Origin of the sequence: Aeromonas sp. BIGb0445, from assembly GCF_024809075.1 — a bacterium.
Lineage (GTDB): Bacteria > Pseudomonadota > Gammaproteobacteria > Enterobacterales > Aeromonadaceae > Aeromonas > Aeromonas rivuli.
This window is the reverse complement of record NZ_JANUES010000001.1, coordinates 115,007-823,444: the sequence shown is the minus strand read 5'-3', so window position 1 is coordinate 823,444 and position 708,438 is coordinate 115,007. Positions and strand designations below refer to the sequence as shown.

630 protein-coding genes, 10 tRNA genes, 10 pseudogenes and 5 riboswitches (1 of these 655 running past the window's edge) are annotated in these 708,438 nt (G+C 59.5%); of the genes and pseudogenes, 271 read left to right on the top strand and 379 right to left on the bottom strand.

Features of this window, described 5'->3' with window-relative positions; all coding sequences use genetic code 11:
- The 7 genes from M2367_RS03760 to M2367_RS03730 form a co-directional block, all read right to left on the bottom strand.
- A partial coding sequence (locus M2367_RS03760) for a retention module-containing protein (protein WP_259235821.1) occupies positions 1–7,607 on the bottom strand: 7,607 nt, incomplete at its 3' end.
- Between the two features lie 269 nt (positions 7,608–7,876).
- Positions 7,877–9,799, bottom strand: a complete 1,923-nt coding sequence (locus M2367_RS03755; protein WP_259235820.1) for an EAL domain-containing protein — start codon at positions 9,797–9,799, stop codon at positions 7,877–7,879.
- Between the two features lie 3 nt (positions 9,800–9,802).
- Entirely contained in the window at positions 9,803–10,522 is a 720-nt protein-coding gene (locus tag M2367_RS03750) for a transglutaminase-like cysteine peptidase (protein WP_404972848.1), read from the bottom strand.
- Between the two features lie 148 nt (positions 10,523–10,670).
- Positions 10,671–11,990: a TolC family outer membrane protein gene (locus M2367_RS03745; protein WP_005907529.1), complete on the bottom strand. Its 1,320-nt coding sequence runs from the start codon at positions 11,988–11,990 to the stop codon at positions 10,671–10,673.
- Positions 11,991–12,026: 36 nt separating this feature from the next.
- The gene (locus tag M2367_RS03740; protein WP_042043570.1) at positions 12,027–13,418 is read right to left on the bottom strand and encodes an HlyD family type I secretion periplasmic adaptor subunit; all 1,392 of its coding nucleotides are present in this window, start codon (positions 13,416–13,418) and stop codon (positions 12,027–12,029) included.
- Positions 13,411–15,555: a type I secretion system permease/ATPase gene (locus M2367_RS03735; protein ID WP_259235819.1), complete on the bottom strand. Its 2,145-nt coding sequence runs from the start codon at positions 15,553–15,555 to the stop codon at positions 13,411–13,413. Before M2367_RS03735 ends, M2367_RS03740 begins: the two co-directional genes overlap by 8 nt.
- A gap of 376 nt (positions 15,556–15,931) precedes the next feature.
- On the bottom strand, positions 15,932–16,861 hold the full coding sequence (locus tag M2367_RS03730) for a TIGR01212 family radical SAM protein (protein WP_224430715.1): 930 nt from the start codon (positions 16,859–16,861) through the stop codon (positions 15,932–15,934).
- A 601-nt stretch (positions 16,862–17,462) separates the two neighbouring features.
- Here M2367_RS03730 and gltB point away from each other — a divergent pair.
- From gltB to M2367_RS03655, 15 genes are all read left to right on the top strand, one after another.
- Positions 17,463–21,920, top strand: coding sequence for a glutamate synthase large subunit (gltB, locus tag M2367_RS03725; protein ID WP_224430716.1), 4,458 nt, complete (start codon positions 17,463–17,465; stop codon positions 21,918–21,920).
- 11 nt (positions 21,921–21,931) lie between these two features.
- Complete coding sequence (locus M2367_RS03720; protein WP_259235818.1) at positions 21,932–23,347, top strand: FAD-dependent oxidoreductase; 1,416 nt, start codon at positions 21,932–21,934, stop codon at positions 23,345–23,347.
- A gap of 291 nt (positions 23,348–23,638) precedes the next feature.
- Positions 23,639–24,331 carry a 5'-methylthioadenosine/S-adenosylhomocysteine nucleosidase gene (gene mtnN / locus M2367_RS03715; protein ID WP_259235817.1) on the top strand — a complete coding sequence of 231 codons (693 nt, stop codon included), beginning with the start codon at positions 23,639–23,641 and terminating at the stop codon, positions 24,329–24,331.
- 5 nt (positions 24,332–24,336) lie between these two features.
- Entirely contained in the window at positions 24,337–25,290 is a 954-nt protein-coding gene (locus tag M2367_RS03710) for a cobalamin biosynthesis protein (RefSeq protein ID WP_404972847.1), read from the top strand.
- Positions 25,283–26,110 (top strand): cobalamin-binding protein, encoded by an 828-nt coding sequence (locus M2367_RS03705; protein ID WP_259235816.1) that lies wholly within the window; start codon positions 25,283–25,285, stop codon positions 26,108–26,110. The genes M2367_RS03710 and M2367_RS03705 overlap by 8 nt, the downstream gene beginning before the upstream one ends.
- Positions 26,111–26,125: 15 nt before the next feature.
- Positions 26,126–26,533, top strand: coding sequence for a rhodanese-like domain-containing protein (locus tag M2367_RS03700; protein ID WP_259235815.1), 408 nt, complete (start codon positions 26,126–26,128; stop codon positions 26,531–26,533).
- 98 nt (positions 26,534–26,631) lie between these two features.
- Complete coding sequence (gene pseB / locus M2367_RS03695; RefSeq protein ID WP_259235814.1) at positions 26,632–27,636, top strand: UDP-N-acetylglucosamine 4,6-dehydratase (inverting); 1,005 nt, start codon at positions 26,632–26,634, stop codon at positions 27,634–27,636.
- On the top strand, positions 27,633–28,775 hold the full coding sequence (pseC, locus tag M2367_RS03690) for a UDP-4-amino-4,6-dideoxy-N-acetyl-beta-L-altrosamine transaminase (protein ID WP_259235813.1): 1,143 nt from the start codon (positions 27,633–27,635) through the stop codon (positions 28,773–28,775). The genes pseB and pseC overlap by 4 nt, the downstream gene beginning before the upstream one ends.
- Positions 28,766–29,611 carry an aldo/keto reductase gene (locus M2367_RS03685; protein ID WP_259235812.1) on the top strand — a complete coding sequence of 282 codons (846 nt, stop codon included), beginning with the start codon at positions 28,766–28,768 and terminating at the stop codon, positions 29,609–29,611. The genes pseC and M2367_RS03685 overlap by 10 nt, the downstream gene beginning before the upstream one ends.
- On the top strand, positions 29,608–30,363 hold the full coding sequence (locus M2367_RS03680; protein WP_259235811.1) for a glycosyltransferase family protein: 756 nt from the start codon (positions 29,608–29,610) through the stop codon (positions 30,361–30,363). The genes M2367_RS03685 and M2367_RS03680 overlap by 4 nt, the downstream gene beginning before the upstream one ends.
- Positions 30,360–31,649 (top strand): aminotransferase class III-fold pyridoxal phosphate-dependent enzyme, encoded by a 1,290-nt coding sequence (locus M2367_RS03675; protein WP_259235810.1) that lies wholly within the window; start codon positions 30,360–30,362, stop codon positions 31,647–31,649. Before M2367_RS03680 ends, M2367_RS03675 begins: the two co-directional genes overlap by 4 nt.
- The gene (locus tag M2367_RS03670; RefSeq protein ID WP_259235809.1) at positions 31,650–32,594 is read left to right on the top strand and encodes a hypothetical protein; all 945 of its coding nucleotides are present in this window, start codon (positions 31,650–31,652) and stop codon (positions 32,592–32,594) included.
- Complete coding sequence (gene pseH / locus M2367_RS03665) at positions 32,576–33,139, top strand: UDP-4-amino-4,6-dideoxy-N-acetyl-beta-L-altrosamine N-acetyltransferase (protein ID WP_259235808.1); 564 nt, start codon at positions 32,576–32,578, stop codon at positions 33,137–33,139. Before M2367_RS03670 ends, pseH begins: the two co-directional genes overlap by 19 nt.
- Positions 33,136–34,194 carry a pseudaminic acid synthase gene (pseI, locus tag M2367_RS03660; RefSeq protein WP_259235807.1) on the top strand — a complete coding sequence of 353 codons (1,059 nt, stop codon included), beginning with the start codon at positions 33,136–33,138 and terminating at the stop codon, positions 34,192–34,194. The genes pseH and pseI overlap by 4 nt, the downstream gene beginning before the upstream one ends.
- Positions 34,195–34,860 carry a bifunctional 2-polyprenyl-6-hydroxyphenol methylase/3-demethylubiquinol 3-O-methyltransferase UbiG gene (locus M2367_RS03655; RefSeq protein WP_259235806.1) on the top strand — a complete coding sequence of 222 codons (666 nt, stop codon included), beginning with the start codon at positions 34,195–34,197 and terminating at the stop codon, positions 34,858–34,860.
- A 95-nt stretch (positions 34,861–34,955) separates the two neighbouring features.
- On the opposite strand, the gene M2367_RS03650 is transcribed toward M2367_RS03655, so the two are convergent.
- The 8 genes from M2367_RS03650 to M2367_RS03615 form a co-directional block, all read right to left on the bottom strand.
- The gene (locus tag M2367_RS03650; protein ID WP_259235805.1) at positions 34,956–37,049 is read right to left on the bottom strand and encodes a 6-hydroxymethylpterin diphosphokinase MptE-like protein; all 2,094 of its coding nucleotides are present in this window, start codon (positions 37,047–37,049) and stop codon (positions 34,956–34,958) included.
- Complete coding sequence (locus tag M2367_RS03645) at positions 37,049–37,375, bottom strand: hypothetical protein (RefSeq protein ID WP_259235804.1); 327 nt, start codon at positions 37,373–37,375, stop codon at positions 37,049–37,051. The genes M2367_RS03650 and M2367_RS03645 overlap by 1 nt, the downstream gene beginning before the upstream one ends.
- Positions 37,372–37,794 carry a flagellar export chaperone FliS gene (gene fliS / locus M2367_RS03640; RefSeq protein ID WP_241343939.1) on the bottom strand — a complete coding sequence of 141 codons (423 nt, stop codon included), beginning with the start codon at positions 37,792–37,794 and terminating at the stop codon, positions 37,372–37,374. Before fliS ends, M2367_RS03645 begins: the two co-directional genes overlap by 4 nt.
- 29 nt (positions 37,795–37,823) lie before the next feature.
- Positions 37,824–39,230 (bottom strand): flagellar filament capping protein FliD, encoded by a 1,407-nt coding sequence (gene fliD / locus M2367_RS03635; RefSeq protein ID WP_259235803.1) that lies wholly within the window; start codon positions 39,228–39,230, stop codon positions 37,824–37,826.
- A gap of 31 nt (positions 39,231–39,261) precedes the next feature.
- Entirely contained in the window at positions 39,262–39,720 is a 459-nt protein-coding gene (locus M2367_RS03630) for a flagellar protein FlaG (RefSeq protein WP_259235802.1), read from the bottom strand.
- Between the two features lie 46 nt (positions 39,721–39,766).
- Positions 39,767–40,651 carry a flagellin gene (locus M2367_RS03625; protein ID WP_259235801.1) on the bottom strand — a complete coding sequence of 295 codons (885 nt, stop codon included), beginning with the start codon at positions 40,649–40,651 and terminating at the stop codon, positions 39,767–39,769.
- 589 nt (positions 40,652–41,240) lie between these two features.
- Complete coding sequence (locus tag M2367_RS03620; RefSeq protein ID WP_259235800.1) at positions 41,241–42,140, bottom strand: flagellin; 900 nt, start codon at positions 42,138–42,140, stop codon at positions 41,241–41,243.
- A 641-nt stretch (positions 42,141–42,781) separates the two neighbouring features.
- Positions 42,782–43,681: a flagellin gene (locus tag M2367_RS03615; RefSeq protein ID WP_259235799.1), complete on the bottom strand. Its 900-nt coding sequence runs from the start codon at positions 43,679–43,681 to the stop codon at positions 42,782–42,784.
- A gap of 387 nt (positions 43,682–44,068) precedes the next feature.
- On the opposite strand from M2367_RS03615, the gene M2367_RS03610 reads away from it, so the two are divergent.
- On the top strand, positions 44,069–44,701 hold the full coding sequence (locus M2367_RS03610) for a trimeric intracellular cation channel family protein (protein ID WP_042043537.1): 633 nt from the start codon (positions 44,069–44,071) through the stop codon (positions 44,699–44,701).
- Positions 44,702–44,814: 113 nt separating this feature from the next.
- A complete protein-coding gene (locus M2367_RS03605) occupies positions 44,815–45,204 on the top strand; it encodes a hypothetical protein (RefSeq protein ID WP_042043536.1) in 390 nt (129 codons plus the stop codon).
- A 150-nt stretch (positions 45,205–45,354) separates the two neighbouring features.
- Here M2367_RS03605 and thiI read toward each other — a convergent pair whose 3' ends face one another.
- Positions 45,355–46,803 (bottom strand): tRNA uracil 4-sulfurtransferase ThiI, encoded by a 1,449-nt coding sequence (gene thiI, locus M2367_RS03600; protein ID WP_259235798.1) that lies wholly within the window; start codon positions 46,801–46,803, stop codon positions 45,355–45,357.
- Positions 46,804–46,849: 46 nt separating this feature from the next.
- On the opposite strand from thiI, the gene M2367_RS03595 reads away from it, so the two are divergent.
- Positions 46,850–47,431 (top strand): helix-turn-helix domain-containing protein, encoded by a 582-nt coding sequence (locus tag M2367_RS03595; protein ID WP_404972842.1) that lies wholly within the window; start codon positions 46,850–46,852, stop codon positions 47,429–47,431.
- Between the two features lie 290 nt (positions 47,432–47,721).
- Here M2367_RS03595 and M2367_RS03590 read toward each other — a convergent pair whose 3' ends face one another.
- Positions 47,722–48,186, bottom strand: a complete 465-nt coding sequence (locus tag M2367_RS03590; RefSeq protein WP_234799738.1) for a toll/interleukin-1 receptor domain-containing protein — start codon at positions 48,184–48,186, stop codon at positions 47,722–47,724.
- A gap of 74 nt (positions 48,187–48,260) precedes the next feature.
- On the opposite strand from M2367_RS03590, the gene M2367_RS03585 reads away from it, so the two are divergent.
- Positions 48,261–48,416: a hypothetical protein gene (locus M2367_RS03585; RefSeq protein ID WP_259235796.1), complete on the top strand. Its 156-nt coding sequence runs from the start codon at positions 48,261–48,263 to the stop codon at positions 48,414–48,416.
- 282 nt (positions 48,417–48,698) lie between these two features.
- On the opposite strand, the gene M2367_RS03580 is transcribed toward M2367_RS03585, so the two are convergent.
- Positions 48,699–49,079: a DUF2513 domain-containing protein gene (locus M2367_RS03580; RefSeq protein WP_259235795.1), complete on the bottom strand. Its 381-nt coding sequence runs from the start codon at positions 49,077–49,079 to the stop codon at positions 48,699–48,701.
- A gap of 185 nt (positions 49,080–49,264) precedes the next feature.
- Here M2367_RS03580 and M2367_RS03575 point away from each other — a divergent pair, with 185 nt between their 5' ends.
- From M2367_RS03575 to M2367_RS03520, 12 genes are all read left to right on the top strand, one after another.
- Positions 49,265–49,450, top strand: a complete 186-nt coding sequence (locus M2367_RS03575) for a hypothetical protein (protein ID WP_259235794.1) — start codon at positions 49,265–49,267, stop codon at positions 49,448–49,450.
- A gap of 807 nt (positions 49,451–50,257) precedes the next feature.
- Entirely contained in the window at positions 50,258–50,470 is a 213-nt protein-coding gene (locus tag M2367_RS03570) for an Hha/YmoA family nucleoid-associated regulatory protein (protein WP_024941646.1), read from the top strand.
- Between the two features lie 13 nt (positions 50,471–50,483).
- Positions 50,484–51,056: a recombinase family protein gene (locus tag M2367_RS03565; protein ID WP_017779893.1), complete on the top strand. Its 573-nt coding sequence runs from the start codon at positions 50,484–50,486 to the stop codon at positions 51,054–51,056.
- Between the two features lie 1,760 nt (positions 51,057–52,816).
- Positions 52,817–53,089: a helix-turn-helix domain-containing protein gene (locus M2367_RS03560; RefSeq protein ID WP_259235793.1), complete on the top strand. Its 273-nt coding sequence runs from the start codon at positions 52,817–52,819 to the stop codon at positions 53,087–53,089.
- 99 nt (positions 53,090–53,188) lie between these two features.
- The gene (locus M2367_RS03555) at positions 53,189–53,992 is read left to right on the top strand and encodes a hypothetical protein (protein WP_259235792.1); all 804 of its coding nucleotides are present in this window, start codon (positions 53,189–53,191) and stop codon (positions 53,990–53,992) included.
- A 519-nt stretch (positions 53,993–54,511) separates the two neighbouring features.
- The gene (locus M2367_RS03550; protein WP_259235791.1) at positions 54,512–55,597 is read left to right on the top strand and encodes a capsid protein; all 1,086 of its coding nucleotides are present in this window, start codon (positions 54,512–54,514) and stop codon (positions 55,595–55,597) included.
- A 206-nt stretch (positions 55,598–55,803) separates the two neighbouring features.
- A complete protein-coding gene (locus M2367_RS03545) occupies positions 55,804–56,028 on the top strand; it encodes a hypothetical protein (RefSeq protein WP_259235790.1) in 225 nt (74 codons plus the stop codon).
- Positions 56,028–56,612, top strand: coding sequence for a hypothetical protein (locus M2367_RS03540; protein WP_259235789.1), 585 nt, complete (start codon positions 56,028–56,030; stop codon positions 56,610–56,612). Before M2367_RS03545 ends, M2367_RS03540 begins: the two co-directional genes overlap by 1 nt.
- 110 nt (positions 56,613–56,722) lie before the next feature.
- Positions 56,723–57,226 carry a hypothetical protein gene (locus M2367_RS03535; protein ID WP_005901957.1) on the top strand — a complete coding sequence of 168 codons (504 nt, stop codon included), beginning with the start codon at positions 56,723–56,725 and terminating at the stop codon, positions 57,224–57,226.
- Between the two features lie 57 nt (positions 57,227–57,283).
- A complete protein-coding gene (locus M2367_RS03530; protein ID WP_259235788.1) occupies positions 57,284–57,496 on the top strand; it encodes a hypothetical protein in 213 nt (70 codons plus the stop codon).
- On the top strand, positions 57,496–57,723 hold the full coding sequence (locus tag M2367_RS03525) for a hypothetical protein (RefSeq protein WP_259235787.1): 228 nt from the start codon (positions 57,496–57,498) through the stop codon (positions 57,721–57,723). Before M2367_RS03530 ends, M2367_RS03525 begins: the two co-directional genes overlap by 1 nt.
- On the top strand, positions 57,720–58,190 hold the full coding sequence (locus M2367_RS03520; protein WP_259235786.1) for a ribonuclease H: 471 nt from the start codon (positions 57,720–57,722) through the stop codon (positions 58,188–58,190). Before M2367_RS03525 ends, M2367_RS03520 begins: the two co-directional genes overlap by 4 nt.
- A gap of 99 nt (positions 58,191–58,289) precedes the next feature.
- On the opposite strand, the gene M2367_RS03515 is transcribed toward M2367_RS03520, so the two are convergent.
- A complete protein-coding gene (locus tag M2367_RS03515) occupies positions 58,290–58,532 on the bottom strand; it encodes a hypothetical protein (protein ID WP_043163148.1) in 243 nt (80 codons plus the stop codon).
- Positions 58,533–58,775: 243 nt separating this feature from the next.
- Here M2367_RS03515 and M2367_RS03510 point away from each other — a divergent pair, with 243 nt between their 5' ends.
- Together M2367_RS03510 and M2367_RS03505 are read left to right on the top strand one after the other, a co-directional pair.
- Positions 58,776–59,450 (top strand): KilA-N domain-containing protein, encoded by a 675-nt coding sequence (locus M2367_RS03510; RefSeq protein ID WP_259235785.1) that lies wholly within the window; start codon positions 58,776–58,778, stop codon positions 59,448–59,450.
- 121 nt (positions 59,451–59,571) lie between these two features.
- Entirely contained in the window at positions 59,572–60,066 is a 495-nt protein-coding gene (locus tag M2367_RS03505) for a hypothetical protein (RefSeq protein WP_259235784.1), read from the top strand.
- 236 nt (positions 60,067–60,302) lie between these two features.
- Here the strand turns inward: M2367_RS03505 and M2367_RS03500 are convergent, their stop codons facing one another.
- A complete protein-coding gene (locus M2367_RS03500; protein ID WP_259235783.1) occupies positions 60,303–61,661 on the bottom strand; it encodes a tyrosine-type recombinase/integrase in 1,359 nt (452 codons plus the stop codon).
- A 337-nt stretch (positions 61,662–61,998) separates the two neighbouring features.
- Between M2367_RS03500 and M2367_RS03495 the strand changes: the two genes are divergently transcribed.
- A complete protein-coding gene (locus tag M2367_RS03495) occupies positions 61,999–63,003 on the top strand; it encodes a hypothetical protein (RefSeq protein ID WP_259235782.1) in 1,005 nt (334 codons plus the stop codon).
- A 48-nt stretch (positions 63,004–63,051) separates the two neighbouring features.
- On the opposite strand, the gene M2367_RS03490 is transcribed toward M2367_RS03495, so the two are convergent.
- Positions 63,052–63,177, bottom strand: a complete 126-nt coding sequence (locus M2367_RS03490; protein ID WP_259235781.1) for a hypothetical protein — start codon at positions 63,175–63,177, stop codon at positions 63,052–63,054.
- Positions 63,178–63,311: 134 nt separating this feature from the next.
- Between M2367_RS03490 and M2367_RS03485 the strand changes: the two genes are divergently transcribed.
- The 3 genes from M2367_RS03485 (at position 63,312) to M2367_RS03475 (ending at position 67,786) form a co-directional block, all read left to right on the top strand.
- On the top strand, positions 63,312–66,287 hold the full coding sequence (locus M2367_RS03485; protein ID WP_259235780.1) for an EAL domain-containing protein: 2,976 nt from the start codon (positions 63,312–63,314) through the stop codon (positions 66,285–66,287).
- A 65-nt stretch (positions 66,288–66,352) separates the two neighbouring features.
- Positions 66,353–67,096: a pyruvate formate lyase 1-activating protein gene (gene pflA, locus M2367_RS03480; protein ID WP_259235779.1), complete on the top strand. Its 744-nt coding sequence runs from the start codon at positions 66,353–66,355 to the stop codon at positions 67,094–67,096.
- Positions 67,097–67,144: 48 nt separating this feature from the next.
- Positions 67,145–67,786 carry an energy-coupling factor ABC transporter permease gene (locus M2367_RS03475; protein WP_259235778.1) on the top strand — a complete coding sequence of 214 codons (642 nt, stop codon included), beginning with the start codon at positions 67,145–67,147 and terminating at the stop codon, positions 67,784–67,786.
- Between the two features lie 72 nt (positions 67,787–67,858).
- Here M2367_RS03475 and M2367_RS03470 read toward each other — a convergent pair whose 3' ends face one another.
- The 4 genes from M2367_RS03470 to M2367_RS03455 all read right to left on the bottom strand — a co-directional run bounded on the left by M2367_RS03470 (position 67,859) and on the right by M2367_RS03455 (position 71,064).
- Positions 67,859–68,551, bottom strand: coding sequence for an ABC transporter permease (locus M2367_RS03470; protein WP_259235777.1), 693 nt, complete (start codon positions 68,549–68,551; stop codon positions 67,859–67,861).
- A gap of 3 nt (positions 68,552–68,554) precedes the next feature.
- Positions 68,555–69,295, bottom strand: coding sequence for an ABC transporter permease (locus M2367_RS03465; RefSeq protein ID WP_042043484.1), 741 nt, complete (start codon positions 69,293–69,295; stop codon positions 68,555–68,557).
- A gap of 175 nt (positions 69,296–69,470) precedes the next feature.
- On the bottom strand, positions 69,471–70,244 hold the full coding sequence (locus tag M2367_RS03460; protein WP_042043482.1) for an ABC transporter substrate-binding protein: 774 nt from the start codon (positions 70,242–70,244) through the stop codon (positions 69,471–69,473).
- A gap of 49 nt (positions 70,245–70,293) precedes the next feature.
- On the bottom strand, positions 70,294–71,064 hold the full coding sequence (locus M2367_RS03455; protein ID WP_042043480.1) for an ABC transporter ATP-binding protein: 771 nt from the start codon (positions 71,062–71,064) through the stop codon (positions 70,294–70,296).
- Positions 71,065–71,598: 534 nt separating this feature from the next.
- Here M2367_RS03455 and M2367_RS03450 point away from each other — a divergent pair.
- A complete protein-coding gene (locus M2367_RS03450; RefSeq protein ID WP_042043478.1) occupies positions 71,599–72,501 on the top strand; it encodes a lysine exporter LysO family protein in 903 nt (300 codons plus the stop codon).
- A gap of 84 nt (positions 72,502–72,585) precedes the next feature.
- Positions 72,586–73,200 (top strand): ACP phosphodiesterase, encoded by a 615-nt coding sequence (locus M2367_RS03445; RefSeq protein WP_259235776.1) that lies wholly within the window; start codon positions 72,586–72,588, stop codon positions 73,198–73,200.
- A gap of 38 nt (positions 73,201–73,238) precedes the next feature.
- Here M2367_RS03445 and M2367_RS03440 read toward each other — a convergent pair whose 3' ends face one another.
- Both M2367_RS03440 and arsC (M2367_RS03435) read right to left on the bottom strand, forming a co-directional pair.
- On the bottom strand, positions 73,239–73,622 hold the full coding sequence (locus M2367_RS03440; RefSeq protein ID WP_042043475.1) for a DUF2069 domain-containing protein: 384 nt from the start codon (positions 73,620–73,622) through the stop codon (positions 73,239–73,241).
- On the bottom strand, positions 73,619–73,969 hold the full coding sequence (gene arsC, locus M2367_RS03435; RefSeq protein WP_259235775.1) for an arsenate reductase (glutaredoxin): 351 nt from the start codon (positions 73,967–73,969) through the stop codon (positions 73,619–73,621). Before arsC (M2367_RS03435) ends, M2367_RS03440 begins: the two co-directional genes overlap by 4 nt.
- 174 nt (positions 73,970–74,143) lie before the next feature.
- On the opposite strand from arsC (M2367_RS03435), the gene M2367_RS03430 reads away from it, so the two are divergent.
- Positions 74,144–74,584 carry a TlpA disulfide reductase family protein gene (locus tag M2367_RS03430; RefSeq protein ID WP_259235774.1) on the top strand — a complete coding sequence of 147 codons (441 nt, stop codon included), beginning with the start codon at positions 74,144–74,146 and terminating at the stop codon, positions 74,582–74,584.
- 111 nt (positions 74,585–74,695) lie between these two features.
- Here the strand turns inward: M2367_RS03430 and M2367_RS03425 are convergent, their stop codons facing one another.
- Positions 74,696–76,150 carry a M48 family metalloprotease gene (locus M2367_RS03425; protein ID WP_396021342.1) on the bottom strand — a complete coding sequence of 485 codons (1,455 nt, stop codon included), beginning with the start codon at positions 76,148–76,150 and terminating at the stop codon, positions 74,696–74,698.
- Positions 76,151–76,272: 122 nt separating this feature from the next.
- On the opposite strand from M2367_RS03425, the gene M2367_RS03420 reads away from it, so the two are divergent.
- The 3 genes from M2367_RS03420 to M2367_RS03410 all read left to right on the top strand — a co-directional run bounded on the left by M2367_RS03420 (position 76,273) and on the right by M2367_RS03410 (position 78,617).
- Positions 76,273–76,506: a sulfurtransferase TusA family protein gene (locus M2367_RS03420; protein WP_224430744.1), complete on the top strand. Its 234-nt coding sequence runs from the start codon at positions 76,273–76,275 to the stop codon at positions 76,504–76,506.
- A gap of 10 nt (positions 76,507–76,516) precedes the next feature.
- Positions 76,517–77,581 carry an AI-2E family transporter gene (locus M2367_RS03415; RefSeq protein WP_042043469.1) on the top strand — a complete coding sequence of 355 codons (1,065 nt, stop codon included), beginning with the start codon at positions 76,517–76,519 and terminating at the stop codon, positions 77,579–77,581.
- Positions 77,582–77,792: 211 nt separating this feature from the next.
- Positions 77,793–78,617: a MipA/OmpV family protein gene (locus M2367_RS03410; protein WP_259235773.1), complete on the top strand. Its 825-nt coding sequence runs from the start codon at positions 77,793–77,795 to the stop codon at positions 78,615–78,617.
- A 79-nt stretch (positions 78,618–78,696) separates the two neighbouring features.
- On the opposite strand, the gene M2367_RS03405 is transcribed toward M2367_RS03410, so the two are convergent.
- A complete protein-coding gene (locus tag M2367_RS03405) occupies positions 78,697–79,497 on the bottom strand; it encodes an alpha/beta fold hydrolase (protein WP_259235772.1) in 801 nt (266 codons plus the stop codon).
- Positions 79,498–79,645: 148 nt separating this feature from the next.
- On the opposite strand from M2367_RS03405, the pseudogene ppk2 reads away from it, so the two are divergent.
- A pseudogene (gene ppk2, locus M2367_RS03400) lies at positions 79,646–80,443 on the top strand (polyphosphate kinase 2); the annotation flags it as partial.
- 644 nt (positions 80,444–81,087) lie between these two features.
- On the opposite strand, the gene M2367_RS03390 reads toward ppk2, so the two are convergent.
- The 5 genes from M2367_RS03390 to yejK form a co-directional block, all read right to left on the bottom strand.
- Positions 81,088–82,224: an ABC transporter ATP-binding protein gene (locus tag M2367_RS03390; RefSeq protein ID WP_042043466.1), complete on the bottom strand. Its 1,137-nt coding sequence runs from the start codon at positions 82,222–82,224 to the stop codon at positions 81,088–81,090.
- Positions 82,225–82,292: 68 nt separating this feature from the next.
- Positions 82,293–83,183, bottom strand: coding sequence for a maltose ABC transporter permease MalG (gene malG / locus M2367_RS03385; protein WP_042043465.1), 891 nt, complete (start codon positions 83,181–83,183; stop codon positions 82,293–82,295).
- 10 nt (positions 83,184–83,193) lie between these two features.
- Entirely contained in the window at positions 83,194–84,843 is a 1,650-nt protein-coding gene (gene malF / locus M2367_RS03380; RefSeq protein ID WP_259235771.1) for a maltose ABC transporter permease MalF, read from the bottom strand.
- A 66-nt stretch (positions 84,844–84,909) separates the two neighbouring features.
- Positions 84,910–86,091: a maltose/maltodextrin ABC transporter substrate-binding protein MalE gene (gene malE, locus M2367_RS03375; RefSeq protein WP_042043462.1), complete on the bottom strand. Its 1,182-nt coding sequence runs from the start codon at positions 86,089–86,091 to the stop codon at positions 84,910–84,912.
- Between the two features lie 396 nt (positions 86,092–86,487).
- The gene (yejK, locus tag M2367_RS03370; RefSeq protein WP_259235770.1) at positions 86,488–87,543 is read right to left on the bottom strand and encodes a nucleoid-associated protein YejK; all 1,056 of its coding nucleotides are present in this window, start codon (positions 87,541–87,543) and stop codon (positions 86,488–86,490) included.
- Positions 87,544–87,616: 73 nt separating this feature from the next.
- Here yejK and M2367_RS03365 point away from each other — a divergent pair, with 73 nt between their 5' ends.
- The 10 genes from M2367_RS03365 (at position 87,617) to hdfR (ending at position 100,885) form a co-directional block, all read left to right on the top strand.
- A complete protein-coding gene (locus M2367_RS03365; protein ID WP_005901622.1) occupies positions 87,617–87,844 on the top strand; it encodes a DUF1414 domain-containing protein in 228 nt (75 codons plus the stop codon).
- Between the two features lie 43 nt (positions 87,845–87,887).
- Positions 87,888–89,738, top strand: coding sequence for a DUF3413 domain-containing protein (locus M2367_RS03360; RefSeq protein ID WP_042043460.1), 1,851 nt, complete (start codon positions 87,888–87,890; stop codon positions 89,736–89,738).
- Positions 89,739–90,031: 293 nt separating this feature from the next.
- Positions 90,032–92,197 carry a TonB-dependent hemoglobin/transferrin/lactoferrin family receptor gene (locus M2367_RS03355; protein ID WP_259235769.1) on the top strand — a complete coding sequence of 722 codons (2,166 nt, stop codon included), beginning with the start codon at positions 90,032–90,034 and terminating at the stop codon, positions 92,195–92,197.
- Positions 92,197–94,221, top strand: a complete 2,025-nt coding sequence (locus M2367_RS03350; protein WP_259235768.1) for a prolyl oligopeptidase family serine peptidase — start codon at positions 92,197–92,199, stop codon at positions 94,219–94,221. The genes M2367_RS03355 and M2367_RS03350 overlap by 1 nt, the downstream gene beginning before the upstream one ends.
- Before the next feature lie 40 nt (positions 94,222–94,261).
- A complete protein-coding gene (locus M2367_RS03345; protein WP_259235767.1) occupies positions 94,262–96,676 on the top strand; it encodes a proprotein convertase P-domain-containing protein in 2,415 nt (804 codons plus the stop codon).
- A 52-nt stretch (positions 96,677–96,728) separates the two neighbouring features.
- Positions 96,729–98,099 (top strand): DUF1566 domain-containing protein, encoded by a 1,371-nt coding sequence (locus tag M2367_RS03340; RefSeq protein WP_259235766.1) that lies wholly within the window; start codon positions 96,729–96,731, stop codon positions 98,097–98,099.
- A complete protein-coding gene (locus M2367_RS03335; RefSeq protein WP_259235765.1) occupies positions 98,096–98,653 on the top strand; it encodes a DUF1566 domain-containing protein in 558 nt (185 codons plus the stop codon). The genes M2367_RS03340 and M2367_RS03335 overlap by 4 nt, the downstream gene beginning before the upstream one ends.
- Positions 98,654–98,863: 210 nt before the next feature.
- Positions 98,864–99,346 (top strand): serine protease inhibitor ecotin, encoded by a 483-nt coding sequence (gene eco / locus M2367_RS03330; RefSeq protein WP_005901610.1) that lies wholly within the window; start codon positions 98,864–98,866, stop codon positions 99,344–99,346.
- A 289-nt stretch (positions 99,347–99,635) separates the two neighbouring features.
- A complete protein-coding gene (gene maoP, locus M2367_RS03325) occupies positions 99,636–100,010 on the top strand; it encodes a DUF413 domain-containing protein (RefSeq protein WP_259235764.1) in 375 nt (124 codons plus the stop codon).
- Positions 100,010–100,885, top strand: coding sequence for an HTH-type transcriptional regulator HdfR (hdfR, locus tag M2367_RS03320; RefSeq protein WP_042043447.1), 876 nt, complete (start codon positions 100,010–100,012; stop codon positions 100,883–100,885). Before maoP ends, hdfR begins: the two co-directional genes overlap by 1 nt.
- 75 nt (positions 100,886–100,960) lie before the next feature.
- Here the strand turns inward: hdfR and tyrA are convergent, their stop codons facing one another.
- The 6 genes from tyrA to glpT all read right to left on the bottom strand — a co-directional run bounded on the left by tyrA (position 100,961) and on the right by glpT (position 109,233).
- Positions 100,961–102,088, bottom strand: a complete 1,128-nt coding sequence (tyrA, locus tag M2367_RS03315) for a bifunctional chorismate mutase/prephenate dehydrogenase (protein WP_259235763.1) — start codon at positions 102,086–102,088, stop codon at positions 100,961–100,963.
- A 71-nt stretch (positions 102,089–102,159) separates the two neighbouring features.
- Positions 102,160–103,233: a 3-deoxy-7-phosphoheptulonate synthase gene (locus M2367_RS03310; RefSeq protein ID WP_042043445.1), complete on the bottom strand. Its 1,074-nt coding sequence runs from the start codon at positions 103,231–103,233 to the stop codon at positions 102,160–102,162.
- 431 nt (positions 103,234–103,664) lie between these two features.
- Positions 103,665–104,747 carry a glycerophosphodiester phosphodiesterase gene (gene glpQ / locus M2367_RS03305; protein ID WP_259235762.1) on the bottom strand — a complete coding sequence of 361 codons (1,083 nt, stop codon included), beginning with the start codon at positions 104,745–104,747 and terminating at the stop codon, positions 103,665–103,667.
- 212 nt (positions 104,748–104,959) lie between these two features.
- The gene (gene glpD, locus M2367_RS03300; RefSeq protein WP_042043442.1) at positions 104,960–106,447 is read right to left on the bottom strand and encodes a glycerol-3-phosphate dehydrogenase; all 1,488 of its coding nucleotides are present in this window, start codon (positions 106,445–106,447) and stop codon (positions 104,960–104,962) included.
- Between the two features lie 570 nt (positions 106,448–107,017).
- A complete protein-coding gene (locus M2367_RS03295; protein WP_005901758.1) occupies positions 107,018–107,776 on the bottom strand; it encodes a DeoR/GlpR family transcriptional regulator in 759 nt (252 codons plus the stop codon).
- 101 nt (positions 107,777–107,877) lie between these two features.
- Entirely contained in the window at positions 107,878–109,233 is a 1,356-nt protein-coding gene (gene glpT, locus M2367_RS03290; RefSeq protein WP_042043440.1) for a glycerol-3-phosphate transporter, read from the bottom strand.
- A 486-nt stretch (positions 109,234–109,719) separates the two neighbouring features.
- On the opposite strand from glpT, the gene M2367_RS03285 reads away from it, so the two are divergent.
- Both M2367_RS03285 and glpK read left to right on the top strand, forming a co-directional pair.
- Complete coding sequence (locus tag M2367_RS03285; RefSeq protein ID WP_259235761.1) at positions 109,720–110,568, top strand: MIP/aquaporin family protein; 849 nt, start codon at positions 109,720–109,722, stop codon at positions 110,566–110,568.
- 30 nt (positions 110,569–110,598) lie between these two features.
- Entirely contained in the window at positions 110,599–112,101 is a 1,503-nt protein-coding gene (gene glpK, locus M2367_RS03280; RefSeq protein WP_042043437.1) for a glycerol kinase GlpK, read from the top strand.
- Between the two features lie 275 nt (positions 112,102–112,376).
- Here the strand turns inward: glpK and M2367_RS03275 are convergent, their stop codons facing one another.
- Positions 112,377–113,279: a LysR substrate-binding domain-containing protein gene (locus M2367_RS03275; RefSeq protein ID WP_259235760.1), complete on the bottom strand. Its 903-nt coding sequence runs from the start codon at positions 113,277–113,279 to the stop codon at positions 112,377–112,379.
- Between the two features lie 261 nt (positions 113,280–113,540).
- On the opposite strand from M2367_RS03275, the gene M2367_RS03270 reads away from it, so the two are divergent.
- From M2367_RS03270 to M2367_RS03245, 6 genes are all read left to right on the top strand, one after another.
- Positions 113,541–113,888 carry a GFA family protein gene (locus tag M2367_RS03270; protein WP_042043435.1) on the top strand — a complete coding sequence of 116 codons (348 nt, stop codon included), beginning with the start codon at positions 113,541–113,543 and terminating at the stop codon, positions 113,886–113,888.
- A gap of 224 nt (positions 113,889–114,112) precedes the next feature.
- Positions 114,113–114,505, top strand: coding sequence for a DUF6404 family protein (locus M2367_RS03265; protein WP_259235759.1), 393 nt, complete (start codon positions 114,113–114,115; stop codon positions 114,503–114,505).
- A gap of 40 nt (positions 114,506–114,545) precedes the next feature.
- Complete coding sequence (locus M2367_RS03260) at positions 114,546–114,911, top strand: VOC family protein (RefSeq protein ID WP_259235758.1); 366 nt, start codon at positions 114,546–114,548, stop codon at positions 114,909–114,911.
- 172 nt (positions 114,912–115,083) lie between these two features.
- Positions 115,084–115,383 carry a putative quinol monooxygenase gene (locus tag M2367_RS03255; RefSeq protein ID WP_259235757.1) on the top strand — a complete coding sequence of 100 codons (300 nt, stop codon included), beginning with the start codon at positions 115,084–115,086 and terminating at the stop codon, positions 115,381–115,383.
- 99 nt (positions 115,384–115,482) lie between these two features.
- Positions 115,483–116,286 carry a 2,5-didehydrogluconate reductase DkgB gene (gene dkgB, locus M2367_RS03250; protein WP_259235848.1) on the top strand — a complete coding sequence of 268 codons (804 nt, stop codon included), beginning with the start codon at positions 115,483–115,485 and terminating at the stop codon, positions 116,284–116,286.
- A 371-nt stretch (positions 116,287–116,657) separates the two neighbouring features.
- Positions 116,658–117,830, top strand: coding sequence for an MFS transporter (locus tag M2367_RS03245; protein ID WP_259235756.1), 1,173 nt, complete (start codon positions 116,658–116,660; stop codon positions 117,828–117,830).
- A 71-nt stretch (positions 117,831–117,901) separates the two neighbouring features.
- Here M2367_RS03245 and cydX read toward each other — a convergent pair whose 3' ends face one another.
- From cydX to M2367_RS03230, 3 genes are read right to left on the bottom strand one after another with little or no spacing between them, the layout of a single operon-like run.
- Positions 117,902–118,015, bottom strand: coding sequence for a cytochrome bd-I oxidase subunit CydX (gene cydX / locus M2367_RS03240; protein ID WP_005310033.1), 114 nt, complete (start codon positions 118,013–118,015; stop codon positions 117,902–117,904).
- A gap of 28 nt (positions 118,016–118,043) precedes the next feature.
- Entirely contained in the window at positions 118,044–119,171 is a 1,128-nt protein-coding gene (gene cydB / locus M2367_RS03235) for a cytochrome d ubiquinol oxidase subunit II (protein ID WP_259235755.1), read from the bottom strand.
- On the bottom strand, positions 119,171–120,742 hold the full coding sequence (locus M2367_RS03230; RefSeq protein WP_259235754.1) for a cytochrome ubiquinol oxidase subunit I: 1,572 nt from the start codon (positions 120,740–120,742) through the stop codon (positions 119,171–119,173). Before M2367_RS03230 ends, cydB begins: the two co-directional genes overlap by 1 nt.
- A 120-nt stretch (positions 120,743–120,862) precedes the next feature.
- On the opposite strand from M2367_RS03230, the gene M2367_RS03225 reads away from it, so the two are divergent.
- On the top strand, positions 120,863–122,290 hold the full coding sequence (locus M2367_RS03225; protein WP_259235753.1) for a PLP-dependent aminotransferase family protein: 1,428 nt from the start codon (positions 120,863–120,865) through the stop codon (positions 122,288–122,290).
- Positions 122,291–122,333: 43 nt separating this feature from the next.
- Here the strand turns inward: M2367_RS03225 and M2367_RS03220 are convergent, their stop codons facing one another.
- Together M2367_RS03220 and M2367_RS03215 are read right to left on the bottom strand one after the other, a co-directional pair.
- Positions 122,334–122,792: a GNAT family N-acetyltransferase gene (locus M2367_RS03220; protein WP_259235847.1), complete on the bottom strand. Its 459-nt coding sequence runs from the start codon at positions 122,790–122,792 to the stop codon at positions 122,334–122,336.
- A 187-nt stretch (positions 122,793–122,979) separates the two neighbouring features.
- On the bottom strand, positions 122,980–123,630 hold the full coding sequence (locus tag M2367_RS03215) for a tellurite resistance TerB family protein (protein WP_224430768.1): 651 nt from the start codon (positions 123,628–123,630) through the stop codon (positions 122,980–122,982).
- Between the two features lie 62 nt (positions 123,631–123,692).
- Here M2367_RS03215 and M2367_RS03210 point away from each other — a divergent pair, with 62 nt between their 5' ends.
- The 5 genes from M2367_RS03210 to M2367_RS03190 all read left to right on the top strand — a co-directional run bounded on the left by M2367_RS03210 (position 123,693) and on the right by M2367_RS03190 (position 126,153).
- Entirely contained in the window at positions 123,693–124,544 is an 852-nt protein-coding gene (locus tag M2367_RS03210) for a DMT family transporter (protein WP_259235752.1), read from the top strand.
- Positions 124,541–124,855, top strand: coding sequence for a hypothetical protein (locus tag M2367_RS03205; RefSeq protein WP_157014071.1), 315 nt, complete (start codon positions 124,541–124,543; stop codon positions 124,853–124,855). Before M2367_RS03210 ends, M2367_RS03205 begins: the two co-directional genes overlap by 4 nt.
- A 70-nt stretch (positions 124,856–124,925) precedes the next feature.
- Entirely contained in the window at positions 124,926–125,393 is a 468-nt protein-coding gene (locus M2367_RS03200; RefSeq protein WP_042043416.1) for an acyl-CoA thioesterase, read from the top strand.
- 82 nt (positions 125,394–125,475) lie between these two features.
- A complete protein-coding gene (gene rsmS, locus M2367_RS03195) occupies positions 125,476–125,631 on the top strand; it encodes a pleiotropic regulatory protein RsmS (protein ID WP_005899803.1) in 156 nt (51 codons plus the stop codon).
- A 54-nt stretch (positions 125,632–125,685) separates the two neighbouring features.
- On the top strand, positions 125,686–126,153 hold the full coding sequence (locus M2367_RS03190) for a GyrI-like domain-containing protein (RefSeq protein ID WP_259235751.1): 468 nt from the start codon (positions 125,686–125,688) through the stop codon (positions 126,151–126,153).
- A 3-nt stretch (positions 126,154–126,156) separates the two neighbouring features.
- Here M2367_RS03190 and M2367_RS03185 read toward each other — a convergent pair whose 3' ends face one another.
- The gene (locus tag M2367_RS03185) at positions 126,157–127,008 is read right to left on the bottom strand and encodes a LysR family transcriptional regulator (protein ID WP_042043411.1); all 852 of its coding nucleotides are present in this window, start codon (positions 127,006–127,008) and stop codon (positions 126,157–126,159) included.
- A 106-nt stretch (positions 127,009–127,114) separates the two neighbouring features.
- Between M2367_RS03185 and M2367_RS03180 the strand changes: the two genes are divergently transcribed.
- Positions 127,115–127,591, top strand: coding sequence for a nucleoside deaminase (locus M2367_RS03180; RefSeq protein ID WP_259235750.1), 477 nt, complete (start codon positions 127,115–127,117; stop codon positions 127,589–127,591).
- Positions 127,584–128,837, top strand: a complete 1,254-nt coding sequence (locus M2367_RS03175; protein WP_259235749.1) for an MFS transporter — start codon at positions 127,584–127,586, stop codon at positions 128,835–128,837. The genes M2367_RS03180 and M2367_RS03175 overlap by 8 nt, the downstream gene beginning before the upstream one ends.
- 43 nt (positions 128,838–128,880) lie before the next feature.
- On the opposite strand, the gene rluF is transcribed toward M2367_RS03175, so the two are convergent.
- A complete protein-coding gene (gene rluF, locus M2367_RS03170) occupies positions 128,881–129,894 on the bottom strand; it encodes a 23S rRNA pseudouridine(2604) synthase RluF (protein WP_259235748.1) in 1,014 nt (337 codons plus the stop codon).
- Positions 129,895–130,538: 644 nt separating this feature from the next.
- Between rluF and gdhA the strand changes: the two genes are divergently transcribed.
- Entirely contained in the window at positions 130,539–131,897 is a 1,359-nt protein-coding gene (gene gdhA, locus M2367_RS03165) for an NADP-specific glutamate dehydrogenase (RefSeq protein WP_259235747.1), read from the top strand.
- A gap of 570 nt (positions 131,898–132,467) precedes the next feature.
- Positions 132,468–132,986, top strand: coding sequence for an HNH endonuclease signature motif containing protein (locus M2367_RS03160; protein WP_259235746.1), 519 nt, complete (start codon positions 132,468–132,470; stop codon positions 132,984–132,986).
- A 3-nt stretch (positions 132,987–132,989) separates the two neighbouring features.
- Here M2367_RS03160 and M2367_RS03155 read toward each other — a convergent pair whose 3' ends face one another.
- The 3 genes from M2367_RS03155 to M2367_RS03145 form a co-directional block, all read right to left on the bottom strand.
- Positions 132,990–133,235: a DUF1272 domain-containing protein gene (locus M2367_RS03155; RefSeq protein ID WP_259235745.1), complete on the bottom strand. Its 246-nt coding sequence runs from the start codon at positions 133,233–133,235 to the stop codon at positions 132,990–132,992.
- Between the two features lie 130 nt (positions 133,236–133,365).
- On the bottom strand, positions 133,366–134,250 hold the full coding sequence (locus M2367_RS03150; RefSeq protein WP_259235744.1) for a DUF4823 domain-containing protein: 885 nt from the start codon (positions 134,248–134,250) through the stop codon (positions 133,366–133,368).
- Between the two features lie 206 nt (positions 134,251–134,456).
- Entirely contained in the window at positions 134,457–134,837 is a 381-nt protein-coding gene (locus tag M2367_RS03145; protein WP_224430780.1) for a VOC family protein, read from the bottom strand.
- 423 nt (positions 134,838–135,260) lie between these two features.
- On the opposite strand from M2367_RS03145, the gene M2367_RS03140 reads away from it, so the two are divergent.
- Positions 135,261–137,339 carry a bifunctional diguanylate cyclase/phosphodiesterase gene (locus M2367_RS03140; protein ID WP_259235743.1) on the top strand — a complete coding sequence of 693 codons (2,079 nt, stop codon included), beginning with the start codon at positions 135,261–135,263 and terminating at the stop codon, positions 137,337–137,339.
- 145 nt (positions 137,340–137,484) lie between these two features.
- On the opposite strand, the gene speA is transcribed toward M2367_RS03140, so the two are convergent.
- Positions 137,485–139,389, bottom strand: coding sequence for a biosynthetic arginine decarboxylase (gene speA / locus M2367_RS03135; RefSeq protein ID WP_042043399.1), 1,905 nt, complete (start codon positions 139,387–139,389; stop codon positions 137,485–137,487).
- Positions 139,390–140,411: 1,022 nt separating this feature from the next.
- Between speA and pepT the strand changes: the two genes are divergently transcribed.
- Positions 140,412–141,635: a peptidase T gene (gene pepT / locus M2367_RS03130; RefSeq protein WP_259235742.1), complete on the top strand. Its 1,224-nt coding sequence runs from the start codon at positions 140,412–140,414 to the stop codon at positions 141,633–141,635.
- Positions 141,636–141,779: 144 nt separating this feature from the next.
- Positions 141,780–143,531 carry a lysophospholipid acyltransferase family protein gene (locus tag M2367_RS03125; protein ID WP_259235741.1) on the top strand — a complete coding sequence of 584 codons (1,752 nt, stop codon included), beginning with the start codon at positions 141,780–141,782 and terminating at the stop codon, positions 143,529–143,531.
- A gap of 63 nt (positions 143,532–143,594) precedes the next feature.
- Here the strand turns inward: M2367_RS03125 and M2367_RS03120 are convergent, their stop codons facing one another.
- The 4 genes from M2367_RS03120 to M2367_RS03105 form a co-directional block, all read right to left on the bottom strand.
- Positions 143,595–143,906, bottom strand: a complete 312-nt coding sequence (locus tag M2367_RS03120) for a SelT/SelW/SelH family protein (RefSeq protein WP_042043396.1) — start codon at positions 143,904–143,906, stop codon at positions 143,595–143,597.
- Between the two features lie 78 nt (positions 143,907–143,984).
- A complete protein-coding gene (locus tag M2367_RS03115) occupies positions 143,985–145,106 on the bottom strand; it encodes an adenosylhomocysteinase (RefSeq protein ID WP_259235740.1) in 1,122 nt (373 codons plus the stop codon).
- 210 nt (positions 145,107–145,316) lie between these two features.
- Entirely contained in the window at positions 145,317–146,054 is a 738-nt protein-coding gene (locus M2367_RS03110) for a hypothetical protein (protein WP_259235739.1), read from the bottom strand.
- Positions 146,054–146,614: a YceI family protein gene (locus M2367_RS03105; protein ID WP_224430785.1), complete on the bottom strand. Its 561-nt coding sequence runs from the start codon at positions 146,612–146,614 to the stop codon at positions 146,054–146,056. Before M2367_RS03105 ends, M2367_RS03110 begins: the two co-directional genes overlap by 1 nt.
- A 108-nt stretch (positions 146,615–146,722) precedes the next feature.
- Between M2367_RS03105 and M2367_RS03100 the strand changes: the two genes are divergently transcribed.
- Positions 146,723–147,628, top strand: a complete 906-nt coding sequence (locus M2367_RS03100; protein ID WP_042043391.1) for a LysR family transcriptional regulator — start codon at positions 146,723–146,725, stop codon at positions 147,626–147,628.
- Positions 147,629–147,670: 42 nt separating this feature from the next.
- Here the strand turns inward: M2367_RS03100 and M2367_RS03095 are convergent, their stop codons facing one another.
- Entirely contained in the window at positions 147,671–148,075 is a 405-nt protein-coding gene (locus M2367_RS03095; RefSeq protein ID WP_259235738.1) for a hypothetical protein, read from the bottom strand.
- A gap of 66 nt (positions 148,076–148,141) precedes the next feature.
- Here M2367_RS03095 and M2367_RS03090 point away from each other — a divergent pair, with 66 nt between their 5' ends.
- The gene (locus M2367_RS03090; protein ID WP_259235737.1) at positions 148,142–149,881 is read left to right on the top strand and encodes a formate--tetrahydrofolate ligase; all 1,740 of its coding nucleotides are present in this window, start codon (positions 148,142–148,144) and stop codon (positions 149,879–149,881) included.
- A 215-nt stretch (positions 149,882–150,096) separates the two neighbouring features.
- Here M2367_RS03090 and M2367_RS03085 read toward each other — a convergent pair whose 3' ends face one another.
- The 3 genes from M2367_RS03085 to folE form a co-directional block, all read right to left on the bottom strand.
- Positions 150,097–152,184 (bottom strand): methyl-accepting chemotaxis protein, encoded by a 2,088-nt coding sequence (locus tag M2367_RS03085; RefSeq protein ID WP_259235736.1) that lies wholly within the window; start codon positions 152,182–152,184, stop codon positions 150,097–150,099.
- A gap of 298 nt (positions 152,185–152,482) precedes the next feature.
- The gene (locus M2367_RS03080) at positions 152,483–154,132 is read right to left on the bottom strand and encodes a methyl-accepting chemotaxis protein (protein WP_259235735.1); all 1,650 of its coding nucleotides are present in this window, start codon (positions 154,130–154,132) and stop codon (positions 152,483–152,485) included.
- Positions 154,133–154,445: 313 nt separating this feature from the next.
- A complete protein-coding gene (gene folE / locus M2367_RS03075) occupies positions 154,446–155,102 on the bottom strand; it encodes a GTP cyclohydrolase I FolE (protein ID WP_042043384.1) in 657 nt (218 codons plus the stop codon).
- Positions 155,103–155,319: 217 nt separating this feature from the next.
- Here folE and moeA point away from each other — a divergent pair, with 217 nt between their 5' ends.
- Complete coding sequence (moeA, locus tag M2367_RS03070) at positions 155,320–156,546, top strand: molybdopterin molybdotransferase MoeA (RefSeq protein ID WP_310504051.1); 1,227 nt, start codon at positions 155,320–155,322, stop codon at positions 156,544–156,546.
- On the top strand, positions 156,543–157,337 hold the full coding sequence (gene moeB / locus M2367_RS03065) for a molybdopterin-synthase adenylyltransferase MoeB (protein WP_259235733.1): 795 nt from the start codon (positions 156,543–156,545) through the stop codon (positions 157,335–157,337). Before moeA ends, moeB begins: the two co-directional genes overlap by 4 nt.
- Positions 157,338–157,385: 48 nt before the next feature.
- Here moeB and M2367_RS03060 read toward each other — a convergent pair whose 3' ends face one another.
- The 21 genes from M2367_RS03060 to moaA form a co-directional block, all read right to left on the bottom strand.
- The gene (locus M2367_RS03060; protein ID WP_259235732.1) at positions 157,386–158,846 is read right to left on the bottom strand and encodes a DUF1254 domain-containing protein; all 1,461 of its coding nucleotides are present in this window, start codon (positions 158,844–158,846) and stop codon (positions 157,386–157,388) included.
- A 9-nt stretch (positions 158,847–158,855) separates the two neighbouring features.
- Positions 158,856–160,061 (bottom strand): OmpP1/FadL family transporter, encoded by a 1,206-nt coding sequence (locus tag M2367_RS03055; protein WP_259235731.1) that lies wholly within the window; start codon positions 160,059–160,061, stop codon positions 158,856–158,858.
- Positions 160,062–160,072: 11 nt separating this feature from the next.
- Entirely contained in the window at positions 160,073–161,515 is a 1,443-nt protein-coding gene (locus M2367_RS03050; RefSeq protein ID WP_259235730.1) for a DUF1254 domain-containing protein, read from the bottom strand.
- Between the two features lie 55 nt (positions 161,516–161,570).
- On the bottom strand, positions 161,571–163,139 hold the full coding sequence (locus M2367_RS03045) for an arylsulfatase (RefSeq protein ID WP_259235729.1): 1,569 nt from the start codon (positions 163,137–163,139) through the stop codon (positions 161,571–161,573).
- Positions 163,140–163,174: 35 nt separating this feature from the next.
- Positions 163,175–164,431 (bottom strand): anaerobic sulfatase maturase, encoded by a 1,257-nt coding sequence (locus tag M2367_RS03040; protein ID WP_259235728.1) that lies wholly within the window; start codon positions 164,429–164,431, stop codon positions 163,175–163,177.
- Between the two features lie 509 nt (positions 164,432–164,940).
- On the bottom strand, positions 164,941–166,059 hold the full coding sequence (locus tag M2367_RS03035; protein ID WP_259235727.1) for a hypothetical protein: 1,119 nt from the start codon (positions 166,057–166,059) through the stop codon (positions 164,941–164,943).
- Entirely contained in the window at positions 166,052–167,095 is a 1,044-nt protein-coding gene (parM, locus tag M2367_RS03030) for a plasmid segregation protein ParM domain-containing protein (RefSeq protein ID WP_224430798.1), read from the bottom strand. The genes M2367_RS03035 and parM overlap by 8 nt, the downstream gene beginning before the upstream one ends.
- A 106-nt stretch (positions 167,096–167,201) precedes the next feature.
- On the bottom strand, positions 167,202–167,978 hold the full coding sequence (locus tag M2367_RS03025) for an alpha/beta fold hydrolase (RefSeq protein ID WP_259235726.1): 777 nt from the start codon (positions 167,976–167,978) through the stop codon (positions 167,202–167,204).
- A gap of 216 nt (positions 167,979–168,194) precedes the next feature.
- The gene (gene modC, locus M2367_RS03020) at positions 168,195–169,250 is read right to left on the bottom strand and encodes a molybdenum ABC transporter ATP-binding protein (protein ID WP_259235725.1); all 1,056 of its coding nucleotides are present in this window, start codon (positions 169,248–169,250) and stop codon (positions 168,195–168,197) included.
- Positions 169,247–169,927 (bottom strand): molybdate ABC transporter permease subunit, encoded by a 681-nt coding sequence (gene modB / locus M2367_RS03015; protein ID WP_259235724.1) that lies wholly within the window; start codon positions 169,925–169,927, stop codon positions 169,247–169,249. Before modB ends, modC begins: the two co-directional genes overlap by 4 nt.
- Positions 169,928–170,132: 205 nt before the next feature.
- Positions 170,133–170,861, bottom strand: a complete 729-nt coding sequence (modA, locus tag M2367_RS03010; protein ID WP_259235723.1) for a molybdate ABC transporter substrate-binding protein — start codon at positions 170,859–170,861, stop codon at positions 170,133–170,135.
- A 50-nt stretch (positions 170,862–170,911) separates the two neighbouring features.
- Entirely contained in the window at positions 170,912–171,391 is a 480-nt protein-coding gene (gene moaE, locus M2367_RS03005) for a molybdopterin synthase catalytic subunit MoaE (protein WP_259235722.1), read from the bottom strand.
- Positions 171,392–171,591: 200 nt separating this feature from the next.
- Positions 171,592–171,837: a molybdopterin synthase sulfur carrier subunit gene (gene moaD / locus M2367_RS03000; protein ID WP_259235721.1), complete on the bottom strand. Its 246-nt coding sequence runs from the start codon at positions 171,835–171,837 to the stop codon at positions 171,592–171,594.
- On the bottom strand, positions 171,834–172,349 hold the full coding sequence (gene moaC, locus M2367_RS02995) for a cyclic pyranopterin monophosphate synthase MoaC (RefSeq protein ID WP_259235720.1): 516 nt from the start codon (positions 172,347–172,349) through the stop codon (positions 171,834–171,836). The genes moaD and moaC overlap by 4 nt, the downstream gene beginning before the upstream one ends.
- Before the next feature lie 61 nt (positions 172,350–172,410).
- A complete protein-coding gene (moaB, locus tag M2367_RS02990) occupies positions 172,411–172,923 on the bottom strand; it encodes a molybdenum cofactor biosynthesis protein B (RefSeq protein WP_259235719.1) in 513 nt (170 codons plus the stop codon).
- A 239-nt stretch (positions 172,924–173,162) separates the two neighbouring features.
- Positions 173,163–173,753 carry a cytochrome c3 family protein gene (locus M2367_RS02985; protein WP_042043366.1) on the bottom strand — a complete coding sequence of 197 codons (591 nt, stop codon included), beginning with the start codon at positions 173,751–173,753 and terminating at the stop codon, positions 173,163–173,165.
- Between the two features lie 11 nt (positions 173,754–173,764).
- Positions 173,765–174,223, bottom strand: coding sequence for a nitrate reductase cytochrome c-type subunit (locus M2367_RS02980; RefSeq protein WP_224430806.1), 459 nt, complete (start codon positions 174,221–174,223; stop codon positions 173,765–173,767).
- 105 nt (positions 174,224–174,328) lie between these two features.
- Positions 174,329–176,818 carry a nitrate reductase catalytic subunit NapA gene (napA, locus tag M2367_RS02975; RefSeq protein ID WP_259235718.1) on the bottom strand — a complete coding sequence of 830 codons (2,490 nt, stop codon included), beginning with the start codon at positions 176,816–176,818 and terminating at the stop codon, positions 174,329–174,331.
- Between the two features lie 133 nt (positions 176,819–176,951).
- A complete protein-coding gene (locus M2367_RS02970; RefSeq protein WP_259235717.1) occupies positions 176,952–177,242 on the bottom strand; it encodes a chaperone NapD in 291 nt (96 codons plus the stop codon).
- Positions 177,239–177,748, bottom strand: a complete 510-nt coding sequence (gene napF / locus M2367_RS02965; RefSeq protein WP_259235716.1) for a ferredoxin-type protein NapF — start codon at positions 177,746–177,748, stop codon at positions 177,239–177,241. The genes M2367_RS02970 and napF overlap by 4 nt, the downstream gene beginning before the upstream one ends.
- 245 nt (positions 177,749–177,993) lie before the next feature.
- Positions 177,994–178,974, bottom strand: a complete 981-nt coding sequence (gene moaA / locus M2367_RS02960) for a GTP 3',8-cyclase MoaA (RefSeq protein ID WP_259235715.1) — start codon at positions 178,972–178,974, stop codon at positions 177,994–177,996.
- Positions 178,962–179,101, bottom strand: a riboswitch (molybdenum cofactor riboswitch). Its footprint overlaps the gene before it by 13 nt.
- 70 nt (positions 179,102–179,171) lie before the next feature.
- Between moaA and narQ the strand changes: the two genes are divergently transcribed.
- The 3 genes from narQ (at position 179,172) to M2367_RS02945 (ending at position 182,275) form a co-directional block, all read left to right on the top strand.
- The gene (gene narQ, locus M2367_RS02955) at positions 179,172–180,884 is read left to right on the top strand and encodes a nitrate/nitrite two-component system sensor histidine kinase NarQ (RefSeq protein WP_042043358.1); all 1,713 of its coding nucleotides are present in this window, start codon (positions 179,172–179,174) and stop codon (positions 180,882–180,884) included.
- A complete protein-coding gene (gene narL / locus M2367_RS02950) occupies positions 180,884–181,522 on the top strand; it encodes a two-component system response regulator NarL (protein ID WP_042043357.1) in 639 nt (212 codons plus the stop codon). The genes narQ and narL overlap by 1 nt, the downstream gene beginning before the upstream one ends.
- Positions 181,523–181,867: 345 nt before the next feature.
- The gene (locus tag M2367_RS02945) at positions 181,868–182,275 is read left to right on the top strand and encodes an H-NS family nucleoid-associated regulatory protein (RefSeq protein ID WP_259235714.1); all 408 of its coding nucleotides are present in this window, start codon (positions 181,868–181,870) and stop codon (positions 182,273–182,275) included.
- Positions 182,276–183,576: 1,301 nt separating this feature from the next.
- On the opposite strand, the gene M2367_RS02940 is transcribed toward M2367_RS02945, so the two are convergent.
- The 4 genes from M2367_RS02940 to M2367_RS02925 form a co-directional block, all read right to left on the bottom strand.
- The gene (locus tag M2367_RS02940) at positions 183,577–183,978 is read right to left on the bottom strand and encodes a hypothetical protein (protein ID WP_259235713.1); all 402 of its coding nucleotides are present in this window, start codon (positions 183,976–183,978) and stop codon (positions 183,577–183,579) included.
- A complete protein-coding gene (locus tag M2367_RS02935; RefSeq protein ID WP_259235712.1) occupies positions 183,971–184,498 on the bottom strand; it encodes a toll/interleukin-1 receptor domain-containing protein in 528 nt (175 codons plus the stop codon). Before M2367_RS02935 ends, M2367_RS02940 begins: the two co-directional genes overlap by 8 nt.
- Positions 184,499–184,517: 19 nt before the next feature.
- Positions 184,518–186,014 (bottom strand): TIR domain-containing protein, encoded by a 1,497-nt coding sequence (locus M2367_RS02930; protein WP_259235711.1) that lies wholly within the window; start codon positions 186,012–186,014, stop codon positions 184,518–184,520.
- Positions 186,015–186,278: 264 nt separating this feature from the next.
- Positions 186,279–187,922, bottom strand: coding sequence for a replication endonuclease (locus M2367_RS02925; protein ID WP_259235710.1), 1,644 nt, complete (start codon positions 187,920–187,922; stop codon positions 186,279–186,281).
- 380 nt (positions 187,923–188,302) lie between these two features.
- On the opposite strand from M2367_RS02925, the gene M2367_RS02920 reads away from it, so the two are divergent.
- Positions 188,303–188,878: an LON peptidase substrate-binding domain-containing protein gene (locus M2367_RS02920; protein ID WP_042043356.1), complete on the top strand. Its 576-nt coding sequence runs from the start codon at positions 188,303–188,305 to the stop codon at positions 188,876–188,878.
- 507 nt (positions 188,879–189,385) lie between these two features.
- Here M2367_RS02920 and M2367_RS02915 read toward each other — a convergent pair.
- Together M2367_RS02915 and M2367_RS02910 are read right to left on the bottom strand one after the other, a co-directional pair.
- The gene (locus M2367_RS02915; RefSeq protein ID WP_259235709.1) at positions 189,386–191,473 is read right to left on the bottom strand and encodes a PAS domain-containing sensor histidine kinase; all 2,088 of its coding nucleotides are present in this window, start codon (positions 191,471–191,473) and stop codon (positions 189,386–189,388) included.
- Positions 191,470–192,609, bottom strand: coding sequence for an FIST signal transduction protein (locus M2367_RS02910; protein ID WP_259235846.1), 1,140 nt, complete (start codon positions 192,607–192,609; stop codon positions 191,470–191,472). The genes M2367_RS02915 and M2367_RS02910 overlap by 4 nt, the downstream gene beginning before the upstream one ends.
- A 278-nt stretch (positions 192,610–192,887) precedes the next feature.
- On the opposite strand from M2367_RS02910, the gene yvcK reads away from it, so the two are divergent.
- Positions 192,888–193,796, top strand: coding sequence for a uridine diphosphate-N-acetylglucosamine-binding protein YvcK (yvcK, locus tag M2367_RS02905; RefSeq protein ID WP_259235708.1), 909 nt, complete (start codon positions 192,888–192,890; stop codon positions 193,794–193,796).
- 16 nt (positions 193,797–193,812) lie between these two features.
- On the opposite strand, the gene M2367_RS02900 is transcribed toward yvcK, so the two are convergent.
- The 6 genes from M2367_RS02900 to M2367_RS02875 all read right to left on the bottom strand — a co-directional run bounded on the left by M2367_RS02900 (position 193,813) and on the right by M2367_RS02875 (position 200,616).
- Positions 193,813–194,160 (bottom strand): Hpt domain-containing protein, encoded by a 348-nt coding sequence (locus M2367_RS02900; RefSeq protein WP_042043351.1) that lies wholly within the window; start codon positions 194,158–194,160, stop codon positions 193,813–193,815.
- Positions 194,161–194,444: 284 nt separating this feature from the next.
- Positions 194,445–195,206, bottom strand: a complete 762-nt coding sequence (locus M2367_RS02895) for a Nif3-like dinuclear metal center hexameric protein (protein WP_224430816.1) — start codon at positions 195,204–195,206, stop codon at positions 194,445–194,447.
- Between the two features lie 157 nt (positions 195,207–195,363).
- Complete coding sequence (locus M2367_RS02890) at positions 195,364–196,746, bottom strand: sigma-54 dependent transcriptional regulator (protein ID WP_259235707.1); 1,383 nt, start codon at positions 196,744–196,746, stop codon at positions 195,364–195,366.
- Between the two features lie 88 nt (positions 196,747–196,834).
- Positions 196,835–197,869 carry a PAS domain-containing sensor histidine kinase gene (locus M2367_RS02885; protein ID WP_224430818.1) on the bottom strand — a complete coding sequence of 345 codons (1,035 nt, stop codon included), beginning with the start codon at positions 197,867–197,869 and terminating at the stop codon, positions 196,835–196,837.
- Between the two features lie 106 nt (positions 197,870–197,975).
- A complete protein-coding gene (locus tag M2367_RS02880; RefSeq protein ID WP_259235844.1) occupies positions 197,976–199,397 on the bottom strand; it encodes a sigma-54 dependent transcriptional regulator in 1,422 nt (473 codons plus the stop codon).
- 226 nt (positions 199,398–199,623) lie between these two features.
- Positions 199,624–200,616: a DUF2726 domain-containing protein gene (locus tag M2367_RS02875; protein WP_259235706.1), complete on the bottom strand. Its 993-nt coding sequence runs from the start codon at positions 200,614–200,616 to the stop codon at positions 199,624–199,626.
- A gap of 192 nt (positions 200,617–200,808) precedes the next feature.
- On the opposite strand from M2367_RS02875, the gene M2367_RS02870 reads away from it, so the two are divergent.
- The 3 genes from M2367_RS02870 to ppx all read left to right on the top strand — a co-directional run bounded on the left by M2367_RS02870 (position 200,809) and on the right by ppx (position 204,955).
- Positions 200,809–201,321, top strand: coding sequence for a glycine cleavage system protein R (locus M2367_RS02870; protein ID WP_042043344.1), 513 nt, complete (start codon positions 200,809–200,811; stop codon positions 201,319–201,321).
- Positions 201,322–201,402: 81 nt separating this feature from the next.
- A complete protein-coding gene (ppk1, locus tag M2367_RS02865; RefSeq protein ID WP_259235705.1) occupies positions 201,403–203,475 on the top strand; it encodes a polyphosphate kinase 1 in 2,073 nt (690 codons plus the stop codon).
- Complete coding sequence (gene ppx / locus M2367_RS02860; RefSeq protein ID WP_259235704.1) at positions 203,465–204,955, top strand: exopolyphosphatase; 1,491 nt, start codon at positions 203,465–203,467, stop codon at positions 204,953–204,955. Before ppk1 ends, ppx begins: the two co-directional genes overlap by 11 nt.
- A 69-nt stretch (positions 204,956–205,024) precedes the next feature.
- On the opposite strand, the gene mgtE is transcribed toward ppx, so the two are convergent.
- The 14 genes from mgtE to M2367_RS02790 all read right to left on the bottom strand — a co-directional run bounded on the left by mgtE (position 205,025) and on the right by M2367_RS02790 (position 219,456).
- Entirely contained in the window at positions 205,025–206,365 is a 1,341-nt protein-coding gene (mgtE, locus tag M2367_RS02855; RefSeq protein WP_259235703.1) for a magnesium transporter, read from the bottom strand.
- Positions 206,366–206,479: 114 nt separating this feature from the next.
- Positions 206,480–206,649, bottom strand: a riboswitch (M-box (ykoK) riboswitch).
- A gap of 114 nt (positions 206,650–206,763) precedes the next feature.
- On the bottom strand, positions 206,764–207,969 hold the full coding sequence (flgL, locus tag M2367_RS02850) for a flagellar hook-associated protein FlgL (protein WP_042043338.1): 1,206 nt from the start codon (positions 207,967–207,969) through the stop codon (positions 206,764–206,766).
- A gap of 3 nt (positions 207,970–207,972) precedes the next feature.
- Positions 207,973–209,973 (bottom strand): flagellar hook-associated protein FlgK, encoded by a 2,001-nt coding sequence (flgK, locus tag M2367_RS02845; RefSeq protein ID WP_259235702.1) that lies wholly within the window; start codon positions 209,971–209,973, stop codon positions 207,973–207,975.
- A gap of 3 nt (positions 209,974–209,976) precedes the next feature.
- Positions 209,977–211,038 (bottom strand): flagellar assembly peptidoglycan hydrolase FlgJ, encoded by a 1,062-nt coding sequence (gene flgJ / locus M2367_RS02840; protein WP_042043335.1) that lies wholly within the window; start codon positions 211,036–211,038, stop codon positions 209,977–209,979.
- A 75-nt stretch (positions 211,039–211,113) separates the two neighbouring features.
- Positions 211,114–212,208 (bottom strand): flagellar basal body P-ring protein FlgI, encoded by a 1,095-nt coding sequence (locus tag M2367_RS02835; protein ID WP_042043334.1) that lies wholly within the window; start codon positions 212,206–212,208, stop codon positions 211,114–211,116.
- A 14-nt stretch (positions 212,209–212,222) separates the two neighbouring features.
- Complete coding sequence (gene flgH, locus M2367_RS02830; protein WP_042043333.1) at positions 212,223–212,894, bottom strand: flagellar basal body L-ring protein FlgH; 672 nt, start codon at positions 212,892–212,894, stop codon at positions 212,223–212,225.
- 39 nt (positions 212,895–212,933) lie between these two features.
- Positions 212,934–213,722, bottom strand: a complete 789-nt coding sequence (gene flgG, locus M2367_RS02825) for a flagellar basal-body rod protein FlgG (protein WP_042043331.1) — start codon at positions 213,720–213,722, stop codon at positions 212,934–212,936.
- A 13-nt stretch (positions 213,723–213,735) separates the two neighbouring features.
- Positions 213,736–214,482: a flagellar basal body rod protein FlgF gene (locus M2367_RS02820; protein ID WP_042043330.1), complete on the bottom strand. Its 747-nt coding sequence runs from the start codon at positions 214,480–214,482 to the stop codon at positions 213,736–213,738.
- Between the two features lie 132 nt (positions 214,483–214,614).
- Positions 214,615–215,955: a flagellar hook protein FlgE gene (flgE, locus tag M2367_RS02815; protein ID WP_042043329.1), complete on the bottom strand. Its 1,341-nt coding sequence runs from the start codon at positions 215,953–215,955 to the stop codon at positions 214,615–214,617.
- 10 nt (positions 215,956–215,965) lie between these two features.
- On the bottom strand, positions 215,966–216,694 hold the full coding sequence (locus tag M2367_RS02810) for a flagellar hook assembly protein FlgD (RefSeq protein WP_042043327.1): 729 nt from the start codon (positions 216,692–216,694) through the stop codon (positions 215,966–215,968).
- Between the two features lie 17 nt (positions 216,695–216,711).
- A complete protein-coding gene (gene flgC / locus M2367_RS02805; protein WP_005894515.1) occupies positions 216,712–217,131 on the bottom strand; it encodes a flagellar basal body rod protein FlgC in 420 nt (139 codons plus the stop codon).
- A gap of 103 nt (positions 217,132–217,234) precedes the next feature.
- A complete protein-coding gene (gene flgB / locus M2367_RS02800; RefSeq protein WP_042043325.1) occupies positions 217,235–217,639 on the bottom strand; it encodes a flagellar basal body rod protein FlgB in 405 nt (134 codons plus the stop codon).
- Positions 217,640–217,701: 62 nt separating this feature from the next.
- The gene (locus tag M2367_RS02795) at positions 217,702–218,526 is read right to left on the bottom strand and encodes a protein-glutamate O-methyltransferase CheR (protein ID WP_042043324.1); all 825 of its coding nucleotides are present in this window, start codon (positions 218,524–218,526) and stop codon (positions 217,702–217,704) included.
- Between the two features lie 18 nt (positions 218,527–218,544).
- Positions 218,545–219,456, bottom strand: coding sequence for a chemotaxis protein CheV (locus M2367_RS02790; RefSeq protein WP_042043323.1), 912 nt, complete (start codon positions 219,454–219,456; stop codon positions 218,545–218,547).
- Positions 219,457–219,690: 234 nt separating this feature from the next.
- On the opposite strand from M2367_RS02790, the gene flgA reads away from it, so the two are divergent.
- The 3 genes from flgA to M2367_RS02775 all read left to right on the top strand — a co-directional run bounded on the left by flgA (position 219,691) and on the right by M2367_RS02775 (position 221,119).
- The gene (gene flgA, locus M2367_RS02785) at positions 219,691–220,296 is read left to right on the top strand and encodes a flagellar basal body P-ring formation chaperone FlgA (protein ID WP_259235843.1); all 606 of its coding nucleotides are present in this window, start codon (positions 219,691–219,693) and stop codon (positions 220,294–220,296) included.
- Positions 220,297–220,385: 89 nt separating this feature from the next.
- Positions 220,386–220,706, top strand: a complete 321-nt coding sequence (gene flgM / locus M2367_RS02780) for a flagellar biosynthesis anti-sigma factor FlgM (protein WP_224430828.1) — start codon at positions 220,386–220,388, stop codon at positions 220,704–220,706.
- Positions 220,703–221,119: a flagella synthesis protein FlgN gene (locus tag M2367_RS02775; RefSeq protein ID WP_259235701.1), complete on the top strand. Its 417-nt coding sequence runs from the start codon at positions 220,703–220,705 to the stop codon at positions 221,117–221,119. The genes flgM and M2367_RS02775 overlap by 4 nt, the downstream gene beginning before the upstream one ends.
- 132 nt (positions 221,120–221,251) lie before the next feature.
- Here M2367_RS02775 and yfcE read toward each other — a convergent pair whose 3' ends face one another.
- Complete coding sequence (yfcE, locus tag M2367_RS02770) at positions 221,252–221,821, bottom strand: phosphodiesterase (RefSeq protein WP_042043320.1); 570 nt, start codon at positions 221,819–221,821, stop codon at positions 221,252–221,254.
- The gene (locus M2367_RS02765) at positions 221,821–223,479 is read right to left on the bottom strand and encodes a peptide ABC transporter substrate-binding protein (RefSeq protein ID WP_259235700.1); all 1,659 of its coding nucleotides are present in this window, start codon (positions 223,477–223,479) and stop codon (positions 221,821–221,823) included. Before M2367_RS02765 ends, yfcE begins: the two co-directional genes overlap by 1 nt.
- A gap of 371 nt (positions 223,480–223,850) precedes the next feature.
- Here M2367_RS02765 and M2367_RS02760 point away from each other — a divergent pair, with 371 nt between their 5' ends.
- Positions 223,851–224,753, top strand: coding sequence for a DMT family transporter (locus tag M2367_RS02760; RefSeq protein WP_042043315.1), 903 nt, complete (start codon positions 223,851–223,853; stop codon positions 224,751–224,753).
- A gap of 181 nt (positions 224,754–224,934) precedes the next feature.
- On the opposite strand, the gene rsuA is transcribed toward M2367_RS02760, so the two are convergent.
- Entirely contained in the window at positions 224,935–225,627 is a 693-nt protein-coding gene (gene rsuA / locus M2367_RS02755) for a 16S rRNA pseudouridine(516) synthase RsuA (protein ID WP_259235699.1), read from the bottom strand.
- A 165-nt stretch (positions 225,628–225,792) separates the two neighbouring features.
- Between rsuA and M2367_RS02750 the strand changes: the two genes are divergently transcribed.
- Positions 225,793–226,995 (top strand): HD-GYP domain-containing protein, encoded by a 1,203-nt coding sequence (locus M2367_RS02750; protein WP_259235698.1) that lies wholly within the window; start codon positions 225,793–225,795, stop codon positions 226,993–226,995.
- A 41-nt stretch (positions 226,996–227,036) separates the two neighbouring features.
- Here the strand turns inward: M2367_RS02750 and M2367_RS02745 are convergent, their stop codons facing one another.
- Positions 227,037–227,228, bottom strand: coding sequence for a hypothetical protein (locus tag M2367_RS02745; protein WP_259235697.1), 192 nt, complete (start codon positions 227,226–227,228; stop codon positions 227,037–227,039).
- 317 nt (positions 227,229–227,545) lie between these two features.
- Here M2367_RS02745 and M2367_RS02740 point away from each other — a divergent pair, with 317 nt between their 5' ends.
- Positions 227,546–228,439, top strand: coding sequence for an EamA family transporter (locus M2367_RS02740; protein ID WP_042043309.1), 894 nt, complete (start codon positions 227,546–227,548; stop codon positions 228,437–228,439).
- Between the two features lie 90 nt (positions 228,440–228,529).
- On the top strand, positions 228,530–230,344 hold the full coding sequence (locus tag M2367_RS02735; protein WP_259235696.1) for an extracellular solute-binding protein: 1,815 nt from the start codon (positions 228,530–228,532) through the stop codon (positions 230,342–230,344).
- Between the two features lie 73 nt (positions 230,345–230,417).
- Here the strand turns inward: M2367_RS02735 and M2367_RS02730 are convergent, their stop codons facing one another.
- Both M2367_RS02730 and M2367_RS02725 read right to left on the bottom strand, forming a co-directional pair.
- Positions 230,418–230,810 carry a DUF2750 domain-containing protein gene (locus M2367_RS02730; RefSeq protein WP_259235842.1) on the bottom strand — a complete coding sequence of 131 codons (393 nt, stop codon included), beginning with the start codon at positions 230,808–230,810 and terminating at the stop codon, positions 230,418–230,420.
- A gap of 244 nt (positions 230,811–231,054) precedes the next feature.
- On the bottom strand, positions 231,055–231,606 hold the full coding sequence (locus tag M2367_RS02725; RefSeq protein WP_259235695.1) for a hypothetical protein: 552 nt from the start codon (positions 231,604–231,606) through the stop codon (positions 231,055–231,057).
- 211 nt (positions 231,607–231,817) lie between these two features.
- On the opposite strand from M2367_RS02725, the gene M2367_RS02720 reads away from it, so the two are divergent.
- A complete protein-coding gene (locus M2367_RS02720) occupies positions 231,818–232,069 on the top strand; it encodes a TIGR02647 family protein (protein WP_042043305.1) in 252 nt (83 codons plus the stop codon).
- On the opposite strand, the gene M2367_RS02715 is transcribed toward M2367_RS02720, so the two are convergent.
- The 7 genes from M2367_RS02715 to M2367_RS02685 all read right to left on the bottom strand — a co-directional run bounded on the left by M2367_RS02715 (position 232,053) and on the right by M2367_RS02685 (position 238,075).
- Entirely contained in the window at positions 232,053–232,400 is a 348-nt protein-coding gene (locus tag M2367_RS02715; RefSeq protein WP_259235694.1) for a hypothetical protein, read from the bottom strand. The two genes, M2367_RS02720 and M2367_RS02715, sit on opposite strands and share 17 nt — an antisense overlap.
- Positions 232,401–232,648: 248 nt before the next feature.
- Positions 232,649–232,858 carry a cold-shock protein gene (locus tag M2367_RS02710; protein ID WP_042043304.1) on the bottom strand — a complete coding sequence of 70 codons (210 nt, stop codon included), beginning with the start codon at positions 232,856–232,858 and terminating at the stop codon, positions 232,649–232,651.
- A gap of 208 nt (positions 232,859–233,066) precedes the next feature.
- Positions 233,067–234,167 carry a dihydrolipoamide acetyltransferase family protein gene (locus tag M2367_RS02705; protein ID WP_259235693.1) on the bottom strand — a complete coding sequence of 367 codons (1,101 nt, stop codon included), beginning with the start codon at positions 234,165–234,167 and terminating at the stop codon, positions 233,067–233,069.
- A gap of 94 nt (positions 234,168–234,261) precedes the next feature.
- Positions 234,262–235,248 (bottom strand): alpha-ketoacid dehydrogenase subunit beta, encoded by a 987-nt coding sequence (locus tag M2367_RS02700; RefSeq protein WP_042043302.1) that lies wholly within the window; start codon positions 235,246–235,248, stop codon positions 234,262–234,264.
- Positions 235,241–236,335 carry a pyruvate dehydrogenase (acetyl-transferring) E1 component subunit alpha gene (gene pdhA, locus M2367_RS02695; protein WP_042043301.1) on the bottom strand — a complete coding sequence of 365 codons (1,095 nt, stop codon included), beginning with the start codon at positions 236,333–236,335 and terminating at the stop codon, positions 235,241–235,243. The genes M2367_RS02700 and pdhA overlap by 8 nt, the downstream gene beginning before the upstream one ends.
- 238 nt (positions 236,336–236,573) lie before the next feature.
- Complete coding sequence (gene astE / locus M2367_RS02690) at positions 236,574–237,596, bottom strand: succinylglutamate desuccinylase (RefSeq protein ID WP_259235692.1); 1,023 nt, start codon at positions 237,594–237,596, stop codon at positions 236,574–236,576.
- Between the two features lie 269 nt (positions 237,597–237,865).
- Positions 237,866–238,075: a DUF1127 domain-containing protein gene (locus M2367_RS02685; protein ID WP_042039552.1), complete on the bottom strand. Its 210-nt coding sequence runs from the start codon at positions 238,073–238,075 to the stop codon at positions 237,866–237,868.
- 725 nt (positions 238,076–238,800) lie between these two features.
- On the opposite strand from M2367_RS02685, the gene uhpT reads away from it, so the two are divergent.
- The 5 genes from uhpT (at position 238,801) to M2367_RS02660 (ending at position 244,986) form a co-directional block, all read left to right on the top strand.
- A complete protein-coding gene (uhpT, locus tag M2367_RS02680; RefSeq protein WP_259235691.1) occupies positions 238,801–240,207 on the top strand; it encodes a hexose-6-phosphate:phosphate antiporter in 1,407 nt (468 codons plus the stop codon).
- 209 nt (positions 240,208–240,416) lie between these two features.
- Positions 240,417–241,007, top strand: coding sequence for a transcriptional regulator UhpA (gene uhpA / locus M2367_RS02675; protein WP_259235690.1), 591 nt, complete (start codon positions 240,417–240,419; stop codon positions 241,005–241,007).
- Positions 241,004–242,521: a signal transduction histidine-protein kinase/phosphatase UhpB gene (gene uhpB / locus M2367_RS02670; RefSeq protein ID WP_259235689.1), complete on the top strand. Its 1,518-nt coding sequence runs from the start codon at positions 241,004–241,006 to the stop codon at positions 242,519–242,521. Before uhpA ends, uhpB begins: the two co-directional genes overlap by 4 nt.
- 30 nt (positions 242,522–242,551) lie before the next feature.
- Entirely contained in the window at positions 242,552–243,886 is a 1,335-nt protein-coding gene (locus M2367_RS02665) for an MFS transporter (RefSeq protein WP_259235688.1), read from the top strand.
- 200 nt (positions 243,887–244,086) lie between these two features.
- Positions 244,087–244,986 (top strand): DNA replication terminus site-binding protein, encoded by a 900-nt coding sequence (locus M2367_RS02660; protein WP_224430844.1) that lies wholly within the window; start codon positions 244,087–244,089, stop codon positions 244,984–244,986.
- Between the two features lie 201 nt (positions 244,987–245,187).
- Here M2367_RS02660 and M2367_RS02655 read toward each other — a convergent pair whose 3' ends face one another.
- From M2367_RS02655 to icd, 27 genes are all read right to left on the bottom strand, one after another.
- Positions 245,188–249,036, bottom strand: coding sequence for a DEAD/DEAH box helicase (locus M2367_RS02655; RefSeq protein WP_259235687.1), 3,849 nt, complete (start codon positions 249,034–249,036; stop codon positions 245,188–245,190).
- A 284-nt stretch (positions 249,037–249,320) separates the two neighbouring features.
- On the bottom strand, positions 249,321–250,004 hold the full coding sequence (locus tag M2367_RS02650) for a YceH family protein (RefSeq protein WP_259235686.1): 684 nt from the start codon (positions 250,002–250,004) through the stop codon (positions 249,321–249,323).
- Between the two features lie 168 nt (positions 250,005–250,172).
- Positions 250,173–251,906: a PglL family O-oligosaccharyltransferase gene (locus M2367_RS02645; protein WP_259235841.1), complete on the bottom strand. Its 1,734-nt coding sequence runs from the start codon at positions 251,904–251,906 to the stop codon at positions 250,173–250,175.
- Between the two features lie 100 nt (positions 251,907–252,006).
- The gene (locus tag M2367_RS02640) at positions 252,007–253,014 is read right to left on the bottom strand and encodes an LPS O-antigen chain length determinant protein WzzB (RefSeq protein WP_259235685.1); all 1,008 of its coding nucleotides are present in this window, start codon (positions 253,012–253,014) and stop codon (positions 252,007–252,009) included.
- Between the two features lie 160 nt (positions 253,015–253,174).
- Entirely contained in the window at positions 253,175–254,185 is a 1,011-nt protein-coding gene (locus M2367_RS02635; protein ID WP_259235684.1) for an NAD-dependent epimerase, read from the bottom strand.
- A 73-nt stretch (positions 254,186–254,258) separates the two neighbouring features.
- Entirely contained in the window at positions 254,259–255,425 is a 1,167-nt protein-coding gene (locus tag M2367_RS02630) for a nucleotide sugar dehydrogenase (RefSeq protein ID WP_042039563.1), read from the bottom strand.
- Positions 255,426–255,506: 81 nt separating this feature from the next.
- Positions 255,507–256,043: a dTDP-4-dehydrorhamnose 3,5-epimerase gene (gene rfbC / locus M2367_RS02625; protein WP_259235683.1), complete on the bottom strand. Its 537-nt coding sequence runs from the start codon at positions 256,041–256,043 to the stop codon at positions 255,507–255,509.
- A 9-nt stretch (positions 256,044–256,052) separates the two neighbouring features.
- Positions 256,053–256,967, bottom strand: coding sequence for a glucose-1-phosphate thymidylyltransferase RfbA (rfbA, locus tag M2367_RS02620; RefSeq protein WP_259235682.1), 915 nt, complete (start codon positions 256,965–256,967; stop codon positions 256,053–256,055).
- Between the two features lie 40 nt (positions 256,968–257,007).
- Positions 257,008–257,910 (bottom strand): dTDP-4-dehydrorhamnose reductase, encoded by a 903-nt coding sequence (rfbD, locus tag M2367_RS02615; protein WP_259235681.1) that lies wholly within the window; start codon positions 257,908–257,910, stop codon positions 257,008–257,010.
- A 6-nt stretch (positions 257,911–257,916) separates the two neighbouring features.
- On the bottom strand, positions 257,917–259,188 hold the full coding sequence (locus M2367_RS02610) for a sugar transferase (protein ID WP_259235680.1): 1,272 nt from the start codon (positions 259,186–259,188) through the stop codon (positions 257,917–257,919).
- A gap of 58 nt (positions 259,189–259,246) precedes the next feature.
- Positions 259,247–259,993 carry a glycosyltransferase family 2 protein gene (locus tag M2367_RS02605; protein ID WP_259235679.1) on the bottom strand — a complete coding sequence of 249 codons (747 nt, stop codon included), beginning with the start codon at positions 259,991–259,993 and terminating at the stop codon, positions 259,247–259,249.
- Complete coding sequence (locus M2367_RS02600; protein ID WP_259235678.1) at positions 259,994–261,028, bottom strand: glycosyltransferase family 4 protein; 1,035 nt, start codon at positions 261,026–261,028, stop codon at positions 259,994–259,996.
- Positions 261,028–262,119 (bottom strand): hypothetical protein, encoded by a 1,092-nt coding sequence (locus M2367_RS02595; protein WP_259235677.1) that lies wholly within the window; start codon positions 262,117–262,119, stop codon positions 261,028–261,030. Before M2367_RS02595 ends, M2367_RS02600 begins: the two co-directional genes overlap by 1 nt.
- A gap of 4 nt (positions 262,120–262,123) precedes the next feature.
- On the bottom strand, positions 262,124–263,104 hold the full coding sequence (locus tag M2367_RS02590; protein WP_259235676.1) for a glycosyltransferase family 52 protein: 981 nt from the start codon (positions 263,102–263,104) through the stop codon (positions 262,124–262,126).
- 39 nt (positions 263,105–263,143) lie between these two features.
- Positions 263,144–264,403 carry a lipopolysaccharide biosynthesis protein gene (locus M2367_RS02585; RefSeq protein WP_259235675.1) on the bottom strand — a complete coding sequence of 420 codons (1,260 nt, stop codon included), beginning with the start codon at positions 264,401–264,403 and terminating at the stop codon, positions 263,144–263,146.
- Positions 264,397–264,843, bottom strand: a complete 447-nt coding sequence (locus M2367_RS02580; protein ID WP_259235674.1) for a DapH/DapD/GlmU-related protein — start codon at positions 264,841–264,843, stop codon at positions 264,397–264,399. Before M2367_RS02580 ends, M2367_RS02585 begins: the two co-directional genes overlap by 7 nt.
- A 110-nt stretch (positions 264,844–264,953) precedes the next feature.
- Positions 264,954–265,724 carry an oxidoreductase gene (locus tag M2367_RS02575; RefSeq protein WP_259235673.1) on the bottom strand — a complete coding sequence of 257 codons (771 nt, stop codon included), beginning with the start codon at positions 265,722–265,724 and terminating at the stop codon, positions 264,954–264,956.
- Positions 265,724–266,413, bottom strand: a complete 690-nt coding sequence (locus M2367_RS02570) for a cytidylyltransferase domain-containing protein (protein ID WP_259235672.1) — start codon at positions 266,411–266,413, stop codon at positions 265,724–265,726. Before M2367_RS02570 ends, M2367_RS02575 begins: the two co-directional genes overlap by 1 nt.
- A 24-nt stretch (positions 266,414–266,437) precedes the next feature.
- Positions 266,438–267,409, bottom strand: a complete 972-nt coding sequence (locus M2367_RS02565; protein ID WP_259235671.1) for a Gfo/Idh/MocA family protein — start codon at positions 267,407–267,409, stop codon at positions 266,438–266,440.
- A complete protein-coding gene (locus M2367_RS02560; RefSeq protein WP_259235670.1) occupies positions 267,409–268,470 on the bottom strand; it encodes a nucleotidyltransferase family protein in 1,062 nt (353 codons plus the stop codon). The genes M2367_RS02565 and M2367_RS02560 overlap by 1 nt, the downstream gene beginning before the upstream one ends.
- Before the next feature lie 12 nt (positions 268,471–268,482).
- On the bottom strand, positions 268,483–269,127 hold the full coding sequence (locus M2367_RS02555; RefSeq protein ID WP_259235669.1) for an acetyltransferase: 645 nt from the start codon (positions 269,125–269,127) through the stop codon (positions 268,483–268,485).
- Complete coding sequence (neuB, locus tag M2367_RS02550) at positions 269,120–270,193, bottom strand: N-acetylneuraminate synthase (RefSeq protein ID WP_259235668.1); 1,074 nt, start codon at positions 270,191–270,193, stop codon at positions 269,120–269,122. Before neuB ends, M2367_RS02555 begins: the two co-directional genes overlap by 8 nt.
- Complete coding sequence (gene neuC, locus M2367_RS02545; RefSeq protein WP_259235667.1) at positions 270,190–271,350, bottom strand: UDP-N-acetylglucosamine 2-epimerase; 1,161 nt, start codon at positions 271,348–271,350, stop codon at positions 270,190–270,192. Before neuC ends, neuB begins: the two co-directional genes overlap by 4 nt.
- A 3-nt stretch (positions 271,351–271,353) precedes the next feature.
- Positions 271,354–272,496: a LegC family aminotransferase gene (locus M2367_RS02540; RefSeq protein ID WP_259235666.1), complete on the bottom strand. Its 1,143-nt coding sequence runs from the start codon at positions 272,494–272,496 to the stop codon at positions 271,354–271,356.
- A gap of 9 nt (positions 272,497–272,505) precedes the next feature.
- Positions 272,506–273,711, bottom strand: coding sequence for a UDP-N-acetylglucosamine 4,6-dehydratase (locus tag M2367_RS02535; RefSeq protein ID WP_259235665.1), 1,206 nt, complete (start codon positions 273,709–273,711; stop codon positions 272,506–272,508).
- A gap of 47 nt (positions 273,712–273,758) precedes the next feature.
- A complete protein-coding gene (gene rfbB / locus M2367_RS02530; RefSeq protein ID WP_259235664.1) occupies positions 273,759–274,820 on the bottom strand; it encodes a dTDP-glucose 4,6-dehydratase in 1,062 nt (353 codons plus the stop codon).
- Positions 274,821–275,362: 542 nt separating this feature from the next.
- A complete protein-coding gene (gene icd / locus M2367_RS02525) occupies positions 275,363–276,616 on the bottom strand; it encodes an NADP-dependent isocitrate dehydrogenase (RefSeq protein WP_042039561.1) in 1,254 nt (417 codons plus the stop codon).
- A gap of 411 nt (positions 276,617–277,027) precedes the next feature.
- Between icd and M2367_RS02520 the strand changes: the two genes are divergently transcribed.
- From M2367_RS02520 to M2367_RS02505, 4 genes are all read left to right on the top strand, one after another.
- Positions 277,028–278,134, top strand: coding sequence for an ABC transporter substrate-binding protein (locus M2367_RS02520; protein ID WP_259235663.1), 1,107 nt, complete (start codon positions 277,028–277,030; stop codon positions 278,132–278,134).
- A gap of 119 nt (positions 278,135–278,253) precedes the next feature.
- Positions 278,254–279,306, top strand: coding sequence for an iron ABC transporter permease (locus M2367_RS02515; RefSeq protein ID WP_259235662.1), 1,053 nt, complete (start codon positions 278,254–278,256; stop codon positions 279,304–279,306).
- Positions 279,299–280,069, top strand: a complete 771-nt coding sequence (locus M2367_RS02510; protein WP_042039520.1) for an ABC transporter ATP-binding protein — start codon at positions 279,299–279,301, stop codon at positions 280,067–280,069. The genes M2367_RS02515 and M2367_RS02510 overlap by 8 nt, the downstream gene beginning before the upstream one ends.
- Positions 280,070–280,130: 61 nt before the next feature.
- Positions 280,131–281,360 carry an MFS transporter gene (locus tag M2367_RS02505; RefSeq protein ID WP_259235661.1) on the top strand — a complete coding sequence of 410 codons (1,230 nt, stop codon included), beginning with the start codon at positions 280,131–280,133 and terminating at the stop codon, positions 281,358–281,360.
- A 152-nt stretch (positions 281,361–281,512) separates the two neighbouring features.
- On the opposite strand, the gene M2367_RS02500 is transcribed toward M2367_RS02505, so the two are convergent.
- Positions 281,513–282,391 carry an AraC family transcriptional regulator gene (locus tag M2367_RS02500; RefSeq protein ID WP_259235660.1) on the bottom strand — a complete coding sequence of 293 codons (879 nt, stop codon included), beginning with the start codon at positions 282,389–282,391 and terminating at the stop codon, positions 281,513–281,515.
- 129 nt (positions 282,392–282,520) lie between these two features.
- On the opposite strand from M2367_RS02500, the gene manA reads away from it, so the two are divergent.
- The 3 genes from manA to M2367_RS02485 all read left to right on the top strand — a co-directional run bounded on the left by manA (position 282,521) and on the right by M2367_RS02485 (position 287,144).
- Positions 282,521–283,732: a mannose-6-phosphate isomerase, class I gene (gene manA / locus M2367_RS02495; protein ID WP_259235659.1), complete on the top strand. Its 1,212-nt coding sequence runs from the start codon at positions 282,521–282,523 to the stop codon at positions 283,730–283,732.
- A 523-nt stretch (positions 283,733–284,255) separates the two neighbouring features.
- Positions 284,256–286,157: a PTS fructose transporter subunit EIIC gene (locus M2367_RS02490; protein WP_259235658.1), complete on the top strand. Its 1,902-nt coding sequence runs from the start codon at positions 284,256–284,258 to the stop codon at positions 286,155–286,157.
- Between the two features lie 204 nt (positions 286,158–286,361).
- Positions 286,362–287,144 (top strand): hypothetical protein, encoded by a 783-nt coding sequence (locus tag M2367_RS02485; RefSeq protein WP_259235657.1) that lies wholly within the window; start codon positions 286,362–286,364, stop codon positions 287,142–287,144.
- Positions 287,145–287,169: 25 nt separating this feature from the next.
- On the opposite strand, the gene M2367_RS02480 is transcribed toward M2367_RS02485, so the two are convergent.
- Both M2367_RS02480 and malX read right to left on the bottom strand, forming a co-directional pair.
- On the bottom strand, positions 287,170–288,366 hold the full coding sequence (locus M2367_RS02480; RefSeq protein WP_259235656.1) for a MalY/PatB family protein: 1,197 nt from the start codon (positions 288,364–288,366) through the stop codon (positions 287,170–287,172).
- 90 nt (positions 288,367–288,456) lie between these two features.
- On the bottom strand, positions 288,457–290,028 hold the full coding sequence (malX, locus tag M2367_RS02475) for a maltose/glucose-specific PTS transporter subunit IIBC (RefSeq protein WP_259235655.1): 1,572 nt from the start codon (positions 290,026–290,028) through the stop codon (positions 288,457–288,459).
- Positions 290,029–290,344: 316 nt separating this feature from the next.
- Here malX and malI point away from each other — a divergent pair, with 316 nt between their 5' ends.
- Positions 290,345–291,382 (top strand): Mal regulon transcriptional regulator MalI, encoded by a 1,038-nt coding sequence (gene malI, locus M2367_RS02470; RefSeq protein WP_259235840.1) that lies wholly within the window; start codon positions 290,345–290,347, stop codon positions 291,380–291,382.
- Between the two features lie 176 nt (positions 291,383–291,558).
- Entirely contained in the window at positions 291,559–291,828 is a 270-nt protein-coding gene (locus tag M2367_RS02465) for a hypothetical protein (RefSeq protein WP_259235654.1), read from the top strand.
- A 545-nt stretch (positions 291,829–292,373) separates the two neighbouring features.
- Here the strand turns inward: M2367_RS02465 and M2367_RS02460 are convergent.
- Positions 292,374–293,252: a LysR substrate-binding domain-containing protein gene (locus tag M2367_RS02460; RefSeq protein ID WP_259235653.1), complete on the bottom strand. Its 879-nt coding sequence runs from the start codon at positions 293,250–293,252 to the stop codon at positions 292,374–292,376.
- 98 nt (positions 293,253–293,350) lie between these two features.
- Between M2367_RS02460 and M2367_RS02455 the strand changes: the two genes are divergently transcribed.
- The 10 genes from M2367_RS02455 to M2367_RS02410 all read left to right on the top strand — a co-directional run bounded on the left by M2367_RS02455 (position 293,351) and on the right by M2367_RS02410 (position 304,443).
- On the top strand, positions 293,351–293,764 hold the full coding sequence (locus M2367_RS02455; RefSeq protein WP_084218076.1) for a hypothetical protein: 414 nt from the start codon (positions 293,351–293,353) through the stop codon (positions 293,762–293,764).
- Positions 293,765–294,793: 1,029 nt separating this feature from the next.
- Positions 294,794–296,689 carry a fructose-specific PTS transporter subunit EIIC gene (locus M2367_RS02450; RefSeq protein WP_259235652.1) on the top strand — a complete coding sequence of 632 codons (1,896 nt, stop codon included), beginning with the start codon at positions 294,794–294,796 and terminating at the stop codon, positions 296,687–296,689.
- Between the two features lie 150 nt (positions 296,690–296,839).
- The gene (locus M2367_RS02445; protein WP_259235651.1) at positions 296,840–297,145 is read left to right on the top strand and encodes a PTS fructose transporter subunit IIB; all 306 of its coding nucleotides are present in this window, start codon (positions 296,840–296,842) and stop codon (positions 297,143–297,145) included.
- On the top strand, positions 297,145–297,912 hold the full coding sequence (locus M2367_RS02440) for a PTS sugar transporter subunit IIA (protein WP_259235650.1): 768 nt from the start codon (positions 297,145–297,147) through the stop codon (positions 297,910–297,912). The genes M2367_RS02445 and M2367_RS02440 overlap by 1 nt, the downstream gene beginning before the upstream one ends.
- 122 nt (positions 297,913–298,034) lie before the next feature.
- Positions 298,035–298,853: a pseudouridine synthase gene (locus M2367_RS02435; RefSeq protein ID WP_259235649.1), complete on the top strand. Its 819-nt coding sequence runs from the start codon at positions 298,035–298,037 to the stop codon at positions 298,851–298,853.
- A gap of 259 nt (positions 298,854–299,112) precedes the next feature.
- Complete coding sequence (locus M2367_RS02430; RefSeq protein ID WP_042039502.1) at positions 299,113–299,601, top strand: NUDIX hydrolase; 489 nt, start codon at positions 299,113–299,115, stop codon at positions 299,599–299,601.
- Between the two features lie 166 nt (positions 299,602–299,767).
- Positions 299,768–300,874 carry a tRNA 2-thiouridine(34) synthase MnmA gene (mnmA, locus tag M2367_RS02425; RefSeq protein ID WP_224430882.1) on the top strand — a complete coding sequence of 369 codons (1,107 nt, stop codon included), beginning with the start codon at positions 299,768–299,770 and terminating at the stop codon, positions 300,872–300,874.
- Between the two features lie 262 nt (positions 300,875–301,136).
- Positions 301,137–301,748, top strand: coding sequence for a high frequency lysogenization protein HflD (gene hflD, locus M2367_RS02420; RefSeq protein WP_042039499.1), 612 nt, complete (start codon positions 301,137–301,139; stop codon positions 301,746–301,748).
- 26 nt (positions 301,749–301,774) lie between these two features.
- Positions 301,775–303,145, top strand: a complete 1,371-nt coding sequence (gene purB / locus M2367_RS02415; protein WP_042039498.1) for an adenylosuccinate lyase — start codon at positions 301,775–301,777, stop codon at positions 303,143–303,145.
- A gap of 155 nt (positions 303,146–303,300) precedes the next feature.
- Positions 303,301–304,443, top strand: coding sequence for a cupin domain-containing protein (locus M2367_RS02410; RefSeq protein WP_259235648.1), 1,143 nt, complete (start codon positions 303,301–303,303; stop codon positions 304,441–304,443).
- Between the two features lie 78 nt (positions 304,444–304,521).
- On the opposite strand, the gene M2367_RS02405 is transcribed toward M2367_RS02410, so the two are convergent.
- The 5 genes from M2367_RS02405 to M2367_RS02385 form a co-directional block, all read right to left on the bottom strand.
- Complete coding sequence (locus M2367_RS02405; RefSeq protein ID WP_224430884.1) at positions 304,522–305,043, bottom strand: GNAT family N-acetyltransferase; 522 nt, start codon at positions 305,041–305,043, stop codon at positions 304,522–304,524.
- Positions 305,044–305,220: 177 nt separating this feature from the next.
- Positions 305,221–306,207 (bottom strand): GNAT family N-acetyltransferase, encoded by a 987-nt coding sequence (locus tag M2367_RS02400; protein WP_259235647.1) that lies wholly within the window; start codon positions 306,205–306,207, stop codon positions 305,221–305,223.
- 50 nt (positions 306,208–306,257) lie between these two features.
- Positions 306,258–306,896 carry a pyridoxamine 5'-phosphate oxidase gene (pdxH, locus tag M2367_RS02395; RefSeq protein ID WP_157013822.1) on the bottom strand — a complete coding sequence of 213 codons (639 nt, stop codon included), beginning with the start codon at positions 306,894–306,896 and terminating at the stop codon, positions 306,258–306,260.
- Between the two features lie 184 nt (positions 306,897–307,080).
- The gene (locus M2367_RS02390) at positions 307,081–307,440 is read right to left on the bottom strand and encodes a hypothetical protein (protein WP_224430886.1); all 360 of its coding nucleotides are present in this window, start codon (positions 307,438–307,440) and stop codon (positions 307,081–307,083) included.
- Complete coding sequence (locus M2367_RS02385; RefSeq protein ID WP_404972846.1) at positions 307,437–309,440, bottom strand: reprolysin-like metallopeptidase; 2,004 nt, start codon at positions 309,438–309,440, stop codon at positions 307,437–307,439. The genes M2367_RS02390 and M2367_RS02385 overlap by 4 nt, the downstream gene beginning before the upstream one ends.
- A 227-nt stretch (positions 309,441–309,667) precedes the next feature.
- On the opposite strand from M2367_RS02385, the gene M2367_RS02380 reads away from it, so the two are divergent.
- Complete coding sequence (locus M2367_RS02380) at positions 309,668–310,879, top strand: RsmB/NOP family class I SAM-dependent RNA methyltransferase (RefSeq protein ID WP_042039493.1); 1,212 nt, start codon at positions 309,668–309,670, stop codon at positions 310,877–310,879.
- Between the two features lie 81 nt (positions 310,880–310,960).
- Here M2367_RS02380 and M2367_RS02375 read toward each other — a convergent pair whose 3' ends face one another.
- Positions 310,961–311,302, bottom strand: a complete 342-nt coding sequence (locus tag M2367_RS02375; RefSeq protein WP_042039492.1) for a Grx4 family monothiol glutaredoxin — start codon at positions 311,300–311,302, stop codon at positions 310,961–310,963.
- A 306-nt stretch (positions 311,303–311,608) separates the two neighbouring features.
- Here M2367_RS02375 and sodB point away from each other — a divergent pair, with 306 nt between their 5' ends.
- Positions 311,609–312,193, top strand: a complete 585-nt coding sequence (sodB, locus tag M2367_RS02370; RefSeq protein WP_042039491.1) for a superoxide dismutase [Fe] — start codon at positions 311,609–311,611, stop codon at positions 312,191–312,193.
- 122 nt (positions 312,194–312,315) lie between these two features.
- Here sodB and M2367_RS02365 read toward each other — a convergent pair whose 3' ends face one another.
- The 46 genes and pseudogenes from M2367_RS02365 to M2367_RS02145 form a co-directional block, all read right to left on the bottom strand.
- Complete coding sequence (locus M2367_RS02365; RefSeq protein ID WP_259235646.1) at positions 312,316–313,140, bottom strand: VacJ family lipoprotein; 825 nt, start codon at positions 313,138–313,140, stop codon at positions 312,316–312,318.
- 83 nt (positions 313,141–313,223) lie between these two features.
- The gene (gene ccmI, locus M2367_RS02360; RefSeq protein ID WP_259235645.1) at positions 313,224–314,489 is read right to left on the bottom strand and encodes a c-type cytochrome biogenesis protein CcmI; all 1,266 of its coding nucleotides are present in this window, start codon (positions 314,487–314,489) and stop codon (positions 313,224–313,226) included.
- The gene (locus tag M2367_RS02355) at positions 314,486–314,965 is read right to left on the bottom strand and encodes a cytochrome c-type biogenesis protein (protein WP_224433019.1); all 480 of its coding nucleotides are present in this window, start codon (positions 314,963–314,965) and stop codon (positions 314,486–314,488) included. Before M2367_RS02355 ends, ccmI begins: the two co-directional genes overlap by 4 nt.
- On the bottom strand, positions 314,965–315,495 hold the full coding sequence (locus tag M2367_RS02350; protein WP_042039487.1) for a DsbE family thiol:disulfide interchange protein: 531 nt from the start codon (positions 315,493–315,495) through the stop codon (positions 314,965–314,967). The genes M2367_RS02355 and M2367_RS02350 overlap by 1 nt, the downstream gene beginning before the upstream one ends.
- Positions 315,492–317,447, bottom strand: coding sequence for a heme lyase CcmF/NrfE family subunit (locus M2367_RS02345; RefSeq protein WP_224430889.1), 1,956 nt, complete (start codon positions 317,445–317,447; stop codon positions 315,492–315,494). Before M2367_RS02345 ends, M2367_RS02350 begins: the two co-directional genes overlap by 4 nt.
- 221 nt (positions 317,448–317,668) lie before the next feature.
- On the bottom strand, positions 317,669–318,163 hold the full coding sequence (ccmE, locus tag M2367_RS02340) for a cytochrome c maturation protein CcmE (protein WP_042041241.1): 495 nt from the start codon (positions 318,161–318,163) through the stop codon (positions 317,669–317,671).
- Positions 318,164–318,209: 46 nt separating this feature from the next.
- A complete protein-coding gene (gene ccmD, locus M2367_RS02335) occupies positions 318,210–318,416 on the bottom strand; it encodes a heme exporter protein CcmD (RefSeq protein WP_042041240.1) in 207 nt (68 codons plus the stop codon).
- Position 318,417: 1 nt separating this feature from the next.
- A complete protein-coding gene (locus tag M2367_RS02330; protein ID WP_042041238.1) occupies positions 318,418–319,158 on the bottom strand; it encodes a heme ABC transporter permease in 741 nt (246 codons plus the stop codon).
- Between the two features lie 228 nt (positions 319,159–319,386).
- Complete coding sequence (gene ccmB, locus M2367_RS02325) at positions 319,387–320,055, bottom strand: heme exporter protein CcmB (RefSeq protein ID WP_259235644.1); 669 nt, start codon at positions 320,053–320,055, stop codon at positions 319,387–319,389.
- Positions 320,049–320,693: a cytochrome c biogenesis heme-transporting ATPase CcmA gene (gene ccmA / locus M2367_RS02320; protein ID WP_259235643.1), complete on the bottom strand. Its 645-nt coding sequence runs from the start codon at positions 320,691–320,693 to the stop codon at positions 320,049–320,051. The genes ccmB and ccmA overlap by 7 nt, the downstream gene beginning before the upstream one ends.
- Positions 320,694–320,931: 238 nt before the next feature.
- On the bottom strand, positions 320,932–321,318 hold the full coding sequence (locus tag M2367_RS02315; RefSeq protein WP_224433020.1) for a DUF2802 domain-containing protein: 387 nt from the start codon (positions 321,316–321,318) through the stop codon (positions 320,932–320,934).
- Between the two features lie 80 nt (positions 321,319–321,398).
- Positions 321,399–321,887 (bottom strand): chemotaxis protein CheW, encoded by a 489-nt coding sequence (locus M2367_RS02310; RefSeq protein ID WP_005907442.1) that lies wholly within the window; start codon positions 321,885–321,887, stop codon positions 321,399–321,401.
- Positions 321,888–321,938: 51 nt separating this feature from the next.
- Positions 321,939–322,823, bottom strand: a complete 885-nt coding sequence (locus M2367_RS02305) for a chemotaxis protein CheW (RefSeq protein WP_259235642.1) — start codon at positions 322,821–322,823, stop codon at positions 321,939–321,941.
- The gene (locus tag M2367_RS02300) at positions 322,820–323,614 is read right to left on the bottom strand and encodes a ParA family protein (protein WP_042043829.1); all 795 of its coding nucleotides are present in this window, start codon (positions 323,612–323,614) and stop codon (positions 322,820–322,822) included. Before M2367_RS02300 ends, M2367_RS02305 begins: the two co-directional genes overlap by 4 nt.
- Before the next feature lie 4 nt (positions 323,615–323,618).
- Positions 323,619–324,536: a flagellar motor protein MotB gene (locus tag M2367_RS02295; RefSeq protein ID WP_259235641.1), complete on the bottom strand. Its 918-nt coding sequence runs from the start codon at positions 324,534–324,536 to the stop codon at positions 323,619–323,621.
- 2 nt (positions 324,537–324,538) lie between these two features.
- A complete protein-coding gene (locus tag M2367_RS02290; RefSeq protein WP_259235640.1) occupies positions 324,539–325,276 on the bottom strand; it encodes a flagellar motor protein in 738 nt (245 codons plus the stop codon).
- Positions 325,277–326,401, bottom strand: coding sequence for a chemotaxis response regulator protein-glutamate methylesterase (locus M2367_RS02285; protein ID WP_259235639.1), 1,125 nt, complete (start codon positions 326,399–326,401; stop codon positions 325,277–325,279).
- Positions 326,402–326,433: 32 nt separating this feature from the next.
- Positions 326,434–328,605 (bottom strand): chemotaxis protein CheA, encoded by a 2,172-nt coding sequence (locus M2367_RS02280; RefSeq protein WP_259235638.1) that lies wholly within the window; start codon positions 328,603–328,605, stop codon positions 326,434–326,436.
- Between the two features lie 130 nt (positions 328,606–328,735).
- Positions 328,736–329,476: a protein phosphatase CheZ gene (locus M2367_RS02275; protein WP_224430896.1), complete on the bottom strand. Its 741-nt coding sequence runs from the start codon at positions 329,474–329,476 to the stop codon at positions 328,736–328,738.
- Positions 329,477–329,486: 10 nt separating this feature from the next.
- Entirely contained in the window at positions 329,487–329,870 is a 384-nt protein-coding gene (cheY, locus tag M2367_RS02270; protein WP_005899653.1) for a chemotaxis response regulator CheY, read from the bottom strand.
- Positions 329,871–329,980: 110 nt separating this feature from the next.
- On the bottom strand, positions 329,981–330,697 hold the full coding sequence (locus M2367_RS02265; RefSeq protein WP_042040542.1) for an RNA polymerase sigma factor FliA: 717 nt from the start codon (positions 330,695–330,697) through the stop codon (positions 329,981–329,983).
- A complete protein-coding gene (locus tag M2367_RS02260) occupies positions 330,690–331,532 on the bottom strand; it encodes a MinD/ParA family protein (RefSeq protein WP_306381966.1) in 843 nt (280 codons plus the stop codon). The genes M2367_RS02265 and M2367_RS02260 overlap by 8 nt, the downstream gene beginning before the upstream one ends.
- A gap of 34 nt (positions 331,533–331,566) precedes the next feature.
- Positions 331,567–333,012 (bottom strand): flagellar biosynthesis protein FlhF, encoded by a 1,446-nt coding sequence (gene flhF, locus M2367_RS02255; RefSeq protein ID WP_042040544.1) that lies wholly within the window; start codon positions 333,010–333,012, stop codon positions 331,567–331,569.
- Positions 333,013–333,028: 16 nt separating this feature from the next.
- A complete protein-coding gene (gene flhA, locus M2367_RS02250; protein ID WP_224430898.1) occupies positions 333,029–335,131 on the bottom strand; it encodes a flagellar biosynthesis protein FlhA in 2,103 nt (700 codons plus the stop codon).
- Positions 335,132–335,314: 183 nt separating this feature from the next.
- Entirely contained in the window at positions 335,315–336,445 is a 1,131-nt protein-coding gene (gene flhB / locus M2367_RS02245; RefSeq protein ID WP_042040547.1) for a flagellar biosynthesis protein FlhB, read from the bottom strand.
- A gap of 236 nt (positions 336,446–336,681) precedes the next feature.
- Positions 336,682–337,479, bottom strand: a complete 798-nt coding sequence (gene fliR, locus M2367_RS02240) for a flagellar biosynthetic protein FliR (RefSeq protein WP_259235637.1) — start codon at positions 337,477–337,479, stop codon at positions 336,682–336,684.
- 25 nt (positions 337,480–337,504) lie between these two features.
- Entirely contained in the window at positions 337,505–337,774 is a 270-nt protein-coding gene (gene fliQ / locus M2367_RS02235) for a flagellar biosynthesis protein FliQ (RefSeq protein WP_005899639.1), read from the bottom strand.
- Positions 337,775–337,855: 81 nt separating this feature from the next.
- Entirely contained in the window at positions 337,856–337,981 is a 126-nt protein-coding gene (locus M2367_RS02230; RefSeq protein ID WP_404972838.1) for a hypothetical protein, read from the bottom strand.
- Positions 337,978–338,058: pseudogene (locus M2367_RS20450) on the bottom strand (flagellar biosynthetic protein FliP); the annotation flags it as partial. The gene M2367_RS02230 and the pseudogene M2367_RS20450, both read right to left, overlap by 4 nt.
- 41 nt (positions 338,059–338,099) lie before the next feature.
- Positions 338,100–338,879, bottom strand: a complete 780-nt coding sequence (fliP, locus tag M2367_RS02225; protein WP_042040551.1) for a flagellar type III secretion system pore protein FliP — start codon at positions 338,877–338,879, stop codon at positions 338,100–338,102.
- The gene (gene fliO / locus M2367_RS02220) at positions 338,866–339,246 is read right to left on the bottom strand and encodes a flagellar biosynthetic protein FliO (RefSeq protein WP_259235636.1); all 381 of its coding nucleotides are present in this window, start codon (positions 339,244–339,246) and stop codon (positions 338,866–338,868) included. The genes fliP and fliO overlap by 14 nt, the downstream gene beginning before the upstream one ends.
- Positions 339,243–339,638, bottom strand: coding sequence for a flagellar motor switch protein FliN (gene fliN / locus M2367_RS02215; protein ID WP_042040553.1), 396 nt, complete (start codon positions 339,636–339,638; stop codon positions 339,243–339,245). Before fliN ends, fliO begins: the two co-directional genes overlap by 4 nt.
- Before the next feature lie 42 nt (positions 339,639–339,680).
- Positions 339,681–340,751, bottom strand: a complete 1,071-nt coding sequence (fliM, locus tag M2367_RS02210; protein WP_042040555.1) for a flagellar motor switch protein FliM — start codon at positions 340,749–340,751, stop codon at positions 339,681–339,683.
- Positions 340,752–340,758: 7 nt separating this feature from the next.
- Entirely contained in the window at positions 340,759–341,277 is a 519-nt protein-coding gene (gene fliL, locus M2367_RS02205) for a flagellar basal body-associated protein FliL (protein WP_042040556.1), read from the bottom strand.
- A gap of 57 nt (positions 341,278–341,334) precedes the next feature.
- Positions 341,335–343,122, bottom strand: a complete 1,788-nt coding sequence (locus tag M2367_RS02200; protein WP_259235635.1) for a flagellar hook-length control protein FliK — start codon at positions 343,120–343,122, stop codon at positions 341,335–341,337.
- Between the two features lie 84 nt (positions 343,123–343,206).
- Positions 343,207–343,647: a flagellar export protein FliJ gene (fliJ, locus tag M2367_RS02195; protein WP_042040558.1), complete on the bottom strand. Its 441-nt coding sequence runs from the start codon at positions 343,645–343,647 to the stop codon at positions 343,207–343,209.
- Between the two features lie 52 nt (positions 343,648–343,699).
- Positions 343,700–345,031 carry a flagellar protein export ATPase FliI gene (fliI, locus tag M2367_RS02190; protein WP_042040559.1) on the bottom strand — a complete coding sequence of 444 codons (1,332 nt, stop codon included), beginning with the start codon at positions 345,029–345,031 and terminating at the stop codon, positions 343,700–343,702.
- A gap of 43 nt (positions 345,032–345,074) precedes the next feature.
- Positions 345,075–345,869 (bottom strand): flagellar assembly protein FliH, encoded by a 795-nt coding sequence (fliH, locus tag M2367_RS02185; protein ID WP_042040560.1) that lies wholly within the window; start codon positions 345,867–345,869, stop codon positions 345,075–345,077.
- Positions 345,870–345,931: 62 nt separating this feature from the next.
- Positions 345,932–346,993 carry a flagellar motor switch protein FliG gene (fliG, locus tag M2367_RS02180; RefSeq protein WP_259235634.1) on the bottom strand — a complete coding sequence of 354 codons (1,062 nt, stop codon included), beginning with the start codon at positions 346,991–346,993 and terminating at the stop codon, positions 345,932–345,934.
- Positions 346,986–348,686 (bottom strand): flagellar basal-body MS-ring/collar protein FliF, encoded by a 1,701-nt coding sequence (gene fliF / locus M2367_RS02175; RefSeq protein WP_042040561.1) that lies wholly within the window; start codon positions 348,684–348,686, stop codon positions 346,986–346,988. Before fliF ends, fliG begins: the two co-directional genes overlap by 8 nt.
- A 109-nt stretch (positions 348,687–348,795) precedes the next feature.
- The gene (fliE, locus tag M2367_RS02170) at positions 348,796–349,113 is read right to left on the bottom strand and encodes a flagellar hook-basal body complex protein FliE (RefSeq protein WP_259235633.1); all 318 of its coding nucleotides are present in this window, start codon (positions 349,111–349,113) and stop codon (positions 348,796–348,798) included.
- Positions 349,114–349,242: 129 nt separating this feature from the next.
- Positions 349,243–349,617, bottom strand: a complete 375-nt coding sequence (locus tag M2367_RS02165; RefSeq protein ID WP_224430903.1) for a hypothetical protein — start codon at positions 349,615–349,617, stop codon at positions 349,243–349,245.
- Positions 349,618–349,762: 145 nt separating this feature from the next.
- Complete coding sequence (locus tag M2367_RS02160; RefSeq protein ID WP_224430904.1) at positions 349,763–350,539, bottom strand: hypothetical protein; 777 nt, start codon at positions 350,537–350,539, stop codon at positions 349,763–349,765.
- 255 nt (positions 350,540–350,794) lie between these two features.
- On the bottom strand, positions 350,795–351,235 hold the full coding sequence (gene arsC / locus M2367_RS02155; RefSeq protein ID WP_259235632.1) for a glutaredoxin-dependent arsenate reductase: 441 nt from the start codon (positions 351,233–351,235) through the stop codon (positions 350,795–350,797).
- Complete coding sequence (gene arsB, locus M2367_RS02150) at positions 351,232–352,308, bottom strand: ACR3 family arsenite efflux transporter (protein ID WP_259235631.1); 1,077 nt, start codon at positions 352,306–352,308, stop codon at positions 351,232–351,234. Before arsB ends, arsC (M2367_RS02155) begins: the two co-directional genes overlap by 4 nt.
- A 174-nt stretch (positions 352,309–352,482) precedes the next feature.
- Complete coding sequence (locus M2367_RS02145; RefSeq protein ID WP_259235838.1) at positions 352,483–352,809, bottom strand: helix-turn-helix transcriptional regulator; 327 nt, start codon at positions 352,807–352,809, stop codon at positions 352,483–352,485.
- Between the two features lie 268 nt (positions 352,810–353,077).
- Between M2367_RS02145 and M2367_RS02140 the strand changes: the two genes are divergently transcribed.
- The 3 genes from M2367_RS02140 (at position 353,078) to rimO (ending at position 357,090) form a co-directional block, all read left to right on the top strand.
- Complete coding sequence (locus tag M2367_RS02140; protein WP_224430907.1) at positions 353,078–354,568, top strand: SulP family inorganic anion transporter; 1,491 nt, start codon at positions 353,078–353,080, stop codon at positions 354,566–354,568.
- A gap of 9 nt (positions 354,569–354,577) precedes the next feature.
- A complete protein-coding gene (locus M2367_RS02135; protein WP_259235630.1) occupies positions 354,578–355,423 on the top strand; it encodes a universal stress protein in 846 nt (281 codons plus the stop codon).
- Positions 355,424–355,761: 338 nt separating this feature from the next.
- Complete coding sequence (rimO, locus tag M2367_RS02130) at positions 355,762–357,090, top strand: 30S ribosomal protein S12 methylthiotransferase RimO (protein WP_224430909.1); 1,329 nt, start codon at positions 355,762–355,764, stop codon at positions 357,088–357,090.
- 189 nt (positions 357,091–357,279) lie between these two features.
- On the opposite strand, the gene M2367_RS02125 is transcribed toward rimO, so the two are convergent.
- The 5 genes from M2367_RS02125 to M2367_RS02105 all read right to left on the bottom strand — a co-directional run bounded on the left by M2367_RS02125 (position 357,280) and on the right by M2367_RS02105 (position 359,613).
- On the bottom strand, positions 357,280–357,567 hold the full coding sequence (locus M2367_RS02125; protein ID WP_084218132.1) for a putative quinol monooxygenase: 288 nt from the start codon (positions 357,565–357,567) through the stop codon (positions 357,280–357,282).
- Between the two features lie 111 nt (positions 357,568–357,678).
- Positions 357,679–358,176, bottom strand: coding sequence for a DUF2867 domain-containing protein (locus M2367_RS02120; protein ID WP_224430910.1), 498 nt, complete (start codon positions 358,174–358,176; stop codon positions 357,679–357,681).
- A 48-nt stretch (positions 358,177–358,224) separates the two neighbouring features.
- Positions 358,225–358,629, bottom strand: a complete 405-nt coding sequence (locus M2367_RS02115; protein ID WP_224430911.1) for a DUF1801 domain-containing protein — start codon at positions 358,627–358,629, stop codon at positions 358,225–358,227.
- 125 nt (positions 358,630–358,754) lie between these two features.
- A complete protein-coding gene (locus M2367_RS02110; protein ID WP_259235629.1) occupies positions 358,755–358,973 on the bottom strand; it encodes a DUF6500 family protein in 219 nt (72 codons plus the stop codon).
- A 100-nt stretch (positions 358,974–359,073) separates the two neighbouring features.
- Positions 359,074–359,613, bottom strand: coding sequence for an AAA family ATPase (locus M2367_RS02105; RefSeq protein ID WP_224430913.1), 540 nt, complete (start codon positions 359,611–359,613; stop codon positions 359,074–359,076).
- Positions 359,614–360,159: 546 nt separating this feature from the next.
- Between M2367_RS02105 and M2367_RS02100 the strand changes: the two genes are divergently transcribed.
- The 7 genes from M2367_RS02100 (at position 360,160) to M2367_RS02070 (ending at position 379,357) form a co-directional block, all read left to right on the top strand.
- Entirely contained in the window at positions 360,160–360,834 is a 675-nt protein-coding gene (locus M2367_RS02100; RefSeq protein WP_042040583.1) for a response regulator transcription factor, read from the top strand.
- An 87-nt stretch (positions 360,835–360,921) separates the two neighbouring features.
- On the top strand, positions 360,922–362,283 hold the full coding sequence (locus M2367_RS02095) for an ATP-binding protein (protein WP_224430914.1): 1,362 nt from the start codon (positions 360,922–360,924) through the stop codon (positions 362,281–362,283).
- A gap of 140 nt (positions 362,284–362,423) precedes the next feature.
- The gene (locus tag M2367_RS02090) at positions 362,424–373,601 is read left to right on the top strand and encodes a VCBS domain-containing protein (protein ID WP_259235628.1); all 11,178 of its coding nucleotides are present in this window, start codon (positions 362,424–362,426) and stop codon (positions 373,599–373,601) included.
- Positions 373,602–373,616: 15 nt separating this feature from the next.
- Positions 373,617–375,143, top strand: a complete 1,527-nt coding sequence (locus M2367_RS02085) for a TolC family protein (RefSeq protein ID WP_259235627.1) — start codon at positions 373,617–373,619, stop codon at positions 375,141–375,143.
- A complete protein-coding gene (locus M2367_RS02080; protein WP_259235626.1) occupies positions 375,127–375,921 on the top strand; it encodes an efflux RND transporter periplasmic adaptor subunit in 795 nt (264 codons plus the stop codon). The genes M2367_RS02085 and M2367_RS02080 overlap by 17 nt, the downstream gene beginning before the upstream one ends.
- Entirely contained in the window at positions 375,918–377,258 is a 1,341-nt protein-coding gene (locus M2367_RS02075) for an efflux RND transporter periplasmic adaptor subunit (protein ID WP_259235625.1), read from the top strand. The genes M2367_RS02080 and M2367_RS02075 overlap by 4 nt, the downstream gene beginning before the upstream one ends.
- A complete protein-coding gene (locus tag M2367_RS02070; RefSeq protein ID WP_259235624.1) occupies positions 377,258–379,357 on the top strand; it encodes an HlyD family efflux transporter periplasmic adaptor subunit in 2,100 nt (699 codons plus the stop codon). The genes M2367_RS02075 and M2367_RS02070 overlap by 1 nt, the downstream gene beginning before the upstream one ends.
- 194 nt (positions 379,358–379,551) lie before the next feature.
- On the opposite strand, the gene glk is transcribed toward M2367_RS02070, so the two are convergent.
- Positions 379,552–380,520 carry a glucokinase gene (gene glk / locus M2367_RS02065; RefSeq protein WP_259235623.1) on the bottom strand — a complete coding sequence of 323 codons (969 nt, stop codon included), beginning with the start codon at positions 380,518–380,520 and terminating at the stop codon, positions 379,552–379,554.
- A 347-nt stretch (positions 380,521–380,867) separates the two neighbouring features.
- On the opposite strand from glk, the gene M2367_RS02060 reads away from it, so the two are divergent.
- Complete coding sequence (locus tag M2367_RS02060; RefSeq protein WP_042040590.1) at positions 380,868–381,725, top strand: MurR/RpiR family transcriptional regulator; 858 nt, start codon at positions 380,868–380,870, stop codon at positions 381,723–381,725.
- Positions 381,726–381,874: 149 nt separating this feature from the next.
- Positions 381,875–383,314, top strand: a complete 1,440-nt coding sequence (pyk, locus tag M2367_RS02055; RefSeq protein ID WP_042040591.1) for a pyruvate kinase — start codon at positions 381,875–381,877, stop codon at positions 383,312–383,314.
- 87 nt (positions 383,315–383,401) lie between these two features.
- Here the strand turns inward: pyk and M2367_RS02050 are convergent, their stop codons facing one another.
- The 4 genes from M2367_RS02050 to M2367_RS02035 all read right to left on the bottom strand — a co-directional run bounded on the left by M2367_RS02050 (position 383,402) and on the right by M2367_RS02035 (position 390,730).
- Positions 383,402–384,445, bottom strand: coding sequence for an efflux RND transporter periplasmic adaptor subunit (locus tag M2367_RS02050; protein WP_259235622.1), 1,044 nt, complete (start codon positions 384,443–384,445; stop codon positions 383,402–383,404).
- 31 nt (positions 384,446–384,476) lie between these two features.
- On the bottom strand, positions 384,477–387,539 hold the full coding sequence (locus M2367_RS02045; RefSeq protein ID WP_259235621.1) for an efflux RND transporter permease subunit: 3,063 nt from the start codon (positions 387,537–387,539) through the stop codon (positions 384,477–384,479).
- Positions 387,540–387,705: 166 nt separating this feature from the next.
- Positions 387,706–390,030, bottom strand: a complete 2,325-nt coding sequence (locus M2367_RS02040; RefSeq protein WP_042040595.1) for an acyl-CoA dehydrogenase — start codon at positions 390,028–390,030, stop codon at positions 387,706–387,708.
- A gap of 46 nt (positions 390,031–390,076) precedes the next feature.
- Positions 390,077–390,730: a TetR/AcrR family transcriptional regulator gene (locus M2367_RS02035; protein WP_259235620.1), complete on the bottom strand. Its 654-nt coding sequence runs from the start codon at positions 390,728–390,730 to the stop codon at positions 390,077–390,079.
- A 490-nt stretch (positions 390,731–391,220) separates the two neighbouring features.
- Here M2367_RS02035 and M2367_RS02030 point away from each other — a divergent pair, with 490 nt between their 5' ends.
- Entirely contained in the window at positions 391,221–391,961 is a 741-nt protein-coding gene (locus M2367_RS02030) for a phosphatase (protein WP_042040597.1), read from the top strand.
- A 99-nt stretch (positions 391,962–392,060) separates the two neighbouring features.
- A tRNA-Thr gene (locus M2367_RS02025) sits at positions 392,061–392,136 on the top strand.
- Between the two features lie 604 nt (positions 392,137–392,740).
- Here the strand turns inward: M2367_RS02025 and M2367_RS02020 are convergent.
- The 7 genes and pseudogenes from M2367_RS02020 to M2367_RS01990 all read right to left on the bottom strand — a co-directional run bounded on the left by M2367_RS02020 (position 392,741) and on the right by M2367_RS01990 (position 402,752).
- Positions 392,741–393,169: a type VII toxin-antitoxin system HepT family RNase toxin gene (locus tag M2367_RS02020; protein ID WP_259235619.1), complete on the bottom strand. Its 429-nt coding sequence runs from the start codon at positions 393,167–393,169 to the stop codon at positions 392,741–392,743.
- Positions 393,170–393,171: 2 nt separating this feature from the next.
- Positions 393,172–393,606 carry a type VII toxin-antitoxin system MntA family adenylyltransferase antitoxin gene (locus M2367_RS02015; protein ID WP_259235618.1) on the bottom strand — a complete coding sequence of 145 codons (435 nt, stop codon included), beginning with the start codon at positions 393,604–393,606 and terminating at the stop codon, positions 393,172–393,174.
- Positions 393,607–393,765: 159 nt separating this feature from the next.
- Positions 393,766–395,154, bottom strand: coding sequence for a restriction endonuclease subunit S (locus M2367_RS02010; protein ID WP_259235617.1), 1,389 nt, complete (start codon positions 395,152–395,154; stop codon positions 393,766–393,768).
- Entirely contained in the window at positions 395,151–396,839 is a 1,689-nt protein-coding gene (locus M2367_RS02005; protein WP_259235616.1) for a type I restriction-modification system subunit M, read from the bottom strand. Before M2367_RS02005 ends, M2367_RS02010 begins: the two co-directional genes overlap by 4 nt.
- A 100-nt stretch (positions 396,840–396,939) precedes the next feature.
- Complete coding sequence (hsdR, locus tag M2367_RS02000; RefSeq protein WP_259235615.1) at positions 396,940–400,473, bottom strand: type I restriction-modification system endonuclease; 3,534 nt, start codon at positions 400,471–400,473, stop codon at positions 396,940–396,942.
- A 2-nt stretch (positions 400,474–400,475) separates the two neighbouring features.
- The gene (locus M2367_RS01995) at positions 400,476–401,414 is read right to left on the bottom strand and encodes a restriction endonuclease (protein WP_259235614.1); all 939 of its coding nucleotides are present in this window, start codon (positions 401,412–401,414) and stop codon (positions 400,476–400,478) included.
- 421 nt (positions 401,415–401,835) lie between these two features.
- A pseudogene (locus M2367_RS01990) lies at positions 401,836–402,752 on the bottom strand (IS5 family transposase).
- 484 nt (positions 402,753–403,236) lie between these two features.
- Here M2367_RS01990 and M2367_RS01985 point away from each other — a divergent pair.
- Both M2367_RS01985 and M2367_RS01980 read left to right on the top strand, forming a co-directional pair.
- The gene (locus tag M2367_RS01985; RefSeq protein WP_042040624.1) at positions 403,237–403,968 is read left to right on the top strand and encodes a MurR/RpiR family transcriptional regulator; all 732 of its coding nucleotides are present in this window, start codon (positions 403,237–403,239) and stop codon (positions 403,966–403,968) included.
- Positions 403,969–404,162: 194 nt separating this feature from the next.
- Positions 404,163–405,599 carry a 6-phospho-beta-glucosidase gene (locus M2367_RS01980; protein WP_259235613.1) on the top strand — a complete coding sequence of 479 codons (1,437 nt, stop codon included), beginning with the start codon at positions 404,163–404,165 and terminating at the stop codon, positions 405,597–405,599.
- Positions 405,600–405,725: 126 nt separating this feature from the next.
- On the opposite strand, the gene M2367_RS01975 is transcribed toward M2367_RS01980, so the two are convergent.
- Positions 405,726–406,148 (bottom strand): GNAT family N-acetyltransferase, encoded by a 423-nt coding sequence (locus M2367_RS01975; RefSeq protein WP_224430950.1) that lies wholly within the window; start codon positions 406,146–406,148, stop codon positions 405,726–405,728.
- A gap of 167 nt (positions 406,149–406,315) precedes the next feature.
- Here M2367_RS01975 and M2367_RS01970 point away from each other — a divergent pair, with 167 nt between their 5' ends.
- On the top strand, positions 406,316–406,816 hold the full coding sequence (locus tag M2367_RS01970; protein ID WP_042040626.1) for an SRPBCC domain-containing protein: 501 nt from the start codon (positions 406,316–406,318) through the stop codon (positions 406,814–406,816).
- A 62-nt stretch (positions 406,817–406,878) separates the two neighbouring features.
- On the opposite strand, the gene M2367_RS01965 is transcribed toward M2367_RS01970, so the two are convergent.
- Positions 406,879–408,156 carry an FAD-binding oxidoreductase gene (locus tag M2367_RS01965; RefSeq protein WP_042040628.1) on the bottom strand — a complete coding sequence of 426 codons (1,278 nt, stop codon included), beginning with the start codon at positions 408,154–408,156 and terminating at the stop codon, positions 406,879–406,881.
- Between the two features lie 324 nt (positions 408,157–408,480).
- Between M2367_RS01965 and M2367_RS01960 the strand changes: the two genes are divergently transcribed.
- The 4 genes from M2367_RS01960 to M2367_RS01945 all read left to right on the top strand — a co-directional run bounded on the left by M2367_RS01960 (position 408,481) and on the right by M2367_RS01945 (position 413,174).
- Entirely contained in the window at positions 408,481–409,944 is a 1,464-nt protein-coding gene (locus tag M2367_RS01960) for an NAD-dependent succinate-semialdehyde dehydrogenase (protein WP_259235837.1), read from the top strand.
- Between the two features lie 151 nt (positions 409,945–410,095).
- On the top strand, positions 410,096–411,373 hold the full coding sequence (gabT, locus tag M2367_RS01955) for a 4-aminobutyrate--2-oxoglutarate transaminase (protein ID WP_259235612.1): 1,278 nt from the start codon (positions 410,096–410,098) through the stop codon (positions 411,371–411,373).
- 299 nt (positions 411,374–411,672) lie between these two features.
- A complete protein-coding gene (locus M2367_RS01950) occupies positions 411,673–411,828 on the top strand; it encodes a hypothetical protein (RefSeq protein WP_157013903.1) in 156 nt (51 codons plus the stop codon).
- Entirely contained in the window at positions 411,828–413,174 is a 1,347-nt protein-coding gene (locus M2367_RS01945) for an APC family permease (protein WP_042040632.1), read from the top strand. Before M2367_RS01950 ends, M2367_RS01945 begins: the two co-directional genes overlap by 1 nt.
- Positions 413,175–413,347: 173 nt before the next feature.
- On the opposite strand, the gene M2367_RS01940 is transcribed toward M2367_RS01945, so the two are convergent.
- Both M2367_RS01940 and M2367_RS01935 read right to left on the bottom strand, forming a co-directional pair.
- Positions 413,348–413,641, bottom strand: coding sequence for a hypothetical protein (locus tag M2367_RS01940; RefSeq protein WP_042040634.1), 294 nt, complete (start codon positions 413,639–413,641; stop codon positions 413,348–413,350).
- A 259-nt stretch (positions 413,642–413,900) separates the two neighbouring features.
- Complete coding sequence (locus M2367_RS01935; protein ID WP_259235611.1) at positions 413,901–414,440, bottom strand: hypothetical protein; 540 nt, start codon at positions 414,438–414,440, stop codon at positions 413,901–413,903.
- A gap of 319 nt (positions 414,441–414,759) precedes the next feature.
- Here M2367_RS01935 and M2367_RS01930 point away from each other — a divergent pair, with 319 nt between their 5' ends.
- The 3 genes from M2367_RS01930 to M2367_RS01920 all read left to right on the top strand — a co-directional run bounded on the left by M2367_RS01930 (position 414,760) and on the right by M2367_RS01920 (position 417,495).
- Positions 414,760–415,914 (top strand): Na/Pi symporter, encoded by a 1,155-nt coding sequence (locus M2367_RS01930; protein ID WP_042040636.1) that lies wholly within the window; start codon positions 414,760–414,762, stop codon positions 415,912–415,914.
- 125 nt (positions 415,915–416,039) lie between these two features.
- Complete coding sequence (locus tag M2367_RS01925) at positions 416,040–416,510, top strand: FKBP-type peptidyl-prolyl cis-trans isomerase (protein WP_042040639.1); 471 nt, start codon at positions 416,040–416,042, stop codon at positions 416,508–416,510.
- A gap of 226 nt (positions 416,511–416,736) precedes the next feature.
- Positions 416,737–417,495, top strand: a complete 759-nt coding sequence (locus M2367_RS01920) for a class III extradiol ring-cleavage dioxygenase (protein WP_259235610.1) — start codon at positions 416,737–416,739, stop codon at positions 417,493–417,495.
- 120 nt (positions 417,496–417,615) lie between these two features.
- Here the strand turns inward: M2367_RS01920 and M2367_RS01915 are convergent, their stop codons facing one another.
- Complete coding sequence (locus tag M2367_RS01915) at positions 417,616–418,548, bottom strand: Gfo/Idh/MocA family protein (protein ID WP_259235609.1); 933 nt, start codon at positions 418,546–418,548, stop codon at positions 417,616–417,618.
- Between the two features lie 103 nt (positions 418,549–418,651).
- On the opposite strand from M2367_RS01915, the gene M2367_RS01910 reads away from it, so the two are divergent.
- Entirely contained in the window at positions 418,652–419,263 is a 612-nt protein-coding gene (locus M2367_RS01910; RefSeq protein WP_259235608.1) for a histidine phosphatase family protein, read from the top strand.
- Positions 419,264–419,370: 107 nt separating this feature from the next.
- Here M2367_RS01910 and M2367_RS01905 read toward each other — a convergent pair whose 3' ends face one another.
- Positions 419,371–419,592 (bottom strand): hypothetical protein, encoded by a 222-nt coding sequence (locus tag M2367_RS01905; protein WP_042040646.1) that lies wholly within the window; start codon positions 419,590–419,592, stop codon positions 419,371–419,373.
- Between the two features lie 489 nt (positions 419,593–420,081).
- Between M2367_RS01905 and M2367_RS01900 the strand changes: the two genes are divergently transcribed.
- Positions 420,082–421,152 (top strand): DUF262 domain-containing protein, encoded by a 1,071-nt coding sequence (locus M2367_RS01900; RefSeq protein ID WP_259235607.1) that lies wholly within the window; start codon positions 420,082–420,084, stop codon positions 421,150–421,152.
- Between the two features lies 1 nt (position 421,153).
- Complete coding sequence (locus M2367_RS01895) at positions 421,154–421,798, top strand: MAE_28990/MAE_18760 family HEPN-like nuclease (RefSeq protein ID WP_259235606.1); 645 nt, start codon at positions 421,154–421,156, stop codon at positions 421,796–421,798.
- 27 nt (positions 421,799–421,825) lie between these two features.
- On the opposite strand, the pseudogene M2367_RS01890 reads toward M2367_RS01895, so the two are convergent.
- The 5 genes and pseudogenes from M2367_RS01890 to M2367_RS01870 all read right to left on the bottom strand — a co-directional run.
- Positions 421,826–422,021: pseudogene (locus M2367_RS01890) on the bottom strand (hypothetical protein); the annotation flags it as partial.
- 90 nt (positions 422,022–422,111) lie between these two features.
- Positions 422,112–424,469: a YgiQ family radical SAM protein gene (locus M2367_RS01885; protein ID WP_259235605.1), complete on the bottom strand. Its 2,358-nt coding sequence runs from the start codon at positions 424,467–424,469 to the stop codon at positions 422,112–422,114.
- 111 nt (positions 424,470–424,580) lie between these two features.
- A complete protein-coding gene (locus tag M2367_RS01880) occupies positions 424,581–424,958 on the bottom strand; it encodes a hypothetical protein (RefSeq protein ID WP_259235604.1) in 378 nt (125 codons plus the stop codon).
- An 86-nt stretch (positions 424,959–425,044) separates the two neighbouring features.
- A complete protein-coding gene (locus M2367_RS01875; RefSeq protein ID WP_259235603.1) occupies positions 425,045–428,140 on the bottom strand; it encodes an efflux RND transporter permease subunit in 3,096 nt (1,031 codons plus the stop codon).
- Positions 428,140–429,189 (bottom strand): efflux RND transporter periplasmic adaptor subunit, encoded by a 1,050-nt coding sequence (locus M2367_RS01870; protein ID WP_042040654.1) that lies wholly within the window; start codon positions 429,187–429,189, stop codon positions 428,140–428,142. Before M2367_RS01870 ends, M2367_RS01875 begins: the two co-directional genes overlap by 1 nt.
- 190 nt (positions 429,190–429,379) lie before the next feature.
- Between M2367_RS01870 and rssA the strand changes: the two genes are divergently transcribed.
- Complete coding sequence (gene rssA, locus M2367_RS01865; protein WP_259235602.1) at positions 429,380–430,282, top strand: patatin-like phospholipase RssA; 903 nt, start codon at positions 429,380–429,382, stop codon at positions 430,280–430,282.
- A 63-nt stretch (positions 430,283–430,345) separates the two neighbouring features.
- Here rssA and M2367_RS01860 read toward each other — a convergent pair whose 3' ends face one another.
- Both M2367_RS01860 and M2367_RS01855 read right to left on the bottom strand, forming a co-directional pair.
- Positions 430,346–431,701 carry a sodium-dependent transporter gene (locus M2367_RS01860; protein ID WP_404972837.1) on the bottom strand — a complete coding sequence of 452 codons (1,356 nt, stop codon included), beginning with the start codon at positions 431,699–431,701 and terminating at the stop codon, positions 430,346–430,348.
- Between the two features lie 180 nt (positions 431,702–431,881).
- Positions 431,882–432,148 (bottom strand): DNA-binding transcriptional regulator, encoded by a 267-nt coding sequence (locus M2367_RS01855; RefSeq protein WP_042040657.1) that lies wholly within the window; start codon positions 432,146–432,148, stop codon positions 431,882–431,884.
- Between the two features lie 256 nt (positions 432,149–432,404).
- On the opposite strand from M2367_RS01855, the gene M2367_RS01850 reads away from it, so the two are divergent.
- The 4 genes from M2367_RS01850 (at position 432,405) to M2367_RS01835 (ending at position 437,106) form a co-directional block, all read left to right on the top strand.
- A complete protein-coding gene (locus M2367_RS01850) occupies positions 432,405–433,001 on the top strand; it encodes a hypothetical protein (RefSeq protein WP_259235600.1) in 597 nt (198 codons plus the stop codon).
- A gap of 293 nt (positions 433,002–433,294) precedes the next feature.
- Positions 433,295–434,323 (top strand): porin OmpA, encoded by a 1,029-nt coding sequence (gene ompA / locus M2367_RS01845; RefSeq protein ID WP_042040659.1) that lies wholly within the window; start codon positions 433,295–433,297, stop codon positions 434,321–434,323.
- A gap of 397 nt (positions 434,324–434,720) precedes the next feature.
- Positions 434,721–435,749, top strand: coding sequence for an OmpA family protein (locus M2367_RS01840; protein ID WP_259235599.1), 1,029 nt, complete (start codon positions 434,721–434,723; stop codon positions 435,747–435,749).
- 274 nt (positions 435,750–436,023) lie between these two features.
- Positions 436,024–437,106, top strand: coding sequence for an OmpA family protein (locus tag M2367_RS01835; RefSeq protein WP_259235598.1), 1,083 nt, complete (start codon positions 436,024–436,026; stop codon positions 437,104–437,106).
- Between the two features lie 71 nt (positions 437,107–437,177).
- On the opposite strand, the gene M2367_RS01830 is transcribed toward M2367_RS01835, so the two are convergent.
- Together M2367_RS01830 and M2367_RS01825 are read right to left on the bottom strand one after the other, a co-directional pair.
- Positions 437,178–438,872, bottom strand: a complete 1,695-nt coding sequence (locus M2367_RS01830) for an NAD-dependent malic enzyme (protein ID WP_259235597.1) — start codon at positions 438,870–438,872, stop codon at positions 437,178–437,180.
- Between the two features lie 64 nt (positions 438,873–438,936).
- A complete protein-coding gene (locus M2367_RS01825) occupies positions 438,937–439,755 on the bottom strand; it encodes an AraC family transcriptional regulator (RefSeq protein ID WP_259235836.1) in 819 nt (272 codons plus the stop codon).
- A 179-nt stretch (positions 439,756–439,934) separates the two neighbouring features.
- On the opposite strand from M2367_RS01825, the gene M2367_RS01820 reads away from it, so the two are divergent.
- Positions 439,935–441,314, top strand: coding sequence for an MATE family efflux transporter (locus M2367_RS01820; protein WP_259235596.1), 1,380 nt, complete (start codon positions 439,935–439,937; stop codon positions 441,312–441,314).
- Between the two features lie 124 nt (positions 441,315–441,438).
- On the top strand, positions 441,439–441,687 hold the full coding sequence (locus tag M2367_RS01815; protein WP_042040666.1) for a DUF2498 family protein: 249 nt from the start codon (positions 441,439–441,441) through the stop codon (positions 441,685–441,687).
- A 63-nt stretch (positions 441,688–441,750) separates the two neighbouring features.
- On the opposite strand, the gene M2367_RS01810 is transcribed toward M2367_RS01815, so the two are convergent.
- Positions 441,751–442,869, bottom strand: a complete 1,119-nt coding sequence (locus M2367_RS01810; RefSeq protein WP_259235595.1) for a diguanylate cyclase — start codon at positions 442,867–442,869, stop codon at positions 441,751–441,753.
- Between the two features lie 248 nt (positions 442,870–443,117).
- Between M2367_RS01810 and M2367_RS01805 the strand changes: the two genes are divergently transcribed.
- Entirely contained in the window at positions 443,118–444,509 is a 1,392-nt protein-coding gene (locus M2367_RS01805) for a nucleobase:cation symporter-2 family protein (RefSeq protein ID WP_259235594.1), read from the top strand.
- Between the two features lie 99 nt (positions 444,510–444,608).
- Positions 444,609–445,310 carry a lipoyl protein ligase domain-containing protein gene (locus M2367_RS01800; RefSeq protein ID WP_259235593.1) on the top strand — a complete coding sequence of 234 codons (702 nt, stop codon included), beginning with the start codon at positions 444,609–444,611 and terminating at the stop codon, positions 445,308–445,310.
- A gap of 80 nt (positions 445,311–445,390) precedes the next feature.
- On the opposite strand, the gene M2367_RS01795 is transcribed toward M2367_RS01800, so the two are convergent.
- Positions 445,391–446,767, bottom strand: a complete 1,377-nt coding sequence (locus M2367_RS01795) for a sodium:alanine symporter family protein (RefSeq protein WP_042040671.1) — start codon at positions 446,765–446,767, stop codon at positions 445,391–445,393.
- 249 nt (positions 446,768–447,016) lie between these two features.
- Positions 447,017–447,132: riboswitch (glycine riboswitch) on the bottom strand.
- Between the two features lie 5 nt (positions 447,133–447,137).
- Positions 447,138–447,217, bottom strand: a riboswitch (glycine riboswitch).
- Positions 447,218–447,636: 419 nt separating this feature from the next.
- Here M2367_RS01795 and M2367_RS01790 point away from each other — a divergent pair.
- Positions 447,637–448,788, top strand: coding sequence for a type III PLP-dependent enzyme (locus M2367_RS01790; protein ID WP_224430975.1), 1,152 nt, complete (start codon positions 447,637–447,639; stop codon positions 448,786–448,788).
- A 78-nt stretch (positions 448,789–448,866) separates the two neighbouring features.
- Here the strand turns inward: M2367_RS01790 and M2367_RS01785 are convergent, their stop codons facing one another.
- The 7 genes and pseudogenes from M2367_RS01785 to M2367_RS01755 form a co-directional block, all read right to left on the bottom strand.
- Positions 448,867–449,832, bottom strand: a complete 966-nt coding sequence (locus M2367_RS01785; protein WP_259235592.1) for a calcium/sodium antiporter — start codon at positions 449,830–449,832, stop codon at positions 448,867–448,869.
- Between the two features lie 140 nt (positions 449,833–449,972).
- The gene (locus M2367_RS01780; protein ID WP_259235591.1) at positions 449,973–450,449 is read right to left on the bottom strand and encodes a peroxiredoxin; all 477 of its coding nucleotides are present in this window, start codon (positions 450,447–450,449) and stop codon (positions 449,973–449,975) included.
- A gap of 69 nt (positions 450,450–450,518) precedes the next feature.
- Positions 450,519–451,010: pseudogene (yfcD, locus tag M2367_RS01775) on the bottom strand (NUDIX hydrolase YfcD); the annotation flags it as partial.
- 160 nt (positions 451,011–451,170) lie between these two features.
- A complete protein-coding gene (locus M2367_RS01770; protein WP_042040678.1) occupies positions 451,171–451,914 on the bottom strand; it encodes an amino acid ABC transporter ATP-binding protein in 744 nt (247 codons plus the stop codon).
- Positions 451,915–451,926: 12 nt separating this feature from the next.
- Positions 451,927–453,021 (bottom strand): amino acid ABC transporter permease, encoded by a 1,095-nt coding sequence (locus M2367_RS01765; RefSeq protein WP_042040680.1) that lies wholly within the window; start codon positions 453,019–453,021, stop codon positions 451,927–451,929.
- A gap of 78 nt (positions 453,022–453,099) precedes the next feature.
- Positions 453,100–454,287 carry an amino acid ABC transporter permease gene (locus M2367_RS01760; RefSeq protein ID WP_224430978.1) on the bottom strand — a complete coding sequence of 396 codons (1,188 nt, stop codon included), beginning with the start codon at positions 454,285–454,287 and terminating at the stop codon, positions 453,100–453,102.
- A 67-nt stretch (positions 454,288–454,354) separates the two neighbouring features.
- Positions 454,355–455,374, bottom strand: a complete 1,020-nt coding sequence (locus tag M2367_RS01755) for an amino acid ABC transporter substrate-binding protein (protein WP_224430979.1) — start codon at positions 455,372–455,374, stop codon at positions 454,355–454,357.
- Positions 455,375–455,749: 375 nt separating this feature from the next.
- On the opposite strand from M2367_RS01755, the gene M2367_RS01750 reads away from it, so the two are divergent.
- On the top strand, positions 455,750–455,965 hold the full coding sequence (locus M2367_RS01750) for a DUF1107 domain-containing protein (protein ID WP_259235590.1): 216 nt from the start codon (positions 455,750–455,752) through the stop codon (positions 455,963–455,965).
- 54 nt (positions 455,966–456,019) lie between these two features.
- Here the strand turns inward: M2367_RS01750 and M2367_RS01745 are convergent, their stop codons facing one another.
- From M2367_RS01745 to M2367_RS01665, 17 genes and pseudogenes are all read right to left on the bottom strand, one after another.
- The gene (locus M2367_RS01745) at positions 456,020–456,325 is read right to left on the bottom strand and encodes a DUF2845 domain-containing protein (RefSeq protein ID WP_157013906.1); all 306 of its coding nucleotides are present in this window, start codon (positions 456,323–456,325) and stop codon (positions 456,020–456,022) included.
- The gene (locus tag M2367_RS01740) at positions 456,322–457,335 is read right to left on the bottom strand and encodes an ABC transporter permease (protein WP_259235589.1); all 1,014 of its coding nucleotides are present in this window, start codon (positions 457,333–457,335) and stop codon (positions 456,322–456,324) included. Before M2367_RS01740 ends, M2367_RS01745 begins: the two co-directional genes overlap by 4 nt.
- Before the next feature lie 46 nt (positions 457,336–457,381).
- On the bottom strand, positions 457,382–458,263 hold the full coding sequence (locus M2367_RS01735; RefSeq protein WP_259235588.1) for an ABC transporter ATP-binding protein: 882 nt from the start codon (positions 458,261–458,263) through the stop codon (positions 457,382–457,384).
- Between the two features lie 123 nt (positions 458,264–458,386).
- Entirely contained in the window at positions 458,387–458,998 is a 612-nt protein-coding gene (locus M2367_RS01730; protein ID WP_404972836.1) for an FKBP-type peptidyl-prolyl cis-trans isomerase, read from the bottom strand.
- 251 nt (positions 458,999–459,249) lie between these two features.
- The gene (locus M2367_RS01725) at positions 459,250–459,369 is read right to left on the bottom strand and encodes a copper homeostasis protein CutC (protein ID WP_404972835.1); all 120 of its coding nucleotides are present in this window, start codon (positions 459,367–459,369) and stop codon (positions 459,250–459,252) included.
- Between the two features lie 8 nt (positions 459,370–459,377).
- Positions 459,378–459,467 (bottom strand): annotated as a pseudogene (locus M2367_RS01720) (copper homeostasis protein CutC); the annotation flags it as partial.
- 41 nt (positions 459,468–459,508) lie between these two features.
- A complete protein-coding gene (locus tag M2367_RS01715; protein ID WP_259235587.1) occupies positions 459,509–460,234 on the bottom strand; it encodes a copper homeostasis protein CutC in 726 nt (241 codons plus the stop codon).
- 43 nt (positions 460,235–460,277) lie between these two features.
- Positions 460,278–461,180 carry an ROK family protein gene (locus tag M2367_RS01710; protein WP_259235586.1) on the bottom strand — a complete coding sequence of 301 codons (903 nt, stop codon included), beginning with the start codon at positions 461,178–461,180 and terminating at the stop codon, positions 460,278–460,280.
- A gap of 105 nt (positions 461,181–461,285) precedes the next feature.
- Positions 461,286–461,792 (bottom strand): GNAT family N-acetyltransferase, encoded by a 507-nt coding sequence (locus tag M2367_RS01705; protein ID WP_259235585.1) that lies wholly within the window; start codon positions 461,790–461,792, stop codon positions 461,286–461,288.
- Positions 461,792–462,598, bottom strand: coding sequence for a M48 family metallopeptidase (locus M2367_RS01700; RefSeq protein WP_259235584.1), 807 nt, complete (start codon positions 462,596–462,598; stop codon positions 461,792–461,794). Before M2367_RS01700 ends, M2367_RS01705 begins: the two co-directional genes overlap by 1 nt.
- Positions 462,599–462,745: 147 nt before the next feature.
- On the bottom strand, positions 462,746–463,720 hold the full coding sequence (locus tag M2367_RS01695; protein WP_224430985.1) for a PstS family phosphate ABC transporter substrate-binding protein: 975 nt from the start codon (positions 463,718–463,720) through the stop codon (positions 462,746–462,748).
- Positions 463,721–463,898: 178 nt separating this feature from the next.
- A complete protein-coding gene (gene phoR / locus M2367_RS01690) occupies positions 463,899–465,215 on the bottom strand; it encodes a phosphate regulon sensor histidine kinase PhoR (protein WP_042040694.1) in 1,317 nt (438 codons plus the stop codon).
- An 8-nt stretch (positions 465,216–465,223) separates the two neighbouring features.
- Positions 465,224–465,913: a phosphate regulon transcriptional regulator PhoB gene (gene phoB, locus M2367_RS01685; protein ID WP_042040695.1), complete on the bottom strand. Its 690-nt coding sequence runs from the start codon at positions 465,911–465,913 to the stop codon at positions 465,224–465,226.
- A 95-nt stretch (positions 465,914–466,008) separates the two neighbouring features.
- Complete coding sequence (locus M2367_RS01680) at positions 466,009–466,425, bottom strand: VOC family protein (protein WP_259235583.1); 417 nt, start codon at positions 466,423–466,425, stop codon at positions 466,009–466,011.
- 147 nt (positions 466,426–466,572) lie between these two features.
- Positions 466,573–467,295, bottom strand: coding sequence for a MaoC family dehydratase (locus M2367_RS01675; protein WP_042040697.1), 723 nt, complete (start codon positions 467,293–467,295; stop codon positions 466,573–466,575).
- Positions 467,296–467,825: 530 nt separating this feature from the next.
- A complete protein-coding gene (rlmF, locus tag M2367_RS01670) occupies positions 467,826–468,758 on the bottom strand; it encodes a 23S rRNA (adenine(1618)-N(6))-methyltransferase RlmF (protein WP_259235582.1) in 933 nt (310 codons plus the stop codon).
- Positions 468,759–468,932: 174 nt separating this feature from the next.
- Positions 468,933–469,421: a C40 family peptidase gene (locus M2367_RS01665; RefSeq protein WP_005897199.1), complete on the bottom strand. Its 489-nt coding sequence runs from the start codon at positions 469,419–469,421 to the stop codon at positions 468,933–468,935.
- Between the two features lie 300 nt (positions 469,422–469,721).
- Between M2367_RS01665 and M2367_RS01660 the strand changes: the two genes are divergently transcribed.
- A complete protein-coding gene (locus tag M2367_RS01660; protein WP_224430989.1) occupies positions 469,722–470,414 on the top strand; it encodes a 4'-phosphopantetheinyl transferase superfamily protein in 693 nt (230 codons plus the stop codon).
- A gap of 15 nt (positions 470,415–470,429) precedes the next feature.
- Entirely contained in the window at positions 470,430–471,278 is an 849-nt protein-coding gene (locus M2367_RS01655; protein WP_259235581.1) for a tetratricopeptide repeat protein, read from the top strand.
- Positions 471,279–471,468: 190 nt separating this feature from the next.
- Here M2367_RS01655 and M2367_RS01650 read toward each other — a convergent pair whose 3' ends face one another.
- Entirely contained in the window at positions 471,469–471,711 is a 243-nt protein-coding gene (locus tag M2367_RS01650) for an Lpp/OprI family alanine-zipper lipoprotein (RefSeq protein WP_005897212.1), read from the bottom strand.
- A 223-nt stretch (positions 471,712–471,934) separates the two neighbouring features.
- Positions 471,935–472,588, bottom strand: a complete 654-nt coding sequence (gene ribB, locus M2367_RS01645; protein ID WP_224430991.1) for a 3,4-dihydroxy-2-butanone-4-phosphate synthase — start codon at positions 472,586–472,588, stop codon at positions 471,935–471,937.
- A gap of 102 nt (positions 472,589–472,690) precedes the next feature.
- Positions 472,691–472,837: riboswitch (FMN riboswitch) on the bottom strand.
- A 212-nt stretch (positions 472,838–473,049) separates the two neighbouring features.
- On the opposite strand from ribB, the gene purU reads away from it, so the two are divergent.
- Positions 473,050–473,886 (top strand): formyltetrahydrofolate deformylase, encoded by an 837-nt coding sequence (gene purU / locus M2367_RS01640; RefSeq protein ID WP_042040701.1) that lies wholly within the window; start codon positions 473,050–473,052, stop codon positions 473,884–473,886.
- A gap of 98 nt (positions 473,887–473,984) precedes the next feature.
- On the opposite strand, the gene M2367_RS01635 is transcribed toward purU, so the two are convergent.
- From M2367_RS01635 to cls, 3 genes are all read right to left on the bottom strand, one after another.
- Entirely contained in the window at positions 473,985–474,611 is a 627-nt protein-coding gene (locus M2367_RS01635) for a peptide-methionine (S)-S-oxide reductase (RefSeq protein ID WP_259235580.1), read from the bottom strand.
- A 150-nt stretch (positions 474,612–474,761) separates the two neighbouring features.
- Positions 474,762–476,030: a DUF945 family protein gene (locus M2367_RS01630; protein ID WP_224430993.1), complete on the bottom strand. Its 1,269-nt coding sequence runs from the start codon at positions 476,028–476,030 to the stop codon at positions 474,762–474,764.
- Between the two features lie 73 nt (positions 476,031–476,103).
- A complete protein-coding gene (gene cls, locus M2367_RS01625; protein ID WP_224430994.1) occupies positions 476,104–477,585 on the bottom strand; it encodes a cardiolipin synthase in 1,482 nt (493 codons plus the stop codon).
- A gap of 97 nt (positions 477,586–477,682) precedes the next feature.
- On the opposite strand from cls, the gene M2367_RS01620 reads away from it, so the two are divergent.
- Positions 477,683–478,225, top strand: a complete 543-nt coding sequence (locus M2367_RS01620) for a DUF1439 domain-containing protein (RefSeq protein WP_224430995.1) — start codon at positions 477,683–477,685, stop codon at positions 478,223–478,225.
- Here the strand turns inward: M2367_RS01620 and M2367_RS01615 are convergent.
- On the bottom strand, positions 478,220–478,663 hold the full coding sequence (locus tag M2367_RS01615; RefSeq protein ID WP_042040705.1) for a GNAT family N-acetyltransferase: 444 nt from the start codon (positions 478,661–478,663) through the stop codon (positions 478,220–478,222). The genes M2367_RS01620 and M2367_RS01615 overlap by 6 nt on opposite strands.
- Positions 478,664–478,952: 289 nt before the next feature.
- Here M2367_RS01615 and M2367_RS01610 point away from each other — a divergent pair, with 289 nt between their 5' ends.
- Positions 478,953–479,624: a lytic transglycosylase domain-containing protein gene (locus tag M2367_RS01610; RefSeq protein WP_259235834.1), complete on the top strand. Its 672-nt coding sequence runs from the start codon at positions 478,953–478,955 to the stop codon at positions 479,622–479,624.
- 72 nt (positions 479,625–479,696) lie between these two features.
- Here M2367_RS01610 and aqpZ read toward each other — a convergent pair whose 3' ends face one another.
- The 4 genes from aqpZ to M2367_RS01590 all read right to left on the bottom strand — a co-directional run bounded on the left by aqpZ (position 479,697) and on the right by M2367_RS01590 (position 484,431).
- Complete coding sequence (aqpZ, locus tag M2367_RS01605; RefSeq protein ID WP_224430996.1) at positions 479,697–480,386, bottom strand: aquaporin Z; 690 nt, start codon at positions 480,384–480,386, stop codon at positions 479,697–479,699.
- 298 nt (positions 480,387–480,684) lie between these two features.
- Positions 480,685–481,206 (bottom strand): crossover junction endodeoxyribonuclease RuvC, encoded by a 522-nt coding sequence (ruvC, locus tag M2367_RS01600; RefSeq protein ID WP_042040707.1) that lies wholly within the window; start codon positions 481,204–481,206, stop codon positions 480,685–480,687.
- Between the two features lie 157 nt (positions 481,207–481,363).
- Positions 481,364–482,641, bottom strand: a complete 1,278-nt coding sequence (locus M2367_RS01595; protein ID WP_259235578.1) for a GGDEF domain-containing protein — start codon at positions 482,639–482,641, stop codon at positions 481,364–481,366.
- A gap of 167 nt (positions 482,642–482,808) precedes the next feature.
- Positions 482,809–484,431, bottom strand: coding sequence for a sigma-54-dependent Fis family transcriptional regulator (locus M2367_RS01590; protein WP_259235577.1), 1,623 nt, complete (start codon positions 484,429–484,431; stop codon positions 482,809–482,811).
- A gap of 265 nt (positions 484,432–484,696) precedes the next feature.
- Between M2367_RS01590 and M2367_RS01585 the strand changes: the two genes are divergently transcribed.
- On the top strand, positions 484,697–486,214 hold the full coding sequence (locus tag M2367_RS01585; protein WP_259235576.1) for an aldehyde dehydrogenase family protein: 1,518 nt from the start codon (positions 484,697–484,699) through the stop codon (positions 486,212–486,214).
- A 95-nt stretch (positions 486,215–486,309) separates the two neighbouring features.
- On the opposite strand, the gene M2367_RS01580 is transcribed toward M2367_RS01585, so the two are convergent.
- Positions 486,310–487,086 (bottom strand): helix-turn-helix transcriptional regulator, encoded by a 777-nt coding sequence (locus M2367_RS01580; RefSeq protein ID WP_259235833.1) that lies wholly within the window; start codon positions 487,084–487,086, stop codon positions 486,310–486,312.
- Between the two features lie 113 nt (positions 487,087–487,199).
- On the opposite strand from M2367_RS01580, the gene M2367_RS01575 reads away from it, so the two are divergent.
- Positions 487,200–488,099: a DMT family transporter gene (locus M2367_RS01575; RefSeq protein ID WP_259235575.1), complete on the top strand. Its 900-nt coding sequence runs from the start codon at positions 487,200–487,202 to the stop codon at positions 488,097–488,099.
- 68 nt (positions 488,100–488,167) lie between these two features.
- Here M2367_RS01575 and M2367_RS01570 read toward each other — a convergent pair.
- A pseudogene (locus M2367_RS01570) lies at positions 488,168–488,339 on the bottom strand (response regulator); the annotation flags it as partial.
- Between the two features lie 382 nt (positions 488,340–488,721).
- Here M2367_RS01570 and slyA point away from each other — a divergent pair.
- The 4 genes from slyA to M2367_RS01545 all read left to right on the top strand — a co-directional run bounded on the left by slyA (position 488,722) and on the right by M2367_RS01545 (position 491,915).
- The gene (gene slyA / locus M2367_RS01560) at positions 488,722–489,195 is read left to right on the top strand and encodes a transcriptional regulator SlyA (RefSeq protein ID WP_259235574.1); all 474 of its coding nucleotides are present in this window, start codon (positions 488,722–488,724) and stop codon (positions 489,193–489,195) included.
- A 1-nt stretch (position 489,196) separates the two neighbouring features.
- A complete protein-coding gene (locus M2367_RS01555; RefSeq protein ID WP_042040714.1) occupies positions 489,197–490,252 on the top strand; it encodes an HlyD family secretion protein in 1,056 nt (351 codons plus the stop codon).
- A gap of 11 nt (positions 490,253–490,263) precedes the next feature.
- Positions 490,264–491,292 (top strand): DUF2955 domain-containing protein, encoded by a 1,029-nt coding sequence (locus M2367_RS01550; RefSeq protein WP_259235573.1) that lies wholly within the window; start codon positions 490,264–490,266, stop codon positions 491,290–491,292.
- 266 nt (positions 491,293–491,558) lie between these two features.
- Complete coding sequence (locus M2367_RS01545; protein WP_042040716.1) at positions 491,559–491,915, top strand: MliC family protein; 357 nt, start codon at positions 491,559–491,561, stop codon at positions 491,913–491,915.
- 75 nt (positions 491,916–491,990) lie between these two features.
- Here M2367_RS01545 and M2367_RS01540 read toward each other — a convergent pair whose 3' ends face one another.
- The 6 genes from M2367_RS01540 to M2367_RS01515 form a co-directional block, all read right to left on the bottom strand.
- Complete coding sequence (locus M2367_RS01540; RefSeq protein WP_005898342.1) at positions 491,991–492,161, bottom strand: YqaE/Pmp3 family membrane protein; 171 nt, start codon at positions 492,159–492,161, stop codon at positions 491,991–491,993.
- A gap of 103 nt (positions 492,162–492,264) precedes the next feature.
- The gene (gene nrdG, locus M2367_RS01535; RefSeq protein ID WP_259235572.1) at positions 492,265–492,765 is read right to left on the bottom strand and encodes an anaerobic ribonucleoside-triphosphate reductase-activating protein; all 501 of its coding nucleotides are present in this window, start codon (positions 492,763–492,765) and stop codon (positions 492,265–492,267) included.
- Positions 492,766–492,893: 128 nt separating this feature from the next.
- Complete coding sequence (nrdD, locus tag M2367_RS01530) at positions 492,894–495,011, bottom strand: anaerobic ribonucleoside-triphosphate reductase (protein WP_259235571.1); 2,118 nt, start codon at positions 495,009–495,011, stop codon at positions 492,894–492,896.
- 584 nt (positions 495,012–495,595) lie between these two features.
- The gene (ligA, locus tag M2367_RS01525) at positions 495,596–497,740 is read right to left on the bottom strand and encodes an NAD-dependent DNA ligase LigA (RefSeq protein ID WP_259235570.1); all 2,145 of its coding nucleotides are present in this window, start codon (positions 497,738–497,740) and stop codon (positions 495,596–495,598) included.
- 100 nt (positions 497,741–497,840) lie between these two features.
- Complete coding sequence (gene zipA / locus M2367_RS01520) at positions 497,841–498,986, bottom strand: cell division protein ZipA (protein WP_259235569.1); 1,146 nt, start codon at positions 498,984–498,986, stop codon at positions 497,841–497,843.
- A 15-nt stretch (positions 498,987–499,001) separates the two neighbouring features.
- Positions 499,002–502,373 carry an AAA family ATPase gene (locus tag M2367_RS01515; RefSeq protein WP_259235568.1) on the bottom strand — a complete coding sequence of 1,124 codons (3,372 nt, stop codon included), beginning with the start codon at positions 502,371–502,373 and terminating at the stop codon, positions 499,002–499,004.
- A 107-nt stretch (positions 502,374–502,480) separates the two neighbouring features.
- Here M2367_RS01515 and cysZ point away from each other — a divergent pair, with 107 nt between their 5' ends.
- Positions 502,481–503,245 (top strand): sulfate transporter CysZ, encoded by a 765-nt coding sequence (gene cysZ, locus M2367_RS01510; RefSeq protein ID WP_042040721.1) that lies wholly within the window; start codon positions 502,481–502,483, stop codon positions 503,243–503,245.
- Positions 503,246–503,380: 135 nt separating this feature from the next.
- Entirely contained in the window at positions 503,381–503,995 is a 615-nt protein-coding gene (locus M2367_RS01505) for a trimeric intracellular cation channel family protein (protein ID WP_042040722.1), read from the top strand.
- 76 nt (positions 503,996–504,071) lie between these two features.
- Here the strand turns inward: M2367_RS01505 and M2367_RS01500 are convergent, their stop codons facing one another.
- The 4 genes from M2367_RS01500 to M2367_RS01485 form a co-directional block, all read right to left on the bottom strand.
- On the bottom strand, positions 504,072–504,323 hold the full coding sequence (locus M2367_RS01500; protein WP_042040723.1) for a lipoprotein: 252 nt from the start codon (positions 504,321–504,323) through the stop codon (positions 504,072–504,074).
- A 75-nt stretch (positions 504,324–504,398) separates the two neighbouring features.
- Positions 504,399–504,944 carry a YcbK family protein gene (locus tag M2367_RS01495; protein WP_259235567.1) on the bottom strand — a complete coding sequence of 182 codons (546 nt, stop codon included), beginning with the start codon at positions 504,942–504,944 and terminating at the stop codon, positions 504,399–504,401.
- 132 nt (positions 504,945–505,076) lie between these two features.
- Positions 505,077–506,561: a murein L,D-transpeptidase gene (locus M2367_RS01490; protein WP_224431009.1), complete on the bottom strand. Its 1,485-nt coding sequence runs from the start codon at positions 506,559–506,561 to the stop codon at positions 505,077–505,079.
- Between the two features lie 86 nt (positions 506,562–506,647).
- Entirely contained in the window at positions 506,648–507,415 is a 768-nt protein-coding gene (locus tag M2367_RS01485; RefSeq protein WP_259235566.1) for an ABC transporter substrate-binding protein, read from the bottom strand.
- Positions 507,416–507,738: 323 nt separating this feature from the next.
- Between M2367_RS01485 and M2367_RS01480 the strand changes: the two genes are divergently transcribed.
- The 5 genes from M2367_RS01480 (at position 507,739) to M2367_RS01460 (ending at position 513,198) form a co-directional block, all read left to right on the top strand.
- Positions 507,739–508,290 carry a hypothetical protein gene (locus M2367_RS01480; RefSeq protein ID WP_259235565.1) on the top strand — a complete coding sequence of 184 codons (552 nt, stop codon included), beginning with the start codon at positions 507,739–507,741 and terminating at the stop codon, positions 508,288–508,290.
- A 43-nt stretch (positions 508,291–508,333) separates the two neighbouring features.
- Positions 508,334–509,392 (top strand): glycosyltransferase family 2 protein, encoded by a 1,059-nt coding sequence (locus M2367_RS01475; protein WP_259235564.1) that lies wholly within the window; start codon positions 508,334–508,336, stop codon positions 509,390–509,392.
- Positions 509,389–509,760: a GtrA family protein gene (locus M2367_RS01470; RefSeq protein WP_042040729.1), complete on the top strand. Its 372-nt coding sequence runs from the start codon at positions 509,389–509,391 to the stop codon at positions 509,758–509,760. The genes M2367_RS01475 and M2367_RS01470 overlap by 4 nt, the downstream gene beginning before the upstream one ends.
- Positions 509,760–510,920: a hypothetical protein gene (locus tag M2367_RS01465; protein ID WP_224431012.1), complete on the top strand. Its 1,161-nt coding sequence runs from the start codon at positions 509,760–509,762 to the stop codon at positions 510,918–510,920. Before M2367_RS01470 ends, M2367_RS01465 begins: the two co-directional genes overlap by 1 nt.
- A gap of 190 nt (positions 510,921–511,110) precedes the next feature.
- Complete coding sequence (locus M2367_RS01460) at positions 511,111–513,198, top strand: alpha-amylase (protein ID WP_259235563.1); 2,088 nt, start codon at positions 511,111–511,113, stop codon at positions 513,196–513,198.
- 153 nt (positions 513,199–513,351) lie between these two features.
- On the opposite strand, the gene M2367_RS01455 is transcribed toward M2367_RS01460, so the two are convergent.
- Positions 513,352–513,981 carry a glutathione S-transferase N-terminal domain-containing protein gene (locus M2367_RS01455; RefSeq protein WP_224431014.1) on the bottom strand — a complete coding sequence of 210 codons (630 nt, stop codon included), beginning with the start codon at positions 513,979–513,981 and terminating at the stop codon, positions 513,352–513,354.
- A gap of 192 nt (positions 513,982–514,173) precedes the next feature.
- Between M2367_RS01455 and M2367_RS01450 the strand changes: the two genes are divergently transcribed.
- From M2367_RS01450 to M2367_RS01420, 5 genes and pseudogenes are all read left to right on the top strand, one after another.
- Positions 514,174–514,818 (top strand): response regulator transcription factor, encoded by a 645-nt coding sequence (locus M2367_RS01450; protein ID WP_259235562.1) that lies wholly within the window; start codon positions 514,174–514,176, stop codon positions 514,816–514,818.
- Positions 514,819–515,037: 219 nt separating this feature from the next.
- A pseudogene (locus M2367_RS01440) lies at positions 515,038–515,139 on the top strand (DNA-binding response regulator); the annotation flags it as partial.
- 135 nt (positions 515,140–515,274) lie between these two features.
- Positions 515,275–515,361: pseudogene (locus M2367_RS01430) on the top strand (DNA-binding response regulator); the annotation flags it as partial.
- A gap of 107 nt (positions 515,362–515,468) precedes the next feature.
- A complete protein-coding gene (locus tag M2367_RS01425; RefSeq protein ID WP_259235561.1) occupies positions 515,469–516,056 on the top strand; it encodes a TetR/AcrR family transcriptional regulator in 588 nt (195 codons plus the stop codon).
- Between the two features lie 120 nt (positions 516,057–516,176).
- Positions 516,177–517,028: an alpha/beta fold hydrolase gene (locus M2367_RS01420; protein WP_224431017.1), complete on the top strand. Its 852-nt coding sequence runs from the start codon at positions 516,177–516,179 to the stop codon at positions 517,026–517,028.
- 67 nt (positions 517,029–517,095) lie between these two features.
- On the opposite strand, the gene M2367_RS01415 is transcribed toward M2367_RS01420, so the two are convergent.
- Genes M2367_RS01415 through M2367_RS01405 form a run of 3 tightly spaced genes read right to left on the bottom strand, consistent with a single transcriptional unit; the run spans position 517,096 to position 519,893 of the window.
- A complete protein-coding gene (locus tag M2367_RS01415; RefSeq protein ID WP_259235560.1) occupies positions 517,096–518,802 on the bottom strand; it encodes a glycosyltransferase family 39 protein in 1,707 nt (568 codons plus the stop codon).
- Positions 518,803–518,817: 15 nt separating this feature from the next.
- Entirely contained in the window at positions 518,818–519,147 is a 330-nt protein-coding gene (locus M2367_RS01410) for a lipid-A-disaccharide synthase N-terminal domain-containing protein (RefSeq protein ID WP_259235559.1), read from the bottom strand.
- Between the two features lie 2 nt (positions 519,148–519,149).
- Complete coding sequence (locus M2367_RS01405) at positions 519,150–519,893, bottom strand: glycosyltransferase family 2 protein (RefSeq protein WP_259235558.1); 744 nt, start codon at positions 519,891–519,893, stop codon at positions 519,150–519,152.
- A 293-nt stretch (positions 519,894–520,186) separates the two neighbouring features.
- On the opposite strand from M2367_RS01405, the gene M2367_RS01400 reads away from it, so the two are divergent.
- On the top strand, positions 520,187–521,356 hold the full coding sequence (locus tag M2367_RS01400) for a patatin-like phospholipase family protein (protein ID WP_259235557.1): 1,170 nt from the start codon (positions 520,187–520,189) through the stop codon (positions 521,354–521,356).
- Between the two features lie 87 nt (positions 521,357–521,443).
- Here M2367_RS01400 and M2367_RS01395 read toward each other — a convergent pair whose 3' ends face one another.
- On the bottom strand, positions 521,444–523,396 hold the full coding sequence (locus tag M2367_RS01395) for a monovalent cation:proton antiporter-2 (CPA2) family protein (protein ID WP_259235556.1): 1,953 nt from the start codon (positions 523,394–523,396) through the stop codon (positions 521,444–521,446).
- Between the two features lie 128 nt (positions 523,397–523,524).
- Between M2367_RS01395 and M2367_RS01390 the strand changes: the two genes are divergently transcribed.
- On the top strand, positions 523,525–524,430 hold the full coding sequence (locus M2367_RS01390; RefSeq protein WP_370736601.1) for a GGDEF domain-containing protein: 906 nt from the start codon (positions 523,525–523,527) through the stop codon (positions 524,428–524,430).
- Positions 524,431–524,522: 92 nt separating this feature from the next.
- On the opposite strand, the gene tilS is transcribed toward M2367_RS01390, so the two are convergent.
- A complete protein-coding gene (gene tilS / locus M2367_RS01385) occupies positions 524,523–525,866 on the bottom strand; it encodes a tRNA lysidine(34) synthetase TilS (RefSeq protein ID WP_259235555.1) in 1,344 nt (447 codons plus the stop codon).
- A 132-nt stretch (positions 525,867–525,998) separates the two neighbouring features.
- On the opposite strand from tilS, the gene M2367_RS01380 reads away from it, so the two are divergent.
- From M2367_RS01380 to M2367_RS01370, 3 genes are all read left to right on the top strand, one after another.
- Positions 525,999–528,029, top strand: coding sequence for a M13 family metallopeptidase (locus M2367_RS01380; protein ID WP_259235554.1), 2,031 nt, complete (start codon positions 525,999–526,001; stop codon positions 528,027–528,029).
- A gap of 115 nt (positions 528,030–528,144) precedes the next feature.
- Positions 528,145–528,582 (top strand): PliI family lysozyme inhibitor of I-type lysozyme, encoded by a 438-nt coding sequence (locus M2367_RS01375; protein WP_042040743.1) that lies wholly within the window; start codon positions 528,145–528,147, stop codon positions 528,580–528,582.
- A gap of 379 nt (positions 528,583–528,961) precedes the next feature.
- On the top strand, positions 528,962–530,686 hold the full coding sequence (locus M2367_RS01370) for an ABC-F family ATP-binding cassette domain-containing protein (RefSeq protein ID WP_259235553.1): 1,725 nt from the start codon (positions 528,962–528,964) through the stop codon (positions 530,684–530,686).
- Between the two features lie 78 nt (positions 530,687–530,764).
- Here M2367_RS01370 and yjeH read toward each other — a convergent pair whose 3' ends face one another.
- Positions 530,765–532,054 (bottom strand): L-methionine/branched-chain amino acid transporter, encoded by a 1,290-nt coding sequence (gene yjeH / locus M2367_RS01365; RefSeq protein WP_259235552.1) that lies wholly within the window; start codon positions 532,052–532,054, stop codon positions 530,765–530,767.
- Positions 532,055–532,214: 160 nt separating this feature from the next.
- Here yjeH and M2367_RS01360 point away from each other — a divergent pair, with 160 nt between their 5' ends.
- Positions 532,215–532,640, top strand: coding sequence for an Lrp/AsnC family transcriptional regulator (locus M2367_RS01360; RefSeq protein ID WP_224431025.1), 426 nt, complete (start codon positions 532,215–532,217; stop codon positions 532,638–532,640).
- 66 nt (positions 532,641–532,706) lie between these two features.
- Here M2367_RS01360 and M2367_RS01355 read toward each other — a convergent pair whose 3' ends face one another.
- Positions 532,707–534,005, bottom strand: coding sequence for an HAAAP family serine/threonine permease (locus tag M2367_RS01355; RefSeq protein WP_310504050.1), 1,299 nt, complete (start codon positions 534,003–534,005; stop codon positions 532,707–532,709).
- A gap of 484 nt (positions 534,006–534,489) precedes the next feature.
- On the opposite strand from M2367_RS01355, the gene M2367_RS01350 reads away from it, so the two are divergent.
- Positions 534,490–535,404, top strand: coding sequence for a LysR family transcriptional regulator (locus tag M2367_RS01350; RefSeq protein WP_259235551.1), 915 nt, complete (start codon positions 534,490–534,492; stop codon positions 535,402–535,404).
- 99 nt (positions 535,405–535,503) lie between these two features.
- Positions 535,504–536,883, top strand: a complete 1,380-nt coding sequence (locus M2367_RS01345; RefSeq protein WP_259235550.1) for an MATE family efflux transporter — start codon at positions 535,504–535,506, stop codon at positions 536,881–536,883.
- A 113-nt stretch (positions 536,884–536,996) separates the two neighbouring features.
- Here M2367_RS01345 and accA read toward each other — a convergent pair whose 3' ends face one another.
- The 17 genes from accA to rpsB form a co-directional block, all read right to left on the bottom strand.
- Entirely contained in the window at positions 536,997–537,947 is a 951-nt protein-coding gene (gene accA, locus M2367_RS01340) for an acetyl-CoA carboxylase carboxyl transferase subunit alpha (protein ID WP_224431028.1), read from the bottom strand.
- A gap of 15 nt (positions 537,948–537,962) precedes the next feature.
- Entirely contained in the window at positions 537,963–541,442 is a 3,480-nt protein-coding gene (gene dnaE / locus M2367_RS01335; protein ID WP_224431029.1) for a DNA polymerase III subunit alpha, read from the bottom strand.
- 72 nt (positions 541,443–541,514) lie between these two features.
- Positions 541,515–542,105: a ribonuclease HII gene (gene rnhB, locus M2367_RS01330; protein ID WP_259235549.1), complete on the bottom strand. Its 591-nt coding sequence runs from the start codon at positions 542,103–542,105 to the stop codon at positions 541,515–541,517.
- Between the two features lie 66 nt (positions 542,106–542,171).
- A complete protein-coding gene (lpxB, locus tag M2367_RS01325) occupies positions 542,172–543,311 on the bottom strand; it encodes a lipid-A-disaccharide synthase (protein ID WP_042040751.1) in 1,140 nt (379 codons plus the stop codon).
- Positions 543,304–544,095: an acyl-ACP--UDP-N-acetylglucosamine O-acyltransferase gene (gene lpxA, locus M2367_RS01320; protein WP_224431031.1), complete on the bottom strand. Its 792-nt coding sequence runs from the start codon at positions 544,093–544,095 to the stop codon at positions 543,304–543,306. Before lpxA ends, lpxB begins: the two co-directional genes overlap by 8 nt.
- Before the next feature lie 2 nt (positions 544,096–544,097).
- A complete protein-coding gene (fabZ, locus tag M2367_RS01315) occupies positions 544,098–544,559 on the bottom strand; it encodes a 3-hydroxyacyl-ACP dehydratase FabZ (RefSeq protein ID WP_005892075.1) in 462 nt (153 codons plus the stop codon).
- Between the two features lie 18 nt (positions 544,560–544,577).
- On the bottom strand, positions 544,578–545,600 hold the full coding sequence (gene lpxD, locus M2367_RS01310) for a UDP-3-O-(3-hydroxymyristoyl)glucosamine N-acyltransferase (protein ID WP_259235831.1): 1,023 nt from the start codon (positions 545,598–545,600) through the stop codon (positions 544,578–544,580).
- Positions 545,601–545,603: 3 nt separating this feature from the next.
- Complete coding sequence (locus M2367_RS01305) at positions 545,604–546,116, bottom strand: OmpH family outer membrane protein (RefSeq protein WP_042040753.1); 513 nt, start codon at positions 546,114–546,116, stop codon at positions 545,604–545,606.
- 163 nt (positions 546,117–546,279) lie between these two features.
- A complete protein-coding gene (gene bamA / locus M2367_RS01300) occupies positions 546,280–548,703 on the bottom strand; it encodes an outer membrane protein assembly factor BamA (protein WP_042040754.1) in 2,424 nt (807 codons plus the stop codon).
- Between the two features lie 34 nt (positions 548,704–548,737).
- Complete coding sequence (rseP, locus tag M2367_RS01295; RefSeq protein ID WP_259235548.1) at positions 548,738–550,090, bottom strand: sigma E protease regulator RseP; 1,353 nt, start codon at positions 550,088–550,090, stop codon at positions 548,738–548,740.
- Positions 550,091–550,258: 168 nt separating this feature from the next.
- Complete coding sequence (gene ispC, locus M2367_RS01290; RefSeq protein ID WP_259235547.1) at positions 550,259–551,455, bottom strand: 1-deoxy-D-xylulose-5-phosphate reductoisomerase; 1,197 nt, start codon at positions 551,453–551,455, stop codon at positions 550,259–550,261.
- Positions 551,455–552,312, bottom strand: a complete 858-nt coding sequence (locus tag M2367_RS01285) for a phosphatidate cytidylyltransferase (RefSeq protein WP_224431036.1) — start codon at positions 552,310–552,312, stop codon at positions 551,455–551,457. Before M2367_RS01285 ends, ispC begins: the two co-directional genes overlap by 1 nt.
- 27 nt (positions 552,313–552,339) lie before the next feature.
- Complete coding sequence (gene uppS, locus M2367_RS01280; RefSeq protein WP_224431037.1) at positions 552,340–553,116, bottom strand: polyprenyl diphosphate synthase; 777 nt, start codon at positions 553,114–553,116, stop codon at positions 552,340–552,342.
- Between the two features lie 72 nt (positions 553,117–553,188).
- Positions 553,189–553,746 (bottom strand): ribosome recycling factor, encoded by a 558-nt coding sequence (frr, locus tag M2367_RS01275; protein WP_042040759.1) that lies wholly within the window; start codon positions 553,744–553,746, stop codon positions 553,189–553,191.
- A 99-nt stretch (positions 553,747–553,845) separates the two neighbouring features.
- Complete coding sequence (gene pyrH, locus M2367_RS01270) at positions 553,846–554,580, bottom strand: UMP kinase (RefSeq protein ID WP_042040760.1); 735 nt, start codon at positions 554,578–554,580, stop codon at positions 553,846–553,848.
- 70 nt (positions 554,581–554,650) lie between these two features.
- Entirely contained in the window at positions 554,651–555,532 is an 882-nt protein-coding gene (tsf, locus tag M2367_RS01265; protein ID WP_005892045.1) for a translation elongation factor Ts, read from the bottom strand.
- A gap of 105 nt (positions 555,533–555,637) precedes the next feature.
- Entirely contained in the window at positions 555,638–556,366 is a 729-nt protein-coding gene (gene rpsB / locus M2367_RS01260; RefSeq protein ID WP_005892043.1) for a 30S ribosomal protein S2, read from the bottom strand.
- A gap of 361 nt (positions 556,367–556,727) precedes the next feature.
- On the opposite strand from rpsB, the gene map reads away from it, so the two are divergent.
- From map to M2367_RS01240, 4 genes are all read left to right on the top strand, one after another.
- Positions 556,728–557,516, top strand: coding sequence for a type I methionyl aminopeptidase (gene map / locus M2367_RS01255; protein ID WP_042040761.1), 789 nt, complete (start codon positions 556,728–556,730; stop codon positions 557,514–557,516).
- A gap of 53 nt (positions 557,517–557,569) precedes the next feature.
- Positions 557,570–560,209 (top strand): bifunctional uridylyltransferase/uridylyl-removing protein GlnD, encoded by a 2,640-nt coding sequence (glnD, locus tag M2367_RS01250; RefSeq protein ID WP_042040762.1) that lies wholly within the window; start codon positions 557,570–557,572, stop codon positions 560,207–560,209.
- Positions 560,210–560,350: 141 nt separating this feature from the next.
- Positions 560,351–561,178 (top strand): 2,3,4,5-tetrahydropyridine-2,6-dicarboxylate N-succinyltransferase, encoded by an 828-nt coding sequence (gene dapD, locus M2367_RS01245; RefSeq protein WP_224431038.1) that lies wholly within the window; start codon positions 560,351–560,353, stop codon positions 561,176–561,178.
- A gap of 221 nt (positions 561,179–561,399) precedes the next feature.
- Entirely contained in the window at positions 561,400–561,783 is a 384-nt protein-coding gene (locus M2367_RS01240; protein WP_042040764.1) for a DUF3461 family protein, read from the top strand.
- A 232-nt stretch (positions 561,784–562,015) separates the two neighbouring features.
- On the opposite strand, the gene ptsG is transcribed toward M2367_RS01240, so the two are convergent.
- The 6 genes from ptsG to M2367_RS01210 all read right to left on the bottom strand — a co-directional run bounded on the left by ptsG (position 562,016) and on the right by M2367_RS01210 (position 568,483).
- The gene (ptsG, locus tag M2367_RS01235; protein ID WP_259235546.1) at positions 562,016–563,446 is read right to left on the bottom strand and encodes a PTS glucose transporter subunit IIBC; all 1,431 of its coding nucleotides are present in this window, start codon (positions 563,444–563,446) and stop codon (positions 562,016–562,018) included.
- Between the two features lie 424 nt (positions 563,447–563,870).
- The gene (locus M2367_RS01230; RefSeq protein ID WP_042040767.1) at positions 563,871–564,845 is read right to left on the bottom strand and encodes a MalM family protein; all 975 of its coding nucleotides are present in this window, start codon (positions 564,843–564,845) and stop codon (positions 563,871–563,873) included.
- Positions 564,846–564,936: 91 nt separating this feature from the next.
- The gene (locus M2367_RS01225) at positions 564,937–566,193 is read right to left on the bottom strand and encodes a maltoporin (protein ID WP_310504049.1); all 1,257 of its coding nucleotides are present in this window, start codon (positions 566,191–566,193) and stop codon (positions 564,937–564,939) included.
- Between the two features lie 539 nt (positions 566,194–566,732).
- The gene (locus M2367_RS01220; RefSeq protein ID WP_259235545.1) at positions 566,733–567,176 is read right to left on the bottom strand and encodes a flavodoxin; all 444 of its coding nucleotides are present in this window, start codon (positions 567,174–567,176) and stop codon (positions 566,733–566,735) included.
- Between the two features lie 105 nt (positions 567,177–567,281).
- A complete protein-coding gene (gene truC / locus M2367_RS01215; RefSeq protein WP_259235830.1) occupies positions 567,282–568,052 on the bottom strand; it encodes a tRNA pseudouridine(65) synthase TruC in 771 nt (256 codons plus the stop codon).
- 95 nt (positions 568,053–568,147) lie between these two features.
- On the bottom strand, positions 568,148–568,483 hold the full coding sequence (locus tag M2367_RS01210) for a YqcC family protein (protein WP_042040770.1): 336 nt from the start codon (positions 568,481–568,483) through the stop codon (positions 568,148–568,150).
- Between the two features lie 238 nt (positions 568,484–568,721).
- Here M2367_RS01210 and M2367_RS01205 point away from each other — a divergent pair, with 238 nt between their 5' ends.
- The 5 genes from M2367_RS01205 to M2367_RS01185 all read left to right on the top strand — a co-directional run bounded on the left by M2367_RS01205 (position 568,722) and on the right by M2367_RS01185 (position 571,648).
- Entirely contained in the window at positions 568,722–569,750 is a 1,029-nt protein-coding gene (locus tag M2367_RS01205; RefSeq protein WP_259235829.1) for a DUF3549 family protein, read from the top strand.
- A gap of 22 nt (positions 569,751–569,772) precedes the next feature.
- Positions 569,773–570,075 (top strand): DUF3301 domain-containing protein, encoded by a 303-nt coding sequence (locus tag M2367_RS01200; RefSeq protein ID WP_042040771.1) that lies wholly within the window; start codon positions 569,773–569,775, stop codon positions 570,073–570,075.
- Positions 570,076–570,214: 139 nt separating this feature from the next.
- Positions 570,215–570,445, top strand: a complete 231-nt coding sequence (locus tag M2367_RS01195; RefSeq protein WP_042040772.1) for a DUF2789 domain-containing protein — start codon at positions 570,215–570,217, stop codon at positions 570,443–570,445.
- 95 nt (positions 570,446–570,540) lie between these two features.
- Positions 570,541–570,855: a hypothetical protein gene (locus M2367_RS01190; protein ID WP_224431043.1), complete on the top strand. Its 315-nt coding sequence runs from the start codon at positions 570,541–570,543 to the stop codon at positions 570,853–570,855.
- Between the two features lie 19 nt (positions 570,856–570,874).
- Complete coding sequence (locus tag M2367_RS01185) at positions 570,875–571,648, top strand: Zn-ribbon-containing protein (protein ID WP_259235544.1); 774 nt, start codon at positions 570,875–570,877, stop codon at positions 571,646–571,648.
- Between the two features lie 103 nt (positions 571,649–571,751).
- Here M2367_RS01185 and syd read toward each other — a convergent pair whose 3' ends face one another.
- Positions 571,752–572,300, bottom strand: coding sequence for a SecY-interacting protein (gene syd, locus M2367_RS01180; RefSeq protein ID WP_259235543.1), 549 nt, complete (start codon positions 572,298–572,300; stop codon positions 571,752–571,754).
- Between the two features lie 50 nt (positions 572,301–572,350).
- On the opposite strand from syd, the gene queF reads away from it, so the two are divergent.
- The 7 genes from queF (at position 572,351) to M2367_RS01145 (ending at position 581,491) form a co-directional block, all read left to right on the top strand.
- Positions 572,351–573,193 (top strand): NADPH-dependent 7-cyano-7-deazaguanine reductase QueF, encoded by an 843-nt coding sequence (gene queF / locus M2367_RS01175; protein WP_259235542.1) that lies wholly within the window; start codon positions 572,351–572,353, stop codon positions 573,191–573,193.
- A 63-nt stretch (positions 573,194–573,256) separates the two neighbouring features.
- Positions 573,257–575,524, top strand: a complete 2,268-nt coding sequence (locus tag M2367_RS01170) for a hypothetical protein (protein ID WP_259235541.1) — start codon at positions 573,257–573,259, stop codon at positions 575,522–575,524.
- A 92-nt stretch (positions 575,525–575,616) separates the two neighbouring features.
- Entirely contained in the window at positions 575,617–577,233 is a 1,617-nt protein-coding gene (locus tag M2367_RS01165) for a diguanylate cyclase (protein ID WP_259235540.1), read from the top strand.
- A 245-nt stretch (positions 577,234–577,478) separates the two neighbouring features.
- Positions 577,479–578,834, top strand: a complete 1,356-nt coding sequence (ppnN, locus tag M2367_RS01160; RefSeq protein ID WP_259235539.1) for a nucleotide 5'-monophosphate nucleosidase PpnN — start codon at positions 577,479–577,481, stop codon at positions 578,832–578,834.
- A 142-nt stretch (positions 578,835–578,976) separates the two neighbouring features.
- A complete protein-coding gene (xni, locus tag M2367_RS01155; protein WP_224431048.1) occupies positions 578,977–579,777 on the top strand; it encodes a flap endonuclease Xni in 801 nt (266 codons plus the stop codon).
- A gap of 148 nt (positions 579,778–579,925) precedes the next feature.
- Positions 579,926–580,933 carry an isocitrate dehydrogenase gene (locus M2367_RS01150; protein WP_042040780.1) on the top strand — a complete coding sequence of 336 codons (1,008 nt, stop codon included), beginning with the start codon at positions 579,926–579,928 and terminating at the stop codon, positions 580,931–580,933.
- Positions 580,934–581,053: 120 nt separating this feature from the next.
- Entirely contained in the window at positions 581,054–581,491 is a 438-nt protein-coding gene (locus tag M2367_RS01145) for a hypothetical protein (RefSeq protein WP_224431049.1), read from the top strand.
- Positions 581,492–581,595: 104 nt separating this feature from the next.
- On the opposite strand, the gene rlmM is transcribed toward M2367_RS01145, so the two are convergent.
- From rlmM to dinB, 6 genes are all read right to left on the bottom strand, one after another.
- Entirely contained in the window at positions 581,596–582,690 is a 1,095-nt protein-coding gene (gene rlmM / locus M2367_RS01140) for a 23S rRNA (cytidine(2498)-2'-O)-methyltransferase RlmM (protein ID WP_042040782.1), read from the bottom strand.
- Complete coding sequence (locus tag M2367_RS01135) at positions 582,683–583,069, bottom strand: DUF423 domain-containing protein (RefSeq protein ID WP_042040783.1); 387 nt, start codon at positions 583,067–583,069, stop codon at positions 582,683–582,685. The genes rlmM and M2367_RS01135 overlap by 8 nt, the downstream gene beginning before the upstream one ends.
- Positions 583,059–583,736 (bottom strand): alpha/beta family hydrolase, encoded by a 678-nt coding sequence (locus M2367_RS01130; protein ID WP_259235538.1) that lies wholly within the window; start codon positions 583,734–583,736, stop codon positions 583,059–583,061. Before M2367_RS01130 ends, M2367_RS01135 begins: the two co-directional genes overlap by 11 nt.
- A complete protein-coding gene (locus M2367_RS01125) occupies positions 583,729–584,649 on the bottom strand; it encodes a transcriptional regulator GcvA (RefSeq protein WP_042040785.1) in 921 nt (306 codons plus the stop codon). Before M2367_RS01125 ends, M2367_RS01130 begins: the two co-directional genes overlap by 8 nt.
- A gap of 318 nt (positions 584,650–584,967) precedes the next feature.
- A complete protein-coding gene (locus M2367_RS01120; RefSeq protein ID WP_259235537.1) occupies positions 584,968–587,109 on the bottom strand; it encodes a methyl-accepting chemotaxis protein in 2,142 nt (713 codons plus the stop codon).
- Positions 587,110–587,171: 62 nt separating this feature from the next.
- Positions 587,172–588,230, bottom strand: a complete 1,059-nt coding sequence (dinB, locus tag M2367_RS01115; RefSeq protein ID WP_259235536.1) for a DNA polymerase IV — start codon at positions 588,228–588,230, stop codon at positions 587,172–587,174.
- Between the two features lie 139 nt (positions 588,231–588,369).
- Here dinB and M2367_RS01110 point away from each other — a divergent pair, with 139 nt between their 5' ends.
- Entirely contained in the window at positions 588,370–588,594 is a 225-nt protein-coding gene (locus M2367_RS01110) for a hypothetical protein (RefSeq protein ID WP_042040788.1), read from the top strand.
- Between the two features lie 69 nt (positions 588,595–588,663).
- Here the strand turns inward: M2367_RS01110 and nqrM are convergent, their stop codons facing one another.
- The 9 genes from nqrM to M2367_RS01065 all read right to left on the bottom strand — a co-directional run bounded on the left by nqrM (position 588,664) and on the right by M2367_RS01065 (position 596,503).
- On the bottom strand, positions 588,664–588,888 hold the full coding sequence (gene nqrM, locus M2367_RS01105; RefSeq protein ID WP_042040789.1) for a (Na+)-NQR maturation NqrM: 225 nt from the start codon (positions 588,886–588,888) through the stop codon (positions 588,664–588,666).
- A gap of 9 nt (positions 588,889–588,897) precedes the next feature.
- Entirely contained in the window at positions 588,898–589,941 is a 1,044-nt protein-coding gene (locus tag M2367_RS01100) for an FAD:protein FMN transferase (RefSeq protein ID WP_259235535.1), read from the bottom strand.
- A 3-nt stretch (positions 589,942–589,944) separates the two neighbouring features.
- A complete protein-coding gene (nqrF, locus tag M2367_RS01095) occupies positions 589,945–591,168 on the bottom strand; it encodes an NADH:ubiquinone reductase (Na(+)-transporting) subunit F (protein WP_042040791.1) in 1,224 nt (407 codons plus the stop codon).
- Between the two features lie 18 nt (positions 591,169–591,186).
- Positions 591,187–591,783 carry an NADH:ubiquinone reductase (Na(+)-transporting) subunit E gene (gene nqrE / locus M2367_RS01090; RefSeq protein ID WP_042040792.1) on the bottom strand — a complete coding sequence of 199 codons (597 nt, stop codon included), beginning with the start codon at positions 591,781–591,783 and terminating at the stop codon, positions 591,187–591,189.
- A gap of 3 nt (positions 591,784–591,786) precedes the next feature.
- Positions 591,787–592,419, bottom strand: coding sequence for an NADH:ubiquinone reductase (Na(+)-transporting) subunit D (locus M2367_RS01085; RefSeq protein WP_042040793.1), 633 nt, complete (start codon positions 592,417–592,419; stop codon positions 591,787–591,789).
- Positions 592,412–593,200: a Na(+)-translocating NADH-quinone reductase subunit C gene (locus M2367_RS01080; RefSeq protein WP_224431055.1), complete on the bottom strand. Its 789-nt coding sequence runs from the start codon at positions 593,198–593,200 to the stop codon at positions 592,412–592,414. The genes M2367_RS01085 and M2367_RS01080 overlap by 8 nt, the downstream gene beginning before the upstream one ends.
- The gene (locus tag M2367_RS01075) at positions 593,190–594,419 is read right to left on the bottom strand and encodes an NADH:ubiquinone reductase (Na(+)-transporting) subunit B (RefSeq protein WP_042040795.1); all 1,230 of its coding nucleotides are present in this window, start codon (positions 594,417–594,419) and stop codon (positions 593,190–593,192) included. Before M2367_RS01075 ends, M2367_RS01080 begins: the two co-directional genes overlap by 11 nt.
- 3 nt (positions 594,420–594,422) lie before the next feature.
- Positions 594,423–595,766 carry a Na(+)-translocating NADH-quinone reductase subunit A gene (locus M2367_RS01070; protein ID WP_042040796.1) on the bottom strand — a complete coding sequence of 448 codons (1,344 nt, stop codon included), beginning with the start codon at positions 595,764–595,766 and terminating at the stop codon, positions 594,423–594,425.
- A gap of 422 nt (positions 595,767–596,188) precedes the next feature.
- Complete coding sequence (locus M2367_RS01065; protein WP_259235534.1) at positions 596,189–596,503, bottom strand: BolA family transcriptional regulator; 315 nt, start codon at positions 596,501–596,503, stop codon at positions 596,189–596,191.
- Positions 596,504–596,956: 453 nt separating this feature from the next.
- On the opposite strand from M2367_RS01065, the gene M2367_RS01060 reads away from it, so the two are divergent.
- From M2367_RS01060 to M2367_RS01035, 6 genes are all read left to right on the top strand, one after another.
- Positions 596,957–598,102, top strand: a complete 1,146-nt coding sequence (locus M2367_RS01060; protein ID WP_259235533.1) for a methyltransferase — start codon at positions 596,957–596,959, stop codon at positions 598,100–598,102.
- Between the two features lie 11 nt (positions 598,103–598,113).
- A complete protein-coding gene (locus M2367_RS01055; protein ID WP_042040799.1) occupies positions 598,114–598,689 on the top strand; it encodes a YajG family lipoprotein in 576 nt (191 codons plus the stop codon).
- A 26-nt stretch (positions 598,690–598,715) separates the two neighbouring features.
- A complete protein-coding gene (locus tag M2367_RS01050; protein WP_042040800.1) occupies positions 598,716–599,264 on the top strand; it encodes a peptidylprolyl isomerase in 549 nt (182 codons plus the stop codon).
- A 116-nt stretch (positions 599,265–599,380) separates the two neighbouring features.
- Positions 599,381–599,710 (top strand): hypothetical protein, encoded by a 330-nt coding sequence (locus M2367_RS01045; protein WP_224431058.1) that lies wholly within the window; start codon positions 599,381–599,383, stop codon positions 599,708–599,710.
- A 214-nt stretch (positions 599,711–599,924) separates the two neighbouring features.
- Entirely contained in the window at positions 599,925–601,304 is a 1,380-nt protein-coding gene (locus M2367_RS01040; protein WP_259235532.1) for an AmpG family muropeptide MFS transporter, read from the top strand.
- Positions 601,305–601,460: 156 nt separating this feature from the next.
- The gene (locus M2367_RS01035) at positions 601,461–602,267 is read left to right on the top strand and encodes an outer membrane protein OmpK (RefSeq protein ID WP_224431060.1); all 807 of its coding nucleotides are present in this window, start codon (positions 601,461–601,463) and stop codon (positions 602,265–602,267) included.
- A 102-nt stretch (positions 602,268–602,369) separates the two neighbouring features.
- Here the strand turns inward: M2367_RS01035 and M2367_RS01030 are convergent, their stop codons facing one another.
- Entirely contained in the window at positions 602,370–602,852 is a 483-nt protein-coding gene (locus M2367_RS01030) for a YajQ family cyclic di-GMP-binding protein (protein ID WP_042040804.1), read from the bottom strand.
- Positions 602,853–603,047: 195 nt separating this feature from the next.
- Here M2367_RS01030 and M2367_RS01025 point away from each other — a divergent pair, with 195 nt between their 5' ends.
- On the top strand, positions 603,048–603,983 hold the full coding sequence (locus M2367_RS01025; protein WP_042040805.1) for a ketopantoate reductase family protein: 936 nt from the start codon (positions 603,048–603,050) through the stop codon (positions 603,981–603,983).
- A 36-nt stretch (positions 603,984–604,019) separates the two neighbouring features.
- Complete coding sequence (locus M2367_RS01020) at positions 604,020–604,577, top strand: DJ-1 family glyoxalase III (protein ID WP_042040806.1); 558 nt, start codon at positions 604,020–604,022, stop codon at positions 604,575–604,577.
- A 123-nt stretch (positions 604,578–604,700) separates the two neighbouring features.
- Here M2367_RS01020 and tyrS read toward each other — a convergent pair whose 3' ends face one another.
- Positions 604,701–605,900, bottom strand: coding sequence for a tyrosine--tRNA ligase (gene tyrS / locus M2367_RS01015; protein WP_259235531.1), 1,200 nt, complete (start codon positions 605,898–605,900; stop codon positions 604,701–604,703).
- A 112-nt stretch (positions 605,901–606,012) separates the two neighbouring features.
- Between tyrS and M2367_RS01010 the strand changes: the two genes are divergently transcribed.
- Both M2367_RS01010 and M2367_RS01005 read left to right on the top strand, forming a co-directional pair.
- Complete coding sequence (locus tag M2367_RS01010; protein ID WP_224431063.1) at positions 606,013–607,314, top strand: peptidoglycan DD-metalloendopeptidase family protein; 1,302 nt, start codon at positions 606,013–606,015, stop codon at positions 607,312–607,314.
- A 98-nt stretch (positions 607,315–607,412) separates the two neighbouring features.
- Positions 607,413–608,537, top strand: a complete 1,125-nt coding sequence (locus M2367_RS01005; protein ID WP_259235530.1) for an anhydro-N-acetylmuramic acid kinase — start codon at positions 607,413–607,415, stop codon at positions 608,535–608,537.
- Between the two features lie 309 nt (positions 608,538–608,846).
- On the opposite strand, the gene M2367_RS01000 is transcribed toward M2367_RS01005, so the two are convergent.
- A complete protein-coding gene (locus M2367_RS01000) occupies positions 608,847–609,164 on the bottom strand; it encodes a hypothetical protein (RefSeq protein WP_259235529.1) in 318 nt (105 codons plus the stop codon).
- Positions 609,165–609,567: 403 nt separating this feature from the next.
- On the opposite strand from M2367_RS01000, the gene M2367_RS00995 reads away from it, so the two are divergent.
- Both M2367_RS00995 and M2367_RS00990 read left to right on the top strand, forming a co-directional pair.
- A complete protein-coding gene (locus M2367_RS00995; RefSeq protein ID WP_259235528.1) occupies positions 609,568–610,833 on the top strand; it encodes a RidA family protein in 1,266 nt (421 codons plus the stop codon).
- Between the two features lie 179 nt (positions 610,834–611,012).
- Positions 611,013–611,837 (top strand): hypothetical protein, encoded by an 825-nt coding sequence (locus tag M2367_RS00990; protein WP_259235527.1) that lies wholly within the window; start codon positions 611,013–611,015, stop codon positions 611,835–611,837.
- A gap of 85 nt (positions 611,838–611,922) precedes the next feature.
- Here the strand turns inward: M2367_RS00990 and tkt are convergent, their stop codons facing one another.
- Positions 611,923–613,914, bottom strand: a complete 1,992-nt coding sequence (gene tkt / locus M2367_RS00985) for a transketolase (protein WP_259235526.1) — start codon at positions 613,912–613,914, stop codon at positions 611,923–611,925.
- Positions 613,915–614,289: 375 nt separating this feature from the next.
- Here tkt and metK point away from each other — a divergent pair, with 375 nt between their 5' ends.
- The 7 genes from metK (at position 614,290) to ruvX (ending at position 620,090) form a co-directional block, all read left to right on the top strand.
- Positions 614,290–615,441 (top strand): methionine adenosyltransferase, encoded by a 1,152-nt coding sequence (metK, locus tag M2367_RS00980; RefSeq protein ID WP_042040813.1) that lies wholly within the window; start codon positions 614,290–614,292, stop codon positions 615,439–615,441.
- Positions 615,442–615,591: 150 nt separating this feature from the next.
- Positions 615,592–616,110: a SprT family zinc-dependent metalloprotease gene (locus tag M2367_RS00975; RefSeq protein WP_404972785.1), complete on the top strand. Its 519-nt coding sequence runs from the start codon at positions 615,592–615,594 to the stop codon at positions 616,108–616,110.
- 68 nt (positions 616,111–616,178) lie between these two features.
- Positions 616,179–616,862: an endonuclease gene (locus M2367_RS00970; RefSeq protein ID WP_310504048.1), complete on the top strand. Its 684-nt coding sequence runs from the start codon at positions 616,179–616,181 to the stop codon at positions 616,860–616,862.
- Between the two features lie 96 nt (positions 616,863–616,958).
- Entirely contained in the window at positions 616,959–617,690 is a 732-nt protein-coding gene (gene rsmE, locus M2367_RS00965) for a 16S rRNA (uracil(1498)-N(3))-methyltransferase (RefSeq protein WP_259235525.1), read from the top strand.
- A 121-nt stretch (positions 617,691–617,811) separates the two neighbouring features.
- The gene (gene gshB, locus M2367_RS00960; RefSeq protein ID WP_224431070.1) at positions 617,812–618,762 is read left to right on the top strand and encodes a glutathione synthase; all 951 of its coding nucleotides are present in this window, start codon (positions 617,812–617,814) and stop codon (positions 618,760–618,762) included.
- A gap of 314 nt (positions 618,763–619,076) precedes the next feature.
- A complete protein-coding gene (locus tag M2367_RS00955; protein WP_042040818.1) occupies positions 619,077–619,631 on the top strand; it encodes a YqgE/AlgH family protein in 555 nt (184 codons plus the stop codon).
- Between the two features lie 33 nt (positions 619,632–619,664).
- A complete protein-coding gene (ruvX, locus tag M2367_RS00950) occupies positions 619,665–620,090 on the top strand; it encodes a Holliday junction resolvase RuvX (RefSeq protein WP_259235524.1) in 426 nt (141 codons plus the stop codon).
- A gap of 30 nt (positions 620,091–620,120) precedes the next feature.
- Here ruvX and yidZ read toward each other — a convergent pair whose 3' ends face one another.
- The 4 genes from yidZ to M2367_RS00930 all read right to left on the bottom strand — a co-directional run bounded on the left by yidZ (position 620,121) and on the right by M2367_RS00930 (position 625,448).
- Positions 620,121–621,140 (bottom strand): HTH-type transcriptional regulator YidZ, encoded by a 1,020-nt coding sequence (yidZ, locus tag M2367_RS00945; RefSeq protein ID WP_259235523.1) that lies wholly within the window; start codon positions 621,138–621,140, stop codon positions 620,121–620,123.
- Positions 621,141–621,153: 13 nt separating this feature from the next.
- The gene (locus M2367_RS00940; protein WP_259235522.1) at positions 621,154–622,323 is read right to left on the bottom strand and encodes an MFS transporter; all 1,170 of its coding nucleotides are present in this window, start codon (positions 622,321–622,323) and stop codon (positions 621,154–621,156) included.
- A gap of 274 nt (positions 622,324–622,597) precedes the next feature.
- Positions 622,598–623,764, bottom strand: coding sequence for an FOX/MOX family class C beta-lactamase (ampC, locus tag M2367_RS00935; protein ID WP_259235521.1), 1,167 nt, complete (start codon positions 623,762–623,764; stop codon positions 622,598–622,600).
- 253 nt (positions 623,765–624,017) lie between these two features.
- Positions 624,018–625,448 (bottom strand): sodium:alanine symporter family protein, encoded by a 1,431-nt coding sequence (locus M2367_RS00930; protein WP_259235520.1) that lies wholly within the window; start codon positions 625,446–625,448, stop codon positions 624,018–624,020.
- A 714-nt stretch (positions 625,449–626,162) separates the two neighbouring features.
- On the opposite strand from M2367_RS00930, the gene tal reads away from it, so the two are divergent.
- Together tal and M2367_RS00920 are read left to right on the top strand one after the other, a co-directional pair.
- A complete protein-coding gene (gene tal / locus M2367_RS00925) occupies positions 626,163–627,116 on the top strand; it encodes a transaldolase (RefSeq protein ID WP_224431075.1) in 954 nt (317 codons plus the stop codon).
- 166 nt (positions 627,117–627,282) lie between these two features.
- Positions 627,283–627,465, top strand: coding sequence for a DUF3545 family protein (locus tag M2367_RS00920; protein WP_005907863.1), 183 nt, complete (start codon positions 627,283–627,285; stop codon positions 627,463–627,465).
- Positions 627,466–627,593: 128 nt separating this feature from the next.
- Here the strand turns inward: M2367_RS00920 and M2367_RS00915 are convergent, their stop codons facing one another.
- Together M2367_RS00915 and ung are read right to left on the bottom strand one after the other, a co-directional pair.
- Complete coding sequence (locus tag M2367_RS00915) at positions 627,594–628,139, bottom strand: hemerythrin domain-containing protein (protein WP_259235519.1); 546 nt, start codon at positions 628,137–628,139, stop codon at positions 627,594–627,596.
- A gap of 81 nt (positions 628,140–628,220) precedes the next feature.
- Positions 628,221–628,889 carry a uracil-DNA glycosylase gene (gene ung / locus M2367_RS00910; RefSeq protein WP_042040825.1) on the bottom strand — a complete coding sequence of 223 codons (669 nt, stop codon included), beginning with the start codon at positions 628,887–628,889 and terminating at the stop codon, positions 628,221–628,223.
- A gap of 471 nt (positions 628,890–629,360) precedes the next feature.
- Here ung and grcA point away from each other — a divergent pair, with 471 nt between their 5' ends.
- Positions 629,361–629,741 (top strand): autonomous glycyl radical cofactor GrcA, encoded by a 381-nt coding sequence (grcA, locus tag M2367_RS00905; RefSeq protein WP_042040826.1) that lies wholly within the window; start codon positions 629,361–629,363, stop codon positions 629,739–629,741.
- A gap of 71 nt (positions 629,742–629,812) precedes the next feature.
- On the opposite strand, the gene kdsA is transcribed toward grcA, so the two are convergent.
- From kdsA to hemA, 6 genes are all read right to left on the bottom strand, one after another.
- Positions 629,813–630,667 carry a 3-deoxy-8-phosphooctulonate synthase gene (gene kdsA / locus M2367_RS00900; protein ID WP_042040827.1) on the bottom strand — a complete coding sequence of 285 codons (855 nt, stop codon included), beginning with the start codon at positions 630,665–630,667 and terminating at the stop codon, positions 629,813–629,815.
- A gap of 188 nt (positions 630,668–630,855) precedes the next feature.
- Entirely contained in the window at positions 630,856–631,659 is an 804-nt protein-coding gene (locus tag M2367_RS00895; protein ID WP_042040828.1) for a SirB1 family protein, read from the bottom strand.
- 88 nt (positions 631,660–631,747) lie between these two features.
- A complete protein-coding gene (locus tag M2367_RS00890; RefSeq protein ID WP_042040829.1) occupies positions 631,748–632,131 on the bottom strand; it encodes a SirB2 family protein in 384 nt (127 codons plus the stop codon).
- A gap of 38 nt (positions 632,132–632,169) precedes the next feature.
- On the bottom strand, positions 632,170–633,018 hold the full coding sequence (gene prmC / locus M2367_RS00885) for a peptide chain release factor N(5)-glutamine methyltransferase (RefSeq protein WP_259235518.1): 849 nt from the start codon (positions 633,016–633,018) through the stop codon (positions 632,170–632,172).
- A 51-nt stretch (positions 633,019–633,069) separates the two neighbouring features.
- Positions 633,070–634,158 carry a peptide chain release factor 1 gene (gene prfA, locus M2367_RS00880; protein ID WP_224431078.1) on the bottom strand — a complete coding sequence of 363 codons (1,089 nt, stop codon included), beginning with the start codon at positions 634,156–634,158 and terminating at the stop codon, positions 633,070–633,072.
- Between the two features lie 51 nt (positions 634,159–634,209).
- A complete protein-coding gene (gene hemA / locus M2367_RS00875; protein WP_042040832.1) occupies positions 634,210–635,466 on the bottom strand; it encodes a glutamyl-tRNA reductase in 1,257 nt (418 codons plus the stop codon).
- 128 nt (positions 635,467–635,594) lie between these two features.
- Between hemA and lolB the strand changes: the two genes are divergently transcribed.
- From lolB to M2367_RS00805, 14 genes and pseudogenes are all read left to right on the top strand, one after another.
- Positions 635,595–636,173: a lipoprotein insertase outer membrane protein LolB gene (lolB, locus tag M2367_RS00870; protein ID WP_259235517.1), complete on the top strand. Its 579-nt coding sequence runs from the start codon at positions 635,595–635,597 to the stop codon at positions 636,171–636,173.
- A pseudogene (gene ispE / locus M2367_RS00865) lies at positions 636,170–637,040 on the top strand (4-(cytidine 5'-diphospho)-2-C-methyl-D-erythritol kinase). The gene lolB and the pseudogene ispE overlap by 4 nt, the downstream one beginning before the upstream one ends.
- A tRNA-Gln gene (locus M2367_RS00860) sits at positions 637,020–637,094 on the top strand. Before ispE ends, M2367_RS00860 begins: the two are co-directional and overlap by 21 nt.
- Positions 637,095–637,311: 217 nt before the next feature.
- The gene (locus M2367_RS00855; RefSeq protein ID WP_005907893.1) at positions 637,312–638,259 is read left to right on the top strand and encodes a ribose-phosphate pyrophosphokinase; all 948 of its coding nucleotides are present in this window, start codon (positions 637,312–637,314) and stop codon (positions 638,257–638,259) included.
- A gap of 224 nt (positions 638,260–638,483) precedes the next feature.
- On the top strand, positions 638,484–639,080 hold the full coding sequence (gene pth, locus M2367_RS00850) for an aminoacyl-tRNA hydrolase (RefSeq protein ID WP_224431081.1): 597 nt from the start codon (positions 638,484–638,486) through the stop codon (positions 639,078–639,080).
- 133 nt (positions 639,081–639,213) lie between these two features.
- Complete coding sequence (gene ychF / locus M2367_RS00845) at positions 639,214–640,305, top strand: redox-regulated ATPase YchF (protein WP_042040836.1); 1,092 nt, start codon at positions 639,214–639,216, stop codon at positions 640,303–640,305.
- 236 nt (positions 640,306–640,541) lie between these two features.
- Positions 640,542–640,618, top strand: a tRNA-Met gene (locus M2367_RS00840).
- 13 nt (positions 640,619–640,631) lie between these two features.
- Positions 640,632–640,706: transfer RNA gene (locus M2367_RS00835), tRNA-Gln, on the top strand.
- 142 nt (positions 640,707–640,848) lie between these two features.
- Positions 640,849–640,923 (top strand) — tRNA-Gln (locus tag M2367_RS00830).
- A 132-nt stretch (positions 640,924–641,055) separates the two neighbouring features.
- Positions 641,056–641,132, top strand: a tRNA-Met gene (locus tag M2367_RS00825).
- A 14-nt stretch (positions 641,133–641,146) separates the two neighbouring features.
- Positions 641,147–641,221 (top strand) — tRNA-Gln (locus M2367_RS00820).
- A 152-nt stretch (positions 641,222–641,373) separates the two neighbouring features.
- Positions 641,374–641,448, top strand: a tRNA-Gln gene (locus M2367_RS00815).
- A 133-nt stretch (positions 641,449–641,581) separates the two neighbouring features.
- Positions 641,582–641,658: transfer RNA gene (locus M2367_RS00810), tRNA-Met, on the top strand.
- Positions 641,659–641,666: 8 nt separating this feature from the next.
- Positions 641,667–641,750 (top strand) — tRNA-Leu (locus M2367_RS00805).
- A gap of 215 nt (positions 641,751–641,965) precedes the next feature.
- Here the strand turns inward: M2367_RS00805 and M2367_RS00800 are convergent.
- Complete coding sequence (locus M2367_RS00800) at positions 641,966–643,798, bottom strand: SLC13 family permease (protein ID WP_259235516.1); 1,833 nt, start codon at positions 643,796–643,798, stop codon at positions 641,966–641,968.
- 126 nt (positions 643,799–643,924) lie between these two features.
- On the bottom strand, positions 643,925–645,295 hold the full coding sequence (locus M2367_RS00795; RefSeq protein ID WP_259235515.1) for an MDR family MFS transporter: 1,371 nt from the start codon (positions 645,293–645,295) through the stop codon (positions 643,925–643,927).
- A gap of 253 nt (positions 645,296–645,548) precedes the next feature.
- Between M2367_RS00795 and M2367_RS00790 the strand changes: the two genes are divergently transcribed.
- Together M2367_RS00790 and M2367_RS00785 are read left to right on the top strand one after the other, a co-directional pair.
- Positions 645,549–646,130, top strand: a complete 582-nt coding sequence (locus M2367_RS00790) for an HAD family phosphatase (protein ID WP_259235514.1) — start codon at positions 645,549–645,551, stop codon at positions 646,128–646,130.
- Positions 646,131–646,412: 282 nt separating this feature from the next.
- Entirely contained in the window at positions 646,413–647,375 is a 963-nt protein-coding gene (locus M2367_RS00785; RefSeq protein WP_259235513.1) for a glycosyltransferase, read from the top strand.
- Between the two features lie 152 nt (positions 647,376–647,527).
- Here the strand turns inward: M2367_RS00785 and M2367_RS00780 are convergent, their stop codons facing one another.
- From M2367_RS00780 to M2367_RS00760, 5 genes are all read right to left on the bottom strand, one after another.
- Positions 647,528–648,325 (bottom strand): DUF1338 domain-containing protein, encoded by a 798-nt coding sequence (locus M2367_RS00780; protein ID WP_259235512.1) that lies wholly within the window; start codon positions 648,323–648,325, stop codon positions 647,528–647,530.
- 186 nt (positions 648,326–648,511) lie between these two features.
- Entirely contained in the window at positions 648,512–649,981 is a 1,470-nt protein-coding gene (astD, locus tag M2367_RS00775; protein ID WP_224431087.1) for a succinylglutamate-semialdehyde dehydrogenase, read from the bottom strand.
- A 104-nt stretch (positions 649,982–650,085) separates the two neighbouring features.
- On the bottom strand, positions 650,086–651,105 hold the full coding sequence (gene astA / locus M2367_RS00770) for an arginine N-succinyltransferase (protein ID WP_005899872.1): 1,020 nt from the start codon (positions 651,103–651,105) through the stop codon (positions 650,086–650,088).
- A gap of 76 nt (positions 651,106–651,181) precedes the next feature.
- Positions 651,182–652,399, bottom strand: a complete 1,218-nt coding sequence (locus M2367_RS00765) for an aspartate aminotransferase family protein (RefSeq protein ID WP_042040841.1) — start codon at positions 652,397–652,399, stop codon at positions 651,182–651,184.
- 481 nt (positions 652,400–652,880) lie between these two features.
- Positions 652,881–653,462 (bottom strand): aminodeoxychorismate synthase component II, encoded by a 582-nt coding sequence (locus M2367_RS00760; RefSeq protein ID WP_259235511.1) that lies wholly within the window; start codon positions 653,460–653,462, stop codon positions 652,881–652,883.
- A gap of 476 nt (positions 653,463–653,938) precedes the next feature.
- On the opposite strand from M2367_RS00760, the gene kduI reads away from it, so the two are divergent.
- The 3 genes from kduI to M2367_RS00745 all read left to right on the top strand — a co-directional run bounded on the left by kduI (position 653,939) and on the right by M2367_RS00745 (position 656,200).
- Entirely contained in the window at positions 653,939–654,775 is an 837-nt protein-coding gene (gene kduI, locus M2367_RS00755) for a 5-dehydro-4-deoxy-D-glucuronate isomerase (RefSeq protein ID WP_042040843.1), read from the top strand.
- Positions 654,776–654,857: 82 nt separating this feature from the next.
- The gene (gene kduD, locus M2367_RS00750; RefSeq protein WP_259235510.1) at positions 654,858–655,619 is read left to right on the top strand and encodes a 2-dehydro-3-deoxy-D-gluconate 5-dehydrogenase KduD; all 762 of its coding nucleotides are present in this window, start codon (positions 654,858–654,860) and stop codon (positions 655,617–655,619) included.
- A gap of 65 nt (positions 655,620–655,684) precedes the next feature.
- The gene (locus tag M2367_RS00745) at positions 655,685–656,200 is read left to right on the top strand and encodes a YgjV family protein (protein ID WP_259235509.1); all 516 of its coding nucleotides are present in this window, start codon (positions 655,685–655,687) and stop codon (positions 656,198–656,200) included.
- 106 nt (positions 656,201–656,306) lie between these two features.
- Here M2367_RS00745 and kdgR read toward each other — a convergent pair whose 3' ends face one another.
- Positions 656,307–657,110, bottom strand: a complete 804-nt coding sequence (gene kdgR / locus M2367_RS00740) for a DNA-binding transcriptional regulator KdgR (protein WP_042040846.1) — start codon at positions 657,108–657,110, stop codon at positions 656,307–656,309.
- 335 nt (positions 657,111–657,445) lie between these two features.
- Between kdgR and M2367_RS00735 the strand changes: the two genes are divergently transcribed.
- From M2367_RS00735 to M2367_RS00710, 6 genes are all read left to right on the top strand, one after another.
- Entirely contained in the window at positions 657,446–658,417 is a 972-nt protein-coding gene (locus M2367_RS00735; protein WP_259235508.1) for a sugar kinase, read from the top strand.
- Entirely contained in the window at positions 658,401–659,021 is a 621-nt protein-coding gene (locus M2367_RS00730; protein ID WP_042040848.1) for a bifunctional 4-hydroxy-2-oxoglutarate aldolase/2-dehydro-3-deoxy-phosphogluconate aldolase, read from the top strand. The genes M2367_RS00735 and M2367_RS00730 overlap by 17 nt, the downstream gene beginning before the upstream one ends.
- A 91-nt stretch (positions 659,022–659,112) precedes the next feature.
- Positions 659,113–659,586, top strand: a complete 474-nt coding sequence (locus tag M2367_RS00725) for a YhcH/YjgK/YiaL family protein (RefSeq protein ID WP_224431093.1) — start codon at positions 659,113–659,115, stop codon at positions 659,584–659,586.
- A gap of 319 nt (positions 659,587–659,905) precedes the next feature.
- A complete protein-coding gene (locus M2367_RS00720) occupies positions 659,906–660,916 on the top strand; it encodes a TRAP transporter substrate-binding protein (RefSeq protein WP_259235507.1) in 1,011 nt (336 codons plus the stop codon).
- Between the two features lie 52 nt (positions 660,917–660,968).
- Complete coding sequence (locus M2367_RS00715; RefSeq protein WP_259235506.1) at positions 660,969–661,520, top strand: TRAP transporter small permease; 552 nt, start codon at positions 660,969–660,971, stop codon at positions 661,518–661,520.
- 2 nt (positions 661,521–661,522) lie between these two features.
- On the top strand, positions 661,523–662,830 hold the full coding sequence (locus M2367_RS00710; protein WP_042040851.1) for a TRAP transporter large permease: 1,308 nt from the start codon (positions 661,523–661,525) through the stop codon (positions 662,828–662,830).
- Between the two features lie 208 nt (positions 662,831–663,038).
- On the opposite strand, the gene M2367_RS00705 is transcribed toward M2367_RS00710, so the two are convergent.
- The 4 genes from M2367_RS00705 to rpe all read right to left on the bottom strand — a co-directional run bounded on the left by M2367_RS00705 (position 663,039) and on the right by rpe (position 665,730).
- Positions 663,039–663,254, bottom strand: coding sequence for a hypothetical protein (locus tag M2367_RS00705; RefSeq protein WP_042040852.1), 216 nt, complete (start codon positions 663,252–663,254; stop codon positions 663,039–663,041).
- A gap of 123 nt (positions 663,255–663,377) precedes the next feature.
- A complete protein-coding gene (gene trpS, locus M2367_RS00700; protein WP_042040853.1) occupies positions 663,378–664,382 on the bottom strand; it encodes a tryptophan--tRNA ligase in 1,005 nt (334 codons plus the stop codon).
- Positions 664,383–664,400: 18 nt separating this feature from the next.
- Complete coding sequence (locus tag M2367_RS00695; protein WP_042040854.1) at positions 664,401–665,069, bottom strand: phosphoglycolate phosphatase; 669 nt, start codon at positions 665,067–665,069, stop codon at positions 664,401–664,403.
- On the bottom strand, positions 665,056–665,730 hold the full coding sequence (rpe, locus tag M2367_RS00690; protein WP_042040855.1) for a ribulose-phosphate 3-epimerase: 675 nt from the start codon (positions 665,728–665,730) through the stop codon (positions 665,056–665,058). The genes M2367_RS00695 and rpe overlap by 14 nt, the downstream gene beginning before the upstream one ends.
- A 338-nt stretch (positions 665,731–666,068) precedes the next feature.
- Here rpe and M2367_RS00685 point away from each other — a divergent pair, with 338 nt between their 5' ends.
- Entirely contained in the window at positions 666,069–666,260 is a 192-nt protein-coding gene (locus M2367_RS00685; protein WP_259235505.1) for a DUF2970 domain-containing protein, read from the top strand.
- Positions 666,261–666,277: 17 nt separating this feature from the next.
- On the opposite strand, the gene M2367_RS00680 is transcribed toward M2367_RS00685, so the two are convergent.
- From M2367_RS00680 to pilM, 9 genes are all read right to left on the bottom strand, one after another.
- Positions 666,278–667,153 (bottom strand): Dam family site-specific DNA-(adenine-N6)-methyltransferase, encoded by an 876-nt coding sequence (locus M2367_RS00680; RefSeq protein WP_042040857.1) that lies wholly within the window; start codon positions 667,151–667,153, stop codon positions 666,278–666,280.
- Between the two features lie 69 nt (positions 667,154–667,222).
- Positions 667,223–668,767, bottom strand: coding sequence for an SPOR domain-containing protein (locus tag M2367_RS00675; protein ID WP_259235504.1), 1,545 nt, complete (start codon positions 668,765–668,767; stop codon positions 667,223–667,225).
- Positions 668,760–669,839: a 3-dehydroquinate synthase gene (gene aroB / locus M2367_RS00670; protein ID WP_259235503.1), complete on the bottom strand. Its 1,080-nt coding sequence runs from the start codon at positions 669,837–669,839 to the stop codon at positions 668,760–668,762. The genes M2367_RS00675 and aroB overlap by 8 nt, the downstream gene beginning before the upstream one ends.
- A 14-nt stretch (positions 669,840–669,853) precedes the next feature.
- Positions 669,854–670,372: a shikimate kinase AroK gene (gene aroK / locus M2367_RS00665; protein ID WP_005909680.1), complete on the bottom strand. Its 519-nt coding sequence runs from the start codon at positions 670,370–670,372 to the stop codon at positions 669,854–669,856.
- A 191-nt stretch (positions 670,373–670,563) separates the two neighbouring features.
- The gene (locus M2367_RS00660) at positions 670,564–672,630 is read right to left on the bottom strand and encodes a type IV pilus secretin PilQ (protein WP_259235502.1); all 2,067 of its coding nucleotides are present in this window, start codon (positions 672,628–672,630) and stop codon (positions 670,564–670,566) included.
- A 71-nt stretch (positions 672,631–672,701) separates the two neighbouring features.
- Complete coding sequence (locus tag M2367_RS00655) at positions 672,702–673,235, bottom strand: pilus assembly protein PilP (RefSeq protein ID WP_042040861.1); 534 nt, start codon at positions 673,233–673,235, stop codon at positions 672,702–672,704.
- Complete coding sequence (gene tapO / locus M2367_RS00650; protein ID WP_259235501.1) at positions 673,232–673,828, bottom strand: PilO family type IV pilus biogenesis protein TapO; 597 nt, start codon at positions 673,826–673,828, stop codon at positions 673,232–673,234. The genes M2367_RS00655 and tapO overlap by 4 nt, the downstream gene beginning before the upstream one ends.
- Positions 673,825–674,394: a PilN family type IV pilus biogenesis protein TapN gene (gene tapN, locus M2367_RS00645; protein ID WP_224431100.1), complete on the bottom strand. Its 570-nt coding sequence runs from the start codon at positions 674,392–674,394 to the stop codon at positions 673,825–673,827. The genes tapO and tapN overlap by 4 nt, the downstream gene beginning before the upstream one ends.
- On the bottom strand, positions 674,382–675,440 hold the full coding sequence (gene pilM, locus M2367_RS00640; RefSeq protein WP_310504047.1) for a type IV pilus assembly protein PilM: 1,059 nt from the start codon (positions 675,438–675,440) through the stop codon (positions 674,382–674,384). The genes tapN and pilM overlap by 13 nt, the downstream gene beginning before the upstream one ends.
- A 287-nt stretch (positions 675,441–675,727) precedes the next feature.
- Between pilM and M2367_RS00635 the strand changes: the two genes are divergently transcribed.
- The gene (locus tag M2367_RS00635) at positions 675,728–678,259 is read left to right on the top strand and encodes a penicillin-binding protein 1A (protein ID WP_259235499.1); all 2,532 of its coding nucleotides are present in this window, start codon (positions 675,728–675,730) and stop codon (positions 678,257–678,259) included.
- A gap of 106 nt (positions 678,260–678,365) precedes the next feature.
- Here M2367_RS00635 and oxyR read toward each other — a convergent pair whose 3' ends face one another.
- The 3 genes from oxyR to M2367_RS00620 all read right to left on the bottom strand — a co-directional run bounded on the left by oxyR (position 678,366) and on the right by M2367_RS00620 (position 680,897).
- The gene (gene oxyR, locus M2367_RS00630; RefSeq protein WP_042040866.1) at positions 678,366–679,265 is read right to left on the bottom strand and encodes a DNA-binding transcriptional regulator OxyR; all 900 of its coding nucleotides are present in this window, start codon (positions 679,263–679,265) and stop codon (positions 678,366–678,368) included.
- Positions 679,266–679,335: 70 nt separating this feature from the next.
- A complete protein-coding gene (locus M2367_RS00625; RefSeq protein ID WP_259235498.1) occupies positions 679,336–679,965 on the bottom strand; it encodes a DsbA family protein in 630 nt (209 codons plus the stop codon).
- A 71-nt stretch (positions 679,966–680,036) separates the two neighbouring features.
- Positions 680,037–680,897, bottom strand: a complete 861-nt coding sequence (locus M2367_RS00620) for a Vmh family MBL fold metallo-hydrolase (protein WP_259235497.1) — start codon at positions 680,895–680,897, stop codon at positions 680,037–680,039.
- Positions 680,898–681,012: 115 nt separating this feature from the next.
- On the opposite strand from M2367_RS00620, the gene M2367_RS00615 reads away from it, so the two are divergent.
- On the top strand, positions 681,013–681,909 hold the full coding sequence (locus tag M2367_RS00615; RefSeq protein ID WP_259235496.1) for a LysR family transcriptional regulator: 897 nt from the start codon (positions 681,013–681,015) through the stop codon (positions 681,907–681,909).
- Between the two features lie 38 nt (positions 681,910–681,947).
- Here the strand turns inward: M2367_RS00615 and M2367_RS00610 are convergent, their stop codons facing one another.
- The 6 genes from M2367_RS00610 to M2367_RS00585 all read right to left on the bottom strand — a co-directional run bounded on the left by M2367_RS00610 (position 681,948) and on the right by M2367_RS00585 (position 688,529).
- Positions 681,948–682,721 (bottom strand): BPSS1780 family membrane protein, encoded by a 774-nt coding sequence (locus M2367_RS00610; protein ID WP_259235827.1) that lies wholly within the window; start codon positions 682,719–682,721, stop codon positions 681,948–681,950.
- A 37-nt stretch (positions 682,722–682,758) separates the two neighbouring features.
- The gene (locus M2367_RS00605) at positions 682,759–683,754 is read right to left on the bottom strand and encodes a fimbrial protein (RefSeq protein WP_259235495.1); all 996 of its coding nucleotides are present in this window, start codon (positions 683,752–683,754) and stop codon (positions 682,759–682,761) included.
- 59 nt (positions 683,755–683,813) lie between these two features.
- Positions 683,814–684,551 (bottom strand): molecular chaperone, encoded by a 738-nt coding sequence (locus M2367_RS00600; RefSeq protein WP_259235494.1) that lies wholly within the window; start codon positions 684,549–684,551, stop codon positions 683,814–683,816.
- Positions 684,548–687,001 carry a fimbria/pilus outer membrane usher protein gene (locus M2367_RS00595; protein ID WP_259235493.1) on the bottom strand — a complete coding sequence of 818 codons (2,454 nt, stop codon included), beginning with the start codon at positions 686,999–687,001 and terminating at the stop codon, positions 684,548–684,550. Before M2367_RS00595 ends, M2367_RS00600 begins: the two co-directional genes overlap by 4 nt.
- A 210-nt stretch (positions 687,002–687,211) precedes the next feature.
- Positions 687,212–687,973 (bottom strand): fimbria/pilus periplasmic chaperone, encoded by a 762-nt coding sequence (locus M2367_RS00590; protein WP_052448199.1) that lies wholly within the window; start codon positions 687,971–687,973, stop codon positions 687,212–687,214.
- Between the two features lie 10 nt (positions 687,974–687,983).
- Positions 687,984–688,529, bottom strand: a complete 546-nt coding sequence (locus M2367_RS00585) for a fimbrial protein (protein ID WP_259235492.1) — start codon at positions 688,527–688,529, stop codon at positions 687,984–687,986.
- Between the two features lie 295 nt (positions 688,530–688,824).
- Between M2367_RS00585 and M2367_RS00580 the strand changes: the two genes are divergently transcribed.
- On the top strand, positions 688,825–689,652 hold the full coding sequence (locus tag M2367_RS00580; RefSeq protein WP_259235491.1) for a M23 family metallopeptidase: 828 nt from the start codon (positions 688,825–688,827) through the stop codon (positions 689,650–689,652).
- A 74-nt stretch (positions 689,653–689,726) separates the two neighbouring features.
- Here M2367_RS00580 and M2367_RS00575 read toward each other — a convergent pair whose 3' ends face one another.
- Positions 689,727–691,067, bottom strand: a complete 1,341-nt coding sequence (locus M2367_RS00575; RefSeq protein ID WP_259235490.1) for an MATE family efflux transporter — start codon at positions 691,065–691,067, stop codon at positions 689,727–689,729.
- A 156-nt stretch (positions 691,068–691,223) separates the two neighbouring features.
- Between M2367_RS00575 and mscM the strand changes: the two genes are divergently transcribed.
- The 7 genes from mscM (at position 691,224) to frdD (ending at position 701,190) form a co-directional block, all read left to right on the top strand.
- Positions 691,224–694,493: a miniconductance mechanosensitive channel MscM gene (mscM, locus tag M2367_RS00570; protein WP_259235489.1), complete on the top strand. Its 3,270-nt coding sequence runs from the start codon at positions 691,224–691,226 to the stop codon at positions 694,491–694,493.
- A 103-nt stretch (positions 694,494–694,596) separates the two neighbouring features.
- On the top strand, positions 694,597–695,355 hold the full coding sequence (locus M2367_RS00565; RefSeq protein WP_224431113.1) for a glycerophosphodiester phosphodiesterase: 759 nt from the start codon (positions 694,597–694,599) through the stop codon (positions 695,353–695,355).
- Between the two features lie 69 nt (positions 695,356–695,424).
- Positions 695,425–697,302, top strand: a complete 1,878-nt coding sequence (locus tag M2367_RS00560; RefSeq protein ID WP_259235488.1) for a methyl-accepting chemotaxis protein — start codon at positions 695,425–695,427, stop codon at positions 697,300–697,302.
- A gap of 515 nt (positions 697,303–697,817) precedes the next feature.
- On the top strand, positions 697,818–699,680 hold the full coding sequence (gene frdA / locus M2367_RS00555) for a fumarate reductase (quinol) flavoprotein subunit (RefSeq protein ID WP_084218143.1): 1,863 nt from the start codon (positions 697,818–697,820) through the stop codon (positions 699,678–699,680).
- The gene (locus M2367_RS00550) at positions 699,673–700,407 is read left to right on the top strand and encodes a succinate dehydrogenase/fumarate reductase iron-sulfur subunit (protein WP_042040876.1); all 735 of its coding nucleotides are present in this window, start codon (positions 699,673–699,675) and stop codon (positions 700,405–700,407) included. The genes frdA and M2367_RS00550 overlap by 8 nt, the downstream gene beginning before the upstream one ends.
- Positions 700,408–700,423: 16 nt before the next feature.
- The gene (locus tag M2367_RS00545; RefSeq protein ID WP_259235487.1) at positions 700,424–700,822 is read left to right on the top strand and encodes a fumarate reductase subunit C; all 399 of its coding nucleotides are present in this window, start codon (positions 700,424–700,426) and stop codon (positions 700,820–700,822) included.
- A gap of 11 nt (positions 700,823–700,833) precedes the next feature.
- Entirely contained in the window at positions 700,834–701,190 is a 357-nt protein-coding gene (gene frdD, locus M2367_RS00540; protein ID WP_042040878.1) for a fumarate reductase subunit FrdD, read from the top strand.
- 77 nt (positions 701,191–701,267) lie between these two features.
- On the opposite strand, the gene M2367_RS00535 is transcribed toward frdD, so the two are convergent.
- A complete protein-coding gene (locus M2367_RS00535; protein ID WP_259235486.1) occupies positions 701,268–702,488 on the bottom strand; it encodes a winged helix-turn-helix domain-containing protein in 1,221 nt (406 codons plus the stop codon).
- A gap of 102 nt (positions 702,489–702,590) precedes the next feature.
- Positions 702,591–703,241, bottom strand: coding sequence for a class I SAM-dependent methyltransferase (locus M2367_RS00530; RefSeq protein WP_259235485.1), 651 nt, complete (start codon positions 703,239–703,241; stop codon positions 702,591–702,593).
- Between the two features lie 195 nt (positions 703,242–703,436).
- On the opposite strand from M2367_RS00530, the gene M2367_RS00525 reads away from it, so the two are divergent.
- From M2367_RS00525 to M2367_RS00500, 6 genes are all read left to right on the top strand, one after another.
- A complete protein-coding gene (locus tag M2367_RS00525; protein ID WP_259235484.1) occupies positions 703,437–704,081 on the top strand; it encodes a thermostable hemolysin in 645 nt (214 codons plus the stop codon).
- On the top strand, positions 704,078–705,547 hold the full coding sequence (locus M2367_RS00520) for an AMP-dependent synthetase/ligase (RefSeq protein WP_259235483.1): 1,470 nt from the start codon (positions 704,078–704,080) through the stop codon (positions 705,545–705,547). The genes M2367_RS00525 and M2367_RS00520 overlap by 4 nt, the downstream gene beginning before the upstream one ends.
- The gene (locus M2367_RS00515) at positions 705,544–706,197 is read left to right on the top strand and encodes a TenA family transcriptional regulator (protein ID WP_259235482.1); all 654 of its coding nucleotides are present in this window, start codon (positions 705,544–705,546) and stop codon (positions 706,195–706,197) included. Before M2367_RS00520 ends, M2367_RS00515 begins: the two co-directional genes overlap by 4 nt.
- Positions 706,198–706,237: 40 nt before the next feature.
- Positions 706,238–707,077: an SDR family oxidoreductase gene (locus tag M2367_RS00510; protein ID WP_259235481.1), complete on the top strand. Its 840-nt coding sequence runs from the start codon at positions 706,238–706,240 to the stop codon at positions 707,075–707,077.
- Complete coding sequence (locus M2367_RS00505) at positions 707,074–707,697, top strand: tetratricopeptide repeat protein (RefSeq protein WP_259235480.1); 624 nt, start codon at positions 707,074–707,076, stop codon at positions 707,695–707,697. The genes M2367_RS00510 and M2367_RS00505 overlap by 4 nt, the downstream gene beginning before the upstream one ends.
- A 151-nt stretch (positions 707,698–707,848) precedes the next feature.
- On the top strand, positions 707,849–708,438 hold the 5' portion of the coding sequence (locus M2367_RS00500) for a response regulator (RefSeq protein ID WP_042040884.1). Its footprint extends 82 nt past the window's final position; the window shows 590 of its 672 coding nt (coding positions 1–590); its start codon is at positions 707,849–707,851; its stop codon lies off the right edge, out of view.

Below are 708,438 nucleotides of genomic sequence, written 5' to 3'. Positions count from 1 at the left end.
GGGTTGTCTGCACCAGAGAGGTCGTTGCCCAGCACGTTGCCGTTCAGGCTCGCCACCACGTCTTCGGTCACGGTGCCGCCGACATTGTCGTTGGCCTTAGGCACGTCGTCTTCTACATGGATCAGGAAGTTACCAGCCAAGGTGCCACTGCCGCCGCTGGCCTGCAGGATGCTGGTGAAATCGAGCGTCAGCAGCTCGTTGTCGTCACCGTTACCCAGTGGGTGATCCAGCGACTTGACCAAGTTGAACTGATAGCTGCCATTTGAACCGACCTGGAGTGTGAACACAGTCGCCCCATTGGCCGTGGCAGTCAGGGTATCGCCCACTACCGTATAGACCAGCGCCACGCCACCCGAACTGGCCGGGGTCACGCCACTGGTATTGCTGCCCAGGCTGATGGTCGCGGAATTATCCGGACCCACGATCAGCGGTGCGACGCTGCCACTGACGCTGTTGGTGATGCTGTCACCGTCGGTGATGCCATTTGGCAGTTCATCCTCATCGACATAGCCTTCCACCGCGCCCACGTCTTCGACATAGAGGTGCAGGGTCGCCGTGGCCGGATCGCCGTCCTTGTCGATGATGGTGTATTGGAAGTCCTCGGTGAGATCGCCATTCACATTGGCGGGCGCCTGATAACTCCATGCCCCGGTGGAGAAATTGAAGCTCAGCTTGCCTCCAGCAGGGGTGGTAACGGCTGTCAGCTGCTGATCGCCATCGAGCACCCCATCCCAGCTGTAGGTGGTCGCGCCGATTTTGATGGACTGGATATAGCCCGGGCCATCCGCACCATAGGCATCATCATCCCCACCGCCAACGACAGTGTTGGTGCCGTTGAGCACATTGCCTTGCACCAGACCACCAATGACCTGATTGAGCAGGGTATCGACCAGATCGCCGAAGTTGTTCACTCGCAGCGGGGTATTGTTCGGCCCCGCATCCACGTCGATATCTTGCAGACGGGCATCGATGATGCCATTACCGATACCTATGGTGGTGACAGTGATACCGTTGTTATCGACGAAATTATTCCAGCTGGTTGCTACAGGGCTGGTAAGCGACGTGCCGCCAGGACCAGTTTGTTCGTTGGGGTTGCCATCGCTGATGAAGACCACCTGATTGTTCCACCCCGAGATCGGGGTATAGGAAGCAATGGTCTCCTGGATGGCATCGGTAAAGTCGGTATCACCGTTGAATGGGCGAACACCACCGGGTTCCTGCGGGTTCAATGAGTTCACCAGATTAGTGAACGCAGTGATATTGTCGGTTGGCAGGTAAGCAATGGAATCGCCGGAGAATGCAACGATCTGGATCTTGACCTGACCACCAGAGGTGTTGAACAACGCCTGCCCTGCAGTACGCACCGCATCGAGCATGGCGTTCAGTTCGTTATTATCGATACTGCCGCTGAAATCGAGCACGAACACCATATTGATGTTTTGGGACTGCCCGGACAGCACGGTAGCATAGTCATCTTGCGCTACCGGAATATCGTCTTGCACATCAATGGTGAATGAACCTTTCGTAAAGCCTGGAACCCGATCACCATCCCCATCGGTGGCGACCAGCACCCCCGAGAAGTCGATAGGCACTGGCAGCAGTTCATTATCCCCATTAGGTAACCCTTCCTTGACGGGATGATCCAGCGGCCCCTTCAGGGTGAAGGAATAATCACCATCGGCAGCCACCGTCAGGGTAAAGATGACTGTCCCGCCGGCGGAGGCTGTCAGCACATTGCCCGCCACGTTGTAACTCAACGCCACACCGCCGCTGCTCAGCCCTTGTGAGACCAGCGAGCTGACGTTATTCGACAGGCTGAATACGCCAGGACCATCGGCGCCAAACTCTACCAAGGTATTCAGAGTGCCCGAGGTGTCACTGGCCGTGGTGGTCTGCCCCGGCCCTTCATGATTGCCCTCATGAGGAGCACCGCCAGCCAAGGTCAGGGCATCCTCCTGGACAGCACCATGCACTGTGGGGCCTTGCCCATTACCAGATTGCACAGGGCCATCATCTTCGAAGCGGAACACGCCGCCAGTACCCAGATCGACACTGGCCTTGGCACTGTCGCCGTCGGCATCGGTGACGGTCTGCACCAGGGTCAGTACGCCACTGCCCAAGGTCAGGCTGACGCTGTCATCATGGCTACCGGTATTGCCGTGCCAGACATTGTCCAGCAGCGCCAGGGTCACGGCGCCAGTCACCGGATCTATGGTCAGCGTGAAGTAGTTCACCCCGTTGGCACTACCGGTGATGACATTGCCCACTTGGTTGAGCACTATCTGCGCGCCCTGGCCATTGGCGGCCAGCGGATCGACCGCGTAGAGGCCGCTCGCCACGTTGCCGCCATTGAGGGCCAGGCTATAACCAATGTTGCCCGCGCCATCTGCGCCGAAGGCATGGTTGAACTGGGCTTGCACCGTGACCGCCGCCAGGGTCGCGCTGGCGATGCCGTCACCGCCCACGCCGCCCAGCGCCGGCAGACTCTCATCCACCTTCACCGCGCCCAGGCTGGGCGCCTGAGTGCTCACCCCCGCCGTCGGGCCATCATCTTCGAAGCGGAATACGCCGCCAGTACCCAGATCGACACTGGCCTTGGCACTGTCGCCGTCGGCATCGGTGACGGTCTGCACCAAGGTCAGCACACCGCTGGTCAGGGTCAGGCTGACGCTGTCATCATGGCTGCCGGTATTGCCGTGCCAGACATTGTCCAGCAGCGCCAGGGTCACGGCGCCAGTGGCCGGATCTATGGTCAGCGTGAAGTAGTTCACCCCGTTGGCACTACCGGTGATGACATTGCCCACTTGGTTGAGCACTATCTGCGCGCCCTGGCCATTGGCGGCCAGCGGATCGACCGCGTAGAGGCCGCTCGCCACGTTGCCGCCATTGAGGGCCAGGCTATAACCAATGTTGCCCGCGCCATCTGCGCCGAAGGCATGGTTGAACTGGGCTTGCACCGTGACCGCCGCCAGGGTCGCGCTGGCGATGCCGTCACCGCCCACGCCGCCCAGCGCCGGCAGACTCTCATCCACCTTCACCGCGCCCAGGCTGGGCGCCTGAGTGCTCACCCCCGCCGTCGGGCCATCATCTTCGAAGCGGAATACGCCGCCAGTACCCAGATCGACACTGGCCTTGGCGCTGTCGCCGTCGGCATCGGTGACGGTCTGCACCAGGGTCAGCACACCGCTGGTCAGGGTCAGGCTGACGCTGTCATCGTGGCTGCCGGTATTGCCGTGCCAGACATTGTCCAGCAGGTTCAGGGTCACGGCGCCAGTCACCGGATCTATGGTCAGCGTGAAGTAGTTCACCCCGTTGGCACTGCCGGTGATGACATTGCCCACTTGGTTGAGCACTATCTGCGCGCCCTGGCCATTGGCGGCCAGCGGATCGACCGCATAGAGGCCGCTCGCCACGTTGCCGCCATTGAGGGCCAGGCTATAACCAATGTTGCCCGCGCCATCTGCGCCGAAGGCATGGTTGAACTGGGCTTGCACCGTGACCGCCGCCAGGGTCGCGCTGGCGATGCCGTCACCGCCCACGCCGCCCAGCGCCGGCAGACTCTCATCCACCTTCACCGCGCCCAGGCTGGGCGCCTGAGTGCTTACCCCCGCCGTCGGGCCATCATCTTCGAAGCGGAATACGCCGCCAGTACCCAGATCGACACTGGCCTTGGCACTGTCGCCGTCGGCATCGGTGACGGTCTGCACCAGGGTCAGCACACCGCTGGTCAGGGTCAAGCTGACGCTGTCATCGTGGCTGCCGGTATTGCCGTGCCAGACATTGTCCAGCAGGTTCAGGGTCACGGCGCCCGTGGCCGGATCTATGGTGAGGGTGAAGTAGTTCACCCCGTTGGCACTGCCGGTGATGACATTGCCCACTTGGTTAAGCAGGATCTGGGTGCCCTGGCCGTTGGCCGCCAGCGGATCGACCGCATAGAGGCCGCTCGCCACATTGCCGCCATTGAGGGCCAGGCTGTAACCAATGTTGCCCGCGCCATCCGCGCCGAACGCATGGTTGAACTGGGCCTGCACCGTGACCGCCGCCAGGGTCGCGCTGGCGATGCCGTCACCGCCCACGCCGCCCAGCGCCGGCAGACTCTCATCCACCTTCACCGCGCCCAGGCTGGGCGCCTGAGTGCTCACCCCCGCCGTCGGGCCATCATCTTCGAAGCGGAATACGCCGCCAGTACCCAGATCGACACTGGCCTTGGCACTGTCGCCGTCGGCATCGGTGACGGTCTGCACCAAGGTCAGCACACCGCTGGTCAGGGTCAGGCTGACGCTGTCATCATGGCTGCCGGTATTGCCGTGCCAGACATTGTCCAGCAGCGCCAGGGTCACGGCGCCAGTGGCCGGATCTATGGTCAGCGTGAAGTAGTTCACCCCGTTGGCACTGCCGGTGATGACATTGCCCACCTGGTTGAGCAGGATCTGGGTGCCCTGGCCATTGGCGGCCAGCGGGTCAACCGCATAGAGGCCGCTCGCCACGTTGCCGCCATTGAGGGCCAGGCTGTAACCAATGTTGCCCGCGCCATCCGCGCCGAAGGCATGGTTGAACTGGGCTTGCACCGTGACCGCCGCCAGGGTCGCGCTGGCGATGCCGTCACCACCCACCCCACCCAGCGCCGGCAGACTCTCATCCACCTTCACCGACCCCAGACTCGGGGCCTCACCGGCCAGTCCTGCGGTCGGGCCATCGTCCTCGAAGCGGAACGTCCCGTTGACGCCCAGATCGACACTGGCCTTGGCGTTGTCGCCATCGGCATCGGTGACGGTCTGCACCAGGGTCAGCACACCACTGGTCAGGGTCAGGCTGACGCTGTCATCATGGCTACCGGTATTGCCGTGCCAGACATTGTCCAGCAGCGCCAGGGTCACGGCGCCCGTGGCCGGATCTATGGTGAGGGTGAAGTAGCTCACCCCGTTGGCGCTGCCGGTGATGACATTGCCCACCTGGTTAAGCAGGATCTGGGCGCCCTGGCCATTGGCGGCCAGCGGGTCAACCGCATAGAGGCCGCTCGCCACGTTGCCGCCATTGAGGGCCAGGCTGTAACCAATGTTGCCCGCGCCATCTGCGCCGAAGGCATGGTTGAACTGGGCTTGCACCGTGACCGCCGCCAGAGTGGCGCTGGCGATGCCGTCACCGCCCACCCCACCCAGCGCCGGCAGACTCTCATCCACCTTCACCGACCCCAGACTCGGGGCCTCACCGGCCAGTCCTGCGGTCGGGCCATCGTCCTCGAAGCGGAACGTCCCGTTGACGCCCAGATCGATGCTGGCCTTGGCACTGTCGCCGTCGGCATCGGTGACGGTCTGCACCAGGGTCAGCACGCCGCTGTTCAGGGTCAGGCTGACGCTGTCATCATGGCTACCGGTATTGCCGTGCCAGACATTGTCCAGCAGCGCCAGGGTCACGGCGCCCGTGGCCGGATCTATGGTGAGGGTGAAGTAGTTCACCCCGTTGGCACTGCCGGTGATGACATTGCCCACTTGGTTGAGCACTATCTGCGCGCCCTGGCCATTGGCGGCCAGCGGGTCAACCGCATAGAGGCCGCTCGCCACATTGCCGCCATTGAGGGCCAGGTTGTAGCCGATATTGCCCGCCCCATCCGCGCCGAAGGCATGAGTGAACTGTGACTGTACGGTAACACCGCTCAACACTGCACTTGCAATACCATCGCTACCAGCTCCCCCCAAGGCGGGCAGGCTTTCATCCACCACCACGAAACCTGGGCGCTGGAATTCGACTGCCAAGCCCGAGGCCGGGCCATCGTCCTCGAAGCGGAACGTCCCGTTGACACCCAGATCGATGCTGGCCTTGGCACTGTCGCCATCGGCATCGGTGACGGTCTGCACCAGGGTCAGCACGCCGCTGGTCAGGGTCAGGCTGACGCTGTCATCCGGGTTGCTGGTATCGCCGTGCCAGACATTGTCCAGCAGCGCCAGGGTCACGGCGCCAGTGGCCGGATCGATGGTGAGGGTGAAGTAGTTCACCCCGTTGGCACTGCCGGTGATGACATTGCCCACCTGGTTAAGCAGGATCTGGGCGCCCTGGCCGTTGGCCGCCAGCGAGTCGACCGCATAGAGGCCGCTCGCCACGTTGCCGCCATTGAGGGCAAGGTTGTAACCGATACTGCCCGCGCCATCCGCGCCGAAGGCATGGTTGAACTGGGCTTGCACCGTGCCCGCAGCCAGGGTCGCGCTGGCGATGCCGTCGCTGTCAGCGCCACCCAACACAGGCAAACTCTCATCCACGCTGACCACACCCAGCTCACCAGAGCCGGGGATAAGACGCACGCTGGGCACATCGTCCAGTATCACCACATCCAGGCTGGCACTGGTGCTGTCACCATCGTTGTCGGTCAGCACAACGTTGAAGCTTTCAGTCAGCGCGGTGTCATTGGCTGGCTGAGTGTGGGTTTCGTTGTCGTTCAGGGTGTAGCTGTAATTGACTGTCCCGGCACCGGTTACAGGGTTGTAAGTGATGCCGGTCACCAGTAATTGATTGCCTGAAGGACTGGGGATCACCTGTGGGAAATTGGTGATGACCTGGCCATTGCTGATGAGCACCACACCGCCCAGACTCAAGACTTGGACACCATCTACTGCATTGAAGGTGAAAGACCCCCCTTTGGTCAGCACCGCTGCATCAGGTGCACTGCCATCCGCCAAGGCGGCTTCATTCAAGACAAGCTCCCCTCCTTCCACTTGCAACCCACCCAGAGCCACCGGGTCATCCACTGGGGAGATGGTGATGGTCAGGACCGACGGGTTGGTATCAGCGCCATCGGTCACGATGTAATTCGCAGGGGGAACAGGACCGGAATAGTTGAGAGCGGGGGTAAAGGTATAGGAGCCATCGGCATTGATGATCAATGTGCCGATCCCCGCCAAGGTGGATGCGACGCCGGCCGGTATGCCGGTGTTATTTCCCCAGCTATAAGAGACTATCGAGGCATCAGAAGGTCCGTCGGGATTATTGGTATTGAGCAGCAGATTGCCGCTGATGGCCTGATTTTCCTGGGTAACTGCAGATTCATCCTGGTCATCGAGCTGATTATCAGGCAAGAGATCGTCTTCTTGAAGACGATCGACAAAGGGTTCTGCACTGTGGTCTGTATCGAACCCAGCCTGAGCGATGGTGGCATCACCCGTGCGCGCTATGGTCACAAAACCGCCATTGCCACTGGCACCTGCAACACCGCCTATTCCACCACCACCTCCTGCCGCTGGCGCCCCCCCGGCTGCAGAAGCTTCAAAACTCTTGGTCGGATCGACCCCTTCCAGGATGGATTGTTGCAATGCGGCTATGTCATTGGGATCGAGAGGTTTGTCGGTTCCATCCGGTTTGGCCTCATCAAGGGCTTTGTCCGCTGCATCGGTTGGAACATGGGCTTCGGGCGCAGCCGATGACCCCTGGGCCAGAGCGGCGGCCTCTTCGGGGGTGAGGAGTGCCAACTTGGCATCGTCAGCCAGTGTCAGTTTGGTGCCGGGTGAGAGCGTCTCACCCGCTTGCAATGGACGCGTACTGCCATCAGCATTGACGACGAGGATTTCCCCTTCCATTGAGGCGACGACGACAGTCTTATCGATCATTTGGGTACGCATAGCCTTGACTCCAACACTGAGGGTTTCGATGTATAAACCCTATGTGCGAAGTACGGGGACGTCCGTTGCAAAAATGTACTGGATTGGCATCCCAAGAGAGACACTCATGAACCAAATCGAACGCTGGCCACTTATCCTCTTAAAACAACATATTAGGTAGTGCCTCAAAAGAGGCCTTATCATCACACGAGATAAGGTTAACTAATGGTTACATTGAAAGGTGATAAAAAAGGGCGCCACCTGGGCGCCCTTTTCATATTATTTTTGGCTCAAATGAGGAATGCCGGGTGTACAAAACCCTGATAACCGTCGATATGCAGACCAGATAGCAGCTTAACTTGCTGCTCATTCTCTACCCGGGTAGCAATGGTCAAGACGCCGGCATTGTGCGCGGCACGGCATACTGCAGCCAGGAAGGAGGTATCCGCCCCCGGCTCCATGACCTGGCTGGTATAGCCATGGTCAACTTTGACATAGCTAGGAGCCATCTGTTCCAGATAGCCAAGGGATTGGAAGTGGCGACCATAATGATCCACACCCCACTGGTAACCATGCTCGCGCACCACGGCCACCAGTGCTTCAACCTGAGCTTGATGCTTCAGGATGGCCCCTTCCGGGATCTCGAACAGTAATCTGTCTTTCAACTCAGGATTGCGGCCCAAGAAGTCACCGAGCCAGAGCAGGAACTCATCCGAACAGATGGCCCCGGAGGTAATATTCACGGCAAGTACCAATTCGGCGTCTTGTTGTAGCAGGGGCACCGTGGCCGTGAGTATCGCCTGATCAAACTCGCTGCCGAGTTTGAACTGCTCGATAGCCGGCAGGAACTGACCCGCAAAATAGTCATTGCCATCGCGATGAATGGCGGCAAACAGTTCGGCGTGAAGCCTTGTCCCATTGTCAAAACGACAGGCAGGTTGTGCCTTGAAACGCCACAGTTGACGATTAATTGCATCTTCCACCAGATCCCGCCAGGCCAGGCGCCCCATCATGCCTTGATTATTGCCCCCTTCCATCACCACGGCGCCCCGTCGCTCGTTGCGCGCCCGGCCCAGGGCATTATCCGCCTTGGTCAGCAAGCTGGAGAGATCATCCTGACTGTCTCGCCCGGCGATGCCGATCACCGACAGCGCATCCGCTTCACCCATAGGGTTGACCACCAGATCGGCGATACGACTGTTGATCCGCTCGGCCAGCTCCTGCAAGGTGTCCAGATCGTTGGTCGGGCAGAGCAATGCGTACTCGGTGGCCGAGATGCGGGCAATGGCGGCCCCGTCCCACCCACTCAGTTCATCATTAAGGCTCTGGGCAATGGACTTGACCATGTTGTCCCGCGCGGCAAAACCCTCGTCCCGATAGATGTCATCGAGCATATCGACCGCCACCAGCATGACGCCCCCCTGCCCCGCCTCGGCGATCCAGGCATTGACTTGACCGACGAAATAGGCGCGGTTGCCCAAACCGGAAACCGCATCCAGATAGACTCTCTCGCGCAGATTTTCAGCTTCTTGTGCCTGCTCCTTGAACTGAGCAGCCAGCTTGCCAGACAGAGTGTTGATGGCTTGCACCACCTGCTTTAGCTCCAGGGTACGCGGCTCGGGGATCTCATGACCAAAATGGTGTTGCTCTATCTCAATTGCCTGTTCACGGATCTGATCCAGCGGCTTGAGGAGATAACTGAGGGCACGCATCAGCAGCAATGTGGTGATGAGAAAGCCGACAACAAACCAGCTCGCCAGGTTGGTCATCCCTTGCCAGAGTTCGTAATAGGCCTGACCGCTATGACCGACCACCTTGAGCTTGCCAAGCTGCAACCAGCCCGACGTCAAAATGGACTCATTGGACATCTCTGGGAACAGATCCAGCCCTATGAACCATGCGGGAACCCCATCAATATGATGAGTATTCTCCTGCTCTATCACATCCTGGGAGGCCAAGAGATCGAGCCGGACCAAGCGATAGTAGCCGCCATCAAACACCGCCTTGATGACCGACTCGGCACTCACCTTGTCGCCATTCTCGAGATAGGGAGTCAATGCCAGTCCGAGGGCCGTTACGGTGTTGATCACTGTCGTCTCTTGCTGCTGAGCAAGATAGGTGCGGGTCGAATTGAACTGAACCCAATAAGTTACGGCAAACAGAGCCCCGAACAGCAACAACATGGTGGCCAGTAACTGTCGATATAGCGTCATAGGTTAATCATCCAAATTCACCACAGGTCGAGCCAATCGCCCTGAAGTCATGCGATTGCGTAAATCATTCCATAATCCCAAACGTGAAGACTGGCCGGCCAGTTCCCCCTGGCCACGCGCCTTCATCAACCACAAGTGACGACCATTGAAGCTGTAGATAGGCAGCAGATCCTTACGTGCAGTCGCCGGACGCAGAGCCCCAATAAGATTGTCGAGAATGAGGGGGACGGATGAAGGGGTTTCATAGTAGGCAACAACCATATGAAACTGGTTGTAGTCCAAGGCTTTGACGTACACCATCCGCATCTTCTCATCGTCGATGCCAAGCTCCAGCAGGGTAAAATACTTGGCAATGCTGAAATCCTCGCAATCTCCCCCTGCCGCCCCCAAAAATTCGAGAGGGCTGGCCCAGTAATCCTTCCTGCGCCACAACTTGCTGTCGTCTACAAAATGCAGCTGATTGAAAAAGCTGTTCACTTTCTCTAGCTTCTGTCGCTCCGACCAGCCTGCGGCCTGCGCCTGCAAGGTAAGCAACCGCCAGCTCGCCGTGCGTTTGCCTGCTCGCTCACCATAGGTGTCCTGCGCTCGCTTTATCATGGCCAGATCGGCATCCGTTAGCGGCTGACTCGCCGCCAGCAAGAGAGGAAGCAGGGCCAGCCCACACCAGAGCAAGTGTCGTCCCCGGCGGTGAAACAGGCCGAGCCACTGCCCGATTCGCCACAATGTCACATCCCTTCCCTACTCAGCTGAGCCAACAAATCATCAGGTGCAAGATACTGGAGATAAGGGCGTCAGACTGCAAGCCCGATGTGGGGTGTGACGGCAATGGTATTGTCGTCACACCCAAGCCCAACAGCAGCAGTCCGCTACCTTAGTTTTTGGCTTGCCATTCGGCGGGTTGTTGCACCTGCATGGCACTGAGCAAGCTGCCAGTGGCATTGAGGATGCGGTAGTCGGCCAGCAGGGAGTCATACTCCGCGTTGATGTAACTGCGACGGGCTTCAAACAGCTCGTTTTCGGTGTTCAACACGTCCAACAAGGTACGCTGACCCAAGCCGAACTGCTTCTTGTACGCCTGCACAGTGTCATAACTCGCATCTACGTGTTGTTGCAGGTAGATTTTTTGCTGATCCAGCGACTGCTTGGCATTCCAGGCCAGACGGGTACCCTCTTCAACCTGGCGGAAAGCATTCAGATGAATGTCTTTCGCCTGAGAATAGAGCGCAGAAGTCGCCTTGCTTTCGGCCAGATCTGAACCACCACGGAACAGGTTGTAGCGCATCCGCACCATAGCGGTCAGATCGTCGTTACGTCCCTTGACAGCATCGATGTCCTCATTCCAGTTCTGATCCACCTCGATGGCGACATTGGGATAGAAGCCAGACTTGGCACCTTCATTCTGGTACTTGGCCGCTTCAATATCTTGCAGGGAGGAGAGCAGGGTTGGATGCACCTCGGTGGCCGTCTTGAGCGCCGTTTCGATGGACGCAGGCATCAGGCTGGCATCCGGTACTGGCTGCACCAGATCCTTGGGCATCTCATTGACCACACGCACGTACTCACTCTCGGCGTCCCGATAGTTGTTCTCCGCCGCCGCCTGGTTTGAATAGGCGCGTGCGACCCGGCCCTCGATCTGGGTCTGGTCTGCTGTTGAGCCCAATCCTGAGTCGGTTCGTTTGCTGATGTCGCTGCGGATCTGCTCGTGGGTCGCCAGGTTGTCTTTGGACAACTCCAGTATCTCCTGCTGACGCAGCATATTGAGATACACCTCGGCCGTGCGCAGCGCCGTGTTCTCGGCTTCCGAGATCATGGCCAGGCGCTGGGCGCTGGCCTCTGCTTTGGTACGAGCCACGTTGCTGCTGACATCGAAACCGTCAAACAGCATCTGGCGCAGACTGAGGCCAGCCTCTTTGCGGGTCATGGAGTCATCGACACCAGGGCCCCCCAGACGAGTAGCGGGGCTGTCGGTATTCTCATACCCCACCCCGGCTCTCAGATCTATGGTGGGGTAATAGCCGCCCTTGGCACCATCATGCTGATACATGCGGGCCTGATAGAGATCAAATGCCTCCTTGATCTTGGGATGAGTCGCCAACGCCTGAGCAACGGATTGCTCCAGCGTTTCGGCCTGAACCAGGCCAGGAAGTAATACAGCGCCACTTACAAGCATGGCAACAATCGTCTTTTTCATAATATCTCCAGTCATATGCTTTTATTGATTGTTGGCTTATCGTTCCCTCAGTGCCGACTGTTTGGCCCGCAATATCGGTTTTAGCAAATAGTCTAGAACACTCTTTTTACCAGTAATGATATCTGCACTGGCTAACATACCGGGGATGATGGGTAATGCATTTGTTTCATCGCCCAGAAAGCTTTTATCCGTCCTGACTCGTACCAGATAGAAGGAATTACCCTCCTCATCTTGAATAGAGTCGGCACTTATTTGTTCTACCTTGCCATGTAAGCCCCCATAGATGGTGAAATCATAGGCAGTGAATTTCACCACGGCTTCCAATCCGGGTCGCAAAAAAGCAATATCCTTGGGCGACACCTTGGCTTCAACTAAGAGTGTATCCTCAAGTGGCACTATCTCCATCAAATCCATGCCTGGCTGGACCACACCACCCAAGGTATTGATCTTCAGCTTTTTGATGGTGCCTTTAAGAGGTGCAACCACGCTGGTTCTGTCTACGCGATCTCGCAGCCCCACCTGGCCTGCGGAGAGCTGACCCAATTTACCCTGACGCTCATTCAATTCAGTCTGGGCATCGGCTCGGAATTTCAGTGCGATATCATTGCGCTTGGAGATGGCTTCCCGCAATGCGGAGTTTAGTTTGGGGATCACCAGGCGATTACTCTCCAGCTCACCCTGCATTTCGTTTACCTGACGTTCCAGTTTGATCAATTCAACCTGAGGTACTATCCCCTCTTTCGCCAATGGGCGGCTGATATTCAATTCTTGGCGAGCAAGATCCACACTGCGGCCCACGGTACGTATTTTCGAGTTGAGTTCGATGAGCTCCTGCTCTTTCTGCTCTATCTGTTGTCCCAGGATATAGAGCTGATTCTGAAGGTTGTTGAGCCGATCATTTTGCACCGACACCTCACGGGCCGCATATTCGGCAAATACATTCTCATAACCTTCCGGGAAATCGATGGCCTGTTTGTCAATCGCCACCTGCTCGCGCCAACTCACGTTAGCCTCGCTTTTGACGACCACGCTGCGGATCTCCGCTCGCAGGCGAGCGATGTCGCCCTTTAGGGTAACCAGCTCCTGCTCGCGCTCACGAAAGTCGGAGCGAAACCGGGTGTCATCGATGCGCAACAAGGTCTGGCCCTTCTCGACGATGTCGCCCTCCTTGACGAAGATCTCTTTGACAATCCCCCCCTCCAGGTTCTGGATCACCTGCAATTGGCGGGATGGGATCACCTTGCCCTGTCCCACGGTCACCTCGTCGAGCTTGGCCCATGCAGCCCAGATCAGGGCGCTCATAAAGAAGAGGAAACAGCACCAGAGCAGCACTCGAGCCCGGGTTGGTGTACTGAGCAATACGGCGGCGGCACCATCATCCACGAAGGCCAGATGCTCCTGGGCGGGCAACACATCCTTCTTAAGCATTAGATGCCTCCTGAACCCGTACCTTGCCTTCTTTGAGCTGTTGCAGCACCTGAACCTTGGGACCGTCCGCCACTATTTTGCCTTGCTCGATAACGATCACCCGATTGACCACATCCAGCATCAATGTCTTGTGGGTAATGACAATCAGGGTGGTCTCAGAGCCGAGCCTGGCCAGCTCCTGCTTGACCTGTTGCTCGGACTGGTTGTCCATATTGGAGGTCGGCTCATCCATCACCAGTATGGGAGGGTCATTGAGCAGCGCCCGAGCCAGCAAAATAGCCTGGCGCTGACCACCGGATAGCTGACGCCCCCCCTCACCAATCTGGCGATCCAGACCGTTGGGATCCCGATTGGTGAAGTTGGTCACCCCGGCTCGCTTGGCGGCGCGCAACACCCTGGCATCATCCACCAGAGGATTACCCAGCATGATGTTGTCGCGCACCGAGCCAAAGAAGAGCGTCACATCCTGGGGCACACAACCTATGTTACGGCGCACGGCCGAGGGGGCCAGCTGATCGAGATCGAAACCATCTAGACGCACTGAGCCATCACTCGGGCGATATAACCCCATCAGTAACTTTTCAAGCGTGGTCTTGCCCGCCCCGATCCGACCTATGATTGCCACCTTCTCGCCCGGTTCAATCTTGAGACTGATGTCGTGCAAGGTGCTGGTCTCCATGCCCGGGTATTTGAAGGTGACATTCTCGAATTCGATGCGCCCCTCGACCACGGGGTGGTGAATGTACTGCCGCCCCTCCTCCTGCTCACCCGGGGTACTCATGATCCCCTCGAGGATGGTCAACGCAGAGCGGGCCTGGTTATAGCGGGTAGCGAGCACAGAGAGCTGCACCATGGGCGCGATGGCACGACTCGACAGCATGACGGCCGCTATCATGCCGCCCATGGTGACCAGGCCATCCGAGATCTGGTAAACACCGACAATCACCAGTCCGACCGTCACCACCTGCTGAATGTAACTCGCCAGGGATGACATGGAGTTGGTGATACGGCGGGTCTGTACCCCCCAGGTGGAGATGTGGGAAACCGCCTGTTCCCAGCGATGCTGGAACATGCTTTCGGCCCCGAAGATCTTGACGGTTTCAAGACCCGCGATGCTCTCCACCAGGTTGGCGTTTTTCTGGGAGGCGAGCCGTGAGCCCTCCTCAATCGACTGTTTGAGGGAACCCTGTATATAGAAGCTGTAGGCCAGCAGGATCAGCATGGCGACGATGGGCACCACCACCATGACCCCGGCAAACATCCAGATCACCACCAGGAAGAAGATGGCAAATGGCAGATCGATCAGGGTTGAGACAGTGGCCGATGTGAAGAACTCCCGCACCGACTCAAACTCCTGCAAATGTTTGGCAAAGGCACCGGTAGACGCGGGTCTCGACTCCATTCGCATCCCCATCACCTTGGCAAAAATCTTGGCCGACAACAGCACATCCGACTTCTTGCCGGCAATATCGATAAAGTAGCTGCGCAACTGGCGCATCACAAAATCGAAGGTAAACACCACCACGGCGCCCACCGCTAGCACCCAGAGGGAATCGAAGGCAAGGTTGGGTACTATTTTGTCATAGACGTTCATGGTGAACAGAGGGCTGGCCACCGCAAACAAATTGATCAGAATGGAGGCCACCAGGACATCGCGATAGATGCCCCGCGACTCCAGCAGGGTACTCCAGAACCAGTGACCATCGCGGGTCTCCAGCACCTTGGGGGAGCGTTCGTCGAAGCGAAACTGCTTCTTGACGAAAAAGAGCCGTCCCAGATACGCATCGCCGAGTTGGGCTGCCGTTAGCCACTCGGCCGCATCGCCTGCCTGAGGAAAAATAACCTTGGCCTGACTGCGATCCTCGTTCCACTCCAGCAAGATGCAGGCACCGCCATCGCGGGTCTGCAAAATACAGGGCAACAGCAGTGAGGATATTTGTTCGAGAGGTTGCAGCACCTCCCGGGCAGAGAGGCCAGCACGTTCTGCGGCGCGGCTGAGCAGCGCCGTGGTCAACCGACCGGACACCAGTGGCAGCCCAGTGGTCAACGCATCCTTGCTATTGGGAACGCCATAGAAACGGGTCAGGAAGACCAGGCATTCCAACAGCTCATCGATATGGTCGGTTTCTGCTTGCATAAAATCCTGTTCGATAAATAGGCTGAGGGTCAACCTTGCTTATCCATGCTCAGCGCCAAAACGCCGTTTACCTGAGGCGTCTGGTTGTGATGATAAGCACAAAGATACTCACATGATACCCAATAAAAACACGTAATCCCTAATAAGAGACATGCCATCTGCGCTGTGGCCCATGTCACCCCTATCACGATAAGGCACCAAACAGGTCACCTCAAGGTTCGGTGCTGCATCAGCCTGATGGCATTGAATGCGTGGCCTGACAGATATCTCCGAACGGCGCACCTTAACAGCTTAACGACCTGAGAACTATAGAACAGAGTCTGATTTTCATCTAATAACCCACTGTTTTTTTTGCTAAATTTGATAGGTTAGTCAGTTATTGGCTATCGAGTAGAAAGGGGGTTCCCAACCGATGGCCCTGAGGACCGCTCTCGGACAAGCCTGCTGCAATCAGACTCATGGCTGTCCAGCGATTCTCGCACCAGTCCGGAGCCAGCAGGGTCGGTTTACGGGCCGAGGCAGAGACCCTGTGATAGACCACCTCCGGCGGCGTGTGCTGGATCATGGCGACCGCCGCCGCCACATATTCTGCCAGCGTCGGCACCACCAGCCTCCCTGCCAGCCAGGCTTTGCCCAGGGTGCTGCCAGTCACCACATGCAGAGGGTGCAACTTGATCCCCTCGACCCCGGTCTCGACGACTCGTTGCAGGGTCTGCACACTATCCATCGCCTGTTCACCCGGCAAGCCGACAATGAGATGCGTGCACACCTTGATACCACGCACCTGGGCACGGCGCACCGCATCGGCATAAGCCCCATAGCCGTGGCCACGATTGATCCGCCTGAGTGTCTCGTCATTGGCGCTTTGCAGCCCCAGCTCCAGCCACACCTCATAACCCTGGGACTGATAACCGGCCAGCAGATCGAGTACGGCATCCGGCACGCAATCAGGCCGGGTGCCGACACACAAGCCCACCATGTCGCTCACCGAGAGCGCCTCTTCGTACATCTGCTTCAGATAGGCCACCTCGGCATAGGTGCTGGTATAGGCCTGAAAATAGGCGAGATAGCGCCGCGCTCGCGTCACTTCCTCACGCCGGGCCTTGAGTTGAGCCATCACCGAGAGCTGCTGGGCCGACTCATCGGCGAAGGAGGAGACATTGCAGAAGGTGCAGCCCCCACGCCCCAGGGTGCCGTCCCGATTCGGACAGCTGAAGGCACCATGAATGGAGAGTTTGTGGATCTTCTCACCATGGCGGCGCTTGAGATCCTGCCCCAGGGTATTGACCATTTCATGTAACTGCATGACAACTCCCGATAAAAAGCGAAATTGTACAGGCTGGGTTGGCCACCATGCTGAGCTGGATCAAGAGTCAGCCCGGTGTAAAAACATATAAATATTCATCCTGAACCGAATAAATATCTCCAACCGAGACTTTATCCCGTTCGGTGCTGCCGTCATGCTGGCGACAGCGAACCACAAGTAATGAGAATAAATGCCACTAAGTTTTTGTTTATAAAAACAAATAAATCGGTATCTCGGTGGGAAGTAAAAGCAAGTCGCACAACAGAGAAATGTGATCGAACTCATTCACTGCTTGCGCAGCTTGGTAAGATTACTACAAGAGGGTCTGGTCGCGACCTCAACTGACAAAGTGCAATATTTAGATATATAACGCTGGTATATCAATTAAAAGCAAACCAATACACCAAAACACCCCCCACATATCAATACGCAACCACATTTTGTTATGTGGATGTAACAAGTAAAACATCTGACTTGTCCAATTGACCTAGTGCAAAATTCCCATTAGTTTGGAGATTCGCCACTTCAGGCAGACGGAACCACAAGAGCCAATCGCAATTTATGCAGTTTGCGAATCAAGGCCGAGCAAGGGAGATATGCAATGTCACTATATGATCCAAAGCTGGAGAGGGATAACTGTGGCTTCGGCCTGTTGGCCCACATGGAAGGGGAAGCCAGCCACAAGCTTGTCCGTCTCGCGATGTCAGCATTGGCTCGCATGCAACACCGCGGCGGTATCTCCGCCGATGGCAAGACCGGCGATGGCTGCGGCCTGCTGCTGCAAAAGCCCGACAGCTTCTTTAGAGCCGTGGCCGAGGAGAAGGGTTGGCATCTGGGCCGCAAGTATGCGGTCGGCATGCTGTTCCTCAACCCGGACCCCGTGTTGGCCCAGCAAGCCCGTGACATCATCAACGAAGAGCTCGAGCGGGAAACCCTGAGCCTGGTCGGCTGGCGTCAGGTGCCTATTGATACCCATGTCCTCGGCCCCATTGCCAAGGCGTCCCTGCCCAGCATAGAGCAAGTCTTCGTCAACGCCCCTCCCGGCTGGGTCGACAAGGATCTCGAGCGCCGCCTCTATATAGTGCGTCGCCGCATCGAGAAGCGGATCAGCGATGACTACTTCTACGTGGTCAGCCTCTCCAATCTGGTCACCGTCTACAAAGGGCTCTGCATGCCCGTGGACCTGCCGCATTTCTACCTGGATCTCGCCGACATCCGTCTGCAGTCAGCCATCTGCGTCTTCCACCAGCGCTTCTCCACCAACACCAGCCCGCGCTGGCCGCTGGCGCAGCCGTTCCGTTATCTCGCCCACAACGGCGAGATCAACACCATCGCCGGCAACCGCCAGTGGGCCAAGGCGCGCAGCTACAAGTTCGCCACCCCGCTCATTCCGGATCTGCAAGAGGCCGCCCCCTTCGTCAACACCACCGGATCGGACTCCTCCAGCCTGGACAACATGCTGGATCTCTTCCTGGCCGGTGGCATGGATCTGTTCCGCGCCATGCGCCTGCTGATCCCGCCTGCATGGCAGAAGCACCCCAACATGGATGAGGACTTGCGGGCCTTCTACGACTTCAACTCCATGCACATGGAGCCCTGGGACGGCCCGGCCGGTATCGTCATGACCGACGGCCGCTACGCGACCTGCGCCCTGGACCGTAACGGCCTGCGCCCTGCCCGTTATGTCATCACCAAGGACAAGTTCATCACCCTCGCCTCCGAAGTGGGCACCTGGGACTACACCCCGGACGAGGTGCTGGAGAAGGGCCGGGTTGGCCCGGGTGAGCTGTTCGTCATCGACACCAGCAATGGCAAGGTGTGGACCAGCTTCGAGATCGATGACGATCTCAAGAGCCGCCACACCTACAAGCAGTGGATGACAGATCACTGCAAGCGCCTCATCCCCTTCGAGCAGATGGACGACGCCAACACCGGCGCCCGCGAGCTGGACGACGATCAGCTCAAGACCTATCAGAAGCTGTTTGGCTACTCCTATGAGGAGCTGGATCAGATCATTCGCGTGCTCGGCGAAAACGGCCAGGAGGCGGTGGGCTCCATGGGCGACGATACCCCCATGGCGGTGCTCTCCTCCCGTCAACGCACGCTCTATGATTACTTCCGCCAGATGTTTGCCCAGGTGACCAACCCGCCCATCGATCCCCTGCGGGAAAATCATGTCATGTCCCTGGCGACCTGCATCGGCAGCGAGCAGAACGTCTTCAACGAGACCTTTGGTCACGCCCATCGGGTGCTGTTCCAGTCTCCTATCCTGCTCTACTCCGACTTCCATCAGCTGCTGGCCCTGGAAGGGGATCACTATCGCCACACCCTGATCGACCTCAACTTTGCCCCAAGCGAAGGGCTGGAGGCCGCGGTGCAGCGCATCTGCCAGGAGGCAGAGACTGCCGCCCGTGCAGGTACCGTGCTGCTGGTACTCTCGGACAGAAACATCAGTGCCGATACCCTGCCTATCCCGGCCGCCATGGCGGTGGGCGCGGTGCAACGCACCCTGGTTGACAACAACCTGCGCTGTGACGCCAACATCCTGGTAGAAACCGCCAGCTGCCGCGACCCGCACCACTTCGCCGTGCTGCTCGGCTTTGGCGCCACTGCCGTCTACCCCTATCTCGCCTACGAGACCCTGGCCAAGCAGCTGGAAGAGGGCGTGCTCAAGATGAGCCTGCGCCAGGCCATGCTCAACTACCGTAATGGCATCAACAAGGGCCTCTACAAGGTGATGTCCAAGATGGGCATCAGCACCATCGCCAGCTACCGCTGCTCCCAGCTGTTCGAGGCGGTAGGTCTGTCCAAGTCCATCGTCGAGACCTGCTTCCGCGGCGTGTCCAGCCGGATCCAGGGTGCAGATTTTGACGATATCCAGCAGGATCAGCACAATCTGGCCCGTACCGCCTGGCTCAAGCGCAAGCCCCTCAACCAGGGCGGCCTGCTCAAGTACGTCCACGGCGAGGAGTACCACACCTATAACCCGGACGTGGTGCAGACCCTGCAAACCGCGGTGCGCTCCGGCGAATACAGCGACTACCTGCACTATGCCCGACTGGTCAACGAGCGGCCGGTGGCGACCCTGCGCGACCTTATCGGGGTCAAACAAGGCCAGCAGGCCATCTCCATCGACGAGGTGGAGCCTGCCACCAATCTCTTCAAGCGCTTCGACTCTGCCGCCATGTCCATCGGCGCCCTCGGCCCTGAGGCTCACGAAGCCCTGGCGATTGCCATGAACCGCCTCGGCGGTCAGAGCAACTCGGGGGAAGGCGGTGAAGATCCCAAGCGTTTTGGCACCGAGAAGAACTCGCGCATCAAGCAAGTTGCCTCGGGCCGCTTCGGCGTCACCCCCCACTACCTGATGAACGCCGATGTGGTGCAGATCAAGGTGGCCCAGGGCGCCAAGCCCGGCGAAGGCGGCCAGCTGCCCGGTGACAAGGTGACGGCCCAGATAGCCCAGTTGCGCTATTCCGTGCCTGGCGTGACGCTCATCTCGCCGCCGCCCCACCATGACATCTACTCCATCGAGGACTTGGCCCAGCTCATCTTCGACATCAAGCAGATCAATCCAGGCTGCCTGGTCTCGGTGAAACTAGTCTCCGAACCCGGAGTGGGCACCATCGCCTGCGGCGTGGCCAAGGCCTATGCCGACTTCATCACCATCTCCGGTTATGACGGCGGCACAGGGGCCAGCCCCATCACCTCGGTCAAGTATGCCGGCTCCCCCTGGGAACTGGGCCTGGCCGAGACCCAACAAGCCTTGGTCGCCAACGGCCTGCGCCACAAGGTGCGGTTGCAGGTGGATGGCGGTCTCAAAACGGGTCTGGACATCATCAAGGCGGCCATCCTCGGCGCCGAGAGCTTCGGTTTCGGTACTGGCCCCATGGTGGCGCTCGGTTGCAAATACCTGCGTATCTGCCACCTGAACAACTGCGCCACCGGCGTGGCCACCCAGGATGAGAAACTGCGTCGCGATCACTTCACCGGTCTGCCGGAGATGGCGATGAACTACTTCAGGTTCGTGGCTCAGGAGACCCGTGAGTTGATGGCCGGTTTGGGTATCAGCCAGCTGACCGACCTCATCGGCCGCACCGAGCTGCTCGAAGCCCTGCCCGGCCTCACCGCCCGCCAGGCCAAGCTGGATCTCTCCGGCATCCTGGCCAAGCCGGTGGCGGTGGCGGGTTCCAGCCTGTTCTGCCAACAACACAACCCCACCTTCGACAAGGGGCCGCTCAACCTGCGCATGGTCGAGGACCTGCTCGAGGCGGTGGAAACCAAGAGCGGCGGCGAGTATCGCTACGACATCCGCAACACAGACCGCTCCATCGGTGCGCGCCTGTCCGGTGAAATTGTCACCCGTCACGGTAACCAGGGCATGGCCAGCGATCCGGTACGCGTACACTTCAACGGCACCGCAGGCCAGAGCTTCGGCGTCTGGAACGCCGGCGGTCTGGAGCTGATCCTGACCGGTGACGCCAATGACTACGTGGGCAAGGGCATGACCGGCGGCAAGCTGGTGGTCAAACCCCATGTCGGCGTGTCGTTCAAGTCCCATGAGGCGGCCATCATCGGCAACACCTGCCTCTATGGTGCCACCGGCGGCAAACTCTATGCGGCAGGTACCGCAGGCGAGCGCTTTGCGGTGCGTAACTCCGGAGCCCTGGCGGTGGTCGAGGGCATTGGCGACAACGGCTGCGAATACATGACAGGCGGCATAGTAACCGTCCTCGGTGAAACCGGGGTCAACTTCGCGGCGGGCATGACCGGCGGCTTCGCCTACGTGCTCGATAGCGATGGTCACTTTACCAAGCGTACCAACCCCGAACTGGTGGAACTGCTGGAAGTGGCAGACCTTGCCATTCATCAGGAACACCTGCGCGGCATCATTACCGAACATCTGAACGAAACCGGCAGCTCACGCGCCGAGGAAATTTTGGCCAACTTTGATTCCTATGTGCCGAAGTTCAAGCTGATCAAGCCCAAGTCCAGTGACGTCAAGGCACTGTTGGGCCACACCAGTCGTTCCAGTGCAGAACTCAGAATCCAGGCGCAGTAAGGAGGGAACCTATGAGCCAGAACGTATTCCAATTTGTTGATGTTCAGCGGGTCGACCCGCCGAAGAAGCCATTGAAAATCCGCAAGATCCAGTTTGTGGAAATCTACGAGCCCTTCAACCAGGCCCAGGTCGGCATGCAGGCGGATCGCTGCCTCGACTGCGGCAACCCCTATTGCGAGTGGAAGTGCCCGGTGCACAACTACATCCCCAACTGGCTGAAACTGGCCAACGAGGGACGTATTCTGGAGGCGGTGGAGCTCTCCCATCAGACCAACAGCCTGCCGGAAGTGTGCGGCCGGGTCTGCCCGCAAGACAGGCTCTGTGAGGGTGCCTGCACCCTCAACGACAGATTCGGCGCCGTGACCATTGGCAACATCGAAAAATACATCACCGACAAGGCGTTCGAGATGGGCTGGCGCCCGGATCTCTCCAATGTGGTGAAAACCGATAAGCGGGTCGCCGTCATAGGCGCGGGCCCGGCCGGGCTCGCCTGTGCCGACGTGCTGGCCCGCGGCGGCGTCAGCGCCGTGGTGTTTGACAAGTATCCAGAGATTGGCGGCCTGCTCACCTTTGGCATCCCCTCCTTCAAGCTGGAAAAAGAGGTGATGCAGCGCCGCCGCGAGATCTTCGAGGCCATGGGCATCGAATTCCGCCTCGAGACCGAAGTGGGTAAAGATATCTCCTTCGCCGACTTGCTCGGCGAGTTTGACGCCGTCTTCCTCGGGGTCGGCACCTACAAGTACATGAAGGGCGGCTTTACCAACGAAGAGGCCCCTGGGGTGTATGACGCCCTGCCCTACCTCATCTCCAACGCCAACCGGCTGCTGGGCTTTGAGAAGGCGCAGGCCGATTACATCAACTTCGCTGGCAAGCAGGTGGTGGTGCTCGGCGGCGGCGATACCGCCATGGACTGCGTGCGCACCGCCATCCGCCAGGGCGCCGACAAGGTGATCTGCGCCTATCGCCGCGATGCCGAGAACATGCCGGGCTCCAAGCGCGAGGTGCAAAATGCCCGCGAGGAAGGGGTCGAGTTCATGTTCAACCTGCAACCCATTGGCGTCGAGCTCGATGCCCATGGTCGCACCTGCGGCATCAAGGTGGTGAGCACCGAACTGAGTGCCCCCGATGCCAACGGTCGCCGCAATCCGGTGGTGGTTGAAGGCTCCGAGCAGGTGCTGGCCGCCGATGCCGTGGTCATGGCCTTTGGCTTCCAGCCCAACCCACAGCCCTGGATGGCTGAGTTCGGTATCGAGCTGGATAATCGCGAGCGGATCCGTGCTCCCGAGCAGTCCGACTTCGCCTTCCAGACCACCAATCCCAAGGTGTTTGCCGGTGGCGATGCGGTGCGCGGTTCGGATCTGGTAGTGACCGCCATCTACGAAGGTCGCAAGGCCGCCGAAGGGATCATGGACTATCTGAGTGTCTAAGCCCGGCCGTCGTCGATAGCGAACCCAGGAGACATCCTCGTGGTGTCTCCATCAGCTACGAAGGCCGCAAGGCCGCCGAAGGGATCATGGACTATCTGGCCGTTTGACCCAGGCCATGAGTCCGAAGGCCTTCTCTGGTCGCTCTGACTAACAAACCGACGCCCCCGTCCCTGCGGGGGCGTTTTTTTGTGCAAGCGATCACCCAAGGCCGCCTCGCCTGTAGGCTTGGCGCGGATTTTTGCTATGATTGCCGCAACTTAGGCGGGCTTGAGCCCCTAGACGAGGTTTCTGATGAAAGTAGGTATTATCGGCGCCATGGAGCAGGAAGTTGCCCTGCTGCGCGCCCAGCTTAGCGACATGACCACCACCAAGATTGGCGGTTGCGAGTTTTATAGCGGCACACTGGCAGGCAAAGAGGTGATCCTGACCCGCTCCGGCATCGGCAAGGTCGCCGCCAGCGTCGCCACGTCGCTGCTGCTGGAGAGATTTACCCCCGACTGCGTGATCAATACCGGCTCCGCCGGCGGTTTCGATCAGGAGCTGCGGGTAGGGGATGTGGTGATCGCCAGCGAGATGCGCTTTCACGACGTGGACGTGACCGCCTTTGGTTACGAGATGGGCCAGATGGCGCAACAACCCGCCGCCTTCCCCTGCGATGCGCGTCTCATGACCCTGGCCCAGGAGTGCATCGCCCTGCACGGCAAGCATCAAACCAAGCTGGGCCTCATCTGCACCGGCGATCAATTCATGTGCAAGCCGGATGCCATCAACCGTGCCCGCGCCGACTTCCCGCAGATGCTGGCGGTCGAGATGGAAGGGGCCGCCATCGGCCAGGTGTGTCATATGTTTGGCGTGCCTTATCTGGTGGTGCGCGCCATGTCTGACATCGCAGGCAAGGAGCAAGTGGAATCCTTCGACGCCTTTATCGAGGTCGCCGGCCAGCACTCCGCCGAGGTGATCCTCTCCCTGCTCGGCAAGCTGTGATAACCCTGCCCTCCCTCGATACCCTGACCCTGATGGCGGCCACCCCGGCGGCCATCATGGGGGGCGCCGCCTTGCTCGAAGCCCTGCTGCCAAGGCCTGACTGGTTGCGTCTCTCCGCAGCCGAGCCCCTGCTCAGCCGACTGGGCCACAAGGTTCATCGCCCGGACGGCACCCCGAGCGCGCAGTGGCAGGCGGGCATACTGGCACTGCTGGTCGTCTGGCTGCCCTGCGCGGCCGGGCTCTGGGCGGTGCGCAACCTCGCCCTCTCCGAGCCGCTGTTCGACCTCTTGTTTCTGTTGCTGATGATAGAGTCCCGCCCTCTGCGTACCTTGGCCACGGCGGGAGGCGCCTTGCTGAAAAGCGATACCCTGCCCCTGGCCAGGCTGCAAGCCGCCCCTTGGCTCAAGCGCGAAACCGGCAAGCTCTCGAGCATGGGGCTCGCCAAGGCGCTGTGCGAGACCTGTACCTTGCGCCTGCTCGGCGGCTGGGCGGGGCCCCTGCTTGGCTTTGCCCTCGCCGGGGTGCAGGGCGCCTTGTTGTGGCGTTTGGCCCAGCTGATGCAATACGCCTGGAGCTGCAAGCAACCGGCTTTCGTGCAATTCGGCCGCCCGGCCGCAGCCCTCTATCAGGGATTAGCGGCCCCCGCCGCCCTGCTGCTGGCGCTGCCCAACCTGTTCCCCAAGGTCAAGGAGGGGATGAGTGCCCTGCGCACTGGCGTGAGCCGTTGGCCCCACCCCGCCGCTGGCGCCCTGCTTGCCACCCTGGCGCACCAATGCACACTGCGCCTTGGAGGGCCCCGTTACTATCAAGGCACGCTAGTGCGACTGCCGGTGCTGGGGGATGGGTGCGATCCCTCCTGGGAGAGCCCGCGTCGGCTGCTCACTCGGCTCCTGTGTATCGGTTGGGGCTGGCTCGCGCTGGCCTTGCTGTTGACTCTGGCCGGAGGCCTGCATGGTTAAGCGCCTGCTGCCCTGTGCCTTGCTCTGTCTGTTGGCGGCCAGGGCGTATGGCGCCGAACCGCCCCAGCGCATCATCAGCCTGACCCCCCATCTCACCGAGCTGTTGGTCGATATGGGCGCCGGGAGCCGCATCGTCGCCACCGATGATGCCTCCGACTATCCACCACAGGTGCGCGCCCTGCCCCATGTGGCCAATTACCGCAGTATCAATGTCGAGGCCTTGCTGGCGCAAAAACCGGATCTGGTGGTGGCCTGGCGCTCGGCCCAGTCCCGCATGCTGGCCCCCATCGAACAGCTTGGCATCCCGGTGTTTTACTCTGAACCCACCGACTTTGCCTCTCTTGGCCAGGAGATGCGTGCCCTGGGCGAGCGACTGGGGTTGCAGCAGAGTGCCAATGCCCAAGCCGATACCTATCTCGCCAGACTGGCGGCTCTTGAGGCCAAATATGGTCATGGTGAGCCCATCCGCGTCTTCTATCAGCTCTGGAACCCGCCGCTGACCAGCGTTAGCGGCTACGCCTGGCCGGCGCAAGCCATCACCCTGTGTGGTGGCCGCAATCTGGTCGATGATGCGGCCGGTCCCTACCCCCAGGTAGGGCTGGAGCAGATCATCAAGGCCAATCCCCAGCTCATCCTGGCGGGCAGCCGAGACAAGCATGTGCTGGATCACTGGCAACAGTGGCCCATGCTGGATGCGGTTAAACAACACAGACTCGCCCTGATCAACCCGGATGAGCTGCACCGATTTACCCCGCGAGCACTCAACGCGGTTGAACAGGTGTGCCAGGCCATCGCCACGGCGCGCGCGACCCAACCTTAAGATCTGGAGATCACCATGACCCTCTCTCGTCGCTCCCTCATGCTGCCCCTGTTATGGTCCTGCCTGTGCGGTGCAGCCTTGCTTGGCAGCAGCGCCATGGCCGTTGTCCCCATCGACCAGCAGACCCTGCAGAGCTGGCAGAAACAGTCGAGCAAACGGCCACTGCTGCTGGATGTACGCACGAAAGAGGAGTTTGCCGAGGGTCATATTCCTGGCGCTATCAACATTTCCCACGACCAGCTCATCAAGCGTCTGGCCGAGATCGGCGATGACAGAAGACTGCCTGTGGTGGTCTATTGCCAAACTGGACGGCGTGCCGCCCTTGCCGAAGCCGAACTGGAAAAAGCCGGATTTAGCCATGTCTATCACCTCAGCGGCGACTATCAGGGCTGGGTGAAAAGCGAACAGGCCGTCACTAAATAGCCAGTGGATAAATTGACCGAACGGGCCATCAGCTGATTATTGTTGGCCCTGATTTTGCATTCAATCTCCCCAGACTCCTCTTCACACGAGATATATCTATGTTCAACGAGAAAACGATCCTGGTTACCGGTGGCACCGGCTCTTTTGGCAAGCGTTTCATCCAGATGGTACTGGAGCGTTACCAACCGGCTCGTCTTATCGTCTATTCCCGTGATGAATTGAAACAGTTCGAGATGCAGCAGCACTTCAACCACCCCTGCATGCGCTACTTCATCGGCGATGTGCGTGATGGGGAGCGGCTCGACATGGCGATGCGAGACGTGGACTTCGTGGTGCATGCCGCGGCGCTCAAGCAGGTGCCCGCCGCCGAGTACAACCCCATGGAGTGCATCAAGACCAACGTAGGTGGCGCCGAAAACGTCATCAAGGCCGCGCTCAACAATGGGGTCAAGAAGGTGATCGCCCTCTCCACCGACAAGGCCGCCAACCCGGTCAACCTCTACGGCGCCACCAAACTCTGCTCCGACAAGTTGTTTGTCGCCGCCAATAATATGGCGGGCAAGAACCCGACCGTCTTCTCCGTGGTTCGCTATGGCAACGTGGTTGGTTCCCGCGGCTCTGTGGTGCCCTTCTTCGAACAGCTCATCGCCAAAGGGGCGTCGAGTCTGCCCATCACCCATGCCGAGATGACCCGCTTCTGGCTCACCTTGCAGCAAGGGGTGGAGTTCGTACTGGCCAACTTTGCCCGCATGAAGGGAGGGGAAGTATTCGTTCCCAAGATCCCCTCGGTGCGCATCACCGATCTCGCCAGTGCCATGGCCCCAGATCTGCCCCAGGAGATCATTGGCATCCGCCCGGGCGAGAAGCTGCACGAGGTGATGTGCCCGGCCGATGACTCCTACCACACCTTTGAATTCAAAGATTATTACGTGATCTCCCCCAGTATCAGTTTCAGCAGTCGCAACAATGACTTCGCGATCAATGCCCTGGGGGAGACCGCCACCCTGGTCGACCCTGGGTTTGAATACAATTCCCTCAATAATCAGCACTTCCTGTCGATAGATGAACTACAGACCATGAACCAGCAGGTGCTAGCCGAATGATCCCCTATGGACGTCAATCCATCACGGATGATGATATCGATGCCGTCGTTGCCGTTCTGAAGTCGGACTATCTAACACAAGGTCAGATGGTCCCCGCCTTTGAACAGGGAATAGCCGACTATTGCCAAGCCCCCCATGTGATCGCCTGCAGCAACGGCACCACGGCCCTGCACCTCGCCTGCGCCGCGCTGGAACTGGGCGCGGACGACTGGGTCTGGGTCTCGGCCATCAGCTTCGTCGCCTCGGCCAACTGTGCCCGCTACTGCGGTGCTCAGGTGGATTTTGTCGATGTGGATCCCGAGACCGGCAACCTCAGCGTGACGGCGCTGCGAGAGAAGCTGAGCGCCGTCCAGGGAACCTCCCGCCTGCCCAGGGTGCTGGTCGCCGTGCATCTGGCGGGCCAACCCTGCGATCTCGCCGAGATTGGCGCCCTGTGCCGGCAATATGGCATTCACCTCATTGAGGATGCCTGCCATGCCCTGGGGGCCAGCTATCAGGATGCCCCCATCGGCAGCTGTGCCCACAGCGACATGACCGTCTTCAGCTTCCACCCTGTGAAACCCATCACCACGGGGGAAGGGGGCGCCGTCACCACCCGCGATGCCGCGCTGGCCGCCAAGCTGAGGCTCTATCGCAGCCACGGCATCACCCGCGATGCCGAGCAGCTGGACTCTCCCAGTCCGGGTGGCTGGTACTATGAGCAACAGGTGCTCGGCTTCAACTATCGGCTGACCGACATTCAGGCCGCGCTGGGCCTGAGCCAGCTCGGCCGCTTGTCCCACTTCATCGACCGGCGCCAACAACTGGCTGCCCGCTACGATGAATTGCTGACCGAGCTGCCGCTGCAACCGCTGCGTCAAATGGATGACCGCCGCAGCGGCTACCACCTCTATGTGATCCAGGTCGCCAACCGGGACCGGGTGTTTGCGCAGCTGAGAGAGGCCGGCATCGGCGTCAACGTCCACTACATGCCCATTCCGGCCCAGCCCTATTACCGTGAACTCGGCCACGACCCTGCCGACTATCCTGGCGCCCAGGCCTATTATCGGCACGCCATCAGCCTCCCCCTGTTCCCCGGCCTCTCATCAACCGAGCAGGACAAGGTCGTCGAGGCCCTGGAGCGGGTACTATGCGCCTAGCCCTGGGCACGGTACAGTTCGGGCTCGCCTATGGCATCAGCAATAGCGCGGGCGAGGTAGCGGATGACGAACTCGACACCATACTGGCCCTGGCGCGTAAGCTGGGGATGGATACCCTGGACACGGCTCAGGCCTATGGCAATGCCGAATCACGGCTTGGCAGCAGGCCGACCGCCGACTTTCGCCTGATAAACAAGCTGGCCCCCGGCATCCGGCCCCCCGAGGTCAACGCCTGCGTACAGAGCAGCCTGCAACGATTGGGGCGCACCAGGCTGGATGGCTTGCTGCTGCACCGTAGCCAGGATGCCAGCCCTGCCCTGTTCGAAGCGTTGGCGACACTGCAGCAAGAGGGCAAGGTGGGCAAGACAGGGGTCTCCGTCTACTCCCCCGAGGAGCTGGCACTGTGGCTGGAGCAGGGTTACCCCCTGGAGCTGGTGCAATTGCCTGCCAACCTGCTCGATCAGCGTTTTTTACGCTCGGGCTGGCTCGACCGATTGCAGGACTTGGGGTGTGAAATCCATGTTCGCTCCCTCTTCCTGCAAGGCCTCTTGTTGATGCAGCCGGACCTGCGTCCCGACCATTTTCACCCCTTCAGCGAACAGTTGGCGCGGCTGGATGGGTGGCAGCCCCACCGCTCCCCCCTCCACAAGGCGCTCTCCCTGATCCCGGCCCTGCCCCAAGTGAGCCGCTTCGTGGTAGGGGTCTGTCATGCCCATGAGCTGGCGGCGATCGCATCGGCCTATGCCCATCTGCATCCGTGCCATGACAACGAGCTGGCTGCCCTCGCCTGTGACGAGCCGGCCCTCATTAATCCAGCCTTGTGGAGAACATCATGATCCTCGGTATCCTGCAGGCCAGAGCCGGTTCCAGCCGGCTGCCGGGCAAGGTGCTCAAGCCCCTGCTCGGCGCCCCCATGCTCGCCCGCCAGATTGAACGGCTCAAGCGCTCGGCCAGACTGGATCAGCTGGTGGTCGCCACCAGTGACCAGGCCGACGATCTGGCCATAGCGGCGCTCTGCGCAGAGCTGGACGTGCCCTGTTTTCGTGGCCCCCTGGACGACGTGTTGCAACGCTTCCATCTGGCCGCTCAACGATTTAACCCCAGCCAGATCGTCAGGCTCACCGGTGACTGCCCGCTGGCAGATCCCGCCCTCATCGATGAACTCATCGAGCTCCACCTGCAGGGTGGCTATGACTACAGCAGCAACTGCTGGGATCCCAGCTACCCGGATGGCCTGGACGCCGAGATCCTGAGTGCCGCCACCCTGCGTCTGCTGGCAGCGCAGGCTCAGAGCCCGGCCGAGCGCGAGCATGTCACCTATTACATCCGCCAACATGCCGAGCTGTTCAAGATAGGCAGATTGAGCCGCACGCCGAGCCTGGCCCAGCTGCGCTGGACGGTGGACGAGCCCGCCGATTTCGAGCTGGTCGAGCAAATCTACCGCCAGCTCTATCCGGGCAAGCCCGCCTTCACCACAGAAGACATCCTCGCTCTGTTGGCGCGGGAGCCGCAACTGGCGACCCTGAACACCCAACACCGGCGCAATGAAGGGCTGGAAACATCTCTGGCCAAGGAGAAGCACTCATGACCTCACGTTATCAACATTCAATGGCACTCTCTGCCCGGGCCGAACAGAGCATTCCCCTTGGCTCCCAAACCTTCTCCAAGAGCCGTCTCTGCTTCCCCTACGGCGCCGCCCCGCTCTTTATCGAGCGCGGCCAGGGCGCCAGGGTGTGGGATGTGGATGGCAACTCGTATCTGGACTTTGCCAGCGGTCTGCTCGCCATCAGCCTCGGCTATTGCGACCCGGATGTGAACCAGGCCGTGCTGGAGCAGCTCAACCTGGGCTCCATCTTCTCGCTTCCCCATCGGCTGGAAACCGAGGTTGCCGAACAGCTGATCGAGCTTATCCCCTGTGCCGAGATGGTGCGCTTTGGCAAGAACGGCACCGATGCCACCTCCGCCTGCATCCGCCTCTCCCGCGCCGTGACCGGCAGGGAGCGGGTCGCCGTCTGTGGTTACCATGGCTGGCAGGACTGGTACATCGGCTCCACCACTCGCCATCTGGGGGTACCCGAGTGCGTGCGCGAACTGACCCATCGCTTCGACTACAACGATCTGGGCTCCCTCAAGGCCCAGCTGGAGGCCCATCCCGGCGAGTTTGCCGCCGTGATCCTGGAGCCCATGAACGTCGCCTGGCCCACCCCCGAATTTCTGCCCGGCCTGCGCCAGCTCTGCGACGAGCACGGCGCCCTGCTCATCTTCGATGAGACCATCACCGGCTTTCGCTTCCACCTTGGCGGCGCCCAGACCCTGTTCGGGGTCACGCCGGATCTGGCCGCCTTTGGCAAGGGCATGGCCAACGGCTTCCCCATCTCCGCCGTGGTGGGCCGCCGCCAGTACATGGGCCGCATGGAGGATATCTTCTTCTCCGGCACCTTTGGCGGTGATGCCATCGCCCTGGCGGCGGCCAACGCCGTCATCAAGAAGATGCGCCGGCTCGACGTGCCAGCACGACTGGCCGAGCGGGGCCAGCAACTGCTCGATGGGCTCAACGCACTGCTGCAACAAATAGACGCCCCGAGCTGGCTGCAAAGCGCCGGTCACCCGAGCTGGAGCTTTCTGCTGATCGGCGATTCGGCCAACCACTCCAGCTGGCTGCTGAAAAGCTACTTCATCCAGGAGCTGTGTAAGCGTGGCATTCTCAGCCTCGGCAGCCACAACCTCAACCTCGCCCACAGCGAGCAGGACGTTCACACCCTGTTGAGCGTCTATGCCGAGGTGCTGCCAGCGCTTATCCGTCTGGATGCCGACAAGGCCATTCATCAATCTCTGGATGGCGAGCCGATCCAGCCGGTGTTCAAGGTGCGCTGAGTGCTGCCCCTGTGGATTTTCAGCGAAGGGGACAAGGGGCGGGGTCTGGGTCACCTCAGTCGCTGCAGCGCCTATGCCACCGCCTGGCGGCAACAGGGCGGCACTGTCCACTGGGTGGTCGAGGGCGATGAGCTGGCCAGCGCCATGCTCAAGGAGGAGTCCGTTCGCTGGGGCAACTGGCAGCAAGAGCCCATCTCCCCGCAGCAGGCAGTCGCCATTGTCGACTCCTATTCGGCGAGCCTGACGACACTGCAGAGCATAGCGGCGGGGTTTGTGCGGGTGGTTTACCTCGATGACACCGAGCGCCTGGACTATCCAGAGGGGATGGTGATCCATGCCAGCCCCGGTACCCCAGGCAACAAGTGCGGTGCCGCCCTCTGGCAGTGGGGACCGGGTTGGCAACCCCTGCGCCCTCCGTTCTGGTCCGTTCCCGCCCGAACCCGGGTTCCCGAGCGCATCGAGCGCATCCTGATCATCATGGGGGGAACCGACGTGCGCGACCTGACTCCCGGGTTGGTCACCTGGCTACGCCAGCACTGTCCCGAGGTCGAGCTGGACGTCGTCATCCGGGAGCACGATCCGCGCCTTGAGGGGTGCAGGCAACATCACCGCCTCGATGCCGAGCAGATGGCCGGCCTCATGTCTCGCTGCGACATGGCCATCAGCAGTGCCGGACAAGTCACCTATGAGCTGGCGCGCTGCGGCCTGCCGGGCATCCTGATCGGGGTCGCCGACAACCAGGCAAGCCAGCTGGCCGGCTGGTGCAACAGTGACGCTTTTCTCTCGGCGGGTTGGTGGCACGAACCAGCATTATTCTCCCGACTGGAACAGGGCCTGTCCAGGCTGGCGCCAGCAGATGAGCGAGCCCGACGGACCCTCAGGCTGCAGACGCTGATGGCAGGAAATGGAACCCTGGAGGCACTCTCATGGCTCAAGCAGACATAGACCTGCAACGGCACTTCAGCCTCGCAGGGCTGGAGCTCATACCCTTCGCCATGCTGGACGAGCCGCAGACAGTGGCGGTCTGGCAGATGCGAAACCATCCGGAAATCGCACGCTGGATGAACACGGGGGGCGATATCAGCCTCGAGGCGCATCGCGCCTTCATGGCGCGCCAGCAAGATGAAAGCCGCAACCTCAACTACCTCTGCCAGGACCCTCAAGGGATCCTCGGGGTGGTCGCCCTGCACCGGCTGGACTGGCAAAATCGACTGGCCTGGCTTGGGATCTATCGCAATCCCAGGCGCACCGACAAGGGGCTGGGGATGCGTCTGCTGGCCGCCATCAACCAGCTGGCGTTTGAGGTCGCGCGCTTGCACACGCTCAAGCTGGAGGTCGCGGCGGACAATGAAAGAGCCATTCAGGCCTATTTGAGGGCTGGTTTTTGTCAGGAAGGCGCCTGGCGGGAAGCGGTCTACCGACCCCATACCACACATTATGTCGATCTCTTGCTCATGGGGATCACCGAACAGGAGTGGAGACATCCATGAACCCAAGCAGGGCTCAAGCCATCAATCCGAAGCGATGCTTCATCATTGCCGAACTGTCGGCCAACCATGGCCACTCACTGGACAAGGCCCTAGCGACGGTGCGCGCCGCCAAGGAGTGCGGTGCCGATGCCATCAAGATCCAGACCTACACCGCCGATACCATCACCCTGGATTGCGACAATGAATATTTCCAGATTAATCAGGGCACTATCTGGGATGGCACCACGCTATACAAGCTCTATCAAGAGGCCTATACCCCCTGGGAATGGCATGCCGCCATCCAGGCCGAAGCAGAGAAAGCAGGGCTTGTCTTCTTCTCGACCCCTTTTGATTTCACCGCCGTCGATTTCCTGGAGACCCTAAATGTCCCTCTCTACAAGATCGCCTCGTTCGAGATCACCGACATTCCGCTGATCGAATACGCGGCCAGCAAGGGCAAGCCGATGATCATCTCGACCGGCATCGCGACCCTTGCCGATATCGATGCGGCCGTGCAGGCCTGCCACCGCATGGGCAATCAGGATATCACCCTGCTCAAGTGCACCTCTTCCTATCCCGCCCCGGTGGAGGAAGCCAACCTGCTCACCATCCCCAATATGCGGCAGACATTTGGCGTCAAGGTGGGATTGTCGGACCATACCCTGGGGCAGGCCGTGGCCATGGCGGCCGCCGCCCTGGGTGCCGAGGTGATAGAGAAACACTTCATCTTGGATCGCGCATTGGGTGGCCCGGATGCCTCCTTCTCCATGACCCCAGCGGAATTTGGCCAGATGGTGGCGGGCGTAAGGCAAGTGGAGGCCGCGCTGGGTGAGATCAGCTACAGCCTCAACCCCAAGGCAGAGCAGAACCGTCTGTTTTCACGTTCGTTGTTCGTCTGTGAGGATATGAAGGCGGGAGAGGCGTTCACTCCCCGTAATTTGCGATCCATCCGACCCGCTCACGGGTTGCCCCCAGTCCACCTTCCCTCCCTGCTGGGCCGCTGCGCCAGCCAGGATATTCAGGCCGGCACGCCGCTGGCCTGGTCATTGGTTTCCCAAGCTGCCGAGGAGCGCTAGATGCAACAGAAGAACGTCTTCATGGCACAAGAAGGGAATGAGTGGTACGAGCGAAACAAGACAGCCATTCTCGGCAAGTCGCTGGCCAGCGATCCCATCTTCAAGGCGCTGCACTATCTGGCGGTCAAACCCGCCCGGATCCTGGAGATAGGCTGCGCCAATGGCTGGCGACTGGCGCAGTTGGCCGAGCATTATGGTGCCCGCTGCTATGGGGTGGATCCGTCGGCAAGTGCCATCCAGGATGGGCTCTCTCGCTATCCAGGGTTGCATCTCACCGTGGGGACCGCCGATTGTCTGCCCGAGATAGAAGCCGTCGATCTCATCATCTTCGGCTTCTGCCTCTACCTGTGCGACCCACAGGATCTGTTCAAAATTGCCGCCGGCAGCGATGCCCTGCTGGCCGATAGGGGTCTGATGACCATCATGGATTTCAATCCTCCGGCGGGCCACTATCGCAACGACTACCAGCATCACGCCAATCTCTTCAGCTACAAGATGAACTACGGGGAGCTGTTTGGCTGGCACCCGGGCTACCATCGCCTGTTTGAACACGTGCAGCATCACGACGGTGGCGCTGAACTTGAGCCGGACGCACTGATTTCGGTACAGATATTGCGCAAGGACGCGAGGCTGCTCGCGGCGCAAAATCCTTATGCGAAGCGATAAAAAATGCCGACCCACGGGTCGGCATTGTTCTTTTCGTGCCCGGTTACAGGTCCATCTTTCGGCTGATTTTCTGAACAGGCCTTCCTGCCTGTTTCCTACGCTTTCTTCCTGAAGAGGGCCATCACTTCGTTATCGATCATATCGACGCTGTCGAGCGCCCTCGGATACATCTCCCTTACCTTCCCCAGGAACGCCAGCCACAGCTCGATGGCCGGCTTCATCAGCACCAGTGTCTCCTCCTCCCCCTCGAAGGAGTAGAGAATGGAGCTCAGCAGGGTGAACACATAGTTCATCGACCCCACCATGGTCTGGGAAATATGCTGTTGCCGGGTCGCGGCGATCTGGGCAAGGTAACCAAAATTGCGCAGCATCAGCTGGTTCAGCTCATTGCGGGACGAGAATGGCTGCTGCCATTCGTCCATCATCTTGTCGATGAACACATTGAAAAACTCGACGTCGAGCAGCGGGGAAAAGTCTTGCTTGGACAAGGGAATGGGCTCGCAGAGTGCCGAAATCTCCCCCAGCAGGGCGGACTTGTCGATCGGCAGGGAGAGGCTTATCTCCGTGCTCGGCAAGGCCCTGGCCTTCTCAATCCTGGCGCCATCGCTGCAATTGAAGCAGCGCACCTCGTCATTGGTGGCCAACACCTGCTCCATCACCCGGCGGGAGGTATCAAACATGGCGTTGCTGATAACCATGCCACCGAAGTTCCCCTCACGCTGCCACAGGCTGTCGCCATACATCATCTCCCCCAGGGCTCCGGCATTCTCCTCATCGTTGTAATAGGAGCTGAGCTTGGAGTGATGGTGTCCCTTGTGCTTGTAGCCATTGTCCAGACCGAACAGATAGAGATGCTTGAACCCGAGGTGGATGGGGGCACTGATCCCGATATTGCCCACCAGGGGATTCACCCCGCCGAGCCCGGCACAGGGCTTCAGTTGAGAGAAGTAGTTCTGGTAGAGCACTACCCCGGGCTCGCTGAGCTTGAACCCAAGCGCCGAGTTGTTGAACAGGGTGGCACAATCTGGATGGATGACGTCGGTGCTCAGGAACAGCACATCGCGCAGATAGTCAGGATCATCCAGATTCACCAGGAAGTCATAGACGATCTTGGTGCGCTCGGTCTCGACATGAATATCCGGCTTGATGCCCACCTTGTGCAAGGCCGAGATGGCACTGCCACAGGAGATCAGGATGGCCTTGTCCTGATTTTCTGCGATGACGGCGATGGATTCGTCCAGCGAGGGACCGTTGGCGATGATGAAGATGGGGGTACGTTGATACTGGGGCGAGATCCGTCGATCTTTTTGCAGGAACGGCACACCACGCTCGATATTGTTGATGGTGTGAGACAAGGCGATCAGGTTGTCATCGAAGAAGCCCCAGCCCATCACCAGCAGATAATATTCCTGCTGCACCTTCTCTATCAATTTCTTTATCTTATCGCCCTGATACCCCCACATGATGAAGGCGTTGGCGATGAGGAAAGAACCCCGACTGTGAATGGCCGACGCGAAATCCTTGACTATGGTCTCTTCATCCTGTCCCAGCAGTATGTGCAGCCCCAGATTCTCCTGATGCAGATAGGCCAGCAGGGGAGCCCAGTCGAAGCAAAACAGCGACCCGTAAAACAGATCCAGATCCGGCTCAAACAGGAACAGGGTGCCAATCTTGCATTGCTCATAGAGGTAACCGAGATGGTAACCCAGCCCCACCCCGAAGATCAGGGCGCTGGGTACCTCATGGGGTACTCGATCCAGCATCACCTCCCGGGCCGAGATATCGTCGAGATAGGCATTGAGTTTGTTGAGGTATTCCACATGCATGAAGCCAAGTGGATTTGCCTCCTGGCTGAAGGAGAACTTGGATAGCCCCCCCTTCTCCATGAACTCGGTCACCAGCGTCTCGCAGATGAGGTAGGGCTCTTTGCCGTAGACGGCGACGTCATCGTCGAGCCAGGCCAAGTTGGGTTGGCCATTCTCATTGCAGAAGAATCGGAAAGGGCGTGCGGGTTGGTAGGCTTCGTACATATCGGCGATATGGGGGATATATTGGCGAAATGCCGCCATATTCTGTTCAAAGCGCAGCGGTAAGGCCATCGCCATGGCCGCTTCCTGTTCTGCCTGCTGTTGAAGTCGCAGTGCGTCTTGTTCGGCTTTGACCAGGGTTGCGTCGATATTGAGTGACATCAAAACTCCTTGCTGTTCACACGATAAGCTCGCCCAGCCTTGTTGGCTCTCCCAACCAGAGTCAGCTGCTTGAAAATAGTTTGATGATGACTGGTAGCCAAGACACTCATGCTTGCTTCTTGAATGGTGAGCACGGTTGCCAACGTAGCGATGTCCTGCTGTTGCGCTGGCTCATCCTTAGCTAGCTGTACCAGGCGCGCTACCAAGACCAACCTGTCATCCATGCAAAGCAACGCATTATCATATTGCTGCTGCTGCAGCAGCGTCTCCATCAGATGAGCATTTTCCGTCAATGCCTCATCGAGGGAGGATAGTGTGATGCTCACAACTCACCCAGCTGTTGTCTCATCTGATAGCCTTGTTGTTTTTCGGCCTCTGGCAGCTGATCCCAACCGGATTTGATGGTCACCATCAGCCCCATCACCTCCTCAAGCGGCGCAATATCCCGTGCCAGACTCGCATCCCAGATACGCTCATCCATATAGGCATAGAGTCCATACAGATCCTCGGCCATGGCCCCCTGGCTCAGGTCGAGCGCATCCTGCAGTCCGTGCAGCAACCCTTGCGCCTTGGAAACAGCAACCGATTTTGCCTCCATATCTTGCCGCTCGATGGCGCCCTTGGCCTGAGCCAGGCGCTCGAGAAGGCCTTGCATCATAAGCTGAATGACACGATGAGGATCGGCGACCGTCAAATCAGCCGCGATGCTGGTTGCCTTATATGCCTTCAGATTACGGTTGTACATGATATGAGTCCTCGTAATATCACGATTAATCAATTCTTATTGTTTATTTGTAGCGACGCCAGGGCGGATGCCGAGTTATTCATTTTGACCAACAAGGCATCCAGGCTACCGTATTGGGCCCGCAAGGCCGCTTCATATTTTGTCAGCTGGGCATTGGCCGTCGATGTTTTTTGAGTGAGGCTGCGCAGATCCGAATTCAGCACATCTTCCCGCTGTGCCAACATGCCGCCACTCTTGGTGTATTCCTTCAGCCCCTTGTTCAAGGTGGATGCCAAACCATCATCCCCCCCAAATAGCGCCACAACCTGATCGAAGTTCTTGTCGATAGCCTCGCTGAACTTCGTCTTGTCCAGAGACAGCTTGCCCTTGTTATCCATCTTCATGCCGATCTCGAAGACGGTGGAATAGGTGCCACTGTTTTTGGAGGGGCTGACCAGCAGATTGCTCATGAAAGAGCTGATTGCGCGGGTAGTGGAGTCACCAGCCAGGGCGCCGCCATCATCCTGCTTCACACCGCCGACGAAGGTGCCACGCTTGTCCAGGGCGTTCATCTTGTCTTGCAGCGTGTTGTAGCCATCCACAAACTGCTGGACCAGCTCCTGGATAGAGGTCTTGTCGGTGGTGATATCCACCTTGTTTGACTTGAGCGCCCCAGGTACGCTGCTGTCTTTATCCGCATCCGAGACGCGCAGTACGGTTATCTTCAGATCCTGAATGGAGTCATCAAAGGTATTGGTGTCACTCTTGAGGACGTTGCCATCCACGTTGATCTCGGCACTGCTGGCTGGCCGGGTCTGGTTCATGACCCCGCCCCCCGCCTCAAAAATACCGAGTTCAGCCGTATTGCCGGTAATGGTCAGATCCTTGCCATCCCCCGAGATACCGGAGTCAATCATCAGCTTGGCCTTGCCATCTGCCGTGTTGACGATGTTGGCACTGAGACCGAAGTTATCCCCATTGCTGTTGATGCTCTTGCGGATATCTTGCAGGGTATAACCCGCCTTGACGTCCACCTTGAACGTCTTGTCACCGGCCTTGAACGTCAGCTGACCATCCTGAGTCACCATAGGGGTCGTAGAGCTATCGAATATCCCCTCCTGACGACTCGTCTGTGCCAACTTATTGACAGTAATGTTGTACTGCCCATTGGATCCACCAGTCTTGCTCTCCACCTTCAAGATGGGATCGTCTTTGCTCTGGGTAATGTTGATGGCGCGTTTGTTGAATGCGCCGGGGGCACTCAACTTGTCGAGAATATCGGTGAAAGCAGATATGGAGGACTTGAGCTGACCTATGCCAGACAAGGTGATCTGTGTACTGTTTTGCTTGGTCACGATCGGCTGTTGCAACTGGGCCTTTTTAGCTGCCACACTCGCCGCGATCACGCTCTCAAGATCGAGTCCAGAACCCGCTCCCGCAGAAGTAATTGCCATCACGTCCTCCTCTCTATCAACTTAAAAATTTAGGTCACACCTGATCATCAAACAGCAGTCCAGATAGGCTAATACCACTGTTGCTCGTCTGGTCCATCGACTGTAACCGTTTGCTTATCAATAGCATTTCTTCACTCGGGATCTGGCGAATGACTTGCTTGGTATCAACATCAATCACCTTGATAACGGGTTGATCAAGCTCAGGAACCAGACTGAAATTGATGGTCCATCCTTTCAGCTTGCTCAGGTTGTCCAACCTTTCCTGCAATTCTTGGGCCTCTTTTTCAATCAAGACCTGCTCTTTACGTAATTCCGAGGTTTTGGTATGCGTAGGCTGTTCCTGCGATACCTTGGCTGTCGATTCGACACTCGCCTGTTCGACTGCGTTAGCTCCACCGGATGTGGGCGGAGAAACAGACATAGCGGCCTGAGGGCCGCCATGCTGAGTTAGTGTCGAAGTAACAGAAGGCAAGATTATCGATTCAGTGGCCATCTGCTGCTCCTCCTAATCAATCTGTGTTGGACTTTTGGGTACCGGCTTAGCCCAACAGTTGCAGGGCTGACTGCGGACGCTGGTTGGCCTGAGCCAAAATGCTGGACGCCGCCTGTTGCAGAATATTCTGCTTGGTCATGTTGGCAGTCTCAGTCGCAAAGTCTGCATCCCGGATACGGGAGCGCGCAGCACTGACGTTTTCGGAAATGTTGGACTGGTTGCGGATGGTCGAATCCAGGCGGTTTTGCACCGCACCCAACTCGGCACGCTTACCATCTACCACGCCCAGCATGGCATCGACTGCACCCAGAACATCTTGAGCATTGCTCTGGCTACTGATACTGATCCCACCGACAGTAGAACCGCTGGTGAAGATACTTCCGACTGCAGCGCCACCTGATGCAGATACCGCCGCCGCAATACCTGAAATACTGAAGCCATCAGCCTGAGACAGGCTAAAGCCGATGGTCTGGTTGGCATCGGCGCCCACTTGGAAGTTACCAGCATAAGTGCCATCCAACAGCTTGGTGCCGGCGAAGGTGGTGTCTTTGGAGATGCGGTTGATCTCTGACCCCAGCTGATCGACTTCCTTCTGCAGGGCTTCGCGATCCTTGGCGGAGTTGGAGCCATTGGCAGATTGCTGGGCCAGGGTGCGCATACGCTGCAGCATGCCAGTCACTTCATCCATGGCCCCTTCCGCGGTCTGCGCCAGGGAGATGCCATCGTTGGCGTTGCGGTTGCCCTGATCCAGACCATTAACTTGGGAGGTCAGACGGTTGGAGATCTGCAGACCCGCCGCATCATCCTTGGCGCTGTTGATACGCAGACCGGATGCCAGGCGAGTGTACGAGGTATCCAACGATTTGCTGGTGTTCATCAAATTACGCTGGGCGTTCAATGATGAAGTGTTGGTATTGATAAACATGGCCATAAAAAATTTCTCCTGATGAACAAGAAACTGCGGGCTCTGCTTGTGTCACACAGTCAGGATCCCACCGTTCAGGTGGACAGCTTGAACGAGTCTGTTCCACCTGGCGGGTCCCTTGTTTGAACGGACATAGGACCCGCAGTTGCGCAAATGTTGGATTTCCGAACACCCCTCAATTTGCTTCATATCCTGTAACGGCAGCCCCATCAGAAGCTTTAGGACATTTATTGCCACCCTCATCAACAAAGAGGCAAGCGCCTTCCGCCTTACTGCTCAGGGTGGCAAAGAAAGGCCAAAATGATGGCCCAGAAATGGAGTGTGTCCCTTGACAGAGCTCCTTCATATAGATAATCGCTGACGCTATTGATGCGGGAAATTACGGGAGATAATGGTGCGCTGTTTTTGGCGTCAGATATGAGAGCAGCCAATCGTTGGTCAGAGAAGAGATCACTCCCAAGAGAACAATCTCGAGGATAACAAGATGAGAGTTCTGCACAACCAGTTGGGAAGTATGGAAAAATTTCTTTATCAATAGAGCGAGGTGTTCATTCGAACACCTCGTTACGCTATCAAAACGTTGAAACTAACCAGCTTAGCCCAGCAGTTGCAGTGCTGACTGTGGACGCTGGTTGGCTTGTGCCAAGATGCTGGAAGCAGCCTGTTGCAGGATGTTCTGCTTGGTCATGTTGGCGGTTTCGGTGGCAAAATCCGCATCACGGATACGGGAGCGTGCAGCCGATACGTTTTCGGAGATATTGGCCTGGTTACGGATGGTCGAATCCAACCGGTTTTGTACCGCCCCCAGCTCGGCACGTTTGCCATCCACCACACCAAGCATGGAATCGACAGCTGCCAGCACGTTTTGGGCGTTGCTCTGGCTACTGATACTGATACCACCGGCACTGCCACCGACAAAGATAGCGGAGACCAACACAGTCGCCCCAGTGGCTGTCGTGATTGACGTCCCAGCCGCAGCCGAAATCCCTGAAATGCTGAAGCCACCAGCCTGACTCAAACTAAAGCCTATGGTCTGGTTGGCATCGGCCCCCACCTGGAAGGTTCCGCCATAATTGCCATCCAGCAATTTTGTACCAGCGAAGGTGGTATCGGTAGAGATACGGTTGATTTCAGACCCCAGCTGGTCCACTTCCTTCTGCAAGGCTTCGCGATCCTTGGCGGAGTTGGAGCCGTTGGCAGATTGCTGGGCCAGGGTGCGCATACGCTGCAGCATGCCGGTCACTTCATCCATAGCCCCTTCGGCGGTCTGCGCCAGGGAGATGCCGTCGTTGGCGTTGCGGTTGCCCTGATCCAGGCCGTTGACCTGGGAGGTCAGACGGTTGGAGATCTGCAGACCCGCCGCATCGTCTTTTGCACTGTTGATGCGCAAGCCCGATGCCAGACGGGTATAAGAGGTATCCAACGACTTGCTGGTGTTCATCAAGTTACGCTGGGCGTTCAATGATGAAGTGTTGGTATTGATAAACATGGCCATAAAAAATTTCTCCTGATGAACAAGAAACTGCGGGCTCTGCTTGTGTCACACAGTCAGGATCCCACCGTTCAGACGGACAGCTTGAACGGGGCTGTACCATCTGGCGGGTCCCTTGTTTGAACAGACATAGGACCCGCAGTTGCGCAAATGTTGGTCTTCCGAACACCCCATCAATTGCTTCACACTCTGTAGCGGCTGCACAATCGGAAGCTTTAGGTAATTAATTGCCGCTCTGACACTTTCAGCGGCAAACACTCTCCTCCTGACAAGGGGAAGAGACCAAGACAAGGGAATAGAGGAACAACACAGAAATGGCCCAGAGCTGGTCATGACGCAGCGTCAATGGAGAGGCATGCCACACGCTCTACCAGCTTTATATTGGCATGGTTCATGCTTTCAATTTACAGTCGCCGGTTTTCCGGCGCCCATAAAAAAGGCCGACAGTGTCGGCCAAAGAAGAGCTTACGCTCAGGAGAACAACCTCTGATGTGACAGACCGAACAATCTGCGCGACACTAGAGGGGTAGTACCAATAAGAGACTTTCTCTGTTGATAGAACAAGGCGTATATCCGAACACCCCATTGTTCCATCTTCTTTACCAGGGCGGCCTGAACAACCGCCCTTTTCTTTTGCTTAAAATTTAGTTCTGCAGCAGGGAGAGTGCAGACTGAGGGCGCTGGTTGGCCTGTGCCAGGATGCTGGACGCCGCCTGTTGCAGTATGTTTTGCTTGGTCATATTGGCGGTCTCGGTCGCGAAGTCCGCATCACGGATCCGGGAGCGTGCAGCACTGACGTTTTCGGAAATATTAGACTGGTTGCGAATAGTCGAGTCCAACCGGTTTTGCACCGCACCCAACTCGGCACGCTTGCCATCGACCACGGTCAACATGGAATCAACTGCGGCCAAGACATTCTGAGCATTGCTCTGGCTGCTGATGCTGATGCCACCAGCACTTCCTCCAAGGAAAATCGTTGATATACCCACCGCGGCGGCAGTCCCTGCAATCGTAGTTGCCGCTGCTGCCGCAATCCCGGAGATGCTGAAGCCATCGGCCTGAGACAGACTGAAGCTGATGGTTTGATTGGCATCCGCGCCCACCTGGAAGGTGCCACCGAAGGAACCGTCAAGCAGCTTGGTGCCCGCAAATGTAGTCGCGCCAGAGATACGATTGACCTCTGCCCCTAGCTGATCCACCTCTTTTTGCAAGGCCTCACGGTCCTTGGCGGAGTTGGATCCATTGGCGGATTGCTGGGCCAGGGTGCGCATCCGCTGCAACATGCCGGTCACTTCGTCCATGGCCCCTTCAGCTGTTTGAGCAAGGGAGATACCATCGTTGGCGTTGCGGTTACCCTGATCCAGACCGTTGATCTGGGAGGTCAGGCGGTTGGAGATCTGCAGACCAGCTGCATCATCTTTTGCGCTGTTGATGCGCAAGCCGGAGGCCAGACGAGTGTAAGAGGTGTCCAAAGATTTGGTGCTGTTCATCATGTTGCGCTGGGCATTGAGCGATGAAACGTTGGTATTGATGTACATACTCATAACTATTCTCCTAAGCTATTAAATTTTATCTTTAATTCACTCAGGCTTTATTTTTTTCTGTGCCTGATATGTTCTGGTTAACGGCGCTTTTTGAGAGGACTTTAGCGATTTTTTCGCTGTTCGTTCCATTCTCGCCGCTTAACCTATTTATCGGTCCGTTATCGTCAGACTTAAGTAAATAAACGAAAAAAATAACGGCTGAACGCACATCGCCGTCACTGCGGGCATGAGCCGGGTCAGTCGCCTCCCCCGTCGCAAGCCTGCTATCAGGGCGCTGAGGACGCTCAAAGCGCGGCGGATCTCTCAATTTCACATGGTCGGACTTGGCGCTTGCCCATGCAGCCTCTAGAATCTGCGCCCCTCTTTTGTTCGAGTCGATGTTTCTCCATGCAGAGCCTGGTTGATCAGATTGTCTATGTCAGCGACATGTTCGGTACCGCCGTGTTCGCATTTTCCGGCGTGCTGGTTGCGGGCCGATTGAGGATGGACGCCTTTGGCGTGTTGGTATTGGCGGCAGTGACCGCCATCGGCGGTGGCACTATTCGTGACATGATCCTCGGCGCCACCCCGGTATTCTGGGTGCGCGATACCCTCTATATCTGGGTCATATTGCTGACGGCCCTGCTGGGCATGTGGCTGGTTCGCCTGCCCAAGCGCCTGCCCTGGTATGTTCTACCGGTGGCGGATGCCTTTGGCCTGGCGCTCTTTACGGTGATCGGCGCCCAAAAGGCGCTCCATTTTGGCGCATCCGGCCTGATTGCCGTACTGATGGGCACCATGACAGGGGTTGCCGGCGGCATGATCCGCGATGTATTGGCCCGGGAGATCCCCATGGTGCTGCAAAAGGAGATCTACGCCACCGCCTGTATCCTCGGCGGCATCGTCTATACGGTGGCACTCGAGTGCAGTCTGGATAGGGTGCTGGCCATGTTTATCAGCATGGCGGTGGTGTTTGGCCTGCGCGTGGCCGCTATCTACTGGCATCTCTCCCTGCCAACCTTCAGCCTGCAACGGGGCTAGCGGTCGGCACTGACGCCTGCATGGCCATGCCTGAATGACAAAAGCCCGCCTGATTGAACCAAGCGGGCTTTTCTGTTGTCATAGAGAGCAGTCATTATCAGGCAGGAACCTTCATGCAAAAATTCGGGATCATTACCTCGCTGCTGCTCATAGTGACCACCATGGGTGCCAATGCCCAGCTTCTGTTTGGTCGACTGGCCTCCACGCCGGTGCAGGAATTCAATCAGCAGATCCGCCTGGCGAGCAATAAACAGCAGACCTGGGTGAATGACTACAGGGCCATCGCCTTGCGTTTCGTGGGCCATGCTGACGTACCGAGCCGGATCCAGGCGCAACAACTGGATAATGATCTGGTGCTCTCGGTTGCCCTCGATGGCAGCAAGAATGACATGCTCTACATCCTGACCCTGTTTCGCAGTGACAACCTCTGGCAGATGCGCCAAGCCCAGATGGGCTGGCGTTGCCAGGGTCAATCTACCTTTACTCCCGTCCCCTGCCCCTAGGCCGCTGACGACGAGCAGGAGACCCTCATCGCCATACAGCTCGGCTCCGATCACGATTCAGACAGCTCGAGTGCAATAAAAAATCCGGCCATAAGCCGGATTTTTTATTGGCGGCACCGCGAGGTGCCGCACCATGCCCGAGCCTGGTGCTCAGGGGCGATAGACCTTGACGTTGTCAAAGCCCTGCTCTTTCAGATAGAGCGCCTGCAGTTTGCTCATCACGCCGCGATCGCAATAGAGCAGATAGGTCTGCTCTTTCGGCAGGTCACCAAAGGCGGTCGCCAGCTTGAAGAAGGGGATATGCAGCACCTCACGCCCCTCGACCACCAGCGGTTTCTCATCGCGCTCATCATTGGAGCGGATATCCAGGATGATCTCGTCTGCGGCCAGTACCTGGGTGGTCTCCACCTCTTGCACCTGGGCTGACGTCTCTTCACCAATACGGCGGATATCCAGATGACGAGCCTCGCTCACCACCTTGTCCAGAATAGCGAAGTCGAAGTTGCCCTCCTCCGCCTCGATGTTGGAGAGCACGGCCTTGATGGTCGGCTTCTTGGAGATGACACCGCAATACTCCGGCATGGTCTCGGCAAACTCCAGGGTACCGATGTGGCGCGCCTGGCTGATGATGTCCGGCTTGTCCCAGGTGATGAGCGGGCGCAGTATCACCTTGTCGGTCACCCGGTCGATGACGTTCAAGTTGGTGAGAGTCTGGCTCGATACCTGACCCACGCACTCGCCAGTCACCAGGGCCGGGATCTGGAAGTAATCGGCCACCTGGCCTGCGGCGCGCATCATCATGCGCTTGAGCACCACCCCCATCTGGCCGTTGTCCACTTTTTCGAGGATCTCGGCCACCACGGGTTCAAAGTCGATGGCGGTGAAGCGCACCTTGTGGGAGGCGCCAAACTTGCTCCACAGGTAATAGGCCACCTGCTTGACCCCGATCTCATGGGCGGCACCACCCAGATTGAAGAAGCAATAATGCACGCGGCAACCGCGCTTGATGAACTGATAGGACGCCACCCCTGAGTCGAAACCACCGGAGAGCAGGCTCAGTACATCCTCCTGAGTCGCCATGGGGAAACCGCCGAGGCCGTGGTGCACGGCACTGATGATGTAGAGCTCGTCGTTTTCCACTTCCAGATTGACCTGGATATCCGGCTTCTTCAGGCGCACACCGGCGGTTTCACAGTGCTGGTTGAGGCCGCCACCCACATAGCGCTCCAGCTCCAGGGAGCTGAAGTCGTGCTTGCCGACCCGGCGGGCGCGCACACAGAAGGTCTTGCCTTTCAGACGATCGCCCCAGACGGCGCGGGTCTGCTCGAAGATGTCGTGCAGATCGGTAAAGTTGCTCAGTTTCACTTCGAGGAAATACTGGATGCCAGGGATGCAGGCCAGGGTCTCGAGATACTGGGCGTGGAAGTGATCGTTGCGGGAGCTCACCACCAGCTTGTCCCAATCCATCCGCACGCGGGCGTCTTCGTCAAAGCGGCGCAACACGTTACGGATGTTGCCCTGCAGCATCTTGGTGAAACGCTGACGCACTGACTTGCTCTTGATGGTGATTTCGGGGAACAGCTTGATAATGAACTTCATGGGGGCTCTTTAAATTTTTAAGTAAATCAACGACTTACGAGTAGCGATGGGAACAAATGTTAGAATAGGAGTTCCCGTGAACAGCTACACATTATCTCACAGCGACCAGATTGTTGCCACCATTGCCAAACTACCAGCGTCCACCTTCGGGACCCACTACACCAAAGAAGTTGCATTGGTCATAGCCCGTCACATGAACAAAGCTCAGGGCTGGGCTGCCTGTCTCTACCTACGTTCCATCGCTAAAGCTGTCGGCTGCACCACTCGCACAGTCCGCAATGCGCTGCGTCGTCTGGAAGATCTTGGTTTCATCAAGACCGAACACCGTAAGCACGACCAGATAGCCAACTGGAATCTGGCGTCAATTTACCGTCTCGGCTCTGCGATCATGTCAATTTTCCGCACCCCCAGCACCCAGCGTCCGGCTAAGTCTTTGACTTCTTCTAAACAGAAACAAAGTAACAAAGATCACGCTCTCGCTTCTTCGCCTGTGAGTAAGTTCGCCATGTTCGACCACAAGCGAGTCATCAAGACACCGGAGGAATGGGATGCCTGCAAGAAGGCCAGCCAAGAGCACAACAGGAACGCCCTACAGAAGCTCAAGGACATGCTGAGGGCACAACGATGAACGGACAGAAAAAGCTTGTGTGCGTGGAAGCTGGACTAGGGATAACCGAGGGCCAGGAATTCCCTGTGCTGGGAGAGAATGGGGGCGCGTGGGAGATCCTGCTGGGCGGTGAGTACCGGAAGGTGAACAAGCGGTCTGGCCGTGTGCAGGGCTGGAGGACAGGCCCGAGGTTTGGCTATGTGGACAAGTACGGTAACTGGGCTAACCAGAAGCTGACCCAGTTACCTAATCGCTAAAGCACACTTTTAGAACAACCGCACCTGAATTAGGAACCTGTACGGATCACTAAGTTAAACCGCTACTAATTCTGCAATTTTAGCAGCAACAACCGACATTGTATCTTCCCCTGTGTCCAAGCCGCTGCGTGAAGCAAGCAGAGGGCTGACATTGCGGAGAGCAACATACGTTGTGTTATGCACGATTGGGACAAGCTGGTTGCCAGCCAATAGAGCCGAAAGCTCTTTGTCAGCGACGCCCTCTTTAGGCAATCTTTCCAGCAAAGCTGGTGTCACAAGTACCAGCCCAATTCGGGAGTTTGCCAAACCCTTGTCGATGGCCCGCATCATCGGAACACCGAGACCAAGATCCTTCTCACTGAACCAGACTTTGACACCCGCCGCTTCGAGTAAATCATGTAGCTCTTTGGCTACCCCTTTCCGGTCATCCCACGCATGGCACAAAAATACATCACGAAGATCAGGCTGCTCTGCTGCTCTTGTCTCTACAGTTTGACGGATTGGCGTGAGTGATGTCACTTCGTTGGGTGTGTAGAAAACTACGGAACCGGCTTTTGACCAGCTAGGCTTTACACTGCGGCTACTGCTCCCCGATGAAGATGATGGTGAAGGGCTGTAGCTCCCGTAACTACTACCGCCGTAACTACCGCTGTATCCCCCACCGTAACTTCGGCTTTTATAACGACAAGCAGGACAGGCAGCCGCTGCCGCAGCTGAACTATGTCCCCGAACTGGTGCTGTACATCTAGCCATGTTTCAACTCTCCTTTATAACCTACAAATGTATTAACCACAGAATTAATCAAAATAATTTCAATTGGTTAGAACAATTAAAATCGGTCTCTGCATGAGAATACGGTTATAACCCAAATGGGTATTAGAGGACAATTGAATGATCGATCAATAGCCAATGGCATCACGCGAGGCCAATGGAAATCATTCATCTGGGCTTTGCTGGTGTGTTCCTATGTGCGTGAAATTTTCAGGTCACAGGAACCAAGAATTCAAGTTGGAGCGCGGCTAGAGGTGGTGCTACACAGACAGCCCAAGCATGGAGGTCATTGCAGCAGCGGCAACTGCTTTGATCGTCTCAAAGGTCATGTCGAGCCCTTTGTCTGCAAAAGTCTCTTTGGTACGGTTCCATACGGTATCGCTACGGATTGCGTCTAGGAACTCATGCCCTTCCCACGTAAGTGCTCTGGCTGAGAAGTCATTTGCTTGGACGCCAAGACGTGCATTAATAGTCCCTTCAACGAGCCCCTTATCCATCATGAGTTTCATGTGTCCAGAAATTCGATACTTCTCTTCCAAAGTATCAGCGCCGAAATCACGCAGAGATAAGTAGCCTGTGGAGCTATCCATAGCTTCAATCTTTGTCAGCATTTCTCTTACCGTTTCCCAGTCACGTTTCATCTGGCCACTCCGTAGTCCATTAAGACCTCTTCAGTCGACAACATGTTACATAACAAATCCTTGAGGGTAAATTTGGTATTATTGTGCTCTCTATCAAGAGCTTGCCAGTTCAGCATGGACTCTTATGAGATGATAAGGCAGATTGAACCGCGGCGAACTGTATCCAAGATACCGAGGAGGCAAAGATGAAGAACTATGTAGTGGTCATCGCAAACGGTACAAACAACATTGAATTCACTATGGAAGCTGACGAGATGCCGGTTTTTCAGCAAATCGTCGATGCTGTAATGCACACACCATCTATTTCTTCCCGACTGGGTGGTGCTGGTCTGCACTCTTTTACCTTGGTTAGCGTCGAAGAACAGATTTGAGGGTTTTATGTAATTTGGCACAGAACATAAAGGAGAAAAAATGCTTCCAAAGTTCGACAATACTGAAGATGGGCAACTTGTGTGTCCTTCATGTGGTTTCAACTGCTTGCACCATGACAAAGTTGAAGTCTTTGAATGCACTGAAGACGCTACACACGGTGTACATGTAACTGTTAGTGATGGCAAAGCGGTAATGGATACCTCCCTAGAAGGTAATCCAAGTGCACGTCGACATGGGCTATCCGTTCACTTCTGGTGTGAAGGATGCGATGCCAAACCAGTGCTATCGATTAGTCAGCACAAAGGCTGCACCTACATGACATTTGAATGAGACAATGCGCTCTGCCGGATTTGTGTGAACAAGTAAAGGCACTCAAGTCCGGCTGAATAGCCAGCCCATAATTCGTTGTCGTTTCCAGGTAAATTTTGGAAAAAATCTGAACGCCTTCTTCAGTGATTAAACGCCTGCGATTTCCCCCCGTCCCCCCCTCAGTTCTCCAAGCTGCCGGTCGCCCTGTCATCTTCTTTCTGTAGCCACCTGAGCAACTGCCTGTTCCTCTCCCTGTCCATACCCCAAGCCATCCGCCATCACGTAGACGATCCCCTGCGGCCTTCTGCCGTGTGTCTCTGCCCTTTCGTCCGTCCCTTTGAGGTATACCCTAATGGACTTCTTTCACACGGGGGTATTGACTGTCTCATTTATGTTTCATAATCTAAGTCCCATAGGGTTTAGACATTAATGTGACGGCGTGACACCGACAAGGACTCACGTTGAAGCAATAGGAAGAAGATGAAGGAGATTTCCACATGAATGACTTGGTTATCAGGCTTCGCCGATTCAAGGACAGGAAGTCACTGGATAGAGTCGCCCCAAGGATGCTTGATAAGGCTGCTGCTACGGGCTTCCAAGAGGAACTGAAGGTCATTGCTGCGATTGACCACCGGCAAGCAGAGATAGCTGCTGGAAAGCATTACGACGCGGGGAAAGTCCCTATGACAGCTTGGGCATTGGTGGATTGAGTAGGAGAGAGTGATGGGACAGGTTATCGGTTATGCGCGAGTGTCATCTGTCGGTCAATCGCTGGATGTTCAACTGGATAAGCTGACAAAGGCCGGTTGTGAGCGTGTGTACCAAGAGAAGGTATCAGGGACCAGCACAGATGGCCGTGAGCAACTAGCCGAACTCCTGCGGTATGTCCGAGAGGGGGACGATGTGGTGATCACCAAGCTGGACCGTCTGGGCCGTTCTCTCGCTGACCTGCTAGACATTACGGAACAACTGGAAGCCAAGGGCGTGACCCTGCGTGTACTGGACCAGAACCTAGAAACGACGACAGCCCAAGGGAAGCTGATGTTCACCATGCTGGGCGCCTTTGCTGAGTTCGAGACGGCTCTACGCAAGGAGCGTCAGATGGAAGGGATTGCCAAGGCCAAGGCTGCGGGGAAGTACACCGGCAGGCCCAAGAGTATCGACGAGGATGCAATCAAGGCGACCCTGCTGGAAGGCGGTAAGTCTCTGCGGGAAATCGCTACGCTTCATGGAGTCAGCCGAGCGACTGTCCATCGCCTATCAACAAGGATGCGAGAGGATGGGGAGCTGAGTTGATCGAGTGTGTCTATCGGTTGAGCCTGGGACCATCGAAAGGACCGATCACTGGAACAGTCCCAAAGTACATTAGAAAAAGCTAATTTACCCTGACCAATAGAAAGAACTGATCGAGTGACCCACTTTGATCGAATCTTTCAATCGACCCCCGAGGCTGTTCACCGCGACACCTTGGGGGTTTGTCGTTTGGGAGGCGCTGGGGCCGACTCTGGGCTTGTTCGTCTGAGTGCCCCTGTTTGTTATCCGTGGGTCTGTCCCGACGACCATCATGGTGTTTTCGGAAAGTCGGGAATCCCGAAAAACCGAAAGATCATCCCGACGAGTATCGTGGAGACACCACCGAGACACCTTCCAGGGACCTCCAAATCAGGGACAAATGAGGCTATCTGAATTTTCCCTGACCATTGAATGAAATGAAAGACCGGTCCCCTCTCTCTCTTCTTCCCTCCGCCCGTCCCTAAGACTATCTATAAGACATCTATTAGATACCCTAGATACTATCTCTCTATACATTACTTACTACAGGTATCTTTAAGACTACCCGAGGATACACGAGGACTACCCAAGGACGCCCCAATGGCTGTCCTGTTGTCGCTTCCTCAAGACTTCCCACTGACCATCCCGAGGACAACCGAGTGACGACACAAGGACAGATAACCAGCAAGGATGACCTATCAACAGTATCCGTTGGCTGAACATAACAAGCTCCTTATGAAACCCAACTGGGTGACCTGTCCCAAATCCCTGAATCAGGAGAACGGAACACCCAGCGATGGACCTTCGGATTGTCCGAAAATGCCCCGAGGGCAAATCCGGCCACCTCCCCAGCAATGAACCTTGCGACTACCTCCAAAAATCCTGAATCAGGAGAAATGGAGTACCAAGCGTCTGACCTTGGACTGTCCGAAAATGGTCCCAGCCCAAATCCGGACACCTCCCCGCGTCTGACCTTGGGACTACTCCAAAAATCCCAATCTGGGAGCAATGGAGTACCAAGTGACGGATCCGAGGACCGGTCGAAAATGGCCCGAGGGCAAATCCGACCACCTCCCAGCGTCTCCCTCAGCTCTGCCCTTTATCGCCTATCAACATTGTCCATCCAAGCAAGGGCAGGAAAGGGAGTTATCTATAAGTAATCTGTAGGTACTTATCCTGTGGCCCCTATGCACAGGGAAATCCGGAAGGGGGGATGGAGGGGTACAAAAATGCCCTTGAGGCAAAACTGTACCTCCTAAGGTCTGTCTGGAGGGGTAGCCAAACGCCCCAACGGCTTTTGGACACACCCGAGGTACGTCTTGAGGTGTTGCGAAACGGGACGCCCCCTTTTAGCAACCCCCGAGGTCCATCTGGAGGGGGTCTCAAAATCCGGAATCCGGAAAATGTGCCCCCGAGGTTCGTCTTGAGGCGGTGCCAAAAGAGAGTTTGTCTTTTCGCACCACCCCGAGGTCCGCCTTGGTGAGTGGCGAAAATGGCCCGAGGCCAAATCCGTCAGTAACCCGAGGTCCATCCTTGCAATACGCCGAAAATGCCCCTGAGGCAAATCCGGCGTATTCCCGAGGTCCGTCCTTCAGGTTCCGGAAAATCCTGAATCAGGGAAAACCGGAAGGGGTCCCGAGGACAACCTGAAGCCGTACTGTAAAAATGCCAGTTTGGCAAAATTACAGTATCCGAGCGACTGACCCGAGGACGACCTGAAGCCGCCTTGGGAAAACAGCGGATTCCGCCAAGATCCCAACCCCGAGATCTCCCCAGCCCTCTCTGTGCAACTGAAAGAGAAGCGCGATGCTGCGATTCTGGAGAAGCATAAGGAAGGCATGAGCGGGCGGGCGATTGCCAAGCTGTTCAACATGACACAGGACACTGTAGCGAAGACCATCGCCAAGCTGACAGAAAATGCGGAATCCGCAAAATCTGTCACCCCAGAGTATTCCACCTCCGCCGTCCCGATGGCATCCACTGAAGACCGCGCCGATACCCGCGAGGACGCCCGCTCCTTTATTGACGAACAGCTCGACGCTCCGCTTACAAATTGATGATCTGATCTAAAGGTTTGACATCAATCAATGAAATGACTTTGCAAGCTTGATCGAATAGAAGTCGATTGATGCAACCACCTAATGGAGAAACATTAAATGATGAAAAAGCATCCAACTCTTTTACCCAAGGGAACGGTGCTGACAACAGAAGGCCGCGACAAGATTCTCACGGGCAAGCTACAGCGAGCCGTGGTACATGCTCTGGTTGGAAGTGACTTCTGTTACCTTCCGACCCCCGAGCAGACCGTCGCCAACTTAGTTAAAGAAATGGGCCGCTGTGACGAGGTAGCCCCTCAAAATGTTCACCGGACGTTGAAGGTGCTCGAAGAGAAAGGAGTGCTCAGGCTCACCAAGCTGTCTTCGGGAAGCGCCGTTATTAAGCACGCGATCAGCAGCAGGCAGACCGGCGAAATGACAGCCGATGGATACCCCCGATGGGAATACTACATCAGCGGCGACGTTACGAAAGAGCTGCGTGAACACGACGTGCGTTATGCAGCCGATGTCGTTGGGCATGTGGATTTCGTCTCGGCGATTAAGGAGGCGTTACAGGAGAAGAAGAACGCATCTGTGTTCAAGACCGTGAAGCTGGCGAAGGAGGGATCAACCCGCTGGTTTATCACTGAGTTCAACAAGCCATCCTTATTTGCGCTCGCTGCCCGTGCCTATTCTATCCGCGTGAATGACAACTACGGTGAAATCCCGCACCAGCTTGTCGAGCAGGCCGCCCGTGGAGCTTGGCAGCCGTTCTTCGACACCCTGAAGAAGAACAAGGTGATCAGCTACCACGACCTACCAGAAGGCCGTGTGATGGTCTGGGACGCCCGTTGCTGGTCAGTCTATAGCGCCCGTGTGATGCAGCAACGGGAAGCGATCATTCATTCCTGGAAGACCGAGTGATTAACAGGGGGTCCTTAAAAGCCCCTACGGCGTTTGGGGACCCCCAAGACAGACCAGAGGACAACCTGAAGGGGGAGGAATAAATCCCAAATTGGGGAAAATTCCCCCTCCCGAAAAGAGAGTTTGTCTTTTGGGGACCCCCGCGTCAGCCCCGAGGACGCCCTTGCGCACTGGGTAAAAATGCCCTTGGGGGCAAAAATACCCACCCTGCGTCCCCCTGCCCGAAAATCCTGAATCAGGAAAATCGGGCACCCTCTCGATCCCCCTGTCCAAAAATCCGGAAAAATGGACACCTCTCGATCCCCCTGTCCGAAAATGGGGAATCCCCAAAATCGGGCACCCTCTCGCCTTCCTCCAGATTTCCCTGACCTAAGAACGTAGGAAGACGCTCCAAGAGCGCGCAATTCAAGGACCAGCCCGTGGGGAAACCTGCGGGCTCCCTTTTTCTACGTCCTGACTCCCTTTCCCTCTTTCTCTTTGGCCGAAGGGCCATCCACCTATCAACAAGGAAAAACAACTATGTCTGCTTACGGCACTTTCCCGACTTTTCAAAACGTAACCCATGTAGGTCAGAACAACGGTCAAGGCGATACCCGAGCCCTCTTCCTGAAGCTGTTCGCTGGTGAAGTTCTGACGATGTTTCGCAATCAATGCGTCTCCTTGGACACCACCCGAGTGATGACCCTGAAGGGTGGCAAAGCATTCGATTTCCCAGTACTTGGCATGAGCCACAATGCGAAGTACCACAAGCCCGGCGAGCTGATCCAAGCTGGCGGCATCAAGAACGTCATGCGCACAGTCACCGTGGATGACGTCGCTGTGGCTGCTGTGTTCGTGGCAGAACAAGACGAAGACCTGAGCACCTTCGAGGTTCGCTCTCACTATGCCCGTGAGCTGGCCTATGAGCTGTCGAACATGATCGACAAGAACGTCTTCCGGACCATCGCCAAGGCTGCCTTCATTACCAACAAAGAGCTGGCTATTGCTCAATTCGGTGAGAACGGCGTACTGGATGACGAGACCTTCACCGAGAACATTACCCTGCGAGCAACCGATGCGGCAGGCCGTCCGATGACCCGTGGTCAGCAAATCGTGGACGCCATCTTCCGTGCCCGTACCGAGTTCCGCAAGGCGAGCGTCCCAGGCATCCCTGTGTGTGTCCTGAAGCCGGACGACTTCGAGGCCCTGACCAATGCGACTGCTGGTATCGGCAACATGGCTTGGCTGGATAAGCGTTTCTTGGGCCAGACTGGCGAGGACAAGTCCAACGGTAACGCTGACACTGGCCTTCGTGTCGCCGGTATGAAGATCTACGAGTCCAACAACCTGCCGGACCAAGACGAAAGCAACGGCCTGATCGGCTCACCGGAACCCCTGAGCGTGGAAGAAGGTGGCTCTGGCCGTACCGCTGCGTACCGTGGGAACTTCTCCAAGCTGCTGGGCTTGGTCTACACGAAGGACTGCGCGGCTACCGTGAAGGTCCGTGACATTGCGACCAAGTGGGTCCCCGAACCTCTGCGTGTCGGTAACACCGTGCTGGCTAAGATGTTCGTCGGTCACAACATCCTGCGTCCGGCCTGTGCGGTCGCTCTGCTGGAAGCGTAACAGGGATTTCCCTGACCAAAGGATGGAGAGAGGTTTCTGTCAGGGTCCTCTCTTCCTCTGCTGCCTTTCTCGAAACCGATGGTCATGGTTGCGATTCCTTGGACCCCCTTGCGTGGTTCCTGTGTTTTACACGGGGGCTGCCCTTGGGGGTTCTTCTTTGAATAACGTTACTCTGGCCTATTACCTCTCAACTTCAAGGAGACCTTATGTCTACTCAAACTCAACACCCGAACATGCAACGAAAGAAACCCCAAGCCCGTACCACTGCAATCCTGTGGGAAGACGTTATCCCCAAGGCTGACGCACTGACCATCTACTTCTCCAAACAGGCAGGCTTTGGCCTGACTCGCACCCAGATGCTCAACGCACTGGTTAACCGTGAGTTTGACAAGCTGCGCTCTCAAGGTGAACTGGCTGGGGAGGTGCAGTGATGGACTATCAGACCACCGATTACGGCTTCAGCGTGGAGACCTGCGATCTGCCCTCCTACTCCAGCGGGGTGAACGACCAAGGGGAAACCCTCTATGAACTGGATGGGATCGAAATGACCAAGGCACAGGCCGAGGACTTCAAGGACTACTTCTTCGACGACGAGGACGATCACTCGCTTTCCCAGGACAACGACTCCGAGTCCCTACCGGACACCATTCTTTCAGGCTTGAACGCTGTGAATAACGCTCTGGGAGGCGGTGGAGTCGCTGAGTTCTACGCTGACGAGTTGCTGGGTCTAGGCGAAAGCCGAATGGACTCCGTGGTCTCTTCTTCCGGCATGAGTCGGGAGGAAATTCAGTCCCATGCAACAGCGGTAATGATCGACATGGCCGCACAGGTAGGAATGCCCAGCGACTACCTGATGAACGAGCTTCAGAACGACATCAACCGTGTCCGCTCGCTTAACTCCCAGTCAGGCTTGAAGCTGCTGCGAGAGGCTATCGCTGACGGTATCGCTGGGGAATACGACTCCGCGATGACCAAATGGGATCGCCTGCGTTGCGCCCTGCAATCCGTTAAATAACCCACTTTCTCTAACCCCTAATTACCCCATACCACAACCATCCGGAAAGCCTCTGCGGCCTTCTGGAGGGGCCACTGTGCCCGTCTCAACACAAACACAAGGAATCCGACATGAACAAAATCACCATTGCTGACCTGTCCGAAGAACTGCTGGACGTAATCAACGGCCAACGCGCTGTTATCAACAAACTGGCTGAACTGGCTGGCCTGTCTTCTGGTCAAGTCCGAGTGCTCCAGATGGAAGCCTCCCAGCGTCACCAACGGGCCAAGGCTGCTGAAGCGAAGGCCAAGGCCAACCGTGAAGCCTACGAAGAGGATCACCAACAGATGGCCGCTTGGGTCTACGCCACCCGCTTCGACTTCAACAATGCGAAGGAGTGGGGCAAAGCAGCAGCGACCGAATGGCTGGTTATCTGTGAACGCAACGGCTCCGAGCATGGCCGCGATCACTCCTTTAAGTACCACGAGCCGACCCAAGACGAACTGCTGGAAGCCCTGAAGGATCTGGAGGGCTGGAGCCGTGCGACCGAAGAACACAACAAGGACCGCCGCGAACATGCCCAGCGGACCCTTCCGAAGGTCAAGGCCAAGCTGGCTGCCCTGCTGACCGCTTAATGCAACCAACGGGGGAGGCTCTGCGTCTCCCCTGCTCTACCGAAGGAACCTATCAACATGACCGCTAATGAAGCCTTTCTGGTCCATCCCAGCGACTTCGTGAAGCGCCTTCAAGCCTTCGCCACTCTGACCCTTGGCCGCCGTCCGTCTACTGGTCAGGTGCAGAACGCAATCAACCGATACGTCATGCAATCCCACGGGACAGACCGAGAGTCGATGCTTGCGCTTGCCCGTGAGCTGTTCCCGACAACCGAACAGGAGGCCGCCTGATGGCCATCAAACGCGAAGTCACCATTGAGGACTGGAGCCACAAGCGCAAAGCCAAAGTCCGTCATGCCCTCTTCTGCGTGGCCTATCGGGTTCTTCAAGGGGACAGCTTGGAGAAAGCCTGTCGAACCGTCGCAAAGAACCTCCACCGCGATAAGAGCCCCTTACGTCTTCTCGCAAGGCACTACATCAAGATCACGAAGACCACCACCGGAGACAACACCAAATGACCCAACAGTACACCTACACACTCGCCACTGATGGCGCTTGCAACACCAACCACACCAAAGCGTCAGTCCGTGTGGCTGGCTGGGGTTTCCTTGCTGTCCGTAGCGATGGCCGCAAAGTTGAACGCTGCGGCTTCTGCGTGGGCACTGGGGAGTCCAACCAGACCGGAGAACTGGAAGCAGTCATTCAAGGGCTGTCACTCCTTAAACCTGGCTCTGTCGTCGAGGTCCTGACGGACTCCGCCTATGTGATCAATGGGGCGACCCAGTGGTTAGCCGGATGGAAGGCGAAGGGATGGAAGAGGGCAGACAACAAGCCAGTCCAGAACAGGGACCGCTGGGAACAGTTGGATAACCTGCTGAACACCCGCCAAGTGACCTTCAAGAAAGTGAAGGGACACAGCGGCCACCCGATGAACGAACGAGCGGATCAACTGGCAGTAGCCGGTATGAATTGCTACGGGCAGTAAAAGACCCACTGAACAAGTCAACTACTGGTGAGCCTACGTGAAATTCTGAAGAGTCACAGGGCGATTGTCCCCAAGATTTCACGTAGAAGTAATCGGTTATTAGTCTTCGGGAGCAAATGCTGAATCGTCTTCACCGTCGAAAGCCCAGAGTGAAACCCTTAGTGAGTCGCCGACTTTCCAGCCTTTCGCTTTCAGAATCTCAGGACTTACGCCTTCAGGGACGTATGCGTAGTAACTGTTAGGCGATTCGCCGCTACTGCCTTCATCTAGCTCCCACACGATCCCTGCTTGCTCAAGCTCTTCATACTCTTCTTGAGTGAGTCCAAGTTCATCCCAAACCATGCTGATTGCCCTCTGCGTTAAAAGGAATAAAGAGCCTAACTCGGTCTCGATTGACTGTCCCGTCAACTCCTTTAGTCGATTCTCCCTGACCTAAGCAACAGACCTTCCTCTGGTCACTTTCAATCAACCAATTGCGTCTTTATGTCGTGCCTCTTCTGCTGCTCCAGCTTGCCTATGGGTTAAGCGATTGGGGGCTTGCTGGAGAGAGGACGGCATGAGAGGCACAACATAAGGAACCCATTTATGAACATTACTTTCAACGGTAACGCCTATCCTATCCGCAAGAACGCCGAGGGACTGTACTCGCTGACCGACATTGAGAAAGCATGGCTGGCTGAAGGCAACACTGGAGGACGTCTCGACAACTGGAAAGTCAGCCCTGAAGTTGTCGCTATGATTCAAATACCTGAAATTCAGGTAATTTCCAAACGAGGACGCAATGGTGAGACTTGGGGCTGCAAACGTGCGGCCATCCTCTACGCCTCCTACTGCTCCCGAGAGTTCCAGCTTGCTGTCATTGACGCTTTCATTGCGCTGACCGAAGGCGACACCATGCAGGCCGCCGTTATCGCTGAGTCTGTCGCAGTGTCCCCTGAACTGCTTGAGAAGCACGACACCACCCGCAAGGCCATGAACGATGCAATCAAGGCCAAAGGGATCGACATGTGCGGGAAAGCCTACGGCAACTTCTACCGGCTGGCCTGCAAGGCTGCCACTGGGTATGTCCCTTCTGTCCTTACAGGCAAGAATGGGTCAGCCAAGGAGTACATCAAGCAGGTATCCAACGCCCCCTGTATGCACGCTCTGATCGCTTGCATGGAGACGATCACAATGGGCCTGAAGGTAGGGCTGGATTATCACAAGGTCGCCGCCATGCTCAACGTGGAGACCTCACAGAATGTGGATTACTTGAGGTAACGATCATGCAGTGAATAGAGCATGATAAAACGCTTAGTTTTATAGATTACCCACACAATTGCACCAATAAGTACACCCTGATACCATTTGGCACCTCATTGTTATCTGTCGAGCTGTTGGAATGCCTCGAATTAAAGAGTGGAACTTAGAAACGTTTGCGTTTGGTGCTCTAACTGCCCAGAAAATCTCATTTTCAATAGATCATCATGACTACATCATGGTCTTTTCGCCTGTTGCTGCAACTTACGGAGACACGATCGGAGATAAGGAAGCAGAATTTGGAATGACTTTTCCTGCCAATACGTTCGAAATGAAGTTTGATCGACAAGATAACTTTGAGGAAGAGAACTTTTTTGTGCCCCCTTCAGCAAGTGAAGACCGGTTAGCTCACTCACAACTTAATCGTTTAGGCAATGCAATAAGCCAGATCCTCGATTTTCACATGTCAACGACCAGTGCTCAACTGTACATAGCGATTGCTGAAAACCCAAAGTTAAAAACCTTTTACGCTCGGCTTGCCAAGAAGCATGCTCAACCTTTAAACTGCACAGTATCAAAAGACATAGGAGAGGAGGGGTTAGGTTATGCAATCAGAACGCCGCACTTCCAAAGCTAAAGATGCCAAACATGAAGCTATGCGTCAGCTTAAAGCCGCATACCTGAAAGCCAAAGAGCAAGGCAATGTGACGACTTACAAAGTCTCCAACGCATAAAGCGATTGCTCTATCAGAACCCCCGCTAAGTCGGGGGTTTATTTTTTTAGATTATACTGTTAAATCAATGACAAAGCCTCCTTGGTGGACTTCAGGATCAGACCTGTCTTGCACCAAGGGGGCTTTTTGTTTCTATGGATTACACATCGAACAACTTGATGAACTGGGACATGTAGTCGGACGCAAGCATGGTCTCAACGGCTTCGAGCTGGCGTGAATAGTCATGGCCAGATGAATAGAGCCCATAAGACATGGTTAGCCCTTTGGTCCCGTGCCCCACTATTGGCGCTGTAACATCCTCTGGGATGCCTGCACGTTGGTACGCGGTAATAGCCATGCCACGCAAGCTATGGAAGCCCTTGGTGCGATCTCTGACGCCTGTGACAGCCTCTTTCAACTTGCCAAACTTGCTGGACCACCCGTGGGGGTTCTTCGACTTAGGGACAGGCCACACATTGCCGACAACACATTGCCTGAGTTCTTCCCAGAGACCGAGCGGAAGAGGGAAGGCACGAATGGAGTTTGCTGTCTTGCCAGCCTTGATACGCACCAGCGGAACGCCTTGGCTAACCTCAAAGGAATCAGCCTGAAGACCAATAATCTCGCTTAGGCGGCAACCTGTGATAAGTCCGAACTTCGTCAACATGCGAAGATCATGCGGGGCCTTCTCGACGATTTGGGCCATCTCTTCAGGAGTGAAAGGGGCGTATGACTGGGAGTCGCCTGTACTCTTGATTCCTGCGCTCTTGAATGGGTTATCCCCTTCCACGCTCCGAGTGAGATAGCAACTTTCCCACACAAGGGACAGAGCCGATAAGTAGCCGACCCGTGTGCTATCGCTCTTGCTACCAGCCAGGGAGTCAAGCCACAAAGTCACGTCCCTCCGCTCTACATCCTTCAGTAGAACCACTGGACGACCAAGGAAGGATGCAAGGCTTTCTGCTGCGTGTTTGGCGCGACTCAACGTTGCCGGAGCTGCGGCTTTAAGACCCTTCACGGCCTTTGCCTTCTCACTCTCGATGAATGCCTTGGAGGCTTCCTGTAGAGTGATGGCGTACTTATCGCCCACCTCTAGCTCCCCGTGGAGGGCAAGCCTTATGGCGTCCGCCAGTTCTTCATCCCCACGCGCAATGGCCGACTCGACGTCATAAGCGTGGTATAGCCCTTCAGGTTCAACGACAACCTCTTGTCCATCTGGCAGCATGACAACCTCAATGCGCTGCTCTGCTTCCCTGACGGCTTGTTGAATCTCTTCGATGTAAGCGTTAAATCGCAGACGCTTGGGGGCTTCTTCAGCCTGTGCCACCAACCGCTCAAAGTTGGCAATGATGAGGTCACGCTTCCTCTGGGCTTCTTTGAGGTCGCCGGTTTGTAACGTCTTTGTGTAGAGCCTACGACCGCCAAACATCGGCAATCCACGGATAGCCTTGGGGACATTCCACACCAAGTACCAGCCATTTGCCTTCTGCTGTAAGGCCCAAGTCTCACGCCTTCTCATACACACCTCACTTATGCTAGTCTTACCACAAAAGTTACCGCCAATGTTTCCATCTTTGTGCTGTAAGCTGTTGATTAGCTATAAATTCAATGCGTTACACATGGAGTCAAAAGATAATGAACTTCATGGTGTTGACTCGGGTGACCTTAACAAAAGGGCGCGAATTATAGCAGAGCTTGCCGCCATCGCCTACCAGCATGGCGTGGGGACGCGGGTCGCCTCTCCGCAAGGGCCTAGCCCATTGGCAAACATGACCGCAGCCGTTTGCCGCGCTCAGGGGAACTGGGTATATTGCCCCTCCTCTGTTACTGGCGACGCAAGCGGCGATCACTTCGAGATGAAGACCTTTATCTATTACCCCGGCATGGAGGTGCGCGATGAGCTCTGGCTCAAGTTCGCACTGCTCTGGCTGGAACGGCTCGCCTTCGTATTCACCCTGAGCGAGCAGAGCCGACTGCCGCCCCTGCTCGATCTGCTGACCCAGCAGAGCAATCTGCTGGCCCCCTCCCCCAGCGCCGCCGACTTCGATGCCATCACCCCCCGGTTAATAGAACAGTTAGGCACCCTGCTCGCCCCGAGCTTTGTCCGTCACCGGGTTTTTGGCAACAAGGCGCTCATCGACCGCTGGCAGCAAGGCGCCAATCACGACTGCTTCTGCCCGGCCCAGGCCGGGCTGACCCACCTGCATCAATACTGCCTCGGCCATGGCCTGGCCAGCCAGGATGAGGGGGGCATTCGCATGGCGCGGCGCCTGGCCAATCTCCTCTCCATGTACCTGGCCCGGGAGTGGGCACTGACCCACGATGGCATCCTCATCACCGACCATGACTACCTGGATCGCCTGCTCCACCTGGCCGAATCCCGCTACCAACCTCAAGGGGGTCAGGAGTGCTTCCACCTCGAGATTGGCCTGCGCCTGCCGGCACATCTGGGGACACTCCCCTTTGATACCCTGCTCGCCAAACGCCGTCACCCTGACTTTACCCTGGCCCTGACCGGGTTTCATGAGGCGCTCGCCACCCTTATCAAGGGACTGGAGGAAGGAAGAGCGACCCCGCCCATGCTGACGGCATTTGCCAGGGCGAGGGACCTTCTCGAGGATGAACAGCTAGACACCCGGTTATCCTCCCCCCCTCAGGCTGCCGCCATGGCGCCCCTCGTGCTGCCGCTGACCTTGCTGATCAGCACGGCGCCAGGGGCCGCGCACCAGCTCAGCCGCCTGCAGGCCACCAATGCGGCATTGGCTCGCCCCCTCGTCTTCCATCCCATCAAGAAGAGCCACTTCCTGCGGCGCAAGAGCCTGCACGGTTTCACCCGCCTCGGCCAGATCCGCCACGGTTAACCAGAGGGGGAAACAGCAAGCCCCCCGCTCACAACCAGCCTTCGCAAGCTATGAGGGATCGCGCAGGGACGCCACCTGCCAGGTCTTGAAGCCGCCGGAGAGCTTCTTCACCTTGACGTCGTGCTGGCTGAGCAGGCGGCAGACCACACCACCAACAAACAGGATCCGTTTCATCGGCAAGACGCCAACCAGCGATAGCTCGCCATAGCATTAGACAGCACTAATTTAGACTTCAACGAAATTTTGTTTGCCCGCAATATGCAGTATTCTTGGCCCTCCGGCAGTCGCTCAACAGGATGTTTCCCCTCATGTCGTCTATCGCACTTCGTCAACCAGTGCCCACCTCGTCCACGCCCCTCTTCTTTCGCCTGGACGCTCGTAGCCAACGACTGGTTGCCCTGACGGATGTGATGCAAACCCCGCTGCACTGGCTCGATGAACCCAGAGCTCCCTGGCCTGCCCAGTTGCCGGAAGCCCTGCGCGGCCCGATAGAGCAGATGCTGGCCAAGGGCCAAAGCGGTCGGCTCCATCTACGCTTCGACGGCATCCTCTGGCAGATTGCCCTCTCCCACGAGCAGGATGCCTTCTGGCTCATCTGCCTGCAGACCCAGTCCCAGGAAATCACGGCAGACCTTGCCCTTCACCTGCCCAGACTCAGCCAGATGGCGAGCCAGCAGCAGTTCGCCCCCATGCTCGAGAGTCTGAAAGAGACCCTGGGGGCAGACCGGCTCGCCCTCTGGCATTACCAAGCCAGCGGTAGCTTGGGGGGCGAACAGCTCACCCCTGTCTTCTCCCTCGGCTGGGATGGCACCGATGCCGGCAAGGCGGCCACGCCCCTTGCGGCCATTCGAGGCGACAGCCGCTACATTCGCGCCCTGCGCACCCGCAAGGCATTGAGCTTCTCCGAAACCGCCCACCAGCCCATGCTCAGCCAGCACTACTACCTGAGCGAGGACAATGTCCACTCACGCCTCGATGCCGCCCTGCTCGATCAGGACAGGCTCATCGGCGTGCTCAGCCTGGAGTACCGGACCCCCACGCTGCTCAACGAGGAGATGCTGCAACTGGTGCGCCACTGCGCCCAGCAACTGGGCCACTGGCAGCCTCAGGTTGAGGAGATGGCCAGCGAGGCCGCTCAGGCCCTCTCCCTCCCCGGCGAACTCAGTCTGATGACGGGTATCGACTATTGTGAAACCCTGGTGAGCTGGGCCTGTCATATCAGTGGCGCCAGCCTGGGGTGGGTGGGTGAATACCAACCGAGGGGCAAGGATCTCTGGGTCATACCACGCCATGTCAGGCTCAAGGGTGAACCGCAACACTGGCCCGCCATGGGACTGGATCCCGGCCCCAGCGCCGAGCTGTTTCACCACGGTCAGGCGCTCTACATCGAAGATCTGGCGCAGCGCTACCCCAGCGCCACCAAGTTACTCAGTCACGATGCCAAGGCATTCATCGGCATTCCCCTGAGCCTGCCGACCCCGGGCCCCATAGGCCAGCTCATCTTGCTGCTTGACCAGCCACTGGCCGATCCCATGCCGCTGCTCGACGTGCTCACCTCCCAAGCCAAGCGGGCCGCCATCGAGCTGCAACGTCTGGCTGCCGACGATGCCCTGCGCCTGGCCGAGGTCGCCTTCAACACCCACGATGGTCTGCTGGTGACCGACAGCCAAGGCACCATCCTCAAGGTCAACCACTCCTTTTGCCGCATCACCGGCTTTGCGCAGAGCGAGATGGTGGGCCAGCACATTGACCGATTGCGCCCCCCCTATTACGGCGATCGCCTCAAAGAGGAGGTGTGGCAGACGGTGCGCAATCAGGAACTATGGATTGGGGAGGAGCAGTGCCTCAATCAGGCCGGCAACCTGTTCCCGGTCAGATTGATGGTGAGCGGCGTCAGAAATGAGCATGGGGAGATAGGTCACCTGGTCTGCAGCTTCTATGACGTCAGCAAGGAGAAAGAGGCAGCCCGCAATATCGAACAGCTCGCCTACTACGACGATCTGTGCGGCCTCTATAACCGCCGCAGCCTGACCGATGCCCTCAATCGCACCCTGAGCGAGCCCAATGGCCAGTGGGGTGCCCTGCTGCTGGTCGATCTGGATAACTTCAAGTCGATCAACGACTCCCTGGGTCATGCCTATGGCGACATGTTGCTACAGGCCGTGGTTGCACGCCTCAAGGAGCTGCCCCAGGACAATCTGGTGCTGGCCCGGACCTCGGGGGACGAGTTTGCCTTGCTGTTCACCGCCCTGGGCCAGGGCTATGTGACCGCCAAAATATTGGCAGAGCACTTTGCCCGTGAATTGATGGGTCAATTTCGGGCTCCGTTTGATATCGAATCCCACAAACTGCACTGCAGCGCCTCGATCGGTATCAGCCTGTTCTCGGGAGAGGACAAGGATCACCTGATCCTGATGCAGCAAGCCGATACCGCCGCCCACATGGCCAAACGCGGTGGTCAGGGCAGCTATGTGTTCTTCAGTCAGGCCATGGCCGAGAAGGAGCGCAGCAAACTCGCCCTCAGCAACCAGCTGCGCGATGCCTTGCGCAATCACGAACTGCTGCTGCACTACCAGCCGCAATACCGGGTCGACAACGGTGCCCTCTCCGGCATAGAAGCCCTGCTGCGCTGGCAGAAGAGCGATGGCACCATGGTGCCTCCCGGGGAGTTCATCCCCATCGCCGAGGAGACCAGCCTCATTCAGGACATCGGCTACTGGGTGATGAAGACGGCCTGTGCCCAATACAGCTTCTGGCTCAATCAGGGATTCACGATACCCCACCTGTCGGTCAACGTCAGCGCTCGCCAGTTCCACACCGCCGGTTTCGTGCAACAGGTGGAGTACATACTCCGTGACACCGGGGTGCCCCCCTCCCGCCTCCTGCTCGAGATCACCGAATCCGTGGTACTGGAGAACAGGCTGGAGAGTATCGCCCGTATGCATCAGCTCAAGGAGCTCGGCATCTTGCTCTCCATCGATGACTTTGGCACCGGCTACTCATCCCTCGCCTATCTGCGGGATCTGCCCGCGGACGAGGTCAAGCTGGACCGCAGCTTCATTCAGACCCTGGTGCACAGTGAACAGGACAGAGCCATCGTCAAGGCCATCCTGGACTTGGCAAGGGTGTTTCGCTTCACCGTCACCGCCGAGGGGGTCGAAGAGCAGGAGCAACTCGACATACTCAAACACCTCGGCTGCCAGCACTATCAAGGCTTCCTCACCAGCCGCCCACTGCCGGTCAAGGCACTGGAGAGTCTGCTGACGCCGTTATCAAGCGGCTAAACAAGTATGCTTTATAGGGCTTTTCGTAATAAAATAACGACCTGCTCGAAACGCTGGAGTTCCCTATGTCTGTTATTGGTCGCATTCATTCCGTAGAAACCTGCGGCACCGTCGATGGCCCCGGAATACGCTTCATCGTCTTCATGCAGGGCTGCCTGATGCGCTGCAAGTACTGCCACAACCGCGATACCTGGGACACCCATGGTGGCCGTGAAGTGACGGTCCCTGAGCTGATGCAGGATCTCACCAGCTACCGCCACTTCATGAATGCCTCTGGCGGTGGCGTGACCGCCTCCGGTGGCGAGGCCATGTTGCAGCAGCCCTTCATTGCCGAACTGTTTGCAGCCTGCAAGGCGCAAGGGATCCACACCTGCCTCGACACTAACGGTTTCGTGCGCCACTACGACGAGATGCTCGATCAGGTGCTCGACAACACGGATCTCGTCTTGCTCGATATCAAACAGATCAACGATGAGAAGCACATCCCCCTGACCCACGTCAGCAACAAGTACACCCTGGAGTTCGCCCGTTATCTCGCCGCCAAGGGCAAGACCATGTGGATCCGCTATGTGGTAGTGCCAGGCTGGACCGATGACGAAGAGAGCGCCCATGGCTTGGGTCAATTCATCAAGGAGCTGGGTGAGTCAGTCGAAAAGGTGGAGTTGCTGCCCTACCACGAGCTCGGCAAGCATAAATGGGACGTGCTGGGAGAGACCTACGAGCTGACCGGTATTCATCCTCCCAAGCGGGAGACCATGGATCAGATCCAGGCCATCCTCGGCCAGTACCATCCCCAGGTAAAATACTGATTAACTGAGACGGCCGCGGTCTGCCGCGGCCCACGGCAAGGATGCCCCATGAGTGAAGGACAGCTCGCGGCCCTGCTGCTCTGGTTGCTGCTGCTAGGCACCAGCATGAACCGTGCGCTCTGGCACAACCTGCGCACCACCCCCCTCTATCAACACCTGCTGCTCGGCAGCGCCATCGTTCTGATCCCGCTCTGGCTGCTGCGCGCCGGCCTTCATGATGGCCTGACCATTCACTTTCTCGGCATCACCAGCCTGACCCTGCTGCTCGGTTGGCGCCTGGCGCTCTGGGCCCCCTGCCTGACTCTGCTACTGCTCAGCTACACAGGTGTCGAGCAGTGGGCCAACGTTGGCTGGAACGCCCTGCTCGGCATAGCACTGCCGGTGGCAACCAGCTGGTTGCTGTTCCTCGCAAGCTGGGCCTGGCTGCCACGGCATCTGTTCATCTATCTGTTCATCGCCGCCTTCCTCGGCGGCGCCCTCGCCATTTCAACCAAGGTGCTGGCCACGGCCCTGCTGCTCGGGCTAAGCGGCGACTACCCCTGGCAGACCATCATCGATGACTACCTCAGCATCTGGCCACTGCTGCTCTTTCCCGAGGCCCTGCTCAACGGCATGACCATGACCCTGCTCGCCATCTACCGCCCCCATTGGGTCAACACCTTCTTCGACCGCACCTACCTGGGCCGCTGAGCCTAGCTCCCCGCAATATAGAGATAACAAAAAGCCCGCTGTTGCGGGCTTTTTTATGGTGCATCGGCGGGATCAGACGCTGCGGGGACGCAGGTGGGCGTGCCAGCGCGACTCCAGCTTCTTGAACAGCCAGACGATGATGAAGGTCAGCATCATATAGAGCAGGCCGGCGGTGATGAACGCCTCGAACGGGCTGTAGTAGCGGGAGTTGATGATCCGCGCCGCGCCCGTCAAGTCGACGATGGTGATGATGCCCGCCACCGCCGAGCCTTGCAGCATGAAGATCACCTCGTTGCTGTAGGCCGGCAATGCCCGACGGAACGAGTTGGGCAAGATGATCCGGGTCAGGGTCTGCCAGGGGCTCATGCCAAAGGCCTGGGCTGCCTCTATCTGCCCCTTGGGCATGTTCATCACGGCGCCGCGCACGATTTCGGCCGTATAAGCGCCGGTGTTGAGGGTAAAGGCCAGCAGGGCACAGAACCAGGCCTCGGCGAACAGCGTCCAGGCCGCACTGTTTTTCAGCCACTCCCACTGGGCGGCGCCGTAGTAGATGATGAACAGTTGCACCAGCAGCGGCGTGCCACGGAAGAAGTAAATGTAGGCCCAGATAGGCCCCTTGATCAGCCAGTTCTTGTGGTTACGCAAGATGCCCACCGGCACCGCCAGCATGAGGCCGAGCAGCAAGGCGGCGGCCACCAGCAGCACAGTGGTGTAGAGGCCCTGCCAATAGGTGGGCCACTCTTTGAGGATTATCGAGAAGTCCATGGCTTACCTCGTCTTGATAGCATAATGACGCTCGGCCCACTTGAGCGCCGAGGTGGAGACAGCCGTGAACACCAGGAAGATGAGGGCTACCGCCATGTAGAAGGTAAAGGGTTGCTGAGTCGAGCCCGCCGCCAGTGATGCCTTGCGCACCATGTCATCGAGCCCGATGATGGAGACCAGGGCCGTGGTCTTGAGCAGGACCAGCCAGTTGTTGCCAAAACCCGGCAAGGCATGGCGCATCATCTGCGGGAACAGGATGCGCACAAACACCTGGGTTGCCCGCATGCCGAAGGCGCGAGCCGCCTCCAGTTCGCCCTTGTCCACCGCCAGGATGGCGCCACGGAAGGTTTCTGTCATATAAGCGCCGAAGATGAAGCCGATGGTGGCCACCCCGGCGGCAAAGGGGCTGATATCGATGTAATCGGGTACCAGGGAGACCCAATCCTGGTTGGGATTGCTCGACAACAACCAGGCATTGTACTGCTCGTTGATCCAGGTGCAGATGCCGTTGATGAGCACCTGGCCGCCGAAGAAGAGCAGCATCATCAGCACCAGATCAGGAATACCGCGAATGAGGGTGGTGTAGCCAGTGGCCAGACCCCGCGCCCACTTATAGGGGGAGAGCTTGGCCAGTGCACCGAGCAGGCCGAGCAGGAGCGCCAGCAGCAGGGAGGCCAATGCCACCTGCAAGGTGATCCAGGCACCTTCCAGCAGGGAGGCTTCGTATCCTTTCAAATCAAACATGTGCAACTCCATCGCAAACTGACTGAATGGGTATGCCTCACCCAAACAGAGGATTCAGATCCTTTCAAATCAAACACATACACATGCATCTCTATCGCAACCAAACGGGCCCGCCGTTTTCGTGGGAAAAGCCGCGGGCCCGATGACGATTGACTGGGATCAGCCTGTCGCCTCGTTATTCACCGTACACATCGAAATCAAAGTACTTGTCATTGATCTCTTTGTATTTGCCGTTGGCACGCAGGGCCAGGATGGCGGCGTTGAATTTCTCTTTCAGATCCTTGTCAGCCTTGCGCACCGCGATACCGGCACCCTCACCAAACCACTTGGGATCGGTCAGTTTCGGGCCGACAAATTCATAGGCGTCACCGCCATCTTTCTTCAGCAGACCGTCGCTGATGGCGGCAGAGTCTGCCATCACGTAGTCGACACGGCCGGACTTCAGATCCAGATAGGCTTCGTCGGCGGTACCGTAACGCTTGATGGTGGCGTTGGGGAAGTTATCGGTGATGTAGGTGTCCATGGAGGTGGCGCGCTGCACGGCAATGGTTTTGCCATCCATGAAGGCCTTGTCGAGCTGCACGTCGGTGCCTTTCTTGGCGGCGAAGCGGGCGGGAATGTGCTGGTACTTCTGGGTGAAGTCCACCTTCTTCTTGCGCTCTTCGGTGATGTCCATGGTGGCGATGATGGCGTCATATTTACGCGACAGCAGCGCCGGAATGATGCCATCCCAATCCTGCTTGACCATGGTGCACTTGACCTTCATCTCCTCGCACAGGGCGTTGGCGATGTCGATGTCAAAACCTTTTACCTCGCCGCTTGGCTCGGTCCAGGAGAAGGGAGGATAGGCGCCTTCTACACCGATCCGTACCTCTTTCCACTCCTTGGCCATCAGGCTGCCGGATGCCAGGGTGCTCAGAATGGCCGTGGCCAGTATCAGTTTTTTCATTGTCATCTCTCCTTGATAAAACAATTTGGATAATGGGAAGACTCGTCCATCAATAGATGGAAGATATGAATTGTTTGAAACGCTCTGACTTGGGGTGGGCGAAGATCTCTTTCGGATTGCCCTGCTCCTCCACCACCCCCTGGTGCAGGAACATCACCTTGTTCGACACGTCACGGGCAAAAGACATTTCGTGGGTCACCACCATCATGGTGCGCCCCTCTTCGGCCAGCTCGCGCATCAGGCTGAGCACCTCCCCTACCAGCTCAGGATCCAGCGCCGAGGTGGGCTCGTCAAACAGCATCACTTCGGGGTCGACCGCCAGGGCGCGAGCGATAGCGGCCCGCTGCTGCTGGCCGCCGGAGAGGTGGCCGGGATAGTAATCGCGACGCTCCCAGAGCCCGACCCGGTTGAGCAGATGCTCCGCCTTGGCGATCGCCTCGGCACGGGGCACCTTCAGCACCTGGATAGGCACCTCTATGATGTTCTGCATGATGGTCATGTGTGACCAGAGATTGAAACTCTGGAAGACCATGGCGAGGCGACTGCGAATACGTTCAACCTGGCGCATGTCTTCCGGGGTACGTTCGCCGGTCCGGCTCGTCTTCATCCGGATCAGCTCACCGTGAAGGGATACGCTACCGGAGGAAGGGGTTTCGAGCAGATTGACACAGCGTAGAAAGGTCGACTTCCCCGATCCCGAGGAGCCGATCAGGGAGATGACATCTCCCTTGTGGGCCGTCATATCGATGCCCTTGAGCACTTCGTGGGTGCCAAAGTACTTATGCAAAGCACGAACTTCCAGTGCGGCAACGTCGCTCATCCACTACAACCTTGTCTGTCCCTAGACGCCGCTGGGGCGTGATACCACCATCACTCCATTAACAAAATGTTAACCGATGGCAACCTTCAGCGAAAATATCATCCACATGGTCAAAAAACAATACAGAGTAGAGGTTCTTGGTGTTTTATCTGTATTTTTATTGGCCTTGATAGTATTTTTCAGCACTTTGTATGCATAAAACTCGACTTAATACCGCCAGGACGCCGGCCTGTTTCGCGCCTAATACCTCGGTTAATCCGGCACATCATCGCTTTTTCATCATAACAGCATAAAAGCCTGTTTATTCATACCAGCTGGCGATGCAAACTGGCAGTGGATCCATGTGATTTTCTTGGTTTTTTTGGCAGAAAAAGCCCGCAAGAGCAGATGACGCTCTCGCAAAAGGCTTGGGGCTCCATAAGCGCGAGGTTAAAACAAGGGTCGGATGAGTCAACTTATCTCACAGATATGTGACACCCGCTTAATAACTAATGATAAGGTGTCGTTTTTGTCATTCTCTTCTTTGAGGCCCCGATGCTGCTGAATGTCTTGCTGATCCTGCTGCCCCTGGTGATCGGCTACCTGGTTCCCCTCTCCTCCAAGCCCCTGCTCAAGCTCGTCAACGGCACCCTCGGCAAGCTGGTCTATCTGATCCTCTTCCTGATGGGTTTGGGGCTGGCCTTCGTGGAGGATCTGGGTGCTAACCTGCCGCGCATTTTCGTCATTGCGACCCTGATGCTGGCCTCTATCTCTCTGTGTAATCTGGCCGGCCTCTGGTGGCTGGACAGGCGCAATCCTCCGCCCCACGATGGCAACGACTCCCAGATGCCGAGCAAGTGGAAGATGTTGTGGGAATCCGTGCAGCTCTGTTTCGTGGTGCTGGCGGGGACGCTCATTGGCCTGCTGTTCGAGCCACGCTTCCTGCCCATCGACAAGTTGAGTGAGTGGGCGCTGATGCTGCTGCTGTTTCTCATCGGGGTGCAGATGCGCAATTCCGGCATGCACCTGCGCCAGATCCTGCTCAACCCCTGGGGCATGAAGATAGCGGCCACCGTCATCCTCACCAGCTGGGTAGGCAGCCTGGTGGCCTCCCTGCTGCTCGGCCTGCCCTTGGCTCACGGCCTGGCCATGAGTTCGAGTTTTGGCTGGTATTCGCTCTCCGGCATCCTGGTCGCCGACAAGCTGGGGCCGGTGCTGGGCTCGGCGGCATTTCTGAACGACCTTGGCCGCGAGCTCATCGCCATTCTCATCATCCCCATGCTGATGCGCCGTCACCCCTCGGCAGCGGTCGGTTATGGTGGTGCCACCGCCCTGGACTTCACTCTGCCGGTGATCCAGCGCTCGGGGGGCATCACCATGGTGCCGATCGCCATCGTATCCGGCTTCATCCTGAGTCTGCTCGGCCCCATTTTGATACTTGCCTTCCTCGCTATCTGATCCACAACCGGGTTCAAGGGGGGCCATCACCACGCTCCCCCCTGAACTCGGCTAAGGTTCACTCACTCACCCGGCGAGCACCCCATGAACTATCTTGCACACCTTCACCTGGCGGCCCATACCCACAGCTCCCTCACCGGCAACCTGCTCGGCGACTTTATCAAGGGCCCCTTGCCAAGCGGGCTGACGCCATCGCTGGACGCAGGCATCTGGCTGCATCGCAAGATAGATGCCTTCACCGATGCCCACCCCGAACACAGAGCCGCGGTCGCCTGCTTTGCGCCGCCCTGGCGGCGTTTTGGCGCCATCCTGGCCGATATGCTCTACGACCATTGGCTCAGCCTGCACTGGGCCCGCTTTAGCCAGACGCCACTGCCGCTCTTCTTGCAGCAGAGCTATGCCGCCCTGCTGGCCGATGAGGATCGCCTGCCAGGTGGCCTCCCCTCCCCGTTAACAGCCATGGTGCGCCAGAACTGGCTCGCCTCCTATGCCGAGCTGGACGGGCTGACACGGGCCCTCAACGGCATAGGCCAGCGGTTGCGCCGCCCGCAACCTCTCGGCCTGGCGCTGGCAACCCTGACCCCGGCCCAGTGGCGCAGCTGCGAGCAAGGCTTTCTTGCCTTCTACCCCGACCTGATGCGCTTTACCCAGCAAGAGTGGCAGGCGCGCCCCCATTTTCCTGACCCGGATCGACCATAAAAAAACGCCCCAAGGGGCGTTTTTTTATGGCTGACAACCTATGGCTGGGTCTCTTTCTTCTTGCGAATGCTCAGGCCCAATTCCCGCCCGCGCAGGCGGGCATAATAGATGGTACCGACGAAGGCGAGGATGGTGAGCACCAGCTCCACGACCGCCAGCCAGCGCTCCCCTTCATCCGCGGTGATCAGGGTCAGGGAGTGCAGGAAGTAAGGCATCAGCACGAAGTTGCCCCAGGCATGGGTGTAGGGATTGCCCTGGAGTATGCCCTTTAGGGGGAACAGCAGCGGCAGCGTCCAGATCACCGGCAGCAACCAGGGATTGATGTCAGGATGCGGAGAGAGCCAGACGTGCCAGATAATGACCCAGGCCAGCAGACCAAGGAAGCCGACCAGGGTCAGCAGACGGGCGTGAAAAGTGGTCACTTGAGGATCTCCAGCACCTGCTCGGGAGGACGGCCAATCCGGGCCTGGCCATCCTTGATGACGATGGGGCGCTCGATGAGCTTGGGATGTTGATGCATGGCCTGGATCAGGGCCTCGCCACTCAGCTCTGCCAACCCCAGCTCCTTGTAGAGGTCTTCTTTGGTGCGCATCAGCTGGCGGGGATCCTCGAAGCCCAGCTGGGTCAGCAGGCGATGGATCTGAGCTTCGCTCGGTGCCTGCTCCAGATAGAGCACCACCTCGGGCTGGATGCCATGCTGCTCGAGCAGGGCCAGGGTCTCACGGCTCTTCGAGCAGCGCGGATTGTGGTAAATTTGGGTCTCGCTCATGATAACTCCCTGATTTATCGCATGAGAGGGGAAGAAACGGCGCTATTGTATGGCAAAGCCTGAGGCACGTCTTCCATTGATGGAATGAAACCAGAGGGTTATCAAATTGTATGAGACGCCCGCCATTCGGGCCTGAAGAGGCCCCAACCTGATGACGCATCTCAAGGAGAGGCAATGAAAGCAATCCATGCCATGGCACTGACCGCTCTGCTGAGCGCCTGTACCCCGCAACCCGAGTTGACCGACACCCAGGGTGAACCGGTCAGCTTGCAGCGGTTCGCGGGCAAGCCACTGCTGGTCAACTACTTTGCCCAGTGGTGCGCGCCCTGCCTGCGGGAGATGCCCCTGCTCAATGCCCTGCAACGGGAGGGCAAGGTGCAGGTCGTGGCGCTGAGTTTCGACAGCATGAGCGCGCCCGCGCTGGCAGAGCTGGCCCGCCGTCACGATATCCAGGTGCCCATCATGCAGGTCAACGGTGAGGCCGGCGCCAGGCTGCCCTTCCCCCGCCCCGCCCAGCTGCCCACCAGCTATCTGCTCGATGCCGATGGCAAGTTGGTGCAGACCCTGGTCGGTGAACTCAATCACGCACGGCTGGCGACCCTGACCCGCCAGTGATCGGCAATCACCTGTGCCTGCCTGGGCAGGCCAGCTGCTCCGTCCGGGCATACCAGGCAATAAAAAGGGCGCAGCGGTGACCCGCTACGCCCTTATCCGCCGCAAGAAGCGTCACATCTTGAGGCTCTCCAATGCTTTTTTCTCACGTTCCAACTCGGTGATCCTCGCCTCGATACGGGCCAGATTCAGTTTATTGCTGGTCGTGCCACGGGCGACGATCAGCTCGTCGATGGCGGCCTGGTAGTCGCCGCGCAGGGAGAGGGTCTCGGCCCGCGCCATGTGCAGCTCTTCCATCTTGCCCGCCTTGCGATAGGCATCGGCCAGCAGGCTCCAGGTCAGGCTGTTCTCTTCATGCTCCCGGGCGTAGGGATCCAGAATGGCGATCGCCTTGGCGGTGTTGCCGCCCTCCAGATAGGCGTTGCCCAGGTTGATCACCACCACCTCGTTATCCGGCATCCGCCGTCTGAACTGCTCGAGGCGGGCGATGGCCTGGGCATTGCGCCCCTTGGCAAGATCGATGTCAGTCTGGCCATCCAGGATGAACAGGTCCTCCGGATGGCGGCTGGCCAGCTCCTTCATGATGGCATCGGCCTCGTCCGCCCGTTTGAGCTGAAGCAACACCAGGGCCTTGCCATAAAGAGCAGCGTCCTTGAGGGGGTAATCGCCCCGACTCAGCCGTTGCTCGAAGAAGGTGAGCAGGGCCGCCTGTGTCTCCGTACCAAAACGCGCCTGAATACGTACCTTGGCAAACCAGAAGTCCAGGCTAGGAGGCAGGCTGCGTTTGCCGTAACTGGCGGCCCTGGCACGGGCCTCGGCAATCCGGGTCTCGGGCAGGGGGTGAGTGAGCAGCATCTCGGGGGGCTTGCTGGCGTAACGATACTCCGCCGCCAGCTTCTGGAAGAAGGTCGCCATGCCGCTGGGGTCAAAACCCGCGTCATAGAGCGTCTTCATGCCGATCCTGTCCGCCTCGTATTCGTTGTCCCGGGTGTAGTTGATAGCCGACTGCATCGACAGACCGAGGGTAGTCTGCAGGGCGGCAATACCGGCGGTCGGGTTGATCACCGCCAGGGCGATGGAGCCCACCAGACCGGCGAGGGTCATGGCCGAGCTGCTCGCCTGGGCTTCAAGATAACGGGCGATGTGACGCTGGGTGACGTGGGTGATTTCGTGGGCCAGTACCGAGGCGAGTTCGCTCTCGCTGTCGGCATAGAGAAACAGGCCGGTATGTACCTTGACCCGCCCGCCAAGGAAGGCCGCCGCGTTGATGCTGGGATCGTTGATCAGGAAGAAGGTGAAGGGGAAGCGCACCCCGTCAGCGTTGGTCAGCAGTCGCTGACCCAGATCGTCAATGTACTGGCTGAGCACGGGATCATCGATAACGGGCAGACCTGCACGGGCAAAGCGCATGAAGGCGTTGCCGTAGCGCACCTCCTGCTCGATGGGCAGCGCCGCCACCCCGGCTGTGCCTATGTCGGGCAGCTGATTGTTAGCCTGGGCAGTAAAGCTGGCGCTCATCAGGGAGGTCAGCAGGGGAATACTTGCCATCAGGGGGGAAAAACGTGCCACGTTATCTCTATCTCCTTTAGGAAGGGGCTTCGGCAGGATACCCTTGCCCCTGACGGCCCACAAGCGTTGTTTCAGGCTGCCATCACGGCCATAATAGCGGCGTCTCGCCCGCTGGAGCCGTTATGGAACACCTGGATCTGACCTCCTATCGCTGCCCTGAGCCACTCATCATGGTCAAGCTCTGGCTGCGCCAGGCTAAAACCGGTCAATCCCTCGCCATCAGCCTGTCCGACCCCGGCTCGCGCCGCGATATCCCGGCCTATCTGACGCGCCTTGGCCATAGCATACTGAGCGCTGAGCAAACCCCTTCGCACCTGCACCTGCAATTCACGGTCGGGGAGCCATCCTGTTGTTGAGGAATACTCCATGTTTGAAGTCCTGAAACGCTGGTATCAGACTCGATTCTCCGATCCCAATGCCGTCACCCTGTTCCTGTTATTGCTGTTCTGTTTCGCCATCCTCTGGCTGTTTGGCGACATCTTGGCGCCGCTGCTGGTGGCCCTGGTGATGGCCTATCTGCTGGAGTGGCCGGTGAGCCGGTTACAGCGGTTGGGCCTGGGGCGAACCCCCGCCACCGGTCTGGTATTGCTGCTGTTTCTCACCCTGACCGTGCTGGCGCTGCTTGGTCTGATCCCGACCCTGGTCAGCCAGGGGATCAATCTGGCCAAAGAGTCCCCCGCCATGCTGGGCCACACCCAGGACTATGTGCGTACCCTGCCCGAGAAGTACCCCGAGCTCATCGATGTCAGCCTGGTGGAGACGCTGATCGACAACATACGCCAACGCATCCTGAGCGGCGGCGAGACCCTGGTGAGCGCCTCGCTCAGCTCCCTGGTCAACGTGGTAGCCCTGCTCATTTACCTCATACTGGTGCCCTTGATGGTGTTCTTCATGCTCAAGGACAAGGGGGTGTTGCTGGCGGGCATACGCCGCTTCCTGCCCCGTAACCGAACCTTGGTCAATCGGGTCTGGGTGGAGATGAACGATCAAATCATCAACTATATCCGCGGCAAGGTCATCGAGATCCTCATCGTCGGCATCGCCACCTATATTCCCTTCGCCCTGATGGGACTGCGCTACTCGGTGCTGCTGGCGGTGGCGGTGGGTTTCTCCGTCCTCATTCCCTACATAGGGGCGGCGGCGGTGACAGTGCCGGTGACCATGGTGGCGCTGTTCCAATGGGGGCTGACACCTGAATTTGCCTGGCTGATGGTCGCCTATCTGGTGATCCAGGCCCTCGATGGCAATCTGCTGGTGCCGCTGCTCTTCTCCGAAGCCGTCAATCTGCACCCTGTGGTGATCATCATCGCCGTGCTGGTCTTTGGTGGCTTATGGGGATTTTGGGGGGTCTTCTTCGCCATCCCGCTGGCGACCCTGGTCAAGGCCGTACTCAATGCCTGGCCCAAACGAGACGAGAGCCCGGCCCCTTAAGGGTGATCCATTGGAGACCACGCCATCGTGATCCAGCGAGCAGAGTTCAACCAGGATGAAAATTATCCTGACATAGGGCGCCAATTTATTGATATTAAATGCGTTGCGCCCTGCTAACTTGCATCTGCTCCGGGCATCGGCTTAAATGTTCGCCTTTTTTCATTCGACACCTCTGGCCTATCACACGGGCAGTTAAACAAGGACGATTTACATGACCCCTGTTCGATCGACACCGTCAACCGCCCGGAAGCTGGCTAGCCTCGCAGCCCTGTTGGCCTCTTGCGCCATCGGCACTGCCCACGCCGACATCGATCTGGGCGCCCTGAGCCCCTTCTCCAGTGACAGCCCCACCAGCCCCATTCCCAAAGGGTTGGTGCTGGGAGGCGCCTTTATCGGCGGCCAGGCCCGTTATCAGCATCAGGATGACACCATGCTGCCCATACCTGGTGGACTCTATTTTGGTGAGAACCTGATGTATCTGGGGGACAGGGCCCGCTACTACCTCTCCCGGGATGGCAATCTGTCGACCTATGCCTTCGGGCGGGTGCGCTTTGGCAACCTGGATCCCGATGACGATCGCTTCTTCGATGGCATGAACAAGCGCAAGGGCGAGTTTGAGGCCGGATTTGGTGCCGATCTGGTGACCCCGTATGCCTTGTTGACCCTAAGGGCCACCAGCGATGTCACGGGGACCAGCAACGGTCAGGAAGTGATGGCATGGGCCAACTTCCCCATAGTGCGCGACAGGCTGCTGGTCATGCCGGGCTTTGGTCTGATGCTGCGCAGCCACAACATGGCCAACTACTACTTCGGCGGCATCTCTGACGATGAGGTGGCACCGGGCCGCCCGCAATGGAACACGGGCACCACCCTCTCCCCCATGGCCTCCATCATTGGCAGCTATCGTTTCAGCCCCCACTGGATTGGTGGATTCGGCGTCAACTACGAGCTCTACGATAACGACATCGCCGACAGCCCTCTGGTGCAACATGATGGCGAACTCTACGCAGGCGTCGGGCTGGGCTATATCTGGTGACGCCTCCTGGGCTGCGCACAAGAACATAAAAAGAGGCCCGCATGATGCGGGCCTCTTTCTGAATCGATGGGCGGCCAGGTCACAGGGTTGTGAGGAACGCCTCCAGCGCCCCGGTGACCGCCGCGGACGCCTCCAGACTGGCCAGATGACCGGCCCCCGGGATCTCTTTGAGCGGACACCCCAGCTCCTCGGCCATCAGATACCCCTCCAGCACCGGATGTATCTTCTCCTCGCAGCCCATGATGACCAGACTCGGCTGGCTGAAGTATTGCAGCCAGTCGGTGCGATCCTCTCGCCCGATCCAATGCTGACCGAGTCGAACCAGGGCGTCGATCTTGTCTGCGGGCCACTGGGCAAGCCGGGCCATCATGGCCTGCTGCAACAGCGGATGGGGGTGATTTGCCAGGTAACGTTCGGTAAAACCGGCGGCGATGGCGCTGGGCACGGCCCCCTTGGCGGCTATCTCATCCAGCCAGCCCTGGTAGCGCGCCCGACTGATCTGGGGCTCCCAGCCAGCAAAGCAGCCTTGCAGCACCAGGGCGCGCACCCGAGTGGGCACCAACTTGGCCAACTCTATGCCCCAGATCCCCCCCAGCCCCTGACCGACCAGTACGAATTCCGCTATGCCCAGGCTATCCATCAACTGCAGCATCTGGCTGGCCACGTCGGTCAGATTACCGTTGGTTGCAGGCAAGCCCCCCGACTGACCATGGCCCCACAACTCGGGAACGATGCAGCGGTAGCGCCCCTTGAGCGCCTCTAATTGCGGACGCCACGCTTCGGCATCCATCAGATAGGCATGGCCAAACAGAATGGCCGGTCCCTGCCCCTCGTCCAGGTAGGCGAGCGGGCTGGCATCAATTTCCACAAACTGTCTCATGAGTTCCTCGAACAAGTTGGCCTGGGAACCAGAACCTCAGGCGACACCCAGGATGTTCTGGCACAGGGTGCTATGAACGGAAGTTTACCATATGACCCCTGGCACGGGGCGTGCGACTGGTGCAAGCTGGGAAGACTCAAAGAGGGAGATGATCATGAGCAAGGCTACCAAGCTGGGCAAGAAAGAGTATGAGAAGGCATTGGTCAATCTGCAGGCCGAGCTGGTCAAGCTGCAGGAGTGGGTCAAACAGGAGGGGCTCAAGGTCGTGGTCCTGTTCGAAGGGCGCGATGCCGCGGGCAAAGGCGGGGTCATCAAGGCCATCACCGCCCAGCTAAACCCACGGGTGGTCAAGGTCGCGGCCCTGCCCGCCCCCTCCGACCGCGAACGCACCCAGTGGTACTTCCAGCGTTACGCCTCCCACCTGCCCGCCGCCGGTGAGATGGTACTGTTCGACCGCTCCTGGTACAACAGGGCTGGCGTCGAGCGAGTGATGGGCTTTTGCGAGGACGACGAATACCGCGAGTTTCTGCGCGCCTGCCCCGAATTCGAACGCATGCTGACCCGCGCGGGCATCATTGTCATCAAGTACTGGTTCTCGGTATCGGACGAAGAGCAGGAGAAGCGCTTCCTCGACCGCATCCATACCCCCATCAAACGCTGGAAATTCAGCCCCATGGATCTCCATGCCCGCTCGCGCTGGGTCGAGTATTCCCGCGCCAAGGATGACATGTTCGTCTATACGGACACCGAGGATTGCCCCTGGTTCGTGGTCGAGGCGGATGACAAGCGCAGCGCCCGCATCAATTGCATCTCCCACCTGCTCAGCCGGATCCCCTACAAAGCCATCAAATACGACAAGATAACCTTGCCTCCCATAGAGACCCAAGGCTACGAGCGCCCCGCCCTCGCCAAGCAGAGCTTTGTACCCGATGTGGCCCATCGACTGCGCAAGGGCAAGGCGCTCAAGGAGCACAAAGCAGTCAAGCCAGCCAAGAACACGGCCCCGTTGGAAGCCAGATCGGCGGCGACAGTGCCATCGATTACCGCCGCCCCGACCAACGCAACCCCGGCAAAGAAAACAACATCGGTAAAACCTGCTGCCAACGCAGTCCCTGCAAAGAAAACAGCATCGGCAAAACCTGCCGCCAACGCAGCCCCGGCAAAGAAAACAACATCGGCAAAACCTGCCGCCAACGCAGCCCCGGCAAAGAAAACAACAGCGGTAACACCTGCCGCTAAAGCAGCCCAGGCAAAGAAAACAACATCGGCAAAACCTGCCGCCAACGCAGTCCCAGCAAAGAAAACGGCAGCGGCAACACCTGCCGCCCGCACAGCACCGGCAAAGAAAACAACATCGGAAAAACCTGCCGCTAAAGCAGCCTCGCGTCCTAAAGGGGTGCCTGCCGAGCTACCGGCCAATGCCGCCCAGGCAACCGCAGCAGAGCCGCCCCAAGGCAGAGGCAAAGCCGCCGACCCTAAGCTGTGATCCCCCCTGAATCCCTGTGCCAATAAAAAGCCGGTCTCACGACCGGCAAAAGGCATTGCATGAAAAGTCAGGCCAGGAAACCCCTGGCCCCTCCGGGCTGATGGTCAACCACGAATGTATTTGGCTGTACGGGGGAAAGCCTGCTCCTTGCTATCGAACAGGTAGCAGGCCTCGGCCGGGATGCCGACGCTGTAGGATTGACCGCTGCTCACCTCGATGTCCGCATTGGCCTTGACGGTAAAATCATGGCCTTCCACGTCCATGTAGATGAAGGACTCGGCGCCCAGGTGTTCAGCGACCTGCACCTGCCCGGTGACCTTGCTGTGTGCATGGGGGTGATCCAGGGTCACCAGGTGCTCGGGACGCACCCCCAGTTCCACCTTGTCACCGACGGCAGCGCGACGGGCATCGACGCGAGCACGCACCCTATCCCCCGACACCAGCTTGATCAGACACTCCTGCTCGCCGATCTCGGCCAGCTCGCCGCTGAGGAAGTTCATCTTGGGTGAGCCGATGAAGCCTGCCACGAACTTGTTGTCCGGGTTGTGGTAGAGATCCAGCGGCGTACCGAACTGCTCCAGATTGCTGGTTGCCTCCCCCTTGAGCGGGCTCAACACCACGATGCGATTGGCGAGGGTCATGGCCTCAATCTGATCGTGGGTCACATAGATGATGGTGGAGTTGAGCTCCTTGTGCAGCTTGGCTATCTCGATGCGCATCTTGACCCGCAGGGCGGCATCCAGGTTGGAGAGCGGCTCATCGAACAGGAATACCTGAGGCTGCTGGACGATGGAGCGACCGATGGCGACCCGCTGGCGCTGACCGCCGGAGAGCGCCTTGGGTTTGCGCTCAAGCAGAGGCTCCAGGCCGAGGATCTCGGCGGCACGCATCACCCGCTTGTGAATATCGTCCTTGCCCATCTTCTTGATCTTGAGGCCAAAGGCCATGTTCTCGTAGATGTTCATGTGCGGGTAGAGGGCGTAGGACTGGAACACCATGCCGACGTTGCGCTCCACCGGCGGCACGTCGTTCATGTAACGACCCCCTATGGTCAGCTCGCCGCTGGTGATGTCCTCAAGGCCCGCGATCATCCGCAGCAGGGTCGATTTGCCGCAGCCGGACGGGCCGACGAAGACGATGAACTCTCCCTCCTTGATGGAGAGATTGATATTGCGCAGCGTGTCCTTGTGGACAGCCGGGTCGTAATTCTTGCGAACGTTGTTGAGTACTACTTCAGCCATGACGAGCTCCGCTCTTGAATCTGTGCAAATCGTGATAGCGGGGAGATGTCTCTCCCTGCCATAAAACATCAGCCCTTGACGCCACCGGCTGTCAGGCCACCGACCAGCCAACGCTGAGCCAGCAAGAACACCAGGGTGATGGGCAGGCCGGATAGCACGGCAGCTGCGGCGAAGTCACCCCACAGGTAGTTCTGTGGATAGAGGTACTGCTGGGCACCGACCGCCAGGGTCAGGTTGTTCACATCCTGCAGCAGGATGGAGGCCATGGGCACCTCGGTAATGGCACCGATGAAGGAGAGGATGAACACCACCGCCAATATGGGTACCGACAGGGGCAGCAGGATCAACCTGAACGCCTGCCAGGGAGTGGCGCCGTCGATGGCCGCCGCCTCCTCCAGGGAGGAGTCGATGGTCTCGAAGTAACCCTTGATGGTCCACACGTGCAGCGCTATGCCCCCCATGTAGGCCAGGATCAGGCCACCGTGGGTGTTGAGGCCAAGCCAGGGAATGTACTCCCCTATCTTGTTGAACAGCGCATAGATGGCGACCAGCGCCAGCACCGCCGGGAACATCTGGAAGATCAGCATGCCCTTCAAGATGGTTTGCTTGCCGCGAAAACGCAGGCGGGCAAAGGCATAGGCGCAGGTGGTGGAGAGCACCACTATCATCAGCGCCGTGATGCCGGCCACCTTGATGGAGTTCCACAGCCAGGTCAGTACCGGGAAGGGAGGCGGTGTCACACTGCCATCGGCGTTGGTGATGGTCATGCCCAGCGCCAGCTTCCAGTGATCAAGCGTGGGGTTGGAGGGGATGATCTCCCCCACCGAGAAGTTGCCGTTTCGAAACGAGATGGCGATGACCATGATCAGCGGGAAGATGATCACTGCCAGGAAGCCCCACATCACCAGGTGAGTGGCCCACACCCGGTACTTGACAGATTTAGGTTGTACGATAGCCATATAGCTCCCCTTACAGTTGATCAGCTTTGGAAAGCTTGAGGTTGAGCAGTGCCAGGGCCCCGACAATCAGGAAGATGGCGGTGGCGATGGCGCTGGCCAGACCGTAGTCCTGGCCACCCGATCCCTGGAACGCGATCCGGTAGGTGTAGCTCACCAGCAAGTCCGTGGTGCCGGCCGGGGTACTGGCGCCTATGATGTCCGGCGCACCATTGGTCAACAACTGGATTAACACGAAGTTATTGAAGTTGAAGGCAAAGGAGGCAATCAGCAGCGGGGTGAGCGGCTTCATCAACAGCGGTACCGTGATCTTGAAGAAGTTCTGCACCGGGCCGGCGCCGTCCATGGCGGACGCCTCATAGAGATCTTCCGGGATGGCTTTGAGCAGCCCCATGCAGAGGATCATCATGTAGGGGTAGCCGAGCCAGGTATTGACGATGAGGATCATCGTCTTGGCCAGGAAGGGGCTGGTGTACCAGTCCGGTTTGATGCCGAATGCCGCTTCTAGGAAGAGGTTGATCTCACCGAAGTTCTGGTTGAACAAGCCCTTGAACACCAGGATGGAGATGAACGCCGGGATGGCGTAGGGCAGGATCAGCATGACCCGATAAAATCCCCGTCCTTTGAGCTGCTCCCACTGTACCAGGCAGGCGACGACCATGCCGATGGCCAGGGTCAGCACCACAGAGCAGGTGGAGAAGATGACGGTCCAGATGAAGATCTGGAAGAAGGGTCCCTGGATACCCGGATCGGTGAGGATGCGGGTGAAGTTCTTCCAGCCCACTGCGACCACGAAGCCTGGCGCCACGCTCTTGCCGACAAAGTGGCCCTGCTCGTCGATGTACTGATAAAAACCCGTCTCTGTATTGGGCATCATCAGCTCGCCACTCTGGTTATCACGCAGCAGATTGCTCTCCTTGAGCATCACCCCGGATTTCAGCACGGCGCCATCAACCAACTGGGTATAGAGCGGCTTTTGCGCGGCAAACTTGCGCAGGCTGCTCATGGTGAGCTGTATGCCGCCTTCGGGCAGCAGCAGATCCAGCTCGGAGAGATGGGTCTTGTGGGCGATGATCTCGCGGATCGGCGCTGCCGGCAGGCCAGGCTCCCCTTCGAGGGGGCTCAGTGTGACCTGTTGCTCGGCACCGTTCACCGGGCCTTGCCCCGCGGCCAGGCTACGCGCCTTGTTGTCCATCAGCGTCATCTGCGGGCTGACAAAATGGCGACCATCCTGAGTGAGCAGCAGCTGATACTGGTTGTTCTCACCCTTGAGCAGCGTGAAATCAAACTCGCCACCGGCGACCTTGTAGCTCTTCTTGAGATGGTAATTGCGCGCCTGCTCGACCGAGAGCAAGTTCGCGCCTGAATAGTTGGTAAACGCTATCCCTATGGTGTAAGCCAGCGGGAATATGATGAAGACCACCATGCCTGCCACACCCGGGAAGATGTAACGGTGTGCATAGGTCTTCTTGTTCATGAAGACATAGAGGCCAACGGAGACCACCAGCAGATCGAGCAAGGCAAACACCCACTCGCCACTGGCATACATCATCACGGCCGCATAGCCGTTGAGCACGGCAATCAGCGCCGCCATGGTCCACTTAAGCCAGGTGTGCTTGTCATTGGGACCGGCATAGGATTCGAGAGAAGGTACTACTTCCATGCCAATTAACCTTATTACGCCAAGGAAAGAAGAGGTGGGAGGCCCGCGGGCCTCCCTGGTAGATACTTACTGAACGATACGCTTGGCAGCGGTATCCAGGGCTTCGTCAACGCCTTGACGACCGGACGTCACGTTCTTGAGGGCAGTTTCAAAGGAAGACCAGAAACGGCTCATCTCGGGCACGGACGGCATCGGCTCACCATTCTGGGCGTTCATCATGGTGGCTTTGATGTTGGCATCAGACTCCAGGGTCTTCTGGAAGGACTTGAGGGCCACGGCGCCGAGGGGCTTGTCAGCATTCACTGCGGCCAGACCCTTGTCGGTCAGCAGGTAGTTCTCCAGGAACTCGACGGCCAGATCCTTGTTCGGGCTGGCGGCGTTGATGGTGGCACCCAGTACGCCAACGAAGGCCTTGGCCGGTTTGCCGTTCAGGGTCGGCAGCGGCGCAACGCCGTACTTGATGCCGCTCTTGTCCAGGTTGCTCCAGGCCCAGGGACCATTGATCATCATGGCCACTTCACCTTTGTTGAATTTCGCATCCATGACGCCGTAGTCGATACCCTTCTCCAGGTGACCGGACTTGATCATGTCGGCGATGTAGCCCACCCCCGCCTTGGCACCCGCGTTGTTCACGCCGGTATCCTTGACGTCATAACCGGTCGCGGTCTTCTTGAAGGCATAACCCCCATTGGCAGCCACCAGCGGGTAGCTGAAGTAAGGAGTGTCGTAGGCCCACATGATGGCGCGCTTGCCATCCTTCTTGAGGGTCTCGTCGATCTTGGCGATCTCTTCGAAGGTCTTGGGCGGCTCTGGCAGCAGGTCTTTGTTATAGATCAGGCTCACGGCTTCGACAGCGACCGGATAACCGTAGGTCTTGCCATCAACAGACATGGCATCCCAGGCAAACTGTTCGAACTTGGCTTTCTCGTCGGCATTCGGGGTCACGGGCACCAGCAGGCCTGACTTGACCCATTCGCCGTAGCGGTCATGGGCCCACAGGAAGATGTCCGGACCGTTGCCGGTCGCGGCCGCTTGCTGGAATTTCACCTCAACCTGATCCGGGTGAGCCACTGTCACCTTGATGCCGGTTTCGGCTTCAAATTTCTTACCCACTTCGGCCAGACCGTTATATCCCTTGTCACCGTTGATCCAGATCGTCAGCTGACCCTCATCAATGGCGGCGGTGGCAGTGCAAGCCACACCCAGGGTAGCCAAACCAATCAGAGAGGAGAGTAATGTCTTTTTCATGAGCCTTTCCTTGTTGTTGTTCCGCGCTGCAAGAGCATTGTGTGCGGGATGAATATTATCCCAAGCCTCAGATGCCTCACATGACGCAACTCGCATTTTTGAAATGCAATTACGTATTTCCTTCCGGAAAGTTCTGAAAACATTTTCTTGTTTCAGGGGGTTATCGCATTTTATGGCCATTATTTCTGACCATTGGAGAAATTAAGTTACCTTACTGAAACATAATTACATAAATGAAAGGGTTTTCACTCTCATGAAAACCCTTTCATCGTTGATTCATTGTTTAATTTGCTAACTAAAGCACTTGGTCAGTTTCTTGCCTCCCCCGCCCGCCAAATAAAAAGGCACCGCAGCGAACTGCGGTGCCTTTTTACCAGAAACCCGGGTTGGATCACATTATGACGATCGGGTCAGCTGATCCTTCAAATTGGGCGGCACGCCGCGGATAGTCAGGGTGTCGGTTTGGGGATCATAGAAGACCCGGCTGCCCAGCAGCTTCTGTTCAAAACTCAGGGTCAGACCGCCACCGGAGCCGACGAACTTGGTCAGCCCCCGCAGGGTGGATCTGTCTGGTGGGAAGCGATCCTCCAACTCATATTCCTTGCCAATAAAGCTATAGAAATCGAGGTCGTTATCGCCGGGTAATTCCGCCGAGAGTTCACGGATCTCGATCTCTTCACCGGCACTGGCCTGTTCGGTGCAATATTTGAAGACCTGCTTCTTGTAATCGTTGCGCTCTTGCGGCTCAAGCTGCTGAGTGGCGCAATAATCCTCTACCGCCTGCAATAACCCTTTATTTTGCAGCTTGGCATCCATGCCTTCACGGGCACCTAATAAGTCGAGGAAGAAATCCCCCAACTTGCGGCCAACCCGCCCCTTGCTGAAGGTGATATACCGACGCGACTCGGGCTGAGTCTTCCATTCGGTCAGATCGATACGCGCCACCAGATTGAGTTTGCCGATATCCAGATACTGGATATGGCTGAGCTCGAGGGCTTCACTCACCGTCACGCTCTCCTTGCCCTCCAGCAGGGCGACCAGCAGATAGTCGACCCCCACATAGTTGTATTTGGCAAACAGCAGTACCCCTTGTTCATCCAGAGCATGGTCGACCAGGGTCTTGACCAGGTGCTGGGTCATGGAGACCGAGAAGGGGACGAAGTCGCTCTGTCCGGCGAGCAGTTGTTCGAGGGCGATGCGAAACAGTGGAGAGGCCGGTTTGGGGGCATCATCCCCCTCGGCCGCCTCGGCCGCCTCTGCCCCCTCCTCGCCCTCGGCGAAGTAACCAAATCCTTTGCCGCCTTTGCCGTTATAGATGCGATGCAGCTCCGCCATCAGCCCCTGAACGGCCTCGTCGGGGGTCAGGGTCTGGCTGCGGGTATCGGCCTGGGGCTGACCGTCGCTGCCACTGCGCAGGGAGTGAAGAATGATCTTGTCGATATCGAGACTCATGTCACAAAGCCATAGTGTTAGCCGAAAGGGTGGAGTATTATAAGTCGCTTTGAACTGAGATGAACTGAAGATTATGCCCATCGTATCAAAGTACAATAACGAGCAGTTTGACGCCCTGATGAACGACCTGATCACCGCCCTGGAAAAACACAAGGCGCCGGTGGATCTCAGTCTGATGGTGCTTGGCAACCTGACCACCAATATCATCAATGGTATGGCCCCGGCCCAGCGTCAGGCGATCACCGAAAAATACATCCAGGCGCTCACTGCCTCGGTGGATCACCGTCGCGATGCTCACTGAGTTTCTCCGCATTCTTTGATGTTTTTCAAGTAGATGGATCACTATGGTCGAAACCGGCAACCCCTATCGTGATAACGTTTCCCGCCTGATCACCTGGGGGCATTGGTTCTCCTTCTTCAACATCATCCTGGCCATGCTGATCGCCACCCGCTATCTGGGTGCCATCAGCTGGCCATCGACGACCCTCGGGATCGTCTATCTCATCATCAGCTGGATAGGCCACTTCTCCTTCCTGAGTTTCGTCACCTATCTGCTGACCATATTCCCCCTGAGTTTCGTGCTTCCCAAAGAGAAGGCACTGAGGTTCGTCTCGGCCATAGTGGCGACCCTGGCGCTGGTGCTCTTGCTCATCGACACCCAGGTGTTCCGGCTGTTCAAGTTCCATCTCAATGGGCAGGTATGGCAGCTGCTATTGGAGCAAGCCCAGACGGAGCAAGGCTCTATCTGGAGCATCATCTTCGTGGCGGTGCCGACCATCTTCCTGCTGCAACTGCTGCTGTCGGCCTATGTGTGGCGCAAGATCAACAAGCGCAAGCGCCGTCAGTATGGCAGCCATGTGGGCCTGGCCCTGCTCGGCTGCTTTATCCTGACCCACGTGGTCAACAGCTGGGCAGATGCGACCCTGTATCAGCCCATCACCATGCAGAAGGCAAACTTCCCGCTCTCCTACCCCATGACCGCCAAGAGCTTCCTGGCCAAGCATGGCTGGCTGGACCTGGATCAGTACGAGAAAGAGGCCCAGTCCCAGGATGGGGATGGCGAGAGCCGGCTGCGCTATCCGCTGCGCCCGCTCAGCGTCAATGCGCCCAGCAATCATCAAAATCTGCTGATCGTGGTGGTGGACTCGCTGCGCTATGACATGCTCAACAGCATCAATATGCCCAATCTGCAACGCTATGCAGACCAGCACCTCAACTTCCGTCAGCACCTGAGCGGCGGCAACGACGATGTGATGGGCATGTTCAGCCTGTTTTATGGCCTGCCCGGTCACTACTACAACGACATCCGCCTCGACAAGACCCCGCCAGTGCTGCTGGATGAGATGCTGCGCCAGGATTACGAATTCGGTCTGTTTGGCTCCCTTGATGATGCCGATAAGTATCGCCGGAGCATACTCGCCGGCCTGCGCAAGCAGGTGTTTGTCTCCCGCCAGCAGGATGATGGCAAGCTGGTTGCAGACTGGCAACAGTGGCTGGGTGAGCGCCCGAACGACAGACCATGGTTCTCGTTTGTCTATCTATCCAGCCCGGGTGCCTATCAGCTACCCGCCGAGATCAAGGGCCCCTTCCAGCCCGAACTGACCAAGTTCAATCCGGCCACCGCCTATCGCGCCGAGAATCGCCAGAAGCTGGAGAACCGTTACAAGAACGCTGTCTTCTACGCCGATCAGCTGCTCGAACAGATGCTGGCTGAGTTGCAGCAAAAAGGGCTCAGCGATGACACCATAGTGGTGATCACCTCCGACCATGGTCAGGAGTTCAACGACACGGATCGCAACAGCTGGGGATCGGGAACCAATTATTCCCGTTACCAGGTGCAGGTCCCTCTGGTGCTGGCCTGGCCGGGCAAGGCCGCGGCAAACATTGATACGGGTACCAGCCATATGGATTTGGTGCCCACCCTGATGCCCAATATGCTGGGGGTGCGCAACCCTGAACGCGACTACAGCAGTGGCCGCAATCTGTTCGATCCTGGCCAGCGCAACTGGCTGCTGGCTGGCGATCAACAGAACTTTGCCATCTATCAGGACAAGACCATCACTGAGTTCAACAAGCAGGGTGACTTCGAGTTGCGTGACTGGGACAGTTATCGCCAGATCAAGCACGGCACTCCGGACATGGGCGCCATGATCCAGGTGATGAACGAGCTGAACCGTTTCTACCGCGCCCCCTGATTGAGCCAGCCCCCTCGACAGAGCCCGCCTCATGGCGGGCTCTGTCGTATGTGCACGGAATCCAACTCCCCTCCCACCAGTCTCGTCTCTCACCTCCCCGAGTTGCATCGCTATCACACTCTGCCTTCTTCAATCAGACCAAGCAGCACCACCCCTCATTGAATAAATGTCAAAAATATCAATAATATCAATTCAGTACGATAGCAATGATAATTATTATCAACTGTTGATCTGCCCTAATGAGTCTGCAATAATCCGCGCCTTTCAGGCTCAAATAATAATCATTATCAACAATGAAAACACCACTGCACTACTGGCCCATGCTGCTGTCCGGTACAGCCCTGGCCGCCAGCGATCCGGCCAGGATCGACGCCACTGACATCAATCCCACCCTCAAGGCGCGCGAGACCATAGTGGTCAAGGGCCAGCGGATAGAGCAGAAGCTGTCCGACGTCTCGGGCTCCATCACCGTCATCACCGAGGAGGACCTGGATCGCCAGGTGGCCACCGAACTCACCGACGTGTTCAAGAATGAACCCGGTGTCTCGGTGACCGGCTCCGCCGGGCGGCCGCAAAACATCATCATCCGCGGCATGGGTGGCAACCGGGTATTGATCATCAAGGATGGGGTGCGGGTCAGCGATGGCTTCGGCGCCGATGATCTCAACGACAAGGTGGGCCGTTTCAGCTTCGATCTCGATGACGTCAAGCAGATCGAAGTGGCCAAGGGGGCGGGCTCTTCCCTGCACGGCTCCGACGCCATCGGCGGCACCATCGTCATCAGCACCAAGCAGCCGGAAGACTACCTGCAGGGCCAGGATGCCTATCTGAGCAGCAAGATCCTGCACGATGGCAGCAGCGCCAAGCAAAAACTGAGCGCCACCGGCGCCGCCCGCCTGCTGGATACCGAGCACCTGCTGCGCGTTTCCGGCTGGCAGGGACACGAGACCGCCAACTATGACGAGAGTCGCATCCCGGCGGATCTGGACGGCCTCAGCGCCTCTACCAGCTCCCGTTTCGACTTGAATGAGCACCACCTGCTGCGCCTCGAACTCGACTACTTCGAGGACAATGCCTACCGGGATCAGGGACCCCGCGAAGTGCCCCAGCCCGACGGCAAATGGCAGGTACGCGAGTACCGCGAGAATGCGTCGCAAAAGACCCAGGGCGGCAAGCTGAGCTGGGAGGCGAGCCGCCTCGACAGCCTGCTGGCGGATCAGTTCACCTGGAACCTCTATGGCAACCACGCCAAGAACACGGCCAACAAGCGCAGCCTGCTGCAAAACGACGAGCTGAGCGGCTACCCGCGCTATCGCAGCGAGCGGGAACTGGCCACCTTCACCGAAGAGCGGATCGGCAGCGCGCTGGATGTGCGCCGGGATCTGACCACCGGCGACTTCGGCCACAAGTTGAGCTATGGCATGGAGCTGGAGCGCACCAACCATGAGCGACCGGTGGACAAGCTGAGTCTGGAGGCGGGCGTGCCCCAGCCCCAGCAGTCGGCGCCGTTCAGCCGGGCCCGCACCGACCGGGCCGGGGTCTGGCTCAGCGACGTGGCGACCCTGGGTCAGTGGCAGTTCACCCCGACCCTGCGCATGGATCATCAGTGGCTACAACCGCTGGATGGCAGCAATGGCGAGAACCACAGCTGGCATATCTCCCCGAGCCTGGCCACCAGCTACCGCTTCAACGACCAGTGGCGCAGCTGGCTCAGCTACGCCAACGGTTTCCGTGCCCCCTCCTATGACAAGGTGTACGGCAACATCCCCCACTACTTTGCCCTGCCGCCGTTCGAGATCATCGCCAACACCGAGCTGCAGGAAGAGACCAGCCACAGCTTCGAGTGGGGCCTTGGAGGCGAGGGCGAGCACTGGAGCATCAAACCGGCGCTCTTCTACAACCGTTACTACAACTTCATCGACTGGCGTGAAGTCGGGCTGCGGCTGCGCGACGGCGTCATCCTGCGCCAGTACCGCAACGTGGCCAAGGCCGAGACCTGGGGCGCCGAAGTGGCCGCCAGCTACTGGCTGACCCAGCAATGGGAGCTCGCCACCAAGCTCGGCTGGGTCGATGGGGAAGATAGCGAGGGCGAGGCCTTGCGCACCCTCACCCCGCTGGAGGGCAACACTCGCCTGAGCTATCAGGCCAACGACTGGAGCGTCGGGGTGCAGGCCGACTACGCCGCCGCCATGAGCCGGGTGCCCAGCTGCGGCAGCAGCCTGACCAGCAGCCAGAGTGACTGCCTCAAGAGCGCGGGCTGGTTCAGTGTGGCCATGACCGCCGACTGGCTGATCACCGATGCCCTCAAGGTCAACCTCAAGCTCGATAACCTGTTCGATACCCGCTACACCCGCTATCAGGATGTGGCCGGGCTGGAAGCGGGCACCAATGCCGATCTGTTCACCCAGACCGGTCGCTCCCTGAGCGCCAGCCTGCGCTACACCTTCGTGGGGATCTGATGCAGCACCTACTGATCCTGGCCGCCCTGCTGGCGGCCCCTGCCTCCCAGGCCTCTGAGGAAGCGCCCCCCATCCCCAAACGCCCCTTGCTGATGCAGGGCGAGATTGCTCGGGTCGATCCCTATGGCGGCTGGCGTGACGACAGCCGCCGCTCCCCCGAATTGCTGACGCTGCTGCGCGAGCAGAATCGCTGGACCGAGCACCAGCTCAGCGGCCAGCAAGCACTGGCACAGCAACTGCAAACCGAGTGGCAGGCCAGAGAACGGGGCGAGCCTCTACCAGAGGAGTGGCTGACCGAGGCCGGCAGCCAGTGGCGCATGAAAGCGGACGGCAGCCTGTGGCAGCGGACCGATGAGCAGGCCACCCCCCGCCAGCGGCTGGCCCCGCGTCAACCAGGGGAGGGCTACTACGAGCTCGCCAGCTGGTCGCTGCATCCCGATGGGCGCTGGCTGGCGCTGGCCGAAGATAGCCGTGGCGACAGGGATTACCGCATCACCTTGCTGGATCTGGCGAGCGGCAAGACCCTCACCACCCTGGATCACCGCGCCAGCGATCTGCTCTGGAGTCGGGATGGTCGCACCCTCTATACCCTGGCCAACGAGCGCAATACCCTGCGCCCCTGGCAACTGTGGGCCTGGCAAGGGGGCAAGGAGCGGCTGATCCATCAGGAGATGGATGCCGCCTGGCTGCTCAGCCTCTATCGCACCACCGACCAGCGTCACCTCATCTTGCAGAGCAACAACCACAACAGCTCGGAGCAATACCTGCTGAATGATGGTGGCGCCGCCCTGCTCAAGGCCCGCCAACCCGGTGTGGAGTACTACCTCGATACCCTGGGCGAGCGGGTGCTGCTCAAGAGCAACCGGGATGGCGAGCTTGGCCTCTACCAGGCCAGCAGCCTGGCCGAACTGAGGCAAGGCAGGTGGCAGCTGCGTTGGCCGGGTCAGGGCCGCACCCTCGAGAAGTGGCGCCTGTTTGCCAATCACACCGTGCTGCAATACCGCAAGGATGGCGATGACTGGCTCGATGTGCTCGATGCCAACGGCGAACTGCGCCACAGCCTGCCGCTCACCGAAGGGGCGGGTACGGCCTGGATCCAGGGCGCTCAGGATCCGGCCAGCCAGCACGTGTTGATCCGCCGTCAGGGCATGGCCGAGGCCCCGCACCAACGCTGGCTGGATCTGGACTCGGGGCAATGGCTGAGCGATGCCACTCAGACAACGGCCTCTGCCTATCAGAGCGAACGGCGCTGGGTCCTGGGCAAGGATGGCGCCCGGGTACCGGTCTCCCTGGTGTGGCGCAAAGAGATCAAGACCCCCAAGGCGCTGCTGCTCTATGGCTATGGCGCCTATGGCACCTCCATGCGCCCCTACTACCAGCCTCAGGTGTTGAGCCTGCTCGATCGTGGTTTCGTCTACGCCATCGCCCATGTGCGCGGCGGCGGTCTGCTGGGAGATGGCTGGTATCAAGACGGCCGGGGTCAGCGCAAGCAGCACAGCGTGGATGACTTCCTGGCCGTCGCCGATGCCCTGGCGCGGGATCCCGCCATCGACGCTGCCCGGCTGTTCGCCATGGGCGGCAGCGCCGGCGGCCTGCTGGTGGCGGCGGCGCTCAATCAGGCCCCTACCCGCTTCGCTGGCGCCCTGTTGCAGGTCCCCTTCGTCGACTTGCTCGGCACCATGAGCGATCCCGAACTGCCGCTCACCCGCCAGGAGTATGCCGAGTGGGGCAACCCGGCCAAGACCGCCGACTACGCAGCCATGCGCCGCCTGAGCCCCTACGACAACCTGCACGCGGCCCCCTACCCGCCCCTCTATGTGACGGCCGGACTGCACGACAGCCAGGTGCCTTACTGGGAGCCGCTGAAGTGGATGGCCCGTCTGCGGGAACAGAGCACCGCGGCCGGCCCCTATCTGCTCAGCACCGAGCTCGACGGCGGGCATCTGGCCAGCGCGGGCACGGCGCAGCAGAAGGCCGCCCGCGAATATGCCTTCCTGCTCAACCTGGCCGGGGTCACCCCCTGATGCCATGCCTCACTCTTTCAATCCCGTTTTGGAGTCATCCATGAAACCCTCTTCCCTGGCCCTCTGGCTGACGGCGACCCTGCTCGCCCAGCCCCTCTGTGCGGCAGAGCTGCAATTTGTCGATGAGGCGCCGCTGACCGCCACGCCCCAGGCCTGGCTGGAGGCTCGCCTCGGTGTGACCCTGGCCCCCGACTACGACAAGGCCAGCCTGCTCGGCCACCACCATAGCTTCCGCATGCTGGTCAACGGCCTGCCGGTGGCCACCACCCAGGCGGCCGTCAGCATAGACAGCGCCGGCAAGCCCTGGCGCCTCTACCACAACCTGCGCCCCCTCCAGACCAGCCTGCCGGGCTGCGATGCCAGTGGCAATCTGGATCCCTTGCTGACCAGCCTGCGCGATGCCGGTGCCCAGATTGACACCCTCAATGTGGTCGAGGCCTGGTACTGGCGCGATGGCGAGACCCTGGTGCCGGCCCTGCGCCAGCGCATTCGTGAGCACAAGGATGGCAACGCCAAGGCCTCCTATGTGCAGCTGTTTGCCAGCTGTGATGGCACAGAGGAGCTCGGCCGCTGGGGCGACATCGCCACCACCACAGCGCTACAGGCCCCCGATGCGGGGGATGTCTCCGTCTTGGCCCGGGTATTCGACCCGGATCCTCGTACCCAGTTGCAAGATGCCAGCCTGATCTGGCACGACGCCCTGGTACTTGCCGATGCCGCCTACCAGGACAAGGTGGCGCTGCCGGTCACCCTGCAGGGCAGCGACTATCTGCTCAGCGGCCCCCATGCCCGGGTGGTGGATGCCATGGAGCCCAGCACGGCGCCCTACCGCGCCGACAATGCTCAGGCATTTCGCCTGACCCGGGACGATCCGGGCTTCGCCGACATCAACGCCTACTACCACCTGGACCTGGCCCAGCGCCACCTCAAGGCGCTCGGCTTTGCCGACCTCATCCCTGGCGCCCTCGACATCGACACCGATGCCGGCTTCCAGGACAACTCCCTCTACGATCCGTTCGAGCGCAGGCTAGAGCTGGGCCGCAGCGGCGTGCCCGATGCCGAAGACCCCATGGTTGTCTGGCACGAGTTTGGTCACGCGGTGCAGCACCACATAGTGCCGGATCTCGGGGAAGAGGGTGACTGGGGCGCCATAGGTGAAGGCTTCAGCGACTATCTGGCGGCCAGTCATCGTCAGCGCAGCGAGACGGGTCGCCAGTTCGAACCGGCCATGGTGTTCAACTGGGATGCCCGCTTCACCGACCGGGCCCCGCGCCAGCTGGACGATCTGCGCGCCCGCTATCACCCGGACTACAACTATCCGGCCCACAGAACCATCAACGGCAGCAACGGTGATCAGCTGTGGGGCACCCCCCTGTTCCAGGCTCTGCTGGCGGCCGTCGCCGAACATGGCGAGGTGGCGCGAGACGAGTTTGATCGCCTCGTCATCGAGTCCCACTTCGGCTTAGGACCCGCCATTCGCATGCCACAGCTGGCCCGCCTCACGGTGGACACGGCCGAGCGGCTCTATCCGGCGCGCCACTATGGTCGCCTGCTGGAACAGGCATTCCGTCAGCACGGCCTGCTGCAGGCACCGGTCAGCATGGCTCTGGCCGACGGCAGCGCCATCGAGCTCGGCGAGCGCCAGTCGGTAGTACTCAACCTCAGCAACCCCGGCAACACGCCAGTGACCCTGCACAGTCTGACCCTGGCCCTGCCCGGCGGCCTGCAGGCCGAGCCGGTTCAGTGGCAGAGCAGCACCCTGGCACCAGGCGGCCTCATGACCACCACCCTGCGACTGCTGGCCCAGGCTCCGCTCGCCTGTGGCGACGTGGTGGACGTGCCCATCACCCTCGCCCTGACGGGTGCCAGTCCGAGCGAGCGCCAGTGGCAGCAACCGCTGAGCCTGCCCATCGGCACCCCGGTAGTCGCCCGAGCAAGCGGCCAGTCGCTGACCCTCAACGATGCCATCAGCAGTGATGAGAAGGGCTTGAGCGAAACCAATCTGCTGCTGGAAAAGAGCGATGCCAGGGTGAGCGATCAGTTGCAACTGACCCTGGACTTGCAGCACGAGGCCCTGGACGAGCTGGAGATCTGGCTCAACTCCCCCTCCGGTACCCGGGTCCAGATCTGGGACAAAGGCTACAGTCCGCTGCCCCGTCTCAAGGGGGTCTTCCCGACCGAACTGCAATCCCTGCAACCCTTGAGCCTGTTCAACGGCGAACCCTTGTCGGGCAAGTGGACCCTGGAAGTCGTGGACAACGCCCCCGGCAAGCGGGGCCGCCTGAATGGCTGGAGCATCAGCCAGCGCGTCGGCGCCCAATGTGGCAAGCCGGTGGCGCCGCCCAAGGACGGCATCATCCATTTCGACACCGCGGACAGCAGCGGGGGCGGTGCCATCAACCTGTTCTGGCTACTGCCGCTCGCCCTCTGGCGCCGTTTCGTGCGTCGTGGTTAACACAGACCCTATCAATAACAGCGAGGGGCCCTGGCCCCTTTGAGGACAAGAGATGAATCTGAAATACAGCTGGCTTGCCTGTTTGCTGGCTCCCCTGCTCAGCGCCTGCGGTGGCGGCGACTCGGACGAGGCGCCACTGGCCGCACCGGCCTATCGCCTGACGGTCAACCTGCCCCAGGCAGGTACCCTGTGCGTCAATCTCAATCAAAACGATCGTTGTGACGCCGGTGAACCCGAGGTCAATGGCGCCGCAGGCGCTCGCCCGCTGGAGGGGCACTCCCCCACCCTGCTGACCAGCCCTCTGCTGTTCATCCCAAGGGATCCCGCCGCGCTGACCCTGACTCACCCGGCGGCGCGCCAGGATGCACAACACCTCACGCCCAGTCCCCTGAGCACCTTGTTGCAGATCCGGGTCGGTGAGGGGATGCCGCCAGCCCAGGCACTGGCCAAGCTGCTGGCCGACCTGGCCCCCCTGCAGCCGGGCCAGGATCTGGCCGCCCTGGCTCGGTTGGAAGAGTTCAACCAGGCCCTCGCCGAGCTGGCACTGGCCGTGCTCAATGACGCCACGACCCTGCCGGGGATCACGGCCGATGAACGCCAACGCCAGATCTGGCAGGGGCTGGTCACCCTGCTGCCCGAGCTCAGTCAGCATTTTGCCGACAGTCCGGAGCTCCTCGGCCTGCAACCCCGACTCGGCGCCGTGTTGCAACAGCAGCAGCCAAGAGCCCTGGTCACCGCCAGCGGCGTCACGACGTACAGCGACGGAGTGGATTATCTGCTGACCAGCGAGCCCGCGGATCACCCGGGCCAGGATGCCAGCCTCAAGCAGGCTCCCCTGCGTTATCGCAAGCTCGACAACAAGGGGCAGCCGCTGCCGGACAGCGCAGCTCAATGGGATTGTGTGGAGGATCTCAACACCGGCCTCGTCTGGGAGAAGAAGCTGGATGACCCGGACAGCCCGCGGGATCTGCATCGGGTCTTCGCCTGGGAGTTTGGCAACTACCATCCCCAACAAGCCGAGCTGGACTACGCCTGCCCGAGTGGTGAGGCCATCTGCTCAACCGAGCAATACCGTCAATGGCTCAACAGCCAGCAGCTGTGCGGCATCGCGCACTGGCGTCTGCCCCACGCCCAGGAGCTGATGAGTCTGCAACACTACGGCTCGCTGGCTCAGCAGGATGGGCAGATTGCCACCCTCGATGTGCGCTACTTCCCCGATCTGGGTACCGGTCTCAATGGCTTCGATGGCTATTACTGGAGTCAGACTCTGACCCCCTCCCGTCGCCTCGAGAGTGCGCCGCTCAGTGTCATTGCCCCGCTTTATTGGGGTGAGGACGCTGGCACCGATTACCCGACTCCCGTACAAACCCCTGACGACCCCAATGCCCTGCAACTGCGCCTGGTGGCCGAGGTAACCCGATGAACAAGTTTCTCCTGACCCTGCTGCTTTGTCTGTGCAGCCCGCTGGCACTGGCCATCGCCATCTGCGACGACAGCATGCCCAGAACCAGCCCCAGCTCCCGCTTCCTCGATCACGGCAACGGTACCGTGACGGACCGCGCCTCCGGTCTGACCTGGATGCGCTGCCAGCTGGGGCAAACCTGGCAAAATGAGAGCTGCCGTGGCGAGCCGACCCGCCTCTATTGGCAGCAGGCACTGCTGACCGCCGAGCGGATCCGCACCGAATCCAATCACGCCCTCCATGGTTTCGGCGGTCACACCGACTGGCGCCTGCCCACCATCAAGGAGCTGACCAGCATCCTGGAGTCCGCCTGCTACAAGCCGGCATTGAACGAGACCATTTTCCCCCGCGCCATGGCGGGCGAGGGCAAAGAGGTCAATGACGGTTACGTCTATCTCTGGTCCTCCACCCCCTTCCCGGCGGGCAAGACGGTGGCTTATCTGGACATCACCAGCGGCGCCATCGGTCTGCGGGCCCCCAGCTCCTGGGCAAAACAGCTAATACTGGTGCGCTAAGCCCCTGAACTGACCGACAGCGGACGCACCGCGCACCGCTGTCGGCCAGCAGGTGTCGCCAAAACAGTACAGTGATTGCGCGCACTGTCAGAAAATAGCCAAATCACGTCATTGTGTGGCCGAACAGGCAGGATTTGCATGGCAGAGCGCTGGTATGAAGGCAGTGAAGCGGTTAGTCTAGCGACGATAGTTCAATCCCATGAGGTACAGATGAAAACCGTATTGCGTTTTAGCCTGCTGGGCGCCTTCTTGCTGAGCGGGCATGCCTTCGCCGCCGAACCGAAAAAATTTGATATCAGCATGTTCCCGGCCGCCGAGATAAACCAGGAACGTGTCGTTGTCCGCCTGCCGGAAGTCGAGAATGAAGCCGACATGATGGTCGAGCTGCAAGTCGGCAAGAAGATGCTGGTGGATTGCAACGTGCCGCGCTTCGCTGGCAACCTGGAGCAGCACAGCGTCAAGGGGTGGGGTTACAACTACCTGACCCTGGGCAAGGTCTCCGACCCCATCAGCACCCTGATGGCCTGCCCGGAAGGCCAGAAGAAAGAGAGCTTCATCCAGATTTATGGCCAAGGCTTCTTCGTGAACTACAACTCCAAGCTGCCTTTCGTCATCTATATACCCCAGGAGTACGAGGTGCGCTATCGCTTGTGGCGTGCCGATGCCCAGGCGCAACCGGCCATGATTGAATGACATTGGGCAGCCAGTTTGGCTCTCAGAACTGAATGACAAGGGCGCCACTGTGCGCCCTTTTCCTTGCCAAAAATGGGCAAAAAAAATGACAACGGGATGACGCGCTGCGTCATAAGTCCGTTATTTTTCTCACTTTTTGGCCAACTTACCCCAACAATCATCACCACAGACAGGGGTAAATAGTTCAATAAAACATTTTTATCAAGATAGTGAGAAAATTGATTTTGCACTATTTAAAAGCCTGATGATACTTGCCCGCAAAGGTCAAACTAACCAGAACAAGAGCACTATGAGCTTCGAATCAGACAAGCGTTTCAACGACTTCAAACATTTTCCCCGTGGCCTGCGTCGCAGTGGTGAATTCACCGTCGCCGAAGCAGACAGTCTGGAAAAATACGGCACCAGCATGCTGGCCATCTACCAGGGCAACCTGGCGCCGCGCGACGAGGTAGAGACCGCCTTCGCCGAGCAACTCAAGGCAGGTGAACCCGGCAGCAACCCCCACGCCAAGGTGTGGTTCAAGTATCTCAAAGTCATAGGCCCGAAGCGGGTTCATCGCCTCTGCACCGTCGCCGGTGGCGCCAGTGACGAGGCTGCTGGCAGCTTCGGCGGGAGTGGCGGCATGGGCGGTGGCATGGGTGGCGGTGACGAGTCCCTCGACTGATGGATACCGAACTGCTACGCACCTTCATCGAAGTCAGCAAGACCCGTCACTTTGGCCGCGCCGCCGAGAATCTCTATCTGACCCAGTCGGCGGTGAGCTTTCGCATTCGCCAGCTCGAGCAGCAGCTCGGGGTCAGTCTGTTTGCCCGTCATCGCAACAACATCCGCCTGACCGCCTCGGGGGAGCGTCTGCTGCCCTATGCCGACGCCATCTTGCACACCCTGGGCCGTGCCAAGCAGGATGTGGCCCTCTCCCCGGGCTTCAGTCAGCAGCTTGCCATCGGCGCCCCTCCCGTGTTCTGGGAGCTGGATTTCAACGACTGGCTCAATCATGTCTACGCCCTGGCCCCCGGCCTCGCGGTAAGACTCGAGACCGCCTCTCGCGAGCACCTTTGCCGCCAGCTGCTGGAGCGCTCCCTCGACTTGGCGCTGCTCTCGGAGCCGACCAAGATCGACGAAATAGCCCTGCACCCCATTGGTGAGCTGGTGTTCGAGCTGGTGAGCCGGGACCCGGCCGCCAATGCCGACAACCTGATGCAGATGCCGCACATCCATCTCGATTGGGGCACCAGCTTCGAGCCGCAGCCAAGCCGCCTGCAGAGCCTGCAAAAGACCCCGGTGCTGCACTCAAGCTCCGCCAGCATGGCGTTGCAGTTTGTGCTCGCCAACGGTGGGGCCGCCTATCTGCCGCGGCGCATGGTCACCCCCTTCCTGGAGCAGGGGCGCCTGCATCTGGTGGAAGGAGGCCAGCCCCTGCGCCGTCCGCTCTATCTCGCCTATCTGGAAAAATCCGATCGCCGGGAGTTGATCGATGCCCTGCTCACCCTGCCCCTTGGCTGGGACGATGCCGAGCTCTATGTGCCTGCGGCTGACTAAAGGCCATGGTGGTTTCATCACGCCATAACGAAGGGGCCCGCGGGCCCCTTCTGCTATTCATGCTTGCTGTCCAGACTAACCATAATGGCGCCGGTCGTTGGCCTGCGCCAGCAACATGCGGCTCTCCTTGAGGAACTGATCGGCGTGGGGGCCGAAGAAGTCGGACACCTGACGAAATGCCGTGATGAAACCAGCCCTGTCCCCTTGCTCCAGCAGGTGCAACACCTCCCCGAAACGCTCGAAGTAGCGACGCACCATGGCCAGATTCTGGGGTGAAGAGAGGATGATGTCGGCGTAGAGCTCGGGATCCTGGGCAAACAGCCGCCCCACCATGGCCAGTTCCAACCGGTAGATGGGCGAGCTCAAGCCAAGCAGTTGTTCGAGATCCGCCCCCTCCTGGGAGAGATGCCAGCCATAAGCGAAGGTGGCGAAGTGGCGCAGCGCCTGAATGAGGGTCATGGCCTCATCATGGGCCTTGGCCTCTACCTGTTGCAGGCGGGCGCCCCAGATGGTCATCTGCTCGAGCAGCCATTGGCTGGCGGCCGGATCCCGCCCCAGGCAGCAGACGATCACCTGCTTGGCAAAGCTGGCCACATCCGGACCGAACATGGGATGCAGACCCAGCACGGGCCCAGTATGGGTGGCCAGCATATGAGCCAGAGGCTGACTCTTGACGCTGGTCACATCCACCAGCAGGCAATCTGCTGGCAGGGTACCCAACCGGTCGATGATCTGGCAGGTGATGTCGATGGGCACCGCCACCATCACCAGTCCCGCATCGGCCAGGATCTCGTCAGAGCGCGGCCAGTCGGCCTGTTCCAGCGTCTCGACCCGGTAGCCGGAGAGCGAGAACATGTGACCAAACAGCCGGCCCAGCTGCCCCTCGCCCCCGATAATGACAATCTTGCCCAGGGCAGGATTGATGCACTTGAAGCCGGTATCTTTCTCGCTGGCATAGGATTCACGCATCACCCGGCGCAGCACGTCTTCAATCAGATCGCCGGGCACCCCCAGCCGTTCGGCCTCGACCCGGCGACCGGCCAACATGCTGGCCTCCCTGTCCGGGGCATAGATGGGCAGACCATGACGGCTCTTGACCTCACCCACTTCCCCCACCAGGGCCAGACGCTGGGCCAGCAGATCAAGCAGCTGCCGATCGACTACATCTATCTTGTCCCTGAGGGCATTCAACTCTTCTGCCATGACATCTTCCTGACGGCGTCGCCGGATGCGACGCCCTATTATTCAACATTTTCACACAGTGACTCAATGGCTTAGCCCTGAGCACGCGCCTTGAGCGGGGCCGCCAGCTGCTGGTGACAACGATCCAGCAGCGTGGCAGTGGTCTCCCAGTCGATGCAAGCATCGGTAATGGAGACGCCGTAACGCATCTGTGCCTTGGGCTGCTCGCTGGACTGGTTGCCCTCGTTGAGGTGCGATTCCAGCATGACGCCAATGATAGAACTGTTCCCCTCCTGGATCTGGTGGATGACGTTGTCGGCCACCTTGGGCTGCAAGCGGTGATCCTTGCTGGAGTTGCCATGACTGCAATCCACCACCAACCCCGGCAGCAGGCCCGCCTTTTCCAGCGCCTCCTCGGCCAAGGAGACATTGACCGAGTCGTAGTTGGGGTGCTTGCCGCCGCGCAGGATCACGTGGCCATCCGGGTTGCCCTGGGTCTGCAACAGCGCCACCTGGCCCTGCTGATTGATGCCCATGAAGGCATGGGGACTGGATGCCGCCTGCAGGGCATTGATGGCGGTTCCCAGGTTGCCGTCAGTACCGTTCTTGAAACCGACCGGCATGGAGAGGCCGGAAGCCATCTCCCTGTGAGTCTGGGATTCGGTGGTGCGGGCACCGATGGCCGACCAGGAGAAGAGCTCGGCCAGGTATTGCGGGCTGATGGGGTCGAGGGCCTCGGTCGCCAGCGGCAACTCCAGCTCGGCCAGCCAGCAGAGCAGTTCCCGGGCCCGGTGCAGTCCCAGCTCGACATCGAAAGTGCCGTCCAGGTCTGGATCATTGATAAACCCCTTCCAGCCGACCGTGGTGCGGGGTTTCTCGAAGTAGACCCGCATCACTATGTAGAGAGAATCTTGATAGGCGTCATGCAGCGCTTTGAGTCGGGTTGCGTACTCTTTGGCGGCGTCCATGTCATGAATGGAGCAGGGCCCACAGATCACCAGCAGCCGATGATCCCGGCGGTGAATGATGTCGGCTATGGTATTGCGCGCCCCTTGCACGAAGGCCAGGGCCTGCTCCGAGATGGGCAGTCGCTCCTTGAGCTGGGCCGGGGTGATCATGACCTGTTCGGACTGGATGTGGATGTTGTTCAGGGGATCTCTGTGCATGATGTCATTCTCGCTACTGTCTAAGCCAAAAGGGGTGGTGTATCTTAATGTTTACACCAGTTCACCCCTTGTTACGCAACCGCCACCACCTTACCAAGGAAAAACAAACAATCAAGTGTAACCAGCGGTAAAAGCTGTCAATAGCTGGATAAACAACCAATCTGGAATGATAAAGACCTATAAGATAGGCCGTACCACTTGCCATAAAATCATAAATCGTAAATAAAACATTACACTCGCAGCAGCTCAGCCTGACATCATGATGCCACCGCAGTCATTGAGCGGCCCCTCATCCACCAAGGCGGGTACTGCTCCCCTTCCCCACAGCGTTGCCAGGTCATGCAAACGATCAGACTGCTCGCTTCCCCGTGGCCTGCCCATAACAAAGCGGGGCACCTGGCCCCGCTCGCTCTTCCCTGTTGCGCCCTGATTTACGCTTTGCCGTGGGCCTCGATGACGGCGACCGCCTTGTCCGGGAAATCGCTGAACACCCCATCCACATCGGCCTGGTAGAGGAAGATGTTGAGCAGGTCGGTGAAGTCCTTGGCATAGGCCGGGATCTGGCCCTCGTCCTGGCGGAAGGTATAAGGGTGTACCTTGAGCCCGGCAGCATGGGCGTCCTTGACCATGCTGGTGAACACCGGCTTGCCCGGGGTACCCGGCTCGGTGACTATCATCGGCTTCCAGGGGCCTATGCCGTCGGCGTAAGCGGCTATGGTCTTCATGGCCCCCGGCTTGAACATCCAGTCATAGTCATAGGGGGTCGCCTTGCCCTTGGTGTCGTAGACCATGGTCTCGTTCCAGTCGGTCTCGGCCATCAGCTGCACCAGCTTCACGTCCATGCCGAGGGCGGGCATCAGCTCGCCGTTGATGCGCTTGAGTTCATCGGCATCAAAGCTCTGCAGGTAGACCTTGCTCTGCTTGTCGGTGTAACCGTACTCCTTGAGCACGGAGAGCACCGCCTTGGAGATGTCCTTGCCTTCGTGACGGAAGAACCAGGGCGCCTTGATCTCGGGATAGATACCGACCTGCTTGCCGGTGCTCTTGTTCATGCCCTGGATCATCTCTATCTCTTCCTGGAAGGTGTGGATCCGAAAATCCGACTGCCACAGCGGGAAGCGGGCCGGGTAGACGGGCACCTGTTTGCCATCCACCAGCTGGAAGGGCTCGGTCATGCGCAGGGAGCGCACCTCGGCCAAGGTGAAGTCCACCACATAGTAGCGGCCATCGGCGCGGGCCCGACCGGGGAAACGCGCCGCCACATCGGTGATGCCATCGAGGAAGTGATCGTGCATCACCACCAGCTGGTCATCCTTGGTCATCACCAGATCCTGCTCAAGATAATCCACCCCCATGGCGTAGGCCATGGCCTTGGAGGCCAGGGTGTGCTCGGGCAGATATCCGGAGGCGCCGCGGTGGGCGATGACGACCTTGCCCTCATCGGCAGCCAGTGCAGGCAGAGGGAGAGTGGCGCCGAGGGAGAGGGCAAGAAGGGATAAGGCTACTTGTTTCATCTTGGGTGCTCTTGTTGTTATTGAAGGGTCAGGTAGGTCAGTCAAACGGCCAATCGATGGCACAGGTCAACCTTGGGGTCATATGTCAGACCGCCGTCATGGGGCAGGTCATTGTTATAGAGGGAAAATATGACGAGCAGATGATACCGGCCGAGCCGTGGTGGCCATCTGCTCGTGATGACGGGGGCATGCTCGGGGCATGCCCTCATCCTTTACATGGCCTGTGGCAGGGCGTGGTGGAACTGCTCAAGCCAGGCTTGCAGGGCGGCTTGTTGCTGGGCATCCAGACGCAGCCCCAACTTGCTGCGGCGCCACAGGATGTCTTCCAGGCTGTGCGCCCACTCGTGTTCCAGCAGGTAACGCACCTCGGATTCATACAAGCCGGCACCAAAGTGCTCGCCACGATCATGCTGCAACCAGAGACGGGCCTGAGCGCCATAGGCTTCGCTGATGCGCTGGGCACTGCGCTCATCGAGCCAGTCAAACTCGAGTCGATAGGCGCGAGCCAGCTCCTGGGTGCTGCAATCGAACTCGCCGCCGGGCAGGCGGCTGGACGCGGTCCAGTCATCGCCCATCTGGGCAAACCAGGGCTTGAGTTTGTGACAAGCGGCCTGGGCCAGCTTGCGGTAGGTGGTGAGTTTGCCACCAAATACCGAGAGCAGGGGCGCGCCATCGGCATCGCCACTGAGTTCGAGGGTGTAATCCCGGGTCACCGCCTGGGGGGAGTCGGACTCGTCATCGCACAGCGGTCGCACCCCGGAATAGGTCCAAACCACATCGGACGGCGCTATCTTGCGGGTGAAGTGGGCATTGACCACGTTGCACAGGTAGTTCACTTCGGCGTCGCTGATGTGAGCGTCGCGGGCATCGCCCCTGTGCTCCACATCGGTGGTGCCGATGAGGGAGAAATCCTGCTGGTAGGGAATGACGAAGACGATGCGGTGGTCTTCGTTTTGCAGGATATAGGCCTCTTCGCGCTCGTGGATGCGCGGCACTATGATGTGGCTGCCCTTGATGAGGCGGATGCCGCGCGGGGATGTCTCGTGCAGCCCCTCGTCATAGAAGGTCTTGACCCAAGGACCCGCCGCATTGACCAACCCCTTGCAGGTGACGGTGAAACGCTCACCCCCCTCGCGCTCCAGGGTCAGGGTCCATAACTTGGCATCCCGGGTCGCCTTGACGCAGCGGGTGCGGGTCTGCACCTCGGCCCCCTTGCTGCGCGCCATCATGGCATTGATCACCACCAGTCTGGCGTCATCGACCCAGGCATCCGAATATTCGAAGCCCTTGCTGATCCCCGATCTCAAGCCATCTTGCGGCAAGAAGCGCACACCGCAGCTGCCCTTGAGCTTGTCGCGCTTGGCCAGGTTGTCATACAGAAACAGGCCGGCGCGGATCATCCAGGCCGGGCGCAGATGGGGACGATGGGGCAAACGAAAGCGCATGGGGCGAGCGATATGAGGGGCCATGCCGAGCAGCACTTCCCGCTCGGCCAGGGCCTCTTTCACCAGGCGAAACTCATAATGCTCGAGATAACGCAGGCCGCCATGGATAAGCTTGCTGGAGTTGGACGAGGTGGCCGAGGCGAGATCATGAGCCTCAAACAAAGCTACCTTCAGGCCACGGCCGGCCGCATCCGCCGCGATGCCAACCCCATTGATGCCGCCACCGACGACGACCAGATCATAATGTTCGCTCATGTTCACCTACTTTCTTATATTTGCGTTCGCCAAGGCGACAATGTTTGATTTCGCTCATATTAGAGCATAAAAAAACTATAAACGAACATTTAGTGATGAAAGTGTGATCGCGATAGAGGCCAAGCCGCAAAAAAAGGGATCCGGCCTCCCCCTCCTTGCAGCAAGGGGGCGCCACCTGTCTCGATGCCAGCAAAAAGCAGACGATGACGCAGCTTAATAGGCGTCAGTTGCCATCCCATGACAGGGGCAACGCCATCAGCGAGGGAGAGGGGAAAGACTGCAAACAATCAGGTGATCGCGCTCCTGTGCCGCAGAGTGCAGAGTGCAGAGTGCAGAGTGCAGAGTGCAGGCTAACAGCGAGCGGATAAAGGCGCCATATCAGGGCAAATGGGGAGCAGGCGGGATCAGAGAAGCGGCAACGGCAGCGAGGAGATGTGCAGCAAGCCACCGCAAGGGGGTTGACTCACCCTTCAAGCGCACTCCCCCATCAAAACGGCCGCCCGTGGGCGGCCAGACCAAGCACTGCGGGAAAAACGACTCGGCACCGCCGCGGGAGCGGCGCCGGGGTCGTCAGCAGATATGACACTCTATCTGATGCTGAGCCATGATGCGCATCAGCTTCTCGGGAGGGGGCTGGTCGGTGAACAGGGCATGTACCTGATTGAGGTGGCCCAGGTTCACCATGGCGTTACGGCCGAATTTGGTGTGATCCGCGGCCAGAAAAACCTGGCGGGAATGGGCGATGATGGCCTGGGCTATCTTCACCTCGTGATAGTCGAAATCGAGCAATGAGCCGTCACCATCGATGCCGGAGATGCCGATGACACCGTAGTCCATGCGGAACTGGCCGATGAAGTCACGGGTCGCCTCCCCCACTATGCCGCCATCTCTGTTGCGGATCTCGCCCCCGGCGATGATGACGGTGAAGTCATCCTTGGCGGTCAGAATGCTGGCCACGTTGAGGTTGTTGGTCACGACGCGCAATTCCCGGTGATCGAGCAGTGCCCGGGCGATGGCCTCTGTGGTGGTACCGATATCGATAAAGAGGGAGGAGCCGTCGGGAATGTTGGCCGCCACCTCGCGGGCGATGCGCTCTTTCTCCTTGAGCTGCATCACTTTACGGGCGCTGTATGCGGTATTGACGGTACTCGAATGCAATGAGGCGCCGCCATGGTGACGACGTATCTTGTTCTGTTCGGCGAGATCGTTCAGATCCCGGCGTATGGTCTGCGGGCTGACGTCGAAATGGCTCACCAGGTCTTCCGTCGAGACAAATCCCTGCCGCGTCAGGACGTCCAGTATCTCCAGATGTCGTTGGGTTTGTTTCACGCTTGCACTCCGATGATGAAACGAAAAAAGGCCCCGGCAGATGCGGGGCCTTTCGGAGTTTACCTTATCCCCTTTGGGATCGATAAGGTCAGGATCACGTTTTATGCCTTATTGGCGGCCGCCTTGGCTGCCACAGCGATATTTTCATGCTTGAGGGTCATGGCCAGCAAAACGATGGAGATCACGCAAGACGCGGTCAGCACCATGAAACCGCCATCCCAGCCGAAGTGGTCGACCGTGTAGCCCAACATGGCGTTGGCTGCGACTGCGCCGCCCAGGTAACCGAACAGACCGGTGAAGCCCGCTGCGGTACCCGCCGCTTTCTTGGGCGCCAGCTCCAGCGCATACAGACCAATCAGCATGACGGGGCCATAGATCAGGAAGCCGATGGCAACCAGCGCCAGCATGTCGATGGTCGGGTTGCCCGCCGGGTTGAGCCAGTAGACCAGCACGGCCAGGGTCACCAGCACCATAAACAGGATGCCAGCCGGGGCACGGCGACCCTGGAACAGCTTGTCGGAGATCCAGCCGCACAGCAGGGTGCCGGGGATACCCGCCCACTCGTAGAGGAAATAGGCCCAGGAGGAGTGATCCACGCTGAAGTCCTTGGCCTCTTTGAGGTAGGTCGGCGCCCAGTCCAGCACACCGTAACGAATGAGGTAAACGAAGGCGTTGGCGATGGCGATGTACCACAACAGTTTGTTGTGCAGCACGTACTTCATGAAGATCTCCTTGGCGGAGAACTCCTGCTCGTGACTCTCGTTGTAATCCTTCGGATAGTCGTCCTTGTACTCCTCAATCGGCGGCAGACCGACAGATTGCGGAGTATCACGCATCACGAAGAAGACGATCACCGCGATGGCTGCGGCAGCGGCCGCCGGCACATAGAAGGCACTGCGCCAGTCGTTGAACCAGCCCATGCCGAGGATGAACAGCGGGCCTATCATGCCGCCACCCACGTTGTGGGCCACGTTCCAGACCGAGACGACTTCACCCCGCTCCTTCTGGGACCACCAGTGCACCATGGTGCGGCCACAAGGGGGCCAGCCCATGCCCTGCACCCAACCGTTCAGGAACAACAGCACGAACATGATGCCGATGCTGGACGTGGCCCAGTGCATGGTCCCCATCATGAACATGATAGCGGCGGAGAGCAGCAAACCTGCCGACAGGAAATAGCGCGCGTTGGAGCGATCCGACACGTTCCCCATCAGGAATTTGGAGAGACCATAGGCAATGGAGACCCCGGACAGGGCCAGGCCCAGATCGCCGCGGGAGAAACCCTGTTCTACCAGATAGGGCATCGCCAGGCTGAAGTTCTTGCGCACCAGATAGTAACCGGCATATCCGAGGAAGATACCGAAGAACATCTGCCAGCGCATGCGCTTGTAGAAGGGGTCAACCTTGTCAGCCGGCAGACGCTCGATATGAGGCGCTGGCCTGAAAAAACTAAGCATCTTAGTTTCCTTGTCTTGTTGTTATTGAGTGTGGGACTTTGCCCAGTGCACACCGCACGATCAGTACATCTTGATTCGTAAGCGAGCCAATTATGCGCATTTAGGAACATTTAATCTGTGATGTAACCGAAAATATTACAGATTTATTACAGAAAGTGCGCACTAATGAGCAAACACTCATCAGACCAGAACCCTGATAGCAAGGGCCTTTCAGACTAACACCTAAGGGATAGACCACTTGCTACGCCTTGCTTTTCGTCACATTTTATTAGCAATGAATGGGATCTTGCCCACATTTCCCAACAGAGGGATGTGGCGAACAGGCCAGAAAGGTTTATTTTCTCATTCGTCCGAGAACGAGCGCAAACGAGCATAACGTTTGCGCAGACTCCAAAAACAACAAACCGATCCTCGGCGCCAATTGGAATGAAAGAAAAAACATGGAACATCAAAACCTGTCTGTGGGTGGATAAGAGGAATAAAGGAATGAGCATACAAAGACCCAATACCCTGCTTGGCGAATGTCTCGCCGAGTTCATCGGCACCGGCCTGCTGATCTTTTTCGGCGTCGGCTGTGTGGCGGCACTGGTGCTGGCTGGTGCCAACTTCGGCCAATGGGAGATCTCCATCACTTGGGGGATCGGCGTTGCCATCGCCATCTATGTGACCGGCGGCATATCAGGTGCCCACCTGAACCCGGCCGTGACCCTGGCACTGATGACCTTTGCCGGTTTTGACAAGCGCAAGGTAGTGCCCTTCATCATCGCCCAGATAGCCGGTGCCTTCAGCGCCGCCGCCCTGGTCTACTTCCTCTACAGCAGCCTGTTCACCCAGTGGGAGCTGACCCACAATGTGGTGCGCGGCAGCCTGGAGAGTCTGGCCACCGCCGGTATCTTCTCTACCTACGCCAACCCGCTGCTCTCCAACCTGCAAGCCTTCGCGGTCGAGCTGGTGATCACCGCCGTGCTGATGCTGGGCATCATGGCACTGGGCGACAACAACAACGGCGCCCCCAAAGGCTTCGCCGCCGCCCTACTGATTGGTCTGCTCATCGCCGTCATCGGTGCTTCCCTCGGCCCCTTGACCGGTTTCGCCATGAACCCGGCCCGTGACTTTGGTCCCAAGCTATTCGCCTTCCTGGCGGGCTGGGGCGATGTCGCCCTGACCGGTGGCCGTGACAACCCCTACTTCTGGGTACCTATCCTGGGCCCCATCGTCGGCGCCCAGCTCGGCACCGCCCTCTATGTGAAAGTGCTGGCTCCTTGCGTACCGGGCAACCGTGTTGCCGCCACCGAGCAAGCCGCCCAAACTGCTAAAGAAGAGGCCGCCGCTTAAGAGCGGTCCCATCCAAACCTGGAGAACATCATGTCTACTGCACAAAAGTACGTCGTCGCCCTGGACCAAGGCACTACCTCTTCCCGCGCCATCGTCTTCGATCAGGATGCCAACATAGTGGCCGTCTCCCAGCGGGAGTTCACCCAGCACTACCCCAACGCGGGCTGGGTCGAGCACGACCCCATGGAGATCTGGGCGACCCAGTCCTCCGTCTTCACCGAAGTGCTGGCCAAGAGCGGCCTGCACAGCGACCAGATCGCCGCCATCGGCATCACCAACCAGCGCGAAACCACCGTCGTCTGGGAGAAAGCCACCGGCAAGCCCATCTACAACGCCATCGTCTGGCAGTGCCGCCGCACCGCCGCCATCTGTGAAGATCTCAAGGCCCGTGGCCTGGAAGAGTACGTGCGCGACAACACCGGTCTGGTGGTCGATGCCTACTTCTCCGGCACCAAGGTGAAGTGGATCCTCGACAACGTCGAAGGCGCCCGGGAGCAGGCCATGAATGGCGAGCTGCTGTTTGGCACCATCGACACCTGGCTGCTGTGGAAGATGACCAATGGCGAGGTGCATGTCACCGATCCCACCAACGCGTCGCGCACCATGCTCTACAACATTCGTGATCTGAAATGGGATCAACGCATGCTCGACGAGCTGGGCATCCCGGCCTCCATGCTGCCCGAGGTACGCCCCTCCTCCGAGGTCTATGGCTACACCACCCGTGGCGGCGGCGCGCGCATCCCCATCGCCGGTATCGCCGGTGACCAGCAGGCGGCGCTGTTCGGTCAGCTCTGCTTCGAGAAAGGCATGGCCAAGAACACCTATGGCACCGGCTGCTTCTTGTTGATGAACACTGGCACCGAGCCTGTTCGCTCCAACAACGGCCTGCTGACCACCATCGCCATCGGTCCCAAGGGCGACGTCAACTACGCCCTGGAAGGGGCCGTGTTCATGGGTGGCGCCACCGTCCAGTGGCTGCGTGACGAGATGAAGCTCATTCACGATGCCCGGGACACCGACTACTTCGCCACCAAAGTCGGCGACACCAATGGCGTCTACCTGGTCCCGGCCTTCGTCGGCCTGGGCGCCCCTTACTGGGATCCCTACGCCCGTGGCACCATGGTCGGCCTGACCCGTGGCACCAACCGCAACCACGTGATCCGTGCGGCGCTCGAATCCATCGCCTACCAGAGCCGCGACGTGCTCGATGCCATGCAGCAAGACTCCGGCATCAAGCTGGCTTCTCTGAAGGTGGATGGCGGCGCCGTGGCCAACGACTTCCTGATGCAGTTCCAGTCCGACATGATGCGCACCCCAGTGGTACGCCCGACTCGCATCGAGACCACCGCCATGGGCGCCGCCTTCCTGGCCGGTCTGGCCGTGGGCTTCTGGAAGAGCGCGGACGAGCTCAAAGACAAGTTCAGCGTGGACCGCGAGTTCATCCCGCAGATGGACGACGCCCGCCGCGATCGCCTCTACGGCGGCTGGCAGAAGGCGGTCCAGCGCTCCCTTCGTTGGGCAGAAGAGGATTAACAGTCGGGGCGCGGCGCCCGATCCCGGCTGGCGCAGCCCCCGGGGCCACGCCTGCGGGTATCATCGCCAGGGGATGCCAAGCACCACTTGCATCCCTTGCGAGCCAGCCGCTCATCAATAAAAAGTGCATGCAGCGCGCACAACAGAGAAAGAGAGACGGGTAATAATCAACGGGCCGACAGCAATGTCGGCCCGTTTCTTTGTGGGGCTGTCAGGCGGTGGCCCGGGGGGCGAGCAGCGTCACGCCCTCCATGATGCCTGCGGTGCGGCGCCCCTCAGAGCGCGTGGCGGCCAATCTGCTCTTTCAGAAAATCGAGCCAGACCCGCAGCCGGATATCCCGCTGGGCATCGGAGTAGAACACAGCATGAATGGGGCGCGAGGCGCCGCTGTTGCTGCGGGCCAGCACCTCCACCAGGGCGCCGCTCGCCCTGTCTTCCCCCGTCATGAAGTCCGACAGACAGACGATACCCTGCCCCCCCAGCGCCAGCTGGCGCAGGGTCTCGCCGCTACTCGCCCTCAGGGTTGGCGTGATGGCGAACCTGTCTCCCTGCTCCTCGGTGAGCAGGGGCCAGTGATTGAGGTGCTCGGGATTCAAAAAGCCCAGCAGCTCGTGACCCGCCAGCAGATCCGCCGGCTGGCGCGGGGTGCCCCGCTCGCTCAGGTAAGCGGGGGATGCCAGCAGCCGCAACCGCGTGCGCCCGAGCGGCAAGGCGCGCAGGGAGGAGTCGGTCAGCTCGCCGATGCGAATGGCCATGTCCACCCGCCGCTCCATCAAATTGATAAAGCCCTCCGAGCTGTGCAGTTGCAGCTCGATACCGGGATAACGGCGCCGAAACTCGCCGATGAGGGGCACCAGTCGATGCAGGATGAAGGGGGTGGCGGCATCGACCCGCAGTATTCCCTCCGGCTGCTCCTTGCGACTGAGCAGATGGCTCTCCGCCTCGCTCATCTCGGTCAGCACCCTCACCGCCCGCTGATAGAACCAGCTCCCCTCCTCGGTCAGGCTGACCCGGCGAGTGGTGCGGTTGAGCAGCAGGGTCGCGAGCTTCTCCTCCAGCCGCTTGATGCCGCGGCTCACCACAGAGTTGTCCAGCCCCAGGTTCTCCGCCGCCTGGCGAAAACTGCCCGCCTCCACCACGGCCACAAACAGGGTCAGTTCATCGGAATGGGTCTTCATTGTTGTCATCCTGGCAAGAGTCATTGGGCTTTATAGGCACAATGCGGGTTAGTTGGCAAGGCAGCCATCCCGGATACGGCGCCTGATCCTGCTCTGTTTTCTTCTTGGAACCCAGGCTCGCGGCCCCATGCAGCGCCAGTCTGTCCCGATGGGACATGGCTATACTGATGCGGGCCCTTCATCCGGTCGGGATCCGGGGCCGCAAGGGCACAGAGCCGCCTCGGCTCAGGACCCTGACCATATAACGCAAGGAGTCGGGTGATGAAATACAAGGGAAGCTGCCACTGCGGCAGAGTGGCATTCGAAGCCGATGGTGAACTGACCCAGGCCCTGGCCTGCAACTGCTCCATCTGTCAACGCAAGGGGTCGCTGCTGTGGTTTGTCCCCTGGGAGAAGATGACGTTGCTGACCCCGCCTGAGGCGGCCAGCACCTACACCTTCAACAAACACGTGGTCAAACACAGATTCTGCCCCGTATGCGGCATGCACCCCTATGGTGAGGGGGTGGATCCCGATGGCAACCATGTTGCCGCCATCAATATCCGTTGCCTGGAAGCCATAGATCCCGAGTCCGTGCCTGTGCATCACTATGATGGCCGGGCCCTGTAGCCAGGGAGACCATCTGACGTTGTCAATCAGGCCGGAGGTACCTCTCTTCCCTCTGGCCTGCCCCTCTACCCCCAGCCTGATCTCCCCCCTCTACTGCACGGAACGATGTGATCCGGCGCAAACACCCGAGCCAGCAAAAAGGCTACAATCGGCACCACCTTATTGAAGGCCGGAGCGGCGCTCCATCGCCTGGCCCTGTCATGCCGTCACACAAGAGAAGCACCATGTTATTTGAACATCGCCTGTTCGCCGCCCATAGGGAGCTGGCCAGCAAGGGCGTGAAGGAGGTCAACTACAACCCGCCACTGTTCAGATTGCTGCGCAGACTGGGCCTGCGGCTAAGACCGCCCCACCATGAGCGCTTTCTGGTCAACCTGCTTGCCTTTGGTCTGCCGACAGGTGCCATCTGGGGGTTGTTGATGTGGTGCTTCGGCTGGCAGCATGAGGTGAGCCTGGGATATGCCCTGCGTCAGGCCAGTTTCTTCACCCTCTGTTTCGGCCTGCTGATGGCCACCCTCTTTTGGGGGCGCCGCCGGCAACTCAAGCTGATCCCCTGGGAGACACTGCCCTGCTCCACGCCGCGGACCCAGCAGCGCTGGCAGCCCAGACAATCGTGAGCCAGTCATCACACATCGTTTGAAACAAGAGGAAGCTGCCATGACCAAGGCCCATGAAAAACTGAACTATGTGGAGTTTGCCGCCAAGGATCTGGCGGCGACCAAGGCCTTCTTTCAGGCCGTCTTCGGCTGGCAGTTCGCCGACTACGGCCCTGACTACTGCGCCTTCGAAGGGGAAGGGCTGGATGGCGGCTTCTATCGCGCAGATCTCTATGGTCACAGCGCCCAGGGTGGCGCCCTGCTGGTGTTCTACAGCGCCGACATTGCCGCGACCCAGGCCAAGGTGTTCCAGCATGGGGGCTCCATCATTCGCCCGCTGTTCGATTTCCCCGGTGGCCGCCGCTTCCACTTCGTCGAGCCCAGCGGCAATGAATTTGCGGTCTGGTCGGAGGCAGCCACGGCCTGATGATATAGCCCGCAAGGCCGCCACTTTCCACACCACATGGGCGCCACTCAATAATCCTTGGCGCCAACCCGCGTTATTGATGCTCAATTATCAATAGTGTTTTGCGACTGCTGCTCTGTTCCCTCCATTTCGCCACGGGCATACTGGCCACCGTTTCCACGAGGAGGTTCGGATGTCATCTGCTGCTGTCGTCGTCATTGCCCAGCTTGAAGCCAAGCCCGCATTCAGTGCCGAGTTCCGAGCCGCCCTGACGCCGCTGGTCGCGGCGAGCGTGCAAGAACCCGGCTGCCACAGCTACCAGCTGCACCAGAGCCTGGACAACCCTCACAGCTGGATGCTGTATGAAGTGTGGGAGAGCCAGGACGCGCTCAACGCCCACCAGCAGCAGCCCCACTTTGTCGCCTTTGTGGCCGACACCGAACATTGGTTTGCCAGCAGTGCCGTCCGCCGTTACCACGCCGTGATGGCCTGACAACCCAGCGCCGCGCTATTTGCTATCTCACTATTTGCCCCGCCTTCGCCATTGCGCCAAGGAGCGAGGCTGAATGTCACAACACAATTGAGGAATTTGATAATGAACATGCCAATGATGGGTCTGGGGACCTTCCGCCTGAAAGAGCAACCCCTGCGCGACTCCCTGCTGCAGGGTCTGGATCTCGGCTATCGCCACATAGATACCGCCCAGATCTATGACAACGAGGCCGAAGTGGGCCAGCTGATGAGCGAAAGCGGTGTCCCCCGCCAGGATATCTACCTCACCACCAAGGTGTGGATCAGCGAGTTTGGCCAGGGCAAGGTGATCCCGAGCCTGGAGCTGAGCCTGGAGAAGCTGCGTACCGACTATCTGGACTTGGCGCTCATTCACTGGCCCTCCCCCCAGGATGAGGTGCCGATGGCGGTCTATCTGGAGCAGCTGGCCGAGGCCAAGGCCCGGGGCCTGACCCGGGAGATAGGGGTCTCCAACTTCACGGTCGCCCAGCTCAAACAGGCCATCGACATCCTGGGACCGGGCGCCATCGCCCACCAGCAGGTGGAAATTCACCCGCTACTGCAAAACCGCAAGGTAGTGGAGTTCTGCCGCGAGCAAGGCATCGCCATCACCGCCTATATGCCGCTCGCCTATGGCAAGGTGCTCGCCGAGCCCCTGATGCAGCAGATCGCCGCACGCCATGGCGTCTCCGCCGCCCAGGTATCCCTGGCCTGGTTGCTGGCCCAGAACATGGCGGTGATCCCGAGCTCCACCAAGCGCGCCAACCTAACTGCCAACCTGGCCGCCCTCGAGCTCAAGCTGAGCGGCGACGAGATGACCCAGATTGCCACCCTGGATCGGGGCGAGCGCTGCGCCAATCCGGACTTCGCCCCGGCCTGGGATTAACCGGATTGTTCCCTCTCCCCATGGGAGAGGGCCAGGGTGAGGGTATAGCAGCATCTTTCGCTACCATAGGCCAGTTTTGCAGCATATATAGAATACCCCCCTCATCCCCGACCCTTCTCCCGCCAGGGGAGAAGGGAGTCAATAACGATCCGGGATATTTATCCAACCCCTAGCGGGAGGCACTGTGCCTCCCGCTTTTTTTGGTTTTGTGCACCATCCACGCGATGCCCCGCCCGATAACACCCGCCTCCCCTCGGTTATTGCTGCTGATTGAGCAAAAGTCATTTGATGTCGTCGTCATTTTTGCCAACAAAGCTCTTGGGCATACTGGCCTCCTTCTCCCATAGGGAGCCCATATCCAAGGAGTTTCTATGCCACTGGCATTATTTGCCCTCACCCTGAGTGCCTTCGCGATCGGCACCACCGAATTTGTGATAGTGGGGCTCATTCCCACCATCGCCGAACAGCTTCATGTCTCGCTCCCCTCGGCGGGCCTGCTGGTCAGCCTCTATGCCCTCGGCGTCGCCATCGGTGCGCCGCTGCTGACGGCGCTCACCGGCAAGCTGCCGCGCAAGTGGTTGCTGGTCGGCTTGATGGCGCTGTTCACCATTGGCAACCTGCTGGCCTGGCAGGCGCCGGGTTACGAGAGCCTGATCGTCGCCCGCATCCTCACCGGTCTGGCCCACGGGGTCTTCTTCTCGGTAGGTAGCACCATCGCCACCGGTCTGGTAGCCAAGGAGAAGGCCGCCAGCGCCATCGCCATCATGTTCAGCGGTCTGACTGTGGCGCTGGTGACCGGCGTGCCGCTCGGCACCTGGATTGGCCAACAGTTTGGCTGGCGCGAGACCTTCCTGGTGGTCAGCCTGCTCGGCCTCATCGCCATGGTGGGCAGCCTGCTGCTGATCCCGAGCAACCTGCCAAAGGGGGCCGCCTCCAGCATCCGTGAGCAGCTCTCGGTGCTGACCAAGAAGCCGCTGCTGCTGGTCTACGCCAAGACAGCCCTCGGTTACGGCGGCGCCTTCACGGCGTTTACCTTCCTCGCCCCCATCTTGCAACAGGTGAGCGGCTTCGGCGCCAACGCGGTCAGCCTGATCCTGCTGGTGTACGGGGTATCGGTGGCGTTCGGCAACATCTGGGGCGGCAAGCTGGCAGACAAGATGGGCCCCCTGCCCGCCCTCAAGCTGATGTTTGCCGGGCTGGCGCTCATCTTGTTGCTGCTCACCTTCACCGCGCCCCATCCGATGCTGGCGGTGCTGACAGTGCTGGTGTGGGGCGCCTTCGCCTTTGGCAACGTGCCGGGCCTGCAGGTGCTGGTGGTGAAACAGGCGGAGATCCATACCCCCAACGCCGTGGACGTGGCCTCCGGCCTCAACATCGCCGCCTTCAACGTCGGCATAGCGCTGGGATCCGTGGTCGGTGGTCTGGTGGTGGAACACCTGGGGCTGATGCACACCCCCTGGATAGGCGCCCTCATAGTGCTGCTGGCCTATGGCCTGACCCACGTCAGCGAGAAGCGCGAAGCCAAATTGGCGCTGGCCATCTAATTCGCCGCGCAGACGCAAAACGAAAAGGCCGACACCCAGTGTCGGCCTTTTGCATTTCCAGAACGCGGGGCTCAAGACTCCTTGAGATCCTCGTCCGCGGCCCAACGGGCCTCCAGCCAGAGCAGGTTGACCAGGCCACACAGCAGGGCAAAGCCCAGCCCCAGGATCCAGGTGAAATACCACATAGTCGAAACTCCCTTGAGGTGAAGACGGTTAGTAGAGGCTGTGACCGTGCTGGCGCACCTGATCCGTGCTGACCTTGCCGCGCACCACCCGGTAGACCCAGAGGGTGTAACCGATGTTGATGGGCATCAGCACCCCCACTATCCCCAGCATGATGAGCAGGGTGCCCTCGCTGGAGGTGCCATCCCACAGGGTCAGGCTGCTCGACGGATCCAGCGACGAGGGCAGCACAAAGGGGAACAGGGCGATGGCGATGGTCAGCATCATGGTGGCGCAGGCGCCGCCGCTGGCCATGATCGCCAGCCGCGCTCTGCCGAGGTGGCTTGCCAAGGTACTCATCAACGGCAGCAGCAGGCCCAAGGCAGGCACAGCCCAGAGCACCGGGTGCGCCACGAAGTTGCCAAGCCAGCCATCCGGCGCCGTCGTCACCTGCTTCATCAGCGGCGTCAGGGCGCCGTTGAGATCGCCAATCTCCGCAATCTGGTATCCCCGCATCTGGCTGAGCCAGAGGCCGCCGAGGGCAAACAGGCCGCTGGCCAGGGGCCCGAGCCAGAGGCTCTGGCGGGCGCAGCGCTCGGCGATCACCCCCTGGGTCTTGCACTGCAGGAAGCTGGCGCCATGCAGCATCAGCAGGGCCAGCGCCGTGCCCATGCAGGTCAGCAGCAGCGGCCAGTTAAAATCGAAAACGCCGTAGTGGATGCGAAGGGCCGAGTCGAAGCGAAACGGCAAGCCTTGCAACAGGAAGCCCAGCGTCGCGCCAAACACCAGGGTCGGCAGCAGGGCGCCGGTCACCAGGGCCCTGTCCCACCAGCGGCGCCACTGGGCCGATTCCAGCTTGCTGCGATAGTCAAAGCCCACCGGGCGCAGGAAGAGGCCGAACAGCAGGAACATGAAGGGCACGTAGAGCGCCGAGAAGGCGGCGGCATAGACCAGGGGCCAGGCGGCGAACAGGGTGCCGGCCCCGGCGATGAGCCACACCTGGTTACCCTCCCACACCGGGCCCACGCTGTTGAGCAGCACCCGCCGCTCCTCATCGCTCTTGCCGACGATGGGCAGCAGCAGGCCCACCCCCAGATCGAAGCCATCCATCACCACGAAGCCGATGAGCAGGAACAGCACCAGACCCCACCAGATCACTTTCAGGGTTTCGTAATCCATCAGAGCGCACTCCCGTTTTGCAACACTTCACCTTGATAACGACCCGTCTGCAGGCTGGCGGGCCCTTTGCGGATCACATGACGCAACAAGAACAGCTCCACCACCAGCAAGCTGGTGTAGATGAGGCTGATGGAGATGAGGCTGAACCAGATCTGGCCCGGCTGCAGCAAGGAGACCGAGGCCGACACCGGCAACACCTCGCTGATGGTCCAGGGCTGGCGGCCAAACTCGGCCACGAACCAGCCCGCCTCGATGGCGACCCAGGGCAGCGGAATGCACCAGAACAGCGCCTTAAGCAGACGCGGCGACTGCACCAACCGACCTCTACACAGTTGCAGGAAGGCGGCGGCAAAGAGCCCGAGCAACACCACCCCGATGCCCACCATCAGCCGGAAGCTCCAGAACAGCGGTGCTACCTGGGGCACGGAGTCCTCCACCGCCCGCGCGATGGCCCCTTCGTCCGCCTTGGCTATGTCCTTGGCATGAGGGGTGAGCAGCAGACCGTAGCCGAGATCCTGGCGATGCTGCTCGAAGGTGGCGCGGGCGGCTCCATTGCCACCATCCTGGCGCAGCGCCTCAAGGGCGCCATAGGCCCGCATGCCGCTGCGGATGCGCACCTCGTGCTCGGCCTTGAGATCTTTGATGCCGGTCACCTGCTCATCCAGGGAGCGGGTGGCGATGATGCCCATCAGATAGGGGATCTTGACGGCCCCGTGGGTGGTCTCGGCGCTTTGATCGGGCCAGCCGAACAGGGTGAAGGCGGCCGGGGCGGGCTCGGTCTCCCACTCCGCCTCGATGGCGGCGAGTTTGACCTTCTGCACCTCGCCAGTGCGATAACCGGACTCATCCCCGAGCACGATAACCGAGAGGATGGCGGCCAGGCCAAAACCGGAGGCGATGGCAAAGGAGCGCAGGGCGAAGCGCACCTCCATGGTGCGCAGCAGATACCAGCTGCTGATCCCCATCACGAACAGGGAAGCCGCCACGTAACCCGCCGCCACAGTGTGCACGAACTTGACCTGGGCCACCGGGTTGAACAGCACGGCGGTCACATCGGTTAGCTCCATGCGCATCGTCATGGGGTTGAACTCGGCACCGACCGGGTTCTGCATCCAGCCGTTGGCGATGAGGATCCAGAGGGCGGAGAGGTTGGAGCCGAGCGCAACCAGCATGGTCACCATCAGGTGCTGACCACGGGAGAGCCTGTCCCAGCCGAAGAAGAACAGGCCCACCAGGGTGGACTCCAGGAAGAAGGCCATCAGCCCTTCCACCGCCAAGGGGGCGCCGAAGATGTCGCCGACATAGTGGGAGTAGTAGGCCCAGTTGGTGCCGAATTGAAACTCCAGGGTGATCCCCGTGGTCACCCCCATGACGAAGTTGATGCCAAACAGCTTGCCCCAGAAACGGGTGATGTCCTTGTAGATCACCTTGCCGGTCATCACGTAGGCGGATTCGGCGATCACCAGGATCCAGGACAACCCCAGGGTGAGGGGCACAAACAGGAAGTGAAACATGGCCGTGGCCCCGAACTGCAATCGGGACAGGCTTACCACATCATCCAGGTTAATCATGCAGGACTCTCTATGTTGCATTTAACAGACAGCTTTTCGCCCGTTAAGTACAACACGCCCTATGACACCTATAACAGATGCAGTTATAGTGAAATACACCTATAACAGTTAGGGCACACCATGTCCCGTTACGGCCAGCTGGCAGCCCTGCTGCAACAACAAATAGAGACCGGCCTCTGGCAGCCGGGGGAGCGCATTCCCTCCATTCGCCAGAGTTGCAAGACCCACACCCTCAGCCCCATGACGGTGCTGCAGGCCTACCAGCTGCTCGAAAGCCGTGGCCTCATTCTGGCGCGGCCCCAGTCCGGCTACTACGTCAAGGCCGCCACCTCCCCGCTGCGAGCCTGCGCCCCGCAACAGGCGCACTACACAGGCTCGGTGGATATCAACGATCTGGTGTTCGAGGTGTTGCAGGCGAGCAAGTCCCGGGCGCTGGTGCCCCTTGGCATGGCGGTGGCGGATCCCGCCCTCTTCCCTCATCCCCAGCTCGGCCGGGCCCTGGCCAGCTGCATGCGCCGCCTCGACCCCTTCAGCACTGTGGCCGACCTGCCCCCCGGCAACGAGGCGCTGCGCCGCGCCATCGCCCAGCGTTACGCCAGCGACGGCCTGGCGGTGGACCCTCAGGAGATCATCATCACCACAGGGGCCATGGAGGCGCTCTCCCTGAGCCTGCAGGTGTTGACTGAGCCGGGGGACTGGGTGGTGGTGGAATCCCCCACCTTCTACGGCGCCCTGCAGGCCATAGAGCGCTTGCAGCTCAAGGTGGTGGAGATCCCGGTGATCCCCGGGGTCGGCATCGATCTCGCCCTGCTGGCCGAGGCGCTCGCCCAGCGCCCCATCAAGGCGTGCTGGCTGATGGGCAACGTCCAGCACCCCCTCGGCCACACCATGCCGGATGGCCACAAGCAGGGGCTGATGCAACTGCTCAACCGCCATGAGGTGCCCCTGGTGGAGGACGACGTCTACGCCGAGCTCTATGTTGGCCGCGAGCGCCCCAGGCCCATCAAGCTCTGGGACGCCCGGGGCGACAGCCTGCTGTGCGGCTCCTGGACCAAGTGTCTGGCGCCGGGCTTTCGGGTCGGCTGGGTGGTGGCGGGGCCCCATGCCGAGCGCATCCAGCGGCTGCAACTGATGTCGACCCTGTCGACCAATGTGCCGAGCCAGCTGGCGCTGGCCGACATGCTGCGCCAGGGCGGGGTGGATGCCCACTTTCGCCGCCTGCGCCACACCCTGGCCCAGCGCCAGCAGCAGATGCGGGCGGCCCTGCTGCGCCTCTTCCAGGAGGAGGTGCGCATCTCCACCCCGGATGGCGGTTACTTCCTCTGGCTGGAATTTGATGCTCGGCTCGACAGCCGGGCGCTGCATGCCCAGGCGCTGGCCTGCGGTTTCTCGCTGGCGCCGGGGGCGCTGTTCTCGAGCCAGGGCCAGCACAACCACTGCCTGCGCCTCAACAGCTCCCATCCCTGGCGCCCTGAGCTGGAAGCGGCCCTCACCCGGTTGGCGGCGCTGATCCACCAACAGCTCGGTCGCCATGAAAGCCGGACATAACAAGGCCCCATGACGGGGCCTTGTCTCCTGAGGGGAGGAGCGCTTATCGGGCGTAAATTTCGGACTGACGGGTGAAACCCAGGGATTCATAAAACGACCTGGCCCTGTCGTTGAAGGACATCACCTCCAGCCGGATTTGGCTCGCATCCTGGGCCTTGGCCCATTGATCGCAATGGGCGATCAATGCCTTGCCGATGCCGCCGGATCTGTGCTGCTCATCGACCACCACTGTGGTGATACGACAGATGGGGAGCTTGCTGAGAAAGGGAATGGCTTCATTGATGTCAATTCTTGCCACCAGAAACCCCAGCACCTGAGCATGCTCCACCGCCACACAAAACAGCCGCTCTTCGCTGCCGATGGCGGCGAGCAGAAAGTCGCGGTCCTCAGCAGAGGGGCCACAAAACACCTCGGGGACATGTTCAAAGTGCATCACGCATATTTGCCGATTCAGTTCCGCGAGGGCGTCGATATCGCGCGCGGTTGCCTTGCGTATTTCCAATGATGGCTCCTTGCCGGTGAGTGACACTTTCATCCCCTGCGATCTCTGGAGAAAGGCCAATCATAGGGGGAGTCAGCCACAACAAAAAGGGTCAATCGCATCCCAGATGGGCAGTGCCGCCAGGCAAGCACAAAACATAACGCCCCGTGATTGGGGCGTTATCGACTATCCCGCTATTTGCCAACGGTCAGCTCGGGGCTCCCAGCTGGGCCACCTGTCGCTCTATGCTGCCCTTGAGGTTGGCATCGAGCTTGAGGGCCCTCGCCAGCTCGTCCAGATAGCCGCGCTCCATGAAGTGATCCGCCTCTATGGTGAGCAGGGAGGCGAGGTAGACCTCGGTGGCCTGCTCCATGTCGGTCACTTCCCGTGCCAGCGCTTGCGGGTCGAGGGGGCGCGCCAGTTCGGCGTCAATCCAGCGCGCCGCATCGCTCTGACCCTGCTCGGTCAGATACTGCTGGATCTTCTGGCGCTCGGCGTCGTCGATGTGACCGTCAGCCCTGGCCGCCGCCACCATGGCGCGCACCAGCAAGGTGGCGCGGGCATCCAGCGCCTGGCCTTGCAGGCTGTCCAGTGGCTGGGTCGGTTGCGCAGCCCCGCCCTGCTGGGCCTGCCAATCCTGATAGAGCTTGTAGGCGAGGCCGCCGAGGGCCGCCGCGCCGCCCACCGCCGCCACCTTGCCGCCATATTTGCGGATCTTCTTGTTACCCAGCAACAAGGCCATGGCCCCGGCGGCCAGGCCACCTTGCGCCATGCCCTTCATCTGCGCCTTGCGGCTGTCACCGCCATCGTTCAGCCAGCTCTTGCCGCTGCCCAGCAGTTGATCGAGTATTTGTTTCATAGGCCCTCCTCGTTGCATAGTGATCCATGCTGGGTCGCGTCCACTGAACTCAAGGTGAATAAATGCCACTGCCACGCCTGCTGCTGCTGACCCTGTTGACGCTGATGGCGTTCGCAGCCAATTCGCTGCTCTGCCGCCTTGCCCTGTTCGACGAGCGGATGGATCCGGCGCTGTTCACCCTGCTGCGCCTGACCAGCGGCGCCCTGATGTTGCTGCTGCTCTGTGCGCTCCGTCGTCCCCCACAGCCCCGCCAGGGGGACTGGGGGGGCGCCCTGGCCCTCATCGGCTATGGCGCGGCCTTCTCTTTTGCCTACCTGACCCTGACCACGGGCACCGGCGCCCTGCTGCTGTTTGCCGCCGTGCAGCTCAGCATGCTGGCCCCGCCCCTGCTGCGCGGTGAACGCCTGCCCCCTCGCCAGTGGGCCGGCTTGCTGCTCGCCATGGCGGGACTGATCCTGCTACTGCTGCCCGGCATCACGGCGCCGGATCCTCTGGGGGCGGCTTTGATGATAGCCGCCGGCATCGCCTGGGCCTGCTACACCCTGCGCGCGCCGCGCTTTGCCGATCCCCTCGCCGCCAACGCCGGCCACTTCCTGCGCGCCAGTCTGCCGGCGGCCCTGCTCTACCTGTGGCTGGGGCACCTTGAGGCCAGCCCGCTGGCCATCGGCTACGCCCTGGCCTCGGGGGCGCTGGCCTCCGGGCTCGGCTATGCACTCTGGTATCGGGTGCTGCCCCAGCTGGGCCGCACCCTGGCCGCCAGCGTCCAGCTGCTGGTGCCTCTGCTCGCCGCCCTCGGCGGGCTCATCTGGTTGGATGAGTCATGGTCAATGCGGCTGTTATTGTCATCCATAGCCATCTTGGGGGGCATCGCCCTGGTCATATGGGGACGGCCCTCTGCTGGAGACAAGTCATGAAGACGCACATTATGAAGCTCGCCATACTGCTGCTGGGTGGCAGCCTCTCAACCGGTCTGCTAGCCGCACTGGAAGACAGGGAAGCCCAGCAGAGTCAGCTGGACAGAGCCTGTCTCAACGCCCAGCAGGCATTGATCGACGAAGGTAAGGCCCAACGCATCAAGGCATGTGAGGAGCAAGGCGGCAAGGCCGCCAACTGTACGCAGACCTTTGCCAGCTTCGGGCAGCGTGAGGGAAACAAACGCCCGAACTTTGGCCAAATACCGGCCTGCCAGCAGGCCGAGCAGTACCGACAAAGCTATCGTCAGTGACATCACTACCCCGGGCAGGATCATCGTTATCTGCAGCTCTTGCCCCCATTCGACCCCAGAAGGAAGTGCCATGAGTGCCCGTGAACTGACCCTGCAATTTCTCGCCGAGCCCGCCGACGTCAACTTCGGTGGCAAAGTCCATGGCGGCATGGTGATGAAGTGGATCGATCAGGCCGGCTACGCCTGCGCCGCCGGCTGGTGTGGCGGCTATGCCGTCACCGTCTATGTGGGGGGCATTCGCTTTTTGCGTCCCATCCAGATAGGCCAGCTGGTCGAGGTCCATGCCAAGGTGATCCACACAGGTACCACCAGCATGCACCTGGCCGTGGATGTCTATAGCCGCCACCCCACCGACCCGGCTCGCCACAAGACCACCCACTGCATCATCATCTTCGTGGCCATGGACGAGCACGGCAAGCCGAGCCCCGTGCCCCAGTGGCAGCCGGTGAGCGAGCAGGATCTACGCTTGCAGCAGTACGCCAAGAAGCTGATGGCCCTGCGCGAAGAGCTCGACAAGGAGATGCGTCAGCACATGTGACCGCATGCGCCCCGGCCAGCGGGGCGTGTATCCGTCGCTCCGGGCTGTATAATGGCGGGTCCCTTCTATTCGAGAAACCAAGATGTCCCTGGAAAATGCCCCCGCAGAGGTGCAGCTCGCCGTCGATCTCATCGAGCTGCTGGAAACCAACAAGATAGCCCCCGCCCTGGCCCTGGCGGCGCTCGCCATCGTCCGTCAGGACTATGAGCGCAAGCTGGCCGCAGGGGCCGAGCACTAATCCCAAGACGGTTTTAGCCCGAGACCGCCCCCATTCCCGTCGAGGAAGCGCAGCATGAGCCAACCCCAGCGTTTCGAACAAGGCCGTCCTATGTTGCTCGGCGGCCTGCGCCGTCAGCACGACGCAGCCAGTGCAGACATTGGGCGCCAATGGCGGGATGCCGGTCAGCTCTGGCCCCTGCCCGGCCAACTCGGTGAATATGCCTACGGGGTGATGTGCGGGGGCGATGACAGCCGTTTCGAATATATGTGCGCCCTGGAAGTGGCCTGCCTGGCGGCGCTGCCCGCGGGGCTGGGGCGGATGCGGATCGAGGCCCAGACCTACGCGGTATTCTGCCATCAGGGCCATGTCAGCACCCTGCCTGCCCGCTGGCAAGAGGCGCTGGCCTGGCTGGCAGCGTCTCAATATCAATCAGCCCATAAACCCGATTTCGAGCGCTATTCCCCGCAGTTTGATGGCATCAACGGCATCGGCGAGATGGAGATCTGGCTCGCCGTGGTGCCGCGTCAACAACTCGCCTGAGCCTCAATGCCGGTCATCCACAGTCATCACCTCATCGCACAGGGTGATCAGGGCCTCGGCGAGCCGGGCCAGGGGCTCGCCCCGCTCACGGCTCACATGCAGGGCCAGCTCGACCGGGGCGAGGGCGGGCCAGTCACTCAGGCTAACCTGCCCCTCCTGCAACAGCCGCTGGGGTAACAAACTGACCCCGATCCCGGCGCTCACCGCCCCCTGCAAGCTGGCCAGGCTGGCACTGACATAGGCGATGCGCCAGCGCAGCCCCATGGCGTCCAGCGCCGCCGTCATCTCGTCGCGATAGAGTCCTGCGCTTGGAAAGGCCACCAACGGCAGGGGATCCCGTCCTGCCGCAGGCCAGTCGCGGCTGTCGACCCAGGCGATCGGTTCGGGCCAGATTGCCCTGGGTTGGCCCTGGCCCCGCCTCTGCTTGACCAGCGCCAGATCCAGCTCCCCTGCGGCAAAGCGTTGCCACAGCTCATGGCTGAGTCCGCTCATCACCTCGAGCCGCACCTGGGGATAGTCCCGAGCGAAGCGGGCCAACACCCGGGTCATGGCGCCTGCGGCAAAATCTTCCGGCACTCCCAGCGTGAGCTGCTGGCTCGCCTCTGCCACCTGTTGCTCCGCCTGGGCGAGCAGATTCAGGATGCGCCGCGCCGTGCCAAGCAGGGTCTCCCCCTGAGCTGTCGCCGTGACCTGACCGCCGCGCCTGTCCAACAAGGCGCAACCGAGTTGAGTCTCGAGTCGCCGCATCTGCTGGCTGATGGTGGATTGGGTCAGATGAACCCGTTCACCGGCGCGGGTGAAACTGCCGGTATCGACGATGGCAACGAAGCTGCGCAGCAATTGGGGATCCAGCATGGGTGACTCCATTTGAAAAATTACTGATTGGCATTGAATCATTTAATTTCCCCATAATAGCGCGAGCGGCTAGCCTGTCACCAGACTCCACAAGCGGCCACTCCATATGACTGACACTTCCACACCCGATGGCTCCCTGGCGACCCATCAAGCCTGGCTGGTACAAACGGTCGAACTTGCCCTTGATCACCGACGCCAGGGGGGGCGCCCCTTCGCGGCCCTGCTGGTACGCGATGGTCAACGGCTGGCCAGCGCCGTCAATCTGATGCACCTGGCCGGGGATCCCACCCGCCATGCCGAACTCGAAGCGCTGCGCGAAGCCAGCCAACATGGCGCCCTCAAGGGCGCCGTGATCTACGCCAGCGGCCACCCCTGCCCCATGTGCCTCTGTGCGTTGGTGATGAACGGCATCAGCGCCGTCTACTACGCCTTCGACAATCAGGATGCGGCCCCCTTCGGCTTTGACAGCGCCGCCAGCTACGCCCGGCTGAGGATCCCCCTGTCGCCCCCGCCGCTACCGCTCATCAAGTTGCCGAGCCCCATCAGTGCCGCCGTCCTCTACGGCCCTGACGCCGATGAGTAAGCCATCTATTCAGGAAGGCCGCGGTGCCCTGCTGGTGCTGGTGATGCTGATTGGCATCAACCTGCGCCCCTTCCTCACCGCCATCGGCCCGCTGACGGAGCGGATCGACGGGCGTCTCGCGCTCGGCATGGACAACCTCGCCTGGGTGACCCTGCTGCCACTGCTGCTGATCGGGGTCGGTGTGCTGTTCACTCCGGCCCTGCTGCGCCTGGCCAGCCCGCACCAGCTGCTGGCCACGGCGTTGCTGTTGCTGGCACTCGGCAGCGCCCTGCGCTTCGATTTGAGCAGTGGCGCCCTGCTCATCGCCAGCGCCGCCCTCTGTGGCCTCGGCTCGGCCCTGGTGCAGGGGGTGTTGCCCGGCCTCATCAAGGGGGCCTTCGCCCAGCGGGTCCCGCTGGTGATGGGGATTTTTTCTGCCTGCATGATGGGGGGCGGGGCGCTGGGCGCCATCCTCAGCCCCCAACTCGCGAGCCAGCTGGACTGGTCGCGGGTGCTCGCCCTGTGGAGCCTGCCGGTGCTGCTGGCGCTGATCTGGCTCGGCTGGCGGGTACGATTACCTGTGGTGGCCAAGGCCCTGCCACCACGGGGGGAGCCGCGATTGATAGGCCTGCCCCGCAGCTGGCTGCTGATCGGCTGCTTTGGCATCATCAACAGCGGCTATGGCATCGTCGTGGCCTGGCTGGCACCGGCCTACATGGCGCAGGGCCTGAGTGCCCAGCAAGGGGGAGAACTGGTGGCCTGGCTGGCGCTGGCCCAGACCCTGAGCGGCCTCGGCCTGCCGCTGCTGGCGGCGCGCAAGCTGGACAGGCGCCCCTGGATGGGGCTCGCCATCTTGTTGCAGGTCGCGGGATTTGGCGGCCTCTGGCTCGCCCCGGAGGCCGCCCCCATCCTCTGGTGCCTGCTGTGCGGCGCAGGGCTCGGCGGCAGCTTCTCCCTCATCATGGTGATAGCGCTGGATCACCTGCCAGACCCCAGACGCGCCGGTAGCCTGAGCGCCCTGATGCAGGGATTTGGCTTCATCTTGGCAGCCACCGGCCCCTGGGTGGCGGCGCGCCTGCACCACTTGAGCGGTGACTTCGCCGCCGCCTGGCAGTGGCAGCTCGGCGGATTGGCGCTGATGAGCCTGCTGGTGCTGCGCCTCAACCCCTTGCACTACCCGAGCGCGATGCGACTGCCCGCAGTACCCGCAGTGCCCGAGAGTGATGCCCCGGCCCCGCTGCCCGCCCATAGCAATACACCGGCCTGAGGCCGGTGTATTGGGAGGGATCACTATGGGATGAGGGGCGAGCTTAGCGCCCCTTCTTCTGCCGTCCACCCTGGTTGGTGCGCGGTTTGCCCGCAGTGGCAGGCTTGCCCCCCTTGACCGGAGCGCCCTTGCCAGCGGCGCCTTTACCGGCCGCGACCTTGCCTGCACCGCCCTTGCCCGCTGGGCTCTTGTTCTCAAACGCCGAGGGGCCCGGCACGTTGGGACGGCCGCCAATCTCGTGGTTATCGTCCCGGCGCGGCTTCTTGCCCTGGGCCGGTTTGGCGCTTTGTGCCGCTGGGGTCTTGGGCTTCTCCCCCTTGGCCGGTTTCACCTCGGAGGAGGAGTCTTCAATCAGCTTGAACAGCTCGATCAGCTCATCGTCGGTGAGATCGCGCCACTCCCCCACCGGCAGCCCCTTGAGGCTGACGTTCATGATGCGGATGCGTTCTAGCTTGGTGACCTCGAAACCGAAGTGCTCGCACATGCGGCGGATCTGGCGATTGAGCCCCTGCACTAGGGTGATGCGGAACACGAAGGGGGCCTCGCGCTTCACCTTGCACTTCTTGGTGATGGCACCGAGGATCGGCACCCCGGCGCCCATGCCGCGGATGAACTCATCGGTCACCGGCTTGTCGACGGTCACCAAGTACTCTTTCTCGTGATCGTTGCCCGCCCGCAGGATCTTGTTGACCAGATCCCCGTGGTTGGTCAGGAAGATGAGCCCCTGGGAGTCCTTGTCGAGTCGGCCGATGGGGAAGATACGGGTGCTGTGGTTGACGAAGTCGACGATGTTGTCCTTCTCCCCCGCCTCCGTGGTGGAGACGATGCCCACCGGCTTGTTGAGCACGATGAACACCAGGCTGTCGGCTTCTCGCGCCTCGATCACCTGACCGTTGACCAAGACCCGATCCCCGGCAAACACCTGATCGCCGATCCCGGCCCGCTTGCCATTGATGAAGACCTGGCCCTGCTCGATGAAGCGATCGGCCTCACGACGGGAGCAGATGCCGCTCTCGCTGATGTATTTGTTCAGGCGCATGGATTCATCAGCCAGCATGGGTCACCTGCGAGAATATGGGGTTGAGGAGGGTTGTCGGCTGAGTCAGCCATGTCATCGGGTTAGTCTGCATACTGTTCCATCTACAAAAAGCATCTGCAAAAAAGCGTCTTCAAAAGGGTCAAAGCCTGCGCATTCTTCAAAAAAGCGCCGCTACAGTAGCATATTGCCCCGATCCATTCGCCGGATACTTCTCCCCCGCCCTCCCCAATAACGCGATCGCAAGGCCCGATATGAGGCCCACAACGGCACAAGCACCCACTCCCACATTCAGCGGAACACAGAGTGCGGCCAACAATGGGCACATCAAGACGCGGTGCAGGCCGACGACCTTGCCCGCACTCCTCGCACGAGACGCATTCACTGGCTATGCAGCCAGCTTGCCCCTGTGTCACTTGGCACCAACAAAAACTTGCTATTTATTAATCAAAAATGCATAAAAAGATTCTCGTTCACGCGAATTATCTTGCTGCAAGCGCCACGATCGCCGTGGCTTCGGGCCTAAATAAAATATTATTTTTAAAACAGGCCGTGGATTCGAATATTTACCCGCACTGACTACCAATTAAAAAATAACCTTTCATGCGGGGCCTGACTCGCTTTCTGACAGACGCCTATTTCATCATCCCATACAGGAGTTACCGATGAGCCATTCCCTTTCCCAGACGGATTTCCTGGCCCAGCTGGCCAACCGCAACCCCCACCAACCCGAGTTCATCCAAGCCGTGAGTGAGGTGGTTGCCTCCATCTGGCCCTTCATCGAACGTCACCCCCACTATTTGCAGCACGGCCTGTTGGAGCGGCTGGTAGAGCCGGAGCGCCTGATCCAGTTTCGAGTGAGTTGGGTGGATGATCGGGGTCAGGTGCGGGTCAACCGTGGTTATCGTATCCAGCACAACTCGGCCATCGGCCCCTTCAAGGGGGGCATGCGCTTCCACCCCTCGGTGGATCTCTCGGTGCTCAAGTTCCTCGCCTTCGAGCAGACCTTCAAGAATGCCCTCACCACCCTACCCATGGGCGGCGGCAAGGGCGGCAGTGATTTCGATCCCAAGGGCAAGAGCGAGGGAGAAGTGATGCGTTTTTGCCAGGCGCTGATGCTGGAACTCTATCGCCACCTGGGCGCCAACACCGATGTGCCAGCCGGTGACATCGGGGTGGGCGGGCGCGAGGTGAGCTACATGGCGGGCATGATGAAGAAGCTCACCAACAGCGCCGAGTGCGTCTTCACCGGCAAGGGACTCTCCTTTGGCGGCAGCCTCATTCGCCCGGAAGCCACCGGCTACGGCCTGCTCTACTTCGCCCAAGCCATGCTGGCCAATCGTGGACAATCCCTGGCAGGCATGACGGTCTCGGTATCGGGTTCCGGCAACGTGGCGCAATACGCCATCGAGAAGGCGATGGCACTCGGCGCCCGGGTCATCACCGCCTCTGACTCCGGCGGCACCGTCTTTGATCCCGACGGCTTCACCCCCGAGAAACTGGCCCGCCTGATGGCGCTCAAGAACGAGCAGCGCAAGCGGGTCGCCGATTACGCCCACGAGCTGGGGCTGGAGTTCTTCACCGGCCGCTCCCCCTGGCACTTGCCGACTCAGGTCGCCCTGCCCTGCGCCACCCAGAACGAGTTGGGGGAAGAGGATGCCGCAACCCTCATCACCAACGGCGTGCAGCTGGTGGCGGAGGGCGCCAACATGCCAAGCAGCGCTGCCGCCATTCAGCTCTTCCATGAGGCCAGGGTACTGTTTGCCCCGGGCAAGGCGGCCAACGCGGGGGGCGTGGCCACTTCGGGTCTGGAGATGAGCCAGAACGCCCAGCGCCTCGGCTGGAGCCGGGACGAGGTCGATGCGCGCCTCAAGGGGATCATGACCAGCATCCACGCCACCTGTGTACGCTATGGCCAACATGGACAGGGCCAGGATGACGACCATGTGAACTACGAAAGCGGCGCCAATATCGCCGGCTTCGTCAAGGTCGCCGACGCCATGTTGGCGCAAGGAGTCTGCTGACAGGGACCATGGCCGGACCAAATGAAAAACACGGCAGCCCTTGGGCTGCCGCGTTTTTTATCATCGGTTAAAGATAGTCACCGACTGGTGATACCCCATTATCTCGATTGTCTTTATGCCTCATCACCGCATTGAAAATAGCCAATCGGATTACCTCACCCTTCTCTGCACTTGTCGTGTCAGATGCCTGTCGGACACTTTATTAAAAATCGGGGAAAACCAAGCTTAGTATTCTGATTTATTTACACAAATTTATTAAAATCATCCCTATTAGCCCCCTCAAGTGGCTGAAGATAGGGTTCGTTTGGATTAATATGCGAATCAGAATAATATGAACCGAATGAAACCTTACCTGCCCCATCGACACGGAGCAGAAGATGGGTTCATCTAGCCCGATGAGAGGAGTCTGATTTGAACCGTGATTGGACAGAAGAAGAGTTAACAGCAACAGTCGTGGCTTACCTTGAAATGCGCGATAAAGAGTTAAATGGCACCCATTTTGTTAAAAAGCACTATTACGCGGATCTCGCTGACCAATTCAACCGCACTCAAAAGTCGTTTGAATATCGCATGCAGAATATCTCTTATATCTGCGCCTTGCTGGGCCGCCCTTGGGTCACGGGGTTAAAACCTGCCAAGAATGTGGGATCTCACAATGCCCCTATCATCGAACGCCTGCTCTGTGAACTGAGCGGCCAAGCTAACAGGGGGCAGGCTACCTTCGAACTCGAAGTCATCCGCAGCAAGACAAAGCCACTGCGGACCATGCCCGGCGGTACCCAAGAGCCCAAACAGCGCTATGACACCATAGCCCGCCATGGTCGTGATCCCAGGGTGAAAGCCTGGATACTCAGGATGGCTGACGGCCAGTGCGAATCGTGCGGCCAGCAGGCTCCCTTTATCACCGCCATCGGTGAGCCCTTCTTGGAGGTGCATCACCTGCGCACCTTGGCCGAGGGCGGTTCAGACACCGTCAGCAATACGGTGGCACTGTGCCCCAACTGCCACCGTGCCTTTCACTATGGCCTGCAGCAGGTTGCGTTAAAAGAGGCGCTCTACCACAGGCTTCCCCGGTTAGTACGGGAATAAAGCTTATAGCTTGGCGCAGCCGGTGGCCTTGAGCACTCTCAGACTGGAGGCTGGGTCTTTGAGCAGCCGCGCCGCCGGGCGAATAGGCCGTGCCACCAGGTTGCCGCCACAGTTGGGGCAGATCCCTCCAAGCCACTGCTCGGCGCAGGAGGCGCAGAAGGTACATTCATAGCTGCAAATCAGCGCCTGATCCGACTCAGGGGGCAAATCCCGATCGCAGCACTCACAGTTGGGTCTCAGTTCCAGCATCTTGACTCCTGAGCCACCCCTTGAGGGCGACTGGTTGCTAAGGGCTATGGCTTCATGTGTATCGATTCAATCCCATCACCGCCGGACAGGATATCAGGCGAACGTCCGATGAAGGAGGCAGGGAGCCTCCTCAGAACAGGCTGTCTGTAAACGCCTCAAGGGGCGCGGGCAAGAGATCCTGGGGATGATCCCCCCCAAAAGTAGCGAGGCCGCTCTGGCCTTCAATCAGGGCCGAACGCAGCGCATTGGCACTGGCCACCTCGAACAGGGTCAGTTTGACGGTCACCTTGTCGGAGCGGGCGGACCACTCGGTAGCCCTGTCTTCCCAGTGCAGGATCTGGGGGTAGCAGAGCAGGTCATATCCCCCCTTTCGGGCACTAGACAGGGCTTCATTCAGGTTCTCTGTATGACGCGCCAACTCGACCCGGGTTAGCCGCTTGAGCAGCGGCGTGGCTATCGCCTGACTCAACATCAGACCGGAGCCCGGGTAATGGTGCTCTCCATAAGCGCCATCTCTGGCGAGGGCCACATAGAGGCTCTGCCCGGCCTGGATCCTGGGAGATGGCAGCTCTGGGGAGAGGTGCACCTGATGGCGGTCGGCACATCCCGTCAGCAGTTGGCCGACCCACACCAAGGCAAGCCAGCACCCAATATGGTTCGCAATCTGCCTCATCACGCCTCCTTGGCCATCATTGATGATGTCTGTTAGCGACTCAATACCGTCACATAACGTGTCGCGTCGAGCCAGCAGTCGCTCATCCGCAGAGTTCATGGCCACGAGGATTGCCTGATTGCAGGCGCGCTCTGCCGCTTGCTCTGACGTGGTACTGGCGCGACCAATCTCGGCGATCATGGGTTTGTCATTCAGGGCGGCGTGGCAATAGATCCGCTTGATGTTGGGACTGACCGCGTCCTGTTTGGCTGTCAGCGCCTGACAAAGCTCGCCAAAGAGCGAGGCCGCCTTGACGGTGCAGTGGCTAAACCGCACCACATCCTGCTCGTAGCGGCGGCACACGCTCTGCTCATTGACCCGCCAACGCACAGGTAGGAAAAGGGCACCTGCTCCCCTTGATATTCCACTACCTGAGTATTGAGTTCGGTTCCCATGTTATCGGTCAGCTGCTGCACCAGATTGAGATACGCCGAAAACAGATAACTTACCTGATCCACCCTCACCTCCTTGTGCATGACGCTCGGGCAACACGCGTCACTGTGCGCCCATTAGTTCCGAGACTCAGGATAGACGCTCACTTCGATCAGGTTGGCATCGGGGTCGAGGAAATAGACTGAACAGATCTCTCCCATGGCACCGGACTTGGTCACCGGCCCCTCAATCAGAGGGATCCCCTGCTCACTCAGATGGCGCATCACCTCACCAAGGGGCCATTGGCTGATGAGGCAGAGATCCCCCGATCCCACCTGAGCCCGGTTACGCGGCTCCTGCCCCAGCAGTTGCAGATTGATCTTCTGGTTGCCAAAGCGCAGCGCCCGCCGTCCCGCACCAAAGGTGATGGCTTCCATCTGCAACGCCCGGCTGTAAAAGGCGAGGGACGCGTCTATGTCGCTGACCGTCAATACCAGATGGTCGATGTGACTGATCATGATGACTCCTTGTCTGCTCCGGTTACACCCTCTGCCATCATAACGACTCCGCAATCCCGGCGTCAGCTCACAATCGACGCCGAGACTGAAATAACGGCGCAGCGCGTCGGCCTATCTATTTGTCACCAAAGAGTGAGCGCAGCGCAATAACCATTTATTTCCAGTGGGAATATTTGGAACCCAGCAACCAGCAGTGCCACTGCCAAATATAAAAAGCCATGTAAATGTGGTGATAATGAATATTAAATGTCATTAATATCAACTAGATATGCAATACCTTCCGAAATATGCTTTAAAGTCACTCTCCGCCTCTATATCTCGCTGATTTATACCCGGCCTGGTGTACAATCGCCGCCAAATTTGCCAGATCACCTTTGCCATGGCTCAGGCCGGCTATTCATCCCAGGGTTATTAGACGTGCTCATGACGCCTCCCATGCTCGACAGTTATTACAGCCAGGAACTGGTCTTTTTCTCCATCCTGGTGGCGGTGCTCGCCTCCTATACGGCGCTGAACATGACGAGCCGGGTCAGCCAGAGTCAGGGGCGCGCAGCCGCTTTCTGGCTCAGCGGGGGCGCCTTTGCCATGGGGCTTGGCATCTGGTCCATGCATTTCATCGGCATGCTCGCCTTCAAGCTGCCCATCGCCCTCGGTTACGATCTGGCATTGACCGGTCTCTCCCTCATCACGGCCATCGGCTCGTCCGCCTTCGCGCTCTGGCTGGTGAGCCGCGCCACCCTGCCCTTGAGCCATATTGCAGGCGGCGCCCTCCTGATGGGGCTGGGCATCGCCGCCATGCACTACATCGGCATGGCGGCGATGATGATGACCCCCGCCATTCACTATCTGCCGAGCCTGTTCGCACTCTCTATTGTCATCGCCGTGCTCGCCTCCGGCGCCGCGCTCTGGATAGCCTTTCGCCTGCGAGAGCACACCCAGCACGCCTTCTTCAGCAAGGCGCTCGCCTCCCTGGTGATGGGATTTGCCATCATCGGCATGCACTACACCGGCATGGCGGCGGCCCAGTTCCCGGTCGATAGCCTGTGCGGCGCCCTCTATACCGGGCTGGATGCCAAGTGGCTGGCCCTGGTGGTCATCATCGTGACCCTGACGGTGTTTGCCATCGCCCTCATTCTCTCCATGCTGGATGTGCAAAATGCCCGCCTCTCCTCCTCCTTGCACCAGGCTCACGACGAACTGGTCAAGCTGGCGCTCCATGACAGCCTGACCCGCCTGCCAAACCGCTTGTTGTTTGCCGATCGGCTGGCCCAGAGCATCAAGCGCTGCCAGCACAGTCGGCAGCGCTTCGCCCTGCTGTTTCTCGATCTCGACGGCTTCAAGATCATCAACGACGCCCACGGTCATCACACCGGCGATCTGTTGCTGCTCGAAGTCACTGAACGCATCAAGGGGTTGCTCGGCAGCGGCGATACCGCCTCGCGCTTTGGGGGGGACGAGTTCGTGCTGGCCCTGGCGCCGGGAGAGATGGCCCAGACCCGCTTGTTCGCCAAGCGACTGCTGGCCGAGATAGCCAGACCCTATCAGCTCGAACACCACCACCTGCACATCACGGTCAGCATCGGCATCGCCATTTATCCGGATAATGGCACCAGCCTGCACGAGCTGACCCTCAATGCCGATGCCGCCATGTATTACGCCAAGGAGCGGGGCCGCAACGACTACTTCTTCTTCGACAGCGCCATGAACGCCAATGCCCACCAGCAGTTTTTGCTGCAACAGGATTTGAGCCACGCCCTGGAGCGGGGCGAGCTGGCACTGCACTATCAACCCAAGTACGAGGCCAAGGGGGGCCAGGTGATCGGCGTCGAGGCGCTGCTGCGCTGGCAGCATCCCATCCATGGTGCCATCTCCCCCGCCACTTTCCTGCCGCTGGCGGAGAAGACCCGGCTCATCATTCCCATCGGCAACTGGGTCATCGATGAAGCCTGCCGCCAGATGAGCCGCTGGCTGGCGGCAGGCCATGAGCAGTGGAGCCTGGCGGTGAACCTCTCCACCATACAGCTGGCCAGTCCGGGATTGCTGGGGGTGGTCGAAGAGGCCCTGTGCCGTCACCGGCTGGAGGCCCGCCACCTGACCCTGGAGATCACCGAGTCCACCGCCATGGAGAATGCCGAGGAGAGTCTGCTCATCCTCAACCGGCTGGCCGAGCTGGGCGTCAAAATATCCATCGATGATTTCGGCACCGGCTACTCCAGCCTGCTCTATCTCAAACGCTTCCCCGCCAATGAGCTCAAGATAGACAAGGGGTTCATCACCTCCCTCGGCCAGACGGGAGAGGATGCCGCCATCGTCAGCGCCATCATCGCCCTCGGCCACACCCTGGGGATGCGGATAGTGGCGGAAGGGGTGGAGACGACCCAGCAGCAGGCGCTGCTGGTGCGCCTTGGCTGCGACACCCTGCAAGGTTATCTGCTCGGCCGCCCCATGCCCGCAGACCGCTTGCTGGCCCACTGCGCCGCCAACGAAGCCATCCCGGCCTGAGGCTGGGCCCTTGTCCAGACTCGCAACCACTGATCTGCTGCTTGCTTTGCCATGAGCCAAGTGTTCAGGCCATAAAAAACGGCGCCAAGAGGCGCCGTTTTTGATCCCCGTCTTTCTACCGTGACGGGATGAACAAGCCGCTGGCTTATTCGTCTTCCAGATAGGCATAGCCTTGCAGACCCAGATCCAGCTCTTCGAGCAGGGCCTTGCGGGTCTCATCGTCCAGGGCAGGATGGGAGACGATGCGCTGATAGCTCTCGCGGATCACGGAAGGATCGATGTTGACGTAACGCAGCAGCTGCTCGACGGTATCGCCGCGCACCACGTTACGGATGTCCATCTTGCCTTCGTCATCCAGCCACACTTCCGCGCAGTGGGTGTCGCCGAACAGGTTGTGCAGATCCCCCAGGATCTCCTGGTAGGCGCCGACCAGGAAGAAGCCGACGTGGCACTCTTCGTGTTCGCCATATTCCGGCATCGGCAGGGTGCTCTCCACCCCCAGGCCATCCACATAGTGCTCGACCTGACCGTCGGAGTCGCAGGTGATATCCATCAGGATACCGCGACGGGTCAGCGGGCGATCCAGGCCAGCCAGGGGCATGACAGGGAACACCTGACCTATGCCCCAGGCATCGGGCAAAGACTGGAACAGGGAGAAGTTGGCGAAACACTTGTCGGCCAGCTTCTCGTTCAAGTCATCGGCCAGGGCGCGGTGGCTGCGGTTCACCGGGTTGAGCTTCTCTTTGAGCTTCAAGCAGGTGTTCTGGTGCAGCGTCTCGGCCCAGGCCCGTTGCTCCAGGTTGAGCAGACCCATGGTGTACTGGGCGTTGACGTCGGTCAGGTCGGCCAGGGAGTCATGGAACAGCTCCAGCAGGGAGGGATCTTCCTCGTGGTTGAGCTCAAGCCAGCCTTTCCACATGTTCTGCAGCAGGGTTGGTGCATCCGCATCAGGCGCATGCACCTCGCTCATCTCGGCCCCTTCGGCGCCGATGATGTTGGTAACCAGCACCGCATGGTGGGCGGTCAGTGCCCGGCCAGATTCACTGATGATGGTCGGGTGCGGCAGGTCGAACTCGCGACAGACGTCGCCGATGCCCCACACCACGTTGTTGGCGTATTCGGACAGGCTGTAGTTGGCGGAGCAGTGGCTCTGGGAGCGGGTGCCCTCATAGTCCACACCCAGACCACCGCCCACATCGACCACGTCGATATCGGCGCCCAGACGACGCAGCTCGGCGTAGAAGCGGCCGCACTCGCGGATGCCACCCTGGATGTCACGGATATTGGCAATCTGTGAGCCCAGGTGGAAGTGCAGCAATTGCAGGCAGTCAAGCTGGCCCAGGCCGCGCAGACGCTCGACCAGCGCCAGGATCTGGGAGGCGGAGAGACCGAACTTGGACATGGCGCCGCCGCTCGATTCCCACATGCCGGAACCGGTGGAGGCCAGACGGGCACGCACACCTATGTTCGGCTTGATGTTGAGGCGCTTGGCTTCATCGAGCACCAGCTCCAGCTCGGAGGGCTTCTCGACCACGATGTAGACCTTGTGGCCCATCAGGTTGCCGAGCAGGGCGTGACGCACGTATTCACGGTCTTTGTAACCGTTGCAGACGATGACGGAGCCGCGATCGTGATGATGGGACAAGACGGCCAGCAGTTCGGGCTTGGAGCCCGCTTCCAGACCCAGACGCGGTTTGTCGCTATAAGACTGGCTGATGGTTTCGATGACGCGGCGCTGCTGGTTGACCTTGATCGGGTAAACACAGAGGTAGTCACCCTCATAGCCTGACTTCTCGATGGCCTGACCGAAGGCGTTGAACAGGGCATCGACCCGGCTCTTGAGAATGTCGGGGAAACGCAGCAACACAGGAGTGGTCAAGCCAGATTGACGCAGCTGCTCGATGGCGTCAGACAATACGATCTGTGCCTCGGGGCGAGTCTTGTCGGGCGAAACGGTCACATGACCGGCGTCGTTGATATTGAAGAAACCCGCACCCCAGTAGGGAACGTTGTACACCTTCAAAGAGTCCTTGCTGGACCAGTTAGTCATGGGCTATGCCTCGCAAATGAGCGGCGTGAAGCCGCCTTCGTTACCCTCAATCACATCCAGACCATCGATTGCAAATAGCGGCAAGCCAAGCTGCCTGCTGGGGCGAATAACGTAACGCGTCTTGCAAGGGCGGTTGGCCGCCATCTTGATCACGACTGTTGACGTCTGTCACATCCAGACTATCTATTTACCCATCGCGGCGAGCCAAGGCTGCCTGGTGGATTTTGGGAAGTAACGAGTCTTGATGTGGGGCTTGTGGCTTTACATCAAGCTCAACGGTATGCGGCGCTGGGTGTCAGCTCCGCGGTACTTTGATGGCGCGCAGCATCAGCCACGCCGCGGCTCATCATGGCCTGGCAGTCACAACACCTTGGGAGCAGGATTTCAAGGAAGAGAGGGACGAGGCGTCATCGCAAACGCGAGCAGATGACGACAAGATACCGCAGCATGCATTTCCATCCACGACCGCCCATGACAAGGGGATGATGATGAGCCCAAGGGCCCACTCGGTCGCCTGAATGGTCAAAATGCCTGCTGTTCTCCCTGATACCGGCACCTAACCGATATAACAGAAATCCAATCCCTGCAGTGTCTGTCGTGTCTGCATGCCTCGCCCTATAGGCGGTCGAACGCAAGGGGGATGGGCGGCCTCGCCTGCCCGGGGTTACCCCTTGGATCGGCGCGGAGTTTACACACTTCTGCGCCGGGCTGACAATAAAAAACCTTGTTAAATTTTCGCTTTTTTGGAGTGAGCCCAATCTCGCTGCCAGCCAAGCCAGCTCTGGGGTTGGCCTCTGTTGCCCTCCCCCCGTGGCCTGGGGCTTTTTCAACCCGCCACCCCAGGCACTTCTCCCCCTTTTTTGCCGCCCCGATCGCAGGCAGTGTCGCACGACAACCCCTGACCCCATTCTCGAGGGTCAAGGGCCCGTGACGGGGTTAGTCGCCAAAAAACTGCGCTGACGCAAGGCGAGGCGCAAAGGGCCGGCAGACAATGGTGGCTCATCCCCTGTCGAGACCGTCCGATGGACCAGCTGCTTTCCCGCTTTCTGCACTATCTGAGCTTTCATACCCGATCCAACCCCAACAATCCCCTCTGCCCGAGCAGCCCGGGCCAGCGGCAATTCGCCCAGGCCCTTCAGGGTGAGCTGCACGCCATGGGCCTGAGCCAGGTGATCCTGGATGACAATGGCTATCTCACCGCCTGCCTGCCCGGCAACCAACCCAGTGCCCCCGCCATCGGCCTTATCGCCCACCTGGACACCGCCGATTACGAGGCCGAGCGGGTCAACCCCCAGCTCATCGAACAGTACCAGGGGGGCGATATCTGTCTCGGCAAGGGGGACGAGGTGTTGAGCATTCGCGAACACCCCTGCCTCAGGCACTATCTGGGCCAGGATCTCATCACCACGGATGGCACTACCCTGCTGGGGGCCGATGACAAGGCCGGCATCGCCGAGATCATCACGGCGGTGGCCCGGTTGCAGGCCGAGCCCACGTTGCCCAGGGGCGATCTCTGGCTCGGATTCACCCCGGATGAAGAGATAGGCCGCGGTGCCGATCGGTTCCCCCTTGACCGTTTCCCGGCTCGCTGGGCCTATACCGTCGATGGCGGTGAACTGGGCGAGCTGGAGTATGAAAACTTCAACGCCGCCAGCGCCACCGTGCGCATCACCGGCAACAACGTGCACCCCGGCACCGCCAAGGGCAGCATGATCAACAGCCAGACCCTGGCCGCGCGCTTTCACGCCGCCATGCCCGCCGAGCAGACGCCGGAGGCCACCGACGGCTATCAGGGCTTCTTCCACCTGGCGCAGATGCAGGGCTCGGTGGAGCAGAGCGAATTGCACTATCTCATTCGCGACTTTGATGATGAGGGCTTTGCCGCTCGCAAGGCGCTGCTCGCCGAGCGGGTCGCCGCCCTGCAAGCCGATGCGGCGGGGGTGCGCATCGAACTCGCTATCCGGGACAGCTATCGCAACATGAAGCGGCAGATAGCCCCGCACATGCACATCATCGCGCTGGCCGAGGCGGCCATGGTGGCCGTGGGCGTCACCCCCAGGATAAAACCCATTCGCGGTGGCACCGACGGCGCCCGCCTCTCCTTCATGGGCTTGCCCTGCCCCAATATTTTCACCGGTGGCCACAACTTCCACGGCAAGCATGAGTTCATCCCGCTGCAATCCATGGAGAAAGCGGTGCAGACCCTGGTCGCCCTGGTGCACCTGAGCGCCCAGTACCAGGAGTGACGCCGCCGGGGTGGCCTGGTGCCGGAGTCTACCCAGCCGCCAGACTCTCCCACCGCCCCTTGCCATCAAACTGTCACGGGGCTGCCACGGGGCGGGAACAGAACGGCGCCATGCTGGGGGAAGAGCCACAGCCGGAGCCGCCCCATGTTCAGCGTCGATGCCATTCTCAGCCAGCACTACCCCCATCTCAATCTGCCGGGCCCGGCCCGCCGCCTCCTCAGATGGTTATTGCGCGAGCGCGACTTCCAGCACTTCGCCGCCCAGTATCCCCATCTCAAGGGGCTTGATTTCGTCGAGCAGGCGCTCTGCCAGCTCGATTTCGACTATCACGTCAGCGATGCCCAGCTCGAGAATATCCCGGCCGAGGGGCGGGTCATACTGGTGGCCAATCACCCCATCGGATCCCTCGATGGTCTGGCGCTGCTGCGCCTGCTCGGTCGCATTCGTCCCGATGTGAAGATTGTCGCCAATCGGCTGCTGGCCGGTCTCACCCCCCTGCAATCCCTGCTGCTGCCGGTGGACAACCTGGGAGGCAAGACGGAGCGCAGGGCCATCGTCGCCATGGGGGAGCATCTGGCCAAGGGCGGCGCCATCATCATATTCCCGGCCGGCGAGGTGTCACGCCTCGGTCTCAGGGGCATCAAGGATGGCCCCTGGCAGGGGGGATTTCTGAAATTGGCCAAGCGTACCCAGACCCCGCTGGTGCCAATCCACCTGGGGGCACGCAATGGCCTTGGCTTCTACCTCGGCTCCTGGCTCAACAAGTCCTGGGCAGGCCTGCTGCTGGCCGCCCAGCTGTTTCGCCAGCAAGGGGGGCGCATGACCATTACCATAGGGCAGCGCATCCCGCCCCATGCCTTGGAGGCGCTGCCAGCCAAGCCTGGGGCCAAGCTGGTGCGCGAACATCTCTATCGCATCGGCCAAGGCAAAAAGGGCCGCCTCCCGACCGAATCCCCCATCGCACTGCCGGGCGACAGGGCCCGGCTCAAACAGGCGATCGAGGCTTGCGAGCCCCTCGGCCAGACCCCGGATGGTCAGCGGATCTACCTCTATCGCCGTCATGAGCAGAGCCACTCCGAGATACTGCGCGAGCTGGGCCGATTGCGGGAGATTGCCTTTCGGGCCGTGGGGGAAGGGTCGGGGCGACGCCGGGATCTGGACAGTTTTGATGATGAGTACCATCACCTCATTCTCTGGGATCCGACCCGGCTCGACATCATCGGTGCCTATCGCTTCGCCCCGGTGCGCGAGATCCTGGCCAGCAAGGGGCTGAGCGGCCTCTACAGCCACACGCTGTTTGGCTTCGAACCGGCGTTGCTGCCTCAACTGGATCAGGCCATTGAACTGGGTCGCAGCTTCATTCAGCCCGCCTATTGGGGCAAACGCGGGCTGGATTATCTCTGGTTCGGCATCGGCGCCTACCTGGCCCGCTACCCGGATTACCGCTACCTGTTTGGCCCCGTCTCCCTGTCCGGCAGCCTGCCAACCCAGGCGCGGGATCTGCTGGTGAGTTTCTATCGTCAGCACTTCGCCCCCCAAGGGCCTGCCGGACAAGGATCCCCGGCCCCTTCTCGTCGCCCCTATCCCGCCACGGACACCCACTTCGCGGGTCTGGATTATGGCGATGCCCTGATAGCGCTCAAATCCCGGCTCGGCAACCTGGGCTGCGCCATCCCCACCCTCTACAAGCAGTACTCAGAGCTGTGCGAGCCGGGGGGCGTGCAGTTTATGGATTTCGGCATAGACTCGGACTTCAACCACTGCATCGATGGCCTGGTCTGGGTCGATGTCAGCCGCATCAAACCCCACAAGCGGGCACGCTATATCGACAGCCAGTCCCTTGAAAACCCCTCCATTGAACACTTGCGTGCGGTGCCCGCCACAACCAGCCCCTGATCACCAGTGCCGCATGCGAAGAGGGAGGCCATGGCCTCCCTCTTCGCATGCGGCCCGCTACCCTCATTCGCTGGCAGGTTTGCGATCCGAGTGACCGAGGTCGCGCTCAGGGGCAATGAGGTCACGCACCCGCTGCTTGATCTCCTTGGCCTCGGGGAAGCCCTCATCCGCCACTCTGTCCCACACCAGCACCCCATCGACCAGGATACGAAACTCCCCCTTGCTGGCGGGCACCAGGGCCACCTCCCCCAAGTCGCTGTCGAAGGTGGAGAGCAGCTCCTGGGCCAGCCAGGCGGCCCGCAGCATCCAGCGGCACAGGGTGCAGTAGCGGATCTCAATCCGTGGTTTGGGCAAAGACGACGATAACTCTGTCATTGGGTCACTCCCTGAAAATCGGTTAGCCCGTCGCGGCCATGGATCAGGTCTGGCCGTTGTCCGCGCTTAAAAAGAGGCCTATTGGCTGACCCCATGAAAATCGGCCAGCCAGTGGCGAGCAATATTGCGCATCAGATCCGGCGGCAGATCCCGCAACCCTGCCACCATGGGAAACTCCGCCAACAGCCGCACCCCCTCCATGATCTCCGCCAACACCAGGTAGACATAGCCTCCGATCACGGCGCCATGGACGAAGTTGACCGCCTCACCGCGATTGAGCAAAAAGATGACGCTGCCATCGGGACGGGTCAGCGCCAGCACGTGGGGGCACACCTCCTCGCTCGGCCAGGGCAGTTGTGCCAGGCAGAACGCGAACTCGTCATCGGCCGAGGTGACCGAGGCCAGCATGGCGCCGGGGCGCAGCGCCTCGAGATCGGCCAGATCGAGGGAGCCATTACCGGTGGAGCAGACCACCAGCTCGGCCCGGGACAGGGCTTGCTGCTTGTCTACCAGCCGAAAACCGTGGGAGAGCGCCTCCACCTGGCGCAGTTCATCGGTCTCCACCACCTCCAGATGCAGATTACGGCAGTGCAGCTCCCGGGCGATGCTGCGCCCCACCTTGCCATAACCAAACAGGGCGGCCTGGCAGACATTGAAGGTGCGATTGAGGGTGCGAGCCAGGGATTCGGCGGAATAGACCACGCTCAGGCCAATCTGGATATCCTCGGCCTGCTTGAGGGGGCTGCGCGCCACCGAGAGCACGGGGGCCGACAGCGGCTCCAGCTCATAGCGTTGATGACCATTCTCCGTCATCTCCACCACCCCCAGAAAACGGGGGCCGAAAAACGCAGCGATCTGAGCCTGGGTGCGGGCGAAATAGCCACCGATATCCAGGATGATCAATCGCTCATGAGCCGCCACCAGGGGGGCGAGCTGAGTGATCACCTCTTGGGGACAGTTGCTCCACTGGCGGTTGAGATCCCGCACGGGAAAGTGCTGGCGGGCCCATCCCAGGGTGGCTTCATGAACGGATTTGGGTTTGGGCAAGATGGCGCCAATACGGCCAATCTGGGCCAATGCCTGGATGAAGTGGGGTCGATCGGGCAGCAAATGAGTTACCAGCACGATGCAGAGTCCCTCGATGGGGCCCTGCCTGGTAAAATGGCGAAAAAACAGATGCTCAGATCCTTGACTGCGCAACTGTGGCCTCCTTAGCACGCCGCAAACTGCAGGCAAACAGAAACCCGGCCTTGCCGGGTTTCTGAAAGTGTCCAAATTAGATATGCAGCCTTTTTAGCCCAAACGCGATTGAGGCTCAATCTTTATCGGACAAAACTATGCGCCAGGTGGCAATAAGGTTGTTAATTGTCTGTTTTACAAACATTAACTGCCATTCTTAATCGCCAGAACTCAGTAGAGGGATGCCTGTGGCCAGACGAACCACAGGCTGAGCCCGGTGCCCATGGCGGCCGATGCGATGAGCACGGCCCAGCGCACCGGCAGGGAACGCGTTCTCAGCAACCACTCGAACAGCGGCAACAACCAGACTGGCAACAGGGCCAGCAGGGGCACTTCCACATACTGCCAGGCCAGCATCTGCATGAAGGCCAGTGCCAGCCCCAAAGGAGCCACTGCCCCCTTGAAACCGGTCAGCATGGTCAGCAGGGCCCGCAGTCCGGCAAAGGCGGCCAGAGCACCGGCGAGCTGGGCGATGAGCAGACTGCCATCAATGCCGATGACCAGGGCCAGCCAGATGAAAGCCAGGGTAAATCCCAGCCCTTCACGACTATCCCCATGGCGATGAGTCCAGCCAAGCCAGAGTACGGCGGCCAGCACTGCCAGCCAGAGCTCGGGGGTGCCCTGGATCAGGCTGGCAAAGCCCAGCCACCAGATGAGGGCGCCCTGCAGGGCGAACAGGCCCAGACCGAGCCAGCGGTTGGACAGTTGGCTGACGAGGGCCACCGCCGCCAGGGTCAGCGGCAACCACTGCCAGGCCTTGACGGGCAAGAGATAGGTGCCGCCCACCAAAGTGCCCACCAGCCAGAGCGCCAGGGCGCCCCACAGGTAGTCGAGTCTGGGCCAGCGCCAGGATAACAAAGCGGCTCCCAGAGGAGCCGCCAGTGTCTGCAGCAGGAGTGCAGCGCCCATTAGCGACGCACGCCTTCGACGAACAGTTTGATCTTCATCTCGTCAGGGATGTTCGGCAGCATGTAGTTCACCCCGAAATCGCTGCGCTTGATGGTGGTCGCTGCGTTGAAACCGCTGCGATAACCGCCCCAGGGATCCTTGCCTTCACCGATCTTGACCAGATCGAAGGCCACTTCCTTGCTGACGCCGTGCAGGGTCAGGGTGCCCTTGAGCACGCCTTTATCCTTGGTGCCTTCATAGGCTGAGCTGACAAAGCTCAGCTTGGGGTACTGTTTGACATCCAGGAAGTCCGGGCTGCGCAGGTGCTTGTCACGGGCCTCGTGGTTGGAGTCCACGCTGGCGGCATCCACCTCGAAGCTCGCCTTGGCGGCAGCCGGGTTGGCATCGTCCATGGCAAAAGTGCCGCTGAAGGTATTGAAACGGCCAACCAGCTCGGAGAAACCGAGGTGTCCCACCTCAAATTGCACCGTAGTGTGCGCCGCATCCACGTCATACTCGGCAGCCATCAGTGGCGTCGCCATCAGCAGGCTGGAGGCCAGCAACATCTTGGTCATCTTCATGTCTCGTTCCTTCATGGGTGGATTCATTAGCATTTGCCAGATACTAACTCACCGTGAGAGAGTGATAATCAGCGATTTATTAAAATAATTATTTACCGAGAGTTAACAATGGACCAGATAGCCGCCATGCGCACCTTCATCAAGGTGGTGGAGTGCCAGAGTTTTACCAAGGCCGCCGCCCAGCTCGGCATCTCGGTCGCCATGACCTCCAAGTTGATGCAGCAGCTCGAGGAGTCCCTCGCCACCCGGCTGCTGTCGCGCACCACCAGACAGGTCAATCCGACCGAGGCGGGCCAGTTCTACTACCAGCGATCCCAGGCGCTGCTTGCCGAGCTGGAAGAGACCCACAGCCAGTTGACCCACAACAACCAGCAGCCCCAGGGCACCCTCAAGCTGTCGGTGCCCATGGATTTTGGTTACCTGCATCTGGCCCCCGCCCTGCCGCGATTTCGTGAACGCTTCCCCGAGCTCAAGCTGGAGATAGAGTACAGCGACAGGCGGGTGGCGCTGGTCGAGGAAGGCTTCGATCTGGCCCTGCGCATCGGCACTCTGCCTGACTCCTCCCTGGTCGCCCGGCCCCTGGCAAACATGCGTCTCGAGGTGTGTGCAAGCCCCGGCTACCTGGCCAGACACGGCACGCCCCGGCACCCGGAGGATCTCAAGGAGCATGACTGCCTCATCTATACCCTGACCCAGCCGGACTGGGTGATGCATCGGGGGGAGGAGCGCCAGAGCGTGCGTCCTCAGGGGCCGCTCAGAGCCAACAATGGGGTGGCCCTGACCCGGGCCGCCTGTGATGATCAGGGCATCATATTGCAGCCGACCTTCATCGTCGGTGAGGCGCTGCGCGAGGGGAAACTGGTGTCACTGCTGCCCGAATGGGACAAGGGAGAGGTGGGATTGTATGCCCTCTATCCGCACCGGCGCTTCGTGTCGGCCAAGGTGCGTTGTTTCATCGAGTTCGTGCAGGAGCGCTATCTGGCCCCCCATTACTGGGATAATGTCACGCCCTGAGTCCCGCGGCACAGGGGGAGTGGCGACGGTCTTTGTCTGCGCTCAGACAACCTCATCCGCCAATCTGGCCTGCAATTGCTCCCCGTCGCAGTCGATCTGCCAGCGCGGCAGTCGGGTGCGGATCCGGGCCAGCTGCTCGGCCTTGAGCACATAGGGCAAGGCCACCGTCAGGGCGCGGCAATCATGGAGTGCCGCGATTTGCAGCAGCAAAATGAGGTTAGCCTCGTCACGGCGATTGCGGTTGATGCGCCGCGCGACCTCATCACGAAAGTGCTGCTCGGGATCCCCCGTCATCGCCTGCCAGCCGAATCCGAACATCGGCATGACGGCACTGATGATGCCAAGGGCGGTCAGGGGCCGCTTGGGCGGGTGATAGAGGCCATTGAGATCGAAGGCGACCGGCTCCTGCATGGGCACGCGATCCCGGGATAAAATATTATTACTCATTGGCCTGACCTCTTGGTTCCTCTAGACTCCCTGACATAGTCGAACTCCTATGCCAACGAGGTGCTGATGCTAAGCGATATCGAGATCTCCCGCCAGTCCCCCCGCCTGCCTGTGACCCTCCTCGCCGAACGCCTCGGCATCGATCCCGCCCATCTCTCGCCGCAGGGCCACCACATGGCCAAGCTGGACCCGGCCTTGCTGAGTCAGGGCGAGCCGCGCGCCGGCAAGCTGGTGCTGGTCAGCGCCATCACCCCGACCCCCCTTGGCGAGGGCAAGACGGTGACCACGGTCGGGCTCGCCATGGGACTCAACAAACTGGGCGAATCTTGCATCGCCACCCTGCGCCAGCCGAGCCTGGGCCCGGTATTCGGGGTCAAGGGGGGCGCCGCCGGAGGTGGTTTTGCACAGGTCGTGCCGATGGAGGCGATGAACCTGCACCTGACCGGCGACTTTCATGCCATCAGTGCCGCCCATAACCTAGCCGCCGCCGCCCTGGATGCCCGCCTGTTCCATGAGCGCAGACTCGGCGACCAGTTCACTGCCACGACGGGTCTGGCACGGCTCGAGATTGATCCGGCCAGGATCCTGTGGCCCCGCACCCTGGATATCAATGACAGGGCCCTGCGTCACATAGAGGTCGGCCTCGGCGGCGAGCAGGATGGGGTGCCCCGCTCCGACAGCTTCGTCATTACCGCCGCCTCCGAGCTGATGGCCATCCTGGCCCTGGCTCGGGACTTGCGGGATCTGCGCGCCCGCATCGGCCGCATCCAGCTCGCCCTCAATGACCAGGGCCAGCCCATCACCGCCGAGCAACTCGAGGTGGCCGGGGCCATGACGGTGCTGCTCAAGGAGGCGCTCAAGCCCACCCTGATGCAGACCACTGAGCAGACCCCGGTACTGGTCCATGCCGGTCCCTTTGCCAATATCGCCCACGGCAACTCGTCAGTGATAGCCGACCGCCTCGCCCTGCATCTGGCCGACTATGTGGTGACCGAGGCCGGTTTTGGCTCCGACATGGGGTTGGAGAAGTTCTTCAACATCAAGTGCCGTCAATCCGGACTTGCCGCCGATGCCGTGGTGCTGGTCACCACCGTCCGTGGCCTCAAGGCCAACAGTGGTGAGGTCAATCTCGTCCCGGGCCAGCCGCTGCCCGCCAGCTTGCAGCAAGAGGATCTGCCCACCTTGCAACTGGGCTGCGCCAACCTGGTCTGGCACATCCACAATGCTCGCCGCTACGGGGTGCCCGTGGTGGTGGCCCTCAACCGCTTCCCCAGCGACAGCGAGGCTGAACTCGAGATGGTGCTCGCCGCCGCCAGAGCCGCGGGGGCAGAGGCTGCCCTCTCCCAGGCTTTCACCCAGGGCGGCGCCGGGGCCACCGAGCTTGCCAGGGCCGTGGTGAACGCCTGCCATCAGACCAGGTTACCCACGAGCGAGTCCCAGCGCCTCTATCCTGACAGCCTGCCGCTGGCCGCCAAGCTCGCCACCCTGGTCGAGTGCGGCTATGGCGGACGCGGCATTCTGCTGTCCGAACAGGCCAAGGCCCAGCTCGCGGCCCTGTCGGCGGCAGGCTGGGATCATCTGCCGGTCTGCATCGCCAAGACGCCGCTCTCCCTCAGCCATGACCCGGCCCTCAAGGGGGTGCCCACCGACTTCGAACTGCCCATCCGCTCGCTGACCCTGTGTGCGGGCGCCGGTTTCGTCTATGCCCTGGCTGGCCCGGTCATGACGATGCCGGGGCTCGGCACCTTGCCTGCCTATCGACACATAGATATCGATGAGAGGGGTGACATTGTGGGACTGAGTTGATGACGCAGGCCCCGGCCCCACTATCGACACATCGATACCGATGAGAGGGGTGACATTGTGGGATTGAGTTGATGATGCAAGCCCCGGCCCCACTATCGACACATCGACACATCGACAGCGTTGCAAAGGGTGACATCATCGGATCAAGCGGATTACCCCCCACATGAAAGACCCCGCCAATGGGCGGGGTCTTTCACTGGCGTCAGGGCCATCCATCAGTAGTGGAAACGCCCCAGCTTGGTCATCACCGCCTCGGTCAGGCCGTGCATCTGCCGACTCTGGGCGTCCTGCTCCCTGGCCACCTGGGCCCCGGCCGTCGCCACCTCATGAATGCTGCTGACATTGAGGCTTATCTCCTCGCTCACCTTGGACTGCTGCTCGGCGGCGCTGGCTATCTGGGCCGCCATGTCCTGGATCCGGTCCGCCGCCACCACTATGGTCGCCAGCTCCTGCACCGCCTGTTCGGCATCTTGCAAGGCCAGCGTGCTCAGATTACGCCCCTCGGCCATGGTGCCAACGGCCGCACTGGTGGTCTCCCGCAGGCTGTTGATCATCTGCTGGATCTCCTGGGTCGAGGCTTGCGTCCTGGATGCCAGACTGCGCACCTCGTCGGCCACCACCGCAAAGCCACGGCCTTGTTCACCGGCCCGGGCCGCTTCGATGGCCGCATTGAGCGCCAGCAGGTTGGTCTGCTCGGAGATGTTGCGGATCACATCCAAAATAGTGCCGATCTGTACCCCCTGTTGCTGCAAGGCGGTGATCTTCTCCGACACCTCCTCCACCTGCCCGCTCAGCTGACGAATGCCGTTGGCCGAGGCACTCACCACCTGCTGACCCTTGTGCACGGCCTGACGGGTCTCATCCACCGCCTGGGCCGTGATCTGGGCGCTGCTGGCGACCGAATCCGCCGTGGAGGACATCTCGTGGATGGCGGCAGCCACCCATTCCACCTGCTCCAGCTGATGATGACTGTTGCTCAGCCCCTGTTGAGCCTGGCGAGCCGAGCCCGCGGTCGCCTGTTGCAGCTCCCTCACGCTGGCGGCGGTATCGGTCACTATGCCTTGCACCGTGGCGACAAACTGGTTGATCCCCTTGGCCAGGGCCCCCGTCTCATCGGGCCGGTTCTGGCTCAGACGCTGGGTCAAGTCGCCCCCGGCGCTGGAGAGACGCGCCACCATGCGCGCCGTCTCCTGCACCGGCCGCGAGATGGAGCCCGCCGCGAAGGCGAGGCAGACTAATCCCGCCCCCGCCACCAGCATGCCTACCATCAGCTGGGTCCAGATCCCTTTGCCAAACGCCTGGGCTCGCGCCTGCGCCGTCAGTTCATACTCGGCATAAAGCGCGCTATTGGGCACCTCGATGGCAATCCCCCAGGCCTGTTTGACCTTGTTGAGACGGATGGGCGCGAAGACGCTCAACTGGTCATCACTCTCCTCGCTGCCTGCCTGGCCTCGTTGCTGCTGGGCCAGCAACAGGGGATCTTGCAGGCGGCGACCGATGCCGCTCTCGTCGCCAGAGTCCGCGGCAAGGATGCCCATGGGGCTGATGATGCGCACCCTCCCCTGACCATCGAATACCCGCTGGCTGATGTTGAGGGCGATCTGCTGCAGATAGTTGAGCGAGTAATCGACCCCCACCATGCCGAGGTATTGATCGCCATCGAGCACGGGGACCACGAAGGAGGTGAGCAGCGTCGGTTGACCATTGACCTGATAGACCGAGGGATCGACCGCGCAGGTCGCCTTGCTCTGCTGCGGGCACAGATACCATTCGGAGGCGCGGATCCCGGTCTCGCTCGGTGTCTGGCTATAGAAGTCACCGAGGGGCTTCAAGCTGAAACCGGCCGGGCCGCGGCTCCAGTAGGGCGCGAAGTTGCCCGATCCCTGGCTATGCTGGCCATTGCCGGTATGAGCCAGATCCTCGCCATCGAAGCTGTTGGCCTCCCAGCCGCTGTAGATGCTGAGAAAGTCCGGGTTGCGATCGCCGATGTCCCTGAGCAGGGCCGTAACCTCGTCCCGGTTCAGGGGCTCACGCTGATGGACATTGCCCGCCAGCAGCGCCGCCAGGGTCTCACCGGCATCGAGCGCCAGCTCGAAGGAGCGCGCCACTTCGCTCGCCTGACCATCCGCCAGGGTCAGTAGCCACTGCCTGGCCTGCTGCCGGGCACTGGCATGACTCTCCTGCTGGATCTTCTCCTGCAAGCTGGCCAGGGAGAGATAACCGTAACCCACCACGCTGAGGACGGTGGCCAGCAGGATGCAACCCGCAAAAAACATGACCTGGTATTTGATGGAACGAAACATAACGAACGTGGCGCCTCCTGGGCCAAAATTTCAGGGATCATAAGGGGTTGAGGCAGTAACAGGAACTGGGGCAGCTGAAATTAATCACCGTTTTGTGAGCGTATTCGAACATTTCCGACAATCCGCTGACAACGCTGCCGCCGTGGCCCCCCCCTTGCCGGGGAAACCCTGGGTATTTGCGCGTCCAACGCCCGATCAGGCTACCAGCCAGGCCAAGGGGAAGCGCTGCTTTCAAGCCCTCAGCAACGACCAGGCCCCGCCGATGGGCGGGGCCTGGTTATCCAGCAGATGCCCGCAATCAGAGGGTGAAGCGCTGGGTCATATGGTGCAAGGAGGTGGCCAGCTTGCTCAGCTCGACACAGGCCTGGGCGGTCTGCTGCGCCCCCTGGGCGTTCTCGTCGGCGGCATTGTGGATGTTCACTATGCTGCGGTTGAGCTCCTCGGTCACCGCATTTTGCTGCTCGGTCGCGGTGGCGATCAGGGTATTCATGTCGCTGATTTGGGTGACGGCGCCGTTGATGCTGTCGATGCTGCCCCCCGCTTCCCGTGCCAGCCCGACGCTCGACTGCATCTGATGACGGCTCAATTGCATGGCATTGCCCGCCTCGGCGGCGCGGCTCTGCAGCAGCTCGATCATCTTGCTTATCTCGGCGGTGGAGTCCTGGGTACGCTGGGCCAGGGAGCGCACTTCATCGGCCACCACCGCAAAGCCACGGCCCTGTTCACCGGCCCGGGCCGCCTCGATGGCCGCGTTGAGCGCCAGCAGATTGGTTTGACCGGCGATGTCGCGGATCACGTCCAGCACCATGCTGATGTTGGCGCTGTCCGCCTCCAGCTGCGCCACCACGGCGCCCGCCTGCTCTATCTGCACTGACACCTCTTCGATGCTGCCGATGGCGCTGCGCACCACCTGGTTGCCCTGGGTCGAGGTGCGGGAGGCATCCTTGGCCGCGCCCATGGCATCCGTGGTGTTGCGGGCCACTTCATTGACCGTGGACTGCATCTCGTTCATGGCGGTGGCGACCTGGGAGACTTCGCTCTGTTGGCGAGCCATGCCGCTGGCGGACTGCTCGGAGATGGCGCTCACCTCCTCCACCGCGCTGCTCAGCTGGCTCACCGAGCCGGATATCTCACTCACCAGGTCGGCCAGGGCCCCCTGCATCTTGTGGATGCCGGCACCAAGCTGACCCAGTTCATCCCGGTTGAAGCGATGCTCCTGGATCCAGCTCTGCAACTCGCCCTTGCCCAGATCGCCGCCCGCGATGCGCTGGGTCTGGCGGGCCAGCATGATGAGGGGATCGCGGATCTGGCGGGTCAGCACCACAGAGAGCGCGATCACCAGCGCCAGACCGACCAGCAGGGCCAGGGTGACGCTCAGTTTGGCGGAGTCATACGCCCCCACTACTACCTTGCGGGAGGCGTCGGCATAGCCATGGTTGATGCGTACCAGATCGCCAACCGACTTGGCCAGGTTGGTGTAGAGGGTGATCCCCTCCCCCATGAAGAGGTGCTGGGCCTCGGTCATCTGACCGGCGTCCTGCATCTGCCTGATGCGCTGGTGCAGGCCGAGGTATTTCTCCCAGTCCGCCTTGACGATGTCGAAGGTGCGGCGCTCCTCCACATCCTCCGCCCAGATGGTGGCATCGTGGGCCGCTATCTGCTGCCCGGCCTCCCTCAGGCTCTTCTCGCTCTCATTGCGGTAATGGGCCTGCTGCTGGGGATCGTCCGCCACCAGAAAGACATCCAGCTCATAGCGGCGCACCGCATTGATGGTCTCCCCCAGGGTGCTGGTGCGCACCACGGCGGGCAGTATGCTGTCGGTGAACCCGGTGGCGGCCCGGTTCATGGTGCTGAATTCAAACAGTGAAAAACCGCCGATAAAGGCCATCATCAGGCCGAGTACGGCAAAGCCGGCGGTGAGTTTCTTGCCTATCGTCATGGTGTTCATGGCATGTCCTGCATATGGGTCATCAAGTGGCATTCGTCGGCGCTGGCCCCAAAAGGCGCGAGCGCGCTAGCTGCCATCCATAGCAGTCATTCAAATCTCATCCGTATCGGCACGGACGAGGGGGCCAAACGGGTGTCAAACAGACCATCTCGCGGCACGGTGAGCTGTATCGGCGCACGCGGGCATCCCTTTAGGATTTTTTCAAAAAATAAACCGGGGTGGGCAGACGGGAGAGAAAAAAAAAAAAAGAAGAAGAAGAAGAAGAAGAAGAAGAAGAAGTCGGGGCATGTCGGTGGGACATGCCCCAGGGTGACTAGCCTTTCAGGCCACCGAGAAACTCGGCGCGGGTATCGGGCTGGGTCTTGAAGACCCCGCCCAGGGAGGTGGTGGTGGTGTAGGAGGTCGAATCCATCACGCCACGGGCCTTCACGCAGTAGTGGGTAGCGGCGATGCTGATGGCCACATCCTTGGTACCGAGCAGGGTCTGCAACGCCAGCAATATTTGCTGGGTCAGCCGCTCTTGTACCTGAGGGCGGCGGGCGAAGAACTGGACGATACGGTTGATCTTCGACAGGCCGATCACCTTGCCACGGGGGATATAGGCCACGTGGGCCAGTCCGTCGATGGTGACGAAGTGATGCTCGCAGGTGCTGGTCAGGCTGATGTCCTTGACCATGATCATCTCGTCCACCTTCATCTTGTTCTCGATGACGGTCACCTTGGGGAAGCTGGCGTAGTCGAGGCCGGAGAAGATCTCGTTCACATACATCTTGGCGATGCGATGGGGAGTCTCGGCCAGGCTATCGTCGGCCAGATCCAGGCCGAGCGTCTCCATGATGGCACGCATGTGGCCCTCGATATTTTCCTTTTTTTGCTGGTTGTTCAGGGAATTGGAGACCAAGGGGGTCTCCAGTCCTTCGGCCTCGAGGGCCGCTCTGACCAGCAGGGCTTCCTGGCTTAAGCTCATCATCTTGTCTCTCTCCCACACAGAGGGAATATTATGGCCCACAGGGTTTGTGGCGGCATAGTAAACGGCGATTGGCCTCATAATTCAAGTCACCCGCACGCCCATGCCCTGACTTTATGTTAATACGAGGGGTTTTACTGCCCTAATCGCCTGCCCATTCGGGGGGGATTTTGGGATAATCCCCCCATAACCCAGTTTCCCTTACCAAGAGGTCATGACAATGGGATTTGATACCGCAGCCCTACTCCCCTTAAGCGATGCCCTGGCGAGCATGCTAAAACGACTCGATTGCAGCTGCGACGCCGAGTCCGTTGCCCTGCCCCAGGCGCTAGGTCGGATATTGGCCGACGACATTCTCTCTCCCCTGTCTGTGCCTCCCTTCGATAACGCCGCCATGGACGGCTACGCCGTGCGCCTGACCGATCTCGCCGCCGGCACCCCGCTCAAGGTGGCTGGCAAGGCGTTCGCCGGCCAACCCTATCAGGGCGAGTGGCCCGCGGGCCACTGTATCCGCATCATGACGGGGGCACCTGTCCCCTTGGGCACCGAGGCGGTGGTGATGCAGGAAGAGACCACGGCCGAGGGGGACAAGGTCCTCTTCCTGAGTCAGCCGGTTGTGGGCCAGAATGTTCGCCGCCGCGGCGAAGACATCCGCGAGGGCGCAAGCGTACTGGGGGCCGGCACCCGGCTCAGTCCACGGGAGTTGCCGCTGCTGGCCTCGCTGGGCATCGCCACCCTCAGGGTGCGCCGTCCGCTCAAGGTCGCCATCTTCAGCACCGGTGACGAACTCAAGCCGGTGGGCGCCCCCCTTGCCCATGGCGACATCTATGACTCCAACCGCTACGGGGTCAGGGCCATGCTGGCACGCATGGGGGTAGATTGCCTGGATCTGGGTATCATCCCCGATGACCCTGCCGCCTTGCGCGCCGCCTTCCTCAAGGCAGACAGTGAAGCCGATGCCCTGATCACCACCGGCGGCGTCTCGGTCGGCGAGGCGGATTTCACCAAGCAACTGCTGGAAGAGCTCGGCGAGATCGGTTTCTGGAAACTCGCCATCAAGCCGGGCAAGCCCTTTGCCTTCGGCCGCCTGCCCCATACCTGGTTCTTCGGCCTGCCGGGCAATCCGGTCTCCGCCATGGTCACCTTCGATCAGCTGGTGCAACCGGCACTGGCCAGGTTGGCCGGGCAGCGCTGGACCCCACCCCTGCGCATCGAAGCCATTGCCAGCGAGCCCCTGAAAAAATCACCGGGACGACTGGACTTCCAACGCGGCATCCTGAGCCAGGGCCCAGACGGCCTGACAGTGCGCAGCACCGGCTCCCAGGACTCCGGCGTGTTCAGTTCCCTGGCCAAGGCCAACTGCTACATAGTGCTGGAGCAGGCACGGGGCAAGGTTGCCACCGGGGAGACCGTCACCGTCGAGCCGTTCGGGAGCCTGCTGTCGTGAGCGAGATCCTCAGCGACGCCGAGCTGCTGCGCTATAACCGCCAGATAGTCCTCAAGGCCTTCGATTTCGAGGGACAGGAGGCGCTCAAACAGGCCAAGGTGCTGGTGATAGGCGCCGGGGGTCTGGGCTGCGCCGCCGCCCAGTATCTGGCGGTGGCCGGGGTGGGCCAGCTCACCCTGGTGGATTTTGACAAGGTGGAGCTCTCCAACCTGCAACGCCAGGTGCTGCACAACGACGCCCGCATCGGTCAGTACAAGGTCGCCTCGGCGGCGCTGAGCCTGCGCGCCCTCAACCCTTGGCTCAAGGTCGAGACCCATGCAGCCCTGGCCGACGAGGCACTGCTCGATGCCCTGCTGCCGAGCCACCAGCTGGTGCTCGATTGCACCGACAACGTCACCATCCGCAATCTGCTCAACCAGCGGGCCCGCCAGCATCGGGTGCCCCTGGTCTCCGGCGCCGCCATCCGACTGGAGGGGCAGGTGATCAGCTTCAGCTGGCAAACGGATGAGCCCTGCTACGCCTGCCTCAGCGGCCTGTTTGGCGAACAGTCGCTGACCTGCGTCGAGGCGGGGGTGCTGGCCCCCATGGTCGGCCTGGTGGGCAGCCTGCAGGCCCTCGAAGCCATCAAGCTGCTCGCCGGCATGGGCCAGAGCCTGAGCGGCCGCCTGCTGATGATCGATGGCCTGTCCGGTGGTTTTCGCGAGATGAAGCTGCCCAAGCGCCCCGACTGCCCGGTCTGCTCACTCCTGAGCACGGCATCCTCATCATCTCTGCGGTCACGCTCCCCATAAAAAATCCCGGCCAGGGCCGGGATCTTTTAGTTGCTATCTACAACAGGTTTACTTAGCGGCTCGCACTATGGCTGGCGGCGCCCAGCTGGCGTTCACCAGCTCAGGTTTGGGTCCATAGGCACGCAGCGTCATGGCAAACTCCCCTGCCGGGGCAGGTAACCAGTTGTCCAACTTGTCTGCGCTGGGCTGCTCATGCTGAACATAGAGGGTCAGGGAACCATCGGTATTGTACTTGAGCGACTTGTTCTTGGTCCCCGTCGAGTAACGTTTGAGGGCATTGGTGGCAAAGAAGTGGTACTTGTCATACATGGTCAGCGACCAGAAACCGGTCACCGGTGGCGTCTGCCCCTTGGCAAAGGTCAGGCTGTACTGATGGGCCCCGCTCAAGCGCTGACCCGCACCATCATGCTCGGCAAAAATGTAGCTGGTCTCATCGACGCCATTTTCGAAGATATTGGACTTGGCCACCGCCAAACGGGTCAGGTAATCCGTGCCCCACTTGGCGTTGTTGAGGGGGCGGGTCCAACCATGGGCCAGCCTGACCCCATTGTTGTTGAGCAAGAAGAGTGGATCCACTATCTGCTGCTCGGCCCGCTCAGCCACCTCGGCCAGGACCCTGGCGATGGCAGGATCCTGCTCGCCTGCCGCTATCAATGCCTTGAATTGGCCATACAGCGCCTCTTCCCCCGGCAAAGGCGGCACTTCCGCCAGCACCGCGTTCAAATCGCTGAAGAAACGCTTGGGCGTAACCCAGCTCAGTTCCCCCTTGCTATCCCCTTCTGTTTTGGGCAAGGGCAGCACCTGTAACTTGCTCCAATCGGTGCGCTGCATGGTGCCATCGAAACGTGACAACGGGTACATCATCACCTCAGACAGCACCGGCTGAATGGCCGCCCTGTCCGTCGCAGTATCCGCCATGAAGGCTCTGGGGATCACCACGCCAGTGTGAGTCGGAGAGCGGAATACACCGCTGATCCCCTTGGGGGTCTCTCCTTGCCAGTTCGGCCCCACCAGCAAATAGAAACCGGGTTTGGTACCATGCACAGTACCTAACCTAGCGAAGCTGTCGGTGCGCTGATCCGCCACCTGATAGAGCCAGAAGCGATCGCCGAAGTCAGGCACCTGGATCACCACCGGCTCCTTGTCCAGCGCCAGGGCACCAAAGCCATAGACCACATCCTGATTGGGATGGGCCACTATCTTGACGTTGGGGTCGATATAGTCGTTGAGCATGGCAAGCTCATTGAGGGGCGCCACCGGCGTCGGGCCCAGCAACGCTATCTGGGGCACCTGGCTATACATGGCCCTGCGGTTGTGCATATTGACCAAGGGCCAGCCCCACGCATAGGCGAGCTGCCCTACCGCCTCGGCATAGCCTGGGGTCATCACAGTACCGGCCACAGGACCTGGCACTGTGGCCGCAGGCTGAATCGCCTCTGCCGACACAGTGACCGAGCAGAAGGACCCGCACACGGCCGCACCCAGCAAGATTCTGGAAATAGTAGCCATCTGGCCTCCTTAGAAGCGGTAGTCGTAGTTCACGGTCATGAAATAGAGCGCCATGTTCTGGTACTCCCCTGAGAGCCCCCCTCCCTGCACCTGGGCATTTCCCAGGTTGAGGTACTCAAGCGCAGTGCCCACACTCTGGTTTGCACTGAGCCGATAACGGGCCCCTGCGCCAAGGCGCCAGGCGCGATCGGATGGCAGGGTCAAAGAGGCATCGGACTGGCTCTGGTAAAAACTGGAGTCGTAGGCAATGCCCGTGCTGAGCAGCCACTCGGGCGAGAGTTGATACTGAGTGCCCAACGCCAGATGCCAGGTATCTTGTAATCGGTGCTTGCTCGGCACTTGATTACCAGCTGCCTCAATACTGCCATCATCAAATTCACTCCAGTTCTGCCAGCCAATATTGCCCAACAAGGCCCAGCGTGCGTCGAGGCGCTGATAACCGCTCAGCATCAACTGACTGGGGGAGGACGTGCTGGCATCGATGGGGATATTGAAGGTGAGCATCTGGGGCGGCAGCGGCCCGGGCGGATCGATGGCCTTGCTGACCTGGGTCTCGATATCGTAATTGAAATGGGTGCGGCTGCTATACGCCAGACCAATGCGGCTGTTCTCGCTCCATTCATAAAGCAGACCCAATCTGGCATTCAAGGCCCAGTCATGGTCCTTGAGATCCTGCTCCCCGGTCTGGCTGTCTCGACTCAGGGAGAACATGCCGTAGTTGATGCCAAGCCCCCCACCGACGGAGAGTCGAGGTGAGAGCCGCACTGCCACCGTAGGTTGCAGTGTCAGTGCCATGAGAGAACTCTCTCGTACCAAGCCACTGCCTGCCCAATCCCCAAAGTCGAGACCCAGACCGAAGTTGCCATAAAAACCCACCCCAATCTTGACGTCCTGATTGATGCTATGGCTATAAAACAGACTCCCCTGAGGGGAGAACCCCACCACATTGCCCGGGCTCTTGCCAGGCCCATCCAGTGCATAGGAGGCATCGCCATAGAGCCCTTGCAGGCCGCCGCTGACCTGATCCCCATCCAGTCTGGTCATACCCGCCGGGTTACCAAAGATGGTACTCGCATCCTGGGCCCTCGCCGCCATGCCAGCACCGGCCAGCCCAACATCATCGGTGGCTATCTCATAGAGGTAGAGGCCCCCGGCCAGACTCTGACCGGAATAAAATGCGGCCAACATGGTCACTCCGAGCGGTAGATAGCGCATAGGATGTCCTCTCATTGTGGTGTCATGACCTCGACTTGGGGCAGTTCATATTCACCAGACAGCACACTCTCTTGCGGCTGATAGAGGCGCAGCAACAAATAGAAGGGACCTGCGGGGGTGGGCAGCCAATTGGCCTGCTTGTCACCCTTGGGTACCTCGCGCTGCAGATAGAGATCGAATGAACCGTTTTCTGCCATTTTGAGCCCCTGGGTATCGCTGCCCAGCTTGTAACGTGCTATCTCGTTGTGCACCAACATTTTGTCCACGGTGTTATACACGGTCAACGACCAGAAGGCGTTGGTGGGCGGCGCCTTCTTGAAGTGCAGAACATAGGCTTTATCGCCGCTGAGTTGCTCACCTTTGGCGTCGGTGGAGCGCAGCGGATACATGGCTTCTTTCTCTCCCTGGCCACCCAGATAGGGGCCGGACACCAGGGCCCGCAGCGGATAATCGGTACCGAAATGATCCAGACCACTGGCCCAGGCCCAACCGTTTCGTTGCACGGCAGAGGTTGCCAGCGCCGAGACGGCCACCTTGGGGCCATCAGTCAGGGCCTTGAGCAACCCTTGGCGCTGAGGCTCAACAAGTTGGCTGGCATCGAATCCTTGCTCCGTCAGCCCAAAGCGGCCGAACTGAGCGAATAGTGACGTATCACGCGCTGGCACCCCATTATCTTTGAGTACGGCGCCCAGTTGGCGATAGAAGCCCAGGCCATCCTCCCCCATCTCGGGTAGCGCTGGCAGCACCTGGTAAGGGGCTGTGTATTGCTTGTTGTTCATCTGGGAGAGCGGCCGCAGTGTGAAGCCTTTTTGCAGCAGAGCCACAGGAGCCATATCCTCACCCTGTTTCACGCGAAGTCGCCCCCACAACCAGACTTTGCTGGTCGTCACGTCGAGTCGGGTGACCCCTGTAGGCAGAGTGCCCTGCCAGCCCGGCGGTACCAGGGCAAAATCTCCCGCTTTGGTGCCTGTGGTACGACGCCCGACATAGTGTTCAAGCTCCTGCCACATATTGAACACATCCACCACGTAGTAACGATCATGGGTGTCGGGCACGTGCAGTATGTAAGGCTCATCGAGCTTGACGATGGCGCTCAGATAAAGGGTGTCATTGTTGGCGGTGGGCATGTCTTTGGCATCAGGGGTCGCCAGCTCCCTTGCCCAGCCCAACTGATTGAGGGGGGCCCGGTAGCTGGTTGCAGCCTGGGAGGCGGACACCTGAGTGTATTCACGGGCAATACGCTCCATGCGCACCAGAGGATAACCCCAGACATAGGCATTGACGCCGTTGGCATAGGCATCTGCTGCGAGCCCTCCGGCGATGTTCTCTGTACTGGTGGGCATGGTCAGCAAGACATCCGTCTCTGTTTGCTGGGCATGGACGCCAGGCACCAGCAGTAGCGTCGTGCCCATGCCTGCCAGCAACAGGGCTCGCCATATTGACGTCAATTTCATAGGAGAACCTCTAAATTGGATACGGCGGCACCATGGCGCCACCGTCAGAGCTTCATCAATTGGCATGTTTTTTAGCACTTTCCAACTGATTCAGGGCCGATGCTACCCCGATGCCACTGGAGCCTTTTTGCGCAGGCGGATACTCTTTCATGCTCTGCATAAAGGCTTTCACCGGCGGCATGATCTTGGGCAGCAACCAACTCTTCTCTTTCATCCACAGTAAATGACCACCGGTCTCGGGGCTGCGCTCGTAAGGGTCCAGCTTGATATCGATCATCAAACCGCCCGGGATCTTGCGCGTGTCGTCCAACCACTTGTCCTTCACCGCCAAGTGGATCTTCCACTGCTCGACACGGATGGCGTTGAGATGAGTCTCACCAAAGTAGAAGAACTCATGGCGTTGGGATTTGCCATCGGACTTGGTCAACATGTCTATCTGGTTGTAACCATCGAGATGGTTCTTGTAGACCCTGTCACCCACTTTCAGTCCCTTGAGCAGATCCTGTTTGACATCAGGTTCACCGACAGCCGCCATCAGAGTGGGGACCCAATCTTCCGAAGTCATGAAACCGCCATTCCAGGTGTTGGCCTTGATGTGACCTGGCCAGCGCACCAACATGGGCACCCGGAACCCCCCTTCCCAAGTCAGCCCTTTCTCTCCCCGGAAAGAGGCGCTACCGGCCATGGGCCAGTGAGCCAGATTGACCCCGTTATCCGAGGTAAACATGACGATGGTGTTCTCGCTCAGCCCCTCTTTGTCCAGGGTATCGAGCAGTTTGCCGACCAGATGGTCGAGCTGCAAAATCGCATCGGCGTACTCGGTATGGCCACTCTTGCCGAGCCACTCCGGACTGACGTGGATCTGTTGGTGCATGCGCGACGGGTTGTACCAGAGGAAGAAGGGACTATTTGCCGCTTTCTGCTTCTTGACCCAATCGATGGAAAGATCGGTGAAAGTATCATCCACCGATTCCATCAGCTTGCTGGTCAAGGGCCCCTTGTCTTCAATGGTCTGTTTGCCTACCCGTCCCCAACGTGGGTCCACGGTCGGATCATCCTTGTCGGACGCCAAGGCATGGATCATGTTGCGTGGACGGCCAACAAAATTGGGATCCTTGGGAAAATCCGGCTGCTCCGGCATCTCCATCATGTTCAGGTGGTAGAGAAAACCATAAAACTCATCGAAACCATGCAAGGTTGGCAGATACTCATTGCGATCGCCGACGTGGGATTTGCCAAACTGAGCCGTGGCATAGCCCTTGTCTTTCAGCAGTTGCGCCAGAGTGACGTCACTGTCTTGCAGACCAATTTTATCTCCGGGTTGCCCAACGGCAGTCAACCCCGTGCGAATAGGATACTGGCCGGTGAGAAAGGCGGCGCGTCCCGCCGTCGAGCTTGGCTGGGCATAATAGTCGGAGATCATCATCCCCTCGGTTGCCAGGCGATCGATGTTGGGGGTATCGACGGCCCCAATCCCTCGGTGATAGGCAGAGATATCCATGGGCGCCATGTCATCGACCATGATCATCACTATGTTGGGTTTGCTGGTATCAGCTGCCATGGCAAGTGACAAAGGAGACGTCATCGCCCCCAGTACCAGACTGGCCAATAAGGTTTTTTTCATGGTTTTCATCCTTTTTTACTTGATGACCCCGGGACTTAAAACAAACCGAGACGGCGCAGCAACGGCACCATGTCGCTATCTATGTGGCGATAGAACTGCATAAAACCGCCGCATAAGTAGTTGAGCCCCCTTTGTCCTTCCTGGGTGCGGAGCAATCTGTCTTTCGGACATCCCCCCCAGCACAGCGCCAGGTAATCACAACGACGGCACTGATCAGGCAGCGTCAGATGCTTGGCCTGTCCAAAGGCAATCTGTTGATTGCCAAAAGCGAGATCGCCCAAATGCTGCTCGGCTATGTTGCCTATCCGATGTTCCGGGTAGACGAAGTGATCGCAGCTATACACCTCCCCGTCGTGCTCAAGGGCAAGCGCCTTGCCACAGAAAGGAGCCTGGGTGCACATCTGGGCAGGCATGCCTGCCGATTGCGCCACGGCGGTTTCGAACAGGTTGACATGAACTCGCCCCACCCCTTCAGCCAACCAGACATCCCAGACATCACAGAGGAATTGGCCGTAGTCGGCGGCGGCTACGCTCCAATCGGTAACGATGGACATGGGGTGGCCGGGCTCGGCCTCGGGACTGCCCTGCCATGGCAAGGCTTCGGTGGCTAGCGTCGTCACCGAGCCCTGGCGAAAGATCCTGGGCTCCACCACGGGGGTGAACTGGATACGGGTGCAACCTAGCTCCTCGGCGAGGAAGCGATAAACTCGCTCCCCTTGCTTGGCGTTATTGCGATTGACGACACAAAGCGCAGCAAACGGCACCTCTGCGCCGCGCAGCAACTCGACCGCTGTCATGACGCCATCGAAGGTCGGTCGGCCAGCCCGGTTCTTGCGGTGAATATCGTGCAGATCACGGGGGCCATCAATGGAGAGGCCAACCAGAAAACCATGTCGTTTGAGAAAAGCGACCCAAGCCTCATTGAGCAAGATGCCATTGGTTTGCAGATCGTTCTCGATCCGCTGCCCGGCCTTGCGATACTTGGCCTGCAGTGCCACCACTTTTTCGAAGAAAGGCAACCCGAGCAGAGTTGGCTCCCCCCCCTGCCAGGAGAAGACCACCTCATCCCCTGTCTGGGCTTCTATATATTGGCGGATATGCTGTTCGAGCAGTTCGTCCGAAAGCCGAGGGGCGGCATCATGTTGGAACAGATCCCCCTTATGCAGATAGAAGCAATAGTCACAATCGATATTGCAGCGGGATCCACCGGGTTTGACCATGGTATGGAAGCGGTAATGCTGCCCCTTCGGCAGAGGGGGTAAATGGCTGTGGGGTAAATGCAACGATAACACCTCTCAAATCCATTGAATGCAGATGCGACAGGCTCCCAGTCTCGGCGTTATTCTTGCTGATGCATAGGAAGCAGCTAACTATAGCTTTTGGCTGGCGTAGCCGGATATGTATGCCCATATTCAGCAAAATAATTTCTTGCGAAATAAAGTGACCTTGACGGCAGAATCAACAATCTACTATGGCTTTGCTTCAGACAAGTTAATCACCACCGAAAAAACCATCAAAAAAATAAATGTAATTAAATGATTTTAATGGAAAAAATAAAAAAACACGCCACACTCCTGTTTTCTTCGTCCCCGAATGTCGCCGGCCAGAAAGTACACCACCCAAATACGCAAGCAATTTCACATTAAATCAATGCAATCTTCTACCCACACAGACTCATAGCGAGAGTTCAATTCATAAAGCCGCCGATATATCACCAGAAATAGACAGATATAAAAAAACCGAACCCAGGGGTTCGGCTTTTTTATTGGCGGATCGCTACATGAGCACCATGGGTCGGCCCTTAGAAGAGGCCCCTGGCTTTCACCTTCTTCATGTTGGCGACCTGGCTCGAGAGATCCTCGATCAATGGCTCGGCCGTCCGCTTATCCAGATCCACGGATCGGCCCGGCTGACTGGCCAGTCGCTGGATCAAGCTGTGTTGCTCGCGAATAAGCCGGGATTGCTCTTCCAGCTGACGGGAGAGCTGCAAGATGCTGCTGGCAAGGGGCGCCAGGTCCGGCTCGGCCGCCGCCGGCAGCCTGCCGGCGATGGCGTCTGCCAGCTGCTCAGGGTCCAGCGAACCCGGCAGCCCTTGCCGGATCTCGTCCCACAACTCGGTGGGTTGCTGCTCCCCGAGACGACTGACTATCTCATCGACCAGCTTGCCCTGATCCGGCATAGCCGCCTGCTGACCGAGACGATTGACTATCTCATCGACTAAATTACCCTGATCCGGCATAGCCGCCTGCTGGCCGAGGCGATTGACTATCTCATCGACTAAATAATCCTGATCCGGCGTAGCAGCTTGCTGACCGAGGCGACTGACGATCTCATCGACCAGCTTGCCCTGATCCGGCGTAGCGGCTTGCTGGCCGAGGCGATTGACTATCTCATCGACTAAATAATCCTGATCCGGCGTAGCGGCTTGCTGGCCGAGGCGATTGACTATCTCATCGACTAAATTACCCTGATCCGGCGTAGCGGCTTGCTGGCTGAGGCGACTGACTATCTCATCGACCAGCGCCCCGCTGTTTCCCTGCTCCAACCGGGGGCCCAGCCGTGCCACTATCTGATCAACCATGGCATCGCCCGCAGAAGGGGACGCCTCGCTCCCCTCCCCCAGGGTGAAGCCACAACTGGCAAAGGCGTGACGCAGGGTCATCAGGCTGACTTGTTCGGGCCCGAGCGCGTTGGCAACGGCCTTGCACAGGTTCGGTGCCAGCACGTACATGAACATCCCCGACAGGTAGATGTCCTTGTGGAAACGGCTCTTGGAGAAGTCGAACTCCTCCGCCCCATCCTGGATCTTGCGAGCCCGCTGGTACCAGTTCTGCAACACTCCGACCGCGTAGCGATCAGACTCCAGCGCACCCGGATCCATGTAAATGGAGAAGGTCATGCGCTTGAGCTGACTACTCATCAGCCACCTCGGCCATCACGGCCGCTTCCCGGTACACTTCCTCTTCTTCCGTGGTGTAGAGGCAGATCTCCCGGGCCAGGGCAGACTGTGCATCGTCCAGCAATTCAACTCTGTCGCCCAGGGTAGGATAAGCCTGTTTGATCGCCTCGTGGATGAGGGGGGCACCACCACCGACCAGATAGACCCGGTTCGGGTTCTTGGCGAATTTCTTCGCCTCGTGGGCGACCTGGCTACCCAGCTCGTCTATCTTGTTCTGCATTTTTTCCAGGATCTTGGGGATCTGGGCCTCGTCGTTGACCACGTCACGCACGAAGCTGGCGTCACCACGACGCTTGATAAACTCGTTGGCCACCAGATAGCTGGAGTCGCTGTCGGCGGCGGCCAAGGCCTTGCGTACCGCATCCGTCACCATGGAAACACCTATCTCGTTGTTGCCATAGACGTCGGACACATCGTCGAACTCGCCGACGATGATGCCCATGTCCAGGGTGGTGCCACCGCAGTCGATCACCAGGGTCTTGGTGAACTCGTTGCAGCCCGAGCCAATCAGGCGGGAGAGGGCGGCAGGCAGGCTCTCCGGCATCACTTCCACACTGACGATATTGAACAGCTCCCCCTTGTTGAGGGAGATGGCACGAAGCAAGTTGCGCCGCTTCTTCTCGATTTTCTCTTCGTTGCGCTGGCAGTCATCCGGCTGGTAGAACTCCGTAATGGGCAGCGTCACTGTGATCGCCACATCGCACGGCGCCATGCCGGTCTGCAGCAGGGCGTGGTGCACGGAGAGCAGGTTCAGGTCGTCGTACTGATACTCCACATGGGTGGTGGCCAGTGACTTGTCCGAGGTGGCGTCATAGGTGTACTTGGTGTTGCCTATCTCGTAGTTGTAGATCTTCTTGTCTTTGCGCAATGCGGCGCTCTTCCAATCCTTGCGAAACGAGTTGGGGGAGATGATGGTCTTGAGCGCCTTGTTATCGATCCAGCTGACCTTGACGTTGGTCGAACCATCATCGATGGCCATCTTCATTACTTCAGACATATGGGGAATACCTATGGGGGAGCAGACAACATGGTCCGATTGCCTTGCACTCTGGCAAGCCAAGGCGATCGAACCACTACATACACGGTTTATGAAGGCGACAAGTCTAATGTCTTTCTAAAATCCGTTGAAGCAAATGATTGAATCCGGAGGGATCTTCCGCAGGCCAGGCGTGGTGGCCACGGGGATTATGCACCGTTGCGTTGGGCAGGGCGGCAAACTGCTCCACCCGTTTGGCGAGCGGCAGGTAATCATGGGTCGTGGAGATGATGGCGACCGGCTGCCAGATGGCGCCGAGCCGGGCACGGGCCGACCAGCCGGGCAAGGCGTCCAGCAGGGACTTGTAGACCTTCTTGCGATTACGGCAGAAACGTTGCCGGAAGGTACGACGCATCTGGGCAAGTTCAGGGCCGGGAAAGAGCTCCCGCCCCAGCCACCAGGCCAGCGGCCGCATGCCAAACCAGCGCAGCCACTTGAGGCGCTGGGCGTAACGCTCCTGCTCCCTGGGGTTCTCCAGCAGACACTCGCTCACCCCGTTGACCAGCACCAGACCGCGGATCTTGCCTGGCAGTTGCAAGGCCAGCTCCAGCGCAACCATGGCCCCCAGTGAGAGTCCCACCACCCAGGCAGGCTCTGGCTGTTCATCGAGCCAGCGCACCACGTCCGCCGCCAGGGTCCCGACATCGAAGGGCCCCTCTTGCAGGCTCTGGCCATGGCCACGCAAGTCGATGGCCACCACCCGATAGTCGTCGGAAAAATGCTCGAGCTGGGCCTGCCAGTCCAGGCTGGATGACCCCAGGCCATGGAGCAGCAGCAACAAGGGGCCCTCCCCGGCACTGCGCCAGGCCAGTCCCTGAGACTTCATGATTTGATTGCGACGCATCCATTTTCCTCAAACACGCGTGCCAAGCCCTCGAGCCCTCTGCCGATGGCGTCGAGCAGCCCAAGGTCGCCATAGCGCAGCTCATTGCCTCTAACGGCAGTCGAGGATCTGCTGCTCACCCTGCCACGCTCTAGCAAAACAGTGGAGGATAGGGGTGACGGCAACACCAGTGAGCGCTCTCGGGCGGTGGCCAGCACCATGGCGGCCCAAGCGCCCTTATCCCTCCCCGACCAGACTCACCGCCTTGACATAGGCATGAATCTGCTGACCCTCAGCCAGACCCAAGCGCAGGGCTGAACGGCTGGTGATCCGGGCCAGCAGTATCTGCTCACCCAGCGCCAACTGCAACAGCGTCTGACCCGGGCGTACCTCACGCATCGCCAGCAGGCGGGTACTGAGGCAGTTGGAAAGACTGGAGTGCGCGATGGGGGCGGTCGCTATCACCAGATCCCGCCCCGCCACCTTGATCTGCAAGGGGCCACTCTCGTCGGGGGCATGCTCCATGGTAACCATCAGGCTCTGATCCCCGAGTTGCAGGGTCGCCATCTGTTCGGTGGCCTCATAATGGGTCAGGATCGCCGTCAGCATGACCCCCACATCATCCCGACTGGCCAAGGAGAGGTCGGTGCGGGCGAAGATCTCACTCGGCCTGCCTTGCGCCTCGACCTGCCCCTCGGCAAGCAATACCAGCTGATCGCACAGTAAACTCACCTCCTCCATGGCGTGGCTGACGAAGACCATGGGAATGCCGCTCTCTTGCTGCAACCCCTTGAGCACATGGGCCTGATGGATGCGGCTGCGGCTGTCCAGCGCCGAGAAGGGTTCATCGAGCAGCAGCAGATCGGGCTCGGCCAGCAGGGCCCGCCCCAGGGCCACCCGCTGGCGTTGGCCGCCGGAGAGCCCGTGGGCAGGCTGGCCGAGCAGATCGGCAAAGCCGAGCCGCTCGGCCAACGCCTCGGGCTGCCAGCGCCCTCGCCCCTTGCCCGCCGCCAGCTGCAAATTGCCAAGCACCGTCATATGGGGGAAGAGGCGGGAGTCCTGGAACACCAGCCCGATGCGGCGCGCCTCCGGCAGCAGCGCGGCCAGATCCCTTCCTTGCCAGTGCAGGCCGTCAGCAGGCGCACGATCGAGCCCGGCCAGGATCCGCAGCAGGGTGCTTTTGCCGCAGCCGGAGGGGCCGAACAGGCCGAGGATGCCGCCCAGAGGGAGAGTGAGATCGCAGTCGAGCTCGAAGCCGCCAAACCGGCGGCTCGCCTTGAGGTGCAGGCTCATCCGAACAGCCTCCGCTGCCGGCGTTGCAAGACGCCATAGACCAGCACCAGCATGATGAGGGAGAAGCCCATCAGGCCGCCAGCCAGATAGTGGGCATGTTGATAATCCATGGCCTCCACGTGATCGAACAGGGCGATGGAGAGCACCTGGGTCTCCCCCGGAATGTTGCCCCCTATCATCAGCACCACCCCAAACTCCCCCAGGGTATGGGCAAAGCCGAGCGACGCCGCCATCACGAAGCTCGGCAACGTCATCGGCAAGATGATATGGAAGAAGCGCTCGAGTGGCCCCAGCCCCAGGGTGGCGGCCGCCTCAAGTTCTTTGCTGCCCATGTTGACGAAGGCGGAGGTGAGGGGCTGCACCACGAAGGGCAGCGAATAGAGGATGGAGGCGAACAGCAGGCCGAGGAAGCTGAAGGCCAGGGTTGTCCCGAAGGTGTCGCGCCACCAGGCGCCGAGGCCATACTCCGGGGAAAAGGCGAGCAGCAGATAGAAGCCAAGCACGGTCGGCGGCAGCACCAGCGGCAGCGCCACCAGCGCCTCCACCAGCGGCCGCAGCCGATGCTGGCTGCGGGACAACCACCAGGCGAGCGGGGGGGATAACAGCAGCAGGATACCGGTGGTACTGGCCGCCAGCTTCAGGGTCAACCAGACCGCGAGCAGATCCCCTTCACTCATGGCGCATCCTCGCGAGTGTGAATGGCAAACACGGAACCCGAGGTAGCATGCCGCAACTCAGGGGCAAGCGAGATACCGCAAGCAGCTCCCCTTCATGGCAGGAGCCCCGGCTGGATTCAGACAACAGCATGTTTTGCATCCTTATCTTGAAGACTGGCCAGCCCAGGGGCTGGCCAGTCACCATGCGGGGTCAGCACTCATGCCGTCACTGCGGCAGGGCATAACCCGCAGCCTTGATGGCGTCCTGACCCGGGCCCTTCAGCCAGGCCACCAGGGCTTCGACCGCCTCGCCCTTCTTCAGGATCAATCCCTGCTGCTCGATGGCCGGATAGAGCGCATTTGGCACGGCCCAGGCTTCGCCGGTTTTACCGGCTTCCACCAGATTGGCCCAGGCCACAAAGCCCAGCTCGGCATTGCCGGTGTCCACGAACTGCCAGGTCTGGCTGATGTTGGCGCCGGTCAGCAGACGGTACTGCTTGGGATCGATCTTGAGCTGCTCAAGGGTTGCCATGGCCGCTGCGCCGTAGGGCGCGGTACGCGGGTTGGCGATGGCGAGGTTGCCCTTCCAGTCGCGCAGGGTGGCCTCATCGGGTGCCGGGCCGCCCTTCTTCCACAGGCCCAGCTGGCCGATGGCGTAGGTGAAACGCTCGCTGCCCCTGCCCTCTTTCTCCAGCTTTTGCGGGGTGGCCACATCGGCTGAGAGGAAAAGATCGAAGGGGGCACCGTGGGTGATCTGGGTGTAGAGCACCCCAGTGGCCGCCGAGCTGATGACGACGCTGTGGCCCGTCTTGGCGGTGAACTCCTTGCCGATACGCTCTATGGTGCTCTTGAAGTTGGCGGCCACGGCGACCTTGACCTCATCGGCCTGCACGGCGGTGGTGTGCAGCGCCGCGGCGCAGATCCCCAGCATGACAACAGATAACAGCGGTTTCATTCCCTTACTCCTGGTTGCGGATCCTTCGTGACCAGATCCTGTGACGGGGTCTATTCCCCTGACTGCCAGCGTGCCGCGGCGGTGTTGTCGCTCTGCTTGGCCTCGACCCAGCGTTGTATCCCCTCGGCGGTCAGTTCCTTCTTCCAGAACGGCGCCCGGGTCTTCAAGAAATCCATGATGAAGTGACAAGCCTCAAACGCAGCGTCTCTATGGGCACTGCTCACCGCCACCAGCACAATCTGATCGCCGAGCAGCAGCTCGCCGATGCGGTGAATGAGGGTGCACTCCTGCAGCGGCCAGCGGGTACGCGCCTCGGTGACTATATCGGCCAACGCCTTCTCGGTCATGCCGGGGTAGTGCTCGAGCGCCAGCCCCAAGACCTGCTCCCCCTGGTTGAAGTCGCGCACCTTGCCGACGAAGGTGACGATGGCGCCGCTGTCATGGCGGGCGGCGAGGCGCTCATACTCCTCCCCCAGGGAGAAGTCGGCCCGCTGCACCAGGATGCGGTCGGTGATGGCTGCGTCGCTCATGGCATCAGCCTCCGGTCGTTACTGGAAGGAGAGGGAAGAAGGCGGCCTCATCCCCGTCCCACAGCTCAGTGGTGCGATCCACGGTCGTTATCTCGCTCATGGTCAGCCTCCGGTCGTTACTGGAAAGAGAGGGAAGAAGGCCACTTCATCGCCACCGCACAGCTCAGTGGTGCGATCCACGGTCGTTATCTCGCTCATGGTCAGCCTCCGGTCACAGGGGGGAAGAAGGCCACTTCATCGCCATCATTAAGCGGCGTCTCGAGCGGCACCAGGGTCTGGTTGATCGCCACCAGCAACTTGCCGGACTCGAGTGCCAGGGCCCACTTGTCACCGCGTTCGCACAGCGCGCTGCGCAGATCTTCGGCGCTGGCATAGTCGCAGGGCAGACTGAGCTCGTCGCAGCCGACCAGCTCCCTGACTTGGGCAAAAAACAGAACCTTGATCATGACGGCTCTCCCGCATTCTGTTGTGCACCGCCATCGGCAGCCGGGGCCAGGAAGTGGCCGGACTTGCCGCCTTTCTTCTCCACCAGCCTGACTTGCTCGATCACCATGTCCTTTTGCACCGCCTTGCACATGTCGTAGATGGTGAGCGCCGCCACGGACGCCGCGGTGAGCGCTTCCATCTCCACCCCGGTCTTGCCGGAGAGCTTGCAGAGGGTGCGAATATGGACCCTATTGTGCTCGGGTTGGGGCTCAATCTCTACCTCCACCCGGGTGAGGGCCAGCGGATGGCAGAGCGGGATCAGATCGGCGGTCTTCTTGGCCGCCATGATGCCGGCGATGCGGGCGGTGGCGAACACGTCGCCCTTGTGGTGCTGACCGCCGAGGATCAGGGCCAGGGTGGCGGGGGCCATGGTCACGAAGGCTTCGGCGCGGGCCTCGCGCTCGGTAACCTGCTTGTCGGTGACGTCCACCATGTGGGCCTCGCCGCTCTGGTTTAGATGGGTCAAACTCATTGGCTGTTACTCGTCACTGATGGCGCGGTATGCCGCCCGGAAAAGGAAAGGATGGCGCGGATCATCTGATCAGCTGGGTCGCGAAGTTGCATGGCCGGGTGCGGACATCGAGCTGATCCCGGATCAGCTTCTCCCACCCCAGTTGGCAGGCCCCCGTGGATCCGGGCAAACAGCAGATAAGGGTGCGGTTGGCGAGCCCGGCCAGGGCGCGGCTCTGCATGGCCGAGCCCTTGATCTCGGCAAACGAGAGCTGACGGAACATCTCGCCAAAGCCCTGCACGGTGCGTTCGAACAGCACACCCACCGCCTCCGGGACCCGGTTTTGCTCATTGAAGCCGGTGCCGCCATTGATCAGCACCACCTGCACACTCTCATCAACGATCCACTGACTGACCTGAGCCCGTACCCGGAACAGGTTGTCGGCGCACAACGCTCTATCCGCCAGCTGATGTCCCGCATCGGTCAGGGCCGATGCCAGGTAATCCCCCGAGCTGTCGTCGGCGGCACCTCGGCTGTCAGAGACCGTCAGTACGGCAATGTTGAGGGGGGTGAATTCGCTGATGTCTGCTGCCATTGAACAATTCCTGTAAATCATCGAGCACGAGGCGAAGAGGGGGTAGGATGCTTTCGGTACGCCAGCCAGGGGCGAGGCCAGCCAATTGGATCTGATTGGCAATATCCTTGCTGGGGATGGATTCTACCAAAAGTTGTCGGGGAGTGGGGTGAATAGGCTCATTAATCTGCTCGCAGCGCCCATTCAGGCTCATAACAACAGGCCGGGCTAACCCGGCCTGTCTTGCGAAGGTACTCCGATCAGAATCCCTTGACCCCTGTCATGTCAGGCAGCTGGTGCGCAATCCCCTTGTGGCAATCGACGCAGGTATTCTCGCCACTGGCCAGGTTGGTGGCGTGCATCTGAGCGGCGCGCCGTCCTTGCAAGGAGAAGTCCATGTACTCGAAGTTGTGACAGTTGCGACACTCCCTCGAGTCCGTGTCTTTCATCCGCTGCCACTCCCGCTCCGCCATCTCCCGGCGGTGAGACTCGAACTTCTCGCGGGTGTCCACCTTGCCGGTCAACATGCCCCACAGCTCCTTGGAAGCCTGCACCTTGCGAATGATCTTGTAGGTCCACTCGTGGGGGACGTGGCAGTCCGGGCAGCTGGCCCGCACCCCGGAACGGTTGGCATAGTGGATGGTGTCGCGATACTCGACGAAGACGTTGTCTTTCATCTCATGACAGCCAGTGCAGAACTTCTCGGTGTTGGAGGCTTCCATGGCAGTGTTGAAACCGCCCCAGAAGATGACGCCGCCAAAGAAGCCCATCATCAGCAGCACCCAGAGCGCCGCCTTGGAGGGCGACTTGAAGGTGGTCCAGATCCGCTGCACAAAACCGGGTAATTTCATCTAATGACTCCTTAGTTCAGCGCATCGACCGGTTTGAAAGTATTGTCCACCAGCGGCTTGGCATCGGTCTGCGGCACATGACACTGCAAGCAGAAGTAGCGGCGCGGCGAGACTTCGCCCAGGGTCAGGCCATCTCGCGACTCGAAATGGGTCGGGCTTATCTTGGGCGCCTTCATGGCGGTGGCATTCTTGAAGCTATGACAGGCCAGGCACTTGTTGACCTTCTTGTCTATCTCATAGTTGCGAATGTCATGGGGGATCAGCGGCGGCTGATGCATGTATTGGCGGGTATAAAGATCGCCATCCTTGCGAAAGTTCTTCATCTGGGCCGCGGGTGCCTCGACGGCAAGATCCGCACTGTTGCGCAGGGACTTGACGCCGCCGCTCTCGGTGGTGACCTGTGGTGCCTCGGCAGCCATCAGACTCCCCGCCATCAGGCAGGCCAACATTGCTCCAATCAGCTTCTTCATTATTTGTTCTCCGAACATGTTATCCGCCAGGGCCCACGCCGGGCAGGCCCCTGGGTAGCAAGCGAGCGTCGCCCGGCGGCCGGGCGCTCATCAATGCCTGTTGCCTCAGGCCTTGGCGACCTTGACCGCACACTTCTTGTAATCCGTCTCTTTGGAGAGCGGATCCGTGGCATCCAGGGTCAACTTGTTGACCAGCTGGCTCGCATCGAAGAAGGGCATGAACACCAGTCCTCTGGGCGGCTTGTTGCGGCCTCGGGTCTCGACCCGGGTCTTCACCTCGCCCCGGCGGGAGGAGACGATCACCTCCTCACCACGGCGCACGCCGCGAGCCTTGGCATCTTCCGGGTGCATGAACAGCACCGCATCCGGGAAGGCGCGATAGAGCTCGGGGACCCGACGGGTCATGGTGCCGGTGTGCCAGTGCTCCAGCACGCGGCCGGTGGAGAGCCAGAGATCGAACTCCTGATCCGGGGACTCGGCGGCCGCCTCATAAGGCAGCGCGAAGATGACCGCACGGCCATCGGGTTTGCCGTAGAAGTTCACCCCCTCCCCCGCCTTCACATAAGGGTCGAACCCTTCCCGATAGCGCCACAGGGTCTCCTTGCCATCGACCACGGGCCAGCGCAGACCGCGCTCTTCGTGGTAACGATCGAACGGCGCCAGGTCATGACCATGACCGCGACCGAAGGATGCGTACTCTTCAAACAGGCCTTTTTGCACATAGAAGCCAAAGTGCTCAGCCTCGTCGTTGAGCTCGCCCTTGCTCTGCGCTTTGGGGAACTGATCGACCTGACCGTTCTTGTAGAGCACCTCATAGAGGGTCTTGCCCTTCACTTCCGGCATCTTGGCGATCAGTTCCGCCGGCCACACCTCTTCCACGGTGAAGCGCTTGGCAAACTCCATCAGCTGCCACAAGTCGGACTTGGCCCCTTCCGGTGCCTTGACCTGCTGGTGCCAGAACTGGGTGCGGCGCTCGGCGTTGCCATAGGCGCCCTCTTTCTCCACCCACATGGCGGTGGGCAAGATGAGATCGGCCGCCTGGGCGGTCACGGTCGGGTACGGGTCGGAGACCACGATGAAGTTGGCCGGGTTGCGATAACCGGGCAGCCCCTCCTCGTTCATGTTCGGGCCGGCCTGCATGTTGTTGTTGCACATCACCCAGTAGGCATTGAGCTTGCCATCCTTGAGCATGCGGCTCTGCAGCACGGCGTGATAACCCACCTTGTCCGGGATGGTGCCTTCCGGCAGTTTCCAGATCTTCTCGGCGATGGCGCGGTGCTTGGGGTCAGTGACCACCATGTCGGCGGGCAGGCGATGGGCGAAGGTGCCCACTTCCCGGGCGGTGCCACAGGCGGAAGGCTGGCCGGTCAGGGAGAAGGGACCGCTGCCCGGGGTGGAGATCTTGCCGGTCAGCAGGTGGATGTTGTAGCAGAGGTTGTTGGCCCAGACGCCGCGGGTGTGCTGGTTGAAGCCCATGGTCCAGTAGGAGACCACTTTTTTGCTCGGATCGGCATAGATCTGCGCCAATTTTTCCAGCTTCTCTTTGGGCACACCGGAGAGCTTGGCCACGGAGTCGACATCGTAATCAGCCACGAACTTGGCGAAGTCGTCGAAGCTCATCGGGGTGGAGTCGCCGCTGTCCGGGTTCTTGGCTTTCTGCTGGGTCGGGTGAGTCGGACGCAGGCCGTAGCCGATGTCGGTGACCCCCTTGCGGAACTGGGTGTGCTTGTTGACGAACTCCCAGTTCACCTTGTCGTTCTGGATGATGTAGTTGGCGATGTAGTTGAGGATCGCCAAGTCGGTCTGGGGCGTGAACACCATGCCGTTGTCGGCCAGCTCGAAGCTGCGATGCTCGAAGGTGGAGAGCACATGCACCTGCACCTCTTGATGGGAGAGGCGGCGATCCGAGATCCGTGACCAGAGGATGGGATGCATCTCGGCCATGTTGGAGCCCCACAACACGAAGGCGTCCGCCTGTTCGATGTCATCGTAACAGCCCATGGGTTCGTCCATGCCGAAGGTACGCATGAAGCCGACCACGGCCGAGGCCATGCAGTGACGGGCGTTGGGATCCAGGTTATTGGAGCGGAAACCCGCCTTCATCAGCTTGGCGGCGGCGTAGCCTTCCCAGACGGTCCACTGGCCCGAGCCGAACATGCCGACCGCGGTCGGGCCCTTCTCTTTGAGGGTGGCCTTGAACTTCTCGGCCATGATGTCGAACGCCTGATCCCAGCTGATGGGCGCGAAGTCGCCACTTTTGTCGAACTTGCCATTGGTCATGCGCAGCAGAGGCTGGGTCAGGCGATCCTCGCCATACATGATTTTTGACAGGAAATAGCCCTTGATGCAGTTCAGACCGCGGTTGACCGGGGCCTCCGGATCGCCCTGGGTCGCCACCACGCGCCCGGCCTGGGAACCCACCAGCACGGAGCAGCCGGTACCGCAGAAGCGGCAGGGTGCCTTGTCCCATTTGATGGCAGTCTTGTCAGTACTGGTGATCAGGTTGGCCGCCAGGGCGGGAGCACTGACACCGGCCACGGCCGCCGCGGCTGCGACCGCGTTGGCCTTCATAAAGTCGCGTCGACTCAGCTTCATGACATTTCCTCACATTGCTTATCGTTATTATCGAACTGATGGTAGATGAGACCGGCAGGCAGTACCCCCGGCATCCCGTTGATGGCATCGATGACCATCATGATGAGCCACGCTGACTCAGCGCCATGGCGTGTTATTCCTTGCATTGGACATCGCGCTCATCGAACTGGTGGTAGATGAGACCTGCGGAGAGCACCCCCGGCATGGCATTGATCGCATCGATGGCCGCCATGATGGGGCGCTGACTCGGCCCCTCCAGGGTGACAACCAACTTGCCCTCCTCACTGACTACATGCACCTCGGCCCCTTCGAGGGCGCCAATCTGCTCGGCAAGCCGATGGCGCAAGGGAGGCTGGGTCAATACCACCAGGCTGGATACGTGGTATTCCTGCTCAAGCTGGACATCGGCTGGCTGCGGTTTCATTCATGCTCCTTCGCGGCCGGGCTGGCCACCTTGATACTGTCAACCGGGCAATCTGCGACGCAGGCGCCACACCCGGTGCACAGGGCGGCATCCACGCTTGGGGTTGGCACCCGACCGAGTATGGGGATAAAGCGGATTGCCCTCGCCTCGCAGCTATCCTGGCAGCGCTGGCAATAGACCTGGCCGTTGGCCAGGCAGCTTTCGGCTATGTGGGCGACATAGTCCCAGGGGGATTGTTCAGTCGGGCGAAACAGCGGCTCGCTGCAAGCGCTCGCACAGTCGCCACAGAAGCTGCACTCACCCCGGCTGAAGTCGAGTTCAGGAAAGCCGCCATCCCCTTTGATGATGATCTGTTCGGGGCAGGCGGTGAGGCAATCACCACAGCGGCTGCAATCGGCGACAAACGCGGGCCAGGGCAGTGACCAGGGCAACTGGGCAGCAGGTGTCACAGCCTTGAAACGGCCGCGCAGCAGGTGCCGGCGTGACAGCTTGACCCCATCGGACATATCCACTCCTTGTGAACCCCGAAAAACCTGGCCTGAACAGGCGAAATAAGAATGGCATCTGTAATACCTATTCTAATAGTGGGCCTATTTTGCGGACTCAACAAGGTAAGGGATATACCACCAGGGGGATAAACAGGGGGGATTATTGCGCTGGATCAATCCCTTGGCGCAAAAAATCGTAGGGGATATCCGTCAAGATACCCCCTAATAGGCAATCCGGCAGGGAAGATAGGCTTGTTTGAGGCTTACCCGCCGATCGAAGCGAGATGAGGGGTCATGCCCGCATTCCCTTCGTGGAGGTGATGGGTCGCGGCCTTGCCGAGCAGGGCGACTCGAATGCGCTGGATCAGCTCATCCTGTTGCTGGTCGGCACTCAGCAGATCCCTGAGCTCGACACCACTCTCCCCAAACAGGCACAGATGCAGCTTGCCGACGGAAGAGACCCGCAGCCGGTTGCAACCGGCGCAGAAATCCTTGCTGTAAGGCATGATGAGGCCAATGCTGCCGCGCGAGCCCGAGTGCTGGAACACTTGCGCCGGGCCATCATCCACCCCTCGCAACTGCTGCAGCCAGCCCTGCTCAAGCAAGTGCGCCTTGATGGTCTCGCCGCTGACGTGACGATCGCGAAACAGCGTGTCCATCTCCCCCGTCTGCATCAACTCGATGAAGCGCAGCTCGATGGGCTTGTCCCGGATCCAGGCCAAGAACTCGGCAAGCTGGCCATCATTGAGCCCCCTGAGCAGCACGGCATTGACTTTGACCGAGGGAAAACCGGCATTGAGTGCCGCCTCTATCCCATCCATGATCTCGGCCAGCTTGTTTTCACCGGTGATCTGGTGGAACTGGCGCGGGTCCAGGCTGTCGACACTGACATTGAGCGCGGTCAGCCCGGCGGCTCGCCATTCGGCGGCCCGCTCCTTGAGTCGATAACCATTGGTGGTCATGGCTATCTTGTCGATGCCAGGAGTCGCCGCCACCGTCTCGATGATCTCGGTGAAATCACGGCGCAGGGAGGGTTCACCACCGGTCAGGCGCACCTTGCGGGTGCCCATGGCAGCAAAACCGGACACTACCCGGCGGATCTCATCGACAGAGAGGAAGGACTTGCGCCCCTCGGGGCGATAACCGTCCGGCAGGCAATAGGTACAACGAAAATTGCACACATCGGTGATCGACAGGCGCAAATAGTAAAAACGACGGGAAAAACCATCTTCAAGTGGCAACATAAACACCTTTCCAAATACGGGAGGCCAGGGCATTTCTTTCCTGACCCTTACAGCGCGCATGTCGGCTGTCGGCAATCTTCCCCTTATCCAAAGACTTAGGCGAAAATGCTCGGAGTTCATCTAGTTTTTCGATGCTAGCACAAGTTGGAGTACACTCCCACGCAACTTATGGGGTATTTCAGCGGCGCAGAGGCTACATGGGGCAATGGTTCAGGGTTCATTCGGTCAGTAGCGCCATCGGTCGCTCCATGATGCTGATCCTGTTTATGGCGAGCCTGATCGCCCTGGTGGCCATGGTCACCCTCTTCTACTCGGTGCCCGATGCCAAGGCCATCAATCTGTCCGGATCCTTGCGGATGCAGGCCTATCGCATGGCCTATGAGATTGGTCAGGGGCAGCCTGCCCTCAAGCGGCTGGATCAATTCGAGCAGACGCTCAATGCCAAGGAGCTGCAAGAGACCCAGCGCTGGATAACCCCGGCGGCCCTGCGCCTTACCTATGGCGAAGTGCTGCGCCAGTGGCAGTTGATGCGCAGCCACATAGAGCAGGCGACCCCCCAGCGCTACATAGACAACACGGAGCAGTTCGTCGCCGCCATCGATGACTTCGTCAACCAGATGCAGTACCACGTCGAATTCAAGGTGCGCATGCTGGCGCTGGCCGAGGGGCTGGGGCTCATCTCCATCATCACCATCGCCTGGTTCACGGTGCGCTTCACTCGCCAGCAGGTGGTGGCCCCCCTCAACCAGCTGGTCTATTGCGCCCGCCAGGTCCAGCGGCGTGAATTTGACCTCACTCTGCCCCCCCACTGCGACAACGAGTTGGGGGAGCTGTCCGACGCCTTTGGCACCATGGCCACCGAACTGGGCAAGCTCTATCGGGACTTGGAGAGCAAGGTCGAAGAGAAGACCGCCAAGCTGCAGCAGGCCAATGATACCCTCTCCTTCCTCTACACCACGGCCCAGAAGCTGCACGCCGCCCCCTTAAGCGGCCACACCCTGCAAAAGCTGCTCGACCGGGCCGCCGCTCATCAGCAGATAGCGCACATACGGCTGACCCGTTTCGAACACAATGCCATGCCGGTCTACCTCACCGGGCGCAGTGGCTGGCCTGGGGAACTCGAGGCGGTGGTGAGCTTCTATTTGCAGATGGATGACAGGGAGTTTGGCCGCCTCGACATCATCAGCCCCCACCCCATCGACGAGCGGCTGATGAAGAACTTTTCCATGCTGCTGGCCCAGGTCCTGCACAAGGATCAGACGCTCTTGCAGCAACAGCGCTTGTTGTTGATGGAGGAGCGGGCCGTCATCGCCCGCGAGTTGCACGACTCCCTGGCCCAGGCCCTCTCTTACTTGAAAATCCAATCCACCCTGCTCAAGCGCGCCTTCAACAAGGGGGACAGCAGCAAGACACAGGCGGCCATGGAGCAGATAGACGAGGGGCTCAGTAATGCTTACACCCAGCTGCGTGAGCTGCTGGGCACCTTCAGACTCAGCATCGGAGATGCCAATCTGGGGGAGGCAATCCACATCATGATAGAGCAGCTCAAGCCCCAGACTCAGGCCCAGATCAGGCTTCATTACGGTCTGTCCGATACGGATCTGGAAGCGGGCCAGCACATTCACATACTGCAACTCATCCGTGAGGCCGTCCTCAACGCCATCAAACATGCCAGTGCGCAACTGATTGATGTTAGCTGTGAGACCCTTGCCGATGGTAACATTCAGGTGCAAATCACCGATGACGGTGTCGGTATCGGCCATGCCCGTTCAGCCATCAACCACTATGGCCTCAGCATCATGGACGAGCGGGCCAGCAAGCTGCATGGGGTCCTGGCGATCAGCGAGATCCACCCCAAGGGCACCCGAGTGCACCTGACCTTTCCCACCAGCCTAACAAGAGATGCCTGATGGACGAGATAAAATACACAGTTCTGGTGGTCGATGATCACCCCCTGATGCGCAAGGGGATAGTGCAACTCCTGGCGTTGGAAGAGAACCTAGAAGTATGCGGCGAAGCATCCAACGGCAGTGACGCCATCGCCATGGCCAAGGCGGCCGAACCCGATCTGATCCTGCTCGACCTCAATATGAAGGGTCTCTCCGGTCTGGATACCCTCAAGGCACTGCGCGCCGAGGAGATCACCTCCCGGGTGGTGATCCTGACCGTGTCCGATGCCCGCCAGGACGTGGTCGCCCTGCTCAAGGCAGGCGCCGACGGCTACCTGCTCAAGGACACTGAGCCCGACACTCTCTTGGCCCAGCTCGGCGACGTGATGACGGGACAGCAGATCCTGAGCGAGCCGCTGCGCCCTTATCTGGAGAACATCTACGAGCTGGATCACTTGCAGCAGAAACTCGAGAGCCTGACGCGTCGCGAAATGCAAATCCTGCGCGAAATTGCAAAGGGTCTCTCCAACAAGCAGGTAGCCTCGGTGCTCCATATCTCGGAGGGGACCGTCAAGGTACACGTCAAGAGCCTGCTCAAGAAGCTCGAGGCCCAGAGCCGGGTCGAGGCCGCTGTCATGTATCTGGAACAGCGCCACTGAGTACAATGAAGCCACCCCAGGGTGGCTTTAATAATTTAGCTAAGTAGATGAAGCAAAAGGATTTGTTTCAGTCAATGTCCACACGTTGACCACATCGAGAGATATTATGCCAAAGCCTCGCCATGCGGGGCTTTGTTATGTCCGGGTATCCCCTGCCGCGCTTCGCTTGCCACCCTACCTAATGAGCAAGACGGAACCCAATGCCTTACTCATCAGGCAGGGCATATAGAGACACAATCCATCACGATTCAATATTATCCGAATGAAATAGTTTTATTATTTTCCTCGCTTCATGTTATTTTCCCCGAAAATATCTCTTTGCTAAACATCGTCAATGGGGACGCTATGACCGAATTTTTGAAAACACTCATGAATGTCCGTAGCCTGCGCGCTGCTCTGCGCGAGCTGTCATTCGAACAGCTGCAAGATGCGAAAGAGAAGTTTGATGCCATCTATATAGAACGCCGTGACTCAACCGAGAAAGAACGCGCCGAGCAGGCAGAGCATCAGCGTAAACTGGCAGAGTTTACTGAAATGCTGAAAGAGGCGGGAATCGACCCGCGCGACTTAGTAAACAATGCCGCGCCAGCAGCCAATGCTGAAAAGGGTAAGAGTAAACGCACTCCCCGCCCCCCAAAATATAAGTATCAGGAAGATGGGCAGGAAAAGACCTGGACGGGTCAGGGCCGCATGCCTAAGGCGATAGCCGAGCAGATAGCACAAGGCAAAAGCCTCGAACAGTTTGCAATATAAAAGAGACCGCCGAAAGGCGGTTTTTTTTCTACCTTTTTCCTCGGTATCTATAATATAGCGTCACTAATAATATTGATAGAATCATGCAAGATGGCGCTAGGCAGTAAAGAACGAAGTCGAAGAAGTACGCTGCATAGGTCTCACCAACATAGTTTCCAGCCAAGACATACTCTGAATAGATTGAAAATAATGGCTTTGCAACTGTGACCATCGCTAACGCAAGCACCATACAGAACAGAGCAAAGGTGATCAGTGCACGAGTCATTATTATGTATCCCGAGTTTGAGTTCACAGCCGCTTAGATAGAAGCCAGTTCACCACTATTGAGGCAGCAAGGCTAATGGGGGCCATAACATATCCAATCACTTTCAATACTTCGTGAAACACTTCATCACCAATGTAAGTTGAGCCTAGGACACTCTGGGAATATATAAAGTAAACAGGTTTGGCAAGTAATAGGTATAAGAATAAGCACAAACAAGCCAATTACAGAAAGTGTGAAAACAGTATATCTGATCATAAATCCTTTCCAGAACATAGCCATGACAGTGTGCTATATAGATTTCATTTAACTCATCATCCGCCGATAAAGGGCTCAGTTGACCTCTATCAGTTCGATACTACCTCTATCCACATGAGCTTTTCAATTTTACACTTTTTCATTTAGCTTTGGCTGGCTACAACACATTGAAAAATAAATGAAATTTCGATTTCATGGACTCATGACCCAAGCACATCTCCACAGTGAAATCCTCACAGAAAACTGATAAAGGTCTTTTAAAACAATACATTGAAGATTTGACGCTGTTCGATGTGGGTATCTGGAAACTGTAATGCAGTGAAAAAATGTTCACTCTTTTCAGTTTGGATTTTAACTGTAAGGCCCAGAGCTGGCGGGCTCTGGGCCTATGGTTTTGCCGTAATCCATTTTTGCAAAAATTTTTTCCCACGGGGCGCGCAGGCGGGAGCGGATGAGCGCGGATTCCGTGGCTCAGCTCTGTCCGTGATACCTTCACATGGCCCAAAATCTCACTCTCAACTGTCGACATGGAAATGCTCTTACCTACGCATCATGAGTTAATGATTGGCCCTGTAGAAAGCTTATAGTGGTGGAGGTCAATGCACATAATATATGTGCAAGAAGCCTTATTATTTAGTATCTAGAAACTGCAAATATATGACACACACTATGTACAAAAAGTGATATATGAGCGTATGTTAAAAAGGAAAGATACAATGAAAACTGGAATATTGTGAGCGCCCCATCTAATTAATGCAAGGGAGTCACTCACACTTTATATTTAGATGAAAATCATCACAATTAAAATCCCGGCTATGACACTACCATGGAATAGCAATAATGTTCTAGAGAATAGGGCTGACCACATATTTGCTTTGTCAGATGTAAAACTGTGTGGGTTAATTTCATAGGAAGGAACAGTACCTTGCACTGTTGCAGTGTACATGGCCACAAAACGACGTTCCATACCTAAATAAAAACCATCAAGCCCCCAAAAGATAATTGCAGGAAAGTATGCTAATAATACAAACTCTTGGTGAGACTCTTTCGCGGAAATGGCAAATAATGCAGATATTAAAGTTATACTCCACCCTTTTATCATAAAAGAGTTTCCAGCCAATCTTCCAATATTATTTTGAATTAACTGCAAATGACACTCACTTACACCCAAGTTATTATTCATCCAACCAATCCCTCAAGTTACGAAATTTGAAATAAATATTAGGGTCATTTATATAAACTGAGTCACCAACAGCATCAATATATGGATATAGCCCTAGATACTCTTGGCCTTTATATGTTGCTTCATCATTTGATGTTATAGGTAAAATTGCGACCTTACCATTTATACCATCAAAGTAACCACACTCCCACGGCATCCATTTGCTATGACCAGCATTTGTCGAAACAGCAAAAAAAAGACACCTACAGCTTTTCATTCTAGTTCTTAGTATAGCTGCAGTTTTCTCACACACCATTTCTCGCTCTAACTGGTTGTCATCAACCCAGTCGACATAAACTGTATAGCCTAATCGCTCAAATAATTCCTTAATATAAATAACGACAACCTTATCAAGGTAGCTATGGGATAGAAATATATCATAGCGACCATCTTCACTATAAGACTCTACTCCAACAATACTCTTTTCTGTGATAACTTTTCCGAACTTTTCTCTCAAATCTGATTCTTTAATTAACGCCATAGAAACCTTCCTCAAATTATTATAAACTGCTTTCTTCAATTCTTACGCTGTGTATTTTTTGAACAAGCAATTGCACGAACGTATCTAGTTGAGCAGATAAATTCCCAGTTGGATCATAAGTGAAGCCCCCCATCCCATTTGTTTGGTCAAACATCCCTGCTGGGCAATTACTAAACCGTAATGGAATTATACAACCGGTGCCGAATCGCTCTTTGAAATTCTCGGCCTCGAATTTACACCATATTCTTGTGGGATAGTGCTCGCTAAGAATAGAAATTATGAATCTAGATTCTGCTCTATATATTGGAGCTAAGTACTCTTCAACATTTGAAGCCAATATTCTTGCCTGTTCATTGACATCATAAAACACTGATATTTCATTTTCAGTTAGCTTTTGGTAAATATATTCAGAAACATCTCTATCTTGCCCTGCAAATGACAAGGCGTAATCATACGTTGAAGAAAATTCAACCGCATGAAACCCTATTTTTTTTGCAACTTTAGACCACGCTAAATTTTTGATATAAAAATAATATTTTGGGTCTTCTATTGATATTTCAGTTGTTTCATTGTTGTAATATATAACGTCAGAATAAAGCGCATCGCCTTCATAATGTGCTTTTAAATGCCCTTTGGTTAAAATTTGCCCTACACTGTTTTTGTGTGTGGGTTGTTCTATCAAGGCTGACTCTATGCTAATACTCATGTTTTCTGAGCGAGAGAGCCAATATAACACATGGAGGTATGGAGCTCGACTTCCTTTCTTAACTCGTTGACCTCTACAAAAATTAGTAGTTAACTGCGAAAAACTTATCGCTAGTTCATCAAGTAAAAATTCTTTAAGAGTTTCAAAGCTGATTGCCGTAACATTAAGTAAGTCTTCTTCCTCTAATATATTGCTTCTTAAACAAGCATGATGCGCTAACATTTGTGCCAGATGAAAGCTACCTTGTGACTCTGTAATAATCTCTTGCTTAACATTCAGGGTTACATTTAAAGCCTGCTCCCCTTTAGATAGCAGCTCTTCTATCTTTTCTTCTGGGTTAGACTCAAACCTTATTATATCAATTCTATTTCTAAGGTCGGTCGAATATTGAATTAATGAGTGCCCTGTTTTATTTATACCTACTAAAACTAATTTTGAGCTTTCACTTTCCTCATCAGCTAGTATTTTTAGCAAATCAGAAAGTCGCCTTTTCAGTTCTTCGTCAAGCTTATGGAAATCATCGATTATTACAGTTCCAAAATCCTCATCATCATTCAAAGCATTTATATCTGGAATATCCCGCCGCTTCCTACCAGAAAGTATCGTTACGTCACCTCTGCCACCTAATTCCTCAAGAGCTTTCAAGACGCAAGTGGTTTTACCTATTCCTGAAGGTCCTTCAACAACGAGCCCCCTTCCCATGGAACGTAATGACACAAGCATTCTGGAGTACTCTGTTGGCTCGACGAACGTAACATCAGGAACTCCTGATAGTTTGAAAACATTTTCTAATTTGTTTTTAGGTTTCATTTTAATCCCATGAGGCACATTGCCTTCATTAATGTCAAGCTATAACGAAATCATTAATATTGATTGCATATAAATACTTAAACAAAAGCCAGGCTATTTTTACATCTAACGCTATCATGTATGAAATATTACGCTGCAATATATCACTGAGAAATAACAAATACTATAAGGCAATACCTTCAGATTGAACGATTTTGGATACACTAAACTGTAGTTAGTGCTGGTAGTGGGTTGGATGTTAACGAACAAATTTCACTTATAAGCCTATCCATCTTTATCGCACCCCGTACAGTTATTGCCAGAGCTCCAAGGAGCGCAGCTGGCGCCGCTCAATGGCACCTCGCTACGCTCGCCAAACCCTGCTTCGCTTTGCTCGCTCAACACCTCCTCGGCGTGCTCTGCGGGCTCGTCGGTCGCCTTTCGGCGTAGCACCCAGCCATCAAGGCGGGTTCGCTTAACGGCACTGCCAGCGGCCACACCCACAAGCCGGGTCACATCTTCCCCGTACTTATTCTTGGCAAGGTCTATCAGGTGATGCAGCCGCACCGGGCGCGCATCCCGGGGGCACACAGGGCCACCCATTGAATAGGTAAACTCCTTCCAGTTCGCCGTGTCGGCATAGCGGCGGCACTCTTCCATAATCTCGCTCGGCAACGGGGCTACTGTGCGCCCCTCCTTCTCTTGCACTTGCCCAGGCAAGCGCCGAAGCTCACGCCACACGCTCACCGAGGGGCCGCCCAGTTGTTGAAACTGGCGCAGGCCCCAGAGTGACGCCCACGCCCTGACCCGTCTTGCCCCTTCACTGGCGGCGGTTTCGGCCTCAAGGTCACCTTCGTCCCCTATCTGGTGACCGTCGATATTCTTGGCGATGTACTTGACGATGTAGCCCACGGCCCCGCCTTTGGCGGGATCCATTGCCTTCCAGTCAAAGCGCGGGGTGATGTCGCTATAGGGGCGTTTGCTTACCGGGTGGCGCTTGCGCTCAAGGTCGTCCCTATCGTGACTCAGGGCGTAGCGTTGCATGATGCCTATCAGCTCATGCTGTTGGGCGGGGTTCACGAACAGCAGCAAGTGCCAGTGCGGGGTGCCATCGTGGTGAGGCTCGACCACCCGAAAGCCGAAATACTCGATACCCCGGCGAGCCAGCGCGGCGCGGCAGCGTTTCCAGAGGGTGCCTAGGTAGGTGTTGGTGTCGCGGGGTGTGTGCCCCTGATACTTGGGGTTTTCCGTGGTGCGGGCGGGTTGGCCATGACCCTGGGGGATTGTCTTCCACGGGTGATATTGGCTCGGCGCTGTCCAGGTGAAGAACAGGCCCACATAACCCATTTCGTCGGCGGCATCGGAGAAGCCCCGCGCCCTGACCACCAGTTCATCCCGGCGGTTTGACGGGTTGGCCATGGAGCTGGCGACCGCATCGGCCAGTGAGATGGTGATGCCGTGCGCTTCGTTGTGCGCCTCCATGCTCTTGAGCCACTGCTCGGCGGCCAGCTGGCGCGCATTGAAGGCCCGCAGGGCGTAGCTGGACACGTAGGGCGACACACCCCGGCGCACCTTGCCCAGCAAGATGGCGCTGTGCTCCCGATATTGCTCCCAGAGCTTGCGCAACTTGCGCGCCCACCATTGTGGGTCGAGCCAGCGAATAAGGTGGGCGGTGATGAAGGTATCCCGGGTGTCAGTGCTCTTGAAGCTGGGGAGTAATGGCAAGAAGCCCCAAGGCTTGAGGGGCTGGCCGCAGACTCGCCAGAGGTAGGTGGCGGGCATGGCGTTGACGTGGCCGTTGGTGGCGGCATCCAGCAGGCGCTGGACGCGCTCCACGTAATCCACCGCCAGCTTTTCACGGCGGTCTTTGTGCTGCAACTGCTCAAGCGGCTCGGGCAGGTCTGCTTGTACCTGTCGTAATACCCTCACCCGGTCAGATAGCCAGAGCCACGCTCACCCCGCTTGACCGGGAACATCAGCAGGTCGAGCGCCCAATCAAGGTCGTAAGCGCGATTCAATTCAGCAAACTATGGCCTATGCGCATTTTGCGCCGGACTATTTGCAAATTTGCAAGATGCGATCAACTTTAACCCGTTGCGCGGTGAGGCAGGGATCTGATGGCCACATAGTGTCCACGCTAAGGCTAATTTCATAGGTTAGAGATCAGCCAGAGTAAACGATAAGCTGTTGATTCCCCATGTAGACAGACCTACATGGGGATGAAATCACCATCCCAGGGTGGCTTTTTTCATGGTCTGGCACGGTCGCTGCATTACTCCCTCCAAGCATGAATCAACGGAGGAAGGAACATGAATAACACCACGCTGGCACTGTTCCCCTTACCGTCCCACATACTGCCGGGCGGCAAGTTGCCACTGCGACTGTTTGAGCCGCGCCACCTGCAGATGCTCAAGGAGTCTTTCGAACAGGACAAGGGCTTTGGCATCGTCATGGAGGAGTCCACCCCCTCTGGCTCCGCCGGGCGCATCCTGCCGGTAGGTACCCGGGTCAGAGTCACCGACTTCTATACCCTCAATGACGGTCTGCTCGGCGTCACCGTGCTCGGCCTGGATCGCTTCTGCATTCACAGCATGACGACGGATGAGCTGGGAGTGCGCCGTGCCGAGGTAGAGTCGCTGCCCAACTGGCCCAGCATCCACTCCGACTTCAGCGACGATCTGCTGGCCAACCGGCTGCGGGAAGTGTTCGATCAGTACCCCGAACTCGATGAGCTCTATCCCGACAAACAGTTCGAGGATGCCACCTGGCTGTGTCAGCGCTGGTTGGAAATACTGCCCATGCCCATCTACGAGAAGCAAATGCTGATTGCCAAGCAGAACAGTGAAGCGGCCCGCCAATTCCTGCGTCGGCTGATTGCCCGCTAACCTAGAGGGTTCCGAGCCCAGGCGCCGCCAAGGTGGAAAGAGAGGAGTCTCGCGAGGCTCCCCCCTTGGCATCAAGCTGACCAAATAGTACAAGCAGAGAGACCGCAGAGAAGCAGGGCAAGGGCTCCCGCTTGAGCGTACAGCCCCTTGCCAGATGTTTGCAAAATGCGAAAAGTCTCAATATGAGATGTCAATATTCGCAATTTGCAAAAAAATGTATTCATTAGACACCAGATTTGCACCACATCGGCCTGAATTAGCGGGTCGGTGAAGATTTAAAAAGTTGGCACGTATCTTTCATATAGCTCTATACAACCCGATTTATCCCGTGCTCTCTTCAGTATTTGCTGAAGAACTGGTCAACTACCTAGTTGACCATTTTTTTTGCCTGCACTTTTTTTGCCTGCACTTTCGCACGAAAAGCTCGACTGGATCTCAGTGTGCCGTCACAGCCTGTCCCACGCTCCCATGGCAGTCTGCCCCCTCTCTGTGACAGAGCCATGACACTCAGCAGTGACGCGTCAGGCACTCGCGCAGCCGCGCCAGACTGATGGGTTTGGCCAGGAAGTCCGTCATGCCAGCGGCCAGGCAGCGCGCCCGGTCTTCGGCCATGGCATTGGCGGTCAGCGCCACTATCGGCATCTGATAACCCAGCTCGCGCAGCAACCGGGTCGCCTCCAACCCGTCCATCTGCGGCATGCGCATGTCCATCAAGATGAGATCCGGCGCCTGCTCCGTCACCTGGGCAATAGCCTCAAGACCATTGCCCGCGAGACGGACCCGGCTCACCAGTTTCTGCAGCATGAGCGAGACCACAAGCTGATTGACCGGGCTGTCTTCCACCACCAGCACCTCCAGAGGCCGCAGCATCAGTGTCGGCTGACTGGGGCGCGTCTCACTCTCGCAGGGCACGCTGAGCCCGGGCAGACTGAACCAGAAGCGACTCCCCTCCCCCAGCCGGCTCTCCAGGCAGAGCTCGCCCCCCATCAGGGCGACCAGTCGCTTGCTGATGCTCAAGCCCAGCCCTGTCCCCGCGCAGTGGCGAGTGGCCGAGCTGTCGACCTGGGTAAAGGGTTCAAACAGGCGTCCCTGATCCCCTTCGCTGATGCCGATACCACTGTCTTGCACCTCGATGCGCAGCCGCACACCGTCCCAGCCCATCCTGAGCACCACCCAGCCCCGCTCGGTGAACTTGACCGCATTGCCAAGCAGGTTGTTGACTATCTGGGACACCCGGACCGGATCCCCGAACAGAACCTCGGGCACGGCCTCCTCCAGCTCGCATCGCAAGCTGAGCCCCTTGCCCCTCACCATGGCCTGCAGCGGCTCCATGATCGACTGGCAGAGGTGCCGGGGGGAGAAACGCTCGCAGTGCAGCTCCAGGCTGTGGGCCTCAATCTTGGAAAAATCGAGCACATCATCGATGATGGTCTGTAGCAGCCGCGCCGAGTGCGCCGCATGACCCAACAGCGATTGCTGGGCGGGCGCCAGGGCCTCGTGCTGCAATAGATCCAGCATGCCCATCACGGCATTCATGGGGGAGCGGATCTCGTGGGTCATCATGGCCAGGAACTGGGACTTGGCACGATTGGCGGCCTCGGCCTGATCCCGGGCCTGGGCCAGTTGCTGCTCTCGGTGGATCTGGGGGCCAATGTCGCGGGCCGTACCGCAATAGCCGCTGAATCCCCCTTGCGGATCGAAACCGGGCTCGGCGCTCACCTCCATCCAGCGCACGACTTCGCCGGTGTTGATGCGCACCCGCTCCGCCCGAATGGCCTGACGCCCCTCCACCAGATGCCGAAACTTGTCCCAAGGCTCTCCCTCCCGCTCGTGGGCAACCTCATAGAGGCTGCGCCCCGTCTCCATGGTCATGACCCCGCCCTGATAGCCGGGAGCCGAGACATAGCGGAGCCTGTGGTCGGCATCCGTCTCCCAGAACCAGTCCGAGGCCATGGCGGCGAAGCGACGAAAACGGCGCTCGCTCACCTGCAGCTCCCGGGTTTTGAGCGCCACCTGCTGCTGCAACCGGGCCCGATAAGCAATGTTGACCAGCGCTTGGGAAATGAGTGGGCGACAGCGCGCCAGCGCCGCCTTGCTTTGCAGATCCAGCCCCCCTCGAACCGAGTGCCGACACAGCAAGATGCCGACAAAGCCCGGGGCGTGCAGGCCGGTCAGCATCAGGCTGGCCCAGCCAGCCTTGCCTGCCATGGCCGCAAACTCGGGCAGTTGGCCCGGGTCATAGATGACCAGGGTCTCCCCCGTCAGGGCGCGAGCGAACAAGGTAGAATGACGCCAGGTTTGACCACACTCCCTGGGCTCGGTGCTCAGATGGGTGACGCCCGATCCTTGCTCCCAGGCCAGGACATCCGCCTGCTCGAAACCGATAAAGGGCTGCAGGCTGCGGATCAGGCTGTCGAGCACCTGATCCAGCGTGCGGGCCTCGGCCAGGGTGCCCAGGCCGGCCAGCAGGGTCTGCGACTCCTGACGATACTGCTCCTCCCGCGCCCGACAGTGCACCAGCTCCAGCAAGGTCGCCTGCAGCTTGTCGTTCAGGGCTTCCAACTCCTTGCTGTCGGGGTTCGGAACAGGGGTCATGCAGGTTCTCCCAGCAGTATCACAGCGGAGACCATCAGGTTGCCGTGCGCCAGCTCGCCATAAGGCAAGCGCCCCTGCTCGCCGAAGGTAAAGGGGGTAATAAAGGGGATGGCGCCGAGCTGGGTCTCGAACAGGTTGCCAAATTCGTGGATCCGCTCCCCGAGCGCCAGCCGGCAACCGGCGCAGAAGATGAGCAGGGCGCCGAAGGGGCGCATCTCGCGGCAGCGGCCATAGGCGGGCTCGATGCGACCCGCCGCCAGACTGCGGGCGAGGAGCCCCTCTTCACTGCCATACATGAGCGTCAATCGCTCCCCCAGCTCGATATCGGTAAAGAGCCGCAGCCCACCACGGGCCGTCACCGCCTCCGGGTGGGAGAGCTTGTAGTAGGGCACCCCATCCAGGGTGCCCCGCTGACGCGCCAGCGGCGCCAAGGTGCTCTCCTTGAGGATGGGGCCGACCGGCAGGGTATTCACTCCTCGCCACCGGGCATAGACCTGGGCCGCTGGCTCACCATCCAGGGTCAACACCTCACGCCCCTCCCTGGCCGTCACCACCCCATGATGGGCGGTGGCGAGGTAGCCGGAGTGAAACTGGAACGCCAGCTCGCAGTCCGGATAGAGCAGTGCCAGCACGACCCCCTGCTTGCCCTCCCCTGCTTGCCAGCAGACTTGCCAGTCGCCACTCACCCTGTCGTCGGCGGCAGATCCCCCCACCACTGGCACCTGGCTGCCAAATTCGGCCTCAATGGCCCCCAATACGGCCTCCTCCTGACCTGGACTGGCATGGAGCAATATCATGGCCGGCAGTTCGCCCGGACGCGCCGCCTGGGCCATGGCGCCATGCAGCAGGCTTTTCATGTCAATCTGGTCACCGAGCGCCCCGGCCACCCCATAACTGCCCCGCTCATCGCACAGGGCCGCCACCGCCAGCCCCCAGCCCCCGGCACTGTGATAACCGGACTGGGTCTGTACCCCATGGCAAGAGCTGCATCCGATGAGGCGCGTGTTGGGATAACGGCTAGTCAGCTGAGCACGCAAGATGGCGGCATCATGGGCCTGGGTGAAATAGACAAGCAGCAAGGCCGGCTCCCCCTGCAGGGTCGCCAGGCGTTCGCACACCTCGCGACAAGCAAGCATCGAGCTGGTTGCAAGGGAGTGAGCCGTCAGAAAGTCCACCTGCTATTTCCTGTTAAATCTCATTGAACGATGACGCCTGGGAGCATCCGGGAAACAGGCCCGTTCTTGCATCGACCCTGTCATCGCAATCGGGGCCAAGAAAATCAGGTGCAGCGATCAAGCAAAAGTCATACCCTTTGCGAAAAATTCCGCTGTTGCCGAAAAATCGGATCAGGGGCAAACAACAACATGGGGCCCATGACTACACTGGGCCATCATGAGTCAGCACGGGGATCTCTATGTGGCAGAAAAATATCAATGACTTCCAGCATGTCGTTGCCATTGGCGGTGGCCACGGCCTGGGTCGGGTGCTCTCCTCCCTCTCTTTCCTCGGCGAACGCCTGACGGGCATAGTGACCACCACGGATGATGGCGGCTCCACCGGGCGGCTCCGTCAGGGTCAGGAGTGCATCGCCTGGGGCGATCTGCGCAACTGCCTCAATCAACTGGTCACCGAGCCCAGTATCGGCAGCATGCTCTTCGAGTATCGCTTTGCCGGCCGGGGCGAGCTGGCCGGTCACAACCTTGGCAACCTGATGTTGCTGGCGCTGGACAATTTGTCGGTGCGTCCTCTCGATGCCATTCGTCTCATCAGCAACATGCTGAAAATTGAGAGCAAACTGTTGCCCATGTCGGAGTTTCCCACCGATCTCAGCGCCCGCACCGCCTGTGGCAACCAGATCCTCGGTGAGGTATCCATCGACAAACTGGACAGCCCGCCCCTCTCCCTCGCTCTGAGCCCCAAGGTGGCAGCGACCCGGGAGGCGGTATGCGCCATCGCCGAGGCTGACATGATAGTGCTGGGACCAGGCAGCTTTCTCACCTCCATCATGCCCCCCCTGCTGCTGGAGGAGATTGCCCAGGCCATAGGTCAGAGCCGCGCAAAATTGGTCTTTATCACCAATCTGGTGGCGGAGAAGGGGCCGGCTGGCCAGATGGATCTGCTGACCCAGTGGCGCTGGCTCGAACAGCACATTGGCACGGGGCGGGTCGATGCCATCATAGGTCCGCAGGGTCAATACCCGGCCGAGCTGGATGGTTTGCTGATGACGGCCTATCTGGGTGAGGAGGGCCTGCCCCATCGTCACGACAGGGCCAGGCTCAAGGCGGCGCTGGACAGGGCAATTCACTGGCGCAAGCGTCACTGACCCCGGCGCCAGGGATTCAGGATGATGGCTGGCAGTAATGGTTCAACTGGGTGAATACCTGGGGCAAAGACTGCTGCAACTGGCCGATGAGCAGGCCGCTCTCGGCGCTATCCTGACGCTGGCAGGCCAGCTCCAGGGCCACCACCTGCTGCTGGCTGAGCCGGGCACCATAACTGGCGCAGGACGATTTGAGGCTGTGGGCCAGTCGCCCCAGCGCCCGCCACTCTTCCTGCTCATAAAGGGGCGGCAATTGGGCAAGCTGCTCGCCCACCTCCTCGATAAAGACCCCGATCACCACGGGCATCATCTCTTCGCCAATGTCTTCGGCCAACTGGGCCAAAACCGCCTGATCCAACAGTGTCATCTTGCCTCCTGCAATGTGGTATCCAAATAGAACATAGATCAATGGCGGCGAACAGGGGGAGTCAAATCATCCCCATGCATCCTGGCCTGGGGATGGAGAAACTGTGATCTGGCTCCATTATCGTGAAGTGGCCCGCCCCATGTCATCGCAATGACTTGCAACAAAATTAACATTCAGGCAACAATGCGAACCATGAGAATGAGCAGGGCTCAATATCACCTCATCCCTTTTTGCCTGTATGGCTGCTGCGAAGAACCAGGGTAGATTTCTACCCTGGTATTTTTTTAGACCGGGTTGTCGATATCGACAAAGATCACCTCAACGCCATGCTCGGTGGCCAACCACTCTCCCAGTGCCTTGACGCCATATCGTTCGGTCGCATGATGGCCTGCGGCGAAAAAGTGCATGCCCATCTCCCGGGCCGTGTGTATGGTCTGCTCCGACGCCTCCCCCGAGATGAACGCATCTATGCCCTGCTCCGCGGCGAGGTTGATATAACTCTGTCCCCCGCCGGTACACCAGGCCACGGTTTCGATGAGGGCAGGTCCGCTCTCGCCGCAGTGCAGCACAGTGCGGCCCAGCCGTTCGCCAATCCGTGCGGCCAACGCCTCACCGCTCAGGGGTTCGTCAAACTTGCCGACCATGGCCACGCTTTTCTTGTCCCAGGGCTCCAGACCACGACGCACCCGGATGCCGAGCAGCTTGGCCAGCTGGGCATTGTTGCCAAGCTCCGGATGGACATCCAGTGGCAGGTGATAGGCGAACAGATTGATGTCATGGGTGAGCAGCGTCTTGAGGCGGCGCTGCTTCATGCCGGTGACAACCTCGGCCTCCCCCTTCCAGAAGTAGCCATGGTGTACCAGTATGGCGTCGGCTCCCTCGGCCACGGCGGCGTCGAGCAACCCCTGGCTGGCGGTGACCCCTGTGACTATCTTGCGGATCTCGTCGCGCCCCTCGACTTGCAGACCATTGGGACAGTAATCCTTGATGGCATGGGGTTCGAGCAGCTGATTGAGTATGTTGGTGAGTTTCTGGCGGCGGATCATAGGCCCCTCTGTGCCCGGATGGGCGAGCTGACAAAGGGTCATGATAATCGAGCCCGCCGACCAAGGCCATGGTGGCGGGCTCACACTGGTGTCCTTGGCCCGTCAGCTGGACGGCAAGGGCGGCGCGACTGGAGCGCCTCCGGTTGCAGGATAGGGCTCAGGCGGGCAGGAGAATACCCGCCTCTCGCATCTGCGCCAGCTTGTAGCGCAAGGTGCGCGAGCTGATGCCGAGCCGCTCGGCAACGGCTTTACGGCTCCCCTTGCAGTCGTGCAAGGTCTCCAGAATGATCTGGTGTTCCTGCTGCTTGAGCTCGCTGCCGAGCCGCTCGCCGCTGAAGGGGCGCTCGACATTGCCCGCAGTGTCCGCCGGGATGAGTCCGGCCTCGCCGACCCCCAGCGCGAATGCCCCCACGTCTCCCGGCTCCAGGATCAACTGGGCGACCCCTATCTCGCCATCGGTGGAGAGGATCAGCGCCCGCTGCACCACGTTGTCCAGTTCGCGCACGTTGCCGGGCCAGGGATGGGCGAGCAGCAGCGCCGCCGCCTGAGAGTCCAGCCTTGGGGTCGGCAGCCCTTGCTGAGCCGCATGGAGCGCAAGCAGGTGTTCGGCCAGGGGCAGTATGTCCCCGGTCCGCTCCCGCAGGGCGCGCCAGTGCAGGGGGAACACATTGAGCCGGTAGTAGAGATCCTCCCGAAACAGCCCCTCTTGCACCGCTCTCTTGAGGTCGCGATTGCTGGTGGCAATGACCCGCACGTCCAGGGGGATCATCTTGCGACTGCCGAGTCGCTCCACCTCTTTCTCCTGCAATACCCGCAACAGCTTGGCTTGCAAGGAGAGATCCATCTCGGTTATCTCATCGAGCAGCAAGGTGCCGCCCTGAGCTTGTTCGAACTTGCCAGGACAGCCCTGCACGGCGCCGGTGAAGGCCCCCTTGTCATAGCCAAACAGGGTCGCCTCCAGCATGTTCTCCGGAATGGCGGCGCAGTTGATGGCCACAAAGGCTTGTTCACTGCGCGGGGAGTGGTCGTGTATGTAGCGGGCCAGCACCTCCTTGCCCGTGCCACTGGGCCCGGTCACCATGACGGTGGCCTCGCTTCTCGCGACCCTTGCTGCCAGCTGGAACAGCTCGGCACTGCGCGGATCCCCATGCACCACAGTACGCCGCTCCACTTTCTGAGCCGGCACATAGCGACTCACCTGGTTGAGCAGCACCTCTGGGGAGAAGGGCTTGGCGAGATAATCGATGGCCCCCTCGCGCATGGCGCGCACGGCACCATCTATGTTGGCATGGGCCGTCATCAGCAGCACCGGGATCTGGGGATAGGCCTGGCGGATGTTGCCCAGCAAGGTGAGGCCATCCATGCCCCCCATCTGAATGTCGGAGATCACCATGTCGAAGGGCTGGCGCGACAGGGCAAGCAGCGCCCGCTCACCGCTCTCGGCCTCACGACACTCGTAACCGCCGAGCAGCAGGGTATCGATCAGCGCCTCGCGCAGACCGGCATCATCTTCAACGACCAGGATCCGGGCCTGACTCATACGCTTGCTCCCAGGGACTGAGCGGTCTCATTGGAATGGAAAATCAGGGTGACGACATGGCCATCACCCCATCGGAGGTCTGCGACACTCATGCGACGACTCCCAGGGCTAGAGCGCCCTCATGCAAAGGGAAAGAGAGGGTAAAACAGCTGCCCTCCCCCGGTACCGAGGTCACCTTGACCTCCCCCTGATGGGCCCGCACCACGGATTGCACCACGGCCAGTCCCAGACCCGTGCCCTGGCTGCGGGTCGTAAAGAAGGGTTCAAAGATCTGGGCGAGTTGTTGATGGGTCATCCCTTTGCCGTTATCGATCACCCTCAGCTCGACCCTGTTGTCGCTGCGCACCGCACTCACCATGAGGGAGTTGGCCCCCGCCTGGGCGCCATTGGCAATCAGATTATTGATGGCACCCGCCAGGGCATTGCTGTTGGCAAGCAGGCAGAGATCGGGCTCAGGGGCCTCGATATGCAGACTGCACTGCTGTTGATGGCAGAACGCCTCGGCGCCCAGTTGCACCTCGCCCAGCAATCCTTGGACCGAGATGGGGGCCACCACCTGGCTCTCGCCACTGCGGGCGAACAGCAAGATGTCGCTGATCTGTTTTTCCAGATCCTGCAACCTGGCCATCAGTTTTTGCTGAAACAGCACCCGTGATTCCGGCTTGAGGGTGCGGTTGGCCAGGTTGGCGCCATAGAGCATGGCCGCGGACAGGGGGGTGCGGATCTGGTGAGCCAGGGAGGCCGCCATGTTGCCAAGTGCAGAGAGGCGCTTCATGTGGTTGACCCTGTCCTGGAGGCGGCGGGTCTCGGTGAGATCGGTGAGGAACACCAGCTGGCCAGGTTGATCCGGCAACGGCTGGGTAGAAAGCTGCACCCGGCGACCATCTCTCAGGGAGATCTCGTGGCCGTCATCGGCCCTGGGCTCGAAGCAGCGGCCGATGATGGCGCGCCAGCTCAACCCTTCCAGCGGCTCGCCAAGCAGCGCATGGGCTGCGGGGTTGGCGCGGGTGATGGCCCCCTGGCCGTCGAGCAGCAGCACCCCGGTCGGCAGCGCCGTGAAAATGGCATAGAGCTGACTGACTTCGTGGGACTGGACCGGGTTGTCTTGCTGTTGGCTCGTCATAAACCTGACCTCAAACGGGGAGTACGTTCAGGTTATTCAAGTTCTATGCCAGATAAATTTACTGTTTTAAATCATTAGGTTAAATAGGTGCGTCAAGGGGTTGACCCTAGGCTTCCTTGCTCATGCCGTATTTCTTCATCTTCTCGACCAGGGTCGTGCGGCGCATGCCGAGCAGATCGGCGGCCCGTGCCACCACCCCTTCCTGGGATTCCAGGGCCTGGCGGATCAGCTCCACTTCCAGGTCGGCCAGCATCTCCTTGAGGTTGACCCCCTCCTGGGGCAGCTGCATCAGGTTGCCGTTGCCAGGGCTCGCCAGCAGTTCGGGCGGATCCTGGAACACGGCAGCCAGGGCATCGCGCTCATCCATCTCGGTCAAGCGAGCGTCTCTGGGTTCGCACGGCAGCAGTCGATAGCGGCTCGGCAGATCCGAGACATCCACTATCTGCTGGGGATAGAGGATCAGCAGACGCTCAAGCAGGTTGGAGAGCTCGCGCACGTTGCCGGGCCAGGGGTATTGCAGCAGGGATTCCATGGCGCGCTGGGTCAGGCGAATGTAGCCCTGATGCTGCTCCGAGTGGCGATTGAGCAACTCCTGCAGCAGCAGCGGAATATCATCGATACGATCGCGCAGGGGGGGGGTATCGATAGGGAACACATTGAGGCGGTAGTAGAGATCTTCCCGAAACTCCTGGGTGCGGATCATCGCCTCAAGATCCCTGTGGGTCGCCGCTATGATGCGCACGTCCGCCTGGATAGGCTTGCCGCCGCCGACCCGGTCGAACAGCCGCTCCTGCAACACCCGCAGCAGTTTGACCTGCATCGGCATCGGCATGTCGCCAATCTCGTCGAGGAAGAGGGTGCCGCCCTGGGCCAGCTCGAAGCGGCCACGCCGCGCCGCGATGGCGCCGGTGAAGGCCCCCTTCTCATGACCAAACAGTTCGCTCTCAAGCAACTCTGCCGGAATGGCGCCGCAGTTGATGGGCACGAAGGGACCGCCAGCACGAGTGGAGAGTTCATGGATGGCGCGCGCCACCACCTCCTTGCCGGTCCCGGATTCTCCCAGGATCAGCACATTGGCATCGGTCTGCGCAACCTGGCCGATGAGACGGCGCACCTCTTGAATACCCTTGCCCTTGCCCACCAGCAGTCGCAACAGGGTTTGACCCTTGTCATGGGTCTGCTGTTTCGGGTGCAAGGAGACAAACGCCTGGCAAAAGTGCAGATGGCGGGTCAGGGATTCATAAGAAAACGGCGCCTGGGCCACCCCGATGAAGTTGCTATTGGGCAGCGCTATCTCGGTCAGGGAGACGAAGGGGGTGCGGGGGTATTGTTCGAGCAGCGCGCTCAGGGGACGATCCGCCAGCTCGCCGATCAGGACCCCTTGCAGGGGGCCAGAGGCTTCGATGGCCATGTCGAGATCCCCCTGTGCGACCTCTTGCCAAGGCATTCCCATGAAGGAGAGCACTGTACCCAACTGCTGGCGTCTAGCGACATCCGTATCCACTATCAGCACGCCCATTGCCATCATATTCATCCCTCTTCCACCGCCGATTCTTATTGCTATTGTCAGCCACCCCGCAAGCGGGGGGAGGCACAAGGCGCACAAAGTGCCAAAATTCCGGCACCTTGTCAAAAACTGTCGCGCCAGAATGTGTCCTGGCCGACATAGTGGCAAAAGATGTTTCCAATCAGGGACGTTGCGCCCCATCAACCTTAATCACTCGAGTCCGAAAATCCCATTCCGATCGCCAGTTTCAGTGCTGCGGGTTCGGCTTGAGGGTCGCATAGCGGCACTCGGGGAAGCGGGTACAGGTGAGAAACTGCTTGCCGGCATAGGGCCCCTTGCGGGCCTCGCGATCCAGCAGAGGCGCGCTGCAGCGTGGGCAAGCATGGGATTTGGCCGGCGCCGCATCATCCTGGTCATGGATCTTGTGGTCCTGCTCCGTGCCCTCCTCGTCCTCATCCAGCGAGGTGGCGGTGAATACCCCCTGGGGCATCGCCTCTGGCTCGCCACTCGCAGACGTCTGGGGGAGGGATCTCATCATGGGCAGATCAAGGGGGGCCTTGTCCGTGTCTTGCTCCCTGTCATGACGACGGCCAGCCCCTTTGCTGGTGCGCCCACTCGCCGCATCGGCCTGGGGCCGAGTCAGCGGCCTGGGGGTATCGCCCAGATCCACGGCACCGAGGGATTGCGGGTTGAAGGTCGGTTCGCGCCTTGCTCCCCCGCTGAGCGCGGGTTCCATCAGGGGATCCAGCGCGTCCTCGGCAAGCAACAAGGCCTGCACCTGTTCCCTGAGCTCGTCGAGATCCGCCGCCTCCTGCCCCCCCAGGAGCAAGAGCGGCAAGTCGGCGCGCTCACACAGCTGCTGCAACCAGCGATCCCGGCTCGGCCGACGCTTGCCCTGCCCCGGCGCCAATCGCTCGACCGCGCAGACCAGCGACAGATCCTCGGGGTCACAGAGCAGATAGTCGAACTGACGATCCCCCATGCTGGCCAGCTGCTTTTGCCATTTTCCCTTGCCAACCCCCTTGCCCGGCAGCAGCACGTCTTTGAGACGAACATGGGTAAAGAGTTGCACTTCCCCTTGCAGCAGTGCCTGCAAGGCCGCGAACTCGCGATGGCGCTCCGATGTCATCAGCGTCTCTTGCAAGGAGCAGGAGACAAGCCTGGCACGGCGAGCACGCCAGACAAACAGGACAGCAACGAGGGCCAGTACTAACAGACCGGGTAACAGCAAGCCATTCATGGAGGGGGCAATCCGACTAACGAAAGAGGGGCATAATATTACCACAACCCCCGGCCACAACCGCTATCTGTCAAGGCGCAAAGGCCGGATGCGGCCATCGGCAGAATAATTTCGGTTTTGGCCGGGTCAGGGGGTTCATCTGGCCTGCAACGGCAGGCACAATGAAGTGGACTCACACACAAGGAGAGCAGGATGCAAAAGCAATTGGTTGTCACAGTCATAGGCGCAGACAGACCCGGCATAGTGGAAGAGTTGGCCGCCCTCATCAATCTGCAAGGGGGCAACTGGCTCGCCAGTTCCATGAGCGAATTGGCCGGTCAGTTTGCCGGCATCCTCCAGATCAGCGTGGACGATGCCCACTACCGTACCCTGTGCGAGGCGCTCTCCCTGCTGGCCGGACTCAAGGTGAGCTTCGCCGAAGGGGTGCTCAGTGCCGAGCCCGAACGCCAGCTGATGCTGACGGTCACCGGCAACGACAGACCCGGCATTGTCCATGAGGTGGCGAGCATCTTGCGCCAGCTCGGCGCCAACGTCATCGACCTGACCACGGGCTGCGAGGCCGCCCCCCACTCCGGTGCGCCGCTCTTCTATGCCCATGCTCTGGTCGCCCTGCCCCAGGGACTGGCCCTGCCGACCCTGATCGATGCCCTGGAGTCCCTCTCGGACGATCTGGTGGTCGACATCGATCAAGACGTGGAAGATTGATGCTGCTGTCATTAAAGCGTCACAAAACCGTCATCTAATGAGGCCCATTCGTTCCACGGGATTGGATAAACAGAGGCACTGATGAGCACCGACAAGCTGTATGAAGAGAAGGAACTGAGCTGGCTCTCTTTTAACGAGAGGGTGCTGCAGGAGGCGATGGACAAGACGGTGCCGCTCATCGAGCGGATCCGCTTCCTCGGTATTTTCTCCTCCAACCAGGACGAGTTTTTCAAGGTGCGAGTCTCCGAGGTGAAGCGCCGCATCCTGATCAACGAGGTCCATGGCGGTGATGACGAGGCCAAAGGGCTGCTGCGTGCCATCCAGCAGAAAGTGATGGCGCTGGGCGAGGCGTTTGACAACACCTACAAGGAGTTGCTGATTGCCCTCGCCCGCCACAATATCTTCCTGGTCAACGAGAATCAGCTCTCCGACAACATACAGCTGTGGATGCGGGTCTTCTTCAAGGAGAAGGTGCTGCGCCACCTGATCCCTATCTTGCTCAACAAGGAGGTGAACCCGGTCAAGTTTCTGAAAGACGAGTACACCTACCTGGCGGTGGAGATGAAGAAGCAGGGCCAGGTGATCCAGTACGCCCTGGTCGAGGTACCGACCGACGATCTGCCCCGCTTCGTGCAACTGCCCTCCGAGGGCACCCGCCGCAAGAAACAGATCATCATTCTCGACAACATCATCCGCTTCTGTCTGGATGACCTGTTCAAGGGCTTCTTCGATTACGACGAAATCGCCGCCTATGCGGTCAAGCTGACCCGGGATGCGGAGTACGATCTCTCCGACCAGCTCGATCTCAGCCTGGTCGACAAGATGAGTGATGGCCTGAAGCAGCGCCTCACCGCCATGCCGGTACGCTTCGTCTATGAGCGGGAGATGCCCGCCGCCATGATAAGCTTCCTCAAGCTCAAGCTGCAGATAAGCTCCTACGACGCCATCATGTCCGGCGGCCGCTATCACAATTTCAAGGATTTCATCGGCTTCCCCAATGTCGGCCGGGACTATCTGGAAAACCCCAAGCTGCCGGCCCTCGATTGCCGCGACTTTGATGGCTTCGTCAACGCCTTCGATGCCATCACCAAGCAAGACATCTTGCTCTACTACCCCTATCACAAGTTCCACCACTTCACCGAGTTGGTGCGCCAGGCGGCTTTCGATCCGGCAGTGAGCGCCATTCGCATCAATATCTATCGGGTCGCCAAGAAGTCGCGCATCATCCACTCCCTGGTCGATGCCGCCAACAACGGCAAGAAGGTGACTGTGGTGGTCGAGTTGCGGGCCCGCTTCGACGAGGCGGCCAACATCGACTGGGCCAATGTCTTGACCGACGCCGGGGTCAAGGTGGTGTTCGGGGTACCCAGCCTCAAGATCCACTCCAAGCTCTGCCTCATCACCCGTCTCGAGCAGGGTGAGGCGGTGCGCTACGCCCATATCGGCACCGGCAACTTCAACGAGAAGACCGCCAAGACCTATACCGACTTCTCCCTGCTGACCCGCAACCCCGACATCACCGCCGAGGTGGAGGGAGTATTCGAATACATCGAGTACCCCTACCGCCGCTACAAGTTCAATCACCTGCTGGTCTCCCCCATCAACTGCCGCCGCCAGCTCTACCGGTTGATTGACAACGAGTTGACCAACGCCAAGGCGGGGCTGCCCAGCGGCATCACCCTCAAGATCAACAATCTGGTGGACAGAGACCTCATCAACCGTCTCTATGCAGCGGGCCAGGCCGGGGTGCCCATCCAGATGATCATCCGTGGCATGTGCGCCCTGCGCCCCGGTGTGCCGGGTCTCAGCGAAAACATCAGAGTGATCAGCATCATAGATCGCTTCCTCGAGCATCCACGGGTCATGGTGTTTCACAACAAGGGCAATGTGCAGCTCTATATCTCCAGCGCCGACTGGATGAGCCGCAACATCGATGGTCGCATCGAGGTGGGCACCCCCATCTATGACGATCGGCTCAAGCAGCGCATCCTGGATATACTGGAGTTGCAACTGAGTGACACCACCAAGGCGCGGGTCATCGATGCAGAACAGCAGAACCTGTATGTAAACCGGGGCAACAGGCGCAAGATCCGCTCCCAGGTTGCCACCTACGACTATCTCAAACGCATCGAGTCAACTCCCCATGGACAATAGCCTTTATGCCGCCGTCGATCTGGGCTCCAACAGCTTCCACATGGTCATCGCCCGTCTCACCGACGGGCGCATGCAGATCATCGACAGGATCAAGGAGCGGGTCCGGCTGGCGGAGGGGATGGATGATCAGCATAGAATGTCGGTCGAGGCCATGGCCCGCGGTCTCGCCTGCCTGACCCTCTTTGCCGAACGGCTCACCAACATCAAGCCGGATCAGATCCGCATCGCCGGCACCTATACCCTGCGCCGGGCCAGCAATGCCCGCGAGTTCGTCGCCAAGGCAGCCAGCTTGCTCCAACACCCCATCGAGGTGATCAGCGGTCAGGAGGAGGCCCGTCTCGTCTATCAGGGCGTGGCTCACACCCAGCATATCGAGGGGCCTGTGCTGGTGGTGGATATCGGCGGCGGCAGCACCGAACTCATCATTGGCGAAGGATTCGAACACAAGGCGCTCACCAGCCGCAAGATGGGGTGCGTCAGCTTCACCCAGAGCTTCTTTGCCAACGGCAAATTGAGTGAAAAGGCCTTCAACAGTGCCGTGCTGGAGGCGCAGCATCAGCTCGCCCCCATCATCAACCAATACCATAAGCTCGGCTGGCAGAGCTGCCTGGGCAGCTCCGGCTCGATCCGTACCGTGCGCGACGTGTTGCAAGGAGAAGGCTGGACCGATGGCAGCATCACCCTGGCGGGGCTCGAGCGCCTCAAACGGGAGCTGCTCGAGCACAAGAAGGTCGAACAGCTGAAGTTCTCTGGCCTGGCCGAGGATCGCCAAGGGGTGTTTGCCGCGGCGGTCGCCATCCTGCTTGGGCTCTTTACCTCCTTGCCCATCGAGCGGATGGAGTATTCGGACGGCGCCTTGCGCGAGGGGCTGCTCTATGAGTTCGAGGAGCGTCTGCAGCACCACGACATTCGCGAGCGCACCGCCCTGGCGCTGTCCACCCACTATCGCATCGACAAGCGCCAGGCGACCCGGGTGGAGCAGAGCGTGCTGCCCCTGTTTGATGCCCTGAGCGACCCCTGGCAGATGCCCATCGAGCCTTATCGCGCCATCCTCGGCTGGGCGGCGCGACTGCACGAGATTGGCCTTGCCATCAACTACAGCGGCATCCATCGCCACTCCGCCTATATCTTGCAACATACCGACTTGCCCGGTTTCAACCAGGACGATCAGGCCCTGCTGGCCGCCCTGGTGCGTTTCCAGCGCAAGGGGCTCAAGCTCTCGGAGCTGCCCGCCCTGCCCAACCACGATGAACACACTGTGCTGCGCTGCATCCGCATCCTGCGCCTCGCGGTGGCCGCCCACCACAGGCGCCAGGACAAGCTGTTGCCTGAATGGCAGGTTGAGGCCGCCGGGGATCAGCTGGTGGTCACCCTGCCGACGAGCTGGTGTGACGAGAACCGGCTGCTGATGCAGAATCTGGAAAAAGAGCAACGCTACTGCCAGGAGCATGGCTGGCCCTTGCTGTTTCAACTGAGCTGAACCATACCCCCTGAAAACAACAAAGGCAGCCTGAGCTGCCTTTGTGCATTTGATCTCTGCGCGCTCAGCTCAATTCAGCTCAGGCAGGATCAGCTTGGCTATCTCGAAGTAGATGATGAGGCCGGTGCCATCGACCAGGGTCGAGATGAAGGGGGCCGACACCACGGCCGGATCCATCCGCAAGCGGCGCAGCAGCAAGGGGATGATGGAGGCGACGATGGCGCTCCACAGCACGATGGCAATGATGGTCAGGGTGACCACCACCCCCACTTCCACGCCCACCCCCAGACTCCAGGCCCGTACCCAGGCAGCCACGGCGATGGCCACCGAGACCAGCATGGCGGTGGAGATCTCTTTGCGCAGCACTGTACCAAGGTTGCGCAGGCTGACCTCCCCCACCGCCATGGCCCGCACCAGGGTGGTGGTGATCTGGGTGCCGCTGTTGCCGCCCGTGCCGATGAGCAGCGGAATAAAGAAGGCCAGGGCGATGGCCGCCTCCAACTGCTCCTCGAAGGCCCGCAGCACTGTGCCCGTATAGGCCTCGGCCACGAACAGGATCAGCAGCCAGCCGATGCGCTTGCGCCACAGCTGCCAGGGGGTGGCATGGAGATAAGGGGTTTCGAGGGGGGACGAGCCACCTTGCAACTCGGCATCCTCGGTGGATTCGAGTTCGAGTATGTCGGCGGCATCATCCAGGTGGAAGATGCCGAGCAGGCGACCATCGGATTCCACCGGCAGGGAGAGCAGATCCCGCTCCACCAGCATCCGCGCCGCCAGCTCCTGATCCATGCGGGCGTCGAGGCGGATCAGATCCCGCTCCATCAGCTCGCACACCGCCCTGTCCGGCTCGGCCACCAGCATGGTCTTGAGCGAGAGATAGCCGAGCAACTGGCCACTCTCATCGACCACATAGATATCCTGGAACACCTCGGCGTTGTCCCAGGCATCGTGGATCCGCTGTTTGGCGCTGGCGATGGACTCCTCCCCCTTGAGGGTGAAGAAGTCGTGACGCATGTGAGCGCCCACCGACTCGCTTGGCCAGCGGAGCAGCCCCTTGAGCTCGGCACTCACCCCGGATGGCAGACTCGCCAACAGGGAGGCGCGCTCCCGTTTCCCCAGGCTGCGCAACATGGCAAGCAGCTCCCGGCGCGGGATCTTGCCTTGCACCAGGGCCAGCACACTCGGGTGCAGGCGCAGCAACAGCCGGGCACCGCAGGTGCGGGCCAGCATGCCGAGCAGTCGGGCGCCATCGGCCCCCAGGGTATCAAACAGACAGTTGAGCTCTTCCTGGCGCAGGGCGAGCAGCTGGTCGGCCCGCGCATCCGGGGCCAGTTCATTGTCGAGCCAGGCCTGCAGGGTGGGCAGGTCGAGCAGTTGATGACGGTTCAGTAACAGATGTGTTTTCTTCATCGAAGATAAGCCTTTGTGATCCCGGCGAGCCGGGCTATCCCGCGAGGGATGGGCTGATAAGAAAACAGCAATTGATGGACGAGAAATCGGCAGGAAATGACGCCGTTCGGCGTGTCATCATCCCCACGTGCCAGCTTTAGCACTGCATAACGTATCCGGCGAACCGGAAGCCACTTGGGTTTACACCTTAATCCGATGAAAACTGTCCTGAGCTTGGGCGTCTCTCGACGTCGTGAGATCAGTGGCCTGTGTTTATGCAGGAGCCTCGCCTAACGAGATGCTGCGAAAAAGCAGGCAGATGCGACGCACCTTGCCTGCCCTGCTATGGTCGGTCAGACCCGCCAGGGAGTCAAACGCTATGAGCCTTTATTAACAATCCCTTACAACTCTCAAGCCGGTTAGCGAATGTAGTCGAACAGGGTCAGCTTGCTGATATTGCTAAACGCCTGCTGAGAGGCGCTCATGGCCGCATTCTCCTTGGAGAGGGTCGAGATCACCTCATAGAGATCGATCTCGGACACCTTGGCTCTGGCCTGCTGGTTGAGGGTATCGAGCCCGGTATTGGAACTCATCACCTGCTCCAGGCTGTTCATTCGCCCCCCCAGCGCACCGAGCCCGGTGTCCATCCGTTGGCGGGCATTGCCCAGATGGGCCTGGGCATCCTGCGATCTCAGCTGGAAGTCATCATTGGAGAGATTCGGGTCGCGCAGGGCACCGAGAAAGTCGGAGATACCGTTGAGAATGTTGTCGTTCTTTGGCTGATCCAGGGAGAACTCCTGCACTGTGCCGGCGCCTTGACTCAGATTGAGGGTGAGGCCGTTGAAATTGATATCCTCCCCGGCCACATAGTCGCCATTTTGCAGCACATTGCCGCCCACGTCGGTGATCTGGTAGCTATCCGGCACCCCCGCCACCGTGGTAACTGTGTATTTGTTGCTGGCCAGGGCGCTGTCATAGTTGGTGCGATAGAAGTTGTCGAACTGGCCTTGAGCCCCCACCTTGACCTGGATATCGGCGGTATCGGCACTGGCAGTGCGCCGGGTCGGCACCGTCTCGAACAGATCCAGACCCGAATCATTGGCGGGGATGCGCACCGTGGAGGAGACCTGGATCTCCCGCTGACCGGTATCCCCCTGGAACACATAGTTGCCGCTGGGATCCTTCACGAAGGGTTGAGTCTTGCTCTGGTTGCCGCCGAAGATGTACTCCCCTTGCGAATTCTTACTGTTCATCAGGTCGAACATCTGCTGCTGCAAGCCTTCCAGCTCCTTGGCCACGGACTCGCGATCCGTCTGACTCAGGGCCGAGTCGTTCGCTTTTTGCATCAGGGTCTGGGCACTGAGCATGGCATCATTGAGGGAGCTGAGGATGGTCTCCTCGTGCCCCAGGCTGTTCTCCAGCAGGCTGCCATTGACGCCATATTGCTGGAACAGGTCTATCTCCTTGGTCAGCGCCATCTTCTGGCTCATGCCGGACGGATCCTGACCCGCCGTCTTGAACTTGTCCCCGGAGTAGAGCTGCTCATAGGCGGTATTTTGCCGCTCGGCCGCCGCACTCAGGGAGGAGAGCCCGCGGTTGTACATCATGTTGGTGGTGATGCGCATGACTTACCTCACTGATGACAACAGGGTGTCGAAGATGGTTTTGGCGGTGGTGACCACCTGGGCCGAGGCGGCATAAGCCTGCTGGAAGCGAATGAGATTCCCCGCCTCCTCATCCAGGCTGACCCCGGAGACACTCTCGAAGATGGCGCTGCTCTGCGCCAATTTGCCCTTGTTGGCCAGCATCTCGGTGTTGGCCTGACTGGTCTTGTTGCCCACCCCGACCACCAGCCCGGTATAGGCCTCGTTGAAGGTCATCTTGTCATTGCCGCTGGCGGAGCTGCTGCTCTTGCGCACCAGATCCTTGTTCTGCAACTCGGCCAGGGCCAGACCGTTGGCATTGTCGGAGAAACCATTCTTGTTGTAACTCAGGGTGAAGCTGTCATTGGCCTGGACCTGACCCGTGATGCTGAATTCATAGCCTGGGCTCTGACCCGGATCGGCGTACACCTTGGGGCCACCCAGCGGGCTCTCGAGGGCGGCCATCAGGTTCTGGCCCTTGCTGCTGGCGGGCGCGACCCCTATGAGCGTGGTGCCATCTTTCTCATAGACCTCATAGTTGCCACTGCCGTCTATCTTGACCACTTGCGGCGCTGCGGGATCCAGGTCATTGCTGGCAAAACCCGAGCCTGTCCCCGTGTTGCCTATGGTGCCGAGGGAGATGATGCCCGAGCCCAGGTTCTGACTGCTCTTGTCGGCCTTGAGGGGAGAGGCCAGCGCCAGATCCTCGGCGCGGTTGATCAGCTTTTCAATCCCGGCTGCCGCCTGTTTGGTCGGTTGCAGCAACAGCTTGTCCCCTGCCGCCGGCGTGCCGGACAAGTCGATGGAGAGTCCATGACCCGGCACCTCGAAACTGGCGGGCGGCGTGCTGCCGGTGGCGACGGAGGTACGCTTGCCATCACTGCCGATGGCGAAGACTTCAAAGCCGGTGGCACTGCTGAAACTCACCTCATAATCGAGGGCGGTCACCTCGCTCCCCTTGCCGGGCACGAAGTGGACCATGGCCTCCCCCGAGCCGGTGTTCTTGGCAAAGGGCAGCCCTTCGCTACTGGGCAAGGAGAAGAGGTCCCCCCCCAGCTCGTTGTCGAGATCCAGGCCCAGGCGGTTTTGCTGATTCATGGCGTCGGACAAGGAGATGGCGAGTTGCCCCAGTTCACGCTTGGTCGGTTCGAGATCGCGACGGGCAGAGAAGAGGCCCCCAAGGCCGCCCCCCAGCACCTTGTTGTCTATCTTGGCCTGATTCTTACCGAGATTGAGCTGCAGCTCCTTGTCCCTGGAGTCGGGATCCCCCGGGATCACCGTGAACTGGGCCACAGAGCCATCCAGCACCAGTGAGTGGCCCGAGCTCATGTTGACCAGCACGCTGCCATTGGGCTGGGTGACGGTACGGATATCCATCTTCTGTGAGAGCTGGGCAATGGCATCATCGCGCTGATCGTAGAGCATCAGGTTCTCTTCCCCCGTGCCCTGGGTGCGCACTATCGCCTTGTTGATCTCATTGATGTTATTGAGCAGGCTGTTGACGTGCTGGGTCTCGTCATCGATGCGATCGTTGATGACGTCACTCTGTTTGTCGAACTGGGAGGAGAGGGTGTGGAAGCGGTTCACCATGCTGCCGAGCCCGGTGAGGGTGGTATTGCGCGCCCCCAGATCCGCCGGCGATTCGTTGGCGGTATGGAACCCCTTGAAGTAGGCGGTGATGGCCGTGCCGACGCTGTTGCTGGTATCCCCCAGCAGGCTGTCCACGGTAGAGAGCTGTTCGAAACGCATGGAGGATGCGTTGAAGGCGGAGGTGTCGCGACGCAGCTCACCCTGGGCATACTGGTTGATCACCCGCTCGCTCATGCTCTCACCCGTGCCAAACCCGATGGCATTGGTGTAGATCAGGGTGCGTTCCCGGGTATAGCCCTGGCTATTGACGTTGACGATATTGTTACTGGTGGTCTGCAGCAGTTTCTGATGCGCCAGTACCCCAGAGGTTCCTATCCCAAGCAGATCGCTTGCCATGCTTTACAGCTCCGTGTCTGTGTATTGGGCAATGTGTTCACTGCGCAATACCTGTTTCAATTTATTGGCGTACTGGGGGTCGGTGGCATATCCGGCCTGCTGCAGTGCCTCAAAATAGCGATCCGGGCTGTCGGCCTTGGCCAAGGCGCCCTTGTAACGGCTCCCGGATGTCAGGAAATCAACATAGTCATTGAAACTCTCTTCGAACGAGTCGTAGGAGCGAAACGCTGCCTTCTGACGGGAGGCGACACCCTGCTCATACTCCAGGGTGCTGACCACGGCCTTGTCCCCTTGCCAGCGCGGATCGGCCTTGATGCCAAACAGGTTATGGCTCATCTGGCCGTCCCCATCCTTGATGACCCGCTTGCCCCAACCACTCTCCAGGGCCGCCTGGGCGACCAGCACCGCCGGGTTCAATCCCAGCTTGTCGGCGGCCTTCTTGGCCATCGGCATCAACTTGCTGACAAAATCGCTGGGGGAATCAAAACCGCTGCCCGCCGAGGGGTCACGCAGCCCCTGGGGGGGCTGCTGTCCCATGGCCGGTATGCTGCGATGGCGCCTGCCAAGGGCGGCACTCCCGGTCAGCTCTCCTGGCTCCATGGTCTTTTCAGCAAAATCCTTGCCAACTTTGGAGGCTTCGATCAGACCATGCTCACTGCCGGTCGGGGCCACATAGGGTTTGTGCGCCCGTTCGGTGCGCTGGGGCAGCTTGAGGACGCGGCCATCCTCATGTTTGAAGCTGTCAGGGGAGAACTGCTTGACCACCATGTCGGCCAGCCCCAGCCCGCCTTTCCCTGACATGTCGGAGACCCGCTGCTGGTCGAGCATGCCTTCGTAGAACTGGGTGTAGCTGCTGCTAAAGGGGTTGTCCGCGGTCAATGCCTGGCTCGCCTCGCGCATACCCTTGAACAACATCTGGCTGAAGATGGATTCGAACTGGCGGGCTGCCGACTGGAGCGCCTGCTGCTTGCCCTCCTTGGTAAGGCTCATTTGACGCAACTTATCCAGATTCTGGATATCCTGCACCATGCCTAAATCCACGCCTTTATTGTCGATATTCGCCATCTTGCTTACCTTCTTTGCCGCCTGTGGCAAGCCCTTGCCGGTTGGCTGCCACGGGGCAGCCAAGGTTGGAGAATGTTACAAAATAACCAGCTGACCTTCGATGGCACCCGCCTGCTGCAGGGCTTCGAGGATGGCCATGAGATCGCCCGGCGCGATGCCGACCTGATTCACCGCCCGGACCAGATCATCCAGGGTGGCACCGGTATCGAGCTTGAACATGCGCCCCGGCTCTTGCTGCACATTGATGGTGGAGTTGTTGGTGACCACCGTATCCCCCCCCGCGAGCGGGTTGGGTTGAGAGACCTGCTGGTTCTCGGCAATGGTCACCGTCAGGCCGCCATGGCTGATGGCCGCAGGCTTGAGCCTGACCTGGCTGCCGATGACGATGGTGCCGGTGCGCGAGTTGACGATGATCTTGGCCGCCTCGGCACCCGGATCCACCTCCAGGTTCTCTATGGTGGCAAGATAGGCGACTCGCTGACCCGGATCCCGGGGGGCAAACACCTTGACCGAGGTGGCATCCAGTGCCTGGGCGGTATTGGGCCCCACCAGATTATTGATGGATTCCGCCAGGCGGCGCGCCGTGGTGAAATCGGAGCGATTGAGGTTGAAGGTGATGGTATCGCCCTGGCTGAAGGAGTTGGGCACCTCACGCTCGACGGTGGCGCCATTGGCAATGCGGCCCACGGTCGGGGTATTGACCACCACCTTGGAGCCATCGGCCCCCTCGGCGCCGAGACCACCGACCACCAGACTGCCCTGGGCCACCGCATAGACGCGGCCATCCAACCCCTTGAGGAAGGTCTGCAGCAAGGTGCCGCCCCGCAGGCTCTTGGCCTCACCGATGGCGGAGACGGTCACGTCTATGGTCTGACCCGGCTTGGAGAAGGGGGGCAGGTCGGCGTGAATGGCCACCGGCGCCACGTCTTTTATTTTCGGCTTGATGTTGTCGGGCACCTTGATGCCGAAGTTGTTGAGCATGGTGCGAAATGTCTGTTCGGTGAAGGCGTTGTTCTTCTCGCCGGTGCCGGGCAGACCCACCACCAGGCCATAACCCAGCAGCTGGTTGTTACGCACCCCTTCGACCGAACTGATGTCCTTAATACGGGCAGCCTGGGCCGCCAGGGGTAACAGGCAGCAGCACAGACAGAGTAGACGGAGTCGTTTCATGGGTTGTCCTAGCACTAGAGTGGCCACCAGGGACCATTGAAGAAACTGGTCAGCCAGCCCTGTTCCTGGGTATTGGCCAGGTCACCGGTGCCACCGTAGTGGATACGGGCATTGGCCACCTTCTGGGAGGAGACGCTGTTGTCCGAGGTCACGTCTTCGGGGCGGATGAGGCCGGTGATACGGATGTATTCGTTGCCGTTGTTGAGCATGATCCACTTCTCGCCACGCACCACCAGGTTGCCGTTGCTGAGCACCTTGGCCACGCTGACCGAGATACTGCCCTGCAAACTGTTGCTCTGATCCGCCTTGGCCTGCCCCTTGAAGGCGGAATCTTGCCCGATGGAGGCCGACATATTGTACGCGCCGGCCGTGATGGGCACGCCCCCCAGGCTGACCGGATCCAGATTGAAATCATTCTCCTTGCCGGTCTGGGTGTTGGCCTTCTTGGAGGCGGAGGTCGACTCGGCCAACTCGATGGTGATGATGTCACCGACCTTGTGGGCCTTGATGTCCGAGTAGATGCCATTGACCTGATCGGGCTGGAAGATGGCACCGGTCGGGCGCACCGACACCGGTTCGGATTCACCATAGACCGGGGAAAACTCGGGGTCGTCCGGTTTGGCGGTATTGAGGGTGCTGGTACAACCCCCCAGCGCCAACAGGCCCAACATCCAGATGTGTTTCATTGCAAGACTCCCATTACTACCGCTGGGTCAGAGACGAGGTTATGTCCGTTGGGTCAGGTAGGACATCATGGAGTCCACCGCCGAGATCACCTTGGAGTTCATCTCGTAGACCCGCTGGGCCTGAATGAGGTTGACCAGCTCCTCGGTGACGTTGACGTTGGAGACCTCCAGCATGCCCTGCTTGATGACACCCAATCCGTCCGCACCGGCCGTGCCTTCGATGGGCGCTCCGCTCGACTGGGTCTCGAGGAACATGTTCTCACCCATGGGCTGCAGGCCGGAGGCGTTGACGAAGTCGCTGATGTTGATCTGGCCAATCACCTGGGATTGACCATCCCCCTTGAGCTGGATGGAGACCTGACCATCCTCGCCTATGGTGACGCTCTGGGCGTTTTCCGGGATCTGGATCTCGGGCTGCAACGGATAGCCGTTGCCCGGGGTGACGATAGTCCCCTCGTCATTGAGGGTGAACTGGCCGTTGCGGCTATAGGCGCTGCTGCCATCGGGCAGTTGTACCTCGAAGAAGCCACGCCCATTGATCATCAGATCCAGGGAGTTGTCCGTGGTCTGCACGTTGCCCTGACTGAAGCTCTTCTGGGTGGCGACCACCTTGGCCCCCGCCCCCAGCATCAGGCCGGACGGCAGCTCGGTATCGGCCGAGGAGCGCCCCCCCGGCTGATTGATGTTCTGATAGAGCAAATCTTCGAAGATGGCTCGGGATTTCTTGTAGCCAACGGTACTGGCGTTGGCGAGGTTGTTTGAGGTAACGGCGATGTTGGTCTGCTGGGCATCCAGTCCCGTCTTGCCTATCCAAAGTGCAGGATTCATGTCTGGCTCCTAATTAGCTGATACGCAGCAGCTGGGTTTGGGCTTCGTCGTTTTCCTCGGCCGTCTTCATCATCTTGACCTGGGTTTCAAACTGACGTTGCAAACGAATAAGGTTGGTCATCTCGTCGACCACATTGACGTTGCTGTTCTCCAGCGCACCGGCGATCAGCCCCACATCGGCAGAGGCCGGCTCAGGCTGGCCATCCTTGCGGCGAAACAACCCATCTTGCCCCTTCTCCACCGCATCCGCCGCCGGCCTGACCAGCTTGATGCGCTGAAAATCTTCCGGCAAATTGGGGGCGGCCCCTTCCGGGCGACCGGTGATGGTGCCATCCCGGTTGATCTCCACCTTCTCGAGGGGCAGCGGCAATACGATGGGCCTGCCTGCGTCATCCACCACATTGAGCCCGGTACTGGTCTGCAGATTGCCGGTGGCACTGAGTTCCAGATTGCCCATGCGGGTGAAGGCCTCCCCCCCCTTGTCATCCTGTACCGCGATCCAGCCCTGACCATCGAGGGCTACGTCCAGATCCCGCCCCGTGGTCATCAGGGAGCCGTGCTGCAGGTTCTGGCCCGGCCGCTCGGTCATGGCAAATACCCGGGTCGGCAGCCCTTCGCCAAACGCCTGCATGGCGCGAGCCTGCTCGAAGTCAGACTTGAAGCCCGTGGTGTTGGCGTTGGCCAGGTTGTTGCCACGCACAGCCAGGCTGTTCATGTTCTCTTTGGCACCGGACATCGCGATATAAAGAAGGTGGTCCATGGGTTCTCCGTCAAACAGATGACTCTGCCTGGAATAAAGCAATTAAGATGCCAAGAAGATTAGATTGGTTTTAAGGTGTTGATATATAAAGAAAGGGCGCCGAGGCGCCCTTGTGTGCTAGCCACAAACTTATCAGCGGATCTGCAATATGGTCTGTTGCAGCGAGCTGTTGATTTCCAGAGAACGGGAGTTCGCCTGGAAGTTGCGCTGGGCCGTGATGAGATCCACCAGCTCCGAGGTCAAATCCACGTTGGATTGCTCCAGGGCCGACGACTTGATGGAACCGAAGGTGCCCGAGTTCGGGGTGCCAGGCAGACCATCGCCGGAGAGCAGGGATTCACGCCAGGAGGTATCACCCACCTGAGTCAGCCCCTGGGCGTTGGCAAACTTGGCCATGGCCACCATGGCCACCTTGACCGTGGTCGCGTTGCTGTAGGTCGCGGAGACGATGCCGTCATTGGTGATCTCGACCTTGGTCAACCGTCCTACCGTGGAGCCATCCTGGGTCAATTTATTGACTTCGAAGGGAGACGAGTACTGGGTCACAGTGCCGAACTTGATTTCGATCTCCTGGGTGGGATCGGCGCCATTGTCGATGACGCCCGCCCCCGGCGTACCCAGGGCTTCGGTCTTGATGATGGCCGGGGTAATGGTGTTCACCTTGCCATCGGCATTGAACGTGATACTGGCGCTGAGCGGGGGGGTGGCCACCCCGGTTGCCGGCGTAGTGATGGCACCACCGGTGATATCGATGGGTTTGTCGCCCTCATACAGATACATGCGCCAGGAGGTCGGGTTGGCCGACTTGGTGGGGTCGGTCGCATCCGCATCCTTGACGAAGTACTGGGTGATGGTATGAGGCTCACCAAGGGAGTCGTAGGAAACCACAGAGGTGGACGACGAATAGGTGGATGAATCCTTGGGATCGAAGGTAGAGGGGTTGACGACCTGAGGGGTCGCAGTCGCAGGCAGGTTGAAGCTGGCCTCGACCGTGGTGGTCTGTTTGGGCTCACCCGCCTTGTCCGGGATCTGGATTGGCTTGGTGGCATTGAGGCTCACCGCCTTGGGAGTACCGTCGGCATTGATCTCGTACCCCTGCAGGAAACCGCCGGAGTTATTGACCATGTAGCTGTTTTCATTGAGCTTGAAGGCACCGGCCCGGGTGTAGCTGCGATCCAGGGCATTGACCCCATCCGAGGTGACGAAGAAGCCATTGCCCTGAATGGCGAGATCCAGGGAGTTGTTGGTAAATTGCAAGGCCCCTTGCTGGAACTGCTGCGCCACGGCACCGGTCGCCACACCATTGCCCACCTGGGTCTTGGAGTTGACGAAGATGGAGTTGGCATAGACATCGGCAAACTCGGCGCGGGACTCCTTGAAGCCGATGGTGTTGACGTTGGCAATGTTGTTCGCGGTGACGTTCAGGTCTTTTTGAGCCGCATTGACGCCACTGAGGGCATTGTTAAATGACATGTCTTTCTCCTTAGATCACTGCGTTATTGGTTGGGGTGGGCGTCGGGGTCGACTTGCTGCCAGAACCGGAAATTTCCAGCACATCCGTGAGGTAGATACCGCCCAGCCCTTTGAGTTTCAGGGTGCTGGGTGAGCTGGCCGAGCCCAGGGTGACACTCTCCACCTGGGCATAGGTCAGGGCCGGCAGACTCTCGGACTTGCCCGCGACCGTTGCGCTGGCTTCAATCTGGTACTTGCCTGTCTTGGCGGGATTGCCATCCTTGTCCAGGCCATCCCAACTGAAGGCCACGTTGCCCTGGTGATCGCCCTCGAGGGCAAACTCCTTGACCACCTGGCCACTCTCATCTTTCACCGTCACCTTGACGTTGCTGCCGCCATCACCGGTTGCAATAACCCCCGAGATGTCGCCGCCCTTTTCCAGATAACCGGTATTGGACGGGATCAACACATCCTGGCCGACCAGTGCCGAGGCCTGCAGCGCCTGGCTCGAGGTCATCAAGCTGTTGAGGCTCTCCATCTGGGAGGAGAGATTGTTGATCCCCTCGGAGGTAGACATGGACGTCATCTGGGACAACATCTGGGCGTTATCTACCGGCTTGAAGGGATCCTGATAGGAGAGCTGCATAGTGAGCAGCTTGAGGAAAGACTCCTGATCCAACTCCTTTTTCTGGACGGTGTTTGCGGTCTGGTTCGATGCAACGCGATTGACGCCCAGTACGCTGTCATAGGTATCTGCCATTTACTTGCCGCCCCCTATCAGGACTTACCGAGATTGAGGGTCTGCTGCAGCATGCGCTTGGCAGAATCGGCAATCTGGACGTTGGTTTGGTAACTGCGCGAGGCGCTGATCATGTCAGCCATCTCCTCGACCATGTTGACATTGGGTTTGAAGATGAAGCCATCCTTGTCGGCCATGGGGTGATTGGGATTGAACTCCTTGAGCAGCGGTGCCTTGCTCTCAACGATGCCCTTCACCTCGACGCCGACCGACCCCTGGCCATCGGACATGGCCTGCTCCAGCTGGGCGGCAAAAACTGGCCGCCTGGCATGGTAAGTTCCTTCCACACTGGAGCTGACGCTGTCGGCGTTGGCCATGTTGCTAGCCACGGTATTGAGTCGTACCGACTGGGCACTCATGGCAGAACCTGCGATGTCAAAGACCTTGAACAAACTCATTGCTGTGCTCCTTGGTTTTGTTGCAAGGCCTGGTCCAGGCCGCGGCGTATCGGATCATTGCTGAAGCGGGAAGCGATCAGGCATAACAAAGCGTCAGGCTTCATCATCCCTGCTCTCCCTTGAGGGCCTTGAGCAGGCCGCTTATCTTGCCGTTCATGAACTCGACCGAGGTCTGGTATTCGAGACTGTTGCGCAAAAACTCGCTGCGTTCCTGCTGCAGATCGACGGTGTTGCCGTCCCCGGTGTCGGGCTGGAGCGGGTTGCGGTACTGGGATGTGCCCGGCTTGTCCATGTTCAAGGCAAAGTGGCGCTCGCTGGTCGTGGCCAGACTGAACCCCTGTTGATGCTGCTGCGCCTGGGCCATGGCATCGCCGAAGTTGATGTCCCGGGCCTTGAAGCCTGGGGTATCCGCGTTCGCGATATTGCTAGATAGCACCTCGGCACGTTTGGCGCGCACGCTCAACGTGTATTGATGAACACCAAAAGCCTTGTCGAATGAAATTGCCATAACACACCTCCTGCTTGCTGGATTCTTAGCAAGAGGTGTGCCAAAGGAAGATATGGGAGGGGTTATTTGACTTTGTAAACAATACCGGGGTTGCAGCGGATCATCTCGAACCTGTCGGTGAGGCCCGCCAGGGACTCCGAGGCACCCAGCATCAGGTAGCCGCCCGGATTCAGGCTGGCCGCGAACTGGTTGAGGATCTTCGACTTCACTTCCGGGGCAAAGTAGATGAGCACATTGCGGCAGAAGATGATGTCGAACTTGCCGAGCAGGCTGTAGCTTTCCAGCAGATTCAGGGGGCGGAAGGTTGTCAATTTTCTGACACGATCCACGACCCGCATCTTGTTGTCACCATGGGGCTCGAAGAACAACTTCTTGCGCTCAGGGGAGAGGCCGCGGGCCAGCGCCAGGCTGTCGTATACCCCTTCCTTGCACTGATTGAGCATGGTGGTGGAGATGTCTGTGCCGATGATCTGTACCCCGCCCGGCAAGGTACCAGGGCGTTTGACCTGCTGCTCCAGCGCCGACATGGCGATGGAGTAAGGCTCCTGACCCGAGGAGGAGGCCGCCGACCAGATCTTGATGGGGCGGCCACTCTTGCCCAGCTCCGGGAAGATCTTGTCGGTGAGCAGCTGGAAGGGATAAGCATCCCGAAACCAGAGGGTCTCATTGGTGGTCATGGCATCGACCACCGCCATCTTCAACTCCCGCTCACGCAGGCTCATGGAACGGGTCACCAATTCAGACAGACTCTCGATGCCAAACTGAGCCATCAAGGGGGACAGGCGGCTCTTCACCAGGTATTGCTTGTTGTCACCCAGCACAATTCCGCACTGCAGCGCCAGAAAGCTGCTGAATTGCTTATATAAGTCGTCTGACAGTGTCTTCATGTATGCGTTCTTCTTGTTTTAGAGTGCGCCTTGAACGGCCTTGGCCAACTCATCGGGCTGAAACTTGGCGATAAAATTGTTCGCCCCGACCTTCTGCACCATGGCCTGGTTGAACACCCCACTGAGGGAGGTGTGCAGGATAACATGTAAATCCTTCAGGCTGGGATTGTTGCGGATCTCGGCGGTGAAGGTGTAACCATCCATCTCGGGCATCTCTATGTCCGAGATGACCAGGGCGATTTGATCCTTGATGGGGCCATTTTTGGCCATCTCCAGCAGCATGTTGAGGGCCTCGCGGCCATCTTTTGCCAGCACGCATTGCACACCGATGGCATCGAGCGCCCGCTGCACCTGTTTGCGCGCCACCGAGGAGTCATCGGCCACCAGCACCGGCCGTCCCTGGGTATTGTGCTCTGCGCTCACCGCCACCAGCTCCTGGCTCACTTCGGTCGAGACCGGGGAGATCTCGTTGAGGATCCGCTCCACATCGAGGATCTCCACCAATTCGCCATCCACCTCGGTGACCGCTGTCATGTAGTTGATCCGTCCTGCCCCCTTGGGGGGTGGCAAGATAGATTCCCAGTTCATGTTGATGATGCGTTCGACCGACTGCACCAGGAAGCCCTGGATGGATCTGTTGTATTCCGAGATGATAATGAAGCACTTGGAGAGATCGGCGATGGGCCTGTTACCCATGGCCATGCTGATATCGATCACCGAGATAGTCTGGCCACGAATGTGCGCCACACCGCGAATGCAGGGATTGAGCTTGGGCATGACAGTCAAGGGCGGGCACTGCAACACCTCGCGCACCTTGAAGACGTTGATGCCAAATCGTTGACGCCCATTGAGTCGAAACAGCAGCAACTCCAGGCGATTTTGCCCGACCAGTTGAGTCCGTTGGTTTACCGAGTCCAGAATACCGGCCATACACACTCCCTAAAAACGCCTGGCATTATTCATGCATGTTGTGCATGCGCCATGTTGACTCGCGCCAGATTCCCAGCGGTTCCAGGAACCCATCTTGGCGCGAGCATAGTGAACAGTTGTCTTATACGTTATCCACTTATCGACCAGCGGACGAAAATGATTAACAGACTTTTCCTCATCCTGTTGCTGCTCAGCGGGGCCAACAAGGCCCTGGCGTCCGACATCAATGCCGGGTTGCAAACCCGGGCGGAGGAGTTCGTGCGCGATCAGCTCTCCTTGCCCCTCGATGCCCGTGCCGAGCTCAGTGCCGCCAGCATAGATACCCGCTTGCAACTCACGGCCTGCGAGCATGATCTCGACATCAGCCTGCCTGCCAAGATGGAGATCAGACGCAACACCACTGTCTACCTCAAGTGCAACGAGACGCCGGGCTGGGATCTCTATCTGCCGGTGCGAGTCAGTATCCAGAAGCCCTATATCACCGTCTCGGAAGCCATCGCCAAGGGGGATATTCTCGGTCGCAACCAGCTTATCCAGGCCTACGAGGATCAGACCCTGATCCGTGGTGACTATATACAGGACATAGAGGCGCTGGTCGGTACTCGCAGCAAACGCGAACTCAGACCCGGCCAACCGCTGCGCCTGAATCAGATCTGTGTGATCTGCAAGGGCGATCAGGTTACCCTCATCGCCGAAAACAGCAGCATGCAGATCAAAACCATGGCGCGCGCCTTGCAAGATGGTAGCTTCGGCGACATGATCAAGCTGGTTAATATCAGGTCCGGCAGGACGGTACAGGGCAAGGTGAATTCAGTCGGCTCCGTTATTGTCAGCTTCTGAATGAATTTTTTGGTAATTTTCCCTAAAGTTCCGGTAGCTTAGACCGATAAACGGGTAAGCAGGCAGCAAAGCGAATAAAGGTAACCAAGATGGCTATTAACAATATCAACAACTTGGCAGGTAATCGGGTACAAAATACCGGTAACAGCCAGAGCAGCGTGGCCAAGTCGACCAACGGCGGACAAGATGCCCGCACCACTCAGGTCAAGGTCGATTCAGTCTCCCTGACCAGTGAGGCGCAACAGTTGCAACAAGTACAAAAAAACCTCAACTCGGCATCGACCGGGAATGAGAGCCGGGTGGAAAGCCTGAAGAAAGCCGTGGCCAGTGGCCAGTACCAGGTCAATGGCGAAGCCGTTGCCAAGAAGATGTTCAGCTTCGAAGCCAAGCTGGAAAAAACCCTGGGATGATGAGTCTGGCTGCACTGCTGCAACAACAGCATGATCAGCTGACCCAGATGCAGGGTTTGCTGAGCGAGGAGTTTGAACTGCTCAAGCAGCGCAGAGCCTTGGAGTTGCCGACCCTGGCAGAACGTAAACAGCAGTTGCTAGGTGCCATAGAGGCGCTTGATACCAGTCTGGCCGAGCAGCCCGATCTTCAGGATAGGCTCGCACACCAGCCGGATATCATGGCCAGGATCGCCGATGCGCTGGTCGCCTGCCAGCAACAAAACGATACCAATGGTCGCCTGCTGGAGCTGAGTATTGTCTCCAATCGTCGCCTGGCCGGTTTCCTGAACCAGCTGCGAGACAGAAACTCGCTCACCTATGATGCCAAGGGAAACACCCGCTCCGGCACCCGCTCTCCGGGGATCAAGGCCTAGCCTCTCCCGTCTGCCTTCCCGGCCCCTCAGGGCACCCTTTTCGCTTTACTCATCGCCGATCTTCACTCGTGAGCCGCCTAACCATCGGGCTGGGCACTCAGGCTCACCACTATCATCTCCCCTCACCCCTGCTCAGGCAGACCCCTCTGCCAGAGAGAGCCGCTGCAGCACCCGTCCATCCTGCGCCGCCCGCAGACTCAGCTCCCCCGCTTCATAGCAGACCAGGCTGGCAGGCAGCTCGCCCCGGGGAAAACAGAGGGAGCCCGGATTGACCATGACTCGCCGTTGCTCGCCCTGCCCTGTGCGCCTCAGCTCGGGCAGGTGGGTATGACCGCTCAGATAGAGGCTGCCCGGCGGCAGAGGGACGGCATCGGCGTGGTAGAGATGACCATGACTCATGAACCAGCGCCGCCCATCGACCAGCAGTTGGTTGTAGGGCGCCATCATGGGGAAATCGAGCAGCATCTGATCCACTTCCGAATCACAGTTCCCTCGCACCGCCAGAATGCGACTGGCCAGGCCATTGAGTCGTGCGGCCAGCGCCGCCGGCTGGTAGCCCTCGGGTACGGGATTGCGCGGACCATGGCTCAGCAGGTCCCCGAGCAGCAGCAAGTGATCCGGCTGCCAGGGCCCGAGCCAGGCCATGACACCGTCAAAGGCGCTCAGGCTGCCATGCAGATCAGAGAGAATGGCGAGTCTCATCACTTGGCCCCTGAAGGAGTCACGAAATAGAGATCCTTGGTGGCGATCGCCCCCTTGAGATTGCTGCTGGGCAAGCCACGCAATTGGGGATCGACCAGCCGCATCTGGTTGTAGTGATAGAGAGGGATGACGGGCACATCCTGCTCTATCAGACGCTCGGCCTGCTGATAGAGGTGGCTGCGGCGCTGCTCATCCAGGGTCGCCGCGGCCTGCTCTAACAGTTGATCATAGTGAGGGTTGCAGTAGCCACTCTCGTTTTGCGGATCCAGGCAGCGCAGGGCATTGAGCATGGCAGAGGGTTCCACATAGTCACCAAACAGGAAGGATCGCGCCACCATGAAGTCACCGCTGTTCTTGGCAAGCTGATAGGCATTCCACTCCATGTTGCGCAGTTCGACCTCGACCCCGAGGGGCTTCCACATGCTGGCCACCGCCAGCGCCATGCGTTTGTGGTTCTCCGAGCTGTTGTAGATGAGGGTCAGGCGCAGGGGATGAGTCTCGTCGATGCCCGCTTCCTTGAGGAGCTTAACGGCCATGGCGCTGCGGATATCCTGGGAGGCATTCGCCAGCTCAGGGGTGGTGGCCGTATAACCCGGCATATCTGGCAGCAGGCGCCAGCTGGGCAGCTCCCCCTGAGCACTCACCTTGTCGGTCAGCAGCTGGCGGTCGATCACCATGCTCAGGGCCTGGCGTACCCGCACATCCTGCAACTCGGGTTTGTTCATGTTGAAGCTATAGAGATAGGTGCCGAGCAGCGGCAGGCCCCAGAGCCGTTCAGGGGCAGTGGCCTTGATGCGGGCATAGTAATCCTGGGCGACCCGGTTGGTGAGCTGGATCTCTCCCGCCTCGTAGCGCAGTCGTTCGGCATGCTGGGAAGCGAGCGGCAGATAGGTGACCCTATCGATGCGAGTGTGGCCGTTGTCCCAATAAGCGGGGTTGCGCTCGGCCTCCAGCCGCTCGTTCATCACCCAGCTAGTGAGCCGATAGGCACCATTGCTGACGAGATGAGCGGGCTGGGTCCACCCCTTGCCAAATTCGGCAATCACTTGCCGTGGCACCGGCACGAAGGGGCGCTGACTGATGAGCTGCAGAAAATAGGGGACGGGCCGCTCCAGGGTCACCTTGAGGATCTGATCCCCCTCTGCAACCACCCCCAGCGAGTCAAGATCCAGGGCACCGGCATAGATGGAAGCGGCATTGTTGATGCCCGTGGCCAGCATCAGCCCCGCCGAGGGAGAGGCCAGGGCGGGATCGAGCAAACGGCGCCAGGCATAGACAAAATCCTCCGCCTTGAGGGGCGTGCCATTCGACCAGTGCAGGTTGGGACGCAGGAAGAAACGCCACTCCAACCCATCCGGGCTCTGCTCCCACCTCATGGCCTGGGCCGGTACTATCTTGCCCTCGCCATTTTCGCTCACCAATCCCTCGAACAAGTCGACCAGGATCACTTCACCGGGAAAGCCGCTGCGCACCAGGGCCGGATCCAGGGATTCGGGCTCGGCACCATTGCCCTTGACCAGGGTCTGACGGGGGGCGAGATCCGGGGCGGCATCCACGGGCGTGGCGAGGGCCACCTGGCTCAAGGTGCCGCCACATAGCAAGGCGCACAACAGGGGAGAGATCCGGCGCAGGGCGGGATGGACAAGACGGTGATACATACAACTGACCTCTTTTCGCAATGCTTTACCAAACATGAGGGGAAGGCCGACGGCGCGCCTGATGACGAATGCATGATGCCGTCCTTGTTATCCCCGAAAACGCCCCGTATTGTATCCGGCTCGCCCCTGAGATGGAGTCTTTCGGGCATTTTTTTTCGTCGTTGGCATGAAATCCGGATGACTGGCGCAGGCAACGGTTTGCCGCACCTTTCCCCCTTGAGACGCCGCAGTCTTTATGCAGTATGAGTCACGGGTGCAGGGCGGGGCCTGCTACGGCTTTGCAGCTACTTTTTCGTTGTTGTCATGAAGGTCGGGGAGTGGCACAGGTCGCCGCCTGACTCGGCTTTCGGACTGGATGTTCAGAGGTCTTTATGGGGTACGAGTGGCTGGCGCTGGCTGCCGCCAGTTTATGGGCGGTTGCCGCCCTGATATCGGTCAAACCGGCTCGCCATCTGGGGGCCTTCGCCTACAGTCGCTGGCGCATGTTCCTGGTCAGTCTGATGCTGGGGGGGGCCAGTCTGGCAACGGGTGGCTGGCAGAGCCTGAGCGCCGGGGCCGTGCCTCTGCTGATCCTCTCGGGTCTCATCGGCATCTTCATTGGCGATACCGCCCTGTTCGCCTGCATGAACCGACTCGGCCCCCGCCGCAGCGGCCTGCTTTTCTCCTGCCATGCGCTCTTCTCCGCCCTGCTCGGTCTCTGGCTGTTTGACGAGACGCTCACCGGCTGGCGGCTGCTTGGCGCCCTGCTGGTGCTCACCGGGGTCATGCTGGCCATACTCTTCGGTCGGCGCGGCCAGTCCCATGACTGGGAGCAGGTTCGCGGCCACATCGCCATCGGCATAGGGCTGGGTCTGACTGCCGCCCTGTGTCAGAGCCTGGGGGCCATCATTGCCAAGCCGGTGATGGCCGGCAGCGACATAGATCCGGTCAGCGCCTCCGGGGTGCGCATGGCCAGCGCCCTGTTTGCCCATTGCGTGCTGCGCCTGCTGCGGGTGCCCCTCGCCATGCCCCTCAACCCCATCAATCGCCCCATTCTCGCCATGATTGGAGTCAATGGTTTCCTGGCCATGGCCTTGGGGATGACACTGATCCTGGTTGCCCTGCGCCAGGGGGATGTGGGCATGGTGGCCATTCTCTCCGCCACCACCCCTGTGGTGTTGCTCCCCCTGCTCTGGTGGCATTCGGGTCAGCGCCCCAGCCTACCCGCCTGGGCGGGTGCCCTGCTCGCCACCCTGGGTACCATTCTGGTGCTGGGCATGAGTGGCAGCCATTGAGTCATGCCCTCCCCCATGGGACCTGTTGAACAGGCGCCGCCCCTGTGGGCAACGCCGCTCCCTGACCCTCAGGGAGGGGATGAGAAGCCATAAAAAAACGGCGGGAGCCTGTCAGCCCCCGCCGTTTTCCCATCCCATATCCCCACTCCTGCCCAGGCAATGTGGCTGGGCACCAGGTGACTCAGAACAGGGCAATCTCTTCGTCAGTCAGCTCACGATACTCGCCAAGTTCCAAGGTCTCATCCAGCATCAGCTGGCCTATCTGCTCACGGTGCAGGCCGACCACCTTGTTGCCGATGGAGGCGAACATCCGCTTGACCTGATGGTACTTGCCCTCTTGGATGGTCAGCCGCGCCTCGCACTCCCCCAACAGCTCGAGCTTGGCCGGGCGCGTTTTATCGGTCTCGTTGCGCAGGAAAACCCCATCGGCAAACAGCGAGACTGCATCCTGATGCACAGGGTCCGCCAGCCAGACGCGGTAGGTCTTGGCACACTCGTGGCGAGGCGAGGTGATGCGATGGGACCACTGGCCATCGTCGCTGATCAGCACCAGGCCTGTGGTATCGAGATCGAGGCGCCCCACCACATGCAGCTTGCCGATGGCCGGCTCATCCAGCAGCGCGAACACCGTCGTGTGATCCGGATCCTCATTGGAGCAGACATAGCCTTCCGGTTTATGCAGCATGAAGTAGCGGTTGCGCCTGTCGAGGCTCAACATGACGCCGTCAAACTCGATCTGGCTCTGTTCGTTGATATGGAAAGCGGGTTGTTTGACCACGATGCCATCCACTATGACCTCTCCTCGCCTGATCACTCGGCCCGCCAGGGAGCGGGTCAGATCGGAACAGTCGCAAAGAAATTTATCGAGCCGCATTCACTACCTCAACATTGCCATCGGGAAAAGGGCGACATTATATCGGCCAACCGTGACAACTCCAGCATTAACGCCCGCCGGGCCTGTGACGGCCTCCGAAACCAGTGGTAGACTCGCCCCATAATCAGCCTAAGTGACCAGGCACCATCATAAAGGCAGAACCCTATGATCTCAGCCTCCCCCCATCCCGTCATTGCCATCAGTAGCCTCAAACCCGGCATGTTCGTGGTAGCCATCATCAGCCAACGGGGCGACATGGAGATTGCCCAGACAGGCCGGGTCAACGATGAGCGCCAGATTGCGGCCCTGGTGACCCGCGGCGTGCTGAGGGTGCGGGTCGATCTCAGTCGTAGCAAGCTGGCCAAGGCTTCTCCCCCTTGTGCCGCCGAGCAACCAGACAGCTCCTCTCTCTCGATGACTGCCCCCCAGGGGCCCCGTGTCCCGGGTGAGGGGCGCGAGCTCAAGATCCGCCGCCTCTATCAAGAAGCCCGTGAGCTGCAAGGCAAGTTCATTCGCCAGCTCAAGGCGGGCGAACCCATCGATATCACCTCGCTCGCCACCGTGGCCGAGGAGATGGTCGACACCATGTTCAGTCACGGGGATGCCATGCTCTGCCTGGCCCGCATCCGGGCCAAGGATGCCTACCTGATGGAACACTCCATGAATGTGGCCATACTGCTCGCCAACTTCGGCCGCTATCTGGGGCTCGAGCGCAGCGTGCTCAAGGAGTTGACCCTGGGAGGGCTGCTCCACGATGTGGGCAAGATAATGACCCCGGATGCCGTGCTCAACAAACCGGGCAAGCTGACTGACGAAGAGTTTGCCATCATGCGCGAGCATGTGGTGCACAGCCACGACATCCTCAAGGCGACGACGGGTATCACCCCCACCATGCTGGAGGTGGCCGCCAACCACCATGAGCGGCTGGATGGCTCAGGTTACCCCCGCCGCCTCAAGGGAGAGCAGCTCTCGCTCTACACGCGCATGAGCGCCATTGTCGATGTCTATGATGCGGTGACGGCAGACAGGGTCTACAAGCAGGGGATGCAGCCGACCCAGGCGTTCAGGATCCTGCTCAAGGGGGCTGTCACTCACTTCGATGAGGGACTGGTGACGCGTTTTATCAAGTGCATGGGGGTCTATCCGGTTGGCACTCTGGTACTGCTCTCCAATCAGCGCCTGGCCCTGGTGATGCAACGCAACGAGCTCGCGCCACTCAAGCCCCTGGTCAAGGTGATCTATCACGCCACCCAACGGCACTATCTGGAGGTGCAACTGCTCGACCTTGCCAAAGCCAGCGTCAATGAGACCATAGAGAGCACCGTGGATCCCAAGGATTATGGCATCACCCTCGCTCATTTCATCTGACGACACCACGGCGCTATAAGGGAGTCCGGCGCCGGCCGCGCTCAGGCTGGCCGATCGGTACCGCTGCCAGGCGCGGTCCAGTGGGTGATGAGAAACTCTCCATCGAGGGGAGAGAGATCGAAGCGCAGGCAGGCCTCCTCGATAGCATGGGGATCACTGGCGTGTCCCTCGGCCAACCAGCGTACCGCCCGGCGCAGATCCTCGCCATGGGGAAGCAGGGAGTGATCGCTCATGGGGTACCTCCATATTTACCATTAATCAGGACCCGCACCGCGGGTGCTCTCCCTTGGAGTTTAGTCTGCGCAACCCCTCCCGAGCACTTCCCTGACACTTGGACAATCAAGGCAGCTCGCCAGGGGATGACCCCATCACAGGCGGCTTTGAGCATTGGCATCTTGTATCGAGTGCCGGCTCCCCCCTCAACGGACACCTAAATCAGCCTGAAACTGGCGTTCCGGTTGACGCCGGGCACCCTGTCGAGGTTATGCTCGACACCTTGCCTGCCTGTCCTGGCGGGATCATTACCTTCGCTATCAAACAAGGATGTGTCATGCAAGCCAAGGACAAGTGTCTGGCAGCCCTGGTTATCCTCTGCTGGGGTCTCAATTTCGTGGTGATCAAGTGGGGGCTGGACGGCATACCGCCCCTGCTGCTGGGCGCATTGCGTTTTGTCGGCGTGGTCTTTCCCGCCATCTTGCTGGTACCAAAACCCACCATCCCCTGGCGCTGGCTGCTCGCCTACGGCGGAACCATCAGCCTGGCCCAGTTTGCCTTCCTGTTTAGCGCCATGAAGTTTGGCATGCCCGCAGGCATGGCCTCCCTGGTGCTGCAATCTCAAGTGGTATTTACCCTGCTGTTCGCCATGATCTGGCTGGGAGAACGCTGGCAGCCCCACCACTGGGTCGCCCTGCCGTTGGCAGGAGCCGGTCTCTACCTCATCGCCACTCATGGGGAAGGCAACCTGACCCTGCTCGGCTTCGTGCTGACCCTGTGCGCCTCCGCTTGCTGGGGCCTCGGTAACGTCATCAACCGCCAGATTGGGCTGCGCTATCAGGTGGCCTTGCCGAGCCTGATCGCCTGGGGTGGCCTGGTGCCCATAGTGCCTTTTCTCGCCCTCTCCTGGCTGTTCGAGGGGCCGGCGCTTATCGTCCATAGCCTGCAACAGTTCAGCTGGAAAGGGTTGCTCTGCGTGCTTTATCTCTCGCTGGTTGCCACCTGGCTCGGCTACGGGCTGTGGGGCCGCTTGCTGATGCGCTACCCCGTAGCCCAAGTGGCGCCGCTCTCCCTGCTGGTCCCCTGCGTCGGCATGGTGACTGCCGCCATCTTGCTCGATGAGCATCCAACCCCCTTGCAGTGGCTGGGCTCGGCGCTGGTGCTGCTCGGCTTCCTGGTCCACCTGCTGGGGGGGCGGTTGGCCCTGTCCAAACCATTGACCCGGGCCTGATGCCCTCTCATGATGGGCCATGCCAATGGCTTGGCCCGCTATTGTAAAATAAACGCCTCAACACGCAGCCACGACAAGGAAGCAAAGGATATGCGACTGAATCACCTGGGGGCCGCCGCCCTCGCCCTGTGCTGGACTCAGCTGGGCTGGAGTGCCACCCTGCCAACGGATCTCAAGTGGGAAAGCAACGATACGGATCCCGTCTATGCCGATCCGGCTGCCCAGCGGGGCGGTACCTTTCGGACCTTCATGACCAGTTTTCCGCTGACCCTGCGCAACTATGGCCCCGATGCCAATGGCGCCTTCGCCGGTTATATGCGGGAAAACCGGTTGCCTCTGCTGGCCAGCCACCCCGACACCGGCAATCCGATCCCCATGCTGGCCAACCAGTGGGCGTTCGGAGCCGATCACAAGACCATGTATTTTCGCATCAACCCCAAGGCCCGCTGGTCCGATGGCGTACCGGTCAGCGCAGACGACTTCCTGTTCACCCTCAAGATGCTGCGCAGCAAGCAGATCAATGCCCCCTGGTACAACAACTACTACAGCACTCAAATTGTCGATGTGATCAAGTTCGATGACCACACTCTGGCCATCACCAGCGGCAGCGAGAAGAGCCGGGAAGACTTGCTCGATTCCCTCCCCTTCTCCCCCGAGCCCAGTCACGCCATCACACTCGATGACAACTGGGTGCGGGAGTACAACTGGAAGGTATTGCCGGTGACGGGCCCCTATCAGCTCAGCGAGGTCAAGAAGGGCAAATCCGTTACCTTCAGCCGCATTCCCGACTGGTGGGGTAACGACGAGCGCTACTTCCAGCACAGGTTCAATCCCGACCGTATCCAGATCAAGGTGTTGCGCGATCTCAACATTGCCTGGCAGCACTTCCTGCGCGGCGAGCTGGATACCTTCGGACTGGTGATCCCGAACTGGTGGCACGACAAGACCAAGACCCCCGAATTTGACAAGGGCTACATAAACCGTATCTGGTTCTATACCCAGACCCCGCAATCCCCGAGCGGCCTCTATCTCAACATCGATGACCCTTTGCTGAGCGACCTCAATGTCCGGCTCGGCATCCAGTACGCCCTCAACATCGACAAGATGCTGAGTACCTTGCTGCGTGGCGACTACCAGCGCCTCAACAACTATGGATCCGGCCAGGGAGACTTCACCAATAACGCCCTCAAGGCGCGGCCCTTCGACCCTGCGCTCGCGCGCGACTATTTCGCCAAGGCGGGTTTCACCAAAGCCGGGCCAGAGGGCATATTGCAAGATGCCAAGGGCAGATCACTGTCACTGAACGTGATCTACACCACCTCGGAGCACTCCCAGCGCCTCACCCTGCTGCGTGAAGAGGCCAAAAAAGCGGGTCTTAATCTGGAGCTCAACCTGATGGATGCCTCAGCGGGCTTCAAGGCCATGCTGGAGAAGAAACACCAGAGCGCCTGGATGGCCTGGAGTACGGGACGTTATCCCGCCTACTGGGAATATTTCCACAAGGTCAACGCCCACAAGCCACAGACCAACAACATCATGAACATCGATGATGACGCCATCACGGCCCTGGTGGAGCAGTACGACAAGGAGTTCGATTTTGCCAAGAAAGCCGAACTGTCACGGCAGATCCAGGCCCGGCTCTATGAGCTTGCCAGCTTCGTGCCCACCTATCAGGTTCCCTATACCCGGGAAGGGGCCTGGCGCTGGATAAAACTGCCCAAGGAGATTGCCACCGCCAAGAGCGAAGTGCTCTATTGGCCCCTCGATGGCTTCAACTCCGGCTACAGCTACGGCGGTCTGTTCTGGATAGATGAGACGGTGAAGAAGGAGACCCTGAACGCCATCAAGCAAGGCACCCGCTACCCTCAGGTCAATATCCGCGACACCCGCTACCTGCAGCCCTGAGTTCTTCATCGGATGCCCAAAACGACACAACCCCGCCAATGGCGGGGTTGTGTTTAGCACAAGCGGAGGGGAATTAACCGCGCTTGGCCTGCTTCTGGGCAACCGCATCGGCCACATCGGCAGGCTCGAGTACGATGCCTTCCTGATCCGGGGTCGGGAACACGGCCACGCAGAGCTCATCCTGCTCCATGCCGTCCACCCAGCGCTCCAGCCACACCTTGAGGGTGATGGACTGCGGCTTGCATTCAGCCCACTCGCCTTCGGCCCAGGCCTGGGCGTATTCGGGGTGCGGCCATACCGGGATGCAGTCTTCGTCTTCGGTGGTCAGCATCATGACGCCGTGTTCGTCGGTCAGCACGAACAGCTCTTCGTGCTCGACCAGCTTGCTGATGAAGTGATCAAAGCGGTAGTCGGCGTTCAGTTGCAGCGCGGCATTGCGCTCGGTCTCGGTCAGTTCATAGCTCATGGTCAAGTCTCTTATGCAGTGCCAAGGATCGCGATGGGCCTGGGCTGCCGAGTCGATGATGACCCGAACCGGGCTGGCTCGCGCAATAAAGGGCGACATGTTCACATCTTGCCGCAGCCTTGTCCAGTGAATGGACGCCCCGCGCCGTCAGGACACGGCTGGTTCGCGCCAGTTAAAGATGCCACCCGGTCAACCAGGGCGGCTCAAACAGGGTGACCCCGCCAACTAAACGGTTTCATCATCTCTACAGTGCGGGGATATGCAGCACTATCCCGGCCTGCTCACTCAGACGCTGACGCAGCCAATAGGCCGATTCAACCTCGACGAAACAGAGCAGATCCTGCCCCTTGGCCGCCGTCATCAGCTGCGCAAATCGCAGCTCCTGCTGGCGTTCCCAAGCCTGGGCCAACTTGCTGCCATGAGCCTCATCCACCACTCCCCTGCGCAGTTCAAACAGGTTATCGGTGATCGGGTGATTGATCTTGGCCGCACTGCCCCAGTAAAGGCGCAGGTTATCCAGCATCTCTTCGTCATAGTTGGCCAAGGCGTCCAGCTCGGGGGTATCACCGCTGTCGCTCACGGCAAAATCGCACCAGCCAGCGGAGAGGGAGGCAAGCTCACGCAGTGCTTGCGGGGCCACCTTGGCACGCAAGGCCGCCACATCCGGACTGCTCAGAGGAGGTAACCAGACCTCCCCCTCATGCTCGCTCAACGGGGACAAGAGCTGCGCCACCGGATAGATGGGAAACTGGGGAGAGAGACGGTGAAGCAGAGAAATCAATGTGATGCGGGTCATGCGGGTTGCCTTGGAGAAGGGAATACGAGGGACTGGGCCGATGAAGCCCTATCCTATCACGGTGAGCGGCAATGCTCATCGCACCGCCTGCCTGAAAAATCGCCATACTGCCTGTCCACCCACCATAATCGCCAATACTTTGACCCAGCGCCCACTAAACTCCCTCGGGGAGTGCTAATTTGCATACATCATTAGCGTAAGGAGCCTGTCCATGATTGGGATCGACCAGATTTCTGAAGACTTTATCCATGAACTGAAAGTACTGGCCTGCTTTGATCCGGCGAATTTGAGTGTGGGGATCAAGTTACGCAGTGATATGAGTGATACGCTCTGCCAGGCGGCAGGACGCCTGCATCAGCAGGGTCTGATCAGCGCCGAGGATGGAGGCTATCTGACCCCCTTTGGCATGACAATGGTTGAACACCTGCAACACCTGCTCGTGGCCCTCAGGCCGGTGGCATAGGCGCCGCCCAGAGCGAAAAGTTCAACAGTTCCCAGCGTGCGCCTTGTTGCAGGTGACACGCAAACAGCAAAGGACCTTCGGGTCCTTTTACATTGCCGTCCACCAGCCACTGCTGGTCCCTGTGGGGCACGGGGCGGGTCTCAATACTGATGGGTGCGGCCTCGCCCCCGAGTCGAACCTGCAAAAATTGCAGGCAGGTGAGGCGGGCCTGCTCGGCGGCAACCAGATCAGGCTGTGTCCCGGCTGCCGGAGACGCTTGAGTGGCTGATGCTGGCAAGGTGAGCGCCACAACAACCGCCAGGCAAGCGGCGAACCAGATCCTTCTCTTCATCGATGAACCTGCCGAGCAGTCCTGTTCCTGTTGATACCTTATTTCTAACACACTCAGACGAGCACGCTCAACCCGCCATGACACCGTGATGTCAGGCGCAGCCACACAAGGCCATATCCAGAGCAGGAGTGGTCATATCACGAAGGAAATCGCCGCCATCCCTGCCGCTGAGATCAGCTTGGCAAAGCCCAGATAGACAAAAAGCCGTGGTACCAGAGGCACCACGGCTTTCTTAAATTCTGTAACAATTACAGAGCGGTTACGTTCTCAGCCTGCGGGCCTTTCTGACCTTGGGTCACGGTGAACTGTACGCGCTGACCTTCAGCCAGGGTACGGAAACCGTTGCCTTGAATGGCGCTGAAGTGTACGAACACATCCGGGCCATTTTCTTGCTGGATGAAGCCGAAGCCTTTGGTTTCGTTGAAGAATTTAACGGTACCGGTGATCATGTTAGACATATCTATTAAACCTGTATTCAAAAATTACTCGTGCCTTGAAAGGCGGATAAAGCTTCGAAAAGAGGGAATGACTTATGGACACTAGAAGGGGATGTGAAACATCGTATTCAGTAACATAAATATTGCCTTTTTCAAGCTCGACTGATTATACGTAGCTTTGTTCATTACGCAAACATATTTGTGCCCTGCCAATGGCAGGGCACAAGGCCTAGCAGGCAGGGGCCTCCAACGCCTTGACCAGCGCCTTGAGGAAGCGCGCCGCCTCGCCGCCGGTGCAGGCTCTGTGGTCAAAGGTCATCGACAATGGCAGGGCCCTGACCGGCCTGGCCTCCCCTTGCACGAAGACCACCTTATCGAACAGTGTCCCCGCCCCTATGATGGCCACCTGGGGGGGTGTCACTATCGGGCTGGCGTAGCGACCGGCGATGGCGCCGAAGTTGGTGAGGGTGATGGTCGCCCCCTGGAGCATCTCCCGCGGCACAGCCCGTGCCTTGACGTCGGCTATCATACGATCCAGCCCCTGGCGAATGTCGCCAGGCTCCCGCTCTGCCACATTCTCCATCACAGGCACATAGAGCCCATGGCGTGAGTCCACGGCGATGGCCACATTGACCTCCGTAAACAATCGCCGCGACAAGGTCTCGCCATCGAACCAGGCGTTCATCGATGGCTCGGCCCGACAAGCGACGCCGATCGCCTTGATGAGACGCACCGTCACATCTTCCTCGGCCCGCCAGGCTCGCAGATCGACCTCATCGGTGATGCTGACCGGTACCACGGTGCGATGCGAGTGTTCCATTGCCTTGGCCATGGCCCGGCGAGCCCCCTTGAGGAACTCGTTGCCGCTGCCTTGCTGCGCCTCGAACGCCTGCTGGACATCCAGCTCCAGCACCAGGCCGCCAACGCCACTACCCTTGAGATTATTGATGTCGATGCCCAGCTGCTGGGCGAGTTGACGTACCGCCGGCATGGCCTGCACCAGACGACCGCCAGCAGCCAGCACACCGGCCACGAAGTGATCCTCTATATGTTGCTGGCTGCTGCTCACCTTGCCCACGACGGTGCCATCATCTTCTCCGCCCTCAAACTCCACCAGGGGGGCGCCTATGTGCAATATGTCTCCCTCCTGACCACAGAGCCGAGCGATGACCCCATTGACTGGCGAGGGCACATCCACCAGCGCCTTGGCCGTCTCGACCGAGAGCAGCACCTGATCGACCTTGACCGCATCGCCGGCAGCAACCTTCCACTCCACGATCTCCGCCTCGGCCAGTCCCTCGCCCAAATCCGGCAACTTGAAATATTTCATGATCCGTTCTCCATCCGCGGGGACATCACCAAAGGTTGAAAAATCTCATGGCTCTTTTTTGCTCGACGGCCAGTTCGCCACAATGTGAAGTAGTTCATAGCCACTTGTTCTCCATCAGCTGGTGTGCCGCCAGGGCGATATCCTGCTCGGTGATGAGGTAGTGCTCCTCATTGCGGTAATAAGGCACGGCGGCATCGACACCGGTGAGCCGCTTTGGGGGGGCCTTGAGGCTGGTAAACGCCTCTTCCGTCACCCTGGCCACTATCTCGGCCCCCACCCCGAAGCTGCCACACGCTTCATGTACCACCAGCAGGCGGCCTGTCTTGCGTACCGAGGCGAGTATGCTAGCCATGTCGAGGGGCTTGATGGTGGCGAGATCCAGCACCTCGCACTGGATGCCCTCATCGCTCAGCGCCTGGCTGGCACGCATCACCTCCAAGATACAGGCTCCCCAGGCCACAATGGTCAGATCATGGCCGCTGCGCAGGGTAAAACAGACATCCAGCGGCAAGCCGATGCCGTCATCCACCACATCGGATTTCATGGCGCGATAGATGCGATCCGGCTCGAAAAACATCACGGGATCCGGGCTGCGGATGGCCGATAGCAGCAAGCCATAGGCCCGCCTGGGACTGGATGGGATCACCACCCGCAAGCCGGGAATATGGGCAAACAGCGCCTCCACGCTCTCACTATGGTGCTCAGGGGAGTGGATACCGGCGCCATAAGGAGAGCGATAAACGATGGGGCAACTGAGCCGGCCCCGGGTGCGGTTACGCATCCGCGCCGCCTGGCAGATGATCTGCTCCATGCCGGGGAAGATGAAGCCCTGGAACTGGAATTCGGCCACCGGCTTGAGTCCCTGGGTGGCCATGCCGACCGCCACCCCGGCGATCAGCCCCTCCGCCAGCGGGGTGTCTATCACCCGCTTGAAGCCGAACTTGTCGCGCAGGCCGACGGTGGCGCGAAACACCCCGCCATTGACCCCCACATCCTCACCCAGCACCACCACGTCGGGGTCGTGTTCCATCTCGTGATGCAGCGCCAGATTGATCGCCTCGAGCAGTGTCATGTCACTCATGGTGTCGCCCTCCCTGCCCGGCCATGGCCTTGTCGATGATGCGCTGACGCTGACCGAGATAATCCCGGGGCAGCTCGGCAAACTGGTAATCGATGAGGGACTCCGGCGGTTGCGCCGTCAGTGACTCATAGGCGGCAACAGCGAGATCCACTGCCTTTGCGGCATCGGCCAGCAGAGCCTGCTCCTGCGCTTCGTCCCACCAGCCTCGCTCGGCCATGAACTGGCGCAGCCGCTTGACCGGCTCCTTGGCCCAGGCGGCTTCAACCTCGGCGGCATCGCGGTAGCGGGTCGCATCATCGGCGGTGGTATGGTCGCCGAGCCGGTAGCTGATGGCCTCGATCAGGGTGGGTCCCTTACCGGCGCGGGCCCGCTCCACCGCGCTCAGGGTGGCATCGTAGACGGCGAGCACATCATTGCCATCGACCTGGATGCTGGGTACCCCGGCACCAAGGCCCTTCTGGGCCAGAGTCGGCGCACTGGATTGCAGCTTGCGTGGTACCGAAATCGCCCACTGGTTGTTGTTGATCACCATCACCATCGGCAGGTGCCAGACACCGGCACAGTTGAGCCCCTCCAGGAAATCCCCCTTGGAGGTGCCACCATCCCCTATGGTGACCACGGCGACCCTGGGCTGGTTGCGCAGCTTGAACGCCGCCGCGACGCCGCAGGCATGGGTCACTTGCGTGGCGATGGGCACGCAGATGGGCAAGTCCTCAGAGGGCGTGCCATCTGGCTTGTTGAAGACGCTACCCCGCTCATCACCGCCCCAATACTGAAGATTCTTCTCCATGGGCACGCCACGCACGAACAGGGTGGGCATGTCGCGGTAGTAAGGCACATAGACATCCTGGGCCTGCATGGCGAGACCGACGCCAATGCCGACCGCCTCGGCCCCCAGATGGGAGGGGAAGGTCCCCAGCTTGCCGGTGCGTTGCAGGGCGATTGCTTTCTTGTCATAGCTGCGCACCATCACCATGTTGCGGTAGAAAGTGTGCAGCAGCTCCTTGTCCAGCCAGGTCGGAAGTGTGGCGACCGGGCGCCCCTCCTCATCGAGGTAACGAAGGAAGGGGATGTCGACATGGGTCATAACTGGCTCCTTGCCGTGATTGCGTCACCACCAGCGGCGACCCTTAAAATGTAAACAAGTTGTTAAGCAAAGCGCAATGCGGCAAAAGCAAATAACCCCAGTGATATCCTCTTTATTTAGCTCAATAAGCAGCCAATCGGTCTGACGCGCAGGCAACAAAAAAGGAGCCAATCCAGGCTCCTTTTTCCATCATCTGACCGCCAGGCCCGTCCCGTCAAGGGGACTCGTTGTCAGGGGATCAGGCATCCCACAGCCGGGTTGGCACCACCAGCAGCATGGTTCGCTGGCCGATGGCCACATTGGCATTGGGAAATACCACGGCTTCCCGCTCTTTCTCCACCAGATGGCGCAACTCGCCATCTTCCGCCAAGACAAATCCTTGGGGAAATTCGGTGAAATTGTCGACATCGCTGGCAAACAGGAAGCGAAAATCGGCACTGCGCTTGTTGATCACCCGATCGATGGCAAAGATGTTGAAATCCTCGGGCCGCCAGGGCTCCAGCGCCACGCTCGCCTCGCACACCAGCTCCTGCAGTGCCTGTCTGGCCTCGATGAAGCGGGTCATGTCATTTTCGCCAAAGGGGCGCACCTTGCCGAGCTCCACCGTGAAGCCGTAGGCATGGTGCTGACGGACGCTGTAATAGCTGAAGGTGGTGGTCGGACCGTTGGAGAGCAGTATGGTGCGCACCCCGCAGGCACCGAGGAAGCGGATCTGCTCCTGGCTGTAGGGGCGATCATGGGGGAAAGGATAAACGGCAAACTTCTCGTGACGGGAGCCGCGAATGGCGGTGTGCAAGTCATAATGCAGGCGCTCGGCCCCGGGCGTTGAGTAGAAGCGGGACACATATTGCTCGAGGCGCATGGCGCGGATCCGCTCTCTGTTGCACAGCCCCTCCCCCTTGCTGTGGGCGCCGCTAAACAGCCGGTTCATGTTCTCTTCCAGCTCGCGCACCCCCAGGTTCATGGCCGCCGGGTTGCCAAACAGGAACAGCACCCGATGGCGGGCGCTCAACTCGCCACTGAGCAGCTTGCCAAGCAGCTGGTTGCAGATCTCGATGGGGGCCGTCTCGTTACCATGGATGCCGCAGGAGAGCACTATCTCCTTGAGGGGCTCGGCGCGCAGCTGGCTGGCCGGTTCGATGCAGAGCACCCCTGTGTCCCACACCTGCACCTGCGCGCCATCGGGCAGGGAAAATGAGAAGGGATCGAGCTGCCATTCGTGACGGCGGGTCAGCGCCAGGAAATCATGTTGAGGGATCATCCGTTTCACCATCTTGTCACTGTCGATGGCGCCGATTATACGGTAGCACTCTGGCTTAAAAACAATTTTTTAAACAAATTCAACCATTAGCATAACAATGCAAGGGGGGCAGGAAAGGATGCAGCGGTGACAATGAGGGCTCATGCTGAGCAGATGACGCAAAGAAGGAAGATGACACTATAGGGGGAGCGGGAAACCATGGCAGAGAGAAACTGTTGCTGGCACGTCTGGCCTGCACAAAGAAAAACGAGGCATCCGTGCCCGGTCAATCAACCACGCCAGAACGGCTTGGTGGTTTCCTGATAACGATCAGATTCGTTCAGGCCGATATCTTTGAGCAGGTAGGCAGGCAGCTCGGAGAGCTGGCGACGACTGCGGCTACGCTCCAACCAGGTCAGGAAGGTTTGTTTGGCACGAACCATCAGATTCAGTTCGCTGGACTGCTGATAACCGGCTTGGGTATAAGTCATGTTGGCCATGGTGCGGCTCCTCTTAATTAGTTGCCGCAAGCTTAGGAGTTGTCCACCCATGTCTCAATTGACGAATTTTGATACAACGCATTAGTAAAAGTAATAGAATAAACTCGGCAATAAAATACACCAAGGCAATGATTAATAAGTAAAAATTAAAAAACAAAAGTCAACTTCAATACAAACAGCAGATTGTTCTTTTAAACGTCGGGTTAACTATTCACTTTATATTTGAGCTTATGCAATGCTCGTCATGGCGAACAGTTTGCCTATTTCCCTCATCTCGATGAAATGATCCTTGGGTGATAACGGGATGTTTCCAAAAATAACAAATGAACAATTTCATTACATGGTCACCCTCCTCATATTCTCACTCCATTTATTCGCCATGGCCAAGACTCATAGGGACAAGATCCCAGCATGACCCCCAACGCCCCCATGTGACTCACCTCACGATTCCCGCCCACTGACCGTCAAACTAGGACATTTTCCTAACTCCCCTAGGGATGGCTCTCACGCCATTTGCGCCGCGCCTCATTACAGTCGGCTCACCTGATGCAATTCCCCGACGCTCGCCAAGGCGCAGGTTTGGGCATGGGTTCGATCGACAGGGGAGCGAGGTGCACAGCGCGACCCGCTTGCTGTTGCCCTTTCCGTGGCGTGACCTCTAACAACCCATCAACCAATGGGAGGCGCAGCGGAAATACCGTCTATCTCGCAGAGGATGAACGAAGATGTTGAAATTTCTCCAACAGGTCCGGATCCCCACCCTGGACCTGCCGGTCGAAGCCCGGCGCAAGCTCTGGTTCAAGCCATTCATGCAATCTTATCTGGTTGTATTCATTGGCTATCTGACCATGTATCTGATCCGCAAGAACTTCAACATTGCCCAGAACGACATGATCCAGGAGTACGGTCTCTCCATGACCGAGCTTGGCATGATAGGCCTTGGCTTCTCCATCACCTACGGGGTGGGCAAGACGGTCGTCTCCTACTATGCCGACGGCAAGAACACCAAGCAGTTCCTGCCGCTGATGCTGATCCTCTCCGCCCTCTGCATGCTGGGCTTCAGCGCCAGCATGGGGGGCACGGGGTTCAGCCTCTACTTCATGATCTTCTTCTATGCCCTGAGCGGCTTCTTCCAGAGCTGTGGTGGCTCTTGCAGCTACTCCACCATCACCAAGTGGACCCCCCGCAACAAGCGCGGCACCTATCTGGGCATGTGGAACCTCTCCCACAACGTGGGCGGCGCCGGTGCGGCCGGTGTGGCGCTGTTCGGTGCCAACTACCTGTTCGATGGCAACGTGCTCGGCATGTTTATCTTCCCCTCCATCATCGCCCTCATCGTCGGCTTCGTCGGCCTGCGTTTTGGCAGCGACTCGCCGGAGGCCTATGGTCTGGGCAAGGTGGAAGAGCTGTTTGACGAAGTCGCCAGCGAAGAGGACATCGCCACTGAAGAGCAGAAGCTGACCAAGGGGCAGATCTTCGTGAAGTACGTGCTGATGAACAAGGTGATCTGGCTGCTCTGCTTTGCCAACATCTTCCTCTACGTGGTGCGCATCGGCATCGACCAGTGGTCCACCGTCTATGCCCATCAGGAGCTGGGCTTCTCCAAGGAAGTCGCCATCCAGGGCTTCACCTTCTTCGAAGTGGGCGCTCTGGTCGGCACCCTGATGTGGGGCTACCTCTCGGATCTGGCGAACGGTCGCCGTGGTCTGGTGGCCTGCGTGGCACTGGCGCTCATCATCGCCACCCTGGGGCTCTACCAGCACGCCACCACCCAGTTCATGTTCCTGGGCTCCCTGTTCCTGCTGGGCTTCCTGGTGTTCGGTCCGCAACTGCTGATCGGCGTGGCCGCCGTGGGCTTCGTGCCGAAACAGGGGATCAGCGTGGCCGATGGGGTCAAGGGCACCTTCGCCTATCTCATCGGTGACAGCTTCGCCAAGCTGGGTCTGGGCATGATAGCCGACGGCACCCCCATCTTCGGCCTGACCGGCTGGAGCGGCACCTTCGCGGCGCTGGACATGGCCGCCGCCGCCTGTCTGGTGCTGATGGCCTGCGTCGCCGTGGCAGAGGAGCGCAAGATACGCCGCATCAAACGCGAATTGAAAGCCGCCACCCTGGCTGCCCAATCCGTCTGAGCAGCATACAATCAGGCAGCTCCTCACTGAGCACTTGGTCACCGGGCGCCGCTAGTGTTTAATGCCCCCTGACCAGACATGCCTGCTCATCGCCGTGATCCAGATGCCAAGGCGCCCCTTTCGGGGGCGCCTTGGCTATTATCCCTGCCGGGTAGGCCACGTCTTTGGTAGCCATTCGCCATCACAACCCCCACCAGGAGGCGGGCCCCATGATCAAGATTGCCCTCATCGACGATCACCAGATAGTCCGCTCCGGCTTTGCCCAACTGCTCAATCTGGAACCCGATCTGCGGGTCCTGGCCGAGTTTGGCAGCGCCGCCGACGCCCTCGCCGGCTTGCCGGGCAGTGGTGTACAGCTGTGCGTGTGCGACATCTCCATGCCGGATCAATCCGGGCTGGATCTGCTCAGGCAACTGCCCGCCGGCCTCGCCGTGGTGATGCTGTCGGTGCACGACAGCCCGGCGCTGATCGAGCAGGCGCTGCAGGCCGGTGCCAAGGGTTTTCTCTCCAAGCGTTGCAGCCCGGAGGAGCTGATCGCCGCGGTGCGCACCGCCGCCCACGGCGGCTGCTACCTCACCCCGGACATCGCCCACAAGCTCGCCAGCAACAACCAGGACCCTCTCACCAACCGGGAGCGGGAAGTGGCGCAGCTGCTGGCCCGCGGGCTGGAAGTGAAAGCCATCGCCGAACAACTCGGCCTCTCCCCCAAGACGGTGCACGTGCACCGCGCCAACCTGATGGACAAGCTCAAGGTCAGCAACAACGTGGAGCTGGCCCACCGCATGCTGGACAGCTGGTGATCTCCCGGTTTACCAGCTATGTCGCCATCTCCCTGGCGGCCAGCTTCATTTTCGCCGCCGGCTGGTTCTGCCTGTGGAGCATCGGCCTGCATCTGGCGGGTGGCCCAGTGCTGGCGGTGCTGCTGTTCCCGTTCGGGTTGCGACTGGGCTTGCTGCTGCAAAGCCCCCTCCCCTACTGGCCGCCGCTGCTGCTCAGTGAATCCCTGCTGCTCTACTGGCTCGACAGCGAGATAGGCCTGCCAGCCTGGCCACTCATTCAGGTCGGCAGCCTGCTCACCCTGCTGCCGCTGCTCATCGCCCGCCGCCAGCGGGTACGCAACGACTGGCAGCAGCTGCTGGTGCTGCTCGCCACCGTCACCGTGGCGGCACTGCTGCAATCCCTGCTCTGGCATCTGGCCGGGGAGGATGGGCTCACTGCCCTGCTGCTCACCCTGACCGGCGGCCTGACCCTCACTTCAACCTGCATGCTGATCTGGCACTATCTGACCCGCGCCACCTGGGTGCCGCTGGGGCCCGCATTGGTGGATCAACCGGTGGACTGGCGCTTTCGTCATCTGGTCTGGTATCTGCTGCTGTTCGTGCTGAGCCTGGGGTTGCAGCTCGGCCTGCCCGATTCCCTGGTGCGCTTCACGCCGTTTTGCCTCGCCATTCCCATCATGGCCATGGCCTGGCGCTACGGCTGGCAGGGGGCCCTGCTCGCCACCCTGATGAACACGGTGGCCCTGATGGCGGGCCAGGCCTGGCACGAACACCCCCTGGACCTGCTGCTCTCCCTGCTGGCCCAGAGCCTGACCGGCCTGCTGCTGGGGGCCGGCATCCAGCGCCAGCGCGAGCTCAACCAGGCGCTGACCCGCCAGCTCGCCCACAACCGCCAGCTCACCGAGCGGCTGCTGGAGACAGAGGAGAGCATCCGCAAGGAGGTGGCCCGTGAGCTGCACGACGACATAGGCCAGACCATCACCGCCATCCGCACCCAGGCGGGCATCGCGCAGCGACTCGCGCCGGACAATCCAGGGGTCGGCCAGAGCAGCGCCCTCATCGATACCCTGTCGCTCGGCATCTATGATGCGGTGCGCGGCCTGCTCGGCCGCCTTCGCCCTCGTCAGCTCGACGACATGAGCCTGGAGCAGGCGGTGCGCGGGTTGCTGCGGGAACTGGAGCTGGATCGCCATGGCATCGTCACCCGCCTTGAGTGGCAGCTGACCGACGAGCGTCTCTCCGATGCCCAGCGAGTCACCCTGTTTCGGGTCTGCCAGGAGGGACTCAACAACGTGGTGAAACACGCCAACGCCAGCTCGGTGCGCATCCGGGCCCACCAGCAGGGTGAGCGCTTGCAACTGCTGCTGGAAGATGACGGCTGCGGCCTGCCCGAGCAAGCCCCCCAGGGCTACGGCCTGCTCGGCATCCGCGAGCGAGTACAGGCGCTGGGGGGCAGCCTGCAACTCTCCTGCATTCGCGGCACTCAACTGACCCTGAGCCTGCCCTGCCGCAAACGGGAAGATCACCATGAATAACCTTTCCCGCCCCCCTGCGAGGGTCGCCTTATGCTGAACTTTATGAAAAGCACGCCGCCCCAGCCGCTCATCCGTGATCAGGCAGAAATAGACGCCTGTTATCGTCACTGGCGCCTCCACATCTTGCTGACCATGTATCTGGGCTATGCGGTCTTCTACTTCACCCGCAAGAGCTTCAACTTCGCCATGCCGGACATGCTGGCGAGCGGCATCCTCGGCAAGGCCGACATCGGCATGCTGTGGACCCTGTTCTACCTCACCTACGGCTGTTCCAAATTCTTCTCCGGCATCATCAGCGACCGCGCCAATCCCCGCTACTTCATGGGGCTGGGGCTGATGGCGACCGGGGTCATCAATATCTTGTTCGGCCTCTCCTCGTCGCTGTGGCTGTTTGCGGCGCTCTGGGTCGCCAACGCCTTCTTTCAGGGCTGGGGCTGGCCCCCCTGTTCCAAGCTGCTGACCAGCTGGTATTCCCGCAGCGAGCGCGGCGTCTGGTGGTCGGCCTGGAACACGGCCCACAACGTGGGCGGGGCGCTGATCCCGCTCATCGTCAGCACCATAGCCCTGCAGCATGGCTGGCGCTACGGCATGATAGTGCCGGGCCTCATCGCCATCCTGGCCGGGCTGTTTTTGTGCTGGCGGCTGCGGGACACCCCCAGTGCCATGGGGCTGCCCACGGTCGGGCAGTGGCGCCAGGACGCCCTGGAGATCGCTCAGCAGACCCAGGATGCGGGGCTCTCCCATCGCCAGATCCTGCGCAAGTACGTGCTCGGCAACCCCTATATCTGGCTGCTGGCCTGCTGCTACGTGCTGGTCTACGTGGTGCGCACCGCCATCAACGACTGGGGCAATCTCTACATGACCGAGCAGCGCGGCTTCAACCTGATGAGCGCCAACTCGGCCATCTCCATGTTCGAGGTGGGGGGCTTTATCGGCGCCCTGGTGGCGGGCTGGGGCTCGGACAAGCTGTTCAACGGCAACCGGGGGCCGATGAACCTCATCTTCGCGGTGGGGATACTGCTGGCGGTGGGATCCCTGTGGCTGATGCCCTTCTTCAGCTACGTGATGCAGGCGGCCTGCTTCTTCACCATCGGCTTCTTCGTGTTCGGCCCCCAGATGCTGATCGGCATGGCGGCAGCGGAGTGCTCCCACAAGGATTGCGCCGGGGCCGCCACCGGCTTCGTCGGCCTATTTGCTTACATGGGGGCGGCACTGGCGGGCTACCCCCTGGCCAGGGTGATGGAGATCTGGCACTGGAACGGCTTCTTCGTGGTGATCTCGGTGGCCGCCGGGGTCTCAGCCCTGTTGCTGCTCCCCTTCCTGAAGGCCCAGGCACCTCGCGTCCTCGCCACCGAGCCGGGTTGAACCGGGTTGAACCGGGTAATGGGGATCCAGACCCGGTTGCTGCTGCACGCCTTCAAGCTCAAAGCCCAGGCGCCTCGCCAGCAGGGCATGGCGCCCCTGCTCGGTAACAGTTGACACAAGATAACTGTTTATTTATACAGTTATCTTGTGGCGAGCACATGGCGGCTTGCCCCACTCCCCACGTCACCGAGAGATGAACCATGGAGACCTTTACCCCCAAGGCCGCACTGCGTCAGCAGATGAGTGAGCTGGAATCACTGTTGGCTGAACTGGCCGCACAGTTGGAGCAGCTGCCCCTGCTGGAGGCTCAGGTCTACCCCCTGCCCCCTGTGCTGCAAGGCAAGGAGCATGACCCCATCAGCCAGATAGCGGTGGGGCAGCTGTGTGGTGAGGCCGCCCGCGAGGCGGCGATTGCCGCCTATCAACATCATGGCGCCCGCCCCGGCTGCTCGACCAAGTCCACTCAACGCCTGCCCGGCTGGCTGCGATTACCCGCCCGTTGCGCGGCCCAGCTCAGCCCCCTGGTGGAGAAGATCAATCATTGCAAGCAAGGCTTCAAGACGCTGGTGCAGCAAGCGGGGGGACGGGATGAGAAGTTCGAGCTGGTCCACGATGCCCTGCCCGGGGTCATCACCTTGCAGATCTATCGCCAGCTCACCCTGTTGACCGGGGAGCTCCACTCCTTCGGCTTCACCTGGGCAGACAAGCAGACCATCCGCCGCCTCGGCCGGGAGCAGGTGATCACCATGCTCGAGCGCAGCCGTCACTATGTGCCCATGCTGTCGAACCCGTCGCAGTGGCAGCAGATGGTGGATCAGGAGGTATACGACATCCGTCGCCTGCCCGCCGAGGCCGAGCTGCGGATCCGTCGCCCGGTCAAGACTCACCCCATGGTCAACCTGCTGTGGCGCGATCGCGAACCGAGGAAGCAACAGATCAAGGCGAGCCTGCCACTGCTGCTCTGCGCCGACGACTCTCCCCTCATCAAGCCGCTAGGTCACTATCCTCCCAAGCTGCGCCAGCCGAGGCGGGATCGCAAAGGGGGAGAGCGTCTCATCATCGATCGGCTGCATCTCTATGTGTATGAGCACCTCGACTAACGCAGCTCGGCCCTGCGGGTGCGGCGCCAGCCTGAGCCAGCAGGTTGTGCGGTTCGGTGACAGGGGCAAGATGAGAGCTGTTGCGCAGTCGGTGGGCTGCCCGCAGACAGGCACTGACCGTCGGCGGCAGGCAACAAGGGGAATAAAAACGCCCCCTCTCTTTGGGAGAAGGGGCGTGATCGGCAGGAAAGGAGGCGAGTATCAGCCCATCAACAGGGCACGCAGACTCTCCACGTCCAGCCCTCTTACCTCGGACTGGCCGCTGAGCAGGCCATCGGCCAGGGCGCGCTTCTCATCGTGCAGGGCCACTATCTTCTCCTCCACCGTCTGTTCGCACACCAGGCGATAGACGGTCACCGGCTGGGTCTGACCCATACGGTGGGCGCGGTCACTGGCCTGATCTTCCACCGCCGGGTTCCACCAGGGATCCAGGTGCAACACGGTATCGGCCTGGGTCAGGTTGAGACCCGTCCCCCCGGCCTTCAGGCTGATCAAAAACAGCGGTACCGGCTCGTTGCGAAATCTCAGGATGGACTCCTGGCGCGACTTGGCGGAGCAGCCACCATCCAGATAGCAGTAATCCCAGCCCCGCTTGCCGATACGCTCGCGCAGCAGGCTTAGCAGGTCGACGAACTGGCTGAACACCAGCACCCTGTGACCGTTGTCGATGGCCTCCCCAAGCAGGGCCATGGCTTCGTCCAGCTTGCTGTTGCTATGGGCCCACTCCGGCATGATGAGGGAGGGCGAACAGCAGAGCCGCCGCAGCCGGGTCAGGCCGCTCAGCACATGCATCAGGGCGCGGCCATCGGCGCTTTGCACCTGCTGCACCACCTCGCGCCTGGTCGCCTCATAGAGCTGACGCTCCTCGGCCGACAGACTGATGTGGTGCACTATCTCCGTCTTGTCCGGCAACTCGGTCAACACCTGCTGCTTGAGGCGACGCAGGATGAAGGGGCTGATCACGGCCCGCAGCAGCGCCATGTGTTCCGGATCCTTCACCGCCTTGCCGAAGCGACGCTTGAACTCGCCCAGGCTGCCGAGCAGACCCGGGTTGATGAAGGTAAACAGACTCCACAACTCCCCCAGATGGTTCTCGATCGGCGTGCCCGACAGGGCCAGGCGAAAATCGCCATCGAGCTGGAACAGCAACTTGGCGCGCTGGGTACCGGCATTCTTGATCTGTTGGGCTTCGTCCAGCACCATGCTTGCCCAGCGGCGCCCCTTGAGCGCCGACGCCAGTCCGCCCAGCATGCCGTAGTTGACCAGCACCAGCTGACCCGGCTTGGCCTCGGCGATCTGCGCCTCCCTGTCCATGCCTGGTTCGAAGGTCACCACTTCCAGCTCGGGGGCGAAGCGCGCCACCTCCTCTTGCCAGTTGGTGACCACTGACTTGGGCACCACCACCAGGGCGGGGCCCAGGTGCTGGCGCATACGCAGCACGATCAGCGCCTGCAGCGTCTTGCCCAGCCCCATGTCATCGGCGAGGCAGGCGCCAAAGCCGTGATGGGCCAGGGTCGCGAGCCAGCGTACCCCATCCTTCTGGTAGTCCCGCAGCGGGGTGAGCAGCTCAGCCGGACAGTCAACCTCCTGTTGCCACTCCGCCTGCAACTCCTGCCAGGCGCTGTCCCCTTGCGTGCTGATCACCGAGAGCAGGCGGGTCAGTGGATAGGCGAGCCGGGTGTTGACCCTCTGCTCTTCGTCGAGCATGGCCCCCAGCATGGTGAGCCGCTCCACCAGCTTGTCACTCAGCACCAGACTGGTCTGCTCGTCGAGCTGGACGGTTCGCTGGCCCGGGGTCAACTGGCGCAAAATGAGGCGCAGATCCAGGATTTCGTGTTCATCCAGACTGAGGCTGCCCTCAACCTGGAACCAATCCTGGCGCCGCTCGATACGCAGGCTCAGGGCCGCTTCATCCAGGCTCTTGAGGCGGGCGCTGTCCTGATGCCAGTGAATGCGTATCTGCTGCTCCACCAGCTCGGGCAAAGCATTGACCAGAGAGAGTGCCTGCTCCCCCTGCAGCAGCCATTCGGTGCCGGGCAAGTCGATGGGCAGCTGATTGCGCAGGCTCTGGGCCTCGCGCTTCTCTTCCGCCAGATCTCGCAACCAGTAGAGTGACTCTTTCATCCCCTGGCGCACCACGGCCTCCCCCTTGCCCAGGGGCAAGGCGGGCATATCGTCAAGCTGAGTGACCAGCCTGACCGCAAGCTGGCCATCCTGCCAGTCAAGCTGGACCGATGCCAATCCGGGCCAGGACTTGAGCTCGACATTGCCTTGGAGCCCAGCCACCTCGCTGTGCCAGGGCAATCCAGGAATGGCGTTGAGTGTCTGTTGCAGGGCGGCGAGCCCCTCCCCCGGCAGGGGCGGGATCGACGCCAGAGCGGGCAGCAAGGGCTGCAGGCCGGGCGGCGTCAGCATCAGCTGCCACAGATCCTGGGCCAGCGGCACTATGTGCGCTCCCTTGCTGGCCTGAGCCGGGCTCAATACACCGCGCATGCCGGCGTCCTCTGCCACTATCTGCAGCAAGGGGGCACTCAGGGCAAGCTGCAGCTTCTGCCCCTTGGCGTTGAGCAGACGGGGATGCTGGGCGAGCACGGGCCAGAGTTCATCCGGCAAGCGGCTCATGTTGCGCGGCAGCAGCCGCACCAGCGCCCAATCCTCCTCATCGAGCAGGGCCGCATATTGCGTGGAGAGCAGACCAGGATCGACCCGGCGACCGGCGGTCCACTCCCCCTTGGTGCTCTGTTTCTGGATCTTGCATTCGAGCTCGGGCCCTTCTGCGTGCAGCAGCCAGACCAGCTGTTCCTTGTTTTTACGCCCCCCGCTGGCGCGCCCCAGCCCCTGCAGCCAGTTGAGCCAGCTGGCCGATGCGGCGCCCTTGTCATCGTCGTCATCCTCATCCCCCTGCCCGTTCAGGTCAGCGTTCAGGCGATCGAGGGGACCTTGCCTGGCCGCCTGGCCGAGCAATTGGCGCAGCAGATCCTGACAGAACCCCATCAGACGATGGCGAGGCGCCACCCCGAGCAGTGCGTCAAGATCCCACTTGTGCAAGATGGCGACTTGCGGGCTCTGGCCACCGTGGCGGGCCAGGGCACAGAGGTCGAGCCAGAGGTAGCCCCAGTGCAGTTCGTCGGCGGGCAGTTGCAGGGTATCAAACAGCCCCACCGCCTGACCGTGGCGATCCCCCGCCCATTGGGCGATCAGATCCTGCAGCAAGGGTTGCTGCTGACCCAGGCTGCGCTGCCACAACTTGCGCTGACTGCTGGCAAGTTCGGGGTCCGCCTGCTGCAACCAGCCAAGCCAGAGCAGCATCATGAAATTATGCGGATACTGACCCTTGCCATGACGTGCCTGCCACCCATTGAGGGCACTCAGCAGCGCCTCCACCAGGGGGGCACTCCCCCCTCGCTCCGCCAGGGTCATCAGCTCGGGCCAGCCATTGGGGTGATCGGGGACACTATCTTGTAACGCCGCAAGGTCAGCATCCGCGTCATCACACAACCAGTGCCATTGGGCGGCCAGTTGCTGGTAGCAGGGCTGCAACTCGGCAACCACAGTCGCCTCGGCCAGGGGCCAGGGGCCAGGGGGGCAATCCAGATTCGCCTGCAGGGCGAAGTGCTCGAGCAGGATGCGCTGCCACTGGGGGCTGGATCCTGAGAGCAGGGCGTGGGATTCGGGCACATCGAGCAGGGCCAGCAGATCGGCACCATTGAGATAGGCTGGCGGCTCGCCGCCAACCCCCAGGCAGAGGGATCGCACCAGGGCCTGGACGGGATCCTGGCCGGTCAGGCTAGGCACCCGCGACCAGTCAGGCATAGGACAGCGTCCCTGGCGAACTCCCAGAATGAGCGCCAGTGTTCCCTCGGCACTCAGGCTCCAGAGCTGTTCGCCCCGCAACCGGATCAGTCCCTCGTCGTGCAGTTGCGTCAACTTGTCGATCAATACCTGGCCCAGCGGCAGCTGTTCTTGCAGATAGCGGGTACTCACGGCACGCTGCAACTGCAGCTCGCCGAGCAAGGCATAACAATCTGGAGACAAGGTTGGTGCAGACATCAAGACTCACGCGAAGGAGCAAAAGCGGAATTTTACCGGGAAAGCGCCTTCGGCTCGACCCTTAACCATGAAATAACGCAAATTAAATGGCTTGCCACAAAATGCCCGCTCATCCTGAGAGGCGACTGCGCAGCCAGATAGCAAGCCTGTGGGGATGATGAAGGGATCAGGACGGAGCCTGTGAAGATAAGGGCAGTAGGGCGCGGCCAGGGCCGACAGACAATGCACCAGGGCTGGCCGCCTCTTGATGGCGGCGCCCTGATGCATCAGAGAGTAAGGGACGATTAAGAGGCCAACTCATCCAGACGCGCACTCAGGGCGGCGACCTGGCCACGCAACTCGCTGATTTCCTCCTCCAGGGTCTCGACGCGCTCAGCGAGGGCTGCGTTGGAGCCGTTCGCCCCGCTGCCGCCAGGCTCGCGTCCTGAGTAGGCACTCACCTCGTCACTCGCGACCCCGCTCACCTCGCCACTGAACAGGTGGGCAAAGCGGGATTCGCGCTTGCCTGGTTCACGGGCCAGCTTGACCACATAGGGGCCCTGCTCCATCAGCTCATGCAACACGGCATCGACCTGGGTCACATCCTCGAACTGGCAGAGCCTGTTGGTACGCGAGCGCAGCTCCCCCGGCGTCTGCGGGCCACGCAGCAGCAGCTCGCAGACGATCCCCAGCGCCTGGGCATCGAACTTGAGATCGCCAAATTCGGTATTGCAGAACCTGTGCTGATAACGGGGCACCCGGGCGTTGAATCCGGCCGTATTGACCACCAGTCGCTTGCGGATCAGCTCGTCAACCACGGCGCGGATCTGCAGCTCTTCGAGCTCCAGCACCGGATCTCTATTGCTCTTCTGGTTACAGGCATTGACCAGGGCATTGAGGGACAGTGGGTATTGATCCGGCGTGCTGATCTCTTTCTCGATGAGGCAGCCGATCACCCGGGCTTCTAATGGGCCTAATACCAACTCCATTGCAGACTCCCTTTATAAACAAGATATTGCATTCAGTGCCCTATCTTATCCCGCGGGAGCCCCCCGTCCAGCCTGGCGCCCTGATTTTGCGATAACGCCATGACCTTGGTGAAACAAACAGCAGTCTTGTCGACCAGGCGCCATCACTGGCTGGCTAGCCGCGCCGCATCAGTGAGCCTGCGTTGCCGTGGAGCTGGCAGAGACTGCGGGGCGCTTCTCCAACGCGGTGGCCACAGAGGTGGATTTACCGCTCAGCAGCGGATCCGCCGGGTAGAGCAGCAATGCCTGCTGGCGCAGAGCCTTGGCCTCCTCTTCCCGCCCCAGGGCATTGAGGGCTATGACCATGTTGGCGTAGATGTTGACGCGGGGGGTATGGCGCACAAACTCTTGTCCCCATGCGAGGTAAGCCGCCAGCTCCTGCAGATTGTTGCTCTGCAAGCCCACCAGCAGGCGCACCGAGTTGACGTCGAATTCGACCCGAGTCAGCCAGGCGAGGGGATTGACGACATCCAGCAACAAGGTGGGTTGCTTGTAGCCGCCCCGCTCATACTTGGTCACCACCCAGGCGGTGTGAATGGCGGTGAGCATGAAAGGTACCACCAGCAGGGGGATGCTGATGGCCAGAAAACGCAACAGCAACCAGGGACGGTAGACATGCTCACGCCAATCGGGCCCTGGGGTTTGCTCCTCCACCTCACTGTCGAGCACGAAGATAAGCAACAACAAGACCCACCAGTGGGCGATAGAGTGGTAGAAGGGATACTCGGTCTGGCTGTGCAGCACGAGCGGGGTCACCAGGGCCAACAGCGCCAGCCCCTGGCGCCATCTTGCCTGACTCAAACGCCACAGCAGTGCAACCCCCATCAGCAACATGCCCAGCATGGGGGCTATGCCCCCCTCCACCGCCCAGTAGAGAAACTCGTTGTGGGGATGATCCAGGTTGTACTCAATTTGCACCATGTCTGGCTGCAGCGCCTTGTCGGCCATGTAGTGATGCAAGAACACCGACTCAAAGCTGCCATAGCCCCAGCCACTCCAGGGCGACTGCATGATGAGCTTGATGGCATAGGGCCAGTAGATGGATCTCATGCCGCCGGACTGATAGACCTCCAGCCCCCGTTTGGCCCCGGCAATCAGGTATTGGGATAACAACCCCAGCAAGATGCCGAGCGAGACCAGCAGCAATACCCGGGTCAGCTGCTGGCGACTCTTGAGCATGGGCAGCAAGAGCCCCAACCCCAACAGGGCGCCGAGCTGGCCCACCCGGGATTGCAGCACGACCAGCAACAAGGGGCACGCCACCATGAGGCCATAGCGTAACCCTTGGAGCCAGCGCCTCTTCAGCCGCCCCTCTCCCTCCAGCCAGACGGCCAGTACCAGGCCGGTGGCCATGAAGCTTGCCATCACATTGGCCTGCTGGAAGATGCCATAGGGGCGATTGGCTCGGGTGTCATAGCCGAGCCAGTTACCCGGCACCAGCAGGTAATACTCTATCAACCCGAGAACAGCCTCAATCCCTACCGCGGCCAATACCAGATAAAGCAACTGCTCACGCCTATCTGCATCCAGCGCCCACTGATAGAGGCAAAATAGAAACAACAGGCCGGCAAAGAGCCCCAACAAGCGGGGAATGGCATAGTCCTTTAGCTCAAAACCGGGATAGGCCATGGGCAACAGCAGCAGGAGAGCCCCCACCCAGAGCCAGCCCTGCAAGGATGACCAGACTAGCCGCTGACGCAGTGTGACCTGCCAGAGCCCCAGCCCAATGGCCAGGCTGGCAAACACCCAGCCCCAGGCATTGAACGGCAGGTAGAGCCCTGCACCGCCCGGGTTGTGCATGAAGAAATGCATGCCCAGCAACAGATAGAGTGCGAAGAGTCCAAAAAATCCTTTTTCCAGCATCTGGCCAGCATCCTGAGATTGTCTATTCACCCAGCATAACCCTTTGTCTCAAAAAATAAAAAAGAGGGCCTAAGCCCTCTTTCATCATGCCGATATGGCGTTACTTGACGCTGTCTTGTTCACGGAAGGCATAACGCACCAGCACTATGCCAACCCCCAGCATGCCGCCGAGCAGGGTGGCCAATACCACCACCAATGAGCGTTTGGGCTTGTCCCGGGACAAGGGCTCGCTGGGCGAGGCCAGATAAGCGAACGACTGGAACGGCAGCTCCTCAAGCTTGATGGCCTGGAGGCTGCTCAGTTGCAGGCGCAGATCGCTCAGGGCCGGGTTCAGAATATCGGGGTTGTCGATCTCCTTTAATACTTTGAGTTTCTCTGCCAGAGCACGGGAACCCCATTCGATGGCGAAGCCATCACGGGCATTGAGATTCTCAACAGGAGCATCGATCCCGGCAGCGCGGCTGATGCGCAAGCTGTATTGGGTGCGAAGGATATCGTCTTGCAACTGCTTGAGGGTATCGGCCCTGGCACTCTCATACTGAGTGTTCAGCGTCTTGAGCCGGTTCTGCCAGATGGTATCCAGCTCCTTGCCCTTGGCCGCAGACTCCTGTTGCTGGATAAAGGCGATATATTGCTCCAGACGCTGCTTGGCCTGCTCGGCCGTGTCCGAGGCAAAGGAGATAATGACATCTTCACTCAGCTTGTCCGGGGCCTTGGCGTCTATCCCTTCGGCCATCTTCTTGAGCAGCAGGCGCTTGCCCTTCTCCTCGGTGACCTCAGATTGAGCCGCCTCTGCGTCGAGATAGCCCTTCTCAATCAAGAATTGGCGTTTGTTATTGAAGCTATTGAAACTATTGACGAAGTCACTGTAAAGCGCCTTCTTGTCGAAGGCGGTGAAGGCGGTCGCCGGTACCTGGGCGTTCATCAACTGATTGATATTGAGCTCGAGGGACTCTATCTCCTTGAGGGTCGGCTGCTTGATCTCGGCCTGGCTGACCCAGACTTGAGGCGCCAACATGGCATAGGCGATACCACCAGCCGCAAACAGGGCCGCGATGCCGAGGATCAGTAACTTGCTGCGCCAGAGCGTCACGACAAGCTCTCTCAAATCAATCTCATCACTGGGTCGGTTTTGAGACCAACCTGGCGGTAACGCAGTTTGCTGGGTAGGCAAGGTAGGATCTTGATTGCTCATGCTGTCACATTTCTCTTATTGGAAATTGGATTGGCTAATCGATACGGCAAGGGTTGCAGCGGTTCTGCCGGGATCAAGCTTGCTGATAGTAGTCACGATACCAGTCGATAAAGGTTTTGACACCTGCTGCCACCGTCATCTGTGGCTGATAGCCAACGGCATCGAACAGGCCCCGAGTATCGGCCCAGGTGGCATGCACATCACCGGGCTGCATCGCCATCATATTTTTGATGGCCAGTTTGCCGATGGCCTGCTCCAATGCCTCGATAAAATCGAGCAGTCGTACCGGGCTGCCATTACCTATGTTGAACAGGCGATAGGGGGCCGAACTCTCATCCCTTGCACCTTGGCTGGCGGTCCACTCAGGGTTGGCAGTCGGCACATGGTCCGCCACCCGTATTATCCCCTCGACGATATCATCCACATGGGTAAAGTCCCGGGACAGCTGGCCCTGGTTATACACATCAATGGGCTCACCCGCCAGGATAGCCTTGGTGAACTTGAACAGCGCCATGTCGGGTCGACCCCAGGGGCCATAGACGGTGAAGAAACGCAGACCAGTGGTGGGAATGCCATAGAGATGGGAGTAACTGTGCGCCATCAGCTCGTTGGCCTTCTTGCTGGCCGCATAGAGCGAAATGGGGTGATCCACACCATCCGTGGTGGCGAACGGCATCTGGTCGTTAAGGCCATAGACCGAGCTGGATGAGGCGTAGATCAGATGGCCGATACCATGATGGCGACACCCTTCCAGCACGGTCAGGTGGCCCACCAGGTTACTGTCGGCGTAGGCAAAGGGGTTATCGAGGGAGTAGCGCACGCCCGCCTGGGCGGCCAGATGAACCACCCGCTCGAAGCCCCCATCGGCAAACAGCTGAGCCATGCCGGTACGATCGGCCAAGTCCAGCCGGATGAATCGAAAGCCAGGCAAAGGGGCCAACTGCGCGAGGCGAGCCTCCTTGAGGCTCACTTCGTAGTAGTCATTGAGGTTGTCGATACCGATCACCTCATGGCCGTCAGCGCAGAGCCGCTGCACCAGATGAAAGCCGATAAAACCAGCGGCGCCTGTGACCAGATACTTCATGGGAACACCTTCAATAGCCTTGGGATAAGCCCCATCCGAGGGTGCAGACAGGGCCTCAATAATTGTTCTCTATTTAGTCGCTACCAAACAGGTCCCGGGTATAGACCTTGTCTGCGACATCGCTCAGCTCGCTTGCCATGCGATTGGAGAGGATCACATCGGATATCTGCTTGAACTCTGCCAGATCGGTGATGACCCGGGAGTTGAAGAAGCTCTGCTCCTTGAGGGCAGGCTCAAACACCACCACCTCGATCCCTTTTGCCTTGATCCGCTTCATCACCCCTTGAATGGCAGAGGCGCGGAAATTATCGGATCCCGATTTCATGATCAAGCGATAGACACCCACCACTTTGGGGCGACGCCGGATGATGGAGTCGGCAATGAAGTCCTTGCGGGTGGTGTTGGCATCGACGATGGCCCGCACCAAGTTGTTCGGTACATCGTCGTAGTTGGCCAGCAGCTGCTTGGTATCCTTGGGCAGGCAGTAGCCGCCATAACCAAAGGAGGGGTTGTTGTAGTGAGTGCCGATCCGTGGATCCAGCCCCACCCCTTCGATGATCTGGCGACTGTCCAGACCATGGGCCTGGGCATAGGTGTCCAGCTCGTTGAAGTAGGCCACCCTCATGGCGAGATAGGTATTGGCAAACAGCTTGATTGCCTCCGCCTCAGTGCTGTCCGTCAACAGCACCGGGACATCCTGCTTGACGGCGCCACCTTGCAGCAAGGCAGCGAACCGCTCTGCCCGCTCGGAGCGCTCACCCACTATGATGCGCGAGGGGTGCAGGTTGTCATGAAGTGCCCGCCCCTCTCGCAAGAACTCAGGTGAAAACATCAGGTTATCGCAACCAAGCTCTTCTTTGAGCGCCTTGGTATAACCCACGGGAACGGTCGATTTGATCACCATCACCGCCGTCGGATTGATGGCCATCACATCCCGGATCACCGCCTCGACCGAGCGGGTATTGAAGTAGTGGGTGTCCGCATCATAGTCAGTCGGGGTCGCTATGATGACAAAATCAGCCCCTTGATAGGCGTGATGCTTGTCCAGAGTAGCCGTCAAATTGAGCGACTCATGAGCAAGATAATGCTCCAGCTCGGTATCGGCGATAGGAGACTTGCCCTGATTGATCAACTCAACTTTTTCCGCCACCAGATCGAGGGCGACCACTTCGTTGTGCTGGGCAAGCAGCACGGCATTGGACAGGCCGACATAGCCAGTCCCCGCTACGGCAATTTTCACCATGGGATTACCTGATTGATTAAATTAAGGTTCTTATTTTTAATCCGTAATTGTGCCACAAAATTGCGAGTCGACCCTAACTCAGAATGGCGGGAAGAGAGGTGCATCAGCATCCTTGTCAGACAAGAGCAGCGGGATACCAGTCAAAATAGGCCAGTTAATAGCCAGTACCGGAGAGTCCCAACGAAAACCACACTCTCCCGCCGGAGAATAGTAATCACTGCATCGATAGAGGACATCTGCACCCTCGCTCAATACATAGAAACCATGAGCAAAGCCGGGGGGGATCCACATCTGGTGATCGTTTTCATCGGACAGGATCTGGCCGACCCACTGCCCATATGAAGCTGAGCCCCGGCGCACATCGACTGCCACGTCGAAGATGGCCCCGCTGACCACCCTGACCAATTTGCCCTGCGGTTTATCCACTTGGCAGTGGAGCCCACGCAGGGTGCCCTGCTTGGAGTGACTGTGATTATCCTGCACCAGGGAATAGCGGCCACAGTGGCGCTCAAACTCATCCTGGCGCAGGGTCTCCATAAAATAGCCCCGTTCGTCCCTGTGACGAGTCGGGATAAGCAGTTTGACTTCTGGCATGGCAAGGGATTGATACTTCATCATCTGCCTTTAGAAAAACTCAGCGGGAGACTGACCCGGGCAGGATAAAGGAGGGGACAGCAGTTGTAGCAGGTATTCACCATAACCACTCTTGAGCAGAGGCTCCGCCAAGCTGGCAAGCTGCTTGTCACAGATCCAGCCCTGGCGCCAGGCTATTTCCTCCGGAGCCGCCACCTTGAGCCCCTGCCGCTTCTCCAAGGTTTGAATAAAGCTGCTGGCCTCCTGCAAACTGTCATGGGTGCCAGTGTCTAACCAGGCAGAGCCCCGCCCCATCAGGCAAACATCCAGAGCCTTATCATCGAGATAACTCAGATTGAGATCGGTTATCTCCAGCTCCCCCCGGGCAGAAGGTTGCAAGCAACGTGCCTTGGCACTGGCCTGACCGTCGTAGAAATAGATACCGGTAACGGCATAGTGGCTCGGCGGCTGCACGGGTTTTTCAATAAGCGTCTGCACTCGCCCCGCCTCATCGAAGCCGAGCACTCCATAGCGCTCCGGATCCTGCACATGATAGGCAAACAGGGTGGCACCCTGACTCTTGGCGTTGGCCTGTTGCAACTGGCGGGGTAGCTCAGCACCATAGAAAATATTGTCCCCCAGAATAAGACAACAGGGGCTGCCTGCCAGGAAAGGTTCACCGATGAGCAGTGCTTGCGCCAATCCCTTGGGTTCTTCCTGCACGGCATAGCTGAAATGCATACCCCACTGTTGACCATCCCCCAGCAACAACTCGAAGCGGGGCAGATCCAGCGGCGTACTGATGATCAAAATGTCGCGGATCCCGGCCAGCATCAGGGTAGAGAGGGAGTAATAGATCATCGGCTTGTCATAAACAGGCAAAAGCTGCTTGCTGATGACCAGGGTCGCAGGATAGAGCCGGGTGGCCGAACCGCCGGCCAATATAATGCCTTTACGCTGGATCATGGCTCTCCTTGGAGTTAATGGAGGGATAGCACAGAGAGGTCTATTTCTGGGAGGATATATTTGCAGCCCTGCTCGCTAACCAGCCTTTCATCTCATCGTGCCACTGAGGCAAACGGATCTTAAAGGCGGTTGAGAATAGCTGACAATCAAGCTTGGAGTTCAAGGGACGACGAGCCTGCTGCGGCCACTCATCGGAGCCAATAGGGTGAACAGTGGCCGTTTGTACCAACTGACCCAGCCGTAGCGCCTCTTCGACCAGGGCCGAGGCAAAGCCATGCCAGCTTGTCTCCCCCTGGCAACTCAGATGATATAGCCCTCTCTTGTCCGGCTCCTTCAGTGCTTGGGCCAAAGCAAGCACCACTGCACTTGCCAGCCACTCAACCGGGGTCGGCGCCCCCCACTGATCCACAACGACACTCATATCCTGGCCCGCTCCGGCACGAGCCAGAATGGTATTGGCAAAATGCGTTCCCACCCCGCCATAGAGCCAGCTGGTTCTAAATATCAGATGGTTGGGGCACAACCTCTGTATCGCCTGCTCACCGGCATACTTGCTGGCGCCATAGACATTGAGGGGGCAAGGCTTGTCCGCCTCAACCCAAGGTTTGGTGCCTGTACCATCGAACACATAGTCGGTAGAGAAGTGCACCAGCAATGCCCCTATCGCCTGTGCCCCACGGGCCAGCTCCATCACGGCCCAGTGGTTGGTGATCTCGGCGATGTCAGGTTCAGACTCGGCCCGATCGACCGCCGTATAGGCAGCGGCATTGATAATCACATCCGGTCTGTGGCGGCGCAGGGCACCAACCAGGGAGAGTGAGTCGGCGATATCACATTCATCTCTCCCTAGGGCAACAAGCTGCCAATGAGGCCATTTGGCAGAGAGCGCAGAAAAAAGGGCTCGTCCCAACTGGCCACGAGCCCCCAATAGCAAGGTCCGCATCAACAATTACCGCGCGCCAAATCCAGTGAGTATGGTGCGAACGGTCTTGAACACGATCAGTACATCCAACCAGAGCGAGAAGTTCTTGATGTAATAAAAGTCATGTTCAATCTTGATGCGGGTGTCATCGGCATCGGCAGCATAACCGTGCACAACTTGCGCCCAACCACTGATCCCCGGCCGCACTATGTGGCGATACATGTAGAAGGGGATCTCCCGTTCGAACTGATCGACGAAGGTACGCTGTTCCGGCCTCGGTCCGATCAGGCTCATGTCCCCTTTCAGTACGTTGAAGAACTGGGGTAGTTCATCGATACGCAACTTGCGGATCACCTTGCCCACCCGGGTGACGCGCATGTCACCGTCCTGGGCGAACTGGGCACCGTGCTGCTCGGAGTTCTGGCACATACTGCGGAACTTGTAGATCCTGAAATCCTGGTTACCCTTCCCTACCCGGTTTTGCAGGAACATCACGGGACCGGGGCTCTCCAGCTTTATCAGCACAGCCGTCACCAGCATCAAGGGCGAAAACAGGGGGATTGCGATCACCGCAGCCAGTATGTCCATGCCCCGCTTGATAAAGGCGTACACAGGAGAGGGTAACAGGGAGCCAAGCTGGTTCTCGTGCAGATGGTCAATCTTCACCCGGCCGGTGAGGGTCTCGCTGATCTGCTTGATGTGATAGACGGGGATATGAGCCAGCGCGCAGCGAGCGAGAAAACGCTCCCACTCGCCAGCCAGCTTCTCATCCCTAAGGTCTGCCACCACGGCGTCATAGCGCACTGCGCCCAAGTCGGGTTTATCCAGCAGACGCCACTGCACGCAGGAGTGCTGAGTCAGGGCCTGGTAGTCACCAAACGGCAGCAGCGCATACTTGGGCGTCCGGTAACGGCGGCCGATGAAGTAGGCAAGCCAGCAGCAAAGCAGCGCTACCAAATATGACTCAAACAATACCTGCCGGCTGTAAGGCAGACGCAGGAAGAAGAGGATCCCGACCAAAGCCCCATAGAGGGTCGTCACAGTGGGGATCATATAGGCGACCGGGCTAGCGCCTGGGTAGCGCAGGAAACGCTGGAGTACGATCCCGGTGAGCAGGAAAGCGATAAAGGCTCCCACCAAGGTATTAACTCTTACCGCATTGAATCCTTCCCAGAAACCCCAACCCCAGCGCTCTATGGCTGGCAGGCAAACCGCAAGCAAGGCCCCGAAGATGAACAAGGCAGGAGGGCTAAATAACACACGCTCATACCAGCGTGAGTGACGACGTTGAAATGACAAAGATAACCCCCAGAGAACCGAAAAAGGTCAAAAAACACACAGCAATTGGCTTCTAATTTTAGTTGAAAACTTTTCTTCCCAAAGCAATCACGACATATCTCAACCAATAATACAAACTATCTGGTAGGCTTAACAGCAATTTATTTCGATATATATGCCATTGCCATTTAGCCGCGTTCAATTTATTGGCAGATAATGAGTTGGCACTCAATCTATATAATGCTATCACCTCTTGTACACACGCGGCTTTCTTTGCTACTTTCATGATTGACAGCCACATCAAATAATCTTCATGCCCACAACGTTCCTGATAGAATGTCCCGAGAACGTGTCGGTTATATATCCCAGTTAAATTACCTATACGATTGCAACTGAGCATGTCGGTGTAATTGAACTCGCTAGGACTCGTTCTAACTGATACAGGATTGCCAATGTCAGACAGGAAGGTCGAATAGTTACCACACACGACCATATAACCTTGTTCCAGTAACGCCACTTGCTTTTCTAGCTTTGTTTTCTCCCAAAGATCATCACTATCTAGAAAGGCTATATATTTTCCCTGTGAACGTTGGATGCCGACATTCCTAGCATTGGCTACACCACCATTATCCTTGAGCAGGATATATTCGATTCTATCATCATGGATATCTGCCACAACATTCGCTGTGTCATCTGTTGATGCATCATCCACAATATAAAGACGCCAGTCACCATATGATTGTGACAATACAGAAGTAATGCTGTGGCTTATATACTTTGCCGCATTATATGCCGGCATGATAATAGACACTGATTCAAATGACATTTATATCAACCTCATCCACTGTTTGACAATGATCTCAGGTGAATAACGTTCTGCTGCAGACAACGCGGCGAGCTGCATGTTTCTGCGTTCATCATCCGAGTTCATTAAATAGACCAACTTGTCCTTGTATGCATCCATGTCACCATCCAATACCAAGAATCCATCAACACCCTCGCTGATAATTTCTCTTGGCCCGGTCTTGCAATCAAATGCAACCGTCGGCAATCCAAAAGACTTCGATTCTATCAATACCAGAGGAAGGCCTTCATAATGAGAGGTCATCGCCAGAATGCTCGCATTGGCATACTCTATGTCGATGTTCTTGGCTGCGGGAAGCAAGGAAACAGTGTCAACAAGAGCATGATCATCGACGATCTTTTGCAACTTGCTGCGATCCTCTCCATCTCCGATGATACGCAGCTCCCATCCTTTTTTGTCGTCAATAGCAGCCCAGATATGCAATAAACGATCAAATGCTTTTTGATAGGTGAGACGGCCAACCGCCAAGACGATCTTATTCTTTTTTTCCAGGCTATCTGCCCCTTGCACCGGAAAAGCACTGGCGTTGGAAATGACACTCACATTGGCTTTGACTTTTCCATCGAGAATTGAACGATCGTGTTGTGTCAACAACACCAACTCATCGGCAAGATGGTAGCTTGATCGCTTTAAAGCACGAATCCACCAAGGTGAGGTCTCATATGCAATATGTTCACTTAATATGAGTTTCCCTTTTAATCTCAGTAGTGCATGTAAAAGTGACAGCTTGAACGACAGCCGGCCCATAGAGACGGATATAATGGTATCGTTTTTATGCCGATACAATGCACGCGCCAGATTTATCGGTGAGGCATCGCCCAATATTTCATACTTTACATTAGCCGACAATGAATAATATGGGGTAGTATTCTTGCCCATCAAAGAAACAATACGGACATTATATTGATGATTGGAGAGGCTATTCGCGATAAATGTTGCTACCCTCTCCGTGCCACCGGACATTGTTATATCATCAATGAAAACCGCAACATTCATTATAATTTGCCTATTAGGTTTACTTTTTCTTTTGAGGTAAAATCTTGACCATGCACTGTACTTATGACAATAGAAAATAGAATAAAGTCAGCTGGGCCAAAAAGTCCGAATTGGTCTAATGCGTATCGAATGATAACTATAATAGCAAGAACATTAAAATACCAATGCTTAATTATCAATCCACTAATGAACTGATATATATAGAATGCGATCAAGAGTAAAAATGGAAAGATACCAAATCGAGCATGCAGCATTATGAACGTATTATGTGGATTCCCATCAAATCTAGCAATCAAATCACAACATTTAAAAAAATCTACTCCAAAGAGAACATCATACGGGCTATTTATTGAATCTAAATACTGTGCCAGCATTAGGCTTCGCTCTGACTCTACACCATGAGCAAAATTACTACTTTGTATTAAGGTTGATATTTCAATTGCATATGAAAGGCCTATAACCACAGACACAGCCAATATTAATAAAACATATGCCCTACCATACTTGGTGAGTATAGACAAACATAAAACAACAAGTGATAACGCAATACCACTTCGACCATAAAGAATGAAACATGATAGCGTTATTAATATTGGATAAATAATGAATATTTTTTTGTCATGTAGCTTACATGCATACAAGTAGTAGACCATGAAAATTATCATGTATCCACTTATGAAGTTTCTGCTCCCATCTATCAGATCATTATATGCATCAGGATTATATCCGAGATGGGTTACCTGATATATGAACCAGAGTAATGACACTATCAATAAAGTTTGAGATACCGCATAGTCTACTCTTAATCGACGTATAGATATGGCAAGAGATAAAGATGAAAGAAAATAAAAATAATATAAGAAGTAGTTTCTCCCCTCTATATTATTATTGATAAAGCCAAATAAGAAAATATAAAGCCCAACTGCCACACATACGATCAATGCAACTGGGGCAAGTTTTCTTGAGGTAGCGAAAAATAGTAAAATAGAAATCACGCCACCAACGAACGCAAATTCACTCCCACCAGTAGATATCTTAAGAAGAAAACATAATACAGATAGAAAAACTAATGCTATGTTGAAGGCATACATGTAATTATTTCTCTGCATCATTTATGTCAATAATCTCGAATGAGTTATAGCTTTGTGATTTAATTGCATTATTAAACGCAGGGCTTAATGCAGTCGAGTAAAAAACTCTATTTACAACATTTGGATGATATGCAAGATTTATTTGGCATGAACTTAAAAAACCATATAAATACACATAATCATAATCTTTCAAAAGCATTAGAATTTCTTGCTCTGCAATATATTTTGCATTAATTTTTTTTATGTATTCAGGTGTGTAGTCTGTTCGCTCTCTTGGGTGAGGCAAATAAAACGTGTCCCTATCTTCTGACCTTAATATTGACCAGCACCTATTTAAATTCAACTTAATATTTTTTTCCGAACCAAAAAGAGATGCATATACAGCACCAATCATTACATTACAGGAGTCTTTTTTGTTCTCATTGCTTTCAATATTACCTTCATCACTAATAGATGTCGATGACAAGTTAATAGGAACCGTATTAGAAATAATGTTTTCATGCTTTGGGTAAATTGTATAATGACATTTGCTACGCTGTTTTATATTTAATAAATCATAATGAATTATCAAGACACATCTATATATTTTTGTAAAAAATCTCATGTCTGGATCTTGATAGTAAATACTACCAGGGATAATATTTGCCGACCCATCATCAAATGTGTACAAGTGATTGAAGTTAATTCTCGATAGAATAAAATGAATTAAAATATTATCGACAGATGCAACAAAAACCGAGTCATAGCGTCGCTTAAAGAAATGCCTGAAAATAGCCGGAAAGTAGAGTGGGTATTTCAACTTCATATGAATAAAGGTCACTTCACCACAAATTTCTCTCATATCCTGCAGTGTATTTTTTGTTACATCATTATCTATCTTGCTGATATAAAATAGCTCTACATCTTCAGGAAGAAGATTCCGGTGAGCAATAATTCGTGATGCAATAACCAATTGCAGATGAGTGTAACAGACAAAAAGATTCATTATCGTAAATCCGGTGAGTTTATTGCAATGTCAGCGCTTTTATATTATACGCCAGGAAATAGTACTGACACGCGATGCCAGCCACCAGGTTGCAAAAAAACGAATGCACATTGATATGGAAAAAGCCATTGCAACACCTACAATTCCCATTCGTTCAATCAAATAGACAAGCAGTGCAATATTCAGCAGCCCGGTTGATATGGTGACGGCAGACAGGGCACCGGTTCTCTTGGCGTAGAAGATATAGTTGGCGACCATCAGATACATTCCCCCAAAGGCTTGGCCAAGGCATAACCAACCGATGACGGTTGTTGCCCTCTGATACTCAGGCCCTGCTATCCATGTAACCACCCAGGGACCGACGATAAATGACAAGCCGCCCAGACCGAAAACAATGACAAAGAAAAAATAGGTAAACTTGATCAACCGTTGCAACTGCCGGGGATTATTTTCCGACAAGGTTCTAAAAAGCCAGGGCACCAACGCCTTATTGATGGCATCAAATACTACCGCCATCCCCAGGCTGAGTTGCACGGCCAGCATATAGATACCCGCCTCTGCCACCCCCAATTGCTGGTTGATAAAGAACCTGTCTACCGAACTCAACAAGAATATGCCAACCACGTGAGGAACCAGCGGAACCCCAAAAGAAAGCGCCTCTTTGAAAAACTCCTTCTTCAGCGGCAATAAAATCAGCAAGCGGTCCCGATACAGCAGCAACAACCCTAACCCAGCATAGACGATACTTGTCACCATGAGCGCATCAACACGCCCGGATGCGCCCTGCTGCAATCCGATAATCAAGCCCAGAGATAATATCAATACCAGGATACTTTGGCTGACTTGCATGACACCAAACGAAATGGCTCTCTCCCTGATTTGCCACTGCCCCAATCTGAACTGGATAATAAAGTTTGTGCTTGAAATAATAAGAGCAAAATAAACCCATGCTGCTGGTATATTCAACCATTCACTGATATCAGTCGACAACCAAAAGCAGAGAAGTCCCAGGGTCAACGAACTGAGAAGAAGGATATGCAGGCAGGTACCATTAAACTGCGCCAGAGAGGAGACATCGTGTTTATCATAGAATTTACGATTGGCAGCACCGACAGCATTTAACCCGGTCAGTGCGGCCAGGCCAGTTATCAGTGTCTGAAACATGGCTATCTGACCATATTCATCAGGGGTCAGATAACGAGTCAATACCGGCAGTAGCAGAAACGGGACTAATGCATTCAATATGTTCGAGGTCAGGTAGATCGTTGAATTTCTCAGCAGCCCAGTTGATTTCAACATGCCTCATCATCCAGTCGTTTCACGATTCTTGCTGGATTACCGCAGGCAACGACACGCGGAGGAATGGAGCGGGTCACTACACTCCCCGCCCCTATCACACTGTTTTCGCCAATACTAACACCTGGAAGAATAATGACGTTGGCACCAATCCAGGCACCTGTGCCTATCCTGACGGGTTTAACATCTTGATGCCCTTGCTGAATAATGGGCTTAGCTACATCATTAAATTCATGGTTGGATATATAGACATGAACACCGGAACCAAGCATGGCATTATCTTCGATTGATATTTGAATCGAAGTATCTGACTGAGGTGATGCAAAAAGCATAGTACCTGGTCTTATAACAACATTTTTCCCCAAGGAAATCTTGCCGGTTTCAATCGCATAAGCTCCAAGACGAAAGTCAGCACCCTCCCCAAAATATGAAAATTTGCGCATGCAGATTTTATGGGCCAGTCTCCTCGAAAAGCAGAGGAAGTAAGTCAGGGGCATGTCAGGCCCCAACCGAGGGGCCGACCAAAGAAATTTCAATCTATCTATTATTCTTCTCATAGCGAAAAACCATCATCCACTATGATATTTTGCCCAGTCACATACCTTGACTGTTCAGACAACAGAAACATGATACTGCCAATGATTTCTGTTACATCAAGCATTCCTGCACCATGGGTATGACTCTTGTATGCTTGGCAAAATGTCTCAGGCTGATTATCAAATATTCCACCTGGGCTTACATTGTTCACTCTGAAGCGACTGTCATTGACGTATGCAACCACATATTTGCTCAAGTGCTGTATCGCGGATTTGATCGCCGCATACTCGACCGGCATGGTCATTTTGGTATTGTTGTAAATATCAAACTTAGGTGCAACAACACCGTATATGGATGAAATATTGACTAATGAAAAGGCTGTTTCATGTGCTTTGAAATAAGCAGCGCATTGCTGGGTAAACAAGAAAGCACTGCCAAGATGGAGTGAAATATTTTCATTGAAACTGGCAAGGGACACATCAAAAAAATGTGCGCCATAGGTTTTGTTTCTCGGATAGGTCGTGTTGACAGCACCATCCATATGTTCTTGTTGTGCAAAAAATGCCTTGAGGCTTTCCTCACTGGTCACATCCAGCTGTATCAACGTCAGATTGTCGTCTGCAGTATCGACACCCTGAGTGGCAAGACGCTGGGCCATGGCATCGACATTGATATCTGCCGCAATCACCTTGCCACCCTGAGCAAGAATGGCAGGCACCAAACGAGAGCCCAGCAAGCCGCCGGCACCGGCCACCAGAATGCGTTTTTCATTCAACAGCTGTTCCATTATTTCTGCTCTCCTACGATAGCCTCTGCCAGTTTGAAGTCGTAAATATCGTCAATGTCTACTGCTCGCTCTTTAGGCACTTCGATGCTGGTGACTTTTCCCGAGAAAAGCCCGTAGTGTTCCAGCACAAAGGCTGGTGTCGTCGCATATACCACTGTCGTGATATCAAATACTTGAGGGGCATCCTGACGACGGGCAACTTCACCAGATGGTTTATTCACCAATTCAACCAAACCATCAACTGTTTCCTTCACCATATTGAAATAGGGGCTGCGATTGGCTGGCGTAACGGAGATACAGATATCGGCATTCTGCTCAAGACGTTTGGCAATGGCCGCCTCAACATCAAGGACACTGCGCAGCGGGCTGGTTGCTGGCAAGCTGATAAAACCATCGAACGACCCATAATGTGCGCTTACCCATTCAATAGCATGTCGCCAGGAAAGCCACTCTGGGCTGGTATCTGTCGCTAAGTCGGCAGGGCGCTCAATGACAACTGCGCCGGATGAAGTTGCTACGCTGGCAATAGCGGGATCATCCGTCGAGACGAATACCTGGCTGATAGAAGGCGATGCCAAAGCCGTATCAATGGAATATTGCAACAAGGGTTTGCCCGCCAGCGGGCGAATATTCTTGCCAGGCAGACCTTTGGAACCACCTCGAGCGAATATAAATGCAAAGTTCTTCATATAATCCTTAACTCGGTAGCTATATCACCGAATGAGAGGGAACTCTTTTATCTTTTCAATCAGTGCAACAGTTCTTGTTGCATCTTTTAAATTAACACTCAGACTTGCTTCACCATGGATGAGACGGACAAAATCAGAAATCATGGCAAGATACATCTTATTTTTGTCCCATTCGACATCGGAGTAAATAACATGGGCTCCTGAAGCAGATATCAGCGTAACTTGGTTTTGGATAAGATCCCATTCTAGAGTCCCCTCGCTGCCAATGAAGCGACATTTACGATGAGCTTTTCGCTGTAAGAAGTCCAAATGAATCGACGCTATTACGCCCGATGCATTGATAGCCAAGACATCAGCCGTATCTTCAACGGATAAACCCAACGTCTCGGATGAACGTAGTACGGCATGCTCAAGCTTCAAGGGCCCCAATAACCACTGGATATAATCGAACTCATGGCTGAGTTCCAATAACACACCACCACCAAGTTCTGCACGAGCCGAAACACTGGTGCGATAATCCTTACTCGGTCGCCAGTCTGGTAAATATTGCCCCGTCTCTATCATCACATTGTGCAGATGGCCTATTTTCTGCTCATCCAGTATTTTTTTCAAAATAGCTGCTGATGGTAAGTAACGCAGACAATATCCTACTGCTACTGGTACGTTGTGCTCCCTGCTGGCATCAATGATTGCGTTACAGTCAGCCACAGACGTTGCCACCGGCTTCTCTATCAGGACCGGGATACCAGCTGTGAGCAAGGGGATCGCATGAGCGGCATGAAGCGATGCGGGGGATGCCACAATGGCAAGCTCTACCTTATGCCTGATCAATTCTTCCATCGAAGTAACGAGTACATCACAGTCACTGATGAGCTCGGTAGAGGGACGACCACTGGCAGACATCCCATATATGGATGCCATCGGATATAACTGCTTCAGATTTCTACGATGGCGGATCGAAATATTACCCAGCCCAATGACAGCAATGCGTTCCATTATAAATGCAATCCCAGTGATGCTATATCCGATTGAGCACGATTAAAATCCTCCATACGGCCTATATCCAACCAATATTCATGGATAGGGAACATCAATACCTGCTTCCGCTCTTGCATGTGCAGTTCAAGAAGCGTTGGCATATCAATGCGTTTACCTTTCGATACCGATTGGACAACATGAGGTGACACAACATAAATACCGGCATTGACAAAGAAATGATGTACCGGCTTTTCAATCATGCTGGTGATTTTATTTCCTTCACCGGTGATGACGCCATAAGGAATTTGGTAATCATATTCACGCACACACATGGTGGCATCAGCATCATTTTCCACGTGAAAATCGAGCAGGCGATTGAAATCCACTGTAGTGAGCACATCACCATTGATCATGATGAGTGGCAGGGCGGGGATGTCGGCAGGCAGCAGACCCAGCGCCCCACCCGTGCCTAGCGGTGTCTCTTCATGCACGTAGCGAATATGGGCCCCCCAGGCTGAGCCATCGCCAAAATAGTCGGTGATCTGCTCAGGCATATAGTGGGTGGATATATAGATGTTCTTGAAGCCCGCCTTGAGGAACTGGCTGAGCAGGGTTTCCAGTATGGGCTTGTCACCCACCTTGAGCATGGGCTTGGGGCAACTGTCGGTCAGCGGGCGCAGCCGGGTACCGAAACCACCCGCCATGATGAAGACCGGATTGTCATAACTCGGCGCCTTCGTGGCCTGCTCCCAGGTTTCCAGTCCAATCAGCTTGCCAGCATCATCAACCACCGGCAGGGAAAGAACGCTGCGCTCACGCATGGTCTCCAGCAACTGTGCACGGGTCAGCTTGGCCGAGACGGTAATGGGAGTTCGATTCATCACGGCCGTGACGCTTTGCGTCAGCGAGACATTGTTCAGGATGGCGCGGCGAATATCACCGTCAGTGATTACCCCCAGCAGATGCTGCTCCTGATCCACGACCAGACAGACCCGCAGTGCCTCTTCATTGATCACTGCCAGGGCATCGCGCACCGAATGTTCCGGCGACAGCACCACTTTTTCCCAATTTTTGCTCATCCAATCCATCCTTTACTGCTTGATAGGCATCACGCTGCCCCGGGCAACGTATGCAATCTGCTTCGATCCCAGCGGCCGCGTCAGCGTAGCACCAGCGCCGACCACGGCATCGGCACCAATCGATATCCCCTGGATCACTGCAGCGCCCGTGCCGATATGGACCCCATCCCCCGTCACCACACCACCAGATAACACAGCGCCCGGTGCGACATGGTTGTCGCTGCCAATATGGCAGTCATGATCCACGATGGCGCCGGTATTGATGATGCTGTTTGGTCCAATGCGGGTACCGGCCTGAAGGATGGCACCCGCCATGATCTGCGCGCCCTCCTCCAACACGGCGTAATCAGAGACCATGGCATTCGTGCTGACAACCCGGGCAAAGCAATAACCCAGGGCTCGATAGCGGGCGAACAGGTCTGCTCGCAGTGAACTGCCGGGCAAAGAGCCGATGCCGTTGACCAGCTCCACCTCATCCGGGGTGTGAGCCAAGATGCGCGCTTCATCGTGCCAGAGGGGGATGTCTGCCAGGGCTGCCCGTGCAATCCCCATAGCGGGAGCCACCAGAGCCATGGGAGAACGCCCCTGACTACGCAGGATATCGACCAGCACAGAGGCGTGCCCTCCGGCGCCCAAAACGATGAGCGCCTTACTCACGAATGAGCTCACCCGCCTGATAGGCACGCTTCGCAGGTTGCCCCAGGAGCTGCCAGTAGGCATAGGGGCTCATGCCATCACCCGGGCGCTTGATGGCGAGGTTGTCGGCACAGAGGATGGCCCCCACCTCAATGTCACAGGCAGCCACCAGGCTCTTGCGCGCGATCTCCTTGTTCTTGATCTCGCTCGGGCGTGGTCCCTTGATGCCATCGCCGAGCGCCAGCTCCACATCACGGATCCCCCGCACCATGGCCGCCAACTCATCAGGCTCGAGGGAAGCCTTGTGATCCGGCCCTTCCATGTTGCAATCCAGCGTGAAGTGCTTCTCGATGAGGCAGGCACCTCGGGCCACCGCCGCCACGGGTATGGTGATGCCCTGGCTGTGATCCGAATAACCGACCGGCAACCGGAATGCATGAGACAGGGTGTCCATGGCCTTGAGATTGATATCCACCATGGGCGCTGGATACTCGGTGGTGCAATGGAGCAAAGTGACTTTCTTGGCCAGTGCCGCCTGACCGGCCTCGCTGGCATAAGCGGCCATGAAGGCAGCCTCGCCCGGTTGCGCATCATGAGGCGCGGTCAGGCCGAAGGCGATAACCCCGAGGGCTGCTTCCACTTCGGCCAGGGTGGCCATGCCGGTGGAGACGATCAACTCGCAACCGGTACGTGCATGGGCCAGCACGAAGGGGGCATTGGTCAGCTCCCCCGAAGGAATCTTCAGCGTCTGTAATTTGAGTTGATTCACCAGGAAATCGAGGCTCTCGGTATCGAAGGCGGTAGAGAGAAACTCGATGCCAAGGGACTCGCAATGGGCGATCAGGCGAAGATGGGCATCGAACGAGAGCTCGAGGCGGGAGAGCATGGCAAACTGACTCTCTTCCTTGCCAGTATTGGCGGTCTGATAGGCAGCCTGCTTGGCTTGGCGCGTCACCAGATTGGCAGCCTTGAAAGTCTGAAACTTGACGACATCGACGCCAGCCTGGTGGGCGGCATCGATCAGCGCCACGGCGAGCGACTCGTCGCCATTATGGTTGACGCCGGCTTCGGCGATGATGCGGATCATGGCGACGGACTCCTGTCGAGATCATGGAATTGTTTGATGGTCGGTGTGCTCAGGTTCTTCAGGCGCGCCACGATTTGGCTGCTGGCATCGCCAGCGCCATAGGGATTGATATAAGCATCCGAAGCCATAGGTTGCAGGGCCTGGGCAATACATTGCGTAATGGCCGTGCTATTCGCCTCGCAATGCAGCACGCTCTTCGCTGCCAGGCGCCCTTGTTGACGCTGGCCGATATTGATTGTCGGTACACCCAAAGAGGGCACTTCGATGATGCCGCTCGACGAGTTGCCAATCACGGCGGCACAGTGTTTCACCGCGCTCAGGTAACGCCTGTAACCCAGAGATGGAATAGCCAGCACGCGCGCGGGATTTGCTGCCGCATACTGCTCGAGCAGAGGAATGATGGCGCGCCCACCGTCATCCGCGTTCGGATAGGTCAGGATCACCTGATGATCAGGGCATTGATCCAGCGCAGCCAGCAATGCCCTGAAGCTCTCCTCAGCCGGCTCATCGGCCAGGGTCACGGGGTGATAGGTCACCACGAAAAACGGCGAGTCCAGTACAAACCCAAGGGATGATTGCAGTTCGTCCATGGAAAGCAGCTGGGTCTTGGCGATGTGATCAAGGCCGACAGCCCCCACGTTGAACACCCGATCCGGCGCTTCCCCCAGCTGAATGACCCGCTGCCGATAGGGTTCGGCGGCGGTGAAATGCAGATAGCTCAGCTTGGTGATGGCATGACGAATGGCATCGTCATAGGCGCCTTCGGTGATCTCCCCCCCATGGAGGTGGGCAACCGGAATGCGTTGCAACATGGCCGCCTGGGCGGCAGCCAGGGCTTCGAAACGATCCCCCAGGATCACCAGCACGTCCGGTTGCTGACGCGCCAGCGCATCGGCCAACCCCAGTAATGCAACGCCCATGCTCTTGACCACGCCGACTGAGGTATCAGAGGAGAGCAGCATCTCGATGCGCTCATCTATCTTGAAACCATCCTGTTCAATCTGCTGATAGGTCAGGCCAAACTCGGGGGAGAGATGGGTCCCCGAAACAATGAGCCTGAGTTCCAGCTCAGGGTCGACGGCAATGTCTTTCATCAACCAGTAGAGCAGGCCGTATTCGGCGCGGGTACCGGTGAAGACGGCAATGGTCTTTGCCATATATCAAACCTCGACCGGGGAGCTGGGCAGGTTGATTAGGTGCGCTTCAAGCCACTGTGCATTGGACAAGTCCCCGCGCAGGGCGTTAGCAAACATGGGCAGGCGGTGCATCAGCTGCCAGACGGGGCGAGTCATGACACCCGCCTTGTTCATCTCAGTCAGCAAGCTGTCACGCTGCCCCTGATCGGCGCAGATGATGGCATTGAGCCAGTAGTTGGAACGCCCGTAGGACGGTTCGGTGACGAACTGGCACGCCTGATCCTTGAAGAATTCGGCATAGTGCATGGCCAGCGCCCGCTTCTGCGCCAGAAACTGAGGCAAGGCCTCCATCTGGGCACACCCCAGAGCCGCATTCAGATTGGGCATGCGGTAGTTGAAGCCAGGCTCATCGTGGTAGAACTCGAACGGGTGCGGCACCTTGGCCGTGGTGGTGATGTGCTTGGTACGTGCCCCTTGCTCTGCATCCTGACACAGCACCATGCCGCCGCCGCCCGTGGTGATGATCTTGTTGCCATTGAAGCTCAGGGCGGAAAATGCACTCAGCGTCCCGGTATGCCTCCCCTTGTAATAGGAACCCAGACTCTCTGCAGCATCTTCCACCAGAGCTATGTTCCAGGCCTGACACACGGCCTGCAACTCATCGAGTTCAACCGGATGACCAAAAGTATGCATGGGGACGACGGCTCTCAGGGGTCGACCACTCTCCTTGTGAATACAGCCTGCCTCGGTGCGTTGGGCATGGCTCTCCAGCCAGCTTGCCAGAGCAATGGGACACAATCCCAGACTCTGACGGGAGACATCGACGAACACGGGTTCTGCCCCCATGTGATGCAAGGCGTTACAGGTTGCCACGAAGGTCAGAGGTTGGGTGATAACCAGATCTCCCGCCTGCACGCCTGCCATATAAAGGGCAATATGCAGTGCGGCGGTCCCATTCATGGTGGCAATAGCCCGGGTTGAACCGGTAAAGGCTGCTATCTGCTGCTCGAACTGCTCAACATAGGCGCCCACGCTGGAGACAAAGGTACTTTCCAGGGTATCGAGTACATATTGGCGCTCATTGCCGGCAAAGGTCGGTGCATGGAGAGGAATGAAGTCATCGGTTTTGTAGGTATCACGAATAAAACGAATCAATTGAGTATGCATACCGACTCCTTACATCTTGCCGTCGAGATATTTGCCTGTTTCTTTATGACCAAAATCAGGGATCATGGCGAAGAACAGCTCGACGATCTCTTTCTTGTCCCAGGCACGTTTCGTTTTCATGGCAACAATGGTCTGTTCGAAATGGTTGAGCAGGTCATTCTGATAGGCGGGTTCATTCTTGATGATGCCCAGGTTTTCAAATCTTGCCATATCCAGCGTTTCTTTATCGGTGAAGAACTCTTCGAAGTCTTTCTCACCCGTGGTGTCGCTCTCGGTAAAGAGGCAAGGCCACATACCCTGCTCCGGCAGACTCGCCATCAGGGTCCTGGCTTCATCCTCATCCTTGCACAGATAGGGTTTGTAACCATGCTGTTCCAGATATTTCACCGCGATCTCGGCAAAGGTGATGAGGTGGAGGGCTTCACTGAGTTTTGGGAAGAAAATATCCCGGTTCTCACCAAAGATGCAGGACATCAGGCACAGCTCCCCGGACTCCTGCGGCGTCACGAAATAACGCTTGATGTCACTGGGGGCGACGATGGGCTGACGCTTTTGCAGCCGTTGATTGAAGCCGTGCAACAGGGAGCCATCGGAGAATGCCACGTTGGCAAAGCGCGCGGTTGAAATGGCAATCTGCTCGCTGCGACGCATCAGAAACATCTCCATGATGCGCTTGGAGGCGCCCATCATGTTGACCGGGTTGGCCGCCTTGTCCGTCGAGACACAGAAATACTTCTTCACCCCCATGTCGATGGAGTGCTGGATGGTTTTGTCGGTATTGAACACGTTGACATCAATCATGCGCATCAGGGTGAAGGGGTCTTTTTCACTGCGCACATGCTTCAACGCGGAGAGATTGAGCACATAGTCGTAAGCGCCATCGGCTTTGATAAAGGCATCATATTCGATGGAGCCGATATCCAGCGCAAATGTCTGGAAATCCCCATGGATATATCCAAATGAGCTGCGAATATCTCGTACTAATTCAACCATGTTGTTCTCACTGATATCAACAACATGCAGTTTGAGTGGATTTCGTTTAAAGATCTCTTTGGTCACAGCCTGACCAATGGAGCCTGCGCCACCGAGCACAAGAAATCGGGATTGGCTGACAACATCAGACAATTCCTGTTCATTTTTACTGATATCATCAACAAACAGGTCTTTATTTCGACCAATGAGACTCAAAATATTATTCTTCATATAAAATACCAATCTCAAGTTCAGTCCGAGCAAGACATGCAAATATGTCAGCTATGAATTCAATCAATTTCTTTAATTTGGGAAAGGCTCCAGATTATCGTCTTGCATATGCCTGACTCAAAAGTCTCTTGCGGTTGCCATTCAAGCTCAGAGGCTATCTTGCTGGCATCGATGGCATAGCGGCGGTCGTGACCTGGGCGATCAGCCACAAAGGTGATCTGATCACGATAAGAGGCGGTTTGGGGTACCAACTTATCAAGCAGATCACAGATGGTCTGCATCACCTCTAGATTCCGCTTCTCATTGTGGCCGCCGATGTTGTAGGTCTCGCCGACCTTCCCCTCAGTCAGTACCAGATAAAGGGCACGGACATGATCATCCACATAGAGCCAATCACGGATCTGGTCCCCCTTGCCATAAAGGGGGATTGGCTTGCCGGCCAAGGCATTGTTGATAGTTTGCGGGATCAGTTTCTCCGCATGTTGCCAGGGTCCGTAATTGTTAGAGCAATTGGTCACCAGGATTGGCAGCCCGTAGGTTCGGTGCCAGGCACGCACCAGATGGTCACTCGATGCCTTGGCGGCAGAGTAAGGGCTGCTCGGTGCATAGGCTGTGGTTTCGGTAAAGAGCGGCAATGTTTCTGCCTCACTTCGACTCCCTTTCGCAAGGGAAGAAGAAACAGAAAACTCATCCGGATGAGGCAGGTCACCATACACCTCATCGGTCGAGACATGCTGCAGGCGAAACCTTGCCTGACGCTCCGCAGGTAAACCATCCCAATAGGTTCTTGCCGCCTCCAACAGGGTATAGGTACCGATGATGTTGGTTTGAATAAAGCTGGCCGGCTCGGTGATGGAACGATCCACATGGCTTTCGGCGGCGAGATGCATGACAACATCAGGCTGGTGTACTGAAAAAATACGCGCCATGGCAGCGCCATCACAAATGTTGGCGTGTTCAAATTGATAGCGGGGTGAGTCGGCACACTCTTCCAGGGCGGCAGTATTGGCGGCATAGGTCAACGCATCGACATTGACCACCTCATCTTGGGTCTGTCGAATAATATGACGGATCAGCGCCGAACCGATGAAACCGGATCCACCCGTTACGAGTATCTTCATTTATCTGGATCTGCTCATGCTACCGACTAGCTGAGTAGGGAAATAATGAAAGATATTCATTCGCAATAAATATGTCTGAAATATAACCGCTTGCCTCGAAACGCTACCAAAAACGCAGGCTACCGCCCCTGGGTGACAGCCCCCAGTTTGCTGCTTTTGACCAGATTGTGTGTGCGCACGGATCATGATGTTGACCTCAGGTGACACGTTGAACTGCAAGGCGGAGCATCGGGGCTCTGAGACGAGCTGACACACTATTGATTGGCCATGGGCAGAGAATGTCAAAGGTGCCCACAGATGGCGCTTAAAATCAGCTTCGGATTCTAGCATCCTCCCTCTCCCAAGAGTACAGAAAAGGAAATTATCAGGGTCCGTTTGGTTGATTTACAGACAATTAATCAGGTGTCGTTGGAATCTTTCCTTTGGACTAGCAACGTCATTGCCAACATCTGGCCCATGGTTCATCAACTGGCGGTATTGCCTCAATGAAAAAGGCCGCCATCATCTGATGGCGGCCTTTTAATATCAAAGTAATCAATAGATTACATCTGATCGATCATGTCCTGAGCGAACTCGGAGCAAGAGCGCAGCGTGGCCCCTTCCATCAGTCGCTCGAAGTCATAGGTGACTGTCTTGTTGGCGATGGCTTGTTCCATCCCCTTCACGACCAGATCTGCCGCTTCGACCCAGCCGAGGTGGCGCAACATCATCTCGGCGGAGAGGATGAGGGAGCCCGGGTTGACCTTGTCCTGGCCTGCGTACTTGGGCGCGGTGCCGTGAGTTGCTTCAAACAGGGCCACACCGTCGCCGATGTTGGCGCCAGGAGCGATGCCGATGCCGCCGACCTGAGCGGCCAGGGCGTCGGAGATGTAGTCGCCGTTGAGGTTCATACAGGCGATGACATCATACTCGGCCGGGCGCAGCAGGATCTGTTGCAGGAAGGCGTCGGCGATGACGTCTTTGACGGTGATGACCTTGCCGGTCTTCGGGTTTTTGAAGGAGCACCAGGGGCCGCCGTCGATCAACTGGGCATCGTACTCTTTCTGGGCCAGGGCATAGCCCCAATCCTTGAAGGCACCTTCGGTGAACTTCATGATGTTGCCCTTGTGGACCAGGGTCACGGAGTCGCGATCGTTGTCGATGGCGTACTCGATGGCGGCACGCACCAGGCGCTCGGTGCCGGCTTTGGACATGGGCTTGATGCCGATGCCGCAAGACTCGGGGAAGCGAATTTTCTTCACGCCCATCTCGTTTTGCAGGAAGGCGATGACCTTTTTGGCCTCATCGCTATCCGCTTTCCACTCGATGCCAGCGTAGATGTCTTCGGCGTTTTCGCGGAAGATCACCATGTCGGTCAAGTCAGGACGTTTGACCGGGCTAGGAGTGCCCTGGTAGTAACGCACCGGGCGCAGGCAGACGTAGAGATCCAGCTCCTGACGCAGGGCCACGTTGAGGGAGCGAATGCCGCCACCGACCGGGGTGGTCAGCGGGCCCTTGATGGCCACATGGTATTCACGAATGAAATCCAGGGTTTCGGCAGGCAGCCAGGCACCTTCGCCATAGATGTGAGTCGACTTCTCACCGGTGTAGATTTCCATCCAGGCGATTTTGCGCTCGCCTTTGTAAGCCTTCTCGACCGCGGCATTGACCACGTTCAGCATGGCAGGGGTCACGTCCACACCGATACCATCCCCTTCGATAAAAGGAATGATGGGATTGTTCGGTACGGTCAGCTTGCCATCGGCTGCTACTGTGATTTTCTGGCCCTGGGTCGGGACTACTACTTTGCTTTCCATCGGCATCTCCTAACTTCCTTTTGTTATCAATCTGATCGTTTCCGCGGCCATCTTAGCCCATCCTTTTACATAATCAAATGGTGAGCACACTGCGCGGACCATAGTCGCGCACTGGATCACAATGCGACTGCGCCGACCCAAAGAAGAAGATGAGTCAAGGCTTTTCACCCCCCTTCTTCAACAGTGCGCACTCGGGGTGCCATGGTTGCATCGCCCTCCCCCTGGGGTCAAAAATCAGCCCGTTCCGAGAAAGGCAGGCCCTCGCGGGGTGCGGGGATTAGACCACGCAGACGCCCCTCCCGGGGAGAAAAAGAGAGGACTGACCATGTAGAACCTCATTGCTTTTTGAACATTAAATAGTAATAGTTCTCACTTTCTTTTTAAGCCGTGTCCCCCCCGAGGTTTCACAAGATGTTTCGTCACCCCCTGGCAAAGTTGCTGCTGCTTGGTCAGCTCGCCCTGATGAGCTGGATGGCACATGCCGCCGCCCCCGTTGAAGTGGAAGATGTGATGGGCCGCAAGGTCTCACTGAGCCTGCCTGCGAGCCGCATCGTGCTCGGTTTCTATCCCGAGGATTACCTGGCCGTGGCCGGTGAAGGGGGCGCCGATCGCCTGGTGGGCATGTCCCGTGGCTGGTTCGTCAAGTCCCGCCCCGCCATCTGGTCCCTCTATGTGGCCAGTCTGCCGCAACTGGCCAAGGTGCCCGACCTTGGCAACGTGCAGGATCAGAGCTTCTCCATCGAGAAGACCCTGGCGGTCAAGCCCGATCTGGTGATCCTGGCCCAGTGGCAATACGAGGCCCTCGCCCCGGATCTGCCGCGCCTCGAGCAGGCAGGCATTCCGGTGGTGGTGGTGGACTACAACGCCCAGACCCTGGCCCGCCACATGGCGAGCACCCTGCTGCTTGGCAAGGTGACCGGCCAGGAGGCCCGTGCCCAGAAGATGGCCGACGAATACAAGGCCAGGATTGACACCATCACTTCCCGGGTTGCCCAGGCGAAGCGCCAGCCGCCCCGGGTCTATATCGAGCTGGGGGACAAGGGCCCGGCCGAGTACAGCTACACCTATGGCAAGGACATGTGGGGCGCCATGGCCCTGCTGGCCGGCGGTAACAACGTCGCGGCCCCCTTCGTCGAACGCTGGGGCCCCATACACCCTGAGCAACTGCTGGCGAGCAAACCCGAGGTCATCCTGATGGCGGGCTACGAGAGCGTGAGCAGCGCAGAGGCGATGCAGGTCGGTCAGGACGTCTCGGCCGAGACGGTGCGCCAGCGCCTGCAGGGCTTTGCTGCCCGTCCGGGCTGGAGCGAGTTGCCCGCCGTGCAGCAGGGTCGACTCTACGCCGTCTATCACGGCGCCACCCGCAGCATCATGGATGCCGCCCTCATCGAATTCATGGCCAAGGCGCTCTACCCGGACTTGTTCGAGGATCTCGATCCCCTGGCCACCTATCAGGGCTTCTACCGCAGCTATCTGCCCATTCGTCCCCAGGGCACCTTTATGCTGGGTATCAAGTAATGGCAGATTGAACCTGACGGGCCGGACTTTTCCGACCCGAGTCGGGAAAGTCCCTCTTCGTCATCCCTCTTCAACCCTTGCGGGCGCCCGTTGAGAGCGCCCGTTTCAGGATGGTTATCATGAATGATTTGGCTGCCCTGCAGCAGACCCTCACCCGCCAGCGGCAACGGGAGCGCCGTCGCTGGCACTGGCTGGCGCTGCTCACCCTGGTGCTGTGCATTACCCTGGTGCTCGACATCGCCACAGGCCCCTCCCTGCTGCCCCTTGGGGAAGTGATCGATGCCCTGCTCTCCCCCGCCCAGGCGGACTCCATGACCCGCACCATCGTCTTTGACATGCGCCTGCCCATCGCCCTGATGGCTCTGGTGGTCGGCGCCTCCCTCGGGCTTGGCGGCGTCCAGATGCAGACCCTGCTGGACAACCCCCTGGCCAGCCCCTACACCCTGGGGCTCGCGGCCGCGGCCGGGCTTGGCGCCGCACTGGCGCTCTATACCGGCGGTCTTGGTCTGCCTCCCCTGATTGCCATTCCGGCCGGCGCCTTCATCCTGTGCATGTTTGCCGCCAGCCTCTTGTTTGGTCTGGCCATGATGCGCAACATCAGCAGCCAGACCCTGATCCTGGCGGGCATAGCCCTGCTGTTCCTGTTTCAGTCCCTGCTCTCCCTGCTGCAGTTTCTCTCCTCCCCCGAGCTCAACCAGCAGATCATGTTCTGGCTGTTTGGCAGCCTGATGCGCACCAGCTGGGATGCCTTGCTGATCACGGCCGCCGTCACCCTTATCTGCAGCGGGCTCATCTACCGGGACGCCTGGGCCCTCACCAGCCTGCGGCTGGGGGAAGCCAGGGCCCGGAGTCTCGGGGTCAACGTGGACAGACTGCGCCTCAAGACCCTGATCCTGGTGGCCCTGCTCACCGCCACCGCCACCAGCTTCGTCGGCATCATCGGCTTCGTCGGCCTGGTAGCTCCCCACATAGCCCGCATGCTGGTGGGGGAAGATCAGCGCTTCCTGATCCCGCTGTCGGCCCTGTGCGGCGCCTGCATGCTGTCGGCCGCCTCGGTGCTCTCCAAGTCCATCATCCCGGGGGCCCTCTTTCCCATCGGCATCGTCACTGCGCTCATTGGCGTGCCCTTCTTTATCTGGCTGATCCTCGGCAAGGGGCGTAAACGTGCTTGAAATATCCCGACTCTCCCTCGCCATAGGCCAGCAGACCCTGCTGCGGGATCTGAGCCTCACCCTGCACCCGGGTCAGGTTCATGTGATCATCGGCCCGAACGGGACCGGCAAGACCTCATTGCTGCGCGCCCTCTTTGGGGAACTGACCCCGGCCGCTGGCGACATCCGTCTGGGGGGCCAGAGCGCCCGCCAGATGACCCAGGCCAAGTGGCGTCAGCAATTTGGCTACATGCCCCAGAATATCCAGCTGGAGCTGGACTTGAGCGTCATCGAAGTGGTGGTGCTGGGGCGCCTCGACAGCCTCTCCATGCGCCTCGCGGACGAGGATATCCTGGCCGCCGCCCGCGCCTTGCAGGCCCTCGGCATCGCTCATCTGGCGGATCGTCCGCTCTACTCCTTAAGCGGCGGCCAGCGGCAGATGGTGCTGTTCGCCCAGGTGCTGCTGCGCGACCCCCGCATCATGATGCTGGACGAGCCGGTCAGCGCCCTCGACCTTCACCACCAGATGCAACTGATGGAGCACCTCTGCCAGCAGACCCGGGAGCAGCAGTGGATCACCCTGGTGGTGCTGCACGATCTCAACCTGGCGGCCCAGTTTGCCGATCAGCTGATCGTGCTGGCAGGGGGCGATCTGCAGGCCTTCGGCCCCCCCTCCCAGGTGCTCGACGCCGACCTCATCGAGCGCCTCTATCAGGTGCCGGTGCAGATAAGCCACGATCAGAGCGGCATCCCCTTCCTTCGTACCCTGCGAAGACAATCATGACGAGACTTCCCATGACAGCGCCTGCGGCCTGGCCCGCAACCGGCCCCCGGATGCACGCAACATGAACGGCGCCTCCTACTGGCGGGACTGGCAGGGCATGAGCCTGGCCGCCCGCCTGCTCATCATCAATGGCCTGGCGTTCAATCTCGGCTTCTACATGATGCTGCCCTTCCTCGCCCAGCACATGGGCAGCGGCCTTGGCCTCGCCGGCTGGGCCTGCGGCCTGGTGATGGGGATGCGGGTCTTCAGCCAGCAGGGGCTGTTTTTGCTGGGGGGAACGCTGGGGGATCGCATCGGCTATCACCCCGCCATCGTCTGGGGTTGCCTGGTGCGATCGGTCGGTTTCGTACTGCTGGGCTGGGCCGAGTCCCTGCCCATACTGCTGCTGGCGGCGGCCCTGACCGGCTTTGCCGGGGCCCTGTTCACCCCCTGCGCCCAGGCCTATCTGGCGAGCGAATGCGACACCCCGAGCCAGCGCCAGCGCGCCTTCGCCCTGCACAACCTCGCCAGCCAGGCGGGCATGCTGCTCGGTCCCCTGGTCGGCCTGACTCTGACCCAGCAGAGCTATGCCCTGACGGGTATTCTGGCGGCTAGCCTGTTCGCCCTGCTCGGGGTGCTGCAGTATCGGGTACTGCCCAAACGCCCGGTGGCCAATCAGGCCCCCCGCGGCGCCATCTTGCGCCAATGGGGCACCATTTTGCGTCAGCGCCCCTTCATGATGTTCACCCTGCTGGCAGGCAGCTATCAGATCCTGTTCCACCAGCTCTATCTGGCCCTGCCCGCCCATATCCAGAGCCTGCCGGACGCCACCGAGCTGCTCGGCGGCGTGTTCACCCTCTCGGCGGTGATCGGCGTCCTGCTCCAGCTGCCGGCCTCGCGCCTGGTGGAGCGCCATCTTGGCGTCCCTCTGGCCATGGGGCTCGGCATCGGGCTGATGGGATTGAGCTACCTGGCCCTGCCCCTGTTGGCCCCTTGGCCGACGGCGGGGGTATTGGCGCAAGTGGCCCTGCTCTCCTTGGGCTCCATCCTCTGCTTTCCGCTCTTTGCCGCCCAGCTGCCCCGCTACGCCCCCCCCGACCAGCTCGCCAGCTATTACGGCTTCTATGCCAGCGCCGGGGGCTGCATGGCGCTCTTTGGCAACCTGCTGATCGGATTTATGCTGGGGGATGCGGGCACTCGCCCTAGCACGGCCATCTGGCTGCTACTGGCCCTCGCCGGGATCTTGGCCGGAGCAGGCCTCTATGCGCACCTGAGATCGGGCATGGCAGCCCGAGCCACCTCTTCGCCATGATGACTCGCAGGTGATCTGACGAGGCAGGTAGCCCTCATCTGGCGCCCGATATCAGCCTCATCCGCCAACCGGGAATGCGGCCAACAACCCCGCTACGGGTGCCCCGGGACAGTTCTCCCCCTCCTCTTTTCCATCATCACAGTCTGGGCCACTCACGCTCCCGTCAGGGGCTGGCCCTCCCCCTGAGGCTGGCTCAGGGCGCGGTATTGGGAGGGGGTCAATCCGGTTTTTTGCTTGAACACCCGGCAGAAGTAATTCACATCACCGTAGCCGCAGCGATTGGCCACCTCTTCCAGGCGGAAGCGGTACTTCTTGAGCATGAACTTGGCTCTGTCGATCCGCACCCAGCTGATGTAATCCGCCAGCCGCATATGACCCTGCTCACGAAACAGGTGGGAGAGATGACTGGCCGACAGGTTGAAGCGGTGGGCGATGGAGTCACGACTGATGGGGCGGTGAAAATTTTCCTGGATATAGATGCAGATACCATGAAACAAGTCCGCACCCCGGGGCCGCTCGGTCGCCGATGCGCCAAGCAGTTGCTGGGCACTGGTCAGCAGCGCCAGCAGCAGATGGTTGTCGGTGGGGGAGCGGCCGGGATCCTCGGTCAACACGTTGAGGGCCGCCAGAATATGCTCTGTCACATGACCGGCCCGGGCCATGATGCTGTGTTTTTGCACATCGAAGAAATCGGGATCTTCCCGGCGTTTGCTCACCAGGCTGAAGCCAAGCTGGCGCTTGCCAAACAGCAGGCTCAGCACCGAGCAATCCGTGCTCCACTGCGGCTTGTTCCAGCCGTTGGGCGGAATATAGAGCGCCTGCCCCGGCAATATCCGGATCTCCTGGCTGCCCTGCCCCTTGTCCCAGACCTGATTGACATACTCGCCGCTGAACACCAGCTCGAGGCGGGGAAAGTTGACCTGGTAGCTGAAGCTGGGCGGCACCCCCTGCTCACTGGCAAACCAGACTCGCTCGAAGGGGGCCTGCTCAGTGATGGCGTCGTCGAGCAGTTGGCTGAAGATGAGTGACATGATGATCCCGGTCAAGAGAGAGGCAAGCGATTGCGGCCGCCGCAACCGCCCATGTTATAGTCCGGGCCGGACCGTCAATTCCACCCTTTTCTTCAAACAACTTTCTTCAAACTAAATGAGGCGTCCCTTATGAGTTGTCGTGATCTTCCCTCTTTTCTGTTGATGAAAAACCCGATCCAGGGCTACGAATGGGGCAGCCGTGCCGCCCTCACCACCCTGTTTGGTATCCCGAATCCGGACGGCAGCCCTCAGGCCGAGCTGTGGATGGGGGCCCACCCCAATGGCTGCTCCGAGGTGAGCCTAGCGGGCGGTGCGCAGAAGCTTTCCGCCGTTATCGAGGCCGCCCCCAGCGCCGTGCTGGGTGAGGCCACCGTCGCCCGCTTCGGCAGCCTGCCGTTCCTGTTCAAGGTGCTCTGCGCCGAGAAGGCCCTCTCCATCCAGGTACACCCCAGCAAATCCCAGGCCGAAGCGGGCTTTGCCAAGGAAGAGGCCGCCGGCATCTCGCCCAAGGCGAGCAATCGCAACTACAAAGACCCGAACCACAAGCCGGAGCTGGTGTTTGCCCTCACCCCCTATCAGGCGATGAACGGCTTTCGCGCCATTCCCGCCATCCTGGCGCTGTTCGAGCGAGTCAAGCTGGCGGCTATCGCCGATCTGGTAGCGGCCCTCGCCGCCGCTCACGCAGCGGATCAGGGTGAAGCCGGGTTGCAGCACTTCTTCCACCAGTTGCTGGTGCTGGACGGCGCGCGTAAAGAAGCCGCCCTGGCGGGCCTGCTGAGCTATGCCGCCGCCCATCAGGATGAGGAGACCTTTGCCCTCATCACCAGCCTGGCCGCCCAGTATCCGGGAGACCTGGGCCTCTTCTCGCCGCTCTTGCTGAACGTGGTGACCCTCAAGCCGGGTCAGGCCATGTTCCTCGATGCCTGCACCCCCCATGCCTATGTGCGCGGCACCGGCCTCGAGATCATGGCCAACTCCGACAACGTGCTGCGGGCAGGGCTGACCCCGAAATACATAGACGTGGCAGAGCTGCTCGATTGCACCCGTTTTGTGGCCAAGCCGGACGATCAGATCCTGCTGGCCCCTCGCCTCGACGGTGCTGTACTGCACTTTGAGGTGCCGGTACCTGACTTCACCTTCAGCGTCTACCCGGCCGGTGGGCACCAGCTCATCACCACCAGCGCCGAGATCCTGTTTGCCATCGATGGCACAGTGACCCTCCAGCAAGGTGAGCAGTCACTGCGCCTCGAGAAGGGCCAGTCCGCCTTCGTCCCCGCCGCTACCGGCAGCTACCAGCTGCTGGCCGAGGGACGGGTCGCCCGCGCCGGCAATCGCAGCTAAGGGGTGCCATGACCCCCTGAATGCACAAGGGCCATCAGAAGATGGCCCTTGTTTTATCCACCCCCTCCCTCTTCTGCTGCGTGGATGTGCAGATCGGGTCGCTCGCCATCCATCGGATGAACCAAGGGTCTGTGGTGTGGCGCCGATCCCTCCCCGGGGCTGCCGACGCACAACAACAGCGCCATATCCTGTTACACCAGCGCATTTTTGCCACAGCGCTCACATTTTTGGCCGTGGTGATGGCACACAAATCTCCATCCTATTTTACCTGCCAACCATGGCATGGTCGCCTCACCCTTATTGTAAGTTCATTAACATACTGTTTTTAAACAATATTAATTAAATTCCTTCCCCTCAGCCAAACCATATAAAAATGCGAACAGGATCACAGGGTCCCCGCCTTGGCACAAAAATCCAGTAAAGGGCACATATGTCCGATATCCACATGAAGGCAAGGGCGAAACAATAGGCGGGTCAATTGTTACCCATCGCAACGGCTCCACGAAGGAGCCAGGAGACACATATGCTCACCTCGTTGATAGATGAAGGACTGATCTGCCTCGACATCGCCGCCAAAGACAAGCAGGGGCTGTTTGTCGAGCTGGCCGCCCGGCTCAAGGCCAGCGGCAAGATTGCCAATCAGGACCAGTTCGTACGCGACCTCTGGGCACGGGAAAATCTCGACAACACCGGCTTCGAGCAGGGGGTCGCCCTGCCCCACGCCAAGAGCGAGGCGGTACTCCAGCCCGCCATCGTCATCGGCATCAGCCGGCAGGGGATAGACTACGGCGCCGAAGATGGCTTGCCCTCCAAGCTGTTCTTCATGATTGCCTCCCCCGCAGGCGGCGCCAACCACCATATCGAGGTGCTGGCCGAGCTCTCCACCAAGCTGCTGGAGCCGGGCTTTATCCCGCAGGTGCAGGCGGCCAGCAGCAAGGCCGAGGTGCTCAAACTGCTGGCGGCCCAGGCTCCCACCAGTGCGGCCGGCAACAAGCCAGCCCAGATCAGGGCGCCGCAACCCAGCGTGCCTGAGCCCCAGGATCGCAGCATCAAGGCCCAGCTCGGCACCCTCAAACAGCACCTGCTGTTCGGCACCTCCCACATGATCCCCTTCATCGTCGCGGGGGGCGTCTTGCTGTCGCTATCGGTGATGATGAGCGGCAAGGGCGCGGTGCCCGAGGCCGGGGTGCTCAAGGACATGGCCGACATGGGCATCGCGGGGCTGACGCTCTTCACCGCCGTGCTCGGCGGCTACATCGCCTACTCCATGGCGGACAAACCGGGCCTGGCGCCCGGCATGATCGGCTCCTGGATCGCGGTGCAGCAGTTCCACACCGGTTTTCTCGGCGCCATCCTGGTGGGCTTCATCGCAGGCCTCATCGTCAATCAGCTCAAACGCATAAAACTACCGGATTCCATGAGTTCGCTCGGCTCCATCTTCATCTATCCGCTGATCGGCACCTTCCTGGTGTGCGGCATAGTGATGTGGGTGATAGGCGCCCCCATCGCCGCCATGATGGACGGGATGAACCACTGGCTCTCCAGCATGGCAGGCTCAGGCAAGGTGATGCTGGGCGCCATCCTGGGTGGCATGACCGCCTTCGACATGGGCGGCCCGGTCAACAAGGTCGCCACCCTGTTCGCCCAGACTCAGGTCAACACCCAACCCTGGCTGATGGGCGGTGTCGGCATCGCCATCTGCGTACCGCCGCTCGGCATGGCGCTGGCCACCCTGCTCTCGCCCCGTCGTTACAAGAAAGAGGAGCGTGAAGCGGGCAAGGCGGCCGCCATCATGGGCATGATCGGCATCAGCGAGGGGGCCATTCCCTTTGCCGCCGCCGACCCGGTGCGCGTCATCCCGGCAATCGTCGCAGGCGGCATCGTCGGCAACATCACCGGCTTCATGATGCACAGCATCAACCACGCCCCCTGGGGCGGCTGGATAGTGCTGCCTGTGGTGGAAGGCAAGATGGGCTACATCCTGGGCACCCTGCTCGGTGCCCTGACCACGGCCCTCATCGTCAATGCGCTGAAAAAACCGGTGACCGAAGATGAAGAGATCACCACCGCCGACACCGACTACCAGGCCATCGAAGCGGAAGGGGAAGCAGAAGTGCTCGCCATCACCGCCTGTCCCTCAGGGGTGGCCCACACCTTCCTCGCCGCCAAGAGCCTGCAAAAGGCGGCCGCCAAACAGGGGATCAAGCTGAAAGTCGAGACCCAGGGCGCCAACGGCATCATCAACCGCATCACCGCCAAGGACGTGGCCAACGCCCGCTACGTCATCCTGGCCCACGATGTGGCCATCAAGAACCGGGAGCGTTTCAAGGACATCGAGATCATCGATGTGAAGACCAAGGAGGCCATCCACAATCCGGAAGGGTTGCTGGCCCGCACCCTGGCAGAGAGCAGCAAGGTTGCCTGATCCCGCCAATCACAGACTGATCATGTCGAAATAAAAAGGGGCCTTTTGGCCCCTTTAGTTATGTTTTATGCAAGCATCATCGATGCTCCTCATCACCGAAAAGGCAGCAATCAAGCTCCGGCTCCACCAATGGATGCGGGCGGCAGAACCTGTGGGCTGAGATCAACACAGTGCGGAACAATCTGATTAGAAAGGAGGTTAGCGATGGATCAGGATATGGCGATCCTGCATAGAAAGTGGCTCAAGAAACATCTGCAAGAGCTGCGAGCTTCAAAGGACGAGGATGAAGAGAAAGGAGGCATGCTGCATTTCGTCGGTATTCTGTGCGCGGCTATCCCGCTGCTGACAGCGGCCATTTACGTTGTGGGAATGCGTTATTACCACGGCTACCTGAGTCAGTTCGGGCTGGATAGCACCGAGCTTTCACTCCCAGCAGACGTCACACTTCTCTACGGTTTTCACCTGCTTATCAAACTGTTTCTGCCCTATATATTTCCCCTTGTCTTGGCAGTTGGGACGCTGTTTGTGGTGCTCTCCTTTCTGTTTTTCAAAGTGAAGTGGCGACTGACACTCTCCTGGTGGCTGGTTCGCTGTTTCGTGCTGCTTCCCATCGTGCGAAAAGGAGGCAAGATTGCTCATCAATATCCGGCTCCCTTCACTTTCAATTGCTTGATTTGGCTAAAAAGCGCTTACCTCAAATTCGCTGTTTTTATTCTTCCCCCCTTGTTGGTCATCATGGCATCAGAACATATCAAGCCGATGGGAGCAGAGCTGGCGCGCAACCAGATCGAAAAAGTTGAAAAGGGCAGCTGGCCGACGACAGAGGCCCATAGTCAGTCACCTTTGCTCGGTGACGAGCCCCATATCCGCATCGCCTGCAACGCCGCCCACTGCGCCTATCGCCTCAAGGGGGGCGACACCCTGATCCTGCGCTTCGATCAGATTGAGCAGACCCGTTATCAGCCTGAAAAGACGGCCTCGAAATGAACAAGCCGCCCCGAGGCGGCTTGATTCATCTGGCGTGCAACTCCCTCAGCGCGCTTATCAGAGCATCGAGCCCCTTGTCGAGTTTTTGCCTGGAGCAACCCACATTGAGGCGGATAAAGCCTGTTCCCTCGGGGCCGTAGGTGTCGCCGCGCATGATGGCGACCCGGTATTTCTCCACCAGCAAGCTTTGCAGGGCATCCATCTTTTCCGCCCTGTCGATGCCGAGTCCGTTGAGATCAATCCAGGCGAGATAGGTGCCCTCGGGCACTTGGTAGTCGATGGCCGGGAAGGCGGCATTGAGCCGCTCGGCAACGTGCGCCAGATTGCCATGCAGGTGGCGCTTCAGGGCATCGAGCCAGCCATCGCCATCCCGGTAGGCGCTGATATGGGCCAGGATGCCGAGAATGGGGGGGGAGGAGAGGCCATGGGCGGCCTTGAGTTGCCGTAAATACCCTTCCCGGCTCGTCACCTCAGGGATAAAGGCATAGGCGCCGCCAAGGGCCGGAATATTGAAGGATTTCGAGCCCGAGCTGACCTGCGCCCAACTGTCATCTGGCGCCACCTCGCTCCAGGGCAGGTAGGGGGTAAAGCTTATATCCATATGGATGTCGTCCGAGATCACCTTGACCCCGTGGCGCTGGCAGATGTCTGCCATGCGGGACAGTTCATCCCGGCTCCAGACCCGGCCTGTGGGATTGTGGGGGCTGCACAGCAGCAGGATGCGGCAATCGGGGCGGGCCGCCTGTTGCTCAAAACAGACCCAGTCGATCTGATAACGCCCCTCCCTCTTTTGCAGCGGGCAGGAAAGCAATACCCGATCGCTGGCCGCCAGCATATTGCCGAAGGCGTCGTAGGCGGGGGTGTGCACCAGCACGCCCTCCCCCGGCGCCGACCAGAGGCTCACCAACTGAGCGACCACATAGATGACCGAGGGGCCATAGACCAGGGTCTCGGGGTCGAGGCTGGCGCCATGACGGCGGGCAAACCAGCCGCTCACCGCCCCCTTGAAGTCACTGTGGTTCCAGCGGCTGTAGCCAAACACCCCGTGTTCCAGCCGCTTGGCCAGCGCCGCGCGTATGCAGGGGGCTGTCTCAAGATCCATGTCCGAGATGGTGAAGGGGAGCAAGTCGGCATGGCCGAAACGGTCTGCCACATAGTCCCACTGGGTACAGTAGGTGCCGTGGCGATCGACCGGGCGCTCGAAGTCATAAGTCTCATGCATGCTATTTCTTTCTCCATCAATGCGGCGAATGGCCAGGAAGAATGGATAAGGGGGCATCAGCCCCCGACATTATCTTGCTGGCGCGGACGATCAGGTCCCCATCAGGCTCTGCAGCTGGTTTTTCACCAGGTGCACCTGAGGGCCTATCACCACCTGCAGGTTGTGCTCGTCGAGCTTGATCACCCCGATGGCGCCATTGGCTTTGAGCAGCTTGTCATCGACCCGGCTCATGTCCTGCACCGACATCCGCAGCCGGGTGATGCAGTTGTCCAGCGCCAGTATGTTGTCGGCGCCCCCCAGGGCATTGAGGATGATCTCGCCGTTGTAACCGCTGCTGCCCACGGGTTTGCCCGCCGGTTGCGGGGCGTCGTTGCTCTCAATCTCGCGGCCCGGGGTCTTGAGGTTGAAGCGGACGATGGCAAAGCGGAACACGCCGTAGTAAACGGCAAACCAGATCGCGGCGACCACGGGCACCAGATACCACTTGGTCGCGGTGCCCTGCAGCACCCCGAACACCAGAAAATCGATGAGGTTGCCATCGGTGTTGCCGATGGTGACCCCCAGGAGCCCCATGGTCATGAAACCCAGACCGGTCAGGATGGCGTGGATGAAGTAGAGCACCGGCGCCACGAACAGGAACAGGAACTCCAGCGGCTCTGTGATGCCACCGATGACGCAGGCCACCACCCCGGACACCAGCAGCGCCTTGATCTTGCCGCGATTCTCCGGTCGGGCGCAGTGATACATGGCCAGTGCCGCCCCCGGCAGGCCGCCGAGGAAGGCGGGCATCTTGCCCTGTGACAGGAAGGAGGTGGCGGAGACCGAGAAGCCGGTGGTGTCGGCGCAGGAGAGCTCGGAGTAGAAGATGTTGAGGGCGCCGCTCACCTCGTTGCCGCACACCAACTGGGTGCCGCCCGCTTCGGTGAAGCGAATGAGCGCCACCAGAATGTGGTGCAGGCCGAGCGGCAACAGCAGACGCTCACCGGTACCGAACAGGAAGGGACCGAAGGGGCCTGCGTGGGAGATGACGGCACCGATGCCGTTGATACCGGCGGCGAACCAGGGCCAGACCAGAGGCACCACCAGACCGACCACCCCCAGTACCAGCGCCGTGATGATGGGCACGAACCGGGCACCGCCGAAGAAGGCCAGCGCATCCGGCATCCGGTAGGTGTAGAAACGGGCATGCAGCTTGGCGACGATGACCCCGACGATGATGGCCCCCAGAATACCGGTATCGATGGAGCTGATACCGAGGATCGATTTCACCCCGTAGGCTTTCTCCGCCGCCCCGTCACCGATCACATTGGCCACCGTCAGGTAGAAGTTGATGGAGAGGTTGAGCGCCGCATAACCGACGAAACCGGCAAAGGCTGCCACCCCCTTCTCTTCCCGCGCCAATCCGAGCGGAATGGCGACCGCAAACATCACCGGCAGATAGATGAAGGCCACCAGCCCCACCTTGGTCATCCAGAGGAAGAGCAGCTGCAACACCATGTTGTCGAGGAAGGGCATGCTCTGCTTCACCGCATCGCTGGTGAGGGAGCTGCCGACCCCGAGCAGGATGCCGGAGAAGGCGAGCAGGGCCACCGGCAGCATAAAGGTCTTGCCGAGGCTCTGCAGGAACTCCCATATCGTGGATTTGGCGGGGGACTTGGCCATGTGACGGATCCTTGTGAGTTGAAGGTCAGGTCCCGATGTCGCTCTTCTTCACCCCCCTGGTTGATAAACGCAAGCAGGGGCGGAGTCCCATCAGGTTTTATGGATGATAAAACGTTTTATCAACTCACAAGTGCCGACAAGATCACAGAATCATGGGCAAAGATGGCAGCCTGTCGCAAATCTGTGAGGCAGATCCATGCCCGCGGGATGTAACGTTTCACTTGGGGATATGAGGGGTTATGCTGTGGCTATCTGATCTCTTGTCCCTGGCTGCAACGCGCGCTCTATGTCGTCACACTCCATGCCATCCAATCCTATGTCGCCCAGACCGCAAGCTGCGAAACTGGCCAAAATCACCGACGTGGCAGAGCTGGCGGGGGTCTCGGTCACCACAGTCTCCATGGTGCTCAACGGCAAGGGGCGTATCTCCCCCGCCACCGCAGAGCGGGTGCAGCAGGCCATCAGGCAACTCGATTATGTGCCCAACAGCGCCGCCGCCAACCTGCGCAGCCAGCACTCCAATCTGGTGGGCTTGATCCTGCGCGACATCACCGACCCCTTCTATACCGAGGTGACCGCCGGGGTGAGCGAGGTGCTGGAGCAGCAGGGCTATCTGCTGTTTCTGACCCAGTGCGGCCACAGCCCGGAGCGGTTGCAGCAGAGCATCCAGTCCCTGTCGCGCCAGGGGGTGGCTGGCATCATCTTCAATCCGGTGCGCGGCGCGGCGGCCAAGACGCTGCAGACCCTGCTCGACTCGCAATTGCCGGTGGTGTGCGCCGCCCGCTCCTACTATCGCGATGACGTGGACTTTATCGGCCCGGACAACAGCCACGCCGCCCAGCAGGCCACCACCTATCTCATCGAGCAGGGTCATCGCCATATCGCCTACGTGGGGGGACGGGCCGACTCCCTGGCCCGCGCCGAGCGGATCGGCGGCTACTGCGCCAGCCTGCTGCAATACGGCCTGCCCTTCAAACCCGAGTGGATATTGGAGTGCGAGCGCACCCAGCGCAGCGCCGCCGACACCATAGCCCAGCTGCTGCATCAGCATCCCAAGGTGACCGCCATCCTCTGTCACTATCCCGAGGTGGCGCTGGGGGGCATCTACGGGGTGGAGGCGAGCGGGCGCAGCGTCGGCAAGGACAACTACATCGGCCAGCAAGTGGCGCTGCTCGGCTTTGACGACGTGGCGGAGGCGGAACTCACCTCCCCCGCCCTCACCTTCGTCAGCTCACCGGCCCGGGAGATTGGCCGCCAGGCCGCCCAGCGGCTGCTGGCCCGGATGCAGCAACCGGATCTCGCCCCCAACCGCCATATCATCACCCCCAACCTGCAAAAACGAGAATCGGCCTGAGGCTCAGGCAAGGCTTCCTGGCTGCCCATGCGCTGGCACCAGCGCGTCATCCCCTGGCCGTGCAGACCGAGCTCAAGAGGCGCCCTCCCCCCATGGCTGACTCCCCCACATTGGGGGTTGAGAGGCCAGTGAATAAACCTATGATGGGCGCGCCATCCAGAGCGGGAGTCGATGTCATGGTAACAACACAGCAGGCACAGACCGAACCACAGAGCGAAGTCCATCCCTGCGACCAGTGCGGGGAGCGCACTCACCATATCGTGGTGCTGGTTGCCCGAGACCACAGCCAGGACATCATGCCCAAGGAGCCGCGCAAGGCCTTCTGGCAAGCCTTTCGCGCCAGCAGCATCACCAACTGGGCATTTGGCGAGACCCTGGCCTATCAGGCCACCCATGTGAAGCACCTGATTTGCGAGCGCTGCGGCGAGACCTTTCTCGAGTATTGAGTGGCTGTTACCCCGGCAAGGGGCGATAGCCAGCCTGCTGCTGCACAAATATGTCCGCACTCTCACTCATGTGTTGATCACCGACCGGTTTCTCGCAAAGGGCCGTTTTACCCCCTTCCACCACCGCTTGCTATGCCCCGCTTGCAACCAGGCTCCCTCGGGATCGCAGCCTGTGCCGCAACAAGGTCATCGAGCGGCCATGTCCCGCTATATCACCGATTAACCGCAGCAGACTGGAAGCTGTCGTCACTGGTGGTAGCGTAGTTTTTAGGTTGGCGCAGAGCGTAGCTAAGCCCGACAGGCGATCACTATTGCGCCAGCCAGAGCGGAATAAACGTGGATACAAGAGATTGGCACACCAGAATTAACGATACATGTCGCGGTAAACCTTGGCTTCACTTCGTTCAGCACCAGCCCATGATTTTTAGCCCAGGATATGAGATGAGCCATATATCCAACGAGACGGCAATCGAAACGATGGCTCGTGGCCCATGAAGCGCTTCCTGATCGCACAAACTGGGCTGAGCCCCCCTTTCTTCAGTGATCTACTGTCCTTCACCATTATTTAGCGTTACAACATTATGATTATGCTGCATTTCTCTTAGAAACAGATTGGTTAAATCTTGAACCGTTTTATCCATATCTCCCCGCTGGCGATAAACTGCAATTGTAATATTTGGGAGTGCAGGGAGCTGGGTCAATCTCTGGCTATGATGTGGGGGTGTTTGAGAAAATAAAGCGACGACGCCCAGCCCAGCCTCTGTAGCAGCCTGTAAAGCTGCAAGGCTACTGCTCTCAAATACTATATGCCAAGGAATACCGTTTCTATTCAATGCCTCTAATATACGATTACGCCATGAGCAAGGCTGACTAAAAATGACTAAAGGTAATGATTCACCTTGATGTTCGAACCCATTAGCTGCAAACCAATAAAGTGGAAAACTAAATTCCTGAATGGGTGCTGGTGCATTGACAATCGGCATGCTGACCAACACATCCAACTCACCACGTTCAAACGCAGCAAATAGCGACTGCTTATTGGTCACCTCAACCCGCAAGCTTAATCCAGGATGCACACAAGCAAAGTCTGCTAATACGCGGGTAAAGTGATTACTCACCAGATCTTCAACCAAACCAATACTGCAATGCAGTTTACCTTGTGATGCAGGCTTTAGACTCAGTTGATCGGTCAGACTCAAAATGCGTTCTGCATAAGGTAATAACGCCTCCCCCTCCGTACTTAAACGTATTCCTCTGTTGGAGCGAAGCAGCAATGCATGACCTAGTTGCTGCTCTAAACGCTGAATTTGCTGGCTAAGCGCTGGCTGGGTTTTCCCTTGCAATATTGCGGCCCGGTTAATGCTACCACATCGTACAACACTCACGAAAGAGCGCAGCAGCGCGGTATCAAAGTCATTTGTCATAAAGGAATCTTATAGCTGCCATTCATTTTTGCAGTCTACCTATGAGCTATGCCATCCGCTAGAGTGAGCATGCTTTTATTTTTTAGCTGGAGTTCACGATGTACGTTTTAGCTGTCATTCTTGCTATCGCAGGTTCGGTCGTATACCACCTTTCGATTAAATTTGTACCTAGTGGTGTCAATCCATTTTTATCTTTGTCCTTGAGTTATGGCATCGCCCTTTTATTATGTTTACCTGGCATTTATTTTTATGACGGTAGTCGCAGCGTCCAAATATTAAACTGGAGTGTTGCTGGCGTGGCGCTGGGAATTTTAGGGATTGAGCTTGGATTCTTGTTGTTATATCGAGCAGGTGGCCATCTGGGGATATCTTCATTCCTGACCAATGCGGCAGGTACACTCTTGCTTTTACCTATTGGACTGTTGTTTTTTCGAGAAGCCTTTTCAGTCACTCGATTGCTGGGCATGGGTGTCGCCCTCTGCGGTCTATGGATGATGATGCCACGTAAATAATAGAGCCCTTAGGTTCGACTAGCAAAGCTGATTCAGGTATTGGCGTAGCTTGGATATTGAATTTTCGAACGCCACGGCAACCTTCAGCGCAGTAGGCTGATGCTTAATTTAATGGCACCTGATGTTTGTGTCGAAAGAGCAAGCTGAAAAGTGTCCAAATTAAAGCATGTCCTTACTTGCCCCAATATAGATAACTGGATGATACAAGAATAAATAAATACGGACGTCCCCCAAAAACTAAACCAGATTACTTGTGAAATTCATATCCAGCCTGGCCATTACGGCGCCACTTGGCTTGAACCCGGAATTTATCCGGCAGGATATTCATATGGATTTGCTTTAGCGAGAGGTGGGACGTCTCTCTCTGATCGTGATCGGTATCGCGGCCGTTATGCAGGGATTGTAGGGTTAGTGCATCGCATTGCCAACCGGCGGCAACCGGCGGCAACCGGCGGCAACCGCAGGTCTAATCAGCCAGGTAGGGTGCAATAAGCAACGCGCATTGCACCGCGATGCTCATCCTTGCCACCCTGCTCGGCGGTGCAATTCTCTCCGTTCATTGCACCCTACGGCTGCCCATTGATGCTCTGTTGCGCCGATCTCCGCTTGCCTCCATTTCTCCAGCTTGCCCTCCCTCTTCTCCACCTGCCTCCCCCTGACGGCTGCCATTTATGTGCGTTGGCTCACATCTCGCCCCATCATCTACCCTCACAAATTTACAGAAGAAGCTTCTCTCTCCCGTCCTGACTGGTAGGGCCACAGCGATAACACCGCAACCATATATAAACTAACATCATGATTTTATGTGTAAAAATACAATAGCCTTACTATCTTAGACCAATAGCTCGCTTTGGGATCCGGCTCACACTCGGGATTTCACCGCACAAAAATCCAGTAAACAGCATGTTTGTCCGATAGGGCAGTGGCCGCCATGCCACCATAATATGAGTGTCAACTTTGTCTGCATGTCCCGGGCGGCAATCCGGGAAGAGATGCCAACAGGCTCCGGCCAGGAGCAGGGAGAACGCCATGATCACCACCCTTATCAACGAGCATCTGATCAATCTCGATTTAACAGCGACATGCAAGGAGGAGGTCTTCAGCGAGATGGCCCGCTTGCTGGTCGCCCAGGGAAAAGTCAGCGATGAGCAGCAGTTCATCAAGGACCTGTGGGCCCGGGAAGCGCTGGACAACACCGGCTTCGAGGAGGGCGTTGCCCTGCCCCACGCCAAGAGCGCGGCGGTGAGCACCCCGGCGGTGGCCATCGGCATCAGCCGAGCCGGCATCGACTACGGCGCCGAGGATGGGCAGCCCTCCAAATTGTTCTTCATGATTGCCTCCCCGGCCGGTGGCGCCAACCACCATATCGAGGTGCTGGCCGAGCTCTCCGCCAAGCTGATCGAAGAGGGCTTTATCGCCAAACTGCTGGCCGCCAGGAGCTCTGCCGAGGCACTGGCCCTGCTGCTCGAGAAGAAAGAAGAGCAAGCCGCCCCAGTCGCCGACAAAGGCTTCATCATAGGTGTCACCGGCTGCCCGGCCGGTATCGCCCACACCTATCTGGCCGCCGAGTCTCTTGAGCGCGCCGCCAAGGAGCTGGGTTACGAGGTCAAGGTGGAGACCAACGGCTCCATCGGCGTCAAGAACAGCCCGACTGCGGCCGACATTGCCCGCGCCAGCGCCATCGTGGTGGCCTGTGACAAGCAGGTGGACATGTCCCGCTTCAACGGCAAGCCGCTCATCAAGACCGGGGTCAAGGCCCCCATCAAGGATGGCAAGGGGCTGATCGAGCAGGCGCTCAAGGCGCCAGCCTATGTGGCAGACAAAGAGGACAAGAAGGGCGAGGAGCAGAGCGCCGGTGGCGGCAGCGGCGATCTCTACCGTTTCCTGATGAACGGCGTCTCCCACATGATCCCCTTCGTGGTCACCGGCGGCCTGCTGATTGCGTTGGCACTGGCCATCGGGGGTCACCCGACCCCGAGCGGCATGCAGATCCCGGAAGGGAGCATGTGGAACCAGATCCTCAACGTCGGCGTGGTGGCCTTCAAGCTGATGATCCCCGTGCTCTCGGCCTACATCGCCTATGCCATTGCCGACCGCCCCGCCCTGGCGCCGGGCTTTATCGGCGGCTGGATAGCCAATGACGGCAGCTTCTACGGCGCCGACGCTGGCACCGGCTTTATCGGTGCCATCGTCGCGGGCCTGCTGGTCGGCTACCTGGTGCGCTGGATAGCGACCCGCAACTACAGCAAGATGGTGCAACCCCTGGTGCCGGTCATGATTGCGCCCATCGTCGGTTCCCTGTTCATTGCCGCGGTGTTCATCTTCATCATTGGCGCCCCCATCGCCGACATGATGACCGGCCTCAACAACATGCTGCTCTCCATGAGCGGCGGCAGCATGGTGCTGCTGGGCATAGTGCTGGGTGGCATGGCGGGCTTTGACATGGGGGGCCCGGTCAACAAGGTCGCCTTCCTGTTCTCGGTGGGCATGATAGCCTCGGGCCAGACCCAGTTCATGGGCGCCATGGCCTGCGCCATTCCTGCCGCACCACTGGGCATGGCCTTCGCCACCCTCATTGGTCGCAAGCTGGATGTGTTCGATGCCTCCGAAATCGAAGCGGGCAAAGCCGCCGGTGCCATGGGCCTGGTGGGCATCTCCGAAGGGGCCATTCCGTTTGCCGCCCGTGACCCGCTCGCGGTCATTCCGGCCAACGTGCTGGGCAGCATGACCGCCGCCGTGATGGCCTTCCTGTTCGGCATCACCAACAGCGTGGCCCACGGTGGCCCCATCGTGGCCCTGCTGGGCGCGGTCAACAAGCCGCTGCTGGCGCTGCTGTGCATGATCTGCGGTGCCATCGTCACCGGCGTGGTCGCCGTTGCCCTGAAAAAATTGCGCAAGGGCAAGCTGGCTGCCGTACCCGCTTAAACAACAGAAGCCCCGAACCACAAAGAGGCCCTCCTGGGCCTCTTTGTGTTGTCAGCGGCACACCGCAAGCTAGCCGGGCCTATCTGTCCGTTGGACATTTCGAGGCCAGACGTTATCTTGTCCCGGCGCTACCCATTTTTGCGAGGTCCCATGAAAGTCGTTGCCGTTACCGCCTGCCCCACCGGCATTGCCCACACCTATATGGCCGCCGAAGCGCTGCAAAAGGCGGCCGCCCAGCTCGGGTTGAAGATCAAGGTCGAGACCCAGGGCGCCATGGGGCTGGAAAATATCCTCACCGCCCGGGATATCGCCAGCGCCGATCTGGTGCTGATCGCCTCCGACATCGAGATAGAGCAGAAAGAGCGCTTCCTCGGCTGTCCCCAGCGCCAGGTATCGCTGGAGTCCGTGCTGCTCAATGCGGTCGCCGTGCTCAGCCCCCCGCCCCCCGCGCCCTGATGCTGAGCCGCGAGATCACCCTCTATTGCCGCCATGGCCTGAGCATCAGCCAGGCCCGGCAACTGAGCCGTATGGCGGGCCTGTTCAAGTCGCATATCCAATTGAGCAATCTCAGTCGCCGCCAGACCGCCGAGGCCAGCAGCCTGCTCGCCCTGCTCACCTTAGCCACCCAGCCCGGGGATCTCTGCCAGCTGTTGATTGAAGGACTAGATGCCGAACTGGCCCACATGGCGTTCAACTGCTGGTGCGTGGAGCTGGGCAAACCCCTTGGCCGCAGTGCGACGGCGCACCTCGCGGAGCAGCGCCTGGCCACCCACCAGCCCGACTACCACTTTGCCTTGCCCCAGGTGGCGAGCCTGTCTGCCCCGCACGCCAAGGCCCAGGTGCTGGCGCAGCTGATAGGCCTCCTGCCAGAGAGTCTGGTCAAAGAGAGCCCTGGCCTGCACAGTGAACTCATGGCCCGCGAGCAGGTCAGCGCCACCATCATCCGGGCGGGCATCGCCATGCCCCATGTGCTCAGTGCCGCCGTCCGCCAGCCCGCCCTCGCCATGTTGCACAGCACAGAGCCCGTCGATTGGGGTTCCAGCTTGGGGGCGGTGCACAACATCATCCTGCTCTGCGCCCCCCGGCAGCTGCCCCCCGCCCAGCTCAGACCCCTGACCCGGCTGGCCCGGGCCATGATGGACGAGACCCTGACCCATGCCCTGCTCCACGCCAGCACTCATCAGGCCCGTCACGCCATCGTCATCGAGGGACTGCTGAGCTAGCCCGCCGAAACCAGCCCGCCCGGTTCAGACCTCGCTTCGTGAGTCTCAACGCCTGGGGGACAGCTCCCGCCGCCGGGGGCCTGTGATACACTGTGGCCCCGCCATTATTGATGCCAGATGCCATGAAACCGAGCCGCCCTCTCCTCTCGCCACGATCCTCATCCCGCCCGGCCGCCCCGGTGCGCACTCAAACCGGGGGCGCCAACCCGCCCGTGGCGGCGCAGGATCGCACCTTGTTGCTGCTCAACAAGCCCTACATGGTGCTGTGCCAGTTCACCGACGAAGGGGGCCGAGAGACCCTCAAGGATTACGTAAAGGAGCCCGGCATCTATGCCGCTGGCCGACTGGACCGCGACAGCGAAGGGCTCTTGCTGCTCACCAATGACGGCAAGTTGCAGGCCCAGCTCACCCAGCCGGGAGAGAAGACTCCCAAGACCTATTGGGTGCAAGTTGAGGGGATGGTGAGTGACGAGGCCCTGGCCGCCCTGCGCGCCGGGGTTGAACTCAATGACGGCATGACGCTGCCCGCCGAGGCACGCATCATGGCGGAACCTGAGGTGTGGCCGCGCAATCCGCCGATCCGCGCGCGCCAGGCCATTCCTACCTGCTGGCTGGAGATCAAGATAGTCGAGGGCCGCAACCGTCAGGTGCGGCGCATGACGGCCCACATCGGCCACCCGACCCTGCGCCTCATTCGCTACGCCATCGGAGCCTGGACCCTGGATGGGCTGGCCCCGGGCCAGAGCCGTGCCCTGACCCCCGGCGAGATGCCCTCCCCCGCCCCTCGTCCCCGCGCGCCCAGAGCGGCGCCAACCCGCATGGCCGCGTCGACGCCCGCCAGGGGCCAGCCCCCAGCACGCGCCACCGACAAGGCAAGCACGGGGGCGAGCAGCAAGGGGTCCGGCCGCGCCAGCGCGCGCCGTCCGGCCCGTAAAGCCTGACCTTGTGCTGACCAGAGGACCTGTTGCGGTGAGCGGGATCACCGAGCGTGGTGCTCGCCCCATCACAGGGTCATCCCAGGCAAGCCCAGGGATCGGCCGCCTACCCCTGCCAGCTGGGAGATTCAGTCAAGGCTGCCCCAGCACCGCCACCCTGGCGGGCAAAGAGCGGGTGACAAGCCGGGCCGAACCCCCGATTATCTAAGCGAGCTCGAATCGCCCCCTTGCACCTTGCGGTGCCTATCTGCCCAGGAGCCTTGTTATGGATCACGAATATCTGCCCGCCCGCCTGACGGTCGCCGCCCTGGTGCACTGGCAGGGACGCTTTTTGCTGGTCGAGGAGGCGATCCACGGTGAGCGGCGCTTCAATCAGCCCGCCGGTCATCTGGAAGCGGGGGAGACCCTGATTGAGGCCGCCCGGCGCGAGCTCAAAGAGGAGACGGGGCTCGAGGCCCAGCCCAATGCCTGGCTCGGCAACTACCTGTTCAAACCCGCCGACAGCGAGGCCACCTTCCTGCGTACCGCCCTGGTGTTCGACCTTCACAGCGATCCGGGCCAGCATCAGCCCGCCGATCCCGATGGGGACGTGCTCGCCTGCCACTGGTTTACCCTGGCCGAGATAGCCGAGCGCAGAGCCGCCTTGCGCAGCCCCCTGGTCTGGCAATGCATCCAGGATTACCTGGCCGGCACCCGGCTGCCCCTGTGCGCCCTGCAAGCCTTCATCCATGGCAAGCCCCAGGCGGGCGTCTGACGAACAACCCCCGCCACGGGAGCGCCAGGCCCGCCCCTGCCGCCAATTCGGGACAAACGATTTCGCCGCCCCCCGCTCAACCCGGGATCATGATTTGTATATGTGACCGAGGGCGCGAAATGCTGTTAGAATACGCCCCGTTTAAACGAACTGGTAACGACACTCAATGACAGATAACAGCCAAATCAAGGTGATCGTCGGCATGTCCGGCGGTGTGGACTCTTCCGTCTCGGCCTACCTGCTGCAACAGCAGGGTTACCAGGTCGAAGGCTTGTTCATGAAGAACTGGGAAGAAGACGACACGGACGAGTATTGCTCTGCCTCCCAGGATTTGGCTGATGCCCAGGCAGTCTGCGACAAGCTGGGCATGCACCTGCACACCATCAACTTCGCCGCCGAGTACTGGGACAATGTGTTCGAACATTTCCTCGAGGAGTACAAGGCGGGGCGTACCCCGAACCCGGACATCCTCTGCAACAAGGAGATCAAGTTCAAGGCGTTCCTGGAGTTTGCCGCCGAAGAGCTGGGTGCCACCTACATCGCCACCGGCCACTATGTGCGCCGGGATGACAGCACAGGTCGCCCGCGCCTGCTGCGCGGTCTGGATGCCAACAAGGATCAGAGCTACTTCCTCTACACCCTGAGCGAAGCCCAGGTGGGTCAGAGCCTGTTCCCGGTCGGCAATCTGGAAAAACCCGAGGTGCGCCGCATCGCCGAGCAGCTCGAGCTCATCACCGCCAAGAAGAAAGACTCCACCGGCATCTGCTTCATCGGCGAGCGCAAGTTCAAGGACTTCCTGGCCAAGTTCCTGCCCGCCCAGCCAGGTCCTATCGAAACCGTGGATGGCAAGGTGATCGGCACCCATCAGGGCTTGATGTATCACACCCTGGGTCAGCGTAAAGGATTGGGCATTGGCGGCATGAAGGATGCCGGGGAAGATGCCTGGTATGTGGTCGACAAAGAGGTCGAGCGCAACACCCTGATCGTGGCCCAGGGGGATCACCCCCGCCTCTATTCGGATGGCCTCATCGCCAGCCAGCTGCACTGGGTGGATCGTACCCCCATTCGTGCGCCGCTGCGCTGCACCGTCAAGACCCGCTACCGCCAGCAGGATATCCCCTGCCTCATCCAGCCCATGGATGACGAGACCATTCGGGTCATCTTCGACGAGAAACAGGCTGCGGTGACCCCGGGCCAGTCGGCGGTCTTCTACGACGGAGAGAATTGCCTGGGCGGCGGCATCATCGAGCAGCGTTTCAACCATTCGGTGTGAATGAATCACGAGGGCCGCGCACATGCGCGGCCCTCGTCAGTAACCTGGCACTGTGCTGCAGTCAGCCGGTGCGCACGAACAGATCAAGACCGTGACCATATGCACAATACATTTCAAGGCAGGATCATGGTCTGCGGCGGCATCAGCCGGTGAATGAACAAAACAGGACCGTGACCATATGAAGGATACATGTCAAGACAGAACCAGGTCAGGGTCTGCGGCGGCATCAGCCGGTGAATGAACAAAACAGGGCCGTGAATGTATGAGCGATAAATTTCAAGACAGAACCATGGCCTTTGCCGGCATCTGCCAGGCGGCCTATCTGGTGCAGAAAGTGGCCCGTGACGGCAGCTGCGACGAGGCCGCCCTGCGCGAGAGCCTGCAAAGCGTGCTGGTCACCAATCCCAAGCAGCCCCTGGAAGTGTTTGGCAGCCACCTCGCCATTCGCGATGGCTACCGCGCCCTGGTCGAGCAACTCGGCGCCGATGGCAGCCAGAAGAATGCCGAGCTGACCCGCTATGTGGTCAGCCTGATCGCCCTGGAGCGCAAGCTGGCCAAGCGCAAAGATATCCTCAGCATGCTGGGGGAGCGCATCAGCCAGATTGGTCGCCAGCAACAGCATTTCGATCTGCTCGACGAGCAGATCCTGGCCAACATGGCGAGCATCTACAGCGATCTCATCAGCCCGATAGGGCCCCGTATCCAGGTCGCTGGTACGCCGCTGTTCCTGCAACAGCCGCTGGTACAACACAAGGTGCGCGCCCTGCTGCTCGCCGGCATCCGCGCCGCCGTACTCTGGCGCCAGCTTGGCGGCAGCCGTACCCAGATCATCTTCGCTCGCAAGAAGATGGTGGAACTGGCCAAACGATTTTAATCCCCCACACATCAGGAGTTCACCCCATGGAGTTGTCAGCGCTGACTGCTGTATCCCCGATCGATGGTCGCTACGGTGACAAGGCCGCCGCCTTGCGCCCTATCTTCTCCGAATTCGGTCTGCTGCGTTTTCGCGTCGAGGTAGAGGTGCGCTGGTTGCAGAAACTGGCCAGCCACGCCGGGATCCCGGAAGTCCCGACCCTGAGTGCCCAGGCCAATGCCGCGCTCGATGCCATCGTCCACGGCTTTAGCGAGGCGGATGCGGCTCGCATCAAAGCCATTGAGCGCACCACCAACCATGATGTGAAGGCCGTTGAGTACTTCCTCAAGGAGAAGGTGGAAGTGAACCCTGAACTGGCGGCTGTCAGCGAATTCATTCACTTCGCCTGCACCTCGGAAGACATCAACAACAACTCCCACGGCCTGATGCTCAAGGCCGCCCGCGAAGAGGTGATCAAACCCTATTGCGAGCAGTTGATCAGTGAAATCAAGCGTCTGGCCCATGAGTACCGCGACATGCCGCTGCTGTCACGTACCCACGGTCAACCGGCAACCCCGAGCACCATGGGCAAGGAGATGGCCAACGTCGCCTATCGCCTGGAGCGTCAGTATAAGCAGATCATGGCGGTCGAACTGCTCGGCAAGATCAACGGTGCGGTCGGCAACTACAACGCCCACATATCTGCCTATCCGGAAGTGAACTGGCACCAGTTCGCCGAGGAGTTCGTCACCTCCTTAGGGCTTTCCTGGAACCCCTATACCACCCAGATCGAGCCCCACGACTACATCGCCGAGCTGTTCGATGCCATGGCCCGCTTCAACACCATCCTCATCGATTTCGACCGGGATGTGTGGGGTTACATCTCCCTGGGTCACTTCAAGCAGCGCACCATAGCCGGCGAGATTGGCTCCTCCACCATGCCCCACAAGGTCAACCCCATCGACTTCGAGAACTCCGAAGGCAATCTGGGTCTGGCCAATGCGGTATTCCAGCACCTGGCGAGCAAACTGCCCATCTCCCGCTGGCAGCGAGATCTCACCGATTCGACCGTGCTGCGCAACCTCGGGGTGGCGGTGGGTTACTCCCTGATTGCCTATCAGGCGACCCTGAAGGGCATCTCCAAGCTGGAAGCCAACGCCGCCGCCATGGCCGCCGATCTGGATGCCAACTGGGAAGTGCTGGCCGAGCCCATCCAGACCGTGATGCGCCGCTACGGCATCGAGAAGCCCTACGAGAAGCTCAAAGAGTTGACCCGTGGCCGCCGCGTCGATGCCGAGGGCATGCGCACCTTCATCGACACCCTGGCACTGCCCGAGCACGTCAAGGTGGAGCTCAAGAAGCTGACCCCGGCCAACTATATTGGCGCCGCCAAGCAGCTGGTTGATGAGCTGAAGTAAGTACCCGCTTGCCAACAGGGGCCCGCCGGGCCCCTGTTGTTTTGGCATTGCACAGTGAATCGCCATAAACCCTTGCCGGGCGGATGTCCCGATAAGCGCAGCCGCTGCCCTTATCAAGACCTCTGTCTGACCACTTAATTAGGTATGAGAAGCCCATGTACGAACTCAATCTGGATATCGCTCACTTCCTCGAACATCATTGGCAGAAGCGCCCCCTGCTTATCAAGGGCGGCTTCACGCAGTTTCAGGATCCCATCAGCCCCGATGAACTGGCCGGGCTGGCCATGGAGAAAGAGATAGAGTCGCGCCTCGTCACCTGCAAAGATGACCAGTGGACCGCCGAGCACGGCCCCTTCGAAGATTACGATCAGCTGAGCGAGCGTGACTGGACCCTGCTTATCCAGGCCTGCAACCATTGGGCTCCCGAGGTCCATGAACTGGCGGTGCCCTTCCAGTTCATCCCGGGCTGGCGTTTCGACGACGTCATGGTGAGTTTCTCCACCCCGGGGGGCGGCGTCGGTCCCCACATCGATCAGTACGATGTCTTCATCACCCAGGGGGTCGGCAAGCGTCACTGGCGGGTGGGAGATGCCCAGCAGATCACCGAGTACGCCGCGCACCGCGCCCTGCGTCACTGCGGGCCCTTCGAGGCGATCATCGATGTGGAGATGGAACCCGGCGATATCCTCTATATTCCGCCCGGATTCCCCCATGAGGGCTACGCCATCGAGCCCTCCATGAACTTCTCGGTGGGGTTCCGCGCCCCGGATGCCCGGGATCTGCTCACCTCTTTTGCCGATCACCTGATCGACAACGAGATCCGCACCGAGCGCTATGCCGACCCGGATCTCAAACCCTGCCGCCACCATGGCGAGATCCAGCAGCACGAGCTGCACCGCCTGCGCGAGCTTATGCAACAAGCGTTGGATGACGAGACCCTGTTCAAGGAGTGGTTCGGCGCCACCATCTCCGAGGCCAAGCACGATCTGGATGTCATGCCTCTGCCTCAGGACGACGCCCCGGATTACAGCAGCGATGAGGTGGCCGATCTGCTGACCCAGGGCCAGCCAGCGGTGCGAGTGCCTGGTCTGCGCTGCGTCTGGTTTAGCGACGACAACCAGACCTGCTACATCGATGGCGAGGCCTGGACCCTGGGCGAACCCGATGGCGCCGCCCTCAAGCTGCTGTGCGATCGCGATCTGGTGACCCAGTCCGACATGGTGGATCTCGCGGATCAGGCCGGCTTCCTGCACCTGTTCACCCGCCTGGTCAATCGCGGTTACTGGTTCTTCGACTGAACGGCGAACCGAACAGACAAAAAAGGCGCCTGATGGCGCCTTTTTGATGGGGTACTGTGGCTGACTGCTCGCCGGGCATCACTCTTCGTCAGCACTCTCTTCGGGGATCTCGTCGAACAAGGGGTGGTAGAGCACCTCTCCTTGCAGATTGGTCAGGCCACCCGCCTGCAGCTCCATGGCCATGAAGTGCTCGCTTGGCACCTCATAGCAGCAGTGCAGACCGAATTCACTGGCGGGACGAAACCCGAAACGAGCGTAGTAGGCGGGATCGCCCAGCACCACCACTGCCTTCCAGTCCATCTCCAGCGCCGTATCCAGCCCCTCGCGGATCAGCTCCGAGCCGATGCCCTGTCCCTGCCAGTCCGGGTGCACGGCAACCGGTGCCAGGCCAAGCCAGGGCCCTTCCAGACCATTGATGGTCACCGGGCTGAGCAGCAGGTGGCCCATGAATTCATAGTCCTCCTCTTCCACCTGGGTCACCACGGCAGCGCCGCATTCACGCAGGCGGTTGACCAGTTCGGCCTCATCGGTGCGGCCAAAGGCGGCACTCACCAACTCATAGACGGGTAACATGTCGCCGGGGCGCTCGGTTCTCAGCATTAAGACAGACTCCTGATACAACTTGCCGCCATTATTCCACAGAAATCCCGCCGGGCCGGAACACCTTTGACCAGAAATGGGAGCTTTCCCCCAGGAAAACGTTACAGAGCCCGCCCCATCCTTGGAGGCTATTCCGCCTCTCCCTCTGCCTGAACACAGCCTCAAGGGGCACCAGGATTATCTCCCCCGGACACCGCGCCCCAAGCGCCAGTGCCGCACGACGCAATCGGGACGCTCGACCAGAGGCGCCATCCCCAGATCGCTCATGCCCAGTTTGGCCATCACCCGGCCAGAGGCCAGGTTGCTCGCCATGTGGCAGCCGTTGATCTCGGGTAAGTGAGCGCTCGCAAAGGCAAAGTCTCGCACCAGTATCGCCGCCCTGGTCGCGATGCCGAGCCCTTGCCAGGGCATACCGACCCACCAGGCCAGGGAGCCCTGGCAACTCAGGGACACAGTGCCCACAGGCGCAGCCTCCGCTTCCCCTTCCAGCCAGATGGCCCAGCTCCATGCCTGTCCCAGCCCTTGCTTGCGCCCGCAAAGCTGGAGCCAATCGCTGGCAGCCCCCTCGGGATAGGGGTGGGGAATATTGAGGGTATAACGGGCAATGGCCGCATCCTGGCAGTAAGCCGCTATCCAGGATGCATCCCTCGCCACCAGAGGACGCAGGCAGATGGCGCCGGCTAGCCGCGCCCCTCGCCGGGACTGAGATGCCTCTTCTGGAGAGAGAGCCGGCTCTCGCAGCCAGGGCAGCGTCAGGCGCCTTGCCAGCAGGCGCGTCAAGGCGGGGCCCAGCCCCTGAGTAAGGGACAGGGAGTGATCTGCACCACTGGGCCCCAGGGTCAGCAAGCCCTGCTCCTTGGCCAGTACCAGCAAGGCCGAGGAGGCGCTCAGCAAGATCTGCCGGTCTTGGGCCCCACTCGCACGCGCTGGCCCCCCCGCAGGCGCCAGCCAGTCAGCCAGCAGCGCGGACGCATCGAGCCGCCCATCCGGGCGGAATGCACTCTCCTGCTCCCAGGCGCCACCGCAGCATGCATTGTTATCTCCTCGCCGCCCCAGCAACCACCAGCTGTGCCCGGCGCGCTGCCAGGCGCTCACGTCAGGGAGCCAGTGAGCCTGGAGCAGATCCCTGTCGATCAGCAGGCCCATGGCACCCGGTCTCTCCACCTGAGCAGACCAGGCCCCTGAGTCATCAAAGGGGTGAGTGATCACTGCTGTCAGGGGGCCAATCTGTCTATCTGCCAACGCTCACCTGCTCGCTGATAGAGGAAGCGATCGTGCAGCCGGTGCTCCCCCCCCTGCCAGAACTCGACGCTGTCGATCACCACCCGGTAGCCGCCCCAGAAGCTGGGCAGCGGCACCTCGCCATTGGCGAATTTCTGCTTCAACTCCATGAACTTGGACTCCAGCACGCCACGGGCACTGATACGGGAAGACTGCTGCGAGACCCAGGCCGCAATCTGGCTATCCTTGGGTCTGCTGTGGAAATAGCGCATCACCTCCAAGGTGCTCAGCTTCTCTACGCGCCCTGTGACATGCACCTGGCGGTCCAGCATATGCCAGGGGAAGAGCAGGCTGATGCAGGGGTTGCCCGCCAGTTGCAGCGCCTTGCGGCTGCCCATGTTGGTGTAGAACAGCATGCCTGCCGCATCATAGTGTTTGAGCAGCACGGTGCGCTGCCAGGGCTGGCCGCTGGCATCGACGGTGGCAACCACCATGGCGGTGGGATCCGACAGCTTGGCTTCGCAGGCCTGCCCCAGCCACTTCTCGAACAGCGCCAGGGGCTCGACAGGCAAATCGGCTCTGTGCAGGCCACCCTTGCTGTATTCACGGCGCAGATCAGCAACATCCATCATCTTGTTTTTCCTTCTTTATTTTCCCATGACTGCGCAAGACGCCAAGGCTCTGTACCTGCCTCGGGGCTGTCATGTCCTGGTTGGCATTGTGCGACTAGCCCGGCCTTGCGACAAGCCTCAACTGCGAAGGGAGGCCATAGCCCCCCTCCCTTTTTCCCATCTGCATCCTGCGAGGCCTGGCGCGCTATCTTGCTCCCTCATCCCGTGGGCAGTGCGCCACTATCTGGCGATTATATGCTGCGGCAAAGTCAGTCAACGCCTGCTGTTGTGCCTCCTCCCCAGGCCTCACCAGATCCCCCAGCCCCTCCAGATAACGCATGCCACAGCGCCCCTTGACCGCCCCCTGCTGCTCGGCCGCAATGCCCGGCGCCATCTGGCCACGACCAGCCCGGATGATCACCCGGTGATCGCCGCGAGCCAGATGCTCACTGAGGGCCTGCGCCACGCCAGGGATCTCAACGGCGGCCCTGGTGCCGGCCTGGGGGCTGGCATCGGCCTGGCAGCCAGCCAGCAGCAAGAGTCCCAGAGCCAACAAGGCCCTCATCTGTCACCCCGACGTCGCATGGCACCACCCAGCGCGAGCAACAACAAACTCCAGAGGCTCAGGCTGCCGCCACCGCCGCCTCCGCTGGAGTCATCAGTGGGCACTGTTGGTGTCGGACTGACCGTGCCTATGGTGCTGCCACTGCCGGTCAGGCTCAATCTGGGACTCAGGGCGAAGAAGATATTGCCATTGCAACTCAGCTTCAGTCGCCCCTGGCTGGTGACGGGCAGGGTCGGCAGCGTCAGGGAGGCGTTGCCACTGTTCGGGATGGCGCTGGCAAGCGGACTCCAGGCATGGCCATCATTGGCGCTCAAGGCCACATCGACCCTGGCACAAGAGATGGGAGCCGCCTGGCTGCCCGCCACCTGCCAGCGAATGGCCAGCGCTTGTCCCTCGCTCAGGGTGCCACTCAATGGGGAGGTCAGTGTGAAAGGGGATCCCGTATCGACCACCTGTACCTGCATCTCGTCACTGCCCACCCCGCCCTTGCCATCCCGGGCCGTCAGGCGAAAATTCAGGGTGCGGTTGGTGGTCGGCCACGCCTCTCCCTTGGCGAGGATGCCACTTTGCAATGCACTCAGGCTGGGCAACAGTCGCTGACTCGAGGTGCCGGGCGCCACAAAGGGGAAGATGGGCCTGCTGCCATCATCGACCATGGTCGCCAGACTGGTGGAGGCTGCGCCGCGATCGAGCTGCTCCCAGTTGTAACTCAGGCTGTCGCCATCGAGATCCGAGCCACCCCCATTGAGCAAGAAAGGGGTATTGGCCGGGATCACATAGTCATTGCCCGCCGCGACCTGAGGCGCATTGTTGCTGAGCGCCTCCCGGATGCCGCAACTCTGGTAGAACCCCATGTGTTCGCGCATCTGCTCGATGGACTTGCTGTGGAAATATGGCAGGCTGCCATCTTGCAGATCCTCCTCGCCGCACAAACCGGCGTAGCCCATGATGGAGCTGCCGCTGCCGGGCTCCCAGGCCTGCGCTGCGATACGACTGCCGCTGCCGCAGTCCCCGCTAGTGCCATTGAAGGTGTGATCGGCCCCCAGCTGATGGCCGAGTTCATGGGCCACGTAATCGATGAAGAAGGCATCCCCCACCGGAGCACTCGAGCCGGTCATCCCCTGGGATTTCAGATTGGCGACACACAGGCTGCCCAGCATGGCCAGGCCCCCTCCCCCGGTGTTGAGCACGTGACCTATATCAAAGGGGGTCGCCCCAAGGGCCGTCGCCTGCACGCTCTGATTCTTGGCCATGTCACTGCTGTCGTTGCTGAACGGGTCAGTGGCGGGGTCGGTGTAGATGACGAGATCGTTGTTGGCGACCAATTGGAAGTTCACACCGAGATCCCGCTGATAGACCTCGTTGACCCGGTTGAGCAGGGTGGCGATGGCTGCCAGTGCACCGGCCTTGGTCCCCGTGTGATACTGGGTGTACTCACCCGACGCCGAGATGGCGATGACATAGCGCCGACGCTCGTTGCCACTCACCAGCACGGCCCGGGCGGCGGCGAGGGGCTGACCCAGCACCTCGTCAGCCTGCTGCTCGAGGGGACTCAGGGCATCGCGCTGGTCGTAGACCACATAACCCAGCCCATTCCTCAGGGGATCGATGAAGATGAGCCGACCCTGATTGTGAAACATGCCGTGAAAACCCAGGGGCCCCAGCTCGAAACGGCCGGTATCCCGCTCATCCTGCAGGCTCTGGCCGCTGAAAGTGAGGATCCCGGGATACTTGGCCGCCAAAGCGGCAGGCAACAGATCGTTGAGCGTCAATATGAAACCGACCTCTCCCCCCTCGGGCAGAGGCAGCACCAGGGTGCGCGCACCATCGGCCAGTGCCGTCAGCTGCGCACTGGCATCATCGACCTGGCGAAAGGCCCGCGCCCGCACCGCTAGCCCAGCCTCTTCCTGGCCCCTGGCGGCCAGGGTGCGCCAGTGTGGTGCGGGTTCTGCCTGAACCTGACTGGCCATCAGGGGGATCAATAGCAGGAGTGTTCGCATCGACATCATCTGGATATCCTTATCGTCCGGGCCACTCAGGGCCATCATGGCTTGCTGCGCGAATGAGTATGGTGACCTCTCGGTGTGTTGACCGCCCCTGTCCCCATCAATTACGGGATCATGGCCGTTTATGGCGTCACCAGCAAGGGAAAGCGCGAGCGCTGCGGTTGCGCCAATCTGGTCTAACCCCTATCATTGCGCGGATTTCATCGGCCAAGGTTAATCTCATGCTCAAATCCCCACTGTTACCCCGTTTCGGGGATCTGGTTGATGCCATTCTTGACGACGTACTGACGCAGGGTCTCACTCTGGACCGTGCCTACGCCCGTCATTTTTCCGGCATCGAACTCAAACCCCAAGAACAGGCAAGGATTGCCCTGGTCACCGGCGATCTGCTGCGTCGCCTCAGCCTCTACTGCAACCTGTCCGGCATTCAAGTGCGTCAAGCCGCCAAGAACGTCTGGCCGCTGCTGCACAGCTGGCATGCGTTCCACAAGATTGATATGCCCAACCACCCCAGCTTGGATCGCTTCAACGAAGAAGCGTTTCGTCGCCGTCTGACCGAAGCCAAGAAAAACCCTGTGCTGATGGATGGCTGCCCCAGCTGGCTGGAAAAACTCGGTGCCGAGCAACTTGGCGACGCCTGGCCTGCCGAACGGGCCGCCCTGGCCTGGATGCCCAAGCGCTACCTGCGCGTCAACAGCCTCAAGTGCACCAAGGCGCAGCTGCAAGCCCAGCTCAACAAAGAGCATGTGAGCACCATCCCCGTTGAGGGTGTCGACAGCGCCCTGCAGGTCACCTCCGACTCAGCCCTGTTCCGCACCAAGGCCTTTGCCGATGGCTGGTTCGAACAGCAGGATGCCGGCTCCCAGCTGGTTGCGGCCGCCCTCGACGTCAAACCGGGCATGAAGGTGATCGATGCCTGCGCCGGTGCCGGTGGCAAGACGCTGCACATCTCCGCCCTGATGGAGGGCAAGGGCCGCCTGCTCGCCATGGACGTGGAAGAGTGGAAGCTGGAAAACCTCAAGCAGCGTGCCCGCCGCGCCGGTGCCCACAACGTGGAGACCCGCGTCATCACCAGCAGCAAGACCGTCAAACGCCTCAAAGAGAGCGCAGATCGTGTGCTGCTGGACGTACCCTGCTCGGGCCTGGGCGTACTCAAGCGCAATCCGGATGCCAAGTGGCGCGACACCGCCGAGCGTCTGCCGATCCTGATGGCACTGCAAGAAGAGATATTGCAGCGCTACAGCCAGATGACCAAGATAGGTGGCATCCTGGTCTATGCAACCTGCTCCATACTGCCCTCCGAGAACCGTCAGCAGATAGACAAGTTCCTGGCCGCCAACGAGCACTTCCGCCTGCTGGACGATCATAATGTCAGCCCGAGCCAGACCGGCTTCGATGGCTTCTATATGGCTCGTCTGGAGCGTATTTCCTAAAGGGAAATGCAGGGCATCATTGCCCATGAAAGAGGGGAGCCAATGGCTCCCCTCTTTGTATTTCGCAACCGGTAACAGCGCTTATTCTGCGGCGTCTTCCGACTTGTACTTGGCGGCGGTCTCTTTGACCAGGGTCTGCAGTTCGCCTGCCTGGAACATCTCAATCATGATGTCGCAGCCACCGACCAGCTCACCATCGACCCACAGCTGGGGGAAGGTCGGCCAGTTGGCAAACTTGGGCAGCTCGGCGCGGATGTCCGGGTTCTGCAAGATGTCCACATAAGCGAAGGGTTCGCCACAAGACATCATGGCCTGGGAGGCCTGGGCAGAGAAACCGCAGCTCGGAAGCTTGGGGGATCCCTTCATGTAGAGAATGATGGGGTTCTCGGCCAGCTGCTGTTTAATCTTTTCAATAGTTTCCATAGGTGCCTCACTAGAGCGATTTCGCCGATCATTCTACTGCAAAGTCAGCCGACCACAAACCGGCAAACCGAAAACGCGTCATTTACACCCGACTCAATACGCGGCAACTTGATCCCCGTCATGGCGAGAATCAAGAGTTGTGAGCCCATCTTTGATGCTGTTACAATCATTCGGCCCATTGGGCGCCCGTCCGGCAACCTCAGGACGTTCGCCCAGTCACGTAAAATAATGCTTTTCGCCCAAGAAAAGCCTATGCAATGTCTTGCAACCGTCGCTTTCGCACGGCCAGCCAATGGAGAGTAGAAAATGGCTTTCGAACTTCCCGCTCTGCCCTACGCAATCAATGCTCTGGAACCGCACATCTCCCAGGAAACCCTGGAATATCACCACGGCAAGCACCACAACACCTATGTGGTCAACTTGAACAACCTGGTGCCGGGTACCGAGTTTGAAGGCAAGTCCCTGGAAGAGATCATCAAGACCTCCACCGGTGGCATCTTCAACAACGCCGCCCAGATCTGGAACCACACCTTCTACTGGCACTGCCTCTCCCCGAATGGCGGCAATGAGCCGACTGGCGCCCTGGCCGATGCCATCACCAAGCAATTCGGCTCCTTCGCCGAGTTCAAGGATGCCTTCACCAAGTCTGCCATCGGCAACTTCGGTTCTAGCTGGACCTGGTTGGTGAAAAAAGCCGACGGCACCCTGGCCATCGTCAACACCTCCAACGCCGGTTGCCCGCTGACCGAAGCCGGTACCACGCCGCTGCTGACCGTCGACCTGTGGGAGCACGCCTACTACATCGATTTCCGCAACATGCGTCCCAAGTACATGGAAACCTTCTGGACCCTGGTCAACTGGGAATTCGTGGCCAAGAACCTGGCTGCCTGATAGCCTCTTTCTTGCCAAAACACCCCGCACTGCGGGGTGTTTTTTTATCCGCGCTGGCCAAGCGATCAAAATGAGAGAGGCGCCCATGGGCGCCTCTCTCATGTCATGCGGATGTGTATCTGTTACTGGTCTATCTCGTCCAGATACTCATCCAGATTACCCTCGTCCTGACGGCCGGTCTGGGGTCTGGCCCCATCGCCGAACGGCATATTGCGCCCCTCTATCTTGCTCTGATCGTACTGCAGGTAGAGGCCCTTGGTGAAGGCGTAAGGGTCGAGGGAGTTATCGACCACCCGCTCCTGATCGACAAGCTTGGATCGGGTACCGACCCCATCCAGCGCCCAGTGCACCACCTTCATCGGGAACGTCAGCAGCGCATAGGGGAAGTAGAGGGTATCTATGGTGTCGCCAATCAGATCCCGGGTGGTGGTTGGCCCATACACGGGGAACATCAAGTAACCTCCTTCGCCAATGTCGGCACGGCCGATGAGGGTGCTCATCTCCAGCATGTTGCGCTCCAGCCCCACATGCTTGGCCACGTCGAAGATGCCGAACAGACCCAGGGTGGTATTGAGGGTGAATCGACCCAGATTGTTGCCGGCACCAGGCAGATCGCCGCTGATCAGGTGGTTGACCATGCTGCTCGGCTCGTCGAAGTTGTTGACGAAGTTGTCTACCCCCTCCTTGACGCTGTCCGGCACATAATCGGCATAGCTGTGAATGACGGGGCGGGCGACATAGGGTTCGAGCACATCGAAGTTGACCGCCCACATGGCGCGGTTCACCCCCTGGAAGGGATCCTGGGGATCGCTGGCGGTACTGACCGCCTCGGGGGCATTGTGATTACTGAGCCCGACATCCAGACTCGCGGGTCCCGGTTTGGGTGGGCCGCCAGCACAACCACCGAGTAGCAATGCCAGTCCCCATGCACCTAAACGCACTTGCATACTGATTTACCTTGAGAAAGTCACTTGAACTGTTTGATTATTATAAGCGGCTCGGCCCCAGAGGGGCCGAGTAAAGATGACTATTAGAGGGCGCGATCGATACGGATGTCAATCGGCACTGTCGGAATTGTCGCTGTTGATACCGTTGTCGATACCCCTTCGAAGGCCCCCTCCTTGTTCATGACGTTGCCACCGGCAGAGAGCCTCGCCTTGAATTGCAGCTCGGGGTTCACTTCAAGCTTGCTGCCCTCGATCATCGCGTCCCCATCACCGAGAGAGAGGGTGACGGGCAACTTGGGATCCCGGATCCGCTTGACCGCGATTGGCATGGGCGGGCCATTGGGGACCACGGCAAACACGAAGAGGTGAGGATCATCTGGCATCTGAATACCTGGCGCCAGGGTGATGTGGATGGGGAACTCACCCGCCTTCACCGCCAGGCTAACGTCCCCTTGCGGGTCGCCACTGGCCGCACTCGGAGCAAGCTGGCCGCCACTCTTGGCCAGTTGCTGCTCCGCGTACTCGATGGAGCGCTCTATCATCTGGTAGCGGCTCGACCCTTTCTCCATCAATGGCAACATCGCCTGCCAACGGCTGAGGGCCGTCTTGAAGTCCTCTTTTTGCAGCGCCATGAAGGCATAGGTGGAGCGCGCCTCCAGATCCTGAGGATCCCTGGCGATGGCCTGCTGAAGCAGCGCGTCGGCTTTCACCTCATCCCCATTCATCATCAGCGCCTGGGCATAGGGTACCGTCACCAGGCGTTTTTCCGGTGCCATCTGGTAGGCCCGCTCGAGGGAGCCGAGCGCCGTGTCCGGATCGTTGCCATCCAGCGCCAGACGGCCGAGCAGCAGCCAGCCACGGTAATCACCCGGCTCCTCGGCCAAGCGGGTACGCAGCCCCAGCATGAACTCCTGCAGATCCTGCTCGGTCACATCGCTATCACGCTCAACCAAAATCTTGTTGCTGAGTTCAGGCAGGCGCGCATTGACCGACTGCCAATGCATCACCTCTTGCCAGGCGCCCAGCTTGGCGTAGAGCGCCAGGCTCACCACCACCAGGACCAGCACCCCCGGGATCCAGACCAGGCTGCGACCGGCACTGGCGGTCTGTTCGACATCAGGAATATCATCCAGCAGGCTACGTTGCAGCTCCACCAGAGACTCCTGCTCCTCGGCCAGAATGCCCTGATCACGCTCCTCCCCTATCTCCACGACCCGTTGGCGATAGAGCTGCTTGTTGAGCGCCGAGCGACTGATGGTTTGACGGCTCTCACCACGCAGCAACGGCAGAGCCAGGGTCAGGCTCACCAGCGCCAGCAAGGCGACGATGACAATCCAGAATGCGATCATTGTTTCTCTTCCTCTTTGAGCAGGGCAGCCAGACGGCGACTCTCCTCATCGTTCAATCCCGGCTGGAGTGCAGGCTCACTCCTTGGCCGCTTGCGGGCACGGGCCACCACGACACAGAAACCTATCACTATCACCCCGAATGGCCCCAGCCAGAGGATCAGGGTGGAGGCCATCATCGGCGGGTCGTAGAGAATGAAGTTGCCATAGCGCGCCACCATGTAATCGATGATCTCCTGCTTCTCCTTGCCCTGATGCACCATCTGGTAGGTCTTGTCACGCAAGTCCTTGGCAAGGCCGGCATTGGAGTCGGCAATGTCCTGGTTCTGACACTTGGGACAGCGCAGTTCGCGGGTCAGCTCACGAAAGGTCTGCTCCTGGGCATCGGAGTCAAAGCTGTAGACGTCGATGGCAGCCAATGCCGACCAGGAAGCGCTCAATGCCAGGGTCAGCAAGAGGGCAGAGAGAGAGCGGCGCATCATTTCATCGCCTCATAGATGGGCTTGAGGGTGGATTCCCACACCTGGGCGTTGACGTCCCCCACGTGGCGATAACGGATGATGCCCTGGGAGTCGATGAAGAAGGTCTCGGGCGCGCCATAGACGCCGAGATCCAGACCCAGCATGCCGTCGGGATCGTAGAGGCTGACCTGATAGGGATCGCCCAGCTCATCCAGCCACTTGAGGGCCTTGTCACGCTCGTCCTTGTAGTTCATGCCGACTATGGTCACCCCCTGCCCCGCCAGCTCCTTGAGGTAGGTGTGCTCGGCGTAGCAGGTCGGGCACCAGGTCGCCCAGACGTTGAGCAGCATGGGCCGTCCCTTGAACAGGCTGCTGTCATGCTGCTTGTTGAGATCGTGCAAGTCTTGCAGGGTAAAGACGGGCACCTCCTTGCCGACCATCACGGATTCCAGCTTGCGCGGGTCGGAATAGAGCCCCTTGAACAGGAACACAGCCCCCAGCAGGAAGATGATGAAGGGCAGCAGAAACAACCAGGTCTTCTTGCTCATGGTTTGGCCTCCTCTTCACGACGGCCAAAGCGATAACGCTTGTCCAGCATGGCGAGCACGCCACCGATGGCCATGAAGACGCCACCGAACCAGATCCAGCGCACGAACGGCTTGTAATAGATGCGCACGGCCCAGGCGCCATTATCGAGCGGCTCGCCCAGCGCCGCATAGAGATCCCGGGTGAAGCCGGCATCGATGGCGGCTTCCGTCATCGGCATGCGGCTGACGATGTAGTTGCGCTTCTCCGGCTTGAGCAGGGCGACCTGCTTGCCGTCACGATGCACCTCAAGCACTCCCTTGAAGCCTTCGTAGTTGGGGCCGTTCTTCTCCTTGATGCCGGTGAAGACAAATTCGTAGTCGGCGAAATGCACCCTGTCGCCGGCCTGCATCCGCAAGTCCTTCTCGATGCTGTAGTTCTGGGTACAGGCGATGCCGATGATGCTGACCGCCAGCCCCACATGACCGAAGATCATGGCCCAGTGGCTGTTGCCAAGCCGGCGAACGCCGACACCGAAGCTGTGCTTGTGGGTGGCACGCACCCAGGTCTCCTGGATGCTGGTGATGATGATCCAGGCGCCAAGACCTATGCCAAGGGCCGCCCAGGGTTTGAACTCCTCGGCAAAGAACCAGGGCAGCAGCAGGGCGGCAGCCAGGCTCAATGCCAGGGCGAGGATCACCTTGCCCTTGAGCTCGCCCACCGCCTGGCGGCGCCAGCGGAACAGCGGGCCGACCCCCAGCAGGGCGGCGAAGGGGATGATGAGCCAGCTGTAGATATGGTTGAAGAAGGGAGTACCGATGGAGATGCTCCCCAGGCCCAGCTCCTTGTGCACCAGGGGCAGCAGGGTACCGAGCAGCACGGTCAGCAATCCGGCCATCAGCAGAATGTTGTTGCCAAGCAGCAGAGTCTCGCGACTCCAGAACTCATGCTTGCCATGGCTCTTCACCTGGGAACCCTTGAAGGCAAACAGCAGCAGGGAGCTGCCGATCACCGCCAGCAGGAAGCCGAGAATGAAGAGGCCACGGGTCGGATCCGAGGCGAACGCATGCACCGAGACCAGCACGCCGGAACGCACCAGGAAGGTACCCAGCAGACTCAAAGAGAAGGCCGACAGCGCCAGCAGCACTGTCCAGGCCTTGAAGGTGGCGCGCTTCTCGCTGACCGCGAGCGAATGCAGCAGGGCAGTGCCCGCCAGCCAGGGCATGAAGGAGGCATTTTCCACCGGATCCCAGAACCACCAGCCACCCCAACCGAGTTCGTAATAGGCCCACCAGGAGCCCAGCACGATTCCGAGCGTCAGGAAGACCCAGGCCGCCATGGTCCAGGGGCGGGACCAGCGCGCCCAGGTGGCGTCCAGACGCCCCGTCATCAGGGAGGCGATGGCAAAGGCAAAGGCCACCGAGAAGCCCACATAGCCCATATAGAGCATGGGAGGATGGAAGATGAGACCCGGATCTTGCAACAGGGGGTTGAGATCGCGGCCATCCACCGGGAAGAACGGCAGGGTGCGGGTGAAAGGATCCGAGGTGAACAGCACGAAGGCGGTGAAGCCGACGGCAATCAGGCCCAGCACCCCCAGCACCCGCGCCACCGCATCGAGCGGCAGGCTACGGCTGAACAAGGCCACGGCCGCGGTCCAGCCTCCCAGGGTCAGCACCCAGAGCAGCAAGGAGCCCTCATGGGCGCCCCACACCGCCGATATCCGGTACTGCAGCGGCAACAGGCTGTTGGAGTTGGTCGCTACATATTGCACCGTGAAGTCGTTGTCGATAAAGGCCCAGGTCAGGCAGAGGAACGACAGCAACAGCAGCAGGAACTGGGCATAGGCCAGCGGGCGGGCGGCTTGCATCATGCCAATCCGCCCCCACTTGGCGCCGAGCAGCGGGTAGCTGCCGAGCAGCAAGGAGGTGGCAAAAGCCAGGATCAGGGCGAACTGACCAAGTTCCGGGATCATAATTGGCATCCTTTCATATCCGAGGCATCACTCATCAGGCCAGTGATCAAGGTAAACCGACCAAGTTCCGGGATCATAGTTGGCATCCTTTCATATCCGAGGCATCACTCATCAGGCCAGTGAGCAAGGTAAACCGGCCAAGTTCCGGGATCATAATGGGCATCCTTTCAGAGTCGAAAAGCGGGAGACTAGCGTCGAAAGTTCAAGCAAGTGGCAGCCCATCATGGCTTGCCCCCCTGAAGCTGCGCCTCTGTGTAATCCGGTTTGTAGTGCTTCATCCCCTTGAGGGCGTCGGCCACTTCCGGCGGCATATAGTTCTCATCGTGCTTGGCGAGCACCTCGAAGGCGGTCACGGTGCGGGCATCCTTGAGGTTGCCCTGAGCCACTATGCCCTGCCCCTCGCGAAACAGATCCGGCAGTATGCCGTCATAGGTGACGGTGACCCGCTCGCCGCTGGCATCGATCAGATCGAAATTAACCAGCAGGCTATGACTGTCACGCTTGACCGAACCCGGCACCACCATGCCGCCGATGCGAAGGCGTTGGCCCTCCTCGGGCTTGATCTTGTCCGGGCCCTTGCCCAGCACCAGCTCACCCGGGGTGTAGAAGAGATCGATATTCTGACTGAGGGCATAGAGCACCAGGCCAATCACGGCGGCAACCCCTGTGCTGATGGCCAATATGATGGTCAGACGCTTCTTGCGGCGCGGGTTCATAACAGAGTCTCCATCGAGAGAGTGCCGGATGAGGGAACGAGAGGGATCACAGGGTGTTCTCCATCTGTTGGGCCGCCAGGCGGCGCGACTCGCGGGCCTGCTTGTTGCGCAGATCGCGAAGCAGGCTGCGGCGTTTGAGGCGGGTGCTCACTATGATACCGACCAGACAGAGCCAGGAGAGACCAAACGACAGCCACACATAAAAGCCGTACCCTCCCATGGCCAGAAAATCGCCCAAAGACGAGAAGTGCATGTTATCTCTCCTGCTCGGCCAGGGCCTTGACCCAGGGTCTGTGCCACTCGCGCATGATCAGCTCATTGCGAAAACGCATCAGGGTAAGGGCGCCGAGGAAGGTGGCGAAGGCCACTATCATCACCAGCAGCGGCCACAGCATGCTGGGGGCAATGGAGGGCTTGGCAAACTTGGTGATGCTGGCCCCCTGATGCAGGGTGTTCCACCACTCCACCGAGTAGTGAATGATGGGCAGATTGATGACGCCAACCAGGGCCAGGATACCGGCGGCGCGACCGGCCACCACCTTGTCGCTGAAGGCGTTGTAGAGGGCGATGACCCCGAGATAGAGGAACAATAGAATGAGTTCCGAGGTGAGCCGGGCATCCCATACCCACCAGGCCCCCCACATCGGCTTGCCCCAGGCGGCGCCGGTAAAGAGGGCGATAAAGGTGAACACGGCGCCTACCGGGGCGATGGCGGCCACCGTCATGTCGGCCATGCGCAGTTGCCACACCATGCCGATGAAGGCGGCGATGGCCATGGTGGAGTAAGCCCCCATGGAGAGGATGGCGGCGGGCACGTGGAGATAGATGATCCGGAAGGAGTCACCCTGCTGATAGTCGGCGGGGGCGAAGGCCAGCCCCCAGACGGTGCCTATGATGAAGGCGAGCAGACTGATCACCGCAAACCAGGGCAATAACCGACCGGCCAGCCGATAGGCTTGCTCCGGTTTGGCATAGGGATGCAACCATTTCCACATAGCTCACAAAACCTTTCTGTTATTAATATCGTTGGCGCCGCCTACCTTACTCACTGCCTCCGGCGTGCAAATACCCCGAAAGAAATAAGCGGCGCTCTCCTTGATCCATCGCAACCTATTTGCCAACAAATGACAACGGCGAGCCAAGCGAGCGGGCGCATTATGCCCAGCTAATGCTAACCCAGAGTGAACGAAGTCAGCAGCGGAGTAATTATTCAATGAAATCCGTCAGTTCACACTCACCCTCAGGGACGCCGAGACCGCGAACGGCGTCATGATCAGGGCGCCTACCAACATGGCCCCCAGCATGGCAAGCTGGCCGCTGTAGGGCAGACCCAAGCCAGCCGCCTCTATGGCCGAGGTGGCGAAGATCAGTACCGGGATATAGAGCGGCAGAATAAGCAGGCTGAGCAGCACGCCGCCCTTGCGCAGGGCCACGGTCAGCGCCACCCCGACGGCGCCAAGCAGGCTGAGAATGGGGGTGCCAAGGGCCAAGGTCGCCGCCATGGCGAGCCAGGTATTGATGTCCAGGGAGAGCAGCACCGCAATGAGCGGCGAGATGAGCAGCAGCGGCAAACCGGTCAGCAGCCAATGCGCCGTCACCTTGGCCAGGGCCAACAACCCGAGGGGATGGGGCATCAACATCATCTGCTCCAGGGCGCCATCGGCAAAATCATCCCGAAACAGCCGCTCAAGGGAGAGCATGGCCGCCAGCAGCGCCGCCACCCAGATGATACCGGGGGCAATGCGGGCCAACAGCTGGGGCTCGGGGCCTATGCCCAGCGGGAACAGGGTGATGACGATGAGGAAGAACCAGAGCGGGTTGAGAATATCGGCCCGCTGGCGAAAGGCCATCAGCAGCTCACGATGGATCAGGGTCAGCACGGCGCTCAGCATGGAACCTCCAAGGGGCCTGGCGCGAGGGAAAGCGTCTTGAGTCGGCCCTGCATCAGGCTCATCTCCTGATGGGTGGTGAGGATCACGATGCCACCCCGCTCCCCATGGCGCAGCATCAACTGTTCCAGCACCTTGACCCCCTGCTTGTCGATGGCCGTAAAGGGTTCATCAAGCACCCACAATGCGGGCTTGTCGCAGAGCCAGAGCCGGGCCAGGGCGACACGCCGCTGCTGCCCCGCCGAGAGCTGGGCACTGGGATAATCCTCAAAACCGGCCAGGCCAACCTGGGCCAGGATCTGCCAGGGATCGACCTTTGCGGCACTGCCTTGATGCAGTTTTTGATAGAAGCTGAGGTTCTCGAGGGGAGTCAGCCCCCCCTTGACGCCCGGCTGATGGCCGAGATACAGCAGGTTGGCATGATACTCATCGCGGCAGTGACAGATGTTTTCACCCTGCCAGCGCACCTCACCGGCAAAGGGCTGGGAGAGCCCGGTGATCAGGCGCAGCAAGCTGGTCTTGCCCACCCCGTTGGGGCCCTCGATCTGGAGCAGATCGCCGGGGGAGACGGAGAAAGAGAGATGCTCAAACAGGGTGCGATCTTCACGCACGCAGCTCAGATTGTGAACGTCAAGCAGCATGGGGACGGGTTCAGATGAAAAGTAGCGGCCTGCATCTTAACACAGTATTGGAATGGGTCTTTTCAAAGATAGAAACCGGGCACCGGTTTTGTGGGAGAGATCCCGCCGACGCCTGCGTCGCAGGCCGGGGTTGCGCCAGGAGGGCAACTCGCTCACAGGGATCTGGAGTCGGAGTGGCGATCCTCTGCCTTAGGGCAGGCAAGATAAGACAACGGGAAGGCCGCAGCCTTCCCGTGGGTCATGAACGACCCTTGCGCAGCGAGATCAACAACTCGGCTTCGGCCTTGGGCAACTCACACTCGTTCATCACCTCGTCCAGGTCGGCACCCAGCTCCACCATCTTGGCGGCGCGGCTGTAGAGCCTGCGATCCGGATCCTGCAGGGTCAGCTCCTGCTGGCGATCGCCCAGTTGCTGGGCCTGGGCCTCAACCCCTTGCAGGCGCTGGCCCATGCCGATGGCACCGGTGTGCAGCTCCATCATCTGCTTGCGCAGGCTCTCGAGCTGGCCTTGCAGGGCCGTCGCCTTCGCCTCGGACTCCTGCCCGGCGCGCCGAGCCTGGCGCCATCCGGCCAGGGCAACAGCCAACGCCAGCAGGGACAACCCCAAGGCAATCGCTTCAAGTATCAATTCATCTTCCTCATCTGCTCACGCCGGGCCAACGCCCAAGGAGCGGCGACAACCGGCATCATCCATTGGCCGCAGCCTTAGAGGGAGCCGATATCGTCCCACTCTTCGTCTGACAGCAACTTGTTGAGATCGACCAGGATCAGCAGTTGGCCATCGCGATTGCTGACCCCCTGAATGAACTTGGCGCTCTCCTCGGTTCCCACGGCAGGTGCCGCGTCTATCTCGGAGGAACGAAGGTAAACCACCTCGGCCACGCTGTCGACCATGATGCCGATCACCTGCTTCTCCGCCTCTATGATGACGATGCGGGAATTCTCGCTCACTTCACCACCGGGCAGACCGAAACGGGAGCGGGTGTCGATGACGGTGACCACGTTGCCACGCAGGTTGATGATGCCGAGCACGTAGTCAGGGGCACCGGGCACAGGGGCAATCTCGGTGTAGCGCAACACCTCCTGCACCTGCATCACATTGATGCCATAAGTCTCGTTTTCGAGCTGGAAGGTGACCCATTGCAGCACTTCGTCTTCCGCCAGATTCTGGGCAATATTGCGCTTTTGTGTCATGTCTTGTTCCTTGTATGAAAACATCTCGTTCCGGCCAAAGCCGGGTAGCGATCAGTGCCCGGTAATATTGACGCCCCGCGCCAGCAGAACCAGCAACTCCCTGACGTGCAGCAGGGCGCACATTTTCTCTTTGACCATGCCGGCGAGCCAGGGGCGTTTGCCCTCCTGATGGCGCCACTTGACCTGATCCCGACGCAGCAGCTCGGTCCCCCTCAAGTGGTGGCAAGCAAGTCCCCAATTGGACTCGCCCAGCATGATCAAATAGTGGTAATCAGCGACCTCGAGCTCCTTCTCCGGCATCACCCAGAGCGCGGTATCGACCACACTCATCTGTTGCTCACGCTGGGTCATGATGCCACGGTACCACTTCGGTTGGCCGAACAACGCGCTCACCTCTCCCAGCTGATGAATGCCTCCCAGCTCCATCAGCGGCACGGCGAAGGTCACGCCGGCCACCTCGAAGAAGAGCGCCTGAAACTCGTTGCCCATCTCGATATTCTGCCAGGGCTCGGCCTCTGATGGCTGGATCTCGGCCAGCTCGGTGGCCGTCTCGATCTGCACAGCCTCTACCGGCAAGGCGACAGGGGCAGGCGCGTACTGAGGTTGCGCTTCGACCAGCAGCGCCTCGGTGGCGACCGGCAGCACCTCAGCCTCGGGCAAGGCCTCAACCTGGCTCGCCAGGGCGAAGGGTTCAACCGCAGTCTCCTGGCTCAGGGTCTCCATCTCGACCTGCACCTTGCTCACCTGGGCCAGCAGGGAGCTCAGCTGAGCCAGACGTTCATCCTCCACCTCCACATAGGGGGCGCGATAGGCTTGGGTTGCCACCCGGGACTGGGGGGCCAGCTCGGGCGGGAGCTCCTCCTCCAGCAGGAGGTCATCAATTAGCAGCGAATGGAAGTAGTCATCCATCGCCCGGGTCTGGGTGACCTCGCTCATACCACCACCTCCTGCACCCGTTTGCGCTCTAGGGCATCCAGGTGCGTCAATAACGTTTGATAGGCATAGCTGCCCCGGCTGGCGGGGGCAAAAATCGAGGGCGGCATGTGCTCCAGGCTGGCATCCCTGAACTTGGTGTCGATGGGGATCACCGCATTCCACACCGCCTCGCCATACTGCGCCTTGATCGACTGCAAGGTCAGCAGGGAGGCCCGGGTGCGCTTGTCGAACATGGTCGGGATCACGGTAAAGCGGAACTTGTCTCGCTTGGAACGCTGCATGATCTCGAAGGTCTTCATCATCCGCTCCAGCCCCTTCAAGGCCAGAAACTCGGTCTGCACCGGCACCAGAATGCGATCGCAGGCCGCTAGGGCGTTGACCATCATGACCCCGAGCACGGGAGGGCAGTCGATCAACACATAGTCATAACTGTCCTGAATGCGCAGCAGCGCCCGTTTGAGCACCAACCCCATCCCTTCCCGGTTGCCCATGACCCTGTCCAGGGTCGCCAGGGTGATGGAGGCCGGCAGCAGGCTGATGTTGTCAAACCGCGTCTTGAGGGTCACCTTGTTGACCAGCTCGCTGCTGGGTTTGACCGCCTGGAACAGCTCATAAAGCGTGCCATCGAGCCGGTCGGAGTCGTAGCCGAAATAGGAGGTCAGAGAGGCATGGGGATCGGTATCGATCAATAGCACCCGCTGCCCCTTCTGGGCGAGGATCCCGGCCAGTGAGACGACTGTGGTGGTTTTACCTACCCCACCCTTTTGATTGGCAACCGCCCAGACAATCACAGTGTTAATCCTGTCTTGTGGTAATTCGTATGCCGCCGCCCGGTAAGGCAATGACTCTAATGGCTTGTGCATCGGCCTTGGGAGCAGTTTGCTCGACCTGGGCCACCTGAACTGTCGGTGCTGTCGGCGCTGCCGGTGCTACCCAGCGCAGGCGAGAGATGGCGACCACGACCTGACGATTCTTCGCCCTGCCCCCTTCGGTCTCATTGCTGGCGAAGGGTGAGAACTCCCCGTAGGCCTCGAACGCGAGTCGCTGTGGCGCAATGCCCTGACCGATGAGGGTGGTGAGCACCGCCTCGGCCCTGGCCGCAGAGAGCGCCCAGTTGGAGCTAAAAATCTCATTGTGGATCTGCTGGTTATCGGTATAGCCCCGAATCCTCACATAGTTATCGACCGGTTTGAGAATACTTGAGAGGCTATTGAGCAGTGGCGATGCATTCGGGCCCATAAAGGCGCTGCCGCTCGAAAAAAGCAGGGCCGAATCGAGGGCAATGTTGAGCCACTCCTTGTCCTGCTGGATATCGACCAGACCGGCCTCGAGCAGGGGGGCCATCGCCTTGCGCAGCTCGGCATCCAGGGTGGGAAGCGGTTCTCCCTGCTGGGTCATGGGTACCCCGGAGATGGGGGCCAGGGCAATTGCCTGCACCTGCGAGGGGGCGGATATTATCTTGTCTGGCGCAGAGCCCGGGGGCACGATGGCGGGTCCCTCCCGCTCCAGCAACCCCTCTCCGTGCAGAGGGCGCGCCTCGAAGGCCTGGGTCACGCCTTCGATCACCGCCCGAAACTTCTCCTTGTCGACCATGGCCACCGAATAGAGCACCACGAACAGGGCGAAGATCAGGGTCATGTAATCGGCGTAGGAGACCAGCCAGCGATCCAACTGCTCATGGCCCCGCAGGTGAAGACGATAGCGCTTGCGCATGTTCACTCCCCCTTGAGGTAGACCCTGAGCCGGCGCTCCAGCTGCAGGCCGTTCTCGCCATGGGCGATGGCCAGCAGCCCCTCCAGGGTCATCTCCTGATAGAGGCCGTAGTGGTAGTGGAAGGCACGCAGCCGGTTGGCCAGGGGCAAATAGACGAGGTTGGCAAAGCCGACCCCATAGATAGTCGCCACGAAGGCCACGGCAATACCGGCGCCAAGCGCCGCCGGGTCTTCCAGGTGAAACATGGCCTGGATAAGCCCCAGCACGGCACCAATGATGCCGATGGTCGGGCTATAGCCGCCCATGGATTCAAACACCCGGGCCGCATGCTCATTGCGCTCCTGGCTGATATCGATGTCGGCCTCGAGCAGCTGACGCATCTGTTCGACCGATACCCCGTCCACCAGCATGGTGAGCCCCTGATGGGTGAAGGGATCTTCTTCACCCTCGGCCGCCTCTTCCAGGGCCAGCAACCCCTGCTGGCGGGCAAACAGGGCCCAGCGCTTGAGTCGTTCACTCTGCTGGGCGAGGTCCCAGGCGGGCGGGTTCAGCACCCAGCCAAGCTGGGCAAAGGCTTGCAGCAAATACTGGCGCGGGGTCTGCAGTATGACGGCGCCCAGGGTGCCGCCCACCACGATCAGAAAAGCGGGGCCGTCGAGCAGGGTCAGCAGGCTGCCACCGTGCCACCATTGGGCTATGGCAATGGCCGCCAGCGCCAGCACTAACCCAAGCAGCGCCATTTAGCGGCCCAGCTCGACCAGGATGCGCTGGGCGACCCTGTCCAGGGGCAGGGATTCGGAAGCGATCCCCGCCTTGGCGACCGCTTGCGGCATGCCGTAGACGACGCAAGATGCCTCGTCCTGAGCCCAGATGGTGGCACCCTGCTCCTTGAGCAGACGCGCGCCATCCCGGCCATCGGCACCCATGCCGGTCAGCACTATGGCCAGCACCTTGTCCCCATACGTCTTAGCAGCGGAGGCGAAAGTGATGTCGACGCAAGGTTTGTAATTGACCTTGTCATTGCCCTCTATGATGCGCAGCCGGGCACCGGTGCCACGCCCCTCGAGCAGCATCTGTTTACCCCCCGGCGCCAGATAGGCATGACCAGGCTTGAGCACATCGCCATCCTGCGCCTCTTTCACCCCTATCTGACACAGGCCATTGAGGCGAGCGGCAAAGGCGGCGGTGAAGGTGGCCGGCATGTGCTGGATAAGCAGGATCGGATGGGGAAAATCCAGCGGCAGTTTGGTCAGCACATTCTGCAAGGCGACCGGGCCGCCCGTCGAGGTGCCGATGGCCACCAGCTGATAACTCTTGCCGCTGCGCTTGAAGCTGGCGGCGGGCGCGGTGCGCTCAGTGCCCAGCGCGCGCTCGGCCAACCCTGGGCGCTCCCGCAGGGGGGACGTGCCCAGCGCCGGTCTGGCCGCAGGTGCCGCCACCGGTTGCGGGCGGGCCGACATCATGAAGCGCTTGCGCGAGATCTCTTTGACCCTCTGCTGCAGCAGGCGTACCGCTTCATCCTTGTCGCGGGCGATGTCTTCAAACTTTTTGGGCAGAAAATCCAGGGCCCCGGCATCCAGGGCGTCCAGGGTGGAGCGAGCCCCCTCATGGGTCAGGGAGGAGAACATCAGTATGGGGGTGGGGCACTTGGCCATGATTTCACGCACCGCACTGATGCCATCAAGCACCGGCATCTCTATGTCCATGGTGATGACATCGGGGCGCAGGGCGATGGCCTTGTCCACTGCCTCACGGCCATTTTGGGCCGTGTCTATCACGGTCAGCTGGGGATCCTGATTGATGATCTCGCTGACCCTGCGGCGAAAGAAGCTCGAGTCGTCGACGACTAATACCTTGACTGCCATTGTTATTTTTCTAACTCCTTGGACCCGAAGGATTATTGTCTACGCGCATAGGCCTTGAGCAGACTGGGAACATCGAGAATAAGCGCAATGCCGCCATCGCTGGTGATGGTCGCGCCCGCCATGCCCGGGGTGCCTTGCAGCAGAGTGTCCAGCGGCTTGATCACCACCTCTTCCTGCCCGATGAGATTGTCGACCACGAAGCCGACCTGCTGGGTACCAATCTGCACGATCACCACGTGCCCCGTCTCCTGGTTGCCATGACGATTGCCGCCACGGATCAACCACTTGCGCAGATAGAAGAGCGGGATTGCCTTGTCGCGCACTATGATGGTCAGCTGGCCATCCACCACATTGGCCTTCTTCAGATCCAGGTGGAAGATCTCGTTGACGCAGCCCAGTGGCAACGCAAACGTCTGCTCCCCCACCTCGACCATCAGGGTCGGCAATATTGCCAGGGTGAGCGGCACCTTGATCTCGAGACGGGTGCCCTTGCCGAAGGTAGAGTCGATGTGCACCGAGCCGTTCAGGCTCACTATGCTGGTCTTGACCACGTCCATGCCGACCCCACGACCCGAGATGTCGGAGATCTCCGACTTGGTGGAGAAGCCGGGGGCGAAGATCAGGTTGTACGCATCGGTATCGCTCATGCGAGCCGCGCTGTCGGCGTCGAGCACCCCACGGCTGATGGCGATGGACTTGAGCTTTTCGGGATCCATACCGGCACCGTCATCTTCGATGCAGAGCAAGATATGGTCCCCCTGCTGGGAGGCACTCAGGGTAATGGTACCCTGGCGGGGCTTACCCGCCTGCTCCCGCACGTCCGGCATCTCGACACCATGGTCACAGGAGTTGCGCACCAGGTGAACCAGCGGGTCGGCCAGGGCCTCCACCAGGTTTTTATCAAGGTCGGTCTCTTCCCCGACCATGATGAGTTCAATCTCTTTTTTCAGGCTGCGGGCCAAGTCGCGCACCACCCGCGGGAAGCGGCCAAACACCTTCTTGATTGGCTGCATGCGGGTCTTCATCACCGCCCCTTGCAGATCCGCGGTGACCACATCCAGGTTGGCAACCGCCTTGGACATCTCTTCGTCATTGCTGTTGATGCCAAGGCTCACCAGGCGGTTACGCACCAACACCAGCTCGCCCACCATGTTCATGATGACATCCAGGGTCTTGGTATCGACCCGCACCGTGCTGTCGTTTTGTACCCCATTGCTCTCGGGAGCCGCAGGCTTGGCCGGGGCCTTGGGGGCTGCGGTGACGGGCGCAGGTGCGGCGCTGTTGCCCACTGCCGCGTTAGGGGCAAGTGGAGTCGCGGCCTTGGCCACGACGGGGGCTGGCGGAGTTGCTGGCACCACTGGTGTGCTGGGTGTGGCAGCCACTGGCGCGGCCGATTTCATGGTGACGGCAGGGCCCTGACCACGGCCATGGAGCTCATCGAGCAGGCGTTCGAACTCGTCGTCATCGATCAGGGCATCCACTTCGCTCTGTACCGATTGCAACGGATTGGGGGCCGGGGCGCCCAGATGCTGGCCATGACCGTGGAGTTGATCGAGCAGGGCTTCGAATTCGTCGTCCGTGATATCACCGCTGGCGGAAGGGGCCGCGGAGGGTGCCACTGAGGGGGCAGTCTGGGCCGTCGGTGAGGCACCCGCCCCGTGCAACTCATCGAGCAGACGCTCAAACTCGTCGTCGGAGATCTCATCGATGGAACCGCCACCCTGTCCGGCCAGGAGTGGGGCCGCGTCAGGGGCAGGCTCGGGCAGGGTAACGGGTGCCGGGGCCATGGCGGCATTCAGCAGTCGCTCTTCCCCTTGCGGCTTGCACAGCTCATGGAGATTGTGCAGTAGCTCGGGGGCGGCGGCGCTGGTCGGCTCACGATTTTGCACCTGGGCGAACATGACATTGATGGCGTCGAGGGCCTGCAGGATCACGTCCATCAGCTCGGCACTGAGGGTCCGCTTGCCATTGCGCAGCATGTCGAACAGGTTCTCGGCCCCATGGCAGACATCGACCAATTCGGTCAGCGACAGGAAGCCGGCGCCCCCCTTGACGGTATGAAAACCGCGAAAGATGGCGTTGAGCAGGTTCTTGTCGTCTGGGCGCTTCTCGAGTTCGACCAGTTGTTCAGACAACTGCTCCAATATTTCGGATGCTTCGACCAGAAAGTCTTGCAGTATGTCTTCATCAACTTCGAAGGCCATTCGTCACTCCATTAGAATCCGGGGTTGAACAACAGATCGTCCACATCATCTGGCACCCGAGACAGGACAGGGGATAACCCAAGTCTCATTCGGCATCCGAGGCAGGACAGCAGACCGTCCGGCAGATCATCTAGAATCCGAGGCTGGACAGCAGATCGTCCACATCATCCTGACCGTTCACCACGTCACTTCGGGTATGAGGGTTCATGATGGGCCCTTCCGCCTCTATCCCGCTCACGGGGGGGCTGGGAGGGACAGGCTCAGTCGGTGCGTCGCCAAACATGGTCAGCATGTCGATCAATTTGGTTTCAACTTCCTGCACCAGGGTGATCACCCGCCGGATCATTTGTCCGGTCAGGTCCTGGAAATCCTGAGCCATCAGGATATCTGTCAGCAATTGTCGTAATTTATCGGCATCGGATTCCGAAGCCTTAATAAAATCATCCAGTTGATGACACAACGCCTTGAATTGGCCCAGGCTGAGCTCCCGGGACATCAGCGCCTGCCAGTTCGGCAGCACCAACTGGATATTGTCATTGAGGCGATCGGCAATGGGCAGACTGGCCTCGACGGCATCCATGGTGCGGTTGGCGGCCTTGTCGGTCATGTCGATGACATAACTGAGCCGCTCGCGCGCATCCGGGATCTCCTCATTGGCGAGGGAGGGCAGTCTGGGGTCGAGTTGGAAATCGCGCAGTGAATCGTGCAGTTGGCGAGTCAGCTGGCCAACCTTGTCAAACAGCATGGCCGCATTGGGGGCGCAGACATCGGCGAGCAGTGAGTCAGCCGACTCAAACTCCTGCTGCTCCAGATGGGTGACCAGCATTCTCGCCTGCTCGAGGGAGATCATGGCACTCGTTTTGGCCGTCATGGCGGGCCCCTTAGCCGATCCGCTCGAAGATCTTGTCGAGTTTCTCTTTGAGAGTGGCGGCGGTGAACGGCTTGACGATGTAACCGTTGACGCCGGCCTGGGCCGCTTCGATGATCTGTTCGCGCTTGGCTTCGGCGGTCACCATCAACACCGGCAGGTGCTTGAGTTTGTCGTCGAGGCGAATGGCCCTGAGCAGGTCGATGCCTTGCATGCCGGGCATGTTCCAGTCGGTGACCACAAACTGGTAGTCGCCATTCTTGAGCATGGGCAGTGCCGTATTGCCATCATCCGCTTCATGGGTGTTATTGAAGCCGAGATCGCGCAGCAAGTTCTTGATAATCCGGCGCATCGTCGAGAAGTCGTCGACGATGAGGATTTTCATGTTCTTGTCCAAATTTTCCTCCTAGAGAGCCGTCGTGGCGGCTTGCTTACATGATGCAATAGCGCAGGTTTCAGGGTGCGGATTATGCCTGAGAGTCGGGGGCCAGTGTAGCCATGACACGCTTATGCGTGCCAATCTCGCAGGCGGGCACGCAATCTGTGCATCGCCTGGCTGTGGATCTGGCTCACCCGAGACTCACTTACGTTCAATACTTCGCCAATTTCGCGCAAGTTCAACTCTTCGTCGTAATAGAGGGAAAGCACCAGGGCTTCACGCTCCGGCAAGCGGCCTATGTGCTCGGCCAGGGCGCTCTGGAAGCGCTCGGCCGCCAGTTCGTCAAAGCCCAGGTTATTGCCCGTATCGGGCCCGCCTATCACATCCTCGCTGATCCCCAGATCCTCGATGCCGATGATCTTGCCGCAGGAGACATCCTGCAACATGGTGTGATACTCCCCGAGGCCCACCCCCATATAGGCGGCCACCTCGGTATCGCGCGCATCACGGCCATGGGCCTGCTCCACATTCTCGATGGCATCGGCGATGGTGCGGCTGTTGCGGTGCACGGAACGGGGCACCCAGTCACCACGGCGGATCTCGTCGAGCATGGATCCGCGAATACGGATGCCGGCATAGGTCTCGAAACTGGCGCCCTTGCTACCGTCAAAGTTGCGGGAGGCTTCGAGCAACCCAATCATACCTGCCTGGATCAGGTCATCCAGCAAGACACTGCTCGGCAGACGAGCCAACAGATGCTGGGCGATCCGTTTCACCAACGGAGCGTGGCGCTCCACCAGCACATAGGAATCCTGATGACGCAAGTACGCTTGGGCTTTATTCACGAGTACCTTCCTCTGTGATTGCCGTTTTTTGCAGCAGATTTTCCAGGAAGAACTCCAGGTGACCACCGGGCTGATGCGGGATGGGCCAACTGGCGGCCTTGTTGCCCAGGGCACGGAACGCCAACGCGGCCGGCGACTTGGGGAAGGCTTCGATGATCAACTTCTGCTTGCGCACCGCGGCCCGCAAGTTGGTGTCATAAGGAATACAGGCGACCAATTCCAGGGATGTATCGAGGAAACGATCGGTCACCCGGGTCAATTTTGCATAGAGCTCCTGGCCTTCGCGCAGGGAGCGCACCATGTTCGCCACCACCTTGAAGCGGAACACCCCGTGATCCTTGGACAAGATCTTGATCAGGGCATAGGCATCCGTGATGGAGGTCGGCTCGTCGCACACCACCACCATGATGTCTTGCGCGGCGCGGGTGAAGCTCAGCACCATGTCGGAGATACCGGCGGCGGTGTCCACCAGCAGGATGTCGACCTGGGTCTTCATCTCGCTGAAGGCGCGGATCAGCCCCACGTGCTGGGCAGGTGAGAGCTCGACCATGGACTGGGTGCCCGAGGTGGCCGGCACTATCATCATGCCGTAGGGTCCCTCGACGATGATGTCGTCCAGGGTGCACTCCCCCGCCAACACATGGGAGAGATTGCGGTGTACCCGCAGGCCCAGCATGACGTCAACGTTGGCCAGCCCCAAGTCGGCATCCAGCACCATGACCCGCTTGCCTTGCGCCGCCATGGCCCCGGCCACGTTCAGGGTGACGTTGGTCTTGCCGACGCCCCCCTTACCACCGGAGACAGCGATCACTTTTACTCGATTATTTGTACGCATTTTGCGCAGACCACTCGCCTGATCCATAGGTATGTTACTCATAAGATTCTGAATCCTCGCCCTCACCAAACCCCGCACCCCAGAAATAGGGCGCTTCACTCCCTCGGTCCAGCGACCCCATGGCCGCGCCGACGAGCTGGGCTGCGTTGGCAATCTGAATATCTTCCGGAACCCGCTGACCATCGGTGATATAGCTGATGGGCAGCGCATTCTGGATGCACACGTTGATCACTTCCCCCAGATTGAGGCTCTCATCCAGCTTGGTAAGAATGCAGCCGGAGAGCGGTATGCGGCGAAAGTGATCCATGGCCTCTTGCATGACCCGGCGCTGGGAGGTCGCGGACATCACCAGATAACTGCGGATCTGCACCTTGGAACTCTTGACCAGGGTATCGAGTTGTTCGGTCAGCCTGATATCCCGTTGCCCCATACCAGCAGTATCAATCAGCACCAGCCGACGGTGGCGGAACTGATAGAGGGCGGCCGACAGCTCCTCGGCATCCCGCACCTGGCGTACCGGGCAGCCCATGATACGCCCATAGGTCTGCAACTGCTCGTGGGCACCTATCCGATAATTGTCTGTGGTGATCAAGGCCACCTGCTCGGCGCCATACTTCATGGCAAAACGGGCCGCCAGCTTGGCGATGGTGGTGGTCTTGCCCACCCCGGTCGGTCCGAGCAGCGCCACGGCGCCACCCTGACGCAGGATATCGTCCTCGCTCACCTTGAGCTGCGCCGTCAGCACCTCGGCCAACTGGGCCAACGCCTGATGCACAGAGACATCTTCCGGTATGAGGCCCGCCAACTGATCGGCGAACGCATCATCGAAACCAATCTTCTTGAGCTCCTTGATGAGCAGGGCTCGCATCGGCTCGCGGCGCTCCACCTCCTGCCACATCAGACCGGAGATCTGGTGCTCGAGCAGCTTGCGAATGGAGGCCATCTCATGGCGCATGCCCTCCATCTCCTGATCGCGCTGAGCCGGTTGCGGCGCACGCTGGGCGGCGGGGCGCGGCTTGGGTTTGGGCGCTTCCGGGGCTGCCCAGTTGCTCTGTTCGGCCAGGGTTCGGGGCGCCTGCGCTGGCTGGGAGGCCGCGCGTCCCCCGCCCAATCCGCTCTGGCTGGGAGTCAGCTGCTGTTGACGCGCCAGCAGGGCGGCCAGGGTATCGGCATACTGCTCGTTCCTGCTCTGCCCGCCCCTGGCCGGCTCCTGGGCCAGACCCGCGCCGGAAAGCTGGCTGGTCGGACGCACGGCCTGACGCGCCGCAGACGAAATATTGACGCTCTCTTCGTTTAACTGACGGCGAACCGGCACATCCCTGGGCACAACGACCTGGGACTGATAGTCGATCGCGGCGACGATCTCGACGCCGCCGGTGACCTTTTTGTTGGACATGATGACGGCGTCCGGCCCGAGAGTCTCTTTGACTTCGGCCAGGGCCGTGCGCATATCCTTGGCAAAAAACCGCTTAATCTTCACCCGTCATCTCCGTTAACTAGTTCTGTCCTACCGCGCTGACAATACGGATCTGCTTGTCATCCGGTACTTCCTGATAGGACAGGACGCGCAATCCTGGAATGGCATTCTTGACAAACTTGGCCAGGGTATTGCGTAAAATCCCCGATGTCAGAAGCACCGCCGGTTGACCTTCCAATTCTTGTCGCTGGGTGGCCTCGAGCAGGGAGCGTTGCATCCGCTCCGCCAGGCCCGGCTCGATACCGGCTCCTTCGCCCCCACCCGCCTGCAAAGACTGATGCAATATACGTTCCAACTCTGGTGCCAAGGTGATGACAGGCAACTCGGGATCCGGGCCCGCTATCTCCTGCACGATCAAACGGCGCAGGGCGATACGGCAGGCCGCGGTCAGCACCTCGGGATCCGGGCTGCGGGGGCCATATTCCACCAGGGTCTGCAGTATGGTGCGCATGTCGCGAATAGGCACGCCTTCATTGAGGAGATTCTGCAACACCTTGACCAGGTTACCCATGCTGATCACCTCGGGAACCAGCCCTTCCACCAGCTTGCTCTGATGCCTTCCTATCATGTCGAGCAGCTGTTGCACTTCATCGTGACCGAGCAGCAGCGCCGCCTGATTGGAGAGGATCTGGCTCATGTGAGTTGCCACTACCGTCGCGGCATCCACCACCGTATACCCCAGGGTCTGCGCCTGGGAGACCTGATCCTTGGCGACCCAGACCGCCTCCAGCCCGAAGGCGGGATCCTGGGTCGGGATACCCTGGATCTGGCCAAACACCTGGCCCGGGTTGATGGCCATCTCCTTGTCGTGATAGACGTTCGCCTCCCCCGTGCTCACCCCCATCAGGGTGATGCGGTATTGGTTCGGCGCCAGATCCAGATTGTCGCGGATGTGTACCGCCGGCACCAGAAAACCGAGCTCCTGGGAGAGCTTCTTGCGCACCCCCTTGATGCGGTTGAGCAGCTCACCCCCCTGGCTCTTGTCCACCAGGGGGATCAGCTGGTAGCCGACCTCGAGGCCGATGATGTCCACCGGCATGACGTCATCCCAGCTCAGGTCTTTCTGCTCGACCGGTGCATCGCCATTGGCCGGCAAGAGTTCACCGCTCGCCACCCTGGCCTTGTTCTGTTTCTCGCGGCGCAGCAACCACCAGGCACCGAGTGCCGCAGCGGCCCCCAGACTCAGGAAGGCAAGGTGCGGCATGCCCGGCACCAGCCCCATCATCAGCAAAATAGTGGCGGAGATGACCAGGGCCTTGGGGTTGTCGAACAACTGGCTCAGCATGGCGGTGCCCATGTCCTGATCCGTGTTCTGGCGCGTCACTATGATGGCGGCGGCGATGGAGAGCAGCAGCGAGGGTATCTGGGCAACCAGGCCGTCACCTATGGCAAGCAGGGTATAGATCTCGGCCGCCTCGCCGAAGCTGAGATCGTGCTGCATCATGCCGATGATGAAGCCGCCGATGATGTTGATGAAGAGGATCATGATGCCCGCGATGGCATCCCCCTTGACGAATTTGGAGGCACCATCCATCGAGCCGTAGAAGTCAGCCTCCTGGGTCACCTCGGCGCGGCGCTTGCGCGCATCTTCCTGATTGATGAGACCCGCATTGAGATCGGCATCTATCGCCATCTGCTTGCCGGGCATGGCATCGAGGGTGAAGCGGGCGCTGACTTCCGAGATCCGCCCCGCACCCTTGGTGACCACCACGAAGTTGATGATGACCAGGATGAGGAAGACGATGATGCCCACCGCATAGTTGCCGCCGATCACCACGTTGCCGAAGGCTTCGATCACATGACCCGCGGCGGCGCCACCATTGTGGCCCTCGAGCAGCACCACCCGGGTCGAGGCGACGTTGAGCGCCAGACGCAGCAGGGTCGCTATCAAGAGCACGGTCGGGAAGGCGGCAAATTCGAGGGGGCGGCGGGTGTAGACGGCCACCAGCAAGACCACGATGGAGAGGGCGATGTTGAAGGAGAACAGGGTGTCCAGCATCAGCGGCGGTATGGGCAGCACCACCATGCCGAGGGAGGCCAGCACCAGTAGCGGTGTACCCAACCCCTTGCCCAGCAGTCCACGGTACTCTTTCAACCGGCCCAATGATGCCCGCACTGTCATGACGACTCTCAGCTCTTAACCCCAGATGGGCAGATTAAAGCAAACATCGAGCCAACAAAGCAATTCGTTGATTTTAAATGATTTTAATTTGACTGCGTCAGAAGTTTGTCATCGTCGGCGGTATTTGCGGCATTACGCAGGGAATGGCCAGATCCTTGGCCTCCGGTGCCCAGCGTTATTTGCTTATTTGCGGTATTCCGGGGGAATGGGCAGATCCTTGCCAAGAGGCTGAGGGCGGCGACCCCGGCCACGGCGGAATTTCTTGAGCTGATAGACGTAGGCCAGCACCTGGGCCACGGCGGCGAACAGCCCTTCGGGGATCTCCTGGCCAATCTCGGCGCTGTGGTAGATGGCGCGGGTCAGCCCTGGGGATGGCAGTATGGGGATCTCGTACTCGCGGCCTATCTCGCGAATTTTTAGCGCTATCTCGTCCACCCCCTTGGCCAGCACCTTGGGCGCTGCCCCCGGCTTGCTCTGATCATATTGCAGCGCCACCGAGTAGTGGGTCGGGTTGGTGATGATGACGTCCGCCTTGGGCACATCTCCCATCATGCGCCGCGCAGCCATCTCCATCTGCAAACGGCGGATCCGCCCCTTGACCTCGGGCTTGCCCTCGGAATCCTTGTACTCGTCCTTGACCTCCTGCTTGGTCATCTTGAGCTGACGAGCATGGTTCCAGCTCTGGAAGGGAATGTCGATGGCAACGATGGGCAGCAAGGCGCAGCACAGGATGATCAACATCCACAGAAACAGCTCTAGGGCATCGATGATGCCCCCCGGAAAGGCCTCAAGGGAGAGATTGAGCAGGTGGTTGAACTGACTCGACAGGGTCCACCAGGCGAACAGGCTGATGAAGACCACCTTGGCGATGGACTTGACAAGCTCCACCCAGGATTGCACCCCGAACATGCGCTTGAGACCGGCGAGCGGGCTAAGCTTGCTCCACTTGGGCATCATGGCCTGGGTAGAAAAGTTGAGGCCACCGAGCAGGGTATTGCCAACAAAGGCCGCCAGCGCCACCAGGGCGAACAGCAACCCCAGCGGGGCCAGCACCTCGCCGAGCAGGGTCGGCACCATGGCCCCCATGGCATTGGGATCGAATGCCTGCTCCCGCTCCAGGGTGAATCCCATGGTCATCACCTTGATCATGGCGGTGGCCAGCTGCCCCTTGATCATCAGCAGCCCGAACACGGCGGCCAACAGCACGCTGGCGGTACCCAACTCCTTGGACCGGGCGATCTGCCCCTTCTCACGGGCCTGTTGCAGTCGCTTGCCGGTCGCCTGTTCACTGCGTTCCTGATCGGAATCAGCCATGGGGGCCGGCTCCGCAGAAACCCGGGGGCAGACTGCCCCACATCAACCAGATCCCATTAACCATGGGCACGTTGCGGTCGCGATCTGGCAAGCACCCCTGGCTCAGCCAACCCCCATTAACTATGGGCACGTTGCGGTCGCGACCTGGCAAGCACCCCTGGCTCAGCCAACCCCCATTAACTATGGGCACATTGCGGTCGCGACCTGGCAAGCCCCCCTGGCTCAGCCAACCCCCATCAACCATGGGCACCTCCCAGACACTGGGTATTGATCAGCTGGCAGCTCGTCTCCTGCACCCGCTCCCAGAGGGCATCGAAGTGCCCCATGAAGCCGCCGATGGTGAGCCAGAGAATGAAGAGCCCCGACATCATGCTGACCGCAAACCCGATGCTGAAGATGTTGAGTTGAGGGGCCGCCCGGGTCATGACCCCGAACGCGAAGTTGATGAGCAGCAGGGCGACGATGGCGGAGAGGGACATCACCAGAGCGGCCTGGAACATGACCCCGATAAAGCCTGCCAGGGTGCGCAAAGACCCAACCGAGAGGCCCGCTGTGCCCACCGGCAAAGTATCGAAACTCAAGATAACCATGCGCAGCATGATGAGGTGGCCGTCGAGGGCGAGGAATACCAGGGTCGCCAGCATCAGGTAGAACTGGCCCACCACGGGGGCGGATTGACCGTTCATGGGATCCACCAGAGAGGCAAAACCCAGGCTGGTCTGCATCGAGATGACCTGACCGGCCAGCACGAAGCTCTCCATCAGAAACTGGGTCATCAGGCCGAGGGCGGCACCTATCAGGATCTGCTGACCGAGAATAAGAAAGCTGCCGAGGGAGAAGAGCTCCACCGAGGGCATGGGGGGCAACAGAGGGACGATCAGGAAGGTGATGGCCAACGAGAGCCCCATGCGCACATTCATGGGGGCCAGCTTGCTGCCAAACACCGCCATCACCATCAGCAGGCTGCTGACCCGGGCCAGGGGCCAGAGCACGGCGGCGAGCCACTCCAGAATGAGCTGGCTGGAGAAGGTCACGCTGCTCGTCCCGGGGTTGTGCGACTCACCCCACCACCTCGGGGATCTGGCTCACCATCAGCTGGAAGAAGTCCATCAGGCTCTGCAGGCCCCAATGCGCACCGGCCCCCAGGGCCAGCAGGGTCACCACCAGCCGGGGCAGGAAGCTCAGGGTCTGTTCGTTGATGGAGGTGGCCGCCTGGAAGATGGCCACCAGCAGACCGACGAACAGGCTCGGCAGTATGACGGCACACACCATGATGGTGACCAGCCAGAGCGCCTCGCGAAATACGTCGACAAAGGTTTCCGGACTCATGTTACCGACTCCTTTCCATTGGCCACCGGCATCCGGGCCGGCGCGGGTGACCCACAAGACCGAGGCAGGAAGCGCCCAGCATCATCCCCCGCTCCCCAAACCAAAGCTGGTCGTCAGGGAGCCCAGCATGAGGTTCCAGCCATCCACCATGACGAACAGCATCGGCTTGCAGGGCAGCGAGGCCTGGGTATGGCAAGAGAGCATCATCCTCCGCTCCCCAAACCAAAGCTGGTCGCCAGGGAGCCCAGAATGAGGTTCCAGCCATCGACCATGACGAACAGCATCGGCTTGCAGGGCAGCGAGGCCTGAGTATGGCAAGAGAGCATCATCCCCCGCTCCCCAAACCAAAGCTGGTCGCCAGGGAGCCCAGAATGAGGTTCCAGCCATCGACCATGACGAACAGCATCAGCTTGAAGGGCAGCGATACCAGCATGGGAGAGAGCATCATCATCCCCATGGCCATCAGGATACTGGCGACCACCAGGTCGATGACCAGGAAGGGCAGAAACAGCATGAAACCTATCTGGAAGGCGGTCTTGAGCTCACTGGTGACGAAGGCCGGGATCAGCACCCGCAACGGCACATCGGCGGGCTTGTCCACCTGCACGTTGGCGATCTCCATGAAAGTATTGAGATCCTTGATCCGGGTCTGGGCCAGCATGAACTGGTGCAGGGGCAGCTGGGCCTTCTCCAGCGCCTCCTGGGTGGTGATGGTTTCGGCCAGATAGGGCTGCAAGGCCTCCTCGTTGATGCGATCCAGCACCGGGGACATGATGAAGAAGGACATAAACAGGGCGATGCCGACCAGCACCTGGTTTGAGGGGCTCTGCTGCAGACCGATGGCCTGACGCAGGATGCCGAGCACCACTATGATGCGGGTGAAGGAGGTCATCATGATGACCACGGCCGGCAGGAAGGAGAGGGCCGTCATCAGCGCCAGCACCTGCAGGGTCAGGCTGTACTCCTGACTGCCATCCGCCATGGTCTTGATGGTCACCGCCGACATGCCATCCTGGGCCAGTACCAGCGGCGAGCAGAGCAACAGCAACAGCCAGCCCCAGTGACGCTTCATCAATAGATTTCTCATCCCGTTATTCTTTGTCATTGCGTGCCATCAGCTTGCTGAGCTGCTGGGCGAAGGCCTGGGGTTGACGCTCATCCAGGGGCTGCTCAAGCCGATGGAGAAAGGTGACCTGCTGGGGGGTGACGCCGAGCAAGAACTGCTGCTCCCCCACCTTGACCACCAGCAGTTTTTCCTTGTAGCCGAGGGGCAGACTGGCGATCACCTTCATCTGGCCGCCCCCTATCGCCTGAGTGAGCTTGCTCTTCTTGAGCAGAAACCCCAGCACCAGGATGAGGCCGATGACCATCAGGCTCGACAGCAGCCAGGAGGTGAGGCTCGGCAGCGTGGCGGTTGTCTGTGCCAAGGCAGGCAACGGCAACAGCAGCAACAGGAGGGCGGCCCGTATCATTTGAGTTTCTTGATCCGTTCAATCTGGCTGATCACATCGGTCAGGCGGATCCCGAATTTGTCATTGACCACCACCACCTCGCCGTGGGCGATCAGGGTGCCGTTGACCAATACATCCAGGGGCTCACCGGCCACCCTGTCCAGCTCCACCACAGATCCCTGGTTGAGCTGGAGCAGGTTGCGGATGCTGATCTGGCTGCGGCCCACTTCCATGGCGATGGTCACCGGGATGTCGAGTATGGTGTCAAGCTTGCGGCGCTCCTCGGCACTGATGGGCGCATCGTCCTTCAGCTCTTCGAGGGGAGCCGGTTTGACTTCCGTCGTGACCTGCTCTTCGAGGGCAGCAGCCCAGGCATCGGCCATCAGATCCTGCTCGTCTTCGGGTGTGCTCATCTTACTTCCTTACTGTTCATGATTAGGCGGGTTCCGGGCCTGTTATCTGTGGGGATTTTCGATGCTGCGCTCGAGCTCTTCCAGCTCGGCCTCGCCATCGATACGCACGCCGCCCCGGGTGACCAGGTGCATCTCGGTCTTGACCCCGTCCGGACGCTTGAGTTTGTCGACAATCTTGAGCGCCACGTTCTCTTTTGTGCGGCCCATCTTGGCGTGGAAGGTCGGCAAGTCCTCCACATAGACCAGCAGGTTCTCCGGCATCTCCACCGGGATGATGTCGCCGGGTTTCAGCTCCATGAGGTCGCGCAGGGTGAGCTCGGTCTCCAGCAATTTCGCCTTGAGCTCCACCTTGACATCCATGATCTCGTCGCGCAGCGCCTTGCTCCAGCGCACGTCGGTGTCCCCCTTGTCGCTCTGCACCCCGGCATCGAGCAACTCGCGGATGGGTTCGAGCATGGAGTAAGGCATGGCCACGTGGAAGTCGCCGCCACCGCCATCGAGTTCGATGTGGAAGGAGCTGACCACTATCACCTCGGTCGGGCTGACGATGTTTGCCATGGCCGGGTTCACTTCGGAGTCGAGGTACTCGAAGCCCACATCCATCACCGGCGCCCAGGCATCCTTGTAATCCTCGAACACCAGCTTGAGCAGCATCTGGATGATGCGCCGCTCGGTGGGGGTGAATTCCCGTCCCTCGATCTTGGCATGGTAACGGCCATCGCCACCGAAGAAGTTCTCCACCAGGATGAAGACCAGACGCGCCTCCATGGTGATCAGCGCCGTCCCCTTGAGGGGACGGAAACGCACCATGTTCAGGCTGGTTGGCACGAACAGGGTATGCACATATTCGCCAAATTTGAGCATCTGCACACCGTTGATCGACACCTCGGCGGTGCGCCGCATCATGTTGAACAGGCTGATGCGCATGTGACGGGCAAAACGCTCGTTCACAAGCTCCAGGGTGGGCATGCGCCCACGGACGATGCGATCCTGGGAGGAAAAATCAAACTGGGCTATACCGGGATCGCCGGCCGCCCCTAACTCCTCCTCTTCGACATCGTCGACCCCGTGCAAGAGGGCATCAATTTCGTCCTGACTTAACAGATCGCTCACGCTTCACCTACTGCATTACAAAGCCGGTAAACAGCACTTGTTCGATTACGGGGGAAGAGGTCAGGTCTTTCAGGACCCGACGGCACTCTTCCAGTGAGTCATTTCGCAACTTTTCCTTGCCCTCGAAGGTGACCAGCTGCTCGGCGCTGGCGGCGCTGAAGACCCGCAGCAGCGTCCCCTCGATGAGCGGTACATGCTGCTTGGCAAGGGCCTCGCTCGGGGCGCCGCGCACCATCAGCTGCACCTTGATCTGCACCAACCTGTCCCGGCTCTGGCCCGCCACGTTGAACACGAAGGGACGCGGCATGCCGACATAGAGCGCCGGCAGGGTCGCGGGGTCTTGAGCCTGACCATCCGCCTGGGCGCTGGCCTCGGCCTTGGCGGCCTCGTCACTCCCCGAGAGCAGCAACCAGGCGGCAACGCCGCCCCCCATCAACACAAGCAGCACTATGACGGCCATGATGATCAGCTTTTTTTTGCTGGCCGTCGCCGGGTCTTTGAGCGTCAGTTCGCTATCGTCCGCCATCCCTTGTCCACCCTGGTATCAAACTTGTTCGTTATCATAAACTTAACTTGGGGCGCATCAAGCATAGAAATCAATTCCGCTCTCGTTTGCCGCATCCATGGACAAACTGAGTCGAGTGACGCCGTTTTCGGCCTCATGTTGAGCGCCATGGCCGCCCTCCCGACCAGGCTGACCATGGCCCCCCTGTCCCGCGAAACCCTGGGCCTGCTGTTGCGACTGCTGCTGAGCCTGCTGTTGGGTCTGCTGTTGCACCGACGTCTGGCCAAGCTGGATCCCCTGCCCCGCCAGCATCTCCCTGAGCCTGGGCATGGCCTGCTCCAGCATCTCCCGGGTCTGGCCATGCTGCACCACGAAACTGACGCTGGCCTGGCTGTCCTGGCCCAGCTGGATCTGGATTTTCATCTTGCCAAGGCCCAGAGGGTCGAGCTGGATCTCCGCCTGTTGCAGCTTGTCTGCCAGCATGACATTGACCCGTTGCTGCAATTCGGCCGGGGCATCCTGACCGGCCAATTTCAAATGGGGTAAAGCGGGGGCGTCGGCGCGGGGCTGGCTCAGGGCAGTCTGGCTGACCCTGGCCTCGGCCAGTGCTTGCGGGCCCTGATGTGGGCTGGGAGGCGCAGGGTCGCTCTCCCCCTTCTGACCGCTGGTGACCAGAGATCCACTGCGCTCAAGAGCCGCCAGTTTACCCTTGGTGACAGGCTCATTTTTCACTGACGCGGCGGCCCCCTCGATGGTCGCGGCAGAGGCCCCTTGAGGCAAACTGGTGACAGGTGCCTGACTCCCCTGAGATTGCGCCTGAGCCAGCACTTGCTGAGGCACCACCAAGGTCGGCGCCACTGGCGGGCTGCTCGCAGCCTGCCCTGGCGCGCTCTGGGTTAGAGGAGTCTGCGAGTCACCACCGGCCTTGGCCGCAGCGCCCTGACTGACGCTCCCGTCTGCGTCCACCGCTGATGGCGTCCGGTCTTGCGGCTTGTCAGTCGGCTGGCCACGGCCTGATACATCTGGCGGCGCGCTGCCCGGCAGCGGCCCCCCTTGCTGGGCGAGCTGGCTGCCGACCGCAAAGGCCTGGGCCGGCGTGCTGGCATCGGGTTTGCGCGCAGGCTCGGTGACCGGCGTGGTGCCCTCATCCCCTTGCAGGGCCTCATCCATACTGGGCAAGGCCCCGGCAGGCAATATCTTGCGGCCCTGCTCGGCACCTCTCTCCATCAGGGCCGCAACCAGCTTGCTGTCGCCCTCTCCCGCCTCTGCCTGTGCCTCATCGGCGGCATCATGCTGACCCCTGTGGGCCGCAAGTGGCGCGCCCGGCGTGTCGGATGTCGATGCTGCGCTCGTCTCTTCAAGGCCGGGAGCAGGCGGCAACATATTGCCATCCCCAGGCGCGCTGCTGCCTGATGGCGAAACCAGGCGGGTATCTTGTTTGAGGGAATCTTGCAGATGGGCGAGGAAGGGGTGACCGGCAAGGGCGTTGAGCGCCAGGGCACCATCGTCAAGGGCGTCCCCCTTGACAGCCTCCTCGCCATCTTGCCCATGAGCGACGGCTTTACCTGGCTTGGCGTCACTCTCTTGACGCCCTGCAGATGCCAAACCGGCGGCCATCTCTGCCCCGGCCTGTTCCATCTGCGGCTGCAAGCCCTTATCAGCGCCATCCGTCCTGGCCACGCCCTCAGCCCGATCTCCCCTGGACGGCGCAACCTGCTCCCCTTGCTGGTACTGGGTCATCAGATCGGCAAACCCAGCCTTCTCCTCCCCAGGCACAGGGGCATCATCGCGCCGAGCCTGGCTTGTCAGGACGCTCGTCTCACCGCTAACGGGTGGCGTAATGGGGGTCAACAATGTCTGCATCATCCTGGATTCCGGGTCTGGGCGCCGATAAGGCCTGAATTGGAATAGGGGCACCCCTTGGTGCGTCATGAGCAATTAGAAAGCAAGTTACAGGCCAGAATGTTGAGTTCGGCTACGCAGGGAGAATTCATCCAACATCTTCTGCTCTTGCCGCTGGGCTTGCTGCTGGGCGCGAACGGCCTGCTTGTCGAGCAGCAGTGCCACCGCCTTGCGCCGTTGCTGGGCTCCCAGCCACTCTTCCCGGCGCTGGCTGAGCACCTCGCGGATCTGCAACACCCCCTCAAACTGCTGGGTCGCAGCCTGCTCCAACTTGCTGATGAAGGCGTGATACTGGGCGTTCTGCTGCGCGGGTATGCCCTGCAGGCCCCGGTCTGTCCACTGCTGGTGATAGACCTGACGATATTGGTTGAGGGCATCTTGCTGCTGCTGGTACAGCTTCAAGTCCTGCTGCGCCTTGGCCAGCGCCAGGGCAGCCTGCTGCTCAGCCACCAGCAACCTTTCCGCTAATAACACCAGTCCCTTGCTCATTGACTACCTCTCGCTGGCTGGATGAAGGGGGATGTTCGCCCCGCACGCGGGATCACTGCATCAGGGGCATGGCCACCAGTTGCAGTGCCTGCAGGCCATCATCATAGTGGACGACCTCACGCATTTTTTGCTGCAAGAAGCGATCCAGATACGGCTTTTGGCTGATGGCCCTGTCGATGCGCGGATCCGCCCCCTGGCTGTAGGCGCCTATGGTGATCAGATCCCGGTTCTGCTGATAGAGGGAGTAATACTGCTTGAGGGCCCGTGCCAGCCCCTGATGCTCGGCCGAGGTGACCTGAGGCATGACCCGGCTGATGGATTTTTCGATGTCGATGGCCGGGTAGTGGCCCGAATCCGCGAGTTCGCGGGACAACACTATGTGGCCATCGAGAATGGCCCGGGCCGCATCGGCGATGGGGTCTTGCAGGTCATCCCCTTCGGTCAGTACCGTGAAAAAGGCGGTGATCGACCCCTGACCATCGCTGCCATTGCCCGCTCGCTCCACCAGGGCTGGCAGCTTGGCGAACACCGACGGCGGGTAGCCCTTGGTCGCGGGCGGCTCTCCCACGGCCAGGGCAATTTCCCGCTGGGCCTGGGCATAGCGGGTGAGGGAATCCATCAACAGCAGCACATTGAGGCCCTGATCGCGAAAATACTCGGCGATGGCCAGCGCCGTTTCGCAGCCCTTGAGCCGCATCAGCGGCGAGGCATCCGCCGGGGCGGCCACCACCACGGCCCGCTCGCGCCCCTCTGCCCCCAGGATATCTTCGATAAACTCTTTGACCTCCCGGCCCCGCTCGCCGATGAGGCCGACCACCACCACATCCGCCACCGAGCCCCGGGTCATCATGCCCAGCAACACGGACTTGCCGACCCCGGAGCCAGCAAAGAGCCCCATCCGCTGACCCTGACCAACGGTGAGCACCGCATTGATGGCTCGCACCCCTACGTCCATCGGCTTGTGGATGGGACGACGGGCGAGCGGGTTGATGCGGGTCTGGGCAAATTGCACCGTCTGGGCCGCGATAATAGGGCCGAGTCCATCCAGGGGCTGGCCGATGCCATCGATGACACGGCCGAGCAGATTCATGCCGACCGGTATGCCATAGGCCTCGGTAATGGGCACCACGCGGGCGCCGGGGATCACCCCCTTGAGCTGTTCACTCGGCATCAGGAACAGGCGATCGCCGCTAAAGCCGACCACCTCTGCCTCCAGGGTGCCATCCTGGGTATCGATGCGGCACAGGGCGCCGATGGCGGCCCGGCACCCCACGGCCTCCAGGGTCAATCCCACCACCCGCGTCAACTTTCCGGCGACCGGGGTCTTGGGGGCTATCTCCCCGACCCGGTAACGTTGCAGTCGCTGGCAAAGGCTGTTGCTCATAATGGGATCCTGAGGCTGGGGATTGAGAAGGGAAACGCTGGCGTCAATCGCGCTGGTTGTCGCGCAAGAAGTTGCGCAACAGCTGGTCGATGCGCCCCGAGAGGGTCAAGTCCACACTGGAGAGTTCGGTGGCCAGCTGAATATCGCCGGGCAACAGGGTCGGATCGCTCTCTAGCCGCCAGTGGCGCCGCTCGCACTCCTCCTCCCCGAATGCCGCCACCACCCGGGCAATATCATCCGGATGCAGGGAGAGCGTCACCCCTTGATTGGACGCGGGCAGCAGGGCCAGCCCCTCCTTCAAGGCACCTAGCAGCAAGGCGGGTGAGGTCACGGCCTCCTGCTTGATCAGGGCCCGGGTCAGCTGCATCACCAGGGCGATGAGCTGTTGCTCCACGTCGGCATCCTGCTCGGCCAGGGGGTCGGCCAGGCGGGAGGCCAGCAGGCGCCAATGGCCCTGCTCCTGCTCGACCAACTCGCGCCCGAGGGCCAAGCCCTCCTCCTTGCCTTGGCTAAGACCGGCATCGTGCCCCTGCTTGAGACCCTCTAGCTTGCCCTCCTCCAGCCCCTTGGCAAAACCTGCGGCCTGCCCCTCGGCCATGCCCTCTTCCCAGGCAGCCTGACGAATGGCTTCCAGCTCCTCGGCCGTGATGCTGGGGGCGGGTTCCTCGGCCGGTTCCGGCTCAGGTGGCAGTTCCGACTGGCTATACCAATCCTGGGGCAGGCCCAGGGCATTGGTCTCTATCTCGGACTCGACTTCCATCTCCGGCCAGCCCCAGGTCTCTATCTGGGTACCGGTCGTGTCGGGTCTCACATATCCGCGCAGCTTGCTGTTGTTCATGGTTGAGAGGCACTCCTCGTCACTAGCGGCCCGGCGCCGCCGCGCCGCTTATGATGCATGGTTTAGAGGAACTCGTCGCCGCCACCGGCGCCCAGCATGATCTCGCCGGCATCGGCCAGGCGACGGGCGATGGAGAGGATCTCCTTCTGGGCCGCCTCCACCTCTGAGACCCGGATCGGCCCCATGGCCTCCAGATCGTCCGCCAGCATTTCGGCGGCGCGCTTGGACATGTTCTTGAAAATCTTCTCGCGCATCTGATCGTCCGACCCCTTGAGGGCCCGTTGCAGCAGATCCCCCGGCACTTCCCGCAACATGGTCTGGATGCCGCGATCGTCCACGTCGATCAGGTTCTCGAACACGAACATCAAGTCCTGGATCTGCTGGCTCATCTCCTCGTCGGAGTCGCGGATGGCGTCCATCAGCTGACCTTCGACGTTGGTGTCCAGGTAGTTCATGATGTTGGCCGCCGCCTTCATGCCGCCCATCTTGGCTGCCTGAGCACCTGCCGCACCGGCAAACTGCTTCTCCATGATGTCGTTGAGCTCTTGCAGCGCCGCCGGTTGCACCTCTTCGAGGTTGGCGATGCGCATCACCAGATCCAGGCGTACCTGCTCCGGGAACTGGCTCAGGATCTCGGCAGACTGCTCCGGCTCCAGGTAAGAGAGCACTATGGTCTGGATCTGCGGGTGTTCGTTCTGGATGATGCTGGCCACCTGGCGGGCATCCATCCACTTGAGGGAATCCAGACCCCGGGCGCCGGATCCCAGGATGATCTGATCCACCAGGTTGCTGGCCTTGTCTTCACCCAGGGCCGCCACCAGGGCTTTGCGCACGAAATCTTCGCTGCCGATGCCGATGTTGGTGTACTTCTGGATATCGTCGATAAATTGACGATGTACCGCCGCCACCCTGTCGTGACTGAAATCGGACATGGAGGCCATGGACATGCCGAGCCGCTGCACCTGCTTGGGCTCGAGGTGGCGGAAGATCTGGGCCGCATCCTCTTCGTTGAGGCTGAGCATCAGCACCGCGGCCATCTCTATCCCCGTCATCTGCTCGAGGATCTGGCGCTGACCATCGCTGATGTCGTTGCCGGTCACTTGACTCTTATTTTCTTCAGGCATCTTTGGTTACCCACTCTTTAATGACCTGCGCGGCCAAGTCCGGTTCATTCGCCACCAGGGCACGCACCGCCTTGAGCAAGTCTTCATCACGATGGAGATCCGGCAGCTTGAGGTGGCCATCGCGCACCCCGAAGATGGGTTCTGCCTCGGCCTGGGCCGCCAGCAGACTCAGTTCGTCGTCGCCTCCCAGCACTATGCTGTTGTCCAGATCCAGTTCGCCATCGGGTCTGACATCCGGGTAGAGCAGACGCTTGAGCATGGGCCGCACCACAGTCACGATCAGCACTATGATGACCAGCACAGAGGCGGCGATGCGCACCGCGCGCCAGAACCAGGGCTGCTCGTAGATGGGCAGGTCCGGCATCACATCCAGCTCGGGACGGTTGAAGGGGATGGCGACCACTTCCAGGCTGTCGCCCCGGGTCACATCGAACCCCAGGCCGCCGCTGATGAGGCGACGCAGGGTATCAATCTCGGTCTGGCTGCGCGGCTCGCGGGTAACGGCGCCATCGGCCCCGGTGATCGACTTGTAATCCACCGCCACCGAGACCGTCATGCGGCGAATGCCGCCCATCTGACGCCGGGTATGACTGACGGTGGTATCGAGTTCATAGTTGCGGGTGGCCTCCTTGCGCGAGCGACCGGCGCTGGTGCTGCTCTCGCCCCCTTCGACCTTCTCCGGGATCCCCGAGGCGGCGGGTGGCTGGTTGGAGAGGGCGCCAGGCACACCGCCATTGGCCCCGCTGGCGCTGTTCTCTTCCAGGGTCATCTCCGAGCGTACCGCAGGCAGGTCCGGGTTGTAGGTCTTGCGGGTCTGCTCCTGCTGGGAGAAGTCCAGGGCCAAGTCCACTTCGGCGGTGTAGTTGTCCATGCCGAGCACGGGGATCAGGATGGCGTCAATTTTCTGTTTGTACTCCAGCTCCTGCTTCTGCTGCATGGCAAATTCTTTGCGGGTCTGGGCGGAGACCGGATCCTGGGAGCCGGAGTTGAGCAGGCGACCACTCTGATCGGTGACAGTGACCCGGGTCGGTTCCAGGCCATGGACCGCGGAGGCAACCATGTCGACGATGGAGTCCACCTCCCCCTGACCCAGGGCCGAGCCCTTGAGGCTCAACACCACGGTGGCGCTCGGTTTGCGCTCGTTGCGGGCGAACACGTTGTCTTTGGGAATGGCCAGCAGCACCTGGGCCTTGGCCACGTTCTGGAACTGTTCGATGGCGCTGGCGAGCTGGCGCTCGCGGCTGAGCTTGAGGCGCTCGGCTTCCATGCGCTGGCTCACCCCGAAGCTGGAGTCCTTGAGCAAGATGGCCTCGCCATCGTTGCTGCTGACGCTGTTGGTGCCGAGCCCTGCCCGGGTCAATCGCAGTCGGATATCCCCATAGTTCTCGGCGCTGACCAGCACGCTCTTGCCATCGACCTGATAGGGGATCTTCTGCTGATCCAGATAATCCAGGGTGGAGACCAGCTCCTCGGTGCTATAGGTGCCAAGGGGTCGCATCTCCGGCTCCTTGCCCCACAGCAAGATGAAGACGGCGATGGCCAGACAGATGGCCAGCCCCAGGATCAGGGTGATCTGGCGCAGCACATCGCTGTTGGAGAGAAACCCCAGCGCCGAGCTCTTCTGTTCATTCTCGTCGAGGGCACTCGCCCCTTCATGGTTGATCAGCAGATCGCCATTTTGATCGTTCGCCACGGGTCAGATCCTTATCTTCTGGTCTGGTTCATGAGGTTCATGAAAGAGGGGGATAGCGAGGCGGGAAAATGCGCTCTCCAGTACCTGGCCAAATAGCAAAATCAACCCCTTACACCGGCATGTTCATGATGGTCTTGTAGGCATCGACCATCTTGTTACGCACCTGCACCGTCGCCTCGAAGGCGATGGAGGCTTTCTGACCGGCGATCATCACATCGGAGAGATCCACCGACTTGTCACCCATGTCGAGCCGGGTACGCAGATCGTTGGCAGTGCCCTGCAAACCGTTCACATTGCCGAGGGCCTGCTGCAGCAGCTGGCCGAAATCCGAGCTGACGTGGTCGCTTGGCTGGCTGACGGCAGGAATACCCGCTTCCACCTTGAGGGCCTGCATCTCTTGCATCAGGCTGCTTGCACTTATTTCCATCACTCTTCCCCAGACAAATCATTGACGCTGGCAGAAGATAAGCAATTAGGGTGCCAATCCGGGATATCGAGGGAGAAATGGGCAAGCGGGCACCGACGGGTGAGCTCCGGCGCCCGAGCCCGGGCTGCCTTAGCCCAGCAACAATCGGAGATAACTCAGGTGCAGATCCCTGTGCTCATCGGCGGGCAATTTGACCAAGACCTCATCATGGAGATAGCGGCTCTTGGCAGTGGCCAGCTCGGGGGCCACCAGACCCACCTCGACCAGCTTGGCGACGATGGCAACCGCCAGCGCCATGCAGCCGTCACTCTCCTGGCCCCAACCGAAATCACCATCATAATCAAACAGTTCAGGACGAGGCGAGAGAGGATCAACCCGATCCCCCCAGACCCAGAAGGCCATGGGCCTCTCTTGGGGAAGGCGCAGATAGATACTCTGTCTGTCCCACTCCCGTTGTTGGCCCTGAGTCGCATCCCGTGCTGCCTGATCCGGTTCCTGCGCCATACTGCACTCCTTGTCTCGCGATGCTATTTTGGGATGCCCATAGAAAAAGAGGGCACAAGGCCCTCTTTTTACTGGAAAACTCGCTATTTAAACAGCCAGAATTTCAACACAAAACCAGAAAAACTCCTTGCTGAACAGCGGGTGATCATGACTTGTTCAGATCGTCATCCAGCCAGTACTTGGAACCCGCCACACTGGCGTCGAGCAAGAGCCCTTTCTCACCGATCTGGTAGATAGCCATGCCGCCATTGTATTTGGCGGTCAGTTCGGCGCTCTCTTTGCCAGCCACTGCCCCCACCTCGGAGGTTGCTTCCCAGCCCTGGTGGACAAATCCATCAAACTTGGCTTTGTTCTCGAACAGGATCACCTGCTGATAGAATTTTCCGCCCATACCGGCAGAGAGGCCACCGCCAAACATCTTCATGTAGGTGCGACTGTTATTCTGGCGGCTGACCGCCACCCCGGCGCCCTGATTGGTGCTGAGCATCAGGGAGAACTTGCGAGAATCAAAGACCGCATAGCCATAGGCCTGGTCAAACAGCAACTTGGCGGAGGGCTGCTCGTTGAATAGCCGCACCAGGGCGGTATCGGCCATGGTATCGAGGGCGGTACGTGCCTGCTCGGCCGTCTTGGGCTCGACCATCTCATCGAGCTTCTTGTCTGCAACCGTCAACCACTCCTTGCTGGTCGCCATGCTCTTGTCGGTCCACTCCCCCGCGGTGTTGAATGCCTCTTCTCCCCACTGGGAAGCTGAATCCCAAGTCTGTTTGGAGAAATCGCTGACATCACGCCACGCCTCTTTGCTGGTCTCACTCACCGCGTCGCCGAGGTCGGAGGCTGCACTCTTGAGCTTGTCCCAATCCGCATGACCGGGCATGGCCACCAGCGCTACCATGAGCAGGGGCAGAGTTCGCATCTTCATGACTATCTCCATATCAAATGCCCACCAGGGGCGAGAAACTGCGTTTCCTTTAGCATACACCGCCAGGGGCGTCGCCACAGCCCTGGAGAGTAGCAAGTGTCTGTTATCCGGACAGTTAGCAGGGCATCCTGTTGAGAAGAGGAGCTGGATCCGCAATGGCATCCCAACCTGGAGGGGCTCGTCAGCCGGGATGCAGACATGGTCATGGGGATAAGAAGAGGGAGCCAAGGCTCCCCCTGTGTGGACCAATATCCATCATGGCGATGAACTGAAACGTCGTCCCTGTGCATCCACCACCTGCTCCCCGTCTTCCTTGCTGAAGGCTCCTTGCTGGGGGCTCGGCAGTATATCCAGCACCACTTCTGACGGACGGCACAGCCTGGTGCCCAGCGGGGTGACCACTATGGGGCGGTTGATCAGGATGGGATGGGACAGCATGGCGTCAATCAACTCATCATCGCTGAATCCCTCCCCGGCCAGCCCCAGCGCCTCAAAAGGCGGCACGTTCTGGCGCAGCAGGTCACGTACCGGTATTCCCATGGCGGCCATCAGGGCGACCAGGGTCTCGCGGCTCGGCGGCGTCTCCAGATAGTGGATGACGGTCGGTTCAACCCCTGAGTTGCGGATAAGTGCCAGGGTATTGCGCGAGGTGCCACAGGCCGGGTTGTGGTAGATGGTGATAGCGATGTCACTCATGCTTGCGCCTCCACGTTGCCATAGTTTCGCTTCATGCGCAGGGCCACGTTGACCAGACCGATCAGCACGGGCACTTCAACCAGTGGGCCTATGACGCCGGCGAAGGCCTGATCCGAGCTCAGCCCGAACACGGCAATGGAGACCGCGATGGCCAGCTCGAAGTTATTGCCGGTGGCGGTAAAGGCGATGGAGGCGTTCTTGTCATAGGGAATGCCCAGCTTCTTGCCCACCAGGAAGCTGGTAAAGAACATCAGCACAAAGTAGATCACCAGTGGGATAGCGACCCGCAGCACATCCATGGGCAGCTCGACTATCATCTCCCCCTTGAGGCTGAACATCAGCACTATGGTGGCCAGCAGGGCGATGAGGGTGATGGGGGAGATGGCCGGGATGAAGCGCTCGCTATACCACTTCTCCCCCTTGGCCTTGACCAGGTAATGGCGGCTCAGAAAGCCTGCCAGGAAGGGGATGCCGAGATAGATGAGCACGCTTTCGGCGATATCCAGCATGGTGATATCCACCGCGAAGCCCTCTAAACCAAACAGGGGCGGCAGCACGGTAATGAACAGCCAGGCCATGAAGCTGTAGGTGAGGATCTGGAAACCGCTGTTGAGGGCCACCAGACCCGCACCGTACTCCTTGTTGCCACCCCCAAGGTCGTTCCACACCAGTACCATGGCGATGCAGCGCGCCAGGCCTATCAAGATGAGGCCGACCATATAACCCGGCTGATCATGCAAAAACACCAGGGCTATCACGAACATCAAGATGGGGCCCACCAGCCAGTTCATCACCAGGGAGAGGGTGATGGCGCGGCGATCCCGGGTCATGGTGCCCATGGTGGCGTAGTTCACCTTGGCGAGCGGCGGGTACATCATCAGGATGAGGCCTATGGCCAGCGGGATATTGGTGGTGCCGACCGACATCGCCTCATTCCACTGGGCCACCTGGGGGAACAGATAGCCAATCCCGACCCCTATGCCCATGGCGACGAAGATCCAGAGGGTGAGATTGCGGTCGAGAAAACTCATTTTTTTGCTGACGGGCAGCTCGCAGCAGGCATTGATACTCATCACGAGACTCCATGAGGATTAGATGAAACGGGCGGCTGATAGCAGGGCAAACCGACAGAGATCAGCGCCGCCAACAGGATAAGGTAATTGACGTGAGGGGCCAGGGTCAGCGCCTTGGGACGCAGCCGTAACTCTTGGTCGTGCCCCCCTGCGTATGACTGGCTGCCCATGAGCTCAGCAGCAGGACTCATTGGGCATGATGCCGCAGGCCTCCGGGTGACCGGCGCAGCACTCCTCGGTCAAGTAGCCAATCAGGCTCTGCATCAGCGCGATGTTGGCGCGATAACGCAGGTAGCGCCCCTCTTGCTCCACCGAGAGCAGACCCGCATGCAGCATGGCCTTCAGATGAAACGACAGGGCGTTGGGGGCGATGTCCAGCTCGCTGGCGAGCTGACCCGCCACCCGTCCCTCCAGACCCGCCTTGACCAGTAGCCGCCACACATCGAGTCGCACCCCGGAGGCGAGAGACTCGAACAACTTGCTGGCGACTGTCTTGTTCATTTCGACCATGATCCACACCTTATTCACTCAGTTAGTTCAACTATACAAGAGTTATTGAAATGATCAATCCAGCCAGATGACTTTTCCTCCCGCCCCTGCTTTGCTACCCTGCGCGGCCAAATAATCAGCGGCCCGGCCAGGATGTCATCGCAGCAGGATGCAGACCAGCTTCCAGCGAGACCGGCTATCACCGACCCCCATCACAATGACTCCCCCTCGATCCCGCCAAGGGACAAGGCGGTGAGCGACAACGAGCGAGAGAATCGACATGCGTCAACGCCTACAACAAGAGTGGTTCGCCAATGTGCGTGGTGACCTGCTGGCCGGCACTGTGGTCGCCCTGGCCCTGATCCCGGAGGCGATCGCCTTCTCCATCATCGCTGGCGTCGATCCCAAGGTGGGCCTCTATGCCTCCTTCTGCATCGCCGTCATCATCGCCTTCGTCGGCGGCCGCCCCGGCATGATCTCCGCCGCCACCGGTGCCATGGCGCTGCTGATGGTCACCCTGGTCAAGGATCACGGCCTGCAATACCTGCTGGCGGCGACCCTGCTCACCGGGATCTTCCAGATAGGGGCTGGCTATCTCAAGCTCGGCAGCCTGATGCGCTTTGTCTCCCGCTCGGTGGTGACTGGCTTCGTCAACGCCCTGGCCATCTTGATCTTCATGGCCCAGTTGCCCGAGCTGACCAACGTCACCTGGCAGGTCTATGCCATGACGGCCGCCGGCCTTGCCATCATCTATCTGTTCCCGCTCATTCCCGTGGTGGGCAAGTTGGTGCCCTCCCCGCTGCTGTGCATCGTCATCCTGACGGCGATAGCCATCACCATGGGCATCGACATTCGCACCGTGGGCGACATGGGCGAGCTGCCCGATACCCTGCCCATCTTCCTCTGGCCAGACGTGCCGCTCAATCTGGAGACACTAGCCATCATCTTCCCCTACTCTGCGGCGCTGGCCGTGGTCGGTCTGCTTGAGTCGCTGATGACGGCGGCCATCGTCGACGATCTGACCGACACCAAGAGCGATCGCAACCGCGAGTGCAAGGGTCAGGGTCTGGCCAACATAGGGGCCGGCCTGATGGGCGGCATGGCGGGTTGCGCCATGATTGGCCAGTCGATCATCAACATCAAATCTGGCGGCCGTGGCCGTCTCTCCACCTTTGTGGCAGGCACCCTGCTGATCCTGATGGTGGTCTTCATGGATGAGTGGATCCGCCAGATCCCCATGGCCGCCCTGGTCGCCGTGATGATCATGGTCTCTATCGGTACCTTCTCCTGGGACTCCATCCGCAACCTGCGCAGCCACCCGCTCTCCACCAATATCGTGATGGTGGCCACGGTTGCCGTCGTGGTCGCTACCCATAACCTTGCCCTTGGGGTATTTGTCGGAGTACTGCTCGCCTCCCTCTTCTTCGCCGCCAAGGTGGCCCGCTTCATGCTGGTCAAGAGCGAGAGCAGCAAAGCGGGGGATGAGCGCCATTATCAGGTACGAGGCCAGGTGTTCTTCGCCTCTGCCGAACAGTTCATCGCCGCCTTCGACTTCAAAGAGGTGCTCAGCCGGGTGACCATAGATCTTAGCCAGGCCCACTTCTGGGACATCACGGCGGTGACCGCCCTGGACAAGGTGGTGCTCAAGTTCCGCCGCGAGGGGACCCAGGTCGACGTGATCGGTTTGAACGAGGCGAGCGCGACCCTGGTCGACCGATTTGGAGTACAGGACAAGCCCGAAGAGATAGAGAAGCTGCTGGCCAACCACTAAGGAGCGACCATGACCCATATCCTCGCCTGCCTCGATGGGGTAGCCAGCCAAGGGGCCATCTGCGATGCCTCCGCCTGGGCCGCTACCATCACCGGTGATGCTGTCACCCTGCTGCATGTGTTGGAGCGCCACCAGAACGTGCTGCCCGACTTGAGCGGCACCATTGGTCTGGGGAGCCGGGAGACCTTGCAGGCCGAGCTGGCCGAACTCGACCAGCAGCGCAGCCAGCTGGCTCGCCAGCAAGGCAAGTTGCAGCTGGACGCCGCCGTCCATCAGCTGGCGGAACACGGCATCCAGGCCAATCGCCTGCAGCGCCATGGCGACTTGCTCGAGACCCTGAGCGAGTTTACCGAGCAGACTCGCTTGCTGGTACTCGGCAAATGCGGCGCCCGGCACGAGGGGGAAGATGCCGTGGTCGGCAGCCAGCTCGAGAGCGTGCTGCGCACCCAGCGCACCCCAGCGCTGGTCGTGCAGCGCCACTTCACCGCCCCCACCAGCCTGCTGTTTGCCTTTGATGGCAGCGAGACGGCGCAGCGGGCCTTGCAGCAGCTGGCAGCCAATACCTTGCTCAAGGGCTTGCCCTGTCATCTGGTGATGGTGGCCGACCCCAGCGCCGAGCACAGCGCTCAGCTCGAGGATGCCGCCGCCATGCTGCGCCAGGGGGGTTGGCAGGTGATCCCCAGTCTGCGCCAGGGGGAACTCATCCCCACCCTGACTCAATATCTGGCGCAGCAGCAGATAGCCCTGCTGGTGATGGGGGCCTACGGCCACTCCCGCATGCGCCAGTTCGTGCTCGGCAGCCACACCAGCGCCATGCTGCGCGCCCTGCCCTGCACGCTGTTGCTGCTGCGCTGACCCTCGGGCCGTTCCGCGCGGCCCTCTCATCTTGCCCTGATAGACTCCCCCCTCGGCCCTGCCCTTGATATGCAGTTGCGCTGAGGCGCCATCTGCCCCCATCTGAGCGTTCTGCTCACCCCTGGCATCCGCCCCGTTACCGCTGTCCATCCTCCAAAAGCCAGTACTGGTGCGGCTCTCCCGGCTGGTAATGCCCGCCTCCTCGCGTATCTGGCACCCGCGGCCCAGGCATTTGACATAAATTGTTCCCGTCAACGCGTCCAGCTGTATAGTTTTTGGTTAGCCATTCCGGTAAAATCCGCGCCCTTATAAGAGAGCCACCTAAGAGCGATTGAGCGATGTCCAACACGAAACAGGCCCCCAAAGTAGGATTCGTCTCCTTGGGTTGCCCCAAAAATCTGGTCGATTCCGAGCGCATCCTGACCCAGCTGCGTACCGAAGGGTACGATGTGGTGCCCAGCTATGACGATGCCGAGCTGGTAGTAGTCAACACCTGCGGTTTCATCGACAGCGCGGTACAGGAATCCCTCGAAGCGATCGGTGAGGCCCTGGCCGAGAACGGCAAGGTCATCGTCACCGGTTGCCTCGGCGCCAAGGTGGATCAGATCCGCGAGATCCACCCCAAGGTGCTCGAGATCACCGGCCCTCATGCCTATGAAGAGGTGCTGGGTCATGTCCACAAATACGTGGCCAAGCCGACCCACAACCCCTTCACCAGCCTGGTGCCGGCCCACGGCGTCAAGCTGACCCCCCGTCACTACGCCTATCTCAAGATCTCCGAAGGCTGCAACCACCGCTGCACCTTCTGCATCATCCCCTCCATGCGCGGGGATCTGGTGAGCCGTCCCATCGGCGACGTGCTGGCCGAGGCCAAGCGCCTGAAAGAGGCTGGCGTCAAGGAGCTGCTGGTGATCTCCCAGGACACCTCCGCCTACGGCGTGGACGTCAAGCACCGCACCGGTTTCTTTGATGGCATGCCGGTCAAGACCAGCATGGTGGCGCTGTGTGAAGAGCTGGCCAAGCTCGACATCTGGGTACGCCTGCACTACGTCTACCCCTACCCCCACGTGGACGACGTCATCCCGCTGATGCGCGATGGCAAGGTACTGCCCTACCTGGACATCCCGCTGCAGCACGCCAGCCCGCGTATCCTGAAATTGATGAAGCGCCCGGGTACCGTCGAGCGCACCCTGGAGCGTATCCAGAAGTGGCGCGAGATCTGCCCCGAAATCACCCTGCGCTCCACCTTCATCGTCGGCTTCCCCGGCGAGACCGAAGAAGAGTTCCAGATGCTGCTGGACTTCATCGACAAGGCGGAGCTGGACCGGGTCGGCTGCTTCAAATACAGCCCGGTTGATGGCGCCAAGGCCAACGAGCTGCCGGATCCGGTGCCGGCAGATATCCAGGAAGAGCGCTTCGTGCGCTTCATGGAGCTGCAACAGCAGGTCTCCATCCGCAAGCTGGCCCGCAAGGTCGGCCAGGAGATGACGGTGCTCATCGACGAAGTGGACGAAGAGGGGGCCACCGGCCGCTCCTTCGCCGACGCCCCCGAGATCGACGGCCTGGTCTATCTCAATGGTGAAACCGGCCTCAAAGCGGGCGACATGGTCAAGGTCCGCATCGATGAAGCGGACGAATATGACCTCTGGGCCAGTCTGGTAGGCTGATCCCAGCCCAAAACACCTGTAAAACAGGCGTCAATCAAGAGCCAGTCAGTGAACACTGACTGGCTCTTTTGTCTCTCTGCATGGCCGCCTCGAACATGGGAAGGATCATCACCCGACGTTGTGCCCCGTTAATTGTCCAGATGGACGACACAGTGATTGAGTCGGCAGCAGGCCCAAGAGTGCGCCTTCTTACTTGAATGGATCCATCAGAATGAAACTTTCCGCCTGTCGCTGATGTTGATTGATCATCGGCACCAACCGCTTGAAGTGCTCGGTATTGCAATGAGCATCCAGGGCCGCTCTATCTGGCCACTCCTCAATGAAGATAAAATGTCCGGGATCCTTCTGGTTAATACACAGCTCGTAAGAGATACAGCGCGGTTCTTGTCGCGTTTTTTCTACCAACTCTCGATAGAGTGGCATGACATCATCGATGTGGTCCGGGTGTATAAAATCTTGTGCAATCACTTTCAACATGGTGTCAAATACCTCAGGGTTGACTCTATTCTCAGTGCGCCACATAGGAACCGTACAGCAAAGAATGACTTTACGATAACAGCAGCCAATGTAATTTAAACAGCTGGATCACTAAGCCAACGACAGACTCTTCAATGAGTGAGGCACAATAATTTTATGCATGGGCGTGACAAAGAACATATAAACTTTACCTAAGGTATTGTTTATATGAACGACCGTAGTCACATGTACTGTTGCCTTGTCGCCATTTGGAGTGACAAGAAACGACACCTTTACATCCAGGTGTTTGTCACGGTCTTCCAGAATGACTTCATGTTGAGTGTTTTGCAAGATACTAAAAATCCCGACAACATCACCATATTTGTATTCGCTGCTGACTTTACCGGCGTCGACACTCGTCATGCCCCCAAGATCTTTCAAACCAAAGAATGATACCGTCGCATTCCTCAATGACATTAACCAGTCAATCCAGGCTGGTGTGCCTTTTGCAACAGCATGGTAAATATCCAATGCCGATTGATTCTTATAATCTATTTCAGTCGTATGGGTGTCGCAAAAATATGCACCTTCCATATAACCATGAATTATTGATTGCTTTAGCACATCCATTGAGACCTCGATATTAAATGACATTGATATAATAGAGGCACAGTCAGATCAGGCCCCCAGAAGAGGAAGCCCCTTAAGGCTGTGATACTTGAGCGCCAATACAATGCAATGCCTTAATGGTATCTGCTCAATATTGGTAGTCAGCGGCACTATAATGGCTCTCTTTCCCTCAAAGCAGAAGATGCCTGGATAAATTTCTCTGAAGGTTTCAATCAGCCGGGTTTGGCAGTGAAAAAATACTTTGATGACATGCGGATCCTTTGGCTGCCAGTCGATTCGAATGGTCGTCCCCCCTCTAACGAGGTAACTCGCTTCCCCCCACTTGAGGCACTCTTCAACCCCCCCTAACTGGTTTTCAATCGCAGAGTCCAGAATAAGCTGGCGAACGCGCTCAAGCTGCTGCCTTGCCTCTGTCGGGTAGCCATCAAACTTCTCCTGGATATCTGAATTCATAAGCATCCTGCCACATCAAATAGCTAGCTGTCATAGTGTGCTTATAGCGTATAGCGCCTTTCTATCATACGCTTATTTTAAATATTCTTCCTTGGCCCCCTGAGAGCAGGTCAGAGATATTGGCGCTATTTACTGGACAGAACCAGGTCTTTTATCTTCGTTGCCTTTTCAAAATGATCGAGCCGATGCGTCATTATCCACCAGGTGGCCGCCTCCATAAGTAATTCGGGATCATCATTCCTGTTTGCGAAGAAGGCATAGAATGACAGACCCACCCCTGGTCCCTTGCTGGCAATTTTCTTGTCGCATACCTCAACGAATTTTCTTTTCAAGCTTTCTCGCATGCAGTCTCCGGCTATTATATTGTATATTCCTGCACCACTGCTTATCCTTAACAAGGATGCAATCTTTCATCTGTATGATGCCGCCTTGACTTAACCACTATTAGGTTGCCGCCAGTGACCGTAAAATAAACTCCACACGCTCGGATACCGAGGCCTTTGGCACTTCAATTAACGAGTAACCAAAAGTCTGGTATGCAGCGACCATTTCCAGGTAAGTATCAACAGCTTCGGCATAACTCTGCTTACGCTCTGAATCATTAGAATAGATGGACTCCCACGGCGGGAAGATAAACACATCAATGTGATATCTAGCAAGATGGCATGTGTTCAACAATGCACTGGGTATCGGCAGCCCTTCGAGTTTTGAATAGGCATATGAGTCGATAATACCTCTATCAAAGAATACCAGGCCTTGGTTGCCTTGATGGTGGCTGAAACATTCCAACTCTTCTCGTATCATCTCATCGCGAAAGGCGACTTTATCCATCCAGGGTAACGCACACCCATCTATCGCAAGTTGTTGCAAGATGACCTTGCGACCCACTTCATCCACGCACTGGTAACCGAGAGCCTTCAAGCAATCAATAGTCGTTGTTTTTCCTGACCCTGGCCCTCCGGTAAAAACGATTAAATGATTCAATCATGCCTCCATGAACGCCAATCAGATTTCAGTTGCCCTGAGAAAATAAATATCACTCATCTACATACAAAACAGTGCATATATTTCAAGGATCTGTCTAGCAATGCATTCCCCGGACATGTCATGAACCATGTCGTGGGCATTATTTATAACCACGTGTCGATTTTTTATGGCCTGTCTCACCTTTTGCATGATTGGCGTCATGATGCATATTGGCCATGCCAACGGACAACCTCATGCCCGAACATTGGTTACCAAATGGCTATCATAACGGCCCGCCTGACGGAGGGAAGCGGGAAGAGGCGAAAATCCGAGCCGGATCAATAGCAGATTGACCGACCGAAGGCGCTGGCGTGCCAGATGGTGAGAGTCCGGGCAATCAGACCGTGCGCTCAGGGGTCTGAATACTGCCCCCTGTCCCTGTTATCCAGTTCACAATTAGTGCCGATTCAGTCTCAATACAGGCCCTATCCGCTACCATCTGAATTGACTCTCCCAGCTTAAACCCCTCTAATTGGCGTCTCGGATCTCATGCACGAACATCTTATGAAAATTCTGTTAGTCGAAGACGACAAGCTGCTCAATCATCATCTCACTACCCTGCTCGGCGAGGCGCAGAATCAGGTGCATGGCACCGACAGCGCCCAGGTGGCGTTGCACTATGCCGAGGATTACCCCATCGATGTGGCCATCATCGATCTCGGCCTGCCGGACATGGATGGTCTGCAGTTGATCCGCACCCTCAGAGAGCGGCAGATCGCCTTCCCCATCATAGTGTTGACCGCCCGCGGCAACTGGCAAGACAAGGTCGAGGGGCTCGAAGCGGGGGCCGACGACTATCTGGTCAAACCCTTCCAGAAAGATGAACTGCTGGCCCGGCTCAATGCCCTGGTGCGGCGCAGCGCCGGTTTTATCTCGCCCAAGGTGCAAGGGGGGGATTACGAACTGGATCTGTCGCGCAAGGAGCTGACCATCGCCGGGGAGGTGGTGGTGCTGACCAGCTTTGAATATCTGATCCTGGAATACCTGATGCGCAATGCCCGCCAGGTGGTCTCCAAGCAGCAACTGCTCGACCAGCTCTATGGCGACGGAGAAGGTGACCCCAATACCATAGAGGTGATGGTGAGCCGGCTGCGCAAGAAGCTGGATCCTGATGGCGAGATACAACCCATCTCCACCATCCGTCGCCAGGGTTACATCTTCAATCTCTCCTGCAGCTAAGATGGCTCTCGCCTTGTCTCTCACTGTCCAACCAGGTGAGCCCCTGGCATCGCGAGCCCATCCCCAGACTCTCACCGAGGCCAGCCCATGCCGTTGATCCGCCGCTCTCTGCTGGCCAAGCTGATGTTGAGCACCATGCTGGTCATCGCGCTCATTCTGGCCTTTGCCGTCTATGCCCTCTACCTGGCCAAACAGGAAGAGCTCGTCAAACAAACCAGCACCCAGATGCAGGAGAACCTCTCCAAGCTGTTCTCTTCCAAACTGCCCGATAATCAGGGCCAGGCCGGGTTCGATACCCTGGACAAGAATGCTGCCGATCCGAGACTAGACACCATGATCTGCCGCGCAGATGGTCAGATAAGCTGGGCCAGTCTGCACAATCCCGAGGTGCTCGAGGCCAAACCGACCCTGTGTCAGGATCTGATGAACTACCTCGGCAAGATGGATCATGACTACTTCTTCAAGCTGATCACCATCAAGAGCGGCAACAGCTACTTCATCTACAGCCTGCGTTTCATGCGCAACCATGGCCAGGGCCCCGTCACCTATTACGTGGTGATGATTGATTCGGCCACCTCGTATCAACAGCAGGTACAAGATTACCTCTACCAGTGCATGCGTCAGGCACTGCTCGCCTATGCCCTGCTCGGTGCCCTGCTGCTACTCACCAGTTTCTGGAGCCTCTCCTCACTGCGCGCCATGGCGCGCCAGCTCGATGAAATCCGCGCAGGCAAACGGGATGCCCTGTCACAAGATTACGAGCGCGAGCTGGCTCCCCTCACCGGCTCCGTCAATCAGCTGCTGGAGAACGAACGCCAGCAGACCCTGCGCTACCAACATGCCCTCAATGATCTCGCCCACAGTTTGAAGACCCGATTAGCGCTCATACAGATGACGACGCAAGATGTCGCAATGAGCAAGGAGTTACACGAAAACATCAATGAACAAATTTTAACCATGGATCAGATGGTCCAGTATCAGCTGCGCCGAGCCGTGACTGGCCGAAAACGCCTCGCCGGCAAGGGGACAGAACCCGTGCCGCTCATCGAAAAACTGCTGGCCAGCCTCGCCAAGGTGTACCGCCACAAGAAGCTGCAGACCCGTTTCCTGTTTGACGACGACGTCTTCTTCCATGGGGAACAGGGGGATCTGATGGAGCTGATGGGCAACCTGCTCGATAACGCCTGCAAGTTCGCCATCAGCGAGATCCGGGTCCAGGTGCGCCGTCAGGACAATGGCTTGCTGATCGAGGTCGAGGATGATGGCCCAGGCATAGAGCCGAGCAAGTCGCAGCAGATATTCCAACGAGGGGTGCGCGCCGACACCTCGCCGGGTCAGGGCATTGGCTTGGCCGTGGTCACCGAGATAGTACACAGCTATGGCGGCGAAATCCGGGTGGATGAATCCCCCCTCGGCGGGGCCAGATTTCAGCTGAAACTGCCTCAATGATTCACATGTGAAGATTTTATGACCTGAAAACAAGGCGTTAAGCCACAATCTTATGCAAAATTGCTCCATGTGGAGCGTGGAAAATGTACCTTATATGTGACATAACTAGAGCCATTCTCTGCCGCACGGAAGCGATAGCCATGGCCAAGCCCTTTTCATCTGCAATTCTCAGACCCCATCAACAGATGCTGGCCCTGGAGCCACGCATTCTGTTCGATGGCGCAGCCGCCGTCGCCGTTGACCATCAGAGCCAGGATAATCAGGACGCATCCCAGACAGCGCCTGATCACGCCGAGCCGAATCAAAGCGGCCAACCCCGCCAGTTGCTGGTCGTCGATGCCCGTATCGAGCAGGCCAGCGAGCTGACCAAGCACCTCGGCAGCAACGTCAGCCTGCTTGTCATCGACAGCAACACCGACGCCCTGAGTGCCATAGGCGCCAAACTGGCCGAGCTGGGCCAGGTCGATGCCATCCAGATCCTCTCCCACGGCGCCGCCGGACAGTTCACTCTGGGGGATCGCACCCTCACGGCCGATAGCCTGACCAGCGTCTCCCAACAGTTGCAAGGCTGGCAAAGCCATCTGAGCGATGATGCAGATATTCAGCTGTACGGTTGCAGAGTCGGTGCGGGCGATGCGGGTCAGGCCTTGGTCAGCGCCCTGGCCAAGTGGACCGGCGCCGATGTAGCGGCCTCCAGCGATGATACCGGCGCCAGGGAGAAGGGTGGCGATTGGGATCTGGAGGTGCGTAGCGGCCTCATCGAACAACCCCTGGCCCTCAGCCGGGAGGCCGTACAAGCTTTTGACAGCCTGCTTGCCAATGCCAGTCCCGAGACCAGCCTGAGCCAGGGCAGTTCGGATGTGCTGCTCGGTGACAGCTTCGAATTCACCGTTAACCTCAGCAACGGATCCAGCCAGGTAGGCTATGCCCCCTATGTGGATCTCTATCTGCCCAGCACCGGCAAGGATGGCGACGATGGCATCAGTTTCGTCAAGGCAACCTACCTGGATCAGACCCTGAAGTTCCATCAGGTCACCTTCGATGCCTCGGGCAACGCGACTCATCCCCTCGCGGTCGACAACAATGGTAATCCGCTCATCATCAGGGCCAGCGATGTCGGGCTCAGGGCCGGGGATACCATGATAGTGCTGGAGATCCCCTTTGGCAGCCTGAGCCAGGGGCAGCCGGACATCGCCATCGATGTCACGGCGCGTCTGAGCAATCTGGCCGATACCAGCTACTCCAATGGCTCGCCAGCCCTGACCATAGGGACGCGCAGTGGCTTCCAGTTCGGCAATGACTCCCTCAACAACCCCCAGGCTGACCCCAGCCTGGTCGAGAGCAGCATTCATACCTTTGTGGTCAACCCGACGGTTATCAGCTTCGAGCAGAGCCTTGATATGCGCGAAGGAGAGACCGCCACCGGGCCCAACTTCAACCATACCCTGACCCTGACCGCCATCCCGGCCGATGGCCAGCCCTTGAGCAATGTGGTTATCAGCCAGACTCTGCCGCCTAATATGCAGGTGACTGCCATCATCCCTGGTGCCAATGGCACCCTGACCTCCATCACCCTCTCCGATGGTCGCGTCATCACCAACCCGGCCCTGATGGATGCCGCCATCAATAGTGACAGCCTCTTTATCAGCGCCTTCACGGTCGAATACAGCACGCTGACAATGGCGACCGACACGCAGGTCAAGTTCTACGTGCCCGATACCGATGCCAATGGTGAGCAGGTGATAGACCCCAACAGCGGCGATGCGGTGCAGATAGTGATCGACGCTCCCACTGGCAAGGGTGAGTGGGTGCCTCTCGATGGCCGGGATGTCACGGCACCGGCCACCAGCATCGATTTTGCAGGCCAAGGTGACACAGTGACCTTCACTGCCCGCTCCATCACCCTGCAAAAAGATGTCACCTTGAGCGTCGATGGCGGCAAGGCGGGCATCAGTCCGGGAGATACCCTGGATTACAGGGTCAATATGGCACTGTCTGATTACTTTGCCTTTGGCAAAACCACCTTCGGCGAAGGTCAGTTTGTGGTCACCGACACCCTGAGTGATGGTCAGACCCTGACCGGTGTCCCGACCCTGACCCTGTTTCGCAATGGCAGCGCCACAGGCGAGACCATCACCCTGGTCTACACTGCCACCCTCAATGCCGATGGCACCACCAGCATCACCTTCGACATCGGCCAGTCCCTGGCCAATGCCAATCAACTCATCAGCTGGCTGGCCGGCGATCTTGCCCTGAATGACAGTCAGCAGCAGGGTGCCACCCTGGCGCTGCTGAGCTACAGCGCCCTGATCAGCCAACGCTATACCCCCCCGGCCGGTAATCCCCAGAGCGAGATCAATGAGGGGGATGCCATTGGCAACAGCGCCAGCGTCACCGCCACCATAGTCGAAAGCAGCATCAACCTGACCGGCGGTAGCGAGTCCGACAGCTCCCAGACCACCACCCGCATCCCCACCAGCCAGGTTGTCATCGATCTGGTCGATATCAATGGGGGCGCGAATCCCGGAGGCGCCGTCGAGCTGCACCCCGGCGACGAGGTCACCTTCCAGCTCAGTTACGATCTGGTGACCGGGGACTATGAACAGTTCAAACTCACCGCCTATCTGCCCCTGCCCCTGTTCGATCTCAGCGGCATCAACTGGTCCGAAGGCAGCGGCGTCGGCCAATGGCACTTCGGCAGCGGTGACACCAACCTGGGCAATATCATCAGTGTCACCAATGGGCCGGGCAACTCGCTCATCTTCGACTTCGGTAGCTATGACACCAGTGATCTGAACGGCACCCGCATCGAAATACAGTTCACCCTCACCGTTGGCGATCAACCCTTTGCCGACCAGCGCGAGCTCGATGTGCTGGCCCAGTCGAGTCAGGTGACCACCCTCGACAAGACCCAGCTCAGCAGTTCGGACGTCACCGTCATTACCTCCATCGCCGAACCGGATCTCGCCATCGGCCACGGTGTCGTCTCATCGAACAACGGCACGGTGAGCGGTACCACGGGTAGCTGGCATCAACCGGGCAGTGGCGGCATGCCCTTCACTGGCACAGTCACCGATATCAATGCGGTGAATGGCAATGTCAGTGGCATAGATGGCGGTGATGCCCTGCGCCTGGCGACCGCCATTGAAAACCGCGGTGGTGGCGGCGCCTTCGATGTCGTCACCAGCATCAATCTGCCCGCCGGCCTCTCCTTCCTGAATGGCACCCTGGCCGATGCCAATCTGAAGATCTACCGTGGAGATGGCAGCCTGCTTGTACTGGGTACCGATTATCAGGTGAACGGCAACACCATCAGCTTCCTCGATGCGGGGGGGCAAGCCACCTTGCTGGCAGGACGCGATGGCACCGCTGCCGACCTGGCTGGCAGCAACCTGGTGATCATCACTTACGATGTGACGGTTGCCGACAACATCAATGCCAGCAGCACCCTGGAGACCAGCGCTGTGCTGAGCAACTATGCCAGCATTGATAACGGTGATGACTTCACCCCCACCGACTTGACGGAGACGGCAAGCGAGCAAGTCGCCGCCCCCACCATCAGCATCGATTTCACCGGCGGCAATGCAGGCAACGCCTCCAGCGCGGGCCATACCTCGGGCGCCAATCTGGTGATTGGCGAGAGCATGGGTTACGACATAGTGGTGACCCTGCCCGAGGGCAGCACCCAGCAGCTCAACATTGACAACCTCATTCCGCCCGGCTTCAAGCTCGATACCAGCTACAACGGCGGCAAGGGTTATGACCTGATCCTCACCGGATTTGGCGGCTCGGTCAGTGACCCTCTCCTCAGTGGAATAGGGGGGACTATCGGCAGCAACGGTGTCGATGCCCGTTTCAGCTTCAGTGTCAGCGGCGCCAATGCCGATGACAACGCAGGGAACAACAGCTTCACCATCAGGGTCAGGCTCATCGCCGATAACGTGCTCAGCAATCAGGACGGCACCACCCTCAGCAATGGCGCCGTCCTGCACTATCAGGATCCCGATGGCGACCTAGCCGGTGGTGCGGCACTGGTGCGAGACATCACTGCGACCCCGGCCCCCAATGCCATTATTCAGGAGCCCAAGCTCACCGTCAGCCAGGACCTGCTGATCACGCCGCCGCCCTATGGCTTCCAGCAAGGGGATGACGTCAGTGTCAAGATAGTGATCAGCAACAATGGGCCTCTGGATGCCTTCGACATCCGCTTGAGCGATCTGCTGCCCAGCCAGCTCAGCAACTACAGCCTGGACTCGGTCATCTATGATGGCGTCGATGTCAGCAGCCAGTTCGAGATAGTGGGCGGCCAATTGCAGACCAAGGCCAATGCCAATCTCGATATCGCCGTGGGCAAGCAACTGACCCTGGTGATCAGCGGGGTAGTCAATGCCAGCGCCACCAACTTGGCCCAGCTTCCCAACCAGGTCGAAGTCCAATGGACCAGCCTCGATGGCAGTGTCGGCACCAGCGCCGACCCCGCCGGTGAGCGCACCGGCGCCGATGGTGTACCGGGTAGTGACGTGCTCAATGACTATCGAGCCGTCAGCCAGGGGCTGATCCCCATCGCCAGCGGCATCTTTATCTCCCGGGTGGGTGGTGTCACCGAAACCGGCGGTGGTGCCACCAATGCCAGCCATGAACAGGTCACGGTCGGCGAGATCATCCGCTACAAGGTGGTGGCCCTGCTCCCGCAAGGGGAGAATGACAACTATGAATTGCGGATAAGCCTGCCCAAGGGGCTCAGCTTCATCGACAAGGATCAGGTGCGCCTCGCCCTCATCTCCAATGGCGGTCTGACCAGCAGCTTGAGCGGCACCGCCATCACGGGTGCCGATGTCACTGGCGACGAGACCAGCAGCGCCGCCCAGGCCATCTCCTCCACCCTGGCCAACGAGTTAACCGGGCTGCTGGCCGCTGGCCAGATAGAGATAGTGACCGATGCCGATGGCAACCAGACCATTATCTTCCGGTTGGGCGACATCAGTAACCTCGATGCCGATCTCGATCAGGAAGGGATCGCCATCGAGTTCAACGTGCGGGTCGATAACAGCCTGGGCAACCAGGCTGGTACCCAGCTTGAGGTCAGCGCCAAGGATTATATTGGTGTCGATCCCGACAACCTGGTGCAGCGCGGTATCAGCCAAGTGGTCTATCAGGACATCATTGAGCCTGGTTTTGCCAACCTCGACAAAGAGGTGATCGCCTTTAACCCCAACCCGGCAGGCAATACCGGCAGCGCCGTGGTGCAGATAAGCTTCGAGCAGAATGGGGGCATGACCGCCTTCGAGCCTCGCCTGACCGATGGTTTCCCCGGTGGCAGCAACTATGCCCTCAACAGCCTGATCATAGAGCTGGGCGGTACAACGTATACCTATGACAGCAGCGACAGCGGCAACAACTTTGGTCTGCCACCCGGCGTCATCATCAGTGTCACCCAAGGGGGCAGTTTTGCCGTCGACTTCTCTCAGTTGGATGCAGGGGCCAAGGTGACCCTGGTCTATCAGGTCGACTTGCCAAACGGCGCGACCATTGCCGGCACCGATGCCAGCCTGAGCTGGTCCAGCCTGCCGGACAGCTTCACAACCTGGGGTGGCGACAACGTTGGCGTTGACGGTACCGCCGGCGGCGAGCGTACCGGCCAGGATGGTCAGGGCAATACCCTCAACAACTACGTGCTCACCAGCGCAGCCGGGCTCGGGATCATCAGCGGCACCCTCTGGAATGACACTGCCAGCGCCACCGCCAGCACCAGCCCCGATGGCCCGGGGCTTGCCAATCAGACGGTGACCCTGGTCTGGGGCGGCTTGGATAACGACTTGACCACCACTGGTGATAACCAGAGCTTTGTCACCACTACGGATGGCAGCGGCCACTTCTCATTCGGCATACTGCCTTCGGGCGTCTATCGCCTCGACGGACCGGCTGGCACCACCATCACCGATGCCAGCGCGGGCACCTTGCAGGTCCGCATCGACAGCGATGGTGGCGACCTGGGTCAGGTTGGCATAGCGCTCACCGAATCAGGGATAAACACTGGCCAGTATGAAGATGGGGCCAATATCGGTTATGTGGAACTCAACGATGCCCCCACCCTGGGCAACACCACCCCTGCCCAGAGCGTGGATGAGGATCTCGACCTGGCGCTGGTTGGCCTCTCGGTCGCCGACATAGATGCGGGCAGCGGCGCCCTGACCCTCACCCTGACAGTGGGTCATGGGGTGCTTTCTCTGGGCAGTGCGACTGGCCTGAATGTCGTCACCAATAATGGCGGCGCCCAGCTGGTGCTGACCGGCAATTTGGCCGCCCTCAATGCCGCCCTGCTGACCCTCAACTACCGTGGCAATCAGGATTTCAACGGCACTGATACCCTCTCTGTCCTGGTCAATGACAATGGCCAGTTTGGTGACAAGCTCGATGGTGACGGCACTCCCGGCAACGCCGAGGATGCCCTGACTGCCACCACCAGCATCCTCATCACCATCAATCCGGTCAATGACACCCCCGTTGCCAACAACGACAGCGCCACCGCCATCGAGGCCGGTGGTACGGCCAACACAGTGCCTGGCAATGACCCTCAGGGAAACCTGATCAGCAATGACACCGATGTGGATATCGCCACCAATGGCGACATCTTGCACCTGGGACTGGTTGCCAGTGTGGCCACCGGCAACAGTGCCACCCCAAACTCGGTCGATAATCCCGTCACTGTTGAGGGCAAATACGGCACCCTCTATCTGTTGACCGGGGGCGGTTACCGTTATGTGGTCGACAACAGCAATCCAGAGGTGGAGGCCCTGCGGCTCAGTGGCGACACCCTGACCGAGCAGTTCGATTATCAACTGCTGGATATCGACGGTGCCAGCAGCCAGGCCAGTCTCATCATCACCATCCAGGGGGCCAACGATGCCCCTGTGGCCAGCGATGACATCGGCAGTGCCACCGAGCAGGGAGTCGGCCAGGCAGGCACCAATGCCACCGGCAATGTGCTGGGCAACGACAGCGACATCGATAGCGGGGACAGCAGCCACGTCAGCAAGGTGGCTCTGGGGCCGGACACCAATCTCAGCCAGATAACCGACGTGCCAGCAGGCAGCACCAGCGCCAATGGCGCCGTGATCATCGGTCTGTACGGCACCCTGACCCTGGGTGCCGATGGCAGCTATCGCTACGTGATTGACAACAGCAATGCCACCGTCCAGGCACTGCGGGCAGGAGACACCCTCACCGAGACCTTCAGCTACAGAGCCACGGATCGTGGCAACCTCAATGATATCGCCGCCCTGGTCATCACCATCAATGGCACCAACGATGCCCCCATGGCGGTGGATGATACGGGGTCGGCCGTCGAGGCGGGAGGGATCAACAACGCCACGCCGGGCAGCGATGCCAGCGGCAATGTGCTCGTCAATGACACAGACCCGGATGCAAGCAACCTCAACGAGACCCAAGCCGTCAGCGCGGTGCGCACCGGTACCACCAGCGGCACGGGCACCGCTGGCACCCTGGGCAACCCGCTCAAGGGCGCCTATGGCTGGCTCACCCTCAATGCCAACGGCAGTTATGACTATGAGATAGATAACAGCCTGGCGGCGGTGCAGGCTCTGCGCCTGTTGGGCAATACCCTGACAGACAGCTTTACCTATACCTTGATCGATGCCGCAGGCGCCACCAGCCAGGCCAACATCACCATCACCCTTCAGGGGGCCAACGATGCCCCCACCGCCATCGCCGATGCAGGCACCGCCATCGAGGCGGGCGGCCTCAACAACGGCATCGCTGGCAGCAATCCAGTCGGCAATGTGCTCGGCAACGACACGGATCCGGATCTCAATGGCGAGCAGCTCACCGTGACCGGCGCCAGCTTCGGTGCCAGCAATGTCGCCCCCGGCACAGCCCTCAACGGGCTCTATGGCACCCTCACCCTCAACGCGGATGGCAGTTATCGCTATGTGCTCGACAACAACAATGCCGACGTACAAAAGCTGCTGCCAGGGGAAACCCTCACCGAACTGTTCGACTACCAGATAACGGATCTGGGCGGCCAGATCAGCGCCTCGACCCTGACCATCACCATTGAAGGGCGTAATGACAGCCCGGTAGCCGTCAATGATACCGGCACAGCCGTCGAGGCGGGAGGTGTCAATAACGTCACCCTGGGCAGCAATGCCACCGGCAATGTGCTGGGCAACGACACCGACCCCGAGTCCGCCAACATCGATGAGCGTCAGAGTGTCACGACAGTGAGCACCGGCAGTGGCACCGCGGGCACCCTGGGCAGTCCGCTCAGGGGCACCTACGGCTGGCTCACCCTCAACAGTGATGGCAACTACACCTATGAGGTCGATAACAGCCTGGCGACGGTGCAGGCCCTGCGCCTGTCGGGCAATACCCTGAGTGACGGCTTTAGCTACACCATGGTTGATGCCAATGGCGCCAGCAGTTCGGCCAGCATCACCATCACCATTCAGGGGGCCAATGATGCCCCCACTGCCGTCGCCGATGCAGGCACCGCCATCGAGGCCGGTGGCCTCAACAATGGTACCGCAGGTAGCAACCCAACCGGCAATGTGCTCAGCAACGACACGGATCCGGATCGCTACGGTGAGCAACCCACCGTCACCGGCGTCAGTTTCACTGGCAACAACGCCGCCCCCGGCACGGCCCTCAACGGGCTCTATGGCACCCTTACCCTCAACGCGGATGGCAGTTACAGCTATGTACTCGACAACAGCAATGCCGATGTGCAAAAGCTGCGGCCAGGGGAGACGCTCAGCGAGGTATTCGACTATCAGATGAGGGATCTGGCTGGCTTGGTCAGCGCGTCGACTCTGACCATCACCATTCAGGGCCGAAACGACACACCGGTAGCAGTCAATGATACCGGCACAGCCGTCGAGGCGGGGGGCGTCAACAACACCACCCCAGGCAGCAATGCCACCGGCAATGTACTGAGCAACGACACTGACCCCGATTCGGCCAATGGCAGCGAGACGAAAACTGTCAATACAGTACGTACCGGTACCACCACGGGCGCGGGCACCACGGGAACGCTGGGCAACCAGCTCAGAGGCACCTATGGCTGGCTCACCCTCAACGCCAACGGCAGCTACACCTATGTGATCGACAACAGCCTGGCGGCGGTGCAAGCCCTGCGTACCAGCACCGATATCCTGATAGACCGTTTCAGCTACAGCATGGGCGATGCCAGTGGTGTCACCAGCGCGGCCAATCTGACCATCCGCATCGAAGGGGCCAACGATGCCCCCCTGGCCCAGAACAATATCGGTATCGCCGTGGCCGACAATGGCGCAGGCAATGTCAGCAACCCCAGTGGCAATCTGCTTACCAATGACAGAGATGTCGATCAGGGGGACAGCCTGACCCTGACGGCAGGCCGCACCGGTGAAGAGCAGGCCGGTGGCAGCCTGGCCCCCGTCACTCAAGGCTCCCCTCTGGTCTTGACCGGCCAGTACGGTACCCTGACGCTCTACCTCGACGGCAACTACCAATATGTGCTGGATATCAACAATGGCGATGTGCAAGGCCTGGCCCCCCTGCAGACCCTGAGAGACAACTTCACCTATCAGGCACAGGATCTCGCTGGCGGCGTCGACCTGGCCCAGCTCAGCATCATCATACGGGGACGCAACGATGCCCCCGTCGCCAACCCGGATCAGGCTCAGGTGATAGAGGCAGGTGGGCTCAATAACGGCCAGCCGGGTCTTGATCCCAGTGGCAACGTGCTTGGCAACGATACCGATCTGGAAGGGGATGCCCTGACGGTGACCGGGGTCCAGAACAGCAGTGGCCAGGGGGCAAGTCTCGGCACCGTATTGCATGGCCGCTATGGGGATCTGGTGATGAATGCCGATGGCAGCTGGCACTACAGCCTGGATAACAGCCTGGCCGAGGTGCAGGCTCTGCGCGGCCCCAATCAGACCCTGGTCGAGGTCTTCAGCTATCAGATTGTAGATATCTGGGGGGTAGGCAGCGCCAGCACTCTGACCCTGACCATTCGCGGCAGCAACGACACCCCCATCGCCGTCGATGACACCACCACCGCCATTGAAACCGGTGGCGTTCACAACACAGGCGCCGGTCTGGATCCCGCTGGCAATGTGCTGGATAACGATACCGATGTGGACAGCCAGGCCAATGGAGAAACCAAAGCGGTGCTCACCGTCACCAGCGCCGCCGGTGTCAGCGTCAATGCGGGCCAGACTCTGCAGGGGCGCTATGGTCAGCTGATCCTCAATAGCGACGGCAGCTATCAGTATCTGGTCGACAATGACAATCCCGAGGTAGAGGCGCTGCGCTCGGCCAACCAGACCCTCACCGAAGTGTTCAGCTACCGGATGCGTGACCAGGCAGGGGCCTTCTCGGAAGCGCGGCTGACCGTCGTCATCCAGGGTGCCAATGACAATCCCGTCGCCCAGGATGACAGCTCGCTCGCCAATGATCAGGTTCAACCCCCTCATACCTCCGGCAATGTGCTGCCCAACGACAGCGATGTCGATGCCAATGATCCCCTGCGGGTCACAGGGGTGCGCAGTGGCACCGAGAGCGGCAGTGGCCAGGCAGGTCAACTCGGCCAACCCCTGGCCGGTCGCTACGGCTGGCTCACCCTCAATGGGGATGGCAGTTACAGCTACACCATTGACCTGACCAACAGGGAGGTGCTGGCCGCCGCAGGTTTGGGACAGGTGCTGCAGGATGTGTTCACTTACACCCTGATTGATGGCAGCGATGCCACCGACCTGGCCCAGCTGGTGATCCATCTGGACATCTCCGCGCCCTACGTGCCGCCTCCCGAAAAAGGAGGGGTTGGCCCCCATCGGCTCGACAGGGAGATAGACAATGATCGGCAGACGGGGCTACCCGATATCACGCCAGCCATCTTCGTCACCCCAGTGGTGCAACGGGTCGGACTGGGGCTCGATGCCAGCGGCGATCGCTCCGACGGCAGCCAGCTGTTCTTCGGCATGCCCCCCGAGATCCGCAGCCAGAGCATCGGCCAGGGCCTTGGCCAGATAGAAGGCACCTTCGTCGGGCTGAGCGTGCAGGAGAGCGCCATGGCACAGGAGCTGGATCTGGCCAGCTTCCTCGGCCGCCATGGCCGGGTCGATCTCAATGCCGATGGCTTGCTCAGTGACGAATCGGTGTTTGCCCTGACGCCACAAGACATGAAGGCCCCCTCGTCCCAGGGCGAGCGGCCGACCAAAGCCAACAGCTTTACCAAACAACTACAAGAAGCCGCCGGGCGTTCCGCCCAGCCCAAAGGGGACAATCAGCCCTTTGTGACCAATTCAGGCGTTTGATTCTAAGGACAGATGATGCCAAGACACGCTCTTCGACCACTTACCCTCGCCTCCACCCTGCTGCTGGGCGCTTGTAGCGCCCTGCCGCCGGAGGTTTATACCCAGCAGGATAAACAAGACAGGATCCGCCTGGACCGAAAACTCATGTATGGCCAGCAAGAACCTGTCACTCATCCCATCACCTTCTACGAGGCGGCGGCCCGGGCGCTCAAATACAACCTGGACTATCGCCTCAAGCTGATGGAAGGCGCGCTGGCCTCGGATCTCCATGACCTCTCCAGCTATGAGATGCTGCCCCGAGTGGTCGCCTCGGCCGGTTACGCCAGCCGCAGCAATGAGTCCGGCGGCACCTCGATCGGCATCGAGGACGGGGAAGAGAGTCTGCGGGCCTCAACCTCTCAGGAGCGCTACCGCGACCTGAGTGGTTTGGGGCTGAGCTGGAGCCTGCTCGATTTTGGCGTGGCCTACTACCGCAGTCAGCAGAAGGGGGATCAGGTGATGATGGCCGAAGAGCGTCGTCGCAAGGTCTCCCAGAACGTGCTGCAGGATGTGCGCAGTGCCTACTGGCGCGCCCTCGGCGCCCAGCGGTTGCTGCCTCAGGTCGACAAGCTGATGACCCGCACCCAGATGGCCCTCGATTCGGCCCGTCAGGCCGAAACCCAGGGGTTGATGCCACGGCAAGAGGCATTGGCTTACCAACGAGCACTGATCGACTCAGTCTCCCTGCTCAACCAGCGTCGTCAGGATCTGGAATTCGCCCGCGCCGAGCTCTCCGCCCTCATGTCCCTGCCCCCCGGCAGCGAGATGGTGCTGGCCGATGACCCCGAGCCCAGTCTGCCGGTCCTGACTCAACGGGTTGATAATCTGGAGCAGATGGCCCTGGAGAACCGCCCCGAAATCATGGAAGAGTGGTATCGCAAGCGCGCCAACCAGCAAGACATCAAGATCGCCAAGGCGGAGCTGTGGCCCAACGTGGGGCTGAACTGGGGTTACAACTACGACTCAAACAAATATCTCTACAACAACCACTGGTCCGAGGCGGGGCTACAGGTCTCCCTCAACCTGCTCAAGTTCCTGCAACTGCCCGCCATCTGGGGCATGGAAGAGTCGCAGGAGGCCACCGATGATGCACGCCGGGTCGCCCTCTCCATGGCGGTGCTGACCCAGGTCAGGGTCGGGGTGCTGCGCTATAACCTGGCCTCCCAGGAGGTCGCCTTCGCCGACGAGAGCCTGCGGGTCGATGAGAGCCTGCTCAGCTATGCCCAGGCCGCCAGTACCAGCCGTCAGGGTTCCGAACTCGAGGTGATCCGGGCCGAGGGGCGTTACCTGCTGTCACGCTATCAGCGCGAGGCCGCCTACTCCCAAGCCCAGGCTGCCTGGGGCCGTCTCTACAACTCGGTCGGCCTGGATGTGCAACCGGACGAGATCGCCCAGAACGACATCAAGACCCTGTCTCATGCCATCGAAGTGACCATGAAGCGCCAGGCAAGCCAGGAACTGATTGGTACCAATAGAGGAGTTCCCTATGCCCTTGCACGCTAAGCCCGGGCGCCCATTCGGGCCCTGGCTGTGGTTGGCGTTCATGCTGCCCCTGACGGCCCAGGCCGAGAGTCCCACCCCGGCCACAACACCGCCCCTCAACCTGGGCGCGGCCCAGGATGATCCCAATGCGATCCGCATCCTGCTCGCCGCCGAGCTGGAGGCCACCCTCTCCAGCCAGATGAGCGGCACCCTGGGCGAACTCCAGGGGCGGCTCGGCCAAACGGTGAAGAAGGGGGCCACCCTGGCCCGTTTCGACTGCCGGGAGGGAGAGGCGCAGGTCAGGGTCGCCCGCGCCGAATTGCAGATGGCTCGCCAGGATCTCAGTGCAAAGAAGAGCCTGCGCAAGCTTGATGCGGTGGGCGATCTCGAAGTCGCCATCGCCGCCACCGGGGTGCAGCGGGCCGAGGGGGCCGATGCCCTGGCCCGTACCCGCAGCAGCTATTGCGACGTCAAGGCGCCCTTTGCTGGCCGCATCGCCCAGGTACAGGCCAAGCCCTATCAAACCATGAGTGCCGGCACCCCGCTGTTCGACCTGGTCAGTGATGGTCCGCTCAAGGTAAGGCTCAACGTGCCCTCCCGCCTGCTACCCACCCTCAAGGAGGGCCAATCCCTCGAGGTCAGCGTGCTCGAGACGGGCAAAGCCTACCCGGCCAAGGTGAGCCGGATCAATGCCAGGGTCGATGCCGTGGCCCAGACCGTCGAGCTGGAGGCCAAATTGGAGGCATCCTATCCCGAGCTGGTCGCCGGCATGAGTGGCGTCGCCCGCCTGACCCAATGACGGAACGCCTCCCCTCTCCCCAGCTGCTGCTGGCCCTGACCGCACTGCGGGACAGGGCCATGGCGGCGACCAGTCTCAACGCCCTCGCCTTCTCCATGGCCAACGACCTCTATCAGTTGTTGCCCTTCCATCAGGCCCTGGTCTTCGCCCACCACGGTCAGGCCCAGGAGCTGCTCTGCGTCTCGGGTTTGGCCCGCCCGAGCGAGGACTCGCCCTACCTTATCTGGCTGGAGCAGGCGAGCCGCTGGATCAATGAGCAGCTGGTCGACAGCGCACCGCGCTGGCTGGCGAGGGAGGCGCTCGACCTGCCCGAATCGCTGGCCGATGGCTGGAGTGAATGGTGGCCGGACGGCGTCTTGTGCATCCCCATCCAGCAGACAGAGGGGACCAGGCTCGGCCTGGTCTGTCTGCTGCTCGAGGCTGAGCCGCCCGAAGCCCTGCTGACCCTGATGCAGGGGGTCTGGCAAACCTGGGCCTACTGCTGGCATAGCCTGACTCACAAGCCACGCCTGCTGGGTTGGCGCCCGAGTCGACGCCAACTGCTGCTGCTGGCCCTGGTGGCCGGGCTCATGCTGCTCATCCCGGTGAGACAGAGCGCCCTGGCACCGGCCGAGATAGTGTCGCGCCAGAGTCAGGTGATCAGCAGCCCGCTGGCGGGGGTCATCGCCGAGGTGGCGGTGCGTCCCAATCAGGCAGTCAGTGCCGGTACGCCGCTGTTTCGACTCGATGAGACCACCCTTCGCAACCGCGCCGAGGTGCTGACCCAGGAGGTCGCCGTCGCCGACGCCGAGCTGCTTGCCGCCAGCCAGCGCGCCTTCGACAATCCCCAGAGTCGGCGCGAGCTGACCCTGCTCAGCGGCCGCGCCCAGCAGAAGCGGGCCGAGCTCAACGGCGTCCAGTTGCAGCTCGGTCGCAGCCAGGTCGTGGCCCCCGCCGCCGGGGTCGCCGTGTTCAGCGATGCCAATGACTGGCTCGGCAAGCCGGTGGTGACCGGGGAGCGCATCATGCAGTTGGCAGATCCCGCCCGCCCCGCCATGCGCATCCAGCTGCCGGTGGCCGATGCCATCGCCCTTGAGCCCGGCGCCGAGGTGGCGCTCTTCCTCACGGCTTACCCCTTGCAACCCCTGCGCGGCAAGATACTGGAGACCAGCTATCAGGCGCAGACCAACGCCGAAGGGGTGGTTGCCTATCGCCTGCTGGCCAGCATAGAGGAGGCCCCCGCCCACGCCCGGCTTGGTCTGCACGGCACCGCCAAGCTCTATGGCGAGCGCGTGCTGCTCGGCTACTATCTGCTGCGCCGCCCCCTGGCCGCCCTGCGGGCCTGGAGCGGGCTCTGATGCTGGATCCCGCCGACTTCCCCCTGCCAGCCCTGCGTGACGATCTGCAGCTCTGTCCAACCGGCCGCAACCCGGATGGGGAACCGGCCTGGCTGATCCAGGACAAGGTCGTCAATCGCTTCTACCGTATCGGCTGGTTTGAGTTCGAATGCCTGGTTCGCTGGGCCGGACAGACCCCCCGCCGCTTGCAGCAGGCCATCGCCGCCGAGACGGCCCTGCACCCCGAGGTGGAACAGATATTGGGTTTTTGCCAGTTCCTAGAGCGCCACCAGCTGCTGCGCCCCAGCCCCCAAGCCGTGGAGCGACTGCGCCTGGCGAGCGAGGGCAAAGCCTGGCTCACCGGCCGCTGGTGGCTGCACCACTACCTCTTCTTCCGGGTGCCGCTGCTGCGCCCCCAGGCCCGGCTGCAAGCGCTGGCTAGCCGGCTCGGCTGGCTGTTCCACCCCCTCACCGGCTGGCTGGTAGTGGGCGCCAGTCTGCTTGGCATACTGCTGGTATTGCAGCAGTGGGATCAGTTCAGCCATGCGGTGGTGGAGTCGTTCTCCCTCGATGGGCTGCTGAGCTTCGCCCTGGCGCTGGCCCTGGCCAAGACGCTCCATGAGATGGGCCACGCCCTGGTGGCGACGCGCCAGGGGGTCAGGGTTGCCCACATGGGAATAGCCTTCGTGGTGCTCTGGCCCATGCTCTATACCGATACCAGCGAGAGCTGGAAGCTGGCGCACTCCCGTCAGCGACTCGCCATCGCCAGTGCCGGCATACTGACCGAGCTGGCCCTTGCCGGGCTCGCCACCCTGGGCTGGGCCCTGTGCGCAGACGGGGCGCTGCGCAACGGCCTGCTCTATCTCGCCACCACCAGCTGGATACTGTCCCTCGCCCTCAACGCCAGTCCCTTCATGCGCTTCGATGGCTATTTCATCCTCTCGGATCTGCTCAACTTCCCGAACCTGCATGAACGGGCCTCGGCCCTGGCCCGGGTCGCCATGCGCCGCCGTCTGCTCGGCCTGATGGAACCCTGGCCCGAGCCCTTCCCCGCATCCAAACGCCGCCTTCTGATCACCTTCGCCATGGTGACCTGGCTCTATCGACTGGTGCTCTTCCTCGGTATCGCCGTCGCCGTCTATTTACTCTTCTTCAAGCTGCTCGGGATCCTCTTGTTCTGCGTCGAAATCAGCTGGTTCATCCTCCTGCCCGTCTGGCGGGAGATCAAGCATTGGTGGCAGGAGCGGGCCAAGGTCGCCCGGCCTCGTCGGCTCTGGCTCGGCCTTATCCTGATCACCCTGTTCACCCTGCTGGCCCTGCCCTGGCACAGCGAGATCAAGGGCAGCGGCGTGGCCCGTGCCGAGCGGCAGCTGCCGGTATTTACCCCTTTCCCCGCCCAGCTGGACGCCCTGCGACCCACAGGCCCGGTCAAGGCGGGGGAGCCGCTGCTGCAACTGGTGGATCCTGATCTGGCCTGGAAGGTGCAAAGCAATGAGCAGAGCATACAGAGCTACGGCGCTCGCCTGGGGGGCATGGTGGATGATCCCCTGGGACTCAATGAGCAGACGGCGACGAAAGAGCGGCTGCGGGTGCAATACCGGGAGGCGAGTGCCACCCGCGCCGAAATTGCCCGGCTCAAGTTGCAGGCGCCCTTCGATGGCCTCTGGCTGGATGTGGATCCCCAATGGCAGCCGGGCCAGTGGCTCAACAGCGAGCAGGCGGTCGGCATACTGATCGATCCCGACCACTGGCAGCTCGATGCGTATGTGGCCGCCGACGATGTGGCCCGCCTGCAACTGGGCAGCCCGGTGCGCTTCTACCCGGACGGTGTCCCCACTCCCCTCTTGGGCACCCTGGTCGACATAGCCCCCACCCGGGCTGGCAAGATCAAGTATCCCATGCTCAGCTCCCACTTCGGCGGCCCCATCGCCACCAACAATCAGGGACAGGATCTGGTGCCCACTCAGACCCTGTTCCTGGTGCGCGTCCAGCTCAATCAGGCCCCCGCCAGCTTGCGCGAAACCCGGGGCAAGGTGGTGCTGAGCGGCAGCGAGCGCAGCCTGCTCGGCGAGGCGGCGACCCAGCTCGCCTCGGTGCTGCTACGGGAGAGCGGCTTCTAAACCTCACCCCTTCCATCTGCAGACATAAATGGCAGACATAAAAAAAACCGGCCATAAGGCCGGTAAATACAGTTCAGGCTTTGTCAGGTGACAAACACACTCAGCGGGTGACTCGCTACTCCGCGTCCTGCGGACCTCACGGGTCTTGAATGCGTGGGTTCACTATAAGCCGGCCAGGCTTAATTGGGGCTGAATCAGAGCGCTATCCCCATGGCCTGACGCAGATAGGCCCCCGCCCCGAGCAGACCCGGTCCCTGATGGGTGATGAGGAAGACCGGGATCTCCTTGAGATAGGGCTTGAACCGCCCCTTGTCTTCGAAGGCCACCCGAAAACCCGAGGCGAGGAAGAACGCCTGGAAGCGCGGCACTATGCCGCCAGCAATATAGACGCCGCCGAATGTGCCCATGTTGAGCGCCAGATTGCCCGCGAAACGCCCCATCAAGACGCAGAACAGGCTCAGGGTGCGGCGGCAATCGAGGCAGTCACCCGCCAGCGCCCGCTCTGTGATGTCTTTTGGCGCCAACTCGGCAGGCTCGCGACCATCGGACTTGACCAGACCACGGTAGAGATTCACCAGCCCGGGACCTGAGAGGAAGCGCTCGGCCGAGACATGACCCAGCTCGGCGCGCATCACCTGCAACACCGCATCCTCTTCTTCCGTGTTGGCGGCAAAGTCCGTGTGTCCCCCCTCTCCCGGCAGGCTCAACCACTGTCCCGCCGCCTGCACAAGATGCGCGACCCCAAGGCCGGTGCCCGCACCATAGATGGCCACCGGCTTGCCAGTCTGAGCCTGGCCGCCACCGAGCTGGATCCTGTCATCTTCGCCAAGCACCGGCACGGCCATGGAGACGGCGGTGAAGTCATTGATCACCAGCAGACGAGCCAGACCCAGATCGGCCTGCATCTGGGCAATGGAGAACTCCCAACTGTGGTTGGTCATCGCCACCCAGTCGCCATTGACCGGGCAGGCGATGGCGATGCACGCCTCGCTCACCGACACCTGATGTTCGGCGAGATAGAGGCGGATCACCGCCTCGAGGGAGGGGTGCTCCAATCCGGAATAGGTCTTGGGCAAGGTGATGGTGCCCGAGCTCAATTCACACAAGGCAAGCCTGGCGTTGGTGCCGCCCACATCGCCAACCAGGGCATGGGTATGCTGCATAATCACTCCTTCGTTCCTTCGTTAAGGGCCCGGCAGTGCTGACACCCGAGCTTATTATTTGGCTGGGATTCTACCCGAGGCGCTCCTTTACGAGGGGAGTTGGACACCACAAACGTGCGCGGGCTCACAGTGTTGTTGCTTTGCAACATTTGTAAGCGGTTTCAAAGGGGTTCTGGAAATTTGTAACCAAAATAACGAAATAATTAGACATGAGTCATACTTTACAGGGCCGAGATTAGTGCCGATAAGCGCTTGTCTTGTATAGTCCTTGGCGTAATTGGAAACCTTTTTAGCCCTCTATTTAGTGCAAAGACACTGAAGCTAAATTACAAGAAAGCCTGGTGGTAATGATGAATACCCTCGATAAGATTACGAACAATCTGGAAAGTTTCAGTAAGTCGGAGCGCAAAGTCGCCGAGGTGATCCTCGCCTCTCCCCAGACGGCCATTCACTCCAGCATCGCCGCCCTCGCCAAGCTGGCCGATGTCAGCGAGCCCACGGTCAACCGCTTCTGTCGTCGTCTCGATACCAAGGGTTTCCCGGACTTCAAGCTGCACCTGGCCCAGAGCCTGGCCAATGGCACCCCCTATGTGAATCGCCACGTGGAGGCCGAAGATGGCCCCGAGATTTACACCGCCAAGATCTTCGAGTCCACCATGGCCTGTCTGGATGCGGCCAAGAACAGCCTGGATATCTCCGCCATCAATCGCTGCGTCGATATCCTGACCCAATCCAAGAAGATCAGTTTCTTCGGCCTGGGGGCCTCCTCCGCCGTGGCCCGGGATGCCCAGAACAAGTTTTTCCGCTTCAATATCCCGGTGGTGAGCTTCGATGACATCGTCATGATGCGCATGAGCTGCATCAACAGCAGCGAAGGGGATGTGGTAGTGCTCATCTCCCACACCGGTCGCACCAAGGCCCTGGTCGAGATCGCCGCCCTGGCCCGCGAGAATGATGCCACCGTCATCGGCATGACCGCCAAGGACTCTCCCCTGGCCCGGGAGTGCAACCTGGTGCTCTCCATGGATGTACCGGAAGACACCGACGTCTACATGCCCATGGCATCGCGCATTGCCCAGCTCGCCCTGGTGGACGTGCTGGCCACCGGTTTTACCCTGCGCCGTGGCATGAAATTTCGCGAAAACCTGAAGAAGGTCAAAGAAGGTCTTCGCGAATCCCGCTTTGATACACCGCACTCTGCCTGAGTCGATGGGGGCCCTGTGCCCCCACTAGGTGTACCCGCCGCCATTCTGTAGTATTGTCATTTAGCAACAATATCCCCTCAGATGGCGTTTGGGCCTCTGCCCGCCGGGACAGTATTTCAAGTCATATCAACTTCAAACTGGAGTCTTTCATGCCAAGACGTACAAAGATTGTGACCACACTCGGTCCTGCTACCGACCGCGAAGGCATCCTCGAGGGGATCATCCGCGCCGGTGCCGACATGGTGCGAATGAATTTCTCTCACGGCAGTGCAGAAGACCATATCCAGCGGGCCGAACAGGTTCGCGCCATCGCCGCCAAGCTGGGCCGCCATGTCGCCATCATGGGGGATCTGCAGGGGCCCAAGATCCGAGTCTCCACCTTTAAAGATGGCAAGATCTACCTGGCCATCGGCGACAGCTTCATCCTGGATGCCGCCCTCGGCAAGGGTGATGGTTGCCAGGAGCAGGTTGGTATCGACTACAAGAGCCTGCCCGATGACGTGGTGGCAGGCGATGTATTGCTGCTCGACGATGGTCGGGTACAGCTCAAGGTTGAGCGCGTGGCAGGCAGCCGCATCCACACCACGGTCACCGTGGCCGGCCCGCTCTCCAATAACAAGGGCATCAACAAGCAGGGGGGTGGCCTCTCGGCCCCGGCCCTGACCGACAAAGACAAGGAAGACATCAAGACCGCCGCCCGCATGAACGTGGACTACCTGGCCGTCTCCTTCCCCCGCTGCGGCGATGACCTGCGCTATGCCCGCGAACTGGCCCGTGAAGCCGGCTCCAACGCCAAGATAGTCGCCAAGGTCGAGCGCGCCGAAACCGTCGCCACCGATGAGGCGATGGAAGACATCATCCTCGGCTCCGACGCCGTCATGGTGGCGCGGGGCGATCTCGGGGTCGAGATTGGCGATCCCGAGCTGGTCGGGGTACAGAAGAAGCTGATCCGTCACTCCCGTCGCCTCAATCGCATCGTCATCACCGCCACCCAGATGATGGAGTCCATGATCAACGCCCCGCTGCCGACCCGCGCCGAGGTGATGGACGTGGCCAACGCCGTGCTCGATGGCACAGATGCCGTCATGCTCTCCGCCGAGACCGCCGCCGGCCAGTTCCCCATCGAGACGGTCACCTCCATGGCCAGCGTCTGCGTGGGCGCCGAGAAGCATCCCAGCATCAATGTCTCCAACCATCGCATGAACTACACCTTCACCTCGGTGGAAGAGGCGGTGGCCATGTCGACCATGTATGCCGCCAACCACCTGGAAGGGGTGCAGGCCATCGTCGCGCTGACCGAATCGGGCACCACGCCGCTGTTGATGTCGCGCATCAGCTCCGGCCTGCCGATCTTCGCCATGTCTCCCCACGCCAAGACCCTCTCCTGGACCAATCTCTACCGCGGCGTCACCCCGGTACTGTTCGATGCCGATGAGAGCCGCCCCGTCTACGAGGTGTGCCGCGAGGCCCTGGAAGTGCTCAAGGCCAAGGGACTGCTCAAGAGCGGCGACATGGTGTTGCTGACCCATGGCGACAAGATGGAAACCGTGGGCAGTACCAACACCTGCAAGGTGATGATGGTCGAATAATTGCCGCCATCATGATGAAAAACGGCTCCCGAGGGAGCCGTTTTTGTGGCTGCCAGCCAGCAAACCGAGACCTCAAAAGAGAGCACCTCAACTGCCGCGATAGAGTTCGACCTTGTCGCCATCGCTCAGGGTCCCGGCACCGCGCACCACGACCCTGTCCCCCTGTTTAAGATCGCCACTGATGGCGACCTGGTGCTCGTCGCCAAACAAAATGGTGACCGGCACCCGACTCACCGTCAGGGCATCCCCCTCCCCCAAGACCCGATAGACCACGCTGCCCTGGGTATTGAGCACCAGGGCATCCCGGGGCAGCAACATGGTCTGCTGCTCCCCCATGGGCAGCGCGACCCGTACCGGCGCCCCTATGATGTAGTGGCCCTGACTCGGCTTGAGCCGCAGCTCGATGAGCCGGGAGCTGGGATCGGCGCTCGCCGCCCGCTGGTAATAGGTCGCCTCGCCCCGCAGCGCCCCTCCCTCGACCTTGAGCGTCGTCTGGGGGGCCAGACGCAGGGCCCAGTCGATGGGGGCCTGCAACCGGATATCCGGGGCATCCGGGTTGACCAGCTCCAGCGCCCTCTCCCCCGCATCCACGTGCTCACCTGGCTGAATGAAGTGACTGTTGACCACCCCGGCAAAGGGGGCATAAATATGGCTGCGGCGGATCTGCTCCTCTATCTGGCGCGCCGCTATGCTCGCCAGCTGCAACGCCAAATTGGCCTGTTCCACCTCGAGTCGCGCCTTGTCGAACTGGCTGAGGGAGGCATTGTTCTGCTTGCGCAGCTTGTCTTGGCGCTCGAACTCCGCCTTGGCAAAACGCAGGCTGCTGGCCCACTTGGCCTGCTCGGCGCGGGCCTGCTCGAGGGAGAGACGCAGCGCCGCGGCGTCGAGGCGCAGCAACTCCTGCCCCGCCTCGACCCGGCTGCCAAAGTCGGCTATCCACTCGACCCGACCACTGAACTCGGCGCTGAGTTCCGCCTGCTGACGACTCGCGACAGTGCCGCTGACCCAGAGACTGGCTCCGGCCTCCCCTTGTGTCACCTCGGCCAGGGTGACCGACTTTGCCCAGAGTGGCAGGCTGGCCATCAGGGCCAGCCCGGCAATGATCTTGTTCACATTCCTCTCCTTATCCATGGATCCGAGTCTCATCATGTCCAACCTCGCATCAGGCCCGCTGACGCAGCGCAACCCTGACCGGCGTCTGCTCTCCCAGTCGCAGGAAGGCAGGCAGCAATATCAACGTAAACAAGGTACTGCAGCTCATGCCGCCGACGATGACGGTGGCCAGCCCCCGATAAATTTCACTGCCTGCACTCGGGCTCAGCATCAGGGGCAACATGCCGAAGATGCTGGTCAGACTGGTCATGGCGATAGGGCGCATCCGGCTCTGCAGCGCATCCGCCACCGCCGCACCGCGATCCAATCCCTCGCGCTCGGCCGTGCGGGTCTGATGCACCAGCAAGATGGCATTGTTGACCACCAGCCCCAGCAGGATGACGAAGCCGATGAGGGTGAGCAGATCCATCGGCAACGGTACTACCAACCCGCTCAGCTTGAGGGCCACCACGCCACCGACGGTGGCGAGCGGCAGGGTCAGCAGCACCAGCAAAGCATCCCTGACCGAGGCAAACAGCCCCCAGAGCAGCACCAGCAGTATCACCAGCGCAAACAGAAAGATGCTGCCCAGGTTGCCGAGGGCCTGTTGCAGGCTGTCGGCATTGCCCACTACCCGCAGCTCGCCCCCGGCCGGCAGCTCGGGCCGGATACGGGCGAAGCTCTTGCCCTTGAGGGTATCGAGCACCTGCTCCATGCTCATCCCCTCCGGTGGGGTGATATGCAGGCTCAGGCTACGACGACCGTCGGCACGAAAGATGCCGGAGGGACCCATGTCATGGTCGACCTTCAGCAGCTCCCCCAGGGGGACTATGCCCCCCCTGGGGGTGGCCAGGGGCACCGCTTTCAGATCGTCCGGATTGCCCGAGGTCTGCCCCATCAGCAGGATGTCGAAACGCTCATCCCCATCAAAATACTCGCCGACCCGCAGGCCATCTCCGAAGGTCTGAATGATGGTCGGCATGGGGCCGCGATCCCAACCCACCTCGGCGAGGCGCCGGTCTTGCGGCACCAGCCGCAGCTCGGGGGCCGTGAAATCCAGGGAGGGCTCGGGTCGCACCTGGGCGCCCGGCAAGTCTTGTTTGACTATCTCCATGGCCGTGCGCGCCGCCCGATAGAGTGCAGGCAGGGATCCGCCCTGGAGCAACAGCTCGACCCCGTTCTCGCTGTCGAAGCCGCCAAACAGCGAGCCCTGGCCACCGAAGGCCCGGGTATCGGGGATGCCCTGCAGCAGATCCTTCATCAGCAGGGTTTCCAGCTCCTTGATGCGATCATCGTCCCTGGCCCGCACCCCAATCTGGGCTCCACCCGGGTAGCGCATGATGTAGTAGTTCTTGAGCGCCGGTTCCTTGACTCCTCTCATGTAAGGGTCGAGACGGGCGATCAGGGTATCGATCACCTCCTCGCGCTGGGCCTTGAGATTGACGCCGGGGGTAAAACTCATCCAGACATCGATAGCGTCACGCTTCACATCCGGCAGGTAGTTCATCTTGGGCAGCAGGGCCCAGGTCGCCAGCACAGGCAGGCTCATCATGGTAAGGATGATGGCCCAGCGCCGCGCCGGGGTGCGCGTCCAGTGGATGATGCGCATCGTGGCCCTGTGCCAATGGCCTGCATAGGGATCTGTCAATCGGTCTTGCCCCATCCAGCGCGAGGCCACGGCCGGCAGCACGGAGACCGCCACCAGCATGGAGACGGTCACGGCGCAGGCAATGGTCAGCGCCAGATCCGCAAACAGCTGGCCTTCGACATCATTGAGCAGCAAGACCGGCAGGAAGATGGCGACTGTGGTCAGGGTCGAGGCCACCAGTGCCGCCCACACCTGGCGGGTGCCCGCCAACGCCGCCCCCGCCTTGTCGATGTCCCCCCGCTCATGGCGCCGGTAGATACTCTCCAGCACCACAATGGCGGCATCGAGCACCATGCCCACCGCGAAGGCTATCCCGGCCAGAGAGATGACGTTGAGGGTCCTGTCCATCAGCTTGAGCAGGCAGAGGGTCAACATGATGCTGATGGGAATGGCGAGGGCTATCATCAGGGTCGCCTTGAGCTGGCGCAGAAAGACCCAGAGGATGGCGCAGGAGAGCAGTACCCCCAGCCCCAGGTTGGCGGTGACCATGTGGATGGCGCGATTGATATAGAGGGAGGCATCGAATGATTGCTCCATGTGCAGCCCGGCGGGTTCGAGCACCTCGCGGTTGAGATCCGCCACCCTGGCCTTGATCGCCTCAAGGGCCGCCAGGGCATTGGCACCATTCTCCTTGAAGATCTGGGCTGAAATAGCCTGGTTGCCATTCTGGATCCGCAGCACGGGGGACGTCTCCCGGGTCAGCCGCACCTCGGCCACATCGCGCAGATAAATGGGCAGGCCATCGCGCCAGTCCACCACCTTGTCCCCCAGGGTCTCGACATCGTAGCGACCCGCGAAGCGCAGCTTGTATTCCCAGCGCCCTATGTCCAGGGTACCGGCGGAGACGTCCCAGCCGGTCGCCGCCCGGCTCGCCAGCACGGGGATCTCCACCCCCAGCTCGGCGGCGCGATAGGGATCGAAGCGGATCTGGAGCTGGCGGGCATTGATGCCGTCTATCTCCACGGTAGAGACCCCGGGGATACGCTCCAGCTCAGGCTTGACCCTGGATTCGATCAGCGGCTGCTGATCATCGATGGTTCCCTTGGCCCCCGGCAGTTGCTGAATGAAGAAGAAGGTGAGGGTGTCGTTGCTGCTGTAGTTGTTGAGATAGGGACCATCTATGTTGTCCGGCAGACTGGAGACCCGGTTCAGGCGGGAGATGATCTCCAGCTGAACCCGCTGCATGTCGGTGCCGATGGCAAACTCCAGATCCATCTCGACGAAACCGGGGTAACTGTTGCTGGTCAGGCTCTTGAGGCCCTGCACCCCTTGCAGCTCCTGCTCGATGGGATCGGTTATCTCGGACTCCATCTCCTGGGGCGAGGCCGAGCGCCAGGAGACAGAGATGTTGAGATGGGGCCTGTCTATGTCGGGAAATAGCTGTACCGGCAGGCTGCGAATACTGAGCAGTCCTGCCAAAAAGATGAGCACGACCGAGACCGCCACCCAAATGGGGCGTTCGATCGCCGTCTTGGCGAGATTCATTTCATCTTCCCTGATTTTGTTGTTATCGACCCGCTCCGCGGGCCTGCTTCCTGCCCCAAGGGTTAGGGGGCAAATCATTAAACTGGAAATCCAATTAATTGTAAATGCTCGAAATACCAACAAAAAAACCGGCCATCAAGGCCGGTTGAAACAGTAGGAAAAGATCTTATGCCGCGTCGTCGACCCGGGCTGCCTGCCCCATGGACTCGAGTTCACCGGGGGCAAAGTTGTCAACCTGGATGGCCTCGTAACGCAGGGCATCGGCGGCCAGCAACTGGTCTGCCTCAGCCTGGGTCAGAATGGACTGGGCCAGGGCCGAACTCACCAGATCGGCAATCGCCAGCTTGCGGGGCAGACGCTTCTCTTTCTGAGCCTGGGCGATCTTCTTCTCCAGAGGTTGTACCGCTACCATGGCCAGGAAGGCACGCTCCATCTGACCGACGGCATCCTGCTCATCCTTGCCTACGTAGCACAAGGCGGTGAGACGATCCCGGAACTCGCCCGGCTTCATCATGGCCTGGCAGATTGAGTGACAACGGTCATCGGCGGGCATCTGATAATGAATGCCGAACGGGAAGACCACCCGCTTGAGCAGGGCGCCGACGACCTTGTTCGGGAAGTTCTGGAAGAAGCCATCAAACGCCTTGCCGATAAGGTGCAAGTTACGCTCCAGGGCATACTGGACGAAGGGCAGATCCGATACCATGCGCCCCTGATCCTCATAGTGCTTGAGGGTCGAGGAGGCCAGGTAGAGGTGGCTCAACACATCCCCCAGGCGGGCCGAGATCATCTCCTTGCGCTTGAGATCGCCACCCAGCATCAACATGGAGATGTCGGCACACAGGGCCAGCCCCTTACTCATGCGCGACAGCTGCTGATAATAGCGCGCCGTCTCGCCACCCACGGGAGCACTGTTGAAGCGACCCAGGGTCAACCCCTGACCGAGGGCACCGAAGAAGTTGCCCGCCCCGAAGGCCAGATGCTTCATCAGCAGACCATCGAATTTCTCGAGACCACGTTCGCTATCTGGATCCGCCGCCGCTTCCATCTCGCCGAAGACATAGGGGTGGCAGCGCGTGGCGCCCTGACCGAAGATCATCAGGTTGCGGGTCAGTATGTTGGCCCCCTCCACCGTGATGGCGACCGGTATGCCCATGTAGGCGTAACCCGTGTAGTTCTTCGGACCGAGCTGGATGGCACGGCCGGCATGGATGTCCATGGAGTCATCCATGATCTGGCGCGCCATCTCCGTCATGTGGTACTTGGAAATGGCGGTGACGATGGCCGGAGCCTGCCCCAGATCCAGTGAACCGGCGGTCATGCGACGGGCCCCTTCCAGTTGATAGGTCAGGCCGCCGATGCGCGCCATGGCCTCTTGTACCCCTTCGAACTTGCCGATGGACATGCCGAACTGCTTGCGCACATAGGCGTAGGCACTGACGGTGCGGCTCGCCATGTGACCGCAGGCGGTGCCCAGGGCTGGCAAGGAGATGCCACGCCCGGCGGAGAGACACTCGACCAGCATGCGCCAGCCGCGGCCCGCGTAATCCTGCCCGCCGATGATCCAGTCAATGGGGATGAACACATCTTTACCGAAGGTGGGGCCATTGAGGAACGCCAGCCCCATGGGGTAGTGGCGATCGCCGACTCGCACCCCGGGATGACTGGTCGGGATCAGGGCGCAGGTGATGCCCAGCTCTTCTTTGTCACCCAGCAGTTTTTCCGGATCGTAGAGCTTGAACGCCAGCCCCAGCACGGTGGCGCGCGGCGCCAGTGTGATGTAACGCTTGTTCCAGTTGAGGCGAATACCGAGCACTTCCTCCCCCTTGTAGAGCCCCTTGCAGATGATCCCCTTGTCCGGGATGGCACCGGCATCGGAGCCGGCTTCCGGTCCGGTCAGGGCGAAGCAGGGCACGTCTTTGCCATTGGCCAGACTCGGCAGCCAGAAGTCCTTCTGGGCCTGGGTGCCGTAGTGCATCAACAGCTCGCCCGGCCCCAGGGAGTTGGGCACCATGACGGTGACCGCCACGCTCAGGCTCTTGGTGGCGATACGGGTGACTATGGTGGAGTTGGCAATGGCCGAAAACTCGCGACCACCGTAGGATCTTGGGATGATGAGCGCGAAGAACCCCTCCTTCTTCAGATAATCCCAGACCGCTTCGGGCAGATCCTTGGTTTCGTTGACTATCTTGAAGTCGTCAATCATGGCGAGCAGGGTCTCGACCTGATTGTCGATGAAGCTCTGCTCATCGGCATTCAGGGTCGGCTTGCCGTAGCCATGCAGTTTCTTCCAGTCCGGGTTGCCACGAAACAACTCGCCATCCCACCAGACGGAGCCCGCTTCCATGGCCTCGCGTTCGGTGGCCGACAGCGGCGGTAATATCTTCTTGAAGATGCCAAAGACCGGACGGGTCACCAGCTTCTTACGGATAGCCGGGACGCCGAGCACTACCGCAACGGCCACCAGCAGCAGGACAAGCAATGTGATCATGGTTCAGTTCCCTCTCTTTCACAGTTCCGTTAACTTATTGTTTTGATTAGACAGCCAGGGATAACCTGGTCGACTCCACGGGCGCACCGACACCGGCAGCCAGGTAAGGAATAACGTTGCGCACCAGCGCTTCCACATCGAGGCACTGACCAAAATCGGCCTGAGCTATGTCGCGCAGGGCATCGGCAGAGGCCATGGTGAAGACCACGGTGCCCAGGGTGAAGTGCAGTCGCCAGAACAAGTCTGCCGGGGTCAGCTCGGGATTGGCCTTTGAAATCGCCAGGGTGATCCTTTGCAGCACGTCACCATAGTGAGTGGTGATGAAGCGGCGAAGGTGACCCTGGCTATCGATATAGCCACGGCCCAGCAACTGCATGAAAATCGCCGGCCCCTGAGGACGTACCGCAACCAGCTTCATCAAGGGACTGACGAAGCTCTCAAACACCGGCAGCAGGGTGAGCTCATCCTGTTCAATGAGGGCTCTCAGCTTGGCATCCAGCTCTGGCATAAACAGGGAGAGATAGCGGTCCAGCACCGCCTGGATCAGCTCCTTCTTGGAGCCGAAGTGATAGTTCACCGAGGCCAGATTGACGTCGGCCTCACTGGTGATCAGACGCAAAGAGGTATCAGCGAATCCCCGCTCGGCAAACAACACCTCGGCAGCATCGAGAATACGGTTCTTGGTATCAATCTTGCTCACAGCACACCTCACTTAAACGAATGTTTAAAAAGTACGTTTCACGGCCTGAGGTGTCAAGAGAATGTGAATGGAGGTTAGGGAAATGTTTTATTAAAAAACTTTGAACTTTGACCAAAGAACGCACTCTATATCTATGCCACTGCAATTAAACATTAAGTCTCGCCCAACCAGCCCCGTGCTGATTGGGCATTTTTTTATGGTGCAGCCCATGGTTCAGTGGCAACGACTGGCTTGAAAGGGAAAAAAAGATAAAAAAAACCGCCGCAGAGCGACGGTGGGGAAAGGGAGGTTGCGTCGTCCTGACCCAACCCATCGATGGAAGTTCAGGCTGCACATCGATGGTCACATGCTACCCAATAGTCTTGGGCAAACTTTGTCAGAGTGACAAGCATTTGTGACAAAGTATGACAGGCCCCCATCGTGGCCCCATACCGCTCTTTTTGCTATGCTGGCGCTCCACCACCCGGCTCTGAACATCGAGGGGAACGCCATGAAGTACACAGTCGACACCCATACCCACACGGTCGCCAGCACCCACGCCTACAGCACCATTCACGATTACCTGCCCATTGCCAAGGCCAAGGGGATCAAGCTGTTCGCCACCACGGATCATGGCCCGGATATGGCCGATGCCCCTCACTTCTGGCACTTCGTGAACCTGCATGTGTTACCACGGGTCGTAGACGGAGTCGGCATACTGAGAGGCATAGAGGCCAACATCAAGAATCTGGACGGAGAGATAGATTTCCCCGAGCGCTACGAATCCCGACTCGACATGATCATGGCCGGCTTCCATGAGCCCGTGTTTCCCCCGTGCGATCGGGCGACCCATACCCAGGCGATGATCAATGCCATCAAGAGCGGTCGGGTCGACATGATAAGCCACCCGGGCAACCCCGCTTTCCCCATCGACATCCAGGCCGTGGTAAAGGCCGCCGCCGAATACAGGGTCGCGCTGGAGGTCAACAACTCCTCCTTTAGCCACTCCCGGGCTGGCAGTGAAGATAACTGTCGCGCCATCGTAGAAGCCGCGCGGGATCTGGGAGCCTATCTCACCTTCGGCTCCGACTCCCATGTCGCCTTCAGCGTCGGCGACTTTGAGCATTGCCAGCGCCTGGTGACCGAAACGGGCTTCCCCGAGGAGCGGATCCTGGCGCGCTCCCCTCGTGCTCTGCTCAGTTTCCTCGAGAGTCGTGGCCGGGCCCACATACCGGAATTTGCCGATCTCTGAACAAGCAGTCAGTCACCATCGGCTAACACCATGAGCGGGCTTGAAAAACGGACATTCCTCGATTGACTTGCCAATCCGTTTTTCGGAATCTAGGGGCAAGCCGGTATAGCTCAGCTGGTAGAGCAGCGCATTCGTAATGCGAAGGTCAGGAGTTCGATTCCCCTTATCGGCACCATTAAAAACAGTGGCTTATGATTTACACATGGCTGGCACACTGTAGGTTTTCGTCTTGGGTACCACATGGGGTACCACATTTGGCACGCGGTAGGAACTAACTTTTCTCCCGAAGGTTCTTCCTAACGGCGGGTGCCACATTATCTCAATGTATTGTCTTAGTCGGGTAAGGCTGTGTTCATGAAGGAAAGTGTTACAACACCAACGTAACCCATCTGAACCCCAGCCACCTTTGGCGGCCAAGACATCAAGGGAGATAAAACATGTTGTTCTTTACGGCATAAACTAAGCCATAACAACTAAACAATTGAAAAAAAGGAACTTTCATTTTTTATGGAAGTGCTTTTTTAGTTTTAGACCCACATTTGAACCCACACCTACTCAACTAGACATCATTGTTGATGGCTCCGATGGAGCGATGTTTAATCATGTCTTTGAGCTCATTGCGGTACAGGTATTCCTCTGTTCGCCTTTCTAAGGGTTAATACGCAAGAGAGGACCAACGGCCCTCTCTTGCAATCTCTTTTGTTGGTCAGTGCACACGCATCAACTAGGTCTGATGTCATCAATGCTGCGCATCTTGGGAGGACCCGACAAGGTGCAGCTTAATCCAGATGAGCAGCCAGCCAGTCGAGCCCCTGACTGCCGAAGGTAAACAGCTGGTCGCTATAACCTTGGCCAATCACGCTTCGTATGATCTCGGGGTCGATATTAAGATAGTCGTGCACCAGCGCGTTGCGAAGGCCAATGATCTTGCGCCAGCCGATCAGCGTGTCGGGGGATAGCTCACCACGCTGGGCAAGGATCTCGAATGCCTGATAGGCATCCTGTGGGGTGTATCCCGCCAGCGCTCTGGCCCAGTGTTTGGCCACACCGATACAGGCTTCGATAGAAACTTGCAGAGTGCGCTCGGCGGCGCGGTACTCCAGATTGGAAAGCGCACGCTGCGCCAGAATAGCCCGGATCTCTGACAGCTCGGCCTGATAGCGCGACAGGCTGATGCGCAAAGCGCCGATATAGGCGTTATCGCTCATTTCTACTCCTCTGCATGATGCTTGCTGATATCTGTCTGGCGATGGGAATAACCAAGTTCCATCTGCGACATGATGCGAGCCTCTTCCTGTAAGCGCCGCCCCTCATCACGGCAATAAAGAGGGCTATTGGCTGCGACCACGGCAAAAGCCAGCGGGATCGGGGCCTGATTGATATCGACGACCGAGAGTTTCCCTTCCGCCACCCCCAGAGTGCGTTGCCACTCCAACGCCAGCAGTTCTGGCCGCAACCTGTTCTCCAGCACAACCCCCAGCGGCCCACTCTGTTTGACCGGATCGAACGCCACCGCCAGATCCCAGTCACTGGTGGGCCCTGCCGTCCCCTTGGCACGGGAACCGTAAAGCCAAAGCACCTGCACCTGGGGGCTACTGCTGGCGAGGCGGATCAACTGTTCGAGCGTGTCGCTATCGGATGTCATATTGGGCGCAGCCATCTGGTCAATAGAGGGGTTGGCATCTTGGTGATGATACAAGTAATGGCCGCACGCCAGCAACACAGGGGACAATATGCGCTAGGCATTGCACCGGGTTGATGCCTTGCGGTTGGCCATGTCGCGCTAAGGTGGCGGCGTTGTTCATTACCCCCTGCGGCTCTTGCGCGGTTTGGCAGCGGCCCGCTCGGCCTGGATGCGGGTCAGCAGGGCGGCGGCGCTATTGTCGCCGCTAATCAGCTCCGGGTTGGCGGCGCGCCAGTCGGCGGTCAGCTCGCCACGAAACGCCTTGGCCAAAATGGCCTGGGTCAGCTTATCCACCCGCGCTTTGGCCGCCTTGGCCTGCTGCTCGATCCTATCGGCATAGGCAAATAGCTGTTCCACCCGACGGACGATTTCGGTTTGTTCTTCAATCGGGGGAACAAGTAATGGATAAGATTCCAAATGTTTTTTATTTACACCACTTTGGCCTGCTGTTCTATCTGAACCTGCATTTATATAGTTAAAAAGTTTATAATTCTGCAAAAACCAGTAAAGATACTCTTTATCTAGTAATTCTGGTTTTGGTTCAGCTTTCATCAAAGCAACATTATATGCACCTTCAAGCCCCCTTAATATTTGGAATATAGGGGGGCCATAACGTCCGATCATTACATCATCTTTTGAGACAAACCGTTTTGCTTTTTCCAATGGAATATATACTTTGTATGCATCAGTTTTATAATCTCGTATCTGAATCAATCGAACATATCCAGCCTTGGGTTCATTTAAAAAATCAGATTTTGGTGGTTGACTACCACCAATAATTTTTATCACATCAGAAAAATTAAATTTCAGCCAATGTATAGGTCCTTCAATTTCATGTGACCAAGTATCTGTAACTTCAATGGTTTGATATTTTGAACCACTGTTTGTCAATTTTCCACTCACCGCAGCGGAAAGCACGGATTGGCGGAAACGCTTGATAATATCCGGAATACGGGCCAGACGGGCTTGGGTAGCCTCGACCTGAGCCAACACTTCATCCAATTTTTTAACGATGCAGGTTTGTTCGGCTAGGGGGGCTAGAGGAAAGCGAGTTGACTCGATTATCTTTTTACTAAGTTCAACTTGATTCGTTGAGCCGTTATATAACCCGTTGATATTTCCTTGAGTCTCGGGATGCATTATCCAGTAGAATGCAAATTTTGATTCGACAAGTTTATTTGTACGAACAATTGTTATATGGCTATCCACGACTTTGGCTTTAGACAGCTGAGTCTGATCGATGTGGCATGCTCGACCGATCGTTCCTGTACCAGTTGAATTCCAAAGTATGTCGCCTTCACGAATATACCTCAGCTCATCCCATTTATCCCATTGTTCAGGGTGAACGTACTTCAGATGTTCTTCTTGAATCCCGAACCAGCGCACAGCCTTCTGATTGACTACAGGATATTCACTGAATTCTGCATACTTTGGTCCTTTACCTCTTTGAATGTAATCAGATACATCCTCAAAGTTTGTCTCAACCCACCCCCTCGGCAACTGACTCATGCCTTGGCCTCCTGAGCATTAACCTCAACCTTCTCTTCAAGCCCAAATGCTTCTTCAATCAGCTGCTTTTGTGCTTCAGCCTCATCATTAGCCCCCAATGCCAGCATCAACTGATACAGTTCGCTCATAGCTTCAGTGAGCTCGGTCATGGCTTCACCGACAAGCACTTCAGGCTCGGGTAGGTTTTCGGCGCTGGTGGCTTCCAAATCTTTCAGCCAAGATATATCCAGGCTATCACCTTTTTGGTCGCGAATATAATCGCGGCTGAACTTGCGAAAACGCGCGTTGGCTTTCAGATATTCACGTTCAAACTCGACTTGATTAAAGGCTTGCTCCTTGTCAGCAGCATTTTGCTTAGCCTGTTCGATTGCAGCTAGCTTCTGAGCTTCAAAGTTATCGCCGCCTGCATAAATTGCCCCCAAGGCCTCGTAAACACCTTCAGTTCGTGGTGATTGCCCATTTTTATCGTTGCCATATGCTGCAATAAAGGCATCAAAGTGCTTTTCCGTTAATGGGCGGCGCTTACCAAAGGTGTTCATATTGGTGCGCATATCAAATATCCAGGTTTCCTTGGTGCAGTTTTTGTCTTGCGCCGGATTATCCGGGGTGCCCTTCTGGAAGAAGAGGACGTTAGTTTTGACGCCCTGGGCATAGAAGATGCCGGTGGGCAGACGCAGTATGGTGTGCAGGTTGCATTTGTCCATCAGATCGCGGCGGATCTCGGCGCCCTTGCCCCCTTCAAACAAGACGTTGTCGGGGATCACCACAGCGGCACGGCCACCCGGCTCGAGCGCATCGTAGATATGCTGAATAAAACAGAGCTGCTTGTTACCGGTTGGATGCACAAAGGTGCGGGTGATATTGGTGCTGGCAGCACTACCAAAGGGCGGGTTGGTTAAAATCAGACTGGCTTTGGGCAAGTTTTCACCGGCGCTGCCCAGGGTGTTGCCCAAACGAATCGCCCCGTGTTTTTCATCCCCTTCGATATCGTGCAGCAGGCAGTTCATCAGAGCCAGACGGCGGGTCTCCGGCACCAGCTCGAGGCCGATGAAGGCCTTTTTCATCTGGAAGATCTGGTCCGCCTCATCGAGGTCATCGAGATCCCGGGTGTGGGCCTTGATATAGCGGTCGGCTTCGATCAGAAAGCCAGCCGTCCCGGCGGCGGGATCCTGGATCACCTCGCGGGGCGCGGGCTGCATCACCTGCACGATGGCGTTGATGAGCGGGCGCGGGGTGAAGTATTGACCGGCGCCGGATTTGGTCTCGTTGGCATTTTTCTGCAGCAGCCCCTCATACATGTCGCCGAAGTCGTCGCGGCTCTTGCCCTTTTCCCCGTCGAACCACTCGAGCTTGTCCATGTTGCTGACCAGCTCGCTGAGCTGGGCGGGCTGGGTGATGGTGGTGTTGACGTTCTGGAAGATGGCACGAACGATGGCGTGATCGTCAACCCCGAGCTGAACCAGCATGTTGCGGTAGAAGCGGTGCTGCTCCTGCCCCAGCTTGCTCTTGAGATCGCGCCAGCGGTACCCCTCCGGCAACAGATCTGTCTCCTGTCCGGTCTCTTCGCACATCTTGAGAAACAGCAGGGAGGCGAGTTCGTTGACATAGTTCTGGTAGGAGACGCCGCCGTCGCGCAGGTTGTCGCACAGCTTCCAGAGCTTGGCGACTAGATCGGTGTTGTTCATCGGTATTTCTCGTTGAGCAGGCGGCCCACAGGCCGCCTTGTACAAAGTGAGTGGGGCACCCGTATCAGGCACCACCAAAGTGGGCAGGATTGTACCCGTTTCAGGCTGGCTTATCCCAGATCAGTTGGCTGAACTCGGCGAGCAGTTCATCGAGCTTGTCATCAAAGAGCTGCATCAGCTTGGGTTTGCCGCCCCGGCGGCGGTAGTTGCCCACCTTGAAGGTGTCATCATCGAGTACCACCTTCTCCTTGATGGAGTCGGCCAGCCGATCGAGCCAGGTGAGCTGCTCGCTGTTCCAGTCGTGTTGACCTTTGATGCGGGCCAACGCCCTGTCTACCCGCTCTTCGAACGGCTGCAGGGGGTCGCCGATGGCGGCACGGCGAATATGGCCGACCAGGCGAGCGGCGATATCCTGATTTTTGGCGGCCTTCCACGCGGCGCGCAGGGTCGAATCGTTGTAGTTCTCTTTATCGAACCACTCCTGCAGTTGCAGCAGTGCGCTGCGGGTGAGATCGCGCGGGCGGTTGATGATGGCGTCGATGGCGGCCTGCTCGTTTTGGGAGCGGCTGACCAGCTGGTCGAAGGCATCGAGAAAATCCTCTGCACTGTCGTGATCGCCATAGGCACGGCTCACTTCAATCACTTCATCATCGATATCGCTGAAGATGGGCAGATCCCGCAGCTCGTTGATGGTGCGCTTGAGGTGCTCGAGGCGCGGGATCAGGGTCGGTAGCTGGTTGAACACCTCGGCAGACCAGCTGGGGCCATTGCTGCGCAAGGTGCGGCCCAGCTGGTTGAAATCGCAGCCAGCCGACTCGCGGCAGAGTTCATCGAGGCGCGCCAGCTGTTCGGCCACCTCTTTTGAGCGATCGCGGTTGTAGCTGGCCTGGCTGCTGATGCGCTGCAGCTTGGCCACCAGCTGCTCGTGGCTGTGCTCGGCAAAGCTGCGGCCATCGGCCTCTTTCACCTGATAGGTTTCGGAATCGGTGATCTCGTTGACCAGGGTCTGCAAGGGGACGTCAGGGCGCACCACCACCGGCCGCATGGTATCGACCTGCTCCAGGGTGGCGTAGAGATCGACGGCATCGAAGATGCGAAACGCACTCTTGCCCACCTGGGGGCAGAGACGGGTCGCGCGCCCCTTCATCTGCTCATAGAGGATGCGACTGCGCACTTTGCGCATAAAGACCAGATTGCAGATGCTGGGGATGTCGATACCTGTGGTGAGCAGGTCGACGGTGACCACTATGTTGGGCAGCCGCTCCTTGTTGAAGCGGGTGATCATCGATTGCACCTTGTTGGCGTCCTTGTCGGCGTCACCGGTGATCTTGATGATGGCATCATGTTCCAGCGCCGGAAATTTTGCTTTGAAGGCGGTGCGCAGCTCGTCGACCACGTTGTCGGCATGGTTGTTGTTGACGCAGAAGATCAGGGTCTTCTGATTGCCGGTGGGGTCGAGGTGATTGACCAGCTCCTCGCAGACGACCCGGTTGAAGTTGGAGGCGATCAGCTCACGGTTGAAGTTGGCCACCTCGAAGTTCTGTTCATCTTCGAGGGTATCGTCAATCAGCTCACCCTGATTGCTCAGACGATGTACCTGACTCCCTTTGGCGAAGTAGACCCCCTCCTGGCTGCGGCGAGTGATGATGCGGATGGGCGGCTCCTGATCCACCAGATAGCCGTCGAGTACCGCTTTGCGATAGCTGTAGCGATAGACAGGCTGGCGCGATGGCCCGCCGAAAATATCGATGGTGTGCAGCGCAGGAGTCGCGGTGAGCGCCACCTTGACCGCATCGAAATGGTCGATGATGCGCCGGTAGGCCGAGATGTAGTCGAGTTGGTTGCGAAAGGCCATCTCGCCCTCGGTCTGCTCCTTGTCGAGAATGTAACCCCGGTGTGCTTCGTCGATGATGATGCAGTCGTAGCGGCCAACCGGCATCACCTCATCGCTCTGCAGGGTGCGCTTGACCAGTGACTGAACGGTGGCGACGTGGATCTTGGTGCTGTCTTGTGGGAAACGGTCCGTCAGCCCCTGGATATTGAAGATAGCGTTGAAGGTGTCACCGTTTATCTGGGTATCTTCAAAGGCGCCCAATGCCTGTTTGCCGAGGGATGTTCTGTCGACCAAAAACAGGATGCGGCTGAAGCGTTGCGACTGGATCAGACGAAACATCAGGGCAATGGCGGTACGGGTTTTGCCTGTACCGGTCGCCATCGCCAACAGGATATCTTGCTGACCGGCGATGATTGCCCGTTCGACGGCTTGTACAGCCTCCTCCTGGTAGTAGCGCAACCCCAGTTCGCTCATATCGCTGTGTCTGGCGAACCAAAGGTTGTTGCGCTGGGGATCTTTCTCCAGCATGGCCCGCAGCTCTTCGGGGCGATGCCACTCAGGCAGGGCTCTGGGCATATTGCTCGGGTGGCGTACATCCCGATACCAGATGCCGCTCTTGCTCTTCATGGCGGCGCGATATTCGCGACCATTGGCCGAGAAGCAAAATGGCACCTTGTAGCTCACCGGACTACCAGGCTCATGCCACTGGCGCAGGTAACTGGCATGCATCTCGGTGACCTGAACATGGGTCTGCGCATCGGTGGCTGATGCATAGAGCTCCTCCTTGAGGTGCGCCATATCGAAATATTTGCTGTAGCGGTAAGCTTCCGTGAGCTTGCCCGCCACGTCGATATTGCCCTTCTTGGCTTCAATGATGCCGACAGGAACAAGCCCCGCGAACAACACATAGTCGGCAAAACCACGCTTACCCGTTTCATCTTCAGCCGTGGGCCATTCGGCAATGGCCATATTGCGACCAGCTTGCGGGCGGGTGCCGTTGGCAAATTTGAGATGTTTGGTATCGGCCTCCCAGCCTGCCTTGCGCAACTGGACATCGATAAGGTAGCGACTCTCGCTTTCGCTCAGATCGAGCGAGCGAGCGCTTGCAAATTCCATGACCTGCTTGCGGTAGACTGTGCGTTCGGCAACGCTCAGTTTCTCCAGCTCAGCCTCCCTGGCTGCCAGTTGGGCCTCCAGGGCGGCGATGCGCGCAGCCGTCTGCGCTTCGGTCTCTTGTTGCTTGCCTTCGAGGATGGCGATATAGCCATTGAGCGCTATCAGCTGCTGTTGCTGGGCTGCGCTCTCGGTTGCTGTCTGTTGCTGGGCTAGGCTGCGCTGCTCCAATTCTTGTTTCAGCGCCATCACCTCCTGGTGATAGTCGTGCCGCTCTCCTTGCGGCAGCACAAAGATGGACGCGGAAAAATCATATTGCTTGCTGATCAGGCGGTAGTACCAGACCCCCAAGCGGAAACCGAGTCGCAAGGACATGGCGGCATCATCAAGGTCGTTGTGATAATCATGGACCGCCTTGTTACCGGTTCGGCGCAGGGTATGGAACACCCTCATGATGCCGTCATCGACAAAGCTGATCTTGCCGAGCTCTCTTAGCAGGTCGTGCTGGCTCTCGGTTGGGGGCAGCCCCAACAGCTTGCCAAGGTGTTTGGCGGTTGCTTCGCCGAAGATCCGCATCTTCACCAGGGTGGTATTGGGATCATCCGGATAGTTGTTTTCGGCAGCGCAGGCGATGGCATAGAGGAAGTCGTTGGTGCCTTTGAGAAACTCGAAATTGCTCTTGTCCATGTTCAATCTTCCAGAAAGTAATCCGAATCCAGGGTCTTGATGGCGAAGACCTGACGGGTGGAGACACCCACGTTGTGTTCAATCATCAGGGCAGTGAGACGATTACCGTCTATCAGCACAATCCGCTTCTCAATCTGCCCCACATAGTCTTGCGCCTCACGGCTAAAGCCAGAGGTGGTGATAAAGACCCCTTTCCGGGCTTTGTAGAGGTCGAGCGCCCCGGCGAAGGACTGGATCTCGGGACGGCCCACCGTCCTGTCGGTGTAGCGCTTGGCTTGCAGGTAGATGGAATCGAGCCCTAGCTTGTCTTCCTTGATGATGCCATCGATCCCGCCATCACTGCTGTAGCGGGTGGTATGACCGGCTTCTTGAGCACTGCCGCCATACCCCATGGCGACCATTAAATCGACTACCAGCTGTTCAAAGAAACGAGGGGAAAGCCCAAGGATCTCACCCAGCAGATCATCTGCCAGGGAGCTATTTAGGGCAGCCAGCGCCTGCTCAATCAGCTCTTGCGGTGTGCTGGCTTGCTCGGGTTGTGGCTGCTCTGTCAAGGTCGGCACGGTTTGTGGTGTATCACCCGCACTCACACTGGATACCTGAGTAAAAGCGACAAACTCGTTGAATCCGACCAGATAGCGGTTATCGATGACCTGACCCGATGCCAGCGCCGCCCTACCCCGTTCGCTGATAAGGCAAATGCCCCGCTTGGGTTGCTCGATTAACCCCGCCTTGACCAGATAGGTCTTGGCCCAGCCGACTCTCGATCTCACTGTGGTTTGGCGACCGCTGGGCAGAGTCTCCGCCAGTTGCTCTTGGGTAAAGGCGTAGTGTTGGCAAACCAGCTCAAACACCTCGCGCAGCGGACGGGGGGCACCATCAGCCAATACTTTGAGCACCGCTGGCATCATGGCTTCATAACTGGGCAGGGGTTCTTTCATCGGGAGACCAGAGCAAAATAAAATGGGGCTTATCTTGCCACAGTGCCATAGCTGGAGCCAGTTGGTGTCGAGGATTCTGGCAGCAGCTTAAGAAAAACAAAATAACAAAAACAAAGGGAAGGCCACCGGATATGAGTCCTGCGTCCATAAGCCCTGCGCCGGAGAAGTAGGAGTGAGTGGTGGGATGGAACATGTGCTTTCTCCATGAAAGCCCCTTGCCTCAGGTCACCCGGATGCAAGGGGGGTAATGAGTAGGTTAGGGTTAGGGCGGTGAATTGATGATGGGTTTGCCATTGAGCCGATCCAGCAGATGCAATGAGCCGTACTGGGCAACCAGCCGGTCGAGGGCCATCTGGGCACAGACCTGCGCTGTTTCCTAAATCAGCGATCAGGTTGCAACGCCCCCAGCTCCAGGTGACCGCTACACACGGAGCTTTCTGACAGGCAGACCCGGGGTATTCAGTTTGTTTATCGCGCTCACATACGCCATCACTTCCCCACCTGGCCGTTGTAGTTTCGCAGACTGATTTTTCCCACCATCAGCTGTTTGAACCGGGACATCGCCGTCTCTGCCAACGAGCGACGGTGATACCCTGATATCTTCTTCCAGTACGCCAACCCTTCCTTGCGCATCACCAGTACCGCCTCATTTCTCGGATGTTCCTTTTCCCATAACCCTGCGTTCTTGCGAGGCGGGATACAGGCTGTCGCCCCTTTGTGCACTATCAGCCGATGGCTGGCTTTGCTGTCATAGACGCCATCCGCATACACACGCCCCAGCTTGCGCCGCAGTGGGTTGAGCAAGGTCGGCAGCACCTCGGCATCATGGACATTTTCCAACGACACTTCTGCTGCCACGATATCGTGGGTTACCAGGTCTACCGCCAGATGCAGCTTTCGCCACACACGCCGTTTCTCGGCGCTGTGTTTTCGGGCTTTCCATTCGCCTTCACCAAACACTTTCAGACCCGTCGAGTCGATGACTAGGTCGGTGATACGCCCCCTGGAGGGCTGCCGATAGGCCACCTTCACTGTACGGGCCCGCTTGCTGACACAGCTATAGTCCGGGGCGCACAGCGGCACATTCATCAGTTCGAACAGAGAGTCGAGTAGCCCCTGGGTTGCTCGCAGAGTGAGTCTAAAAATTTCATTTAAAATCAATAAGATATATATAGCCTGGTCAGTGTGGAGCTGATTGCGGCCCCGTCGCCCGTAATGGTCGTGGTGGAACCAGCTGTTCATGGCGGCGGCATCAACCCAGAAGGTGAGAGAGCCACGAGAAATCAGAGCATTGTTGTATTGAGACCAGTTGGTGATGGGGTGAAGCGACTTGCCCATGATGCAGATTTGAAGGGAATGGTGATGATCAGATCGCCACGCCCTCAGTTAGTTCCATTCAAACCGCATCGATTTGGGAAACAACGCCTCGTTTACTATCTGCCATCATGGATGCTTGCCTGTTAAATCCCAAAATCAGACTGCCAGCCACTGGAAAACACCTTCATTAAAATAACAAGCTGATGGCTACCTCAGTTATTAAACACTCTGAATTAAAATAACATTTAAATAAAGTTGATATGATTTCTTTTAATTTAAAAGCTTTTCAACAAGCCATAAACCTATAGTTTATTGATTTCATCCCAAAATCATACATGTTGAAACATGCTTTTTAATACTAGGTCGATGACATCGTTAATAGTCATTAAGTCAATCCGCATTCTAAAAGTACTCATATCCGGGCAGGTTCCAATTTACAAGCCGTGGTATCGTTGCCATCATGGCTCTTTCTGGCACTACTGATAGCGACCCGGCGGCTCCCATCATGTTCGATCACCTCTCCCTCTCCACCTTCAACGAACTAGAGCTGATGGTGTATCACTATGTCATCAAGCACAGGGAGCAGATCCCCTACATGCGGATCCGTGAGCTGGCACAGGCGGCCGGGGTGTCGACCACCACGGTACTGCGTTTTTGCAAGAAGCTGGGCTGCACGGGTTTTTCCGAGTTTCGGATCCGCTTCAAGCTCTCTTTGGAGCAAGACACGGCATCGGTTGCCCGCTTCGGGGTCAATGAGCTGATGAGTTTCTTCAAAAGCATCAACAACCCCGAGTTCGAGACCCTGATCGATCAAGCCGCCGCCCTGATCTCGGATGCCGAGCGTGTCCTGTTCGTCGGAGTCGGCACCTCGGGCTCCCTCGGCAAATATGGAGCCAGATTCTTCTCCAACGTCGGCAAGTTCAGCAACCATATCGACGACCCCTATTACCCTATTAGCACCGACACCTTTCATAATGCCGTCGCCATTATTCTCTCGGTCTCTGGTGAAACTCAGGACATGTTGAAGTTGGCGCAAAAATTCAGTTTCCATAAATGTAAAATAATCAGCATTACTAATAGCGAGACCTGTTCGCTGGCTAAACTGGCAGACTTTAATCTCTCCTACCACATGCCGCAGTTCATGGTTGGCCACAACCATAATATCACGACCCAAGTGCCCGTTGTTTATATCATCGAGACCATAGGCCGCCGACTGACGGCCAATCCTCCGGCCTGAAAACAACTTGTTTTTTGATTGTGACAAGTCACGAATAACCTATTTCGTTATATCGTGACTTTGTTATTTGCTTTGCTAACATCAGCCCATCACACCTCGCCCTGAACCGCGCCCAATCATGGGGCTCTTACCGATTGCTCGGCGAGGATCACCCATGCCATGCCCTTATTCGGGCCTTGATGAGAGAGAAGCCAATGAAACAGCAAGGATTACCAAAAGACTTTCTGTGGGGCGGCGCAGTCGCGGCCCATCAGGTAGAAGGGGCCTGGGATCAGGGCGGTAAAGGGCCCAGCATAGTGGACGTGCTATCGAGTGGCGCCCATGGGGTCGACAGGGTCATCACCGACGGCATACTGCCCGGCTATCACTATGGCAACCATGAGGCGGTGGATTTTTATCACCACTACCAGCAGGACATAGCCCTGCTGGCCGAAATGGGCTTCAAGTGCTTTCGCACCTCCATCGCCTGGTCGCGCATCTTCCCCAAGGGGGACGAGCTGGTTCCCAACGAGCAGGGCCTGCAATTTTATGACGACCTGTTCGATGAACTGCTCAAACATGGCATAGAGCCCGTCATTACCCTCTCCCATTTCGAGATGCCCTGGCACCTGGTCAAGGAGTACGGTGGCTGGAAGCACCGCAAGCTGGTCGAGTTCTTCGTGCGCTTTAGCGAGACAGTGCTGCGCCGCTATCAGCACAAGGTCAAATACTGGATGACCTTCAACGAGATCAACAACCAGCGTAACTGGCGTTCTCCCCTGTTTGGCTACTGCTGCTCCGGCGTTATCTACAACCAGGAACCGAACCCGGAAGAGTGCATGTATCAGGTACTGCACCACCAGTTTGTGGCCAGCGCCCAGGTGGTCAAACTTGGCCACGAGATCAACCCTGAGTTCCAGATCGGCTGCATGATAGCCATGGTGCCCCTCTATCCCTACTCCTGCCATCCGGACGATGTGATGTATGCCCAGGAGGCGATGCGCGAGCGTTTCTTGTTCAGCGATGTCCATGTCCGTGGCGCCTATCCGAGCTATATCCGCAAGGAGTGGCAGCGCAAGGGCTACCAGATAGTCATGGAGCCCGGTGACGAACAGATACTGCGCGAGGGTTGCGTCGACTACATCGGCCTGAGCTACTACATGAGCAATGTGGTACGTGCCCACCATCAGGGCAGCGGCACCGCCCTGTCAGGCTTCGAGGGCGGGGTGCCCAACCCGCACCTCAAGGCTTCGGACTGGGGTTGGCAGATAGACCCGGTCGGCCTGCGTTACAGCCTCAATATTCTCTACGAGCGCTACAACAAGCCACTGTTCATCGTCGAGAACGGCTTCGGCGCCCTGGACAAGCCGGGTGAAAACGGTGAGGTACAAGATGACTACCGCATCGAATACCTCAGCGCCCACATCGCACAGATGAAGAAAGCGGTGATTGAGGATGGGGTCGAGCTGATGGGCTACACCCCCTGGGGTTGCATCGATTGCGTCTCCTTCACCACCGGGGAGTACCGCAAACGCTATGGCTTCATCTATGTGGACAAACACGACGATGGCAGCGGCAGCCAGACGCGCAGCAAGAAACAGAGCTTCCATTGGTACCAAGAGGTAATAAAGAGCAACGGTGAAACCCTCTGAGCTCCCCCAGGGGCCAGCTCATTGGCGCCATCAAGATAAGAGAAGGGCTGCCTCAGGGCAGCCCTTCTTCCTTGTTGAAGCCTTGACTGATCATGAATGGTCGATGAGCTCACCGACCCGTATGGCTCAATAGAGGCAGAGTCGGCGCCAGGGCCCGGTGACCTCGCATAATCCCGTCTCCTCGGTCGGCTCCCAGCCGAGACGCCGATAGAAGGCAAGGGCGGCGGTATTATTGATGGCCACCTTGAGGGACGCCGGTCTGGGCAGTTCGGACAGGGCTTTATCGAGCAAGGCGCGCCCCACCCCCTGACCATGCCAATCGGCAGAAACATAGAGATGATGAACGAAACTGTCTGGCGCCCAGATGGCGATAAAGCCGCAGGGAGTGCCGCCCTGCTCTGCGACCCAAATCTGTTCACCACTGATCTGTTCGGAAAAATCGTCAAGGGCAAACAGCGAAGGCTCTACCCAATGAAACGTCTGGCGACGCCCTTTTTGAAACAGACGGGATAATGGTGCCACATCCGCCTCTGTCATGGCTCTGATCATCAGCCTCTCTCCCTTGCATGGCCCGGTTCGAGCACTCTATTGGCTATCAGCTTACCCCAGATGGGTGGCAGGATCCGGTTCACAAGCAGGCGAGCTGCTGTTAATTTGAACAGGTGAGGGGCTATACTGCCCGGGTCCCGCCTACGGATGTGTGAGGTTTGCCGACCATGGATAACAAGCAACTTGAAGGTAACATTTTTATTCCTGCCCACCTAGATGATGTCTGGCACGCCTGGACGACGGAGAGCGGGCTACGCAGCTTTCTCGCCCCGGAGTGCCTGATGGTGGCCGAACCCAATGGCCCGTTCGAGATCTACTTCCGCCCCGATGCCCCCCATGGCGAGCGGGGCAGCGAGGGGTGCCGGGTCATGGCCGTCATGCCCCATGACTTGCTCAGTTTCAGCTGGAATTTCCCCCCCCACCTGCCCCATGTGCGCCAGCAGAAGACCCAGGTCAGCCTGCGTTTCGTGCCCGAAGACCAGGGCACCCGCCTCCATCTGCTGCAGACCGGTTGGGCCAATGATCCGGACTGGGATGAGGGCTACGACTACTTTCGCCATGAATGGTTGGACGTCGTGCTGCCCCGCCTGCAATACCGTTTCACCCACGGCCCCATCGACTGGCACAACCCTCCCAGCGGCCAGCAACTCAAATGCCTGGCGCAATGACCAGGACTGCATGAAAGAGACCGCCCTCAGGCGGTCTCTTGTTATTGGACGACTGCCATCGCTCACACTCCCAACCGATCCCGCAGGCTGTACCAGGCGGCGCCGGCTGCGGTGAAGGGGATGCGGAACAGACGGCCGCCCGGGAAGGGGTAGTGGGGGAGCTTGGCGAAGGCGTCGAAGCGCTCCGCCTGGCCGCTCAACACCTCGGAGAGCAACTTGCCCGCCAGATGGGTGCAAGTGACGCCGTGGCCACTGTAGCCCTGCATGTAATAGATGTTGGGGCCGATGCGGCCAAACTGCGGCAGGCGCGACATGGTCAGCAGAAAGTTGCCGGTCCAGGTGTATTCCACTTTGACGTCGGCCAGCTGAGGGAAGGTCTTGAGCATCTTGGGGATGATGAGCCGTTCGATGTCGGCGGGATCCCGGGCGCCATAGACGACACCGCCGCCGTAGATCAGGCGGTGATCCCCTGTGGTGCGGTAGTAGTCGAGCAGGTAGTTGCAATCTTCCATGCAGTAGTTCTGCGGCAGCAGTTGCCGGGCACGCTCCTCGCCTATCACCTCGGTGGTCACCACCTGGGTGCCACAGGGCATGCTCTTGCCCGCCAATTCCGGCACCAGATCCCCCAGATAGGCATTACCCGCCACCACCACGAAGCGTGCCTTGACCGCCCCCTTGGCGGTGCGCACCAGCGCCGGTTGACCCGGCTCTATGCTGGTGACCGCTGACTGCTCGAAGATGCGCCCACCCTGGCTGCGAATGGCCTCGGCCTCCCCCAGCGCCAGATTGAGGGGATGGATATGGCCACCGCGCTTGTCGAGCAGGCCGCCGACGTAGCGATCGCTACCCACCACCTGGCGTATCCCCTCTTTATCCAGCAGCTCCAGCTGATCGTTGCCCCATTTGCGCCAGCGCAGTTGCTGGGCCTTGAGCTCGTGCAGCTGACGCTCGGTATCGGCGGCAAAGACGCCCCCCTGCTGCAAGTCACATTGAATGTCGTAGCGTTTGATGCGCTCGCGAATGATGTCGCCCCCCTCAAACAACATGCTGCCGAGCAGCCTGGCCTGATCCGGCGGGCAGCTCGCCTCTATGTTGTCGATGTCGCGGCTGTAGGAGTTGACTATCTGGCCACCGTTGCGACCGCTGGCGCCGAAACCGACCCTGGCCGCCTCCAGCACCACCACCGAATAGCCCTTCTCCACCAGATGCAGGGCACTGGACAGGCCGGTATAGCCGGCCCCTATGATGCAGACATCGCACTCAAGCTGTTCATCCAGACTGGGGAAAGGCGCATGGGTATTGGCACTGGCGGCGTAGTAGCTCTTCACATGTTCGGTCATGATCCCTCGTTCCTCACAAGATTGCGCTCAATAATGGCTGAAATGGGGCCTTGCCTGGTCCCTTTTCGGGGGGCGGAACTGGGTGGCTTGTGCATCGAACGGATTGCGCCTTCCGTTCATTATTTTGCACACCCATGACCGCAAATCTGTCAATGACACCACTTCTAGCACGCCAACACCGCCCTGGGCAACCGCATTTAACACTTGAAAAACAAAGTGGCGGCCATTATGGTCATCCAGTGCTTATTATTCTATACAGCAAGCGTGCCGGATAATGCCATGTCATCCCATCCAGAACGCCCTGAATCTACCGCCGAGGCCCCCATGTCACTGACAGCGCAGCTCGAACCCCTGACTCACTCCCTTGCCTATATAGATGGCCGCTGGTGCCAGGCCCACAGCGGTCGCCAGTTCGAGGTGACCAACCCGGCCACGGGTGAACTCATCACCCGGGTGCCGGACATGGATGGTGCCGATACCCAGGCCGCCATCGAAGCCGCCCATGCTGCTCAGCCTGCCTGGGCGGCACTCACCGCCAAGGAGCGCAGTGCCAGACTGATGCGCTGGTATGAGCTCATCATGGCGAACCAGGATGCCCTGGCGCGGCTGATGACCCGGGAGCAGGGCAAGCCCCTGGCCGAGGCCAAGGGAGAAGTCGCCTATGGCGCCAGCTTTATCCAGTGGTTCGCGGAAGAGGGCAAGCGCGCCTACGGCCGCACCATACCGGGATTCAGTGGCGACAGGCGCCTGGCCACCATCAAGCAGCCGGTCGGGGTCGTGGCCGCCATCACCCCCTGGAACTTCCCCATCGCCATGATCACCCGCAAGGCAGGCCCGGCCCTGGCCGCCGGTTGCACCATCGTCATCAAGCCCGCCGCCGAAACTCCCCTGTGCGCCCTGGCCCTGGCTGCACTGGCCGAGCAGGCCGCTATTCCGGCCGGGGTGATCAACATAGTCACTTCCCATCAGGCCGCCATCGTCGGGGATGAGCTCTGTGCCAACCCCCTGGTGCGCAAGCTCTCCTTCACCGGCTCGACCCGCATCGGCAAGCTGTTGATGCGCCAATGCGCCGACACCATGAAGCGCGTCTCCCTGGAGCTGGGCGGCAACGCCCCCTTCATCGTGTTCGACGATGCGGACTTGGACGCCGCCGTGACCGGGGCCCTCGCCTCCAAATACCGCAATGCGGGCCAGACCTGCGTCTGCGCCAACCGCATATTGGTGCAGGCCAGCGTCTATGACGCCTTCGCCGAGAAGCTGGCCGCCGCGGTTCGCGCCTTCAAGGTGGGAGATGGCCTTGGTGAAGGCAGCCAGATTGGCCCCCTCATCAACCAGGCCGCCGCCGACAAGGTCGCCACCCTGGTAGAGCAGGCTCAGGCTGCTGGCGCCCAGGTGCTGGTCGGTGGCAAGATCCACGTTGCCGGCCCCCTCTTCTACAGCCCGACCATATTGACCAACGTCCAGGCCGATAACCCCATTTTGCAGGAGGAGATCTTCGGCCCCGTCGCGCCCTTGGTGCGCTTTGAGACCGAAGCCGAGGCCATCGCCATCGCCAACGACACCCCTTACGGCCTGGCCGCTTACTTCTATGGCCGTGACATCGCCCGGGTGTGGCGGGTCGCCGAACGTCTTGAGTACGGCATGGTGGGCATCAACGAAGGGATCATCTCTACCGAGCTGGCGCCCTTTGGCGGCATCAAGGAGTCAGGCCTGGGCCGGGAAGGGGCCGCCGAGGGACTCGATGAGTATCTGGAAACCAAATATCTCTGCTTCGGCTCCATTGCATAATAAAACAAATTAATAGATATTTTATTCACCAATAGTGGGGCGCAGGACAACCAGGCCCCCTGTGATGGACAACCTAAGGATGGGGAGCGACAGCCAGGCTGCCGACTCATCAACATACAGTGAGGGGCTTGCCCCTGATGGGAGAATCAAGATGAGTAATCAATCCTGGCAAACGCGCCGCGAAGCCGCCGTGGTCAACGGCGTGGGCACCCTGATGCCGGTCTTTATCGACAGGGCCCAGAATGCCGAGCTGTGGGATGTGGAGGGCAACCGCTACATCGACTTTGCCTCGGGCATCGCCGTGCTCAACACCGGCCACAACCACCCCAAGGTGGTGGCCGCCGTGCGCGAGCAACTGGAAAAATTCAGCCACACCTGCTTCCAGGTTACCCCCTACCCCGGCTACATCGAGCTTGCCGAGAAACTCAATGCCCTGGTACCGGGATCGACCCCCAAGCGTACCCTGTTTCTCTCCACCGGCGCCGAGGCGGTGGAGAACGCCATCAAGATAGCCCGCGCCCATACCGGTCGCAGCGGCACCATCGCCTTCAAGGGGGGCTTCCATGGCCGCACCATGATGGGCATGGCGCTCACCGGCAAAGTGGTGCCCTACAAGACAGGGTTCGGCCCCCTGCCGGGAGAGGTCTATCACCTGCCCTTCCCCGCCGATTATCTGGGGGTGAGTGAGGCCGATGCCTTGGCCGCACTGGATCTCTGCTTCAGTGCCGACATAGAGCCGACCCGGGTCGCGGCCATCATCATCGAGCCGGTACAGGGCGAAGGGGGCTTCTACCCGGCCTCCCCCAGCTTTATGCAGAGTTTGCGCAACGTCTGCGATCAGCACGGTATCGTGCTCATCTGCGACGAGATCCAGAGCGGTTTCTGCCGCACCGGCAAGACCTTCGCCACCGAATACAGCGGCATAGAGCCGGACATCATGACCCTGGCCAAGAGCCTGGCGGGTGGCTTCCCGCTCTCGGCCGTGGTCGGCAAGGCGGCTATCATGAACGCCGCCAAACCCGGTGGCCTGGGGGGCACCTATGCGGGCTCCCCCATCGCCTGCGCCGCCGCCCTGGCGGTGCTCGACGTCATTGAGGAGGAGCAACTCAATCGGCGCGCCCAGGCCCAGGGCGAGCAGCTCAAGGCCCGCTTGCACCAGCTTGCCGAGCGTTTCGACTGCATCGGCGATATCCGTGGCCCGGGCGCCATGGTGGCCATGGAGCTGGTCAAGGGCCGCGATGCCCGCCAACCGGACGCCGATCTCACCAAGCGTCTGGTGGCCGAGGCGGGCAAACAGGGGCTGGTATTGCTCTCCTGTGGCGTGCGGGCCAACGTCATCCGCTTCCTGGCGCCGCTCACCGCCGCACCGACGCTGGTAGACGAGGGGCTGGACAAACTGGAGCGGGCCCTGACCGCCGCCCTCGCCTAGGGCGGATACCGGCAACCTCAGCCCGGGCCCTGTGCCCGGGCTGAGTCTTTACCCCAGAACAAGCCCCTGAACTTGCACCAAATATTTGCACTCCACCGGGCTGCCATGGGTTGTCATCCCCGTCCATCTGGGGCAAAATTCGCGCCGCTAAAATAACCGACTTGGTTGCCAAGTCGGTTATTTTCATTTTGTTGTTTACCACCAAACCGAGGCCGGGCCTTTTCCCGGAAATGATATCCGGGGTCGCACTCATAGATGGCGCGAACCCACCCATGATTTATGCCGCTATGAGGAACAAGATGGGGCTCTCTTATACTTCGTCTCCGCTCGCCGGAGTCAGCCTTGGCAACGCGATTGCCAACGACCTCTGCACCACTCTGTCGAGTGTGCGTCTGTTCAGTCCCCTGGCGTCTCGCCATGACCATGCCCTGGCGGCAATGCAGGAGGTTCGCTGATGTCTGATGCACCGGTTCGCCTCAAAAAAACCCTCAAATTATGGCAAGTCGTGGTCATCGGCCTCGCCTACCTGACCCCCATGGCGGTGTTCGACACCTTCGCCATGGTCTCCGACATCACCAGCGGCCACGTCGCCACCTCCTACCTGCTGGCCCTGGCCGGGATACTGTTCACCGCCATCAGCTACGGTCATCTGGTGCGCAAGTATCCCTCCGCCGGCTCGGCCTACACCTACACCCAGAAGACCTTCCATCCCTATGTGGGCTTCATGGTGGGCTGGTCGTCCCTGCTCGACTACCTCTTCATGCCGATGATCAACATGCTGCTGGCCAAGATTTACCTGACCGCCATGTTCCCCGGAGTCGAACCCTGGATCTTTATCTTCGGACTGGTGAGCGTGATGACCCTGCTCAACCTGCGCGGCATCAATCTGGTGGCCAACTTCAATGGCCTGATCGTGCTGGTGCAGGTCGCCATCATACTGGTATTCCTCGCCCTGATGGCCCATGCGGTCTACTTCGGCGAGGGAGAAGGGAGTGTGCTGAGCAGCCGTCCCTTCTATTCGGAGCACACCGCCTTGCTGCCGCTCTTTACCGGCGCCACCATCCTCTGCTTCTCATTCCTGGGCTTCGATGGCCTGAGTTCGCTCAGTGAAGAGACCCCCAACGCCGGCAAGGTGATCCCCCGCGCCATCCTGCTGACCGCCCTCATCGGCGGCATCATCTTCGTGCTGGTCTCCTACTTCCTGCAGCTCTATTTCCCGGACATCAGCCGCTTCAAGGAGCCCGATGCCGTGCTGCCGGAGATAGCCCTCTACGTCGGTGGCAAGCTGTTCCAGAGCATAGTGCTGGTCAGCACCACGGTCGCCGTACTGGCCTCGGGCATGGCGGCCCACGCTGGCGTGTCACGGATCCTCTACGTGATGGGCCGCGATGGCGTCCTGCCCGAGAAGGTGTTCAGCTATGTGCATCCCACCTGGCGTACCCCGGCCATCAACGTGCTGCTGGTCGGTGCCCTGGCGCTCTCCGCCGTCTCCTTCGATCTGGATATCGCCCTGGCGCTGGTCAACTTCGGCGCCCTGGTCGCCTTCACCTTCGTCAACCTGTCGGTGATCGCCCAGTTCTATGTGCGCGAGCAGCGTAACAAGACCCTCAAGGATACGGTCTGCTTCCTGCTGCTGCCCCTGTGTGGCGCCGCGACCATAGGCCTGCTCTGGCTCAACCTGGAGCTGAGCTCCCTCTATCTGGGTCTCATCTGGGCTGGTCTGGGTCTGGTCTACCTGGTGCTGCGCATCAAGCTCTCCCAGGCGCCCCTGCGGGAGTACGAAGAGGCCGAGCTGCAATAAGCCACGCCGTTCACAGCAAGCAAAAAGGGGAGCCATTAGCTCCCCTTTTATCATTCACAATCCACCCGTCAGCGGCTGCGCAGCCACCCCCCAAGTGCCAGATAAGCAAAAGGAGAGTCATGGACTCCCCTTTGTTAGCCGCTCTGGCTGTGATCCCCTGGGCGCGTCGAGCCTTATTTGATCAATGCCTTGGTGGCCGCTTTTGCAGGATCATCGACGGCATTTTCGACCTTGCCCTTGGCATCGCCCACCGAACCCTTGGCGTCGTTCAATGCGCCCTTCTTATCATCCAGGCCGACCGAGTCTTTGGCCGTTTCGGCGGCGGAGCAACGCCCGCCCACCCCGACGGTGGCCTTCATGGCCGCGCCCTTGACCGCTTTCTCAGGGGTACAATCCGGGTTGATGACACCCGCCTGGGCACCCAGGGTGATCAGGCAGAGGGAGAGACAGAGCAGCAGTTTTTTCATGACAAACTCACTTTTGATGACGAATGAATATCTCCCAGTGTAGGGAGATGTGTGCAGGGAGCAAGATGCATCCATTCAGCCCCCTTGAGCGGGTGACTGGCGTCATAGGGTGAGACAGGCCCGGCCCAGAGAGCCTGTGGCCCGAGCAGACCCGGTTCAATGGCCACCACGCCCCCTATCAGGGAGCCAGCCCCACTCTCATCGAGACGTCTTGGGTTGTCGCAACCTGGCGCAGAGGGCTTGCCCCAGCGCGCGGTGCTTAGCGTATCAATCTTCTGGCTGCCGCCCGGCCAGGATTATCCACGGCATTCTCGACTCGCTGCCTGGTGTTGCGCGCCTTGTAATAGGCATCATCCACCCCGGTCGCCTGAGCCGCCTTGCGCTTGGCATAGTCAGCCGGGTCATCCACCGCATTCTCGACTCGCTGCTTGGTATTGCGCGCCTTGTAATAGGCATCATCCACCCCGGTCGCCTGGGCCGCCTTGCGCTTGGCGTAGTCAGCCGGGTCGTCCACCGCATTCTCGACTCGCTGCTTGGTATTGCGCGCCTTGTAATAGGCATCATCCACCCCGGTCGCCTGAGCCGCCTTGCGCTTGGCGTAGTCAGCAGGATTGTCCACAACATTGTCGACCCGCTGCTTGGCGCTGGCCGCAGAACAGCGGCTATTGATACCCGTAGTGCCATTGACGGCCGACCCCACCGCCACCTGTCCGGCACTGCAACCAGAGGGAAGAACGTCAGCCTGAGCGGAGAGGGAGACCAGGATCAGGGGAAATAGAAAGAGAGACCAATGCTTCATGACAGACTCGCGATAGCTGAAAAACGACCGCCTAGTCTAACGGCCTGAGCAGGGAGGACAAGTATTAATGACACATCAATCACTTATGTCGGTCAACGTCTAACACCAGGCTGCGGCCAAACTCGCCCGTTGACCGAGGCGTCGGCAAGGGGATAGGCAGACCGTTTTTCCTTCCTCTGAAGGTGACAGCGCCACGGTGCACACGCTGTCATCAAATCATCATCAAAACGTCACTTTGTCATAAAAGTGTCATCAAGCCTTGCTGTAATGCGCCGGTCAAATTCATCAGCAGACGGCCAGCGCCGTCCCAAGAGGCTTTATGCACAACCCTGACTCCTTGCCACAGCAGCACGTCTCCTCCCATCGTGCGCTGTTCCACTGGATAACTGTCATAGCGCTGGTCTACCTGATACTGGTAGCGGTGGGTGCCGTCTCCCACGGCTTCAAATTGTTCTCCGGCGGCGCCGAGGGTGCGGCCGAAATCTTTGCCTTCGCCAATAACCCCTTCGTCGCCCTGCTGCTCGGCATCCTGGCCACGGCCCTGGTGCAATCATCCAGCACCGTGACCTCGGTCATCGTCGGTCTGGTCGCCGGTGGCCTGCCGCTGGCCATGGCCATTCCCATGGTGATGGGTGCCAACCTCGGCACCACCATCACCAACACCATCGTCTCCATGGGGCATATCCGCGACAGAACCGAGTTTCGCCGCGCCTTTGCCGCCGCCACTGTCCATGACTTCTTCAACCTGATGGCCGTGTTCATCTTCCTGCCCCTGGAGCTCGCCTTCGGCGTCTTGCAGCACAGTGCCGAGTTCCTGGCCCATCTGCTGGTCGGCTCGAGCGACATGTCGATGAAAGGCATGGACTTCATGAAGCCGCTCACCGCCCCCGCCATGCAGCTCATCGATGCCGCCGTCGCCTTCTTGCCCGGTAAAGGCCCCGCCCTGGCCACCATCGCCATCGGTATCCTGCTGATCCTGGGCTCGGTCACCTATCTGGGCAAGGTGTTGCAAAAGGTGCTGGTCGGTCGCGCCAAGGGGCTGCTGCACAAGGCCCTTGGCCGTGGCCCCCTCACCGGTATCGCCTCGGGCACCCTGGTGACCATCATGGTGCAATCCTCTTCCACCACCACCAGCCTGATGATCCCTCTGGCCGGCGGCGGCGTGTTCACCACTCGCCAACTCTACCCCTTCACCCTGGGCGCCAACATAGGCACCACCATCACGGCCCTGCTGGCGGCCACCGCCATCGGCGGCAGCGGTGCCGAACTGGCGCTGACCATCGCCCTGGTGCATGTGCTGTTCAACGTCTTCGCCGTGGTGCTTATCTATGGGCTGCCCTTCCTGCGCGAACTGCCCATCCTGGCCGCCGAGTGGCTGGCAAGAGTCGGCAGCGAGAACAAGTTGCTGGCACTGGGTTATGTGGGCGGCCTCTTCTTCGCCCTGCCTGCGCTGATGATGGCCCTGGCAAAATAACCGGCCCCCGGGCTTAACTGAGTCGATTCACTCGGCAAGGAAGGGCGCTATTAGCGCCCTTTTGCTACCCCAGTTAGACCCACTGGGATAAGATATTCATCTCATTGTCTTACAAGGATTTAGTGATGAAATTTGTGCTGATCGCCATCCTGATCGCTCTGGCGGTCTTCTATTTCTACTCAAGCAATAACAACAAGAAGCTGGCCGAGGAGAATATCCGCGCCGGCGATCTCTTCCTCGCCGAGAACAAGGCCAAGCCGGGCATAGTGACCACCGAGTCCGGCCTGCAATATCAGGTACTGGCCGAAGGCGAAGGCGGCATGCACCCCAGCGCCAGCAGCAAGGTCAAGGTGCACTACGAGGGCAAGTTGCTCGATGGCACCGTCTTCGACAGCTCCATTGCCCGTGGCGAGCCCATCGAATTTGGTCTCAATCAGGTGATCCCGGGTTGGACCGAAGGGGTACAGCTGATGACGGTCGGTGAGAAGGCCCGCTTCTTCATCCCGTCCCGGTTGGGCTACGGCAACCGCGCCACCGGCAAGATCCTGCCCGGCTCCCTGCTTATCTTCGAAGTGGAACTGCTCGCCATCGACTGACGCAATTCGGTCAGCCCATGATGAGCGCCGTCATGAGCGCACTGTCAAAGAGGGAGGCATTGCCTCCCTCTCTGCTTGATCTCCCCCCACCAGTCAACCTGCCTGCCCAAGCAATTATCAACCCTGAGTGAAGAGTGATTACACATCCAGCCTAATTGTTCACCACAAAAAGGGGGCGGATAATGACTTCATCGCCTGCCAAGGCCCCCTCTGATGGAGCACTAAGATGTCCCCTGTCTGGTTTATCTCCCACGGCGCACCGGATCTGGTGCTGCGCGACGAGCCCGCCACCCGTTTCATGAAGGATCTCAGCCTGGGGCCGCTCAAGGGGCTGGTCGTCATCTCGGCCCACTGGTTCAGCCGCGAGCTGGAGATCAACTCGGCGCACAACCCGGCGCTCATGTATGACTTCCATGGCTTCCCCGATGCCCTCTACCGCGTGCGCTGGCCCGCCAGCAGCCCGGCGTGGTTGCAACAGGCCGTGCAGGAGACCTTGCAGCAAGGAGGACTCACCGCCAACCCCGTCCTGCGCGAACTGGATCACGGGGTCTGGTCACCGCTCTCCCTGCTCGATGCCAACAGCGAGATCCCCCTGGTGCAGATCTCCATCCCGGCAGGCATGAGTCCGGCCGAGTTGTGGCAACTGGGCCAGGCGCTGGCACCGCTGCGCCAACAAGGCATTGGCATACTCGCCTCCGGCGCCATCACCCACAATCTGAGGGCGCTCGGCCCCGATGGCTCCCCGCCCCCCGCCTGGGCCCAGGCGTTCGCCCACTGGCTGGAGGAGAAGATGGGCAATCAGGACAAGGCGGCCCTGCTCGATTATCGTGACCAGGCTCCGGGGGCGGTGCAATCCCACCCCCATGACGATCACCTGAGGCCGCTGTTCGTGGCCCTCGGTGCGGCAGGGGCAGACAAACCGGCCCGGCTGCATGATAGCTGGGACTATGGCAGCCTCTATATGGGCAGCTACCGCTTCGGTTAAGCCCACCTCATCCCACGCTAAAATCCCCCCATAAAAAAGCAGAGGAGCCATGGCTCCTCTGCTTTTTTGCGCTGGTTGTGGCCATCAGCGCCTGATATTGACCGGCAGGGGGGGATCCCGTTAGCGAGACGGCTCGCCCGCCAGCAGTTGCTCCGCCTCGGTCACCAGCTGCTCGGTCAACTGATGACTGCGCAGATAGCTGTCGATCAGGGACTGGTCGGCCCTGCCCCCTGCTATTTGTTCATACCAGTGATCCAGCATGGCGGCAAAGCCACGGCGCACCAGCACCGGTTGCCAGTCATCGATGGCCAGGGTCTGCACCACCTTGTCTCGCGCCAGCGTGCCCTGGGTGCAGTTCTCGACCTGGAGCGACAGATTGTCGCCATAGAGGCTGATGCGCTCCTCCGCGACCCCGGCGCTGCGGTTCATGCTGCCACTGACCGCCACCTGCCCGCTCTGCCAGCTGACGCTGACCCCGGCCAGCATGGCCGGGTCCTGCTCGCTGGCTCTAAATACCCGGTGCAGGGCGCCATCCGGCAGGCCGCCATAGTGGCAGAGGCTGTCGAGCACATGGATGAAATCATCGAACAGGAACTGGCGCGGGGTACCGGGCAAGCCATGGCGGTGCTTTTGCCAATGCAGCTCGGTCACCGGCTGCGCCCGCCCAGCCGACAGCGCGGGCAGGTAGCGGCGATTGAAACCCACAAACAGCGGGCAATCTTGCTGCAACGCAAGCTGGCACAAGGCCTCCACCTCAGCGGCACTGTCACACAGCGGCTTGTCGACGAAGGTGGGAATGCCCGCCAGCAGACTCCGTCTGGCCAGATCCCCGTGCACCGCCGTGGCGGCATGGATCATCACCCCGTCGGGGCGGCTCCCCAGCAGCGCATCCACGTCGGTAAAGCACTCGGCGATCCGGTACTGGCGGGCCAGCTTGTCGAGCACAGATGGACTCCGAGTGCAGAGCAGCGGCGTCACCCGCTCATCGCTGGCCAGCAGCGGCAAATAGGCCTTCTGGGCGATATCACCCAACCCAATCATGGCAATACGCATGGTGTTATCTCTCCCTCAAGACTGCGCCCAGCTTACCCCATCCCCTTGTGAGTTATGAAGGGATGGGCTAGCGTGGACTCCCTTTTTCCAAGCCCCGACCAAGATGACGCCGACTCTCTATCTGCTGCGCCACGGCCAGACCCGCTTCAATGCCCAGCAACGACTGCAGGGCCACTGCAACTCCCCCCTCACCCCCTTGGGGGAACAACAAGCCCGCGCCATGGGGGCCACCCTTCGCCAGCAGCTGGACGACCCCGCATCCTGGACCCTCTATGCCAGCCCGCTGGGACGGGCCATGCAAACCGCCCGCCTCGTCTGCGACGAGCTGGGCCTTGGCCATGGGCAGATCCGGGTCGATGAGCGGCTCAAGGAGCTGGGCCTGGGGGAGTGGGAGGAGCGTCGCCTCGACGAGATCCGCCCCCTCTGTTTTGCCCTGGAAAGCGGCGAGCCGGACTGGTACCTGCAAGCGCCAAAGGGCGAGGGGTTGGCCAGCCTGCAGGCGCGCTGCCACGACTGGCTCCATGACCAGAGTCTGGGTTCCCGGCGCATCGCCGTCGCCCACGGGCTGTCGGGCATCATGCTGCGTGGCCTCTATGCGGGATTGAGCCACGAAGCGCTCTGGCAGCAGGCGCTGCCGCAAGATGCCATGTTCCGCCTGCAAGGGGGAGAGATCGCCCGCATCCCCTGCCAGGCGGCGCTACTGCCCCAGATTTAACGACACAAAGCGGCACGACTTTAACGAAACTAAGCGGCGCTGCGTTAACGAAACAAACGGCGCAAGCGTCAACATGACAGCGGGCCAAGAGGCCCGCTGTCAGGATGTCAATTTTTGGACTTGCCCCGCTCATCGACCAGTCTGCCCAGACGGGCACCCAATTCCGAGCAGATCACGGCGCTGGCGATGGCAAACACCATCTGGACAGGATCAAACCCCTCCCTCTTCTCAAACAGCAGCGGGGCCAGCAGATTGAAGGCGATGATCCCCAGCAGCAGCCCGGTGCCACTGCCTATCTTCTCAAGCTTGGATTTGACTCTGACCGTCATCTGACTACTCCTGTGCAGGGGACAAGTGCCCGCCCTGATGCTTTATCGGGGGTGGCCATCATGCCTCCCCCTATCAATGGAACCTGGCCGCACAAGATAGCAAAGCCGCCCCCGCCTGACTGCTTTTATCGCCTCTGCCGCCACGCTTTGATGACAGGGCTCAAAAAACGAGAATTCTCTGATGATGGCCTCACTTTTGCTGCTCGCTTGAGAGGCTTCGTTTGGCTTACCATAACCATCCAGAACCTGTTAACTGCGATGGGTGTCTGCCCTCGCTGGTCAATGATGCATATTGGAAGCTGTAATCCACGTGCGGTAGCGTGGTGGTGGTGTTACGCCTCACATAGAAAGGTAGGTGTCCCAGATTTCCCTGTTAAATTAAGAAAAAAATTTTATTGGGTTAAGGAAAATACTTAATTTAGAAAATACGACTGCTAATAATATGTTTATAGAAACTATCACTGCAGTTAATAATCAAAGAGGTAAAGTATGGATATAGAAACTCAAATTAACAAGTTAAAAAAAGAAGTCGCTTATGATACAAGGGACTTCACAATTGAACTAATAGTTAGTAAATACAAAAGTGGTTTTGAGGACGATACAAATGAAATTTATGTCCCTGAATACCAACGTGATTTCGTATGGGATGAAAATAGACAATCAAAAATGATTGAATCTATTATGCTTGGATTACCTGTACCATCAATTTTTATTGCTGAGGGTAGCAACGGTAGATTTGAGATTGTGGATGGTTCTCAAAGAATTAGGACATTAAGTGCTTTTATCCATGACGAACTTGAGCTAAGTGGTTTGAAAAAAATAACGTCTCTTAATGGCCATGTTTTTTCTTCACTCGAAATTTCCCGGCAGAGAAAGTTCAAAAATACAGCCATGAGTATAATAGTTCTTGCTGAAACAGCATCAGAGGAGATGAAAAATGATCTTTTTGAAAGGATTAACAAAGGTGCTGACCTTTTAAGAAACATGGAGACGAGAAAGGGAATCTATCATGGCCCATTCACAGACTTCATTTACAAGGAATGTTCTTTAAATAAAAAATTCAGGGAAATGATAATCTTGTCTAAAGCTGTTAAAAATAGACAAGAATATGAGGAATTAATTGTCCGCTTTTTTGCTATGACTGATAACTATCCAAAATACACGAATTTTTCTCGAAGTGTCACAAGAGCTTTGGATGAATACATGCAAAGTGAAAATGAAAGATTCACCAAGGACGTTGAGAGTAATAAAAGAGTTGCTTTTAATAGGATGGTGGATTTTGTCTCTGATAATTTCATGTTTGGTTTTTCGAAAGCAGAGGGAATGGATACATCAAGGATCCTTTTTGAAGCTATTTCCGTAGGTGTTCATCTTGCATTAGAGAAAAAACCAGACCTCAAACTGACTGAAAAAATAGATGTTAGATTCTGGACATCTAAAAGGGAGTTTTCGAAAGTTATAGCAGGGGAGTATAAAACCCATGCTACCGCTACTCTAAAATCACGTATTGACTTTGTTTGTAATTCCTTGCTTAGGCTGTCAGATAAACAGAGAGCGTGATATGAATGTCATCAAAAGTGATTTTAATGACAGGTGCGAAACTATAAATCACTTGTTTCAGCACATTGAAGATATGACTTTGAAACCAAGGTCAGTAAATACTGTCCTTATATTGAAGTCCAGCCTTTTTGTTGCGATTTATAATAATATAGAAGCGACATTTTATGCTTTATTTGAAAAAGTTCACAAAGAGGTTAATTTAGTTGATTATCATATTCTGTCTCAGAAAATGAAAAAAATATTTATTGAGTATCACTTTAGCAAAATTGGGAATGTTAATCCTCAGGCCTTAAAAATGCTACAGGATTGCGAACTTAAGTTTCCTCAATTAGAGGATTACCTAAATAAGAAAAAGCTCTTTTCGGGAAATATTGACATTCGAAAAGCCAAGGATATATTTTCAACATATGGGATGTCATTCTTTGAGTTTCCTCAAGACGTAGCTGACTCTATCTTAACAGTTAAGAATAAGAGAAACAGTATTGCTCATGGTGAGGTGACTCTTTTAGGTGCAAGTTCTGGATTTAATAATGTAAAAATAAAGGAGTTGGTTGATAATAGCATAATTGTTCTTTCGAAACTGATAGATATTGTGACCGTTTATATAGATAAGAAGAAGTATCTTGCTGTTTCACCGCAAAAATAGTTAACTGATTGTATAGACTGTACAGATCTAGTTATCACCTGACACCGGCCTCAAACCGGTGTCTTGTTTACTATATTTTAGAGCGCACTTCTTCGGTATCAATTTCAAACCCTTTTTGGACATGCTGTAGGGGGTCTGTCCTTCCATCACCCTACCTTGAGGTGTTGTAGTGCTGCAGGTAGCTGTCTAGGTCTGTCTGCATCTGCTCCACCGACTCATAACATGAGTTGTTATGGTAAACTGATATATGTCAAGAAATAAAAAGGCGACCATCTGGTCGCCTTTTTTCTATCACTTTCCTATCAGGGAAATATCACCGAGCCGGTCGCTTGGCTGCATTTCCTTTAGCCGCAGGCTTGCCGCCCTGAGCGGCGGGTTTGGCAGAGCCCGCGCGGGTCGGGGCCTTGCCATTATGAGCAGGTTTACCCTGCCCCGCTGGTTTGCCCTGACCTGTACCTTGCGCCGCGGGCTTGCCATTGCCCGCCTTGCCGCCATTTCTGCTGGCCGCCGGGGCATTACCTGCACCAGCCTCGCTGCGGGCGGCCTTGTTACCCGCCCCATTGCCCCGCTGATGGGTGATGGCGCTGTGGCGGGTCAGGGCCGGTTTCAGCCCCTTGTTGAGACTGCGCTCGGCTTTGACCTCGCCGCGTCCTTCCGGCGGCACCAGGCAGCTAGGGCCGTTGCCTATCAGGTGGCCCTTGCCCATCTCCAGCAGGGCTTCGCGGATCATGGGCCAGCCGGCCGGATCGTGATAGCGCAGCAGCGCCTTGTGCAGGCGACGACGACGCTCGCCCTTGACCACGAACACGTCCTCACTCTGGCGGCTGATCTTGCCGAGGGGGTTTTTCTCGGTGTAATACATGGTGGTCGCGTTGGCGAGCGGCGACGGGTAGAAGTTCTGCACCTGATCGAGCTTGAAGCGGTTCTCCTTGATCCAGAGCGCCATGTTCACCATGTCTTCATCCGTGGTGCCCGGGTGGGCCGAGATGAAGTAGGGGATCAGGTACTGCTCCTTGCCAGCCTCTTTCGAGTACTTGTCGAACAGCTCCTTGAACTGGTAGTAGCTGCCCATGCCCGGCTTCATCATCTTGGAGAGCGGCCCCTCCTCGGTGTGCTCGGGGGCAATCTTCAGGTAGCCACCGACGTGATGTTTAGCCAGCTCGCGGATGTAGCGCGGATCTTCCACGGCGATGTCGTAACGCACCCCGGAGGCGATCAGTATCTTCTTGATCCCCTTGATGTCGCGCGCCTTGCGGTAGAGATCGATGGTCGGGGTGTGGTCGGTGTCCATGTGCGGGCAGATGGTCGGCCAGACGCAGGAGGCGCGCCGGCAGGTCTGCTCGGCCTTGGCACTCTTGCAACGCAACTTGTACATGTTGGCGGTGGGGCCGCCAAGATCCGAGATGACGCCGGTGAAGCCCGGCACCTTGTCGCGGATATCGATGATTTCTTTCAAGATCGACTCTTCCGAGCGGCTCTGGATGATGCGCCCCTCGTGCTCGGTGATGGAGCAGAAGGAGCAGCCACCGAAGCAGCCGCGCATGATGTTGACCGAGGTCTTGATCATCTCGTAGGCCGGGATCTTCTCTTTGCCATAGGCCGGGTGCGGCACCCGCTGATAAGGCAGGCCAAACACCCCATCCATCTCGTCGGTTTCCAGCGGGAAGGCGGGCGGGTTGACCCAGATGATGCGATCGCCGTGGGATTGGGCGAGCGCCCGGGCGCAGCCGGGGTTGGTCTCGTGGTGCAGGATGCGCGACGCGTGGGCGTAGAGCACCTTGTCTTCCTTTACTCGCTCGAAGGCCGGCAGCTTGACGTAGGTCTTCTCCCAGGGCTTCTGCTTGGGAGGCTGCACCAGCACGGGCTTGGCCTCCTGCTCCATGGGGGCCGTGCCCTCGTCATCGCTGCAGGGCGCCCCTTCCATATAGGGATTCATGATGGGATCGATGCGACCGATGCGGTCCAGCTTGCTGGAATCCACCCCGCGCCACTCGGGCAGCGGCTCCTTGCGGATCACGGCGGTGCCGCGAATGTCCTGCATGGTGGCGATGGTCTCTCCCGCCGCCAGGCGATGGGCCACTTCGATAAGCGGCCGCTCGGCGTTGCCATAGATGAGGATGTCAGCCTTGGCGTCCAGCAGTATGGAGCGGCGTATGGTCTCGGACCAGTAGTCATAGTGGGCGATACGGCGCAGGGAAGCCTCGATGCCGCCGATGACCACGGGGACCTCCTTGAAGGCCTCCTTGCAGCGCTGGGTATAGACCAGAGTTGCCCGATCCGGCCGCTTGCCACCCACATCCCCCGGGGTGTAAGCATCATCGTGACGCAGCTTCTTGTCGGAGGTGTAGCGGTTGATCATCGAGTCCATGTTGCCCGCCGTCACCCCGAAGAAGATGTTCGGCTTGCCCAGGCGCATGAAGTCTTCTTTCGATGACCAGTCCGGCTGGGCGATGATGCCAACCCGAAAGCCCTGGGATTCGAGCATGCGGCCGATGACCGCCATGCCGAAGCTGGGGTGATCCACATAGGCATCCCCCGTGACCAGGATGATGTCGCAACTGTCCCAGCCGAGTTTATCCATCTCCGCCCGGGACATGGGCAGGAAGGGGGCGGTGCCGTAGCACTCTGCCCAGTAACGGGGATAGGAAAACAAGTTGGTAACCGGCTGCATTTTGAACACCTGGAACAATTCGGGTCGCGCATTATACCGGCAGAGCCCAGCGGGGGCGATGGCTTTTTATCCCTGTTAAGGCAAGGGATAAGGCCATCACGGAGGATGGCCTTAGAGGGGACGCAAGGCAGGGGCGCGTCGGCGCCAGAATCTGTGCTGATGGCGCAGCCAGAGCTGATAACCGCCGAGCAGCAACCAGAACAGCGCAGGCAGCAGGAACAGGGGGTGGGTCGCCTCGCGCAGCATCAGCAACCCCAGCAGGATCATGACGAAGGGGCGGCTCTCGTAGAGCCAGAGCGGCCACGCTTGCTTGCGCCTGCCATTGCTGCGTGGCTGGCTGAGTTGATACCAGACCAGACCGCCAATGAGATAGACGGACAGGCCGGCAAGCAGCAGCCTCCCCGGTTCGCTCACCCCTACTAGCAGGAGTCCGCAACACAGGCAGAGCAGAGGCGCTGCTTCACGACGTGACAAGATCAAGATGGGCATCTCCGGTAGACCATGAACTCAATATAGTCAACGGCTAACGGTGTTGCGTCATCGGGTTCCCGGCTCGCACCATATGGTGGGCCTCGTCATACTCGGGGCGCGGTGCCGATGGCCTCGTCCACTTGCAGACTGCGCTGACCCGTCATGCCGGCCCGCTTGGCGAGCAGGTGATAACAGGCTGGGATCAGCAGCAGAGTCACCAGGGTCGCCAAGGAGAGTCCGAAGAAGACCACAGTCCCCACCGTCATCCGGCTCTCATAGCCGGCCCCCATGGAGAGCATCAGCGGCACGGCCCCCATCACGGCGGTGAGCGAGGTCATCAGAATAGGCCGCAACCGGCGCACGGCCCCGGCAATGATGGCCGCCTCGAAGGCTTCACCACGCTGGCGCAGCTGGTTGATGAACTCCACGATCAGGATGCCGTTCTTGGTCACCATGCCGATCAGCATGATCAGGCCAATCTGGCTGTAGATGTTCATCTCCTGCCCCGTCAGCCAGAGGCCGAGCAGGCCGCCGAAGATGCCGAGCGGCACCGTCATCATCACCACGGCCGGGGTGATCAGGCTCTCGAACTGGGCCACCAGCACCAGATAGACCACCAGCAGCGCCAGACCGAACACCAGCGCCATCTCTCCCTGGTTATCGCGATAATCTTTCGAGTCTCCGGCGTAATCTACCGTCATGCCCGCTGGCAGATTGTCGTTGGCCCAGCCATCGAGCATATCCAGGGCCTCGCCCAGGGTGTGGCCCGGCGCCAGGTCAGCAGTCAGGGTCACCGCCTTCTGGCGCTGATAGTGGTTGAGCCGGTTTGGACTGGCCACCTGCTTGAAACTGGCCAGGGTCGAGAGGCTCACCATCTCGCCGGTGGCGGCCTTGAGATAGATGCGGCTGAGATCCGAGGCGCCATTGAGCTTGGTCTGGTCGGCGCGCAGATAGACGTCATACTCCTCGCCCCTGTCCACATAGGTGGTCTTGGTACTGCCGCCGAGCAGGGTCTGCAGGCTGTTGGCCACCGTCGACACCGGGATCCCCAGCTCGCTGGCCCTGTCGCGGTCTATGGTCACCCGCAGCTCGGGGGTCTTCTCGGCGTAATCGAGATCCGGGTTGGTCATCAGGCCGCTCTGCTGAGCCAGCGCCTTGAGCTGATTGCCCACCTGGTTGAGCTCGCCAAAATCCCCCCCCTGCAACACGAACTGCACCGGGGCGGTCGAGCCGCGCCTGAAACCGGGCTGGAAGGGTCTGATGGTCACATCCGGGATATCGGAGAGCAGGGTCGCCAGCTCCTTGGTGAAGGCGGTGGCATTCTGGTCACGCTTGGCCCAATCGGTGAGCTGAATGATGGTCATGCCGGTCTGATCCCCTCCCCGCCCGAAGGCCGGGGTGCTGAAACTCATGGCCTGCACCACCCCCTGGCCAAGCAGGGGCATGATGGCGGCTTCGACCTGTTGCATATTGCGTTTCATCCGCTCGATGCTGGTGCCCTCTGCCCCCTTGACGAACACATAGACCACCCCTCTGTCTTCGGTCGGGGTCAGGTTGGCGGGCAGCAGCTTGATGAGACCGACACTGCCGACCAGACAGAGCAGCAACATCAGCAGCGCCCAGCCGGAGCGGGGCAACAGCCAGCCGAGCAGGCGGCGATAGTGCTCTTCAACCTTGCCCAAACTGCGATCCAGGGCCGCGGTCAGCGGGTTGGAGGTCTCCTTGGCCCGCATCAGCCAGGAGCCCATGGCGGGGGTCAGGGTCAGGGCGACCAGGGAGGAGCAGATCACCGCCAGGGAGAGCAAAATGGCAAACTCGGTAAAGAGCCTGCCCACCATGCCATCCATGAAGGCGATGGGCACAAACACCATCACCAGCACGGCGGTGGTGGCTACCACGGCAAAGCCCACCTCGCGGGTACCGTGCCAGGCCGCCAATAACGGCGGCTCGCCCCGTTGCAGATGGTGGTGAATGTTCTCCACCACCACGATGGCGTCATCCACCACCAGGCCGATGGCGAGGATGAGCGCCAACAACGTGATGAGATTGATGGAGAAACCGAGATACCAGGCGCCGATAAAGGCGGAGACGAGCGACACGGGCACAGTGATGGCCGGGATCAGCGTCGTGCGCCCCTGCCCCAGGAAGAGATAGAGCACGGCCACCACCAGCACGGCGCTGATGGCGAGGGTGTGGTAGACCTCGTCGATGGACTGCTTGATGAAGATGGTGGAGTCATAATCGACCTCCAGGCTGGCCCCTTCCGGCAAGAAGCGCTGCATCTGGGTCATCTTCTGGGAGATACCCTCGGCCACCGCCAGCGGGTTGGCCGTGGACTGGGGGATGATGCCTATCCCCAGGCTCTCCTTGCCATTGCGCTGGTAGGCGCTGTCTTCGTTCTTGGCCCCCACGTCCACGTCGGCAATATCGGCAAGATAGACCGGCTGACCATTGGCGGCCGTGGTGATCTGCAGACGACGAAAATCGGCGGCCGTGTTGTAGAGCCGCTCTATCTGCACCGCCACCGTCATGCTGTTGTTGCGGATCTCGCCGCCGGGCAGCTCTATGTTCTCCCGGGTCAGGGCGTCCTCAACGTCAGTGACGCTGATGCCGCGCGCGGCCATGTCCACCGGGCGCAGTCGCACATACATGACCCGCTCCAGATCTCCCGACAGCATCACCTCGCTCACCCCGTCCACCAGACTCAGGGGATCCACCAACACCCGGTTGGCATAATCCGTCATGGCGGTTCTGTCCATCTGGCTGCTGCTGAAGTTGAGCCAGATGGCGACATCGCCATTGCCGCTGTCCTTGGTGATCAGGGGTTCATCCACATCATCGGGCAGCTTGGTGCGCGCGCGGGAGATGGCATCGCGCACATCCGATACCCCCTCGACCATGTTCCAGCCGAGCTTGAACTCCACCGTGATGCTGGAGCGCCCCTTGCGGGTCGAGGAGTTGATGTTCTCTATGCCGCTGATCCCCGAGAGCTGGTCCTCGATGGGCTTGGTGACCTGAGTCTCCATCACCTCGGGGGCCGCCCCCTCATAGGTCGTGGTGATGGAGACCGACGGCGTCTGCACATCGGGCATCTCGCGCACCGTCAATTTGCTGAACGCGACCAGGCCAAATACCGTGAGCAGGGCACTGATCACCACCGCCACCAAGGGGCGGCGTACTGATATATCGGAGAGCCACATCAGCCGTTCACCTTCGCCAAGTCCTTGACCAGCAAGCCATCCCGCAGGTTGACCAGCCCCTCCACCACGATGCGGTCCCCCGCCTTGAGCCCCTCAGTCACCCAGACTTGCTCCCCTTGGGTTTCACCCAGGATCACCGGCAGGCGCTTGACCCGGCCATCGGCCTCGAGGCGATAGACGAAGCGCTGCTCACCGAGATACTCCACCGACTGGGCCGGGATCAGCGTCATCTGCTGGGCGGGCAACGCCAGGGAGACACTGAGCAGCATGCCGGGGCGCAGCTGACCGGTGTCGTTGGGGAAAATGACCCTGGCCTTGATGTTCTGGCTACTGTCGGAAACCCGGCTATCGACCGTCTCCAGGGTGCCGCGGAACCCTTGATCCGGCCAGGCGGAGCTGGTCGCGGTGACCGTCATGCCGGGGCGCAGCAAGGAGAGATAACGCTCGGGTACGGCCAAATCCAGACGCAGCTTGGCAAGCTCGTCCAGGTGCAGCAGGCTGTCGCCATTGCTGACCAGGGCCCCTTCGCTGAGATCAATCAGGCTGACGGTGCCATTAAAGGGCGCGCGCAGCTCACGCAGGCTCAGCTCATAGCGAGCCGCCGCCAACCTGGCCTGGGCCATGGCGACGGTGGCCTCCTGGCCCTCGAGTTCGGAGCTGGTCACGGCGCCACGGGCCACCAGACGCTTCATGTCGCGCAGCTTGCGCTCCTCGTCGCGAACACTCGCCCCCTGCTCGGCCAGTTCGGCCTGCTGTTTGCCGATATCGAGCTGGATCAACAGATCCCCGGCCTTCACCTGCTGACCAGAATGGACCGCGATGCGGACGATGCGCCCCGTCACTTCCGGGCTCACCACCACGGCGCGGTTGGCGACCAGCTTGCCGACCAGCTTGAGCATGGGTTCGGTCAGGGTCTGACTGACGGTCTGGGTTCGAATATTGACAGGGTGAGGCGCGCCCTTGGCAACAGGCGCGCCAGAGCGGTAATACCAAGCCCCGATAACCAGCAGGGTGAGCACCGTGAGAAACAGCCAGCTACGCATTTTCATTGATGGATCCAGCAAACAAGGGTATGAATTTCACAATAGAGGGCCATTCTAGCCCCAGTTCTTGCCGTGACTATGTATAAGTGTGACAAAAGGTAACAGGCGCAGCACAAGCATTAACCGCCCCGCCTCCCGAATGCACCTCTTGCCCGGTCCCTCATGCGGCAATTCACCATCATCAAGGAGTAACACAGTGGCACGAAGACCCAGACTGGGACTCGCCCTTGGCAGCGGCGCCGCCAAAGGCTGGTCGCACATAGGTATAATACGGGGCCTGGAGCGGCTTGGGGTCAAACCCGATCTGGTGGCCGGTTGTTCCATTGGCAGCTTCGTCGGTGCCGCCTACGCGGCAGGTGCCCTCGACAACCTGGAGGAGTGGGTGCGTGGCTTTACCCGGTTGCAGGTGGTCAGCATGCTGGATCCCGCCCTCTCTGGCGGCCTGTTTCGCGGCGAGAAGGTGTTTGGCATCGCCGGTGGCCACCTGGGGGAGCCCAACATAGAAGACCTGCCCATGCCATTTTCCTGCATCGCCACTGAACTCGATACCGGCCGCGAGATCTGGCTCAAAGAGGGACCCTTGCGCCAGTGTGTACGCGCCTCCTGTGGCATGCCAGGCCTGTTGACGCCAACCTTGCTCAATGAGCAGTGGCTGGTCGATGGCGCCGTGGTCAATCCCGTGCCCATCTCGCTGGCCCGCGCCATGGGGGCCGAGGTGGTGATCGCCGTCAACCTCAACACCGATCTGCACCAGCCCTGGAGTCATGAGCCGGATGAGGTGGTCGAACCCCAGAGCGGACTGTTCGGTCAGTGGTTCAACCGGGGTGGCAACGGCAACCCGACGCCGCCCGGCATGTGGAATGTGATGAGCAGCACCCTCAATATCATGCAGGAGCGGATCACCCGGGCGCGCATGGCGGGGGATCCGCCGGAGATCCAGCTCTGCCCCCGCCTTGGCAATCTCTCCATCATGGATTTTCACCGGGCAGGGGAAGCCATTGAGGAAGGCGAGGCCTGCGTCGAGCGTAACGCCCATCAGCTCAAAGAGGAGCTGACCCGGCTCGGCCTGCTCGCTAGCGCCCCCGAGCCCTCGCTCTAAGCCCGCATCCCCGCTAAATAAAAAGAGCGCCCCGAGGCGCTCTTTTTACGGCGGCCTCCCGGCCTAGAAGAGCCCCAATCCTTTGAGCATGACGATCAGGATCAAGAGGGGCGACACATAACGCACCACGAAAAACAGGGGTTTGAGGATCCTTAAGTGCAGGGTCCCGCCATTGGTCAGCGCCTCCTTCATCCGCTCGAATCCCCATACCCAGCCCACGAACAGGCAGAGCAGAATGCCACCGAGCGGCATCAACACATTGGAGGAGATAAAGTCGAACAGATCGAAGAAGCTCTTGCCCGCTACCGTCACCCCGGCCAGGGTGCTGTTGGAGAGCGCACAGCTCGACCCAATCAAGGCCAGGAGCAGCAGATTGATGAGGGTGGCTCTGGGGCGGCTCAGGCCAAATCGCTCCGACAACACGGAGACCGGCACCTCCAGGATGGAGAGCATGGCCCCGGTGGCCGCGATGGCACTGAGTACGAAGAAGAGCACCATGAATACCTGACCAAAGGGGATGCTGGCAAACACCGCAGGGATGGTAATGAACAGCAGAGCGGGGCCTGCACTTGGCTCAAATCCAAAGGCAAATACCGCCGGGAAGATGGCTATCCCCGCCAGCATGGAGACGAAGAGATCGGCGCACATCACTCGACATGCTGTCGCCGGTATGTGCTGATCGTCCCGAAAATAGCTGCCGTAAGTGATCATGCAGCCCATGCCAATGGATAGCTTGAAAAACGCCAAGCCCATGGCGGTGAGCACCACCCCGGCACTTAATTTGGAAAAGTCCGGTGAAAACAAGAAAATCAATCCCTCCCTCGCCCCGGGCAGCGTCAGGCTGCGAGCCCCTATCACCAGCAGCAGGATGAATAGCAGCGGCATCAACTTCTTGGTCACCGCCTCTATGCCCCTTGAGACCCCCATCAGCAATATGCTCCCCATCAGCGCCAATACCAGCCACTGCCAGAGCAGGCTCTGCAGCGGATCCTTGATGAGTGCATTGAAGGCGGCCCCCGTCACGGCAGGATCCGTAGAGAGGATGGTGCCGCCAATCCCCTTGAAGATATAGGCAAACACCCAGGCCGCGACCTCGGAGTAAAAAGACATGATAAGGAAGGCGGCCCCCACCCCCATCAGGGCAACCAGCCACCAGGCCTGTCCCTTGGGTGCCAGCTTGATCAGGGTGCTGACCGCATCGGCTTTTCCTCTGCGGCCCAGCATCATCTCGGTGATCATCACCGGCAAACCGACCAGCAAGGTGGCAATCAGGTAGACCAGCAGGAAACTGGCCCCACCATTTTCCCCCGTCAGGTAGGGAAATTTCCAGATATTGCCAAGGCCGACCGCCGAACCCAGCGTCGCGGCCAGCACGCCAAACTTGCTGGTAAAGCCATCTCGAACCTGAGTGCTTGTCATGCTCATCTCTCACCCTGATGTTGTATTACTGGAATTCTAGGGGGAAATCAGGGGATGGCGATCCTGCGACAAACTGCGCGAATGGGGCGACAGGGAGAGAGAAGTTGCAGCGTGCTGGCGGGGAAAAAAGATAAAAAAATGCCGCCCTTGGGCGGCATTTTCATGGGCGCAATCTCAGGCTCAGCCTTTGGCGAGATCGTCCGGACCTATCTGACCAATCTCGGCGACTTTCTTGTCGGCGAGCAGCCAGAGAGTGAACTTGTGCAGTTCCGGGTGATGGGCCAGGGCAACCAGGAAGGCGCCACCGACTTCACGGTAGCCGAGTTCGTAGTTTTTCAGGGTGGTGGGGGGAACACCCAGCAGATCGGCAAACTTGGGACGGCTCAGGCCGACGGCTTCGCGGATCTGGCGGATCTTCTTGCCAACAGTGTCAATGTTTGAATTCATAATGGTTCCATACTCCGTATGGCGGATTGACTCCGCCTTATTTTTCGCGACGACTCGTAGTCAAGTGTATCAGTTTTGAACGGACTCGTTATGGTCGAGCCTCTATCTTATAAACGCCTTTTGGCGACAACCCTTAAAAACCTCGGGGATGGTAATCGCTCAATCGCTCAAGGTAAACAGTCTCGAAGAGAAACCTTTATGGAGGCCCGTTGAATCCTCCGTATAATCGATTGACCCTCTATAACGAGTAACAAAAATGGCGTTTCCTGGAATAATATCCCGTCTGCATCCGAGCCCCGTCCCGCAGGATCTCGCCCTGCAACTGCAACAAGGCCAGCATTATCGAGCGGAAGCCTTCTTATTACCTGAAGCCATGATGGCGCTGGCCACCGAGATACTCCCGGCCCTGCCTGAGCGCATCAGCCTCTATCTGGCCCAGGAGCAAGCCGGGTTGGCACTGCGTGGCCATGACGGCGCCTTGCAAGATGATGGCACTCTCACCCTCCATAATGGACAGCATATTCAACTGGCCCAGGAGCCCGGGCAAGGTCAGCTGGTCCCCGAATCGGGTCTGCGGGAGATGGGCCTCTGGCTCGAAGCCGGTCATCGCCACTTCATCTGCCCCGCCGCCGTGCAACCTGTCGCGCGCGCCATCCTCAATATCTGGCCTCTCGATCCCTATCTGGCCAAACATTTTTTACTCAGTTTCACTCCCCTGCTCGATTCGGCTACCGAACAAGATTTGCTCGCCGTGCTGGTGGCACGCCAGGACATCGCTATCCCGCGACCAGACTGGGTTGAGGTCTATATGAAGCTTGAAAAGCGGTTGCATAGGACCTACTTAGACCACTGAACAACAATGCTGAACCCCAGCTTGCGGCAGCGACACAAATTGGCTCAGGTCTCTTTTGTGAACTTGATCATGGTTTGAAATGGGAATACAGTGCGCATCGTCATCGGATTGACACCCTTTTTTGGTGGGTGAAAAGTGTGCAAACACAGACCCCCTCTTCATGGATGAGAGAGATCCCGGTTAACACGGGATCCCTGTCAGACTCCTTGCCATCGTTGGCAGAGCCTGCAGCTTACATAAATCAAAAAGTGCGAAGCACGTGATCAACGTGCCATCTCAACGAGGATATATTTATGATGAAAATGGCCCCTTCCCTGATTGCCATCGCCATGGCTACTCTGGGTGCTACTGCTGCTAACGCCGCTGACGATATCTACTTCGGTGCCGGTGTTGGTGCTGCTCACTTCAACGGTCTGAACAACGTCAACGGTGTTGACGATGGCACCGAAGATGCAGCCGCTGCTAACGCTTTCGTTGGTTACAACTTCACCGAGAACTTCGGTACCGAACTGGGCTACCAGTACGCTGGCCGTGGTAACACCGAAGGCTCCCGTTACGAGAACCAGGGTGCCACCCTGTCTGGTATCGCTCGTCTGCCGGTTGCCAAGGACCTGTCCATCTTCGCTGAAGGCGGCGCCTACTGGGCTCACACCGACGGTCTGGAAACTGGCGATACTCGCGTTTCCCCGCTGGCTGGCCTGGGTCTGACCTACAAGCTGAACGACGCCCTGGATCTGCAGGCTCGTTATCGCTACATGTGGAATGTCTCTGACCTGTCCACTGCTGCCTACAACACCTCTGATGACAACTACAAGTCCAACCAGAGCGTTGCGACTATGGAAGTGGTTTACCACCCGTTCCGTACTTCCTACGTTGAGCCGGTTGCCGCTCCTGTCGTTGAAGAAGCTCCTGCTCCGGTCGTCGTTGAGAAGAACTTCACCATGAGCTCCGACGTGCTGTTTGCCTTCGGCAAATCCACTCTGAAGCCTGAAGGTGTTGATGCACTGAACGGTCTGTACCAGCAAATCATCGACGCTCAGCCGAAAGACGGTAGCGCCGTAGTTGTTGGTTACTCCGACCGCATCGGTTCCGACGCTTTCAACCAGAAGCTGTCCGAAGCTCGTGCTCGTACCGTAGCTGACTTCCTGGTCGGTAAAGGCATGGCCGCTGGTAAAGTGTCCATCGAAGGTCAAGGCGAAGCCAACCCGGTCACTGGCAACCAGTGTGACGGTATCAAAGCTAAAGCTGACCTGATCACTTGCCTGGCCCCGGACCGTCGTGTTGAAGTCCGCGTTGCTGGCGTGCAAGAAGTTCAGCAGTAATCTCTCCGAGATTCTGACTGCAAGAAGGGGATGCATCGCATCCCCTTTCGTTTATCTGACACCCTGACGACAACCCCTGTCCGACCCCTCCCCCGCATTTATCTCCTCAGCCAGCCTGCTCCCCTCAAAATGCTGCATATTCGTTCAGTAACTTGATCAACGTGAGCCAAAAGAATACAGTTATCACGCTTGTAAGGTATTGGATGAATTATTAAAAGCGCCTCTACCGGTTAGTTGTCCACGGAAGCCGTTACGGCCGTGAGTAGCCAAGAGTCCTTCATATTCATTCATACTGCCCGTGCTACAGCACGGAGATATGCCATCCGGGTTCCCGGATGCGTTGCATATGACTAAGAGTGCTCGCCCATGACGCGGCAAACTCAACGAGGATATAACGATGAAAATGAAAGTGGCACCGACCCTGATTGCCCTGGCCCTTGCGGCCGCAGGCAGCACCGCAGCCCAGGCTGCTGATAACGACTGGTACACCGGTATCGCCGCCGGCTGGGCCTATACCCACGACCTGGAAGACTTTGGCAAGAATGCCGATGTGGACAAGGACGCCACCGCACTGAGTCTGTTCGGTGGTTATAACTTCACCGAAAACTTCGGTGCCGAAGCTGGCTACCTCTACGCCGGTAAAGCGGGCATCAATGGCGTGGATTTCTCCACTCAGGGCGCAACCCTGTCCGGGATCGGCCGCCTGCCTTTGGGCGACATCTTCTCCGTATTCGCTGAAGGTGGTGCCTACGTGTTCCACGCTAAAGGCAACAACGACGGCGACAACGGCATAGCCCCGCTGGCGGGTGTTGGCCTGACGGCCAAGCTGTCTGATCTGATCGACGTGCAAGCTCGCTACCGCTACATGTGGGACGTGGGTGACGAGAACAAGACTGGCAACAACATGATCTGGGAGACCGACATGAGTGTGGCCACGCTGGAACTGGTTCTGCACCCGAATCGCACCTCCTATGTGGCCCCGGTCGCCGCGCCAGTGGTGGCCGAGCCCGAGCCGGTCATCGTCGAGAAGAACTTCGCCATGAGCTCTGACGTGCTGTTTGCCTTCGGCAAATCCAGCCTCAAGCCGGAAGGGGTCGATGCCCTGAACGGTCTGTATCAGCAGATCGTCGACGTTCAGCCGAAAGATGGCAGCGCCGTGGTCGTCGGTTACACCGACCGTATCGGTTCCGACGCCTCTAACCAGAAACTGTCAGAAGCCCGTGCCCGCACCGTGGCCGACTTCCTGGTTGGCAAGGGTCTCCCCGCTGGCAAGGTTGCCATCGAAGGGCAAGGCGAAGCCAACCCAGTGACTGGCAATCAGTGCGACGGCATCCACGCCAAGGCTCAGCTGATCGCCTGCCTGGCACCGGATCGCCGCGTCGAAGTGCGTGTGACCGGCGTACAGGAAGTGCAGCAGCAACAGTAATGATGACAGTGTGAAGCCCTGCTAGCAGGCTAAATACCGTTGATGAAAAGAGGAGGCCATGGCCTCCTCTTTTCGTTTATATTTAGCATTCAATTGAAACCACTCATGCCGTGTATGACCCAACCGCACTTTAGGGTTTGCCACCTCCGCTTTCTTGGGATCCCGCTCACAGCCCAGACACTCTAAGTCTGTGTTCAGCCAAGCAAAATCATGGACGATGGCTATAACTAGATGGTGCGTAACAACTCTTGCACAACAAAAAAGAGGATAAGCGATGAAACCAAGCCTGTTATCTGCACTGATTGCCGTGGCATTCGCATCAGCTGCAAGCCTCCCAGCTCAGGCCAATGACTGGTATCTCGGTGGCGGTGGCGGTGTCGCCATTGGTCATGATCTGGACGATCTTGGCGATGACGTCGACAAAAATGACACCGCCTGGAGCCTGTTCGCCGGCTACAACTTTACCGAAAACTTTGGCGCCGAGCTGGGTTACCTCAACACGGGTGACTGGAGCGTCGATGATGAACAGTTCAGCAGCCAGGGTGCGACCCTGTCAGCCATAGGTCGCCTGCCCCTTGGGGATATCTTCTCTCTCTTTGCCGAGGGGGGGGCCTATATCTATCAGGTTGATACCATCAATGGCTCGGACAATGACTATGCCCCTCTGCTGGGACTGGGCATGGGGGCTCAGTTGACCGACTGGCTCGACCTTCAGGCCCGCTACCGCTATATGTTCCGGGTCGGTGATGACCCCGACAATGGCAAGCTGGGCAGCGGCACGGATCGCTGGGTCACCGACGTGAGCGTCGCGACCCTGGAGCTGGTATTTCATCCGAATCGCCATGCCTATGTGGCGCCGGTAGCCGCTCCCATGGTCGCCGCCGTCGCCCCCGTCATGGTCGACAAGAGCTTCTCCCTGAGCTCCGATGTCTTGTTCGAGTTCAACAAGTCAGCCCTCAGGGCCGAAGGCAGCAGTGCACTGGAAGATCTTTACCAGCAGATAGTGGCGGTCAATCCCAAGGATGGTCAGGTAACCGTCATGGGCTACACAGATAGGCTCGGTTCCGATGGCTACAACCAATCCCTGTCCGAAGCCCGTGCCCAGACGGTGGCCGATACCCTGATAGGGCTGGGTCTACCCGCGGACAAGGTCTCCATCCAGGGTCTGGGTGAGAGCAATCCGGTGACCGGCAGCCAGTGTGATGGCATCAGTCCCAAGTCTGAACTGATCAACTGCCTGGCACCGGATCGCCGGGTAGAGGTCAAGGTCACTGGCACTCAGACCGAGCAAACGCCCCAGCCCGTGGACGCTCAGCCCGCCACTGAGCCCATGGATAGCGAGCCCGCCAAGGCCTGACAACCCTCACCTCCGTTGTGCAAATAAAAAAGGGATGCCGCGGCATCCCTTCTTTATTTCAGCCTCTTTCGTTAGAAGGAGGTACGGCGATAACGTCGATACAGAGGGCGCCAGAAGTTAGCCTCGATGGCCTTGTCGATCACCTCGTCCGGGGTCTGCACCGCCTTGCCTTGCAGCATGGCGGTCTTGGCGACCATCTTGGCGATGTAACGGGACACCTTGTGGATATCTGCCAGATCCGGCAACAGTGAACCATCCTCGCCTTTTACCATGGGAGAGCACTCCGCCAGGGCACGGCTGGCCGACATCAGCATGGCATCCGTCACCCGCTTGGCTCCCGACGCAATCACCCCAAGGCCTATCCCCGGGAAGATGAAGGAGTTGTTGCACTGGGCGATGACATAACGCTTGCCCTTGTACTCGACCGGAGCAAAGGGGCTGCCGGTGGCCACCAGCGCCTGGCCGTCGGTCCAGCGAATGAGATCCGCCGGGGTCGCTTCCACCCGGGAGGTGGGGTTGGAGAGCGGGAAGATGATGGGGCGAGCACAGTGTTTGTGCATGGTCTTGACCACCTCTTCGGTGAAGAGGCCGGGCTGGCCAGATACCCCGATCAGGATATCCGGGCGACCGTGCTCCATCACCTCCAGCAAGGAGATGTTGTCTCCCACCGGCCACTCTTTGATCTGCTCTACCGGCTGGGAGAGGCGACGCTGGAAGTCGAGCTGGTTGGGGATCTTGTCGGTGATGAGGCCGAATCTGTCCACCATGAATACCCGGCCACGGGCCTGCGCATCGCTCAGGCCTTCGGCCTTCATCTGCGCCACTATCTGCTCGGCGATGCCGCACCCGGCACTGCCGGCACCGAGGAAGGCGACCCGCTTCTCGGAGAGCTTGGCCCCCGAGGCCTTGCAGGCGGCGATCAGGCTGCCCAGGGTCACGGCGGCCGTGCCTTGGATATCATCGTTGAAGCAGCACAGCTCATCCTTGTAGCGGTTGAGCAGCGGCATGGCATTGCTCTGGGCAAAGTCTTCGAACTGGAGCAGGATGTCGGGCCAGCGGCGTTTGACCGCCTGAATGAAGGCGTCGACGAAGTCGTAATACTCCTCCCCCGAGATGCGCGGATGACGCCAGCCCATGTAGAAGGGATCGTTGAGCAGTTGCTGGTTGTTGGTACCCACATCCAGCACCACCGGCAGGGTATAGGCCGGGGAGATGCCGCCACAGGCGGTATAGAGAGAGAGCTTGCCGATGGGGATCCCCATGCCGCCTATGCCCTGATCCCCCAGACCCAGGATGCGCTCGCCATCGGTCACGACGATGACCTTGACGTTTTGCTTGGTGGCGTTTTGCAGCATGTCATCGATCCTGTCCTTGTCGGAGTAGGAGATGAAGAGGCCACGGGCGCGGCGATAGATGTTGGAGAACTCTTCACATGCCTTGCCCACAGTCGGGGTATAGATGATCGGCATGATCTCGGTCAGGTGATCCCGAATGAGACGGTAGAACAAGGTCTCGTTGGTATCCTGGATATTGCGCAGGTAGATATGCTTGTCCATGTCGTTGCCAAAGGCCATGAACTGGCGATAGGCACGTTCCACCTGCTCTTCGATGGTTTCGATGTTCTGGGGCAGCAGACCTTCCAGGTTGAAGTTGCTGCGCTCTTCACTGGTGAAGGCGCTGCCCTTGTTAAGCAGTGGCGTCTCTAATAGAGCGGGGCCGGCGTAGGGAATGTAGAGAGGACGTTTCTGATTATTATCTTCAAACATGGTTGGGTACCTTGACGATGTGGCCCCTGGATCCTATGGGCTTAGGCCAACAATTTCAAAGGATTTAGCCATCGGTGTGCGTCTGGGCAACCCCGGTCGCCACGGGTCTGCGACCGAGCCGGCGAAACTCACCTGGGGTCTGACCAGTCGCACGGCGAAAACGGTTCGCAAAGTTGGCGCCATCGCTGTAACCGACCCGACCGGCCAGCTCGCCGAGCGGCCAATCGGTATAGAGCAGCAACTGGCGCGCTTTCTCCATGCGCAGCCCCGTCAACCAGGTCATGGGGCCCATACCAAACGCCTGCTGGCAGAGCCGGTGCAAGTGCGGCGCCGAGCAGGCCATCAGACTGGCCAGCCGGGGGACTGTCCAGGGCTCATCGAGCCGCCCCTCCACCAGACGCTGCAAACCTTGCAACCGGTCAAGGGGCGTGCCCCTCGCCTCGCCGCGCAACACCCGGGCCAACAGCGTCAGCAGCAAAGAGAGCAGTTGGGGCTGCAGGGCAGAACGGCTGCCCTCTGTGTGCATCAGCTGCAATAGATGATGCAGCGACTCCTCCTCGCGACTGACCCAGCAACGATGGCCAAGCCGGTGCAGATGCTGCCAGCGCGGCACGTCATCGAGCAGGATCCAGCTGGTGTGCCAGCTTTCCCCCGCCAGCCGCAGACCACCTGGCAGGGCGGCCGGTAGAAAGACCAAGGCCCCGGCCGGGATGGGCGTCTCCCCCTGCCCGGTCAGCAACATGCCACCCTCGCTGTGGCTGAGCAGCAAGATATGAAAAGCGGGCCTGTTGCGCTGGATAAGGTAATGGTCGCGCAGCACCGACAGACCGGTCAGAAAGACCCCCGCCTCGCCGAGCAAGGGCAGTCCCTCCCGCCCCAGCATCCGCTCCTCACAACTCTGCGCTATCTCCAGACACTCCCTCTCGAACACCCGGCCTCCTGTTAATCGGTAATAGATAGTTTTGAACAAGAAAGACGATAGCCATTCACAGCGGGCACACCTGGCCTCGCGCTTATGATATCGGCTATCAACCTCAAGTTTCCATGACCCGGTTAACAGCAATGAACTATTGGCAAGCGATTTTCAAACAAACCACCGACAAGGAGTTCATGGGCAAACTGTGGCGACTGGCCCTGCCAGTCTCCCTGCAATCCATGATGTTCTCCCTGCTGGGTCTCATCGACATCATGATGGTGAGCCAGCTGGGGGCGACTGAGGTTGCCGCCGTCGGCTTGGGAAACCGGGTCTTCTTCTTCAATCTGCTGGTGGTCGCCGGTCTTTCTGGCGGCGTCTCTGTGCTGGCGGCGCAATACTATGGCCGCAACGACCTGAGCGGAGTGCGCCGTGCCTTGGCCCTGGCTCTGCTCAGCGCCCTGCTGGTGAGCCTGCCCTTCGCCCTGCTCTATACCTTTGCCCCGGGCAGCGTGCTTGGCTTTGCCAGTCAGGATCCCGTGCTGCGCCCCCTGGCGGATCAATACCTGATGATCACCGGCGCCACCATTCTCTGCACCGCACTGGTGGTGCCGCTGGAGGCGGCGCTGCGCTCGGTGGGCAATGCCGCTGCCGCCACCCATATCGGCATCATCGCCATCCTTGCCAACGTGCTGCTCAACTACGCCCTCATCTTCGGCCACTTCGGCTTCGACGCCATGGGGGTTGAAGGCTCGGCCTGGGGAACCACGCTGTCGCGCCTGCTGCAAACGGCCCTGCTCATCGGCTATGTGATGCACAAGGAGGCTCGCCTGCTGCCACGCCGCCCCGACTGGTTGCTGGCCCTCTCGGGCAAAGAGGTGCGCCGCTTCGTGCTGATCGCCCTGCCACTGCTGCTGCACGATGGCCTCTGGGCCTTCGGCATGCTGCTCTATGGCTTCCTCTATGCCCACCTCGGTGTCGATTCCCTGGCCATCATGACCACCCTGGGTGCGCTGGAGGGGATCCTCATCTCCCTCTTCTTCGGACTGGCGGTGGCTTGCGCCACTCTGCTCGGCCACCGACTCGGTGCCGAGGAGTATGAGGCCGCCTGGCAGCAATCCCAGCTGCTGCTGGTATTGGCGCCATTGGGGGCCTTGCTGGTCGGTCTCTTCGTCTGGTTCATGCAAGCCCCCCTGCTGCTCTGGATTGGCAATCTGCCCGCCGAGCTGCTGCCCCAGGCCGGTCAGGTGCTGGGCATTCTCTGCCTCGGCATGCTGCTCAAGGTGTTCAACATGGTGGGGATTGTCGGGGTGCTGCGATCCGGGGGCGACGTGAAGTACAGCATCGTCATCGACATCGTCGGCATGTGGTGCATCGGGCTGCCACTGGCCTGGCTGGCGGTCAGCTGGCTCGGCTGGCCTCTCTCCTGGGTGGTGGCCGTGGTGCTGCTCGAGGAGTTGAGCAAGGTGCTGATGGTCCATCGCCGGGTACAGCGCCGCCGCTGGCTGCGCAACCTGGTGGCGGCTTGAATCAGCGCCGGTGAGTGCACCTCTGTTTGCAGCAAATCAAAGTTCGAGCAAGGCCCGGGGTGTATGCTGTGCTCATCTTGTTTGTGGGGGGCCTTGATGCCACCCCCGGGTTAGGAGAGAAACGATGCACACACAAAAAGAGACCCTGAGTCAGGAGGCCCTGCTCACCCTGGCCAACGAGCTTATCCGCAACCATGACGAGTTTATCCACGGCATGCACGCCGACGCCGTGACGCAGCGAGGGGATGTGCTGGTGTTCAAGGGGGAGTATTTCCTGAGCGACGACGGCACCCCGACCCCCAAGACGATGGCGGTGTTCAACATGTTCAAATACCTGGCCCACCAGCTATCGGGCAAATACCAGCTGGGTTGATACGAACAACGGGATGCCAGGGGCATCCCGTTTTGCTGATGGCAAAGAGGCAGCCAGCCGCGCTCAAGCGACGCTGCGATCTGGCGAGCCCCGCTCCCCCACCACACAGTTGCGGCCCGCCACCTTGGCCTGATAGAGCCGCTCGTCGGCCCGATTGAGCAGACTCTCTGCCGATTCGGCGGACTGCATCAGGGCCACTCCGATGCTGACGGTCACCTCGAGCAGCTCATCGCTGGTCGGGCTCTTGATGAGGCGCGCCTCGACCGCCAGGCGCAGCCGCTCGGCAACCCCCGATGCCTGCTCCCCACTGCCGCAATCGGGCAGCAGGACGGCAAACTCTTCCCCCCCATAACGCCCCAGCACCATGCCCGTCTCGAGCTGCTCGGCCAGGCAGGCCGCCACCTCCTTGAGCACGGCATCCCCCGCCAGGTGGCCGTAGTGGTCATTGATGCGCTTGAAGCGATCGAGATCGAGCAGCAGCAGGGCGAAGGGTTTTTGCTGGTAAAGGAAGCGGGCTCGGGATTGCGCCAACTGCTTCATCAACAGCCGCCGGTTCATCATGCCGGTCAGCTCATCCCTGGTGGATTCGCGATAGAGCTGCAGCAGCATGTTGAGCTGGCCGCACTGCACCCAGGCACTCGCCAGGGCGAACAGGGTAAGCAGCCAGAGCTGATCCAGGGTGGCGGCGCTCCACAGGGGTTGGCCAAGCAGCAACCAGTTGCCCCCCAGCATGGCGATCATGATGCAGGCCGCCAGCTGCAGACTGAGCGAGAGAGGGACCGGAAAGATGGCGAACAGGCTGATCAACAGATAGGGGAAGGCCCAGTAGCCCGCCTGCAGCTCTTGCCCGGCGTCGAAGCTGGCCAGACAGAACAGCGAGAAGATCATCATCACCGTCATCAGGTAGCCGAGCGCCAGCTTCATGCGCTCCCGGCGAAAGTGAATGAGATAGGAGAGCGGGATCAGGGGCGAGAGTGCCAACAGGCAGAAAGCACGCGCCTTGAGCAGCTGGCTGAACTGCTCCTGACTCAGGGTCAACCAGTCGACCAGCCCCCAGGCGGGAATGCCGATCATCAACAGACAGGTTAGCAGTCGCAGCCTGACCGTCATAAATCCCATGCGGGTCAGGGTGAAATCTTCCGAATGCGCGCGAGCACTCCAGAACTCCGACAGCTTCAACATCCAGCGTCTCCAGGTCGTGAAAGAGGGCTCATTCTACGCCTACATATGGCAAAAACCCATGACATCGACGGGTTTTACCGCTCACACCCCAGATGCAAACCGGCGGATCATAATGGTCACACGCAAACGTTTCAACCTCGCGACAAATAAACCCGTTTATGACCAATTGCCGCTGGATCTCGCTTTTTCAATCACTACAATAGCCGCCAAATTTCCTCCCCCTTCTCCCATCAAATTTCGAGGTATCTATGGAACAGGCTGCTCTCAAGAGCGCTCCCGACCAGCCACAGCGGCGCCCCCACCCGGATCTGGTCTACGGCATCAATGAGGTTCCTCCCCTGCCCCAGACCCTGTTCGCCGCCCTGCAGCATATGCTCGCCATGTTTGTCGCCATCATTACCCCGCCCCTCATCATCGCCAACGCCCTTGGCCTGCCCGCCGATGAGACCCGCTACATAGTGTCGATGTCCCTGGTCATGTCCGGCATCGCCTCCTTCATCCAGACTCGCCGCTTTGGCCCCATCGGCTCTGGTCTTCTGTCGGTGCAGGGCACCAGCTTCAACTTCCTCGGCCCCATCATCGCCTCCGGGCTGGCCCTCAAGCAGGCTGCCATGCCCACGGACGACCTGCTCGGCACCCTGTTTGGCACCATGCTGGTCGCCGCGCTGACCATGGTGGTGCTCAGCCGCTGCCTGCATCTGGTGAGCCGGGTCATCACCCCGCTGGTGACCGGCATAGTGGTACTGCTCATCGGCCTGACCCTGATCAAGGTCGGCCTCATCAGCATGGGTGGTGGCTATGGCGCCCTGGCCGATGGCAGTTTTGCCAGCCACGGCAACCTCTTCCTCTCCCTGCTGGTGCTGGGATTGATTGTGCTGCTGCAACGCAGCCACAACCCCTGGCTGCGCCTCTCCGCCATCATGATTGCCATGCTGGTTGGCTATGGGGTCGCCCTGCTGATGGACAAGGTGCAGCCCCCCGTCTTCGAGGGACCTCTGCTGATGATCCCGGCGCCACTGCGTTATGGGCTCGGCTTTGACTGGCAACTGTTCGTGCCGCTGGCCATCATCTTCGTGGTGACGGCGCTCGAAGCCATCGGCGACATGACGGCCACCTCGGATGTCTCGGGCGAGCCGGTCAGCGGCCCGCTCTACATGAGCCGCATCAAGGGCGGTGTGCTGGCCGATGGTTGCAACTCCATGCTGGCGGCGCTCTTCTCCACCTTCCCCATGTCCACCTTCAGCCAGAACAATGGCGTCATCCAGTTGACCGGGGTGGCCAGCCGTCATGTGGGTCTCTTCATCGCCGCCATGCTGGCCCTGCTCGGGCTGTTCCCGGCGGTGGCCAGCCTGGTACAGCAGATCCCCGAACCCGTGCTTGGCGGCGCCACCATCGTCATGTTCGGCACCATAGCCGCGGCCGGGGTGCGCATCATCTCCCGCGAGGAGCTGGACAGACGCGCCCTGATGATACTGGCTGTCTCCCTGGCCATGGGCTTGGGGGTCGCCCAGGTGCCCGAGGTACTGCAACACCTGCCCGAGCTCGCCAAGAGCGTGCTCTCCTACGGCGTCGCCACCGGCGGCCTGACCGCCATCATCCTGAATCTGCTGCTGCCCACGCGCGCCACCGCGCAGGCCTGACTCTCTCGTCAACAAACAGGTAAAGCCCCGCGTGCGGGGCTTTACCTCCTCCCCCGTCGCGGGTACTGTGCTGGGCAGCCTCAGCGCCAGGACGCCTTCATGCTCTATACCCTGCTTCCCCCTCTGCCCACCGACCACACCCCGGATCAGATCTTGGCCGAGGAGCAGGGTTGGCTGCGGGACTGTGCCCGTGACGGCCAACCCCGCGCCCATTTATGGCAGGCCCCCCAGTGCCTCATCGTCACCCGCAAAGATACCCTTCTGCCCCGCTATCAAGCCGCCTGCGAGCAACTTGCCAGGGAAGGCTGGCCCGTCCATGTGCGCGACAGCGGCGGCACCGCCGTGCCCCACGGTCCCGGCATCCTCAACCTCTCCTTGCTGCTGCCCCGCACCGCTGCGGATCTGGCCCACTACTACCGGCTGCTGGGGGCACCGCTGCTGGCCCTGCTGGGGGAGCATGGCCTGGAGGGGAGCTACGACTTCGTGCCCGGTTCGTTTTGCGACGGCCAGTACAATCTGGTGATCGAGGGTCGCAAGGTAACAGGCACTGCCCAGCGCTGGCTGGCACCGGGTCAGGATCATGGCGGCGCCGTGCTGGCTCAGGCCATGCTATTGGTGGCTGGCGATGTGGACGAGGGCACCCGGATGGCGAGCCGCTTCTACGAGCTGGCAGGCGGGGAGCTGCGTTTTCTGCCCGATACCTCCACTACCCTGGCAAACTGCATTGGTTGGCGAGGTAGCGAGGAGCAACTGGTGGCGCAGGTGCGACGGCGTTTGCAGGCGCGGCTGACCGGCAACTGACGTGCCGGCGCCCAAAGCCTGCCTGATACGAAAAAGCCACGACCCGGGTCGTGGCTTTTCTGTTTTCAGCGCCGCGGGTATCAGGCGGTCTGCGGCTCTGGCTCGGCTTCGCTATCGCTGCCCCGCTTGAAATAAGCGCGGGTCTCGGCGATCACCACATGGCGCAGGCCAATGAGGCCGATGAGGTTGGGTACCGCCATCAGGCCATTGACGATGTCGGCCAACAGCCAAATCATGTCGAGATGGAGGAAGGCGCCGCCCGCCACCAGCCCCAGATAGATGAAGCGGTAGGGCTTGATAGCCCGAGTCCCGAACAGGTAGTGAGTGCAGCGTTCACCGTAGTAGTTCCAGCCGAGGATGGTGGTGAAGGCGAAGAAGAGCAGGCCTATGCTCACCAGATATTGGCCCAGGTGCGCATCCAGCCCCTGGGCGAAGGCGGCGCTGGTCATGGCTGCGCCGCTGAGATCGCCGCTCCAGACCCCGGTGACCACCAACGTCAGGCCGGTCATGGTGCAGATGATGAGGGTGTCGATGAAGGTGCCGGTCATGGAGACCAGTCCCTGCTCCACGCATGAATCCGTCTTGGCCGCCGCCGCCGCGATGGGGGCTGAGCCTAAACCCGATTCGTTGGAGAAGACCCCCCGCGCCACCCCGGACTGGATAGCCAGCATGATGCTGGCACCGACGAAGCCACCGGTCGCGGCATGGCCGCTGAAGGCGCTCCCGACCACCAGCGCGATCGCATCGGGCAAGGCGCCAGCACTGTTCACCAGCACCCCGAGACAGGCGGCAATATAGAAGAGCGCCATGAAGGGCACCACCTTGCTGGCCACGCTGGAGATGGACTTGATCCCCCCCAGGGTCACCAGGGCGACCAGCAGCGTCAGCACCACGGCGGTCGCTTCGCGGGGCACCGAGAAGGAGAGGCTCATGGCGTCGGAGATGGCATTGACCTGAGGGAAGGTACCGATGCCAAAGAAGGCGACCCCGATGCCAAACAGGGCGAACAGTTTGGCCAGCCAGCGACTGCCGAGCCCCTTCTCCAGATAGTACATGGGGCCGCCCGCCATCTGGCCGTTGCTGTCCAGCTGTCGATATTTGACCGCCAGCAGACACTCGGCGTACTTGGTCGCCATGCCAAACAGGGCCGCCATCCACATCCAGAACAGGGCGCCCGGGCCCCCTAGCTTGATGGCGGTCGCGACGCCGACGATGTTGCCCGTGCCTATGGTGGCCGAGAGCGCGGTGCACAGCGCCCCGAAACTGGAGACATCCCCCTGTTTGCCTTGGCCCTGATCGCGACCAAACACCAATTTGAGGGCGAAGGGCAACCGCACCAGCTGCAGCAGACCCAGGCGAAGAGTGAGGTAAACACCGGTCCCGACCAGCAGGATCAGCAGGGGAGGTCCCCAGACAAGATTATCGATGGCCGTCAGGGCCGATTGAATTGATGACATGCATCCTCCTTAAAAAACAACAATTAAGGAGGAGAAGGATGATCTTCCCATAGGTGTCGCGATCGCCAGAGGTGATCGGATGCGGGCCAAGAACGAGTTCACACTCTTACTGCGAGGCCGTGATCAAGGCTCATGCGCTGCTCGGAATCCTCACGTATGTCTATACGCTCCGGTTCCTGCGCTGCTCTTTACCTTGCTGACGACCTCTCGTTACAGATCGTGAACAGTTCCAAGCTCAGGTACAACCATCCCATCCCCTCTGTCCTTTTGCCTGAGAGTTTCCGGCGCCAGCCAGCCCTTGCGGGTCGTCATGGTGCCTTGCTCCTTCGGCGCCCGATTAAACGGGTCTCTCCAGAGTATCGTCCAGTAGCAGTCCACACCGGTTGCCCGGTACCTGAAAGATTTACTTCTTCGGTGGATGGTCCCCCATCGCTCTCCTGCTACCTTCATCCGAACTAGTTTTGGATTAGGACGAGCATATTAGTCCAAAATAATGTGATCTGTCTCCCAACAATCCCCGTTTTTCTTCCTGAGCCCCCGGCGCCGCCTGAAAGTAAATAGATTGTTAACTATCAATTGGTTAGCCCGCCACTGGCCAGGAGGCTCTTCTTGCATCCGGATACGCCTTTTTGCACTGGATATCAATTTCCCCTTTCGTCTCGACCAGAAAATCTTGCCAACATAGCCAATCAAAAAGCTTGCATGACAAATCAATAAACCGATAATTGCGCGCATATCCAAGCAGTAACCATGAAAGTTATGCAGCTTGCTGGATAGGTCCCTTCCGGACCGCTCGCCTGAGCCGGCCGTTGCCGTCTCAACAAACCAAGGCTAGGGCAACTCCGCCCCCTAAGGATGATCAAAAGACAATGAAAGAGACCCTTGTGGCACAAGATTACCGTCAGCTGGTTGAACAATTTGGCTCTCCCCTGTTGCTGCTCGACAAGGCTGCCGTGCGCCGCCAATATCGGGCTCTGTCTGCCGCCCTGCCCGAGGTGCGCCTGCACTATGCGCTCAAGCCCCTGCCCCATGAGGCGGTGGTCGCTGTGCTCAAGGAAGAGGGAGCCTGCTTCGATCTGGCCACCAATGGCGAAGTGGATCTGGTGCGCTCGCAAGGGGTGCGGCCGGGTCGCTGCATCCATACCCATCCCATCAAGCGCGACAGCGACATTCGCTATGCGCTGGAATATGGCTGCACCGTCTTTGTCTATGACAACCCCCTGGAGCTGGACAAGTTCCTGCCCTACAAGGATGAAGTGACACTGCTGCTGCGCGTCAGTTTCCCCAACCCCAACACCAAGGTCGATCTCTCCAAGAAATTTGGCTGTACCCCGGAGCAGGCGCTGCCCCTGCTGCAACTGGCCCAGGCCAAAGGGCTCAAGGTGAGGGGGCTCTCCTTCCATGTCGGCTCCCAGGTGCCCAACAGCGAGCGCCATGTCCAGGCTATCGACGCCTGCCGCGAGATCATGGAACAGGCCTGGGATCTGGGGCTCAAGCCCTGGGTACTCGACATCGGTGGCGGCTTCCCGGTCGACTATGAAGGCGGCGAGTTCGATATCGATGGCTTCTGTGCCCCGATCCGCGCCGCGCTCGCCAAGCTGCCCGCCACGGTGCAGAAAATTGCCGAACCGGGCCGTTTCATCAGCGCCCCTGCCATGACCTCGGTATCCAGCGTGATGGGCAAGGCCCACCGTGGTGACAAGATCTGGTACTACCTGGATGACGGCCTCTATGGCAGCTACAACGGTCAGCTCTATGACCACGTCACCTACCCGGTCAGTACCCCCTATGCCGGTGGCGAGTTGCACAATGCCGTACTCTCCGGCCCGACCTGCGACAGCGTGGATGTGATCCGTGACGGCATCATGCTGCCGGATCTGGAGATTGGTGAGCTGGTGATAGGGAAAGTGATGGGGGCCTATACCTGGGCCTCGGCCTCGACCTTCAACTTCTTCCCCAAGGCCAATATCCTGATCCTCGATAGCAGCCAGCAGAGCCAGAAGCTGGTCGCCGTCGCCTGAAGGGCATGACCATGACGCCGACATAGAGAGGGGGAGCCATTGGCTCCCCCTCTTGTTTGCATTGTCACGCCAGCGTCATCAGAACTGGCTGGTCAGCAGCCAACCGGTATAACCGAAGAAGATGCAGAGCAAGATCCCCCCTTCCACCCGGTTGATGCGGCCCTGGCCCTTGCGGCCCAGACACATCACCAGCAGCAGCAGGGTCAGCCCCATCATCAGGCTCCAGTCACGGGTCAACACGGCCGGATCCACGTCCAGGGGCGCTATGCCAGCGGCGATACCCACCACGGCCAAGGTGTTGAACAGGTTGGAACCCAGCACGTTACCGAGGGCCAAGTCATGCTCCTTCTTCTTGATGGCCATCAAGGAGGAAGCCAGCTCGGGCAGAGAAGTACCCACTGCCACTATGGTCAGGCCGATAACGAGATCGCTGATGCCAAAGGCCTGGGCGATGGTGACGGCGCCCCACACCAGCAGGCGGGAAGCGCCGACCAGCAGAACCAGACCCACGATCAGCCAGAAGATGGCTTTCTTGAGGGGCATGGCCTCGCTGTCTATCTCCACATTGACATCGGCGTCCAGGGCATCGCCCTTGCTCTTGATCCCGGTCCAGATGGACCAGCCCAACAGCACGACAAAGACCACGCCAAGAATGAGCGCATCGCCACGGCCGAGATAGCCGTCAAACAGCAGGGCGCCAGTCAGCAGGGTGATGCCAAGCAGGATGGGTATCTCCTTGCGCACCACCTGGGAGGAGACGGCGATGGGGCTGATAAGCGCGGTCAGACCCAGGATCAAAGCGATATTGGTAATGTTGGAGCCATAGGCATTACCCAGCGCCAGCGCCGGGTTGCCCTGCATGGATGCCAGGGCCGAGACCACCATCTCGGGAGCCGAGGTACCAAAACCGATGATAACCATGCCGATGAGCAGGGGTGGCATGCCCGCATAACGGGCGGTGGCGGCGGCACCATCGACAAATTTATCCGCACTCCAGACCAGCAGGGCCAGTCCGGCAATCAGGGCAACAAAAGCCAGGGTCATACGTATTCTTTCCAATCGAAGTTGAGCTGCAGGGCGCCATGACGGTCACGGCATAAACAGGGACACGAGCCCAAGAGGCCCGTCGGCGCCAGTGTAACCGAGGGATATCGCTTTTCAAGGGCTAACTCAGCCCTGATTAACTATCCCAGCAGTGCGAGCAAGGAGTCGGCATCGGAGACCTCGAACTTGCCGGGTGCCTCTATGTTCAGCGCAGTGACCAGGCCATCTTCGGCTATCAGGGCAAAACGCTGAGCACGCACACCACCGAAGGCTCCCGTCTCTTTCTCCAGCCCCAGCGCCCGGGTCCAACTGGCATCGCCATCGGCCAACATGGTGATGGCCTGCGCGTTCTGTGCCTCGCCCCAGGCCCTCATCACGAAGGCATCGTTGACCGAGAGGCAATAGATGGCATCGACACCCTTGGCGCTGAACTCATCCGCCTTGACCACATAACCGGGCAGATGCGCATTGGAACAGGTCGGTGTGAAGGCGCCGGGCACGGCGAACAGCACCACCTTCTTGCCGGCGAACAGCGCCTGGGTATTCAGCGTCTGTTTGCCTTCGGTGGTAAGGAGGGTGAACTCACCCGCGGGCAGGGATTGGCCAACTGAGATCATGAAGAGTCTTCCTGACGGTAAATGATGAGGAGCAGTTTACCCCAGATGAAGGCCCCGTGCAGGTGTCCGTTATGCGCCGCCTCTGGCCTGCCAATGGGCGAGGGCTATCAAGGAATCCGGGGTAAATTCGGCGGCCCGGTTGGCGATCTCCGCCAGACTCATCCAGTGGACGGCGCTCACCTCCTCGGCCTGCAACTGCAATGGCCCCTGATAGCGGCAACTGTAGAGATAACCCCACACCTTGTAGTTGCTGCCCTCGGCCAGGAAGCTGCCATGTTCACTCAGCGGTATATCCATGATGCCCAGCTCTTCTCCCAACTCGCGCAGGGCACTGGCAAGGGGCACCTCGCCCACCGTCATCACGCCACCGGCGCAGGCGTCCAGCATGCCGGGGCAAAAATCCTTGCCCAGGGTACGACGCTGCACCAGCACCTGACCCTCCTCCCCCAGCACCAGTATGTAGCTGGCGCGATGACGCAGGTTTTCACGGCGCACCCGTGCCCGATCGGCCACCTCAATGACATTGTCCTGGTCATCGACCACCTCGACCCATTCCATGCTGCTCTCCTGAGCCGTTCTGTTGCTGACGCCGCAGTATACATGGAGAAAAACCTTGCCGGATCAGCTACTAGGGGATTTTCTCGGCCAGCCTGCCCCGTCGTTTGTCGGGTAAAAGAGAGGGCACCCACAGGTGCCCTCTCGATGAGCGGTCCGCGCTCGCTCAGTTATGCAGGATCTGGGAGAGAAACAGCTTGGTGCGTTCGGACTGGGGGTTGTCGAAGAACTGCCCAGGCTCGTTCTCCTCGATGATCTGGCCTCTGTCCATGAAGATGACCCTGTCCGCCACCTGCTTGGCAAAGCCCATCTCGTGGGTCACGCAGAGCATGGTCATGCCTTCATTCGCCAGCTCCACCATGACATCGAGCACCTCCCGTACCATCTCGGGGTCCAGTGCCGAGGTCGGTTCATCGAACAGCATCACCTGAGGATTCATGCAAAGACTTCTGGCGATGGCGACACGCTGCTGCTGACCACCGGAGAGCTGACCCGGGTACTTGAGCGCCTGCTCGGGGATCCGCACCCGTTCGAGAAAGCCCATGGCGATCTGCTCCGCCTCCCGCCTCGGCAACTGCTTGACCCAGATGGGTGCCAGGCTGCAATTTTCCAGCACCGTCAAATGCGGGAACAGGTTGAAGTGCTGGAATACCATGCCCACTTCACGGCGCACCGTCTCTATGTTCTTGAGATCCGAGGTGAGCGCCATCCCCTTGACCAGGATGTCGCCGCGTTGATGCTCCTCCAGCCGATTGATGCAGCGGATCATGGTGGACTTGCCGGAGCCCGATGGCCCGCAGATGACGATCTTCTCCCCCTTGCCGACACTCAGATTGATGTTGCGCAGCACATGGAAATCGCCATACCACTTGTTGACGTCCTTGAGTTCGACCACATAGTTACTTTCCATAATCAACAGCTCCTAACGCTTGTGGCCCGTGTGCAGCTTGCGCTCCAGATAGATGGAATAACGGGACATGCCAAAACAGAACATCCAGAAGATCAGTGCGATAAACACATAGGCTTCGGTGGAATACCCGAGCCAGTCGGGATCCGCCAAGGCCACCTTGGAGATGGCCAGCAGATCGAACAGCCCGATGATCAACACCAGACTGGTGTCCTTGAACAGGGAGATAAAGGTGTTCACCAGTGAGGGGATGGTTATCTTGAGCGCCTGGGGCATGATGATGAGCCCCATCACCTTCCAGTAGGAGAGCCCCAGCGCATCCCCCGCCTCATACTGCCCCTTGGGGATCGCCTGCAAACCACCGCGCACCACTTCGGCCACATAGGCCGACTGGAACATGATGATGCCGATGAGCGCCCGCAGCAGCTTGTCGAACTCCACCTCCCCCGCCACGAACAGGGGCAGCATGACCGAGGCCATGAACAGCACTGTGATAAGCGGAACAGCGCGCCAGAACTCGATATAGACGGTGGAAAGGCTGCTGATGATCGGCATGTGGGAGCGACGCCCGAGGGCCAGCAAGATGCCAAACGGAAGGGCCACTGCGATGCCCACCACCGCCAGTACCAGGGTCAACATCAGGCCGCCCCAGAGATTGGTATCCACAGTCCTCAGCCCAAAGCCGCCGTGCAGCAACCCATAGGCGATACAGGGAAACACCAGCAGGGTGAAGAGTGCCAGCCACCCCTTATAGGGCGTCTTGGGCCAGATCAGCAGCGCCAGCAACGCCGCCAGCCCGGCGAAGACGATATTGACCCGCCAGCGCTGATCCCCTGGGTAAAAGCCATAGATGTATTGACCAAAACGGCTCTCGATAAACAACCAGCAGGCCCCCTCCTGACTACAATCAGCTCGGCTACTGCCCGTCCAGGTCGCGGAGATAAAAGCCCAGTCAATCAAGTGCCAGAGCGCCGGCAGCAGAAAATAGGCCAGCGCCAGGGTCACCAGGCTGTTCCACCAATTGGGAAACAGATTGGCCCTGAGCCAGGCGGGTACGCCACGCCTGTTGTCAGGCGCAGGCTGCGCCTCTTGCATGTCAGTGACGAACATAGATCCCCCTTATCATGATGCTTTCACCGCAGAGGCTGCACCGAAGACCCGTTGGGCATTGACTGTCATCTGATCTCCTCATCGCTCCACCAGCGCCATCTTGCGGTTATAGATATTCATCAGGACAGAGGTACTGATACTGATGACGAGATAGACCCCCATGGTCATGGCAATCACCTCGATGGCCTGGCCCGTCTGATTGAGGGTGGTCCCCATGAACACGGAGACCAGATCCGGGTAACCGATGGCCGTCGCCAGGGAGGAGTTCTTGGTCAAGTTGAGATACTGACTGGTCAGCGGCGGTATGATGACCCGCATCGCCTGGGGAATGATGACCAGTTGCAGGGTGCGGGGCGTGGAGAGCCCCAGGGCAGAGGCGGCTTCCGTCTGACCATGGCTGACCGCCAATATGCCGGAGCGCACTATCTCGGCGATGAAGGCTGCCGTGTAGATGGTCAGCGCCAGCAGCAGGGCCACCAGCTCGGGCAAGACGGTCAGGCCACCGCGGAAATTGAAGCCTTGCAACGTCGGCAGGCTCCAGGCAAGCGGACTGCCCACCAGCCAGAAGGTCGCCAGTGGCAGCAAGATGATGAGGCCAAGGGTGCTGAGCCACACCGGGAATATCTTGCCGGTCAACTCCTGGCGACGCTTGGCCCAGCGCCGCACTCCCCAGCTCAGGACAAGGGCCAGCAGCAGGGCACCGATCACATAGCCGAACCCCTCCTCAAACAGAGGCTTGGGCAGATAGAAGCCCCGCACATTCAAAAAGGCCAGCTCCCCCAGGTTCACACTCTCGCGGGGTGATGGCAGGGTGCGCAGCACCGAGAAATACCAGAAGAAAATCTGCAGCAGCAGGGGGATGTTGCGAAAGGTCTCGATATAGACAGTGGCAATGCGCGATACCAGCCAGTTCTTTGACAGCCGCGCCACGCCGATCACAAAGCCGAGCAGGGTCGCCAAGATGATACCCAGTACAGAGACCAGCAAGGTATTGAGCAGACCCACCACGAAGGTTCGGCCGAAACTATAGGTCTCATCGTAGGGGATCAGGCTCTGGAGTATGCCAAAGCCGGCGGTATTGCCGAGAAACCCGAAGCCGGTGGTGATGCCACGGGCCTCCAGGTTGGTCAGGGCATTGTTGATGATGTAGAACAGAAAACCGAGGACTGCCGCGATGGCCAGGCACTGGAAGATCAGCGCCCTCACCTTCGCGTCATACCACCAGCGGCCCTGTTCTTTCCTCTGGTCGTGCGGTTGTGACGCCATAGGGATTTACTCCGACAAAGCCAAGGCAAGAGGGAAAGCGGGGGCCTGAGCCCCCTAACCAACATATCTAGCGAATGGGGGGGGCGTACATCAGGCCACCCTGGTTCCACAAGGCATTGATGCCGCGATCGATCTTGAGGGGAGAACCGGCGCCGACGTTGCGATCGAACATCTCGCCGTAGTTGCCGACCTGCTTGATGATGTTGTAGGCCCACTTGTCATCGAGGCCAAGAATGCCTCCCTTGGGATCTTCGAGGCCAAGCAGGCGACGCACATCCGGGTTGGTCGACTTGAGCATCTCGTCCACGTTGCTACTGGTGACCCCGGCCTCTTCGGCATTGAGCAGGGCAAACATGCTCCAGCGCACCACCTTGAACCAGGGTTCATCACCCTGACGCACCACTGGGCCCAGCGGCTCCTTGGAGATAACCTCCGGCAACACTATGGCGTTTTCCGGCTTGGAGAGTTTGATCTTGAGGGAGTAGAGCTGAGATTGATCCGAGGTCAACACATCGCAGCGACCGGCCTCGAAGCCCTTCACGGTCTGATCCGAGGTGTCAAACACCACAGGGGTATATTTCATGCCGCCGTTGGCACGGAAGTAATCGGCCAGGTTAAGCTCCGTGGTCGTACCGGACTGGATACAGACGGCGGCGCCATCAAGCTCCTTGGCACTTTTTACCCCCAGGGCTTTGGAGACCATGAAGCCCTGGCCATCGTAATAGTTGACCCCGGCGAAGGTGAGACCAAGGGAGGCATCCCGCGTCATGGTCCAGGTGGTATTGCGCGACAAGATGTCGACCTCCCCCGATTGCAGTGCGGTGAAACGCTCCTTGGCGGTCAGGGAGACATATTTGACCTTGGTTGCATCCCCCAGCACGGCAGCGGCGACGGCGCGGCAGACATCGACATCCAATCCGGTCCAGGTGCCCTTGGCATCCGGGTTGGAGAAACCGGGCAGGCCATCGCCGACCCCACATTGCACAAAACCCTTCTTCTTGACGGCATCCAGGGTGCCTTCGGCCCAGACATTGGCGGCTGTCAACGACAACGCAACCAGCACACCCATCTTATGTAGCTGTTTCATATCACTCTTCCCTGTGGTTCAACTCGAATGTACATCACCGCAGCCTGCCGATGACGCTCTCCCTGCCTTCACTTTTTTTGCAGCTTATCCAGCGCCAAAAAAGCCTGTCAATCGGTGCAAACCGGCGCGAAATTGGTGCAGCAGCACAAAGCACCTATATGTCCCGATATACACCTTATGAATAAAAAATAGACCCATATCGACCAAATAGCATACTGACAATGCCAGCGCCGACCCTGCAGATCTTTTTTGCAGCTATTTTGTCATGCCCCAGAAGAGGGCAGCCTTTCATATTACAACTGACTCATATGGTTCATATTTTTGTCATGACGCCCCCTCATAGTGAGCCCTGTCCAAACAAGAAGGTATGCTCTGATGAAGGTGTTCAAAGGCTTGTCTCCCCGCCAGATGGCGCGTTACGTGAAGAGTTTTCACCGTGGCAGTTTCATGGTCGAGGAGATGGGGAAATTTGAATTTACTCAGGGCGAGATCATTCTGGAGAACCTGAATTGCAACAAGACCCTGGGTCTGGCAACCAGGGTTAACCGTGTGCTTCGTGGTCTGCGTCAGGGCAACCCGCTGTTGGGATAACTTCCGCGAGTCTTATTGGTCCTTTGCTTCCATATTCTTTTTTCGGCCCGCCGGTCATTGACCGCGCGGGCCGTCTTCTATTTCCGTGATGACACCGTTCTCGACGGTGACAAACTGCATGAACTGATTGCTGCCGAAGTTATAAGTCCAACGCTCTGCGTACTTGACCGTCATGCGAGCACCGAAGCCATTCTCCTCATAGCGGGTCAAATCCTCCCTGAGCATGGGTTGGCCACAACGCACCAGCAGAATGGCCGTGCTGTCCCCCTCGGTCAGCAGGTCACGTTTGCAGCGCAAGGTCCCGGCCGTCACGGGAAGCGCCAGGACACAGAGCAAGAGCAGCGAAAGCGGATATCTCATTTGGCGTTCCATCTGAACAGAGCGGCCCCCAGGGCGACGCAACACAGGGTAAACAGGCTGATCTGGGACAGTGGGCCCGCCACCTCTTGCCAGCCAGCGCCCTCCAGCATCACGGCCCGCGCCGCCGTCACTATCTGGGTCAGTGGCAACAGTGCCGCGACCTCTTGCAGCCAGGCGGGTGAACCTTCCAGCGAAAACCAGACGCCAGATAAGAACATCATGGGCAGGCTGATGAGATTGAGCAAACCACTGGCCAACTCTTCATTCTGGATGCGGGCCGCCACCAGAAGACCAAGGGAGGCCATGGCGGCCCCGCCCAGCAGCGTGATGAGCAGCAGCAACCAGCCGGAGCCGAGCAGAGGAGTGCCGAGCAGCCAGTGGGCGACCAGGAATACCAGCAGGCTCACCACTAGCGTGATGGCTACCCGCGACAACAGTTGGGCACAGAGAAACTCGGTCGCGGTGAGCGGGGTCGCCCTCAGCCGCTTGAGCACGCCATTTTTGCGATACCGCACAATGACATAGCCAACCCCGAACAGGCCGGAGAACATCAGATTCATGCCGATCACCCCCGGCAGCAACCAGTCGCCATAACGAATGGCCTTGCCCGGCAGAGTATCTCGTACCAAAGGGGTCAGGCTGGTCTGCTTGAGCAGGTATTCCGCCAGCCCCCCACTCTGCGAGTCCGGATTGACCCAGTAATTGCCCCCTGCCGGATTGAGCAGCAAATCCAGTTGGTGGTGACGCACCTTGAGCTGGGCGGAGGCCAGGTCATCATATTCGATCACCTTGAGCTGGGGGATGGTGTCGAGGGTCTGGTAGGCAGGAGGCAGCGTCCCCACGACACCGAGCTGGAGCAGGGGCTTCTGGTTGCCGGAGAAGATGATTGAGAAACCCAGCACCAGCAACAGGGGCACCACCATGTTCCAGACCAGGGCGGCGCGATCGCGGACAAACTCCAGGTTGCGGGCATAGAAGAGGGCGGCGATGCGCCTCAGGCTGTCTCTCATCGCGGACTCCTTGTCATTTCCCTTACCAGGGCCACGTTGCTGCGGTTCATGCCCCGCTCCTCAGGCTATGGCCGGTCAACTTGAGAAAGAGATCCTCCAGATTGGGGGAGCGGATCTGCATGCCGGTCAGGGGGATCTGCAGCTCGAGCAGACGCGGCATCAGGGTCGCGATATCGGGGCAAGTCAGCTCCATCAACTCTCCCTGTTGAGTGAGCGGCAGCGCCAGCTGCATCAGGGCCGGGTGAGCTGACAGGCGCACCAGCACCCCGTCGAAATGCTGATCGAGCAGCGCTTGTGGCGTATCCAGACTCAATAAGTGGCCCCTGTCGACGATGGCAATGTGATCGCACAGTTGCTGCGCCTCATCCATGTAGTGGGTGGTCAGCACTATGCTCTTGCCCTGGGCCTTGATGGCCTTGACCCTGTCCCAAAAGTGGTGGCGCGCCTGGGGATCCAGACCCGTCGTGGGCTCATCGAGAAACAGCAGTTCCGGGTCGCCAAGCAGGGCCAGGGCCAGCAGCAGTCGCTGGCGTTGCCCCCCGGAGAGACGGCGGCTGTCTCGGTCGACGAAGTCTTCCAGGGCACAGAGGTTGATTAACAGCGCCAGAGGCAGAGGCTTGGGATAGAGGCGGGAGAAGAGGCGCAGGGTATCGCGCACCGTCAAAAAGTCCTGCAGCGCCGTGTGCTGGAACTGGATGCCGATGCGCGAACGATAGTCGGGGCCTGGCGGTTTGCCATGAAACAGGATCTGGCCGCTATCGGGAGTCAGTATGCCCTCAAGCAGCTCTATGGTGGTGGTCTTGCCCGCCCCATTGGGGCCGAGCAGACCGAAACAGCTGCCATTCGGGATGGCAAAGCTCAGCCCATCCACCGCCTTGACGCCAGCGAAATGTTTGACGAGATCGACTACTTCAATGATGGCCGACATGGGTTCCCTCCCCCTTGACTCATCCGACTATAACGAAATCCGCGAACTCCTCCCATCTTCGTCGCCATCGGGCCAAAAACAAACGGCGGCCCGAGGGCCGCCGTTTGCATCGAGCAGACTGGATCACAGGATGTCCAGCAGCTCCACTTCGAATACTAGCGCGGAATAGGGCGCGATGGAACCGGCACCACGGGCGCCGTAAGCCAGATCGTGGGGGATGAACAGCTTCCACTTGGAGCCAACCGGCATCATCTGCAGGGCTTCAACCCAACCGGCGATCACGCCAGTGACCGGGAACTCTGCCGGCTCACCGCGAGCCACTGAGCTGTCAAACACGCCACCATGGGTGAAGGTACCGTGGTAGTGCACGCGCACGGACTGACCGGCAATTGGCACAGCACCATTACCTTCCACCATGACTTCGTACTGCAGACCGGAATCGGTCACCTGAACACCATCACGCTTGGCGTTGTCGGCCAGGAAGAGTTCACCGTCAGCGGCAGCAGCCTTGGCGGCCACTTCCTGTTCGGCTTGCATGCGGCTGGTGATCGCCTGGAAGGCATCATTGATATCATCACGGCTGACCGCGAACTCCAGACCATTGAGGGCATCTGCCAGACCCTGCTGCAGGGCAGGAATATCCAGACCGGCGAAGGATTGCTGAGCCAGTTGATCGCCCATATTGCGGCCTATGCCATAGCTGGCTTTCTGTTCGATAGAGTCGTATTGAGACATTGAGATTCTGCTCCGGGTCCATGTGTCAAAAGAGCGGGAATGATAACAGAATTTTTACCCGGATGCTGCCGCCAAGGCAGAGTGCCAATCTGCTCTGATGACCTTGAGTGGCATCAGGCGGCAAACAGGGCCAGTCCCCGTCGGCCTTGATTTGATGGGGTGCGGCGCCACAGGTCCTGATGACACAGAGGATCCGCAACAACGAAAACGGCCAGCAAGGCTGACCGTTCTACTCTGGCAAAGCGACTGGCTTATTGATCAAGCAGGGCCCGCACTGCGGCCACCTTGGCGCCGTCGGTGATATTGACCCGGCCGTCGTCCGCGGTGCCCATGTTCACATCCCATGGAGAGGCACCATGCCGCCCGGTCATACCCTGACTCAGGCGCGATCCAGCAGGGCCCGCACCGCAGCCACCTTGGCGCCGTCGGTGATATTGACCCGGCCGTCGTCCCCGGTGCCCATGTTCACATCCCATGGAGAGGCACCATGCCGCCCGGTCATACCCTGACTCAGGCGCGATCCAGCAGGGCCCGCACTGCGGCAACCTTGGCGCCGTCGGTGATATTGACCCGGCCGTCGTCCGCGGTACCCATGTTCACCCCATGGGGCACCATGCCACCGCGCCAGCCCATGCCGGACATATGCACCTCCGTCACCCCGGTAAATTCAAGTATGGTGCGCACGTTGTCGGCATTGACCCCGGCCCCCGGCATCAGGCTGGCGCGTCCCGCCAGGGTCTGCGCCATGGCTTGCAGGGTTTCCAGACCGGCCAGGGCGCTCGCTGCATGGCCTGAGCTCAAGATCCGCTCACAACCCGCCGCGACTATGGTCTCCAGATCGGCGCGCCAGTTGGAGCTGAGATCGATGGCGCGGTGGAAGGTTACCCCCAACGGGCCTGCAGCCGCCACCAACTGCTTGAGCTGGGCTGCGGGCACCCGCCCCTGTTCATCGAGCAGGCCAACCACCACCCCTTGCAGACCCGCGGCACGGGCCGCGGCTATGTCTTGCAGCATCAACTCGAACTCGAGTTCGCTAAAACAGAAATCCCCGGCACGGGGGCGGATCATGGCGTAGACGGGAATGCGCCCATGGCGCGCCGCCTGCTGCATGAAGCCATAGGAGGGGGTAAGTCCCCCAAGCCCGAGGGCCGAGCAGAGCTCGATACGATCGGCCCCCGCATCCTGAGCGGTAAACAGGGACTCAAGGTTATCGATGCAGACTTCGAGACGGGTCATCATGACTCCTCGTGATGGATGAGGTGAGACCCGTCATCGGGTCTCACAGATGGAGCAGTGCTGCGCCACGCACGCCGCCTGCACCGCCGAAGCGGGCCTGGCGTATCTCGGGCAAAGCCACACCGGGCAGCAGATGCCCCGGCAGGCGCAGCGGCAATTGTTCATAGAGGGCGGGCAGGCCACAGAGGCCACCGCCGAGTACCACCACGTCCGGATCCAGCACCGAGAGCGCCGTGGCCAACCCCGCCGCCATGATCTCGATCCAGCAATCCAGGGTCGCGACCGCATGGGGCTCTCTGGCCTCGAAACGCGATACGATCTGCTGGCCGGAGGCACGCTCGCCGCTCAGGTGCAGGTAGAGACGCTCCAACCCCGTGCCCGATGCATAGGTTTCGAAGCACGCGAGTCGGCCACAACCACAGCGTGGGCGAGGCAGGTCGGGGTACTTCATCAAGATGGTGCCGGGCAGCGGATAGTGACCTATCTCCCCCGCCAGCCAGTTGCGGCCCTGAACCAGGCCGCCATTGACATAGACGGCGCCGCCGATACCGGTACCAATCGTGACTGCCAATGCCGCCTCGGCACCGTCAGCTGCCCCTTGATGCACTTCGGACCAGAGGAAGCAGTTGGCATCGTTATCGACCCGCACCTCGCGATCGAGCCGGGCCCCCAGATCAGCCCCCAGATGGCGGCCGTTGATACAGGGCAGATTAGCGGCCACTATGCTCTTGTCGGCGCGGTTGAGGATGCCAGGAAAGCCGATACCGACGGTGCCGCGCACCCCATAACGTGTATCCGCCGCTAGCACCCGATCGAGGATGATCTGCTGCAGCGCCTCGTAATCGTCTCCCGGGGTCGCCAGACGCTCCTCATGACACAGGGTCAAGGCACCGTCATAGACGGCAAACGCCACCTTGGTACCACCTATATCGAAACCGTAATACATGCCCACACTCCCTTGCAGCTGAGAAAACGACTCTGTTCCTGAGCTCGCCATTGTATTAATTCGCAAGAAAAATAAAGTGACCCACCCCGAAAAAACGGCGCCTCGTCACAAATCGCGGGACATTTTTTGCTGCAGGCAGGGTCGGCCCTGTTGGCTCAGGGTGCGCTCGGTGCCATCGAACCGAAAACCGCGGCGCAGGTAGAAGCCTTGCCCCACCTGGTTGCCCGCCAGCAGCCAGAGGCTGACCCGCTCATACCCGGCGCGCCGCATCTGCATGGCGACCGCCTGCCAGAGCCGTTTGCCATGACCACGGCGCCAATGAGCCGGATGTAAATAGAGGGCGCGGATATGCGCCTCGGGGCCGATGTCGCCCTCCTGATGCTGCCAATAGAGCAGACCCACCACCACGTCCTGGACACAGGCCAGCATGGGCCTTGGGTCATGACCCCCGAGCCGCTTGCGCCACAGCTGCAAATGCACGCTCGGGGACAGGTTGTCGAGCAAGTCGGCGCCCAGCACCTCACCATAGGCGGCCAGCCAACTGGCTCGCTGCAACACCGTCATGGCGGCGGCATCCTGCTGGCGGGCCATGCGCAGGGTCACCTCTGGCATTACTTCTTGCACTGGGGAGTCAGACCGGCGGCGCGGGCCTGCTGGTAGAGGGGAGTTGCCGTCGCAAGTTCGGCGCTCAGCTCACTGATGCGGCTCTCATTGCTCGGGTGGGTAGAGAGCAGCGCGGGAGGCGCCTTGCCCCCGGCGGCCTGCGCCATGTTCTGCCAGAGCGGGATAGCCTCGGCCGGGTTAAAACCGGCGCGAGCCATCAGATCCAGCCCGAGTCGATCCGCCTCACTCTCCTGCTCCCGGCCATAAGGCAGGCTCACGCCGACCTGAACGCCCAGCCCGAGCGCCGCCATGGCCGCGCCACTGCCCTGGCTGCTACCCAGGGCCGCATCGGCGACCGCCATGCCAAGGCCCGTTAGCTGATCGCGGGAGAGACGCTCGTTGGAGTGCTGAGCCAGCACATGGGTCAACTCGTGACCGATGACGGTGGCGAGCTGATCCTGGTTCTTGGCCACATTGAGCAGGCCGCTATAGACGCCAATCTTGCCACCAGGCAGAGCGAAGGCGTTGACCTGCTTGGAGTCAAACACCACCACTTCCCAACTGGTGATGCCATAGCTGCTCGGCACCTGGGCAGTCACTGCCTTGGCGACGCAGGAGACATAGGCATTGAGCTTGGCATCCTTGCTCACCTTCTCCTGCTGCTTCATCTGGTTAAAGGAGTCGGCCCCGAGTTGGTTCATCTGCTGGGGGGAAAACAGCAACATCTGGCTGCGGCCTGTGGGGGATTGGGCGCAGGCGCCGAGCAGCAGGGTGCTGGCGGCCAGCAGTGTCACTTTGGAGAGGGCAGAGATCATCAACAGGATCCTTGTGGCTGGGAATGTCCTATTTTCGGGAAAGGCGGCGCCGCGCGCAAGTGACTATGCTTGGCCGCCCTGTTTTGCCCCCATAAAAAAACGAGCCCGATTGGGCTCGTTTTTGACATTTTTTATCGGGAAGTGGGATTACATCAGGCCCAGCTTCTTCATGTCCGCTTCGACCACCTTGGCCGGGACAGGCACATAGCCGTCTTTGGCGACGATGGTCTGACCGGCTTTGGAGAGGATGAGTTTGACAAACTCCTGCTCCATCGGGGCCAGCGGCTTGTTCGGGTGCTTGTTCACGTACAGATACAGGAAACGTGACAGCGGATACTTGCCGGTGATGGCGTTGTCGGCGTTGGCTTCGACGAAGGTCTTGCCATCCTTGGACAGCGGCACGGCACGCACACCAGAGGTGACATAACCGATACCGGAATAACCTATCCCGTTGAGGGACGCTGACACAGACTGCACCACAGAGGCAGAACCGGGCTGCTCGTTCACGCCGCTCTTGAAGTCGCCATCACAGAGGGCGTGCTCCTTGAAGTAACCGTAGGTACCGGATACCGAGTTGCGACCAAACAGTTGCAAATCCTTGCCTGACCAGTTGCCATCCAGACCCAGATCAGCCCATTGGGTAGCGGCCTTGCTCTCGCCACACTTGAGGGTGCTGGAGAAGACGGCATCGACCTGCTGCATGGTCAGCCCCTTGATGGGGTTGTCCTTGTTGACGAACACGGCCAGGGCATCGACAGCGACGCGAATGGCGGTCGGCTTGTAACCATAACGCTTCTCGAATGCTTCCTCTTCACCCGACTTCATGGCGCGGCTCATGGGGCCGAACTGGGAAGTGCCTTCGGTCAGGGCGGGGGGCGCTGTGGAGGAACCCGCGGCCTGGATCTGAACGTTGACGTTCGGATAGACGCGTTTAAATTCTTCGGCCCACAGGGTCATCATGTTGGCCAGGGTATCGGAACCCACGGACGACAAGTTGCCGGAGATGCCGCTAACCGGCGCGTATTCAGGCAGATTTTTGTCGACGCCGTAAGCCATTGTGCTGGCAGAGAACACCACTGCAGCAGTCACACCGATAACAGCAGCCAATTTGTTGAGTTTCATCCAATCTCTCCAAAATTACAGAAGGTCCGTTCTTTAAGACGGCGCCAGTATCTGACCTGGCAGTGACAAATTTATGTCTTGTTCATGACGCTTTGATGACAAACCACCAGATAAGCAGAAAACATGAAGGGCCGCGGCTGCGACCCTTCATGAACCTCAAAAAGACAATCAATGGGTTCTATTTTGCCGTTGCGATCGCAGGCTTTGCCACCACCAGGCGCGCCGGGATCAGGAAACTGAATCGGCTGCCCATGCCGACCCGGCTGTCGATATCCAGGTGAGTGTCGTGATGACTCAAGGCATGCTTGACGATGGCAAGGCCAAGCCCGGAACCGCCGGTGTGCCGCGAGCGCGCCTTGTCGACCCGATAGAAACGCTCGGTCAACCGCGTCAGATGATCCGGAGTGATCCCCTCCCCCTCATCGCTCACCGCAAACAGCGCCTGGGAGCCCTGCCTGCGCCACTCCACCACTATCTTGCGACCGGGCGGCGTGTAGTGGATCGCGTTGTAAACCAGATTGGAGACGGCGCTACGCAACTGATGTTCATCACCGAGCAGCCAGAGATCCGGCTGAACCAGAAACTCGATGACATGGGATCGCTCGCCGGAGAGCGCCCGCGCCTCTTGTTCAAGCAGGAACAGCATGGCTGGCATGTCGACCCTGTGGGAGAGATCGATGTCCGGCGCCGCCTCGATGCGCGACAGGGTGAGCAGCTGGTTCACCAGATTATCCATGCGCACCGTCTGCTCCATCATGACCTTGTGCGCCTTGGCCCACATGGCCGGAGGGGGCGGCTCTTCCGTCATCTCCAGATAGCCCTTGAGCACGGTCAGCGGGGTGCGCAACTCATGGGAAACGTTGGCCACGAAGTGTTTGCGGGTCTTCTCCAGGCTGCGCAGTCGGGTCACGTCCCGCACCACCAACATGGCCTGATCCTCGGCGTAGGGCATGATGCGAAATTCGAGAAACTTCTCCTCGTTGATGGGGGAGTGCATCTCGAAGGGCTCATCATAGTCACCCTTGTTGAGGTAGCTGACGAAGCTGGGCTGGCGAATGAGGTTGCCGATATGCTGGCCCGCATCCTCCGGCCAGCGAAAGCCGAGCAACTGCTCGGCCAGCCGGTTGCACCAGAGGATGCTGCCATCGGTACGAAACACCACGGCGGCATCGGGCAGCGCTTCGGCCCCTTCCCGGAAACGGCGGATCAGCCCCGCCAGCTCCCGGCGCCGTGCTCTATGACGCTGTTGCAGCTTGTAGATACCGTTAAAAATGTACTCCCAGCTACCGCTACCGCTGGGCGGCACCAGGCTGCGTTCGTGCCACAGCCAGTCAGAGAGCCGCTTCTGGAAACGGTAATGCCACGCCAGATGCAGGCAGGTGGCTGCCAGCAGACTCAGGGCCAGGCACTCCATCAACCATCCAAACAAGGCGAAGGGCAGGTAGAAAAATGCCATTCGCCACAACTGTCGCCGCCAGGCGTAGGGTTGCAACATAGCTGCCTCTAGAGACGGGTGGAGAAGCGATACCCTGCCCCGCGCACCGTCTGGATCAATCTGTCGTGGCCCGAGCCTTCGACTGCCTTGCGCAGCCGGCGAATGTGCACATCCACCGTCCTGTCTTCCACATAGACGTTGGTGCCCCAGACGTTGTTGAGCAGTTGCTCGCGGCTGTAGACCCGCTCAGGGTGGGTCATGAAGAAGTGGAGCAGCTTGAATTCGGTCGGTCCCATGTCCAGCGCCCTGTCTTCGGCACTGACCCGGTGGGAGACCGGATCCAGCTTCAAGCCCTGTACCTCGATGACCTCGTCCACCGAGGTGGGCGACACACGACGCATCACGGCATGGAGGCGAGCGGTCAGCTCCTTGGGAGAGAAGGGTTTGGTAATGTAGTCATCGGCACCGGCCTCCAGGCCGCGCACCTTGTCCTCTTCCTCACCCCGGGCAGTCAGCATGACCACCGGGATCTGGCGAGTCATCTCATCTTGCTTGAGTTGCTTGAGGAACTGGATACCGCTGCCCCCCGGCATCATCCAATCCAGCAGGATCAGTTCAGGGTAAGGTTCGCACACCTTGGCCAGCCCCTCGGCGAAGTCCGCCGCCTCTATCGCTTCGTATCCTTTCTGTTCCAGTACAAAACAGAGCATTTCGCGGATCGGTGCCTCATCCTCGACCACCAGTATTCGCTTTGCCATATCCCTTCTCTCTCCTCATGAAGATTGGTGCGCCAATTATTAGAATTTTGTATGACACTTTTATGACTTTATGACAGCAAGGAGAATAAACGTTTTCAGTTGCGACTGTCAGCACCACGCGCCAGAAGGTCCCAACGGTTGCCACTGATGTCCTCAAACACCACGACAGTGCCGTAACTCTCCTGCCGCGGCTGTTCACAAAAGTGGACACCGGCGGCGCGCATCCGCTCATAGTCACCCCAGAAATCTTGAGTCTCCAGGAACAAAAAGACCCGCCCACCCCCTTGTTTGCCGATATGGGACGCCTGCTCGGCATTGGCGGCCTGTGCCAACAGCAGGGCGCAGCCAGGCTGGGTGGACGGGGCGACCATGACCCAGCGCTTGCCCGGTTTGCCAGGCTCGTCGAGCAGCGTGTCTTCGAGCAGGGTGAAGCCGAGGCTCTGGGTGAAAAAAGCGATGGCGGCATCATAGTCCGCGACCAGCAGGGTGAGGGCGCCAAGGTGAGAAGCCATGGGGAATTCCTTGTGAGCATGAGGCTCAATGAGTGTGGGAGGTCCGGCGGCCAGATAGCAAAACAGGGCCGGGCGGCCCTGTCATTATGCCTGTCGCTACCCAGGCATTAATAGTGCGTTATCAATCCTTGGCCCTGACAGCGGAGGTCAGAAATAGAGGCGGGCGACAGACTCGATGACGCAGCCGGGGCGACGCACGCCCTCTATCTCCACCTTGATCTCCTTGAGCAGTTCCAGTCCGCCCTTGATGGGAGTCACTCGAATGAGCTTGGTGCGGGCGCGCACATTGCTGCCCACCTTGATGGGATAGGGAAAACGCACCTGATCCAGACCAAAGTTGACCACCATGCGCGCCGTGGGGAACTCGGGGTTCTCCTCATCCACCGACCCTGTCAATCTTGGCAAGAGCGCCAGGGTCAGAAAACCGTGGGCTATGGTGCTCTTGAATGGCGATTCGGCGGCGGCGCGATCCGGGTCCGTGTGTATCCACTGGTGATCGCCAGTGACGGCGGCAAACTGATTCACCATATCTTGGCTGATGTGGAGCCAGTCACCGACATGGGTCTCCTCGCCGAGCTGGGCCTGCAAGCGGTCGAAGACCAAGGCCGCTTCCCCTTCGAGGGCAATCGCCGGCGCGGGCTGTGCCATGCCCTGACCGTTCACGACCTGACGTTGCTGGGACTGTTGTTCCACCTCGACAACGGGTTGGCCATGGGCGTCGAGCACCCGCCCCAGCAAGGGGTGAAGGTGCGCCTTCTGCTGAAACTCACGCCAGTAGTCACGGATAGCCGGCGAGAGCCAATCCTTGAGCTCAAAGGGGTGTTGCGCCAAGATTTCGCGCTTTCGCTTCAGAAAATCGACCACTTTCATTAACCAATCCCTATCTCTAATTAACCAACGAACAGGTCTAACCAGTCCTATTTTATGAAAGTTTCAGCTGCAAGTGCAAAAAAATCTCGGCGTACAACTGTACCGGCGGCGAGAGTGACCACTCACATGAGCTTCCCAGGCCGCGCCAGTCCTGCGGAAAAACGATTATCTGCTTTCGGGTCCCTTGCCCAGATAGCGCAGCCTGAAATGGCCAAAGTGCCTCATCAAGGCAATAGCATCGCCTCATCTGACGAAAAACATGACGACCAACACCCCTGCCGGGGAGCGTCAGGGGTTTGTCATTGCGCGGGGATCGGCCCGATCACGCCGTGGGCATCAGGTCAAGGTCATTACTCGACAAGGGGGGAAGGGGCGAGGAGGAAAGTGGTCAATCCGCCTCTGCCCCAGAGCCGGGACGCTGAGGCTCTGGGAGCGGGCCTGTGAAGAGTATCAGCCTCCCGGCCAGAGGTGTCGGCTTCAGCGTCGCCATGCAGCACGACGCGCCACAGGGGCTCTCCTGCGCACTCAGCTCAGTCGGACCAGCGATTGTCGCTCTGGAAGCTCCAGGCCAGGATCCGGCTCTGTTTGTTACCCAGGCTCATCTCGATCACCTGCTGCCGCTTGGCGCCTGCCTGGGTGATTGCCTGCTTGGCCGCCGCCAGGTTCTCTTTTTTCGAGACCAGCGAGCTGAACCAGAGACATTGACCGGCAAAGTCCCGGCTCTCCCGGATCAGGGACGCGAGGAAGGCCGCTTCGCCCCCATCACACCAAAGCTCGGCCTTCTGACCGCCGAAATTGAGCACAGGAGCCTCGCTGCCAACCTCGCCCTTGCCCAGGTTACGCAGTTTGCGGCGGGTACCCTCACTGGCCTCTGCCAGGGAGCCGTGAAACGGCGGGTTGCACAGGGTCAGGGTGAAGCGCTCCCCGGGCCCTATGATGCCGTGAAACATCCGGCGAGCATCCGTCTGCAATCGGCACTCGATCTGCTTGCCCAGACCATTGCTGAGCGCCAACAAGTTGGCCGCCTTGACCGACACGGGATCGATGTCGGCCCCAACGAAGCGCCAGCCATACTCGCGACAGCCCAGCAACGGATAAATGCAGTTGGCGCCAACACCGATATCGAGCACCCTCACCCCCTTGCCGGTCCGCGGCGCCGCTTCCCCCTCGCTGATGAGGTCGGCCACATGGTGCAGGTAGTCGACCCGTCCCGGGATCGGCGGGCAGAGGTAACCTGCGGGCAGATCCCAGTGGCGTATGCCGTAATGCAACGCCAGCAGCCCCTTGTTGAGCGCCTTGACGGCGGCGGGGTCGGCAAAATCCAGGGTGCGAGTACCATGGTCGTTGGTAAACACGAAAGGGGTCAGTTCGGGAGTGCGCAGGCAGAGAGCCGCCAGATCATAGGGAGCATGATGGCGATTGCGGGGATGCAATCCGGCTTTGGTGGTTGTCTCTCTGGTCATTGGGGGCCTAGTCATCTGGAGCCTGGTCAATCCTGGCGAAAAGCGGGCCCACACTATAGAGAGTCGGCCCGCAAAAGTCTAAATGATGGCCATAAAAAACCGGGCAGCCAGGACCCGGTTTGAGTGAGGTTGGAGAAACTGTCCGTACTGCGAACGGTTTGTCCAGCCTGGCTCTTAAATCTCGATGCGGCGCGCTTGCCAGAACTTATTGCGCCAGTACTGATTGTCCAACCGGGAGCGTGTCACACCGGCTCGGGTCGAGGCGTGAATGAACTCGCCGTTGCCCACATAGATGCCCACATGATTGAGACGGGAGCTGATCTTGAAGAATACCAGGTCACCTTCAACCAGTTCCTGCTTGGAGACCCTGGTGCCTTCGTGCACCTGGGAGCGGGTATCGCGGGGCAACTCTATGCCCACTGCGTTGCGATACACTTCACGGGCGAAAGCGGAGCAATCTATGCCGCGTTCACTGGTACCACCGAAACGGTAGGGGGTACCACGCCACTCTTTGAATACGGTCAGAATTTCGTTTACGTCAGGTGTTTGGTTGACTTCCGGTTCAACCACGGGCTCCATCATGGAGACCTCGATCTTACTAGCGACATCGGGTTGGGGTGCCGAGGCACAACCCACCATGCCGAGTGAGACCAGCAGTAGCATCAGGTAACGCAATCCTTTATCCCCGCAAATTTGTTAAAAGTTGTTAAAATACGGCCTTTGGCAGGCAAATTATGAAATGCAACAGCCCTCGACTATATCCAAGAATCCTATCGAGGCAAGTGAAAATCCCTATCAAGTTCACAGTTTTGCAAGAAAATGCGTTATTTTTCATCATTAATGTGAAGATTGACCCACAAGATACCCCATAGGCAAGCCGCTGCGGTGCCGCTGCAGAGTGCTATTTATCCCTGTTTTATCGATATTTTGAAGTGAATAATGATGATAACCACGGATCTATTTTTGTTAAATTCTGCCAAGGTGGCCGAAGACCCGCTGTCAGGCTTGGAGCACCTGCTCAATCCAGCCCAGCACCGGCAATGGCAGCAGATAACACAGCCCCATCGCCGCCAGGAGTTCCTGATCAGTCGAGCCACAATTAATCGGTTATTGGGGGCCCGTCTTGGTCAGGACCCGCAAAATCTGCAGTTTTGTAGTGGTCCCCATGGCAAACCGACCCTCGCCGGTCCTGAGTCAGATTCCTGTCATTTCAATCTGAGCCACAGCGGCGACTGGCTGGTCATTGCCATCGGTACCCGGGGGCCTCTGGGGGTCGATCTCGAACTCGGACGCAGACCCCGCGCCCCCCTCCCCCTCGCCCAACGCTTCTTTACCGCCGCCGAGTATCAACACCTGGCAGGATTGCCGAGCGCGCAGCAGAGATCCAGCTTCTATCGACTCTGGTCACGCAAAGAGGCCGTGCTCAAGGCCCATGGCGGTGGCATCGCCGCCGGATTGGAGAAGGTGGAGTTTGTGCCCGATGAAGACTGGCGCCTGCTCAATCATCTGGATGGGATCCCTTATCGAGTCTGTGACTGGCCCTGGCAGGGAGGCTGGCTCAGCCTGGCGGGAGGAGAGGGTGAGGTGCATCTGCATCAACTCGATGAATACCTTGAAATCATGACAGGAGAACCCCATCTTGATAAAAACCCCTAGCCAAGAGCCAGCCTCATGATCGTTGACATCCATCCCCAGAATTTCCAGCTCGAGTTGCTCGATGCCTCCATGCAAAAACCGGTCGTCATCTATTTCTATGCGCCGCAGATGCCGGAATGCCAAGGGATGACGCCCCTCATCGAACAGCTGGTGGGTGAGAACAACCCGCAGGTCACCCTGGCCAAGGTGGACATGAACGATCCCCAGCTGCAACCGCTGGCCGGTCAGCTTGGCCTGCGTGCCCTGCCCGCGCTGGTGCTCTTCCACCAGGGACAACCGGATGAGCAAGCCATGCTGGAGGGTCCGCAAGATGAACAGACCCTGCGCACCTATTTCGCCGCCTTCTCTCCCAAGGAAGAGGAAGAGCTGCTCAAGCGAGGACAGCAAGCCCTCGCCGAAGGGCAGGCCGATGAGGGCTATGCCGATCTCGCCAAAGCCCATCAGCTGGCAGGGGATCGCCACGATATCCATCTCTGGCTCATCCAGGCAGCCCTCGACCTCAATCGCCTCGACGAAGCGGCGCAGCGGCTCACTCAAGTTCCCATGGCAGCCCAAGATGATCACTATCACACCCTCTGCTCGCGTCTGGCACTGGCGCAACAAGCCGCTGACAGCCCGGAGCTGCGTGCTCTGGAGGCCCGTTATCAGCAGGCCCCTGACGATTTCGCCCTGGCTCAGGAGCTGGCCGTGCTCTACCACCAGGCGGGACGTCAGGAGGAGGCCCTCACCCTATTGCTGACCGTGTTGCAGCGGGATCTCGGCTTCGGTGACGCGAGAAAGACCTATCTCGATATCCTGGCGACCATGGGGGCTCACCCGGCGGTGGCCGGTTTCAGACGCAAGCTCTACAGCCTGCTCTATTGAGTCTTACTGGTACGATGAGAGGAGAGGGCTATGCCGAAGGGCATGGCTCTTTTTTATCAATGAGATCAGAGAAACAGATACTGTCGGGAAAACAAGAAAAGAGGGGGGTAACTGGCGGGACCTGGCAAGGAAAAGCCAAATTTTTGGCAAAAAAAAATGGCGCAGAGACTGCGCCATTTTTTCGCATGAATTACTTCTTGTAGGAAGTAGCCATGTTGTCCAGACGCTGGTTAGCGCGCATGGCTTCTTGGTTGGCTTGAGCAACATCAGCGGCCATTTTGGATTGATCAGCACGAACAGCGCTAACATCTTGAGCCAGTTGGTCAACTTTGTTAGACAGGTTCTGTACGGAGGTTTCCAGTTCGCTGGTGTTAGCACAACCGCCCAGCAGGGCAGACAGACCAACAACACCTACCAACAACAATTTTTTCATTTTTAAAGCTCCCTTGAGCTCGCCAGACGTTTAGCAAGCGGCGTGATTATGGCACAAAAAATTCTTACTTTGGATAGGCCTCATCACAGATAAATGCATTAAAACCCTCATTTTTTTTTCCATTTGCACGACTTGCGCAAATTTCAAACAAAATGGGGCCTCAGTGATGAGGTTCGGACAAAGCGTAACCAAAAAATGCCCTTATTACAATTTCGTATGGAACTTAGGCCGAATGCTCTGTCAACATCTGACGATACAGCACCAGATCTTCTATGGTCAGCACCGGCAACTGATGCTGGCGACCAAAAGCCACCAGATCCGGCAGACGCGCCATGGTGCCATCTTCGTTGGTCACTTCGCACAGCACTCCGAACGGTTTGAGTCCTGCCAGCTGCATCAGATCCACGGTCGCCTCGGTATGACCCCGACGGCTCATGACACCACCATTGCGAGCCCGCAGCGGGAAGACGTGACCTGGGTGGTTGAGATCGGACGGCTTGGCGCCATCGGCGATGGCGGCTCTGATAGTGGTGATGCGATCGGCGGCGGAGACCCCGGTGGTGACCCCCTGGGCCGCCTCTATGGTGACGGTGAAGGCGGTCTGGTATTGACTGGAGTTGGCCTCCACCATCATGGGCAGCTCGAGCTGACGCACTCTATCCTCCGGCAGGCAGAGGCAGACGATGCCGGAACACTCGCGGATCATCATGGCCATTTGGGCGTTGGTCATGGACTGCGCCGCGAAGATGAGATCCCCTTCATTTTCCCTGTCCTCATCGTCGGCAACCAGTACGCCGCGACCGGCGCGCAGGGATGCCAGAGCCGCTTCGACTCTTTCGATGGGATGACCAAATTCACTGAGTAAAGACTGATTCATGGTAAGACTCCGTTAACTTCACAAGTACCAGAATCAGGGCATGGAGCAGACAGAGAGAGGCATGCGGCGGCCACCCGAAAGGGCCACGCGTGGAACACGCTGTCTTATCCTCTTTCATCCGGACTATGACCGTCGGCTCCGGCATCTCACCGGATCTGCTGACCCCGACGACGAGTCGGGCGCTCGCGGGCTCCCCGAGTCAATCGGGATACCGCCGGTGGGGAATTTCGCCCCGCCCTGAGAATAAGCGCAGACAGACTAAAGAAATTTGTCCCGCGATGCCAGCATGCGGGCCTAAAAACCGCAAGCTGTCGAGATTTGACGCCCGGGCTGTGCTTGGGCTTTTCCTTTATGGCATAGTGCCTCAAAAACTGTGCCGCAAAGGCAGTGCCTAACCAGCGAGTCCGGCGGATACACTGCTCCGCCCGGATGGCCACCACACTACGGAAATGATGACAGACATGGAAAAGAAAATACTGCTCACGGATTGCCAGGACGCCAAGGGCCTCATCGCCAAGATCACCAACATCTGCTACAAGCACCAGCTCAACATCAACAAGAACGACGAGTTCGTCGATCACGAGAACGGCCGCTTCTTCATGCGCACCGAGCTGGAGGGGCGTTTCAATGACGAGACCCTGCTGGCGGATCTCGATGATGCTCTGCCCGCTGGCGCCCTGCGTCGCCTGGTCAAGGCGGGCAAGAAGCGGATCGTCATATTGGTGACCAAGGAGACCCACTGCCTCGGGGACATTCTGATGAAGAACTATGCGGGCGCCCTGGACATGGACATAGTGGCGGTGATCGGCAACTACGACACCCTGGCGGAATTGACGGGCAAATTCGATATCCCCTTCCATACCGTCAGCCATGAAGATCTGAGCCGCACCGAGCACGAAGAGCAGGTGCGCGCCATCATAGACGGCTATCAGCCGGACTACGTGATCCTGGCCAAGTACATGCGGGTGCTGACCCCCAGCTTCGTCGAAGCCTATCCGCGCAAGATCCTCAACATCCACCACTCCTTCCTGCCCGCCTTCATCGGGGCGCGCCCCTACCGCCAGGCATTCGATCGCGGGGTGAAGCTCATCGGCGCCACCGCCCACTTCGTCACCGACGATCTGGATGAAGGCCCCATCGTCGAGCAGGATGTGATCCACGTGGGCCACACCTTCAGTGCCGAGGGCATGGCCAAGGCGGGCCGGGACGTGGAAAAATCCGTGCTAAGCCGCGCCCTGGAGCTGGTGCTCAACGAGCGGGTCTTCGTCTATGGCAACAAGACGGTGGTGTTCAAGTAACAGCGCCATGCAAAAAGGCCCCGCGGGGCCTTTTTTGTTATCGACAGGCGGGTGGGAACCCCCACTCAGCGCTCTGCTCTCCTGATGTCACGCCGTCATCACCTATGGTCAGCACGGATAACCCCTTCGCCCGACTGTGGGGCCAGTTCTGTCTCTGCCTCCAGGATGGTGCGCCGCTGGGCCGCATCGACCCAGTCACCATAATCGGCGAGCAGGGCCCGCAACTTGGGCTGGATGCTGATCTGGCAAAAGGGCTTGTCCGGCTGACGATAGTAGTAATCGCGGATCCCGGGGCGGGATGGCGAGAAGTCACGATAGCGCAGCGCCTCGGTCAGCAGGGGTTCGCTAAAGTGCGACTGCAGATCCGTGAGCATCTCGGCCACCCGGTGGCGTTGCACCTCATCGAAGCAGTAGAGGGCGGAGCGATAGCGATGGCGCAGGGCATGTGAGTTGGTGGCACTGTGACTGTGGAGATGGATCTCGACCAGCAGCGCCAGCGGCAGGCAGGACTCATCGAAGTGGACTATCACCCCCTCGTTGAATCCGGCGGCAACCAGGGCGCCATTGACTGTGCTGCTGGCGGGGGCATCCGTCTCGATCCCTTGCACGGCGTCAGCATCCTGCGCGGCCAGCCAGCCCTGCTCCACATCCGCTACGCCGCGCAGCGAGCGAAATACCGCCTCGGTACACCAGTGACAACTGCCGCCCAACCCTATTTTGCTCACCCTTCCCCCATCACACCTTTCGTTTACCCGGCGCCATGATGGCCAACCATCGCAATGCTGCATATCTCTATGCTAAACCATCGATAGACTGCATAGCTGAATGGCCGTGGCGACGCCATCAGGTCAAGTCGCCTCGGCGGGGTTACCCCCTCAGAGCGGCAGCTCATTGACCGTGAGCTTGCCCTCTTGCAGCTTCAATTCTGCCTTGAGGTTGCTCTGCTGCACCTTGAGATAACCCAGTTGTTGGAGCTGCAACAGCATGGGTGCCAGCTGGGGCACAGCCTCCCCCATCCCTTCGCTCAGATTGAGCTGGAACAGGCCAGAGAGCGCCTTCATGCCATCTTCCTCACCTGCCAGGTTGGCCAGGGTGGTCGACGCCAGGATCAGCTCCCCCGTGAGCGAGGCGGGCTCGCCATTGAGCCGCGAGCTGAGATCAGTCAGGGTCAGGGTCAAACCACGGCCCAGCACCTGATCCAGGGCGGCCAACAGGGCTTGCTGATCCAGGCTGCCCTCGGCACTCAGCGCTTGCAGCGCCTGGTAGCCCGCCAGATCCAGCCCCTTGACCTCAAGATCGAGTTTGGCATCGGTCAGCGCCAGGCTGTCCGTGTCGTTGGCCATGTCCAGGGCGGCCAACTGGATCTGGTAACGATTGGAGAGAGTCTGTGCATCCTCCCCCTCCAGTCTGCTGTGACTGGTGAGCCGTTGCAACGAGACGCGGAGCCCGTCCTGTGGCTGCTGCAAGGAGAAGCTGGCCAGGGTCATGTCACTCTGGGGCGAGAGCCAACTGCCATCGACATCCCTCAGCTCGGCACTCCCCTTCAGGTCTGCCAGCACCATATCCGCCCCGCTTTGGGTTTCATGGAGACTCATACCAGCCCAGTTGAGGGTCATGTGGCCATTGCCGACCAGATCACCGCTGTAATCGGCCTGCAACGGCTGAAACGTCATCTTTCCCTGTTCATGCTTGAGGCTAAGGGCGGCGATGTTGAGCTTGCTCTGACTCCCCTGGGTCAGCAGGTTGGTCAGGCTGGAGAGCTCCAGTCGCCACTCCTTGAGCCCCTGGGACGCCAACAGGGGAGCCAGGGAGCCCTGCTCGGTATCGAGCAGCAAATGACTCTTCACATAGAGCGGCAGGATCAGCCCCTCAACCTTGAACGCCAGCATGATGGGCTCCCCATGGCTCAGCTCGTCATCCAGCTGGGCCAGTGCCTCGGGGCCGATGATCAGACGCATCTCACCGTCGCGGTGCAGCAGATTGCTGCGACTCGGCTGCCACTGCAGCTCGATCCCGCTCTGCTCGCGCAGCTTGATAATCTGCTGCGCCAACTGGCGATCGAATTCACTACCCGTATACCAGCAGGCCCCAAGGCCAGCCCCAATCAGAGCCGCACCTGCGACGCCCCAGATCCACTTTTTCATCAAACCATCCATTTTAATCATGCTTGCAGGCACTTTACGGGGCTGGCTGCACGGCGGCAAGGCCCTCTCACGCTCACAACAAGGGGCTGAACAGGTAGAAAATGTTCTCCATGGCCCGCTTGTACCAGGGTCGGGCACGCCAATCGGCCAGCACCATGGGGGTCGCCTCCTTCATGTAGCCCTCGACCAGCTTGCTCAGCTGGCCGACAAACTCGGCATTATCGACCAGCAGGGTGACCTCGAAGTTGAGCCAGAGGCTGCGTCTGTCGAGATTTACCGTGCCCACCAGGGCGAAGTCATCATCGACCAGCACGCTCTTGGTATGCAGCAGACCGGCATCGTAGCGATACACTTCCACCCCGGCCTCCAGCAGCTCCTCCATGAAGGCATTGCAGGCATGGTTCGCCATCAGGGAGTCGTTACGATCGGGCAGGATCAGCTGTACCTGCACGCCCCGTGCCGCTGCCGAGGAGAGCGCGGCCGCAAGGGGATCGTCGGGTACGAAATAGGGGGTGGTCAGCACCAGATGGCTGCGGGCCTGGTAGATGGCGAGCAGCAGGCTCTGCTGGATGCAGTCACCGCCGACGAAGGGGCCGGACGGGATCAGCTGGGCACGATAGTTGTTTTGCGGCCAGGATTCGGGTTCGTGCTGCAGGCTGTCGAGCAGCCGTTCCCCGGTCTCCACCTCCCAATCCCAGACGAAGATGGACCACATCAGCGGCACTATGGGCCCTTGCACCCGGATCATGATGTCGACCCACTGGCCTATGCCGGCATCCTGCTTGAAGAAACGCGGATCCACCAGGTTCATGGAGCCCGTGTAACCCACCCTGTCATCGATCACCACCAGCTTACGATGCATGCGCAAGTCCTGGCGCTGGAAGGGGATGCGCCAGGCACCGACCGGCAGCACCTCGACCAGCTTGACCCCGGCCTGACGCAGCACCTTGGGCCAGTGGGAGCGGAAGAACGCCTTGCTTCCCACGGAATCGAGCAGCAGACGACAATCCACGCCGCGCTGCGCCACCTCGCACAGGGCCTCGCACACCTCGTCCGCCCAGCCGCCAGGGTGCCAGATGTAGAACTCCAGATAGCAAGATTGGCTGGACTGACGGATATCCTTGGTGATCTCGCGCAAGATCCAGTCCGGCTTGTGGAGCAGCACCATGCGGTTGCCGGAGAGCATGGGCATGGCGAGTCGCCCCTGGATAAGATCGTGCAGGGGCTGAGCCTTCTCGCTCACCTCGCAGTGGTGCTGCGGGAAGAGCCGGGCCAGTTGGCGGATCCACTTGGCGTAAGGGCGATACATGGCCTGAGCCCGCTCGGCACGCCGCTTGCCGAGGCGCACCTCGCCAAACAGCACATAGAAGCCGACGCCGGCGAAGGGGATGGCGTAGATGAGAGAGAGCCAGGCGAGGGAGACCCCGATTGGGCGGCGCTTCATCACCACACGCAGGGAGACACCGGCGACGATGACGGTGTGAAACAGCAGCAGCAGCAGGCCCAGGAAGCGGGAGAACAGCAGATGAATGTCATATTCCAGAGTGTTGAACACGGGAACTCCTTTGGACATGGGATGAGGGCGGCCAGGAGATCCCGCCGAGCTGGGATGATATGCTGTCGGGCCAATCCCATTCAATCAGGACACAAGCATGATCCTGCACACTATGTTGCTCAGCCTGGCCATGTTAGGGCAAGGCTCATATGACATCAATGAACAGCAGATCAATCAATATCTGCAATCCCAGGTTCAGGTCGACAAGCAGCTGGAATTGCCCGGTATCATCAAGGCGCATGTCCAGCTGGAACAGAGCGACGTCCAGATAGGGCGCCAGAGCCCGGACACCGCCCGGGTCTTTGGCAAGGGAAAGCTCAACATCACCCTGCCTGACAGCACCAACTACGATGCCCGTGTCTCCATGACCTATGAGGCCAGACCCCGCTATGACAAGACACAGGGCGCCCTGTTTCTGGATAACATGAAGCTGATCGAGTACAAGCTGGAGCCCCTTGAGGCGGAGCAGAAGTTCGGGTTCATGCTCAACATGCTGCTCAAGAGCATGGAGAAGCGGCTCGAGACCCAACCCGTCTATCGACTCGACGACAAGGATCCGCAGCAGCTCTGGCTCAAGGAGAATCTCATCGGCCTGGAGCTGACCCCGGGCACCATACATCTGCTGACCAAGGGCTCATAACGCCACGGCATACTCACCGGGATAGCGGATCAGCAGTTCTATCTGGTAGCCCTGCTGGTGCTGCTTGATGAAATGGCTATGGAGGGGCCCCTTGAGCTCCTCCAATGCCAGGTCGACGAAGCCCACCTTGTGATAGAAGGGCTGCTCGAATGGCAGGGCCTGGCAGATGATGGGCTTGCTGATCAGGTCCTGGCAAGCCAGCTGCAACAGCCGGGAACCCAGCCCCAGAGACTGATAATGGGGGAGCAGGCGAAACCCGCACAGATGGTAATACTCTTCGTCTTCACGCAGCCGCACGGCGCCGACCAGCCAGTGAGCATCGCGTACCACGAAGACCCGCTCGCTCAAGTCCGGCACGTAATAGGAGAATGTGGTTTCGTAATAGTCCCTGATCAGGGAAAGATCCGCATCACAATACTCTTCGAAAGTGAGCTCCATGGCTCGGCCATCCATCAAAACACGCTCCCCTATCCGCTTGTCGCCTTTGGCGCCCACTCGGCCGATCTGATTAGACCAGCCAGCCGGAGAAGATAACACGGGGCAAGACGACAAAACAGCGAGCACTGCGCGCTTTGTGAATAAGCACCGGCAAGGTCATTCAGACACTTTTTTGTTGTGGCCAATCCCTTTTACAAGGCGCCTCTTCCTGGATAGCCCTTGTCCTTCCGGGGGCTGAATGCTTTACTCAACGGGCATCGATGCAAGGAGTACCACAGTGAACACAAGGATGTTGCTCACGATTTTACTCGGCACCAGTCTGCCCGCCTGGGCTCAGTCCCCGCCCCCGGCCGAGGTGGTGATGTTGAGCGTCTCCCCTCAGAAACCCGCTGCCAGCAAACAGTTCCAGGTCTACAAATCCCAGCAGAGCAATGGCGTGATCCGTTACTCGGACATCAAGCCGGAACAGGGGCACTTTGAGGTGCTGCTGTTCAACGACTGTTTCGCCTGTGATCCCAAATCCAGGGTCAACTGGAATACCACCGGTCTCTTCCTCTACGACTATGCCAGCACCATACAGGCCGCGGCACACACCTATGAGGTCGATCCCGCCCTGATCCGGGCCCTGATCCACGCAGAGTCGGCCTTCAACCCAGTCGCCGTCTCGCGCAAGGGGGCCATGGGCCTCACCCAGCTGATGCCTGCCACCGCGCGGGAACTAGGAGTCGGTGACCCCCTGCTGGCGGAACAAAACATCTTTGGCGGGGTCAAGTATCTCTCGGGCCTGCTCAAGCAATACAAAGGGGATGTGGCCCTGGCCAGCGCCGCTTACAACGCCGGTGCCGGCGCCGTGCAGAAATATGGTGGCATCCCCCCTTATGCCGAGACCCGGGCCTATGTCAACCGGGTCCAACTACTCCATCAGCGCTATCTCACCATGCTGAAGGCAAAGGGGCTCTGACACGCCAGCGAGCCTGTTCCTGAAACAAAAAACACGCCAGGCGGCGTGTTTTTTTCGATACACAGGAGCAGATTATTTCTGCTCAGTCGCCACCATGCGGTAGGCCAGAGCGCCCAGGATACCGCCCACTATGGGGGCAACCCAGAAGAGCCACAGCTGACTCACCGCCCAGTCACCCACAAACAGCGCCACACCGGTACTGCGTGCCGGGTTGACCGAGGTATTGGTCACCGGGATGCTGATCAGGTGGATGAGGGTCAGACAGAGGCCGATGGCGATGGGGGCAAAGCCCGCCGGCGCGCGGCTGTCGGTCGCCCCCATGATGACGAACAGGAAGAAAGCGGTCATCACCACTTCACATACCAGGGCCGCCAGCATGGAGTAACCACCGGGGGAGTGCTCGCCAAAACCGTTGGAAGCAAAACCGGCACTCACATCGAAACCGGCTTGACCGCTGGCGATGACGAACAGCACGGCACCCGCGGCTATCCCACCCAGCACCTGCGCCACTATGTAAGGCAACACACCGCTCGCCGGGAAGCGACCACCGGCCCACAGGCCCATGGTCACGGCCGGGTTGAGATGGCAACCCGAGATGTGGCCAATGGCAAAGGCCATGGTCAACACGGTCAGACCAAATGCCAGGGAAACCCCGAGCAGACCGATGCCTACCTCCGGAAAGGCCGCCGCCAACACGGCACTGCCACAACCGCCCAGCACCAGCCAAAAGGTGCCCAAAAACTCTGCTGCATAAGGTCTCACGATAATTCTCCTGATTGATCAATGTCTTCTATGACAGAAGCCTCACAAGAGCCTGCCATCACAGCAAGTGTATTATCGGGATATGAAGGCGGATGACGAGGGGCAACTTTTCCGGCAAAAACGTGACAGCCATCACAAGTTATTGTTCTTTCAGCAAGATATCCCTATATAGAAGAAGGGCTTAACAGATGGCGCCAAAGGGGTACGACAAATTTTGGCGTCATTGCGCAACAAAAATACATCCGAGACGGGATCAGGAAGGCTCCTGGCCGTGTCACCCTGCATCCGGCAATTTTTATCAGCGATAGCGGCCACGGGCGGCGCCCGATACCCGGCCGGCCATCTTGATCAGGCTCTGGCGGGTATGGAAGTGGCAGAGGGCAACGCCCAGGGCATCGGCCGCATCGGCCTGTGGGGTGGCGGAGAGCTTGAGCAGATGAGTCACCATATGCTGCACCTGCTCCTTGGCGGCGCCCCCGGTACCCACCACGGCCTGCTTGATCTGAGTGGCCGAATACTCGCTCACCGGCAGATAGGCATTGACCGCTGCGACAATGGCGCTGCCACGAGCCTGGCCCAGCTTGAGGGCGGAGTCAGGGTTGCGCGCCATGAAGACCCGCTCTATGGCAAATTCGTCCGGCTTGAACTGGGTGATGATCTCGCAGACGCCGTCATAGACTTGTTTGAGACGCTCTGGCAACTCGCCACAGTCGGTGCGAATGCAGCCCGACCCCAGATATTCTGCCTTGCCGGCGACGATACGAAGCACACCGTAGCCCGTGATCCGCGAGCCGGGATCTATCCCCAAAATGATACTCATGACAGCTGTTATTCCGAAGGCAGATGATGGGCGCCAAGATAGCACAAAGTCGCTCCCCCTTGGCTCGCGCCTTGCGCGCAATACGGGTCCCCATGGCAGGCAAGCCACCTCAAGAGGCGGTGTCGGGGACGTCCATCATCGCACGCTGTTTTGCAGGCTAACCCACCTCCACGCGGTTGCGCCCCCTCTCCTTGGCCCGATAAAGCGCATCATCGGCTCTCACCAGCGCCTGCTCCAAGGGGTCGCCCCGACGCTCAGCTACCCCGAAAGAGGCGGTGATGCTCAAGGATGCAGGCCAGTTATCATATGCAGCCAGGGCGAGGCGGATCCGCTCGGCCAACGTGTGTGCCCGCGCCTCTTCGTAGTGCAGGCAGATCAGGATGAACTCCTCCCCGCCCCAGCGGATCAACCGACACAGACTATCGCAACAGACCAGTACCTCGCTGACCAGATGCTTGAGCACCTCATCGCCGATGGCGTGGCCATGGTTGTCGTTGACGCGTTTAAAGTGATCGAGATCCAGATAGATGACACTCAGCGGCATGTCGCCCAACTCACTGAGCAGGGTCTGACCACCGAGGCGGTTGAGGGCGCCGGTCAGGGGATCATAACGCGCCTCCATCTCGGAACGGCGGCTCTGTTCAGACAGGGTCTGGTTGCGCTGCTCGGCCTGCAGCCAGGCCGCACGGGCCCGCCGCAGCTTGTCGCGCAGCAACAGGTGCTGCATCAGGAAAACCAGCAAGCCGTAACCCAGCCAGAAAGCGAGCAGACCACGATAGAAGAGGCCCACCGCCAGCCAGGGGCCATAGAAACTGAGTTTCTCGACCCTGAGTCTGTACTTCCCCATGGGCATCTCGGCGCCGCTGGCCAATTCGACAGCAAATATCCGGCTCAGATCGGGGCCCTGCTGCAGCAGAGGAATGCGATAATCCTGGATCCACCAGGTGGCGGGGCTGAATACCTTGAGCGGGATCTCCAGGTGCAACTCGGGCTTGTGGTTGCGAAACAGTACCTCATTGACCTTGTGGGAGACGGGATCGTCTGGTCTGGAGTAGCTGGGATCGTAGTTGCGCAGATAAATGCGCCACTCCTGAGGCGTGGGGCCATCGACGCTGATGGCCAGCGTCATGCGGCTGAAACCGGACAAGTCCAGCCCCTGCTCAGCTTCGCTCAGGGTAAAAATGATCTCGCAAAAGGGGTGACGGTAGCTGTCGCGCAGATCGCAATCTATCCCGGGCTGTTCGCCGGGCAGCAGCCTGGCTCTGGAGCTTCCCTTGTGGATACCATCGTCCAGGGCGCTGATGACCAGCCGATCCCTGGTCAGCACGTTCAGCTCCCGCTCTGGCCCATACTCGAACAGTGCTATCCCCAGCAGGGTCAACAGCAACAAGGGCCAAAACAGGCGATCAATCAGCAAGGGACCAAATGAGGGCATGACAACTCCGAGGCGACGAGATGCTTACTCTAAATCAACTTGGTGAGCGGCACCCTGATCCAGATTAACCCTCTCCACAAATAGGTTAATAGCCCCCGATTCTGCCCGAAGCCTACTTCGCCATATAGCCAGATAAGTTGAGCCAGCTCACAAAATCAATACGTTAATTAATCGCGACTGCGCTCGAGGCGCCGGTATAGGGTTGTGCGGCTGATACCAAGCCGCCGCGCCGCCTCACTCACATTGCCGTCACACTCGGCCAGGGTGCTGGCGATTTGCCTGTGCCCCGCCTCACGCAGACTGCGAGGCGACGTCTCCTCCCCCCACCCGTCTGGCAGCTGCAAATGCTCTGGTCGGATCCAGTCAAGCCCCTCGGCCAGCACGCAGGCTACCTCCAACGCCTGCTTGAGCTGACGGACATTGCCCGGCAGCGGATGTGCCAGCAGCCGCTGCTCGGCCTCCTCCGTCAGCTGCAATGCGGGATCTATCTCGGCCAGCAAGCGGTTCAGCAATTGGCGCCGGTCCAGTGGCGGCCACTCTCGCCAGGGGGCGAGCCGCTGACGCCAGCCACACAGCCGGTAGTAGAGATCCTCACGAAAGGTAGCGGCGTTGACCATGGCGCCAAGATCCCGGTGGCTGGCGCAGATCAACCAGAAATCCACCGGCTCGGGCCTGTGGCTGCCAAGGGGGGTCACGGCGCGCTCCTGCAATACCCGCAGCAAGCGGGTCTGGGCCAGCAATGGCAGCTCGCCAATTTCATCCAGCATCAGAATGCCGCCATGGGCGGCGCGCAGATAGCCCTGACTCCCCTGGCTGCGGGCGCCGCTAAAGGCCCCGCCCACATAGCCAAACAGTTCGGCCTCCACCAGATCGGCGGGCAGGGCGCCGCAATTGACGCACACCAAAGGGGCGTCGGCCCGACTCGAGGCTTGATGCAGGCTCCTGGCCATGTGCTCCTTGCCGCTGCCGGTTTCCCCCTCCAGCAGCAGCGTGATGCCGCGCTCCAGCATCTTGAGGGGTACATTTGGCTTGCCTTCCACGGGCGCCCGAGAGGGAAGGATCCGGCAGATCTGGCGCTCGCGCAGCAATTGACGACCATCGAAAGCATGCTGGCCCAGCCAGAGTCGACCGGCCCGGTTGGCACCGAGCAGCTCCCCCTCCTCACCCAGCAGCAGCCGCGGTGACCAGAGCGTCTGGGGATCGAGATCCACCAGCCGGCCGGGACGACGGGCCAACAGGGCATTCTCCAGGGTCATGGCGAGCAGTCGCACCGTGCCCAGCATGTCGCCACCGTGATGCCGGGCATCCGAGGAGATATCCAGTACGCCGAGCAGGCTGCCGTCCGGCGCCAGCAGCGGGCAGGCACTGCAACTGAGGAAGCTGTGCTGGGCGAAGAAGTGCTGACTGCCAAGCACCTGCACTTCACTCCCCTCGGCCAGGGCTGTGCCGATGGCATTGGTGCCCTTGCTGCCCTCCCCCCAGCGGGCACCGCTGCGCAAGAAGATGCGCTCCGCATGACGGGCAAAGCTGTCATCGCCGCTGGCGGCGAGTATGGCCCCCTCGCCATCGCAGAGCAGCAACCGGCAGGGTCTTCCTGCCAGCAGCTGGATAAACAGGGGCAGCACGAACTGCTCGAAGCAGAGCACCAGCTCCCGGCTCCCCTCCAACCGGGCCGACAGCTCCCCCTGGGGCAACAAATCCAGCTCGGCGCTCTGTTGACGACTGAGCCCCTGATGCAGGCAACGCTGCCAGGAGCGGTGTATGGGGTCGGACACGGGTAGTTCGCGCATGATGCCTCCTGTTCAGAATCGTGACAGTCGCGACAACGTGTGTCCCGTTTTGGAACAGCAGGCGTCGGCTCGCCAGGATCACTGGTTAAACAAGATACGCCGCCAACCGAGATTTGATAACGTTTTTGTAACTTTTGATGCCGTGGCCTGACCCTTGGCACGGCCCTTGCGATGTCGTGAATGACCACTATGTAGGCAAGCACAGGCTATCCCCGGCGCTGACCGGGCAACAACAGGTCACACACACAAGCACAAGGAAGATGCAATGATCTATACCGCACCCGGCCAGGCAGGCGCCCTGGTCAGCTTCAAATCCCGCTATGACAACTTTATCGGGGGCGACTGGGTTGCCCCCCGCGGCGGCCGTTACTTTGAAAACATCTCGCCGGTCGATGGCCGTGTGTTCTGCGAGGTGGCCCGCTCCGATGCGGCCGACATCGAGCTGGCGCTGGATGCCGCCCACAAGGCCTTTGCCAGCTGGAGCAAGACCAGCGTCACCGAACGCAGCAATCTGCTGCTGCGCATCGCCGATCGCATCGAACAGAATATCGAGGTGCTGGCCATCGCCGAGACCTGGGAAAACGGCAAGGCGGTGCGTGAGACCCTGGCCGCCGACCTGCCGCTGGTGGTGGATCACTTCCGCTACTTCGCCGGCTGCATCCGTGCCCAGGAGGGCTCGGCCGCCGAGCTGGATCAACACACCGCCAGTTATCACTTCAAGGAGCCCATCGGCGTGGTCGGCCAGATCATCCCCTGGAACTTCCCGCTGCTGATGGCAGCCTGGAAGCTGGCGCCCGTGCTCGCGGCGGGTTGTTGCAGCATACTCAAGCCCGCCGAGCAGACCCCGGTCACCATCATGCTGCTGATGGATCTCATCAAGGACATACTGCCTCCCGGCGTGGTCAACGTGGTCAACGGCTTCGGCGCCGAGGCGGGCCAGGCACTGGCCACCAGCTCGCGCATCCAGAAGCTCGCCTTCACCGGTTCCACCGAGATTGGGACCCACATACTGCGCTGTGCCGCCGACAAGCTGATCCCCTCCACCGTCGAACTGGGCGGCAAGTCCCCCAACATCTATTTTGCCGACGTGATGGACTATGAGAGTCAATACATCGACAAGGCGGTGGAAGGCATGTTGATGACCTTCTTTAACCAGGGCGAGGTGTGCACCTGCCCCTCCCGCGCCCTGGTGCACGAGAAGATCTATGACGACTTCATGGAGAGGGTGCTGGTGCGCGCCCGGGCCATCGTGCAGGGCAACCCCCTGGACACCAATACTCAGGTGGGGGCCCAGGTCTCCCGCGAGCAATACGACAAGATCCTGAGCTACATGGCCGTCGGCCGGGCCGAAGGCGCCAATATGCTGATCGGCGGCAATGCCGCCAGGGTGAGCGGGCTGGAGGGGGGCTTCTACATCCAGCCCACCATCTTCCACGGTCAGAACAAGATGCGGGTCTTCCAGGAGGAGATCTTCGGCCCGGCCCTCGGCGTGACCACCTTCAAGAACGAAGCAGAAGCCCTGGCCATTGCCAACGACACTCAATATGGCCTGGGAGCGGGTCTGTGGACCCGTGACAGCAACCTGGCCTGGCGCATGGGTCGCGGCATCCAGGCCGGTCGGGTCTGGGTCAACTGCTATCACGCCTACCCGGCTCACGCGGCCTTTGGTGGTTACAAAAAGTCCGGGATCGGCCGCGAGACTCACAAGATGATGCTGGATCACTACCAGAACACCAAGAACCTGCTGGTGAGCTACGACATCAATCCCCTCGGCTTCTTCTAACCCGAGCCGGAATGAATATCGACGCAGAGGGCGCCCATGGGCGCCCTCTCTTTATATCCGGGGATCCCCCTGGCAGGCGTTGCCAGACGGCCTGCTCAGCTCCCAGGCAGGACCAGCTGCTGGCGATAACGCTGGGGCGAGCAACCCAGCTCGCGATTGAACATGGCGATAAAGGCCGAGGTCGAACCATAACCGAGCCGCCAGCCAATCTCCTGAATGGGTAACTCCCCCTTGAGCCAGGCCAGCGCCTTGAGCAGCCGCAGCCGCGCCCGCCATTGACCAAAATTCATGCCCAGCTCGCGCACGCAGCGCCGGGCCAGGGTGCGTTCGGTGCTGTGCAACTGCCCGGCCCACTGCGCCAGAGTGCGGGGATCGGCAGGATCACTGTGCAGCGCAGCCAGCATGGGGGCCAGCAGCTTGTCCTGGCTCATGGGCAGGTAACTGTCCTGGCAACGGGTATGGGTCAGCTTCTCCACCAGCAGCTCGGCCTGACGCACATCCCAGTCATCTCCCATGTGGCCGACGCGGCGATCGCAAAAGTCCGCCAGCAGCGCCTTGAGCAGCGGGGTCAGCTCCAGCAATCTCGGCTCGTCGGGCAGGCGCCAGGCCAGGGTGTCGCTGACATAGATGGAGGTGTAGTCGAGGGCCTGCTGGTTGTAGGAGGCGTGCTCCAGCCCGGCAGGCACCCAGATGAGGTAATCCGCCGGGGCCACCAGCCGCTGTTCGCCCACCACTATCTCAATGACCCCCAGGCTTATCAGGCTAAGCTGCCCCCAGGGGTGGCTGTGGGCAAGACAGGCATTGCCCGCCTGGATCTGGCTATAGCGAAAATAGAGCGGATTGGGGGGCGCCAGGGCGCGGTCCAGCGCCATGTAGGGGATCGACGGCACGGCTTGTCCTTTTCGAGGGATGAACTGTCAGTTTTACGTTACTTGTGATGATAAAGACAAGAGTAGACTGACGCCATTATCATGAGGAGTCTGTCATGCCCCTGTTTTCCCCCCTGCTGTTCCCAGTCATGGCTGTCTTGATCTGGGCCACCAATACCGTGGTCTCCAAGGCCGCAGCCACCCTGGTCGATCCCGCCGCCATCTCCTTCTATCGCTGGCTGATCGCCGCCCTGGTGCTGACCCCCTTCTGCCTGCCGCAACTGTGGCGCCGTCGCCATGAAATACGCCCCTGGCTCGGCAAGCTGCTGGTGCTGGCGGCCCTTGGCATGGTGCTCTACCAGTGCCTTGCCTATTACGCCGCCCACACCACCTCGGCCACCAATATGGGGGTCATTGGCTCCCTGATCCCCATGCTGACCCTGCTGCTAGGGACACTGCTGTTTCGCCAGCGCCCCGGGCGCCAGGCCTTCATCGGCATGAGCCTCTCCCTGCTGGGCGTACTCTGGCTGCTCGGTCAGGGGGATCCCCTGAGCCTGCTGCGCCAGGGGATCAATCCCGGGGATGCCATGATGCTGCTCGGTTCGGCCAGCTATGCCCTCTACGGCCTGCTGATCCGCCGTTGGCAGTTGCCGTTCGGCCCCTGGCTCAACCTCTACCTGCAGGTGCTGCTGGCGGTGGTATTGCTTGTTCCGGTCGCCGCCAGCGCCGATACCCTGGCCGTCTCCGTCCAGGCCTGGCCGCTGGTGATCTTCGCCGGTATCGCCTCCTCCCTGCTGGCGGCCTACTGCTGGATGCGCGGCCTGGCAAGCATGGGCGCGGAGCGCACCTCGGTGTTCATGAACCTGATGCCCTTGTGCACGGCGCTGATCGCCGTGATCACCCTGGGAGAGCCCATTCACGGCTATCACCTGCTCGGTGGCGGCCTGATCCTGGGCGGCGTCATGCTCTCCCAGTTCAAGCCCAGGGTACGCCCCGCCCTTGTGGAAGAGGCATAAACCGGCGAGACAAGCCGCAGCAGCACAAAGCAAGAAGGGAGCCGAGGCTCCCTTCTTGCTTATCCACGCTAACACCCGCCAGCTCGGTTGCCCCGGCGCCAGTGCGTAACGCCGCTCCGGCCGGTCACGCTGGTCGTAGTCGAGATCCACCTCGACCCTGTAGTCGGACTCCAGATAACGGCGCGCCTTGGTGCGGCTCAAGGAGAGACGCAGCGCCACCGTATTGGTGCAGAAGGCGGTTGTACTCGAACAGCGGCCGACCATGCCGAGCGGCAGGGAGCCGTTCCAGCCGGCGTAGAGGACGCAGGTGGCGAGCCCCAGGAAGATCATCATCGGCATGCCGGCGATCTGCTGGTCGCTCCAGGCGCCCTTCATCTGTACTTCGGGGGTAGAGAGGTTTTTCATTGTTATGCTCCAGCTTGTGGTGTGGCGCCACGCTAGGTATCCCCTCCTGCGCTGTCGGTTAGCTGGCCTGCAAAGCCATATAAAAACATTGAAACCTTCAGCACCATTTCCCTCCCCGCCCCCCTGCCCCCGAAACTGAATGTGAGCTGAATCACGCTTTACTTAGCCTGCGAAATAAATATAATACTTAGCAGGCTAAGTATATGAGGTGTCTGCCATGAAAAAGGATCTGGAGATGTTGCGCGAGCTCTCCCTCGCCGAACAACTGGGGCGACTGCACCGGTTGTGGCGCACCGTGGCCGATATCGAGCTGGCCCCCTTGGGTTTGACCCATCCACGCTGGACCGCGCTCTGGAAGCTGAGCCGCCTCGGCGGCCACCTCAGCCAGAAGACCCTGGCCGAGGCGCTGGAGATAGAGCTGCCCTCCCTGATGCGCACCCTGGGTCAGCTGGAAGAGCTGGCGCTGATCGAGCGCCACTGCTGCAGCCAGGACAAGCGCGCCCGCATCGTCAGCCTGACCCCGGCCGGCAAGGCGCTGCTCGACAAGATCGAGGATCGCATCATGGAGGTCCGCCGGGATCTGCTGGCGGGCATCAGCCAGCAGGAGCTGGCCCAGTTTGAAGAGATAGTGCACCGCATCTCCGCCAATGCCCTCGGCAAGATCGGTGCCCAGCATAAAGAGAGAGAATAAGATGACCCCGGATCAACAATTCAAACGCTGGATCAAGTGGGCCATGGCCTGCTTCATCCTGGTGTTCGGCTACTTCCTGCTGGCCGACATCAAGATGCCCCTCACCCCCCAGGCCATGGCCACCCGGGTCGTCACCAAGATGGCGCCCCAGGTCAGCGGCAAGGTGGTCGAGGTCGCCGTGGTGAACAACCAGCACGTCAAACAGGGGGATCTGCTGTTCATGCTGGATCCAGCCCCCTTCGAGCTCGCGGTCGAGCAGGCCAGACTCGCCCTGGATCAGGCCGAGCAACAGAATCGCCAGCTGGATGCGACCCTGAACGCCGCCGCCGCCGACTTCAGCTCGCTGCAGACCCAGACCGCCCAGAAGCAGCGGGAGGCCGAGCGCATCGATACCCTCTATCGCCGCCACATGGTCTCTGAGCAGCAGAAAGATGACGCAGACAGCGCCGCCCGCACCGCCCGTGCCAACCTGCTGGCCAGCCAGGCCCGCATGGAGCAGGCTCGCGTCAACCGTGGCCTGGCCGGTGACGACAACCTGCTGCTGCGCCAGGCGCGCAACCGCCTCGCCCAGGCAGAGCTCAACCTCACCTACAGCCAGGTCCATGCGAGCCAGGATGGCATCATCACCAACCTGCAGCTCAAGCCGGGCAGTGTGGCCACGGCGGGCGCTCCCCTGCTGGCCCTGGTCTCGGAGCAGGTGGACGTGATCGCCGATTTTCGCGAGAAGAGCCTGCGTAACATCACCCCGCAGAGCCGGGCGCTGGTCGCCTTCGACGGCGAGCCCGGCCGCCTCTATCCGGCCCGGGTCGCCAGCCTGGACGCCGGGGTCAGCGCTGGCCAGTTCGACGCCAACGGCCTCTTGGCCAACCCCATCGAATCCGATCGCTGGGTGCGGGATGCCCAGCGACTGCGCCTGCACCTGACCCTGGATCAGTTGCCCGCCCATCTGCCGGCCGGGGCCCGCGCCACCGTCCAGCTGCTGCCGGACAACGCCCTGAGCGCGCTCTTTGCCCGCGGCCAGATCCGCCTGCTCAGCCTGCTGCACTACATCTACTAATGGGGGCAAGCATGACACTCTGGCACCGAGCCCTCACCGCCAACGAGCTGCGCCAATGCCTGCGCATCGCCTTCGGCAGCACTCTGGGCTTCCTGATCTGCAAGATTTGCGGCTGGAACTACGGGGTCTTCTACACCGTCACCCCCATGCTGCTGCTCGGCATGATCCCGGTGATGAACGGCCACGCCGCCCGCCAGCTTATCGCCGCCGGCGTGATGTGCGGGCTGGAGGTCGGCCTGCTGGGCGGTCTGTTCGGCGGCCATGCCGGCCTGATGACCCCCATCGTCTTCCTGCTGTTTCTCTACCGTTTCGCCGCCATGTCCCGGGGCAGCCTGTTCCTGTTTGGCGCCAACGGTGTGGTAAGCCTCAGCATCATGCTGCACTTTGCCAGCTACCCCCAGACCGACCTGAACAATCTGATCTTCAGCAACCTCTGGGCCAACATACTGTCGGTGCTCATCGCCTACCTGGTGACGATCCTTATCCCGGATGTGGAGGCTCACGCCCCCAAAGCCTCCTCCGTCAAGGCCCCGCACCGGCTGCGGCACGAGGCACTGCTCGGTGCCAGCATCGCCACCCTCTCATTTTTGGTGTTCCAACTGTTCGATCTGCGCGACTCCATGTCCGCCCAGGCGACCACACTGATGCTGCTTTTTCCCATGCACTGGGACGGGGCCCTGAGCTATGCCCGCAAGCGCGCCATGGGCACCCTGCTCGGGGTGAGTTTCGGCATCCTGAGCCAATTGGTGCTCTATGACTGGTCAGGGCAACTGCTGCTGGTCACCCCCCTGCTCTGGCTCGGGGCCATGCTGTTCAGCCATGCCCATGTGAAGGAGGCGAGCGGCTCCGGGGTCGGCTTCGGTGCCCTCACCACCCTCGGCATCCTGTTTGGCCAGTACCTGACCCCGGGCAACGATCTGGTGTTCAGCGCCCTCTACCGGGTCAGCAGCATCCTGTTTGCCATCGTCGCCACCCTGCTGGCCTGCTACCTGATCCACCGTCTGCTCAACCGTTTCGAGGCGACCCGTTTCGGTTACTGATACGACTACTGTAATGAGCCCATGGATGAGCTTTGTTTGCCCCGACCTGGTGTCGGGGCTTTTTTTGGGAAATATGTTCACCAGAGGTGATGAATAGAGCCCGCTGATGGAACCGTATCGGCGCAAAATGTCGCAACCGGGTCCCATATCTCACGGCACGACCGACCCGGGCCCCTTAATCCTTGCCTGAATGCCCTGCTCTGTTAGGCTTTATGGTCAGGCTATGGGTTCAGTCGAACCTGTACCTCACTGATGGAGTCTTCATTGTGATATTTCTGCGCTTTTCTCTGCCGGGTGCCCTGCTGCTCGGTCTCGCTGGCTGTGCCCCGGCACCCCATACCCTCACAGTCACAGGAGGCGAGCCGATCGCCTATCAGTGTGCCAACGATCAGAAGGTCCAGGTGAGCTACTTCGGCCTCTCCGATGACAGCCTCAACTTCGTCAAGCTGGCCTTGCCAAACGGCAAGGATTACACCCTGCCCCAGGTCGTCTCCGCCTCGGGTGTCCGCTACACCGATGACCATGAAGTTGTCTGGTGGAACAAAGGCAAGGAAGGCTTCGTCGAACAGCGGGCCGAAGATGGCAAGTGGCAGAGCCTCTACGCCGAGTGCAAACAACAGTAACCAGTGGCATAGCCCCTACTGCTGCGAACAAAAAGGCCAACCCGCAGGTTGGCCTTTTTGTTCACAAAATGCGGGTCAGGCACGCTTGTCGCTGACCACCAGCCAGAGAGCATGCACCATGCCTGGCAGACCGCCGAGCAGGGTCAACACTATGTTGATCAGAAAATGCAGGCTAAAGCCCACCTGGATAAAGGCACAGACCGGGGGTAAAAAGATGGCCAGCAAGATTTTGAGCACGTTGTTCATCACATTCTCCTGTGAGTTTGATGCCTAACAGTAAGCCCACAGCCAGCAATTGGCAAAGGCTAAGTCGGGGCCAAATGACAGCAGCCCCAGCCCCGCATCCCCATCAGAGCAGATTGCGCAGTGGCGCAGAGCGGATCAGCGCCGCGATCTGATGCACCTGCTGATTGCTGCTACCCCGCCACAGCAAACCAGGATCGGCCAGGGTCTGCTCGAAGCGACCATCCACCAGTACGTCCAGCAGGGCCGCCAGCTGCCACTGCGCCTCATCAAGCTCCTCGAGCCGATAACCGGTCCAGCACCAGATGTCCTTGCCCGGACACTCGGCGCGTACTCGCCTCACCAGTGCCAGCACCTGGGGCACATTGGCGGGATGGAGCGGATCCCCCCCCGAGAGCGTCAGGCCACGCCGCTTGATCCGGCCATCATTGAGATCCGCGATGATGCGATCGCTCATGGCCGAATCGAACGCTTTGCCGCCATCGAGGCGCCAGGTGCTCTGGTTGTAGCAGCCAGGGCACTGGTGCTCGCAGCCGGAGACGAACAGGCTGGCCCGGGTACCGGGGCCATTGACCACATCGACAGGGTAATACTTGTGGTAATACATCTCGCCCTCTTCTCGTTTCCAATACCGGCAGCTGTGGCCCCTGCATCATCGATGCTTACCGCGATCGACAAGGGTTCAAAAAGAGCCCTTTCATTTCCATCAGCAGCCAGCAGGTCCGTCAGTCTCGATCACAGGTGTTTGACCCGGCGTTTCACCTCTTCCTGCTTGCCCGCGTTGAAGGGACGCGCATCCGGGCTGCCGAGGTAGCCGCACACCCGCCGGGTCACCGACACCTTGGCCGGATCGTGGTTGCCGCAGCGCGGGCAGGTGAAGCCCTTGGAGGTGCACTCGAACTCACCAGTGAAGTCGCACTCGTAGCACTCGTCGATGGGGGTGTTGGTGCCGTAGTAGGGCACCCTGTCATAGCTGTAATCCCAGACGTTTTCGAGCGCCTCCAGATTGTGCTGCAAGTTGGGATACTCGCCGTAGCAGATGAAGCCACCGCTGGCGATGGGCGGATAGGGTGCCTCGAAATCCAGCTTGTCATAGGGGTTCACCTGCTTCTCCACATCCAGGTGGAAACTGTTGGTGTAGTAACCCTTGTCGGTCACCCCGGGAACCAGGCCGAACTCCTTGGCATCCATGCGGCAAAAACGCGAACAGAGGTTCTCGCTCGGAGTGGAGTAAAGGCTGAAGCCATAACCGGTCTGCTCCTTCCACTGCTCGGTCGCAGCCTTGAGGCGGGCGATGATGGCGATGGCCTTCTCTTGCAACTGGGCACTGTCAAACAGGTGACGGTCGGTGCCAAACAGGGCGTTGATGGTCTCGTGCACCCCGATGTAACCCAGCGAGATGGAGGCGCGGCCATGCTTGAAGATCTCGCTGACGTTGTCGTCGGCCTTGAGGCGCACCCCGCAGGCTCCCTCCATGTAGAGGATGGGTGCGACCCGCGCCTTGACTCCCTCCAAGCGCTCGATGCGATACATCAGGGCTTCTCTTGCCACCTCGAGCGCCTCATCCAGCCGTGACCAGAAATCCCTCTCATCCCGGGACTTGAGCGCGATGCGCGGCAGATTGAGGCTCACCACCCCGATGTTGTTGCGCCCCTCGTGAACGAGCTCGCCATTCTCCTCATAAGCACCGAGGAAGGAGCGACAGCCCATGGGGGTCTTGAAGGAGCCGGTCACTTTCACTACCTGGTCGTAATTGAGGATATCCGGGTACATCCGCTTGGTGGCGCACTCCAGGGCCAGCTGCTTGATGTCGTAGTTGGGATCCCCCTGCTTGTGGTTGAGACCATCCTTGATGGCGAACACCAGTTTCGGGAACACCGCCGTCTTCCTGTTCTTGCCCAGACCCGCGATGCGGTTGCTGAGGATGGCGCGCTGGATCAGGCGCGACTGCCAACTCTCCCCCAGGCCGAAGCCGAAGGTGACGAAGGGGGTCTGACCGTTGGCGGTGTGCAGGGTGTTGACCTCGTACTCCAGGGACTGGAAGGCATCGAAGCACTCCTTCTCGGTGCGCGCCATGGCATAGGCCTCGGCATCCGCGATGCCCCACTCCTCGGCCACTTCCCGGTGTTTCTGCCAGCTGATGGTCACATAGGGGGCCAGCACCTCGTCGATGCGGTTGATGGTGGTGCCGCCATAGATGTGGCTCGCCACCTGGGCGATGATCTGGGCCGTGACGGCGGTCGCCGTGCTGATCGACTTGGGGGTATCAATCTCGGCGTTGCCCATCTTGAAGCCGTGGGTCAGCATGCCCTTGAGATCGATCAGCATGCAGTTGAACATGGGGAAGAAGGGGGAGTAATCGAGGTCGTGGAAGTGCAGATCGCCACGCTCATGGGCCTGTACCACGGCCTTGGGCAACATATGAGTGATGGCGTAGTGCTTGGCGACGATACCGGCCAGCAGATCGCGCTGGGTCGGGATCACCTTGGCATCCTTGTTGGCATTCTCGTTGAGCAGCGCCGCATTGGTCTGCTCCACCAGGCCACGGATCTCCTGGGCCAGACGGCCACGAGCCTCGCGGGCCTGATCCCTGTCGTGACGGTATTCGATGTAGGCACGGGCGATGGTCTTGTCGTCGGAGGCCATCAGGTGGTTCTCGACCCGGTTCTGGATCTCGTGAATATCGACCTCGGCACGGCCCTCAAGCTCACTCGCCACGGCCATGGCGACGCTATTGGCCAACCCCAGATCCCCCTGACCGACCGCCTGGGCCGCTCGCCCGACGGCGGCCGCAATCAGTTCAACATCAAAAGGTGCATGGCATCCATCACGTTTGATCACAACCGGTTTCATTTCTCATCCCCGCAAAATGGCCGCACTTCGTCGACCCGATAAGCGCTCCCGGCCTGCCCCGGCTCGCCAGGGCGAGACGAGACCAGCCGGGCCTTGAGCCCCTGGCTGGCATCTGGGAGTGCTGAGGTTATCCACAGCTTACAAACACAACATATGGGATTTTTATCTCTTTAATTCCCTATATGTGGTGGCTATTAGGCCCCAAAGCCGAAGGCGCTTTCTTGATCCAAGACAGGTTTTTCGCCAGCTGCTCAGTTAGGAAACAGTGTCAAAAGAGCACTTTTCACCCCTAGGCCAGAGCCACTCTGGCCTAGGGGCGGATCCCTGGTTTGCAAATATGTGTGGCCCTTGCTGCCGACCTGGGCCGCCTCTGCCCAGCGGTCAGCCGGGCAACCCAGCAGAGCCGGTCAGGGAGACCATGCACCGGCAGCGATGATCTGTTGCAAGAGATGAGAAGAGGGATGGGATCGTTCGAGCAGGCCGTGGGCAACCGCTCAGCTGAACGGGTCGGCATAGGGAATAACCCATGAAAAAACAGACCCGGTCAGGGCCGGGTCTGTAGCGTCTCAGGTCAGGGATCCGGCTCAGGGCTGGATAGCGGCTTGCAACTGCTCTTCGGTCCAGATGGTGATGCCGAGCTCCTGGGCCTTGATGAGCTTGGAGCCCGCCGCCTCACCGGCCACCAGCACGTCCGTCTTGGCCGACACCGAACCGGCCACCTTGGCACCAAGAGCCTGCAGGGCCGCCTTGGCATCGTTGCGTGACAGGGTGGTGAGGGTGCCGGTCAGCACGAAGGTCTTGCCGGCAAAGGGTTGCTCGGCCGCCTCTTTCTGCTCAATCTCCGGCCAGTGGATACCGGCGGCCAGCAAGGCGTCGAGCACCTCGATGTTATGGGGCTGGCGCAGGAAGTAGTAGACATGTTTGGCCACCACCTCCCCCACATCCGGCACCGCGAGCAACTGCTCGACGCTGGCGGCGCGCAGGGCATCCAGAGTCAGGAAATGATTGGCCAGGTTCAGGGCCGTCGCCTCGCCCACTTCGCGAATGCCAAGGGCAAACAGGAAGCGCGGCAAGGTGGTGCTGCGCGCCGCATCGATGGCGGCCACCAGGTTGAGTGCGGATTTCGGCCCCATTCGTTCCAGCCCGGCGAGCTGGATGGCGGTGAGGCTGAACAGATCCGCCGGTGTCTTGACCAGACCCTTGTCCACCAACTGATCCACTATCTTGTCCCCCAGACCATCCACATCCATGGCACGGCGAGCGGCGAAGTGCTTGATGGCGGCGGCGCGCTGCGCCTCGCAGAACAGACCACCGGCGCAGCGGGCCACCGCCTCGCCCTCGTGTCGTTCCACCGCCGAGCCGCACACGGGGCAGGCGCTCGGGAACAGGATCTCCCGGGCATCCGCGGGGCGCTGGGCGGCCACCACGGCCACCACCTGGGGGATCACATCCCCGGCCCGACGCACTATCACGGTATCGCCGATCATGACGCCGAGGCGCTCGATTTCGTCGGCATTGTGCAAGGTGGCGTTGGAGACGGTGACGCCGCCGACGAACACGGGTTTGAGCTTGGCCACCGGGGTGATGGCGCCGGTACGACCGACCTGGAACTCGACGTTTTCCAGCAGGGTCATCTCCTCCTGGGCCGGGAACTTGTGAGCCGTGGCCCAGCGCGGGGCACGGGCCACGAAGCCGAGTTCTTGCTGAAGCGGAATACTGTCGACCTTGTAGACGACCCCATCAATCTCATACTTCAGGGCGTCACGGCGCGCCAGAATGTCATCGTGGAACGCCTGGCAACCCGCCGCCCCCTCCATCAACCTGACCTCGGGACTCATGGGCAGGCCCCACTCCTTGAGACGACACAGCCGCGCGAAGTGGGAGTCCCCCAGCAGCTCGCCGCCAATGCCGACCCCGTAGGCGTAGAAACTCAAGGGGCGACTCGCCGTGATCCGGGAATCGAGTTGACGCAGGCTGCCAGCGGCGGCATTGCGCGGGTTGACGAACACCTTCTCCCCCGCGGCCAGGGCTCGCTCGTTCATCGCCTCGAAACCAGCCTTGGGCATGAACACCTCACCGCGCACTTCCAGCCGGGCGGGCCAGCCTTCACCACGCAAGACGAGGGGGATCGCCTTGATGGTGCGCACGTTCTCGGTGATCTCCTCCCCCGTGCTGCCGTCCCCCCGGGTTGCCGCCTGCATCAGCTGACCCTCCACATAAAGCAGGCTCACCGCCAGGCCATCGAGCTTGGGCTCGCAGCAGAAGGTGAAACTCAGCTCACGTTTCAGGCGATCCCTCATGCGCTGCTCGAACGCCACCAGCTCTTCGCTGCTGAACACATTGTCCAGACTGAGCATGGGGATCTCGTGGCGCACCTGATTGAAGGCTGTCAGTGGCGCACCACCGACCCGCACACTGGGGGAGCGGGCGGTTTTCAGCTCGGGATGATCGCTTTCCAGCGCGATCAGCTCGCGCATCAGGCGATCATATTCGGCATCGGGTACGGTGGGGTTATCCAGCACATAGTACTGATGGCCGTACTCCGTAAGCAGTCCACACAGCTGGCTATGACGAAGCTCAGGATGAGCCAATTCAAGGGCAAGTAGCTCCTCCTTCAATCGATCATATTCGGCATCCGGTACTGTCGGTTTTTTCAACCCGTAGTACTGATGGCCATATTCGATAAGCAGTTCACACAGTTGACGGTGGCGGGTGAGGGATTCGCTCATGAAAAAATCTCGACTGTGGTGGAAATGATAAGTTAGGCGGACAAATAAAAATGCGGCACCCAGGTACCGCACTTTTTATTCACTCGACAGCGCCGGTCGCTTAGTCGCGACTGGCCTCGAAGGCAGCCAATTCGCGGCGATACCTGTCGATGGTCTCATCGCTGAGCGGGCTGCGCTCCATGTCGGTCAGCATGGCATCCAGGTCACTGGCCAACTGATCGGCGGCTTGCAGCAGGTGCTCGAAGGCAAAGGCCACGTTGCTGCGCAGGGGCAGTTGCATGAACAAGGAGACCCCAGGGGTATTGAACTGCTCCATCCGGTACGGATTGAAGGTGCCCGGTTTGACCATGTTGATCATGGAGAACAGCACTTCCCCGTGGCCATCGAGCCCTTCGTGACGGTGGAAGATATCCATCTCGCCGAACTTGAATGCCAGGGATTGCAGGGAGGCCAACAGGGCAGCCCCTTGCAGCGCCTGACCGGGGCGAGCCATCAGGTTGATGACATAGACATCCTGCCAAATCTTTTCGACGGGAGCGCGATCGGGCTCCGGCTCGTCATACACAGGGGCATAAACCGGGGCCTGCACGGGGGCGGCACGCTCGACCCTGGGCTCGGCACGGGGTTGCACTCTCGCCTCAGCCCTGGGTGCAAACTGGGGCTCGTCAAACTGTGGCTCGGCATGCACTGGCGCCTGACGGGGTTCGGCGCGCACGGTTTGTTCACCGAAGCTGAGGCCGCTGGTGTAGGCAGGCTCGGGCTGAGGCTCGTCGTCAAACGGCTGCAACGCGGGTTCGTGCTGGGGGCGAGAGCGATAGACTGGGGTGCGGCGATTCACCTGAGCGGGCTTGCGCACCGGCTCGGCGGCAACCGGCTCCTCGTAGATCTCCTCTTCCTCGTCCTCATAGACAGGGGCTGGGGCGACGGGACGGGCGACCGGTTTGCGCGGGGCTGGCGGCGGCAGTTCGTCTTCATCCTCATCATCGAGGTAGTCGTGGACAGGTGCAGCCTCAGGCTGCAGCTTGGGCTCGGCACGGCGGCCAGCACTGACCACGCGCACCTGGCCGATGCCGTCGCTATCGAAGGCATCGCTGTCACGATCCCGTGCTTTGGTGTCCATCCGGTTCAAGGGTTTCTCCTTGATCGGGGACTGACGATTCTTCCTGTTGCTCCACAACCCGTGAATGAGCAATGCCGCTATGGCAATCCCGCCCAAGGCGACCAAGATGTAACGCAATTCCTGCATTAGCTGCTTCTCTTTCTAGTTTTGCTCAGCCAAAGCGACGGCTTCACCGATGTCGACCGAGACAATGCGCGAGACACCAGGCTCTTGCATCGTTACGCCGATCAGTTGTTCAGCCATCTCCATGGAGACCTTGTTATGACTGATGTAAACGAACTGTACTGTGCTCGACATCTCTTTGACAAGAGAACAGAAGCGACCGACGTTCACTTCATCGAGCGGTGCATCCACCTCATCCAGCAAACAGAAAGGCGCTGGATTGAGTCTGAAGATGGCAAAAACCAGCGCAAGTGCGGTCAAGGCCTTCTCCCCCCCGGAAAGCAGGGCAATGGTAGCATTCTTCTTACCCGGAGGTCTTGCCATGATACTCACCCCGGCCTCTAAAAGATCGTCGGAGGTGAGCTCCAGCCAGGCGCTCCCACCCCCAAACACCTTGGGGAACAGGGATTTTAAATCTTCATTGACCTTATCGAAAGTGTCACGGAAGCGTATTTGTGTCTCTTTATCAATTCTTTTAATGGCTTGGCCCAGGGTTTCCAAGGCTTGCTCGAGATCCTGGCACTGATTTTCCAGGTAGCTGGCCCGGGTTTGCGCCTCCTCGTATTCCGCCAGCGCCGCCAGGTTGATGGCGCCAAGCGCCTCCACCTGGCTCTCCAGGGTCTGGATCTCCTGGCGCAGGGCGGTGCGATTGGCGGCGATCAGCACCGCCTGATCGAGATCGATCAGTCGTACCCCCAGCTCCTCGAACTGCTCATGCAGCCCCTGGCGCCGAGTCAGGTTGCGCTCACGCTCGAGGCGCAGCTGGGCCAGCTGCTCTTGCAGTGTCACCAGCACGTTGCGATCCGATGCCCGGGTCAGCTCCAGCTCGGCCAGCCCCTTATCAAGTTCGGCGATACGTTGATGGCAGGCCAATTGCGCCGTCTCCAGGGTGCGCTGCTCATGGAGCAGGGGCGACAGATCCTGACCCGATGCGGGCTCAGGCGCCTTGAGCTGCGCCAGCTCCAACCCGAGCCGGGCCAGCTCTTGTTCTCGCAAGGCGATGATCTGATCCCGGTTCTGTTGCGCCAACTGCAAGCGCTGGCTGCTCGCCAGCTGCTGCTCGCGGCGCACCCGTGCCGCCTCCAGCTCTTGCTCGGCTCGCCGCCCCTGCTCCTGTGCCAGTTGCAGCGCCTCACACTCAGCCTCTCCTTGCGCCAGATGTTCCTGCAACTGGGCATCAATCAGCTCACACTCCTGGGCAAGCGCCTCGCTGCGGCTGGACTCGGAGGCCTGCTCGGCGTCGAGGCGGCGCAGATCCTCACCCAGCTGGCCCAACCGCAACAGCCGCTCCTGGCGCTGACCCTGTTGCTGACTCCAGGCTTCACGCTGCCGCTGCCATCTCAGCTCCTGCTCGCCGAGCGCCCGGTCATGTGCCTCATAGGACTCTTTTTGCTCTACCCATAGCCGATCGGCCTCTTGCAGGGCGCTGACTAACTGCTGCCGCTCGCCGTCGGCCTGGCTGCGTTCCTGACGCAACCGCTCACGCTCCCCTTGCTGGGCCAGGGGACCCAGGGCGCCATCCTGACCCAAATCGGCCCAGTTGCGCCCGAGCCAGTCGCCCGCGGGGGTGAGCACAGACTCCGCCGCCGCCAGTTGTGTCTGTTGTTGACGGGCCGCCGTCAAATCCGCCGCCAGCCAGATGCCATTGAGAAAAGCCGGGATATGCGGCCCCGTCACTTCGGCCCCGAGCGTGCCGGGCAGAGCGGGTTCCGCCGGGCCTATCCAGAGCCCTGCATGGCCCTCGGGGCAGATGTCGGCGGCGTTGGCCGTCATCCAGCGACCCAGCACCTTGTCCAGGGCCTGGGCCCAGACGGGCGACACCTGCAAGCCATCGGCCAGTTTGTCGCCACCCAGTTGCGGGCCCAGGATCTGATCCAGGGTGGTGAGCCGGGCATCGAACTCGCGCAGCAGACTGGTCTGCTGATGCAGTCGTTCATTGAGCCCCTGATGATGAGCCGCGCCCCCACGGGCTAATTCGGCCAGCTCCCCGTTCTTGGCACGCATCAGCTCGAGCTCGCGGCTCAGAGCCTCCAGTGCCGGTTGCAAGTCCGGCTGACCGGCCAGGGGATCCCCTTGCTCCTCTTCGAGCTTGAGGCGAGCGAGCCGGGTCTTGGCCTGCAGCTCCTGCAGGCCATGTTGCTGAGTGCGCGTCTGGTTGAGGTTTGATTGCAACTGAGCCAGCTGCTGCTGCCACTGTTGTTGCCGCGATCTCGCCCCTTCCAGAGCCTCGCTTGCCGCCACGCGCCGCCCTTGTTGATCCTCAAGCAACTGCTCACATTGCTCGAGGCGGGCCTCCTCCTGCTCGGCGGTCAGCGCCTGGCTGGCCTGCTCGGTCAAGAGTTCGGCCAACTGTCCCTTGAGCCCCTCGATGCGCTCGGTCAGTACAATGCTGCGCGTCTGCCAGTCGCGGCCCAGCTCATCGCGATGGAGCTGTTGCTGCTCGAGGCGAGCGATGGCTTGACCGCCGAGGAAGAGCTGCTGCTGGCGCGCCGTCTGCTCGGCCTGAGCCTCCTGACGTGCCACCGACAGGCGGATATGGTGACTGTCATCCTGACTGCGCTTGGCATCGAGGGCGGCAATGGCCAAGTCCACCTTGGCCAGTTCCTCCTTGGCCTGGGCCAAGCGAGTCTCCAGCGCCCACAGCTCGGAGCCCATCAACTCGGCACGGGCGGCACGGCTGCGCCCCTTGAGCTGGCTGTAACGTTCGGCGGTCTGGGCCTGAGTTCGTAAATGATCGAGCCGGGCACCGAGCTCGCTGCGAATGTCGCCGAGCCGCTCCAGGTTCTCCTGGGTGTGACGAATGCGCAGCTCCGTCTCCCGACGGCGCTCCTTGTAGCGAGAGACCCCCGCAGCCTCCTCCATGAACAGTTTGAGATCCGCCGGGCGCGACTCCACCAGGCGACTGACGGTGCCCTGCTCTATGATGGCGTAGCTGCGCGGGCCCAGCCCCGTGCCGAGGAAGAGATCGGTGACATCCTTGCGCCGGCACTTCTGGCCATTGATTTCGTAATGGTTGCTGCCATCTCGCAGCACCTCGCGGCGCACCGAGATCTCGCTGAAACGACCAAACTCGCCGGGCACGCGATTGTGGGGATTGTCGAACACCAGTTCGACCGAGGCGCGGCCATGGGCACTGCGATTGAGGGAACCATTGAAGATGACGTCTGTCATGTTTTCGCCGCGCAGGTGGCGGGCCGAACTCTCACCCAGCACCCAGCGCACCGCATCGATGACATTGGATTTGCCGCAACCGTTCGGACCCACTATGGCGGTCATGTCGGCACTGAGCACTATCTTGGTCGGCTCGACGAACGACTTGAAACCGGCGAGCTTGATCAATTTCAGACGCATGTAGGCCTATATCCGGGCTAAATAGTGGGGCGGCGGGTCGATGACTTTACCAAATCAATGGCTTGTTTGTAATATGCAGGCTGTTCCCTGTCATGGATGGAGCTCAGATGAGCCAATCACGCCCCTTAGTCAAAGACTCTATCAGCGGTGCAGACTACTTCCTGCGCGGTTTCTCACTGATCCGCCAACCGGGTATCCGCACCTTCGTGCTGATCCCGCTGCTGGTCAACTTCCTGTTGTTCTCCGGCGCCTTCTACGCCCTGTTGCTGCAACTCGATGGCCTGTTCGCCTGGCTGCACCAGCAGATCCCCTCCTGGCTATCCTGGCTCGACTACCTGCTCTGGCCCATCGCACTGCTGACCATACTGGTGGTCTTCTCCTTCCTGTTCAGCTCCCTGGCAAACTGGGTGGCGGCCCCCTTCAATGGCCTGCTGGCCGAGAAGGTGGAACAGCACCTCACCGGCCAACCCAGCGCCGAAACCGGCATGCTCGACATAGTCCGGGATGTGCCTCGGATATTCGGGCGCGAATGGACCAAGCTGAAATACTATCTGCCCAAGGCGATTGGCTGCCTGATCCTGTTCCTGATCCCCGTGGTGGGCCAAACCCTGGCTCCCCTGATCTGGTTCCTGTTCAGTGCCTGGATGATGGCCATCCAGTATGTGGACTACCCGTTTGACAACCACAAGATCGACTTCGTCACCATGCGCGACGCCCTCAAACAGCGTCGGGGCAAGTGCCTGAGTTTCGGCGCCCTGGTGACCCTCTTCTCCGCCATTCCCGTGGTGAACCTGTTCGTGATGCCGGTGGCCATCTGTGGTGCCACCGCCATGTGGGTCGATCAGTACCGGGATGAGCAGATCAAAAAGTAACGAGATTGTTTCATAAGAAAAAGAGGGGGCGACAGCCCCCTTTTCATTACTTAATCTAATGTGAATGTGAGAGTGCTTGTAGGGCCAATGCAGGCTTGTTAGGATGCGGGCCTTTCTCGAACCCGGGTATTTCTCATGTTACATGCACTCTTCTTGCTCGGCCTGGTCGCCGAAGGGATGACGGGCGCGCTGGCGGCGGGCCGGCGGCGAATGGACTTGTTTGGCGTCGTTATCATCGCGTCGGCGACGGCCATCGGCGGCGGTACCATCAGAGACGTGCTGCTGGGACACTATCCCCTGCTCTGGGTCGAGCATCCCCTCTACGTGGTGCTGGTCGCTGGCGCCGCCCTGGTCACTGTCATCTGCGCGCCCCTGATGCGCTACCTCGGCAAGCTGTTCATGGCCCTCGACGCCCTGGGCTTGGTGGTCTTCTCCATCTTCGGCGCATCCCGCGCCCTGGAGATGGGCCATGGCGCCGGCATTGCCTGCATCATGGCCGTGGTGACCGGGGTATTTGGCGGTGTGCTGCGCGATCTGCTGTGCCAGCGTATCCCGCTGGTGTTTCGCCGCGAGCTCTACGCCGGTGTCTCCCTCATCACAGCCGGGCTCTATTGCCTGGCGCTCGATCAGGGGCTGCCCAGTGATTGGGCGGCATTCGGCGCCATTGGTATTGGCTTCGTGCTGCGGCTGCTCGCGATACGCTTCAAGTGGGGACTGCCCACCTTCAACTACCAATATGCTTCCCACTAAGCGGTACATGCCTTGCTGATCTGCTGAAAAGCGGGCAACAAAAAAGCGCCGTTTGGCGCTTTTTTGTTGGGGGAAGCTATTTGATCCCTTCGGAACTGAAGAAGGTCGCCTTGTCGGCAATGAAACGGATCTTGATGTTCTGTTGCTTGTCACCCCAGATGCAGCTGGTCGTGCCCAGGGCATCATCGCAACTGTCCGCCTTGCCGAGGATCGCACTCGCCTCGCTGTAGCTGATCCCCATCTTGAGCTTGTCGTAGTTATCACGGTTTATCTTGCCGCAACCTGTCAATACCAGGGCCACCATGGCACCTATCAGGATCTGCTTCATCTTTTTCTCCTCTGTATGAGGCACCAAGCCTAGCAGCTCCCCCTTGCCCCTGTCAGCCAATGAGACCAAATGGGTCTACCAACTGCGCACCGGCCCCGTATCCAGGTGAACAAAATTGTCGCTGGGGTAATAACCCACGCCACCCACCTGGAGCTGCAGCGCCGCTTTGCGCAAATGGGCAAGCTGCACCCCCTGCAGGCGCACATCGACCGCCTGGCCGAGTACATGGTAGCTGTGTTTCGCCACGCCCTTGCTGCGCCTGTGCTTGGCATTATTGGTGGCCGGGGAGCGGTAACCCGAGATAAGCTGGATTTCACCATGATGGCCGAGGCGCTGTTGCAGCAAATAGAGCTGATCAAACAGCTTGCGGTCTATGTTGAACACCTCATCGCGCCTGTAGTCACGCAGCAGATGATTGAGTTCGGCCAGGCCGTCCGGCAGATAGCGCCCCTTCTCCCAGTAACTGGCCTTGACCCGCTCGCCGGTGTTGAGGTTGAAAACACTCAAGTCGCGACTGTTGGTGCTGCGGCTCGCCTGGGCGGGAAAAGAGAGCAAACTGGCTCCCATCACACAACCAGCCCCCAGTAGCAGGCGGCGTCGGCTTATCTCTTTGTCGAGCATGTCGGCTCCGTCTGAATGTGAATAAAAACAAGGCAACCGCTCGAACTTAACCGCCGCCTTCCTTTTCTGTCAAACCCTAATCCGCCAACAAAAAGCCCGGCCGAAGCCGGGCTTATCAGACTGTGCTCGGGATCACAGGGCACGACTCTGATAGCTGACCCGATCAAATCCATAGATGTCGCTGCGCAGTTGCTGACGACCCTGCTCATCGAGCCAGCTGCTCCAGTAGACGGTGAATACCGGCGTTGGCGTGCTGAGCGGCAGCCACTTGGTCTTGTCTTCTTTGAGCAGACTGGCCACCTTGTCGGGTTGATAGCGGGAATCGGCGAGCAGCAATTCGGCCAGATCGTCTGCATGTTCGACCCGGATACAACCAGAGCTGAAGGCCCGCGCCCCCTGTTCAAACAGCCCCTTGCTCGGGGTTGAATGCAGATAGATGGCATCGTTGTTGGGCAGATAGAATTTGTAACGGCCCAGGGCATTGTGATCCCCCGGCTTTTGCCGCAGTCGATAAGGGAACCCCTCGGCCAGGGCCTGATGCCACTGCTCCTCGGTGAGGTGCTGCGGATTGCCGGCACTGTCGGTCACCTCGAACTGCTCGCGGGCCAAATAGCCCGGATCGCGACTCAGTTTGGGCAGTATGTCCTTGCTCAGGATGGATCTGGGCACATGCCAAGCCGGATTGAGCACCACGGAGCGGATCTCGCTGGCGAGGATCGGGGTCTCCCGCTCCTCCTTGCCGACGATGACCCGACTGGTAAAGACCTCACCGCCCCCCTGCACCACGCTCAGGCGATAGTCGGGAATATTGACCAGCACATAACGGCTGCCGACCAGATGATCCACCAGATCCCGGCGCCAGAGATTACGCAGCAGTAAACTGGCGCGTACCACAGGCCCGGTATTGAGCCAGGCCAGGGTGCGGCGGCCTATGATGCCGTCGGCAGTCAGACCATGACGACGCTGGAACAGCTTGATGGCCTCTTCAGTCTCGGCGTCATAGATTTCATCCTGATGGGCGGGGGCCACATCGCCAAGTTCATTGAGCATGGCGCGGATCTGGCCAAGCTCGGGGGATGGTTCGCCACTGCGCAGAGTTGGCATGGCCAGGGTGGGCCAGGTGGTGGCCATGGGCAGCGCCAGCAGCTTGTGCACCTTGGCACGCACCGCCTCATATTCGGCGACCTGGGGGCGTAGATCCCGCACCTGATCGAGCAGATCGCCGCTCTCTGTCACCGGCTCCGACGACAAGGAGAGATCCAGCTTCTGGGTCTTCAGCTGCTCGCGAGAGACCAGATCCATGGCGCGCCACTGTTGCTGGAAACGGGCCAACTTGCTGAACGCCTCGTCATAGAGCGGCCCCCGCCCCTGCTCGGGCATCGCCTTGAGCCGCCGCCACACAGCTTGGAATTCAGGGTGCAACTGGGCCAACGCAGCCTCTTGCAACTGCAGCTCCAGCTCTTTTCTTGCCTGCTCTGATCTACTGTCCCTATACCATTCATGGGTGCCGATCGCAGTACTCACCACCACAGGGGTCTCGCTGGCCTGTGCCTGCCCCAGCGGCAAACAGCCCAGCCACATCAGGTTTGCCAATGCCAGCCAATACTTCTTTCCCATGTGAACCTCAATTAGATCCGAACATTGCCATCCAAGTCACAGCGACCCTCTCACCGGCCCATGATGCGACAATAAGTACAAGCTGACTAGGGTGTCTGTGTGTAGCGTTGCCAAATCCGCGCATACTGGCCGGACTGGCGCAACTGCACCAAGGCAAGGTTGACGCGCGTCACCAGCGTGGGAGAGACACTCTGCTTGCTGAACATGAAGAAGGTGGGCTGGCGAGCGGCAGGCTGCTCTGCCATTACCACCTGTTGCCCAAGTCCAGCATCCATGAGCCCCTGATGGGTCGCCAGCCTGTCCCCGAGAAAGCCATCGATGCGCCCCAGCAGCAGCTTATGATAATTCTGGCTCTCTCTGGGCACGGCACTCACCTGATGTGGGTGACGGGCAAGCAGGGCTATCAGCTCATCCCCATAGAAATAACCCCGGGTCACCCCCAATCGCTGGCCCTGTCCCAGCCAGCTGGCAAGGCTGTTACCCTGCCCCGTGACCCCGCCCCCCTTCACTAGCCAGAGCCCGGTTTCCCCGGGGTTATAGGCATCGGAGAAGAGCCCATAGGCGGCACGCTCTTCATTGATGAAGGCTTCCATGGCGATGTCTATTTCCCCAAGTTCCACCCCCTGCAGCACCCGCTTCCATGGTCGCTCGACATAGGTCAGCTGGCAGGGGATCTGTGCCATCACGGCTTCCAGCACTTCGATGGTAAAGCCCCGCATCTGACCACCATCATCACGACTGTGATAAGGCGGCCACTCGTCGTAGCCGACCCGCAACGGGTGTGGACAGGGGCTCGCCGCCCACAGGGCTGGCGAGAGCAAACAGGCAATCAAGGGGAGCAGCAAACGGGTCATTGGCAATCCTTGCACGCAGAGTCGCGCCATCATAAGGGGATAACCAGGCCAAGGCGACCATATGAGCCGAAATTTGGTGTCAATTGATGACGCACTGAATTATCCCTCGCCTTGACCTGAGCGGGCCATCCATTGCCGCGCCCTGTGTCTTGGCGAGGGAGTGTGCAAAATGACGTCACGGCATCGGGACCGGGCGGGGGTGGTGATGACGGATGACAGGGGTTAATATATGACCAAATATTTTTTTGTGATCCACTATGCTTTTTTTGCAATTGGATTAGCATATGCGCGAGTTAGCCTCCCCCTTGGGCGTAGAGAGTAATATGACATACAAAAAGTTCGGTTTTATCGCAGCCATCCTCGCCTTGAGCGGCTTCTATCTCTATACCCTCTACCTGGCTGCCCACCCCAATGTGAGCCTGGCCTATCGCCTCTATTATCTGGAAGGCAAGACCCGCTTCTGGGAGCACAACTCCAGCATGACGTACCGGGTAGGCAACGAGCTCAATCTGACCAAACCGAGCCGCTTCCTCTCCAGCGAAGGCTGGTCCAAGAAGCCGAGCGAGCAAGGCACCCAGCTAACTGGTCAGGGGGGTCTCTATTTCTTGCTGCCCAAGCAGGGGGAGTCGTCAGCCGACCAGAATGACCTCACTGTGCGAGCGCGCATCAACAGCCCAGAGGCCGGAGCCCTGCTCAACGTCGCCATGGGTCATGACTTCGTCACCACCATCAAGCTGGCCAAGGCGGGTCTGAACGAAATCAACTTCCAGCTGCCCGGTGAGGCCCTGAGCCAGGATCCCAAACAGCTCAACTTCCTGGCCCTCTCGACGGCGACCCCGCTCAACGTCGAATCTGTGCAACTGAGCACCGAATAACCGCCTCCTCTTTTCATGCCCCCTTTCCTATAAGGACAGCCCCATGTCGCAAGCCAATTTCCGACTCTCTCTGGTCGTGCCCGTTTATAACGAGGAAGAGAGCATTGATGCCTTTATTGCCGCGATAGACTCAGAACTGCACTCCATCAAGGAGCACCTGGAGATCGTCTTCGTCAACGACGGCAGTCGCGATCGTACCCGTGACGTCGTCGAGCAGGCCATCGCCCGTGACCCGCGGGTGACCCTGGTCAATCTGGCGCGCAACTTCGGCAAAGAAGCCGCCATGACCGCAGGCCTGCACCACGCCCGTGGCGATGCCATGGTCCCCATGGATGTGGACTTGCAAGATCCCCCCGCTCTCATCCTGGAATTCGTCAAGCTGTGGCAAACCGGTGACTATGACACCGTCTACGGCATTCGGGTCGATCGCAGCGCCGACACCCCGATGAAGCGCATCACCGCCGGCGGCTTCTACCGCTTCTTCAATGCCCTCTCCAGCGGTACCAAGCTGCCGGAAAACGCCGGTGACTTCCGCCTGATCGATCGCCGGGTCGTCGAGGCCATCAAGCAGCTGCCAGAACGCACCCGCTTCATGAAGGGTCTGTTCGCCTGGGCCGGTTTCCGTGCCGTCGGCGTGCCTTACGAGCGTCCCGCCCGCCATGCCGGCGAGACCAAGTTCAATTACTGGAAGCTGTGGAACTTCGCCCTCGATGGGGTGATGAGTTTCTCCAGCTGGCCGCTGCGGGTATGGAGCTATGTCGGGGTCGGCGTTTCCTTAGTTGCCTTCCTCTACATCCTCAAGATAGTGACCCAGGTGCTCTTCTTCGGCGTAGATGTCCCCGGTTACGCCTCGCTGATGTCGGTGGTGCTCTTCCTCGGCGGCATCCAGTTGCTCTCCCTTGGCATCATAGGCGAGTACATTGGTCGCATGTTCGTGGAAGTGAAGCAGCGTCCGATTTACCTGATTGAAGGGGTTTACGGCCAATATGCCGCCGATGAGGCGAGCAAACCCTCTGCCCCCAAGGCCAAGAGCCGCGCCAAGGCCAGCAAGCCTGAGCAAGCTGACGCAGCAAGAGATGGCCAGGAGCAAGATCCTGCATGATCTCCCGCGATGAATTCTGGCGGTTGGTGCGCTTCGGCTTCGTCGGTGGTGGCGCCACCCTGGTGGATCTGGGCAGCGCCTTTGCCCTGTTCCACAGCTGGCCCGGCATCAACGAGCACCTGGTCACCACACTCGCGTTCTCGGTGGCTTTCTGGTTCTCCTTCTTCGGCCACAGGTACATCACCTTCCAGAAGCAGGGGGCCGTTGGCAAGTTCTTGCTGGTTGCACTCTTCTCGTTAGCGGTGCGTAACCTGATCCTGAGCGGCCTGCTGTTTGCCGGGCTCTCCGGCCTGCTGCCGGTGGTCATCGCCACCTTGACGGTCACCATACTGACCTATGTCCTCTCCCGTATCTGGGTATTCGCTTGATGAATGATGTGACCAATCTCAATGTGCCGGGCGCCGTGGCGCCCTATCGTCCCTCCCTGCGTATCAGCGGCAATGACTGGCTGCTGATCTTTGCAGCCTTTGCCCTGAGTCGCATCGCCTTGTATGGCATGGGTTACTTCGGGGTCCAGCTGTACGGCAGCCCCATTGGCCCCTTCCAGGCTTACTGCCAATTCGACTGCGTCTGGTTCCAGCGCATCATTGAAAACGGCTACGATCTCTATCCACGCTGGCTCAGCAAGGGCAATGCAGCCAACTGGGCCTTCATGCCCCTCTACCCCATGCTGGCCGGCGGCATCTCCAGCCTGCTCGAGGTCGAGAGCCTGTTTGGACTGATGCTGGTCGCCAACCTCGCCTTCTTCGCCAGCCTGCCGCTGATGCTGCTGGTGCTGCGTCAGCTCAAGTTGGGAGATGAAACGGCACGCTTCGGAGTCTGGCTGCTCGCCTTCTCCCCCTTCTCGGCCTATTTCGTGTCCGGCTATACCGAGCCCATGTTCATGGCGCTCATGCTGGGCATGTTCCTGTTCGCTTACCGGGAACAGTGGATGATGGTGGCCGTCTTGGGGATCCTCATCTCCAGCACCCGTAACCTGGGGGTCATGATGGTGTTCCCCGTGCTGATCCTGGCGCTGCAGGCCTATGGCATCCGCGAGTTCCTGCGTTTCAGCGAGCGGACCCTCAAGGTGGTGCTCACCCTCTGGCTCATCCCCTTCGGCCTGTTCGCTTACATGGTCTACCTCTACCACCTGATGGGGGATGCCCTGGCATTCAAACACATACAGGTTGCATGGGGTCGTCACATGGACAGTCCGCTGGACTGGTGGATGAGCGGCTTCGAACTCGGCGGGCGCAAGGCCTACCTCTCCATCATGGTGATGTTCGGCTGGGCCCTGAACGGCTATCTGTTCTACAAGAAGCGCTGGGCCGAGGCGACCCTGATGTTCATCTGCTGCACCATACCGCTGATGACAGGGCTCAACGCCATGCCGCGCTACATGTTTGGCCTCTATCCGACCCTCTTGGCCATCATCTTGCTGACTCACCGCTGGCCCGCCATCCGACCGGCCGTGCTCTGCCTGTCCGGCATGGTGGCCTCCTTCATCGCGGTGGCCTTCGTCAACTTCAAGTTCTTTACCGTCTGATCCCCCATCACGACCATAAAATGCCGACCTCAGGGTCGGCATTTTGCTTATCTTGCTGTGCAAACCAACCTCCTTGCCCTTGAAAGCGTTGCCATTTGAACCGAGTTCACAGATCCCGGTTGCCGTTTCCCACTCGCCCTCTGGTGCCCCTTAGAATGAACCATCCCGCTGCTTGGCAAAGGAATGGCTCATGCGTCTCTCCCCTCTGTTGCTCGCCCTGCTGGCCCTGCCCGCCTGGGCAGCCCCCGACTTGCACCTCTATGTGGATGGCGAGGCGCTGCCCGTCAATCTCAGCCTGACCGGGGGGATGCAGCAGCTGACCCACCCTCTGGCCAAGGGCAGTTACCGCATTCGCATCAGCGATGCAGGCAACAGTTGCGGCACCAGCTTTGGCCCGCGCGAAAACATGCCGCTGCCCTTTGGCACGGATCTGCCCATGGACAACTGTGCGCCAGAGAGCAGCTTCACCCTCAAGGTGATGCTGGCAGGGGAGTACGAGTTCAGCTTCGACCCGCAGACCCCCAGCCTGAAGGTGCTGCGGGCCACCAAAAAGAGCACCTTCAAACGCCAGCCCCCCGAGCAAGCCTGCCTTGCCTGGGATGGCGGCCCGGTGACGGTGTCGCTGAAGGGCGTCTGGCCCGACGGCACCCGGCTGCGGGATGCCTACTCCAGGCAGGAGGCCGTGGTCACACAGGGCAAGCTGACCCTGACCCCGACCAAGGAGAGCGGCGGCCTGCTGCTGCTCGAACCCGTGGCGGCGCCAAGACCCGAGCCCTTCAGCTGGGATCAGGCGAGCGTCTATTTCCTGCTGACCGATCGCTTTGCCAACGGCGATCCCGGCAACGATCACAGCTTCGGCCGCCAGAAGGATGGCCAGGACGAGGTCGCCACCTGGCACGGCGGCGACTTCAAGGGACTGACCGCCAAGCTCGACTACATCAAGGCCCTCGGCATCAATGCCATCTGGATAACCCCCATGGTGGAGCAGGTGCACGGCTTCATCGGCGGCGGTGAGCTGGGCAACTTCCCCTTCTATGGCTATCACGGTTATTGGGCGCTCGACTTCACTAAAATCGACCCCAACTACGGCGATGAAGAGAGCCTCAAGACGCTAGTGGACCAGGCCCATCAGCGGGGCATGCGCATCATCCTGGATGTGGTGATGAACCATGCCGGTTACGCCACCCTCGCCGACTTGCAGGATCTGGGACTGACGGCGCTGACCCGAAACAGCGACACGTTGCCGGCCCGCTGGAATGAGTGGCGCCCCAGTAGCGCGCAGAGCTGGCACGACTACAACCCATTCATCGACTATCAGTCACCAGCGTGGAACAAGTGGTGGGGGCCAGACTGGGTGCGGGCGGGTCTGCCAGGCTATCCCCAGCCCGGCACCGATGACGTCACCGGTTCGGTGGCGGGGCTACCGGACTTCCTGACCGAATCCACCAAGCCGGTGGGCCTGCCTCCTCTGCTCGCCGCCAAGCAGGATACCCGGGCCAAAGCGCTCCCCAATGCCACGGTAAGTGATTACCTCATCGCCTGGCACACCGACTGGGTGCGCCGCTTTGGTATCGATGGTTTTCGGGCCGACACCGTCAAGCACCTGGAACCCGAGGTGTGGCTGAAACTCAAGCAGGCGGGCAGTGCGGCCCTCAAGGAGTGGAAGGCGAACAACCCGACCAAGAAGCTCGATGATCTGCCCTTCTACATGGTGGGCGAGGTGTGGGATCAGGGGGTCACCAAGGACTTCTGGTACCAGAACGGCTTCGATGCGCTGATCAATTTCGATTACCAGCGCGAGGCTGCCCTGCCCCAGGCCCAGTGCCTGGCCAGCGCCGAGCCGACTTACGCCAGCTATGCCAGCCGCCTCAACCAGGATCCCGAGTTCAACGTGCTGAGCTACATCAGCTCCCACGACACCAAGCTGTTCTTCGGGGACTATCAGGATGTGGCGCTGCAACGGCGGGTGGCCAGCAGCTTCCTGCTACTGCCCGGCGCGGTCCAGATCTACTACGGTGACGAGTCGGGCCGGGGACTGGCCAAGGATGGCGGCGTCTTCGATCAGGGGGTGCGATCCGACATGAACTGGCAGGAGCTGGCCAGCGGTGACAAGGCCGAGCTGGTCAAACATTGGCAGCGACTCGGCCAGTTCCGCGCCAGCCACCCGGCCATCGCCGCCGGCAGCCACCGTCAGCTCTCCGATGCCCCCTACAGCTTCGTGCGAGAAAAAGGGGACGACAAGGTGGTGGTGGTGTTCGCCGGGCGTGAGCAACCCTAAGCGCCGGCACGCATCGACACTGGGCATCACTGACTCGAGCGGCCAAGGGGAGAGGTCGGTGGCAAAACTGAACGAGGGGAGCCTGGGCTCCCCTCGTTCATACCATCGCCAGACTGCACATGCCTGGCCGGTGCCTGACGCCACCACCCGATGTTAACCCTGCGGCCTGGCGGCCAGCGCGGGCCACTCCTTGCCAGCCCGCTCAAGGGTCTCCTGCCACAGGGGCCAGGCCAGCAAATGCTGCTGATAAGCCCCCGCCGCCCCCGGCAAGGCGATACCGTAGTTGAACAGACGCTGGGCCATGACGGCGTAGAACGCGTCCAGTATACCGGGAGCGCCAAAGTAGAAGCCGGCGCCGGCCTGGGCCCAGATCACCTGCAACCTGGCCAGCTCGGGCAAGGTCTCCAGGGGGGGCTCCTGCTTGCGGGGGGCCCCCAGAAAATAGGGTAAACGGCTGCGGATCTGGCCAAAACCGGCGTGCAGCTCGGCGCACAGGCTGCGCGCCAGGGCACGCTCGGCTCGGCCCGCCGGATAGAGTCCCCGACTCGGATACTGCTCATGCAAATATTCGGCGATGGCCAGGGAGTCGTGCACCCGCACGTCATCATGCACCAACCAGGGCACCAAGCCTGCCGGGGCCTGCTGTTTGAGCCTGTGCAGGGCCGCGGCATCCTTGAGCTCGAACGCCTGCTCGCGCCACTTGCCCCCGGTCAGACCGAGTACCAGGGCCGCCCGCATCGCCCAGGTCGAGCCAGTGCCGACCGTCAATACCATCTCATCCATCTTGCTCTCCTGCATCGCCAGGGTCCCGGGCCACCCCATCACAGGCGGCGAGTTGCTGGCTACTTGTTATTGCCTATTGATAGACATAGCAATTCATCCTGGCTGACCGTCACATTTGTCGGTCTGCGTGTTTGACCACCATGGGGGGCGATGCTAGTTTGATGTTCCAAAACAAATAGTTAACATCGAGCCATGGACAGCCAATTTACCATCGTCATCGCGGATGACCACCCCCTGTTTCGGGGCGCACTCTATCAAGCCGTGCACATGGCCGTCAGCGATGCGCAATTGCTGGAGGCTGACTCCATCGACAGCCTGGCCCATCTGCTTAAGGATCACCCCGAAGTCGACCTGCTGCTGCTCGACCTTAAAATGCCGGGCGCCAATGGCTTCGAGGGGCTGGTGCATCTTCGCGGCCAATACCCGGATCTGCCGATTGTTGTCGTATCAGCCTCGGAAGAGGCCTCTGTCGTGCAGCAGGTGCTGCGGCTCGGCGCCCTGGGGTTCATCCCCAAATCCTCCTCCATGAAGCAGCTGGTGACGGCACTCAATGCGGTCATCGCCGGTGATACCTGGCTGCCAGAGGGTATCTCGCTCAGGCCAGAGTGCGAAGATGAGTCGAGCCTGACCAGCAAGCTGGCCAGTTTGACCCCCCAGCAGTACAAGGTGTTGGTGATGCTGCGCGATGGCAGCCTCAACAAGCAGATTGCCTGGGAGCTCAATGTCTCGGAAGCCACCATCAAGGCCCATATCACCGCCATCTTCCGCAAGCTCGACGTCAAAAATCGCACCCAGGCAGTGATTGCCTTGCAGCAGCTGGATATCAAGGATAACTGACCCTCAGGGCCCATATCACTACCGCCTTCCGCAAACTCGACGTCAAGTCGCACCCAGGCAGTGATTGCCCTGCAGCAGCTGGATATCAAGGATAACTGAGCCCTTGTCACCCTCAGGGCCCATATCACTACCACCTTCCGCAAGCTCGACGTCAAGAATCGCACCCAGGCGGTGATTGCCTTGCAGCAGCTGGATATCAAGGATAACTGAGCCCTTGTCACCCTCAGGGCCCATATCACTACCGCCTTCCGCAAACTCGACGTCAAGAATCGCACCCAGGCAGTGATTGCCTTGCAGCAACTGGATATCAAGGATAACTGAGCCCTTGTCACCCTCAGGGCCCATATCACTACCGCCTTCCGCAAGCTCGACGTCAAGAATCGCACCCAGGCGGTGATTGCCCTGCAGCAACTGGATATCAAGGACAACTGAGCCCTTGTCACCCTCAGGACCCCTATCACTACCGCCTTCCGCAAACTCGACGTCAAGAATCGCACCCAGGCGGTGATTGCCCTGCAGCAGCTGGATATCAAGGACAACTGAGCGGCGTCTTCTCATTGTCGGACCGCGACTTGTCTGCTGTGCAACTGTGGCTCGCAAAAAGTACGATCGTCCTATATGCTGCCACGGGATCGACACTGAGGTGATGGATGAGCAAAGGCAGACTGACCCGTGAGACTATCTTGCAGCAAGGTTTCGAGCAGGCGAGCCAGCAGGGGTTGGAGAGTCTCACCATCGGCTCCCTCGCCAGCCGGTGCGAGATGTCCAAGAGCGGCCTGTTCGCCCACTTCCAGTCCAGAGACAACCTGCAGATAGCCGTGCTCGAATACGCAGGACAGGTGTTTCGGGACAGAGTGATCCAGCCGGTGCGCCAGCGGGCATATCCGGATCAGCAGGCTAAATTACGGGCGCTGCTGGAAGCCTGGCTCGCCTGGAATCAGAATTTCGCCGGACGCTGCATGTTTCTCGATGCCTGGACCTCGGCCCAGGAGGGAGAGGTGCAGCAAGCCGCTCGCCAGCTGGTGCGCTTCTGGCTCGACTATCTCGCCCGTCAGGTTGCCGCAGGCCAGGCCCTGGGCGAATGGCGAGCCGAGATGGATCCCTGGCGCGCCGTCTACCGGCTCTACGGCCTCTATCTGGGCGATCAGGTGTTCGATGCCCTGGCCCTGAGCGACGATCACGGGCACCATTTCTGGCCCGAGGTAGAGGCGCTGTTCATCAGTTGGCGCCCAAGCTGATCGCCCTGGTGGATTGGCTGTTTTCAGCCGCTGTTTTTTAAAACCGATTAAAAAGCACGACCGTACTCAAAATAACACACCCAGCCGCCTCACACCGGCGCACCACAGGAGTGACCGCCCATGAGCAGCAAGATCTACTTCAATACCCGCCGTTTCAGCCCGGGCAAGTGGCTGCTGGGTCTCGGCACCCGCTTGCATCATGGCCTGGCCCCCGCCCACGCCAAACGCACCGCCAGCAAGCTGCTGCTGACCCCGAGCCGCGCCCAGCGCGACACCGATCTCCCCGCAGGTCTGGTGCGCCAGGCCGTGCACACCAGCGAGGGGCAGCTGATGAGCTATCGCCTCGGTCAAGGCCCGGTCTGGTTGTTGATGCATGGCTGGTCCGGCAGCGCCAGCCAGCTCTACCCGCTGATGGAACACATTGCGGCCCGGGGGTTCACCGCCATCGCCTACGATCACCCAGCCCACGGCCATAGCGAGGGGAAAACCGGTCATCTGCCCCGCTTCGTGCGCGCCCTGGACGAGTTGATCGAGCGGCTTGGCCCCATCGCCGGTGTGATGGCCCACAGTATGGGAGGCGCCGTGGCCCTCTCCAGCCGCCACCCTCGCCTGCAGACCTGCCCCCTGCTGCTGGTCGCTCCCGTCATCGACTATGTGCCCCAGCTCTACGCCATGGTGGCACGATCCGGTTATTCGATGCGGCTGTTCGATGCCGTGGTCAAAGAGATAGAGCAGGAGTATCAACACCCCTTGAGCGAGGTGGACCCCCTGGCTGCCCTGACCAGGCGCAGCGGCCCGGCCCTCATCGTCCACGACGAGGGGGACAGGTTCGCCCCCCATCAAGACTCCCTGCGTGCCAGCCAGCATGGCCGCACCCGGCTCATCTCCACCCAAGGCCTGGGTCATGGCCGCATACTGACCAGCCCGCCCCTGTTTGCCGCCTTCGTCGAACTCAGCCAATCGCCGGCCTGACCTCGCGACCCGCCAAGAAGAGAGGGGAGCCATGGCCCCCCTCCCTTCTTGGTCAACCTGCCTGAACTCAATAGACCAGCGTGGGGGCGTAGAAGAAGGGCTCGATGGTCGGAGTCAGGCCCCGGCATGCGGGGCGCAGGGCATCGGCACGGGCCAGCAACCAGTCGGTGCGGTGGCGATAGCCCAGACTCATGGTCTGCCGGGGGTCGAAACAGACACTGATGATGTTGCGCGAGCCCAGCACCCAGCGCCCGGGCATGGCCGCCACCCAAGCGGCAGCCTCCCAGCCCTGCACCCGGTTCTCCTCATGGTAGGAGTAGTGCCAAAGCGGCTGACGGGCGAACAGCAGATGCTGCTCCTTGAAGCCCACCAGCAGCAGCTGATCTCCCTGGGGCACCTCTTGCGCCGCCTTGACCATGATCTCCTCCGGGGTGCGCACCTCGTTGAGCCGCATCGCTATCTGGGTGGAATAGAGCAGCCAGCCGAAGGCCAATGAGCCGAGGATCCCTAGCAGCGGGGCCCGGTGCAATATGCCATTGATCACCAGCAGACCGAGACCCAGGATCAGCAGCGGCAACCAGGGATGATCCCCAAGCTCGGCCGCCTTGGCGGCCAGCCTGGCATTGAACATCAGTGCCAGAGCAGCGCCGATCCCCACCAGAGCGAGCAGCCAGCCCAACCCCTTGAGCAGCCGCACCGGCCAGACCCGGCCAAGCAGCTGGCCCAGCCAGGGCGCCGCCAGCAACGCCAGCACAGGGGTGCCCGGCGTGATGTAGACGCCGCGCTTGCCCGGTGACAGGGAGAAGAACAGCAGCATCAAGAGCAGATAGCCGAGCAGCAGTATCACCCGCCTGTCACCATCATTGCGAATGGCACGAGTCCAGCAGACCGCGAGCCAGGGTAGCAGCAGGGAGACCGGCAGCCAGAAGGGGGGGATGACGGCGGTGAAGTAGTACCAGAGGGGTTTGACGTGATGCCAGGCGTTGGCATAGCGGGTCACCGTCTGATGCAGCAGGATGTTGTCACGATAGGCTTGCAGCACGGCATCACCGCTCGATGCCACCGCCAGCACCATGGGCAGCAGCCAGAGGCCAATCGCCCCCAGCATCACCAGGGGGCCAAGCAGCCCCTTGCACCAGGCGGCGCGACTGGCTTGACGCAACGGCGCCCTGTGCGTCCAGATAGCCGGGATCAACACCAGTACCGCCAAGATGCCAACCCCCTTGGTGATGATGCCAAGACCCGCGGCAAACCAGCCGAGGTAGTACCAGCGCCAGCCGCCGCCCGCGAGCAGGAAGCGCAGGAAGCCATAGAGCCCCAGGGTGATGAAGAAACTCACCAGGGCATCGATTTGCGCCGTCTTGGCCTGCAGGGTGAACTGAACGGTAAAGAGCAGCAGCACCCCCGCCAGGAAACCCACCTGGGCATTCCACAGCCGACGACCGAGATCCCAGGTCAGCACCAGGGTACCGAGTCCCGCCAGCAGGGAAGGCAGCAAGAAAGCCACCTTGAGTGAGCCTGTCAGCAGATAACCGAGGGCAATACCCCACATGAACAGGGGCGGCTTGTCGGGATAAATCTCGCCGCCACGCATGGGAAACAGCCAGCGGCCGCTCTCGACCATCTCCTTGGCCACCAGGGCAAAACGAGGCTCGTCGGCGGGCCAGGGGTCGCGCAGTCCGATCCCCGCAGCCAGTATTACCAGGGCCAGCAGCATCAGCCAACCCAGGGTCTGGCGCGGTGATGCCTCCAGTAAAAATCGATCACTTATCATGGCAGCCCCTTGTCATCACCGATCCCCCCTGTCCCGGCGCCAGCCACGATGTTTCACATCCAGATAGAGGCTGTAGAGCGCGGTGAAGGCGGGAAACAGATTCTGCAACACACCGACCGAGTCTTGCTTGGGGGAGAAAATGAAATAACTGAGCGTCATCAGGCTGCCGAGTATGCTCATGTACCAGAACAGCCGCGGGATCACCGGCTTGCCCGCCCGCCTGGACGCGATGAACTGCACCAGCCAGCGCCCGCCAAACATCAAGGCCCCCGCATAACCGATGAGCTTCCAGCCGGTGACATGCAGCCCGGTCCATATCAGCCAGTCAATTTGGGTCTCCAGCATCATCAATCCAGCTGCTCCCTGACTTGGACTACCTTGGCCCTGCGCAGCAACCAGCAGACCCCGATCACATCCACAAGCCCGACCCAGAGCCGGTTCCAGACCCCGTATTTGGACGTTCCGGCCTGACGTGGCCTGTGGTTGACCGGGTAAGAGGCCATCTTGCCGCCATAGGCCTGGATCAGCGCCGGAATGTAGCGATGCATGTGGTTGAAGCAAGGCAGCGCCAGGTAGCATTCCCGCTTGAGCGCCTTGAGGCCACAGCCGGTATCGGGGATGCCATCGCGCAGCAAAAGATCACGAAAGCTGTTTGCCACTCTGGAGGAGAGTCGCTTGACCCAGTCATCCCGCCGGTTGACCCTGTGACCAATCAGGCCCACCAGCGCCGGATCCGCCTCATTGCGCCCCATCAATTCATGCAGCAGGCCGGGGATGTCGGCCGGATCGTTCTGACCATCCCCATCCAGTATCACCAGCCAGTCGCCACGGCCATGGCGCACCCCGCTCAGGACGGCAAAACTTTGGCCCACCCCCTGCTCATGGCGCAGCACTCTGAGCCTTGGAAAATCCTGCTTTATCCGGGTCAGAATGGCAACGCTGTCATCGGTGCTGCCGTCATCCACACAGATGAGTTCGTACTCGAACTGTCCATCCATGGCCTGGCGGATCTCGCCGATCAGGGGTTCCAGGTTGTCCCGCTCGTTCTGTGCCGGTATGACGATGGAGACGCTGATGTGCGCTGTTTGCATTGATGGGGCCTCAATTGATTTCACAACTCGCGTTACATTAACCAACAGCAAGGCTGAACCTGGGCTGGATTTACCCTGACTTTACACATGGGCTTAACTATTTTTATTAATAATGTTATAGACTTGTAGTCAAGTTACTGCCCAGCGTCCCTGACGGAAAATGACGCAGCTATGACATCTTATCTACTCTTGGCCGGGCGCTGGCAGAACCCATGTCACAGGATGGAACCCGACCGGCGGCTCTTGCTTTGAGCGCCACAGAACAACCTTGAATAGTTCCAAAGGCATCCGCTATGGCCAAACCTAACACAGCCCTGCTGTTAACCGGTGGTGGTGCTCGCGCCGCCTATCAAGTTGGCGCCCTCAAAGCTATCGCCGAACTCTACCCCCGCAATCAGGGGATCCCTTTCCCCATTTTATGCGGCACCTCGGCCGGTGCCCTCAACGCCACGGCCCTCGCCTGCCATGCCTCATGCTTTCACCTGGGAGTGCGTAAACTGGAGTGGGTCTGGCGCCGTTTCGAGACGCGCCACATCTTCGATTTTCACCCGGGACGCCTGCTCTGGCGTCTGCTCTACGAGGGGTCGGCGGGCCTGATCCATCCGGACCCGAATCGCGCCTTCAACCTGTTCGACAATAGTCCGCTGCGCAAGCTGCTCGAGCAGCTCATCGACTACCACCGCATCGATGACAATATCCTCTACGGCAGTCTGGAGGCCTTGGCCATCACGGCATCGGATTATGAGAGCGGCCTTAGCACCACCTTCTTTCAGGGGCGGTCTCAGCATCATCCCTGGGAGCGGGAACGCAGGCGCGGCATCCGTACCCTGATCACCTCAGATCATCTGATCGCCTCCAGTGCCCTGCCCTTCGTGTTCCCCGCCACCCGTATCGGCGAAAAATTCTATGGCGATGGCTCCATTCATCAGCTCAGTCCCCTGAGCCCGGCTATCCATCTGGGGGCAGAGCGGATCCTGGCCATTGCCCTGGCGCCACCTCCCCAACATAACCCGACTCAATACCGGGAGCGGCTGACCAGCTCCCACATCGCCAGTCACCTGCTCGACACCGTGTTCACCGACACCCTCAATTCGGATCTGGAGCGCCTGGGCCGCATCAACCTCACCCTGTCGCTCATTCCAGAGCGGGACAGAGCAAGGCTAAAACTCAAGGAGGTGGAAGCCTGCGTGCTCAAACCAAGCCAGGATCTCGACGTGTTGGCGCTCCCTTTTCTGCCCCAGCTGCCAACCGAGATGCGCCGCCTGCTGCGGGTGTTGGGTGTCAAGGGCGATGAGACCAGCAGCCTGGCCAGTTTTCTGATGTTCGTCCCCGGCTACTGCCAACAGCTCATCGCCCTGGGTTATCAAGACACCCTGGACGACAGATCCCGTGTCGCTCGCTTCCTCGATATCCAGAGCCCGGCCAGCGTCTCGCAAGTCACCGCAGTCCAACCCGCCAGATAGCGGCCAGGGCTATGTTCTTGCCGCCATTGCGCCGCCAGCGGCCTGGCGGCCTCCCAGCACACCCCATCCCCATCTTCCCGGCCTGCACTAGCGCCCCTCCAGCAGCCGTTGCTCTGCCTGCTCGATGGCGGCACTCGTGCCAAACAGCACCAGGGTATCCCCCGCCACCAGCAGCAGCTCGGCCCTGGGCTCCAGCACATCGCCCCCACGCTGCACCTCCTTGATGTGCACAGCCTCCAGGGCGAGATCCTGCACCTTGTGGCCTATGGCCCAGGCCTGCTCGCTCAGCACGAGCGGGTGCAGCCGCTCCAGGCCCTGATCCGTCTCCAGATCCGGGGCACTCTGCCCCCCCCAGTAAAAGCCATGCAGGAAGGAGTACTGGCTGTTGCGCTCCTTCTCCATGCGCCGGATCACCCGGCCTATGGGCACGTCACAGTGCAGCAACAGGTGGGACACCAGCATCAGGGTCCCCTCCTGGGATTCCGGCACCACTTCGTGAGCCCCGGCCTGCTTGTACTGCTCCAACAGGCGGTCATCCTGGGTGCGCACCACTATCTTGACCCCCTCTGTCAAACCGGGGATCAGGGAGAGCATGGCGCCGATCCGCTTGGCATCGTCGAAGGTGATGATCACCAGACGGGCCCGTTGCAGGCCCGCGGCCAGCAAGATCTCGCGTCTGCTGGCATCACCAAAGGCCACCTGCTCCCCCGCCAGCTTGGCCTCATTCACCCGCTCGGGATCCAGATCCAGTGCCAGGAAGGGGATCCCCTCCAGCTTGAGAAAGCGGGCACAGGTCTGACCGGCCCGACCGAAGCCCGCGATGATGACATGACCGCTCTTGCTCAGGCCCGACTGGGCCACTTCTGATTGGGAAAGCAGGGAAGATCGCGTCAGCCAGCGCGCCAGATCCTGGGAGCGCCCCACCAACCAAGGGGTGATGGCAATAGAGATAACGCCAATACCGATCAGCAGGGAGACGATATCCTGACCAAGCAAGCCGTGGCTGAGCGCCAGGGCCAGCAGCACGAAGCCAAACTCGCCAACCTGACTCAGCATGATGCCCGCCGCCATGGCATCGCGTTTTCGCTCCCCCATCAAGCGCCCCGCCAGCAGAACCAATAGCGATTTGAACAGCACCAGCAGCACCACAATGCCCACCACCTGCCACCAATGGCGCGCCACCTGCTGCCACTCCATGGCCATGCCGATGGTGATGAAGAAGAGCCCCATCAAGACATCGCGAAACGGCTTGATGTCCACCTCCAGCTGGTGACGATAGTGGGACTCCCCCAACATCATCCCCGCCAGGAAAGCACCCAGGGCCATGGAGAGCCCCATCCACTGAGTGAGAGAAGCCGCAAGCAGCGCGACCAGCAGGGCGCTCAGTACGAACAACTCGTCGGAGCGGGCCCGGGCAACCTCATGAAACAGGGAGGGCAACCACCACTTGCCCACCGCCAACAGGCCGAGCAGGACCAGCAAGCCCTTGAGTAAGGCCCAGGCGACCGCAACCAGCAGGGCATCGCCCTGGGCTTCGGGCTCGGCCAATATGGGGATCATCACCAGCAGGGGCACCACGGCCAAGTCCTGAAACAGCAGGACGCTGACCCCAAGCTGGGCACGACGGGTATGCAGCTGCTTCTGCTCCCCAAGCTGTTTGATCACCACCGCAGTCGAGGAGAGGCTGAGGGTGCCCGCCACCACCAGTGCCTGGGGCAGGGTCAGCCCCCACCACCAGCCAATCCAGCAAAACAGCGCCGTGGTCAGGATCACCTGCAGCCCCCCGACCCCGACCACCAGGCTGCGCATGGCAATGAGCTTGGAGAGGGAGAATTCGAGGCCGAGAGAGAACATCAGGAAGACCACCCCAAGTTCCCCTAGGGTGTGCATCATGGCTTGCTCAGTGACCCACGCCAGACCATAGGGGCCGAGCAGCACGCCGGCGATCAGGTAAGCGAGGATCGCCGGCAGGCCCAAGCGCCGGAAAACCGCCACCAGCAACACGGCGGCAAACAGCAACGTCAAAAATTCCGTATACAATTTTTCCTCCTATTTTATCGACTTAAGTCTAGCCAGCCGGGGTTGCCCCTATAGGACATATTTTGGGCGCGGATCTTGCAGTATTTGGCACCATGGTGGGCCTGGGTGCCGCTTGGGAAGGAAATAGAGTGGATAATTCAACATCGTGGAGAGGGGCAAACGCCTCTGTCGGTTATGACGCAGCGCAGTGGATCCGCCAACTGGATCACCTGACGCCCGTGATAAGTCAGCCAGCTCATGGCTTGCTCGAGCGCTTGCTCGGCCAGCAGACGCTGAGCGAGCTGCTGGCAATCTTTGCCCGCACGGCGGCAAGGATTGTCCGCATCCACAGCCTCTGCCTGGAGGGCACCCACCACCACAGCCTGATCCAGTGTCTGCCCCAGGATCAGATCAGCCTGCACAGCTACCAGTTTCCGCTCAAGGATGGCCAGGGTCTCTGCCTGGGACAGCTCCATTATCAGCTGATCCAGACCCCCAGCCAGCAGCAGACTGCTGAGTTGCAGGCCTGTCACCGCCAGTTCGAGCTGGCGCTGCCCCTCTACCTGCGTCTGGCCAATCTGGAACAACAGGTGCGTCTCGATCACCTGACCGGGCTTGGCAACCGGGCCTATTTCGATGAAGCCCTCGGCCGCGCCGTCGAGCAGCACAGCCGGGATCCTCATGGCTTGGTGTTGGTACTGCTGGATCTCGATCGCTTCAAGCAAGTGAATGACACCTGGGGCCACCCGGTCGGTGACCTGGTGCTCAGCCGCTTCGCCCAACTGCTGCAGCAGTGCATCCGCGCCACGGATCAGGCGTTTCGGATCGGGGGGGATGAGTTCGCCTTGCTGCTGCAACCGGCCGATGCCGAGGCCTGGCGACCGGTCTGGCTGCGGCTGCAACAGATGCTCCGCAGCCACCAGGAGCTCGTCAGCTTCGAGGTCGGCTGCTCCCTTGGCGCCGCTAACTGGCTGCCGGGCATGGACGTCTACACCCTGTACGAGACCGCGGATAGCCACCTCTACTCCCGCAAGAAAGCGGAAGGCGCTGGCTAAGCAGTCATGCCTGTCTGCATCCAGGGATAGCCAAGCCATGAGCTTGCGCTGTTTAACAAATCCGGGGCGGCCAATGGCCGCCCCGGGTATTTTCATGGCAAGGGCTCGGCATCGTCCGGCGAGTCCAGCCTCTGCCAGGCCAGCCCCAGGCCACCGGTCCGGGCAAAGCCCTCGCAGATGAAGAGATCCAGGGCCGCCGCGGGCGCCTCGCCATAGAAGAGAATGGGGATTCGACCCCGCTGCCAGGAGGGCACCCCGTACTCCTGCCACAATTTTTTGAGGCGACGGCTCCCCCCTCGCCCCTGCGGGGTGAGGGTCTGGCCAGGGGCCACCGAGAAACGAATGGAGAGCGGCTCATCCGCCCCGGGCAGCCTCAATGTCCCCTCGGCGCCGATGCGCAACTGCACGCTGCCAAGCCGATCCGGCAATGTCACCCAGCGACCAGGAACCAGGGGGATCTGCTCGGTCAGCGGCACCAGATCCGGGCGCACCAGATAGAGCAAGCCCTGATAACGACGGCAACTCACCCGACCCCAATTGAGTTGAGGATTGGCATCCGGACGAGCCAACACCAGTTCGTCCCACAACCGGGCCAGCTGATCCCGGGCCGGCATCTCGCCACCCTGGCGCCGGATCCAGTGACGCAACAGGTTATTGCGCCTGGCCGGACTCAACTCATGGAGCGGGGCGATGCGCAACGCCTCCCCCTCTCCCGCCAACCGCCAATCCTCGGCCGCCAGCTCTTCGAGCAGCGCCTGCTGTTCCGCACAGAGGGCCATGCTGCGGGCCGCCGTCTGGGCGATGGCCGGCCAGCGGGCCCTGAGCCCGGGGATCACCCGCTGGCGCAGGAAGTTGCGATCGTAACTCACGTCCACATTGCTCTCATCTTCCACCCAGCTCAGCCCCGCCTCGCCGGCCGCCTCGGCCAGCTCCTCGCGGCCAGTGGTCAGCAAGGGGCGCAACAACCATCCCTGACCAAATGGCTGGCTCGGCACAATGCCGGACAAACCCCGTGGGCCTGCGCCACGCTTGAGGGCCAGCAAGAGGGTCTCCAGCTGATCGTCCTGATGATGCGCCGTGAGCAACCAGCCCCCAGGCGCCAGCGCCGTGCTCAACTGGTCATAGCGGGCGGTGCGGGCCTGCGCCTCCAGGCTCTCGCCATTGCCCCGGTTCAGCGCTACCCGCGCCACCTGCAGCGGCACGCCGAGCTGCCGACAGAACGCGGCGCACTGCTCGGCCCAGGCATCGGCATTGGGGCTGAGCCCATGGTGCACGTGCAGAGCACGCAGGGGCAGCTGCCGCTCGCGGGCGAAACGCTCGGCCAGCAAGAGCAGCAGGGTGGAGTCGAGACCACCGCTGTAAGCCACCAATAAGGAGCTGGAACTTGTTGGCGTCGGCAGGGTCTGACAGACACGTGAATAGAGTTGAGAAATCATAGGCTTCCCCGGAATAGACGGGCCGATCTTAGCAGATGCGGACTTATCAAGCTGTAACCGGACTGCTAGAGTGAGACTCGCCTGCTCGCACCCTGAGCAAGGAAGCAAATAACTCGAATTGGAACAAGTACAATGCACAACAAGAAAAGCATACTGGCCGGGTTGATAGGCTTGGCCCTGCTGGCCGGTTGTAGCCAGGGACCTGCCCAGGATCAGGCCCACTCAGGGCTGACCTTGGCCAACATGGATACCCGCATCAAGCCCGGCGACGATTTTTTCCGCTATGCCAACGGCCACTGGCTCGCCAGCGCCAAGATCCCCGATGACAGACCCGCCGATGGCGCCTTCTATACCCTGCGCGACAAGTCCCTTGCCGATGTTCGCACCCTGATTGAGGCGCTGCCCAAGGATGCGCCCCAGGGCTCTGAAGCCCAGCAGATACGCGATTTCTACGCCAGCTATCTGGATAAAGCTGGCCGTGATGGCAAGGGCATGAGCCCGCTTCGCCCTCTGCTCGCCGAGCTGGATCAGGTGACGGATAGCCGCACCCTGGCCCAGGCCCTGGCGCGAACCGGCAAGGTGGGCGGTGGTGCCCCCTTCGGCTTCTGGATTGGACCCGATGCCAAGGCGCCGACCCAGTACAGCGTCAACATCGGCCAGTCCGGTCTCGGCCTGCCAGACCGGGACTACTACCTCAAGAGTGATGACGCCAGCGTGCGCCTGCGCCAGCAGTACCAGCAGCATATCGCTGGCATGCTGACCCGGGCCGGTGAAACCGATGCCGAGGCCAAAGCCAAACAGATAGTGGCGCTGGAAACCGCCATCGCCCGCATCCAGTGGGACAAGGTCGCCCTGCGTGATCGGGAGAAGAGCTACAACAAAGTTGCCCGCGGCGATCTCAGCCGCCTCGCCCCCCATATCGACTGGCAGAGCTATCTCGAGGAGGCGGGCATTGCCGCCCAGCCGACCCTGATCCTGGGCCAGCCCAGCTACCTGCAAGCCCTGGACAAGCTGATGGTGCAGACTCCCGCAGCCCAGTGGCGCGACTACCTGAAATGGCAGCTCATCAGTGACTATGCCCCCTATCTCGACAGCGACACCGACCAGGCCAACTTCGCCTTCTTCGGCACCGTCCTGAGCGGTACTCCCAAGCAGCGTGCGGCCTGGGAGCGAGCATTGGCGGTACTCGATGCCCACCTGGGCGAGGCCGTCGGCAAACGCTATGTGGCGCAATATTTCCCCCCCGAGGCCAAGGCCCGCATGGAGCAACTGGTCGAAAACCTGCGCATCGCCTACGGCCAGAGCATAGATACCCTCGACTGGATGTCACCGGCCACCAAGGCCCAGGCCAAGGAGAAGCTCGCCAAGTTCAGACCCAAGATTGGTTACCCGGACAAGTGGCGGGACTACAGTGCCATCCAGGTCAACGCGGATGATCTGGTCGGCAACCTGCTGCGCGCCCAGGCCTTCGAGTATCAGGAGAGTCTCTCCCGGCTCGGCACCCCGGTCGACAAGGATCGCTGGTACATGTCGCCCCAGACGGTGAACGCCTACTACAACCCAAGCAACAACGAAATCGTGTTCCCGGCGGCCATCCTGCAGCCCCCCTTCTTCGATCTGAACGCCGATGATGCGGTCAACTATGGCGCCATCGGCGGCGTCATCGGCCACGAGATGGGTCATGGTTTCGATGATCAGGGCGCCAAGTCCGATGGGGACGGCGTGTTGCGTGACTGGTGGACGCCGACCGATCTCAAGGAGTTCAGGTTCCGCACCAGCCGGTTGGTCGCCCAATACAACCGCTTCGAACCCATAGCGGGTCAGTTCGTCAACGGTCAGTTCACCCTGGGGGAAAACATTGGCGACCTGGGCGGCCTCACCATTGCCCACAAGGCCTACCTGTTGTCACTCGATGGCAAGGAGGCCCCGGTGCTCGACGGCTTCACCGGCGAACAGCGCTTCTTCCTCGGCTGGGCCCAGGTGTGGAAGGGCAAGTATCGCCCCGAGCTGATGCAGATGTTGCTCAGTTCGGATCCCCACTCCCCGCCCGAATACAGGGTCAATGGCGTGGTGCCCAATATTCCCGCCTTCTACGAGGCGTTCAAGATAGACCAGGGCGACAAGCTCTATCTGGACCCGGCCAAACGGGTCAAGATCTGGTGATCGCCGCCTCGTCGAGGCAGATGACAGGCGCCGGGCACAGATGCCCGGCCCACTGGTTTCAATCCGTGACAGGCAACCCTGTTTGCCAGTCACCGCAGTAACAAGGGTCAAATCGATGAAAACCTTGCTCATGACACTCGGCCTGCTCAGCCTGCCACTGACCGGCCAGGCGGCGGATGGTTTCTTCAAACAGCTGACGCTGCCCTCCGGTCAGGTGATCACAGTCAGCGAGGGGCGCGGTGAACCCGCCTCCACCGGCAGCTACGGCGTGCGCCTCTACACCGGAGCCAACCCCCAATTTCCCCTCGACCAGTTCATCGATGGCAAGATCTTGCCCCGCGACGGCAGCATCAAGGAGCTGACACTGCAGGATCTCAACGGTGACAAGCAGCCCGAACTCATCGTCATCATCGAGAGCGCTGGCAGCGGCAGCTATCTCAGTGCCAGTGCCTTCATCATCGATCCCCAGCAGGGGCTCGACAGCTTCAACCACGTGGAGGGGTTGGCGCCAAACGATGATGTGATCCAGGCACTCAAGACCCCTAGGGATTAATGGACAGTGAAGCCGGCAGCCTGCCATGCAGGCTGTCGCTTTGCTTGCGACAGACAGTGAGATGCGCTGTTCGCCACACTCATCACCAGGGGATCACGCCCTCTGGTTCGCCGATGGACGCTTGTTTTTTTCTGTGCTTATAATCGCCTCACTGTGCCATGACAAAACACAAGGAGGTAAAAAATGGTAATCCCAACGTGTCCGATGTTCTCGGCTCGTCTGTTCGACACTTTCCCCAGCTCTTGCCTGCATAAGATCGCGCTGCGATAGCGGGTTCGAGCAAAGCCGACTCCCTTCTTGACCGAGACCTTTCTCGACCATTGTCGCCAGCGCTCCTGATGACAGGGATCTCCGATCCCGCATTTTAGAGAGCAACAGCATGACAACATTGATGAGTACCCACTCCCTGCAGATGAGCGCAGGTCACCTTCCCCTGTTCGACAATATCGACCTCAGCATCCAGAGCGGTGACCGCATCGGCCTCATCGGCGCCAACGGCAGCGGCAAGAGCACCCTGCTCGCCCTGCTGGCTGGCCAGATCCAGCCCCATGATGGACGCGTGCAACAGGCCGCCCCCTGCCGCTGCGAGTTTGTGGCGCAGCATTTACCCACTGCGTTGCAAGGGCTCAGCACCCGCGCCGTGCTGGAGCAAGCCGTGGCAGGGGATCCCGCCCTTGGTTGGCAGGTGGACAAGATGCTCGATGAGCTGCAACTCGCCGAGCAGGCCGACTTGCCGGTCACTACCCTGAGCGGTGGCCAGCACAGCCGCCTGCAGATAGGCCGCGCCCTGCTGCGCCAACCCAATCTGCTGCTGCTCGATGAGCCAAGCAACCACCTGGACTTGCCCGCCCTGCTCTGGCTGGAGCGCTTCTTGTCGAGCTGGCGCGGCGCCTTCGTGCTGGTCTCCCACGATGGCCGCCTGCTCGATCGGGTGACCCAGCACACCCTGATCCTGCGGGACAGGCGCATCTACCGCTTCGCCCAGCCTTGCAGCCAGGCCAGGGCGGCGCTGGTGGAAGAGGACGACAATGCTCGCCTGCGCCGGATGGATGAGCAAAAAGAGATAGACCGCCTGAGTGCCAGCAGCAAACGCCTCACCATCTGGGGGCGGGAACATGACAGCGAGAAGCTGATACGCCAGGCCAAGTCCATGGAGAAACGTATCGTGAAGCTGCAGGAGGAGCAGAGCCTGGTCGGCGCCGGCGCCCCCTGGCGACTCGAACTGCACGGACTGGGGCTGCCCGCCGATGCCCTGTTGCGGCTGGAAGCCCTCGACGTGCGCCCGGCGCCACAGTTGCCGCCCCTGCTGCGCGCCGAGGATCTCTGGTTGAAATCCGGTGACAGGGTCGCCCTGCTCGGTGCCAATGGCACGGGGAAATCCTCCCTGCTGCGCCAGTGCTGGGCCGAGATAGGTGAACGGCGCCAGGCAGAGGGCTGGTACCGCCACCCCGCAGCCAGCATCGCCTACTACGATCAATCCCTGCAGCAGCTCGATGACGGGGCCACCCTGAGCGACGCCCTCTACGCCCTGGCGCCGCGACCGGCGGTGACCCTGCGCCAGGCCCTGATCCGGGCAGGCTTCCCCTACACCCGTCACGGCCAGCGGGTCTTGAGCCTGAGTGGTGGCGAGCGGGCCAGACTGCTGTTCCTCGCCCTCTCCCTGGCGAGTCACCACCTGCTCTGGCTCGATGAACCCACCAACCATCTGGATCTGGAGGGCAAGGAGGAGCTGGCCGAGGCACTGACCGGCTTTGCCGGTGGCGTCTTGCTGGTCTCCCACGACCGGGATCTGATCGAGCGCAGTTGCAACCGCTTCTGGGTGATCAAGGGGGGGCGCATTGTCGAGGCCCACAGTGCCGAGCGAGCCTATGCCGAGCTGCTCGGCCATGAACTGGCAGGCCCATCAAGCAGTCCGATCCCCACGGCCCTCTCTCAGCCCCAGGCCACGGCAGCGGAGGATGACGAGGCCATGCTGGCACGCTGGTACGAACTGGACAGCTTGCTGGCGGCCGATCTCGCCCGCAAGCCCAGGCATCAGACCCCACGGCTGCAACAGCGCTGGCGCGACGAGCTATCCCTGCTCACCGAGCGGCTTGGCCTCTGAGCACTGCCGCCAATCATGATGACAAAGCCCCGCATTGCGGGGCTTTGACTGGGTCGCGTCGGCGCCTTGTGACAGCGGTTACTCGATAACGGAGCAGCTGCCCCCCTCGGCCGCGCCCTGGCGCTGACGACACCTGCGCCGCCACAGGGCGAAGAGCCCATAACCCAGGGTCAGCAGCAGGGCATAGATCCCCTCGGCGGCCAGGGCGACCATGACGGCCGCGCAGAGCAGGGCACTCAAACCCGCCAGCCACTTGCCGCCGCCTGCCAACAGGCGCCAGCCCGCCGCCATGCAGAGCAGATAGACCAGTACAAAGTTGCCGTTGGCGTAGCGGATCAGGGTATCGAGGGGCAGCCGCCACCAGAGGATCAGGGTGATGGAGGCGACACAGATACCGAGCACCAGACAGAGCGCTCGCACCGGGGCCCCCCGCGTCGACAGGGTTGCCAGGGAAGCAGGCAGCTTGCCCTCGCGCGCCATGCTCCAGATGAGCCGTGCAAACCCCTGTAGATAGATGTTGATGCTGGCAAAGCAGGAGAGATAGCCGAGGATCGCCACCAGCCACTTGGCGGTCGGCCCGAACAAGAGCGCCAGCAGGGTAGGAATGGCGGTGGCATTGGTCGCCTCGTCGCCATAGAGGCCGTACTTGAGCACGACCAGGGAGTGGATCCCGTAGATGAGCCCCGCCAGCAGCACACCGCCAAGCAGGGCAAGGGGATAGTCGCGCCCCGGGTTTTTGAACTCCTCCCCCATGTGGGCGAAGGCTTCCAGACCGACGAAGCACCAGAACATCACCGCCAGCGCCGTGGCCATGGCGGGCCATTCAGCTGCCGTCGGCAGAGGCTGAGCGGCATCACGCCAGCCAATCTCGCCCTTGAGGGCGATAAGCAGGGTCAGCCCGACGATGGCCAGGGCAATGAGCAGTTGCAGATTACCCGAGGAGCGTGCGCCGCGCAGACCGAGCAGCAAGACGCCGAGCAGGGTCAACAGCTGTATGGCCCACAGGGTCAGCTCACCAAGTTCGAACAGGGCATGCCAGAATCCCGCCGCTATGGTGAGGGCCGCAGGTAATCCCACCGGCAGCACCGCCAGAAACAGGAAGGCGGAGTAACGCTCTGCGCCGGCTCCAAAGGCCTTGCCGATAAGATGGGGCGCCCCGCCCGCATGGGGATAGCGGCGCCCGAGCCGGGCAAAGGTAAAGGCGATGGGCAGCACCAGCACGATGAGCAGCACCCAGGCCCAGAGGGAGGCTCCCCCCGCCAGGGAGGCCGCGGCGGCAGGTACCACGAAAATCCCGGTACCAAGCAAGGAGGTCGCCAGCAACCCCATCCCCTGCCACAGTCCCAGATCCTTCTTTAAGCTCGACATTTTCCGTTGTCCGATGTGAAAATCGTCCACCATGTTAGGCCAATTCGGCCTCGCAGGTAAGTCATCAGACTGCCGCTTGGCAGCGGTGAAGTGACGGTTATCACCGCCATTTCGTCGGCCATAACCGGGGTGCGCAGGAAAGCAGCAGCAAAGAGGCAACGTGGACAAATACGACGACAAGATAGTGGCCCTGCTTTCGCAAGATGGTCGGCTCAGCATCAGCAAGCTGGCCGAGGCGGTTGCGCTGTCCCGCTCCGCGGTGAGCGAGCGGCTCAAGCGCCTGGAGGAGCGAGGCATCATCCTCGGCTATCGCGCCGTGCTGGCCGAGCCCCAGGGCCAGATCAGCGCCTTCTTCGAACTCAGCTTTCGCACCCCCCGCTGCGAGCAATATGGCGCCCGCATCGGCCAGATCCCCGAGGTACGGCTCTGCTACAGCATCAGTGGCGACACCGACATGCTGGTGCAGGTCAGGGTGGCGAGCATGACGCGGCTCGACGCCATTCGCCAACAGTTGGAGGCCCTGCCCCAGCTCAGCATGATCAAGACCCATACCATCTTGAGCGAGCTTGTCGATCGCACCCGTTGAGCCAGTTCAGGGATGACCAGACAGCACAAAGCCGCCCGAGGGCGGCTTGGTGCTGATAACGCTGACTCAGAACAAGAGGGAGTAGAGGATGCCGGTCATGGCCAGCACGCCAATCAGGGTCACGAACAGGTTGCTGGGCTGGCCCGCAAACTTGCGCATGGCCGGTACCTTGGCAATGGCGTACATGGGCATCAGGAACAGCAGCATGGCGATGATGGGGCCCCCCAGGGATTCGATCATGCCGAGTATGCTGGGGTTCACCGTGGCCACGGCCCAGGTGGTCAGGATCATGAACAGGGCGGTGACCTTGTTGAGCCGCGTGCTGTCAATCGACTTGCCACGTTCACGCAGCATCTTGACCATCAGCCCATTGAAGCCCTCTTGTGCCCCCAGATAGTGGCCCAGGAAAGACTTGCTGATGGCGACCATGGCGATCAGCGGCGCCAGGGTGGCAATCACGGGATTGTCGAAGTGGTTTGCCAGGTAGGAGAGGATGGAGATGTTCTGATCCTTGGCCGCCAGCAAATCACTTGGAGAGAGTGCCAGTACGCAGCTGAACACGAAGAACATCACGCTCACCACCATCATGATGTGGGCGCCCAGCAGGATGCGGTTGCACTTGCCATCGGCTCGCTCACCGTAGCGGCCCTTATTATCCACCGCAAACGACGAGATGATGGGCGAGTGATTGAAGGAGAACACCATCACGGGAATGGCCAGCCACAGGGTCTTGACGAAGTCCCCATTGAGGGCGTCGGACAAGGCCGGCGCCTCGCTGATGATGGCACCATTCCAGTGCGGAACCAGGTAGAAGGCCAGCCCCATGAGGGCGATGACGAAGGGGAACACCAGTATGCTCATCGCCTTGACGATAAACTTTCCCCCCAGACGCACCACGGCCATCAGGGAGAGGATCAGCCCCAGGGCCAGCAGGGCGCGGGGTGGCGGCGTCATGCCGAGCTGATGGATCATCAGGCTCTCCACCGTGTTGGTGATGGCCACGGCGTACATCAGCAAGATGGGGTAGATGGCGAAGAAGTAGAGCAGCGTGATGAGCTTGCCCGCCATCTTGCCAAAATGCTCCTCGACCACCTCGGTGATGTCACCCTCCCGGGTCGAGCCAGAGAGCACGAAGCGATTGAGGCCACGGTGAGCGAAGAAGGTGAGCGGCAACGCCAGCAGGGTCATGGCCAGCAGCGGCCAGAGTCCGCCGACCCCGGCATTGATGGGCAAAAACAGGGTACCGGCACCGATGGCCGTGCCATACAGGCCCAGCATCCACACCAGATCGGCCTTGTTCATGCCAGTGGCACGGGTGCCCTGGCGCGGCAGGCTGCCCTCTACTGCAACATTCATCTCGGACATGAGTCGTTCCTGTAGTTTGAGAATCGAATTTCTGGCTCACGGCAAGTGCCGCCTTGTTCCGACTCCCTGGAACCTTATGTCCACCCTGGATCTGGCTCGAACCGTGGCGCAACCCGGCAAGCATTACCAAATTGCAACAAGTGGGGCGATCAGGGGATTCACGTTGAACCATGCCACTGCGGCGTTCACACCCCGTTAACCCTGCATCGCGTTGATGGGGTCACTCTAAATTAAACATCCGGCCAAATCACAGGTAAATTTGAACAATTAAACAAAAGTTTGACTTAAATCGTGTTTGCCACGCTCTGAGTCACGCTTCCTTTCCACTCTGGTGAAGAGTCGTTAACAATTCGCGGGAGCCCGTTATCGACGCCTGCTCCCGATGCTGAAACAACCTGATCACACTCCTCCCTCCGGGACTCAAGTTGTGCGCCACCTTGCCCTGGCGTACCCTGTTCCTCACCGCTTTTTCCGTTGAACAACTATGGCCATCACCCGTACCGATCTCGCCGAACTGGCGGTGTTTGCCGCCGTCGCCCGCCACCAGAGCTTCAGCAAGGCCGCCCTCGAACTTGGCGTCTCAGCCTCCGCCCTGAGCCATAGCCTGAAGGGCTTGGAGCAGCGGCTGGGGGTCAGGCTGCTCAATCGCAGCACCCGCGCCGTGGTGCCGACCGATGCGGGCCAACGGCTGCTGGAGCAGCTGGTGCCGACCCTGACCCAGCTGGAAGAGGCGCTGGAGGAGCTGACCCGCCACAGCGAGGAGCCGGTCGGCAGGCTGAAGCTCTGCGCGCCACGGGGTGCCATCCATACCGTACTGGCACCTGTGCTGATCGATTATCTGGTGCGCTACCCGCGCATGCAGGTGGAGGTGGTGGAGCAGGAGCTGATGCCGCGCCTCATCGAGGATGGCTACGATGCCGCCATCTTCTATGGCGACCTGCTGCCCAAGGAGATGATTGCCGTGCCGCTCGGCCCGCTGCAACGCTATCTGGTGGTGGCTTCCCCCGCCTATCTGGCCGAGCACGGCACGCCACAGCACCCTCGCGAACTGGCCCGTCACGCCTGCATCGGTTATCGACTGACCCCCTCCCACCACTACCGCTGGGCCTTTGCCGGGGAAGAGGGCAGCCTGCTGGAAATAGAGGTGACTGGCCCCCTGACCACCAGCACCCCCGCTCTTTACCTGGGAGCGGCCGAGGCGGGATTGGGGTTGGCCTACTGCCTGGAGGAGGAGGTGAGCCAGCAGCTCGCCGAGGGGAAACTGCTGAGCGTGCTGGAGCCCTGGTGCCCCAGCTTCACGGGCTTCTCACTCTTCTACCCCAGCCGCCATCAGTTGGGTCACGGCCTGCGCACCCTGATCGACCAGCTCAAGGAGCACTATCACCGCCATGATTACTGAGTATTATTCAGTAATTCATCAAATATAAATCGGATTATCAATGTAACTTTATCAATCTAGACTGTCTGCTCGATATTGGGCCTCCCCGAGAGAACAGATATGTCTGCCTACTTCACCCTGCGCCAACGGGTCATGACCCGCCGCTTCTGGGGCGATGCCCTCCCCTCCATCCTCGCCATGCTGGTATCCGGTGCCTATTACCTGATCGATGGCATCTTCGTCGGCCACTATGTGGGGGCCGCCGGCCTCGCCGGTATCAATCTGGTCTACCCGGTCATCATGGTGCTGATCGGCCTCGCCGCCATGGTCGCCATGGGGGCGGCAACTGCCATCTCCTTCCAGCAAGGGGCGAGAAACCTCAAGCAGGCCCGCCAGAGCCTGGTCAATGCGCTCTGGCTAGTGGCAGGGCTTGGGGTCGCCGCCCCCCTGCTGCTGCACCATTGGCACATGGAGATCCTGCTGGCGCTGGGGATTGAGCAAGGCACCGCGACCTGGCAGCAGGCCAGTGACTATCTTGCCTGGATTGGTGGCGGCACCCTGCTGCTGGCCAGCAACCTGGCGGTGCCCTACCTGCTGCGCAACGATGGCCGCCCCCGCCTCGCCATGATCCTGGTCAGCAGTGGCGCCATTCTCAACATCGCGCTCAACTATGTGATGGTGGGCCGACTGGGGCTGGGACTGGTGGGCACCGCCCAGGCGACGCTCATCTCAGAGGGTATCGTCAGCCTGCTGGGCCTCGGCTATTTCTTTAGCTCCCATGCCAGGCTGCGCCTCTCCTGGCGCGACCTCGTCCCCGAGTGGGTGGCCATGCCCGGCTTGCTGTTCAGCGGCCTGCCGAGCCTCATCACCCAGTTCAACCTGGGGCTGCTGCTGCTGCTGCACAACAGCCAGCTGATGGTCTATGGCTCCATCAAGGATCTGGCTGGCTTCACCGTGGCCGGTTACACCGAGGCGGTGTTCATCGTCATCCTGCAGGGGCTGGCCTTCGGCATCCAGCCGCTGGTCAGCCAGGCGGCGGGGGCCAAGCGCCATCGGGATCTGAAGTTCCTGATGGAGATGGGGCTCAAGGTAACCTTGATCTACGGCATGGTGGTCTGGCTGTTGATCCAGCTGCTGCCGCAACCGGTGGCCATGCTCTACACCGGCACCCAGGATGGAGAGCTGATTGCCGCCGCCGTCAGCAGCCTGACCCTCAATCTTGCCGCCATTCCGCTGGAGGGGATCATCATGTTCGGCATAGTGCTGCTGCAATCCATGGCCCGCACCCGCCAGGCGCTGATCATCTCGACCGCCAAGACGGCGCTGCTGCTGCCGCTCATCTTCTGGCTGCCGCTCTGGTGGGGCCGCGATGGGGTGCTGATGGCCCAGCCCATCACAGTGCTGCTGCTGAGCCTGCCCCTGTGCGGATTGCTGTGGCGGGAGTGGCGCAAGCTGACCCCGGCCACTGAGCAGATGCAGCTCCAGTCCAGCCTGGGATAAACCGCTGTGACATAGGGACAGACCTTCTGCCATGGTCATTATCCCGACGCCGACATAAAAAAAGTCCCCGCATGGCGGGGACTTTTTTCAGGCGCGAGCTGCCGCAGGTGTTATCAGCAGTAGCCGTAACCCAGCAGACGCTGGTAGCGCTGCTCCAGCAACTGGTCGCTGTCCAGCGGGCGCAGCGCCTCGAGATCTTGCTTGATACGGGCCTTGAGGCGCTCGGCCATCAGGACCACATTGCGGTGGGCGCCACCGAGGGGCTCCTCGACGATGGTGTCGATAAGCTTCAGCTCCTTCAGGCGCTGAGCCGTGATGCCCATGGCATCGGCAGCGATCGGGGCCTTGTCGGCGCTCTTCCACAGGATGGAGGCGCACCCTTCCGGCGAGATGACGGAGTAGGTGGAGTACTGCAGCATGTTGACGCGATCGCCAACACCTATCGCCAGGGCTCCGCCCGAGCCGCCTTCACCGATCACGGTGCAGACCACCGGCACGGTCAGGCCAGCCATCACTTTCAGGTTGCGGGCGATGGCCTCGGACTGGCCACGCTCCTCGGCACCCACGCCGGGATAGGCGCCCGGGGTGTCGATGAAGGTGATGATCGGCATCTTGAAGCGCTCGGCCATCTCCATCAGCCGCAGGGCCTTGCGGTACCCTTCCGGGCGCGGCATGCCGAAGTTGCGCTTGATCTTCTCCTTGGTCTCGCGCCCCTTCTGCTGACCGATGATCATCACCGGCTCGCCGTCGAGACGGGCGATGCCGCCGACGATGGCCTTGTCATCGGCATAGGCGCGATCCCCTGCCAACTCGTCGAAGTCGGTGAAGATGTGCTCGATATAATCCAGGGTGTAGGGGCGCTGGGGATGGCGCGCCATCTGGGATACCTGCCAGGCCCCGAGATCACCGAAGATCTTCTTGGTCAGCTCTTCGTTTTTCTTCTCCAACCGGCGGATATCTTCTTTGAGATCCACGGCGTGATTGCCTTCGCTCACATGCTTGAGCTCATCGATCTGCGCCTGCAATTCGGCTATCGGCTGTTCAAAATCCAGAAAAAGACTCATAGGGCCTTAGAACCTCTAATCAAAAACCAATTCCACCCGCTCTCGTCCCAGCAGGACACGCAAGTCATCTATCAGTTGATCGGTGGGCGTCACCCGCCACTCGGTACCGAGCGTCAGTCGCACCCGGGAGCCGGGGCGACGATAGTGTACCTGAACCGGACAGACTCCGGCACGAGCGGGCTCCAAAATCTCGCTAAAACGCTGAAAAAAGCGTTCATCTATGCGCTGTTCGTCGAGAGAAATACGGATCGCCCTGGCGAAACGCTCCCTCGCATCATTGATGTCCAGCAGTTCACGGGCCGACATTTTAAGGCCACCGGAGAAGTCATCAAAGCTGACCTGTCCAGAAACCACCAAAATACGGTCTTTTTGCATCAATTCTTCGTATTTTTCCAGTGCTTCACTGAATAGTGTCACATCCAGACGCCCGGATCTGTCGTCCAGGGTGAAGATCCCCATCTTGTTGCCGCGCTTGGTCACCATGCTGCGAGCCGCGATCACCAGCCCTGCCGCCGTGGTCACCGTATCCCGGGAGGTGGGATGCAAGTCGCACAACCGCCCCGAGGTATAGCGGCGCAGTTCGCTGCTGTACTGGTTGATGGGGTGGCCGGTCAGATAGAGGCCGAGCGTCTCCCGCTCCCCTTCCAGCCAGACCTTGTCCGGCCAGTGCGGCACGTTGGCGAACGCCTTCTTGACGTCATCAATCTCATGGGTCAAGACCCCGAACATGTCGACCTGACCAAATGCCTGCGCCTTGGCGTGCTGCTCGGCGGCGCGCATCGCCTCCTCCAGCGTCGCCATCAGCGCAGCGCGGTGTGGGCCCAGTCTGTCCATGGCCCCGGAGTAGATGAGCTTCTCCATCACCCGCTTGTTGATCTTCTTGATGTCGACCCGGTTGCAGAAATCGAACAGATCCCGGAAGGGACCGTCGCTGTCTCGCGCCGCCAGTATGGCATCGATGGGGCCCTCGCCGACCCCCTTTACCGCGCCTATGCCATAGACGATATGACCATCTTCATTGACGCTGAACCGGTAGCGGCCGGTGTTCACGTCCGGCGGTATCACGGTCAGCCCCATGCGCTGGCACTCGTCCACCAGGGTCACTATCTTGTCGGTGTTGTCCATGTCGGCGGTCATGACCGCCGCCATGAACTCGGCCGGGAAGTGGGTCTTGAGCCAGAGGGTCTGGTAGGAGACCAGGGCGTAGGCGGCGGAGTGCGACTTGTTGAAGCCGTAGCCCGCAAACTTCTCCACCAGATCGAAGATCTTCACCGCCAGCTCGCCGTCGATGCCGTTCTTGACCGCCCCTTCTTCAAACCCCGAGCGCTGCTTGGCCATCTCGGCCGGATTTTTCTTGCCCATGGCCCGGCGCAGCATGTCTGCCCCACCCAGGGTATAGCCCGCCAGCACCTGGGCTATCTGCATCACCTGTTCCTGATAGACGATGATGCCGTAGGTGGGCTCGAGTATGGGTTTGAGGCTCTCGTGCTGCCAGGTGGCATCCGGGTAGGAGATGGCCTCATCCCCGCGCTTGCGCTCGATGAAGTTGTCCACCATCCCGGACTGCAAGGGCCCCGGCCGGAACAGTGCCACCAGGGCTATCATGTCTTCGAAACAGTCGGGCTGCAGCCGCTTGATCAGATCCTTCATGCCGCGGGATTCGAGCTGGAACACCGCCGTGGTCTCGAAGCGCTGCAACAGGGCGAACGACTTCTTGTCATCGATGGGAATGGCGGCGATGTCGATCGGCGGCTTGCCCTCCTTGGCCAGGCGCGGGTTGATCATGCCGAGTGCCCAGTCGATGATGGTGAGGGTGCGCAGCCCCAGGAAGTCAAACTTCACCAGGCCTGCGTATTCCACATCGTTCTTGTCGAACTGGGTGACCGGGTGATGCCCTTCACTGTCGCAATAGAGGGGGGCGAAATCGGTGATCTTGGTGGGCGCTATTACCACACCACCGGCGTGCTTGCCGGCGTTGCGCACCACCCCTTCGAGGCGGCGCGCCATGTCGATGAGATCCTTGACCTCCTCGTCCTGCTCGTAGAGTTCGGGCAGCTTGGGTTCGGCCTCGAACGCCTTGGCGAGGGTCATGCCCGGATCCGGGGGTATCAGCTTGGAGATACGGTCCACGAAGCCATAAGGGTGACCCAGTACCCGGCCCACATCCCGCACCACCGCCTTGGCGGCCATGCTGCCGAAGGTGATGATCTGGGAGACCGCATCCCGACCATACATCTCGGCGACGTGGTCTATCACCTCGTCACGCCTGTCCATGCAGAAGTCGACGTCGAAGTCGGGCATGGAGACCCGCTCCGGGTTGAGGAAACGTTCGAACAGCAGGTCAAATTCCAGCGGGTCGAGATCGGTGATCTTGAGGGCATAGGCCACCAGGGATCCCGCCCCCGAGCCTCGGCCCGGGCCGACCGGGATGCCGTTATCCTTAGACCACTGGATAAACTCCATCACGATGAGGAAGTAGCCAGGGAAGCCCATCTGGTTGATCACCTTGAGCTCGATGTCGAGGCGCTCGTCATACTCCCCGCGCTTGGCGGCGCGCACTTCCTCGTCCGGGAACAGGAAGGCGAGTCGCTCCTCCAGCCCCTCCTGGGATTTTGCCACCAGGAACTCTTCCGTGGTCATGTCGCCGGTCGGGAAGTTGGGCAGGAAATACTCCCCAAGGCGCACCGTCACGTTGCAGCGCTTGGCGATCTCGACCGTGTTCTCCAGCGCCTCGGGGATGTCGGCGAACAGCTCGGCCATCTCGGCCTGACTGCGCAGATATTGCTTGGGGCTGTAGTTGCGCGGCCTGCGCTTGTCCGCCAGGGTGTAGCCGTCGTGGATGGCAACCCGGATCTCGTGGGCATCAAAGTCTTCGGCGTTGAGGAACACCACCTCGTTGGTGGCCACCACCGGCAGCGCGAACTCGCTGGCGAGGGCCACCGCCATGTGCAGATAAGCCTCTTCATCTGGCCGCTCGGTGCGCAGCAACTCGAGGTAATAGGCATCGGGGAAGTGCTGACGATAAAACGCGAGACACTGCTCGGTCTGCGGTCGGTTGCCTTTGAGCAGGAACTTGCCCACATCCCCTTCCCGCCCACCGGAGAGCACTATCACCCCCTTGGCATGATCGCTCAGCCAGGCCTTGTCGATGACGGGTTTGTCCTGCACATGACCACGCTGATAGGCACGGGAGATGAGCAGGGTAATGTTCTGGTAACCCTCATTATCCATGGCCAGCAGGGTGAGCCGAAACAGCTCGTCCCCCAACTCGTCGCTCTGCGCCCAGAAATCGGTCCCGACAATGGGCTTGATCCCCTTGCCATGGGCCGCCCCATAGAAGCGCACCAGACCACACATGTTGACCTGATCGGTCAGCGCCAGGGCTGGTTGACCATCGGCGGCGGCGGCGCTGACGATGGGGCCTATCTTCTGCAGGCCATCGACCATGGAGAAATCGGAATGAACGCGCAGATGGATAAAGCTAGGCTCGGCCATGGTCACTCCCTGGTGCTTGGTTGATATTGACTGACGCTGTCGTCGGTTGAGTCATGGATGAAGGCCGCAAGGTCACTCCTGCCCGAGTGCCCGGCGCACCGGCTTGAAGCTCTGGCGATACTCGGGCAGGGGGCCATGCTCGGCCAGAATGGCAAGGTGCTCAGGGGTCGGGTAGCCCTTGTGGCGGGCGAAACCATATTCGGGATGACGGCTATCGAGCTCGGTCATTTCGCTGTCACGGGTCACCTTGGCGAGGATGGAAGCGGCACTGATGGCAGCCACCAGGCTGTCGCCCTTGACCACGGCGCGGGCTTCCATCGGCAAGCTTGGGCAGCGATTACCGTCGATAAACACCAATTCCGGCACTATGTGGAGCCCCGCCACGGCGCGCTGCATCGCCAGCATGGTGGCGTGCAGTATGTTGAGCTGGTCGATCTCGCTGGGACTGGCCCGGCCGACGGCCCAGGCCAATGCCTTCTCCTTTATCTCGCCGTACAGGGCGAGACGCTTCTTCTCGGAGAGCTTCTTGGAATCGGCCAGCCCGACAATGGGATTGGCAGGATCCAGGATCACCGCGGCGGTGACCACATCGCCCACCAGGGGGCCGCGGCCGACTTCGTCCACACCGGCAACCAGCTTGTCTTCGGGAATATCGATCATCATCTTGCAGCCTTGAATCAAAACAGGCCCCGCAGGGCCAGTGTCAGCACAACATCGCCAGCGGGTGCACTATTTGCCAAGCAGCGCGAGTACGGCATCGGCAGCCTGCTTGTCGGCATCGCAGCGGATGCTCTGATGCAGCCGGGTGAAGGTGGCGATGAGCTCGCTGTTATCATGTTGCAGCAGCTTGCACACCTCTTCGACCAGATTCTCGGTGGTGCACTCGTGCTGGATAAGCTCGGGCACCAACATCTGATCCGCCAGCAGGTTGGGCAGGGAGACGTAATCCGTCTTGACCAGGCGCTGGGCCAACCAATAGCTGAAGGGTTTGAGCTTGTAGCCGACCACCATGGGTTTTTTCACCAGCATGGCTTCCAGTGCCGCCGTGCCCGAGGCCAGCAGCACCACATCGGCGGCCGTCATGGCCTCCCGGCCCTGCCCTTCGAGCAGCACCATTTCAAGCTTGGGGGCTATCTCCTGCTTGATGCGCAGGAACTGCTCCCGTCGCGCCTCGTTGACCAGGGGCACGATGAAACCGAGACTCGGGTAGTGTACCGTCAGGTGCTTGCACGCCTCGAGGAAGAGGGGGGACATGAAGCCCACCTCGGCGCTGCGACTGCCCGGCAGCACCGCCAGCCAGCGGCGGGAGGGATCCAGCCCGAGCTCGGCGCGAGCGGCCCCCTGATCCGGCACCAGCGGAATGGCATCGGCCATGGTGTGGCCGACGAAACGGCAGGGCGCATCGAATCTGTCGTAGAAGGCTTTCTCGAACGGCAAGAAGGCGAGCACCATGTCGGTGGCAGCCTTTATCTTGTGAATGCGGCCCTGACGCCAGGCCCAGACTGAGGGGCTGACATAATGAACCGTCTTGATACCGGCGCGGCGCAGTTTGAGCTCCACCCCGATATTGAAATCTGGCGCATCCACCCCGATGAAGATATCGGGCGGATTGGCAATGAAATGGCGCAGCAGTTCGCGGCGTACCTGAAGAATGCGTGGCAGACGGCCAAGCACTTCAGTGATGCCCATGACGGAGAGCTCTTCCATCTCGAACAGTGCCTTGACGCCAAGGGCCTGCATGCGCGGCCCGGCGATCCCTTCGAACTGCGCATCCGGATAACGGCGTTGCAGCTCACGCACCAGGCCGGCGGCCAGGATGTCGCCGGAGGTCTCTCCGGCAACGATACCGATGCGAATAGGATCAGGCACGGATGATGCCACGCTCATTGTCTTTGAGGAAATCGACATAGAGCTGGACAGCCGGTTCGCTGGCCGCCATCTCAGTCAGCACTGGCAGCACCTCTTCGATGGTCTTGCCTGAGCGGAAGATCTCTTTGTAGGCACGCTTGACGGCGGATATCGCCTCCGGGCTGAAACCGCGGCGACGCAGGCCCTCGGAGTTGACCCCGAATGGCTTGGCATAGTTGCCAGCAGCCATGACGTAAGGCGGCACGTCCTTGTTCAGGGCGGCGCAGCCACCGACGAAGGCATGGGAGCCGACTCGGCCAAACTGGTGAATGGCAGAGAGGCCGCCGAAGATGACGAAATCGCCGATCACCACATGACCCGCCAGGGTCGCATTGTTGGCAAAGATGCAGTTGTCACCGATGACACAGTCATGGGCCACGTGGACGTTGACCATGAACAGATTACCGCTGCCGACCTTGGTCAGACACTGATCCTGCACTGTGCCACGGTGGACGGTGCAGTTTTCGCGAAAGACGTTGTTATCGCCAATCTCGAGGAAGGTGCGTTCACCGGCGTACTTCTTGTCCTGGCAATCCTCACCGAGGGAGGTGTGCTGGAAGATCTTGTTGCCACGGCCAATCTTGGTCGGGCCCTTGATCAGAACATGAGAGCTTATCCAGGTGTTATCACCGATCTCCACCTCGGCGCCAATGACGGAAAAGGGGCCTATCTCAACCCCTTTGCCTATCACGGCAGACTCATGGACGATGGCAGTATCGTGAATGACGGCTGTCGAATCGATCACTATTACACCTCGCGTTTGGCACACATCAGTTCAGCGGTACAGACCACCTCACCATCAACGGTGGCCACACCGGTAAATTTGGCAATGCCACGACGCTCCTTCAGGAACACCACGTCCAGCACCAGCTGGTCGCCAGGGCCGACCGGACGCTTGAAGCGCGCATGGTCGATGGAGGCGAAGTAGTAGAGTTCATTCGGGGACGGCTTGCCGACCATGGTGAACGCCAGAATGCCAGTGGCCTGCGCCATGGCCTCCAGGATCAACACACCGGGGAATACCGGTTTGGCCGGGAAGTGGCCCTGGAAGATGGGTTCGTTGAACGAGACGTTCTTGATGGCACGCAAGGTCTTGCGCTCATCGCTTATCTCGTAATGCTCAACCTTGTCCACCATCAGGAACGGATAACGGTGTGGCAGCAGATCCATGATTTCCTGGATCCCTAAGCTTTTCTTTTCAGTAGTCAAAACAGTACCCTATCGTGATTATTCTTCGTCACCCAGTTTCTTCTCAAGCTGGCTTAACCGTTTGTGCATCTCGTCGATACGCATCACCCGGGCGGCGGTCTTGCGCCACTCTTTATTGGTTTGCAGGGGGATGCCGGACGAGTAGACACCGGGCTCGGTAATGGGTCGCATCACCATGGCCATACCGGTAACGGTGGCCTGGTCGCAGATCTCCATGTGCCCGTTAAAGACGGAAGCGCCGCCAATAATACAATACTTACCAACCTTGAGACTACCGGCCATCACTGTCGAACCCGCCACGGCGGTGCCGTAACCAATCTCGACGTTGTGGGCGATCTGGCACTGATTGTCGATGATGACATTGTCGGCAATGCGTGTGTCTTCCAAGGCGCCCCTGTCAATGGTAGTACAGGCGCCAATCTCGACTCTGTTGCCGATGGTCACGCCACCGAGCTGGGGGATCTTGATCCACTCGCCACGCTCGTTGGCATAACCGAAACCGTCTGCTCCTATCACTGTCCCGGCTTGCACCAGACAGTCCGTGCCCAAGGTCACCTCATGATAGAGCGTGACATTGGCCCACAGGCGGGAGCGATCACCCAATCGGGTGTTTTTACCCACGAAGCAACCCGGACCTATGCGGACATCGTCTCCCAGCACAACGCCGGATTCGATGACCGCATTGGCACCAATGGCAACCCTCTCACCCAGCTGGACATCGGCGGCAATGACAGCGCTAGGATGAATATCCATGGCTGGCTGCGGCGTAGTGTCCAGCAACTGGGCAACCCGGGCAAAGCCGACATAGGGATCCTTGAGTACCAGCGCATTGGTGGGACAAAACGGCAGATCTGCCTCCGTGATCAACACGGCGGTAGCCTGACTCTGCTCCAGATAAGTGCGGTACTTCTTGTTGGACAGGAAGGCGATTTCCCCCTTCCCGGCCTTTTCCAGTGTCGCTACCTTGCGAATTTCCTGGCTTCCATCGCCATGAACTTCTGCCCCGAGTCGCTGGGCCAGCTGTGCGAGAGTGAATACCATCAATTAGTTGCTCTTGCTGACCTGAGAGATAACCTGACCGGAGATGTCCAGCTTGCTGGCAGCATAAGGGGCTGCGTTGCGCTCCAGAACCAGATCGTAACCATTGCTCCTGGCGATGGAGTCGATGGCAGCTTTCACCTTGGTCAGGATCTTGTTGCGCTCTTCAGCCTGACGACGGCCGTTATCCTGCTCGAAGGCCTGACGCTTCTGGTTGAACTCCATCTGCAGCTTGGCCAGTTTCTCCTGGTTCTGCTTCTTCTGATCGGCGCTCATGAAGGCTTCATCCTTCTTGAACTTCTCGACCAGCTTCTGGCCATCGGACTCCAGCTTCTGCAACTCGCGCATGCGCGGCTCGAACTCGCCTTTCAGCTTCTTGGAAACCGCTTCACGCTGGGGCAATTTCTGGAAGATTTCGCTCATGTCGACCACGGCAATCTTGGTCTCAGCCAGGGCGGAACCCATGCCAGCGACCATCAGAGCAATACTCAGACCAGCGACTTTCAATGCTTTGTTCACACTTACTCCTTGTACCCCCGGATGAGGGTAACTGATTACCTTGAATTGCAAGCGACACCCGGTGCCAACTTGTTACTTAGCGGGGCCCGACGGCCCCATTATTTACCGCTCTCCCGAGGAGAGCGGTTACACCAGGTGGAACCAGCCTTGCTGGCTCCCTCCTTTAGAAGGTACGACCAATGTTGAAGGAGAAGAACTCTGTTCTATCCCCTTCGTACTCTTTGAGCGGACGCGCAATGGCAAACACCAGGGGGCCCATGGGTGAGAGCCACTGAACCGACAGGCCATAGGAGGCGCGGAAGTTGGTGGGATCCGAGTAGTCCATCAAGTACTTGCAGCCAGTGACACAGCGGTTCTGGTACTGGTCATAGTCGAAGGTGGTGTCCCATACCGAGCCCGCATCGACGAAGACACTGGTACGCAGCTGAGGCTGATAGGTCTCCGAGGCAAAGGGCGTCGGCACTATCAGCTCAAGGGAGGCGATAGCCAGGGCGTTACCCCCCACGGAGCTGTCGGTGCCTTGGGCAACATCGTTACCCCCTACGTTGTAGTAGTAGAGCGCCTTGGGACCGACTGTGTTGCTCTTGAAGCCACGCAGGGTATCGAAACCACCGGCGAAGTAGTTCTCAAAGAAGGGCAGTACATGGTCGTAATCGCCGTTGCTGCCGTAGCCGTTGCCGTAGGAGAGGCGGGCCTTGGTCATCAGTACCCAGCTGTGATCCGCATCGAACGGGAAGTAGTGAGCATCTTCGGCATTGAGCTTGAAGTACTGCAGATCCATGCCGGGCACAGTCACCTTGGCGTTGATGCGCTGACGGTTACCATCGCTCGGGAAGGTGCCCTTGTTCAGGGTGGAACGGGTCCAGCCTGCGGTGAAATCGACCGTGTTGAAGGTCAGGCGGTTGTCACCGTCGATGTTGTCGCTGTATACCTTCCAGAACTCCTCAACCTGCTGATAGGGATTGGGCTGGGACAGCTTGTTATTCTCAAAGCCAAGGCTGAAGTCGAGGCGGTTGTTCTCGTTGACCGGGAAGCCGCTGGAGAGACGGAAGCCGATGGTGGTGTTCTCATAGTCAACGATGTTGGCATCTGCCGCGCTGAACTCGTTGTAGTAGAGACGGCCACCCAGGCTGACCCCATCGACGGTGAAGTAGGGATCGTTATAGCTGAGATCGATACTCTTCGAGTAGTCGTTGGTACTGGCCGAAATACCGATTTTTTTACCGGTACCCATGAAGTTGTCCTGCTGCAGGCCCGCCTGCAGGCTCAGACCCGAATCGGTACCATAGCCGACACCGGCATTGATGGAACCGGCCGGCTGCTCCTTGACCTTGAAGTCCAGATCCACTTGGTCATCGCTACCCGCCACGCGCTTGGTGTCCACGTCGGCACTCTCGAAATAGCCGAGCCGGTTGAGACGGGTCTTGGACTGCTCGACGTTGTCGGAGGAGAGCCAGGTGCCTTCCATCTGACGCATCTCGCGGCGCAGCACTTCGTCCTTGGTGGTGACGTTGCCGCTGAAGTTGATGTTGCGCACATAGACACGGGGACCCGGTTCTATGTTGATGATCAGCTCCACTTCCTTGGTCTCGTCATTGATCTGCGGGAAGGTGGTGACCTTGGGATAGGCATAACCATAACGGCCGAGTAACTTGGAGAGCACCTCTTCGGTGTGGGTCACCTGGCTGGCGGAGTAGACGCTACCTGCCGTGATGGGGATAAGCTCCTTCATCTCGGCACCGCGATCTATCATGTCACCCTTGAGCTGGATGCCGGAGACCTTGTACTGATCCCCTTCCTTGAGGTTGAGGGTGACATAGACCCCCTTCTTGTCCGGCGTCATGGAGACCTGGGTAGACTCCTGGGCGAAGCGGATGTAACCGCGATCCAGATAGTAGGAGCGCAGCACCTCGATATCGCCGGCCAGCTTCTGCTTCTGGTAGCGCTGATCGCCGGTGAAGTTCCACCAGGGCACATCGTCCTTGAGGGAGAGCTGGGCCAGCAGCTTCTCTTCCGGGAACACATTGTTGCCGACGATGTTGATCTGCTGGATCTTGGCCGCTTCCCCTTCGACGAAGGTGAACTTGAGGTCGACCCGGTTGCGGGGCAACGGGGTGACGATGGCCTTGACCTTGGCGGAGTACTTGCCCACGCCATAGTAGAAATCTTCCAGCCCCTTCTCGAGGGAGCTCAGCACGGTACGATCCAGGGGATCACCGACGCGGATACCGGAGGACTCCAGGCTCTGGGTCAGCTGCTCTTCCTTGATGTCCTTGTTACCGGAGAACTCGATGCTGGAGATGGTCGGTCTCTCCTTGACCGCCACTTGCAGCACATCGCCATCCCGATAGACCTTGACGTCCTCGAAGTTGCCCGAGGCATAGAGCTTCTTGATGGCGCTGGCCAGGGTAACGGGATCGACGGTGTCACCGACCCGGATCGGCAGATTCAACAGGGCGGCGCCCAGTGTCACCCGCTGCAAACCGTCAACCTGAATGTCTTGCACCACAAAAGAGGCAGGGGCCGCCTGGGCCAGGAAGCTGGCACCCAGCAGGCAACTCAACACCAATGCTTTTTTAACAGCCATTTTGTTCTTATGTGTCCTTGTTGATGCTCTGGCCTCAGAGGCGAGCGAAATCATTAAACAGCGCAATACCCATCAGCAACATCAGAATGGCGGCGCCTATCCTGAACCCCACTTCCTGAATCTTCTCCGAGACCGGCTTGCCAGTCACTGCCTCGATGAGGAAGTAGACCAAATGGCCCCCATCCAGCACCGGCAGCGGGAACAGATTGATGATCCCCAGGTTGACGCTGATCAGCGCCAGGAAACCGAGAAAATAGACCAGACCGTAATCGGCGCTGTTACCCGCGCCCTTGGCAATGGAGATGGGCCCGCTCAGGTTGTCCAGCGACACTATGCCACCAATCAGCTTGCCTATCATATCGAAGGTGAGCGTGATCAGGCTCCAGGTCTTGTGCATGCCCTGCCAGAGGGCATCGAGCGGCCCATACTGTAACAGAATTCGATATTCATCCGGTAATGGAACCACTTGAGGCGATAATCCCACGAAGCCCACCGCCTTGCCCTTTACCTCTTTGGCATGGGGAGTCAGGGTGATGCTCTGTTCACTGCCATCACGCTCAATGGTCAACTGCAAGGGCTGCTCGGGGGAAGATTGTACCTTGCCCACGAAGGCGACCCAGTCAGTTAGGGGTTCGCCATCCAGCGCCAGGATCTTGTCCCCTTTGCGCATGCCAGCCGTGTCACTGGCACTGCCCTGCACCACGTCGGCCACTACGGGTAGCACCTTGGCCCCCAGCGGGATGATCCCCAGGCTGACGATGGGCGACTCTTTATCCGGATCGAATGCCCAGCTCTTCAGTTCGAGCGTCTTGTCGCTGGCATAACTGCTCTTGGGTTCGGTCAGCTTGAGCTGTACCGAATCGTCCCCAAGGTGGCTTATCAGGGCATAGACAATGCTCTCCCAGTCACCGGTCGGCTCGCCGCCCACCTCGACGATCTGCATCCCTGGCAGCAAGCCAGCCTCGGCGGCGATGGAGTCAGTGCGCACCTCGCCGACGATGGGTTTGACGCTCGGCACCCCTATCATGAACATCAGCCAGAAGGCGAACAGGGCGAACACGAAATTCGCCATGGGGCCGGCGGCGACGATGGCCATGCGGGCCCAGACGCTCTTGTGGTTGAAGGCCTGCGCCTCCTCCCCCGGTTTAAGCTCGTCGACCCGGCCGTCCAGCATCTTGACGTAACCGCCAAGGGGGATCAGCGCCAGCACATACTCGGTGCCATCCTTACCCATCCGGCGCCAGATAGCCTTGCCAAAACCGATGGAGAAGCGCTCCACCTTGACGCCACAACGGCGGGCCACCCAGAAGTGGCCAAACTCATGCACCGCAACCAGCAGGCCCAGGGCGACGATGAAGGCGCCGATATTCCAGAGTACCCCCCCCATCAGCCAAGGCTCCTTGCGTCATGTCCGGTCATCAGGTCAGCGCCGAAGGCGACCCTGGTGTTGTGTTTGCACTTGTTTTTGCACAGCGTACTCATGAGTCCAATTCCTTGATGTCATCGATGACCCGCGACGCTGCAAGGAGAAAAGCAGCAGGCCAGGGTATGGCATTCATCGGCTAAGTGCCTTAATCAAATCCTGAGCCCGGGCACGTGCAGCACAGTCCAGGGCAATCAAATCGTCCAGCGAGTCGGCAGACTGCCGGCCAACGGTCAGCAAGGCAGTTTCATTGACTCTGGCAATATCCATGAAACCGATGCGCTCGGCAAGGAAAGCCGCCACGGCCTCCTCATTGGCGGCGTTGAGTGCCGTGGTGGCACTCTGCCCCGCCTGGCAGGCGGCCATGGCCAGCGCCAGGCAGGGGTAGCGCTCGACGTCGGGACGAATAAAGCTGAACTCTCCGACACTGAAGAAATCCAGAGGTTCCACGCCAGACTCAATCCTGGCCGGATAAGCCAGGGCATGGGAGATGGGGGTACACATGTCGGGGTTGCCGAGCTGGGCCAGCACGGAGCCATCCTTGTACTGCACCATGGAGTGAATGACAGACTGGGGATGGACCACGACCTGGATCTGCTCAGGGGCGGCATTGAACAGCCAGCGCGCCTCTATGTACTCCAGGCCCTTGTTGAACATGGTGGCGGAGTCTACCGAGATCTTGGCCCCCATGGACCAGTTGGGGTGTGCCACCGCTTGCGCGGGAGTGACCTTGTCCAAGTCGTTGATATCGGTGTAACGGAACGGGCCGCCCGAACCGGTCAACAAGATTTTGCTGATGCCGGCCCCGGCCAGATCGCAGCAGCCAAGCTGACGTTGAATGGCCTCGGGCAGGCACTGGAAGATGGCATTATGTTCGCTGTCGATGGGCAGCAGTTCGGCGCTGTGGTCGCGCACGGCGTCCATGAAGAAGGCCCCGGACATCACCAGCGCCTCCTTGTTGGCCAGAAGAATACGCTTGCCCGCTCGCACCGCGGCCATGGTCGGCGCCAGACCGGCCGCCCCCACGATAGCCGCCATGACGCTGTGGGCATCGGGATGAGCCGCCACCTCGCACAGCGCCTTGGCACCGGACAGTACCTGGGTTTGGCTACCATGAGCCTTGAGTCGGCTCGCCAACTCGCGGGCCGCGGTCTCGTCGACCATGACGGCGAAGCGGGGGGAGAATTCGAGGCAGTCACGCAGCATGGTATCCAGACTGCGCCAGGCGGTCAGCGCCAGTACCTGCCAGCGGCCCGGATTATGACGCAGCACTCTGAGGGTGCTCTGACCGATGGAGCCGGAGGCCCCCAGGATAACGAGCTGGCGCATTAGCCCCCCTGGCTCAGCAACAGATAGCTGAGCAGGAAGACTGGCAGGGCCGCCGTCAGGCTGTCGATACGATCGAGAATGCCACCATGACCCGGCAACAGGTTGCCGGAATCCTTGATGCCCGCCTCACGTTTGAACATGCTCTCGGTCAGATCGCCCAGCACCGAGGCCAGCACCGCCAGCAGAGAGCAAAGCAGCACTGTGCCCATCTTGGCGGGCACAAACCCCATCCACCAGGTCACACCGACCGCGAGCAGGCCCGCGGTAAACAGACCACCGCACAGACCTTCGATGGTCTTACCCGGGCTGACGGAGGGAGCCAGCTTGTGTTTGCCAAACGCCTTGCCGAAAAAATACGCGCCAGAATCTGCCGCCCAGACCAGGCCCATGACGAACAGCAGGATCCAGGCGCCCATGGAGGAGTCGTGATAGAAGTTGTAGCCGCGAATGGCGACCATGGACCAGAAGAAGGGGATGAGCGTCACCAGGCCAAACAGCGACTTGAGCCAGACAGACTCCTTCCACAGTCTGGCACTCTGGGGGTAGCGCAGCACCAGCAGCAGGCCGAGCAGCCACCAGCTGGCCGCCGTCCAGAGCACCCCCATCAATATGGGGTTGAGTCCAGGGGCCCACAGCTGCTCCACCGGCAGCCACATCAGGCTGGCACCGAGCAAGAGACAAAACAGCAGGGGTATCCATTCCCGCCGCTCACTGCTAACAAAACCACCCCACTCCCGACTGGCCAGCAAGAAGACCAGGGCTGCCAACAGGGCAAAAAATTTCAAAGGCAAGAAGAACAGCGCCCCCAGCACCAGGGGGATCAGACACAATGCGGTAATAATTCGTTGTTTTAGCAAAAGAAACCTCTCTCTTGGGAGCGGGGTTTAGCCGGTCTGTTGCTCGGCGATCAATTCCCGGATCTGTTCACCCGTACACCCGAAGCGACGCTCGCGGGCCACGAAAGAGGCAACTGCCTCACTGAACTCGGCCTCGTTAAAATCGGGCCATAACACAGGCGTAAAATGGAGCTCGGCATAGGCGAGCTGCCATAACAAAAAATTGCTGATGCGGTGATCTCCACCGGTGCGGATCAGCAGATCGACCGGGGGCAGATCGGCCATGCAGATGGCCTGTCCCAGTCGGGCTTCAGTGATCTCCTCGGCTTGGAGTTCACCCGCCGCCACGGCTTCGGCCAGCTTGCGCGCAGCCTGGGTAATGTCCCACTGACCGCCGTAATTGGCGGCAATATTGAGGGTCAAACCCTGATTATTCTCGGTCAGTGCCTCTGCCTTGGCGATCTTGGCCCGCAGCCGCGCACTGAAACGCGAGGTATCGCCAATCACCCGCAAGCGGATGCCGTTGCTGTGCAGCTTCTTGACCTCGCTGCCGAGCACGGTAAGGAAGAGCTCCATCAGGGCACTGACCTCCCCTTCCGGACGACGCCAGTTCTCACTGGAGAAAGCAAAGAGGGTGAGAGCATCCATCTTGGCCCGTGCGGCAAAGGTCACCGTCTCCCGCACGGCCTTGACGCCGGCCTTGTGCCCATAGACCCGCATCTTGCCACGGTTCTCGGCCCAGCGCCCGTTGCCATCCATGATGATGGCGACATGGCGGGGCAGACACTGGTTGGCGCTATCGCCGAAGGCTGCCAAACGCGACATTCATTTCTCCCACAAAGACAAAAGCGCCGTGCAGGGGCACTACACGGCGCTCGTAATATACCTGTCAGACGCTTAGATTTCCATTAGCTCCTTTTCCTTCACGGCCAGGGCGTCATCCGCCAGCTTGATGAAGGCATCGGTGAGTTTCTGGATCTCTTCCTGGGCACGACGGTCGTCGTCCTCGGAGATCTCTTTGTCCTTGAGCAGGGCCTTCAGATCGGCGTTGGCATCGCGACGGATGTTGCGGATGGCAACCCGGGCACCTTCGGCCTCGGAGCGGACGATCTTGGTCAGATCGCGGCGGCGCTCTTCAGTCAGCGCCGGCAGCGGCACACGCAGAGTCTGGCCATTGCTGGACGGGTTCAGACCCAGATCCGAGGTCAGGATCGCTTTCTCGATCGCCTGCATCATGGAGCGGTCGAAGATGGAGATGGACAAGGTGCGGGCATCCTCGGCCACCACGTTAGCCAACTGCTTGAGCGGAGTCGCTGCGCCATAGTACTCAACCTGGATGCCGTCGAGCAGGCTCGGGTGAGCACGGCCGGTACGGATCTTGGACATCTGGGATTTGAGCGATTCTACGCTCTTGGACATGCGGTCCTTGGCGTCGTTTTTAATCTCGTTGATCACAGTGGTTTTCCTTTTGGCGAACGAACCCGCGACGGGTCCGTTTCTAGCTTAATTTACTGACGCAATGGATAACAAACCGCCTTCCGGTTCGCTGCAATCTTACTTGCCGACGTGGTGGATCAGCGTGCCTTCCGGTTCACCCATGATAACCCGGCGCAGGGCACCCGGCTTGTTCATGTTGAAGACACGGATCGGCAAGTCGTGATCGCGCGCCAGGGTAAAGGCGGCAAGATCCATTACTTTGAGTTCTTTATCAAGCACTTCGTCGTAGCTCAGCTCATGATACAACACGGCGTCCGGATTCTTAACCGGATCCTCGGTGTAGACACCATCGACCTTGGTGGCCTTGAGCACCACGTCGGCTTCGATCTCGATCCCACGCAGGCAAGCCGCAGAATCAGTGGTAAAGAAGGGGTTGCCGGTACCGGCAGAGAAGATGACAACCTTGCCGGCGCGCAGTTGGCTGATCGCCTCAGCCCAACTATAGGAATCGCAAACACCTTGCAAGGAGATGGCAGACATCAGACGGGCATTCACATAAGCACGATGCAGGGCATCACGCATCGCCAGGCCGTTCATGACGGTAGCCAGCATGCCCATGTGGTCACCCACCACGCGGTTCATACCCGCTTTGGCGAGACCGGCACCACGGAACAGGTTGCCGCCGCCGATGACCAGACCGACTTGAACACCCAGCTCAACCAGCTCTTTGATCTCTTGGGCCATCCGCTCCAGTACAGCCGGATCAATGCCAAAACCCTCGGATCCTTGCAGGGCTTCACCACTCAACTTAAGAAGAACACGTCGGTATGCAGGTTTGGGATTGGTACTCATGTCACTGATTCCTGGTCATATAAAGACCGCGACATAAGTCGCGGTCTGGAGTTAGCTAAAACCGGTTCGGTTATGCCTTCTGAGCAGCCGCGATCTGGGCAGCAACTTCGGCAGCGAAGTCAGTTTCCTGCTTCTCGATGCCTTCGCCCACTTCGAAGCGAGTGAAGGAAACAACGTCAGCACCTTCTTTCTTCAGCAGCTCGGCAACGGTCATGGACGGATCCTTGACGAAGGGTTGACCAGTCAGGGAAACCTCACCGGTGAACTTCTTCATGCGGCCTTCAACCATCTTCTCGGCGATCTCTTTCGGCTTGCCGGAGTTGATGGCGATGTCGATCTGAATTTCGCGCTCTTTGGCAACGACTTCAGCGGACACATCTTCAGGCTTGACGAATTGCGGGCTGTTGGCAGCAACGTGCATGGCCAAGTCTTTGGCCAGCTCGGCGGAGCCACCGGTCAGCTTGGTGATAACACCAATGCGGGAACCGTGTACATAGGTACCCAGGTTGTCACCTTCAACCAGCATCACGCGACGCAGGTTCATGTTCTCACCGATCTTGGCGATCAGGTTGGTGATGGTCAGCTCGACGGACTCACCGTTACCGAAGTCGGCCGCTTTCAGGGCGTCAACATCAGCAATTTTCTGGGTCGCAGCGATGTCAGCGATCTTCTGGCCCATGCCCATGAAGCTGGCATCTTTGGCGACGAAGTCGGTTTCGCTGTTCAGCTCGATCATGACGGCAACATTGCCTTCGGTACGGGCAAAGATCACACCTTCAGCAGCGATACGGCCTGCTTTCTTGGCGGCTTTGGCCTGACCAGATTTACGCATGTTCTCGATCGCCAGCTCGATGTCGCCATTGGCTTCTTCGAGTGCTTTTTTGCAATCCATCATGCCAGCGGCGGTGCGCTCGCGCAGTTCTTTTACCAGGGCGGCAGTAACGTTAGCCATGTCCAGTATCCTCGGTCTTGAATTGACAAGAAACAGGGGCCACAAGGGCCCCTGCTAACCAATTACATCAGCTTGGTTAATAAGGGCTTTAACAGTCCTTATCAATTACTCAGCTTCAACGAAGCCATCTTGTTCGGCTTGAACAACGATGTCTTGAGCGCGAGCTTCCAGTACGGTGTCAGCAGCAGCATTCAGGTACAGCTGAACGGCACGGATCGCATCGTCGTTACCCGGGATGACGTAATCAACGCCGTCCGGATTGGAGTTGGTATCAACGATGGAGACAACCGGGATACCCAGGTTGTTGGCTTCTTTGATAGCGATGTGCTCGTGGTCGGCATCGACAACGAACAGCACGTCAGGCAGGCCGCCCATGTTCTTGATACCGCCCAGGCTCTTCTCCAGCTTGTCCATTTCGCGAGTACGCATCAGCGCCTCTTTCTTGGTCAGCTTCTCGAAGGTACCGTCTTGGCTCTGGGCTTCCAGATCTTTCAGACGCTTGATGGACTGACGAACGGTTTTCCAGTTGGTCAGCATGCCACCCAACCAGCGATGGTTCACGTAGAACTGATCGCAGCGGATAGCAGCATCTTTGACGGCTTCAGACGCAGCACGCTTGGTACCAACGAACAGTACCTTGCCTTTTTTGGCAGCAACGGAGCTCACGAAGTTCATGGCATCGTCAAACATCGGAACGGTTTTTTCCAAGTTGATGATGTGAACCTTGCTACGGGCACCGAAGATGTAGGATTTCATTTTCGGGTTCCAGTAACGAGTCTGGTGACCGAAGTGAACGCCGGCTTGCAGCATGTCGCGCATAGAAACTTTAGCCATTTTATACCTCTGTATTGGGGTTAGGCCTCCACACATCCCATGTAACCGACCCCAAAGGGGCACCCCGGTACAGGTATCGATGTGTGTGTGTTATTGATTAGGGTGATGAAACCGGGACAAGTAGTTCCGGTTCCGGCGCGCTTTATACCATAAGTTTGCCACTGGCGCCACCAGCAGCCGCGCTAAAAAAAGGGCAGCGGGGTCGACTCTGCGCCAATGATTTGACCTTGTGATGACAATCACACTGGAAGTCGGCGGGGGTTGCGGATAAAATTTTGCCCTGATTGCAAACGCATCTATTTTTCATTACCTGCTTGTTGTCGGCCATGCCGACGAAGAACCAGGCCGCAAGAGAGATCCCATGTCCATTAAAATCAAGACGCCGGAAGAGATTGAAAAGATGCGCGTTGCCGGCCAACTGGCCGCCGATGTGCTGGTGATGATAGCCCCCCACGTACAGGCAGGCGTCACCACTGACGAACTCAACACTCTGTGCCATGACTTCATCGTCGATGTCCAACAGGCCGTTCCGGCCCCCTTGAACTATCACGGCTTCCCTAAATCCATCTGCACCTCGGTGAATGATGTGATCTGTCACGGTATCCCCAACCACAAGAAATTGCGGGAAGGCGACATCGTCAACCTGGACATCACCGTCATCAAAGATGGCTACCACGGTGATACCTCCGCCATGTTCATCGTCGGTCAGACCACCCCCCTGCGCCGCCAGCTGTGCAAGGTTGCCCAGGAGAGCCTGTATGCCGCCATCAAGCGGGTACGCCCGGGCATGTGCATCACCGAGATTGGTGCCGTGATCCAGCCCATCGTCGAGCAGGCCGGTTTCTCCGTGGTGCGTGACTACTGTGGCCACGGTATCGGCAGCGAATTCCATGAAGAGCCGCAGATCCTGCATTACCGCAACAACGGCAAGCTGGAGCTCAAGGCGGGCATGTGCTTCACCATTGAGCCCATGGTCAACAGCAAGAAGTACCACTGCCGTACCAACCCCAAGGATGGCTGGACTGTCACCACCAAGGATGGCGGCGACTCTGCCCAGTGGGAGCACACCCTGCTGGTGACGGAGGATGGCTGCGAGGTGCTCACCCTTCGCCCGGACGACACTATCGACCGCCATATCAAACAGGGTTAACATCAAACCCCGGCCCAGCGCCGGGGTTTTTGTTTTCCAGACGATGAGATGCCATGGACGCCAGCCTGCTTTCCCCCCATCTGCTGCCCGATGATGACCTCAGCCGGGATAACTGCAAAGAGTACCTGAGCCGTTTTCTCGGCTGGTTGCACGCCCGCTTCGATGCTGGCGACAACATCATCGAACTGGTGGCGACCCGCTCCTTGTACATGGATCAGCTGCTCACCCGGCTGTGGCACAAGTTCGGCTTCGATCAGGAGACGCACCTCACGCTCATCGCCGTGGGCGGCTATGGCCGTGGCGAGTTGCATCCCCACTCCGATATCGACCTGCTCATTCTCTATGAGGGGGGGCAGCTCGACGAGGCCCTGGGGCTGCGCATCGGTGAGTTCATCACCTTGCTGTGGGATCTGAAGCTGGAAGTGGGTCAGTCGGTACGCAACGTGGCCGAGTGCATCGAACAGGGATTGGCCGACATCACGGTCGCCACCAACCTCATCGAGGCGCGCCATATCACGGGCAACCTCGGCGGATTCGAGACGCTCCAACAGGCCACCCGCCCCGAGGTGTTCTGGCCGAGCGAAGATTTCTTTCGCGCCAAGCGCGCCGAGCAGGCCCAGCGTCACCAGCAGTTCCTCGGCACCGCCTACAAGCTCGAACCCGATCTCAAGAGCAACCCGGGGGGGCTGCGCGACATCCAGACCCTGGCCTGGGTTGCCCGTCGCCATTTCGGCGCCACCACCCTCTATGAGATGACCAGCCACGGTTTCCTCAATCGCGCCGAGTACCGTGAGCTGCTCGACTGCCAGAACTTCCTGTGGAAGGTGCGCTTCGCCCTGCACATGGCCATCAACAGAGGTGACAACCGCTTGCTGTTCGACCGGCAGCGCACCGTCGCCGAGATGCTGGGTTTCGAGGGGGAAGGCAACCGATCGGTCGAGCAGATGATGAAGCGCTTCTATCAGACGGTACGGCGGGTGTCCGAGCTCAACGAGATGCTGCTACAGCTGTTTGATGAGGCGATCCTCGGCAATACCGCCATGGACGTGCGCCGGATCAGCGACGAGTTCCAGCTCCGTGGCCGGCTTATCGATGCCGTGGACGCCGAGCTGTTTGGTCGCGATCCCGCCGCCATATTGCGGCTCTTCTACCAGATAGCCCAGCACCCCGAGATAGCCGGCATTCACTCGGCGACCCTGCGTCAGCTGCGTGAGGCGCGGCGCAAGCTCGACTGCTGGCTGCAAGATATCCCCGAGTGCCGCCGCCTGTTCATGGCGCTGCTGCGCCACCCCAACGGCATAGGCCAGCCGCTCACCCTGATGCACAAGTACGGCATACTGGCAGCCTATCTGCCTCAGTGGAACCTCATCGTCGGCCAGATGCAGTTCGACATGTTCCACGCCTACACGGTCGATGAGCACACCCATCGCCTGCTCAACAACATTCATCACTTCCCCACGTCGGCCAGCCGCCAGACCCATCCGCTCTGCCATGAGATAGTGAACCGGCTGCGCAAACCCGAGCTGCTCTGTATCGCCGCCCTGTTCCACGACATCGCCAAGGGACGGCGCGGGGATCACTCCGAGCTCGGTGCCGTCGATGCCCTGGAGTTCTGCCAGCTGCACGGGCTGGATCGTTACGAGAGCCGCCTGGTCGCCTGGCTGGTGCGTCATCACCTGCTGATGTCGGTCACCGCCCAGCGCCGGGACATTCACGATCCCGAGGTGGTGACCGATTTCGCCCAGAAGGTGCGCGATGAGCAGCACCTGGACTTGCTCTACTGCCTGACCGTGGCCGATATTTGCGCCACCAACGACAGTCTCTGGAACGACTGGAAAGGTACCCTGCTGCGCGAGCTCTATTTCACCACTCAGAAGGCGCTGCGTCAGGGATTGGAAAACCCGCCCGATATCCGGCTGCGTATCCGTGAGAACCAGCGCCAGGCGCGCCAGCTGCTCAGTCAGCGTCATCTGGACGATGCCTCCATCACGGCGCTGTGGAGCGACTTCAAGGCGGACTACTTCCTGCGCCACAGTCCGGAGCAGATCGCCTGGCACAGCCGTCACATTCTCGAACAGGAGGGTGCAGGCGAGACGCCGCTGGTCACCATAGGCAAACACCCGACCCGAGGCGGCAGCGAAGTGTTCATCTATTGCCGCGACACCCCGAATCTGTTTGCCACCGTCGCCTCGGCACTGGATCAGAAGAACCTCAACATCCACGACGCCCAGATCATGAGCTCGCGCAGTGGCTATGTGCTCGACACCTTCATCGTGCTGGAGCCCAATGGCGAACCCATCAGCCCCAACCGCACCGCCACCATCCGCAAGGCGCTGGAGAAGGCACTGCAAGAACCGGGCAAGCTGGTGCTGCGCAACAAACCCCTGTCCCGCCGTCATCGCCAGTTCATGGTGCCGACCCGGGTGGTGTTCTTGCCCCACAAGGGAGAGAACCGCCACACCCTGCTGGAGCTGACGGCGCTGGATACCCCGGGGTTGCTGGCCCGGATAGGGGCGGTTTTCCAACAGTGCGGCCTCAGTCTGCATGCCGCCAAGATCACCACCATAGGCGAGCGGGTAGAGGATTTCTTCAGCCTGACCAATCGCGACGGCGAGCCGCTGACCCAGGCCGAACAGCTCAGTCTGGAGGAGAAGCTGGTCCATCAGCTCAACCCCCAGGAGCAAGAAAGCTGAACCCAGTGACGCTCGCAGACCGTCGGGACACCCTGACCAGCCAGTCCCGACCGCTTGCTGGACGAAGAAATCGACCCTCCCCCTTAAAACCGGCGGGAAAAGTGTGATACAACAAACGGAATTTTTTAAAGGAACCCCATCATGACCGAGTTGCAACAGATCATTGAGTCGGCCTTCGAGCGCCGCGACACCATCACCCCAGGCTCCGTTGATGGCGCCACCAAGGCCGCCATTTTGCAGGCCATCGAGTTGCTGGACAGCGGCAAGGCGCGGGTCGCCGAGAAGATTGCTGGCGAGTGGGTCGTCCACCAGTGGCTGAAGAAAGCGGTGCTGCTCTACTTCCGCATCAATGACAACGGCATCATCAAGGGCGACGACGCCCAGTACTTTGACAAGGTTCCGCTCAAGTTCTCCGATTTTACTGCCGAGCAGTTCAAGGCAGCCGGTGTGCGCGTCGTGCCGCCGGCCACCGCCCGCAAAGGCTCCTTCATCGCGCCCAATACCGTGCTGATGCCCTCCTACGTCAACATCGGCGCCTTCGTCGATGAAGGCACCATGGTCGATACCTGGGCCACCGTCGGCTCCTGTGCTCAGATTGGCAAGAACGTCCACCTCTCCGGCGGCGTCGGCATCGGCGGCGTGCTGGAGCCACTGCAGGCCAACCCGACCATCATCGAAGACAACTGCTTCATCGGTGCCCGCTCCGAAGTGGTGGAAGGTGTGATCGTCGAGGAAGGCTCCGTCATCTCCATGGGCGTCTTCATCGGCCAATCCACCCGTATCTATGACCGTGAAACCGGCGAAATCCACTATGGCCGCGTCCCGGCAGGTTCAGTGGTCGTCTCCGGCTCCCTGCCCTCCAAATGTGGCAAGTACAGCCTCTATGCGGCGGTCATCGTCAAGAAGGTCGATGCCAAGACCCGCGCCAAGGTGGGTATCAATGCCCTGCTGCGCTCCATCGACGAGTGATGAGTCATTGAATGCAAAACAGGCGCCTTATGGCGCCTGTTTTGTTGTTATCTTGCCCCGATGGGATCGGATCGTCATCGATGATGCCAGCCCCTACGCCCTCCTTCTGAAAAAGTGTTCGTACGGACCTCTTTTTATTTTGGCGCCCCAGTCACAGGCCTGTCGCGCTTTCTCGGTTATCATGGGTGGGCGAGACGGTTTTAAGCCAAGGAAATAGTCGAATGTACGAGAATCTGAAGAGTTTGGGGATCCAGGATCCCGCGGCAGTGGACAGTTACACCCTCCGTCAGGAAGCGAACCACGACATCCTCAAGATCTACTTCAAGAAGCTGAAAGGAGAGTTCTTCGCCAAGAGCGTCAAGTTCAAATACCCCCGGCAACGCAAAACCATTTTGGTCGACTCTGGTACCCACCAGTACAAGGATGTCACCGAGATCAATGCCAACCTCAAGTATGTGGTGGATGAACTCGACAGTCTGACCCAGGGGGTCCATAGCCAGGCCGACCCTGATATCAAACAGAAGATACTGCGGGATCTGCGCCACCTGGAGAAAGTGGTGGCCAACAAGATCAGCGAGATAGAGAAAGATCTCGAGAAACTCTGATAGCGGCCAGCGCCGCACCAATAGCAAGGGCGCCTGATGGCGCCCTTGCTATTGGGGTGTAAAAAACCTCTCGCCTCGTCGTTCAGCCGCCTGATACAAGGGGCACAGCCATTCCATCACAAGCTGTCATGCAAGCCAGGCTCGCCTCCCTGCCAGCGCAGGCACTCAGCGGCCGCAATAGAAAAGGGAGGCTGGCGCCTCCCTTTTCATCTCTGTCTTTCAAGCAAGCGGATTAGTTGCTCTTCATCCAGATATCCATGTCGGTTTTCAGGTTGTCAGACTTGGTACCGAAGATGGCTTGTACACCAGAGCCAGCAACGACCACACCGGCAGCACCCAGCTTCTTCAGGCCAGCCTGGTCAACCTTGGCGACCTCTTTCACACCCACCCGCAGGCGAGTGATACAGGCGTCCAGGGAGGCGATGTTATCTTTACCACCGAAAGCGGCAACCAGAGCAGCAGACATATCGTCTTTACTTTGGACGGCATTCACTTCCACGGTTTCGTCTTCACGACCCGGGGTTTTCAGGTTCATGGCACGGATGACAACGGTGAACACCACGTAGTAGAGCGCGGCATAGACCAAGCCCAGACCCACCAGCAGCCACATCTTCTGGGCATTGGGGGATTGCACCACGAAGTCGATGAAACCGTTGGAGAAGGTATGACCGTGGACAATGCCCAAGGAGTTGGTCAGCACATAAGCCAGACCCGCCAGCAATGCGTGGATGGCGTACAGTACGGGCGCTACGAACAGGAAGGAGAATTCGATTGGCTCAGTAATACCGGTCAGGAAAGAGGTCAGGGCGGCAGAAGCCATGATACCGACGATCTTGGCGCGGTTTTCCGGCTTGGCAGAGTGTGCAATGGCAAACGCAGCAGCAGGCAGACCGAACATCTTGAACAGGTAGCCACCGGCCAGTTGACCGAAGCCGTTGCCAGCGGCGCGAGTCGCGTCGTTAGCAGTCAGGAAGCAGGTCATGATGCCATGTACGGTTTCACCGGCAGCGTTGACACAGGTACCCGCCTGATAGAAGAAGGGCACGTTCCAGATGTGGTGCAGACCGAACGGGATCAGGGAGCGTTCAACCACGCCGTAGATACCGAAGGCCAGTACCGGGTTCTGGTTGGCAGCCCAATCGGAGAAGGCAGCAATGGCTCCGCCAACCGGTGGCCAAATCACCGACAGGATCACACCCAGACCGATGGAGACGAAACCAGTGATGATGGGCACGGCGCGCTTGCCGGCGAAGAAGCCCAGATACTCTGGCAGCTGGATCTTGTAGAAACGGTTGAAGGCCCAGGCAGCCACACCACCGGCGAGGATACCCCCCAGTACACCGGTGTCGATCTTGTCGACCCCCATCACCGGTGCCATCACCGACAAGGTTGCCGTCATGATGCCGTAGCCGACGATGGCTGACAGGCCGGAAACGCCATCATTGTTGGTGAAACCAAGGGCAACACCCACGGCGAACAGCAGGGCCATCTGGCCAAACACTGAACCACCGGCTTGCTCCATCAACTGGGAGACGATTTCGGGCATCCAGCTAAAGTGGGCGGCACCCACCCCCAGCAAGATACCTGCAACAGGCAAGACCGAGACAGGCAGCATCAGCGCCTTACCGACTTTCTGCAGGTTGGAGAATGCGTTTTGTAACATGTGTGTACTCCTGAATGATTGTTCCCTAACGGACCCATTCGAAGTTAAGCCTATCACGGGTATGAAAGCTAACCGGAAAAGGGAGATCGGGTGTTTTTATTTTGACGAGAACAATATAACTCAGAGAAAAGGGAAATTCTTTACTCTGGAATTAGCAGATAGGAAATTTGGAGAGGAGATCACAAGATGATTTAAATAAGTCTTTAACGTCGTTTTCTGGTTAAAATTTGGCAACACTACTATATTTCAATTCGATGAAAAGTGCCGTTTCAGATTGCATCTAAATACTGCCAACCGTAATAAAAGGAAACGAAACGTAACTCAATGTAACCACTTAATCATCTTGTGTAGAAACAATATAACCATTAAAAAGGCCCCCGACAATGGAGGCCTGATAAATATAGTGAAGGATAAAAATCCGTTATTATTTTTGGGATTTTTTCACCGCATCAACGAATACTGACTTGGCTCGGCTAGAACCGCCCCGCTCGGCTTCACTGACCAATTGCATCGCTTTATCGATATCGCCAGCCTTGACCGCTTTCTCGATCTGAGACTGATAGAACGCCTCTGTCTCGCTCAGCATGGCTGGCGCGGGTTTGCTTGGCGCCGTCGCAGCTACAGCGGTTGCCGTCGCGCCAGTGGCAACGACTGCCGTGGTGGCCGGCTTGGCCTGACTCATGGCAACTTTATCGGCATATTCTGGTGTGAACACGGCCTCAATACCCTGTGCCTTGGCCATGTCGGTGACCACTATCTGTACCAGTCCCCAAGGGGAGTGAGGGATCACCGGATCCTTGATATCGGGTTCGACTGTGTTGTTGGCCCGGGCAAAGGCTTTGGCAGGGTGCAAGATGGTGGTGGAACCACTCAACTGATCTGCCGGTGCATAGACCACCATATAGGTTTCGCTCGCGGGATTGCCCGGCATGCTGCGATCGACAAACACCTTGCCCTCGATGCGATCGGCATCCATCAGGTGAGCTGGCTGATAGGAGAACACAGACTCACCCAGTACACGGGTTACCTTGAAATTGGCATCCAGCATGACAACCTTGGGTTGCAGCACAGTTTTGCCAACCTGTGAGGCCAAGCGAATGTAGAGGTTACCCGTGTCTTTGGGCAGACGATAAGCGGCAAAATAGCTCATGCCTTCATCGAAACGGTAGCTGGGTTGCTTGCCATCCAGGCTAAGCAGCGTCTCCCCTTCCGGCAGATTGGCATATTGGAACTCATTGAAACCGGCACAGCAGTTGCTGGCCTGCGACAGGGCCTGCTTGGCCTGATCGGCATTGTCCAGAACGGCCGCATGCTCTTGCAAGGGCACGCCCATATTACCCGCACAACCGGTCAACCAGACGGTCACTGCGGCGGCAATCGACATCTTTACCAGCGTCATTCTTATTATCCCTCTTATCCGGTGGCCGTTACCCGGCGAAACGAAACTGCCCCCAAGTGGGGGCAGTCACTAACTTAACTGAAAGTCGGGCTTACCACCAAGCTTCCGCTTGGACACCGAAGTTCCAGGTGTTGTCATCGTTGTTGCTGCCATTGAAAGTCTGGCCGTTATCGCCACCGGACTTCAGGTAGGAAGCGAACACGCGAATCTCCGGACGGGCCCAGAAGCTGGGACCGGCAGACCAAGCCTGGGCAATGGTGTACTTCTGACCGTTGCGGTCCTGGCTGTCCTGATCGCGGACGTCCTGAGTGTCATGATAGTAGCCCAGCTCCAGAATGGTCTTCTGGATGTCATCCCACTTGTACATGGGACGGATCACGGCAGAGAAGGTATCGGCATCAGAACCAGTCACACCGTTGATGGTCACGTCGTTGGACTGACCATAAACCAGCTGGTGACCAAACTCGACCTTGTCACCGATCGGCAGTACGCCCCAGTTGATGATGCGGAAGCCGTCACCGCTGGCACCATCCTGACTGGTCCAGTTACCGGCGCCGTAGTAAATCGGCAGGGTGGCATAGCTGTCGCTCATATACTGCAGCGTGGTTTTGTTGAAACCGCCCAACATGTTCTGAGTCAGTTCAGCCGTCAGCATGACACCATCTTTGATGTCGCCATCGAGCTTGTCCTGATCGTCGGTGGGGTTGGCGATGGCATAGTCAGCGCCCACTTCCAGGGAAGCATCGCTCCACAGCGGGATACCGGCGTAACGCACGTCCAGTATGTTGTTGTTCAGCTCACCGGCATCGCTGCGCGTCCAGGCCAGGGACAGTTTGCCCGGGCCGGCCTGGATGTTCTCAATCCCGGCACCAGGACCGGACACATCCCAGTAGTAGAAATCGGAGATGTGGATGTCGTGACGCTGGTAGTAACGCTTACCGGCCCACAGGGTGGCTTCCGGGGCAAAGCCCAGCACGCCCTTGGCCTGGACGTTGAACTGACGAAGGGCAAAAGTGGCGTCATCTTCACACTGCTTGGTGTCGAAATTACAGCTGGTGCCAGTACCTTCGAAGTCATTGGACTGGTTGGTGACCATGGCCACCATGGAGTCGACATAGAAGGACTTGCCATCCTTGTTATAAACTTCCTGGCCCAGTTGTACTTCGCCATAGGTTTCGTTCTCGTTACCCAGACGACCGACTTTCTGTTTGTCGAAGGTCTGCATGTCGCCATCTTCGGAGATGCCGACACCGGAACGGAAGTAGCCGTGGAAATCAACGGCGAAGGCGGCTTGAGAAGCCAGGGCTGCGGTAACTGCTGCAGCGATCGGGAGCCACTTTGCTTTCATTTTCATTTTCCTTATTTCCCGCTGAGGAGTGTGTGATCCTTAGGTTTAACTTCCTATCACCATAAAAACGTTTCGGTGATAACCGGGGTCGATTATAGGTAGGCGATATGGGGACAAACATGAGCCAATTCACAAAACAGGGACAAATAGCGCCCAATTACCCCAGTGGGCTAATAACGCCTCTACGAAGCCATAAAATGGCAACAACTCACCCATTAAACCGAAGAATGACCACGCAGACACAATCTGAAAACGGTGTCATCAATTAATTTGCATCGAACAATAAGTAATAAGCCATCAAAACAATGACAAAAACATGACTGAAATCGCTTTCAATGAGGAACTTTTAAATTTGCGACTTGTCAGCACGCCACTCTTTTATCTGCACCCTGTTTAAGAGTAAGAGCTCTAATTAATCATGATGGGGGAAGGAAATAAATGTGTGTGTGAGGAAGGGATGCAGGAAAAATAACGGGCCCAATATGGAGGGCCCGTGTTATCGATTATAAATAGCGATGAGAGTGCATTAATCGGTCAATTCACTGGAGTTGCCCCTGCCACTCTCTTAGCCAGGCCAGTGCGACCACTTCAGGTTCATCGACCACAGTCGCATCAATTTCCAGTCTGGGCTGCAAAGGCTGGGCCCCCAATTCCAGCAGCAAGGTGTCGAGCTGACGACCCGCGCCGCAGAAGTACTCATAACTGCTGTCACCCATGGCGATCACTGCGTAATTGAGCCCCTTCATATAGGGCGCCCTGTCTTTCAGATCGGCGGCGAAGGCTTCCAGATTGGGGGGCACATCCCCCTGCCCTGTGGTTGCCGAGACGAGCAGCAGGAAACGGGTCGGCGAGATGTCCTCGAGGCGGGCCTCTTCATGCAGGTTGCACTCATGCCCTTGGCCCGTCAGTTCATCCATCAGGGTCTCGGCGACCAGGAAGGCGGCGCCATAGACGCTGCCCACTACGATATCTATCTGTGCCATCTTGCCTCCTCGCGTTGGGAATGGTTTCAGCATGCCACAGCGAGCATCCGGGGGACAGGTCAAGAGATCAATACACTGATTTGACTGGTGTTAAGCCGATTCCCCTCAGTAGTCACTCTCGCTGGCTGGCCAGCCCAGCTTGCCAAATAGCGTCAACAACTCGGCACCCAGCGGGGCCTGAATACGCATGGGTACCTTGAGCACGGGGTGCTCGAAGCTGAGGGTACGCGCCACCAGCAACAGGCGCTGGCAGCCAAAATGTTCCCGGAAGAAGCGATTGTGGCGACCATCCCCATGGGTGGTATCCCCGACCATGGGGTGGAAGAGGTGCTCCATGTGACGGCGCAGTTGATGCTTGCGTCCCGTATGGGGGAAGAGTCGCACCAGGCTGTAACGGCTGGTGGCATGCTGCTTGGAAACCGCATGGGGCAGTTCGACCTGATGCAGACGCCTGAAGCTGGTCACCGCCTCCTGGGCGGGTTTGTCTCGGGTAGCGAGGGCATCGGCTATCTTGTCCAGCTGCTCTTTGAGCGGATAGTCAATCAGTCCCTGCTCGGGAGCCCAGCCGCGCACCAGCGCCAGATACTCTTTGTGTACCCGTCGCCCACTGAAGGCCTCGGTCAGGCTGCGTGCCACCTCAGGACTCAGGGCAAAGAGCAGCACACCCGAGGTGGGTCTGTCGAGCCGATGTACCGGGTAGACATGACGGCCACCGATGAGATCCCGGGTCATCTGCATGGCGAAGCGGGTCTCGCCCTTGTCGAGCCAGCTGCGGTGCACCAGCAGTCCCGAGGGTTTGTTGACCGCCACCAACCACTCATCCTGATAGAGCAGGGTCGGCCTCAGTTCATCCAGCTGTTGCTCATCGGCTGGCAATGAGTCCAAGGATGAGCTGTGGTGCAGTGCACTATCACCCTCCCCAGCATCTGCCCCTGTGGGTCTCAGCTCATCCCCAGGGAATGAGGGGCAAGTCACTGCTCCACCACTTTGCCTGAGAGCAGCAGATCGAAACGGGCGATGAGCCGCAGCAAGTCAGTCACCTCCGCCAGCTCCTCCTTATAGCTCTCGCTCGCCATGGGATAGAGAGAGACGCTGCTTGGCAAGGGCGCCTGTAGTAGCACCAGCTGCTCCATGCGCGGGATCAGCACGAACTGCAACCATTGATCAAAACTCAGGGTATCGACGCAAAATGGCAGTGTGCTGGCCAACGCCTCTTCACCCGGATTGTCCAGCTGCCAGCGATCCAAACGCTGCAACTCGGCGCTCAGCTCGCCTAGCAGGCCAGCCACTAACAGATACTTGTTCATCATCAACTCCTCACTATCTCTGCCAACCGGGCTCGTTGCACCGGCTCCCCTTTGTCGTCATGAATCACCCGGTGGATGCAAAGCACCACACTGTTCATAGGGCGTATCGAAAGGGGCGCCACTATACACAATCTCACCGGGCTTAGGCAGGGGGCCGCAAGCCCTCACTCCCTCACCGCTGGCTATCTGAAGCTGGCTCCTTATAATCGGGGCCATGACCCATCAGCCATCCCATGCCATGACCGCCATCCATACCCTGACCGACTTCCTGACCCAGGCCGAGACGCAATTCCAGCTGTTTGATCTGGGCCGCCAGGTCCGCCCCCTCGACAGCGCCGAGTTTGTGCGCATCGAGCAGCAGGCCATTCCCTACCCCTGGCCGTTGCAGCAACACGCCTGGCTGGGGGTGCATTTCTTTCAAGCGACCGAAGAGAAACATTACCTCTGGTTCCTCAAGTTTGCCCTCGATGAGCGCGGCCTGCTCATCTCGGCCGGCCCCAAGCATTTCATGGATCTGGTCGCCGAGACCCTGGGCTACAAACTCACCGGCGATCTGGACGATGCCACCGCCAAGCGACTGGCAGACAACCCTTACACCTTCCGCCCGGCCGAAGCCAAGATGGCCAGTCTGCACGCCAAGCTGGGATGCCAGCTCGAGCAGGCCCCCTCCAGTTATTATCAGGCGCTGTGCCACTATCTGGCAGCACCCGGGCAGGATGGCTGGCAACAGCTCGGCCTGCAGGGCTTTGCCGACTTCGCCGAGCGCTTGCAGCAAGAGAGCAATCTGGCGCTGGTGTGCAAGGCCATGGCGCGCCTGCCCGATGAGCCGCTCCACGCCCTGTGCCAGAGCCTGGAGAGTGCCGCCCTGCCCCCTGCGCTGCAAGGAGCCTTGCTTGAGCGCCTTGGCAAGGAGCAGGAGTGCGCCTCCCCGGATCCCGAGACCCTGGCCTATCTGTGTCGCGCCTTCGCCGCCAGTGCCACTAACCAGGCTCGCACCAACAAGTTGCTGACTCTGCTGGAAACCCAGCCCAGCCCCAGTCTGTTGCTCGCCATCGCCGGACGGCTCTGGCCGGATCTGCAACAGGGTCCCCTGCTCGATCTCTTCCTGGAACGACTCGCTGACCAGCCGACCCCCTTCTTCAATCAGGTCTTCGCCGAGCTGGTTACCCTGCCACTGCTGCGTCCCCAGGTACTCGCCATCCTGCGCAGTCCGGATCGCAGCGAGGCGCTGAGCCGCGCCATCGGTCGCCTGTTCAACGCCAACTGACCCGGCCTCAAGGAGCCCGTCCATGGAAGAAATGCTCTGGATCATGCTGCTGGTCTGTCTGGCCAGCGCGTTTTGGCACCAGCGGCGCCAGGCCGAGCTGGCCTGGCAATACCTGAGGCGCTACTGCCAGCAGCATGAGTTGCAACTGCTGTCGGTGGCGCGCAGCCACAGGCGGCTTGCCCACCGGCCGCTGCGCCTGCTCACCTGCTACGAGTTTGAATTCAGCAGCGATGGGGAGAGTCACTATCTTGGCACCCTCACCATGCAGGGGCTCAACGTGGCAGGGGTTGAGATCCCGCCGCACCGGCTGCCCGGCGGTGGATAACATGACCACCCGGGCCAGGGGCTTGTGGCGGTGACAAGTGCCGGATGACTGGCGCTGAGCACGGCCCATTGGACGACCAAGGACCAGGAAGGGAGGCGGGCTGTCTATAATTTAGGGGTTTCATTCAAGGAGAAAGACGATGGACCCCATGGTACATGACATGCCTACCCTCTTTGCCCAGCTGGGACTGGCCAATGATGCGGCCAGCCTGCGTCACTTCATCGACAGCCATAGCCTGCAAAAAGAGATGGAACTGAGCGAGGCACCGTTCTGGAACGCCTCTCAGGCCCAATTCCTGCGGGAATCCCTGCGCGATGACGCCGCCTGGAGCGAGACCATAGATCAACTCGATGTACTGCTGCGCCAGTGAGGCCCCTGTTCGGCAAGGCGCAGTCAGGGTAAGCTCTGGCCGCCCAGCGCCGCCAAGCAGGTGCCTGCCCGTGAGAGAGAACCAGAGGAAGCCCAATGTCATCCGCCGAGATCCACCAGATTGCCAGCGAGCTCAAAGCCCGCGGCATCACTCCCACCACCGCCATGGTCAAAGCGCGCCTGAGCCAGGCCGTGCCCATGGCCGAGCTGCTCAAGAGCCTCAGTCAGTGGAAGCAGGCACAACTCAAAGAGCAACAGGACGAGCCAGCGCCCCATGACAGGCATGAGGGGCCACAACCCCACCAAGAGCCCCTGCCCCATGAGCCCAGCGTGCAGAGCCTCGCCGCCCAGCTCGACAGACTCGAACAGAAGCTGGATCGTCTGCTTGCCCTCATGACCCAGCCCCGCTAAATCAGGCCCAGCTCTCTCCATGTATATTCTCGAACTGACTTTCGAATGCTACCGCGATACTTCCCTCGGCGACGCCGAGCGCGCCATCGTCAATTATCTGGACATGCTGCGCTATCAGGGTCAGATCCTGGGCCGGGAGTTTCCCACCAGCATGCAGCAAGGCCACTTCGTCAGCCGGGTGGTCTGCCCGGAGCAAGATAGCCTGCACCCGGATAACCAGAGTGAACAGGTTGTCCTGGCCGAACAAGGCCTGCACCAGGCAGGCCTGCTCGCCCCCAAGCTACAGCTGCTGGGAGCCGATCTGCTCTCAGATGGCACCGACCCTTGCGGACGACCGAGCTGGTTACTGCTCTACACCAGCTTCCTGCACAGTTGCTCCCCCCTGCGCTGCGGCGATCACTTCGCCCCCGTGCCCCTCTATCGGCTGCCCGCCATCGCCAATGGCGATCAGAAGCAGATCATCAAGTGGCAGGAAGATTGGGAAGCGTGCGATCAGCTGCAGATGAATGGATCTATTGCCGAACATGTGGCACTGCACGAGATTGGCGATCCCGGCAGCCGCCTGGCTCGGCGTGGCACTGACTTGTGCAAGCGGCTCGAAGCCCTGACCGGCATCCCCGTCTATTACTATCTCTACCGCGTCGGCGGCCTGAGTGCCCCGGAGGAGCGCACTCGCCCCTGCCCCGGCTGTGGTGGTGACTGGGCCCTGCCGACCCCCCTGCACGAGATCTTCGACTTCCAGTGCCAGCCCTGTCGGCTGATCTCCAATATCTCCTGGGACTTCAAGGATTAGCAGGTTGCGCGCCCGGGCAGGGCTGCGCGCCCCATGCTCCTTCTCCCCAAACACGAAGGGCGTCTACCGGGACGCCCTTTGCACTGAAACCGACTTGACGCAGCTAGTCCGGCAAGGTCTCCAGCCTCGCCAAGAAGTGCGGCAAAGAGGGGGCCAGTACCAACCGGCGACCACTGTCCAACCACTCCAGCCACACTTGCCCCGTCTCGTTATCCAGGGAGATGAGCGTCATCTCGTTGCGGGTCGTGGCAATAAAGAGTGATGGGGAGCGCTTGAGCTTGCGCAGCATCAGCAGGTGACCTATCAGGTTCTCGCGCAGCAGATCGAGATCCTGTTCATTCCAGGGTAGGATCAGCTCCAGCTTCAACCCCTTGAACAGACATGGCAGTGGACGACTGAACCAGTGGCCAAACCACAGCTTGGCACTCGGGTGCAGTTCCAGCTCCAGGGCGCCCTCCAGGGCGGTGAAGTCGGCAGCGTCAGTGCGAGCATGGGGACGCCAGGCGACCAGCCCACCATTGGCTTCACTCAGCTCGCAAGGGGAGCGCCAATCCGGCTCCCACTGACACAAGGGCAGACCCCGTCTCGCCTCACCGTCGCGTTGCCAGCGCGAAAAAAAATGCGCCAGGGCAGACAAGACTTGATCCGACATCGAAATTCCTCACAATTAGCGACAACATTCGCTATTGCACCATCAATCCCATGAGCAAACAAGACAGATACGCCAACGCCCTGCAGGGGCTGAGCCTGGGCCAACAGTCCGCCTACATCAGCCAGTACAGCCCCTCCTTGCTGCAACCCGTGCCCCGCAGTCTGAACCGAAACGATCTGGCCCTGCCGGATCCCTTGCCCTTCCATGGCGCCGACATCTGGACCCTGTACGAGCTCTCCTGGCTCAATGACAAAGGCAAACCTGTGGTGGCGCTGGGTGAGATAAGCGTGCCCGCCACCAGTTTGAACCTCATCGAGTCCAAGTCGTTCAAGCTCTATCTCAACTCCTTTAACCAGACTCGCTGCACTAGCCTGGCGGCGGTCCGCGAGCTGCTTGCCAAAGACCTGAGCGCCTGTGCTGGCGCCGAGGTCGCCGTGACCCTCACTCCCCTGGCACAGGCGCCGCAGCAGATAGTGGACTTGCCGGGCGAGTGCATCGATGACCTCGACATCGAGATCGACAACTATGAGTTCGATGCAGATCTGCTGATCGGGGCCGCCGGTCAAGACGAGGTAGAGGAGACGCTGCACAGCCACCTGCTCAAGTCCAACTGCCTGGTCACCAGCCAACCGGATTGGGGCTCAGTGGTCATCCACTATCGGGGCCCGCGTCTGGACCGGGAGAAGTTGTTGCGCTACCTCATCTCGTTTCGCCAGCACAACGAGTTCCACGAGCAGTGTATCGAGCGGATTTTCACCGACCTCAAACAGCACTGCGCCCCGCAGCAACTCACCGTCTATGCCCGCTATACCCGCCGGGGCGGCCTGGATATCAACCCGTTCCGCAGCGACTGGGAAGAACCAAGTGAGAACCTTCGACTGATCCGTCAGTAAACTCTGGACTCACGGGGGGGGGCTTGGATAACATGCCCTCACTCCCGTGCGGCCCTTAATCTAATGAATCAACTGTTTTTTCTGGCAATGATGATGTCCTCCCTGTCGGCTCCCAATGTGGATCTGACCAAGGATCAATTGTCTATCGATCTGCAACAGGCTCAGACCCTGGTGTTGAGCGATCCGGCCAGATGCGTAGAGATCACCTCGGCCTTCCTGGTCCGCACGGCCAATAATCCCAAGCAAATCATCAGCAATCGTCAAGATTACGGCTACCGCGAGCCCATGCTCAGCTTCGGCACCATCGCCCAAGCCACGGGGGCACACCTGCTCAAGGGTGAGTGCCTGATCCAACTCGCTCAACACCGGCTGGCGGATCAGGAGCTGCAGCAGGCCCTGGCCCTGGCAAGCAAGGAGAAGCAACCCGAGCTGCAAGCCCAGAGCCTCTATCTGATGCTGCGCAACAAAGCGCTGCTCGGCAGCGGCCGTGATTATGTGCCCCTTCGCACCCAGCTCGATCAGTTGCTCGGTGCAACAGCCCTCAAGAACAGCCCGCTCCAGGTCTATAGCCGACTACTGCGCATCACCGACCTTATCGAATCTCATCAGTTCGAGGAGGCCAAGCAACGACTCAGCGAATCCCGGCAATGGGCCCGCACCATAGGCGATAGCAAGGCACAAGCCTGGGTCGATGCGGTCAGCGGCGATCTCTACCATGCCCTCAGGCAGCCCCAGCTCGCCCTTGGCGACTATATTTCGGCCCAGCAACAGGCTCGCCCCCTGGCGGATCCCCTGTTCCTCGGCCTGCTCGCCAATCAGATAGTGGATCTCTATCAGGAAGAGCAGGAGCCCCAGAAGGCGTTGCAGTACGCCAACGAGGCGGCCAACTACTTCCACGCCCTCGGCAATCCCGTGTTGCTCAGCCAGGCACTGACCGTGCTGGCGCGCCTGAACCGTACCCAGGGCGACATGAACATGGCCCTGGTCTATTTCTTCAATGCCCTGGACCTGCTCGACGAGGGGCACCAGCGCATCCAGGTCGCGCAGCTCAAGTACGAAATAGGCAAAACCTATCTGCAAAACGGCAACCTGCCCCTCGCTCGCAGCTATCTGAGCGCAGCGCGCCAGGCGCATCGGGCGGAGGATGACAAGCGACCCCTCATCGATACCCTGCTGCTGCTCGGTGAACTGCACCTCAAGCAGAAAGAGGCGGCCATCGCCATCTTGCAACTGGAAAATGCCCTGGACCTTGCCAACCAGATTGCCGATACCGGTCGCCAGTTCCAGATCTATCGCCTGCTCTCCCTCGCTTATGAACAGAAGGATTATCTGCTGCAGGCGCTGGAAAGCTATAAGCGCTTCCACCAGCTGAGCGAACAGATCAGCCAGCAACAGGTGGCGTTGGAGCAGGAGGCCATTCGCGACAACTACACCCAGGTCGAGCGTGAGCAGCAGATCAAGTCCCTGGAGCTGAGCCTGGAAAACAGCCGCCATCAGCAGGAGCGCTACCTCTGGTCGAGTGTCATCACAGGTCTGCTGCTGGCCTTCTTCATCTACCTCTTCTTCACCCTCTGGCTGCGGCTCAAGAGCGCCCGCCAACAGGCGCGTTTCCTGGGAGAAGCCACCCTGAAAGAGCCCCGTAGCGGTCTGGCCAACTGGCAGCGCCTGATGAACCGCTGGCCAAAAGAGATGGCCAAGCGTCAGCAACAATCGGAGCGCTGGTACCTGAATGAGCTGACCGAGGGTGAGTTTGATGACAAGTTGCACTATCTGCTCTTCAAGGTGCCCTTCCTGGCCAATAACCTGGAACGACACGGTTATCAGCTAGCGAGGGACATTGAGACGGCATTCGGCGACTATGTCGCCGGGCTGACGCCACCCGATGGCCGTATCTATGACCTGCGCGAGGGCCACTTGCTCTATGTGGTGCCCCAGCGTCATGTCGCACAGCTGCATCAACTGGCCCGAGAACTGCTCGAGCAGCTCGCCGCCTTCCCCTGCGCTCAGCCCATCGATCGCCGCATCAGCCTCGGCATCGTCAGCCATCCCTTCCTGCCCAAGGCGGCTACCGCCCTCGATCATCTCGGCCTGTTCGATCTCTGCTACCTGGCTCTGGCAGGTGCAATCCAGCTCAGCGAGCGGGCCAATCAGAGCGCCTGGTTGGAGCTGGCCGCGATCGACTGTCAACAGGCCGCGTTTTTTAACGGAGATGTGTGGCAATGCTGTCTGATGGCGATTGACAAGGGATTGGTAAAAGTAAACTCTTCTCACGACAAACAGTGGATCAACTGGCCTGGCCTGTCACGGACGAAGGGCACAGATGATCGATGACAAGATAGCGAATCGCTGGGGATCTGAGTCGGCCTCGCCCGCAGAGGACTATCCCACCGCCATAAATAATAACAAACAGGGCAGCCTGAAGAATGAATGACATCACTGCCGTAGCGGGACAATTGGCCAGACTCAGAGAGTCCCTTCAGCGCAAACAGTTTGAACTCGACGAGACAGTGCTCTGCTCCCAGTCTGAGCGCAGCCGCAGCATTCAGTTTATCGCCAAACTGATGCAAGCCTGCCGCGGCCACGATCGCGAACTCGACAGCAAGCTCGCCAAACTCAAACAGAAGCTGGATGGCCAGCCCTCCCTGACCCATCTGGATCAGGATCTCGCCGCCATCGAGAAGCTGCTGCAGCAGCACAGCACGGCGCTTGAGGAGTCGATCAGCCTGACCGCGGGCGCCATCGAGCTCGGCTCAAGGCAACTCAAATCCCTCAAGGGCTTTCCGGAAGAGACCCGAAAGTCCCTCAAGGCATTCCTGGCCGCCCCCAATGGCTATGGCCTCAGCGATCATCAGCGCCGGGTCACTCAATTGCTGGAGTTCTATCAGCAGGCCATCAAGATCCAGCTGTTACCCGCAAACCTCCCCTCTCTCGACACCGCGGGCCAGGGTCTGGCATCCGCAAGCAAGGAGACTGGCGAGGCGTCCGCCTGCCTGGATGGCAAGGTCTATAGCCGTATCGCCGATGAACTGCAGCGCCTCATTACCGAGCTCGATTTTGCCGGTGCCGTGGGTGAGAGCCTGGCGGAAATTCGCCGTCAGCTATTGATGGGAATGGATCCCACTCTGCTGGCCGAATCCTGCCTGCAGGTGATCCAGCTCATCATCGAGGGCACCCGCGAGGAGCGTAAAAGCTCCCGTGCCTTCCTGACGGCCCTCAATGAGAGCCTCTCCTCGGTCCATTTCAACTTCACCGAGTCGCTGGATGAGGGGCGAGCCTTGCAGCAGGCGAGCCAGACCAGCCGCGTGGCCCTGGATAACGAAGTCCAGGCCATCGATGACACCCTCACTCGCCACCACTCCTCCGAGGCGCTCAAGGAGGCCATCAGCGAGCACATGGCCACCATCGGCTTGCTGCTGCGGGAGCGGGAGAGCATGACGGCCCGGGAACTGCATCTCATCACCCGCCTCTCCACCATGGAGGCCAAGTTGCGGCTGATGAAGGAGGAGACGGCGGAGTACAAGAAGCGGCTCACCATCCAGAAGCACAAGCTGTTCCTCGACAGCCTGACCCAGGTCCATAACAGGGCGGCGCTGGATGAGCGGCTCGAGCTCGAATACAAACGCTGGCTGCGCTACCGCACCCCCCTGTGCCTGGCCATCATCGACATCGATCACTTCAAGAACATCAACGACAACTATGGCCACATGGCCGGCGACAAGGCGTTGAAGGTGGTTGCCAAGGCATTGCAAAAATCCCTGCGCGATACCGACTTCATCGCCCGTTTCGGCGGTGAGGAGTTCGTGGTGCTGCTGCCCAACGTCAACCCGGACAAGTTCGAGACACCCCTCGAAAATCTGCGCAAGGCGATCAAGAGCATTCCATTCAGGTTTCGCGATGCCAGGGTCGAGATCACCATCTCCATCGGTGCCACCCTGTTCAAGGAGGGGGATCAACCCTCGGATGCCTTCGAGCGGGCCGACAAGGCGCTGTACGGTTCCAAGAATGGCGGCAGGGACAGGGTCAATACCGACCTCGGATAATCCCGGTACTGCCAGCGCCGGGCAGAGCTGGCGGTGGCACGGTTCGTGATACATCGGCCCTGCCTTGTCTGATCGAGGGGCCATACCAGCCCGATGAAGCGCTCAAAAAAGCAACAGTCGCACGGCCCCCTATTCCCCTTCCCCTCAAGTTCGCTCTACTATCAGGCGAGAGGGATGCCCAAAGGCATCCCCTCTATCCCCAGGGAAAGAGAGAACGATAACAATTGAGCGAGAAGGGGAAGATCATGATCACACACATCAATCCCGTGGGCAGCATGGACCTGCTGTCCCAGCTTGAGGTCGACAGACTCAAGCAAACGGCCTCCAGCGATATCTATCAACTCTATCGCAACTGCTCGCTGGCGGTCCTGAACTCGGGTAGCCACACCGACAGCTCCAAAGAGATACTGGAGCGTTTCAAATCATTCGATATTCACGTGATCCGGCGCGAGCGCGGGGTCAAGCTCGAGCTGTTCAACGCCCCCGAGCACGCCTTCGTCGATGGCGAAATCATCCGCGGCATCCAGGAGCATCTCTTCTCCGTGCTGCGCGATATTCTTTATGTTTCCAACCAGATCGATGCCAACCGCCTGGTCGACCTGACCAGCCCGAGCCACATCTCCAATCTGGTGTTCTCCATGCTGCGCAACGCCAAGGCGATCCATCCGGGGGCGGATCCCAACCTGGTCGTGTGCTGGGGCGGTCACTCCATCAACGAGACTGAATACCAGTACACCCGTGAGGTGGGCAGCGAACTCGGCCTGCGTGAACTCAACATCTGTACCGGCTGCGGCCCTGGCGCCATGGAGGGTCCGATGAAGGGGGCCGCCGTGGGCCACGCCAAGCAGCGGGTTCGCAATGGCCGCTATATCGGCCTGACCGAGCCCTCCATCATCGCCGCCGAGCCCCCCAACCCTATCGTCAACGAGCTGGTGATACTGCCGGACATAGAGAAACGGCTCGAGGCTTTCGTGCGTCTGGGCCACGGCATCATCATCTTCCCGGGTGGAGTCGGCACCGCCGAGGAGCTGCTCTACCTGCTCGGCATCATGATGCACCCGGCCAACGAGCGCCAACCCATCCCCATCATACTGACGGGACCCAAGGAGAGTGCCGACTACTTCCGTGCCATCGATGACTTCATCAAGGCGACCCTGGGCGAACCTGCGACCAGCCTCTATCGCATCGTGGTGGGGGATGCCCCCGAGGTGGCCCGCGCCATGAAGGAGGCCATGCCGCGGATCCGTGAATACCGCAAGTCCGTGGGGGATGCTTACTCCTTCAACTGGTCCCTCAAGATAGAGCCCGAGTTCCAGCTGCCATTCGAGCCCAATCACGCCAACATGGCCGCCCTGGACTTGCATCGCAACCAGGCTCCGCAGCAGCTCGCTGCGCACCTGCGCCGCGCCTTCTCCGGCATAGTGGCGGGCAACGTCAAGGAAGCGGGGCTGCAGGCCATCGAACAACATGGCCCCTTCAAGCTGCACGGGGACAAGGAGCTGATGCAGCGCATGGATACCCTGCTGGAGAGCTTCGTCAAGCAGCAGCGCATGAAGCTGCCGGGTAGCCAGTACATTCCCTGCTACGAGATTGTGCGTTGATCAGCCGCACATCGATGCAGACAAGATGAAGGGAGGGGCGCAATGGCGCCCCTCCCTTGTTACAATGGCCATCCGAGCGCGTCAGCGCCTTGTCACCACCGCCGGGCCCCGAGGATCTGGCCATTCGAGAAAGCACACCGCTATGCCGCCCAAATCCCATCTGCTGATCATCGATGCACTCAACCTCATCCGCCGCCTCCATGCGGTGCAGGCCCAGCAATCCCTGAGCCCGGAGCAGGCCCTGATCGCCACCCGGGCCAATCTCATCAACACCAGCCGCAAACTGCTGGCGGCCAGTGAGCCGACCCATGTCATCGCCGTATTTGATAGTGAGCTCGATGGTGAGGTGCCAGGCTGGCGCAAGGCGCGCTACCCCGCCTACAAGGAGGGACGCAACCCCATGCCTCCTGAACTCAGGGCCGGGCTCGCCAGCTTGCAGGATGCCTTCTGGGAATGCGGCATCGACGCCCTGCTCTCCGAAACCGACGAGGCCGATGACCTGATAGGGACCCTGGCCTGCGGCATCGCCCGCCATGGTCACAACGCCACCATCATCTCCACCGACAAGGGGTTCTGCCAGCTCATCTGCCCGCAGATCCAGATCCGTGACTACTTCAACAAGCGCTGGCTGGATACCGCTTTCGTCCAGCAGCAGTACGGCGTTGCGCCGACGCAGCTGGTGGACTTCTGGGCATTGACCGGTGTCGGCGGCTCCAATATCAAGGGGGTGGCGGGCATTGGCCCCAAGGGCGCGACGCTGTTGTTGCAGCAATATGGCAGCCTGGCCCAGATGCTCGAGGTAGCCCCCGAGGATGCAGGCAAGCCCCTGCAGAAGGTGTTGGCCCAGGCCGAGGAGGCCAGACTCGCCCAGACCCTGGTTCGCCTGCGCCTCGATATCCCGCTGGGCTTCAATCTGCAGGAGATCCGCTATTGCGCCCGCTGAGTGCAAATAGCCACAAGCATGATCGGGCTCACCTTCGCTGTTGATGAAAACCGGTAAAATGTAAAGAAACATGGTGGTTTTTGGGTGAAAATGATATAAAAACCGCCGAATCCTCCCCCTCCTCGTTCCCTAGAAGTGGATTAGTTTCATGTCAAAAACCAAGATCACCGTCATCCCGGGCGACGGCATAGGCCCCAGCATCATTGAATCCGCCATCCAGATCCTGACCCATGCAGGCTGTGACTTCGAATATGAGTACGCCGATGCGGGCCTGGTGGCCCTCGAGAAGCACGGTGAGTTGCTGCCCCAATCCACCCTCGATCTGATTGAAAAGAACAAGATAAGCCTCAAGGGGCCACTCACCACACCGGTCGGCGGCGGCTTCACCTCCATCAACGTCTCCCTGCGCAAGAAGTTTCACCTCTACGCCAATGTCCGCCCCGTCATCTCCTTCAAGGGCACCAAGAGTCGCTACGAGAACATCGACATCATCACGGTGCGGGAGAATACCGAAGGCATGTATTCGGGGGCTGGCCAGAAGCGTAGCGAAGATAACCGCAGTGCCGAGGCGATGAGCATCATCACCCGCGATGGCGCCGAGCGAATCGTCACCTTCGCCTATGAGCTGGCACGCAAAGAGAGCCGCAAGAAAGTCACCATCGTCCACAAGGCGAACATCCTCAAATCCACCTCCGGCCTCTTCCTCGAAGTGGCACGGGAAATTGCCGCTCGCTACCCGGATATCCAGAGCGAGGAGATGATCGTCGATGCCGCCTGCATGAATCTGGTGATGTACCCGGAGCGCTTCGATGTCATGGTCACCACCAACCTGTTTGGCGACATCCTCTCGGACTTGTGCGCAGGCCTGGTTGGCGGACTGGGCATGGCCCCAGGCGCCAACATTGGCGATGGCGCGGCCATCTTCGAGGCGGTGCATGGTTCGGCCCCCGACATCGCGGGCAAGAACATTGCCAACCCCACCTCGGTGATCCTGGCCTCCATCCAGATGCTGGAGTACTTAGGTATGCAGGACAAGGCTGAGCAGATCCGCGAAGCGGTGCGCAGCACCATCGAAGCGGGAGAATGTGTGACCCGGGACCTGGGCGGCACTGCCTCCACCGATGAGTTCACCCAGGCCATCATCGCCCGACTGTAAACCCCTCAACTGATTGATTTAAAAAGGGAGCTTCGGCTCCCTCTATTTTCTCCGGCGCGCCGCTTCCCCCCTGTTCCATTGGCAACTATGTTCAATAGACCAAGGATAAGGAGATCCGACATGCGCGCTATGCTGATGCTGCTACTCATAAGCAGCGGGGTAATGGCCATCGACAGACCCGTCGCACAACGAGCCTGGAAAGAGGCACCCGAACAGACCCCCACCCAGACCTGGCAATCCAGCCTGGATACCAATGACCTGCTGAAAGCCCCCAAACCGATGTCGTTCGGGGTAGATATCAGTACGGACAACCTCGGCAACAAGACCATCACCCCCTATCAAAAGCTCAACCTGACGCCGGAGAAGAGTGTCAGCCTCGCCTTCGAGAACTTCCGGCCCAGGGTCAAGTTCAAGGCAGGTGGCATGAACACCGCCGTCAAATTACGCGGGGATGGGGTCAAGATGCAATTCAACCCGACCGACAAGAAGATACCGCTGCAAGTCGAGATCAAGCTCACCGATGATGAGTCCTCCCTGCGTTTCGACTACAAGTTCTGATCTCCGTCTTGCACAAACTGGCGGCCTAAGCAGAGCGTATCGGGAAAAGAAAAAGACCGGCCAGAGCCGGTCTTTTTGCATCCATCCTCATCGGATGTGAACCGTCAGATCTTCTCTTCCAGCTTGGAGACCCAGTACTTGTTGTACACATGCACAGTGATCTCTTCACGGTCGTGATAGAGCTGTTTGGCCTGGATGACGAAGGCGCTATCGATCTTCTTGAGCAGCTCGCGCAATACCTCGATATTGTGCACCGCCTCGGCGTAGCGCTTCTTCATCGGCAGCTTGAGGTTGAACATGGCCTCCTGGCAATCTCCATCCTTGAACCAGTCGGCGATCATGTGAGTCACTCGCGCCGGTTTCTCGACCATGTCGCACACCAGCCAGTAGATGTTCTTCTTGCTGGGCCGCCAGACGAAACCATCATCGCGCAGGTGCTTGACCTGACCCGTCTCCATCAAGGCAGGCGCCATGGTGCCGTTGTCCACCGCGGTCACCATCATGCCACGACGCACCAGCTGATAGGTCCAGCCACCGGGGCAGGCGCCCAAGTCCACCGCCTTCATGCCGGAGGTGAGGCGTCGGCTCCACTCTTCCTTGGGCACGAACACATAGAAGGCCTCTTCCAGCTTGAGGCTGGAGCGGCTCGGTGCATCGGCCGGGCAGCGCAGACGCGGTATGCCCATGTGGAATTCGGAGTTGTTGAACGAATAGGAGTAACCGAGCAGCAGGTGATCGTTGGCCATGAAGAAGGCGTGGAACACGGGGCGGTTGCCGGTCTCCTTCTTGGTCAATCGCTCGTTGTTGCGCAGGGCCTGGCGCAGCGGCACGGTGAACTTGCGGCAGAAAGCCGACAGCTCTTTGGCTTCGTTGGTATCCGCAGTTTCGACCCGCAGATCGCCACAGATGGTGTAGTCGCTGGTCGCTTCTATGATGGGCGAGATCCGATCCGCCACATCCAGATCCTTCAACTCGTGGGTCACCACCAGCATCTGACGGATGAAGATGAGCTCACGGAACGGCAGCTTGCGCGCCAGCAGATCGGCCTGCTCCTCGTCATACAACTCGTATATCACATAACCGCTGTCGTCCTTGACCCGGGCGAAGCCGTAGCATTGCATGTTACTGGCACGCTCGGTGATCTCTGCCGCCGCCTCTTTCTCAAAACCGGGGCGGCAATAAAGCAGCAGATTATTCATTTTTTCCTCCAAGACGACAGCCCACCCAGATAAGGGCGGTCCATCCCAACATAAAACAGAGGCCACCGGCCGGAGTCACTAACCCCAGCCCCTTGCTGCCAAGCAGCACCATGGCGTAAATACTGCCGGAGAATCCCAGGATCCCCAGCGTGAATGCAACGCCCGCCACAGTGATAGCGCGGCGGCGCGGTGCGCACCAACCCAGCATCAGCAGGGCCAGGGCGTGAAAGAACTGATACTCGACGGCGCTATGATAAGCCGCCAGTCGCTCCGGGCTTATCCCGGTGGCGCCTAAACCGTGGGCACCATAGGCCCCCAGCATAGTGGCCGTGAGGCCAAAGAGGCCCGCGAGCACCAACCAGACAGGGTTAGTTCTCATCATTAACTCCTTGCAATGCAGTACCAAGGGCAGCCTCTTGAGCCTGCGCCTCGATGAAGCACTTTATATGGGCCGCCGCCTGAGCCAGGTTCTCCGGCTCGGTACGGCCACTGGCCTTGCGCGGCTTGAAGCTGTGGTCACCATCTTGCAACCACTGCACATCGACGCAGGCGGAGAAGGGGAAATCCGCCAATTCCAAACGGCTGCCGAAGCTGTCGCGCTCCCCTTGCAGCAGCAGAGTTGGCGTCTTTATCTGCTTGAGTATCTCTCCACGCCAGGCGTCCGGCTTGGCGGGAGGGTGGAAAGGATACCCGAGAACGAACAATCCTGCAGCATTGACGTCATCGGCTATCTCGGCCGCCATCCGCCCGCCCATGGATTTACCGGCGATAAAGAGCCGGGGATGGGCAAATTCGGCCACCATGGCACGCCAATGGGCCAGCAAGACCGGCTGTCTGTCCGGTGGCCTGCGCTTGCCATCCTGGGCCCGCTTGCTCATATAGGGAAAATTGAAGCGGATCACCTCAAGCTCAGATCCTGCCAGCAGGGTCGAGAGCCGGGTCAGGAAGTCGTGATCCATGCCTGCGCCGGCGCCATGGGCCAGCAACAGCCGAGTGGGAGCCTGGGCACTGCCTGCCCGGATCACATCATAAACAGGATCAGGCATCGGCGAGCCGCGCCCGGCGACGGGCCTCCTCCTGCTCCACCAGCTCCAGCATCCAGTCACGGAAAGCGACGATCTTGCCCTGATCCGCTTGCTGCTCCTGGCACACCAGGTAGAAGGCATTCTTGCTGACCAATACCTGCTCGAACGGACAGATGAGGCGGCCAGCCTCTATCTCGGGCTGGGCCAACACGCTGTGACCGAGCGCCACCCCCTGACCGTGAATGGCGGCCTGGATCACCATGGTGGAGTGGCTGAAAATCGGTCCCTGGTTGACGTTGGGGGCATCGATATCGAGCTGGCGGAACCAGGCCTTCCAGTCGCGGCGGGACGTATCGTGCAGCAGGGTATGACGAGTCAGATCATCAGGGGTGCGCAGCGGCTTGGGACCGGTCAGCAACAGCGGTGAGCAGACCGGGATCAGGTATTCGGTATGCAACTTGTCACAGCGCAATCCCGGCCAGTTGCCACGGCCGTAATAGATGGCCACATCCACGTCGTCGGTGAGGGCCCCCTCGTCCATGTCCACCGCCTTGATGCGAACGTCTATGTCGGGATGACGCTCGCTAAAGCGCACCAGACGCGGTACCAGCCACTGAATGGCGAAACTCGGTTGCAGGCTGACGGTGAGGGCCCCCTTGGCGCTGCGAGCCAGCAGCTTGTCGGTGGCCTCGGAGATGGAGGCGAAGATGTCCTTGATGTCGAGAAAGTAACTCTGCCCCTCCTCGGTCAGCAGCAAGGAGCGATTCTTGCGCCGAAACAGCTTGATCCCCAGGTACTCCTCCAGCGCCTTGATCTGGTGACTGATGGCAGCCTGAGTGACGAACAGCTCTTCGGCTGCCCGGGTAAAACTTAAGTGGCGCGCCGCCGCTTCGAAAGCCTTGAGCGCATTGAGCGGGGGTAAACGACGAGACATGACACCAGCCAACGATGAGTTTTTCTAATGGACCGCATTATAATTTGTCGGTTGCGGGCCGACCAGTGAATAAACATAATTCGCTCCGCAATCCGTTGTCATATGGCTCACTTTTTCTGCCCCATGTGGTTTACATGTGCCTTATGAGCCGACGATCCGATTGTGGTGTTGTGTTTCTTCCTCTGCGGGAAGAGGGTTTATGCCGTGAGGTGTTGACCCAGTCTGTCATCTGAATGTGTTTGGCGCCTCCTATTGGATGGCGCCTTTTTTATGGCTGCAACAAGGGGTTGGCCCGCAGCGTGCCACGGGCCCCACTCCTCATACTTTGAACTGGCCCACCAACTGCTGCTGCTGATCGGCCAGGGATGCCAGGGAGCGGCTATTTTCGGCGGCGGTTGCCGCCTGCTCACGAATGCGATGACTCACGTCGCGAATATTGCTGACGTTGCGATTGATCTCGTCGGCCACCGTGCTCTGCTCCCCCGCCGCCCGGGCTATCTGCTCATTCATCTGGTGTATGGTACCCACCGCATAGATGATCTGCTCGAGCACCCGCACCGAGGAGTCCACCTTGTCCAGGGTCAGGCTCGCCTGAGCATGGCCGCTCATGATCCCCTTGACCACCGCCTGAGTGCCCGATTGCAACTGATGGATCAGGGTCTGGATCTCGACGATGGCATTCTGGGTGCGGCCGGCCAGGTTGCGTACCTCATCCGCCACCACGGCAAAGCCACGACCCTGCTCCCCTGCCCGCGCCGCCTCTATGGCGGCATTGAGCGCCAGCAGATTGGTCTGCTCGGCAATGCTCTGGATCACCGTCAGTATGTCGTTGATGTTCTCGCTGTTGGCTGACAGGCGCTCCACCTCAGGCTTGGCCTCACTGATGACAGTCATCAGCCTGGCCATGGCGACCTGGGTATCGGCCACCACAAACTTGCCCTCCTGGGCCGCACTGTCCGCTTCATCGGCCGCCGCAACCGCCGCCTTGGCATGGCCCGAGACCTGCAGCGCAGTGGCGCTGAGCTCCTCGAACGCGGTCGCCACCAGATCCACTTCCTGATACTGGGCCTGCATCCCCTCGCTGGTACTGTCGGCCACCACGGCGGCCTGAGTGGCGCTGGCCCGAGTGCCGCCGACTGTGGTGATGATGTCGCCCATGGTGAGCTGCAACTTGTTGAGGAAGCGGTTGAAGCCATCGGCCAGTTCACCAATCTCGTCGCTGCGCTGGATATCGATACGCTGAGTGAGGTCCCCCTCCCCGGAGGCGATGTCATTGAGACGAGCCACCACGGCGCGAATGGGCGCCACTATGTGATGGGCCATCCACCAGATAAACAGCAGGGCCGCCAAGGTGATCAGGCTGCCGACCCCAAGTTGGGACCAGATGCTGCGTGTTGCCTGGCTCGTCAGCTCGCGTTGCAGCTCGCTGGCCGACGCCAGCACCACAGCCCGTGGCAAATCGATATAGATGCCCCAGCGCTGATCGCTGCCCCGCATGGTCACCGGCATGAAGCTCTGCAGGCTGCTGCCATCCGGGCTCCACTGAGTGAGCGGCTGGCCCGCACTGAGCCAGCCGGTGAGCATGGTCATCAGCCCCTGAAACTGTGCACCGGGGGCCTTGCCGGGGATGATGTCAAAACCGGCAGCACCGGCGACCCGCCCGCCATGGCTGAGCAGCAGTATCCGCCCCTGGCCCTGGTAGAGGGTCTGATCCATCTCGACCACCAGCGCTTGCAGCTTGGCCAAGGAGATATCCATGCCCACCATGCCGAGCAGCTTGCCCTCTTCGAGCAGCGGCGTGGTGACCGAGGTCATCAACACCTCCTCGCTGCCCACCTCGTCGAGATAGGGCTCGAGCAGACAGAGGGCCTTGTCACGCAGGCTGCAGCGATACCACTCATTCTTGGGGGTGCCAGACTCATCGGGACTGGCATCATTCAGGGTGGATTCGTTCATCACCTCCAGACTCACCTTATCCCCTACGTGGGCCCAATAGCTGGAGAAGCGCCCCTTGTCATTGGAGCCAAGATCCGTGGAGCCCTGGTAGTTGGCATCCTCACCATCGAGCTGATCGGGCTCAAAAATGGCATAGGCACCCAGCAGGTTCGGAGAGTGCATGACCGCATTGTGCAGTTGCTGGTTGACGGCCCCGCGCAGCGCCTCGGAGTGGATGAAGTTGTCACTGGCATTCTGGCGCTGGAACAGCAGGCTCTGGGCCAGCAGGGTGGCCCGGAAATAGGCTTCATCCAGATAGCTGGTGATCCGGGCCGACTGCTCCGAGCCCATGGCCTGCATCCAGCGGGTCGCGGCCAGTTCGGCCTCCGCCGTGGTGGAGGTCATCACCTCGCTTTGCATGCGGGACGCGTTGTAGAGAGAGGAGACCACTAGCGTGGCGGCACAGAGCAGCAGGGAGCAACCCGCAATCAGGGTAATACGCCCCTGTACTGAGAGAGAAAACATGCGAAACATCCTTTTAATGCAGTCGTCTACAGGTTATCGGTGACAATAACAAAAACTTAACCTCAACGGTCGAGATCCAGACTAAGTTGATTCACTTCCCCCTCCTTTGGCAAGCCCACCACCAAGCCAAGGAGTCGTATGGGTTTTCCTTCCGCTCGCACCAACCCCTCATGGAGCAGATCATGGAACAGAGGGGCCGAATAGCCTCCATGACTGCGGTAGACGGTGGTCTGCTGGAAATCGGCAAACTTGAGCTTGATCCCCTGCCCCATGATCTGATCCCGCGGACAGCGCTGGCCAAAGCGCAGCTCCAGCTCGGGGATGAGCCGGGTCAGCACGGCCCAGCAAGCCGCCTCGTCATAGACATCGGCATCCAGGGTGGTTTCCACCCCTATGCTCTTGCGCACCCGGCTCGCCTGAACCGGGCTGTCGTCGCGTCCCCAGATGCGATCGGCCAGCATCACACCCAGCTTGCCAAATCGCCCCTTGAGCTCCTCTTTTGGCAGTTGACGCGCATCTTCGCACAGATAGAGCCCCTGTAGTTCGAGCCGCTCCGCCGTCTTGCGCCCTATCCCCGGGATCTTGCCAAGGGGCAACAGGCGCACGAAGTCGTCCACCTCCTGGGGGGCAATCACGAAGAGGCCATCGGGTTTGCGCCGCTCGCACGCCAGCTTGGCCAGGAACTTGTTGGGCGCCACCCCGGCCGAGGCGGTCAGCCCCAGCTCACTCTGGATGGCGGCGCGGATCTGCTCGGCCATCAGGGTGGCACTGCCGCCGCAATGGGGGCTGTCGGTGACATCCAGATAGGCTTCATCCAGAGAGAGCGGTTCAACCAGCTCGGTGTAGCGGGCAAAGATGGCCTGGATCCGGGTCGAGGTCTCCTTGTAGAGCGCCATCCGCCCCGGCAGCAGCACCAGCGGGGGACAGAGCTTGCGCGCCAGGGCGGTCGGCATGGCGGAGCGCACCCCAAAGCGGCGTGCCACATAGTTGCAGGTGGAGATGACCCCGCGCCTGTCCGCCGCACCGCCGATGGCCAGCGGCACCTCACGCAGGGCCGGGTTCTCGCGCATCTCGACGGCGGCGAAGAAGCAATCCATATCGATGTGAATGATCTTGCGCATGACACTGTACAAATAAACAGTTAATGCCAACATCTTACCCCAGCGCCGGGACCTAGACCAGATAGGTGTCATTCGGCATCTTTCGGCCACTATTTCGACTAGTCTACAAGACTCGATAGATGACATATCAGGGGGCAATATGGAGAGAGGATGGGGATATCGGGGGCTGATCCTGGGGCTGCTGCTCTGGCCTATGCTGGGGAGTGCCAAACAGCATCCCACCGCCGAGTGCCGCTGGCTGCACGACAGGATAGCCACGCTCAAGCAGGTCATCGCCAAGGGCGACACCCTGGGCACTCACGAGGAGCTTGCCCGCTGGCAGCAGGAGTACAGCGAGAAACAGTGCCGCCAATACGACTACTAGCAATGCCAGGGCGGTCTGCCTGGCCAGACTCAAGATAAAAAAGGCCATCCGAAGATGGCCTTTTTGCAATCAGATGATCCTGTGCTCTTCGAGCATCTTGCGGCGGGCCTCTTCCTTGGCCATCTTCTTCTTGCGATTGTCACAGGGATCAGGGCAGTCGCACGCCTTCTCGATACCCACAGTGCCCAAACCACCACAGGATCCCGAGATGCTCTTCTTCTGGAAGATGTAACCGATGGCCATGCCGGCCACCACCAACAGAAACACCGCGAAGGTGATCAGAAAAATCTGCATATTGATTCCTTACTTAGCATCACGGGTCAGGAATGGTTCGAAAGCAGGAGAGTAACGCTCCTCAAACCCTTCATCCGTCTTGGTCACCATGAAGATGGCCAAGCCTTTTTCGGTCGCATAGGCCATCCCCTTCTCGGGGCCCATCACCGTCAACGCCGTGGCCAGCCCATCCGCCGTCATGCAGGAGGGGTGCACCACTGTCACCGAGACCAGTCGATGATGAATGGGTTTGCCGGTGGCGGGATCGATGGTGTGGGAGAAACGCTGCCCATCCAGTTCGTAATAGTTACGATAATCCCCCGAGGTGGCAACCCCGTTGTCACCGACCTGGATCACTTCCTGCACCGAGCCCAGATTGACGGTTGGCTTCTCGATGGCGACGCGCCAGGGGTGACCCTTGCCGTTGACGCCATTGATGCGCAGCTCGCCGCCGATCTCGACCAGATAATTGCGCGACCCCTTGGCTTCCAGATACTCGGCGACCTTGTCGACCCCAAAGCCTTTGGCGATGGAGGAGAGATCCACATAGAGATCCGGAATGTCCTTCTGCAGGGTATCGGCATCGGCCGAGGTGATCACGTGCAGATTGCCCAGCCCCGTCTTCTGGCGAGTCTGGCTGATCAGCTCATCGGATGGCACCTTGGTCGGCTTTGCATCCGGGCCAAAGCCCCACAGATTGACCAGAGGGCCCACCGTCACATCCAGGGCGCCGCGGGTCTCGCGGCCCAGATGCAGGGACTCGGTCACCACACGGGCGGTATCGCGAGAGACCACAACCGGCGTCGCGTTACGGGCCTGATTGAACCGGGACAGTTCCGACTCCGGCCTGTAGGTGGACATCTGATCGTTCACCAGCTCGAGCAGCTGGTCGATATCGGCCTGGAACTTGGCTTTGTCCAAGATGGCGTCATCGGCCACCTTGATGGAGTAATAAGTACCCATGGTGCTGCCGGTGATCTGCATCTCCGGATGAGTTTTGACATTCTCCTGGCCACACCCTGCCAAGAAAAAGGCTAGCCCGAAGGCTAGCCAGGTCTTTACAACACTGCGCATGGATTAACCACCAAAGTCATCCAGGAGGATGTTTTCGTCTTCAACGCCGAGGTTCTTCAGCATGTTGATGACGGCCGCGTTCATGACGGGAGGTCCACACATGTAGAACTCGCAATCTTCCGGCGCCTCGTGGTGCTTGAGATAGTTCTCGAACAAGACGTTGTGGATGAAGCCGGTGTAGCCATCCCAGTTGTCTTCCGGTTGCGGATCAGACAGGGCAACGTGCCACTGGAAGTTGTCGTTCTCGGCGGCCAGCATGTCGAAGTCTTCGACATAGAACATCTCGCGCTTGGAGCGAGCACCGTACCAGAAGGTCATCTTGCGATTGGTCTTCAGACGACGCAGCTGGTCGAAGATGTGGGAGCGCATCGGCGCCATGCCGGCACCACCGCCGACAAACACCATTTCGGCGTCGGTGTCTTTGGCAAAGAACTCACCAAACGGACCCGAGATGGTCACCTTGTCCCCAGCCTTGAGGCTGAAGATATAGGAGGACATCTGGCCGGGAGGCGCAGTCCAATTGCTCGGTGGCGGGGTCGCGATCCGCACGTTCAGCATGATGATGCCGAACTCTTCCGGATAGTTCGCCATGGAGTAAGCACGAATGATCGGCTCCTTCACCACAGACTCCAGCTCGAAGATCTTGAAGCGATCCCAGTCACCACGATACTCCTCGGGAATATCGAAGCTGTTGTACTTGACGTGGTGGGCCGGCGCTTCGATCTGGATATAACCACCGGCGCGGAACGGCACGCTCTCCCCATCGGGGATCTGCAGCTTGAGCTCCTTGATGAAGGTGGCCTTGTTATCGTTGGAGATAACAGTACAGTCCCACTTCTTCACCCCGAAGATCTCTTCAGGCAGCTCGATCTCCATGTCGGAACGCACGGTGACCTGACAGGCCAGACGCTCCCCATGACGGGCTTCACCCTTGCTGATGTGATCCAGTTCGGTCGGCAGTATGTCACCGCCGCCCGCCTTGACTCGCACCTTGCACTGACCACAGGAGCCGCCGCCGCCGCAGGCGGAGGAGACGAAGATGCCGCTACCGGCCAGCACGCTGAGCAGCTTGCCACCGGCCGGGCTGGTCACGCCCTTGGCCGGATCGCCATTGATGCTGATTGTCACGTCACCCGCGGTCACCAGCTTGGACTTGGCGAACAGAATGACTGCCACCAAGGCCAGCAGGATCACGGTAAACATGACCACACCCAGAATAATTTCCATTTATGATTCCTTTTCCGATTACAAGGAAATACCAGAGAAGGACATAAAGCCCAGCGCCATCAGACCCGCGGTGATGAAGGTGATGCCCAGACCACGCAGGCCCTCCGGAACATCGGAGTACTTCATCTTCTCGCGGATCCCCGCCATCGCAACGATGGCCAGCATCCAACCGGCACCCGAGCCCACGCCATAGACCACAGACTCCGCGAAGTTGTAGTCACGCTGCACCATGAAGGAGACGCCGCCGAAGATGGCGCAGTTCACGGTGATCAGTGGCAGGAAGATACCCAGGGCGTTGTAGAGCGCAGGGAAATACTTGTCCAGGGCCATCTCCAGGATCTGCACCAGGGCCGCAATCACACCGATGAAGGTGATGAAGCTCAGGAAGCTTAAGTCCAGACCGGGGGCCAGGGCACCGTCTTTCAACACGAAGTTGTAGATCAGGTTGTTAGCCGGTACGGCGATGGTTTGCACCACCACCACGGCGATACCCAGACCCATGGCGGTCTTGACCTTCTTGGACACCGCCAGGAAGGTACACATCCCCAGGAAGAAGGAGAGGGCCAAGTTTTCGATGAAAATCGAACGAACCAACAGACTCAGATAATGTTCCATACCTTAATCCTTCGCCTCCACCTGCTTGGGATCCTTGGTGCGTACGCCCCAGATGATCAGACCAATGATGAAGAATGCACTCGGCGGCAGCAGCAGCAGACCGTTGGGCACATACCAGCCACCGTTGTTGACCAGCGGCAGCAGCTCGATGCCGAACCAGGTGCCTGACCCTAAGATCTCGCGCACGGTCGCCACGGTCAGCAGCACGGCGCCATAACCCAGACCGTTACCGATACCGTCCAGGAAGGAGGGCAGCGGGGCACTCTTCATGGCAAAGGCTTCGGCACGACCCATCACGATACAGTTGGTGATGATGAGACCCACGAATACCGACAGTTGCTTGGAGATGTCATAGGCATACGCCTTGAGCACCTGGTCAACCACGATAACCAGGGACGCGATGATCGCCATCTGGGCGATGATGCGCACACTGTTCGGGATCTGGTTACGGATCAGGGAGATGAACAGGTTAGAGAAGGCGGTGACCGCCATGACCGCCAGGGTCATGACGAACGCCGTCTTCATCTGGCTGGTAACGGCCAGGGCGGAACAGACACCCAACACCTGCAAGGCGATGGGGTTGTTGCCGAGCACTGGCGTCAACAGCAACTTCTTCATTGCGGTATTGTCAGCCATTGTTGAGTTCTCCTGCGCGGATCTTGGCAAGGAAAGGACCGAAGCCCTGGGGGCCCATCCAGAAATCGAACGAGTGCTGGACACCGTTGCTGGTCAGGGTAGCGCCGGAGAGACCATCGATCTCATGCTCGGAACCTTCCGGGGCATGACCCTTGATCACCCGCAGCGCAGGCTGACCATCTTGACCGAACAGCTTCTTGCCGACGAACAGCTCACGCCATGCCGGGTTCTCGATTTCGCCACCCAGACCCGGGGTTTCGCCCTGGTCATAGTAGGTGATGCCCTTGATGGTCTGGCCATCAGCGGCAACGGCGACGAAGGCATACATGGTAGACCAGAGGCCCTGACCATAGATCGGCAATATGATGTTATCGACCTTGCCTTCGCTGTCTTTGGCGAAGAAGACCGGCATCAATTTGGAGATCTGACGGATCCCGGCCTTGTCATCGGAAGGTGCCAGACGAACATTCTCGGCCGGATTCTTGGCAGCCAGCTTGAAATCGAAGCCATCAGCATCGCCATCGACGAACTGACCGGTAGAGAGATCTACCAGACGGGCTTCGATCTTGTCGCCATAGAGCTTGCCGAGTTCATTCTTGGCGATGCTGGTCACATCAATGCCAGCAACGGCAAGGATGTTGCTCTGTTTGTCCAGAGCCTTGTTCAGCTGCTGAGCCGGACGCAGGCCCACGGCGGCCACAGAGACCACGATGGAGCAGACCAGGCACAGACCCGCCACTATGCTGACGGTGCCGACGGTTGAGTCTTTATTAAACGCCACGACTGATCCTCCGCTTGATGTTCGCCTGTGCCACGAAATGGTCAAACAGCGGGGCAAACAGGTTCGCAAACAGAATGGCCAACATCATGCCTTCCGGGAAGGCGGGGTTCACAACACGGATCAGCACCACCATGAGACCGATCAGGATGCCGTACCACCATTTACCTTTGTTGGTAAAGGAAGCAGACACGGGATCGGTTGCCATGAAGGCCATCCCGAAGGCAAAGCCACCCAGTACCAGATGCCAATGCCACGGCATGTTGAACATGGGGTTGGTATCTGAACCTATGACGTTGAACAGCAGGGAGGTCGCTATCATACCGATCATGACACCGGCGATGATGCGCCAGGATGCGATCCGCATGTAGACGATCATGGCCGCGCCGATGAGGATCATCAGGGTGGAGACTTCACCGATGGAACCCGGCAGGTTGCCCAGGAAGGCATCCATCCAGCTGATGGCCTGACCGGTGGCGCCATTGATCAGCGACATCTGGCCACCTTGAGCCCACTGGCTCAGGGCGGTCGCACCGGAGTAGCCATCGACGGCAACCCAGACGGCGTCGCCAGAGATCTGGCTCGGGTAGGCGAAGAACAGGAACGCACGACCCGCCAGGGCAGGGTTCAGGAAGTTCTTGCCGGTACCACCGAACACTTCCTTGGCCATGACCACACCGAAGGTGATGCCGAGGGCAGCTTGCCACAGGGGCAGCTCAGGCGGCACGATCAGTGCAAACAGGATGGAGGTCACGAAGAAGCCTTCGTTGATCTCGTGCTTGCGGATCATGGCGAACAGCACTTCCCAGAAACCACCGACGATGAAGACGGTGATATAGATGGGGAAGAAGTGGGCCGCACCGATCAGCATCTTGCTGCCGATACCGGCCACTGCCGGATCCAGAGAAGCACCCAACAGGGTAGCCAGACCATACTGCCAGGAGACGGCACCGGCGGCGGAGCCGAGGTGCGCGATGGCAGCGATCGCCTGGTTGCCTATGTTGAACATGCCCCAGAACATGGCCGGGAACACGGCCAGCCATACCATGATCATCATGCGCTTCAGATCGAGGGCATCACGAACGTGGGCGGCGTTACGGGTTACAGAACCCGGTGTGTAGAAAATGGTGAAAGCCGCTTCGTACAGGGCGTAGTACTTCTCGTACTTGCCGCCCGGCTCGAAGTGGTGTTCCATATTTTCAAGAAATTGCTTGAAACTCATCGCTTAACCTTCCAGTTCGATCTTGGTCAGGCACTCACGCAAGATGGGGCCGTACTCTGTCTTGCCAGGGCAGACAAAGGTACAGAGCGCCAGATCTTCCTCATCCAACTCCAGGCAACCCAGGGCTTGCGCACTGTCGGTATCGCCAGAGATCAGATCCCGCAGCAGCAGGGTCGGCAGGATGTCCAGCGGCATGATGCGCTCGTAGCTGCCAATTGGCACCATGGAACGATCACTCCCGTTGGTCGTGGTGGTGAAATTGAGCAGCTTGCCCTTCACCAGGTGAGACAGGGTGGTGCGGGTGATGGAGAATTTGTCGGCACTGGGTTTGATCCAGCCCAAAAACTCCTTCTCGCGCCCCTCGGCCAGTACGCTGACCTGATTGTGGTAACGACCCAGATAGTCATGTACCTCATCGGTCTTGGCACCACTTAGCAGGGAACCGGAGATGACACGGTTTTCATCGCCGCGCAGCTCATTGTGAGTCAGCTGGCTGATGCAGGCGCCCATACGGGTGCGCAGCAGACGCGGCTTGACCACATTGGGGCCGGCCAGGGCGATCACCTTGTCGGTACAGATCTGGCCCGTGGTGAACAGCTTGCCCAATGCGATCACATCCTGATAGTTGATGTGCCACTGGATCTTGTTGCTGCCAACCGGATCGATGAAGTGAATATGGGTACCCGGCAGACCAGCGGGGTGAGGGCCGGTGAAGACCTCTTCCTGGACTTGCGCTGCGGAAGACTGCGGCAGACTGCCTTCGCCCTTGCACACATACACCTTGCCATCCGTCAGACGGCTGAGCACGGTCAGACCATCGATAAAGGCCTGGGATTGCTCCTTGATGATGAGTTCAGCGCTGGCAGCCAGCGGGTTGGAGTCCATGGCTGTCACGAAGATAGCGCGGGGCTCGGAACCAACGGCAGGCACCTTGCTGAAGGGGCGGGTGCGCAATGCGGTCCATTGACCTGACTCGACCAGGATCTCTTGCACCTTGCTGCGCGCAAGCTGTGTCAGCTCGGCGGACGCAAACTGCTCAAAGGTCACCTGTTCGTCAGCGCCATCGAGTTCGATGACCACGGATTGCAGAATGCGTTTGGCACCACGGTTGATCTCTGAAACTACGCCGGTGGCGGGAGCCGTGAATTTAACGCCAGGGTTCTTCTTATCTTCGAAGAGCACCTGACCTTTAATGACGCGATCCCCTACTTTGACAAACATAGTAGGTCGCATCCCCACGAACTCTTCGCCCAGTGTAGCAACACGGGTGATGGCCGGGCCATCGTAGATTACTTGCTCTGGCGCACCCAGCACGGGGATGTCCAGTCCTCTTTTAATTGTAATCATACTCACTTGCACTACCGTTACGGGAGAGAGAATGGTTAGCGCCGAGAAATACATCACGACGGGTTGTTGAACACACTCGGCACATGGCTGGATGGATACAAATAAACAACAAATCAGCAACATACGGGGTGTTTCAAAAGCGCTTGAGTTTACCACTTTCAGGCTGCTGACTGCCACGTCAAATGGGGAAAATTAACCCGCTATCACAAAATTAACCCGCGCACTTGCTTGCAGCACTCCCATCAAAACCCGTACTTCCGCCACACCTGGACGAAAATACCCACTAAGAGTTAGTTTCGTGAAAGTTCACCGCAGGATTAGAAAAATTGATGAGGTTGCCGACAAATGTTGCCGATGAAACAGGCAAAGGGGTATCCCTTTGTTAACGGAACATCACAGCTTCTCAGTTATTTCCCTGTCGCTCATTGGGGACCCAGCTTGCTGGCACAGACCGGGCTGCGCGGCGCCATGCCCTTCTGTTGCCACTCTTCATCGGTATAGGTATGCAGTGCCAGCGCATGAACGGGCCCGGCCAGCAGATCGGCCAGCAGTTGATTGACCTGGCGATGACGGCTGATGAGGCGCTGAGCGGCGAAGGCTTCGCTCACGATGATCACCTTGAAGTGGCTCTCGGCGCCCGGCTCGGTACGATGCATGTGGCTCTCGTTGAACACCTCTAGATGGCTGGGATGAAGGGCCTCATTGAGGCGTTGGCTGATGGTCTCTTGGGTATTCATGATCTCTTCCGATGGCTGATAGGGACAAACCCCATTCTATCGACTTTGGCGCTCAGGGAGAACGTGCATGGCGGGACAAGGGGTGAATTGCCCCTGCGCCGTTGGAGCCGTTAGAGCAGCCCCACTCGATCGGCGTTGCCCCTGAGAGAAAGCCTTCACTGCGGGGTAATTGGTGAATTGCCCCCGCGCCGTTAGACGAGGCTCATTCGAACAACATTGACCACTCACTGCGGGGTAATGGGTGAATTGCCCCGGCGCCGTTAGAGCAGCCCCATTCGATCGGCGTTGCCCCTGAGAGAAAGCCTTCGCAGCGGGGTAATGGGTGAATTGCCCCCGCGCCGTCAGACGAGGCCCATTCGCTCAACATTGACCACTCACAGCGGGGTAATTGGTGAATTGCCCCGGCGCCGTTAGAATAGCGCCATTCGATCCAGCCGTGAGACAGACAGTTCAATGCAGACCCACCTCGAGACAGACCATTGCCGCCTGATCCTGCAGCGCTATCCGCGCCAGGCGCAGGATCCCCTGCAGGCATGGGATGCCGCCGATGAGTACCTGATCAATCAGTTGGCAGAGCAACCTCCCGAAGGCTGCGGCCCCGTCATCATCATGAATGACAGCTTCGGCGCCCTGGCCGCCTTTCTCCATGACCATCAGCCCCTGTGCGTGACCGACTCCTTCGTCAGCGAACAAGGCACCCTGGCCAATCTGGCCGACAATGGTCTGGATCCGGCATCCGTCCGCATCCAGGACTCGCTGGCACCACTGCCAGCGGCCCCGACCCTGGTGATCATCAAGGTGTCCAAGTATCAGGCCCTGCTCGAGCAGCAGTTGCTGGCCCTGCGTGAGGTGGTCACCCCGGCCACGCGCATCCTGGCCGCCGGCAAGGCCAAGGAGATCCACAGTTCGACCCTCAAGTTGTTCGAGAAGTATCTGGGCGAGACCCGCACCTCCCTGGCCTGGAAGAAGGCCCGCCTCATCCATTGCAGCATCGCTGACGCAGCGGGGACAGACAGCCCCACCCTGGCCAACCCCTTCCCGACCGTCTGGCCACTGGAGGGAAGCGAGATGCACATCCACAACCATGCCAACGTCTTCTCGCGTACCAGCCTGGATATCGGCGCCCGCTTCATGCTGGCCAACCTGCCTATCCACAGCGCCCGCAAGGTGATCGATCTGGGTTGTGGCAATGGCGTGCTCGGTCTGGCCCTGCTGGCCCGGGACAGCGAGGTGGAGGTGGCCTTCATCGATGAATCCTATATGGCGGTGGCCTCGGCAAGGCTCAACGTCGAACACAATCTACCCACCGCCCTGCCCCGTGCCGAGTTCTTGGTCAACAACTGCCTGGATGGCTTGCCGACCGGTTATGCTGACCGCATCTTGTGCAACCCGCCGTTCCACCAGCTCCAGGCGATCACCGATCACATCGCCTGGCAGATGTTCGAAGATGCGCACAGGGTGTTGCCCAAGGGGGGGGAACTCTGGATAGTGGGCAACCGGCATCTGGACTATCACAACAAGCTGAAGCGACTGTTTGCCAATGCACAAGTCGTTGCATCCAATAGTAAATTCGTTATTTTGAAAGCCATTAAACGCTAGAGGAATCCATCATGAAATCACCACTCCTGCTGCTCGCCGCCCTGCTGCTTGGCGGCTGTGCCACCCACTGGCCCGAGACGGCACTGCTCAATCCCCAGGTGATCCCGGCGAATCAGCAGTACTACTCCGGCAACCGCATCACCATGGAAGGCATAGACAAGCGTGCCGCTGCCCATGTGTTCGCCATCAAGCAGAAAGAGAAGGCCCCCGTCTACATCAAGAGCGAGCAGCCCCTCAATACCCTGCTGGTCGAGCGCCTCAGTGAAGGGCTGCGCAGTCAGGGGCTGGAGGTGGGCAACAGCGGCACTACCAACCTGACGCTGCAGGTCAATAACGCTCTGGTAAACGTTGAAGAGAAGACCTTCACCTATGTCACCAAGACCAAGGTGAGCCTGCAGGTGATGGCCGATTTCCAGGGGAGCCGCCTGACCAAGGTGTTCAATGCCAGCGCCAGCAAGGAAGGTCCGGGAGAGCCCAGCATCGCCGATCTGGAGCTGGTGCTGAACCAGCAACTCGGTAGCCTGATCCAGCAGATCATGGCCGACGAACAACTGCGCGGTTACCTCAAAGGCCAGCCAAGCGCCTGATCTCTCTATGTATTAAGGATAATGTCATGAAGAAGCTGATGTTGCTGGCCCTGCTGGCCTGCCCCCTGGCCTTCGCAGCCCCCAAGGTGAAGCTTGAAACCAACCACGGCAATATCGTGGTGGAGCTGGCCCCCAAAGCGGCCCCCCAGACGGTGAAGAATTTCCTGCGCTACGTGGCCGATGGCAGCTACGATGGCAGCCTGTTTCACCGGGTCATCCCCGGCTTCGTGGTGCAAGGGGGCGGCTACAACCAGCAGTTCCAGCAGCTGCCCACCTTCGATCCCGTGGTAAACGAGTCCAAGGGGGGCCTGCCCAATACCCGTGGCAGCATCGCCATGGCCCGCACCCAGGCGGTGGACAGCGCAACCCGCCAGTTCTACTTCAACCTTGCCGATAACAGCAACCTCAACGCCAATGCCGGCGCCGGCTATACGGTATTTGGTCAAGTGGTGCAGGGCATGGAAGTGCTGGACAAGCTGGCTCAGGTTCAGACCGGCTACAGCCCCATCCTGCGTGCCAATGACGTGCCGACCAGCACCATCATCCTCAAGAAGGTGACACTGCTCGCCGAGTAAATCCGACTGCCGGGCCCGCTCGGGCCCGGTCTCTTGCCCATCCAGTCCCTTTTCCCTCCCGATGCCAGATCGTTTTCTATACTGCTCACTCCCCTCAATCTGGATTGGAGCATCTCGTGACCTGCGATGACTATTTTGCCCAGCACAGGGCCCCCCTGGCCCTGGCCGTTCGTCAGTTTCTGGCACAACAGCTCGACTATGACGCCCTGCAAGACGTGAGCTGGCAACTGCTCGGCCAATGGCAGTCTCTGCCCCGGGACTGCGCCGACAAGCAAGCCGATAGCCCGCAGGAGAGCGTGTTCTGGCACCTGCTGCACAGTCTGCACCTCTGGAACCAGGATGAGCTGGCTCAGGATCCGGCGTTGCGCCACCAGCTGCATGACTGCGCCGCCTGTTTGCTGGGCGAGGGACCGGCACCGCTGGGCTGCATAGGAACCCGCCCCTGAGCTCATCGCACGGGATGGCTGGCTCCCGGCAGAGCAAGGTGAGGCCGACGAGCGTCAATAATCTCATTCGACACCGCGTTAACGACCCATCGCCGCCGTGATCTGCCCTCTGGCGGCCAGACGACCTCTCTTTGTCCCCACAATCTGAGCGCCCGCCTTGGCGCGGGCGGATGAACCTGCCAAAATGGCTCACTTTTCCCGAGGAGTCAGACACTTGAACGCTGTCAGCAAACCAAGCTGGAAAGAATCCCTCCGAGTCTATCTCGAGCCCCGCGTCCTTATTCTGTTTGCCATGGGGTTCTCCTCCGGTTTGCCGCTGTTGCTGGTATTCGGCACCCTCTCCTTCTGGCTGCGCGAGGCGGGGGTGAGCCTGACCGACATCGGCTACATGAGCTGGGTGGCGCTGGCCTATGGGGTCAAGTGGCTGTGGTCCCCCCTGGTGGACAGATTGGCCCTGCCGCTGCTCTCGCGTCTGCTCGGCAGACGCCGCAGCTGGATGCTGTTCTCCCAGCTGTTGATCGCCGCGGCCCTGGTCGGCATGTCCTTTTGCGATCCCAAGACCCAGCTCGCCCAGCTTGCGCTGTTCGCCCTGCTGGTGGCCTTTGCCTCCGCCACTCAGGACATCGTGATCGATGCCTACCGCATAGAATCAGCCCCTGAACGCCTTCAGGCGGCCATGGCGGCCTCCTACATGACGGGTTATCGACTGGCCATGATCATGGCCGGGGCGGGCGCTCTTGCCCTGGCAGCCTGGCTTGGCAGCAACAGCGTCTATGACTATCGGGGCTGGCAGTTAACTTACCTGCTGATGGCGGGGATGATGAGCATTGGCCTCATCACTACTCTCTGTTGCCATGAGCCCGACATCGATGTGGCAAGCCAGGACAGGCAGCAAGCGATGCGCAAGTCCCTGCTGCTGCAACACGGCTGGCCACGCTCACTGGCGGGACTCGGCGCCTGGGCCTACGAGGCCGTCTGGTGCCCCTTTGCCGACTTCTTCGAGCGCCATGGCCGTTCGGCCCTGTTGATCCTCGGGCTCATCGCCTGCTATCGCATCTCGGATGTGGTGATGGGGGTCATGTCCAACAGCTTCTATGTGGATCTCGCCTTCAGCAAGACGGAGGTGGCGACCATCACCAAGGTATACGGTGTCATCATGACACTGGTGGGCGCCAGTGTGGGGGGCATTCTGGTGATGCGCTTTGGCACCTTGCGCATCCTGATGCTGGGTGCCCTGCTCACCGCCAGTACCAATTTGCTGTTCGCGCTGCTCAATCAGATCGGTCACAACCTGGAGCTGCTGACCCTGATCATCTCCCTGGACAATCTGAGCGCCGGCATCGCTACCGCGGCGTTCATCACCTATCTGTCGAGCCTGACCAATGTCGCCTTCTCGGCCACTCAATATGCCCTGTTCAGCTCCGTCATGCTCTTGCTGCCAAAACTGCTGGCTGGCTTCTCCGGTGGCTTCGTCGAACAGTTTGGCTACAGCGTCTTCTTCATTGGGACCAGTCTGCTGGGCATCCCGGTGCTGATCCTCATCACCATGGTTGCCAGACGAAACTGTGCGTTGTTACCGAAATCGAACGAATAGCAAGCGTTTGCGCCAATTTGGGGGTGATTAGATTCACACTTCCAGAGAAAGTTCCCTCTTGATCGTTTATCCGCGGAAATTAATTGGCTAGAATCCCTCCGCTCCTTGTGGGCAGGCTACGGAAAACCTCAACTAAACGCACAAGAGACCAATAAAATGGCCAAATTGAACAAGACTCTGATCGCGGCAGGCTTGCTGGCAGCATCCGCCACTCCGGCTATGGCTGCCGACTATAGCGGTGACATCCACAAGAACGACTACAAGTGGTTCCAGTTCAACGTCATGCACACCATCGATCAGCTGCCTTACAGCGAATCCGAAGGTGGTTACAACGACACCTACTTCGAAATGGAATTTGGTGGTCGCTCCGGTATCTTTGACCTGTACGGTTACGTCGACGTGTTCGACATCTTCCAGAGCAAGCACGACGACAAGCATGACAGCGACAACCTGTTCATCAAGTTCGCCCCACGCCTGTCCATCGATGCCATGACCGGCAAAGATCTCTCCTTCGGTCCGGTGCAAGAAGTCTACATTGCCAACCTGGTCAACGTGGGTGGTCCGGATGGCCTGTTTGAAGCCATGACTGGTCTGGGTGCCGACGTACAAGTGCCTTGGTTCGGCAAAGTGGGCATGAACCTGTACGCACGTCACGTCAACGAAGGCTCTGGCGAGCAAGGCTGGAACGGCTATCAGTTCTCCATGAACTGGTTCAAGCCCTTCTACACCTTCAGCAACGGCAGCTTCGTCGCCTATCAGGGCTACCTGGATCACCTGTTTGATGCCAAGGACACTTCCACCGACGGTACCGCCATGTTCAACGGCCTGTACTGGCACTCCGACCGCTACGCCGTCGGTTACGGCCTGAAGTACTTCAACGACATCTACGGTATCCAGAACGGTACCTACGGCCTGAAAACCACTGGTTTCGGTCACTACTTCTCCGTGACCTACAAGTTCTAATCGAACCCGTAGCACGCAGAAACGAAAAACCGGAGCCCTGGGCTCCGGTTTTTTTATGGCGCAACGCGCAGAAAAAGAGGGCCGAACCCTCTTCCCCCGGGATCAGTCGCGGAAATTCTGGAACTGCATAGGCTGACCCAGCTCGGCGCCACGCACCAGGGCCATGGCCTCTTGCAAGTCGTCACGCTTCTTGCCGGTGACGCGCACTTCATCGCCCTGAATGGCGACCTGCACCTTGATCTTGGAATCCTTGATGAGCTTCACCAGCTTCTTGGCGACCTCTTTCTCGATCCCTTGCTTGAACTTGACGTTCAGATGGAAACGCTTGCCGGAGTGGACGCTATCGCCCGCCTCCATTGAACTGTTTTCGATGTTGCGCTTGAGCAGGGCTGCGCGCAGTATCTCTACCATCTGCTTGAGTTGGAAGTCGGCATCGGCCTCCAGCTTGACCTCTTCCTTGGCCATCTCGAAGCTGGCTTCTACACCGCGAAAATCGAATCGGGTGGCCAGTTCACGATTGGCGTTGTCGACTGCGTTCAACACCTCGTTCATTTTGACTTCAGAGACAATATCGAATGACGGCATGGCCGGGGCTCCTCATGTTGCGTTCGTTATGAGGGGGCAAATCTACCAGAAAACCGGCAAATTTGCTGATTTCGATAAAGGCGCTCTGTTAGAATCCTTGCCATTGCCGACAGGTGAGACCCATGAGTGTCCACCCCATCGCCATTCGGGCACCTCTCCAGGTCGAATGGCCCACCCTCTTGATCGAGTCATATCATGCCAAGCGGATCTCAATCCCCCCTCCCCCCCTCCTGGTCCCTGCTCGGTTGTGGCGCACTCGGCGGCGTCTTCGCCGCCCTGCTGACCCAATCCGGCCAACCGACTCAGGTGCTGCTACGCGAGCGCCACAGAGCGACACTGCACCCCGTCATCGACTTTACCGGGCTGGATGGCCAGCATGGGCTGCTCAGCATTGCCAGGGGTTTCCTGGCCGATAACCCCCCCATCCGTCGCCTGTTGGTGATGACCAAGGCGGATCAGGTGATCCCCGCCTTGCAGCCCCTGGTCGGCAAGCTGGACAAGTCTGTGCCCATAGTGCTGCTGCACAACGGCATGGGGGTGGCCGAGCGGGTCGCCGAGCTGTTTGCAGAGAACCCCATCATCGCGGGTGTCACCAGCCATGGCGCCCTGCAGCAGGGTCACTTCGTGTTCCGCCACACTGGCCGAGGCGAGACCTGGCTAGGCCCGGTCAACGAGCAGGGGCGCCACTTCGCCCATCTGGCAGACCGCCTTGCCCAGGCCCTGGGCCAGGCGGGCTGGGACGAGCAGATCCTCGCCCGCCAATGGCACAAGCTCGCCATCAACTGCGCCATCAACCCCCTCACCGCCCTCTATCGCATCAAGAATGGCGAGCTGACAGGTCCACGCTTTGCCGACACCTTGCAGCAAGTCTGCATCGAGGTGGCCGATGTCATGAATGCAGAGGGCATTGCCACGACCCACGAGGAGCTGGCGCGGCGGGTACAGTCGGTCGCCGGACTGACCGCGGACAACTACTCTTCCATGCAGCAGGATCTGGAGCAGGGCAAAGAGACTGAGATAGAAGCCATCACCGGCTTCCTGCTGGCCAAGGCGCGCCTCCACGGCATCATGGTACCGGTCAATCAGGGCCTCTATCAGGCCGTCAAGGATCGCCACCAGGCCGAGCGCTGATCCACCTTTAGTCCTCAACCGGAGCAGGAGTCCCCCATGAGTGTCTTGGTATTGGTCGCCCCCGGCTCGGAGGAGATAGAAACCGTCGCCATCCTGGATGTGCTGGTGCGCGCCAACATAGCGGTGCTGCTCGCCTCCTGCTGCCCTTTGGGCCTGCGCCAAATTCGCGCCTCACGCGGGGTTCAGCTGGTCGCCGACTGCCATCTCGACGAGCTGCCGCAAGAGGAGTTCGAGATGATAGTGGTGCCCGGCGGCCTGCCCGGCAGCGAGTGCATCCGCGATAACAGCCGCGCCATCGGTCTGCTGCGCGAACAAGCCGCGAACGGTCGCTGGCGCGCGGCCCTGTGCGCCGCCCCCGCCGTGGTGCTGCTGCCCCATCAGCTGCTGGGGCAAGCCAGCGTCACCTGCCATCCCGGCTTCTGGGCCCAGATCCCCGCCGCCCAACTCCGCCATGAGCGAGTGGTGATAGACAAGGGCGCGCGACTGGTGACCAGCCAGGGACCTGGGACGGCCATCGAGTTTGCCCTCACCCTGGTGCAGGTGCTGCGTGGCGCCACTGCGGCCGAGGCCGTGGCGGGCCCGATGATCCTTTAAGAGAAATGGCCACTGGATCGACCCATCAGCTTGCCGAGGGGACATCGCCAACGAAAAGGCCTCCACGAGGGAGGCCTTTCTGATCTCAGGGCCAGCCTGATCCGGCTGGCGGAGGGAAAGCGCTTACTTCACCGTCACCCGGGCAAACTTGCGCTTGCCGACCTGATAGACGGCGGTGCCGGCAGCGATCAGCGCCTTGCCATCGTCCAGCTTGTCGCCATCCACCTTGACCGCGCCCTGCTTGATCATCCGCAGCGCCTCGGAGGTGGTCTCCACCAGACCGGCGCCTTTGAGCAGGTTGGCGATGGCCAGGCCGTCCCCTTCCAGGGCCAGTTCGACTTCCGGCATCTCGTCCGGGATGGCGTTCTTGGAGAAACGCTGGGTGAAGTCTTCGTGGGCCGCCTCGGCCGCCGCCTCGTCGTGATAACGGGCGATGATCTCTTTCGCCAGCCAGATCTTCACATCGCGCGGGTTCAGGGTCCCGGCTTCGATGCCGGCCTTGAAGCCTTCGATGTCCGCCAGCGGGCGGGAGGAGAGCAGCTCGTAGTAGTTCCACATCAGGGTGTCGGTGATGGACATGATCTTGCCGAACATCTCCCCCGGGGCGTCGTGCACGCCTATGTAGTTGGCGGCAGACTTGGACATCTTCTTGACGCCATCCAGGCCCACCAAGAGCGGCATCATCAGCACGCACTGGGCGGCCATGCCGGCATCTTTTTGCAGCTCGCGACCCATCAGCAGGTTGAACTTCTGATCGGTACCGCCGAGCTCGACGTCCGCCTTGAGCGCGACCGAGTCATAGCCTTGCAGCAGCGGATAGAGGAATTCGTGGATGGCGATGGACTGGCCGCTGCTGTAGCGCTTCTTGAAGTCGTCGCGCTCCATCATGCGGGCCACGGTCTGCTTGGCCGCCAGCTTGATCATGCCGGTGGCGCCGAGCTCACCCAGCCAGCTGGAGTTGTACTCGATGCGGGTCTTGGCGGGATCCAAAATCTTGAACGCCTGCTCCGCATAGGTGAGGGCGTTGTGCTTGATGGCCTCTTCGGAGAGCGGCGGGCGAGTGCTGTTCTTGCCGGACGGGTCCCCCACCATGGCGGTGAAGTCGCCGATCAGCAAGATGATCTCATGGCCCAGATCCTGGAAGGTCTTCAGCTTGTTGAGGATCACGGTATGACCCAGGTGAATGTCCGGAGCCGTCGGGTCCATCCCCAGCTTGATGCGCAGCGGGCGCCCTTCCTTCAACTTGGCAACCAGTTCTTCTTCAACCAGAATTTCTTCCGCTCCGCGCTTGATCTCGGCTAGCGCCACCTCGAGCTGGGACATTTTTTGACTCTCCAATCACGATTCCACAGGGCCAGACATATTACTGGAATGGCGAGACAATTGGAAAGCCTGTAAAATCCGCTGATTCCGCCCGACTTCACGCCCTTTTCTCATGCATATTTGGCACACCTTCAACGCTCTTCCCCTCTGGCACCGCAAGATGGTGCTTATTCTGAGCATCCTGGTGATGATGCTGGCCGCCTGGCCCGGCGAGCAGGCCGTCGCCACCCGGGTCGATGAGCATGCCGCAAGTCGGACCCGCGACGAGTTGCCAGACGAGCAGGATCGCCTCGCACTGGAGCAGACTGTCCGCCCGGCCAAGCCTCTTTATGTCACCAAGCAGGTCAAGGTTCGCAGCGGCGACAACATGGGGGTCATCTTCCAGCGTCTGGGCCTCGGCACGGCAGATCTGCACCTCATCGATCAGCTCGCGGCCGCCGATCCGCTGCGCATGCTCAAACCCGGTCAGGAGCTGACCTTCAAACTCACCCAGGGCGGCGAACTGCAGAGCCTCTATTACCCTCACAGCCTGGAGCAGGCGCTCAAGGTCAACCGACGGGAAGATGGCTTCGTGGCCAAAGCGGTTCGCCTGGAACTCGACACCCGTGAAAACTGGGCCCAAGGCAATATCCGCTCCAGCTTCTGGGGCGCCGCCGTCGAAGCGGGCATGACCGAGGATCAGATCATGGATTTGGCCGCCATCTTCGGCTGGGACATCGACTTTGCCCAGGACTTGCAACCAGGGGACAGCTTCCGGGTGCTGTTCGAGGAGAAATACCAGGATGAGGAGCGGGTCGCCTCCGGCGATATTCTGGCCGCCGAGTTCGTCAACCAAGGCGAGGCCTACCGCGCCGTGCTGAGCGATGATGGCAACTACTACACCCCGGCGGGCAAGGCGATGCGCAAGAGCTTCCTGCGCGCGCCGGTCAACTTCAAGTACATCAGCTCCAACTTCAACCCGCGTCGCCTGCACCCGGTCACCGGCAAGGTACGCCCCCACAACGGCATCGACTACGTGGCCCCCGTGGGCACCCCCATCATGGCCTCGGGGTCGGGGAGCGTGGTGGCCGCCGGTTACAACCAGTTCAACGGCAACTATGTGTTCATCAAGCACGCCGGCAACTATGTGACCAAATACCTGCACCTCTCCAAACGCACCGTCAACAAGGGTCAGCGAGTGAAGCAGGGACAGACCATAGGTCTGCTGGGCAGCACGGGCCGGGTCACGGGCGCCCATCTGCACTACGAATTCCTGGTCGCCGGGGTACACAAGAACCCGCGCACCCTGACCCTGCCTCAGGCAGAAACCCTCAGCGGCCGCGAGTTGAGCCAGTTCAAGGCCCAGGCCCTGCTGCAACTCGCCAAGCTGGAGCGCTCAGAGCCTCAGCTTGCCCAGCGCCGGGACGGATCCTGAGTCAAGGGCTCACCCGGATCACGGGGAGCAAGCAGCAGCCATCGCCGGTATGGCGACAGGCAAAGCGGTTATCACAAGCAATGACAAGGAGCCCTCAGATGGCGGAACGTTACTTGGGTCTGATGTCCGGCACCAGCCTGGATGGCATCGATGCGGTGCTGATAGAGACGGATGGGGATGGCGTGCGGGTCGAGGCGGCGCTGTGCCATCCCTGGCCCGATGACACGGCTCACGCGCTGCACACCCTCTGCACTCCGGGGGAGAATGAAATCGATCGCATGGGGGTAGCCGATAACCTGGTGGCCCGCGAATTTGCCGCCGCCGCTCAGGCTCTGCTCGACAAAGCGGGGCTCGCGCCCGCCGATATCCGTGCCATCGGCTCCCACGGCCAGACCATTCGCCACCGCCCCCAGCTCGGCTTCACCCTGCAAATTGGCAACAGCGCTCTGTTGGCCGCACTGACCGGCATCGACGTCATCAGCGACTTCCGCAGTCTGGACATGGCCCTCGGCGGCCAGGGAGCCCCCCTGGTGCCCGCCTTCCATCAGGCCATTTTTGCCAAAGCGGGCGTCCTGCGGGTGGTGTTGAATCTGGGCGGCATCGCCAATATCTCTGTGCTGCCCGGCGGCTCCGGTTGCAATGTCTATGGCTTCGACACCGGCCCCGCCAATACCCTGCTCGATGGCTGGTATCGCCGTCATCAGCCCCAGGGCGGCAGCTACGATGCCGGTGGCCAGTGGGGTGCCAGCGGCCAAGTGGTTCCTGAACTGCTCGACAAACTGCTCAGCCACCCCTACTTCGCCGCCCCCGCCCCCAAGAGCACCGGGCGGGAGATGTTTACCCTGGAGTGGCTAGACGGCGAGCTGGCAGGCAGCCATTACTCCCCCGTCGATGTGCAGCGCACCCTGCAGGCGCTGAGCTGCCACAGCATCGCCCGCCAGCTGCCCGTGCTTGCAACGGGAGCGGATGACACCCCCCCCCAGGCCGAGCTGTTTGTCTGCGGCGGCGGTGCCCACAACGACCCGCTGCTGGCCGAGCTGGCGGCTCTGCTGCCCCGCTGGCGCATCGCCAGCACGGCCGAGCTGGGGCTCGCCCCCGACTGGGTGGAAGGGGCCGCCTTCGCCTGGCTGGCGCAGCGCTTTATCCAGCGCCAGCCAGGCAACCTACCTGCGGTGACCGGCGCCAGCCGCCCAGCGGTACTAGGTGCCCTCTACCCCGCCTGAAGGGCCGAGAGGGGCAATAGGGGTAGCCGACTGTCATCCCGGCCCCGTTTATCAAACCGGGCAACCTGCCCTTATTCGAGCACCGGCGCCAGTCGACCGGCCGTACTCGGTGCCCTCTATCCCGCCTGAAGGGCCGAGAGGGGCAATAGGGGTAGCCGACTGTCATCCCGGCCCCGTTTATCAAACCGGGCAACCTGCCCGCCGTCACCGGCGCCAGCCGACCAGCGGTGCTCGGTGCCCTCTACCCCGCCTGAACGGGCAACCAGCGCACACGAACAGAGAGGGCGGCACATGCCGCCCTCTCTGTCATTATCCGGCTCTGCCGGCAGACGTTATCGACCTTGTTCTCTTCCCTTCTTTTTCCCGCTGCAATTTCATTGCATAAATCTGAATGTCATATGCAGCCCGTATTGGTTGATTGCGGCGGCTCGCTTGCGTCAATGACATCGTCGTCATGCAGCCTGGGTGAATGATAATTCTCGCCTCTGTTTCAAGGGTCGAAAACGGACATTGGCTAGCATATTTTTGATGTTGCTGACAGCCCCGTTCATGGGCATAAAATGCATAGCCATTCATATTGAAGTGCATGAACAGCAAAATATTGCCGATGATTAACCCTTTATTCACAGAATTGATCAACGACGGCCCGGTACAAACCCACGCACTGCGGCCATTTCCCTTATAAGGCGCGTTATGACACCCGGCCAGCCGTTATATATCGTGAATTGAACCGCATTTTAGCTATATTTCAGAGCATTGAGCCACCTCATAGAAATGCGATCCCAGTTTGCATCCCCTGGTCGGCCCCCCATAGAATCCCCCTGTCTGAATCATCAACCCGATCCATTTCTCCATCAGCCGCTCGCCCACGCAGGCGACGTCGAAGCAAGACTCGAAACAGCGATGACTGTTTTCCGTATCACCCGTCGTCATTCGTCGGGAACGGGCAACTGTTGCCGAAATAAAGCGAGGCGTGCGGCAAACGAGGAAGGCGTTGACCCTACATCAATAAAGAGAAAGGAGTATCGCCATGAGTGGTACCATCATCAAGTCAGCCAGAAATACCCCTAATGCCCCCCAGGATCTGGGCCCCTATACCCAGAGCGTGGCGTTCTCTCATTACAACAATATTTCCGCTCAACTCCCTGTCGATCCCAACACCGGCAAGATGATCGAGGGTGATGTCGCAGCGCAGGCCAGACAATGCCTGAGCAACATCAAGGCCATCGTCGAAAGCATCGGCCATGTGATGGACGACATGGTGAAAGCCACCATATTCCTGAAAGACATGGGGGATCTGGAGGCGGTCAACAGCGTTTATCGCGAATTTTTCCCGGGCTATCTGCCGACCCGTACCGTGCTGGCGGTGGCCGGTCTGCCGCTTGGCGCCGCCATTCAGATGGAGGCCCTTATCTCCAACGGCGAAGGCACCTTCCCCCAGGCACCCTGCGCCTTAGTGAAACTCGCCCGCAATAGCGACAAAGCCCCGCAGTGTGCACTCTCGACCCATACCGTTGCCTTCTCTCACTACAACAACATTGGTGCCCAGCTGCCGGTCGATGCAGCATCGGGCAAACTGGTTGCCGGTGGTATCCAGGAGCAGGCGGCCCAGTGCCTGCGCAATATCAAAAACGTGCTGGAGAGCATAGATGTGCCCTTTGACGACATCGTCAAGGTGAACATCTACCTGACCAGCCTCGCGGATCTGGAGGCCGTTGGCGAGGTCTACAGCACCTTCTTCCCGGACTCCGCCATCGCTCGCGCCGTGGCTTATCTGCCCGCTCGCTCCGTTGTCAGCGCAACGGCCCTGCCCATGGGTGCCCGGGTGCAGATGGATGCGGTCATCTCCCACGGTGACGGCACCCCGCCCCAGCTGGTGGAAGACAGGCACAACCTGGTGATCCGCGCCCGCAATACCTACAAGGCACCACGCAGCCCGCTCCATTGCCAGAGCGTCGCCTTCTCCCACTACAACCATATTGCCGGCCAGCTGCCGATCGACATGGCCACCGGCAAGGTGCTGACCGGCTGTATCCGTGAGCAGACTGCCCAGTGCCTCGGCCATATCAAGACCATCGTCGAGAGCATCGGCCATATGATGGACGATATCGTCAAGGTCAATATCCAGGTCGCCAATATCGCGGATCTGGCGGAGGTGGATGCCGTCTATACCCGCTATTTCCCGAGCTACCTGCCCGCCCGCACCGTCATTGGCGTGAGCGAGCTGCCCGCCGGCGCCCTGGTGCAAATTGATGCGGTGATGTCCAATGCGGAAAGTACTCCGCCGCAGGCGTAAGTGTTGCGGTAAATAAAAAGAGACCGGCTGATGACCGGTCTCTTTTTATGTAACATGTGGGGCATTATTTTTATGGCATCGTCTTAAAGAACGCGAACGTCCGATTACGCTTCGCTAATCTAACCTACGAGCTCATGCATATAATTGATGTCACTACAGATACTTTGGGATGGTTAGTGATGAGTAAAATTTCAGAAAGAGTAAGACATGTAAAAATCAGAGATGGATATTGTCTAATTTGTGGAGAATTTGGCACACTCTCGATAGATCATGTTCCACCGCAGGGTTCAATTACTGTAACTAAGGTTGAACAGCGTCATATTATGGAAATGATGGGGGCAGGTGCTAAATCAATAAAAGGGGTGCCATCAACCAATGGAAGCAAATTCAGAACGATCTGCAGCAACTGTAATAGTAATATCTTAGGAGGCAATGATGGCGAGGTTGCGGATGCAAATAAAAAGCTGACAAGTAAAATTCGCAATTATTTTCAGAATCCAATCTCCCCATATAATACCCTATCTATTGACATAAACCCTATCAAATATGCCAGAGCGATGATAGGCCATATTCTATCTGCGACATCAGTTACCGAGTGTAAAGAGCCACCACAAAAATCTCCGTACTTTGACCCACTAAAGAAATTTGTACTAGGGGATGACCATGCCATTACAAAAACCTATGATATATATTATTGGTTTTATCCTTACGATCGTCACTTGAGCGCAAAGTGTGTGAGCTTTTTCAATCAAGGGCATTCTACAGTACTAAGTTTATTGTCATTTTTCCCAATCGCATTTCTCGTAACCCCAAAAGATGAAGGTATATACCCAACCCATGCCGCGCGCTTTGATTTCAGTTCTAGTAAATTAGTTCTAGATTTATCCAGTTACAACATTCATTTTTCTGACTTTCCTTTTTCAGAACTAAAAGGAAATCAGATGTGTTTACTAAACGATTGTCAGACAATAATAAGTTATCCAATTAAGAACCAAGATATATAGTATATTTTCCGTAACTATTTTTATTACACTAAAAAAGCGCCTCCCAAGGGAGGCGCTTTTCAATTCAGTATCAAGCAATCAGCTATTACAGGGATTCAGCGGTCGCAACCACGTTTTCCACGGTAAAGCCGAATTCCTTGAACAGCAGCTCGGCAGGTGCAGACTCACCGAAGGTGGTCATACCGATGATCTTGCCGCCAAAGCCCACGTACTTGTACCAGTAGTCGGCGATGCCCGCTTCGATGGCGACACGCTTGGTGACGGAAGACGGCAGGACGGACTCCTTGTACTCGGCGCTTTGTGCGTCGAACACGTCGGTGGCCGGCAGGGAGACCACGCGCACGGCGCGGCCCTTGGCGGTCAGCTGCTCATAGGCAGCCACGGCCAGCTCCACTTCGGAACCGGTGGCGATCAGGATCAGTTCCGGGGTACCGGCGCAATCTTTCAGCACATAACCACCCTTGGCGGTATCGGCCAATTGCTGGGCGGTGCGGTCCATCTGGGGCAGGTTCTGACGAGAGAAGATCAGCGCAGTCGGGCCGTCCATACGCTCGATGGCGTGCTTCCAGGCGATGGCGGATTCAACCTGGTCACATGGGCGCCAGGTGCTCATGTTCGGGGTCAGACGCAGGGAGGCGATCTGCTCTACCGGCTGGTGAGTCGGGCCATCTTCACCCAGACCGATGGAGTCGTGGGTGTAAACGAAGATGGCGCGCTGCTTCATCAGGGCGGCCATGCGCAGGGCGTTGCGGGCGTACTCCATGAACATCAGGAAGGTGGCGCCGTAGGGGATGAAACCCCCGTGCAGGGCGATGCCGTTCATGATGGCGGACATGGCGAACTCGCGCACGCCGTAGTGGATGTAGTTGCCTGCCGCGCTCTCGGGAGTCAGAGACTTGGAGCCGGACCACATGGTCAGGTTGGACGGCGCCAGATCGGCGGAACCACCCATGAACTCGGGCAGCAGCTTGCCGAAGGCTTCCAGGGAATTCTGGGACGCTTTACGGGTCGCTATCTTGGCCGGGTTGGCTTGCAGGGTTTCGATGATCTTGGCGGATTCAGCGGCCCAGTTGGCTGGCAGCTCGCCTGCGGTACGGCGCTTGAATTCAGCAGCCAGGGTCGGGTGAGCGGCTTCATAGGCGGCGAACTTGGCAGCCCAGTCGGATTCGAGCTTGGTGCCTTTCTCCTGGGCATTCCACTCGGCGGCGATCTCGGACGGGATGACGAACGGTGCGTGATCCCACTTCAGGAAGGCACGGGCGGCGGCGATCTCGTCGTTGCCCAGCGGTGCGCCGTGGCAATCGTGGGAGCCGGACTTGTTCGGGGAGCCGTAGCCGATGATGGTGCGGCAGCAGATCAGGGTCGGCTTGCCGGTCTCGGCCTTGGCGGCTTCGATGGCAGCGTTGATGGCTTCCGGGCTGTGACCGTCAACGGCCGGGATGACGTGCCAGCCGTAGGCTTCGAAACGCTTGGGGGTGTCGTCGGTGAACCAGCCTTCCACATGACCGTCGATGGAGATGCCGTTGTCATCCCAGAAGGCGATCAGTTTGCCAAGCTGCAGGGTACCGGCCAGGGAGCAAGCCTCGTGGGAGATACCTTCCATCAGGCAGCCGTCGCCCATGAAGGCGTAGGTGTAATGGTCGACGATGTCGTGACCCGGCTGGTTGAACTGCTCGGCCATGGATTTTTCAGCGATCGCCATGCCCACGGCATTGGTGATGCCCTGACCCAGCGGGCCAGTGGTGGTTTCGATGCCAGGGGCATAACCGTACTCAGGGTGACCCGGGGTGCGAGAGTGCAGTTGGCGGAAGTTTTTCAGATCCTCGATGGTGAGGTCGTAACCGGAGAGATGCAGCAGGGAGTAAATCAGCATGGAGCCGTGGCCGTTGGACAGCACGAAACGGTCGCGGTCGGCCCACTTGGGGTTGTTCGGGTTGTGCTTGAGGTGGCCACGCCACAGCACTTCGGCGATATCTGCCATTCCCATGGGGGCGCCCGGGTGACCGGAGTTGGCTTTTTGTACGGCATCCATACTCAATGCGCGAATGGCATTGGCAAGCTCTTTACGAGAAGGCATCTGTATCTCCTGCGATTGCTTCATTTGATGGCCAAGATTAAGGCGCGTTATTGTCCCAGCAGGGCGGGCGAGGTGCAAATATTATCTGGGCGAATAAAGTGGCTTTGGGAGCGCAGTCGCTTTTCTTGCCCCGGCAAACGATTCGCGTTGCGGCCATTTGCAACCCTTTATGGGTAAGGCTGGCCACAGCTGGCACCAAACCAAAATAGTGCTGGCAATCACCCTCCCCCCTCTTTAAAATAGACGTCCAGATGGAGATACCTCTACAAAGACGTCCCTAGAGTGACGTCCCGATGCAGATATCTCAAATACCAAGACTCTCCTTTTTACCCGGTTATGGCCAAGGCGATAACCCCTAGCGTTGAGAATGCTTCCATGGCAAAGCTGTTTACTTCCGAGTCGGTCTCCGAAGGCCATCCCGATAAAATCGCCGACCAGATCTCCGATGCGGTGCTGGATGCCATCCTGGAACAGGATCCCATGGCCCGTGTCGCCTGTGAGACCCTGGTCAAGACAGGTATGGTACTGGTTGGCGGCGAAGTAACCACTTCTGCCTGGGTCGACATCGAGCAGATCGTGCGCGATACCGTGCGCGAGATTGGCTACACCCACTCCGACATGGGCTTCGATGCCGACTCCTGCGCCGTGCTGAACGCCATCGGCAAGCAGTCGCCGGACATCAACCAGGGTGTCGATCGTGCCGATCCCTATGAGCAGGGCGCCGGTGACCAGGGCCTGATGTTTGGCTACGCCACCAACGAGACCGAGGTGCTGATGCCAGCACCCATCACTTACTCTCACCTGTTGGTGAAGCGTCAGGCCGAAGTGCGCAAGAATGGCACCCTGCCCTGGCTGCGTCCGGATGCCAAGAGCCAGCTCACCTTCGCCTATGACAGCGAAGGCAAGATCCTTGGCGTCGATGCCGTGGTGCTCTCCACCCAGCATTGCGACTCCATCAGCCACGCCGATCTGGTCGAAGCGGTGCGCGAAGAGATCATCAAGCCGGTACTACCCGCCGAGTGGATCAGCAAGAACACCAAGTTCTTCATCAACCCGACCGGCCGTTTCGTCATCGGCGGCCCCATGGGTGACTGCGGTCTGACCGGTCGCAAGATCATCGTCGATACCTACGGCGGCATGGCCCGTCACGGTGGTGGCGCCTTCTCCGGCAAGGATCCATCCAAGGTGGATCGCTCCGCCGCCTACGCCGCTCGCTATGTCGCCAAGAACATAGTGGCCGCCGGTCTGGCCGACCGCTGTGAGCTGCAAGTCTCCTACGCCATCGGCGTGGCCGAGCCGACCTCCATCAGCGTCGAAACCTTCGGCACCGCCAAGGTCTCCGAGGAGCTGCTGGTCACGCTGGTGCGCGAGCACTTCGAACTGCGCCCCTACGGCCTCATCGAGATGCTGGATCTCAAGCGCCCCATCTTCAAGGCCACCGCCGCCTACGGCCATTTCGGTCGCGAAGAGTTCCCCTGGGAGCGTACCGACAAGGCCGAGCTGCTGCGCGCCGCCGCTGGCCTCTAAGCCAGCCGGTAGTCAGAAAGGGGAGCTCAGGCTCCCCTTTTTCATGGCCGGGATCCGGATGAACAGACCCCTTGCCTGCTTTTCGTCAGCATGAGCAAGAGGTAGACTGCCCCCCTTTCGCTCACCAGCATGAATAGCCTTCAATTGCCCATGTCAGCACTTACTCTCACCCCGCTACAGATGCAGCAGACCCTGACCGAACGGGTCCATCTCTGTTTCAGTCAAGCCGAGCAGAAACTGGGGCGCGCGTTCCCGCGTCCGCAGATCCACTGCAACATGCGTGGCCGGGCGGCGGGGTCGGCACGGCTGCAAACCTGGGAGCTGCGCTTCAACCCGGCACTGTTTGCGGCCAATTATCAGGCCTTCCTCGATGAGGTGGTGCCCCATGAGGTGGCGCACCTGCTGGTGCATGCCTTGTGGGGCGCAGGACGAGGCAAGGGGCGAGTGCTGCCCCACGGTCGCCAGTGGCAGTCGGTGATGCGAGAAGTGTTCAATCTGGAACCCAGAACCACCCACAGCTTCGATCTCGCCGTGCTGGCTCAGCCTAGCGTGACCTACGCCTGTGCCTGTCAGCAGCATCAGCTCTCCATCCGCCGCCATAACAAGGTGGCGCGCGGGGAGGCCAATTACCATTGCCGGCGCTGTAAGCAGGTGCTCACTCGCCCCTGAGTCGCATTCTTGTCGCCCCCATGCCAGGGGCGCGGTCAACATCACTCCCGACCCCCTTAAGGAAGCCCATGTCTCGTTTCGCCTCGTTCATTCTGCTTGCCCTCTTCATGGCCCTGCCGTTGCAAGCCCAGACCTTTCGCACCGCCAAACAAAGTCTTAATCGCCTCTATCAGTCCCACCCCACCAGCTTCTACTGCGGCTGCGACATCGACTATCAGGGCAAGCAGATGAGCCCGGATCTGGCCAGCTGTGGCTATGAGCCGCGCAAACAGGCCAAACGCGCCGCCCGCATCGAGTGGGAACATGTGGTGCCCGCCTGGGAGTTCGGCCACCAGCTGCAGTGCTGGCAGGAGGGTGGCCGCAAAAACTGCGGCAAGAGCGACCAGTTCAACCAGATGGAGGGGGACATGCACAACCTCTTCCCCGCCATCGGCGAGGTGAACGGCGATCGCGCCAACTACCGCTTCTCCGACTGGAACGGCAAGCCGAACCAGTATGGCCAGTGCCAGATGCTGGTGGATTTCAAGGCGCGTCAGGTACAGCCGCCCAAGGGGCCGGTACGGGGCCAGATAGCCCGCGCCTATCTCTATATGAGCAAACAACACGGGCTGCGTCTGGCCGCACAACAACGTAAACTGTTCGAAGCCTGGGACAGGCAGTACCCGGCAGATAGCTGGGAGTGCGAACGCAATCGCCGCATCGGCAAGCTGCAGGGCAACACCAATCCCTTCATTGAAAAGCAGTGCCAATGACACCATGTAAGGAAGCAGGCGTCCCCTTGCTCCCAGACAGGGGCGGGATGAGAGCCATCCCGCTCATTGAATCAGCCAAGAGACAGACACTCAGCCATGCGCATTCCACGTATCTATGAACCGGCCGCCCTGCAGGTTGGCCAGACCCTCGCCCTGTCGGAAGACGGTGCCAATCACATAGGCCGGGTACTGCGCATGCAGGCCGGTCAGGCCATCGAGCTGTTCAACGGCGATGGCCAGCAGTACCACGCCCTCATCACCAGCGTCGGGAAAAAATCCCTCGAGGTGAGCATAGAGAGCGCCGAGGCCCGCTCGATCGAGTCGCCTCTGGCCATCCACCTGGGCCAGGTGATCAGCCGTGGCGACAAGATGGACTTCACCATCCAGAAATCCGTGGAGCTGGGCGTCACCTGCATCACCCCGCTCTTCTCCGAGCGCTGCGGCGTCAAACTGCCCGCCGATCGCCTCGAGAAGAAACGCGAACAGTGGCAGAAGGTGGTGATCAGTGCCTGCGAGCAGTGCGGCCGCAATGTGGTGCCAGAGGTGCGTATGCCCATGGAGCTGGATGCCTGGCTGGCAGAAGAGACCCGGGAGCTCAAGCTCAACCTGCACCCGCGCGCCTCCTACAGCATCAGCACCCTGCCTATCCCTGCGCACGGCGTACGCCTGTTGATAGGCCCGGAGGGCGGCTTGTCCAGCGACGAGATCGCCCGTACTGTGCAGGAAGATTTCAAAGAGATGCTGCTGGGGCCGCGGGTGCTGCGCACCGAAACCGCGGCCCTGACCGTCATCACGGCGCTGCAGTGCCGGTTTGGCGATCTCGCTTAATGCCATCGGGCAGCGTCGATAAGCCCCGTGGCGGCATCCTCGAACGATTGCAGCCTTAAACGGCCGATTATGCTTCGCTAATCGACCCTACAACCCAACCGAGCCACAGAAGGAATTCCGGATGACCATCAAACTCGGCATCGTGATGGACCCCATCTCGACCATCAACATCAAGAAAGACTCCAGCTTTGCCATGTTGCTGGAAGCCCAGCGCCGTGGCTACGAGCTCTTCTATCTGGAGATGGCGGATCTCTACATGGAGGCCGGTCGCGCCTTTGGCACCATGCGCCCACTGCGCGTGGATCAGAACCCGGCCAAGTGGTATGAACTGGGCGAGGTGGTCGATCAGCCGCTCAGCGAGCTCAATGTGATATTGATGCGCAAGGATCCGCCGTTCGACACCGAATTCATCTACGCCACCTACATGCTGGAGCGGGCCGAGGACGAGGGCAGCCTCATCGTCAACAAGCCCCAGAGCCTGCGCGATGCCAACGAGAAGCTCTACACCGCCTGGTTTGCCGAGCACACCCCGACCACTCTCGTCACTCGCCGCGCCGACAAGCTGCGCGCCTTCCACGCCGAGCACAAGGACGTGATCCTGAAGCCGCTGGACGGCATGGGGGGCGCCTCCATCTTCCGCATGAAGGAGGACGATGCCAACGTCGGTGTCATCATCGAGACCCTCACCGAACATGGCAGCCAGTACTGCATGGCCCAGACCTTCCTGCCCGCCATCAAGGACGGCGACAAGCGGGTGCTGGTGGTGGACGGTGAGCCGGTGCCTTACTGCCTGGCCCGTATCCCGGCCCAAGGGGAGACCCGTGGCAACCTGGCGGCCGGTGGCCGCGGTGAGGCGCGCCCCTTGAGCGAGGCCGACTGGGCCATCGCCCGCGCGGTCGGCCCGACCCTCAAGGCCAAGGGCTTGATCTTCGTCGGCCTCGACATCATCGGCGATCGGCTGACCGAGATTAACGTCACCAGCCCGACCTGCATCCGCGAGATTGAGGCCGCCTTCGACGTCTCCGTCACCGGCATGCTGATGGATGCCATCGAGCGTCGCCTGGGCCACTGATCAGCCCAGGTTGGCAACACAACGAGGGAGTGGGGCAACCCGCTCCCTCATTTTTTTCGCCTGCCATTTTATCGCCGCAGCGCCGAAGATCCCGCGCTGCGGTAACCGCCAAGCACGCAGTGGCCACCGCCAGGAAAGTGGCGTGACTCAGCGCTTTCGCAGCCTCTTCTACCAAGAACTGGCCCCCGTTTCAGGGCTCCCATCATGCTCATCCGCTGGCAACTCTCCAGCCCGCCCACTAAAAAAGCGGTTTTGCCCGCCCGCCCTAGCTGCCATAATTGGCCCAAATACCTCGGCCTTGCACTCTTTGACCCATGCAAACACTGCAAAATCATTTTCTGCTCGCCATGCCGAGCCTCAAGGATCCCTACTTCGAGCGTGCCCTCGTCTACCTGTGCGAGCACAGCCCAGAGGGGGCCATGGGGCTGGTGGTCAACATCCCCGTCGACATGGCGCTCGATACCATGCTGGCTCAGCTCAAGCTGACGCCGCCCCCCAAACCCGAACTCAAGCAGCCGGTGTTGCAGGGCGGGCCGGTCGCCGCCGAACGCGGCTTCGTGCTGCACAGCTTTCGCCCCGGCTTCAACTCCAGCCTGCAGGTCAGTGACGAGCTGATGGTCACCACCTCCAAGGACATCTTGGAGACCCTGGGCACGGAGCTGGCGCCGGATCACTATCTGGTGGCGCTGGGCTACGCCGGCTGGAGTGCGGGTCAGCTCGAGCAGGAGCTGGTCGACAGCGCCTGGTTGGTGATACCACCGGACAAGGCCCTGCTGTTTGATACCCCAACCCATTTGCGCTGGCAGCAAGCCGCCGCCAGCATAGGGGTCAACCCCCTGCACCTCTCCAGCGACATAGGGCACAGCTAAGCCTGGCCCTTCCCTCACCTCACAGGAACAGACATGTCATCAGCGCGTAGCATCATGGGTTTCGATTACGGCACCAAGAGCATAGGGGTCGCCATCGGCCAGGAGCTCACCGGCACGGCGCAGCCATTGCGCTCCCTCAAGGCCAATGACGGTGTGCCCAACTGGGACGAGATAGAGAAACTGCTCAAGGAGTGGCAACCGGATCTGCTGGTCGTGGGCCTGCCGCTGAATATGGATGGTACCGATCAGGAGATCACGGTACGGGCCCGCAAGTTCGGCAATCGGCTCCATGGCCGCTTCGGCAAGCAGGTCGAGTTCAAGGACGAGCGGCTCACCACCACGGATGCCCGTGCCCGACTGTTCGAGCGTGGCGGCTACAAGGCGCTCGACAAGGGCAGCGTGGATGGCGTCTCGGCCCAGCTCATCGTCGAAGCCTGGATGGAAGAGCAGTACGGTTGAGCCCGGGGGGCCAGCCATTGGCCCCCTACATCAGGCATCTCCCGCCGGCGCCAACGCCGCCTCTCCCCCGCCCCATGGGAACAGGGCAAGTCCCTCCGCCGCCAGGCCATAGAGCAGTTTCGTCTCATTGCGCAGCCACATCACCTTGGCATCCTGGTTATGGCGCTTGTGCCACAGCAGGATGAAGGCGATCTCCAGTTGCTGATAGAGCGCCTCGGCCAGCGGCAACGGCATGGCGATCAGATTGCCGTGGTGCCTGGCGGCATAGCCGGCGCAATAAGACGGCGCCACCGCGATCAGCTCATGACTCGACTGGGAGGCGATGTGCAGGGCCTGCTCAAAACTCGCGACCATGATGGGCACCTCCCGCTTCAGCCCCTCGTCCTCCAGCAGATCATCCAGCGCCCAGCTGTCGCTGGCCTCCCACACCACGCTTACCTGGGGACAGGCCAGGAAGTTCTCCAGGGACCAGGTCTGCTGGAGCAGGGGGTGATTTTTACGCAGGAACACCACGGGCCTGTCGCTGAACAGCACCTCGTGATCGATGTAATAGGGCAGCCGGTTGACCCTGGCCTGGGAGCGACCGTGGGTCTCCCGGGCACAGAAGCCAAGATCCGCATCCCCGTTGACTATGTCGTTGAGGGAGTGGTGATCCCAATCCAGCATCCTGACCACAGAGTGGGGATACTTCTGGTAGATGGTCATGGGCAGCTCGCTCAGGAAGCTGGTACAGAAGGGGGACTCCATCACCAGGCTGAAGCGGGCCCCCTCGGGGATCGCCTCGCTATTGAGGGAGGTGATGCTGCCTGTCAGCAGGAACCAGGCCTTGAGCTCCTCTTCCAGGGTCAGGGAGAGCTGGGTCGGCTGCAGCCCCTGACGTACCCGCACCAGGAGGGGATCGTCAAACCAGTCCCGCAGCTTGGCGAGCGCCTTGCTCACCGCCGAGGGGGTGACGCAGAGCTTCTTGGCCGCCCCTGTCACGCTACGCTCCTGCATCAGGTGCTTGAAGACCACCAGCAGGTTCAAATCCAGTTCACCCAGGTTGCGCATCTTTCCTCTCCCCTTATCCCCGCGACCGCGCTTCGCGCAGCGCGAGCCATGGTAGCAGCCCTTTGACGGCCAGGTAACTGAGCAGGGTCAACAGCAGGGCAGAGATCAGCATCAAGGATGGGGCCACGCCAAGCTGGCCCAGCAGCCATATATAGAGACCGGAGAGGCTGATCTGCATGATGCAGAGCAGGGCGCTGGCAAATGCCACATGGTGCTGACACTCCGCCAGCGCCTCCCCCATCGCCACCCCGAAGCCGCAGGAGAAGCCGATGCAGACCAAGGCAAAACCCGGCAGCAGCAACCGGATGTCGCCCCCCAGCTGCCAGCAACCGAGCAGAGCTATCGCCGCCAGCAGGTAGGTCAGATGAGACAGCGCCAGCACCTGATGCTTGCCGAGCCAACGCAGCAGCAGCGGGGTCAGGAAGGAAGTGGACATGCTCACCCCGGCCATCACCATCATCACTATCGCGTACTGCTCAGTGGTGAAGCCGAACTCCTGCATCAGGATCAGCGGCGAGACGCTGACATAGACCAGGATGGCGGTCACGCTGGCACTGGTCAGCAGCGAGTGCAGCATGAAGCGCGGGGAGCCCAACAGGGCAAGGGGCCGGGTCGCGCCACTCTGCTGGCGGGCCGGGCGAGTCTCCCTGAGCAACAGCAGGTTGACCAGACCGCTGACGGCGGCCAGCAGCGCCATCGCCACAAAGATCCCGCGCCAGTCGAAATGCGACAGGATGAGATAACCGAGCACAGGCGCCAGCACAGGGATGACACAGATCACCCCGTTTATCATGGAGAGCGCCATCGCCAGCCGCGCTTGGCTCAGCACATCCCGCAGCACGGTAAAGGTCATGATGTAGAGCGCCCCCGCCCCGACCCCCTGCCAGAAACGGCCGAGATAGAACTGGCGGATCCCCGCCGCATTGGCCGCCACCAGGGAGGCGAGGACAAAAATCAGGGCGCCTCCCAGCACCACCCAACGCCGGCCATGGCGATCGGCAATGATCCCCCCCAGCAGCACAGTGGCCGCCATGCCGAACAGGTAGATGGAGAAGGCGGTGTGGATCTGCGCCTCGCTCGCCTGCAGGCTATCGGCAATCTGGGGCACGGCCACCAGATAGAGATCGATCCCGACCGGGTAGAGGATGATCATCAGGAAAGTGCACAGCAGGAAAATGCCCATGGATGCTCCATTGCGAAAGGCCAGCCCACGCAGACCATGCCAACCAGCGTCGGTGGCGGGAGCAGGGGGGACAGGTTGAATATGGACAGCACTATAGGAGGGGCACCCGCTCGCACCTAGTGACGAGATGGCGATCGGTAGATTCCAGTTTGGAAATTAGGTGGCGGGGGGCAAGCCATTGGGGCCATCAGGTGATGCGTGACTGTGCCGGGCAACACCAAAAAGTACGCCGGGCTATCCCGGCGTACTCATGTCAATCAACGGGGCCGAGCTGTCACTCGGCCAGCTGGCTCAAGATGGCGTGGGCCGCCTTGACCCGGGCTTCGTTGGGGTAGTTGCGATTGGCCAACATGACGATACCAATCCCCCTGGCAGGCACGAAAGCCACATAGGCGCCGAAGCCATTGGTGGAACCCGTCTTGTTGAACAGCACACTGCCCCCCGCCACGACCGGCTTGGTGACAGGGCTCACGGGATGAGGCTTGAGGGCCATCTCGGCACTGTTCCCCCCCTGCAATGTCTCCAGGCTCAGCGGGTATTCATACATCTCCCATCCCAACCCCTGGGTCATCTTCCCCACCGAGTAGAAACCAGTGTGGGTCAGCTCTATCGCCTTTTTGACCTCGCTATCCCCCTGATACACCATGTTTGCCCGCACAAAGGCCAGCAGATCGGCCGAGCCGGTCTTGATGCCATATGCCTCTGCCGCCAGCATCCCCGGATTGACCCTGATCAGTTTGTCATCCTTGGCGTAGCCATAGGCATAATTCGCCATGGCCGCCTCGGGCACGGTGAGATAGGTATGCTCGAGACCTAGCTTGGGCAGCAGAGTCTGGCTCATCAACTGCTCGAAGGGCTGGCCCAGGCTACTCGCCGCCAGATGGCCGAACAGACCTATGCTGGGGTTGGAGTACTGGCGATGGGTTCCCGCCTGATACGGAGGTGACCAGTGGCGGTAGTAAGCCTGCATGCTGTCGGTCGAATTCACCTCGTCCGGGAGCTGCAGCGGCAAGCCCCCGGCGCTGTAGGTGCCAAGCTCAGCCATGGTGATGCCGTCAAATACCGAGCCTTGCAGCCAGGGCGCATGCTGGCTCACCTTGTCGTCCAGTTTGATCCCTCCCTTCACCACGGCATAAGCCCCAAGCGTTGCCGTAAGAGTCTTGCTGACCGAACCTATCTCGAACAGGGTCTGCTCGCTGACCTTGGCCCCGCTTGCCCGATCAGCCACCCCATAGTTGAAATAGTGCGCCTTGCCCCCTTTGAGCACGGCGACCGCCATGCCGGGGATCCTCTGCTCTTTGAGCAGGGGTTGAATGTTGGCATCGACCAACTTGTTCAGGGTATCGGCTTGAATGTCGGTGGCTGCGCTGCCAGCCTGAGCCAGACCGACCCACAACAGCGTGCTCGCTGCCACCCAGTTAATCCGCTGTCGTTGTTGCATTGTGTCTTCGTCCTCTTGTTTATCGGCAGGTCGCCGTCATGGCGCACAGTGAGACCAGCATAGGCGAGCAGCATGTGCTGGTGATGAGGCCATGTGAAGTCTGGGTGAAGTCGCGCCGGATAATCTCGCTGCGGGCCGGTCGCGCCGAAGCCCTCTGGTCTACGCCTCTCCCGCCCTGACCCACTTCCCCGCCCTCAATCCATAAAAAAGGGAGCCATTGGCTCCCCTCTTGCTATCGGTCTGGTGTGCGGTGTTACTTCTTGACCGGCGTATCCCAGATCCCCGCCTCCAGCTGGCTGCGGATCTCCGGGTACTTGTTGGCATCGAAGGTCGGCACCTTGCCCAATTTGAGCTGATCGTTGTAATCCTTGGCCAACTTGATGGCGACCCCGGAGAGCAGGAGTATGGCGACCAGGTTGACGATGGCCATGAAGCCCATGGAGACATCCGCCAGGGCCCACACGGTCGGCAGCTCGCCCACAGAGCCAAACATCACCATGCCAAGCACCAGCAGACGGAAAAACAGCAGGCCGCCCTTGTGGTTGTGTTCCAGGAAGATGAGGTTGGTCTCGGCGTAGGAGTAGTTCGCCACGATCGAGGTAAAGGCAAAGAAGAAGATGGCGGTGGCAATGAAGATATTGCCCGAGCTGCCAATCTGGGACGAGAGTGCCCGCTGGGTCAACTCGACCCCCGTGATGCCAGAACCCGGCTCGAACTGACCGGACATCAGTATGATGGCGGCAGTACAGGTACAGATGACGATGGTGTCCATGAAGACCCCCAGCATCTGCACATAACCCTGAGAGGCCGGGTGCGGCGGATAGGGGGTGGCGGTCGCGGCGGCGTTGGGGGCAGACCCCATACCGGCCTCGTTGGAGAAGAGGCCGCGCTTGATGCCGTTGATCATCGCCTGGGAGATGGCATACCCCATGGCACCGGATCCGGCCTGCTCTATGCCAAAGGCAGACTTGAAGATGAGGGCAAAGACACCGGGCAGCTCGGTGATGTTCATCGCGACAATGACCAGGGCCAGTAGTATGTAGGCCAGGGCCATGAAGGGCACGACCAGTTCGGCGAAGCGGGCGATGCCGCGAATGCCGCCGAAGATGATAAGACCCGCCAGCAGCACCAGGACGATGCCACTCATCCAGTCAGGAATGCCAAACGCCACGTTCATGGCCAGACTGATGGAGTTGGCTTGCACGGCATTGAATATCAGACCGAAAGCCAGCAGCAGACAGAGGGAGAAGAGCACCCCCATCCAGCGCATGCCAAGGCCACGCTCCATGTAATAGGCGGGGCCCCCTCGGTAGTTGCCATCCTCATCCTTGACCTTGTAGAGCTGAGCCAGGGTGCTCTCGACGAAGGCGGTCGCCATGCCGATGAAGGCAATCAGCCACATCCAGAAGATGGCGCCCGGGCCCCCCAGATAGATGGCAACGGCGACACCGGCCAGATTACCTGTCCCCACGCGGGCGGCCAGACTGGTACAGAGTGCCTGGAAGGAGGAGATGCCGGCCTGGTCGGATTTACGACTGTTGCGTAGTACCGAGAACATGTGGCCAAAGTGACGCACCTGGATAAACCCCAGGCGGACAGTGAAGAAGATGCCGACCCCAATCAGCAGGTAGATGAGCACGGCTCCCCACATCAGGTCGTTCAGTAGCGCTATCAAGGTATCCATAATTCTCTCGTTGTTATTCACATCCATGGCCAGTCTGCGCTGACCGCTTTGCTGTATGTTGCCGCATTAGCTTTCTGCTAAAGGGGCGGAATCTAGCATAGCGGGCAGGTTCAGAATAGTGATCCCCGTCACCCTGATCACAATAAGTGAACGATACCAGGCCGAAAAACCGCAGTTATTCAGCAAATATTCAACAAAAACAATAATCCATACCCAATCTGGGCATATTTAGCCCGCGCAGATGTACAAGATGCCAGTGCCCGGCCCTCCCCGATCCACGCGCCATCGTTTGCTCAAACGTTTCCCAGAACAAGGGCCAAAACAGGCGGTTTTATGAAAAACGTTTTACACGTAATAAAATTTCAAGTAGTGGCCATCAAGTTTTTTGTGACCAACTCCACATATCCGATAAAAACATAAAAAAAGTGACGCTGACAAGCCTCTCGATAGTGCGATGAAGATATTAAAAAAATCATATAAATCATACGCTTTAACCATGGTTTACCCTAAAGACCACGCTGCTGTTCGATCCCTGTGCAATCCCCCCTCTTGCGGTAGGCCCTTCAACTGTATTAAGTAGGCAAACAGTGTGGATGGGGTCGCCTCATCCAGCAGTTCTGAGCGTCTGCCGCCGCGTTTTTGTAATTTTGTTTCAAAACGTACCGCCCACGCCATCACCCTGGGATGACTCCCCATCAAGAGATGATATTTGCCATGGCCGATAAATTAACTCAGCTCAAAGCCCTGACCACAGTCGTCGCCGACACCGGTGATATCGAAGCCATCAAGCGCTACCAGCCGACCGACGCCACCACCAACCCATCATTGGTGCTCAAAGCCGCCGAGATCCCCGAGTATGCACCGCTGATCGACGACGCCATCAACTGGGCCAAGGCCCAGAGCCAGGACAAGGCTCAGCAGCTCATCGACGCCGGTGACAAGCTGGCGGTCAATATCGGTCTGGAAGTGCTGAAGATAGTGCCGGGTCGCATCTCCACCGAGGTGGATGCGCGTCTCTCTTTCGATACCGAGGCCAGCATCGCCAAGGCCCGCAAGCTGATCCGTCTCTATAACGAAGCGGGCATTAGCAACGATCGTATCCTGATCAAGCTCGCCTCCACCTGGGAAGGGATCCGTGCCGCCGAGGTGCTGGAGAAAGAGGGCATCCAGTGCAACCTGACCCTGCTGTTCTCCTTCGCCCAGGCCCGTGCCTGTGCCGAAGCCGGTGCCTTCCTGATCTCCCCCTTCGTTGGCCGTATCCTCGACTGGTACAAGGCCAAGCACAACCGTGACTACACCCCGAGCGAAGATCCGGGCGTGGTCTCCGTTACCGCCATCTACGACTACTACAAGCAGCACGACTACTCGACCGTGGTCATGGGTGCCAGCTTCCGCAATACCGGCGAGATCCTGGAACTGGCCGGCTGCGACCGCCTGACCATAGGCCCTGCCCTGCTGGAAGAGCTGAGCAAGAGTGAAGGCGCCGTGGTACGCAAACTGAGCTACACCGGTGAACGCCAGGCCAAACCCGCCCCCCTGAGTGAAGCCCAATTCCGCTGGGAACTGAACCAGGACGCCATGGCCGTCGAGAAACTGGCCGAAGGCATCCGCCTGTTTGCCGTCGATCAGGGCAAACTGGAAACCATGCTGGCCAGCCGCTTGGCGTGAGTCTGCATCGGATGAAAAAACCGGGCTCCCTGTTGGGAGCCCGGTTTTTTTTCGTCGATTAATTTAGCCAATTGAACCCTGTCATATGAATGTCACGAAAACGTTTTAATTTCCATAGCGCTGTGTTATACGGTTGGTGAAAAGAATAACAACCAAGGAGGGATCCATGGATATGTTCAGCTATGACGTTGAAGATGTTGTTGAGCTGGGTTCACGCGGTCGCGGGACAACGGGAAAAAAACGCAAGTGGAGAGAAATTGAGGCATTGAAGGATAAACATCGCTTGCAGAAGGAGCTGCAGTCGATCGATATCACCTACGATGGTCTCTCCGAGGAGATAGTGCTGTAACCGCATCGACTCTCATGAAAAGACCCCGCCTGCGCGGGGTCTTCTTATTTCAACGAGGCAGCTGCCACCGCCATTCTCTCTCAACAACAGGCCCGCTATCACAGGGCCCCTTTCAGTGAAATAACCATCTAGATGACTGGCAGAGAGAGGCGACGGGCCAACTCCTGAAAGTGCTGGCTCACCTCGGGTCCGAACAGGGGATCGCCTATGGCACGGTTCTGCCACTGTTGCTCCAGTTGACGCCAGTCATCTTCGGTCAGCACATCGCGCAGATGCGGGAATACCACCCCTTCCTCATAGTTCATGTGCCCCTCTTGCAAGGCCACGAACTGGGCTAGCTTGGCGGTAAATTGATCCAGGGGGATGACGGCGTCCATCAGGATCATCTCCACCATCTCCTTCAACTGGGAGCCAGTCTCGACCAGAGAGGCATGCTCCAGTTGCAGCCGCTGGCTGACATTTCCCTCGACCAAGCGGTACTTGAGGTAGTAGTCATAGATGAGATCTTCCTTGGGATGGTGGTATTTGTCGGCCACTTCCCGCAAGTAGTCGATCACGTCACGCACCAACGCATAATCGACCGGCCGCTCCTCATGGATAGCATTGAGCTTGCTTTTGAGCAGCTCCAACAGCCTGGCTATGTTGAGGTGATCCTGGTGCAGCTTGGCTAACATAAGCTCTCCTTGGCTTAAAAATGAACATGTCCATCCTTGAGTATACGGCCATTTATCCCCTCAACTTTGCCCTCAATCAAGTCAGACGCAGACAGAACACCAGTCGACCGGGTGCTGACCCTGCTCAACCAGCAGGCGATTCGTCTCGGTGAAATGACCGCAGCCGATGAAACCACGATGGGCTGAAAGCGGGCTGGGATGGGGCGCTGTGAGCACATGGTGACGCTCCTTGTCGATGAAACGCCCCTTCTTCTGGGCATGGGCACCCCATAACAGAAACACCACCCCTTCCCGGCTGGCATTGAGCTGCTCTATCACCCTGTCGGTGAAGGTTTCCCAACCCAGAGCCGCGTGGGAGTGGGCCTGACCCGCCTCCACCGTCAGTACCGTATTGAGCAGCAGTACCCCTTGTTTCGCCCAGGACTCGAGGAAGCCATGGTTGGGGATGGTGAAGCCGGGCAGATCCCGTGCCATCTCCTTGTAGATGTTGACCAGCGAGGGCGGGGTACGGACTCCGGGCAATACGGAAAAACAGAGACCATGGGCCTGGCCCGGGCCGTGGTAGGGGTCTTGTCCCAGGATCACCACTTTGACATCCGCCAGCTCGGTCAGCTTGAAGGCGTTGAACACCTCGCTGGTCGGAGGGTAGATGAGCTTGCCCGCTTCCCGCTCAGCCCTGACCGCAGCCAGGGTCTGCTTGAAATAGTCCTGCTCCTTCTGGGAGCCAATCACATCCGTCCAGGTCAACACCGGGATACCTCGTTCTCAGTTTCTGCAAGGTGCCCAGAATAGGGGGAGGAACCGCCGGACGCAACCAGGGCCGACTCAGGCGCCACCGGACAAAGAGAGTGAGATACGGGATAAGAGATTGAGCCACCCGCATATATCCTCACCGCCCTGAGCTTATATGTGTGGTTAACAAGCGCATAAGATGTAGTTAAATTACTAGATTAAGAGTTGAAAAGATGCATAATTAGACCATCTTACGATTCGGAACAAATGACTTAATATTGATTAAACTCAATGAATTAAATATCTAAAAGCCCAGCTTTCTGGATATTTTTTGATTTAGATCAAAATTGGTTTTATTACTAACATGCTATATATGACCCCATCAGAGTAAAGGTGTAAGGCAAGCGCCCGTTAAGGCTGTTTCAGTTATTTTCAGCGCATTTGGGTAATTTCCTTACAGTGGATCCGCTTTTAATGAGGAGTCATGCCATGATCAAGGGCATTCAAATCACCCAGGCCGCCAACCCGGCGCTGCTGAATTCTTTCTGGCTGCTGGATGAAGCACAGCAACAGGCTCGCTGCATTTGCGCTAAAGACGATGCCTTCGCCGCCGATCAGGACGTCAAACTGTCCGATCTTGGCCAGTTCGAATATCGTGAACTGCCGCTGCAAAGCGACCCCGTCGTCGAAGGTGGCCAGCACCTCAATGTCAACGTGCTGAGCCGCGAGACCCTGGAAGACGCCGTCGCCAACCCCGAGAAGTACCCGCAGCTCACCATCCGTGTCTCCGGTTACGCAGTGCGATTCAACGCCCTGACCCCGGAACAGCAGCGTGACGTGATCACCCGTACCTTTACCAAGAGCCTGTAAGCCACGCTTAAGGTTACGGATGAAAAAAAACCTCCCGACGGGAGGTTTTTTTATGGCTGTTGCGCGCAGGCTCAAGCGGAGGTATCGAGGGGCTCAAAGCCCTTGATGAGGTCATCGATCGCCTTCATCTGCTTGAGGAAGCCTTCCAGCTTCTCCAGCGGCAAGGCGCTTGGGCCGTCGCAACGGGCCGATTTCGGATCCGGGTGGGATTCGATAAACAGGCCGGCCAGACCGACCGCCATGCCGGCACGGGCCAGCTCGGTGACCTGATCCCGACGGCCACCGGAGGCGGCGCCCAGGGGATCGCGGCACTGCAGGGAGTGGGTCACGTCGAAGATAACCGGGTAGCCACCGGTGCTCTTCTTCATCACTCCCAGACCCAGCATGTCCACCACCAGGTTGTCATAGCCGAAGTTGGCACCGCGCTCACAGAGAATAAGTTGATCGTTGCCGCACTCCTCGAACTTGTCGGTGATGTTCTTCATCTGGCTCGGGCTCAGGAACTGCGGCTTCTTGATGTTGATGACGTTGCCGGTGCGAGCCATGGCCTCCACCAGATCGGTCTGGCGCGCCAGGAAGGCGGGCAGCTGGATGACATCCACCACTTCCGCCACCGGCTTGGCCTGATGCACCTCATGCAGATCGGAGATGACCGGCATGCCGAAGGTCGCCTTGAGCTCCTGGAAGATCTTCATCCCCTCTTCCAGGCCCGGGCCGCGGTAGGAGTGGATGGAGGAGCGGTTCGCCTTGTCCCAGCTCGCCTTGAACACGAATGGGATGCCCAGCTTGCTGGTCACTTCCACGTACTTCTCGCACACCGCCATCGCCATGTCGCGGGATTCCAGCACGTTCATGCCACCAAACAGCACGAAGGGTTTGTCATTGGCTACGTCGATCGCGTTGATCTTGATATTCTTCTGTTCCATCTCAGCATCCTTAAGTGAAGGGGCTTGGGCACGTCGGCCTTGATATTCTTCTGTTTCAATTCCCAGGCCCCCTTAAGTGAAGGGGCTTGAATCCAAATCAGTCCGCTGCGCCTTGAGCACATCGATCTTGATATTCTTCTGTTTCAATTCCCAGGCATCCTTAAGTGAAGGGGCTTCCCCAGACGCCCTCAATGGAGGGGCTTGGGGCTGAGATCCAGGGCGGCCAGCTGCATCTTGAGCACATCGGCCACCGGATCGTCCGGGCACTGTTCAATAAAATATTCAAAGTCGTCGGCGGCGAAGCGTGGGCAGTCGAGCTGCTCGTAGATGAAGCCTCTGTCCCGCGTCTCCAGCGGATCGCCGGGTTTCATGCGCAGCAGCAGCTCGCTGGCGCGCAGCGCCTCCGCCATGCGATTCTCACGCAGCAAAGCACTCTTGCTGACGTTGATCAGGCGCTCGATGATCTCCCACTGCCCCGAAGGTTGCAGATGATCCGGTTTCAGGGCCGCCAGATCCCCGAGGGAGCCGCGCAGCAGCAGCTCGATACGGTGGTGGCTCAGCACCTCGCCGTTGAAGGGATCGACATAGACCTCCCCCTCGTCCCCTGCAAAACTCACCAGGAAGTAACCGGGGAAACAGATCCCCTCCACATCCAGACCAACCCGTCGCCCGAGCTGGATAAGCAGTATGCCGAGGCTGACCGGGATCCCCTGGCGCCGCGTCAGCACAGTGGCAATGTCGCTGTTACCTGAGGAGAAAAAGTCCTGCCAGTCGCCGTGAAAACCCAGACTCTGGTAGAAACCATGGATCAGCTGAGTGCGCACCTCATCGGCCGTGCCTTCCTGGAGGGTCTCATTGAGCCACTCATCGAGCAGCTCCAGTTCCCGCAAAGATCCTTCCCCATCATGCTGGTTGATCTCCTCGCTGACGCTCAGGGCTAGCAAGACGAGATCCTGGGCCTCAAAATCCGTCCACTCATCGATGCGAAACATCAGCTTATTCCCCCAGGCACAAGATCGCAGACGGCTAGCCGCATGCAGGCAACCTCAGTCCATTTCTCAATTGCGGGCATCATGAGCCTTAACCGAACAACGTTGAGTGCTTGAGTATGGCCAGCTTGGCCACGAAATAGACCCAACCCAGGGTGCCCAGGAAGGCAAACCAGCGGATCATATTGCCTCGGGCCAGACGCAATGCCATCAGACCCAGGAAGGCAACCACCAGAATGGATACCAGCTTCTCGCTCAGCCAGGGCACGACATTATTGAACGGATTGAGATCCAGCACCATGCACAGGGCGACACCGGTGAGTACCACCAGGCCATTGCACCAGCCACTCAGTTGCAGGGTGCGGGGATCTCTCCCTCGGTCAGAACCCGTCTGTTGCCAGTAGAAACGCAGTATGAACATCAGCACGGCAGCCGCGATCAGCAGCAGATGAAGATGTTTGAGAGCAAAATACATCACTTATTCCTTGAACAAGACAGGGGCCTGGCCCGCCATCAATCATGAGGGTGCCAGCAACCCAGGGTCACTCGCTCGTTATCGCCATAGTCGCGTATGGTCGCCACCCCCTGATAACCCTGCTGCAACAGCAGGTTGCGCACCGCCTCCCCTTGTTGCCAGCCATGTTCGAGCAGCAACCAGCCGCCCGCCTGCAGATAGTCCGGGGATTGCGCCACTATCTGGCGCAAGTCAGCCAATCCCTGCTCGTCGGCCACCAGGGCAGAAAGCGGTTCGAAGCGCACATCGCCCTGCGCCAGATGCTCATCATCCGGGTCTATGTAAGGCGGATTGGAGACAATCAGGTCAAAACGCGGCGGCGTGATCAGCTCGGCCAGAGGGGCAAACCAGCTGCCCGCCAGCAGCGTCAGCGGCAATGACAGGGTCTGACTGTTCTCCCGGGCCAGGGCCACGGCACCTGGCATGAGATCCAGGGCCCAGATATCGGCATCGGGGCGCTCCGACTTGAGCGCCAGGGCAATGGCACCGGTGCCGGTACCCAGATCGAGCACACGGCAGGGGCCTGCGGGCAAGCGGGAGAGTGCCTGTTCGACCAGCAGCTCGGTATCCGGGCGCGGGATCAGGGTCGCCGGGCTCACTTTGAGGGGCAGCGACCAGAACTCCCGCTCGCCGATAAGGTGGGCGATGGGTTCACCGGCCAGGCGACGCACCAGCCACGCTTGCAGCGTCCCTTGCTGCGCGGCATCGAGAGTGCGCTCCGGCCAGGTCATCAGGTAACTGCGCCGGCAGCTCAGCAGATGGCAGAGCAGCGCATCGGCGTCGGCGCGGGGGGATTCCCCGGAGGCCAGGGTCGCCATGATATGGGCCCGGGCTTGCTGGATCTGCATCAGTGCGGCTCTCTCTGGGTTGCCATCCTATACACACTCCTCTGCTGGCGATTAACCATTGTCCGCCAGGGAGGCGAGCTGATCGGCTTGATACTCCTGTACCAGCGGCGTGATGACGCAGTCCAGATCCCCCTCCAGGATGTCGCCCAGCCGGTAGAGGGTGAGGTTGATGCGGTGCTCGGAGAGGCGCCCCTGGGGGTAGTTATAGGTACGAATACGCTCGGAGCGATCGCCAGAGCCCACCAGATTGCGGCGGGTGCTCTGCTCGGCGGCGCGGTGGCGTTCATCCTCGGCCGCCTGCAGGCGGGCGGAGAGCACCGACATCGCCTTGGCGCGGTTCTTGTGCTGGGAACGCTCATCCTGGCACTCCACCACCAGCCCGGTGGGCAGGTGAGTGATGCGGATGGCGGAGTCCGTCTTGTTGACGTGCTGACCACCGGCCCCGGAGGCGCGGAAGGTATCTATCTTCAGGTCGTTCGCATTGATCTCGACTTGCTCGGCTTCCGGTACTTCCGGCAGCACCGCCACGGTACAGGCGGAGGTGTGCACCCGGCCCTGGGATTCGGTCTCCGGCACCCGCTGCACCCGGTGGCCGCCGGATTCAAACTTGAGGCGACCATAGACGTGCTCACCATCAATCTTGGCGATCACCTCCTTGTAGCCCCCATGTTCGCCGTCGTTGCAGCTGACGATGGAGAGGCGCCAGCCCTGACGTTCGGCAAAGCGCGAGTACATGCGAAACAGATCCCCGGCAAAGATGGCGGCTTCATCCCCGCCCGCTCCGGCGCGGATCTCCAGGTAGCAGTTGTTGTCATCCCGAGGATCCCTTGGCAACAGCATCACCTGCAACGCCTGCTCTTGCTCTTCCAGCGTGGCCTTGACCAGGGGCAGCTCCTCCTGCGCCATCTCGCGCAAGTCGGTGTCACTGTCCTCCAGCATCAGCTTGGTGGTTTCCAGCTCGTCTTCGGCGCCGCGAAAACGCTGGAAGGCGTGCACTATGTCTTCCAGCTGGGAATACTCCCGGGTCAGGGCGCGGTATCTGTCCTGATCCGAGGCCACCCCCGGCTCGCCGAGCAAGGCCTGTACTTCTTCGTGGCGCTCGATGAGGCCTTCCAGCTTTCTGATCAGTGACGGATTCATAGTTCCCGATATCTCAATGGTGACGGGGCGGCATGGCCTGCCCGGGCAAAGTTAGTCCGCTGACAGGCCAAGGACCTGACGCAGCTGGATCAGCTGTTCGCGATCCCCGCTCGCCCCCGCCTGACGAAGGGCCTGGGTCGGAGCATGGATCAGCTTGTTGGTGAGTCTGTGGGTCAAGGCGCGCGCCGCCGCCTCGGGAGATTCCCCTTGCGCAAGGGCTTGCAGGGCACGGGCCAGCTCCTCTTCCGCATACTGCTGGGCCTGGGCGCGGTAGTCGCGGATGAGATCGACCGCATGCAAGGAGCGATACCAGTCCATGAACTCGTCGCGCTCTTCCAGGACGATGACCTCGGCCTGGGTGGCCGCCCGCTTGCGGGTCTCCAGGTTCTGCTCGATGATGCCCTGCAGGTCATCGACCGTGTAGAGGTAGGCATCGGAAAGATCGTCCACCTGCGCCTCGATGTCGCGGGGCACGGCGATATCGACCAGAAACATCGGCTTGAAGCGACGCGCCTTGAGTGCCCGCTCCACCATGCCCTTGCCGATGATGGGCAAGGGGCTGGCGGTGGAGCTGATGACGATGTCCGCTTCATGCAGATAATCCGGGATCTCTTCGAGGGTCATCACCTGAGCGCCGAACTCCTCGGCCAGGGTATGAGCACGCTGCAGGGTGCGGTTGGCCACCATCATCTGACGCACGTTCTGCTCGCGCAGATGGCGGGCGACCAGTTCGATGGTTTCGCCGGCCCCGACCAGCAGCACCTTGGTCTGGGAGAGATCCGAGAAGATACGCCGCGCCAGACTCACGGCCGCGAAGGCGACCGACACGGCGCTTGCGCCTATTTCGGTGTCGGTACGCACCCGTTTGGCCACGGAGAACGCCTTCTGGAACAGGCGCTCCAGGGAGCCCTTGAGCACCTCGGCCTGCTGGGCATGGGCGTAGGATTGCTTGATCTGCCCCAGGATCTGCGGCTCTCCCAATACCAGGGAGTCGAGCCCGCAGGCGACCCGCATCAGGTGGCGTACCGCCTCCTCGTCATGGTGCTGGTAGATGGCCTTCTCCACCTCGGCGTTATCCAGACCGTGATACTGCTGCAGCCACTGGGCGACCTGGGCGCCATGGCCCTGCTCCAGGGCGCAGTAGAGCTCGGTGCGATTGCAGGTAGAGACGATCACCGCCTCGCTCACCCCGGGTTGCGCCACCAACTCCCGCAGGGCATGGTCGATGCAATCCGGGCCAAAGGCGACCCGTTCCCGCAAGGCGACACTGGCGGTGTTGTGGTTGATTCCGAGGGCAAGCAGACTCATGAGTGGGCGCTGATCGTTTCTTGGGCACAGGGTGTATAAGGCCGTCAATTGTACGAGAAAGGGTAAGGCTTTAAAAGCAATACGGCCGCCCCTTATACTGTGGCAAACCTCTTATCCGGAGCACGACCTTGTTCTTGCGACTTTTCCCCCTGCTCGGCCTGCTACTGCTCGCCGGTTGTACTGTCACCCAACCCCAGCGCCAGCAAGTCGATTGGCAGCAAGAACGGACCCGATTAGAGCGGCTCGATCACTGGCAACTGTCGGGCAAGATGGCCATCATCACCGCCCAGCAGAAGGGCAGCGCTCGCCTCAACTGGCAACAAACCGGTGATGATTATCGCTTGAATCTCACCAGCCTGATCGGCACCAGCATCCTGGAGCTGAGCCGGGTGCAAGGCCAGGTCAGCCTGACCGACAACGAGGGCAAGCTGCACCAGAGTCAGGATGCCGAGGCGCTTATCTACCAGCTCACCGGCTGGCACCTGCCCATCGACGGCCTGCCCGAGTGGATCAAGGGGCTGCCCGGCAAAGCCGACTACAACCTCAACCCGGACAACAGCCTGGCGAGCGTCCGTGATGGCCAGTGGCAGATCAACTATCAGGACTACCGGGATCAGAATGGCTATCGCCTGCCCCACTTGCTCAACATGACCGGCCCCCAGAGCCGCCTCAAGTTGCAGATCAACGAGTGGGTCCTGCAACCATGAGCCAGACTCGCTGGCCTGCCCCGGCCAAACTCAATCTGTTCCTGCACATCAATGGCCGTCGCCCGGACGGCTATCACGAGCTGCAGACCCTGTTCATCTTCCTCAATCACGGCGACTGGCTCGAATTCGAGCCGCTGCCGGACAGCGACCAGCTCACCCTGAGCCCGGCCATTCCCGGCGTACCCGATGAGCAGAATCTCATCATCCGTGCCGCCCGGCTGCTGCAAACCAGGTTGAGCCGTCCCATGGGGGCCCATATCAGGCTGGAGAAGGTACTGCCCATGGGTGGCGGTATCGGCGGCGGTTCATCGGATGCCGCCACCACCCTGGTGGCCCTCAATCATCTCTGGCAAGGGGGATTGAGCCTGGATGAGCTGGCCGAGCTGGGGGTGAGCCTGGGCGCCGATGTGCCGGTGTTTGTGCGCGGGCGCGCCGCCTTTGCCGAAGGGGTGGGCGAGCGGTTGCAACCCGTCACCCTGCCCGAAGCCTGGTACCTGGTACTCAAACCCGAGTGCCACGTCAGCACCGCCGAGGTTTTTCAGGATCCGGACTTGCCACGCAATACCCCCAAATTGGCATTGAACAGCCTGCTGGACGGGGTTTGGAAAAACGATTGCGAGCCGCTGGTGAAAAAGCGCCACCCCGAGGTTGCCAATGCGCTCGGCTGGTTGCTAGAATACGCGCCGTCAAGAATGACGGGCACAGGAGCCTGCGTCTTTGCTCAGTTTGAAGACGAAGTGAGTGCTCGAAAGGTGTTGGCCAAGGTACCGAGAGAGTGGGGGGGATTTGTCGCCAAGGGCGAGAACATATCACCACTCTTCGTGACATTGCAACAGACTCAATGATTGGGGTATCGCCAAGCGGTAAGGCAGCGGGTTTTGATCTCGCCATTCCTAGGTTCGAATCCTAGTACCCCAGCCATCATTGACCCATGGGAAGGATTACCGAAGACAGACTAGCGTCATGGCTTCGACCCCCTCTCCTCTGTTATAAGGTCTCTGCATAGTTCATTCGGTTGGTCTGCCGACCCGGGCCCATTGCCCTGCCCCGTCAGCTTGCTAAATCGTTTGCTAGCGAACGATATGGGTTCGATTACGGACTCACCCACATACTGGATGCAACCCCGAGGTTTCAAACCGTGCCTGACATGAAGCTGTTTGCTGGTAACGCAACGCCGGAACTAGCCCAGAAGATCGCAGATCGCCTGTTTATCAAACTCGGCAATGCTGCCGTAGGTCGCTTTAGCGACGGCGAGATCAGCGTACAGATCAATGAGAATGTACGTGGTGGCGATATCTTCATCATTCAATCCACCTGTGCCCCGACCAACGACAATTTGATGGAATTGATCGTCATGGTGGATGCACTGCGTCGTGCTTCAGCTGGCCGTATCACGGCTGTCATCCCCTACTTTGGTTATGCCCGTCAGGACCGCCGCGTCCGCTCCGCCCGTGTACCCATCACCGCCAAGGTCGTCGCCGACTTCCTGTCCAGCGTGGGTGTGGATCGCGTGCTGACCGTTGACCTGCATGCCGAGCAGATCCAGGGCTTCTTCGATGTCCCGGTTGACAACGTGTTCGGCAGCCCGGTGCTGCTCGAAGACATGAAGTCCAAGAACCTCGAGTCCCCTGTGGTTGTCTCCCCGGACATCGGCGGCGTAGTCCGTGCCCGCGCCATCGCCAAGCTGCTGGACGACACCGACATCGCCATCATCGACAAGCGTCGTCCCCGTCCGAACGTCTCCCAGGTCATGCACCTGATCGGTGACGTCGCCGACCGCGACTGCATCATCGTCGATGACATGATCGATACCGGTGGCACCCTGTGCAAGGCGGCCGAAGCGCTGAAAGAGCGTGGCGCCAAGCGGGTATTTGCTTACGCAACTCACCCTGTGTTCTCCGGCTCCGCCGTGGAAAACATCAAGAACTCGGTCATCGACGAGCTGATCATCACCGACTCCATCCCGCTCACCGCGGAGATGAAGGCCATCGGCAAGGTCAAGCAGCTGACCCTCTCTACCGTGCTGGCCGAGGCCATTCGCCGCATCAGCAACGAAGAGTCCATCTCTGCCATGTTCGAGCATTGATGCAGGCTCGCCAGCTTGCTGGCAGGCCAGATAAGAAAAACCGCCCCAGGGCGGTTTTTCTCTTTTCTGCACGCGGCAAAGGGCCCGCAGCCACGGCCCTGACAGCAGAACAAATGGCAAGCCGGGACGGCATTGGTTGAGTGATCGCCACGCGGCGGCTAGAATATTGCGTCCTATTGCCCCGGGCACACCGTTTCGGGCTGCAGCGAGTGAAGAGACTGAGCGTGACAAGCCAAATCAAATTGATCGTCGGTCTGGGTAATCCGGGTGCCGAATATGCCAAGACCCGCCACAATGCGGGCGCCTGGTATGTGGAACAACTGGCCCGCTGGCACAACGCCAGCCTGCGTGAAGAGCCCAAGTTCCACGGTCACACTGCCCGTATCCTGGTCGAGGGAGAGGATGTGCGTCTGCTCATCCCCAACACCTATATGAATCTCTCCGGCAAGGCGGTGGCTGCCCTGGCCCGTTTCTACCAGATAGCGCCCGAAGAGATGCTTGTCGCCCATGACGAGCTGGATTTGCCCCCCGGCATCGCCAAGTTCAAACAGGGCGGCGGTCATGGGGGTCACAATGGCCTCAAAGACATCATCGCCAAGATGGGCAATAACAAGGAATTTTTCCGGTTACGACTCGGCATCGGCCACCCCGGCGCCAAAGAGCTGGTCGCCGGCTTCGTGCTCACCAAGGCACCCAGCAGTGAACAGAGTCTGATCGATGCCGCACTGGACGAAGCCCTGCGTGCCACCGACATTCTGTTCAAACAGGATATGACCAAGGCCATGAACCGCCTGCACAGCTTCAAGGCCGAAAAAGCATAAGTGCGTGGCATGAATACCTGCGTATTCATGCCACGTGAACAAGATACGGGCCATGAACGCAGTTCAGGGCAGAAAGATAGACAGGCGCTGCCTTGGCGGCACCTCACAGCATCCATCAATAAGGTAACTATCCATGGGTTTTAAATGCGGTATCGTGGGCCTGCCCAATGTAGGTAAATCCACCCTGTTCAATGCGCTGACCAAGGCCGGCATCGAAGCCGCCAACTTCCCGTTCTGCACCATTGAGCCCAACACAGGTGTGGTCCCCATGCCGGATCCCCGTCTCGATGCCCTGGCGGCCATCATCAACCCCCAGCGCGTGGTACCGACCACCATGGAGTTCGTGGACATCGCCGGTCTGGTCGCGGGCGCCTCCAAGGGTGAAGGTCTGGGCAACCAGTTCCTGGCCAACATCCGCGAAACCGAAGCCATCGGTCACGTGGTGCGTTGCTTCGAGGATGAAAACATCATCCACGTCGCCGGCAAGGTCTCCCCGGCCGATGACATCGAGGTGATCAACACCGAGCTGGCCCTGTCGGATCTGGACGCCTGCGAGCGCGCCATCCACCGCCAGTCCAAGCGCGCCAAGGGCGGCGACAAGGATGCCAAGCTGGAAGTGGAGACCCTTGAAAAAATTCGGACCGTGCTGGAAGAGGGTCAGATGATCCGCGGCATGAAGCTGGACAAAGAGGAGCTGGCCGCCGTCAGCCACCTCAACTTCCTGACTCTCAAGCCCACCATGTACATCGCCAACGTGGCGGAAGATGGCTTCGAGAACAACCCCTTCCTCGACAAGGTGCGTGAAATCGCCGCCGCCGAGAATGCGGTTGTGGTCGTGGTCTGCTGCGCCATCGAGTCCGACATTGCCGAACTGGATGACGAAGATCGCGCCGAGTTCATGGCCGATCTGGGTATTGAAGAGCCGGGCCTGAACCGGGTGATCCGCTCAGGTTATGAATTGCTCAACCTGCAGACCTACTTCACCGCCGGCGTGAAAGAGGTGCGAGCCTGGACCATTCCGGTCGGCGCCACAGCCCCGCAAGCGGCAGGCAAGATCCACACCGACTTCGAAAAAGGCTTTATTCGCGCACAAACCATCGCATTTGATGATTTTATCACCTACAAGGGTGAGCAAGGCGCCAAGGAAGCGGGCAAGATGCGCGCAGAAGGGAAAGACTACATCGTCAAAGATGGCGATATCATGAACTTCCTGTTCAACGTCTAACCCCATGACAGGTCAGCATTTGCTGGCCTGTTTTTGCTCATGGTTCAGGCCCTTGCCATCCCTGCCATGAGTTTAAAAAAACCAGATTGTTGGGCTTTTGCACGACAGAGCGCAATATCTGGTCAAACGCACCCAAATTCGGATTTTCTGGCAAAAAAAGGGTTGACGCCCCAAAGCCAGATACGCATAATTCGGGCCGCACAGTGACGAGGTAACGACTCACTGGACGCTAGGTTGGCTATGTAGCTCAGTTGGTTAGAGCATCGCACTCATAATGCGAGGGTCACAGGTTCGAATCCCGTCATAGCCACCATTTATCTTGCAGTTGGGGTATCGCCAAGCGGTAAGGCAGCGGGTTTTGATCTCGCCATTCCTAGGTTCGAATCCTAGTACCCCAGCCATTATTTCAGTCGTTGACATCGTCGATGACAAGCCATGAAAGCAGTGACAATCTGAACACGTCAATGCGGCCGGTGAGTGACTGGCATCAAGGCAAGTGTTAAAGGTTCTTTAGCGGCCAGCTGGCTGATGGGGAATAGCAGTTGGGGTATCGCCAAGCGGTAAGGCAGCGGGTTTTGATCTCGCCATCCCTAGGTTCGAATCCTAGTACCCCAGCCATTTTTACTGTCGTTGGCCTCGCCGATGACGTGCTGTGATAAGCGTGAGAGGTTTTTATCTCGTCAACGCAGCTAGGTTCAGAGCCTGGTATCTCAGCCATTTTTACTTGTATCGACTACGTCGGCACAAGACGGCTATGTAGCTCAGTTGGTTAGAGCATCGCACTCATAATGCGAGGGTCACAGGTTCGAATCCCGTCATAGCCACCATTTTTAGTTGCAGTTGGGGTATCGCCAAGCGGTAAGGCAGCGGGTTTTGATCTCGCCATTCCTAGGTTCGAATCCTAGTACCCCAGCCATTAATTCTGGTTATCGATGTTCACCTGTCGGTAGCAAGCTGAGGAAAGCATTGAGAGATTTTGATCTCGTCAATGTGCCTAGGTTCAAATACTGGTTCCGCAGCCATTTTTAAACGTTCTTTGCCAGTCTCACGACTGTTGAGGAGCGCTGTTGGGGTATCGCCAAGCGGTAAGGCAGCGGGTTTTGATCTCGCCATTCCTAGGTTCGAATCCTAGTACCCCAGCCATTTTTACTGTCATTGGCATCGCCGATGACGTGCTGTGATAAGCGTGAGTGGTTTTTATCTCGTCAACGCACCTAGGTTCAGAGCCTGGTATCCCAGCCATTTTACTTGTACACGACAATGTCGGATACAAGACGGCTATGTAGCTCAGTTGGTTAGAGCATCGCACTCATAATGCGAGGGTCACAGGTTCGAATCCCGTCATAGCCACCATATAGTTTGCGGAAGTGGCGAAATTGGTAGACGCACCAGATTTAGGTTCTGGCGCCCTAGGCGTGAGAGTTCGAGTCTCTCCTTCCGCACCATTACAGCAGTACCAAACAGACCAGCTCAGGCTGGTTTTTTTGTGCCCGCAGGCTAGCATCCCCGCCTCTTCACGCCCTGCTCACATCCCTGATTTCTCCTGCACAGCCACGTCCCTCATGACTGGCTCTGCCTCAGTATGCATGATGCCGCCGATAAAAAGCGGCCCGCAGGCCGCATCTGTCCATCTTCCTGCGTTCATTCCACCCCAGACTGCTCAGAACGGGAAGAACCAGGGGATGGCCACCACGCTCACCCCCATGACCAACAAGGTGAAAGGCACTCCCACGCGCACGAAGTCGATGAAGCGATACTCGCCAGGGCCGAGCACCAGGGTATTGACCGGCGACGAGACCGGCGTCATGAAGGCCGCCGAGGCCGCAATGGCAATGGTCATGGCAAAGGGATAGGGAGAGACCGCCATCTGCTGCGCCGCGCCGATGGTGATGGGAGCCATCAATACCGCGGTGGCGGTGTTGGAGATGAAGAGCCCGGTGAGGGCACAGAGGGCAAACAGGCTGGCCAGCATGACCCTGGGCCCCATGTCGCCGACCAGCTCCATCAGCCCGCCGACAATAAGATCCACGCCCCCTGTCTTCTGCAACGCCAGGGCAAAGGGCAACATGCCGACGATGAGGATCAGAGTCGGCCAATGGATAGACTTGTAGGCACTCTCCAGATCGATACAGCGAAACTGGCCCATCAGCAGGCAGGCTATCAGGGCAGCCACCACATTGGGCACCGGATCTGTCACCATCAGGAGCACCATGACCCCCAGCGAGAACAGCGCATAGGCCGCCTGGCTGCGGGCCGGGGCCATTTCGTCCACCTCGGCGGGCAGCCCCAGCAGCAAAAAATCCCTCTGATGAGCGTGTAGCTGGCGAATGAGACTCCAGTTGCCCGCCAGCAGCAATCTGTCGCCCAGTTGCAAGGGTTCATCGACCAGCCGCCCGGTCAGCGCCTCACTGCCGCGCCGCAGCCCCACCACGCTCAGCCCATACTGACTGCGAAAGGTCGTCTCCCGCAGGCTCTTGCCGAGCAGGCTGGATTCGGGAATGAGGGAGATCTCGGCCAGTCCCACTTCCCGCGCCTGATCCGAGAAATAGTCCCCTCGCAGTATCATGGGCTCGAGCATGGCCTCGCTGCAGAAGGTGCGGATATCCACCTCGGGATCCGCCATGTCGATGAGCAAGACGTCTCGCGCCTGAAACTCCGAGATACCGGACACGCTCACCATGACCCGCCGGAATTTGCGCCAGCGCTCCACCCCGATGACGTTGGCACCGTAACGGGCACGCAGTTGCAGCTCGTCCAGGGTGTGCCCTATCAAGGGAGAGCCCGGCCGGATCGCCAGACGCCGCGCTCGCCCCGTTAGCCGATAGTCACGAATAAGCTCGCGCAATGTGCTGCGCCGCGATCCCTTGTTGCGGCCGGGCGCCGTATCCTTGACCAGGGTACCGCGCACCAGCAGCATATAGCCGATGCCAAGCACCAGGATGATGAGCCCCAGGGGGCTGAAGCTGAAAAAGCCAAATCCCGGGATCCCATGGCGAACCAGCTCACTGTTGACCACCATGTTGGGCGGCGTCGCCACCAGGGTCATCATGCCGCTGATGAGGCCGGCGAAGCCGAGCGGCATCATCAGCCTTCCAGCCGGTATGCCCATGCGATTCGAGACGCTGAGCACCACGGGGATGAAGATAGCCACCACCCCGGTCGAACTCATCACGGCGCCGAGCCCGGCGACCGCCACCATCAGCAGCACCAGCAGCCGGGTCTCGCTGTTGCCCGCCACCTTGACCAGAGCATCCCCCACCTGATAGGCGATGCCGGTGCGCACCAGCCCCTCCCCCACCACGAACAGAGCCGCTATCAGGATCACGCTGGGATCGCTGAAGCCAGCCAGCGCTTCACTGAGGGTCAAGGTGCCGCTGAGCACGAACAGGATCAGCACCAGCAAGGCCGTCACATCCATGCGCACCTTGTTGCTGACGAACAGATAGATGGCACCCAGCAGCAGGCAGAGCACCCAGACCAACTCGGAATTCAACGAACTCTCCTCCCTCTCTATCCCATCTGCCGCGCGCTCATCATCACGACAGCGGACTCCATCAGAGCACAGTCACCCTGGCAGCATCTTGTGACATATCAATAAAGCCCGCCATCCCGATCAGACCTAGTGGGTGCGGCTCGACAGCTCATGGCGTTTGAGGGCAAGCAGGGTGAGCAGCAGTGCGCCGCTGGCAATGGCGGCCATGCCGATATAAGTCGCACTGAAGCCCGGCGCCAGCTCGGCCGGGCTGAGCTTATCCAATCCACCCTCCGAGCGGGTGGACAGGGAGGCATGAAACAGCACCGAGCAGACGGCGACACCGATGGCGCCGCCCAGCTCACGGCCGAAGTTGAACAGCGACATGCCGATGCCGCGATCCTGGGCTGGCAACGCACTTTGCACCACCACGGAGAGCGCAGGCAGGGTCAGTCCCAGCCCCAACCCGGCAAACAGCAGCGCCAGCCTCACCCAGACATCGAAGTGCAATTGCCACAGCGCCACCGCCGCCAGGGCAAAGCCCACCACCACGAACCGCTTGTAATGGCCGGTGCGGGCGATGAACTTGCCACCGACGAAGGCCCCAAGGGTGATGAATACCATGAAAATCACCATGTCCTGACCGCTCTCGCTCGCGCTCATCCCCTTCTGCCACTGCATCTGCAAGGGCAGATAGACCAGCACGGCAAACATCAGCAATTGGGCGATCAGAGAGAGCAGCACCGCGACCAGATAACCGGGCAGTCGCACCAGATGGGCAGGCAGTATGGGATCATGGGCACGCCGTTCGATGAAGATGAGCACTAACAGCGCCGTGCCGAGTGCCGCGGCCAGCCAGAGGCCAGGCAGCGGCGTGTCCGGCGAGAGCAGCAACAGCGACAAGGTGGTCACAGTAATCAGCAGCCCCGCCCCCTTCCAGTCGAAGCGACTGTGGCGACGCACATTGAGATGGCGCAGATTGCGATTGACCAGCCAGAGCGCCAGGGCGCCGAGGGGAAGGTTGATCCAGAAGATCCAGCGCCAGTTCAGTTGTTCGGTAAAGTAGCCACCGAGCAGAGGACCCGCGATGCTGGAGACCGCATAGACGATGGAGATATAGCCCTGATATTTGCCCACCTCCCGCGGCGGTATGCTGTCGGCAATCACGGTGAAGGCGAGTGCGATCAGGCCGCCGCCGCCCAGCCCTTGCAGCACCCGGGCCGCCAGCAGAGTAGGGAGATCCTGGGCTAAACCGCAGGCGAGGGAGCCCGCCAGAAAGAGTGCTATGCCGATGTTGAGCATCCGCAGGCGGCCGAACAGATCGCTCAGCTTGCCATAGACCGGCAGCGCGGCTGTCGCGGCAAGCAAGTAGGCGGTGACCACCCAGGTCAGGGCCGAGCCGGCGTTCAGATCGGCGCCAATCATGGGCAGAGGCGTGGTGACAATGCTCTTCTCCAGTGATCCCAGGGCAATGACCAGGGCAACACTCGAGAACACTGTTTTTGGCGAAATGGACATCAGGGGTCTCGCATAGGGGTAGGCCACGGGGGCTCGGTGTTTCACATGGTGCCATATTATGGCGGCGGCTGCCCCATGGTTCGCGGATCCCCGCCTCACCGCTTTGCGGCCTCGCCATGACCTCCCTTCTGCCGGATGGCACTCAAGCCCTATCCGCCCCCTGCATATTCGAAAGCCGTGCATGAGACTAATCCCAACATGGTCGATGTGCATCATGTTAGGCTGATCCTTTCCCCCGTGCGGAGCCAACCCCTTGTTTGAACAATATGATGCCCTGATCTTCGACATGGACGGCACCCTGGTCGATTCCATGCCCCTGCATCTGGATGCCTGGCAGATCACCTGCGAAGAGTTCCAGCTCTCCTTCGATCGCGCACTGGTGAACAGCTATGGCGGCATCCCTACCCGCAAGATAGTCGCCATGCTGGCCGAGCAGCAGGGAGTGACCATAGACATTGACGCCTTCGTCCGTCGAAAAATCGACCTCTATTTGCAGCACATCGGCGAAGTCACCCTCTTTCCGGCCATGGCGGAGTTGGTCAGGGCACAATATGGCAAGATCCCCATGGGCATAGGCACGGGGGCGCCTCGGGATCAGGCGCAGCAGATACTGCGCAATACCGGACTGGATGCCCTTATCCCTGTCCTCATCAGCGCCGATGATGTGCAAAACCATAAACCCAACCCCGACACCTTTCTCAAGGTGGCCGAGCTGCTGGGGGTCGCCCCCCATCGCTGCCTGGTATTTGAAGATACCGAAATAGGCATTCAGGCTGGCAAGGCGGCGGGCATGGCAACCATATTGGCGACAGAGGGCGTGCTTGAATGGGTCTGAGAGACCGGCCCGTTTCACTGGCTTGCTGCCATAACATAGCGGGCGTGCTTGAATGGGTCTGAGAGACCGGCCCGTTTCACTGGCTTGCTGCCATAACATAGCGGGGCGCGCAGCAATGCCATCGGGCATCGCACATTGCCCTTTTAATTCGAACACCATAAAATGAATCATTGATTTATTTTATGGTGTGGGGATGATTCAACCAAATATCAACCCTACAACCCAGAATGCAAAAATAACAAAACAACCACACCCTGATAACATTAATGGCGTTGTAGAATAATGAAAAGAGTAAAGATACATGTGGTTTGCCGTAAGAATGCCATGGATAAATACGGTAAAAACGTCCAATCTCTGCTCAACGCCCGCATCCACCCCGATGAGATCCCTCAAACCCTTTGTATGAGTGGGTGTACCGTCTGGACATTTCAAACACTTATCAATTTAAACCACTATTATGGTGATGACATAGAGTGCAGCTTTGGCACAGAATGTCTGCCAGGCAGAATTAATTTACTTCATTATGATGATTTCAGTCCGAGAGTAAAACCATGGCGTGGGCTGACTGTTGTCTGCCGAGCAGACAGGCCATATTTTTTTGGGGCCGACTATGTCGTCGAGCAAATAAAGTCAGCGGAGAAGAATGGCGGCATATTTATCTCACACTGGCCACAACCTGGCCTCAAACCCAGAGATAAAGCGCGTTGTTCCATCACGACTATTGGTTATTTTGGTCGCATGGACAGCTTCCCTCCCGAATTGGCAAGCGATGCATTCAAAGAAAAATTAGCGGCGCATGGTCTTTCATTAAAAGTAGAATTGAATGACTGGACTGACTATCAGAATGTAGACATTGTGCTCTGTTTTCGAAAATACCATGACCATCGATTATCACGCAAACCAGCGAGCAAGCTCATCAATACCTGGTTGGCTGGCTGTGTATTGATTTGTGATGACGAGCCTGCGATCAGGGCAATAAAGAATAGCCCATTGGATTACCTTGTTGCACATAGCCAAGATGACATTATAGAGACGGCCATGATGCTTAAGAACAATCCGTTTCTATATCAGGACATGGTAGAGCATGGCAAGCAACGAGTGAGGGAATACGCCAGAGAGACGGTCGCAAAAAACTGGATGGTACTGTTTGAACATATCTGGGAAGAAGGATTAAATCGGCGCAGTACCACCATGAGGGCGTTGGCATTCTTCCTCTGGAAATTAACCAAACCTTTCATGAAATAAACCTTGGCTCATGATGTATTCACCCTAAACGGCAATGCCTTGCCAATAATCCCAGCCAATACCCATCACTGCCCGATATAAATGGCAAACGCCTCCCAACCGGAGGCGTTTCAATACGAATGACCGAAAGCTGTCCTCAATCTCCCCCACAGCTACATGCTATTGGTGGATTCGAAGATCTTGTCGGCAGAGGCCTCGACGAAGCCCGGGTAGAGGGTGCCGTCGACCCGCGGGTAGCGCAGGGCAAACTCGTAGAAGCAGCTCGGGATCTGTTGAACCCCGTCGCTGAAAGGCACGCAAGCCTTGTCCGCCATGGTGGAAGATTGCTCCAGCATCACCTGGGGATCCCCCTTCACCTCGCCCCCGGCAGTATTGAGCACAAACCCCGCCGCTTTCAGCGTCTCGTTGACCGCCTCTATGGTGTCAAACTCGGCCAGACGATTGATGCTGACGGTGAAGTGGTTGGCGCGATAGCCCCATGCCGCCATCCAGGCCGCATACTCGCTCTCGGCAAGCAGGGTCTGGTAGTCGGCCCCCGAGACCTGCCAGGGAGCCCCCGCATGGAGGAAGGCGCTGGTGTCGGTCAGATGGGTTGGCACCTGGGCAACCAGCTTGTGAATGATGGCCTGAGCGCCCTCGGAGAGCTCCTCCACCTTCAGCTCGCTGATAAACACCTTGGGAGCATCCGGATCCGCATGCTCGAAGTGCTTGGCATAGAGTTTCTTGGCCTTGAACACATACTCATCCCTCTCCTCATAACCCAGCGCCCGAAAATGAGCGGCCAAGGTCTCGAGGCCGACCTGGGGCAGGTTGAAGGTGCGAAACGCCACATGGTCGTTGACGATGGGGGCACCACCGCCCAGTAACTGGTGGACCTTGAGGGCACTCGGGGTGACTTGAATGTAGTTATCCCACAGATGACCGAACAGGGTTTCGATATCCTTTTGCATCTCTCTTTCCTTTGCTTGCGGGGTCAGACAAGGGCAGCCTGAGCTGCCCTTTTATGGTTGGGTTGTCAGAACGTCAGGCCGGGCGACAGCTGCTCCGGCATGGCAGCCTTGCTGTCTTCCACCGAGGCGACTGGGCAATGGGTACAGTAGTCGGCCAGCTCCTGCCTGCTCATTTCTGCCTCTTTCCTAGAACGTCAGGCCGGGCGACAGCTGCTCCGGCATGGCTGCCTTGCTGTCTTCCACCGAGGCAACCGGATAAGCACAGTAGTCGGCGGCGTAGTAGGCACTCGCTCTGTGATTGCCGGAGGCACCGATGCCGCCGAACGGCGCGGCACTGGAGGCACCGGTGATGGGCTTGTTCCAGTTGACGATACCGGCACGAATGCGTTTGAAGAAGTGGTTCCAGTCCGCTTCGTTGTCCCCGAGCAGACCGGCCGAGAGCCCGAAGCTGGTGGCATTGCCCAGATCGATGGCGGCATCGAAATCCTGGTAACGAGTCACCTGCAGCAGGGGGCCGAAGTACTCCTCATCCGGCAATCCTTGTGCGGCGGTGATGTCGATGATGCCAGGGGAGACAAAACCGGTGCCTGGCTCCAGATGCTTGAGCACGAGCAGGCTCTTGCCACCCAGGGATTGCAACTTGGCCTGGGCCTCGACCATGCCCAGCGCCGCGCGTTCGCTGATCATCGCCCCCATGAAGGGTTGATCCGCATCATCGTAATGACCCACCTTTATCTTGCCGACCACCTCGATGAGGCGTGCCAGCAATGCATCTCCGGCTGGTCCCTGTTCCACGAACAGGCGGCGGGAGCAGGTGCAGCGCTGGCCCGAGGTGATGAAGGCAGACTGGACGATGGCGTGCACGGCGCCGTCCACATCGCTCACGTCCTTGACGATGAGCGGGTTGTTTCCCCCCATCTCCAGCGCCAGGATCTTGCCCGGTTGACCGGCAAATTGCTGATGCAGGAAGTGACCGGTACGGGACGAGCCGGTGAAGAAGAGACCATCGATGTCCCCATGACTCGCCAGGGCCTTGCCGGTATCGACCTCTCCTTGCACCAGATTGATGACACCGGCAGGCAGACCCGCCTCCTGCCAGATCTTGAGCATGGCCTCGGCCACCATGGGGGTCAGCTCCGAGGGTTTGAATACCACGGTATTGCCGGCGATGAGTGCAGGCACTATGTGGCCGTTGGGCAGATGACCCGGGAAGTTATAGGGGCCGAACACCGCAACCACACCATGGGGTTTGTGGCGCACGAATGCCTTGGCACCAGGCATGGGATTTTCGACCGTGCCGGTACGCTCCTCATGGGCGCGGATGGAGATGGCAATCTTTCCCTGCATGGCGGCGACCTCGGTACGGGTCTCCCACAGCGGCTTGCCGGTTTCCCGGGCTATGGTGAGCGCCAGCGCTTCCTTGTGCTCGCCGAGCAATTCCCCATAACGGCTGATGATGGCACTGCGCGCCGTCAAGGAGAGATCCGCCCAGTGATAGAAGGCGGAGCGCGCAGCCTTGACGGCGGCATCGACCTGAGCGGCACTAGCCGCTTGCCCACCCCAGATCACCTGGTTCTTGGCCGGATCTGTCGACTCGAACGCCTTGCCCTCGCCCGCCAGCCAGTTGCCATTGATCAGCTGTACTAATTCGCTCATTGCTCATATTCCTTGTTGCTTGGCTCTCGCCTGCCTGGCCGCCCAATGCGGGCCGCCAGCTCATCATGTTCAAGGGGACAATGGATCGCACTGTCCCCATGTTGTCAGTCCAGATCCACGACCCTGACCTGATCGCCATTCTCCACCTTGAGGGCCGCGGCCATCTTGGGGGGCACTATGGCCTCCTGCTTGTCCAGATCGACCCGGATATTGCCAAGGCAGGCACGGTATTGTTCGAAGCGGGTGTTGCACAGCAGATAGGTGTGGCCGCCCAGGGGCTCGCCCACCACCACGGTCAGCCGCTTGCTGCGGCGGATGCTGCGAATGTTGTTCACGTCGCACTCGACCGTGGGACCGGCATCGAAGATGTCGACATAGCCGCGATTCACGAAACCTTCATCCTGCAGCATCTTGATGGCAGGCCGGGTCTTGTCGTGGGTTTTGCCGATCACGGCCCGCGCCTCATTGCTGAGCAGATTGACGTAGATGGGGTACTTGGGCATCAGCTCGGCGATGAAGCGCTTCTTACCAATCCCGGTGAGATAGTCGACGGTGGGGAAATCCATCGAGAAGAAGTGCTTTTGCAGCCACTCATAGAAGGGGCTATGACCCTTTTCGTCGGAGACACCGCGCATCTCGGCGAACACGGTTTTATCAAACAGCTCGGGGTGCTCGGCCATGAACAGGAAACGGTGCTTGGAGAGCAGCCGACCATTGAGTCCCTCGCGAGCGCATTCGCGCAAGAACAGGGTGCACAGCTCAGAGTTACCTGTGTAGTCATTGGACAGGGTCAGCGTCTCGACCACGTTATAGATGCCGAGCTTGGGGGATGAGTGCACCACCTTGCCGATATGGTAGTTATAAAACGGCTGGGACAGCCCCACGGCCGCATCGATGGCGCAGGTGCCGACCATGTCCCCGGTGTCCAGATCCTCGGCCACGAAGAAATAGAGGCAGTCGCCCTTTCCCGCGGGTTTGTCCGAAAAAGTCTGGGTGGAGGCGTCGATTTTGCGCTGTAGCAGCTCATCGTTGACCGGCAAGGAGGTCATGCCAGTACCGGATTCGATGGCGCAGGTCTTGAGACCGGCAAAATCTTTCTGTTCGATAGGACGGATTAACAACATAGATGACAACTCCCTTTCATTGACGACAGGTGGGGTCCCGGCTCCTGCCGGGAGGGCTCCCCACCTCAATTCGGGATCAGGCGTTAACGACCTGAGCCACGGCCAGCTCGAAGCGAGCCAGGCCTTCCTGGATGTCCGCTTCCGGGATCACCAGGGAGGGGGCAAAACGCACTACGTTGGTGCCGGCCACCAGGGCCATCAGCCCCTGATCGATGGAGGCCAGCAAGAAGTCACGGGAGCGGCCCTTGAAGTCATCGTTCAATACGGCGCCGAGCAGCAAGCCCTGGCCGCGCACTTCACTGAAGCAGTGATACTTGGCGTTGATGGCTTCGATACCGGCGCGGAACAGGGCTTCGCGCTGCTTGACCCCTGCCAGCACTGCTGGCGTATTGACCACATCGATCACCGCCTCGGCCACGGCGCACGCCAGCGGGTTGCCGCCGTAAGTCGAACCGTGAGTACCCACTTTCAGGTGAGCGGCTATCTCTGTGGTGGTCAGCATGGCGCCGATGGGGAAACCGCCGCCGAGCGCCTTGGCGCTGGTGAGGATGTCCGGCGTGACCCCGAGACCCATGTAGGCAAACAGCTCGCCGGTGCGACCGACGCCAGATTGCACCTCGTCATAGACCAGCAAGGCATTGTGCTTGTCACACAGCTCGCGCACACCCTTGGCAAATTCGTCGGTGGGACGAATGATGCCGCCTTCCCCTTGCAGCGGCTCCATCACCACGGCGCAGGTATTGTCGGAGATGACGGCGGCCAGCTCGGCCAGGTTGTTGTAGGTCACGTGAGTGATGTCGGCAGGCTTGGGGCCGAAACCGTCAGAATAAGCGGCTTGACCACCGACGCTCACGGTGAAGAAGGTGCGACCGTGGAAACCCTGGTGGAAGGCGATGATCTGGGTCTTGTGGGCCCCGAACTTGTCGATGGCATAACGACGGGCCAGCTTGAGGGCCGCTTCGTTCGCTTCGGCGCCGGAGTTGCAGAAATAGACCTTGTCGGCGAAGGTGGCGGCGACCAGCTTCTTGGCCAGACGCAGGGCCGGCTCATTGGTCATGACGTTGGAGAGATGCCACAGCTTCTCACCCTGAGTCTTCAGGGCTTCCACCAGCTTGGGATGACAATGGCCCAGGCCATTGACCGCAATACCGCCGGCGAAATCCACATACTCACGTCCAGCCTGATCCCAGACACGTGATCCTTCACCACGCACCGGGATGACATTGGCGGGCGCATAGTTGGGAACCATCACTTCATCGAACACTTCACGTGTCACTGCCAACAACTCTGACATACTTGCTCTCCTTCCAGATGGCGACAGAATAATCCACCGCCTAAAAGTTAAATCCGTGTAAACGTGACGGTATTGTCACAGAAAAAAAGTAAAAAGTCTGTAACTTGACGGCCTACAAGGAACAATCTTCGATTGCCCGTGAGATTTTAGGCAGCCCCATTGCATAACGGCTCAGAGGCTGTTGGCAAGAGATAATTTCGACTGGTGCGGGGGTGAATAAACCGTCAGAGAAAAAAATTTCGCCCATCCCATGGAAATGGGATTTTCATCACGTTTTTGAGCCGGAGCAGGGCGAAATCCCCCTGGATCCCGGGGTGGGAAAGGTGAATCAGTCTAGTCGAACGAAACCCTGCTTTACCGCTGAGACAGGCTTTTATGCTGCCGATCGGCGCCGCGCTGCCATGGATGGGAACCGAGGCCGTTCATCAGCAGATGATGCGGGTAAAGAGGAAAAAGCAGTGAAAAATTGGGCAGGGATGGCTCAGCGCCGAGCCAGAAAATTGGCAAGCAGCTCATGACCTTGCTCACTCAGGACGCTCTCCGGGTGAAACTGCACCCCCTCCACCGCCAGTGTCTTGTGGCGCAGCCCCATGATCTCATCGACGCTGCCATCCTCGTGCTCGCTCCAGGCGGTCACCGCCAGGCAGTCCGGCAGGGTCTGCGCCTTGACCACGAGTGAGTGGTAGCGGGTCACACGCAGCGGATTGTTGAGCCCCTCAAACACCCCCTCCCCCTGATGGCGGATGAGAGACGTCTTGCCATGCATCACCCGCCTGGCCCGCACCACCTCGGCGCCAAACACCTGAGCCAGGGATTGATGGCCGAGACAGACTCCGAGAATAGGCAATCGACCGGCGAAATGTGCGATGGCGGCCAGGGAGATACCCGCCTCATTGGGGGTACAGGGACCAGGGGAGATCACCAGGCGATCGGGGGCCATGGCTTCAATGTCCGCCAGGGTCAATTCATCGTTGCGTTTGACCACCACCTTCTCCCCCAGCGCACCGAAGTACTGCACCAGGTTCCAGGTAAAGGAGTCGTAGTTATCGATGAGTAGCAGCATGCAAACACCCAGGATTGAGATCGAGGCTAGGGTAACTCGCCTGCTCGTTGGCTGGCGAGTCGCGCATTCTGGCACGTCTGCCCCGGTTAATAAACGCCTGCCACCGGATACCCGTGGCTGGGGCCACCCTCGCCCATCAATGCCATCTTCGGCTCGCGCCAGACAATACGGACACCCCCCATTGAAGAAAACCCACTCAGCCTCCTTCATATCATCTGCGCTATGCCCCTCCTCCCAGCCCCCCTCACACTGTCGCCCCTGCTAAGAGGGCTCTCGATACAACACCGCGATCCCGATCGCGCCGCCACCCTCGCTCACCGCGTTAAAATAAAACTTTAAATGTGAATCACAAAAAACAAAACAAAGTTTCATTTTAGTTTGATCGCGGTTTTTCATTTTGCTATCGTGCCTTCAACGACAGGATTTCCCGACACATTGTCATTGATGCCGCGTGCGGCCCGGAATTGAGGTTCATTATGCAAACTCGTCAAAGCATCCACAGCGATCATGCCAAGCAACTGGACACCCAGGGTCTGCGCCGTGAGTTTCTGGTCGAAGAGATCTTCACCCCGAACACCTTGACCATGACCTACAGCCACATCGACCGCATCGTGTTTGGTGGCATCATGCCGGTGGATGCTCCCCTGACCTTCTCCGATGAACTCGGCAAGGGATTTGGGGTCAGCTATTTCCTCGAGCGGCGCGAGCTCGGCCTCATCAATATCGGTGGCCCGGGGGTGGTGGTGGTGGATGGCACTACCTATGAAGTGGACAAGGCCGAGGCCCTCTACGTCGGCCAGGGAGCCCGCACCCTGAGCTTTGCCAGCGTCGATGCCTCGCAGCCTGCCAAGTTCTACTACAACAGCGCTCCCGCCCACACCTGCTACCCGACCCGCAAGGTCACCCAAGCCCAGGCCTCGCCGGCAACCCTGGGGGATGCCGCCACCAGCAACCGCCGCACCATCTACAAGTACCTGGTACCGGACGTGCTGCCGACCTGCCAATTGGTGATGGGCATGACCCAGCTGGAAGAGGGCAGCCTGTGGAACACCATGCCCTGCCACACCCACGAGCGCCGCATGGAGGTCTACTTCTACTTCAACATGAAGGAGGACGCCGCCGTGTTCCACATGATGGGCAAACCGGACGAGACCCGTCACCTGCTGGTGCACAACGAGCAGGCCGTCATCTCCCCGAGCTGGTCCATCCACTCCGGCGTCGGCACCCAGGCCTACACCTTCATCTGGGGCATGGTGGGCGAGAACCAGGTGTTCGGTGACATGGACCATGTCGCTGTTCAGGATCTGCGCTAACCGGCTTCCCCATCCCGAGCCGCCATGGCGGCTCCTGCCCGACACTTCACCCCACATTGGCCCACGGCTTAGAGGTAACAATATGATTCTTAATGCATTCGATCTGAAAGGTAAGGTCGCCATCGTCACCGGTTGCGATACCGGTCTGGGTCAGGGCATGGCACTGGGGCTCGCCGAGGCGGGCTGCGACATCGTCGGCATCAATATCGTCGAGCCGACCGAAACGATCGCCAAAATCGAAGCCATTGGCCGCCGCTTCCTGAGCCTGAAGGCGGACGTCAGCAAGGTAGACACCCTGCCAGCCCTGGTCGATCAGGCGGTCTCCCACTTCGGCCGCGTCGATGTGCTGGTGAACAACGCCGGCATCATCCGCCGGGAAGACGCCATCAACTTCAGCGAGAAGGACTGGGACGATGTGATGAACATCAACATCAAGAGCGTGTTCTTCATGTCCCAGGCGGTGGCCAGGCAGTTCATGACCCAGGGCCAGGGCGGCAAGATCGTCAACATCGCCTCCATGCTCTCCTACCAGGGGGGTATCCGCGTGCCCTCCTACACCGCCTCCAAGAGCGCCGTCATGGGCATCACCCGCCTGCTGGCCAACGAATGGGCCAGCAAGGGGATCAACGTCAACGCCATTGCCCCCGGCTACATGGCGACCAACAACACCACTGCCCTGCGCGCCGATGAGGATCGCAACGCCGCCATTCTGGAGCGGATCCCGGCCGGACGCTGGGGCGTGCCGGACGACATGATGGGCCCCGTGGTCTTCCTGGCCTCCCCCGCCTCCGACTACATCAACGGCTACACCATCGCCGTCGATGGTGGCTGGCTGGCTCGTTAATTCAGTTCACTATGACCAGGCGCCGCGAGGCGCCTTTTGCCGTTGTCTCCTGACAGGAAGGCCCTATGTTGCTCGACAGTCTCTGGTTTGCCCAATCAATCGGCCTGTTGGCCTGCCTCGTGGGTGCCACGGCGTTCATGCAGCGCCAGGATAGCAAGCTCAGAGTCCAGCTCACCCTCAATGGCACCCTGATGGGGCTGCATTTTTTGCTGCTGGGTTCCTCGGTTGCCGCCATCAACTGCCTGCTCTGTGCCGTGCGCAACGGGGTCTCCGGTTACTATCGCGGCCTCGGTGTGATGCTGCTGTTTCTCACCCTGGCCTGGTTGCTGGTCATCCCCCGGATCGAGCACCCGGTCCAGATACTGACCCTGCTCGGCACCACCCTCAGCACCTTCGCCTTGTTTCGCCTCAACGGCATTGCCCTGCGACTGTGCATGCTGAGCAGCACCCTCTGCTGGCTGACCCACAATATTTGGGCGGGATCCCTCGGTGGCATACTGCAGGAGAGCATCTTTTTCGTCATCAATGGCTACACCATCCTCAAGCTCTACCAGGCCGCCCCGCAGGACATCGAGGGGTGAACCACCCTGCCTGCGGGGCCAATCACGGGCAACGGGGTCATTGTCGCTGAGAACTGAAATGCAAAAGAGCAGGCCAAGCCTGCTCTTTTTGAGACGAGATACTCAATCAGCGTGAGGAGTGAGTACCAAATGGATAGTCGTGGAAACCCAGCCCGGCAGAGATATTGGCCGCCGCCTCATGTAGCTGGGCCACCAGGGTTGCCTTGTGCTCTTCATGGAAGCGCACCAGGGGCAACGACAGGGAGAGCCCCGCGATGATCCGCCCCATGCGGCTGTAGATGGGGACGGCGAAGCAGCGCAGACCGTGTTCCATCTCTTCCCGATCTTCGGCGTAGCCTTGCTCGCGCACCTGGGCCAACTCCACCAGCAGGGCATCGACATCGGCAAGGGTATGCTCGGTGAAGCGCTCGAAGGTCACCCCGGCCAGCATGGCGCGTACTTCGGTCTCGGGCAGCCAGGCCATCATCACTTTGCCAAGGCCGGTGCTGTAGAGCGGACGGCGACGACCGATACGGGAGTACATCCGCAGGTTGTATTCAGAGTCAATCTTGTGCAAATAGACGATGCTGTCTTCATCGAGCATCCCAAGGTGCAGGGTCTCTTTGGTCAGCTTGCCGAGACGGTACATCTGTTCATCGGCGATCTGCACCAGATCCTGATGTTCCAGCGCCTTGGCGCCCAGCTCGAACAGCTTGAGGCTAAGGGCATACTTGTCAGTTTCACCCTCCTGGGTGATATAACCCAGGGTCTTCATGGTCTGCAAGAAACGGTAGACGGTGCTCTTGGACATCATGATCCGCTGGGACAGCTCGGTCACCCCGATCTCTTTCTGCTCCCCCAGCGCCTGCAGTATGCCGAACACCTTGAGTACCGATGACACCGATTCGGGCGAGTTGTCTATCATCGACATTGTTTACGTCCAAAAAAAATGATTGATTGTTTCATTGTATTTGAAATGAGCTGGCCCTCATAGTGACAGAGCCACTTATCCAGTCAAATCATCCACTCATGGATAGAGAATGTGGTCTCGCTCACGCGGCTATTCACCCGCACCTCGCCGCAGAGGTGGCGACGATAGTCTTTATAACCCCTGGCTCACGGCCACTTTCCCCTACCTTCGCCCTGCGAGTCATCAACACAAGACAATCATCACATTTTTAATGAAATGATGTTTCAATTGTTTTTTATTCTTCGTTAGTTAAATAGAATAGCGCCATCATCAACGCGGAAAACAGGGGAAGCGCTATGCCTATCAAGGTCGCCGTCATTGGCGAATGCATGATCGAGCTGTCCGAAAGCAGGGCCAACATAGTGCGCCATTTTGGCGGGGACACCCTCAACACGGCGGTCTACCTGACCCGCGCCAACCCGGACATCGCTGTGCATTACGTGAGTGCCCTGGGCACGGATCCCATGAGTGGGGCCATGCTGACCCAGTGGCAGCAAGAGGGAATACACACCGAGCTGGTGCAGCGCCTTGACCACAAGCTGCCCGGTCTCTATCTCATCGAGACCGATGATCGAGGTGAACGCACCTTCCACTACTGGCGCAGCGACTCTGCGGCCCGCTACTGGCTGCGGACGCTAGAGGCCGACCGGATCGGTGAGCGACTGCACGATTTCGATTACCTCTACCTGAGCGGGATCAGCCTCGCCATCCTGTCACAAGATGACCGGCTGACCCTGCTGAACAGACTGGCCGAGTGCCGGGCAGGCGGGGCCAGGATAGCCTTTGACAACAACTACCGCCCCCGCTTGTGGGAGAGCCAGGCCGCGGCCCGGCAGACCTATGCCGCCATGCTGGCGCTAACCGATCTCGCCTTCCTGACTCTGGATGACGAGGTCGCCCTCTGGGGGGACAGCGACGACTCCCAGTGCCTGGCCCGCACCCTTGCATGTGGCGTGAACGAGATCGTCATCAAGCGCGGGGCCGAGGCCTGTCTCATCGTGCAGCCTGGGTACAGCGACCAGGTGCTGGCCGTCCCCCTGGCGAAAGAGCAGATCATCGATACCACGGCGGCTGGCGACTCCTTTAGCGCCGGTTACCTCGCCACCCGGCTGGCGGGGCAGTCCATGGCCGATTCGGCCCGCTATGCCCATCGGCTGGCGAGCACCGTCATTCAACATCGTGGCGCCATCATCCCCCTGACGGCCATGCCGCACCCCATCACCCCTGATCACCCATACAATGAGGCTTCCCATGTCAGCATTGCTTGAACGACTCTGTGCCCTGAAGATCATCCCCGTCATTGCCATCAAAGACGCCGATGATGCCGTCGCCCTTGGCCGCACCCTGCTGGAAAACGGCATGCCCAGTGCCGAGATCACTTTCCGCACCCCGGCGGCGGCCGAATCCATCCGCCGGCTGCGGGAAGCCTTTCCCGAGATGATCATTGGTGCCGGCACAGTGCTGACCACAGCCCAGGTCGATCAGGCCATCGAGGCGGGGGTCGACTTCATCGTGAGTCCCGGGCTCAACCCGCGCATCGTGCAATATTGCCAGGCGCGCGGTGTTCCCATCATTCCCGGCGTCAACAACCCCAGCCTGGTCGAACAGGCGATGGAGCTGGGTCTGAAGACCCTCAAGTTCTTCCCGGCAGAGCCATCCGGTGGGCTGGGCATGCTCAAGGCCATGAGCGCCGTCTACCCGGTCTCCTTCATGCCCACTGGCGGCGTCAGCCCGAGCAATGTGAAGGACTATCTTGCCCTGCCTGCGGTATTCGCCTGTGGCGGCACCTGGATGGTGCCTGCCAACCTCATCGACAATCGCGAATGGGACAAGATCGGCGCCCTGACCAAGGAAGCCATGGCCGCCCTCTAAATCGGCCGGGGCCCGTCTCACGGGCCCATCATTCCAGCCTCGACCGGTTCGCCATCGACCTCAGCCACCGGTTCAATCAAAGGAGCTACCCATGATCGTTGGTAATCTGCAGCAACTGGACATCGCCATGCTGCCATCCCCACTGCTGCATCTTCTCAACCGGCCCGCGCTCTCCTTGCACAACCTGCAACAGCAGGCAGAGGGGAAATATGATCTCATCGAGGATGCCGTCTTCTACATCGTCTCCTCCCCCATCACGGCTCAGGAGGCGGATCTGAAGAGTGAGTTCCACGATCGCTATCTGGATATCCAGATAGTGCTGGCCGGGCAGGAGGCGATCGCCCTCAGCACCACAATCCGCGCTCCCCATGACCATCAGGAAACCAAACCGGATCTCATCTTCCTGGACAACCCGGCGATCACCACCCGGCTGTTGCTCGACACCGGTGACTTCGCCATCTTCTATCCCGGTGAAGTGCACAGACCCACCTGCCAGGTCGGCTCCCCTGCCCAGATTAAGAAAGTCGTGGTCAAGATCTGCAAAGAGTGGCTGTCAGCCCAATAAGAGTCGCCGGCCTCTACCCCCTTGGCATGAACTCCCGATCAGGAGGCCAGCACCATTTAGCACGCCTCCCCCATCTTCTATTCGCTCTACTGTGCTCCGGTGGGATCTGCCCTCCCCTATTTTTACCGAAAAACTCGTTTGAAGCCTTATTCCATCAGCATCGCCGCAGTGTAATAAACGGCCATCACAAAACTTGATTTTTGATTTCCACAAATATGGAACGCCATTTCATTAACTTGATTTTGATCACTGAAATGCGGCCGGATTCACGTAGCATGAACAGCATCAAAATAACGAAGTCCATAAAGGGGTTACACACATGCGTACAATGAATGCTCTGCCCAGACTGTCTCTGATTGGCACAGTGGTCGCCGCGGGTCTGTTTCTGACTGGATGTGGTGAAGACAGCAAGGCTGCTGGCCCCCTGATCCTGAAGACAGCGTTCAACCAGTCTGAACACAATCCGCAGTTCAAGGCGCTCGAAGATTTCAGCCAGAAGCTGGAAGCGGCGACCGGTGGTAAATACAAGCTGGAAATTCACCCGAACGAGCTGCTGGGAGATCAACGAGCGGCACTGGAACTGGTGCAATCCGGTGCCATTCAACTGGCCGTCGTCGCCAACCCCCTGGTCGAGAACTTCAACAAAAACTTCTCCGTGCTGGCCATGCCTTACATCTACGACAACCCGGATCACCAGCGCAAAGTCTTCACCGGTGATCTCCTCGATGGCCTGTTCAGCTCCACCAAGGGCAACGGCTTTGAGGTATTGACCGCCTATACCGCCGGGGCCCGCAGCATGTATATCAAAGGGGCTCCAATCAAGACTCCAGAAGACATGAAAGGGAAGAAGATCCGGGTTATGCAGTCCGATACCATGGTCAAGATGCTGACCTGTATGGGGGGCACCGGGGTGCCCATGGGTCAGGGCGAAGTCTACTCCGCCATCCAGCAGGGGGTGCTTGATGGCGCCGAGAACAACGAGATCACCTACGCCGATCTGAAGCAGTATGAAGTGGCGCCCCATTTCTCTTACACCCGCCATGTAATGGTGGCCGATCTGCTGGTGGTCAATGAGTCCTTCCTGGAGAAGATGGATGCCGCCGATCAGGCGACCTTCCGCAAACTGGCCAAAGAGAGTACCGCGACCGAGTTTGATCTCTTCAGCCAGGCGCTAGAAACCGCCAAACAGACGGCCACTGCCCAGGGCGCCACCTTTACTGAGGTCGATATTGCCCCCTTCCAGGCGCGTTGCAAGCCGCTGCAAGAGACGCTGCTGACCACCCCGGAGCAGAAAGATATCTTCAACAAGATCCGCGCATTGGCCAACTAATGGCTGTTGTTGCCAGGGGTTGCCATGGCAACCCCTCCTATGAGGTTCCGCTATGAAACCCGCTCAACAACCAGCAACCCTCTCCGAATCATCCGTTCAGCATGGCTTCTATGCCTCGCTGACCGGGTTCAAGCAAAGAGTGGATCTGGTGGTCTCTTATCTCTGCATCGCCATCGTGGCCGTGATGACCCTACTGGTCACTTATCAGGTGGCAACCCGCTACCTGCTCAATAGCCCAAGCGCCGTGAGCGAGGTGCTCTCCCGCTACCTGTTCATCTGGCTGGTCTTGATCGGCAGTGCCTATGTCTTTGGCCTGCGCGAACACATGGCAATCACCTTCATGCGCGATCGCATGTCGCGCAATGTGCGCATCCTGGTGGAGATGCTCGGTGAGCTGGCGACCACTCTCTTTGCCCTGCTGGTACTGACCGTGGGGGGTTACATCGGGATGAGCCGCCAGATGGGGCAGCTCGATTCGGCGCTGCAGATCCCCATCGGCGTCATCTATGCCGCCATCCCTCTTTGCGGCGTGCTGACCGTTTTCTATTGCCTGTACAACCAATACGGGTTGGCCAGACAACTCTCCTTCAAGCAAAAGGTATAACCATGGATATTGCGGTTGTTGTCGCGCTGGTGATGTTCATCGGTGCCTTTGTCCTGCTGTTTATCGGCACCCCTATCAGCATCAGTATCGGGCTCCCCTCCTTCCTGGCCATGGTGATCATCCTGCCTTTCGATGGCGCCATCCTGACTTCGGCCCAGCGGGTCTTCGTCGGCCTGGACTCCTTTGCCCTGCTGGCCATTCCCTTCTTCATCCTGGCCGGCAATCTGATGAACAATGGCGGCATCGCCATCCGCTTGATCAACTGCGCCAAGATAGTCAGCAACTTCCTGCCGGGTCCTCTGGCCCAGACCAACGTGGTTGCCAACATGCTGTTTGGCTCCATCAGCGGCTCCGGCGTCGCCTCGGCGGCGGCCATCGGCGGCATCATGTCCCCTATCCAGAAGAAGGATAAATACGATCCCGCCTTCAGTGCCGCGGTCAATATCGCCTCGGCACCGACTGGCATGCTGATCCCCCCAAGCAACTCCCTGATCGTCTATGCCACTGTGGCGGGCAGTGTCTCCATCACGGCCCTGTTCATGGGCGGCTACGTGCCCGGCATTCTGTGGGGACTGGGGGTCATGCTGGTGGCGGGCTTCATTGCCAAGCGCCGTGGTTATGTGGCCGAGCACAACTCTCTCAAGGGTCTGCGCCTCAAACTGTTGTTAGATGCCATCCCCAGCCTGCTGATGATCGTTGTGGTTATCGGTGGCATCCTCGGTGGCATCTTCACCGCGACCGAAGCCTCCGCCATCGCCGTGGTCTATTCGCTGATCCTTGGTGTCTGCTACCGGAACATCAAGGCCGTCGATCTGCCCGCCATCTTCCTGGCTACCGCCAAAATGACCGCCATCGTGATCCTGATGCTGGCCGCCTCATCCATCATGTCCTGGGTAATGGCGTTCACCCAGATCCCGGCACTGATCGCATCGGCCCTGCTCTCCTTCACCGACAGTTTCCTGATCATCCTGCTGGTCATGAATCTGGTACTGCTGCTAGTGGGCACCTTCATGGACCCCACCCCGGCGGTACTCATCTTTACCCCCATCTTCCTGCCCATCTGCACCCAGTTCGGCATGGATCCGGTGCAATTTGGCATCATGATGATCTTCAATCTCTCCCTTGGCACCATCACGCCACCGGTTGGCCCCATACTGTTCACCGGATGCAAGATCGGGGGGATAAAAATTGAAGGGGTCATCAAGCCACTGCTGCCTTTCTTCGCGGTCATTGCACTGGTGCTGATGCTGGTGACCTATGTACCGGCCATCTCGATGGCGCTGCCCCAGGCGATGGGACTGATCAAATGATGCCTCTGTGCGACGGGCATCGATGCCTGTCGCACTCGTGATGAATTCACCCCGGGCGCGTCGGCGTCCGGGTTTTTTCATCTCTGCAGCAAGGAAACGGGGGATGAGAACAAGCAGGAGAGAGCAGGGCGCCCTGGGACTGGCACGCACTGTCAGGGAGATTACGTGGGCAGAACCACCGCGGATAGGCTGAGCCCGGAGGGGCGCCTCAGCGATCCAGGTAGCGGCCTTGTTCCATCTCGCGCTCTCGTTGACACTCGGCGAGGTAGATGGCGGCAGCGATGGCCGGGGTAGCATGGTGTTTGTCGATGGCATTGGAGACCATCAGTTGCAGGGTATTGAGGTTCTTGGCCTTGCGAAACTTGCGCAGCCAGTGACCTTTGTCGCCCAGCTCGTCTATGGAGATTTTTTCTTGGATGGACATGCTCACTCTTGGGACTCGGGGTCCACTTAAATTCAGGATCCGGGGATCACAGATACCGAGGGGGAAAACAAAGAAAGCCAGGTTGATACCCGGCTTCCTACGGTTACACCACAATCCGATATATCAGGCTCTGGGAACGAAGCCAACCACATCATATACGCTGGCCAGGGTTTTTTCAGCCCTTTCCCGGGCCTTTTGTGCACCGGCCGCGAGGATGGCCTGCAGATGAGTCTCATCTTGACGCAGGGCATGGAAACGGGCTTGTAGCGGCTCAAGCAGGGCAACCACGGCCTCGGCGCACTCACCTTTCAGATGGCCATACATCTTGCCTTCGAAGTGCTGCTCGAGCTCAGGGATGGGGCGGCCGGTCACGCCAGACATCAGGGTCAGCAGGTTGGACACCCCAGGCTTGTTGACCGGATCGAAGCGCACCACGGCCGGCTCGTCCGAATCGGTGACGGCCCGCTTGATCTTCTTCACTATCTGCTTGGGATCTTCCAGCAGACCGATGAAGTTGGCCTCGTTGTCGTCAGACTTGGACATCTTCTTGGTCGGATCCTGCAGGCTCATCACCCGGGCACCCTCTTCGGGAATGAAGGGTTCGGGCAGGGTGAACACCTCGCCATGCAGATTGTTGAAACGGGTGCAGATGTCGCGGGTCAGCTCCAGATGCTGCTTCTGATCGTTGCCGACCGGCACCTGATTGGCCTGATAAAGCAGGATGTCCGCCGCCATCAGCACCGGGTAGCCGAACAGACCGACGTTGACGTTATTCTCGAAACGGGCGGACTTGTCCTTGAACTGGGTCATACGCGACAGTTCACCCATCTGGGTGTAGCAGTTGAGGATCCAGCCAAGCTCGGCGTGCTGGGGCACATGAGACTGGATGAAGACGGTGCTCTTGGCGGGATCAATCCCGACTGCCAGATAGAGGGCGGCGGCATCCAGGCAGGCCTTGCGCAGGGCAGCAGGCTCCTGGCGGGCGGTGATGGCATGGAGATCGACGATGCAATAGAGGCAATCGAAGTCATCTTGCATCTTGACCCACTGACGCAGGGCGCCCATGTAGTTGCCTATGGTGAGCTGCCCGGAGGGCTGGGCACCGCTCAGTACTATTGGTTTGGCCATGGAGAGGAGTCCTTGTTCTTATTCGACCAGCAGGGCATCGAGCTCACAGAAATGCTCGCACACCCAGTCTGGATTGGAGTCGGCAATGGGGCGGCCATAGTTGTAGCCATAGGTGAGCCCTACCACCTTCATGCTGGCGGCCTGGGCGGCCAGCACATCATTTTCGGAGTCACCCACCATCAGGGTGCGCGCCGGGCTGACACCCAGCTCATGGCAGGCATGCAGCAGCGGTGTCGGGCTCGGCTTCTTTGGTTCCACACAGTTGCCGCCCAGCCAGAGCGCGAAGCAATCGGCAATGCCGAGGGCATCGAGGATCGGCTGCACGAAGTGACTCGGCTTGTTGGTCACCACGGCCTGGCGGTAACCCAGTTTTTGTAAACGGCGCAGGCTCTGCTCGACCCCGTCATACATGGCCAGCCCTTCCAGCAGACAAGCCTGATAGTGCCGATCGAACAGGCCGCGGGCCTGGCTGAACTGTTCGCCAGCACCGCGATAATCCAGGGCGCGGGAGATGAGCTTATCGGCACCATTGCCGACCCAGGTACGAACCACGGCCTCGTCGGCCTCGGCCAGACCCAGATCGGTGAGAGTGCGATTGACCGCCAGCGCCAGCTGGGAAGCACTGTCGATCAGGGTGCCGTCCAAATCGAACAGCACCAGATCGAAGGGACGATTAACGCTGGACATGGGCAAGCTCCGCACGCATCTGGTCGATCACCGCCTTGTAGTCTGGCTGGCTGAAGATGGCAGAACCGGCCACGAACATGTCGGCACCGGCCTCGGCAATGGCACGAATGTTGTCTACCTTGACCCCGCCATCGATCTCCAGGCGAATGTCACGGCCACTCTCGTCTATCAGACGGCGCACCTGACGCAGCTTGTCGAGGGTGCCGGGGATGAAGCTCTGACCACCGAAACCGGGGTTGACCGACATCAGCAGGATCACGTCCAGCTTGTCCATCACATATTCGAGGCAAGAGAGCGGCGTGGCCGGATTGAGCACCAGGCCAGCCTGGCAGCCCTGCTCCTTGATGAGCCCAAGGGTGCGGTCGACGTGATCGGACGCTTCCGGGTGGAAGGTGATGAGATTGGCACCCGCCTTGGCAAAATCAGGGACTATCCTGTCCACCGGCTTGACCATGAGGTGCACATCGATCATCGCCTTGATACCGAAGTCACGCAGGGCCTGACAGACCATGGGGCCTATGGTCAGATTAGGCACATAGTGATTGTCCATCACATCGAAATGCACCACATCGGCACCCGCTGCCAATACCTTGGCAACATCGTCGCCCAGACGGGCAAAATCGGCGGAGAGGATCGAGGGAGCTATCAGAAAGTCTTTCATCACGTCATCCATTGGCAGCTAGGCGAAAAAACGGCGCAATTTTACCCCAAACTGGCTCAGGAAACGAGACTGATTGCCGCTTACCGCGCCTCATGGCCCACGGGAGACCCATTTTCCCGGATATGGGGAGATATGGGCGTCCCCCGGGCTGGGACGTTGAGAGTGCTCAACCCGTCTCCAGCCTCCAATCTCGACTCATATCACCCTCATCAGGGCAGAAGAGCGGAAGAGACCCTCTTCCATGATGGGATGAACAACATGACAGCGCAGAGTGATGAGGGACGGAAGGGGCTCTCTTGGCGAAAGCTGGCTAGGCTGTAGGGAGCCAGGAGGCGCACATGAACCAAAGACTCACCCTGTGGCACACGCTCACCAGCACCCTCGCCGCCCTGTTCGGGGTGCAATCCCAGCGCAATCGCCATCGAGATTTTGCCAACGGCTCGCCATTGGCTTTCATCCTGATGGGAGTGCTACTGATCGCCCTGATGCTAGGCAGCCTCTGGCTACTGGTGAGCTGGGTACTCGCTTAGCCGTTCAGCGGCCCTGCCTAGACGCTGGTGCCAACCTCGACCAGATCCCCTGGATACCACCCCTGCTCCGGCGCTATGCCGGGAGGATAGAGTGCCAGCAGCTCGGCCACCTTGTTGCGGGTGCCGCCATTGCGGCTGATGGTGCGTTTGACCAGGATTTCATCGAGCCTGGCACCACGATAGAGTTCGCGGGTCAGTTCGATGTCGTGGTTGCTGATGAGCACGGGAACCCCTTTCTCGGCAGCCGTGTGCCGCGCCAGCCGCGCCAGCACCGCCTGATCGTCCAGGGTAAAGCCCCCGGCCGAATAGCTGGTGAAGCTGGCCGTGGTAGAGAGGGGGGCATAAGGGGGATCGCAATAGATGACCCAGTCGGCCTGCGCCCGCTTGATGGCATCGGCATAGCTCTCGCAGATGAAGGTCGCCTTCTGCGCCTTCTCAGCGAAGAACCACAGCTCTTTTTCCGGGAAATAGGGCTTCTTGTAAGAGCCAAAGGGGACGTTAAAGCCCCCCTTCTTGTTGTATCGGCACAGGCCGTTGAACCCGTGGCGGTTGAGGAACAGGAACAGCAGGGCGCGCTCGAAGCTACCTTCTGTCTGGTTGAACTGAGTCCGCAACCGGTAATAAGCCGCCTTGTGATTGTTCTCGGCCACAAACAGCTTGCGCGCCTCGGCAATCAATTGCTCAGGTGTGAGCTTGAGATGGTTATAGAGGGCAATCAGATCCGGATTGATGTCGTTGAGCACATAGGCATCGTAATCGGTGTTGAGAAACACGGATCCGGCACCGACGAAAGGCTCCAGCAACACACGCCCTGCTGGCAACCGCTCGGCAATCTCTTCAACCAGGGAATACTTTCCCCCGGCCCATTTTAAAAAAGCGCGTGTTTTCTTCATGGAAATCCGGCGTTAAGAAGGCAGCAACCCAAAAAGGGGGACGATTCTACCCCCTTATCCGACCTGCTGCTATGGCTTCAGCTCTTTTTGTACCTGGGCGAACGACTTGGGCCAGGGCTGCCCCTTGACCAGGGCGGGTGGTAACTGGCGGATGGCCGCCTTCGCCTGCTGGAGACTGGCATGATCGCCCTGCAGCACCACGAACCAGGGACTGCCGCGGAACTGAGTCTGATAGACCCAGACCTTGCCCGACAGCTGGTTCTCCGCCACGAAGCTGTCGACCGCTGGCCGGTTGCTCGCCCCCATCAACTGCACGCTGTAATGGGTCTTGGCTTTCTGCTGCAAGGTGGTTACCGGGGTCAGGGCAACCCGGGGGGCTGGCGCGGCCTGCTCGACAATCTTGGCAGGGCCTGTCTGGCTCGCTGGGGCTGTCGTAACAGCCTGATTGCCTGTCGCCTGCTTGGCTTGCGAGCCTACCTCATTGGCCTTGGCCACGTTTGACTCGCCACCGGTCAGCTCCTTGACCACCTCGCTGGGCAGGGCACCGCTGACGCTGGGCCCTGTCATCAGCTTCTCGACCACGTCGTCGGAGATCACTATCCGGCGACCCTCGTAATTGCCTGACTCGGCAGTCACCGTCTCGCTCTCCACTTTCTTGGGCAAGACCTGGCTCTCTGGTTTCCAATCCCGAACCAGAGCGCCGCTGTCATTACTGGCTGCTCCCGGTTGAGTATCTGCCTGGTTCACAGCCCCAGCCGGACTCTCCCCCGGAATGGGGGCTGGCAGTGTTGTGCTCACCGGTTTCGCCATCTCCTGGCCCTCCGGCTTGTCTGAAAACAGCGAGGGAAGCAGGTAAGTGAGCGCCAGCAAGATGCCGATGACGGCAACAAAACCCAGGACGACCTGCTTGATGGGCAGCTTGGGTTGCGACTTCTTGGGTCTTCTGTCGGTCATGATATCCTCCAGGGCCTGCATGATGATGGACGGCTGTCCTTTCGATTGGCTCAGGATCTCCTCTACCTTGGCTTTGGGCAAGAGGGTCGCCGGTATCTTCTGCGCTTTTGCTTTCTCATACAGGAAGATGCGTTGCTCAGGGGCGCTCAGGGGGGCGACCTCCAGCTCGAGGGAGGGCATGGCTCGCCCCTTGAGACCCGGGCGCACAGTGCGACACCAGACGTCATCAGCGGTCAACAGGGTCGCCAACTGATGAGGCTTGGTCAGGGTGTCATTGTGACGACACAGGGTCCAAAGCTCGCTGAGCACCTCGGCAGGCAACTCGTGCGCCCGCTCGATCAGCAACAACAGCGTTGCAGGCTTTCCTTCCATCATGCGAAAGAAGCTGTCAGCCAAGGCATCTTGAGGATTGAACAGGGGTTTATCGACTATCTGCTCAAGCAGCAGCTGACGCACCTCGCCCATCTTCATGTCGGGACGGCCGATCAGGCTCACCACCTGCACCTTCTCAGGCAGGCGGGTCAGCAACAGCTCGCAGAGGGTGGCGCGGCCGCTGCCGGCCGGACCGGATAGAAATATAAAAGGATGATTGAATTCAATCAGATGCAGCAGCCGTTCGACCAGCTGCCGTTGAGAGGGAAACTGGAGCAACTTACTCACATTCGGACTCGATCACCGATTGCAATTGAGCATCAGACACATCGGCCACCACTTCGGCATGGCCTATTCCCACCGGCAATACCAGACGCAGCTTGCCAGCCAGCACCTTCTTGTCACGGCGCATGTGACGCAGGTAAGCATCGAAGTTCATATCGGCAGGCCCCTTCACCGGCAGCTTGGCCGCCAGCAGCAAGGCACGGATCCGCTCCTGCTGTTCGGCGCTCACCTGACCACGCAACCGGGCTGTGGCCGCCGCTTGCATCATACCCGCAGCGACAGCCTCGCCATGCAACCAGTTACCATAGCCTTGTTCTGCTTCGATGGCATGACCAAAGGTATGACCCAGATTGAGCAGCGCCCGCACCCCGTGCTCCGTCTCATCCTCGGCAACCACTTCGGCCTTGATCTCGCAGCAACGCTTGATGGCATAGGCTAACGCAGCCGGATCCTGCCGCTGTAGCCGAGGCATATTCTGCTCCAGCCAGCTGAAGAAATCTGCATCCCAGATGATGCCGTACTTGATCACCTCTGCCATGCCTGAGGCAAATTCACGCTCGGGCAGGGTCTGCAGGCATTCAGTATCTATGACGACCAGTTTGGGCTGATAGAAGGCACCGATCATGTTCTTGCCGAGGGGGTGATTCACGGCAGTCTTGCCGCCAACAGAGGAGTCGACTTGGGAGAGGAGTGTGGTGGGGACCTGGATGAAGGGGATACCGCGTTGGAAGCTGGCGGCCGCAAAGCCCACCACATCCCCTATCACGCCCCCACCCAGGGCGATCAGGGTAGTATCACGTCCATGGTTGGTCTCAAGTAGCGCAGACATGATGCGTTCGAAAGTCGCCAGCGTCTTGTGTGCCTCACCATCCGGCAGGATCAGGTGTTCTACCTGATAGTCCGCCAGTAGCTGACTCACCCGCTCCAGATAGAGGGGAGCCACCACGGTGTTGGTCACTATCATGACCCGTCTACCCTTGATGGCCTGAGTCAGCACGTCGGGGTGCTGCAGCAGTCCAGCCGCTATTTCTATCGGGTAAGAACGCTCACCCAGTTCGACCTTCAACCTTTCCATGGACGTCCTCGACATTACATACCGATTAGCTTGACGATTTGATTGGCGACGATTTTAGCACTCTGATCATCGGTGTGGATAACAAAGTCGGCCACTTCCTCATAGAGGGCATTGCGCTCGTACGCCAGACGCTCCAATACTTCACGGGGCGGCTCTTCGGTCTGTAGCAAGGGCCTGCGCTTGTCTCTCTGTGTGCGCGCCAGTTGCTTTTCAATGGTGGTTTCGAGGTAAACGACGATGCCGCGGGCAGAGAGCTTGTTGCGGGTCTCGCGGCTCTTGATTGCACCACCGCCCGTCGCCAGCACTATGCCTTGCTGCTCGGACAGATCGCCGATCACCTTCTCTTCGCGAATCCGGAAACCTTCTTCGCCTTCAACATCGAACACCCAGCTGATATCGGCACCACTGCGGCGCTCAATTTCATGATCTGAGTCGAAAAACTCCATATGCAGTTGTTCTGCCAGATGTCTACCTATGGTGCTCTTGCCCGCACCCATGGGACCTATCAGGAAAATATTGCGTTTCTCAGCCATGTCTTTTCATTAGTAATTACAAACTGTACGACCCCGATGAACTATGGATCGGGGTACCTATGAACCTTGTCTTGCGATGGATCAGGAGGGGGATTATCTCAATAGAAATCAGGACTGGCAACCGCAGACCTTACGCCCCAGCCTCATCGGGGCGTAAGGTTATATGTGTTTTACCCTGATATGTAAAGCATTCAAAACTTGTCGGTAACTATCCTTGGCGTCACAAAAATCAGCAACTCGCGTTTCTTGTTCTCGCTGGTGGTCTTGCGAAACAGGATGCCAAGGCCCGGGATATCACCGAGCAGGGGGACCTTGCTGACATCGTTCTTGATGGTCTGCTGATAGATACCGCCGAGTACCAAGGTCTCCCCATTGTTGACCAGCACCTGGGTGGTGATGGACTGGGCATTGATGGAGACCGCATCCCCGGTCCCGGTAGGAACCGTTTCGCCCTTGGTATCCTGGGTCACAGTGAGATCGAGGATGACCCTGTTGTCCGGCGTAATCTGCGGTGTCACTTTCAGGCTCAGTACCGCCTTTTTGAAGGTAACCGAGGTCGCGCCGCTGGAGGAGGATTCCACATAGGGGATCTCGGTACCCTGTTCAATCAATGCCGGTTTCTGGTTCGCCGTGGTGACTCTTGGGCTCGCGATGATCTCCGCCTTGCTCTCTTTCTCCAGCGCCGACAGTTCGAGATCCAGCAAGGTTCCGTTGGCGAGGCGAGCCACCTGGAAGGCCAGGGTGCCTGCGGCATTGGTGACCGGCAGATTGACGTTTAACCTGTCCTCGACACTTGGAGGTCCAGAGGTAATACCGTTTGAGTTATCATTCCCCTCTATCGAACCCGATGTGCTATTGCCATGACCATCATTCTTGGTCACCCCCCAGCGCACCCCGAGCGCCTCGTCGAAACCGTCATCTATGGTCACCATCCTAGCTTCGATCACCACCTGTTTGACCGGGATATCGAGGATATCTAACATGCGTTTGATGTTGCTAATCACATCGGCCGTGTCTTTCACCACCAGCACGTTGGTGCGCTCATCCACGCTCACTGCGCCTTTTGCCGAGAGCAGCTTGGTGCTCTCGGAGGAGAGCAGGGCCGCGACTTCCGACGCCTTTGCGTAGTTGATCTGCATATATTCGGTATAGAGCGGTGCCAGATCTGCCACCTGATTGCGGCTCTCCAGCTGCTGTTTCTCCCGGGCGGCTATCTCTTCTGCCGGCGCGACCAGCAAGATGTTGTCATCGAGGCGCTTGTCGAGACCACGCACCTTGAGAATGATGTCGAGGGCCTGCTCCCAGGGCACACCATCGAGGCGCAGAGTGATATTGCCGGAGACTGAATCCGTGGTCACCAGATTGAGGTTGTTGAAGTCAGCGATGAGCTGCAACACGGTACGTACCGGTATGTCCTGGAAATTCAGGGAGATGGGCTTGCCTTTATACTGTTTTGCGACAGTACCGACCGGCGCGCGCTTTTTCACTTCGATGATGAACAGCTTGTCCGCCTGATCGTAGCGAAAATCGAACTGGCCATTCACCGATAGCTCGAATCGGGTGTCATTACCCTGACGAAATGCCTCCACTTGGGAAACCGGGGTGGCAAAGTCTTGTACATTGATGAGGTTCAGCTGATCGTCCGGGATCCGGGTTCCGTGAAACTTGGCCACCACTTTCTGTCCTGTACTGCTGACATCCACGGCTGCCGAGCTGTTATCCAACCGCACCAGAAACTCACCCTGGCCATCTTTGCCTCGGCGAAAATCGACCCCCTTGACCGAGTTGAAATAGGCATCTTCGGTATTGGCTTTGGTGGCAGGCAACACCATGGGTGCTTTGGCGACAGGGGTCGGTTCCGGTTTGGCCGCCTTGTCACCGAGAGAGATAAGTAACTTGTTGCCTTGCTGATGCACCTGATAAGGCATCAATCTGTCCAGTGCAATCTGTATATCCAGTCCTGTTCCTTTACCATCGACCTTGACGCTGTCGACCCCCTCCTGCTTGATGGGCAATGGGTTGACCTTCAGGGCCCCTACCGCCCCCGGGATGTGCAACATCAACTGATTGGGTTGATAGCCAAGCCGGTCGGTAAAACCCGAAACCGGCTCGCTAAAGCTCAGTTCCAGCAAGAGTTGATCGGCCAACAGGGGATTGACTTTTACCTCCTGCAAAGTCGGGATCGCCCATACCGGATGAAACGAACTGCCCAGTAACAGCGCAGCCACCCTGAATGTAATTGCTGTTGTTATTCTCATCGACGCTCATCCCTGATTATCGTTTCGCTTCAAGAAGATGGACCATCACCAGCGGCAACGTCTCATGCTCATCACCGATTATTTTTTGCTTCTATATTGGCCATCACCAACTGCGTTTCACGCGTTACCCAACATCCCTTGCCGTCGGGCACTGTTTCCAGCAAATCCACCGCCGTATTGGTGATCCTGATGACCCGCCCCTGATCCAACCCCATGTAATGATTCAGCCCCATGCGCATGGATTGACCATCAGGCGTGCGAATGAGTGCCCACAATTGCCCCTGCTTGCCCATGGTGCCCTGCATCGCCAGACTCGCCAGCGAGTAGTTCTCAAGCACCTCCTTGGGTCTATCTGCCACTATCTGGGCACAGTCAGCTTTGGCTTTTTGTTCAACGCCGGCACGACTCTCTGGCTGAGGTTCAACAAAAGGGTTTCGTTTATCCATCGATTCGTAATGCAGGGGAGAGAATGGCGTTATGGTGGGCAATGGCTCTATGGCAACCGGGGGCCTGGCCCTGATCTGGCTGATGTAGCCATCCATGTTCTCCTGGCTATTACAACCCGCAAGCAACAACACAAAGCAATATCTGGGGAGCTGCCTCATTTTTTCTGCCCCCCGGCATTGCCATTGTATTTATAAGTCTTGGCCAGCATGGACATGGAGATGATGTCGCTATTGGTTCCATTACTCAGGGTAAAAGAGTCCAGAATGACGATGCGCGGCAGTGCCGCCATGGCTGCCGTAAACTTGCCAATCTCGTGGTAGGTACCTGCAACCTCAATGCGCATCGGTAGTTCAGTAGAGAACTCATGGGGCGTCTCGGCCTCCCAGTGAATACGATTGAGTTTGAGACCGTTGTCAGTGGCGATGAAGCTGATGTCATCAAGCAAACCAGCGACCTCATGGGTGTTGGGTAACTGCTTGAGCTGGGTATCAACCAGTAACTCCAATTCGACCAGCTGCTTTTTATAGGCAGACAAGTTAGCGGCCAGCATCGCCTTGCTCTCAAACTGTGCCTTGAGCTCTTTCTCCTTGCTCTGTTCCTGAGTCAGGGCGGTCAGTGAACTGGCTATCACATAGTAATAAATAGCACCGCCGAGCAAGACACAGCCAAACAGGATGAGCACCAGCTTGGCCGCCTTAGGCCAGCCGCCTATGTTGTTCAGATCCAGATCGTTGAGTTGTTGCAGGTTCATGATTTACCTCCCGCGGCATCGGCTGGCGACTTGATGACCTGGAACATCATGGAGAATTGGCTGAGGGCGACGGGAGCCACATCCGAGGCAAAGATAGTGCTTATGCGAGACGCCCCCAACCAGCCGGAACCATCGATGCGCCGCATCATGCTCGCCACCCGGCCATAGGCTTCAGCCTTGCCATTCACATCAATGGCATCGCTCTTCAACGCTAGCGTATTGAGGTAGACGCCATTGGGCACCAAAAGCGGCAACTGGTTGAAGAGGCGCACGGGTAAGTTACGGCGCTGCTGCAATCTCTCGATGAGCGCCATCCGTTCAAGCAACCCTTTGCGCTTATCCTTGATGAGACGGATCTCACCAAGCTGGGCATCCAGCTTGACCATCTCCTGCACCAGGCGCTGATTCAAGCCGCGCTGCTGAGAAACTTGCTGGTTCACGAACCAGTCAACCGCAAACCCCAGAGAGGCCGTCACCGCCAGACAGACCCCAAACAGCACACCAAACTGCGCCTTTTCACGCTTTTGCTTAGCGTCGCGCCAAGGTAGCAGGTTTATATTTGACATGGTGTGAAGCTCCGCAAGGCCAAGCCAAACGCGGTCATATACTTGGCGCCATGACCACGCCTATCACCGCTAGTATTGCCAAACAGGGCAAACGGATCCGGGTGTAGCACCTCCAGAGAGAACTCCTGACGCAACATATCTGCCAGCCCGACGACCAGACTCCCTCCCCCGGTCAGTACCAGCTTGGCGAGATCCCGTTGTCCGGACGAACTGACAAAAAGTTGAATATTGCGACGTACCTGCTGTAACAGGCTCTGCAAGTACGGCTGCAGTACCTCAATCTCATGATCCTGAGGTAACTGGTTCTGAGTCTTGGCAAGTTCAGACTCATCCAAGGGAAGGTTATAGAAGGAGGAGATCGCCTGGCTGTATTGGTCACCACCAAAATTCTGCAAGCGAAAGTAGGTCACTTCCCCCTTTTGCACCGAGGCGAAAGTCATGGTGCTCGCCCCGATATCGATGACCGCCACAGGCTTTTCCAAACTGGCGAGCTCAGGCTGACAGGCCAATACGGCGCGAACCAGTGCATGGGCCCCAACATCCACTACTCGGGTCGTGAGTTCGGCCTCAGCCAGTGCGCTGACCCTGCCGCTGACACTCTCGGTACGGGCGGCGCTGAGCAAGACCCGCTGACGCGTGGCGTCGGGGGTACCAGCCAACACCTCGAAATCCAGACTGACCTCATCAAGAGGGTAGGAGATAAGCTGCTCGGCCTCCCGCTGCACCTGATCTTCCAGCTCTCCTTCACTGAGGCCAGCATCGACCAGTATCACCTTGGTGATCACATTGGATCCGGTGACGGCGGTCGCGACATTCTGATTGCTGCCAACCAGCTGACGCTTGAGGGTTCTGAGAGATTGACTGACCCTCTCTATGTCCTGCACCTGATAGTCGATCAAGGCCCCTTTGGGCATTTGGACATCGGCAATCGACTCGAGCCTGGGCTTGCTCGCCGTACCGTTCAGGGTGACAGCCTTGAGGGACTGGCTGCCAAAATCCACTCCTATCATGGGGATCAGAGTTCCATTCTTGAATAGCCCAACCATATACACATCCATGCGTTATTGGGTTGTGGTCTTGATTGTAGAACAGCTAATTCCATATTGAGCGGCGCCACAACTTAGAATTGTCTAATTATCAGAGCCATAACACATCTTCACTATATCGCCACTACAACCGCCATTTTGGCGCAGCTTGGTGAAAAGGGCCCGAGATGCTAATCTGAGCGCTCTTTGGCCAGCCGATCCCCTGCTTGGAAATGTCGAATTTTCCTGGGCAGTGTGGGTATACTCTGCGCCTGTTGGTTACTTTTAAGACGATTGGTAGTTCTTCCATGCAGAAATGGCTCGTACGCCTGTTAATAGTGATGATGTTGGGTGCTGTACTTGGCGTCGCCAGCCTCATCGGTATCTACTTCTACATCAAACCCCAGTTGCCGGATGTGTCGGCCCTGCGTGACGTCAAGCTGGCCACCCCCATGAAGGTGTACAGCCGCGACGGCGAATTGATCGCCCAGTTTGGCGAAATCCGTCGCATCCCGCTGCAACTGAGCGATATCCCTCAGTCCATGATTGATGCCGTGCTGGCCACCGAAGATGCCCGTTTCTACGAGCATCCAGGCATAGACCCCATCGGGATCCTGCGTGCCGCCACCGTCTGGGCCGTCTCGGGCAAACCCCAACAGGGCGCCAGTACCATCACCCAGCAGGTGGCTCGTAACTTCTTCCTGACCAATGAAAAGACCATAGTGCGCAAGGTGAAGGAGGTCTTCCTCGCCTGGCGTATCGAACAGAATCTCACCAAAGACGAGATATTGACGCTCTATCTCAACAAGATACCGCTCGGCTATCGCTCGTTCGGGGTCGGCGCCGCCGCCCAAGTCTACTTTGGCAAAGATGTAAAAGAGCTGACCCTGGATGAGATCGCCATCATCGCCGGTCTGCCCAAGGCGCCTTCCATGCTCAATCCCATCCGTTCGCCAGAGCGCGCCTTCGCTCGCCGCAATGTGGTACTGGGTCGCATGCTGGATACTGGCAAGATAACCCAGGCCCAGTATGACGAAGCCAGCAAGATGCCCATCAAGGCGCGCTACCATGGCGCCGAGACCACGCTCCATGCCCCCTATCTGGCCGAGATGGTGCGTCAGAAGATGGTGGACCAGTTTGGTGAAGACGCCTACACCATGGGCTTGCATGTCTACACCACGGTCAGCGCCGACCGCCAGCGGGCAGCCAAGAAGGCACTGCTCGATGGCATCACCGATTACGACACCCGTCACGGTTACCGTGGCCCCAGCGCCCAGCTCTGGAAAGAGGGTGAGGCTCAGTGGGACTACAACCAGATAGTCGCGCACCTCAACAAGGAGCCTGCCTACGATCCCCTGATCCCGGCCGTGGTCACCAAACTCGCCGACAAGAGCGCCAGCATAGTGCTCAAGAACGGCAAGCAGGCCGAACTGAACTGGGATGGCATCAAATGGGCTCGCGCCTTCATCACCGACTCGCGCCAGGGCAATGCCCCCAGGGCGGCGAGGGATGTGCTGAAAGTCGGCGCCCAGATCTGGGTACGAGAACAGGGTGAGGCCCTGATCCTGGCGCAGATCCCTGACGTCAACGCGGCCCTGGTCGCCATGAACCCGACCGATGGCGCCATCGAAGGTCTGGTGGGTGGTTTCAGCTTCGAACTATCCAAATTCAACCGGGTCGAACAGGCACGTCGCCAGATCGGCTCAAACATAAAGCCATTCCTCTACGCCACCGCCCTTGAGCAGGGTTATACCCTGGCATCCATCATCAATGATGCCCCCATCAACCAGTGGGATCCCTCCAAGGGCCCCATGTGGCAGCCCAAGAACTCACCGGCCGTCTACGATGGTCCGACGCCGCTGCGCATTGGTCTGGCCAAATCCAAGAACGTGATGTCGGTGCGCCTGATGCGCGCCATCGGTCTCGATACCTACATGGATGGCCTGGTCAAGTTCGGCTTCCCTCGCGAACACATCCAGCGCAATGAATCCCTGGCACTGGGTGCCGCTGAATTTACGCCGATGGAAGTGGTGCGTGGTTTCTCCATGCTCGCCAACGGCGGTTATCAGGTCACCCCTTACTTCATCAGCGAAGTCAGAGACAGCTTCGAAACCCTGCTGTTTGCCGCCAACCCGGCCGCCGCATGCCGGGGTTGTGGTGCTCTGGCTGCCGCCGACATGAACGCTCCCGAGGCCTATCTTAATGTGGAAGGTGATTGGCGTGCTCAGTGTGCCATCGACCCTGTGGTGCCCAACAACCTGGCCCCGCAAACCATCAGTGCCCAGAGTGCCTTCCTTATCACCGATACCCTGACCACGGCCATCTGGGGTGGACGTGGCTGGATGGGGACAGGCTGGCGTGCGGCCCGCGACCTCAAGCGCCACGATATCTCGGGTAAAACGGGGACCACCAACGAATCGCGGGATGCCTGGTTCTCAGGCTATACCCCGAATCTGGTGGCGACCGCCTGGATAGGTTTTGACAATCATCAGCGGGCCCTGGGCCGTGTCGCCTACAACGCCAACATGGGACGCGACCAGACGGCCGGTGGTGAATTTGGCGGCAACGCCGCCCAGCCTATCTGGATCGACTTCATGAAGGTGGCGCTCAATAAGGTACCCGAGCAACCGATGCCGGTCCCCGAGGGCATCATCAAGCTGCCGGTTGACGCCAGCACGGGTCTCTTGACCCACAGCGGCAATGCCACCACCGAGTATTTCAAGGAGGGCACGGAGCCAACCCGTTACTCGGCACCCGTCTCGAACGGCAACAGAGTCTATGGGGAGGATGGCTATTTCGGTGATGGCGACAGTCCCGTCTCGACCGACGACCTGTTCTGATCCAGGCCCGCCAGGCGGGCCTATGGCAATCAAAAAAAACCGGCGCCTCTGCGCCGGTTTTTTATTGCCGCTCAAACACTGAGCTGCGCTTTGTGCTGTTCATGGCTCAACTGGCCAACTGCACCTTCATCAGGGCGCGGATGCGGGTCGCCAGCTCGTTAAAACAGGGACGACGCACCGAATAGTGGCGATAGAAGAGTGAGATGGCGCGTCCAGGTACGGGGTCAATCACGGGCCTGTAGCTCACCCCCCCCTCGTCGCGATTGGCAGGCACGGCCAGGCGCGGGATCAGCGTCATGCCGCTGCCTGCCGCCACCATGTTGCGCAGGGTCTCCAGGCTGGTTCCCTGAAAACGCACATCCTCCCCCACCCCGGCTGCGAAGCAAAAACCCATGGCCTGATCCCGCAGGCAGTGACCGTCGGCCAGCATCAGCAGCTTCTTGCCCTTGAGGTTGCCCAGCGGCACAGCCTTGGCGTGGGCTTCGGGGTGCAGTCGGGGTACCGCCAGCCACATGGGCTCTTGGTACAGCGGCAGTGAACCAAAACCCTCCATGCCATCCAGTTCGGCCAAAATGACACAGTCCAGCTCCCCTTCCTCCAGACGCTTCATCAATACCTGAGTCTGCTCTTCGTAGAGGTAGAACTCGAGCTGGGGAAAATGCTCACGCAGATCCTGGATGATATGGGGCAACAGATAGGGGCCCACCGTGGGGATGAGGCCGATGTGGATCTCCCCTGACATGGGCTCGGCGAAGTGCTGGCCGATGTTCTTTAGCTCGCGCGCCTCACGCAACACCTTGCGAGCCTGCTGGGCCATGGCATCACCGGCGGGGGTAAAGAGCACCTTGCGGGAGGTGCGCTCGATCAAGATCACCCCGAGTTCATCCTCCAGCTTGCGCAACTGGCCACTCAGGGTCGGCTGGCTGACGAAGCAGCGCTCCGCCGCCTTGCGAAAATGTTTCTCCTCTTCCAGCGCTACCAGGTATTCGAGATCGCGAAGGTTCATATATCCCCACTGCTGACGGGCAAAAATCGACCCCTAGCATGCCCAATAAGTGCTTGAAGAACAAGGCAACCTAGTCGGCCAATCGTGCCAGAAACCCAGGCACATCTCCCAGATAGGGAGCAATGTCGAGCCGCTCCAGCGTCTCGCCACGCGCCAGCCCTAGGGTCGGGTACCCCTGACCCTTGAGCCGGGTTAACCAGCGCTGGCTCTCGAGCAGGGCTGGCTCCAGCGCCTGGGCCTCATAGGCATGATGGAAGGCAACTTCGTCCACCCCCTGTTCGGCGGCGAGACCGGCCAGCCGCGCCACGTCCCCGACCCAGAGGCCATCCCGATAGTGGGACTCCTGGATCCGTTGCAACATGGTCAACTCGTCGCCCCCCAGAGATCCGAGCGCGAGTATGGCGCGAATGGGCGGCTCGGAATCGAGGAACAAGCCCTCGCTCAGCAGCAGCTCGTCGAAGTAGCGTGTCCCAAATGGCTGACCGGTCAGGGCCTGGATCCGCTCGTCATGGGGCCTGACATAATCACGCAGCGCCGCTCCCATCGGCTGGCGACGCGGGCCCAGCCAGAGGCCTCCCGGGTGCAACTTGACCCTCACCCCGGTCTGCCTCGCGGCCGCTGCAAGCAGGGGGGCCGCGCCATAACACCAACCGCAGAGGGGGTCATAGATGTAGTGCAATGTCGTTTCGTTCATCTTCATGGCATCGTATCCAACTTGAAAAAACCGGGCCAAGGGCCCGGTAAAAAACACAGGGAAGCAGGCTTATTGCTTTACCACTTCATCTCGCCAGTTGCGACCTTGGCGCCGATAGCCAGACCGTCATCGGCAGGCAGCGCCGGGAAGGCCTGCTTCATGCCTTGGATCAGGCTGTCTGAGCCCTTGGCCTTGGCCAGCTCCTGCTCGAAACGCTGCACATAATCGCGGGTGAAGGTCACCGCCTCGGCGCCCTTGGGTTCGGCGCCCAGGAAGTGGCCCGGGATCACGCGAGCAGGTTGCATCGCCAGCAGCTCATTGAGGGTCTTGACCCACTGCGCCCGCGCCGCCTTGGTCTGGCTGTCTGCCATCCAGACATGCACTCCGTGATAAACAGGTACGCCACCCAATGCGGTCTTGATAGAGGGAGCCCACAGATAGGCGCTCGGGGTATTCATTGCCTTGATCTCGATCCGCTCGCCTTCCAGCGTCAGGTGGGATGCCGTCATCACCTCGGGGACTATCAGGCTCTTGGGCGCCTGGTCGCCCAGTATGGGGCCCCAGTAAGCCAGCTTGGCATCCTTGGTCGCCTTGATATGGTCAACCACGTGTTGACTGGCCACTATCTTGGCGTTCGGGAAGGCGGCCTTGAGAGGCTCAAGACCGAAATAGAAGTCAGGATCGCCACCACTGATGAAGATGGTGGTCAGCGTCTTGCCACTCTTGTGCAGCAACTCGACCAGCGCCTGGCCATCACCGACCCCGAACTGGGCATCGACCAGTATGGCCTCCTTGTCTCCTGCCACTATCTCGGAAGAGACCGGGAAGATCCCCTGCTCGCCCGGATTGTAGACGGTCACCGTCAGAGGGGCAGCTAGTGCGGCGCCGCTGAGCAGTGTGGTGGCCAGGGTCAGGTTGCGAAGTGCGTGCTTGTTCATTGCGTCATTCCTAATGATGGATTCGGGATGAACAGAGTTTATTAGAACGGTTGAGTTGCAAATACCGCATAATAGTCACCTCACTGTTGCATAAATCGAGCATATAGAGGCAAACATGGATCGACTGACCGCCCTGCGGGTCTTTGTCAGCGTGGTGGAGCAGGGCAGCCTGAGCGCCGCGGGAGAGCAGCTTGAGATGTCGCGGGCCATGGTGTCACGCTACCTGGCCGAGCTGGAGCGCTGGATGGGAGCCCGCCTGCTACACAGGACCACTCGCCGCCTCAGCCTGACCGGCCCGGGTGAGGAGGCGCTGCTGCGAGCTCGTACCATGCTGACCCTGGGCGAAGAGATGGAGCAGCTGGCAGTGCAGAACCAGGATACCCCCAAGGGCTTGCTGCGCATCACCAGCAGCTACTCCCTCTCCGAGGCCTTGCTGGTGAACATCGCCAATGACTATCTGGCCCGTTATCCAGGCACCGCCATCGACATATTGCTGTTGGACAGAACGGTCAATCTGGTGGAGGAGCGCATCGATCTGGCCGTGCGGATCACCAACGATCTGGACCCCAATCTGGTCGCCCGTCGGCTCGGCACCTGCCACTCGGTGGTCTGCGCCAGCCCGGCTTACCTCGCCAGCCATCCGGTACCGCAACAGGTGCAAGATCTCGCCTTGCACAACTGCCTCACCTACACCTACTTCGGCAAGAGCCTGTGGCAATTTGATGGTCAACAGGGCCCCCAGTCGGTCCCCGTCAGCGGCAATCTGAGCGCCAATATATCGAACCTGCTTCTGGCCGCCACGCTGGCGGGCACAGGCATCAGCCTGCAGCCCCACTATTCGGTTAAAACGCATCTCGAACGAGGTGAGCTGGTGGCCTTACTGCCCGACTGGCAACCCAAGCAAATGGGCGTTTACGGTGTCTATGGTACCCGCAAGCAGATGTCTCCCTTGCTGCGCAGTTTCCTCGACTTCATGGTCGCGCGCATGGCAGCCGATCCACTCTGGCAATGAAAAAGGGGCCTTGCGGCCCCTGATAGGAAAAAGAAGGATCAGGCTTCGAAGCCGGTCAGCACCACTTGCTCTTCCCCCTCTTGCTCGATGAGGAAAATATCCTTGTATGCCATATAGATGGAGTAGTTGAGCGCAGGCAACACCACCAGCAGGCCAATCAGCATCAGCAGGGTGCCGAGTAGCAACATCACGCAGCCCAGCAAGCCCCACCAGAGGAAGGGCCACATATTGCGCTGACAACCGATGAAGCTCAGCTTGGCGGCCTGCCAGGCTCCGACATCATGGAAATAGATGAGGGCGGGGGCAAAGGTCACCGCCATCAATACCGGCACCAGCAGCAGCATCCCCAGCAGTACGCAGAGCAGCACGCCCCTGGCCTGCTCCACCGTCAGGGAGAGCTGTTCGGGATCCTGGCTGAACAGATCACTCAGCCCCCACAATGAGAGCAGTCCGAAACAGAGCATGGCGATCAGGGTGAAGAGACCAAGGGCAAACAGCCCCCCCATGATCAGTGGCGTCAAGCGATGGCGAAAGCCTGCGAACAGGTCGGAGAAGGTCAAGCGCCCCTGCTCATCCCCCCCCTTGGCCACCACCATCCAGCCGGCCATCCACACCATGTAGAGCAGTTGGGAGATGAAGCCTCCTGCGGGCAGCTGTTCGATCAGCAGGCCAACCCCCAGCCAGAGCAGCAACATGGCGACGCTCAGTCCCATGCCCTTGTTGAAGATATCGAATCCGCTACGGATCCATAACCAGCCACGTCCTATGGGATGACGCTGGGGTTCGGTGCGCAGGGCGCTCTGGGTACTCATCATGTTGCCTCGATCGGATGGGCGGGCAGAGGGCGGCTCAGGGCACAGTCACCGTCACCATGACGGTGGCCGTATAGGGCCCGGTTCGTACCGGCTGACCGGGCAGCTTGGTCGGATACACCCTCACCCTGTAGTCAGTCTTATGGGTGCTTTGCGAATAGGGTACCTCGATGGCTGTATCAAATGGAATAGGGGTATCCGTATCCTGTTGGAACAAGCCAATACCGACCCCCGCCAGGCTGGTGCTGATGAAGTTGCCCTGGCTGGTGAGGGCGCCACCAAAACGGTAACTGAGCGGGATCACATAGTCGCTCGGGATCTGGCTGCAGGTCACACTCACGTTGACGCTGCGCGGAGCATAACCCTGTGGCACGCCCCCCTCGACGAAGGCGCTCTGGGCCACGGCGCCGAGATCCAGGGGGATGCTGGTGCCCGCCGGAAACTGACAACTCGGAGTCGAGGTGATGCTGATATTCATGGCCAGCCGGCTGAACTCGTTACCAACCGCAGTACTGGGCATAGCGGCGCGGCGCACGAAGAGGCTGGCGACAGTGCCGCTGAAGGTTTGGGTCCCCGTAATCCCCTTGAGCAATTTGAGGGTATATCGCCCACCATTGACGCTGATCCCCCCTAGCACAGACACATTTAACAGCCCCCCCACACAAACGGACAACAGACCTGTCGTTGTGTTGTTGAAGGGGACGGTTTGATACCCCCCTCCGGCATTGAACTCCGCCTTGAGACCGAAATAATCATTGAGTTTGATCAGGGTGCCCAGGGGGTCGGCAATGGTCGGCAAGGTGGTGGTCCCCTGGTAGTAAACCGTCATCAAGAGACCAATACCGATGCCGGTACAGTCGCAGGTCGCCGTACTGGTGGTGGCAAAACTGCCAGTGGCCGTATCCCCCGGTTGATAGACGCTGGCAGGGTTGGTCACCGGGACTGTAGCCAGGAAGGGGCTGGTGCACTGGCCGTTGACGGCGTTTGCCTCGGGCAGGCAGCACAGCGCGCCGAGCAAGACCACTCCCCACATACCCACTCGCCGAGTCACCGGCCGGGCCCAATTCACCCACGTATGGTTTTTGAAACTTATCATCCTGCCCCCTGCCCCAATCGAAAATCCTGCTCATGATAATTGCCATCATCATCAATCCAGCGCACTCGGCCACGGGCACCTTGCAATGGGGCCTCACTCCCCCCCACCATGGGCAGGAACAGCTTGCCCAGAGGCGGGATCAGGGCGGCCTCTTGCCAGACTAGGGGCTTTTTACCATGGGAGATCAACACCTCGCTCAGGCTGATATAGAACCCACCGGGATTGAACACAGTCACCCCCAGCCCCGGCCCGGTTTGCCAATTCAGCCGAGTTACCGCCTCCCTCACTGAACCAGGCAGGCCAGCGGGTCGATAGAGCAGCTTGATGCGAGTGCGATAAGCGAGCTGCACCCTGGCCCCGTCAGTGACCGCATTGGGGGGCAGACCCAGCACATTGAGCCAGAACAGGGATTCGCGATCCTGCACCAGACTCTTGGTATCAGTCCCGTAAACACGCAGCGTCTGGCCCTTGCCCCCCCCAAGCCGCATCATGGGAGGGGTTACCAAGAATGGCGCCTTGCTTTGACTCGGTCCCTGCTGCGCATCCCCCTCATCGACCCAGACCTGCAACAAGTTGGGCCGCGGGTCATCGTTGAACACCCTGAGACTGGCTTCCGGTGCCCCGCCCGGATAGATGAGACGCGTCGTCATCAGATTGATGGCTGCCCGCCCCTGCTCTCCCCACAGGAGGAGCGAGCACAGCATCAGACAATAGAACCCGCCTCTTTGCATCATGGTGTCTCCTCCGGCTGGCAGAGCGCGGTCACCTGCTGATAGGGAATGGCAGGGTCCGGCTTGGGTTGTCGATAGTCCAGACGGCAGCGCTGGCTTCCCTCCTTGCCCCACTGCACGTGCAGCTGACCCTGCTCACCACGCACGAAGATGAGCCCCCCCTGGCCGACCACGGCCACCGAGCGGCCACTGCTATCGATCACATCGGCGCCAAACGGCAGCGTTATCCGATCCGGTAGCTGGGCCTGCACCAGCAAGGGTTGACCAATATGGGTCTCATAGTCGAGTTTGACGATGGCGCCGCGCCTCGGGGCCACCATCTGCGCACTGCCATCTATCTCCACGTCCACCGGCAGGCCGCCCGGATCCAGACTGATGATGTTGTTACGATAGGGATTGAGCCCGGCCAATACCGCATAACCATCCCCATCGACCTCGCTGCCGATGCCATGGCTTATCTTGGCCCCCTGGGCGCCCTTGGCTTCCACCAGCGCCATTGTCTCCCCCTGCGTCTGCCCCAGTACCCACCCATCTTTATGTACCAGCAAGGTCCCCTTGGCCGAAGCAACGTACTGGGAGTAACCATCTCCCTGGCTGGTACTGGCCCCAAGTTGAGCCGCCGCCCCCTGATACTGCAAGTTGCCGCCATAGCCATAGTGGCTGGGTGCCCCGCCCCCATTCTTGCTGGCGTAGAGCCCGTAATAGAGCAAGCCATCACGCGCACCACCATTGAGATCGGCACGGGCGCTGTAGCCCTGTCCCTCCTGATAAGAGAGGGTGCTACTCAGTCTTGGCCCGCCGAGCGCTTCACCGATGGGAATGCTGAGACTCAGTACATATTGATCCCCGCCGTCGTCTTCATTGAGGGAGTGACTGACCGAGAGGGAGAGACTGCCCCAGCTAAATCCCTTGTTGTAACCCAGCTGGAAGCTGCTGTTGTTCGGCTCTCCCCCCCAGTAGTTGCGGGCGATGCCGCTGAAGTAGAGATCGCCCAGCTCTCCCACCGGCTGGCTGATGTTGAGCTGGAAGCGGTTGCGCTCCCGCTGCAACACATTGAGGCGATCCCCCTGCAATGCCGCCACATCATCAAGATCCAGATACCCCTCACTCGAGAATCGGTATGCGGCCAGAGTGAAGTAGGTGCGGGTGTAGTCCAGCTGCTTGCTGTAGGTCACCCGATAACTCTGCCCCGACAGATCCCCGGCTAATCCGGACTCGGGGGGAAGATCCCGCGCCCAGGAACCGGTGAGATCGAGTGCCAGGGCACCATAATCGGATCCCACCGCCAACCCCCCCAGCAGGGCGCCATAATCTTGCGCCGCAATAGTGCCGCCATAGAGCGTCAGGGTATTGGAGAGGCCACGCCTGTAGGTGCCTTGCAAGAAATTGGGGCCATCCGCTCCATCATCATTGCGATATTGTCCCAGGGTCAGGCTAAACCGGGAGGCATCGGTGCGCAGCATCTGCACCACGGAGGAGAATGGCAGGGTGAAGCTGCGCTCACGGCCATCCGCCTCTGTGATGGTCACATCGAGATCCCCCGCAAAACTGGTGGCATAGAGATCGTCGATGGCGAAAGCACCTGGGGCAACCTGGGTCTCATAGATGAGCGCCGTTCCCTGACGGATGGTGACCCTGGCATTGGTTTCGGCGGTGCCGCGTACCACAGGGGCAAAGCCACGTTCAAAATCCGGCAGCATGGCATCATCGCTGGCCAGCTGCACCCCCGTGAAGGGCACACTGTCAAAGCTGTCCCCCGGGGTAAAATACTCTCCCAAGGTGAGCTGGGCTCTGTGCACCGTGATATCCCGCTGGGCATAGCTGTTGAGCGCTTGATAGTCCCCTTCGCTCTGAAAGGAGCCGTTATGACGTAAACGCCAGCTCCCCAGATTGAGGCCGGTATTGAGGTTGATGTTGCTGCTGAGCCGGTCTGATGCGCCTTGCTGGTCGCTGTAGTAGAGGTTGGCGTTATAACCGACAAAACCGGCATTGATCCCCTCCACCCACTGATCCGGTCCCACATAATTGCGGCGTACTCGCCCGACATAGGCCTGCGGCAGGCTGAGGGCACCCGTCAGGCTAGGTAGGTCCAGCGTGAAACGGGCCTCAGGCACCAAAGCGTCGACTTCGATGCAATCGCTCTGCAGCAGGGCGTTAACTGTCTCCTGATCAGGAAGTTGGTCTATCAGCAAGCCCCACTGCTCGACCTGACCCGCCTTGAAGCAGAAGCGGGGTGACTGGGGATCCGCGCTCGCCCTCACCTCCAGCTGCTGGCTCAACTTGTCCTGGCCATTAATGATGATATCGAGTTGATACATGCCTGGTGGCACAAAATCGGCGCGGGAGAAGCGGGTCAGGTCGATGTCCATGCCAAGCGCATCGAGCAGCTGACTATTGAACTCCACCGGTTCGGGAGCCGCTACCGCCTTGGCTTGCACGGTCTCAGCGGCCATTGCGACATGACCGATGAGCAGCATTATAAGCAGGAAAATACGTGTAACCCGGCAAGATATCCGGCAAGGGGGGAGGTAAACATGATGGCCAGTCATCGACACGGCGGCAGGGAGATCACTGGCAATCACGGCGCACCCCCCTCCAGATACAGACTGACATCGAATGCGGGAAGACCTGATGCCGGGCTTACTCCCCCGGCCCGGTGCTCGTCAGTTGAACGCGAATCGGCCCACCTCGCGGGCACCATAATCATTAAGCCAATAGAAGGTCACCGTCTTGGCCTGCACTGGCCCGCTCAATCGTTCCAGAGGAAAATCAAAGCTGGCCCCAGGCGCCACCATGCCACCACTGCGATTGGCATACTGCCCGGCCTGAACCGTCGTCAGATCGAGATGGCTGATACTGACGTGGTAACTGCTCGGGTTGCTGGCACGCAGCACATAGCCACTCGTCTGATGCAGTAGTTGCCACTGCAAACCATTGGCGGATTTCTGGATGTCACCGGCTAGCCCCTGGGGCCGGTAGAACAGCTTGATGCGAGAGCGAAAGGCGAGTTGCACCAGATTCTGACCCGCCACGGCAGACTTGGCGCTGGGCGGCACCTCCAGCACATTGAGCCAGAACACCGACTCCTTGTTGGATGGCAACCCTTGCCCCACATAAGCCAGGCGCAGGGATTGGCCTCGCAGGGCCTCTATTCGGGTAATGGGGGGAGTAATGAGGAATGGCAATCTGTCGGCACCGGGTCGGATCCGACGATCGCCGCTGTCCATCCAGATCTGTACCAACGCGGGCAGCGTGCCCTTATTGGTCAGCTCCAGCGTCACCTCACGGGCCGTGGAGGGATAGATGACCCGGGTGCCAGATATCTGGACCTGGCCCCAGGCCAACATGGGCAAGATCACTACCCCAGGGAGCAGAAACCGGCCGCACATGCCACCCAGACGGGCCAGACGCCATGCCATGCTCATGGGGCTGATCTCAGTGATAGTCGAGCGAGTAAATGAGATCAGCGGACACCAACCCTGCCCCCACAGCCCCAGTGGCTATGTATTGGGCGCTGTAATAGAGGGTGGCATCGCCGGTCGCATTGAAATCAACCAGCACATCGTTGCCCGTGTTATCTCTCAGATCGATAGGCGTACTGTCGGATGCGAGGATCTGCACCTCCACATTCGCTGCCGGATTCTTGCCCCCGGACGCCACCGCTTTGTTGCTCAGGTTGCCGGTGCTCTGGGCCACGCCAAAGTTCTCGAAATAGGCCCGCACCGAGCCCGTTGTCGGGCAACTGGTGAGCTCCAGATTGAAACCTGTCGCACCGGCAGTTACTCCCAGACCGGAGAGCGCATTGGTACTGACGGTGGGCAGGGTCACAATCGCCGAGGCACTGCCGCCGTTGACAGAGATGTCGCAGGTTCCCGCCGTGACCTCCCCAGTGATCGTTATGGTGCCATTGAAGGCCAAGACAGACCCCGAGGCCAGCAAGCTGGCCGAGAGTCCAAGAGCCACAAGAAGATTTATTTTCATCACAACCTCCACCTAACCCGTTGGGATAGCTCAACTCGGTGTGCTGGCAATGCTCTGTTTTCTATCTCCGGCACATCATCCTTGATGGGTGTCATTTAACGACCAAAATTAATGACTTATTAGTAAATAGCACAACCTGTGGCGCTGTGCCTGTCGCAGGCCAAATATAGAGAAAGCCCCAAGTGAACCATTCCTTGTTTCAGGGGGAAGTACTATTCAACCTGGAGATGTCAGACAGATAAACGAGGATGTGGCATCATAACCCCTTTGCAATTTTCCCCTATCCGGAGTGGTCATGCGCCTCTTGTTCCCCCTCTGTCTGCTGCTGTGCAGTGCAGTCTTGCAGGCTGAACCCAGCTTTATCAGCCGTCTGCTCAATCAACCCGTTCCCGGTGGCGTTGCCGTGATCCCTCTCGATGAGGGTAGCCAGACACCCGCTCCTCGCTATGAGGGAAAACCCGTATTGGTGGTCAAGGAACAAGATAAACAGTGGATCGCCATCGTCGGCATTCCGCTCAAGAGCAAACTCGGTGGGCATCAGCTCGACCTGGCCGATGGCCGCACCCTCGCCTTCAAGGTCGAAGACAAGCACTACCGCGAGCAGCACATCAAGCTCAACAACAAGCGTCAGGTCAATCCCAACCCGGATGATCTCGCCCGCATCCAGCGCGAGCTGGCCGAGCAGACCCAGGCTTATCAGACCTTTAGCCCCATCCAGCCGAGCAACTTGCTGTTCGACAAGCCGGTACAGGGACCCCTCTCCAGCCCATTCGGACTGCGGCGCTTCTTCAATGGCGAGGAGCGCAATCCCCATTCAGGGCTCGACTTTGCGGTCGGTGCCGGCACCCCCGTCAAGGCTCCCGCGGCGGGCAAGGTCATCCTCGTCGGTAACTACTTCTTCAATGGCAACACCGTCTTTGTCGATCACGGCCAGGGGCTGATCAGCATGTTCTGCCATCTCTCCAAGGTGGATGTGACTGTGGGTCAGAGCCTGCCCAGGGGCGGTATTCTCGGTCGAGTCGGCTCAACTGGCCGCGCCACAGGTCCCCATCTGCACTGGAACGTCAGCCTCAACGACAGCCGGGTCGATCCCGCCATCTTTATCGGTGCCTTCAAACCCTGACCTCGACTATCGAACAGACAGAAAAAAGGCAGCCATCGGCTGCCTTTTTTCTGTCATTCATCCGTGCTCTAGGTTCAAGGGGTGGCGCGGCCATGCAGCGCAGATTCCTGGCCCATGGCCCAGATCATGATGGCCACCAGCAGGGCACTGCTGCTGGGCAGGGCCAGCCAGACACCGGCCACCCCCCACAGGGTGGAAAATAGCCACAAGAAGCCGCCGATCAGCACCAGCTTGCCGCCGGTGAGCAGGGATGCCAACCGGGCTCGCCCTATGGCCTGAAAATGGGTAGCGCCCACCAGCAACAATCCCTCCAGCGGCAGGCCCCAGAAGTAGAGCCAGATCCCCAGCGTCGCCACAGGTAACAACCCAGGATTGTCACCGGCAAACAGATAAACGGCCCCTTCTGGCCAGAGGTAGAGCGGAAACAGGGCCACCAAGGCGATAGCGAGGGTCGCACCGAGCGCCAGGTTGCGAACGCGAATGACCCTGTGCCACAGACCGGCCCCGGCATTGAAGCTGGCGATGGGCTGGATGCCCATGGCGATCCCCTCGAAGATGAGATAGAAGAAGGCCTCGGTGTAACTGATCACGCCATAGGCGGCCACATGCAACGAGGTGCCCACCCCTAGCAGGGCCTTGTTGTGCATGGCCAACACCACGGAGAGATAGAGGTACATCAGGAAGCTGGAGAAGCCGAGTTGCAACGTCTGGCCAATTTGACGCCAATCCGGACGCAGGCTGTCCCAACGAATGCGTAGCTGGCTGCGGCGGCCGAGGAAGTGCCACAGACAGAGCCCCCCCGTCATCGCTTGTGAGAGCATGGTGGCGATGGCGGCCCCCGCCAGCCCCCATGGCAACACGACCATCAGCAGATAATCGAGCAGCACATTGAGCACGCCTCCGGCCACCAGGATCCAGGTAGCCAGACCTGGACGGCCATCGTTGCGCAGCAGGGCAGTAAAGGCCATGGAGAGCACGGCGAAGAACCCAAGCAGGGCGTACCAGTCGAGGTAGGCAATGCCGGCCTCGAACACGGCGCCCTCGGCCCCCATCCAGCGCAACAGCGCATCCCCATAGATGAGACCGATGCCACTGAGCAGCAAGGATGCCAGCAGCACCAGCAGCAAGGCATTGCCGACAATCAACCGGGCCAGTTCCGACTCCCCCTTGCCCTGCAAGAAGGAGACCCGGGCGCTGGCGCCCATGCCGATGAGGGCACCTACCGCATAGAGCACGGCGCAGATGGGATAGGCGAGCATCATGCCCGCCAGACCATCCTGGCCCAGAATGTGGCCGACGAAAATGCCATCTATGGTGACATAAATACCCGTGACCAGCATGGCGGCCACGGTCGGTGTGACATAGCGCAAGAACAGACGGCCGAGTGGGGCAGTGCCCAGATCCAGGGTCGACATAGGACTCTCAACAACGAAACAGGAGGGGGCAGAATAATAGCCAAACAAAGCCATCCCTACCCGTTATTTATGTTACGAATCATTAATATGTAAAACTTTACCCGCCCAGAGCCCTGCTTTAGGCTAGGACTCTTCTCTCGAACGGAAACGAGCCTCATGTTGCAACGCCTGCTCCCCCTACTTTTCCTCTGCCTTCCCCTGCTCTCCCAGGCCGATGACGCCACCTCGCAGATAGAGGAGCTGCTCCAGAGCGTGCCCAAGGGCGATGCACCTGAGCATCAGAAGCTGCGGGAAAGCTATCAGCAGGCACTGCAATACGCCCGGGATGCGGAACGCTACCGGGCACAGGGTAAAGCCTATCAACAACTGATGATCGACTACCCCAATGAGTCGGCACGGCTCAAAGATGCCCTGCACAACTACCAGCCCGCCAACAGGGTGCCCCTCGCTAGCCTGAGCGAGGATGCCCTGCGTCAGGCACTGGGGCTGAGCAACAATCGCCAGCTCAACCTGCGCAAGGAGCGTCAGGAGCTGATCGACAACCTCAATCAGCAGGAGATCACCGGCCAGGAGTTTCACCTGCGTATCGATGAGCTGCGCAAGCAGCTGCAACAGACCCGCGCTCAGCTCGATCGGATGAGTTTCAGTGGCGAGTCGGATCGTCAGCATGAGGCATTGCAATTGATGACCCGCCTCAAGGAGCAGGCGCTGTCTGACCGGATCCAGATGCTGGAGCTGGAACAGCTCTCCGCCCAGCAGCGCAGCGATCTTGCCAAGCTCAAGGTGCAGGGGCTCAACCTCGCTATCACGGATGAAGACGAGTGGCAAAATGCCCTCATCGGCCAGCAGAACCTGCTCAGACGCCAGAATACCGAACGCACCCTGGCCCAGAGCGCGCGGCTCAAGGCCCAGCTCACCGCCGACATGCCGCTGCTGCAGGAGCAGCAACAGCAGAACCAGACGCTCTCCATCCAGCTCGGTACCCTGGAAGAGCAGATAGAAAGGGTGCAAGACGAGCAGCGGGATCTGGACAACAGCCTCTCCCACCTCAATGACCTGGTCGATTCGGTACGCGAACAGCTCGAATGGTTGCAGATAAGCAATGCTTACGGTGAAAACCTGCGCAGCAAACTGGCCGACCTGCCCGCCTACTTCCCCCTCGACAAGCTCGAATCGGCCATAGTGCAGTCGCGCATCGCCAAATACCGTTATGAAGGGGAGCAGGAGGGGCTCAAGGATCCGGCTCACGTCAGGGATAGACTGCTCGAAGAGGAGAACAACAAGCTCGACCGCACCCAGATCACAGTGCTCGATAACCTGCTCAAGACCCGCCGCCTGCTGTTGACCCGGCTCAATGATGCCGCCGATACCCTGATCCAGGAGCAGACCAGGCTCAAGCTGCTCTACATCCGCCAGAACAGCAAAATAGACGAAATTCGCGATCTCAGCGCCAGCCATCTGTTCTGGCTGCCGGATGTGCCTCCCCTGACCCCGGCCGTCCTGCTCGGGGTGCCTGCCGCGTTGGGACTGGCATTCGATCCTGCCAACTGGTGGCAACTGCCCCTGGCCCTGGCCGAACAGGGCGCCACCCGCCTCACCTTCATCGTCCTCACCCTGCTGCTGCTATTCGGGCTCTGGATCCGGCTGGCCCGCCATCTGAGCAATTTCAGCCAGCAGATAGCCTCACGGGTCGGCAAGGTAACCCAGGACAAATTCAGCCTGACCAGTCGTTTGCTGCTGCGATCCTTGGTCGCCGCCCTGCCCCTGCCCGCCATGGCACTGCTACTGCGCTACCAGCTGGAGGGAGCCTGGCAATATCCCTTCGCCATCGCCGTCGCCAAGGGGCTCGGCGAGATTTGGTTCCTGCTGCTGGCCCTGCTGCTGGTGCGCCATCTCACCCTGGAGAAAGGCATACTCATTCACCACTTCGGCTGGAGTGGCGTGCAAGTGACCCGCGTCTGGGGCCAGTTCCGCACCCTCTTGCTGATCCTGATCCCCAGCTTCTTCGTGCAGGGCATGGCCGACAGCTATCAAGAGCACGCCTTCTACGACACCCTGGGGCGACTCGCCTTCATCGTGGGGGCGCTCTGGCTGCTGCTCTTCTTCGTGCGCCTCAATCATGAGCGGCTGCCGCTCACCTGGGGACAGGCAGACATGAACAAGCCACATCTGTTGCACCACTTCATCTGGAACGCCCTCATGCTGGCGCCCCTGGTGGCGGTGACCGGTGCCCTGCTCGGCTACTTCTACACCTCCCGCATCCTGCTGCGCCAACTGGAAGTGAGCCTGCTGATGGGGCTCGGTTGCCTGCTGGTCTACTACCTGGCAAGACGCTGGATGCTGATCCAGCGCAGGCGACTCGCCTTCGAGCGCGCCAAGAGCCGCCGCGCCGAGATCCTGGCCCAGCGTGAACGGGAAGAACAAGATGACCTCAGTTCCGAGATCCCGGATGTGGTGGAGGAGCAGGAGCTGGATCTGGACACCATCAGTGCCCAGTCCCTCGGCCTTATCCGCACCTTGCTGATGCTGGGCTTCACCATACTGGTGGTGGTGCAATGGTCCGATCTCAACTCGGCCTTCAGTTTCCTGAGCAACATCGAGGTCTGGCAGGTAAGCAGCAAGGTGGCGGGCATAGAGCAGCTCTCGGCCATCACCTTGCAGGATCTGATGCTGACCCTGTTCGTCTTCATCCTGACGGTGATGACGGCCCGCAACCTGCCGGGTCTGATGGAGCTCACCCTGCTGCAACACCTGAGCCTCTCCCCCGGCACCGGCTTTGCACTGACCACCGTCAGCAAATACATGGTCATCCTGATAGGCGCCCTGACCGGCTTCTCCATGCTCGGCATCGACTGGTCCAAGACCCAGTGGCTGGTGGCGGCGCTCTCGGTGGGGCTGGGCTTCGGCCTGCAGGAGATCTTTGCCAACTTCGTTTCCGGCCTGATCATCTTGTTTGAGAAGCCGATCCGGCTCGGCGATACCGTCACCATCCGCGATCTGACCGGGACAGTCTCCAAGATCAAGACCCGCGCCACCACTATCGTGGACTGGGACAGGAAAGAGATCATTGTGCCCAACAAGGCCTTCATCACCGAACAGTTTATCAACTGGTCACTGTCCGATGCCATCACCCGGGTCAAGCTGCGTATCCGCATCGGCCTGACCCAGGATCCCAAGCGGGTGCAGCAGCTGCTCGAGCAGTGCGTGCGTGAATCCAGCCTGGTGCTGGATACCCCGATCCCCGAGGTGTTCCTGATCGAGTTCACCGACTCGGCGCTCATCTACGAGATCCGGCTCTACGTCAACAACATGGATCACCGGATGCCGATCACCCACGAGGTCCACTCGGCCATCCTGGAAAAACTGCATCAGTTAGGCATGCATCTGCCTCACCAACAAATCGACATTCGGATGAGTCGGGGATGATATGGATAGCGATGCAATTCACGTTGTTCATTGCACCCTGCGGGGCTGGTAGGGTGCAACAAGCGCCGCGCCGTGCACCGACACCGACAACAGGAGCCCGCCAATGCAGATCATCGCCCATCGCGGGGCCAGCAGCCTGGCCCCGGAAAATACCCTCAAGGCCATACGCCTTGCCCTCGAGTTGGGTGCCCCTGCCATCGAGATAGACGTGCAGCAAGCAGATGGCGAACTGTGGGTATTCCACGATCGTCGCCTGGAACGCTGTACCAATGGTCATGGGGTGCTGAGCCGACAACGTGCCGACTACTTGCATGGCCTGGATGCCGGTGAGGGGGAGCCCATTCCCCTCCTGTGGCAAGTCATGACGCTTCTCAAGGGACGCTGTGAGCTGCATATCGAGCTCAAGGGGAGTGATACGGCAGAGGGGGTCGCGGCCCTCACCCGACGTGCCGAGCGCGATCTCGGCTTTACCCCGGAGCAGTGGCTGGTCTCCTCCTTCCATCACCCCGAATTGGCCCGCTTCGGCGCACTGCGCCCCGAGATCCGGCTCGGCGCCCTCATCGCCAATCGCCCCCTGGCCTTCTCCCATGCCGCCGAGGCACTCAATGCCTGGTCACTGAACTGCGACCTCGATTTCGTGGATGAAGCCCTGGTGAGGGATGCCCATGATCGCGGATTCAAGGTGCTGATCTATACGGTCGATCAGTTGGAAGATGCCCGGCAATTACATGAATGGGGGGTCGATGGAATCTTCACCAACAGTCCCGAGCGGATGCTGCAGGACCCTGAGCTGGGTCAAAACGCCACAGACCACGAAAATAAAGGGGTCGAGGGGATAAAGAAGCCGGAAATCGGCCGATAACCTAAGGGACCATAACAATAAAATAATCCATTCTGACTAACGCAGACAGACGCTCACAAGGATGTACCCATGAACCTATCTATCAAAAACAAGCTGGTACTGGCCGTCGGCCTGATCATTCTGATCATTACCGGGCTGCAGGTCTGGTACAACACCAGCCAGCTCAAGAGTGAAACCCAGCGCCTGGTCTGGAACATCATCGACGAGAGCTCCACCTCCAACGTCAAGGGGATCTCCCGCTGGCTCGACTCGCGCATCGGCATGGTCACCTCCGCCAAGGAGGCCTTCACCGATCAGGATGCCCCCATCAGCCACCTGGCCCAGGCCATGAATGCCGGCAACTTCGACCTCGTCTACGCCGGGACTCAGGATGGCAAGATGATCCAGAGCAAGCCGACCGACCTGCCCGCTGGCTATGACCCTCGCCAGCGCCCCTGGTACAAGGAAGCCATCGCCGCCGGCAAGCTCATCATCACGGAGCCCTATGCCGACATCACCACGGGCCAGCTCATCATCACCATCGCCGAGCCTTTCACCCGGGGCAACACCCAGGGCGTCATCGCCGGTGACGTCTCCATCGACAGCCTGGTGCGCGATATCCTGGCCATGAACCAGGAAGGTACCTATGCCGTGCTGGTCGACAAGAGTGGCGTCATCATCGCCCACCCGGACAAGGCGTTGGCCCTCAAGCCCGCCACCGAGATCTCCCCCGAGCTGACCCCTGCCAAGGTCAACGAACTGGCCCATGATGGCGCCATCTCCGACATGGTGATCGGCGGCAAGCTGAGCGTATTCGACCTGACCGAAATTCCCAACTCCAGCTGGTACTTCGGCATAGTGGTGGATGAGGCGGTGGCCTATCAATCGGTGTCGCGCATGGTGACCTCCACCCTGCTGCAGGGACTGCTCACCATCCTCATAGTGGCGGGTTTCTCCTCCCTGGCCATCAGCCGTGCGCTCTCCCCCTTGCAGACCCTGGGTGAGGCCATCGCCGACCTTTCCCGTGGTAATGGTGACCTGACCCGCAGGGTCAAGATTGAGCGGGAAGACGAGGTGGGTACGGTTGCCAAACACCTCAACACCTTCATCGATCGCATCCACGTCATGGTGCAGGACATCTCCAACTCCTCGGGTCAGCTCAATCAGCAGGCCAGCTCCTCTCATAACATGGCGGAGAAATCGAGCCAGGGGCTGGCCCGCCAGCAGAACGAGATCTCCCAGATTGCCACTGCGGTACACGAGATGTCCGCCACCGCCGTCGAGGTGGCCAGCAACGCCGAGCAGACCGCCGATGCGGCGCGCACCTCCTCCAGCAGCTGTGAGCACGGCAAGCAGGTGATTGCCCGCAACCAGAGATCAATCACCGATCTCGCCACCCAGGTGAAGCAAGCCTCCGGCATCATTCAAGAGCTGGAGAAGAACGCTCAGGAGATCAACACCATCCTCTCCACCATCCAGGGCATCGCCGAGCAGACCAACCTGCTGGCGCTCAACGCCGCCATCGAGGCCGCCCGGGCCGGTGAACAGGGTCGCGGCTTCGCCGTGGTCGCCGACGAGGTGCGAGTCTTGTCCCAGCGCACCCACAGCTCCACCGTCGAGATCCGCAGCATGATAGAGACCCTGCAGCGCAACACCCAGGGGGCGGTCAGCACCATGCACGAGGGTCAACTGCTCGCCCAGAACAGCGTGGATGATGCCAGCAACGCCACCCTGGCCCTGGAGCAGATCACCGCCTCCATCAATCAGATCTCCGACATGGCGACCCAGATCTCCAGTGCCGCCGAGGAACAGCGCGCCGTCACCGACGAGGTGAGCCGCAACATACAGGCGGTGAAGGATGTCTCGGACGAGCTGGCCGAGGATGCGGATAGCTCCCGCAACCTCTCCGCCCAACTCAAGAACATCTCGGGAGAATTGAGCAATCAGGTCGGCATGTTCCGCATCTGAGCGCGTTGAAAAAAAACAAAGGGGCCATTCAGGCCCCTTTGTTTGATAAACTCTTTTTGCTTCTGTGGCCATCATTCCCTTTCCCCCCACCTGGCTGTGAGCCCGCTCTCCATCCAGGTAACGAATTTACTCATATAAGTCCCCACTCAGTTATATTCGCATTACTTTTTTGACGCCTTTTTGGCACAAGACCATGCGAATAATTATTATTAAATATTTTTGATAAAAAACTTAAAAACGTTAGGGTTAATACCTAAAAAGAGAGGTGTTTCTCATTTTTTTGACAGAAAACTAAGTACAATCTTGGACTTAAATGACAACGATCCGCAATGCGGCTAATCCGAGCTGACTGAAGGATGGCGATGAATACGGCAGTTTTGTCCATGGAATGGGGTGATTTGCATAAAAGTCACCATTGCCACGCACTAAAACAGAGCAGTTTGACTTGTATCAAGCCTGAATTTTTTTCATAGAGCAAAATCGTGCCTAGCAAATCTATCCCTAAGGAGGCAGATGTGGATATTATCAAGACCGATGTCGCCATCATCGGTGCCGGTGGTGGTGGCCTGCGTGCCGCTATCGCCATAGCAGAAGCCCACCCGGATCTGGAGATCGCCCTGATCTCCAAGGTCTACCCGATGCGCAGCCACACCGTGGCCGCAGAGGGTGGCGCCGCCGGTGTTGTCCGCGACGATGACTCCCTCGAAAACCACTTCAACGACACCGTGTCCGGTGGCGACTGGTTGTGCGAGCAGGACGTGGTCGATTACTTCGTCGAAAACTGTACCCAGGAGATGGTCCAGCTGGAGCACTGGGGCTGCCCCTGGAGCCGCAAACCGGACGGCAAGGCGAACGTGCGCCGCTTCGGCGGGATGAAGATCCCCCGCACCTGGTTTGCCGCCGACAAGTCCGGTTTCCACATTCTGCATACCCTGTTCCAGACCTCCATCAAGTACCCGACCATCAAGCGCTTCGACGAGCACTTCTGCATGGACTTGATCGTGGAAGATGGCCGCGTCCAGGGTGTCCTGACCTTCGATATCCAGAACGGCATCACCCGCTTCATCCAGGCCAAGTCCGTCATTCTGGCCACAGGTGGCGCCGGTCGTGTCTACCGCTACAACACCAACGGTGGCATAGTCACCGGCGATGGCATGGCCCTGGCCTACCGTCACGGTGTGCCCCTGCGGGACATGGAGTTCGTCCAGTATCACCCGACCGGCCTGCCGGGCACCGGTATCCTGATGACCGAAGGTTGTCGTGGTGAAGGTGGCATCCTGGTCAACAAGGATGGTTACCGCTATCTGCAAGATTACGGTCTGGGCCCGGAAACCCCGGTCGGCGAGGCCAAGAACAAGTACATGGAGCTGGGCCCGCGCGATCGTCTCTCCCAGGCATTCTGGCAGGAGCAGCAGAAAGGCCGCACCATCCCAGGCCCCATGGGCGACGTGGTGCACCTCGACCTGCGCCACCTCGGCGAGAAGTACCTGAAAGAGCGCCTGCCCTTCATCTGCGAACTGGCCAAGGCCTACGTGGGTGTGGATCCGGTCAAGGAGCCGATCCCGGTTCGTCCGACCGCCCACTACACCATGGGTGGCATCGAGACCAACGGCCAATGCGCCACCCGCATGCCGGGCCTCTATGCCCTCGGCGAGTGTGCCTCCGTCGGTCTGCACGGCGCCAACCGGCTGGGCTCCAACTCCCTGTCCGAAATCGTGGTGTTCGGCAAGGTGGCCGGTGAGCACGCCGGTGAATTTGCCAAGACCCAGACCCATGGCGACACCCAGGCCCTGGCCGCCAAGGCCGAGCAACTGATCAAGCAGCACCTCTCTCTGCTCGACATCGACGGCACCGAAAACCCGGCCGATATCCGCAACGAATTGGGCCTGTCCATGGAAGCCGGGGTCGGTATCTACCGTACCGAAGAGCTGATGCAGGGCACCATCGACAAGATCAACGAGCTGAAGGCCCGTTACAAGAAGGTCAAGATCAACGACAAGTCCTCTGTCTTCAACACCGATCTGCTGTACGCCATCGAACTGGGCTACATGCTGGACGTGGCCGAAGCCATGGCCCACTCCGCCATCAACCGCAAAGAGTCTCGTGGCTCCCACCAGCGGCTGGATGGATTTGAGGAGCGGGATGACCTGAACTACCTCAAGCACTCCCTCTCCTTCTATAACCAGCAAGGCGCCCCGACCATCGACTACTCCGATGTGAAGATCACTAAATCCCAACCGGCAAAACGCGTCTATGGCTCCGAGGGTGAACAGCAGGACAAGGCCAAAAAGGCCGCGACCATGGCATCCCAACCGGTAGCTGAACAGGTGCACGGTTCCGAGGGTGAGAAACAAGACGAGGCTAACAAACATGGCTGAGATGATCGAAATTGAGATCCTGCGCTACCGCCCGGAGCAGGACAACGAGCCCTGGATGCAGACCTTCCAGGTGCCTTATCTGAAAGAGATGTCCCTGCTGGATGCCCTGCAGTACATCAAGGATCAGCTGGACTCTACCTTAAGCTTCCGCTGGTCCTGCCGGATGGCGATCTGCGGCTCCTGCGGCATGATGGTCAACGGCATTCCGAAGCTGGGCTGCAAGACCTTCCTGCGGGACTACCTGCCGGGCAAGATGAAGATCGAACCGCTCAACAACTTCCCGATCGAGCGCGATCTGGTGGTCGACATGTCCGATTTCATCGAGAAGCTGGAGAGCATCAAGCCCTACATCATCCCGTCTGAGCCGCGCAACCTGTGCGACGGCGAGTACACCCAGACCCCGGCTGACATGGCGAAGTATCACCAGTTCTCCATGTGCATCAACTGTGGTCTGTGCTACGCCGCCTGCCCGCAGTATGGCATCAACAAGAAGTTCACCGGCCCGGCGGCCCTGGCGCTGGCTTATCGCTACAACGCCGACAACCGCGATGGCGCGTCCAAGGAGCGGATGAAGATCATCAGCCAGGATGAGGGTGTCTGGGGTTGTACCTTCGTGGGTTATTGCTCCGATGTCTGTCCGAAGGGCGTGGATCCGGCCGCTGCCATCCAGCTTGGCAAGGTCGAGAGTGCCAAGGACTACATGATCGCCATGTTCAAGCCAGATTGAGATCAGGAGTGAGACCATGAACAACACCAATAGCAAACGTAAGCCTTACGTGCGCGAAATGAAGAAAGACTGGTGGCTGAAGAACGCCTTCTACACCGGTTACATGATCCGCGAAGGCACCAGCATCTTCGTCTCCATCTATGCCGTGGTGCTGATGTGGGGTCTGCTGCGACTGGTTCAGGGTCAGGAGGCGTTCAACGGCTGGCTGGAATCCCTGCAGAGCCCGATCGCCATCCTGTTCCACGTCATCGCGCTGGCAGCCTGCCTGTTCCACGCCAAGACCTGGTTCGCCCTGGCTCCCAAGGCCATGCGCATCTTCCGTGGTGAAGACCTGCTGCCGGAGAAGCCGATCGTCATCGTCCAGTATGTGGCGCTGGCGGTGGTATCCCTGCTTGTCCTGATCATCGTGGCCTGAGGAGATTAATGATGAGACGTTCTGACGAACCCATTTACTGGGGACTCTTTGGTGCCGGTGGCATGGTGGTTGCCATGCTGCTGCCGGTGATTGTCCTCATTACCGGTCTGCTGGTGCCCATGGGCATCATGGACGTGGAGACCATGAGCTTCGAGCGCGTGCACGACTTCGCCAGCTCCTGGTGGGGTGCCTGCATACTGCTGGTCATCATAGCCCTGCCCATCTGGCACGGCATGCACCGCATCTACCACGGCCTGCACGACCTTGGGATCCACACCACCAAGCTGCACCACTATGTGTTCTATGGCTTCGCCTTCCTGGTGTCCGCCATCACAATCGGTCTGCTGATGGTGCTGGTACTCCAGTAATCCTTAGGTTGCCAGCAACAGATGCTAAAACCGGGCCCAGTGCCCGGTTTTTGTTTGGCTGTCGTTTAGCCTGCGGGCTAAGGGCGCGGCGTTGGCCACAGGGCCCGCAGGGAGGCTGGCATGGCAGCGACGTGCAGAGACGGCGTCTGGTGCCAGTCGGCCAGTTTTTGCAGCGCCTTCTCCAGATCCTGCGCCAGGCAGGCGCTCACCCTGACCCCATCCTCCAGGTAGAGGCTCTTGACCTCGAACACCCCCTCCTTGCGATGAGCCTTGGCATCCAGACGCCCCACCAGCTTGCCCCGGCGCAGCAGGGGCAGCACGAAGTAGCCGTATTGACGCTTGGGAGCCGGGGTGTAGCACTCGATGCGGTAGTCAAAGCCAAACAGTTCGCTGGCCCGCTTGCGATCCCACACCAGGGGATCGAAGGGCGAGAGCACGGCTGTGTGGGTCGCCTTGAGAGTGCCAGCCTGGGCCCGGGCCAGCTCATCGGAGAGCGATGCGTGCACGAAGGCGCCGTGCTGCCAGCCCTCCACCCGCACCGGCAACAGCTCCCCCTCGTCCGCCAGCTGATGGAGCAGGGCGTCGTACTTGCCACGGCGCAGCCGGTAGTAATCCGCCACCCAGCCGGTCTTGACCAGCCCCAGCGCCCGGCAGCTGGCCCGCACCATGTCTCGCTGGGCGAGCTCAGGGCTCGGCAGATCCCGCCCATCGTCCCACTCGGGCATGACCCGCTCGGCCAAGTCGTAGACCCGCTGGAAGTTGCGCCGCTCGCGCACCATCAGGCGCCCTGCGGTAAACAGCACCTCCAGGTGGCGCTTCTCCGGCTTCCAGTCCCACCAGCCATTGCCCTTGCCCCCCTTGCGCTCGAAGTCGATGGCCCGCACCGGGCCATCCCGGCGAATCCGCTCGACTATCTGCTCTATCTCGCCGCCGTGGGTCTTGAGCCACTGGGCGGAGAACTTCCAGCCCATGGCGGCGGGATCCAGCATCCGATGGCGCAGCAGCCGGTAATCCTCCCGGGGGACGAAGCAGGCCTCGTGGGCCCAGTATTCGAAGAGATCCCCCTCGGCCAGCAACTGCTCCAGCCAGACGGGATCGTAGTGGCCGAGCCGGCTGAACAGCACCAGATAGGGGCTGCGCGCCACCACAGAGATGCTGTCTATCTGCAGCAGCGCCATGCGGCGGATGCAGGCCAGCAGATCGGCCGGGCCCGCCTTGCGCCTGGGCGGCGCCAGCAGACCCTGGGCTGCGAGTTGCAGATGACGGGCATCCTGAACACTGAGATGAATGGCAGACATGGGGATGGCCTCGGGAGAGTGGATCCCCAGCATGCCCAAAAGTGGCCCGGATGAAAACCGGGCTACACCATGTGGACGCTATCCCCGCTGAAGAGGGCGTCCCTAGGGCTGAATCCTGCCCTTGGCGAGCACGGCCACATCCGGGTGAGGCAGACTCAGTTGTGCGCCGAGCCGCGCTGCCAGCCAGTGAAAGGAGGCGTCGGCGAAAAAAACGATATGTGTGGGATCGTGGCGATAACGCCAATGCCGAAAGCGCTCGTCGCTGAGCACCCGCTGGGTCTGCAACACCAGCAGGCCACCGGGCTTGAGGCAATCCCACAACTGGGTGAGCACGGCGCCTGGCTCGGCCAGATGTTCAATCACCTCGGTACTGGTGATGAAGTCATATTGCCGAGTCAACAGGGCGGGCAGGTCGGCATAGAACTTGTCATAACCGGCCATCTGGTAACCCGACTCGCGCCCCATGGCCAGCAACGCAGGTCCCGGGCCACAGCCGAAATCCAGCCCGCTCGCGGGCGCCGGGATCTGCGCCAGCACCTGACCAAAGGCGCGCATCAGAAACCTGCGGTAGCCGGGGTCATCCACTTCGTTCTGGTGGCCGTCATAGACCCGCTTCTCGGTCGCATCATCCAGCCGATGAACCGGCGCCATGAACACCAGGGCACAGTCGAGGCAGCGGCCATACAGCTTGTCAGCCACCGGCAAGGCATAGTGCCGGGTGCTGCCGCACAGGGGGCAGGCGCAGAGTTCCACACAGACTCCTTACTTGTATCGGGATGAAGCGCGATCTTGGTCGGCGAGCAATGTGCCTGCCCACAGACGCCATGGCAAGGGCGGAGTGCGACTGCGTCATGACCGGACATTATCGGAGCCTATTTTTTCATCTTCTTAATGGTGTCTTAAGTTTGCTCTTTTAGGCTGCACTCATTGACGATGAGGAGATGGCTCATGACGACAGATATCCAAGCCCCCTATCGGCTCGTGCTGGCCGAGCAGCCGCAGCAGAGGGCCGAATTGCAAGCCTATATCCAGCACGCCTATCAGCGTGAATTCGATGCCACCATACCCCACTTTCTCTCTTGCCTCGTCGGTCTCTATCGCGCCGATGGTCTGCTGGTGGGGGCCTGTGGCCTCCAGCTTGCCAGGGATGAGCCCCTCTATCTGGAGCAGTATCTGGAGCAGCCGATTGAAGATGCGATCGCCTGCGGCCTCGGCATCCAGACGGGGCGAGAGCGCATCATAGAGGTCGGCAACTTCGCCTGCCTGACCCCGGGCAATGCGCGCCTGATGTTCGCCGCCCTCACCTGCCTGCTCTGTGACAATGCGTTGGATGTGGTGGTCTTCACCGGCACCGCCAAGCTGCGCAACAGTTTCCATCGCCTGCACCTCGAGCCCGTTGAGCTGGCGAGCGCCGAGCCGCACCGGGTCGGTGAAGACGCTCAGGCCTGGGGGGCCTATTACCAGTGCCAGCCCAGAGTCATGGCTGGCGATCTCGGCCTGGGGCGCCAGATGTTGAGCCAGAACAGTCTGCTGATCTCCCTGTTGGGGCCGATGCCGTCCCTGTTTCCCTGCCAGATGAGGGCATCCTTATGAGCCTGTTCGACACCCTGTTCGATCTCTCCTGTCAGGATCCGCACCGCCCGGCCCTGTGTGACAGCCAGCAGAGCCTGAGTTATGGCGAACTCTGGCCTCAAATACGCAGCCTGGCCTGGCGTCTGGAAGACGCGGGGGTGCGCCGCCTCGCCCTGCAACTCGATAATGGCCTGCCCTGGGCGCTGATCGACCTGGCCTGCGCCCTGGCCAACATCGTCGTGATCCCCGTGCCCCACTTCTTTAGTGCGCAGCAGCAGGCCTGGCTGCTCCAGAGCAGCGGGGCCGATGCCCTGGTCGGCCCTGCCCGTGATGGCTGGCAAGCGGATCACCCCCTCACCCTGCTCGGCGCCGAACTGACGCTGTGGCGCTGCCAGCCAGCTCAGGTCCCAGCCCTGCCAGAGGGTACCGCCAAGATAACCTACACCTCCGGCAGCACGGGGCAGCCCAAGGGAGTCTGCCTCTCCTGGCCCCATCTGATGAGGGTGTGCCACTCCCTGGCCGAACGGGTCGCGCCAGCCGGGGTTGAACGGCACCTGACCCTGCTGCCCCTGGCCACCCTGCTGGAGAATCTTAGCGGTCTGTACGTGCCGCTGCTCACCGGCGCCTGCAGCCGCATCCCTTCCCCGGTCGAGCTTGGTTTCTCCGGCTCCAGCAAGCTGGACCCCATGATATTGGCCGAGGCACTCACACGCTGGCCCAGCCACAGTCTGGTGCTGGTGCCCGAACTGTTGCGCCTGCTGGTCGGCCTGCGCGCCAACCAGCCAGATCTCGCCGGGGAGGTACGTTTCATTGCCGTCGGTGGCGGCAAGGTGGCCCCTGCACTGATCCTGCGTGCCCGCGCCCTCGGCTTGCCCGTCTATGAGGGTTATGGCCTCTCCGAATGCGGCTCTGTCGTGGCGCTCAATGGCCCGGATCAGATGAAAGTGGGTAGCGTGGGGAGGCCTCTGGCCCACTGCCGAGTCAGCATTGCCCTGGATGGCGAGGTCATGGTGGAGGGCGCCACCATGCTCGGCTACCTGGGTGACCCCCAGTGCAACCAGGGCACCCTTGCCACAGGCGATCTCGGCCAACTGGACGAGGAGGGGTATCTGCACCTCACCGGGCGCAAGAAAAATGTCCAGATCACCGCCTTTGGTCGCAACTTTTCCCCCGAATGGATAGAGGCCGAGGCCCAGCTCTGTCCCGCCATCGGCCGCATCGTGGTATTTGGCGACGGTCAGCCCGCCAACGTGGCGCTGATCCAGGCGCTGCCCGGCAGCCATACCCAGCTGGCGCAACAGATCGAGCAACTCAACCAGCAGTTGCCCGATTACGCCCGCATCCACCACTGGCTGCCGGTGGCGCTGGATCAGCACCCCGGCCTGCTGACCGCCAACGGTCGGCCCCGCCGCAACGAGATCTATCACCACTTTTCCCGGCAGATCGAGCAATGCCTGACCCAAGGCCTCACAGGAGAGACCTCATGAGCTTCTATCAGACCCTGCAACACACCACCGCACATGAGCGCGAACATCTGCTCAGCGCGCCCATCATCGAAGCCTGTCGCCGCGGCGAGATCAGCCGCCAGACCTATCTCACCTTCCTGGCCCAAGCCTTTTATCATGTGCGCCACACCATGCCGCTGCTGATGGCCACCGGCGGCAAGCTGGGACAGGAGTATGAGTGGGTGCGCGGCGCCATCCGGGAGTACATCGACGAGGAGTACGGTCATCAGGAGTGGATCTTAAGCGACATCCGCGCCTGCGGCGGTGATGCAGAGGCGGTGCGCCACGGCCAGCCCGAGCAGCCCATCGAGTTGATGGTGGCCTTCCTCTATGACCAGATAGCCCGTGGCAATCCCATGGCCTTCTTCGGCATGGTGCAGGTGCTGGAAGGCACCAGCGTGGCCATCGCGACCACCATTGCCGACCAGCTCAAGAGCGGATTGGGTCTGCCACCCCAGGCGATGAGCTATCTCAGCTCCCACGGCGCCCTGGATCAGGAACACCTCAAGTTCTTCGCATCCCTGATGGACAGGGTCGAGAACCCGGCCGATCAGGGGGCCATTGTTCATGCCGCCAAGGTGGTCTACCGCCTCTACGGCGACATGCTCTACAGCCTGACGGAGCGCCATTGATGGCTGTCATCTGTTCTCTTTCACCCGGGGGGCGCTCGTCATGAATCTTTCCGCAAAGCGCATACTGCTCACCGGTGCCAGCGGCGGCATCGGGGAGGCCCTGGCTCAGGAGTTGGCAGCACAGGGAGCCATCTTGTTGCTGCATGGACGCCGCAGCAGCGCCCTGGAGCGGCTGCGCAAGGGGCTACCCACCCCTGACCGCCATCAACTGCTGGTAGCAGATCTGATGACGGCAACGGGCCTCGCTCAGTTGCTGCAACACCCGGCACTGGATGAGCCCATCGATGTGTTGATCAACAACGCCGGTTGCAACGAGTTTGCCTGGTTGGAAGATCAGAGCAGCGAGCAGGTCGAACGCCAGCTGCGCCTTAACCTGGAGGCCCCTGTTCAGCTCTGCCGCGCCCTCTTGCCCAGGCTCAATCACCCTGGCCTCATCATGAATGTGGGCTCCTGTTTCGGCGCCATCGGCTACCCGGGCTACAGCGTCTACTGCGCCAGCAAGTTTGCCCTGCACGGCTTTAGCGAAGCCCTGGGGAGGGAGCTGAAAGGCTCTGGTATCAAGGTGATCCACTTCGCCCCACGGGCGACCCGCACCCGACTCAACTCGACCGAAGCCTATGCCATGAATGCCGAACTCGGGACCAAAACCGATACCCCGGAAGCCGTGGCCGAGGCGGCGTCGCACGCCCTGATGCGGGAGGGACGCAACTACTGGCTCGGTTGGCCCGAGGCCTTGTTTGTGCGGCTCAACGGCCTGCTGCCCGCCCTGGTCGACTGGGCCCTTGCCAAACAACATGCCGTCATAGCACGCCATGCCCGCCAACGACAGCCCCTCAACACCGAACAAAAAAAGCAACAGGATCAAGGAGAAACACAATGAAAAAGACAGTGATAGCCACCCTTGCCCTGCTCGCACTGACCCCCGGCCTCTCCCAGGCCGCCCCCCTGGATCTCGGTGGCATACAACAGGCCTGGGCCCAGTGTCAGTACCAGCAGAGCAGCGACAAGCAGGAAACCTGCCTCAAGCAGTTGAACAGCGAGGCAGCCGAGGCCAGCGCCGCGGCGCCCTTCAACACGGATCTGCTGATCTGGTCTGCCATAGTGCAGAGCAGCTGGGCCGGTGCCAAGGGGGGGCTGGGGGCGCTGAGTCTGGTCAAGGCGGCCAAGACCAAACTGGAGATTGCCATCAAGCAGGATCCCAAGGCGCTCGACGGCTCCGCTTATACCAGTCTGGGATCCCTCTACTACAAGGTGCCGGGTTGGCCGGTGGGTTTTGGCGATGACGAGAAGGCGGAGCAACTGCTCAAGCAGGCGCTTGCCCTCAATCCAGACGGCATAGACCCCAACTTCTTCTATGGCGACTTTCTGATAGATCAAGGCCGCAAGGCTGAAGCCAGGCCTTATCTGGAACACGCCCTCAAGGCACCGGACAGACCGGGGCGCGCCCTGGCCGATCAGGGCCGACGGGCCGAAGCCAAGGGGCTGCTTGCCAAACTCTGACGCCATGGCATACCCGAGAGGGCGGCTGCAATCCGCCCTCTCTCCTCCCGCAAGAACCTGTCCAAGCGGGTGAGTTAACCCGTGGAATTCTTTGTTTAAACTGCGCTCGCCAGCAGACATACTGGGAGGCCTTGCTGACCCGGAGTTGTGTATGCGAGTACTGTTGGTGGAAGACGATCTCATGCTGGGTGACGGCATGCGCGATGCCCTGCGCAGCAGCGGTTACACCGTGGACTGGCTGCAGCTCGGCCTGCCTGCCCTGTCCGTGCTCAAATGCGAAGAGTTCGCCACCCTGATCCTGGACCTCAACCTGCCCGATATAGATGGCATCAGCCTGCTGCGCCAACTGCGCCGCGCCGGGCACAGCCTGCCGGTATTGATCCTCACCGCCCGGGATGCCCTGGATGACAGGGTGCTCGGCCTGGATGCTGGTGCCGACGATTACCTGGTCAAGCCGTTTGCCCTGCAGGAGCTCAACGCCCGCCTGCGCGCCCTGGTGCGGCGCAGCAAGGGGCAGGCCCAGTCGGTGCTGGAATATGGTGATATCCTGCTCTATCCGGATGCACAGCAGGTCACCTATCGGGGGGAAGCCGTGCGACTCACCCCTCATGAATACAAGCTGTTGCAGGAACTGTTGACTCAGACGGGTCGAGTGCTCAGCAAGGAGCAGCTGCAACAGAGCCTCTATGGCTGGGATGAAGGCGCCGAGAGCAATGCGGTCGAGGTACATATCCACCACCT

Bases quoted from the DNA above. Each gene is read 5' to 3' on its own strand.
- M2367_RS01465 (WP_224431012.1), top strand. From the start codon at position 509,760: ATGAATGATGTGACCAATCTCAATGTGCCGGGCGCCGTGGCGCCCTAT.
- rnhB (WP_259235549.1), bottom strand. From the start codon at position 542,105: ATGATGATCGATATTCCCGAAGACAAGCTGGTTGCCGGTGTGGACGAA.
- M2367_RS03625 (WP_259235801.1), bottom strand. From the start codon at position 40,651: ATGGCCATGTTTATCAATACCAACACTTCATCATTGAACGCCCAGCGT.
- M2367_RS02735 (WP_259235696.1), top strand. From the start codon at position 228,530: ATGCGACTGAATCACCTGGGGGCCGCCGCCCTCGCCCTGTGCTGGACT.
- M2367_RS01755 (WP_224430979.1), bottom strand. From the start codon at position 455,374: ATGAAACAGCTACATAAGATGGGTGTGCTGGTTGCGTTGTCGTTGACA.
- M2367_RS00580 (WP_259235491.1), top strand. From the start codon at position 688,825: ATGCGCCTCTTGTTCCCCCTCTGTCTGCTGCTGTGCAGTGCAGTCTTG.
- M2367_RS02920 (WP_042043356.1), top strand. From the start codon at position 188,303: ATGAATAACACCACGCTGGCACTGTTCCCCTTACCGTCCCACATACTG.
- M2367_RS02655 (WP_259235687.1), bottom strand. From the start codon at position 249,036: ATGTCTGCACCAACCTTGTCTCCAGATTGTTATGCCTTGCTCGGCGAG.
- M2367_RS01380 (WP_259235554.1), top strand. From the start codon at position 525,999: ATGCACAACAAGAAAAGCATACTGGCCGGGTTGATAGGCTTGGCCCTG.
- M2367_RS03540 (WP_259235789.1), top strand. From the start codon at position 56,028: ATGGACTATCAGACCACCGATTACGGCTTCAGCGTGGAGACCTGCGAT.
- M2367_RS00550 (WP_042040876.1), top strand. From the start codon at position 699,673: ATGGCTGAGATGATCGAAATTGAGATCCTGCGCTACCGCCCGGAGCAG.
- M2367_RS02740 (WP_042043309.1), top strand. From the start codon at position 227,546: ATGCAAGCCAAGGACAAGTGTCTGGCAGCCCTGGTTATCCTCTGCTGG.
- M2367_RS01980 (WP_259235613.1), top strand. From the start codon at position 404,163: ATGAAACAGCAAGGATTACCAAAAGACTTTCTGTGGGGCGGCGCAGTC.
- M2367_RS03460 (WP_042043482.1), bottom strand. From the start codon at position 70,244: ATGAAAAAACTGATACTGGCCACGGCCATTCTGAGCACCCTGGCATCC.
- M2367_RS03045 (WP_259235729.1), bottom strand. From the start codon at position 163,139: ATGAAAAAAACCTTATTGGCCAGTCTGGTACTGGGGGCGATGACGTCT.
- M2367_RS03255 (WP_259235757.1), top strand. From the start codon at position 115,084: ATGTCATCTGCTGCTGTCGTCGTCATTGCCCAGCTTGAAGCCAAGCCC.
- M2367_RS02605 (WP_259235679.1), bottom strand. From the start codon at position 259,993: ATGTCATTTGAATCAGTGTCTATTATCATGCCGGCATATAATGCGGCA.
- M2367_RS01020 (WP_042040806.1), top strand. From the start codon at position 604,020: ATGAGTGTCTTGGTATTGGTCGCCCCCGGCTCGGAGGAGATAGAAACC.
- M2367_RS02140 (WP_224430907.1), top strand. From the start codon at position 353,078: ATGCGTCAACGCCTACAACAAGAGTGGTTCGCCAATGTGCGTGGTGAC.
- M2367_RS01870 (WP_042040654.1), bottom strand. From the start codon at position 429,189: ATGAAAATGCGTAGCTGGCTGTTTCTCACGGTGCTCACCCTGCTGGTT.
- M2367_RS02230 (WP_404972838.1), bottom strand. From the start codon at position 337,981: ATGATGCTCTCTTGCCATACCCAGGCCTCGCTGCCCTGCAAGCCGATG.
- M2367_RS01505 (WP_042040722.1), top strand. From the start codon at position 503,381: ATGTTACATGCACTCTTCTTGCTCGGCCTGGTCGCCGAAGGGATGACG.
- uhpT (WP_259235691.1), top strand. From the start codon at position 238,801: ATGTTGAAATTTCTCCAACAGGTCCGGATCCCCACCCTGGACCTGCCG.
- M2367_RS01005 (WP_259235530.1), top strand. From the start codon at position 607,413: ATGGCGGAACGTTACTTGGGTCTGATGTCCGGCACCAGCCTGGATGGC.
- M2367_RS01705 (WP_259235585.1), bottom strand. From the start codon at position 461,792: ATGCCAGAGGTGACCCTGCGCATGGCCCGCCAGCAGGATGCCGCCGCC.
- trpS (WP_042040853.1), bottom strand. From the start codon at position 664,382: ATGGCCAAACCAATAGTACTGAGCGGTGCCCAGCCCTCCGGGCAGCTC.
- neuC (WP_259235667.1), bottom strand. From the start codon at position 271,350: ATGGCAAAGACCATTGCCGTCTTCACCGGTACCCGCGCCGAATACGGC.
- M2367_RS03745 (WP_005907529.1), bottom strand. From the start codon at position 11,990: ATGAAAAAGACGATTGTTGCCATGCTTGTAAGTGGCGCTGTATTACTT.
- M2367_RS01230 (WP_042040767.1), bottom strand. From the start codon at position 564,845: ATGACGCTGGTAAAGATGTCGATTGCCGCCGCAGTGACCGTCTGGTTG.
- M2367_RS01490 (WP_224431009.1), bottom strand. From the start codon at position 506,561: ATGGGAAAGAAGTATTGGCTGGCATTGGCAAACCTGATGTGGCTGGGC.
- M2367_RS03160 (WP_259235746.1), top strand. From the start codon at position 132,468: ATGCAGAATATCTCTTATATCTGCGCCTTGCTGGGCCGCCCTTGGGTC.
- M2367_RS03110 (WP_259235739.1), bottom strand. From the start codon at position 146,054: ATGGGCGCTGCACTCCTGCTGCAGACACTGGCGGCTCCTCTGGGAGCC.
- nqrE (WP_042040792.1), bottom strand. From the start codon at position 591,783: ATGGAACATTATCTGAGTCTGTTGGTTCGTTCGATTTTCATCGAAAAC.
- rfbA (WP_259235682.1), bottom strand. From the start codon at position 256,967: ATGATCCAGCGTAAAGGCATTATATTGGCCGGCGGTTCGGCCACCCGG.
- M2367_RS01065 (WP_259235534.1), bottom strand. From the start codon at position 596,503: ATGAATACCCAAGAGACCATCAGCCAACGCCTCAATGAGGCCCTTCAT.
- M2367_RS00715 (WP_259235506.1), top strand. From the start codon at position 660,969: ATGAAACCCGCTCAACAACCAGCAACCCTCTCCGAATCATCCGTTCAG.
- M2367_RS01945 (WP_042040632.1), top strand. From the start codon at position 411,828: ATGTCTGATGCACCGGTTCGCCTCAAAAAAACCCTCAAATTATGGCAA.
- M2367_RS00680 (WP_042040857.1), bottom strand. From the start codon at position 667,153: ATGAAGAAAACACGCGCTTTTTTAAAATGGGCCGGGGGAAAGTATTCC.
- M2367_RS02935 (WP_259235712.1), bottom strand. From the start codon at position 184,498: ATGGCGTTAATTAAAGAATCAGATTTGAGAGAAAAGTTCGGAAAAGTT.
- kduI (WP_042040843.1), top strand. From the start codon at position 653,939: ATGCAAACTCGTCAAAGCATCCACAGCGATCATGCCAAGCAACTGGAC.
- M2367_RS03420 (WP_224430744.1), top strand. From the start codon at position 76,273: ATGGAACACCTGGATCTGACCTCCTATCGCTGCCCTGAGCCACTCATC.
- M2367_RS00930 (WP_259235520.1), bottom strand. From the start codon at position 625,448: ATGGATACCTTGATAGCGCTACTGAACGACCTGATGTGGGGAGCCGTG.
- M2367_RS03595 (WP_404972842.1), top strand. From the start codon at position 46,850: ATGGGAACAAATGTTAGAATAGGAGTTCCCGTGAACAGCTACACATTA.
- M2367_RS00955 (WP_042040818.1), top strand. From the start codon at position 619,077: ATGCAAACACTGCAAAATCATTTTCTGCTCGCCATGCCGAGCCTCAAG.
- M2367_RS01240 (WP_042040764.1), top strand. From the start codon at position 561,400: ATGTACGAGAATCTGAAGAGTTTGGGGATCCAGGATCCCGCGGCAGTG.
- M2367_RS03605 (WP_042043536.1), top strand. From the start codon at position 44,815: ATGCAAAAATTCGGGATCATTACCTCGCTGCTGCTCATAGTGACCACC.
- mscM (WP_259235489.1), top strand. From the start codon at position 691,224: ATGTTGCAACGCCTGCTCCCCCTACTTTTCCTCTGCCTTCCCCTGCTC.
- M2367_RS02590 (WP_259235676.1), bottom strand. From the start codon at position 263,104: ATGAATCTTTTTGTCTGTTACACTCATCTGCAATTGGTTATTGCATCA.
- M2367_RS01650 (WP_005897212.1), bottom strand. From the start codon at position 471,711: ATGAAAAAATTGTTGTTGGTAGGTGTTGTTGGTCTGTCTGCCCTGCTG.
- M2367_RS03340 (WP_259235766.1), top strand. From the start codon at position 96,729: ATGAATCTGAAATACAGCTGGCTTGCCTGTTTGCTGGCTCCCCTGCTC.
- M2367_RS03730 (WP_224430715.1), bottom strand. From the start codon at position 16,861: ATGCAGTTACATGAAATGGTCAATACCCTGGGGCAGGATCTCAAGCGC.
- M2367_RS01920 (WP_259235610.1), top strand. From the start codon at position 416,737: ATGTCCCCTGTCTGGTTTATCTCCCACGGCGCACCGGATCTGGTGCTG.
- M2367_RS00745 (WP_259235509.1), top strand. From the start codon at position 655,685: ATGTTGCTCGACAGTCTCTGGTTTGCCCAATCAATCGGCCTGTTGGCC.
- M2367_RS01730 (WP_404972836.1), bottom strand. From the start codon at position 458,998: ATGTCTCAATACGACTCTATCGAACAGAAAGCCAGCTATGGCATAGGC.
- M2367_RS02600 (WP_259235678.1), bottom strand. From the start codon at position 261,028: ATGAATGTTGCGGTTTTCATTGATGATATAACAATGTCCGGTGGCACG.
- M2367_RS01915 (WP_259235609.1), bottom strand. From the start codon at position 418,548: ATGCGTATTGCCATGATTGGGTTGGGTGATATCGCCCAGAAGGCCTAT.
- M2367_RS03415 (WP_042043469.1), top strand. From the start codon at position 76,517: ATGTTTGAAGTCCTGAAACGCTGGTATCAGACTCGATTCTCCGATCCC.
- M2367_RS02940 (WP_259235713.1), bottom strand. From the start codon at position 183,978: ATGAATAATAACTTGGGTGTAAGTGAGTGTCATTTGCAGTTAATTCAA.
- M2367_RS03475 (WP_259235778.1), top strand. From the start codon at position 67,145: ATGAGTGAAGGACAGCTCGCGGCCCTGCTGCTCTGGTTGCTGCTGCTA.
- bamA (WP_042040754.1), bottom strand. From the start codon at position 548,703: ATGGCTGTTAAAAAAGCATTGGTGTTGAGTTGCCTGCTGGGTGCCAGC.
- pdhA (WP_042043301.1), bottom strand. From the start codon at position 236,335: ATGACCCATGTCGACATCCCCTTCCTTCGTTACCTCGATGAGGAGGGG.
- M2367_RS01785 (WP_259235592.1), bottom strand. From the start codon at position 449,832: ATGACCCTGGCTTTTGTTGCCCTGATTGCCGGACTGGCCCTGCTGGTC.
- flgL (WP_042043338.1), bottom strand. From the start codon at position 207,969: ATGCGCATCACCACCAACATGATGTACAACCGCGGGCTCTCCTCCCTG.
- gltB (WP_224430716.1), top strand. From the start codon at position 17,463: ATGTCACTATATGATCCAAAGCTGGAGAGGGATAACTGTGGCTTCGGC.
- M2367_RS01575 (WP_259235575.1), top strand. From the start codon at position 487,200: ATGCCCCTGTTTTCCCCCCTGCTGTTCCCAGTCATGGCTGTCTTGATC.
- M2367_RS03080 (WP_259235735.1), bottom strand. From the start codon at position 154,132: ATGAACACCATGACGATAGGCAAGAAACTCACCGCCGGCTTTGCCGTA.
- M2367_RS02480 (WP_259235656.1), bottom strand. From the start codon at position 288,366: ATGCATGAGACTTATGACTTCGAGCGCCCGGTCGATCGCCACGGCACC.
- M2367_RS02350 (WP_042039487.1), bottom strand. From the start codon at position 315,495: ATGAGCAAGAAGACCTGGTTGTTTCTGCTGCCCTTCATCATCTTCCTG.
- M2367_RS03190 (WP_259235751.1), top strand. From the start codon at position 125,686: ATGAGCCAACCCCAGCGTTTCGAACAAGGCCGTCCTATGTTGCTCGGC.
- M2367_RS03585 (WP_259235796.1), top strand. From the start codon at position 48,261: ATGAAGATGATGGTGAAGGGCTGTAGCTCCCGTAACTACTACCGCCGT.
- M2367_RS03265 (WP_259235759.1), top strand. From the start codon at position 114,113: ATGTTATTTGAACATCGCCTGTTCGCCGCCCATAGGGAGCTGGCCAGC.
- M2367_RS03630 (WP_259235802.1), bottom strand. From the start codon at position 39,720: ATGGCCACTGAATCGATAATCTTGCCTTCTGTTACTTCGACACTAACT.
- cydX (WP_005310033.1), bottom strand. From the start codon at position 118,015: ATGTGGTATTTCACCTGGATCCTGGGGCTGGGCTTTGCCCTGCTGTGT.
- sodB (WP_042039491.1), top strand. From the start codon at position 311,609: ATGGCTTTCGAACTTCCCGCTCTGCCCTACGCAATCAATGCTCTGGAA.
- pepT (WP_259235742.1), top strand. From the start codon at position 140,412: ATGGACCAGCTGCTTTCCCGCTTTCTGCACTATCTGAGCTTTCATACC.
- M2367_RS03060 (WP_259235732.1), bottom strand. From the start codon at position 158,846: ATGGCTACTATTTCCAGAATCTTGCTGGGTGCGGCCGTGTGCGGGTCC.
- ychF (WP_042040836.1), top strand. From the start codon at position 639,214: ATGGGTTTTAAATGCGGTATCGTGGGCCTGCCCAATGTAGGTAAATCC.
- M2367_RS02570 (WP_259235672.1), bottom strand. From the start codon at position 266,413: ATGAAGAACTTTGCATTTATATTCGCTCGAGGTGGTTCCAAAGGTCTG.
- gabT (WP_259235612.1), top strand. From the start codon at position 410,096: ATGAGTAATCAATCCTGGCAAACGCGCCGCGAAGCCGCCGTGGTCAAC.
- M2367_RS02280 (WP_259235638.1), bottom strand. From the start codon at position 328,605: ATGGCCTTCGAAGTTGATGAAGACATACTGCAAGACTTTCTGGTCGAA.
- ccmD (WP_042041240.1), bottom strand. From the start codon at position 318,416: ATGCACTTCTCGTCTTTGGGCGATTTTCTGGCCATGGGAGGGTACGGC.
- moaB (WP_259235719.1), bottom strand. From the start codon at position 172,923: ATGGCAGCAGACATCAGCGAATTCACCCCCCTCAACATTGCCGTACTG.
- M2367_RS03525 (WP_259235787.1), top strand. From the start codon at position 57,496: ATGGCCATCAAACGCGAAGTCACCATTGAGGACTGGAGCCACAAGCGC.
- M2367_RS03270 (WP_042043435.1), top strand. From the start codon at position 113,541: ATGAAATACAAGGGAAGCTGCCACTGCGGCAGAGTGGCATTCGAAGCC.
- M2367_RS02355 (WP_224433019.1), bottom strand. From the start codon at position 314,965: ATGCGCCGCTCTCTCTCTGCCCTCTTGCTGACCCTGGCATTGAGCGCT.
- M2367_RS01110 (WP_042040788.1), top strand. From the start codon at position 588,370: ATGGAGAGAGGATGGGGATATCGGGGGCTGATCCTGGGGCTGCTGCTC.
- nqrM (WP_042040789.1), bottom strand. From the start codon at position 588,888: ATGCAGATTTTTCTGATCACCTTCGCGGTGTTTCTGTTGGTGGTGGCC.
- M2367_RS02095 (WP_224430914.1), top strand. From the start codon at position 360,922: ATGCCGTTGATCCGCCGCTCTCTGCTGGCCAAGCTGATGTTGAGCACC.
- M2367_RS02725 (WP_259235695.1), bottom strand. From the start codon at position 231,606: ATGACCCGCATCACATTGATTTCTCTGCTTCACCGTCTCTCTCCCCAG.
- M2367_RS02260 (WP_306381966.1), bottom strand. From the start codon at position 331,532: ATGCGTACAAATAATCGAGTAAAAGTGATCGCTGTCTCCGGTGGTAAG.
- M2367_RS00760 (WP_259235511.1), bottom strand. From the start codon at position 653,462: ATGCTGCTACTCATCGATAACTACGACTCCTTTACCTGGAACCTGGTG.
- M2367_RS02075 (WP_259235625.1), top strand. From the start codon at position 375,918: ATGACGGAACGCCTCCCCTCTCCCCAGCTGCTGCTGGCCCTGACCGCA.
- M2367_RS02450 (WP_259235652.1), top strand. From the start codon at position 294,794: ATGATCACCACCCTTATCAACGAGCATCTGATCAATCTCGATTTAACA.
- purB (WP_042039498.1), top strand. From the start codon at position 301,775: ATGGAGTTGTCAGCGCTGACTGCTGTATCCCCGATCGATGGTCGCTAC.
- M2367_RS02430 (WP_042039502.1), top strand. From the start codon at position 299,113: ATGGATCACGAATATCTGCCCGCCCGCCTGACGGTCGCCGCCCTGGTG.
- modB (WP_259235724.1), bottom strand. From the start codon at position 169,927: ATGAGTGAAGGGGATCTGCTCGCGGTCTGGTTGACCCTGAAGCTGGCG.
- M2367_RS02505 (WP_259235661.1), top strand. From the start codon at position 280,131: ATGAACGGCGCCTCCTACTGGCGGGACTGGCAGGGCATGAGCCTGGCC.
- M2367_RS03505 (WP_259235784.1), top strand. From the start codon at position 59,572: ATGCCTCGAATTAAAGAGTGGAACTTAGAAACGTTTGCGTTTGGTGCT.
- M2367_RS02500 (WP_259235660.1), bottom strand. From the start codon at position 282,391: ATGTCACTCATCTTCAGCCAACTGCTCGACGACGCCATCACTGAGCAG.
- M2367_RS03430 (WP_259235774.1), top strand. From the start codon at position 74,144: ATGAAAGCAATCCATGCCATGGCACTGACCGCTCTGCTGAGCGCCTGT.
- astE (WP_259235692.1), bottom strand. From the start codon at position 237,596: ATGATCCCTCAACATGATTTCCTGGCGCTGACCCGCCGTCACGAATGG.
- M2367_RS02890 (WP_259235707.1), bottom strand. From the start codon at position 196,746: ATGAGTCAGGCCCGGATCCTGGTCGTTGAAGATGATGCCGGTCTGCGC.
- M2367_RS02900 (WP_042043351.1), bottom strand. From the start codon at position 194,160: ATGACACTGTTGGATCAGGCGGTTTTGGCCCAGTTGGCCGAAGACATT.
- flgK (WP_259235702.1), bottom strand. From the start codon at position 209,973: ATGGCAAGCGATCTGCTTGGGATAGGAACCTCTGGGGTACTGGCGCAT.
- M2367_RS01740 (WP_259235589.1), bottom strand. From the start codon at position 457,335: ATGAGAGACAGCCTGAGGCGCATCGCCGCCCTCTTCTATGCCCGCAAC.
- M2367_RS03245 (WP_259235756.1), top strand. From the start codon at position 116,658: ATGCCACTGGCATTATTTGCCCTCACCCTGAGTGCCTTCGCGATCGGC.
- M2367_RS02385 (WP_404972846.1), bottom strand. From the start codon at position 309,440: ATGCGAACACTCCTGCTATTGATCCCCCTGATGGCCAGTCAGGTTCAG.
- M2367_RS03180 (WP_259235750.1), top strand. From the start codon at position 127,115: ATGACTGACACTTCCACACCCGATGGCTCCCTGGCGACCCATCAAGCC.
- M2367_RS03405 (WP_259235772.1), bottom strand. From the start codon at position 79,497: ATGAGACAGTTTGTGGAAATTGATGCCAGCCCGCTCGCCTACCTGGAC.
- grcA (WP_042040826.1), top strand. From the start codon at position 629,361: ATGATCAAGGGCATTCAAATCACCCAGGCCGCCAACCCGGCGCTGCTG.
- queF (WP_259235542.1), top strand. From the start codon at position 572,351: ATGAGCAAACAAGACAGATACGCCAACGCCCTGCAGGGGCTGAGCCTG.
- M2367_RS01425 (WP_259235561.1), top strand. From the start codon at position 515,469: ATGAGCAAAGGCAGACTGACCCGTGAGACTATCTTGCAGCAAGGTTTC.
- rluF (WP_259235748.1), bottom strand. From the start codon at position 129,894: ATGCTGGCTGATGAATCCATGCGCCTGAACAAATACATCAGCGAGAGC.
- M2367_RS02945 (WP_259235714.1), top strand. From the start codon at position 181,868: ATGACCGAATTTTTGAAAACACTCATGAATGTCCGTAGCCTGCGCGCT.
- M2367_RS00710 (WP_042040851.1), top strand. From the start codon at position 661,523: ATGGATATTGCGGTTGTTGTCGCGCTGGTGATGTTCATCGGTGCCTTT.
- M2367_RS03675 (WP_259235810.1), top strand. From the start codon at position 30,360: ATGACCTCACGTTATCAACATTCAATGGCACTCTCTGCCCGGGCCGAA.
- M2367_RS02390 (WP_224430886.1), bottom strand. From the start codon at position 307,440: ATGAGGGCCTTGTTGGCTCTGGGACTCTTGCTGCTGGCTGGCTGCCAG.
- M2367_RS01965 (WP_042040628.1), bottom strand. From the start codon at position 408,156: ATGACCGAACATGTGAAGAGCTACTACGCCGCCAGTGCCAATACCCAT.
- M2367_RS00525 (WP_259235484.1), top strand. From the start codon at position 703,437: ATGACGACAGATATCCAAGCCCCCTATCGGCTCGTGCTGGCCGAGCAG.
- M2367_RS02650 (WP_259235686.1), bottom strand. From the start codon at position 250,004: ATGGAGTTGGTATTAGGCCCATTAGAAGCCCGGGTGATCGGCTGCCTC.
- M2367_RS00970 (WP_310504048.1), top strand. From the start codon at position 616,179: ATGTCTCGTTTCGCCTCGTTCATTCTGCTTGCCCTCTTCATGGCCCTG.
- M2367_RS01700 (WP_259235584.1), bottom strand. From the start codon at position 462,598: ATGATCTCTGCCCTCTCCAAAGTGACACTGCTGGCCGCCAGCACCCTG.
- oxyR (WP_042040866.1), bottom strand. From the start codon at position 679,265: ATGAACCTTCGCGATCTCGAATACCTGGTAGCGCTGGAAGAGGAGAAA.
- M2367_RS01830 (WP_259235597.1), bottom strand. From the start codon at position 438,872: ATGTTTGAAGATAATAATCAGAAACGTCCTCTCTACATTCCCTACGCC.
- M2367_RS01885 (WP_259235605.1), bottom strand. From the start codon at position 424,469: ATGCAGCCGGTTACCAACTTGTTTTCCTATCCCCGTTACTGGGCAGAG.
- M2367_RS02660 (WP_224430844.1), top strand. From the start codon at position 244,087: ATGGAGACCTTTACCCCCAAGGCCGCACTGCGTCAGCAGATGAGTGAG.
- M2367_RS02520 (WP_259235663.1), top strand. From the start codon at position 277,028: ATGTTTCGTCACCCCCTGGCAAAGTTGCTGCTGCTTGGTCAGCTCGCC.
- M2367_RS01495 (WP_259235567.1), bottom strand. From the start codon at position 504,944: ATGCTCGACAAAGAGATAAGCCGACGCCGCCTGCTACTGGGGGCTGGT.
- M2367_RS03455 (WP_042043480.1), bottom strand. From the start codon at position 71,064: ATGAGCGACGTTGCCGCACTGGAAGTTCGTGCTTTGCATAAGTACTTT.
- M2367_RS01935 (WP_259235611.1), bottom strand. From the start codon at position 414,440: ATGAAGCATTGGTCTCTCTTTCTATTTCCCCTGATCCTGGTCTCCCTC.
- M2367_RS01840 (WP_259235599.1), top strand. From the start codon at position 434,721: ATGAAAATGAAAGTGGCACCGACCCTGATTGCCCTGGCCCTTGCGGCC.
- M2367_RS03570 (WP_024941646.1), top strand. From the start codon at position 50,258: ATGAATGACTTGGTTATCAGGCTTCGCCGATTCAAGGACAGGAAGTCA.
- M2367_RS03200 (WP_042043416.1), top strand. From the start codon at position 124,926: ATGAGTGCCCGTGAACTGACCCTGCAATTTCTCGCCGAGCCCGCCGAC.
- M2367_RS03720 (WP_259235818.1), top strand. From the start codon at position 21,932: ATGAGCCAGAACGTATTCCAATTTGTTGATGTTCAGCGGGTCGACCCG.
- M2367_RS03145 (WP_224430780.1), bottom strand. From the start codon at position 134,837: ATGATCAGTCACATCGACCATCTGGTATTGACGGTCAGCGACATAGAC.
- M2367_RS02060 (WP_042040590.1), top strand. From the start codon at position 380,868: ATGATGAATACCCTCGATAAGATTACGAACAATCTGGAAAGTTTCAGT.
- M2367_RS03260 (WP_259235758.1), top strand. From the start codon at position 114,546: ATGACCAAGGCCCATGAAAAACTGAACTATGTGGAGTTTGCCGCCAAG.
- M2367_RS02295 (WP_259235641.1), bottom strand. From the start codon at position 324,536: ATGCGCAAGCGCTATCGTCTTCACCTGCGGGGCCATGAGCAGTTGGAT.
- M2367_RS03125 (WP_259235741.1), top strand. From the start codon at position 141,780: ATGTTCAGCGTCGATGCCATTCTCAGCCAGCACTACCCCCATCTCAAT.
- M2367_RS01170 (WP_259235541.1), top strand. From the start codon at position 573,257: ATGAATCAACTGTTTTTTCTGGCAATGATGATGTCCTCCCTGTCGGCT.
- M2367_RS02460 (WP_259235653.1), bottom strand. From the start codon at position 293,252: ATGACAAATGACTTTGATACCGCGCTGCTGCGCTCTTTCGTGAGTGTT.
- pyrH (WP_042040760.1), bottom strand. From the start codon at position 554,580: ATGAGTACCAATCCCAAACCTGCATACCGACGTGTTCTTCTTAAGTTG.
- M2367_RS01205 (WP_259235829.1), top strand. From the start codon at position 568,722: ATGACCGCCATCCATACCCTGACCGACTTCCTGACCCAGGCCGAGACG.
- M2367_RS01400 (WP_259235557.1), top strand. From the start codon at position 520,187: ATGGCCAAACCTAACACAGCCCTGCTGTTAACCGGTGGTGGTGCTCGC.
- M2367_RS02285 (WP_259235639.1), bottom strand. From the start codon at position 326,401: ATGGCAGTCAAGGTATTAGTCGTCGACGACTCGAGCTTCTTTCGCCGC.
- thiI (WP_259235798.1), bottom strand. From the start codon at position 46,803: ATGAAGTTCATTATCAAGCTGTTCCCCGAAATCACCATCAAGAGCAAG.
- M2367_RS02575 (WP_259235673.1), bottom strand. From the start codon at position 265,724: ATGGAACAGCTGTTGAATGAAAAACGCATTCTGGTGGCCGGTGCCGGC.
- M2367_RS01370 (WP_259235553.1), top strand. From the start codon at position 528,962: ATGACAACATTGATGAGTACCCACTCCCTGCAGATGAGCGCAGGTCAC.
- zipA (WP_259235569.1), bottom strand. From the start codon at position 498,986: ATGCAGGAATTGCGTTACATCTTGGTCGCCTTGGGCGGGATTGCCATA.
- slyA (WP_259235574.1), top strand. From the start codon at position 488,722: ATGAAAAAGGATCTGGAGATGTTGCGCGAGCTCTCCCTCGCCGAACAA.
- M2367_RS02110 (WP_259235629.1), bottom strand. From the start codon at position 358,973: ATGCGAGAAAGCTTGAAAAGAAAATTCGTTGAGGTATGCGACAAGAAA.
- cysZ (WP_042040721.1), top strand. From the start codon at position 502,481: ATGAGCCAATCACGCCCCTTAGTCAAAGACTCTATCAGCGGTGCAGAC.
- M2367_RS02970 (WP_259235717.1), bottom strand. From the start codon at position 177,242: ATGAAACCGCAGCCAGCCGATGTCCAGCTTGAGCAGGAATACCACGTA.
- M2367_RS02145 (WP_259235838.1), bottom strand. From the start codon at position 352,809: ATGAACAAGACAGTCGCCAGCAAGTTGTTCGAGTCTCTCGCCTCCGGG.
- M2367_RS01900 (WP_259235607.1), top strand. From the start codon at position 420,082: ATGGATATAGAAACTCAAATTAACAAGTTAAAAAAAGAAGTCGCTTAT.
- fliL (WP_042040556.1), bottom strand. From the start codon at position 341,277: ATGGCGGACGATAGCGAACTGACGCTCAAAGACCCGGCGACGGCCAGC.
- M2367_RS03575 (WP_259235794.1), top strand. From the start codon at position 49,265: ATGAAGAACTATGTAGTGGTCATCGCAAACGGTACAAACAACATTGAA.
- metK (WP_042040813.1), top strand. From the start codon at position 614,290: ATGGCAAAGCTGTTTACTTCCGAGTCGGTCTCCGAAGGCCATCCCGAT.
- rseP (WP_259235548.1), bottom strand. From the start codon at position 550,090: ATGGGGGGGGTACTCTGGAATATCGGCGCCTTCATCGTCGCCCTGGGC.
- M2367_RS00635 (WP_259235499.1), top strand. From the start codon at position 675,728: ATGCAGAAATGGCTCGTACGCCTGTTAATAGTGATGATGTTGGGTGCT.
- M2367_RS03555 (WP_259235792.1), top strand. From the start codon at position 53,189: ATGATGAAAAAGCATCCAACTCTTTTACCCAAGGGAACGGTGCTGACA.
- M2367_RS03650 (WP_259235805.1), bottom strand. From the start codon at position 37,049: ATGTCACTCAATATCGACGCAACCCTGGTCAAAGCCGAACAAGACGCA.
- rimO (WP_224430909.1), top strand. From the start codon at position 355,762: ATGTCCAACACGAAACAGGCCCCCAAAGTAGGATTCGTCTCCTTGGGT.
- M2367_RS03140 (WP_259235743.1), top strand. From the start codon at position 135,261: ATGACGCCTCCCATGCTCGACAGTTATTACAGCCAGGAACTGGTCTTT.
- modC (WP_259235725.1), bottom strand. From the start codon at position 169,250: ATGAGCCTGCACCTCAAGGCGAGCCGCCGGTTTGGCGGCTTCGAGCTC.
- M2367_RS02820 (WP_042043330.1), bottom strand. From the start codon at position 214,482: ATGGACCACCTTCTTTATATCGCGATGTCCGGTGCCAAAGAGAACATG.
- M2367_RS02985 (WP_042043366.1), bottom strand. From the start codon at position 173,753: ATGAAATTACCCGGTTTTGTGCAGCGGATCTGGACCACCTTCAAGTCG.
- phoR (WP_042040694.1), bottom strand. From the start codon at position 465,215: ATGTTGCAACCCTACGCCTGGCGGCGACAGTTGTGGCGAATGGCATTT.
- M2367_RS03615 (WP_259235799.1), bottom strand. From the start codon at position 43,681: ATGAGTATGTACATCAATACCAACGTTTCATCGCTCAATGCCCAGCGC.
- M2367_RS02730 (WP_259235842.1), bottom strand. From the start codon at position 230,810: ATGAGCTATGAACTGACCGAGACCGAGCGCAATGCCGCGCTGCAACTG.
- M2367_RS03055 (WP_259235731.1), bottom strand. From the start codon at position 160,061: ATGCGCTATCTACCGCTCGGAGTGACCATGTTGGCCGCATTTTATTCC.
- M2367_RS00725 (WP_224431093.1), top strand. From the start codon at position 659,113: ATGATCGTTGGTAATCTGCAGCAACTGGACATCGCCATGCTGCCATCC.
- M2367_RS01675 (WP_042040697.1), bottom strand. From the start codon at position 467,295: ATGAAAGTGGTCGATTTTCTGAAGCGAAAGCGCGAAATCTTGGCGCAA.
- M2367_RS01100 (WP_259235535.1), bottom strand. From the start codon at position 589,941: ATGCGCAGTGTTGTAAAGACCTGGCTAGCCTTCGGGCTAGCCTTTTTC.
- pseI (WP_259235807.1), top strand. From the start codon at position 33,136: ATGAACCCAAGCAGGGCTCAAGCCATCAATCCGAAGCGATGCTTCATC.
- M2367_RS03175 (WP_259235749.1), top strand. From the start codon at position 127,584: ATGAGTAAGCCATCTATTCAGGAAGGCCGCGGTGCCCTGCTGGTGCTG.
- M2367_RS01790 (WP_224430975.1), top strand. From the start codon at position 447,637: ATGAAAGAGACCCTTGTGGCACAAGATTACCGTCAGCTGGTTGAACAA.
- malF (WP_259235771.1), bottom strand. From the start codon at position 84,843: ATGGAAGTAGTACCTTCTCTCGAATCCTATGCCGGTCCCAATGACAAG.
- M2367_RS02305 (WP_259235642.1), bottom strand. From the start codon at position 322,823: ATGAGCGAGGTCACCCAGACCCGGGCGATGGATGACTACTTCCATTCG.
- hemA (WP_042040832.1), bottom strand. From the start codon at position 635,466: ATGAGTCTGCTTGCCCTCGGAATCAACCACAACACCGCCAGTGTCGCC.
- M2367_RS01850 (WP_259235600.1), top strand. From the start codon at position 432,405: ATGGCGTTTCCTGGAATAATATCCCGTCTGCATCCGAGCCCCGTCCCG.
- M2367_RS01800 (WP_259235593.1), top strand. From the start codon at position 444,609: ATGCTCTATACCCTGCTTCCCCCTCTGCCCACCGACCACACCCCGGAT.
- M2367_RS01610 (WP_259235834.1), top strand. From the start codon at position 478,953: ATGTTGCTCACGATTTTACTCGGCACCAGTCTGCCCGCCTGGGCTCAG.
- hdfR (WP_042043447.1), top strand. From the start codon at position 100,010: ATGGATACCGAACTGCTACGCACCTTCATCGAAGTCAGCAAGACCCGT.
- M2367_RS02085 (WP_259235627.1), top strand. From the start codon at position 373,617: ATGCCAAGACACGCTCTTCGACCACTTACCCTCGCCTCCACCCTGCTG.
- M2367_RS02560 (WP_259235670.1), bottom strand. From the start codon at position 268,470: ATGAGCAAAAATTGGGAAAAAGTGGTGCTGTCGCCGGAACATTCGGTG.
- rsuA (WP_259235699.1), bottom strand. From the start codon at position 225,627: ATGCGGCTCGATAAATTTCTTTGCGACTGTTCCGATCTGACCCGCTCC.
- M2367_RS01695 (WP_224430985.1), bottom strand. From the start codon at position 463,720: ATGAAACTCAACAAATTGGCTGCTGTTATCGGTGTGACTGCTGCAGTG.
- pilM (WP_310504047.1), bottom strand. From the start codon at position 675,440: ATGGTTGGGCTATTCAAGAATGGAACTCTGATCCCCATGATAGGAGTG.
- M2367_RS00590 (WP_052448199.1), bottom strand. From the start codon at position 687,973: ATGAGCATGGCATGGCGTCTGGCCCGTCTGGGTGGCATGTGCGGCCGG.
- M2367_RS02705 (WP_259235693.1), bottom strand. From the start codon at position 234,167: ATGAAATATTTCAAGTTGCCGGATTTGGGCGAGGGACTGGCCGAGGCG.
- M2367_RS03470 (WP_259235777.1), bottom strand. From the start codon at position 68,551: ATGGACTTCTCGATAATCCTCAAAGAGTGGCCCACCTATTGGCAGGGC.
- M2367_RS01185 (WP_259235544.1), top strand. From the start codon at position 570,875: ATGTATATTCTCGAACTGACTTTCGAATGCTACCGCGATACTTCCCTC.
- M2367_RS02465 (WP_259235654.1), top strand. From the start codon at position 291,559: ATGGTAACAACACAGCAGGCACAGACCGAACCACAGAGCGAAGTCCAT.
- M2367_RS02045 (WP_259235621.1), bottom strand. From the start codon at position 387,539: ATGAATCTCGCCAAGACGGCGATCGAACGCCCCATTTGGGTGGCGGTC.
- fliH (WP_042040560.1), bottom strand. From the start codon at position 345,869: ATGAACAACAGCAAGCTGCGCGGATATGTGAGACCCGACACGACCGGT.
- M2367_RS02745 (WP_259235697.1), bottom strand. From the start codon at position 227,228: ATGAGCGATCACTCCCTGCTTCCCCATGGCGAGGATCTGCGCCGGGCG.
- M2367_RS03495 (WP_259235782.1), top strand. From the start codon at position 61,999: ATGAAGACCTTTATCTATTACCCCGGCATGGAGGTGCGCGATGAGCTC.
- rfbC (WP_259235683.1), bottom strand. From the start codon at position 256,043: ATGAAGTATCAATCCCTTGCCATGCCAGAAGTCAAACTGCTTATCCCG.
- M2367_RS02160 (WP_224430904.1), bottom strand. From the start codon at position 350,539: ATGAAGATGCGAACTCTGCCCCTGCTCATGGTAGCGCTGGTGGCCATG.
- M2367_RS02010 (WP_259235617.1), bottom strand. From the start codon at position 395,154: ATGAGTCAGTTGCCGAGGGGGTGGGTTGAGACAAACTTTGAGGATGTA.
- M2367_RS02115 (WP_224430911.1), bottom strand. From the start codon at position 358,629: ATGAATTCAGATATCCAGGAGAAGTTTGATGGCTACCCGACAGAGGCA.
- M2367_RS01905 (WP_042040646.1), bottom strand. From the start codon at position 419,592: ATGACGGTCAGAGTCAAATCCAAGCTTGAGAAGATAGGCAGTGGCACC.
- dnaE (WP_224431029.1), bottom strand. From the start codon at position 541,442: ATGGCCGAGCCTAGCTTTATCCATCTGCGCGTTCATTCCGATTTCTCC.
- M2367_RS03500 (WP_259235783.1), bottom strand. From the start codon at position 61,661: ATGAGAAGGCGTGAGACTTGGGCCTTACAGCAGAAGGCAAATGGCTGG.
- M2367_RS03530 (WP_259235788.1), top strand. From the start codon at position 57,284: ATGACCGCTAATGAAGCCTTTCTGGTCCATCCCAGCGACTTCGTGAAG.
- M2367_RS03355 (WP_259235769.1), top strand. From the start codon at position 90,032: ATGAAAACACCACTGCACTACTGGCCCATGCTGCTGTCCGGTACAGCC.
- M2367_RS01770 (WP_042040678.1), bottom strand. From the start codon at position 451,914: ATGGAAAGTAACTATGTGGTCGAACTCAAGGACGTCAACAAGTGGTAT.
- glpT (WP_042043440.1), bottom strand. From the start codon at position 109,233: ATGCTTAGTTTTTTCAGGCCAGCGCCTCATATCGAGCGTCTGCCGGCT.
- M2367_RS02760 (WP_042043315.1), top strand. From the start codon at position 223,851: ATGGGGTACGAGTGGCTGGCGCTGGCTGCCGCCAGTTTATGGGCGGTT.
- M2367_RS02835 (WP_042043334.1), bottom strand. From the start codon at position 212,208: ATGAAACGACTCCGTCTACTCTGTCTGTGCTGCTGCCTGTTACCCCTG.
- M2367_RS03365 (WP_005901622.1), top strand. From the start codon at position 87,617: ATGCCCATCGTATCAAAGTACAATAACGAGCAGTTTGACGCCCTGATG.
- M2367_RS03105 (WP_224430785.1), bottom strand. From the start codon at position 146,614: ATGAAGATGACCAAGATGTTGCTGGCCTCCAGCCTGCTGATGGCGACG.
- M2367_RS00600 (WP_259235494.1), bottom strand. From the start codon at position 684,551: ATGATGCAAAGAGGCGGGTTCTATTGTCTGATGCTGTGCTCGCTCCTC.
- M2367_RS00975 (WP_404972785.1), top strand. From the start codon at position 615,592: ATGTCAGCACTTACTCTCACCCCGCTACAGATGCAGCAGACCCTGACC.
- M2367_RS01055 (WP_042040799.1), top strand. From the start codon at position 598,114: ATGAAATCACCACTCCTGCTGCTCGCCGCCCTGCTGCTTGGCGGCTGT.
- M2367_RS03465 (WP_042043484.1), bottom strand. From the start codon at position 69,295: ATGTTTGATTTGAAAGGATACGAAGCCTCCCTGCTGGAAGGTGCCTGG.
- M2367_RS00510 (WP_259235481.1), top strand. From the start codon at position 706,238: ATGAATCTTTCCGCAAAGCGCATACTGCTCACCGGTGCCAGCGGCGGC.
- M2367_RS01620 (WP_224430995.1), top strand. From the start codon at position 477,683: ATGATCCTGCACACTATGTTGCTCAGCCTGGCCATGTTAGGGCAAGGC.
- kdsA (WP_042040827.1), bottom strand. From the start codon at position 630,667: ATGGAACAGAAGAATATCAAGATCAACGCGATCGACGTAGCCAATGAC.
- M2367_RS02930 (WP_259235711.1), bottom strand. From the start codon at position 186,014: ATGAAACCTAAAAACAAATTAGAAAATGTTTTCAAACTATCAGGAGTT.
- M2367_RS00780 (WP_259235512.1), bottom strand. From the start codon at position 648,325: ATGCAAAAGGATATCGAAACCCTGTTCGGTCATCTGTGGGATAACTAC.
- ccmI (WP_259235645.1), bottom strand. From the start codon at position 314,489: ATGATCGCATTCTGGATTGTCATCGTCGCCTTGCTGGCGCTGGTGAGC.
- M2367_RS02580 (WP_259235674.1), bottom strand. From the start codon at position 264,843: ATGCGCAAATTTTCATATTTTGGGGAGGGTGCTGACTTTCGTCTTGGA.
- folE (WP_042043384.1), bottom strand. From the start codon at position 155,102: ATGATGAGCTTAAGCCAGGAAGCCCTGCTGGTCAGAGCGGCCCTCGAG.
- M2367_RS03310 (WP_042043445.1), bottom strand. From the start codon at position 103,233: ATGCACAGAGATCCCCTGAACAACATCCACATCCAGTCCGAACAGGTC.
- M2367_RS00660 (WP_259235502.1), bottom strand. From the start codon at position 672,630: ATGAGAATAACAACAGCAATTACATTCAGGGTGGCTGCGCTGTTACTG.
- M2367_RS02885 (WP_224430818.1), bottom strand. From the start codon at position 197,869: ATGACGAGCCAACAGCAAGACAACCCGGTCCAGTCCCACGAAGTCAGT.
- M2367_RS01475 (WP_259235564.1), top strand. From the start codon at position 508,334: ATGTCGCAAGCCAATTTCCGACTCTCTCTGGTCGTGCCCGTTTATAAC.
- ampC (WP_259235521.1), bottom strand. From the start codon at position 623,764: ATGCAACAACGACAGCGGATTAACTGGGTGGCAGCGAGCACGCTGTTG.
- arsC (WP_259235632.1), bottom strand. From the start codon at position 351,235: ATGAGTGACATCGCTATCACCATCTACCACAACCCGGCCTGTGGCACC.
- M2367_RS01875 (WP_259235603.1), bottom strand. From the start codon at position 428,140: ATGTGGCTCTCCGATATATCAGTACGCCGCCCCTTGGTGGCGGTGGTG.
- M2367_RS00890 (WP_042040829.1), bottom strand. From the start codon at position 632,131: ATGTATTTTGCTCTCAAACATCTTCATCTGCTGCTGATCGCGGCTGCC.
- modA (WP_259235723.1), bottom strand. From the start codon at position 170,861: ATGAAACCGCTGTTATCTGTTGTCATGCTGGGGATCTGCGCCGCGGCG.
- M2367_RS01880 (WP_259235604.1), bottom strand. From the start codon at position 424,958: ATGCCCATCTTGATCTTGTCACGTCGTGAAGCAGCGCCTCTGCTCTGC.
- M2367_RS03580 (WP_259235795.1), bottom strand. From the start codon at position 49,079: ATGAAACGTGACTGGGAAACGGTAAGAGAAATGCTGACAAAGATTGAA.
- uhpA (WP_259235690.1), top strand. From the start codon at position 240,417: ATGATCAAGATTGCCCTCATCGACGATCACCAGATAGTCCGCTCCGGC.
- M2367_RS01470 (WP_042040729.1), top strand. From the start codon at position 509,389: ATGATCTCCCGCGATGAATTCTGGCGGTTGGTGCGCTTCGGCTTCGTC.
- malE (WP_042043462.1), bottom strand. From the start codon at position 86,091: ATGAAAAAGACATTACTCTCCTCTCTGATTGGTTTGGCTACCCTGGGT.
- M2367_RS03490 (WP_259235781.1), bottom strand. From the start codon at position 63,177: ATGAAACGGATCCTGTTTGTTGGTGGTGTGGTCTGCCGCCTGCTCAGC.
- M2367_RS01500 (WP_042040723.1), bottom strand. From the start codon at position 504,323: ATGAAGCAGATCCTGATAGGTGCCATGGTGGCCCTGGTATTGACAGGT.
- rlmM (WP_042040782.1), bottom strand. From the start codon at position 582,690: ATGAATAATCTGCTGCTTTATTGCCGCCCCGGTTTTGAGAAAGAGGCG.
- narQ (WP_042043358.1), top strand. From the start codon at position 179,172: ATGGGGCAATGGTTCAGGGTTCATTCGGTCAGTAGCGCCATCGGTCGC.
- M2367_RS00545 (WP_259235487.1), top strand. From the start codon at position 700,424: ATGAACAACACCAATAGCAAACGTAAGCCTTACGTGCGCGAAATGAAG.
- M2367_RS01580 (WP_259235833.1), bottom strand. From the start codon at position 487,086: ATGGCGCTGGACCGCGCCCTGGCGCCCCCCAATCCGCTCTATTTTCGC.
- lpxD (WP_259235831.1), bottom strand. From the start codon at position 545,600: ATGGTATTCACTCTCGCACAGCTGGCCCAGCGACTCGGGGCAGAAGTT.
- M2367_RS02750 (WP_259235698.1), top strand. From the start codon at position 225,793: ATGATCTCAGCCTCCCCCCATCCCGTCATTGCCATCAGTAGCCTCAAA.
- astA (WP_005899872.1), bottom strand. From the start codon at position 651,105: ATGTTGTTAATCCGTCCTATCGAACAGAAAGATTTTGCCGGTCTCAAG.
- M2367_RS01995 (WP_259235614.1), bottom strand. From the start codon at position 401,414: ATGAAAGAACCCCTGCCCAGTTATGAAGCCATGATGCCAGCGGTGCTC.
- M2367_RS03085 (WP_259235736.1), bottom strand. From the start codon at position 152,184: ATGTTTCGTTCCATCAAATACCAGGTCATGTTTTTTGCGGGTTGCATC.
- M2367_RS03035 (WP_259235727.1), bottom strand. From the start codon at position 166,059: ATGAGTAGTCAGCTCAAGCGCATGACCTTCTCCATTTACATGGATCCG.
- fliO (WP_259235636.1), bottom strand. From the start codon at position 339,246: ATGATACGGGCCGCCCTCCTGTTGCTGCTGTTGCCGTTGCCTGCCTTG.
- M2367_RS01085 (WP_042040793.1), bottom strand. From the start codon at position 592,419: ATGGCTGACAATACCGCAATGAAGAAGTTGCTGTTGACGCCAGTGCTC.
- tyrS (WP_259235531.1), bottom strand. From the start codon at position 605,900: ATGTCCCAGCTCGAGGTGGCGCTAGCCGAGATCAAGCGCGGAGCGGAA.
- ccmA (WP_259235643.1), bottom strand. From the start codon at position 320,693: ATGCTGCTTGACGTTCACAATCTGAGCTGCGTGCGTGAAGATCGCACC.
- rfbB (WP_259235664.1), bottom strand. From the start codon at position 274,820: ATGAAGATACTCGTAACGGGTGGATCCGGTTTCATCGGTTCGGCGCTG.
- M2367_RS01760 (WP_224430978.1), bottom strand. From the start codon at position 454,287: ATGGCGTCACAACCGCACGACCAGAGGAAAGAACAGGGCCGCTGGTGG.
- M2367_RS01795 (WP_042040671.1), bottom strand. From the start codon at position 446,767: ATGTCATCAATTCAATCGGCCCTGACGGCCATCGATAATCTTGTCTGG.
- M2367_RS01930 (WP_042040636.1), top strand. From the start codon at position 414,760: ATGCACAACCCTGACTCCTTGCCACAGCAGCACGTCTCCTCCCATCGT.
- M2367_RS00535 (WP_259235486.1), bottom strand. From the start codon at position 702,488: ATGTCTGCCATTCATCTCAGTGTTCAGGATGCCCGTCATCTGCAACTC.
- M2367_RS01860 (WP_404972837.1), bottom strand. From the start codon at position 431,701: ATGACAAGCACTCAGGTTCGAGATGGCTTTACCAGCAAGTTTGGCGTG.
- M2367_RS01210 (WP_042040770.1), bottom strand. From the start codon at position 568,483: ATGAACAAGTATCTGTTAGTGGCTGGCCTGCTAGGCGAGCTGAGCGCC.
- M2367_RS03485 (WP_259235780.1), top strand. From the start codon at position 63,312: ATGTCGTCTATCGCACTTCGTCAACCAGTGCCCACCTCGTCCACGCCC.
- pseH (WP_259235808.1), top strand. From the start codon at position 32,576: ATGGCTCAAGCAGACATAGACCTGCAACGGCACTTCAGCCTCGCAGGG.
- M2367_RS02090 (WP_259235628.1), top strand. From the start codon at position 362,424: ATGGCCAAGCCCTTTTCATCTGCAATTCTCAGACCCCATCAACAGATG.
- M2367_RS01540 (WP_005898342.1), bottom strand. From the start codon at position 492,161: ATGAACAACGTGCTCAAAATCTTGCTGGCCATCTTTTTACCCCCGGTC.
- M2367_RS02275 (WP_224430896.1), bottom strand. From the start codon at position 329,476: ATGACGGCCAAAACGAGTGCCATGATCTCCCTCGAGCAGGCGAGAATG.
- nrdG (WP_259235572.1), bottom strand. From the start codon at position 492,765: ATGTATTACCACAAGTATTACCCTGTCGATGTGGTCAATGGCCCCGGT.
- syd (WP_259235543.1), bottom strand. From the start codon at position 572,300: ATGTCGGATCAAGTCTTGTCTGCCCTGGCGCATTTTTTTTCGCGCTGG.
- M2367_RS03450 (WP_042043478.1), top strand. From the start codon at position 71,599: ATGCTGCTGAATGTCTTGCTGATCCTGCTGCCCCTGGTGATCGGCTAC.
- M2367_RS00625 (WP_259235498.1), bottom strand. From the start codon at position 679,965: ATGAAGATGAACGAAACGACATTGCACTACATCTATGACCCCCTCTGC.
- M2367_RS01665 (WP_005897199.1), bottom strand. From the start codon at position 469,421: ATGCTACTGCTGGTCTCACTCGGCATGGTGGGTTGTGCCTCGGCACCC.
- M2367_RS02070 (WP_259235624.1), top strand. From the start codon at position 377,258: ATGCTGGATCCCGCCGACTTCCCCCTGCCAGCCCTGCGTGACGATCTG.
- moaE (WP_259235722.1), bottom strand. From the start codon at position 171,391: ATGAGCGACGCAGCCATCACCGACCGCATCCTGGTGCAGCGGGCCGAC.
- M2367_RS03225 (WP_259235753.1), top strand. From the start codon at position 120,863: ATGTCCCGTTACGGCCAGCTGGCAGCCCTGCTGCAACAACAAATAGAG.
- glpK (WP_042043437.1), top strand. From the start codon at position 110,599: ATGTCTACTGCACAAAAGTACGTCGTCGCCCTGGACCAAGGCACTACC.
- M2367_RS03095 (WP_259235738.1), bottom strand. From the start codon at position 148,075: ATGAGTAATAATATTTTATCCCGGGATCGCGTGCCCATGCAGGAGCCG.
- flhA (WP_224430898.1), bottom strand. From the start codon at position 335,131: ATGACAGTGCGGGCATCATTGGGCCGGTTGAAAGAGTACCGTGGACTG.
- M2367_RS02665 (WP_259235688.1), top strand. From the start codon at position 242,552: ATGCTGAACTTTATGAAAAGCACGCCGCCCCAGCCGCTCATCCGTGAT.
- M2367_RS01715 (WP_259235587.1), bottom strand. From the start codon at position 460,234: ATGACCCGTCTCGAAGTCTGCATCGATAACCTTGAGTCCCTGTTTACC.
- M2367_RS01810 (WP_259235595.1), bottom strand. From the start codon at position 442,869: ATGTTGAAGCTGTCGGAGTTCTGGAGTGCTCGCGCGCATTCGGAAGAT.
- uppS (WP_224431037.1), bottom strand. From the start codon at position 553,116: ATGTCGCGTTTGGCAGCCTTCGGCGATAGCGCCAACCAGTGTCTGCCC.
- M2367_RS03565 (WP_017779893.1), top strand. From the start codon at position 50,484: ATGGGACAGGTTATCGGTTATGCGCGAGTGTCATCTGTCGGTCAATCG.
- M2367_RS02485 (WP_259235657.1), top strand. From the start codon at position 286,362: ATGGATCAGGATATGGCGATCCTGCATAGAAAGTGGCTCAAGAAACAT.
- prmC (WP_259235518.1), bottom strand. From the start codon at position 633,018: ATGCAGATCCAGCAAGCCCGGGCCCATATCATGGCGACCCTGGCCTCC.
- M2367_RS03345 (WP_259235767.1), top strand. From the start codon at position 94,262: ATGAAACCCTCTTCCCTGGCCCTCTGGCTGACGGCGACCCTGCTCGCC.
- glk (WP_259235623.1), bottom strand. From the start codon at position 380,520: ATGCAGCATACCCATGCCCTGGTTGGCGATGTGGGCGGCACCAACGCC.
- rfbD (WP_259235681.1), bottom strand. From the start codon at position 257,910: ATGCGGACCTTGCTATTGGGGGCTCGTGGCCAGTTGGGACGAGCCCTT.
- M2367_RS01375 (WP_042040743.1), top strand. From the start codon at position 528,145: ATGAAAACCTTGCTCATGACACTCGGCCTGCTCAGCCTGCCACTGACC.
- M2367_RS02765 (WP_259235700.1), bottom strand. From the start codon at position 223,479: ATGTATCACCGTCTTGTCCATCCCGCCCTGCGCCGGATCTCTCCCCTG.
- M2367_RS01910 (WP_259235608.1), top strand. From the start codon at position 418,652: ATGACGCCGACTCTCTATCTGCTGCGCCACGGCCAGACCCGCTTCAAT.
- frdD (WP_042040878.1), top strand. From the start codon at position 700,834: ATGAGACGTTCTGACGAACCCATTTACTGGGGACTCTTTGGTGCCGGT.
- M2367_RS02375 (WP_042039492.1), bottom strand. From the start codon at position 311,302: ATGGAAACTATTGAAAAGATTAAACAGCAGCTGGCCGAGAACCCCATC.
- narL (WP_042043357.1), top strand. From the start codon at position 180,884: ATGGACGAGATAAAATACACAGTTCTGGTGGTCGATGATCACCCCCTG.
- M2367_RS01120 (WP_259235537.1), bottom strand. From the start codon at position 587,109: ATGTTTTCTCTCTCAGTACAGGGGCGTATTACCCTGATTGCGGGTTGC.
- M2367_RS01590 (WP_259235577.1), bottom strand. From the start codon at position 484,431: ATGCGCGAACTACCCGTGTCCGACCCCATACACCGCTCCTGGCAGCGT.
- M2367_RS01075 (WP_042040795.1), bottom strand. From the start codon at position 594,419: ATGAGTTTCAAGCAATTTCTTGAAAATATGGAACACCACTTCGAGCCG.
- M2367_RS01165 (WP_259235540.1), top strand. From the start codon at position 575,617: ATGAATGACATCACTGCCGTAGCGGGACAATTGGCCAGACTCAGAGAG.
- M2367_RS02710 (WP_042043304.1), bottom strand. From the start codon at position 232,858: ATGTCTAACATGATCACCGGTACCGTTAAATTCTTCAACGAAACCAAA.
- M2367_RS03755 (WP_259235820.1), bottom strand. From the start codon at position 9,799: ATGACGCTATATCGACAGTTACTGGCCACCATGTTGTTGCTGTTCGGG.
- M2367_RS02435 (WP_259235649.1), top strand. From the start codon at position 298,035: ATGAAACCGAGCCGCCCTCTCCTCTCGCCACGATCCTCATCCCGCCCG.
- M2367_RS02345 (WP_224430889.1), bottom strand. From the start codon at position 317,447: ATGATCCCGGAACTTGGTCAGTTCGCCCTGATCCTGGCTTTTGCCACC.
- M2367_RS03390 (WP_042043466.1), bottom strand. From the start codon at position 82,224: ATGGCTGAAGTAGTACTCAACAACGTTCGCAAGAATTACGACCCGGCT.
- M2367_RS02005 (WP_259235616.1), bottom strand. From the start codon at position 396,839: ATGAACAACACCGATCTAGTCGCCAAGCTCTGGAAGCTGTGCGACAAC.
- napF (WP_259235716.1), bottom strand. From the start codon at position 177,748: ATGTCCGATGGGGTCAAGCTGTCACGCCGGCACCTGCTGCGCGGCCGT.
- malG (WP_042043465.1), bottom strand. From the start codon at position 83,183: ATGGCTATCGTACAACCTAAATCTGTCAAGTACCGGGTGTGGGCCACT.
- M2367_RS00560 (WP_259235488.1), top strand. From the start codon at position 695,425: ATGAACCTATCTATCAAAAACAAGCTGGTACTGGCCGTCGGCCTGATC.
- ppx (WP_259235704.1), top strand. From the start codon at position 203,465: ATGGACAATAGCCTTTATGCCGCCGTCGATCTGGGCTCCAACAGCTTC.
- aroB (WP_259235503.1), bottom strand. From the start codon at position 669,839: ATGGAAAGGTTGAAGGTCGAACTGGGTGAGCGTTCTTACCCGATAGAA.
- ribB (WP_224430991.1), bottom strand. From the start codon at position 472,588: ATGAATCAGTCTTTACTCAGTGAATTTGGTCATCCCATCGAAAGAGTC.
- M2367_RS03680 (WP_259235811.1), top strand. From the start codon at position 29,608: ATGATCCTCGGTATCCTGCAGGCCAGAGCCGGTTCCAGCCGGCTGCCG.
- M2367_RS02810 (WP_042043327.1), bottom strand. From the start codon at position 216,694: ATGGCAGATACCTATGACAGCGTACTGGGCGTCAATCGCGTTGCATCG.
- pseB (WP_259235814.1), top strand. From the start codon at position 26,632: ATGTTCAACGAGAAAACGATCCTGGTTACCGGTGGCACCGGCTCTTTT.
- pyk (WP_042040591.1), top strand. From the start codon at position 381,875: ATGCCAAGACGTACAAAGATTGTGACCACACTCGGTCCTGCTACCGAC.
- M2367_RS01950 (WP_157013903.1), top strand. From the start codon at position 411,673: ATGGGGCTCTCTTATACTTCGTCTCCGCTCGCCGGAGTCAGCCTTGGC.
- M2367_RS01655 (WP_259235581.1), top strand. From the start codon at position 470,430: ATGATCGTTGACATCCATCCCCAGAATTTCCAGCTCGAGTTGCTCGAT.
- tal (WP_224431075.1), top strand. From the start codon at position 626,163: ATGGCCGATAAATTAACTCAGCTCAAAGCCCTGACCACAGTCGTCGCC.
- M2367_RS01515 (WP_259235568.1), bottom strand. From the start codon at position 502,373: ATGCGTCTGAAATTGATCAAGCTCGCCGGTTTCAAGTCGTTCGTCGAG.
- ccmB (WP_259235644.1), bottom strand. From the start codon at position 320,055: ATGCTGAGCGCCGTGCTGACCCTGATCCATCGTGAGCTGCTGATGGCC.
- M2367_RS02870 (WP_042043344.1), top strand. From the start codon at position 200,809: ATGCAAAAGCAATTGGTTGTCACAGTCATAGGCGCAGACAGACCCGGC.
- mnmA (WP_224430882.1), top strand. From the start codon at position 299,768: ATGACAGATAACAGCCAAATCAAGGTGATCGTCGGCATGTCCGGCGGT.
- M2367_RS01190 (WP_224431043.1), top strand. From the start codon at position 570,541: ATGTCATCCGCCGAGATCCACCAGATTGCCAGCGAGCTCAAAGCCCGC.
- M2367_RS01615 (WP_042040705.1), bottom strand. From the start codon at position 478,663: ATGGAGCTCACTTTCGAAGAGTATTGTGATGCGGATCTTTCCCTGATC.
- M2367_RS01410 (WP_259235559.1), bottom strand. From the start codon at position 519,147: ATGCTGGAGACCCAAATTGACTGGCTGATATGGACCGGGCTGCATGTC.
- M2367_RS00795 (WP_259235515.1), bottom strand. From the start codon at position 645,295: ATGTCCATTTCGCCAAAAACAGTGTTCTCGAGTGTTGCCCTGGTCATT.
- M2367_RS00585 (WP_259235492.1), bottom strand. From the start codon at position 688,529: ATGAAAATAAATCTTCTTGTGGCTCTTGGACTCTCGGCCAGCTTGCTG.
- M2367_RS00505 (WP_259235480.1), top strand. From the start codon at position 707,074: ATGAAAAAGACAGTGATAGCCACCCTTGCCCTGCTCGCACTGACCCCC.
- M2367_RS01150 (WP_042040780.1), top strand. From the start codon at position 579,926: ATGTCAAAAACCAAGATCACCGTCATCCCGGGCGACGGCATAGGCCCC.
- M2367_RS02445 (WP_259235651.1), top strand. From the start codon at position 296,840: ATGAAAGTCGTTGCCGTTACCGCCTGCCCCACCGGCATTGCCCACACC.
- M2367_RS01735 (WP_259235588.1), bottom strand. From the start codon at position 458,263: ATGTCGGCCATCATTGAAGTAGTCGATCTCGTCAAACATTTCGCTGGC.
- purU (WP_042040701.1), top strand. From the start codon at position 473,050: ATGGAAAAGAAAATACTGCTCACGGATTGCCAGGACGCCAAGGGCCTC.
- M2367_RS01750 (WP_259235590.1), top strand. From the start codon at position 455,750: ATGAAGGTGTTCAAAGGCTTGTCTCCCCGCCAGATGGCGCGTTACGTG.
- M2367_RS02455 (WP_084218076.1), top strand. From the start codon at position 293,351: ATGTACGTTTTAGCTGTCATTCTTGCTATCGCAGGTTCGGTCGTATAC.
- M2367_RS01195 (WP_042040772.1), top strand. From the start codon at position 570,215: ATGGACCCCATGGTACATGACATGCCTACCCTCTTTGCCCAGCTGGGA.
- tapN (WP_224431100.1), bottom strand. From the start codon at position 674,394: ATGTCAAATATAAACCTGCTACCTTGGCGCGACGCTAAGCAAAAGCGT.
- fliP (WP_042040551.1), bottom strand. From the start codon at position 338,879: ATGACAAAGAATAACGGGATGAGAAATCTATTGATGAAGCGTCACTGG.
- M2367_RS01825 (WP_259235836.1), bottom strand. From the start codon at position 439,755: ATGCTGGGGCGGGAGGGACTGCCCTTGCTCGGCGAGGCGGGGGTCTTT.
- M2367_RS00610 (WP_259235827.1), bottom strand. From the start codon at position 682,721: ATGAGTACCCAGAGCGCCCTGCGCACCGAACCCCAGCGTCATCCCATA.
- ccmE (WP_042041241.1), bottom strand. From the start codon at position 318,163: ATGAACCCGCGCCGCAAGAAGCGTCTGACCATCATATTGGCCATCAGC.
- M2367_RS02910 (WP_259235846.1), bottom strand. From the start codon at position 192,609: ATGCTTGCTTGTCGCGAGGTGTGCGAACGCCTGGCGACCCTGCAGGGG.
- ppk1 (WP_259235705.1), top strand. From the start codon at position 201,403: ATGAGCACCGACAAGCTGTATGAAGAGAAGGAACTGAGCTGGCTCTCT.
- rlmF (WP_259235582.1), bottom strand. From the start codon at position 468,758: ATGACCAGAGAGACAACCACCAAAGCCGGATTGCATCCCCGCAATCGC.
- malX (WP_259235655.1), bottom strand. From the start codon at position 290,028: ATGGCCAAGTCCCCCGCCAAATCCACGATATGGGAGTTCCTGCAGAGC.
- M2367_RS01970 (WP_042040626.1), top strand. From the start codon at position 406,316: ATGGATAACAAGCAACTTGAAGGTAACATTTTTATTCCTGCCCACCTA.
- flgJ (WP_042043335.1), bottom strand. From the start codon at position 211,038: ATGGCGAATATCGACAATAAAGGCGTGGATTTAGGCATGGTGCAGGAT.
- ompA (WP_042040659.1), top strand. From the start codon at position 433,295: ATGATGAAAATGGCCCCTTCCCTGATTGCCATCGCCATGGCTACTCTG.
- M2367_RS00785 (WP_259235513.1), top strand. From the start codon at position 646,413: ATGAAAAGAGTAAAGATACATGTGGTTTGCCGTAAGAATGCCATGGAT.
- M2367_RS03360 (WP_042043460.1), top strand. From the start codon at position 87,888: ATGGTCGAAACCGGCAACCCCTATCGTGATAACGTTTCCCGCCTGATC.
- M2367_RS02795 (WP_042043324.1), bottom strand. From the start codon at position 218,526: ATGAAGACACTGTCAGACGACTTATATAAGCAATTCAGCAGCTTTCTG.
- manA (WP_259235659.1), top strand. From the start codon at position 282,521: ATGAGTTGTCGTGATCTTCCCTCTTTTCTGTTGATGAAAAACCCGATC.
- M2367_RS02040 (WP_042040595.1), bottom strand. From the start codon at position 390,030: ATGATCACATTGCTTGTCCTGCTGCTGGTGGCCGTTGCGGTAGTGCTC.
- M2367_RS00735 (WP_259235508.1), top strand. From the start codon at position 657,446: ATGCCTATCAAGGTCGCCGTCATTGGCGAATGCATGATCGAGCTGTCC.
- M2367_RS02585 (WP_259235675.1), bottom strand. From the start codon at position 264,403: ATGTTGAAATCAACTGGGCTGCTGAGAAATTCAACGATCTACCTGACC.
- speA (WP_042043399.1), bottom strand. From the start codon at position 139,389: ATGACTAACTGGTCCAGCAAGGACTCTTTGAAGGTGTACAACGTTCCC.
- flgG (WP_042043331.1), bottom strand. From the start codon at position 213,722: ATGAATCCTGCACTTTGGATAGGCAAGACGGGACTGGATGCCCAGCAG.
- ligA (WP_259235570.1), bottom strand. From the start codon at position 497,740: ATGAGCGAATCCCTCACCCGCCACCGTCAACTGTGTGAACTGCTTATC.
- mtnN (WP_259235817.1), top strand. From the start codon at position 23,639: ATGAAAGTAGGTATTATCGGCGCCATGGAGCAGGAAGTTGCCCTGCTG.
- M2367_RS01485 (WP_259235566.1), bottom strand. From the start codon at position 507,415: ATGACCCGTTTGCTGCTCCCCTTGATTGCCTGTTTGCTCTCGCCAGCC.
- M2367_RS01765 (WP_042040680.1), bottom strand. From the start codon at position 453,021: ATGTTCGTCACTGACATGCAAGAGGCGCAGCCTGCGCCTGACAACAGG.
- M2367_RS00575 (WP_259235490.1), bottom strand. From the start codon at position 691,067: ATGTCGACCCTGGATCTGGGCACTGCCCCACTCGGCCGTCTGTTCTTG.
- M2367_RS02490 (WP_259235658.1), top strand. From the start codon at position 284,256: ATGCTCACCTCGTTGATAGATGAAGGACTGATCTGCCTCGACATCGCC.
- moaC (WP_259235720.1), bottom strand. From the start codon at position 172,349: ATGAGTTTGACCCATCTAAACCAGAGCGGCGAGGCCCACATGGTGGAC.
- M2367_RS02405 (WP_224430884.1), bottom strand. From the start codon at position 305,043: ATGCTGAGAACCGAGCGCCCCGGCGACATGTTACCCGTCTATGAGTTG.
- kdgR (WP_042040846.1), bottom strand. From the start codon at position 657,110: ATGTCGATGATAGACAACTCGCCCGAATCGGTGTCATCGGTACTCAAG.
- M2367_RS01145 (WP_224431049.1), top strand. From the start codon at position 581,054: ATGCGCGCTATGCTGATGCTGCTACTCATAAGCAGCGGGGTAATGGCC.
- M2367_RS01225 (WP_310504049.1), bottom strand. From the start codon at position 566,193: ATGAAAGCAAAGTGGCTCCCGATCGCTGCAGCAGTTACCGCAGCCCTG.
- flhB (WP_042040547.1), bottom strand. From the start codon at position 336,445: ATGGCTGATTCCGATCAGGAACGCAGTGAACAGGCGACCGGCAAGCGA.
- M2367_RS02100 (WP_042040583.1), top strand. From the start codon at position 360,160: ATGAAAATTCTGTTAGTCGAAGACGACAAGCTGCTCAATCATCATCTC.
- M2367_RS01975 (WP_224430950.1), bottom strand. From the start codon at position 406,148: ATGATCAGAGCCATGACAGAGGCGGATGTGGCACCATTATCCCGTCTG.
- M2367_RS03120 (WP_042043396.1), bottom strand. From the start codon at position 143,906: ATGACAGAGTTATCGTCGTCTTTGCCCAAACCACGGATTGAGATCCGC.
- M2367_RS01555 (WP_042040714.1), top strand. From the start codon at position 489,197: ATGACCCCGGATCAACAATTCAAACGCTGGATCAAGTGGGCCATGGCC.
- M2367_RS00605 (WP_259235495.1), bottom strand. From the start codon at position 683,754: ATGTGGGGAGTGGTCTTGCTCGGCGCGCTGTGCTGCCTGCCCGAGGCA.
- M2367_RS00895 (WP_042040828.1), bottom strand. From the start codon at position 631,659: ATGTTTCGCATCGATGAGTGGACGGATTTTGAGGCCCAGGATCTCGTC.
- M2367_RS01355 (WP_310504050.1), bottom strand. From the start codon at position 534,005: ATGTCCGAGATGAATGTTGCAGTAGAGGGCAGCCTGCCGCGCCAGGGC.
- flgC (WP_005894515.1), bottom strand. From the start codon at position 217,131: ATGAGTTTGTTCAAGGTCTTTGACATCGCAGGTTCTGCCATGAGTGCC.
- M2367_RS01940 (WP_042040634.1), bottom strand. From the start codon at position 413,641: ATGAAAAAACTGCTGCTCTGTCTCTCCCTCTGCCTGATCACCCTGGGT.
- malI (WP_259235840.1), top strand. From the start codon at position 290,345: ATGTCGCCCAGACCGCAAGCTGCGAAACTGGCCAAAATCACCGACGTG.
- flgH (WP_042043333.1), bottom strand. From the start codon at position 212,894: ATGAAACACATCTGGATGTTGGGCCTGTTGGCGCTGGGGGGTTGTACC.
- tapO (WP_259235501.1), bottom strand. From the start codon at position 673,828: ATGAACCTGCAACAACTCAACGATCTGGATCTGAACAACATAGGCGGC.
- M2367_RS00920 (WP_005907863.1), top strand. From the start codon at position 627,283: ATGGATATGTTCAGCTATGACGTTGAAGATGTTGTTGAGCTGGGTTCA.
- M2367_RS02200 (WP_259235635.1), bottom strand. From the start codon at position 343,122: ATGATGCAGACATTGTTGACCCCCATTACGCCACCCGTTAGCGGTGAG.
- M2367_RS00615 (WP_259235496.1), top strand. From the start codon at position 681,013: ATGGATCGACTGACCGCCCTGCGGGTCTTTGTCAGCGTGGTGGAGCAG.
- M2367_RS00620 (WP_259235497.1), bottom strand. From the start codon at position 680,897: ATGAACAAGCACGCACTTCGCAACCTGACCCTGGCCACCACACTGCTC.
- M2367_RS03350 (WP_259235768.1), top strand. From the start codon at position 92,197: ATGCAGCACCTACTGATCCTGGCCGCCCTGCTGGCGGCCCCTGCCTCC.
- yejK (WP_259235770.1), bottom strand. From the start codon at position 87,543: ATGAGTCTCGATATCGACAAGATCATTCTTCACTCCCTGCGCAGTGGC.
- M2367_RS03285 (WP_259235761.1), top strand. From the start codon at position 109,720: ATGAGCATACAAAGACCCAATACCCTGCTTGGCGAATGTCTCGCCGAG.
- M2367_RS01710 (WP_259235586.1), bottom strand. From the start codon at position 461,180: ATGTATTACGGTTTCGATATAGGTGGTACCAAGGTGGCGTTTGCCGTC.
- M2367_RS01345 (WP_259235550.1), top strand. From the start codon at position 535,504: ATGTCTGCCTACTTCACCCTGCGCCAACGGGTCATGACCCGCCGCTTC.
- M2367_RS01480 (WP_259235565.1), top strand. From the start codon at position 507,739: ATGACATACAAAAAGTTCGGTTTTATCGCAGCCATCCTCGCCTTGAGC.
- flgB (WP_042043325.1), bottom strand. From the start codon at position 217,639: ATGGCAATTTCATTCGACAAGGCTTTTGGTGTTCATCAATACACGTTG.
- prfA (WP_224431078.1), bottom strand. From the start codon at position 634,158: ATGAATCCGTCACTGATCAGAAAGCTGGAAGGCCTCATCGAGCGCCAC.
- rsmE (WP_259235525.1), top strand. From the start codon at position 616,959: ATGCGCATTCCACGTATCTATGAACCGGCCGCCCTGCAGGTTGGCCAG.
- tyrA (WP_259235763.1), bottom strand. From the start codon at position 102,088: ATGGCAGAAGAGTTGAATGCCCTCAGGGACAAGATAGATGTAGTCGAT.
- M2367_RS01725 (WP_404972835.1), bottom strand. From the start codon at position 459,369: ATGACCGGGCGGCATGGTGCCTCTCCATGGGATGTGAACATGGGCACC.
- M2367_RS01420 (WP_224431017.1), top strand. From the start codon at position 516,177: ATGAGCAGCAAGATCTACTTCAATACCCGCCGTTTCAGCCCGGGCAAG.
- arsC (WP_259235775.1), bottom strand. From the start codon at position 73,969: ATGAGCGAGACCCAAATTTACCACAATCCGCGCTGCTCGAAGAGCCGT.
- phoB (WP_042040695.1), bottom strand. From the start codon at position 465,913: ATGGCAAAGCGAATACTGGTGGTCGAGGATGAGGCACCGATCCGCGAA.
- rsmS (WP_005899803.1), top strand. From the start codon at position 125,476: ATGTCCCTGGAAAATGCCCCCGCAGAGGTGCAGCTCGCCGTCGATCTC.
- M2367_RS03700 (WP_259235815.1), top strand. From the start codon at position 26,126: ATGACCCTCTCTCGTCGCTCCCTCATGCTGCCCCTGTTATGGTCCTGC.
- M2367_RS02330 (WP_042041238.1), bottom strand. From the start codon at position 319,158: ATGTGGAAATGGTTGCATCCCTATGCCAAACCGGAGCAAGCCTATCGG.
- M2367_RS02775 (WP_259235701.1), top strand. From the start codon at position 220,703: ATGATGAGTCTGGCTGCACTGCTGCAACAACAGCATGATCAGCTGACC.
- M2367_RS03655 (WP_259235806.1), top strand. From the start codon at position 34,195: ATGCAACAGAAGAACGTCTTCATGGCACAAGAAGGGAATGAGTGGTAC.
- M2367_RS03410 (WP_259235773.1), top strand. From the start codon at position 77,793: ATGACCCCTGTTCGATCGACACCGTCAACCGCCCGGAAGCTGGCTAGC.
- napA (WP_259235718.1), bottom strand. From the start codon at position 176,818: ATGAAGCTGAGTCGACGCGACTTTATGAAGGCCAACGCGGTCGCAGCC.
- M2367_RS03740 (WP_042043570.1), bottom strand. From the start codon at position 13,418: ATGCTTAAGAAGGATGTGTTGCCCGCCCAGGAGCATCTGGCCTTCGTG.
- M2367_RS01135 (WP_042040783.1), bottom strand. From the start codon at position 583,069: ATGAGAACTAACCCTGTCTGGTTGGTGCTCGCGGGCCTCTTTGGCCTC.
- M2367_RS01450 (WP_259235562.1), top strand. From the start codon at position 514,174: ATGGACAGCCAATTTACCATCGTCATCGCGGATGACCACCCCCTGTTT.
- M2367_RS01780 (WP_259235591.1), bottom strand. From the start codon at position 450,449: ATGATCTCAGTTGGCCAATCCCTGCCCGCGGGTGAGTTCACCCTCCTT.
- map (WP_042040761.1), top strand. From the start codon at position 556,728: ATGTCCATTAAAATCAAGACGCCGGAAGAGATTGAAAAGATGCGCGTT.
- M2367_RS01585 (WP_259235576.1), top strand. From the start codon at position 484,697: ATGATCTATACCGCACCCGGCCAGGCAGGCGCCCTGGTCAGCTTCAAA.
- M2367_RS02165 (WP_224430903.1), bottom strand. From the start codon at position 349,617: ATGGCGCAGGAACCGGATCAGGCAGCACGGGATGCGACTCAGGGCCAA.
- fliI (WP_042040559.1), bottom strand. From the start codon at position 345,031: ATGAGCAACAGCCTTTGCCAGCGACTGCAACGTTACCGGGTCGGGGAG.
- M2367_RS03185 (WP_042043411.1), bottom strand. From the start codon at position 127,008: ATGCTGGATCCCCAATTGCTGCGCAGCTTCGTTGCCATCGTCGATACC.
- M2367_RS00515 (WP_259235482.1), top strand. From the start codon at position 705,544: ATGAGCTTCTATCAGACCCTGCAACACACCACCGCACATGAGCGCGAA.
- M2367_RS01200 (WP_042040771.1), top strand. From the start codon at position 569,773: ATGGAAGAAATGCTCTGGATCATGCTGCTGGTCTGTCTGGCCAGCGCG.
- ptsG (WP_259235546.1), bottom strand. From the start codon at position 563,446: ATGTTACAAAACGCATTCTCCAACCTGCAGAAAGTCGGTAAGGCGCTG.
- dinB (WP_259235536.1), bottom strand. From the start codon at position 588,230: ATGCGCAAGATCATTCACATCGATATGGATTGCTTCTTCGCCGCCGTC.
- M2367_RS03545 (WP_259235790.1), top strand. From the start codon at position 55,804: ATGTCTACTCAAACTCAACACCCGAACATGCAACGAAAGAAACCCCAA.
- M2367_RS02565 (WP_259235671.1), bottom strand. From the start codon at position 267,409: ATGGAACGCATTGCTGTCATTGGGCTGGGTAATATTTCGATCCGCCAT.
- M2367_RS03550 (WP_259235791.1), top strand. From the start codon at position 54,512: ATGTCTGCTTACGGCACTTTCCCGACTTTTCAAAACGTAACCCATGTA.
- M2367_RS02125 (WP_084218132.1), bottom strand. From the start codon at position 357,567: ATGTTGAAAGTGATTGCACAAGATTTTATACACCCGGACCACATCGAT.
- neuB (WP_259235668.1), bottom strand. From the start codon at position 270,193: ATGATCCGCATCATCGCCGAAGCCGGCGTCAACCATAATGGCGACGAG.
- hsdR (WP_259235615.1), bottom strand. From the start codon at position 400,473: ATGGACAAGAGCAATTTCGAGTTTCTCAAAGGCACCAACGACTTCCTC.
- fliE (WP_259235633.1), bottom strand. From the start codon at position 349,113: ATGGAAATAAGTGCAAGCAGCCTGATGCAAGAGATGCAGGCCCTCAAG.
- M2367_RS01415 (WP_259235560.1), bottom strand. From the start codon at position 518,802: ATGATAAGTGATCGATTTTTACTGGAGGCATCACCGCGCCAGACCCTG.
- M2367_RS01455 (WP_224431014.1), bottom strand. From the start codon at position 513,981: ATGGATGAGATGGTATTGACGGTCGGCACTGGCTCGACCTGGGCGATG.
- fliS (WP_241343939.1), bottom strand. From the start codon at position 37,794: ATGTACAACCGTAATCTGAAGGCATATAAGGCAACCAGCATCGCGGCT.
- M2367_RS03520 (WP_259235786.1), top strand. From the start codon at position 57,720: ATGACCCAACAGTACACCTACACACTCGCCACTGATGGCGCTTGCAAC.
- M2367_RS02440 (WP_259235650.1), top strand. From the start codon at position 297,145: ATGCTGAGCCGCGAGATCACCCTCTATTGCCGCCATGGCCTGAGCATC.
- arsB (WP_259235631.1), bottom strand. From the start codon at position 352,308: ATGAGTATCAATGCCTGCTGCGAGCTGCCCGTCAGCAAAAAAATGAGT.
- M2367_RS03445 (WP_259235776.1), top strand. From the start codon at position 72,586: ATGAACTATCTTGCACACCTTCACCTGGCGGCCCATACCCACAGCTCC.
- M2367_RS00990 (WP_259235527.1), top strand. From the start codon at position 611,013: ATGAGTAAAATTTCAGAAAGAGTAAGACATGTAAAAATCAGAGATGGA.
- astD (WP_224431087.1), bottom strand. From the start codon at position 649,981: ATGAGCGAATTAGTACAGCTGATCAATGGCAACTGGCTGGCGGGCGAG.
- M2367_RS02595 (WP_259235677.1), bottom strand. From the start codon at position 262,119: ATGTATGCCTTCAACATAGCATTAGTTTTTCTATCTGTATTATGTTTT.
- M2367_RS02515 (WP_259235662.1), top strand. From the start codon at position 278,254: ATGAATGATTTGGCTGCCCTGCAGCAGACCCTCACCCGCCAGCGGCAA.
- gshB (WP_224431070.1), top strand. From the start codon at position 617,812: ATGACCATCAAACTCGGCATCGTGATGGACCCCATCTCGACCATCAAC.
- M2367_RS00730 (WP_042040848.1), top strand. From the start codon at position 658,401: ATGTCAGCATTGCTTGAACGACTCTGTGCCCTGAAGATCATCCCCGTC.
- ruvX (WP_259235524.1), top strand. From the start codon at position 619,665: ATGTCATCAGCGCGTAGCATCATGGGTTTCGATTACGGCACCAAGAGC.
- M2367_RS01630 (WP_224430993.1), bottom strand. From the start codon at position 476,030: ATGAAAAAGTGGATCTGGGGCGTCGCAGGTGCGGCTCTGATTGGGGCT.
- eco (WP_005901610.1), top strand. From the start codon at position 98,864: ATGAAAACCGTATTGCGTTTTAGCCTGCTGGGCGCCTTCTTGCTGAGC.
- M2367_RS03090 (WP_259235737.1), top strand. From the start codon at position 148,142: ATGCTAAGCGATATCGAGATCTCCCGCCAGTCCCCCCGCCTGCCTGTG.
- M2367_RS01835 (WP_259235598.1), top strand. From the start codon at position 436,024: ATGAAACCAAGCCTGTTATCTGCACTGATTGCCGTGGCATTCGCATCA.
- M2367_RS00655 (WP_042040861.1), bottom strand. From the start codon at position 673,235: ATGAGGCAGCTCCCCAGATATTGCTTTGTGTTGTTGCTTGCGGGTTGT.
- M2367_RS02895 (WP_224430816.1), bottom strand. From the start codon at position 195,206: ATGATCCGCCGCCAGAAACTCACCAACATACTCAATCAGCTGCTCGAA.
- M2367_RS01815 (WP_042040666.1), top strand. From the start codon at position 441,439: ATGCACACACAAAAAGAGACCCTGAGTCAGGAGGCCCTGCTCACCCTG.
- M2367_RS00720 (WP_259235507.1), top strand. From the start codon at position 659,906: ATGCGTACAATGAATGCTCTGCCCAGACTGTCTCTGATTGGCACAGTG.
- M2367_RS00915 (WP_259235519.1), bottom strand. From the start codon at position 628,139: ATGTTAGCCAAGCTGCACCAGGATCACCTCAACATAGCCAGGCTGTTG.
- M2367_RS02645 (WP_259235841.1), bottom strand. From the start codon at position 251,906: ATGCTGGAAAAAGGATTTTTTGGACTCTTCGCACTCTATCTGTTGCTG.
- M2367_RS00695 (WP_042040854.1), bottom strand. From the start codon at position 665,069: ATGTCCAGCGTTAATCGTCCCTTCGATCTGGTGCTGTTCGATTTGGAC.
- M2367_RS01745 (WP_157013906.1), bottom strand. From the start codon at position 456,325: ATGAGATATCCGCTTTCGCTGCTCTTGCTCTGTGTCCTGGCGCTTCCC.
- M2367_RS01030 (WP_042040804.1), bottom strand. From the start codon at position 602,852: ATGCCGTCATTCGATATTGTCTCTGAAGTCAAAATGAACGAGGTGTTG.
- M2367_RS01820 (WP_259235596.1), top strand. From the start codon at position 439,935: ATGAACTATTGGCAAGCGATTTTCAAACAAACCACCGACAAGGAGTTC.
- maoP (WP_259235764.1), top strand. From the start codon at position 99,636: ATGAGCTTCGAATCAGACAAGCGTTTCAACGACTTCAAACATTTTCCC.
- M2367_RS02720 (WP_042043305.1), top strand. From the start codon at position 231,818: ATGATTGGGATCGACCAGATTTCTGAAGACTTTATCCATGAACTGAAA.
- M2367_RS01125 (WP_042040785.1), bottom strand. From the start codon at position 584,649: ATGTCTCGTCGTTTACCCCCGCTCAATGCGCTCAAGGCTTTCGAAGCG.
- M2367_RS03515 (WP_043163148.1), bottom strand. From the start codon at position 58,532: ATGGTTTGGGATGAACTTGGACTCACTCAAGAAGAGTATGAAGAGCTT.
- M2367_RS00995 (WP_259235528.1), top strand. From the start codon at position 609,568: ATGAGTGGTACCATCATCAAGTCAGCCAGAAATACCCCTAATGCCCCC.
- M2367_RS00565 (WP_224431113.1), top strand. From the start codon at position 694,597: ATGCAGATCATCGCCCATCGCGGGGCCAGCAGCCTGGCCCCGGAAAAT.
- moaA (WP_259235715.1), bottom strand. From the start codon at position 178,974: ATGTTGCCACTTGAAGATGGTTTTTCCCGTCGTTTTTACTATTTGCGC.
- fliN (WP_042040553.1), bottom strand. From the start codon at position 339,638: ATGAGCACACCCGAAGACGAGCAGGATCTGATGGCCGATGCCTGGGCT.
- M2367_RS02915 (WP_259235709.1), bottom strand. From the start codon at position 191,473: ATGACCCCTGTTCCGAACCCCGACAGCAAGGAGTTGGAAGCCCTGAAC.
- M2367_RS01035 (WP_224431060.1), top strand. From the start codon at position 601,461: ATGGCCAAATTGAACAAGACTCTGATCGCGGCAGGCTTGCTGGCAGCA.
- M2367_RS01060 (WP_259235533.1), top strand. From the start codon at position 596,957: ATGCAGACCCACCTCGAGACAGACCATTGCCGCCTGATCCTGCAGCGC.
- M2367_RS02080 (WP_259235626.1), top strand. From the start codon at position 375,127: ATGCCCTTGCACGCTAAGCCCGGGCGCCCATTCGGGCCCTGGCTGTGG.
- M2367_RS03210 (WP_259235752.1), top strand. From the start codon at position 123,693: ATGCCACTGCCACGCCTGCTGCTGCTGACCCTGTTGACGCTGATGGCG.
- glnD (WP_042040762.1), top strand. From the start codon at position 557,570: ATGGACGCCAGCCTGCTTTCCCCCCATCTGCTGCCCGATGATGACCTC.
- ruvC (WP_042040707.1), bottom strand. From the start codon at position 481,206: ATGAGTATCATTTTGGGGATAGATCCCGGCTCGCGGATCACGGGCTAC.
- M2367_RS03050 (WP_259235730.1), bottom strand. From the start codon at position 161,515: ATGAAATTGACGTCAATATGGCGAGCCCTGTTGCTGGCAGGCATGGGC.
- M2367_RS02290 (WP_259235640.1), bottom strand. From the start codon at position 325,276: ATGGCGCTGCTTGGGTTAGTGCTGGCGCTGGCGGCCATTGCCATAGCC.
- M2367_RS02410 (WP_259235648.1), top strand. From the start codon at position 303,301: ATGTACGAACTCAATCTGGATATCGCTCACTTCCTCGAACATCATTGG.
- pdxH (WP_157013822.1), bottom strand. From the start codon at position 306,896: ATGATGGATGTTGCTGATCTGCGCCGTGAATACAGCAAGGGTGGCCTG.
- M2367_RS01220 (WP_259235545.1), bottom strand. From the start codon at position 567,176: ATGGCACAGATAGATATCGTAGTGGGCAGCGTCTATGGCGCCGCCTTC.
- M2367_RS03685 (WP_259235812.1), top strand. From the start codon at position 28,766: ATGCGCCTAGCCCTGGGCACGGTACAGTTCGGGCTCGCCTATGGCATC.
- M2367_RS03025 (WP_259235726.1), bottom strand. From the start codon at position 167,978: ATGCGTCGCAATCAAATCATGAAGTCTCAGGGACTGGCCTGGCGCAGT.
- mgtE (WP_259235703.1), bottom strand. From the start codon at position 206,365: ATGAAGAAAACACATCTGTTACTGAACCGTCATCAACTGCTCGACCTG.
- yvcK (WP_259235708.1), top strand. From the start codon at position 192,888: ATGTGGCAGAAAAATATCAATGACTTCCAGCATGTCGTTGCCATTGGC.
- rpe (WP_042040855.1), bottom strand. From the start codon at position 665,730: ATGAAAGACTTTCTGATAGCTCCCTCGATCCTCTCCGCCGATTTTGCC.
- M2367_RS02380 (WP_042039493.1), top strand. From the start codon at position 309,668: ATGCTCAAATCCCCACTGTTACCCCGTTTCGGGGATCTGGTTGATGCC.
- M2367_RS03535 (WP_005901957.1), top strand. From the start codon at position 56,723: ATGAACAAAATCACCATTGCTGACCTGTCCGAAGAACTGCTGGACGTA.
- M2367_RS01550 (WP_259235573.1), top strand. From the start codon at position 490,264: ATGACACTCTGGCACCGAGCCCTCACCGCCAACGAGCTGCGCCAATGC.
- M2367_RS00595 (WP_259235493.1), bottom strand. From the start codon at position 687,001: ATGGCCGCTGAGACCGTGCAAGCCAAGGCGGTAGCGGCTCCCGAACCG.
- M2367_RS01925 (WP_042040639.1), top strand. From the start codon at position 416,040: ATGAAATTTGTGCTGATCGCCATCCTGATCGCTCTGGCGGTCTTCTAT.
- M2367_RS01070 (WP_042040796.1), bottom strand. From the start codon at position 595,766: ATGATTACAATTAAAAGAGGACTGGACATCCCCGTGCTGGGTGCGCCA.
- M2367_RS01025 (WP_042040805.1), top strand. From the start codon at position 603,048: ATGCCAAGCGGATCTCAATCCCCCCTCCCCCCCTCCTGGTCCCTGCTC.
- M2367_RS03610 (WP_042043537.1), top strand. From the start codon at position 44,069: ATGCAGAGCCTGGTTGATCAGATTGTCTATGTCAGCGACATGTTCGGT.
- M2367_RS02880 (WP_259235844.1), bottom strand. From the start codon at position 199,397: ATGATGGCAATGGGCGTGCTGATAGTGGATACGGATGTCGCTAGACGC.
- cydB (WP_259235755.1), bottom strand. From the start codon at position 119,171: ATGGATTACGAAACCCTGAAAGTGATCTGGTGGGGTCTGGTGCTGTTC.
- M2367_RS02635 (WP_259235684.1), bottom strand. From the start codon at position 254,185: ATGAAGTATCTGGTCACAGGCGCCGCTGGTTTTATCGGCTTTCATCTG.
- M2367_RS01855 (WP_042040657.1), bottom strand. From the start codon at position 432,148: ATGAATTCAAACATTGACACTGTTGGCAAGAAGATCCGCCAGATCCGC.
- ispC (WP_259235547.1), bottom strand. From the start codon at position 551,455: ATGCGCCAGCTCGTTATCCTGGGGGCCTCCGGCTCCATCGGTCAGAGC.
- flgE (WP_042043329.1), bottom strand. From the start codon at position 215,955: ATGTCATTTAACAATGCCCTCAGTGGCGTCAATGCGGCTCAAAAAGAC.
- M2367_RS01050 (WP_042040800.1), top strand. From the start codon at position 598,716: ATGAAGAAGCTGATGTTGCTGGCCCTGCTGGCCTGCCCCCTGGCCTTC.
- tsf (WP_005892045.1), bottom strand. From the start codon at position 555,532: ATGGCTAACGTTACTGCCGCCCTGGTAAAAGAACTGCGCGAGCGCACC.
- M2367_RS01985 (WP_042040624.1), top strand. From the start codon at position 403,237: ATGTTCGATCACCTCTCCCTCTCCACCTTCAACGAACTAGAGCTGATG.
- M2367_RS03155 (WP_259235745.1), bottom strand. From the start codon at position 133,235: ATGCTGGAACTGAGACCCAACTGTGAGTGCTGCGATCGGGATTTGCCC.
- M2367_RS02540 (WP_259235666.1), bottom strand. From the start codon at position 272,496: ATGCATACTCAATTGATTCGTTTTATTCGTGATACCTACAAAACCGAT.
- glpD (WP_042043442.1), bottom strand. From the start codon at position 106,447: ATGAGCGAACATTATGATCTGGTCGTCGTCGGTGGCGGCATCAATGGG.
- nrdD (WP_259235571.1), bottom strand. From the start codon at position 495,011: ATGAAACCGGTTGTGATCAAACGTGATGGATGCCATGCACCTTTTGAT.
- M2367_RS03620 (WP_259235800.1), bottom strand. From the start codon at position 42,140: ATGGCCATGTTTATCAATACCAACACTTCATCATTGAACGCCCAGCGT.
- pseC (WP_259235813.1), top strand. From the start codon at position 27,633: ATGATCCCCTATGGACGTCAATCCATCACGGATGATGATATCGATGCC.
- M2367_RS00940 (WP_259235522.1), bottom strand. From the start codon at position 622,323: ATGGGCATTTTCCTGCTGTGCACTTTCCTGATGATCATCCTCTACCCG.
- yfcE (WP_042043320.1), bottom strand. From the start codon at position 221,821: ATGAGACTCGCCATTCTCTCTGATCTGCATGGCAGCCTGAGCGCCTTT.
- M2367_RS01350 (WP_259235551.1), top strand. From the start codon at position 534,490: ATGGCCATCACCCGTACCGATCTCGCCGAACTGGCGGTGTTTGCCGCC.
- xni (WP_224431048.1), top strand. From the start codon at position 578,977: ATGCCGCCCAAATCCCATCTGCTGATCATCGATGCACTCAACCTCATC.
- M2367_RS03735 (WP_259235819.1), bottom strand. From the start codon at position 15,555: ATGCAAGCAGAAACCGACCATATCGATGAGCTGTTGGAATGCCTGGTC.
- fliG (WP_259235634.1), bottom strand. From the start codon at position 346,993: ATGCCTGAAGAAAATAAGAGTCAAGTGACCGGCAACGACATCAGCGAT.
- M2367_RS01895 (WP_259235606.1), top strand. From the start codon at position 421,154: ATGAATGTCATCAAAAGTGATTTTAATGACAGGTGCGAAACTATAAAT.
- M2367_RS00705 (WP_042040852.1), bottom strand. From the start codon at position 663,254: ATGTCCATCCAAGAAAAAATCTCCATAGACGAGCTGGGCGACAAAGGT.
- tilS (WP_259235555.1), bottom strand. From the start codon at position 525,866: ATGATTTCTCAACTCTATTCACGTGTCTGTCAGACCCTGCCGACGCCA.
- nqrF (WP_042040791.1), bottom strand. From the start codon at position 591,168: ATGGAAATTATTCTGGGTGTGGTCATGTTTACCGTGATCCTGCTGGCC.
- M2367_RS02135 (WP_259235630.1), top strand. From the start codon at position 354,578: ATGACCCATATCCTCGCCTGCCTCGATGGGGTAGCCAGCCAAGGGGCC.
- M2367_RS03335 (WP_259235765.1), top strand. From the start codon at position 98,096: ATGAACAAGTTTCTCCTGACCCTGCTGCTTTGTCTGTGCAGCCCGCTG.
- M2367_RS01595 (WP_259235578.1), bottom strand. From the start codon at position 482,641: ATGCCCTCATTTGGTCCCTTGCTGATTGATCGCCTGTTTTGGCCCTTG.
- M2367_RS01960 (WP_259235837.1), top strand. From the start codon at position 408,481: ATGTCACTGACAGCGCAGCTCGAACCCCTGACTCACTCCCTTGCCTAT.
- M2367_RS01460 (WP_259235563.1), top strand. From the start codon at position 511,111: ATGCGTCTCTCCCCTCTGTTGCTCGCCCTGCTGGCCCTGCCCGCCTGG.
- M2367_RS02050 (WP_259235622.1), bottom strand. From the start codon at position 384,445: ATGGATAAGGAGAGGAATGTGAACAAGATCATTGCCGGGCTGGCCCTG.
- moeA (WP_310504051.1), top strand. From the start codon at position 155,320: ATGGGATTTGATACCGCAGCCCTACTCCCCTTAAGCGATGCCCTGGCG.
- moaD (WP_259235721.1), bottom strand. From the start codon at position 171,837: ATGATCAAGGTTCTGTTTTTTGCCCAAGTCAGGGAGCTGGTCGGCTGC.
- pflA (WP_259235779.1), top strand. From the start codon at position 66,353: ATGTCTGTTATTGGTCGCATTCATTCCGTAGAAACCTGCGGCACCGTC.
- M2367_RS02015 (WP_259235618.1), bottom strand. From the start codon at position 393,606: ATGACATCCGATAGCGACACGCTCGAACAGTTGATCCGCCTCGCCAGC.
- rpsB (WP_005892043.1), bottom strand. From the start codon at position 556,366: ATGGCTAAAGTTTCTATGCGCGACATGCTGCAAGCCGGCGTTCACTTC.
- M2367_RS02980 (WP_224430806.1), bottom strand. From the start codon at position 174,223: ATGAAGAAGCTGATTGGAGCAATGTTGGCCTGCCTGATGGCGGGGAGT.
- fliJ (WP_042040558.1), bottom strand. From the start codon at position 343,647: ATGAGCAAGGGACTGGTGTTATTAGCGGAAAGGTTGCTGGTGGCTGAG.
- fliQ (WP_005899639.1), bottom strand. From the start codon at position 337,774: ATGAGTCCGGAAACCTTTGTCGACGTATTTCGCGAGGCGCTCTGGCTG.
- flgM (WP_224430828.1), top strand. From the start codon at position 220,386: ATGGCTATTAACAATATCAACAACTTGGCAGGTAATCGGGTACAAAAT.
- M2367_RS01680 (WP_259235583.1), bottom strand. From the start codon at position 466,425: ATGGCTTCTCACCTTGGCGCCCTCACCCTGCTGGTCGCGGACTATGAT.
- M2367_RS00520 (WP_259235483.1), top strand. From the start codon at position 704,078: ATGAGCCTGTTCGACACCCTGTTCGATCTCTCCTGTCAGGATCCGCAC.
- M2367_RS02030 (WP_042040597.1), top strand. From the start codon at position 391,221: ATGAAGTACACAGTCGACACCCATACCCACACGGTCGCCAGCACCCAC.
- M2367_RS01805 (WP_259235594.1), top strand. From the start codon at position 443,118: ATGGAACAGGCTGCTCTCAAGAGCGCTCCCGACCAGCCACAGCGGCGC.
- M2367_RS03230 (WP_259235754.1), bottom strand. From the start codon at position 120,742: ATGATTAACCTGGATGATGTGGTAAGCCTGTCCCGATTGCAGTTCGGG.
- M2367_RS02685 (WP_042039552.1), bottom strand. From the start codon at position 238,075: ATGGCCAACATGACTTATACCCAAGCCGGTTATCAGCAGTCCAGCGAA.
- hflD (WP_042039499.1), top strand. From the start codon at position 301,137: ATGAGCGATAAATTTCAAGACAGAACCATGGCCTTTGCCGGCATCTGC.
- yidZ (WP_259235523.1), bottom strand. From the start codon at position 621,140: ATGCGCAACCTGGGTGAACTGGATTTGAACCTGCTGGTGGTCTTCAAG.
- glpQ (WP_259235762.1), bottom strand. From the start codon at position 104,747: ATGAAACAAGTAGCCTTATCCCTTCTTGCCCTCTCCCTCGGCGCCACT.
- M2367_RS01010 (WP_224431063.1), top strand. From the start codon at position 606,013: ATGCATATTTGGCACACCTTCAACGCTCTTCCCCTCTGGCACCGCAAG.
- parM (WP_224430798.1), bottom strand. From the start codon at position 167,095: ATGTCTGAAGTAATGAAGATGGCCATCGATGATGGTTCGACCAACGTC.
- M2367_RS02365 (WP_259235646.1), bottom strand. From the start codon at position 313,140: ATGCAAGTGCGTTTAGGTGCATGGGGACTGGCATTGCTACTCGGTGGT.
- M2367_RS03205 (WP_157014071.1), top strand. From the start codon at position 124,541: ATGAAGACGCACATTATGAAGCTCGCCATACTGCTGCTGGGTGGCAGC.
- M2367_RS00685 (WP_259235505.1), top strand. From the start codon at position 666,069: ATGAACCAAAGACTCACCCTGTGGCACACGCTCACCAGCACCCTCGCC.
- kduD (WP_259235510.1), top strand. From the start codon at position 654,858: ATGATTCTTAATGCATTCGATCTGAAAGGTAAGGTCGCCATCGTCACC.
- yjeH (WP_259235552.1), bottom strand. From the start codon at position 532,054: ATGTCGAGCTTAAAGAAGGATCTGGGACTGTGGCAGGGGATGGGGTTG.
- M2367_RS00765 (WP_042040841.1), bottom strand. From the start codon at position 652,399: ATGTCAGAGTTGTTGGCAGTGACACGTGAAGTGTTCGATGAAGTGATG.
- aroK (WP_005909680.1), bottom strand. From the start codon at position 670,372: ATGGCTGAGAAACGCAATATTTTCCTGATAGGTCCCATGGGTGCGGGC.
- M2367_RS03275 (WP_259235760.1), bottom strand. From the start codon at position 113,279: ATGAAGACCCATTCCGATGAACTGACCCTGTTTGTGGCCGTGGTGGAG.
- M2367_RS02020 (WP_259235619.1), bottom strand. From the start codon at position 393,169: ATGAGCGATAACGCCTATATCGGCGCTTTGCGCATCAGCCTGTCGCGC.
- M2367_RS02120 (WP_224430910.1), bottom strand. From the start codon at position 358,176: ATGGATGTGCTAAAGCAATCAATAATTCATGGTTATATGGAAGGTGCA.
- M2367_RS02715 (WP_259235694.1), bottom strand. From the start codon at position 232,400: ATGAAGAGAAGGATCTGGTTCGCCGCTTGCCTGGCGGTTGTTGTGGCG.
- M2367_RS02310 (WP_005907442.1), bottom strand. From the start codon at position 321,887: ATGACACAAAAGCGCAATATTGCCCAGAATCTGGCGGAAGACGAAGTG.
- M2367_RS03215 (WP_224430768.1), bottom strand. From the start codon at position 123,630: ATGAAACAAATACTCGATCAACTGCTGGGCAGCGGCAAGAGCTGGCTG.
- gdhA (WP_259235747.1), top strand. From the start codon at position 130,539: ATGAGCCATTCCCTTTCCCAGACGGATTTCCTGGCCCAGCTGGCCAAC.
- M2367_RS03510 (WP_259235785.1), top strand. From the start codon at position 58,776: ATGAACATTACTTTCAACGGTAACGCCTATCCTATCCGCAAGAACGCC.
- M2367_RS02700 (WP_042043302.1), bottom strand. From the start codon at position 235,248: ATGAGTGACATGACACTGCTCGAGGCGATCAATCTGGCGCTGCATCAC.
- tkt (WP_259235526.1), bottom strand. From the start codon at position 613,914: ATGCCTTCTCGTAAAGAGCTTGCCAATGCCATTCGCGCATTGAGTATG.
- ppnN (WP_259235539.1), top strand. From the start codon at position 577,479: ATGATCACACACATCAATCCCGTGGGCAGCATGGACCTGCTGTCCCAG.
- M2367_RS01130 (WP_259235538.1), bottom strand. From the start codon at position 583,736: ATGCCTGATCCTGTTTATGATGTGATCCGGGCAGGCAGTGCCCAGGCT.
- M2367_RS01405 (WP_259235558.1), bottom strand. From the start codon at position 519,893: ATGCAAACAGCGCACATCAGCGTCTCCATCGTCATACCGGCACAGAAC.
- dapD (WP_224431038.1), top strand. From the start codon at position 560,351: ATGACCGAGTTGCAACAGATCATTGAGTCGGCCTTCGAGCGCCGCGAC.
- M2367_RS02790 (WP_042043323.1), bottom strand. From the start codon at position 219,456: ATGGCCGGTATTCTGGACTCGGTAAACCAACGGACTCAACTGGTCGGG.
- M2367_RS03100 (WP_042043391.1), top strand. From the start codon at position 146,723: ATGGACCAGATAGCCGCCATGCGCACCTTCATCAAGGTGGTGGAGTGC.
- icd (WP_042039561.1), bottom strand. From the start codon at position 276,616: ATGGAAAGCAAAGTAGTAGTCCCGACCCAGGGCCAGAAAATCACAGTA.
- M2367_RS02875 (WP_259235706.1), bottom strand. From the start codon at position 200,616: ATGAATGGCTTGCTGTTACCCGGTCTGTTAGTACTGGCCCTCGTTGCT.
- M2367_RS03705 (WP_259235816.1), top strand. From the start codon at position 25,283: ATGGTTAAGCGCCTGCTGCCCTGTGCCTTGCTCTGTCTGTTGGCGGCC.
- accA (WP_224431028.1), bottom strand. From the start codon at position 537,947: ATGAGTCTTTTTCTGGATTTTGAACAGCCGATAGCCGAATTGCAGGCG.